Annotated in this window: 633 protein-coding genes, 11 tRNA genes, 2 rRNA genes, 6 pseudogenes and 1 riboswitch; of the genes and pseudogenes, 342 read left to right on the forward strand and 310 right to left on the reverse strand. The window is 62.7% G+C overall.

The window, feature by feature from the left end; genetic code table 11:
* Both F4X08_12710 and rrf read left to right on the forward strand, forming a co-directional pair.
* A 23S ribosomal RNA gene (locus F4X08_12710) occupies positions 1-181 on the forward strand; the annotation flags it as partial.
* Positions 182-236: 55 nt separating this feature from the next.
* Positions 237-353, forward strand: a 5S ribosomal RNA gene (gene rrf / locus F4X08_12715).
* A gap of 49 nt (positions 354-402) precedes the next feature.
* On the opposite strand, the gene F4X08_12720 is transcribed toward rrf, so the two are convergent.
* The 11 genes from F4X08_12720 to F4X08_12770 all read right to left on the reverse strand — a co-directional run bounded on the left by F4X08_12720 (position 403) and on the right by F4X08_12770 (position 18,837).
* The gene (locus F4X08_12720) at positions 403-2,814 is read right to left on the reverse strand and encodes an FtsX-like permease family protein (protein MYD26663.1); all 2,412 of its coding nucleotides are present in this window, start codon (positions 2,812-2,814) and stop codon (positions 403-405) included.
* A 39-nt stretch (positions 2,815-2,853) separates the two neighbouring features.
* Positions 2,854-5,283, reverse strand: a complete 2,430-nt coding sequence (locus F4X08_12725) for an FtsX-like permease family protein (protein ID MYD26664.1) — start codon at positions 5,281-5,283, stop codon at positions 2,854-2,856.
* An 86-nt stretch (positions 5,284-5,369) separates the two neighbouring features.
* Positions 5,370-6,044 carry an ABC transporter ATP-binding protein gene (locus F4X08_12730; GenBank protein ID MYD26665.1) on the reverse strand — a complete coding sequence of 225 codons (675 nt, stop codon included), beginning with the start codon at positions 6,042-6,044 and terminating at the stop codon, positions 5,370-5,372.
* A gap of 43 nt (positions 6,045-6,087) precedes the next feature.
* Positions 6,088-7,470: an HlyD family efflux transporter periplasmic adaptor subunit gene (locus F4X08_12735; protein ID MYD26666.1), complete on the reverse strand. Its 1,383-nt coding sequence runs from the start codon at positions 7,468-7,470 to the stop codon at positions 6,088-6,090.
* Between the two features lie 54 nt (positions 7,471-7,524).
* On the reverse strand, positions 7,525-9,936 hold the full coding sequence (locus tag F4X08_12740; protein ID MYD26667.1) for an FtsX-like permease family protein: 2,412 nt from the start codon (positions 9,934-9,936) through the stop codon (positions 7,525-7,527).
* Positions 9,937-9,978: 42 nt separating this feature from the next.
* Positions 9,979-12,390 carry an FtsX-like permease family protein gene (locus tag F4X08_12745; protein ID MYD26668.1) on the reverse strand — a complete coding sequence of 804 codons (2,412 nt, stop codon included), beginning with the start codon at positions 12,388-12,390 and terminating at the stop codon, positions 9,979-9,981.
* 56 nt (positions 12,391-12,446) lie between these two features.
* A complete protein-coding gene (locus tag F4X08_12750; protein ID MYD26669.1) occupies positions 12,447-13,511 on the reverse strand; it encodes an ABC transporter permease subunit in 1,065 nt (354 codons plus the stop codon).
* Entirely contained in the window at positions 13,508-14,434 is a 927-nt protein-coding gene (locus tag F4X08_12755) for an ABC transporter ATP-binding protein (GenBank protein ID MYD26670.1), read from the reverse strand. Before F4X08_12755 ends, F4X08_12750 begins: the two co-directional genes overlap by 4 nt.
* Before the next feature lie 172 nt (positions 14,435-14,606).
* On the reverse strand, positions 14,607-15,242 hold the full coding sequence (locus F4X08_12760) for a response regulator transcription factor (protein ID MYD26671.1): 636 nt from the start codon (positions 15,240-15,242) through the stop codon (positions 14,607-14,609).
* Between the two features lie 197 nt (positions 15,243-15,439).
* Positions 15,440-16,093, reverse strand: a complete 654-nt coding sequence (locus F4X08_12765) for a response regulator transcription factor (protein MYD26672.1) — start codon at positions 16,091-16,093, stop codon at positions 15,440-15,442.
* Entirely contained in the window at positions 16,090-18,837 is a 2,748-nt protein-coding gene (locus F4X08_12770) for a PDZ domain-containing protein (GenBank protein MYD26673.1), read from the reverse strand. Before F4X08_12770 ends, F4X08_12765 begins: the two co-directional genes overlap by 4 nt.
* Before the next feature lie 218 nt (positions 18,838-19,055).
* Between F4X08_12770 and fusA (F4X08_12775) the strand changes: the two genes are divergently transcribed.
* The 8 genes from fusA (F4X08_12775) to trxB all read left to right on the forward strand — a co-directional run bounded on the left by fusA (F4X08_12775) (position 19,056) and on the right by trxB (position 29,458).
* Entirely contained in the window at positions 19,056-21,137 is a 2,082-nt protein-coding gene (gene fusA, locus F4X08_12775; protein ID MYD26674.1) for an elongation factor G, read from the forward strand.
* Between the two features lie 52 nt (positions 21,138-21,189).
* Positions 21,190-22,170, forward strand: coding sequence for an ABC transporter ATP-binding protein (locus F4X08_12780; protein ID MYD26675.1), 981 nt, complete (start codon positions 21,190-21,192; stop codon positions 22,168-22,170).
* A gap of 74 nt (positions 22,171-22,244) precedes the next feature.
* On the forward strand, positions 22,245-23,213 hold the full coding sequence (locus F4X08_12785; GenBank protein MYD26676.1) for a dipeptide ABC transporter ATP-binding protein: 969 nt from the start codon (positions 22,245-22,247) through the stop codon (positions 23,211-23,213).
* A 132-nt stretch (positions 23,214-23,345) separates the two neighbouring features.
* Positions 23,346-24,437 (forward strand): sugar kinase, encoded by a 1,092-nt coding sequence (locus tag F4X08_12790; GenBank protein ID MYD26677.1) that lies wholly within the window; start codon positions 23,346-23,348, stop codon positions 24,435-24,437.
* Positions 24,434-25,600, forward strand: coding sequence for a hypothetical protein (locus tag F4X08_12795; GenBank protein ID MYD26678.1), 1,167 nt, complete (start codon positions 24,434-24,436; stop codon positions 25,598-25,600). The genes F4X08_12790 and F4X08_12795 overlap by 4 nt, the downstream gene beginning before the upstream one ends.
* Positions 25,597-26,940: a bifunctional folylpolyglutamate synthase/dihydrofolate synthase gene (locus tag F4X08_12800; GenBank protein ID MYD26679.1), complete on the forward strand. Its 1,344-nt coding sequence runs from the start codon at positions 25,597-25,599 to the stop codon at positions 26,938-26,940. The genes F4X08_12795 and F4X08_12800 overlap by 4 nt, the downstream gene beginning before the upstream one ends.
* Positions 26,941-27,010: 70 nt before the next feature.
* Positions 27,011-28,534 (forward strand): tetratricopeptide repeat protein, encoded by a 1,524-nt coding sequence (locus F4X08_12805; GenBank protein MYD26680.1) that lies wholly within the window; start codon positions 27,011-27,013, stop codon positions 28,532-28,534.
* Positions 28,535-29,458: a thioredoxin-disulfide reductase gene (trxB, locus tag F4X08_12810; GenBank protein MYD26681.1), complete on the forward strand. Its 924-nt coding sequence runs from the start codon at positions 28,535-28,537 to the stop codon at positions 29,456-29,458.
* Here the strand turns inward: trxB and F4X08_12815 are convergent.
* Positions 29,455-30,375: a serine acetyltransferase gene (locus tag F4X08_12815; protein MYD26682.1), complete on the reverse strand. Its 921-nt coding sequence runs from the start codon at positions 30,373-30,375 to the stop codon at positions 29,455-29,457. The two genes, trxB and F4X08_12815, sit on opposite strands and share 4 nt — an antisense overlap.
* Before the next feature lie 317 nt (positions 30,376-30,692).
* Here F4X08_12815 and F4X08_12820 point away from each other — a divergent pair, with 317 nt between their 5' ends.
* The 26 genes from F4X08_12820 (at position 30,693) to F4X08_12945 (ending at position 53,321) form a co-directional block, all read left to right on the forward strand.
* On the forward strand, positions 30,693-32,570 hold the full coding sequence (locus tag F4X08_12820) for a hypothetical protein (GenBank protein MYD26683.1): 1,878 nt from the start codon (positions 30,693-30,695) through the stop codon (positions 32,568-32,570).
* A 9-nt stretch (positions 32,571-32,579) separates the two neighbouring features.
* A complete protein-coding gene (locus F4X08_12825; protein ID MYD26684.1) occupies positions 32,580-34,895 on the forward strand; it encodes a hypothetical protein in 2,316 nt (771 codons plus the stop codon).
* Between the two features lie 10 nt (positions 34,896-34,905).
* The gene (locus tag F4X08_12830; GenBank protein MYD26685.1) at positions 34,906-35,655 is read left to right on the forward strand and encodes a YebC/PmpR family DNA-binding transcriptional regulator; all 750 of its coding nucleotides are present in this window, start codon (positions 34,906-34,908) and stop codon (positions 35,653-35,655) included.
* Between the two features lie 9 nt (positions 35,656-35,664).
* The gene (gene ruvC / locus F4X08_12835) at positions 35,665-36,183 is read left to right on the forward strand and encodes a crossover junction endodeoxyribonuclease RuvC (protein ID MYD26686.1); all 519 of its coding nucleotides are present in this window, start codon (positions 35,665-35,667) and stop codon (positions 36,181-36,183) included.
* Positions 36,161-36,769: a Holliday junction branch migration protein RuvA gene (gene ruvA, locus F4X08_12840; protein ID MYD26687.1), complete on the forward strand. Its 609-nt coding sequence runs from the start codon at positions 36,161-36,163 to the stop codon at positions 36,767-36,769. Before ruvC ends, ruvA begins: the two co-directional genes overlap by 23 nt.
* The gene (gene ruvB / locus F4X08_12845) at positions 36,770-37,810 is read left to right on the forward strand and encodes a Holliday junction branch migration DNA helicase RuvB (GenBank protein ID MYD26688.1); all 1,041 of its coding nucleotides are present in this window, start codon (positions 36,770-36,772) and stop codon (positions 37,808-37,810) included.
* On the forward strand, positions 37,807-38,928 hold the full coding sequence (queA, locus tag F4X08_12850) for a tRNA preQ1(34) S-adenosylmethionine ribosyltransferase-isomerase QueA (GenBank protein MYD26689.1): 1,122 nt from the start codon (positions 37,807-37,809) through the stop codon (positions 38,926-38,928). Before ruvB ends, queA begins: the two co-directional genes overlap by 4 nt.
* Positions 38,929-39,097: 169 nt before the next feature.
* Positions 39,098-39,481: a hypothetical protein gene (locus F4X08_12855; protein ID MYD26690.1), complete on the forward strand. Its 384-nt coding sequence runs from the start codon at positions 39,098-39,100 to the stop codon at positions 39,479-39,481.
* 171 nt (positions 39,482-39,652) lie between these two features.
* Positions 39,653-40,351 carry a 2-C-methyl-D-erythritol 4-phosphate cytidylyltransferase gene (gene ispD / locus F4X08_12860; protein ID MYD26691.1) on the forward strand — a complete coding sequence of 233 codons (699 nt, stop codon included), beginning with the start codon at positions 39,653-39,655 and terminating at the stop codon, positions 40,349-40,351.
* 39 nt (positions 40,352-40,390) lie between these two features.
* Entirely contained in the window at positions 40,391-40,882 is a 492-nt protein-coding gene (locus F4X08_12865) for a 2-C-methyl-D-erythritol 2,4-cyclodiphosphate synthase (GenBank protein ID MYD26692.1), read from the forward strand.
* A gap of 102 nt (positions 40,883-40,984) precedes the next feature.
* The gene (locus F4X08_12870; GenBank protein ID MYD26693.1) at positions 40,985-41,788 is read left to right on the forward strand and encodes a ParA family protein; all 804 of its coding nucleotides are present in this window, start codon (positions 40,985-40,987) and stop codon (positions 41,786-41,788) included.
* Positions 41,739-42,599, forward strand: coding sequence for a ParB/RepB/Spo0J family partition protein (locus F4X08_12875; protein ID MYD26694.1), 861 nt, complete (start codon positions 41,739-41,741; stop codon positions 42,597-42,599). The genes F4X08_12870 and F4X08_12875 overlap by 50 nt, the downstream gene beginning before the upstream one ends.
* A gap of 165 nt (positions 42,600-42,764) precedes the next feature.
* Complete coding sequence (locus tag F4X08_12880) at positions 42,765-43,691, forward strand: M23 family metallopeptidase (GenBank protein ID MYD26695.1); 927 nt, start codon at positions 42,765-42,767, stop codon at positions 43,689-43,691.
* A gap of 79 nt (positions 43,692-43,770) precedes the next feature.
* Positions 43,771-44,235, forward strand: coding sequence for a hypothetical protein (locus F4X08_12885; protein ID MYD26696.1), 465 nt, complete (start codon positions 43,771-43,773; stop codon positions 44,233-44,235).
* Positions 44,236-44,245: 10 nt separating this feature from the next.
* Positions 44,246-44,515 carry an AtpZ/AtpI family protein gene (locus F4X08_12890; protein ID MYD26697.1) on the forward strand — a complete coding sequence of 90 codons (270 nt, stop codon included), beginning with the start codon at positions 44,246-44,248 and terminating at the stop codon, positions 44,513-44,515.
* Positions 44,499-44,960, forward strand: coding sequence for a hypothetical protein (locus F4X08_12895; protein MYD26698.1), 462 nt, complete (start codon positions 44,499-44,501; stop codon positions 44,958-44,960). The genes F4X08_12890 and F4X08_12895 overlap by 17 nt, the downstream gene beginning before the upstream one ends.
* A gap of 12 nt (positions 44,961-44,972) precedes the next feature.
* A complete protein-coding gene (gene atpB, locus F4X08_12900; protein ID MYD26699.1) occupies positions 44,973-45,785 on the forward strand; it encodes a F0F1 ATP synthase subunit A in 813 nt (270 codons plus the stop codon).
* A gap of 81 nt (positions 45,786-45,866) precedes the next feature.
* Positions 45,867-46,127 (forward strand): ATP synthase F0 subunit C, encoded by a 261-nt coding sequence (locus tag F4X08_12905; GenBank protein MYD26700.1) that lies wholly within the window; start codon positions 45,867-45,869, stop codon positions 46,125-46,127.
* Between the two features lie 66 nt (positions 46,128-46,193).
* The gene (atpF, locus tag F4X08_12910; GenBank protein ID MYD26701.1) at positions 46,194-46,700 is read left to right on the forward strand and encodes a F0F1 ATP synthase subunit B; all 507 of its coding nucleotides are present in this window, start codon (positions 46,194-46,196) and stop codon (positions 46,698-46,700) included.
* A gap of 7 nt (positions 46,701-46,707) precedes the next feature.
* Positions 46,708-47,250 (forward strand): ATP synthase F1 subunit delta, encoded by a 543-nt coding sequence (gene atpH / locus F4X08_12915; GenBank protein MYD26702.1) that lies wholly within the window; start codon positions 46,708-46,710, stop codon positions 47,248-47,250.
* Positions 47,251-47,283: 33 nt separating this feature from the next.
* Positions 47,284-48,801, forward strand: coding sequence for a F0F1 ATP synthase subunit alpha (locus F4X08_12920; GenBank protein MYD26703.1), 1,518 nt, complete (start codon positions 47,284-47,286; stop codon positions 48,799-48,801).
* 10 nt (positions 48,802-48,811) lie between these two features.
* Positions 48,812-49,666, forward strand: a complete 855-nt coding sequence (atpG, locus tag F4X08_12925; protein MYD26704.1) for an ATP synthase F1 subunit gamma — start codon at positions 48,812-48,814, stop codon at positions 49,664-49,666.
* Positions 49,667-49,704: 38 nt separating this feature from the next.
* Positions 49,705-51,105: a F0F1 ATP synthase subunit beta gene (atpD, locus tag F4X08_12930; GenBank protein MYD26705.1), complete on the forward strand. Its 1,401-nt coding sequence runs from the start codon at positions 49,705-49,707 to the stop codon at positions 51,103-51,105.
* Positions 51,106-51,108: 3 nt separating this feature from the next.
* Positions 51,109-51,510: an ATP synthase F1 subunit epsilon gene (gene atpC / locus F4X08_12935; protein ID MYD26706.1), complete on the forward strand. Its 402-nt coding sequence runs from the start codon at positions 51,109-51,111 to the stop codon at positions 51,508-51,510.
* Positions 51,511-51,678: 168 nt separating this feature from the next.
* On the forward strand, positions 51,679-52,296 hold the full coding sequence (locus tag F4X08_12940) for a hypothetical protein (GenBank protein MYD26707.1): 618 nt from the start codon (positions 51,679-51,681) through the stop codon (positions 52,294-52,296).
* Positions 52,297-52,379: 83 nt separating this feature from the next.
* Positions 52,380-53,321: a class I SAM-dependent methyltransferase gene (locus F4X08_12945; protein ID MYD26708.1), complete on the forward strand. Its 942-nt coding sequence runs from the start codon at positions 52,380-52,382 to the stop codon at positions 53,319-53,321.
* Positions 53,322-53,394: 73 nt separating this feature from the next.
* On the opposite strand, the gene F4X08_12950 is transcribed toward F4X08_12945, so the two are convergent.
* The 15 genes from F4X08_12950 to ribB form a co-directional block, all read right to left on the reverse strand.
* Complete coding sequence (locus F4X08_12950; GenBank protein ID MYD26709.1) at positions 53,395-54,174, reverse strand: hypothetical protein; 780 nt, start codon at positions 54,172-54,174, stop codon at positions 53,395-53,397.
* Positions 54,171-54,968, reverse strand: coding sequence for a phytanoyl-CoA dioxygenase family protein (locus F4X08_12955; protein ID MYD26710.1), 798 nt, complete (start codon positions 54,966-54,968; stop codon positions 54,171-54,173). Before F4X08_12955 ends, F4X08_12950 begins: the two co-directional genes overlap by 4 nt.
* A gap of 62 nt (positions 54,969-55,030) precedes the next feature.
* The gene (locus tag F4X08_12960) at positions 55,031-55,744 is read right to left on the reverse strand and encodes a polyprenol monophosphomannose synthase (protein ID MYD26711.1); all 714 of its coding nucleotides are present in this window, start codon (positions 55,742-55,744) and stop codon (positions 55,031-55,033) included.
* Between the two features lie 35 nt (positions 55,745-55,779).
* Entirely contained in the window at positions 55,780-58,242 is a 2,463-nt protein-coding gene (locus F4X08_12965) for a YfhO family protein (GenBank protein ID MYD26712.1), read from the reverse strand.
* A gap of 28 nt (positions 58,243-58,270) precedes the next feature.
* Positions 58,271-59,191 (reverse strand): class I SAM-dependent methyltransferase, encoded by a 921-nt coding sequence (locus F4X08_12970; protein ID MYD26713.1) that lies wholly within the window; start codon positions 59,189-59,191, stop codon positions 58,271-58,273.
* A gap of 3 nt (positions 59,192-59,194) precedes the next feature.
* Positions 59,195-60,106, reverse strand: coding sequence for a glycosyltransferase family 2 protein (locus tag F4X08_12975; protein ID MYD26714.1), 912 nt, complete (start codon positions 60,104-60,106; stop codon positions 59,195-59,197).
* Positions 60,107-60,115: 9 nt separating this feature from the next.
* Positions 60,116-61,600: a polysaccharide biosynthesis protein gene (locus tag F4X08_12980; protein MYD26715.1), complete on the reverse strand. Its 1,485-nt coding sequence runs from the start codon at positions 61,598-61,600 to the stop codon at positions 60,116-60,118.
* 38 nt (positions 61,601-61,638) lie between these two features.
* Positions 61,639-62,979: an aminotransferase class V-fold PLP-dependent enzyme gene (locus F4X08_12985; protein MYD26716.1), complete on the reverse strand. Its 1,341-nt coding sequence runs from the start codon at positions 62,977-62,979 to the stop codon at positions 61,639-61,641.
* A 33-nt stretch (positions 62,980-63,012) separates the two neighbouring features.
* Positions 63,013-63,753: a hypothetical protein gene (locus F4X08_12990; protein ID MYD26717.1), complete on the reverse strand. Its 741-nt coding sequence runs from the start codon at positions 63,751-63,753 to the stop codon at positions 63,013-63,015.
* Positions 63,754-63,931: 178 nt separating this feature from the next.
* The gene (locus tag F4X08_12995) at positions 63,932-64,465 is read right to left on the reverse strand and encodes a GNAT family N-acetyltransferase (GenBank protein MYD26718.1); all 534 of its coding nucleotides are present in this window, start codon (positions 64,463-64,465) and stop codon (positions 63,932-63,934) included.
* A gap of 14 nt (positions 64,466-64,479) precedes the next feature.
* On the reverse strand, positions 64,480-65,280 hold the full coding sequence (locus tag F4X08_13000; protein ID MYD26719.1) for a sugar phosphate isomerase/epimerase: 801 nt from the start codon (positions 65,278-65,280) through the stop codon (positions 64,480-64,482).
* A gap of 83 nt (positions 65,281-65,363) precedes the next feature.
* On the reverse strand, positions 65,364-66,896 hold the full coding sequence (locus F4X08_13005) for an NAD(P)-binding protein (GenBank protein MYD26720.1): 1,533 nt from the start codon (positions 66,894-66,896) through the stop codon (positions 65,364-65,366).
* Positions 66,893-67,843 (reverse strand): squalene/phytoene synthase family protein, encoded by a 951-nt coding sequence (locus F4X08_13010; GenBank protein ID MYD26721.1) that lies wholly within the window; start codon positions 67,841-67,843, stop codon positions 66,893-66,895. Before F4X08_13010 ends, F4X08_13005 begins: the two co-directional genes overlap by 4 nt.
* Positions 67,831-68,769, reverse strand: a complete 939-nt coding sequence (hpnC, locus tag F4X08_13015) for a squalene synthase HpnC (GenBank protein ID MYD26722.1) — start codon at positions 68,767-68,769, stop codon at positions 67,831-67,833. Before hpnC ends, F4X08_13010 begins: the two co-directional genes overlap by 13 nt.
* Positions 68,770-68,918: 149 nt before the next feature.
* The gene (gene ribB, locus F4X08_13020; protein ID MYD26723.1) at positions 68,919-69,566 is read right to left on the reverse strand and encodes a 3,4-dihydroxy-2-butanone-4-phosphate synthase; all 648 of its coding nucleotides are present in this window, start codon (positions 69,564-69,566) and stop codon (positions 68,919-68,921) included.
* Between the two features lie 246 nt (positions 69,567-69,812).
* On the opposite strand from ribB, the gene F4X08_13025 reads away from it, so the two are divergent.
* A complete protein-coding gene (locus tag F4X08_13025; protein ID MYD26724.1) occupies positions 69,813-72,575 on the forward strand; it encodes a hypothetical protein in 2,763 nt (920 codons plus the stop codon).
* A 41-nt stretch (positions 72,576-72,616) separates the two neighbouring features.
* The gene (gene thiL / locus F4X08_13030) at positions 72,617-73,663 is read left to right on the forward strand and encodes a thiamine-phosphate kinase (GenBank protein ID MYD26725.1); all 1,047 of its coding nucleotides are present in this window, start codon (positions 72,617-72,619) and stop codon (positions 73,661-73,663) included.
* 29 nt (positions 73,664-73,692) lie between these two features.
* On the opposite strand, the gene F4X08_13035 is transcribed toward thiL, so the two are convergent.
* The 13 genes from F4X08_13035 to F4X08_13095 all read right to left on the reverse strand — a co-directional run bounded on the left by F4X08_13035 (position 73,693) and on the right by F4X08_13095 (position 89,461).
* Positions 73,693-73,998, reverse strand: a complete 306-nt coding sequence (locus F4X08_13035; GenBank protein MYD26726.1) for a non-heme iron oxygenase ferredoxin subunit — start codon at positions 73,996-73,998, stop codon at positions 73,693-73,695.
* Positions 73,999-74,015: 17 nt separating this feature from the next.
* Positions 74,016-75,746, reverse strand: coding sequence for a LysM peptidoglycan-binding domain-containing protein (locus tag F4X08_13040; protein MYD26727.1), 1,731 nt, complete (start codon positions 75,744-75,746; stop codon positions 74,016-74,018).
* A 135-nt stretch (positions 75,747-75,881) separates the two neighbouring features.
* Complete coding sequence (gene queG, locus F4X08_13045) at positions 75,882-77,171, reverse strand: tRNA epoxyqueuosine(34) reductase QueG (protein ID MYD26728.1); 1,290 nt, start codon at positions 77,169-77,171, stop codon at positions 75,882-75,884.
* The gene (rny, locus tag F4X08_13050; protein ID MYD26729.1) at positions 77,137-78,816 is read right to left on the reverse strand and encodes a ribonuclease Y; all 1,680 of its coding nucleotides are present in this window, start codon (positions 78,814-78,816) and stop codon (positions 77,137-77,139) included. Before rny ends, queG begins: the two co-directional genes overlap by 35 nt.
* A gap of 543 nt (positions 78,817-79,359) precedes the next feature.
* A complete protein-coding gene (locus tag F4X08_13055; protein MYD26730.1) occupies positions 79,360-81,327 on the reverse strand; it encodes a heme lyase CcmF/NrfE family subunit in 1,968 nt (655 codons plus the stop codon).
* Entirely contained in the window at positions 81,324-82,046 is a 723-nt protein-coding gene (rpiA, locus tag F4X08_13060; GenBank protein ID MYD26731.1) for a ribose-5-phosphate isomerase RpiA, read from the reverse strand. The genes F4X08_13055 and rpiA overlap by 4 nt, the downstream gene beginning before the upstream one ends.
* A gap of 242 nt (positions 82,047-82,288) precedes the next feature.
* On the reverse strand, positions 82,289-82,885 hold the full coding sequence (locus F4X08_13065) for a hypothetical protein (GenBank protein MYD26732.1): 597 nt from the start codon (positions 82,883-82,885) through the stop codon (positions 82,289-82,291).
* Positions 82,886-82,892: 7 nt separating this feature from the next.
* Positions 82,893-83,780, reverse strand: a complete 888-nt coding sequence (locus F4X08_13070) for an NAD(P)-dependent oxidoreductase (protein MYD26733.1) — start codon at positions 83,778-83,780, stop codon at positions 82,893-82,895.
* Positions 83,781-83,788: 8 nt separating this feature from the next.
* Positions 83,789-84,175: a cupin gene (locus tag F4X08_13075; protein MYD26734.1), complete on the reverse strand. Its 387-nt coding sequence runs from the start codon at positions 84,173-84,175 to the stop codon at positions 83,789-83,791.
* Positions 84,176-84,311: 136 nt separating this feature from the next.
* Positions 84,312-85,100: an SDR family oxidoreductase gene (locus F4X08_13080; GenBank protein MYD26735.1), complete on the reverse strand. Its 789-nt coding sequence runs from the start codon at positions 85,098-85,100 to the stop codon at positions 84,312-84,314.
* 61 nt (positions 85,101-85,161) lie between these two features.
* Entirely contained in the window at positions 85,162-86,145 is a 984-nt protein-coding gene (locus tag F4X08_13085; protein ID MYD26736.1) for an amidohydrolase, read from the reverse strand.
* A 33-nt stretch (positions 86,146-86,178) separates the two neighbouring features.
* A complete protein-coding gene (locus F4X08_13090) occupies positions 86,179-88,743 on the reverse strand; it encodes a peptidase M14 family protein (protein ID MYD26737.1) in 2,565 nt (854 codons plus the stop codon).
* A 55-nt stretch (positions 88,744-88,798) separates the two neighbouring features.
* Entirely contained in the window at positions 88,799-89,461 is a 663-nt protein-coding gene (locus F4X08_13095; protein ID MYD26738.1) for a peptidylprolyl isomerase, read from the reverse strand.
* 332 nt (positions 89,462-89,793) lie between these two features.
* Between F4X08_13095 and F4X08_13100 the strand changes: the two genes are divergently transcribed.
* Positions 89,794-90,714, forward strand: coding sequence for a hypothetical protein (locus F4X08_13100; protein MYD26739.1), 921 nt, complete (start codon positions 89,794-89,796; stop codon positions 90,712-90,714).
* Between the two features lie 38 nt (positions 90,715-90,752).
* Positions 90,753-91,985 carry a nucleoside permease gene (locus tag F4X08_13105; protein MYD26740.1) on the forward strand — a complete coding sequence of 411 codons (1,233 nt, stop codon included), beginning with the start codon at positions 90,753-90,755 and terminating at the stop codon, positions 91,983-91,985.
* 109 nt (positions 91,986-92,094) lie between these two features.
* Here the strand turns inward: F4X08_13105 and F4X08_13110 are convergent, their stop codons facing one another.
* Entirely contained in the window at positions 92,095-93,483 is a 1,389-nt protein-coding gene (locus F4X08_13110) for an amino acid permease (protein ID MYD26741.1), read from the reverse strand.
* A gap of 295 nt (positions 93,484-93,778) precedes the next feature.
* Here F4X08_13110 and F4X08_13115 point away from each other — a divergent pair, with 295 nt between their 5' ends.
* The 3 genes from F4X08_13115 to F4X08_13125 all read left to right on the forward strand — a co-directional run bounded on the left by F4X08_13115 (position 93,779) and on the right by F4X08_13125 (position 97,470).
* Positions 93,779-94,822, forward strand: a complete 1,044-nt coding sequence (locus F4X08_13115; GenBank protein ID MYD26742.1) for a LacI family transcriptional regulator — start codon at positions 93,779-93,781, stop codon at positions 94,820-94,822.
* Positions 94,823-94,989: 167 nt separating this feature from the next.
* Complete coding sequence (locus tag F4X08_13120) at positions 94,990-96,033, forward strand: LacI family transcriptional regulator (protein ID MYD26743.1); 1,044 nt, start codon at positions 94,990-94,992, stop codon at positions 96,031-96,033.
* Positions 96,034-96,447: 414 nt separating this feature from the next.
* Entirely contained in the window at positions 96,448-97,470 is a 1,023-nt protein-coding gene (locus F4X08_13125; GenBank protein ID MYD26744.1) for a LacI family transcriptional regulator, read from the forward strand.
* Positions 97,471-97,560: 90 nt separating this feature from the next.
* Here F4X08_13125 and F4X08_13130 read toward each other — a convergent pair whose 3' ends face one another.
* Both F4X08_13130 and F4X08_13135 read right to left on the reverse strand, forming a co-directional pair.
* The gene (locus tag F4X08_13130) at positions 97,561-98,382 is read right to left on the reverse strand and encodes a phytanoyl-CoA dioxygenase family protein (protein ID MYD26745.1); all 822 of its coding nucleotides are present in this window, start codon (positions 98,380-98,382) and stop codon (positions 97,561-97,563) included.
* A gap of 28 nt (positions 98,383-98,410) precedes the next feature.
* A complete protein-coding gene (locus tag F4X08_13135) occupies positions 98,411-99,460 on the reverse strand; it encodes a Gfo/Idh/MocA family oxidoreductase (GenBank protein MYD26746.1) in 1,050 nt (349 codons plus the stop codon).
* 1,047 nt (positions 99,461-100,507) lie between these two features.
* Between F4X08_13135 and F4X08_13140 the strand changes: the two genes are divergently transcribed.
* From F4X08_13140 to F4X08_13155, 4 genes are all read left to right on the forward strand, one after another.
* Complete coding sequence (locus F4X08_13140; GenBank protein MYD26747.1) at positions 100,508-101,212, forward strand: GWxTD domain-containing protein; 705 nt, start codon at positions 100,508-100,510, stop codon at positions 101,210-101,212.
* Positions 101,213-101,229: 17 nt separating this feature from the next.
* Entirely contained in the window at positions 101,230-103,689 is a 2,460-nt protein-coding gene (gene priA / locus F4X08_13145; GenBank protein ID MYD26748.1) for a primosomal protein N', read from the forward strand.
* Positions 103,620-104,546 carry a radical SAM protein gene (locus tag F4X08_13150; GenBank protein MYD26749.1) on the forward strand — a complete coding sequence of 309 codons (927 nt, stop codon included), beginning with the start codon at positions 103,620-103,622 and terminating at the stop codon, positions 104,544-104,546. The genes priA and F4X08_13150 overlap by 70 nt, the downstream gene beginning before the upstream one ends.
* Positions 104,547-104,637: 91 nt before the next feature.
* Complete coding sequence (locus F4X08_13155; GenBank protein ID MYD26750.1) at positions 104,638-105,060, forward strand: PaaI family thioesterase; 423 nt, start codon at positions 104,638-104,640, stop codon at positions 105,058-105,060.
* A gap of 44 nt (positions 105,061-105,104) precedes the next feature.
* Here the strand turns inward: F4X08_13155 and solA are convergent, their stop codons facing one another.
* The gene (gene solA, locus F4X08_13160; protein ID MYD26751.1) at positions 105,105-106,244 is read right to left on the reverse strand and encodes an N-methyl-L-tryptophan oxidase; all 1,140 of its coding nucleotides are present in this window, start codon (positions 106,242-106,244) and stop codon (positions 105,105-105,107) included.
* Between the two features lie 291 nt (positions 106,245-106,535).
* Here solA and purB point away from each other — a divergent pair, with 291 nt between their 5' ends.
* From purB to F4X08_13195, 7 genes are all read left to right on the forward strand, one after another.
* Positions 106,536-107,972 (forward strand): adenylosuccinate lyase, encoded by a 1,437-nt coding sequence (gene purB, locus F4X08_13165; protein MYD26752.1) that lies wholly within the window; start codon positions 106,536-106,538, stop codon positions 107,970-107,972.
* 82 nt (positions 107,973-108,054) lie between these two features.
* Entirely contained in the window at positions 108,055-109,623 is a 1,569-nt protein-coding gene (locus F4X08_13170; protein ID MYD26753.1) for a sodium:solute symporter family protein, read from the forward strand.
* 355 nt (positions 109,624-109,978) lie between these two features.
* Positions 109,979-110,389: a hypothetical protein gene (locus tag F4X08_13175; GenBank protein MYD26754.1), complete on the forward strand. Its 411-nt coding sequence runs from the start codon at positions 109,979-109,981 to the stop codon at positions 110,387-110,389.
* A 268-nt stretch (positions 110,390-110,657) separates the two neighbouring features.
* Entirely contained in the window at positions 110,658-113,345 is a 2,688-nt protein-coding gene (locus F4X08_13180) for a type I restriction-modification system subunit M (protein ID MYD26755.1), read from the forward strand.
* Positions 113,342-114,565, forward strand: a complete 1,224-nt coding sequence (locus F4X08_13185; GenBank protein ID MYD26756.1) for a restriction endonuclease subunit S — start codon at positions 113,342-113,344, stop codon at positions 114,563-114,565. The genes F4X08_13180 and F4X08_13185 overlap by 4 nt, the downstream gene beginning before the upstream one ends.
* Positions 114,562-117,690 (forward strand): type I restriction endonuclease subunit R, encoded by a 3,129-nt coding sequence (locus F4X08_13190; GenBank protein MYD26757.1) that lies wholly within the window; start codon positions 114,562-114,564, stop codon positions 117,688-117,690. Before F4X08_13185 ends, F4X08_13190 begins: the two co-directional genes overlap by 4 nt.
* 15 nt (positions 117,691-117,705) lie before the next feature.
* Positions 117,706-118,389, forward strand: a complete 684-nt coding sequence (locus F4X08_13195; protein ID MYD26758.1) for a M48 family metallopeptidase — start codon at positions 117,706-117,708, stop codon at positions 118,387-118,389.
* A gap of 63 nt (positions 118,390-118,452) precedes the next feature.
* Here F4X08_13195 and F4X08_13200 read toward each other — a convergent pair whose 3' ends face one another.
* The 3 genes from F4X08_13200 to F4X08_13210 form a co-directional block, all read right to left on the reverse strand.
* Positions 118,453-118,848: a rhodanese-like domain-containing protein gene (locus F4X08_13200; GenBank protein ID MYD26759.1), complete on the reverse strand. Its 396-nt coding sequence runs from the start codon at positions 118,846-118,848 to the stop codon at positions 118,453-118,455.
* Between the two features lie 345 nt (positions 118,849-119,193).
* Entirely contained in the window at positions 119,194-119,940 is a 747-nt protein-coding gene (locus F4X08_13205; protein MYD26760.1) for a hypothetical protein, read from the reverse strand.
* Entirely contained in the window at positions 119,937-120,827 is an 891-nt protein-coding gene (locus F4X08_13210; GenBank protein MYD26761.1) for a hypothetical protein, read from the reverse strand. Before F4X08_13210 ends, F4X08_13205 begins: the two co-directional genes overlap by 4 nt.
* An 886-nt stretch (positions 120,828-121,713) precedes the next feature.
* Between F4X08_13210 and F4X08_13215 the strand changes: the two genes are divergently transcribed.
* Complete coding sequence (locus F4X08_13215) at positions 121,714-123,309, forward strand: SLC13 family permease (GenBank protein ID MYD26762.1); 1,596 nt, start codon at positions 121,714-121,716, stop codon at positions 123,307-123,309.
* Positions 123,310-123,414: 105 nt separating this feature from the next.
* Positions 123,415-125,829: an FtsX-like permease family protein gene (locus F4X08_13220; protein ID MYD26763.1), complete on the forward strand. Its 2,415-nt coding sequence runs from the start codon at positions 123,415-123,417 to the stop codon at positions 125,827-125,829.
* Between the two features lie 7 nt (positions 125,830-125,836).
* Here F4X08_13220 and F4X08_13225 read toward each other — a convergent pair whose 3' ends face one another.
* Positions 125,837-126,844 (reverse strand): cobalamin-independent methionine synthase II family protein, encoded by a 1,008-nt coding sequence (locus tag F4X08_13225; GenBank protein MYD26764.1) that lies wholly within the window; start codon positions 126,842-126,844, stop codon positions 125,837-125,839.
* Between the two features lie 236 nt (positions 126,845-127,080).
* On the opposite strand from F4X08_13225, the gene F4X08_13230 reads away from it, so the two are divergent.
* From F4X08_13230 to F4X08_13255, 6 genes are read left to right on the forward strand one after another with little or no spacing between them, the layout of a single operon-like run.
* A complete protein-coding gene (locus F4X08_13230) occupies positions 127,081-129,456 on the forward strand; it encodes an FtsX-like permease family protein (GenBank protein ID MYD26765.1) in 2,376 nt (791 codons plus the stop codon).
* Positions 129,457-129,460: 4 nt separating this feature from the next.
* Entirely contained in the window at positions 129,461-130,891 is a 1,431-nt protein-coding gene (locus F4X08_13235; GenBank protein MYD26766.1) for an NAD(P)/FAD-dependent oxidoreductase, read from the forward strand.
* Positions 130,891-133,281 (forward strand): FtsX-like permease family protein, encoded by a 2,391-nt coding sequence (locus F4X08_13240; GenBank protein ID MYD26767.1) that lies wholly within the window; start codon positions 130,891-130,893, stop codon positions 133,279-133,281. Before F4X08_13235 ends, F4X08_13240 begins: the two co-directional genes overlap by 1 nt.
* Positions 133,282-133,319: 38 nt before the next feature.
* Positions 133,320-134,075, forward strand: coding sequence for a class I SAM-dependent methyltransferase (locus F4X08_13245; GenBank protein ID MYD26768.1), 756 nt, complete (start codon positions 133,320-133,322; stop codon positions 134,073-134,075).
* Positions 134,076-134,115: 40 nt separating this feature from the next.
* Positions 134,116-134,526, forward strand: coding sequence for an ankyrin repeat domain-containing protein (locus tag F4X08_13250; GenBank protein ID MYD26769.1), 411 nt, complete (start codon positions 134,116-134,118; stop codon positions 134,524-134,526).
* Between the two features lie 16 nt (positions 134,527-134,542).
* Positions 134,543-134,905: a chromosome partitioning protein ParB gene (locus F4X08_13255; GenBank protein ID MYD26770.1), complete on the forward strand. Its 363-nt coding sequence runs from the start codon at positions 134,543-134,545 to the stop codon at positions 134,903-134,905.
* Positions 134,906-134,958: 53 nt separating this feature from the next.
* Here F4X08_13255 and F4X08_13260 read toward each other — a convergent pair whose 3' ends face one another.
* The 7 genes from F4X08_13260 to F4X08_13290 all read right to left on the reverse strand — a co-directional run bounded on the left by F4X08_13260 (position 134,959) and on the right by F4X08_13290 (position 141,091).
* Positions 134,959-136,041, reverse strand: coding sequence for a Gfo/Idh/MocA family oxidoreductase (locus F4X08_13260; GenBank protein MYD26771.1), 1,083 nt, complete (start codon positions 136,039-136,041; stop codon positions 134,959-134,961).
* Between the two features lie 19 nt (positions 136,042-136,060).
* Positions 136,061-136,360: a hypothetical protein gene (locus F4X08_13265; GenBank protein ID MYD26772.1), complete on the reverse strand. Its 300-nt coding sequence runs from the start codon at positions 136,358-136,360 to the stop codon at positions 136,061-136,063.
* Positions 136,361-136,534: 174 nt separating this feature from the next.
* Positions 136,535-137,893 (reverse strand): hypothetical protein, encoded by a 1,359-nt coding sequence (locus F4X08_13270; protein MYD26773.1) that lies wholly within the window; start codon positions 137,891-137,893, stop codon positions 136,535-136,537.
* Between the two features lie 91 nt (positions 137,894-137,984).
* Complete coding sequence (locus F4X08_13275; protein MYD26774.1) at positions 137,985-138,365, reverse strand: nitrile hydratase accessory protein; 381 nt, start codon at positions 138,363-138,365, stop codon at positions 137,985-137,987.
* Complete coding sequence (nthB, locus tag F4X08_13280; protein MYD26775.1) at positions 138,362-139,033, reverse strand: nitrile hydratase subunit beta; 672 nt, start codon at positions 139,031-139,033, stop codon at positions 138,362-138,364. The genes F4X08_13275 and nthB overlap by 4 nt, the downstream gene beginning before the upstream one ends.
* Positions 139,030-139,665 (reverse strand): nitrile hydratase subunit alpha, encoded by a 636-nt coding sequence (gene nthA, locus F4X08_13285; protein ID MYD26776.1) that lies wholly within the window; start codon positions 139,663-139,665, stop codon positions 139,030-139,032. Before nthA ends, nthB begins: the two co-directional genes overlap by 4 nt.
* A 37-nt stretch (positions 139,666-139,702) precedes the next feature.
* The gene (locus F4X08_13290) at positions 139,703-141,091 is read right to left on the reverse strand and encodes a 2-oxo acid dehydrogenase subunit E2 (GenBank protein MYD26777.1); all 1,389 of its coding nucleotides are present in this window, start codon (positions 141,089-141,091) and stop codon (positions 139,703-139,705) included.
* A 329-nt stretch (positions 141,092-141,420) separates the two neighbouring features.
* Here F4X08_13290 and F4X08_13295 point away from each other — a divergent pair, with 329 nt between their 5' ends.
* Genes F4X08_13295 through F4X08_13315 form a run of 5 tightly spaced genes read left to right on the forward strand, consistent with a single transcriptional unit; the run spans position 141,421 to position 144,831 of the window.
* Entirely contained in the window at positions 141,421-141,711 is a 291-nt protein-coding gene (locus tag F4X08_13295; GenBank protein ID MYD26778.1) for a hypothetical protein, read from the forward strand.
* 10 nt (positions 141,712-141,721) lie between these two features.
* Complete coding sequence (locus F4X08_13300) at positions 141,722-142,387, forward strand: nucleotidyltransferase family protein (protein MYD26779.1); 666 nt, start codon at positions 141,722-141,724, stop codon at positions 142,385-142,387.
* On the forward strand, positions 142,299-143,372 hold the full coding sequence (locus F4X08_13305) for a D-glycerate dehydrogenase (protein MYD26780.1): 1,074 nt from the start codon (positions 142,299-142,301) through the stop codon (positions 143,370-143,372). The genes F4X08_13300 and F4X08_13305 overlap by 89 nt, the downstream gene beginning before the upstream one ends.
* Before the next feature lie 19 nt (positions 143,373-143,391).
* The gene (locus F4X08_13310) at positions 143,392-144,237 is read left to right on the forward strand and encodes a fumarylacetoacetate hydrolase family protein (protein ID MYD26781.1); all 846 of its coding nucleotides are present in this window, start codon (positions 143,392-143,394) and stop codon (positions 144,235-144,237) included.
* Between the two features lie 9 nt (positions 144,238-144,246).
* A complete protein-coding gene (locus F4X08_13315; protein MYD26782.1) occupies positions 144,247-144,831 on the forward strand; it encodes a pentapeptide repeat-containing protein in 585 nt (194 codons plus the stop codon).
* Between the two features lie 43 nt (positions 144,832-144,874).
* Here F4X08_13315 and rfbA read toward each other — a convergent pair whose 3' ends face one another.
* The 3 genes from rfbA to F4X08_13330 are packed head-to-tail and all read right to left on the reverse strand — an operon-like array spanning position 144,875 to position 148,828.
* Complete coding sequence (gene rfbA, locus F4X08_13320; GenBank protein MYD26783.1) at positions 144,875-145,747, reverse strand: glucose-1-phosphate thymidylyltransferase RfbA; 873 nt, start codon at positions 145,745-145,747, stop codon at positions 144,875-144,877.
* A gap of 30 nt (positions 145,748-145,777) precedes the next feature.
* Positions 145,778-146,827 carry an exo-alpha-sialidase gene (locus F4X08_13325; GenBank protein ID MYD26784.1) on the reverse strand — a complete coding sequence of 350 codons (1,050 nt, stop codon included), beginning with the start codon at positions 146,825-146,827 and terminating at the stop codon, positions 145,778-145,780.
* 45 nt (positions 146,828-146,872) lie between these two features.
* On the reverse strand, positions 146,873-148,828 hold the full coding sequence (locus F4X08_13330) for a hypothetical protein (protein MYD26785.1): 1,956 nt from the start codon (positions 148,826-148,828) through the stop codon (positions 146,873-146,875).
* A 212-nt stretch (positions 148,829-149,040) separates the two neighbouring features.
* Here F4X08_13330 and F4X08_13335 point away from each other — a divergent pair, with 212 nt between their 5' ends.
* The 3 genes from F4X08_13335 (at position 149,041) to F4X08_13345 (ending at position 152,851) form a co-directional block, all read left to right on the forward strand.
* Positions 149,041-149,913 (forward strand): RNA methyltransferase, encoded by an 873-nt coding sequence (locus F4X08_13335; protein MYD26786.1) that lies wholly within the window; start codon positions 149,041-149,043, stop codon positions 149,911-149,913.
* Between the two features lie 907 nt (positions 149,914-150,820).
* Positions 150,821-151,972 (forward strand): N(4)-(beta-N-acetylglucosaminyl)-L-asparaginase, encoded by a 1,152-nt coding sequence (locus F4X08_13340; protein ID MYD26787.1) that lies wholly within the window; start codon positions 150,821-150,823, stop codon positions 151,970-151,972.
* Positions 151,973-152,035: 63 nt separating this feature from the next.
* Entirely contained in the window at positions 152,036-152,851 is an 816-nt protein-coding gene (locus F4X08_13345; GenBank protein MYD26788.1) for a proline hydroxylase, read from the forward strand.
* 26 nt (positions 152,852-152,877) lie between these two features.
* Here the strand turns inward: F4X08_13345 and F4X08_13350 are convergent, their stop codons facing one another.
* Positions 152,878-153,873, reverse strand: coding sequence for a TIM barrel protein (locus tag F4X08_13350; GenBank protein ID MYD26789.1), 996 nt, complete (start codon positions 153,871-153,873; stop codon positions 152,878-152,880).
* A 95-nt stretch (positions 153,874-153,968) separates the two neighbouring features.
* A pseudogene (locus F4X08_13355) lies at positions 153,969-155,270 on the reverse strand (AmpG family muropeptide MFS transporter).
* Positions 155,271-155,573: 303 nt separating this feature from the next.
* Here F4X08_13355 and F4X08_13360 point away from each other — a divergent pair.
* Genes F4X08_13360 through F4X08_13370 form a run of 3 tightly spaced genes read left to right on the forward strand, consistent with a single transcriptional unit; the run spans position 155,574 to position 157,266 of the window.
* Positions 155,574-156,128 carry a cytochrome c gene (locus F4X08_13360; GenBank protein MYD26790.1) on the forward strand — a complete coding sequence of 185 codons (555 nt, stop codon included), beginning with the start codon at positions 155,574-155,576 and terminating at the stop codon, positions 156,126-156,128.
* A gap of 8 nt (positions 156,129-156,136) precedes the next feature.
* On the forward strand, positions 156,137-156,586 hold the full coding sequence (locus tag F4X08_13365; GenBank protein MYD26791.1) for a copper chaperone PCu(A)C: 450 nt from the start codon (positions 156,137-156,139) through the stop codon (positions 156,584-156,586).
* Positions 156,587-156,624: 38 nt separating this feature from the next.
* Positions 156,625-157,266: an SCO family protein gene (locus F4X08_13370; GenBank protein ID MYD26792.1), complete on the forward strand. Its 642-nt coding sequence runs from the start codon at positions 156,625-156,627 to the stop codon at positions 157,264-157,266.
* A gap of 58 nt (positions 157,267-157,324) precedes the next feature.
* Here F4X08_13370 and F4X08_13375 read toward each other — a convergent pair whose 3' ends face one another.
* The 6 genes from F4X08_13375 to F4X08_13400 form a co-directional block, all read right to left on the reverse strand.
* Positions 157,325-159,919 carry an FtsX-like permease family protein gene (locus F4X08_13375; protein MYD26793.1) on the reverse strand — a complete coding sequence of 865 codons (2,595 nt, stop codon included), beginning with the start codon at positions 159,917-159,919 and terminating at the stop codon, positions 157,325-157,327.
* Entirely contained in the window at positions 159,753-160,859 is a 1,107-nt protein-coding gene (locus F4X08_13380) for an exo-alpha-sialidase (protein MYD26794.1), read from the reverse strand. Before F4X08_13380 ends, F4X08_13375 begins: the two co-directional genes overlap by 167 nt.
* A gap of 104 nt (positions 160,860-160,963) precedes the next feature.
* Positions 160,964-162,916, reverse strand: a complete 1,953-nt coding sequence (locus tag F4X08_13385) for a phospho-sugar mutase (GenBank protein MYD26795.1) — start codon at positions 162,914-162,916, stop codon at positions 160,964-160,966.
* A gap of 152 nt (positions 162,917-163,068) precedes the next feature.
* Complete coding sequence (locus F4X08_13390; protein MYD26796.1) at positions 163,069-165,024, reverse strand: hypothetical protein; 1,956 nt, start codon at positions 165,022-165,024, stop codon at positions 163,069-163,071.
* Positions 165,021-166,535 carry a carboxypeptidase M32 gene (locus F4X08_13395; protein ID MYD26797.1) on the reverse strand — a complete coding sequence of 505 codons (1,515 nt, stop codon included), beginning with the start codon at positions 166,533-166,535 and terminating at the stop codon, positions 165,021-165,023. Before F4X08_13395 ends, F4X08_13390 begins: the two co-directional genes overlap by 4 nt.
* A gap of 35 nt (positions 166,536-166,570) precedes the next feature.
* Positions 166,571-167,905 (reverse strand): ATP-grasp domain-containing protein, encoded by a 1,335-nt coding sequence (locus tag F4X08_13400; GenBank protein ID MYD26798.1) that lies wholly within the window; start codon positions 167,903-167,905, stop codon positions 166,571-166,573.
* Between the two features lie 238 nt (positions 167,906-168,143).
* Here F4X08_13400 and F4X08_13405 point away from each other — a divergent pair, with 238 nt between their 5' ends.
* The 7 genes and pseudogenes from F4X08_13405 to pyrD all read left to right on the forward strand — a co-directional run bounded on the left by F4X08_13405 (position 168,144) and on the right by pyrD (position 173,831).
* A complete protein-coding gene (locus tag F4X08_13405) occupies positions 168,144-168,416 on the forward strand; it encodes an HU family DNA-binding protein (GenBank protein MYD26799.1) in 273 nt (90 codons plus the stop codon).
* A 202-nt stretch (positions 168,417-168,618) separates the two neighbouring features.
* A complete protein-coding gene (locus F4X08_13410) occupies positions 168,619-169,278 on the forward strand; it encodes a hypothetical protein (GenBank protein MYD26800.1) in 660 nt (219 codons plus the stop codon).
* Positions 169,279-169,289: 11 nt separating this feature from the next.
* The gene (locus F4X08_13415; GenBank protein ID MYD26801.1) at positions 169,290-170,672 is read left to right on the forward strand and encodes a hypothetical protein; all 1,383 of its coding nucleotides are present in this window, start codon (positions 169,290-169,292) and stop codon (positions 170,670-170,672) included.
* Between the two features lie 168 nt (positions 170,673-170,840).
* Positions 170,841-170,927, forward strand: a tRNA-Leu gene (locus tag F4X08_13420).
* 38 nt (positions 170,928-170,965) lie between these two features.
* Positions 170,966-171,039: transfer RNA gene (locus F4X08_13425), tRNA-Val, on the forward strand.
* 110 nt (positions 171,040-171,149) lie between these two features.
* Complete coding sequence (locus tag F4X08_13430; protein MYD26802.1) at positions 171,150-172,199, forward strand: mandelate racemase/muconate lactonizing enzyme family protein; 1,050 nt, start codon at positions 171,150-171,152, stop codon at positions 172,197-172,199.
* A gap of 471 nt (positions 172,200-172,670) precedes the next feature.
* Positions 172,671-173,831, forward strand: a pseudogene (gene pyrD, locus F4X08_13435) (dihydroorotate dehydrogenase (quinone)).
* A 1,236-nt stretch (positions 173,832-175,067) separates the two neighbouring features.
* On the opposite strand, the gene F4X08_13440 reads toward pyrD, so the two are convergent.
* Together F4X08_13440 and F4X08_13445 are read right to left on the reverse strand one after the other, a co-directional pair.
* Positions 175,068-176,228, reverse strand: coding sequence for a Gfo/Idh/MocA family oxidoreductase (locus F4X08_13440; protein MYD26803.1), 1,161 nt, complete (start codon positions 176,226-176,228; stop codon positions 175,068-175,070).
* A 71-nt stretch (positions 176,229-176,299) separates the two neighbouring features.
* Positions 176,300-177,163, reverse strand: coding sequence for a phytanoyl-CoA dioxygenase family protein (locus F4X08_13445; GenBank protein MYD26804.1), 864 nt, complete (start codon positions 177,161-177,163; stop codon positions 176,300-176,302).
* A 371-nt stretch (positions 177,164-177,534) separates the two neighbouring features.
* Between F4X08_13445 and htpG the strand changes: the two genes are divergently transcribed.
* From htpG to F4X08_13475, 6 genes and pseudogenes are all read left to right on the forward strand, one after another.
* Complete coding sequence (gene htpG, locus F4X08_13450; GenBank protein MYD26805.1) at positions 177,535-179,463, forward strand: molecular chaperone HtpG; 1,929 nt, start codon at positions 177,535-177,537, stop codon at positions 179,461-179,463.
* Positions 179,464-179,490: 27 nt separating this feature from the next.
* A complete protein-coding gene (locus tag F4X08_13455; protein MYD26806.1) occupies positions 179,491-181,170 on the forward strand; it encodes a peptide ABC transporter substrate-binding protein in 1,680 nt (559 codons plus the stop codon).
* On the forward strand, positions 181,160-182,134 hold the full coding sequence (locus F4X08_13460) for an esterase-like activity of phytase family protein (protein MYD26807.1): 975 nt from the start codon (positions 181,160-181,162) through the stop codon (positions 182,132-182,134). Before F4X08_13455 ends, F4X08_13460 begins: the two co-directional genes overlap by 11 nt.
* Before the next feature lie 7 nt (positions 182,135-182,141).
* The gene (locus F4X08_13465) at positions 182,142-183,578 is read left to right on the forward strand and encodes a phosphotransferase (GenBank protein MYD26808.1); all 1,437 of its coding nucleotides are present in this window, start codon (positions 182,142-182,144) and stop codon (positions 183,576-183,578) included.
* Positions 183,575-184,336: a nucleotidyltransferase family protein gene (locus F4X08_13470; GenBank protein ID MYD26809.1), complete on the forward strand. Its 762-nt coding sequence runs from the start codon at positions 183,575-183,577 to the stop codon at positions 184,334-184,336. Before F4X08_13465 ends, F4X08_13470 begins: the two co-directional genes overlap by 4 nt.
* Positions 184,337-184,988: 652 nt before the next feature.
* A pseudogene (locus F4X08_13475) lies at positions 184,989-186,308 on the forward strand (lysine 2,3-aminomutase).
* Between the two features lie 101 nt (positions 186,309-186,409).
* Here F4X08_13475 and F4X08_13480 read toward each other — a convergent pair.
* The 7 genes from F4X08_13480 to F4X08_13510 form a co-directional block, all read right to left on the reverse strand.
* On the reverse strand, positions 186,410-186,628 hold the full coding sequence (locus F4X08_13480) for an MjaI family restriction endonuclease (protein MYD26810.1): 219 nt from the start codon (positions 186,626-186,628) through the stop codon (positions 186,410-186,412).
* The gene (locus tag F4X08_13485) at positions 186,600-188,222 is read right to left on the reverse strand and encodes a type II toxin-antitoxin system HicB family antitoxin (protein MYD26811.1); all 1,623 of its coding nucleotides are present in this window, start codon (positions 188,220-188,222) and stop codon (positions 186,600-186,602) included. Before F4X08_13485 ends, F4X08_13480 begins: the two co-directional genes overlap by 29 nt.
* Positions 188,219-188,473, reverse strand: a complete 255-nt coding sequence (locus F4X08_13490; protein MYD26812.1) for a type II toxin-antitoxin system HicA family toxin — start codon at positions 188,471-188,473, stop codon at positions 188,219-188,221. Before F4X08_13490 ends, F4X08_13485 begins: the two co-directional genes overlap by 4 nt.
* A gap of 67 nt (positions 188,474-188,540) precedes the next feature.
* A complete protein-coding gene (locus F4X08_13495; protein MYD26813.1) occupies positions 188,541-190,001 on the reverse strand; it encodes a hypothetical protein in 1,461 nt (486 codons plus the stop codon).
* 34 nt (positions 190,002-190,035) lie between these two features.
* The gene (locus tag F4X08_13500) at positions 190,036-191,187 is read right to left on the reverse strand and encodes an aminotransferase class V-fold PLP-dependent enzyme (protein MYD26814.1); all 1,152 of its coding nucleotides are present in this window, start codon (positions 191,185-191,187) and stop codon (positions 190,036-190,038) included.
* Positions 191,188-191,205: 18 nt separating this feature from the next.
* Positions 191,206-192,384 carry an aminotransferase class I/II-fold pyridoxal phosphate-dependent enzyme gene (locus tag F4X08_13505; protein MYD26815.1) on the reverse strand — a complete coding sequence of 393 codons (1,179 nt, stop codon included), beginning with the start codon at positions 192,382-192,384 and terminating at the stop codon, positions 191,206-191,208.
* A gap of 11 nt (positions 192,385-192,395) precedes the next feature.
* On the reverse strand, positions 192,396-193,343 hold the full coding sequence (locus F4X08_13510) for an ornithine cyclodeaminase family protein (GenBank protein ID MYD26816.1): 948 nt from the start codon (positions 193,341-193,343) through the stop codon (positions 192,396-192,398).
* A gap of 236 nt (positions 193,344-193,579) precedes the next feature.
* Between F4X08_13510 and ugpC the strand changes: the two genes are divergently transcribed.
* Complete coding sequence (gene ugpC / locus F4X08_13515; protein ID MYD26817.1) at positions 193,580-194,680, forward strand: sn-glycerol-3-phosphate ABC transporter ATP-binding protein UgpC; 1,101 nt, start codon at positions 193,580-193,582, stop codon at positions 194,678-194,680.
* 44 nt (positions 194,681-194,724) lie between these two features.
* Here the strand turns inward: ugpC and F4X08_13520 are convergent, their stop codons facing one another.
* The 18 genes and pseudogenes from F4X08_13520 to nifS all read right to left on the reverse strand — a co-directional run bounded on the left by F4X08_13520 (position 194,725) and on the right by nifS (position 211,977).
* Positions 194,725-195,624, reverse strand: a complete 900-nt coding sequence (locus tag F4X08_13520) for a DUF58 domain-containing protein (GenBank protein MYD26818.1) — start codon at positions 195,622-195,624, stop codon at positions 194,725-194,727.
* 52 nt (positions 195,625-195,676) lie between these two features.
* Positions 195,677-196,687 (reverse strand): MoxR family ATPase, encoded by a 1,011-nt coding sequence (locus F4X08_13525; protein ID MYD26819.1) that lies wholly within the window; start codon positions 196,685-196,687, stop codon positions 195,677-195,679.
* Positions 196,688-196,913: 226 nt separating this feature from the next.
* On the reverse strand, positions 196,914-197,228 hold the full coding sequence (locus tag F4X08_13530) for a hypothetical protein (protein ID MYD26820.1): 315 nt from the start codon (positions 197,226-197,228) through the stop codon (positions 196,914-196,916).
* Between the two features lie 229 nt (positions 197,229-197,457).
* Positions 197,458-198,576: a hypothetical protein gene (locus F4X08_13535; protein MYD26821.1), complete on the reverse strand. Its 1,119-nt coding sequence runs from the start codon at positions 198,574-198,576 to the stop codon at positions 197,458-197,460.
* A gap of 18 nt (positions 198,577-198,594) precedes the next feature.
* On the reverse strand, positions 198,595-199,965 hold the full coding sequence (locus F4X08_13540) for an aminotransferase class III-fold pyridoxal phosphate-dependent enzyme (protein MYD26822.1): 1,371 nt from the start codon (positions 199,963-199,965) through the stop codon (positions 198,595-198,597).
* A gap of 101 nt (positions 199,966-200,066) precedes the next feature.
* Positions 200,067-201,506, reverse strand: coding sequence for a hypothetical protein (locus F4X08_13545; protein ID MYD26823.1), 1,440 nt, complete (start codon positions 201,504-201,506; stop codon positions 200,067-200,069).
* A 6-nt stretch (positions 201,507-201,512) separates the two neighbouring features.
* On the reverse strand, positions 201,513-202,355 hold the full coding sequence (locus F4X08_13550) for a sugar phosphate isomerase/epimerase (protein ID MYD26824.1): 843 nt from the start codon (positions 202,353-202,355) through the stop codon (positions 201,513-201,515).
* Positions 202,339-203,127 (reverse strand): phytanoyl-CoA dioxygenase family protein, encoded by a 789-nt coding sequence (locus tag F4X08_13555; protein MYD26825.1) that lies wholly within the window; start codon positions 203,125-203,127, stop codon positions 202,339-202,341. Before F4X08_13555 ends, F4X08_13550 begins: the two co-directional genes overlap by 17 nt.
* A complete protein-coding gene (locus tag F4X08_13560) occupies positions 203,120-203,416 on the reverse strand; it encodes a hypothetical protein (GenBank protein ID MYD26826.1) in 297 nt (98 codons plus the stop codon). Before F4X08_13560 ends, F4X08_13555 begins: the two co-directional genes overlap by 8 nt.
* 158 nt (positions 203,417-203,574) lie before the next feature.
* A complete protein-coding gene (locus F4X08_13565) occupies positions 203,575-204,309 on the reverse strand; it encodes a hypothetical protein (GenBank protein ID MYD26827.1) in 735 nt (244 codons plus the stop codon).
* 129 nt (positions 204,310-204,438) lie between these two features.
* Positions 204,439-205,398: a carbohydrate kinase family protein gene (locus F4X08_13570; GenBank protein MYD26828.1), complete on the reverse strand. Its 960-nt coding sequence runs from the start codon at positions 205,396-205,398 to the stop codon at positions 204,439-204,441.
* A gap of 12 nt (positions 205,399-205,410) precedes the next feature.
* The gene (gene waaF, locus F4X08_13575) at positions 205,411-206,502 is read right to left on the reverse strand and encodes a lipopolysaccharide heptosyltransferase II (GenBank protein ID MYD26829.1); all 1,092 of its coding nucleotides are present in this window, start codon (positions 206,500-206,502) and stop codon (positions 205,411-205,413) included.
* 18 nt (positions 206,503-206,520) lie between these two features.
* A pseudogene (locus tag F4X08_13580) lies at positions 206,521-206,979 on the reverse strand (hypothetical protein).
* 224 nt (positions 206,980-207,203) lie between these two features.
* On the reverse strand, positions 207,204-208,118 hold the full coding sequence (locus F4X08_13585; protein ID MYD26830.1) for a lysophospholipid acyltransferase family protein: 915 nt from the start codon (positions 208,116-208,118) through the stop codon (positions 207,204-207,206).
* A gap of 18 nt (positions 208,119-208,136) precedes the next feature.
* Complete coding sequence (locus F4X08_13590) at positions 208,137-209,201, reverse strand: hypothetical protein (protein ID MYD26831.1); 1,065 nt, start codon at positions 209,199-209,201, stop codon at positions 208,137-208,139.
* A complete protein-coding gene (mnmA, locus tag F4X08_13595) occupies positions 209,158-210,420 on the reverse strand; it encodes a tRNA 2-thiouridine(34) synthase MnmA (protein MYD26832.1) in 1,263 nt (420 codons plus the stop codon). The genes F4X08_13590 and mnmA overlap by 44 nt, the downstream gene beginning before the upstream one ends.
* Positions 210,420-210,803 carry an iron-sulfur cluster assembly scaffold protein gene (locus F4X08_13600; protein ID MYD26833.1) on the reverse strand — a complete coding sequence of 128 codons (384 nt, stop codon included), beginning with the start codon at positions 210,801-210,803 and terminating at the stop codon, positions 210,420-210,422. Before F4X08_13600 ends, mnmA begins: the two co-directional genes overlap by 1 nt.
* A gap of 10 nt (positions 210,804-210,813) precedes the next feature.
* Complete coding sequence (nifS, locus tag F4X08_13605; protein ID MYD26834.1) at positions 210,814-211,977, reverse strand: cysteine desulfurase NifS; 1,164 nt, start codon at positions 211,975-211,977, stop codon at positions 210,814-210,816.
* A gap of 232 nt (positions 211,978-212,209) precedes the next feature.
* On the opposite strand from nifS, the gene F4X08_13610 reads away from it, so the two are divergent.
* From F4X08_13610 to F4X08_13625, 4 genes are all read left to right on the forward strand, one after another.
* On the forward strand, positions 212,210-212,920 hold the full coding sequence (locus F4X08_13610) for a hypothetical protein (protein ID MYD26835.1): 711 nt from the start codon (positions 212,210-212,212) through the stop codon (positions 212,918-212,920).
* Between the two features lie 73 nt (positions 212,921-212,993).
* Positions 212,994-213,557, forward strand: coding sequence for a hypothetical protein (locus F4X08_13615; GenBank protein MYD26836.1), 564 nt, complete (start codon positions 212,994-212,996; stop codon positions 213,555-213,557).
* A 75-nt stretch (positions 213,558-213,632) separates the two neighbouring features.
* Positions 213,633-216,275 (forward strand): tetratricopeptide repeat protein, encoded by a 2,643-nt coding sequence (locus F4X08_13620; protein MYD26837.1) that lies wholly within the window; start codon positions 213,633-213,635, stop codon positions 216,273-216,275.
* A 38-nt stretch (positions 216,276-216,313) separates the two neighbouring features.
* Positions 216,314-218,686, forward strand: a complete 2,373-nt coding sequence (locus tag F4X08_13625; protein MYD26838.1) for a GWxTD domain-containing protein — start codon at positions 216,314-216,316, stop codon at positions 218,684-218,686.
* A 14-nt stretch (positions 218,687-218,700) separates the two neighbouring features.
* On the opposite strand, the gene F4X08_13630 is transcribed toward F4X08_13625, so the two are convergent.
* From F4X08_13630 to F4X08_13685, 12 genes are all read right to left on the reverse strand, one after another.
* On the reverse strand, positions 218,701-220,242 hold the full coding sequence (locus tag F4X08_13630; protein ID MYD26839.1) for a sulfatase-like hydrolase/transferase: 1,542 nt from the start codon (positions 220,240-220,242) through the stop codon (positions 218,701-218,703).
* Positions 220,235-221,557 (reverse strand): HlyC/CorC family transporter, encoded by a 1,323-nt coding sequence (locus F4X08_13635; GenBank protein MYD26840.1) that lies wholly within the window; start codon positions 221,555-221,557, stop codon positions 220,235-220,237. Before F4X08_13635 ends, F4X08_13630 begins: the two co-directional genes overlap by 8 nt.
* On the reverse strand, positions 221,550-222,083 hold the full coding sequence (gene ybeY / locus F4X08_13640; GenBank protein MYD26841.1) for an rRNA maturation RNase YbeY: 534 nt from the start codon (positions 222,081-222,083) through the stop codon (positions 221,550-221,552). The genes F4X08_13635 and ybeY overlap by 8 nt, the downstream gene beginning before the upstream one ends.
* An 18-nt stretch (positions 222,084-222,101) precedes the next feature.
* A complete protein-coding gene (locus F4X08_13645) occupies positions 222,102-223,067 on the reverse strand; it encodes a PhoH family protein (GenBank protein ID MYD26842.1) in 966 nt (321 codons plus the stop codon).
* 117 nt (positions 223,068-223,184) lie between these two features.
* Entirely contained in the window at positions 223,185-223,697 is a 513-nt protein-coding gene (locus F4X08_13650) for a DUF402 domain-containing protein (protein MYD26843.1), read from the reverse strand.
* 7 nt (positions 223,698-223,704) lie between these two features.
* Positions 223,705-224,232, reverse strand: a complete 528-nt coding sequence (locus F4X08_13655; protein ID MYD26844.1) for a thioredoxin family protein — start codon at positions 224,230-224,232, stop codon at positions 223,705-223,707.
* Between the two features lie 76 nt (positions 224,233-224,308).
* Positions 224,309-224,875, reverse strand: coding sequence for a nitroreductase (locus F4X08_13660; protein ID MYD26845.1), 567 nt, complete (start codon positions 224,873-224,875; stop codon positions 224,309-224,311).
* Positions 224,876-224,911: 36 nt separating this feature from the next.
* A complete protein-coding gene (locus tag F4X08_13665) occupies positions 224,912-225,154 on the reverse strand; it encodes a hypothetical protein (GenBank protein ID MYD26846.1) in 243 nt (80 codons plus the stop codon).
* 88 nt (positions 225,155-225,242) lie between these two features.
* Positions 225,243-227,534 (reverse strand): ferrous iron transport protein B, encoded by a 2,292-nt coding sequence (gene feoB, locus F4X08_13670; GenBank protein MYD26847.1) that lies wholly within the window; start codon positions 227,532-227,534, stop codon positions 225,243-225,245.
* A gap of 64 nt (positions 227,535-227,598) precedes the next feature.
* On the reverse strand, positions 227,599-228,744 hold the full coding sequence (locus F4X08_13675) for a PepSY domain-containing protein (protein ID MYD26848.1): 1,146 nt from the start codon (positions 228,742-228,744) through the stop codon (positions 227,599-227,601).
* Positions 228,745-228,918: 174 nt separating this feature from the next.
* Positions 228,919-229,182 (reverse strand): ferrous iron transport protein A, encoded by a 264-nt coding sequence (locus F4X08_13680; GenBank protein MYD26849.1) that lies wholly within the window; start codon positions 229,180-229,182, stop codon positions 228,919-228,921.
* Positions 229,183-229,284: 102 nt separating this feature from the next.
* Positions 229,285-229,815, reverse strand: a complete 531-nt coding sequence (locus F4X08_13685; protein ID MYD26850.1) for a metal-dependent transcriptional regulator — start codon at positions 229,813-229,815, stop codon at positions 229,285-229,287.
* Between the two features lie 298 nt (positions 229,816-230,113).
* On the opposite strand from F4X08_13685, the gene F4X08_13690 reads away from it, so the two are divergent.
* The 5 genes from F4X08_13690 to F4X08_13710 are packed head-to-tail and all read left to right on the forward strand — an operon-like array spanning position 230,114 to position 240,830.
* Positions 230,114-231,667, forward strand: a complete 1,554-nt coding sequence (locus tag F4X08_13690) for a hypothetical protein (GenBank protein ID MYD26851.1) — start codon at positions 230,114-230,116, stop codon at positions 231,665-231,667.
* Between the two features lie 18 nt (positions 231,668-231,685).
* Positions 231,686-232,420 carry a hypothetical protein gene (locus tag F4X08_13695; protein MYD26852.1) on the forward strand — a complete coding sequence of 245 codons (735 nt, stop codon included), beginning with the start codon at positions 231,686-231,688 and terminating at the stop codon, positions 232,418-232,420.
* Positions 232,421-232,464: 44 nt separating this feature from the next.
* Positions 232,465-237,228 carry a hypothetical protein gene (locus tag F4X08_13700; GenBank protein MYD26853.1) on the forward strand — a complete coding sequence of 1,588 codons (4,764 nt, stop codon included), beginning with the start codon at positions 232,465-232,467 and terminating at the stop codon, positions 237,226-237,228.
* A 48-nt stretch (positions 237,229-237,276) separates the two neighbouring features.
* Positions 237,277-239,172 carry a BamA/TamA family outer membrane protein gene (locus F4X08_13705; GenBank protein ID MYD26854.1) on the forward strand — a complete coding sequence of 632 codons (1,896 nt, stop codon included), beginning with the start codon at positions 237,277-237,279 and terminating at the stop codon, positions 239,170-239,172.
* A 38-nt stretch (positions 239,173-239,210) separates the two neighbouring features.
* Complete coding sequence (locus tag F4X08_13710; protein ID MYD26855.1) at positions 239,211-240,830, forward strand: hypothetical protein; 1,620 nt, start codon at positions 239,211-239,213, stop codon at positions 240,828-240,830.
* Positions 240,831-240,892: 62 nt separating this feature from the next.
* Here the strand turns inward: F4X08_13710 and hxlB are convergent, their stop codons facing one another.
* From hxlB to hrcA, 20 genes are all read right to left on the reverse strand, one after another.
* Positions 240,893-241,483 (reverse strand): 6-phospho-3-hexuloisomerase, encoded by a 591-nt coding sequence (gene hxlB / locus F4X08_13715; protein MYD26856.1) that lies wholly within the window; start codon positions 241,481-241,483, stop codon positions 240,893-240,895.
* The gene (locus F4X08_13720) at positions 241,476-242,165 is read right to left on the reverse strand and encodes a 3-hexulose-6-phosphate synthase (protein ID MYD26857.1); all 690 of its coding nucleotides are present in this window, start codon (positions 242,163-242,165) and stop codon (positions 241,476-241,478) included. The genes hxlB and F4X08_13720 overlap by 8 nt, the downstream gene beginning before the upstream one ends.
* Before the next feature lie 51 nt (positions 242,166-242,216).
* Positions 242,217-242,993, reverse strand: a complete 777-nt coding sequence (locus F4X08_13725; GenBank protein ID MYD26858.1) for a LarC family nickel insertion protein — start codon at positions 242,991-242,993, stop codon at positions 242,217-242,219.
* An 80-nt stretch (positions 242,994-243,073) separates the two neighbouring features.
* Positions 243,074-243,757 carry a hypothetical protein gene (locus F4X08_13730; protein ID MYD26859.1) on the reverse strand — a complete coding sequence of 228 codons (684 nt, stop codon included), beginning with the start codon at positions 243,755-243,757 and terminating at the stop codon, positions 243,074-243,076.
* 160 nt (positions 243,758-243,917) lie between these two features.
* Positions 243,918-244,748: an HAD family phosphatase gene (locus F4X08_13735; protein ID MYD26860.1), complete on the reverse strand. Its 831-nt coding sequence runs from the start codon at positions 244,746-244,748 to the stop codon at positions 243,918-243,920.
* Positions 244,749-244,766: 18 nt separating this feature from the next.
* Entirely contained in the window at positions 244,767-245,594 is an 828-nt protein-coding gene (locus F4X08_13740) for an HAD family phosphatase (protein ID MYD26861.1), read from the reverse strand.
* A gap of 69 nt (positions 245,595-245,663) precedes the next feature.
* Positions 245,664-245,737, reverse strand: a tRNA-Val gene (locus F4X08_13745).
* 6 nt (positions 245,738-245,743) lie between these two features.
* Positions 245,744-245,817: transfer RNA gene (locus F4X08_13750), tRNA-Ile, on the reverse strand.
* Between the two features lie 88 nt (positions 245,818-245,905).
* A complete protein-coding gene (locus tag F4X08_13755; protein MYD26862.1) occupies positions 245,906-247,717 on the reverse strand; it encodes a DNA primase in 1,812 nt (603 codons plus the stop codon).
* 51 nt (positions 247,718-247,768) lie between these two features.
* A complete protein-coding gene (locus F4X08_13760) occupies positions 247,769-248,350 on the reverse strand; it encodes a thioredoxin family protein (GenBank protein MYD26863.1) in 582 nt (193 codons plus the stop codon).
* Positions 248,351-248,462: 112 nt separating this feature from the next.
* A complete protein-coding gene (locus tag F4X08_13765; protein ID MYD26864.1) occupies positions 248,463-250,949 on the reverse strand; it encodes an endonuclease MutS2 in 2,487 nt (828 codons plus the stop codon).
* Positions 250,950-250,969: 20 nt separating this feature from the next.
* Complete coding sequence (locus tag F4X08_13770; GenBank protein ID MYD26865.1) at positions 250,970-251,506, reverse strand: CvpA family protein; 537 nt, start codon at positions 251,504-251,506, stop codon at positions 250,970-250,972.
* Positions 251,507-251,588: 82 nt separating this feature from the next.
* A complete protein-coding gene (locus tag F4X08_13775; GenBank protein MYD26866.1) occupies positions 251,589-252,071 on the reverse strand; it encodes a GatB/YqeY domain-containing protein in 483 nt (160 codons plus the stop codon).
* Between the two features lie 16 nt (positions 252,072-252,087).
* Positions 252,088-252,285: a 30S ribosomal protein S21 gene (gene rpsU, locus F4X08_13780; GenBank protein ID MYD26867.1), complete on the reverse strand. Its 198-nt coding sequence runs from the start codon at positions 252,283-252,285 to the stop codon at positions 252,088-252,090.
* A 155-nt stretch (positions 252,286-252,440) separates the two neighbouring features.
* Positions 252,441-252,785, reverse strand: coding sequence for a histidine triad nucleotide-binding protein (locus F4X08_13785; protein MYD26868.1), 345 nt, complete (start codon positions 252,783-252,785; stop codon positions 252,441-252,443).
* 60 nt (positions 252,786-252,845) lie between these two features.
* A complete protein-coding gene (locus F4X08_13790; GenBank protein ID MYD26869.1) occupies positions 252,846-253,589 on the reverse strand; it encodes a 16S rRNA (uracil(1498)-N(3))-methyltransferase in 744 nt (247 codons plus the stop codon).
* Positions 253,589-254,503, reverse strand: a complete 915-nt coding sequence (gene prmA / locus F4X08_13795; GenBank protein MYD26870.1) for a 50S ribosomal protein L11 methyltransferase — start codon at positions 254,501-254,503, stop codon at positions 253,589-253,591. The genes F4X08_13790 and prmA overlap by 1 nt, the downstream gene beginning before the upstream one ends.
* A gap of 50 nt (positions 254,504-254,553) precedes the next feature.
* The gene (gene dnaJ, locus F4X08_13800; GenBank protein ID MYD26871.1) at positions 254,554-255,705 is read right to left on the reverse strand and encodes a molecular chaperone DnaJ; all 1,152 of its coding nucleotides are present in this window, start codon (positions 255,703-255,705) and stop codon (positions 254,554-254,556) included.
* 21 nt (positions 255,706-255,726) lie between these two features.
* Positions 255,727-256,551: a nucleotide exchange factor GrpE gene (grpE, locus tag F4X08_13805; GenBank protein ID MYD26872.1), complete on the reverse strand. Its 825-nt coding sequence runs from the start codon at positions 256,549-256,551 to the stop codon at positions 255,727-255,729.
* Between the two features lie 207 nt (positions 256,552-256,758).
* Positions 256,759-257,790: a heat-inducible transcription repressor HrcA gene (gene hrcA / locus F4X08_13810; GenBank protein ID MYD26873.1), complete on the reverse strand. Its 1,032-nt coding sequence runs from the start codon at positions 257,788-257,790 to the stop codon at positions 256,759-256,761.
* Positions 257,791-258,109: 319 nt separating this feature from the next.
* Between hrcA and F4X08_13815 the strand changes: the two genes are divergently transcribed.
* The 7 genes from F4X08_13815 (at position 258,110) to lon (ending at position 266,526) form a co-directional block, all read left to right on the forward strand.
* Entirely contained in the window at positions 258,110-258,724 is a 615-nt protein-coding gene (locus tag F4X08_13815; protein MYD26874.1) for a CDP-alcohol phosphatidyltransferase family protein, read from the forward strand.
* A gap of 119 nt (positions 258,725-258,843) precedes the next feature.
* Positions 258,844-260,526 carry a S41 family peptidase gene (locus F4X08_13820; GenBank protein MYD26875.1) on the forward strand — a complete coding sequence of 561 codons (1,683 nt, stop codon included), beginning with the start codon at positions 258,844-258,846 and terminating at the stop codon, positions 260,524-260,526.
* A gap of 52 nt (positions 260,527-260,578) precedes the next feature.
* Positions 260,579-260,660 (forward strand) — tRNA-Leu (locus F4X08_13825).
* Positions 260,661-260,856: 196 nt separating this feature from the next.
* A complete protein-coding gene (gene tig / locus F4X08_13830; protein MYD26876.1) occupies positions 260,857-262,158 on the forward strand; it encodes a trigger factor in 1,302 nt (433 codons plus the stop codon).
* Between the two features lie 9 nt (positions 262,159-262,167).
* A complete protein-coding gene (locus F4X08_13835; GenBank protein MYD26877.1) occupies positions 262,168-262,794 on the forward strand; it encodes an ATP-dependent Clp protease proteolytic subunit in 627 nt (208 codons plus the stop codon).
* A gap of 9 nt (positions 262,795-262,803) precedes the next feature.
* The gene (gene clpX, locus F4X08_13840; protein MYD26878.1) at positions 262,804-264,078 is read left to right on the forward strand and encodes an ATP-dependent Clp protease ATP-binding subunit ClpX; all 1,275 of its coding nucleotides are present in this window, start codon (positions 262,804-262,806) and stop codon (positions 264,076-264,078) included.
* Between the two features lie 30 nt (positions 264,079-264,108).
* On the forward strand, positions 264,109-266,526 hold the full coding sequence (gene lon, locus F4X08_13845; GenBank protein ID MYD26879.1) for an endopeptidase La: 2,418 nt from the start codon (positions 264,109-264,111) through the stop codon (positions 266,524-266,526).
* On the opposite strand, the gene F4X08_13850 is transcribed toward lon, so the two are convergent.
* The 4 genes from F4X08_13850 to F4X08_13865 form a co-directional block, all read right to left on the reverse strand.
* A complete protein-coding gene (locus F4X08_13850; GenBank protein ID MYD26880.1) occupies positions 266,513-266,710 on the reverse strand; it encodes a hypothetical protein in 198 nt (65 codons plus the stop codon). The genes lon and F4X08_13850 overlap by 14 nt on opposite strands.
* Positions 266,634-267,131 (reverse strand): tRNA (adenosine(37)-N6)-threonylcarbamoyltransferase complex ATPase subunit type 1 TsaE, encoded by a 498-nt coding sequence (tsaE, locus tag F4X08_13855; GenBank protein ID MYD26881.1) that lies wholly within the window; start codon positions 267,129-267,131, stop codon positions 266,634-266,636. Before tsaE ends, F4X08_13850 begins: the two co-directional genes overlap by 77 nt.
* An 8-nt stretch (positions 267,132-267,139) precedes the next feature.
* Positions 267,140-268,408, reverse strand: a complete 1,269-nt coding sequence (serS, locus tag F4X08_13860; GenBank protein MYD26882.1) for a serine--tRNA ligase — start codon at positions 268,406-268,408, stop codon at positions 267,140-267,142.
* A 235-nt stretch (positions 268,409-268,643) separates the two neighbouring features.
* On the reverse strand, positions 268,644-269,663 hold the full coding sequence (locus tag F4X08_13865; GenBank protein ID MYD26883.1) for a TIGR02757 family protein: 1,020 nt from the start codon (positions 269,661-269,663) through the stop codon (positions 268,644-268,646).
* On the opposite strand from F4X08_13865, the gene holA reads away from it, so the two are divergent.
* Both holA and rsgA read left to right on the forward strand, forming a co-directional pair.
* Complete coding sequence (holA, locus tag F4X08_13870; GenBank protein ID MYD26884.1) at positions 269,662-270,672, forward strand: DNA polymerase III subunit delta; 1,011 nt, start codon at positions 269,662-269,664, stop codon at positions 270,670-270,672. The two genes, F4X08_13865 and holA, sit on opposite strands and share 2 nt — an antisense overlap.
* A gap of 31 nt (positions 270,673-270,703) precedes the next feature.
* Positions 270,704-271,681, forward strand: coding sequence for a ribosome small subunit-dependent GTPase A (rsgA, locus tag F4X08_13875; GenBank protein MYD26885.1), 978 nt, complete (start codon positions 270,704-270,706; stop codon positions 271,679-271,681).
* A gap of 103 nt (positions 271,682-271,784) precedes the next feature.
* On the opposite strand, the gene F4X08_13880 is transcribed toward rsgA, so the two are convergent.
* The 3 genes from F4X08_13880 to thrC are packed head-to-tail and all read right to left on the reverse strand — an operon-like array spanning position 271,785 to position 275,171.
* Positions 271,785-272,255: a hypothetical protein gene (locus F4X08_13880; protein MYD26886.1), complete on the reverse strand. Its 471-nt coding sequence runs from the start codon at positions 272,253-272,255 to the stop codon at positions 271,785-271,787.
* A 46-nt stretch (positions 272,256-272,301) separates the two neighbouring features.
* On the reverse strand, positions 272,302-273,849 hold the full coding sequence (gene dacB, locus F4X08_13885) for a D-alanyl-D-alanine carboxypeptidase/D-alanyl-D-alanine-endopeptidase (GenBank protein ID MYD26887.1): 1,548 nt from the start codon (positions 273,847-273,849) through the stop codon (positions 272,302-272,304).
* A complete protein-coding gene (gene thrC, locus F4X08_13890; protein ID MYD26888.1) occupies positions 273,846-275,171 on the reverse strand; it encodes a threonine synthase in 1,326 nt (441 codons plus the stop codon). Before thrC ends, dacB begins: the two co-directional genes overlap by 4 nt.
* A gap of 698 nt (positions 275,172-275,869) precedes the next feature.
* Between thrC and F4X08_13895 the strand changes: the two genes are divergently transcribed.
* The 8 genes from F4X08_13895 to F4X08_13930 all read left to right on the forward strand — a co-directional run bounded on the left by F4X08_13895 (position 275,870) and on the right by F4X08_13930 (position 290,454).
* Complete coding sequence (locus tag F4X08_13895; protein ID MYD26889.1) at positions 275,870-278,932, forward strand: TonB-dependent receptor; 3,063 nt, start codon at positions 275,870-275,872, stop codon at positions 278,930-278,932.
* Positions 278,933-279,174: 242 nt separating this feature from the next.
* On the forward strand, positions 279,175-282,216 hold the full coding sequence (locus tag F4X08_13900; GenBank protein ID MYD26890.1) for a T9SS type A sorting domain-containing protein: 3,042 nt from the start codon (positions 279,175-279,177) through the stop codon (positions 282,214-282,216).
* A gap of 38 nt (positions 282,217-282,254) precedes the next feature.
* Complete coding sequence (locus F4X08_13905; GenBank protein MYD26891.1) at positions 282,255-283,274, forward strand: PorV/PorQ family protein; 1,020 nt, start codon at positions 282,255-282,257, stop codon at positions 283,272-283,274.
* A 115-nt stretch (positions 283,275-283,389) separates the two neighbouring features.
* Positions 283,390-285,297 carry a hypothetical protein gene (locus F4X08_13910; protein MYD26892.1) on the forward strand — a complete coding sequence of 636 codons (1,908 nt, stop codon included), beginning with the start codon at positions 283,390-283,392 and terminating at the stop codon, positions 285,295-285,297.
* 10 nt (positions 285,298-285,307) lie between these two features.
* Positions 285,308-286,924: a tetratricopeptide repeat protein gene (locus F4X08_13915; GenBank protein ID MYD26893.1), complete on the forward strand. Its 1,617-nt coding sequence runs from the start codon at positions 285,308-285,310 to the stop codon at positions 286,922-286,924.
* Between the two features lie 25 nt (positions 286,925-286,949).
* The gene (locus F4X08_13920) at positions 286,950-288,077 is read left to right on the forward strand and encodes a hypothetical protein (GenBank protein MYD26894.1); all 1,128 of its coding nucleotides are present in this window, start codon (positions 286,950-286,952) and stop codon (positions 288,075-288,077) included.
* On the forward strand, positions 288,077-288,628 hold the full coding sequence (locus F4X08_13925) for a hypothetical protein (GenBank protein MYD26895.1): 552 nt from the start codon (positions 288,077-288,079) through the stop codon (positions 288,626-288,628). Before F4X08_13920 ends, F4X08_13925 begins: the two co-directional genes overlap by 1 nt.
* Positions 288,625-290,454 (forward strand): CRTAC1 family protein, encoded by a 1,830-nt coding sequence (locus tag F4X08_13930; GenBank protein ID MYD26896.1) that lies wholly within the window; start codon positions 288,625-288,627, stop codon positions 290,452-290,454. Before F4X08_13925 ends, F4X08_13930 begins: the two co-directional genes overlap by 4 nt.
* Here F4X08_13930 and F4X08_13935 read toward each other — a convergent pair.
* Entirely contained in the window at positions 290,399-291,847 is a 1,449-nt protein-coding gene (locus F4X08_13935) for a lipopolysaccharide biosynthesis protein (protein MYD26897.1), read from the reverse strand. The two genes, F4X08_13930 and F4X08_13935, sit on opposite strands and share 56 nt — an antisense overlap.
* 270 nt (positions 291,848-292,117) lie before the next feature.
* Here F4X08_13935 and rlmB point away from each other — a divergent pair, with 270 nt between their 5' ends.
* The 4 genes from rlmB to F4X08_13955 all read left to right on the forward strand — a co-directional run bounded on the left by rlmB (position 292,118) and on the right by F4X08_13955 (position 298,661).
* Positions 292,118-292,861, forward strand: a complete 744-nt coding sequence (gene rlmB, locus F4X08_13940) for a 23S rRNA (guanosine(2251)-2'-O)-methyltransferase RlmB (protein MYD26898.1) — start codon at positions 292,118-292,120, stop codon at positions 292,859-292,861.
* Between the two features lie 117 nt (positions 292,862-292,978).
* Positions 292,979-295,690: a pyruvate, phosphate dikinase gene (locus F4X08_13945; GenBank protein MYD26899.1), complete on the forward strand. Its 2,712-nt coding sequence runs from the start codon at positions 292,979-292,981 to the stop codon at positions 295,688-295,690.
* 3 nt (positions 295,691-295,693) lie between these two features.
* On the forward strand, positions 295,694-296,839 hold the full coding sequence (gene chrA, locus F4X08_13950; GenBank protein MYD26900.1) for a chromate efflux transporter: 1,146 nt from the start codon (positions 295,694-295,696) through the stop codon (positions 296,837-296,839).
* 40 nt (positions 296,840-296,879) lie between these two features.
* Positions 296,880-298,661 (forward strand): peptide ABC transporter substrate-binding protein, encoded by a 1,782-nt coding sequence (locus F4X08_13955; protein ID MYD26901.1) that lies wholly within the window; start codon positions 296,880-296,882, stop codon positions 298,659-298,661.
* A 57-nt stretch (positions 298,662-298,718) separates the two neighbouring features.
* Here F4X08_13955 and F4X08_13960 read toward each other — a convergent pair whose 3' ends face one another.
* From F4X08_13960 to F4X08_13980, 5 genes are all read right to left on the reverse strand, one after another.
* Entirely contained in the window at positions 298,719-299,879 is a 1,161-nt protein-coding gene (locus F4X08_13960; GenBank protein ID MYD26902.1) for a mandelate racemase/muconate lactonizing enzyme family protein, read from the reverse strand.
* A gap of 1 nt (position 299,880) precedes the next feature.
* On the reverse strand, positions 299,881-301,128 hold the full coding sequence (locus F4X08_13965; protein ID MYD26903.1) for an RtcB family protein: 1,248 nt from the start codon (positions 301,126-301,128) through the stop codon (positions 299,881-299,883).
* A 6-nt stretch (positions 301,129-301,134) separates the two neighbouring features.
* Entirely contained in the window at positions 301,135-302,025 is an 891-nt protein-coding gene (locus F4X08_13970; protein ID MYD26904.1) for a TauD/TfdA family dioxygenase, read from the reverse strand.
* 19 nt (positions 302,026-302,044) lie between these two features.
* The gene (locus tag F4X08_13975; protein ID MYD26905.1) at positions 302,045-303,148 is read right to left on the reverse strand and encodes a DSD1 family PLP-dependent enzyme; all 1,104 of its coding nucleotides are present in this window, start codon (positions 303,146-303,148) and stop codon (positions 302,045-302,047) included.
* 211 nt (positions 303,149-303,359) lie between these two features.
* Positions 303,360-304,817: an arylsulfatase gene (locus F4X08_13980; protein MYD26906.1), complete on the reverse strand. Its 1,458-nt coding sequence runs from the start codon at positions 304,815-304,817 to the stop codon at positions 303,360-303,362.
* A gap of 253 nt (positions 304,818-305,070) precedes the next feature.
* Between F4X08_13980 and F4X08_13985 the strand changes: the two genes are divergently transcribed.
* The 7 genes from F4X08_13985 to F4X08_14015 are packed head-to-tail and all read left to right on the forward strand — an operon-like array spanning position 305,071 to position 315,126.
* The gene (locus tag F4X08_13985) at positions 305,071-306,297 is read left to right on the forward strand and encodes an aminotransferase class V-fold PLP-dependent enzyme (protein ID MYD26907.1); all 1,227 of its coding nucleotides are present in this window, start codon (positions 305,071-305,073) and stop codon (positions 306,295-306,297) included.
* Positions 306,298-306,307: 10 nt separating this feature from the next.
* Positions 306,308-307,705, forward strand: coding sequence for a DEAD/DEAH box helicase (locus F4X08_13990; GenBank protein ID MYD26908.1), 1,398 nt, complete (start codon positions 306,308-306,310; stop codon positions 307,703-307,705).
* Entirely contained in the window at positions 307,699-308,952 is a 1,254-nt protein-coding gene (locus tag F4X08_13995; GenBank protein MYD26909.1) for a DUF790 family protein, read from the forward strand. Before F4X08_13990 ends, F4X08_13995 begins: the two co-directional genes overlap by 7 nt.
* Positions 308,953-308,999: 47 nt before the next feature.
* The gene (locus F4X08_14000; GenBank protein ID MYD26910.1) at positions 309,000-311,759 is read left to right on the forward strand and encodes a VCBS repeat-containing protein; all 2,760 of its coding nucleotides are present in this window, start codon (positions 309,000-309,002) and stop codon (positions 311,757-311,759) included.
* Positions 311,531-312,658, forward strand: coding sequence for an aminoglycoside 6-adenylyltransferase (locus F4X08_14005; protein ID MYD26911.1), 1,128 nt, complete (start codon positions 311,531-311,533; stop codon positions 312,656-312,658). The genes F4X08_14000 and F4X08_14005 overlap by 229 nt, the downstream gene beginning before the upstream one ends.
* A 23-nt stretch (positions 312,659-312,681) precedes the next feature.
* Complete coding sequence (locus F4X08_14010) at positions 312,682-314,220, forward strand: aldehyde dehydrogenase family protein (protein ID MYD26912.1); 1,539 nt, start codon at positions 312,682-312,684, stop codon at positions 314,218-314,220.
* 36 nt (positions 314,221-314,256) lie between these two features.
* Positions 314,257-315,126, forward strand: coding sequence for a phytanoyl-CoA dioxygenase family protein (locus F4X08_14015; protein MYD26913.1), 870 nt, complete (start codon positions 314,257-314,259; stop codon positions 315,124-315,126).
* Here the strand turns inward: F4X08_14015 and F4X08_14020 are convergent.
* Together F4X08_14020 and F4X08_14025 are read right to left on the reverse strand one after the other, a co-directional pair.
* Complete coding sequence (locus F4X08_14020; protein MYD26914.1) at positions 315,121-318,432, reverse strand: aminotransferase class III-fold pyridoxal phosphate-dependent enzyme; 3,312 nt, start codon at positions 318,430-318,432, stop codon at positions 315,121-315,123. The genes F4X08_14015 and F4X08_14020 overlap by 6 nt on opposite strands.
* The gene (locus F4X08_14025; GenBank protein ID MYD26915.1) at positions 318,296-319,207 is read right to left on the reverse strand and encodes a phytanoyl-CoA dioxygenase family protein; all 912 of its coding nucleotides are present in this window, start codon (positions 319,205-319,207) and stop codon (positions 318,296-318,298) included. The genes F4X08_14020 and F4X08_14025 overlap by 137 nt, the downstream gene beginning before the upstream one ends.
* Here F4X08_14025 and F4X08_14030 point away from each other — a divergent pair.
* The 4 genes from F4X08_14030 to F4X08_14045 all read left to right on the forward strand — a co-directional run bounded on the left by F4X08_14030 (position 319,115) and on the right by F4X08_14045 (position 326,140).
* Positions 319,115-320,476 carry an aminotransferase class V-fold PLP-dependent enzyme gene (locus F4X08_14030; protein MYD26916.1) on the forward strand — a complete coding sequence of 454 codons (1,362 nt, stop codon included), beginning with the start codon at positions 319,115-319,117 and terminating at the stop codon, positions 320,474-320,476. The genes F4X08_14025 and F4X08_14030 overlap by 93 nt on opposite strands.
* 253 nt (positions 320,477-320,729) lie before the next feature.
* The gene (locus F4X08_14035; GenBank protein MYD26917.1) at positions 320,730-321,059 is read left to right on the forward strand and encodes a hypothetical protein; all 330 of its coding nucleotides are present in this window, start codon (positions 320,730-320,732) and stop codon (positions 321,057-321,059) included.
* Between the two features lie 35 nt (positions 321,060-321,094).
* A complete protein-coding gene (locus F4X08_14040) occupies positions 321,095-324,994 on the forward strand; it encodes a hypothetical protein (protein ID MYD26918.1) in 3,900 nt (1,299 codons plus the stop codon).
* Positions 324,995-325,198: 204 nt separating this feature from the next.
* Positions 325,199-326,140, forward strand: a complete 942-nt coding sequence (locus F4X08_14045; GenBank protein ID MYD26919.1) for an alpha/beta hydrolase — start codon at positions 325,199-325,201, stop codon at positions 326,138-326,140.
* Between the two features lie 15 nt (positions 326,141-326,155).
* Here F4X08_14045 and F4X08_14050 read toward each other — a convergent pair whose 3' ends face one another.
* Complete coding sequence (locus tag F4X08_14050) at positions 326,156-327,934, reverse strand: hypothetical protein (GenBank protein ID MYD26920.1); 1,779 nt, start codon at positions 327,932-327,934, stop codon at positions 326,156-326,158.
* A gap of 145 nt (positions 327,935-328,079) precedes the next feature.
* On the opposite strand from F4X08_14050, the gene F4X08_14055 reads away from it, so the two are divergent.
* Complete coding sequence (locus F4X08_14055; GenBank protein MYD26921.1) at positions 328,080-328,322, forward strand: acyl carrier protein; 243 nt, start codon at positions 328,080-328,082, stop codon at positions 328,320-328,322.
* A gap of 136 nt (positions 328,323-328,458) precedes the next feature.
* On the opposite strand, the gene F4X08_14060 is transcribed toward F4X08_14055, so the two are convergent.
* From F4X08_14060 to F4X08_14070, 3 genes and pseudogenes are all read right to left on the reverse strand, one after another.
* A complete protein-coding gene (locus F4X08_14060) occupies positions 328,459-339,135 on the reverse strand; it encodes an SDR family NAD(P)-dependent oxidoreductase (protein MYD26922.1) in 10,677 nt (3,558 codons plus the stop codon).
* Between the two features lie 19 nt (positions 339,136-339,154).
* On the reverse strand, positions 339,155-340,426 hold the full coding sequence (locus tag F4X08_14065) for a 2-oxo acid dehydrogenase subunit E2 (GenBank protein MYD26923.1): 1,272 nt from the start codon (positions 340,424-340,426) through the stop codon (positions 339,155-339,157).
* Between the two features lie 9 nt (positions 340,427-340,435).
* A pseudogene (locus F4X08_14070) lies at positions 340,436-342,396 on the reverse strand (dehydrogenase).
* Between the two features lie 141 nt (positions 342,397-342,537).
* Here F4X08_14070 and F4X08_14075 point away from each other — a divergent pair.
* The 7 genes from F4X08_14075 to cobD all read left to right on the forward strand — a co-directional run bounded on the left by F4X08_14075 (position 342,538) and on the right by cobD (position 349,183).
* On the forward strand, positions 342,538-343,323 hold the full coding sequence (locus F4X08_14075; GenBank protein MYD26924.1) for a phytanoyl-CoA dioxygenase family protein: 786 nt from the start codon (positions 342,538-342,540) through the stop codon (positions 343,321-343,323).
* A gap of 9 nt (positions 343,324-343,332) precedes the next feature.
* Positions 343,333-344,175 (forward strand): hypothetical protein, encoded by an 843-nt coding sequence (locus tag F4X08_14080; protein MYD26925.1) that lies wholly within the window; start codon positions 343,333-343,335, stop codon positions 344,173-344,175.
* 178 nt (positions 344,176-344,353) lie between these two features.
* Positions 344,354-344,557: riboswitch (cobalamin riboswitch) on the forward strand.
* Positions 344,558-344,668: 111 nt separating this feature from the next.
* Positions 344,669-345,454 carry a heme ABC transporter ATP-binding protein gene (locus F4X08_14085; protein MYD26926.1) on the forward strand — a complete coding sequence of 262 codons (786 nt, stop codon included), beginning with the start codon at positions 344,669-344,671 and terminating at the stop codon, positions 345,452-345,454.
* A gap of 11 nt (positions 345,455-345,465) precedes the next feature.
* On the forward strand, positions 345,466-346,482 hold the full coding sequence (locus F4X08_14090) for an iron chelate uptake ABC transporter family permease subunit (protein ID MYD26927.1): 1,017 nt from the start codon (positions 345,466-345,468) through the stop codon (positions 346,480-346,482).
* Between the two features lie 34 nt (positions 346,483-346,516).
* Positions 346,517-347,080 (forward strand): cob(I)yrinic acid a,c-diamide adenosyltransferase, encoded by a 564-nt coding sequence (locus F4X08_14095; GenBank protein MYD26928.1) that lies wholly within the window; start codon positions 346,517-346,519, stop codon positions 347,078-347,080.
* Entirely contained in the window at positions 347,028-348,221 is a 1,194-nt protein-coding gene (locus F4X08_14100) for an adenosylcobinamide amidohydrolase (GenBank protein MYD26929.1), read from the forward strand. Before F4X08_14095 ends, F4X08_14100 begins: the two co-directional genes overlap by 53 nt.
* Positions 348,212-349,183 carry a cobalamin biosynthesis protein CobD gene (gene cobD / locus F4X08_14105; GenBank protein ID MYD26930.1) on the forward strand — a complete coding sequence of 324 codons (972 nt, stop codon included), beginning with the start codon at positions 348,212-348,214 and terminating at the stop codon, positions 349,181-349,183. Before F4X08_14100 ends, cobD begins: the two co-directional genes overlap by 10 nt.
* A gap of 28 nt (positions 349,184-349,211) precedes the next feature.
* On the opposite strand, the gene F4X08_14110 is transcribed toward cobD, so the two are convergent.
* The 4 genes from F4X08_14110 to F4X08_14125 all read right to left on the reverse strand — a co-directional run bounded on the left by F4X08_14110 (position 349,212) and on the right by F4X08_14125 (position 355,008).
* Entirely contained in the window at positions 349,212-350,069 is an 858-nt protein-coding gene (locus tag F4X08_14110; GenBank protein ID MYD26931.1) for a glycosyltransferase, read from the reverse strand.
* The gene (locus F4X08_14115; protein MYD26932.1) at positions 350,029-351,303 is read right to left on the reverse strand and encodes an aminotransferase class I/II-fold pyridoxal phosphate-dependent enzyme; all 1,275 of its coding nucleotides are present in this window, start codon (positions 351,301-351,303) and stop codon (positions 350,029-350,031) included. The genes F4X08_14110 and F4X08_14115 overlap by 41 nt, the downstream gene beginning before the upstream one ends.
* Entirely contained in the window at positions 351,300-353,555 is a 2,256-nt protein-coding gene (locus tag F4X08_14120) for a bifunctional (p)ppGpp synthetase/guanosine-3',5'-bis(diphosphate) 3'-pyrophosphohydrolase (protein MYD26933.1), read from the reverse strand. The genes F4X08_14115 and F4X08_14120 overlap by 4 nt, the downstream gene beginning before the upstream one ends.
* Before the next feature lie 175 nt (positions 353,556-353,730).
* On the reverse strand, positions 353,731-355,008 hold the full coding sequence (locus F4X08_14125) for a hypothetical protein (protein ID MYD26934.1): 1,278 nt from the start codon (positions 355,006-355,008) through the stop codon (positions 353,731-353,733).
* Positions 355,009-355,085: 77 nt separating this feature from the next.
* Between F4X08_14125 and F4X08_14130 the strand changes: the two genes are divergently transcribed.
* From F4X08_14130 to F4X08_14140, 3 genes are all read left to right on the forward strand, one after another.
* Positions 355,086-357,026 (forward strand): hypothetical protein, encoded by a 1,941-nt coding sequence (locus tag F4X08_14130; GenBank protein ID MYD26935.1) that lies wholly within the window; start codon positions 355,086-355,088, stop codon positions 357,024-357,026.
* Between the two features lie 218 nt (positions 357,027-357,244).
* The gene (locus F4X08_14135) at positions 357,245-358,981 is read left to right on the forward strand and encodes a 2-oxoacid:acceptor oxidoreductase subunit alpha (protein MYD26936.1); all 1,737 of its coding nucleotides are present in this window, start codon (positions 357,245-357,247) and stop codon (positions 358,979-358,981) included.
* A complete protein-coding gene (locus tag F4X08_14140; protein ID MYD26937.1) occupies positions 358,974-359,948 on the forward strand; it encodes a 2-oxoacid:ferredoxin oxidoreductase subunit beta in 975 nt (324 codons plus the stop codon). Before F4X08_14135 ends, F4X08_14140 begins: the two co-directional genes overlap by 8 nt.
* Before the next feature lie 129 nt (positions 359,949-360,077).
* Here the strand turns inward: F4X08_14140 and purU are convergent, their stop codons facing one another.
* A complete protein-coding gene (gene purU, locus F4X08_14145) occupies positions 360,078-360,935 on the reverse strand; it encodes a formyltetrahydrofolate deformylase (GenBank protein MYD26938.1) in 858 nt (285 codons plus the stop codon).
* 237 nt (positions 360,936-361,172) lie between these two features.
* Positions 361,173-361,418: a ferredoxin family protein gene (locus F4X08_14150; protein ID MYD26939.1), complete on the reverse strand. Its 246-nt coding sequence runs from the start codon at positions 361,416-361,418 to the stop codon at positions 361,173-361,175.
* 201 nt (positions 361,419-361,619) lie between these two features.
* On the opposite strand from F4X08_14150, the gene F4X08_14155 reads away from it, so the two are divergent.
* From F4X08_14155 to F4X08_14175, 5 genes are all read left to right on the forward strand, one after another.
* Entirely contained in the window at positions 361,620-362,303 is a 684-nt protein-coding gene (locus F4X08_14155) for a methyltransferase domain-containing protein (GenBank protein ID MYD26940.1), read from the forward strand.
* Positions 362,304-362,327: 24 nt separating this feature from the next.
* Positions 362,328-363,602 (forward strand): CCA tRNA nucleotidyltransferase, encoded by a 1,275-nt coding sequence (locus F4X08_14160; GenBank protein MYD26941.1) that lies wholly within the window; start codon positions 362,328-362,330, stop codon positions 363,600-363,602.
* A gap of 31 nt (positions 363,603-363,633) precedes the next feature.
* Positions 363,634-364,281: a site-2 protease family protein gene (locus F4X08_14165; protein MYD26942.1), complete on the forward strand. Its 648-nt coding sequence runs from the start codon at positions 363,634-363,636 to the stop codon at positions 364,279-364,281.
* 11 nt (positions 364,282-364,292) lie between these two features.
* Positions 364,293-365,306: a dipeptide epimerase gene (locus tag F4X08_14170; protein MYD26943.1), complete on the forward strand. Its 1,014-nt coding sequence runs from the start codon at positions 364,293-364,295 to the stop codon at positions 365,304-365,306.
* A 534-nt stretch (positions 365,307-365,840) separates the two neighbouring features.
* Entirely contained in the window at positions 365,841-367,247 is a 1,407-nt protein-coding gene (locus F4X08_14175; GenBank protein MYD26944.1) for a hypothetical protein, read from the forward strand.
* A 266-nt stretch (positions 367,248-367,513) separates the two neighbouring features.
* Here the strand turns inward: F4X08_14175 and F4X08_14180 are convergent, their stop codons facing one another.
* On the reverse strand, positions 367,514-368,263 hold the full coding sequence (locus tag F4X08_14180) for a UDP-2,3-diacylglucosamine diphosphatase (protein ID MYD26945.1): 750 nt from the start codon (positions 368,261-368,263) through the stop codon (positions 367,514-367,516).
* Positions 368,264-368,425: 162 nt separating this feature from the next.
* Between F4X08_14180 and F4X08_14185 the strand changes: the two genes are divergently transcribed.
* The 11 genes from F4X08_14185 (at position 368,426) to F4X08_14235 (ending at position 381,836) form a co-directional block, all read left to right on the forward strand.
* Entirely contained in the window at positions 368,426-368,896 is a 471-nt protein-coding gene (locus F4X08_14185; GenBank protein MYD26946.1) for a BlaI/MecI/CopY family transcriptional regulator, read from the forward strand.
* Positions 368,889-370,775, forward strand: coding sequence for a hypothetical protein (locus F4X08_14190; protein MYD26947.1), 1,887 nt, complete (start codon positions 368,889-368,891; stop codon positions 370,773-370,775). The genes F4X08_14185 and F4X08_14190 overlap by 8 nt, the downstream gene beginning before the upstream one ends.
* A 40-nt stretch (positions 370,776-370,815) precedes the next feature.
* The gene (locus F4X08_14195) at positions 370,816-372,267 is read left to right on the forward strand and encodes an NTP transferase domain-containing protein (protein MYD26948.1); all 1,452 of its coding nucleotides are present in this window, start codon (positions 370,816-370,818) and stop codon (positions 372,265-372,267) included.
* A complete protein-coding gene (locus F4X08_14200) occupies positions 372,264-373,037 on the forward strand; it encodes a class I SAM-dependent methyltransferase (GenBank protein ID MYD26949.1) in 774 nt (257 codons plus the stop codon). Before F4X08_14195 ends, F4X08_14200 begins: the two co-directional genes overlap by 4 nt.
* The gene (locus F4X08_14205; GenBank protein MYD26950.1) at positions 372,977-374,560 is read left to right on the forward strand and encodes an oligosaccharide flippase family protein; all 1,584 of its coding nucleotides are present in this window, start codon (positions 372,977-372,979) and stop codon (positions 374,558-374,560) included. Before F4X08_14200 ends, F4X08_14205 begins: the two co-directional genes overlap by 61 nt.
* A complete protein-coding gene (locus F4X08_14210) occupies positions 374,557-375,846 on the forward strand; it encodes a CDP-alcohol phosphatidyltransferase family protein (GenBank protein MYD26951.1) in 1,290 nt (429 codons plus the stop codon). The genes F4X08_14205 and F4X08_14210 overlap by 4 nt, the downstream gene beginning before the upstream one ends.
* 61 nt (positions 375,847-375,907) lie before the next feature.
* On the forward strand, positions 375,908-377,539 hold the full coding sequence (locus F4X08_14215; protein ID MYD26952.1) for a TolC family protein: 1,632 nt from the start codon (positions 375,908-375,910) through the stop codon (positions 377,537-377,539).
* Positions 377,540-377,572: 33 nt separating this feature from the next.
* Positions 377,573-378,559 (forward strand): DUF3047 domain-containing protein, encoded by a 987-nt coding sequence (locus F4X08_14220; protein MYD26953.1) that lies wholly within the window; start codon positions 377,573-377,575, stop codon positions 378,557-378,559.
* The gene (locus tag F4X08_14225; GenBank protein MYD26954.1) at positions 378,483-379,193 is read left to right on the forward strand and encodes an ABC transporter substrate-binding protein; all 711 of its coding nucleotides are present in this window, start codon (positions 378,483-378,485) and stop codon (positions 379,191-379,193) included. The genes F4X08_14220 and F4X08_14225 overlap by 77 nt, the downstream gene beginning before the upstream one ends.
* Positions 379,194-379,255: 62 nt before the next feature.
* Positions 379,256-380,716: a hypothetical protein gene (locus tag F4X08_14230; protein ID MYD26955.1), complete on the forward strand. Its 1,461-nt coding sequence runs from the start codon at positions 379,256-379,258 to the stop codon at positions 380,714-380,716.
* 10 nt (positions 380,717-380,726) lie between these two features.
* Positions 380,727-381,836, forward strand: a complete 1,110-nt coding sequence (locus F4X08_14235) for a radical SAM protein (GenBank protein MYD26956.1) — start codon at positions 380,727-380,729, stop codon at positions 381,834-381,836.
* Here F4X08_14235 and uvrA read toward each other — a convergent pair.
* The gene (gene uvrA / locus F4X08_14240; GenBank protein ID MYD26957.1) at positions 381,833-387,595 is read right to left on the reverse strand and encodes an excinuclease ABC subunit UvrA; all 5,763 of its coding nucleotides are present in this window, start codon (positions 387,593-387,595) and stop codon (positions 381,833-381,835) included. The genes F4X08_14235 and uvrA overlap by 4 nt on opposite strands.
* A gap of 257 nt (positions 387,596-387,852) precedes the next feature.
* On the opposite strand from uvrA, the gene F4X08_14245 reads away from it, so the two are divergent.
* The 6 genes from F4X08_14245 (at position 387,853) to F4X08_14270 (ending at position 393,013) form a co-directional block, all read left to right on the forward strand.
* Positions 387,853-388,575, forward strand: a complete 723-nt coding sequence (locus tag F4X08_14245) for a methyltransferase domain-containing protein (protein MYD26958.1) — start codon at positions 387,853-387,855, stop codon at positions 388,573-388,575.
* Between the two features lie 116 nt (positions 388,576-388,691).
* Complete coding sequence (locus tag F4X08_14250) at positions 388,692-389,735, forward strand: Gfo/Idh/MocA family oxidoreductase (GenBank protein ID MYD26959.1); 1,044 nt, start codon at positions 388,692-388,694, stop codon at positions 389,733-389,735.
* Between the two features lie 56 nt (positions 389,736-389,791).
* On the forward strand, positions 389,792-390,673 hold the full coding sequence (locus F4X08_14255) for a hypothetical protein (protein MYD26960.1): 882 nt from the start codon (positions 389,792-389,794) through the stop codon (positions 390,671-390,673).
* A 10-nt stretch (positions 390,674-390,683) separates the two neighbouring features.
* Positions 390,684-391,037, forward strand: a complete 354-nt coding sequence (locus F4X08_14260; protein ID MYD26961.1) for a DUF971 domain-containing protein — start codon at positions 390,684-390,686, stop codon at positions 391,035-391,037.
* The gene (locus tag F4X08_14265) at positions 391,034-392,179 is read left to right on the forward strand and encodes a Gfo/Idh/MocA family oxidoreductase (GenBank protein ID MYD26962.1); all 1,146 of its coding nucleotides are present in this window, start codon (positions 391,034-391,036) and stop codon (positions 392,177-392,179) included. Before F4X08_14260 ends, F4X08_14265 begins: the two co-directional genes overlap by 4 nt.
* 6 nt (positions 392,180-392,185) lie before the next feature.
* Complete coding sequence (locus F4X08_14270) at positions 392,186-393,013, forward strand: SDR family oxidoreductase (protein ID MYD26963.1); 828 nt, start codon at positions 392,186-392,188, stop codon at positions 393,011-393,013.
* A 22-nt stretch (positions 393,014-393,035) separates the two neighbouring features.
* Here F4X08_14270 and F4X08_14275 read toward each other — a convergent pair whose 3' ends face one another.
* Positions 393,036-394,460 (reverse strand): aminotransferase class V-fold PLP-dependent enzyme, encoded by a 1,425-nt coding sequence (locus F4X08_14275; protein ID MYD26964.1) that lies wholly within the window; start codon positions 394,458-394,460, stop codon positions 393,036-393,038.
* Between the two features lie 345 nt (positions 394,461-394,805).
* Between F4X08_14275 and F4X08_14280 the strand changes: the two genes are divergently transcribed.
* Together F4X08_14280 and F4X08_14285 are read left to right on the forward strand one after the other, a co-directional pair.
* Positions 394,806-395,012 (forward strand): cold shock domain-containing protein, encoded by a 207-nt coding sequence (locus F4X08_14280; GenBank protein MYD26965.1) that lies wholly within the window; start codon positions 394,806-394,808, stop codon positions 395,010-395,012.
* A 177-nt stretch (positions 395,013-395,189) separates the two neighbouring features.
* The gene (locus tag F4X08_14285) at positions 395,190-396,086 is read left to right on the forward strand and encodes a 6-aminohexanoate hydrolase (GenBank protein MYD26966.1); all 897 of its coding nucleotides are present in this window, start codon (positions 395,190-395,192) and stop codon (positions 396,084-396,086) included.
* Between the two features lie 19 nt (positions 396,087-396,105).
* Here the strand turns inward: F4X08_14285 and F4X08_14290 are convergent, their stop codons facing one another.
* The 4 genes from F4X08_14290 to F4X08_14305 form a co-directional block, all read right to left on the reverse strand.
* Entirely contained in the window at positions 396,106-398,643 is a 2,538-nt protein-coding gene (locus F4X08_14290; GenBank protein MYD26967.1) for a hypothetical protein, read from the reverse strand.
* Entirely contained in the window at positions 398,640-399,455 is an 816-nt protein-coding gene (locus tag F4X08_14295; protein MYD26968.1) for a phytanoyl-CoA dioxygenase family protein, read from the reverse strand. The genes F4X08_14290 and F4X08_14295 overlap by 4 nt, the downstream gene beginning before the upstream one ends.
* A gap of 136 nt (positions 399,456-399,591) precedes the next feature.
* On the reverse strand, positions 399,592-401,076 hold the full coding sequence (locus F4X08_14300; protein MYD26969.1) for an aminotransferase class V-fold PLP-dependent enzyme: 1,485 nt from the start codon (positions 401,074-401,076) through the stop codon (positions 399,592-399,594).
* Positions 401,077-401,122: 46 nt separating this feature from the next.
* Positions 401,123-402,370 carry an adenosylhomocysteinase gene (locus F4X08_14305; GenBank protein ID MYD26970.1) on the reverse strand — a complete coding sequence of 416 codons (1,248 nt, stop codon included), beginning with the start codon at positions 402,368-402,370 and terminating at the stop codon, positions 401,123-401,125.
* Between the two features lie 238 nt (positions 402,371-402,608).
* Between F4X08_14305 and F4X08_14310 the strand changes: the two genes are divergently transcribed.
* The 9 genes from F4X08_14310 to F4X08_14350 all read left to right on the forward strand — a co-directional run bounded on the left by F4X08_14310 (position 402,609) and on the right by F4X08_14350 (position 409,740).
* Positions 402,609-403,952, forward strand: a complete 1,344-nt coding sequence (locus tag F4X08_14310) for an MATE family efflux transporter (GenBank protein ID MYD26971.1) — start codon at positions 402,609-402,611, stop codon at positions 403,950-403,952.
* A gap of 13 nt (positions 403,953-403,965) precedes the next feature.
* A complete protein-coding gene (locus F4X08_14315; GenBank protein ID MYD26972.1) occupies positions 403,966-404,409 on the forward strand; it encodes a D-tyrosyl-tRNA(Tyr) deacylase in 444 nt (147 codons plus the stop codon).
* Positions 404,406-404,990 (forward strand): septum formation protein Maf, encoded by a 585-nt coding sequence (gene maf / locus F4X08_14320; protein ID MYD26973.1) that lies wholly within the window; start codon positions 404,406-404,408, stop codon positions 404,988-404,990. The genes F4X08_14315 and maf overlap by 4 nt, the downstream gene beginning before the upstream one ends.
* Positions 404,991-405,073: 83 nt before the next feature.
* A complete protein-coding gene (locus F4X08_14325) occupies positions 405,074-405,592 on the forward strand; it encodes a hypothetical protein (GenBank protein MYD26974.1) in 519 nt (172 codons plus the stop codon).
* 52 nt (positions 405,593-405,644) lie between these two features.
* Positions 405,645-405,938 (forward strand): hypothetical protein, encoded by a 294-nt coding sequence (locus F4X08_14330; GenBank protein ID MYD26975.1) that lies wholly within the window; start codon positions 405,645-405,647, stop codon positions 405,936-405,938.
* Positions 405,901-406,923, forward strand: a complete 1,023-nt coding sequence (locus F4X08_14335; protein ID MYD26976.1) for a Gfo/Idh/MocA family oxidoreductase — start codon at positions 405,901-405,903, stop codon at positions 406,921-406,923. Before F4X08_14330 ends, F4X08_14335 begins: the two co-directional genes overlap by 38 nt.
* Positions 406,924-406,998: 75 nt before the next feature.
* The gene (locus F4X08_14340; GenBank protein MYD26977.1) at positions 406,999-407,790 is read left to right on the forward strand and encodes a glucose 1-dehydrogenase; all 792 of its coding nucleotides are present in this window, start codon (positions 406,999-407,001) and stop codon (positions 407,788-407,790) included.
* A gap of 230 nt (positions 407,791-408,020) precedes the next feature.
* A complete protein-coding gene (locus F4X08_14345) occupies positions 408,021-408,623 on the forward strand; it encodes an RNA 2'-phosphotransferase (protein MYD26978.1) in 603 nt (200 codons plus the stop codon).
* Between the two features lies 1 nt (position 408,624).
* A complete protein-coding gene (locus F4X08_14350; protein MYD26979.1) occupies positions 408,625-409,740 on the forward strand; it encodes a hypothetical protein in 1,116 nt (371 codons plus the stop codon).
* Positions 409,741-409,805: 65 nt separating this feature from the next.
* Here the strand turns inward: F4X08_14350 and F4X08_14355 are convergent, their stop codons facing one another.
* Together F4X08_14355 and F4X08_14360 are read right to left on the reverse strand one after the other, a co-directional pair.
* Positions 409,806-410,813, reverse strand: a complete 1,008-nt coding sequence (locus F4X08_14355; protein ID MYD26980.1) for a potassium channel protein — start codon at positions 410,811-410,813, stop codon at positions 409,806-409,808.
* Positions 410,814-410,889: 76 nt separating this feature from the next.
* The gene (locus F4X08_14360; protein ID MYD26981.1) at positions 410,890-412,818 is read right to left on the reverse strand and encodes a hypothetical protein; all 1,929 of its coding nucleotides are present in this window, start codon (positions 412,816-412,818) and stop codon (positions 410,890-410,892) included.
* 310 nt (positions 412,819-413,128) lie between these two features.
* Between F4X08_14360 and F4X08_14365 the strand changes: the two genes are divergently transcribed.
* On the forward strand, positions 413,129-414,052 hold the full coding sequence (locus F4X08_14365) for a phytanoyl-CoA dioxygenase family protein (protein MYD26982.1): 924 nt from the start codon (positions 413,129-413,131) through the stop codon (positions 414,050-414,052).
* Positions 414,053-414,077: 25 nt separating this feature from the next.
* Here F4X08_14365 and F4X08_14370 read toward each other — a convergent pair whose 3' ends face one another.
* The gene (locus F4X08_14370) at positions 414,078-414,833 is read right to left on the reverse strand and encodes a class I SAM-dependent methyltransferase (GenBank protein ID MYD26983.1); all 756 of its coding nucleotides are present in this window, start codon (positions 414,831-414,833) and stop codon (positions 414,078-414,080) included.
* A gap of 216 nt (positions 414,834-415,049) precedes the next feature.
* Here F4X08_14370 and F4X08_14375 point away from each other — a divergent pair, with 216 nt between their 5' ends.
* The 7 genes from F4X08_14375 (at position 415,050) to F4X08_14405 (ending at position 426,264) form a co-directional block, all read left to right on the forward strand.
* Entirely contained in the window at positions 415,050-416,546 is a 1,497-nt protein-coding gene (locus F4X08_14375; GenBank protein ID MYD26984.1) for a sulfatase-like hydrolase/transferase, read from the forward strand.
* A 93-nt stretch (positions 416,547-416,639) separates the two neighbouring features.
* Positions 416,640-417,422, forward strand: coding sequence for an SDR family oxidoreductase (locus tag F4X08_14380; protein ID MYD26985.1), 783 nt, complete (start codon positions 416,640-416,642; stop codon positions 417,420-417,422).
* A gap of 53 nt (positions 417,423-417,475) precedes the next feature.
* Positions 417,476-418,495 carry a sugar phosphate isomerase/epimerase gene (locus F4X08_14385; protein ID MYD26986.1) on the forward strand — a complete coding sequence of 340 codons (1,020 nt, stop codon included), beginning with the start codon at positions 417,476-417,478 and terminating at the stop codon, positions 418,493-418,495.
* 82 nt (positions 418,496-418,577) lie between these two features.
* A complete protein-coding gene (locus F4X08_14390) occupies positions 418,578-419,636 on the forward strand; it encodes a hypothetical protein (GenBank protein MYD26987.1) in 1,059 nt (352 codons plus the stop codon).
* On the forward strand, positions 419,633-423,334 hold the full coding sequence (locus F4X08_14395) for an HAD-IB family hydrolase (protein ID MYD26988.1): 3,702 nt from the start codon (positions 419,633-419,635) through the stop codon (positions 423,332-423,334). The genes F4X08_14390 and F4X08_14395 overlap by 4 nt, the downstream gene beginning before the upstream one ends.
* A complete protein-coding gene (locus F4X08_14400; GenBank protein ID MYD26989.1) occupies positions 423,304-424,566 on the forward strand; it encodes a zinc-binding dehydrogenase in 1,263 nt (420 codons plus the stop codon). Before F4X08_14395 ends, F4X08_14400 begins: the two co-directional genes overlap by 31 nt.
* Positions 424,567-424,623: 57 nt before the next feature.
* The gene (locus F4X08_14405; GenBank protein MYD26990.1) at positions 424,624-426,264 is read left to right on the forward strand and encodes a SpoIIE family protein phosphatase; all 1,641 of its coding nucleotides are present in this window, start codon (positions 424,624-424,626) and stop codon (positions 426,262-426,264) included.
* A gap of 24 nt (positions 426,265-426,288) precedes the next feature.
* Here the strand turns inward: F4X08_14405 and F4X08_14410 are convergent, their stop codons facing one another.
* Positions 426,289-427,416 (reverse strand): Gfo/Idh/MocA family oxidoreductase, encoded by a 1,128-nt coding sequence (locus F4X08_14410; GenBank protein MYD26991.1) that lies wholly within the window; start codon positions 427,414-427,416, stop codon positions 426,289-426,291.
* Positions 427,417-427,597: 181 nt separating this feature from the next.
* Between F4X08_14410 and F4X08_14415 the strand changes: the two genes are divergently transcribed.
* Positions 427,598-429,430 carry a cyclase family protein gene (locus tag F4X08_14415; GenBank protein ID MYD26992.1) on the forward strand — a complete coding sequence of 611 codons (1,833 nt, stop codon included), beginning with the start codon at positions 427,598-427,600 and terminating at the stop codon, positions 429,428-429,430.
* A 135-nt stretch (positions 429,431-429,565) separates the two neighbouring features.
* On the opposite strand, the gene F4X08_14420 is transcribed toward F4X08_14415, so the two are convergent.
* The 16 genes from F4X08_14420 to sprA form a co-directional block, all read right to left on the reverse strand.
* Positions 429,566-429,826 (reverse strand): peroxidase, encoded by a 261-nt coding sequence (locus F4X08_14420; protein ID MYD26993.1) that lies wholly within the window; start codon positions 429,824-429,826, stop codon positions 429,566-429,568.
* A gap of 36 nt (positions 429,827-429,862) precedes the next feature.
* Positions 429,863-430,144: a hypothetical protein gene (locus F4X08_14425; protein MYD26994.1), complete on the reverse strand. Its 282-nt coding sequence runs from the start codon at positions 430,142-430,144 to the stop codon at positions 429,863-429,865.
* A complete protein-coding gene (locus F4X08_14430; protein ID MYD26995.1) occupies positions 430,131-431,486 on the reverse strand; it encodes an amino acid permease in 1,356 nt (451 codons plus the stop codon). The genes F4X08_14425 and F4X08_14430 overlap by 14 nt, the downstream gene beginning before the upstream one ends.
* 39 nt (positions 431,487-431,525) lie before the next feature.
* A complete protein-coding gene (locus F4X08_14435) occupies positions 431,526-432,329 on the reverse strand; it encodes a phytanoyl-CoA dioxygenase family protein (protein ID MYD26996.1) in 804 nt (267 codons plus the stop codon).
* On the reverse strand, positions 432,322-432,627 hold the full coding sequence (locus F4X08_14440; GenBank protein MYD26997.1) for a hypothetical protein: 306 nt from the start codon (positions 432,625-432,627) through the stop codon (positions 432,322-432,324). The genes F4X08_14435 and F4X08_14440 overlap by 8 nt, the downstream gene beginning before the upstream one ends.
* Positions 432,627-433,121: a D-glycero-beta-D-manno-heptose 1-phosphate adenylyltransferase gene (gene rfaE2, locus F4X08_14445; protein ID MYD26998.1), complete on the reverse strand. Its 495-nt coding sequence runs from the start codon at positions 433,119-433,121 to the stop codon at positions 432,627-432,629. The genes F4X08_14440 and rfaE2 overlap by 1 nt, the downstream gene beginning before the upstream one ends.
* Positions 433,122-433,257: 136 nt before the next feature.
* The gene (gene dprA / locus F4X08_14450; GenBank protein MYD26999.1) at positions 433,258-434,388 is read right to left on the reverse strand and encodes a DNA-protecting protein DprA; all 1,131 of its coding nucleotides are present in this window, start codon (positions 434,386-434,388) and stop codon (positions 433,258-433,260) included.
* Between the two features lie 102 nt (positions 434,389-434,490).
* Positions 434,491-435,516, reverse strand: a complete 1,026-nt coding sequence (gene obgE / locus F4X08_14455) for a GTPase ObgE (protein MYD27000.1) — start codon at positions 435,514-435,516, stop codon at positions 434,491-434,493.
* Positions 435,517-435,548: 32 nt separating this feature from the next.
* Complete coding sequence (locus F4X08_14460) at positions 435,549-436,778, reverse strand: NADP-dependent isocitrate dehydrogenase (protein MYD27001.1); 1,230 nt, start codon at positions 436,776-436,778, stop codon at positions 435,549-435,551.
* A gap of 47 nt (positions 436,779-436,825) precedes the next feature.
* Complete coding sequence (gene mdh / locus F4X08_14465; GenBank protein ID MYD27002.1) at positions 436,826-437,749, reverse strand: malate dehydrogenase; 924 nt, start codon at positions 437,747-437,749, stop codon at positions 436,826-436,828.
* A gap of 43 nt (positions 437,750-437,792) precedes the next feature.
* Complete coding sequence (locus F4X08_14470; protein ID MYD27003.1) at positions 437,793-438,332, reverse strand: NYN domain-containing protein; 540 nt, start codon at positions 438,330-438,332, stop codon at positions 437,793-437,795.
* Between the two features lie 713 nt (positions 438,333-439,045).
* Complete coding sequence (locus F4X08_14475; GenBank protein ID MYD27004.1) at positions 439,046-440,257, reverse strand: pyridoxal phosphate-dependent aminotransferase; 1,212 nt, start codon at positions 440,255-440,257, stop codon at positions 439,046-439,048.
* A 47-nt stretch (positions 440,258-440,304) separates the two neighbouring features.
* Positions 440,305-440,790, reverse strand: a complete 486-nt coding sequence (gene coaD, locus F4X08_14480; protein ID MYD27005.1) for a pantetheine-phosphate adenylyltransferase — start codon at positions 440,788-440,790, stop codon at positions 440,305-440,307.
* Positions 440,787-441,443 carry a 16S rRNA (guanine(966)-N(2))-methyltransferase RsmD gene (gene rsmD, locus F4X08_14485; GenBank protein ID MYD27006.1) on the reverse strand — a complete coding sequence of 219 codons (657 nt, stop codon included), beginning with the start codon at positions 441,441-441,443 and terminating at the stop codon, positions 440,787-440,789. Before rsmD ends, coaD begins: the two co-directional genes overlap by 4 nt.
* A gap of 181 nt (positions 441,444-441,624) precedes the next feature.
* Positions 441,625-442,113, reverse strand: a complete 489-nt coding sequence (locus tag F4X08_14490; GenBank protein MYD27007.1) for a ComEA family DNA-binding protein — start codon at positions 442,111-442,113, stop codon at positions 441,625-441,627.
* An 18-nt stretch (positions 442,114-442,131) separates the two neighbouring features.
* Positions 442,132-448,446 carry a cell surface protein SprA gene (gene sprA / locus F4X08_14495; protein MYD27008.1) on the reverse strand — a complete coding sequence of 2,105 codons (6,315 nt, stop codon included), beginning with the start codon at positions 448,444-448,446 and terminating at the stop codon, positions 442,132-442,134.
* A gap of 653 nt (positions 448,447-449,099) precedes the next feature.
* Here sprA and F4X08_14500 point away from each other — a divergent pair.
* The 10 genes from F4X08_14500 (at position 449,100) to F4X08_14545 (ending at position 455,543) form a co-directional block, all read left to right on the forward strand.
* Positions 449,100-449,366, forward strand: coding sequence for a MoaD/ThiS family protein (locus F4X08_14500; GenBank protein MYD27009.1), 267 nt, complete (start codon positions 449,100-449,102; stop codon positions 449,364-449,366).
* 47 nt (positions 449,367-449,413) lie between these two features.
* On the forward strand, positions 449,414-449,827 hold the full coding sequence (locus F4X08_14505) for a molybdenum cofactor biosynthesis protein MoaE (protein MYD27010.1): 414 nt from the start codon (positions 449,414-449,416) through the stop codon (positions 449,825-449,827).
* Positions 449,828-449,842: 15 nt separating this feature from the next.
* Positions 449,843-450,994: a cysteine desulfurase gene (locus F4X08_14510; protein MYD27011.1), complete on the forward strand. Its 1,152-nt coding sequence runs from the start codon at positions 449,843-449,845 to the stop codon at positions 450,992-450,994.
* A gap of 96 nt (positions 450,995-451,090) precedes the next feature.
* Positions 451,091-451,309: a sulfurtransferase TusA family protein gene (locus F4X08_14515; protein MYD27012.1), complete on the forward strand. Its 219-nt coding sequence runs from the start codon at positions 451,091-451,093 to the stop codon at positions 451,307-451,309.
* A gap of 153 nt (positions 451,310-451,462) precedes the next feature.
* Positions 451,463-452,521, forward strand: a complete 1,059-nt coding sequence (locus F4X08_14520) for an Mrp/NBP35 family ATP-binding protein (protein MYD27013.1) — start codon at positions 451,463-451,465, stop codon at positions 452,519-452,521.
* The gene (locus tag F4X08_14525) at positions 452,518-453,576 is read left to right on the forward strand and encodes a thiamine biosynthesis protein (protein ID MYD27014.1); all 1,059 of its coding nucleotides are present in this window, start codon (positions 452,518-452,520) and stop codon (positions 453,574-453,576) included. Before F4X08_14520 ends, F4X08_14525 begins: the two co-directional genes overlap by 4 nt.
* A gap of 242 nt (positions 453,577-453,818) precedes the next feature.
* A complete protein-coding gene (locus F4X08_14530) occupies positions 453,819-454,097 on the forward strand; it encodes a peptidase (GenBank protein ID MYD27015.1) in 279 nt (92 codons plus the stop codon).
* A gap of 17 nt (positions 454,098-454,114) precedes the next feature.
* A complete protein-coding gene (locus F4X08_14535; protein MYD27016.1) occupies positions 454,115-454,402 on the forward strand; it encodes a HigA family addiction module antidote protein in 288 nt (95 codons plus the stop codon).
* Positions 454,403-454,505: 103 nt separating this feature from the next.
* Positions 454,506-454,766 (forward strand): type II toxin-antitoxin system RelB/DinJ family antitoxin, encoded by a 261-nt coding sequence (locus tag F4X08_14540; protein MYD27017.1) that lies wholly within the window; start codon positions 454,506-454,508, stop codon positions 454,764-454,766.
* A gap of 108 nt (positions 454,767-454,874) precedes the next feature.
* Complete coding sequence (locus F4X08_14545; GenBank protein MYD27018.1) at positions 454,875-455,543, forward strand: carboxylesterase; 669 nt, start codon at positions 454,875-454,877, stop codon at positions 455,541-455,543.
* Between the two features lie 63 nt (positions 455,544-455,606).
* Here F4X08_14545 and F4X08_14550 read toward each other — a convergent pair whose 3' ends face one another.
* The 3 genes from F4X08_14550 to F4X08_14560 all read right to left on the reverse strand — a co-directional run bounded on the left by F4X08_14550 (position 455,607) and on the right by F4X08_14560 (position 458,135).
* Positions 455,607-456,362, reverse strand: coding sequence for an amidohydrolase family protein (locus F4X08_14550; GenBank protein MYD27019.1), 756 nt, complete (start codon positions 456,360-456,362; stop codon positions 455,607-455,609).
* Positions 456,363-456,375: 13 nt separating this feature from the next.
* Positions 456,376-457,194 carry an amidohydrolase gene (locus F4X08_14555; GenBank protein ID MYD27020.1) on the reverse strand — a complete coding sequence of 273 codons (819 nt, stop codon included), beginning with the start codon at positions 457,192-457,194 and terminating at the stop codon, positions 456,376-456,378.
* A 92-nt stretch (positions 457,195-457,286) separates the two neighbouring features.
* The gene (locus tag F4X08_14560) at positions 457,287-458,135 is read right to left on the reverse strand and encodes an amidohydrolase family protein (GenBank protein MYD27021.1); all 849 of its coding nucleotides are present in this window, start codon (positions 458,133-458,135) and stop codon (positions 457,287-457,289) included.
* Positions 458,136-458,346: 211 nt separating this feature from the next.
* Between F4X08_14560 and F4X08_14565 the strand changes: the two genes are divergently transcribed.
* On the forward strand, positions 458,347-459,801 hold the full coding sequence (locus F4X08_14565) for a hypothetical protein (protein ID MYD27022.1): 1,455 nt from the start codon (positions 458,347-458,349) through the stop codon (positions 459,799-459,801).
* 72 nt (positions 459,802-459,873) lie between these two features.
* Here the strand turns inward: F4X08_14565 and F4X08_14570 are convergent, their stop codons facing one another.
* On the reverse strand, positions 459,874-461,259 hold the full coding sequence (locus F4X08_14570) for an aspartate aminotransferase family protein (GenBank protein ID MYD27023.1): 1,386 nt from the start codon (positions 461,257-461,259) through the stop codon (positions 459,874-459,876).
* Positions 461,260-461,450: 191 nt separating this feature from the next.
* Between F4X08_14570 and F4X08_14575 the strand changes: the two genes are divergently transcribed.
* Positions 461,451-462,545 (forward strand): Gfo/Idh/MocA family oxidoreductase, encoded by a 1,095-nt coding sequence (locus F4X08_14575; GenBank protein ID MYD27024.1) that lies wholly within the window; start codon positions 461,451-461,453, stop codon positions 462,543-462,545.
* 1,079 nt (positions 462,546-463,624) lie between these two features.
* On the opposite strand, the gene F4X08_14580 is transcribed toward F4X08_14575, so the two are convergent.
* From F4X08_14580 to F4X08_14590, 3 genes are all read right to left on the reverse strand, one after another.
* A complete protein-coding gene (locus tag F4X08_14580; protein MYD27025.1) occupies positions 463,625-464,332 on the reverse strand; it encodes a hypothetical protein in 708 nt (235 codons plus the stop codon).
* Between the two features lie 505 nt (positions 464,333-464,837).
* A complete protein-coding gene (locus F4X08_14585) occupies positions 464,838-466,265 on the reverse strand; it encodes a collagen-like protein (GenBank protein ID MYD27026.1) in 1,428 nt (475 codons plus the stop codon).
* Positions 466,266-466,888: 623 nt separating this feature from the next.
* Entirely contained in the window at positions 466,889-468,235 is a 1,347-nt protein-coding gene (locus tag F4X08_14590; protein MYD27027.1) for a hypothetical protein, read from the reverse strand.
* A 507-nt stretch (positions 468,236-468,742) separates the two neighbouring features.
* On the opposite strand from F4X08_14590, the gene F4X08_14595 reads away from it, so the two are divergent.
* On the forward strand, positions 468,743-470,317 hold the full coding sequence (locus F4X08_14595; GenBank protein MYD27028.1) for a beta-ketoacyl synthase: 1,575 nt from the start codon (positions 468,743-468,745) through the stop codon (positions 470,315-470,317).
* Between the two features lie 307 nt (positions 470,318-470,624).
* Here F4X08_14595 and F4X08_14600 read toward each other — a convergent pair whose 3' ends face one another.
* Both F4X08_14600 and F4X08_14605 read right to left on the reverse strand, forming a co-directional pair.
* Entirely contained in the window at positions 470,625-472,010 is a 1,386-nt protein-coding gene (locus F4X08_14600; GenBank protein MYD27029.1) for a collagen-like protein, read from the reverse strand.
* 769 nt (positions 472,011-472,779) lie between these two features.
* Positions 472,780-474,132 (reverse strand): collagen-like protein, encoded by a 1,353-nt coding sequence (locus tag F4X08_14605; protein ID MYD27030.1) that lies wholly within the window; start codon positions 474,130-474,132, stop codon positions 472,780-472,782.
* A gap of 1,046 nt (positions 474,133-475,178) precedes the next feature.
* Here F4X08_14605 and F4X08_14610 point away from each other — a divergent pair.
* Entirely contained in the window at positions 475,179-476,117 is a 939-nt protein-coding gene (locus tag F4X08_14610) for a tyrosine-type recombinase/integrase (GenBank protein MYD27031.1), read from the forward strand.
* Between the two features lie 108 nt (positions 476,118-476,225).
* Here the strand turns inward: F4X08_14610 and F4X08_14615 are convergent, their stop codons facing one another.
* The 8 genes from F4X08_14615 to F4X08_14650 all read right to left on the reverse strand — a co-directional run bounded on the left by F4X08_14615 (position 476,226) and on the right by F4X08_14650 (position 487,336).
* On the reverse strand, positions 476,226-478,340 hold the full coding sequence (locus F4X08_14615) for a thioredoxin domain-containing protein (GenBank protein ID MYD27032.1): 2,115 nt from the start codon (positions 478,338-478,340) through the stop codon (positions 476,226-476,228).
* A 1-nt stretch (position 478,341) separates the two neighbouring features.
* Entirely contained in the window at positions 478,342-479,367 is a 1,026-nt protein-coding gene (locus F4X08_14620) for a Gfo/Idh/MocA family oxidoreductase (protein MYD27033.1), read from the reverse strand.
* A 48-nt stretch (positions 479,368-479,415) separates the two neighbouring features.
* A complete protein-coding gene (locus F4X08_14625) occupies positions 479,416-480,297 on the reverse strand; it encodes a hypothetical protein (protein ID MYD27034.1) in 882 nt (293 codons plus the stop codon).
* Complete coding sequence (ligA, locus tag F4X08_14630) at positions 480,294-482,357, reverse strand: NAD-dependent DNA ligase LigA (GenBank protein ID MYD27035.1); 2,064 nt, start codon at positions 482,355-482,357, stop codon at positions 480,294-480,296. Before ligA ends, F4X08_14625 begins: the two co-directional genes overlap by 4 nt.
* Positions 482,358-482,446: 89 nt before the next feature.
* Positions 482,447-485,137 (reverse strand): protein translocase subunit SecD, encoded by a 2,691-nt coding sequence (secD, locus tag F4X08_14635; GenBank protein ID MYD27036.1) that lies wholly within the window; start codon positions 485,135-485,137, stop codon positions 482,447-482,449.
* A gap of 109 nt (positions 485,138-485,246) precedes the next feature.
* Positions 485,247-486,416 carry a hypothetical protein gene (locus tag F4X08_14640; protein MYD27037.1) on the reverse strand — a complete coding sequence of 390 codons (1,170 nt, stop codon included), beginning with the start codon at positions 486,414-486,416 and terminating at the stop codon, positions 485,247-485,249.
* A 216-nt stretch (positions 486,417-486,632) separates the two neighbouring features.
* Positions 486,633-487,052 (reverse strand): DUF1801 domain-containing protein, encoded by a 420-nt coding sequence (locus tag F4X08_14645; GenBank protein ID MYD27038.1) that lies wholly within the window; start codon positions 487,050-487,052, stop codon positions 486,633-486,635.
* A gap of 26 nt (positions 487,053-487,078) precedes the next feature.
* Entirely contained in the window at positions 487,079-487,336 is a 258-nt protein-coding gene (locus F4X08_14650; GenBank protein ID MYD27039.1) for a DUF2191 domain-containing protein, read from the reverse strand.
* On the opposite strand from F4X08_14650, the gene F4X08_14655 reads away from it, so the two are divergent.
* From F4X08_14655 to F4X08_14675, 5 genes are all read left to right on the forward strand, one after another.
* Positions 487,248-489,896 (forward strand): hypothetical protein, encoded by a 2,649-nt coding sequence (locus tag F4X08_14655; protein ID MYD27040.1) that lies wholly within the window; start codon positions 487,248-487,250, stop codon positions 489,894-489,896. The genes F4X08_14650 and F4X08_14655 overlap by 89 nt on opposite strands.
* A gap of 7 nt (positions 489,897-489,903) precedes the next feature.
* Entirely contained in the window at positions 489,904-491,013 is a 1,110-nt protein-coding gene (gene mraY / locus F4X08_14660) for a phospho-N-acetylmuramoyl-pentapeptide-transferase (GenBank protein MYD27041.1), read from the forward strand.
* Between the two features lie 99 nt (positions 491,014-491,112).
* Positions 491,113-492,204, forward strand: coding sequence for a hypothetical protein (locus F4X08_14665; GenBank protein ID MYD27042.1), 1,092 nt, complete (start codon positions 491,113-491,115; stop codon positions 492,202-492,204).
* Positions 492,205-492,339: 135 nt separating this feature from the next.
* The gene (locus tag F4X08_14670) at positions 492,340-492,975 is read left to right on the forward strand and encodes a uracil-DNA glycosylase (protein MYD27043.1); all 636 of its coding nucleotides are present in this window, start codon (positions 492,340-492,342) and stop codon (positions 492,973-492,975) included.
* A gap of 175 nt (positions 492,976-493,150) precedes the next feature.
* A complete protein-coding gene (locus F4X08_14675; GenBank protein ID MYD27044.1) occupies positions 493,151-494,515 on the forward strand; it encodes an ammonium transporter in 1,365 nt (454 codons plus the stop codon).
* A 130-nt stretch (positions 494,516-494,645) separates the two neighbouring features.
* On the opposite strand, the gene F4X08_14680 is transcribed toward F4X08_14675, so the two are convergent.
* The 53 genes from F4X08_14680 to F4X08_14940 all read right to left on the reverse strand — a co-directional run bounded on the left by F4X08_14680 (position 494,646) and on the right by F4X08_14940 (position 532,446).
* Positions 494,646-495,092 carry a 50S ribosomal protein L17 gene (locus tag F4X08_14680; protein MYD27045.1) on the reverse strand — a complete coding sequence of 149 codons (447 nt, stop codon included), beginning with the start codon at positions 495,090-495,092 and terminating at the stop codon, positions 494,646-494,648.
* A gap of 52 nt (positions 495,093-495,144) precedes the next feature.
* The gene (locus F4X08_14685) at positions 495,145-496,134 is read right to left on the reverse strand and encodes a DNA-directed RNA polymerase subunit alpha (protein ID MYD27046.1); all 990 of its coding nucleotides are present in this window, start codon (positions 496,132-496,134) and stop codon (positions 495,145-495,147) included.
* Positions 496,135-496,194: 60 nt separating this feature from the next.
* Positions 496,195-496,824, reverse strand: coding sequence for a 30S ribosomal protein S4 (rpsD, locus tag F4X08_14690; GenBank protein ID MYD27047.1), 630 nt, complete (start codon positions 496,822-496,824; stop codon positions 496,195-496,197).
* 82 nt (positions 496,825-496,906) lie between these two features.
* Positions 496,907-497,302 carry a 30S ribosomal protein S11 gene (gene rpsK / locus F4X08_14695; protein ID MYD27048.1) on the reverse strand — a complete coding sequence of 132 codons (396 nt, stop codon included), beginning with the start codon at positions 497,300-497,302 and terminating at the stop codon, positions 496,907-496,909.
* Between the two features lie 30 nt (positions 497,303-497,332).
* The gene (gene rpsM / locus F4X08_14700; GenBank protein ID MYD27049.1) at positions 497,333-497,707 is read right to left on the reverse strand and encodes a 30S ribosomal protein S13; all 375 of its coding nucleotides are present in this window, start codon (positions 497,705-497,707) and stop codon (positions 497,333-497,335) included.
* Positions 497,708-497,735: 28 nt separating this feature from the next.
* Positions 497,736-497,849: a 50S ribosomal protein L36 gene (gene rpmJ / locus F4X08_14705; protein MYD27050.1), complete on the reverse strand. Its 114-nt coding sequence runs from the start codon at positions 497,847-497,849 to the stop codon at positions 497,736-497,738.
* Between the two features lie 84 nt (positions 497,850-497,933).
* Positions 497,934-498,152, reverse strand: coding sequence for a translation initiation factor IF-1 (gene infA, locus F4X08_14710; protein ID MYD27051.1), 219 nt, complete (start codon positions 498,150-498,152; stop codon positions 497,934-497,936).
* Positions 498,153-498,222: 70 nt separating this feature from the next.
* Positions 498,223-498,780, reverse strand: a complete 558-nt coding sequence (locus F4X08_14715) for an adenylate kinase (protein ID MYD27052.1) — start codon at positions 498,778-498,780, stop codon at positions 498,223-498,225.
* 93 nt (positions 498,781-498,873) lie between these two features.
* The gene (gene secY, locus F4X08_14720) at positions 498,874-500,199 is read right to left on the reverse strand and encodes a preprotein translocase subunit SecY (protein ID MYD27053.1); all 1,326 of its coding nucleotides are present in this window, start codon (positions 500,197-500,199) and stop codon (positions 498,874-498,876) included.
* Positions 500,196-500,642 carry a 50S ribosomal protein L15 gene (locus F4X08_14725; GenBank protein ID MYD27054.1) on the reverse strand — a complete coding sequence of 149 codons (447 nt, stop codon included), beginning with the start codon at positions 500,640-500,642 and terminating at the stop codon, positions 500,196-500,198. Before F4X08_14725 ends, secY begins: the two co-directional genes overlap by 4 nt.
* Positions 500,643-500,677: 35 nt before the next feature.
* Complete coding sequence (rpmD, locus tag F4X08_14730; GenBank protein MYD27055.1) at positions 500,678-500,875, reverse strand: 50S ribosomal protein L30; 198 nt, start codon at positions 500,873-500,875, stop codon at positions 500,678-500,680.
* 3 nt (positions 500,876-500,878) lie between these two features.
* Positions 500,879-501,382, reverse strand: a complete 504-nt coding sequence (locus F4X08_14735; GenBank protein ID MYD27056.1) for a 30S ribosomal protein S5 — start codon at positions 501,380-501,382, stop codon at positions 500,879-500,881.
* 61 nt (positions 501,383-501,443) lie between these two features.
* Positions 501,444-501,818, reverse strand: a complete 375-nt coding sequence (locus tag F4X08_14740) for a 50S ribosomal protein L18 (protein MYD27057.1) — start codon at positions 501,816-501,818, stop codon at positions 501,444-501,446.
* Between the two features lie 22 nt (positions 501,819-501,840).
* Positions 501,841-502,380, reverse strand: a complete 540-nt coding sequence (locus F4X08_14745; protein ID MYD27058.1) for a 50S ribosomal protein L6 — start codon at positions 502,378-502,380, stop codon at positions 501,841-501,843.
* A 24-nt stretch (positions 502,381-502,404) separates the two neighbouring features.
* Positions 502,405-502,803, reverse strand: a complete 399-nt coding sequence (gene rpsH / locus F4X08_14750) for a 30S ribosomal protein S8 (protein ID MYD27059.1) — start codon at positions 502,801-502,803, stop codon at positions 502,405-502,407.
* Between the two features lie 34 nt (positions 502,804-502,837).
* Complete coding sequence (locus F4X08_14755) at positions 502,838-503,023, reverse strand: type Z 30S ribosomal protein S14 (protein MYD27060.1); 186 nt, start codon at positions 503,021-503,023, stop codon at positions 502,838-502,840.
* 79 nt (positions 503,024-503,102) lie between these two features.
* Positions 503,103-503,651 carry a 50S ribosomal protein L5 gene (gene rplE, locus F4X08_14760; GenBank protein MYD27061.1) on the reverse strand — a complete coding sequence of 183 codons (549 nt, stop codon included), beginning with the start codon at positions 503,649-503,651 and terminating at the stop codon, positions 503,103-503,105.
* Between the two features lie 13 nt (positions 503,652-503,664).
* Positions 503,665-503,889, reverse strand: a complete 225-nt coding sequence (locus F4X08_14765; protein ID MYD27062.1) for a 50S ribosomal protein L24 — start codon at positions 503,887-503,889, stop codon at positions 503,665-503,667.
* A gap of 91 nt (positions 503,890-503,980) precedes the next feature.
* Positions 503,981-504,349 carry a 50S ribosomal protein L14 gene (rplN, locus tag F4X08_14770; protein ID MYD27063.1) on the reverse strand — a complete coding sequence of 123 codons (369 nt, stop codon included), beginning with the start codon at positions 504,347-504,349 and terminating at the stop codon, positions 503,981-503,983.
* A gap of 99 nt (positions 504,350-504,448) precedes the next feature.
* Positions 504,449-504,712, reverse strand: coding sequence for a 30S ribosomal protein S17 (rpsQ, locus tag F4X08_14775; protein MYD27064.1), 264 nt, complete (start codon positions 504,710-504,712; stop codon positions 504,449-504,451).
* 38 nt (positions 504,713-504,750) lie between these two features.
* Complete coding sequence (locus F4X08_14780) at positions 504,751-504,969, reverse strand: 50S ribosomal protein L29 (GenBank protein ID MYD27065.1); 219 nt, start codon at positions 504,967-504,969, stop codon at positions 504,751-504,753.
* 27 nt (positions 504,970-504,996) lie between these two features.
* On the reverse strand, positions 504,997-505,413 hold the full coding sequence (rplP, locus tag F4X08_14785; GenBank protein ID MYD27066.1) for a 50S ribosomal protein L16: 417 nt from the start codon (positions 505,411-505,413) through the stop codon (positions 504,997-504,999).
* 87 nt (positions 505,414-505,500) lie between these two features.
* Positions 505,501-506,166, reverse strand: a complete 666-nt coding sequence (gene rpsC, locus F4X08_14790; protein MYD27067.1) for a 30S ribosomal protein S3 — start codon at positions 506,164-506,166, stop codon at positions 505,501-505,503.
* A gap of 67 nt (positions 506,167-506,233) precedes the next feature.
* On the reverse strand, positions 506,234-506,572 hold the full coding sequence (locus F4X08_14795; GenBank protein MYD27068.1) for a 50S ribosomal protein L22: 339 nt from the start codon (positions 506,570-506,572) through the stop codon (positions 506,234-506,236).
* A gap of 35 nt (positions 506,573-506,607) precedes the next feature.
* The gene (gene rpsS / locus F4X08_14800; GenBank protein MYD27069.1) at positions 506,608-506,895 is read right to left on the reverse strand and encodes a 30S ribosomal protein S19; all 288 of its coding nucleotides are present in this window, start codon (positions 506,893-506,895) and stop codon (positions 506,608-506,610) included.
* 26 nt (positions 506,896-506,921) lie between these two features.
* Positions 506,922-507,746: a 50S ribosomal protein L2 gene (rplB, locus tag F4X08_14805; protein ID MYD27070.1), complete on the reverse strand. Its 825-nt coding sequence runs from the start codon at positions 507,744-507,746 to the stop codon at positions 506,922-506,924.
* A gap of 74 nt (positions 507,747-507,820) precedes the next feature.
* Positions 507,821-508,114 (reverse strand): 50S ribosomal protein L23, encoded by a 294-nt coding sequence (locus F4X08_14810; protein ID MYD27071.1) that lies wholly within the window; start codon positions 508,112-508,114, stop codon positions 507,821-507,823.
* The gene (gene rplD / locus F4X08_14815; protein ID MYD27072.1) at positions 508,111-508,743 is read right to left on the reverse strand and encodes a 50S ribosomal protein L4; all 633 of its coding nucleotides are present in this window, start codon (positions 508,741-508,743) and stop codon (positions 508,111-508,113) included. The genes F4X08_14810 and rplD overlap by 4 nt, the downstream gene beginning before the upstream one ends.
* A gap of 41 nt (positions 508,744-508,784) precedes the next feature.
* Positions 508,785-509,408: a 50S ribosomal protein L3 gene (locus tag F4X08_14820; protein ID MYD27073.1), complete on the reverse strand. Its 624-nt coding sequence runs from the start codon at positions 509,406-509,408 to the stop codon at positions 508,785-508,787.
* Positions 509,409-509,419: 11 nt separating this feature from the next.
* Positions 509,420-509,737 (reverse strand): 30S ribosomal protein S10, encoded by a 318-nt coding sequence (rpsJ, locus tag F4X08_14825; protein MYD27074.1) that lies wholly within the window; start codon positions 509,735-509,737, stop codon positions 509,420-509,422.
* 20 nt (positions 509,738-509,757) lie between these two features.
* Positions 509,758-510,948 (reverse strand): elongation factor Tu, encoded by a 1,191-nt coding sequence (tuf, locus tag F4X08_14830; protein MYD27075.1) that lies wholly within the window; start codon positions 510,946-510,948, stop codon positions 509,758-509,760.
* 27 nt (positions 510,949-510,975) lie between these two features.
* The gene (gene fusA / locus F4X08_14835; GenBank protein MYD27076.1) at positions 510,976-513,081 is read right to left on the reverse strand and encodes an elongation factor G; all 2,106 of its coding nucleotides are present in this window, start codon (positions 513,079-513,081) and stop codon (positions 510,976-510,978) included.
* Positions 513,082-513,194: 113 nt separating this feature from the next.
* The gene (gene rpsG / locus F4X08_14840) at positions 513,195-513,665 is read right to left on the reverse strand and encodes a 30S ribosomal protein S7 (GenBank protein ID MYD27077.1); all 471 of its coding nucleotides are present in this window, start codon (positions 513,663-513,665) and stop codon (positions 513,195-513,197) included.
* Between the two features lie 52 nt (positions 513,666-513,717).
* A complete protein-coding gene (locus F4X08_14845; protein ID MYD27078.1) occupies positions 513,718-514,089 on the reverse strand; it encodes a 30S ribosomal protein S12 in 372 nt (123 codons plus the stop codon).
* Between the two features lie 204 nt (positions 514,090-514,293).
* Positions 514,294-518,574, reverse strand: coding sequence for a DNA-directed RNA polymerase subunit beta' (gene rpoC / locus F4X08_14850; protein ID MYD27079.1), 4,281 nt, complete (start codon positions 518,572-518,574; stop codon positions 514,294-514,296).
* A 112-nt stretch (positions 518,575-518,686) separates the two neighbouring features.
* Positions 518,687-522,484, reverse strand: a complete 3,798-nt coding sequence (gene rpoB / locus F4X08_14855; protein ID MYD27080.1) for a DNA-directed RNA polymerase subunit beta — start codon at positions 522,482-522,484, stop codon at positions 518,687-518,689.
* Positions 522,485-522,607: 123 nt separating this feature from the next.
* The gene (locus F4X08_14860; GenBank protein MYD27081.1) at positions 522,608-522,982 is read right to left on the reverse strand and encodes a 50S ribosomal protein L7/L12; all 375 of its coding nucleotides are present in this window, start codon (positions 522,980-522,982) and stop codon (positions 522,608-522,610) included.
* Between the two features lie 57 nt (positions 522,983-523,039).
* Positions 523,040-523,573 carry a 50S ribosomal protein L10 gene (locus F4X08_14865; GenBank protein MYD27082.1) on the reverse strand — a complete coding sequence of 178 codons (534 nt, stop codon included), beginning with the start codon at positions 523,571-523,573 and terminating at the stop codon, positions 523,040-523,042.
* A 66-nt stretch (positions 523,574-523,639) separates the two neighbouring features.
* Positions 523,640-524,338, reverse strand: coding sequence for a 50S ribosomal protein L1 (locus tag F4X08_14870; protein ID MYD27083.1), 699 nt, complete (start codon positions 524,336-524,338; stop codon positions 523,640-523,642).
* Between the two features lie 27 nt (positions 524,339-524,365).
* Positions 524,366-524,791 (reverse strand): 50S ribosomal protein L11, encoded by a 426-nt coding sequence (gene rplK, locus F4X08_14875; protein MYD27084.1) that lies wholly within the window; start codon positions 524,789-524,791, stop codon positions 524,366-524,368.
* Positions 524,792-524,800: 9 nt separating this feature from the next.
* Positions 524,801-525,337, reverse strand: coding sequence for a transcription termination/antitermination factor NusG (gene nusG / locus F4X08_14880; protein MYD27085.1), 537 nt, complete (start codon positions 525,335-525,337; stop codon positions 524,801-524,803).
* Positions 525,338-525,365: 28 nt separating this feature from the next.
* Positions 525,366-525,554, reverse strand: coding sequence for a preprotein translocase subunit SecE (gene secE, locus F4X08_14885; GenBank protein ID MYD27086.1), 189 nt, complete (start codon positions 525,552-525,554; stop codon positions 525,366-525,368).
* Positions 525,555-525,773: 219 nt separating this feature from the next.
* On the reverse strand, positions 525,774-526,964 hold the full coding sequence (tuf, locus tag F4X08_14890) for an elongation factor Tu (GenBank protein MYD27087.1): 1,191 nt from the start codon (positions 526,962-526,964) through the stop codon (positions 525,774-525,776).
* Between the two features lie 62 nt (positions 526,965-527,026).
* A tRNA-Thr gene (locus F4X08_14895) sits at positions 527,027-527,099 on the reverse strand.
* Between the two features lie 85 nt (positions 527,100-527,184).
* Positions 527,185-527,258, reverse strand: a tRNA-Gly gene (locus tag F4X08_14900).
* 57 nt (positions 527,259-527,315) lie between these two features.
* A tRNA-Tyr gene (locus tag F4X08_14905) sits at positions 527,316-527,397 on the reverse strand.
* Positions 527,398-527,409: 12 nt separating this feature from the next.
* Positions 527,410-527,482 (reverse strand) — tRNA-Thr (locus F4X08_14910).
* A gap of 118 nt (positions 527,483-527,600) precedes the next feature.
* Complete coding sequence (gene aspS / locus F4X08_14915) at positions 527,601-529,373, reverse strand: aspartate--tRNA ligase (protein MYD27088.1); 1,773 nt, start codon at positions 529,371-529,373, stop codon at positions 527,601-527,603.
* A gap of 50 nt (positions 529,374-529,423) precedes the next feature.
* Positions 529,424-530,317: a sugar phosphate isomerase/epimerase gene (locus tag F4X08_14920; GenBank protein ID MYD27089.1), complete on the reverse strand. Its 894-nt coding sequence runs from the start codon at positions 530,315-530,317 to the stop codon at positions 529,424-529,426.
* A 45-nt stretch (positions 530,318-530,362) separates the two neighbouring features.
* On the reverse strand, positions 530,363-530,857 hold the full coding sequence (locus tag F4X08_14925) for a hypothetical protein (protein MYD27090.1): 495 nt from the start codon (positions 530,855-530,857) through the stop codon (positions 530,363-530,365).
* A gap of 32 nt (positions 530,858-530,889) precedes the next feature.
* Entirely contained in the window at positions 530,890-531,102 is a 213-nt protein-coding gene (locus F4X08_14930) for a hypothetical protein (GenBank protein ID MYD27091.1), read from the reverse strand.
* Between the two features lie 4 nt (positions 531,103-531,106).
* Positions 531,107-531,802, reverse strand: coding sequence for a dTMP kinase (tmk, locus tag F4X08_14935; protein ID MYD27092.1), 696 nt, complete (start codon positions 531,800-531,802; stop codon positions 531,107-531,109).
* Positions 531,766-532,446: a DUF624 domain-containing protein gene (locus F4X08_14940; protein ID MYD27093.1), complete on the reverse strand. Its 681-nt coding sequence runs from the start codon at positions 532,444-532,446 to the stop codon at positions 531,766-531,768. Before F4X08_14940 ends, tmk begins: the two co-directional genes overlap by 37 nt.
* Positions 532,447-532,900: 454 nt before the next feature.
* Here F4X08_14940 and F4X08_14945 point away from each other — a divergent pair, with 454 nt between their 5' ends.
* The 15 genes from F4X08_14945 to pheA all read left to right on the forward strand — a co-directional run bounded on the left by F4X08_14945 (position 532,901) and on the right by pheA (position 548,265).
* Entirely contained in the window at positions 532,901-535,153 is a 2,253-nt protein-coding gene (locus F4X08_14945) for an anthranilate synthase component I (protein ID MYD27094.1), read from the forward strand.
* A gap of 8 nt (positions 535,154-535,161) precedes the next feature.
* Positions 535,162-536,238, forward strand: coding sequence for a tryptophan--tRNA ligase (gene trpS / locus F4X08_14950; GenBank protein ID MYD27095.1), 1,077 nt, complete (start codon positions 535,162-535,164; stop codon positions 536,236-536,238).
* A 53-nt stretch (positions 536,239-536,291) separates the two neighbouring features.
* Positions 536,292-537,302 carry an anthranilate phosphoribosyltransferase gene (gene trpD, locus F4X08_14955; GenBank protein MYD27096.1) on the forward strand — a complete coding sequence of 337 codons (1,011 nt, stop codon included), beginning with the start codon at positions 536,292-536,294 and terminating at the stop codon, positions 537,300-537,302.
* A gap of 43 nt (positions 537,303-537,345) precedes the next feature.
* On the forward strand, positions 537,346-538,179 hold the full coding sequence (gene trpC / locus F4X08_14960) for an indole-3-glycerol phosphate synthase TrpC (GenBank protein ID MYD27097.1): 834 nt from the start codon (positions 537,346-537,348) through the stop codon (positions 538,177-538,179).
* Positions 538,176-538,790 (forward strand): phosphoribosylanthranilate isomerase, encoded by a 615-nt coding sequence (locus F4X08_14965; GenBank protein MYD27098.1) that lies wholly within the window; start codon positions 538,176-538,178, stop codon positions 538,788-538,790. The genes trpC and F4X08_14965 overlap by 4 nt, the downstream gene beginning before the upstream one ends.
* Entirely contained in the window at positions 538,787-539,656 is an 870-nt protein-coding gene (gene aroE, locus F4X08_14970; GenBank protein ID MYD27099.1) for a shikimate dehydrogenase, read from the forward strand. Before F4X08_14965 ends, aroE begins: the two co-directional genes overlap by 4 nt.
* Positions 539,657-539,661: 5 nt before the next feature.
* Positions 539,662-540,816: a chorismate synthase gene (gene aroC, locus F4X08_14975; protein ID MYD27100.1), complete on the forward strand. Its 1,155-nt coding sequence runs from the start codon at positions 539,662-539,664 to the stop codon at positions 540,814-540,816.
* Positions 540,817-540,818: 2 nt separating this feature from the next.
* Positions 540,819-542,456, forward strand: coding sequence for a 3-dehydroquinate synthase (locus F4X08_14980; protein MYD27101.1), 1,638 nt, complete (start codon positions 540,819-540,821; stop codon positions 542,454-542,456).
* A 45-nt stretch (positions 542,457-542,501) separates the two neighbouring features.
* Complete coding sequence (gene aroQ / locus F4X08_14985; protein ID MYD27102.1) at positions 542,502-542,948, forward strand: type II 3-dehydroquinate dehydratase; 447 nt, start codon at positions 542,502-542,504, stop codon at positions 542,946-542,948.
* Positions 542,949-542,956: 8 nt separating this feature from the next.
* The gene (gene trpB, locus F4X08_14990; protein MYD27103.1) at positions 542,957-544,165 is read left to right on the forward strand and encodes a tryptophan synthase subunit beta; all 1,209 of its coding nucleotides are present in this window, start codon (positions 542,957-542,959) and stop codon (positions 544,163-544,165) included.
* Entirely contained in the window at positions 544,162-544,983 is an 822-nt protein-coding gene (locus F4X08_14995; GenBank protein MYD27104.1) for a tryptophan synthase subunit alpha, read from the forward strand. Before trpB ends, F4X08_14995 begins: the two co-directional genes overlap by 4 nt.
* A 184-nt stretch (positions 544,984-545,167) precedes the next feature.
* The gene (aroH, locus tag F4X08_15000; GenBank protein MYD27105.1) at positions 545,168-545,536 is read left to right on the forward strand and encodes a chorismate mutase; all 369 of its coding nucleotides are present in this window, start codon (positions 545,168-545,170) and stop codon (positions 545,534-545,536) included.
* 1 nt (position 545,537) lies between these two features.
* Positions 545,538-546,554 (forward strand): 3-deoxy-7-phosphoheptulonate synthase, encoded by a 1,017-nt coding sequence (gene aroF / locus F4X08_15005; GenBank protein MYD27106.1) that lies wholly within the window; start codon positions 545,538-545,540, stop codon positions 546,552-546,554.
* Positions 546,555-546,562: 8 nt separating this feature from the next.
* Positions 546,563-547,426: a prephenate dehydrogenase gene (locus tag F4X08_15010; protein ID MYD27107.1), complete on the forward strand. Its 864-nt coding sequence runs from the start codon at positions 546,563-546,565 to the stop codon at positions 547,424-547,426.
* A 47-nt stretch (positions 547,427-547,473) separates the two neighbouring features.
* A complete protein-coding gene (gene pheA, locus F4X08_15015) occupies positions 547,474-548,265 on the forward strand; it encodes a prephenate dehydratase (protein ID MYD27108.1) in 792 nt (263 codons plus the stop codon).
* 83 nt (positions 548,266-548,348) lie between these two features.
* On the opposite strand, the gene F4X08_15020 is transcribed toward pheA, so the two are convergent.
* Positions 548,349-550,130: a fibronectin-binding domain-containing protein gene (locus F4X08_15020; GenBank protein MYD27109.1), complete on the reverse strand. Its 1,782-nt coding sequence runs from the start codon at positions 550,128-550,130 to the stop codon at positions 548,349-548,351.
* Positions 550,131-550,421: 291 nt separating this feature from the next.
* On the opposite strand from F4X08_15020, the gene F4X08_15025 reads away from it, so the two are divergent.
* From F4X08_15025 to F4X08_15120, 20 genes are all read left to right on the forward strand, one after another.
* Positions 550,422-551,300, forward strand: coding sequence for a YicC family protein (locus tag F4X08_15025; protein ID MYD27110.1), 879 nt, complete (start codon positions 550,422-550,424; stop codon positions 551,298-551,300).
* The gene (locus F4X08_15030; protein MYD27111.1) at positions 551,221-551,916 is read left to right on the forward strand and encodes a guanylate kinase; all 696 of its coding nucleotides are present in this window, start codon (positions 551,221-551,223) and stop codon (positions 551,914-551,916) included. Before F4X08_15025 ends, F4X08_15030 begins: the two co-directional genes overlap by 80 nt.
* Positions 551,913-552,155 carry a hypothetical protein gene (locus F4X08_15035; protein MYD27112.1) on the forward strand — a complete coding sequence of 81 codons (243 nt, stop codon included), beginning with the start codon at positions 551,913-551,915 and terminating at the stop codon, positions 552,153-552,155. The genes F4X08_15030 and F4X08_15035 overlap by 4 nt, the downstream gene beginning before the upstream one ends.
* 14 nt (positions 552,156-552,169) lie before the next feature.
* Positions 552,170-553,387 (forward strand): bifunctional phosphopantothenoylcysteine decarboxylase/phosphopantothenate--cysteine ligase CoaBC, encoded by a 1,218-nt coding sequence (gene coaBC, locus F4X08_15040; GenBank protein ID MYD27113.1) that lies wholly within the window; start codon positions 552,170-552,172, stop codon positions 553,385-553,387.
* Positions 553,384-554,250 carry a uracil-DNA glycosylase gene (locus F4X08_15045; protein ID MYD27114.1) on the forward strand — a complete coding sequence of 289 codons (867 nt, stop codon included), beginning with the start codon at positions 553,384-553,386 and terminating at the stop codon, positions 554,248-554,250. The genes coaBC and F4X08_15045 overlap by 4 nt, the downstream gene beginning before the upstream one ends.
* Entirely contained in the window at positions 554,247-555,608 is a 1,362-nt protein-coding gene (dnaB, locus tag F4X08_15050) for a replicative DNA helicase (protein ID MYD27115.1), read from the forward strand. Before F4X08_15045 ends, dnaB begins: the two co-directional genes overlap by 4 nt.
* Before the next feature lie 33 nt (positions 555,609-555,641).
* Positions 555,642-556,388 carry an ABC transporter ATP-binding protein gene (locus F4X08_15055; GenBank protein MYD27116.1) on the forward strand — a complete coding sequence of 249 codons (747 nt, stop codon included), beginning with the start codon at positions 555,642-555,644 and terminating at the stop codon, positions 556,386-556,388.
* A 39-nt stretch (positions 556,389-556,427) separates the two neighbouring features.
* Complete coding sequence (tgt, locus tag F4X08_15060) at positions 556,428-557,585, forward strand: tRNA guanosine(34) transglycosylase Tgt (protein ID MYD27117.1); 1,158 nt, start codon at positions 556,428-556,430, stop codon at positions 557,583-557,585.
* Between the two features lie 17 nt (positions 557,586-557,602).
* Positions 557,603-557,914, forward strand: a complete 312-nt coding sequence (yajC, locus tag F4X08_15065) for a preprotein translocase subunit YajC (protein MYD27118.1) — start codon at positions 557,603-557,605, stop codon at positions 557,912-557,914.
* An 8-nt stretch (positions 557,915-557,922) separates the two neighbouring features.
* Positions 557,923-558,477, forward strand: a complete 555-nt coding sequence (gene def / locus F4X08_15070) for a peptide deformylase (protein MYD27119.1) — start codon at positions 557,923-557,925, stop codon at positions 558,475-558,477.
* A 1-nt stretch (position 558,478) separates the two neighbouring features.
* Complete coding sequence (locus F4X08_15075) at positions 558,479-559,420, forward strand: methionyl-tRNA formyltransferase (protein MYD27120.1); 942 nt, start codon at positions 558,479-558,481, stop codon at positions 559,418-559,420.
* Between the two features lie 16 nt (positions 559,421-559,436).
* Complete coding sequence (gene rsmB / locus F4X08_15080) at positions 559,437-560,840, forward strand: 16S rRNA (cytosine(967)-C(5))-methyltransferase RsmB (GenBank protein ID MYD27121.1); 1,404 nt, start codon at positions 559,437-559,439, stop codon at positions 560,838-560,840.
* Between the two features lie 50 nt (positions 560,841-560,890).
* The gene (locus F4X08_15085) at positions 560,891-562,228 is read left to right on the forward strand and encodes a signal recognition particle protein (protein MYD27122.1); all 1,338 of its coding nucleotides are present in this window, start codon (positions 560,891-560,893) and stop codon (positions 562,226-562,228) included.
* A gap of 15 nt (positions 562,229-562,243) precedes the next feature.
* Entirely contained in the window at positions 562,244-562,528 is a 285-nt protein-coding gene (gene rpsP, locus F4X08_15090; protein ID MYD27123.1) for a 30S ribosomal protein S16, read from the forward strand.
* A gap of 85 nt (positions 562,529-562,613) precedes the next feature.
* On the forward strand, positions 562,614-563,126 hold the full coding sequence (gene rimM / locus F4X08_15095) for a 16S rRNA processing protein RimM (protein ID MYD27124.1): 513 nt from the start codon (positions 562,614-562,616) through the stop codon (positions 563,124-563,126).
* An 11-nt stretch (positions 563,127-563,137) separates the two neighbouring features.
* Entirely contained in the window at positions 563,138-563,929 is a 792-nt protein-coding gene (trmD, locus tag F4X08_15100) for a tRNA (guanosine(37)-N1)-methyltransferase TrmD (GenBank protein ID MYD27125.1), read from the forward strand.
* A gap of 38 nt (positions 563,930-563,967) precedes the next feature.
* Positions 563,968-564,312 carry a 50S ribosomal protein L19 gene (locus F4X08_15105; protein MYD27126.1) on the forward strand — a complete coding sequence of 115 codons (345 nt, stop codon included), beginning with the start codon at positions 563,968-563,970 and terminating at the stop codon, positions 564,310-564,312.
* A gap of 2 nt (positions 564,313-564,314) precedes the next feature.
* Positions 564,315-564,959 carry a ribonuclease HII gene (locus F4X08_15110; protein ID MYD27127.1) on the forward strand — a complete coding sequence of 215 codons (645 nt, stop codon included), beginning with the start codon at positions 564,315-564,317 and terminating at the stop codon, positions 564,957-564,959.
* 92 nt (positions 564,960-565,051) lie between these two features.
* The gene (locus F4X08_15115; protein MYD27128.1) at positions 565,052-565,462 is read left to right on the forward strand and encodes a YraN family protein; all 411 of its coding nucleotides are present in this window, start codon (positions 565,052-565,054) and stop codon (positions 565,460-565,462) included.
* 85 nt (positions 565,463-565,547) lie between these two features.
* Positions 565,548-566,765 carry a hypothetical protein gene (locus F4X08_15120; protein MYD27129.1) on the forward strand — a complete coding sequence of 406 codons (1,218 nt, stop codon included), beginning with the start codon at positions 565,548-565,550 and terminating at the stop codon, positions 566,763-566,765.
* 76 nt (positions 566,766-566,841) lie between these two features.
* Here F4X08_15120 and pyrC read toward each other — a convergent pair whose 3' ends face one another.
* On the reverse strand, positions 566,842-567,849 hold the full coding sequence (gene pyrC / locus F4X08_15125; GenBank protein ID MYD27130.1) for a dihydroorotase: 1,008 nt from the start codon (positions 567,847-567,849) through the stop codon (positions 566,842-566,844).
* Positions 567,850-567,966: 117 nt separating this feature from the next.
* Positions 567,967-569,058, reverse strand: a complete 1,092-nt coding sequence (locus F4X08_15130) for an aminomethyl transferase family protein (protein ID MYD27131.1) — start codon at positions 569,056-569,058, stop codon at positions 567,967-567,969.
* Between the two features lie 233 nt (positions 569,059-569,291).
* Between F4X08_15130 and F4X08_15135 the strand changes: the two genes are divergently transcribed.
* From F4X08_15135 to F4X08_15150, 4 genes are all read left to right on the forward strand, one after another.
* Positions 569,292-570,890: a glycine--tRNA ligase gene (locus F4X08_15135; protein ID MYD27132.1), complete on the forward strand. Its 1,599-nt coding sequence runs from the start codon at positions 569,292-569,294 to the stop codon at positions 570,888-570,890.
* An 84-nt stretch (positions 570,891-570,974) separates the two neighbouring features.
* On the forward strand, positions 570,975-572,147 hold the full coding sequence (locus F4X08_15140) for a Gfo/Idh/MocA family oxidoreductase (protein MYD27133.1): 1,173 nt from the start codon (positions 570,975-570,977) through the stop codon (positions 572,145-572,147).
* A gap of 102 nt (positions 572,148-572,249) precedes the next feature.
* Positions 572,250-573,251: a sugar phosphate isomerase/epimerase gene (locus F4X08_15145; protein MYD27134.1), complete on the forward strand. Its 1,002-nt coding sequence runs from the start codon at positions 572,250-572,252 to the stop codon at positions 573,249-573,251.
* 106 nt (positions 573,252-573,357) lie between these two features.
* The gene (locus F4X08_15150; GenBank protein MYD27135.1) at positions 573,358-575,067 is read left to right on the forward strand and encodes a peptide ABC transporter substrate-binding protein; all 1,710 of its coding nucleotides are present in this window, start codon (positions 573,358-573,360) and stop codon (positions 575,065-575,067) included.
* A gap of 91 nt (positions 575,068-575,158) precedes the next feature.
* On the opposite strand, the gene F4X08_15155 is transcribed toward F4X08_15150, so the two are convergent.
* The 10 genes from F4X08_15155 to F4X08_15200 all read right to left on the reverse strand — a co-directional run bounded on the left by F4X08_15155 (position 575,159) and on the right by F4X08_15200 (position 586,227).
* Positions 575,159-576,025 carry a phytanoyl-CoA dioxygenase family protein gene (locus tag F4X08_15155; protein MYD27136.1) on the reverse strand — a complete coding sequence of 289 codons (867 nt, stop codon included), beginning with the start codon at positions 576,023-576,025 and terminating at the stop codon, positions 575,159-575,161.
* Positions 576,026-576,052: 27 nt separating this feature from the next.
* The gene (locus F4X08_15160; protein ID MYD27137.1) at positions 576,053-577,858 is read right to left on the reverse strand and encodes a hypothetical protein; all 1,806 of its coding nucleotides are present in this window, start codon (positions 577,856-577,858) and stop codon (positions 576,053-576,055) included.
* A 3-nt stretch (positions 577,859-577,861) separates the two neighbouring features.
* Positions 577,862-578,758 carry a tyrosine recombinase gene (locus F4X08_15165; protein ID MYD27138.1) on the reverse strand — a complete coding sequence of 299 codons (897 nt, stop codon included), beginning with the start codon at positions 578,756-578,758 and terminating at the stop codon, positions 577,862-577,864.
* A gap of 6 nt (positions 578,759-578,764) precedes the next feature.
* Entirely contained in the window at positions 578,765-581,077 is a 2,313-nt protein-coding gene (gene topA / locus F4X08_15170) for a type I DNA topoisomerase (protein MYD27139.1), read from the reverse strand.
* A 55-nt stretch (positions 581,078-581,132) separates the two neighbouring features.
* Positions 581,133-581,603 carry a DUF494 domain-containing protein gene (locus F4X08_15175; protein MYD27140.1) on the reverse strand — a complete coding sequence of 157 codons (471 nt, stop codon included), beginning with the start codon at positions 581,601-581,603 and terminating at the stop codon, positions 581,133-581,135.
* A gap of 147 nt (positions 581,604-581,750) precedes the next feature.
* The gene (locus tag F4X08_15180) at positions 581,751-582,773 is read right to left on the reverse strand and encodes a hydrogenase expression protein (protein ID MYD27141.1); all 1,023 of its coding nucleotides are present in this window, start codon (positions 582,771-582,773) and stop codon (positions 581,751-581,753) included.
* Positions 582,774-582,818: 45 nt separating this feature from the next.
* On the reverse strand, positions 582,819-583,121 hold the full coding sequence (locus F4X08_15185) for an HU family DNA-binding protein (GenBank protein ID MYD27142.1): 303 nt from the start codon (positions 583,119-583,121) through the stop codon (positions 582,819-582,821).
* A complete protein-coding gene (locus tag F4X08_15190; GenBank protein ID MYD27143.1) occupies positions 583,118-583,747 on the reverse strand; it encodes a class II aldolase/adducin family protein in 630 nt (209 codons plus the stop codon). The genes F4X08_15185 and F4X08_15190 overlap by 4 nt, the downstream gene beginning before the upstream one ends.
* A 177-nt stretch (positions 583,748-583,924) precedes the next feature.
* On the reverse strand, positions 583,925-585,508 hold the full coding sequence (locus F4X08_15195) for a hypothetical protein (GenBank protein ID MYD27144.1): 1,584 nt from the start codon (positions 585,506-585,508) through the stop codon (positions 583,925-583,927).
* Positions 585,337-586,227 (reverse strand): glycosyltransferase, encoded by an 891-nt coding sequence (locus F4X08_15200; protein ID MYD27145.1) that lies wholly within the window; start codon positions 586,225-586,227, stop codon positions 585,337-585,339. Before F4X08_15200 ends, F4X08_15195 begins: the two co-directional genes overlap by 172 nt.
* 297 nt (positions 586,228-586,524) lie before the next feature.
* Between F4X08_15200 and F4X08_15205 the strand changes: the two genes are divergently transcribed.
* The 14 genes from F4X08_15205 to F4X08_15270 all read left to right on the forward strand — a co-directional run bounded on the left by F4X08_15205 (position 586,525) and on the right by F4X08_15270 (position 601,646).
* Positions 586,525-587,502 carry a bifunctional oligoribonuclease/PAP phosphatase NrnA gene (locus F4X08_15205; GenBank protein MYD27146.1) on the forward strand — a complete coding sequence of 326 codons (978 nt, stop codon included), beginning with the start codon at positions 586,525-586,527 and terminating at the stop codon, positions 587,500-587,502.
* A 160-nt stretch (positions 587,503-587,662) separates the two neighbouring features.
* Positions 587,663-588,484, forward strand: a complete 822-nt coding sequence (locus F4X08_15210; GenBank protein ID MYD27147.1) for a 6-pyruvoyl tetrahydropterin synthase — start codon at positions 587,663-587,665, stop codon at positions 588,482-588,484.
* 5 nt (positions 588,485-588,489) lie between these two features.
* Positions 588,490-589,041 carry a GTP cyclohydrolase I FolE gene (gene folE, locus F4X08_15215; protein ID MYD27148.1) on the forward strand — a complete coding sequence of 184 codons (552 nt, stop codon included), beginning with the start codon at positions 588,490-588,492 and terminating at the stop codon, positions 589,039-589,041.
* Positions 589,042-589,073: 32 nt separating this feature from the next.
* Positions 589,074-590,519, forward strand: a complete 1,446-nt coding sequence (locus F4X08_15220) for an FAD-binding protein (GenBank protein ID MYD27149.1) — start codon at positions 589,074-589,076, stop codon at positions 590,517-590,519.
* A 24-nt stretch (positions 590,520-590,543) separates the two neighbouring features.
* A complete protein-coding gene (locus F4X08_15225) occupies positions 590,544-592,001 on the forward strand; it encodes an FAD-binding oxidoreductase (GenBank protein MYD27150.1) in 1,458 nt (485 codons plus the stop codon).
* Between the two features lie 18 nt (positions 592,002-592,019).
* The gene (locus tag F4X08_15230; GenBank protein MYD27151.1) at positions 592,020-593,279 is read left to right on the forward strand and encodes a DUF2088 domain-containing protein; all 1,260 of its coding nucleotides are present in this window, start codon (positions 592,020-592,022) and stop codon (positions 593,277-593,279) included.
* 331 nt (positions 593,280-593,610) lie between these two features.
* Entirely contained in the window at positions 593,611-594,381 is a 771-nt protein-coding gene (locus tag F4X08_15235; GenBank protein ID MYD27152.1) for a sigma-70 family RNA polymerase sigma factor, read from the forward strand.
* Positions 594,382-594,480: 99 nt separating this feature from the next.
* Positions 594,481-595,407: a M23 family metallopeptidase gene (locus F4X08_15240; GenBank protein MYD27153.1), complete on the forward strand. Its 927-nt coding sequence runs from the start codon at positions 594,481-594,483 to the stop codon at positions 595,405-595,407.
* A gap of 160 nt (positions 595,408-595,567) precedes the next feature.
* Positions 595,568-596,446 (forward strand): M23 family metallopeptidase, encoded by an 879-nt coding sequence (locus F4X08_15245; GenBank protein ID MYD27154.1) that lies wholly within the window; start codon positions 595,568-595,570, stop codon positions 596,444-596,446.
* 195 nt (positions 596,447-596,641) lie between these two features.
* Positions 596,642-597,346: a hypothetical protein gene (locus F4X08_15250; protein MYD27155.1), complete on the forward strand. Its 705-nt coding sequence runs from the start codon at positions 596,642-596,644 to the stop codon at positions 597,344-597,346.
* A gap of 87 nt (positions 597,347-597,433) precedes the next feature.
* Entirely contained in the window at positions 597,434-598,843 is a 1,410-nt protein-coding gene (gene miaB / locus F4X08_15255) for a tRNA (N6-isopentenyl adenosine(37)-C2)-methylthiotransferase MiaB (protein MYD27156.1), read from the forward strand.
* A 252-nt stretch (positions 598,844-599,095) separates the two neighbouring features.
* Positions 599,096-599,704 (forward strand): superoxide dismutase, encoded by a 609-nt coding sequence (locus tag F4X08_15260; GenBank protein ID MYD27157.1) that lies wholly within the window; start codon positions 599,096-599,098, stop codon positions 599,702-599,704.
* A gap of 14 nt (positions 599,705-599,718) precedes the next feature.
* Complete coding sequence (locus F4X08_15265) at positions 599,719-600,846, forward strand: alcohol dehydrogenase catalytic domain-containing protein (protein MYD27158.1); 1,128 nt, start codon at positions 599,719-599,721, stop codon at positions 600,844-600,846.
* Between the two features lie 41 nt (positions 600,847-600,887).
* Positions 600,888-601,646, forward strand: coding sequence for a sugar phosphate isomerase/epimerase (locus F4X08_15270; protein ID MYD27159.1), 759 nt, complete (start codon positions 600,888-600,890; stop codon positions 601,644-601,646).
* Positions 601,647-601,756: 110 nt separating this feature from the next.
* Here the strand turns inward: F4X08_15270 and thiD are convergent, their stop codons facing one another.
* The 6 genes from thiD to F4X08_15300 all read right to left on the reverse strand — a co-directional run bounded on the left by thiD (position 601,757) and on the right by F4X08_15300 (position 608,705).
* The gene (thiD, locus tag F4X08_15275) at positions 601,757-603,103 is read right to left on the reverse strand and encodes a bifunctional hydroxymethylpyrimidine kinase/phosphomethylpyrimidine kinase (GenBank protein MYD27160.1); all 1,347 of its coding nucleotides are present in this window, start codon (positions 603,101-603,103) and stop codon (positions 601,757-601,759) included.
* Between the two features lie 25 nt (positions 603,104-603,128).
* A complete protein-coding gene (locus F4X08_15280) occupies positions 603,129-604,640 on the reverse strand; it encodes an AAA domain-containing protein (GenBank protein MYD27161.1) in 1,512 nt (503 codons plus the stop codon).
* A 246-nt stretch (positions 604,641-604,886) separates the two neighbouring features.
* On the reverse strand, positions 604,887-606,908 hold the full coding sequence (locus F4X08_15285; GenBank protein MYD27162.1) for a hypothetical protein: 2,022 nt from the start codon (positions 606,906-606,908) through the stop codon (positions 604,887-604,889).
* 91 nt (positions 606,909-606,999) lie between these two features.
* On the reverse strand, positions 607,000-607,917 hold the full coding sequence (locus F4X08_15290) for a sugar phosphate isomerase/epimerase (GenBank protein MYD27163.1): 918 nt from the start codon (positions 607,915-607,917) through the stop codon (positions 607,000-607,002).
* 2 nt (positions 607,918-607,919) lie between these two features.
* Positions 607,920-608,246: a hypothetical protein gene (locus F4X08_15295; protein MYD27164.1), complete on the reverse strand. Its 327-nt coding sequence runs from the start codon at positions 608,244-608,246 to the stop codon at positions 607,920-607,922.
* A gap of 102 nt (positions 608,247-608,348) precedes the next feature.
* Entirely contained in the window at positions 608,349-608,705 is a 357-nt protein-coding gene (locus tag F4X08_15300) for a cupin domain-containing protein (protein MYD27165.1), read from the reverse strand.
* Positions 608,706-609,144: 439 nt separating this feature from the next.
* On the opposite strand from F4X08_15300, the gene F4X08_15305 reads away from it, so the two are divergent.
* The 5 genes from F4X08_15305 to rmuC all read left to right on the forward strand — a co-directional run bounded on the left by F4X08_15305 (position 609,145) and on the right by rmuC (position 615,356).
* Complete coding sequence (locus tag F4X08_15305) at positions 609,145-611,646, forward strand: hypothetical protein (GenBank protein MYD27166.1); 2,502 nt, start codon at positions 609,145-609,147, stop codon at positions 611,644-611,646.
* Positions 611,647-611,713: 67 nt separating this feature from the next.
* Positions 611,714-612,577 carry a carbon-nitrogen hydrolase family protein gene (locus F4X08_15310; protein MYD27167.1) on the forward strand — a complete coding sequence of 288 codons (864 nt, stop codon included), beginning with the start codon at positions 611,714-611,716 and terminating at the stop codon, positions 612,575-612,577.
* Positions 612,578-612,649: 72 nt separating this feature from the next.
* Complete coding sequence (locus tag F4X08_15315) at positions 612,650-613,147, forward strand: histidine phosphatase family protein (GenBank protein MYD27168.1); 498 nt, start codon at positions 612,650-612,652, stop codon at positions 613,145-613,147.
* 108 nt (positions 613,148-613,255) lie between these two features.
* The gene (locus tag F4X08_15320) at positions 613,256-613,927 is read left to right on the forward strand and encodes an alpha/beta hydrolase (protein ID MYD27169.1); all 672 of its coding nucleotides are present in this window, start codon (positions 613,256-613,258) and stop codon (positions 613,925-613,927) included.
* Between the two features lie 73 nt (positions 613,928-614,000).
* Entirely contained in the window at positions 614,001-615,356 is a 1,356-nt protein-coding gene (gene rmuC, locus F4X08_15325; protein MYD27170.1) for a DNA recombination protein RmuC, read from the forward strand.
* A 28-nt stretch (positions 615,357-615,384) separates the two neighbouring features.
* Here the strand turns inward: rmuC and F4X08_15330 are convergent, their stop codons facing one another.
* The 6 genes from F4X08_15330 to F4X08_15355 form a co-directional block, all read right to left on the reverse strand.
* Positions 615,385-616,242 (reverse strand): RraA family protein, encoded by an 858-nt coding sequence (locus tag F4X08_15330; GenBank protein ID MYD27171.1) that lies wholly within the window; start codon positions 616,240-616,242, stop codon positions 615,385-615,387.
* Positions 616,243-616,404: 162 nt separating this feature from the next.
* Positions 616,405-617,196 (reverse strand): 4'-phosphopantetheinyl transferase superfamily protein, encoded by a 792-nt coding sequence (locus F4X08_15335; GenBank protein MYD27172.1) that lies wholly within the window; start codon positions 617,194-617,196, stop codon positions 616,405-616,407.
* Entirely contained in the window at positions 617,186-618,874 is a 1,689-nt protein-coding gene (locus F4X08_15340) for an amidohydrolase family protein (GenBank protein ID MYD27173.1), read from the reverse strand. The genes F4X08_15335 and F4X08_15340 overlap by 11 nt, the downstream gene beginning before the upstream one ends.
* Positions 618,875-618,928: 54 nt before the next feature.
* Entirely contained in the window at positions 618,929-620,092 is a 1,164-nt protein-coding gene (dgoD, locus tag F4X08_15345; GenBank protein ID MYD27174.1) for a galactonate dehydratase, read from the reverse strand.
* 46 nt (positions 620,093-620,138) lie between these two features.
* Complete coding sequence (locus F4X08_15350; GenBank protein MYD27175.1) at positions 620,139-620,846, reverse strand: DUF4412 domain-containing protein; 708 nt, start codon at positions 620,844-620,846, stop codon at positions 620,139-620,141.
* Positions 620,847-620,894: 48 nt separating this feature from the next.
* Positions 620,895-621,290, reverse strand: a complete 396-nt coding sequence (locus F4X08_15355) for a c-type cytochrome (GenBank protein MYD27176.1) — start codon at positions 621,288-621,290, stop codon at positions 620,895-620,897.
* A gap of 254 nt (positions 621,291-621,544) precedes the next feature.
* On the opposite strand from F4X08_15355, the gene F4X08_15360 reads away from it, so the two are divergent.
* The 10 genes from F4X08_15360 (at position 621,545) to F4X08_15405 (ending at position 634,973) form a co-directional block, all read left to right on the forward strand.
* Positions 621,545-623,830: a hypothetical protein gene (locus F4X08_15360; protein MYD27177.1), complete on the forward strand. Its 2,286-nt coding sequence runs from the start codon at positions 621,545-621,547 to the stop codon at positions 623,828-623,830.
* Positions 623,830-624,999: a hypothetical protein gene (locus tag F4X08_15365; protein MYD27178.1), complete on the forward strand. Its 1,170-nt coding sequence runs from the start codon at positions 623,830-623,832 to the stop codon at positions 624,997-624,999. The genes F4X08_15360 and F4X08_15365 overlap by 1 nt, the downstream gene beginning before the upstream one ends.
* Before the next feature lie 100 nt (positions 625,000-625,099).
* The gene (locus F4X08_15370; protein ID MYD27179.1) at positions 625,100-626,386 is read left to right on the forward strand and encodes a phosphopyruvate hydratase; all 1,287 of its coding nucleotides are present in this window, start codon (positions 625,100-625,102) and stop codon (positions 626,384-626,386) included.
* A gap of 14 nt (positions 626,387-626,400) precedes the next feature.
* Complete coding sequence (locus tag F4X08_15375) at positions 626,401-626,877, forward strand: septum formation initiator family protein (protein ID MYD27180.1); 477 nt, start codon at positions 626,401-626,403, stop codon at positions 626,875-626,877.
* A 34-nt stretch (positions 626,878-626,911) separates the two neighbouring features.
* Positions 626,912-627,697 carry a DNA repair protein RecO gene (gene recO / locus F4X08_15380; protein ID MYD27181.1) on the forward strand — a complete coding sequence of 262 codons (786 nt, stop codon included), beginning with the start codon at positions 626,912-626,914 and terminating at the stop codon, positions 627,695-627,697.
* 30 nt (positions 627,698-627,727) lie between these two features.
* The gene (locus F4X08_15385) at positions 627,728-628,726 is read left to right on the forward strand and encodes a sugar kinase (protein MYD27182.1); all 999 of its coding nucleotides are present in this window, start codon (positions 627,728-627,730) and stop codon (positions 628,724-628,726) included.
* 449 nt (positions 628,727-629,175) lie between these two features.
* Positions 629,176-629,604: a sigma-70 family RNA polymerase sigma factor gene (locus F4X08_15390; GenBank protein MYD27183.1), complete on the forward strand. Its 429-nt coding sequence runs from the start codon at positions 629,176-629,178 to the stop codon at positions 629,602-629,604.
* An 85-nt stretch (positions 629,605-629,689) separates the two neighbouring features.
* Positions 629,690-630,280 (forward strand): DUF4202 domain-containing protein, encoded by a 591-nt coding sequence (locus F4X08_15395; protein MYD27184.1) that lies wholly within the window; start codon positions 629,690-629,692, stop codon positions 630,278-630,280.
* A 44-nt stretch (positions 630,281-630,324) separates the two neighbouring features.
* On the forward strand, positions 630,325-631,728 hold the full coding sequence (locus F4X08_15400; GenBank protein MYD27185.1) for a sulfatase: 1,404 nt from the start codon (positions 630,325-630,327) through the stop codon (positions 631,726-631,728).
* A gap of 23 nt (positions 631,729-631,751) precedes the next feature.
* Positions 631,752-634,973 (forward strand): GNAT family N-acetyltransferase, encoded by a 3,222-nt coding sequence (locus tag F4X08_15405; GenBank protein ID MYD27186.1) that lies wholly within the window; start codon positions 631,752-631,754, stop codon positions 634,971-634,973.
* A gap of 69 nt (positions 634,974-635,042) precedes the next feature.
* Here the strand turns inward: F4X08_15405 and map are convergent, their stop codons facing one another.
* Positions 635,043-635,843, reverse strand: coding sequence for a type I methionyl aminopeptidase (gene map, locus F4X08_15410; GenBank protein MYD27187.1), 801 nt, complete (start codon positions 635,841-635,843; stop codon positions 635,043-635,045).
* Positions 635,844-636,140: 297 nt separating this feature from the next.
* Here map and F4X08_15415 point away from each other — a divergent pair, with 297 nt between their 5' ends.
* The 6 genes from F4X08_15415 (at position 636,141) to F4X08_15440 (ending at position 644,935) form a co-directional block, all read left to right on the forward strand.
* Positions 636,141-637,136 carry a nucleoid-structuring protein H-NS gene (locus F4X08_15415; GenBank protein ID MYD27188.1) on the forward strand — a complete coding sequence of 332 codons (996 nt, stop codon included), beginning with the start codon at positions 636,141-636,143 and terminating at the stop codon, positions 637,134-637,136.
* Positions 637,137-637,186: 50 nt separating this feature from the next.
* Positions 637,187-638,461: an acetylornithine deacetylase/succinyl-diaminopimelate desuccinylase family protein gene (locus F4X08_15420; GenBank protein ID MYD27189.1), complete on the forward strand. Its 1,275-nt coding sequence runs from the start codon at positions 637,187-637,189 to the stop codon at positions 638,459-638,461.
* Positions 638,462-638,474: 13 nt separating this feature from the next.
* Positions 638,475-639,632: an acyl-CoA dehydrogenase gene (locus tag F4X08_15425; protein ID MYD27190.1), complete on the forward strand. Its 1,158-nt coding sequence runs from the start codon at positions 638,475-638,477 to the stop codon at positions 639,630-639,632.
* 313 nt (positions 639,633-639,945) lie between these two features.
* On the forward strand, positions 639,946-642,000 hold the full coding sequence (locus F4X08_15430) for a type IIA DNA topoisomerase subunit B (protein MYD27191.1): 2,055 nt from the start codon (positions 639,946-639,948) through the stop codon (positions 641,998-642,000).
* A 6-nt stretch (positions 642,001-642,006) separates the two neighbouring features.
* Positions 642,007-643,953 carry a DNA topoisomerase IV subunit A gene (locus F4X08_15435; protein MYD27192.1) on the forward strand — a complete coding sequence of 649 codons (1,947 nt, stop codon included), beginning with the start codon at positions 642,007-642,009 and terminating at the stop codon, positions 643,951-643,953.
* 1 nt (position 643,954) lies between these two features.
* Positions 643,955-644,935, forward strand: coding sequence for a TIM barrel protein (locus F4X08_15440; protein MYD27193.1), 981 nt, complete (start codon positions 643,955-643,957; stop codon positions 644,933-644,935).
* An 11-nt stretch (positions 644,936-644,946) separates the two neighbouring features.
* Here F4X08_15440 and F4X08_15445 read toward each other — a convergent pair whose 3' ends face one another.
* A complete protein-coding gene (locus F4X08_15445) occupies positions 644,947-647,685 on the reverse strand; it encodes a carbohydrate binding family 9 domain-containing protein (protein MYD27194.1) in 2,739 nt (912 codons plus the stop codon).
* 222 nt (positions 647,686-647,907) lie between these two features.
* Between F4X08_15445 and F4X08_15450 the strand changes: the two genes are divergently transcribed.
* The 17 genes from F4X08_15450 to F4X08_15530 all read left to right on the forward strand — a co-directional run bounded on the left by F4X08_15450 (position 647,908) and on the right by F4X08_15530 (position 671,723).
* Complete coding sequence (locus tag F4X08_15450) at positions 647,908-649,587, forward strand: sulfatase-like hydrolase/transferase (protein ID MYD27195.1); 1,680 nt, start codon at positions 647,908-647,910, stop codon at positions 649,585-649,587.
* A 40-nt stretch (positions 649,588-649,627) separates the two neighbouring features.
* On the forward strand, positions 649,628-650,476 hold the full coding sequence (locus F4X08_15455; protein ID MYD27196.1) for a proline dehydrogenase: 849 nt from the start codon (positions 649,628-649,630) through the stop codon (positions 650,474-650,476).
* A gap of 165 nt (positions 650,477-650,641) precedes the next feature.
* Complete coding sequence (locus F4X08_15460) at positions 650,642-651,511, forward strand: hypothetical protein (GenBank protein ID MYD27197.1); 870 nt, start codon at positions 650,642-650,644, stop codon at positions 651,509-651,511.
* A 396-nt stretch (positions 651,512-651,907) separates the two neighbouring features.
* Entirely contained in the window at positions 651,908-652,951 is a 1,044-nt protein-coding gene (gene tsaD, locus F4X08_15465) for a tRNA (adenosine(37)-N6)-threonylcarbamoyltransferase complex transferase subunit TsaD (protein MYD27198.1), read from the forward strand.
* Positions 652,948-654,261 carry an NCS2 family permease gene (locus F4X08_15470; GenBank protein MYD27199.1) on the forward strand — a complete coding sequence of 438 codons (1,314 nt, stop codon included), beginning with the start codon at positions 652,948-652,950 and terminating at the stop codon, positions 654,259-654,261. Before tsaD ends, F4X08_15470 begins: the two co-directional genes overlap by 4 nt.
* A gap of 67 nt (positions 654,262-654,328) precedes the next feature.
* Positions 654,329-657,163: a TonB-dependent receptor gene (locus tag F4X08_15475; GenBank protein ID MYD27200.1), complete on the forward strand. Its 2,835-nt coding sequence runs from the start codon at positions 654,329-654,331 to the stop codon at positions 657,161-657,163.
* Between the two features lie 103 nt (positions 657,164-657,266).
* Positions 657,267-660,104, forward strand: coding sequence for a TonB-dependent receptor (locus tag F4X08_15480; protein MYD27201.1), 2,838 nt, complete (start codon positions 657,267-657,269; stop codon positions 660,102-660,104).
* Positions 660,105-660,249: 145 nt separating this feature from the next.
* Positions 660,250-663,720 carry a BamA/TamA family outer membrane protein gene (locus F4X08_15485; GenBank protein ID MYD27202.1) on the forward strand — a complete coding sequence of 1,157 codons (3,471 nt, stop codon included), beginning with the start codon at positions 660,250-660,252 and terminating at the stop codon, positions 663,718-663,720.
* An 84-nt stretch (positions 663,721-663,804) separates the two neighbouring features.
* Positions 663,805-664,737, forward strand: coding sequence for a ferredoxin--NADP reductase (locus tag F4X08_15490; protein ID MYD27203.1), 933 nt, complete (start codon positions 663,805-663,807; stop codon positions 664,735-664,737).
* A gap of 61 nt (positions 664,738-664,798) precedes the next feature.
* Positions 664,799-665,773, forward strand: a complete 975-nt coding sequence (locus F4X08_15495) for a zinc-binding dehydrogenase (GenBank protein MYD27204.1) — start codon at positions 664,799-664,801, stop codon at positions 665,771-665,773.
* 110 nt (positions 665,774-665,883) lie between these two features.
* Positions 665,884-666,618: a Tol-Pal system subunit TolQ gene (locus F4X08_15500; GenBank protein ID MYD27205.1), complete on the forward strand. Its 735-nt coding sequence runs from the start codon at positions 665,884-665,886 to the stop codon at positions 666,616-666,618.
* Positions 666,615-667,034, forward strand: coding sequence for a biopolymer transporter ExbD (locus tag F4X08_15505; GenBank protein MYD27206.1), 420 nt, complete (start codon positions 666,615-666,617; stop codon positions 667,032-667,034). Before F4X08_15500 ends, F4X08_15505 begins: the two co-directional genes overlap by 4 nt.
* Positions 667,034-667,657, forward strand: a complete 624-nt coding sequence (locus tag F4X08_15510) for a TonB C-terminal domain-containing protein (protein MYD27207.1) — start codon at positions 667,034-667,036, stop codon at positions 667,655-667,657. Before F4X08_15505 ends, F4X08_15510 begins: the two co-directional genes overlap by 1 nt.
* 47 nt (positions 667,658-667,704) lie before the next feature.
* Positions 667,705-669,168 carry a hypothetical protein gene (locus tag F4X08_15515; protein MYD27208.1) on the forward strand — a complete coding sequence of 488 codons (1,464 nt, stop codon included), beginning with the start codon at positions 667,705-667,707 and terminating at the stop codon, positions 669,166-669,168.
* Positions 669,169-669,190: 22 nt separating this feature from the next.
* Positions 669,191-669,994: a tol-pal system protein YbgF gene (gene ybgF, locus F4X08_15520; GenBank protein MYD27209.1), complete on the forward strand. Its 804-nt coding sequence runs from the start codon at positions 669,191-669,193 to the stop codon at positions 669,992-669,994.
* A gap of 166 nt (positions 669,995-670,160) precedes the next feature.
* Positions 670,161-670,802 (forward strand): peptidoglycan-associated lipoprotein Pal, encoded by a 642-nt coding sequence (pal, locus tag F4X08_15525; protein MYD27210.1) that lies wholly within the window; start codon positions 670,161-670,163, stop codon positions 670,800-670,802.
* 267 nt (positions 670,803-671,069) lie between these two features.
* Positions 671,070-671,723, forward strand: coding sequence for an OmpA family protein (locus F4X08_15530; GenBank protein MYD27211.1), 654 nt, complete (start codon positions 671,070-671,072; stop codon positions 671,721-671,723).
* Between the two features lie 63 nt (positions 671,724-671,786).
* Here F4X08_15530 and F4X08_15535 read toward each other — a convergent pair whose 3' ends face one another.
* From F4X08_15535 to F4X08_15555, 5 genes are read right to left on the reverse strand one after another with little or no spacing between them, the layout of a single operon-like run.
* Positions 671,787-672,857 carry an amidohydrolase gene (locus F4X08_15535; protein ID MYD27212.1) on the reverse strand — a complete coding sequence of 357 codons (1,071 nt, stop codon included), beginning with the start codon at positions 672,855-672,857 and terminating at the stop codon, positions 671,787-671,789.
* Positions 672,674-674,593 (reverse strand): ATP-binding cassette domain-containing protein, encoded by a 1,920-nt coding sequence (locus F4X08_15540; GenBank protein ID MYD27213.1) that lies wholly within the window; start codon positions 674,591-674,593, stop codon positions 672,674-672,676. Before F4X08_15540 ends, F4X08_15535 begins: the two co-directional genes overlap by 184 nt.
* Positions 674,590-675,774, reverse strand: coding sequence for a LarC family nickel insertion protein (locus F4X08_15545; protein MYD27214.1), 1,185 nt, complete (start codon positions 675,772-675,774; stop codon positions 674,590-674,592). Before F4X08_15545 ends, F4X08_15540 begins: the two co-directional genes overlap by 4 nt.
* A 13-nt stretch (positions 675,775-675,787) precedes the next feature.
* A complete protein-coding gene (gene larB, locus F4X08_15550) occupies positions 675,788-676,540 on the reverse strand; it encodes a nickel pincer cofactor biosynthesis protein LarB (protein MYD27215.1) in 753 nt (250 codons plus the stop codon).
* 3 nt (positions 676,541-676,543) lie between these two features.
* Positions 676,544-677,734 (reverse strand): membrane dipeptidase, encoded by a 1,191-nt coding sequence (locus F4X08_15555; protein MYD27216.1) that lies wholly within the window; start codon positions 677,732-677,734, stop codon positions 676,544-676,546.
* Between the two features lie 424 nt (positions 677,735-678,158).
* Between F4X08_15555 and F4X08_15560 the strand changes: the two genes are divergently transcribed.
* The 4 genes from F4X08_15560 to F4X08_15575 all read left to right on the forward strand — a co-directional run bounded on the left by F4X08_15560 (position 678,159) and on the right by F4X08_15575 (position 681,345).
* Positions 678,159-679,169, forward strand: coding sequence for a C-terminal binding protein (locus F4X08_15560; protein ID MYD27217.1), 1,011 nt, complete (start codon positions 678,159-678,161; stop codon positions 679,167-679,169).
* A 56-nt stretch (positions 679,170-679,225) separates the two neighbouring features.
* A complete protein-coding gene (locus tag F4X08_15565; protein ID MYD27218.1) occupies positions 679,226-679,930 on the forward strand; it encodes an HAD-IA family hydrolase in 705 nt (234 codons plus the stop codon).
* A 14-nt stretch (positions 679,931-679,944) separates the two neighbouring features.
* A complete protein-coding gene (locus tag F4X08_15570; protein ID MYD27219.1) occupies positions 679,945-681,213 on the forward strand; it encodes a Gfo/Idh/MocA family oxidoreductase in 1,269 nt (422 codons plus the stop codon).
* Between the two features lie 57 nt (positions 681,214-681,270).
* Positions 681,271-681,345: transfer RNA gene (locus tag F4X08_15575), tRNA-Glu, on the forward strand.
* Positions 681,346-681,423: 78 nt separating this feature from the next.
* On the opposite strand, the gene F4X08_15580 is transcribed toward F4X08_15575, so the two are convergent.
* Positions 681,424-682,920: an ABC transporter substrate-binding protein gene (locus tag F4X08_15580; GenBank protein MYD27220.1), complete on the reverse strand. Its 1,497-nt coding sequence runs from the start codon at positions 682,918-682,920 to the stop codon at positions 681,424-681,426.
* Here F4X08_15580 and F4X08_15585 point away from each other — a divergent pair.
* Positions 682,919-684,304: an MATE family efflux transporter gene (locus F4X08_15585; GenBank protein MYD27221.1), complete on the forward strand. Its 1,386-nt coding sequence runs from the start codon at positions 682,919-682,921 to the stop codon at positions 684,302-684,304. The genes F4X08_15580 and F4X08_15585 overlap by 2 nt on opposite strands.
* A 32-nt stretch (positions 684,305-684,336) precedes the next feature.
* Here F4X08_15585 and F4X08_15590 read toward each other — a convergent pair whose 3' ends face one another.
* The 6 genes from F4X08_15590 to F4X08_15615 all read right to left on the reverse strand — a co-directional run bounded on the left by F4X08_15590 (position 684,337) and on the right by F4X08_15615 (position 690,523).
* The gene (locus tag F4X08_15590; protein ID MYD27222.1) at positions 684,337-684,984 is read right to left on the reverse strand and encodes a ribulose-phosphate 3-epimerase; all 648 of its coding nucleotides are present in this window, start codon (positions 684,982-684,984) and stop codon (positions 684,337-684,339) included.
* On the reverse strand, positions 684,981-685,985 hold the full coding sequence (gene gnd, locus F4X08_15595; GenBank protein ID MYD27223.1) for a decarboxylating 6-phosphogluconate dehydrogenase: 1,005 nt from the start codon (positions 685,983-685,985) through the stop codon (positions 684,981-684,983). The genes F4X08_15590 and gnd overlap by 4 nt, the downstream gene beginning before the upstream one ends.
* 28 nt (positions 685,986-686,013) lie before the next feature.
* On the reverse strand, positions 686,014-687,150 hold the full coding sequence (gene tal, locus F4X08_15600) for a transaldolase (protein ID MYD27224.1): 1,137 nt from the start codon (positions 687,148-687,150) through the stop codon (positions 686,014-686,016).
* Positions 687,151-687,221: 71 nt separating this feature from the next.
* Positions 687,222-688,184 carry an NADPH:quinone reductase gene (locus F4X08_15605; protein MYD27225.1) on the reverse strand — a complete coding sequence of 321 codons (963 nt, stop codon included), beginning with the start codon at positions 688,182-688,184 and terminating at the stop codon, positions 687,222-687,224.
* 22 nt (positions 688,185-688,206) lie between these two features.
* Positions 688,207-689,520 (reverse strand): M20/M25/M40 family metallo-hydrolase, encoded by a 1,314-nt coding sequence (locus tag F4X08_15610; GenBank protein MYD27226.1) that lies wholly within the window; start codon positions 689,518-689,520, stop codon positions 688,207-688,209.
* A gap of 4 nt (positions 689,521-689,524) precedes the next feature.
* Positions 689,525-690,523: an ROK family protein gene (locus F4X08_15615; protein MYD27227.1), complete on the reverse strand. Its 999-nt coding sequence runs from the start codon at positions 690,521-690,523 to the stop codon at positions 689,525-689,527.
* 317 nt (positions 690,524-690,840) lie between these two features.
* On the opposite strand from F4X08_15615, the gene F4X08_15620 reads away from it, so the two are divergent.
* From F4X08_15620 to F4X08_15685, 14 genes are all read left to right on the forward strand, one after another.
* On the forward strand, positions 690,841-691,338 hold the full coding sequence (locus tag F4X08_15620; protein MYD27228.1) for a hypothetical protein: 498 nt from the start codon (positions 690,841-690,843) through the stop codon (positions 691,336-691,338).
* Between the two features lie 9 nt (positions 691,339-691,347).
* Positions 691,348-692,193 (forward strand): protoheme IX farnesyltransferase, encoded by an 846-nt coding sequence (gene cyoE, locus F4X08_15625; protein MYD27229.1) that lies wholly within the window; start codon positions 691,348-691,350, stop codon positions 692,191-692,193.
* 3 nt (positions 692,194-692,196) lie between these two features.
* A complete protein-coding gene (locus tag F4X08_15630; GenBank protein MYD27230.1) occupies positions 692,197-692,619 on the forward strand; it encodes a DUF420 domain-containing protein in 423 nt (140 codons plus the stop codon).
* Between the two features lie 9 nt (positions 692,620-692,628).
* On the forward strand, positions 692,629-693,237 hold the full coding sequence (locus tag F4X08_15635; protein MYD27231.1) for an ECF transporter S component: 609 nt from the start codon (positions 692,629-692,631) through the stop codon (positions 693,235-693,237).
* On the forward strand, positions 693,215-693,706 hold the full coding sequence (moaC, locus tag F4X08_15640) for a cyclic pyranopterin monophosphate synthase MoaC (protein ID MYD27232.1): 492 nt from the start codon (positions 693,215-693,217) through the stop codon (positions 693,704-693,706). Before F4X08_15635 ends, moaC begins: the two co-directional genes overlap by 23 nt.
* Positions 693,707-693,896: 190 nt before the next feature.
* Complete coding sequence (locus tag F4X08_15645; GenBank protein ID MYD27233.1) at positions 693,897-694,709, forward strand: HNH endonuclease; 813 nt, start codon at positions 693,897-693,899, stop codon at positions 694,707-694,709.
* Positions 694,710-694,998: 289 nt separating this feature from the next.
* Complete coding sequence (locus F4X08_15650) at positions 694,999-695,475, forward strand: hypothetical protein (protein MYD27234.1); 477 nt, start codon at positions 694,999-695,001, stop codon at positions 695,473-695,475.
* Positions 695,472-696,491, forward strand: coding sequence for an N-acetyl-gamma-glutamyl-phosphate reductase (locus tag F4X08_15655; GenBank protein ID MYD27235.1), 1,020 nt, complete (start codon positions 695,472-695,474; stop codon positions 696,489-696,491). Before F4X08_15650 ends, F4X08_15655 begins: the two co-directional genes overlap by 4 nt.
* Position 696,492: 1 nt before the next feature.
* Positions 696,493-697,281 (forward strand): acetylglutamate kinase, encoded by a 789-nt coding sequence (gene argB, locus F4X08_15660; protein MYD27236.1) that lies wholly within the window; start codon positions 696,493-696,495, stop codon positions 697,279-697,281.
* 25 nt (positions 697,282-697,306) lie between these two features.
* Entirely contained in the window at positions 697,307-698,500 is a 1,194-nt protein-coding gene (locus tag F4X08_15665) for an aspartate aminotransferase family protein (protein MYD27237.1), read from the forward strand.
* A 58-nt stretch (positions 698,501-698,558) separates the two neighbouring features.
* Positions 698,559-699,923 carry an argininosuccinate lyase gene (argH, locus tag F4X08_15670; protein ID MYD27238.1) on the forward strand — a complete coding sequence of 455 codons (1,365 nt, stop codon included), beginning with the start codon at positions 698,559-698,561 and terminating at the stop codon, positions 699,921-699,923.
* 35 nt (positions 699,924-699,958) lie between these two features.
* Positions 699,959-700,567: an N-acetyltransferase gene (locus tag F4X08_15675; GenBank protein MYD27239.1), complete on the forward strand. Its 609-nt coding sequence runs from the start codon at positions 699,959-699,961 to the stop codon at positions 700,565-700,567.
* Between the two features lie 77 nt (positions 700,568-700,644).
* Positions 700,645-701,814, forward strand: coding sequence for a nucleotidyltransferase domain-containing protein (locus F4X08_15680; GenBank protein ID MYD27240.1), 1,170 nt, complete (start codon positions 700,645-700,647; stop codon positions 701,812-701,814).
* 53 nt (positions 701,815-701,867) lie between these two features.
* Positions 701,868-702,329, forward strand: coding sequence for a helix-turn-helix transcriptional regulator (locus F4X08_15685; protein MYD27241.1), 462 nt, complete (start codon positions 701,868-701,870; stop codon positions 702,327-702,329).
* A 48-nt stretch (positions 702,330-702,377) separates the two neighbouring features.
* Here the strand turns inward: F4X08_15685 and F4X08_15690 are convergent, their stop codons facing one another.
* From F4X08_15690 to F4X08_15700, 3 genes are all read right to left on the reverse strand, one after another.
* Positions 702,378-702,836 carry a hypothetical protein gene (locus F4X08_15690; protein MYD27242.1) on the reverse strand — a complete coding sequence of 153 codons (459 nt, stop codon included), beginning with the start codon at positions 702,834-702,836 and terminating at the stop codon, positions 702,378-702,380.
* 78 nt (positions 702,837-702,914) lie between these two features.
* Positions 702,915-703,925 carry a Gfo/Idh/MocA family oxidoreductase gene (locus F4X08_15695; protein ID MYD27243.1) on the reverse strand — a complete coding sequence of 337 codons (1,011 nt, stop codon included), beginning with the start codon at positions 703,923-703,925 and terminating at the stop codon, positions 702,915-702,917.
* 41 nt (positions 703,926-703,966) lie between these two features.
* On the reverse strand, positions 703,967-705,007 hold the full coding sequence (locus F4X08_15700; protein ID MYD27244.1) for an Ldh family oxidoreductase: 1,041 nt from the start codon (positions 705,005-705,007) through the stop codon (positions 703,967-703,969).
* A gap of 797 nt (positions 705,008-705,804) precedes the next feature.
* On the opposite strand from F4X08_15700, the gene F4X08_15705 reads away from it, so the two are divergent.
* The 19 genes from F4X08_15705 to F4X08_15795 all read left to right on the forward strand — a co-directional run bounded on the left by F4X08_15705 (position 705,805) and on the right by F4X08_15795 (position 727,071).
* Complete coding sequence (locus F4X08_15705) at positions 705,805-706,092, forward strand: co-chaperone GroES (GenBank protein ID MYD27245.1); 288 nt, start codon at positions 705,805-705,807, stop codon at positions 706,090-706,092.
* 77 nt (positions 706,093-706,169) lie between these two features.
* Positions 706,170-707,819, forward strand: a complete 1,650-nt coding sequence (gene groL, locus F4X08_15710; GenBank protein ID MYD27246.1) for a chaperonin GroEL — start codon at positions 706,170-706,172, stop codon at positions 707,817-707,819.
* An 89-nt stretch (positions 707,820-707,908) separates the two neighbouring features.
* Positions 707,909-708,298, forward strand: coding sequence for a zinc ribbon domain-containing protein (locus F4X08_15715; GenBank protein ID MYD27247.1), 390 nt, complete (start codon positions 707,909-707,911; stop codon positions 708,296-708,298).
* Between the two features lie 9 nt (positions 708,299-708,307).
* Entirely contained in the window at positions 708,308-709,321 is a 1,014-nt protein-coding gene (locus F4X08_15720; protein ID MYD27248.1) for a MoxR family ATPase, read from the forward strand.
* Entirely contained in the window at positions 709,318-710,199 is an 882-nt protein-coding gene (locus F4X08_15725) for a DUF58 domain-containing protein (GenBank protein MYD27249.1), read from the forward strand. The genes F4X08_15720 and F4X08_15725 overlap by 4 nt, the downstream gene beginning before the upstream one ends.
* A gap of 112 nt (positions 710,200-710,311) precedes the next feature.
* Complete coding sequence (locus F4X08_15730; GenBank protein MYD27250.1) at positions 710,312-711,259, forward strand: ATP-binding cassette domain-containing protein; 948 nt, start codon at positions 710,312-710,314, stop codon at positions 711,257-711,259.
* A 2-nt stretch (positions 711,260-711,261) separates the two neighbouring features.
* Entirely contained in the window at positions 711,262-712,035 is a 774-nt protein-coding gene (locus F4X08_15735) for an ABC transporter permease subunit (GenBank protein MYD27251.1), read from the forward strand.
* A 12-nt stretch (positions 712,036-712,047) separates the two neighbouring features.
* Positions 712,048-713,745 carry a hypothetical protein gene (locus tag F4X08_15740; GenBank protein ID MYD27252.1) on the forward strand — a complete coding sequence of 566 codons (1,698 nt, stop codon included), beginning with the start codon at positions 712,048-712,050 and terminating at the stop codon, positions 713,743-713,745.
* Between the two features lie 13 nt (positions 713,746-713,758).
* Complete coding sequence (locus tag F4X08_15745) at positions 713,759-715,537, forward strand: DUF4340 domain-containing protein (GenBank protein ID MYD27253.1); 1,779 nt, start codon at positions 713,759-713,761, stop codon at positions 715,535-715,537.
* Between the two features lies 1 nt (position 715,538).
* Positions 715,539-716,534, forward strand: coding sequence for a DUF4381 family protein (locus tag F4X08_15750; GenBank protein MYD27254.1), 996 nt, complete (start codon positions 715,539-715,541; stop codon positions 716,532-716,534).
* Between the two features lie 7 nt (positions 716,535-716,541).
* Entirely contained in the window at positions 716,542-717,549 is a 1,008-nt protein-coding gene (locus F4X08_15755) for a VWA domain-containing protein (protein ID MYD27255.1), read from the forward strand.
* A gap of 43 nt (positions 717,550-717,592) precedes the next feature.
* Positions 717,593-718,603, forward strand: a complete 1,011-nt coding sequence (locus F4X08_15760) for a VWA domain-containing protein (protein MYD27256.1) — start codon at positions 717,593-717,595, stop codon at positions 718,601-718,603.
* An 18-nt stretch (positions 718,604-718,621) separates the two neighbouring features.
* A complete protein-coding gene (locus F4X08_15765; protein ID MYD27257.1) occupies positions 718,622-719,326 on the forward strand; it encodes a tetratricopeptide repeat protein in 705 nt (234 codons plus the stop codon).
* Positions 719,327-719,389: 63 nt separating this feature from the next.
* Entirely contained in the window at positions 719,390-720,799 is a 1,410-nt protein-coding gene (locus F4X08_15770) for an aspartate kinase (GenBank protein ID MYD27258.1), read from the forward strand.
* Positions 720,786-721,910 (forward strand): hypothetical protein, encoded by a 1,125-nt coding sequence (locus F4X08_15775; protein MYD27259.1) that lies wholly within the window; start codon positions 720,786-720,788, stop codon positions 721,908-721,910. The genes F4X08_15770 and F4X08_15775 overlap by 14 nt, the downstream gene beginning before the upstream one ends.
* Positions 721,911-721,937: 27 nt before the next feature.
* Positions 721,938-722,996 (forward strand): aspartate-semialdehyde dehydrogenase, encoded by a 1,059-nt coding sequence (gene asd / locus F4X08_15780; GenBank protein MYD27260.1) that lies wholly within the window; start codon positions 721,938-721,940, stop codon positions 722,994-722,996.
* Between the two features lie 4 nt (positions 722,997-723,000).
* A complete protein-coding gene (locus F4X08_15785) occupies positions 723,001-724,911 on the forward strand; it encodes a protein BatD (GenBank protein MYD27261.1) in 1,911 nt (636 codons plus the stop codon).
* Positions 724,912-724,931: 20 nt separating this feature from the next.
* Positions 724,932-725,804, forward strand: coding sequence for an SH3 domain-containing protein (locus tag F4X08_15790; protein ID MYD27262.1), 873 nt, complete (start codon positions 724,932-724,934; stop codon positions 725,802-725,804).
* A 67-nt stretch (positions 725,805-725,871) separates the two neighbouring features.
* Positions 725,872-727,071, forward strand: a complete 1,200-nt coding sequence (locus F4X08_15795; GenBank protein ID MYD27263.1) for an aminotransferase class V-fold PLP-dependent enzyme — start codon at positions 725,872-725,874, stop codon at positions 727,069-727,071.
* Positions 727,072-727,082: 11 nt separating this feature from the next.
* On the opposite strand, the gene F4X08_15800 is transcribed toward F4X08_15795, so the two are convergent.
* From F4X08_15800 to F4X08_15825, 6 genes and pseudogenes are all read right to left on the reverse strand, one after another.
* Positions 727,083-727,802, reverse strand: coding sequence for a sulfotransferase (locus tag F4X08_15800; GenBank protein MYD27264.1), 720 nt, complete (start codon positions 727,800-727,802; stop codon positions 727,083-727,085).
* 74 nt (positions 727,803-727,876) lie between these two features.
* A complete protein-coding gene (gene surE, locus F4X08_15805; GenBank protein ID MYD27265.1) occupies positions 727,877-728,560 on the reverse strand; it encodes a 5'/3'-nucleotidase SurE in 684 nt (227 codons plus the stop codon).
* 6 nt (positions 728,561-728,566) lie between these two features.
* Entirely contained in the window at positions 728,567-728,821 is a 255-nt protein-coding gene (locus F4X08_15810) for a hypothetical protein (GenBank protein ID MYD27266.1), read from the reverse strand.
* A gap of 247 nt (positions 728,822-729,068) precedes the next feature.
* Positions 729,069-729,293 (reverse strand): PspC domain-containing protein, encoded by a 225-nt coding sequence (locus F4X08_15815; protein MYD27267.1) that lies wholly within the window; start codon positions 729,291-729,293, stop codon positions 729,069-729,071.
* Positions 729,294-729,557: 264 nt separating this feature from the next.
* Positions 729,558-729,725: pseudogene (locus F4X08_15820) on the reverse strand (PspC domain-containing protein).
* Between the two features lie 46 nt (positions 729,726-729,771).
* Positions 729,772-730,293: a hypothetical protein gene (locus tag F4X08_15825; GenBank protein MYD27268.1), complete on the reverse strand. Its 522-nt coding sequence runs from the start codon at positions 730,291-730,293 to the stop codon at positions 729,772-729,774.
* Between the two features lie 276 nt (positions 730,294-730,569).
* Here F4X08_15825 and F4X08_15830 point away from each other — a divergent pair, with 276 nt between their 5' ends.
* From F4X08_15830 to F4X08_15865, 8 genes are all read left to right on the forward strand, one after another.
* Positions 730,570-731,169, forward strand: a complete 600-nt coding sequence (locus F4X08_15830) for a sigma-70 family RNA polymerase sigma factor (GenBank protein MYD27269.1) — start codon at positions 730,570-730,572, stop codon at positions 731,167-731,169.
* 32 nt (positions 731,170-731,201) lie between these two features.
* Entirely contained in the window at positions 731,202-731,780 is a 579-nt protein-coding gene (locus F4X08_15835) for a zf-HC2 domain-containing protein (protein ID MYD27270.1), read from the forward strand.
* A gap of 196 nt (positions 731,781-731,976) precedes the next feature.
* A complete protein-coding gene (gene lepA / locus F4X08_15840) occupies positions 731,977-733,794 on the forward strand; it encodes an elongation factor 4 (protein ID MYD27271.1) in 1,818 nt (605 codons plus the stop codon).
* A gap of 108 nt (positions 733,795-733,902) precedes the next feature.
* Entirely contained in the window at positions 733,903-734,655 is a 753-nt protein-coding gene (gene lepB / locus F4X08_15845) for a signal peptidase I (protein ID MYD27272.1), read from the forward strand.
* Positions 734,606-735,847, forward strand: coding sequence for a radical SAM family heme chaperone HemW (hemW, locus tag F4X08_15850; protein MYD27273.1), 1,242 nt, complete (start codon positions 734,606-734,608; stop codon positions 735,845-735,847). The genes lepB and hemW overlap by 50 nt, the downstream gene beginning before the upstream one ends.
* Positions 735,848-735,870: 23 nt before the next feature.
* The gene (gene ddlA / locus F4X08_15855) at positions 735,871-736,959 is read left to right on the forward strand and encodes a D-alanine--D-alanine ligase (GenBank protein ID MYD27274.1); all 1,089 of its coding nucleotides are present in this window, start codon (positions 735,871-735,873) and stop codon (positions 736,957-736,959) included.
* A 287-nt stretch (positions 736,960-737,246) separates the two neighbouring features.
* Positions 737,247-737,319 (forward strand) — tRNA-Gly (locus F4X08_15860).
* Between the two features lie 55 nt (positions 737,320-737,374).
* The gene (locus F4X08_15865; protein MYD27275.1) at positions 737,375-738,025 is read left to right on the forward strand and encodes a tetratricopeptide repeat protein; all 651 of its coding nucleotides are present in this window, start codon (positions 737,375-737,377) and stop codon (positions 738,023-738,025) included.
* On the opposite strand, the gene F4X08_15870 is transcribed toward F4X08_15865, so the two are convergent.
* From F4X08_15870 to F4X08_15920, 11 genes are all read right to left on the reverse strand, one after another.
* Entirely contained in the window at positions 738,012-738,824 is an 813-nt protein-coding gene (locus F4X08_15870; protein ID MYD27276.1) for a sugar phosphate isomerase/epimerase, read from the reverse strand. The two genes, F4X08_15865 and F4X08_15870, sit on opposite strands and share 14 nt — an antisense overlap.
* Positions 738,821-739,549: a phytanoyl-CoA dioxygenase family protein gene (locus F4X08_15875; protein ID MYD27277.1), complete on the reverse strand. Its 729-nt coding sequence runs from the start codon at positions 739,547-739,549 to the stop codon at positions 738,821-738,823. Before F4X08_15875 ends, F4X08_15870 begins: the two co-directional genes overlap by 4 nt.
* A 3-nt stretch (positions 739,550-739,552) precedes the next feature.
* Entirely contained in the window at positions 739,553-741,268 is a 1,716-nt protein-coding gene (locus tag F4X08_15880; GenBank protein MYD27278.1) for a dihydroxy-acid dehydratase, read from the reverse strand.
* Entirely contained in the window at positions 741,193-741,411 is a 219-nt protein-coding gene (locus tag F4X08_15885; protein MYD27279.1) for a hypothetical protein, read from the reverse strand. The genes F4X08_15880 and F4X08_15885 overlap by 76 nt, the downstream gene beginning before the upstream one ends.
* Positions 741,305-742,048, reverse strand: coding sequence for a DUF2953 domain-containing protein (locus tag F4X08_15890; GenBank protein MYD27280.1), 744 nt, complete (start codon positions 742,046-742,048; stop codon positions 741,305-741,307). The genes F4X08_15885 and F4X08_15890 overlap by 107 nt, the downstream gene beginning before the upstream one ends.
* Positions 742,045-742,407, reverse strand: coding sequence for a hypothetical protein (locus tag F4X08_15895; protein ID MYD27281.1), 363 nt, complete (start codon positions 742,405-742,407; stop codon positions 742,045-742,047). Before F4X08_15895 ends, F4X08_15890 begins: the two co-directional genes overlap by 4 nt.
* A gap of 85 nt (positions 742,408-742,492) precedes the next feature.
* Positions 742,493-743,086, reverse strand: coding sequence for a peptide-methionine (S)-S-oxide reductase MsrA (gene msrA / locus F4X08_15900; GenBank protein MYD27282.1), 594 nt, complete (start codon positions 743,084-743,086; stop codon positions 742,493-742,495).
* A gap of 113 nt (positions 743,087-743,199) precedes the next feature.
* A complete protein-coding gene (locus tag F4X08_15905; protein MYD27283.1) occupies positions 743,200-746,793 on the reverse strand; it encodes an AAA family ATPase in 3,594 nt (1,197 codons plus the stop codon).
* Between the two features lie 167 nt (positions 746,794-746,960).
* Positions 746,961-750,242 (reverse strand): efflux RND transporter permease subunit, encoded by a 3,282-nt coding sequence (locus F4X08_15910; protein ID MYD27284.1) that lies wholly within the window; start codon positions 750,240-750,242, stop codon positions 746,961-746,963.
* Positions 750,239-751,447: an efflux RND transporter periplasmic adaptor subunit gene (locus tag F4X08_15915; protein MYD27285.1), complete on the reverse strand. Its 1,209-nt coding sequence runs from the start codon at positions 751,445-751,447 to the stop codon at positions 750,239-750,241. The genes F4X08_15910 and F4X08_15915 overlap by 4 nt, the downstream gene beginning before the upstream one ends.
* A gap of 3 nt (positions 751,448-751,450) precedes the next feature.
* The gene (locus F4X08_15920) at positions 751,451-752,995 is read right to left on the reverse strand and encodes a TolC family protein (GenBank protein ID MYD27286.1); all 1,545 of its coding nucleotides are present in this window, start codon (positions 752,993-752,995) and stop codon (positions 751,451-751,453) included.
* A gap of 223 nt (positions 752,996-753,218) precedes the next feature.
* Between F4X08_15920 and cysC the strand changes: the two genes are divergently transcribed.
* The 3 genes from cysC to cysN all read left to right on the forward strand — a co-directional run bounded on the left by cysC (position 753,219) and on the right by cysN (position 756,709).
* Entirely contained in the window at positions 753,219-753,755 is a 537-nt protein-coding gene (cysC, locus tag F4X08_15925) for an adenylyl-sulfate kinase (GenBank protein MYD27287.1), read from the forward strand.
* Positions 753,756-753,763: 8 nt separating this feature from the next.
* A complete protein-coding gene (gene cysD, locus F4X08_15930) occupies positions 753,764-754,669 on the forward strand; it encodes a sulfate adenylyltransferase subunit CysD (protein ID MYD27288.1) in 906 nt (301 codons plus the stop codon).
* A 117-nt stretch (positions 754,670-754,786) separates the two neighbouring features.
* Complete coding sequence (gene cysN / locus F4X08_15935) at positions 754,787-756,709, forward strand: sulfate adenylyltransferase subunit CysN (GenBank protein ID MYD27289.1); 1,923 nt, start codon at positions 754,787-754,789, stop codon at positions 756,707-756,709.
* On the opposite strand, the gene F4X08_15940 is transcribed toward cysN, so the two are convergent.
* Genes F4X08_15940 through F4X08_15955 form a run of 4 tightly spaced genes read right to left on the reverse strand, consistent with a single transcriptional unit; the run spans position 756,687 to position 760,666 of the window.
* Positions 756,687-758,105: a ferrous iron transporter B gene (locus F4X08_15940; protein MYD27290.1), complete on the reverse strand. Its 1,419-nt coding sequence runs from the start codon at positions 758,103-758,105 to the stop codon at positions 756,687-756,689. The genes cysN and F4X08_15940 overlap by 23 nt on opposite strands.
* A gap of 4 nt (positions 758,106-758,109) precedes the next feature.
* Positions 758,110-758,964, reverse strand: a complete 855-nt coding sequence (locus F4X08_15945; protein MYD27291.1) for an iron transporter FeoB — start codon at positions 758,962-758,964, stop codon at positions 758,110-758,112.
* A complete protein-coding gene (locus F4X08_15950; GenBank protein MYD27292.1) occupies positions 758,961-759,977 on the reverse strand; it encodes a hypothetical protein in 1,017 nt (338 codons plus the stop codon). Before F4X08_15950 ends, F4X08_15945 begins: the two co-directional genes overlap by 4 nt.
* Positions 759,974-760,666 carry a metal-dependent transcriptional regulator gene (locus F4X08_15955; protein ID MYD27293.1) on the reverse strand — a complete coding sequence of 231 codons (693 nt, stop codon included), beginning with the start codon at positions 760,664-760,666 and terminating at the stop codon, positions 759,974-759,976. The genes F4X08_15950 and F4X08_15955 overlap by 4 nt, the downstream gene beginning before the upstream one ends.
* A gap of 325 nt (positions 760,667-760,991) precedes the next feature.
* Here F4X08_15955 and F4X08_15960 point away from each other — a divergent pair, with 325 nt between their 5' ends.
* On the forward strand, positions 760,992-761,378 hold the full coding sequence (locus tag F4X08_15960) for a hypothetical protein (GenBank protein ID MYD27294.1): 387 nt from the start codon (positions 760,992-760,994) through the stop codon (positions 761,376-761,378).
* Positions 761,379-761,448: 70 nt separating this feature from the next.
* Positions 761,449-763,170: a DNA polymerase/3'-5' exonuclease PolX gene (gene polX / locus F4X08_15965; protein ID MYD27295.1), complete on the forward strand. Its 1,722-nt coding sequence runs from the start codon at positions 761,449-761,451 to the stop codon at positions 763,168-763,170.
* Positions 763,171-763,332 lie beyond the last annotated feature (162 nt).

The following is a 763,332-nucleotide window of genomic DNA, read 5'->3' on the forward strand; positions in this document are numbered from 1 at the left end:
TATGTTCGGACGGGATAACCGCTGAAAGCATCTAAGCGGGAAGCCCACCTCAAGACGAGATGTCCCAAGCGTAAGCTTCTGAAGGCCCCTTGAAGATTACAAGGTCGATAGGCCAGAGGTGTAAGTGGCGAGGTAACGAGCCATTCAGCCGACTGGTACTAATAGCCGTGCGGCTTGACCAGCGCTCCTTTGCTACGACGTCGTTTCCTCATTCCTTGTAATTGCAACCCATTTCTTCCGGTGGCGATAGCGGAGGGGAAACACCTCTTCCCATTCCGAACAGAGTAGTTAAGCCCTCTTGCGCCGATGGTACTGCTTGGGTGACCTTGTGGGAGAGTAGGACGCTGCCGGGGGATGCTGAGAAGGCGCTCGATTCATTTCGGGCGCCTTTTCTATTCAAACTCATTTTGATTGCAACGCATCTACCGGATTGGCTGTAGCCGCCGTGATTGCCTGGTATCCGTTCGTGAGCCAGGCTATAACTAAAGTAACGAAGCCCGAGAAGACGAATACCCATACGTCCATTTCGATGCGGTATGCAAAATCCCCCAGCCAGGCCTGCAATCCGAAGTAACCAATCGGGGCACCTATGACAAACGCCACGAGGATGAGCATCGTAAGGTCTTTCGATAACAGCAGGACTATATTTGTAATCGAAGCGCCAACGACCTTGCGAACGCCAATCTCCTTGGTCCTCTGTTCTGCCATAAAGGAAGAAAGACCCAGGAGTCCCAGGCAGGCGATGAGTATGGAAAGCGTTGCCCCGGCGCTGAAGACGGAACCCAATCTTTGTTCGGCATCGTAAAGTTGGTCGAGGTTTTCATCGAGTAATGAGAAGTCCATTGCAGGATGTTCCGGATAGGTCCGCCCCCACTGATTCTTAAGAATCTCAAGTCCACGAGATTCGTCATTCCCGTCTAACCTGACGACCACATACGAAGATGTCCACGGTGAAGCCACGATCATCAGTGGCTCGATTGGTTGATACAACGACTGACTGTGGAAATCGGCAATCACGCCGTTGATTTCGATAGGCGGACTGAAACCGCGCGGACCCGGGTATCTGAATGTCTTTCCAACTGGATCGTCCCAACCGAAGGCGCGTACGGCCGCTTCATTTATCAGGATGGAGTTAGCGTCTGAAGGGCGATCACGTGAGAACGAACGACCTGATTTCACCTCGATGCCCAGTGTTTCGATATAATCAAAGTCTGCCCAGATCGTTTGGACAGAAACATTCTGATCCTCCTGGAATCCTTCAGGTTGGATCACACTGAGATCCGCTTCATATCCTGGTACGTTCGACGCTGAACTCACGTTTAAAACCTCGGGATATTGCAGGACCGCGTTTTTGAATGCCGGATATCTTTGTATGGCTTCTGGATCGGGTAAACGAACCACTACCACGTTTTCTTCATCGAACCCCAGGTTTTTGCCCTGCATATACTCCAACTGATCAAGGACAACGATCGTCCCGACGATCATGACAATCGAGACGACAAACTGGAAGATGATAAGCAGTTTCCGAAGTGATGAATGGGAGGCTCCTGCTTTCAGTGCACCGGTCAGCACGGCAACCGGCCTGAAGGACGAAAGTACAAAAGAGGGATACCCACCGGCGACGATCCCCGCAGCAATGGCGATGGATATCAGTGTAGGCACAAGCCAGGTTGAATCGTAATGGATCTCCAGCGTCTTGCCCGATAGATGATTGAACTGGGGAAGGAAAAGATGTACCAGTCCCATGGCCACAATCAAAGCGATCAGGGAATACAGGATCGACTCACCCATGAATTGTGAAATCAGTTGGTTCCGCTTTACGCCCAGTACCTTCCGAATGCCGATTTCCTGCGCCCTCCGGGCAGACCGGGCGGTGGAGAGGTTCATGAAGTTGACACAGGCTATCAGCAGCACAAAGGCGGCCAATGTGGAGAATACGTAGACATACGTGATCCTGCCGTTCGATTCAAACTCACCGATAAGATTCGAATGCAGATGTATTTCGGTGAGAGGCTGAAGGAAAGGTGTCATTACAATACCTAGCGATTCAAGTCGCTCGCTGAGATGTTTGTCCAAGAATCCAGGCAGTTTACGCTCCAGGTCTTCAGCCACTGCGCCATCGCGAAGAAGCATATAGGTAAACAGGGAAATGTGCTGGTTCTGCATCGTGGATGGTTCGCCATATAACCCGTTTGGCGCAAGTGACGCGAAGGAGGCCAGAAAATCGAAATGAAAATGCGAGTTATCCGGCAAATCCCGCATGATACCGGTAACGCTGAACTCATATTTGTCATCGCCGGTCATTACTTTGCCGATCGGGTTTTCGTCCCCGAAGTACTTTTGCGCCATGGATTCGGACAGTACAACGGAATGAGGTTCGATCAGGGCAGTATTGGCATTACCCTGAACAAGGGGCATGGTGAAAATTTCAAAAACAGTTGAATCCGCGAATACGAAATTCTCTTCGTAAAACCGTTTTTCACCGTATCGAATCAACCAACGGGATGCGGGCGGCCTGATCCGCGCGATCGCTTCGATTTCAGGATATTCCTGCGCCATTGCCAGACCCCATGCCGATGGTGATCTCGCCCATACATCATGTCTTCCTTCTGCGGTCTCGGAGACTGCCAGACGATATATCCGGTCTTTGTTCAGATGGTACTGGTCATAGCTGAGTTCGTCATGCACGTAGAGTACGATCAGAACACATCCTGCTATTCCTATTGCAAGCCCCAGCACATTGATGAGCGAGTATCCCTTGTACCTCAGCAGGAGCCTGATGACGATGGTCAGATAGTTGTTGAACATGGTCATAACCCCCAATAAAGAGTGCCGCGTTACACAAAGTGGAGTCTATTCGGTCTTTAATATGTCTACAGGGTTGGCAGAAGAAGCAGGCAGAACATGGTACAATGTCGTCAGTACGACAATGACTAACGTACTCACTCCTGCTGCCAGAAACGTGACCGGTTCCAGCTCTATTCGGTATGCGAAATCCTGGATCCACTGATTGAGGAGATAGTAGGCAATGGTCCAGGCAACCACGACCGAGACCCCGATAAGCACGACGAAATCCCGCAGCAACAGCCAGGTCACGTTCAGTAACGAAGCGCCAAGGACCTTGCGCACGCCTATTTCCTTCATCCGGCGGACTACGGCTATTCTGGTCACACTGAACAATCCGATACAGGTGATGAGTACCGTCATCAATGCGAAAATGCCCGTGATCTTGCTAGCCCTGAATTCGGACTGATACAGATCGGTGAAACTGTCTTCGATAAATGAATAGGTGAAGGACCGCTGCGGGATCAGGTCCTGCCAGGTCCTTGCCAGGTCGTTCATCGTTTGCGTCTGCGTACCGGGATTCAGTTTGACGGACAACACGGGGAGTTCCGTCGGCATAAAGAAGAACCGGGGCGGTATCTGACCAAGATACATCGCTAGAGGTCCGATGGGGTCGTGCATCGATGTCCAGTGAAAGTCGTCGATCACGCCGACAACGCGTCCGAATTCACCCGAAAAAGGGAATCCCATCTGTTGGCCGATGGGGTCCAGCCATCCCATTTGCCTGACGAAACTCCGGTTCACGACGAACTCCAGCGGATTGTCCGAACCGGAGGAAGAAAACACACGTCCTTCCGCGATGCTCAGGCCGTACAGCCCTATGAAGTCATTGTCGACCGGCAACAAGTGTACCTGTGGTTGTTCCTCGCGATCCCCGAATCTCATATTCATGTACATCTGGGTGGTACCGCCAAACTCCCATCCTGACGCGGCCGTCTCGGCAACACCGGCAAATTTGCCAAACTCTTGCTTGGCGGTCCGGTAGTCGACATCGGTGCCGATGGGCAAGAGCATGATATCCCGTTTCTCGAAACCAATCTCTTTCTCCTCCATGTACCGGGCCTGTTCAACGACGAATATCGCACACGTCACCAGCAGCGTCCATATAGTCGTCTGGACAAAGATGAATGCATATTGAACGGACTTTCTTTGGGTTGCCGTATCGGCCGGCTGAAGTAGAGCGGACGGCTTTTGGAACCATAGCTTCCACGACGAAGCGAGGCTGATAACGGCACTGTGAAGGATCACTATGCAAACAGAGGCCCCTGCAATGACAATGTAATCCACCAATGCGAGTAGCTCTGGTTTTATCACGATGAGATTCATATTGCTCAGGATCGAAATCACCAGGTACATCAAGGAAAAAGTACCGATCAGCGCGCACCCATATACGATGACGGTTTCCGCGACCGTAGGAAGAACGAGTTGTATACGGTCGGCGCCCAAAGCCGCCCGCACGCCCATCTCCCTGAATCGGGACGTGAGCTTGGACGCAGATAAATTTACCAGGTTCAGTGTCGAAACGATGAGAACCAGCGCCGCAATGGCAGCCAATTGCCTGATATCCTCGATGTCGCCTTTGTTCCAGTTGACCCACCGGGCCTGATCTTCCCCGCCTATATGTGCCGAATGCAGATGGACGTCGGCAAGCGGTTGCAGCACGAACTCGGTGACTGCGGATCCCAACCCGCTCCGACCCCGGTCATTCACCAGCGACATGGCCTTGGATTCAATCTCGGATGTCTCCGAATTGTCACGAAGGAGAAGGTAGGTATAGGTATTGCCGCCGTTCCATCCCCGTTCCAGATCCGTCGTATGAGATTGGGCGGTAGAATAAGAGATCAGGAGTTCGAATTGAATCGATGAATTCCAGGGTGGCGATTCAACGACACCTCCTACCGTGTACGTTTGATCGTGCCACTGAAAGGACTCGCCCACCGGGTTTTGCCCGCCGTATACCCGTTGAGCCAGTGTCGTGGTCAATACAGCGGTGAATGGGGATTTCAGCAGATCATCCGGCTTGCCCTGCACCAGTTCGAAATCGAATATGCTCAGTATCTGTGGGTCCGCATAGAATGACTGCTCGATTTCAAACAAGTCCGTATCGGCTTGTATGAACATCTTCTCCGTTGCGGAAGCGCTTCGCAATCGGGCATAGTTGATCACTTCGGGAAGCTCGTCTCTGAGCAACGGACCGATAGGCGACATTACGCCGCTTATGAAATAGGGATCCGATTCCTGCAACTTGACTTGGAGTATGGTCCGGTATATCTGGTTTCCTTTCGTGTGAAAGTTATCAAACTGCATACTCTGATAAGTATACAGGCCAATGATCAGTACCGAACCGAAACCGAGAGCGAGTCCCAAGACGTTCAATGCCGAATAAACCCTGTTACGACTTATCCATCGTATTGAATGGGTCAGATGGGTGTAGAACATTGAAGGCCTCCTTGTTTATCGAGCGCTCAAGTTGCTTGAAACAAGATGTAGTTCCGGTCCACGACCTATTGAAAGCGAGCCGTTTTTTATGCCGCGGCTCCGTTCACGATGCGCCCGTCGAAGAGCCGGATGGTCCGGTGGGCGTGGTCGGCCAGGGCCTGGTCGTGGGTCACCATGATGATGGTCGTGCCCGCCTCGTTGAGGCCGCTCAGCAGTTCCATCACCTCCGCACCGTTGGCGGAGTCCAGGTTACCCGTCGGCTCGTCCGCCAGGATCAGCTTTGGGTTGCCGATGACCGCACGGGCCACGGCCACACGCTGCTGCTGGCCGCCGGAGAGCTGCTGCGGGAAGTGGTTCCGCCGGTGGAGTATCTGCATGTGCTCCATGGCCGCGTCCACGCGCTGCTTGCGCTCCTGCTTGGACGTGCCCAGGTAGATCAGCGGCAGCTCGATGTTTTCGTACACGGTGAGTTCGTCGATCAGGTTGAAGCTCTGGAAGACGAATCCGATGTTGTTCTTGCGCAGGTTGGCCCGCTGCCGCTCGGAGTGGCCGGCCACTTCCTCGCCAACAAAGTGGTACTCCCCACTCGATGGGTTGTCGAGGAGCCCGAGGATGTTGAGCAGGGTGGACTTGCCGCAGCCCGAAGGGCCCATGATCGCCACGAACTCGCCTTCGTTCACTGCCATGGTCACGTCGTTCAGCGCCGACGTCTCCACCTCTTCGGTGGTGTAGAGTTTCTTGAGATGTTGTGTCGTTATCATCACATGCCCCCTTTGCGGTTTATCGGTGTACGCCGCATGCGTACTAGTTCATTACCAGTCGTTCCATGTCGCCGAAGTTGTCATACATGGAGGTGATGACCCGCTCGCCCTCTTCAAGCCCTTCGAGCACCTCGAAGTACTGGCTGTTCTGCCGGCCGAGCCGGATCTGCCGCCGCACGGCGAACTCGCCCGTAGGATCCAGCACGTAGATCCAGCGCCCGCCCGTCTTCTGGTAGAAACCGCCCCGAGGCACCTGCATGGCGTCGGCCAGTTCGCCCAGGGCGACGCGCACCTGGAGCGTCTGTCCCCGGCGCAGTCCATCGGGCATCCCTCCGGGGAACTCCATGTCCGCCTCGAACTGGCCTTCGATCACCTCGGGATACACCCGCCGGATCACCAGTTCGTAGGTCCCGCCGGCGAAATCGAAGGAACCCGGCTGGCCGGTTCCGATGCGGGCGATGTAGTGCTCATCGATCGCCGTGCGTACCTTGAAGCTGCCCACCACGTCGATCTGTCCGAGCCTTTCGCCGCCCGCCTTCGACTCCCCCACCTCGGCCGCCAGAGAGGAAAGAAGCCCCGTGATCGGCGCGCGCAGCGTCAGGTTCTCCTCGTTCTGCTTCACCATGTCCAGGTTCAACTGCAAACGGCTAATCGATTCCTCCAGCTGCTGTATCTGCACCGCCTGAAAGAGCGAGTCCTGGCGCAGCGTCTCCAGGGTCACGGCCCGCTTGCGCGTATAGTATTCGAGATTGTCACTGGCCTCTTCGTACTCCTTCCGTGAGGCCAGATCCGCTTCCATTAACGCGGCCTGGCGAGCGTGTTCCCGCTCCGCCTGCCGGAGATTGTAATCCTGTTCCACCAACTGCGCCCGCATCTCCAGGCGCCGCTGCTCCATGGTCACTCGCGTCTGCCGCAGGGCGTTGGACTCGCGGAAAAGCTCAGCTTCCCGCTGCATGACGTTGAGCTGCAGGTTGGCGTTGGATAGCCGCAGGATCGGCGTGCCTTCCTCGACATGCGTGCCCTGCTCCACGTAGACCTCTTCCACGCGCCCGCCTTCGACCGCGTCCAGGTAGATCGTCGTAAGCGGCATCACCGCGCCCTGCTCGACGATGTACTCCAGAAAGGGGCCGTAGGTGACCGGGGCCGTGGTCAGCTTGCCGGCGTCGACATTTAATGCGGATGAGTCGATGGCCGAAAGCTCGTACGCCCCGAAGGCGAGGATCAGCACGGCCAGGCCGCCGAGCGCCATCCGACGCGGCGTAAAGCGCTTCTTCTCGATCCTGCGGTCCATCGTGCCCTCGTGTTCCCTACGGCTGTCTGACGAGAACATTTCCACGAGACCCTTCGGCTTCCCGCCGTCCTGCGTTGACTTGTCCATAATGTCCTCCTCATCCTGATTGCGCTTGTCGCCATGTGCTATCAGCATGGTACCCTGAACGCAGATTCGTTTCCATAGGGTGTTTCCCTACATTTTGAAGATTTATCCCCTGAGCACTTCAACCGGGTTCGTCTCTGCCGCTTTCACGGTCTGGAATCCCACGGTAAACCAGGTAATCAGCATCACGACGACGCCGGTTAAAACAAACGTCCATGGATTCGGTTCTACGCGATAGGCGAAGTCGCGCAGCCACACATCCGCCATATAGTAGATCAACGGTACGCCGACAACCCACGCGATGAGGACGTACAGGGTAAACTCCCGGTACAGGAGAATAACGACCTGGCCGACCGAGGCACCCAGGACTTTACGAACACCTACTTCCTTGATGCGGCTCTGGACCATGAAGGCGGACAGGCCCAGGAGCCCCAGGCAGGCGATCAAGATGGAAACCAGGGTACCGGCTGTGAAGATCGTTCCAAGCAAACGGTCTCCCCTATATTGATCTTCCATCAGATTACTTAAGAACAAGTGCTCCATCTCGGGTTGATCGGGGTAGATCTCCCGCCACTGATCCTTCAGAATACCGAGGGCGCCGGCCACATTTTGAGCCCGGAGTTTGATGACAATATGTGCGGCTTGACCGCGCTGATCAGGCGGACCGATCCAAATGGGCTCTGTCGCGTGATGAAACGATCGGGTGTGAAAATCCCTTATGACTCCGATCACCGTCAGTTCCTGTGAATATGGACTGATGAGCGACTTGCCTACCGAATCGTTCCAACCGAGGGCACGGACCGCAGTCTCGTTGATCACGCACGCATTGGCGTCAGTTGACCTGTCTCGGGAAAAATACCGACCCTGAACTACTTCAAAGCCCATTGCCTTATGAAGATCGTATCCGCCGTGGATCATCTGGAAATGAGTCAGTTGGTCTTCAGGTACGTCCGGCGGCCTTACCCCTCCGGTAGGGAGCGATTCCGGCAGATGCGCGAATTGGCTCACCGCCAGAACGTCGGGATAACTCAGAGCGTTCGCTTTGAAAACGTCGTACTTCTGCATGGCGTCTTCTCCTCGAGGCAGCGCGACAACGACGACGCCTTCCGCATCGAATCCCGGATCCTTATTTTGCATGAATACGATCTGATCGGAGATCACACCGATACCGGAAATCATGATGATCGCGATAGAGAATTGAAATACCACGAGTACCCTGCGAGAGATCAACCTGGCAGTTCCGGTCTTCATCGGTCCCCGCAGCAAGTCCGTCGGTCTAAAGGACGAAAGGACGAACGCGGGATAGATCCCTGCCAACATCCCGGTGAGCAAGACCATCCCTGTCAGCATCAAAGCCAGTTCCAACGATAAAACCATTGTGATTCCCGTACCGAACAATTCATTGAAAGTGGGTACAAGCACGTGGAGCAGCGCGACGGCCAGCGCCAGGGCGAACAAACTCAACAATACGGTTTCTCCGATGAATTGAAACACGACATGGATTCGGCGGCTGCCGAGGATTTTGCGCATGCTCACTTCCCGTGCACGGCGCGCCGCCCTGGCCGTGGTCAGGTTGATGAAATTGATACAGGCGATGACCAGGATGAATGCCGCCACCGAGACCGCGATATAGATGAATCGTATATCCCCGCCTTCGGAGTTAACCAGACCCGAACTCCATTGAACGTCGCGGCAGTATAGATGAATATCTTCAATTGGCCGAAGTACCGGATTTACTCTGATTCCAGATGAACGCAGCCGGTCTCCAAGGTACTTTTCTATGAATAGGGGCAATTGAGCTTCCAGGTCCCGGACGGGATAACCCTCTCTTAACAGGAGGAATGTACGGACTTCGCTGTTAAGGCCCTTTCTTTGGAAGGTCTCCGGTCCACCCCAGCCTAACGAAGTCCATGTGGCGTAAGAGGTCAGATAGTCGAATCGCACATGCGAATTCAACGGAACGTCGCTCATGACGCCTGTTACCGTCACGGAGTAAAAACCGGGTATGTTCATCGAAAGGCCAATCGGGTCTGTCCCGCCGAAATGTTCCTTGGCAAAGGACTCCGATACGACCGCGGTGAAAGGGGCAGCCAAAGCCGTGCGGGGATTTCCTCTGACCAACGGGAAAGTGAAGATCTCGAACAGGGTAGAATCGGCGTAGACAACCGCTTCCCCATAAAAAGCCTTATCGCCGTGTTGTATGGTATGGCGGCCCATCGCTAGTTTCACCCTGGCCATGGCCTCAATGCCCGGATAATCGTTGAGCAGGGCAGGACCCCATGGTGCGGGACTGATGGCGACTTTCCGTGCGATGCCCGACATTTCGGAATGATTCTCGAGCCGGTAGATGCGATCCTTCTTTTCATGATATCCGTCGTAGCTGAACTCGTATTGAACGTATAGAAGCATGAGGACACAACCCGCCAGTCCAATAGCGAGACCGATCACGTTGATTACGGAATACCCTTTGTACTTTAAAATGTTCCTTACCGCGGTCGTGATATAGTTGCGTATCATCGCGCGTCCTCCACATGTTTCGGTCTTCAAAGGTTTCTTAAGCTATCCCCTGAGTACTTCAACCGGGTTCGTCTCTGCCGCTTTCACGGTCTGGAATCCTACGGTAAACCAGGTAATCAGCATCATGACGACGCCGGCGAAGATGAACGTCCACGGATTCGGTTCGATGCGGTAGGCGAAGTCGCGCAGCCACACATCCGCCATGTAGTAGATCAACGGGACGCCGACAACCCACGCGATGAGGACGTACAGCGTGAATTCCCGGTACAGGAGAACTACGATCTGGCCGACCGTGGCCCCCAGGACTTTTCGAACGCCTATCTCCCTGATGCGGCGCTGGACCATGAAGGCGGACAGGCCCAGGAGCCCCAGGCAGGCGATCAGAATCGATACGGTCGACCCTGCCGTGAAAACGGTCCGGAGGATGTGATCGTCTTCATACATCCCTGCCACCTTGTCTTTCAGTAATGTGAACTCCGGTTCCGGAAGATCGGGATATACCCGGTTCCACTGCTCCCTCAGGATGTTGAGCGCGTTTGCCTCGTTACTGCTGTCGATCTTGACCACAATAGAACCGTATTGTTGAACGTATTGCGCCAAAGCGATCTTCATGGGCAGAATTTCCCCACGCAACGATTCCACGTTGAAATCCCGTACGACGCCAATCACCTCGCACTGCTGCCACACATTGTCGATCTTGCTTGGCCCCAAGAGTGTCGTTCCGACGGGATCTTCCAAACCCAGGGCGCGTACCGCCGTCTCGTTGATCAGGCACGCATCGGCGTCCGCAGACCGCTCTCGAGATAAAAAACGCCCTTCAACCAACTCAAGTCCCATTATGTCGGAAAAGCCAATATCTGCGCTGAAAATCTGAAAAAGCGTTTGCTGGTCCAACGGAACGTCTTCCAGAGTTAATCCGCCTACAGAATACGAGTTTTCAAACATCGTTGACGACCGTGCCATCGCCAGGATTTCGGGATATCTGAGCGCGTTATCTCTGAATACTTCATAGGCGCGCTCCGGCATATCGATGAGGACGACGCCGTCTTCCTCGAACCCCAGGTCTTCGCTCAGCATGTAGTCGAGCTGGTCCGAGATCGTCCACGTGCCGATGATCAGGACGACCGAGACGGTAAACTGAAACACGATGAGTATTCTTCGGAAGAGTGCGCCCGTGGCCCCGGATTCAGACGAACCTCGCAGCACGGCCGTCGGCTGAAAGGACGAAATGACGAAAGCGGGATAGGTACCCGCGAGTATCCCGACGAGCAGGACCACCCCCGCGAGCATCAGCATCGTATCCGTCGTTAACTCCAGGTTGATGTTCTGGTTGAGCAGATCGTTGACAGCGGGCAGCAGGGTCTGAAGCAGCACGATGGACAATCCAAGGGCGAACAAAGTCAACAACACGGATTCGCCTATGTATTGCAGCATGGCGTGAGCCCGCGTGCCGCCCAGCACCTTTCGCATACCCACTTCACTCGCGCGGCTGAGCGACCTGGCCGTTGTCAGATTGATGAAGTTGGCACAGGCGAGCACCAGTATGAAGGCCGCCAGAAGGAAGGCGACATAGACGGTGCGGATGTCCCCGGTACCGCCTCCTCGTGTCATATCGTAGGTGTACAGGTGTATATCACCGACAGGCCGCAGATAGGCATTCTGTTCCATGCCGAATGCCCGCAGTACATCTCCGAGGTGTCTTTCGATGAAACCGGGCAATTGCTGTTCCAGTTCCCGGGCGGAATATCCTTCACGCAAGAGGAGGTAGGTATAGATGTTGAAATCGCCACCATGATCACGCATGTTGGCGGGCTCGCCCCAACCCAATGACTCGAGCGTGACGTAGGAGATCAGGAAATCGAAGCGCAGATGGGAATTCTCCGGAAGGTCGCGCACGACGCCCGTTACAGTCAGAGGCAGCGTGTTTCCTTTCCCCAGGTCCAGGGTGATCGGAGAACCTGTGGGGTCCGTCTCGCCAAAGCATGTATTCGCCATGGATTCCGATAGGACGATCGTATGCGGCCTGGTCAGGGCCGTGGCGGGCGTGCCCCTGGCCAGAGGAAGCGTGAAGACGTCGAACAGGGTCGAATCGGCGAAGAATGACGCTTTGCCGCGTATCGACCTGTCTTCGAGTTGTACCGGCTGCTGTTCCAACAACGGCCGTAGCCTGGTCAAGTTTTCTATGGACGGGTATTCGGCAAGTAAAACGGGGCCCCAGGCCGATGGAGTCGTAGTGAATTTGCTCTCGCGGCCGTCAAAAAGCATATCGACTTCAATCCGATACATGCGGTCCTGCTTCAAATGGAAATCGTCATAACTGGTTTCGTACCGAATATAGAGCAGCATCAGGATGCATCCCGCCAGGCCAAGGGCGAGACCGATTACGTTGACCAGGGAATACCCTTTGTGCTTTAAAAGATTCCTTATGGCTGTCGTAATGTAGTTGCGTATCATGGCGCGTTCCTCCTCACCTCAGGTATATCTCGAATTCAGTTTCCTCAAAGCTGGATTCACTCCCCCCTCGGCCCTGTCACGTCCCTGCGGAGGAAGAGCCAGAACGCGGCCGCACCGGAGACGACGGTGTAGGCGAACATGACCAGGAGTGGATTAAGGTACATATCAACAAAGGAAGCGAAGAAACTGGCACCCTCTTCCACGGGCAGCACGAAGTCGAGCTGCAAGAACATCATGACGTTGGGTCCGAGCATGTAGTTGACGACGTGCTGACCGAACAAACTGGTAAGGGGACCGGCGGCTATGAGATCGCCAAAGAAATACAATAGTGAGATCGACACGCCGCTCGTCCCTGATGACGTCAACACCGTAAAGAACAGGGACACCGCGATGTACGGAAGCAGCGCGCAGATCATCTTGACGAAAATCACCGCCGAGGACGACCACGTTCCCGATTCCGCGGTAACCAGATCTTCGCCGGTCAGGAGCGCCATCGCCAGGCTGCCGACCACGACGGTCAGGACCACGAAGAGCAACCCGGCACCGGAGATGAACACTATCGACAGCGCCTTCGCGCCCAGGAACTGCCAGCGTCTCGGGCCCCTGGTCAACGCCGGCCGGAAGGTACCCAGGCTGTATTCCTTTCCGATTATTGCTGTGGCCAGAATGATGACCAGAATGGTTACGAAATCCTTGCCTGACTTCAGACCGGTGCCGAGACTGCCTGGAAGGATACAGGTATTCAAGAAAAGCTGTCTTTGTGCGGCAATCTGGTCCCGGATTTCGGGGCACCGCTCCCGGTGAGTTGCCACTTCCCAGTGGGCCTGTTCCCGGAACTCGTCCGGAACGTCTGCCAGAATGGACTCGACCTTGCCGTCGTCGATGTCGTCGCAGGAAACCTTAATAGCCGATTCTACCCCATCCGCGTCCGGCGGTAGCGAGATAACGACGTACTGATCGACAGGGGCAAAAAAGTACGTCTCGTTACTGTACGTCACGTAAATAGTCCATAAAGAGAGTTGGTTCATGATGACGATCACGGCCAGAAGTAGCCAGGGCAGCCATCGCCGCCGGATCTTGAACAACTCCCATCGTGTAAGGCGCAGTATCTGACGGATCATCCTGCCTCCCCGTCACCGCCACCGGTGACCTTGAAGTAGTACTGCTCCAGGGACATCTGCTCCGCCGACATTTCCGCGACGTAGACTTGCGAGCGGCCGAGCGCCTCGGTCAGTTCCGGCGATCGTTCCGCGGGGGCCGTGACCAGGATCGTCCCGTCCTCCACGATGATCTCCCCGACCCAGTCCAGAGCGGACAGTATCCGGATCGCTTTTTCGTTATCGGTGGTATGAACGCGAAGCTGGTCCCCGGCCAGCGAATGGACCAGATCATGGATTCCACCCTGGACGATGAGCCTGCCGCGCGAGAGGATGGCGACGCTGTCGCACACCTGCTCGACTTCGTGCAGCAGGTGGCTCGACAGCAGCACGGTACGGTCCCCGGTCCCGAGGGTTCGGATCAGGTCCCGGATCTCGGCCATGCCGTCCGGGTCCATGCCGTTGGTGGGTTCGTCCAGGAACAGGATTTCGGGATCGCCCAGGAGGACATAGGCCAGTCCCAGCCGCTGCTTCATGCCCAGGGAGTAGGTGCGGAAGCGGTCGTCCGCGCGATCGGCGAGGCCCACCCTTTCAAGCAATTCGTTCAATTCTCCGCGGTCGCTCTTCCCGGATATGCCCTGGAAGTAGGCGAGGTTGTCGCGGCCCGACAAGTAGGGATAGAAACAGGGCGTCTCGACGATGGCGCCGGTGCGGCGCAGGGCTTCCCGGTAGGAGATGCCCGCGTCCAACAGCCTGAAGCGTCCCGAGGTGGGCTTCACGAGTCCAAGCAGCATGCCCATCGTGGTCGTCTTGCCCGAACCGTTGGGACCAAGCAGTCCGAAGATCTGACCGCGCGGCACCGTCAGCGAGAGCCCGTCCACGGCTACGATGCGGCCGTAGTGTTTGGTGAGGGATTCGGTCCGTATGGCAAAGTTGTTGGAAGTCATCTGATCCGCCTCCTTCACTGGTTGGTCTGATCCATCTACCCATAAAGGAACGGAAAGCCGGACCGGATTTCTATAGGGTGTATCCCTATTTCGCGGGTTTTTTCACCGGAATCGAAGAAAAACTTGATGCCGGTCTTGGACGGGGTGGTGCGTTTCCTATAAACGAAAGGGTTTATTCTTCCAAATTGATCAGACCAAGTTTGATCGCCGTTCGGATCAGGTCGGGAAGGCTATGCGTGTCTAGTTTCGCCATCAGATTGATGCGGTGATTTTGCACGGTCTTAATACTGATTCGCATGGATTCTGCTATCTTGGGATTTGATAGCCCCGATGCGATCAGTCGAAGGACTTCGTGCTCACGGGGTGTCAGCCGGGGCGGTGTGCCCTGGGGATACTCCTCATACTGGTAATCGGCATGATCCATGGCCCGGGAATGGTAAGTGACGCCCCTGCAAACGGTGCGTATCGCTTTGACCAACTCTTCGCCGGCTGATTTCTTGAGCACGTAGCCCCGGGCGCCGTTGTCCAGTGCTTTCCGGATCAGATCGGGATCCGAATGCATCGACAGCATGACCACCTGGATCTCGGAGAACGAAGCGCGAATGTTCCTCGTCGCTTCTATACCGCCGATACCGGGCATCTCAACGTCCATCACGATGACGTCCGTCCGGACTCGATGCACGACATCCATCACGTCCCGGCCGTCCGTAGCCTCGGCGACTACTTGAATATCGGTTTCTTTCGAGAGCAAATCCCGAAGTCCCTGCCTGATCAGATGATGATCGTCTGCGATCACTACGCGTATCATATGATTTACGTGATCTCCTTTTAAGTTCGTTACATGGTGAAATCCGGCTTCTGCTCAATACTTAACACCGAAAAGGAGGATTTTCCATAGGGTGTTTCCCTATTTCCACGTTTCTCGAACGAAATTGGAGGTTGAAATAGGCACGAGAGTAAGGCTGCGGCCGGCCGGATTGCTACCAGGCGGGGGATGACAACGGATCATTCATCCAGGAAGGCAAGACGGTGCTTGAGCGCTACGAGTATGAGATCCGGCAGGTTGTGGACTTCCAGCTTCTTCATCAGGATCGCGCGGTGTTTTTCCACAGTCTTGGCGCTGATGCTCAGGACCTCCGCAGCGGCCTGGTTGGTATGTCCCTCGACGATGAGTTGGAGTATCTCCCGTTCGCGGGATGAAAGCTGCTCCAGAACGGTAGATGACTCATTCGTCGATTCCGTCTGCAGGAATCCCGATAGCACCGTTTGGGCAATCGAAGGAGATAGATAGATTTCACCCTTGTTGGCGGACCGGACAGCGATCAGGAGTTCCTCCACGACGGAATTCTTGAGGAGATACCCGCTGGCCCCGCATCGGAGTGCCTGGCGAACCACGTCCTCTTCCGAATGTATGGATAATATGACGACGCGGGTATCGACGGATAGCGTCTGAATCCGCCGCGTAGTCTCGATACCGTTCAGCAAAGGCATGGCGATATCCAACATGGCTACATCCGGTCTCTTCCGTTGTACCAGGTTCAGTGCCTCGTGCCCATCGGCCGCTTCGCCGACAACTTCCATGTCCTCGGCCTTTTCGATCAGCGATACGATGCTTTGACGGACCAGTTGGTGATCGTCGGCTATAACGATCCTGATCATTTCTCCTCCAGAGGAATGGTAGCGACCAGACGGGCTCCCGCGCCAGGTTTCGAATAAACATTCATACGGCCATTCAGCGATTCGAGGCGTTCCTGCATATCGATCAAACCGATTCCTGTTTCATTCTGATCAGAAAGTGTATCCGCAAGATCAAAGCCCTGGCCGTTATCCTGTATCGATAGTTGTACCACTTCGCCATTGCGTTTCAAGCTGACATCAACGTGAGAGGCTTGTCCGTGTTTGGCACAGTTCGTCAGCCCTTCCTGCAGTATACGATACAGGCAGATATCGATTGGATTGGAGATCTCTGTAGTATCCATGCCAACGTATGAGACCGGTATTTGAGTTTGTTGCTTGAAATTCTTGCAAAGTCCTTCCAATGCTGAATTCAGCCCGACGGTATCCAGTGTCGGGGGACGGAGATTATGGGAGATCACACGAAGTTTCTCCAGCGTATCTTCGGCCAGCACCACAGCGTCATTCAGCCGTGCTGCAGTATGATCGGCATCCCCAGGCAACTCGTTCCGGGTTATTTCCAGGCTCATTTTCAGTGCCGTAAGCGCCTGTCCGGTATCATCATGGAGATCCCGCGCCAGCCGACGTCTTTCAGATTCCTGAATGTTGATGAGGCGGTTGGAAAGTCTCTTGAGGCGTTGTGTCTGCATGCTCAGCGATGTAGTTGCTTTTATGTTCTTCAGCACCATCTCCAGTTCAGCAGCCAGCACCAGCAGCTGTTCTTTTTCTTCGCCGGTAAAGGGCTCTTCTGAAACTTTGGCTCCGATTGCGATACAACCTTGAGCATGCAATTCACCACGTAGCAAGATGATGAGTTCGTATCCGAGCTCTGAAACCCGATTCTGTACATAAGGGTCTTCAGACTCGACCAATGGTCGTTCCGGAGACATCAGCTTCAACAACGCTTCTATTTTGCCAGTTGACGAACTGAAGAAGGATCCGTCTTTCTTCGGCTCGCTGATGAACTTCTTGTTTACGTCGTACCAGGCAACCGCTATCGACTTCCGAGGTCCATCGCTGAGGTAGATTGCTACATATGAGAGGTCCAGTACCTCGAGCAGTTCACTTCCCGTACCGGTCAGAAGGGCGTTTCGATCCTGAAAATGCGTTAACTCACGTCTGAGCCTGAAAAGTCGTTGACGGTTCTCGATTTCATCACGAAACAGGTATCGGTCGATAAACCGGATGACGGCTGGTTTTGCCAGGGTCCAGCCTCCGACGAGTATCAGGATGAATCCCGCGGTAACAACCATAATCAACAGGTCGGAGACTTCTACACCGGTAGCCGCGAAGGTTATCGTTTCATAGATAATCAGGAGCAGCCCGAGACTCAGTAAGAGATTCACGCCCTGGTTGGATATAAATTGCCGAAGGCTTTTTCCGACGATGAACCTGAGGCCGAATACCCGGTGAGCCAGCACTGAATATGCAAAAGAGAGCGGCAGAATGCACTTCAACCCGACGAGGACAACATGGTCGAGCAACCAGACGAGCAACGGCAATAAGGCGCCTTGCAGCGGTACCATTACCCATGTGACCATGAAGGTGCCTGGTTGAGTTATGGTCCAAACCGGTGCTAATACGAAGGCTGACACGAAACCGACGTTGATGAACTGCAGGCGCGTGTACTGCTGCCGGCGCGCGACGGAATGTTGGGCGAGAAGCAGGCCGGCCGCTATGAAAATAACGAGAACGGGTAACGCAGGGACTGGAACGGATTCAACCAGAGAGATGATGGTTTGTATCGAATCACTGTTCCAGCCATTGGTCAGACTTAGAAGATAGATAATACGAATGACGATCCAGGCGAAGATTGGTATCAGGATCCAACGCGCCCGTTTTCGCATCCATGATCCGAATTCAGTTTCGATTGGAAAAACGGTCAGGATGCTGAACAGGAGCCAGAACTCAAGGAAGTAAGCCAGGGTAATGACGAAAATACTGAGAGATAAAACCCAATCGGGCCAGCCAGCGATCATGGGATGGAACGCGGGCGAAACGGAAAGCGCTGTTGCGAGGAAGAGCAACGCGCATTGAAAAGCGATTTTGTTGCCTGGGCGTCTGAATCCCATCCACGTTCCGAAGACCAGCAGGACCATTGGAAAGATCAGATACGAGCTCCGTTGGAACCACGTCATCGCTCCAACACCCAGTACGAGTTCCTCCTGATTGACCTCGACGGCGTACCGTACATGTTCTGTGGCCTCAAGCGTGAGGATACCGTTTTGCATATTGCCGTCGCGAAGCCAGGCGAGATTGAATTGGTCACCGGGCCTGCTCCGCAAACGCGCCTGGAAATAAGCTTCCGGACGTGTCCTGAGATCCGTCCCATCGATGGAGATCACCATATCGCCCGGTCGCAATCCGGCTCTGTCTGCAGGGCTGTCCGCGTCTACTTGCGTGACTTTAATACCGCCGTCCTCGCGTATGCGAACGAGATGGAACCACGTGCCCTCCTGCAGGTTGTTTACCGCACTTTTCGTCAGTCCCTTCGTCTGTATCATTTCATTTCCGAAGAACTGGATGCCCGGCGACCAGTGCTCGATCTGCGTAAACCGGACCAGCGTCCACACGACCAGACCCATCTGTGCGCATAGCGCAACGACAAGCGTGCTGAGAAAAAAGTAACGCAGTCCGATGGTTTTTAGAGGTTTCAACGGTAGGCTACATGGATGAGTAGGCAACGGATAAACGAGATGCCGCAAACCGGAATCTTCGTATCCTGCCATATTTCAATGCAATGGTGTAATTACATACATAGTCGACCAGCGGGTTGATGTCAACTATGGGTGAAAGGATTAGCCTGGCGGACCGCCCTAAAACCTTGACACCTGAAGCCGGATCGCAACATATTAGAGTTTTCCCTGAAAGTTGACTGTCGTACAGATGATCATACTGAAAAAGCGTAATACTATGGAAAGCGCAGTCCCGAAGAGGAGGGGTGTTCGTGAAGGAATATAACATCGAAAAAATCAGAAACATTTGCCTCGCGGGCCACGGGGGGAGCGGCAAGACCTCCCTGGCCGAAGCCATGCTCTTCAACACCGGCGCGACGAACCGGCTCGGCAGCGTGGACGACGGCAACACGGTGTCGGACTACCGCGAGGAAGAGATCGAACACCGCATTTCCATGAACCTGACGCCGCTGTACTGCGAGTGGAACGACCACGACCTCCATATTCTCGACACCCCGGGCTATTCCGACTTTACGAGCGAAGTGCACTGCGCGATGCGCGTTACGGACAACGTGGCCATCGTGGTCAAGGCCATCGAAGGCATCGAGGTGGAGACGGAGCGCGCCTGGGAGTATGCGGACCAGTACGGCCTGCCCCGCATGGTGGTGGTCAATCTCCTGGACAAGGAACACGCGGACTTCTTCGACGCGCTGGGCCGCCTGCAGGAACGCTTCGGCACGCAGGCCGTTCCCGTCCAGATTCCGATCGGAGAAGCCGATGGGTTCTCGGGCGTCGTCGACCTGGTCGCCATGAAGGCGGTGACGTTCGAGGGCGGCGACGGCAAGGGCAAGCGCTCCGAGATCCCTGCAGACCTCGCCGACCAGGCGGAAGAGCAGCGTGAAAAACTGATAGAAACCGTGGCGGAATCCGACGACGAACTGCTTGAGGTCTACTTCGAAGAAGGCGCGTTGACCGATGAGCAGCTTCTGGAAGGGTTGCGCAAGGGCGTGAAGGACGGCGCCATCTTCCCCGTATTGGCGACGTGCGCCTCTGCAAACATCGGCGTCTCCGGCGTGATGGACGCGGCGGCTGCGTACATGACTTCTCCGGCGGACCGCCCGGCGGTGACGGCCACCCCTTCGGGCGGCGGCGAGGAAATTGCGCTGGACCCGGATCCGTCCGGTCCGCTGGCCGCGCTGGTGTTCAAGACGGTCTCCGAGGCCCATATCGGGGAACTGACCTATTTCCGGGTTTTTTCAGGAGAAATCAAGCACGGCGGCGACGTGTACAACTCGACGAAGAACACGTCGGAAAGGTTCGGCCAGATTTACCATACCAACGGCCACGCCCGCAATGAACTGAACGCCATCCGTGCCGGCGAGATCGGGGCCACCGTGAAACTGAAGGACACCCACACCGGCGATTCACTGAGCACGAGGCAGAAGTCCTTCGGCCTGGAATGGGTGGAGTTCGCCGAGCCCGTGGCGAACGTGGCCGTCCTGCCGAAGAGCAAGGACGACGAGGAGAAGATCAGTACCGGCCTCTCCCGGCTTCACGAGGAGGATCCCTCCTTTACTTTCCGGTACAATTCCGAGATCAAGCAACTGATCCTGGCGGGTGCCGGCGAAATGCACCTGGACCTCATCGTCGAGCGGCTGAGCCGCCGTTTCGGCGTGGAAGTCGAGATGGTACAGCCGCGCATCCCCTACCGCGAGGCGATCAAGGGCAAGTCCGAGGCCCAGGGCCGGTTCAAGCGGCAGAGCGGGGGCCGCGGCCAGTTCGGCGACGTCTGGCTGCGCGTGGAACCCAGGCAGCGGGGCGACGGATACGAATTCGACAACGGCATCGTCGGCGGCGCCGTCCCGAGCCGGTTCATTCCGGCCGTGGACAAGGGCATCCAGGAAGCCATGGTGGAAGGCGTGATGGCCAAGTATCCGGTGGTCGACCTGAAGGCCACGCTGTACGATGGCTCCTTCCATACGGTCGATTCGTCCGAAATGGCCTTCAAGGTCGCCGCGTCCATGGGGTTCAAGAAGGCCTTCATGGAAGCCCGGCCCGTCCTGCTTGAACCGATCTACGAAGTGGACGTGGTCGTCCCCGAGGACTATATGGGCGACGTCATGGGCGATCTTTCCAGCCGGCGCGGCCGCATCCTGGGCATGTCACCCCGGGGGAGCAACCAGGTGGTGCGGGCCGAAGTGCCACTGGCCGAACTGTACCGCTACTCCACCGTGCTGAGGTCCATCACGCACGGCCGCGGCAGCCACGCGCGGAAATTCGTACGCTATGAGGAAATGCCCCGGGAAATCGAGACCAAGGTCATCGAAGAGTCCAAGGCCCTGGAAGAAGAATAGCAGCGGGATAAAGCGCTGTGAGCCGCCGGCCCGCAGCCCGGAAGCGTGAATTATGGAACCCTTACTGAAGGTCGACAACCTTTCGACTCACTTCCTCACCCGCGGCGGGGCGGTGCGGGCCGTGGACGACGTCAGTTTCGAAGTGGCGGAAGGAGAAACGGTGGGCATCGTGGGGGAAAGCGGGTGCGGCAAGAGCGCCACGGTGCTTTCCATCATGCGGCTCATTCCGAGCCCGCCGGGCCGCATCGTCAGCGGCAACATCCTGTTCCGGCCCGGCGCCGACGAACCGGCGGTGGACCTGCGCACCATTTCCGAACGCGAAATGCAGGAGATCCGGGGCAATATCGTCTCCATGGTGTTCCAGGACCCCATGACGTCGCTCAACCCGGTGCTGACCATCGGATGGCAGCTTCGGGAGCCCCTCCAGCTTCATCTCGACCTCGACAAGAAGCAGGCCACCGACCGCAGCATCGAACTGCTGCAGATGGTCAACATCCCGAGTCCGGAGCAGCGCCTGAACGACTACCCCCACCAGTTCAGCGGGGGGATGCGGCAGCGCGTCATGATCGCCATGGCCATCGCGTGCAACCCGAAGCTGCTCATCGCCGACGAGCCAACCACGGCGCTGGACGTCACGATACAGGCACAGATCCTGGAACTGATGATGAAGCTCCAGGAAGAACTGAACATGTCCGTCGTCATCATCACCCACGATCTCGGCGTCGTGGGCGAGGTGTGTGACCGGGTGATCGTCATGTACGCCGGCCGGATCATCGAATCGGGGCCGGTGGACACGCTGCTCGACGATCCGAAGCACCCCTATACCCACGGGCTGCTGCAGTCCGTGCCCAAGCTGGGTCCCACGGTGAAGGAACGCATGGAGCCCATCGACGGCGTGCCGCCGAACCTGATCCACCTGCCGGCCGGATGCCGGTTCGCGCCCCGGTGTCCGAGTCGTTTCGACCGGTGCGAGGAAGACCCGGCGCTGAAGGACGTAGCCTCGGAGCACGACTGCGCCTGCTGGCTGTATTGAAATGGGCGGCTGACGCCTTTGCCGGCCGCTGACATGGACCGCCATGACGGGCGGCCGACATCCTGGAGGATGCGTTGAACGAGCCTTTGCTGCAACTGGACAACGTAGTCAAGCACTTCGAACTGGAAGAAGGGCTGGGCCGCAAGGAGGAAGGCGGCACCGTCCGCGCCCTGGACGGCGTTTCCTTTTCCATCAATCGCGGCGAAACCTTCGGACTGGTGGGGGAAAGCGGCTGCGGCAAGTCCACCTTGGGACTGACCGTGCTGCAGCTGTACCGCCCCACGGCGGGGAAGGTCTTCTTTGAAGGCAACGACCTGGCGGACATGTCGGAAAATGACCTGAAGCCCGTTCGCAGACGGCTCCAGATGATCTTCCAGGATCCCTACGCCTCGCTGGACCCTCGCATGACGGTGGGGAACATCGTCCAGGAACCCCTCGACATCCATCGTGTGGGCAACCGGCAGGAACGCAGGACGAGGCTGGTCAGTCTCCTCGAGATGGTGGGACTGGGCGAGGCCTACGTGGACCGCTATCCCCACGAGTTCAGCGGCGGCCAGCGGCAGCGGATCGGCATCGCCCGGGCCATCGCGCTGAACCCGAGCCTGATCATCTGCGACGAGCCGGTTTCCGCCCTGGACGTGTCCATCCAGGTCCAGATCCTGAACCTGCTCCAGGACCTGCAGAGCGAGTTGAACCTGACCTATCTGTTCATCGCCCACAACCTGGCCGTCGTCGCCCACATCAGCGACCGCATCGGGGTCATGTACCTCGGCAAGCTCATCGAGGCGGGACGGACCGACGAGGTGACGGACAACCCCCAGCACCCCTACACGCAGAGCCTGCTTTCCGCCGTTCCGGAGATCAGCAAACGGCGCCAGAAGCAGCGCATTCAGCTCACGGGCGACGTCCCCAGTCCGGTCAACCCGCCATCTGGATGTCGTTTTCATCCCCGCTGCCCTATCGCCAAGGCCGACTGCGCCGAGCACGAACCGGAATTCAAACAGAATGACAGCGGCCACTGGGTGGCTTGTCATTACGCCTGAGGCGCCGCCTGCCTACGGTGCTTGGTCCGAACTTCTGAGGCGCCTGGTGCGCATACCCGGGGCGCCGCCGCTTGCCTGAGGCGTCGCGCCCTCGCAGACCTGAGACGCAGCGCCCGCACAACTAACCCGAACATGTCCTCTTCCTCTCCTTCCGGCGCGCCTTCCCGACCGCGGTACGACGTCATTACCTTCGGCGAGACGATGATCCGGTTCTCGCCCGTGGACGGCGAGATGCTGGAACAGGCCGATTACCTGCGGGCCGACGCAGCGGGCACAGAATCCAACATGGCGGCGGCCCTGGCCAGGATGGGCGCCGACGTGGCCTGGGTCTCCGTCCTCCCCGATCATCCCGCCGGACGGTGGATCGCCTCCAGGCTGGCGCTGCACGGGGTGGATACGTCCCACGTGGCGTGGCAAGGCGACCCGGACGAGCAGCCGGATGGGCGGTCCAATCGGCCCAGTCGGCCCGGCGTATTCTTTCTCGAGCCTGGATCGCCGCCGAGAGGCAGCCGGGTCGTCTACGACCGCGCCGGGTCCGCGGCGACCGGCATGACGCCCGAGGTGGTGGAACAGGCGCTCCGTTCCGGCGCCGGGATCGTGCATACGTCCGGCATCACGGCTTCCCTGAGTACCGAGTGCCGCGAGACGGTCGCCCGGGTCCTGGGCAACCGGGCGAAGGGCGGATACCGGACCTCATTCGACGTTAACTACCGGGCCAAGTTGTGGTCGCCCGAGGGGGCCCGCGCCGCCCTGGAATCGCTGCTGGACCAGGTCGACATCCTCGTATCGACGTCCGACGACGCGGCTTTGATCTTCGGGATGGACGGGACGCCGGAGGAAACCGTCGAAGCCCTCCACGGGCGGTTCGGGAACGAGATCGTGGTGCTGACGCTGGCCGAGGGCGGGGCCGTGGGCTGGTCCGCGGCGACCGGCTTTCTCTACACGAAGCCCTACGTGGTGGAACCGGTCGACCGGCTCGGCGCCGGCGACGCCTTTGATGCCGGCCTGCTGTACGGCCTGCTGCGCGAGGATCTAGCGGCCGGGTTGTCCTACGGCACCGCGCTGTCCGCACTGTGCCTGTCGGAACGGGGGGACATGACCTGGTCCACGCTGGAGGAAGTGAAACGGATGGCCCGGCCGGTCCATGCCAGCCGATCCGTAACGTCCGCCCGGTCTGAGCCGTCCACACCATCCACACCGTCCACTCGGACCACAGAATCATGAAGACGAAGGCCATGGTCACCGTCGGCATACTGACCTGCCGAGCACCCGACGAGCAGGGCCGGCCCTTCGGTCCGCCCACGGGGTTTTTCGAGGAGTGCTGCGAGGCGGCCGCCGCCCTGGACCTGCGTGCGGTCGTGTTCGACGCGACCGACGTGGATGCCGCGCAAGGAACGGTGTCTCCGGCCACGGTCGAGGAAGGCCGATGGGTCGAATGCGGCCCCGAACTATGGCCGGCGGTCATCTACGACCGGGCGCCCGTGATCGATCCCGCCGGTGCTCGCGCAGCGGATCGCACGCGGAACCTGTTCGACAGGTCGGGCATACCCTTCGTGAATCCGGGATCCTTCGTCCGGTTGGCGGTGGACAAACTGGAGATGCACCGGCGCCTGGCGGATGCCGGCCTCGCCTTACCCCATACCGGGAACCTTGATGCGTACGCGCTGCGTGCGTTCCTGGCGCGGTACGATCACGTATACGTCAAGCCCAGGGTCGGGTCCCTGGGAACGGGCGTCATGGAAATCGTCCGGACCGCGGGGGGACGTCAGGTCATCAGGACGCTGGACGCAACCTATGAGACTCGGGGCGCCGGGCCGGCCATGGACCGGATCATGGCGCTGACCGCCGAAGCGCGCGCGGAACCCATGGGCTGCCTGGTACAACAGGGGATATCGGCCGAGCCCGCGGGTGAAAGGCGTTTTCCGAGGTTCGACCTGCGACTGCTCATGCAGAAGAACGGGCAGGCCCGGTGGGACCTTACCGGCCTGGCGGCCCGCGTCGGCCAGACCAGCGGCCCCACGACCAACCTGAGCAACGGCGCCCGTTCCGAGGAGGCCGAACCCGTCCTCGACGCGCTGTACGGACGGCTGCGCAGGAAGGAGATCCTGCGCCGTGCCGAGGAGGCGTCATTCGCGGCCTGCCGCCTGCTGGACACCGAACTCGGACCCATCGGAGAGGTGGGCCTCGACATCGTGCCGGACTTGGCCGGCCTGCCGTGGATCATCGAGATCAACGCCCGCCCCGGCCGGAACGTGTTCAGGCGCATCGCCCGCAGCGCGGACGTCCCCGCCCCGTCCCGCCAACGGTACGGCGCGATACGCCGCAGGTCGGTGGCCCGTCCCTTCGAGTACGCGAAGGCTCTGGCTGAAATCGGGATATCCGCATGAACTATAAAGAGGTGCTGGACTATCTGTACGGATTCGTGGACTTCGAACAGCGGCCGGGCGCCGCCCCGGCCCGCATGGACCTGTCGGGCATAAGCGCCCTGACGAAAGCCCTGGACCATCCCGAACGGCAGTGGAAATCCGTACACGTGGCCGGGACCAAGGGGAAGGGATCCACCGCCGCCATGATCGCGGCGATCGTGCGCGAATGCGGTTACCGCGTGGGCCTGTACACCTCGCCCCACCTCGTCTCCCTGCGCGAACGCATACAGATCGACGGCGAGCCCATATCCGAACCGGAATTCGCCGAACTCACGGAACGCGCCCGGCCCGCCATCGAAGGAACCGGCCCGCGGTGGAAAGACATGGGGTCCTTTTTTGATGTACTCACCGCCCTGGCCTTTGTGTATTTTAGGGAACGCCGGGTGGACCTGGCCGTGGTCGAATGCGGGCTGGGCGGACGGCTGGATTCGACCAACGTAATCCGGCCCCTGGTCTGTGCGATTACGCCCATCGGCCTGGACCACACGGATCGGCTCGGCGAGACGATCGCGGAAATAGCCCGCGAGAAAGCCGGGATCGTGAAAGAGGGCGTCTGCACCGTTTCGGCCGCCCAGCTTCCGGATGCGTCCGAAGCGATCCGGGAAGCCTGCGAGCGCCATGGGAGTTCACTGGTGCAGGTGGGCGTCGACGTGCGGTATGCGCTCAAGGAAGCGGCGATCGGCCGGCAGATGATCGACATAGAGTCCGCGGGCCGGACGTACGAAGACCTCGCGCTCCCGCTCTCCGGGACGTACCAGGCCGCCAACGCGGCCATGGCGGTGGGGGTGGCGCAGGCGCTGTCTGACCGGGGCATGGAGATCACGGACCGTGGTGTGCGCCGCGGCCTGGCCTCGGTGCGGCTGCCCGGACGCCTGCAGGTCCTTCAGGACCGGCCCTGGGTGGTGCTGGACGGCGCCCACAACGTGCTGTCGGTCGAAAGCCTGACGGACAGCCTGCGCAACCTGTTTCCGTCCCGGCGCGCCATCGTCGTGCTTTCCGCGCACCTGGACAAGAACGTAGACGATCTGTGCGCGGTCATCGCACGGTACGCCGACGAGATTATCGTCCCCGAGCGGCGCGTGCTGCGGAAAAGGCAGGCGGCTCCCGGGGACGTGGCGGAAGCCTGCAGGCGTGCCGGAACGCCGGCGCGAACGGCGCCGTCGGTGGCGGCGGCCCTCTCCGAATCGATGGACAGGGCGGGACCGGACGACCTGGTCCTGATGACGGGATGCTTCGCGCTGGTGGGAGAGGCCCTGGAAGTGCTGAACGAACTGGAACCCGAAGAAACGGCAAGTCGTTGAAAAACAAACGCGGAACCGTTGAAGATTTACGAGAAGCAATTTAAGCGGTAAATACTGGAGGACGGAAGGAATGAGCAAGTTCATTCAGACAAGGGAAACCACATGGGTCCGGCCGGGAACATGGCTGGCGTTTTGCATCCTGTGTCTTTCACTCATCGGGACCGGACCGGCCGTCGCGCAGACGACCACCGATCCGCTGGCCGGGACGGAAGCAACGGGCGCTGACGCAGATCCGGGCGCGGCAGCGGCCCCGTCCACCCCACAGGACGCACCGCCGGACACCTCCCTGACGCTTGAGCAACGCCAGCAGGCCGCAGTGCAGCAGTTTCTGACCACCGTCGCCCTCACGAAGAACAACCTCGGCGCCGTGTATTTCGAACAAGGACATTACGACAGCGCCCAGGTTCATCTCGAACACGCCCTGGAGATCGCGCCGGGTTTCGCAGCCGCCTACCTCACGATGGGGCTGGTACACCACGCCAGGGGGGATTCGGCCGCGGCGCTGGAAGCGTTCATGAGGACCGTCGAGGGCGATACGCTCAGCGTCGCGCGCATGAGCACCGTACCCCCCGATACCGTCTATGCCTGGGCCCGTAGCCAGTACGACCGGATGATGGTGGGGATACCGAACCTGGCCGCGGCTCATACCGACATGGCGATCGCGTACAACCAGGGCGGGTACCTCAACGAAGCGATCCATCACTACCGGCAGGCCATCGAAAACGATTCCTCCTACGTCGACGCCTATACGAATCTCGGCAAGGTCTATTCAGATACCGAGGAATACGAACAGTCGGCCGAGGCCTACGAGAAAGTGCTCACCCTGTCTCCCCCGGAGGACCAGCTGCCCAGGATCCATCTCAATCTCGGCGTCGCCTACATGGGCCTGGAGCGCATCGACGACGCGATCACGGAATGGAACCGGGCCGCCGTGCTCGCGCCGGACTATATGGACGCCTACATGAACCTGGGGACCGCCTACCAGAACAAGAACATGCCGGACAGCACGCGGGCCGTCTGGGAGAGAGCCCTGGAGGTTGGAGGACAGTCGGTCGTGCCCCGCGTGGCGCTGGCCCGCCTGTCCTTTGCGGAAGGCCGTCTTGACGATGCCCTGCGTTATTACGGTGAGATACTGGATCTGGGCGCGAGAGACCCGCGCATTTCCGCGGAAATCGCCCTGGTACACGAGCGGCGGGAAGACTTCGACCAGGCGATCACAAACTATGAACAGGCCCTCGAGCTCGTGCCGGAAAACGCGCAGCTGAAAGCCGCGTTGAGCCGGGTCAGGCGGATCGTGGAGGAGCGGGAGAAGGCCATCGAATCCAATAAGATCCGCGTCCGCCAGATCGTCGTCGCCACGCGGGAGGCCGCGGACGCCGTGATGAAACGGTTGACGGCCGGCGCCGATTTCGCCGAACTGGCGCGGGAAACCTCCATCGATTCGAGCCGGGACAGCGGGGGCGACCTCGGGTTCTTCGGTCCGGGCGAAATGATCCCGGAATTCGAGCAGGCCGCGATGGGCCTGGAGGTCGGCGAACTCAGCGGGGTCGTCCAGACCCCCATGGGCTTTCACATCATCATGCGGATCGAGTAAATGGAGCAGGTCGTCATCATCGGCGGGGGACCGGCGGGTTATACGGCGGCCCTTTACGCGGCCCGGGCGAACCTCTCCCCCGTCGTGCTGACGGGCAGCACGATCGGCGGGCAGCTGTCGCTCACCAGCGAGATCGAGAACTTCCCGGGATTTCCCGAGAGCCTGGGCGGCATGGATCTCATGGACCGTATGCGGCAGCAGGCCGAACGTTTCGGCGCCGAGATGAAGTACGAGGAAGTCACCTCCGTGGCGTTCGAACCGGGGGCGCACCGGATCACGACGGACCGGAACGAGTATACCGCGAAGGCCATAGTGATCAGTACCGGTTCGTCGCCCCGACTGCTCGGCGTGCCGGGCGAGGAAAGGTTCTTCGGGCGGGGCGTCTCCACCTGCGCGACCTGTGACGGCGCCTTCTACCGGGACCAGAAGGTCGCCGTGGTGGGCGGCGGCGACAGCGCCATGGAGGAAGGGCTCTTCCTGACACGGTTCGCGAGCCACGTCTGGATCATACACCGCCGCCACGAACTGAGGGCGAGCAGGATCATGCAGGAACGGGCCCTGAAACATCCGAAGATCGCGTTCCAGTGGGGGTCCGTGGTCGACGAGGTGCTGGGTGACGAAACCACCGGCGTGACCGGCGTGCGCGTGCGGGAACTGGAATCGGACCAGGTTCGGGAACTGGACGCCGAGGGCCTCTTCATCGCCATCGGCCACACGCCCAATACCGATCTCTTCAAAGACAAGCTCGAAGTGGACGAGCAGGGCTACATCCTGACGGACCGGCGGCAGCACACCAGCGAGCCCGGCGTGTTCGCGGGCGGGGACGTGCAGGACCACGTTTACCGTCAGGCGGTCACCGCGGCGGGCACGGGATGCGCCGCCGCCATGGAAGCGGAGAAATACATCGCTGAGAACGCGGACTAGGCCGTTCGGGCGTCGTGCTTCACCACGTCCAGGTTCGGGTCGCCGATGGTAACTTTGGAATGGGGCGGCACCGGTTCCGTCAGCCAGACGCTGGCCCCGATGACCGAGTCGTGTCCGATCGTCGTTTCGCCGCCCAGGATCGTCGCCCCGGCGTAGATGACTACGTCGTCTTCGATGGTAGGGTGGCGCTTGCCGCCCTTGACGAGCCGCCCGCCGTCATCCTTCCTGAAACTCAGCGCGCCGAGCGTCACGCCCTGGTAGAGTTTCACATTGTTGCCGATCAGCGTCGTTTCCCCGATGACGACGCCCGTTCCGTGGTCGATGAAGAAACGGGTGCCGATGGTCGCGCCCGGGTGGATGTCGATGCCCGTGCGGCTGTGGGCGTGCTCGGACATGATCCGCGGGATGAGCGGCGTATTCCTCAAGTACAGTTCATGGGCGATCCGGTAGGTGGAGATGGCTTCCACGCACGGGTAGCTGAGGATGATCTCGTCGTGGCTCTTCGCCGCGGGATCCCCGTCGTAGGCGGCTTCCACGTCGCTCATGAGCAGCTTCCGGATACCGGGAACGGCCTCCAGCAGTTCGAGTGCGATCCGGTCGGCTATTTCCTCGCAGGCCACGGGGTCCTTTCCCTTGCATTGCGCGTCGTGCATGAGGCTCCGGGTCACTTCCTCTCTCAGGCGGATGTAGATGGTGTCCACCAGTCCGTCCACGTAGAAGGCCACGTTCTTCGTCACGAGAGGTTCGGCGCCGAAGTAGCCGGGAAAGCAGAGCGCCAGCAGGTCCTTCAGGATGCCGTAGACCCGTTCCCGGGAAGGCAGGTTCTTGCCGTCGATACGGTTCAGGCCGCCGATCGCATCGTAGGATTGCACGATCCGGGAGGAAGTGGCGCCGATCTGACTGCGCGTTTCAGACATGGTCATGTTGATGTTCGGCACCAGCTTCTCTTCCGTGGTCTTATTGCGCCGGGATTGTTCCATGGTGCTCCATAAAGGGTTCGCCTGCCGGTTTCCGAAGGTGTCGATGTATGCGCGGGGCCTGCTCTCCGTACCCTTGCGCGGCTGTCTGAATTTCGCGGAACCATCGCGGTAAGTCAAGCGGTTTCTGTCATTAACGGCTGCGCCGCGATCGTCCGGAAGCCGCTACAAACCAGTTGCCAGGGGAAGCGGTGCGACCTTATATTGCAGTAGTCTGGCGTCGTTTTCCAATCCCCTGCTCACCGCGCATTGGTCCTATGTATATCATTCAATCGATGGTCGTGCTTTTCCTCTTCGCAGGCCTGCTTTCACCCGCCTTGCCGGCCGGGGCCCAGTCCGCCGGCCGGCAAGGCGGGTACATGGATATCGACGACGTTAAGCCGGGCATGCGGGGATACGGCCTCACGGTCTTTCAGGATGCCCGGATCGACACCTTCGACGTCGAAGTGATCGGCGTCATCAAGAACCAGTTCTACACGGATCACGACATCATCATGGTGGGGGTCTCGGGGCCCTATGTCGACGAAGCGGGCGTCATCGCGGGGATGAGCGGCAGCCCCGTGTATATCGATGGAAAACTCGTCGGCGCGCTGGCGTACCGTTTCGGAGCGTTTCCGATGAAGCCCATCGGCGGCGTCACGCCGATAGGCCATATGCTGGACATTCGCGAGGCCGTGGAGAATGAAACAACGCCGGGAAGTAGCGCGCCCGATGGGATGCCGGGAGGAATGGGCGGCGGCCAGAACGATCTCGGTCCTTCAGGTCTCAATCCGTCCAATCTAGGTCCGTCCGGTCTCAAACCCATTGCCGTTCCGATGGTGTTTTCGGGATTCCATCCGACCACCGTATCCCTTTTCGAAGATGAACTGCGCAAGCGTGGTCTCGTTCCGGTGGCGGGCGGCAGTGTGGCCGAAGCTTCCGGCGGGATGCCGGTCAGCGTGGACGGTGCTTCCGACGATGAAGCAGTCCCGGAACAGGAAGGCCCGGCGTCGACCGGCGGAACGTCCCTCCTGGAACCCGGTTCCGCCGTGAGCGCGCAGCTCATCCGGGGCGATTTCAATCTGTCGGGCACGGGTACGGTCACCTGGCGCGAGGAAGACGCCATACTGGCCTTCGGGCATCCCTTCCTGTGGACGGGCGCCCTGAACGTCCCCATGAACCGGGCGGAAATCATCACGGTCATCCCGGACCAGACCGGTTCCACCAAGATCAGCAGTGTGGCGGACGAAGTCGGTTCGGTCCTGTGGGACCACACGAACGGGATATACGGCCAACTCGGCGATACGGCGCGCATGATCCCGGTGGAACTCTCCTATGACGATGCCGGCCGCGCGCCCCGGAACTACCGTTTCGACGTGATGATGGCGAACGGCTGGACGCCGTTTCTGGTGAACGTGGCCGTGTCGAATACAATCTTGACGAACGGCCGCAGCGCCGGCGAGCGAACCATAACGCTCGTCGGCCGGATCGCCCTGCGGGACCAACCGGACGTCTTCTTCGAAGATCAGTTTTCCGGCCGGGCGTCCCTGTCGGCGCTGGCCAGGGATGTGAACGGCGTGCTCAATTTCGTCCTCGACAACCGGTTCATTACACCGATGATCGAGTCCCTCAGGATCGATATCCATTCGTCATACGAACGCAGTACGGCCGTCATCGAAGACGTCTGGTTCGGTTCGGAAACCGTCGAGCCGGGCGACACCCTCGAGGTCAGGGTATACCTCCGGCCCTACCGGGGCGACCGCGTGGTCAGGCGAATGGACGTGACGATCCCGAAGACCATATCGGCCGGACCGGTACAGGTACTGGTCGGTTCGGCCCGTGCCGTCACCCGCCACGATCTGAATGCCGTGCCTCAGAGGTACAGGCCCACGGACGGTCCCCGGCTGATCGAACTGCTCAACAACCGCCGGACCGGAAACCGGGTATACCTGAAGATGTTCCAGGGCGGCGCGGGCGGCATGGTGAAGGGAAGAGAAATGCCCGGCCTGCCCCCGTCGGTCCTCGCCGTCATGGATTCGGAGCGGACCAAGGGCAGTTTCGTACCGATCCGCGAGAAAGTAGTTGCCGAAGAAACGATCCGCACGGACTACGTCGTCGCCGGGCAGAACTGGAGCCGGCTGACCGTGAATCGATAGGAGCGATACTTGAGCAAGGTACCGGGGTGGCGAGTACTGTGCATGGCCGTGGTGTTTCTGCCGGCGGCGTACGGCGTCCTCGCGTCGACGCCGGTCATCTGGAAACAGGCCGGACAAGGGGATTTTATAAAAGGAGAAACCCGGGGCGTTTCCATCACCGGCAAGGGCCGCCTGACCCTGTCACCGGTCCTGGATCTCGTTTTCGAGAGCGACGAGCCGCTGATCTGGAGCCTCGCGGCCGATTCCAGGGGAAACCTGTACGTGGGTACGGGAAACGACGGCAAACTGTACCGTATAGATCCTTCGGGCCGGTCCGAGGTGTTTTTCGATGCGGACGAGCTGGAAATCCGCAGCGTCGTGATCGATCGGAATGACCGGGTCTACGCGGCAACATTCCCTGATGGCCGGATCTACCGGATCGACCCGGACGGGACGCACGCGGTGTTTTTCGATCCCACGCAGGATGGCGGCATGAATGGCCCGGACGACGACCCGGGCAGCGGCCCGGACGGCGGCACGGGCAACGGCCCCAGCGGCGGCACGAACTACATCTGGTCGCTGGCGCTGGACGCCGGCGGCGGGCTCTACGCGGGAACGGGTGGGCAGGGAAGAATATATCGTATAGACGAAAACGGTGGGGCACACCTGCTGGCCGAACTGGAGGAGGCCCATGTGATGGCCCTGGCCGTGGATGGATCGGGCCGGCTCATCGCCGGGACCGAGCCGGGCGGAAGAGTCTACCGGATCGCAGGGATTTCGTCCGACGGCGCTATCTCGGTCCTTCATGATTCTCCCTACGGTGAAGTGAATACCCTCCTGGTGGGCGAAGACGGCGCGATTTTCGCCGGCGCGCTGAGCGGACCGCGCCGGGGCGCCCGCGGCGGCCGGGCCGGAACGGCGGGCGCTTCCATGCCGCCGCCACCCACTGGCGCGCCCGATGATCCGGGCGGAGGTCCGATGCTTAACGCGGTTCAAGTGACCGCCGCGGCGGAGACCGCCGATCGGCCGTCCGCCGGTGGTTTCGCCACGGGAGGCAGCGTCGTCTTGAGGATCGATCCGGACGGCCGGGTTGAGGAGTGGTGGCGGTCCGGGACGGACGTAGGCCTGTCGCTGGCGATCCGCGGGGAAAACGAACTGCTCATCGGCACAGGTTCGAGCGGCCGGCTATACAGCGTCCGCGAACGGGGCGTCGGCACGCTGCTGAACGAACTGCAGGAGTCGCAGATCACGGCGCTGGCGCCCGATGCATCGGACGGCGTCGTCGTGGCGACGAGCAATCGCGGCAACCTGTACCGTTTGCGTTCCACGCCCGTGCGGGAGGGCGAGTACGAGTCCGACGTCCGGGATACCCGGGGCATGGCGCGGTGGGGCCGTATCCGGTGGGAGAGCAAGCAGCCCCCCGGAACGGCGGTCCGCCTGTTCGCGCGGTCCGGTAATACGGATTCGCCGGACCAGACCTGGAGCGAGTGGACCGGACCCTATACCGATCCGGCAGGGGAAGCCCTGGCCTGCCCGCCCGCCCGTTACCTGCAGTGGAAGGCGGTCCTGGGCACGCAGAACGAAGAAACCCCCACCGTCTCGTCCGTTTCGGCCTCGTACCTGACGCGGAACAATCCGCCCAGGGTGCATGCGGTCACGGTGTACGAGCCGGGGGTCTACCTGCGGGACGCCACGACGGGCCAGGTCGCGCAGTCCGCACAAACCGATCTCCCCCCGGGCATCGCCGCGCAGGTCGGCGGCCGGGGCAACGGTCGCGGCCAGAGCGCATCGTCCGGGTCTCCCGCCTACCGGAAGGGCATGCGGGCGGTCGCGGTCCGAGCGATCGATCCCGACGGGGACGGACTGTCTTACGAGATCTATTTTCGGGGCGAAGCGGAAGAAACGTGGAAACTCCTGGAGTCGGAACGGCGAACTCCTTCCTATTCGTGGGATTCCGAGACCTTTCCGGACGGCGAATACGTCCTCCGCGTTGTGGCCAGCGACGCCCCCTCCAATCCTCAGGACCAGGCCCTGGAAGCGGAACACTTGAGCGACCCCTTCCTTGTGGACAATACCGGTCCGCAGGTCACCCGGATCGACGTGACGGACAGCCTGCTGTCCTTCATGGTCCGGGACGGCGCAAGTCCCCTGTTCCGGGTCGAATACGCGATTGACGGAGGCGACTGGCGGGTGGTCCATCCCGAAGACGGCGTAACGGATTCGGAGACGGAGGCCTTCGAGATCGCCCTGGACGGCCTGGAGACCGGAGAACATACCCTCGCCATTCGCGCCAGGGACACTTCCAATAACACGGGAACGGGGAAACGGGTCGTTACGATTCCCTGAGGAGGCGAAGGTGTCGGGTCATTCCAAGTGGAGCACGATCAAGCGGAAGAAGGAGCAGAAAGACGCCGCCCGCGGGAAGATATTCACCCGGGTCATCAAGGAGATCACTATTGCCGCGCGGCAGGGCGGCGGGTCGGTCACGGCCAATCCCCGGCTCCGGACGGCCGTACTCGCCGCCAGGGCGGAAAACGTGCCCCAGGCCAACATCGACCGGGCCATCGCGCGCGGCACGGGCGAACTGGATGGCGTGCATTACGAGGAACTGGTCTACGAGGGCTACGGTCCGGCCGGGGTGGCGCTGCTGGTGGAAGCAGTAACGGACAACAAGAACCGCACCACGTCCGAGATGCGCCATGCTTTCACCAAGAACGGCGGCAACATGGGTGAGGCGGGCTGCGTGGCCTGGATGTTCGACCAGAAGGGCACGATCGTGGTGGACAAGGACGGCGTCGACGAGGACGAGGTCATGATGGTCGCCCTCGACGCCGGCGCCGAAGACATCCAGGACGAGGGAGAGACCCTGGATGTGCTGACGGCCGTTTCCGATTTCGAGGCGGTCCGCGTCCAGCTCGAGGAGAGCGGCTTCGCCCCCCTGCGGGCGGAAATCGGCCGCATCCCGAAGTCGACCGTGGCTGTCGCGGGTCAGGATGCGCAACAGCTTCTCCGGTTGATGGAGGTTCTGGAGGACCACGACGACGTCCAGCATGTATACGCCAATTTCGACGTGGACGACAAGGTGCTGGAGGAAATGAACGGGTAGTGGGTATCCATGATCATCCTCGGAATCGATCCGGGCAGCGTGATTACGGGATACGGCGTGATCGAGGCCCGGGACAGGCAGTGCCGGCTGTTGGACCAGGGCGTGTTGCGTCCGGGATCGCGAAAAGACCTCCCGGACCGGCTCAAGGTCATTTACGACGGCCTGTGTGAGGTCATCGACCGGAACCACCCGGAACTGGTGGCCGTCGAGTCCACTTTCGGCGGCCGTTTCCCCAGGGCGGCCCTCGTACTGGGCCATGCCCGGGGCGTCGCCCTCCTGGCCGCGGCGAACCGGGGACTGCAGGTCTGGGAATACGCCCCACGCGAAGTGAAATCGGCCATCGTCCGCGCGGGGGGCGCATCGAAGCAGCAGGTACAGTACATGGTCAGCGCCATGCTGAACCTCGACCGGGGCCCCGGCCGGGAACCCCTGCCGGAGGACGCGTCGGACGCGCTGGCCGTCGCCATCTGCCACTATCACAGGGTAACCGGAGGGATCAAGGCCGTTGATCGCATTCGTCGAAGGTGAACTGGTCGACAAGCAGCCCGACGCCATCACGGTGTCCGTCGGCGGGATCGGCCTGCAAATGTTCGTCCCCCTCTCCACGCTCGAGGCCCTGGGTCCCGCGCGCGCGCAAGTCCGCGTGGAAACGGTGCTGCATGCGCGGGAGGACGGCATGCAGCTCTACGGTTTCGCGACCGCGGAAGAAAAGCGCCTTTTCGAGGTGCTGATCACCCTGCCCGGCATCGGTCCCGGCGTGGCCCTGAACATCCTCTCCGGCGCGACGGTCTCCGAGTTCACCGCGGCCATCATCAACGAAGACATCGGGAAACTGGTCTCGCTGCCCAAGATCGGCCGGAAGACCGCGCAGCGGCTGATCATGGAGTTGCGCGACAAGCTGGCTGCCATGGATACCGGCGGAGCGAAGGCGCTTCCCGTGGCGCCGGCGGGAGAGGCCCCCGAAGTGGACGACGCGATCACGGGCCTGGTGTCCCTGGGCCTCGATCATCCCGAAGCGCGCAGGCAGGTCATCCGCGTACTGTCCGAAAGCACGGAGACGCCCGTCGCGGAGGAAATCATCAGAACGGTGCTCAAAAATCAGAAAAGGCAATAGATGGACGAACGGGACTTCCCGCTTACCGACCCCGACCGGCTCGACGAGGATGCCGAGTTCGACCGCGCGCTGCGGCCGGGCCGTTTCGATGAATTCCCCGGCCAGGAAAAGGCCAAGGCGGAGCTGCAGCTCTACATCGAGGCCGCGAAGACCCGCGGTGAGAACCATATCGACCACGTGCTGCTCCACGGGCCGCCCGGTTTGGGCAAGACCACACTGGCCACCATTCTCGCCAACGAGATGGGCGTGGAGATACGCCAGACCGCAGGGCCGGTCCTGGACAAGCCGGCAGACCTGGCGGGCCTGCTGACCAACCTGCAGCCGGGAGACGTGTTCTTCATTGACGAGATCCATCGCCTGAACCACGTGGTGGAAGAGCACATGTACGCGGCGATGGAGGATTTCAAGATCGACATCCTCGTGGACCGCGGACCGAATGCCCGTTCCCTCGCCCTCAACCTGGACCATTTCACCCTGGTGGGCGCGACGACGCGCACGGGCCTGCTCACGGCGCCGCTCCTGGCGCGATTCGGGATCCCCATCCGCCTCGATTTCTACACGCCGGACGAGCTTTACCTGATCGTTGCCCGGGCGGCGGAAATCATCGGCGTGGAGACCGATGAATCCGGTGCGATGGAGATCGCCCTGCGGTCCAGGGGAACCCCCCGGATCGCCAACCGGTACCTGAAGCGGGTGCGGGACTACGCCCAGGTCAAGCGAGACGGCCGCATTACCGGGGAGACCGCGAAGGCCGCCTTCGAAATGCTGGGCGTGGACCACATGGGGCTGGACGACATGAACCGGCTGATCCTCACGACCATCATCGAGAAGTACGAGGGGGGGCCCGTGGGCCTGAACACGCTGGCCGTGGCCGTGGGCGAGGAGAGCGGTACGCTCGAGGAGGTGTATGAACCCTTCCTCATCGTCCAGGGACTGATCAAGCGCACCCCCCGGGGCAGGGTGGCCACCGAGCTGGCGTACGACCACCTGGGATTCACGGCGCCGCCCAGGCCGCAGGCCGGACTGTTCGACAATCCGTGAATCTATCCGAATACGACTATACCCTGCCGGAAGACCTGATCGCCCAATACCCCGCCGAACCCAGCGACACGTCGAGGCTGATGGTGGTGCACCGGCGCGGCGGCGAGATCGAACACCGGACCTTCCGGGATATCGTCGACTACCTGGCCCCGGCCGACACGCTGGTGCTTAACCGGACGCGGGTGATGCCGGCCAGGCTCCGTGGGGTGCGGCCGGAAACCGGCGGAAAGGTTGAAGTCGTATTGGTCCGTCCGATCCGCCCGGTACGCCCGGCACTCGATACCGCGCCCGACCGCGAACCCGCGCCAGCCAGCTGGGAAGCGCTGCTGAAGCCGTCCGCGCGGCTTGCGAAAGGGACGCGCCTGGAACTGGAGGGCGGCGCCCTGACCGCCACCGTGGAGGACGACCCCGGGAAGGAGATTCGCCGCGTCCGTTTCGATGGGGACGCGGACGTGGTCCGGGTCATCGAGCAGGTGGGCCGCACGCCGCTGCCGCCCTACATACACCGCGCGCCGGACGCGGAGGACCGGGACCGCTACCAGACGGTCTACGCGGAGGAATACGGCGCCGTGGCCGCGCCCACGGCCGGACTGCATTTAACGGCACTCCTGCTGGATCGCATCCGTTCGCGGGGCACGGCCGTGGTGCCGGTCCTGCTCCACGTCGGACCGGGAACGTTCCAGCCGATCCGTACCGACGACGTGGCGGACCACGAGATGGATGCGGAATACTACCGGGTGGAAGCGCACCAGGCCGAAACGATCCAGAGCAGGCGGTACGCGGGTCGCGTAGTCGCCGTAGGGACGACGACCGTGCGCGTCCTGGAGACGCTCGCGGCGGGGGGCGTCGTCGCGGGAAGATCCGGGGGCGTGTCCGGGCCAGGCGGACCAGGTCTCGAACCGCGCCGGTACGAGGGCCTTACCCGGTGTTTCATCTATCCTCCATTTGAATTCAAGCTGGTCGACGCGCTGCTGACCAATTTCCACCTGCCGAAATCGACGCTCCTGCTACTGGTCAGCGCCTTCGCCGGGAGGGAGCTGATCCTTTCCGCGTACGAGGAAGCGGTCCGGGAGAAATACCGATTCTACAGCTATGGCGACGCCATGCTTATCGTCTGAAGTAATTCGAATATATAAAAATCAAATACCTTTACATTTGTATTCGCGAACATATTTTGACTCGTTGAAAACAGTTGGTCACTTACTGATCCAATAAGTGCCGTACCATATCGCTCGCGGCGGTCGAACCAGGCGGCGCTCCTGGCGGCCTTAACCAACGAGGGCGGACATGACCCCTGACGAGATTGGCGCGGCGTCCGCGTCCCGCGAGTACGTTGGCCTTGTCGATCCCCTGGCAGATGCCATCATCCTGGCTTGCGCCTTGCTGATCATCCTCTTAACCTGGCGCGCCTGGAACCGGCGGACTCCTATCGGCGCGGTTTCGACCACGCCCTGGCCTGGAGACAGTGCGGATTCCGGCCGCGACCAGGGCAATCCGGCCCGGGACCGGGGTCCGGTCCGATTCCGCAAGATCCGTCGCGTCGAGGACGCCGTAAAATGGGCCCGCGCCATGCTGTGGCGCGTCATTTTGCTGGTGTTTTTCGTCGGGGCGATCCTCACGGCCGGAACCTCCGGAAGCCTGCTGGCCTGGTGGTATCTGGGCGGCCCCTGATCCGGGGATGGTCCGTCCTCGCCCCGGATTTTTGAATCGATCTCCAAAATAACATTCAAATTCCTTCACGTGTTTGCTTTAATTTGTATTCATTAATGCAGGATCGCAGAAGAGCGCGTCCCCCGGCACCCGCGCCCGACGCTCGATTCGGCTTGGAAGGAGGCATTGCCGTTGAATTCGGTCATGGGCATCATACCCGCCGCCGGAACCGGCCTGCGCATGCGGTCGGTCGAGGAGAAACCGTATATCGCGATCGGCGGGAGGTCGATCCTGACCCATACCCTTGCCGTCTTCGAAGCGTGCCCGGCCGTGGAGGGCTACGTGGTGGTGGTGGAGCCGTCCCGGGTAGCGTCTTGCCGGGAGCATCTGGCCGGACCGGGCGGCGCCCATCCGAAGCTGGCCGATGTGGTCGCCGGCGGAAGCACGCGCCAGGAGTCGGTCTACCGCGGCCTGATGGCTCTTGACGAGGGCATCGGGGCCGTGTTGATTCACGACGCGGCGCGGCCCTGCGTCGAACAGGGCGCGCTTGAAGCTTCCGTCCTCGAGGGAGCCAGGCACGGCGCCGTGATATCGGCCACCCCGGCCACGGATACGATGAAGATCATTCGGGATGGCGTGGTCGAGGCGACCCCGGACCGGTCGGCGCTCTGGCGGGCGCAGACGCCGCAGACCTTCGCATACCGGATCCTGCGGGCGGCCCATGAACGGGCGCGCGAAGAAGGCTACGTGGGTACCGACGACGCCGAACTGGTGGAACGGGCCGGATACGTGGTGCGGGTGCTGGAGGGCAGTCCCGACAATATCAAGGTGACCACGGCGGAGGACCTGGAAATCGCCGAGCGCATATTGCGGCGGCAGGGGCGGATCTGACTGTGCGGCAACCGAAAATCGACGAACGAGGCTCAGGACATGGATGATATACGCGCAGGTACCGGCTACGACGTCCACGCCTTCGCGGAAGGCAGGCCCCTCGTGCTGGGCGGCGTGACCATACCCCACGAACGCGGGCTGCAGGGCCACTCGGACGCGGACGTGCTTTCGCACGCCATCGGCGACGCTATGCTGGGCGCGGCCGGGCTGGGAGACATCGGGATTCACTTCCCGGATACCGACGCCCGTTACCGCGGGATTTCCAGCCTTGTTCTGCTCCAACGGATTGTTGACGCACTGGGTGAATCCGGTTATACTATATCGAATGTGGACGCCACCGTCGTCGCGGAACGTCCGAAACTGTCGCCCTACGTGTCACAGATGCGCAGCCGGATCGGCGAAGCCCTCGGACTCCCGGACGACCGCGTGTCGATCAAGGCCACAACTTCAGAGAGACTCGGATTCACGGGACGGGAAGAAGGCATCGCGGCCCACGCCGTGGTACTGATCCGTTCCGCTGACGGCGGGTGACCTGCGTTATTTGCGTTTAAAAATGGCGGGTGACCTGCGTTTATTTAAGGACGGCGGGTGATTTGTGTTTTCGCGCGCCGCCGTGCCGCCGTAAGGTATTTCATGGGCAAGGTCATTTCGATAGCGAATCAGAAGGGCGGGGTGGGCAAGACGACGACGTCCGTCAACCTTTCCGCCTGCCTGGGGGTCGCGGAGAAGAAGACGCTGCTGGTCGACCTGGACCCGCAGTCGAACGCCACGTCGGGACTCGGCCTGCAGGACCGGACGCTGGACGTGACGATTTACGAAGTCCTGCTGGACGAGCGCGACATCGGGGAAGCCGTCCAGCAGACCGAGATCCCCGCGCTCCACGCCGTCCCGGCCCATCGGCGGCTGGTCGGCGCCGAAATCGAGCTGGTGTCGGCCATCGCCCGGGAACGGAAACTGGAAGAGGCGATCAAGCCCATACGCGACGAGTACGAGTACATCCTGATCGACTGCCCGCCCTCCCTGAGCCTGCTTACCCTGAACGCCCTCACGGCGGCCGACTCGGTGTTGATTCCCATACAGTGCGAGTATTATGCCCTCGAGGGACTCGGGCAGCTGCTCAATTCGATCCGAAAGATCCAGAAGCACCTGAACCGCAACCTGAAGATCGAAGGCATCCTCCTGACGATGTACGACAGGCGGCTCAATCTCTCGAGACAGATCGAGGTGGAAGCCAAGCAGTATTTCGCGGACAAGGTCTACCAGACCACCATCCCGAGAAACGTCCGGTTGAGCGAAGCGCCGAGTTTCGGGAGTCCGATCATCCTCTACGATATTCTCTCGTCTGGCGCGGAAAGCTATATGAATCTGGCCAGAGAGGTGATGGCCAATGGCAGCCAGGAAAGCGCTGGGACGGGGGCTGGAAGCGCTGATTCCTGACCTTCCGGACGACCAGGAAGGCCGGCAAAGCGTGCTCCAGGTGCCGATAGACCGGATTTCGGCCAATCCTTACCAACCGAGGCAGTCCTTCGACCAGGCCAGGCTCGACGAACTGGCCCGGTCCATCCTCGAAAAGGGCGTAATCCAGCCGGTCACCGTCCGCCGGAAGAACGGGCAGGAAGAATACGAACTGATCGCCGGGGAACGGAGGCTGCGGGCCGCCAGGCAAACGGGCTACCAGACCATACCGGCCATCGTCATGGCGGTTTCATCTCCCGAAGAAATGATGGAACTGTCGCTGATCGAGAACATCCAGCGGGACGACCTGAACCCGATCCACGAGGCCCGGGCGTATCTCAGGTTGCAGGAAGAATGCCACCTCACCCAGGAGGAAGTCGCCACACGGGTTGGGAAGAACAGGACGACGGTGGCCAACACGCTCCGGCTGCTGAAACTGCCGGCCGAGGTCCAGAAATGCCTCCTGGCCGACGAGATCACCATGGGCCACGCGCGGGCGCTGCTCGGTCTTGAAAACCGTACGGAACAGGCCGAGTTGTGCAAGCAGGTCGTAAAGAAGGGCCTATCGGTCCGCAAGGTGGAAGAACTGGTCAAGAAACGCTACGAGGAGAAGCGGGAAAGCGCCCCGGCGCGCAAGCCCCACGACCTCGCGGCCGCCGAGTCCATCATGCAGCGCATACTCGGCACGAAGGTGAACATCAATCGCAGGCAGCACAAGGGGAAGATCGAAATCGAGTTCTATTCCACGGACGACCTGAACCGCATCCTCGAACTGCTGAAAGTCCGACTGTGATACGCGCCTGACCCCGCACACGCCCCACGCCCGTTCAGCCCCGTTATTTTGCCGATATCCGTTGACTTTTCGGGCCGGCGGACTATATTTATGCTGTTGCGCCGAATCCGTCGAGAGGCGTAACGGAGCAAGGGAGGTACGCACGTATCCGGGGCGGTGTCGGCCATGTTCAGAATGCACTGGATGACATTGGTTTTCGTCTCCGACCGATCGGGCCGTGCGCACGAACTGCGCATGCCGCGGTTCCTGTTCGGCGCGCTCGTCGTAGTGATCGGCCTGTGCGTACTCGCGCCCGTGGCTTTCCTGGTCCTTCCGGCGGGTATAGTCGACGTTACTTTCGGTCATTCCTGGAAAGCACAGATGCAGTCGGTGGAGGACAAGTCCACGGAACTGGCCCGGCAACTGGAGGAATTGAAGGACACCGCCAGAACCATTCGCAGGCTGGCGGGCGTAGAGTCGATTGATTCGGGATACCTGGCGCGCGTGGACGATGAAACCAGCCATCGGCCGGCCTGGTCCGACCTGACCGCCCGCCGGGACGGGTTACCCTTCCTGGCGGATGACGGCCTGCCGGAGGAGGCTGCGGTCAACCTGGCCGGTCTGGCAGGTCAGGCCACCGTTGACGGCGCGGCCGCCGCGGAAAGCGAAAGCGCGGCGCTGTTCCGGTACGTGCCGTCCATATGGCCCGTGGCGGGCTGGGTGACCCGGGAGTTTCAATCCGGGGAAGACTCGATCGTCGCGAGGCATTTCGGCCTGGACGTCGCCGCCCGCGAAAGTACGCCGGTCGTGTCCACGGCCGACGGGATCGTGACGTTCGCGGACTGGGACCAGAACCTGGGCTGGCTGGTCAAGATCGATCACGGATATGATATGTCGACGCGTTACGGTCACAACGCCCGGCTGCGCGTCGACCTCGGCCAGGCGGTCCGCAGAGGGCAGATCATCGCCCTGGTCGGGAATACGGGCCGAAGTACGGCGCCGCATCTGCATTACGAGGTCTGGAAAGACGACGTTCCCGTAGATCCCCGCGGCTACCTGCCCGAGGTCATCCACTGGGACGATCTGCTGGTGAGCCTGCGAACGCAACGCTGACCCGTTCAGATCAGGCAGTCCAGGCAGACCAGGCAGTCCAGGCGGCCCATCAGGCGCAAGACGAATCCAGGAGTGCGGTATGACGATCATAGCCAAAGGCGCTGAAATGAACGGCTCGATGGACGTAGAGGGCAATGTCCGGGTAGACGGCACCGTGCACGGCGACGTGAAAGCCACCGAAGGAGTCGAGGTAGGCAAGACCGGCCGGATCGTCGGATCGTCCATAGAATCCAAGACCGCGGTCATTCATGGTTACGTGGAAAGCCACCTTATCGTTTCACAACACATTCTCCTGGGCGGCAAATCCACCCTGGTCGGCGACTTGAACACCAAGACCCTCGTCATCGAGGAAGGGGCGGTCTTCCACGGGAATTCGGCCATGATGGACGAACCCGCCGAATCGGACCGGGTGAGCCAGGCAGGCCGCGCGAACCAGACGGACCAGGCGGACCAGGCGGACCAGAAGAATCAGACGGATCAGGTGGACGGCGGAGACGACGCCGCATCCGGTTCGTCCGGTACTCGATATTCCTACGAGCGTTGACTGATGGTCTATGGCACGGGACACGCAGGGAAAATGGCAGTACATGAGGGAAGCCGGGGAGCTCGCCGTAATCGGCCTGACCCTGGTATTCGCCACCGCGATCGGGTACTTCCTGGGTCACCAGGTCGAACGGGTCTGGCCTGAGTGGAAGCCCTGGGGCGGCGTCGTCGGCGCCATGCTCGGGGTCGTGGCCGGGTTCCTGGAGATGGCGAGGACGCTGAAACGGCTGAACAGGAAGATCGAAGCGGCGGAACGGGAGAGAGATGGCGGAAAGCATTGAACATGACGGCGAACCACTAAGGCGGTTCCTGCCCCGCGTCTACCGGATCTGCGCCGTGCTGACCATCGTCGGCACCATCGCGGCGCGGGTGGCGGGCGCGGACCTGCTTGCCGTCAATTTCTTCGTCGGGTCGCTGATCGGGCTGATGATGCTCTATGTCACGGCCTGGCTGGTCCGCCGTTTCGTGACACCCGGCGAGCAGATCAAGCGGAACCGCAACAAGCTGTTCCTGCTGCTGATGGCCAAGCTGCCGCTGCTGGGGATCGTGCTCTATTTCGTGACGTCGGGGAACTGGTTCCACCCCATCGGGTTGCTGACGGGCGTGTCCCTGATTCCCTTCACACTGACCCTGTGTGGCCTCGTCCTGGTCATGAGACAGGGTTCATCGGATAATCGGGCAGGCTGGACCGCCGTGTTGAGCAAGCCGAAGCGGTCGTACCGGTAAGGAGGTTGTCCTTTGACTGGTCCGTGGTCGAGTGTCCTCTCTCTGGAGATGGCGTCCGAGGGAGGAAGCGGTGAAGCGCACTACTCGATTCTACATGGGTTATTCTACCTGCTGGGCCCGCTGGCCGACTGGATCCCCCAACCCGTCAGGCAGCCGGATCTCCTGCTGAACACCCTGCTGGTCTTCGTTATTGTCATCGTCCTCGTAACCATCGCGGTAAGATCGTTCAAGCGCATTCCCGAAGGTTCGGTCCAGACGCTATTCGAGATGGCCGTCGAGGGACTGACCGGGTTCTTCCTCAACATCGTCGGGGAGCGCGGCCGGAAGTACATACCCTTTTTCGCCTCCTTCTTCATCTACATCTGGTTCATGAACATGCTGGGCGTCATTCCCGGCATGCAGTCGCCCACCGCCGATCTGAACACCACGCTCGGATTCGCCCTGATCTCCATCGTATCGGCCCATCTCATCGGCCTGCGCGAGATCGGACTCAAGGCCTATCTCTGGCATTTCTGGGGCGAACCCAAGTGGATGGGCGTGCTCATGTGCCCGCTTCATATCGTGGGCGAGTTCGCCAAGGTCATCTCCCTGTCGATCCGCCTCTTCGGCAACGTGTTCGGAGAAGAGATGATCGTACTGGTGCTGCTGGGCCTGTCTCCGGTGTTTCTTATCGGCGCCCTCGAGGTGCCCTTCGTGCCGATGCAGGTTCCGATGTTGATGTTCGGCGTGTTTTCGGGAACGGTCCAGGCGATGATCTTCTCGGTGCTGAGCGCCGTGTACGTGGCCCAGTTCCTGGATCACGACCACGGGGAGGAAGACCACTGATTCAGAGATTTTGATATAGATGTTTGATTTTGTTGTAGTTCATTCTCCATTCCGAAAGGAGCTCGCTTCATGCTGTACTACATGGGTTTAGGACTTGGCGTGGCGCTGGCCGTTTCCGTTGCGGCCATCGGCTCGGGTGTCGGTCAGGGGATCGCCACCGGTCTCGCCTGTCAGGGCATTTCCCGTCAACCCGAATCCGCCGGCCGTATCCAGCTGGTGTTGATCATCGGCCTGGCGTTCATGGAATCGCTGGCGATCTACGGCCTGCTGGTGTTCTTCATGCTCCAGGGCCAGTTGCCGTCCTTCGAACAGGTCATGGAACTGAGCCGCCTCGCCCAGTAGCAGTCAAGCGGCTTGCGGCGCGCGCCTGACCGGGGTGTGCCGCCGGCGTTCGAAGGAGCATAGCGCGTGTTAGATATATTGCACGATCTTGGCATTGACCTGAGCACCCTGATCATCCAGATGATCGGGTTCGCCGTCCTGTTCTTCGTCCTGAGGAAGTATGTCTTCGGCATCATCGCCCAGGCCATCGAAGACAGGAAACGGGATATCCGCGACCGCATGGAGGGACTGGACGCGGACCGGGCGGAACTGGACCGTCTGCACGAGGAAGCCAGGCGGCGGCTCGAGGACATCGAGACCGAGGCCCGCGAGAAGATGCAGGCCGCGGTCGACCAGGCCAACGCGGAACGGGGCCGGATCCTCGAGCATACCCAGCAGGAAGCGGAGCGCGAGCTCGAGAAGGCGCGCAACACGATCCGGCGCGAGAAGGAATCCGCTGTAGCCGAACTGCGCGCACAGGTAGGCGATCTGGCGGTGGAAATCGCGGGCAGGATCCTGAACAGCACCCTGGACGCGACGGAACACCGGAAGGTCGTGGACGAGTTCATCGCTCAGATGCCTTCAAAGGAATAAGGGACCGATGGCCAGCAAGTCAGACATCGCATACCGCTACGCCGGGGCGTGGCTGGAAGCCGCGGCGGAAACGAACACCCTGGACACGGTGCGCGGGGAAATCACGGCTTTCGAGCAGTTGTGCCGGGACTCGCAACCCTTCGTGGACTTTATCACGGACAAAGTCATTCCTGCTGACGTAAAGCAACGCATGCTGGGTGAGATATTCGAAGGCAAGGTCCAGGACATCACCCTCAATTTCCTCTATCTGCTGGCTTCCAGGCGGCGGGCGCGCAACCTGCCGGAGATCCTGGACGCCTGCCGTACGATCCTGGACGAATGGGACGGCATCGTAAACGCGGACGTCGCGAGCGCGGTGGCGCTGACCGACGGGCAGGAAGACGACTTGAAAACCAGACTGGAAGCGCAGACAGGAAAAAGCGTTCGTATGCGGACCACGGTAGACGAAGACTTGATCGGTGGATTCGTGGTACGCGTGGGCGACCAGGTGTTCGACAGCAGCCTGGCGACCCAGCTTCAGCGGGTCCGGCAGGCGCTCGTTCGAAAATGACCTTCGATGGAGAAGACAATGGCGTTTGATGAAATAGCAATTCGTGCGGACGAGGTCTCCGAACTTCTCAAGCAACAGGTGCTCGACTTCAAGCGAGATGTCGACATCTACGAAACGGGTACCGCGCTACAGGTCGGTGACGGGATTGCCCGCGTGCAGGGCCTCTCCAACGTGATGGCGAACGAGTTGGTCGAGTTTCCCAACGACGTGGTGGGCATGGTGCTGAACCTGGAAGAGGACAACGTCGGGTGCATCCTCTTCGGGGACGACCAGTTGATCAAGGAGGGCGATCCGGTCAAGCGCACGGGGCGGATCGTCGAGTGCGCCGTGGGCGACGGCCTGCTGGGTCGCGTGGTGGATTCCCTGGGCCGGCCGATAGACGGAAAGGGACCGATCGTAGACGCGGATTCCCGCCCGATCGAGACGAAGGCCCCCGGCGTGGTGCAACGCCAACCCGTGAACGAACCCATGTATACCGGCCTGAAGGTGATCGACAGCATGTTCCCCATCGGAAGGGGGCAGCGCGAGTTGATTATCGGCGACCGGCAGACGGGCAAGACGGCCGTGGCCCTGGACGCGATCATCAACCAGAAGGGCCAGGACGTGGTCTGCATCTACGTCGCCGTCGGCCAGAAGGGATCCACGATCGCCAAGACGGTCGCGACCCTGGAGGAACACGGCGCCATGGAGTACACCACCGTGGTCGTGGCCTCGGCCAGCACGCCGGCGCCAATGCAGTTCCTGGCGCCCTACGGCGGCGCGACCATGGGCGAGCACTACCGCGACAACGGCAAGCACGCCCTCGTCATCTACGACGATCTGACCAAGCACGCGGTGGCCTACCGGCAGTTGTCGCTGAACCTGCGGCGGCCGCCGGGCCGGGAAGCCTATCCGGGGGACGTGTTCTACCTCCACTCCCGGCTCCTGGAGCGGGCGGCCAAGATGAGCGACGAATACGGATCCGGATCGCTGACCGCGCTGCCCGTCATCGAGACCCAGTTCGGCGACGTGTCGACCTATATCCCGACCAACGTGATTTCCATTACCGACGGACAGATCTTCCTGGAATCCAACCTGTTCTTCGCCGGTCAGCGGCCGGCGGTGAACGTGGGCCTGTCGGTCTCCCGCGTGGGCGGCGCCGCGCAGATCAAGGCGATGAAATCGCGCCAGGTCGCCGGATTGCTGAGAACATCGCTGGCCCGGTACCGCGAGCTGGAGGCCTTCGCCCGGTTCGGCACGTCGGGGCTGGACCAGACGACGCAGCGGGAGCTTCACCTGGGCGAGCGGCTGGTCGAGCTGCTCAAGCAGCCCCAGTACCGGCCCATGGCGGTCGAGGAGCAGATCCTGTCCCTCTACGTGGGTGTCAACGGGATGTTGAACGATCTCGAGGTGGGCGACGTGCAGCCCTTCGTGGAAGCCTTCCTCCAGCACATGGAGACGCACCATTCGGACGTGGGCCGCGAGATCCGGGAGACCAAGGAACTGAGCGAAGACATCGAGCAGCGCATCCGGGACGCCGTCGAGGAATTCAGCAAGACGTACAACGCGTAGAAAGGGCATCATGCCGTCACTCCGCGAAATCAGGCGACGCATCGCGAGTACGAAGGACATCCAGAAGATCACGCGGGCCATGCAGACGGTGGCCGGCGTCCGCCTGCGCCGGGCGCAAAGCCGGTTGTTCGCCGCCCGTCCCTACGCCCGCAAGCTGGACGGGATGATGAAGCATCTGGCGGCGCAGACGGCCGACGAGCGGCATCCGCTCATGACCCCCCGCGAGGTGAAGGCCTCCGCGCTGATCGTCGTGACGGCCGACCGCGGATTCTGCGGAGGGTTCAACTCGAATGTCGTGCGCCGCGCCCTGGAAAGCGTCCGAGAGGGTTCGCCGACACCCGCGTTGTTCTGCGTAGGACGCAAGGGTTCGGACACGCTCTCCCGCCAGCGGCTGGAGATCCTGTCCAGCCATACCAACGTGTTCCAGGCGCTGGAATACGCCCAGGCCGGCGAGATCGCCGACGAGGTGACCAGGCTTTTTAACAGCGGCACGATCGACCGGGTGGACATGCTCTACAACGAGTTCAAGTCCGCCGGGCAGCAGAGCCTCGTGACCGAGCAACTGCTCCCCGTGCCGCCCATGGCAGTGGAGGACGATCCGGGGTTCACCGGCTATGTGTACGAGCCGTCGCAGCCTATGCTCCTGAACGACCTGCTGCCGCAGCATCTCCGTTTCCAGCTCTGGCGCGTGCTGCTCGAATCCAATACGGCGGAAGAAGCCGCCCGCATGATGGCCATGGACAACGCCACGCGGAATGCGAGCGACCTGATCGACGATCTGACCCTGACGGCCAACAAGATCCGCCAGGAAACCATTACATCCGAGCTGATGGACATCGTGGGCGGCGCCGAAGCGCTGAAGTAACGCTAAGGCAGCCACCCGCTGACCGGGGAAGGGAAACCATGGAAGGAACGAATACAGGAACCGTGGCGCAGATCATCGGCGCCGTCGTTGACGTCGAATTCGGCTCGGGCGCGCTGCCGAAGATCTACAACGCCCTCGAAGTGCCCGTAGAGGGCAGCGACGCGCTGGTCCTCGAAGTCCAGCAGCACCTGGGCGACAACAAGGTGCGGTGCGTGGCCATGGACGCCACGGACGGGCTGGTCCGGGGCGTGCCGGCCGTCGACACCGGCGGACCGATCAACGTTCCCGTGGGACCCGCCGTCCTTGGCCGCATGATGAACGTCCTGGGCCGTCCCATCGACGACGGGGGCTCGGTGGAATCGGATCATCACTATCCGATCCATCGCCGCGCGCCTGAACAGGAGGACCTGACGACCTCGGCGGAGATGTTCGAGACGGGGATCAAGGTCATGGACCTCATGGAACCCTACACCCGCGGCGGGAAGACGGGGCTGCTCGGTGGCGCCGGTACGGGCAAGACGGTGCTGATCAAGGAACTGATCAACAACATCGCCCGGGAGCACGGCGGCATTTCCGTGTTCGCCGGCGTGGGCGAACGGTCTCGCGAAGGCAACGACCTCTGGCTGGAAATGGAAGAGGCGAAGGTGCTCGACAAGACCGCCCTGGTGTTCGGCCAGATGAACGAGCCGCCGGGCGTGCGCCTGCGCGTCGGCCTGTCCGGCGTGGCCATCGCCGAGTATTTCCGCGACGAGGAAGGTCGCGACGTGTTGCTGTTCATCGACAACATCTTCCGCTTCGTGCAGGCGGGATCCGAAGTATCCGCCCTCCTGGGCCGCATGCCCTCCGCCGTGGGATACCAGCCCACGCTGAGCACGGAGATGGGCGACCTGCAGGAGCGCATCACGTCCACGAAGCAGGGCGCCATCACTTCGGTGCAGGCCATCTACGTGCCCGCCGACGACTACACGGACCCGGCCATCGTAACGGCTTTTCCCCATCTCGACGCCATCACCGCCTTGTCCCGCGATCTCTTCGCCCGGGCCATCTTCCCGGCCGTGGATCCTCTCGAGTCCAACTCCCGGATCCTGGATCCCGCCGTCGTCGGAGAGCGGCACTACGGCGTCGCCCGCGGCGTCCAGCAGGTCCTGCAGCGGTACAAGGACCTCCAGGACATCATCGCCATCCTGGGCATCGACGAACTGTCGGACGACGACAAGCTGATCGTCTCCCGCGCCCGGAAGATCGAGCTGTTCATGACCCAACCCATGTTCGTCGCGGAGATCTTCACCGGCCTCGAGGGACGGTACGTCAAGGTAGAGGATACGGTCGAGGGATTCGAGAAGCTGGTCAACGGCGAGTGCGACGAACTGCCCGAGCAGGCCTTCTACATGGTGGGCACCATCGACGAAGCCTACGACAAAGCCAAGGAGCTCCAGTAGATCATGGCAGGTGAATTCCCCCTGGTCATCGTAACGCCTTCGAGCATGGCCTTCGAAGGCGAGGCGCGCAGCGTGCTCGCCCCCGGCACGGACGGATACTTCGAGGTGCTGATCGGCCACGTCCCCATGCTTACCTCGCTGCGGCCGGGTCTCCTGACCATCCGGAACGACGAGGGCCGTACGGAGTATACCGTGTCCGGCGGATTCGTCGAAGTGCTTCGGGCCCAGGTGACGGTCCTGGCCGAGACCATCGAAGAGGTCGGCGCCATCGACGTCGAAAGGGCGAAGCAGGCCGAGGAACGGGCGCGCCAGCGCCTGGGATCGGGCGAAGAAGACGTCGATGTCGACCGGGCGAGGGCTTCGCTGGACCGTGCGCTCAACCGCATCAAGGCGACCCAGCAGTAATCCTTCCGTTGCTATCGACGTTTATTCTTGGCTGGTGAAGCGGAACTTAAAGCCGTTAATATCGTTGTATAGACCATAGTCTCCCTATCAGACGAGTTTTCCTGGCCGATCCGATTCTACGTCTTCTTTCAGGAATACTCTAACACAGTTATTAGAAGGAAGCGGACCATGAAACGCTATGGATTACTGTTTACACGCTATGTCGTCATTCTGATCGTGGCGACCCTGGCGGCATGCGGGAAGGACAGTCCCACGGAGCCGGCCCGGATTTCTTCAAGCATCGTCCTCTCTTCGCATTCCGTGATTATCACCGCCATAGGACAGACGTTGCAGATCGACGCAACGGTACTGGATCAGGACGACAACGTCCTAACCGACGCGACCGTTGCCTGGTCGAGCAGTAACCCGGCCGTCGCCTCGGTCAGCAGCGGCGGTCTCGTGACGGTGGTGTCGAACGGCACCGCCCAGATCAGAGCCACATCCGGCGACGTATCCGCCGATGCGAATGTACAGGTCACGCAGGTGGCGGTCAGTGTAGCCATCGCCCCGACCTCCGCCATGCTGGCTCTATTGGGTGAGAGCGTCCAGCTCGAGGCCGAGGCGTACGACAGCGGGAACGCGCCTATCCCCGTCGCGTCCTTTACCTGGTCGAGCAGTAATCCGACCGTCGCCACGGTCAGCTCGACCGGACTCGTGACGGCTGTGTCGAACGGCACTGCGCGGATTACCGCCGAATCGGGATCCGTAACCTCGAGTATCGAAGTCGTCGTGGAGATACCTGATTAGGACCGTGAAGCTTGCGAATGAACGGACTGTAGAATCCGATCGGCAGCGGCGTCGAACTGGACCTCGTCCCGGTCGCCTGCGCGATGTGCGGGAGTTCGGAAACGAAGCCGCGGCCGGTCTTCGAGGGATACGACTACGAATTCCACACCTGCGACAACCTATTCCGGTTCGTCGCGTGCGCGGACTGCGGGCACGTGTACCTGTCGCCGAGGGTCCGGATGCGGGACATCGATCGTATCTATCCGAGGAACTACACGGTTCGCGTCACGGAAACCGAGTACCCCGCCTTCGCTCCGTTCAGGTGGCTGAAGCTCAACGTACTCGACCGGGGATGGAACCGAAAAGTGATCGCGAATCTACAGCCCGGATCCAAGGTGCTGGACATCGGCGCGGGATTCGGCGGGAACCTGACCTACCTGGCGAAACTTGCGCCTTTTCCACTCCAACTCTTCGCCAATGACCTCAAGTTCGAACCCGAAGCCCGGTCTTATCTTTCCGACCGCGGTGTGACGCTTATCGAAGGACCGATCGAGGAAGTACAGAGCGAGGAACGGTTCGATGCCATCATCTGCCAACATGCCATCGAACACGTGACCGATCCCGGACGGCTGGTCCGATGGATTTCGGACCATCTGGCGCCGGGAGGCATCTTATATCTAGAAACTCCCGATCTGAACGCGCTGTCCCGTTACATCTTCAAGAACCACTGGCAGCCCCTGAGCACTCCGCGGCACTTTCACTTGTTTTCTCGAAAGGCTCTCGCAGCCTGCGTCCGTGGAGGCGACCTGAAGATCGCGTTCCACGGCGCCATCGTCGAAGCGAGCCAATGGTCCGTAAGCCTTCGTATCAAACTGGGCATGGAACCCCACGCGCCCCGGTCGAACGGCTTGCTGTACCACATCATCAGCTACGATAACTTCCTGATCAAGTCGGTAAGCTGTATGATCGATTTGATGACCATCTTGCTGGGACTGTCCACCGTGACCCAGGCAGTGATCGCGCGGAAACCGGCGGCAACGGAATGACGGACGCGAGGCGTCGATTTCCTGTAACCGCGTGCCGCCGAACCGCGTGCCGCGGAACCGCGTCGTCCGGCGCCTAGTTCCGCAGGAACGCCAGCGCTTCGACCGCCCGCCGGAACCCGTCCTTCAACACCGGTTCGTCACCTTCGACGAGCAGCAGTCGCACGCCCTCTTCCACCTGGCGACGGACGTTCTCCTCGTCATCCATGGAACCGAGCAGCGGATGGCCCACGGGCTTTCCCGTTCGCTGACCGGCTTCCCGCACGCGGCGGAGCGCGTCTAAGTATTTCGGATGGTCGAACCGAAAGGGGATGCCGAGGGAGATGCATAGGTCCACCGGACCCACTATACAGCCGTCCACCCCTTCCACGTCCATGATGTCGTCGATGTTTCCGACTGATTCGGCCGACTCGATGATCGGCACGTACATCACCATGTCGTCGATTTCAGCGGTATATTGCTCCTCGAACAGTCCGTAGCCCGCAGCGCGGTGAGGACCCCATCCCCTCGTGCCGCGCGGCGGATAGCGGCAGGCATCGGCGCCTAGTTTCGCCGCCTCCGGCGTGTTCACGAAGGGGACGACGATGCCCATGGCGCCCATGTCGAGGTACAGCTTGATCAGGTCCGGATCGGTGCGGGTGATCCGGACGATCGGCGTGGCCGGCGTGCAGCCCGCCGCCTGGATCTGGGCCTGCACGGTCACCGGCGTCTGCGGCGCGTGCTCCGTGTCGATCAGGACCCAGTCGAAGCCGGCCAGGCCGGCCAGTTCCGCGATGGCAGGAGATCCGAATCGGAGTTGTATGCCGAAGGCGGGTTTCCCGTCGTCCAGCAGATTCTTGAGGCGGCTGTTCATCATGAGTCGTCGTTGACCATGTTCTGATAATAACCTAGCTCGAGAAGGCGGTCCAGCCAGCGCCTCCGCTTCGGACTGAGATCTGGATTCGTGAGCCAGAACGGGTCGACCGGGGGGTCGTTCGGTCGGTTGTACTTGGCGGTGGCCTTGCTGTTGTTCGCCCCCTGATCCCTGGTGGTTTCGATCTCTTCAGGTGTTCCAGGGTTGTTATAGTACACGCAGGTACACATGCGCCGGTCGCTGGAGCCTCCGTAGCTGGCGTGCCATAATCTCAGGTCGAAGCCCACCACGTCGCCCGGTTCCGAATCACAGACGTAGCAGGGCACCTCCTTTTGACGGTCGAATTCGGAAATGAACCGTCTCAGCTCGCCGTGTAAGGGGTTGTGGTGCGATCCCGGTATGACGCGCAACGCCCCGGTTTCCGGTCCGACGGGTTGCAGGTAGAAGGCGAACTTGATGCCGTACTGGTGGATGCTGTGGGTATCCGGATGCCATCCCGTGTTGCCCACGTACCGGTTCGCGTCGGTGGCGATGCCCAGCGCATCCTCGCCGTAGAGCTGCTCGGCGATACTGCAAAGCCGCTCATCCTCCAGCAGGCTCGCGAAAAAGGGCGTGGAATTTCCCATCATCGTGACCCAGTGGCGGACCGTACCGTCGAAGGGCAGGTGGCGGTAGGCCGTTTCCAGGCCGTGGTCGAACTCCTGGTTGATCACGTCCAGTTCATCCGGCGTGAAGACCTGGCGCAGGACGACGAAACCGAAGGTCTTGTAGTGTCGATACTGTTGTTCGGTCAACATGACGCGGCTCCTTCATTCTCCAGGTTGCGGCTTCCGATATGCGATCTCCGATACGAGGCTTTCTATAAACGGCGCAGTATGCGCTGCAGGCGCAGCCACCAGACGATCCAGACCGCTTCGTTGATCACGCCTTGGGAAAGTTTCGAGGTACCTGAACGCCGGTCTACGAAGATGATGGGGATTTCACACACGCGGTATCCCTTACGCCAGCATCGGAAATTCATCTCGATCTGGAAGGCGTATCCGTCGGACCGGACACGGTCCAGGTCGATGTGCTCAAGCACTTCGCGCCGGAAGCACTTGAAACCCGACGTGGTGTCCCGGATCGTCATGCCCGTGACCACGCGGGTATAGATGTTGGCGAAATAGCTGAGCAATAGCCGGGACATGGGCCAGTTCACCACGTTGATGCCGCTGATGTACCGGGATCCGATCACGACGTCACAGGACGCGATCTCTTCGATGAACTTAGGGATCATGGCGGGATCGTGGGAAAAGTCCGCATCCATCTCGAAAACGCAGTCCACGTCCTGCTGGATGGCGTACATGAATCCTGCCACGTAGGCCGAACCCAAACCCAATTTCTCGGGCCGATGCAGGACGGTGATCCGTTCGTTCTCCGCGGCCAGTTCATCGGCCAGTTTTCCCGTCCCGTCCGGCGAGTTGTCATCCACCACGAGCACCCGGATGTCCGGGTCCAGCGCCATCAATTCGGGCAGAAGCCGCCGGATGTTCTCAAGTTCGTTGTAGGTGGGGACGATGATAAGGGATTTCATGGTTTCCCGCCGCTTCGGTCGGTTTCAGGCCCGATTCATGCCCGGTTTTTCAGGCGTTTTCTGATGCGCATGGCACCCGCGGCGATCAAACCGGCCAGCACCAGCGCACTGGCGATCCGGCTCACCAGGTGGCCCGCTGTGAAACTCGTCGGTTCGAACGTCATGACCACATCATGGCGCCCCTCCGGGACGGCCACGGAGCGAAGCACGTAGTTGGTCTTATGTATCTCGGCAGGGAGACCGTCCATCGTAGCCCGCCACCCGGCTGGATAGTAGATCTCGCTCAGTACAAGTAAACAAGGCGCGGCCGCATCCACTGCCATCTCGATGCGGTGCGGTGTGTGGAGCGTGATTTCCACAGACGAGTCGTTCAGTGGACCGAGCCGCTCTCCGACGGGTTTTTCCAGGATCGCGTATTCGCCGGGACGGAACCCGGGATCTCTCATGGCTTCGAAGATGGCGTCCTTCTCGGCGATGACGCGCACGCTGTCCACCAGGAAGGCCCTCGGCAGGGCGGCAACGTTACGGTAGAGGTAACCGCCTTCGGACTCGACCACGGGGGTAAGCCCATCGGCCTGAATAGGTTGCGCGGTAACCAGGTACCGGGTATTCAACATGTTCAGCACAGGGAAGGAATTGAATCCCACCTGGTCCATGAGTTCCTGGTAGACGCCAAGTTTCGCCGCGTGGTAACCTCCGATAGTGGAGATGCCGAAGTAACCGTACTCATTCGAAGAGAATTCGGAGAGCGGCAGGATGCGAAAGGGGCCGGGATCGTCTTTCAGCGCCTTCACGACTTCGGTTTCCCGTGCGGCATAGTAGGCTTCGATCCGCGCGGGATCATCCTCAGGGTTCACGACCCGAGAGGCTACGAGCAAAAGATCGACGACGACCAGGGCGCCCAACCCCGCGGCCAACAGCCTGGGACTCGTTTTGCGGGTGGCATAGATCAATGCGGACACCGCGCAAAGCAACAGCACCATGATCCACAGGTCGCCCATGAGCCGATAGAAACGCATGGCATTGACTCCGGCATGGTAATCGGCGTTGTTCACCATGGCGCTGCGTGCCCCGTGCGCCGCGTCGGCCTCTGTGTAGACGCCCGTCATGAAGGACTGGAAGGAGGATTCGAACACGGTCAGCGCCAGGACGAGCAGCAATACCCCGCCGGCAACGACGCACAGCCTTTTCGCGAAACTCCCAAGCGTGTCTTTGCCTGCCCGCATACGCTCGACCAGCGCATGCAGTCCGTAACCGGCGAGGAGCGCTACGGCGAACTGCGACAGGACCAGGATCATGACCGGTGCGCGGAACTTGCCGAAGAAGGGTACGAAGTGGAGCATGACGTAGGATACGGGCGGCAGGTGCCGTCCGAAGGATACCAGGAGGGCCAGGACCGCGGCGATGACCAGGAACAGGGTCATGCGCGATCTGTTCAGCACGATGCCCGCCACGGCCAGGACCACGACGACGATGCCCAGGTAGTTCGGGAAATCGGTAAACGGCATGTCGCCCCAATACAGGGGGCCGCCGAAACCGGCAAAGGAAGGAATGATGAAGGTCAGGATTTCAAACGGTGGGAACGACCAGCTCGTGGCGAAGGGCACGTTTACGTCGCTGCCCCCCACGGAAAGGCCGCGGGCGGAGAGCTGCGCGTATTCCTGCATGGGAAGGACCAGCACGGCCGCGACGGCAATGGCCAGCACGACGCCGCCGGCAAACAGTGCGGATTTCCTGATTATGCGGCCCGCGGACGTTCTGTCTCGTAGGTCGTTCACGACCGCGTAGACGGCATACAGGCCGATCAACATGGCCGTGTAGAAGGCAATCTGCGGATGGAAGGAACTCAGCTGAGAGCCCAGGGCCGCACCGAGCAACAACATGTCGAAGGGTCGTCCGCGGTCAAAGACGCGGTACGCGGCCAGGAAGACCAGGGGGACGTGCATGAAGCAGATGAAACGGTTGGCATGTTCCGTGGCCATCATGTGGGTGGAAAACACGAAGGCCGTTGCCGCGATGAAAGATGCCGGCCTGGAGAGCGATAAAGCGCGCGCCAGAAAAAACATGGACACGGCGCCCAGGAGCAGGTGGAAGAAGAAACGGCCGTGCAGCGCGCTGACCAGCACGTCAGGCAGGACGGCGTTGACCAGGGCTTCGAAACTGTACTGCAGATGGTGATACGTGCCGCTGGCCTGGAAGGGCATGCCGCCGAAGATGTGGGGGTACCAGAGCGGCGTTTCGTCGAATTCTCTTTCGAAATCCTGTGCGAAACGATCGAAAGGGATGGCCTGGCCGATGAAATCGGGCCGGATGTCCATCTTGCCCTCGATGATGTAGCCGCGGTAGACGAAGACGGCAAGCACCGCGATGATCAGGCAGAACAGGAGATTCCCGATATAAGGTTGGTACTTTCGGGATGTTAAGTTGACTGACCGACCGGTGGTCACGCTCGTTCTGCGCTTGCCTGGCGTTGACGCAGTGGTTTTTTGTTTCGCCATCACGATGCTCTATCGGTGGTACAGGTGGTTACGTTTGGTTACGAACATAATGATACGGCACAGCAAAGTCTATTATGTGGTTACTTCTTATTTGCTTTAATGGACGCGTGGAGTATGCGGTCGTGTCCTTTACAATCACAAACATCATACTGTTGTAGGACATAACGTTACTAAAAAAAGTATCTAAGTGGATTAGAAACTCCATTGAACGTTTACCAAACAGCACTCGTAACAAAGGCAGTGAGCGGTTGTATAGATTCCACAATGGTATAGGACGCTTATAGGTACGCGGCATTGCTTCTACAAGTAAACCCAAAGGCTTTAAAAACGGGTTGTTCATTTTCGTTCGGGTGATCTTAAACCCGCGAGACTCAAGGTAATCAAGTGAACTCAAGCTAAATGATCGTAGATGGGCATGTGGTTGGGTGCGATGTTTCTCTACATGTTTTTGGGACTCATGAGGGAGCGTAATGATAACCGCTTTTCTACTTACACGAACCAATTGCTCCACGGCCGTTTCGAATTCCTGAACATGTTCCAGCACTTCACTACACAATACGATGTCAAAAGAATCTGTCTCAAACGGCAGGTCCTGAACATCTATGGCTTGAGTATCTACATTGTATATCTCATCCGCTCGATTGCATGCTTCTTGGGATAAATCACAACTTTTTACGTCTGTGTTGAAAAGATGCCGTACCATCGCGCCTTTATAGCCTTCCGCACCGCCCAGATCAACGAGGCTTTCGAAACTAAAGTGGGATAACGCATTCATAATGTGATAAGTGATAATATAGCGGTGCAGCAGGCTCTTTTCACAATGCCCCATGCGGAAACCATAGATTGGCTGATGGGCAAAATAGACACCCTGACTATCAGTCTGCCTGAATCTAACGTCGAGCCATTCCCGGGTTTTCTGTGTGTAATCGTTCATAAAGCAGGTTTTCATCCTTCAGTTGACCGGGATTTTGAATCCTTCATGTATTCCACGATGAAGAGATCGTAGATGGGACCATTTCAGATGTACGAGCAGGGAAAAGGCCGGTCGAAGATAGCGATACAGAAAAAGGTAGGGCAGGAACGCGAACAGAAAAGGCAGAAGCGGCACGTTTTTCCTCGCGAAGAGAATCCGGCTTCGTACCATGTGATGCACGTAGAAAGGGCTGTTCAAACCGGCCGTTTGCGATCCCTTGTGGTGGACGACGGCCCTGGGTTCCAACAGCAGCCAATAACCGGCTTCCCGCGCCTTCAATCCCCAGTCGAAGTCATCGAAATAGCAAAAATAGTCCTCGTCCATCAGTCCGACTTTCTCCAGGACGGTCCGCTTGACGAGGAGCGCCGTTCCCGTAACATAGGGCATTTCGCCGGGATGATCGTACTGGCCTTGGTCTTTTTCGCCATGTCCGATCAGGAATCCCTGTGCCAGCCACGGGATGGCGCGGGTACCGGCGCTGTCGAGCACGTTGTCCTTTCCGTACTGGTATATCTTCGGACCCACCATGCCGACATCGCCGGAGCGTTCCGCCGATGCGACAAGTAACGAAAGCGCGTCGGGCTCCACGACTGTGTCGTTGTTCAGCAGGTACACGTAATCGGTGTTCGTCGAAAGGGCATGGCGCATGCCCTGGTTGCTGCCGCGGACGAATCCCCTGTTTTCGGCGTTACGGATCTGCTTCACAGGCAGGTGCTCACGTCCCCACCGCTCGATGGCCTCTGGTGAGCCGTCGGTCGAACCATTATCCACGACCACGATCGAATAGGAAGGGTAATTCATTCGCGCCAGCGATTCCAGACACTCCAGCGTGTCCGCTACCCGGTTCCAGTTGAGTATGACGATCGTTACGTGGGGATCGGTAGGATTCATATTTAAAGTTCAGTCCGTCGGTCTAAGAGGAACGCCCATTTTCCTCGCCAGGTCCCGAACGAACGCCTTCTCCGGCTTCTCCAACAAGGAAAACGCGTACCAGAGGTAGGCGACGGCGCCCAGGATGGCCAGGGCGGCACCCAGGATGACCAGGACGGCGCTCACCTCGATCCGGTCGAAAGTCCAACGCGCCGCGCCGAAGAAGACGGCCGATAGGACGATGAGGATGACATACGGCTTCCAGGGGAGGAGCGCGCTTACGGGTTGCTTCAGCAGCCGGGCGTAGCGGGCCAGGTAGTATATCCATCCCGCGGCGGTCCCGCACAGGGTGGCGAGAGCCGCGCCCCACAGGCCGAAGACCTCGATGAATACCAGGTTGCCCGCGACGTTGACGATCAGCATGGCGGTCGCGGCCTGGACGATGATCGCGTTCCGGTTGAGGGCCCGGGCGAGGACGTCCGGGCTGTTGAAGCGGAGCAGGAGGAGCAGTGCGTAGATGCCCAGGACCCGGTGCCCCTCGAAGTAGGCGTCCGGGAGGATGAGCCGGTACAGCACGTCGGAGAAGAGAAAGACGAAGATCCCCGCGGGGACGATGGCGATCATGCCGTACTTGGAGCACTTGCGCCACAGGGCCGCCATGGACGGATGATCGCCGTTTTCGGCGTATCCCACGTAGGTGGAAAAGAGCACCGAACCGAACACGCTCATCAGAATGCCGGCGATGGGCAGTTCGATGGCCGACACGCTGTAGATGGCGAAGCTGGATGCGCCCAGGAAGGCGCTGATCATGATCTTGTCCAGGCTCCCGTTGATGAAGGGGATGAATCCCGCGACGCCCAGTCCGAAGGCGTAGCGGTACTGGGCCCGGGTCTCGATGCCGCGCAGCCGGAAGGAAAGCAGCTTCCTGTTGAGCAGGACGAGCCCGTAGAGCAGGGACTGGATCCCTTCCAGGACGACGATCAGCAGGATGAGTGGGTAGATGGCCGCGATCAGGCCCGAGAACAGCGCACCGGCGATGGCCAGGATGCGCAGGAGGTACTGGAACACCCGCAGGACGCTGGCGGCGGCCGTGTGACCGCTTCCTACCAGGGCGTTGTGGGCGGTCATGTTGACGAACAGGAACAGCGCGATCAGGAGATAGGCGCCGATCTCCCGGAGATAGGGACCCAGTTCCGTGTGGATGAGCACGTAGGGGTCGAGCACGCCTTCGAAGAGCAGGAGGAGGACCAGGAAGATCAGCGCGCAGCTGGCCAGGGTGTTCCCCACGTACCTGCGGGCTTCCGGGGCGTATTTGCCCGATATGAAGAAGAAGACGCTCTCGATCAGTCCGGTGGCGAACAGGTAGGCGAATCCGGCCGCCAGGATGCCATAGCGGTAGGGCGCCAGGTATTCCGGGTCGAAGAAATGGGCGATAACGATCGACTGGAATACCTGCAGCACGCTCGCGATGAGCAGCGCGGCATAGAGTATGACGGCGGCGCTTCGTTTTGACATGGGCCCGTCAGGCGGTGGGCCTGCACCGGCGGGTAGGCTCAGACCCCGTCCCTCAGCATCTCCGCGACCGCGGTAACGGCGCGGTCCGCCTCATCGAGGGTATTGTAAATATGGGGGGAAAGGCGGACGTTGGGTCCCATGCCCGCACCGGCGATATGGTACGTATTGTAGAGCTTGTCGAAGACTTTGCGCGGATCGAGTTCGCCCGGCTTGAAGATGACTACGCCGGCGGAAAGGGCGGGGTCCATGGACGTGGAAAGCTCGATGCCCGGCAGGCCGGATATCCCTTCCTTGATGGCCGTGGCCACCTGGCGCATGCGGGCCTCCACGCGGGCGGGCCCGATCTTCTCGTGAAATTCGACGCCCCGTCCCGTGGCCGTCAGCGCCGCGTCGTCCCGCTGCCCTAGGACCTCGTACTTGCGGGCGCTCTCCTCCACTTCGTCCCGCCAGCCCGCGCTCACGATGCTGGGCCAGACGGCGTCCTGGCTGTCCTTGCGGACGTAGAGCACACCGACCTCCTTCGGACCCATGAACCACTTGTGGGCGCTGCCCGTGTAGGCGTCGCAGCCCATATCGGCGAGATCGATCTTCAGGGCGCCGAAGCTCTGGGCGCCGTCCACGACGGAAAACACGCCGCGGGCCCGCGCCGCCGCGCACAGCCTCTTGGCCGGCATGGTAAGCCCGGTGGTGTTGGAGACGTGCGTGAAGGACATGACTTTCGTCGCCGGGGTGTAGGCCCGCTCGAAGGCATCGATGATCTCGTCTTCACTCTGAGGCACCACCGGGACCGACACGTAGTTGATCTTGAAGCCGAAGCGCCTGGCCTTGACCTGCCACGCCTGGTTGTTCGAGGGATGGTTCAGGTCGGACAGCAGCACCTCGTCGCCCGCCCCGAGGTGATAGCCGGTGCTGATGACGTTGTTGGCCTCGCTCGTGTTCCGTACTAGCGCGATCTCGTCAGGGTGGGCGCCCAGAAGGCGCGCCATCTTCTCGCGCGTCTCCTCTCTGATCTGCCGGTACTTCATGCGGTTGTGGAACGACGCGTCGTAATCCAGGTCGCGGGTGTACTTGAAGACTGATTCCATTACCGGATAGGGCGATGGGCAGAGGTTCGCGGCGTTCATCAGCGCCAGGTCGTCCCGTAGGAGGAACTGGCTCCGGACCGCGTGCCAGTACCGCTCGTCGCCGGGGTCGGTGCCGGAGATCGCCGTCTCCAGGTCCTGGGGCGCGTCAATCTTCGGCGATGCGGAGGCGGAAGTGCCGTAAACCAGGGCGCCGCCCGCGGCGATCCCCCCGGCCAGCCGTTTCATGAACGATCGGCGGGACACCTGCCACGCCGATTCCGGTATGCTCTCTATTTCATAGTCGTTCTGGATCATCCTAAACCTCCGGATGTGGGGTATTGGTCCAGGCTAGAAGTCGATCGCGAGTCCGAAATGGGCCGTAATGAGATCGGTGGTCGACTTGGTGATGTTGAGTTCGGCCGAACCCGCCCTGCGGACGATATCTCCCCGCTTCAGGTAGTCGGCTTCGGAACCGTCATGGTAGCGCATCCTGAGTTCCAGTGAAACGGACCGAAGGGTGCGGTTCCGCGGCGTCCGGTCTTCGCCGCCGCTCCATACTTCGATCAGGACTCCGCCGCCTACGCCCTTGGTAAAGGCGAAGTCATCGAGGTTCGTGGAACTGGCGATATCCTCGCCGCTGAACCGGGGAAGATCCTCGATCGTCGTGCTGGTAAAAAGATAGTGGAAACCCACGACGCCTTCTACGTAGAAACGTAGCGGAGCGGGATAGGTCTGCAGACGGAGAAAGGCGTTCATCGAAAAGATGTTGTTCTCGGTAACCACGCCGACAAGGACATCGGGGATCGTCAGGCTGAATTGCTCGGTGCGCCGCTCGTGGCCGTAGATCATATAGCCCAGGTCCAGGCCGATCACGGCGGGCGTACGGGGAATCATGTAGCCCACGTATCCCGATATGCCGATACCCGGGTTCTTGACGTTTTCACCGAACTCGCCCGTCGGGAATCCGCCGAGGATGCCGAATCCGGTGATGACGATGGGAGGCACGTCCACGACCTCCGCGTCCTGCGCGTTGGCCGGGGCCGTCCGCGCCAGGACGACCAGGACGGCCATGACGGTCAGGGCTGCCATGTACGCGGGGTACGTTGCGCGCCGGTAAATTCGACGGCCGATGCGGTTTGATATGCGGCTGGATATGCGGCTGGATATACATTGCATAAGGTAAGTCCGTGTCGAAGGTTTTGGTTTGCGTGCGGTTGTTCGCGCTATTCCGATCGGTCGTCGCGGAACGACCGAGCCAATCACGGGTTCAGGACGGTAGTTCCCCGACTTTCGCGAACACGGCGGACCAGCGCAAACGGTGGCTGTCCTCGATATAGTCGGGAATGAACCCCAGTCCGAGATAGGTCTTGACGGCCGGCACACGGAAATCGTCCGTACCCAGAAATGCGGTCGCGTAGCCACGCTCCCGCATGTAATGGAGCACGGCCAGGGTAACGAGTCGGCCCAGTCCCCTTCCGCGGTGGGCCGGTTTCGCGCATACCATGTGAACCTGCGCGGCGCTTATCCCCTCGGGCTGGACGTCATAGGCGCAGGCCGTGGCCACGGCTACCCCCGATCGTGTTGCGAAGAAACACCCGTCCGCCATGAACGGTTCCGTTTCCGTCAGCTCTTTGCGGCACTTCTCCGCCGTCCAGTCCGTCCCGATGCCCGTGTTCATGATCTCGGACCAGGCGGCTTCGTCGCCGGGCCGGTAGGTCCTCAGCGCATACCCGTCCGGCACGCTGATTTCCGGCAGGTCTTCCAGGACGGGGCGCATCATCCGGAGTTGCTGTTCAGGCATGGACGCCCCGCCTTCTACACGTCACACCCGACACTCCGCAGGTGCGCCACCGAATCCGCCACGCGCCGGCAGGTCTCGTCTTCGTTGAGCGATTCCCCTTCCACGCCTTCGATTTCCATGGTGAACGGTCCGTGGAACCCGTGGGCGTTCAGCCGGTCGAAAACCTTCTTGAAATCGACGATGCCCTCGCCGAATGTAGGAAAGCACCAGGTCTTGTATTGGCCGTCGGTATCCTTGAGATGCATGCTGCCGATGTAGTCGATGACCTTTTCCATTTCGTCGACGTGGTCCACGTCCCGGTTGTAGTAGTGTATGTTGGCCGTGTCGTAGTTCACGCGGACGTTGGGATGGTCTACGCCGCGCATGGTCTCCATGGCTACGGCCGCGTTGGTGATCAGGTCGGGATGGGTTTCCATGCCGATGGTGATCCCGTATTCGGCCGCTTTGGCCCCCGCCCGGTGCAAACGTTCGTAAGCCACGCCCTTGTCCAGTTCCCCGGCCTGTACGCTGACAAAAAGCAGTCCGGCGCCCAGGGCCGCGGCGGCGTCCAGGTGTGGGGTCAGCCGCGCGTCCACGTCGTCGTACTGGACCTCCACCGGGCACTGCAGGCTGCTGGCCGAAAGGCCGTGATCTTCGAGCCTGGACTTGACCCCGGCGACCTGGTCCGGCGCGGGTGCGTCGATTTCAACGTGATGAACGCCGATCGTGGGCAGATGGGCATAGGCGGATTCGCTGAACTTTCCGTAGCTTGCCGTTCGGCACGCAAGCAGATTGGCGGGCATAGAGATCCTTCTTTCGGATTGATCCTTACTCATGGGAAACGGAGCGGACAGGTACCGGAATGAATACTGTTCGAAATATAACGGAAGTACAAAGGAGGGTCAAGGTGTCGTAGAGGTCAGAAGCCCCGCATTCCCGTTACCCATTTCATCAGGCCCTCCGCGGGCAGGTCGGGTTTCAGTATGGGCGTCCTTGCTCCCAGGTTACGCAACAGGACCTCGGCAGCCTGGTAACCGCTGCGCACGGCGCTCTCCATGGTCGCCGGCCAGCCCGTCTGCACCCAGTCGCCGGCGATGGAGAAATTGGAAAGGGGACTGGTAGGGCCGGGCCGCAGCGCGTCGCAACCGGGCCGTGGCGCGAAGGTGGCCCGGCCCTCCTTGACGACGATGGCCTTGAGCAGTTTGGCCTGGCGTACGGCGGGCAGGAGGGATTCGAGATCTTCCATGGCCTGATCGATGATGACCTGCCGGGGCGTTTTCATCCAGTCGTCGGATGCGCTGACCACGAGGCCGAGATAGGCGCCGCCGTTATCCGCAGAGAAGGTACCGGCGTGCCGGCTGGACTGGTTGAATATCCACTGTATCCTCCGACCGATCACGGCGGCGTAGCCCAGTTCCGTCACGGGCCGGTCGAACCAGACGTGCACGGCCGTGATGGGCGAGACCGACAGCCCGTCCAGCATCGAGAAATAGGGATCCGAGGCCTGGCTTTTAGGAAGCAGCTTGCACAGGACGTCGAAAGGCAGGGCCGAAAGGTAGGCCTCGGCTTCGACGGACGAACCGTCCTGCAGCGAGATGGAAGCCACCTTGCCGTCGTGGACGGAAATGCCGGTAACCCCCCGGTTGAACACGACGCGGCCGCCCCGCTGCTCGATGTAGTCTATACAGGGCGCGTAAAGATCTCCCAGCGGAACGGCGGGCAGTCCCACCTCGTATCCGCTGCGATTGAGCAGCATGGCCCGGACGGCCGTTCCGACTCCGTAGTCGGCATCGATGTCGTCCAGTTCGTCATTGAGCGCGCTGATCAGGAAGGGTTTCCAGAAGGCTTCGACGGCTCGATTTGTTGCCCCGTGGGCCTCGAGCCAGTCGGCCATGGAAACCGGAGAAGGCTCCGTGCCGCGCGACGTTGCCGGTGAAGACTCCGCGCCCCGTGACGCTGCAGAGGCGGGCGCCGTTGCCGAAGCGGAAGCCGCCGCCGGGGCGGTCGCCACGGCCGGCTCGCCGGTTCTCCCTAGTCTCGCAACGTGACGAATCATGCCGGCCACGGTACGGACGATGGACAGCTTGTCCAGGATGCCCATGGTTTTTAGCCGCAGGAACGATGGAAACAGGTGGAGGGGCGGGGGGAGCGCCGAGGGCCCAATGACCGAGACCCGGCTGGACTCGTCGATGAACGGGATGTCCTCGTGGAAATCGATGTGTTCCGCGACGCCGAGGCGCGTGTAAAAGTCGAGGAGGTTGACGCAGCAGCCCAGGAGCACGTGCTGGCAGTTATCCACCCTTTCGCCGCTCGACGGGTGGATGAAGGAAGTGGCGCGGCCTCCCAGGATCGGACGCCTTTCGTACAGCTCGACCTGGAAGCCGGCATCGGCCATTGCGACCGCGCCGGCCAGTCCGGCCAGCCCTCCTCCGATGACGATTACCTGGGTCATACGCGTTTTCGGATCAGCGCCCGGGCCGTGATGGAGAGTTTCTTCCACGGAGACAGGCCGATGCGCTGGCTGTAGACGTCGTACTGGCGGCGGGGAATCTCTTCGAGACACGCCCGGTAGATGCCGATCATCGTCGCCAGGCACGCCCGGCTCGAAGGTTGTACGAGCGGGAGGAGCGGCAGCGCTTCGTCGTAGAAGCTCCTGGCGCGTTCCACCTGGAAACCCATCAGCCGCCGAAACGGGTCGTTAAACAGTCCGTTCCGCAGGTTCTCCTCCGGGTACCCGAAGGCGTCGAGATCCTCCTGCGGCAGGTAGACGCGGCCCATCCCGGCGTCTTCCCGGATGTCGCGGAGTATATTGGTCAGTTGAAAGGCGATGCCGCAGGATTCGGCGTACCGCTCGGCTTCTTCGCCCCGGTAACCGAAGATGCGTATGCACACCAGTCCGACGGCGGAAGCCACGCGGTAGCAGTACTGGTACAGGTCCGCGAAGGTGGCGTATCGTGTCACGGTAAGGTCCATTTCCGCGCCGTCGATAATGGCGTCGAAGTACGCCCTGGGGATGTCGAACCGCCGCACCGTGTCGCTGAACGCCAGCAACATGCCGTCTCCGGCCGGCGTTCCGCCCGGTGTCCCGCCAAAGGCACTGTCGTCTCCGTCGTAAGCGCTGTCCAGGATCTCGCGACAGACCTTCAGCAGGGATTGTCGGTCCGCCGTCCCGGCGTCGCTGGTTTCGGTGGCCGTCCCGGTCTCCCCGGTTGCGCCGTCCGTCCCGGTCTCCCCGGCCTCCTCGTCGACGATATCGTCACAGTAGCGCATGAAGGCGTAGACCGCGCACATGGCCCGCCTTTTTTCGGCCGGCAGGACGAGGAAAGAATAGTAAAAGTTCTTCGCCCTCGATTTCGCGACTGCGCGGCAGAAATCATAGGAACGTTCTAGCGAATCCATAGTCGTTTCAATGCGTATTTAAGAAAAAGACCGGCCTTCCGGGCGGATGACAGGGTGGGGCGCCGGGACAGCACGTCGAAACGCCGTCTTTCGATCTGGTCCAGCAGGGCGGAACCGCATCGGTTGAACAGTTCGATGTCCAGCCCGACCCTTGCGTCCACCATCCCGCACAGTCCGAGCCCCTCGTCGAACAGCTTGCGCGTCCGGTTCACCTGGTACGACATCAGTCCCCTGAACCGCTCGTCGACGACTCCGGCCTCCAGGTCCTCTTCGGTGTACTGGTACCGGTCCAGATCCTCCAGGGGCATGTATATCCGGCCCTTTTCCAGGTCTACCCGCACATCCTGCCAGAAATTGGCCAGTTGGAGCGCGGTGCACGTGGCGTCGGACAGCAACTGGCGTTCCCTGTCCCGGTAGCCGCACAGGTAGAGCACGAGACGGCCTACGGGATTGGCGGAGTAACGACAGTATTCGAGCACGTCCGCGTAGGTCCTGTAACGCGTCACGACCTGGTCCTGTCGGAACGCGGTCAGCAGGTCCCTGAACGGGGCAATCGGTATTTCGAACCGGTCGATCGTTTCCCGGAGTGCGATGAACACCGGATGACGGAATTCGTTATCGTAACAGGCCTGCAATTCGGCGTCCCACCAGTCGAGCAGCTCGAGGGACAGGCCGGTGTCTCCGGTCTCGTCGGCGAGGTCGTCGGACCACCGGCAGTAGGCGTAGACATGGTAGAAGTGCCGCCGGAGCGTGGTGGGCAGAAAGGGGGAAACGACGATAAAATTCTCGTAGTGCCGGCGCGCGAGGTGGCTGCAGTACCGGTGTGCGGACTCCAGGGAGTCGTCCCCGGGGCCGGGCAGCGCGTCGAGCGCGAGATCGTTGAACCGAAGTACGGCTTCCGGCAGATAGTCGGGTAACTGGGACATGAATATGACGCGGAAAGACCGTCTGCCGGACCGTATTGTCCGCCTGGTCCGCCTGATCTGTCGGCCAGCCTGGACCGCCTGGAACGCGCGGTCCGCGCAGCCCACCTGGTCCGCGCGGACCGCTTAGACCGCCTGATTCGCTCGCCGCCTTACCCGCCGCTGCAGGCGAATTCCAGTACGAGTTCCTCTTCGAGGCGGTACTCGATGAGGTCCTTGATGGTTGCGATTTTCAGATGATGCTCGTCGGCGATTTCGACCAACCGGGGAAGACGTGCCATGGAGCCGTCCTCGTCCAGCACCTCGCACAGGACCCCCGCCGGGTAGAGACCGGCAAGCCGCATCATGTCGACCGTGGCCTCGGTGTGGCCGTCCCTTTCCAGCACGCCGCCATCCCGTGCCTGCAACGGGAAGAGGTGCCCCGGCCGTTCGAAGTCCTCCGGCGTCGTATCCTGCTCCACGAACAGACGGGCGCTTTTTGCCCGGTCATGGGCGGATATGCCGGACGTCACGCCGTTTATGGCATCCACGGATACCGTGAAGGGCGTGTCCGCTGTCGACGTTTTCCCATCGACCATGATGGGGATGTCCAGCTCTGCAAGCCGCTGTTTCGTGGTGGGCAGACAGATCAACCCCCGTCCGTGCATCGACATGAAGTTGATGATTTCGGGTGTAACCTTCTCGGCGGCTACCATGAAATCGCCTTCGTTCTCACGGTTTTCGTCATCGATGACGATCAGCACCCGTCCTGCTCTCACTTCTTCCACGGCCTCTGGAATGGTGCAGAAATGGGATAACATTTCGCTTACCCCCTCTTCTAAGGTGTAATTAAATACGAGCGGCGCGGTCTCACAATCGGATTCGCAAGTGGATGAGTTTTCAGGAAGAACGCGCCGTCCGCCGTGCCTCGGTGGAAAATTAGACATATGCTCATATGGGGATTATATTCATATCAAATATGAATTGCATGAGGTCCCCGTGAGTATTCTGTGAGGAACGTATGAATCACCCGTTTTTTTCTTCGAAATCCACCCATTGAGCCCCGAATGACCCAACAGACCGCCGCCAAAGGCTTCCGTTTCGACGACTTCGTGCTGGACATCCAGAACCGCCAGTTCCGCCGGAAACACGCCGTGCTGCCTTTGAGTTCCAGGTATTTCGACGTACTGGTGCTGCTGGTATCCAATGCGGGGCAGCTTGTGGAGAAGAACCGCATCTTCGACGAAGTCTGGGAAGACGTGATCGTCAGCGATACGGCGCTGACCCAGTGTATAAAGTCGATCCGGAAACAGTTGGAGGATGACGCGTCGAATCCCCGTTACGTCAAGACGGTGCCGAAGCATGGGTACGTCTTCATCGGCGAAGCGGTGGAGATCGTGGATGAACCGTCCCCGCAGGCGGCCAAAGACAAGCCGACCCGTCCGTACAAGTTCCTCGACTACTACACCGAAAACGACCAGGGCCTCTTCTTCGGACGCGAGGAGGAGATCGAGAACATCTGCTCCCGCATCCTTGCCCGGCGCTCGTTTCTCCTCTACGGCCGTTCCGGCGTCGGAAAGAGTTCGATCCTCCGGGCCGGTGTCATCCCCCGGTTGCATGACCAGGGCCATCGAACGTGTATCATCCGGAGTTTCACCGATCCACTGCAGCACATGCAGCGGATGGTCCGGCGGCTCGTAACGGACAACGGAGCGGGCGGCTTCGCTGAGGACGGTGTTTCTCTGCAGGAACTGCTGCGCCGGAACTGGCCCGGCCCCGCGTCCCGGATCGTCGTCATGCTGGACCAGTTCGAAGAATTCTTTCTCCTGCTCGATGAACAGGGCCGGGAAGCGTTCGTCGAAGAACTCGCCGTGATCATGGAAGACGATGCGCTGCCCCTGCAGTTCGTCTTCGTGATGCGGGAAGACATGCTCGCGGAGATGAGCCGGCTCAAACCGGCGGTCCCGGAGATATTTCATCATGAATACCGGCTCAGCCGATTGACCTCCGAACAGGCCGCACAGGCCATCACGGGTCCCGCCTGGCGGGTCGGCTGCCGGTTCGAAGACGCGCTCGTCGACCGCCTGCTGGAGGATCTCTCCGACGAGAACTCCGTCGATCCGCCACACCTGCAGATCGTGTGCGATACGCTATACGATCAACGCAATACGAAAAACCTGATCACGGAATCGGCCTACGACCAACTGGGCGGCGCTTCGCAGATCCTGGCCGACTATCTCGCCAGGGTCCTCCGCCGGTTTTCGGCGGCCGACCTGTCCGTGGTGCAGCAGGTGCTCCTGGCGCTCATCTCTGCAGAGGAGCGGCTCATCGTCGTGCGGGAGGCCGAACTGGCTACGCGGATCCAGGCCGGCGACCGGTACGACGCCGACACCCTCGGAACGCTGCTCGGGGAACTGGTCGACGCCCGTATCGTCCGGCGCAGGAACCAGGAAGGGGAAGGGTGGCTGGAACTCGCCCACGAATGCATGATTCCGGAGGTGTCCCGCTGGCTGACCGGCAGCGTTTACGAAGCGAAGCAGGCACGGAGCCTGCTCGAACGGTCGGTGGAGAATTACAGGACCTACCAGCTCATCATGGACCGCGAAAGCCTGGACCTGCTTGCGCCGTACCTGGAGGAAATCGGCGTCTCCGGCGACGAAGCGTACCTGCTCTGCATCAGCCTGCTCAACCGGGACCGGCCCGTGCCGGCCTGGCTGGTTGAAAAGGTCCCGGATGCGGTGAACGTGATTCTGGAGGCCATGTACAACGATCGCCGGGAAGTCCGCAAGCGGGCGGTGGAGTCATCCCGGCCCGTGCGTTGCGCGGCACTGAACAACCGGCTCCGGAACCTCGCGTTGCGGGATCCCATGCTGAGCGTGCGCCGGGCGGCCAGTATCGAATTGGCGGACTGGTTCGGTTCGGCCGTGGAATCGATACTGACCCGACCCACGGGCAACGAGTCCGTCAGCCGCCTCCAGCGGGCGGTCAGCCTGGCCTTCCTGCGGGAACAGAACCGGTCGGTCAAGCTCTCCCGGCTGTACCGGGTCATGGTGATGGTCGGTTTCGTATTGATGCGCCTGCAACAGGGTGGGATCGACATCATGCAGCAAGGCATCGGCGGTACGTTCGGCGGCGCCGTGTCCGGCCTGTTCGGCGGACTTCTCCTCGGAACCGCCCTGGCCGCCGTCAGTTCCGGCCTGTCGTCGGAGGCGCTTACGCCCATTTTCGTCCTGGCGGGCCTGGGCTTGTTCGGCGGGGCATTCGGAGGTGCGGGCGTGTCCTTCGGCATGGTCGCGCTGCGGCGCGTATCCGGAAAATACGGCCGGTGGCTAGGCGTACCGGGTGGCGCGTTGGGCGGCGGCATGGTGGGCGCGGCGTTCAGCCTGTACAGTGCCGATACCATTCAGACCCTGTTCGGCCGGCAACCCGCGAGCCTGACCGGCGGTCTCGAAGGCGCCTTCATCGGCGCGGGCGTGGCCCTCGGACCGGTTGTCACGTACTATCTGGCCAGGCGGCCCGGGCAGTGGCGAAGCCTGTTCTACATCGTCTTCGGCGCGCTGGGCGGCATGATCGCCAGCATCGTCCTGACCGTGATGGGCGGCAACATGTTCACGGCCAGCCTGGAAACCCTGCGGCAGTCCTTCGACGCGTCGCAAATCCGGCTCGAAACCATCGCGACGATCTTCGGGGAAGGCGAATTCGGCCGCACCACCCAGGTCGCCCTGGGCGCCCTGGAGGGACTGCTCTTCGGTGGGGGCGTTACGGCCGGCATCGAGATCTTCACGCGCTCGAGGGAGCGCGTCGAAGGGCGGTTCGGCAAGGGCGGGTAGGCGTGCGCGCAAGGCGAGGCGCGAGAAGGGAACGATGAACCGTGGAGCATCGTAAGGAAGGCGCCGGTCTTCCCGGCGAATTCGAGGTGATCCGGCGTATCGGGCAAGGGCTGCCGGAGCCGGATCCGAGCGTCCTGTTGGGGGTCGGCGATGACGCCGCGGCCATAACTCCCGCGCCCGGCATGACGACCCTTCTGACGACCGACACCTTCGTGGAAGGCGTGGACTTCGACCTGGACTTCTCGTCCTGGCGGCAGATCGGATGGAAGTGCATGGCCGCCAATTTCAGCGATATCGCGGCCATGGGCGGTGTGCCCCGGCACGCGCTGACGACCCTCTGCCTTCCGTCCCATCGCTCCATGGAAGACGTGGAGGCGCTGTACGCGGGGATTCACGAACTGGCCAGGCACGCGGGCCATCCCGTGTCCATCGTCGGAGGCGATCTGAGTTCGACGGACGGGCCGACCGTCATCTCCATCACGGTGAGCGGAGAAGCCGCGGTGGAACACATCACGCGGCGCAGCGGCGCTCGGGCGGGAGACATCCTGTGCGTGACCGGCCACCTGGGCGCGAGCGAGACCGGCCTTCGCCTGCTTCGTGCGGCACGGGAGCAGCCGGCCGCGGAGAGCCCGGCAACGGACCGGTTCGAAGGCGTGTTGCGCCGCCACCGCACCCCCGTTCCCAGGGTCCGTGAAGGCGTTTTGCTGGCTGAAAGCGGGTGGGTCCGCGCCATGATCGACGTGAGCGACGGGCTCAGTTCAGACGCCCTGCACGTGGGTCGTGACAGCAGGGTAGGGTTGAACCTGGATGGAAACGCCCTGCCCATCGCGGAGGAAACCAGGCGGGCCATGGAGGAGCTTCGGCTCGATCCCGTCGGGACGGCCCTGGAGAGCGGTGAGGAATTCGAGTTGCTGTGCGCCGTTGCGCCGGAGGGGGTGGAGCGCCTGGCGGCCGAACTCGCGGAGCGTACCGGAACGCCGATGACCCCCATTGGCGAATGCCTGTCCGCCGACCGGGGATGGGCCATTACGGATCACAACGGATCCCGGCCCCTGCACCCAAAGGGGTACGAACACTTCAGCGGCTGACGTCAGCGGATGACTTAAAAGGCTGGCGGCTAGATTTCTATTTCTACGGCTTCTTCGGTCACCCGGACGGGGAAGCAGGTGAGGTTTTCGTAGGCCGGAGGCGACAGGACGTCGCCCGTGGTCACATCGAAAGACGCGCCGTGGAACGGACACCAGAGGTCGGTGCCGTCCAGTTCCCCTTCGCTCAGGGGCGCGCCCATGTGGGGGCAGAAATTGTCGGCGGCATAGTACTTCCCGTCCACGTTGCAGAGGACGATCTCCTTCCCGCTGATCGAGACCATCTTCATCTGGCCCGGACTCAGCTCATCCAGCTCCGCCGCCTTGACGTATCCCATGTGCGCTTGCTCCCTGGTCAGCCCGGTATGACGATCCGTTGACCGATTTGCAGCCGCCTGGCCTGCACATCGGGGTTTGCCCGCATGAGGGCAGCGAGGGTAACCTTGAAGGCCCGGGCGATCCGCGCCAGCGTATCCCCCGACCGGATGTTGTAGGTCACCGCACCGCTTATACCGCTTCCGTTTCCCGACAGGCGAAGTACCTGGCCGGGGTGGATGAGGTCTCCACGCAACCCGTTGGCCAGCTTCAGCGCGACGACGGATGTCCCGTAATACCGGGCGATGCGGGTCAGCGAGTCGCCGCGCCGCACGGTGTGTGTAGCGGCGTCCCTCGGCGTACCGTAAGAAGCCGTCTGCCCTGCCCATTGCTGTCCACCGTAGTTCCTTCCGGGTACGCGGAGGAGCTGGCCGACGCGGATCAGGCTGCCCCGGATCCGGTTCATGCTCCGCAGTCTGCTGACCGAGGTCCGGAATCTAACGGCGATGTGGCCCAGTGTATCACCCCGCCGCACGCGGTACCTGCGAACCTCGGGAGGGGGCTTGAAATTCGATTCAGGAAGCTCGTCGAGACTGCCGAGCAGGGTCGAACCCGCGCCCAGGGGTACGCGCAGCGAAAATCCGGTGGGCGGCGTCACGCCGTACCGGATGTCGGTGTTCAGCGTCTTGAGATCGTCCTGCGGCATGGCGAGCAGGTCGGCTACATGCTGCAGCGCAACCGACTTTTCGACGCGCACTTCTTCGAAGAGGTAGGGGTCGTGGGTGTCCGGCAATTCGACGCCGTATTTCTCCGGGTTCTCGATGATATGGAGCACCGCGAGGAACTTGGGTACGTAATTCCGGGTCTCCCTGGGCAGCCGCATTTTCCAGTAATCCCGGTTCCCCGTCCGGTTGATCTCGCGGAGCACCCGGTTTTCACCACAGTTGTAGGCCGCCATGGCGAGAAACCAGTCGTCGAACATGGTGTACAGGTCGCCCAGGTAGGCGAGAGCCGCCGGGGTGGCCTTGTGGGGATCAAAGCGGTCGTCTACCCAGCCGGACCGCTGGAGTCCGTACCGCTTCCCCGTATCGTAGACGAACTGCCACATGCCCGCCGCGGACGCCCACGAGAAGGCCCTGGGCTTGAAGCCGCTTTCGACGATGGGAAGCCATTGCAGCTCCGGCGGCATTCCCCTGGCGGACAGTTCTTCGCGGATCATCGGGATGTAGCGCCCGGACCGCTGGTACGCGGTCTTGAGTATGTTCAGGCTTCGGTCTTTGAGAAACAGATTGATCTGTTGCGTGACGCGACGGTTGAGTACCCTGGGGATCGAACCCCGGACTTCGGCGGTGGCGCGGCGCCTTGCCTGAATACGGTCCACCAGCGGTCCCAGCTTCCTGAGGAGATCGGCCTGCGCGGGGGTGGCCGCGTGCTTCTGGTCGTCGCTCAGCAGGACGAGCAGTTCAAGCACTTCATCGACCGCGGCGCGTGCGGCCGTGGTGTCGGATCGCTCCAGCGCCGTGAGGGCCGCGTCATAACGCATCCTGGCGTCGGCAAGCAGGCTGGCCGGGTCTTTCATCGCCAGGGAATCGGCCGGAGCGACATGATCGAGGGTAAGATCCGGGTCGGGCGGTTCTTCCACCGCGACGGTATTGCCGGCGGTATCCGCCGTCCCGGTCGGAGGCGTGGTGCGCGCACCCGGTTCAAGGGTCCGGGGGGCGGCGCAACCGACGACGAATACAAGGCCTATGAGCGGGAGGTGTCTAATCATATCCGTTTCATCGATTCAGATACCGATATAGCTGCCGGACGTCGATCTACCACCCCGGCAACTGCCTCCAAAGCCACCTGAAATATATGGTCAACCTACGGGGAGGCAAGGGCTTTTGAAAAAAAGTATGTTTCGTCAGGACGCCTCGCACTCGGCAAGCGCCCGGTCTATTTCCTCGACAACCCACGGATCTACTTCGGTCTTCCGCGCTTTCTCCAGTTCCGCCAGCGCCCTGTCGCCGCCGACGTTTCCCAGCGCCCAGGCCGCATGGCCCCGGACCAGCGGTTCGTCGTCACCCAGCGAATCGGCGAGGGCGGGAACCGCCCCGGGATCCTTCGTGTTGCCCAGGGCTACGGCGGCGTTCCGCAGCAGGCCGCGCCGCTTCGTCCGTTTAACAGGACTGCCCTTGAACCGGGTCCTGAACGCCTCCGGCGTCAACCCCAGCATTTCAATGAGGTCCGGCATTTCGTTCCAGGGACGGGCCACGAAGGCCGGATCGCCGGTTTCGGGCGCGCTGCGGTTCCAGGGACAGACATCCTGGCAGTCGTCGCACCCGAACACGCGGTCTCCCATCGCCGCGCGGTACTCCAGGGGAATGGCGCCCTTCAATTCTATGGTGTGGTAGGAAATGCAGCGGCGCGAATCGACCACGTAGGGCTCGACGATGGCGTCCGTGGGACAGGCTTCGAGGCACAGGGTGCACGTGCCGCAGTGATCGGCCGCGGGCCGGTCCGAATCCAGTTCGATGTCGAGGAGGATCTCCCCGATCAGGAGCCACGAACCCACGCGCTTGTGGATAAGGTTGGTGTGCTTCCCGAACCACCCCAGGCCGGCGCGGACGGCGAACTCGCGCTCCAGCACGGGCCCCGTGTCCACGTATACCTTCCCTTCCACGGGCCGGCCGGCCCGGTCCTGCACGAACCGAAGCAGCGCCAGCAGCTTCTCTTTAATCACGTCATGGTAATCGTCGCCCCGGGCGTACCGGGCGATTTTTCCGCGGGGGGTGGCGCCGAGCGAGCCGTGGGGCGTGCGGCACGGTGTACTTTCGGGGGAGTCTTCGGGTGTGCTGCCCGGCGAGCGGTCCGGTGTGTCTTCGGGCGTACCGGCCTGCATGCCGGAGCCGGGATCCGGGTCCGGACACCGGTAGTTCATGGCGACCACGACGAGGGACCGGGCGTTGGGCAGGATTTTCCGAGGATCCTGCCGCTTCTCGATCTGGCGGCGCAGGTAGGCCATCTCGCCGGCCAGGCCCTGTTCGACCCATTCGGCGTAGTAATCCCCGTGGCGGGGTGGATCGGCCGACGTTACGCCGGCAAGATCGAATCCGAGCGATGCGGCATGCGCCTTGATTTCTTCGGTAAGAGACACGGGAATCCGCCGCGCGGCGTGGTTATCCCGCCGCCTGTCCGCTGGACGCCGGAGCATGACGCCGGTTCCGGTTTCGTCCGTACGATCTTCGACGTCCGCCGTGCTGCTGGTCGTCCCGCTTATTCGTCATCCTGTGGGCGATCTTTTCCCGGATGACGGTCACCTTGATGTGCCCGGGATAGGTCAGGTCGTTGCGGATCTTCTGGGAGATCTCGGAAGCCAGCGTGTGCGTCTGGTCGTCGTCCACCTGGTCCGGACGGACCATGACCCGGATCTCGCGGCCGGCGTTGATGGCGTAGGCGTCGGCCACCCCGTCGAAGGCACGGGCGAGTTCTTCCAGTTCCACTACCCTGCGGACATAGTCTTCGGGATCGTTCCGGCGGGCGCCGGGCCGGGCACCGGAAATGGCGTCCGCCGCGGCGACCAGAAAGGTGATCGGCGAGGTGATTTCCTCGTTCTCGTCGTTGTGATGGGCGATGATGGCGTTCTTGACTTCCTCGGGTTCGCCGTACTTTTCCGCGAAGGCCAGGCCGATTTCCGGGTGGGATCCCTCCATCTCGTGGTCCAGGGCCTTGCCGACGTCGTGCAGGAGTCCGCAGCGCCGGGCGAGCAGTTCGTCCAGGCCGATCTCGGTGGCCATCATGCCGGTGAGGAACGCCACCTCCTTTGAGTGATCCAAAGCGTTCTGCCCGTAACTGGAACGGAACCGCAGCCGGCCGACCAGTTTCATCATCTCGGGGTGCATCGATTTCAGTTTGAGCTCGTTGACGGCCTGCTGTCCCTCCGTGAGCAGGCGGCTGTCGATCTGTTCCCGTGCTCGCCCGATAATTTCCTCTATGCGGCTCTGGGTGATCTTCCCGTTGGATACGAGATCCGCCATGGCCGTCCGGGCGATTTCCCGGCGAATGGGATCGAAACAGGAGATGACCACGGCTTCGGGCGTATCGTCTACCATTACCTTGACTTCGCTGGCCGCCTCGAAAGTCCGGATGTTGCGGCCGTCTTTCCCGATGATACGGGCTTTTATCTGGTCGTTGGGCAGGGGAACCACCGCGACGCTGGTCTGCGTGGACTGATCCACCGCGCACCGGCTGATCGCCAGCGTAACGATCTTTCTCGCTTCACGGTTGGCATTGGTCTGCGCGGTTTTGAGAATGTCCCTCACCTGGTGCTCGGCTTCCTGCTTCACGTCGCGGATGAGTTCGCCGTGGAGCTGCTGCTTGGCTTCCTCGGAGGTCAGCCGGGCCAGGGACTCCAGCCGGTTGCGGTATTCCGAGGCCGATTCCTTCAGGCGGACTTCCTGCGCGTTCAGCCTCTCTTCCGACTTTTCCAGTTCGTCTTCCCGCAGGCTGGTCTGATCTTCGCGGTCCTTCAGGTTGTCATACCGCTGCTCGCACTCCTTCTCCCGGTCCATCATATCCTGCTCCTGGCTCACCAGGGCGGACTGCCTTCTGTTGATTTCCTCCTCCTGGGCCTCCCGCGCGTCGTGCCATTTTCGCTTTTCCTCCAGCATCTCCGCCCGGCGCTGCACTTCCATTTCCTTGAAAAGGCGCTGGGCGCGCTTCTGGGCCTTCTCCTCCATTTCGCCGGCTTTGCTGCGCCGCCAGAGCATGCCGATGACCAGCCCGACGAGACCGGAAAACACGGTCAGCACGGCCAGGGGCAGCAATAACCCGTTCAGGTTTTCCAATGGGAATTCCATACAACACCCCCTGCGATAGAGCAGCTTATCCCTTTAGTGGCATCGAGCGCGGTGACGTCGAGCGCGGTGACGTCGAGCGCAGTGGCGTCGAGCCCGGGATTAATGTCGATAAGCTGGCCGCCGGACCGGAGCGTTACCGGGTCGGCTTTCGCCGGCAGGGGCGTTATGCTTACGGGTGAGGAAGGGTTGGCACCCGCATCTTTCGAACCGTTCCACCGAAGGGGCGTTTATGCGCGTATTCCCGACGATCTGCCGTCAAGCGTTTGCAGTGATATCCGCTTAAGAAAGTTCCTTCGCCTTCCGGCGCCGGGAAAGTGCGTGCATAATTCATCACAGTAAAATCTGAAGTTGAACTGATTCTGATTCCACCTGTTCGCCAGGAACGGTGTCGGTCATGCGCTTTGCTTGTGAAATCCGTGTTCCAATGCGCCCGTTCTTCCTCCCGAGCGCCCCCATCCTGCTTATCGAGTTACCCAATCAGGTCTTACATTATATAGCTACCGGTGCATCATCCGGGTTGTCGTTCTTCGAACTGCGACGCGGCTATGCGGGCCGTTCGCGTGTGCCTGGTTTACGTCCGAATCGATCCGGCAGGAAGAGGATGATCGTCCCCAGCATGAGCAGCGCCGTACCGATCCATACCCAGTTAACTAATGGATTAATGTAGACCTTAAATGTAGCTACGTCAAGCGTTTCGTTCAGTTCCGCCAGGACTACGTACAGGTCCTCATTCACCGTCGACCAGATGGAAACTTCCGAAGTCACCTGGTCCTGTATGGGGTAGAGACGCTTCTCCGGGGCCATCATCACGACGGGCTCGCCGTCCACGGAAAGGCGGAGCATGCCGGCGTAGGACACGTACTCGCCCATGTTGGTCTCGGTGAGGGAATCGAAGTCCAGCGTGTAGTTCTTGATCTGGAACGACTCGCCCTCCCGGACTGCGAAATTCTCCTCCCGGTCGAACGCCTTTCCCGTGAAGCCCACGAAGAGGAGCACGATGGCGATGTGGACGACGTAACCGCCGTACCGGCGCTTGTAGCTCATGACCAGGCGGTAGAACGCCGCGGGCCAGGATTCTTCGTTCGTCGATCGGCGTGCGCGGGCACCGCGGTAGAACTCCAGACCGATGGCGCCGACCACGAAGGCGCACATGCTGAAGGAAAGCACGGCGTAGACGTGCCGGATGCCGAAGGCGAGCAGGATGGCGGCCGCGGCGAGGAAGCAGGCTATGGGAATGGAGAAATGCCGCTTCAGGCTCTGCACGGACGTCTTTCGCCAGGCGAAGAGCGGACCCGCGCCCGTGAGGAAGAGCAGGAAAATGCCCAGGGGCACGTTGATCTGGTTGAAGTACGGCGCGCTCACCGTGATCTTCTCCCCGCTGACCGCCTCGGAAAGCACGGGGAATATGGTGCCCCACAGGATGGCGAAGCACACGCCGACGAGAGCCAGGTTGTTCAGCAGGAAGCTGCTTTCCCGCGAAACGAAGGAGTCGAGTTCGCTGCGTGCCTTCAGGGCGTTGCGCCGGCTGATCAGGAGTCCGAAGGACAACACCATCGAGACGATGACGAAACCCAGGAACATGGGGCCGATGCCCGAAGTGGTGAAGGAATGGACCGATGAGACGACCCCGCTCCGCGTGAGAAAGGTGCCGAAGTAGACCAGGCCGAAGGTCAGGATGATCAGGATGAAGTTCCAGATCTTCAGCATGCCCTTCTTCTCCTGGATCATCACGGAATGGAGAAAGGCCGTGATGGTCAGCCAGGGCATGAGCGCCGCGTTCTCCACGGGGTCCCAGGCCCAGTAACCGCCCCATCCCAGCTCGACGTAGGCCCACCGGCCACCCAGCATCAGACCGAAACCGAGAAAGAACCAGGCGTAGAGGGTCCATCTGCGGATCGTCCGGATCCACGTGTCGCCCAGTTCCCCCGTGATCAGCGCGGCAATGGCGAAGGCGAAGGGGACCACGGTCCCCACGTAGCCCTGGTAGAGGATGGGCGGGTGGATGATCATGAGCGGCATCTGCAGTACCGGGTTCAGGCCGCGGCCCTCGGCGGGCACGAAGGGCAGCAGTTCGAAGGGATCGGCCATGAAGACGAGCAGGGCGATGAAGAACAGGACCACTGACATCATCACCGCGTGGACGTAGGGGATCAGCGTCTGGTTCCGGTCCCGGTTCGTCAGGTGCACCACCAGCGCGAAGAGGGCCAGGGTCCATACCCACAGGAGCAGGGAGCCCTTCTGCCCGGCCCACATCGCGGTGACGCGGTAGAACTCAGGCAGGGTGCTGCTGGTGTAGGAGGCGACGTACTCCACCTGGAAGTTGCCCGTGTACAGGTGGTATATCAGCACGATGGACGACAGGGTCAGCAGGCCGAAGGTGGCGAGGACGCCGTGGGCTCCGCTGGCGATCATCTGCGGGTTCCGCGCCCGGGCGCCGACCACGCTGGTTACGCCGCCGTAGGCTGCCGTCATGAAGGCGAGCAGGAGGCTGAAGTATCCGATATCGTTCATTTACGGACTCGTGTTCTTCTTTCCACTTCGATGTTTCCTTCGCCGGTTATCCTCCCGACAAGGACCTCGGTCGCCAGTCCGACGAAGAGGCCGTTCTCCAGGATGCCGGGTACGTTGTTGAGCACGCGCTCCATCTCACCGGAGTCGTCGATCCCGTCGAAACGGGCGTCCACCACCATGTTCCCCTGGTCCGTAATGACCGGACCATCCTTGTGGGCCGCCATCCGAAGCACGGGTTCTGCGCCCAGCGTTTCGACCGCGCGCATGACGGGCTGGACGGCCATGGGCAGGACTTCCAGCGGCACGGGGCTTTGCGTGCCAAGCCGTTCGACCAGTTTCGATTCGTCCACGATGACGATGAACCGCTCGGCCATGCCGTCCACGATCTTCTCGCGCAGGTGGGCGGCGCCCCGGCCCTTGATCAGGTTCATCGCGGGATCGACCTCGTCCGCGCCGTCCACAGCGATGTCGACCCGGTCCACGTCGTCCAGCGTGCCCGTCGGAATGCCGTTCCCGCGGGCCAGCACCGACGCGTCGAAGGACGTGGGTATGCCGACGATATCCAGCTGCTCCTCGCGCACGCGCCGTCCCAGTTCCTCGATCATGAACTCCGCCGTCGATCCGGTGCCCAGTCCGACCACGTCGCCCGGGCCGACCATACGGGCGGCTTCGATACCGACGGTCCTCTTCATGTCTCGGGTCAGGTTTTCGGATGACATGTACTGGTTTCCGGGTCTCGATCCGGCTATATGACAGCGTCCAAAGATAAGCCGGATTGCCCGTTCAAGTCAACTGATTCCGGTTCCTTAAGCGCACGTATCCGGAAGTTTGCGCGTATGGCAGAAAGGGATGGCCGGCGTAAGATCGGGCCGTGGGCCGGAGATGCGGGCCGGCGGCGCGAACCGGCCCGGCAGAAGTATGGAGCCGCCGGCGTGTCGTGAGTCGTGGGACGGCCCGTGCTTCAGCGGGAACTGCGGCGGAAGGTCATCTGGTTTCCGCTGGGAAAGAAGATGGTCAGGAGATCATCCTCTATCGTGATGGTGCACGGTTCGGCGGGCGCGTCTTCGGCATCCGCCGGCCTCACCCTCATCGAAAGCTCGCTGGCCTCGAAACCGTCGACGGCGTGGCCGCCGGAGAGGTTGTACAGGTGGCGGAAAGTCAGCTTGTCCCCTTCCAGCGTGTAGGTGCCGCCCTCGCCGGATCCCCTCCGCGGGCCCTCGTCGGTCACGATGAAGAAGAGGACCGACCAGTCTTTTTCGGTGAAGGCGATCAGGCCGGTCACCTCGTGGACCGGTCCGGATTTGAGCCGGTACGATTCCGGTTTCCAGGCGCCCCGGATATCGAGCGACCCGGCCTCGGACTGCGGGCTGGCGGCCGCGTCGTCGATCGTGCTCGCGTCGTCGATCGTGCTCGCGGCCGTCGAAGCCGGGCTGGCGTCCGCAGCGGCGGCGCCCGGAAAGGCGGCACTCAGCATGACGGTGCCCAGTATGACGGCGCTCAGCATGACGGCGCCCGGTACCAGAAATACGGTCAGGATGAAAGTTGTTTTCCAGCGCATGTTTTCCTCACGGTTTTCCGGCCGGGTCGACGCCCGCCCGCTTCAGGTAATCTCCGATGTATTCGAGGAGGTCGGCCTGGGCGTTCCCCCGGTCCTGGAAACGCCTCAGGAGGTCCTCGACCATCGGGGCGATTTCCAACGGGACGTCAAGTGACCTCCCGAGCTCGACGCCCAGGTGCATGTCCTTCACCCCCAGGTCGACGGCGGAATACAGTGACTGGTCGTCCAGGAAACGGGTCAGGCACCGCTCCATCATCCGGCTCTGGCCCATGCTCGGCCGGATGGCGTCGATCAACTTACGCGGATCGATGCCCGCCCGCGCGCCTATGGCCATCCCTTCGCAGGCGCCGATGAAATTGATGAACATCATGAGATTGTTCACCAGCTTGGTCGCGACGCCGCTGCCGGTATCCCCCATGCGGACGACCGTTTCGCCCACGGCGCGCAAGAGGGGTTCGTACCGGTCGAACACCGCCTGCGGGCCGCCGACGAACACAGTCAGGGTCGCGTCCCTGGCGCCGAATACCCCGCCGCTGACAGGCGCGTCGAGCACGTCGATTCCCCGTGCCGCGCCTTCCCGGGTGATGCGCCGGATGAGTTCCGGTTCGCCGGTGCTCGTGTCGATAAAGACCGTATCGCTGGCAAGCCCTTCGAACACGCCGTCCTCGCCCAGGACGACCTTTTCCACCGCGGCGGGACCGGGGAGCGAGGTAAGGACCGCGTCGGCGTCCGAGGCCGCCTCGCGGGGAGACGAAGCCCAGGAAGCCCCGGCGTCCAGCAGGTTATCGGCCTTTTCCTGTTCAAGGTCGTGGACGCGCAGGGCGTGTCCGGCGCGCAGGAGGCTGGCAGCCATGGGGTTGCCCATGTTGCCCAGCCCGATGAATCCTACTTTCATGGGCTGTCCTAACGCGTTTCGTCGATGGTCGGGAAGTCACCCGGTATGGTGATCTCGATGACTTCGAAATCGTCGGAGTATTCCATCAACTCATGTGCGACGCCGGGCGCCTGGTACCACGCGTCGCCCGCGGTCACCTCGATCTCGCCCACGTCCGCCAGTTCGATGCGCGCCCAGCCCTTGAGCAGGTAGTTCATCTGGAACTCGAGTTCGTGGGAATGATAGCCGATGGGGCCGTCGCAGGACTGGGCGGCCCGGATGACGTGGGCCATCACCCGGCCTTCGGTGGCGGACTTCATGCCCAGATCACGGTACACGAAATAGGGCCGCAGGCCCTTGACCCAGTCCGCGCCGTCCGCGTGTGCCGCGAAGGACTTGGAAGTGTTCTCAGCCATGGTGGTTCTCCTTTTTATTGGAAACGACAGCTATTGACGACAGAGAAGCGCGACAGTTTGACAGAGGCGGGCGACAGACGTCGGGATTCTGTCCCAAACGTCGTCAGGGCGTGCCCCGCCGCTCACCCAGACGGTATCAGGGCGTGCCCCGCCGCTCGCCGCCATCCATGTAGACGGCGGTACCGAAGACATAGGAACAGGGCTCGGACGCGAGAAAAGTCGCCACGGCGGCGATCTCCTCCGGTTCCGCGATGCGGCCGGCGGGAAGCCGCTCGCCGGCTTCGCGAAGCAGGTCCTCGACGCCGCGGCCCTGTCGGTCGGCCTCCACCTGCTGCAGGTCCCGGGCTCGCTGGGTGTTCGTCATGCCGGGACAAATGGCATTGACCAGGATGCCGTCGCCGGATACCGCGTCCGTCAGGGCCCGTGTACAGTTGAGGACGGAGATGTTGGCCAGGCTCAAGGGAATGTTGCCGCGTCCGGGGCTCGTTCCCGCGCTGCCGGCGATATGGACGATGCGCCCCCACCGGTTCTCCTGCATGTACGGGATCACCAGCTGCGCCATCCTCAGGTATCCGTGGGCCTTGAGCACCATCCCCTCGTCGATCTGTTCCGTGGGAAGTTCCAGGATGTCGCCTCCCCGGGCCGCCCCGGCGCAGTTGACGAGGATGTCGATACCACCGAAGGCGTCGGCGGTTTCAAGGACCACCCTGCGGCAGTCGTCCAGCGAGGTCAGGTCGGCGGTGACCGCGTGTCCTTCTCCGCCCGCCGCTTCGATTTCCCGGATCACCTCGTCCAGCAGGTCCCGGTTTCGGGCCGTGACGCACACGCGCGCGCCTTCCCGGGCCAGGGCCAGCGTGCAGCAACGCCCGATGCCCCGGCTGGCGCCGGTGACGATTGCTCTTTTACCACGGATTTTCAGGTCCATGACTTCCGTTTCCGAACTGATCGAGTTGCCGCCGCCCGCGGTTCGGCCGGCGGCGGATCGATCACAACCCCAGCAGGTGAACGGCGTTCCCTCCCAGGATAGCGGTGCGGTCTTCTTCGGACAGTTCCATCGCGTTGATGCTCTCGATCATCTTCGGCATGCTGCCGATCTGGTGGGGATAGTCGCTCCCGGCCAGGATACGATCGGCGCCGGCGAAACCCAGGGCGAAATGCAGCGCGTCCACGTCGAAATTGACCGTGTCGTAGTAGAATTGGTTCTTCAGGTAGACCGTGGGATGGTGTTCCAGGTTGGCGCGGCACTGCGGAAAGGCCTCGTAGCACCGGTCGAAGCGCTCGGCCAGGTAGGGTACGGCGCCGCCCAGGTGGCCCAGCACCCAGCGAATGTTCGGAAAGCGCTCCACCACGCCGCTGAAGAGCAGGCTGGCCGTGGCCAGGGTCGTATCCATGAGAAACCCCACCGCGGGCATGAGCATGTAGTCCTTCATGGCCTCCACGCCCAGGGGGAAGGTGGGATGGATGAAGACGGCCATTTCACGATCGTCCGCGATCTCGTACATGGGCCAGAAGCAAGGATCGCTGAGCGCCACGCCGTTGGCGTTGCTGTACACGCACGCCCCTTTGAGGCCCAGCGAACCGACGGCCCGCTCCAGTTCGGCGGCGCAGGCCTCCGGCTTGTTCAGCGGCAGCGTGGTCAGGGCCGGCAGGCGGTCCGGATGCGCCTGTTGTATCTCGGCGAATAGATCGTTGACCTTGCTGCTGAGTTCGGCGGACCGGTCCGGCGTCTCGATGAGCGTGCCCGGCGCCGTGAAGGTGATGACGTGCGTGTCGACGCCGGCCTCGTCCATGACCTCCAGGCGCACGTCCATGAGCCGGTGGCCGGGCACCAGGATGTTGTAGTCGCCGGGAGAGTGCAGGACCGGGTTGCCGTCTTCGTCGTCGGTCACCGTGTACGCGCTGGGTCCCTTCCGGATCTCCTCGACGTACCGGGGCGGATAGACGTGGTTGTGAAAATCGACGATGGGCATGGGGTGGGCCTGTCCTCTCCGCTCGCTTGCGTGTCAGCTCCCGTACAACGCGTTGAAGAGCAGCTTGAAGGTGCCGTGGGTCTGGTTGCGGAAATTGACCTGGAACCCGTAGAGTACGATGCGTCCTTCGCCGTGGCGCACACTGATCATGGCGGGCTTGCCGGCGATGTGTTCCTCGCCGATCAGCCACCCGCTCTCGAGCAGGTTATTTTCGGGATAGCCGGCGACCACCTCGTACCGGTCGTTGAAGTGTGACGGGTTGATCGAATACACGGGACTGCCGCGGTGCATGGCCAGGGCCCGCTCCGGCATTCCGTATCCCAGTCGGTGGGTGTTGTCGACCCGGATCCGCAGCATGGAACCGGGGCAGAAGAACGCGCTTTCCGGCAGTCCGGCCGTTACGTCGGTGATATGGAGGCCGAACTTCTCGATGGGAAGCTGGCACGCGCGGCCGACGGCCACGAGCGTACCGCCTTTCTCCACGAAGGTGCCGATGGCCTCGATTTCCGATTCACCCAGGGCGCTGCGGTACTTTTCGGGCTGGGGCACGGTCTTCAGGCGTCTTTCGATCTCCTGTTCCGTGCCGGCCATCATGTCCATCGTGTCGTCGGGCAGGATGAACGCGTCGCAGAGGTCGCTTAGATCGCCTTGGATATCGGCGTCCCGTACGGAGCGATAGGAAAAACCCGACTGTTCCAGCGTCATGCGGGTCCAGCCTTCGGGCATGTTGCCGCCCCAGTACCGCTGGTACATGGCGATGCGCGGCGGCCCGACGGGTTCGCCTTCCACCGGTGCTTCGAGGCGGTACCCGGCGGCGCCGGCAGCCCGAACGATTTCCTCGGACATCGCCTGGTCGATCCCGCTGACGATAAAGGCGCCGGGCGGCAAGGGTGGAATGGTCGACATGCCTTGGCCGCCCACGGAAAGGGAACCGGTGGCACGGCAGACTTCCGCACCCGCATCGAGAGCCGCGTTGACCGCGGCGAAGGCGGCGTTAAAACGGGGGTCGATGGCCATGCCGTGCGCGCCGTCGCCGGTCACCGCACCGTTCGCCGGCGCCGGTTCGGTCACGACGTCCAGGTTCAGGGCATCCTCGTCCAGGGCGGCGTGGGGCACTTCCGCCGGTTCCGCGCGGACGCCCATCATCTCCGCCAACGTGTCCGTCGTCGTGTCGAAGATCCTGGTGGGCGAGCCGTCGGCCTTGCGCGCCCAGGCGTCGTCCGGCCAGAATGTCTGCTCCAGCAGCGTCTTGATCACGCCGCGCTTGGGCTGGGCGTTGGATATGAACCAGGTACCCGCGGGATAGACCCTGCTTCCCACCGTCGCCCGGGTCCGGGTGCGCTGCACGTCGATGCCCTGGCGAAGCAGGGCGTTCACCAGGTGGGTCACGACGGCCGGATCGTGCTGGTCCGGGCGGATGAAGAAACCCGCGGAATCGTCATCCCGGCCCCTCTGGGTCTGGTGCAGGGCCTTCTGCACGGCGTTACGCAGCACCGTTTCCCGGCACCGGGCCGCAATGTCCATGATTCCCATGGCGGCGACGAGCTGCTGGTCCACCATGTCGCGCAACCGCCACCAGCCCCCCGGCCACGGATTCGGGAAATTGGTCTGCGGCTTGTAATGGGGCAGTGTGTGCAGGGTGTTTCCGTCCTCGCCCCTGAGCTGATGGGGATGCACGTAGAGGGGACTGGCCAGTTTCGCCTGGGCCGTTTCGGAAAGCAGGCTCGCGATGTTGTGGTAGTTGCCGAGCCAGTGAAATCCCATATGGTACCAGGCTGGGAACATGGCGCCGCTGATGACGCCCTGGTGACCCGCTTCCTCCAGCTTGTAGACCATGTGTGCCCCGTACCAGTTGATCTCGCGCCATACGAGCGGGTCGGCGTGGGGATGAATGGGTTCGCAATAGGGGCAGACGAACAGGCGGGGCTGATAGCCGCCCATTTCGTGGTGGTCCTGGAAGACGTGGGGATGCCAGTCCTGGAACATGATCCGGGCCATGTACTTCGATTCCACCAGGTTTAGCATGAAGGCGTCCCGGTTGTTGTCGTGTCCGCAGTACCGATGATACAGCCAGGGCAGGTCGCATCCCTCGTAGTCCGTGCCCAGGTGCTTGTTGTACCAGTCGGTCACCATGAGTTGCCCGTCGGGATTGAAGCAGGGCACCATCAGGAAGATTACGTTTTCCAGGATGTGCTTCGTGGCCTCGTCTTCGCCCGTCACCAGGTTGTAGGCAAGCTGGGGCGCCATCTGCGTCGCGGCGATTTCATTGGCGTGGAGGCTCATGGACTGGCAGACGATGACCTTGCCTTCCTGTACCAAGCCGTCGATTTCGGTATCGGAAAGGCCCCTCGGATCGGCGATCCGCCCGTTGACCTCCCGAAGCTCCTCCAGCCTGGCCTGGTTTTCCGCGGAGGTGATGATGGCCATCAGGAAGGGGTTACCCTCCGTCGTGGGACCCAGGTTGACCACGCGGATGTCCTCGCTCTGCTGGTTCAGCAGGTAGAAATACTCCGCGATGCGGTCCCAGCGGGCCATCTTGCGGTCGTCGCCGAGCCGGAAGCCGAAAAAGGATTCCGGCCGCTCAACGCGATCGGCCATGAAGCGCTCCTCCTGTCCGAGGTTGTCCTGTCCGTTACTGTCCTGTCGGTGCGGCCTACCTGGTCTTTCGCTCCACCCTGGTGATCACGACCGGCGGCGTGAGACGCTGGTTTTCGCGGGGGGACATCTGGATCTTCCGGATGACGTCCATGCCCCGGGTCACGCGGCCGAAGGCGGCGAATCCCTGCCTGTCCGGGTTGCGTTTGCCGCCGAAATCCAGTTCGGGCTGGTCGCCGATGCAGAAAAAGAACCCGGAGGTCGCCGTGTCGGGCCCCATGCGCGCCATGGAGATGACCCCGTCGACGTGCTTCAGTCCGGTCGCGGAGGTCCGTTCGAGGGAAATCGGATCGAATCCGCTGTTGGGCGGATAGCTGTCGTCCCGGTAATCGGGGTTTACGGCGCCCTGTATCACCTCGATTTTCACGTCGTTGTTCGGCTGGTTGTCCATGGTCACTGTCCGGTGGAACACCCCGCCGTTGTACTGTCCGGCATCCACGTACCGCATGAAATTCGCCACGGTAACCGGTGCCCGGGCCGGGTCGAGGACGATTTCGATGGTCCCCGCTTCCGTGGTCATCTCCAGGGTGATTTCCTCTTCCTGGGCGTGGACCTGGCCGCCCGATCCGCCCGGGATGGCAGGGCCGCCCGGTCCGCCGATGAGACCGTAGAGCAGCAGCCCGGCCAGGATGCGTTTCGTTCCAGTCACCGGATTTCTCATGAGCATGATCCCCGTCCGATAAACGGCATCACGGCCACCCGTGACGCCCGGTCCGGATGACCGTGGGATGAACACTGTCGTGAATACGTGGAAACAGCAGCGGATACCGGTTCACCCGGCAAGGCGGGACGAACCTCAAAACGTATGGCATGATGAAACCGGGGTGGGTCCCTGTCAAGCGTTTTATGGTTGCAGTCAATGGGGTTCCGGCACCCTGTCGACACGGGCAAAAACCTTGACAGTACGACAGGCGCGGTGGAACTTATGAGCATAAATCGAGCCGTCAGTTTTCTCCCGTCGGGCCTTCGTGGCCGGCCCCGAGATGACCTCCCATGAACAGGCGATTTGAACGGCCAGCACGGTCCGAACGGACCGCATGGTTCGCATGGTTCGCGTGGCCCGCACAGTACGCAAACCGGATCGGACGATACCTGGATCGGTACGAGGTCGAGGATCTGGTTCCCCACCCTCTGAAGCGGTTCTCGCGCCGGTTTCTCGGCGCCGGAGTCTGGTTCGCCGCCTTCCTGCATTTCTTCGCCGCAGGTGGCATATACATCTACAGCCAGATCGACTTCGAGCCCATGGTGGAGCTTGAGATCCTGCCCTATCCCGATCACCTGATCGACCTCATCGATCCCGCCAGGCTGCTCACGTCGGAGCAGGGTGGTGGCCGCCCCGGACGGCTCGAGCCGCCGGAGGACCCCGGTGACGATATCATGAGCCAGGGCGTGCCCGTTCCCGTGGTCGTAGGGATACCCGAACCGATCGACGACAGCCTGATCGCCGAGGAGCACGAGATCGCTTCCCAGGAGGAGATGGAAAGGGCCGTGGCCGTCGCCATGGATACCGATAGCGAACCCGGCGACGAGACCGGCATAGCAGGTTCGGGCGTCGCGGGAGGCGTCGAAGGGGGAAGCGGGAGCGGTGGTACGGGCGGCCTCGGCGAAGGGGGCGACGGCACCTGGAAATACGACACGCCGCCCATACCGCGCCGCCTCAACATGAGCATCTCCCGGAGGGAAATCCCGCGGAATCTGCGCCACGTGAAGGACAGCATCGTCCGGTTCGAGCTGCTGATCGATGAACAGGGGGAGGTCGTGGACGCCACCATGATCGAATCGACCGGGTACGCCGAGATCGACGATCTGCTGCTTCAGAAGATCTACGCTTCCAGATATCATCCCGCCACCTTGAGGCAGCAGCCGGTCAAGGCGTGGATCGCCGTAGGCTACGGCTACAAGGTCGGCAGATAATCCCGGTGTCCACAGCCGGCCGATAGAACCAGGATTCCATGTCCCCATCCCTTTGTCTCATGATGTTCCTCCAGTTCTTCATCTGGGGGGCCTGGTTCACGACGATCGCCGTCTACATGAGCGCCCACGGGATGGGAGACCTGACCCACTGGCCCTACACGGTGAATCCGGTGGCCGCGATCATCTCCCCCTTCTTCCTGGGCCTGGTGGCGGACCGCTATTTCGCTCCGGAACGGATCCTCGGCTGGCTGCACATTCTCGCGGGCGGCGTCATGCTGCTCGTTCCCCGGGCCGTGGATTCGCCGCTCCTCTTCATCCTCCTCCTGCTGGCCTACAACATCTGCTACATGCCGACCCTGGGCTTGGTGAACGCCATCACGTTTCACCGGGTCGAGGACCGGGAAGCACAGTATCCCCTGATCCGGGTGTTTGGCACGATCGGCTGGATCGCGGCGGGCCTCTTCATCAGCTTCGTCCTGGGGCTGTTCACGGGCGGGGTCATTCCCGAGGAGACGGCCTGGCCGCTCTATACGACGGGGGTCGCCGGCCTGGTCATGGGGCTGTACAGCTTCACGCTCGGCCGCACGCCGCCGGCCGCCGCGGGGAGGAAGGCGTCGCTGCGGTCCGTGGTCGGGCTGGACGCCCTGCAGGAACTGGGAAGCCGGTCGTTCTACCTGTTCATCCTGAGCGCCCTGCTCCTCTGCATCCCGCTGGCCTTCTACTACAACTTCACGCAGATCTACCTCGGCGCGACGGGTTTCACGAACATCGCAGGCACCCAGACCCTGGGCCAGTTTTCCGAGGTCTTCCTGATGCTGTGCATGCCCTTCTTCTTCCGGCGGCTCGGCGTGAAGCGGATGCTGCTGATCGCCATGGCCGCCTGGATCGTCCGGTACGGTCTGTTCTCCCTCGGCGCGCCGGACGCCCTGTGGACCCTGATCGTTACGGGGATCATCCTCCACGGCATCTGCTACGACTTCTTCTTCGTGACCGCCCACGTCTACATGGACCAGCAGGCGACGCCCGCGAACCGCGGACAGGCCCAGGGGCTGTTCGTCCTCGTTTCCAGCGGACTGGGGATGCTGATCGGCGCCCAGATCGCCGGCCGGGTCTACAATGCCTTTCTCGGTTCGACGGGGAGCCTGAGCCTGTCGGACTGGCAGGTTTTCTGGATCCTGCCCGCCGCCCTGGTCATAGTGGTCCTGATCCTCTTCGCGGCAGGATTCAAAGAGGGAAAGAATCCGTCTGAGCAAAAGAGCCTCTCGGGGTAAAACAGCCTGTCGGGGGGTACGAAGGGAAGTGGGGTGCGGCGGGTCGTGAACAGCGTCGGGCAGATGGGCCGGAATGCCGCGGTGCCGGGACGACGCGGGACCTATCGCGTCAGGCTTTCCGGAACCAGACCAGGTAAACAACGGCGCCCAGGCCCAGGCATCCCAGTCCGGGCAGCGCCTGCAGGAAGTTCTGGGTGACGACCGTCACCACCACCCATGCCACCACCACCAGGAACAGCACCGGCACGTAGGGATAGCCGGGGACTTTGTACGGCCGGCGGGCGTCCGGATGCTTGCGCCGGAGCACGATGAGGGCGAGGACGTTGAGCCCGTAGTACAGGTAGACGACGTAGACGAATGCGTTGATGATGGCCTGGAAGCCGCCCAGGAAGGTCCACACGAAACCCATGATCGACACGGCCACGACGGCGCGGGACGGCGTCCGGTACCGGGGGTGGACGTGGGTGAACCACTTGAAGAACAGGCCCGCTCTCGCCATGGCGTAGGGGATCCGCGGGGTGATGATCATGGTGCCGTTCATGGTGCCGAAGGTCGAGATCATGACGGCCGCCGAGATCAGCGACGCGCCCACGGGGCCGATCAGCCGGCTCGCCGCGTCGGCCGCCACGCGCTCGGAGGCCGCGATCTCGCCGATGCTCAGGACGTACAGGTAGGACCAGTTGACCGCGAGGTATACGAGCGTGCAAAGGCCCAGGCCGAAGAAGATCACCCGGGGCAGGATACGCTGGGGATCCTTCACTTCGCCCACGACCATGTTGGTGTTGACCCAGCCCTGGTAGGCGAAGAGCCCGCCGATCATCGCAGGTCCGAGCACGGCCAGGATGCTAAAGTCGATGTCCGGCGGCACCAGCGGCATGAAATGTTCGCTGTTTCCGCCGATCCAGGCGGCCAGCAGCGCCAGGCCGACCAGGGCCGTTACCTTGGCGAAGGTGGTCAGGTTCATCACCAGTCCGCCGAAACGGACGCCGACATAATTGACGTAGCAGAGGAACAGGATCAGCGCCCAGACGGCGACCTGCTGGGAAGAGATGTTCAGGGGGCCGAGTTCCAGCACGGTGATCTGGGACGAGATCGCCGGGATGAAATACCCCATGTAGCTGGTGCATATAGCGCCGATGGCGGCCATGCCGGCGCTCTGGAGCAGCACGAATTCCACCCATCCGTAGAGAAAGGCCACGATGGGCGGGAAGGCCTCGTTGAGGTAGACGAACTGCCCGCCGCTCCGGGGCATCATGGTGCCGAGCTCGGCGAAACACAGGGCTCCGGCGAAGCCCAACGCCCCGCCCAGGATCCACACCAGTAGGAACAGGCCGGGGTTGCCGAGCTGCTGGGCGATGCCCGCCGGCGCGCCGAAGATGCCGGAACCGATAATGCCGCCGACGATGATGGTCGTGGCGGATACCACGCCCAGATCGCGTCTGAGTTCGGTTTCGAGCTGGAAAGGACTGGATGAATCGGGTTTCACGGAAAAGAAGATACCATCCGATGGAAAAGGTACGCCACAGTTTTATTCCCGGCGGGCCACGGCCGGCGGGCCGGGTGCGTGCCCACCTTGCCGCTTGACAAGCGTCCCGGCAGATACCTACCTTTCGCAGGATACCCACACCGCTTATCCACACCTTAAGATCCGGATCACCGCAAATGCACTCGAGATACACTATCCATGAACCAGCGTATCGTCACGGCCGCCTATACACACGTGTGCGCTGGATGGACAAGGCATTGACTCAGCCCGCCGTAGTGTGCCGCGCACAGCCACGGGAGCCAGACCCGTGAGGAACAGGCCGGTCACGATCAAGGACATCGCCAGGCGGCTGGGCATTTCGTACTCCACGGTCTCCCGGGCACTGTCTCCCCGCATGTCCCACCTTGTAAAGGAACAGACACGTCTGCTCGTGAGGCGGACCGCGGCGGAGATGGACTATTCGCCCAATCTCCTGGCCCAGGCTTTCGTGCAGGGTACGGAAGGCGTCCTGGGGCTGGTGACCAACCGGATCGGCCAGGAATTCACCGGCAGGCAGATCGACCACCTGGTGCAGGCCGCCGCTCGAGAAGGTTATCAGGTGCTGGTCGCGGCGGTCTCGAGCCGGACCGCATCTTCCGGGAAAACGGAAAGTGCCGAACGGTCCGCACAGGCCCAACAGATCGATCAGTTCATGCATCTGAAGGCCCGCGACGTAGACGGCATCCTGGTCCAGGCCCTGGGCGATGAAAGCGAGTCGGCCCGGATCGTCCATTCCGCGGGAGGCAAACTGCCCGTCGCGGCCTTTGGATACGCCGTCGACGATGTTTCGAGTGTTCTCCTGAACCCGGCCCCGGGCATGCAGGCGGTCACCGAGCATCTAATCGGGCTCGGCCATGAACGGATCTGTTTCCTGGGCGAAGACCCGATCGGCTCGGGCGGTCCTCGGTCCCATGTAAAGGGCTACCGCAGCGCGATGCGCAGGCACGGACTGACGCCTCGTATCGTTCCTGTCGATTCCGGAAGCGCCCGGTCCGGATACAACCTGGGCAGGGCGCTGCACGGCCGGTATACGGCCATTGCATGTTGCTCTGACTACACGGCCCTCGGCGTCTGCAGGGGACTGATCGAATCCGGCGTGCGGGTTCCCGGCGACATGGCGGTAACCGGATTCGGAAACGGCGAGGTCTCGGCTTACGTCAGGCCATCCCTGACTACGCTATCCATCCCGTTCGAGGATATGGCCGCCCGGGCGGTACAGGACATCCTTCACCAGATCCGCGGCCGCCCCGGCCCGCGGCGAAGCGTCTTCACACCCCATCTTTCCGTCCGGGAATCCTGCGGCGCGGGATAAGACCACACAGAAAAAACCGATTGACACGTGCACCGGATCTGACCAGATTCGTTTTTGCAAACGTGTGTAATACGCTGCTCAAATCAACAAAACGGGCGCCGGCCCCGGCCTTCAAACCGACAACCGGCTGCCCGGAACACGTCCGGGAAACCGGTGCGGAAGGGCCGATGAGAAAGAAGCGGGTGACGATCAAGGACATCGCGAAAACACTGGGCGTCTCCCATACCACGGTTTCTCGCGCCCTGTCCCGGAACAAGTCGCACATGGTGAGCGAGGTAACCCGCCGGCGAGTTGAACTGGTTGCCGAGGAGTTTTCCTACCGGCCCAACCTGATGGCCAAGGGATTTGCCACGGGAAAAACGGGTACGCTGGGCCTGCTGGCCGGCGAAAGCTACCAGGAGCAAGCGGGCACGCAGATCGAAAGCTTCCTGCGGGCCGCGGACGAACGGAACTACCGGCTCCTGGTGGGCATGTCCGCCGAATGGAGCGCCTTGTCCCCGGAGACCGGCCAGACCGCGCAGATGGAGCAGTTCATATCAAGCGGCATTGACGGACTCCTGATCCAGACCATGGGCGACGAGGGAGAGTCGGAGCGTATCCTGTCCGCAGTCGACGACCGGGTGCCCGTGGTGACTTTTCACCATCCCGCCCAGGGCTTCCCCGGCGTGGTGCTGGACTACGCGTCGGGATTCCACCGGGCAACGGAGCATCTGATCGCGCTGGGTCACCGGCGCATCGGGTTCCTCGGCGAGAACTGGGAAGGCCCCGGCCATGACGCCGCCCGGGGCCGGGGTTATTTCAAGGCCATGACCGAACACGGCCTCCACCCCGTTTGCCTGCCCGTCGGCCGCCAGCAGACGGAATCCGGCTATCGGCTGTCCAGGGAGGTAAAGGACCGGTTCACCGCCCTCCTGTGCTGCAGCGACTACACGGCCATCGGCGTATACCGCGGCCTGGGCGAATCGGGTATCCACGTGCCCGACGACGTGGCCGTCGTGGGCAGCGGTGATTCGGACGTATCGGCATTCGTGACGCCCGCGCTTACGACGCAGTCGACGCCCACCAGGGCTATCGCGCGCGCGGCGATGGAACTGATGGTGAAGATACTCGAAGGCCGGGAGGTGGCGTGTCAGATCGTGCTGGCGTCCAATCTGATCGTACGGGAATCCTGTGGATCCGGCGCCGTGGACCCCACCGCGATGCCGTGGTGACCCGCGCGGGGTCCGGGGTCTCGTCGCCGCCGTCCTTCCGGTCGCCGCCCGGGATTCCGCCGCCGGCCAACCTTCCCGGCGCCCGGGATTCCACCGCTACCCGTCCTAGCGCCGCTACCCGTCCTAACGCCGCCGGCCAACCTTCCCGCAGCCTGGGGTACCGCCGCAAAACGTCCTTCCCGCCGCGATCTCAACGTCCTTGACACGAAACCACCCCATTTTATCTTTATGGGTGGTGTCTTTCTCCGCTATCGTACTGATTCGAAAACGCGTTTCGTCATTCCAACCCGTGCGTTCACGTCCTGACCCGGCCGTCCTGGTTTCCTGCGCGGTCACGGACCGGTCCCTCCGGTCCGTTCAGGCGTGGGATTGCAGACTGTGCCAGATCGGCCCTCGGTTAGATCGGATCGGTCCATGAGAGTCAAGCAGGTCACTATCAAGGACATTGCACAGAGACTGGGGATCTCCCACTCCACGGTCTCGCGGGCCTTGTCCCGCAGCGCGGCCTATCTCGTCAGCGAGAAGACCCGGATGCTCGTGAAGCAGACCGCGGACGAGATGCAGTATACGCCCAACCTGATGGCGCAGGGATTCGTAACGGGCAAGACGGGCACGCTGGGCTTGCTCACCTACCAGATTTCCCTTGAAACCTACGGAAACCAGACGGAACAGATTCTCAGGGCGGCCGAGCGCGAGCATTATCAGTTGCTGATGGGCATGGCCGTGAACCGGACTTCCCGGTCTTCTCAGGACGACCAGGGCATGCAGATCAGGCAGTTGATCTCAAGGGGCGTCGACGGGCTCCTGATCAACACACGGGGCGACCGGGGGGAATCGGACCGGATACGGGACATGGTGCGGAACCACATACCCGTGGTGACGTACCACTATCCCACGGAGCATATCAGCGGAGTCGTGCTGGATCTCGAGGCCGACTTTTATCACGCGACGAACCACCTGATAGAACTGGGCCACCGGAGGATCGGGTACATCGGCCGGAACCTGGACCTCGAAAGCCCGGTTTCGTCCAAGGGAAGAGGTTACTGCAGGGCGATGGGGGACAACGACCTGGCCCATGAGATCATCCCTCCTCTGGGCAGCCGCGGCGAAGGCGGCTATATCCAGGGACTGAACCTGCGGGACCGGTTCACCGCCTTGCTCTGCAGGGATGACTACACGGCGATCGGCGTGTGCCGCGGCCTGCGCGACGGGGGATTTCGAATACCGGAAGACGTGGCCGTGGTGGGTTTTGGGGATATTGACGTATCGGCCTACCTGTCGCCTGCACTGACCACGATGGCCGTCCCTTACCAGGAAATAGCCGGAACGGCGATGGATCTGCTGCTGCGCAAGATCGGCGGAGAAGACACGGTCGAGCAGGTCACGCTCCGCTCCCGCCTCATTGTCCGGGAGTCCTGCGGCGGGAACAAGGACTAGGTCCTGCCCGGCTTTCTGGCGTGCTCTCCCCATGGATTCTCGTTCCGGTCCCGGCCTACCGAATACATCTCCTCTCAGCGCGCGGCCGCTTTACGTCCAGCGGTCCAGGCCCAGCAGCCGGCGACCCAGCGCGGTGAGACGCGCGGGACCGCTTCTGCGCTCGACGCCGCGTGGATCGCCCGGGAAGGCGTCCGGGTTCTTGCGGTTCCTCCAGAGCGAGACGCGGTGTTGCCGGAGGTTCTCGTCATCCTCCACGCTCGGGCTCGCGGAAATGTACTGGCTCCAGCGGGGCCTGTCCGAGGTGTTTCGGCTGTTCCCGTGGGGCAGCAGGCTGTGCCATATGAGGAGGTCGCCGGCCTTTCCGGGGATGGCGACCGGTTCCAGCCCCGTCATGTCCGGCCGCATGGGATCGCGGTCGGGAGGCTGGGTCTTTACCCATTCGAAAAACCGCCTGTGGAACCCCGGCACGCACTGGAAGCCGCCCTGGTTGACGTCCGTATCGGTCAGGTACAGCACGCCCTGGACCTTGAACGTCCTGGAATGGACCGCCGTGTCCATATCCCAGTGAATCAGTGACTCTTTAAACCCGTGCGGCCGGTCTTCCCGTTCCGGCGGCGTCATGTTGGCCCGGTCGATGCTCACCCACAGCTTCTCTTCCTTCCACAGGGTCTTGAACGCCTCGTATACCCGCTCATGCTGCCGGTTGTCCCACATCGCCTGGTGATGGTACATTTCGACGAAGCCGAGACGGCGGGGCGGATCGGCGTACCAGGTCTCCGGATCCCGGGGGTCCAGGTCCAGGAACGCGGCGATGGCCGAAATCGTGGCTTCCAGGTGAGCGGCGGGTACGGCATCGGGTATGATTACGTAGCCGTTTTCGTCCCAGCAAGACCACTGATCGTCGGTGAACAACGCAACTCCTCCCGGTCTTTCCTGCGGCTCAGATCAAGGGCTCTATGGGTACTTCACGGCCCGTCTCGGCGGACCGGTATATGCCGTTCAGGATCTGTTGCACGAGAAGGCCGTGCTCACCTGGCGCCTCGGACGGTTTCCGGGTCCGCACGCAATCGATAAAATGTTCCATCTTGAAGCGGAAACCATCCATATCGGGTAGATAGTCCGGCTTGATGTTGATCATGGTGCCGGACTGGTCCTTGAAGACCCGGGGCGGACTGAATTGGCCGCCGGCTTTTTCGCCCATCAGCGAGAACGTCCATTCTCCCTTCCCGATATGGGCCGCGAAGGAAGCCTCCACGGAGAGCGTGGCACCGTTGTCGAACCGGATCATCCCCACCGCCAGGTCCTCGACCGAGTACGTTTCGTGATCCCAGTCGGGCCACATGGAAACCGTGTCGCTGGGCCGGTCTCCCAGGTAGGTGTAGGCGCTCCCGAAGGCGCTTACGGGCTGGGGAGAGCCCATGAGATAGTGGGCCGCTTCGATCATGTGCACGCCGATATCGATCAACGCGCCTCCGCCCTGAAGGTCTTTGCGGCCGAAGACACCCCAGTTCGGAATCCCGCGGCGGCGGAGGGCCAGGCATCGACCGTACAGGATCTTCCCGAACTCCCCCCGGTCGATGAAGCGCTTGAGCATCCGGGCCTCGGGCGCGAACCGGTGCTGAAAACCGATCACCAGGATGCGGCCCGTGTCCCGGCTTGCCTTAACCATTTCCGCGGCTTCATCCGCCGTGATGGCCATGGGTTTCTCCACCAGGACGTCCTTGCCGGCCCGCAGCGCGTCGATGGTCGGTTCGCAATGGACGCTGTTCGGCGTGCCCACGGTGACCGCGTCGATCGAATCCATCTCCAGCAATTCCCGGTAGTCCTCAAAACAGTGGGGAATGCCATACGTTTCCCGGCAGGCATCCAGGGCGGCGGCGCTGATGTCGGAGACTGCCGCCAATTCCACGTCGTCCATTGCGGACAGGTGCTGCATGTGTTCGCGGGCGATGCCGCCCCCACCGATGAAACCGACCTTCGTTTTAGGCACACTTACGTCCTTTCTTCATGTTGCGGATCTTTATGCTGCGGACCTCGTTTACCAATGAACCGCCACGACCGTTTCGCCGAAGGGTAGGCCGATACGGGGAACTGAATCGATGGATTTGTATTCAATACTATAAGGAACGATCACGCGAATGCGCGACGCGCTCGGATGCAAATAATACTTTTGCCGGTCGACGAAATGCAAATATATTGCAAGGTAAACCCCGACACAACTCTATCAAGGCACCAGGGAAGGCGCTTTGGCGGGCGTTTGCGATCGAGGTCCGCACCGGCGAGACCGCGCGCCTTTTCTGTTCGCTGTGGAGGTTCGATGTTCGGCGCTGGAAGGTGGATCAAGGTGTTCTCAGGGCTCGTGATGCCGGCCGTAACGATGCTGCTCGCGGTACCGGCCATGACAGTGCTCGCTGCTCCGGCGGCTCCGGCGGCTCCGGCGGACGCTCCGGCGGACGCTCCGGCGGACGCTCCTGCGGCTGTCCCTGCGGCGGCTCCGGCGGACCGCGTTCCGGACCAATCGGGCAGGATCAATCCGAGCCTCGCCGTGGTGGACATTGTCACCTCGCGGGGCGATACGGTGGACAGCACGCGTGTCGACTGCTACTACCGCCTTTCAAACGAACTGTTCAGTTTCGTCAGGGCCGGGGACCGTTATGCAGCCCGTTTCGAACTCTCGCTGATCGTGATCGACGATGACGATTACCAGGTGACCGCCGAGACCATTCGGGATTCGGTCCTGGTGGATACGGAAGTCGAGATGCGGATGATGGACCATTCCCGTGCAAAGCTGTATACCACCTACCTTCCCCCGGGCGAGTACGACCTCGAGATCAAGCTCTACGACCAGGATACCGGCAGCCAGCATGACATGGCCAGACCCTTCGAAGTGCCCGACTACTACAGGGACCGGCTCAGCGTAAGCGACATACAGTTCGCCGGGCTGGTACTGGAAGGGTCTTCCAATGTCGGCCTGGAACGCAGGGGCATCCGGATCGTACCCAACCTGACCCGCGCCTTCGGCGAAGACCATACCGACATGTACATCTACTACGAGGTGTATTCGGACGCGGCCGGGGAGGCGGAACTGCCGCTTTCGGCGGTATACAAGATCAAGTCGCCGACGGGCAAAGTTGTGCTGGAACGGGAGGAACCCCTGGACCGGCAGGGCCATATCGGCGCGTACAGCGGCCGGTTCGATACCAGCGACCTGCCCCAGGGGGTGTACACGCTCGAGATTGAAGTCGATGACCGCGCCGTCAGAAACCGGGCGAAAGCCGAATCGGAGTTCCATATCACCTGGCAGTTCCTGCTGCCCCTGACGACGGCCAGGAACTTCAGGGAGATCACCGAGCAGTTGAGGTATATCGCCAAGAACGACGAGCTGGATACGCTGAAGGAGTACAGGGACGCGCCCGCGGGAGAACAGAAAGTCGCCCTGGAAGCGTTCTGGAAACGCCGGGACCCCACGCCCGGAACGGACCGGAACGAGCACATGATCACCTATTACAGGCGGATCGCGTACGCGAACGAAAACTTCGACGACGGACTCCGGAAAGGCTGGCGCAGCGACCAGGGCCGGGTCTATATCGTCTACGGACCGCCGGACGAGATAGAGCGGCATACCTGGGACCGGTCCTTCTCCCATCCGTACCAGGTATGGCACTACAACAACATAAGCCGTAGTTTCGTCTTCGTGGACTTCGACGGCTATGGCAGGTATCAGCTCTATCGGGTGTATTGAAACGGCGGTCACAGCCTATGGCGGCTTCCGTCCGGTTTGCCGAAATAGCCCTCCCTCTACCGGTCGACCAGGTATTCTCCTACAGCATTCCTGACAACCTCATCGACACGGCCCTGCCGGGACGCAGGGTGTCCGTCGTCTTCACGAACCGCAGGATGACCGGCGTCATCACGGCGCTTTCGGACACCTGTCCCGTGCCGCGGTACAGGCCGCTGTTGGACGTCCTCGACAGCGCCGCGGTCCTGGACGCCTCGCTGCTCGAACTCACGCGGTGGATCGGCCGGTACTATCTTTGCCCGTGGGGCGAAGCGATCAAGGCCGCCCTGCCCGCGGGAATGTTATCTGAAAGCGAACAGATCGTCAGCCGGGACGAACCGTGCCCCCCCGAGTGCATGGAACGGCTTCGCCGCGCCGCGCCCCGGCAGGCCGAACTGCTCGCCCAGGTACCGGATCAGGGCGCCGTCACCCTGTCGAGCCTCCGGCGCCGGACCCGCATCCGGCAGCCCTTCGCGGCCCTCCGCGGCCTCGAGGCGAAGGGCCTGGTGACGATTTCGATCGGAGATACCGGCACCGGTCCGGGCATCCGGTACGAGACCTGGGTCGAACTGGTCCCGCCGATGGAGGAGGCGGACCGGATCGTGACCAGGCTGATCCCCCGCGCGCCCCGGCAGGCCAGTTGCATCAACCTCCTGGCGCGGCACGGTGGCCGGCTGACCACGGAGCAGCTCCGACACCTGGGGCGGATCGAACGGGACGTGGTGCGGAGACTGGAGAAAAAGGGCCTGGTGTCGCTCCGGGAGGTGGAAACGATACGCGACCCATACCGGGACGCCGAGCTGCCCGAACCGGTAAAGGTCGATCCCACGGCGGAGCAGGCCGAGGCGCTGCGGGCGATCCACGGCGCCATCGGCCAGGGCGCGTTCAAGTCCCTGCTGCTCTACGGCGTCACCGGCAGCGGGAAGACGCACGTCTACGTTAAATCCATAGAAAAAACCCTGGAAGCGGGCCGGTCGGCCATCGTGCTCGTGCCGGAACTCGCCCTGACCCCGCAGGCCGTGCGGCAGTTCCGCGCCCATTTCGGCGATCTCGTGACCGTCCTGCACAGCGGCCTGTCCCCGGGGGAGCGGTACGACTCCTGGCGGCGGACCCGCGCCGGGGACTACCGCATCGTCGTCGGCGCCCGGTCCGCCGTGTTCGCGCCGCTGTCCGATCTCGGCCTGATCGTCATCGACGAGGAACACGAACCGTCCTACAAGCAGTTCGACGACCCCCCGCTCTATCACGCGCGGGACGTGGCGGTCGTCCGGGCGCGCACGGTGAACGCCGTAACAGTCATGGGCAGCGCGACGCCTTCCCTGGAGACCTACGCCAATACGCAGACCGGCAAATTCGAATGCTGCCGCCTGACCGAGCGGGTGGACCGGCGCCCCCTGCCGGGCGTGCGGATCGTGGACATGCGGGAGGAACGCAGGCTGGGGCGCTTTTCGATATTCTCCGCTCCCCTGGCCGACCGGATCAAGGACCGGCTTGCCCGGAAGGAGCAGATCATCCTCTTCCTGAACCGGCGGGGATTTTCTCCCTTCGTTCAGTGCTACGACTGCGGACTTTCCGTGTCCTGTCCCCACTGCAGCGTGACGATGACCTACCACGCCGACAGCCTGTTCATGCGGTGCCACTACTGCGACCATAGAGACGAGGCGCCGGAGGTCTGTCCCAAGTGCCGTTCCAGGTCGATCGGATACCGGGGCGTCGGCACCCAGCGCGTCGAGGAGGAACTCAAAGAGCGGTTTCCGGACGCCCGGATCGTCCGCATGGACATGGACACCACGTCGCGGAAGGGTTCCCATCAGGACATCTTCCACCGCGTGCTGAACCGCGATGCGGACATCCTGCTCGGCACGCAGATGGTGGCCAAGGGGTTCGACTTCCCGAACGTTACGCTCGTGGGCGTCATCTCGGCCGACACGTCCCTCAACCTGCCCGACTTTCGGGCCAGCGAGCGGACGTTTCAATTGCTGACACAGGTGGCAGGCCGGACCGGGCGGGGAGAGCTGGGCGGCGAGGTGATCGTCCAGACGTATTCGCAGGGCCATCACAGCGTCGCCAGCGCGCAGGCGCACGACTACCAATCTTTTTACGCCCGGGAAATCAACGACCGCAAGGCACTGGGTTATCCGCCCTTCGGGCGCATGGTCGGGATCCTGTTCCAGGGGGAACGGGACGAATACGTGATGCGGGAGGCGCGCCGGTTCGCCGAACTCATGCGGAAGCAACCGGGGGGGATTAATATCCTGGGGCCCGCGCCCCCGGTGATTGCCCGGGTGCGCAACCAGTACCGCTGGCAGATCATCGCGCGGAGCAGCCATTCCGCGCGCCTGCGCGACGCCGTGCGGCAGGCCCGGATGCAGTGGGAGCGCGCCGCCGACAGCCGGCGCGTTCATCTGAAAGTCGACGTGGATCCCGTGGGGCTGGTGTGAAAACGAATGTACGCGAAATAACCTGCAAGACGATCCTGACCCGCACGGGCGGGTTCCTGGAAGGCTACACCCACACTCTCCAGCCCTATGTCGGTTGCGTGTACCGGTGCCCCTACTGCTACGTGCAGGCCCTGCCCGTCCACCTCTATCACGGCGGGGCCTGGGGCGACTACGTGGACGTCAAGATCAACGCGCCCGAACGGCTCGAGGCCGAGATGACCCGTCTGAAGAAGCGGGACAAACCGGTGCGGGTATTCCTGAGTTCCGCCACGGACCCCTACCAGGGCGCCGAGTCGAAGTACCGGATCACGCGCCAGTGCCTGGAGGTGTTTGCCGTCCTGCAACCGGACCGGCTGGTCGTGCAGACCCGCAGCCCCATGGTCCGCCGGGACTTCGACGTGCTGAAGCGCATCGAAGGGGTCGAACTGAACCTGACGCTCGAAACCCACGACGAGACCATTAGACGAAATCTCACGCCCCATGCCCCCTCCGTCGCCTCGCGGCTCAAGACCCTCGACGCCGCCATGGAAACCGGACTTCCGGTCCGGGTCACGATCAGTCCCATGCTGCCCAACGACCCCGACACCTTCGTGGAAACGCTCCGGGACCGCTGCCACACCGTGGTCGTGGATACGTATTTCGACGGGGACGGATCGGGCGGCATGCGGACCGAACGCCTCCAGGTGCGGGAGATGTACGAGCGGTTCGGTTACGGGGAATGGTACCGGCTCGGTGCCCATCACGCCCTGGTGGACGCGCTGACGGCTTCCCTCGGCGCCGAACGCGTCGCGTACAGCAAGGAAGGGTTCAACCGGTCGGTCCGCATTGTCCGGGCCGCCGGCCGATCCATATTGTGATGGACAGGCGAGGGCGTTCTGGTTATCATCCGACGTGCAATTTCGACCTCGTCCCGTTCCCGCAGGAAGCTTGAGCAGGCCACCCGAAAATATGCCCACGGTAACCGTAGCCGAATTGCAGGACTTCATAGATGGTGTGCCCTTCGTCCATGATCTCGGACTGCGGATCGTCGGGGTGGAGGACGGGGTCTGCCGCGGCCGGTTGCCCTATCAGCCCCGGTTCGCCCAGTCCTACAACCTCGTGCACGGCGGGGTGACGGCCTCCCTGGCCGATACCATGGCGTACATGGCTCACGCCACACTGAACGGGATCACGCGGGACACGGTGACCACCAACCTTACGGTCACGTACCTGCACGCCGCCAGCGAGGAAGCCCTCAACGCCGAGGCCCGGGTCATCAAGAACGGCCGCAAGGTACTCTACGGCGAAGTGGTGATCACCAACGACGCCGGAACCCGCGTCGCCCATGCCACGGTCACTTATCTCAGGCTGAACTACAAGCCGGGTGGGTAGGCGCCGCGGCTAAAATACGAGCCGGGCGGACAGGCACCAACGCCTTACGCGAACCGGGCGAGCCCGTGCAGGGCGATGTCGTGCGGAGTTTCCCCCGTGGTGGCCAGGTCGGCCATGACCTCTCCGATGACACTGCAGAACTTGAACCCGTGGCCTGAGCAGGGCGAGGCGACGAATACGTTCGCATGCTCCGGATGGGCGTCCAGGATGAAGTGGCCGTCGGCGGTGTTGGTGAAGGCGCAGACCTGCAGGCTCGTGGTGGGGCCCGATCCGTCGGGGAAGTAGCGTTCGGCGAATGCCCGGAGCACGGCCTCGTCCCGGGGATGGGCGGACCGGTCGATCCGGTCCATGTCGATCTGCTCGTCCAGGTGATGGTACCGCCCGATCTTGAACCCCGGCACCCCGTGCACCGGAAGCCCGTAGTACCGGCCCTCGGCCACCTGGAGATTGAACACCGGGAACCGGTCCGGCTGGAACAAGTCGAGCCGACGGGGTTGAAACCAGCCCAGCACCTGGCGTTCAGGCTGAACCAGTCCATCCAGCGGTTTCACCACCTTGCCGATCCAGGCGCCCGCAGTGATCACCAGCCGATCCGCCGTGTAGATCGATTTTGCGGTCTTTACCGTAATCCCGCGACCGTCGGACTTCCAGTCCAGCACCGGTTCGCATCCGTGAATCTCGGCGCCTTCCTCCTGGGCTGCCTCCGCGTGGGCGACGATGCACCGTTCCGGCAACAGATAACCACCGTCCGTTTGAAACACGGCCATGATGTCGACCGGCAACCGGTAGCCCGGAAACCGCCGGTTCACTTCCGCACCCGTGAGGATCTCGTGGGGCAGGCCGTGCTCCTCGCAGGAAGTCTTCGAGCCCTGGAAGACCCAGTCGTCCGCGGGGCCCGCGTCCAGCGCCCCAGTGATGAAAAGCAGCCGCTCGTCCGCCAGCTCCTCGATTTCACGCCACAGCGCATACGCGCGCCGGAGCAGCGGCACGTAGGACGGATGCTCGGAATAGGCCAGGCGGATGATCCGTGTCTGGCCGTGGGAAGATCCGAGGTCGTGGGGGATGTTGAACTGTTCGAGGCCCAGTACGCGGCAGCCGCGCCGGGCAAGGTGCCAGGCCGTGGCGCTGCCCATGCCGCCCACGCCGATGACGATGACGTCGTATGAGGAGTTTGGACGGCTCACGGATCAGACGCTCCAGGGAACACACGCGGAGCCTAGAGCACATGTGGTGCTCAGAGTACATGCGCGGTGTCATAAAGTATACACGTACAGAGTCGCAAAGGTGGGCTGAATATAGAAGCGGGTGCGTGCCGAATCAAGCAGATCAAGGTCCACGAAACGACGGTTTCACCTGCCGCCGGGATAAAGAACCTTGCCGATTCCCGTGATCGGAAGGTATACTGAAACCGCGGCAAAGCGAAGGCAACGCGAAGGCAACGTGAAAACAGGCAGGTTCCGGATTCCGGGCGACTCATGTCTCTACGATCACTATCTCCCCTGGACGGCCGATACGGCGACCGGCTGCAGGGTCTTTCCTCCTATTTCTCCGAATGGGCGCTGATCAAGTACCGGCTGCACGTGGAGATCGAATGGCTGATCACCATGTCGGAACGGCCCGAGATCGGGCACGTGCGCGCCTTTACCGACGAAGAGACCGGTTTTCTGCGGTCGCTGGTCCTTGATTTCACCGACGCGCAGGCCGTGCGGATCAAGGAAATCGAGCAGGAGACCCGCCACGACGTCAAGGCGGTGGAGTACTACGTACGGGAAGCCATCGCCGGGACCTCCGTGGAGGACGTCTCCGAATCGGTCCATTTCTGTTGTACTTCCGAAGACATAAACAACCTTGCCTACGCCCTCATGCTCAGGGACGGGATCCAGCAGGAATGGCTACCCGGGAGCCAGGACCTGATCTCCGTCGCGGCCGCCCTCGCCGGCGAAACGGCGGACATCCCGATGCTCAGCCACACCCACGGGCAATCCGCCACGCCCACCACCGTCGGCAAGGAACTCGCGGTGTTCGTCGCCCGCTGGCGGCGCCAGCTTGACCAGGTCTTTCACAGTGAATACCTCGGCAAGTTCAACGGGGCGGTGGGCAACTACAACGCCCACCTCGTCGTGTATCCCGACGTGCCGTGGGAGGCCGTCGCACGGCACTTCGTCGAGGACCGCCTCGGACTGACCTTCAACCCGATCACCATTCAGATCGAGCCCCACGACTACCTGGCGGAGCTTTTTCACCGGCTGATGCGCTTCAATACCGTGCTGCTCGATTTCGACCGGGACATGTGGTCGTACATTTCCCTGGGCTACTTTCGCCAGAAGGTGGTGGGGACCGAGACGGGTTCCTCGGTCATGCCCCACAAGGTGAACCCCATCGATTTCGAGAATTCCGAGGCCAACGTGGGCGTCAGCAACGCGCTGCTCGAACACCTGGCCGGAAAGCTGCAGATCTCGCGGCAGCAGCGCGACCTGAGCGACTCCTCCGCCCTGCGGAACGTCGGCGTGGCCATCGGCCACTCCCTGCTGGCGATCCATTCGGCCATCCAGGGCATGGGCCGCGTGGAAGTGGACCGGGACGCGGTGAGCGCCGACCTCGACGGGGCCTGGGAGGTGCTGGCGGAAGCGGTGCAGATGGTCATGCGCAAGGCCGGCCACGAGAACCCCTACGAGCGGATGAAGGCGATGACCCGGGGACAGGTCATTACGCAGGAGATCATGGAGGACCTGATCCGCGACCTGGACCTGCCGGACGACGACAAGCTTCGCCTGCTCGCTCTGACGCCCCCGGACTACGTCGGTCTCGCGCCGGTACTGGCCAGGCACATCGCCCGGGAAGGCGAGGACATCGTACCGGAAGGCGCGGCAGGCAAACAGGATTCGTCGGGCGCCGACGGAGAAGACGCCTGATCCCGGTGCGCGCCTGCGAAACGCGCGACTGCAATAGCGATTCCTCCAGGTAATCCAGAACCCATCTCGGCTCCATCAATCCATGCCGTCTCTCCCCACGAATTTCGGTACCCTGGACTGGCTCATCGTCGCCGTGTACATGGCGGCCACCGTCGGCGTGGGCCTGTACATGAACCGGTACATCCGGGACATGGGGGACTACATCGTGGCGGGCCGGTCGCTCAAGTCGCGCCTGGCCGTGGCGACCATGATCGGAAGCGAGCTGGGGCTGGTGACGGTCATGTACTCGGCCCAGAAGGGGTTCACGGGCGGGTTCGCGGCCTTCCACATCGCGGTCATCGCCGGCGTCGTCACCTTCATCGTCGGCATGACGGGCTTCATCGTGGTGCCCCTGCGCCGCCTCGGCGTGATGACGATTCCCGAGTTCTACGAGAAGCGGTTCAGCCGCGGCGTGCGGATCTTCGGAGGCCTGCTCCTCGCCTTTGCCGGCATTTTAAACATGGGCCTGTTCCTCAAGGCAGGCGCCCTGTTCGTGACGGGCCTGACCGGCCTGACCGATCCCAACGCCGTCGCCGTGGTCATGACCGTCATGCTTGCGCTGGTCATCGCCTATACTATCATGGGCGGCATGGTCTCGGTGGTGATCACCGACTACATCCAGTTCGTGATCCTCTCCTTCGGCATGATCCTCACCTGCGGCATGGCGGTATACGCCCTCGGCTGGCCGACCATCGTCGAGACCGTGGCTTCCGTCCACGGTGAGTCCGGCTTCAACCCCCTGCTCGAGGGCAGCGGCTTCGGCCCCTCCTACATCATGTGGATGATCTTCACGGCGGGGCTGGTGTCCTGCGCCGTATGGCAGACCTCGGTCATGCGGGCCTGCGCCGCCGAAAGCGTGGAAGTGGTCCGCAGGCTGTACCGGTGGTCCTCCATCGGCTTTTTGATCCGGTTCATGATCCCCCAGTTCCTCGGTATTTGCGCGCTCACGTTTTTCTTCAACAACCCCGATTTCCGCGGGTTCTTCTTCGATGAAACCGGGTCGCCCACCGCCGACCCCACGGTGACGCTGCAGGCCATGCCCCTCTTCCTCTCCCAGATCCTGCCCACCGGCATCATCGGCCTCGTCGGCGCGGGGCTCCTCGCCGCCTTCATGTCGACCCACGACAGCTACCTGCTCTGCTGGGCGTCGGTGCTGACCCACGACGTCGTGGCGCCGGCCACGAACGAGCGCCTGACCACCCGGTGGCGCCTGGCGCTGTCGCGCATCTTCATCCTGGTGATCGGCCTGTTCCTGCTCGTCTGGGGGCTCTGGTACGACCTGGGGCAGGACCTGTGGGACTACATGGCCGTGAGCGGCGCCATCTACTTCACCGGCGCCTTCACGTTGCTGCTGGCGGGGCTGTACTGGAGGCGGGCGAGCACCGTGGGGGCCTACCTGGCGCTCACCGCGGGCATCGGCGCCGTGGCGGGCCTGGGACCCGTGAACCAGGCGTTGGGACTGGGCATGTACAAAAGCGACGAAATCGGACTGGCCATCACCGCGCTAGCCCTGGTCCTCATGTTCGCCGGGTCGCTGGTGTTCCCGGACCGTCTGGACGGCTCGGACGGTCCGGATAGTCCGGCTCGCGAGGACCGGAAGGAGGAAGCGTGATGGAATTCTGGAGCACGTTCTGGTCGGTAGTCTTCGTCCTATGCCTGTTGCTTTTCGCCGGAGTGGCCGTCTATGTCAGCGTAGGTGCGCTAGGAGATATCCGGGCGCTGTTCCGAAGAATGGGGAGGCGGGATGGGAATAATGAGTGAGATGTGAAGATTTCGATTATCGAAACGAAACCCACTTGATACTGGCTGTAGTAGTTGTCTATGTGGAAAGTGTAAGAAAGGCTATGTATAATGTACCCTATATACAAGCGAGTAGTTGTTTCTTGCCCCACGTTGTCGAATCGTCTAATTCCGTAATCAAGCTTCGCGATATTGGTCTATTACTATGTACGTAGGAGATTTCGATTGTGGAACAGATCATCTCCCAGTTATTGAAATACGAGTGGTGGCAAATAGCCCTTATTCTGCTCTCCTCGGGTGTGCCGGTCGCTGTTTACTGCATTTTGAGAAACTTCAATCTAACAGAGTGGCGTAAAGCTCGAGACGAAAGGCACAGGGAACGAATGCAGTCCTGCTGTCCCCACGCTGAACGTGTATTGCGAGAAAACGGTGAAGCGTATTTCAAGTCCCTTATTAATTCATCCGTAAAAACTCGCGAAGGAGTCTGTTCCGAATGTGGTAAAGCCTTTCCCCACGGTAGAACTGCCGAACTTGATTCTGAATACTACTACGAGAATCATATCGAAGCATATCAAGAACGTGTAAAGGCATATAACAAACTCGCTAAAAAACATGGTAGAAGACTCCTGCCCGATTAGAAAGTCTGGCCTCAGTTTTATACACGTGCGACAAAGGCCGTCTCCGTCTTTTTATTCTATATACTCACCCCCAAAACCGCCTGACCGATAACGGTTAAAAGTGTATACTTTCCGCAGGAATCCACTTTAATTCTACTAGGTAACCATATGAAATATATATAGTTATTGCAGTAAGATACGAACAGGTCAATTTAGTATATAGCCCTGATTGTTTATATGATTCGAAAGTTCCGCAGGTCGCTCATAGAAAACCAAGAGTGAATGTACCATGTATAAAGAAAAAATCACCCTAGCTCAGTTGGAGTCCTTCCTTTTCAAAGCAGCCGACATCCTGCGAGGCAATATGGATGCCTCCGAATTCAAGGAGTTCATCTTCGGTATGCTGTTCCTGAAACGGCTTTCAGATGAATTTGATCAAAAGCGGGAACAGCTACTCGAGAAAGACTACGCTCATCTGAAGAACCAGCCACACCTGTTGGAAGAAATACTTGAGGGCAAAACTTCCTACGGAGAGACCTTTTTTGTACCCGTTCGGGCTCGCTGGCATGAGACGTGGGAGGATAAGAATGGGGACTTAGTTCCAGCACTCAAGGACCTCAAGCGTGACATTGGTAACATGTTAAACAAGGCCATTGCCGCGGTGGAGGATGAAAACGATTCACTGGCCGGGGTACTGAAGAACAACATTGATTTTAACGCTGTCAAGGGCAAGACGAAGATATCGGATCAAAGGTGGAAGGACTTGCTCGATCATTTCAACCAGCCCAAGTTCGTTCTGGTCAATGAAAACTTCGAATTCCCCGACCTACTCGGCGCGGCTTACGAGTATCTGATTAAATACTTCGCAGACAGCGCAGGTAAGAAGGGAGGCGAGTTTTACACCCCTGCGGAGGTCGTGCGCCTGTTGGTACAGCTTACTAAGCCAATAGCAGGAAACGAAATCTACGACCCCGCTGTTGGTTCTGGTGGCTTTCTCATCCAGGCACACCAGTACGTCGAAGAACAGGGTGAGAATCCCAACGATCTGGCACTTTACGGTCAGGATTCCAACGGTACCACCTGGTCAATCTGCAATATGAACATGATCCTGCATAATATCACGCGTTTCACTATTGAAAACGGTGATACTCTGGAAGACCCACTGATATTACAGAATGGTAAGGTTCGAAAGTTCGACCGCGTGCTGGCCAATCCCCCATTTTCGCAGAACTACAGCCGCGCCAACATGAAATTCACCAACCGCTTCCGCGAGTGGTGTCCGGAAACCGGCAAGAAAGCCGATCTGATGTTCGTCCAGCACATGCTGGCAAGTCTCAAAGGCGACGGCCACATGGCTACGATTATGCCCCACGGTGTGCTCTTTCGCGGGGGCAAGGAGAAGCTGATTCGGGAGCTATTAATCAGCGACGACATTATCGAAGCGATCATCAGTCTGCCCCCAGGGCTGTTTTACGGGACTGGCATACCAGCTTGCGCGCTCGTTTGCAATAAGAACAAGCCCGACGAGTTGCACGACAAAGTCTTATTCATCAACGCAGACCGCGAGTATGCCGAAGGAAAGAATCAAAACAAGCTGCGGCCGGAGGACGTGGAGAAAATCGACTTCGTGTTCTCCAACAAACTCGAGATCCCAAAATATAGCCGGCTCGTGGTAAAGTCTGAGATCGCCGAAGAGAACGACTACAACCTGAATATTCGACGCTATGTAGATAATACTCCAGAGCCAGAACCAGAGGACGTGCAGGCCCATCTCATCGGCGGCATCCCTGAATCTGAAGTTGCAGCGCGAGATGATGATTTCTCAAAGTTCGGTCTCCAATCCGAAACACTATTCTGCCCTGATCGACCAGGCTACCTCGCATTCAGAGAGTCAATTACAGCCAGACCTGACATCAAAGAGATCATTGAGGGAGATCAATCGGTCGTTCAGACCTTGGATATTCACCGAAAAGCCCTCGAGCAATGGTGGAGCGTAGCCCGTGATGAATTCGCCGAGCTTGAGTATGCCAATCACAGCGGTCAGAAGATGCCCAAAGTGCGCCTTGAGCTTATGATCACACTCAAAGACAAGCTCGTTCCTCTATGTGTACTCGACGAGTTCAAGAGTGCAGGCGTATTCGTCAACTGGTGGCAGCAAATTCGCTATGACCTGAAGACCATTGTCTCAACAGGATGGCATCACACACTCATCCCGGACGAATATCTGATCGCTGCGTTTTTCCAGAGCGAGGCAGACGCTATTGAGGAACAGGAGACCCGTATAAGTGAACTACAGACAGAGTTGGCCGAGGCCGTGGTAACGGCTCAAGAGGTTGCCGCGTATGAGCCAGAAGAAGATAAAACGGTAACGGCCTCCGCCATTAAGACCGCCTTAAAGGACCTCATTAATGACCTGAAGGATAGTACTGGCGAGTCGGCCAAGCGGGAGCTTGACATACTCAAGGCACAGGATGTCACTATAAAGAAGATTGAAAAGCAGATCAGAGACAGCAAATCTTCGTTGAAAGGAAAGGAAGACGTATTGGAAGACAAACTCCAACTCAAGCGACTTGGAGGCGAAGGATTCAAGAACGAGAACCTGGAATTGATTCAGCAGAACGAAGACCAGCTTGCTTTACTGGACCCAGGGAACAAGACCGACAAGCGAAAGATCAATGCCTTAAACAGAGACTCGGCTGCTCTCGAGGAGCGTATTGCTAACACTGAAGCGGTACTGGAGGCAATCGGTAGTCAACTAACCGATGATGAAGCCAAACTCCTCATCCTCAAGAAGCTCTACGACACCGTAAGCACTGAACTCGAACGCTACCTCAATGCAGAGATACGGAGCCTAATTTCAGGCGTTGACAATCTCTGGAGCAAATACGCCACAAGTAGCCAGAAGATGGAAAGGGACCGAGAAATCACGCTCGGTCAGCTCAATTCACTTCTAAGCGAATTAGGGTATATGAGATGAGTACAGAATTAGAAACTCTATCGAAAATCGGTCTCCTTCGGATGGGAGAAACGATTATCGAAAAGGACTGTTCTGGTGATGGTTTGCCAATCTATTCCGCAGATAAAGGGAACAGGCCTTGGGCGTATTCCGACCACTTTAGACGCAAAAACGAAAAAGGCTCTATTGTCATCGGGTCGCGGGGCACTATTGGCTATCCTCGCCTACCGAAGGATGAACTGTTTGGCGCAACTCAAACCACAATTGTATTTTCTCCTGACAAAGATCGTTTTATTCCGGAATTCCTGCACTACTGGCTACAACAAGTTGATTTTGAGAGTCTTGGAGCACAGCAGGCAGTTCCCATGCTCACAGTTTCCAATTTGGAGAACTTAACAGTTCGCCTGTTTAAGAAATCCGAACAATCTAAGATCGCTGAAATCCTTTCGACTGTCGATCAGGCAATAGACCAGACAGAAGCATTGATCACTAAGCAGCAGCGCATCAGGATCGGCCTGATGCAAGACATGCTCACACATGGAATCGACGAAAATGGAAACATCCGCTCCGAGGATACACACAAGTTCAAAGACTCGTCGCTTGGGCGTATTCCAGTGGAATGGAAAGTAGAAAGGGGTGTCTCCGTCTGTGACGAAATCGTTGTCGGCATTGTTATCCGGCCCACTCAGTACTACCGTGAGGATGGTATTCCGACCTTGCGTTCGGCCAACATTCAAGAAAACCGTATTGACCCGAGCCACCTTGTCTATATGTCAGTCAAGGACAATGCACAACTTAGAAAAAGCCAAGTGCGACGCGGAGATTTAGTCACAGTTCGTACCGGATATCCAGGTGCCACTACTGTAATTCCACCAGAATTTGATGGCTGCAACTGCGTTGACATCGTAATTTCACGCCCAAACTCTAAGAAAGTCAGGTCACAGTATCTTTCGATCTGGATCAACTCCTATCACGGCAAACTCCAAATCCTCAAGGGCCAAGGTGGATTGGCACAACAGCATTTTAATGTGAGCGAGATGAAGAATCTGCTGATAAAAGTACCGATGCTTAATGAACAAGAGCGTATTGAGACCCTACTTCTGACACATGCCGAAACAATCAGAAAGGCCAGAAGAAATCTTGCAAAACTTGAGGGTCTCAAAACCGCCCTGATGCAAGACCTCCTTACAGGCAAGGTCTCCGTAACGCATTTACTCACGGAAGCTGATATCAGCATATGAGCAAAATCGAGTCTTCAACATACATAAAACTCGACGAACGTAATCACGTTGAGAAACCACTGCTTGATCAACTTGAGGGTCTGGGGTGGGAGATCATCGATCTCGACAACATACAACTCCCTGCCGATACTCACAGGGAGACATTCACGGAAGTAATCATGCTGCCGGTGTTGCGAGAACAACTGAAGGTCATCTGTCCTTGGATAGAGGACGATCAGGTTGAAGAGGTTGTCAAGCAGCTTACTGCGAGTTTCCCGGGTACTGGATTGATCGAGAACAACAAGCATGTGCTCCATTTACTGCTCGAAAACACTAGCGTCAGTGAAAATCGGCAAACCGGTGAGAATAGCCCGACTGTGCGCTTTATCGACTTTAAGAACCTTGAAAACAACCGGTTCATTGCAGTCTGCCAATTCAAAGTACGCATCCTGGGTACGGAGCATCATATCATCCCGGACATCGTACTATTCGTAAATGGTCTTCCGGTGGTTGTAATCGAGTGCAAGTCTCCCAAAGTAAAGGATGCCATCCCCGAGGCCATCGACCAAATACTACGGTACAGCGAGCAGCGTGAATCCAAAGGTGAGGGATGCGTTCCTCTCTTTTATTATAACCAGTTCGTGGTCGCCACATGTCGCCAGGAGGCCAAGTTTGGGACGATAACCACGCATATTGAAAAACACTTTTTTCGTTGGGCTGATCCGTATCCAAAAACGCTCAATGACCTCGAACATGGCTCTGGTACCCCAAACGATCAGCAGCGCTTGGTCGCCGGGATGATGGATAAGAAAAACCTGCTCGATCTCATTCGCACCTTCACTCTGTTCTCGACTAACGATAAAGGTCAGACCATCAAGATCGTGGGACGATATCAGCAGTTCCGCGCTGTTAAGATCGCCATTAAGCGTCTTATAGAAGGTACGACTCCGCGCGAACGGAGCGGCATCATCTGGCACACACAGGGTTCAGGAAAATCGCTGACCATGATGTTTATGGTGCGTGAGATGTATCAACAACCGAAACTGGCAAGCTGGAAAGTGATATTCGTCACCGATCGGACACAACTCGAAAATCAGTTGAGTGAGACCAGCCAAAGTATTGGGTTCACAGTGAAGACGGCGAACAAAATCAGCGAGTTGAAGGAACTCCTGAGCTCTGATACGTCGGATTTAGTCATGGGCATGATCCACAAATTTCAAGAAGAAGATCTTGAAGAGACTTTCCCTCAGCTTAACGACAGCCCGGATATTTTGGTCATGACTGATGAAGCCCACCGTTCTCAATACAAGCTACTCGGTGCGAATCTCGACAAAGCTATCCCAAATGCTACAAAAATTGGCTATACAGGTACTCCGATTGATAAGACCGAGCAAGTCTTTGGCGACTACATCGACAAGTATACCATGCGTCAGTCCATCGACGACGGAGTGACTCTGGAGATTGTCTATGAAGGTCGCACGCACAACGCGGAAGTCTCTGACCAAGAAGGTATGGATGAGGCGTTTACAGATGTGTTCAGCGATTACAACATTGAGGAAAGACTTGCAATCCTTGGCTACGGTACCCGAAGAGCCTACCTGGAAGCAGAACCGACGATTGAAGCCAAGGCCGGGGATATGGTCGATCACTACCTGAAGCATGTATTCCCGAATGGCTACAAGGCACAGATTGTAGCCACTTCCAGGGAGGCTGCAGTCCGTTACAAGAAGTACATAGACAACGCTCTTGAAGCTTCAACTGCTGATCTGGAAAAGTCAAATCCAAATGGTCTCGATTTGGATCTGTTAAAATCTGTTGAGACAGATGTAGTGATTTCTGCGGAAGGAAACGATTTAAGTCATCTAAAAACATACACAAATTCGAGCAGGCACGAGCGTAGTATTAGAAGCTTCAAGATGGATTTCGGTGGTGAAACTGACGGTGTTACTGGGAATATGGGTATTCTTATAGTCAATAATATGCTTATCACGGGGTTTGATGCCCCTGTAGAGCAGGTTATGTATTTGGATAGAGTCGTTGTAGGCCACAATCTGTTGCAGGCTATTGCGCGGGTAAATCGTGTTGCAGGTGAAGCAAAGGGTAAAGGCTTCGTGATTGATTACGTGGGAATTGGTCATAATTTAAAGAGGGCAATCGATCTATATGATGAGAAAGAGCAAACTGAGATTATCGACACCTTTGTTTTTCCCGAAGAAGCGTTGCGCGAATTAGAGGATAGCCATGCTGAAATCAAGTCTTTTCTTAAGGCGAATGGCTTAGAAGATTTGGCAGACTTTGATGCTTGTTTCGATGTGTTTTATGATGAGGGAATACGATTTGAGTTCATGCAGTCGTTCAAAAAGCTCACTACAGATTTGAACTCAGTGTTTCCAGCTAGACAGGCTTTGGGATATTTAGACGAATACAACACATTAGCTGAAATCAACACGCTCGCTGGTATGCATTTTAGAGATGACCGATTAAGTATGAAAGGAATCCCGCCGAAGCTCCGTGCGATCACAGACAAATACCTGGTGTCAGAAGGTATAGATCAACAGGTCAAACCAGTCTCAATTTTGGACGATTCATTCCAGGAATCTGTTAACAAGCATACGCGAACAAAAACAAAAGCAGCTGAAATCGAACATGCTATTCGACACTATTTAGATGTCGAGTTGAACGACGATCCGGATTTACAAGCATCATTCGCAGAAGCACTTGCTAAAATACTGCAAGAGTTCAAGGATAATTGGAGTAAGGTCCAAGAGGAATTGGAGAAGCTACGAAAGCGTATCATCAACACCAGTAAGGAACCCACATATGGGCTTAATCGAAAAAAACAGATGCCATTCTTCCGGTGCTACAAAAGGGAGATGTTTGGCGAAATTGAACTTAGTGACGATGAGATTTCACTTCTAGTCGATTTAACAAAGCAGGTTTATAATGCTGTCGAACTCGAGGTGAAGCTGATTGGTTTCTGGGAGAGCATACCTGCACGTAACAAGCTGAGGGCTGAGATACAGAAAATACTGCTTGAAACAACCTATGCGGCATTACCGAGTATAGTTGAGAAGAAAGACAGTTTAATCAGCCGCACGATGGAGATCGCGGAGAAGAACAACGAGATTTTACTATATGCGGAATAAGCGGAATAACTGATGATGAACGTGGATTACAAAGTAAAGCGATCGTCTAAACGAAAGAAGTTGACTATTACAGTTGAGCGTAACCGGCAGATCGTGATCTCTGCTCCTACGTCAACTTCGGAGGAGGTAATTAGGGAATTTTTCGAATCGAAACGCCAGTGGATATATGAGAAGACGAATCACCTGCAGAAGTACGAAGCCCGGCCGCATCCGCCTGGTAAGGAGATAGTAAATGGAGAATCTGCTCTATATCTTGGCTATGAGTATCAGATCGAAATCTACACTGGTGATACGACCGAGATACGATTAGAGCAACGTTTTCTTGTACCGAGTTCTTTGGTGGGAGAACGTAGGAAGGTATTTCACAAGTGGTATGTCGACCGAGCGAAAGAGTATCTAATACCTAAAGTAAAATCGTTTGGCAGTACGCTGGGAGTGGAGTTTGCCAGTGCGAAGATCATGGATAGTCGCTACCGATGGGGCTCTTGTACCGTAAAAAACAACATCAACTTAAACTGGCGTTTAATCAAAGCACCTATGTTCGTAATCGACTATGTAATCGTTCACGAACTTGCACATCTGATGGAGGCAAACCACACCTCCCGATTCTGGAATATCGTTAGGACGCATGCACCATTAATGGAGAAGGCGCAGAGATGGCTTAAAGAGAACGGCCAGATTCTCGAACAGGATATCTAGAACGCAGTTCGAATAAAGCAGTATCAGGTATTATCTAAGTCGTCAATTCATCTGTTTTTATGATTATCCGCAGCCACAGACTAGCGCCCTTCCTTCGGTGGCCTGCAGGCCTTCCGTTTCGTAACCATCCCGCATCCACCAGTCCAGCCCGCCCATAAGTTCCTTCACGCTGAAACCCAGCCTGGCCATGTTTAGCGCGCCTTTGGTTGACGCGTTGCAGCCGATACCGTCGCAGTAGGTTACATACAGTGCATCTTTGTCAAGGTTGGACGTGGTGACTGGATCCATGGTCCAGTGAGGTATATTGACAGCACCAGGGATATGGCGTTCCGCGTAGGCTTCCTCGGACCGCGAGTCCACTACGACGACGTCCTTGCCTAGGGTGATGGATTCCCACAGGTCAAAGGAATCGGTCTCGTATTTCAGCTTGTCCTCATAGTGTGCGATCTGATCTTTCATGGAGCCTCCAGTTGGTATGGACTATCGTGGGTTGTTTTACTACACTTCTTGCTTAGTGAATCCAACAAATAACCCAGCACATCTCTTGTATAGCAACTTAGCGTGCTGGGTTGTTTATCCGTGTAAAATACCTACTATGGTATTTCACACTAATGGAATTGTTTACACGGTCACCAGTCAAGAAAATCCACTTGATATTGTGAGTTTTATCTGAACTCCAGATCAAAGGCGGGCGATACTCGAGGAATGTAAATTTTAACAGAATCCTAACTTGAGTTACTCGACCGGTCTATCGATTAATGGTTTCACCTTCGCAGTTTGTGTTTAATCTGAAATAACCAGATATCAATGGACAAGAGTCTGAAACTCTTTCCCACTCATGGGCTTGTGTTTCGTCCAGCTTCCGCTCATTTCAATCAGGATCCGCTGCATCCATGAGAAAGAATCAGGGGTGTAGATTTTTAACACTCTGGCTTTGTATTCGGGATGTTCCTTCATTGCTTTAGTTAAATCATACACCAAGTAACGAGGTGACCAACCAATCATGTGATAATCCAATGTTTGGATTTGAACCGCCACCTTTGAAACAGGATTGGTTAATTCCAAGGTTACATACAGTGGTTCATCTTCTTCTAATTTACGTAGTCGGGACATTGCCGGTTTATTGATATGTCGAGTTCCGTGGAGGAAAAACCGGCACGTAAAGCTGCCATCTGCTTCCTTGCGGATTTTCGGGAATACCTCATAAGAGTCAGTTACACGATTCCCGCCATTAATAGATAGTATCTCAATTGGATCTGCTTCGTCACAGAGATCAAAACTCTTTAGGTAGTCCTCAAATTCTGGTCTCGATCGATTCAGAATTCGATTCTTAAACAACGGAAATAACTCTTTAGACGTATATTCTTGGTCAAAACTAGGGAATTCAACCAGTGGAGCGAATCGCGCTTGTTCCATTGCTCGTTTAGCACCGTAGATATAACGAAACCTAAAGAAAGGTTCATTGATATCGGCATCAAGTCGACCTACGGGATACCATTCACGGGTTGTTACTTGATCTTGCCAAGCAAGAAAAAGTGTTCTTAAGTTCACGAGTCTATCTCCAATAGTTTTTCACGGTTATACAACATTAAACCCATTGCGAATTCTCTAGCGTGTATGCTCATCCAATCATCTGGAATACGATTAACGATTTCCTCAAGGCTGCTTTCGTCAAGTTGGTCTAGTCGTTGCAAAACGGCACTAAAAGATCCGGGTGATTCATTGAATGCCGTGCGCACGACCCCAAGGGGGCTTAGTCCTCTTGTATCTTCGCTAGATCTGTAAATCGGGCTTCGGCCTTTCTCCGAATACCGTCCAACTCTATCCTCTTCTAGCAATCGAATACGCCTATCATCATTGATTTCCCTTCCCAGAGATGATGCGTGGTCATATGACGGTGCCACGGATTTCGACACCATATGAAAATCCATCAATACTCCCCAGTTTTCATGATGTCGATCAGTGTTACCAATAAACGCATCTAAGGTTATATATTCACAAAATGTTTGCTTAGCACTTTCGGATTTTTCTTGTTCAAACACTGCCTCAAGAACACTCCAGATATTAAACAGGGTATGGTCTGATTGCTTTTGTACCTTTTCTGGCTCATATTCATTAAAAATAAAACTCAGAAGCTGGTTACCATGTATCAGTTCGTGGTAACGATCGGTAAATGACTTGGTCGCTGTTCCTTTGGTTTGTCTGAAAACTGCTAACTCGACAATCGCATGTGGGATATTGAGTAATTCTGCAACTTCAGATGCGACTTTTTCAGCCCAATGTTCGCCCCTACCCTCTCGATGGTATTTAAAAAGCCATAATTCATCTTCAGATTCGGATCGATTGAACCAGAATTTAGGTTTGCTACCCATTTCTTCTTGGAGATACTGATCTTCCTGTATTTCCTCAATCTGAAAGTCATTCAACTTCCGCCTCATTTTTCTTGGTCTATTCCATTGGGCCGTAACGCTCTGTTTTGCAAATATCCCGACGTTGTTTTGAAATTACCGCTAATGACCTTTTGGGTTTTATATAACACGTGTTGTCTGCTATCTAGTTAGCAATTTTGTCGACTTAAGTCTCAGGTCACTTATAAAGTCAGCGGGTAATCTCCACCAATTGTACATATGGTAGGTGTTTTCATTTTCACGATGTTAGACCTAATGATGTCAGATAAACAACTTGTACTCCATTACAAGTCAATCCATACGATTTCGCTGTTATTTTACGAACTATCTACCTGCCAGTATATCGACCTATTTAGGATGGAAGGTGCGGATACACTCTCGAATCACTCGGATTAGTGATTCGACATAGTCTTCGAGAGACTTCCGCGTTGTGTAATCCTTGCCCAAATTGCAGGGTGGTGAAGTTAAAATCAGTTTGAAAAGTCGTCTGGGAAAGAACCTAGAAACGTAAGGCTATCTTCAAAGGCAAGGGTTAGCGAAAAACCAAGGGTATCTCGACCAGATTTGTCTGAGGGTTTGTCGTAATCGTCCGGCGAAGTATCGCCGATGCCTACCCAGGCCGACACAGACACTGGGTATCTCCTTTCGGTATGAAGGCAGACAGGACCGCCCTGTCCGACCGAACGTAACTTGCTGTTCGGTACTACAATTATACTATTTTACTGTAGGCGTCGCAATACTAATTTAATCAGATACTATGCCGAAGCGATTTCTAACGATATCCTGCTTGTGTGCTTAATTGTACAGATTAGTTAGCTGGAGAAATTTTGCTATTGTCGTGAACTGTCAGCACATCGTTTTTGAAAAATCTCATGCCAGACATGAAAGCACTTCTTTTCTAGGGTGAAACCTCTGGATGGATAGATCAAGGAAGTCGCCCAATTCCGCGAATCCCAAAAGCCTTAAAACCACCATCCAGTGGATCGGCCTGATCGCCGGTCCCGCGCTGGCACTCCTGCTCTACGGCCTGCTGCCCCACGCGTACCCGAACAGCGCGGGCGAGACGGTCGAATTCTCGAACGCGGGCCGGGCCACGATGGCGCTGGCGGCGTGGATGGCGGTCTGGTGGATGACGGAGGCCGTTGAGCTGTACGCAACGGCGCTCCTGCCCCTGGTCACCCTTCCGTTGACCGGCGCGGCTTCGGTACGCGCTGCGGCCGCGCCTTACGCCCACGAACTGATCTTCCTCTTCATGGGCGGCTTTCTCATTGCCCTGGCCATGCAGCGCTGGGGGCTCCATCGACGTCTTGCCCTCCGTGCGCTGCGTGCGGCCGGCGACCATCCGGCGGGCATCGTGGCGTGCTTCATGGGCGTGACGGCCTTCTTCAGCATGTGGGTGTCCAACACGGCCACAGCGGTCATGATGCTGCCTATCGCGCTAAGCATCATCAGCCTGGTGGAGCAGGTGGAACCCGGCAGCGTGGGAGGCGGCGGTGGGAACGGCAGTACCGGAGGTGACGGCGCGGATAACGTCGGGGCCGTATCGAAGGCGCGGCCCCATTTCGCCCTGTGCCTGCTGCTGGGCATCGCCTACGCGGCGTCCATCGGCGGCATCGGCACGATCATCGGCACCCCGCCCAACGTGTTCCTCGCCTCCTACATCCAGTCCAACCTCGGCCAGGAGATCAGCTTCGTGCGGTGGATGGGCGTGGGGCTTCCCCTGGTGGCCGTCTTCCTGCCGCTGGCCTGGCTAATGCTGACCCGGGTCCTGTATCCCCTGCGGGGCGAGCGCATTGAGGGGAGCAGGGAAGTGACGGAAAGAGCCTACCGGGAACTGGGCGTCATGTCGCGGGGGGAAAGAATTGTCCTGGCGGTGTTCCTGCTCGCGGCCGTGTCGTGGATTACAAGGCCGCTGCTGCTGAACGTCCGGATCGGGGATATGCACCCGCTGGCGGGCCTGTCCGATCCGGTCATCGCCATGGTCGCGGCCCTGGTCCTCTTCGTCGTGCCGGTGGACGTGAAACGGCGGGTATTCGTGATGAACTGGGAAACAGCCCTGAAGCTCCCCTGGGGGATCCTCCTGCTCTTCGGAGGCGGCCTAAGCCTGGCAGCGGCCATCCGTGTCAACGGCGTGGGGGAGTACATCGGGCACCAGCTGGGGATCCTGTCCGACATCCCTGTTTTGCTGCTCGTCATGGCCGTCATCGCGCTGGTGATATTCCTCACGGAACTGACCAGCAACACCGCCACCACGGCCACGTTCATCCCCATCCTGGCCGCACTGGCACCGGTATTCGACCTGCACCCCTACATGCTGATCGTGCCGGCCGCCATCGCCGCCAGCTGCGCTTTCATGCTGCCGGTCGCCACGCCGCCCAACGCCATCGTCTTCGGGTCCGGCCACGTCACCATCCAGCAGATGATCCGCGCCGGGTTCTGGCTGAATCTGGCCGGCGTCGTCCTGATTACCCTACTCGTATATACGATGATGATGCGGATGCTGGGGGTTTGATTCCCATGCATCCCGGCCAGCAGGGGCGAATTCCTTGCCGGCAGGGCGAATCCCCGCCTGAGTAACCCACCGGTGTAACGCGCGCCGCGTCCCGTGGAGTCGGACATGCTCAATAACGACCTGGTCATCGCACTGCGTCACTTCAGCCGCAACAAGGGTTACACCCTGGTCAACGTCCTTGGCCTTGCGGTCGGCATGGCCTGCGCCATTCTGATCTTCCTGTACGTCGGACACGAATTGAGCTACGACCGCTACCACGAACAGGCCGACCGGATCTACCGGGTCGTCTTCAACGACAACGCAAAAACACCCCGCAGCGTAGGGCCCGCGCTGCAGGCCGACTTCCCTGAAGTACAGGACCTGCTGCGTTTGCACCCCACGACCGGCACCTGGGTCATGAAGTACGAAGACCGGATTTACTACGAAAGAGCGGTCTACTGGGCGGGAAGCTCGCTGTTCGACTTCTTCGCGCTGCCTCTGGTCCAGGGCGATCCGGAAAGCGCGCTCGAAGCGCCGTACACCGTGGTCATCAGCGAAGATACGGCCCGCAAGTATTTCGGCGACAAAGATCCGATGGGCAAGACGATCGTAGCCGACAACGGCTTCATGCTGCTGACGGTCACCGGGATCTTGGAAAACATGCCGGCGAATACCCATTTCCAGGCCGATTTCTTTATTTCGCTGGCATCGGGGTACGAGGAGTACGGTCGATGGTCCCGGGAGAATTGGGATTCGTTCTTCTTCTACACCTACATCATGCTGGAACCAGGGGTTTCACCGGCGGAGCTGGCCGCGAAGCTTCCCGGTTTCGTGGACCGGCACGTGGGCGAGCAGCTCCAGCGGCGCGGCGGCCGCTACGAGTTTTCGCTGCAGCCGGTCACCAATATACACCTGTATTCCCACCTCGAGAACGAGCCCGGCATCAACACCGATATCAGCTATGTCTACATCCTGGCCGCCATGGGCCTCTTCATTCTTGTGATCGTCTGCATCAACTACGTGAACCTGACCACTGCGCAGTTCGTCCACCGGTTTCGGGAGATCGGCATGCGGAAGGTACTCGGCGCGTCAAGGTTGCACCTGGTCCGGCAGTACCTGGGAGAGTCAGTCCTGCTGGCTTTCGCGGCCCTGCTGATCGCCCTGCTGGCGGTTTGGCTCGTATCTCCCTGGTTCGACGCGCTGACGGGCATGCCGGCATCCGCGGGGTTCATGGGGAATGCGGTCTGGTGGGTGGCCTTGCCGGCCGCGGCGGTCTTCATCGGCCTGTTGTCCGGAGGCTATCCAGCCATCCGGCTCTCCGCCTTCGGGACGGTTCCCGGACTCAAGGAAGGCCGGTCAGCGTGCCTTGGCCGACCAGGCCGGCCGCACGAAACGGACCGGGCGCTTTCGAGGAAGGTGCTCGTCGTCGTCCAGTTCGCCATTTCCATCGCGCTGATCATTGGCACGGGGGTTCTGTTCAGTCAGATCAGCTACATCCAGAACAAGCACCTGGGTTTCGACAGGGAGCAGGTAATCGCCATTCCCTCGATCGCCGAGGTGGCCTACCAATACCAGCCCTGGAAGGACGAACTGCTCAGGCACAGCGGGGTGGTGGACGCGAGCCAGGGCGTCTACCTGCCCGGCCTGGAGGGGAACATCGGGTGGGTGACCTCCGAAACGGCCTGGCGCGTTGACGATCCGAACCAGGTCAAGCACGACCTCCAGGGCATTATCGTCGCCGCGGGCTACGCGGAGACTCTGGGACTCGAATTGCTGGCGGGTAGGTCGTTCAGCGGCCCGTTGGACAGCAAGGCCGAATCCGACAAGATCCTGCTCAACGAGTCCGCCCTCCGGGTCCTGGGCTGGGATACGCCCGAAGAGGCCCTGGGAGAACAGGTCCAGTTCGGCATCGGCATGACGCAGACCGTCATCGGCGTGGTCCGGGACTTCCACCTTCGGTCGCTGCACCTGCCCATCGAACCGCTCGTGATCCTTTACGGCCGCGGGCAGCTCATGGTGGTCCGGATCCAGCCCGGGGAGACGACGCGTACGCTGGATCTTATCGAACAGGCCTGGGCGCGGTATTTCCCGGACTTCCCCTTCACCTTCTCCTTCATCAACGAGGATATCGACCGGCTGTACCGGGCCGAAGAGCGCATCGGGTATGTCTTCGCGGTTTTTGCGGTGGTAGGGGTGCTGCTCGCCTGCATGGGCCTCTTCGCGCTGGTCTCCTACACGGTCGAGCGCCGGGTCCGGGAGATCGGTATCCGCAAGGCGCTGGGCGCATCCTCACGCCGCATGCTCGTCCTGCTGTCCGCCGAGTTCGCGGCTCTCGTTCTCCTCGCCAACGCCATCGCCTGGCCGGCCGCCCGGCTGTTCATGAACCGCTGGCTCGAGTCCTTCGCCTACCGGATCGAGATGGGATGGGGGATCTTCTTCGCCTCTGGCGGAATAGCCCTGCTGATCACGATGATCACCATCGGATACCACGTGATCCGGACCGCGCTGGCCAATCCGGCCGAAGTGCTACGGGGCGAGTGAGGACGGACTACGCCCGGTCCAGAACCAGGTCCCGCCCCGCCACGAGGCTGGCCATCTTGCGGTCCGCCACGCTGCGGGGGAGCATCCAGAAGCCGCAGTCGGGGTGCACCCAGCGTACGCGCTCCGGTCCGAGCACGTCGACGGCGTGTTCGATGCGCCGGGCGACCTCGTCCGGCGATTCCACGCCGTTGTCCTTGATGTCGACCACGCCCACGCCCAGTGCAATGTCTTCGCGCAAATCCCTGAACATCGGCAGCTCGTCGTAACCCCGCCTCGCGAACTCCAGGACGAGATGGTCGACGTCCAGATTGTTCAGGAATCCCATCAGGTCATTCCAAAGGCCGGCCTGGATGCTCTGCCCGCCGTAGTTGCCGAAGCAGAGGTGCAGTCCCTTCTCGCCCTGCACAGCGCCAAGCACGTGGTTGACGGGTTCGTGAGCCCAGTCCGCATCCTCGGGATGGCCGGTCAGGTTGGCCTCGTCCACCTGCAGGATCGGCGCGTCGATCTCGGCGACCTGCCTGCGTAACACCTCGGCAATATCCATCGTCATGGCACGCAGATCGCCGTAGTGCTCGTCCAGGAGGGTCTTGGCCAGCATGTAGGGCGAGGTGACGGTGAACTTGAGGGTGTGGTCCGTGAGCGTTCGCATGGTCTGCCATGCGGACGGCAGGTTGAGCGCGCCTTCCCCGATCTTACCGCGTACGATACCGCCCGGGGTACTCCGGAAAGCCATGCCCTCGCGCTTCCGAAAATCGGCGAGGATCTCGCGGGAGACCTCCGTTGTGATCCCGGACATGGGCCGGATAAAATACTCGATCATCCCGTTGGTCTCCGGGTGGCCGACGTCGAAGCGGGACAGCTCCCCGTCGGTGAGCACATCGATCCCGGCCAGTTCCTGGGTCTTCAGGATCACCTTGGCCGCGTCGATCAGGTTGGGCGTGGTGGGATAGGCCGCCAGCCAGTCCGGGATGGGATAGCTGCCGACCACGGTGGTCTTGATCTCGGGTTTTGCCATTACGGAAACTCCCTAGGTAAGCAAGGACCTGCTTCGGGATCGATCCGGACGCAGGGCTTTTCAAATAACATGACGACAAAATGAAATGTACATTATGCATCTCAAAGTTGGTATCAATACCGACACAAGTGTAATCAACAGTGTATTGCCGCAGCCGCTTTGTAAAGTGTTGATTGCGCACTCTACGTCAGCAGGGCGCCTCCTGATCTACACGGCCCGATCTCCAGATACCCGATATGCTTAAAAGCTACCTAAACATAGCGATTCGCCATATGGCCAGGGAGAAGGGATATACGGCCATCAACGTTCTCGGCCTGGCTGTCGGGATGATCTGCGCCATGCTGATCTTCCTCTATGTCAGCTTCGAACTCAGTTACGACCGATATCATGAGAAGGCGGACCGCCTGTACAGGGTGGCGGTCAACAACGACGCCAGGACGCCTCCGGCCCTGGGGCCGGCGCTGCAGGAGGACTTCCCCGAGATCCAGGGTTTCGTCCGGCTGCTCCCGACGACCGGTACGTGGATCATGAAACACGAAGGGAATATCTACTATGAGAACCGGGTCTACTGGGCGGACAACGCCCTGCTGGACCTCTTTACCTTCCCGCTGATCCGCGGCGATTCCCGAACGGCCCTGGAAGCGCCCTACGCCGTCGTGATCAGCGAAGACACGGCCCGGAAATACTTCGGCGAAGAAAATCCGATGGGCAAAACGATTGTCGCCGACAACGGCTTCATGATGCTGACCGTTACCGGGGTCATGGAAAATACGCCGCAAAATACCCACTTTCAGGCCGACTTCTTCATTTCGCTGACCTCCGCGTCTCAGGAGGATCTCGGATACTGGTCGTGGATCAATTTCTACACGTACATCGTGCTGCCGGAGGGTCATTCGCACGCAGCCATTGAGGAGCGGCTTCCCGCTTTCGTGACAAGGCACATCGGGGAAGGGCTCAGGGAACGGGGCGGCAGCTTCGAACTCTTTCTGCAGCCAGTGACGGACATCCATCTCCATTCCAATCTCGAACACGAGACCGGCGCCAACAGCGATATCACCTATGTCTACATCCTTTCGGCCATAGCGCTCTTCATCCTGTCCGTCGCCTGTATCAATTTCATCAACCTGTCAATTGCCCGGTTTGCCGGCCGGACCAGAGAAGTGGGCTTGCGTAAAGTGTTTGGCGCGTATCGCTTTCAGTTGATCCGGCAGTTCCTGGGAGAATCGGTCCTGGTAACCTCCATGGCGCTGGTGATCGCCCTGGCGGCCATTTCATTGATCTCCCCGTATTTCGACAGCTTTGCGGGAAAACCGGTAACCACGGAATTCGCGGGGTCCGGTTTCTGGTGGCTCGTCCTTCCGGCCGGTGCGCTGCTCGTGGGTTTGTTGTCCGGAAGCTACCCGGCGATGCTGCTTTCCGCCCTGCAGCCGGTTCAAAGCGTGAAGGGAGGGCCGCAACTCGCTGCGGCCGGAGGACTTTCGCGGAAGATCCTGGTGGTCATCCAGTTTACGATTTCCATCGCGATGATCATCAGCACGGGCATTCTGTTCAATCAGATGGCATACCTCCAGAGCAAGCATCTGGGTTTCGATAAAGACCAGGTGATCGTTATACCGACTATAAATGTCGTCCTGGACAAATTCCAGCCGTGGAAGGAAGCTTTGCTGCAACATACCGGCGTGGCCGGAGTGACCCACAGCAATTCCCTGCCGGGGCTCGAGGGGAACATAGGCCAGGTATCGACCGGCACGATACAGCGGGCCGATGATCCGGGCAATATCCGGCATGACGTGCAGGGCCTGAACGTCGGTCTGGACTTCGTGGAGACCCTCGGCATGGAATTGCTCGCCGGCCGGTCTCATAGCGGTGCGATGTCCAGGGATTCCGAAGCGTTGAACATCGTAATCAACGAAACCACGCAGCGTGTGCTGGGCTGGAATACGCCGGCGGCGGCCATCGGCAAGGAGGTCCTTTTCGGTAGAGGCTGGACTGGAACGGTTATCGGTGTGGTCCGGGATTTCCATTTCAGATCGCTGCACCTGAAGATAGAGCCGCTCGTGCTGTTTCTGGGCGGCGGTCTCCATCTGACGGTCCGGCTTCATCCCGGTGATCCGGGACAAACGCTGGATTACATTGAAAGCCAGTGGTTGCGGATGTTCCCAGACATTCCTTTTGCGTATACATTTCTCGACGAGAACATCGAACGCCTGTACAGGTCGGAAGTACGGATCGGTTACGTTTTCGGCGTATTCGCCCTGGTGGCTGTTTTCCTTGCCTGCCTGGGCCTGTTCGCGTTGGTTTCCTTCACGATGGAACGAAGAACCAGGGAGATCGGCGTGCGCAAAGCGTTGGGCGCTTCCATCCAACAGGTTTTGGCGTTGCTGTCGGGCGAATTCGTGGGACTCGTGCTCATCGCCAATGTATTTGCCTGGCCGGCGGCCTGGCTGATCATGCAACGTTGGATGGAGTCCTTCGCCTACCGTACGGAGATTGGCTGGGAAATCTTTTTTCTTTCCGGCGTCACCGCCCTGCTAATCACGCTGGTCACCATCGGCTATCGCGTGGTTCGGACCGCACTCGCCAATCCGGCGGACGTGCTACGGAACGAGTGACCCCATGAAAAACGTCGTCATCGTCGGAGGCGGCTTCGCCGGACTGAACGCGGCCAAGAAACTCGGCGGCAGGGCCGACGTCCGCGTTACCCTGGTCGACCGGCAGAACTACCACCTGTTCCAGCCGCTGCTCTACCAGGTGGCCATGGCCGGCCTGTCACCCGCCGACATTGCCACGCCCATACGGAGCGTGCTCGCCCGCTGCCGAAACATCTCGGTGCTTCAGGGATCGGTCGAGGGGGTCGACCTGCAGGCGCAGGCCGTATCGGCGGACTTCGGCCGGCTGGAGTTCGATTACCTGCTGCTCTGCTGCGGGTCGATGCCGAGTTACTTCGGCCACGGAGACTGGGAGGAAAACGCGCCCAGCCTGAAGACGATACCGCAGGCCACGGAGATCCGCCGGCGCTTGCTGAGCGCCTTCGAGGCGGCGGAACGGACCGACGATCCCGAGACACGCCGGCAGCTGCTGACCTTCGTCGTCATCGGCGGCGGCCCGACCGGCGTCGAGCTGGCGGGCGCCATCGGGGAAATGAGCCGTTTCACGCTTGCAAGGGACTTCCGGAACATCGACACCCGGCTCACGCGGGTCATCCTGATCGAATCGGGTCCGCGCATCCTCTCGATGTTCTCCGAGCAGCAGGCGGCCCGTGCGGCGCGGGACCTGGAAAAGCTCGGCGTGCAGGTCTGGCCGAACACCCTGGCGACGGACATCGACGAACACGGCGTGCAGGCGGGACCGGAACGCATTGCGTCCTCTACAGTGCTTTGGGCGGCTGGGGTGCGGGGGGTTGAAGTCGCGGGACTGATCGGCCGACCTGGACAACAACCGGAACGCGCTCGAACAGACCGCGGGAGCGGCGTCGAGACGGACCGGAGTGAAAACGTGAGGTTAGACCGCGGCGGTCGCGTGGTGGTCGACGAAGACCTGACTATCCCCGGCCATCCGAACGTGTTCGTCGCGGGCGACCAGGCCTGCTTTACCCACCAGACCGGCGCGCCGCTTCCCGGTACGGCGCCCGTGGCGATCCAGCAGGGCCGGTACGTGGCGCGGGCGATCTGCCGCGACCTCGCGGGCAAGCCGCGGGAGCCCTTCCGGTTCGTCGACCGGGGCCAGATGGCGACCATCGGCCGCAGCCGCGCCGTGGCGGAAATCGGCAAGCTCAGGTTCTCCGGCTGGTTCGCGTGGATCACGTGGCTGGTGGTCCACGTCTACTTCCTCGTCGGATTCAAGAACCGGCTGCTCGTCGTGCTGCACTGGGCCTGGTCCTACGTGACGTTCCGGCGCGGCGCGCGCCTGATCGTCGAACGCGAGTGGCGGTTCGGCGGACGCGCCGGGCGCAAGGACAAGACCGTGCCCGCCGCGGACAAGACCGTGCCCGCCGCGGACAAGACCGTGCCCGCCCGGGACGTAACAAGGACAGAAGGAAAGGATTGATGACAGGAAGCCACCTCTCCATGGCCCTGCGGCACATGGGCCGGTATCGGAGTTATACGGCCATAAACGTCCTCGGTCTCGCCGTCGGGATGATATGCGCCATCCTGATCTTTCTGTACGTGCGCTACGAACTTAGCTACGACCGCTACCACGAAAAGGCCGACCGCATCTACCGGGTAACGCTCAACGACAGCGCGCGGTCGCCCCGTGAACTGGGTCCGATGCTCCAGGCCGACTTCCCCGAAATCCAGCACTTCGCCCGGATGCTTCCCACCATCGGCACGTGGATCATGAAGCACGAAGACCGGATCTACTACGAGAAAAGCGTGTACTGGGTCAACAATGCACTGTTCGACGTCTTTACTTTTCCCCTGGTGAGAGGCGATCCGGATCACGCCCTGGAATCGCCGTACACGGTGGTCATCAGCGAAGACACCGCCCGGAAGTACTTTGGCGATGAAGATCCCATGGGCAAAACCATCATCGCCGACAACGGATACATGCTGCTGACCGTCACCGGCGTCATGGAGAACATACCGGAAAACGCCCACTTCCACGCCGACTTCCTGATCTCCCTGGCTTCGGCATACGACAAGTTCGAATGGAACAGGTCTGCGGGGATCTGGTTCTCCACGCTGTTCTATAACTATATCGTCTTGCCGGTAGGCCATCCGCTGGAGGAGACCCAGCGGAAATTGCCCGGTTTCGTGGAGAGACATGTCGAAGCGAGTTACCTGGAAGATCTCGACCGTTACGAATTGTCGCTGCAGCCCGTCACCGACATACACCTTTTTTCCCATCTCGAGAACGAGCACGGCGCAAACACCGATGTGGCCTACGTGTACATCCTGATCGCCATCGGGCTGTTCATCCTGGTCATCGCTTCGGTGAATTATGTAAACCTGTCTACCGCACAGTTCGTGCACCGGGCCCGCGAGATCGGCATGCGCAAGGTACTCGGGGCGTCCCGGGGGCAGTTGATCCGGCAGTGCCTGGGGGAATCGGTCCTGATGACCATCCTGGCCGTGTTGATCGCCCTGGCGGCCGTCTACTTCATCGCGCCGTATTTCGACGCGCTGCTAGGCCAGTCGATAGCCTCGGACCACGCGCTGCATCCCCTGTGGTGGCTCGCCCTGCCGGTCATCGCGGTCCTCATCGGACTCCTTTCGGGCGCATACCCCGCCCTCGTGTTTTCCTCCATGCGGGCCATTCCCGGGCTCAAGGAAGGACGGCCCTACCTGCCGGGCGGCGCATGGTCCCGGAAGATCCTGGTCGTTTTTCAGTTCGCCATTTCCACCGCGCTGATCATCGGCACCGGCATCCTGTTCAGCCAGTTGAACTTCATTCAGCACAAGAATCTGGGCTTCGAAAAGGACCAGGTGATCGTGATTCCGACGGTCGAGCAAGTGGCGACCAACTACCAGCCGTGGAAAGATGCCCTGTTGCAGCACCCCCTTGTGGAGGGTGTGAGCCAGGCCATCACCCTGCCCGGCCTGTTCGGCACCGTCGGCCGACCGTCGACGGGCACGATGCAGCGTGTAGAGGACCCGGATCACGTCAGGCACAGCATCCATGGTTTCCAGGCCTCCGTGGACTTCGTGGAGACGATGGGCATGGAACTGCTCGCGGGCCGGTCCCATCGCGGGGCTTTCAGAAACGACACGGAGTGGGAGCACATCGTGATCAACGAGGCGGCGGTGCGCGTCCTGGGCTGGGAAACGCCCGAAGAGGCCATCGGGCAGCAGATCCGGTTCGCCAGTGGATACACGCACACGGTGATCGGCGTGGTCCGGGACTTCCACTTTCGGACCCTGCACCTGGAAATCGAACCGCTGGTGCTCTTTCACGGCACCGGCCTGCACCTGGTGGTCCGGATCCGACCGGAGGATATCAGGAGCACCCTGGATTACATCGAAGCGGCATGGTCGGATTTCTTCCCCGATTTTCCTTTCGCCTTTACGTTGCTCGACGAAGACATCGGCCGCCAGTACCGGAACGAAATGCGTATCGGCTACTTCTTCGGCGTGTTCGCCCTGGTGGCGGTTTTCCTGACCGGCCTGGGTCTGGTCGCCCTGGTCTCGTTCACGGCCGAGCGGCGCACCCGGGAGATCGGTATTCGAAAGGCGCTGGGCGCTTCCGTGCGCCGCCTGCTGGGCATGCTGTCCGCCGAATTCGTCGTGCTCGTGCTTGTGGCCAATCTCGTTGCGTGGCCGACGGCCTGGCTGATCATGGGACGCTGGCTGGAGAGCTTCGCCTACCGGATCGAGATGGGGTGGGGGATTTTCTTTGCTTCCGCCGGCGCCGCGCTGTTGATTTCGATGGCCACCATCGGCTATCACGTGACCAGGGCCGCGCTGGCCAATCCCGCGGAAGTGCTGCGCAGTGAGTGAGAAATGAGGACCGGATGGAAAAACGGATGGAAGAACGGATGAAATCGGCACAATCCTGGGACCCGGAACGCTATGCCCGCAACGCCCGGTTCGTCGCGGACCTGGGCATGCCCGTGTTCGAGTTGCTGGATCCGCAACCCGGCGAACGTATCCTGGACCTGGGGTGCGGCGATGGGGCGCTGACGGCGAAACTGGTGGATATGGGCTGCAGCGTCGTCGGCGTGGACAGCAGCGCGGAGCAGATCGAGGCGGCGCGGAAGCTGGGTCTCGACGCCCACGTCACGGACGGGCACGCGCTGGATTTCGAAGGCGAATTCGACGCGGTGTTCAGCAACGCCGCCCTGCACTGGATGGGCCATCCGGACGAGGTGATCGTGGGCGTGCGCCGCGCGTTGAAACCCGGCGGACGATTCGTGGCGGAGTGCGGCGGGCACGGGTGCGTGAATACCATTGTACTGGCACTCACGGAGGCACTCAAGCGGCGCGGCCTGTGGAAGGAGGGAATCAATCCGTGGTATTTCCCCACCGACGATGAATACAGGGGCCGGCTGGTCCGGCAGGGGTTCGACGTGCAGTACATCGCGCTGATCCCCCGGCCCACGCCGTTGCCCGGAGATATCGGCGGCTGGCTCGAGACCTTCGCCGAAAGCTTCACGTCCCGGGTTCCTGTCGCGGACCGACCGGAGTTTCTGGACGAGGTCCGGGAAGCCATGCGGCCCAGCCTGTGCGATGCGGACGGCGCATGGACGGCAGACTACATCCGGTTGCGGTTTTCGGCGGTGAAGAAGGGGTGAGGTGAATCAGAACCAACAACGTGAGAAAGGATGCTAGAATATGTCTCCCAAGAAGGCAGCATTAGATTCGGAAATGGTACATCGTTTCGTGTACGACGCCCACAGCGATTTCGAGAGCGTCAAGGCATTGCTGGACAAAGAACCTGCACTGGTCAATGCCTGCTGGGACTGGGGCGGCGGCGACTGGGAAACCGGGCTCGGGGCGGCCGCGCATATGGGACGCAGGGACATCTCGGAATACCTGCTGCAGCATGGGGCGCGCATCGACCTCTATGCCGCGGCCATGTTGGGGAAGCTGAGCATCGTGCAGGCCGTTCTCGCCGACAATCTATCTGAAAAAGACAAGCCGGGCCCCCACGGGATCTCGCTCATGGCTCACGCGAGAAAGGGAGGCAAGGAAGCCGCGGAAGTCGTGAAGCTGCTGAGGTCCCTGGACAAGAAGCCGAAGTGAACGGAGAAAGAGCAATTTGCGGAGAACTATCCAAACCCATTCGACAGAGCGCGACGGCAAGCGGTACATCTGGTACACCGAACGGCTGTGGGAGCTGGCGAAGGACCTGCCGGTATACGATGTCGACGTCGATCTTTTCGAGGAGCTGGACCGGGACTGCTGGTTCGGCGAAGGCAGGACGCCGACCATACGGGAGGTGGCCGACCACTGCCGGCGGATCAACGAGACCGACCCGCGCTACCCCGTGATCTTAAACGACAACGGGCAACTCATGGACGGCGGTCATCGGCTTGCGCGTGCTCTGCTTGAGGGGCGAAAGACGGTGAAGGCGGTGCGTTTTGAGGAGATGCCGGAACCGGATGAGATCGAGGCGTTGTGATCACAAGCAAATGATGTCGTAATATCACAAGTCTTATGTACTTCGCGTAGCACCTACCCCATCCGCAGACTCCGGTCCTCAAGCGGCAAATCGACTCGCACGTTTCCCCGGCGGTGAGATTCCCTTAATGCAATGGCGATTTCGAGGGCTTCACGTCCGAACTCGCCCGGGCAGGTCGTCTCTCTTCCCGCTTCAATGGAACGGCATACGCCTTCTATCGCATCGACCATGGAACTCCGGGGATGCCAGGGCCCAGGCAGGTGGGTATGGGCAGGCGCGCCAGTCACTGGATGAGGCGCCCACAACTCGAACTGGGCGTGGGAGTTTCGGGATACGATACGGCCGGTTTCGCCGATGAACTCGAGGGACCAGGAGTAGACGTGCGATTCGGACCGTGAGTTCAGGATGGTCCGGATCCCGTTCTCGTATACGATTATTCCTGATCCGGGGATATCGGTTTCGGACCGCGCCTGCTCGTCCGTGTCGATCAGGCCGACGACCCACTGCGCGGGCGCGCCGGCGAAAAGCCGTAGCAGGGCCAGGGTGTGGCTCTGGATATTGGACAGCGTCGACGGGCTGTGGCAGACCATGGACTTCAGGGGGCCGATGGCGCCTTCGGCAATGAGCCTGCGTGCCGTCGTATAGTAGCCGTACCAGTTGAGATGGCAGGCCATGGCGAGGATGACGCCGTTCCTGGCGCAGGCGTCGATCATGGCATCGGCCTCGGCCAGCGTGCGGCACATGGGCTTCGTGGCGAAGATGGCCTTCACGCCCAGTTCGGCCAGTCCCACCGTGATCTCCGCGCGCGGCTCGGGCCGCGTAGTCAGGCAGATCACGTCGATCGCTTCCTTCTCGACCATCTCCTTGTAGTCGGTGTACAGGGCCGCACAGCCCCAGCGCCGCCTGAAATCCGCGAGCTTGGCGGGGTCCTCGTCCGCGGCGGCCACGAGATCGATCCCCCTCGCCTCCATCATGGCCGGCGCGTGCGCCCATGGCCACGGGTAATGGGGCTGACCGACGTGCTCGTCGTCGATGGTACTGCCCATCCTCCCGCAACCGACCACGGCGCCGCGATAGGTATGCTCCGGTGCGGTGGCTCGCACGGTTTGAAAGGCTTCGCCTCCAGAGTCCGGCATTGGCGTTACTTCCTCGAGATCAGCGGTCGACCTGATGGTCGTCGGAAATCCGAAGATGACCCTCGACCCGACCCAGGCGGGTATTCACCCCATCCATGCGGGTGTTCACCCGATCCAGGCGGGTGTTTATATCGTGTATTTCGGTCCGAACCTCTGAGAACTTGACATTCATTTCGGTTCGTAGTCCTTTGATATCCTCCCGCAAAATCCCGATGTCCTCCCTCAGTACATTCGTCGAACGCCCCAGGAAGGTCAGGATCGCCACGACGAGGACGCCGGCGGCCGTGGTTCCCTGAATGAATATACCGATGGTTTCCATGGTCAGGTCCTTTCATTGAGGTTGAATGAGCACTCCGCTTAATGGATTAGTGTGCGTAGTCTCACCAAACCTCGTAACTGAACTTCTCCTGACCTGGATGGGTTGCGTGACCTGGATGGATCACAGGTTCTGGCACGGGCGCGTATAGTGACTATTTCGATCCACCGAAGTCCGCTACAGGGAAAACGTCATACCTGCGCCAAACCTGAGCCCGTTCAGGGTGATAGAACGATTCGTATCCTGGTCGTCCCCGCTCATGCGATGGTACTTCAAATCCAGTCGGACGCCAAGAAGCCCGATGTCGTTGGTAAAAAACCACACATCGCATCCCCCGCCGACGAATCCGCCGATTGACGTGCTCCTGTGGGCCAATATCCTCGGCGGGCGTTCGATGGTTCCCAGGAGGACGCTTGGGAAGTTCGCGTTATAGCGGCCCGCGCCGGCCTGCAGATACATTCGGGTTGTCCGCGAGACCATGGTGGAGGTTTCTGCGAAGAACGACAGGGCCGAAATGTATGCGCCCGGTATCCTGGGTGAGTGGTCCAGGTTGTTCACCGTGTACTCGGCATGAGGAGTTACCATGAACTGCGACCAACTGGCGCCCGCCCAGAGAAAACCCGTAATGCGGACCGAAACGCCCAGGTCGCCGCCCAGGTAGGACCTGGCCGCCATCTTGAGATTCGGCAGCGGCACGCGGGCCTGGCCGGCTTCGGTTGGCGCCAGTCTCGTGGCCTCCAGGCCCAGTTCGCCGAACTGCGCCATCCAGTTTCCGGTATACCACATCGCCAATTGTGCGCCCTTCGAGCGGGTTGCGAATCGGGTGGACCGTTCAGTTTCGTTCCGGTATATGGCGTCGGCCAGGTACTGCCGGATGCTGCCGGCGTTCGGACGGTAGATTTCCTCGTAACCGATCTGGTTCGGCCTTAACTCGATCAACATCATGAACAGGTCTGCTGCTTCACCATATGTTTCCTGGTCGAAGAGTTCGACCGCGCTATCGTAAATCGCCTGCAGCCTTGCGATTTCCGACGCGATGTACCCCGCTTTCTGACTCTGGGCCAGCAGGAAGTTGTTGCGGGCAGCCTGCTCATCACCCCGCTCCAGTAATGCCAGAAACGTAAGGAATGAGGATAGTGCGGTGGATCCAGCCTTCTCCTGCGTGAACTCATCCCGTTTCAGGGCGGCTTCGTCCAGGTCTATACCGTAGGCCGCGCTCGCCTGTGGGTGGTCCGGATCTATTTCGAGACATTTCCGGTAGTATTCCGCGGCAGTCTCCACTTCCTCCCGTAAGGCCGCAAACAGCGCTTGCTGGTACAGGTATTCCGCCAGTGCCAGGCGCACGTTCTCCCAGTTGTCCCATTCCTCCAGGTATCTGCCGGCGGAATAGGGCGACCGGGCGTCGACTTCTTCCGAGGTTGGCTGTCGTTCCAACAGGTGCCAGAGATCATAATAAGCGTTGAGCAGCGCTTCCGGCGAGTCCGACTGGGCTTGTGCGGCCTGTGCGACCTGCGTATTCCAGCACAGACTGGCCATGCAGCATACTGCTATAACGCGAATCACCGTCCGTTACCTCCGGCATGAGGCGGCGAGGGTCCATTCCGTGGTCCGGTGCAGCGCAGTACCGTCATATCAGTTCGACCGGTTTTCCGTGCGGGGTGTTGAGATACGCCCTTTGCCACGCGTCCCTGCGGTCGGAAGCTTCCTCCTTTGACACGAGCCCGCGCTCTCTGCAGAGGCGCTCCAGCGCCCGGAGCCAGTGCTTGTAATAAGTATCGCCCAGGTCGGGGTCGCCCTCCCGCTGTGCCGCGCGTATCTCCTCGCTCAACGTGGCGGTCCACTCGTCCCACGTGAAGTGACCCTGGGCGGAGAGACGCACCGTGATCGCAAACGCCGATGCCTCCCATGGCGCGGCAAACGCCGGCGAGCCATCGTCCCCCAGCGGGATGTTCCCCAGCGAAATGTCCCCCAGCCCATTCGTACCGCCGGGCAGTTGCGGGTCGGTCATGGTGCAGGCTCCAGGTACGTCTCCCAGAGGTCGACGTATACGGCGCTGTTCGCGTTGGCCGATTCCCCCCACAGATCACGGCCCTCGAAGCGAACGTTGTAGAGGTGCCTTCCCTCTTCCACGCCCTGGGAGCTCAGGTCCGGATACACCTGCGATCCGTAGTGCTCACGCACGATCCCCGTGTAGCCTCGAACATAGCCCGGTACCCGGGTGTGCCCAGGCCGATAGCGGTTGATCGCGCGTACACGGTCGCCCGACGAGAATCGGGGCGATGAGGACGCAGGCCTGACGTAGCTCGAAGTCATGTAGGGGGCCGCACGCACCTTTTCGGCATGCACCACCTTCTCCATGATGTGTTCCGGCACGGGGGTCGATGCCCTTCCCGCTTGCAGTTCCTCCTTCGAAACGAGACCGGACCTGACCAGTTGCTGCCTGATCCCCGCGAACCAATTCTCATAATAGGAGTTGGCGAGATAGTCGGCGGGAGGCAACTGTTCCCTGTTGTGACGCGACATGTCGATGTTCCACAGTCCCAGAAGTCCTATGAGCCGGACGATTCCGTACACCCGGCCCTCCCATTCCTCGTGGAAGACTGGCTCCTCGGACTCCGGCTCAGGCCGCACCGGCCCGAACCCTCGCATCCCGCCCATATCGTGTACACCGCTCATGCTTTGCGGACCTCCGATTCCGGACGGCGCGCCTCCTCGACACCGATCATAGCGTTACGCGTAATGAGTTCCATGAGTTCTTCCTCACCCCATCCCTCCGTGCCTTCGGGACGCTGCGGCAGTACGAGGTAGCGCATTTCGGACGTGGAATCCCACACGCGCACCTCTTTCCGCTCGGCAACCTCCGTACCGAACTGTGCCATCACACCGCGCGGATCCAAGACGGCCTGTGCTCTGTAGGGCGCGGACTTGTACCAGACGGGGGGCAGGCCGAGGAGCGGCCACGGGTAGCAGGAGCAGAGCGTACAGACCACGAGGTTGTGCACGTCGTCCGTGTTCTCCACGACACGTATCTGCTCGCCCTGCGCCCCTACGTAGCCCATCGATGCGATGGCGCCATTCGGGTCGTCAAGCAGCCAGCGTTTGAACGCTTCATCCGTCCATGCACGCGCCACGACGTGTTTCCCGTTCGCCGGACCGATCTTGTCCTGGTACAGGTCGATGAGCGCGTCCAGCGCTTCCGGATCGACGAGGCCTTTTTCCACGAGCAGCGATTCGAGCGCTTTCACGCGCAACTCGATATCCGGGGGCGGGTCCGTGTGGTCTTGATCGTGTCGGTGATCGTTGGTCATGCGGTACTTCTTTACTATCGCTCGCCGCGGAAGTGGCTCACGCGCCGTCCTGCCCGATCAGCAGTTCGAGCGGCTGCTCGAGGATTTCCCTGAGGTGGGAGAGGAATTGGCCGGCGACCGCGCCGTCGATGAGCCGGTGGTCGGAGGACAGGGTGACCGACATCATGGCCTTGATCTCGACCTTGCCGTCCGCCACGACGGGGGTGTCCTTGACCCGCCCCACGGCGAGAATGGCCGCTTCCGGCGGGTTGATGATGGCGGTGAACTGGTCCACGCCGAACATGCCGAGATTGGAGATGGTGAAGGTGCCGTAACCGTAGTCTTCGGGACCCAGGCCTTTACCACGGGCCTTCTCGCCCAGATACCGGGTCGCCGCGGCGATGTCGAAGACCGATTTCTGATCGGCCGATGCCACCACGGGCACGACCAGTCCGTCATCGAGGGCGACGGCGAAGCCAACGTTCACGTCGGCGTATTCCACGACCTCCCCGCCCTCGAGGGAGGCGTTGACGGCGGGAAAGGACCGCAAGGCGATGCCGGCGGCCTTGATGATCAGGTCGTTCACGGAAACCCTGGCCAGGCCGCGCTTCTCACCATAGGCGATCAGCTGTTCCCGAAGCCCGGTAAGGCGGGTCATGTCCACGTCCATGGTGAGGTAGAAGTGGGGAATGGTCGACGCGCTTTCGGCCAGTCGCGTCGCGGCGACCTTGCGCAGTCCGCTGAGCGGTGCGCGGCGCTGGACGCGTTTGGAACCCGGGCCGGCCGGAGCCGCTGTGGGAGCCGGGGCCGCAACGGGAGCCGGGGCCGCAACGGGAGCCGGGGCCGGCGCGGGTGCCGCTGCGGCGGTCCGGGCGGCGTAGGCCTCCACGTCGGAAAATACGATCCGCCCGCCGGGACCCGTACCCGCGATTTGTTCGATGGCGATGCCGAGATCGCGGGCGTGCCGCCGCGCCTTCGGGGAAATCTTCACGCGGCCGGGTGGTCCGGGCGTTGCGGCGCCGGCGGCCGTTGCGGCGCCGGCGGCCGCCGCGCCATCCGCGCCCCCTGTGGTGCCGTCCGCTGCGCCGTCTGCGGCCGGGGCATCCTCGCCTCCCGTAGTGCCATTCGCTGTACCGTCCGATGTGCCGACCGTCGCCGCGTCGCCGTCACCGGGGTCACCCGCGTCGACCGCTCCGGCAATGACTTCGCCCGCTTCGCCGATGTAACCGATGACCTGCTGAATGGGCACGTCGTCGCCCGGGCCGTTCAGAATCTTGAGCAGCGTGCCGGAAGCCTTGGCCTCCACTTCCATCACGCTCTTGTCCGTTTCGACGTTGAAGAGCACCTCGCCTTCCGTGACGGAATCGCCTTCCTCTTTCATCCACTCCACGATGATTCCGGATTCCATGGTCATGCCGAGAACGGGCATGATGATTTCAGTGGCCATTACGGGCTCCCCGGGGTGCTCTGCAACGCACGGACCAGTTCGGTTTACGTCGTGCTAAACCCTATGTATGTAACTGACTTACAACGCGGTTCAAAGTGCGTAGAGCATACACTTCCACGTGGTTGGCGTCAAGCATTTTTTGATTGACTTGGACCGGCGGGAAGGGATAGATTCACCCCGATTCTGCATTCGAAAATCGCGGAAGGAAAACCGTCCCGAGGTATGGCATCTTCTCCGCGGAACGAATGTATGAACAGGTGCTCGGAACGCCTTGATCCGAGGCCCTGTCCAGCTGTTGTTCACCTACCTGCGTGGAGGATCCAAGCCACATGGAAATCAAAGTCGATCGATACACGAAAGTGGTGTTGACGCTGATCGCCGTCGGCCTGCTGGCGAATGTATTCAAGGATGAACTGTCCAGCGTGTCCACGCCGTTGAATCCCCGTCCGGCCATGGCCAAGAACATCGTCATGGGATCCACGATCTCGAATATGGGACAGCGTTTCATCACGGCCAGCCCCGACGGGAAGACCGTCTACACCTGGTTCCGGGAAGAGGACCAGCAATGGTACGATCGCGACAAGGTGTATTTCATAGACGCCGCGCACGCGGACGATTGACAGGCGCGCCGTGGGTGAAGATTACGCTGAGGAGCGGGCCGCGGGCGACGGTCCAGCCGATCCGATGATCACGGGTCTCGTTCTCGCCGCCGGCCGGTCCGAGCGCATGGGGACGCCGAAGCAGTTGCTGCCCTTCGGCGGCGTCACGCTGATCGAACAGGTGATCCGCACGCTGACGCGCTCGCGCCTTGGAAAGGAAGTCGTCGTCGTGTTGGGTTACCGCGCCATGGAAATTGTAAAGCGGATCTCGGGGTTGCCGGTCCGCCTCGCGTACAACCCGGACCCGGAAGGCGACATGTTATCGTCGATCCGATGCGGCCTGGCGTACATCGAACCCGATCAGGCCATCATGATCGCGCTCGGCGATCAGCCCCTGGTTACGACCGGAATCGTGAACCGTTTAATCGACGAATACGAGGGACGACCCGAGGGCATGGTACTCCCGGTGCACGACGGGAAGCGGGGACATCCCATGATCCTGTCGCCCGCGTACCGCGAGGAAATCCTGTTCGAATCCATGCCAGGCGGATTGAAGGCGCTGCGCGACCGGCACTCAGGCAGCGTCCGCGCGGTACCGGTGGACACGGATGCGGTACTCGTCGACCTGGACCACCGAAGCGATTACGAAGAGGCCCTGCGTAGATGGAAAGAGGAACCCGAATCCGGTGAGCGCTAACGTACTCGTTACCCGGCGCATTCCCGACGAATCCATCCGGATGCTGGACACGGCCTGCGGTGTGGTAGACGTCAATCCCCATGACCGGGCGATGACCCGTGGGGAGTTCCTCGAGGCGGTCCGTGGCCGCGACGGGCTGCTCTGCCTGCTGACCGAGGACATCGACGACGAGGTCCTGGACATCGCTCCGGGCCTGAAGGGCATAGCCATGTACGCGGTAGGGTACAACAACGTCGACGTGGACGCCTGCACGCGGCGCGGCATTCCGGTGTCCAATACCCCGGGCGTGCTGACCGACACGACCGCCGATATCGCCTGGGCCCTGATATTCGCCACGGCCCGCCGGGTCGCGGAAGGCGACCGGTTCGTGCGGGAGGGACGCTTTGCGGGATGGGGTCCTCTGCTGATGCTGGGCAGCGACGTCACGGGCAAGACGCTGGGCATTGTCGGCGCGGGACGCATCGGTACGGCCACGGCCCGGCGGGCCGCCGGGTTTTCCATGCCCGTCGTCTATACGAGCCGCAGGCGCAACGCGACCATCGAGTGCACGGGCGCGCGGTATCTCCCGCTGGACGACCTGCTCAGGGAATCGGATTTCGTGTCGCTGCACGTGCCGCTCACGCCCGAAACCACCCACCTCATCAGCGGACGCGAACTGGACCAGATGAAGTCCACGGCCTATCTCATCAATACGACCCGTGGACCCGTAGTCGACGAGAAGGCCCTGGTCCGGGCGCTGCGCGAAGGCGCCATCGCCGGTGCGGGACTCGACGTCTTCGAGCGGGAGCCGGCACTGGAACCGGGCCTGGCGGACCTGGAGAACGTGGTCCTGCTGCCCCACGTCGGCAGTGGGACGGTCGCCACGCGCATCAAGATGGGCAACACGGCCGCGGCCAACCTGATCGCCATGGTCAGCGGGGAGGACCCGCCGAACTGCGTGAACCCGGAATGGAAGCAATTTAAACCTTCAACACCATCGGAATGATCAGATACAGGAGCCGGATATGAAGCTAGTGACCTATGGAGAAAGCGGACAGGAACGGATCGGTGCCGTCGTCGGCGATGAGATCGTAGATCTGGGGTCCGCCGACGCGTCCCTGCCCGGCACCATGCTGGGCGTGCTGGAAGCGGATGCTGTCGAGGCGGTGTCCCGGGCGGTGGAAAGCGGCGCCGGTACGCGGACGCCCCTGGAAGGCGCGCGGCTGGCGTCTCCCATACCCCGTCCGCCCAAGATCGTGTGCGTCGGGCTCAACTACCTCGATCACGCGACGGAGCAGAACGTTCCGCTGCCCGAACACCCACTGCTCTTCTCCAAGGCCACCTCGTCCGTGGTGGGTCCGTACGACGACGTGGTGCTGCCGGCGGAAAGCGAGCAGGTGGACTACGAGGTGGAGCTCGCCGTGGTCATCGGCAGGACCGCCACGGCCGTCTCCGAAGCGGACGCCTACGGCTACATCGCCGGGTACACTGTGGCTAACGACGTGAGCGCCCGCGACATCCAGTTCCGGCAGCAGCAGTGGCACCAGGGCAAGAGCTACGACACGTTCTGTCCCATGGGCCCGTGGCTGGTGACGAAGGACGAGATTCCCGATCCGAACGCGCTCGCCGTGAAACTGACGCTGAACGGGACAGTGCTGCAGGACAGCAACACCGACAACCTCATCTTCAACGTGCCCACGCTGGTGTCGCGCATATCGAGCGCCATGACCCTGCTGCCGGGCGACGTGATCTCGACCGGCACGCCCGCGGGCGTGGGCGTGTTCCGCGATCCGAAGATCCTGCTCAAGGCCGGCGACTACATGGAGACCTGCGTGGAAGGCATCGGCATGTTGAAGAACCACGTGCGATAGAGGAAAATCATGGAGAAACTGAACAGGGAACAGGCGCTGGCCCGGGCGGCGGACACGGGCGACCTCACGGGCGTTGACCTGGGCGGCCTGGATCTGTCGGAGGCCATTCTGCCCCGCGTCGATTTCAGGGATGCCAACCTCGAAGGGACCGACTTTACCAACGCCGATTTGACCGAGTCGGAGTTCCGCGACGCGAAGATGAACGGCGCGGATCTATCGGGCGCGAAGCTCGAGCGGGCGGTGCTGATCGGCGCCCACATCGTGGGAGCCCGGTTCGACGGCGCCCACATGGTCGGCGCGTTTCTCAACGGCGCGACCGCGTCGGGCGCCAGTTTCAGGAAGGCGGACCTGCGCGCGGCCCGGATCGGCGTGCCCAGGTTCCAGTCCGACGATCCCTTCGCCGCAGCCACGAGTTTCGAAGGCGCGGATATGACCTGGTGTCTTTTCGGCGAGGCGGACCTGACGGGGGTGGACCTGAGAAACGCCAACCTGTCCCATGCCCACATGTACGAGACGGAGATGCGCAGCGCCCTGCTCGACGGCGCGGTCCTGACCGGCGTCCGGCTGAAGCGGCAGACGGTCCAGGCGGAGTAGCCGGGGCTGCTCGGGAAGACCTGGCGCGGGCCGTCCGGACCCCTTATACGTCCGGACCGGCTAGCCGGCGCAGGTACTCGCAGTACGGGTTGTCTTCCACCAGGTTGCCGGTCCTCAGCACCTGGTCCCGGTCGATGAAGCCCTTCCGGTAGGCGATCTCCTCCACGCATCCGATCTTCAGCCCCTGCCGGTGCTCGACGGCCTGGACGAAATTGCTCGCTTCCAGCAGGCTTTCCGGCGTACCGGTATCCATCCAGACGATCCCTTCGTCGAAGCGCTCCACCTTCAGCATGCCCCTGCGCAGATAGATGTTGTTCACGTCGGTGATCTCGAGCTCACCCCGTCCCGATGGGCGCAGGGTCTTCGCGATGGATACGACTTCGTTGTCGTAGAAGTACATGCCCGTCACGGCGTAGTTGGACCGGGGATGGCGGGGTTTCTCCTCGATGTTGACGGCCCGTTGACGCTCGTCGAATTCGACCACGCCGTACCGTTCGGGCTCCTTGACGTAGCAGGCGAAGACGAGTCCTCCTTCCCTGTGCTGTGCGGCACGCTCGACCAGTTCCGACAGGCTGCTTCCGTAAAAGAAGTTGTCGCCGAATATCAGCGCGCAGGGATCATTCCCGATGAACGACTCGCCGATCAGGAAGGCCTGCGCCACCCCCTCCGGCGCGGGCTGCACGGCATAGTCGAAACGCATGCCAAGGGCGCTTCCGTCTCCGAAGAGCCGCCGGTACAGGTCGATGTGTTCGGGGGATGAGATGACCAGGATATCCCGGATGCCCGCCATCATGAGGACGGACAGCGGGTAGTAGATCATCGGCTTGTCGAAGATGGGGATGATCTGCTTGGATATGGCCAGGGTCTGCGGGTAGAGACGCAACCCATGGCCGCCCGCGAGTATGATGCCCTTCATGTACGGTCTCCGGTTCTCGGTTGTGTGCGCTCACCCATCCATCAACCATTCCAGGTCGAACCGGCCCAGGGTGATCGTCTCGTAGGAATGGTCTTCCCCGCGCTCGTACAGACAGGCGGCGGTCCCGTCCGGAAGCACGGCCAGGGATGAATAGGCGGCCGGTCCCGGATGCAGCACCCGCTCGTGGAGCCAGGATCTGCCGCCGTTGCCGGAGAGACGCACGGTCAGGTTGCGCCGCTCCTCCCGGCTGGCCGGGTTCGAGAACAGCAGCCGGTCGCCCTTGTCGGGATACCGGATGAGGGCTGCCTGGCAGATCGGTTCGATCAGGGTTTCGTCGTGGCGCTGGTCCTGCCAGGTTATCCCGCCGTCGCCGCTGACGGTGACCTGCCGGGTGCGCCTGGTTCGGTCGTAGTTCCGTGTGTTGAGCACCACATCCCCGTTCTCCAGCTCGACGACGCAGCATTCGTTGACCTGGTCCACCAGAGTGGAACCGCCCAGACGCCAGGTTTCCCCGTGGTCGTCGCTGTAGACGACATGGGAGTAGTAGCGCTTCGTGCCGGCCTCGATATGATCGCAGGGAATCAAAAGCCGGCCCGACGAAAGCTGGATGCCGTTGCCCGGTCCGGTGGCGTACCAGGTCCAGTCCGGTCGCTTGGCGGTGGCGGTGATGTCCCGCGGCTCGCGCCACGTGCGGCCGTCGTCCTCGCTCGCCGTGACCCACACGGTCCGCGTGCCCTCGCTCGTCCCGTCGATGATCCGGGGTTCGTGGTCGATGCCCAGGTTGTGGGTCATCGGCAGCCAGACGGTCCCGGTCTCGCGGTCGACGACCGGGCATGGATTGCCGCAGGTGTTCCCCGCGTCCCCCCAGACCACCTTCTGTTCCGACCAGGTGCGCCCGCCGTCCTCGCTGCGCTTCACCAGCAGGTCGATGTCGCCCGTATCGCTCCGGCTGGCCTTGCGGCCTTCACAGAAGGCGAGGACCGATCCCCGGACCGTCACGATGATCGCGGGAATGCGATAGGTGTCGTAACCATCCGTGCCGCTGGTCCACAGTGCGGACTGTTCAAAGGTGCCGGTCATTCGTGGTTCCCGGTTTGCGTCGATTCGCGTCGATTCACCCGGTTCTCAGTTGAATATGATGTGCCCCGTAACACCCGTCAATCCATCTATGATGACCCATAAACCGGCGCTGACGAACTCTCCGAGGATTAGGCCCAGGAAGAAGGGTAGCATCTTGCGGTAGATGTCGATCCCGCCGAACTTGAGGATGAGCCCCTTGACCATCCAGGCCAGGAATATGGAGAACCAGGCGGTGAGGAGCGGCGCGGAGGCGCCCACGGGAAACCCGATGAAATGCAGGGGCCACCAGATGAACTTCTGCCGCAGAAACATCAGGGCCCACATGATGGCGGCGCCCAGTCCGAAGAAGAACCACCGGCCGGCGGGTTCGGACGTGGCGGTGATGGTGGTCGCGTAGTAGTTGAACCGGTTTTGCTGGAGCTCCCCGAAGAACTGCCAGTTGAGATTGATGCCTCCGTATTCGTAGGCCAGGTACATGACCGTGTAGATCGAACTGGCCAGGCTGCAGAGAATGGCCAGGCCGATGGCCGCGGTGAGCCAGCGCTGGTTCCTGAGCCCCGCGGTATCGGCCAGCTTCAGTCCGTTGGCCATGGAGGGCATGATGAGCGTGCGGGTGTGGGTGAACCAGAACTTGGTCAGCCCGATGGCGACCAGGTTGCGCGCACCGAGGACGGGTCCGGTGAACCCGTGGATCATGAACTCCTGGGGATTGAAGGTCTCCGCGAAGAGGACGCCTCCTTCCGCCACGATCCGCGCGAAACCGACGTAGACCGCCAGCACGAGGACCAGCAGAATGATGGCCAGCCAGGCGGACAGGCCGATCATCCACAGCCATCCGAGCAGGAACAGCACGCCCAGTCCTCCGCCGATCACGGCGAACCGGTAGGAGAGGGGTTCGTTGGCATCGTCCGGGGAGGCTCCGCCGCGAAGCGCCTTGCCCAGGATCTCGCGGATATGGGCCCGGGCCAGCCAGAGGCTGAAGAGGGCGAGGACCAGCAGGGCGCCGAACATCTGGTACTCGCCGGGCAGCGTGGTACTGCCCGCCAGGTCGATGCCGAAGCTCGCGTTCGCCAGGTTCTGAAACCGTCCGATGAGAAAGAAAAGCCAGAGGCTGAAAGAGATCTCGAGGCTGAGCAGATAGGCGAAACCCACGAGCGGGAAAGACAGGTTTATGGGCAGCACAAACTGGTTGCCGAAAAGACTGATCGTCTCCTGGAAGTAGATGGTAGGGAAAAAGTAGATGTAGTTGTGTACGGCGTTCCAGGCGTTGATCAGGAATGGAATAGCGAAACCCGCCCACATCATTCGGTTGCGGAAGAACGGCGCCAGGCGGGAACGGGCGCCGTCTTCGCCCGGATCGATCATCTCGGCCGGCAGCTTGACCAGGGGAAAGACCAGGCGTTCCCGCTCCACCCACTGCTTGCGCAGGATGACCGTGATGCAGAACACCACGAAGTACAGCACCAGGACGAAGCTGAGCCAGGCGGCGAGGGGTCCGGCCCACTCTCCCCAGGGGATGGCCCCGCCCCGGGGAAGGCCTTCGAAGAAGGATCGCACGGCCTCGGAGTCCTGGGGCAGCAGCCAGGGTTCGACGTGGGGCGTCACGTTCTCGATCCAGCGGTTTTCCGGCGTGGCGTAGTACATGGACGCCATGGCCGGGAGGAGTACCTCGGTCAATCCATACGACGGGATGGCCGACGCGATGAGCGACATGATGTAGACGACGGCCAGTTCGCCCTGCGTGAGGGCGAGTCCCGGCGACCAGGTGCGCAGAAAGGTGTTGACGATGCCGACGAGGACGGCGAAAAGGAAGACCACCCCGATGGGCGTAAAGTTGCTGCCCAGGTACGAACCCTGGATGATCATGTTGGAGTAGGGATCGACGACGCCCAGGATCAGCGAGCAGGCCATGCCGACAGCCACGGCGCGAGGGGTGACCATCTCCCTCGGCGTAGATACGCGATGGGCTTCCCGGGCTGTTTCCGGTGAGGTGACCGACATGGGGGAGCCTTTCGGGCCGGCGCAATGCGAACGTCTCGCGGTCGGTCATCGGGAACGACCGGTGAAGGAAAAGGGTATAGCCGGTTGAAAGCCTGTGTCAAGGTGATTGTCCGCGGCACGGGCGTGCGGTGCAGACGTCGCGGTCGCGCGGCGTCTGCAGGTCCGGAAGATAGGCTTGACGCTGTTCAAGTCCTCCTGTACGGTTGTCAATCATGGTCATTACCAGCCTGCAGAATCCCCGAATCAAGGCGATCCGGGCGCTTTCACAGCGCAAACGGCGGCAGGAAACCGGGTTGTTCTTCGCAGAAGGCATCCGGCTCGTCGGCGAGGCGGTGCAAACCGGGGCGGACGTCGAAACCCTCGTCGTCGCGCTGGATCTGCTTCGAAGCGATTTCGGACGGGACACGGTGCGCCGTGCCAGGGAAGAGGGCGTCGAAATCCTGGAGGTCGGCGCCGAGGTCTTTCGAACCTTGTCCGGAAAGGACGGGCCGGCAGGCATCGGGGTCGTCGCCAGGCAGCGATGGACCGCCCTGGACGACGCGGGGGTGCGGCTGGGAGGTAGTGATGCGTCCACCGACGAAGCTGGCGCAGACGGTGCTTCCCCAGACAATGCGACCGCAGCCGATACACTGGGCTGGGTAGTCCTCGAGGACGTGGGCAACCCGGGCAACCTGGGTTCGATCCTGCGAACGAGCGAGGCGGTGGGCGGGGCCGGCGTCATCCTGCTTGGCGATACGGTGGACCCCTACGACCCCGCGTCCGTGCGAGGCAGCATGGGCGCCGTCTTCTCGCAGCAGATCGTTCGATCCTCCCTTGAATCTCTGATCCAGTGGAAGCGCCAAGTGAATATCCCCATGATCGGCACTTCGGACGCCACACCGGCCGACTTCCGGTCCGCGACCTACGCCCCACCCCTCCTCCTGTGCCTGGGTGGCGAGCAGCACGGTCTTTCCAACGAAGTCATGGATGCCTGCGACACCGTGGTGCGCATTCCCATGGCCGGCCGGGCCGATTCTCTGAACCTGGCCGTGGCCGCAGGCGTGATGCTGTACGAGGTGTTGTACCGCGTGAGGGACATACGCTGATCGATGCTAAAATATTGACACTCATACAACTGTGTCATTATATGAAATATCCAAGGTCTCGTACAGACCACCACCCCTCGTGACCCGCTGATTACAATACTGAAATAAACTGACGTCCGTGATAAGGGGCTTCCCGATGCACTGGTTAATTCGTCTTAGCATGTTATTGGTTTTGTGCGTTGTATCCTCGGTTGCAGCAGCTCAGAGTTTGGGGGAACGGGTGAGGGTCACTACTTCGCCACCAGAAGCGCGTTTCGATGGATATGTACAGGAGAGTCCTTCGGACAGTTTACAATTGAGGCTGACTGACAGTAACGTGCTATCGGTGCCTCGAGAAGATATCGTGTTGCTGGAACGCTACATGGGGAAGCGGACCTATAAGAAACGCGGATTTCTGATAGGGGGCGGGATAGGAGCAGCGTTCGGGATAGCGGCAGGTTTATCGGCCGAAGAGGACTGCGGGTTGATTTCTTTCTTTTGTGGTACCGAAGAGAGACTCGGGACTACCGCCATGCTCGCTGGCTATTTCGGACTGATCAGTGGGGCGGTTGGCCTGGCGGTGGGCGCAGTAGTCGAAAGAGACCAATGGAAGGAAATCTCCAGCACGAGCACCAGCGGGATCAGGTTATCTCCGATGTTGAACGTAGTGTATAATGAACATACAGGACAAACCCTCTGGGTTGGCGTTCGCGCCCGACTTTAATGTTGATGTTCAGTTTAACGTAAAATCCCCAAAGATAAGACCAATCCTTCTGGACCGCAGGTCGCATACTCCCATTCCGCAGCGGCTGACTGATTGATCCAGGATCGCCACTTTTCCTTGTCATGGCCGCACCATCCGACGTATAATACCGACCTGACTTTCGCACACCCGGCACGTTCATCCCAAATACATCGAGGTACTCCCATGCCAGTCACCCGCCGCGCCTTTCTGGAATCCTCCGCCCTCGCATTGACCGGCCTTGCTGCCGGTCATGCGGCGTCCGCGAAGGCCCACGCCGCACCGGTACCCACCAACCACGGCGCACCCGCACCGCCGACCATTGTTTCGTCTCGCAACGGGATCCGCGGCGTCAGGAAGGCCTACGAGATGATGACGAACGACCAGGCCGACCCCCTCGACGCGGTCATTGCCGGCGTGAACATCCAGGAGCTCGATCCCAATGACCAGTCCGTGGGGTTGGGCGGGCGTCCGAACGCAGACGGCGTCGTCACCCTGGACGCGTCCGTCATGCACGGACCCACCAGGAGGGCCGGTTCCGTCGCCGCGCTGGAGGACATCGCCTCGGCGTCGCTGGTGGCCAAGGCGATCATGGATTACACCGATCACATCATGCTGGTCGGCAAGGGGGCGAAGCGCTTCGCCCTGGGCATGGGTTTCAAGGAACAGAACCTGCTGTCCGAGGAGAGCAGGCAGGACTGGCTGCGCTGGCGGTCCCAGCTCAGTCCGGACGACGACTGGCTCGACCACGAGGACGATATCGTGATCGATCGTCCCGGCGGCACAATCAACATGTGCGGCGTGGACGCCAACGGTGATATCGGCAGCGTGACGACCACGAGCGGCCTCTCCTGGAAGATCCCCGGCCGCGTGGGCGACAGTCCCATCATCGGCACGGGGCAGTACTGCGACAACGAAGTGGGCGCCGCCGGTTCCACGGGTCGTGGCGAGGCGAACATCAAGGTTTGCGGCGCCTTTCTCATCGTGGAGTTCATGCGGCAGGGCAAATCACCCCAGGAAGCCTGCCTGGCTACGCTCGAGCGGGCTGTAGCCATGACGGAGGACCGCCTGCTGACGGACGACGGCCGGCCGATGTTCAGCCTGAACTTCTATGCCGTGGCCAAGGACGGCCGGTTTGGCGGGGCGACCATGTACCAGATGCCGGATGAATACCTGGAGTACTTTCCCGGTCGGGACAGTTACGCCGTGGCCAACGCCGACGGCGCCCGGCTGGTACCCCTGGCGTACGTCTATGACAAATCCAGGATCCCCGCGCCGACGATGGAAAGGTTGATGGAACGGGTGGAAGAGAGGAAGTTGGAGCGGCAGCAGAGATAAACCTGTCGGCTTGACCCGGGGTGCTGATGGGTATCCGGTCAACCGGAAACACCGAGGTAGTGAATGACGCTGAATGAACAGCAGATCGCCGCGTTCCGCGAATCGGGTTACCTGTTCTTCGCCGGGTTGCTTGACGAACAGGAAGTGAAGACGCTGAAGGACGCGGTGCCGGACGTGCTCAGCCGGCAGGGACCGGAGGTGGTGCGGGAGAAGGACGACCCCACGGCCGCCCGGTTGGCCTTCGGAGCGCATACCTACTCCGAGCCCTTCGAACGGTTGGCGCGGCTTCCCCGCCTGATGGATCCCGTCCGCCAGTTGCTGGGAGACGAGGTCTATCTCCACCAGACCCGCATGAATCCCAAGCAGGGCTTCGGGAGCGGGGCGTCGTGGACCTGGCACCAGGATTTCCCGTCATGGTACAAGGTCGATGGCATGCCCGAACCGAATTGCATCATGGCGTCGGTGTTCATCGACGACTGCACGCCCGTCACTTCGCCGCTCCTGATCATTCCGGGTTCCCACCGGTGGGGCCTGCTGGACTCGGAACTGCACGAGGACGCGAAAGGCCGTGGTTACGATCTGTTCCATATCGACCGGACCACACTGCAGCAACTGGCCGACGAGAACGGCATCGAACCGCTGATCGGTCCGGCGGGCTCGGTCGCCCTGATCCACAGCAACATCGTCCACGGCTCGGCCGACAACGTCTCGCCCTGGCGGCGGGCCATCTTCTACCTGATCTACAACGCCGTCGGCAACGCCTGCACGCGCGAGGTCAGGCCCTGGTACCAGAACAACCGGGACTTCACGCCCCTGGAGCCGATCGGGGACGACGGACTGCGAACCTACAGTGCCGCGCAGACCACCCCGGCTCGCTAATCCGATCTAATCCAGGCTAGTCCAGGCTAGGCCATGCTGTCCGCAGCATTCGCCGCCTGGATCGCCGCGTGGATGTACCCGTAGGCGTAGGCGAACCCCACCTGGCCCGCCTCGGGCCCCGAGATTCCGGGCACGTGGTCCGGCATGATCATGTACTCGTACCCCACTTCCTTGTAGGTACGCATCGCCTTCAGCATGTCCACGTCGCCTTCGTCGGGGAAGACCTCCACGAAGTTGTTCAGCCGTCCCTTGATGTTCCGGAAGTGGACGTTGAAGATCTTCTTCCGGGTGCCGAAATAGCGGATCACGTCGTAGATCTCTTCCGAGGGGTTCTCCAGGCTTTCCGACATGCAACCCTGGCAGAAGTTCAGCCCGTTGTAGGGACTGTCGTACAGGTCGATGAGCTTCTTGAAACCGTCCGACATGCCCAGCACCCGGGCAACGCCGCGGTACGTGCGGCCGTGCCCGATGCCCGGGTCCGACGGGTGGCATGCCATCTGTACCTTGTATTCCTCGGCCACGGGGATGATCGTCTTCAGCCAGTGGTCGATGCGTTCCCACATCTCGTCCTCGTCGGCGGGACCCCCTTCGAATTCAGGCCGGGACTGGTCCAGCTTGTCGTAGTCGAAGGTCGACAGCTTCGCGCCGCCGCGGCCGTAACTGGCTTCGGTACGCAGGTGGCCCAGCAGGGTGATGTTGTAGTTCAGTCCCCGTATCCCGGCCTCCGAAGCCATGCGCACGGTCTCGCACATGCGGTCCAGCGCGCGGTCCCGCGCATCGCTCTTGCCCAGGAATATGGCGCCGGCCTCGTTGTGGAAGGCACTCGCGGAGCCCAGGGGGATATGGATCATCTCGAGGTTGATCCCGTACCGGTCGAACCGCTCGCGCTGGGCTTTCAGCAGGTCGGCCGTCCACTCGGCCCAGGGCTCCGCCGGCGTCTGGTCCACGTTGAACACGCCGAGTTGGGCCAGGACCTCGATGTCCGTGTCATTTCTGCAACGGGTCTGCGTTCCGATGTACATGTATGGCCTCCATGGTTCGGTGATCAGGTCGCTTCTTCGGGTTCTTCTTGCATGGTCTTGCCGAAAATCCGCACGCGCTTGCCGGAGAGCAGGTCCCTCAGCTTGCTCCGGATGGCCCAGAGACACGCGAGAGACGGGATCACCATCAGCGCCGTGATAATGAAAAAGGTCCCCCAGTCGCCATCGAGCCAGTCGACCATCGCGCCCGAGGACGCCGCGAAGAGGGTTCGCCCCGCCGTTCCGATCGAGGCCAGCAACGCGTATTGCGTGGCCGTATAGGTCCGGTCGACGAGCATCGAGATAAAGGCGACGAATATGACTGTCGCAAAGGCGCCCGTAATGTCGTCCGCCACGACCGCGGTCGCGAACATCAACTCGGACTTGCCCGTCCAGGCCAGGGTGGCGAACAGCAGATTGGTGGCCGCCATGGCGATCCCCGCCGCGAACATGGCCGGTATCAGTCCGACCCGAATGGCGAAGAAACCGCCCAGCACGGTGAAGGCCACGGTGACGACCCATCCCAGCCCCTTTGAATAGAGGGCGATGTCCGACAGGGTGAATCCGATCTCCCGGTAGAAGATGAGGGACATGCGGCCCAGGAACGCTTCGCCGATCTTGAACAGGAAGACGAATCCGAGCACGGCGGCGGCGATGGCGATTCCGTTGCGCCGAAAGAAGCTCGTCAATGGATTGGCCACGGTACCCGCGAACCAGGCGACGACGCGTCCGAATCCACTCGGCAGCGCCAGGCCGGCGGCGATTCGTTTGTCGTCCTCGGCCTGTGCGGCGATGCGATCGGCGGCCGTGGATTCCCGGACGAAAACGAGGCCTATGTTGCAGAGAATGACCACCGCTCCGAGACAGAGGAAGGTGGTCTGCCAGTAGTCTTCGACGCCGGCGTTCTGCAGGGCCTGCGCGGTCTCCAGGGCGATCACGCCGCCGAGTTTGAACCCCGTCCACCACCCGACGACGGCGGTGGCCGCGCCGGCGGCCATGGATTCGGATTCCGAGGTGCCAATCTGCTCGATGCGCAGCGCGTCGATCGCGATGTCCTGGGAGGCGGACGCGATGGCGATGACGAGTCCGATCGCTACGACAACGCTGAGGTCCGCTGTAGGTTGGGCGAGACTCCAGAGCACCAGGCAGGCCAGGATGACGGCCTGAAGTGTAACGATCCAGGCCCGCCGGTGACCGAGCCATCCGGTCAACAGCGGCAACCGTATGCGGTCGATCAGCGGCGCCCAGAGGAAGTTGAAGGCGTACACGCCGAAGATCAGGCTGGCCCAGCCAATGGCCGTTCGGGAAAGCCCGTCTTCTTTCAACCAGAGATTGAGGCAGCTGCCGATGAGCACCCAGGGGAATCCGCTGATGATCCCGAGCAGCAGAATGCGGGCCATGCGGCGCTCGAAGTAGATCGATAGCGATTCCCTGAAGCTACGCAAGGTCTCTCCCCGGTTGCGGTTCGCGCCCGAGCCGGCCGTGGTTGGGATGGGGTGTTGAAGACGACGGGAATGTATGCACCCCCACAGGCATCGTCAATTGAATTGCAGGGGTCCGGACCATCGCCTGACGGCGCCCCGGACCGTCGCCTGCCAGCGCCCCGGACCGTCGCCTGCCAGCGCCCCGGACCGCCCGATCCGGTGGTGAATACGAGGGCGGTAGTCGTTGACAGGGAAGCGGAATTCCCATAGGATAGAACCATGTTTTCGGCTGGGACAACGTGGTTGAAGCCGGCTCGGGCGCTACGGCTTCGGGGCGGCCTGTGGTTCGTCTGCGTCATAGGGTTCGTCGGCGTGCTGGTGCTTATTCTCACCGGTTGCGGCTCGTCCGGTTCGGACACGGAGTCAACGGACCCAGACAACGAGGAGGCCGTTGCCCGGGCGTTCATTGCTCAACTGGTCGAAGGCACGATTACGCCGGGGACGATCGGCTTCCACGAGATCCCCGAGGAGTTCGTGCAGGATGGAAAGGCGTTGTATGCCCGGTACGGCTGTACCGTGTGCCACGGTCTGGACGGTCATGGCGACGGACCGATTTCCGACACGCTGAAACCCCCTCCCCGCGATTTCCGGGACCCGGGGGCTTACCGCATCGGCCGTGACGTGGTCACGATCGCCGGCATGCTGAAAGACGGCATCCCCGATAGCCCGTCCATGGTGCCCTTTCCCCATATCAAGGACGAAGAGCGCTTCAAGATCGCCATGTACGTGGCTTCGCTTCAGCCGTCTGCGGACGCACCTTCATCCGAACCATAGTACTCAACATGACGAACAAGAATCTTCAAGGGTATGTTTTCTGTATCGGGACTTTGATGGTGCTCGTCACGGCCGCCTGCCAGCCGGCGGACGACCTGGAAATCGACGGGGCCTGGATTCGGGCTACACCGCCGAACAGGGACGTCACCGCCGCCTACCTGGTGATCACGAACCGGTCGGACCAGCCCAGGGAACTGCGGTCCGTGGAGACGCCGGCCGCGGCGTACACGGAACTACATGCCATGCGCCAGGTTGACGATATGATGGAGATGGAGAAGATCGAAGGCGTGGTGGTTCCGGCGCAAGGCGAGGCCGTACTGGAACCCGGCGGCAACCACATCATGTTGTTCGGTGTAAGCAACCCGCTGGCGGAAGGGGAAGTGGTTGCTCTTACGCTGCGCTTCGACGATCAATCGGCACGGACCGTCACGGCCGAGGTGCTGAAGAGCCGTCCGTAGGCGCGTTCATTTTGCGCAGTTGATTTAAAGGTATTCCATTGGGTTCAAAGACGCCTGGTTATCTTCCGACGATTACGATCCTCAGCGGTCTGGCCACCCTGGTCGCCGCGGGCCTGCTGCTCTTCCCCGGATGCCGCGCCGAACCGCCGCCACCGCCGCAGATCGACATCCCCGAACTGCTGGACTACGGCGAACGGTTTGGCGGTGATTTCATGTTGACCGACCAGGAGGGGGAGCGGTTCGACCTGTCCGAGCACCGCGGCGACGCCTTCCTGATCTTCTTCGGCTATACCTACTGCCCCGACGCCTGTCCGCTCATGCTCTCCAAGCTGGCGGCCGTCTACGACGTGCTGGATCTCGAACCTGGACAGCGCGTGCGTACGATATACGTCACGGTCGATCCCAGGCGCGACACGCCGAAGCAGCTCGGGGATTACCTGGCCTACTTCTCCACGGTGGACGTCCGCGGCCTCACGGGATCGCGGGAGGAGATCGACGCGGTCGCCGAATGGTACGGCGTGCTGTACAAGTTGCAGGAGCCGAACGAGGCGGGGCATTACCTGGTGGCCCATACGACCACCCTGTTCCTCGTGGACCGGGAGGGCCGGCTGCGCTACCGGTTCCATCCGAGCGACACCCCGGAATACATCGCGGCAGGTATCAAACTGCTCTTCGAATAGACTGTAGAACATGCCTCGCGAGATCGATCGTGGATTGCGGAACCGGCGTGCTGGCGGCTTAGAGTTCGCGGCGCAGGGCGTCGACCGGGTTCATGGCGGCGGTCCGCAGCGTCTGCGTACTGACCGTCAGCCACGCGATCAACAGCCCGAGCAGACCGGCCGCGGGGAACAGCAGCAGCGAGACATCGGAATGATAGGCGTACTGCCGAAGCCACTGCTGCATGACGAAGTAGGCCACCGGCCAGGCGATGACGTTCGCGATGACCACGAGGACGGTGTACTCCCTGGACAGCAGCAGGACGAGTTGACGTGCCGATGCGCCCAGGGCCTTTCGAATGCCCACCTCCCGCGTACGCTGTTTCGCCGTGAATACCGCCAGTCCGAACAGGCCGAGGCACGCGGTGAATACCGCCAGTCCGGCGAACATGGTGACGAGCCGGCCCAGCAGGTTATCCGACCGGTAGAACCGCTCAACGTCCTGGTCGAGGAACGAATAAACGAAGGGGATCTCCGGAGTGGAGGCCTTCCACATGGCTTCCAGGTCCCGCAGGGTTTCTCCCGGGTCGCCGGGAACGAACCGAACGGCATAGTATCCGGAGCCACCGATCGTGATGAATACCGGTTCGATTCTTTCGTGGAGGGACCTCAGGTGAAAGTCCCGCACGACCCCGACCACCTGCATTTCGTCGTCCACGAGCTTCACGTATCGGTCCATGGCTTCATCCGGTGAAGTCCAGCCCAGGCGCCGGACCGCCTCCTCGTTGAGTATGCATCCGGTCGAATAGCCCCTCCCGCCACCATCCGGGGTCTCTACCCAATTGAAGTCTCTTTCAAATTTGAAGTCTCTTTCAAAGGATACGTCGCGTCCACGAAGCAACTCAAACCCGAAGGTTTCGACGAAACCGCCTTCGGTATGTATGTACTGCATGTCGACGACGGGCGATGCCGGATCATCGACACGTTCCACCGGAAAGATCGGCAGTCTTCCCCTACCCGCAGCCCGGCCGGGAATGTAACTTGCCCCGGTGACGCTGACCACCCCGGCGTGGCGGGGATATTCCTCCCGGATCATTCGGAAATCCATGCCCTGTATATCGGGCAGGATTACGACGTTTTCCTGGTCGAATCCCAGGTGCCTGTTTCTCATGAAGTCCAGTTGCTGGAACACGGTGCCCGTTCCGATAAGCAACAGTATGGCCATGGCGAACTGAATGACAACGAGCGCCTTGCGCAGCGTCACCGCGCCCGTATCCGAGGCTCCCCTGAAAATCACGGCGGGATTGATCCGAGACAGCAGTAGGGCGGGATAGGCCCCGGCGAGAAGACCAGCCCCTGCGATGATGCACGCGCCGCCCAGGAGGGTCCACGGTTCCAGTGAAGGCATGGAAAGCGCGTGGCCCGTCATGGACCTGAATACGGGCAGGACCACCCAGACCGCGGAGAGGGCGATGAGAAACGCCACGGCGCTCAACAGGATCGTTTCTCCCAGGAACTGGCGGACGATCTGACCTCTGGCGGCGCCGGCGACCTTGCGCATGCCGATTTCACGGGCCCTTGTTATGGATCGTACGACGGCCAGGTTCGTGAAATTTATGCAGGCGATCAGCAGAATCAATACGCCGATGGCGGTCATCATCCAGATGAAAGACACGTCGCCGTTGGTTTCCATCTCGAGTTCGAGCCTGGAATGGAGATGTATGTCGAACAGTGGCTGCAGGTCGTAGGTGTCGGTAAAGGCCGTCGCACGGAGCTGCGCGTCGAGATGATCTCCGATGCGAGTTCGCAGCACGGATCCAATCTCTTCAGGCGTCGCGCCTTCCGGCAGTAGCAGGTACGTGTAATACTGGCTGTTGGCCCAGTTCTGCAGCAACCTGTGCGGATCGCCCCTCCCCGACGTGGTGGCTATCGAAACGTAGAAATCCGGATGGTAATGGGCGTAGTCCGGCGGATCTTCCATGACGGCGGTTATCGTAAAGGTGAACTGGTGGTCTCCGGTGATGGTTTTTCCGGTAGGGTCGGCATCCCCGAAGTACTTCCTCGCCATCGTGGAACTGATCACCATGGTGTTCGGGGCCGTGAGCGCATTGGCGGGACTGCCCTGTACGAGCGGGACGTCGAACACGTCGAAGAGGTTGCCGTCGGCCCAGTAGACACGCTGTTCATAGAATTGCCTGTCCTCGGTGGTAAAAAGCCAGGTACCTATCGTTCCCCTGAGTCGGAGTACTTCCTCCACCTCCGGCACCTGGGCCTTGATGAATTTACCCAGCACGCCCGGCGTCCGCGCCGTGCGGTCCGTCACCACCCGGTAGATGCGGTCTCCCCGCGTGTTGTGGCGGTCGTAGCTCAACTCGTCGCGGATGTACAGGAGGATTACCAGGCAGCAGGCCATGCCGATGGCGAACCCAATGACGTTGATCGCGGCGTGGGACCTGGACGCCAGGATGTTCCGCCAGGCGGTGAGGAGGTAGTGTCCGATCATGGTCGCCTCAGGGGGCCAGTCGGGCCCAGTGGATGTCCATGGCGTCCTCGGTGCCCGCGTAATATACCACCAGGGCCGTGCCGTCGGACAGGGCTTCCGCGTAGGGCAGGCCGAAGGACCAAACCGAGAAGCCCAGGGCGCCCTTGGGATCGTCTGCCGGCGCTTCGTGGGCATACAGTGTCTCCTCGGATTCCGGATCGAACGGTCCGTCGATGGACGGCGCGACGCGGGCCTTGATGGACTGGTCCCGGAAGCGGTCCACCCAGGGAAGGACGACGCGCCCGTCCGGCAGCACCGCGGGATGGGCTGCCTGGTCGGTGACACCGATGTCCTCCGGGTCCGACCAGGTCCGGCCGCCGTCGGTACTGATGCGGCGGTGTATGTTCAGGTAAGACTCCGTTTCGGTGTTGTAGGTCCACGCGAATGCGCCGATGCGTCCGTCCGGCGCCACGGCCGACCGCAGGTCCCAGTTGAAGATCAGGCCGGTCGGATCGTACCCGATGTTTACCGGTTCGCTCCAGGTCCTTCCCTCGTCCGTGGAGTGAAAGGCCACGACCCGTTGAAACCACTTCGACGCGTCGAGGTAGTGCTTGTTGGTTTCGATGGTCATGACCAGGGTACCGTCCGGAAGCTGCATGACCGGGTTGGTCAGGCTCGCCGGTCCGATCTCCTCCGGCATGGGCACCTCTCGCCAGGCCGACCAGGTGTTTCCGCCGTCCACAGAGTTCGCCAGGAGGATCGACATGGGCACGCATCCCTCGGTCTCCGGATTGAAGAGACCGGGCGCTTCCGGATAGGTCTCGCGGTCGATCCACATGGCCGCGGCGATGATCCGGTCCGGCGCCAGTTCCGTTAAATAGACGATCTTGACCGTTCCCCGGACGCCGCGCAGTACAGGTGATTCGAAGGGACGTTCGGGCGTGGTCCAGGTCCGCCCGAGGTCGGAAGACCGGCTGACTTCAATCACTTCGTCCGCGCAGTCCTTTGTCGTGCCGCTGTGCCAGGTGGCGATCAACGTGCCGTCGGACTTGCCGAGGACGGCGGGAAAGGTGAGGTTGGCGCGGTCGGTGCCGGGTACGCTGCGGCTGAGAACGCCGGAGTCGATGATGCGCATGGATCGATGCCTTTCGAGATGGGTTGTTTATCCTGTTCGGGGCCGGGTGCTGCCCCGGGACGTAACAGGTTTCGGCCGGGTCCGAGCGTGACCAAGCGTGACCGTTACATTCCTTCGCACCATTCGATCATTGCGTCGAGCACGGATTCCGCCAGGCTGTCGATCGATTCCCGGGTACTGTCCATGTCGCTCGTCGAGATATCGGTACCGTCCATGTCGCGCGATGACGCCGAAACATAATACTTGATCGTGGGTTCCGTGCCTGATGGGCGCACGATCATCCGGGTGTGGCCGGCTTCCGAGAAGGTGAAGATCAGGATATTCACCCGTTCGCCTGCAACGGGGCCGGCCGTACCCGTCCGCAAGTCACGCGCCTGGCCGTTCTGTCGGTCGATCACGCGGCATACGGCCCGTTCGCCAATGTGCTCCGGCGGTGCTTCACGCAGTGCGGCCATGATGCCTTTGATCCTGCCGGCACCCTCCGCGCCGGGCAAGGCGACCGACCGCTGGACTTCCCTGAAATAACCGTACTTTCGGTAGATGTCATCCAGTTCGTCGCGCAGGGTCCGGTTTTCTCGCTTCACCAGGGCGGCGTACTCGGCAAGAAGGATGCCGGTGGCAGCCTCTTTGTCCCGGATCCGTGCGTCCGCCAGGTAACCGTGGCTTTCCTCCGTGCCGAACACAAAAGTCATGTCCGCCGGCATTCGATCGATTGCCGCGCCGACGTGCTTGAAACCGACGGGTAGGTCGTCCACGACTTCCAGGCCGTAGGACCAGGCGATGATCGCGGCCAGGTCCGACGTGACCACGGTCTTGCAGAACAGCCCCCGCTCGGGCAGCGTGCCAGCCGCCTGTTTCCGGCGGAGAATATAGTGGCAGAGAAGCACGCCGATCTGGTGCCCATTCAGCACCAGTTCTTCCGGCGGGGCCTTCCAGCCCCGGTCCGGCAAAGGAAGTGCGCATCCGATCCGGTCGGCGTCGGGGTCGCTGACCAGCACGAGGTCGGCCCCGGTTTCCGAGGCATTTCGAATGCCCAGCCGGAACGACGAGGGTTTTTCAGGGTTGGCGATGCCTTCTTCCAGGGTGGAGAACGCGTGGTCGGGCACGACCTGCTCTTCCACGTAGTGTACGTTCCCGTATCCCATTCTGTCCAGTGCCTCGGCCACGGAAGTCATGCCCACGCCGTGCAGCGGCGTATACACCAGGCGGATATCTCGTGCGCCGGCCAGGGTCATTCCGGCGAGGACGTCGATGTACTTCTCGTCCTGGTCCTTCGCGATTGTCCGGATCAGGCCGCGCCTGACGCCGTCCTCATAGGCGATTCGCCTGATTTCGGCTACACGGCGCATTTCCTCCGTGATGCCGGCGTCAAGGGGCGCGACGACCTGTCCGCCGTCGGGTCCGTATACCTTGAATCCGTTGTCGCCGGGCGGATTGTGACTGGCACTGATCATCACACCGGCCGCGGCCTCGAGTTCCCGTACGGCGAATGACAGGGCGGGGGTGGACCGGCAGCCGTCGAAGATACGCACCGGGACACCGTTGGCGGAGAGCACCCTGGCCGTCTCTTTCGCGAACGCCTCCGAGTTGCGCCGGGTGTCCCACGCCACGACGACGCCCGCGCCGGCCCGGTCGCCGAGCCTCGGGTTGAGCTTGCCGGCCCGGACGCCGAGCCTCGAGTTGTGCCAGCCTTCCGGCCCGCTGCCGAGGTCCCGACGGTGCCTGCCGTCTGGTCCATTGCCGTCCGGCTCGTCCCCGGCGCCGGCTATGAACTGCGCCAGGCCCTGGGCGGCCACGCCCACGGTGCGGGTGTTGAACCGGTTCGGACCAGGACCCATCCTGCCGCGGATACCGCCCGTTCCGAAGGCCATATCGGAACCGAACGCGTCTTCTAGTTCACCGGTGTTCCCGCCATCGACCCGTGCCCGGATCTCTCCATGGAACGCCGCGAACTCCGCGTCCGTCAGCCATCGTACCAGTGCGTCGCCCGCGTGGCGCGACAGGACGCCTTCGTCGATCCAGTCTTGGATCCGTTGGATGTAGCGGGGATCGCTCATGCCTGGTCCGTTTGGGTGAAAGACAGAAGTGACCGCACGTCGATCGATGTGCGTAGACGGCCGCCGTGGCCGCGTGCAGGTCAACGGGCGTCAGCGGCCATTAGTGACCTCACGCCGGATCATGGGGAAACGCGGCAGATCGCGCATTCACGCTAGAAGAACTGCAGTTCGTGTATGGTCCCACGAAAGTACAAATAATCCACCAGCACCGCAATGGCGGCGCCGAGAACGTATCCCACGATGATGCCGATCATCAGGGGCTGAACGGAGAGGTAAAGACGCACGCCGCCGATCCGGATCAGGATCGTCTTCAAAAGCCAGGCGAGAAAGACGGGAAAGAAGGCATGCCGGGCGGGCCCTCCGGCGGCCACCACGAATCCAATGGGCGATATGGGCCACCAGCTGAAGTAGTACCGGGCCAGGGTCATCCCCGTGACCATCAGCATGCCGGCGACCAGGAAGAAGACTTCCGCGCCCGAGATCGTGGTGCTGTTCTTCATCCAGGTGACGATGAGGCCGTAGAAACCGGGGTCGCCGGCGACATTGGCGTAGTAGTTTGCCGCGCCGCCCATCCTGTAACCGGTGTAGGCAGAGTAGCCGATGGCCGTGACCGCGCTGACGGCGAAGGTGACGGCGGACCAGAAGAAGAGCACGCGTCCCGACATGCCCAGGATGGACTGCAGTCGCGCGACATGCGAGGGCGTGATCATCGTGAACGTCTTCCAGTTTCGGGCGAAGGCACTTCCCAGGCCGAGACCCGTAAGGTTCTGGGGAGACAGCGAGGCGGAACCCAGCATGGCGACGGTGAACTGGTGGGCATTGATGGGCAGGTCCAGGAAGACCAGGCCTGATTCCGCCATGACCCGGCACAACGCGAAGTAGAAGAGGAACAGCAGCGTGAGGAAAACGGCGATCACGGGGAAGGACATACCCGCCGCGTGCAGCCACCAGACGACGTAGGCCATGCCGCAGGCGCCCGAAACCAGGGCGGCCCGGTAGGAGAAGAACTCGTCGTCGTCCCGCAGGTTCGTTTCCTTCCCCATAACGTGCCGCCAGACCATGGCCAGGTGCCGGCGGGCGATCCAGAATCCCCATAACGCGAAGGCGATCATGCCGCCGATGAACTGGACCGCGACCAGGCCGCCGGGGACGGCGGTACCCGAGTCCGCGGTAATTCCGACACGGGCCAGGATGCCCTGTTCCAGCGTATTGATAATCTGAAAGAACCAGACGCTGAACAGGATGTCCAGGTTGATGAAATAGGAGAAGGCAAAGGTGATGACGTTCATCCTGATCGCGTGTGCCGGAAAGGCGCGGCCGAGTTCGACGTTAAGCAGGGCATTGGCATCGATCGGCAAGGAAAACCACTGGGTCCAGTACGCCGTGGTGTTCCAGAGCATGATGGAAAAGGTGGCCAGGGCGCCGATGAGGAACAGGCGGTGCCGCATGATCGTAGGCACGACGAAGTGTTCTTCGTCAGTGGTCTCCGTCATCACGACTGCCGTCTGCACGAGGGGATAGGATAGACGCTCGTGCTCCACCCACTGCCTGCGCATCAGGATAACGAAGCAGACCCCGACGGCCAGGAGTCCGCCGAAAAAAGACAGCCACCAGAAGCTCGGGATGATCCAGGCCGCCCAGGGTATCGGGTAGTTTTCGGACAGTCCCCAGTAGTAGTCCCTGTTTGCGTTCAGTTCGTTGGTGACGACCAACCAGTCCGGGAGATAGGGAAAGAACAGCTCGCGCCATTGGTTCTCGGGGGAGGCGTAGTATTCGGCCGACGCCATGATGCCGACTACGTAGTTGGACATCCCCCAGGTCGGTACCATGAAGCCAACCCAGCCCAGGACGAAGACGAAAAGCAGTTCCCGCGACCGCAGGCCCCAGGCGGGACGGTATGCCTTCAGCAGTATATTGGGTCCCATGACGCCCAGGAGAAACGGGATCAGGAGGGCGAGGTCGATATGGGCGAAGGTGAGGTGGGTGTATCCAAGGAGGTAATGGCTCGTCAGCGAAAAGATATTGACGACCACGGCCAGCGCCAGGCCCAGGGCCACGGCCCGCGGTGTCGCTACTTGCTGAATGGATGGGGCACCCGTGACGTTCATAGGCGGTACAGGGACCGGTATTTCCCATCAACGTAGGCCAGGAAGCAGTCGGCGGTGAGCGGTTCGCCGGTGACGTGCCGCACGAGGTCACCCGCGCGGTAGGTCATGCCGGGCCGATGGATGTGATCCCTGAGCCAGTTCCGCAGCGGCAGCAGTTCCCCGCGGGCGATCTGTTCCGACAGCCCGGGCAGGTCGCGCTCCGCGGCGCGGTAGAACTGGGCGGCGTAAAGATTGCCCAGGGTGTAGGTGGGGAAATAGCCGAAACTCCCGTGCGACCAGTGGATGTCCTGCAGCACGCCGTCCCTGTCGTCCGGCGGCTCGATGCCGAGAAAGAACTTCATCTTCTCGTTCCAGACCGCGGAGAGATCGCCGGCCGAGAATTCGCCCGTGAACAGGCCGCGCTCTATTTCGAACCGGAGCAGGATGTGCAGGTTGTAGGTGATCTCATCCGCTTCGACCCGGATGAGCGAGGGCTTCACCTCGTTAACCGCGGCGTAGACCTCCTCTTCGGTCACGTCCGCGGCCTGGTCCGGGAACACGGCGGAGAATTCGGGGAAGAAGTAACGCCAAAAGGCCCTGCTCCGGCCGACCATGTTCTCCCACAGTCGCGACTGGGATTCGTGGATGCCCAGGGACACGGACGCGCCCCGGGGCGTGCCTTCGTGGACCGGGTCGTGGCCCTGCTCGTAGAGACCGTGACCCGCCTCGTGGATGACACCGTAGAAGGACTGCATGGGCAGGGTCTCGGAGTACCGGGTCGTCAGGCGGACGTCCTGCACGCCCATGTGCGTACAGAAAGGATGGGGGGAGATGTCCAGGCGCCCGGCTTCGAAGTCGAAGCCCATGCGCTCGGCGGCCATGACGCCCATGCGCCGCTGGTCGTCGACGGGGTAGTTCCGCTCCAGAAAATCGGTGCGGGGCCTTACCCCGGAGGACGCGATGCGCTGCACCAGGTCCACGAGGGGGCCGCGAATCGAATCGAAGACCGCCGCGGTATCTTTCGTGGTGGCATAGGGTTCGTATTCATCGAGCAGCGCGTCGTAGGGTTCGTCTTGGTATCCGACCGCCTCGGCGACCTCGCGCTGGAGGGCGACCAGCTTGTCGATCCACGGCGCGAAAGCCTTAAAATCATCTTCCTTCCGCGCCTTGATCCACACCCCGATGGCCGCCGAACTCGTTTCCGCGATGGATTTGACCAGGTCGACGGGAACCTTGACCGCCCGATCGCTGGAACGGGCGATCTCGCGGATGTTGACCTCCTCGTCGTCCGCCAGCGATTCCGACCGGGCGGCATCCAGTTCCGCCCGCATCTCATCGGATGTGATCCTTTCGTGGGCCATTCCGGAGAGGGTGGCGAGTTGCCGTCCCCGGCCGGCCGCACCCTTGGGGGGCATGTAGGTTTCCTGGTCCCATCCCATCAGGGCCAGGGCGCCGTACAGGTCGCTCACTTCGCGGTACATCTCCATTACCCGTTCGTAGTGCGTTGGCACGATTGCATCTCCCTTGTTGATTCCCGCTACGTGGCCAGGACCTACGTGGCCGGGACCTACGTGGCCAGGACCGTCTTGACGCGCATCCGAAGCCTGCCATGAGCCTTTCGAAGGACCTGCTCGACCTGGCCCGGTTCATCCCCTCTGGCGAATATGAAACCGGGGTAGCCGGCCCCTTCCGGCAACGGGGTCAGCATGTCGCCTTCCTTCGCGGTGACGACCACGTCCTCCACGCCTGGGGTCTTCTTCGCCTCCTCGACGCCGTCGAATCCCTGGAACAATCCGCCTTCCGGTACCGGCAGCATCATCACGCCCGCGGCCCCCGGTTTGTTGCCCGCGTCGACCTGCCGGTCGAGACCATCCGTCCCGCGATCCGCTCCGCTGCGGACCTGCGCCTTGCGGCCGACGCCGTCCACGTGTTGCCCCAGGGCGTGGCGCAGTATAAGTTCCTCCAGGGACACCCCCAGTCCGTATTCCAGGACGCGCGAGCAAAGGCCTCCGATGGACCGGCCCGCGATCTCGATGATCCGGGCCTCGCCGTGGTGGACCCGTAATTCGGCGTGGACCGGTCCCTCCGTGAGTCCCACGGCCGTGGAAGCCCGCTGGACGGCATCGGACACGACCTCTTGCGACTCTTCGGGCAAGCGCGAAGGCGTAACATAGATCGTCTCTTCGAAAAAGGGTCCCTCCAGGGGATCGGGCTTGTCGAACAGGGAGAGCACACGCAGGCGGCCGCCGTTCAACAGGCCCTCCAGGGCTACCTCCTGCCCGGTTATATAGGACTCCACCATGATGCGGTGGGCATCGGGATCAAGACTCGGCGGCCGGTCCGACGCGCCTTCGAGTATGCGGCCTATCCTGCGGAACGCTTCGATGAAGCCGTCTGGCGAGTCGGCCCGGATTACGCCCCGGCTGCCCGATAGCAGGATGGGCTTGAGAACACATGGATAACGCTGTTCGAGTGCGATTTCCTCGACGGGGACCGACTGGTCGAACCGGGCGAAAGGGGGGCACCATACCCCCGCGGCCGAGAGCATTTCACGCATGCGGTACTTGTTGCGCGCGGCGATGGCTGCTTCAGGCGTGTTGTGCGGAAGGCCGAGGACCTTACACGCCCGGGCGGCGATTTCGGTGGTATAGTCGTCGACAGGCACGATGGCATCGAGGGGATGTTCACGGTCGTAGTCCACGATTTCATCCACGGCCTGCGACACGTACCGGAGCCTGAGCGACAACGGGATGTCCCACTCCTCCGCCAGCACCTGGCAGAAGTCCGATCCCACGACGACTTCAAGGTTCATGCGGCGTGCCGCTTCCAGAAACGGATCCGCGCGATAGGTCGTCGTCGGCATCAGGAGAAGCAGTCTTTTGGACGGATTTTCTGCTGGCATGATTAGATTAAAAAATAGAAACTTCGGGGATCGAAATCAATGAAATCGCCCGCCCTGTCGCAGTACCATACACAGGTATAGCGAAAAAAAACTTGCCTACGAAACTGCGTACGAAATATATTGCACGTACACTTCGCGTAATTCACCCGCAAGCACAGGACCTTTAATCGGTCTGTCGCGGGAAATCTCGCACTCTATCGGGTGCATTACTCCCATTATTTCATCTGGAGGGTAATCAATGAATCGCACAGAATTGGCCGGTAAGGTTGCTGATGCTACTGGGTTGTCCAAAGCGCAAGCCGACGCCGCAGTCGCCGCAGCACTCGACGCCATCAAGAGCAGTCTGAGCGACGGCGATTCCGTCACGCTGATCGGTTTCGGCACGTTCAGCGTATCGAACCGCGCTGCTCGCCAGGGGCGAAATCCCGGTACGGGCGAGTCCATTACGATCGCGGCGAGGAACGTGGCCAAGTTTACGGCCGGCAAAGCGTTAAAAGACGCCATAGGCTAAATCCGAAATACGGGGCCGGTCCGGTCGTAACGTCCGGTCCGGCTCCTTTCGAAACATCGACTCACGGATGGATCCGACTTGCGAGACGTCGATAGTACCTGCGCCTCGAGGTTTTCCATCCGTCTTCCTGCTTGAACCGGGAATGCCGAGTCGTACTTTTTTTGACCGGTAACGCACACGTGTGCATACACGGAGCATCGCCTTGCCGCTCTATGAATTCACCCTCACGGATTTCCTGTTTCCCGCGGATCTTCCGAACAACAAGGCCAATTTCCGCTTCGTCGTCGATCTGCGCTTTATCAACCATCGAAGCCAGTTCGCCACCGAACATGCCGTGATGCCCAGTCTCGACACCTTCTGGGAATGCGACACCGGGAGGTCGGGCAAGCCGAATTACGTTCGAAGCGCCGGGGAGGAGAACGTCAAATTCGGCGAAGGTTCGCCCGACCGGTGCGGCCGGTTCGAAATGAAGGCGATAGACGATTGGGACAAGCTGATCCTGTTGGTGCGGGGGAAGCGAATCCATTCCATACAGTTCAAGGTGTTCGACGTGGACCGCAGGGACGCCTGGGACAAGATCAAGGATTTCCTGGGCGGGATCGTCGAAGCCGTCATCGGCAGAATCAAGGGAACGATACCGGAAAACCTGCCCCTGTACCTGCCCGAGTCCCTGGGCGCCGCCGCGGACGACCTGCAGTCCTTCCTCCTGAAGAAAATCGCGGGTGGCGACGTGATCCTCTTCAGGGGATCAACCACGCTCGGGGAATTGACCGATGGAGAAAAGGCCCGCCTGACGGTCCACGGCCGGGGCACCGGTGGAACCTACCTGATTGGTTTCGACCTCACCCAGCGGGATGGATGACCAGAACCGTCATGATAGTAATCATCAGCGATCTTCACCTTACCGACGGCACGACCGGGCGGACCATCAAGGAAAACGCCTTTCGTATCTTTGCCCGGCGGGTCCGGGACATGGCCGTCGCGGCTTCATGGCGCAAGGGAGGCCGGTACCAGCCCATCGAACGAATCGACATCCTCCTTCTCGGAGATATCCTGGACGTCCTCAGGTCCACCGCGTGGCTGGAGAAGGACTATGGGCCGCGCCCCTGGAGCCATCCCGATGATCTTCCTTACATCGGGAAACTGAACGACATAACCACCGCTATCCTGGCGCACAACGAACCGTCGCTCACCTGCCTGAGGAACCTGGCCGAACCCGGTGGTCTCCTGCTGCCTCCGCCCGGCGGCGCCAATGGAGACCCACGGCCATCCGAACCCGGCCTGCCGGTCGAGGTCGGCATCCACTACATGGTGGGGAACCACGATTGGTTCTACTGCGTCCCTGGCAGATCCAGCCAGCTCCTCCGCAGAAAGGTCGCAGCCGCCCTGGGACTGGAAAACGACCCTGAACAGCCCTTCCCCCACGGGCCCGAGGAGTCGACCCGCATTGCCGGGATACTGCGGGCGCACGGAGTCCGGGCGTGCCATGGCGATATCTACGATCCGTTCAACTTCTCCGGTTCGCGGGACCAACCCTCCCTGGGGGACGCGATCGTGATCGAGCTGTTGAATCGATTTCCCTTCGAAGTCCGCAACCGCATGGGTTCGCTGTTACCCCGGACCTTCATCGAGGGCCTGCGCGAACTGGACAATGTCCGTCCGCTGGCCGCGGCTTCCGTCTGGGTCGACGCGCTGCTGCATGAACACGGCGTGTCCCCGATGCAGGCCGGGAAAGTCAAAGATACGTGGAACAACCTGGTGGACGACTTCCTGGCCCTGGATTTCATACGGGACCGGGGTTCGATGTACAACCCCTTCGAGAGCGTGGACAAGCTGGAGTACGCGCTCCGGTTCACGCGGGACGTTCCGCTGGGCCTGTCCGGCAGGCTGGGTGCATGGTGGAACCGGGTGACGGGCGATACTGCGGACTCCTACTTTGCTCACGCGGCCAGGGAGAAAGCGGTTGAGGACCATGAAGCCCGCTTCGTGGTGTACGGACACACCCATCATCACGAAATCGTGCCCCTCGACGTCGCGCCCCTCGGCGTCGCGCCGGAGAACGGGCACCGGGGCGCGCAGGTCTACTTCAACGCGGGTACGTGGCGCCGGGTGCACCGCCTCGCCCGGTCCTCCCGTTCAGGCCGGGCCTTCATCGCCTACGACGTCATGACCTACCTGGCCTTTTTCAAGGACGACGAACGAATGGGACGGCCCTTCGCTTGCTGGTCCGGGGCACTGGGGGAAGGCCCCGGTTAGCGTCCTGGATCCGAGACGGGCAGCCGCCTCTGCACGATCGTTTCCTCCGCCTCTGCCACGGACGGCTCCGGCGCGTCTCCCTCGTTGCGCAGTGGTTCTTTTCCCTTGACTTGAAGGGGCTCCCGCCCTACCATGGTGCAGTTGTATTGGGAGATCCGGGGAAGGTTTGCCGGGGTGGTGGAATTGGTAGACACAGGAGACTTAAAATCTCCCGGACCTCAATAGTCCGTGCCGGTTCGAGTCCGGCCCTCGGCATTCGGGGTCATGAACACACTGGTGAATGCTGATCTGCAGGGCGCTTAGCTCAGATGGTTAGAGTGCCACGTTGACATCGTGGAGGTCAGTGGTTCGATCCCACTAGCGCCCATTTGATTCCGAACTGTTTAGCTGCCCGGCACGGGTCTCCCCGGCCGGGTTTCTCATGCCCACCCGATCCGCAACCTGTTGCTGTTATCCGCAGCTTGTTGCCATTACGGAATGAAGATCACGGAAGTCAAGGCCGTCTACCCGTCACGGAACAAGAGAGGGACGGGCGCCTGGCAGGAATACTACTGGCAGATCGTGGTCCGGGTGGACACGGACGCGGGCGTGACCGGTTACGGGTATGGCGGGGGTGGCGAGCCCGGCAAACTCATCGTCAACGGCCATCTGCGCGATGCACTGATCGGCAGGTCCATCGGAAGCGTGGATGATATCCGCCGGGTTTGGGATCATCTTTACTTCAAATCCCTGCCGTACGGCCGCAGCGGCATCGCGATCATGGCCCTGAGCGGGATCGACCTGGCCCTGTGGGACCTGCTCGGAAAGGCAGAGGGCCGGCCCGTGTACGATCTGATCGGGGGGTTGAAGAAGGACCGGATCCGCGCCTACGCGACGGGGGGCGATCTGTCCCGGGTCCGCGACCTGGGCTACACCGCGGTGAAGCGATCGCACCAGTGGCGGTCGGAGGCCGACTACGATTCAGCTGTGGTCCAGGCTGCCCGTTGCAGGGAGATGTTCGGCCGGGACGCGCTGTTCATGTTCGACTGCTATATGTCCTGGGATACCGCGGTAGCTTTGCGGATGCGCGAGATCCTGGACGAGTATACGCCTTACTGGTTCGAGGATCTCGTCACACCGGACCATCTGACCGAACTGGCGGAACTCCGGCCCCGGCTGGCTCCGGTGCTGCTGGCCGGCGGCGAGCATGACTTCTCCCACCACGCTTTCGCCGCCATCGCACGCGCCGGCGCCCTGGACCTGTGGCAGCCGGATATCACGTGGTGTGGAGGGATAACGGCCGGACTGCGAATCGTGGACCTCGCGAGATCACACGGAGTCCCCGTATGCCCCCATCGCGGCGGTGAGATCTGGGGGCTGCACCTGATCGCGGCCACGGACTGCATGGACCTGGCGGAGACGCATCCGGACCGGTGGAGCGGTGGGAAGGACGCGGTCCTGCTCGACGAGCCCGTGGTGTCGGAAGGCAGCATCGCACCGGCCGTCCGTCCGGGTTTCGGCGTCACGCCGAGACCGGAATATACTTGAACTTTGGAGTAACCTGCATCCGCTCCCGTGGAATCTCAGGAGGCTATTCGATTTCCTTATCTCGATAAAAAAGCGTAACTTGTGGTTTATTCCCCGGCTCGATCGGGGAATTGACGCCGGATCATATCCGGCATGTTGATGCATCGGCATGGACCGCGCCTCGTACTGCAGCACGGCGGCGCAAAAAAGGAAAGGAGGAATTATGATATCTGAACAACGGAGGTGTGACGACTGATCTGATCAGTTGACATTCCTCCAGACGCAAGCCGGGCGTCTCGTAATTCCAGAGGCGCCCGGTTTTTTTGTGCTTGCGCCACATGCCGGCCGCGTATAATCGTGCATAGACCCATCGACAACCGCCGGCCGACAGGCTTCGCCGGCCGACAGGCTTCGCCGGCCGACAGGCCTCGCCGGCCGACAGGCCTCGCCGGCCGACAGGCCTCGCCGACCCAATGCTGGACCACGCCGCCCATGTCTCTCTACCCCCTCATTCGTCCCCTGCTATTCCGCCTGGACCCGGAGTGGATACATCGTGCAACGCTGGCCGCGGTCGGCAGGGCGGGACGCATACCTCCGGTGCGCGGAATGCTCCGGGGCCTCCTCACCGTGGACGATCCGCGGCTCAGGGTGGAAGCCGGTGGGCTCGCCTTTCCCAATCCCGTCGGCCTGGCCGCCGGGTTCGACAAGAACGGCATCGCCATGGAAGGACTCGCTTCGGCAGGTTTTGGATTCGTGGAGGTGGGTTCGGTCTCGGCCCATCCTTCGGCGGGCAATCCCGGACTGCCACGGCTGTTCCGTGTACCGGAGGATGAAGCGATCGTGGTCAATTACGGGGTGCCCAACGACGGTGCGGACGCAGTGGCGCGGCGATTCGCTTCCGCCAGACCGTCCCGGCTGCCTGGATCGGCAGGATCGACCCAATCGCCCTGCCCGCCCAGTCAGCCCCGGCCGGCCCGGCCACCCGTTCCCCTGGGCATCAACCTGGTGGAGACGAACACCGGAAGGCCGGCGGGCGCGGAAGAGGTGGTGGAGGAACTGGTCGCGGCGATGCGTCCCTTTCTGGGCCTTGCCGACTACGCGACGCTCAATCTGAACTGCCCGAACACGACATCGGGCCGAAGCCCCTTCGACGATCCGGGCACGCTGGGGAAGCTGCTCGCGGGATACTCCGGTTACGACGCTATGCCGCCTACCTTCCTGAAGGTCGTGCCGACCACTGACCCCGCAACGATCGAGGGGACGCTCGCCGCTGTGGATCCATTCCCCTTTGTTAAGGGCATCGTGTTCGGCCTGCCGACCGGAAAGCCCTACGAAAGCCTCAAGACCCCGCCACAGGTCCTCGACCGCATGCCCGGGACCCTTTGCGGCCGGCCGACCCGGGCGCTGATTGACGCGTCCATCCAGGCCTGGTATCCCCGGATGGATCGCAACCGCCACGTGATCGTCGGGACCGGGGGCATTTTCACGGCCGAAGACGTCTACCGGAAGATCCAGTTGGGCGCGACCCTGGTCCAGGTCTACACGGCCCTCGTCTACCACGGTCCGGCCCTGGTGAAGCGCATCAACCGGGGCCTGTGCCGCCTGATGGCCAAGGACGGCCTGGACCGGATTACCGATGCCGTGGGCGTGGACAATCCGCATCCACGTACGCCAGGTACGCGAAATACCCCAAAGCCATCGATGTCTGACGTCATCTCGTCTTTAGATTCGGTCACACCCGAATGGCTGACTTCCAGACTCCGGGAAAGCGGCGTGTTGAATCAGGGCGGGATCCTGGACGTCAAGATCCATCCCAATCCCGCGTTCAATTCGATGGCGGCGCATCTGGAGCCCGTGTATTCCGCGGATGCCCCGGCCGGTGTTCCCGAGCGCCTGTTCATCAAGATCAAACAGCATCATTGGGGACGGGATGAAGTCTCTTTTTACCGGCTGGCTACGGGACAGAGGCTGCCGCTGCCCATGTTGATTCCCTTCATCGACGGCGCGTACGACGAGGACACGGGGTTGTCCCATTGCCTGATGCTCGATGTCTCCGGAACGCATCATGCTCCCGTCTCCCGTGCGCGCCTGCTGGCCGGTGACGGCGTGCCGGAGGAAGGGGAACTGGCCGGTTGCGTGGAAGCCCTGGCCGGCCTGCACGCTTACTGGTGGGAACACCCGGACCTGAGGGTCAGCCGGCCCCTTGAGGACGGCCCAGATCAGGAGGATCGCCCCGTAAGGATCCCGACCCCTTTCAGGGATGAAGAACGCTACATGACCGAGGTGCGGGACCAGGTCGAGGAATGGAGACGATTCAGCGCATCGGCCGCTGCCGAACTGCCCCGCGAACTGATCGAGTTGTACGACCGTCGAATAAAAGCGCTGCCCACGCTGTGGGATCGGTACCTGAGACACCGATTTGCCCGTTTCTCAAAGCTCACGGTGTGTCACTCGGACTGTTACTTCACCCAGTTCCTCTGTCCTGCCGACCCGGAGGTCCACGGAACCTACCTGTCGGATATGGAAGAGGCATGCATCTACCTGGGTGCTGAAGACCTGGTATACCTGTTCGCGACATTCTGGACGCGGGAACAGCGACAGGAAAACGACCGGGAGATACGATGCTTGAAGCGGTATTACGAGACGCTGGTGAATCGCGGTGTGAAGGATTACTCGTGGGATGATCTGTGCAGGGATTACCGCCTGCAGTTGATCTGGCGGGTCGAACTTCCCGTCTGGGATCAGCAGAACGGGAGCTCGCGGGACTACTGGCGGCCCAAGATGCAATGCCTGGCCGATGCGTACCGCGACTGGGACTGCGCTGCAATGCTGTAACCGGCGCTGTTGTAACCGGCGACGATGAAAGAGGTGCTGCTGTTGCCGGCGACGCTAGAACGTGCCTTCCACGCTCAGCGTCGTGCCGCCAGTCTCCTTCTTGCGCACCGTGGACGACCTTACCCGCTCCTGCAGCTTCTCGAAGTAGAGTGCTTCGTCCACCGGGATATCGACCCAGTCGTCCTGCCAGGCGGAAAGCAGCATGGCGTTGGCCAGTTCGACGCCCCGGATGCCTTCTACGCCCGGCGCGATGAGCGGCGTGCCCTCCCGGATCGCGCGCACCCAGTCCTTCGTGATGCCGCGATGCTCTTCGCCCCCGGCCTGGAAGGGGATTTCGCACTTCCAGGTCTCCGGGCTGCCGAAACCGCCCTTCCATTCGCGGTTGAAGACATCCGCCGGCGTGCGATTGCGCCAGAAGGTGATCCGGCCCTCCTCCATGACCACCTTCCCGTTGTCGCCCGTGATCTCCATGCGGTTGGTTCCGGGCGACTCGCCCGTGGTCGTGATGAATACGCCCGTAGCGCCGTTTTCGTACTCGGCGTAGGCCGTCACGTCGTCTTCGACCTCGATGTCGTGGTACTTGCCGAAGCCGCAGAAGGCCCGGATGCGCACGGGCATGCCGCAGATCCACTGCCAGAGGTCGAGGTTGTGGGGGCACTGGTTGGCGAGCACGCCGCCGCCTTCGCCGGACCACGTGGCGCGCCAGCCGCCCGAGTCGTAATAGCATTGCGCACGGAACCAGTTCGTGATGATGTAATTCGTCCGGCGGAGCTCGCCCAGTTCGCCCGATGACACGAGTTCCTTGAGCTTCCGGTGTTCGCCCAGTGTCCGCTGGTTGAACATCAATCCGAAGACGAGGCCGCTCTTCTCGGCCGCCGCGTTCATTTCCCGCACCTGGCGCGTGTATACGCCGGCCGGTTTTTCGCAGAGCACGTGCAGTCCCCGGCCAAAGGCCTTTATCGCCAGCGGCGGATGGTCGTAGTGGGGCGTCGCGATGATTACGGCGTCGATCGCCGCTGACGCCAGCAGTTCATCCGCGCTTCCAAAGGTCGAGACGCCGTCGCCGTCGAGCGATTTCGCACGCGCCAGTTGATCCGGATCGACATCGCAGACGGCCGCCAGCTTCGCGCCCGGCACTTCGTTCCCGGTGAGGTATTCGACGTGGAACCCGCCCATGTTCCCGAGGCCGATCACACCGATGCGTACGACGTCCATGGATCACTCCTTCCTGCGGCATTCGCGTCCTGCGGCATTCGTGTCCTGCGGCTTTCACCCGTCCAGGTTCGCTATCCGGCGAGGGCGGCCGGCTTTCCGTTTCTCATCACGAAGGGGAAATGCTCGCCCGCCTGGTTCATGGGCGCCCCGTCCGGCAGATCGACGAAGGCTTTCATGACGTGCTGCCCGGAAGCGACGAAGCGGGACTCGCCCGTCATGTAATGCATGGCGATGGCGCGCCTGGGCTGATCGGATCGGTTGAAGGGCGAGCCATGCCAGGTCAGCGAGTGGTGGAATGAGACCTCTCCGGTCTTCACCGGCCAGGGCCGGGGTGCTACCTTCTCCGCGCCGTTGCCGCCCGGCGGCGTGAAGCCTTCGATCCGCCCGAAGTCCTCGGCCTGCTTCAGGTGGGCCTGCGTCCGCAGGAACTCGATCTGGTTGCCCCACCTGTGACTGCCCGGCGTCATCCACATGCACCCGTTTTCCACCGTCGCGTCGTCGAGGGCGACCCATGCGGATACCGGCGTCATGGGCCGTATGATGGGCCACAGCGGCGCATCCTGGTGCCAGCTGGTAACGCCCCCGTAACCCGATGGCTTGTACTGGATCTGGTCGTGCCAGACCATCAGTTCGTCCGCCTCCGTGAGCCGGCTGATGGCTTCGACGATGAAGGGATGGTGGATCAGTCGCTGGTAGGCGTCGGACACTTCCCAGATGTTCACGATTTGCCAGACGCAGCGCTCCGGTTCCCGATCGCGGACCATGTTGTGGAACAGCACCGGTCTCGGCCCGTCCTCGGGAAAGCCTTCCGGACCGGTGTCGAGCACGCGCTGCAGCTCGTCGCGAAGTTCCTGGACGCCGGTGTCGTCAAGGACGCGGCCGCCGTTGAGGAACCCGTTGCGGTGAAATTCGACTACCTGTTCATCAGTCAACATCCCGGCGCCTCCCATTTCGTCCGCGTACGAAGCACAGGAACAACCCATGCCATCGACGCATTTTCGTCTCCTTTGATGACGCATCTGCGGTAATCATGAACGTGTGTATTCCAAGTTACCAATTTACCCACCGGCACGAAGCCGCCAAAGCCTTTTTTGAAGGAAGCCCCGTGTTGACATTACCGGCTTAAATCCCTATAATACGCATGTTGTCCGGCCCAACGCAGACGAGCGGCCGGCCGGTGGAAAGCACCACGTTGCACATGTGGAAAACCAACCGAACGCGTAGTATCCGGGCGTAAATCACGGCCCGGAACGCCATGTCCATCCGGGAGCAACCCGCTCCTCCGCCCACGAGGAAAGGCCAGCCGATGTCCGAAGCACCTACCGCGTCCACCGAAACCATGGAATTCAAGAGCGAGTTGCGGCAGATCCTTCACCTGATCACCCATTCGCTTTATTCCAACAAGGAGATCTTCCTCCGCGAACTGATCAGCAACGCCAGCGACGCGATCAACAAGATCCGCTTCAATTCCATCAACAACAGCGACCTGCTCGACGGCGATACCGAGTGGAAAATCAAGCTCATTATCGACAAGGAAAAGAACACGCTGACGGTTTCCGATAACGGTACGGGGATGTCCCGCGAAACCATCATCGACCAGTTGGGCACGATCGCGAAGTCCGGAACCAGGGCCTTCCTCGAGACTCTGCAGCAGGCGGACGAAGCCAGCCGTCCCGAGTTGATCGGCCAGTTCGGCGTGGGTTTCTACTCGGCGTTCATGGTGGCCGACCGGGTGACGGTAGTCTCCCGCCTGGCGGGCGATCCGAAAGACCAGGGCGTCCGCTGGGTCTCCGCGGGAGAGGGCGAGTTCACCATCAAGACGATGGAGAAGGATACGCACGGGACCGACGTCACACTCCATCTCAAGGAGGACGAGAAGGAGTTCCTGGAGGAATGGCGGCTGCGGCAGGTGGTCAAGGAGTTCTCCGATTTCATCGAGTATCCGGTCGTCATGGACGTGGAACGGCACGAACCTGTCGAGGGAGAGGACGACAAGACGGAGGCGGTGGTCCGGGAAGAGACGCTCAATTCCATGAAGGCCCTCTGGCTGCGTTCGAAGGACGAAATCGAAGAAGAAGAGTACAACGCCTTCTACCGCCAGATCTCCCACGATTACGGCGATCCGGCGAAGGTGATCCACTACACGGCCGAGGGGCTGACGGAGTTCAAAGTGCTGCTCTTCATCCCGGCGAAGCGGCCCTTCGATATGATGTTCGGCGATCCCAAGGTGGGACCCAGGCTGTACGTACAGCGGGTCCAGATCATGGAGAACTGCGAGGAACTGCTGCCGCCGTACCTGCGCTTCATCAAGGGTGTGGTGGACTGCGCGGACCTGCCCCTCAACGTCTCCCGCGAGATCCTGCAGCAGAACCCCATCCTCGACCGCATCCGGAAGAACATCGTCAAGCGGATCTTCACCGTGCTGGAGGAGATGAAGAAGGACGAGTTCGACAAGTACGTGGCGTTCTACCGGGAACTGGGCCTGATCCTCAAGGAGGGGATGGCGCAGGACTTCGAGAACCGGGACACCCTGACCTCTCTGGCCGTGTACGAGTCCATGAACACCGAGGCCGGGAAGTACATTTCCATGGATGAATACGTCGACCAGATGCCGCCCGACCAGGAGGAGATCTACTACCTGATCGGCGAGCACCGCGGCATGCTCGAGCGGACGCCGTACCTGGAGGTCTTCCGGGACCGCGGCTGGAACGTCCTCTTCATGACGGACCCCATCGACGAATTCGTCATGTCGTCGGTGGACGAGTACCGCGAGAAGAAGTACAAGGCGGCCGACAAAGGCGACATCTCGGCGGACGAATCCGACAAGGCCAGGGCGGAGGACGACGAGAAGACCTTCCAGGCCCTGATCGAAACCCTGAAGGGCAAGATCCCGGAGGTGCAGGATATCCGGCTCTCCACGCGCCTCAAGGACAGCGCCTCTTGCCTGGTGGCCGACGAGGGCGCCATGAGCGCCCACATGGAACGGCTCATGCAGCGCATGGGCGAGGGCGGCGGTCAGAGCTCCAAGCGCATCCTGGAACTCAACGCCGGACATCCCGTGGTCCAGGGCCTGCAGAAGCTCCACGACAGCGACGGCGAAGACGCGCGCGTCGAATCCATCGGCCGCCTGCTGTACGAGCAGGCCGTGGTGGCCGAGGGGTCCAAGCTCGACGATCCCGTGGGCTTCGCGAGCCGGATCAACGACCTGCTGGTCAAGGAACTGATCCGGATCTAGCGCGGAACAACGAGACGACGGTACGCTATGCGCACTCCCGCAGTACTCGTATCGATCCTCCTGCTGGCCTCCTGCGGCGAAGGCGAACGCGGCGGGGAACAGTCGGGGACCACCCCGGAAGGCGGCCGCGTCAACTCGATCGGCGTGACGCTGCCCGACGACGCCGTGGACGCCTCCCGCCAGGTGCTGCGGTCCATGAGCCCCGAGCCCAAGAGCCTGGACCCCAGTATCGAGCCCTACGATACCGAGCAGACGATCCTGCCCTTCGAGGCCCTGCTGTTCAAGGACGAGCACTGGAACCCGATCCCGGGTGCCGCGCACAGCTGGGGCTCGGATGACGGGATAATCTGGACCTTCAACCTCAGGTCCGGGATGCGCTGGAGCGACGGGTCGCCGCTGACGGCCCATGACTTCGTGTATTCCTACCGCCGGATGCTCGATCCTGAATCCACCAACATCTACGCCTTCTTCTATTACGACATCAAGAACGCCGAAGCGATCGTCAAGGGGGAGAACGAGGATCTCACGTCCCTGGGCATCTGGGCCGTGGACGATTCGACACTGGTCATCGAAACGGAAAAGCGGGCGCCCTACCTGCCCCATATCGTTTCCTTCGGTGACGCCATGCCGGTGCCGAAGCGGCTCGTGGACAAATACGGCCGCAAGTGGACCGAACCGCAGAACATCATCACGAATTCCGGCTTCATGGTCACGGAGTGGGTCAACGGCAGCCACATGACGCTTGTTCCCAATCCCTACTACAACGGCCCCCATAAGCCCTTCCTGGAGAGGGTGATACACCCTTTTCGCAACGCGGCCGCGGCCACCATCCTTCCTTACGAAAGCGACGAGGTCGACATGGAGAACGTGGACGTGAACGACCTGGAACGCATCGAACGTGATCCCGACCTGAAGCAAGATCTCGTGCGCTTTCACGGACTGAATACCTGGTATCTCTTCTTCAGGACGCAGCTGCCGCCCTTCGACGACATTCGCGTCCGGGAAGCCTTTACGCGGGTGATGGACCGCGACAATATCTGCAACATCATCCTTCGGGGAGGGGCCGTACCGGCTTATTCCATGATCCCGCCCGGCTTCAGGGAATTCGAGGGCGATACGCACGCCGCGGTGCAGGGCTTCGATCCCGAACGGGCGCGGCGACTGATGCGCGAGGCCGGATATCCGGGTGGACAGGGATTCCCCCGCCAGGAACTGTGGCTCAGGGCGCCTACGCCCTCCGACCGCCTGATCGGCGTGGCGATACAAAGCATGCTGAAAGAACATCTCGGCGTCGACGTGGACATCCGGACGGCCGACCTGCACACCTACATGGACCATCTGTACGAGTGGAACATGAACCTCGGGCTGATCGCCTTCGGCGCCGATTTCCTCGACCCCCGCAACATACTGGACATGATCTGGCACTCGCAGCCCCGGGGCCACGGCCGGCAGGACTGGCATAATCCCGACTTCGACCGCCTCGTGGATGCGGCCGCGGCCGAACTGAATCCGGAGATCAGGGAAAGTCTGTACCGTGAAGCCTCGGCCGTCCACGTGGCGGACTATCCCGGCGCGTTCCTCTATCACAAGATGGGCCTGCAGCTCCGGAAACCCTGGCTGAAGGGCTATGCCGTAAACGACGACGGCACCGTGGGTTCCTTCCGCTGGCACAAGTTATACATCGCCGAGGTGGAAGATGGGGAGTAGCAGGTTTTCCGGGGGGAAGCGGGGCCCGGACGCCCCTTGTTTACCGGCCGCGCTACGCCGGCCGCTCGGATTCCGCCTCCTTCTCGCGCCGCTCGCCCTATGCGTTGCGACCTTGCTTTGGATGCCCGGGGCGACCGCAGCCCAGGAAAGCCCGATCCTCCTGGAAGCGATCAGCGTCCTCCCCGTGGAAGGTCCCGAATCCAACCAGCCATCGGGACTCTTCGTCCATAACGACACCCTGTACACCGTTTCCGACAAGCACGACGATACCATCTTCCGGATTGAACTCCGGGAGGATGTCGCGGTATTCGTTCCGCATATCCGGTTCGAGGCGCAAAAACCCTTCGGCGTGTTCAGGTTGGACCTGGAGGGCATCACCCGCGATGACGACGGAAGCTTCTATCTCGCCAGCGAAGGGGCGTTCGCCATTCTGAAGGTCGACGCGGGCGGAACGAAGGCGTCCTGGGTCACCACGAGCCTTCGCAAAACGGGTGCATCGGCGGGACTCTTCCAGACGCGCGGCGGATATCTCGAGGGCATCACGCTGATGGCGCGGGACCGGTTCCTGGTCACCGCGGAACGGGAGCCCTGCGGCCTGATCGAAGTCGACATGGCCCCGGTGCAGCGGATCGTGGAGATCGCCAATCATGGCTCGGCGAACAGTTACACGGGGCTGCACCGTGAGGTCGAGAACGTATACATCCTGCAGCGGAGCACCGCGACCATCCGGAAGACCATCCGGTACCTGGACGTGGACAGCCCCTCGACGATCTGGTCCTTCGCCCATATCGTCAACGACCCGGAATACCTCTATCAGCACGAACAGTTCGGCGCAAAAACGGCGGAGGGGCTCGCCATGGACCGCGACCGGGTCTACGTCATCCTCGACAACAACAACGACGCTCGCCGGATGTATCCCACCGATCACAGACCCTTGCTCCTGATCATGAATCGGCCCGGTTGAAGTGGTCATGAATCGAGATGCCCAGGACAGGCTGGCACACCTCTTCCGCCGCACGTTCGGCCGTGGACCGGCGCGCATCGCCGCCCTGGGCGCGGACGGCTCGAGTCGGAAGTACTTCCGGTTGGCGGACAAGGGACGGACGGTCATCGGCGCGGCAAACGACGACCGCCGGGAGAACGTCGCCTTCCTTACGCTTTCGCGCCACTTCAACCGCCACGGCCTGCCGGTGCCCGAGATCTTCGCCGAGGACCTGGAACAGGGTGTCTACCTGCAGCAGGACCTGGGTGACGAGACCCTGTTCAGCCGGGTGGCCGCCGCCCGCGCGGAGGACGGATCGTTTTCGGACCGGCTGGTGGCAATGTATCGGCAGGTGCTCGACGACCTGTCCCGATTCCAGGTCACCGCGGCGGCGGACCTGGACTTCTCGATCTGTTATCCCAGGAGCCGGTTCGACGCGCAGTCCATCCGTTGGGACCTGAACTATTTCAAATACCACTTCCTGAAGCTTGTGCCTGTCGACTTCGACGAGCAGGCCCTCGAAAACGATTTCGAGCGGCTCACGGCGTTCCTCCTGGAAGCGGATACCCATTACTTCCTGTACCGCGACTTCCAGTCCCGCAACATCATGTGGCATGAGGGACGCCCGCATTACATCGACTACCAGGGCGGGCGGCAGGGCGCGCTTCAATACGACGTGGCGTCTCTCCTGCAGGATGCCAAGGCCGACATCCCGTGGGAGATTCGGGATGAGTTACTGGACTACTACGTCGCAGCGGCCGGCGCATATGCCCCTCTTCGCCGGGATGCGTTCCTCGCGCACTATTACGGTTACGCCCTGGTCCGTCTCGTGCAGGCGCTGGGCGCTTACGGGTACCGCGGGTTGTACGAGGGCAAGTCCCATTTCCTGACCAGCATCTCCCACGGCGTCCGCAACCTCGAGGGACTGCTCACGCGGGCCGGCCTGCCGGTCGACCTGCCTGAATTGGGCCGGGCCTGGTCGCGCATCATCGACGATCCGTCACTTCGGCGAATGGGCGAGGTTTCCGGAGAAGGACTGACCATCCACCTCTGGAGTTTCTCCTATCATCTCGGCCTGCCCCGGGATCCGAGCGGAAACGGTGGAGGGTTCGTCTTCGACTGCCGGATCGTGAAGAACCCCGGCCGCATTCCGGAATACGCGGACCTGACGGGAAAGGACGCGCCGGTGGCAGCCTTCCTGGACGAACTCGAGGAGGCACGGTCCTTCCTGGGGGATGCGCAGACCATGGTCGACCGGGCGGTCGAACACCACCTGCGCCGCGGGTTCACGGACCTGACCGTCGCCTTCGGGTGCACGGGCGGCCAGCACCGCTCGGTATACTTCGCGGAGCGGCTGGCGGCGCACCTGAAGGAGCGACCGGGCTTGAAGGTTCGGCTCAGGCACCGGGAGCAGGAGGATTCGTGAAGGCCATGATCCTTGCGGCGGGCCTGGGCACCCGGCTGCGGCCTCTCACCGATGCCCGGCCCAAAGCGCTCGTGACGGTGGCCGGCAGACCCATGCTTTACTGGGTGATCGCGCGGCTCGCCCGCCATGGTTTCACCGACATCATCATCAATGCCCACCATTTCGCGGAACAGATCGAAGCCTTCACGGCCGCGTACGATGGCCCCGGCGTTTCACTCACCGTTTCCGTGGAGGAGGAGATCCTGGACACGGGCGGCGGGGTGCGCAAGGCCGCGTGGTTCTTCGACCGCGAGGAGCCGTTCCTGGTGCACAACGTGGACGTGCTGACCGACCTGGATCTGTCCGAATTGACGACGGCCCACCGCGCTTCGGATGCCCATTCGGCGTCGGGCGCCCTGGTCACCGTCGCCGTGAAGAAAAGGAAGAGCTCGCGCCACCTGCTTTTCGACGAGGCGGGAAGGCTGGGCGGTTGGCGTTCGGATATCACGGGAGAGACACGCACGGTCCGGTCGATGGAAGGTCCCGTTACCGCCCTGCCCTTCATGGGTGTCTACGTTGTGTCCCCGGAGGCGTTGGGCAAGATGACCAGTACCGGTCCCTTTTCGATCGTCGACTTCTTCCTGGACCTGGCGGGTACGGGCGGGACCGTTCAGGCCTATCGGGCCGAAGAAGCCCTGTGGGCGGATCTCGGTAGCGTGGACCGGATCGTGGCGGCGGAGCGGCTGTTCGGAACGGACTGGTTCGCGGATTTCGGTTAATCCGTTTTCCAGGAAAGCACCGGTGTGCAACGGCCGGGCTTCGCGCCATCGGTCGAAAAGACTTGAAGTACAGTGCGCCTTTGGTTACCTTGAAACTGGACCTATCTTCCTCTAAACACGCCCTCACCCAAAGGAGGTTTTAGTGGACGTATCGTCCTCCCGCGGCGCGAGGCAGTGTCTGCGTAGCCTGCTCTATCGCGGTTGTTGCCCCCGCCGAAAATTGTCTCCCACATAACCGGCGACAGCGGGTAATTGCGCGACAAAGACGTATCCCTCGGGATTCGCGCTCATTGATCGTCTCCAGTTGAGCGTCTCCGATAGTTCTCGCGGAACGGATTTCTCTCAATTTTCGGCCCGGACGGCCTTCTTGTTCGTACCACCCGGGGCGATGGCGGCTCGTGGATGCACGGGCATCCCTGCTTGAAGCCGCCGGGATTCCGATCCAAGCGCAGCCTTTCTCTTCGCCCCGCACGGATCGAACTTCATGGGCCGGGCCGTAATTTATGGGTCTGACGCCGTTCATGGGTCCGCCGTGATTTATGGGTCCGACGTCCCGACCCGTCGCAACCCAAAACCAGTCGAGTTGCGAGGAGCACGCGGGGCGGTTCCGATTTCCGGGCGCCGGATCTCAGTTATCAGTAAGGAAGGTACCATGATCAGAAGCATGAACGGCAAGACCCCCAGGTTTCGGATATACGATCTCAGGAACTACAGGAAAATACCGCAGATCGACAGACTCCCGGACGACCTGAAGTTCGAAATGGAAGTCGTGGCGCGGGTTCTGCCGTTCCGGACCAATTCCTACGTGGTGGAGCACCTGATCCAATGGGAGAATATCCCCGACGATCCCATGTTCCAGCTCACTTTCCCGCAGCGGGAAATGCTGTCGCCGGACCACTTCGACGAGGTGGCGGCCCTGGTGAAAAAAGAGGCGGGTGAAGTGGAAATGGAGCGGACCGTGAACCGGATCCGATGGAATCTGAATCCACAGCCCGCGGGTCAACTCGAGCACAACGTCCCCAGGGAGGACAACGAGAAACTGGATGGCATGCAGCACAAGTACCGGGAAACGGTCCTGTTCTTCCCTTCCCAGGGTCAGACCTGCCACGCCTACTGTACCTTCTGCTTCCGCTGGCCCCAGTTCGTGGGCATCGATGAACTGAAGTTCGCCAGCCGCGAGGTCGAAAGCCTCATCAGGTACCTCGAAGACAATCCCCAGGTCACCGACGTGCTTTTCACGGGCGGCGATCCCATGGTCATGCGGGCAAAGAACCTCAGCGTGTATATCGATGCGTTGCTGAAGGCTGATCTCCCCAATCTGCACACGATCCGGATCGGGACGAAATCGCTGGCCTACTGGCCCCACAAGTACCTCACGGACCCGGATGCCGACGACGTACTGGCGCTGTTCGAACGGATCACCCGCGCCGGCAAGCACCTGGCGATCATGGCCCATTGCAGCCATCCCGCCGAACTCCAGCCCGACGTGGTGTCAAAGGCGGTCAGCCGGATCCGCGGTACGGGAGCGAAAGTTTACACGCAGTCTCCCATCCTGAGGAACATTAACGACGATCCGGATACGTGGGCGGCCATGTGGCGCAGGCAGGTGGACCTGGGTATGGTGCCGTACTACATGTTCATGGTGCGGGACACCGGCGTGCAGCAATTCTTCGCCGTGCCGATGGTACGGGCCTGGGAGATCTTCCAGAAAGCCTATCAGCAGGTTAGCGGGATCTGCCGGACCGTGCGCGGACCCAGCATGTCGGCCCATCCCGGCAAGGTCCACGTAATGGGCATCAGCGAAGTCCACGGGGAGAAGATCATCGCCCTCCGGTTCCTGCAGGGACGCAATCCCGACTGGGTCCTGCGGCCGTTTTTTGCCCGGTACGATAGAGAAGCCATCTGGCTGGACGACCTCGAGCCGGCCTTCGGCGAGGAGGCGTTTTTCTTCGAGAAGGAACTGGCACAGTTGTGCGAGGAGGACCTGCCCTCCGGCCAGTGGAATGAAATGGAGTCGCTTGTGCTGGAAGGCGTGGGGTGGGAATGATACGCGGTACGGGTTAAAAGAAGGATTTAACGAATCTTAAAAGTCAACAGTTCGTCTGGTATTTCAAACACAATCCCGTCTCTCTTCTTTTCGTAATAGATTAGCTGGACTTTTATAGAATCGTGTACGGTTGAGGCTTTGGACGTGTAGATAATCGGGATAATTGAAAACACCTTTTCACCCACGTACAGATTTAATCTCATTGATTCCTCGGTTTCACAATGACAGATCAGTAACGTCAACATCCTCAAGAAGTTTCGTTACAACCGAAACCGAGTTGTGCTTCTCCCACTTCATCCAGTTGTTACGTATTGCGGGCCGTGCATTTGAAAGAAGATCATCTGGTTCTGGGTGGAATACGATAATGCGTCTCTTTCGACTACCACTCACCCAGTCAATGATCTCGTTGTTGATACCTTTGTCACCAAAACCGTAGCCACATACAATTAACTGGTTCGCATTGTTTAAAGTCGAACGGAAGCAACAGTGTAGATCGCGAAAAACTCCTGCACTGTATTGCGAGATCTTGTTAAACGTACCGATTAGGAGCATTGGTCTTCCTGTTGTATCCAACCATTCACCACTACCGTCTTGTAGTCGTTGACAATCGAGATCAGCCGAAACAATTCCTACCCGATTGTCGAAAATCGTTCCACCGTGAGGATATAGTTCAAACCAGTCAATGGAACCGTGTAACTTTAGGAATGGTATCGATCCATTAGAAGAAAACCCCCCGTTCCAATAGCGTATTCCGGAGTCGTATCTATCTCTAAAGCCATCTGCAAGACCAATACCTTCGTTTCTTAAAAAGGTTTCGAGATGGGTGTCGTGACAAAGCGTGGAAATACTGGTGACACAGGAGCTTTCGCAGATGTGCTTAATTACACCAAGTTGTCTCACGGAATTCGGGTTACCTAAAAGACATCGCCAGACAATATCTACAATGTAATTGAGGCTTTCTTCGAGAAGTGATGCAAGCAAGTCTTCATTCTCAGTATGATTAATACATGTCTTAAAGTCATACTGTTCTAACTCATGTACCTCTGAAGCCATATCACTTCTAAGTCTGTCAATGAAAGATAGTACAACAGGGTTGTCTATTTCTCCTTTCCACTGCTCACATCCTTGCGAAATCAGATAGGCGATATCTTCATAATTTGGTGTCCGATTTAGGCCATAGTGTTCGTAGTACTGTCTCTGTACTTCATGAAGGTGATTCACTAATTCAATCACAAGTGTAGTTGTGCCTTCTTGCAGGACGGCACTGTTGAAATCTATGTAGTAGGACGAATCTGACTCCCTTGTAACGCCTTTTCCTGACCGTACTATTTGAGTCAGTTTTTTTGTGGATGGGAATCCCGCTGGTATTGAGGATCCTGCTCCCAATAGTACTGCAGTTTTCACACTACTGCTTCCTGGTGATATGGCGGTGTTACATATAGTTAGATTCAACTTCTTTACATTTGAATCATAGCTATCTGTTTTTGGTGTTGTCGAAGCACGCTCTTTTTCAACAACAGCCTCAGAGAGTCTTTCACTAACCCAATGATTGGTACTCACTCCGTCGACTTCGGCCGCCTCGGCTACCGCTGCGTGGACTTCAGGATCAATTCGCAACAATAGTTTCCCGGAATAAGGTTTGTTCGGAGTCTCGCCCCGTTCGTCACAGCTTTCCAGGTAGAACTCAACCGCCTCTTCAAAAGCCTCGCGTACTTCTCCAACGCTTTCTCCGTGAAAAGTGATGATGTCGCGAATACCAGCCACGCGTCCGACGAAACATCCGTCCTCGTCGCTGTATTCGATGCGCGCCGGATATCCCCTGTAGCGCATCGGCTTCATGGTGTTACTCCCATACATGTAAGAAACTCCCGTGCAGCACGTACCTGATAGGGTTTGGCCTCCTTGCCCGGATGAGGTCGATGAAAATCGGCTCGATGCGTCCCGTACTTGAAAGCTATTCTAGATCCACGACCTTCTATTAACTCGCAACCCACTGAAACAAGAAGTGTCTCGATTTGTCGCCATTCTATGTTCGACGAAACTGGGTCGGTAAAAACTGCTTCCAGGGTTTTCCGTTGGCGACTATTCATACTAAATGATATCACATTTCAATATCATTGGCAAGTGTTTTTTTAGTCGTCATCGCATGCGCTAGGCTCATTCCCCCAGCCCCGCATGCCGGCACACGATTTCCACGGCCTTGACCAGGGTCTTCGCGCCGAGTACCGCGTATTCCTCGATCAGGTTGCCTTCCTGGTCTAACGTCCCCAGACCGGGTCCGAGGAACATCTTCCCACTGTAGATCGTGGCGGGTTCCACGCCCATGTGCTCCTGGGCAAGCACGATGGGATTGGTGTTGGCCCACAGGTCTTCGAGGTTGAAGATCGGGATGCCGAAGGCACCGTCCTTCCACGTGCGTTCGTAGTTGAGCTCGGTGCCGCCCAGTTGATAGGTCTTCGTGAAGATCAGGTCGTCGCGGAAGCGCGCGGGCTCCAGCTGCGCGAATTCCTCCACGATGATTTCGTGGAACCGGTCTATGGGGTCGGTGACCAGGCGGGGCCGGTCGCGCAGGACCTTCAGGTACGCGGTCAGGCCCACCAGCGTGTCCCGGCCCGGATCGCTGAAGGTATACACGGCCTTTCCGTGGGAGGACAGCTCGCCGTAGCGCTGGCCGCCGAGGCCCATGCCCTTGCGGATCGGGTTGATGGTCTCCTCTTTGCCGATGAGCAACCCTGAGGCGGGCGCGCGGCCCGGCTTGTCCATGCTGTAGGTGATGATGTCGCAGCCGATGTCCCGCGGGTCCATGCCCACGATGGGAATCGAGCCCCCTGTGTCGACGATGTATGGGACGTCGTAATCCCGGGCCACGTCGGCCAGTTCCTTAAGGAGGATGGGCGCGCCATTCTCGTCCTGCGCTCCGAGCCCGTAGCTGGGGGTGTCGTATCCCACCGTGGCGATGCCCGTGAGCAGCGAAGCGTTTCGCTCGGCGGCTTTCTTCACGTTTTCGATGGTGCCGTCCACGTCGACGGAGGTGAGCAGCGACGTGGGATTGTACCGGATCCCGTGGGGATCGTATTTCGCACCGGCCATGCGGACGTAGAGCGTCTCGAGGTTCGCGAGGCTCTTGTTCTCGATGCCCAGTTCGCCGCCGGCGATGGTCCGGTCCACGAGGAGGTTCTTGTAACGCGGCGGGAAGGCCCGGCCGTATCCGCCGATCCATTCGTAGTCCTCCCCGTAGGGCATGAGCAGGCGGCCGCGGTAGATGTCGCCGTGGCGCATGGAGGGCGGCGCGCACAGGGTTTCGAGCGTGAGGCGCAGCAGCGCTTCGCAGGTATTGGCGGCTACTGCGTCGTACTCGTCGCCGTAGACGTCCTTGACGACTTCACGGAGTTCGTCTTCGATCACCCGGACCGGGAAGGTCTTGCCGCCCCGGTTGGCTTCCACGATCGCGTCGAGTACGTAGTCGGGCAGGTTGCCCGGCCTGGCCGAGCTGCCGGCGTACAGGCCGATGTCCTGCTTCAGCTTCAGCGTGCCGATTTCTTCGCCGTAGCGTCGTGCCTCCTCGACGATTCCGGGAAAGTTGTCGTAGATCGACTGGTACCACTGGTACTTGTACATGGTTGGTCTTTTTCGGACCGGCCCGGTGGCGGAATCAGGGCATGCCGGAAATCACTTCAAGCGCCCGTTCCACGTCGGCCATCCGGTTGTACAGGTGGGGCGAGAAGCGGATCACGGGGCCGCGCAGGGCGACCATGACGCCCGCCTGTTTCAGGTGTTGCGCCACGTCGGCAACCCGGCGGCCGGGGAAGCGCGCAGTGACGATGGCCGATCGCTCGTCGGCGTTCCGGGGGGAGGTAACCTCGGCGCCGATCGCGGCCAGGCCGTCGATGAGGTGGTCGGCCAGCACCTGGTTGTGGGCGAAGATCCGGTCGATACCCGTGTCCACGAGGAACCCGATCGACTTCGCGAACCCGCCGGCCAGCCCGTAAGCCATGGTGCTGAACTCGAACCGGGACGCGTCCTCCGGGTAGTCCGGGGGATCGGTGCGGATATCCCAGATGTCCTTCTGGCTTCTGAAGCCCACCAGGCCGGGCTCGAGACGTGTGGCCAGGTGCGGCGCAAGGTACATGACGGCCACGCCGAAAGGGCCGCACAGCCACTTGTACGCCCCGGCGGCCACGGCGTCCACGCCCATGCCGGTCGCGTCGATGGGCACCGCACCGGCCGACTGCGTAGCATCCACGACCAGCAAGGCGTCGTGACGATGTGCGATGTCCGCAAAGGCTGCGAGGTCCCAGCGCTGGCCGCTGCGGAACTCCACGTGGGACAGGGCCACCACCGCCGTATTGTCGTCCACGAGATCCCTGACGCGATCCGGATCGACGGTTTCTCCCCGCGCATGCGCCAGCCGGATCTCGCAGCCCGTGTGGTTGGCGACGCGCCGCCAGGGGTACACCGAGGCGGGGAAGGAAACGTCGGTGCTGACGACGTTGGCCTCCGCGCCGGGCATGACCGCCCAGGCGAGGGAACTCAGGAGTTCCGTGGTGCTGGAACCGGCGGCGATGTCCGTCGGAGAAGCGTTGAAGAGCCGGGCTGACTGCCGGTGGAGTTCGTCGAAAACCGTGGCTTCGGCTTCTTCGTCGAAGTGGTTGCTGCCGTGCTCGGCGACGTCCCGGTACCATTCGGTGATCGCCGCGGCCGCAGGACGGTACATGGGCGTCACGTTGGCCGCGTTGATATACGTGCAGGTCTGTGCTACGGGAAACTCGTCGACCGGTACCAGCGGATCGTGGGACGGCTTCATGGCAGGCCCTTCCCGTGATCAGCCGGCGGCCGCGCCGCGCTCGTTCTCGGATCCGGCGGCCTCTTCCTCGGCGACCTGGCGGAGCAGGCTGGAGATCCGGCGAAGCCCCTCGTTCAGGTAATCGGGCGGCAGGCCGTAGCTGATGCGGAGATGGTTGGGCACGCCGAAGTAGTCACCCGGCCCGATGAGCACCGATTTCTCCTGGATCAGCCGGTTCACGAGCGTCGCGGAGTCGGTCTTCAGGTTGTACCGGACGAAGGAAATGGCCGTCGCCTGGGGCGGCACGAGACTCAGGATGTCCGCGTTGTCGTCGATCCAGGTCCGGTAATTGTCCCATCCCCGGCGGATATAGCCCCGCGTCCGCTCGAAGATGGTCTTCCGCACGTCCGGGCGCAGCGCCAGCGGCGCGAGGAAGTGGTTGGACAACTTGGCCGTGCTCAGCGTCAGGTACTCGTGGCGCATCCAGAGCTTTCTGATCAGGTCTTCGGGACCGACGAGCCAGCCGATCCGCAGGCCGGGCATGGCGAAGGACTTGGACATGCTGCCCGCCGAGATGACCCGGTCGTACCGGCCGTAGAAGGTGGGCGACACTTCCTCGCGTTCCCGTTCGGACCCGGCGTAGATCTCGTCCGCGAGCAGGTAGGCGCCGCTGCCTTCGGCCACACGGACGACGGCGTCCATTTCGGCTTCCGTCAGGATCTGTCCGGATGGATTGTTCGGATTGCAGATGGAGATCAGCTTCGTTTCGTCCGAGACTGCGGCTTCGAGACTGTCCGTATCGAGCGCCCAGTTGCGGTCGGGATCGAGGCGGAACGTCCGCCGGACCGCGCCCAGGTTGTGCGCGAGTCCCCAGCTCTGGAGGTAGCAGGGCACCTGGACCGCCACCTCTCCGCCACCTTCCAGCAATGTCTGGAACGTGATGAAGTTGGCCTCGATGCAGCCGATGGTCACCAGGACGTTCTCGGCGTTCGCGCCGGGGTAGTACTGGGCGATGGCCTCCCTCAGTTCCGGCGAGCCATTCGCGTATCCGTAGCCCAGTTCAGTATCGAGCATACGGTCCAGGATGTCCGGATCGTGTTCGATCAGTTCTCTGACTTCAACCGGATGCGCGCCGCTCTCGGACAGGTTGTACTCCACGACCTGCTCCCAGTCCGACATGATGCGTTCCAGTTCGAATGGCTGGAAGGCCGCTGCCATGTGATTGCTCCTTACTTTACGGCGTGATAGACGGCTTTGGAAATCTGGATGTCCTGTACCGCGACGCCCGTCGAATCGGCGATCGAGATCTGGTCGTCGGAAGTGCGGCCCAGGGACGGATCCTGGATCACGTTTCCGAGTTCGACCACTTTGTCCTCGGTTATGGCGCCGGCCTTCATCGCCTGTGCGATTTCGCCGCGCAGCCTGCATTGCGGAATGCTGTCCGCCACGACCACGTCGGCCTTCGCGAGGACGCCTGGATCGAGTTCGATCTTGTCCGGCGTGTCGGAACCCATCGCGGTGATGTGCGTACCGGGACGCACCTGGTCGGCGGTCAGCAGCGGTGACAGGGACGGCGTGGACATGATGATGAGATTGCTGGTCGCCGCCACGGCGCCGGCGTCATCCGTGATCTCGACGGTGTATCCCTGGGCTTCCATTTCGTTCTTGTAGGAGGCCTTGCTCTCGGCGGAACGGCCCCAGGCGATCACGTCCGTGCAGTCGACGACGCCCTTGAGGTACTCGACCTGCATGCGCGCCTGGAGACCCGTGCCGAATACGCCGATGCGGCTGACGTTCTTCGGCGCGAGGGCCCTGGCCACGACCGGCCCCATGGCGGCCGTGCGCACGTTGGTGAGGTAGCCCTGGTCGAGCAGAAAGGCCACGGGCTGGCCGGTCCGCTGGTTGAAGATCAGCATCATGCCCTGGACGCGAGGCAGTCCGACCGTCGGGTTGTCGTTGAACCCGGAGGCCAGCTTGATGACGTAATAGTCGTCGTCGTTGATCGCGCCGTACTTGATATGCACGTTTCCGGGAGGATCCTCGAAGTGCATCTCGCCGACCGGCGGCACCTGCACCTTCCCCTGCGAATAGGCGACGAAACCGTCTTCTATATCCTGAATGACGTCAATGCCCTCTACGGCTTCCTTGATGCGGTCCAGCTCGACGATGAGCGGCATGGTAAGACTCCTCCCGGCAGTCCGGTTATCTGGGGATTGCGCATGGCGCAACAGGCAAGTGGATTGTTTCCCGAAAATGAGCAGACAAAATAACGTTTTTAAGAGGCAAAGTCAAATAAAACCGCTTGGATACCGAGCCTGGCAGGCGGGGATATTGTATTGACAAAAACCCCGGCGGGTCACACAATACGGGAGTCTCACAGACCGGCCGGCAAAGTCCCTTAAGGAGTGCTTACATGGCGGATGTAGTCCTGAAGAACGTGGACAAGCGGTTCGACAAGAACACGGTGGTCCGTAACGTCAACCTGGAAATCAAGGACAGGGAGTTCGTGGTCCTCGTCGGACCCTCAGGTTGCGGCAAGTCCACCACGCTGCGCATGATCGCCGGACTGGAAGAAGTGACCTCCGGCGAAATCCACATCGACGGGAAACGCGTGAACGACGTCCCGCCGAAGGACCGGGACATCGCCATGGTGTTCCAGAACTACGCGCTCTACCCCCACATGACGGTCTACGAGAACATGGCATTCGGGCTCAAGCTGCGCAAGTATCCCCGCTCCGAGATCGAGGCGCGGGTCAACGAGACCGCCGGCATTCTGGGCATCGGCCATCTCCTCGCCCGCAAACCGAAGGCGCTGTCGGGCGGCGAACGTCAGCGCGTGGCGGTGGGCCGCGCCATCGTGCGCAAGCCCAAGGTGTTCCTCTTCGACGAACCCCTCTCGAACCTGGACGCCAAGCTGCGCGTGCAGATGCGGACGGAGATCAGCAAACTCCATAACAGCCTCGAGGCGACCATCGTCTACGTCACCCACGACCAGGTCGAAGCCATGACCATGGGCGACCGGATCGCGGTGATGAAAGACGGCGAGGTGCAGCAGGTCGCCGCGCCCCTCGAGCTTTACGAGAAACCGGCGAACCGGTTCGTCGCGGGCTTCATCGGCAGTCCGGGCATGAACTTCCTGGAGGGCAGGGTCGTTTTCGACAACGGGCATGCGGCCTTCGACGAAGGCAGCCTCCGGCTTCCCATTCCGGACGGCATGCGAGAGGCCCTGTCGCCCTGGCGGGACCGGGAGGTCACTTTCGGCATCCGTCCGGAGGACATCACTTCCGTGGATGCGAACAAGGACTGGCGGGAAGCCCGTCAGATCAAGGCGACCGTCGAGGTGGTGGAACCCATGGGAAGCGAGACTTTCCTCTACATGACCACCGGCCGGTACCCGTTCATCGCCAGGGTGGACGCCTTCGTAGACCCCGCCATTAACACGGAACTGCCGCTCCTCGTGAACATGGCCAGGGCCCACTTCTTCTCCAGGGAAGATGAAGCGGCGATCGTTTGACCGGCCTGTGTCGGGCGCGGGCGTCAACACGCGGGTGGGAGGCGTCAGCCCAAATGGGCGCGCTTGGCGAGGAAGGTCAACAGGGCCTGGTCGAATGGCGTGCCGGTGTCCAGGCTGAGATAGTCCGCGGCGTTCTCCCGGCAGACGCGGGTGTACAGTTCGTCCTGTTCCTTCAGATCCCCCAGGTAGGCTTCACGGATCACGTGCGGGTGGGTATACACCTCTTCCCCGGTCTCCATGTCGCGGAAACGAGCGGGATGGCGGAATTCGAAGCCCTTCTCGGCGGGATCCAGCAGGCGAAACACGATCACTTCATGTTTTCGATGGCGGAAATGCCGGATGCTGTCGACGATGTCACCGGGTTCGTCGAAAAGATCGGAAATGATGATGATCAGCCCGCGCCGCTTGATCCTTTCCGCCAGCGAGTGAAAGGTCGCCCGGCTTCGCGTTCCTGATCCGGACGCCGCGGCGTGCAGCCGTTGCAGAATGATGTGCAGATGGTTGCGGACCGACCGCGGGGGAACGTATTGCCTGATCCGCTCGTCGTACAGCACCAGCCCCACGGAGTCCTGCTGGCTCAGCATGAGGTAGGTGAGCGCGGCCGCCAGGTATCTCCCGTACTCCAGCTTGCTTATCCCCGTAGACACGAATTCCATCGACGCGCTGACGTCCAGGAAGATATAGGATTTCAGATTGGTTTCTTCTTCGTATTCCTTGATGTAGAACCGGTCTGACTTGGCGAAAACCTTCCAGTCGATGTGCTTGATGGGATCGCCCGGCATGTACTGCCGGTGTTCCGCGTATTCGACGCTGAACCCGTGGTAGGGACTGCTGTGCAGCCCGGCGATGAACCCTTCCACGACCAGCCGCGCCTTGAGATCCAGCCGGGCAAGCCGGGACACGGTCATCGGATCGAGGTATTTGCGGTAATCGGTCGAATTCATGGTGTGCGGTCGAGCGTGCTGTCAAGCCTGCAGAAGGATCAGGCGCCCTTCGTCAGGATGAGGCGCCCTTCGTTTCATCCATCAGTTGCGTGATGATGTCATCGGCGGTGACCCCGTCCGCGTCGGCGTTGAAATTGGTCACGATGCGGTGCCTCAGCACGGGCAGCGCCAGGGCACGCACGTCTTCCGGCGTGGGCGTAAAGTTTCCCATGAGCACCGACCGGGCCTTCGCACCCAGGATCAGGTACTGGGAAGCCCGTGGACCGGCGCCCCAACTGACCCTGTCGCGAATGAAAGGCGGGGCGTCCGGCTCGTTCGGACGGGTCATGCGTGCCAGTGAGACGGCGTATTCGACCACATGGTCCGCCACGGGCACTCTTCGGATCAACTGCTGCAGTTTCTTAACGTCGGTCCCCGTCAGGATATGTTCCGGTTCGGCCTCCTGAACGCTCGTCGTACTTCGGGCGATTTCGATCTCTTCAGTTCGTGACGGATAATCCATGTAAATACTGAGCATGAAGCGGTCCAACTGGGCCTCGGGCAGCGGATAGGTGCCTTCTTGTTCGATGGGGTTTTGCGTCGCCAGGACGAAAAACGGTTCGTCGAGCTTCATGGACTCGCCCGCGGCCGTCACTTCGTGTTCCTGCATCGCCTGCAGAAGGGCCGCCTGGGTCTTGGGCGGCGTACGGTTGACCTCGTCGGCCAGGATCACGTTCGCGAAAATCGGTCCGCGGATGAACTTGAACTCCCGGTGACCGGTCGTCCGGTCCTCTTCCAGGATTTCCGTTCCCGTGATGTCGGACGGCATCAGGTCCGGTGTGAACTGAATGCGGCTGAACTTGAGATCGAGCGTCCTGGAGAGCGTATTGATCAGGAGGGTCTTGGCCAGCCCCGGAACGCCGATCAGCAGGGCGTGGCCGTTAGCCAGGAGGACGGTCAGCAGTTGTTGAATCACGTCCTGCTGGCCGATGATGACCTTGGAAATCTCAGTCCGTATGTTTTCGCCCGCTTCTTTGAGTTCTTCGACGATTTTCAGATCGTCGTGTTGATGTTCTTCACTCATAGGTCCTTCCCTCGAAAAACGAATCCGTTTCTATCTCCGCGCGAAATAATGATCCAATGTCCGTATCCAGTGCCCGGCCCAATCCCACAGCCCTCGGAGTCCAGGCCTGAAAGCGCACCGATGCTGTGAAGATACGGCCTGTCAAGATACAGGAAGATTGGAAGGCCTTTCAAGGAGTTTAAGCGGCAGGCGGGGTCTCCTCATTCGCTGTCCAGATCGACTCGAACTACAACTTCGCCAGTACTTTGACCAGGAGGTCCTTGATCTCCGCCACGTCCGTTTCAATCCGTTCCAATCGCTTTTCCACGGCTTCGAGTCGCTTTTCCACTACGTCGAGTCGCTTTTCCACTGCGTCGAGTCGCTTTTCCACTGCGTCGAGTCGCTTTTCCACGGCTTCGAGTCGCTTTTCCACGGCTTCGAACCGCCGGTCTACAGCTTCGAACTGCCGGTCTACAGCTTCGAACTGCCGGTCTACGCACTCGTTCAGTGCGCTGATCTTCCTCGTTACTTCTATGGCAAAGAAGTTGAATTTGTTGACCACGTCTTGCTCAAACCTATTGGACCTTTCGGTCGTGTTTTGCTCAAAGGCCTCAAACCTCTTGTTTAAATCACCGTGAGTCAACATGGACGCCTCCTGTGTGCGCTATTTAAATGGGGTCAAGAACGTACCTCTCACAGGATTAGTCGGCGCCACGGTGGTTTTCTCGTGCACAGCAGAAGTTTTTGAGTCTTTCAGATACCGAGCTGGGATCACCGTATCTGGTGTCCAGTCAAGCCTCATGCTGATCCCACTGCGTCCGCGGTCCGTCCACGTAGTCCAGGAAACGGTCCGCGATGGCCGCTTCGCGCGTATCGCCGGTGTGTATGACGACGCGCCACCGGAAGGTAGTCTCCGTATTCGCTTCGCAACGGTGGTCGTCCCAGACCATCCAGCAGTTCGCAGCGAACAGGCCGTACCCTCTCACGTGCCAGGCCGTGGGATAGCGGAGGTTGTCCGGGTGGTCGAAGACGGCGAAGCCTGCGGTCAGCCTGGTCTCGCCGGTCTCGCCACCCACCGGGCCGCAGTAATCCATCCAGTGCGCCCGGCGGGACCAGCAACCGGTCTCGTCGTCCGCGCCGTAGGCGTTGCGCATCCGGCCGTCGCCCGACGCGTTCATGGTGGGATTGACGCGGATGCTAAGGAACCCGCCCTCCTTCGTGGACCCGATGGTCACGGGACCGTGGTCGGTGATGAGCGTGAAGAGGACATCCAGTATCACGGCGTCGCGGCCGGTGTCGAAGAGGCGGTACCAGCGGCGGTCGGACATGAGGGGCCGGTCTGCCTCGTACCAGGTGTTGCCCGTGGCGATCGTGAGCGACAACGGCCCCCGGTGGATGGACATCTCATCCTGGGCGGTCCGCCCGAACCCGGGCCGGTCGAATTCACCCCAGCAATCCACGCCGTTGATGGCGCCCTGCATCAGGGTGAGTCCCCGCTGCCAGGGGTGCTCTCCTTCGCTGTAAGCCGGCAAGGGCTCCCTCAGCATGTTGACGCCGCCCGGCGTGAGAATGGGATTGATAAAGGGTTTTGGATATGCGGCACCGTGATGGAAGGTCATGAACGGCGCGCCGCCCAGCGACACCTCCACCCGGTCTTCACGGCATACGTGTTCGATGCCGCAGCGGGGCGCCGGACCTTCGGGGGCGGCCGCATCCCACGTTGCCGCCTCGCCGGATGCCATGGACGGCAGGATGGCGTGGTATATGGCGGACAGGGGATCCCGTTCGGCCAGAATGGTCGAACCGCCGCTTCCAGTCAGACGAAGCACCTGCGCGTCACAACCATCAGGCGCCGGGATGGCAGCCAGTTGCGCTGCTCTGGACCTCGGCGAAGTCAGGGTGAGTTTCATGTGACCTGTCGCTCCTTTCTACTTGAGTGTCGCGATCACGCGCTCGCGGACCAGGGCCCGAATGACGTCTCCGAAGGCGTCCATCGTCAACGCGATATCCTCTTCGGTGTGGGCGGAGGAAGTGACGCCTCCCGTGTAGGAGACCAGGTCGATGCCGCGCGCGAGCAGCATTTTCTGGAAGGCGGAGACTACGGGAGCCGGGATCCCCTTGAGCACGTTCACGTCGCGGGTGACCAATCGTTCACGGTCCGATGCGCCGCTTCCCGGAAAGGCCTCCAGGTAGACGTGGAAGATGGACGCGTCGCCGTAGACGTAACCGGCCACGCCTTCCTCGCGGAGGATGCCGTCCAGGCCCTGGCGCAACTGTTCGGCCAGCCGGTTCGCCCGCTCGTGAGGCAGGCCGGTGACCACGCGTTTCAAGGTGGCGATGCCGGCGGCGGTGGAGACCGGGTTGGCGTTGAAGGTCCCCAGGTGATGCACCCGTTCGTACCGGTCCCGGTGGGCGTCGCCGGTGTAATCGAACACTTCCATGATGTCTGCGCGGCCCGAGAGCACGCCTCCGGGCATGCCGCCCGCCACGATCTTGCCGTGGAAGCTCATGTCCGGCGTGATCCCGGCGTATTCCTGGTAGCCGCCCGGTGCGTAGCGGAATCCCGTAATGACCTCGTCGTAGACCAGGAGCACGCCGCGGTTCCGGGTCAGATCGCGAAGCCCCTCGTTGAAGGCCACGGTAAGGGGTCCGGTACCCCAGGACGCGCCGGACGGCTCCAGCATGACGGCGGCGATGTCCCGGTCCTTCTCCAGCACTTCGGCAACGCGGTCGAGGTCCGCCGGGATGACTTCGATCGTATCGAGAACGGCCGGCGGGATGCCTGCCGAGACCGGCTCGTCGAAGGGAATCATGGCTCCCTTGCCCACACCGTCGTGCCATCCGCTGAAGTGTCCCTCGAAACGCAGCACCCGGGTCTTGCCGGTGAAGGCCCGGGCAACGCGCAGTGCGAGCATGCTGCCCTCGGACCCCGAGTTCACGAAGCGCACGCGTTCCGCGCAGGGGACCAGCTTCTGGATCAGTTCGGCCCACTCCAGCTGCATCGGATGGTCGTTGCCGAAATGGAAGCCCAGATCGAGTGCGTCGCGCATGGCCCGGCACACTTCCGGCGGCGCGTGTCCCAGCAGCAGGGCGGCGTTGCCCATGCCATAGTCGATGTATTCCCGGCCGTCCTCGTCCCACTTCCGTGAGCCGGCCGCACGGGAAATGTACAAAGGCAGGGGATGGCCCCTGCGCAGGTCGTGACCCACCCCGCCGGCCAGCGATTCCAGCGCGCGCGAATACAGTTCCGCGGCCCTGGGGCGTGATTTCCTGTGCGCTTCGATCGATACATCACCCATCTTCAGTCCTCGCTTGCGCCGCACGGCCCGGATGCGGCAGGAAACGCTTCACCGTGCCCGCGCGCGCCCAACGCAAGTCTTCGTTCAACGCAGGCTTTCGGTCATCGCAGCCCGTCGATCAATGCCAGCGTGGCGTCGACGACCCGCCGCTCCGAATCGGGGTGGATGGCCGTGGGCATGCTGTAGGCCTGGAACAGCAGGTCGGGCACGCCGTACCAGCGCTTACGGATGTCCCAGCCGCCCGCCGGGAAATCCTCCGCCCTGGGCAGGTAGCATACGCATCCGTTGGTGTAGCCCATGACCAGGGTCTGGGGGAACGGCGATCCGGCCTTGATGGCCAGTCCGGTTTCGAAAAAGGTCTCCGTGCTGTTCGCGGCCAGGACGATATCGTTGATCCGTATGGCCTGGACCACGACTTTGATCGAGGCACTACTGGTTTCTACGGCCTCTACGAGCCGGTCGCTCCAGTCCGCGAATCGCGTGGTTACGAGAAACTCCCATACCTCGCCACCCTGTGAGCGGACTTTGTCCCGCGCCTCGTGGCATTCCGCCCTGATGGTCCGGGCCTCGTCGAGCGACGGCAGGTCGATGAAGATGAGCGAAAGGGATTCGTCCGCGGCGGCCAGCCAGGTGCACGTCTCGCCGGTGACCGGCTCCCAGGGCCAGACGGTAATGCGGGACAGCGATCCCATTCGCTGGCGCTTCCCGCGCTTCCGGTGGGTGTGGATGGCCGCGGCGGTCTTGACGACTTCGGCGCCCAGCGTGGCTCCGATACGGTCTTTCTCGTCCCTGCAGTCGGCCTCCATGCTCAGGCCGCCCCGCGGCATAATGTTCCCGCCGCATCCCTGGAGAAAGAGCGATAGTCCCCCGATAGCGTGCTCGACCAGGTCCCTGGCCGCGCCCGGGAAATCCGGGGAAGCCGCCATGGACCGGGGTCCGACGGTCACCGGGTGGCAGCCGTAGGAAAACAACGTGGCGATGGGACGGCCTTCCAGGTCGTCCACGCGCAGGACCCCCACGGACGAGTCGGTCGGATGACCGGTTACTTCGCCGAGGAAGACCTCGCCGGAGGCATCGGTTTCCCGGCGGTACATCCCGATGCGGCAATCGCCCCGCCCCGCGCCGATGCGCGCCGGGACCTTCTGTTCGTCCGCCTCCCGCGCCGCATCCGTGATCCCGCCGCACAGATCCTCCTGGTACCGGGACTGCAGCGCGATCTGTCGTGGTTCATCGGGGAACCACTCAGGCATAGCGGGCGAGCTGTGGGTATGGTTGAGATTGACCATGACGTGGGAGGAGTCGGTTCCCACCGCTTCGGCAATGCGTTGCCGCAGATCGTTCATCACGGGCAGGTCCATCCACCCGGTATCCGTCGCGACGATCACGACCTTGGCCCTTCCGTCCGAAAGGACCAGCGCCGTGGCCGTCAGGTCGCTTTCGATCGACTGGACGAGTCCTTCCCGCGAACTGAAGCCGAAGGTCCGGATACCCAGTGGAGGGTTGATCACGCGCCGAGCGGCGCCGGCGTAGAGTTCGGGCATGTCGCGTTACACCGGCACGTGCGGCTGCATGAGGTCTTTCGTGAAGATGGTCTCCGTCAGGCAGTCGACACGGTTGCAGTCGAACCACGTCATATACACGAACTCGATGGACAGGCAGCCCCGGTAGCCCAGTCCTTCGAGCCGCCGGGCGATGTCCACGAAATCGATGGTGTTCTCGTCGAGCCGGGACTGCAATTTCCCGGGCCGCGCCGCACGGATGTGGAAATGATCGGTACGGGGAAGGAGGGGGTGGATCCGTCCCTCGGGAATGTATTGCATGACGAAGTGCGAGTAGTCCAGCGTGACCGTGGCCTGTGGCGCCCGTTCCAGCAGGGCCAGTGCCCTTTCCGGCGTGTCGACGACGGACTGGACGTGAGGTTCGAAGCGGACCGTGATGTCCCGTTCACCGGCCAGGTCGGTCAATTCGTTCATGGCTTCGACGGCCGTATCGAGATTCTCCTCGAAGGAGTGGCCCGGATGGTGCGTGCCCGGGCTGATCGTGAACCCCGGTATGCCGACAGCCTCGCAGAAGCGGATGATCCCCTCGAATGAAGTCCTGTTCTGCTTACGCACCGCAGGGTCCGGGGCATTGAAGGACCGTTCTTCGAGGGATGCGCCGAACTGCGGAAAGAAATCGACGGCTTCCAGTTCGTATTTGGCCAGCAAGCGGTTGAGACGGTTCGCATGGCCCAGCGGGTCCGTGCCCACTTCATCCGGCTCCAGGCTGCATCGCCCCCGGTCGTGGAACCCGGCGATGTCCACGCCCTTGAAGCCGATGGCCCGGGCCAGCGCCAGCGTGCCTTCCAGGTCGAGGTATTCGAAGGAATGGTTGCTAACCGTCAGGCGCATCGGCTACTCCCAGCAGGTTGTTCCAGCATTTCCACCGTATCTGGCGCTCCTTGTAGTGATCGCTCTGTCCGACGCCGATGGGGTTGCCGAAAGACAGGACGTTCTTGGGGTCGTCCCGTTTCCCGCCCCAGGCGGTGGGCACGTTCATGGCTTCGGGATCGTGGTTCCAGGTCGGTGCGCGGTTGTCCTGCATCCGCCTGAACAGGAACTTGATCATGTGGCGTTTGATGGATGTCCGATTGGCCGCGGTGCCGTGCCAGAGGTCATAGTGGGTCAGGGCGAAAGTCCCGGCCCTGACGACCATTGGCACCTGCCCATGGATGTTGGTATAGGTGGCCATGCGGTCCGTGGGCGCGTTGCGGAACTGCGTGCCCGGGACGATGATCGTGGGTCCCATCTCCGGGGTGATGTCGGTGGGATAGAACAGCCCGAGCAGCCGGTCGATCCGGGTGTCCCGGCTGTTCGTGCTGTCCTGGTGCCAGGACATGTGGCCGGTGTGCGGCTGCTTGCAGTGCCAATGGCGGTGGCCCTGTACCTCGTAGTCCTCGCCGAGCAGGCTGACCAGGGCGCCTTTCACCGCGGGATGTTCGACCGCCTGCCAGAGCTCGGTCACCTCCTCCGCGATGGCGTCGCCGGGATTGTGGTCCAGTTCGTCCAGTTGGCCGGCGATCCGCTCGTTAAGTCCCTCGGGAAGATCGAGTTCGAGCAGGTGATAGCCGTTCACGAGAAAGCCGACCATCTCCATATCCGTGAGCAGATGGGACTTATCCATCCTGGACCTCCTCCAGTTTCTGCAAGATGAACTCGTATCCCACGACGTCCAGGTCCCGGTCGTCGAAAGGCGCCTGGAGATGGGGGAACTGCACGATCTGCCACCCGTCGACGAGCGCGTCGTGCACGGTGTTGTAGGGCCAGTCGGGGACGTCCGCCGTGATTTCCGCCCGGTAATACTTGACGGGTTCAATGGGGGTACATCCCAGGATCTCGGAGAAAACGCTGGGCGTCCGCGCGTGGAGGTACAGCAACCGCTGCCTGACGCCTTGGTTAGGGGTTGAAGACATGTTGGCCTGGACAGTAATGATAGTCGATCAGGTCTCGGGGTGCTCGACGTTGTAAAATGACGGATCCGGACGCCGCGTCCAAGGGAATAATGCGGCAGGTGAATCGTTTGACAACGTAGGCGACAACGGGTCCGTGTCGTAATTTACGCTCGTCCCCATCACCCACCCCTTCGCGCCGCCCAGGTGGCGAAGTATTCGGGCGCCCAGCGCCTGGCGACGTGGAAGTCGTGGCGCTGACCGGCCGCCAGCGGCGGCGCCGTCTCCGCGTCGATCCAGGCCTCGATGCCGGCGAATCCGGGAAATTCCAGGATCCAGGCGAATTCGCCCCGGTCGCTCGCGCCCATCAATTGGAAGACCTCGCCGTGGTTGAGGCTGAAATCCCGGCCCACCTTTCGCATGCGCCGCCATCTCTCTTCGTCTTGCTCATCGGAATCGTACGCGTCCGCGCCCCGGTGCCGTCCGCCGAAGGCCAGCAGGACGATCGACGAAGGATCGGCCGAAAGGGCTGGAATGATGTGCGGATCGGTGCCGGGGGGCACCGGCGGTTCGGCCTTGCACGGCAGCCAGTCGAGGCACTCCGGTTGCCAGCGGCGCGCAAGGGTATAGTCGTAGTAGCCGTAGCGACCGTACGGGGGTTCCGCTTCGGCCATCATCCAGGCCTCCGCGCCGGCGAGGTCCGGGAATTCAATGGTCCAGAACCGCTCCCAGTTTCCACGGGGCCCCAGCAGCCGGTATCCGTGGATGCCGATCAGGCCGTGACGGTCGGCAACCGACAGCATAAGGTCGACGTGCCGGCGCTCGTAGTCGGTCCGCCGGGTCTCGTCCAGCTGATGCCATTCCGGCAGACGACCGCCTCGAAAGAGTATGATGACGTTTTCGCCCGGTTCGGACATGAAAACCCTCCTCTTGGACGGGCTGGAATCAGCGCGTGCCCACGGTGTTCCCCACGGGCCAGCAGATACGCCAGGGAGGAGCAGGCAGACCGTCCTCCCGGCACCCGCTCCAACAGGAACGTTGTCCCGTCACGAACGAATATCGGAGAACGTGCCGGGTTCCGGCAATCCCGCTACGGTACAATTCACACTTGCGACACGATTCGCGAGACGGGTCGCACCGACCGGGTTTTTCGTAGCCGCGTATTCGACGACGAAACCGGCGGCGAATGCGTCTCCGCATCCGGTAGTGTCGACGACCTCCCGGACCGGCTCGGAAGGGATGGCGATGACCCTGGTTTCCCCGTCCGTTCGGTATACCGTGACGGGACCGAGCGGCCCCCGCGTAATGACGCATGCCGTGGGACCGAGCGCTGTAACGGACCGTCCGAAAGCAATGAAATCATCCTCTGCTTCCAGCGGTCCGCTTGGACGGCCTGATCTGCCCGCCGCCTGGTCACCTGCGCCGGGCACGCCGGCCAACAGACGGGCCTCCACTTCGTTCATCTGAACGACGTCGAACATTTCGATCCACCGGTGCCAGTCCCCGGGCGCCCGTCTTCGTCGGTAACCCTCCGCGTCGATACCCAGACACAGGTTGTGCACGTCCAGGTACAGCAACCCGGTGGCCCTTTCCCTCACGGCCGCCATGGTTTCCAGGCTGATATCGTCGCCCACGATGAAATTCACCAGCAGGGCGTCAAGATCGAGAAACGGTTCGATCTGTTCGAAGGGTATGGGACCTATATGGTTGGTCAGTTGCTCGACTTTCTCCATGTCTTCGTCGTAACGAATCCGGTTCCGGCTGGTACCCGTTCGTGAAACGCGGACGCCTCGGTTGCTGACGGCGGGGCGCGGGTCAAGCATGGCGCGCATGGCGTCGTAACAGTCGGTTCCGATGCGGCTGATGGGATACAGTGCGTCGCCTTCGCCCACGAGGTCGGCCATTACCGTGGTGTTGTACAATATGCCGCCGAGGTCCTGGATCCGGCGGCCGCCGGCCATGAAGATGGTGTCGTGGTTGATGAGGCCGATGATGCCGACGCGCATGTTGTTTCCAGTTCAGTCTGTCACGGACGGACCGGGTTTCCCGAGATGGACGGCCACGGTATCGATCACCCGCTCCACGGTGATGCCGCCCATGCAGTCGTGGGTTCCGATGGGACACCGGTTCCCGCCATGGGAACTGCACGGCCGGCAGTCCAGGGGGGTCTCGACGACCTGGTGCCCCGGTCCGTGAGGGACGAACCCAAAGGCGGGTACCGTGGGCCCGAAAAGGGCCACGACGGGCGTATCCATGGCGGCGGCCACGTGGCCCATCCCCGTGTCGTTTGAAACCACGGCGGAGCAACGGGCGGCAAGCGCAGCCGACTGCAGCAGGGTCAACGCGCCGGCCGCGTTCAACGGGCCGACACCGGACTCGGCGGCGATTTCGGCGCAAAGCGGCCGGTCCCCGGAACTGCCGAAGAGCACGGAACGGTATCCGTATTCTCGAGCGAGCCGGCGGATCAGCGCGGCGTACCGGCCGGGGAGCCATCGCTTGGTCGCCCAGACCGAACCGGGACTGATGCCGCACAGTGGTTCAGACGGTGCGACGCCCGATTGCCGCATCAGTGCATCCGCCCGTACCCGGTCCTCTTCATCCGGGTACAGGGCCGGGCGAATCCCATCCGTATCCACTTTCCATGAAGCCAGAAGAGAAAGGTTTCGGTCGACTTCGTGGACGGACCGGTAGGGGACCCGGTCTGTCAGGAGCAGCCTGCCCGCGCTTCGATCGAAGCCCATCCGGACGGGTATGCCCGCCAGGAAACCCAGCAGTGCGCTTCTTAAGGATCGGTGGGGGATCAACGCCGCATCGTAGCCGGCGCCGCGCAGCCTGCGGGCGAGGCGAAGCAGTTCCAGGGGTCCTTTTTGTGCGCCATGCTTGTCGTAGGCGACGATATCGTCGACGTGGGGATTGTTCCGAAGCAGGTTCGCCGTTTCGGGCCGCACGACGGCGCCGACACGGTCGGCACCCAGCCGTGTCCTGGCCGCTTCGAATAATGGGGTGGACAGAACGAGGTCGCCCACGAATGCGGTTTGTATGACAAGTATGCTCAACCCGCTCAAGATGCCTCGTCGGAACGCGGACGCAGGGGGCCCGCACGGACTCAAGGGCCTCGCGCAGTTATTTTACTTCAGCGAATTCAGGAACGCCTGGAACTCGCCATCCGCGCTGAGGACGGTCTTTTCCGGTCCGGTGAGCTTGACGAACACGTTGCCTTCCGGCGCCTCGATAATGGCGCCGAGCATCCGGTAGCCCGGTTTTTTAACGGCGCCGGATTGGAACATGGGGCCCATGGAGGCGAGGTACGTCCCCGCCAGGGAAACCGTGGTCACGGACAGGCCGTTGATGGTCGACTTCCGCTCGGCCAGTGCCGGCTGACCGCCCGTATCCGTCTCGAACTGTTCCCGCCAACGCTGCAGGTTCAGGTCGACACTGCCTCCCTGCCCACGGCCGAAATAGAACACGGCGCACTCGCCCGGTTCGTCGTCATCGGCGTCCTTCGGGATCAGATAGGTCGCCACGCGCATCATCCGGGGCGGTTGCGCCTCCCATCGCGCGGGCACGGTCCAGGCGACCCCCGCGGCTTCGCCCGTTGTCGATTGCTGCTGGGCGTTCGCCGGCGCCGCGCCAGGGGCGTCCGGACGCTCCGCGACAGCAGGCGCCGCCACCAGCGGCGGAGGATCTGCCGGCGGTTCCGGCGACCGTGGTGCGGACTGTTCTCCTCCGTTTCCGCAGGCCGCGGAGATACCGAACAGCAATACGATGCAAATGGCGATGACCGGGTGGCGTGGCATGGAAGGGGTCTCCTTTACTTTTCGTGATTTGTATCGTCGGGCGCCGGGGTCTTCCACCGCCGGTGTACCCAGAACCAGTGATCGGGATAATCCATGATGTACCGGGCCAACACGTCCGTGTAGGCCTGGGTAATCCGTGCGATGTCGCCCGGTTCGTCACCGGTCGGAATCGCTTCGATCGGGGTTTCGAAACAGACTCGGTGCCGTTCCGGGCCGGATCGAATGATGAAACACGGCACGATGGGAGCGCCCGTGCGCAACGCGAAAAGCGCCGGTCCCTGGTAGGTGGACGCCCTCGTTCCCAGAAAATCGACGAACACCCCGCCGGCCCCCGCGTCCTGGTCCGCGAGCAACCCGACGCATTCGTTGCGCCGAAGCGCCCTGAAGACGGCGGCCGGCGCTTTGTCCATCGTGGCTACCGCCATGCCCAACCGCTCGCGTCCCGCGTGCACCAGGCGATCGACGGCGGGATTGTGCAGCTTCTTCGAGACGACGGTAATGGGATAGCCGAGTATTGCGACCGTCGCGCCAAGCAACTCCCAGTAACCGAAATGGCCGGTGATCAGTATGACCCCGCGGCCCCTCTCGCGGGCATGGGCGATATGCGCTTCTCCCGAGACGGCGAGCCGGTCCCGCAGATCCGCCGTCCTCCCCGCGAGCAGGCGGGCGTGTTCCACGGCGGTACGGCCCAATTGGCGGTAGACGGACCGGGACATGGCCCTGAGCTCCTCGGAATCCCCGGTCATCCCGAAGACCCGGGCCATGTGCTCCCTGACCAGCTTCTTCCTCATGCCGGTCACGTGAAAGACCAGTGCCCCGAGTACATCGCCCACCCGAGATGCGCAGGCAGGCGCAAGCCGCCTGGTCAGCGACATCAACACCCGAAGTCCCGCGTATTCGAGCCGATGCGACAGCTTCATTCGAAACATGCTTTCATGAGCGCACGCTCATTCATCCCGCTCCCTGGACATGACCCACTCTTCGTTCTTCCTCCGCCAGTCGTCATCGTCCGTGCGCCAGTCGTCGACTTCCTCGCTTGCCCAGCGGCGCAGCGTGGCCCGTCTCCGCCTTCGGATCTGCAGGAACGCAAGCAGGCAAAGCACGCCGAACAGGGGCGCGATCACGAGGGACAGGCTTTCGCCGAGTAACATGCGCCAGCCGTAGTTGCGTTCCATGAATGCCAGCCAGTCCCGTTCGAACTCCACGACACTCACACCGAAAGTCTCGAAACAGGCCCGGTCGATGGACCCGTTCCGCCTCAGGCTGTCGAACAGGGCGTGCAGTCCCGCTTCGCCGTAGCTCCTGAGTATGTACTGCACGGCGAGGGCGCTTTGCTGGTAGGCCAGATGGGCCCGATGTTCGGGGAACCTGTTCACGCCTTGGATGGCGCCCAGGGGAACCAGGTTTCCCGATACGACGGCGACCACCAGGGACGCCCGGTCCCAGAAACCCCATTCCCGCGCCATGTGCATCGCGAACCCCTCGTCCAGCCAGCGGGGAATATCCGCGCCGCGGAGCGCGCTGTGCAGCATCACGTGGGCCAGTTCGTGCACCACGAGTTCTTCGGATCCGTCGTACGTACCGGTTATCCGGGGAGACCTGAGCACCACGAGCCTTCGGTGCGGCACGGCGTAGCCCGCGCCCCAATCGGGTATGGCGCCGGGCGTATAGGTAAGGAAGTCTTCCTGCGTGGGGGCGATATGGACGTGGATGGTATCGGCCGCGGGCAGGCCCAGCGTGGCGCGCAGATGAGGCGACGCCTCGCGCACGATGCCCAGCACGTGTTCCACGAAGGGGGCGTCGGCGGGTTCGAAGGTATATCGAACGCCGTCGGCGATTCTCACGGATTCTTCCGCGACCGCTCCGAAACCCGGCAGCAGCAAAAGCACGCTGCAGGCCAATCCAAGGCACCAGGAACGTAGATAGCTGGAAATTCGCGCAGGCACCCCATTGAAGCGCATAACGACCTCATTCGCGGATGATGCCGCCTCCCAGGACCGTCTCGCCGTCATAGAACACGACGGACTGTCCCGGCGTGACCGCCCGCTGGGGATACTCGAAGTCTACCCGCACGACGCCGGGTTCGCAGGGCGTGATGACCGCGGGCGTCGCTTCCTGCCGGTACCGGATCTTGGCCTGGCCGCGGACCTCTCCCGCCGGGGCATCCGCGGTATGCCAGTTGACCCCGTCCGCGATGAGCCGGTCGCTGAGGAGATCCTCGTCGTCGCCCACCACGATGGTATTCGTATCGGGCAGGATGTCGACCACGTACACCGGGCGTCCCGCGGCCAGGCCAAGCCCCTTGCGCTGCCCGATCGTGTAGAGGGGATGCCCCCGGTGCTCACCCAGGATTTGGCCGTTCGTGTCCACGATCGGTCCCGGCCGTATGGGGTCCTCAATGGCCAGCAGCCCCTCGTCTGTATCCACAGGGTGATTCGCCGTCCACTCCCTGAGGAACCTCTCATGGCCCCGGTCCTGGATGAAGCAGATCTCGTAGCTGTCCTTTTTGGCGGCCACCCGCGGCGCGAGTCGTTCGGCGATTTCCCGCGTCTGCGCCTTCGTGAGCATGCCGACGGGGAAGGCGGTCCGGGCCAGCTCTTCCTGGGTCATCTCCCACAGGGCGTAGGACTGGTCCTTGTTTCGATCGATGCCCCGCTTCAAGACCAAGCGGCCCGCCTGGTCAGCCTGGCCCGCCCGGTCCCCATTGTCTACCTGTCCCGCCTCGTCCGCCGTTCCATCCAGCGCCACCCGGGCGTAGTGTCCGGTCGCCACGTAGTCGGCGCCGAGTTCACGGGCCCGGTCGAGCAGCACGCCGAACTTCACCCGGCTGTTGCAGGCGACGCAGGGATTGGGCGTGCGACCCTGCAAGTACTCAGAGACGAAATTGGAGATGACACCCCGCTCGAACTCCTCGCGGAAATCCACCACGTAGTAGGGGATGCCGAGCCTGCCGGCCACGACCCGCGCGTCGTTGCGGTCCTCGACCGTGCAGCAGCCGTGTTCGAACTGCGCATTGCCGCCCACGCGGTCGTAGTCCCACAGGTGCATCGTGACGCCGATGACCTCGCAGCCCGCTTCCTTGAGCATCGCGGCCGCCACCGAGCTGTCCACACCACCGCTCATGGCCACGACGACTTTCGATCCTGCCGGCGGCAGCCGGTTGACCTTGGGATCGAAAGCGGAAGCCGTGGCGTCTTCGCCGCGGACAGAAGAATGAGTTGACGCCGGCATCATATCACGCTTTCCTGACCGTGCCTTGACCGGTAATCCTCGATCGCCGTCCGCACGCCGTCCGCGGCCATGGCGGAGCAGTGCATCTTGGTAGGCGGAAGTCCACCCAGGGCATCCGCGATCGTATGGTTTTCGATGGACGCGGCCTCTTCGGTCGTCCTGCCGATCACCCATTCGGTGACCATACTGCTCGCCGCGATAGACGCCGCACAGCCGAAGGTCCTGAACTTCGCGTCCGTGACGGTCCCGTCCGCGATCCTCAAATACAATGCAATGGTATTCCCGCTGATGGGGTTTCCGGCGTTGCCCACGCCGTCCGCGTCGGGAAGATCCCCCACGTTGCGGGGTGAGTGAAAGTGGTCCATTACGGTGGATGAGTACATGAAACGCGCCTCAACCGGGCACCTGCGCGGCGGAAACTTCGCGGAGGCGGGCTACGATGCCGGGCAGGCTGTCCATGACGCAGTCCACGTCCCCCATGGTATTGTCCCGCCCGAAGCTGAACCGGACCGAACCGAGGGCGGTGCGCGGGTCCCTGCCCAGCGCCAGCAGCACGTGGGACGGTTCGATGGCGCCCGAAGTGCAGGCCGATCCGGTGGACACGGCGATGCCCGCGAGATCCAGGCTCATGATCAGCGATTCGCCTTCCGCGCCGGGGAAGGACACGTTCAGCGTGCCGGGCAGGCGCCGTTCCGGATGCCCGTTCACCCGCACGCCCTCGATCTCGACCCGGATGCGCGCTTCCAGGGCATCGCGCATTCCGGACAGATGCCGGTATTCACTTTCCCGCTCTTCGGCCGCCAGTTCGGCGGCCTTGCCCAGTCCCACGATGCCCACGGTATTCTCCGTGCCGGATCGCACGTCGTTTTCATGATGGCCGCCGTGGGCTGTGGGTTCGATATCGACGCCCTTGCGGATGTAGATGGCCCCCACCCCCTTTGGGCCGTAGATCTTGTGGCCCGAAAGCGAAAGGAGGTCCGCGCCCATCGCTTCCACGTCGACCGGCAGCTTGCCGGCGGACTGCACCGCGTCCGTGTGGAAGCACACGCCGCGCGCCCGGGCGATCCTTCCGATTTCGCCCACGGACTGGACCGTGCCGATCTCATTGTTCGCGTGCATGATACTGACCAGGATCGTCTGGCCGGTCAGGGCGTCCTCCACCTGTCCCGGATCGACCCGGCCGAATTCGTCCACGGGAAGGTAGGTTACTTTAAAACCTTCCCGCTCGAGAAAAGCACAACTGTTCAGCACGGCCGAATGTTCGATGTTCGTCGTGATGATGTGCCTGCCGCAGGCCCTGCGTGCGTAGGCGGTTCCCTTGATCGCCAGGTTGTCGGACTCGGTGCCGCCGCTGGTGAAATAGATCTCGCCGGGCCGTGCGTTCACCAGGCCGGCCACCCGGGCCCGTGCCTCTTCCACGGCCGCACGCGCATCCTGTCCGTACCGGTGGATGCTCGACGCGTTGCCGAACCGGTTTCTGAAGAAGGGTTCCATGACATCGAAGACTTCGGACCTGACCGGCGTGGTCGCGTTATGATCCAGGTAGATGCTCGCCATGAGGAGGGCGCTCTCCGGGAAAGGGGTGGAATCCAGCCCCGTTCATCGATCATTCAAGACGTTCTGAAAACGGCTTCTTCCGTCACGTCAACGGTCTTTGAAATTAGAGATAATCCATTGAAATGTCAAGTGTTATCGGGGTTTCACGGCGCGTGCGCGGCCGGTGGATATTCGCCGTAGCCGCTTGACTTTTCGTTCGGGAATCCGTAGTTTTCATAAAGCTTGAGAAGGTATGCGCGAGTACGCTCTCAAGGCGTTTGCCAGGGGTGCGGATTTCCCCGGAGCGGATGGACGTACCAGGGAGGAGCGGCACATGCATGTATTGAAAACAGCGGCTGGACTGGTGGCGATCGTCCTTTTGACGGGATGTACCCACAGCATCCAGTTGAATCCCAACATCGGCCCTTCGGCCAATATTGCCAGACCCGTGGATTTGCGTGTCGGCGTGTACATCCCCGAGGAAGTCAGCCAGTTCGTCATCGATGACAGGTCAGATCTCGACAAATACATCTTTGAAATCGGTGAATCCCTCGAATCGATCATCACGAAATCAGCGAACCGTGTTTTCTCGCGGGTAACGATACTGGATGCGCAACCTACGGGCGTAGTGATCGAGGAAAGCGCACTCGACCTCGTCATGATTCCCAGGGTGACCGCGGCCATGGTAGCGCTGAACAAGGAAGAAGGTCCGTTTCAGGATGACGCCCGGGGAAACACGGCGATCACGGTCGAACTGATGTTCTATGACACGGAGATGATCCAGTACGCATCCGTCATGGCATCGGGCATCGGCATCGCTTCTGAGAGAATCGGGTTCTTCAGCAGAGGCCAGAGAGAATATGCCGCATCGGTCGAAAGTGCCATTGTAAACCTGAGCAACGACATGGTCCGTCAGATGTACGGCAATTACGACATCCGCAAGAAGGGCGAAGAGCAGGAATAGCGCCGGAACCAGGCTTCGGCCGCGCCCGACGGAATCACGTCAGCAGTACTCGCGTCAACCCGGGTAACCACTTATGGCGGGGATGTCCCTCAGAGACCGCTGGATTTACGGCTTGCATACCTGGTGGGGCCGATACCGTAACGCCGCGTTCAACCTGTCCGACATCCGCAACCGGCCGGTCCGGTTGTTGATCTGCCTCCCGTCGAGCTCCGAAGAAGCCCGTGAAGCGGCCGAGATCATCCCCGAACTGGTTGCGTGCCTGGACGCGGAGGTCGTTTTCGTGGTCGGCGAACCGCGATCCGTCGAGTTTTGCGACCCGTCGGATGCACGCATCACCGTGGTGCCGTTGGACCGGAGCGCCCGATGGTGGTTCGGCCTGCCTTCCTTCCGGATCGTCGACCGGTTGTCGGAAGCGGGGCTCAACCTGGCCGTCGATCTGAATCCAATCGCGGAACTGCTGCCCGCCGTACTATGCCAGAGAATCGGTGCGAGGATTCGCCTGTGCCTGGACGATCCGCAACGGGGGTGCGTGTTCAACGTGCGGGTCCTCCTTGCGGAAAAACAGGACACGCCGTATGCGCGTATGCTGCGGGTCGTCCAGGCCGTCGCCCGCCCCGTGTCTCATCCCCGGATTTAACTTGACACCAGGCCCTCCAGCCGGGATATTCAATCAGGGTCTGGACAAGCCGAATCCCGTGCGACCGGGAACCGCTTGTCATCCAACCAAATCGATCCCCCCGCTGATCTTATGTCCGCCCTGTCTCCTCGACCGCTCCTTTGTCGTACTCTGGCCGGATTCCTGCTGTCCTGTTGCCTGATGAGTCCCATCGCGGACGCGACGGCATCGAATACACAGCCCGAACACGGACCAGCCATGCCAGCCATGCCAGCCATGCCGACCGAGTCGGTCGAGCCGGCCAGCTTGGGCGCTACGCTGGATGCCCTTCTGGCAGAAGGCATATCCCTCTACGATCAACGGAAATTCGAGGAAGCCAAAACAGTCTTCGAGGAGGCGGTCCGCCTCAAGTCCAGGTCCGGGGAAGCCCGGTACTGGCTGGGCGTCAGCCACTATGAACTCGGGGAAGACCGGGAAGCGGCGAAACAACTGCGAATCGCCGTGCGGCACGACCGGAAGAACCCGGATGCGCACCTCGCCCTGGGCCGGACGTACATGCGCATGAAGAACCGCATGGTCGACGCGCGCAAGAGCCTCAAGCAGGCCCTCCGTTACGATCCGGAACACTCCGAAGTGCACTACTACCTGGGCATCTCGTACATGGCCCAGAGCAAGAGAGATCCCGCGGCGCCGCTCTACGTGATGCAGGCCCGGAGATCCTTCGGCCGGGCGGCGGCGGCGAATCCCCTGCACCCGGACGCCTACTACCGGTTGGGGCTGTCCTACGAAAACCCCTCTCGCGATTACAAGAAGGCGCTGGCCCTCTTCTACCGGCAGTTGATGGTAAAACCGGATCACCGCGATGCGCTCGACCACCTGGAGCGATGCAGTTACATGCTCAAGCAGTTCCAGGGCGGCATAGACCTCCTGACGCAGGTGGTCGAAGCCCACGGGAACGCCGTGCCGGACTACGTGCATACTTTGATCAACAAGCTCAGGGCCACGTCGTTGCAGTCCCAGAGCCGATACGCCGAAGCGGACCAGGCCTACGGGGAATTCCTGGCCGGCGCGGCGCCGGAGGTACGCGCGCACTACATGGACCTGGCCTACGTGACAGCGGAGGAAGAATTCCGGCAATACCAGGCGCTGGAAACGGAAGAAGCGAAAGCGGAATTCAGACGCAGGTTCTGGGCGGCCCGCGATCCGAAACCGGCCACCGCCGTGAACGAGCGGCTCGTGGAACACTACCGGCGGGTCATGCACGCGCGGGAGCATTTCTCCAGGGGTCAGCAGCCGTGGGATCGCCGCGGCGGGATCTATATCCGGTACGGCGAACCGGACGATCTGCAGCACTTCATCATGCAGACCGGCGAGAACGCCATGAAAAACTACCAGCCGACCGGCGACGCCCGTATCGATGCGATCCGGGAGCGCAACTTCATATTGCGGTATCGCCTGAAGGTCGATAACGCCGGCATGACTTGGAGCGACCCGGCAACGCGCGGCACCCGAGATCCCGATGCCGGGGACTACCTGCCGGAATTGGAAGCACAGCAGGATGACTATTCAAATATCGTTTCGTCCGCGGTTAGAGGGGGATTCAGCAATTCGGATCCCGTTCAGGCCGGGTCCACCAGGGCGCAATCACTGGGCTTCCTCGCCGAAAGCTGGGTATACCTCGAGCACGATCTCGAGTTGTTCTTCGTCGACCAGGTTGGGGTCGGCAAGTTTGACTTTCCACTGCAGGTGCACGAGACGAACATCGCCGAAGCCGTCGTCCAGGACAAGTATCATCCCAGGCGTATCGCGGCCGCATTGATTGAGCAGACTCCGGAGTCTTACCAGTTCAACTACGGCGGTGGACCGCTGCGGTTCATGTACGACATCGTGTCATACAAGGGCCGGGACGGCCTGGCCGAAGTGGAAACCGCCTACATGGTCCCGGCCGAACAACTGGAAACGGTGAATGACGGGCAGGGATTGCGCACGTGGTTTGACGGCCACATGGTGTTTCATGATGACGATTACAACCGCGTGGCCCAGACTTCCAGGCGTATCGGACCCATCGACCGGCCGCTCGTACCGGCGTCCGGGAACGGTCCGGGTATCGAACTTCATACAGGCATGATGGAGATGGAAGCGCCTCCCGGCAGTTTCCATGCCGCCATAGAAGTCCAGGACGAGACAACCCGGCGCATCGGCATATACGAACAGGCCTATGCCGTTCCCGATTACGCCGGAGACGCGCTGGTGTTGAGCGATATCAAGCTGGCGGTATCCATCGCACCGGCCGATTCAACCCACGGCCCCTTCGTGCGCAACGGACTTGAAATCGTACCCAATCCGGCGCGCATGTACCAGCGCACCGACCCCGTCCACTTCTACTACGAGATCTACAACCTCGCCCTGTCCGAGTCCGGTCGAACCGCTTACCGGGTGGAACTGGAAGTGAAGAACAAGGACCGGCCGCAGAACCTCTTCTGGCGTATTCTGAAGGGGATAGACCGGCTGGTTCGGCGTACGGACAACGAACAGTCCGTGCTCATGGTATTCGAGAACGAAGGAAACCGCCCGGACGAGTACAGTTACACTTCCATCGATACGGGGGCCACACCCACCGGCGCCTACGAGATGACGGTTCGCGTCACGGACCTGCATTCCGGACAAACCGCCACGCGGCATAAAGTCTTCGTCGTGACCAATGACCGGGTCGCGGAATTCAAGGCGGACACGGAATAGCTTCCCGCTTACACCCGCGCGCTGAAGGACGGCGCAATATGTCAACCCTGAGCAAAATCCCCGTGCTGCTTGTCCTGCTGATGCCATTCACCTGGCTGCCGCCCGCTGCCGGCCAGGAGGCGGAGTCCCTCCTGGATCGCGCCAGGGCACAGTACGACCAGGGCGAATTCCAGGGGGCGGAGTCCACGCTGAGAAATCTGCTCGCGGCGCAACCAGGATCGTCCGTGGCTTACCTTTGGCTGAGCAGCGCGCTGGACCGGCTGGAAAAGTACGACGAGGCCGAGCGCGCCGCAAAGGAAGCCCTGGAGATCGACAGTGCTTCCCCCGAAATCCTCATCCAACTCGCACGAGTCTACATTCTCAATGACAAGAAGAAGGATGCGCGGGAGGTCCTGGACGAGGCCGAGAAACTGGCGCCGGATATCGCGGACATACATTACTACCGCGGCCGCACGTACGGAAAGCTCAGGATGGCGCTGTTCCGGCCCCGCACGGCCGAGCGGGAATACAGGATCCAGGACGCGTCCTACCGGCGCGCCATCGCGTTGGACCCGACTCATCCCGATGCCTACTTTCAACTGGGATATGCCATCGAGGAGATCCAGGACGACCCGGAATCCGCGATGGAGTGGTATGCCAGGCAGGCATCCGTGAATCCGTCGCATGATGAAGCGGTTCATCGCCTGGCCTCCTGCGCCGTCGAGTTGGGGGAGTACCAGAAGGGGTACGCGCAACTGCAGCAGGTCGCCGCGGTCCAGGATTCGGTCGTCAATCCCCTGGTCGAGGGTCTGGCGGCACAACTCGAAGCCTACAGGTACCATACCCTGGACCAGCACGTGCGCGCGTACCGGGCCATGAGGCGATACGTGGCGGTCCTGTCGGAAATCGACCCCGGTAAAGTCGCCATGTACCAGGATCTGGCCATCGTAGCCTCTTCGAAGGAAGCCGAAGCCTTTCTCGAAGCCCCGGAACAGGAAAGGGAAAAGTTGTGGCACACCTACTGGGCGGCCCGTGACCCCGATCCCACGACGCGGATCAACGAACGGCTGGTGGAACACTACCGCCGGGTGATCTTCTCCAGGCTGCATTTTTCTACGGGCAAGGACCCGTGGGACCGCCGCGGCGAGATCTATGTCCGGTACGGTCATCCGGACGACCGACAGCAGTTCATCCTCAAATCCGGGGAAGACGTGGTCAACGCGATTTTCCCGACCGGGATGCGGGCCGTGGACATGATTCGCGAAACCAGCCGGCAGCGAATTGATATGCAGGTCAGCACCGGGGCGCCGCTCCAGGACTTCGACATATTCAGCACACGGGCCGGGCGCGAGACCAAGTCGGTGGCATTCCCGACGGAGAGCTGGGTCTACGTTCCCTTCGGCCTGGAGATCTTCTTTACGGATCAGCGGAATTCGAAGGTGTTCGACTATCCGCTTGAGGTGATCGATCTGCCGGCCCAGGCGACCAACTTCGGCGCAACGGACCGGCTCGCGTACAGCTTCCTGAACACGCCGAGGAAACAGGCCGAAGAACTCATCCGGAAAGTACCCGAAACCCATCGGCACGACTACGGCGGCGAGCCGCTTTCGTTTGTATACCAATTGGCCTCTTTCAAAGGTGCCGGCGACCGGGCCGACGTGGAAGTGGCCTACAGCCTTCCCGCAGCCCAGCTGGGCAACGTGGAAGACGGACTCGGCGAAAGGACCTGGCTGGCCGGCCGAATCGCCCTGCAGGACATGGACTTCAACTACGTGCAGGCCATGCCCTTCAAGATGGGACCGCTTCGCCGCCCCGTGTCGGCCAAGGACAATCTGCAGCTCAGCACGGGCGCGTTCCGGTTCAGTGCGCGGCCCGGGGCGTACCGGTCCGCGGTTTCCCTGCGGGATTCGCTGTCGCAGAAGTACGGCATCTTTACCGCGCCGCTCCAGATCTCGGACTACAGCGCGGACCGGATGCAGCTGAGCGATGTAAAGCTCGCCGCATCCATCGTTCCCACCGACGCGGCGGGACTGCTCGTCCGCAACGGCCTGTTCATCACGCCCCACCCCGCACGCCTCTATTCCCGTGCGACGCCGGTGTTCATCTATTACGAGATCTACAACCTGGAGCGGGATGCCGAGGGCCGGACGGGATTTCGTACGGAGCTGGAGATTGCCGCCAGGGAACCCCGGCGCAATGTCGTCCTCAGATTCCTCACCGCCCTGGGGCGCATGGTCAGCCAGCGGTCCGACGACCAGACGGCCTACGTGACCTTCGAAGACAGCGGCACGTCGCCGGACGATTTCAAATACACCTCGATCGAAACGGCGGACCTGGATCCCGGGACCTATACCATGACGCTGACCGTCACGGATCTCCATACCGGACAGCAGGACACGAAGACGGTCGATTTCATCGTGGTCCAGGGTTGAAGGGGCAAAGGGGCCTACAACCCCGGCTTCTCCGCGTCCTCCGCGGCCGGCCCCTGCAGGTTGACGTTGTCCCCGGTGGGCCACCGCACGTTGTAGTGCGCGGAGCGGTCCCGCTTGTATCCGGCGTGCCAGTAGTTGCTGGCCGCCAGCCATTCCAGCAGGTCTTCCTTCATCTTCGCCTTGATCCCTGCATACGCATCGTCGTCCCACCGGTTCCACAGCTCTGAGGGATCGGCCACCAGGTCGTATAGCTCCCCCTCCTCCTGGCCGATGTAGTAAACCATCTTGTGGGTCGGGCTGCGCATCATGATCTGGTAGTTGTCCTCGCAAAAGATGTAGTCCCGCGGCGTGACGGAGGAGTCCGGGTCGGCATAGGGCAGTAAGGACCGCCCTTCCAGGTAGGTGGGGACCGGCACGCCGGCCGCCTCGAGGATGGTGGGACCCAGGTCCATGAGGGAGACCAGGTCGCTAACGTGGTCGCCCCTTCGCCGGCGGTCCGGGTAGCGGATGATGAGGGGGATGTGGGTGATGGTGTCGTACATCAGCCACTTGTAGGCCAGGGCGTGGTCGCCCAGGTTCTCGCCGTGGTCCGAGCAGAAGATGACCAGGGTGTTGTCCAGGTAGCCCCTTTCCTCCAGGGCGTCCAGGATCTCTCCCATCTTCTCGTCCACCGTGGTCACCTTGGCGTAGTAGTGCCGGCGCATGCGGTCGATGCGTTCGTCGTTGGCCAGGTACATGTTGATGCCGGATTCGTGGCCGGCCGTGGAGAACATCTTCTTCAGCGCTTCGTGCTGGGGCGGCTTTTCCGCCAGTTCGTTCTCCCGGGTCACCGGCATGGGTATCTCGACATCGTCGTACAGGGCGAGGTGACGGGGGAGCGGGTCCCAGGGTTCGTGGGGACCCGTAAATCCGATTTCGAGGAAGAAGGGCTTTTTGCCGCGGTGGCTGCGGATCCAGTTGAGCGCCGAGTTTCCGATGAAGACGTCGCTGTGGAAGCGCTCCTCCTCGTGCCACGGCACGCCCTGCAGTCTGGTCCACCAGTCGGGGTCGGTCAGGTGGCGGTCGTTGGGCCGCTCCACGCCGTGGAAGGTCATATACCGGCCCCAGTCGTCGTCCGCGCCGCCGCCGGCCAGGCTCATCCCGGTCGGGTTCTCGACGACGACCCGCTCGTGGAACCCGCCGGGGATGTCCCGGGGCATGAAATGCATCTTGCCGATACTGGCGCACCAGTAGCCGCTTTCCGCCAGGTCCTTCACCCAGTTGCGGTGACGGCCCCAGGGCTGGAAACTGTAGACGCCCGTGTTGTGGGGGTACATGCCAGTGAATATGGCGGCCCGCGAGGCCACGCAGGTGGCGCCCGGGCAGTAGGCCTGCCGGAAGGAAACCCCCTCGGCGACCAGCCGGTCGTGGGCCGGGGTGATCATGTGGGGCTGGTCCCAGCCGCGGATCGTATCGATTCGCTGCTGGTCCGTCATGATGAGGATGATGTTGGGGCGGTCCGGACTGGGCGGGCTTGACGAGCCAGGCGGGCTAGACGGGCCAGGCGGGCTAGGCAACGCGGTCCTCCATCTCGCCGTCGTCGTCCTCTTCGGACGGAGGATGCAGCCGGATCACTTCCGCCTTGATGATGCGTTGGCCTTCGACTTCGCGCACCACGATCCGGGCGTTTCGGAACGGCACTTCCTCTCCGGGTTCGGGCACCCGGCCGAGCTCATTGAAGATCAGGCCACCGACGGTTTCGTACCCGTCCGGCGTGATATCGAGGTCCAGGATGTCGTTCAGCGTATCGATGTTGAGCCGGGCGTGGACGATGTACGAGCCGTCGGGCGTCGCCTCGTACATGGGGTCCTCGTCGTCGTACTCGTCCTGTATCTCGCCGACGATCTCTTCGAGCAGGTCCTCCAGGGTCACCAGGCCCGCGGTGGTCCCGTGTTCGTCCACGACGATGGCCAGGTGGATCTTCTCCTGCTGGAACTCTTTCAGCAGCTCGGCGGCTTTCTTGGTCTCCGGCACGACGTAGGGCGGGCGAAGCAGCCCGTCCAGGTCCTTCTCCCCATCCGGGTCTTCGCCCAGCTGGAGCAGGTCCTTGGCGTAGACCACGCCCACGATATCGTCGACGGAATCGCCGTAGATCGGAATCCGGGAGTGTCCCATCTCGCGGATGAGCTCCAGCAGTTCCGGTATGGGCCTGGATCGCTCGGCGCACACCATGTCCACTCTCGGGACCATCACCTCGCGCACGTTGGTGTCGTGCATTTCGATGATGCTGCTGATCATCTCCTTGTCGTCGGGTTTCAGTTCGTGGGTTTCTTCCAGTTCGAGCACCCGGTGCAGTTCGTCGTCGAGCCAGTAAGGATTGCGTCCGCTGCTGAAGAGCCCCCCGCGCGCCATGCGCCGGTTGACGAGCAGCAGCGGCGTGATCAGCGGCCAGAACAGCCAGTAGCTGATGAGGACGAGTACGGCAGAGACGCGGACGGTCGGGTCGGAATAGTGCGACACGAACAGTCTCGGCAGCCATTCGATGAGTACCAAAAGGAGCCCGATGGCGCACAGTCCGGAAAGGGTCAGCGTCAGTGTCGAGCCGAACCAGTCGGTGAGCGGCGGGGTCAGGAACAGCGCCACCACGGAGACCACGACGCCGGCCGTGGTGATGATCTTCCCGATCAGCAGGGTGGTGAAAAGGCGTTCCTGGTTGTCCAGCCACCGGGTAACGCGGCTGGACTGTCCGCCCTCGTGGGCGGCCTTGAGTTCCTGGAGCGTGTTTTTAGGCAGGCTGGAAAACGCGGATTCCGCTCCGGTCAGGAGCATGGCGTAGAGGGTGCACCCAATGAGGACAAGCCATTCGACCAATAGGGGAATGTCGTCATCCACAACGTTTTTCTCCCACTTGACCTTCCGGAATCCCGCGGTCAGCCTGGCCAGCCCGGTCAGCCCGGGTGGCTAGTACGGCCTGGTCGGCCCGGGTGAAGCTGGCCGCCGCATCCGCAGAATAGACCCGCTCCTTCTCCCGCATCACTTTGCGCTGTGAAGCGGTGTGGTGGTCATATCCCAGCAGGTGCAGGCACCCATGGACCACGAGCCGGTGCAGCTCGTCGTCCAGGGACACGTGATGACGGGTGGCCTGTTCCCGGGCCCGGTCGACGGATACGTAAACGTCGCCCAGGGTTTCCCCTTCGGATCCGGGATCGTCGTCCATGCCGAACGACAGCACGTCCGTTGCGCGATCCAGATGGCGGTACTTGTGATTCAACTTCCGGATATAAGGGTCATCGACCAGTACCACGGTCACGGCCGCACGATCCCGGCCTTCGCCCCGGAGTACCCGGCAGACTGCGGTCCATAACGCCTCGCGCGGGATGTCCGGCGCGGGCAGGACGGTTTCGATCTCGATATTCAAGTGTCGTCGCGGGTGGAATTACGGGTTTTCATGGCGTTCATAGGCCTTGATGATGTCCTGGACGAGCCGGTGCCTGACCACGTCCGTCTCCGTCAGGTATACGAAGGAGATCCCGCGGATGTCCGCGAGCACTTCCTGCACGTGTACCAGTCCGGAAACCTTTTCCTCGGGCAAGTCGATCTGGGTGATGTCCCCCGTGATGATCGCCTTGGAGTTCGCGCCCAGGCGGGTCAGGAACATCTTCATCTGCGCCGTCGTCGTGTTCTGGGCCTCGTCGAGTATGACAAAGGCGTTGTTCAGCGTACGGCCGCGCATGTACGCCATGGCGATGATCTCAATGGTCCCGTCTTCGATGAGCCGCCCGGCCTTGTGGTTCGGGATCATGTCGTGCAGCGCGTCGTAAAGCGGCTTCAGGTACGGGTCCACTTTTTCCCGCGGGTCTCCGGGCAGAAAGCCGAGACTCTCTCCCGCTTCAACGGCCGGCCGCGCCAGCACGATCCGGTCGACTTCTCCGTGGCGGAGAGCCGAAATGGCCATGGCGACGGCCAGGTAGGTCTTCCCCGTGCCCGCGGGTCCGATGGAGAAGACGATATCGCACTTGCGAACCTGGTCCACGTACTTCTGTTGATTGGGACTCCGAGCCCGGATCCGTTCCCGCCGGGAGAGCACGTCGATGGAATCGCCGTAATCCGATCCCTGATCCTCTCCGCTTTTCGTCCCGGTGCGCGTTGCCCGGATGATGTCATCCACTTCCTTGGTCCGGCCCTGCTGGACGGACTTGATCATTTCGCGCAGCACACGGGTGATCTGCCTTACCTCTTCCGCCTTGCCCGTGATCACGACCTCTTCACCCCGGGCGGTGATTTTGGCGTCGAATTCGCTTTCGATGGCGCGCAGCCTGGAGTCAAACTGGCCGTAGAGCGCGAGGGGATCGATGCCCTTGGCGGACAGGCGTTGCGTAACCGTGTTTTTCAATGATGGCATATATTGGAAGGTCGATGCTTGTACGGTGCGATTCGCCGGCCTGTTCCGACTGTACGGTCAGGCAACGCTTTCGCCACGTTTCCCGTAAGTAAAATCTAAGGCTGAATCCGGTCCGTGTCAAGCGTATTCCGAATGCGATTCGATGCCGAGGCGATCGAGCAATGCGTCGAAATCCCTCATGATCCGGTGTATGCCGCGCTGGACTTCCGCGGCGGACGTCCTGATGCGATCCGCCGTCTGCCCGTCGATCAGTCCGTCGTCGCCGGCCTGCTTCAACTCGTCCTCGTCCAGCACGCGGCAGCCGCCGTCAGGGTAGAACCACAGGTCCAGCAACAGGTCGTCGTACTCCACGCGGTCCGGTCCGATCCGCACCCCGTCGCACAGGTGCACGTAATGCCCGACGAGACGGCCGCCGGGTCCGATCATCTTCCAAAGGATGTACGGAAGCCCCTCTTCGTAATACGCCAAAGTCAGCGTGCCGGCAGGGATCCGGATGTCACCCTGGCTGTACGGCCGGTCGGACCGGTAGGAGATGACCATGCGGCTGCCGCCGTGGTGCAGCAGGCCGCACTGGAAGGACTGGTCGGGCTTGCCCGGGTTGTGCTTGATTTCCGTGATGGTGGCGGCCATGGAAGGGCTACGTGATCCGTTCGAGGACGTCCCGGATCTCCGTGACGAGGGGACCGTTACCGTTCTGCCGGTACCAGGACCGGATACGCGGGTAGATTTCCTCCATGGGGATCCTGCCCTTGTTGTCCCGCATGATCGCCTGGCACGTCTCGGGACGCGGTCCCCACCGGGCCAGCTCGTTCCGGTCGGCGTCCATGAAGACCAGGTAGGGAATGGCCTTCGAACCGTCGGTGAGATACCGGTCCATGATATCGAGGTTCTCGTCCCGGCGGAAGATGCGGTACGCGATGGACGGGCTGCCCTCCAGCATGCGGACGATGGGTGGGAGGCTTTGCACCACGTCGCCGCACCAGTCTTCCGCGAGGATCAGCACCTTCACGGGCGTCTCGACGGCGGCGAAGAAACCGGCGTCCTCCCCTTCCAAAGTAAATCTGTCGTAATTATCATGGAATCGTTCGAGATTCTTCTCGCTGTTCCCCATGTAGTCATCCCACAGGAATCCCGAGGCGAATCGTTCTTCGGAAACTACGGACATGGCAACTCCAGGCTGTTTCGAGGTTGACTTGGACAGGTTGACTTGGACAGGTTGGCGGAGCGGGTTGACCGGTCGGTCAGGCGAACCACTCGGTCCGTTCGGCGGCGGGCACTCTTTTCTGGGCGGGGACCTGCGCGGGATAGCCGGTGTAGAGGAACCCGACGATCTCTTCTACCCGATCGTCGATCTTCAGCAGCTCCAGCGTATCGGGATCCCGTATCAGTCCTCCCGTGCTCCACTGCATCCCGATGCCCTCTTCCCAGGCGGCCAGGGCGATATTGTGTATGGCGCAACAGGTTGCCGCGTAATCCTCCCGGGCGCGAAAGGCGTCCGCGTCCTTCTTGCAGGCCACGCCGATGATCACAGGCTTGGACATGATCTTGGCATAGCCCTTTTCCGTGGCCTTCCGCAGGATGCCGGAATCGTCCGACTTCGTCTTCTCCCGCTGGATCCTGCAGTAGATGTTCGCCAGGGTCTCCTTGGTCTTCCCGGTGACGACCAGGAAGCGCCAGGGTTCCGTCAGCTTGTGGTTCGGCGCCCAAACGGCGGTTTCGAGCACGCGGGCGATCACTTCCCGGGGGACCGGTTCCGGCGTGAATTCGTAAATCGACCGTCTGTTACGGATCGTATCGAATACGGACATGTGATTGGATGTCGACCGTTGCCTCTAAGGCGCAAGCTACTCCCGGATTGACTCCTCCACCTGGATCGGCTCTACCTGGATCAGCTCGTCGTCACGCGATGCGCTGGTCAGCCTGGACTGCCTGGTCTGTCCGGTCAGCCCGGTCAGCACCGAGCCGCCGTGAGCGCAGCTCCCGCATCCCTTTCGGTCCCGGGAGGTGAACTGCCGGGTGAAAGTGTGCAAGACAAACGCGGCCGCGACCCCCACGACTATGGCGACGATCAGGGTTTGAAGGTCCATGATAGCAAGATAATGGCGGACGGGTTAAAAGCCAAGTGGTCCGACGGCTGCCAGGCGGTCCGACGACTGCCAGGCGGTCCGACGGCGGTTATCCGTACCCCAGGAGCAATCCCCCCTGGTAGACGACCAGGGACCCCACGTAGGCCAGGGCCGTCATGTACAGGACCATGACGATGGGCCATTTCCAGCCGTTGGTCTCCCGTTTCACGATGGCTACCGTGGCCATGCACTGGCAGGCCAGCGCAAAAAACACCATGAGCGATACGGCGACCAGCGGCGTATAGACCCGATCGCCCGTTTCGGGATCCACCTCGCTTCGAAGCGAGGACCTCAGATCGACCGAGGTCTCATCGGCCTCCTCCACGTTGTAGATCGTGGCCATGGTGCTGACCAGCACTTCCCGGGCGACAAAGGAGGTGATCAGTCCAATGCCCACTTTCCAATCGAACCCGAGCGGCTCGATGGCCGGTTCGATCAACTGGCCGAGTTCGCCGGCGTAGCTTTGCTGTATGCGCGACCGGGAAGTCATGGAATCGTAGTCGTCGGGTTGCGGATAGGACGCCAGGAACCAGAGGACGACCGATATGGCCAGGATGATCTGGCCCGCTTCCGTCACGAAGACTTTTGCCCGCTCGTACATCTGCAGCAGGACCCACTTCAGGGAAGGCCGCCGGTAGGGCGGCAGTTCCATGACGAAACTCGTGGGGACGGCGTCCTTCATGAATAACCGCTTGAACACCAGCGCGGCGCCGATAGCGACGACGATCCCGAAAATATACATGGAAAACAGCATGAGCCCCTGCAGCGTGAACACGCCCAGGATCGTCATGGACGGAAAGAAAGCGCCGATCAGCAGGATGTACACGGGCAGGCGGGCGCTGCAGCTCATCAGCGGCGCGATCATGATGGTGATGAGGCGGTCCTTCCAGTTCTTGATCGTACGGGTCGCCATGATGCCGGGTATCGCACAGGCAAAGGATGAAAGCAGCGGCATGACCGAGTGGCCGGACAGGCCCATGCTCTTCATGAACCGGTCCATGATGAAGGCGACGCGGGCCATGTAGCCCGTGTCTTCAAGCAGCGCTAGGAAAAAGAAGAGGAAGAGGATCTGCGGGAGAAAGACGAGCACGGCGCCCACGCCGGCGATGACGCCGTCCACGAGCAGGTCCCGCAGCATGCCGGCGGGCAGGAACTGGTAGACGAAGGCGCCTAGGGCGGCGATCCCGTCCTCAATGAGCGTCATGGGCGCTTCTGCCCAGGAGAATATGGACTGGAAGACCAGCGCGAACACGGCCAGGACGATGACCGGACCGGCAATCCGGTGGGTGAACGCGCGGTCCAGCCGGACGCTCAGGCTGGCCTGGGCGTCCTGGTCCTCCCGCACCACCCGAGAATAGAGATCGTCGATCTGATCATACCGCAGGATGGTCTCCAGCATCCGCCACGGAACCTGCAACTCGTCCAGCCTGCCCCGTGTCTGTTCCACGATGCGTTTCAGATCTTCCTTGCAGGAGGGGTCCTGTCGGCCTTCCATCCACGTCTGCAGCGCCTGGTCACTCGAAGTCACGCGCAGCGCTTCCGAGGTCTGCGCCACCTTGTTCAGGTTCGTATGTTCCCCGAACCACGCCGCCGCAGGGGCGAGCGCCTCGTCGAGCAAACCGCCCAGCAACCGCCTCCGCGGAAACCGCTCGGCAAAGGAAACCCTGGGCGATGGCGGGGCCGGCCCGGTCGGTCCGGTCGAATCGGCCTCTCCAGTCGGCCCAGGTCCAGCCTCTCCGGCCTCTCCGGTCGGCTCGGTCTCGGCCTCTCCGGCCGGCCGGGAATCCCGATCCACCGGTCCGATCTGGTCGAACATCATCCGCCGCAGTTCGTCTATGCCCTGTTGGCGGGAAGCAACCACCGGAACGATGGGGACCTGTAACTGTTCGGACAGGGCGTCCAGGTCGATGTGTACGCCGCTGCTGACGGCGTTGTCCATCATGTTCATGGCCACGGCGACGGGGATGCCGAGGTCGATGAGCTGGGTGACCAGGTAGAGGTTCCGGTTGAGGTTCGAGGCGTCCGCCACGACCACGATGAGGCGGATGTCCAGGTCCTCTTCCGCCTCCCCGATCAGCACCTCCCGGGCGATGGAATCGTCGAGGGATTTCGGGGTAAGGCTGTACATCCCCGGCATGTCGTGCAGGCGAAGTGTGCTGCCGTCCGGCTCCGTCACGATGCCCGTCTTCTTCTCCACGGTCACGCCGGGATAGTTGCCCGTTTTCTGACGAAGCCCGGTCAACGAATTGAATACGGACGTCTTGCCGGTGTTCGGGTTGCCGACGAGGAGCACGTCGATGACGGATCTGCGGGTTTCGGAAGTCCCGGTGGTTTCGGTCATTTTGAAAATTCGTGGTATTCCCTGTTGGTCCGGTCGACGATCCGAGGCTGGAATGCAAGCAGCATCACGTCTCCTGTTTCAGGGCGTTGCTAAACCGCCGTAATCTTCTCCATGAAAGGGACAGCCCCGTCCAGACCATGATGACGGCACCGAAGGTCGCAAGGCCGGCGATCAGTTGACCCGGCCATCCGCCGGCCTCGCCCGTATGTATCCAGCGCAGCCACGTCCGGACCTGGCGGCCGAGGTTCTCGCCGGTAAACGGCACCCAGTCGACGACCCGGGCGTCCTGGGTCGATACGGTCAGCGTCGAACGCATCAGCGGTATGCGATTGTCCATTTCCGATATCGACAGTGTAGTCGTCTTCGACCCATCCTTCGGCAGATTCAGCGTGATGTACGCCCACCCGGGTACCTGGGCGCGTGCGGCGTCTATGAAGGACCCGAGGGGCGCAATTTGCGAGTCCGGCTGTTCGTCCTTCGGAATCGACGGATCCGAAACGGACGCCGATGACCGGGGAATCGGCTCGGTACCGGTCAGTGTGTAGACCAGGTCTCCCGCCCACCGGTATGAAATCACGACCCCGCTCAGTGAAATCAGGAACAGGACGGGAAGGCACCAGAAGCCGACCGAGTTGTGCCAGTTGAAATCACGGCTCCTGCCCCTGATCCTGAAGTTCGGAAAAGCAATGGCCTTGAACGACTTTAAAGTCCACCTGCGCGGCCACCATATATAGAACCCCGTGACGGTCAACAGGCAGAAGGCCAGGTTGCCGGCGCCCGTTACCGCACGGGCGACCGACCTGTTCTCGCCCTCTGCGCCGAACCAGCGGTGCCAGTACATGATCTCCCGGAAGAAATCGCGTACGGCCTCGTTTCCCGGTCCCCGGACTTCGGCCGTAAAGGGATCGACATACACCGTCTTTGACCGTCCGTAACGAACGACATAAGCCCTGTCCGGATCCGACCGGAGGGTAATGGACGTCGGTTCGGCGTCCGTTTCAACGCTTCTTACCGCCATCAGCAAGGCGTCAAGTTCCAAGCTCTGGGCGCCCGGGTAGGGCGGTTGGACCGTGTCGTATTCCCTGTTTGCCCAGTCGACGATCTGAGGCTGGAAGGTGAGTAGCACGCCGGTCACGGACATCATCAGAATGACCGCGCCGGCGACGACGCCCGACGAAAGATGCAGCCAGAACAGGCATTTCCGAAACATTGAACAACCCCCGGTATACCATTGGATTTGACAGTGGCAACCAGGGGGTGTATATTCCCTAATAAGGCCGGGATCGGAAAGTACGCGCCATGTGTACGAATCCCCCTGGTCCGAGGACTATCGGGGAGAGCCAGCCAGCCGAACCGATAGTCCTTTTTTAATTACCTTACCAGTTCAACCTCTTTCCACCATTACCGAACGTGCTTCAGCGCATCGAATGGACAGGTGATAGTTCCGAACGCGGATTTCAATCGGATCGCCCATCGGAGCGCGCTTGATCAATACGACGGACGTCCCGGGAAGCAGACCCAGTTCCATCAGGTGTACTTCTTCTCCCGCCGTGCCCTTGATCTGCCGGATCGTCCCTTTTTCGCCCGGTTTCAATTCATCGAGGCAGATCGTCTGTGCTGCGGTACTGGTTTGGATTTCGGAATACATGGATTATCCCGTGGAATAAGGTCAAAAGCCGTTACGAGCTCATGAACTGAACGGTGATTGAAGATAGATTGAGGTCCCCTTTCATGATAAAGGCGGCGTCCCTCACGCCGACTCCGAACGGATGACCAGGCATTCGCCCACTTCCTCGCATACTGCGCAGGTTTCGAAGTCGCAGATCGCCAGCACGTTGGCGTCCCAGTAGGACTTGAGGAACGCCTTGCCGTGGGGATCGTCCGAGAGGAGGAACTGCAGGAAGAGCAGCAGACGTTCCCCGGTCTTCGTGCTGATCAGGTGCTCGATCTTGCACGCGTCGATTTCCGCCTGCTCCGCGTCGATATGCAGGACGCCCTTGAGAAAGGCGATGAGGATCTGACGGTGCGACCATACCGACTGCGCCAGCCGGTTTCCCTCGTCCGACAGCAGGAGAAATCGGTTCCTGTCCTCTTCGAGGTATCCTTTTTCCCGCAGCGACTTGATCATGATCGACGCGCTGCCCGGCGTGATGTGCATTTCCCGGGCTACGTCCGAAACCCGTGCATATCCCTGTTCTTCAATCAGCTGCTGGACTGTCATCAGGTAGTGCGCGCCGCTGTGGGTGATCTCGTTGTGCTCGAACTCTCTCCAGACATCCATCTCACTGTCCGATTCGTTATGGCAACCATCGTGTTGCCGGCACAATAAAAAGTTTGGCTTATCAAATATGGCTTCGAATAATATAACCTTTCGTGGGACTGTCAAGAAAAAAGTAGACGATCCGCAAGTTTATTGCAGCCGTGCGCCTGGTTCTGCCCTGTCCCGCCCGGTCTCGTACGCACGCGCACGCCCGGGCGCGTGTACCTAAATGTGTTACGTGGTTGTGTTTACGGAAAGTTGGATGTATTATGTATGATAGGCGTTTTATGCCCTTGACCAAAACCTTCGGAACCTCGGCATGACGAATACGATCCCTTTTACGGAACTTTCGGAGCAGCTCAAGGGCACCGATCTGCCGGATATGCTGGTCCGGGATCATCTCGACCGGATGGAGCCGGCCTACTTCGAGCGTTACGAGCCTGAAGTGGTCCGGCGACATATCGAAATGATCAATGGGCTGGGACCGGACAACGCCGCGGAAATCGACGTGGAGTCCCTGGACGATTCCACATGGCGGCTGACCGTCGTGGCTTTCGACAACCTGACGGTAATCTCGATCCTTTCGGGCCTTCTGGCGTCTAATGGACTGAGCATACGGCGGGGAGACGTGTTCACCTACGCCGACGCGTCGCCGGCGGTTGATGGGCGCAAACGGTCCCTGCGGCCGAGACGGCGGCGCCGCGCAAGGCCGGGCACGCCGGCCGCGCCGCCGGACATCACCTCGGCGTCGCTGAGGACACAGCGTAAAATCGTGGATGTTTTCCGCGTGCACGCGTTGTCGGAGAAGCCTCCTGACTGGCCCGCCATTGCGCGGGAAATCAAGGATGCCATGCACAGCCTGCGGATGAACAGCGCCAAGGCGCTGCAGAGAAGGATCAACGAGCGCGTCGTGGACTATCTTCGTCACGAGGAGGGCGCGGAGCACTCCTCCGTGTTCCCCGTGCGCGCGGCGATCGACAACGACACCGGGACCGGGGCGACCCGCCTCGATATCACGGGCCAGGATACCCCTGCGTTCCTGTACGCCCTTTCGACCGCCCTGGCGCTGCGCGACATCAACATCCGAAGGATCGATATCGCGGCCGCCGGAGCCGAGGTGCAGGACACGCTCGAGGTGACCGACCGGCGCGGAGGCAAGATTACCGACCCGAGGAAACTCCATGAACTGCGGTTCGTGATCACCCTCATCAAGCAGTTTACCCATCTGCTGACCCGGGCGCCGAATCCCGCCCAGGCCCTGGAACACTTCAACCAGTTGATCGACCAGGTCCTGGCCAACGTACCGCCCGGCCGGGCGATGGAAGAGATGTTCGACCAGTTGGAGAAGCAGGAAGTGATCAGCGCGATGGCAACACTCTTCGGCACCAGCGATTTCCTGTGGAAGGACTTCCTCAGGATGCAGTACAAGAACCTGTTCCCCGTGCTGCAGGACATCAAAGTGGTCGGTATCGTAAGGTCGCGGGAGCAAATGGAAGGCGAGCTGGCCGCGCGGTTGTCGAAAGTCGGAAGTTACGCCCGTCGCAAGGAGTTGCTGAACCGGTACAAGGACAAGGAGATGCTCCGGATCAGCATGCGGCAGATCCTGGAGAAGAAGCAGGACATCCAGGCCTTTTCCCGCGGACTCACCACGCTGGCGGAGGTGGTCCTCGAGTCTGCGTATGAAATCTGCGACCAGGAGCAGCGCCGTCAGTACGGCGAGCCCACGCTTCCCTCCGGCGAGCCCTGCGTGTTCAGCATCTGCGCGCTGGGTAAATGCGGCGGCCGGGAACTGGGTTGGGCCTCGGACATCGAACTGATGTTCGTCTACGCCGGACAGGGCAGTACGAGCGGCCCCCACGTCGTGGTGAATTAGGAGTACTACGAGCGGCTCGTGCGCATGATCTGCAGCACCATCGAATCCCGGAGAGAAGGCCTGTTCGAGATCGACCTCCGGCTCCGGCCCTACGGCGAAAAAGGGGCTCTGGCCTCCTCCCTGGAGAAGTTCAACGCGTATTTCAACGAAAAGGGCGGCGCCCTACCCTACGAGCGTCACGCGCTGATCAAGCTGCGCGCCATCGGGGGCGATTCGGTCCTGGGTGGGGACGTCGAGGACGCCCGCGATGCCTTCGTGTACCACGAAGCCCCGGTCGACGGCCGGTCGTGGACCCATCTACGCGAGCGGCAGAACGACGAACTGGTCGATACCGGTGCCATCAACGTCAAATACAGTTACGGCGGCCTGATCGACATCGAGTACTTCGTGCAGGACCTGCAGATCCTCTACGGCGCCCGGAACGACTCCGTCCGCGGACCGAACACACTGGAGGCCATGGAAGCCCTCAACCGCGCCGGATTCCTTTCAGACGAAGAGCGTGGCATGCTGGACCGGGCATACCGGTTCCTCGTCAGGTTGATCAACGCCCTTCGCATGGTGCGCGGCAACGCCCGGGACCTCGTCCTTCCGGACTGGTCTTCCCAGGAATTTCTGTTTCTTGCCCGCCGCCTGGGATACGACGAGGGAGACGGCGCGGGACCGGGCGAACGACTGCGACGGGACATTGATCGGAACATGGAATGGGCGGCCCGGGCGCTGAGGACCCGTTTCGTCCACAAGCTGTTCGATTGAAGCTTCGGTCCGGCGGCCCCGGACTTCACTCTCGGTATGGCACGATGAAACTACGGCTGAACATATGGACCATGGGACTGGGCCTGCTCGCCGCGTTGACGCTGACGGCAAGCCTGGGCGTCCTCGTCCTGCTGGGAACCGGCTGGGGCAATGACCAGGTCCGCCGCGCCGTGGTGCGGAACGTTCAGGACCGGCTCAACGGGCAGGTAACGATCGAACGCGTCGAAACCGGCTTGCGGACGCACCTGGCGATGCGGGGCGTATCCTTGCGCCTGGCGGACGTCCATGGTGGCGGTGAGGTCGCGGGTGCGGACGAAATCAGGATAGACTTCAACGTCTGGGACGCCGCGGTGGGCGATGCGCCGCTCTACAGCGTCGGGATCGACGGATTCCGCATGGCCTACGTCGAAGACGCCGCCGGCAGCGGGATGAATTCCCTGGATCTGCTGTTTGAAGGCCCGGCGCAGGACGGGGAAGCGGCGCAGGACGGGGAAGCGGCGCAGGACGGGGAAGTGGATGGAGGAACGTCCGGCCTGCCTTTCGATCTGCGCGACTTGCGGATCAGGAACGGCACGTTCCGCTATTTCGATCCCGGGGATTCCACGGCGGTGAGCGCCGGGGAAGTCGGTTTCAGCGGCTCCGTGCTCCGGCCGTTCACGGTGGAAGGCGAGATCGACGCGGGGCATGTGGCTTACCGTATAGCAGGTTATGAAGACGCGGCAACGAATATGCGCACGGACGTGTACTTCGAAGGGGACGACCTTACGGTTCACGACCTGATCATGGAATCCGCCCACGGCCCACCGATCAGATACCACGTGACCGGCGAGATATCGACCGCGGACAAGAACCCGGCCACGCTGGATTTCGCCGCGAACGGACAAGTCGGCGCCATACTGCGGATCATCGGGTTCGAAAACACCATGCCGGGGACCTTCACCATGACCGGGTCGCTGCGCAACAGCCTGTCCGATCCGGCCATCGAGGCCAGGTTCACGTCGCCAGTGGTACGATCGGAGTACGGCGCGTTCAACCTGGCCGCGTTGGATATGGCCTATGTGCGGGACGTGCTCACGGTCAACCGGTTCCGGGGCAGGCATGAGGCCGGATGGATATCGGGACGGGGCCGGCTCGATTTCAGTGGTGAATCTACCGGATACCGCCTGCAGCTGGAGTCACCCGGGATCGCGCTCCCCGCGCTGCCGACGGTCCTCGTCGGCGACGATAGCGAGCTGGAGGGCGAGGTGGAATTGGCCTTCGAAATGGAAGGCGACGGCTTCGACGACGCGCCCCGCAGGGCCGATCTGACCGTTTCTTCCGCCCTGGTGAGCATAAGCGGCCTGCCATTGCGGGAGGCAACGGCAACGGCCGCGTACCGGCGCGGCCTGCTGCGGGCCGACCTCCGGGAAGCGTCTTTCCAGGTTAATACCGAGGGACAACTCGGCACGGACGGGAACATTCAGCTGACCGGTTCGGTCGACGTGCATGACGTCGGAAAGCTGCCTCCGCCGCTGGATTTCGCAGAACTCCGCGGTTCGGGCGACCTGGATCTCTACCTGCTGGGCACGCTCCGGCGGCCGACCGTTCGGCTCGGTGGCTGGGTCAGCGATCTGGCCTATGGCGATGTCCTCCTCGGCGAAACGAAAGTCGAAGGTTTTCTGGACGAACGTCGCAACCTGACGATCAATGCCGTGCTGGACAGGCTGGAGCTCCGGGCGAGGACGAACCTGGCCGGTGACCGGGCTGTTGCCGGATACTTCAACGTGCATGACCTCAGGCTCGCGGACTACCTCCAAAGCGAATCCTGGTGGGGGCTGGATGCCATCCTCCGCATGCGGGGCGAGATTTCCGGTACCATACAACAGCCCTCCGTTACGGGGAAGGGCACCGTCCGGAACCTGGCGATTCAAAATGAAGACCTGGGCGACACCGATCTGGAAATGACGATCGACACGGACCGCCTTGCGTTCACCCTGACCCGGGTGCCGGGTCCCACCGTACACGCGGAAGGATCCCTCGAATTGACCGGGCAGTACCCCTACGATCTGCGGGTCGATCTGCTGCAGACTTCACTGTCTCCGCTGCTCTCCATACTTTCCAAGAGACCGATCGAAGGCGGCACCGGCACGTTCAGCGGGAGCGTACACGCCGTGGGACTGGCCGGGTATCCGGACCTTTCCACCATAACGGTCTCCCTCGATTCGCTGGATGTATTGATGAACGACCGGATACTGCATTCCGAGGCCCCCTCCACCGTGAAACTGGAAAACCAGGTCATTACCGTGGACGAATTCAGACTGGCGGGCGACTTCGGCCGCGTAACGGTCGACGGTACGGCCAGTCTCGCCGCGGACGGACGGGTCGATCTCGAAACCATCCTGGAAGGCGTGCAACTGGAGTTCTTCTCGCCTTTCCTGGTGTCGGCCGGCACGTTCAGCGGCGCCATGGACGGCGTGATCGCCCTGGAGGGCACGCCGGAAGATCCCAGGATGAACAGCCAACTGACCGTTTCGAACGTGAGCTATGCAATTGGAAACAGAACCAACCTGCTTGGCACGGTGGCCGCATCGGCGGTTTACGAAGACCGGTTGCTGCGGGTTCCCATGCTATCCGTGCAGAGTCCGGTGGGACGATCGGAGATCGATCTTGTCTATCCGGTCGATCTGCGATGGGCGACGGAGGTCCAACCGGAGTCGCTTCCGTCCGGCGAAAGATACACGGCGTCCATGGTCGTAGACAATCTGGCCGTGGCGCCCCTGCGGGAGTTCTTCGAGGTGGTTCCCGCCGATCTGGATGGCTACATCCGGGGCAGGATCGACGTGAACGGTTCGGTCCGGGACCGCAGCGACGTCGACGGGGTCATGGCGCTGGATTCGCTGAAACTGTTCGGTCTCCAGAACGAGCTGGTGAACACGGAACCCGTCAGGCTGCATTTCGACGGGGCCCACATCCATATGGAATCCATGTCCGCCACGTTTCGCCGCATCAACCAACCCGATGACGAGCGGGGCCGGCTTTCGATGCACGGCCGCCTGGCGTACGTCGATGGCGGAACGGAGGCGGGCGTGTCCGACTTCGTCATCCTGGGTGAGCAGATCAGGATGGACGCCGTCATGGCACTGGCCAATCTCGACCTTCCCCTGGGCGGTAATGTGAATACCCGGATCGAAGTCACCGGTCCGGCCTCCGCCCGGTTCATAGAAGCCCGCGTTTCCATGGATCAACCGAGATACAATCAAGCCTCCCTGGACAGCCTCGCCGCCCACTTGGTGTATAGCGGCGGGGAAATCGCAATCCGGGACCTGAGGATTCGCAAAGGCGGCGATACCATAACCGCTCACGGCTCCATACCCTATGACCCGGCCCGTACTGAAAGGACCGGCGATGCGACCGGTGTGGAAGATATCGCCCTGACCGTCGAAGGAGACGACATCGACCTGTCTTTCCTGAGCGGCGTCGTGTACGATCTCGAACGCATCGAGGGGAAGGCCGACATCCGCCTGTCCATCGGAGGAACACCCGCTTCACCCCGGTCGGTCGGTCAGGTCACCGTTCGGGACGCGGCGTTGCGTTTCCGTGAGTTCGAACCGATGTTCCGGGCAGACTTGCTGCAGGTCGACGTCGATGGAGGCGCCTTCGCGCTAAATCCCACAGCGTTCCGCGCCGGGGACGGCACGGTCCGGGTTTCCGGCGACCTCTTGACGGACAACCTGTCCTTCGCCGAAATCGAAGCCTATGCCGATTTCAGCCAGGCTGAAGTGGAACGGCTCGGTTCGGCCATGCTTGTAATCGACGGATCGCTTGCCTGGACCGGCAACAGGGACCGTTCACGGATTTACAATGTAGCCGATCCGATCGTCGTGACCGGCGTGGTCACACATTCGCTGGATATCGGCGAATTGCTCCTAGACAACGCGATCATACGTCCGCAGGACACGCCCGACCCGTTCCTGGAAAGCATCGCGCTGGACGTAGCCGTGGACGTGACCGACCTAGCCGTCGAGAACAATATCGCCCAACTGACCGTCGAGGGCGGGGTGGCCCTCGGCAATACGGTGCAGAATCCCCTGTTGACCGGAAACGCCGTCGCCGAGGATGACGGCGTGATCAGGTACCTGGGCGCCACCTTCGAACTGGAAACCGGACGGATCGACCTGACCAGGCGCGTACCGTTGGAGAGCTTTACCGCGCTGATCGAGTACCCGGTGGCGCAGCTCGACCCGGTCCTGAACATTCAGGCCTGGGCGCCCCGCGTGCGCGACATTCACGATACTTATTACGAAGTGGAACTGCTCGCGTCCGGACCGGTGTCGACGGTGACGCCCCAGTTGCGCGCAGCGCCGCGCGACGACAACGCTACGGAGATTCTGGCTTCGGGTTCCCGGTCGCTTGCCGGCCCCGAGGTAATTTACGGTCCCGAGGTCGTCTCCCTGCTGACTTTCGGCACGGCCGGACTCACCAGTCTGGGCACGCCCGATGAATACGCCGGCATGAGAAACAGGGCCTTTTTGATGACCGGAGAAGCACTCGCAGAGGCCTTGTTGAATCTCGACGAAGTCCAGGTCGAAGGCGATCCTTTCTCGATGAACAGCGCCATTCAGGCCGGATCGCCGGTACAACTTACCCTCAGCAAGCGGATCAACCGGCGCGCCCGGGTCAGCTTTACCCGATTGTTCCAATCTTCGGAATACTCGCTGCGGGTCGGTTACCAGTTGACGGATTTCCTGTTTATCGAGACTTTTTCCGAACAACTGGGCGAACATCCTCAGAATGGCATAGACCTCCGGGTCAAATTCCGGTTTCGGTAAGCCTGCGCCTTTGCATGTAAGGACGACAGGGGACCAAACGGTCAGGCAATGCACATGGTAAAGGGAATGAGGCTTCCCTCGAAGCCAACCGTTGCCGAATCGGGTCGTATCGGTTCATCCCGGACGCGGTATTCCGGTACGTTCCGGACGCTGTTTCTCCTGGCGATCCTGTACGCTTTCCCCGTTGACGCCCAGCAGTCCCTCATCGTCGATCGCATCGTCGTCGAAGGCAACGCGACCATCGCCGGGGACCGTATACTCAGTCTGATCGAAACCAGAACGGACAGTTTTCTAAGGCCCAGATTCTGGCAACGCAGACGTTTAAATAACGCCACCTGGCGGACCGACCTGTCGGCGATCGAGAGCTTTTACAGGAACAGCGGTTTTCTGGATGCAAGGGTCCGGTTCGTTCGCGAAGAGATTGACACGGATCGGGTCGCGCTCAGGATCGTCATCGACGAAGGTCCTAGGTATACCGTGCGCGCGGTCAATCTGAACGGCTTCGGATACCTTTCCGAAGACGAAATCCGGCAGAACCTTATCACACGGGAAGGCCAGGTATTCTTCCGACTCTCCGCCGCGACGGACAAACGCTACATCCAGCGTCTCGCCGATCGCCGGGCGCTGCTGGACGTGGTGGTGGACTCGAAATTCGTAGTGCACGAGGAGGACCATTCCGTTACCGTCAACTTCGGGGTTATCGAAGGGCATCCCGTCAGCGTGGGTGCGATACAGGTCCGAGGTCTGCGGAAGACCCATAGAAACGTAGTGATCCGCGAACTGGAGATCCAACCGGGAGAACTCTACGACAACGCGAAGATATCGTTGAGCCAGACCCGGCTCTTCCAGACGGGCCTTTTCCGCAGCGTGCGCCTGTCTCCCCTGAGGAGCGACACCTCAGCTACGGTGCGGGACCTGGTAGTGGAGGTCACCGAATTGCCCGGGGGAGAGGTGAGTTTCGGCGCCGGCTTCGCCACGGCCGAACGCTTCAGGGGCAGCTTCAGTGTCGCATACCGAAACTTGTTGGGCCGGGGGATCACCATTGGCGCCAACGGTCAGATCAGTTCGCTCTTCCAGCACATCGAGTCGGGGGTCACGCAACCGTGGTTGTTCCGGACCCGGACGACGGGCATCCTGCGCGCGTTCTTCCGGCGCGAGGACCGCATCAGCCATACCGAGCAGGAAGCGGGCGTGTCCGTGGCGGTCAACCGCGAACTCTCCCGCACCTACCGCAGTCAACTGACCTATACGCTGAAGAACATCGAGGTGTCGTCGCTCAGCGACGAACTGGCCGAACTCCTGCGAAGCGGTTCGGAAGTCGACAGCCTCCGGTCCAGGCGCGAAGGCAGTCTGACCGGGCTTGTGACGTACGACACGCGGGATGATATCCTGAATCCGAAGACGGGGTTCTTCGGTCAATTCCAGAGCAGCGTGGCCAGCCCCCTGCTCGGCAGTTCCACGCTCAACCGGAACTCGATACTTACGGTGAGGGCCATCGCCCGTAAATACCTGACCTTTCCCAACGCGCCGGATTTTTCCACTGCGGTCTCGTTCGCCTACGTGAGGGCGCTGAACGAAAACCGCGTACCCCTCGACAGCAGACTGTTTATCGGAGGCGACCGATCGGTGCGGGGGTTCGGTATAAACCGGATCGGCCAGCCCGACGGTGGACTGATCGCCATCAGCGCGCAGCATGAAATCCAGTTGCCCTTCTCCCGGTTTGACCTGGCCGTATTCGCGGACTGGGGCGGGGTGGGGAAAACAGTGGGTTCTTTCGGTTTCGGTGATCTCCTGCTTGGTTACGGAGCGGGAGTCCGGGTGAGTTCCCCGATCGGGCTGATACGGGGCGACGTGGGTTTTCACAATCAAAGCAAGATCGACCCTCCCAATTCGAGAAAGTACGACCGGACTTTCTTCTACTTCGGTCTCGGACAGGCGTTCTGATTTTGACCCGACGGCGGATTTACGCCGGGAAGGGAGACATGTTCGCTAAATCAAGACTGCAGGCTTTCACGTACTATAACGAGTTTGACCGCGCGGACCGATGGCGCGACGACTTCGCAGAGCTCAAGGCCGGCGGATTTCAATTCGTCGTCTTCCGGGACGGATTCGATCTGCGAAACCAGCTGGCCTCGGAAGACCAGACGGACCGGGTGAAAGAAATGATCGGCGCCGCGGCGGACGCGGGAATCCGTTCCATCCTGCACATCGGCAACCCGAAGGCCCTGTACCTGTTGCCCGACTCCCGGGCGTGGCGTCTCGACTATGTGCGGCGCGTGTCGGAGGTATTCGGGTCCTGCAAGGGATTGTACGCGCTGCAACTGGAGGACGCGCCCACGGGAGGAAGCGAGTACCCCGAGGATCGCTGGCAACAGGTGATGGAGTCCGTTGAAGGCCGCCTGTTGACGATGGAAATGACCGAAGACGGATACCGGCATGGGCGCAGGATCTGGCAGATGGAACAGTATGCGCTGTTTACGGCAGAGGTGGCCCGGGCCGTGAAGAAGGTGAAATCGAACCTGAAGACGACGATGGCATTCCATCTCGACGCCCTCCTGCCCGCCGAAACACTGGTCCACTTTCAACATACGGCCCGCGCGCTGGACTTCGTCATCATCGATCCGGGATCGCCGCCGGCTCAGTCCGCCACGGATACCGGCCGCCTGATCCGCTGGGCGGCGCGCGCGGCCGGGTCTCTGGCGGAAAAGGACGTCTGGATGGTCGTCGGATCGCAGATGATGCGGGGCCGGTACCAGGCCACGCTGCGGGAACTGCGGGAATGGACGGCTGCGGCTTGCGCACCGGGCGTATCGGCCGTTGGCTGGCATAACTGGGACGATACCGCGTGGTGGGAAGGCCGGGCCATACGGGGCCGGTCCCTGTCGGAATCGAACCCGGAGCTTTGGGCGGCAATTTCCACCTTGTGTCGATCGGTGACGGAGACGGAACGCGCGAATGGGTCGTCCTCGGAGTACCGATGCCTGCTTTCGTACGATTCCGTCGCGAGCCGCGTGCCTGCGCTGGACGTATGGACGCCTCATGGCATCCTTGAAGAAAGCACGGGACAGGAAATCGGATACGCCTCCGATCACCAGGTATCGGACGGGGACAAACTTTCCGGGTGTGAATTGCTCTGCTGCACGCCCTGTCCAACGGTGAAAGAAGCGGTCGTCGAACGGTTGATTCGCTACATGCGGGCAGGCGGATGGATCGTGGGTTCGGCCGACGACTTCCGCCTGGACGAGGGGATGCGTCTCGGCGACGCGCGGGCACGCGTGTTCGGCATACAGGTGGAGTCCGTCCTCAACGATCCGGACCGGATCCTGCTGACTGCCGGCTGGCCCGACCTGCCCGAGGGCGCCGCGCTCGACGCGCACCAGTGGCGGGTCCGACCGGCGGAAATCGACGACGACGTGCGCGTCATCGGACGGTGGGGCGACGGTTCGCCCGCGGTGATCCTGAAACCGCACAAGGACGGCGGCGCCCTGTACATCGGTACCGATCCCTACCGGTCGGCGGACAGAGACCGCAACGGCCACTGGCGTGGATTCCTGAAGGCCGTCCTGGACCGGGAAGTGCTCAGGCGCTTGTCGAAGGCATAGCATCCGCGGCACGGAGCCGCAGACACGCAAGAGCTACCGGCGCTTGCCGGAACTACCGGCGCCTACTCCAGATTGGCGTGGCGATCGAACATGCCCTGCCCGGTTTCGCCGAGCCGCGCCATGAGCAGCATGACGCAGGCATCGAGCATCACCCCGAGGCTCTGTTCGAAGAGCGTGCCCATCGGCTGGTGCGACCGATGTTCCTTACCGCTGGTTGTTTTCGATGATTTTGGCGCAGGCGCGGGAATGACGACGACAACGTCCGCCAGCCGGGCGGCCGGAGATTCCGGGACAGCGGTCGCCGCCGCAACGCGCGCGCCGGTCTTGGCGGCTTTACCCGCATAGTGGACCATGCGGTCCGTCACGCCCGATCCCGATCCGATCAGCAGCAGGTCGCCCGGCCGGATCGGCGGCGAGGTCGTTTCACCCACCACGTGGACCGGCCGGCCGAGTTGGGCAAGCCGCATGGCGAAGCTGCGCATGACCAGCCCGGAACGCCCCGCGCCGGCGACGAAGACCCGCCGGGCCCCGGTGACTTCCCGCACCAGTGCTTCGACTTCATCGCATGAGATCCGATTCAGCGTTCGCCGGAGTTCGTCCAGGATGGACCGGGCGATCTCATCGAATGGGGGAGAGGCTCTCTCGTTATCCATCGGCTCGATGCACGATCTCCATGATCCGCCGGATCGCACGGACCGCGCGGCCGGGGTCGGCGTTTCCGGTGATGTAACCGCCGACGACCACGATGTCCGGGCCGTGCGGTATCAGCCGCTTGATCAACGCGGGGTCCAGTCCGCCCGCAACGGCCAGCCCTGCCCGTTCGACCGCTGCGCCGACCCGGCCTATGCCTTCCAGGTTTCGCGCTGGATCACCCGGTCCGCCCGGTCCGCCCGGTCCGCTCTGCCCCCGGGCGTCGAAAGCCGTGTGCATACAGATGTAATCCAGCCCGGCCCGATCCATCCTGCGGGCCAGGGATACCGCCTCGTCCACTTCACGGGCGGTGATCAGGTCGGCCATGACCTGGCCGCCGGACCGCTTCGCCCGATCGCCCGCTTCCCGAAGCGTGGCCGGGTGGGCCGTACCGAGCACGGTTACGATGTCCGCCCCCGCATCGAAGGCGAGGCCCGCTTCCACGGCGCCGGCATCCGCGATCTTGAGATCCGCCAGGATCTTCTTGTCGGGATGGTCCCGCCTGGTCCCGGCGATGATGTCGACCCCGTAACGGATCAGCAGGGGCGTTCCGAGCTCGATGATGTCCACGTCGCCGGCGGTCTCGTCCAACAGGCGGCGAACCGTACCCGCGTGCGGCGTGTCCAGGGCAAGTTGGAGCAGCATGATGGCCGTGTCCACTGGGTAGCGGTGGGCAACGGGTCCGCTTCGACCCGGTCAGTCCACACCGTCGCCGATACATACCCGGAGCAGATTCGGGTGTTCCGGGAGATCCTTCGTACCGGCGCCATAGCCGATCTTTCTCAATATCATCCTTGGCAGGACCCCGTGCCCGTTTGCCGTAGCTTTAAGAAACGCGGCGCCGGTCGGGGTGACCAGTTCACCTTCGATCCCGGTGTGGTAAACCGGCATGTCGCGCATCAGCTCAAAGGCGCCCGGGGCGGGGACGGGCATCCGGCCGTGCGCGCAGTGGATAAAGCCCCGTCCCACCGGCAGCGCCGACGCGTATACCCGGTCTATGTCGAGCAGGGCCAGGCCGATGCAGGCGCCCACGACGTCCACGACCGCATCCACCCCGCTGACTTCGTGCAGGTGTACCTCCTGTTTCGAGATGCCGTGCACCTTGCTTTCCGCCGTCGCCAGGTGATCGAACACCTCGATGGCCCGGCTTCTGACGGACCCGTCGAGCGTGCTGCCTTCGATGACGGAGATCAAATCGTCCAGGTGCCTCGCTTCTCCGTGGTCGTGGAAGGGTCCGGATTCGCCGGGCCCTTCGATGATTTCACGGCCTTCCGCGGTCCGGACGAGGACATCGATCTTGGTTCCCGCGATATGCTGCCGGGTCACCGTCTTCCGGGTGAGCCGGAAACCGTCCAGGGGGAGTTTCTCCAGTTCGCTGTTCAGCGTATCGAAATCCAGGCCGGCGTCCACCAGCGCGCCAAGAATCATGTCGCCGCTGATGCCGGAGAAGCAGTCGAAGTACGCTATGGCCATCCATCCGCCCCATAAATAAATGACCGGACGATCTCCGTTCTTCGTCCGGTCATGCGAATCGTTTGGAAAAGCGGGTCCGGCTAATTTCGGGGGCCGTCGTCCGTTGCGGCGTCACTGGTTTCACTGGCTTCGGCATCTCCACCGGCGTCCCCGGCGTCGCTGTCCGCTTCCACGGTTACGTCACCCGCGTCTCCTGTTTCGCTGTCCGCGGTCGCTTCCCCACCGGCGTCCCCGGCCTCACTGTCCTGGCTGCTTCCTGGTTCCATCTCCCCTTCGGTCATCCCCTCTTCGGCCATCTCCTCTTCGGTCAATTCGGCTTCTTTCAATTCCAGGGCGACCAGCAGTTCATCCACGTCTTCCGGCCAGGCCTCGTTCAACTCCAGCGCGATCGTCAGTTGATCGGCGACGGTTTCCATGGATGCTTCCTCGATGCCCATTTCCGCCAGGCTTTCCTTGAAACTGCTGCCGACGTATTCGATTTCACCGCCGGAGACGAAAGTGAACTGGGCCAGCAGGGTCTCCTTCCACGCATCCTGGTCGACCCCTTTGAGATGGCCCTTCAACGGTTCCTCATCCACGGCCGCGGCAACGAAGTCGTCGATCACGCCCATGATCATCTCTTCGCCGCCCAGACGGTCATACAGGGGGCCGTCCATCACCCATTCCATGTTCGGATCGTCATGCTGGGCATGCAGGGGCGCTGCGGTTCCGATCAGCAGCAACAGCGCGGAAAGCGCCGCGGTAGCCATAACCATTCGAGTCATTTTGAAAATCTCCTTGTCCCGATACGGGTCACGTTGTTTCGGTACAGACTCCATCTCTCGTTTTGTCCGTCGTCTGCGTCAACAGGGTTATACAGGAAGATAGAGAAATCCGTTAAAAAATCAAATGATTCTCCCCGGACCGGCCGGACCGGGGAAGCGCTTACAGCAGACAGGTGTCGATGATGTGGGCGACACCGTCGGCGTCGTTGTCCGGCGCGACCACGTCCGCCGCGCGCCGCACGGCGTCGGGCGCGTTCCCCATGGCCACGCCGAGGCCGGCGTATTCAATCATGTCCAGGTCATTGAAGTTATCGCCGATACTGATCATCCGCTCCGCTCCGATTCCGTAGCGTTCGCCGAGGAAAGCGAGGGCCTTCGCCTTGGACACGCCGGCCGGTACGATCTCCATGCACCAGTAGTCGCCCACCAGGGTGCTGCGCGACAAGATGACGCCGATCCGATCGCCGTATTCCGTCAGCTCCGCCTTCAGTTCATGCATGGACGATCCTCTTCCGGCCACCGCGATCTGCGCCGGGTCCCGGTGCAGCACATGTTCCAGGCCGTCCACCTGTAGGGCCTTGTCCGCATTGGCCTCCAGGTAGCGTTCTCGCCAGCCGTTCGCCGAACGGGGGTGTTCAAACCAGATGTACCGGCTTTCCGGGACCGGTTCATAGACGAGGGGGTCGTGACCGCGCCGCCTGCAGAAATCGACCAGGTCGGCCGCCAGGTCCCTGGGCAGGTTTTGCGCCCGGAGCAACGGACCGTCCAGGTGCTCGAGTATGAGCGCGCCGCTGTGGAAGACCAGCGTCGTGGAGGAAGGCACCTGCTCCGCCGCGGTCCGGCCGGAGTTCAGGCTTCGCCCGGTACAGAGCGCCACGCGCTTCCCGGCCGAGACGGCCCGTTGAAGCGCCTCGCGCGTTACCGGGGAGACCTCGCGGCGCGAGGTCAGCAACGTGCCGTCGATGTCGATGGCGATCAGGTCGTAGGTCATGCCCGCAACTCTTTCAATTCACTTTATGAAGCGCTCGATAGCCCGGGCGACGCCCTCGTCGTCCACCGAAGCCGTGACATGATCCGCCCGGGCGAGGATTTCTGGGGGGCCATTTCCCATGGCCACGCCCAGGCCCGCGACGTCGAGCATTTCCAGGTCGTTCAGGTTGTCCCCCACGGCCATGACCTCGGAGAGCCCGATCCCGAGAAGCCGGGCCAGCCTGCGCAGTCCGTCGCCTTTGGATACGCCGGCCGGCATGACCGTGATGACGTGGTAGCCAGGGTCCCAGGGACTGATTTCGAAGACCACCCCCGTATCAGGCAGCTGTGCCCTGATGTGTGATTCTCTGGACTCGACCCGTTCGTTGCGTTCGGCGACCGTGATGCAGGCAATGTCCTGGCGCAGAAACGCGCAGACGTCGTCCACCCGGTGAACGCGGTCGGCGTTCTGCGCGGCATAGTCTATAAACGCCTGGTTGTCCGGATCGAAGGAGTCATAGTAGAAGTACTGCACTTCGGGCAGGGGGCCGTACACGATGGGATGAAACCCGATGCCGCGAAAGACCCGGACGGCGTCCATCGCAAGATGGCTCGGCAGGTTTCGCAGATACCTGGCGCGACGACCTTGGGCGTCGTAAATCATGGCGCCGTTGTTCAGTACGTAGGGGGCGTTCAACGGCAGATGCCGCACGGCCTCCTCGGCGGAGGGCAGGCTTCGCCCGGTACACACCGTGACGCGGACGCCGCGGCCGGCCGCGTACCGAACGGCGTCGACCGTGGCATCGGACATTTCCCGCCTGCCGTCGAGCAGCGTGCCGTCGATGTCCAGGGCGAGGAGACGATACATGACAGACCCAATTAAAAAACGGAGACTTCTGGAAAGCCTCCGCTTTTCGACGTAAACCTTTACACCCGATGGGCGCTAGTGGACTCGAACCACTGACCTCCACGATGTGAGCGTGGCACTCTAACCGGCTGAGCTAAGCGCCCGGCAAATGGGCCCGCCAGGACTCGAACCTGGGACCGTCCGATTATGAGTCGGATGCTCTAACCAACTGAGCTACAGGCCCATGGTAGACGCCCAGTCAGCATGCCCGACAAGCGGGACCAATATAGGCGAACGGCGGGTCATCGTCAAGCAAAAGATGGGGCGGCATTTCAATCGCCGCGGGCCGACCGCAGCAGGACTTTTTCCTGTTGTTTGAGTTCCATGTAAGTGGCCATGGCGTCGTTCAATTCGCTGCTTCGCCCCCCCGTTTCCATCTGCTTGATCTGTTCCATCAGACGGGCCATACTTTCCTTGAGCCGTTTCTGCTTGATCCGGACGATATGGTCCCGGGCTCTTTGCTCCAGGTGAACGCCGGAGTCCGACGTGTTGATCAGTTCCGTGATTACCCGCGCGGCCTCTTCGTCGTCGATGGTATCGATCAGGCCGGAAAGATCGTAGGAACGCTCGCCGCCCAGTCCGGCGAGACACTGTTCGACGATCCGGCGGTACAGGGGATACTTGAAATCCTGCGGTTCCAGCTGGCCTTCGACGAGTTCGGCGATGGTCCGGTCGCTGAGCATGAGCTGGACCAGGTCCCGTTCCACCCGCTCGTCGCCGTCCCGCGCCGGCGCGGCGTGGGGCGCCTGGCGATCACGCCCCACGGTGCCCGAACCGCCCGGTCCGCCCGAACCGCCCGGTCCGCCCGGTCCGGTCGGACGCCGCAGTTCAGAGGCCAGCAGGCCCTGCAGCGCCGGAAACCGGCGTTCGGCTTCTTCCCGGTACATTTCCCTGTGGACCAGGTTCGCCGTCTTTCGGATCAGGCCGGCCAGCGTCCGGAATACCTCGTCCCGATCGCCCGCTGCCTGGAGATTGGCATGATAGCCCATGAAATCGGCCAGGGAATCGGCCTGTTCGACGAGTTTCATGAACCCGTCCTGCCCGTGTTCCCGCACGTAGGAGTCGGGGTCGTAGTCGTCCGGCAGCCGCACGACGCGGGTCCAGAGCCCGCTTTCCACCAGGGGCTCGATGGCGCGCCAGGTCGCCCGCACGCCGGCCTGGTCCGAATCGTAGACGAGGTACGCCTGCTGCCCGTACCGCGCCAGGAGCCGGGCCTGTTCCCGCGTCAACGCCGTTCCGCACAGGGCGACCACCCCCTGGATCCCCTGTTCATGCAGGCCGAGCAGGTCCATGTACCCTTCCACGACCAGCGCCTGTCCCTGCCGCCGCAACGCGTCCCGGGCCTGGTACAGCCCGTAGAGCACCTGGCTCTTCCGGTAGATGGGGGATTCGGGTGAATTGAGGTACTTGGGCTGGTCCTCGTCGGAAAGCGCTCTCCCGCCGAATCCGACCACGCGGCCGCTCGGCGCCTGGATGGGAAAGATGAGCCGTTTCCGGAAGGCATCGTAGGTACGCTGCTCACCTGTCTTGGCCAATCCGGCCTTGACGAGCCAATCCGCGCCGATGCCCTTTTCCCGGGCGGCGTTCAGCAGGTCGTTCCAGGAGTCGGGCGCGTAGCCGAGTCCGAAGGACTTTATCGTCTCTTCGGACAGCCCGCGCTGTTCGGCGTACCGTCGGACGACGGAATCCCGATCGCTGTTCAGCAGCCGGTCGTGGAAGAACCGGGCGGCGAACCGGGTCACGCGCGCCAGGCTTTCCGCCTCGCTGCCGGCCTCGCGTTCCCCGGGCGTTTCGGGTATGGTGATGTGAAGCCGGCGGGCTATATGGTGGACCGCTTCGACGAACGTGACGTTCTCGTGCTCCATGAGGAAGGTGAACACGCTGCCGCCCTTACCGCATCCGAAACAGTGGAACATCTGGCGTTCCTGGTTGACACTGAAGGAAGGCGTCTTCTCGTCGTGAAACGGACAGAGTCCCAGGTAGTTTTTACCCGATCTGCGCAGCGTGACATAGTCGGACACGACGTCCACGATGTCCGCCTGCGAACGGATCGAATCTACGAGCTCTTCCGGTATCCGCGCCAAGGCGCTCTCCCCGCGTTTGCCGCCGGCCTGGGGCGGGCTTGTTCAAGGTCTTCACACCAGGTCGCACGCCTCGGGCGGCATCCAGTGCGCGTCCTGGTTCTCCCACTTGACGTTGCACCCGATGGGGTTGGTGAGCGCCGTCCGCACGGGACGTCCCGCCGTCACGTCGTCGAGGGCCGCTTCCAGGTCGTTCACCGTGATGCCGTCCGCGTCCCGGGGACTGTCGACGCCGCGGCCGGTGTATACCAGGCTGCGGTCCCGGTCGAAGACGTAGAAGTGAGGGGTCCGCAGGGCGCCGTACGCCCGCGCGGTATCCTGGGACAGGTCGCGCAGGTAGGTCCACGGGAAGCGATGGACGTTCATCCGTACGACCATTTGATCGAAGTCGTCGTCGGGATGGGTAACCTCGCTGTTGGAGTTGATCCCGACGAACCGGACGCCTCGGGACGCGAATTTCTCCGCGGAAACGCGCGTCACTTCGTCGGAACCGGTGACGTAGGGACAGTGGTTGCAGGTGAAGAACACCACCAGCGTCTCGGCGGTCGAAAAATCGTCCAGGCTGTAGGTCCTGCCGTCCGTCGCCGGTAGCGAGAACCCCGGCGCGGATTCGCCCAGTTGCAGCGTAAAGGCCATGTTCGTCCCTCCTGTCTCAAGAACATTAACTGAAATCGAATATGGATAGTCCGTCTGCCGCAGTCTGAACCGGCCACCGCGGCGCTACCGCGACGGCAGCGCGCGAACGCGCTCAGTCCTTCATCTCCACGATGGTCACCCCGGTCCCCCCGTCGCGCTGTTCGGCGAAATGGGAAGATTTGACCAGGGGGTGTTGTTGCAGAAACTCCTGGATCGCACTGCTCAGGGCCCCGGTACCCTTACCATGAAGTATACGGATTTCGTTGAGGTCATCAAGGGTGGTCTGGTCGATGTAGCGGTCCACGGCGTCGATGGCCTCCCTGGCGCGGAAGCCCCGCACGTCCAGTTCCGTCAGGGCAGCGCGTGGACGGTCCATCCGTACTTCCACGCGGCCTGCCGGTTTTCCCCGTGACGGCGCGGGGTCGGGTTTATGCAGACGGACCTCGGACCGCCGGGCGGTGATCTCCATCCTGCCGGTCCGGATGCGCAGCCGGTCTCCCAGGTCTTGGATCACGCTCCCCGCCTGTCCAAGCGACGCCACCCACACCTCGTCGCCCGCAGAAATGGCCTCCCGGGCGGGTCCCGCACCGGAGTTCACGGAGGATTCCGCAGTGAGATCCCCGGCGCGTTCCGCAGCGGCGCCCGCATTGTCCGCGATGGCCTCCCCGGCGTCTCCTTCAGCGGAAGTGGCACCGGAATCGATGGAGTCGAGCAGGTGCTGAAGCTGCGCGCGCTGGTCCCCGACGGTCTTGCGAGATGCCTCGACGGCAGCAGCCGCGGCCTGTTCCCTGCGGACCGCGGCCACCGCCTGGTCGATGGCGGCCTGGGCGTCTTTCAGCAGCCGGTCCATCTTCTCCCGGCCGGCAGCGATCGTGTCGCGTTCCTTTTGCCGGTAAGAAGCGATCTGGTCCTCGTAGTTCCGTTTCAGTCCATCCAGTTCGGCGCGCAGCCGGTCTGCCTGCTCCTGCGCGGCGACGAGCAGTTCGTGCTTCCGGTCCACTTCCATGATGACTTCGTCCAGGCGCTTTTCGGCGGTGCCCATGAACCGGGAGGCGCGCTCGAGCACGTCACCGGGCATGCCGAGCCGGCTGCCGATTTCCAGTGCGTAGCTGGCGCCGGGGATGCCCTGTCTGAACTGGTAGGAGGGCGTCAGGGTGTCCACGTCGAAAATCATCGAACCGTTTTCCACCCCCTCGGTCCGGGAGGCGAAAGCCTTGAGCGTATCGAAGTGGGTCGTGGCCGCGGTGACGGTCCCCCGCAAGGTCAGCGATTCCAGGATGGCCATGCCCATGGCCGATCCCGCCGATGGATCCGTGCCGGCGCCCAGCTCGTCGAGGAGCACCAGGGTGCCATCGCCCGCCTCGTCCAGTATGGTCCGGATATGCACCAGGTGGGCCGAGAAGGTACTCAGGTTCGCCTCGATCGACTGCTCGTCCCCGATGTCCGCGAAGATGGTGTCGAACACGGCGATTTCGGTGTCGTCGTCCGCCGGTATGTGCAGTCCGGCCTGGGCCATCATGGTCAGGATGCCGATCGACTTCAGGGCGACCGTCTTGCCGCCCATGTTGGGACCGGTGATCACGAGCGTCTGCGCGCTTTCCCCGACCTCCAGGTTCAGCGGGACGACGGTTTCGCACTGGTCGGACAGCTGAAGGATGGGGTGCCGGGCGTTGCGCAGGACGATGCGTCCGTCGATATTCAACCGAGGCGGCGCGGCCCGGAGGTCGATGGAAAGCACGGCCGCCGCGTGAAAGAAGTCGAGCTGGCCCAGCAGGCCGTACGAAACGGTTATGGCTTCCACCTGCTGGTGTACCTGGTCGGTCAGGGACAGCAGGATGCGCTCGATCTCGCGGCCTTCCGCCACGATCAGTTCGCGCAGCCGGTTGTTGAATTCGACGACGCCGATGGGTTCTATGAATACCGTGGCGCCGCTGGCCGACTGGTCGTGGACCACGCCCTGCACCTGGCCGCGGTGGTCCATGCGTACCGGGACCACGTACCGCCCGTCCCGCATGGTGATGACCGGCTCCTGCAGCGCTCTGGCCCCGGCTTCCGACTGGATGAACCGCTGCAGCCAGTTTCGCGCGCGCTCCCGCATGGTCTGCTGGTCCGCGCGGATTCGCCGCAACCCGGGACTTGCATGGTCACGTATGTTGCCGTCGCCGTCGATGGCCTGCCCGATCGAGTTTTCGATCTCCTGGAAGTCTCCCAGCCCGGCTGTAAGCGACGCGACGTGGGGGGCTGTGGATCGATTATGCAATCTCTGGCCGAATGCCCGCATGCGTCGGCTTACCCGGAGGGTGTCGGCCACGTCGAGAAGGGCCTGGGGCTCCATCCTCGCACCGGCCACGCCGGCCTGTTCCAGGGCCGAACTGATGTCCTTTATGCCTCGCAGGGGAACCGTTTCGGCCCGGTCCAGGAATCCGCGCATCTCGGTGACGGTCTGCAGGTTGTTCCGGATCACGACGACGTCTTTGCCCGGTTCCAGGGACATGGCCCGGCGGTGGCCCGACACGGAGACCGTTCTCTCCGAACACATGGTCCTGACGGCGTCGAATTCCAGTACTTTCAGCGTGTGGGAAGGTATTCCGGATTTCATGTTCAGTCGTTCTCGAATCGTCACCGTCCGGTAAGCAGGTACCGTTCCAATTTCTCCATGACAGGCGGGGAATCGGGAGCGACGCCGTCCATGACGGTATCGATGATCGCCGGTATGATGGACATGGCGTCCGGCGCCAGGGACGACCGATCGAGCTGGGTCTTCGCCGTACCGGAGAAAGGCATGAATGCATAAAGGATCAACAGCAGGCTCGCGATGACGCAGCCGCGCGCGCCGCCGAGCAGCAAGCCGGCCGCGCGGTCGAGCAGGGACTTCGAAGCGCCCCGTAGCGACCGGCCGGCCACGCCGGACACGACGTTGACCAACGCGAGCGACAGGACCAGGCAGGCGAACAGGCTGAACCAGTGCAGCCAGCCGGTGGTAATGCCGGTCAAGCGGCTGAGGAAATCGGACACCAGGCCGAACTGGGTCAGGGATATGACCACCGCCGCGACAACACCCGCCAGGTCGAGCAGGCTCCGTGCCAATCCCTTGCGAAAGCCTGTTGCCGCCTGGAAGAATACGAGTATCCCGATGGCGATATCAATCCAGTTCATGGCATCTAAACACGGAAAGCCTCCCCGGGGATTCGGAGAGGCTTCGAAATCAGGACCGCCGCTGACCGCGATTTTGAGGGCATCATCCGGTCTGCATGGACTGCATGTCCTGCGTGGCCAGGCCGGCCAGGCATTCCCGCACGATGGTGTTGACGAGCCTGCCGTCCGCCCGGCCCTTTACCCGGGGCATGACCGCGCCCATGATCCTGCCCAGGTCTCCCGGTCCCGCGGCGCCGGACTGTTCGATGGCTTCCCGGACCACGGATCTGATTTCTTCATCGGACAGCTGTTCCGGAAGATAGGACGCGAGGATCTCCAGCTCTTCTTCGGCCTGTGCTACCAGGTCCTGCCGATCTCCCTTGACGGCGAATTCCAGCGCTTCTCTCCGGGACTTGATCAGGGAAGTGACCACCTCGACCGCTTCCTCGTCCACCAGTTCGCTCCCCTTGGCGATCTCCCGGTTCTTGATCTGCGCGCGTATCATGCGGACCAGTCCGAGGCGTACGGTCTCCCGGTTCCTGAGTGCCGACTTCATGTCATCCGTCAAACGCTCTTTAAGCGCCATGACCCGCTCCGGTCGATCAGTATCTTTCCTGCTGGAGCCGCTTCTGATTCTTCCGCTTCGCCGCGTTCAGCTTGCGCTTGCGTTTCGCGCTTGGCTTTTCGAAATGCTGATGCTTGCGTATTTCAGACATGATGCCGACTTTCTCGCAAGTCTTGGTAAAACGACGCAGGGCCTTTTCGAACGGTTCTCCTTCCCTGACACGAATACCTGGCATCCTCACACCCCCTCTCATGCCTCTCGAATCGGGTGAACCAAGTCTTACTCTCCGTCTCTATTCAAGCCTATCCAATATGCCACGGACCGGTTGAAAAAGCAAGGAGTTTAATTCGTTCAGTCCCGATATGCGCTCTTCGTCCCGCCCATCGCCGCTCAAGCGGCCAGCTCGGGCATTTTGCGTCCTCCGAGCAGGTGCATGTGGAGGTGGAAAACGGTCTGGCCACCGTCCGGGCCGCAGTTGACGATCAGCCGGAATCCGCCGGCGTCGACGCCGGTTTCCCGGGCGATCCGGTTCGCCGCCGCCGTGAGCCGGCTCATGACTCCGGTCCCGTCGCTGCCCAGGTCGGCGACCGTTTCGATATGCGCCCGCGGCACGACGAGGATATGCACCGGGGCCGCGGGGTTTATGTCCCGGAAGGCCACGACGTGCTCGTCTTCGTAGACGAATTCGGTGGGCAGCGATCCGGCGACGATCCGGCAGAACAGACACTCGGACATGTTATCGTCCTCCATTGCGCCTCGTGCTTGACACGGGGCGGTGACTCCCGTCAGTCTCGGTCACGGGGCGTCCAGCGCCGCCATGAGCAGGGCCAGTCCCGCGATGGCCGCCGTGTCGGACCTCAGGCGCGAACGTCCCAGGGAAACCGTCACCATGCCCGCCTCACGGGCCATGGCGATCTCCTCCCCGGCGAAACCGCCCTCAGGACCGATCATCAGCAGGACGCGTCTTGCCGTCGCGTCGAGGCCCGCCGCGAGGCCCGGGCGCCTTTCCCCTTCCTCTTCCCAGGCGATGAGGGCCAGGTCGTAGGATGACGCGGTCCCCACGACGTCCCCCATGCTCGTGACCGGTTCGATCCGGGGCAACCGGGCGCGCAGCGACTGCTTCATCGCGCTCAGGGCGATGCGCCGCCAGCGGTCCAGCCGCTGACCGGCCGGTCCGCCGGCCGGCCTGCCGCCCGCCACCGTCCGGGCGCTCCGCATGGGAAGGATGGCGGAAACACCCAGTTCCGTCGCCTTCTCGACGACGGTGTCCAGCCGCGTCCCCTTGAGCAGCGACGGTGCGAGCGTGACTTCGGGCGATTCCGTCTCCCGGTCTCTCCGGCGGTCCCGGATCTGGATTTCGATCTCCGGCTTCAAGCTTACGAGCACGCCGTCGTAGATCCAGCCTTCGCCGTCCACGAAATGCACGGCGTCCCCCGGCTTCTTCCGCAATGAGCGGACCAGGTGATGCTGTTCGTCCTTGTCGGTAACGAAGGCCGAATTTCCCGTGATCCGTTCCGGGGGCACGTAGCTGAATTCCATCAATTCCGCCGATCATGGATTGCTGCCCGGCCGGTTGCCGGGATCGCCGCGCCGGCCCACCAGACGCCCTGGGTCTCCCGCTCGATCAGCGAAAATCCTTCGCCGGCCAGCGAAGCTTCGAATGACCCGGCTTCCTCGATGAGCAGTCCGGACAGGATCAGTTCGCCACCGGGGTGAAGGTGGGCTGCGAAACCGGGAAGCATGGCAGTCAGGCTGGCCGCGCTGATGTTGGAGACCACGACCCGGTAACGGCCGCTCACCGCGGGATGTTCCAAGCGACCGGCATGGAGGTCGACCCGGCCGGACACCCCGTTCAGCCGGGCGTTCTCCCGCGCGTTTCCGATGGTCTCGGGATCGATATCGATTCCCGTCGTCCGGGAAGCGCCCAGGAGGACCGCGGCGATGGAGAGCACGCCGGAACCCGATCCCACATCAAGCACCCGGTCTCCCGGCCTGATCCGCTTTTCGAGTTGCCGCAGGCACAGTTGCGTGGTTTCGTGGCCGCCCGTGCCGAACCCGGTGCCCGGGTTGATCCGCACCACGAGCGAGCGATTGGACCGGGGCACGTCGGACCAGGGCGGGGCGACCATGAGCCCTTCCGAGACCCGGACGGGCCCCACCTGCGCTTTCCATTTCCCGGACCAGTCGTCTTCGGAAACCCTGCGCGTGGAGATCCGGCAAGGACCTTCCGCCAGGCCCAGGTTGCGAAGTTCCTCCCACAGGCGGGCGACCCGGTGGAGCTTCTCGTCCACTCCGGGCAGATCGGGCCAGAAGCCCGTTACGCGATCGGATGCGCCGGTACTTCCGCCCCCGGATTGCTGGACCCCGCTGGACCCCAGTTCCCAGAACGCGTTGACGATCGCTTCTTCGGTTTCGGGCGAGACGGCTATGGTGACTTCAACCCAGTGGCGCATAGGCGAGGATCGGGCGGACGCGGGTCGGAGTTCGAGTTTCCGCGGCGGCTTTAGTCGCCGAACAGCTCGTCCCGGATCCGGTTGAGGAATCCCCGGTCGTTTTCCGGTGTCTTCCCGCTGTGCAGGCGGGACAACTCCTGGTACAGTTCCTTTTCCCGGCCGGTGAGTTCCGTGGGCGTCCACACGATGACCTTTACGAGCTGGTCGCCCTGGCCGTACCCGTTGAGATGGGGCATGCCCTTGCCCCGCAGCCGGAACACCTTGCCGAACTGGGTACCGGGGGGGATGGTAAGACGGACTTTGCCCGAGAGGGTCGGGACTTCGACCTGATCGCCCAGGGCCGCCTGGCTGAAACTGAGCGGCATGACGTAGATGACGTCGTCTTCCTGCCGTTCGAAGTACTCGTGGGGCTCCTGTTCGATGACGACGAGCACGTCGCCCGCCGGTCCGCCGCGGATCCCCGCGTGGCCCTGGCCCTGGAGTCGCATGTAGTTCCCGTCGCCGGCGCCGGTCGGGATATCCACCTTGACCGTAACCGTCTTCACCTGCCTGCCCTGCCCCTGGCACGCGCTGCAGGGCCGGTCGATGGTCTTCCCCTGCCCCTGGCAGTTCGGGCAGGTCGTCACGTTCATCACGACGCCGAACAGGGAGGACGCACGTTGCTGCACCTGGCCCTGACCGTGGCAGGTGGGACAGATCCGCACGCCGTCCCGGTCGGCGGCGCCGACGCCCTCGCAGCTGTCGCAGGGCACGTAACGCTTGATGCGAATCGTCTTGCTGACGCCCTGGGCCAGTTCCTCCAGGGTCAGCTTGAGGTTCACCCGCAGATCCTCGCCGCGGTTGCTTGCCCTCCCACGGGTCCGCCCGCCGAAGAGGTCGCCGAATATGCCGCCTCCGAACAGGTTCCCCAGGATGTCCTCGAAGTCTCCGGCGTGGGAAAAGTCCGTCCACTGGAAGCCGCCCGAACCGAAGTCGCTGGCCACGCCCTGGTGGCCGAACCGGTCGTACCGCGTGCGCTTGTCCGGATCGCTGAGCACCTCGTAGGCTTCGGCGGCCGTTTTGAATTTCTCTTCCGCCGCCTTGTCGTCCGGGTTCCGGTCCGGATGATACTGCATGGCCAGCTTCCGGTACGCCTTCTTGATTTCGTCCTCGGATGCCGAGCGCGCCACGCCCAGGGTATCGTAGTAGTCCTGTTTATTCATCTTACAATAGGATCCCGACGTCTAACTGCCGTCCTGGTTCTCCGTTTCCGCCTTGTCCGTCTGGTCCGTCTGGTCTGTCTGGTCTGTCTGGTCTGTCTGGTCTGCCTGGCCCGGTGATATCGCCGGTGCGCGTGTTACGATGACCTTGGCCGCCCGCAGGACCTTTTCATTAAGCGTGTAGCCCCTTTCGACCACGTTGATCACCGTGTCGGCCGGGTGTTCTTCGTTTTCTACGGCCATGACGGCTTCGTGCCGCGTGGGATCGAAGGGCGTTCCCTCGGCGGCGATCTCCTTCATCCCCGCCTTCTCCAGTTTCTCCAGGAATTGCTGCCGGATCATCTCGAAACCCTGGGCGAAGGACCGGGTCTCGTCGGAGGTCTGCGGAGCCTGTAGAGCCCTTTCGATGTTGTCGAGGATGGGCAGCAGCTCGGTGATCAGCGATTCACCCGCGTTCTTTACCAGCGTGGTGAACTCGCGGCCGGTCCGTTTCTTGTAGTTGTCGAACTCGGCGGCCAGGCGTACCAGGCGGTCCTTGTAAAGCAGGACCTCCTCGGCCAGTCTGGTCTGTTCATCTTCCTCCGCATCGACCGCAGCCCCATCCGATAGCTCCCCGGAGTCCGTTTCAGCGCCGGACGCGGCCCCGCCGGACTGATCCTTCGCCCCGGCCGCCGGTCCGTTACCCGGTTCGGCGCCATGGTCCGGTCCGGCCGCGGAATCGGCCCCGGCCTCGGAATCCTCTCCGGCCTCCGGGTCGTTATCCTCCGTCGTGGTCCCGGTCACTTCGGCTGCGTCACCGGGCGACGCCGAAGACTCGATTGCTGCTTCCTCTTCCTTGCCCATAGACACTTCAAACCTCCTGTCACTACGCCGGAATTCAGCACGGACGACCGTTTTCCGTTCAGTCCGTTCAGTCCGTTCTACCGCTTTTGCCCGTTCTGCAATGTCCGCCCGTTTCGCCAGGTAACGCCCGGACGCGACCGGCATATCAAAACGAAGCGGGCGTGATCGCTCACGTCCGCTGGTAAACCGGTTCGGTTCGAAAACCCCTGGGACTCAAGCGAATTTCGTATTCAGGTACCTCGCCGTGTAGCCGACGACGGACATCAGCCGCGCGTAGGGCATGCGCGTCGGGCCGATCACCCCGATAACGCCCGTCATGTCGCCGATTCTGTAAGTTGAAGTCACCACGCTGCACGAGGTTACTTCACGCTGCCCGTTCTCGCGTCCAATGGTGACGGCGATCCGGTTGTCGTGATGGCGCTCGCTCAGCCAGTGTGCCACCGTCCGCTTGTGCTCGAGAAACTGCAGCAGCGACGAAAGCTTCGTGTAGTCCGTCACGAACTCCGGCTGCGACACGATATAGGTCGTGCCGCCGATATGGGTTTTCTCGTTTTCCTCGAAATCGAAGAGATATTCGCTGTACTGGATGAACAGCTGCACGATCTTCCGCCTGGACTGCGGCGCGTCTTCCAGGCGTTCATCGAGCTGGCCCCGGATCTCCCTGAGGGAACAGCCGGACAGACGCTCGTTCAGGAACCAGCTCGCGCTGTCTAACCGGTCTTTGGGGATATCGGCATCGAGTTCGGCAACGATGCTCCTGACCATTCCGGAAGCCAGGGTCAGCACCAGCAGCACCTTGCGGCGGGCGACCGGGATCAACTCCACCCGTTCGAGCCTGCCGTCGTACAGTTTCGGCGCCAGCGCCACGCCGACTTCCCGGCATACGAGGCCGAGAATCTGCGCGGTATGGCTCAACAGCTCCTGCACGCTGAGCCAGTCGTTCTCCAGTTCGAGATGGATCCGCTCCCGGTCCCGCCTGTTGATGGGCCGCATGCGAAGGAGGGCGTCCACGTAGTACCGGTAACCCTTGTCCGTCGGCACCCCTCCGGCGGAGGGATGAGGACGGGTGATGTAGCCCGCGTCCTCGAGATTCACCATGGTATTGCGCACCGTCGCCGGACTGACGTCGAGCGGGCCCTGGCTGGCGATCGAACGGGAACCGACGGGCTGGCCCGTGGACACGTGGTGTTCCACCAGGTTCCGCAGTATGTCCTTGTCCCGGTCGGTCTGAAGGGTATATGCCATTTCGATCCTGCAGTCAGCATGGTCTGAAAGGAGGACGGTCAAGGGCCGGCTGCGGAAGCGGCGAAGCCCGCAAAAAACTGATTCTTTATTTACGAATCGCACCGGTCGATGTCAAGCGAAAAGCGGGGCGGAAAGGACGCCTTTCCCCCGGGTACGCAATGACTTTTACTTGACTGCGGTGGGCGCCTCGGCTATATTTTCGCAACATGTCTCCGGCAATGAAAACCCTCGCCGGGTTCCGTCCGTCGACCCGGTTGCGCTGGGCGCCGCAAGGCGGGGTAAGACGCGCCGGTAGCAGGCGGGAACGCGCCGCGGCCCGATGCGGGAGTTTGCCATGCTGAGTTCGAAAGTGAAGACATGGTACGTGAACATGCTGGGCCCCTTCGTCCGTACGTCGGTGCGATTCGGGATACATCCCAACGCGCTGACCATGATCGGCTTCGGGATCACCCTGGTCTCGGCCTGTCTCTTCGGACTCGGTGCTTTCAGGTGGGCGGGACTGGTCATGTTCATCGGCGGCAGCTGCGACGTGCTGGACGGGCATCTCGCCCGGGAGACGGGCACCCGGAGCACCTTCGGGGCGCTCCTCGATTCCACGCTGGACCGCTACGCTGAGATCGCCGTATTCATCGGCATCATCGCCTTCTATCTATTCAACGCGGCAGACAGCGCGTTGAACGCCTACTGGGTGCTGGCGTCCGTGATGGCGATCAGCGGCTCCCTGATGGTCAGTTACGTCCGCGCACGCGCGGAGGGACTCGGCCAGGAATGCACCGTGGGACTCATGCAGCGGCCGGAACGGATCGTCTGTCTCGGGCTGGGCGCGCTGCTCGGGGAAACGTACCTGCCCGTCGCACTGGTCCTGATTGCCGTGGTGTCGAACTACACGGCCATCACCCGCCTGTTCCACATACGCAGGACATCGAAGGGTTGAGGAAGGTTCCGGGATCCGGGAAATCCCCGGTGCTAGGGAAAACGGGAAGGCGGACCGTCGTTCGTTGACGCGGTCCCCAATGCGAAGCGTGACGGCTTAACGTCACAGGAGTTGGGTTCATGTGGGCTAAAAACAGGAAAATCACCCTGGCCTTGCTGGTATTCATCGGTCTGCTGGGTGCCGTATGGGTTATCAGGCACGACCGGGCGCAGGCGATCGGCGATCAGCAGTACGACCTGAAACTGCTGCAGCAGGTCGTGGACCGCATCCGCGCCAAGTACGTGGACGACCTGAACGAGGGAGAAGCGATCGACGCGGCCATCCGCGGCATGCTCGGCACGCTCGATCCCTACACGGAGTTCCTGCCGAAAAAGCAGAGCGACGAGATGAAAATGATGCAGATCCAGGGGAAGTACGGTGGATTGGGCATCAGGATCCAGAAGCAGGAGAACGCTCTGGTCGTCGTCGCGCTGTTTGACGACACGCCGGCATTCGACGTCGGCCTGCAGACCGGCGACCGCATCGTGCGGATCGAGGAAGCGTCCACGGCCGACATCGACGTGTCGCAGGCGGCGGACCTCCTCCGGGGAAGTCCCGGGACATCCGTGAAGATCTCGGTCAGCAGGGAAGGCGAGGACGCGTTCATCGACTTCACGGTGACGCGGGCCATCATCACCATACCCGTGGTACCTTACGTGGGCATGCTGGAAGGCGATACCGGCTACATCAAGCTTAACCAGTTTACCGAAGACGCCTCCATACAGGTGGAACAGGCCTTGAAGCGGCTTCAGGCGCAAGGCGCCGGCGGGTATCTGCTGGACCTGCGGGGCAACCCGGGGGGCTTGCTGGAGCAGGCCGTGGACGTAGCCGGGAAGTTCCTGCCGGAGGACCGTCTCATCGTGTACACGATGGGCAGGCCCGGTTCGGATCAGCGGTCGTACCACGCGCCGGAATCCTACACGCTGGAGGACGCGCCGCTGGTGGTGCTCGTCGACCGGTTCAGCGCCAGCGCGTCCGAGATCGTCGCCGGAGCGATACAGGACTGGGACCGCGGCGTCGTGGCCGGCCAGCCGACCTTCGGCAAGGCTTCGGTGCAGCAGATATTCCCCATGAACCAGGGGACGGCCCTGAAGATCACGACGGCGAGGTACTACACGCCGAGCGGCAGGCTCATCCAGAAGACCGGGGAGCGTACGGACGACAGCTTCGCGTCAAATTCCGTGCCGGGTGGTACGGACGGGTCCGACAGGACTTCGTACGAGACGAGAATCGGGCGGACCGTCTACGGAGGCGGCGGTATCGCGCCGGACGTAGAGATCGAGGTCCCGGCATACCCCAACCTGATCCGCGCCCTGAACAACCAGAGCATGTTCATCAAGTTCGCCATCCACTACGTGTCGAACAACCCCGAAGCGGACCAGGCGACTTTCGACGTCACGGACGAGATGATAGACGCCTTTCGCCGGTTCGTCGAGACGCGGTCCTTCACCTACACCTCCGTGGCGGAACAGTCGCTCGACGAACTGGAAGAGATCGTCCGGGACCGCGTGCCGGCCGACGACGTGATGGCATCGCTCGCCGACCTGCGGGGCAAACTGAACCGTCAGCGCGAGTTGGAGTACTCCAGGCACCGGGCCCTGCTCGTGGCCCGCATCGGTACGGAGATCAGCGCGAAACTCTGGGGTACGGCGGGCCGTTATGCCTTCGCCGCCAGGCACGACCCCCAGATCAGGGCGTCCCTGGAGATCCTGAATGACGAACGGGAATACCGGAAGCTGCTCGGTGACGATCCCGCGGAATAGTGGCGGCGGCAAGCCGCCGGCAGAGACCCGGGCATCGAGGTACGCGGGCTTCGCGAGGGTGGCGGAACTGGTATACGTGCTGGATTTAGGATCCAGTGGGGCAACCCATGGGGGTTCGACTCCCCCCCCTCGCATCTTGCCCCGGGTTTTGTCACAGGCCCCGGATCCCGGGCGCTTTTCCGTTGACACACCACCCCCTCCACGGTTAATTACGACGGCTTTACGAACGGCGGCCGCGCCGCTTCTGGTCCGCGGCCCGTCTACGCAGCGCCGCCCGGTCGACCCGTTCCAGCCCGGTCAGCCCGTTCCAGCCCGGTCAGCCCGGTTCAGATCGGTCCGGCCCGGACAGGCAGGCAAGCGAGCGAGGCGAAGGGAGCGATTGGCTTGAACTATACGGTTTCCGAACCCAAACCCTGGAAACGCGTCTTTGAGATCGAAGTGCCCTCCGACGCGATTCAATCCGAACTGAACGAGGCCTACGCGCGTTACAGTAGAGAGGTGCGCCTTCCCGGGTTCCGCCGGGGCAAGGTACCCTTGAGCGTGCTCAAGGCGCAACTCGGCAATGAAATCCGCGCGGAAGTGCTGGAAAAGAAGATCCCGGAGTATCTGAACAGCGCCCACGAGCGCGCGGAGATCAAGCCCATCAGCCAACCCGTGATCGAAGAGATCGAATTCGACGAGGGGCAGGACCTGAAACTTCGGGCAAGCGTGGAAGTCAAGCCCGCCATCGAACTGAAACAGTATAAGGAACTGCGGGTGACCCGGCGGACCGTGAACGCGACGGATGAGGACGTGGACGAGCGGCTCGAGAGGTTGCGGGAACGCTACGCCAGCGTGGTACGGATCGACGGGGAAGCGGAGAAGGATCACTTCATCCGTGCCGATATTCAGCACGCCGATGCCAGCGGAGTGCCGATCATCGGACGCAAGGAAGAGAACCAGTTCTTCCAGGTCGGTTCGGGACGGCTGGGCGAGGGGTTCGATACCCAGCTGGCCGGAGTCGGGGCCGATGAGGACCGGACCGTGAAGACCACGTTGCCGTCCGATTACTCCGACGAAAACCTGGCGGGCCAGGAGGCCTGTTTCATCGTGCACGTACACGAAGTACTGGAAAGGCAGTTGCCGGAAGCGGACGACGATTTCGCCGTGGACATCGGCATGGAGAGCCTGGACGCCCTGAAGCAGTCTGTCCGCGAGGAAATCGAACGGGAACCGGACCTGGAACTGCGCAGGGACCTGGTCACGCAGATCGTGGACGCCCACGAATTCGAAGTGCCCGAATCCATGATGACGGCCTTTCTCGACCAGGTCGTAGCCGACGCGCGCCGGTCGACGCGGGGCAGGGACGAAGTCGACGAGAACGCCATACGCCAGGAGTACCGCCCGGTGGCGAACGGCCAGATCATGCGCCACCTCATCCTGGACGCCATCGCGGAGCAGGAAGAGCTGGCGGTGGACCAGGAGGAGCTGGACGAGCGGCTGGAGGCTGTCGCGGCAAGGGGACAGGCCTCGGTCGACCAGGTCCGCAGGCTCTTCCGGGAGAACGGGAGGCTGGACCGCATCGAAGCGGATCTGAGGGAAGAGAAAGTCGTTGAATTCCTCGTGGAGCACGCCGACATACAAACGGAGTAGAAGGAGCGCATCATGTTAGTGCCGATGGTGATTGAACAGACGGGCCGCGGGGAACGGGCCTACGACATCTACTCTCTGCTGCTGAAGAACCGCATCGTCTTCATCGGCATGCCGATCGACGACACCATCGCGAACCTGGTGATCGCCCAGTTGCTCTACCTCCAGTACGAAGACGCCGAAAAGGACATCAAGCTGTACATCAACAGCCCCGGCGGCAGCATCACCGCGGGACTCGCCATTTACGACACCATGCAGTTCATCCAGCCCGACGTGGAGACCTACTGCCTGGGCATGGCCGCGAGCATGGGCGCCTTCCTCCTCACGGCGGGCGGGAGCGGCAAACGTTACGCCCTGCCCTATTCGCGCATTCTGATCCACCAGCCTTCCATTCCCCACATGGCCGGCACGGCCAAGGACATCGAGATCCAGGCCGAGGAAATGCTGCGCATGAAGCGTACCATGAACGAGATCATGGCCCACCATACCGGACAATCGGTGGACAAGATCGAAGCGGATACGGACCGGGACTTCTGGATGTCGCCGGAACAGGCCGTGGAATACGGGCTGGTGGACCACGTGGTCGAAACCGCCGCTTCCAAAGCTATCGCCGAGTCGCTGAACGGCAAAACCGCCTAGGATCGGATCATGAAGAAGCGATCGACACCGCGGGACCTGCGCTGCTCCTTCTGCAACCGGAACGCCGACGAGGTGGAACGCCTCATCACGGGTCCGAACGTATACATCTGCAACGAGTGCATCCTGATGTGCAACGGGATCCTCGAGGAGGAGATGAGCCGCAGCACCCTGTCGACGGTCGAGCATCTGCCGCTGCCCACGGAGATCAAGGAGGCCCTCGACGAATACGTCATCGGCCAGGAACAGGCCAAGAAGGTGCTTTCCGTGGCCGTGTACAATCACTACAAGCGAATACAGCACGGCGCCGCCCAGACCGCCCAGACCGCCCAGGCCGGCCAGGACGACGTGGAGCTCGAGAAGAGCAACATCCTGCTGATCGGTCCCACCGGCACCGGCAAGACGCTTCTGGCCCAGACCCTGGCGAAGATGCTTCACGTGCCCTTTTGCATCGCGGACGCCACGGTGCTCACGGAAGCCGGATACGTGGGCGAAGACGTGGAGAGCGTCCTGGTCCGGCTGCTCCAGGCCGCCGATTACGACGTGCCGAAAGCCGAAAGCGGCATCGTCTACATCGACGAAGTCGACAAGGTGGCGCGCAAGTCGGCCAACCCCTCCATCACCCGCGACGTGTCGGGAGAAGGGGTGCAGCAGTCCCTGCTCAAAATGCTGGAGGGCACCATCGCCAACGTGCCCCCGAAGGGCGGCCGGAAACACCCCGAACAGAACTTCGTCCAGATCAACACCAGGAACATCCTCTTCATATGCGGCGGCGCCTTCGACGACCTCGACCAGATCATCGAGCGGCGGACCGCGGAAGGGACCATCGGATTCGGCGGCGTATCGAAGCATTCCGCGAGCCGCAATACGAGCGAACTCCTCGCCCGGGTCGAACCGGACGACCTGCTGCAGTACGGCCTCATCCCGGAGATCATCGGCCGGCTGCCGGTGATCGCCACATTGGGCGAACTCGACGCCGACGCCCTCATGGAAATCCTCCTCAAGCCAAAAAACGCCCTCGTGAAGCAATACCAGCGGCTGCTCGAAATGGAAGACGTCAAGCTGACCTTCACGGACGAGTCGCTTCAGGCGGTGGTGAACGAGGCGATGGACAAGAAGACGGGCGCGCGTTCGCTGCGGTCCATCCTCGAGGAAGTGATGCTGGACGTGATGTTCAACGCGCCGACGCAGGAAGACCTGAGCGAAGTGATCGTCACCGGGGAGACCGTCACGGATAAATCGCCGCCCGTTTACGTTCAGGGCAAGGAAAGCAAGCAAAGCGCCTGATCCCCCACCCCGTGGCATCAACGGTTTCCCATGATCACCCTGAAACGCAACGAACCCATCACATTCGACGACAAGCTGCCGCTCATCCCCCTCCGTGAAGTGGTCGTGTTCCCCTACATGGAATACCCCCTCATCATTGCGCGGGACGCTTCCATCAAGGCCCTAGAGCACGGGGTCAACAACGACAGGCTGCTCTTCCTGACCGCCCAGCGGAACCCGGATATCGAGCAGCCCGCGAAAGAGGACGTGCACCGGACCGGCATCGTGGCCCGCATCCTGCAGGTGGTGAAACTGCCCAACGGCCTGATCCGCGTGCTCGTCGAGGGGATCGTCCGCGCGCGGATCGTACGGTTCCTGTCCACGGACCCGTACATGCGGGTGAAGATCACCCTGGTGGAGGAGGCGGGGGACACCGAGGCGGAGGTGCAGGCGAGACTGCGGACCGTCGTGGACCAGTTCACGGAGTACATCAAGCTGAACCAGCAGGCGCCCGACGAGATCCTGCTGTCCCTGCAGAACATGGACGACGCCCAGCGCCTGGTGGATACGATGTCGGCCTTCATCCAGCAGAGCCCCCAGGTCAAGCAACGGCTCATCGAAGCGCCGTCGATCATCGAGCAGCTCGATGAGCTGGCGGCCCTCCTGGCCACGGAACTGGAGATCCTGGAGATCAAGAACCAGCTCGACGGGGAAGTCCGGGACCGCATAACCAAGTCGCAGCGGGAATTCTTTCTCCAGGAACAGATGCGCGTGATCAAACAGGAACTGGGCGAACTGGAGGACCTGCCGGAGAACCCGGACGGCCTGGCCCAGCAGATCGCGGACGCGAAGATGCCCAAGGAAGCCCACGAAAAGGCCATGAACGAGCTGGAGAAGCTCCAGCAGATGCACCCGACTTCACCCGAAGCGACGGTGATCCGGAACTACCTGGAATGGCTCGTCGAGGTCCCGTGGAGGAAACGCACACGGGACAGCCGGGACATCGCCCGGGTGGCGTCCGTGCTCGACGCCGATCACTACGGGCTGGAAAAACCCAAGGAACACATCCTCGAGTACCTGTCGGTCATCCAGTTGACGCGGCACCTTAAGGGACCGATCCTGTGCCTGGTCGGCCCGCCCGGCGTGGGCAAGACCTCCCTCGGCCGTTCGGTCGCGCGCGCCATGGGCCGCAAGTTCGTCCGTATGTCCCTCGGCGGCGTGCACGACGAGGCGGAGATCAGGGGGCATCGCCGGACCTACATCGGTTCCATGCCCGGACGCATCATTCAGGCGATGCGCCGAGCCAAGTCGGTCAATCCCGTCATCCTGCTCGACGAGGTGGACAAACTCGGCCGGGACGTGCGCGGCGACCCCGCGTCGGCCCTGCTCGAGGTGCTGGACCCCGAACAGAACAGTGCCTTCAACGACCACTACCTGGAAGTGGACTACGACCTGTCCCGGGTACTGTTCATCACGACGGCCAACACCACCGAGACCATCCCCCCGGCACTGAACGACCGCATGGAGATCCTCGAGCTGCCCGGTTATCTCGAAACGCAGAAACTGGCCATCGCGAAGGAGTTCCTCGTGCCGAAGCAGATCGAGGCCCACGGACTGAAGAAGGAACGCGTCACGTTCAGGAAGGACGCCCTGCTGGCCATCATCCGGGAATACACCCGCGAGGCCGGCGTCCGGGGACTTGAACGCCACATCGCCGCGGTCTGCCGCAAGCTGGCCCGCAAGGTGGTGGAAGGAAGGTCCGGCAAGCGGATGCAGGTTACGCGCAATCAGCTTTCAGGCTACCTCGGCGTTCCGCGCTACCTGGACTCCGAAGTGGTGAAACAGGACTCGGTGGGGATCGCCACGGGGCTTGCGTGGACGCAGTCGGGCGGCGACATCCTCACCATCGAGGTCAGTGTACTGAACCGCCGCGGCGCCGGGAGACTGACGCTGACGGGCCAGTTGGGGGAAGTGATGCAGGAGTCGGCCCACGCGGCGCTCACCTACGCCCGGTCCAGGGCGGCCTCGCTGGGACTCGAGCCGGATTTCTACAAGAACGTCGAGATCCACGTGCACATGCCCGAAGGCGCCATCCCCAAGGACGGACCGTCCGCGGGCATCACGATCGCGACGGCACTCTGTTCGGCCCTGACCGGCGTGCCGGTCCGGTGCGACATCGCCATGACGGGCGAGATCACGCTCCGGGGGAACGTCCTGCCCATCGGCGGACTGAACGAGAAACTGATCGCCGCGCTCCGGGCCGGCATCAAGGAAGTGGCGATTCCGCTCCGAAACCGGAAGGACCTGGTGGACGTGCCGCCCGAGGTGAAGGACGGGATCGAAATCATCCCCGTATCGACCATGGACGAAGTCCTGAAACGGACCATGGGCATGACGGTCGTAGAATCCCGCGTGCCCGCCCTGCTTCCCGCCCAGTCCGTCACTCAGCCGTCCATCAAGCCGGTCTAGCGTTCAGCGGCCCGCCTGGTCCGCCTGGTCCGCCTGGGTTGCCCGGTCGGCCTGGTCCGCCTGGGTTGCCCTCACTCCGGCTCGGCCTGGCCAGCCCGGCCGCCTGGTCAACGCGCCGCTGCCTCCAGATCGGACACCAGTTCGCTACCGCCTTCGATCTCCAGCGTTCTCCGCGTTCCCGCACCGATTTCGATGTGGACCGTTACCGCGTCGGACGGCATGATCCCCGGGAACTTGTCTCCCCATTCGACCAGGCAGACGCACGCGTCCAGGTATTCGTCGAAGCCGAGGTCCAGCACCGATTCCGGGTCGTCCAGGCGGTAGAGATCGAAATGTGCCACGGGGACCCGGCCAGGCTGACCAAGCTGACCGACGTATTCGTTCACGAGGGTGAAGGTGGGACTCGTGACCGGTTCCGCGACGCCGAGGCCCGCGCAGATCCCCTGGATGAAACAGGTCTTCCCCGCGCCCAGGTTACCGGACACCCGCACCGTGTCCCCCGGCGCCAGCCACGCCGCCAGCCGTCTCCCGACCCGCGCGGTCTGCCCGGGGCCGTCCGTGTCGAAACGGCGCCGCTCGGACCGGGCCTGCGCGTCCCCATGTATCGAAACGTTCAACCGATTTCCTTCAATCCCCCCATGTAGGGGATCAGCACCTCCGGGATGCGGATGCTGCCGCGCCCGGTCTGGTAGTGCTCCAGCACCGCGATGAGGGTCCGCGCCATGCCCATGCCCGATCCGTTCAGGGTATGCACGAACTGGCTCTTCCCGTCCTTGTTCCGGTACCGGATTCCGCTTCTCCGCGCCTGGAAGTCCTCGAAATTGCTGCAGGAAGAGACCTCCAGCCACCGGTCTACCCCGGGCGCCCAGGCTTCCAGGTCATAGCACTTGGCCGCCGCGAAACTCAGGTCGCCCGTGCTCAGCGAAACCACGCGGTACGGGATATTCAGCAACTGCAGCACTTCCTCCGCGTCGTTCACCAGCGTCTCCAGTTCATCGTAGGAGGTCTCGGGACGGACGAATTTGACCATCTCCACCTTGTCGAACTGGTGCACCCGGATCAGGCCGCGGGTCTCCCGCCCGTAGGAACCGGCCTCGCGGCGGAAGCAGGGGCTGTAGGCCGTGTAGTAGATGGGCAGGTCGTCCTCGGAGAGGATTTCGTCGCGGTGCATGTTGGTCACCGGGACTTCCGCCGTGGGAATGAGGAACAGGTCGTCCAGGTCGGTCCGGTACATGTCCTCTTCCATCTTCGGCAGCTGGCCCGTACCGAACATGCTCTGGCGGTTTACGATGTAGGGCGGAATGACTTCCGTGTACCCATGCTTCTGGATGTGGAGGTCGAGCATGAACTGGATCAGCGCGCGCTGCAGCCGCGCGCCCTCGCCCTTGAAGAGGACGAAGTGGCTGCCCGATATCTTGCCCGCCCTTTGAAAGTCGATGATGTCGAGCGCTTCTCCGAGGTCCCAGTGGGCCTTGCGTTCGAATTCCACCTCGGGCGTGGATCCCCAACGGCGCACCTCCACATTGGCGCTTTCGTCGGCGCCGACCGGCACCGAGGGATGGGGTATGTTGGGCAGGCGCTCGAGCACGGACTGCAGGCTGTCCTGGAGTTCGGCCAGATCGGTGTCGATACCCTTGATGCGCGCGGACACCTCCCGCATCTCCTCGATCCGGGCGGATGCGTCTTCACCGCCGCGTTTCATCGAGGCGATTTCGTCGGACACGGTGTTCCGCCGCTGCTTGAGCGACTCGCTCGCCTGCAGCAGTTCCCGACGCCGGGCATCCAGGTCGAGGAACCCGTCGACGTCGACCCGCTCGTTCTTGTTCGCCGCCGCCTGTTTAACCACGTCGGGGTTATTCCTGACGAATCGCTGGTCTAACATGATCCCTCCGCTACCGGGCGCCTGTCGGGTGGGCTGCTGCCCAAGCGCCTGTCGGGTGGGCCGCTGCCCGGGTATTCATTGTTGTCTTGCCGCGGTAAATCACGGTAAAATAGGAACAGGCCTCCGCGCCCGGCAAGCAGAAACGAAGCGGCGGCGCCGATTCGCTCCCGTCAGATCATCACGGTCGCGCCGCAGGACGCGCCGGACGAACCGCCGGACGCCCCGGCCGGCCCGTTCAGCGGTTCCTGTACTCCAGCATGCCCCAGTGGCAAAGGGCGAAGTCGTATTTTACCGGGTCTTCCGGGTCGAACCTGCTCAACGCCCGCGTGACCTCCTCGGCCATCTTCCAGTCCGCCTGCTTCCGGGACGTAAGGCCCAGCCGCCTTGAGATCCGCGCCACGTGGGTGTCGATCGGCATCACCAGGCGGGCGGGAAGTATACGCGGCCAGAGGCCCAGGTCCGGGGCTTCCTGCCGGACCATCCACCGGACGTAGAGGTTCATCCGCTTGCAGGCGCTTCCCGAAACCGGGGAGGGCAACAGGTAGCGGAACCCCGTTTTCGTCCCGTGCCGCTCCCCGGGGCGGATCTCCCGCGCGAATCCGAGCAGCGTATCGGTGAAATGGGCAAGCGCGGGACCCGTGTGGGCATCCGACTGGCGGTGGCCCGCGGCGAAGAGCGCGCCGAGGGAGCCGTACCGCCGCAGTGCCTTCCCCATGACGGCGGCCAGCATCGACAGGTCCCGTCCCCGCGTCCAACGGTATACGAATCCGTCGAATCGTCCGCCGTCCCGCCCGAGGTCGAATCCCATGACGAAGTCCCAGGGCGCGTCTCCCATCCTCCGCAACGCCTCGCCGGCCGCGGCCGTGATCGTTTCGGCCCGGCCGTAGGCCAGCGAAGCCGCGACCAGCCCGGCGATCTCCTGGTCTTCCGGACCTTCGAAGCGTCTCACCACTTCGAGCGGATCGGGCGAGATCATGGAAGGATCGAAGGAACGATACAGGTCATCCAGCCGGTTTCCGATCGCGGTCCAATCGATACGCGTCATGGGGAAATGTCCGTGTTGCGGGCCAGGTTTAAAAGCCAGGGTCCGGTCAGGAGATGGCGTATGCGGCTTGACTTGAACCGATTTGACTTGAATATATCCGTATGTTGCAATTCCCGTAACCCGATTCGTGCCGGTTCCGTACCAGTCCTGCACTGGGCCTGCACCGGTCCTGCAGAGGACGGCCGCGGTCCGGCGGCGAGGCGCCCCCATGAACCCCGAGCAGTTGATTCAGCAAATAGACCGAGGCCGGATCGAAGCGGTATACTTCTTCTCCGGCGACGAGGCGTACCGGAAGGAAGAGGCCGTGGATACGCTGGTCGCCCGTGTCGTCGAGCCGGGGACGGAGGCGTTCTGCGTGGACGTGCTTCGCGGCGACGAAAGCGACGCAGCGGCGATATTGACCTCTGCCTCCCTCGTGCCCATGATGGCCGACCGCAGGGTGGTCGTCGTCAGGGATTTCCACAAGTTGCCGCAAAAGGACCGGGAAGCCGTGGCCGACTACGCGGAGCGACCCGCGCCGAGTACGGTCCTGGTGCTCGAGGCGCCCAGGGTGAACCTGAAGACCAGGCTGTACGAACGGCTGGCGGCGGCGGCGGTCTCGGTGGTGTTCTACCCGCTGTTTCCGGAGAGGGTCCCTGCCTGGCTTCAGCAGCAGGCGAAGCGTTACGGAAAGCGGCTGACCCCGGAGGCCGCGCACCAGATGCAGGAAATCGTGGGGACGGACCTGGGGGAACTGGCCGGAGAGGTGGAGAAACTGGCCGTGTTCGTCGGCGGCAGGGATACGATTGCGGCCGGCGACGTGGAGAGTACGCTCGGACCCGTTCGCGCGGGAACGGTATTCGACATCGCCGAGGCCGTCGGCGAGAAGGACCTCGCCCGGGCGCTGGTGGCCTACGAGCGTGCGATTGACGGCGGCGACGCGCCCCAGGCCATCGTGGCGCTCTTCGTCCGCCACCTGGTGATCCTCTGGAAGATCAGGTTCCTGAAAAGGGACCGCCGGACGGATGACGACATCAAGAAGAAGCTGCAGCTGGGATGGGGGTTCAACCGGTTCTACAACCGCTATGCCGCGCAGTCCAGGCTGCTGGCGGGCCGGGATCTGCTCAGCGGGTTCGAGGCGCTCTACGAAGCCGATACGGCCCTGAAATCCAGCGCGTTGCCGCCCGAACTCGTCATGCGGCGGCTGTTGTATACGTTGTGCACCGGGCACGCGGCATAGCGGCAAAGACACGGAGGGCCGGCCAGGCGCCATGGGCGCCGCGATTGTGAAATCGACCGAAGGCATCGTAATCAGGGAACACCGGGGCGTGTTCGACGTGGAGACCCGGCACGGGATCTTCGCCTGCGCGTTGCGCAGCAGGATGAAGAAGGCGCTGATCTATCCGGAACGGGACAACCAGCATCACTCCGTGGAGCAGGTCGGTCGTATCGACGCGGTGAATCCCGTGGCCATCGGTGATCGCGTGCGCGTCGTGGAGGACCAGGGCGAGACCGGCGCCATAGAGGAAGTGCTTCCGCGCCGTTCCAAACTCTCCCGACTCGCCCCCGGCAAGCGGCGCGTCGAACAGATCATGATCGCCAACGCCGACCATCTCGTCGCCGTCTTCTCGGTGCGGGACCCGCGTCCGAACCTGCAGCTGCTGGACCGCCTGCTCGTGGCCGCGGAAGCCGGCAACCTCGCCCCGGTCGTCTGCCTGAACAAGATCGATCTGTCGAAGGACGGGGACCCGGACATCGCGGCGATCTACGAACGGTGCGGGTTCCGCGTCATCCCGGCCAGCGCCGTGACACGGGAAGGGGTCGACCTGCTGAAGGCCACGCTGCGGAACCGGGTATCCGCGATCGCGGGCCCGTCCGGCGCGGGGAAGACCTCCCTGCTCAACGCCATGCAACCCGGCCTCGGGCTGCGGGTCCGCGAGGTGAACCGGACGACGGGCCGCGGCCGGCACACCACCACCTATCTCGCCGCGCACCGGCTCGATGCGGGGGGCCTGGTGATCGACTCTCCGGGTATCCGGGAATTCAGCCTGTGGGACGTCTCGCCGCGTGAGCTTCCGGAGTTGTTCCCCGACATGCGCGGCCACCTGGCGGGCTGCAGGTTTCACGACTGCACGCACGTTCACGAACCGGATTGTACCCTGCGGGCCGCCCTGTCGGCGGGCGCCGTGTCCCGGGAGCGTTACGAAAGCTACGTCGCGTTGCGTAAAGAATTGGATGGCGGGCAGTAGGCCTGGCGGTGCAAGGCAGCCGCGGAGCAGTACCCGATCGCGCCGGGGAGTCGCGGGGCGTCGGCTCGCCCGGGGCAGGCGATCAGCCGGTCCGCTCCGACTATCAGAATCCGATGCCCCGGTCCGGGTCCGCGCAAATCCCGGAGAAGGTGATCAACTCGTCCAGGGGCAGTTCCATCTCCCGGCCCGAGACGAGACGCTTCGATCGGATGACGACGTTCAGGTGGTTGGGCAGGTGCGTCTCGTCGAACCCCGTTATCGTTCCGATCTCTTCCTCATGGACGGAGACCGCGTCCCCACACAGCAGCAGCCCCGCTTCCGAAACTTCCGCGAAGCCGATGTAGGCGGCCCGGTCCACGTTCGAACCCGGTCCGGCGCCTTCTTCATCGGTGCAGATGAGTTCCAGGACATCTCCCCGCCTCACCGCCCGGGAAAGCTGGGGGATCAGGCTCAGGCCCCGGTCCTTGGCGGTCAGGTCCAGCAAGGCGAAAAGGCGCGCAGACAGTTCCGTCTTGCTCGAATAGTGCGCCCGGTTGACCTTGCCTTCCACGTGAGGATCCCTGGACTCCGCCATATCAGGTCCCTTCCCGAATAATGTCACACGCAGCGTTTCACGCAGGTCACTTGCGACTGAATCCCGCGAGCAGGACGCCGATCGCATCCTGCGCCCGGCGCGCCGTCGACGCCGGGCCGACGAAGTTGTTTATCATGATCGAGAAGACCAGGGGCTCGCCGTCCAGGGTATGGACGTAGCCGCTCAGGCAGCTCACGCCGGTCAGGGTGCCGGTCTTCGCCCTGAGATTGCCCATGGCCGCCGTGTCTTTCATCCGGTTTGCCAGGGTCCCGTCCTCCCCGGCGACGGGCAGCGCTTCCCGGAAGTCGGCGCCGATCAAGGGATCGTGGTACGCCGCCGTAAGCAGCGCCGCGACCTGGTCGGGCGATACGTAGTTGTACCACGAGAGTCCGGAACCGTCCGCGAACCGGTAGGTGTCGGGGTCCAGGCCGATGTAGTCCGCCAGGACCTGCCGCAGGGCGGCCAGCCCGTCGGCGGACGAGCCCGGTTCGCCCGTCGTGTGGCGTCCCATGGTCTTGATGAGCAGTTCCGCCGTCAGGTTGTGGCTGTACTTGAGCAGGCGGGCCAGGGCCCCGGTCACCGGCGGTGAACGGTAGGTCGCCACCGTCCGGGCGCGGGTCGGCGTGACGCCCCTTCGGACCGGTCCCGTCACGCGGACGCCGCGGGCCTGCAGCTTGTCCCGGAACAGTTTCCCCGCGTACAGACCGGGCGCTTCGATGGAGCGGAAGTATTCCCGCTCGTCCGCATCCATGGCGACCCGGCCGGTTATGGTGATCCGGTTGGACCGCGACGGCCAGTCCCGCTCGATCCTGAGCGGTTCGGCGGTAGAGGTATCCCCCGCCGCCGCCGTCAGGGCCTCCACGATAAAGGTAACGGACGTCGTCGGCGGATCGACCCGGACCGTTACGGGCGCGCCGACGGCGGCCCCGGGCGAAATGCCGATCTTCACGCTGTTTCCGTTTACCGATAGCGCATTCAGGGAGGCGGAGTAACTGTACTGCACGTCGTCCCACATCCACCCTTCACCGTAGGGCACCTCGTCCAGGTAGGCGTCGTCGACGACGATGTCGCCCGCGATGACCCGCACGCCGTAGGATTCGGCGACCAGGCCGGCGAGGCTGTCCAGGTGCGCCGATTCAAGCATGGGGTCCCCGCGCCCGAGCAGGTACAGCGACGTGTGCAGCGTGTCGCTTCCGGCAAAGGCGTCCCCGTCCGAGAAGACGCTCGTCAGGTAGCGGTAGTCGGGGCCCATGGTCCGCAGGACGCCCATGGCGGTGAACAGCTTGGTATTGGACGCGGGATGGAACAGTCCATTGGAGTGCCTTGCGAAGAGTACCCGGCCCGTGACCGGCGACACGACCTTCACGCCAACGGTCATGGGCGCCAGGTCGGGGTGGTCCAGGACCCGGCTTATGTCCTCCGCCAGGCGGCGTTCCGGCCCGGAAGGCCCCCCGCGGAACTGCAGAGGGCCGCCGCAGGCGAGCACGAGCAGGGCCAGGACCGGCAGCAGGATAACGGTCGCGGGAGCGGTCAGCGCTTTCATGGCGTCCGCGGTGGGAAAGACGGCCGCGCCGAGCGTCGGTTTCGCTCTCATGTCAGCATCCGGTCGATCGCCCGGACCACGTCATCGTAACGGGCAGGCAGTTCCAGGGGGGACTGACCGTGTCTCACGTCGACTTCGTCCAGCCGGTCTTCGTGGTAACCGACCTTGAAATCGGTGAACTTCAGTCCGTTCGCGGTGGAGATGATGATGACGCGGTCCGTGGACCGGATCTCGCCCCGTTCGACCATCTTGAAGAGCGCGGCCAGCGCGACGCCCGTGTGCGGACAGTTGTAGAGTCCGGTCAGGTCGCCGCGGGCGGAGGCGTTCGCGATCTCGTCCTCGGTGGCCTGTTCGACCTTGCCGTCGAACTCCTTCAGCACGCGGACGGCGCGCTTGTAGCTGACGGGGTTGCCGATCTGGATGGCGCTGGCCACGGTCGACTCGGCATGGATGGGTTCGTATTCATCGAATCCCTTCAGGTAGCTCTGGTAGAGCGGATTGGCCCGCGCGGCCTGCGCGCAGACGATGCGCGGCCGCTTGTCGATCATCCCGAGTTCCTCCATCATCAGGAACCCCTTGCCCAGCGCGGAGACGTTGCCCAGGTTGCCGCCGGGTATGATGATCAGGTCGGGCACCTCCCAGTCGAACTGCTGGCAGATCTCGATCCCGATCGTCTTCTGGCCTTCCAGGCGAAGGGAGTTCATGGAATTCGCGAGGTAGATGCCTTCGCTTTCGGCCACCTGCTGGACGATCTCCATGCATCCGTCGAAATCCGTATCCAGCGACAGGGTCAGCGCGCCGTGGGAGATGGGCTGAATGAGCTGGGTCACGGAGACCTTGTCCCGGGGCAGGAACACGATGGCCGGGATGCCCGCCGAGGCGCAATAGGCCGCCAGCGAAGCCGAGGTATCTCCCGTCGACGCGCACGCGATACCCCGGATGCCCTGGCCTTCCTCGATCATCTGGTTGACCATGGAGACCAGCACGGTCATGCCCAGGTCCTTGAACGAACCGGTGTGGTTGTTGCCGCACTGCTTCACCCAGAGGTCGCCCAGGCCGAGTTCCTCGCCGAGCCGCTCGGCCCAGAACAGGTTGCTGCCGCCCTCGTAAATGGATACGACGTGCTGGTCGTCCACCGCGGGACAGACCCATTCCTTCTTGCCCCAGACCGAACTCCCGTACGGATACTCCGTCCGCCGGTACCGCTCGTCGAACAGTCTCATCCAGCCCGCGGCGCCCCGGGCCCTCAGGCTTTCCATGTCGTGGGCGACGTCGAGCAGGCCCCCGCAGACCCGACACCGGTAGATGATTTCGTTCAACGGATAAGTTTCGCTGCAGCCTTCAATGCAGTGAAACCAGGACCTGTATTCCATGGGGGACCTGCTTTTTGTTCCCGCCATCGCCTGTTTTTTGAACAAAATGAAATAATAATGTTGACTATGAACGGGACCGGATATATACTTACTACTCGTTGCAAGCGAATAACCAAACATAGCCGAACCATTACCAGCGCAACACCTTATGCGCGTCCGTACATAATGTCAAGAAAGATATGACGGCGGTCGCGGGGTTGCGATGAGTACGATAGCGTAATGGATTCGGGCCGTGTCGTGCAATTCGTTTCAGCCCATATCGAAGGACGAAATTTATTTCGTGTTACGTGTCATCCGGAACGGCCCCATACAGGTGGCAAAATACGGCCCATGGACTTGTTTCGCTTAGAGTCCCAAGGGGTTTCGGGCATGGATCTGTGCGCGCCGGCGGGCGGCCCGAAATCTGGCACGTTGTTTGCATTTGATAGGAACTCGGATCACTGACATTCAAAATCGATGTTTCGTCGCGTGTTCATGCCCTTGCACGCGGCCGTTATGTATGTCGTTTCAGTTATTTTAAGGTATTCAGATTACTTATTTATATACGATTGCCCCAATACCATCGCTGGAGGGAGGTGAGTGTCGAAAGAAGTACAGGTTGGAATCTGAAGTCGAGTCTGCAACATTACGATACCGTCAGCAGGCCGGGGCAAGCTGACAATAATCAGAAGGGCTCTGTTAAACGAGGAGTGAATTAGATGTCTATAACAATTTCACGAGCTTTGCGCTTCGCATTCGCTTTCGCGTTAGTGCTCAGCATCTCGACGGAAGCACAGGCGCAGATTTCGCTGGGTAAGATTTCCGGTGTCGTGGTCGACAGTGCGACGCGGGAACCGCTGCCTGCGGCCAGTGTCCGCGTCGAGGGCACGGTTCTGGGTGCTATGGCGAATGACATGGGCGAATACTTCATTCTGAACGTACCGCCCGGTTCCTACACCCTGGTGGTGAACGTCATCGGTTATGTCCCGGTGCGTGCCATAGGAACGCAGGTGGATGCCGATATCACCACGACGCTCAACTTCGAACTGGAGTCCACGATTCTCGAATCCGCCGAGGCGGTCGAGGTCGTGGCGACCCGGGACCTGGTTGAGAAGAGTCTGACCTCCACCCGGACCATCGTGCAGGCCGAAGAAATCCAGGCGCTGCCGGTGGTGAATATCGCCGAAGTGGTACTGACCACCGCGGGCAGCTTCGCCGGCAACCTTCGCGGCGGCCGTCCCCAGGATCAGCAGACCACCATCGACGGTGCCACGGTGACGGGTCAGCAGAACAACACGGGCCAGGCGTTTACGATCAACCCCTACATGATCCAGGAGCTTCAGGTCAAGACGGGTACGTTCAACGCCGAGTACGTGAACGCATTGGCCGGTATCACCACGGTGGTGACCCGCGATGGCGGTTCCAATTACACCGGTAACTTCGAGTACCGTACGCTCGGCCAGAAAGGCCTCAACTGGACCAAGCCACCCGATCTCGATATCGTCGACGCCTACCGGGCCGGTTCCTGGTCTGAGCAGGATCTGCGCGATATCATCCAGGGCGCGATCGACAAGACGAACGCCTTCAACAGCGATCCCGCCCGCGCGGACGACGGTCTCAGGATGCAGGACCCCTTCGACGTGCTGGACATGACCGGCGCGCCGGACAGCTGGTCCGCCATCTATAAGCGCGACACCTATTACTGGGATTACGACCGGGTCATTCCCGAACCCGAAGCCATCCTCTGGTCCTACCTGACGGACGGCCTGCCGGAAGCCCAGGCGAATAGCGGTGTCGCGGTGAATCGCGATGCTCCGGTGGATCGTTCGTTCCACCCGGACAAGTACAACCAGTTCGCCCGGAACAACCGGACGGAGAAGCGCCCGGTCCAGATCGACTTCGGCATGGGCGGTCCGCTGGGCAGCAAACTGAACTGGTTCGCTTCAGGCCGTTTCAACGAGAGTTGGGGCCGCAATCCCAATGACTACTCCCGCCTGATGAACACCTTCGTGAAGATGACCTACCGGCCGCGGACCAGCATGAAGCTGTCCATGTCCGGACTCATCGAAGACCAGGGTTTCTTCAGCAAGAAGGGTCAGCGGAGCACGTCATACGGCTGGAAGTACAACGCCGATGGCCTCAACCAGAACTACAACGGCCGTTTCCACTTGAACGTGGCGTATACCCATACGCTCAGCCCGCGGACCTTCTACGAGATCCGTTTCAGCCACCTGCGCGAGTACAACGAACGCTATAATCCCAAGTACGGCAAGGAACCCCTGCCGGCGCTTACTTCCGCGTTCATCAACTCCGTGGGTTACTCGGCACTCGAGGAAGGCGCCGGTACGCAGGTGCCCTACATCCTGTACGGCGACCAAGCTTACTCTTCGATCGATTTCGGCAACTACTCTAGCGTGCGGCCTTTCAAGACGGACATCAACTTCGCCATTACCAGCCAGGTGAACTCGAACCACCAGTTCAAGGGCGGTTTCGGCGTGACGATGAACGACTATGAAGAGAGCACGAGAGGCCCCGCCCGGGGTAACGCCGTGTCGCTCTTCAACGACCTGAATCTGGACCCGACCGCCAGCACGCTGCCCCTCGCCGGCAGGCAGGCGCACGTGTATCCGGTCGAGTACTTCGCGTACATGCAGGACCGGATCGAGTACGGAAGTCTCGTGGTGAACGCAGGGCTGCGGCTGGACATCTTCAACGCCAACGCCAACGCGATCAACCCGTACCGTCCGCGTTCAGGTCCGGGTCCGGAGCACGACGATCCGGAATACCGTACGTTGGATCCGTCGATGAAGACGGGTCTGGCGCCGCGCCTGGGTATCTCCCATCCGATCACGGACCGCGCTGCGCTGCACTATTCGTACGGCATCTTCAACCAGCGCCCGCCGTTGCAGCATCTGTACATGGGTCTGGTTCAGACTTCACCGTTCGAGCGTAACCACGGTAATCCGGACCTTCCGTTCCAGAAGTCCACGAACTACGAGATGGGTCTGCAGGCCGAGATCTATCCCGGTTACTACGTGGACGTTACCGGTTATTTCCGTGATGCGAACAACCAGCCGCTTACCTGGCTCTTCGCACCGGACGTAGCCTTCATCGGTGGATCGCAACGCGAAGTTTCCATCCTGCTTCCGACGTTTGCCCAGGATGCACGGGGACTCGAGTTGTCGGTACGGCGCCAGATGGCCAACCGGTTCTCGGTACGGGCCAACTACACCCTGGCCTTTACGTCGGATCTGACCACGCCGCAAACCGTCCGCGAACGCGGCGGTGAGACGGTGCTGGTATTCTCCGACTTCGTGGACGGGACGCCGACTCCGGATACCTACATCCGCGAGTTCACCGCTAACGATCGACGTCATCGTATTGTCGCGAACCTCCTGCTCGAGCTGCCCTACGGCATCAGCGCTTCTTTCCTGACCAAGGCTCAGAGCGGCAACCAGTACCGCACATCCAGCGACCAGGCGATTGATCCGCTCGGTCTGCTTGCTGCTGCGCATCGCTCGCCCTGGACCTGGACGACCGACCTGTACGCCCAGAAGAATTTCGATCTCGGCAATGTGCGGCTCGGCGTGTTCACCCAGGTCAACAATCTCTTCGACCGGGCGAACATCTATACCGTCGCCAGCGCCTCTAACAACGCGGCCGGCGACCGCTGGCAACGCCGCGGCGATCCCGTGGGTCTCGTAGGCGGTCCGGTGGGTGGCATTGGTACGCAGGCCAACGGACCACGCGACATCTGGGTGGGTCTCAACTTAGCATGGTAGTAAACCCAACGCGGGAAGGCGCGCATTTACCGCGCGTCTTCTCGCAACGTTGGCGGCGTTCGCGGAACGTTGCCGGCATAAGGAGGTTCATTTTGAAGAAATGGCGTCGATACGTAACAGCCGGAGCGTTGGTGCTTTCTTCGGCGGCAATCCTTGGGACAGCTTCATATCTCACGGCTTTGCCGGACGCCCCGGCAAACTCCGCGACGGCTCAGGGAGTTCCGGTTCCCCACGAGCTCGGCGTGGGTGAAAGGCAGCCTGCCTATATCGGTGGTCAGACCTATATGGCCGTCATGAATTCGGAACTGACCGATACCTACACCGGTTGGGGTTGGCGTGGGTCCGGCCGTTCCATGAGTCCGACGATGGGCTATCCTTCGTACACCTTCCCGGCGGGCGGGTTGGACGCGCCACTGTGGGCGTCGGCCTTCGGCATCACGGCCTATCTGCCTGACGCCGTGGCCGGTATGCCTGCAAGCCGCGCCGAAGGTGCTTTCGTCGGAACGAACAACGTATACCGGGCTCCGCCTCACCAGCGTGAGAATCCGCCCGCGGGCTTCTGGTCCGATCAGGGCGGTTCGCAGAGCCCCGGTTTTGGTGGCGGCACCGTGGGCCCCGGTGGATACCGCGAGCCCTTCATCACGGAAGCCACCTTCAATACGAACGCCGGTATTCGGATCTTGCGTCAGTCGTACAGCTTCAGCTACGGCTACGGCCATACGAATGACTTCATCCTGCTGCGTCATGTATTGAACACGCATGGCGATGTGGATGTGAATACCGATAACAGTCCGGAATTAAACGGAGCCACGGTCAAGAACTTCCTGATCATCTTCAACTACGACTTCGATATTCCATGGACGAACAATCCCCTCCTGACGGGCGGGGCGATCGGCGGTGGTACCGGTGGCGACGACAAGCAGCCGCCCGCCATGTTCAGCCGCGTGATGCCTCTCGCCGTACCGGAAGGGCTGATCAACTCGGGCCGTTACAACCAGGCGCCTTACAGCGACCGGTTCTACTCCGGCCTGGTCACCATGTTCGACGAGGACAATCCGGGACATCCGGGTATTGATTCCTACGTGTGGAATACGACCAACGGTAACTTCAATCCGTTGCACGTGGGCGAAGCCTCCCTGATGATTCTCGAAGGTTCCGGCGACGATGATCCGCTTGGTGACACGAACAACGTCGCGGCGCTGGATATCTACGATGCGCCGTCCGTCGGCCTGTTCAACACCCACGAATGGTGGATCGCTGACTTGAGAGGCGTGTTCGGCTGGTACGAGGGCTCGCTTACCAAGTACCTCGAGAACAAGAAGGTCAACGTTCCGGGCGGAAGCAGTGCGCCGCATCCGGATCTCTTCACCAGTGGTTCGCCTCTCGGCAGAACAACCGATATCAGCACCTGGACCGCCAAGACGCAGCCAGGTGGATCGGCCGAAGGCATGGGCCTGATGTGGGGCGACCCGCGTAACCTGACCCAGCCCGGCAATCCCGGTGCGGCTCAGGGTGTGCAGTCTGGTCAGTACGACAGTTTTACGCTCTTCGATCTCGACGGCGTGTTCAGGGGCATCGTGCCCGATCCGTACAACGGAAGCGACACGAAGGAAGAGACCTCGGGCGCCGGTTGCATCCGGAACGCCCTGGGCTGGGGCCCATACACCAAGGCGCCCGGCGAAGACCTGACCATCTGGCATGTTGACCTCATCGGCGCCGGCAAGGATGGCGCCTATGACGTGTATCTCCGCGCTATGGACGTCTGGATGCAGCGGAAGTACAACATGGCGAACAATACGTACTACTGGGACGGCTCCAACGACCGTACCATCCCCATGTACAACGCCGATGGTTCCGTAATGCGGGACGGCGACGGCGCGGTCATGTCGCAGACCATCAACTTGGGTCGCGGCACAGCCAGCGGCGCGCTGTTCCACCCGCCTCCGCCTCCTACCCTGTCGGTCTTCCCGACCGCCAACGGTACGATCGCGCTGGCGTGGGCCAACAATGCGGAAACGGCTATCGATCCGGGCCGGGGCACCGCGGACTTCGCGAAGTACCGCGTGTACCGCGCTTCCGGTTTCATCGATCAGTTCCCGACCGCTACAGTAGCCCATGATGTCGGTTACAACAGTACGGTGATTCCGCCGAATCTCGGTCTGAGCGATGGCGCCGCACCGGTCACGAACGTAACCGATCCGACGAGTGCCGCGGTGAAGCAGGGCCATCCCTACGCCCGGTTCATCCATGAAGGCCTGACGCTCGGCGCCGATTACAACATCGGCCGGGTTTACGACTTTGTGGCCGACGACCTGGTGAAGCGCTTCGCGGCGCCGAACTTCTCCGGTCCGTATGTCCAGATCGCTGAATTCGGCGGCGGCGGCGGCAATCAGACCAACAGTCTGAATCCGCCGGAATCCGTTTCCTATCCGAACCCGTATCCGGCTGGTAACAGGCTGCCGGGTTTCGAGGATGATTTCATCGAAACCAAGCCGAGTTCGGCACAGATCGTCGAAGCGAACAATGCTCTGGGCGCTACGACGGCCATCGCCACCAGCTTCTCGGATCGCTATCCGGATGCCATCGGATCCGGCGATGCGCAGATTACCAGTGTCGGCGGTATTCCCACGGATCCCCGACTGGTCGGCAAGAGCGGTTATATGTTCGAGGATCGTTCCGTGCTGATCGGTTTCAGCTACTGGTACTACGTAGCTTCGGTGGATAACGAAAGCGCGCAACAGCACGATTTCGATAACTACGTGGCCGATCAGGGTTCTACGCAGCGCGTGATCACCCGTACGATCAACGGGCTCGAGAGTTTTTACACGATGAACGCGAACGGTACGGACGGACGCTGGCACGGCCAGTATCCGTACCGGGGTTTGACGGTGGGACCGCAGGTACCGGGACAGGACGTTATCCCGACTACCGTGATCCGTAACGAGGTTGTGGGCGGTGTGGCCGAATTCGAGAATCTGATCACGGTCGCGCCCAACCCCTTCGTCTTCCAGGCCCAGTGGGATCTGGCAACGAAGTCGCAAACCGTCAAGTTCTTCAACGCTCCGGTACCGTCCCGCATCACGATCTTCGATGCGGCCGGCCTGCTGGTGAAGCAGTTCTCCGTTCCGGGTGACCAGACCACGACGATCGGCGGTGTGACGGACTGGGATCTGAAGAATGATTCCAACGTACCGGTTTCCAGCGGTCTGTATATCATCGTGGTAGAAGCCGAGATCGGTGGCGTGGACTACACGAAAACACTGAAACTCTACGTCCGGCGGTAAACTGCGGTTACGTCCTGCGCCATGGGCCATGACCGGCCATGGCGCGGGGCGGTCCGATTCAGGGAGGTTTTCTAATGAAAGTATTGTTTCGCTGGGGCGTGGTCACCGGACTCCTGCTGGCACTGTCAGCACCGGTACATGCTCAGGTTTCCAAAGGTGGAACCGCCGCGACGAAGTTTCTGACGTTGGATGCTAGCGCCCGTGTCGCGGGTGTTGGATCCTCCGCCACGTCCTATACGGATCTGGGCGCGTTCTCTGCACTGACGAACCAGGCTACCATGGTGTTCGTCGAGGGCAGGGGCGCGGTCGGCGTTTCCTATGCACCGTATTTCGCGGAAATGACCGTGTTCAGCGCAGGTCTCGTTTGGAATCTCGGCGACAACGGGGCGGTGGGTGTGAGTGTGCACTCGTTGCTTTCGGGCGACATACCTTATACCACCTCTGGAGATCCGACGGGTCAATTCGCCAACCAGGGCCAGAACTTCAACGTGACGGACCTGGCCATCGGGCCGAGCTATGCGCGTCGTCTGACAGATTCCTTCGCGGTCGGCGGATCGCTGAAGTACGTGTCGGAAGGCACGAGCGGCGCCGGAGACGATGACCGTACCAGCACGGCGGTTGCGGTCGACGTGGGCACCATCTATACGACAGACTTCCGTAATTTCCGTATTGGCGCCTCGTTCCAGAACTTCGGTCCGGACATGCAATTCATCGAAGAGTCGAGCGCTCGCGATCAGTTGCCTACGACGTTCCGTATCGGTTTTGCCATTGAACCGACCGAACTGCCGGTGGGCAGCATCATGACCAGCGCCGAACTCTGGAAGCTCCGCGAGTTCGATTCCGTGCTCAATCTCGGTATCGAGTGGTGGGTGAACGACTACATCGCGGGCCGGGTAGGCTGGAAAGCCGGATACAGCGGCGGCCAGGACGAAGGCGTTTCCGCTGGTGCCGGTCTCCGGTTCAGCCAGGGTGAATTGAGTCTCAACGTTGATTACGCGTATACGCAGTATGAACTGCTGGACGATCTGCATCGCGTGTCCGTCGGCGTGGGCTTCTAAACATCAAGCCAGGAAGCACCGATGGATGTAAGCATTATCGTTTGAAGCATCAGGAGAATCCCTCAGTCCGTTCGATGAGGGATTCTCTTATGTTGTGAGAGAATCGGGGAATTCAATGAAGTTGAGTGGACTGGCCGGATACAGGCAGTTGGTGAGGGTTTTCGTAATCGGATGCATTGCGGCCGCCGGAGCGATGATCGGTCCGGAAGCCAGGGCTCAGGTCCTGCAGTTGAGCGGCATCGTCATCGATGGAAAAGACCCTATACCGGGTGTCCGCGTGCGGGAACACGGGAAGCCGGATTTCGTGCTTACCGATTCCGAGGGAAGGTTTACCCTGAATATCATTGAAGAACCCGTGCAGCATTACGCGGTAACGGCAGGCAAGGAAGGCTGGTTGAACGGCGGGGTCATGGTAGATCCCAAAACATCATATACGACGATCGTATTGCAAAAAGTACCCGAAGAGAAAGACGACGCCTACAATTTCATCACCCCCCACAAATCGCTGGTCGATCTTCGCGAGGATCCGGAAGAGCTGGAACGACTGCGCACGCAATCCCACACGGGCTTCGAAGAGGGGTGCAATCTCTGCCATTTCGAACCGACCTGTTATCTTTGCCATAGAGATCTCTACGATCAGTGGAGTACTTCCCAGCACGCGAAAGGCGTGACCAATCCGTGGACGTTGAACCTATACGACGGTACGGACGCGGACGGGAATGAAAACGTGGGACCTGGTTTCAGACTGGATTTTCCCGATGAAGCCGGAGAGTGCGCCGATTGCCACGCCCCGTCGGCCGCCGTGCAAGCGCCGGGTCATACCGACCTGAAGGTCGTGTACAACCGTTCGCTGGCCTACCCGACCGTCCAGGACTACAAGACGCTTGAACGCATGGAGTACGAAAAACTGGCCGGTTCAGTCGACGCTGCGGGGATTCATTGCGATTTCTGCCACAAGATTCAGCACGTGGAGGTCAATGACCACGCGGGCGTGAATGGATCGATCACCCTGAACCTGGTGGCCATGGAAGAAGAAAGGCAGGCCCGGCTCATCAAGGGGAAGTTCCCGCCGATCTTCGTCTACGGACCCTATGACGACGTCATCAACTTCACCCCCTTGCCGGGTTCATCCAATACCTCGCCCATGGTGGCGAGCTACAATCCGCAATACACGAGCAGCGATTACTGCTCTGCCTGCCACCAGCACAAGAACAAGCACGGCCTTCCGTTCATGGATACGTACCGGGAATGGAAGGAGAGTCCCTATTCCGCCATGGGCATCGAGTGCCAGGACTGCCACATGGAGCCCGATTCCGACGGTTTCACCTTTGGTTCTTTCGTAAACGGCGACGCGGAGAAGTTCTGGACACCCATCGGATACCGGGATCCGACCACCGTTAAGACACACGGGTTCCCCGGGGCCACGGAAGAGCTCCTGCCGAACGCCGCCACCCTGGCCATCGACGCCGTTGTTTCAGGCGGCCTGCTGACGGTGACCGTGGACGTGCGCAACGTCAATACCGGCCATCACATCCCGTCGGGGATCACCATCAGGAACATGCTGTTGCTCGTGACGCCCGTGCTGGCGAATGGCGATACCCTGCGTTACGTGGGGGACCAGCGCGTACCGTCCTACGGCGGCGAAGGCGACCTGGCCGAAGGAAACTACGCGGGCTACCCTGGCAAGGGATTCGCCCTGGTCTTCGGTGACGACGCGGGCAACACCCACGTCATGGACTGGCAGGCGACCCGCATCGTTGAAGACACGCGGATCAAGGCGCGCGAGGCGGATCGCTCCGTGTATTCCTTCGAAGTCCCGTCGGATGTCGATCGCGTGGATATCCATACCGATCTGATTTACAGAAGAGCGTTCAAGCCGCTGGCTGATCTCAAGAAGTGGACGCAGAAAGACATGGCCGTGGCTTCGGACGTCACCACGGTAAGGCCGGTTGGACAACTGGAAGTTTCCACGCCTTCGAAAGGACTGAGCCTCCGCGATCGTCTCAGGTCCTACTTCGACTGACGGGTACGGAATGCGCAATATCCTTCTCGCAGCCCTTCTGCTTTACACGCCACTGCTTACGGACACCGGTCCCTACCTCACGAACATCACCACCGCCCGTCCGGATGAAGCGCTCAGGCAACTGTCGCCCGAGGACGAATCCCTTCTGCTCGAAGACGTGATGTACTTCCGACGGCAGATCGAGGAGAACAGGAGCGAACCGGCCAACTACTTCAACCTGGGCCTGGCCGCCGTCGCGCTGGAGAAGCTGGACACGGCGGAAGCGGCATTCCTGGTCGTCACCGAACTGCGTCCAGGGGACGCCGATGCCCATTTCAACCTGGGTCTGGTTTACGCCCAGCAGGAACGGTACGACGAAGCGATTGAGGCGTTCCACCGCGTCGTGGAAATGGATCCCGACCGCGCCGAACCGTACTACAACCTGGGCCAGGCTTACCAGTACACGGGCCGGCTCATCGAATCGATCAGGTCGTTCGTCGAGGCGACGGACCGTGACCCCGACAACAGCCTGTTTCACTACGGCCGGGGGACCACGGAGGAGAAACTGGGTGCCCTGGACGAGGCCGCCATTTCCTATACCAATGCCCTGTCCATCGATCCGGACTACGTCGACGCCCGGTTCGCGTTGGGACGCGTGCTGCTGGATCAGCGGAAATTCCAGGAAGCGCGGGATGCCTTTCGCGCGGCATTGCAGGTGGATGCCGGCATGGCGGAGGCCTACTGCCAGCTCGGCGTGATCGCGTTGGGCGAAGGCCGTGTCGACGACGCGGTCCGGTCCTACGAGAACGCGCTGCGCATCGATGAGGCATCGGTGGAGGCCATCGCGGGTCTTGCCCAGGCCTCGCTGCGGGCGGGTCGGACCGAACGGGCGATTACGCTGTACAGGGAAGCCCTGGTGATGGATCCCGAGTCGGCTACCCTGCATTACCATGCGGGTACGGCCTATGCGGCTGCCCAACGGCATGAAGAAGCCCTGGAAGTGTTCTCACGGGCGGTCGAACTCAATCGGGCGTACCCCGAACCCTATCTTGCCATCGGAAACACTCTGAACGCCATGGGCAGACAGGACGATGCCAGGCGTTTTCTCGATGCGTTTCAGCAGCTCAACGGGTTCAGGGAGGCGTTGTCGCAGGCGGAATCCATGGTACGGCTGAATCCCCGGGTGGCGGAGATGCATTACAACATGGCGACGGCCCTGACCCGCCTGGGCCGGTATGAGGACGCCGTACGGGCCTTCAGGATAGCGACGGAACTTTCGCCCCGTTTCGTTCACGCCTTCAACAACCTGGGCGTGGCCTACGTGGAGCTGGGCATGTTCGATGAGGCACGCGATGCATATCAACAGGCGATCCTGCTGGATTCGAACTTTGTGGAGGCCTATACGAACCTTGCCTGGCTCATCGCCCGGCACGGGGAGGACCTGGACCGTGCCCTCGAACTGGCCGGCAAGGCGGTTGAGATCGCGCCTACCGCCGTCGCCTACGAAACACTGGCCATCGTGCGGAACGTGAGCGGGGACTACGGCGGGGCCGATGAGGCGATGGGGAATGCCGTCCGCATCGAACCGGAGAATGAGGTATTGCAGCAGCGATGGGAGCAGATCAGGCAGGAAAGGAACGGATCATGAATGGACGTACCGGAAGGAGAAGCGGATGAAGGGGTTCAAGTCCGGAGCGTTGCCGCTCCTGGCCGCGGTACTGCTGATGGGTTGCTCGGAAGCGGACGATGACGGGATGTGGCGTGGGAGGACGGAAGTGGTCGCGGGCGCTTCAAGGGTCATCAGCGACGCCCCGGTCCGGCACGCACCCGATCAAACAGCTGACGTCACGCTCGAAGAAGACCTGGTGATCGAAGGAGGCGAAGGCCGGTCCTTTGCTTCGGTATTCGGGATCACCACGGATCGAAGCGGCAACATCTATATTGCCGATTCGGACCAGAAACAGATTTCCAAATTCGACGAGTCCGGTGCCTTTCAGACGGCCGTAGGGTCGTTAGGCGTAGGACCGCTACAGTTCAAGTCTCCAGTAGACATGGCGCTGGATGATGAAGGTAGACTGTTCGTGCTGGACTTCGAACTCGACCGGGTCACGGTATTCAATCCGGACCTCACCTTCGCGGACATCTGGTCGACGCAGGTAACGAAGCCTCGCCGCATACGCATCGATGCCGAGGGCAACGTGCTCATTTTCGTCATTACGCAGCACGATCTCATCTACAAATACAGTCCGGAAGGAGATCCGATCACCAAGTTCTACAATCCGATGGAGACCCTGCGGCGCTCGGGAACGCTCAAGGAATTCATCGCGTATTCCGACGCGGCCATGGAAACGACGGAGGACGGATACGTGGTCGTATCCGCGAGACACCCCTACTGGATCCGCAAATTCGACCGGGTAAACGGACTGGAACTGGAGTTCAACCGAACCACTTCCTTCGATATGAAACCCATGGCGCGCTGGACGACCACGCGGCGGCCGCCGCCCGTGGGCGTGTCCGGCGGCCTGGCCGTTCTGCCCGACGGACGGATCGTCAATTCTATCCAGTACCAGGAATTCGAACAGGTCGGTCTCAACGCGATGGGTATGCCCAGACTGCAGATGACGAAACTGGATCGGTGGTTCGATTTCTTCAGGCCGGATGGAAAGTGGGAAATGACGGCGCAGTTCGACGAGGTTGGCGTTCCCATGCACGTGGACCGGCAGGGCCGGATCTATTTCGCGGAATTGGAAGAGGACAGAGTCGTCCGGTACCACTTCGTTTTTCCTGAGGAGTACAACTAGTGCGCGGTAACATGACAGGCTTCGTGCTGGCGTTCGCGGCGGCGTTCACGTTGGCGGTTACGGCCCCCGGCTGCAACGGGGCGCCCAGCGACGATCAGGTGGCGGGCGGCACGTTCGTCGGATATACCTTCTCCGAGCAGGCCGTCGTCGATGAAGCGCGGGACATGGATGCCGGGTACATACTGACCTTCAAGGCCTACGATCTCGGCGGCGACGCGCGGTTCGTGTCCTACGTCCAGCGCAGGTCGTCGGGCGAATACTACGCGGGCGTCCTCCGGATCGGGATCACGGATCCACAGGGCAACGTATACACGCATTACCACAGCGCCGAAGCCGAGGCCATCGACCGCCCGATCATGTGGACCCGGCGCGTTCCAGGCGTACATCACGTCGAGGTGGAGTTTGCGGTGCGTGGTGAACAGAAGGCGAGTGTCGCCTTCGAGGTTCCGCTGGTCAGGGAACCGGTATCGGGCTTTCTCGTCGCCGGGGTCAGCCTGGGCGTGCTTGCCCTCGTGGCCATGACCGTCGTACTCATGAGAAAACGCCGTTGAAATGGGCGCCGGTACTTCTCTCCTCCCTTTTCCTTTCCCCTTCCTGCGGACAGCCCGGCCAGCCCGATCATCGTCCTGATGCGGCCCGGCCGGTCGTGCAGTTCACGGACATCGCGCCTTCGGCCGGGATCACGTTCCGGCACACCAACGGCAAATCGGGCCGGTACTACTTCCTCGAAACGGTGGCGTCCGGCGGCGGGTTCATCGACTACGACGGGGACGGCGACCTCGACGTCTACCTGCTCAACGGCGCGGCCATCCCGGGTTTCGTGCCCGACCAGCCCCTTTCCAGCATCCTCTATCGCAACGACGGCGACGGATCCTTCACGGACGTGACCGTCCAGGCCGGCGTGGACAACGCGGGGGGTTACGGGATGGGCCTGGCCGTCGCAGATTACGACAACGACGGCGACGACGATCTGTTCGTCACGAACTACGGGGCGAACATCCTCTACCGGAACCAAGGGGACGGGACATTCAGGGATGTGACCGCCCGTGCGAATCTGACGGTACCGAGGAATCCCACGTTCTCCACCAGCGCGGCATTCCTGGACTACGACCGGGACGGGCACCTGGACCTCTACGTGTGCGCGTACGTCGAATTCGACTTCGAGGCCAACAGGCGCTGCTCCAGGGACGGCATCCAGTCCTACTGCGGACCCGACATCTACGAGGGTGCGGCCGACCTGCTGTACCGGAACAACGGCGACGGTTCGTTTACGGACGTCTCCGCGGAGGCGGGCATCGCCAATCCGGACGGCAAGGGCCTCGGGGTCGTGGGAGGCGACTACGACGGCGACGGATGGACAGATATCTTCGTGGCCAACGACCTGACGCCGGATTTCCTGTACCGGAACAACGGCGACGGCACGTTTACCGACATGGCCTTGCTGGCGGGCGTGGCCTATGGCGAAGACGGTGTCGCCCGGGCGGGCATGGGGGTGGATATGGGAGACTACGACCGGAATGGGTCGCCGGATATCTACGTGACCAATTTCTCCCTGGAACCCAACTCGCTGCACCGGAACAACGGAAACAGCACCTTCACCGAAACGACTTTCGGCGCGGGCGTGGGCAATCCCACGCTCCTGTTCCTGGGCTTCGGTACGGCCTTCAAGGATTTCGACCACGATGGGTGGTTGGACATCTTCGCGGCGAACGGCCACGTGATCGACAACATCTCCCTGTTCGATCCGACGATAACCTACGCGCAGACCAATCAGCTGTTCCGGAACGAGGGAGACGGCGTGTTCACCGACGTCAGCCCTGAAGCGGGCCCATCCTTCCAGGTGGAGCGCGTGCACCGCGGCGCGGCCTTCGGGGACGTGGACAACGACGGCGACATCGACGTGCTGGTCACTACGGTGAACGACGTCCCGCTGCTGCTGCGAAACGACGGGATTAACGGGCGAGGCGCGGGCGGTGCGGCCGGCGTGACTGGGACCGGCGAAGGCGGCGGAAGTGACGGAAGTGACGGCGCCGGCGGAAGTGACGGCGGAAGTGACGGCGCCGGTCAGCCCGGTCCCGCCAGCCTGCTCGTCGCCACCGAGGGCGTCCGGAGCAATCGCAACGGCATCGGTGCGCGGGTCACCGTGATCACGGATGCCGTGCGACAGTCGCGGGAAATTCGAAGTGCCTACAGCTACCTGGCGGCCAATGACCTCAGGGCTCACTTCGGACTCGGCGCCCATGCCGGCGCGGACTCGATCATCGTGGACTGGCCCAGCGGCGGGAGAGACATCGCAACCGGCGTAGAAGGCGGCCAGCTTGTCACGATCCGCGAAGGCGCAGGTATCGTTTCGCGAACGCCATTTCTCCGGCGTTGAAGAATCTCATCGCCCACAACGCCACCGGGTAAGCCGCGACCAGGGCGATCTCCCCGGGCCAGGCGCTTTCGGTGAGTTCACGCACCGCGAACAGCACTCCGCACGCCAGGATCACCTTGAACAGTCGGATGTACTCGTAGGGTATCGGGTAATACCTTCGGCCCACGAGATATAACCCGGCCACCATCACCGCGTAGGCGGCCGCCGAGGCCGTGGCCGCCCCGTACATGCCGAATTCCGGGATGAGCCAGAGGTTCGTCAGGATGCAGACCAGGGCCGACGCGGCCGCGATGAAGGGGAGTAGGATGGTCTTCTTCTCCAGGTAGACGCCCACGGTGAGGTTGACATATATCCCATACAGCACGTACGCCGCGAGCAGGATCGGCACCACGCCGATCCCTTCCCAGTAAGACGCCTCGATCAGGGTATAGCCACCGATGGAGATGCGGGCCAGGTCGTCGATGAGGAAGGAAAGGGCCAGGAAGACGCCGCCCGCAATGGCCAGGAAGTAGGTCAGCACGCGGGCGAACAGCGGCCTGGGGTTCTCCTCCCTGGAAGTCTCCAGGAAGAAGGGTTGCCAGGCCTGCCGGAACATGGTGACGAAGATGAGCATGCCGACGCCCAGCTTGCGGGCCGCATGGTAAATGCCGAGGGTTTCGGTGCCGGCCATCCGTTCCAGCATCAGGCGGTCGATGGTTTCGATGATGATGATGCAGGCGCCGGCGGGCACGTAAGGCAGGCCGAATCCCAGGAGCCGCCCCATCGTTCCGCGAGACCAGGAGAAGGACATGTGCCGCAGGGTGATGCCCGCCAGGATGAGAAAAACGATCCCGGAACCGGCGATGTTGCTGATCAGAATGCCCTGCAGTCCCATGTCGAGCACGACGACGAGGTAGCAGTTTCCCCCGAGTTCGATCATGACCTTCATCAGCTTGAGAGAGGCGAACGTCGTGGCCTTGCCCTCACCCCGGAGCCGCGCGAAGGGAATGGCGTTCAGGGCGTCCAGTGCCAGGACGGCGGCGGCCAGCTGGACGTACGAAGTCAGGGAAGCGGAGACGGCGATCAGGGGCGCGATCCGGGCGGAGAACAGGACGATGACCACGGCGAGCCCGGCCGACGTGAACAGCATGGTAAGATAGCCGGTGCTCAGCGTATCCCGCTTGCGGTCTTCCTCGAGTACGTAATACCTGAGAAAGGCCGAATCCATGCCGTAGAGGAATACGACGTTCGCCAGCGCGATGAAGGTATATACGAGCCCGTAGTAGCCGAATTCCTCCACGGGCATGACATGGGTATACACCGGTACCAGCAGGTAGGCCATGGACCTGCCCAGTACGTCGCTGAGACCGTAGATCGCCGAATGGGTGGTGAGTCTCTTGAGGCCTTGGAACATGGATCCTGAGTTTGCGGGCGGTCAGGGTTCTCACCGCCTCGGTAGGGGGCGGAAGCCAGGCGCTGAGCACCGATATGGTACCGGCGGCCGCCGGGGACGTCAAGCAATTACGGGTGGGCTCGACCGCCGGAATCCCTGTCGCGTCGGCACAGCCGGACTTCGGTATTGAACGCCGTCGGGCGAAAAAGGTTCGTTGCGGCGGCGCCGGTTCCTTATCTTGACCGGGTGCCGAGCGGGATGGTCAAATATCCTTCACGAACGGACGAAGCCATGTCGGAAGTCATCTACGGACGGAACCCGGTCAGGGCGGCCCTGCAGGCGGGCCGGAGCCTCAACCGGATCTACATCGCCGAAGGGGTTGCGCGCCAGGACGTGGCCGAAATCCTGGGCCTCGCCCGGAAGCGGGGCGTCGTGTTCGAGTTCACCGAACGCCGCCGGCTGGACCGTCTTACCGACGGCAGGCACCAGGGGGTCGTCGCCACGGTGGCCGGCCACCAATACGCCGAAATGGCGGATATCCTGGCCTCGACCCGGCGGTCCGAATCTCCCCCCTTCCTCGTCCTGCTGGACGGCATACAGGATCCCCACAACCTGGGCGCCATCATTCGCACCGCGGACGCGGTCCACGTCGACGGCGTCGTGATACCCCGTCGAAACGCGGCGGGACTGACCGCCGCCTCGGTCAAGGCTTCCGCCGGGGCCAGCGAGCACGTTCCGGTCGCGCGGGTGGCGAACATGAACCACGCCATGCAGGCGCTTCGTGAAGCGGGCGTCTGGCTCGTGGGCCTCGCGGCGGACGGCCCTTCGCTTTTCAGCAAAATGGACTATACCGTCCCCGTGGCGCTCGTCATAGGCGGCGAGGGCAAGGGACTGAGGCCCCTGGTCCGGCGCAACTGCGACGAAGTGGTGCGGCTTCCGGTCGCCGGGCACGTGGATTCGCTCAACGCGTCCGTGGCGGCGGCCCTCGTGTTGTACGAGGTCTTTCGCCAGCGCCAGGAAATAGAGGACGGGTAAATCGGTTGACACGGTTGCTTCGCGGCGTTATGCTACCGCCCTGTGTTTTCTGGCGAAAGGACCTGCAGACGGGACTGAAAAAAGTAGCTGAACGGAGTAAAGGAGCACGGTAGCGTTATGGCGAAACAGGTATACTACTTTGGCGGCGGCGAGGCGGATGGATCCGCGGACTTTCGGGAGCTTCTGGGCGGCAAGGGCGCCAATCTGGCCGAGATGAGCCACCTCGGCATTCCCGTTCCCGCGGGCTTCACCATCTCAACGGAGATATGCACTTATTTCTACGATCACGACCACCGGTACCCGGCGGAACTGGACGAACAGATCCAGCAGGCGATGGCGCAGGTTGAGGGCGTCATGGACGCCGGTTTCGGCAGTGCGGAAAACCCGCTGCTGGTTTCCGTCCGGTCCGGGTCCCGTTCTTCCATGCCCGGCATGATGGACACCATTCTGAATCTCGGCCTGAACGACGCCACTGTCGAGGGACTGATCGCACAGTCGGGTGACGAACGCTTCGCCTACGACAGCTACCGGCGATTCGTACAGATGTACGGAGACGTGGTCATGGGCGTGCGTCCGGCGGACGATGAGGATCACGATCCCTTCGAGGCATTGCTGGAACGCAGGAAGGCCCGCGCCGGCGTCACGGAGGACATGGAACTCGGGGCCGCCGACCTCAAGGCGCTGGTCGCCGAGTTCAAGGCCGAGATCAAGGCGCGCACGGGCGCCGACTTTCCTGACGATCCCCGCGAGCAGCTCTGGGGAGCTATCGGGGCCGTGTTCGGCTCGTGGAACAACGAACGCGCCGTGGTGTACCGGAAGTTGAACGACATCCCGGATGAATGGGGCACCGCCGTCAACGTGCAGGCCATGGTCTACGGCAACATGGGCGACGACTGCGCCACGGGGGTCGCCTTCAGCCGCGATCCCGCGACCGGCGAGAAACGGTTTTACGGCGAATACCTCATCAACGCCCAGGGCGAGGACGTCGTGGCGGGCATTCGCACCCCCCGGCCCATCGAGCAGCTTCAGGGCGAGATGCCGGACGCCTATCATCAACTGGTAGAGATCTGCGATACGCTGGAGTCCCATTACAGGGATATGCAGGATATCGAATTCACCATCCAGCGCGGCAAACTGTGGATGCTGCAGTGCCGTGTCGGGAAGCGTACCGGTTTCTCCGCGATCACAATCGCGGTGGACATGGTCAGGGAAGGGCTGATCGACGAGCAGGAAGCCCTGCGGCGCGTGGAACCCGACCAGCTCGACCAGCTATTGCGCCCCGTATTCGACGTGGAGGAAAAGCGCCGCGCGGAGCACGAGGGACGGGTGCTGGCCCGGGGCCTCAACGCCGGTCCGGGCGCGGCATCGGGTAAAGTGGTGTTCAACGCCACCGATGCCGAGTCCTGGGCGGACCGTGGCGACCAGGTCATCCTGGTACGTATCGAGACGTCGCCCGAGGACATACGCGGCATGAACGCCGCGGTAGGTATCCTGACCGCCCGGGGCGGCATGACGAGCCACGCGGCGCTTGTCGCCCGCCAGATGGGCAAGGTCTGCGTCGCCGGCTGCGGGGAACTGGATATCGACTACGCCGCCCGTCAGATGCGCGTCGGCGAACAGGTCATCGCCGAAGGGGACTATATCTCCATCGACGGGTCCACCGGGGAGGTCATGGCTGGCGCCATTCCGACTATTCCCTCCGAAGTGCTGCAGGTCCTGTTGCAGAAATCCATGTCGTCCGAGAATTCGGAGGTCTATCAGCGGTACGAAAGCCTGATGGCCTGGGCCGACCGGAACCGCCGGCTTAAGGTGCGGACCAACGCGGACCAGCCCGATCAGTCGGCCACCGCGCGCGCCTTCGGCGCCGAGGGCATCGGCCTCTGCCGGACGGAGCACATGTTCTTCGAAGAAGACCGGATCGATTCGGTCCGGGAGATGATCCTGGCCGATGACGAAGCCGGCCGCCGGAAGGCGCTGGCCAGGCTGCTGCCGATCCAGAGAAGCGATTTCATCGGGATATTCGAAGTCATGGACGGTTACCCCGTTACCATCCGCACGCTCGACCCTCCCCTGCACGAATTCCTCCCCCACGAGGACGAGGCCATCGGACAACTCGCCGCGCAGACCGGCGTGCCGGTGGATCGTTACCAGCGCAAGCTGGAGGACCTGCGGGAGGCCAATCCCATGCTCGGACACCGTGGGTGCAGGCTCGGTATCGCCTACCCCGAGATTACCGAGATGCAGGCCCGGGCGATTTTCGAAGCCGCGAGCGACTGCGTGAAACGCGGCATCAAGGCCATCCCGGAGATCATGATCCCCCTGGTCGGCCACATCAACGAGCTGCGTCTGCAGGCCGAGGTCGTCCGCCGGACGGCCCGGGAAGTGCAGTCGGAGACCGGCGTGGAGGTGGACTACCAGATCGGTACCATGATCGAGCTGCCGCGGGCGGCGCTGACCGCCCACGAGATCGCGGAGGAAGCGGAGTTCTTCTCCTTCGGGACGAACGACCTGACGCAGACTACTTTCGGACTCTCCCGCGACGACGCGAGGTTCATCCCCGACTACCTGCATGCCGAGATCTGGCCGGAAGACCCCTTCGTGAGCATTGACGGCAGCGGCGTCGGGGAACTCGTGAAAATCGGCGTCGAGCGCGGCCGTGCCACGCGGGATGGCATGAAGGTGGGCATCTGCGGCGAGCACGGCGGCGATCCCGCCTCGGTAGAATTCTGCCACGGCGTGGACCTGGACTACGTCAGCTGCTCTCCGTACCGCGTGCCCATCGCCTGCCTGGCCGCGGCCCGGGCGGCGCTGTCCGACCAGGCACCCTGAATCATGTGGGAACTCTTCTGGCGATTCCTGGCCCTGGGATGTATCAGCTTCGGCGGTCCCGTCGCCCACCTGGGATACTTCCGGACCGCCTTCGTGGACCGGTTGAAGTGGCTTGACGAAGCCTCCTACGGCCGGCTCGTGGCCCTGAGCCAGTTCCTTCCCGGACCATCTTCCAGCCAGGTCGGCTTTGCCATCGGGTACCAGCGGGCGGGCGTCGCCGGCGGCGTCGCCGTGTTCCTGGGATTCACGCTGCCGTCCTTCGTGCTCCTGTACCTGCTTGCCATCGCCGGGAGCACGGTGACGGACACGGTCTGGTTCGGCGGTTTCGTCAAGGGACTGAAACTGCTGGCCGTGGTCGTGGTCGCCGACGCCGTGCTGGGCATGTATTCCACCTTCTGCCGGCGCCGCCTCACCGGGGCGCTCTGCATTCTGACCGCGTCGGCCCTGCTGATCGCTCCTTCGATGGCGACCCAGTTCGCGGTCCTGGCGGCAGGCGCGCTGGCCGGCTGGCGCTTTCTGCGCGCTCCGGAGGCGCCGCCCGGAGGCCGGCTCTGTTTCTCCTGGCTGCCGCTGGCCCTCTTCTTCCTGCTCCTCATCGGTCTTCCGCTCCTGGCGAGCCTTTCGCCGGACCTTGATCTGCTTTCCCGGTTTTACCAGGCCGGCAGCCTGGTATTCGGCGGCGGACACGTCGTTTTGCCGCTGCTCCAGCAGACCGTGGGCGACGCGCTGCCCATCGATCGTTTCCTGCTCGGTTACGCCGCCGCCCAGGCCATTCCGGGCCCCATGTTCGCCATGTCGGCGTTCCTGGGCGCCGGAATGAACCCGGATCACGCGCTGGCCGGCGCGTTGATCGCGGTCCTCGGCATTTTCCTTCCGGGATTCCTGTTGATCCTGTCCTTCCACGACACCTGGGAGACCCTGGCGCGAAAGCCGGGCGCCGCGGGCGCGGTGGCGGGGGTCAACGCGTCGGTGGTCGGACTCCTGCTGGCCGCGCTCTACCAGCCCGTGTTCGTCAACGCCGTATTTTCGTCCCTGGATCTCGCGCTCGCCATCATCGGGTTCTTCCTGCTCAGGGTGTTGCGTCTGCCGATCCTGGCGCTGGTCGCGTTCTTTGCCGTGGCGGGGATGCTGCAAGCCGTCCTGGGGTGACGGGATAACGAAGCCGGTATTCCTTGTATATATCGGTTTAATGGGGATATTACATAAGGCCCAATCCATCATAGCCGGACCTGTTCATGTTTTGTCTTCGTATCTGACCATGCGACGAATCGCCTCATTCCTCTTTCTGCTCGTATTGCTCACCGCCCCGGAACTCTCCGCCCAGCGGGTCAACTCCATCGGCGTCGAGCTGCCCGAAGACGCGGCGCCGCCGGAGCGTCAGCGACTGCGGTTCTTCGAGATGGACGGAACGTACATGGAGTGGTTCAAGACCATTTACAGGCGCAGTCCGGCCACCAACCTCATCTCCGAGCCGCTGGTCCGCCAGGACCACAACTACGACCTGGTTCCGGCCGCCGCGAAGTCCTGGGAGGCCACGCCGGACGGCAATACGTGGCTCTTCCACCTGCGGTCCGGGATGCAGTGGGACGACGGCCGGCCCTTCAACGCCCATGACTACGTCTTTACCTTCCGCCGGGGGGCGGATCCGGACAATGCCTACGACTTCGAATGGCACTACCGCATCATCAAGAACTGGAGCGCCGTCGTCGGCCGGCGGCTGCCCGTCGATTCGCTGGGCGTGGAAGCGATAGACGATACGACGCTGGCCGTGCATACCGAGCAGCCCGTGCCCTACCTGCCCTTCAACCTCATCATGAGCTGGGCTTCGCCGGAGCACGCGGTGGCCAAGTACGGTGACGAATGGGCGACCCGGGCGGAGACCCATATTTCGTCCGGCCCCTTCAAGGTCACAGAATGGCGCAAGAACGAGATCATCATCCTGGACGCCAACCCGATGTACCGGGGGTCCATGCCGCCCCTTCTCGATCAGGTGATCATCCGGGTGTTCTCCCAGTCGGCCGTGCCGCTCATGCTCTCGGCTTATACGGCCGACGAGGTGGACATGATCCTCCTGAACGGGCAGGCGGCCCTGGGAAGGGTCAAGAGCGACCCGGTACTCAGCCGCGAACTGCATTCCATGGTCAACTTCGTCACGTTCTACATGACCATGGATACGTACAATCCGCCTTTCGACGACCTGCGCGTCCGGCAAGCCTTCGCACACTCCATCGACCGCACGGCCCTGATGGACTCCGCCCTGAAGGACGTGGGCGTGGCGGCCTACAGCATGCTGGCCCCCGGATTCCCCGGCGCGAAACCGGAGGTCTTCCGCGATATGCTGCCCTACGATCCCGAACGGGCCGGGCAGTTGATGGCGGAGGCCGGGTACCCCGACGGAAAGGGGTTTCCCCAGGTCGATATCTGGATCCGTGCCCACGACTACCAGTCCACCCGGCTTCCCGCGGAGGCCATCCAGGCGATGATCGCCGAAGCGCTGAACGTACGGGTCGGGGTCAGGGTCATCGAACGCAAGGTGTTCACCGACGGCTTAAACAACCACGAGGTGACGCTGGCCCTGGTGGCCTACAGCCAGGATTTTCCGGATCCGGCCAACCTGCTCGGGCTCTGGCGGTCCAGGGGGCGCCACGCTTGGCACGACGACACCTTCGAACGGCTGATTCACGAGGGCAACGAGTTCATGGGGCCGCCCGATGAACGGTTCGCCATTTACCACGCCGCCGAACGCAGGCTGGTGGAAGACGTGGGTGGCATCTTCCTCTGGTTTCCGGTGGAACACCGCCTTTGGAAACCCGATTTCTATAGCCCTACCCTCCAGCCCAACCGCCTCGGCATGGAGGTCTGGTCCAACCTGACCTGGATGAACGGGTATTTCAGGGATACGGATCATGAAACGGAGGATCAGCCGCGCAGCCGCGGCCTCTGGGACTGGCTCAAGTCCGCCCTGGACTGATGCAGTGCGAATCCAGCGTTTTATCTAAAGTCGCCGTGGATCGAGTGTTGCGGCACGCTATGCGGGACGGGAAAAACCTTCCAGTGCTTCATCGTCGATCCGGACACCCAGGCCGGGATCGTCCGTCACCGGAAAAGCGCCATCTTTGGGTTGCGGGGCTTCCAGCGCGTAGCGGCACCGTGTGAGAAAGGATTCGTGGCCGTGTTCCATGACCAGGAAGTTGGGGATGGCCGCGGACAGCTGGATGGTCGCGGCGGTGGAAAGCACCCCGCCTCCTCCTATGTGGGGTGACACGGGGATGTTGTAGGTCTCCGCGAGCACGGCGATGCGTTTCCCCTCGGACAGCCCCGTACGCCCGATATCCGGCATAACCACGTCGCAGGTCCTCCGGTCGAAGGCTTCCTTCATCTCGAACCGGGTGCGGTACCACTCACCGTTGGCGACGTGCATGTCCAGCGCCCGGGTCACGGCCGCGTGACCCGCCAGGTCTTCGGGCAGGGTCGGCGCCTCCAGCCAGTAGATATCAAGTGCTTCCAGTTCCCGGCCCAGCCTGATCGCCTCGGCCACGTCGAACTCGGTATGCACGTCCACCATGACGGTGATGTCCGGACCGACGCGCTCGCGGACGGCCCTGGCGAAGGCGACGGTACCGGCGCGGTCCCTTGAGGGGGACAGTTTCAGTCCGCGATAGCCCGCGGCCACGAGTCTTTCGGCCCGGTCCGCCGCGGTGGCGGGGTCGCGACCGGCACATCCTGAGTAAACTTCGACCCGGTCCCGGAACCTTCCCCCGAGCAGTTTATGGACCGGCAGGTCCAGCGCCTTTCCTTTCAGGTCCCACAGGGCGATGTCGCACGCGGCGAGGGCGTCGACGTAGAAGCCGGTCGGATGTCCCCTTTCCCGCATGCCGTCGAAGAGACGCTGCCACAGGAACTCCACGTCGAAGGGGTCCGCGCCGATCAGAACGGGACGGCACAGGTCATCCACGATGGTCCGCGTCGTATCGGGCAATATGGGACTTTGCCCTTCGCCGTAGCCGACCAGGCCCTCTTCGGTCGTTATGCGCACCACCAGGGTCTCGTGACTGTCGGACTTGAAGGCATGCCTGTTTTCCGGGATGAAATAGGCGGAAGGCGCACCGGGGCTGCGTTCACGCAATTCCTGGCCGGCTTCTCTCGGGATTCGTACCGCGAAAGCTTCGACGTTCGATACTTTCATCATCTCAGTCCTCCGGTCGCTCGCCGGCCGGCGCCATCTTCACCAGCCTGGGTTCAAAGCGGGCCATCACCTCCACCAGGTCGGTCTGCGCCGCCATCACTGCTTCGATATTCTTGTATACGAAGGGGACTTCGTCGAGACCGGCGGACATGAGCGTGACGCCTTTCTCCCGAAGCAGCCGGTTGGCGTCCTGCCAGTTCAGGCTCCGGATCGCCCGTTTCCGGCTCATCACGCGGCCGGCGCCGTGGGCGGCGGAGTTCATCGACGCGCGATTGCCCTTTCCGCGGACCACGAAGGCCGGGCTCGCCATCGAGCCGGGTATGATGCCCAGCACGCCCGGGCCTGCCGGCGTAGCGCCCTTGCGGTGTACGATTGCTTTCCGGTCAGGTATACGGCCGTGCAGGCCGGACTGGCCGTGCCGGTCGCGCTGGCCGGACGGGCCGGGGACGGAGATCATTTCCTTCCACGCGAAATTGTGGTGGTTCTCCAGGTCCAGCAACACTTCCACACCGAGGTGGCCGGCCATGTGCCGGTGTATACACGCGTGGTTGGCCTCCGCGTAATGGCCCATAAGCTCCATGGCTGCCCAGTATTCCTGTCCCGGCTCGGTGTCCAGGTCCAGCCAGGCCAGGTGCCGCTGTTCCCGGGACAGTTCGGGGCGCATGGACATGGCCAGCCTGCTGTAATGGGAGGCGACCATGGCGCCGGTCCCCCGGCTTCCACTGTGGGAAAGCAGGGCGAGGTAGGTGCCGGTATCGAGCCCCTTCAACGGCTCATTCAACGTCAGTTCGCCGAATTCGACGAAATGGTTGCCGCTCCCGCTGGTGCCCAGCTGGCTCCAGGCCTTGTCCTTCGCTTTTTTGGTCACGGGAGAGACGGACCAGTTCCGGTCGAGGACCGGGTGGTTCCGACGCTTCTTGAATCGGGCCCCCACGCCGAAGCGCGTCTCCGCCGAGATGGCCTTCTTCAGGCGGTCCGTACCCCGGTCGTGCCGCAGCGTGCCCAGCGGCAGGTCCAGGACGGTCAGTTTCATCCGGCAGGCGATGTCGACGCCCACGGCGTAGGGAATGACCGCGTTGTCCGTGGCCAGCACGCCGCCGATGGGCAGGCCGTAACCCACGTGGGCGTCCGGCATCAGCGCGGCGGCTACGGCCACGGGAAGCGCGCAGGCCCGCTCCATCTGCTGGATAGACTGCGCGTCCAGATCCCGTCCCCACTGCTGGTAGGGTATGCGATTTCCCAAAGCGGTCATGTCCTCTCAGAAGCCGGCAATCTGGCGTCCACTGAAGGTGAGCCGGAACATGAGCCGTTCGTAACGCGTGTCGTCAAAGGGCGTCGGGGCGTGCAGCGTGCACCGGTTGTCCCAGACCACCAGATCGCCCGGACGCCACCGGTGCATGTAGGTGTAGTCTTCTCCGGTCGCGTGGGCCTGCAGATCGTTCAGCAGTGCCGATCCCTCCGCGGGCGACATCCCTTCGACGGATTCGATGTGGCAAAGGGGCAGGTAGAGGGACTTTCGTCCGGTCTCCGGGTGTCGCGCGACCAGGGGCCGGACGATCGGGGGAAACTGTGCCAGTAGTGTTTCGCTAAGCGGCGGCCGGTGCGGATTCTTCTTCCTGAGCAGTTCGTTGAGATGATTGTAGGAATGGACGGTCCGGATGGAATCGGTGCGTGCTTTGACTTCGTCCGGCAGGTCCTCATAGGCCGCGGTCATGCCCGCGAAGCCCGTTTCCCCGCCCTCGGGGGGCGTGCGGATGCAGAACAGGCAGGATCCGACGGGCTGGGGATGGCGGAAAGAATCGTCCATGTGCCACAGCAGCGGCGGCGGGTCCGCCTGGATGAAGAGCGCGGTGTACTTTCCGTTCTCCTTCGCGTTCCCGATGCGCAGGATGTCGGGGAACCCCGGAACCAGGAAGGCCGGATCATATTTCTCGTTGCCCTCGGGTGTCCCGAACCGGGTTACGAACCGGCGGAGATGGGAGGGTTCGATATGTCCCTGGTTACGGATGACCACTAGTCCACCCGCCGCGTGAAAAGCGACCACGGCCCCCTTGACCATGGCTTCATCGAGCCGTGCGAGGTCCACGTCCCCGAGTTCGGCACCGAACCCGGACCGGGTCAGCGAAGTGTAATTGGTAGTTTCAGTCATGCCGGAAGCGTTTTCTGGATCAGCGCAGTTTTCCGCGGCCGAGAATGGGCCAGACCGTCTCGACGACCCCGTTGCGGATCCCGTAGAGGTGGTCGTGGAGGAACAGGGTGACGTCGGTGTACGCCACCATGAGGTCGAGTTTGTCCCCGACGGCGATCTCGTGATTCGGACCGGTGAAGGTCACGGTCCCGTGTTCCGCGGACATGCGCACGCTCACCACGTCATCGACGCCCACCGGCATGGGCATGCCGAACCACGCGGGCACCGTCTTGAACCCGGCGTCCACGATCAGCCGGTCCGGTTCAGGGCGGCTGGTGACCGTGACGTGCACGAAGATGGCGGGGTCGGTCCGAACCCCCCACAGGGTGTACATCACGTCGTTGAAGATCGCGCCGCCGGCCTGGATCTCGGTGATTCCTTCCAGGTCGGGCGTGACCGACAGCGTGCCGCTCCCGCCGCCGCTCACGATATCGCAGGGCAGTCCTTCGGCCCGGCAGTGCTCTGCGGAGTCCACGAGATCTCCCACGGCCCGCCTGATCTCCCCGTGTTTCCAGTCGGAGCCTTCATCCACGCAGGCGTGTCCTTCCCAGGCCATGACCCCCCGGAAACGCAGGCCGGGGGTCCGGTGGACCTGCCGGGCAAGCTCGACGACCGGTTCGCCGGGCCGGACGCCGGCCCGCTCCATGCCCGTGTTCAGTTCGACGAGCACGCCGACCTCGACGCCGGTTTCCATCGCGGTGCGGCCCAGATCCTCCAGCGTGGCGTCGCTGTCGACGGCGACCTTCACGTCCGCCTGCCTGCAGAGATGGGCCAGGCGGATGTATTTCGGCGGTCCGACCACCTGGTTGGCGATGAGGATGTCCTCGACGCCGCCCGCGGCCATGACCTCGGCCTCACCGAGCTTGGCGCAGGTGACGCCGATAGCGCCGGCCTTCAGCAGCCTGTGGGCAATCGCCGGAATCTTGACCCCCTTGATGTGCGGGCGCCAGTCCACGCCGGCTTCCTTCAGCCGTTGCCCCACGGTGCGGATGTTGTTTTCAAGACGATCCAGGTCAACCCAGAGGACCGGGGTGTCCAGATCTTCCTTTCGCGTTCCGATCTCGTCCAAAGTGTGTTCCCTCACGTGTTGAGACTCGGCCGATGCGCCGTTTCGATCTCATGATCGGCAACGGCTTTCTGCAGATTTGGGCACGACGTCCCTCAAATTGTTCGAGAATTCGCAATGCCGTGCTGACTGACTATTTTGTATCACCTCGGCAACGCTCCGTCAAGGACGATTAGTGTATCGGTACCCAAACACAGGAGGACATCATGGAAATAGCTGGACTATTGATTCAACCCTGGTACCGAACGTCTTTGAAAGGGGATACCAGAGGTCCGTCCGGGCAGTGCAGCCGGCCGTTCACGACCCATCCGCAGTCTCGCGCCTCGAGCTCCGACACGAGATACCCTTCCCACTTTCCTGTTTCTTCTTCATAGGCGGGGTCGCCCACCAGGTTGCGGCACTCGCCGGGATCCTCGTCCAGGTCGAAGAATTGCTTCTGATCGATTCGCGGCAGCCAGATGAACTTCCGGTGGCCGTCCGTCACGTACTGCATCTCCTGTTCAGGCGCGTAGCACCAGCAATGCTCGCCATGCAGGTAGTCTCGCCAGCCTTCGGTTTTCCCCCGCATAAGTGGGAGGAGGCTTTGTCCTGTCACCGTGGGCGGCACGTCCACGTCGGCCGCGTCCAGGATCGTGGGCATGATGTCGCGGAGTTCGGCCACGCCGTCCGGAACGGGAGCGTTGACCTTTTCGTCCCAGGCAGCCGGCGGGCAGACGATCAGCGGAATCCTCGCGCTGCCCTCGTAGGCATAGGTCTTGCGCCAGAGATGGTGGTCGCCCACCATGTCTCCGTGGTCGGACGTGAAGATGACCCAGGTGTTGGACCAGGCCGCCGGATCGTGCCGTTCCATCCAGTTCTTGAGCCGGCCGATCTGCGTGTCGATGAAGGAAATCTCCCCGTAGTACCCGGCCCGGCCGCGATGGATGCGCGCGGCCGACTGCTTCCCGTGCCAGGCATTCACGTCCGTGGCGTCGAAGGGCACGTCGTGCATGTCCGCCCAGTCGCCGATGTACGGCGTCGGGGTCTCCCGGTCGTGGTACAGGTCGAAGTACCATGCGGGCGGCACGTAGGGCGAATGGGGCCGGGCGAAGCTGACGTTGAGGAAGAAGGGTTTCGCGCGGTCGCGCCGCGCGATGTAATGGATCGCCCGGCTCATGGTCCAGGCCGTCGGATGGAGGTATTCCTCCGTATGCCAGGGACGCCCGATCCAAGAGTTCCAGTTGACCCCGTGATCGTCAGGCGAGATGTCGCGCCGTTTCTCCCGGTCGAACCACCGGCGGTACTCGTCCCGCAGGCCCTGGGCGATCAGGCGGCCGGACTCGTCCAGTTCCGATGACTGAAAGCCCATGTCCGCCCGCTGCGGCGTGAAGTGGCCCTTCCCGACCAGGTGGGTGGCATATCCCGCGTCCGACAGTGTGCCGGCCAGGGTATGGGGGAAGTCGTTGGGTATCGGTCCCTGTCCCCGTCCCATACCGAGAACGCCGGTGTGCCACTGGTCCATGCCGGTCATCACGGTCGAACGGGCGGGAATACAGGAAGGGACCGCCGTGTAGGCGTGGGGAAACCGTGCGCCCCGTGCGGCCAGGTGGTCCAGGTTGGGTGTTTCCGCCACTGGATGTCCGTCGCAGCTCATGCAGTCGCCGCGCATCTGGTCCGCCATGATGAAGATGACGTTGGGACGGGACATGGTTTTCTGCTCCTGGATGACGCGCTCCTGGATGACGCGGAGTCCGGCAATGAGCCCGGCGAATGGGATTCATAACTTACGTGTCCCGTGTCTGCTGTCAAGATCGGAAGCCTTCCTCGCATCACGGCATATGACCATGGTATACGACTTCCGTTAAGCCGTTAATCCCCTTGACATTGGGGCGGTCTCCTCCACATTTCATGCAGGGCAGGACCGTCAATGTTCGAGACCTCGGGATCCCGTCAAAGGAGGCATGCGCCCCATGGCTGCGCGAGACAAACCCTTAACTGATGAAGAGCGGGCATTCTGGGCGGACATACGGCGCCAGTTCTATCTCGACGACGGCGTGACCTTTCTCCAGGGCGGCTCGGTGGGTCCATCGGCGAGACCGGTCATCGAGCAGGTGATCGATTGGCTGCGGCAGGTGGAGAAGAACCCGCTGCGCAACCAGGGCGGCGGGCTCATGCGGTCCCTGGTAGAGTCGGCCCGCGAGAAAGTCGCCGATTTCACCGGGGCTTCCGCGAAAAACGTGGCCCTGGTACTCAACACCACGATGGGCATGAACGTCCCCGCCCGCGGGTTGCCCCTGCAGCCCGGCGGAGAGGTGTTGATGAGCGACCAGGAATACCCTTCCGTCCAGCGCATGTGGGAACACATGGCCAGGACACAGCACGTGCTGATCCGGAAGGTTCCCCTGCCGACGCCGCCCGATACCCCGGGGGAGATCGTCGACGCCTTCGCCGCCTATATCACGCCACGCACCCAGGTCATGGTCTTCTCCCACGTCTACTGCACCACGGGTCTTGTTGCGCCCGTTGACGAACTGACCACCCTGGCCCACGACCACGGCGCCGTGGCCGTGGTGGATGGCGCGCACGCGGTCGGCATGGTGCCGGTCGATATCGAAGCATGGGGGTGCGATTTCTATGCCAGCAGTACGCACAAGTGGCTGCTCGCGCCCAAGGGGACGGGCATCTGCTATGTCGCGGATCCCTATCTGAGCGCGCTGCCGGCGCCCATTCTGGGATACAATACCTTCCCTGTGACCCACGCACGCCGGTTCGACGTGACGGGGACACACGACACGACGCACTTCGCCGGACTGGGCGCCGCCATCGATTTTCAACTGGGCATAGGATGGGAAGACCGGATCAGACCTTATTGCCTGGGTTTGGCCCGGTACCTGCGCGAACTGATCACGACGGAGATCGAAGGCGCCCGCATAACCGTGCCCTCCGGACCCGAGATGTCCGGATTCCTGACTTCCTTCACCATAGACGGCTGCGATCTCAGCAAAGTCGTAGAGCTCATGTGGAAGGAGTATCGCATACAGATCGCCGGCACGCGGGCCGGCCATCTGCCCGTCTTCCGCATATCCACGCACTTCTACGACAGTTACGAGGATATCGACCGGTTCATCGACGCGTTGAAGGAGGTGCTCGCCACCCGGCGGGACGAGCTGTTCGAAGAACGGGATTGACCCGGAACCCATGCTCAGACTCGAATTCGACCGCGGGACCATCCTGGTGCACGGCGACCGGGACCAGGTGGACGCGTTGTCCCTGCCCGGCTGCGCGTTCGACCGGCGGGTGGCGCTGCACCGCGCGCCGGCGCGACATTACCGCGAGATCATCACCCGGCTCAACGACCGGGGCATCCCCCACCAGGACGACGCCCGGTCCTACGGGAAGCTGGACTTGTCCTTCCAGTCGGACCGGTCCCCCTTTCCCTACCAGCAGGAGGCCGTGGACGCCTGGTGGAAGGCGGGCGGACGGGGCATCGTCGTACTGCCGACCGGCGCGGGCAAGACTTTCGTCGCGCTCATGTGCATGGCCCGCGTCCAGCGCGGCACGCTGGTCGTCGTTCCGACCATCGACCTGATGCAGCAGTGGTACGGCGTGATTTCCAGCCAGTTCGACACCGAAGTCGGGCTGATCGGCGGGGGATACTACGACATCGAGCCCGTCTCCGTGTCCACCTACGATTCCGCGTACCTGCACATGGAGCGGTTCGGCCATCAGTTCGGACTCGTGGTCTTCGACGAATGCCACCACCTGCCCGGCCCCTCCTACCTGATGACCGCGGACCTGTCGCTGGCGCCCTACCGGCTGGGATTGACCGCCACGCTCGAACGGGAGGACGGGGCGGAACACCTCCTGCGGGACGCGATCGGCGATACGGTCTACCGCCAGGAGATCCGTTCGCTGAGCGGGGAATACCTTTCCGGATACGAGACCATAAAGATCAGCGTGCGTCTTTCGCCGGAAGAGCGCACGGAGTACCAGGAGGCGAGAAACACCTACCGGGCGTTCCTGGACAGCCAGCGGATCGCCCTGTCCGGCCCAGGTGGATGGGTGCGTTTCCTGGCGGCGACGTCGCGGAGCGAGGAGGGACGGAGGGCTTTCACGGCCTACCGGGCCCAGAAGGCCATCGCCCAGGGTTCGCAGGCCAAGCTGCGCGTCCTGGAACGGCTGATCCGCCAGCACCGCCGCGACCGCATGCTCATCTTCACCAGCGACAACGAAACGGTATACCGAATCTCGCGACGGTTCCTCGTCCCCGCCATCACGCACCAGACTAAGGTCAAGGAGCGCCAGGACATCCTGGCGGCGTTCAACGCGGGCAGGTACCCCTTCCTGGTCACGTCCCGCGTGCTGAACGAAGGGGTCGACGTCCCCGAAGCCAACATCGCTGTGGTACTTTCCGGCACCGGCAGCGTGAGAGAGCATGTGCAGCGTCTCGGCCGGATCCTGCGCCGCGTCGAGGGGAAGCACGCATTGCTCTACGAACTGGTGGCCGAGCAGACGGGCGAGGAATACGCGAGTACCCGGCGCAGGCAGCACAGTGCCTACCGGAAGCCGCCGGCTCAGGAGAACGCGACATGCTGACGGGCGACCTGCTCCGCGTCCGGTTCCGCAAGGGACAGATCCAGCTTCCCTACATCGACGAAGCGAGCGGGGACCACCTGGGCGTGGCCGAAACGCTGATCCGCGCCTTCGACGGCCATGTAGGCGGATCCCGGCAGGAACTCGACGAAGAACTCGCGGATATCACGGGTGCGGGAACGGAATTCCTGTTTCATCGCGGCCTGAGCAAGCTGTTGAAGGATCGCTGCACGTTCGCGGCCGCTTCGCCCGTCGACCCGGTGGAACTGCGAAGCGAAATCTTCGATTCAGCGGCGGCGGCTTACCGGAACACGGACCAGGTCCGCATCGACCGGGAGGCCGTTCTGGCCGAGGCGGCGAAATCGGCCGGCATCGAAGCAAAGGAGGTCGACCAGGCCTTCTATGCCGATCTCAAGGCGGCCGAGCGGCTGGAGTCTTTCAAGTCCTGCACCCCGGAGTGGCTCCTGGGCAGGTACAACGTCGCGCTGGCCCAGGCCGCCCTGTTCCGGGCGACGGAACTCGACCTGCATGTCGAGGGCGAGACCCCGGCCCGTTACCGCGACCTCTTCCGGAAGCTGAAGTTCTTCCGGCTGCTCCACGAGATCCGGCAGACCGGTCCGGGGGCATACCATATTCATATCGACGGCCCCATGGCGCTCTTCAAGTCCTCCCAGCGCTACGGACTGCAGATCGCCCAGTTTCTTCCCGCGGTCCTGCACTGCGGGAACTGGCGGATCGCCGCTTCCGTGACCTGGGGCGCCAGGCGCCGGGAGGGCGTGTTCACGCTCACTCCCGAAACGGGACTCAAACCCATCGGCCCTTCCACGGGCCAGTGGATACCCGAGGAGGTGGCCTGGCTCGAAGAACGGTTCGGCCGGCTGAAAACGGTCTGGCGCATGGCTGCCGGATCGGAAATCATCGACCTCGGAGGCCGGGGCGTACTGGTCCCCGATTATGTCTTTACCCATCCGGCCGCAGGGACGAAAGTGTACCTGGATTTCCTCGGTTTCTGGCGTTCCTCGGCGGTCCGGACGCGTCTCGACCTACTCAGGCGCCACGGCCCTCCCAACCTGATCCTGGCGATTTCCGACGATCTCGCCGTGGACGACGAATCCTCGTCGGGGCTGCCGGGTGAGGTGTACAGATTCCGGCGGACGCCCGTGGCCCGCGACATCCTCGGAATCCTCGACGCCATGACGGCTGAGACCCCTGGAGAATCTCCGGCGACGCTGGACCTGTTCGATCACTGAGAAGCGGCATAAATGGGTTGATTTGAACGACCGCCGTGCCATAGGTTATGGCCATGTCCTCCCCTCCTTCCACTTCCGTCTCATCGTCATGGATTACCCGGGGTTTCGAGGCCTTCCGCCGGGGCGCCTTCAGCAATGGCGGCCAGAATCTCTACGTGTCGCGAGCGGGGGTGCTGCAACGCATTCACCAGTTCGACCTGGACCGCGACGGCCACGTAGACCTCGTCTTCTGCAACAGCCAGAACCACGGTGAAAAACCTCCGGTCACCTTGTATCATGAGGTACTCGGACGGACCACCTCCCGGTTCCTGCCCTCCGACGGGGCAAGAACGGGGGTCGTCGCCGACCTGAACGGGGATGGATACGACGACCTGGTCGTCGGCATGTTCTACAATGGCATCCGGCGGGATCTCAACGCGTTCCTGTACTACGGTGGCCCGGACGGACTCGGCGAAGGGCGTGTGCAGTACCTGCCCGCGCCCTGCTGCACTTCGGTGGCCGCAGGGGATTTCGACGGCGACGGCAGGCCGGATCTGGCCTTCGTTTCCGGCGGTAGGTTGCGGCTGTTTCCTCAGACGGCGCTGGGGTTCGAGCCGAAGGGCTACCGGGACCTGGATATCGAGGCAGACCAGGCCGCGTCCTGCGACGTGGACGGCGACGGGTTCGCCGACCTGGTCATCAGGACCGCCCGGGGGGATGTCCGGGTATACTGGGGCGGCCCGGACGGAATCGTGCCGGAACGATCATCCGACGTCTCCGTCGATGCCGACCCGCCGGATAGACCGGACCAGGCTGACCAGGCTGACCAGGCTGACCAGGACCTCGACGGCTATCCCGAAGAGGTCGATCCCGCTGTCCCGCTGGTCTCCGTGCTCCGGATCCGGGGTGTGCCCCATGTATTCGTCGCGCGGACAGATGCGGTCTATCTCGTGCCTTTCGAAGGGGGACGAGTGGCCGGGACGCCGGTCCGGCTATCCTGCCGGAACGCCTTCGCCGCCGCCGCGGGCGACCTGGCCGGCGACGGACGATGCAGCCTGGTCGTGGCCTGTCGGGACCGCCACGGCGGGGAGGAATGTTCGTGGCTGTACCACGACGGGAACGAGGGCGGGTACAGCGATCAGAACCGCACGGCGATCCCCAGCCGTTACGCCTGCGATGCGGCCGTTGGGGACCTGGACGGAGACGGCCGGTCCGAGATCGTGATCTGTCAGACCCATACGCCGGAAAGCTATACATCGGAATCCCTGGCGTACCGCTGGGGCCGGGACGGGCTGGCGCCGCCGCGCGTCCTCGAGACCCATGACGCCCGGCGGGTGCTGCTGGTCCGCATGGCCCGCGCATCGGACGATCCCCTTCCGCAGACCGTTTTCATCAACCAGTTCAGCCGGAACCTGAGGGGCGACATCCCCGTCTGCGTCTATCACGGCGGTCCCGACGGGTTTGACCCTGAACACCGCCAGGAAGTGCCGGGGTGGGGCGCGGTGGAAGCGCTCCGGTGTGACCTGAACGACGACGGGTTGCCCGACCTGATCCTGGCCAACGCGTCCGAGAACTCGGTCCGCCAGGATCCGGGGTCCTACGTATACTACAACGGGGAAGGGCGATTCGGGAGTGAACCGGACGTGCGCCTGCCGACCGTGCGGGCTCACGGGGTCTGTTGCGCGGACCTGGACCGGGACGGATACCTGGACCTCGTCTTCTGCGGATTCGATAATCCGGATATCGTCATCTTCTACGGCGGACAAGACGGCTTCGACTACGGACGAACGGAGCGCATCCGCCTCGAATACGAAGGTGTCGTGTACAAGGATCCGCGCTGGATCTTCCTCGTCGACCTGAACGGCGACGGCTGGCTCGACCTGGTCGTGCCGCAGATCGCCGACGACTACAGTTTCATCCTTTGGGGCGGGCCAGAAGGCTTCAGCATGGACCGGTGCCAGGCGCTTTCCGTGTGGCACGGCGCCTGCGCCCGGGCGGCGGACCTCAGCGGGAACGGGTATCCCGACCTGGTCATCGGTGGACACGAGCCGTCGATCGGGGCGCCCCACGACTCCTTCGTACACATCTACTGGAACGGTCCCGACGGGCTACGCGAGGACCGCCGCACCCTCCTGCCGTCCAACGCGGTGAACGCCATGTCCATCATGGACTTCAACGGGAATGGCCTGCTCGATCTCTTCGTCTGCTCCTACCACGACAACCGCGTGCGGGACATCGATTCCTACATCTACTGGAACCGTGCCGGCCGGGGATTCTCGGCCGACGACCGCACCCGGCTGTTCACCCATTCCGCGTCGGGCTGCGTGGCCGCGGATTTCGACGGAGACGGCCGCGTCGACCTCGCCGTCGCCTATCACAAGGTCGAGGGCGACCATGTCGGCCATTCCGCCGTCTGGTGGAACGGTCCCGATGGTTTCGACGCCAGGAGGGTCACCCGGCTGCCCACGACCGGCCCCCACGGCATGACCGCCGTGCAGACGGGAAACATGTTGGACGCGGGTCCGGAAGAATACTATGTCTCGGCGCCGCACGAGATACCCCGGGGACAGGCCGTGGCCGGCATCGACTGGGAAGCGGAATGCGGCCCGGGCACCTGGGTGCATGCCCAGGTCCGGTGGGCGGACTCGGTGGAAGCACTGGCACGATCGGCGTGGCATGGCGCCGGGGGAGCGGGCACCTGGTACGAAACACCCCAGCCGGTACGGGACAAAGGCGCGGGACCGTGGGTACAGTACCGGCTCGCGCTGGGCGCGAAAAACGGGGGAAGCACCCCGAGGGTCACGGAAGTCCGGCTGGAAACGGGCTGACGGACCAGGTCGGCGGATGGATCACCGGAGAACAGAGCATGCGCAAGGCGTCGGAAGTCTTCGATGAGATACAACGCTGGGCGGAAGCGGACGATCAGATCAGAGGACTGGTCCTGTCGAGTGGCCGGGTCGATGGAAACGACACGGTCGACCTGTTGTCGGATTACGACGTGATCGTGTACGTCAGGGACCTGGAACCCTACAAACGGGACGATAACTGGTTGGAAGCGTTCGGATCCGTGATGACGTGCTCGCCGCCCTTGCCAACCTTGTTTGATGACGTCAGGATTGGCCGCATGGTGATCTATGACGATGGCGTACGGATCGACTGGAGCATCGCGAACGCTGAATCCATGCACGACCTCAACGGCGAGCCCGAACCTTACCGGGTGCTGCTGGATAAGGACCGTATCGTACATGACCCCATACTGCCCTATCACAGCGCCTACCACGTTATAAGACCTACGAAGGACGAATACGACGAACTGGTTGCCGATTTCTGGTGGGACATCATCTATGTGGCCAAGGCCCTGTGGCGCGATGAACTCTACTGGGCAAAGCACATGAACAGAAAAGTTCATTCCCCTTTTCTTGAAAAAGTCATCGAATGGAATATCGGCATGAAAAACGACTGGTCGGTTACGACCAACAAACACGGCCGCTGGTTCAAGCGTTACCTGGACCCCGGGACATGGGCGGAAATCGAGTCCACGTATTCGGGAGCGGATCTGGATCAAAACTGGGATGCCCTGTTTAATGCGACCCGGCTGTTTCGGCGTCTTGCCGTTACCGTCGCCGAAGGGTTGGATTTCGACTATCCTCACGAAACCGACCGGCGCGTCACGGCGTACATGGGGAAGATCAGGCGGCTGGACCCGGACGCCGAGGACTTCGTGTGAACCCTAACACTGGAGCATCGAAGATGAAGGCACTGCTTGAAAAACTGAACATCGAAGCCTTGAACGCCGGGGCCTGTACGGGGATGGACGGCTGGATACACGGGGAGGGACCGATCCTGACGTCGTACAACCCCACGACCGGCGATCCGATCGCAGGCGTGCGGCAGGCGACGCCCGAGGTCTTTGACCGGGTGATCGAACACGCCCGCGCCACCTTCGATACCTGGCGAGCGCTGCCCGCGCCGAAGCGGGGGGACATGGTCAGGGACCTGGGCAACGTCCTGCGGGCGTACAAGGAACCACTGGGCGAGCTCGTCTCCCTGGAGATGGGCAAGATCCGCGTGGAGGGCATGGGGGAAGTCCAGGAGATGATCGACATCTGCGATTTCTCCGTCGGCCTTTCCCGCCAGTTGTATGGACTGACCATCGCGAGCGAGCGGCCGAGTCACCGCATGAGCGAGCAGTGGCACCCCCTGGGCGTGATCGGCATCATCACCGCCTTCAATTTCCCCGTGGCGGTCTGGTCGTGGAACGCTTCCCTGGCCTCGGTGTGCGGCGACGTCACCGTATGGAAGCCGAGCGGTCAGACACCGCTGACGGCCGTGGCCACGCAGCACCTGTGCAACCGGGTCATGGCCGACCACGGGGTGGACGGCGTGTTCAACCTGGCCATCGGCCGCGGCAGCGACGTGGGGAATCTCATCCTCGATGACGAACGCATACCGCTCGTATCCTTCACGGGTTCGACCGCGACGGGCAGGACCGTGGCCGCACGGGTCGCGTCCCGGTTCGGTCGCAGCATACTGGAGCTGGGCGGCAACAACGCGATCGTCGTCACCGAGCACGCCGATCTCGAACTCGCCGTACCCGGCATCGTCTTCGGCGCCGTGGGTACGGCAGGACAACGGTGCACCTCGACGCGTCGCATCATCGGGCACAAAAGCTTGACGACGACGCTGATCGATCGATTGGCCCGCGCCTACGCGCAGGTGCCCATGGGAGATCCCATCGACGACGGCACGCTCATGGGACCGCTGGTCACGGCCGACGCCGTGGACGACATGATGCAGGCCATCGAGCAGGCGAAGGCCGAGGGCGGCGAGGTGGTCACCGGCGGAAAACACCGTCCGGACCTGGGACCGCACTTCGTCGAACCGACGATCATCCGCATGCCCACCCAGTCGGAAATCGTGAAACGGGAGACCTTCGCGCCGATTCTGTATATCCTGGAATATGAAACCCTGGACGAGGCCATAGACCTCCACAACAACGTGCCCCAGGGGCTTTCCAGCGCCATCTTCACCGACAGCCTGCGCGAGGCGGAGCGGTTTCTCTCCGCGACGGGGTCGGACTGTGGCATCGCGAACGTGAACATCGGCACGTCGGGCGCTGAGATCGGCGGAGCCTTCGGGGGCGAGAAGGAGACGGGCGGCGGCCGCGAATCGGGCTCGGACGCCTGGAAAGCCTACATGCGCCGCCAGACCAATACCGTCAACTGGTCCACCGATCTCCCGCTGGCCCAGGGGATCGAGTTCGACACCGTCGGATCAGACGGTGACTGACCGCGCTTCTCAAATCAATCACAGGGAGGAATACGCATGTCATCCAACGGAGCGTTTATCATCGACAAGAACCTGGGCGCGCGCCTGGATGAATCCCAGGCCGATCTGACCCGGGTGAATGCCGACGGCAAGGATGTGGTCCCGCCGACAGACGAACAGAAGTACCTGTTCGACAAGGACGGCTGGCTTTTGATCCCCGGGGTGCTTTCCGAAGCCGAATGTGCGGAGATGCGGGCGTTCTGCCTGCAGCTGCACCATGATCCGGAATCCATTCCCGAACGGGAGCGGTCGGCGCTCGGCGGTCCGCTGCAAAGCCTGACGGATCATCCGCGGGTGGTGGGGTTCATGAACGAATTCCTGGCCTATCCCGGCCTGTCCAACCAGATCTGCTACGGTTTCAGGCAGGAATCGGCCACTCTGTTCTACCGGGAAGCCGGCGACGGCGAGTTCGGGCCCCACAACGGGAACGGCATGCTGCGGCTCCCCGGCGACTCCCATCTCTACCACTGCATTCCCGGGAAGGCCAACTCCGCGCTGACCCGGGTGGTCTGGGAGTTGAACCCGGTGGAGGAGGGGAACGGCACGCTCCTGGTAACCGGCAGCCACAAGTCCGTCTTTCCCACGCCGTCCTCCATCCAGTCGCCGGACTCGCCGATCTGGGATACATATACCTGTCCGGCTGGATCGCTGATGTTCTTCACCGAGGCCCTGACGCACAGCGGAAGGCCGTGGGTCAGCGAGAAGTATCCGCGCGTCGCCATTTTCAGCTGCTACAACTCCGTAAACTCCAGGTGGCACAACTGGGATCCCCATCCGGAGCTGCTCGCCTCCATGCCGCCCCTGCGCCAGACGCTCTACCGCGGCGTCTACGCGGGGAACAATCTGGTGGGAGGCGTGATGCTATAGGACCGGCGGCCGATTCCGCAGGTAGTCTTCTTTCAGTACCTTGCCCAGACAGTGCAGGAGATAGTCGGCGTTCTCACGGTTGAAGACCAGGGGCGGCTTGATCTTCAGGACGTTGTGCAGAGGGCCGTCGGTACTGATCAGCACCCCGTGGTCCCGCATCCGGTTGGCCACGTACGAGGCCTGGGGGCCGCCCGGTTCCAGCGTGTCGCGGTCCAGCACGAGTTCCACGCCCACGTAGAGCCCCATGCCGCGGACGTCACCGATGATGGGGTGGTCCGGCTCCAGGGCGCGAAGCCCTTCCAGCAGGTAGCCGCCCACCTCCAGGGCATTGGCCTGGAGCCCTTCTTCCTCGATGATATCCAGCACCGCCAGGCCGATGGCGCAGGAGACGGGGTTCCCGCCGAAGGTATTGAAATACTCCATGCCGTTGTCGAAAGCGCCCGCGATCTCGGGGGTGGTAACCACCGCGCCCAGCGGGTGGCCGTTCCCGATCGGTTTTCCCAGGGTGACGATGTCCGGAACCGCGTCCTGGGTCTCGAATCCCCAGAAGTGCGAACCCACGCGTCCGAATCCCACCTGCACCTCGTCGGCGATACACACGCCGCCCGCTTCGCGCACCTGCCCAAATGCCTCTTTGAAATAGCCGTCCGGCAGCACGATCTGCCCGCCACAGCCGGGCAGGGACTCGGCGATGAAGGCGCTGATGCCGCGGTCCTGTTCCGCGAGCGAATCGATCCGTTCGCGTACGCGCTCCGCATATCGTGCGCCTGTTTCCGGCGAATAGCCCTTGTACGGACCGCGGTAGGGATCGGGCAGCGGCACCTTGTGGACATGAGGCGGCGCGCCTTCGCCACCCGGTCCGTCGAACTTGTACGGACTGATGTCGACCAGGGACGTCAGGTTGCCGTGGTAGGCCCCGTCGAGGATGAGCAGGTCCCTTCGTCCGGAATAGGCCCGCGCCAGGCGAAGAGCAAGGTCGTTGGCCTCGCTCCCGGAGTTCACGAAGAAACACACGCGGAGCGGTTCGGGCAGCTTCGCGCAGAGGCGTTCGGCGTAGTCCACGAGGTTGTCGTGCAGGTAACGGGTATTGGTGTTCAGCACCGCCATCTGCCGGTGGCTCGCGGCGACTACCCGGGGATGGCTGTGTCCCACGTGGGGCACGTTGTTCACGGCGTCGAGGAAAGCGCGGCCTTCCTCGTCGTACAGATACTGCATGTGGCCCCGGACGATCTTCAGGGGACGCCGGTAGGAGACGCTCAAGGACCTGCCGATGTGCGCGCGGCGGGACGACAGGACCTCCTGCCGCGTCCGCTGGTCCGGCGGGAACGCTCCGGGGGGCACGCCGAGCATGGCGTTCGGGTCCGGAGACAGGCTCCGCCAGACGTTCCGCTGGCTCGGTCCGCCGACGCCGGGGAAATCGCCCTGCTTGCCGAGCATGTCGCTGACAATCTGGAAGTGCAGGTGTGGCGGCCAGCCGCCGTTAACCGCCGGGTCCCCGAGCGTGGCGAATCGTTCCCCTTTCTCGATCCGCTTGCCCTCGAATAGTCCGGTGAGCGATTCGACGCTCAGATGCCCGTACAGCGTATAGAACGTCGGGGCCGAACCGGCCGTGCCGGTCGTGCCTTCCGGTTCCTCCGTGCCTTCCCGTTCTTCCGCGACATGTTCCAGAATGATGCAGGGGCCGTAGTCCAGCGGCTGCGTGTTGTTCCTGAAGCTGTGGACCTTCCCCTCCATTGGCGCGAAGACCGGCGATCCGGCGGGCAGGAAGATATCCATGCCCAGGTGGATGGTCCGGCGTTCCGGCATTTCGTCGGAATCCAGGGTAAACTGCCCGGCGGTGTAGACCTGGCGGGCTTCGTCGTAACGGCCGATCCCCGCCTCGGCCCCGGTTTCCTCCATGCGCCGGAAAACCTCCCTGGTAAGGTCGTCCACGCCGATGGAACCTCCCAGCAGGGCCCGGTCCGGGCTGCTCACGCTGAGGTCGAATACCAGGGCGGTGGAGAGGTCCACCGTGGGACCCATGACCGGCGCGAAGTCGCCGCGCTTCGATGAAAGGTACCCTTCGATGCCGGGCGTCTGCGGACACGGCGGCAGTCCGCAGGCGTCCCGGAAAAGGTATTCCGCGAAGGATGGGGGGACGTCCTCTAGTTTTTCGAGGAGGTCCCAGGCGTTCTTTTCGCTGACGGACAGGTAGGCGTTCTCCGGTTCGGCCACCTGCTGGTGGGCCGAGATGGCCACGCTCATACAGAGCCGCATAACGGCGCAGTGGTGGAGCAGTTTCAGTTCCAGGTCCGTCAACGGGTGCTCGGCGTGGTACCCGGCCACGACGCGGGCGGCCGCCGCAAGGGGTTCGGCCTTGCCGAGCATGACATAGGCGGCGGCCACGGCCGGTTCGAAAAGCGCGCAGGAATGCACCATGTCGCCGAAGTCGATCAGTCCGGCCACTTCCAGCTCGCTCGAAGCCGGGTCTTCGGGGCGGACCTGGCGAATCCGGCTGACCAGACTGACCAGGACATTCTGGTCGTTGGCGTCGTTGTGGATAAACTGACGCGGAAGGGTGTCGAGCCAGGGCCCGACGGCCTGTTCGTACGCTTCGCAGAAATCCATGACCATCTCGCGCCGGCCGGCGTCGGGGATCAGGCCGGCGTGCCGGCGCACGACGTCCGGTCCGTTGTCCATGTTCCAGATGAGTTCCGATTGCTTCTCCTCGTGGGAGAAACCGGCGAAAGCGCGGGTCAGCCGTCCGAGGAAGGCGCCGAGGTGGTTCAGCAGGCCGGGACTGTGCGGCCTGGCGTCGCAGAGGGGCCGTCCGTCGACGTAGGTCAGCATTCGTACCAGGTGATGGCGTCCGTCGTGACCATCGACCCGGGTGATGGCTTCGCTGTCCCCTGTGCGGCATACCCGCGGCCAGGCGGCTTCTTCGTAGTGCGCGGCCAGGTGTTCCAGGGCGGCATGCTGAAGGTCGAGGATGCCGTGCCGCTCGCCCGCGCCGGAGATCTTGAGGACGAACACCTTGCCGTCGCCGGCCGTCATCCGGAAGTTCTGATCGCGCTCACTCGGCAACGCGCGCAGCGCACCGGAAACGCCGTACAGGGAAAGGGCGAGTTCACCGGCCTCTTCAGGACTGAAACGGGGCCGATTCTCGGAGATGGCGGACAGAGGGGGCCTGCTACCGGGTATAGTCATCGTCGTTGTTCCCGCGCCAGTCGGGGAGATAGCCCTCCGTACGTCCGTAACCATAGGAGGGCCCGATCTGGTTGGCGGATTTCCAGGGCCACGCCTGGCCGCCGATGAGGTGGAATTCATCGCCTGTGCCGCAGAGCCAGTAGAACATGTGGGCCACGTAACGGGCGGACCCGTGCCCCCCGTAGTCGGCGTGCCTGAAGTCGAAATCCGGTTCGACGATCCAGTCCCGCGCGGGAGGCACCGTGCGCCAGTAGCTGTACTTCAGCATGTGCCGCAGGCCGGTTGCCGTGGACGCGCCGCGGCGATGGAGGATGCTTTGCGAATGCAGGCCGATGGTGCCGGCGGGACCCGAACACAAGACGCCGTTCTCCTCCTGCGTCCGCCTGGTCGTGCGGATGTGGGAGCCGGGCGTGACTTCGGTGGGTCCCATCTCATCGGGGGTGTCCTGGGGGAAATAGAACACCTCGACGAAATGGACCTCCGGTCCGAAGAGGTGATCGGCGTCATGATGCCACCCCTGGGGACCTTCAGGGCATGCCACCCGGTGGTCGCTGACCAGTACCGGCAGTCCCACGTGACGGCCGAGGAGCGAGCGAAGCGCACCCGCCAGCACGGGGTTGAGCAGGACGTGCTCGATGAACCAGTCTTCGAGCAGGATCGAACTCGGTTCATGGGAATTCCGGATCCGGACCAGGTCGTCTTCAGTTATACCCTCGGGCATGTAGCACGGATTGGCGGGGATCTTCCCGTTCAGGTAATCGCGCGTCCGCCGGTTGATCTCGTCGGGCACGACGCCTTCGAAATGCAGGTATCCGTCCCTGCAGAAGCGCAGCACCTCCGAATCCGTGAGCGTGGGCTCGCAGTCGAAAGTCCGCCGGGATGCGTCGTACTGCATGTTTTATTCCTTGATTATGGGTCTGCGCGGCGTCAATTTCCAGTAGAAACCTGCCTTGAGACAACAGTAAAATATGCAGTGCGATCTGACGGCGGGACAAGGGTTTTCCGACCGGGCACATGCATTGCGGCCATCGCGAAAGGGTTAGAAGCCATGGGTATCTATGAAGACATCGGCGTGCGTCCGGTCATAAACGCCATCGGCACGGCTACGCGTTTCGGGGGCGCCCTTCTGGACCCGGAAATCATGGAGACCATGCGCGTGGCTTCCCGGGAGTTCTGTATCCTGGACGAACTGCATGAGAAAGCCGGGGAGAAGGTCGCCCGAATGCTCGGCGTGGAAGCGGCTTACGTCACCGCCAGTGCCGCGTGCGGCCTGGTCATCACCACGGCGTCCTGCATGACCGGGACCGACCCGGAGCGGATTCGCCAGCTTCCGGACACGACCGGGATGCGTGACGAAGTGGTCGTCCAGAAAACGCACCGGATCGCCTACGACCAGGCCATCCGGCTGACCGGCGCGAAGCTGATCGAGCTGGACGACTCGGACGGTCCGCCCGTAGAGGCCATGCGGGCGGCCATCGGCGACGGCATACGCACGGCGGCGGTCTTCTACCTGGGCAAGAACTTCAATGACGACAACGCCGTCCCCCTGGAACAGGCCGTGGCCATGGCGCATGCCGTGGACGTGCCCGTAATCGTAGACGCCGCCTCGGAATGTCCGCCGGTGTCCACGCTGACCCGGTTCACGGAAGCCGGCGCCGACCTGGTCATATTCAGCGGCGGCAAGAGTCTCCAGGGTCCCCAGTCGACCGGCCTCATCATCGGGCGAAAGGACCTGATCAGCGCCTGCGCGGTGAACGGGACGCCCTTCGCCACGGTCGGCCGGCCGATGAAGGTCAGCCGGGAGGAGATCTTCGCGTTCATCAAGGCCCTCGAGATCTATCTGAACCGGGACCACGCGGCGGATGCGGCGGCCTGGGAAGAAAAGGTACGCTACATCGAAGGGGAACTGGACGACATACCCCACGTTACCCTTGGCCGGCTCGATCCGGAAGAGACCTACGCCGTGCCCCAGCTCAGGGTCTCCATCGGCCCGGAAGCCGGTCTGACCGGGGATGACGCGGTGCGGGCTTTGCTCGACGGCCACCCCAGGATCATCGTGCAGGAAAGGGGCGAGGAGGGTTTCTCCATCAATCCCCATAACCTGCAGGACGGCCAGGAGCGGATCGTGGCGGATCGGTGCCGGGAGGTGCTTACGGGCGGGTAGCGGTCTGGTAGGGACCCCGTGCGTCCAGGCCCGGCCGAACCGTGTAAAAGCGTTTTGTCCAAGACCCACCCCCGGCCGGAAAACATCTTGTCGAACTTTAGTAACAAAACTATTTTCAACATGATACTATTTCAACATGATCGTCCTTTGAGAAGATTCGAATCATAGCCTTGATCGGACAACCGGGTTGATAAGTTATGCTAACCGCGGTGTATTACTGCCTCACACTACCACCTCGCGAAGGAGGCCTCCGATGACGCAGCATGTCATTGGGAAGACCCTGAATTTTCTCGTTGTTGTGTTTGGCGTGCTCGTGCTCTACGGCGTCTTAACCGATGTTTGCCCGGCGCACGCGCAAACTCAGGTATCCTGTCCACTCCCCGAAGGCGTTGCTCCTCCGCCGGACCCGGCTGTGACGGCCCAACAGGTGGAAGACGGCAGCGCCAGCCTGAGGGATTTCACGCTGGCCGCCAGAGAACGGCTGAACCTGGAAATAGGAGCAGGCCAATACCTGTACAATTTATGTCTCATCAGGCAGGAAGGGGGCCTTACCGTTCCGGCTCCACCTACCTCGTACAACTGACGCTCGACCGCAGGGTTTACGTTCACGCGAAGCAAATGGCCTTGTCGGGACGGCGCATCAAAGCCTCGATCTATACTGCGATCCTGACTGCGCTGGGCGTCACGCCAGCCGATCTGGCCAAACTGCAATCGACCGATCCCGCCATCCGAGTTCCCGCATTAGCCGCCCTCAACAACCTCTTGTCGCAAGAACCGGACGGCGCATTCGATGGGACCAGGTTCGGTGCACCTGGCGCCTCCGGCCATGCCGGCAGCTACTTTTCGGAGCATCTTGGCGTCCCGACCTTGCTACTCGCGGGATTCGACCTGAACGAAACGCACCTGGACGAAGAAGTCATCGATTACGGCGACCCGGCCATTACCGCCAGGGAGGTGGTGGACCGGGAAACCCTGAAAGCTTTCGTCGGGGAAGCAGGGGAGTATTATCTCAACCTCTTCCAGACCGAGGGTCGCGCCTCATCCACGAGATCCAGGGTGGCCCTGCGGGATCCGAACGGGCCCTGGCGACACGGCTCCGTATACCTCTACGTCCTGGACCTCACCAGCAACACGATCCTGGTTCATGGAGCGTTTCCGGACCGATTCGAGCTTCGGCCCCTGGTAGCGACCGTGCGGGACGTCGTGACCGGAGAACTCATTCTGCCTCAGGTCATCGAAGCGGCGAAAAGCAACCCGGAAGGCGGTTTCGTGGAGTATTACTTCGACGATCCCTCTGACGACACCGACAGTGCCGACGTCCCCAAGGTGGGATACGCCCGTAGGTTCACAGGTGAACTCCCGAGGCCAGACGGAAGCGTCCTCCCGATCGATGTCATCATCGGGTCGGGGTTTTATGGACGCGCGCCCGAGATTGTCGCACCCTGTCCACTCCCCGCCGACGTGAGTCTTCCCGAGGACCCGGCAGTGACGGCGCAACAGGTGGAAGACGGCAGCGCAAGCCTGAGAGACTTCACGCTGGCCGCCAGAGAGCGGTTGAATGTGGAAATAGGAGACGGCGTGTACCTGTACAATCTGTGTCTCATCAGGCAGGAAGGAGGGCCTTACCGTTCCGGCTCCACCTACCTCGTGCAACTGACGCCCGACCGCAGGGTGTATGTTCACGCGAAGCAAATGGCCTTGTCGGGACGGCGCATCAAAGCCTCGATCTATACCGCGATCCTGACAGCGCTGGGCGTCACCCCTGCCGATCTGGCCAAGCTGCAATCTACCGATCCCGCCATCCGGGGCCCCGCATACGCCGCATTCATAAACCTCTTGTCGCAGGAACCGGATGGCCCATTCGATGGAACCCGCTTTGGTGAGCCCGGCGCCTCAGGCCATGTCGGCAGCTACTACTCGGAGCATCTTGGCGTCCCGGTCTTGCTGCTCGCAGGATTCGACCTGAACGAAACGCACCTGGATGAAGAAGTCATCGATTACGGCGACCCGGCCATTACCGCCAGTGAGGTGGTGGACCGGGAAACCCTGAAGGCTTTCGTCGGGGAAGCGGGGAAGTACTTTCTCAATCTCTTCCAGGCCGAAGGTCGAGCCTCTTCCACGAAATCCAGGGTTGCCCTGCGGGATCCGAACGGACCCTGGAGGCATGGTTCCGTGTACCTCTACGTACTGGACCTCAACAGCAACACGATCCTGGTTCATGGCGCTTTTCCGGACCGGTTCGAGCTTCGGCCCCTGGTAGCGACCGTGCGGGACGTCGTGACCGGAAAACTCATTCTTCCGCAGGTCATCGAAGCGGCGAAAAGCAACCCGGAAGGCGGTTTCGTGGAGTATTACTTCGACGACCCCGGCGACGACACCGACAGCGCAGACATCCCCAAGGTGGGATACGCCCGCCAGTTCAAAGATGAATTTCCGAGGCCGGACGGAAGCGTCCTTCCGATAGACGTCATCATTGGATCGGGTTTTTATGGTCGTGCACCCGATGAGCCGCTGGAGGTCGCCCTGACGGTATCTCCCACCACGCTGACGGAGGATGGCGGAGTCCAGACGGTGACGGTGACGGCCACGCAGTCCAGCGCGCCGATTCAGGTATCGTCGGTGATCGACCTTTCTCTGTCCGGCACGGCCACCGCCGACGATTACAGCGTCACGGGAGATCTGGTTATCACGATACCGGCCGGGGCAACGGAGGGGTCGACGGAACTGACCTTCACGGTCGTGGACGACACGGTATACGAGTCCGGGGGCGAGACGATTGTCGTTACCGCCCGGAGCGGGGATGTGGACCTCGATTCCGCCACGATCTCGGTGACCGATTCCTATGACGCTCCCGCGACGATTGGTACCCCGCCGGTGGTAACGCTGGAGGCAGGAGACGACGAGACGGTCGACGCGGGTCCGCTGTTCAGCGGTACGGATCTGAGCTATTCGGCGTCCTCGGCGGACAACGGCGTCGTCGAAGCGGTCATGTCGGGCGCCGCGCTGACGGTAACGGGGGTGCGCAAAGGCGGCGCCACGGTCACCGTCTCGGCCCGTAACGCGGCGGGCGAGGCGAGTCTGGCCGTCAGCGTGACCGTCACGGCCGTCGCGGCGGAACGGGAGGCTTACACGAACATCCTGGCGGCCATGGGACGGAGCATGCTGTCCGGCGTCTCCGCCACCATAGGCGGCAGGTTTGCCGCGGGCGGAGGACGGGAGATCACCGTGGGTGGCCGCAGGATCAACGGACTCGCATCGGGCATCACCGCGCTGGCCGGATTGACCGGTCACGGCCGGCAGACCGCGTCGAAGGAAATGGCCTTGCTCCAGGGCGCGGAACGCCGCCGTGGAGCGAGCGGCGACTACCTGCTGGGGACGAGTTCGTTCTCCTACGCGCTGGAAGATCAGACCGGCAGCGGCGGGCTCAGGTGGTCCGTCTGGGGCGCGGGCGACCTGCAGAACTTCCAGGGTGAACCCGGGGCGGACGAGAGTTTCGACGGAAACCTCAAAACGGCGTATCTCGGGTTTGACGTGGCCACGGGGCGCAGTTGGCTGGCTGGCATCGCCCTTACGCGTACGATGGGCCAGTCCGATTACGACGTTACCGTGACAAGCGGCAGCCTGGAATCGAGTCTTAACGCGGTGCTGCCGTACTTGCGCTGGACCTGCCCCACCGGTTTCACGGAAGTGTGGTCGATCGTGGGACTCGGCACCGGCGAAGCCGAGGTGGAGGATGGCACGAGCGACCTGTCCATGCGCATGGGCATGCTGGGCGCACGATCCCGGCTGGTCGCCGCGGACGGTCTGGGGCTCGACCTGGTGGGCGACGCAGGCTTGCTCCGCCTTTCCACCTCCGACAGTGAATCGGCCGCGCTGAGCGACATTGCGACCGGCGTGCAGCGGATACGCGTCGGCCTGGAAGGGTCGCGTACGACCGCCCTCGCAGGTGGAACCACTGTAACGCCCTACGCGCAGGTGGCCGGACGCTACGACGGTGGCGACGGCCAGACCGGACAGGGCCTGGAGGTCTCCGGCGGACTCCGCCTGACTGGCGGTCGCGTCGGCCTTAATGCCCGGGGCCGTTTCCTGGCGGTCCATACGGCCGAGGGATACCGCGAGAACGGCGTTTCCCTCATCGCCTATCTGAGGCCGAAGGCTGACGGCCAGGGTTTTTCGATGTCCGTGGCCCCGCGCATAGGGGCCGGAACTACAGACTCCGGCATGATGTGGCGCGAACGGCCCCTGGACGCCTCCACTCTGCGCGGCGACAGCCGCGCCCGTTCCATGCGGGCCGAGGTGGGATACGGCCTCGCTTCGTCGCCCACGGGCGTGCTCTTCACCCCCTTCGGCGACCTGTACCTCGAAGGGGATGAACGCCGTCAGTTGCGGCTGGGCGCCCGCATAGGCGCCGCGGACCTCGGTTCGCGCACTGGATCCCTGGAGCTTTCCGGCGCGCGGATCGACCGTCGCGGCGCATCCGACCATCGCATCGGCCTCGTTGCACGCATGAGCTTCTGATCATGGTTTCCGGAGCCGCGTCGGGCGATAATCGCTTCGCGTTCTGTGAATTTGTCTTACGAGTAAGTATTCAAAGTATAGAGTTTAAACGCTTGACGAGCAGCGAAGCGAGAGATACGTTTACGTCCACACCCGAGTCCATTGGTTTTTGAATTTCGAAGGGGTTGATTCAAGGTTTCGGCGGAAGGGCAGGTTTTAGGCTAAATGACTGAAGACAAAACCTGGATCGTACCCGATCCCCTAGCATCGTGTGAAGTCCGCCTGGACGACGAGACCGTAACCGTGCTGCGCAGGCACGGGAATCCGCAAGGTCCGCGCCTCGTCCTGAGTCACGGCAACGGACTCGCCATAGACCTTTACTATCCCTTCTGGTCTCTCCTCATCGAAGACTACGATCTGATCCTGTATGACCAGCGGAACCACGGCTGGAATACCGTCGGAGATCAGCAGAAGCACGATGTGCCGACGTTGATCCACGACCAGCGCCTGATCCTCGAGGCCATCGACGATCAATACGGGCAAAAGCCGAAAGTCGGCGTCTACCACTCCGTTTCGGCATTGATCACATTGCTGACCATCTCCACCTTCAAGGATCTGATTTCGTCGGGCCCGGCGGTTGATTTCGCCGGTCTGGTCCTCTTCGATCCGCCCCTCTGCAAGCCTGGAGTCAGCCAGGTCGAATTCGACGCGGCCGCGGAACAGGTCGCCGCTGCCACGAGACGCCGCGGGCATCTGTTCCAGACGGAAGAGGACTTCGTGGAGCTACTCAGCTACTCGCCCGGTTTCGTCCGCGTCGTCCCCGGGGTGCGCGAACTCATGGCGAAGACGACGCTGCGGCGGACCGATAGCGGGGACGGTTTCGAACTGCGCTGTCCGCGGGAATACGAGGCCCAGATCATCGATTATTCGAGAAGTTATTCTGTGCTTGTGGATTTTGACGAACTCGAATGTCCGACGAAAGTCATCGGGGCGGACCCCACCCTTCCCTATTCCTACCTGCCGACCATGGACCTGCGCGACATGGTGACGGTCGACTACGACTTCCTGCCCGAGACGACGCATTTCTTTCCGCTGGAACAACCGGAAGAATGCGTAACACTGCTCCGGGAATTCCTCGAAAACAATAGCCTGGCGCATTCGGCCTGAGACGTCCGGATCGTGTCAATCGGTAGGATCTGCCGTCGTCGTGGCCTTGACGCGAACGGTGACGATATCCGTGTCGTGGTACTGTTGGTGGCGGACAGAAGACGCGAGGTGCCGCAGGAGCCGGAGAGAGACTTCCTGTTCGATAGAAGTTTCGTCGGTATCGTCGGGTAACGTGGCGAGCCTGTCCTGGATGTTCTCGCCTTTCGGTGTGACGACAAACTCCAGTACCGCCCCGCCTTCTTCCCTGGATACTACGAGCCGCAGATTACTCCCTTTTCGTTGTCCGGGCACTCCGGGCTTATCGGGCTCTTTTTGCCGGATGAGCGTCAGCAGGGTTTCTTCGGCGACGGCGTCGAGGCGTCCGGCCATGGCCGCGTCCCAGCCGGACCGGGAGGCGAAGTCCCCGAGGAACGATCGGATTTCAGTCAGGGCGGATGTGTCCAGTGCCGTCTCCATCCGGTAGCGTCGGTGTCCGGTGGCACTGAGCGCCAGGTTGAGGAGAATAGCCACCAGGCCCCCCGCGGTCATGCCGTTCCGGAACAGGCCCCCCGCGAACTGCGAGACGAACTCCGGGTAGATCAGTTCAAACTGCAGGCTGAATCCCACCAGGAAAGCGGCGCCCACGATGAAGCCTTTGTTCTTGTCGAGGCCGTCCTGGATGACGATCTTGAGACCCACGATAAAAAGCATCGCCAACAGCACGATGAAGTATGCCGCGAAGACCGGATCCGGAATCGCCAGGACCAGGGCGAACACCTTGGGCAGGAACACGAGCACTACGAAAGCGGCGCCGGTGAAAAGGCCCACGGTCCGGGCGGCTACGCCGGTGAGTTCGATAAGCGGTACGCTGGTCGTGTAAGTCGTGCCCGGCACGGTCCCTGCGAGTCCGGAGAGGAAAGATCCCACGCCGTCGACGGTCATGGCGCCCTGAATCGATCTGAAATCGACCGCCCTGGTCTGTCGCCATGATATACGCTGGATGGCGACGCAACTGCTGATCGTACGGAGCGAGACGACCACCGCCACCAGCAGAAAGCCGGGAAGCAGCACCCAGAAATCGCCCCCGAAACCCACGTCGAACCCCGGCCAGAGGAATGCGGGCAGGTTGATCCAGTCCGCCTCCGCGATTCTATCCACGTCGAACAGACCGAAGTAACTGCCGACTACGGAGCCGGCGGCCACGCCGATGATCGGCGCCCAGAGCCGCAACTTCGCTGAACCCTTGAGCGTTAAGCCGGAAATGACGGCCACGGTGGCCGCGGCGCTGAGGACGGCGCCGAGCGACAATTGCCCATCCGGCGTCGACGACAACATATCGCCCATCACAGGCATCACCGTGACGGGAATCAACATGATCACGGTACCCGCGACCGTGGGCGTGAGGATGCGCTGAAACAGCGAAAGCCGCCACGAAAGGGCGATCGGAACCAGGGAGGACACGACGACGAGCACGGCGAGCAGGGCCGGTCCGCCGGCCGCCAATGTCTCGATGCAGATCGATATGTACGCCGCCGACGTGCCCATGACCAGGAGATGGCCCGAACCGATCCTGCCGAAGCGAAGGACCTGCAACATCGTGGTCGCGCCGCAGATCGCGACCGAGGCGAATACGGCCCACGCGACGGTGTCCTCCGTCTGTCCGGCGGCCCGCATGACGATCATCGGGATGATCATGACCGCGGCGATGTTCAACAAGGCCAACTGCAGTCCCAGGCCGAGTGAGAGCATCGTCGGAGGCGGTTCATCCGGTTGAAACCGCAAGCCCGAACGGACGACGGATCCATCAGAACTCATAAGGACGATTCTCCCGGTTGCCGCCTGCGAGTTTTCTATACGATTTCTAAAAAGTTCATTTGATTTAGTAACGGCAGAACGTTATACTATGCAAGCAATCCAAATTACAGGTTGATTAACCCCCCAATTGGAAAGGAAGACATCCATGGCTACGACCGCTGATCGTATCAGGAAGCTCATTGAGGACAACCTGGAAGTCGACGGGCAACCCATCGCACTGCCGGACGATCTCAACATCAGCCTTACTGAGGCCGGCGTTTCCTCCGTGGACATTCTTGCGTTCGCGAAGGTTGTCGCCGAGGAGTTCAATATGGAATTCTCCCCTCAGGACTGCGTGGACGTCAAGACGGTGCAGGAACTCGTCAGCCGGCTGGACGCCGCTGCCTGAGCATTCCTTACGACGGTCGCGCGTTACAACCGTCATGCGTTTCGACTTGTCGCACGGTATACCAGCCCGTCTGTGAGAGCGTCCGAGCTTTCGCAGACGGGTTTCGTGTGTTGGTGCAGTCGGTGGCCGTTGGCTCTTAATGGATCCAGTAGCTCATGCGCTGGAACGGATAACCGGGCAGGGCTCGTCTTCGACGGGATTCACCCGCGAACAGTCCGTCCGGTGATACCGGCAAACCGATTTCGTAAGCCGTCTTCACCGCATGCAGGAATCCGTCTCCTTCCTCTCCGTCGTTTTCATCTGCAATATAAGCGAGGCCGCCGAACAAGGTGGGAGCCGCGGCGGCTTCATCCGCCGGCTTCTCCGGCCATGCTCCGGTGATACTCGAAGCAAACCTCGATTCCGGGCCGATCTCGATCAGCGTATCCACGGCAAGATCGGCCAGGCTTCGCGCCGAAGCGCCCGATCCCTGGCTCGATCCCTGGCCGGCGAGCGATCCCTCGCCTTCGACTGTCCGATGGATCCAGCGGTCCAGGTCCGCCATCTTCGGCGGCCCCACCCTTTCTCCCGTGGCGCCGCTGACGATCGTGAGTGACGGCGTCGATACGGATATCCCATCCAGCCTGATCTTCGATGCTTCTGCGGCTGCCGATACATCGCGCCCCATATCCATGGCCCTGGCGATCTCACCGCGCGCCAGTGCGATGCGGAGTCCCTCGTCGAGCGTGAACGCTCCGGCAGCCTGTGCGGCGGCGATCTCCCCGACGTTGCGGCCACAGACTGCCGAGGGCCGTACACCCAGGCTGGACCACAGGGCGGTGATCGCGCACTGAAGCGCATAGGCCGCCGGATCCGTCCAGGCCGGATCGTCGATCGGATGCTCCGCCCCTTCCCCGTCGAACAGGGGATCAAGCAGGGAGGCCTCCGTTTCGCCGCGGTACAGCGCTTCACAGTGATCCAGGACGCCTCGTACCACGGGTTCCGAATCATACAGGCGCTTGCCGGTATCCCGCCATCTGTCGTCCCAACCATCATATGCGAACGCCACCTTCGGCGCGGCCTCGGCCACATTGATCGAGTTCGACTCGACGGAATCTGAACGGGCCTCATTCGACGCGAGTTCCTCCAGTCCTTCGCGGAGCGTTGCGACACTGCGAAACACCACGCCGTTCCGGCAACTGAAGTGGCTTCTACCCTCGCTCGCGGTCCACGCCATATCCGACAGGAACTCCTCTTCCGATTCCGCGTTCGAGCCGTCCTCGAAAACCCGATCCAGCCAGGACAGGTAACTTGCGGCAAGTGCCCTGAGTGCCGCCGGGTTCTTGCCCGAAAGCGGCAGGAGGCGGCTCGTCCGCGCCCCGGGACGCACATTGTCCCGTTGCGGTTCCGGGACACCCGGTGGCAGTTTCACCGCGACGGTCTGCCGGTCGCCGGTCGCTTCGATCACCGTTTCCGCCGATTGCGCGCCATCGTCGCGCGTCCCATAGCCTTCGACCACCACGTGGGCGTTCGCCCCGGATATGCCGAAGGCGCTGACCGCCGCGCGATGCGGCCGTTCGGGACAGGCCGGCCAGTCCACGGCTTCCGAGGTCACCCGCACGGGAAGGCGGTCCCATTCCACGTTCGGGTTTGGCTTCTCGAAATGAAGTTGTTTCGGGATGCGCCTGTGGCGAATCGCCATGACCACCTTGATCAGTCCGGCGAGGCCGGCAGCAGACTCGAGATGGCCGATATTGGTCTTCACCGACCCCACCAGAAGCGGCCGGTCCGGCTCGCGTCCCCTGCCGTAAACCGCGGCGGCCGCCTGCACCTCGATCGGGTCGCCCAGCGCCGAACCGGCGCCGTGGGCCTCCAGATAGTCCACTTCCGCGGGATCGACGCCCGCCTGCGCCAGCGCGTCCTCGATCACCCGTTCCTGCGCCGGACCATTGGGCACCGTGGGCCCCGCGGTCGCACCGTTCTGGTTGACCGCCGAACCCCGGATGACGCCCCAGATGCGGTCGCCGTCCGCCTGGGCCGCGCTCAATCGTTTCAACACGACCACGGCGCAGCCTTCGCCTCTAACGAAACCGTCTGCTTTGGCGTCGAAGGCGTAGCAACGACCTTTATTGGACAGCATGCCCAGGTAGGCCATTTCCGACGTGATATCGGGGGACAGCACCGTATTTACCGCTCCTGCCAGAGCCATATCCACTTCTCCGAGACGGAGGCTGGCCACAGCGTGGTGCACAGCAAACAGGGCCGACGCACAATTCAGTTCCAGAGGTACCGAGGGACCTTCCAGGCCCAACAAGAAGGAAATCCGGCTTACTGTCAGGCTCCTGGCCGTACCCAGGAAATTGACGCCGCCTCCCCGGTTCTTCATCAAATCACGATACTCGCTGGAAGATATACCCGTGTACACCCCCGTACGCGAACCTCGGAGCCTGTCCGGATTGATTCCCGCGTCATCGATCGCGTGCCAACTCGTCTCCAGCAGGAGCCGCTGCTGGGGGTCCATGCTGCGCGCTTCCAGTGGCGATACCCTGAAGAACCTCGCATCGAACTGGTCTATGTCGTCTATGAACCCTGCGCGACGCCAACCTTCGTCGCCCTGGTCCGGCCGATCCGGCGATACACTCGCCAGTCCGGTGTCGGGACGCACGTCCGTGACGGCATCCGTACCTTCTTCCAGCATGCTCCAGAAGGCATTCAGGTCCGGCGCGCCGGGAAAACGGCACGCCATGCCGATAATGGCAATGCCTTCGTTTTCGGACCGAGCCACGGCGCCGCTTGCGGGCCCGGTGGGCGCTTCCGGGACAGCAGAGGCACCGCTCTCTTGCCCTGTGGGCGCTTCCGGGGGCGCGATGGCAAAGCGGCCGGATCCGGCAGGCGCTTCCGAACCCGCGGCTTCGTTTCCACTGCCACTGCCGGATCCAGGATCACCGCTTTCCAATTCCGCGTCGCCGATCTCGTCCATCAGGTGGGTGGCGAGAGACGAGATATCCGGATAGTCGAAAACCAGGGTATTGGGCGCCGTGTAGCTGCCCGCAAGGGCGCGGTTCAACCGGTTCCTCAGTTCGACCGCCATCAGTGAATCCATGCCGAGGTCGAAAAACCCCACGGTAGGCGCGGGGGTGGACGACAACCGAAGCACCGACTGCACTTCCCCTTGCAGAAAGGAAACCAACACGTTCTCCCGCTCCGCGGAAGGTGTGTTCCGCAGGCGGGTCAGGACGTCGTCCGAGGAGGATTCCGGCGCCTCTTCCGCCGCCTCCTGGGCAGCCGTGAGCAGGTCCTCGAGCAAGGGCGGCCGGCTTTCCGCCGCTTCTTCGAATACGGACCAGTCCATCGCCATGACCACGGAATGGGTTCCATCCTGCCGGACCAGCCGGTCCAGCGCCCTCAGGCCCTGCTGCGGGGTAAACCAGCGGCCGCCGAGGGCCGCGCGCTGGCTTTCGATCCGTTCTTTCTGCTCCGCTGCTTCGCCGATCTCCGACCAGGCGCCCCAGGCGATGGCCTGGCCCGGAAGCCCCAGCGCCCGTCGGTGGCCGGCCAACTGGTCCAGGAACGCATTGGCCATGGCGTGGTTCGCCTGGCCCGGGTTGCCCATGACGCCGACCCGGCTCGAGAAGAGCACGAACAGATCCAGGTCCCGGTCCCGGGTTGCCTGGTGCAGATGCCAGGCGCCCAGAATCTTGGGCCGCAACACGGTCTCGAAGTTCTCCCAGCGCTGGTTCCCCAGCGCGCCGTCCGACAGCACGCCTACGCTGTGGATCACCCCGCCCAGGGGAGGCAGTTCCCGGTCCATGCGCTCGAGCATCGCGTCCACCGCGTCCAGGTCCGTCACGTCCGCCAGTTCCACCTGTATCGCCACACCCCGCTCCCGGAGTTCCTGGATGGCTTCTTCGGCTTCCGCGTCCGGCTGGCGGCGGCCGTTCAGCACGATCGTGCCGGCGCCGCGGTCCGCGAGCCAGCCGGCCACCGCGCAACCGATGCCGCCCAGCCCTCCCGTCACCAGGTAGGTGCGGTCCTTCCTCAATCTGCCTGTGACCAGCGGGGGCGGCGTAACGACGATCTTTCCGAGATGGCGGGCGGACCGCATGAAAGACAGGGCGGCGCCCGCTTCGGCCAGGGGCCAGCGGCTGTGGATGATGGGTTTGAGTTCTCCCGAAACCAGGCGCTCCATGATACCTCTGAGGACGCGGCCGACCCAGGCAGGGTCCGTCTTCTTAAGTACATCCAACTCCAGGATGTCGTATGCCACGTCGGGACGCAGCGCGGCCATCTCGTCCCCGGTCAGGATGTCGCGCCGGGCCATCTCCACGAAACGGCCATCGGGCTTGAGGCAGGACAGGCTGGCGTCGATGAACCCCTCGCCCGTCAGGCTGTTCAGGACCACGTCCACCCCTTCGCCATCCGTGGCTTCGAGGATCTCCGGTCCGAACGCCGTCGTGCGGCTGTCGTAAATGTGCTCCACGCCCAGCGAACGGAGATAGGCCTGTTTCGGGGCGCTTGCCGTGGCATGGACCTCGGCCCCCGCGGCCTGAACCAGCTGGATGGCCGCCAGTCCCACTCCGCCGGCACCGGCGTGAATGAGCACTTTTTCTCCCGCCTCGAGTCCCGAGTATTCGAAGGAAAGCGCGGCGGATACGAAGGCGCTGGGCACCGTGGCGAGTCCGGAGACGGAGAAGCCCTCCGGTGCGGGCGCCACGAGATCCCCATGGGTGATCATGAGCGGCGCGAAGGCGCCGAAGCCCAGACCCACCACGTGATCTCCCACCGAGACGGACGATACTTCGTCGCCCACCTCGGTAATCACGCCGCACATCTCCCGTCCCAGGAGACCCTCTTCGATGAAGCCGAGGGACCGGAATACATCCCAGAAATTGAGCCCGGCCGCCTCGACGGCGACCCGGACTTCCCGTGGTTCGAGCGGGCGCGGCGGGAGCGGTTGTACGAAGGGTTGGTCGAAGACGCCCGCCGGGTCGGGCGCCAGCACCCAGTCCCGGTCTTCCGGAAAGTCCAGGCGGTCGGATCCGTCTCCCATGCGAACCAGCCGTGCCACCATGCGGCCTTCCCGCCGGTAGACGATGTGGTTCTCCTCGTCCGGGTACATGAGTTCATTGACGAGATCGGGACCCGGCGCCAGTTCCGCGGGGTCCAGATCCAGCATCCGTGGTTGCAGATGCGGCGCTTCGCGGGCCACCCCCTTGCCGAATCCCCACAGGGCGGCACCCGCCAGTTCACCGCCGAGCTCCCGTTCCAGTACCTGGGACCCGCGGGTGATGAACCAGACGCCCCTGGCCGGAGTCGAATCGGTGTCGATCAGTCCCTGCACGAGGGCGAGGGCACAGGCTCCGGCACGCTGCACTTCCGCGGCCAGTTCTAGCGTGGCGGCCTGCGTACCGGGGCCATCCAGGCCGGCCAGATGTGCAATGCCGCTGAAGGGTACGTCCTGCGGCAGGCTTTCGATCAGCGACCGCCATGATTCGCGTTGCCCCCATTCCGCGGTGGTTCTGACGATACCCGGACCGGTTGCGGCAGGCAGTTCGTCCGCTGCTTCGCCGTCCCGCACCAGGTAGACCGTCTGGTTCCGCGCCGCCAGCGCGGACGCGAGTTCCGCTGCCCGTCCCGCCCGGTCCTCGGTGAGGATCCACGCGCCGGCAGGCTCGGACACCTTCGCCGGGCCCTGGGACACAATCACGCCTTTGTCCAGGATCGTGGACGCGTCCGATGTATCCGGCCTGCCTGGTCCGTCTGGTGCGCCTGTTCCGTCCGGTCCGTCGGGTCCCAGCACTTCCGCTTCCGCGAATCCCGCGTCGCCAAGAGCCTGCTTCCATACGTCGGGGCCTGCCAGCGCGTGGTGGGGCCGGTAATCGTCGGCGAAACGCCACCAGCCGTCGAGCTGTCCGAAGATCAGGTCCATCCAACCCAGTCCGCTGAGGTTCTCGAGGGCGATCAGATGACCGGACGGCGCGAGCAGATCCCTGCAGTGACCGAGGGTCTCTGTCAGGTACCGTGTCGCGTGCAGTACGTTCGACGCGATCAGCAGGTCGTAACCGTGCGGCTCGAATCCCTGCTCGATCGGGTCCTTTTCGATATCCAGCGGGCGATAGTCGATGGCTCCGCCACGGTCGCCGAACCGGGCTTCCGCCTCGGAGAAGAAGCCCGCGGAAATATCGGTGTAGGTATATATGAATCGGCCCTCCGGAAGCTCGGGCAAGACGGACGCGGTCGCGGACCCCGTGCCGGCCCCGACTTCGATCACCCTGAGGCGCCGTCCGTCCGGCAGTGTGGACACGAGGGCCTGCACCGCCTCCGTGAGCATCCTGTTCGCAGCCCGCGCGACGGGCGCTTTCAGATAAAGATCGCCCGCCGTCGGTTCTCCACTGCTGAACAGGAGGGTCAGGGGGTCCTCTTTTCCGCGAAGCACTTCCGCCAGGGCGAGGCCGGACCGCAGGAACAGCCCGATCTCGATCTGGCCCTGGTCATACCTGTCCTTCATCCAGTCGGCGAAGGCCTCGAGGTCGGCGGGCATGTGTTCAGGGAGCGGATCCTCCGGACCCACAACCACGCGGAATCCATCGTCCCGCTCCTCCATTACGCCGGATCTGGCGAGCATCTCGAAAAGCCGGCGAAAGAGGCGGGTGTGTTCCGGCAGGACGCCCAGCGCCTGCCTGAGATCATCGGGATCGACCACCGCGCCTTTCTCACGCTGCCATCCCAGTTCCTCCAGCGACGCGAGTGCGCGGGACCGCGACCATCGTTCCAGGTCCGCCAGCAGGGCGTTCCGGTTCTCCGGATCCACGCCGGCGTCCGTCAGGTAGCCCGTAAACGACTGTGCGTTGCCCGCGACTTCCGAAGGACTCGGGAAGAAGTCCGCCGCTTCGATTCCGGGGGCCAGGGGGCGCTCGCGCCATACGACCTCGTACAGCAGGTCATTCACGCCTTCGACTGCCGCCAACAGGGCCGCCCGGGTCGCCCGTTTCACCGTGTATCCACTCAGGCGGCCGACCAGGGCGCCGTTCGGATCGTAAATCCTCATCTCGCCGCTCAGTACTTCCGGCGTCTCGTCCGGGTTCGCCTCGGCGCCGCGCGAGGATTCGCCAAGCAGCACGTGACAGACCACCCGGTCCGGCAGCGGTCCCGCCAGCCACATCCGCTCCCAGCCGAAGGGCAGGTAGGTCGCGCCGCCTTCGGTCTCCGCCACGTTCCGCGCAACGCCCATGACCTGGAAGCATCCGTCGAGGACGAGGGGATGCACGTCAAGCCCATCCCTGTCGTGGGGTTCCGTAATAGAGACCTCCGCTACCGCCTCGCCGGGCCGGGACCATGCGTTACCGAGCGTGCGGAAGCTGGGACCGAGATCGACCCCCGTACTCGCCCGGTGGCGGTAGTAGCCCGCGACGTCCACGGGCGAAAGTCCGTCTTTCAGCGCTTCCAGGTCGACCTGCCCGTCAACCTTGCCAGCCTGGTCAGCCTGACCGGACTGGCCGCCTGTACCGTCTCCCGGATCGGGGGCGCCCGATGCGATGCGCCCTTCGACATGGACCGTCCATTCTTCTTCATTCCCCTTGCTGTAGATCTGCATGCCTCTGGATGAATCCGGTTTCGCCGTATCGATCACGACCTGAATCCGTCGTCCGTTCTCGGCCCCTTCCTCGTCTTCGAAGACCATCGCGTTGTGTAACTGCATGTCTTCCAAAACCATCGGACCGCTTCCCTCAAGCATCGATACGGCACAGGCCATGGAACCGTACAGGGCGCCCGGAGCCAGGACGCGGTTGAAAACGCGGTGGTCGTTCAGCCAGGATGGATCCGCGGGGAAGATCTCCGTTTCGAACGTGATCTCGCCGCGAGCGGACTCGTGACGGTCTCCCAGCAGGGGATGGCCGGCGCCGCTCCGACGTTGCTTCGGCGCTTCGACCCAGTGTCGCTGGCGCTGGAAAGGATAACCCGGCAGGGCAATTCTCCGCCTGGATTCCCCGGCGAAGAGTCCCTCGAATCGTATCGGCTGTCCGGCTTCGTATACCGACGCTACCGCCTGAAGGAGACTGCCTTTTTCCGTCTCAGGGGTATCGCTGGAGGGTCTGCTGAGACTGGGGACGATCGCGGGCGCTGGGGTCTGCGGAGTTTCCGGCCAGGACGAGACCGTCATGGGTGCCAGGATCGCGTGCGGACCGATCTCGACGACCAGGTCCACGCCGAGTGCGGCCAGCGTGCCGACACTCTGTGCGAAAGCCACGGGTTCCCGCGCGTGCCGTTTCCAGTAGGCCCCGTCAAATGCGTGTTCCGGCGCCACCGCCTGCCCGGTGAGATTGCTGACGACAGCGATCGAGGGAGCATTGACGGTCACGCCATCCAATGACGCTTCCAGCGCGTCCAGGGCCGGTTCCACCAGCGCGCTGTGGAAGGCCCTGGTGGTGTTCAGCCGTCTTGCACGGATCCCCGCCGACTCGAAGTGCCTCATGACGGCTTCGACGCCCGGGACCGTTCCGCTTACCACCTGGTGCGACCCGTTGTCCGCCGAGATATTGCACCCGATTCCGCCGGTCGCTTCGATATCGCCGGCCGTTTCGTTCAGCCCTTCCAGTTCCGATGCGACCCGTTCCGCGGGCGCAAAAACCGCGGCCATGGCGCCTTCTTCGGTACCGGACAACAAGGTGCCCCGCGTGGCGGCGAACCGCATCCCGTCTTCAAGGCTGAACACCCCCGCGGCATGCGCCGCGGCCAGTTCGCCGACGCTGTGGCCCATGACCACGGCCGGCCGAACGCCAACGCTCGACCAGAGGGCCGTCAGCGCACATTCCAACGCGAAAAGCGCCGGTTGCTCCCAGGCCGTGTCGTTCAGCGGTCCTTCCGCTTCGTTACGGCCGAACATCACGTCCAGCAGCGAGGTCCCGCGGACCTCCTGGAACACCGCTTCACAGCGGTCCAGTACTGCACGGGCTACGGGCTCCTGTTCGTAAAGCGCCTGGCCCATGCCGACCCACTGGCTGCCCTGCCCGGTGTAGACAAACGCGACCTTCGCCGGTTTCAGGGCGTGCTCGATCGGGCCGGCTTCGGTCAGTTCGGTGAGCCGTTTCCGCAGTGAACCGATATCGTGGAAGGCAATGCCTGCCCGGTGATCGAAATGGCTTCTTCCCACGCCCGACGTCCACGCCATATCCGAAAGGGATCCTTCCAGGCCGGCCTCGCCGTCGCCGGAGTGCGATGCTTCGGTCCGCTCGGTCTGCTGGTCAAGCCAGGAAAGGTATCGGCCGGCCAGTTCGCGTAACGCGTCGTCCGATTTGCCCGACAGTGGTAGCAATCGGGTCTTGCGCGGTTCCGGGTCATCGGACGGCACAGGCGCGCCAGCCATCGATTCTGGCAATGAAGCGGCCACGGCGACCGGCGATCCGGCGACCGGCGATCCGGCGACCTCGCGGCCGCTGTCCCCTGCTTCATCCGGCGCGCGGTACTCCTCCACCACGATGTGTGCGTTGGTTCCGGAAATGCCGAAGGAGTTCACGCCCGCCATGCGCGTGCGCCCGTTCGTACGCGGCCAGTCCGTCATTTCCGTGGTAATCCTTATGGGTAGGTTATCCCAATCGATACCGGGGTTCGGGTCGTGGAAGTGGAGATGCTTCGGGATCACCCCGTGCTTCACCACCATGGCGGCCTTGATCAGTCCGGCCACGCCCGCGGCCGACTCCAGGTGGCCGAGATTGGTTTTAACGGAACCCGTCAGCAGCGGATGATCGGCGTCGCGTCCCCGGCAGTAGACTTCGGACACGGCGTCGATCTCAATCGGATCGCCCACGGTCGTACCGGTCCCGTGCGCCTCCAGGTATTCCACGTCCGTTGGTGATATCTGCGCCTGGTCCAGCGCGTCTTCGATCACCCGGATGAGTGCGGGCGTATGGGGGACGGTCAGGCCCGTACTGGCTCCGCCGTGGTTTATGGCCGAACCGCGGATGACGCCCCAGATCCGGTCGCCGTCGGCCTCCGCCTCGCTCAGCCGTTTCAGGACCACCACGCCGCAGCCTTCGCCCCGTACGTAGCCGTTCGCCGACGCGTCGAAGGTCTTGCACTGTCCATCCGGTGACAGCATCATGGAATCGGCGCGCAATTCGTAAATACGGGGATTCAGGAGCGCCTGCACGCCGCCCGCAAGGGCAAGGTCGGCCTTGCCGTGCTGCAGGTCCGATACCGCGTCATGGATTGACACCAGCGATGACGCGCAGGCGGCGTCCACCGCCTTTACGGGACCCATCAGGCCTAGTACGAAGGCGACCCTGCCGCAGGTGCCGTTGAGGTTCGTGCCGCTCAGCGCGTAGAGACAGGAGGCCGCGTCGGAGGGCCGGGTGGATTCCAGGACCAGCATGCGGTACTCGTCGTTGCTGATCCCGGTGTAGACCCCGGTACGGCTGCCTTTCAGACTGTCCGGGTCGATTCCCGCGTCTTCCAGCGCCTGCCAGCTCGTTTCCAGTGTCATCCGTTGCTGCGGGTCCAGCAACTGCGCTTCGACCGGTGAAATCCGGAAGAAGGACTCGTCGAACTGGTCTATGTCGTCCACGAAGGCGCCGTACCGGCAGCCGTCGCTGATTACCGCGCCTTCCGGGAAGAGCGTGCCGATGCGCCCGGTACCTGATCCGGGCACCCCCTCGGTCACCGCGTTCCCACCCGCTTCAAGCAGGCGCCAGAATGAATCCAGGTCCGGTGCGCCGGGGAACCGGCAGGCCATGCCGATGATCGCGATCGACTGTTCGTGCACGGCGTTCCCCTTCGTCCTTTCCCCGGATCGACCGGCCGCTTTCTCGCTCGCCCGTGGTGATGTTTCAATCGACATGATCGTCCCTTTCGTCTACTTAGTTTCTTTCGTCATTGGGTCTGTTTTGGATACCGTCCGCCCTGCCGAATACCGATTCCGGTGCTTCCGCCATTTGCTTGATCCGTTGCAGAAACCGGGCGGCCGGCGCACCGTCCACGATACGGTGGTCGAAGGTCAGGCTGAGCGCCATCATGCGGCGCACGCCGGTCTTCCCGCTCGATTCGTCGACCACGACCACCCTCGGCACCGCCCGCCCGAGCCCGAGAATGGCGCACTGGGGATAATGTATGATCGGGGTGAAGGCGTCGACGTCATACATGCCCAGGTTGGTCAGGGTGAAGGTCCCGCCCTCGATCTGGTCGAGCGTCAGGCCGCCGTCCTGCGCGGCCTGGATCAGCTGCTTTGTTGCCGCGGAGACCTCCTGGAGCGATTTACCCGGAACGTCCTTGATTACGGGCACGATCACCCCACCCGAGGTATCCACCGCGATGCCGATGTGGATGCCGTCGTTCAGCACCACGCCGTCTCGCCAGGATGCGTTCATGACGGGATGCTCGTCCAGGGCGACGGCGGTAATCCCGGCCATCAGATCGTACCAGGACGGGCGGTAAGCCTCTTCGAACAACGACGAAAGCGCGGAAACGTCTGCCTCGGTGTTCATGGTGACCGGCGCCGTGGTCTGATGTGATTCGGCCATCCGGCGGGCGATGACCTGCCGCATGTCGCCCTGGCCGGCGCCGGCTTTACCGTCCGTCCTATCCACCGCAGGATCGAGCCGCCGGCCGCCTTCGTGCCGGCGGGCGGCTTCGAGCACGTCCCTTTCCACGATCCGGCCCGATCGTCCGGTACCTTTCAATGAACGCCAGTCGATGCCCGCGGACTGTGCCGCGCGGCGGGCCCGGGGACTGATGGCGGGGGCGTCCTGCGCTCGAGGGGCGCCCTCGGCGGTTCCGGCGTTCGATAGGGTTGGTGCGGCCGCGGCGCTTCCGCCCGTTCCGGCCTTGACGACTTCGCTCTCCGTATCGTCCGCTCTCCCCACATTCGGATCAAAGGTCTCGAGTTCTGCTTTGGCTACGACGTAGCCCAGGAGCGTCCCCACGGGCACGTTCCGCCCCGGAGGCGGCGAAGCGTCCGGGATCTTCAGGATGCCGGCCTCGAAAGACTCGACCTCCGCCGCGGCCTTGTCGCCTTCGATAGTGCATACCATTTCGCCCTGGCGAACGGTCTCGCCGTCCTGTTTCAGCCATTCGACCAGCGTGCCTTCTTCCATGTTCCAGCCCAACCGGGGCATGACGATTTCGTAGGGCATGAGCCGTTCCTATTCCGCGAGCAGTTCGCGGACGGCCTGTTCGATCGATGCCCGGTCCGGGACGACGACCTGCTCGAGGGAAGGGCTGTAGGGCGTGGGCACGTGGGCGCCGTTCAGCCGCTTGATCGGCGCGTCGAGCTCGTCGAAGCCGTGTTCGGTCACGCGGGCGGAGATCTCCGCGCCGATCCCGCACGGCATGAAGGTCTCGTCCACGATGAGCAGCCTGCCCGTCTTCCGTACAGACGCGAGGATGGTATCCACGTCCAGGGGCGCCACGGTGCGCGGATCGACGATCTCCAGAGAAATCCCCTCGCCGGACAGTTCCTCCGCGACCTGAAGGGCATGGTGGACCATGACGGTAAGCGCCACGACCGTGGCATCGGTCCCCTCGCGAACGACCGCGGCCTGTCCGAAGGGGACCCGGTGCTCGCCGTCGGGCACAGGGCCCTTCAGGTTCAGCAGATGCCGGTGCTCCATGAAGAAAACGGGGTCCTCGCTGCGCAGCGCCGTGGCGAACAGGCCCTTCGCGTCCGCGGGATTGGACGGCAGCGCCACGCGGAACCCCGGGATATGAACGAAGAACGGATAATAGCTGCCGGAATGGTGGGTCGCCGCGGAGTGGCCGATGCCGATGCAGCCCCGAAGCACCATGGGCATCTTCAGCCGTCCGTTGCTCATGTACTGCATCTTGGAGGTCTGGTTGATCAGTTCGCCCAGGCCGTCGAGGATGAAATCCGTGAACATGAAATCCACGACGGGCCGGGCGCCGGTCATGGCCGCGCCCGTGCACATCCCGATGAACCCCCGTTCGCAGATGGGCGTGTCGCAGAGCCTTAAGGGACCGTGCTTCTCGTAGAGCCCGGCCGTGGTCTCGAAATTGCCGCCGCGTTCGCCCGCGCCTTCCCCGACCACGAATATGGCGGGGTCCGCGTCCATGGCGTCGGACAGGGCTTCCCGCGCAGCTTCCGTGAAGGTCTTCTCGGTCATACCGTCTCCCGGTACACGTGGCGGTCCGCCGTGACGCCTTCGGGCCAGGGACTGGCAGCCGCTTCCCTTTCCGCTTCTTCCACTTCCGCCCGGACATCGGCTTCGATCCGGTCCAGATCGGACGCCGTCATCGTTCCCTCGGACAGGATACGGCGCCGGAACCTCGAGATGGGGTCCTTCTCTCGCCACTCGGCGACTTCTTCATCGTTGCGGTACACGCCGGTGAGGCCCATCCCCTCGGCATGGGGACGGGTGCGGTACGTCTTCGCTTCGATGAGGGTCGGTCCCTCTCCCGCCCGTGCTCTTCGCAGCGCCTCGATGGCCGCCTCGTGCACGGCCAGCACGTCGTTCCCGTCCACTCCGATGCCCGGCATGCCGTAATTGGACGCGCGCGATGCCACGTCGGGGTTCCTGGAGGCATGGGAGAAAGGCACCTCGGTCGCGTACAGGTTGTTCTCGCAGACGAAGAGGACGGGCAGGTCGTAGATGGCGGCGAGATTCAGGCCCTCGTGAAAGGCGCCGTTCCCCACGGCGCCGTCGCCGAAGAAGGCCACGCCGACGCTGCCGTTGCCCAGCAGCCTGGCGCTGTAGCCGGCCCCCGCGGCCTGCAGGATGCAGGGACCCACGATCCCGCTCGTGCCCATGAGACCGATCTCCGGAGCGAAGAGGTGCATGCTGCCGCCCCGGCCGTGGGAGATGCCGGACTCCCGGCCGTAAAGTTCGGCGATGAGCGCGGCTGGCGACACCCCCTTGGCCAGCGCGTGGCCGTGGCCCCGGTGCGTGCTGAAGACCGCGTCGTCATCGGTCAATCCGGCGCAGACACCGGCGGCTACGGCCTCCTCGCCGACGTACGTGTGGCAAGCGCCGTGGATCAGCCCGGCCATGAAGGACCTCGCCAGCCGTTCTTCCACCGTCCGGATCGTGAACATGGTCCGGTACAGCCATCGGTGGCGTTCGAATCGATCCCCGCTGTCGGCAGACATGGCCCTCTCCGGCTAAAAAACTTGCCCGTTGCACAGGCGTCTTTACATTGGGTCGTGAACATTCCATAATACAGACAGATCTTCACCAGTGGCAAGGGCGATTTTGCCCTTCCAGGCGGATCCAAAAGAGAGGAATCGGCCATGTCCGAGGCACAGCCGGAAACCCATCGCGGACTGACCGTCGAAGAGGTCGGCGCGTTCCATGACCAGGGGTTCCTGGTGGCCGGCAAGTTGCTGGACGACGACCACGTGGAAGCGCTCCGGACGGAGTACGACCGCGTATTCGAAACGGCGCGCGAAAGCGGCCGTTACCGCAACCTCTCTATCGATGACACGGAAGACGAGTCGCGTAAGCTCAAAGCCCGGACGCAGATGCTGCAGATCATGCAGATGTGCGAACGCAGTATCGAGTTCAGGAAACTGCTCTACCACGGGCCCATCCTGGACGTCGTCGAGTCCCTGCTGGGACCGAACATCCAGCTTTTCCACGACCAGGCCCTGTACAAGCCGCCCCGGCAGGGCGGTCCCGTTTTCTGGCACCAGGACAACGGCTACTGGCAGTGCACACCCGCCAACCTGGTGAGCTGCTGGCTAACCCTGGACGACGTGGACGTGTCGAACGGGGCCATGCACCTGATCCCCGGGTCGCACCGGCTCCTGGTCTCCCATGAACGGTCGGCCGAGACCGGTGCCCTCCTCGACCTGGGAGACCAGGCCGAATCGGAAAGGGCGACGGTGGTCGACCTGCCAGCGGGCGGCGCCATGTTCCACCACTGCCAGACCATGCACCACACCCCGGCAAACGTCACCGACCGGCCGCGCCGGGCCTTCGCCATCCACTACATGACACCCGGCACGAAGCGCATGCGGGACGGGGCTTACATCGATGTCTCCTTCGCCCACCCCATGCTGCGGATGCGGGTGTAGGGAGCTTGTATGACTGAAACCCACCGGTGGGAACCCCTCGGATCGGACGTGGAGTCCATCCTGGCCGCCGAAAGCGATCCGCTCCTGGCCCTGTCGGAGGGCCGGATTCCCGCGATCATATGCCGGCAGGCCTATTCGCCCGCCCATTGCCAGGCCCTGATCGAGCGGTTTATCGAACGCGGGCTGATGCGGGATCCAGCCGATCCGGAGGCCGCGGCAAAGGACAGCCGCCTGCGTATCGATATCGGCACGAGCCTGGCGAACAAGGGTTCGGACAAGGAGGCTTTTCTGATGCACGCGGTCGGAACGCGCGTCCTGTACGAGACCCTGTTCAACGGGTATGAGGATCCCGTGAAGCTATTGTACGGGGTGCTGGACACGCTCGCGGGAGAGCAGCGCGTCATGACCGCCCGGGAGCCGGACGGCCGCAAGTACGGCCCGGCCATCTTCCGCATCCACTACGGGGGGCATACCTACAAGCCCCATATCGACCACGTCACGCTCCGGGAAAGGCGGTTCGACTACGACGTGACCCGTTTCGGACACCAGTTCGCCGGAGTCCTGTGCTTCCAGAACGCTTTGCACGAAGGACGCAGCACCCAGGCCATTCTGCACCAGTGCATGTGGACCCCAGAAGTACAGGAGTCCATCGCCACCGATTCCTTCCCCGAATACGCCCGGCGCAACGGCGTAAGCAGCTACACCGTCGACCTGGAGCAGGGCGATCTCTACTTCTTCAACACCCGCCTCATACACGAGGTCCCCGCCGTGGAAGGCGACCAGCCGCGCATCGTCCTGGCCACCTTCATCGGTTATTCCCCCGACGATCCGGAAGTCTACGTCTGGTCGTGATGGGGTGGGGCGGTCTATCAGCTGTACAACTGTACAATAATCAAGTTCCTCATGTCACGTCCAGTACCGCCTGGAGATTCTTCGACGCGATCATCATCAATGTTCGAGCAATGTCGGTTTGGACGTGCCGGGGCGTTTTTACATTGCACAAATTTGCGGAATCAGTAAATTGGTAGGACAATCGAATACAGCCGCAGGTGGCGGTAAGCTCATACGCTGAAAAGGGAAGATGGTGCGAATCCATCACGGTCCCGCCACTGTGTTCGGGGACGAAACTCAAACTCGTCACTGCCGGTCAGGCCAAGTCCATGGACCGGCGGGAAGACTTGAGGAGTAGGACGATCCGTCAGTCAGGAGACCTGCCTGCGCGCTGTGCGAACGCTTCTCCGTGAGCAGAGAGGCCGAGCCCGGATGCGCATGCCTGCCGTCCCGACCCAGCCCTTCCCTTGCGGAGCGGCTGGTTTTTTTTTGACCCGATGGGGACAGGGGCAGCATGGAAACCGCCATCCGCGTAGAAAAACTCTCCTGCGGTTATGATCGTCGCCCAGTGCTGGAGGACCTGTCGTTCGACCTGCGCCAGGGCGAGATGCTGGGGGTGATCGGGCCGAACGGATCGGGAAAGAGCACGTTGATACGTGCGCTTACGCGGATTCTGCCACTGAGCCGGGGACGCATAGCGCTCTACGGGATGCCGCTTCAGGACTACACGGTCCGTGAGATCGCGCGCGAGGTCGCCGTCATTCCCCAGCAGACACCGGTTACCTTCGCCTTCTCCTCGCTGGACGTCGTCATGATGGGCAGGACGCCCCATCTTCGGCGCTTCCGACGAGAAGGTCCGGAAGACCGGGAAATCGCCCTCGAAGCCATGCGGCGGACCGACTGCCTCGCCTTCCGGGACCGCCCCATACACGAACTGTCCGGCGGCGAAAGGCAGCGGGTCATCATCGCCCGGGCGCTGGCGCAGCAGCCATCGATCCTTCTCCTGGACGAACCGACCTCTTTCCTGGACCTGAACCACCAGGTCGAGATATTCGATCTGCTTCGCCACGTGTGCGCCCGCGACGGGCTCGCCGTGCTGTGCGTGTCCCACGACCTCAATCTCTCGTCAGAGTACTGCCACAGGCTGATGATGCTGAAAGAGGGACGTATCTACACCGACGGGACGCCCGAAGATATCCTGACCCGGGGACACATCAAGGCGGTCTTCGAGACCGAAGTGACCGTTATAAAAAGCCCCTATTCGGGTTCGCCGCAGATCATACTGAAACCGGGAGACTGACTGGCTTGACGATGAAACGCCCCCTCATACTGGTCTTAACGGCCGTAATCCTCTTCTTCGCCTGTGTCTTCTCCATGGGGGTAGGCGCCGTGTATATCCCGGCCGGCACCGTGCTGCAGGTGCTGGCGGATCACCTGTGGCCGGGCGGCGCATTGGAGCCGGTGCGGAACGCGACCGACACGATCGTCTGGGAGATCCGCCTTCCGAGAACCCTCCTGGCGGTGCTCGTAGGGGCCGCCCTGGCCAGTTCGGGCGGGGTGATGCAGGGTTTCTTCCAGAATCCCATGGCCGATCCCTATATCATGGGCATATCGGCCGGCGCCGCGCTGGGCGCCACGGTCGCGGTCACCCTGGATTTGCAATTCTGGATGCTCGGGCTCAACGCGGTATCCATCGCGGCGTTCCTCTGCGGCCTGGCCGTGACCATGGTGGTGTACGCCTTTTCCCGCCGGGGAGGCCGCGTGGCGTCCACCACCCTGCTTCTGACGGGCATCGCCATCGGCGCCATGGCAACTTCCTTCACGTCCTACATGCTCGTGATGGGCGGCGAGAACCAGCGGCAGTTGCTCTTCTGGCTCATGGGCAGCCTGTCCGCCCGGAGGTGGGACCACGTCTGGATGCTCCTGCCCTACGCGGCGGTGGGTCTGACCGTCGTGCTCGTGTACGCGCGGGAACTGAACGTGCTGCTGCTGGGCGATGAGCAGGCGTCCCAGCTGGGCGTGCACGTCGAACGGGTCAAGCTGATCCTGCTGACAGCTGCCGCCTGCCTCGCCGCAGCCGCGGTTTCGGTGAGCGGCATCATCGGTTTCGTCGGCCTGTTGGCGCCGCACATGGTCCGGCTGATCGTGGGGCCCGATTACCGCATCCTGACACCCATGGCCGCGCTGGCCGGCGCCCTGCTGCTGGTGCTGGCCGACCTGGTCGCCCGAACGGCCATGGCTCCGGCCGAAATGCCCATCGGAATACTCACCACGCTGCTCGGCGCTCCATTTTTTCTGTACCTGCTGCACCGGCAACGCCGGATCTGAATCGGCAACGCCGGGTTTGAACCAAGGAGATCGCATGCCCAGGCTTACAAAGATCTATACCCGCAAAGGCGACGACGGGACGACCGCCCTCGGAAGCCGGCAGCGCGTACCCAAGGAATCACCCAGGGTGGCGAGCTACGGCACCGTGGACGAGCTCAACTCCGTCATCGGTATCGCACTGGCGCACGGACTGGCCCCCCGACTGGCCGACACGCTTCCGGTCATCCAGAACGAGCTGTTTCACCTGGGATCGGACCTGTGCTTCACCGAGGAGGACAAGGTGAAGTACCAGATCCCGCTGATCGAAGCCCGGCACGTGGAGAAACTCGAAGCGATTATCGACGAACTGAATCCCATCGTCGGACGGCTCGAGAACTTCATCCTTCCCGGCGGGTGCCCTGGCGCCGCGTACCTCCACCTGGCGCGGACCGTCTGCCGGCGCGCGGAACGGGAAGTGGCCGCCCTGTCCCGCGACGAGGCGATCGGGGCCTTCGTGCTGGCCTACCTGAACCGCCTCTCCGATTTGCTCTTCGTCATGTCGCGATATGAAAACAAGGAACGGGGCGTCGACGAACCGCTTTGGGACAGCAGGCTGTAGGATGGAAGAAACACTCGACCGCCACGAGCACTACCTGCTTAAGAAAGACGGAAGGTTCCTCATCGCCGAACTGCGCACCCCCCACCAGGTGCTGAGTACCTCGGCCTGCAGCGGCGGAATGACCGACCGCGTCCGTTTTCTCGTCAACCACCAGAGCGTCGAGGGCCAGGGCCACCTGGATCGTTTCGAATGGATGATGGAAATCGGCGAGACGGGATACCATCACCACGTGTGCAAGGAACTCGGACTCGAGCCGGAAGCCGTCGCGATGATGGGCACGGCCGCGAACATGAACTACGCCGCCCGGATCGTGGAGACCTTCGCGGAACTGCGCGTATGCGCCGTCGTGACCGCCGGAGTCGAGGGTAACGCCGGCTGCGCGGGCGATCCCGCGGACTGGCATGAAGCGGAATCCGGGCAGATGGAGAGACATCCCCACGAGAGACATCCCCACGACGGTACGATCAATACGATGCTGCTCGTCAACTGGCCGCTTACGCCCGGCGCCATGGCCCGCGCGGTCGTCACCATGACGGAAGGCAAGTCGGCGGCCCTCCAGGACCTGGCCGTTTCAAGCCGGTACTCCCAGGACCTGGCGACAGGAACGGGCACGGACCAGTACTGTATCGCTGCGCCCCTGGACGGGGCGAAACGGCCCAAGGCCAGGGCGGGTCACCACGCGAAACTGGGCGAACTGATCGGCACGTCCGTCCGCCGGGCGACCCTTGAGGCGCTTAGGTGGCAGAACGGGCTGGAAGCGTCCAGCACGCGCAGCCTTTATCACGCGTTGAAACGATACGGGTTCAGTGCCGACCTTTTTCCGCCCGCCATGGAAAGCCGCCTGGGCGCGGAAGAATACGCGCTCCTGGACAAGAACATCCGGTCTGTCGTCCACGATCCGGGCGTCTCAGCCGCCGCATACGCCTATGCGGCGGTCTGGGACCGCGTGAGGTACGGGACGCTTTCTACTGAACTGGCCGCCCCACTGCTGAGACAGCAGGCCGCCGTACTGGCCTCCGCTGTCGCGACGAAACCGGAGGCCTGGCCGGCCTGTTTTGAACAGCTTGCCGTCCATGAAGACGCGCTGCTGGATGCCGTCTATGACGCGATAGCCCTGGGATGGCGTCTGAAATGGAACTGACGGTTCTCGCGCCGGACCCTCTTCTGCTCCTGTGCGCGGTGGTGCTGGACGGCATCCTGGGGGATCCGGTCTACCGGTGGCACCCGGTGCGCCTGATGGGCCATACACTCACGGGCATTGAGCGCATGCTCCGCAGGATCGGACTGGACGGGTACGCGGGCGGGTGCCTGCTGTTCCTGGCGCTCTCCGTGTGCTGGGTAGGTGCCAGTGCGGCGCCGGCCCTGTGGCTGAACGGCCTGCATCCGGCGCTGAACGGGGTCTACCAGGTCTTCGTGATCTACAGCATGGTGGCGCTCAGGGACCTGTGCCGGCACGGCATGGCCATCGATCGCGCCGGGGACCTGGAAGGCGCGCGACGGGCCGTGTCCATGCTGGTCGGTCGGGATACGTCCACCATGGACACCGCGGCCTGCCGGCGGGCGGGCATGGAAAGCCTGAGCGAGAACGCGGTGGACGGCTTCATCGCGCCTTTGTGCTGGTATGCCCTGCTGGGGTTGCCGGGCATCGTGCTCTACAAGGTGATCAGCACGATGGATTCCATGGTGGGGTACCGGACGCCCCGGTATGCGCGCTTCGGCTGGTGCGGGGCGCGGCTGGACGACCTGTTCAATCTCCTGCCCGCCCGGCTCACCTGGCTGCTGTTGGCGGGGGTCGCGTTTCTACTGCCCGGGTATTCGGGCCGCAAGGCGCTGTCGGTAGGCTGGCGGCAGCATGCCCTCGTTCCGGGTCCGAACTCCGGCTGGAGCGAAGCGGCGGCGGCAGGCGCCGTACGGCGGCGATTGGTCGGACCGGTCCGGCAGGACGGGAAGCTGGTTACGGAGATCTGGATCGGCGACGAAAGCGATCCGGAAGGCGGCCAGGCCGGCGACCTGCGCCGCATGTGCGTCCTGGTCGTGGTTACGTGCCTGGTAGCGGTGATTCTTGCGGCGCTGCTCGTAGTCACGTTCGCTGATTTCCGTTAGTACCGTTCAGGCAACCTGGGTAAAGCCGTCACCTGACCACCCCGTAGAAGCGCGCCAGGAACCTGGGCGGGACGAAAAAGGTATAGAGCAGACGCAGCATCCAGGTCAGCAGCAGCGTACGCACCGGCCCGCGGCGTTCCCAGCGCCGCGCGGAGGTCAGCACGGCTTCGTCGATCCAGTCCAGTCCGCCGGCCTTCTTCAGCCGGTCGGCGAACCGGGCGTCCTCGAAGACCGGAATCCCGGGAAATCCCCCCACCGCCTCGAAGGCCTCCCGCGTGGTATAGATCGCCTGGTCTCCGTAGGTAATGCCCAGGAAGCGCGAACGGAAATTGGTGCCCCGCACGATCCACCGGTATATCCGCTTTGCATGGGCGATGTCGAAACGGAATCGTCCTCCGGCCTTGCCGCGCTCGCAGATCGATTCGGCTACGAGCTCCCGCCATCGATCCGGAAGCCGCGTATCGGCGTGTAGAAACAGCAGCACGTCCCCGGACGAGGCCGCGGCGCCCGCGTTCATCTGGATCGCCCGGCCCCGCAGGCTGGATTCGATGAGTCTCGCCCCCGGCCGCGACCGGACGATCTCCGGCGTGCCATCGTCACTTCCGCCGTCCACGACGATGATTTCCAGGCTGGTCGGACCCGGCGGACCGGGCGACGTGGCCGGCCCGGCCGGCTCGTCCGGACGCGCCGAACCGCCGTCGAACTGTCCCAGGCATTCCTCGATCGTCGATGCCTCGTTGAGTGTGGGGATGATGACGCTGATCCGGGGGTCCCCGGCGCGATACTCATTTCCGTGCCCGGGCGTGCCATGGTCGAGCAGAGATGCCGGGGTCGACGAGGCCGGCTTATCCGAGGGTACGTTCCAATGACCAGATAAAGGCTTCATTTTCTTCCCTCGAACCCGTCGAAACGCGGATGTGGTTCGGTGAGGCCCACTGGCCGGCGCCCGCGCGGACCATGACCCGCCTGGACCACAGCTGGCGGACGATGCGCTGCGTCTCCCGGCCGAAGTCGGCCCAGAGAAAACACGCGTGGCTGGGTATGACCCGGGCGCCGAGCCGCTCCAGCTCGGCGGTCAGGTAGTCGTTTCCGTCCCATACGGCCTGCCGGGACCGCCGGACGTGCTCCTCGTCGCCCAGGGCCGCGGCGGCCGCGTGGACGGACAGGACGTTCCGGCCCAGGAGGCCCATGGAGAAAGGCGCCAGGCGGTAGATCACGTCCCGGTTGGCGACGGCGTAGCCCACCCGGATGCCCCCGAGACCGTACACCTTGGAGAAGGTCCGGAGCACGATCACGTTTTCCCGTTCCTTCGCGACCTCGATGAAATCCCGGTACGCCGGGTCACGGACGAAATCAACATAGACCTCGTCGATGGCCACGAGGACGTGGGGCGGCATCCGGTCGATGAAATCCAGGATCCGTTCATGGGGCAGCAGCGCCCCGGTAGGGTTGTGGGGGTTGCAGATGATGACGAGGCCGGTGCGGTCGCCGATCTGCCTGCCCATGTCGTCGAGATCGTGGTTTCCGTCGGGCAGCACGGGCGACTTGCGCGCCTGCACCCCGTGGCCCGCGTCGCGGAGTTCGTCGCCGACGCGTATGATCTGGCCGTAGGAGGGGAGGGCTTCCACGACTTCGCCGTGTTTCATCAGGGCCTGCAGGGCCAGGATCTGGAGCAACTCGGTCGTGCCCACGCCCAGCATCAGGCCGTGGCGGTCGCCGGTGGCCTTGAAATCGAAACCCGAGGGGCGGGGAATGTCCAGGTCGTGGTGGCGGATGATGGCCTGCTGCAGGGTCGTCGTGTAGTCGTACCGGTTCATCCAGTCCTGGTGCTTCAGCACGGCTTCTATGGCCGCGGGGGAGGCACCCAGGGGATTCTCGTTAAAGGCCAGCCGCACCCGGCCCGGCTCGAGCCCCACGCTCTTTACGTCCGCGGGACGGCGGCCCGCAAGCTGGGCCGCAACCGCTTCCCTTGAATGAAGTCCCGCCGCAACCGCGTTCGGTCCCGGCAGTCCCGGCAGTCCCGCCGCCAATGCGGCTGCACCCGCCAGTCCGCCCAGTCCGCCGCGGAGGAAGTCCCTGCGCGATACGGGATCGTCCCCGTTGTATTCGTCAGAAATCACTTGCCGGGATCCTGCTCGAGGTGGTCGAAGACGTCCTCCGACACGTTACCGTATTTCACGCCTGTTTCCCGCTCCACCCGGTCCACGCCCTTGATCTTCTTTATGCGGACGATCAGCCGGTCCAGCTGGCTGAGATGTTCCACCTCGATGCCGAAATTACCGTCCGCCATCCCGTCCGTGGTGTCCATCGCGGCGTGGGTGATGTTGATGCCGGCGTCGGTAATCGTCCGGGAGATCTCGTTGAGCAGGCCGGGCCGGTCGGAACCGAAGATGCGCAGGCCGACGATGAAGAACTGGTCCTTCTCCACGTCCCAGTGCACCTCGAGGCGCCGCTCCAGGTCGTCCACAATGTTCGCACATTCCTTGTTATGCACCGTCACGCCGCGCCCGCGGGTGATGAATCCGATGATGGGATCTCCCGGGACCGGCTGGCAGCACTGCGCGAAACGGATCATCAGGTTGTCGATGCCCGTGACTTTGACCCCGCCCCGAGATCGCCGCACCCGGTCCACGAACCGCGTCAGCACCGACTCCCTGGGCGGTTCTTCCTCGGTAGGCTCCTCCGGAAGCAGCTTCTGGGCGATCTGGGCCGCTGAATACTCTCCCCGTCCGATCGCGGCATAGAGGCGATTCGCATCGGACAGCCCGTACTCCTTCGCGAGAGCCTCCAGTTCGTCGGATACCTTGCGCTTGACCTTGAGCCGTTTCAGCTCCCGGTCCAGCAGGTCCTCGCCGAGGCTGATGCTCTGCTCCAGCGTGGCCTTTCTGAACCACGACCGGATCTTGGAGGACGCCTTGGTCGTCTTGACGATATCCAGCCAGTACGAACTCGGCGTCTGGTGCGGGGAAGTGAAAATGGTAACCGTGTCGCCGTTTTGCAACTTGCCGGCCAGCGGCGCGATGTTGCCGTTCACCTTCGCCCCGCTGCAGTGGAGTCCGATATCGGTGTGAATGGCGAAGGCGAAGTCCAGCACGCTGGCGCCCTGAGGCAGTTCCTTGAGATCCCCGCGCGGGGTGAAGACGAAGATGGCGTCGTCGTACAGGTCCATGCGGAGGTAACTCATGAACTCCTTCGGATCGGTCATGTCGGTCTGCCATTCCAGCGCCTGGCTGAGCCAGTCTTCCCGGTTCTCGCCGTCCTGGACCTCCTCCCTTCCTTCCTTGTAGAGCCAGTGGGCGGCGATCCCCACTTCCGCGATCCGGTCCATTTCCCGCGTGCGGATCTGGATCTCGGCCGTTTCCCCGTTGGACGCGATGATGGTGGTGTGCAGGGACTGGTACATGTTCATCTTGGGCCGGGAAACATAGTCTTTGAATCGGTCGAAGATGGGGGTGTAGAGGGTATGGATGATTCCGAGGGCGTGGTAGCAGTTGGGCACCGTGTCGGTCACGACGCGCAGGGCCAGCAGGTCGTAGATCTCTTCGAAAGGCCGGTTGCGGCGCTGCATCTTCGTGAAGATGCTGTGGAAATGCTTGGCCCGGCCGTTCACCGTGGCGTCGATGCCGGCGTCCTTCAGGGCCTTGACGATGGGCTGGCGGATCTCGTCGATCAGCTTCTCACGTTCCGCCCGCTTCTGGTCCAGCTTGCTCGCGAGATCCCGGTATACATCGGGAGACAGGAATTTCAGGCTGAGGTCTTCCAGTTCGGATTTGATTTTGGCCATGCCGAACCGGTGGGCGAGCGGCGCGTAGATCTCCCGCGTTTCGAGTGAGATGCGCTGCTGCTTCTCCTCTTCCAGGAAGGACAGCGTCCGCATGTTGTGGAGCCGGTCCGCGAGTTTGATGAGGATGATGCGCACGTCCTTCGCCATGGAAACGAGCATCTTGCGGAAATACTCGGCCTGGAGTTCCTCCTGGCTTCTGAAGGACAGTCCGGTGATCTTGGTGACGCCGTTCACCAGGACGGCCACTTCCTCTCCGAATTCCGCGGCCAGCTGTTCGATGGTCACCTCTTCCACGTCTTCCACCACGTCGTGCAGGAGCCCCGCCGCGATCGTCACGGCGTCCAGTTGCAGGCCGATCAGCGTAAGCACCACCTGCGTGCAGTGCACCATGAAGGGTTCGCCGGACTTGCGGACCTGCCCGGCGTGGTGCAGGGTGCTGAAATGATAGGCCCTTTCGATGAGGTCCAGCTGGGCTTCCAGCGCCTCGTCGGAGTCGATTTCCGGATGGGAAATGGCGTACTGCTCCAGCAGTACCTGGACCGGAACGATCGAGGAGTGGGTAAGGGTGTTTTCAACTGTCGCAGTCATCGGGACATTCGCCTCGCCGGCCCGACTGGGGGCCTGAACGCGCTTGACAGGGCCTAGGGGCGATTTAAACTAATGCTTACCCCTTTGGTCAACCGACGCGGATTGCGTGTGTAACGTTTCTTATTTACAATAGGTTAACTTATATCCTTTAGATAACGGGCGAAACGGACCGTTGTCAAGCCGGTTTTGGCGGGCCGGGGAACAGGAAAGCCGATACATCGTGGACGAATCGATCGAAGGCGGATCGGTATTCCGGCCCGATGCGGTGGGCGTTCCGGACATTCCTGATCATGGACCGGGTCTCCTTTCCCCGCCGGTCGTAACGGTCCGGCAATGGTTCTCCCGTGGTGAAGGGGAACTCGTGCACGCCCAGGTCGAGGCGCAGGACGGGCGCCGGATGCAGGTTCCATTCCGTCTGATCGGCGGATATGACCCGGTCGGCGGGATTGACGACCACCAGCAACCGGTCCTGCAGGTCCTCCATACGCGCTGACAGTGCGTCGCCGTGAAACAGCACCTCCTTCAGCCAGCGCAGCGGGGCATCGACCGCTTGACCGTGGAGTTGGCGGTGGCGGCCGTCGACCAAGTTTCCGTGGTAGCCGACATCAACAAGATGGCGGTCACGGCCATCGACCAGGTTACCGTGGCGGCCATCGACCGCGGCGCGCACCGGTAGCCCGTCCGGGAATGACCCGCCGCTAAGATACGCCGACAGCCCCTTCGCGGCCGAATCGTCCATGATGAACAGGCTTTCGGGCCGGATGCCGCCGAGGGGCGCGCCGGACGCGAAGAGGGCGGCCCGCGCATCGGAGAACCGTCCGAAGGGATCGGTCAGCAAAAGGACAAGGGCCAGATAGCCGCCCGCCGAGTATCCCAGGAATCGCACCCGCGCCCCGGCCCTGCAGGACGCATGATCGCCCCCTTCGATGCGCGCGACCAGGTCCGCGGCGTCGAAGCAGGACTGCAGCCCGCCCAGGCAGTACCGTTCGGGCGCCCGGTCCAGCCTTTCGCTGATCCGTCCGTTGAAGGGGCTGGTCCGCCCGTTGCCCGTCATGGCGGCGCGGCGGGCGGCGATCTGGGTCTGCTCCTGCACGCTCCAGCGATCCGATCGCCTCCCCACGTGGAAGGACAGGGGGAAAAGAATGACAGGGATGCCGAGCCGCAGGGCGAAGCTGCCGGCCCAGGGCAGCATCCTGGCGTAGCTGCCCTCGTTCAGCCCGTGGAAGATGACCAGGACCTCGCCGGCGCCCGCCGCGGGCAGATCGACCGGTTCCACCATGAGGTAGCTGAAACCGCGGTTCTCCGCAATGTCCCGGTCCTCCGGCAGCAGCAGGCCGGTCCAGCGGGATTCGAAACGGGGGCGGCGAAGCCGGAAGCGTCCGTCGTCGACGGGATCGCCGCCCTTCCGGTACAGCCGGTTCAACTCATCGGGCTCGTATACGTTTCCGGGCATCCGGCAACCTCCTGCGCGTCCGTTCCAGGCTGCGCGTCCGGTTCGGGGCCGATGATCCGTACCGCGCTTATATTAACATGCGACCACCAGACCCCCGCCGCGTGACCCTCCGCTCGATCCTGATCGGGATCGTCCTGGCCGTTTTCATCAGCCTCTGGATCCCCTACAACGTCTGGGTCGTGCGCGGGACATTCATGGACTTCGAGCACGTCTCGGCGTCCCTGATGGCGCCCTTCCTGTTCTTCGTCATCGTCGTGAACGGACTGCTGCGCAAGTACCGCCCCGCGGCCACGTTCACCACGTCGGAACTCCTCGTCATCCTAGCCTTCGGCCTGATCGCGTCCACCGTGCCGTCCCACGCCTTTATGAGCTATTTCATCGGCGTGATCACCACTCCGTACTATTTTGCATCGCCCGAAAACCAGTGGGTAGAGGTTTTCTTTCAATACCTGCCGGCCTGGCTGCTGGTCGACCCCGAGGACCACACCATCCGCTGGTTCTACGAAGGGCTGCCCGCCTACGCCCGGCTGCCGTGGCGCCCCTGGATCGTCCCGCTCTTCTGGTGGGGCACATTCTTCATCGCCCTGTTCTTCGCGGGGTCCTGCCTGGTGGTGATCCTGCGGAAACAGTGGATCGTCCACGAGAAGCTCAGCTTCCCGCTGGCCCAGGTCATCGCCCAGGTCATCGACGAACCCGGCGGCCGTTCGTTTCTGCCGCCCTTCATGCGGGGCAGGCTCTTCTGGATCGGGTTCTCGCTGCCGCTGGCCGTGATCGGCTGGAACATCGTCGACTACTTCACGCCGGTCGGGGTGATCCCCATCGGACAGCCCTACGCGACGGACCTTGTCATCGGCCACCTGTTCCCCGCCATCAAGATCAAGATCAACATCTACCTCCTCTGCTTCGCCCTCTTCTCTCCGGTGGACATCCTGTTCAGCATCTGGGTCTTTCACCTGCTGGCCATCCTCGAGTCCGGCGGCATGAACGCCGTGGGCCTGCTAGAAACCGGGGCCTCGCCGGACGCCGCGGTGCGGCTGCAGGAGATCGGCGCCCTGATCGTATTCGTGCTGTGGGGGTTTTGGATCGCCCGGCGCCACCTGTGGGACGTGGCGCGGAAAGCCCTGGGCCGGGCACCGGAAGTGGACGATTCCGAGGAGTTCTTTTCCTACCGGGCGGCCGTCCTGGGCGTGTTGCTGGGCGTCGCCTACATGGCGGCCTTCCTGCACATGGCCGGCATGAGTCCTGTCATCATGGCGCCCTTCCTGGTTCTGCTCTTCATCTTCTACGTCGGCGTGGCCCGGATCGTGGCGGAGACCGGCCTGGTCGCCCTCGACCTGCCCATGAACTCCCACGAGTTCCTCATTCGCGGGGTGGGCTCCTCCGGCATAGATCCTTCGTCCCTGACGGTCTTTGGCCTGACCAATGCCTTCGCGCGGAACTGGAAGACCTTTACCATGGTCTCCGTCTCCCACATCACCCGGATCGGGGACCGGGTCTGGACCGACAAGAAGCTGATGTTCGCCGTGATCTGCGGGGCCTTTGCCCTGGCGTTCCTGATCGGCGCCGCATACACCGTCTATTCAGGATATGAGACCGTCGGCGCATCGCAGTTCGACCAGTGGGCGTTCACCACCGGGAACATCCACTTCTTCGAGAGCGTCAAGGTATGGATCCAGAACCCGACCCGGTTGTCGGTCATGGAAACCGCCTGGTTCTTCCTCGGAGGTCTCGTCATGATGGTGCTGATCTTCCTCCGGTACAAGTTCCCGGGCTGGCCGCTGCATCCCGTGGGACTCACCATTGCCCGCGGGGTGGCGATCGACAACGGCGCCTTCACCCTCTTCGTCGCGTGGGCGGTCAAGGTTCTGCTGCTACGGTCCGGCGGCATCAGCCTGTTCCGCCGCGCCCAGCCGCTGATCATGGGGATGCTGGTGGGATTCTGCACGGGACTCGTCCTGTCCAACCTCGTGGACATCATCTGGTTCCCGGGACAGGGCCACCGGATACACGGCTGGTAGGTGTTCCGGGCAGCCGGATATACGGCCGGCAGGCGATCGGAGCGGCCGGTACACCCACGGCCGGCAGGCGTCCGGAGCCGCCGGTACACCCGGCGTGCGAGGGTGCGGGAAATGTTGCGATTCCATGACGAATAGAATTGACATTCGGGTACCTAACCCCATATAATCAAATGGTTTTGTGGATTTGAACCCGCCTGGAGATCGCCGAGGGCCGTTTGATGGATCAGCTTGACCTGACTATACGTATCGCCGGCGAGAACGGCGAAGGCGTGCTTACCGTCGGCGACGTGCTGGCCGAAGCTCTGGCCCGGTCCGGTCTGCACATCTATACCTTCAAGAACCTTCCCGCCGAAATCAAGGGCGGCGCGTCCATGACCCAGGTCAGGGTGCAGGACACGCCCGTGCGCTCGCCGGGCGACGCCCTGGACATCCTGATGGTCTGGAACCAGGAGAACTACGACATTCACGTGGGCGAGGTCAAGCCCACCGGCGTCGTGATCTACGATCCGGACGAATGCGACGCGGACGAAAACCTGGCGCTGACGCAGATCGGCGTGCCGCTCCAGACGATCACGAAGACCGTCATCAAGACGATGAAGTCCAAGAACGTGCTGGCCTTCGGGATCCTGACCGCCTGCCTCGGCATTCCCTTCGATTCGGCAAAGCAGATGGTGTCCGAAAGCCGGTGGGGACGGCGCAAAGAGTTTCTCGAGTCCAATATCAACGCGTTGAAGCAGGCCTATGTCTACGTCGACGAAAACGGCATCGACCTGGGCCTCCGGGTCACCGTCGAACGCAAGAACGGACACGCCCAGCTGATCATGACGGGGAACGACGCGCTCTGCATGGGCGCCCTGGCCGCCGGCTGCCGGTACTACGCCGGGTATCCCATCACGCCGGCCAGCGACGTCATGGAGACGCTGGCGAAAGCGATGCCGAGGGTGGGCGGCGTCCTGATGCAGACCGAAGACGAGATCGCCGCCATCACCGCTTCCATCGGTGCGTCCTTCACCGGCGCGAAGGTGATGACCGCCACGGCGGGGCCGGGCCTGTCCCTCATGGTCGAGGCCCTTGGCCTGGCGACCATGGAGGAGATCCCCCTCGTGGTCGTCGACGTCCAGCGCGGCGGTCCGAGTACCGGCATGCCCACCAAGACGGAGCAGTCGGACCTGAACCTGGCCATCCACGGAGCCCACGGCGAGGCGCCCCGTATCGTGATCGCGGCGACCAATACAGAAGACTGTTTCTACACGGCGGTCAAGGCCTTCAATCTCGCGGAGAAGTACCAGACCCCGGTCATCCTGCTCAGCGACCAGCATCTCTCACAGCGCGCGCAGGTCATGTCCCGCCCCGATCTGAGCCAGGTCGAGATCGTCGAGCGCAAGCAGCCTGAACTGAACGGCAGCGTCACGCCCGAGGAGTTCGACCGGTACGAGATGACGGAGGACTACGTCTCTCCCATGCCTCTGCCGGGCCGCCATGACCAGCACTATGTGGCCACGGGGCTGGAACACGACGAGCACGCCCACATCGATTACTCGCCCGAAGCCCATATCCGCATGACCGAAAAGCGGCACCAGAAAATCGAATCCGCGGTAAACGAGCCCGGGTTCGTCCAGCGGTACGGCGCGGAGGACGCACAGCTCGGGCTGATCGGCTGGGGATCGTCGGAAGGACCCATTCTGGAAGCGCTGGACCGGACCCTCGCGAAGGGGTACAAGGTGGCTGCCCTGATATTCAAGATGCTCCATCCCCTGCCGGAGAAGGAAGCGCGCGCCTTCATCGAATCCATCCCGGTGGTCTCGGTGGTGGAACTGAACGCCAGCGGGCAGTTCGCGAACTACCTGCAGGGCCGCCTGGCCGTTTCTCTCCAGCGGTTCAACATCATAACGGGACTGCCCTTCAAGGCGGGCGAGATCGAGGAATACATCGAAGGAGTGCTGCAGTATGGCTGAAGTCCGTACGGCCGACACCGCCAAGACCACGGCGCCCGAACAGCCCGGTCAGGCCAGTCAGTCAGCGCCGGCCGAGCCGCTCAAGCCGGCCGCAAAACGAACGCTCAAGGACTACCGGAGCGAAGTCAAGCCTACCTGGTGCCCCGGCTGCGGGGATTTCGGTGTGCTTGCCGCATTGCAGCGCGCGCTGGCCGAACGCAACCTGGATCCCAGGGACGTGGTCATCGTGTCGGGTATCGGCTGTTCCGGCCGACTGCCTGAATTCGTCAATGCCTACGGCCTGCACGTGGTACACGGCCGGGCACTGCCCGCGGCCCAGGGCGTCAAGGCGGCCAATCCCGATCTGACCGTCATCGCCGTCGGCGGCGACGGCGACGGGTTCGCCATCGGAGGCGGCCACGTGCCCCACGCGGTACGGCGCAACCAGGACATCACCTATATCGTGATGGACAACCAGGTGTACGGTCTGACCAAGGGCCAACCCTCACCCAGCACGCCCACGGGGATGCAGGCGCTGCGGCGGAGCGTTTCCATGCCCAAGATGGCGCCCTACGAAGGGGTGCTGGAAGGCCAGTTGAACATCCTGGCCATGGTGATCGTGTACGGCTGCAGTTTCGTTGCACGCACGTTCTCCAGCCAGGCGTCGGAAATGGCGAAAATCATCGGCCGGGGGCTCGATCACCCCGGGTTCGCCTTCGTCCACGCGATGAGTCCCTGCCCCACCTTCTACAACACCTACGACCCCTGGAAAGAGTCTTTCATGCCGTTGCCGGACGATTGGGACACCGGCGACCGGATCAAGGCGATCGACATGGCCATGGAAGAGGTGGGCGACGGCGTCTTCCACAGCGGCGTGTTCTTCCAGGACGTGTACCGCACCTATACCGACAAGCTGCAGGACGTGTACGCCAAGGCCTACGGCGACGAGCAGGCGACCATCGACGCCCTGATGGACCAGTACGCCTGAGCCTGCGGGCCCGGTACGCATGGCCGCATGGCCGCCTGGCGCGATCCGGCCCTGCCCGGCGTCGCCCGATCCTGGCATGGTCCGCCCGGACCGGCTTCCCCTCAGTAAAACCTCAGCATTCCCGGAACATCACCGGAACACCACGGTTCGGCGTCCGTTGATCAACACGCGCCGCTGTATGTGGTAGAGTACGGCCCGCGCCAGCACGATGCGTTCGATGTCGTGCCCCACGGCCGTCAGTTCCGCCGGAGACATGCGATGGGTCACGGTCTCCACGTCCTGCTCGATGATCGGACCTTCGTCGAGGTCGGCCGTCACGTAATGGGCGGTAGCGCCGATCAGCTTCACCCCGCGCCGATGGGCCTGGTGGTAGGGCCGGGCACCCTTGAATCCCGGCAGGAAGGAGTGGTGGATGTTGATGATGCGGCCCGCCATCCGCTCGCAGACCTCGGGGCCGATGATCCGCATGTACCGGGCCAGCACGACGAAATCGATGTTGTTTTCCTCGATCTCGTCGATCAGCCGTTCCTCCTGCTCGTCCTTGTTCTCCGGCGTGATGGGCAGGTGCAGGAAGTCGAGGCCCGATTCCTTCGCCAGCTGTCCGGCGTCCGGGTGATTGGAGATGATCAGCGGAATATCCAGCCTGAGCTTGTCCATGCGGGTGCGGTTCAGCAGGTCCAGCAGGCAGTGCAATTCCCGCGACACCATGATGAGCGCCCGGGGCCGCGTATCGTCGGAGGACAGGTCCCACTGCATCTCGAGCTCATCCGCCAGGGGTGCGAAGGTCCGCCACAGGGATCCCAAGGTTACGGGACCGCCGAAATGGACGCGCATGAAGAACCGCTCGCTGAACGGATCGATGTACGTGTCGCTTTCGATGACGTGGCAACCCTGTTCAGCCAGCCAGCGGGTCACGGTGTAGATCAGTCCCGTGCGCTTGGGACAGGACAGGGCCAGCAGGAAGTTCTTTACGGTGCGTGCCTTCATGAATGGAGACCGTTACCGTGGGTTTGTGGTTTGGCTGCGTACCGCGTGTCCTCTTCGGGGGGCAGGATCGAAGATGAAGAGGGCATGAAGGTGGACCCTTCCGCAGGGCCCGGTTGCCGTGGAGCGGCGGGCGAGATCAGGCGGGACCGGACGGAACCGGGCGGAATCGACGGACGCTGGTGTGCGAATAGCGGACGCTGGCGGGCGCTCCGCCCTGGCTTGATCGGCGCAGGGCCGTCAGTCGTCCGTGAAGAAATCCGCGTTGATCTGGATGTAGTTCTGCCATTCGTCCGGAGTGTCTTCTTCGGCGAAAATGGCCTCAACCGGACATTCGGGCTCGCAGGCGCCGCAGTCTATGCACTCTTCCGGATCGATGTACAGCATCCGTTCGCCGTCCTTGGTGTGAATGCAGTCCACCGGGCATACATCGACACAGCCCTTGTCCATTACGTCAATGCATGGCTCTGCGATAATGTAGGTCATCCGAGTCTCCTCGCTAAAACACGCTTTCTTGAAACAAACCGGCTTTGAGGATGCGTCGAACCCGGTACCGTCGGGAACAAACAATCAAACCAGGCAACGGTTCCGCCGCCAAAATACCGTAGTATAATAGTCGGCCCGTCATGGCCTGTCAAGCCTGAATTCGTTTGACCGCGGACCGGTTCTTCCTTAAGTTCAAAGGCCATGCCACCGTTCGCCGTACCCACCGAGCTGGCCCGCCGTTACGACGTCTGTTTCAAGTCCATAGCCATTGGCAAGTGGGTGAACCTGGACATGCTGGCGGTACGCGATCCCGATGTGCTCATCGACGAAATCGACCCGGAATTCTACGATGAGGATGAACGCCTGCCCTACTGGGCGGAGATCTGGCCCTCGGCGATCGGTCTCGGCCGTCACCTGTTCGAGTACCCCGCGCCCGCCGGTTCCCGGATCCTGGAACTGGGCTGCGGCATCGGCCTGGCCGGTATCGCCGCGGCCGCGGCCGGACTGGCGGTCACCGCGTGCGATTACGAAGAAGACGCCCTGGCCTTCGCCCGGTACAATGCCAGGCTGAATGCCCTGGATGGGCGCGTATCATTCCGCTTCCTGGACTGGAGAAACCCGGATCTCGACCGCAAGTACACCATTGTAATCGGCTCGGACATCCTGTACGAAAGGCCGAATCACGACCCGATCCAGCGCCTGCTCCACGAAACGCTGGAACCGGGCGGCATGTTCCTCGCGAGCGATCCCGACCGCCGGGCGGCCGCCCCCTTCGTCGAATCCATGATCACCCGGGGATACCGCCACAGCGCGCAGCCCCGAAAGGTGAAATTCGAAAGCAAGGACAACCGCATCATCGTCCATCGGTTTCTGAAGGAAGACTGAGCCGCTGCCCAGATCGGAAAGGACATGAAAGAAGCCATCGACCAACTGCCGGAGGGGATCCGCGGGCAACTGCGCCGGGCCGGCCGCCTGGCCGATGAATCGGGACTGGCGCTGTACCTGGTCGGCGGGACCGTACGGGACCTGCTGCTGGGACGTTCCAGGACGGATATCGACCTGGCCGTGGAAGGGGACGGCATGGGATTCGCCGCCCGGCTGGCCCGGGCGTCCGGAGCCCGTTCCACACCGAATGCCCGGTTCCTGACGGCCACCGTGGAAATGCCCGAAGGCCACAGCCTGGACGTAGCCACAGCCCGCAGCGAGACCTACGAGTGTCCGGGCGCGCTGCCCAGGGTGGCGTCCGCGACGATGAACGTGGACCTGGCGCGGCGGGATTTCACGATCAACGCCATGGCGGTCTCGCTGAACGGGCGAAGCTTCGGCGAACTGGTCGATCCGTTCGAGGGCAGGTCCGACCTGCGGAAGAAACGGGTCCGCATTCTCCACGACCGGAGCTTCATCGACGATCCGACCCGCCTCTTCCGAGCCGTCCGGTTCGAACAGCGCCTTCGGTTCAGGCTCGAGGGCGGGACCGAACGAAGGTTCCGGGAAGCGGTCGCCGGGGGCATGATCGGGAACCTTTCGGGCCCCCGGTTGCTCGAGCAGCTGAAACTGGTCTGCTTCGAACCGGATCCCTGGCTGGTCTTCAACCGGCTGGAAGGACTCGAGGTCCTCCGGGCCATCCACCCCGCCCTCGGATCCGACGAAGGACTGAAGACGCTTGTCCGGGAGATCAGCCCGTCCGGCGTTCCGGCGTCTCCGGCCCGAGACGGCTGGTGGATCCTGTACCTGGTGGCACTGTTCGGCCCGCACCGGGCCGAGACGCTGCGGGGCGTCGTGGACCGGTTGAAGCCCAACCGGCGTCTCAGGAAGGCTATTGAGGACATGTCCCGGTGGTCCGCCGTGGAGCGGGCCGTCGAGTCCGGGGAAATCGATACGCCGGCGGACTTCTTCCGCGCGGTGCGAACGCTCTCGGAGGACACCATGCTGTTCGTCACACTGACCCACCCGGACGAAGGCATGCGGAAGCGTTGCGAAACCTATTACCACCAGCACCGGCACATGCGCCTGTCCATCGACGGAGGTACGCTCAAGGACCTGGGCATCGCGGAGGGTCCGGCTTACGGCAGAATCCTGGACGAAGTGCTTTCGATGAAGATAAACGGCGAAATCGGGACCGAGGAGGAGGAACGCCGTGCCGCGCGGGATCTTCGGTCGCGCCTTCACCCCCCCGAACCCTGAATGGATCCGCTAGCCTAGCAAAGGAGTATCCATGCCCGACTTTACGATCCTGTTCGTCGCCATGCCGGCGATCCTCTTCGCCCTGACCTTTCACGAGTACGCCCATGCCTGGGCGGCGTGGAAACTGGGCGACCCCACGGCGCGCAGCATGGGACGGCTTTCGCTTAACCCCCTGGTGCATCTCGACCCGGCCGGAACTATCATGCTGATCATCACCGTCATGAGCGGATTCGGCATCGGCTGGGCGAAACCCGTGCCGGTGGATCCCCGCTACCTGCGCAATCCACGGAAGGACATGCTCTGGATCGCCCTAGCCGGGCCGGTGTCCAATATCATCCTGGCCTTCATCCTGGTGGGCGTCTTCACCCACATGCCCTCGAGCGGCGCCCTGACCGACACGCTGCGTCAGATGGTCCGGTACGGGATCATCATCAACCTGGCGCTGGCCTTCTTCAACATGCTGCCGATCCCCCCGTTGGACGGGTCGCGGGTCCTGAAGGGACTGCTGCCCCCGGCGCAGGCGCAGCGGTACGGCCAGCTGGAGATGTACGGCCCCATGCTGCTGATCGGCCTGATCATCGCGGACCAGATGCTCCGGCTGGGCATCATCCGGACGTGGATCGCCGTGCCCGCCCAGATCAGCCTGCGCCTGATGAGCGAAATCTTCAGCAGCTTCTAAGCGGGGGTATCATGCGGCTAAGCGCCGAGACGGTCCGCCTGGACCTCATCCATCCCTTCCGCATCGCCCGCGAGGTCAGCGATCACAAGCAAAACGTGCTCGTGCGCATCTCCGACGGCGAGCTGACCGGCACGGGTGAAGCCGCACCTTCCCGCTACTACGGGGAAGACGCCGGTTCGGTCATCCGGGCGCTGGAGAAAGTGCCGCCGCTCCTCGGCGGTGATCCCTTCGAACTCGAAGAAACGACCGATCGCCTCGCGTCCGCGCTTCCGGGCGATCCGTCGGCACGCGCGGCCGTGGATATCGCGCTGCACGACCTGGCCGCACAGCGGCTCGGCGTACCGCTCTACCGGTGGCTCGGCCTCGATCCCGCGAAAACACCCGTCACTTCATTCACCATCGGCATCGACGAGCCGGCAGCCGTCCGTCGCAAAGTGCGGGAGGCCGCCGGATACCCGGCGTTGAAGATCAAGCTCGGTTCGGAAAAGGACCTCGAGATCATGCGTGCGATCCGGGATGAAACGGATGCGCGCATCCGGATCGACGCCAACGCGGGGTGGACGGCGGACCAGGCCGTGGAAATGGTCGGCCGCCTGTCCGAGTTCGGCGTGGAACTCGTGGAGCAGCCCCTGCCCCCCGGTTCGCCCGCGGACTGGCGCAGGGTGCGGGAGGCGGCGGCCATGCCGGTCTTCGCCGACGAAAGCGTGCTGGTCTCCCCGGACGTGCCCGCCATGGCCGGCCTGGTGGACGGCGTCAACGTTAAACTGATGAAGTGCGGCGGGGTCCGCGAAGCGCTCCGCCTCATCCACACCGCCCGGGCTCACGGGATGCGCGTCATGATCGGCTGCATGATCGAAACCTCCGTCGCCATCACCGCCGCGGCCCACCTCTCCCCATTGGCCGATTATGCCGACCTGGACGGCAACCTGTTGATTTCCAACGATCTCTTCAGCGGTGCGGCCGTGCGGGGAGGACGCCTGGTCCTGCCCGAAGGACCGGGAACAGGGATAACACCTCGGCCATAAGCGCCGGGTGTTCGCCGGCGATCCACCGAACCCGTGTAAATCCGCAACCCGATGCCCCGGGCATGCCGGCCGGGTCTTCGCCCGGCAGCGTCTCATGGTTGTCTTCGAGGCATAAAATACACCAATAAAAATTAGTTTAATCGTATTATAATGAGTTTCGCCTTCACGGCCCCGCCCCGATTTCCACCCTTGCCGGAACACGACTAGCCCCCCTTGCCTCCGGTCCTGTACCGCAAGTACGGACCCGGAGACCGCGCCCGTCGCAGAAAAAAAGCAAAAAAGTGTTGACTTGGATAAAACTAATTATTAATTAAGCAAATACGATAGAAAAATAAGATAAATCGAAATGAATATAAATGGTGTCGCTCAGAATAATCCAATCATTCGAGACCGGAATTCACACAATCTCCGATCGTTTAACGACTGTCCATTTCACGCAATGCACAGGACGGGAAAGGAGGACATATAGATCCGTGCCTTAACGAAGCAGCGATTTTACAGCAAAGAGTAACAATCGATAAACGGGAGACCATAATGCATTACCTCATAGTATTTGTGATTGCGTTCGCGCTTTCCGTGATGGGCTGCGAAGGCAAGACAGGTCCGGCGGGTCCGACCGGCTCGGCGGGTGCCGCAGGTCCGGCGGGTCCGGCGGGTCCCCAGGGATCGACTGGTCCGACTGGCCCGGCTGGCCCGGCTGGCCCGAAAGGTGACACGGGTGATTCTGGTCCGGCGGGTCCGGCAGGTCCGGCAGGTCCGGCAGGCCCCGAAGGTCCGGCAGGTCCGGCAGGTCCGCAGGGTGATCCTGGTGACCCGGCCACCATTGATCCAGGCAGCATCGGTAACATCCTGGCGGCTATTCACGAGGTCACGCTGATCCAGGATGGCAATGACGATGCCTCCAACACCTTCGCTGGTCCTGGTTTCGCTGAGGGCGATCCGGGTGATGACTGGAATGTTACGCTGGACATCGGTGCAACCACTGAGATAGCCGCCACGGCTTCCGCGCAGAACGAGGAGTCCATCCCCGTCGCGTTTGCGTGGGCGTCGGAAGATGCCGAGGTCGCGACGGTCGATGACGGCGTTATCGAAGGAGTCGGCGCCGGGGAAACCGACATCTCTGTGACCGTTGTGGGACGCGGGATCAAGGTTTCCTTTGAAGTCACGGTCCTTTCGCAGGTCAAGAGTATCGTTATGGACAGCCCCGCTGACGGGTTCTTCCTCACCAATGGTGAATCTGTAGCCCTTGCAGCCACTGCCTATGACAAAGCTCAAGACGATAAGACGGCGGAAAGGGACGGCAAAGAGGTTCCAGTCAGTCCATCCTTCATGAGCTCCGACGACAGCGTGATCGAGATCGATGGTTCCGAGGCCAACGCGGTCGGCGTCGGTTCCGCCAAGATCACCGCGCACTACGGAGACGTTGCGTCCAAGGCGATTACGATCAACGTGACGCCGGGCGGCGATGTTACCCATAAGCTTACCTACACCATAATTGCCGCCTCCAAGCGTACCTTCACCAGAATCTATCAGACCGATGGTGAGACGCTGATTTCAAATGATCCGGTTCGCGGCCCGAGTTATGATCCTGGGGATGACGCCACCGCGGCTGGTTCCGGCGGCGTGGGCGAGAATGTCGTCTTTACAGTTCAGGTTAGAGAGTACGACTCAGAAGGCAATGCCCCGATAGACGAAGGCTTCTCCGGCTCCATAACAGCTACAATCCAGCAACAGGGTAGCGTACTTGGCGCCGTCGCCAGCTCGGTTTCTGTAGGCAATCCCAGCGCCGGCATCGTCCAGGTAACTGTGAATAACGACGGCGATGGTAGCCAAATCACCGGTGAAGGTACGGCGCGCATCATCCTGAGTCTCGACGGAGCGGATGACATCGCCCTGCCGGCCGTAATCGTCAAGAAGCAGGTATTGGAGGAACCGAGCTGACAACACGCTATCGGATAATCCGGGCCCGTAGCCAGGGTGCAGACAGAGTCCTGGAGCATCAATTATAGTTCTGAGGTGTCGCCCGTGGTTATCCAGAGTGAGGGTTGCCTTCGCGTCCCACCCTCGGGTGGTACTATCACCCTCATGCATTTGTATCAGGCACCTTGGAACGCCTTCCCGTTCGCCCCGAGTAGGAGCCACGGCCACTGAAAGGGGCGAGCGGCCTGAAAGACGAAAGCCCCGGCGCCCGAGCGCGCCGAGGCGTTTTATTCTGCAGGTTGCTCCTCGTCCCCGTACTTCTCCAGGAACATCTCGCCTTCGCGCAACACGCCATAGGTACCGTGCCGGATCCAGTCCCCGAGGTTGATATACGCCTTCTCGCCTCGATACTGGAGCGTCGGGCTGTGGATGTGCCCGAAGACCACCGCGTCGTAGCCTTCGTCGAGCAGGTCGAAGGCAAGGTCCCGGTAGGCTTCCCGCGGATCCCAGTCCGTGGGGGATCCATGACGCCTGCTCATCCGCGATATCAGCCGGCCGATCTTGAAGCCGCAGTCCGGGTGAATCAGCTGGAACAGGCGGATGCTGATCGCGCTGTGCATGATTTTCGATACCGCGCGGTATCCGCGGTCCCTGGTGATCAGGCCGTGGCCGTGGGCGACATAAATCCTGCGTCCGTGGTGGGTAGCGGTAAGCGGACCCTCCGCCGTTTCCACGCCGACCTGCTCGTTCAGAAAGGTTCCCAGCCAGAAATCGTGATTCCCCGGGAGGTATACGACCCGCGTGCCGTTCTCCACGAGCGAGCTCAAGGCGTGCAGTACCGTGTAGTGCTGGCGGGGCACGACGCTGCGGTACTCGAACCAGAAATCGAATAGATCACCCACGATGTACAATAGCGGGGTCCCGCCCCTTAAGCTTCGCAGGAAGTCCAGCAACCGGTTTCTTCTCTCTTCTTCCGCCTCGTAATCGTCGATACCGAGGTGGGCGTCGGAAATGAAATAGACGGGATCTTGGCTCATAACAGGATCAGACCCGAAAAAGCACGGCAACCAAACCAGCCGGTTTTCCGGGCAACAGGGAGTATAACTTTGGATTGACAATTCACCTCGCGTGCGTTAATTAAAATACAATAGGCCATACATTTAACTAACGAAATCTTTGGTCGCAATCGCAGTGCGCGAATGCCTCGGATTCGAGGCGTCGGCGTGGTGAACCGGAGAAGAGAACAGATGGCGAGAAAGAAGCTGTCGTCGTTGACGGACCTGGAAATCGACATCATGAATGTCGTCTGGCGGCTGGGACGGGCGACGGTGCGCCAGATCGTCGATTCGCTTCGAAACCAGCGTCCCCTGGCGTACACCACGGTACAGACGGTCCTGTCCATACTCACTCAGAAGGGCGTGGTCCGGTATACCCGAGAAGGCCGGGCCTATGTCTACACCGCCATCCTGAAACCCGAGGGCGTGCGCCGGGAAACCGTCCGGGCTGTCGTGGACAAGCTGTTCGCCGGATCGCCGCAGTCCCTGGTGCTGCACCTGATCGAATCGGACGCGTTGACCGCGGAAGAAGCCGAGAGCCTGCGCAAACTGCTGGACCGGATGGCCTCGGAGTCGGTGGCGTCGGAGTCGAATCCGGAGGCATCGGATGCTTGATGCCGTCCACGCCATAGGCCTCTTCGAGCGGTTCGGCCGGGAGGTCGTGGACCTGCTGTGGCTTCCGAGCCTTGAAGCGTTGCTTCTCGGCGTCATGGTCTGGGCCCTGCTATTCGTGAACCCGGGATGCCCAGCCAGGATTCGGCACTTCCTCTGGCTGCTGGTTCTGGCCAAACCGCTGCTGACCCTCGTGCTGCCCTGGCATGGACCGTTCGAGATCCCGTGGGCGTCGATGGCGAGCCATGGATTGCCCGCCGCGGGCGATCACAACGCCCTGGCATCCGGAGTCTACGCCGTCGCGGGGCTGGTCTGGATGGGTTTCGCCGGTTTCGGCCTCTACCGCATCGGTTCATCGGTCATCACCATGTCCCGGCGAAGGCGGCGGTCCGTTCCGGTCGCCGTCCCCCGGGTAAGCGCGCTATTCGATCGGTGCCTGGCCGAATCGGGCTTGAAGCGCAGAGTGGCCCTGAGGGTCTCCGACGAGTTCGAGGTACCCGTGCTGATCGCCGCCGGGCGCCCCGCCGTCGTGATTCCCTCCTGGTGCATCCTGGAACTTTCCAGCGCGGAGCTGAGGCAGGTCCTGCTTCATGAGCTGGCCCACTATGCCCGCCGGGATCACCTTACGGTCTTCCTGGTCCAGTTCTGCAGGTTCTTTTTCTTCTTCCACCCCGCGGTATGGTACGCCGCGTACCGGGCCGGGATCGAGGCGGAGCGGGCCTGCGACGCGGACGTCGTCCGTGTTTCCAGGCAGCCGGAGCGCTATGCATCCACCCTGTTGAAAGTTGCTGCGGGCAGGGTCCGGACGCACTGGCAGGCCGCCCTCGAACTGGCGCGGTCGGCCTCCATGGCGGCCCAGCGTATCCGGGACGTGCTCGGTTCGACGGTGAACCGGAAGGACCGCGCCTTCTTCCCGCTGCTGGCCGCCAGTATCTGCTCGCTGCTCGCGGTCATGCCCCTGTTGCGGCCGGCGGTCGAGGCCCCCGGAGACGTGCCTGTACCGCCACGAACGAGCATGCCCGGCGAACCGACGGTTCCCGGCCGGGTCGATACGGCGCCCGGTACGCAGCATCACGAAGATCCGGGCCCTGAGACGCAGGTCGCGCGGGTGGCGGACACGCCCCTGCCGCCGGACCGTCCGGCCAGTCGCAGGACCATGGTAGACGGCCGGCCCGCACCGCGCAGATCCATGGCCGCCAGGATGATAAAACCGGCGGTACCCCCTCGAGAAGGGATAGTCGAATCCACGAAGCGTGACCGGATCAACCCCGCCGTGCTCGGCCACGCCGCCCCACCGGTCATCCCGGATCGGACTTTGTCCGCGGGGAACCAGGCCAGGCAGAGACGTATCGAGGTGCAGGGCGTGGGCCGGACCGGCAATGAGCTGTTCGATCCCGGTACGGTCTCCCTGAGCGCCGGCTATTTCATTACACCGACCCACCAGTTCGGAGGCGTGTTTTCGATTCGAAAGCCCAACGATACGGAAGCATTTGACGATACCCGGCGGCCTTCCGGCGCCCCGTACGGCGGTTCCCTCCTTCGGGCCCGGAGACTGGCCGGTTTCGGGACCTCGTCGGCCCAGGGAACGGTGCTTGAAACCTCAGAGGATGAGCAGGCCGAACGGATCACCCGGATCGGCGCCTTCTACCGGTACAATCTGCTCGTTCCGGGCGATTCCTTCACGCCTTTCTTCGGATGGGGCGCCGGCCTGGAGATCAGGCCGCAGAACCGGAACATGACCATGATCGACGCCGGGGTCGGGCTGCGTTACTTCTGGGAACGGCACGTCGCCGTGGTCGTACAGGCATCCTACCGGAAGGAACTGGATGTCATCTCTCGTCCTTACCCTGAGATGACGCTGGGCTTTTCCGCGATCTTCTAGCTTCTTCCTTCGTCCACATGGCCATCTGAATATTCAGCAAATGGATCATCATTCCCGAAGAGCGGTCCCGGCGCTCATCATCGCCGGCGGCGCGGGCGTGCGCCTTCAGGCGATAACCGGCCCGGTGCCCAAACCTCTGTTGCACCTATGCGGCGTGCCGTTGATCAAGCGGATCATATTGACGGCCGCGCGTGCCGGCGTAACGCGCTTCGTGATCGTAACGGGGTACGAGGCGGACCGATTTCACGAGGTCCTCTCCAACGATCCCGGTCTGGACGCCTGCCGGATTGAATGGGTGCACAACGAACGGTGGGATCTGCCCAACGGGGTTTCCGCCCTGGCCGCCCGCTCCCGCCTGGCGGAACCGTTCGTGCTGCTCATGGCCGATCACCTCTTCGAGCAACGGACGCTGGAGCGTCTGCTCGAGGAACCGGTGGCCGAAGGGGAGTGCCTGCTCGCCGTCGACCGGAAAATCGACCGCGTGTACGACGTGGACGACGCGACCAAGGTCGAAGTGCGCGGGGATAAAGTGGTGCGCATCGACAAGGAACTGCAAGCGTTCAACGCGGTGGACACCGGCATGTTCCTCTGTACGCCGGCCCTGTTCGAAGCCCTCGATGCGGTGAACGGGCCGGAGGGATGCGCGTTGAGCGACGGCATCCGGGCGCTTGCCGCGGAAGGGCGGATGCGCGCCTTCGACGTGGGCGATGGTTACTGGCAGGACGTGGATACGCCCGAGATGCTGGCCCAAGGCGAGAAGGCCCTGCTGGGACGCCTCGTAAAACCCACAGACGGATGGGTATCCCGGCATATCAACCGGCCGGTTTCAACCCGCATCAGCCGATGGCTGGTCCGGACGCCGGTCACGCCGAACATGGTGACCCTGGCCACCTTCCTTACCGGCCTGGCCGGGGCGTGGTTCGTGCTGGACGGCGCCTACTGGCCGGTGCTGCTGGGCGCGTTGCTTTTCCAGGTTTCGTCCATCCTCGACGGCTGCGACGGGGAGGTGGCGGTACTGACCTTCCGTGAATCGAAATACGGCTCGTGGCTCGACACGATCACGGACAACCTGACCTACCTGGCGTTCTTCGCGGCCGTGGTCTGGGCCTACGCGGGCGGCTCCGGGGAAACGGTAATCCGGTACCTCGGCCTGGGATCCGTCGCCGTGGTGGCCGCCTCGATACTCGTAATGTACTATTATCTGCTGCAGACCGGGGGGAGCGGCAGCCTGGTCCGGTTCAACCGGGCCTTCGAAGCGCACGCCGTCGGACGGCGGCGCCATCTCTTCTCCAGGCTGCTCAACCTGTTCAGGATGATGGCCAAACGAGATTTCTTTACCATGCTGCTGCTGTGTTTCGCCGCCCTCGACCTGCTGAACTGGATGTTCTGGACCGTTACGGCCGGCGGCCTGGCCATGGGCCTGGCCATATTCATTTCGACGGGGAGGCTGCTGGCGCGGGACCGGGCGGTGGCCGGGGACATGCGCTCATGAGCGGATTGCTGGACCGTGCAAGGGGACTCTTCGCCCTCCGGCTCAGGAAGGACTTCAACTTCCGCAGGGCCCAGGAAACGGTCCCCGCGTTACGCTGGCTGAAGCCGCGCAAAGGCGAGCGTATTCTCGATATCGGCTGCGGAGAAGGGACCTATGACTACCGGCTCGCCCTTCGGGGCGCCCGGGTGTTCGGTTTCGACCTGGACCGGAACCAGTTGCGCCGTGCCCAGGCCCACCACAAGACGCCCTTCACGGGTTTCGTCTGCGCCCATTCGGACGCGTTCCCCCTTCGGTCGGGGCAGTTCGACACGGTCATGAGCCTGTGTGTCTTCGAGCACCTGCCGGACGACAGGCAGACGCTGCGTGAGATGTGGCGCGTGTTGCGGCCCGGGGGGCGCATCCTGTTGACCCTGGACAGCCTGAGCCTCGAGGTGATCCGAGAGTCCTGGCGCGACGAGCACCGGAAACGCCATAGCGTCCTGCAGTTCTATACGCACCCGTCGGTCGGCTCGTTGCTGGAAGCCTGTGGATTCAGACTGATCAGGCACAGGTACCTGCTTCGTTCCCGGCTGGACCTGGCGTTGATCCGGCTGAGCTACGCCACGGAGCGCATGCACGCGGTCCCGGCGGCGTTGATCCGGTTGGGACTGGTATCGGCCGGCAGGATGGTATCCGCGGTCTTCAACCTGTTCACCGGGAACCAACGGGGATGGACCCTGTTGATCGAAGCGGACAGGATGACCCCCGGTCCGGTGAATCCCCCATCATGACGCGTACCCAGGAACAGCCGGCTCCGACCCGGTCCCGGTCCGACGCATCGACGATCGCCCGGGGCGCGGCCGTCAATTTCATTGGAACGGTAGCGCGGCTGATCAAGTCCGTGTCGTTCATCGTCCTAACGCGGCTGTTCGGCGCCGAGATCTTTGGGTTGTACATGCTCGGGTGGACCATCGTGGACCTCGTGTCGAAGGTCGGCCAGTTCTCGCTGGACAAGGGGCTGGTCAATTTCATCCCGCGCATGCGCGAGGACGGGGAAACGGAGGCCATCCACCGGACCATCGCGCAGGCCCTGGGCGTGGGCCTGCTGCTGAGCGCAGGGATCGGCGCCGCGCTCTATGCCGCTGCGGCTCCCCTGGCGGACGGCCTGCTCGACAAGCCCCGGCTTGCCGGCATGCTTCGGCTGCTGGCGGTCGGCCTGCCGCTCATCGCCCTGACCCAGATTATCCTGGGCGTCACCCGGGCGCATAAGGTCATGAAGCACGACGCCATGGTCCGGGGCGCGGTCGAGCCGCTGGTGCTGTTCGGGGCGGCCTGTGTCCTGTTCTACCTGGGCTGGCGCACCTACGGCATCGCCGCGGCCCACCTGGCCGCGCTGGCCTGCGGCCTGCTATACGCCGTTTACGTGTTTACGAGGTTCTATTCCTGGCGGGCCTGTCTTGCCCACCTGCGCGCACTGCGGGCCGTCACCCCGCTGACCCGCTTCTCGCTGCCGGTCATGGGCTATGAACTGGTCTACATGTTCATGATCCGCCTGGACGTGCTCATGGTCGGCTACTTTCTGCCGGCCGCACAGGTGGGGGTTTACGTGATCGCGGTCGAAATCGCCCTGGTGACCAAGAAGGTCCGGCAGTGGTTCGACCCCGTTTTCAGTCCCATCGTGGCCGAACTGAATCACCGCAACGACCTGCGGCGGCTGGAGCTCAACCTGCGGCTGGTCACCCGGTGGGTGCTGACCATCGGCCTGGCGTTCCTCTGCGTGGTGTCGCTGGTCGGTAACGAACTGCTTGGACTTTTCGGATCCGAATTCGTCGCGGGATTCATGACGATGGTCGTCCTGGCCATGAGCCAGGTCGTCTACGCCGCCATGGGTTCGGGCGATACCGTGCTCATCATGTCGGGCCGGCCCTGGCTGAATCTCGTGAATACGGTCGCGGTCGTGGCGGTCAATTTCGTCCTGAACCTGTGGCTGATACCGGCCCTGGGCATCCTGGGCGCGGCCCTGGGAACGCTGGCGGCTTTCGGGCTGTTGACGCTGATCCGCCTGGCCGAAGTGTATCACCTGTTCCGGATCCTTCCCCTGTCCTGGCGCATCCTGAAGCCATGCGCCGCAGCGGTCCCCGCCTTCGCGTGCGCTTACCTGGCGGGCGTCTACGCGCCGGATATCCCGTGGCTTCGCATGGCCGCGCTGCCCACGATCTTCCTGGCCGCCTACCTCGGCGTCCTGGGTCTCCTGGGGTTGGAAGAGGATGACCGGGTCGCCCTTCGACGCTTGCGCGGACGGGGCCGACCATGAGATTCAGCGTAGTCCTGTTCGCGGATACGGACGCCCTGGCGGCCGGAGCCGGCCGGTCGATTTACGGCATATCGCTGCTGGAGCGACACCTCCGGGTCTTCGCATCCCTGGGGGCCCGGCAGGTCACGGTCGTCGGACCTTCGCCCGGGCGGGGATCGAACGTCCGGGAATCGAATATCCGGGTCGAGGGATTCGACGATCGCTGGTTCCGGGAACTGGACGCCGTCCATTACGTACGTGCGGACGAAAGCCCCACCCGGTGGCTGCCCGGGAAGGACGAAAGGGCCCTGGTCATGGACGCCGGCCACCTGTACGACCCTCGGGTTCTACGGGCCATGATCGACGGCAGCCCGAACCGGAGAGCCGAGGACTCGTCGGTCAGGGAATCCTGCAGGCTGCTGGTGGCGGACGCGGACCTCCTTGCAGGGATCACGACGTCCTGGACCGGCTCCGAGTCGCTGTGGTCCGCGCTGGACTCGGTGCAGGAATCGGCCTGCCCGGTATTCGACCTGCGCGAAATGGATCCCTATATCGTGGATCTGAGACGAAGTCTGCCCCCCTGGTGGCTGGTCGTCGATTCGGACCTGAAGATCCGCCGTGCGGAGGCCCTGCTGACCGACGCCGCGCAGAAGGGCACGCTGGATTTTCCCGCGGAGTTCATCCATCCGCCCCTTGAAAACCTGCTTACGAAATGGATTTCGGCCAGTACTGTGACGCCGAACCAGGTAACCACCCTCTCTATACTGCTCGCCTTTCTGACCACCGGTCTTCTGGCCGCGGGACAGATGGGTACGGGATACCTGGCCGCCGGACTGGCGATCGCCTTTATCGTCGGGGTGCTGGACGGTGTCGACGGCAAGTTGGCCCGCGTGACGGTGCGGTGCACCCGGTTCGGGGACCGTTACGAACATATCCTTGATGTGGTCTGGGAACTGACCTGGTATTGGGCACTGGGGTGGATGCTCAGTGCCGGCGGCGAGGCGGTCGGTCCTTTTGTGCTCGCCACGGTGATCACGTTATTTTACCTGTTTGACAAGGCGGCCACGGGGATGTTCAAGTCCAGGCAGGGCATAGAACTGTTTGACTATGCGCCCGTGGATCGCTTCTTTCGCCGTATCGGCGCCCGGCGAAATACGAATGTCCTGTTGCTGCTCGCGGGTATGGCGGTCGGCATGCTGGAGGAAGCGTTCACCTGCGTGGCGATCTGGACGGTGATCACGGCGGCGTTCCATTGGACGCGGGCGATCTGGCTGCTGTCGCAACCGTCGCCTGCCGACAGGTCCTGATTCCGCCGGTCGAGAGAACTAAGGGAACCGGGTACGCTCGCCGGATGTGCCACTTCCGTGCATGGACCGGCCATCGCTATTTGTTGGATCAATAGGTGGACAGATGCGTCTAATATACTTGAGAAAGCGAGCATTTACGATTGCGGTGGGTCGACGCGTGAAGCGAGTCGGCGATTACGGCGACCACAGTGAGTCGGCGACTACATCGATTATGGCGGGTCGGCGACCACAGATATCACGGCGCGTCGACCCGTACGGTGAGAAGACCCCTGCGAGAAGCGGAGGCATCGTGTTTCGTGTTCTGGCTCACATCCTGGCGGTATTGCTGATCGCGGGGCCGGTATTCGCGCAGAGCCCGAACGGACCCGTCCAGGCCGACCAGGATGACCAGGCCGTCCGGTCCGTCCAGGCTGTCCGGATGACGCTGGAACAATGCGTGGATCGGGCGCTGCGGGTCAGTCCGGATATCGAACAGGCTGTCCTTACCGTCGAAGGCCTGGAAGCCAGGTTGAGCGAAGCGAGATTCGCGGGCATCACACCCCGGTTGCAATGGACCAATATCTTCGGTCCCGCGCCGGGCATAGAAGGCGACACGGAACAGATCGAGACCATCCGGAGCGACCTGACCGATCTGGGCGTTTTCTCACGCACGCAGATCGAACTGGTTCAGCCACTGTACACCTTCGGGAAGCTCAGTAACGCGAAGAAGGCGGCCGGGTACGGTCTCGAAGCGGGCGAGGCGGCCGTGGAATCCCGGAAGTTCGACGTGGCGTTCCAGGTGAAGAAGCTGTTCTACGGACTCGTACTGGCGGGGGAACTCAGGGACATCATCCTGGATAGCGTAGAAAAGGTACAGGAGGCCCGGGACCGCGTAAACGAGATGATCGAGGAGGACTCGGAAGACGTCGGCCAGAACGACCTGTTGAAAATCGATGTCTTCGAATTCGAGGTGCAGCAGAGCCGGGCGCGGGCCGAGAAGTCGATCGAAATGGGGAGGGCGGCGCTGAAGACCCTGCTCGAAATAGACCGCTCCGTTGATTTCGATATCGTCCATACAGCCGCGGAGATCGAACCGGCGGACCTCGAAGAACTGGACGATTATATAGAACGGGCGAAGAACCGGCGGTACGACATCCGGCAGCTGAGGGCCGGAGTGCTGGCCCGCCGGGCGCTGCTGAAGGTGGCCAGGAGCGACTTCTACCCCCAGATCGCCCTGGCGGGATCGCTCCAGTGGGGCATCGCACCGCACAGGCCGGAGCTCGACAATCCTTTTCTCAGGGACGAGTTCAATTTCCTTCGCGGCGGTGCCGTGATTACCTTGCGCCAGAACTTCAACTTCGGCCTGACCCGCGCGAAGTACATTGCCCGCAAGGTGGAACTGGAAGCGCTGGTGAGCAAGGAATCCCAGGCGATGAGCGCGGTCGCGCTGCAGGTGGAGCAGACCTACCGCGACGTGATCGAGGCCCGTACCAACGTGGTCAACAGCGACCGGGCCCTTCGCTCCGCCAGGGCATGGCTGACATCGGCTCAACTGGGTTTCGATGTTACCGGAGACAGTTCGGAACTGCTGGACGCGTTTACCGCGCATGCGAAGATGCAACATGCGTACCGGCAGTCGCTGTACCAGTACCGGGTTTCGCTGGCCGAACTCGGTCATGTGACCGGCAACGGGATTTACAATGGGCGGCGCTGATCACGGTGCCGCGTTTGAAGCACGGAACGGAGGATGGGAATGAACCATAGGCGTGGGGAGGCGGGTTTGGGACGTGGTACATCGGCGCGCAAGGCGCGGTGCACGCCGGCGTACAAGGTGCAGAGCACGCCGGCAAGCAGAGCGCGGGGTTGGCCGGCCGGCAGGGCGTTCGGATTGCTGGCGGGCGCGGGCCTGCTGATCTGCGCCGCGTTCATCGATCCGTCTTCCGTCCTTCGCACGGACTCGGAGCCACAGGTGCTGACGGCCCCAGAGTCCAGGACGGCCTGGACGGTTTGGCCGCGGACCGCCTCGTTCTTTCCGGGTGTCGCGCGGGCGGACCATGCGGACCATGCGGGCTATGCGGACTATGCGTCCCCTCCCCAGCGGGGCGATGGCCAACGAAAGTCCATCACGATCGAAGCCTTCGACGATTCGGCCCCGGGCGGCTTTCCCCTGACCTGGAAAGCCTGGCGGGGCGACGACGACCTGGCCCGCAGTTTGTACACGATACGGGAGGAGAAGGGCAACCGGTATCTCCACGCGGCAGACGACGGCTCCTCCGTCATCATTCTCAAGCAAGTCAATGAATGGGATGCGAACGAATACCCGGTGCTGTCCTGGCGATGGAGGGCGACGGTCCTGCCCGAAGACGGCGATGAACGCATCCGATCCAAAAACGACAGTTCCGTGGCCGTATACGTGGTCCTGGACCAGAACTTCATCGGCGTGCCCAAGACCCTGAAATATGTCTGGAGCACCACCGTGCCGGTCGGTACCCATTACCGCCGCGAAGGTATCGGCCGCCCCCACGTGATCGTACTCGAGACCGGAAAGGAGAAACTCGGACAGTGGGTCGAGGAGTCGGTCGACGTGCATGCGGACTATGTCCGGATCTTCGGGAAGAAGCCGCCCAGGAAAGCCGTCGGGATCGGCATTCTGACGGATGGCAACGCGACGGGAACGGATTCCAGGGGAGATTACGACGACTTCGTGGTTCATCGCCGGGACTCCGGGTCCTGATCCGGCCTGCAGCAAGAAAGGATGGAGGTGGGAAATGCATGTGAATCGCCGTGCGGTCCGCCGCCTGGGACGCTTTACCGCCTGGGCTGCGGTGTCGCTGCTGGCTTTCGGGAGTTACGCGCAGGAATACTCGCCCATCGAGACGCTGAAGCAGCGGGACGCCGCGCTACGCGCCCTGGACGGGGCCGCCACCGAAGCGGCAATGGACAGCCTGGTGCGCCATGCCGTCGTCTCCGGGTTCGATTTCGAACGGCACAGCCGCATTTCACTCGGCAGGCACTGGCGGGAGCGGACGGACACCGAGCGGGAGGAGTTCGTTTCGGTCCTGCGCAGGTGGACCGAAAGCCGGGCACTGGACAAGCTGCGCAAGCGATCGGACAGGACGACGTACGACGGGGAAGAAACCCGGGGCAGCCGGTCGCTGGTGAGAACGACGCTATGGTACAAGGGCACTAAAACGCTCGTCGATTACAAGATGGAGCTCAAAGCGGGCGAATGGCTCATCTATGACATGGTGATCGACGGGGCGAGTGTCGCGCTGGCCAACCGGGACGCATTCTACAAGAAGATCAGCAGGACATCCTACGACGAATTGCTCAACACCCTGCGTGCGAAAACCCTTGAAATAGAATAGCGAAACGAGTATACTTTCAAGCCTGTACTGTATACTCGAATTGAGTAATGTAACGATGTCCTATGTTTTTAGGAGACGGAATGGCGGCGACTGCCTACAATCGATGTATCTTTTTCCTCGTCGACGGCGCACGGGAAGACGTCATGCGGAAAATGATCGAGGCCGGCGAACTTCCGTCCCTGCGGCGATACATCCTCGACCGGGGAGATTACCGGAAAGCGGTGACCTCGTTCCCGTCCACGACCGGTCCGGCCCATGTGCCCTTTTTGACCGGCTGTACGCCCGGTACGTGCAATCTCCCCGGCATCCGCTGGTTCGACCGGTCCCAGCCGGAGGGGCTTACCCATTTCCGGCAGGCGCGCAGTTACGTGGGACCGGGTGGACTTTATATCGACAGCGATCTTAGGGACGGTATCCACACCATCTTCGAATATTTCGAACGCCCGGCGGGGGTGTTCAGCCTGGTGAACAAGGGGTTGGGCATATTCGAAAACCGGACGTTGCTGACCAGGAACTGGTACCTGTATTACGCCCATTTATCCGGCCGGTGGCAGGTCATGGACGCCGCGGCCTGGAGGTACATCGACCGGGCCGTCGACCGGGGCGTGGATTTCCTGTCGGTCGTATTCCCGGCGGTGGACGAATACTCCCATTATACCGATCCGTTTTCGGACACCACGTTGGAGGCCTACCGGGCATTCGACCGGGGATTCGGCGGGCTGGCGGAGCGGCTTCAGCAGCTGAACATGCTGGACGACACGCTTCTCGTGGTCTCCAGCGATCATGGCCTGACCTCCACCCATACGCATTTCGAGCTATGGTCCTTTCTCGACGAAATCGGATTCAATACGCTGTACTATCCCCGGATCCTGCGCGGTGGATGCGACGCGGCAATGATGGTCTCGGGCAACGGCATGGCGCATATCTACCTGAAGAAGGGCGAAACCTGGGAAGAAAGGCCTTCATACGATGAGATCCGCGCATTGGGGGAAACCGATCCCATCGAGGCCCTGCTCGAACAGGAGGCGGTAGACCTGGTGGCGGCGACCCGGGAGGACTCGGTCATCGTCTGCGGGCGCCGGGGGATCAGTGAAATCAGGGAGATGCCCGGCGGTATCGGGTACCGGGTGCTCGAGGGCAAGGATCCTTTCGGCTACGGCGGCATGCCGGCCGAAGCGTCCCATGAGCAGATGCTCTCCGCCACGTACGACTCGGACTATCCCGACGCGCTTTACCAACTGCTGCGCGTCTTCGGTTCGCCGCGGTCCGGAGACATGATCGTCAGCGCCCGAAAGGGCTACGATCTGAGATTCCGGCATGAACATCCCGAGCACAAGTCGACCCACGGTTCATTGCATCGCGACCATATGCACGTGCCTTTGATGATGAACACGGACATTGCGGCGGAATGCGTCCGCACCGTGGACGTGTTCCCCGCCATGCTGAACCTGACGGGACGTTCCGTCAGGGGTACCATAGACGGCAGAGATTCCGTCACCGCCGCCACGCGCGCGGTGGCGTAGGAGCATATTCATGTCCGAACAGGTTCAGATCTCACCGGCGGTGGAACCCATCGCGCCGTCTCCCGCGCATCCCGGACCACCCGCACCGCCCGTACTGCAGCCGGACGCGGGCTATCTCGGATACGACCGCACGTTGTTGCGGCCCATGTCCTTCGCCACGAAGCTTCGCGCCTTGCTCAAATACGTTTGGGTGCGAATAAAGGGCGGACCGATGGCGGTAAACATGGAGGTGACCTACCTCTGCAACGCCACCTGCGATTTCTGTGATTACTGGAAGACGAAACGTTCGGGCAAGCTGGGCGACTACGATTACGTGGCGGCGCTTCGGAAGCTGAACCCCCTGACGGTCACCCTGACCGGCGGCGAACCCACGATCAACAAGCAACTGCCCGAGGCGGTCAGGCGCATCAAGGAATCCCTGGGATTCGTCTACATCGGCATGGTCACCCACGGATCTCTTCTGACCGTGGAAAAGGCCATGGCCCTGTGGGATGCCGGCCTGGACCACATCTCGATTTCGTTGAATTACATCGGACGCGAACATGACGAGGAACGGGGCATCGAGGGTCTCTACGAGCATATCACCACGCTCGTGCCCCATTTGACGGCCCGGGGGGTCAACGTGATCTTCAACACAGTGATCATGCGGGAGAACCTGGACCACGTCGTACCCATAGCGCACCTGGCGCGTACCATGGGCGCGAAGGTTTCCTACAGCTGTTACAGCGACTTCAAGAACGGGAACGAAACCCACCTGGTGGATTCGGCCCACGCCGAACGGCTGGAGTCCGTGATCGAAGATCTGATTTATCAGAAATCACGCTTAGGGAACATCGTCAGTTCCGCCTGGTACTTGCGCCGCATTCCCGCCTATTTCCAGGATTCCCTACCACGGTCCTGCACGGCGGCGGGCAAGTGGCTGGTGCAACTGACCCCCGACGGTGACATAAAGACCTGCGCGGAACTGCCCGTATCGTCCGGATACGCCGACTTCAAAAAGGTCTCGAAGAAGATCGACTGCAACCGGTGCTGGTACAGTTGCCGGGGCGAGACGGAATCTTCGTTAAAGATCGGAAGGTTGCTGGAGGGCCTGGAAAGGGTCTGGAAAGCGGGCGTCTAATCGACCGCCGTCAACTCCCTCGACAGTATCCGCCCGGTATGGGAAAGCGAACCGGCGATTTCCTCGGGCGTCCCCGCGGCAACCACGTGACCGCCCCGGTCACCGCCTTCCGGTCCGAGGTCGACGATCCAGTCGGCCGTCTTGATGATGTCCAGGTTGTGCTCGATCACCAGCACCGTATTCCCCTTGTCCACCAACCGGTTCAGGACCGTCAACAGCTTGCGGATGTCGTCGAAGTGGAGCCCCGTGGTCGGCTCGTCGAGCAGGTAGATGGTCTTGCCGGTGCCCGGCCGGGAGAGTTCCTTCGCGAGCTTGACGCGCTGCGCCTCGCCCCCTGACAGCGTGACGGCCGACTGGCCGAGCTTGATGTAGTCGAGTCCCACGTCGTACAGCGTCTGGAGCATGCGCCGGATGCGGGGCACGTTCTCGAAATGCTCGAGGGCCTCGGCCACGGTCATGTCCAGGACATCGGCGATGGTCCTACCCTTGTAGGTCACCTCCAGCGTCTCCTTCATGTAGCGCTTCCCGTCGCAGACCTCGCAGGTCATCCACACGTCCGCCAGGAAGTGCATCTCGATCTTGCGTACGCCGAGTCCCTGGCAGGCTTCGCAGCGGCCCGCGGGCACGTTGAAGCTGAACCGCCGGGGTTCGTACCCCCGCATGCGGGCCTCCACGGTCCGGGCGAAGAGCTGGCGGATCGGCGCGAAGAGCCCGACGTAGGTGCACGGGTCCGACCGCGGGGAATGGCCGATAGGCGTCTGGTCGATGTTGATGACCTTGTCCACGAAGCGCAGCCCCTTGATCTCGTCGTGGGGACCGGGATTGACCTGGGCGCGGTGCAGGGTGGAGGCCAGCACGGGATACAGGATATCGTTGACGAGAGAGCTCTTCCCCGACCCGGACACCCCCGTTACGCAGATGAAGAGGCCGAGGGGCAGCGTCACGTCGATGTTCTTCAGGTTGTTCTGGCGGGCCCCGATGATGCGAAGCCTGTTGCGGCCCGGCTTGCGGCGGTCCGTGGGCACTTCGATGCGCAGCCGGTCGGCGAGGTAGCGCCCGGTGAGCGATGTCTCGTGTTCCTTTAGGGTCCCGGGCGCGCCTTCGCCCACGATCCTACCCCCGAACACGCCGGCCCCTGGACCGAAATCCACCAGGTTGTCGGCATGCTCCAGCGTGTCGCGGTCGTGTTCGACCATGATGAGGGTATTGCCGAGATCGCGCAGGTTCTCCAGGGCCTCGATCAGCCGGAGGTTATCCCGCGGGTGGAGTCCGATCGTGGGTTCGTCCAGCACGTAGAGCACGCCGGTCAGTCCCGATCCGATCTGGCTGGCCAGGCGTATCCGCTGCGCCTCGCCGCCCGAAAGCGTGGGCGCACGGCGGTCGAGCGTCAGGTATTCCAGCCCCACGTCCAGCAGGAAGCGCACGCGGTTACGGATTTCCGTCAACACCTCGCCCGCGACTTCACGCTGGGAAGTGGAGAGTTCCAGCTTCTCGATGAAGTCCATGGCGCGGTCGACGGGAAGGGCGCAGAGCCCGGCAATGGACACGCCGTCGATCAGCACGGAGAGGCTCTCGGGCCTGAGGCGCCCGCCCTCACAGGCCGGACAGGGCGTCGGTTGCAACATACGGGCCAGTTCAGGGAAGCGGTTCGCGTACCGGGCGACCAGTTCCACCGTCGGGAAGATGCCCCGGAACTGGAAGGACAGGCCGGGTACCCGCTGATCGTCCACCCACTGGTCGCTTCCATAGAGTAACACCTGGAGCTGTTCCGGTGACAAGGCGTCGACCGGCGTCTTGAGGGTAAACCCATGCGAGGACCCCACCTGTTCCAGCAGGTCGAGCAGGGACCGCTCGCCCATGGCACTTTCACCGGCTGCGCCTTCACCCCAGATCGCGTCCGCGGCTTCACGCACCGGTTTCGCGCGATGGGGTATCAACAGGTCGAGATCGATCCCGGGCTGGGTACCGAGTCCCTCGCATTCGGGGCACATGCCCGACCGGTGGTTGAAAGAGAAGCTCTGGGGCGTGGGTTCGTCGTAGCTGTTCCCACAGGACGGACAGGAATAGTACCGGCTGAAACGGATGTCGCGGGGTCCGCCGGCATCCGGCTCCTCCACCTCGGCGATCAGCAACCCTCCCGACAGTTCCAGGGCCGTCTCCACCGAGTCGGCCAGGCGCTGGCGCACGTCGCCCTGCATGACGATCCGGTCCACCACAACGCACAACTCGTGACGCCGTCGGCGGTCGATCTCTATGTCCTCTTCGAGCCGCCGCAATTCGCCGTCGATGCGCACCCGGATGAACCCATTCCGGCGGGCCCGGTCCAGGAGGACCTCATACCCCTCGGCGCCTTCGGGTTCCAGCGGGGCGTGGAGCGTGGCGCGGGTCCGGTCCGGCAGGGTCATGATGCGGTCCACGATCTGGCTGGGCGTCTGCGCGCCGATGGGCACCCGGCAGGCCGGACAGTGGGGGACGCCCACGAGGGCGTAGAGCCCGCGCAGGTATTCGTAGATCTCCGTGATGGTACCCACCGTGGAACGGGGGTTCCGGCCCGGTGACTTCTGTTCGATGGAAATGGCCGGGGACAGGCCGACGATGTGGTCCACCTTCGGTTTCTGCATCTGCTGAAGGAACTGCCGCGCATAGGCGGACAGGGATTCCACGTACCGCCGCTGGCCTTCCGCGTAAATCGTATCGAGGGCCAGGGATGTCTTCCCCGAGCCCGATACGCCCGTGAATACCGTCATCCGGTCCCGGGGGATCGTCACGGAGAGATCGTTCAGGTTGTGTTCCCGCGCGCCGCGCACGGTGATCTCCCGGATGTGGCCGTCCGCACCGGCGGTCCGGTCGTCTGCGCCGGCGGTCCGGTACGCAGACCGCGATGATTCCGGAATCGCCGGCGTCGCCGATGGAGGTCCTTGCGACATGCGAGGCCGCAGCGCCTTTGCCAGGATCTGTCCCGTGGACGAACCGGCGACGCCCGCGACGGTCTCCGGCGTTCCCTCGGCGATGACGCGTCCGCCCGCTTCTCCGCCCTCCGGCCCCAGGTCGATGATCCAGTCGGCCGTCTTGATCACGTCGATGTTGTGCTCGATGACGACGACGGTGTTGCCTTTGTCCACGAAGGCGTTCAGCACGGCGAGCAGGTGGGTGATGTCTTCGAAGTGCAGGCCGGTCGTGGGTTCGTCCAGCACGTACATGGTCCGCCCCGTGCTGCGCTTGCACAGCTCGCGCCCCAGCTTGATGCGCTGCGCCTCGCCGCCCGACAGCGTAGGCGCGGGCTGGCCCAGCTTGATATACCCCAGGCCCACGTCGTAAAGGGTCCGGAGCACCCGGGCGATGGAAGGAACGTGTTCGAAGATATCCAGCGCTTCCTGCACGTCCAGCCCGAGCACGTCGGCGATGGAATGCCCCTTGTACTTCACCTCCAGGGTCTCACGGTCGAACCTCCTGCCCTCGCAGACGGGACAGGAAACCCACATGTCCGCCAGGAAATCCATCTCCACCCGCGTCGCGCCGTTGCCTTCGCAGGCCTCGCACCGGCCGCCCCGCACGTTGAAGCTGAACCGGCCCGGCTTGTAGCCGCGCAACCTGGCCTCCGGGGTTTCGGCGAAGAGGGCGCGGATCGCGTCGAAGACCTTCGTATAGGTCGCCGGATTCGATCTCGGCGTGCGGCCGATGGGCGCCTGGTCGATGTTGATGACCTTGTCCAGGTAACTCACGCCCTTGAGGCCGTCGAACACGCCCGGCTGGGTGCCGGCCTTGTTCAGCGACCGGGCCAGGGCCGCGTACAGGATATCGTTGATCAGCGAGCTTTTGCCCGAACCGGACACGCCCGTGACGCAGGTGAACCGGCCCACGGGCAGACGGACGTCCAGGTTCTTCAGGTTGTTCTGACGGGCGCCCAGGATCGTCAGCCAACTGTCGTTAACGCCGCGGCGGGAGACCGGAACGGGGATCGACTTCTTCCCGCACAGGTACTGGCCGGTCAGCGAAGCCGTGCTGGCCGCCACGACACCGGGACGGCCCTCGGCCACGATCTCGCCGCCGTTGACGCCGGCTCCCGGTCCGAAATCCACGATGTGGTCGGAGGCCCACATGGTCTCTTCATCGTGTTCGACGATGATGACCGTATTGCCCTGGTCCCGCAAATGGCCGAGGGTATCCAGCAGCCGCCGGTTGTCCCTGGGATGCAGGCCGATGCTCGGTTCGTCGAGCACGTACATCACGCCGACGAGCCCGCGGCCGATCTGGCTTGCAAGCCGTATGCGCTGCGCCTCCCCGCCGGAGAGCGTCGGCGCCGTACGTTCCAGCGTCAGGTATTCGAGGCCCACGTTGAGCAGGAAGTCGAGCCGTGCGACGATCTCCTTGAGCGCTTCGTCGCCGATCTGGCGTTCGGCGTCCGACAGGGACAGTTTCTCGAAGAACGCGCGGATGTCCAGGATGGGCAGCCGGCACAGCGCGGCGATGGAGAGGCCGCCCAGGGTGACGGACAGCGCTTCGGGCTTCAGGCGTTCGCCGTGGCATTGGTCGCACTCCCCGATGGCCATGTACCGTTCGAGTTCGGCCTTGTGCCGCTGGGACTTGAGCGTATGGTACCGCTTTTCGAGGTCGTTTACGACCCCGTTGAACCGGTCCTTGTGCGACCATTCGCCGCCCTTTCCGTTGCGGAACGTAAAGGTGATGCGCTTGTAGCCCAGTCCGTACAGCACCACCCGCCGCGCCTCTTCGGCCAGGCGCTCCCACGGCGTATCCAGGCTGAATCCCACGTGCTGGGCGATCCCTTCGTAAAAGTGCCGTTTCCAGAGATTGGCGATCGTGCCGAGGGGTTCGATCGCCCCTTCGTTGATGGACTTCGACGGATCGGGCACGATGAGCCGTGGTTCGATCCGCATCATGGTGCCCAGGCCGTGGCAGTTGGCGCACATGCCCTGCGGACTGTTGAAGGAGAACAGCTGCGGCGTCGGTTCCTCGTAACTCAGATCGCACTTGTTACAGGCGTACCGGGTGCTGAAGAGCAGGTCGGAGGTCCGGCCGTCTTCCTCCTGCTGGACCATGACGGTACCCTGTCCCAGGTGCAAAGCGCCTTCGACGGCTTCGACCAGCCGGGTGCGGATGTCGTTCCGCATGACGAGGCGGTCCGTCACCACTTCGATCGTGTGCCGCATGTTGCGGTCGAGGTCGGGATCTTCGGAGAGGTTGACGACCTCGCCGTTCACCCGCGCGCGCAGATAGCCTTGCCGGCGCAGGTCCTCGAACAGGTCCCGGTACTCGCCGCGGCGCCCCTGGATCACCGGCGCCATCACGAGCATCCGCGTTCCTTCCGGAAGCGCCAGGATCCGGGCGACGATCTGTTCGAGGGTCTGCGCCCCGATCCGTTCCCCGCACTTCGTGCAGTGCGGCACCCCCACCCGGGCGTAGAGCACGCGCAGGAAGTCGTAGATCTCCGTGATCGTCCCGACGGTGGACCGGGGATTCAGCCCGGCGGCTTTCTGTTCGATGGAAATGGCGGGCGCCAGTCCCGTTATCCGGTCGACGTCGGGTTTCTGCATCTGGCCGAGGAACTGCCTCGCGTAGGCGGAGAGCGATTCGACGTACCGCCGCTGGCCCTCGGCGTAGAGGGTGTCGAAGGCCAGCGAGGACTTGCCGGAACCGGATACGCCGGTGAAGCAGATCAGCGCGTCTTTCGGAAGGTCCAGGTTCACGTTCTTCAGGTTGTGAACGCGGGCCCCTTTGATCTGTATGGTCGTTCCGGCCATGGGAAGAAGGTCGGGTTCCGGGGGTTTGAAAATCGGGTCGTTTCGCGCCGGCACAGCAACCGGAAGTTGCTATACGGGTGTTTAGAAATCAAGGTATTTTAACGACACCCGGATGATCCCGTAAAAGATGCTTGAAATACGTGTCGGCGGGGGTTAATCTGAGGCGGTCGGTCCTGGATTTCGACCATGTGTCCCTCGATGCGGCAGGCGGCCGATCCTGCTTTGCCGACAGCGTACAGACGGCCGGAGCAATCATCATGACCAATCCCTGGTACGTCGATTACTTCGGCGAAGATTACTACCATTTCGACCACCACGAGGACACGGACCTCGAAGTGGATGGCCTCGCGCGCCTGATCGGGCGTCCGGACGGGAGCGGGGTCCTGGACCTCGGCTGCGGTTACGGACGGGTGAGCACGCCACTGAGAAAACGCGGATACCGGGTCGTGGGATACGACCTGTCTCCCCCGCTGCTGAAACGTGCCCGCGAGCGGGACCCCGCGGGGACCTGGGTAAGGGGCGATATGCGCTTCCTGCCTTTTTCCGGGCAGTTCGACACGGTCATCAGCCTGTTCAACACCCTGGGGTACTTCGAAGAGGAAGACGAGAACTTCAGGGTACTGAAATCGGTCTCCGAGGCACTGCGGCCCGGCGGGCGGCTCGTGTGCCAGCTCGTCAACCGCGACTACCTGGTCCGCCGGTTCGCCGCCCAGGAAGTCCATCGGCGGGACGGCCGCATCCTGCTCGAAGAGCGCGAATTCGATCCCGTGGCCAACCGAGTCCATACACAATCGACCGTGCTCAACGGCGCCGAAAAACGGACGTACGCGTCATCCATACGGGTCTACACGGTGACCGAACTGGACTTGCTCCTGGCCGCCGCGGGCATGACGATCGGGGCGGTCCACGGCGGGCTCGATTTCAGGCCGTACGACTGGGATACGAACCAGTTGGTCATCGTCGCCGAACGGACCGGATAGCGCCGAACCCGGGCCGGATCCAGCCCCCAATCTGCTTGACAAAACCCCCCTCCGCCCGTAGGATTCAGTGTCGTTTCATTGCATCCGGGCAAGGATAGAACGCAAAGGAAATTTACATGGCATCCGACCCGTTGCGCGTGGGGGTGATCGGGCTTGGATTCGGCCAGTACCACGTCCGCGGCTACCAGGCCTGCCCCGGCGTGGTGGTCGAGACCGTCTGCAGCCGGACCGCGGCGACCGCCCAGCGCGTGGCGAAGGACTACGGGATCGCAGAGACCCACACGGATTACCGCGCGGTGCTGGATCGCGGGGACATCGACGCGGTGAGCATCTGCACGCCCGTGAACCTCCACCGGCAGATGGTCATGGAGGCCCTGGAAGCCGGCAAGCACGTGCTGTGCGAGAAGCCGCTCGGACTGAACGCCGAAGAGGCCAAAGACATGCTCGAAAGCGCCCGCCGGAGCGGCAAGGTCCACATGACCAACTTCGGCTGGCGGTTCAATGGTCCGGCCTTTCGCATGAAATCCCTGCTCGAAGAGGGGTATATCGGCAGGGTCTACCACCTGAACGCCCGCTACATGATGGGTTACCGGGCGAGTCCCCGGAAGGCGCACAGCTGGCGGGAGCGGCGCCTGGAGGCGGGACTCGGCGCCATGGGCGACCTCGGCGTGCACCTGATCGACATGACGCGGTGGTGGGCCGGCGAGTTCGAACGGGTGTGCGCGCTGATGCACACGCTCATTCCCGAACGCCGCGCGCCGGACTCCTCCGCCATGCGGGAATCCGAGCTCGAAGACGCCTGCGCCTTCATCGCCCAGATGCAGGGCGGGGTCCAGGCCGTGTTCCACGTAAGCCGTTGCGCACTGTACACGGACTTCATTCACATCGACATCCACGGGAGCGACGGCGCGCTGCATTTCCAGTTCGTACGGGACACCATGCAGGCCAGTCTGAAGGGCGGCCAGGGGCTGCGGGGCAACCTCCAGCCGCTGTCCGTACCGTCCCAGCAAGGCGCGCTGTCTCCGCAGCGGCACTTCGTCGAAGCGATCCGGTCCGGCGTCGAAGCCGATCCGAGTTTCCACGAAGGGTACTGCGTGCAACAGGTCGCCGACGCCATAACCATCTCGGAGGAGCAGCAGACATGGGTATCCCTTTCCTGACATCGCGGCGGGTTCCGCGACGGGTTCCGCGGCGAACTCGGCCCCGGATTACGACCATGCTGATGATCCCCCTGTGCCTCTTCTGGCTCGCCGGCTGCGCCGGACAGGAATCGGAGCCGGAAACCGCGGACGCGGTCCCCGATCAGGCCCAGGTCATCGCGGAAGAGGTAATGGAGGCCATGGGGGGGCGGGATAACTGGGACGCCACCAGGTACATCCGGTTTTCGTTCTTCGGGTTCCGCACCCACTACTGGGACAAGCACGACGGTCGGCACCGCCTTTCCTGGACCGACCGCGAAAGCGGGCAGTCCCACGTGATCCTGATGAATCTGAATACGGGGGAAGGGCAGGCGTTCGTTGACGGCTCGGAAGTCACGGACATGGAGGCGCAGAACCAATCCCTGGAGCGTGCCCGGGGCGCATGGATAAACGACACCTACTGGCTGCTGATGCCCTACAAGCTGCAGGACCCGGGTGTTGACCTGGCCTACGATGGCGAGGAAGTCGTAGACGGCACCGTCTACGACAAGCTGCATCTCAGTTTCAATGAGGTGGGGAATACACCGGGCGACGAGTACTGGGCCTATATCAACCGGGAAACCCGTCTCATGGACAAATGGGTCTATCTCCTGCAGTTGCGGGAGGGCCAGGACGAGCGAAGCCGGGGCGAATGGAAGTGGAACGACTGGCGCAGCCATGGCGACATCCTGTTGTCCGCGGAACGCGAGCGGATGGACGGCCAGAAGCGGTCCCACGAAGACCTGGCGGTGCTCGAGTTCGTAGACGATCGGGTATTTACGTCGCCCGACCCGGTATCTCCCGAGATGGTACGGGAGCGAACCGGGCAGCCTGGTCCCGGCGCGTCCGAGTCGTCCGGCGCGTCCGAGTCAACCGGAGTTCCGAGCGCCACCACACAGCCTGCCGAAGGGTCGGAGTGACAAAGCCGTCATGTCCACCGCACCGCCCTCGCCCGAACACGTTGCCCTCGATCACCCGGAAAAGGGCGAACTGACCGTATTCTGGAACGACGGCAGCGCAAGAAAGTACGCCCTGGCCGATCTTCGTAAGGCCTGTCCCTGTGCCACCTGCCGCGATCTGAGGGATCAGTTGTCCTCCGCCGCCGGGTTGACCTTGCTTGCCAACGAATCGCTGGATCCGAGCGTCGAGGTGGTCGACATGAGTACCGTCGGACGCTACGCGCTGCAGTTTACCTGGAAAGACGGCCATAATACCGGCATCTACACGTACGAGTACCTGTACGGCACGGGCCAGGACCTCGACGGGGAAGGAAAGGATCGATGAAGGTCAAGGTTGGTTTCCTGGGGGTGGCCCATCCGCACGCCCTTCCCCATTTCCGCACCCTGGAGCTGCTGGACGAGGTATCGGGCATCGTGGCCTGGGACGAGGATGACGAAGCGCTGGAACGGTTGCGGCGCGAGGACCATCCGAAGCTGGAACCCGGGCGGACCACCTTCGACCGGATCATGGAGCGGGAGGACATCCCCATCGTCGTTTCACTGGCGACGAACGACCGGAATCCCGAATGGGTGATCCGGGCGGCGAAGGCGGGAAAGCACGTCCTGACCGAGAAACCGGTCGCGGCCAGCAGCGCGGACATGGCGCCCCTGCTCGACGCGGTTCGCGGTGCCGGGGTTCGCCTGGGGGTCTACTACACCTGGCGGTCTCACCCCATCGTCAATGATCTCAGGGTGTTGATCGACGCGGGCGTTATCGGAAAGCTGTTGTCCGTGGAAGGCCGGATGGTCACGTCCCAGGTCCGTTTCCGCGACCCTGCGCACTGGCTGTTCCGGAAGCGGATTGCCGGCGGCGGCATCCTCAGCTGGCTGGGCTGCCACTGGATCGACGCGATCCGGTACGTCACGCGGGACGAGGTCACGGCCGTTACCGCCATGGTGGATACGTTGAACGAGCAGCCCATCGACGTGGAGGATACGGCCGGGGTAATCATGCGGATGGGCAGCGGCGCGATCGCCACGCTTCACGCCGGATACCTCCTGCCCATCAGCCAGGCCGGGTACCTGTCGGGCAGCTACGACACCTACCTGGGTTTCCGCGGTCTGGAAGGCAACATCACCTGGTATCCCACCGATGAGGACCGGCCCGTCGTCGTCGAGAGCACGTCGAAGGCCTGGGACGCCACGCCCCGCCGTGAATTGAAGTACGTCGTCGCGGAATCCGAAGCATATGGGGGCCGGTACGGCCAGGACTTCGTCGGCCGGTTCATCGCCTCGGCCATGGGGGACGGTCAATCGGCCGGTACGGTCAGCCCGGTCAGCCCGGACGGCCCGGACGGCCTTCCAGAACCGCAAGCCCCATACGATGACGGGGAGAACGCCTTGCGTGTTCTGCAGATTATAGAAGCCGCGTATCGTTCCAGCGAAACGGGCCGCATGGTTTCCCTGGAACAGGACCGGGAGGGTTAGGCGCTCATGGCTTCGATGGGTGGCAAAGTGGTGGTGGTTACCGGTGCATCGACCGGTATCGGGCAGTCGGCGGCCGAGGCCTTTGCCCGCGAAGGCGCCACGGTCGTCCTGACGGCCCGTTCCGAGGGAAGGCTGGAACGTATCGCCGCGGACATCGAGAAGGCGGGTGGACGGGCTGTCCCCATGGCCGTGGACGTCACGGACCGGTCCGCCGTGTTCGAGAAAATGAAAGAGATTGCGGCGTCCCAGGGAAGTATAGACGTGCTGGTCAACAACGCGGGCATCGGCCTGCTGAGCCCGGTGGAGGGTATGGATCCGGAGGAATTGAAGCGGATCTTCGACGTGAATTTCTTCGGCCTGATCTGGTGCACGCAGGCGGTGCTGCCCCACATGATCAAGCAGAAAAGCGGCCGGATCGTCAATATCTCATCCGTCGCCGGTAAGCGCGCGCTGCCCCACATCTCGGCCTACTGCGCAAGCAAATTCGCCGTGCAGGCCTTCTCGGACAGCCTGCGCATGGAGGTGGCCGAACACGGCATCACCGTTACGGTCCTCTGCCCGCCCCGGGTCGACACGACCTTCCACGACACGCCCCTGATGAGACAGAAAGGGCAGCGGATGAGCGCCCCTTCGATCTCCGCGGAATACGTGGCTGCGGCCATTGTCCGCGCCGCCCGACGGGGAAGCCGGGAAGTCGTGGTGTCCTTCTATGGCAAGTTCTTCGTCTTCTTCCACTGGCTGTCGCCCCGCCTCCTGGAATGGATCATGAAGCACCTCTGGATGCGGCTTGACACGAAGAAGACCGAAAGGACGGGCAGCGACGAGCAACCTTGAAGTCCGCCCTGAAGATCCCCGGCTATCCGTTCACCGATTTCGAAATCTCCTCGACCGCACCGAGTAGTTTATCCACCTCGGCCGCCGTGACCATGATATGCATCGAGGCGCGGTTGGCGTCCCAGCCGACCTGCATGTGGGTCACGCTGCGGATGTAGATGTTGTAATCCTCCAACAGCTTTGAATTCAGATCCCGTGTCGGCACCCCCTTGATTCGGAAGGGGACCAGACCCGCGTGAAGCCGTGGATCCTCGGAAGCGAACACCTCTACGCCGTCGATATTGCGGAGTCCGTTGGCCAGTTTGCCGGCCAGGTAGCGGATGCGGGCCTCGATCCCTTCAGGGGTCAGGTGGTTGTGGAAATCGAGCGCCGCGTTCACGGCCGTCCACTTTGCATAGCAGCTGGAACCCCGCCGCGTATACTGGCCGGCCGAGTTCATCCGCTCGAGCCACCGCTCGTTCGTGGAGAGATCCTCGCCGTACATGTTCTTGCCCGCGAAGGGCGTGGTCGAGGTGACGGGCTGAATCCGGTCGAACATGTCCTCTTTCACATAGAAGAACCCGGACTGCATGGAGGCCAGCATCCACTTGTGCGACGGGCCGGCGTACATGTCGCATCCGAGGTCGTGCATGTCGAGCTTGACCATGCCCGGTGGTTGGGCGCCGTCGACCAGCGTGATAACGCCCTTTGACCGCGCCATCTCGCAGATCTCCTTGACCGGCATGAACAGTCCGTCCGTGTAGTTCGTATGACAGAAGCTGAGCAGCTTGGTCCGTGGCGTGATCGCGGCTTCGAAGGCCTTCAGGAGGTCGTCCGGCGACTTCGGCGGGTGAAGCTTCGGATCGGAAAGGTCGATGACGCCTACCTTCAGCTTGTCCCGGTGCGCCCGGTTCAGCACGGGGTTCGTGCCGGCACCGTGGCAGTGGTTGGTATAGAGGATCTCGTCCCCGGGTTCGAGAACGGGTCCGAAAGTACCCGTGATCATCCCGTCGGTCGTATTGTTCGCCAGGGCGAGTTCGTTGGGTTTGCAGCCGACGTACGCGGCGAATTTGGCCATGAACGCGTCGGCATAGTCCATGGTATAGTGATTTAGCCTGAAATCCACGTAATCGTTGTTGAGGCGATTCAACGCTTCGATCTGCGCCATGTGGACGCTGCGCGGCGATGGTCCCCGCGTTCCGGTGTTCATGTAGGCGAGGTCAGGGCGGATCAGGAACTGTTTGGTGACCAGTTTCCAGAACTGTTCGTCATCGGGCGCGGCCGCCGCGCCCATGTCGTTCATGTCCACCGACGCTCGGGCGGATTTCGTTCCCAGCGACAGCAGGGCGGCGCCTGCCAGCGTGCCGCCGAGAAAGCGGCCCAGGAAACCCCTGCGGTTGAGCGCCGCCAGTTCCCTGGGATCTTCGAATCTCGGATCGAAGTTCAGATCCGGTAAGAGGGGGTTCATGGAAGTACCTCCGAATCAGCCGTCCGCAACCGGCGCTGCACCGGGTGGTTCCAGCACGGTATTCATCCGGTTGAAGGCGATCATGAAAAGCTGGGGAAGAGATACTCTTATTTATGCGTCACGGCCCGATTTTAAGCAACCTGTTTTTGATTCGAAGGCTAAGAAATCACTTGACAAGGCACCCCCCTTCCGTATATTTGCCCGAAGGAGCAAATCCTTTAATCCTCATCCCCGACAACCTATGCGCGACCACCGACCAGGCATCCCACCGTCTTTGTCGGTGCCGTGTATTCATTGAGGTTGTCAGGGAGACCATTTCTTCCTATGAAGGGCAGGAGTGTCAGTATGGAACGCGGCACGGTAAAGTGGTTTAACGAACGCAAGGGGTTCGGATTCATCGCGCGTGACGATGGGGACGATGTGTTCGTTCACTATTCGGCGATCGTCGCACAGGGATTCAAGACGCTGAATGAAGGCGATGAAGTCACCTTTGACATAACTGAAGGTCCCAAGGGACTCCAGGCCGCTAACGTAACCAAGGTGTCCGGTTAGAGACGCCGTCACAGCACAGTACGCAAGTGTGATAGCCCGTGGACTGATCCGCACAGTACACGGGCTATTGTGTATCGATGGACACAGTGCTAACGGACGCGCTGTCAACGGACGCGCTGCCAACGGACCGACCCCGTACGGACCCGCCCGAACACTGGGCGCCCTGGAGATGCCCGTATGCCCGGCAGAGACTCGCCTGTTCCGGTAACCGACTTCGACACGCCCTCCCTCGAGTTTGACTTCCCCCGCCTGAGCATCGGATTCGCCGAGTACGACGAAGGCCCGACCGGATGTACCGTCTTCCTTTTCGACGAAGGCTTCGTCACGGCCGTCGACGTGCGCGGCGGCATGCCCGGCGTGGTCGAATCCGAGTACCAGTTCCACCACGCCATCTGCTTCGCAGGGGGTTCGTTGCACGGGCTGGAAGCCGTTTCCGGCGTGCGGGCCGTCCTGACCGCTGCGGCGGCGCCGGGCAATCCCCCGCCCCTCCCGCTCGTCGCCGGCGCGATCATCTTCGACTGGTTCAACCGGAAGGGTTTCGTGTATCCGGACAAGGCGCTTGGAAAAGCGGCCGCGGAGGCGGCGTCACCGGGCCGGTTCTTCTACGGCCGGCGTGGCGCGGGACGCTGGGCGGGCGTCGGCCAGGGAGGCGCTTTTCGCGAGATCGGCGCGACGAAGATCGCCGTTTTCACCGTGGTGAACGCCCTGGGTGACATCGTGGACCGCGAAGGCCGGGTCCGCACGCGGGATCATCGTCATCCCTACGACAAGCTGGAAGCGCGCCTCGCCAGGGGCTCGAAATCCAGGTCCGACCAGGTGGGCAGGCATACCACGCTGACGCTGGTCGTGACCAACCAGAAATGGACCCAGGGTGAACTGAACCAGATCGGCAGGCAGGTCCACGCGTCCATGGCCCGGGCGATCCAGCCTTTTCACACGACGCGGGACGGGGACGTGCTGTTTACGGCGACGACGGGCGAGGTGGAGAACAGGCGTCTGAAGAGCACGACCGATTTCGGGATGATCGCCTCGGAACTGGCCTGGGACGCCGTGCTGAACAGCCTGGGAGCGTGAGCCACGGTCACCCGGCCGTTCAACGAGCGAGGTTCTCGTACACCGCACGGGCTTCCCGGAACTGGCCGATCACGTGATCGATTTCCTCTTGCGAACGCCAGCCAGGATGTGCTTCGGCCATTTCGATGAGCCGGTCGATCCACCGGACGAAGTACCGGGCGGAATCCGGGTTGCGGATCGGGTCATCGCCCGCGTAGACCCGAATGGACTGCGTGGTGGCCAGCGGATAGCGGTCGTCGATGGGATGGGTCCACGGGGCGCCCTCGGCCTGGAGGGTGTACCATCCGCTTTCGCGAACGGTCATCTCTTCCTCGAAAACCGCTTCCGTACCTTTTCCGGACAGCGGGATCTCCTTCAGAATCCGGCCGTTCCGGTAGACCATGACCTTCTCGAGGGGTACGATGCTCCGGACCTCTCCGCGAAGGGTGATCGAACCGCCTTCTGCCGGAAGCCGGATGACCTCGCCGGGCATCGCATCGTCGATGGTGAATTCAAGCAGCGGTCCATTGGTGGCGAAGGTCCGTCCGGCCCGCAGCGCTGACAGCCAGGCATCCCAGGACAGGGGCTTGTCGCCCAGGTAGACGTAGGACCGCACCTGTCCGACGATGGCGGTGCGGTACATGCTGCTGATGGAGTCCTCCCCGCCCGTCAGCACGATGTTGATGTCGTTGTTGAGCAGGTGATGCCACACGTCGAGTACGGCGTGTCCCGCCCCCGAGATCTCGAGGGCTTCCACGGTACCCAGCGCCGCGTCCACGGGAAATGCCTTGGCGCTGCCCAGCGTCGGATTTTCGCCGCCCAGTGGATCGGCCTCTCCGAAATAGGGATGGACGTATGCCCTGAATGCGCCCTGCTCACCGGCAAGCTTCAGCATATCCGTGTTCGACGGGTACAGGCTGTATATCGCGGTGCCCTCGTAACCGGACGCGAAGGGCGACAGGAGGAAGTCCGAAAGCCCGATGAAGTATACATGCCCGTGGAAAGCGGGACGGTACTCCTCACCCACGTGCAGGACGTGATCCGGCGTGGAAAGGGCGTCGGGCTTGCCCGTGAAGAACTGGTAGTCGAGCATGCGGTTGTCCTTGTTGGCCACGAGTTCGTTGACCACGGACTGGTCCTCCGCCTCCGACATGTGCATCAGGTTCTCCAACGTGTTGTGCAGGTCCCCCGCGTAGTTCATGTGAATGTGGGTGCTGCCGCTGTACCATCCCTTTTTCCGCATGTCCGTCATGCGCCGCAGCGTCAGGGCCACGGCAGTGGTCTTCCCGTCCTCGATCTCGACGGTCGTGCTGGCGGGATGGTATTCGAACCCCTTCATGGCTTCCACGGTCAGCGGACCGGCCGGGACATCCAGGATAATCGATCCGGGTGCGTGAAAGAAGTGTTCCCGGAGCCGGCCGACGCGGTGGTACGCGCCTTCCGCGGCATAGGACTTGCCGTCGGATGCCCGGGCATAGACGCGGACCGTGGCCGGTTTCCCCGTTTCGCCGTCCAGCACGGTGACCGCCGCCCGGCCGTGGGGACCGCGCCAGCGCTTTTCCTCGATCACGATGTCGGTAAGCTTGCCGCCTACCGTCTCCATGATCCGCAGAACTGGCAGGCCGTTTTCATTGGTGATGTAGGCAATTCTGGACCCGTCCGGCGACCAGCGGGGATAGAAGTCGTCCCAATCTCCGAAGGTGATCTTGTAGGGATGGCCCCCATCGGCGGGCAGCAGGTAGAGTTTCGTGTACTGGCCGCCGCGGTGGGACGCGTACACGAAGCGGGACCCGTCCGGCGACCAGTGCGGCCGAGTCCGGTACAGCGTCTGTTCTTCGAATACGACTCGGGCCCGGTCGATGCCGAACGGCTCGACGGGCATCCGCCAGACGGCGCCGGATCCGAGGGGAATGCCGCGGTTGCCGATGAACATCAGCTCACTGCCGTCCGGCGACCAGCTCGGTTCGATGTGGAGGTCATAGGCGCCGAAGTACAGGCGGCTCCTGCCATAGTCGTTGTCGCGGGTCAGCTGTATCGGGTCTCCGGCTGCGCTGCCGTCCGCCATGTCCTGCACGAAGATGTTGAAATAACCGTTGGGTTCCGTGGACACGTAGGCCAGCCTGGAACCGTCGGGCGACCAGGCGGGGTCGAGATAGAGGTGATCCCCGGTCTTCAGCGGACGGGAAACCCCGGTTTCGACGTTCAGGACCATGAGATCGATCGTCCGGTTGTCGGCTTCCGCCGAGTAGGCGATCCATGCGCCGTCGGGCGACCAGGCCGGTGAGGAGTCGTAGGTTTCGTTGTCCGTGAGTTCGTAAGCCGTGCGTTCGCCCAGTCGCATCCGCCATATCGAACCGTGCAGCGCGAAGGCCAGTGTCTCGCCGTCGGGGGACCATGCCGGCCGGCGGGGCGTGGTCGTGGAAGGCGGCGGCAGGTAGAAGTTGTGCATGTAGTTGCCGCCGGTACGGGCAGCCTGGTAGGCCGTTGGAGGAGGCTGCTGGGCTTCCGTACCGTTTGCCGCCACGATGAGGCCGGCGGCGAGGACGAGGCGCAGGGACGCGGATATCCGCTGGATCATATTGTAACACCTCCCAGTGCCTTCTCCACTTCGGATTCCCACGTGCCGTCCACGCGAACGCCGTACTCCGCCACCCCTCCCGTCGCCCGTGGTCCGGTGACATAGGGCCGGTAGTCGCGGCCGTCCGCGATGAGTTGCTCCGGCGCGTAGTCCGCGCGCAGAAAGTGGAAGGCGATGCCCGCGCGGGACCGGTCCGTCCGGTTGTGGCCGGTGCAGTGCGCGGTGCCGTAGCAGAAGAACAGGGCGCCGCCCGCTTTCAGTTCGATGGTGTCCGCCTGTTCCTCCGGCGGATAGCAGCGGATGTGGTGATCGCTGTAGGGGTCCCGGCTGTGCTCGTAGGGTGTCCGGTAACTGCCGGGAATCACCTGCATGGTGCCGTTCTCGACGGTGGCGTCGTGCACGGCGATCCACATGGCCGTTCCCATGAGCGGATCGCGGATCTTGAAATAGGCGTTATCCTGGTGCCAGTGGGTGCCCATGCCGTCTCCGCCCGGCTTGAGAAAGACCTGGTCCAGGTGAAGAATAAAGGGATCTCCGATTAACTGGGAGATGGCACCGGCCACGTCGGGCTGGAACGGAAGAGCCCTGAACAGGTCGCTGTGCCGGTACATCGGGCACAGTTGCAGATTGCGCTGCGTGGTGGACGTCGTCTTCCCGTCGCCCTCCGTGGCGACGTTGCGCAGGGCGCCGTCTTCCATGAGACGATCGATCTCGGCCTGGAGGGCCCGGGTCTCCCGGTCCGTGAAGAATCCCGGTCTGACCACGTAGCCGTGGGTGCTGAAATGGGCGACTTCGTCGCTTGTCAAAGTCATCTTCTGGAAGTCCTTTATCTGTGGGGATTATCTGTGGAGGTATTTTAGCAGGTTCATTCGGTGTCTGAAACGCATGCGGCCGGCAGGTATGTGCACTATGACCAACCCGGGCTTGCATAGTCAAGCGGAAGATGGCCTACACGCCAACCGGGGTTGTTTCCGAAATCGCCTCGTTTCCGAAACGTTCGATGGCTTCCAGGGTTTCGCGCACGTCGTCCCAGGTCGTGGTGTAGTTGACGATGCAGAGCCTGAGTGTAAACCTGCCCCGCAACAGGGTCGATGACATGAGGGCGGGGTCCTCCCAGAAGACGCGGGCGAGCACTTTCCGGTTTATTCTCTCGAGCGATCCCTCATCGAGGTCTGCGGCGGCGGAATTGACGCGGAAGCATACGATACCGAGCGATGACGGCAACAACAATTCCAGGGTCCCGCTGTTCCGGATATGCTCCTCGGCCCGCCCGGCCAGTTCCATGCCATTGGAAACGGCGTTTCGGAATGCAGTCATTCCAAAGGTCTTCACGGACACCCAGATTTTCAGGGCCCGTACCGACCGGCTCAGTTGCAGGCCCCGGTCCGAGAAGTTGGGGTGGTTCGCGCCCCATATCGTGTCCTGGAGGATATCGTGCCGTACGGCGAATGCGCGCTCGAGGTGGCCTAAGTCCTTCACCATCAGGCAGCCGGCTTCGTAGGGTTGAAAGAACAGCTTGTGCGCGTCCAGACCGATGGAGTCCGCCCGTTCGATGCCGCGCAGGAGGTCCTTTCCCTTTTCGGTGATTACCGTAAAACCGCCGTAGGCGGCATCGACGTGGAGCCAGATGCCGTCCGCCTCGCAGAAATCCGCGATCGTTTCGAGCGGATCGATTGCGCCTGTACTGGCCGCCCCGGCGTTGGCGCAGACCGCCACCGGTTCTAATCCCGCGGCCCGGTCCGCTGCCACCGTTTGCTTCAGCGCCTCCGGATCCATCCGGAAAAGCGCGTCGGTAGGAATCAAACGCACGTTTTCGGATCGTATGCCCATGATCCTGGCCGCCCGGACCAGCGCGCTATGGCTCTGGTCGCTCATATAGACCGTGCCGCGTTCGGGCGCGCCCGCAGACTCCCGTGCCGCGACCAGGGCTTCCAGGCTGGCCGCGGAGCCTCCGGAAGTCATCAGGCCGCCGGCGGTGTCCGGATACCCCAGCCAGCGCCGGATCCAGTCCATGACGACCAGTTCCATCTGGCTCGCCCCACTTGATGTGAGCCATGTACACTGGTTGACCTGGTAGGCGGAGACCATGAAGTCCGCCAATATGCCGGGCCAGGTCGGCGCCGAAGGGATGAACGCGAAGGACCGGGGGTGGTCAAGCCGGGCGCCCAGGGGTAGTATGTCCTTTGCCGCCCTCCCCAGGACCTCCAGCGCGGGGCTGCCGTGTTCGGGCGGATCCTCCATGAGCTGATCTTCCAGTTCTTGCTTGAACTCGCCGTCCCAGGCCTGTTCATCCGGAAGATTCCTGATACGTTCTATAATGATTTCCGCCGTCCTGGTCGCGAGCTCGAGCATGACGTCGGGGGTCATCTGGAGGCTGTTAAGCGCTTCCGCACTTGATTCTGCGTGCTGCTTTTCCCGATTCTCCCGACACATTTTTAACCTCTTCCGATACCCGTTATCGCTCAGTGTCACGAAACGCTCAGTGCCACGAATCCAGGTACGCCTTCTGTTCCGGCGTCAACTCGTCCACGGCCAATCCCATGCTCGCGAGCTTCAGGCCGGCGATCTCGCGGTCGATTTCATCCGGCAGGGTGTGTACTCCGGGTGTCATTTCCTCGTGCCTGGCTGCCAGGTGCTCCGCCGCCAGGGCCTGGTTGGCGAAGGACAGGTCCATGACCGCGGCGGGATGTCCCTCGCCGGCAACCAGGTTGACCAGCCGGCCCTCGCCGAGGAGATACAGTCTCCGGCCGTTCGCCAGGACGTACTCCTCCACCCATGGGCGCAGGGACTGTCGCTCGACCGCGAGGGCGTCCAGGGCCTGCACGTCGATTTCCACGTCGAAATGTCCGGCGTTGGCCAGCATGGCGCCGTCTTTCATGGCTTCCAGGTGATCGCGGCGTATGACCCCGCGGTTTCCGGTCACGGTAATGAACAGGTCGCCCAGTGCGGCCGCCTCGGCCATGGGCAGTACCCGGAATCCTTCCATGGCGGCTTCCAGGGCCGCGACGGGGTCCACTTCCGTTACGATGACCTGACCGCCCAGGCCCCTGGCCCGGGATGCCACGCCCCGTCCGCACCAGCCGTAGCCGCAAACCACCACGGTTTTGCCCGCGATCAGCGCATTGGTTGCCCGGAGGATGCCGTCGAGCGCGCTTTGCCCCGTGCCGAACCGGTTGTCGAATTGGTGCTTGGTTTTTGAATCGTTGACCGCGATGACCGGAAAGGTCAGGTCGCCGTTCCGGACCATGCTTCGGAGCCGGTTAACGCCCGTGGTCGTCTCTTCCGTTCCGCCGATGATCTTGTCCAGCTGTTGGCGGTGGTCCCGATGCGCCGTGGTAACCAGGTCGGCCCCGTCGTCCAGCAGGAGATCCGGCTGCGCATCCAGCACGGTGTGCAGGTGCCGGCTGAATGTGCCGGAGTCTTCCCCTCTTTTCGCAAATACGGGCACCCCGTGATGCGCGACCAGGCTGGCAGCCACGTCGTCCTGCGTGCTCAAGGGATTGGACGCGCAGACGATGGGTTCCGCGCCGCCCGCTTTGATCGCCGTGACCAGGTTGGCCGTCTTGGTCGAAATGTGCAGGCACACGCCGACGCGCAGGTTACGAAGGGGCTGTTCCCGCACGAACCGGTCTTTTATCGCGCGCAAGACCGGCATCTGGCGGGCGTCCCACGCCATGCGCGCCGCGCCGGCCTCGGCGAGATCGGGATCACGGATGTCAGATTCCATGGCTACTGTCATTATGGCTTTCGGCGCATGGCACGTCAAGGTTATTACCGAAAGCGAATATTCGTATTGTTTTATTTACTTGATATAAAATAGACACCCTTCCGCGGTGCCCTCATATGCCCTTGACATCCGGGGTTTTCAACAACTAACATGGTGAGATTTCACTTCCGGGTAAGTGACTGATTTATAGCGTTTTACATGGACCGTTCTTCGTTTCCTCCGTTTGTTCGGACACTCCATGCTCGACCTCTCCAGAAAACGCCTCAACCGTACCATCCTTACCCTCGCATGGCCGGCCATTCTCGAGAACCTGATGCACACGACGGTGTACATCGTCGACAGCATCTTCATCGGTACCCTCGGAACGCTGGCTTTCGCCGCCGTCGGCCAGAGTTCCATGATCCTCTTTACCGTGGTATTCGTGTTCTACGGGATCGGGGTGGCGACGGGCGCCGTCGTGGCGAGGAACCTGGGCCGGGGCAACCAGAAGACGGCCTGCGAGGCCGCCGGCCAGGGAATCATACTCGGAACGTCCATCGGCCTTATGGTGGCCGCGCTGGGTCTGATGTTCGGCGAGGATCTCATGGTGTTTCTGGGTACGGAGCCGGACGTCGTCGAACGTGCCCAGGAGTACATGCCGATCGTCTTCGCCTTCAGCGTGCTGCGTCTTTTCATCTATACCAGCAGCGGGATCCTGCGCGCGGCCGGCGACACCAAGACGCCCATGTGGATCACCGGCGTCATGAACGTGTACAACATCTTCGCCGACTGGGTGCTGATCTTCGGCATCGGACCCTTCCCGGAACTGGGCATAACGGGCGCGGCCCTTGCCACGGGCACGGCTTACGTCCTGGGCGCCGTCCTGCTCCTGTACAGGCTGTTCCGCCGTCATGCGAGATTCAGGCTGTGCGGCAGCGACATCGGTATTATCAGATCCGAGCACCTGCGGACCATCATACGGATCGCCGTGCCGAATCTCGGAGAACAGTCCGTCATGCAATGCGCCTATTTCTCGTTCATGTGGATCGTGACCAGCCTGGGCACGACAGCGCTCACGGCGCATTTCATGACCATACGGGTGGAGATGGTATCCTTCATGCCCGTATTCGGACTTTCCATGGCCGTGGCCACCGTGGTCGGACAGAGCCTGGGCGCCGAGCGCCCCGAAATCGCCGAGCTCGCCGTGAAGAAGGCTGCTCGAATCGGCCTGATCGCCATGAGCGCGCTGGGTCTTATCTTCGTCGCCGTACCCGGTCTGCTCGTCGGCATCTACAGCCCGTCGCCGGAAGTGTATGACCTGGCCGTGCTCTGCGTGCGTATCGCCGCCCTCGAACTGCCGACGTCGGCTTTGCTGATGATCTACACCGGCGCCATGCGGGGCGCGGGAGACACCGTTAGCCCCATGCTGATCAGCATATTCGGCGCGATCTTCCTGCGGATCGGCATGATGTACGTGCTGGTGATCGAACTGGGCTGGGGATTGCCGGGGGTATGGTACGGTACGGCGCTGGACTGGGGTATCCGCCTGGTGATCGCCTGGTTCCTGTTCCGGCGGGGACGCTGGAAGAGGATAAAGATTTAGGGGGTATGAATCGATGCGGGTAGTATTGCAGCGCGTCTCCAGCGCTTCCGTCAAAATCGACGGCGCGGTAACCGGAGAAATCGGTCCCGGTCTCGTACTGCTCCTCGGTATTGCGAAGGACGATGCGCCAGAGGACGTGGAGTACGTCGTTAACAAATGCGCCGGACTCCGGATCTTCGGCGACGAACAGGGGAAGATGAATCGTTCTCTGCACGACGTGGGGGGCGAAGTGCTGGCCATTTCGCAGTTTACCCTGTTCGGAGATACCCGCAAGGGCCGCAGGCCCAGCTTCGAAAGCGCCGCGCCGCCCGAACAGGCCGAACCACTGTACGAGCTGGCGGTCGAACGCCTCAGGGAGCGCGGTATACGGGTCGCCACCGGCCGTTTCGGCGCCTACATGGAAGTGTCGCTGGTCAACGATGGGCCCGTGACCTTGACCGTCGAGTCCCGCCGATGAAGCAGATCGTCCTGGCCTCTTCCTCGCCCCGTCGGTCCAGCCTGCTCCGGCAGATCGGGATAACCTTCGAGATTGTGCTGCCGGACGTCGACGAATCCCGGTTTTCCTTTGAAGGCGATCCTTCCGGAACGGCAGAACGGCTCGCATTGGCCAAGGCGAAGAGCGCCGCCTGCCGGGTCGACCCCCGCGGCCGCCTGGTACTTGGCGCGGACACGGTGGTCCTGTTCGAGGACGAGGTCATCGGCAAGCCGAAAGATGCGGAAGACGCGTTCGCCATGTTGCAAAAGCTGGCCGGCCGTTCTCACCGTGTGCTCACGGGGTTCGCGCTGCTGGATCCGCAGGCGGACCGGGCGGTGACGGGACACGAGTGGACGACCGTCTCCATGCGGGAGTTAACCGACGCTAAAATCCGCGCGTACGTGGATACGGGCGAGCCTCTGGACAAGGCGGGATCCTATGGCGCCCATGCGTTGGGCGCCGGACTCATCACCCGCGTGGAGGGCTGTTTCTACAACGTGATCGGCCTTCCCCTCGCCCGGCTGCTGACGACTCTGGAAAACTTCGATGACCAAGCGCCGTGACCAGGGTCGCATCGGCGCGACCAATGTCGCAACGGTGTGATTAAGGACGGCACGGCAGGCCCAGGGGCCGACCGGGTAACGCCATGGCCGATTTCAGAGGACACGTCTGGGGCGGTTTCTTCGCCACGCTCATCTCCATGTCGCTCTGTGCCGCCGGACTTTGGTGGACGGAACTGCTCGATCCTTATTGGACCCTGGACGTCTGGCCCAGGGTGCTTCTGCTGCTCTCCATCGGGCTGTTGTCGGCCTGTTTTCCGGACGTGGACACCGAGAGTAAATCGCAGCGGCTGTTCTACCGCCTGTTGATTCTGCTGGACATCTGGTTTATCTTGATCGGGGATTACAGGACGGCGGCCCTTCTGGGACTCGGCGCCATGCTGCCGCTGCTCGGCAAGCACAGGGGATGGACCCATACCTGGCTGGCCATGCTGCTGGTGCCGGCGTTGTTCCTGCTCGTCCCCATGTACCTGAAAGGGTCCGTTGAGTCCTTTCCAATCGTCTGCTACATCGTATCGGTCTCGGCCTATGCCAGCCACCTGGTGCTCGACGGATATATAGAACAGACGGGCCGGCGTATCCGACGCCTGGTCGCGGGAAACTGAGCGGCGTCCGCCATCAATACCGAGCGGCGTCCGCCATCGATCCGGAGATACCATGAAAAGCGCACTGGAAATCGCCATGGAGAAGACCGCCGGCGCACAGCAGGGCGGCAAGCTGACGGACGAGCAGCGTAAGGGGATCGCCGACCTGGAAAAGGAATACCAGGCCAAGATCGCGGAACAGGAGATCATGATCGAATCGAAAATCAAGGCGTTGGCGGCCCAGGCCCAGGGCCACGAGTTCCAGCAGCAGGTACACGCCCTGCGGGAACAACTCGTCCAGGAGCGGGAACGCCTGGAAGCGGAGAAGAATGCGAAAATACAGGCGGTCCGCGATCGGAGATCTTGACATGGCAAAGAAGCGTCTGCGCGTCGCCCTGATCGGCTGCGGAGGCAACATGCGGGGCGCCCACGTGCCGCGCATCCAGACCGACGGCGCGGTCGAAATCGCGGCGGTTGCGGATACCTCGGAAGAAGCCGCCCGGGCGTTGATGGACCGATGGGGCAGCCCGGTGCCCTGCTACGCCGACTACCGGGACATGATAGAGGGTCACCGGCTCGACGCGGTCATGGTGAGTTCACCCCATGCCCTGCACTACGAGCAGGTGGACTATGCCCTGGATCAAGGTCTGCATACGCTCGTCGAGAAGCCGCTCACCATTTCGTCCAGCCATACGTGCGCCTTGATCGGAAAGGCGGAAGAAAAGCGCCGGATTCTGTTGGTGAGCTACCAGCGCAATTTCATGGCGCCCCATGTCTATGCCCGGGAGCTGATTCGGAAGGGCGCTATCGGCGAGCTGCGCGGCGTCGTGGCCTACGTCACGCAGAACTGGGGCGGCACGCGCGGGTGGCGGCTCGACCCGGTCCTGTCGGGCGGCGGCATGTTTCTCGATACGGGCAGTCACCTGGTGGCTTCCACGCTGTGGATTACGGATCTCAAGCCCCTCGAGGTGAGCGCATTCCTGGACAAGGCCGGGAGGGACGTGGATATCAACATGGTGGTGGCGGTGCGGTTCAGGGACGGCGCGTACGGTACGCTGAACACCTTCGGAAACGCTTCCCGCCATGACGAACGCATCGCGATACACGGCAGCGAAGGAAGCCTCGTCTTTCACCTGCACCAGTGGCAGGTCAAGTCGGTCCTTCTGAATGACGAGCCGCTGAAGATCCCGGCGAGGATCCGGGAGGACACGCCGGACGCCGCGTTCTTCCGCATGATCCGCAACGGCGGGAAGGAGTATGAGCCTCCCCATTTCGCCCTGGCCGTTTCCCAGGTCAGCGAGGCGGCCTACCGGTCAGTGGATGCAGGGAAACCGGTTCAGGTCGCCGGGTAGTTCCGGGCGCGGCCGGCACCAGGAGACTCAAGGGATCAGGAGATCAGGAGCATCAGGAGCACCGGGAGACTGTACATGAGTGCGACAGGACGTCTGGCGGAAAAGCGGGCGGTCGTCACCGGAGCGGGGAGCGGTATCGGCCGCGCCATCGCGCTGAGACTCGCGCAGGAAGGCGCGCACGTGGCGGCCGTGGACATCGATCGCGACAGCGCGGAAGCTACGGCGGACCGGATCCGTGACGGCGGCGGCACCGCGGCGGCTTTGACCGTCGACCTGGTCCAGGTCGACCGCATCGTACCCATGATCGACGAAGCCGTTTCCGCCCTGGGCAGGCTGGATATCCTGGTCAACAACGCGGGACGGGTTGAAATCAAGCCCTTCCTCGATCTGACCGAGATGGAATGGGACCAGGTCATCGATCTCAATCTTAAAGGGACGTACTTCTGCATGCAGGCGGGGGCCCGCCAGATGATCCGGCAGGGCGGCGGCGGCCGTATCATCAACATGTCCTCCATCTCGGGCAGACACGGCCGGGCCGATTCGAGCGCATACGCCGCCAGCAAGATGGCCGTCATCAGCATCACGCAGTCCGCGGCCCTGGCGCTGGCGGATCACGGGATCCTGGTCAACGCGCTGTGTCCGGGCGTCGTGGCCACACCTATGTGGGACCACATCGACGAGGACCGCGCCCGCCTGTTCGGATACGAGCCGGGTACGGCCCGGGCCCGGCTTGTGGAGAAGATCCCCCTCAAACGGGTCTCCGAGCCGGAGGAGATCGCCGCCGCGGCGGTCTTCGTCGCCTCCGACGAGAACACGCTGATCACCGGCCAGGCGATCAATGTCGACGGCGGGATGGAAATGAACTGAAACCGGGGACGGCGCTTGCAGGACTGCGCCCGCCGGTCGGCAGCGAAGCAGCCGTTCGGGTTTGATCTTGACAGTGCGCAACGCCCGCCGTATACTCGGTAGGTTCCTTTTCACAGCAAGTTCTGGTACATTGCATCGGCCGGCATGGCCTGCACAGTCTGCATAGCCTGCACAGCCATCGTGGCCGCCATATTCCGCTCAGGCAAGACTCCATCAGAAAGACTCCATCAATGGATCCACGAAGACGCGAAAGACTCTCCAAGCTCCTCTCCCTGATTCTCCGTCATAAACCCGAAAGATTCGACATAACGCTCGACGAAAGGGGTTACGCGTCAATCGACGAGATCGTCGAGGCCATCCAGGAGAAGTTCGATCTGCTGGCGAGGGATGAAATCCTCGAGATCGCCGACGGCGCTGAGAAGAGAAGATTCGAGGTGGAGGAAGACCGCATCCGGGCGCGTTACGGACATAGTTTTCCCATCGACCTGGGGCTGCCTCCCGCGGATCCGCCCGAGTACCTCTATTACGCGACCGTACCCGCGCGGGCCTCGGTCATCACCAATGGCGGACTGACGCCCAGCGACCGCCAGTACGTCCACCTTTCCCTTTCCGAAGATATCGCCGCACAGGTAGCCAGGAACCAGACGGATACGCCGGTCGTCTTCCGCATCAGTGCGCGGCAGGCCACCGAAGCCGGCGTGAACTTCTACGATCGCTCTCCGGTCATCCTGACCACGGGCGTGCCCTCCGAGTTCATCGATGTGCTGCAGGAGGCCCCGCCACCTCCCGCCGAGTTCGGCCGCCGGAAGCGGAAGGCCCCTCCGCGCAGATAACATGCGCCGCCTCGTCCTCCCTTTCCTCGGCCTGTTGCTTGCCGTCTGCCTGCTGTTGTTCGACCTGACCATTCTGTGGTCGGGGCGCACCGCCATACGCCCCGTGATGCAAAAGGGCGTCGCCCTGGGGGTGTTCAAGGCCTCGGAGGGGATGTCCTACTACCGGTCCTCCCTGGAAGACATCGCGGCCCTGGGCGCTTCCCACCTTTCCGTCCCCGTATTCATCCTGCAGGATTCCGTGGATTCCGTCACCCATTTCACACGCCCGTCGGACGGCGCCACGGGGGAACAGCACGAACGCGTGATCCGGGAGGTCATCGACTACGCTCACCGGATGGGGTTGAAGGTCATGCTGACGCCCATCGTCAACCTGGACCGCCCCGGCGAGAGGGAATGGCGCGGTACCATATCCCCGGGCGATTGGGAGGCGTGGTTTGAAAGTTACCGCGGAATGGTCCGCCATTACGCCCGGCTGGCCGCGGAAATGGACGTGGAGTATCTGAGCGTGGGTACCGAGCTCGTATCGGCCGAAAGGTTCACCGGGCAATGGAGGGAGACCATCTCCGAGGTGCGTGGGATCTTCCCGGGGCAACTCACCTATTCCGCGAACTGGGACCGGTACGACCGGGTCGCGTTCTGGGACGATCTCGACTTCGCGGGGATATCGGCTTACTACGAACTATCGGAATCCGAGGATCCCACCGTGGAACAACTGGTCTCCGCCTGGCGTCCGGTCAAGGCGGACCTGCTGCGCTGGCAGGCCCGGTGGAACAAACCCCTTTTGTTCACCGAAGTCGGATACATGAGCCAGTCCGGTGTCGCCGCCCATCCCTGGAATTACGTGTCGGAGAAGCCCCTCGATCTGGAGGCGCAGCGGCGTTGTTACGAGGCCCTGCGGCTGGCCTGGGAAGGGGAAGAGCGGTTTGCCGGCCTGTACCTTTGGATCTGGGAACCGGACAAGCGGGGTGGGCAAGACCGGGGATACAATTTCGCGGGCAAGCCCGCGGAAGAGGTCGTTCGCGACTGGTACCACAGCGTGCCGGACAACGCCAACGTCCTCGACTACGCCGTCAATGGCATGGAGCGGTTTCTGCGGACCCTGCGGCAAGGGTTGTGAGGAAACCGGCGCGCCGACCTGGCGTGCCGTACTGTTCTGGAGTGCCGGCCTGGCCGGGCTGGCCGCTAAGGCACGGCGGAAGGATCGGCGGTCCTGCGCAGGTTCTTCAGGTTGTCGCGCTTTCCCATGACGATCAGGATGTCTCCGGACGCCAGCGTCCGGTCGCTTCCCGGGTTGAACAGGACGTTGCCACCGGACCCCTGGACGGCGATGACGATGACGTCATGGTTCGATCCGATGGCTCCTTCCCCAACGGATGATCCCGCGAGCCCCGATCCAGACCCGATCTCGATCTGGTCGAGTTCCAGGTCGAGCTTGTCCGCCATGGATGCCAGCTCCATGAAGTCGGCCACGGCTGGCTTGAGCAGCATCTGCGCCATCTGCCGGGAACCCGTGATGACCGGCGAGACCACCTTGTCCGCACCGGCGCGGGTCAGCCTGGGAATGACGGACTCCTCGTTGGCCCGGGCCACGATGTGGATGTCCGGGTTCAGATCCCGCGCCGTCAGGGTGATGTACAGGTTCTCCGGGTCGGAAGACACGGCGCACACGATGCCCCTTGCCCGCTCGATCCCCGCAGACTTCAACACTTCCTCCTTCGTGGCGTCGCCCTTCAGCACGCGGTAATCGTCCGATTCAAAGGGTTCTGCCCGGTCTTCGGTCTCGATGAGCACGCAGTCCAGGCCGCGGGCGGTTATTTCCTGCCCGATTCTCCTGCCGACGCGGCCCGCGCCACAGACGATGTAGTGGTCATTCAGTTCCTGGATTTCGTTCATGAGGCGTCTCTTCCCCAGTGAGGAGACGATTTCGAGCGATACGACCGACTGTACGGCGACGGACAGCGCGTAGCCCAGCGTCCCGACGCCCACGACGATCAGCAGCGTGCCAAAGTAGCGGCCGTTTTCGGTGAGGCCGGCCGGTTCGGTATATCCGATGGTCGTGATGGTGATCAGGGTGAAGTAGAAGCTTTCGAACCAGGTCCATTCCGTCAGCAACTTGTATCCCAGGGTTCCGAATCCAAGGATGACCACGATGGCGACGGAGGCCCCTATGAGTTTGTTCTTGGGATTCATTTATCCGGATCGCCTGGGCCGCCAAGGCCGCGTGGTCCGCCAAGGCCGCGTGGTCCGCCCGGACCGCCTGGAGCGTCTAGACGGACGCCGGCGCCGCGTGACCACCGTAGCCGAGGGTTTCCACGTCCCGGTGCAGGCGTTCCAGCACACGGGACCTGACCTCTTCGAAGAGCTCCCGGGTCAGGAAATGCACACCGGGCAGGTCGCCCTTGGCCTGACCAATGAAGACGTCGGCCGGCATGTCGTATTCGTCCGGGGTGATCCCCTGTTTCTGCTCGAGGGCGAAACCCAGGATATGGGCCCGGTAGGTGGCGTCCAGCACCCGATCGGCCGAGAAGGGCACCCCGAAGACGGACTCTATGCCTTCGCTGACCTGGTCCGGCGGGGCCATGGTGAACAGGCATCCCCCGTGCAGGTCCTTGTTCACCATCTTCCAGCCTTCCTCGGTGATGTTGTGGACCCAGTAATCGGCGGAATCGGGCTTGCAGTCCGGGTCCATCACGTACAGCAGGAAGGTGCGCATGGACATGTGGCCGCCAGCCACGGCGAAGGGATAGCCCGGATTGGTCTGACCCAGGTAGGCGGAGAACTCGACCCCCTTGGCATGCATGGCGAAAGCCTTTCCGCCTATCTCTTCGGCGATCGCCTGGACGCCCTTGCCGAAGAGAGGTTCGCGTCCGTAGGCGATATCCTCCTTGAGCCGCCGGGCGCCTTCCGCGTCGCCGAAGGTGACGCCGCCCGCGACGGTGCCGTTGCCCCGGGCATTGTAATCCATCAGGAAGGAGATCACGACGTTGGCCGAAATGGTATCGAACCCCAGGTCGTCGTCCAGCCGGGCAAGCTCCAGGTTGTCATGGGGATCCAGAATGCCCAGGTTGGCGCCGGACAGTTCCATGGGTTCGAACTCGAATCGGCCCAGGTACTCTCCGTGGTTCCTTCGGGCCTTACGCCAGTCGGGATCCTTGCCGCCTTCCGGGACGTCGTAGAAGTCCTGGTGGCAGGTAATCTGGCAGCCGTAGCAACTCTTGTCGATGACGATGAAATCGTCCGATTCCCGCATGGTCTCCAGGTGTACGGGGACGGCTACGTTCTCGCCGGGCGGCTCGAAGTTTCTGTAGGGCAGCACCCCGAATCCGTCGAGTATCTTGCTGTTCTTGCCCGTGCCGCCCAGTCCGTTCCGGTTGTGCGGATGGCGGTATCCCCGGCTCTGCTCGCCCCGTCCGATCTCGTTGTTGATGACCTTGAGCCGGTCGTCACCCTTGCGGTAATAGTCGTTCTCCGCCCTGGCCACGATGCCGAGGATGTTCTTGGAACCGAGCACGGATCCCATGCCGAGCCGGCCCGCGAAACGCCACTTGTCTTCCCCGCTCATCAACTGTTCCTGGGTCGACCCCACCACGGCCGCGTACCAGACCGTTTCCCAGTGCTCGCCTGCGGGCCCGAGGACGGCGAAATGGGCGTGGTAGTTCTTGTCGCCATCGTTGTAGCGCTCGTCCAGGTAGACCATCTTGTCCCTGACCCGTGCGCCGACCAGGTGTGCAGGGGCTTCGACCAGGGAAAGATCGGGGCCGTCGTCGGTCTGCCTGATCACCAGGAAGCTCGGTACGACCGCGCGGCCGGTGAGGATCAGGTCGCCGATGCCGGTATAGGAGAACTTGCGGCCGAAACTCCCGCTCATGGCCGACCATACGGGCATGGGCATGCCGGCCCGGGTGCGCTTAAGGGGAGAATAGCCGGAGAAATACGCCCGCAGACCGGTCATGAACTGCGTGCCGGTGAAGCAGCCCGTATTGATGACCAGTGGGACGTCCGGCGCAAAGGGATCGCTCACGTCGTAACCCGATAGGATCTTGAAGGACCGGCCGATGCCGCCCAGGAAGTCCATATCGTCCTGGACGCGGTGGTCCTCGACGCTGACTTCGCGGCCTTCGGCCAGATCGTATTCGATACGGGTATAGCAATAATCGGTCACGTCTCCCGGCGCGCCGTTCGCAGGTTTCAGCACAATATCCCCCTCGCTGTTGGACTCGAATCGTATGCCATCTGAATCGGTTTGGATTTCAAACGGGACCGCGACGGATTACCCCGCGGCTTCGTTCGAACGGGACCGCGCCGCATTAGCGCGCGGGTACGATTAATATAAAGGAATGACCGCGCGAAAACAGCAATAATCCCGGTGCCGTAAAATAAACCATGCGGAGCAATGGACGGTTGACAAAACCCCCGCGTTTCATTAAGAATAACGCCAGGAACGACTCCGTTCCGCGCTCAAATTCACCGCCCTGAACCGAATGTCGCCGAGGCCAGCCATGACCATGACCGACCTTTCCCAGCAGACCGAACCCGCGATCGAAGTCCCCCGGATTGTGGACGATGAGCAGATCCAGTTCTACGTGGACAACGGCTATCTCGTCGTTCCCGACCTGATGACCGGCGAGGAACTGCAGGAACTGAAGGACGACCTGGTGGACGTGGCGCGGGGGAAGTATCCCTGCCGGGGACTCGATCCGCCGAAGCCCGACGACACCGACGAGGACGTGCTGCAACGCATCCTGTGCATACACCAGCCGCACTTCGTCAGCCAGGTGATCGAGAAGTACGTGCGCCATCCGAAGATCTGCGGCGTGCTGAGCCAGATTACCGCGGCCCACCTGCCCTACTGGGACGGTAGTGTCAAGTGCATGCAGTCCATGTACTTCATCAAACCGCCCCGGTTCCAGGGCCAGGCGTGGCACCAGGACGAGATCTTCATCCCCACGCGGGACCGGTCCCTGATCGGCGCATGGATCGCCGTGGACGACGCCACCATCGAAAACGGGTGCCTGTACGTCATCCCCGGTTCCCATCGCAACGGCTACCTGTACCCCCAGCGGGCTCACGAGAACCCCGATGAGTTCGACTTCGCCCCCGAGAGTTACGGCTTCGACGAATCAGTGGAAGTGCCGGTCGAAGTCGGCGCCGGCGCCCTGGTCTTCTTCAACGGCTATCTCCTGCACCGGTCCTACAAGAACCGGAGCGACCAGCCCCGTCGCGTGCTGGTGAACCACTACTGCAACGCGTGGAGCCTGCTGCCGTGGGGTATCGAGGAGGGCGAGCGCCCTGCCACGGCCGACCGGCGCGTAATCGTTCCGGTTTCCGGCACCGACCCCTACGCCTGGAAGGGCTACGAACCCACGCAGGACGAGATCTGGATCCGCAACTGCAAGGCGGCGGATGAGATGAAGGAGGAGGCGCACTAGGCGGTCTCTCTTGGACCCCGTACAGTCACTCCCTGACCGCCTCGAACCCGATGATGGGGGGCGCGGCCATGAATTCGTCCCAGAACTTGTTGTTCCGCTCGGACGGATGCAACTGCGGGTCGACCCAGCGAAAACCCGTAAAGCCAGCTTCCTCGAAGACCCTGCAGTAGGTTCCTGGCGACAGATAGTAGTTGTTGAACTCGAACCGCGTGCCGTCGTCGTTCGTGAACCGGTAGACTATGGGGTCGCCTTCGTTCGGCGCCTCGGCCCTCCTCGTGTATACCTTCTCAAATCCATACCGGGCGTATGAGACCGTGCCGCCGGGTGCATTCAGGACATTGTCGTTGAAACCCACGAACCGCCCGCCCGGTTTCAGCGCGCCGTGGGCCGCCCGGACGAAACGAAGGAGTTCGTCCGCGTCTCGGGCGTAGTTCAGCAGGTACAAGGCCACGACGAGATCGACCGGTTCGTCCAGGACCAAGGCCGCCGCGTCCCGGTTCAGATACCGGCAACCCGTGGGGCGCGCGCGTTCCTCGGCCTCCGCCAGCCGGATCATTTCGGCCGAGACGTCGACGCCGAGCACCTCACCGGCGCCGGCCTGTTTCAGCTTGCGCGTATAAAACCCCTCGCCGCAGGCCAGGTCGAGCGCCTTCACCCCGCTGATGTCCCCAAGCATTTCGAAAAGCGTGTATTCCTCGATGTATTTGCGAAAAGACAGTTGCTTGGAGTCTTTGTAGGCCCCGGCGATGGCGTCGTATTCGGATTCGGCTGGTTGCGTCATATAGGTTTCCCTTTGCTTTGCCTCTCACATTATACCTGAACAGAACAGTGTTTCAAGTTCCATTGTCTCATTCAGAAGCGGTTTACACGGCCCGCAGGTCCATGCGCTTCGCCCGCAATTCCGTTGACGAAACGGCCTCCTCCGCATAGTTTTCCCATTATTTGAAAAACCGGATCCCATTGTAAAAGTAACGTCCCGTTTCCCTGTGGAGCTCCCGTGAACGTCATCTGCGTCTGCCTGGACACCTTTCGCGCCGACATCATCGGCCCGGGCAGGAAGTACAGCCACGCGTACACACCCAATCTCGACGCGTTTCACCGCAGCAGCATCCGGTTCAACCGCGCCTTCGGAGAGGGACAGCCCACGCTTCAGGTACGCCGGGCGCTGTTCACCGGGATGCGAAGTTTCCCGTGGCGGTACAACTTCGATCGGCGCGGACACTGGCACCATGCGCCCGGCTGGCACAAGATCCCGCCGGAGCAGGACACGATCGCGGAGGTCCTGCTGGAACGGGGGTACCTTACTGCCCTCATCGCCGACACGTACCACATGTTCAAGCCCACCATGAACTTCTCCCGGGGGTTCGCCCATCTGGATTTCGTGCGGGGACAGGAATCGGACAACTGGAAGAGTGGCGATCCGAAACTGGTCGAAGCGCAACTCGCCCGGCACGTGAGGCAGCCCGTGGACATGTTGAGGCATGCGGGACTGGTGAACTACCTGCTGAACCAGCGCCACAGGAAGGACAAGGACGACTACCAGTGCGCCCGGGTGTTCAATTCGGCCAGCGCGTGGCTCGCGGACAACCATACGGCGGGGCCCTTCTTCCTGTGGGTCGACAGCTTTGATCCCCATGAGCCCTGGGACCCGCCGACGGAATACGCCGACCGGTATTTCGAGCACGACGGTCTCGATTTCATCGTACCCGGTCCCGCATACGCCCGTGACGGATCAGGCAGACCAGGCGGATCAGGCGGACCAGGCGAGCCAGGCGGACCAGGCCAACCGGGCGGTCCGTCGGAAGCGGAACTCCGTCGCATCGAGGCGCTGTACCTGGGGGAGGTCACCCTGGTGGACGAGTACGTGGGCCGGTTGCTGAATGCGGTGGCGGACCTGAACCTCCTCGATGAAACCCTGATCGTGATCCTGTCGGACCATGGGACCCAGTTGCTCGACCAGGGGAGCTTCGGCAAGGGACCAAACGAACTGCATCCCTTCAATACACAGCTCAACCTCATGATGCATGTACCTGGCGGTCCGACGGACGTGGACGTGGACGCCTTCGTGCAGAACCACGACCTCATGCCCACGCTGCTCGGCCGGCTCGGGGTACGGGCGGACTGGACGGACGGCGAGGACCTGTGGCCGCTGGTCACGGGTGAAAAGGCCGCCATCCGTGATCGGATCGTGACCGGGTGGGCGTCCTTCATCACGGGCAACGCCGTGGGCCGGGCCAGTGTGCGGGACGACCGCTGGAACTTCTGCACGTCGGTGGGCTACGAGGACGAGAACGGCGATGAACTCTTCGACCTGGAGGACGATCCGGAAGAACGGCGGAATGTCGCAGGACAGCATCCTGACGTTGTCTCGGAGCGCCGAAGCGACGTGGAGGCGGTCCTGGGCCAGCCCCTCCCCGGCCGGATGGTGGAAGTATGCGATCCCGCCCCGGCGCCCATGACGCACTGGCTGGAGCAACGGTTGCGGAGTAGCTGACCTTAAGGGGATGCAATTCGCGGGGATTCGCATGGACTTGTACAATTGTACAACTATCCACCACGAGCACGTCGTGTCGCCGACGGAGTGGCCATGCGACTAGCGAAAAAGGCCGCGATCGTGACGGGCGCGGGGGACGGAATAGGACGGGGCATCGCGCTGGCGCTCGCCCGGGAAGGCGCCGCGGTGGCGGTGTGCGACATCAACGCCCAAACCGTCGCGGAGACCGGCCGCCTGGTCGCGGACACGGGCCGGCCCGTCCTGGCGGAAGCGCTGGACATCACCGACCATGACCGGGTTCGGTCCTTCGTGGACGACGCGGCGTCCCGGTTCGGCAGGATCGACGTCCTGGTCAACAACGCCGCCATCATGCCCGTAAGCCCCATCGAGGACCAGGATGAGGAGACCATGTCCCGCATCCTCTCCGTCAACCTGCTGGCACCGGCCGTCTTCAGCAAGTACTGCATTCCGCATATGCGGGCGGCAGGCGGCGGATCGATCATCCACATGGCCAGCGTGACGGGCCATAACGGCCATCCGGGCGTGGCCGTCTACGGGGCGACGAAAGGTGGACTGATCGCCCTGGCCCGGGGCCAGGCCATGGAACTGGCCGAAGACGGTATCAGGGTCAACACGGTTTCACCCGGCACGGTGGATTCGCCCATGCTGCACAACTTCGTGAAGGAGAACGCCGGGGATCCGGAGGCGGCACTCAGGGCTTTCGACCGCCTGCATCCCATCGGCCGGGTCGCCACCATCGGGGAGGTCGCCAACGTCTTCGTTTTCCTGGCGAGCGACGAATCCAGCGACATCACGGCGACGGACATCCGGTGCGACGGCGGCTACGCGGTCCAGGGACGACAGCCGACCGAATAGCGACAGGCAATCGAGGCAATGACGGCAATGAGCACCAGCGGCAAGGAGAACCTATGTCAGTAGGAGTTTGCGCGTACTCGTTCAACACGGGATACGACGCCTTTCAGCTCATGGACATGGCCGTCCAACACGGCCTTGGCGGCGTGGAGTTTCCTCCCGACGACTGCCTCCCCGATCTGTCCCCGGCCTCGCTGGAGCGGGCCCGTGCCCGGGCCGCGGAGAGCGGGTTGTACGTCGTGGCGGACGGCGGCCAGGTCGAGGGCGAAATGTTGCGGCGCCTGATACCCGCGGCCGCTGGGCTCGGTGCTTCGACATTGCGCGTGGTCATGAGCGGCGTCCTCGGCGGTGACCGCCGCCCGCTGTCGGGCCGGTGGATCGCCCATCTCGTCGGGTGCAGGGACATTCTGCACGCGGCGCTGCCCCTGGCCGAGGAACACGGGGTGACCATCGCGGTGGAGAACCACTCGGACGCCACGTCCCACGACATGCGCTGGCTCTGCGAAGAACTGGACAGCGCGTGCATCGGCATCACGCTCGATGTGGGCAACGTGCTGGCGGTCTGCGAGGAACCCTTCGGATACACGGAACGCATCCTCCCTTATCTGAAGCATGTCCACCTCAAGGATTACACGATCCATCCGTCCGACGAGGGGTACCGCATCGCGCGGTGTTCGCTGGGCAGCGGCGTGGTCGACTACCCCGGCCTGCTTTCCCTGATCGACGGATACCGGGGCCAGCGAGGCCCGGCGGACCGGTCCGGCCAGCCAGGATCGGACGGACAGCGCGGCGGAGTAACGAAAACCATCGAACTGGGCGCCATCTACGCCCGGCACGTGCGCATGCTCATGGATGACTACTGGGCGGAATACCCCGATCGCGATATCAGGGACCTGCTGCCGTTTCTGCGGCTGTACTGGTCCCACGTCCGGCCCGTCGGGGAAGACTGGCGCACGCCCAGGGAGAAGGATGAATCCACCGAGGCCCTGAAAGCATACGAGACGCGCGAGTTCGAAGAAAGCGTGGCCTATCTGAAGGAAATCGGAGCCGTTCAGGCGGGCTCCGGCACATCCTGAACCAGGCGGCAGATCCTTGAGCTTCTCCCATCAAACCGGCGACCATATCGAATAGAAAGCGGTTGAATAGAAAGCGGTTGAAATGAATATGACGCGCCTGGACCAATCCGACATGCACGGGTCCATCGGATCGATACCCGACCAAATGGAGGCGGCCTGGGAGGCCATGGCGGGACGCACTTTCCCCGACGCCTGCCGGAATGTCAATCACGTGGTCCTGTCGGGCATGGGCGGATCGGCCCTGGGCGCCCACCTGATACAGGACGTCTTTCGCGACCGTCTGCGCGTGCCGGTGACCGTCGTATCCGATTATACGGCCCCTTCGTGGATCGACGAGCGGACTCTTATCGTGCTGTCCAGCTACTCCGGCGGCACGGAGGAAGTGATGGCCATGGCGGAGCACGGCGTGTCCAACGGGATACCGATGATCGCCCTCACCACGGGAGGCGACCTGGAAACGTTCGCCGGGCGCCATGGACTGCCGGCCGTGGTGTTCGGCAGCGAGCTCAACACCTGCGGGCAGCCGCGGATCGGCCTGGGCTACGCGGTCACCTACCTCCTGGCGATGTTCCGGCAACTGGGGTTCGTGGAGCTGGCCGAAACCGAGGTGACGAGCGCCCTCATGCTGCTCCGGGAGACCAACCCGGTTTACGCTGCGCCCGGTGAGGAGAACCCCGCCCATGAGTTGGCCTCGGCCACGCGGGGGAAGTCGATCCTGATCATGGCTTCCGAGCATCTCACGGGCAACGCCCACATCCTGGCCAACCAGTGGAACGAGAACGCCAAGAACCTGGCCGTCTGGTTCGCCATACCGGAATTGAATCACCATTTGCTCGAAGGGATGACCCACCCCGCGGAGCACCGAGACGGACTCGCCGCCGTGCTCATCCAGTCCGGCCTGTACGATCCGCGCAACCGGCGCCGCCACGAGATCACCCGCACGCTGCTCGAGAAGCAGGGGATCGCGTGTTCCGTCGTAACGCCCCGGGGAGAGACGGCGCTCGAGCAGGCCTGCGACCTGCTTCTGCTCGGTGCCTACGCCAGTTTCTACCAGGCAATTATGAACGACGTCGATCCGTCGCCCATTCCCTGGGTCGATCAGTTCAAGCAACTGATGGCTTCGAGAGACGGTAAGGTATGAGTGAAATCGTCACCTACCTGCGGGGAAAGACGCTGCTGATCACCGGCGCCACCGGTTTCCTTGCGAAAGCGGTCGTGGAGAAGATCCTGCGGTGCGCCCCGGAAGTCGGCCGTATCTACCTGGTCGTCCGGGCCCGCCGGAGGAAGGACGGTACCACGCTTACGGCGCGGGAACGGGTGGAGGAAGAGATCCTCCAGTCCGCCGCCTTCGCCCGGCTTCGCGAGACCCACGGCGATCGTTTCGCGGATATCATGCGTGCCAAGGTCCACGCTGTCGAGGGCGACCTTACCCTGGACCACCTCGGACTGGAACCGGACCTGTACCGCCGGCTCGCGGCGGAAGTCGACGTCGTGCTCACCTGCGCGGCGTCCGTGACCTTCGACGAAGAAATCGACGCCGCGCTTCAGCTCAACACCCTCGGCGCGCGGCGCATGCTGGAATTCGCCAAATCGTGCGGCGACGCCATGCTGGTCCACGTCTCGACGGCCTATGTCAACGGCCAGACCAAGGGTCGCATTCCCGAAGCCCCGCCCCGTCCGGACTGGTCCATGGCCCAGGAAATGGGGCGAAGCGACGCGCCCTTCGACCTGGAACGGGAAATACGGGACATAATTACCAGGGCGGATGAGATCCACGACGACTCCCGGTCACCGGAACAGCAGGATCGTTTCAGGAAGATGGCGCTGCAGCAGAACCCAAACCCGACGCAGCGCTGGCTCGACGCCCAGATGGAGACCTTTCGCAAGCGCTGGCTCAAGGAACGGCTCATCGAGGAGGGCATGCGCCGCGGACAGCAGTGGGGGTGGCACGACAGCTATACCCTGACGAAGGCCATGGGCGAGCAGTTGATCGTCAAGCACCGGGGCGACCTGCCCACGGCTATCATACGGCCGTCTATCGTGGAAAGCGCGCTGGTCGAGCCCGAACCGGGATGGATCGAGGGGCTCAAGGTGGCCGACCCGCTCATCGATGCGGTGAGCAAGGGGCGCCTGCCGGACTTCCCCGGCCAGAAAGAAATGATCGTGGACATTATCCCGGTGGACATCGTGGCCAATACGACCCTGGCGGCCATGGCGCGCACGGCCCGGGAAGGCGGGATCGGCGTGTACCACGTATCGACGGGCGACCGGAATCCCGTCCTCTTCCATCAGGCCTTCGAGCACTCATACGAGTACTTTCAAAAATACCCCCGCCTGAACCGGAACAACGAACCCATACCGATCCAGCGATGGACCTACCCGACCCTTGGCCAGTTCCGGCGCCGTTACAACCTGCGCTACGTCTACCCCCTGAACGCCGCGTTGTGGACGCTCAACCGCTTCAACCGGATCACCCTGCTGAACAACCTGAAGCGCAGAATCGCCGTGATGCAGTCGGCGATCTCGCGCATGCTGTACTACGCCGCGATCTACAGTCCCTACACGTCCCTGGAATGCACCTTCGAGACGGACCGCACGGTAGAGTTGCACGAAAGCCTGGATCCGGAGGACCGGCAGCTCTTCAGCGGCGACGTCTCCAGGATCCACTGGAAGACGTATTTCCAGGAAATCCATATCCCCGGCCTGAAACGCCACGTGCTGAAGACCGATGAGCCGAAGCCCGCGGTCACGGAAGAAGAGGAGGTGGCGGAGCGGTCCGGGTTCGCCCAGGCCGGGGAAGACGCCCTGCCCCATCTCGATACGCTGACGGACATACTGGCCAAGAGCGCGGACATGTACGGAGACAAGACCGCGCTGCAGATGCAGCGGGACGATGGCTGGACCCGCTATTCCTTCAAGGACGTGTTCGCCCTGGCCGGACACATCGGCTGGCAGTGGCGGTCCAGCGGCCTGCATCCGGGCGACCGAGTCTTGCTCTACTCTGAGAACCGGCCCGAATGGGGAGTCGCCTGTTTCGCCGGGATGGTGGCCGGGGCCGTGCTCGTGCCCGTGGACCGCCGGTCGACACCCCAGGAAGTGTGGCGCATCGCCCGGTTCACCGAATCGAGGGCCATCCTCTGCACGGAAGGCGGTCACGCATTGCTCACGGCGTCGGCGGAACCCGGCGGCGAACCGGCGGAGCCCTGCGGCGACGTCATGTTCTGGAATATCGAAAACTACGGACTGCCGTTCGACGCACCTCGACGGTCCGCGACGCCCGTAACCGTGAACGAGGAGCCGCCCCCATGGGCGCCGGTAGAACCCGATTCCCCGGCCGCTATCATGTTCACCCGGGGCATGGCGGCCGAATCCCACGGCGTGGTCCTGACCCATCGGAACTTCGTTTCGAACCTGCTGTCCCTCGCCGAGATCCTGCGCGCCTACCGGACCGACCATTTCCTGTCCCTGCTGCCCATGAGCCAGGCTCTGGAGTTCACGGGCGGATTCCTCATGCCTTTCTACGCGGGGGCGACCATTACCTATACCACGTCGGTGCGGCCGAGGTCCCTGGTCGGCCTGATGGATGAAACCGGGGTCAACTGCCTGATCGCGGCGCCCCGGTTATTCGGACTGTTGCACGGGTCGCTGCGACAGACGGCCGAGAAAAACGGCGAAAGCGTCGTTTCCCGCATGCGGCTGCTGGTCAGCGGCGGCGGCACGCTCGAATCGGATCTGTACCACGCCTACCGGGAGATCGGGCTGACGATCCACGAGGGCTACGGGCTCACGGAAGCGGCCCCGGTCGTGACCGTAAATCCCATGGACCGAAGCAAGCCCTCTTCAGTCGGCGTGGCCCTGCCGGCGGTAGACGTTGAAATCCAGGCCCCCGATAAGGAAGGCAACGGCGAGATCATCGTGCGCGGGAACAACGTCATGCAGGGGTACTTCCGAAACCCAGCGGCAACGGAGAACCGCCTCCGCGGCGGGTGGCTTCACACTGGGGACATCGGTCGCATCGACCGCGACGGCTATCTGTATATCGCGGACCGCCTGGAGCGCCTGGACCAGGCAACCGGGTCCGCCGGGTCCGCCGGATCCGCGCCAGGAGGCCCAGGCGGACCGGAAGGAGCGGCCGGTCGGCGGGCGGGACGCTTCGTAAACGGCCGGGAACACGGCGCGACGGCCTTCTTCGACGTGGACGGCACTATCGTGGATGCGACGATCGTACACTACTACGCTTTTTACAGGACCTGGGGGTATTCCGCCCCGCGGCGTCTCCTCTGGACCATCGGATTCCTGCCGAAAGTCCTCTATTACATCGTCCTGGACAAGATCAGCAGGAGCCGTTTCATCCAGTCGTTCTACCGGCAGTACCGGGGTTTCGGTCGCGGGGAATGCGTTTCGAGGAGCGAACAGCTTTTCGAAAAAGTCATGCGTCCACGCATGTACGCCGGGGCCGTCGATCGCATTCGGGCGCACCAGCAACGGGGCGAGCGCGTGGTCCTGGTCACCGGGTCCCTGGATTTCGTCATGGAACCGCTGGCGGAATACACCAAGTCGGACGACCTCATCGCCCTGTCCATGAAGGAAGAGGACGGCCGGCTGACCGGCGAGACGGAAGGGCCGCCCATCGGTGACGAGGCGAAAGCCCGAATCGTCCGGGATTACGCCGAGCGCCGCGGTATCGATCTGGCCCGGTGCTATGCCTATGCCGACAGCAGTTCGGACGAGCCCATGTTGAGCGTGGTAGGACACGCCGTCGCCGTGAACCCCGGCGGAAAGCTGAAGAAGGCCGCGGATGCCGGCGGATGGGAAGTCGTGCACTGGACCCATGTATGAAAGCCGTACAGTACATCAAGAGCGTACCCCGGTACCTGTTCGTCCGCACCCTTGGCCACCGGCGCCCCGGCTCGGCCACCGGCGCGCTGTCGTGCATCCGCATGGCGGACGTCGATCCCCCCTCGCTTCCGACGCCTGAATGGATGCAGGTCAGGCCGCTGTTGAGCGGAATCTGCGGATCGGATCTTTCCACCATTCGGGCGAAAGGCAGCCCCTATTTTTCGCCCCTGATCTCCGCGCCTTTTGTCCTGGGTCACGAAGTGGTAGGCCAGGTGGAGGAGACCGGTGCAGGTCCCGGGGACGTTTCCCGGGGCGACCGCGTGGTGATCGAACCCGGACTCTGCTGCGCCGTCCGGGGAATCCACCCTCCTTGTCCGTCCTGCAGGGAAGGAGACTTCGGCCTGTGCGAGATGGTCATGCACGGAGACATTTCCCCAGGGATACAGACGGGGTACTGCAGGGACACGGGCGGTGGATGGAGTACGTCTCTGGTGGCGCACCCCTTCCAGGTCCACCGGGTGCCCGATCGGCTTTCCGACGAGGAAGCGGTCCTGGTCGAGCCCTTCAGCTGCTGCCTGCACGCCGTGCTCAAGTCCTTCCCCGGTGACGACGAGACCATCCTGGTGATCGGTTGCGGCGCCGTCGGACTACTCACCATCGCGGCCGTCCGGGCCCTGGGAGGGAAGTGCCGCATCCTCGCCGCCGCACGGTATCCCCATCAGCAGGCCCTGGCGGCCGCCCTCGGCGCCGACCGCGTCATCGACCGGGACGAAGACCTCTACAATACGGTCAGCGAAGTGACGGGGGCTGAGATCCACCGGCCCGAGATCGGGAGGCCCGTATTCATCGGCGGCGTGCACCGGACCTTCGACTGCGTCGGATCGTCGCGCACCATCGACGACGCGCTGCGGCTGACCGGCTCCGGCGGCGTCGTTACCGTCGTGGGCATGCCGGGCATTCCTTCCGGTATCGACTGGACGGCGGTTTGGTACAAGGAATTGAAGGTGCAGGGAGCCTACGCCTACGGGACGGAGGAGTACGAAGGCCGGTCCGTCCGGACCTTCGACCTGGCCATGGATCTGATCGCGTCGGAGAAGGTCGGCCTTAAACCCCTCGTGACGGACCTCTTCCCCCTGAAGGAATACCGGAAGGCCATCGGCCGGGCCCTGGAAGCCGGCCGGCAAGGCGCCGTCAAGGTGGCCTTCGACCTGAGAAACGAACCGGGCCCGTAAGTCCGGTGGGGGCCGCGCCGAGGTTTCAACGGTAACCGTGCGAATCGGAGCACACTCGTGCCCTACCTGAAGTTGTTGCACGCAAAAGACCCGCAAGTCCATGTCCTGTCGAGGGATGTCACTACCCTGGGCCGTTCCGGCGAGGCCGATATCGCCATAGGCGGCGACCGGGGCGTTTCGAAGCTCCATGCGCGAATCGAAACGGAGACGTCGGGCTACGTGATCGCGGACCTGGGCAGCCGGAACGGGACCTACGTCAACGATCATCCAATCGGCGGCAAGCCCGCCCCGCTGCTGCCGGGTGACCGCATCAGGCTCGGACGATCGGTTTTCGTCTTCGAGGGGGGAGAACCCGAAGAGAGTACCGATGATCTGCAAGCGCCGGCCTCCCTCTTCCGGGCGGACCAATTGCCGTACACGATGGCGGGCGGCACACCCGCCGTGAGGCACGAGGATACCGACGGACGGCTGCTGAAACTCACGGAGCTGAGCAAGGAAGTCATGACTGCCCGCAGCGAGGCCGAACTGGGCGCACTCGTGACGCGAAGCCTGCTGGATTGGCTGGAGGCGGACTGCTGCGCGATCGTCCATCCCGTTGAGACCGGGGAGGGCTACGTTTTCGAAATCCAGACGCTGGCCTCCCGGCCCGGTTACGAAGATCGGTCGATTGCGATCAGCACGACGGCGGTGAGACAGGCCCTGGAACACCGGATGGCCTCGATCACTTCGAACGCCCTGGGGGACGAGCGGTTCAGGGACCGGCAGAGCGTGATCGTCCGCCGGCTGGTGTCCATATTATGCGTGCCCCTGTGGCATGAAGACCGGGTGTTCGGCCTGCTTTACCTCGATTCCGCGGATCCGGCCGTGGAGTTTACCGTGGACCATCTCGGGCTGGCCAGCGCGGTGGCCAACCTGACCGCCATCAAGACCGACAACCTGCGCCTGTTCGATGCCGCCGTGGCCAAGAGCGCACTGGACAAGGAACTGGCCCTGGCCGGTGAGATCCAGGCCGGGCTGCTGCCGGGGGAAAGCTATGCCTTCAACACGCTGGCCTGCGCGGGCGCCCATGTGTCCTGCGAGGAGATCGGCGGGGATTACTATGACTTCATTCCTTATGGCGAGGACGTCCTGACAGTGACGATCGCCGACGTCACCGGACACGGCCCGTCCAGCGCGCTACTCATGGTCGCCTGCAAGACCATGCTGACCACCCTCATCGACATCGGCGTACCGCTGGTGGAACGCATCGGCAGGCTGAACGAGTACATACTCCATCATTCCTCGGTGAGCCAGTTCATCACCTTCTTCCACGCCGATATCGATACCCGGGCGAACACCCTGCGGTACTGCAACGCCGGACACAATCCGCCCATGCTCCTGTCGGGGGATGGACCGGTTCAGAAGCTGCATTCAGTCGCGCCGCCGCTGGGGATCGCCGACGTCTCCTTTGAGATGGAATCGATATCGTTTGAACCGGGAACCAAGCTGGTCATGTATACCGACGGCGTCACCGAGGCGGCCAACGCCGAAGGCGAGCTGTACGAAGAACAAAGACTCGAGTCTCTGTTGAAGAAGCACAGGGGCCAGGATGCGGGCGCATTGAAGGACACCGTCATGGCGGCGGTGTTCGGGTATTCAGCGGGATCCCGGCAGTGTGACGACGTCACCCTGGCCGTGGTGGAGTATACCGGCACGTAATACCTGCACGTCGCCGTGGATCCGTCAAATCCAGCCGTGATCGGTGTTTACCGGCGTGCCGGACTGCTGGTGGGTCCACTGTCCCCCGCTGGCCAGCGGCACCTCCCGGCCTGAAATGGAAGACTGCTCCGCGGCGAACAGGATCTCCATGACGTGACGGCCCCATTCTCCCGGGGTGGGCGGCTCTATGTTATCGCGTATCGCCTCGACGAACCCCTTCCACTCATTGTACATGGGATGGGGAGGGTCGTCGAAGGGCACGTCTTCCCACCGATTGTCCTTGCCTATCCTGACGTACTTCTCGCCTGACTCGCTGAAGCGCAGCGATCCGTTGGCGCAGATCACCTGGCACTCGTGGTTGGGTCCGCCATCGGCGTAGCCGACGGCCACCGCCACGCCCGACGTGCCGTTCTTGTAACGAATGAAGGCCGTGGCGGAATCGTCCGCGGCCTGGTAGTGCGCCCGATTGCCGATGCTGGCGGAGACCGAGACCGCCTGCGAGGCCATGACCCAGGAGAGCCGGTCCACCACGTGGACCCCGTTGGTCATCCACATACCGCCGCCGTGGAACCGGCTGCGGTACTGGGGCCTGCGGCCGCCGTGCCCCCAATTCTTGGACATGTAGCACACCCCCGTGATGGCCGGTCCCAGGATGCCGGAATCCAGGATCTCCTTGGCCTTCACGCTGGTGCCGTAGAAGTGCTGCGTTAGTCCCACCATGAGCTTGACGCCGTTGGCCGCGGCGGCGACGATCATGTCGTCGCACTGGTCCAGGCTGATCGCCATGGGTTTCTCCACCAGGACGTGCTTGCCCGCGTTGCAGGCGTCCACGGTCAGCCGGTGATGCAGCTGGTGGCCGAGGACGATGGCCACCGCTTCGACCTCGTCGTCCTCAAGCAGTTCCGTGTGAGTGGCGTACCCCCTGGAGATGTCGTACCCGTCCATGTATTCGCGGCGCTTTTTCTCGAGCAGATCGGCGACCGCCACGATCTCCACGCCGTCCAGGTTCGCTATGGCCTCGCAGTGGGGACGGGCGATGCCGCCCAGTCCGATGATGCCGACGCGCAGGTTAGACACGGGTGAGGCTCCTTTGATGGGTGTGGGGAATCGGATCGACGGCGGTCGTGGCTGCCTCCGTCGCCGGTATCTTATTGTTTGCCAGCCGTATTCGGCCCCTGTATACTTTACTTGTTATAAACCTGATATAAAAGTCGCCTAAGCACGAAGTTGCGACCGTTGATCTTTCCCGGATCGCGTTGGCGAAACGATACGATCACGGTAGCACTGTAATTCGTCGTAGGCCGGTTAACAACCGTTATTCGCGGTCGACTTCATGACGATTTCCCGGAAGATCGCCTATAGGGAGCGTACCATGTACCCGATCCGTAAGCACGCACGCGCGGCCAGGCGAGCCCGCGGCGTGGCACTCACCGTCCTCATCCAGTGGATCACCCTTTCGGCTGCCGCCCAGTACACGCCGGTAGGCCCCGACGACGTGGTCGATCTTTCGCCTGTCATTTCCGGGCGCCACTACCAGTACTGGCCGGGCGGACAGGTACACCACCAGCCCCTCGTTGTGCCCTATATCGTACACGGAGACCGGCCGTGGGCGTCGGACCTGATTATCCTGGACGAAAACACGGCGACGCAGACGGACACGCCAGCCCACATGATGCCGCCCCAGCACAGCGGGTTGCCGAACGCCCATTACTGGGGCGATCTTACGGTGGAAAAAGTACCGGCCTGGCAATTAGTGGGCGAAGTGTACAAGATCGACGGCCGGTCCATGCTGGACCAGGCCCCGCCGGGCGTGAGCCCCCTGTTCACCATAGATGTAGTAAAGGCCGCCGAGGCGGCGCGCAGGCCCATGGGACCGGGCGACGCCGTCCTGTACTGGAGCGGGTACGACGACCGCCACGACCGGCCCGCGCCGGACGACCGCCGCCTGATCGTTGAACCCGTCGCGGGGACGGCACCTGGATGGCCCGCGCCGGACTACGACGCGGCGGAATACGTCGGCAGCCGGGGAGTCTGGCTCATGGGCATCGACAGTCCGAGCATGGGCGGGCTGGGTCCGCCCCGCTACATCGCGTCGGGTCCCGACGGCATGTACGTAAATCCCCTCGCCCTGGAAAGCCATCTCGGCCATTTCAAGTACGGTGCCGTGCACACGGAGGGACTGATCAACCTGGACAGGACGCCCAACGGATCCCTGTACATCGCCCTTCCGGTCAAGCACGAGAACTCACCCACGGTGGAAACGCGGGCGGTGGCCATAACCAATCCGGACCTGGCTGCGCGTCTGCTTGAGGCCGTTAAGTCGAAACGGGTGGTCGACCTCTCCGTAACGCTGTCCATGGACCGCCCCGTCTGGTGGCCGGGCCGCGGCGTGGGCCGTCACGTCTTCCCCTATTCGAGGGTGCAGCCGGTGAACTATTTCGATGGTCCCTTCGGCCCCTACTGGGTCAACACCCACTTCATGGATGCTCATACCGGGACCCACGTGGATCCGCCCGCGCACTACGGCCCTCCGCCCGGATTCGACACGGGCAGGTATGACGAAACGGTCCGTGCCGCGCTAAGGGAGTTCGAGGCCGAGCACGGTCCGCTGAAGCGCACGGAGATGACGACGGAAAAAGTCCCGCTGCACCACTTCATGGGGCCCGCCCGGGTCGTCAACGTGCAGCACCGTGTGGGGACGACCTCGTGGGATGACTGGCCGGCTTCACCGGCCATCACGCTGGACGATGTCAGGAGACACGAGGATCTGTACGGGGAGATCGAGGACGGCGAGGTCGTGCTCTTCCATACGGGACATACGGACACACACTTCCGCCGCTTCATCCGGGTCCTGGTGGAACAGAGTGTCAAAGCGCCCCTGGACGGACAGTCCGAGGGATGGCCGGCGCCGGGTGCGGAAGTTATCGCCTACCTGGCCGGGAAAGGCGTGAAACACGTGGGCATCGATGCACCCGACATGGGATCAGTGGACCCGGTGGAATCGATGAAGACGCACTGGGCGGCGGTGAACCACGACATGATCTTCACGGAGTATCTGATTGGCGTGGGGCAGCTTCCGCCGAAAGGCGCTTTCTTCATCTTCCTGTGTCCCCGCCTCGAAAACAACCACGGCGGACCGGGCCGGGCAATCGCGATACTCCCGTAAAGTGGCGTCACGATCGCCTCCCGCCCGGGCGGCGAGGTCCCCCGCCCGGGGCAGGTCCGCCCGACCGGGCGGCCCATCTGGTCCGCCCGACCGTGTCAACCGCGCCCGCCCGGTACAGGTTCACCCGCCGGTGTCTTACGAATCGTCCGCGTCCCGTCCCACCCCCAGGGCGTCCGCGACGCGGTTGATGTAGTTGAACCACGACGCGATCAGGGTGATCTGGAGGATCGCTACGTCGTCGAACCCCTCGGACCGCAGTCCTTCGAGATCGGCCTTCCGGATCTGCGTGGCATCCTCGGTAAGCCGGATGGCGAAATCCAACATCGCCCGGTCCTGCGCGTTCAGCGGCGCCTTGTCGTAGTCGTACTTGATCGCTTCGACCAGTTCGCCGTCCAACGTGACCCGACGCAGAAACTCTGCGTGCGAATCAATTCAGTAAACACACCGGTTTCTCGACGAGACGATGGTCGAGATCATCTCGTGCTGCCTGCGGCTCAACGGAAGATCCGGCGACAGCAACACCCCGAAGGTGGCGAAAGCATGATGCAGCGCCTCCGGGATCAATGAATGGGACGCCACGATGCCGGACGTGCCGTCGTCTGTGGGATGCACCGGCGTGTCGTACTCCGTGGGATAAAGCGCGCGCTGTGCCTCGAGGGCGGCGAGCAGCCGTTCGTCCCCATCCGATGCGGAAACGGTCTTAATCCATGCCATGGGCTTCTCCTGACGGTCTTTGCTGCGAAGTCTGGTTTCTGAATACGAGAAAGTATACCGGTATCCCCAGGACCGTCACGCCGACGCCGAGCAGGGCCTGCACGGGACTGTTGCCGAAGAGCAGCACGAGCAGGACCGCGGCGAGGATCAGGAACAGCACCGGGGTGACGGGATAGAATGGGGTCCGGTAGGGTGGCGTCTCGGCCGACCTGCGACGAACCACGAACAGGCCCGCCACGGTGAGTGCGATGAACAGTACGGCCACGAAGATGAAGTAATCCAGGATCTGGCTGAAGGTCCCCAGCCACACCAGCAGCGAAGCCAGTCCGCCCTGGATGGCGATCGCGCGGTAGGGCGTGCCGAAGGCGGGATGGACCGCGCCGGCGAAGCGGAGGAAGACCCCGTCCCTGGCCATGGCGAAATACACCCTCGGCGCCATGAGCAGCAGTCCGGTCAGGCTGCCGACGATGGACAGGATGACCACGGAGGAAAACAGGATGCCGCCGCTGCGTCCGAAGAGCACCTCGCCGGCCTGCGCCGCGAAGGTCTCGTCGCTGGTGACCTGGGATACGGGCACGAGGTACATGAAGACGGCGCTGGTGGAGATGTAGGTCAACGCGACGATGCCTACGGCCAGCAGCAGCGCCCGGGGCAGGGTGCGCGCCGGGTCCTTGATTTCACCGGCCACCTTGTTCAGGTCCCACCAGCCGGCGAAGGCGAAGAAGGCGCCCACGATGCCGCCGGCGAGGGCGCCGAACAGCGGGCCGGAATCCGCGGGCCGCGCCACGAAAGGCGTGAAGTTCGACCAGTCACCGAGCCCCAGGCCGAACCCCAGGAGGGAGATGACCGCGAGCACCCCGACCTTGAACACGGTCAGCAGGACGATGATCCAGGCGCCGATGCGCACGCCGTAGATGTTGACGGCGGTGAGGACGGCCAGCACGGCGATGGCCAGCAACTTCATCGCAACCGGATCCATCGCGTAGATATGGCCCGCGTAGCTCGCCATCCCGGTCGCCAGGGTCGCCGTGATGCCCGGATCCAGCACCATCAGGGACATCCAGCCGTACAGAAAGGCCGTCGGCGTGCCGTAGGCCTCCCGGAGATAGACGTATCCGCCGCCCGCGTGGGGATACCTGGACGCCAGTTCACCGAAACACAGCGAACCGCAGAGGGCCATCCCGGCCATCGCCAGCCAGGTGACGAGCAGCAGCAGGGGCGATCCCAGCGACTTGGCCATCCCGGCGGGCACCAGGAAGATCCCCACGGCGATCATCCCGCTGATCACCATGGCCGTGGTCGGCCAGATACCCAGTTGTCGGCGCAGGTTACCCGTGGTCATGAACGCGTTTTCGTCGAGTTGGAAAACAGGACCGGCTGATCACACCAGTTCGGGTTCGTTTTCGATCCGGCTCAGCCAGTAGTGGTTGTCGAACTGGTCGTCACCGGTCAGAAACCGCCAGAAGTGGATCCGGTTGACATGTTCGATACGCTCTTCGTTCCCGTGCCACGGCTGGTTCGTGCTCAGGACATGGCTGACTTCCGGATCGTCGATGTCCTCCGTGTTCCACAGCCGGAGCTGCCTGACTGTCGGATTAAGGCGCAGCTTGAACATGTACCGCATCTCGTCGGTGCGATTCGGCTGGGCGCAGTGCCACATGCCGTGATGGAGCACGATCACCGTCCCGGCCTTGCAGATCATCGGCACCTGGCCCACGAAATTGTGGTAGCGGGCGATGTCGGATTCGCTGATGCGGCGGTAGTGGCTGCCGGGAAGGATCAGCGTGCCCCCCATCTCCCTGGGCGTGTCGTGGGCGAAATACATGAACTGGATGTCGAAGTGCAGCCGCGTGTCGATGATCGCGTCCGCGTGCCAGTGCTGTCCGAAATGGTGGCCTGCCGCTACGGTGTGCACGGCGTGGTGATCGTACAAAGGATCCGGACCGACGAGGCTGTGGATGATGCCCTCGATCTCCGGCAGCCTGAAAACGCGTCCCACGGCCGCGTCCGGCCAGATGGCGCTCAGGGGCGATCCCGCTTCTTCCCGTGGAATGGCCTGGTTGTCCATTTCCGCTTTCACAGCCTGGTTGAGGTCGTCGGGCACCAGTTCGTCGAAACGGAGATACCCCTCCGCGACGAACCGCGCCATTTGCTTCGAATTCAACAGATGGGTGCTGTCAGCCATCGACCACCTCCATTTTTTCGAGTATGTACTCGTACTTGAGATAGGACACCTGGTATTCCGTGCCCGGATAGGCAGGATACTGCTGGGGAAACTGGACGACCCGCCAGCCGTCCCGCATGGCGTCCACTACCGACGCGTAGGGCGGATCCGTAGCGCCGCCCGAGTCCGCGGCGTCCCCCGATGTATGGCGTTCGTCGGCGGCCGAGGTGCCGTCGAATTCGGACCAGGCCACGACGCCGGCATGCAGGTCGGGGGTCCGCAGGTAGAGCACCAGCAGTTTCTGGCGTGTTTCAGACATTAAGAACCCTTTCCGGTGATGCGTTCTATCGTGTCGGTGGTCGACATGCCGTCCAGCACGGGCACTCTCTCCACGCGGCCGCCGTAGGCTTCCACCACGTCCCAGCCCACCACTTCCTCGTGGCCGTAGTGACCTCCTTTGACCAGGACGTCCGGTTTGAGCAGGTTGAGCAGCGGGATGGGCGTTGGCTCGCTGAAAAGGACCACATGGTCCACGCAGGCCAGGGCGCCGAGCATGTAGGCCCGTTCCGTCTCGCCATAGATCGGCCGGCCTTCGTCCTTGATCGCCCGGACGGACGCATCGGTGTTAATGGCCACGATGAGCAGGTCGCCGTACGATCGCGCGGTCTGCAGGAGATGGACATGGCCCGGATGGAGCAGGTCGAAGCAACCGTTCGTGAATACGACGGTGGCGCCTCTCCGGCGCGCGCGCTCCACGACCGCTGCAAGTTCATCGCGTTCGAGGAGTTTACCGCGGGATTGCTGATCGTGCATAACCGGTCACAGCGTACGTTTTGGCGGTTCAAGCGAGTTGTCCTTGATGTAACATCGGGAGAGCGGGGCGTGTCAACCTAAATTACCGGGGGGAGGGCCGCCGGACTGTTGGGTTCAGGCGGCGGGACGGACGAGGTCAGGATCTCACGAACATCATGCCCGGCAATTGCCGCACCGCGCCTTTCAGTTCGAGCGCCAGCAGGATGCCGAGCGCCTGGGAGGACGTAAGGGAAAGGGCGGACGCCAGGTGGTCGATGTGTCTGGGATCCGAGGTAACCTGGCCGTACATGGATTCCTCTTCGGGCGGCAGTTCGAAAGCCGGGCCGGCCGGTTCCGGTTCCGACCGGATCGGGTCGAAGCCCAGCCGGGGCGCCAGTTCGTCGATCACGTCCTCGACCCGCTGGATCAACTTGGCCGTACCGTCCTTGATCAGCCGGTTCACCCCCTCGCTGCTCGCCGCGTCCAGCGGTCCGGGTACGGCAAAGACCTCGCGGCCCTGGTCCAGGGCGAAGCGTGCGGTGATCAGCGCTCCGCTGCGCTTGCCGGCCTCCACCACGATCGTTCCCAGCGTCGAACCGCTGATAATCCGGTTTCGCTGGGGGAAATTAACGGCGTCCGGGCCGGTTCCGAAGGGGTGCTCCGTCATCACGGCGCCATGTTCCCGGATGGTCGCCATCAGCTTGCGGTTCTCCGCGGGGTACGGCCGGTCGAGGCCCGAACCCAGTACCGCCACCGTGCGGCCGTTGCCGCGCAGTGCGGTCCGGTGGGCGAGTGTGTCCACGCCCCGCGCCAGGCCGCTCACGACGGTGAACCCGTATGAGCTGAGTTCCGCGCTGAAGGACTCGGCCATCTTCCGGCCATAGGCGGAGGTAAAACGCGTCCCCACGATGGCGATGGACTGCTCGTCCTCCGCTTCCCAGCCGCCGGAAACGAAGAGCAGCGGCGGCGGATCGTAGATCTCGAGTAGCCGATCGGGATAGTCGCGGTCGCGGAAGGTGACGATGCGCGCGTCGTGCCGATCGAGCAGGCGCAGTTGGCGGTCGACGAAGGCCTCGTCCCGGTGCCCGCGCACCGCCCGGGCGATCTGTGGTCCCACCCCTTCGGTCTCGGCCAGTTCGTCCACGGTGGCGGACAGGGCCGCGGCGGGCGACCCGAACTGGCGCAACAGCGCGTGGAACCGCGACGCGCCCACGCCCGGCACGCGCGCAAGGGTCAGCCAGGACGCCAGGTCCGCCATGGACAGGTCGGCCATAGACAAGTCCTCCATAGCCAGGTCCTCAAGGGACGGGCCATTCGGTGCATGATACGGATTACGGAACTAACCGGGAACCCGTCGGCACGGAACTCCGTCCGACGCGGTTCTTACAGATTAGTCGGGCGAGTCGGTTCCGATCTCGTGAAGAATCTGGCCGATTTCCCCGAGGAGGTCGGGGATGCCTTCTCCGGTGGCGGATGAGATCGCCAGCACGGGGTTGTTGCGCTGGCCCGCGTGCTTAGCGCGGTCGGGATCCACGACGAGGCCGTCCAGGGCGGAACGGTCCACGATCAGGTCCAGTTTGGAGAAGACGACCAGGGCGGGGCGGGAGAGGAGTACGGGATTGAACTGGCGGAGTTCATTGACGAGCACTTGGTAATCGTGCACGGGATCTGGCTGGCTTGCGTCGAGCAGGAAGACGAGGATCCGGGTCCGTTCGATGTGGCGGAGGAACTGGTGTCCGAGTCCCTTACCCTCGTGGGCGCCCTCGATCAGGCCGGGGATGTCCGCGAGGACGAAGCGGTCGTAGTCTCCCAGTTTGACGATGCCCAGGTTGGGTTCGAGGGTGGTGAAGGGATAGTCGGCGATCTTGGGTCTCATGGCGGACAGACGGGACAGCAGGGTGGATTTGCCCGCATTGGGATGACCGACCAGCCCGACGTCGGCGATCAGCTTCAGTTCGAGTTCCAGCAGGCGTTCCTCGCCCGGCTGGCCCTCCTCCCATCGCCGGGGCGCCCGGTTAGTGGACGTGGCGAAGGCCGAGTTGCCGCGGCCGCCATGGCCTCCCCGGGCGATGACCAGGGTCTGGTCCTCCCCGACCATGTCGGAAATCATCGAGCCGGACTCCCGGTCTTTGACGATGGTCCCGGGGGGGACGCCGATGACCAGGTCCGGGGCATTCCGGCCGTGCATGTCCTTGCCCTGTCCGTGGGTGCCGTTCCGGGCCCGGTACAGGTGCTGGTACTGGAAGTCGAGCAGCGTGCGCTTGCCCGGGTCGACCTGCAGGACGACATGGCCCCCGTCGCCGCCGTGGCCGCCGTCCGGTCCGCCCCGCGGCACGTTCTTCTCGCGGCGGAAGCTGCAGCAGCCGTTGCCGCCGCGTCCGGCTTTTACGTGGATTCTCGCGAAGTCGACGAACATGAGGGATACCCGAAGATCCGGCCGCCCAAGGCCTACATCCGCTCGATGATGGCGGTGCCGAATTCCGAGCACTTGACTTCCTGCGCACCGTCCATCAGGCGGGCGAAATCGTACGTTACGATCCTGCCCCCGATGGCTTTCTCGATCCCCTGGATAATCAGGCCGGCCGCTTCGTCCCAGCCAAGATAGCGCAGCATCAGTTCGCCGGAGAGGATGACGGAACCCGGGTTGACCTTGTCCTGGTTGGCGTATTTCGGCGCCGTGCCGTGGGTCGCTTCGAACACGGCGTGTCCGGTCTTGTAGTTGATGTTGCCGCCCGGCGCGATACCGATACCGCCCACCTGGGCGGCCAGGGCATCGGAAATATAATCGCCGTTCAGATTCATGGTGGCGATGACGTCGAACTCGTCGGGACGGGTCAGGATCTGCTGAAGGAAGATGTCTGCGATGGCGTCCTTGACCAGGATCTTGCCCTCCGGGACGTTGCCCCCGCATTCGTCCCAGCTGACCAGCCGGTCCGGGTACTCCTCCTTCGCGAGTTCGTATCCCCATTTCTGGAAGGCGCCTTCCGTGAACTTCTGGATGTTGCCCTTGTGCACCAGGGTGACGCTCTTGCGGTTCCGCGCGATGGCGTACTCGACCGCCGCGCGGATCAACCGCTTGCTGCCGGTCTCGCTCACCGGCTTGATGGCGATGCCCGAATCGGATCGGATTTCCCACCCGAACTGTTCCCTGCAGAAGGCGATCAGCCTGGCGGCCTCGTCGCTGTAGGCCTCCTGTTCCTTCCCGGCGTACACGTCCTCCGTGTTCTCGCGGAAGATGACCATGTCCACCTTCTCGGGATGACGCACCGGACTGGGCACGCCGGTGAACCAGCGTACCGGCCGCAGGCATACGTACAGGTCGAGGATCTGGCGAAGCGCCACGTTCAGGCTGCGGATGCCGCCCCCCACGGGCGTGGTCAGGGGTCCCTTGATGCCCACCAGGTATTCCCGGAAACTTTCTACCGTTTCATCCGGAAGCCAGCTGTCCGTAAGGTTGAAGGCCTTTTCGCCTGCCAGTACCTCGTGCCACGCGATGCGGCGGTCACCGCCGTACGCCTTGTCGACGGCGGCATCGAAAACGCGCTGAGCCGTCCTCCAGATATCCGGTCCCGTGCCGTCGCCTTCGATGAATGGGATGACCGGCTGGTCCGGGACGTTGAGCACGCCCCGGTCATCGATGGTTATGTGTTTTCCACCAGCGGGTGGTTTTGCAGCCATGTCGCGTTCTTCCTCCTCCGTCTGCATTCTTTCATTTGATGAGGATGTTATATGCCCAGTTCGTCCAGGCTCTCCTGGTACACCGAGGCGGAAGCACGCAGCGCCGCCCGTTCGTCTTCCGAAAGTGCCAGTTCGATCACTTCCTCGATACCCTCGCTGCCCAGCTTCACGGGCACCCCCACGCAGACGTCCCGCAGTCCGTACTCGCCTTCCAGCATGACCGAGGCGGGCAGTACGCGGTTCTTGCCCTTCAGGACGGATTCCACCATCTGGACGACGGAGGCCGCCGGGGCGTAGTAGGCGCTGCCCGTCTTGAGGTAGTTGACGATCTCCGCGCCGCCGTCGCGGGTCCGCTGAACGATGCGGTCGATGGCTTCCCGGGACAGCAGCTCGGTGATGGGTATGCCGGAGACCGTGGTGTACCGCGGGATGGGGACCATGGTGTCGCCGTGCCCGCCGAGAATGATCGCCTGCGTGTCTTCCATGGATACGCCGAGTTCCATGGCGACGAAGGAGCGGTAGCGGGCGCAGTCGAGCACGCCGGCCTGTCCGTAGACGCGCTTCCGCCCGTACCCCGATACCTTGAGGGCGACATAGGTCATGACGTCCAGCGGGTTGCTGACCATCAGGATCTGGGCATCCGGCGCGTACTTCACGATGTTTTCGGTTACGGACGTGATGATCTCCGCGTTCTTCTTCAACAGATCGAGCCGGTCCATGCCCGGCTTGCGGGCCAGGCCGGCGGTGACCACCACGAGGGCCGCGCCTTCCAGGGCCGCGAAATCGTTGGAGCCTTCGATCGCTGAATCATAGCCCAGTACCGGCCCGGCTTCCATCATGTCCAGTCCCTTGCCCTGCGGGATGCCGTCCACCACGTCGATCAGGGCGATATCGCCAAGTTCCTTCTGCGCGGCGTACAGGGCAGCGGTCGCGCCCACGTTTCCCGCACCGACCATGCCGATCTTTACCATTTGTTCCTCCATGTATAAACGATGTCTCGAATGTCCTGCGACTTTAGCGGGCCGGATCCATATCGATCAGCAGCGACGCGTCGATGGGATGGTAATGGTCCGCGGTTTCCATCAGGTCCCGCGCCGTGTTGTGCGGAAAGGAAAACACCTCCACGCGCGGGCCCAGTTCCTTGAGCAGCTGGATCAGCGACACGAAATCCCCGTCGCCGCTGGCCAGGATGACGACGTCGACCTTCTCGGCCATTCTGATCATGTCGATGGCCATCTCCATGTCCCAGTCGCCTTTCGCCGAGCCGTCGCTGCGCCTGCGGAGATCCTTCCGCTTCACCTCGTAGCTGAACTGTTCCAGCATGGTGACGAATCCGCTCTGGTCCACCTCCGGGGTCTGGATCACGTAGGCGTAGGCCCGTATCAGCCGGCGATCGCTCACGGCGGCCTGCATGAGCTTCTCGAAATCCACCCGCGCCGCCATGCCGTGCTGTTGCCGGGCGGCATACCACATGTTCTGCACATCGATGAAGAGGGCGACCCTTTCAGATTCCGCGCCGCTTTCTTCGCTGAACTGTTCGATTCGCCGCTGCATCTCCCTGACGCGGTCTTCCAGGATCCGATTCCGTTTTTCCAGGTCCGCGCCGTACCGCCGGGCTTCGATCAACGCCGGGTCGGTATCCTCCATTCCGCGCCCGTCCTCCATCGGGCGTGCGTCCTCCGGCCCGCCGTTCAGGACGGGATCGTCCCGCAGGTAGGGGGACGCCGTCTCCTCCGATACGCCGGATCGGGATTGAAAGGCCGGTATTCGGTTCAGGCGTTCGATCGCCGGTGCGTAAACCGCCTCGCGTTCGTCCAGCAACATGGCGAAGGTCATCCGTCCGCACTCCCGGGTATAGGCGTCGGTCCGGTCACTCAACAGGGAGTTGATGCCTTCGGGGGACGAACTACCGATCTGTTCGATCTCCCGTGAACTGGTCTGAACCAGGGTCCGGATGACCTGCGCGGCCGTGACTTCCCGCTCGAAGCAGTCCCCGGCGAGCTGCGCGGCGAGCGTGTGCATCGCCGTAGTCGCCAGGTCCCGCCCGTCCCGGACCAGTCCGCAGATGTGCAGCAGCTTGACGATCAGTTGACGGTCGAGGGCGAGTTCCAGGACCCGGGCAAGCCCCTTCTCGTCGATCCTGCTGAAAAGATGCCGGTAATCCGCCAGCGTGGTTTTCGAGTTCTCCATGGTTCCGCCGTGCGTTCGACAGGTTGCCGCTGAGCTTCGCGTGCGTTCGACAGGTTGCCGTGGAGCTTCGCGGTCGGTCAACCCGCCAGGGACGACAACCCCTCCTCTACCCGGTCCATGCCCCTTTCGATCACGTCCAGGGTGGTTGCATAGGAAAACCTCAGGCATCCCTCGGACCCGAAGGCGGCGCCCGGCGCCGAAATCACCTGGTACGCCTCGAGCAGGTACATGGCGAGGTCCAGCGATCCTTCGATGGGGCTGCCGTCGGGCCGCGTTCGGCCCGAATACGCCGACAGGTCGGGAAACACGTAGAACGCGCCGCCGGGCGGGGCGCACGCCACGCCTTCCATGTTCTGCAGTCTTTCCATGATGTAGTTCCGTCGGCGATCGAACGCCCTGATCATGGGGGGCAGGAAGTCCTCGGGGCCGGTCAGCGCGGCAATGGCCGCGTGCTGGGTGATGGCGCTCGGATGTAAGACCGTCTGCCCCTGGAATTTCGAGACCAGATCCATTACCTCGGCGGGACCGGCGGCGTAACCCAGGCGCCACCCGGTCATGGCGTACGCCTTGGACAGTCCGTTGACCACCAGCGCCTGTTCCTTCATCTGCGGATGGAAGGCCGCGATGCTTATGTGTCGATGGCCGTCATACAGGATCTTCTCGTACAGTTCGTCCGTTATGACATATATCCCCGTATCCATGACCACTTCGGCGATGGCGGCGAGTTCGTCCCGCGCGTACACCATGCCCGTGGGATTGGAGGGTGAGTTGAGCAGGAGCGCCTTGGTCTTCGGCGTAATCGCGGACCGCAACTGGCCGGCCGTCACTTTGAAAGACGCGCCCGGACCCGTGTTCAGCACCACCGGAACGGCGCCCGCGAGCTTGACCATCTCGGGATAACTGACCCAGTAGGGCGCCGGGACGAGGACCTCGTCGCCTTCGTCGCAGATCACGTAGAGCAGGTTGTACAGGGCGTGCTTGCCTCCGGAGGTCGTCGCGATCTGGTTCGGTGCGTATTCGAGCCCGTTGTCCCGGACCAGCTTGCGGCAGATCGCTTCCTTGAGGTCCAGGATGCCGGTCGCGGGCGTGTACCGGGTGATGTTGTCCCGGATCGCCGCCATGCCGGCTTCCTTGATATGGTCCGGCGTGGGAAAGTCCGGTTCGCCCACGGCGAAGTTGAAAACCTCGACGCCTTCGCGTTTCATCGCGATGGCCCGCTCGTTGAGTACGGTGGTCGCGGAGGGTGCGATGCGATCCAGTTTTCGGGAAAGTGGACGAATAGCGGGCATGAGAAGGGGCGGAGGGTGGAGTCGGGAAGTCCTTGAATAACCGGGGGTCAGCCGGTCGAGCCGCGCTTTTCAGACAGCGCCTTTAACACAGGAGGCGGGACCTGATGGCTTACGTCGCCACCGAAGCGGAAGACCTCTTTCACGAGCGAAGAACTCACGTACACCGATGGTTCACCGGGAAAGAACGATACCGTGGTCACCGACGGGGCGAGGCGCCGGTTCATGAGCGCCATCTGGGATTCCGTTTCCAGATCTCCCGCGGAACGAACGCCGCGGACGATCGCATGGGCGCCGAGCCTTCCGGCCAGTTCGACCGTCAGTCCGTCCGACGACATCACCTCGACCCCCGTCCAGCCATCCACGGCCTGCCGGAAAAGATCCACGCGTTCCTCCACCGAAAACATCGGGTGCTTTTCCATATTGGTCGCAACGGCCACCACCACCCGGTCGAACACGGACAGCGCCTGTCTCAGCACATCCAGATGTCCGTTGGTTACAGGATCGAAAGTACCGGGATACACCGCAACTTTCATCGCCGGGTTCTCGATGAAGGAGGTGGAAGATCGATGGGCAGGACTTCCGTCGAGTTCATGGTTGTCGCCGGACCGTGCTGATCGGACCGAGGGTGTTGATCGGACCGGTCGGGCTGAAAGAAAGACAGCGCCGTGTCGCCGGTTGTTCGTCTGCGCACCAGGTCGAGACCTTCGCAGGATTCCGGTTGATCGTCTTTGTGATGCTCCAGGACGAGCAGGCCGCCCGGAGACAACACGTTCCGTTCGCCGACGGTCCGGACGATTTCCCGCGCAACCGGATCGCCATAGGGCGGATCGGCGAGTATGATGTCCGCCTCGCAGGCATGGTCGGCGAGGTGATCGAGACCCCGAACGGCGTCTGTCATCCAGATCCTGCTGCTTCCGCGAAACCCACAGAGGGCGAGATTGTCTCTTATCGTTTGGACGGCGCGCCGGTCGCGGTCGACGAACAGGCAGCAGCGCGCGCCGCGGCTCAGCGCTTCAATACCCAGGCTTCCTGTGCCGGCGCACAGGTCCAGCACCGTACCATCTACGATTCGTGCCGACAGGATGTCGAACAGCGATCCGCGTACGCGGCTGCCGGTGGGACGGATGTCGCCGGTTACGGACTTCAGCCGACGGCCCCTGGCGATTCCTGTGCTGATTCGCAGCATGATCCCCACCTCCGGCAATTACCGTTCGGACCACATCGAAAATAGATTTTCAGGGGGTGCATGTCAATAAAAAAGGCCGTTTGGAAACCCCGGTTTTCCGGCTGTTTTCAGGGATTTCCGGCACACTGTCGCATGGCTTCCGACCAGGCGCGTCCAGACTCGTCCAGGCGCGACCGCCCATTCACTTCAGCTTCACCAGGGGTCGTATCCGGCCGAGTTTAGCGGGACCGATCCCCTTCACTTCGAGCAGCTCCTCGACCCGCTCAAAAGGTCCGGACCGTGTCCGGTATTCGATGATCGCCTCCGCCAGTTTCGGACCGATCCCCGGCAGTTTCTGAAGTTCGGACGCAGGGGCGGTGTTTACCGGTACCAGCAGATTGCCGTCGGCCGGGTGTCCCGAGTCCGGTCCGGTGGCCGGGCGTCCCGAATCTGCCGCCTCGATGGTCGAGCGTCCCGAGTCCGCCCTGGTGGACGGGAGGCGAGCGTTTGAATCGTCCACGTCAGCCGTGGCGGATGCCGTCTCGATGCCTGCGTTCAGCCGTCCATGCGCCGAAGCAGGTCCCAGATCGGGCAGGAAGTCCGAGTTATACTGTTTCACCAGCAGAATAACGGCGCCGGCCAGCATGCTGACTGCGACGAAGATGACGGCCTGTATCTCCCCTCTTGTCATACTCACCCTCGGAACAAATCAGTTGAAGACGAACTCGGTCCACAGCCCGCCGCCTCGGCGAAGCCGCTTCTGCTGGGTGATCACGTTCAACGTATTCGTCAGCTCAAGCGTCACGCCACCGCGGACGTACCTGCTGAACCGGTAGTCCGTCGTGACCGAGAACCGGTTCTGATTCTGGCCGTTGTTGGCCTGGAAATCGCCGCCTATCCGGGAGATCAGCGTCCTGTTGGAGTTCCGGGTGAATTGCAGCCGAGCATTGATGTCCCCGCTCGTTCTCCTCCCGAAGATCCGGACACCGGGCCTGAGCCGGTAGTCTACGGCGACGGTTATTGACCTGGTTTGCAGTTTCTGATCGGTCGCGTTCCGCCCGAACTGGGTCAGTCCGTCCGACGTGGTGAAATTGCCTCTCAACACCAGGCCCGCGTTCAGGTCGAAGACGAAACCGAATAGTGGAGACAGGGTCGTCGTGGTCGTCCGGGTGATGGCGGATTCGCCGGGGTCCGAATCACCCGTCGCGGCGCCCTGCGCGACCGCCAGGTCCTGTTGCTTCAGGTCGGTACTCTTGACGTTGCGTCTCGAGAAACCGCTGGACAGTTCGATCCGGCGAAACAGACGGCCGAATTCGCCCATGCTCCTGGGATTGGGACTCCAGCGCAAGTTCATTTCCGGCCACGTGGTGTTGCGCTGCTTCCGGTTCAGGTTCGTGGACCGGTTATGGGTCGATACCCAGGTGGGCCTGATGGAAAAGGACGCTCCGAGGAAATTGATCCCCGTTCCGACGTTGAAGGACGACCGGTTCGCTTCCGATTCCTGGTTCCGTTGGATGCCGGTAACCCCGACGCCGGTCCCCAGGGTATCGAACGGTACGGAAAAATAGTCCGACAAGCCCATGCGCTCCCGAAGGGTCGGGCGGGAGACCGCGTTGAAGAAGTTCTGATTGCGGCTGACCGTGAAATTCAGCGTGACCGGCGAGAGATTGCTCAAGACGGTGACAAAACGGTCCGCCAGGTTACGCCTGAACCATCCGGAGTCTCCCGGTTCCGATCTACTGGAAGTTCTCCCGAAAACGTTCGATACCATCCTGGCCATGTTGACGTTGGTACGCACGCCTTGCTGGTTGTTGAACGAGATGGTCCGCGCTTCCGGAGAAGCGCCGACAAGCTGAAGCTGTGGATTCCGGTTCTCCGCATATGACGTGGTAAAGTTGTAGGAAGGCCTGAACCAGGTGGTGATCTCGGGGCGGTAGTCTAGACCCAGGTTCTGGCGGAAGCTGGTTTCAGGTCCGAATTCCAGGCTGGTAAAGGACACGGTGGAATCGGCCTTCATGTCGTTGGATACGGCAAGGTTGTAATTCATCCTCAGGGATCTGAAAGGTTCCATGATCGCCCGTATATTCCTGTTCAGGTACCGGGTGAAGCGTTCGCTCCGGTCCATAATGGCCGAAGGGGTCTCACTGGTATCTCCAATTTCGACGGTCCGACCCGGCCTGTTAAGATAGATCCGCCTGTCTCGGTTGATCTCCGAGAACAATTCCAGTCGAACGGGGAGCGGGTTGAACGTCAGTCCTGAAATGAAATCCGGCAGCGGCATCCAGCCGAGAATCGGCCACTGGATTCTCGAACGAGGGGTCAGGTTGTATTGCAGCCGGGCCCGGTAGGCCCCGGTGGTATCGATTCTGGAAACGGAGTGCCGGAAATAGTTGGTCGACGTGTAGTCGAACCGGAGGCGCTCCACGGTCCAGGCGACGAAGGGATTCGTGGAACCGATCCGCTTGGAGATTGAAGTCGAGAAGGACCGGTCGGTGTTCTCCGTGCGCTGAGCTTCGCGCTGTTCGCTGTTCAGCAGGACGATGTCGGAGCCGACCTGCAACCGGGGCAGCCTGAGGTCGTTCCTCCAGCGAAGGCGCACCGGAACGGACAGCCCCCAGTCTTCCGGCAGCATGTTTCCCAGGTTCAACAGGGTGGAGAAGTTCATCACGGTGGTCCTGCTCCCCGCTTCTTCACCGCCTATCCGGCGGAAGTGGCTGCCCACGCTTCTGACGGTCCCGAACAGCGAGAATACGTCGGCGAAATCGGCGTCTATCTTCAAGCGGCCGGCCAGGCCCCGATCGCGCCTGACGTCACCGGCCCTCAGTTCGTCCAGCCACAGTTCGCCGCCCTCAAGTTCAGTATCGTAAGGGTTGTAGATCCCGACCGTGATATGGCGGACCCGGGCAAGCGCGGGTGCTCCGAGTACCCTGTACTGCCGGTTCCCTTCCAACTCGGCAATGGCCACCGTGCGCCCCGTGCCCGGCGGACCCTCCTTGAAACGCACGGGACGTTCCTTCCCGTCGCTCAGCATGACCGAATAGGTGGTATCCGCCGTCGTCGCCGTCACCCGCGCGGCTTCAGTTTCGCTTTTCAGATTCGTCAGGTCGTCGAAAACGACCCTGAGATGATTCGCATCGTCCCAACCCGGGACCACGCGGGTCCTGTATTCGTAATAGTCAAATTCACCGCTGCCGAATCGTATAAAAAACTCGGGCGACCGGTCGCCTTCGAAATGATCCGAGCCGTGGATGTACAGTCTCAGGGTGTTGTACAACGTATAGTCCTGGAAGGAGAACAGCGTACGGTAAGCCTGGGCGCTGTGGTGAGGCTGCAGGTTGGTATAGGTGAGGATCAGCGACTGCTCCTTGATCTGCAGGCCGGTTACCCGATCGTACTCGATGATCGCGCCGGGTGGCGTAGTGTATTCCCCAGGGTTGTCGTAGGTATTCTTCACGGCCACATCGAAAGTCTCCTCGTATTCCGCCAGCTTTTCGGCCGGTACCGGGAAACCGCTGGAATCGGTGATGGCCCCCTGAAAGTCCTCCTGCCACTGGTTGCCCACGATGTTGATGGAGGCGATGCGCATTTTTACCTGTTCGTTGACCATCGTGATCCAGAGCCGGGCCGTTTCGATCCGGTCGAACCTCGGCATGCCCACCGAACCGTCGTAGGCCCGGTTCGACGTTGCGAACCCCTCCATCATCGATACCACGTCCGCACTGTCCTGCCCACCGGTGTCGTCCTCCGACGGATCCTGGCCGGCCGGATCGGCGCCGGACAGTCCGATGTCCAACGGAATGCGGTACAGGCGCCAGCTGTCCGGGTTCTCCCAGTTGGATCGCTCCCGGTCGCCGCCGGCTACGAACATCGTGTCTTCGTGGTCCGGACTCAGGTTCACGGCGAATTTGAAGTAATCGTTTTGAACATCGAGGAATCCGGAGTAGTCGAGGTCTTCGGTATCGGGACGCCGGTTCTGGTCCGGATCGCTGGCATTGACTTCCGGTCCATTGATCCTGCTGTAGTCGACCTGGTCGACCGGCACGTTGCCGCCCTGCGTGCCTTCGAAGGCGAAGTTGTCCCCGTGCGGGTCCGGGTTGGTGACCGGGTCGAAACCGGTCTCGTCCTCGTCCCGCAGGCCGTCCAGGCCAATATCTTCCTCCGGCTCCAGGAGATTGTTTCCGAAACCGTCGCTACGGTCGTCTTCCGTATCCAGCCGCCCGTCGTCGTTGACGTCCTCGCTGATCACGCCGAGGTCGATGTGCAGTTCGCCCCGGTTTCCATTCACCCACAACTCGATGAACCGGCTGCGCGTCTGGTCGACGTAGCTTCCGGACAGGGGATGCATCAACCCGGCCCAACGGTTCAGCACGTCATCCGGTCCGGCTGGCTGCCCCGGCGCGTTGAAGGAAGAATCCGCGTGAATACCGCCCCAGCGCAAGTCGGGTTCCGTGGGATCGAATTCCATGATCAGCACGTGCTGCAGCTGGTCGCGGCCCGTGACCTCGCGTGTCGGATAGATCTGGCGGACGTCGACCTGCTCCAGGGGATTGTACCAGATCATTCGGCCCCGCTGGCCGTGCGTATGCTGATCGGGCGGACTGGCCGGCCGCCAGCCGCTGCGGCGCACGCCCAGGTCGGTTTCCTCCTTGCTTCCCTCGAAGTCGTCGATGAACCCGTCGCCCAGGATATTTGGGTTGGGCACGCTCTGGGCCAGTTCGGCCTCGATAATCAGCGAGGACGCCTCGTCCCCGAGGTCCGCTGGGGAAATGAAGTCCATGAAAGAAGTCATAAAGTCCGGTTCGAATTCCAGGCGCGTATCGATCCCCCACATCATGTAGCGCCCGGTTTCGCGGCCGATCCGGGATTTCTGTTCCAGGGACTTGTCGGACCGGTACAACAGGGTGCCCTTGATCCAGGACCGTTCGCTGAACTGGTATTCGCCCTGCAACCCGAGCAGGGTGTTCGACACGGGCTTGAAGAACGGGGCGAACTGAAACTGGACGGTTACGTCGGCATCCGGGGTCAGGGCTTCCTCATTCGTGAAACGGATCTGCCCGACCTCGTACAGTATGATGTAGTCCGTTCCCCGCTGCAGTTGCTGGCCGTTCAACCGGACGATCTCGCTCCCCTCGATGATGTTAGTCCGCCCGAGCGCATACTGGGACAGCTGGTTCCGGTACTCGACTTCCAGGAAGTACTTGTGCAGCCTGCTGTGCTCGCTGATGATCTGTTCGTTCGACAGGTTGTATATCCCGGGCGTTTCGTCAGGAAGGCCTTCGTCCTGGGTATCCGGATAGGCCAGCTGTCCGGCAGAGTTCCGGGTCAGCATCGGCGCGAAGGGATACTGGTCGGGGAAGATCAGTTCGCCCCGCTCGAAATTGATCAGCGAGTAGTCGATATCGACACGCCGGTCGGGCTCTGAGTGGGCGTCCACTCCCCTTCGGTCGAGCCCCAGCAGCTGGACGTAGGGCGTCCCGTTCTCGTCGATCTCACTGTGTTCGCCTTCGGACTCGATGCGGTAGATCCTCAGGTCGAAGTTATTCGGATCGATATCCGTCTGGCCCAGGTAGTACACGTTTCGCCACTCGTACTGCCAGGTCCCCCACTCGGCGGGGTCGTCCTGCACATCGGGAGGCCTTTCCTGCTGCCGCTTGAGCAGGCGAAGCAGCGGGACGTCGCCGTCGAGACGGCCGTACTTTCTGACTTCTCCGTCCAGGCTCACGGTCTCGTAGTACACCGCGAGCATGTCGTCTTCCTGGAGGGGGGTATTGAGCGCGATGTAGCCGAATTGCTCGTTTACGTAGAACTCGTCGGACTCCAGGAACCTGAACTTTCCTTCAATGAATTCACCCTCCTCGGAACCCTGGATGAGCACGCCCTCGGCGTCGTACACCGGGGGCTCCGGGAAGGCGCTGGCATTGACCAGCCTGGCCTGGTTGGTGAGGGTAACCTGTCCCGACACGTAGACCTGGATCAACCGGACCGAGTCCTCTGCCGCGATGTGGGAACCGTTTACGTCCCTGCGCGAGAAGTTTCGGCGGTACCGTTCGTCGATGAAATAGTAGGTCCTGCGCCTGAAGTCGAGGTCCCTGATCGTCCGGCTGGAACCCTGCGAGCCCGCCTGGAACGTGGCCGATTCGCCTTCCCCCTTCTCCTGGCTGGCGATCGCGGTCAGGTAGAAACCGCCGAGTTGGCCCGTCGTTTTGATCCCGAACAGTCCGGTGTGCTGTTGCGTGTAGCCGGTGAACTCCGAGTTCTTCAGTTCGAGGGAAACGTTGCCCGCCTCGAAGCTCTTCAGGATGCCGTTTCCTTCCCGTCCGTCGTCGAAGACATCCTGGTAGCGGATGGCGAGGTTGTTGTCGAGATCGGTGAACGCTTCGCTGTTCTGCTTGATGTTGACCTCGATCTTCTCGCCGATGTTCCCCGTAACGGTAAATTCCTGGTTTTGCTTCATGGACACGTTGGGCGCGCGGGAAAAACGGTTGGTCGCCGTGCTCGCGCTGCCTTCGGTCCATTCGCTGGCCATGTCCATCTCGATGCGCTGGTTTCCGAGAATACGGATTACGGGCGACCCGCCGCCGAGAAAAGTAGGCAGGTTCACCGGCACATCAAGGGTCAGCAGGCCTTCCTCTCTGAGTCGCGTTTCGGTGTCGAAAACGTAGGACAGCACGGATGTCCGCCACATCTGCCTGAATTGCGCCGCGCTGCGCATCCGGTAGTACTGGTCGAAGGACAGGACCAGCGGCACGCGCCGGCCGAGTCCGCGTTCCTCGTCGATGTAAGCCAGAAGTTGTAGATCGGGATAGATGACGGTCCGGCCGCCGAATAACGACGGCGTGTCGGAAAGCGTACTCAATGGTGGTTTGCTTTGCCCGCGGGCGATTTCGTCAACCTCTTCGAACGTTACGAAGTGCAGCCTTGCGCTTTCGAGCCGGATCGTCGGGCCTTCCACTTGCGCCTGCGCGGCGAAGGACCACGCGGATACCAGCACGAGGCTGAGGGAAATCGTGAAATTGCGTTTCATAGATTAACGAAAATATACCTGGGGAGCGACGCTCGCAATACCTGTTGGTACGTCTGAAGGACGACTGAAGGCCACCTTGCGTTCCATGACGGGAAGCTCGCCGGCAAAAGACTTGACACGGCCTGGCGCCGGGATTAGCGTAAACTTGCACACCGCGTTCGCGCGAGCACCTTAGCACGAGTGCCGTCGGCCCCGATGCTGAAAACGAAACCTGGAGTTTGCTTCCCATGGAACAACAAGCCACCGAGTTGACCACGGGCGGATGGGTCTTTCTCATCATCGCATGGACCGTGATCACGGGCCTGACCGCCGCCTGTTTTTACCGGGTAAGGAAGTTGAAATAGGACCCGGCGGTATTTCAGGTTTCCAGTGGGATTCCCGTTTCTCCCCCCGGGCTTCCCGGTTTCCGGCGGGATTCGCGGTTTCCCCTCCGTTATTCCCGGTTTACAGGCAGCCGCCTGGCTTCCCTTCACACTACGTCAAAGATCAACCCTGAACCCAGGTGTCGATTCCTCGCCTACACTCCGTTTTACTTCTTACAGCGACAGCGAGTCTTCCCGATCCTAAACGTGCGCCCCGCTTGACATTCGGGCGTTTTTGCCTTATCCTGTAACGGCTTTCCCGACTAAGATTGACGCCTGCAAAGGACCGCCATGCGGATCATCGTCAAATGTTTCGCAGGATGCAAGGACGCGTTAGGCGCGGCGTCGGTCGAGGTGGATCTCCCGGCGGGGACCACCGTGGGCGAGGCCTTTGCGGAACTTGTCGATTCCTATCCCGCCCTGGCGAGCTACGACCGGAGCGTGATGCTGGCCGTGAACCGCGAATACGCCGATCGCCAGTCCGTGCTGGCAGATGGTGACGAACTGGCGTGCATTCCGCCCGTGAGCGGGGGCGCTGAGAGGCATCCGCGGCGCTGAACATGAGCGGCGGCGCCGTTGCTCCATAAAGAGGTATAGTCAAACACGTGTACAAGATTACGAGCGAACACATCGAGCCGGACGCCCTCTTCGAATGGTCCCTCAAGCCCCACCACGGTGCCGTGGTCACCTTCGCCGGTACCGTGCGGAACCACTCGGACGGCCAGCGGACCCTGCGCCTGGAATACGAGGCCTACGCCGAGATGGCCGAAGCCAAGATGCGGGAAGTGGGCGAGGAAATACGCGAGAAATGGGGCATCGAAGACGTCGCCATGATCCATCGCGTCGGCACGCTCGAAATCGGGGAGATCAGCATCCTCATCTCCGTGGCGACCCCCCACCGTAAAAACGCATTCGAGGCCTGTTCCTACGCGATCGACCGCGTCAAGCAGATCGTGCCCGTCTGGAAGAAGGAGATCCGGGCTGACGGGGAGCGGGAATGGGTCGAACGCAATACCTGAAAACCGGTCCCTGTCATGATAAACCTGGACCACGGCGCGTCGCCACCGGTTGACCGCCGTGTCATCGAAGAAATGGCGCCCTGCCTCCGCGAATTCGCCGGGAATCCGTCGAGCCTTCACCGGGCCGGTGTGTATTCGCGTGGCGCCCTGGAGCTGGCGCGTGCCCGGGTATCGGGACTGATCGGCGCTAATCCCGGCGAGATCATATTCACGGCGAGCGGCACCGAAGCGGACAACCTGGCCGTCAAGGGGATTGCGCAGGCGAACACGAAACGCGGGCGGCACCTGGTCGTTTCAAGTATCGAGCATCACGCCGTGCTGTATGCCGCGAAAGCCATGGAACGGCAGGGATTCGCCGTCACGGAGGTCCCAGCCGACGGGGACGGCGTCGTGCAGCCCGACCAGGTTGCGCGGGCCATGCGGGACGATACCGTCCTCGTTTCCGTCATGCGCGCAAACGATGAGACCGGCACGATCCAGCCCGTGCGTGAGATCGCCGAGATCGCCCACCGGCACGGCGCGGCCTTCCACACCGATGCCGTGGCTGCCGTGGGGCGCATGCCCGTCGACGTTCACGATCTGAACGTGGATGCCCTGTCCCTTTCCGCCAGGTCTCTGAACGGCCCGCCAGGCGCCGGAGCCCTCTACGTGAAGGCCGGCACCCGGTTGCGTCCCCAGGTGGAAGGAGGCGTCCAGGAAGACGGCCGCCGCGGCGGACACGAGAACATTCCGGCGATCGTGGGGTTCGGCAAGGCGGCGGAGTTGGCAGTGCATGAATTGCCCGGTCGGATCGACCGCTTGAAGCGGCTGGATGAATCGCTGTTGCGTGGTTTGAGGGACCGCCTGCCGGATGCCGCCATCAACGGGCATCCCGATCTGCGCCTGCCGGGTCACCTCAACCTGTGGATACCGGAGGCCGACGGCGAATCCGCGGTCCTGATGCTCGACGCCCGGGGCGTCGCCGTTTCCGTAGGTTCCTCGTGCGCCGCCCACGCGGCCAAGCCCTCGCACGTGCTGCTGGGCCTGGGGCGGACGGCAGCCGAAGCCCGGTGCTCGCTGCTGATCACCGCCGGTCCGGACACCGCGGAATCCGAGGTCGGCGAGGCACTGGACGCGCTCGCCGAGGTCGTGGGAGAACTGCGTGCCATCGCCGGCGTGACGGCGTAGGAGGCGTGGCGCGACAGCGTGGACGATCGACGCCACCGTGCGGACGATCGGCGCAATTCATCCAGGGAGTTCCGACGAACCGTGATCCAGCCAGCCATGACCCTCGACACCTTCGGTCTGCTCTGTCCCGTGCCGATCATGAAGACCGCGTCGGCCATCCGGGAGATCGCCGTAGGAGAAGTGCTGGAAGTGCTGGCCGACGATCCCCAGATCCTGGAGGACATGCCGGCCTGGTGCGCGAGTAACGGGCACGCGCTGCTCGACACCATCGAGGATGGTGAAGAATACAGGCTGTTCGTGAAGAAGGTAAAGTGATTGCCCTGGCGTGCCGCCGGATGTAGATTGCGCATCGAGATTCGACCACCGGTTGGTTGACGGATGAACTTCGGTTGGTTACCAGGTGTATATGCGGTGGTCGCGAGGAACAGCGCCGCGGAGCTGGAGTAAAAGATGGCCCATGAAGTGACCATGCGGGACGTGGTGGACCGGTTGAAGCAGATCATGTACCCGGGATTCGACCGCGACATCGTCTCCTTCGGCCTCGTGAAGAACGTGCAGGCCTCCAATGGTCATGTGGCCTTCAGTCTGGCATTTTCGACCCAGGACGAATCCACCCGGCGCCAGATCACTATGACGGCCAAAGAAGCCGTGGAGCGGATGCCCGGGGTGCAGGACGTTCAGATCACAGGACCTCCGCCGGGACAGTCGGCCACGGCCCAGGGACCAGCGGGCGGACCGGCGGGGCAGCAAGGACAGCCCGGAAAGATCGAACTGCCGGGGGTCAAGACCATCGTGGCGGTGGCCAGCGGCAAGGGCGGCGTGGGCAAGTCCACGGTCTCGGTGAACCTGTCGGTAGCCCTGGCCGACGACGGCGCGAGCGTGGGCCTGCTCGACGCCGATATTTACGGCCCCAGCATCCCGACTATGATGGGCGTCAAGGACCAGCCGGGCGTGGTGGGACAGAAGATCCTGCCCATGATCGCCCACGACATCAAGATGATGTCCTTCGGATTCCTGATCCCGGAAGACCAGTCGGTCACCTGGCGAGGCCCCATGGTCCACCAGGCCGTGCAGCAGCTCCTGCGCGACGTCCTGTGGGGAGAGCTGGACTGCCTCGTCATCGACATGCCCCCGGGCACGGGGGACGCGCACCTGACGCTGACCCAGTCCGTGCCGCTGACCGGCGGCCTGGTGGTGACAACGCCCCAGGACGTGGCCCTGATCGACGCGCGGCGCGGCGTGGCCATGTTTCAGCAGGTGAACGTGCCCATACTCGGCATCGTCGAAAACATGAGCTATTTCAACTGTCCCCACTGCGGCGAGCGCACGGATATCTTCACGACAGGCGGAGGAAAGCGGGCCAGCGAGGCGCTGGGCGTGCCCTTCGTCGGTGCATTGCCCATCGATCCGGCGGTCTGCCTGGCGGGTGACCAGGGTACCCCCATCGTCCGGCAGGAACCGGACTCGCAGCAGACGGAGGCCTTCCGCCGGGTGGCGGAAACGCTCCGGGCGTCGATCGGGGTATGAGGGAGGTTCAATCCATGTCCAAACCCGTGAAAGCAGTCGGATTGCTGTCCGGCGGACTGGACAGCACGATCGCGGCCGCCATGCTGATGCGGCAGGGCATCGAAATACAGGGACTCACGTTCTACACCGGCTTCTGCGTGGTGGAGCACAACCGCAGGTCCAAGACGCGCAAGCGCAAGAAACCGGTGCGCAACGAGGCCCTGCAGGCCGGCGCCAAGCTGGACCTGCCCGTCGAGATGATCGACATCTCCGGTCCGGACTATCTCAAGGTGCTGACCGATCCGAAATATGGATACGGAAAAACCGTGAATCCATGTATCGACTGCCGCATCTTCATGTTCCGGCGGGCCCGGCAGTACATGGACGAGATCGGCGCCCAGTTCATGTTCACCGGCGAGGTCCTCGGCCAGCGGCCCATGTCCCAGCGCCGCCAGCCCATGAACGTCATCGACCGTGACGCCGAACTGGACGGCCTGTTGCTGCGGCCCCTTTCCGCGAAGCGCCTGCCGCCCACCGTGCCGGAACAGGAGGGGTGGGTGGACCGTGAGCAACTGGGCGACATCCAGGGGCGCTCCCGGCAGAAGCAGATGGAAATGGCCGAGGAGTACGGCATCGAGGACTATCCTTCGCCCGCGGGGGGCTGCTGCTATCTGACCGATGCGAATTTCGGCCGGCGCATCCTTGACTTCTTCGAATACGAGGGCAAGGAAAACCTGACGATGGACGACGTGATGCTCCTCAAGATCGGCCGTCACTTCCGCGTCAAGCCCGACGTCAAGGTCGTGATGGGGCGGGAAGAAGGGGAAAACAAGTTCCTGGAGCGCTACACGCCGGGCCGGTGGAGACTGGAAACGAAGGACGTCACGGGTCCGACCACCCTGGTCGAAGGCCATCCCTCCGACGACGACCTGCGTCAGATTGCGGGCATGACCGTGCGCTACGCGGGCTCGAAGGCCGACCCGGACACCCCGGTGGCCTGCCACTACGAAGATACCGAGCGGATCCTCGAACCGTCCCCGGTCGAAGAGTCTGTGCTGGAGGCGTGGCGGATTTAGGGACGGTTGGAGAGCGGCCCTGAGCACTCATCAGCGCACGAATCGCCCCTTACACCTAAATTCATTGAGTGGCAAAATCACGATAGTCGGTACTTTATTGCGCTAGATTGTGAATTTGGATCTCGACTGAAATGATGTAGCTCGTTGAGGCTACAAGGAGATCGTTCATAGTATGTACTGACAAAGTGAAGTGTCTCCTTTTCTGTTCGCTGTTGACAAGTGCCTATAGACACTTTACATTAATGTTTCGCAGTTTCCGACATCGTGGGCTCAAACGCTTGTATGAGAGCGGAGATCCCAGCCTAATTCGTACCGATCCGCGCGAGAGAGTAGAAGTGATGCTGGCACAACTCGACGTGGCAGGAAACGTGAATGCAATGCGTCTACCCAGATATCGGTTGCACGCTCTCAAGAGTAACCTTAAAAGCCATTGGTCAATCACAGTGAAAGCCAATTGGCGCATCATGTTTCGCTTCGATAACGGAAACGTCTACGACGTAGATATGATTGATTATCACTGAAGAAAGTAGGATTGAAAATGCCCATGAAGAACCCGCCACATCCCGGCAAGGTAGTGCGCATTTCATGCCTGGAACCACTCGGCCTCAACGTGACCGAAGGTGCGAAGGTACTGGGCGTCAGCCGTCAGGCACTTTCAAATCTGGTAAATTGCCATTCACGGATTTCCGGCGACATGGCCGTTCGCCTTGCAAAGGCCTTCGGCTCGACCACGGAGACCTGGATTCGTCTGCAGGCGGCTTACGACGTCGCGCAGGCGCAGGCCCGAGAGGATCAGATCGAAGTTGAGCGATTCCTACCCGGCTAGTCTGACGTGTCGACCATTTACTACACCGCGAGATACAAACTAATTCTCTACTCGTACTTTATTCTTCGACTGTAGCTACAATGAAGCTACAAGGAGATCTTGTATCGTGAACTCTGATACAGTTGTCCGTGCACGAATAGATAGTATCACCAAAGCTCGAGCTATGACAGCGCTTCAGGCTATGGGCTTGTCCATGTCCGATGCGATTCGATTGCTTTTAGTACGCATAGCGAACGAGAAGCGGTTGCCTTTTCCAATACAGGTACCGAGTTCTGCAACCACCAAGGCGATGAAAGAACTGGAAGAGGGAAGGGGTCTGCGATTTGGCAATACCGAAGACTTGTGCAATGACCTCGATATCTGAAATGCTGATCCCAGTTCGTTGCTGTTTTATTCGGTCAGGACAGGTTCCCACGCTGATCTTTTTGAGGAATAACCTCTCAGGTTCTGCATAGCCCGGTTACAAACCATATTGACCGATCTCCCCGTTATAGAACGCACATCCAACAATTCCGCCGAGGTCGACGCATCCATCATCTGGCTGCATGGGCTGGGGGCGGACGGAAACGATTTTGCGCCGATTGTTCCGGAACTGGGGCTGCCGGCGCCCTACGCGGTCCGTTTCGTGTTTCCTTCAGCGCCCTCCATCCCTGTGACGATCAACCGGGGGATGGTGATGCCCGCATGGTACGATATCATGGAATTGGGCGACTCACGCCGTATCGACGAAGCCGGGTTGCGTGCTTCCGCGGGTAAGGTGCAGGCGTTGATGCGACAGGAGATCGATCGGGGTGTGCCGAGTGAACGGATCCTGCTGGCGGGCTTTTCCCAGGGCGGCGCGGTCTGTCTCGAGGCCGGGCTTACGTTCCAGGAACGGATCGGCGGCATCATTGCCCTGTCCACCTACTTTCCCACGGCAGCCAGCGTCGTCGTGCATCCGGCCCAGTCCGTGCTACCCGTACTGGTTTGCCACGGATCAATGGACCCGATGTTGAATGAATCCCTGGGGCGCGACGCCGTTGAATCCCTCAGTCGTTTGGGCATGGTTCCCGAATACCATTCGTATCCCATGGCCCACCAGGTGTGTCCGCCGGAAATCGTCCAGATCGGCCAATGGATCCGTGCCATATTGGGGAACTGAGGGAGGTTTTCTTGGGGAGGCGCACCGGAAGCCTCGGTATTCATCCGCCGGTTCAAGCCCCCATCAAGCCTTCAACAGTCCCGTCGCGTTTTCTTTCACAATACCCGCGGCCGCATCATCCGGCAGATCGTTGAGCACCCGCGCTAATGCCGCCGCCGGCATGAACACCGGGGCGTGGGATCCTAAAAGCAGCTTGCTCCCGATTCCCGCGTCCACCAGCATCTTCACACTGTCCACCCCATCCACCTGGGATGTATCCGCGTAAAGACCGGGCAGATTACGGACCTGTGCCGCGAATTCTCTCAAAGTAGCAGCGCTCGCTCCGCCCACGATCAGATTCAGATCGGGATGGCGCTTCGCCGCGTCCACCACGTCTCCTGCCGGTACATCGGGCACCATCGACAAGGGGTGATGTCGCCGCGGGTCATCGACACGGATCTGGACCATCACAGCCAGGTTCAATCGACCCGCCTCTTTGAATAGTTCATCCGCCCCGGCCAGGTCATATCCTCCATAACCCGGCATCAGTTTGATCATGTGGACGGTACGATGTCCGGCCGCTTTCGCCAGTTCTTCTGGCCAGGTAGGCAGCGTCGGGTCGATGACCGGTACCGGGCTGATGTCGTCGTACTCATCCGCCGCTTCATAGACGACCCGGTTACAGAGATGCGGGTTGGCACTCCATGCGGCTGCCAGGGGCGCCATGAAAATGCGCTCCACGCCGTATGCGCGTAACGAGGACCGTACCGAAGCGACGTCGTAAGGCACGTTCACCAGGGCGGGCCACGGACCGGTCCAGGCGTTGACGTCGATGATCATGATTCGCTCCGTGTTATTCGCCCAACTTCAATATCCGCAATGCATTATTCCACAGGATCGCGCGTTTGTCGGCGTCCGGTATGTCCGCACCCAGGACCTTGTTCATCGTGACGCCGAAGTGCCGAATCGGCGCGTCCGAGCCGTAGACGACCCGGTGGGCCCCAAGCCTGTTGACGGCCGCTTCGACCATGCCGCTTTCCGGATCGCCGCCCGACGTGTCCACCGCGACGTTCGGCACGTCGGCGATCGCCTCGATGCCCCGGCAGCCCACTCCGTTGAGATGGGCCATGATGATCCTAGCGCGGGGATGGCGGCGGGCGAGGTCGGTCACGTCGAAGGGCGTGGACTCGCCGGGCAGGTTGCCGGTGGTCTTCAACCAGGCGTGCTGCAGCACCGGTACGTCCAACGACACGGCCGCTTCCATGATCGGGTCGAGCCCGGGGTCCGTTGCCCGGCGCGCCACCCAGAGCTTGACCCCGGCCATGGCCTGGCCCCCTACGCACCGTTCGATCTCGGCGACGGCTTCATCCGGGAAGGCGGGCGTGACATAGCAGAACGGCAGGATCGCGCCGGGTTGCGCGTCCCGCATCCGTAACACGTAGTCATTGGCCTGCCGGCACTGTTTGGGTGTGGGCTCATAGGGCGTGGTTTCATGCAGCGAAAACACGCACATCCGGGTCACGCCGGAACGGCGGGCGGTCGCGATCAACCTTTCCGCGTCCTCGACAGGCGAGGAAACCCCATAGGAACCGAAACAGTTCAGGGGATGTACGTGGATATCCAGCACCGGTCCGTCGGGCAGGAGTTTCTGACGCAGGGAGGCGATGGTCATGGCAATTAGGCAACGAGGTGTATTGCGTGACGGGGCGCGATGCCCGGAACAGAGCCGGGCACGGACGGGTCGTTACTACAGCCCGTAGACTGTTACAGCCGGTAGAAGGAGATGGCGTTGTCGTGAAACAACTTGCGACGATCTGCGTCCGAGAGTCCGCTGGTCGCCCACGACAGGGTCTCGACCCAGCGCGGGTACTCCGTGGCCTGGAAGGCGACGGGCCAGTCCCCGCCGTACATGACCCGGTCGATGCCAAAGCACGCGATCACGTGGTCGATGTAGGGTTTCAGGTCCTCGGGCGTCCACCTTTCCATGTCCGCTTCGGTGACAAGGCCCGATACCTTGCAGTAGACATTGGGCATTTCCGCCAGGGTCTTGAGCTCGTCCTTCCACGGTTCGAAGACCTGGTTCTTGATGTCGGGCTTGCCGATATGGTCCAGGATGAAGGAGACTTCGGGGCACTGCCGGACGAATTCGATCGCATTCGCCAGTTGCGGGTGGAAGATGCAGATATCGAAGGACAGCCCGTGGGACGGCAGCAGCCGGACCCCTTCGATGAACGCGGGTTGCAGGCAAAAGTCGGCGTCCTCGGTCTGCAGCAGGCGCCGGATGCCCTTGACCAGGGGAATCCTGGCCAGCGCCTCGAGGTCGGCGTCGACCGCCGCGCCCCGTTCGAGCGGCGCGTTGGCCACGATCCCGCGGATCCGGCCGTCCTGCCGGGCAAGACCGGAGACCCATTCCGCCTCCTGGACGTGCTGACCGGCGTCGCATTCGCATTGCACGAAGACCATCTGCTCCACCTGGACCGCTCCGCAGGCCTGCCGGTATTCCTCCAGCAGGTACCGTTGGTTCAGCAGGGGAATGCCGTCCAGCCAGCTGTACCGGAGGTGATTCGGGTCCCAGAGATGTACGTGGGTGTCGACGATGGGGAAGTCCACCATGGCATAAATCTCAGCAATGCATGTTAAGGGCGGTGTGCGAGATCGGATGATCGAGAGATCATACTACCCAGGGGACCGTTTACCGTCAATGGGAATCACGCCTTTTATGCTTGAACTGCCGCCCTTCCGCGTGTACACTGCTGGATCGTTTCGAATCGGTATCTGACGGCGCGTTCAGCGCTGTATACTACCCTCAAGCCGATCCCATTTCATGTCCGACGAAACCGCCACCGAAAACACCCGTCCACTCGGTCGCCTGTCGCCCCTGAAGCTGGCCGCCGTGCCCACCTTTGCCGGCATGCTGAAGTACGTCGGTCCCGGCATCGTCTGGGCCGGTCTGGCCCAGGGCAGTGGCGAGCTCATCTGGTGGCCCTACCTGACCGCCAAGTACGGCGCGGCCTTCATCGGCCTGCTCATCCCGGCCGCCCTGATGCAGTACTGGGTCAACGTGGAGATCGCCCGGTATACGATCATGACGGGCGAGACGGCCCTGACCGGGTTCAGCCGCGTCGGGAAGTGGTATGTGTCGGCCATCTGGGTCGGGGTGTTTCTCGAAAACATCTGGTTCGGCGCCTACGCGTCGGCGGGCGGCGGCGCCATGGCGGAGCTTACCGGATTCCCCTACGGCTGGACGGTCCGCGGCCAGTCGCTCTTCTGGGCCTACCTGACCATCGGGATCTACCTGATCGCCCTTTTCATGGGCCGGGTGGTCTACCTGATCGTGGAACGGCTAACCATGGCCGTGGTCGTCATCACGATGGTGGGGATCGCCTTCGCCGTCTTCCAGCGGCCGGTACTGGACGTGGCGGGCGAGTTCTTCGGCGTCCTGCTGACTCCCGGCTACCACAGGCCCGCCAACTGGGACCCGGCGGACCTGTCCACGGTGCTCACCGCCATCGTCTTCGCCGGCGCCGGCGGCTTCGGTCAGCTCTTCCTATCCTACTGGATGCGGGACAAGGGCGTGGGCATGTCGGCCTATATCGGGCGCGTAACCAGCCCCTTGCGCACCGCGCCGGAGACCATCTCGGCCACGGGGTACGCCTTCGAGGACAACGAGGCCAACCGGACGAACTACGGGAAGTTCATGCGGTACCTGAAGCTCGAATCGGGCCTCGGCGTCGCGCTGAACCTGGTGACGACCATCATCATGTGCTGGCTGGCGTGGGCCCTGCTGAAGCCGCAGGGTATCGTTCCCGAGGGCTGGGAAATCGCCGTGGTGCAGTCGGCCTTCTTCGAGGTAAGCTGGGGTGCCATCGGCAAGGTCGTATTCCTGATCGTCGCCGCGGCGTTTCTATGCGATGCCTGGCTGCAGTCCACCGATGGGTTCGCCCGCATGCAGGCCGATTTCATCTACGCCAACGTGAAGCGGGCGCGGCGGTACCATTTCCGGACGCTGTACTACGGTTTCGTTGTGGTGTTCACCGTGCTGACGACGATCACGCTGCCCCTGGCGCAGCCGGGGGATCTGCTCATCATACGTGGCGTCATCGCCTTCATGGCCATGGGGCTCTTCTGTCCAGGTCTTATCTACCTTAACTACGTCCTCGTTCCCCGGGCCTTCCCCTCGTGGGTCAAACCCCATCCCCTCACCCGGGTCATCATGGTTGCCATCACGGCGACCTACATCTCCATCGGGCTCTGGTACATCTTCGTGCGCCTGTCCTGAGCGACTGCATCAGCCCGGCGCCAGCGCGAATACTCGCGTCGGTACAGTGCGATTGCGGCGGCATGGCGTGGACTACACCACCGCCGGAGCCACCCGCGCCGTTCTTTCTTCGGCGATACGTACACCGGCTTCGATAATTTCCAGGGATTCGTCGATCTGGGCTTCGGTGATGGTGATCGGCGGCATGAACCGCAGTACCTGGGAACCGGACAGTTCCATGAAGCGAAGGCTGAGCGGATCTTTATTGAGCATCCTGGGCACGATGGGCAGCCAGAGGCCGTTCTCGTAGCAATACTCCGTCACCATGGCGGCGCCTTCGAAATTGGGCTCCCGGCTCTGCTTGTCCGTCACCAGTTCGAGCCCCAGGCACAGGCCCAGTCCCCGGGCCTCGCCCACGATCTCGTAGGTTTCCTCCATCACTTTGAGCCGGTCCATGAAGTAGTTGCCCACGACCCGGGCGTTTTCCACCAGGTTCTCGCGGTCGACGATTTCGAGATTTGCCAGGCCGGTCTCGCAGAGCAGCGGGTCGCCGGCATGGGACGAGAAGGGCATGAATCCCTTGGCCACCGCGGCGTCCGCGATCTCCGCGCTGGTCATGACCGCGCACAGGGGCACGGCGCCTCCAAGCCCCTTGGAGCAGGTCACGATGTCGGGCACGAAATCGAAGTGCTCGAAGGCGAACCACTTTCCCGTCCGTCCGAAGCACGTCAGGGCTTCGTCGGCCACGGTGAGGATGTCCCGCTCCCGGCAGATTTCCACGATGCGCTGGATCCACTCCTTGGAAGGCACGATCTGTCCAGCCGCGCTCATGAGCGGTTCGAAGAAGAAGGCCGCGGGCCGTCCGGAGGTGGACGAGTCGATCACGTTCTCCGCCGCGTCCGCGCATCCGAGATTGCAGCAGGCTTCGTCCCGGCAGAACTGGCAGCGGTACTCGTAGGGCGTAGGGATGAACGAAGCGCCCGTGGGCATGGGGCCGTAACCTTCCCGAAGCATGCCGCCCCGGCCGGTGATGGACGCGCTGCCATAGGACTGGCCGTGGTAACCGCGCATGAGGGCGATCACCTCGAAGCGGTCCGTGTACTTCCGCACGAGACGCAGGGCCATTTCATTGGATTCGGATCCCGTGCAGGCGAAGAAGGACTTCTGCAGCGGGTCCGGCGCGATCTCGGCCATCTTCTTGGCCAGCAGCACCTCCGACGGCGCGATGAAGGTCGTGCCCACCTGGATGATCTTGTGGGCCTGGTCGCAGAGGGCCTTCACGTAATCCGGGTGGGAATGGCCCAGCGTAACGCACAACTGACCCGACTGAAAATCGATGAATCGCCGGCCTTCCACGTCCCACATGTAGAGCCCGTCACCGCGTTCGGGAACCAGCGGCGCGGTCCGCATCGGATGTCTCAAGAGGTACTGGTTGCCGAGTTCGAGCCAGCCCTTGTTCGTGGTGGGTAGCGACGCCATGATCCGTCTCCTGAAGTTGCTTAAACTTTGATGGTGACAAGCATGGTTTTAAGGGGGAATGGGGTAAGGCCATGCTAAACCGGCACCACCGGCCTGTCAATACATTTCGCCAGTGCCGTTCGCCGGTGAAGTTGCGAGGCAAGCCAGATAGTTTTTGCCTTGTTGCGGGGCCGGTTCTATAATGTGAAATCATGAAAACATATCGAGTTGGGATCATCGGGCTGGGCCGCATGGGCAGTACGATCGACGACGAGGGCCATACGCCCCTGCCTTATTCTGTCGCGGCGGCCTGCAGGGCGAGCGAACGGCTGGAGATCGCCGCCGGCTGCGACCTGCGCGCCGAGCGCAGGGAGGACTTTTCCAGACGCTGGGGCGTCAACGCCCTGTACGAGGATTTCCGGGAGATGGTCCGGGAGGAGCGACCGGATCTCGTTGCCGTGTGTACCACCGCATCTGGTCTGCAGAAACCGGCCAGGGAGGCGCCCGACACTTCGTTCCGCGGAGACTCCCATGCCGACCTGGCCGTCGCGCTGGCGGAAATGGGCGTGCCCATGCTCTACGTGGAGAAGGCCATGGCCAGTTCCATGGCGGCGGCCGACGACATTCACGACGCCGTGTTGAAGAACGGAACGGTGTTCAATACGGGCGTACTGCGCAGATTCGACAACCGGTACGGCGTGGTGCGCGACGCGGTCCTGAGGGGCGACGTGGGCGAGCCCAGGACGGCCGTCCACTACGCGCAGTCATCCCTGATGCACGGTCATATCCATTCCATCGACACGCTCTCCTGGCTGATCGGCGATCCCGTCATCCGCTCCGTCCGCGGCGAGATCGACCCCCGGGACTACATCATAGAAGGCGATCACATCCCCTACGACCCGATCGCTACGTATGAACTAGACTTCGAGAACGGTGTCCGCGCGTGGTCGATCCCCGCGGCGGGATGGGAGTACGAGATCATCGGGACCGAGGGGACCATCCGGTCGCTGAACAACGGGGCCGGCGCATCCTTGCGGCGGGCGCCGCTCGAGGGACGGGATGATCGCAAAGGCCGAAGCGCCTGGGAGGAGGTGCCGTTCGAATTCGTTACGCCGAAGAGCACCGTCGTTTCCTGCCTGGAAGACCTCGTCCGCGCGTACGAGACGGGCGATCAAAGCCGGGGGCACGTCGAGATCGCCCACCACATCACGGAAGCCTGCATCGCCGTCGCCGAAAGCCACCGCCGCAACGGCACCTGGGTGGATCTCCCGCTGGCAAACAGGGATCTGTACATCTGGCACGTCTGAATGCCTAATCGGCTGACAAAGGCTATGTTTTCGGCCCGCATGATCTGAGTTTATTCCTTTGGGAGCGATTCGTTCTGTGGCAAGGAAGCGTTGAATCTCAAGTATCCCCTGACCTCATCCACCTTTGTCTCCACCCGGTCCAACGATGCCCGCAAATCCTTGATTTCTGCTCTGATTTCGGTCCGTAAGCTACTCATTTCAATGCGCAGTTCAGTTCTCAAGCTATCCGTTTCAGTTTTCAGTTCATCTCTAATGGTATTTAGTGAAACGTGTAAATACGTTAATACTGAAATTAGGGTGATTATCGATGTAAAGACCGCGCCGTGGCGCTCCCACCAACCTGACTCGGACATTCTATTCCCTCCCGATACATTACGCCATGTTTCCGTGGTGCCAGTTGTTCCTGAATCTCATTCAAGGCTATTGGATTCGTTGCTCGTTACAAGGTCCGCGATCGCAATCCAGATCGTTCGGATATCTTCCTTGAAGTCTTCAAGCGCCGTTAAGATTCCACATTCTATTGCCTCTCTCCTCCCCATCCAAAGGCACAGTTTGCCACCGCCCCGACCACAGCGATCATCAATAGGGCAGCAACTGCGGGCAGCCACGAAGGTAACGATTCCATTTTTTAGTTCCTTTTGGGCCGTTCTTTTGGTGTATACCTGAGTATCGGATCACGAGATAAACAACTTGATGAGGATCGCAACGGTCATGACCAACTGGCCGATGACTACCGTTTCGATACGGGAAAGGCGCTTGTCTATCTGTTCGATGATGCCTTCCAGGCGTCCGATCCGGCCTTCGTGGTTTGTATTTTCGGTCGACATGATTTCAGCCTACCTCCTTGCATCTGCCAGCTGTTCACCACGAAGAGTCACAGTACCTTGATCAGGATGATGACTGTCAAAATGTAATTCGCGGCGTACACGATTAAGCAGACGGTTTGCCAAAATACCGAAGTCATAATTTCCTCCCCCCAAATGGTCCTTTATACGTATTAGCCAGGAAACTCTCGCTAATTCTCGAAGGAAAAAACTTTTCTATGGAATGGTGGGGTCCGAGCATCAACCCTTCGCGACTCAGGACAGCGTTGAGGGTCCTGAATCCGGTCGTACGCTCCGGGGATGGCTGGATTCAACCTGCACCAACCGGTCTTCCTGCAGTACGTACCCGCTTAGCTGCCCGCCATAGATACATCCCGAATCCAGGCCGATCACGTAGGGGGAACCGTCTACCCGACGCTTGATCACAAGGCCACCGGGGGCGTCGTGGCCGAATATGACCAGCTTGCCGGATGGATCGTACGCGTCGTGCCATCGGGGTCCCACGATGCCGTCCACGGGCGGCCAAGTACGGATGACGAGAAACTCCTCCGTGGTCGTGCCGTTAAAGCCTTTTTCAGGATTGATGCCCGCGTGGACCAGCAGGAATTCAGGCTCGTCGATCCAAAAGGGAAGGGATTCCAGCCAGGGGATCAGGTCGTCGGCGCATGGGGCGAGGGCTTCCAGGGTTTTAAGGGTATCGCGACTTCGAGTGGGGACCACGGCGCCGGACAGGTGCCGGCGAAGCCGGTCCGCCAGGCGGTAGTCGTGGTTGCCGAGGACCATCCTCGCGCCCGTGTCCTGTATCAGTTTCCATACGTCGATGGGATCAGGTCCCCTGCTGAAAGCATCGCCTGTCAGGTACAGGAGGTCCGTGTCCCGCTGGAATGCCAGTTTGGAAAGCAGGTGTTCGAATTCACGGGCGCAGCCGTGAATGTCGCCGATGAAGAGGGTTCGCAAGGGGATTCAGAACTCCGGGACGATCGATAGACTGGCACGGACTGATGGCAACGACAGCCTTTGTGACACCTGCGGCAAAAAATGGAAGACTGTCAATCTCGTCATCCTGAATGGTAACCGTGAGACCGAAGGACGGTCAAGTGAATGAATCGCCCGGTAACGATTGTACACCGTCCGTGTCTCTTCCGGGGATCGGACCATTGAGTTCCTTCCCTGAATACAGAAAAGCCCCGTACCAGCAACGGGGCTTTTCTATTTTCGAGACCGATCGCCCTTTTCAGTGGCCGTGGCTCCTACTCGGGACGAAAGGGAAGACGTAACGAGATGACCGACAATAATGCAGGGCGGAGTGAAGTTGATATGCCCTGTCGGGATAACTCCGGGGGCCATTCCGAAACGTGGCGGGCGACCCGCTCGCTGGAGCGAGCAGGCCGCTAGCCGCAGGACTCTGTCAGCGCCCTGTCTACGGGACCCGGATTATCCCGGATTCCAAACTGGGCGGCTTCCTTCCCTATCCGCCACTGCCAGCCTTCGCCATAAACTTCACTTCGGCACGCTTTGGCGACGAATAATCTTCGTCAAACGTCACGAAAGCGGTTCCGGCTGCCAAGGCATTGCCTTGACCCACGACAGCGGCGCCACCGTTTATCGTCAACGCAACCTGTCCGCTAGCGTCAGTCGTCAGCATTCCAGGAACTGTCAATACCATAGCATCGGAGCTTGAAACGTCGACTGTAAGACCTGCTCCGACGGCCCGCCACACCAATTGACCTAAGGTCGGGCTACCGGCGGTGGTATCAAGCACTCGGTGTTGCAGAGTGACGGTGATCACGATAGTTGCCGGCGTCGTTTCGGTGGTATCGGCCGTAGCTGTAAGGTCCGAATCGTCAGCCGTGCCATCATCATTGATGTCGTTATCGAAGTAACGCATAAATGGCGCATTTGCGGTACTCACGATAAGCTGTCTTTCAGGCTCTTCGACGGTGAAAACATTGATCGTGATCTCGTTGCTCTTTACGTCGCCGATACTCGCCGTGATCTTGGCCGTTCCGGCTGCATGCGTCTTGATCGTAGGCATTGCATTGTTCTTGTCGTCCACGGTCGCAACGCTCGTATTGTTACTCGACCAACTAAACTTTACGCCCAATACCTCATTACCGCTGTTAGTGGTCTTGTCATCGCCACTCGCGGCATCAAAGGCCGTAGCCGCGAGCATGACTTCGGTACCTTTGTTGACGGTTTCGGCGACGGTATCGTCGGCCGTCTTGATCACGATACCCTTCACTACATTATGTACCGCAAGATTAATGGAAATCTTGATACCGCGATCAACTGATTTAACGACAACCTTCGTGTCACCCCTTCTGACGCCGGTTATCATTGCTGAATTCGGCGCAGCGCCCGCTTCCACCGTAGCGAGGACGGGATCATCGACCTCAAAAGTGAATTCAGCGGGGACGACACTGCCGTCCTGCGCAGCAGCAACGGCACTGAAAGTTATACTGCCGTCAACGAGAACGGCGGTATCTCGGGTTCTCAAGCCGGTTGCGTCATCAAACAGCGGGGCATTGTAACGACGAGCATCTTTCTTCGCTTCAGTACCCTCGAAAACGATGACGTGGTGAATAGCGGCCAGGATGTTACCAGGAAGATCACCCGGGACCCCGGATTCACCAGGAGGACCCATTGGACCTTCAGGGCCAGTCGGACCAGCCGGACCCGCTGGACCAGCCGGACCTGCTTCACCGGTGTCGCCCTTCTCACCCTGAGGGCCAGTCGCACCAGCCGGACCTGCCGGGCCCGTCGAACCCTGCGGACCAGCCGGACCTGACGGCCCTGCGACGCCGGCCGCGCCGGTCGGACCAGCCGGACCTGTTTTGCCCTCGCATCCCATCAGGGACAGACCGAGGGCCAATACAGCAATTATGAGGTAATGCATTGTTTTCTCCCGATTATGGAATCACTACTAAAAGGAATGACGAAATCCCAGACTGACCTATATCGCCTCCTTTCCCGCGATTTGATCGGTTAACTGATTTACAAGCTCAAGACTGCCAAATCGGACTTCAGGACTGCGCTGATTTCGGGCCGCGCTTCGACCGCTATTAGGGACTTTTCCCCATAAATATGATTAGATTGAGCAGCGGAGATGGGTTGGCCGACTCGTCCCAAATCGGAAGAATATGAGTGCTACCTGCTGTTATTGCTTTGGGTGTGTAATAGGTACGTCCGGTGGGATCAGCTATGGCGGGTAGGAGAAAACGAGGATATTGGACTAGGTAAGGTCGCTGAATATAGAAAAGCCCCGTTAACCGCAACGGGGCTTTCCTTTTTCAGGTTCGATCGCTCTTTCAGTGGCCGTGGCTCCTACTCGAGGCGATCGGGAAGACGTAACGAGATGACCGACAATAATGCAGGGCGGAATGCAGCTTGTATGCCCTGTCGGGATAACTCCGGGGGCCATTCCGAAACTTGGCTGGCGACCCGCTCGCTGGAGCGAGCAGGCCGCGAGCCGCAGGACTCTGTCAGCGCCCTGTCTACGGGACCCGGATTATCCCGAGGTTAGGGTTTGGCAACTTCCAACACGAACTGCGCGGGGTTCTCTGCATCAGGATGGCTCACGCTGATGAGGGCTTTCCCGTATTTACCCCTTGTCTCGTTTGTAGCTGAGGCGGGCCTTACGAGCGCATCCGCTAACGTAACGGTTACATCGACGACATTCCCATCACCTGCTGCGGCTGCGATGCCAGCAGTAGTTAATACTCGATCACTCTCGACTGTGATTACGAAATCGCCCGGAGTCGGAGTAGCCACTTCGTCACCAACATCATTGGTGGAAGAACCGACAGCATAAAGCAGCAGCAACTCAAACGTTACTGTAGCTTCCGAGATAGTACCATCGGCGGCGGGAAAGTTAAGCCGGTTACCTTCGTCGTCTGTGTCAGTGGTCTGTGTAACAGTTACCTTATCCGTGGTATTGCCTACGGGTTGTATAGTACGAGTATATATGCCGCTGGGAGTCACAGTTACATCCCGCCAGTCACTGTTTTTCCCTCCCGACGAAGCCCTGATTCGTGTATCGCCATCTGAAACGCCGGTCACCACCCCTTTCTTAGCGTCTACCTTGGCAATGCTGGGATCTTCACTCTCCCAAGTTACGATCGCGTTGGCGGTTATATCCTCGTCATCAGCATTGATGACTTTAGCCTTCCACGTTACAGAGAAACCGACAGGGAGGGTTTGGGTACCGCTGGCAATCGTAACCTTCTTCACCGCTTCCAAAACGTCGACGTTGATGTTAATCGCTATTCCACGACCCACAACAGTTACTTTGATCGTGGCATCTCCGTGCTCTAGCGCCTCAATTTCACCGTCCTCTGTGACCGTAGCGGTCACAGGATCGGTAGACGAGTAAGCAACCTCGATACCAGGGATCGGGTTCCCGTCCTGCGAAGCGACCTTAACCGCTAATTGCCTCGTTTCCCCTACTGGCAACATGAAGGACAGCTTCTTTTTATCTGCTGACCCATCATCCTTGAAATCCGGGCCCGCGTACGTAACGGCACCAGTCTTTTCCCCGTCGTCATCCAAGTAGCCGATAACGATGTGATGAACCTGCGTCAGAATTCCACCGGGGATATCGCCGGGGTCGGGCAACGTAGCATCCATACCGTCTTCACCCGGATCGCCTTTGTCACCCTTCTCACCCTGCGGACCTGCCGGACCCTGAGCACCATCAGCGCCAGCCGGACCTGCCGGACCCTGCGGACCGGTATTACCCTGCGGACCAGCCTGACCACTCGGACCCGCCGGGCCACTCGGACCACTCGGACCCGCCGGACCGGTCTTACCCTCGCATCCCATCAGGGACAAACCGAAGGCCAATACAGCAATTATGAGGTAGTGCATTGTTTTCTCCCGATTATGGAAACACTTCAAAAGGAATGACGAAGATACGAAACGGACCTATATCGCCTCCTTTCCCGCGAATGATCGGCTGACTAAAATGCAAGACTCAATACTTCTGATTACGGACTTCAAGACTGCTCAGGTTTCTGGCCACGTTCAGGGACTTTTCACCATAAATATGAATAGATTGAGCAGCGGAGATGGGTTGGCCGACTCGTCCCAAATCGGATTAAAGCAGACACCACAACTGTTCTGTACTAGGGGTCTAAATCGGGTACGTCAGGCAGGATCGGGTACGGTCGGTAAGGGAGAAACAGGGTAGGGGTGAGAGTTGATAGGTGAGGTGTAAAACCAACAGTTGGTCGAAGTTGCCGCGATCCATCATACCTAACGTCAGGGTGAATTGGCTTGAGTCGGCTTCTTACTCGGCGTATATTGACGGGGCTGTAAGACCGTAGCGGTCATCGGTAGGTACCGGCGGGTTCACCGTCTTCAACGAGGTTCGACGTGCGCAGAATCGGCATCTTCGGATGGGGCATCGTGGCCCCCCGTTCGCCCAACATGGAAGCCTTTGCCCGCAACCTGGAGCAATCGGAAAGCTGGCTGGCGCCATTCGACGGGTTCGGTCCGAACAACTTCCTGGTGGGCGAGCCCGATTTCGACTTCCGGGACTACCGGTCCTGGATCGACGCCCGGTTTCCGTCGAACCGGTACCCCCGCCTGGTCGACAAGATGGATCCCACCACGCTGCACGCGATCGGGGCCTTCATCCAGTCGCTGGGACAGAACCCGGGTCTGGAGGAGGAACTCCAGGCGCTGGGAACGTCCGCCCACGTATACATCGGCACCGGCGTCGGCAACATCCCCACCATCAGCCGGATCAGCATGGAGCTGTACCGGGCCCAGCGTGCATGGGACCATTTCTGGGGTTCGGCAGAACGGAACGCCCGGCTTCGCGCCTATCTCACCCGGCACGACGACGAAGGCGTGGACGAAGCCATGCCGCCCCACCCGGAGACCGCGCCGTCTGCGAAGCGAGACCAGGCCGAAGAAACCTGGAACGCCTACTGGACGTCCCAGTCGGAGGAACTAAGGTCGTACCTGGAGACCCTCGCCGAGATCGAGGGGATGAACGTCGAGGGGACCGTCGAGTCCGGCAAGATGAAGCTCATTCGCGATAAGCAGCGCCGGAAACACCAGCTGCAGGATGAATGGGGCGCGCCCGAGCCGCCGTGGGAATGCGTTTCGGCCGACCTGATCTGGAATATCCACAACACGCCCGCGTCGCAGGTGACCATGATGGGGCAGATTCACGGCCTGTCACTGGCGCCCGTGGCCGCCTGCTCGACCTTCGGCGTGTGCCTCAAGCTCGGGATGGACGCCATCCGGCGCGGCGAGGCAAAGGCCGTGGTCGTCGGCGCCACGGACCCGCCCCCCACGTCCCTGTTGGTAGGCGCATTCTACCGTGCCCGCGTATCCGCCGCCGACGGCGCTGTGTCCAAGCCCCTGACCGGGCTCCGCGGCACCCACGTATCGGGCGGATCCGTACTCTGGATCATCGGTGACTGGGACTACATGACCGAAAAGGGGTTCAGCCCTGTTGGGATGGAACCCCTGGCCGTGGGCGTCAGCTCTGACGCCGACCATATCATCACGCCGTCGAAGGAAGGACCGCGGTTAGCCGTCGGCCAGGCCATCGAAGACGCCCGCGTTTCCGCCGGCGACATCGCCTCGTGGGATCTGCACGCCACGGCGACACCCGGCGATTTCCTGGAAATGGAGAACCTGCTCGAAATGGTGCCCGGCTCCGTGACGGTCACCGCGCGGAAAGGCACCTTCGGTCACGGCATGAGCGCCGGCGGAGGATGGGAACTGACGGCACAATATCTCGGGTACGCGCGGGGCGCCCTATACCCCACGCCCCTCTCCCGCGACGAGGTGAATCCGGAGATCGAAAGCCTGCACAACCGGTTCGTCTACGACACCTCGTGCCCACCTCCCGACGGCATTGCCGGCAAGCTGTCCATGGGGATCGGGGGCATCAACGCCTGCGTCATCTCCAGGCCGCTGCGGGATGAGTGACGGCGTAATCGGCTCAGTTAATTCCGGTGGAATACAGAAAAGCCCCGTGAACCGCAACGGGGCTTTTCCTTTTTTGCAGGACCGATCGCCCTTTTCAGTGGCCGATGGCTCCTACTCGGGGCGAACGGGAAGTTGTAACGAGATGACCGAACAAATGCAGGGCGGGATGCTTGATGCGTATGCCCTGTCGGGATAACTTCCGGGGGTCACTCGAAACGTGACCTGCGACCTGCTCGCTGGAGCAAGCAGGTCGCTGGCCGCAGGACTCTGTCAGTGCCCTGTCTACGGGACCCGGATTATCCCGATGTTATTCCGGCGCGTCTTTGACTGTGATGGTAAACAACAAACGCGCCTCTCTCGCTCCAATAGCCCTTAATGAAACGAACGTATTGTACGTTCCCGCCTTGATGCCAGCAGGAACATCGGCCACGGTAACTGTCACGGCAACGGTACCATCGGCGTTCGCCGCTGCCGCTGCCGCTCCTACTGCCGGATTTACTTGCGCTGCCGCGGGATCAGTGGTGGCAGGAGTTCCGGCAACAGCCGTACCAGGACTAACTGTCAAAGCCCACGCGGTAATCAAGTCGTTGGATACCACATCGCGGAGATTGACGTTAAACACGGTATCATGAGTCCCATTTCCATCTGGGTCGGTGGCATCTGTGAAACCAGCTGTTTCCAATCCTCTATCCCAAACAAATGCATTTCCATTGTTGGAGGAACCGGGATCGATAACTCTCGTGATTCTCTGTCCGGTGACTACCACGCTGATACTACCGCTCACGCCTTCGGCTGTCGCCATAATCTCGGCGCTGCCAGAGCCCTTCCCGGTGATCATGGCATACTGACCCATACCCTTCACCTTCTTATTATCCATAGGGTCTTTTGTCACGGCTACTGTGGCAACGGATCCGTCGGAGCTTGACCAGGACCAGTTAGAACGTAGCTCAACTACTTCGTCATCCTCATCATGGGCCACGGCGGTTATTTCATTCATATACGTCTCGCCTGCCGCCAAGTTGAGATTACTTGGCCCAGCACCTTCACCAACCATGAAAACGATCGCATCGATAGGTTTGGTAACTGTGACAGTGAGCTTACCGGAGATACCGGCCAACTCCGACTCAGCCGTGACTACGGCCGAACCGGCCCCGACGGCGGTGATCATTCCATCTTCCAGAGTGATGGCTTCGTCGTCATTCTTGGTTATGGCCAGCGCAACAGGGATACCATCAAGGACCTTCTCACTCTGTGCGCGGGCTGCGGCTACAATCATAACATCCTCACCGACCCTCATAGTGGTCGAGACGCCGCCCGTCGCGTTTTCCTTATCCCCGTCGCCTACCTTTATGGCGATGTGGTGCGCTTGCGCCAACTGGATGGGATCAATGCCACCGGTGTCCGGAATACCTGCCGGACCCTGCGGGCCTTCGGGACCTGCCGGGCCTGGTTCACCCGGGTCACCCTTTTCACCCTGCGGACCTGCCGGACCAGACTCACCCTGCGGACCTTGAGCACCATCAGCGCCTGCTGGGCCTGCCGGGCCTGACGGACCCGTCGAGCCCTGCGGACCTGCCGGACCCGCCGGACCTGCGGAGCCCGCCGGACCTGTCGGACCCGCCGGACCCGTCTTACCTTCGCATCCCATCAGGGACAGACCGAAGGCCAATACAGCAATTATGAGGTAGTGCATTGTTTTCTCCCGATTATGGAAATTCTGCAAAAAGGAACGACGAAAATACGAAACTGACCTATATCGCCTCCTTTCCCGCGAATTGATCGGTTGACTGATTTACAAGCTCAAGACTTCTGATTACGGACTTCAAGGCTGCTCGGATTTCGGACCTTATCTTCGGACTTTTCACTTTAAATATGAGTAGATTGAGCATCGTGAATCGCCTGGCTTCCTCGTTCGAAAACTGCTGGAGATAGACGCCATGCGCGGTTTCGTGCTGGGGGTACGGATTGGTTAGGTCGGGTGGGATCCGGAGGTATGTCAGGTGTGGGAAAACGAAGTAGGAGGATAGATGGGTCGATCGACTACAGACGAAGTTGACATGTCTTAGTCGAAATGAAAAAGGCTCCCCGGTTCATCGGGCGTGTACGCCACCCAAAAATGAACACAAGGAGCCCTATGATGAGGAAAGCGGCGGGAGTTACGTCGTAGCATACAGGAAAGCCCCGTACCTGCAACGGGGCTTTCCTTAACTTGGGACCGATCGCCCTTTTCAGTGGCCGTGGCTCCTACTCAGGGCGAACGGGAAGACGTTCCAAGGTGACCTGATACAAATGCCAGGACGAGTATGTCTGAGAAGCTATCTTGCCACACTGTCCCGTCAGGATAATGCCGGGAGCCACCCTTGAACTTGGCTGGCGACCTTCGCTTTGGTGGCTTGGGCCGCCAGCCCATTACTCAGGATTCTTCAGCACCCTGGCTACGGGCCCGGATTATCCCTGAGTCCTTATCCTCCGGTTGCCAGCTTTAAAAACTTAACCGTCACATAAATATCGTCAGCATAGGCGCTGCTGATCTTCACGCGAGCAGTCACGTCCTCAGTGCCATCGCTCTTGGCTGTTCCAGCTGTGGTGTTGGTGGGGATCACACCTGCGGCGATTCCACTAGAGGCAGCGGTATCGGCAGAAATGTCCAACGTTAGCACATCCGTATCGATACTGTCGAAGTCCACATTGATTTCACTATCAACGTTCACCCAAGCAGCTTCACCGGCGTTATTTGTTCCGTACTCCTGCAAACGGACGTTGACGGTGATATCGGCGTCGAGCACGGTTTCATTCGTGTCTGCAGTCGTCGTATCATCAGCCGTAGTGACGGTAGCTTCGTGAGGCGTGTTGAACACCACACGCAGACGCCTCTGGGGAGTCTCGATGTCGAACACCTCGACTTCTATCTCGTTGCTCTTAACATCACCGATCTTCGCCTGAATCTTGGCTTTTCCGGATTTATGCGTCTTGATCGTAGGCATATCATTCGGACTATCGGCATCAATGGTCGCAACGCTGGAGTTCGAAGTGGTCCAAGTAAAGGTCACGCCCGAAACCGGCGTACCCTCCTTGCCTTCATCGTCGGTCTGCTTGGCGTCCAGGGCCGTGGCCATAATCATGACATCAGTGCCTTTTTGGACAGGGAACGTTTCATCGGTTTCAATTACGATGCCCTTGACCGCGTTGTGCACACCAAGAGGTATCTCGATCTTGATGCCACGATCAGTAGCTTTCACGATGAATTTGGTCGAGTTCCCCCCTCTGTCACCCGTGACCGTCCATTCTCCCGCCTCGACCTCTTCCACTGATGCAACGACAGGATCATCCACTTCAGCCGTAAACATCACTGGAACGATACTTCCGTCCTGAGCTAAGGCGACGGCACTGAATGTCAAAGTGCCATCCTTGAGTACGTTGGCATCACGTATTTTGTCGTCTGCATCGTCGGCGTCGCCTTTGAAGTCCTTCGAGGCAAAGAATTTACGAGCATCTTCTTTCTTTTCGTTGCCTTCAAATACGACGACGTGGTGAACGGCTGCCAGAATGTTGCCAGGCAGATCGGACGGGATCCCGGCTTCACCCGGCGGACCCATGTCACCCTTCTCGCCCTTCTCACCCGGAGGACCTGGGTCACCCTTCTCGCCCTTCTCACCCGGAGGACCTGGGTCGCCCTTCTCACCTTGCGGGCCTTCAGGACCTGTGGCTCCAGCCGGACCCGTCGAACCCTGCGGGCCAGCTGGCCCTGCCGGACCGGCAACGCCAGCCGCACCGGTCGGACCCGCCGGACCTGTCTTGCCTTCGCAACCCAACATGGACAGCGCGAAGGCCAATACAGCAATTATGAGGTAATGCATTGTGTTCTCCCGTTTATGGAAGCCCTACTAAAAGGAATGACGAAAACACGAAACTTGTCTATATCGCCTCCTTTCCCGCGATTGGATCGGATGACTTATCAGATAATCACAAGACTCAAGACTGCTTGGATCTCAGAGCCGAATCACTCGGATTCAAGGGACGTATCGCCGGACTTTTCCCCTTAAATATGATTAGACCGAGCGTCAGGAAGCGGTCGGCCGACGCGCCTGAAACTGGACGCAGTCGGCCCCCACGCACGGTCGAGCGACAGGCATATGATCGGGTATGTCAGGTATGATCGGACGAGTCAGGTAAGAGTCGAGCAGGACAGGCGAGACCGAGGAGTACGTCAGGTATGAATCGGAGAGTATGCCAGATATGAGTCGGGGGGACGTCAGGTATGAATTGGGTACATCGGGTCAGGATCGGAGAGTACGTCAGATTAGGATCGAGGGAAGCCAGGTAAAGGTAAAACGGAGGTGTCGAACCTGCGTCACAAAAAACTGTCGCCATTTGTGAAGAAAGTCCATATTAGTCACGGAAAGCACTGTGAATGAAAAAAAAAGAAGTTTTTTCTTGACTTATAGTTCAATCTAATCATATATATATGGAATAAAACTTTCAGTATTAATAAAATTATTTGATATTCATAAACTGGTTGACCTTTCCCCGCATCCATTCGTACCTTACCTACCATATAAATCGACAACGAAACGGCATATTGAGACTGGCGAGAATGGTTAACGAGCCTCGTATCCAGCCGCTAGACCATATCGAATCCGTACCTGGGGCAAACCGTCCTGGCCCTTCGGTACCGGGATCGATCCTACAAACTCAGCCGTCCGAAATGCGGTGAACCACTCCATTTATATCACAAGAACAAAATTTTCAGGTTGCGACAGGAGTTAGTGTCCGGGTTCCTCCCTGTCTCGTCCGAATAACGGGGAAACAGCGATCTCTCCCATATGAGAGCGTGCTGGAACTCTTGTATTGAGAAGGTACTATGCAGCGAAATATCTCTTTACAGCATACTCTCGACCACAAGGCCGGTCGATCTTCCGTTGATCTCGCACGGTTACTGGAAGCCAGCATCGCGCCGAACACGGCGAAAGCGTACGGCGATGCTCTGCGCAAGTTGTTCGAACACCTGGATGGACAGCCGTTGACCGACACTACGCTGGCCGGCTACCTGGCGCATCTGTATGCCAGGGGACTCGCGCCGGCCTCTGTTACGGTAGTGGTACAGGCGGTCCGTTTCTGGGAGAAGCTGGATCGACGGCCGTCAGGCGTGGGCCCGTTGACGAGCCGAACGCTGGCCGGAATCCGTCGCGAAGGTCGAAACCGGGGCCGCGGCCAGGTAACGGGATTGACCCGCGAGACGGTCAAGATCATGGTACAAAACGCCTTGAGCACCGACACCCTGGCCGGACTGAGAGACGCCGCGCTGTTTCGCGTTATGAGCGATGCCCTGTTGAGGATCGGTGAAGCCGTCGCCATCGACTGCGAATACATCACCACCGAGTTCGACGGAAGTGGGCGTCTCCTGTTACATCATAGCAAGACCGACCAGGAGGGGAAGGGCGCCAGCCTCTTTCTGACCGCCCGAACCGTCGACACGATCCAGCAGTTGCAGCAGAAAGCCGGCTACACGGAGGGAGCGCTCTTTCGCCGGATGCTGAAGGGCGACCGGATGAGCGATGCCCGGCTGACGGTGGACGGCGCACGGCTGGCCATCAAGGCATCTGCGGAGTTGGTCGGCATCAAGGGTGTGAGTGGGCACAGCCTTCGCATCGGAACCGCCCAGGAACTCGCGCAGCGCGGCGCTACCCTGGTGGAATTGCAGAACGCCGGGCGATGGACCGACAGCCAGATGCCCGCGCACTACACCCGCGAGCAGGCCGCGGGCAAGGGCGCCGTTGCCCGACTGCTGGGGGTCGACTAAAGAGGTTTAGGCCTGGGTCTCTGAGGAGGGGATTCGGGCTCATTGCGATGCGATGAACGAATCACCGTGCCGCCGTGCGAATCCTAGGCGGGCTTCTAAAGAGGGAGGCTATGTGGGTTTGGTTCCGCGTCTTGTTAACAGTTCGGCCAGCCCGTCCACCGTGGTCACCGGCTGCTGACACACGAACTGCTCGCAGACGTAGGCCGTGGTCGCGCCGTCGATCTGCGGCCGACCTGCGAGGAGCGGGACGAGTTCTGCGGCACGGCCTTCGTCCTCGGACGGATCGTGCAGGGCCACGACCTTGTTCGGCAAGAACGTGCCGTCGATCAGGTCCAGCATCGCCCGCGTGGCAACGTCCTCCCTGGCGCCGACCAGGGCGATCTCCACGGGCTTGTCGAGATACCAGGAGAGTCCGCACAGCAACTGGCCGAAGCCCCCGGGCGCCGCGCCCATGTAATCCGTGAAGAGCGACAGGGTCTGCCCGGCCCGGTTCCGGTATTCGTTCCTGCCGGTGAACGCGGCCAAACGGAGCAGGTTCTGCACGCTCACGGCATTGCCCGAGGGGATCGCGTTGTCGTAGGGATTCTTTGACCGGACGATGAGCGCCTCGTGGTCGTCGCTCGTGAAGAAGAACCCGCCGTCTTCCGGATCCCAGAACCGCTCGATCGTCGTGTCCATGAGCGCCTCGGCGCGGGCGAACCAGGCCGGATCGAAGGTCGCCTCATACAGGTCGATCAGGGCGGAAACCGTGAAGGCGTAGTCGTCCAGGTAACCGTTGAACCGCGCGCGGCCGTCCTTGAAGGTATGCATGAGCCGGCCGTCCTCGTACAGTGCGTCCAGGACAAACCCCATCGAATCCGCCGCCGCGTCGAGCCAGGCCGGTTCGCCGAAGACGCGGCTCGCCCGGGCCATGCTGCCGGCCATCAGCCCGTTCCAGTCCGTCATGATCTTCTCGTCCCGTCCGGGGTGCACGCGTTTCTCGCGGTGATCGAAGAGGGTCCGGCGTCCTTCCGACACGATCGCCCGCAGTTCGTCCGGCACCACCCGCAGGTGGGCGGCCAACGGTTCCAGGTCGACGTCCACGTGCAGGACACTGGTCCCGTGTTCGAAATTGCCTCCTTCTTCCACGCCGTAGTAACGGGCGAAAAGTCGGCCCTTCTCATCCCCCAGTACCGTCTTGATCTCGTCCGGCGTCCACACGAAGAACCGGCCTTCCTCGCCCTCGCTGTCCGCGTCCTGGGTCGCGTAGAATCCGCCGCCGGTTTGCAGCATCTCTCGGATCACGTACGACGCCGTCTCCGAAACGACCCTGCGGAACAGGGGTTCTCCGGTGGCCTGGAAGGCCTCGGTATAGGTCCGAAGGAGCAGCGCGTTGTCGTAGAGCATCTTCTCGAAATGGGGGATTAGCCATTTCGCATCGACGGAATAGCGGTGGAATCCGCCGCCAAGGTGGTCGTAGATGCCGCCGTTTCCCATTTTTGCGAGGGAATGGATGGCCATGTCGAGGGCCGACTGCCGGCCGGACCTGAGGTGCTCGCGCAGCAGGAAGGACAGCGTCATGGACGGGGGGAACTTGGGCTGCGTGCCGAAACCGCCGTTGGTGGCGTCATAGGACGCGGCGATCCCGGTGAAGGCCTTGTCGAGCAGGCCCGTTTCCAGGGTCTCGTTGGCCGAAGTGAACCCGGCCAGCTCGACGAGGCGCGACTTGAGCTTCTCGCCCTGTTCCTCGGCGTCGGACCGGCGTTCCCGGTAGAACTGGGCGACGGCCTGCAGGATGCGGGGAAACCCGGGCCGGCCGTAACGGTCATCCGGGGGGAAATAGGTGCCCCCGTAGAAGGGTTTCAGGCCGGGCGTAAGGAAGACGGTCATGGGCCAGCCGCCGCTGCCCGTCATGGCGGTGACGGCGTTCATGTAGATCTCGTCCAGGTCCGGCCGTTCCTCCCGGTCCACCTTGACGTTGACGAAGTGCCGGTTCATGATCTCCGCCGTTTCGTCGTTCTCGAAGGATTCGTGGGCCATGACGTGGCACCAGTGGCACGCGGAGTAGCCGATGGACAGCATCACGGGCTTGTCTTCAGACCGGGCTTTCTCCAGGGCCTCTTCACCCCAGGGATACCAGTCCACGGGATTGTGGGCGTGCTGCCTGAGGTAGGGACTGGTTTCGTGAGCCAGGCGGTTGGCCCGTTGTTCGTCCCGCTGTTCGTTGTCGTGGGCTGCGTTCAATTTACACCATGCCTTCCCTGACCATGCGTTCCAGGACGAAATCGCCGGCGTCGATGGGAAATTCCAGGACGCGTCGCCGCGCGGAGGATTCGAAGATGCCCATGATGGTCTCCAGGGCTACGCGGGCGATCTTCGCCTCGGACCGGTGGGCGGCGCGGCCTTCCACGGCGGAGACCAGTTCCTCCAACTCACCGCACACGTTCGAATAGATCTCGTTCAACAACGGTACGTGCCATCCGTCCGAACGGTAGCTGGACAGCATTTTAAGCGGCGGCCCGTCGGGGCTGTTCACTTCGATGATGCCGTCGGAGCCGATGATCCGGAAGGAGAAGGACTGGCTCGCCCGCTCGCCCAGTTCGAAGAATCCCACCACGCCGTTCTCGTAGCCCACCCGTCCGATCGCCATGTCTTCGGCCGGCATGTCCGGATGATTGCGCCGTCCTTCGATCTGGCTGCGGCGGTCGATCTGGCCCATGACCCAGCGGGGCGGGCTGTCGCCGTTCAAGTAGCTGATCAGGTCGATGACGTGGGTGCCGTTATTCATCAGGTCGAGGGTGCAGTGGCCCCAGATCATGGCGACCTTCCCGATTTCTCCCGCCCGGACCCATGTGTGCGCCTGAACGGCCTGGGGCGAAAAACGGTGGGCGTGGCCGATGGCGAGGGCGGCGCCGGCTTTCTCGCAGGCCTCGATCATCCGGTCGGCCTCGTCCAGGGACACGGCCATGGGTTTCTCGCACAGGATGCCCTTCGCGCCGTTTTCCGCCGCCGCGATCGTGGCTTCGCAGTGTCCGCGGGGCCAGGTGCATACGCTCACCAGGTCGAGTTGCTCCCGCTCCAGCATTTCGCGATGGTCTGTGTACAGCCGGATGCCGTGTTCCCGGGCGAGGCACTGCGCCTTCTCCCCTTCCGGATGAATGTCCGAACCCGCGATCAGTTCGATCTCGGCGTTTTCCACGTGGCGGTATCCGTCCGCGTGAGCGGTGGCGATGCCGCCGCAACCGATGAAGCCTGCCCGGTACTTGTTCATGTTATCATGACCGCCCCGAGATGGGTTCACACCCGGTACACAGACTCATCATGACCGCAGAATCGGGCGCGTCAGGCAGGTCGGCCCGCCGCTGCCCGCGTAGCAGATGTGGTCTCCGTCAAATGCTTCGACTCGGCAGCCGGCCTTCCGCATGCGGTCCTCCGTAACCGGATTGCCGCTTCGCACGATGACGTGGCGGGGTCCTACGGCCAGCACGTTGCAGCCGAGACTGTCGTACTCCTCGTCCGGCACCGCCACCAGGCCGATGCCCAGGGCGGTCAGCATCTCCCGGAAGGGGATGGGCAGCAGCCGTTCGTAGACGACCGCAAGGTCCGTATCCAGCAGGCTGATGACGGACATCAGGTGCAGCACCGCGCCCGGACCGTCCCAGTGGACCATGGGGACGGCCACCACGTCGATGCCCCGCGGCTGCAGCAGTTCCTGGAACTGCCGGATCCCCTCTCCATTCGTGCGGTAGGTCAGTCCGATGACGGCCAGGTTGTCCCTGAGCCAGACCACGTCGCCCCCTTCGACGCTGCCGGGCGGTTCGATGCGCCCCGCCACGGGGATGTCCGCTCCGGCGAACCAGTCCGCCAGGGCGTCCGGCTCTTTCATGCGGGCGTCCTTGCCCATGCGGCCCAGGATCACGCCCTGGTCGGTCACCGAGGCCACGGGATCGTGGGTGTAGAGGGCGTCCAGTCCCGTCCGGCCGTCCGCCGGCAGGCACGCCACTTCGGCGCCCGCCGCTTCGAGCAGGGAAGTGAACCGCCGGTGTTCGTCCACCGCGCGGGCGAAATCCGGCCTGGTCAGGTAATCCAAGGATTGCCACTGCCCGTCGATCCGTTCCTGGCTTTCGAAGGCTTCTTCCGGGCGCTTGACCAGCACCCGCTTCAACGGGCGCACCATGGACTGGCAACCGTAGGCATTCATGGGGACTGTTCCCCGGATATGAGGGCTTCGGTTTCTTCCTCGTTCAGGATTTCGACACCGAGGGACTGGGCCTTCTTCAGCTTGGAACCGGCGTTTTCGCCGGCGACCAGGTAGTCCGTCTTCTTGCTCACGCTGGACGTCACGCGTCCGCCCGCGGCTTCGATCCGGCCGGCCATCTCATCCCTGGTGTAGTTCGACAGCGTTCCCGTGATGACGACGATCTTGTCCGCCAGCGCCTGGGAGTCCGCGCCGCTAACCGTGCCGTCTTCCGCACCGTCGCCCGGCGCTTCCAGTTCCATGCGGAGGCCGGCATCCTTCAGCTTCTCGACGATCTCGAGGTTCCGTTCGTTCCGGAAAAAAGAGACGATGCTTTCGGCGATCTTAGGACCGATCTCCGGAACGGCGACCAGTTCCTCTTCCGAAGCCGCCTTGATGGTTTCGATGGAGCGGAAGCGCTCGGCGATCTGCCGGGCGGCCCGCTCGCCCACGTGGGGGATGCCCAGGCTGAAGAGGAGGCGATCGAGGGGGCGGTCCTTGCTGGCTTCGATACCCTGCAGCAGGTTGCCGGCGGATTTCTCGCCCATGCGCTCCAGCGTCCCGAGCTGTTCGCGGGTCAACCGGTAGATGTCGCCCACGTCCCCGATCAGGCCGTTCCCCAGGATCTGCTCGGTGACCGCCGGACCGAACCCTTCGATGTCCATGGCGTTCCGGCCGGTGAAATGGGTGACGCGCGCCTGCGTCTGGGCCGGACAGGCCGCGTTCCCGCAACGCCACGCCACCTCTTCGCCCACCCGCTCGAGCGCGGTTTCGCACACCGGACAGGCCGTCGGCATCTCGAAGGGCGTTGCCCCGTCCTCTCGCTCGTTCACGTCGGCCGAAATGACCTTGGGGATGACGTCCCCGCCTTTTTCGATCCACACGGTGTCTCCGATGCGCAGGTCCTTGCGGTGGATCTCTTCCTCGTTGTGAAGCGTGGCCCGGCTAATCGTCGAGCCGGCCAGGAAGACCGGCTCGAGCTCGGCTACCGGGGTTACCACGCCAGTGCGGCCGACCTGGAGCCGGATGTCCGTGAGACGCGTCCTGGCCCGTTGCGCGGCGAACTTGTTGGCGATGGCCCAGCGGGGGCTCTTCATCGTGGCGCCGAGTTCGCCGTGCTGTGAGGTGGAATCCACCTTGATGACCATGCCGTCGATATCGTAGGACAGTGAGGTCCGTCTTTCCTCCCAGTCATGGCAGAAACCGATCACCTCGTCTATGGCTCCGAAACGCCGGGCTTCCCGGTTGGTCGGAAACCCCTGGCCGGCCAGCCAGCGCAGCCGCTGGAAGTGGCTGTCCAGGTCGGGCCGGACCGCGAGCGCGCCGGCTTCGTCCTCGAAACGCAGCGTGTAGAGGAACACCCTCAGGGGCCGCTCGGCGACGCCGCGGGGATCGCGGAGTTTCAGCGAGCCCGACGTGGCGTTGCGGGGGTTCGCGAAGAGCGGCTCCTCCCGTTCCGCGCGGGAGGCGTTCAGCGCCTCGAACCCGTCGTGGGGGAGATACACTTCGCCCCGCACATCGATGTTGTTAAGCAGGGGTTTTTCTTCGGCAATGCGCAGGGGGATGGACCGGATGGTCCGCAGGTTCGCCGTGATGTCGTCGCCCTGCTCGCCGTCCCCCCGTGTGGCGCCCAGGGCCAGCGCGCCGTTCTCGTAGCGCAGGCTCACGGCCACGCCGTCGATCTTCAGTTCGACCGCGTAGGCGTACTCCCGGTCCGGCCCCAGCAGGGCGCGGATGCGACGGTCGAAGTCCCGGATCTCCTCATCGTTGTACGTGTTCCCGATGGAGAGCATGGGTACGGGGTGCCGGACGACGGGAAAGGAAGCGGAGGGTTCCCCCCCGACGCGCTGGGTGGGCGAGTCGGGGGTGATCAGGTCGAGGTGGGCCGATTCCAGGTCCTGCAGCTCGGTCACCAGCATGTCGTAGTCGTAATCGCTGATGACCGGATCGTCGAGTACGAAGTACCGGTGATCGTGCGACCGGATGTCCCGGCGCAGGACTTCAATGCGTTCGGCAGGCGACATGGGATCCGCGGGCTTTAGCTGACCGGCGCGGGCGACGCTCGATTCGTCAAGGGTCGCGTCCGGCGCCGGCGCCCCGGCTTCAGTTTACCCTAACCGGTGCGGGCGACGCTCGACCGCGATAGCTTTCTGGCGCGTCGAATTTCCTCGCGCTTCTTCGCTATCCAGTTCTGCCACCAGACCACGATGGGGCTGGCGATAAAAATCGAGGAATAGGTTCCGGTGATGACACCGAAGGTCAGCGCCAGGGCGAATCCCCAGTTGGTCGACGTGCTGCCGGCCAGCAGGAAGACCAGGACCAGGAGGACGGTGAGCGACGTCATCATGGTCCGGTTCAGGCATTCGTTGATGCTCCGGTCCACTACGCCGGAGAACCCTTCCGTCCGGGTTCGGCCCAGGCTTTCCCTTATGCGGTCATAGACCACGATGGTGTCGTTTGTCGAATACCCCACGACGGTCAGCAGGGCCGCCACGACCGCCATGGTGAGTTCCTCGCCCACGAGGGTGAGCATGGCCAGCACGATGAGCACGTCGTGGATCAGCGCGACGATCGTCCCTATCCCGAACCGGAACCCGTTGACCTGCCGGAACCGTATGGTGATGTAGAGGACAATGCCGATGATGGAGGCCCCCACGGCGCCCATGGCGTCGACCGTGAGCTCCTTGCCGATCTTCGGGCTGACGTTGTATTCCTGCCGAAGCCAGTCGTCTTCGTTGCCCTTGAGGTTTTCGGGGAACTGTTCATGGAGCGTCGTCTTGACGGAGGATGCGATCTGCTGCTCGTTCCAGTCGCTGGCGGCCGCCCGGATCAGGATATTGCCTTCCTCGCCGATCACCTTGATCTCGCTCTGGCTCAGGTCGACGGCCTGGTTCTCGACGGTGGCGTTACCCAGAGCGCCGCGTATGTCCTGTACCGGCACCGGGGGATCGAACCGCATCTCGATCAGCGACCCGCTTTGAAAGTCCACGCCCCAGTTCACCCCGCCGCGCACGACAATGGTCCCCAGGCCGACCACGATCACGCACCAGGTGATGACGAAGGCCACTTTGCCGAACCTCATGAATCCGAAGAACAGGCGCCCGAAGGGATCGGTCCGGCCGATGCTGACCTGGGCAAGCTGCCACCGGTCGATGAGCGCGTCGAAGAGGGACCGCGTGATGAAAATGGCCGTGAACATGCTGATCAGGATACCGAAACCCAGCGTCACGGCGAATCCCTTGATGGGGCCGGTTCCGAACTCGTACAGGGCGAAGGCGGTGATCAGGGTGGTGATATTGGCGTCCACGATGGTGCGGAGCGCGTTCCCGTAGCCACTGTCCACGGACTGCCGGATCGTCTTCCCTCCGGCCCTCAGTTCCTCCTTGATCCGTTCGAAGATGAGGATGTTGGCGTCCACCGACATGCCCATGGTCAGGATGATCCCCGCGATGCCCGGCAGCGTCAGCGTCGCCTGGAAGGCGCCGAGGACGGCCAGCAGGAAGAGGAGGTTCAGGATCAGGGCGAAATTGGCGATGAAGCCGGCCGTCCGGTAATACACCGCCATGAAAATCATGACGGTGATGAGGCCCAGGATCGACGCCCACTTGCCGGAGTTGATGGCGTCCTCGCCCAGGGACGGCCCCACGACGTACTTGCTGATGATCTCCATGGGCGCGGGCAGGGCGCCGGCGCGCAGGACGATGGCGAGGTCCCTGGCCTCCTCCAGCGAGTTGATGCCGGTGATCTCGCCCCGGCCGTTGGGGATGCGTCCCTGGATGACCGGCGCGGAGAACACCCGGCCGTCCAGCACGATCGCCAGGCGCCGGCCGATGTTGTTTCCCGTAACGCGGGAGAAGGTCCTGGCGCCGTCGTCCGTGGTCGTGAAGCCCACCGACGCCACGCCCATGCTGCCGATGTCGGAGCCTGAACCGGTCTGCGGGAAGGCATCCGCCAGTACGGCGCCGGTCAGTTCCGACTGGGCGTTCATGTAGTAGTAGGACCTGACGCGCTGCCCGCTGGCCGTCGTCCGCACCACGCCGGCCCGGATCTCCGCGCCGGCCGGTATGAAGCTCTGCACCTGGGGTTGGGCCAGGATTTCGTCTACGCGGGCGGTATTGCTCGCCGGTACGATGATCTCGTTGTCGGAGAGGTCGATCAAAGACAGTAAGGGGTTGCGTTCCGCCGTGACGTTCGCTTCGGGAATCAGAGCGCTCGTATCCGCCGGGACGCTCGTGGTATCGCGGGCCGCCAGCAGGGCGTCGATGCGCTCGACGACCGAACGTAGCTCGCTGCCTTCGCGCAGCAGCCTGAACTCCAGCTGGGCGGTCTGGTTGATCAGCGTCATGGCCCGGTCGATGTCCCTGAGTCCCGGCAGCTCGACGATGATGCGGTCTTCGCCTTCCTGCTGGATGATCGGTTCGGTGACGCCGAATTCGTTGACGCGGTTCGAGATGACCTGCATCGCCCGTTCCACGACGTCTACGGCTTCCTCCTCCGGCAGGTTGGACTTGTCCACCTCGAGCTTGATGTGCACGCCGCCCTGGAGGTCGAGACCCTGGCGGATGGACTGGTCCTGGAGCAGGTCGCGTTCGGCCTTGGTCAGGTTCAGTTCCTTGAGCTGCGCCCGGTCCGCTTCGGTCAGGAGCGGATCCGCATCGATCGCATCGATCTGTTCCGGGGTAAGGGCGTTCTGAACGGGGGCGTATTGCCAGTAGTCAGATGTTCTTACGGAAGGATAGACGTACCAAAGTGCGGTGAAGATTACAACGAGAATAAGAACGATACGTACCTGTTTCCACTGCATGCAACCCGGCTCCTAAGCAGGCGAAGGCGGGTTGCCTGACTGCCTGCCACCCGCCTTCGTTTCTGCGATGCGTATAGATGATTCAAGCTGTTCGATGGGAATCTGGTCGTTAGTCTCTCAGGGCGAACAGCACGTTCTGGCCGGCGAAGTTATCCGGCACGAGCAGTTCGATGGATACCCGGTCGCCAGAGGGATGGAATGCGACGACATAGTCCTGGCCGTCCCTGAAGGTGCGCGGGAAAACGTCCACCTTCTTGATACTGTCCAGCGACGGGAAGGCCGAGCGTTCGATCGTGAGTACCGTGCCTTCACGCAGGTCCTGGGACTGGGCGAAATCCACGCCGGAGAGTGATTCCACGCGGGGGCCGCCGAAGAACGGATCCTTGATGACCATCGAGTCTTTCCAGTGATCCATGGTGTTCACGGCGAAGAATATGGAGTTCAGCTTCATCTCGGCCGCCAGCTTCGCCTGCTCCTCCATGTCCCGCTGTGCCAGCGCCTCGTCGCGGGCGTCGGTCAGCATCGCGATCTGTCCATTGAGGCGCTCTTCTTCGCTGCGCAGGAACACGATACGCTCCTCGAGCATGTCCTTGACCTGGCCCAGCGAATCGGCGATGAAAGCCGCCCGGGCTTCGGCTGCGTCGCGCTCGTCGGTCAGCGTATTGATGGTGCGGTTGATGCGCGCCCTGGCGATGCGTTGCGCGCGGCCCGGAGACATGTCCGCCGTGCCCTGCGTCACGTACGTGCCGAGGATGCCGTCCGTGTAGAGCAGCCAGATCTGGTTGCCCACGTTCAGGTCCTCCACCAGCGCGGTCTGCTCGACCACGTCGCGTGCTTCGGCGGTCGAAAGACCGTGATTCTCCATGAGGTACTGCAGGGCGACCTGGATGTGGGAGTCGCCGCGCTCAACCGTATAAGGCGCGGGCAGATCGTCCCGAAGATCCTGCATCTGCTGCTGCAGCTCCGCGACCTCGCCCCGGGTATCGATGATCTCCTGCACGAGACCGCGGTACGAAACGTCCTCTTCGCCGGCCAGCATTTCGTTCAAGACGGCTTCGTGGTCAGGATTCAGCGCCATGTTGGTCAACGACTCCGCATCGACCTGCCTGTCGGGATACGATTCGTTGAACGTCGCTATCGTCGTCTGGATCTCTTCCTGCTTGGCGCGGATTTCCTGCTCCGTGGCGTCCAACCGTTCCACGAGCTCCTCGAAGTTCGCAGGTTCGGTTGCGCATCCCATGACCAGGGTCATGGTCAGCAGTACGAATATACCTCGCATTGGATTCCTCCGTTTAAGAGTTTCACCGTTGAATCACCTTGATTCACGGCATATATAGATTTCAGATCGTCCACAATTATAACCCCAAAACCAAAATTTGTCAAGTATACTCGGTCACTGCATCGAACTTAATCGGGCCCTCCTTATACTATTTGTTACCCGGCGAAACCCGCCCTGAACGGGAGGTGCGCCAGCGATTCCGGATCGCCTCTCCGGTCAGCTCGGATACCTTCGTTTCATCTCCGCGACCGACGCGCGCACCAGTCTTTCCAGCACTTCCAGGTCCACGTCGGCCAGCTTGTTGACGTACAGGCAGGACTTGCCGGTCTTGTGCTTGCCCAGGCGGGAAAGCAACTCGTCAGATTCTTCGAACCCGGTCATGATGTAAATCGACAGGTTCTGTTTGCGCGGCGAGAATCCCACGACGGGCCAGTCGGCTTCCTGTCCGCTCGCGTACCGGTAGTGGTAGCTTCCGTACCCCACGATCGACGGTCCCCACATCACGGGTTCTTCGCCCGTCACCCTTTGCATGAGTTCCAGTAACGTTCGCGCGTCCTCGCGCCTGCGCGGATGGTCCACCGCGTCAATGAATGCTTCGACGCTCGCGTCGGTGGGCCGGGTCTTGAGATCGGACATGGTTTCTGGCTCCGTGGTTTACGGCATTATACAACTGGGGGCCGACCTTGATCGTTTTCTATGTGGTCGAGGAGCGCGGCCGAGTCGTTCAGGTCCACACCGGGCATGACCCCGGTCCCGTTAAATACCGGTAGATCAATGGCTGACCGTTCCCTGTTGCGTCGCCGCGCCAGCGCGTCAAAAAGCGCGACATGGATGACGGCGGTCAGCGTCCTGCCGGTCCGTGCCGCGATGTTCTTCAGTTTCGCGTGCTGGTTGTCGTCGATATGGATCGTAATGCGCATGCATAAACATATCCATTCTACCTGTTCATGTCATTTAGAATTCTGTGTTATGACACGAAAGCCCCCTCCACCCGGACGGCCCGATGAAGTCACAATACGGCTTGACAGTACCCCGCATTCCCCTACATTCCCCTGTACCCCACATAAAGCGGCTTCTGGCGCTTTGTGTCGTGGCAGTAACCTCGATCTAATCGTACGCGTTCCGGAACCGAAGCGATCAACCAACGTCCATTGGTACAGGTCGTCGCGTCTCTCCAGCGTGCCAGCGTTGCCGATAGCGGAATGCCCGCCCATGTCTCAGATTACCTCTAAACAGGATGCGGAACGACCACCGGATGAGGAGGCGACGGAGGTCACCGCGGCCACGCGGAAGACGGAAGCCACAGCGGCTGCGCCGAAGCCGCCAGTCCGAAAGCGTCCCCTGACCTACGTGTTCACCGGGGGCGGGACGGGCGGCCACGTCTATCCTGGGCTGGCCATCGCCGACGAGGTGCGGGCACGGAACCCCGAAGCCCGCATCGTGTACATCGGTGCGCGGGGAAGAATGGAAGCCTCCCTCGTGCCGAAGCGAGGCTATCCGATCCACCTCGTCCATGCCCGCGGACTGCCGACGGGCAGGCAGCCGCTCGCGCTCCTGCGCTTCGCGTTAAGCACCGGATTCGGCGTCCTTCAGAGCCTGTTTCACCTTACGAGACACCGGCCCCGCATGATCGTCGCCACGGGCGGCTACGCCAGCAGCCCGGTCCTCCTGGCCCACTGGATCCTCAAATCGCTCCGGCTCTCGGGCGCTCGCCGGTGTTTCGTCCACGAACAGAACGTCGTGCCCGGAAAGGTCAACCGGCTCGCGGGCCGCATCGCGGACCGCATCGGAGTTTCCTTCGAAGCGTCGCTGCGGTATTTCCCTCCGGAAAAGACGACTTGGGCGGGCTACCCGGTGCGGCGGGAGATCGGCGCCGTGTCCCGGGCCACCGCGCGGGCCTCGCAGGGCCTGCCGGACGACGCCAGGGTGGTATTCGCCTTCGGCGCTTCGTCGGGCGCCCGGTCCATCAACCGGGCCGTGGTCGACGCGCTGCCCGGGCTGCTTGCCCGGCCGGATATCCACGTCATCCACGTCATCGGCCAGACACGAAGCCCGGATTACGACGCGGAGGCAGACACCCGAAATCACCTGGAACGGCTCGACATCGCCGGTGAATACCTGTCGAGATACCACCAGTCGGATTACTCCCACGAAATCGAGAAGCTCTACGCCGCCAGCGACCTGGTCATCGGAAGGGCCAGCGCCGGTGTCGTCACCGAGATCGGCATCTGCGGAGTCCCCTCAATCCTCGTGCCCCTGCCCTACGCGCCCGGCGACCACCAGGCCGTGAACGCCAGGACGCTCGAATCGAGGGGCGCGGCCCGCGTCGTGTACGAATCGATTACCGCGGAGGACGGCCAGACCATCGGCGTGGTCGACGGGGAGCGCCTGGCCCGTCTGGTCCTCGAAATCCTGGACGACCCGGCCGGTCATGCCGCCATGAGCCGCCGGGCCCGCGAGACCTTCGACCGAAGCGGACTGGACCGGATCGTCGACCATTTGGACCAGATGCTTACGGCCAGCCTGGACTGCCTGGACCACCCGGACCAGCCTGCGGACCGCCTGGACCAGCCTGCGGACCGCCCGGACCGGCCTGCGGACCACGCAAGTTCCAACGGAAGACCCGACGAACAAGGCGCCGCCGGAGATACCAAATCGGGCGACCCGGGCAGCCAAGACGGCCCAGGCTGTCCGCCGGCATCCGCGCTCTCCCCCTTTGCGCTGGTCAGGCGTTTCGCGGAAGGGCGCGACGAGTGGTTCATCGAATCCGTGGGCGAGGACTACCTGAAGTACCGGGTCGACGGATTCCTCAAGAACGAGCGGTGGCCCATCCGGAACGAGGGCGTAAAGCTGGCCGGCCTGCTCGGTTACCGCGACCGCCTGCCCTTCCTCCTCGCGCTGCTGCGCGACCGGACGCCGGCCCCTCTCTTCCAGCGGCTCCTCGGCGGCGACTACCGGCAGGTCGGCTTCATCCGCCGCAACGCCGTGACGGCGATCGGCCGGCTTGGCGTGTACGATGCACCGGTGCGCGCCGTGCTGCTGGACCTGCTGGCGGACCCTTATTACGAAGTGCGGTCCGCCGCGGCCCTGGCCTTCGCCGACCTGGCCCACGGCCCGGAAACGGCGGACGCTGATGGAGAAAGGGACGAAGAGGTACTGAGCGGACTAAACGGCCTATTACGGGAATCGTCTTTCGAGATCCGGTCCGCCGCCATACGCGCCCTGGGCAGGATGGGCGACGGCGCCGTCTCGGAATGGCTCAGGCCGTTCTACCAGGACCCGAACGGGAAGGTGCGTCAGGCCGTCATCGACGCCCTGGCCGATCTGGTCGGGCGTAAGATGATCGACGACCTGGACGGACTGCGCGACGAGCTCGACGATATCCTGGTCACGTCGAACCACTTCGAACCGGACTTTCCAATCAAGCGGACGATGAACCGGCTGATCGGCATGATTCAAAACCAGCAGGAAGCCCCGTGAGCGCCCCATGATCTATCACCTCGTCACCTATCTCTTCGACACCGTCGATGCGCTCTCGTTTCTGCGCCTCTTCCAGTATCTGAGCTTCCGCGCGATCTGCGCGGCGCTGACGGGGTTCGGCGTCACGCTGCTCTTCGGCCAGCGCATCATCCGCCTGTTGTACGTGAACCACGTGCGGGACAATCCCCGGGCGCACGGTGCGATATCCTCCGCCTCGAAGGCCGGCACGCCGCTCATGGGCGGCCTGCTGATCGTCGCCGCCATCTTCGCCAGCGTGCTGCTCTGGAGCGACCTTTTCAACCGCTTCACCCTGGTTTTCCTCTGCGCCCTGATCTGGTTCTCCCTGTTCGGATTCATCGACGACTACCGGAAGATCAGGCACCGGGACAGCGACCGCGGCCTGTCTCAGGCCACCAAGCTCTTCTTCCAGGCGGTCTTCGGTTTCGGATTCGGCCTGGTCTTCCTGCTGCCCGGCCTGTCGCCCGTGTCGGCCGAAATCGCCTCCGAACTCTATCTCCCCTTCGTCAAGGACCCCGTCCTCGACCTGGGCTGGTGGTACCTGCCCTTCATCGCCTTCGTCATCGTGGCCATCGCCAACGCGGTGAATTTCGCCGACGGCCTGGACGGACTGTCCATCGTGCCGGTCTCGTTCACGGTGGTCGTGTACGGCGTGTTCGCCTACGTCATCGGAAACGCCATCTACTCGGGCTACCTGCAGTTCACCTTCCTGCCGGGCAGCGGCGAACTGACGGTGATCTGCGCAGGGGTCTTCGGCGCCTGCATGGGGTTTCTCTGGTACAACGCCTATCCCGCCCAGGTCTTCATGGGCGACGTGGGCGCACTGCCACTGGGCGGTATCGTCGGTACGCTCGCCGTACTGCTCAAGCAGGAGTTCCTCTTCGTCATCACCGGCGGCATCTTCGTGGCCATGGCCTTCTCGGTCCTGGTCCAGGAGAAGATCGGGATCAAGTGGCTCGGCCGGCGCATCTTCTACATGGCGCCGCTCCACCACGCCTTCCAGTACCGGGGCCTGGCCGAGACCAAGGTCGTGATTCGGTTCTGGATCATCGCGGGCATCCTGGCGATTATCGGCCTGTCGACCCTGAAGATCAGATAGGCGCGGCTAAAAGGCTGTGAACGAAGTCGTCATAGAAGGCGCGCGGATCGTGCGCGATGGCCGGGCGGCGGACCGTTGGAAGGACGGCAACCTCGAGTGATCGGCATACAGTACACCAAGTGGATACCGCGGGTCGACGACGCCGAGGACCGGCTCGAACAGCTCCTGGGCCTGCTGAGCCAGATCCTCATCCACACGAGCGGCGACGTGGAAGAAGCCCTGAAGTGGATGCGCTATATCGACGAGCGGCAGGGCATCTTCGATGATGAGATGTCCTACGAGGCTTTCGTCAAGGAGCTGGAGAAACGGGGCTACGTGAAGCAGGAAGCAAACGCGTTCTCCCTCACCGAAAAGGGCGGGCGGCGCATCCGGGAGGACTCGCTCCGGTTCGTCTACAGTAGCCTGAAGAAGGGGCTGAGCGGCGGCCACGAGACGCCCTTCGAAGGGGAGGGCGTGGAGCGGCTGAGCGAGACGCGGCCCTACCGGTACGGCGACCAGGCGTCGAACGTCGATTTCACCTCCACCATCGGCAACGCGATCCGCCGGTCCGGATTCGACCTGGACCTGCACGAGGACGACTTCGAAGTCTACGAGGTCGAGCACACCACGTCCTGCGCCACGGTCATGCTCCTGGACATCAGCCACAGCATGATCCTGTACGGCGAAGACCGCATATCCCCGGCCAAGCGCGTGGCCATGGCCCTGGCGGAACTCATCATCCGCAAGTATCCGAAGGACGAACTCCACCTGGTCCTGTTCGGTGACGACGCGAAGCAGGTGAAGATCGAGGACCTGCCCTTCGTTTCGGTCGGCCCCTACCACACGAACACCAAGGCCGGCCTGCTCATGGCCCGGAACATCCTGCGGCGGACCCGAAACGTCAACAAGCAGATCTTCATGATCACCGACGGCAAGCCCTCGGCCATCTACGACCGGAACGGCCGCCTCTACCTGAATTCCTTCGGCCTGGACCCCCGGATCGTGAACCGGACCCTCGACGAGGCCATGACCTGCCGCCGTGAGAAGATCACCATCAGCACCTTCATGGTCACCCAGGATCCCTACCTGGTCGGTTTCGTCGAGAAACTCACGGAGATGAACCACGGCCGGGCCTACTACTCCTCCCTCGACAGCCTGGGTGAATACATCCTCGTGGACTACGTGAAGAACCGCCGCCGCCGGGTGAACTGAGGGCGGAGGTTCTGCTGGTTCCACGGATAGAATGGGTCGCACAAGGTACGGCAGCCATAGCGATTTCCGTTTTCCCGCAGCTCTTATTCCAATTTACGGGCAAAATGCAATAACAGACATCGGTCCCCTACCGACATGACCCCCTCCTCGTTCGTCAAATACCTCCAGCAACTCGAATTCGATCATGTATTCAACCCATATACGGATCGCTGCCCGGTTCACGACCGGGCGGACGCCCCCGAATGGCGGTCCGAGAACCTCTTGTCCGTGCTTGAAGCCGCGGCCGGCCGGTCCGTGGACGCCCTGTGGATCGGCCGCGACTACAGCTACCGCGGCGGCCGGAGAACCGGCCTGGCTTTCACCGACGACGAGCACCTGGACGAACACGCCCTCAGGTGGGGGCTGACGTTGCGGCGTCCGACGCGGGGCGCCGTGGTCAGGGAACGCTCCGCCAATTCCGTGTGGAACGTATTGTCCCGCGTCAGGGCGACGGTCTTCCTCTGGAACGTCTTTCCCTTCCATCCCCACCAGCCGGACCATCCCTTCAGCAATCGCTCGCATGTCGCCGTGGAACGCCGGTCAGGTCAACACCTGCTCGAGCAACTGGTTCGGCTTCTGAATCCGGCCGCTATCATCACCATCGGTAACGACGCGGAAAAGGCGGCGCGGAGGCTCGCGGGACCGGCGGAGGTCGTGAAGGTGCGCCATCCCAGTTACGGGGGGCAGACCGAGTTCCTGGCAGGCATGGAGGCGTACTACGGTCTCAGATGATTGCGTTTTATCTATCTTGACGAAACAGTTTGATCCTTGTAGAATATCTCGACATTCGACAGGACCATTCCACATCGCCGTTCATCATCTCTTCACCCGCCATCATCGGTGTCAGCCGGGAGATCACACCATGAGTGCATTCTACGAATTCCTCGTTACACGCAGGCCTCGCGGTATGCCGGCGCTGAAACTGCTGGCCGTGCTGGCCGCCGTGGTCTGCGGCGCCGGGACCGCGTACGCCCTGGCCGAGCACGAAAGCATTGCCGTCGAGGCGCCGGACCAGTTCGTGTTCAACACCATTTCTTTCATGCTATGGGGCGCCCTGGTGATGTGGATGTGCGCGGGATTCACCATGCTGGAATCGGGTTCCGTTCGGACCAAGAACGCCTCCATGATCTGCCTGAAGAACATCGGCCTCTATTCCATCGCCGGGATCGCCTACTACCTCATCGGCTACAATCTCATGTACGTCGACGTGGGGAGCTACATCGGATCCTTCTCGATCGGCTACGGTCCGACGACGGACGAGATCGCCCTGGTCAACGGAACGGAGAGCGCCGCCGCCGAAGTGATCTCGCTGGGCTATTCCACCATGTCGGACTGGTTCTTCCAGATGGTCTTCGTAGCCACGGCCGCGTCCATCGTCTCGGGCGCGCTGGCGGAAAGAGTCAAGATTTGGTCGTTCTTTATCTTCGTCCTCGTCCTCACCGGGGTCATCTACCCTATCGTCGGCGCATGGACCTGGGGCGAGGGATGGCTCAGCCAGCTGGGATTCAAGGACTTCGCAGGCTCCACCATCGTCCACAGCACGGGCGGCTGGGCGGCCTTGGCCGGCCTGATCGTCGTCGGACCCAGGCTCGGCAAGTACCGAAAGGACGGTTCGGTCAAGCCCACACCGCCTTCCAACGTGCTGGTGGTGACCCTGGGCGTCTTCATCCTCTGGCTGGGCTGGTTCGGGTTCAACGGCGGTTCGCAGCTGGCCCTGGGCAGCCCCCTGGACGCCGTGGCCATGAGCCACGTGCTGGTGAATACCAACCTGGCCGCCGCGGCCGGCGCGCTCATGGCGCTCTTCTGCGCGCGGCCCGTCTTCGGCCGCACCGATCTCTTCGCCTGTCTGAACGGCGCCATCGCGGGCCTGGTCTCGATCACCGCGGGTCCCGACATGGTCCAGCATTACTGGGCCATCATCATCGGGGCGATCGGCGGCGTCGTCTGCACGGTCGGCATGAAACTGCTGGAATCGGTGAAGATCGACGACGTGGTCGGCGCCGTGCCGGCCCACCTCTTCGCGGGCATCTGGGGTACGCTGGCGGTGTGCATCGTGAGCGGAGGCAACGTCGGTGTCCAACTGATCGGCATCCTCGCGATCGGCGCCTTTGTCTTCCTGGTCTCCTGGGTGCTATGGAAGCTGATCGACGTGGTCATGACCGTTCGGGTGACGAGCCAGGTCGAACGGCTCGGGCAGGACGTGGCGGAGCTCGGTATCGAGGCTTATCCCGAGTTCGTGCTCATGCCCGAGGAACAGGACGACGACCATTAATCGACGCCGCGCGGGCGTTGGCGCGGCGCGGGTGTGCGTCGCGTCCCACAACGAAAAAGGCGGCAACCGCACCGGGTTGCCGCCTATTCCTGTTCTATGAAGATTTCGGAAGTTTTTCGCCGCGGGCTCTTCAGCCGGTCTCTTCTTCCTCCGTCGTCTCTTCCGTCGTGTCTTCCTTCTTTTCTTCCGCCTTCTCGTCGGCCTGGTCCTCGGCCGGTCCTTCCCGGTCGATCAACTCGAGTATCGACATGTCGGCGGCGTCGCCCTGCCGGTGCCCGATACGTACGATGCGCGTGTATCCACCGGGCCGGTCGGCGTAGCGGTCGGCCAGCGGACCGAACAGCTTCGCGACCACGGATTCGTTGCGGATGACCCGGAGCACCTGCCGCCGGGCGTGCAGGTCTCTGCGTTTGCCGAAGGTGATGAGCCTTTCCACGAGGCGGCGCACTTCCTTGGCCTTCGCCGTGGTGGTCTGCACGCGTTCCGTGTCCAGCACCGATGTGGCCAGATTGCTCAGCATCGCCTTGCGGTGGCTGGGAGAGCGGCTGAGACCGCGCCCCTGCTTTCGATGTCGCATTCCTTATGCTCCTGTCCAGACAGCCGGAATGACCTGCGGGCAGGTCATTCGATTACGTGTTTTCCGCTTCGACTTCGACGTATTCTTCGATATCCATGCCGAATCCAAGTTCCATCTCCTGGAGGATCTGGCTCAGCTCGGTCAGCGACTTGCGGCCGAAGTTCCGATATTTCAGCATCTCGGTCTCGCTCTTCTGCACCAGGTCCGCCAGCGTCTTGATGTCCGCCGCGCGCAGGCAGTTGCTGGAGCGGACGGAAAGTTCCAGCTCCTCTACGTTCATCTGCAGCAGCTTCTTGATCTCTTCGGCCTTCTCGTCCACTTCCTCTTCGGGCTCGGAGATGAACTGGTCGTCTATGGAGATGAACAGCTGGAGGTGGTTCCGAAGGATCTGGGATGCGGTGGACAGGGCGTCCTGGGGACCCACGCTGGCGTCGGTCCAGATTTCCAGCACGAGCCGGTCGTAGTCCGTGCGCTGGCCGATCCGCGTGTTCTCCACCTGGAAATTCACGCGCGTTACCGGGGAGAACATGGCGTCCATGGGGATCACGCCGATGGGCTGGTCCGGTATCTTGTTCTGCTCGGCGATCACGTAGCCCCGCCCGCTGTCGACATGGATCTCCATGCGCAACTGTCCGCCCTCGTCCAGGGACGCGACATGAAGATCCGGATTGAGAATCTCCACGTCGGCGTCCGTCTGTATGTCTTCGGCGGTAACGTCGCCCTTGCCTTCCGCTTCGAGCATCAGCGTCTTGGGCTCGTCGCTGTGCAGGATGAGCCGCAGTTCCTTGAGGTTCAGGATGATCTCTGCCACGTCTTCCACCACGGCAGGCATCGTGGAGAACTCGTGGGCGACGCCGTCGATCCGGACGCCGACCACGGCCGCTCCGGGCAGGGAGGAAAGCAGGACCCTCCGGATGGAATTACCGATCGTCGTCCCGAATCCCCGCTCCAGCGGCTCGATCACGAACTTGGTGTAGCCATCGGTTGCTGTATCGTCTTCGACTAAGACGCCTCTCGGCATCTGGAAATTCTTTAATTTCATAGCGTATGTTGCCCCTCGTCGCGCGCTTCGAGTGAACACATGGATGGCAGTGTGACGGTCCTACTTCGAATACAACTCGATGATCAACTGTTCCTGTACAGGTGTCGGTATGTTCTCCCGAACGGGGGCTTCCAGCAACCGTCCGGCCAGCGTGGTCTTGTCCAGGTCCAGCCAGTTTACCGCCGGCCGCTGGTTCGCGGCGCTTAAGGAAGCGTGAATGCAGTCGAGCTGGCGGCTCTTCTCCTTGACCTGTATGGTTTCACCCGTACGGACGATGTACGAGGGGATATTGACGATGCGGTCGTTCACCACGATATGGCGATGGCGGACCAGCTGGCGGGCCGCTTTGCGCGACGGCGCGAAACCGAGGCGGTACACGATGTTGTCCAGCCGGGTTTCGAGCAGCTGCAGGAGGCGTTCGCCCGTATTGCCCTTGGTCCGGGCCGCCTTCGCGAAGTACGAACGGAACTGTCCTTCGCCGATTCCGTACGTCTTGCGCGTCTTCTGCTTTTCACGCAGGCGAATCCCGTATTCCGTGGGTTTCCTGCGCCCGACGGAACCATGCTGGCCCGGCGGGAAAGCGCGGCGGTCCACCGCGCATTTCTCAGAAAAGCACCGATCGCCTTTCAGGAACAACTTCACGCCTTCCCGTCGGCAGATACGACAGTTGGCGTCCGTATAACGAGACATGTTTTCTCCTATTACGCTCGAGCCGGGCGGCCTGCGCCAGTCGGGCCACTTCAGGCCCCGGCGTCCGCCCGTTGATTCACGATCAGACGCGACGTCTTTTCGGAGGCCGGCATCCGTTGTGGGGAATAGGTGTTACGTCCTTGATGGCGGAAATCTCGAGGCCCGCGGCCTGCAGGGCCCGAATAGCCGATTCGCGGCCGGCGCCGGGTCCCTTCACCCAGACCTCGACGCGCTTCAATCCCAGTTCGATGGCTTCCTTGGCCGCGGCTTCCGCGGCGATCTGCGCGGCAAACGGCGTACTCTTCCGGGAGTTGCGGAACGTACCGCCCTTGCCGCCGCTCGACCAGCTGATCGTGTGTCCCTGCAAATCGGCGAGGGTAACGATCGTATTGTTGAACGTCGCCTTGATATGGGCCACGCCTATGGAGTCCACATGCCGGTCTCGTCTCCGGGCGCGGCTTCGTCTTGCATTAGCCAACCTTCTACCTCCACGGTTTAAAGTTACTCGCTAAGTCTTCTTGCGCTTCGCACCAATGGTGCGCCGCGGTCCCTTGCGTATTCGGGAATTCGTCCGGGTCCGCTGTCCCCGCACGGGCAGCCCGCGACGGTGGCGCAGGCCACGGTAGCAACCGATGTCCATCAGTCGCCTGATGTTGAACGTGATGTCGCCGCGCAGCGCGCCCTCGACCTGGTAATCGTTTTCGATGCTCTGACGGAGCTTCGTGATCTCCCGGTCGGTCAGGTCCCGGACGCGGGTTTCCGGATCGATGCCGGTCGCGTCGAGCACCTTGCGGGCGGTTGTCAGTCCGATTCCGAAAATGTAGGTGATGCCGATCTCCACGCGCTTGTCGCGGGGCAGATCGATTCCGGCGATACGTGCCACCTTGCCCTCCTTGGCAACTCAGTCGTTGCTATCCCTGCCGCTGCTTGTGGCGCGGGTTGCGACAGAGCACTCGCACGACGCCCCTGCGGCGGATGACCTTGCAGTGTTCACAGATTTTCTTTACCGATGCGCGTACTTTCATCTTCCGGTCCTCGTGTTACGGTTCGTTTCCGCTTGCGCCGGGTTCCCTGTCGTTACCGTGCCCCGGATGCAGCCTTGCCCGGGCTTACTTGTAACGATAGGTAATCCGGCCGCGTGTCAGATCGTAAGGCGACAGTTCCACCATGACCTTGTCACCCGGCAGGATCTTTATGAAGTTCATGCGTACTTTGCCGGATATATGGGCCAGTACCCTGTGGCCGTTTTCCAGTTCGACGCGAAACGACGCATTGGGCAAAGGCTCCACCACCGTACCTTCCACCTGTACAGGGGGTTCTTTCGGCATGGGTTTCAACCTCTCACCGTTCGGCCGCGCCTTGCTGCTTAAGGCGGCCATGGTCGGTTTCCAGCCCGGCTTACGCCTTGCGGGCCAGGCACGTCAGTATGCGTTGCGTTACTTCCTCCGGCGTACCATCGCCGTCGATCCGTTTCAGAATGCCCGCCCTGTCGTAGTAATCGACGAGCGGCGCCGTAACCTTTCGGTAGACTTTCAGCCGGTGACGTATGGTCTCCGGCGCATCGTCCAACCGGTTCCTCATGGCCAGGCGGTCGATCACCGTACCGTCGGGCACCTCGATGTTGAGCACCACGTCTACGGGGGCGCTCATGCGCTCCAGCGCCGCTTGCAGGAAATCGGCCTGGTTCAGGTTTCTGGGGAAGCCGTCCAGGATGAATCCTGCCGCGCAATCGGCCTCGCGCAATCGGTTTTCCAATATGGCCTGCGTCACGGCATCGGAAACCAGTTCGCCCTTGTTCACGAATTCCGATATCCTGCGCCCGACCTCGGTCCCTTCCTCCATCTCCCGCCGCAACAGTTCGCCTGTTGAAACGTGCGGAATGCTGAATTTCCCCGACAGCCTCGTTGCCTGCTCGCCTTTTCCCGCCCCCGGCACTCCGAGTAGTATCAGTCGCATAACCTGCTCATCTGGCGCCCGGACGCCAGGCCGATCAAGCCGACCAGGCCGACCAGGCCGACCGCAAGACGCCTGGCACAAAGGTTCCGAAGCCTAGCCCGCCCGGCCGCGTACGCGGCCCCGTTTCATGAATCCCTCGTAGTGGCGGGACACGAGATGCGACTCGATTTGCTGGAGCGTGTCCAGGGCGACGCCCACCACGATCAGCAACGCGGTGCCGCCGAAGAACGAAGACGCGCTCAGCGAGACGTTCATGCTTCGGATGATGAGAAACGGCACGATGGCGATGATCGCCAGAAACACCGAGCCGGGCAACGTAATGCGTGTCAGAATGTGATCGAGATAGTCCGCCGTTCTTTTTCCGGGCCGGATCCCCGGGATGAATCCGCCGACGCGCTTCATGTTGTCCGCCACGTCCACGGGGTTGAAAATGATCGATGTATAGAAGTACGTGAAGAATACGATCAACAGGCCGTACATCGCGTTGTAGATGAAGGCGCCGGGCTGAAACCACTCCACCATGGTCTGGAACACGGCCATGTTCGGGAAGAAGCTCGAAAACGTGCCCGGCACGAACATGATCGACTGGGCGAAGATGATCGGCATCACGCCGGCGGCGTTGACGCGCAGCGGCAGGTGCGTGCTCTGCCCGCCGTACACCTTGCGGCCGACCACGCGCCGCGGGTACTGTACTGTGATCCTTCGCTGCCCCTGCGTGATCAGCACCACCGAGGCGATGATCAGGACCCACACGGCCACGATGAAGATCTCGACGAGACCGCTGCGCAGCCCGTTCATCACCGCGTCGATCTCGCTCTTGACCGCGATGGGGAACTGGGCGATGATTCCGACGAAGATGATCAGCGAGATGCCGTTCCCGATGCCCCGTTCCTGGATCTGCTCGCCCAGCCACATCAGGAATATGGTGCCGGTCGTCATCGTAACGACCGTCACGAAGATGAATCCCGCCCCGGGATCGATGACGGCGGAGCGGCCCACCTCGTCGCGGATGTCCTGGAGCCAGTAGCTGATGCCGAGCGCCTGTACCAGCGACAGCACGACGGTGCCGTAGCGCGTGTACTGGTTGATCTTCTTCTGTCCTTCCTGTCCCTCCTTCTGGAGTTTCTGCAGGTACGGCCACATGGACCCCAGCAGCTGCAGGATAATGGACGAACTGATATAGGGCATCACGCCGAGGGCGAAGATGGTCGCGCGCTCGAACGCGCCGCCCACAAACATGTTGTACAGCCCGAATATGGTCCCGCCCATCTGGCTGAAGAAGGCGCTCAAAACCTCGTGGTCGATGCCCGGCGTCGGGATCTGGCCGCCGATCCGGTACACCGCGAGCAGACTGAGGGTGAAGATGATGCGCCGCCGCAGTTCCGGGATCCGGAATACGTTCTGAAAAGCCTCGATCATCCGGAGATCACCTCGACCGATCCGCCCGCCGCCTCGATTTTCTGCCGCGCCGTCTCACTGACCTTGTGGACGCTTACCTTCACGGGCCGGTCGACCTCGCCTTCGCCGAGGATCTTGACCGGGTCCGTGGATTTCCGGACCAGGCGCTTTTCCGCCAGCGATTCGGCATTCACGACCGTCTCCTCGTCCCACCCCTCGAGATCGCGAAGGTTGACGATCTGGTAGGTCTTGCGGAACAGATTGGTGAACCCGCGTTTCGGCAGCCGCCGCACGAGGCGCATCTGCCCACCTTCGAAAGACGGGTGGATCTTCTTGCCCGACCTGGAACGCTGGCCCTTGTGCCCCCTGCCGGCGGTCTTGCCCGTGCCGGAGCCCGGCCCGCGGCCGAGGCGCTTTACCTTGCGCACCGCGCCGGAGGCGTGTTTCAAACTGTCGACTTTCATAACAGCCGTATTCCTTTCTTCACGAAACCCGCCGGCTACTCGTCGTCCGCCGTGATGGTTTCCACTTCCACCAGGTGGCCGACGCGTGCGATCATGCCCTGTATCTGGGGCGTGTCGTCATGCACGGCACTGTGGTGCAATCGTCGTATGCCCAGCGCTTCCAGGGTCCTTTTCTGCCGCCGGTGCCTGCCGATGGCGCTCTTCCGCTGTGTAATGCGCAGTCGCGTCGCCATAGTCTACCCTTTCAGTTCCTCGATATCCACGTCGCGCGCGTCGGCGATCTCGGAGGCCACTTTCAGATCGAGCAGTCCCTGCAGCGTCGCCTTGGCCACGTTGTACGGGTTGGAGGAACCGATCGATTTCGTGAGGATATTGTGTATGCCCGCCGACTCGAGCACCGCGCGGGCCGCATCCCCGGCGATAACGCCCGTACCGGGGGACGCCGGTTTCAGGATCACTTCCGCCGCGCTGAACCTCCCGATGACGTCGTGGGGGATCGTGCCTTTGACCACCGGCACCCTGTGCAGGTGCTTCCGGGCCGTTTCCGTGGCCTTGCGGATCGCCTCGGACAGTTCCAGGGCCTTGCCCATGCCCAGGCCCACGTGACCGTTTCCGTCGCCCACGGCGATCAGCGCGTTGAAGCTGAACGTGCGGCCGCCCTTGACGACTTTGGCAACCCGGTTGATATCGACCAGGCGTTCCGACGACAGATCGAACTCATCGGGATTGATTCTCGGCAATTTAGGCTCCCTTCATCAGAATAAAACGCCGGCCGTTCCGGCTTTTAGCGGCGCGGACTTTCTAAAACTCCAGCCCGCATTCGCGCACGCCTTCCGCGAGTTCCTTCACCCGGCCGTGATACCGGTATCCGCCGCGGTCGAAGGTCACGCTGGACACGCCCTGCGCCTTCATCTTCTCTCCCAGCACCTTGCCCACGATCCTGCTCTGTGCCTTCCGGTCCATCCCCGATTCCAGCTGCGACCTGATCTCGGGCGTGTTGGTGGAAAGGGACAGCAACGTGGCGCCCGCCGTGTCGTCGATGACCTGGGCGTAGATGTGCTTGAGACTCCTGAATACATTCAGTCGCGGCCGGGCCGCATCACCCCGGATGGACTTCCTTACCCGGCGATGGCGGACCTTCCGCATCCTGGCTTTCTGTAGCGTTTTCCTGGACATGGTCCTTTTACCCGTCCTCCCGTCAGGCCGCCCCGGTCTTGCCGGCTTTCCTGCGTACCTGTTCGTTGTCGTAGCGAATGCCCTTGCCCTTGTAGGGTTCCGGCTTCTTGAACGACCGGATCACCGCGGCCACCTGGCCTACGAGCTGCTTGTCGATGCCCCGGACCGTAATCCGGTTGCCATCGGTCACCTCGAGGTCCACGTCCGGCGGCGCCTGGAAGATCACGGGGTGGGAATACCCCAGGGTGAGCGTCAGGTTGCTGCCCTTGAGCTCCGCCCGGTAGCCCACGCCGACGATCTCGAGCGTCCGGTCGTACCCGTTGACGACGCCTTCCACCATGTTGGCGATCAGTGAACGGTTCAGCCCGTGCAGCGCGCGTGACTGCCTGGATTCGTTCTGACGGGCCACCACCAGGTGCCCGTCTTCCAGTACGGCGCTGATCTGCGTGGGTATCCGGTGGGAAAGCTCGCCCTTCGGACCCTTCACCTTGACGGTCCGGTCGTCTATCGATACCTGGACCCCGTCCGGGATCGCTATCGGCAGTTTACCTATTCGTGACACCCCGACTCCTTCCGGTGTTCCTGGCTACCAGACGTAGCACAACACTTCGCCGCCCGTATTCAGCTGGCGCGCTTCGCGGTCCGTGACGATGCCTTTGGGCGTGCTCAAAATAGCCACGCCGAGGCCGTTCAGGACCCTGGGCAGGCCGTCCGCCTTCACGTACACCCGCCGGCCGGGCTTGCTGATGCGCTTGAGCGTGGAAATGATCGATTCGCCCACCGGTCCGTACCTGAGGTAGATCCGGATGATGCCCTGTTTCCCGTCTTCCACCTGGGTATAGTGGCTGATGAACTTGTGGTTCAGCAGGATACGGGCGATTTCCGCCTTTACCTTCGAGGCCGGCACTTCGACCCGCTGGTGCTTCGCCTGGCACGCGTTGCGTATCCGGGTCAGCATATCCGCGATCGGATCCGTCATTGACATCTTGCGGTTCTCCCTGAGAAACAGCCCCGTGCTGCTACCAGCTGGCCTTTGTCACACCCGGAATCTCGCCCTGCAGGGCCAGCGTCCGGAAACAGATGCGACAGATTCCGAAGCGGCGCATGTAGGCGCGGGGGCGTCCGCACTGCCTGCAACGGCTGTACGCGCGCACCTTGTATTTCGGCTTTCTATTCGCCTTTGCGATCAACGACTTCTTGGCCACTCGTCCCCCTCTCGGTATTTCAGATTTCCGGCTCGAAACCGGCGGTCCGTTTGGTCCGGTCCGCCCTGCCTGCCGGACCCTACACCGGCTGATCCCTGAAGGGCATGCCGAGATGCCTGAGCAGCTCCGCACTCTCCTCGTCGGTATCCGCCGAAGTTACGATCGTGATGTCCATGCCCCGGAACAGGTCGACCTGGTCGTAGTCGATTTCGGGAAAGATCGTCTGCTCGGTCAACCCGAGGGTATAGTTTCCCCGACCGTCGAACGACCTCGTCGACACGCCGCGGAAGTCGCGGATACGGGGGATCGCCACGTTGATCAGGCGATCGAGAAACTCGTACATGCGGGCGCCCCGGAGGGTCACCCGACAGCCGACAGGCATGCCTTCCCGTATCTTGAAATTCGAAATGGACTTCCTGGCCCGGGTCACCACGGCCTTCTGCCCGGTAATCGCCGTCAGTTCCGAAACGGCGCTGTCCAGCAGGCTCGCGTTCTGCGATCCCTCGCCCACGCCCATGTTCAGGACCACTTTCTCGATGCGCGGCACCTGCATGGTGTTGCCGTAGCCGAAGTGCTGCAAAAGCGCGGGCCTGATCTCGCTGTTGTATTGTTCTTTCAATCTTGCCATGTTCGTATTCCCGTTATCCCTCGGCGATCACTTTCACGTTGGACGCGTGCAAGGGGGCCTCTTTTTCGAGCCGGCCGCCCTGCGGATTGGTCTGGGTGGGTCGCGTGTGGCGCGTAACGAAGTTCAGCCCTTCCACGATGACCTTGTTCTTTTCCGGCAACACCTTCAGCACCCGTCCGGTCTCGCCGCGGGAATCGCCGGTGAGCACTACGACGGTATCGCCCTTCTTGACATGCATCCGATCAGCTCCTTCCCACCGGCTTTCCGTTCGCCGGCCTACCCGTCGGCCTTTCCGCTCGCCGGCCTACCGTTCGCCGGGCATCCGGGCCCTAGAGGACCTCGGGGGCCAGCGAAACGATGCGGGTGTATTCGCGCTCGCGCAGTTCCCGGGCGACGGGGCCGAATATGCGCGTTCCCCTCGGTTCGCCCTGGTCGTCGATCAGTACGGCCGCGTTCTCATCGAACCGGATATAGGTCCCGTCGCGGCGCCGCACTTCCTTGCGGACCCGCACGACCACGGCCTTTACCACCTCGCCCTTCTTCACCGAACCACCGGGAGCGGCTTCCTTCACCGATCCCACGAACCGGTCGCCCACGCTGGCGTACCGCCGGCCGGTGCCGCCCAGGACCTTGATGCAGCGGACCTGCCGGGCGCCCGTGTTGTCCGCGACGTTCAACCAGGTATACTCTTGAATCATCTTGTTTCTTTCCCGTTCGTCGTCTTCCTGATCCTGCACCTTGCTTCCGGAAGACTGGACCTGTTCCGACTGGACCTGTTCCGACTGGACCTGTTCCGACTAGACCTGTTCCGCGCGCTGGATGACTTCCGTCAGCCGCCAGCGCTTGTTCTTGCTCAGCGGACGCGTCTCCGTGACCCGGACGATATCGCCGATCCGGCAAGTCTGTTCCTCGTCATGGACCGTCAGCTTGGTGGTGCGCCGCACGTACCTGCCGTAGAAAGGATGCTTCACCATCCGTTCTACGGCGATGGTGATAGTCTTTTCCATCTTGTTGCTGGTTACGCGTCCCACGCGGTTCTTCCTGTGTCCCCGCTCCTTCATGCGTCTTCTCCCGGATCACCCTGTCCGTCTTCCCGGTTCTAATCGCCCGCCGCCTGGATGGATCGGATCTGGAGTTCATCCTCGTGCAGTAGCGTTAGAATCCGGGCGATTTCCCGGCGCGACGACGAAATGCGCTTCGCATCCGCCATCTGCCGCGTCGCCTTCTGAAAATTCAGGTTGAAGATCTCTTCCCTCAGTTCGGCCACCCGGTCGCGGAGCTCTGTCTCGGACAGTTGACGAAGTTCGTACAGTTTCATGCCTTCCCTTCCTCGAGAACAGGCCCGCTAGAGGTCTTCGCGGACCACCAGGCGTGTCTTGACCGACAACTTCTGCTGGGCCAGCGCGATGGACTCCCGGGCCATATCGGAGGCCACGCCCCGCAGTTCGAAAAGAATGCGTCCGGGCTTCACCACGGCCACCCAGTTTCCGGTGGGGCTGCCCTTGCCCTTTCCCATGCGCGTCTCGGCGGGCTTTTCGGTGAGGACCTTGTCCGGAAAGATCCGGATCCACACCTTGCCGCCACGCCGCATGTGATGGACCATGGCGATACGGGCCGCTTCGATCTGCCGGTTGGTGACCCAGCCCGGTTCCAGCGCCTGAATACCGTAATCGCCGAATTCCAGCGTGGCGCCGCGGGTCGCGATGCCCGTCATGCGGCCGCGCTGTCTCTTGCGGTACTTCAGTCGCTTCGGCATTAACATCTCGATATCTCCTCGAATATTCCCGTCTGGTCGCGTACGCGGCGGGCAACCGGTCCCGAAGGGCCGAATCCCACCCGGCGACCCGTCCTATAACGTCGTCTGTCCTGCCCCGGCTTCCCCTTCTTCACCCTTGATGATCTCACCCTTGCAGATCCACACCTTGATGCCGATGCACCCGTAGGTGGTATGGGCGGTGGACCGCGCGTAGTCGATGTCCGCCCGGAGCGTGTGAAGCGGTACGCGTCCGTCGTTGAAGGATTCGGACCGGGACATCTCCGCGCCGCCGAGCCGGCCGCCGCAGGTGATCTTGATGCCCTCGGCGCCCATGCGCATGGCCGCGGTGATGGATTTCTTCATGGCTCTGCGGAAACTGATCCGCTGTTCGATCTGCCGGGCGATGCTGTCGCCGATCAACTGGGCGTCCAGTTCCGGACGGCGGATCTCCTGTATGTTGATGTAGATCTCTTTTCCGGTCAGATGCTGAAGTTCATCCCTGAGTTTGTCCACTTCGGCGCCCTTGCGTCCGATCACGATGCCGGGACGTGCGGTGTGTATGGTAATGGTGGCCTTCTGCGGCGCACGCTCGATTTCGACCTTGGCGATGCCGGCCCGCGTGAGGCGGCTCTTGACGTAGCGGCGGATCATGAGGTCTTCCTGGAGCAGGTCCGCCATGTTTCGGTCGGAATACCAGTTGGACTGCCAGGTCTTGATCACGCCAAGACGGAAACCGATCGGATGTGTTTTCTGGCCCACTTCGTCAACTCCTGTCGTCGGGACTCCCGGGTGAATGGCCGTCCGCGCCTGTCCGGGCTAGTCCAGGCTAGTCCGCGACCACCACGGTGATATGGCTGGTGCGCTTCCGGATCGTGGACGCGCTGCCGCGGGGTCCATAATGGATGCGTTTCATGACCGGACCGCCGTCGACGTAAACGGTCTTGATCTTCAGGTCCTCGATATCCAGCGTGTGTTCGTCGTCCACGTTCATGGCGTTCGCCGTCGCGGAACGCACGGTCTTCTCGAGCGGCCGGGCGCATGCCTTGGGCACGAACTGAAGAATGTTCAGGGCTTCCTGCACGGACCGGCCGCGGATCATGTCCGCCACCTGGCGTATCTTGCGTGCGGAGCCGCGTACCTGCCGCGCCGTTGCACGGGCTTCCATCTTTTCTGTTCTCCCTGTTCTCTAGCGTCCGGTTACTACTTCAACTGCGTGGAACGTTCCGTGACCCGTCCGCTGTGCCCCCGGTAGGTGCGCGTCGGCGCGAATTCACCGAGCTTGTGGCCCACCATGTTCTCCGAGATGTAGACCGGAATAAACTTGTTGCCGTTGTGAATGGCCAGCGTATGGCCGACGAAGTCCGGCGTGATCGTACTGGCGCGGGCCCAGGTGCGGACCACCCGCTTCTCGCCGGTCCGGTTCAGTTCGTCGATCTTCTTCTTGATGCTGTCGTCAATGTACGGTCCCTTCTTGACCGAACGGCCCATCATCGCCTCCCGCGATCTTCCTTCGACTATTTACGCCGCTTGATGATCTGCGAATCCGATTTCTTGTTCTTCTTGCGCGTCCGCAGGCCCTTGGTCTTCTTTCCCCACGGAGACACGGGGTGCCGGCCGCCTGAACTCTTGCCTTCTCCACCGCCCATGGGGTGATCCACGGGGTTCTTCGCCACGCCGCGGGAATAGCCGCGCCGTCCCAGCCACCGGGCGCGCCCGGCCTTGCCGAGCGATATGTTCTCGTGGTCCGTGTTGCCCACCTGCCCGATCGTGGCGGAACAGGCCTCGGGTACCCGCCGGATTTCCCCGGAGGGCAGGCGCAACTGGGCAAAACCGCCGTCCCGCGACATCAACTGGGCGGCCCCGCCGGCGGACCGTACGAGCTGTCCGCCGCGACCGGGCGTAAGCTCGATGTTGTGCAGCATCGTACCCAGGGGGATGTGGTCCAGTGGCATATGGTTGCCGCTCCGGATCTCCGCCTGGCTTCCGGACATGACCGTATGACCCACTGACAGGCCGAGCGGCGCGAGGATGTAGCGCTTCTCGCCGTCCGCGTAGTGCAGCAGCGCGATCCGCGCCGAACGGTTCGGATCGTACTCGATGGCATGGACCCTGGCCGGGACGCCGGTCTTGTCGCGCCGGAAATCGATGACGCGGTAGCGCCGCTTGTGGCCGCCGCCGCGGTGGCGGGCCGTCGTGCGTCCCAGGTTGTTCCGCCCGCCCGATTTCTTCAGGGGACGGACGAGGGAGGACTCCGGCGTTTCCTTCGTGATCTCCTTGAAGGAGGACACGGTCTTGAACCGCTGGCCGGGGGTCTTGGGTCTGAAGGTGCGTACTGCCATAACTTGTGTTCCTCTTCGGGCCGCACGCGGTCACGACCCGGCTCGGCCGGGCATGACCGGGGCGGACCCCGCGATCAGGTTCCCGTGTACAGGTCGATGATATCGCCGTCGGCGAGTTTTACGATGGCCTTCTTCCAGTCGGGTCTGCGTCCCTCGAAACGTCCGAGACGCTTAATCTTGCCCTTCATGCGGAGGGTGCGCACCGACTCGACCTGCACGTCGAAGATCTCTTCGATGGCCCGCTTGATTTCCAGTTTGTTCACGTCCCTGGCCACTTCGAACACGTACTTGTTCTGCTCTTCCTGAAGCACGTGGTTCTTCTCCGTCACCAGGGGGCGGGACACGATAGCCCGTGGGTCCTTCGTCATGATTTCAACGCCTCCTCCACCTGCTTCAGCCCCTCGCGCGTAAAGATGAGGCAGTCGCTGCGCAGTATCTCGTGCACGTGGGTGTCGGTGGCCACGTTGATGTCCACGTCGACGATGTTGCGGCAGGACTTGTACACGGCGTCGTCGCTTCGGTCCATGAGCACCAGGCACTTCCTGTCGCGCACGTTCATGTTGGACAGCACGGAAACCATCTGGCGCGTCTTCGGCGCATCGAATTCGAGCGACTCGATCACGAGCACGGAACCGCTCTGCGCGCGGGTCGAAAGCACGGACTTGAGCGCGAGACGACGCACTTTCTTCGGTATCTCGTACCGGTAGTCGCGGGGCTTCGGTCCGTGGGCCCTGCCGCCCCCGATGCGAACCGGGGACCGCCTGGAGCCCATGCGCGCCCTGCCCAGGCCCTTCTGCCTGAACATCTTCTTCCCGGTGTAGGACACTTCCGAACGGGTCTGCGCGCTGGCCGTGCCCTGCCGCTGGTTGGCACGGTACATCTTTTCCGCTTCGTACATGGCGTGCGCATTGGCGGAAATGCCGAAGACCGATTCTTCGAGATCGATCTGGCCCTGTTCCGTCCCGTCGCTGTTGAACAATTTCGCTGCTACCGGCATGATTGCTCCCAACGTGCCTTCTTCAGGTCCGGGCCTTCCGCCTAACCGGCCCGGTTGATCAGTACGTATCCGTTCCGGTGTCCCGGCACCGCGCCCTTCACCAGGAGGATGTTCTTCTCGGCGTCCACGCCGACCACCTGCAGGTTCCTGACGGTCACGCGCTTGTTGCCCATCCGACCGCCCATGCGGGTGCCCTTGAAGACCTTGGACGGCGTCGCGCTCTGTCCGATCGATCCGGGATGGCGCCAGCGGTCGCTCTGTCCGCGGGTCTTGTCGCCGCCCTTGAAACCGTGCCGCTTGACGACGCCCTGGAACCCCCGGCCCTTGAAGTAACCCGTCACGTCCACGAGTTCGCCGGTCTCGAAAATGTCCGCACCGACGACCTGTCCGGGTTCGCAGGCCTCGATGTCCTGCACCGCGACCTCCCGGACGATGCGCTGCGGTTCGACCTTCGCCTTCTTGAAGTGGCCCTGCAGCGGCCGGGTCGTCTGCTTCTCCTTCTTCGCTTCGAAACCGATCTGCGCCGCCTCGTAGCCGTCGCATTCCAGCGTCTTCACCTGGGTGACGTAACAGGGACCCGCCTCGATCACCGTGACCGGTACCGCGTCGCCGTTCTCGGCAAAGACCTGGCTCATCCCGATTTTCCTGCCGATCAGTCCGTGCATCTTCGAGGCTCCTACACCCTGATTTCCACGTCCACGCCGGCGGGCAGGTCCAGTTTCAGGAGCGCGTCCACCGTCTGCTGCGACGTGTCATAGATATCGATAAGGCGCTTGTGCACGCGCGTTTCGAATTGTTCCCGCGACTTCTTGTCGATAAAGGGAGAGCGCAGGACGGTATACACGGTCCGTTTCGTCGGCAACGGTATGGGTCCCATGACCCGCGCGCCGGCCCGCTGCGCCGCCTGGGTGATCTCCCTGGCCGACTTGTCCAGCATGGCGTGGTCGCAGGCCTTCAGCCTGATCCTGATCTTCTGGTCCGCCTGGTTGGCCATGACGGCCTCCTTCTCCCGTGCTACTCGATGACTTCGGTGACGACGCCCGCGCCGACGGTCCTGCCGCCTTCGCGTATGGCGAAGCGCAGTTCCCGGTCCATGGCGATGGGCTGCATGAGATTGACTTCCATGTCGACGTTGTCCCCGGGCATGACCATCTCCACGCCGGAGGGCAGTGCGACCGACCCGGTGACGTCGGTGGTGCGGAAGTAGAACTGGGGCCGGTAGTTGTTGAAGAAGGGGGTATGCCTTCCGCCTTCCTCCTGCTTGAGGACGTAGACCTGGGCCTTGAACTTGGTATGGGGCGTGATGGACCCGGGCTTGGCCACGACCTGGCCGCGCTCTAAGGATTCCTTGTCCACGCCGCGCAGGAGCAGTCCCACGTTGTCGCCGGCCCGCGCGTCGTCGAGGAACTTTCTGAACATCTCGATGTCGGTGACGACGGTCTTGCGGGTATCCTTGATGCCGATGATCTCCACCTCGTCGTTCTTGTTGATGACGCCGCTCTCCACGCGCCCGGTGCCGACGGTGCCCCTGCCGGTGATGGAGAAGACGTCCTCCACGGGCATGAGAAAGGGCCGGTCCTCGTCACGTACCGGGGTGGGGATGTACTCGTCGACGGTGTCCATGAGCTCGGTGATGGCCGTGGTGGCCTCCGAACCGGCCTCGCCTTCCATGGCCTGCAGGGCGCTGCCCCGGATCACGGGGATGTCGTCGCCCGGGAAGTCGTAGGAGGAGAGCAGTTCCCTGACCTCGAGCTCCACGAGTTCGAGCAGCTCCTCGTCGTCGACCTGGTCGCACTTGTTCAGAAAGACGACGATGGCGGGCACGTTGACCTGCCTGGCCAGGAGGATGTGCTCCCGGGTCTGGGGCATGGGCCCGTCGGCGGCGGAGACCACGAGGATGGCGCCGTCCATCTGGGCCGCTCCGGTGATCATGTTCTTGATGTAGTCGGCGTGTCCGGGACAGTCCACGTGGGCGTAGTGCCTGTTGGCGGTCTCGTACTCGGCGTGGTGCACGTTGATGGTGACGCCGCGCTCCTTCTCTTCGGGGGCGTTGTCGATCTGGTCGTAATCCTGGAACTCGGCCAGCCCCTGCTCGGCCAGGACCTTGGTGATCGCCGCCGTGAGGGTCGTCTTGCCGTGGTCCACGTGACCGATCGTGCCGATGTTCACGTGGGGCTTGGTACGCTCGAATCTTTCCTTCGACATGCTGCAAATCCTCCAGATATTAAACCGTTATGCGCCGCCGCGAATCTTTTCCAGAATCTCCTGCTTGATACTCTCAGGCACTTCCGAGTAATGCGAGAACTGCATGGTGGACACGGCCCGTCCCTGCGTGGCGGAACGCAGTGCCGTCGTGTAGCCGAACATCTCGCTCAGGGGAACGGTGGCCGCCACGACCTGCGCGTCCGTCCGGGGAATGATCCCGCCGATGCGCCCCCGGCGCGCGTTCAGGTCGCCGACCACGGTGCCCACGTATTCGCTGGGGACCGCCACTTCCACGTCCATGACCGGTTCCAGCAACTCGGGTTCGGCCTTGCGCATGCCGTCCTGGAAGGCCATGGAGGCCGCCACCTTGAAGGCTACCTCGGACGAATCGACTTCGTGGTAGGAGCCGTCGTACAGGGTGACCTTGACGCCCTGCACCGTGTATCCGGCGAGCACGCCGTTATGGGCGGCTTCCCGGACGCCGGCCTCGACGGAAGAGATGAACTCCCTCGGGATGACCCCGCCGACGATGCCGTTCACGAATTCCACGCCGTCCCCGTCCTTCACCGGCTCCATATCGAGCCACACGTGCCCGAACTGCCCGCGTCCGCCCGACTGCCGCACGAATCGGCCTTCGCTCTTCACGGCCGTGCCGATGGTCTCCCGGTAGGCGACCTGGGGACGCCCCACGTTCGCTTCCACGCGGAACTCTCGCAGCATGCGGTCCACCAGGATCTCGAGGTGCAGTTCACCCATGCCGGAGATAATCAGCTGGCTGGTTTCTTCATCGGTATGTACGCGGAAAGTGGGATCTTCTTCGGAGAGCTTCTGGAGGGACTGGCTGAGCTTTTCTTCGTCCGCCCGGGTCTTGGGTTCGACCGCGACGGACATCACGGGCTTGGGAAACTCCATTGCTTCGAGGGCGATGGGCCACTCGGGGTCGCAAAGCGTATCGCCCGTCGCCACGACCTTTACCCCTACGAGCGCGACGATATCGCCCGCTTCGGCGGCCTTGAGCTGTTCCCTTTTGTTGGCGTGCATCTGCAGGATCCGGCTGATTCGCTCGCGCCGGTTGGTCCTTGTATTCAGCACGTAACAGCCGGCGGGCAGCGTGCCGGAATAGATCCGGTAGAAGGCCAGCTTGCCCACGTGGGGATCAGTCATGATCTTGAAGGCGACGCCGGACAGCGGCGCGTCGGGCAGGCTCTCCCGCGTTTCCTGTTCGCCGGTCAAGGTATTCTTGCCCGTGACGGGCGGCACGTCCTGGGGCGACGGCAGGTAGTCGACGATCGCGTCGAGCAGCGCCTGGACGCCCTTGTTGCGAAAGGAAGAGCCCACCAGGACGGGGATCAGGCTGACCGACAGCGTGGCCCGGCGAATGGCGCTCTGCATTTCGGAAGCCGTCGGTTCCTCGCCGGCCAGGTAGGTCTCCATCAGTTCCTCGTCCACTTCGGCGAGGCTCTCGATCAGCTTGTTCCGGTGCTCCGCGGCGTATTCGACCAGGTCCTTCGGGATGTCGTGCTCGTCGTACGTGGCGCCCATGTTGTCTTCGTGATAGCTGCGGGCTTTCATGGTGACCAGGTCGATGGACCCGGTAAACAGGTCGCCGGCGCCGATGGGCAGCTGGATCGGGATGGCGTTGGCCCCGAGCCGTTCGTGGATCATGTCGACGACCTGGTGGAAGTCCGCCCCGACGCGGTCGATCTTGTTCACGTACGCCAGGCGGGGCACGCCGTACTTGTCGGCCTGCCGCCACACGGTCTCGGACTGCGGCTCGACGCCGCCCACGGCACAAAAAATCGCCACGGAGCCGTCAAGCACGCGCAGCGATCGTTCCACCTCGACCGTGAAGTCGACGTGACCGGGCGTATCGATGATATTGATCCGGTGGTCGCGCCAGAAGGACGTCGTGGCCGCGGACGTGATCGTGATGCCCCGTTCGCGCTCCTGCTCCATCCAGTCCATGGTCGCGGCGCCGTCGTGCACCTCGCCCATTCGCCGCACGCGTCCCGTATAATAGAGGATGCGTTCGGTGGTGGTCGTCTTGCCCGCGTCGATATGGGCCATGATCCCGATGTTCCTGGTCTTTTCCAGGTTCGATTCGGAAGCGTGCTTATGGTATGCTTCGGACATTTTTTCTTTCGGCTTGATCGTTGTCTCAGTCACTGCGTCATCTACCTCATAAAGTACGGATCATCGCGAGGGATGATCCGTTTTTACTGTTTCGACGTGATATCGATACGCCGCTACCACCTGTAATGGGCGAAGGCCCGGTTCGCTTCCGCCATCCGGTACGTCTCTTCCTTGCGGCGGACGGCAGCGCCCTCCCCCTTGGCGGCGGCGGTAAACTCTCCCGCCAGGCACTCGAACATGTTCTTCTCTGAACGGGCGCGCGCGGCATCGATGATCCAGCGAATCGCCATGGCCCGCTGCTGGTCATCCCGCACTTCCACGGGGACCTGGTAGGTCGAACCGCCCACCCGGCGGGATTTGACATGCACGACGGGTCCGACGATCTTGATCGCCTTCTCGAAGACCGGCAGCGGTTCCTGGCTCGTGCGTTCCTCGATCAGATCGAGGGCCTGGTAGAACACGCGTTCCGCGATGCTCTTCTTCCCCTTGCGCATCAATCCGTTGATGAACTTGGATACCAGTACGCTGTTGTACTTCCAGTCCGGCTCCGGTTCCCGTCTTACGACTTCTTTCCTTCTCGCCATCTCATGCTCCCTAACGTACGGCCAGGGTGTGCTTCCAGGATGTGGTTTCCACCTACTTGGGCTTCTTGGTCCCGTATTTCGAACGCCCGTTGCGCCGGTCGGGCACTCCGCTGGCGTCCAGCGCGCCGCGGATGATGTGGTACCGCACGCCGGGCAGGTCCTTCACCCGCCCGCCCCGGACCAGGACGATATTGTGCTCCTGCAGGTTATGGCTCTCGCCCGGGATGTAACAAGTGGCCTCGATGCCATTCATCAGGCGGACGCGGGCTATTTTCCGCAGCGCCGAATTCGGCTTCTTGGGCGTCTGCGTCTTCACCTGCAGGCAGTTGCCCCGTTTCTGGGGACTGCCGCGCAAAGCGGGTGATTTCGTTTTACGCTGCGACTTCTTCCGGCCGTGGCGTATGAGCTGGTTTATCGTTGGCATTTCCGTCCAACCTTCCCTGTTGTACCGACCCGGACAAGCCTGTGAAACACGGGTTTCAGGGGTCCGGTCAAAACGCATTTCCCCCAAAAGCCATAGGTGGAAAAATTTAATCAGTTCCGTTTAAGGTGTCAAGCGCTTTTTGCCAAAAAAACGAGCGCCGCCATCAACCCGGCGGCGCCCGGTCATGGCCTGCGTCTACATGGGTCAGACGGTTTCCACGGGCGGCGTCTCGGCCTCGGCCACGTTCTGTACGGTTTCGGAGGTATCGGCTTTCTCGTCTGCGCTCGCCGATTCCCCGTCTGCGCTCGCCGATTTCGCCTCTGCGCTCACCGCTTCGGCGTCGCCGTTTACCGATTCCGCGTCGAAGAACGGCTCCGGCTCGATGGCCGGCGGCTCGATCTCGTTGCCCTCTTCGTCCACGAGCCGCATCTGGCTGTACCGGTCCAGCCCCGTACCCGCGGGAATCAGGTGCCCCATGATCACGTTCTCCTTCAGTCCGAGGAGCGCGTCCCGCTTGCCCTGGATGGCCGCTTCGGTCAGCACGCGCGTCGTTTCCTGGAAGGCCGCCGCGGAGACGAAGCTCTCGGTACTCAGCGCCGCCTTGGCGATACCCAGCAAGAGCGGCTGGTTCGTCGCCGGGTCACCGCCTTCGCGCAGCACGCGGTCGTTCTCCCACTGGAAACGGGTGCGGTCCACGGCCTCGCCCTTCAGAAACTCCGTGTCGCCCGGGTCGTCCACCTTGACCTTCTGGAGCATCTGGCGCACGATGACTTCCACGTGCTTGTCGTTGATGCTCACGCCCTGCATGCGGTAGACTTCCTGGATCTGGTTCACCAGGTATTCCTGTACGGCGTTCACCCCCTGGATCTCGAGAATGTCGTGGGGGTCGATGGACCCTTCGGACAGGGGTTCGCCCGCCTGCACCCGGTCGCCGTCGCGCACGCTGAGATGGCGGCCCTGGGGGATCAGGTATTCCTGTTCCGACCCGTCGTCGGCGCGCACGAGTAGGCGGTGGGAGCGCCGGACGATGCCGGCGACCTTCACGACGCCGTCCACCTTCGCCACCGTGGCGGGGTCGCGCGGCCGGCGCGCCTCGAAGAGTTCGGCGACGCGCGGCAGGCCGCCGGTGATGTCCCGGGTCCTGCCGATGGAGCGCGGTATGCGCGCGAGGACCGTACCGGGCTGCACGTGGGTGCGTTCGGTATTGCTCTGGTCCGTGAACTCGGTGACGAGCAGGTGGGCGCCGGTGGGCAGATTGTATTCATCCTTTTTCCTGCCCTTGGCGTCCGCGATGTAAATACGCGGATGGAGCGCCCTGGAACCCCGGTTCTCCGTGATTACCTTCTGCCGCATGCCCGTGGTGTCGTCCAGCTGTTCACGCAGCGTCTCTCCCGCCACCACGTCTTCGAGCTGCACTTCACCGGCCTGGACGGCGATGATCGGGATGTTGTAGGGGTTCCATTCGAACAGGGCCTGGTTCTCCTCGACGACGTCGCCGTCCTCCGTGAGCATGACCGCGCCGTAGGGGATGAAGAAATGGGCCCGCCGGTTGTCGTCGGCGTCCAGGATGGTGATCTCGCCGGCCCGGCCGATGACGACGGGGAGGCCGTTCTCCTGGGTTACGGTCTCGACCGCGGTGAAGACTGCCTTGCCCGCCTGCTTCGTGGTAATCTTGTTCTGCGTGGCGTCGCGGCTCGCGATCCCGCCGATGTGGAAGGTGCGGAGCGTCAGCTGCGTACCCGGCTCGCCGATGCTCTGCGCCGCCATGACGCCGACGGCCTCGCCCATTTCCACCATGGAGCCCGTGGCGAGGTTCCGGCCGTAGCACCGGGCGCACACGCCGCGCTTGGTCTCGCAGGTCAGCACGGACCGGATGTGCACGGTCTCGCTCATCTCCGCATCGGGATCGGCCGAGTACTGCACGCCGCCGCGCTGTTCGATGAGGTCGGCCACTTCCTCGTTGATCTCCTCGCCGGCGGCTGTCAGCAGTTCCCGCGTGATGGGGTCGTAGATGTCGTCCAGCACGACCCGGCCCAGCACCCGGTCGCCCAGCGGTTCCATGACGTTCTCGCCCTCTTTCAGGGCGCCGATCTCGATGCCTCGGATCGTGCCGCAGTCCGCCTCGTTGATGATCACGTTCTGCGCCACGTCCACCAGCCGCCGGGTCAGGTAGCCGGCGTCCGCGGTCTTGAGGGCCGTGTCGGCCAGTCCCTTGCGCCCGCCGTGGCTGGAGGTGAAGTACTCGAGGACCGTAAGCCCTTCCTTGAGGTTGGACAGGATGGGCGTCTCGATGTACTCGCCGACCTGTCCGACGACCTTTCGCTGGGGCTTGGCCATGAGGCCGCGCATGCCGCACAGCTGTCCCACCTGGTCCAGCTTGCTCCGCGCGCCGGAGGCCATCATCATGTAGAAGGGATTGAAGCCGTCGTCCGACTCCTCGAGCGTGGTCTCGACGACCTCGTTCAGCTTGGTCCGGGTGTGCTGCCACACGTCGATCACCTTGTTGTAGCGCTCTCCCTCGGTGATGGCGTGGCCCTCGTACTGATCCTGGATGGATCGCACCTCGGCTTCCGCGTCACTGATCATCTGCGCCTTCTCGTCGGGGATGACCACGTCGTCGATGCCCGAGGTCAGGCCCGAAAGGGTCGCGTAGTGGAAACCCAGCCGCTTGACTTCGTCGAGAAGCACGCACGTGCGGTAGTTCCCCAGCTGGCGGTATACGGTGGCCACCATGTCCCGGATGGCCGAGCTGTCGAACACCTCATTCTGGAAGCCGATCTCCGGCGGCAGGATCTGGTTGAAGATGACCCGACCGACGGTCGTTTCCATCATCTTGCCCTCGTGGCGCAGCTTGATAATGGCATGGAGATCCACGAGGTCGTTATCGAAGGCGAGCATCACCTCGGAAACGCTCGAGAAGATCTTGCCTTCGCCCCGGCAGCCCGTGAGCTCCTTGGTCAGGTAGTAGCATCCCAGGACGATGTCCTTGCTGGGCGCGCAGATCGGCTGTCCGTTCTTCGGATCGAGGATGTTGTTCGAGGACAGCATCAGCACCCGGGCCTCGATCTGGGCCTCGAAGGACATGGGGACGTGCACCGGCATCTGGTCGCCGTCGAAATCGGCGTTGAAGGCTTCGCAGACGAGCGGGTGGATGCGGATGGCCTTGCCTTCCACGAGCACCGGCATGAAAGCCTGGATACCCAGCCTGTGCAGTGTGGGCGCCCGGTTCAGCAGGACCGGGTGATCCTTGATGATCTCCTCGAGGATGTCCCAGACCTCGGGCTCCTCGCGTTCCACGATCTTCTTCGCGCTCTTGACCGTTTGCACGAAGCCCTTGTCTTCCAGCCGCTGGATGATGAAGGGCTTGAAGAGCTCCAGGGCGATGTTCTTGGGCAGCCCGCACTGGTGGATCTTGAGCTCGGGTTCCACCACGATGACGGAACGGCCCGAGTAGTCCACCCGCTTGCCGAGCAGGTTCTGGCGGAAACGCCCCTGCTTGCCCTTGAGCAGGTCCGACAATGACTTGAGGGACCGGTTCCCGTCGCCCCGCACGGCCCGCGAACGGCGGCCGTTGTCGAGCAGCGCGTCCACCGCTTCCTGCAGCATCCGCTTTTCGTTGCGCAGGATGACGTCCGGCGCGCGGATCTCGAGCAGTTTCTTGAGCCGGTTGTTCCGGTTGATGACGCGCCGGTACAGGTCGTTGAGATCGGAGGTGGCGAACCTTCCGCCTTCCAGGGGTACCAGCGGCCGCAGGTCGGGAGGGATGACCGGCAGCACTTCCATGATCATCCATTCGGGCCGGTTGCCGTCGGAGTCCGGTCCGTTGGAGTTCCGGAACGCCTCGACCACCTTCAGCCGCTTCAGCGCGTCGTTCTTCCGCTGGACCGACGTTTCCATCCGTACCCGGGTCCGCAGTTCGACGGAAAGCTCTTCGATGTCGATCTCGGACAGCAGGCGGCGCAGGGCGCCCGCGCCCATGTCCGCCTCGAATTCATGGCCCGCTTCCTCGAGGTCCATGAAGGTGTCCTGGTCGATGATCTCGCCGATCTGGTACTCGGTGTCTCCCGGGTCCAGCATGACGTAGGACTCGTAGTAGATCACCCGTTCCAGGTTCCTGATGGAGAGGTTCAGCAGATTTCCGATGCGGCTGGGGGGCGATTTGAAATACCAGATATGGCAAACCGGCACGGCCAGCTCGATGTGTCCGAGCCGTTCCCGCCGCACCTTCGCCTGCGTGACTTCCACGCCGCAACGGTCGCAGATGACGCCGCGGTAACGGATCCGCTTGTACTTGCCGCAGTTGCACTCCCAGTCCTTCACGGGACCGAAGATGCGTTCGCAGAAGAGGCCGTCGCGTTCCGGCTTGAAGGTCCGGTAGTTGATGGTCTCCGGTTTCGTCACTTCCCCGTAGGACCACCTGCGGATCGTTTCGGGGGAGGCCAGTTGTATCCGGATCGTGCTGCGGTTCTTGGGCTGCTTGTGCATTAGATCGACCACTGGTGACACCTCCTGATCATTATCATCGCTGCAAGCCTCGGGTCGGCATGTCGGCGGCCGGAGTCCCTCCGGGAACGCCGCTCGTGAGGTGTTAACCGTTTCATTCTTCGAGCTGTACGTCCAGGGCCAGGCTCTGGAGTTCCTTGACGAGGACGTTGAAGGATTCCGGTATCCCCGGTTCCGGTGGATTTTCGCCCTTGACGATGGCCTCGTACAGCCGGGAACGGCCGTTGACGTCGTCCGACTTCACGGTCAGCATCTCCTGCAGCGTATACGAAGCGCCGTAGGCCTGCAGGGCCCAGACCTCCATTTCGCCGAAACGCTGGCCGCCGAACTGGGCCTTTCCGCCGAGCGGCTGTTGCGTAACCAGGGAGTAGGGACCGATCGACCGGGCATGGATCTTGTCCTCGACCAGGTGGTTCAGCTTCATGACGTACATGTAGCCGACCGTGACATCCTTGTCGAAGGGCTGGCCCGTCTTGCCGTCGTAGAGCGTACTCTTGCCGGATTCGGGCAGGCCGGCGTCGTCCAGCGCGTTCTTGATTTCATCGATGGACGCCCCGTCGAACACCGGGGTCGCGATATACCTGCCCTCTTCCCGGGCGACCCATCCGATGTGGATCTCCATGATCTGGCCGAGATTCATCCGGCCCGGCACGCCGAGCGGATTCAGGATGATGTCGATATGACGCCCGTCCGGCAGGTAGGGCATGTCCTCTTCCGGGACGATCTTCGCCACTACGCCCTTGTTCCCGTGCCGGCCGGCCATCTTGTCGCCCACGGAGAGCTTTCTCTTCTTGGCCACGTACACCTTGACCAGTTGAATCACCCCGGGAGCCAGTTCGTCGCCGCGCCGGATCTTCTCCTGCTCGCGTTCCAGCTGGTTCTCGATTTCCCGGATGTTCTTGGCCGAAGCCTGGATCACCTTCCGGACCTGTTCGTTCAGGGCCGCGTTGACCACCCACCGCTCACTCTGGATGACCCGGTCGAATTCGAGTTCCGCCAGCCGGCTGTCCGTGTATTTCCGCTTGGCCGGGACAACGACTTCGTCCGTCTCGCCGTCCCGCAGCTCGACGCACACCTTGCCCCTGAGCAGTTCCTTGAGCTTGTCGTTGCGCGTCTCCTTGACCTGGTCGATGCGCTGCTGGTAGTCGCGCTCCAGCTCGCGCAGGGTCTCCCGTTCCTTCTCGCGGGCGACGCTGTCGCTGTCCTTGCGGCTGTAGAGGCGGGTATCGATGACGATGCCCTGCATGCCCGGAGGCGCCTTCAAGGAGGCGTCCCGCACGTCGCCGGCCTTCTCGCCGAAGATGGCGCGCAGCAGGCGCTCCTCCGGAGACAGCTCCCGTTCGCCCTTCGGGGTCACCTTGCCCACGAGGATGTCGCCGGGCCCCACTTCGGCGCCGATCCGGATAATGCCGGATTCATCCAGGTTGCGGACGGCGTCCTCGCTCACGTTGGGAATCTCGCAGGTAAACTCCTCGGTGCCCACTTTCGTCTCGCGGGCGGGAAGCTCGAATTCGGTGATGTGGATGGAAGAGAAGATATCCTGCTTGACCAGTCTTTCGCTGACGACGATGGCGTCTTCGAAATTGTATCCTTCCCAGGACATGAAGGCGGTCAGCACGTTGCGGCCCAGGGCGAGTTCACCCTGGTCCGTGGCCGGCCCGTCGGCGAGCACCTGCCCCGCTTCCACGCGGGCGCCGGTCTGCACGATCGGCTTCTGGTTGATGCAGGTCTCCTGGTTGGATTTCTTGAACTTGGTCAGCGGATACACGTCGGGCGGCGTGTCGAAGAGATCGGAATCATCGGTCTCGTCCGGCGTCACCGTGATCATGTCGGCCGAGACCTGCGTCACGGTCCCGCTCTGCCTGGCGACCACCACCGCGCCGGAATCCACGGCGACCTTCCGCTCCATGCCTGTGCCCACGAGGGGCGCCTCGGTGCGCAGGAGGGGTACCGCCTGCCGCTGCATGTTGGATCCCATGAGGGCCCGGTTGGCGTCGTCGTGTTCCAGGAAGGGGATCAGGGCCGCGGACACGCCGAGGATCTGCTTGGGCGAAACATCCATGTAGTCGACCTCGGCGGGTTCGACCAGCTTGATGTCGCCCTTGTTGCGCGTGGGAATGCGGCCGACGATGCGTCCTTCGTCGTCCAGCGAAATCGCCGCCTGGGCGATCATGTAGTCCTCTTCCTGATCGGCCGACAGGTAGTCGATCTTCTCGGTGATCCGGCCCTTCTCCACCCGGCGGTAAGGCGTCTCGATGAAGCCGAACCGGTTGATCCTGCCGTAGGTGCCCATGTAGGCGATCAGGCCGATGTTCGGACCTTCCGGCGTCTCGATGGGACAGATGCGCCCGTAGTGGGTATGGTGCACGTCGCGGACCTCGAAGCTGGCGTGCGACCGGTCCAGGCCGCCCGGGCCGAGCGAACTGAGCCTGCGCTTGTGCGTCAGTTCGGCCAGGGGGTTGGTCTGCTCCATGAACTGCGACAGCTGGCTGCTGCCGAAGAACGCCGCGATCACCGAAGAGACCGTCCGGGCGTTCACCAGGTCCTGGGGCGTGATCGAGTCGGCGTCGTGGAGGCTGATCCGGTCACGGATGGTCCGGGACATGCGGGTCAGTCCGGTATTGAACTGCTGGGCGAGGAGTTCGCCCACGGACCGCGTCCGCCGGTTGCCCAGATGGTCAATGTCGTCCGTGACGCCTTCGCCCCGGCGCAGTTTCAGCAGGTAGTCGATGATGGCGATGAAGTCGTTCGACGTCAGGATGGTCGTATCGATGGGCACATCCAGGTTCAGGCGCTTGTTGAGCCGGTGGCGCCCGACGGCCGCCAGGTTGTACCGCTTCTGGTTGAAGAACATGCGGTCCATCAGGGCCTGGGCCGTTTCCAGGTTGGGCGGATCGCCCGGCCGCAGCAGGCTGTACATCTTGGAAAGCGCCTCTTCCGACGTGGCGGTCGTGTCCTTCTTGAAGGTATTGGCCAGGACATCCGGCTCCCGGGTCGGGTCCATCCGGACGATCTTGACCTTGCCCGGGTGGCCGTTCCCTTCGGCCAGACGTTCCGCCAGCGCTTCCGTCAGCGGTTCGCCGCTCTCGGCAATCACCTCGTCGGTCTTCTTGTCGACCACCTTTGCGCCGATGCTCCGGCCGACGAGATCGCCGGTCTTGTTGGCCCGGACGTCGTCGAACTCATAGAACAACTGGTAGATATCTTCGTTGCTTTCGTAGCCCAGGGCCCGCAGCAGCAGCGTCACGGGAAACTTCCGCTTCCGGTCGATGTGCACGAAGAGCACGTCGTTCACGTCCAGGCTGAACTCCAGCCAGGTGCCGTGCTCGGGAATGATCCGGGCGGAATAAAGCTGCTTGCCGTTGGGGTGGGTCTCTTCGGAAAAGAACACACCGTAGGAACGCTGCAACTGGGATACGATGACCCGTTCGGCGCCGTTGATGATGAAGGTGCCCTTCTCCGTGATCAGGGGGAGTTCGCCGAGGAAGACGGTCTGCTCGATGATGTCCTTGACCTTCTTGTTTTCGGCTTTTGCGTTTTTACTGTCGGCCGTTGATTTTTTGCCGTCCCCCTCCTCGCGGATCACCAGGCGCAGCCGCGCCTTCAGGGGGATCGCGTAGGTCATGCCCCGTTCCTGGCACTCGAGCACGGTGTACTTGGGCTCTCCGAGCATGTACTCGATGAACTCGAGCGAGAAGTGCTCGTGGATGTCCGTGATGGGGAAAATGTCGAGGAAAACAGCCTGCAGGCCCTGGTTCCGGCGCTCGGAAACGGGCACGTCGGCCTGCAGAAACGCGTTGAAGGAATCTATCTGGACCGCCAGAAGATTCGGCATTTCGATGATGGAGGGCAGTTTGGAATAATCGTGGCGTGTGATCTGGGTATCATCCATCGGCTGACCACTTCCTTTCGGCAGGTAGGTGAATAGTACCCGCGGACGCAAGGCAACGACCCCGTGCGCGTGACGGGATCGCCGCACATGCCGCGCGGACCCGGTCCTGACTTACCTTCCCGCCTATTTGAGTTCGACTGTTCCGCCCGCTTCTTCGATCTGCTTCTGAATGTCGTCGGCTTCTTCTTTCGGGACACCCTCCTTGAGTGCGCCGGGAACGCCGTCAACCAGTGCCTTGGCCTCTTTCAGTCCCAGGCCCGTAATCGCGCGCACGACCTTGATGACCTGGATCTTCTTGTCGCCGAAACCGGTCAGCACGACGTCGAAGGCGTCTTTTTCCTCCTCCTCCGGCGCGGCCGCGTCTGCGGCGCCGGGTGCGGCGACAGCCACCGTCGCCGCGGCTGAAACACCGAATTTGTCTTCGAGCGTCTTCACGAGATCATTCAATTCCAGCACTGTCAGCTGTTCAATCTGATCTACGATATCGGACACGGCCATGATGCTTACCTCCATTGGATTTAAGGGATACTGCCGTTGTTGTTCTTGTTCTTCTGCTCAACTCTCCTGCGAAGCCTTCTGCTGCGAAACGGCCGACAGGGTGCGGACCAGGCCGCTCAGCACGCCGGACAACGTGAACACCAGGCCGTTGATCGGCGCGGCGATGCCGCTCACCGTCTTGGCCAGCAGTTCGTCTCTGCCGGGCAGCTTTGAAAGTGTCACAGCCTGCGCGGCGTCGATGATCTCGCCGGTCAGGAACCCGCCCTTGATGCGGGGGCGTTCTTCGTGGTCTTTGCCGAAATCGATGAGGATCTTCGCCGGGGCCACCGGGTCGGCCGACAGGACGAGCGCCGTCGGTCCGTCCAGGGTCTCGCCCAGGTCGGGCAGGCCCGCGTCCGCGACGGCGAGGCGCGTCAGCGTGTTCTTGATGACGCGGCATTCCACGGACTCCGCCCGCAGCCGGCTTCGAAGTTCGGTTACCTCGCCGACGTCCAGGCCGGTGAGGTCCGTCAGGTACACGCTTTCGGTTTCCTTCAATCGCGTCGACAGATCCTGGACGATCTGCTCTTTAACGGCACGCGGCTGGGGCATGGTGTCGAGACTCCTTTGATTTCAACGGCTTCCGGGCTGTCAACGGCTTCCGGGCCGTGGATGCGTCTACGCCTCGCGGGCCGCCGCCTGGCGGTCGACCTGTACGCCGGGTCCCATGGCGGAGGAGACGGTAAGACGCCTGATGTATTGCCCTTTGGCGGATGCAGGCTTCGCCCGCATGACCGCGTCGATGAACGTCGAGGCGTTCTCCGTCAGCTGCTCCACGGAGAAGGACACCTTGCCCACGGGACCGTGCAGGTTGCCGTTGCGGTCCACACGGTATTCGATCCGGCCCGCCTTGACTTCCCGGACCGCGGGACCGACGTCGAAGGTCACGGTACCGCTCTTCGGGTTGGGCATGAGGCCCCTCGGACCCAGTACGCGGCCCAGCTTGCCGACGTCACGCATGATATCGGGCGTGGCGATCACGACGTCGAAATCGGTCCAGCCCTTCTCGATCTGCTCGATGTAGTCGTCGGCGCCGACGTAGTCCGCGCCGGCCTCCTGGGCGTCCTTCTGCGCTTCGCCCCGGGTCAGCACGAGTACCCTGGTTTCCTTCCCCGTTCCGTGGGGCAGCGCGATGGCGCCCCGTACCATCTGGTCCGCGTGGCGGGGATCCACGTTCAGCCGCATGGCCACGTCGACGGTCTCGTCGAATTTCGTCTTCGAGGTTTCCTTGACGATCGTCAACGCGTCCTCGAGGGGATAGTCCTTCCCCGCTTCCACTTTCTCCCTGGCGGCCAGGTAGCGCCTGCCTCTTTTCATGGCCCATCTCCTTGCGACTTGCCTCGGTTAGCCTTCCACCTCGATGCCCATGCTGCGGGCCGTGCCTTCGATCATGCGCATGGCCGCTTCCGTATCCGCGGCGTTCAGGTCCGGCTTCTTGAGCTCGGCGATCTGCCTCACCTGGTCCCGCGTTACCTTGCCGACCTTCTCGCGGTTGGGTTCGCCCGATGCCTTCGCCAGTCCAGCCTCGCGCTTGAGTAGCACCGCGGCCGGGGGCGTCTTCGTGATGAAAGAAAAACTGCGGTCGGCGTACACCGTGATCACGACCGGTATGATCAGCCCCATCTGGTCATTGGTCTTCGCGTTGAAGACCTTGCAGAACTCCATGGGATTGACGCCGTGCTGGCCGAGGGCCGATCCCACCGGCGGCGCCGGATTCGCCTGCCCGGCCGGTACCTGGAGCTTGATCACCGTAGTTATCTTCTTTGCCACAGCACCCTCCTACGTGACGTGGGAGACCTGGAGGAAATCGAGTTCCACCGGGGTCGCGCGTCCGAAAATGCTCACCATGACCTTCAGTTTCTGCCGGTCCGGATGTATCGCTTCCACCACGCCGGTGAAATCGGTGAACGGTCCGTCCGTCACCTTGACCTGGTCGCCGGTCCGGTAAGGGATCTCCACGCCTTCTCCCTTTTCCTTGGAAGGCTCGTCCCGGTGCAGTATGCGGTTCAGCTCATTTTCCCGCAGGGGCTGCGGCCGGGGCCCGCTCCCGACGAAATGGGTAACGCCAGGCGCGTTGGTTACCAGGTGCCAGGAATCACGGTCCATCTCCATTTCCACGAGGACGTAGCTCGGGAAAAGCTTGCGTATGGTAGACGTCTTCTTCCCCTGCTTCATCTCTACGATTTCTTCGGTAGGGATGAGGATCTCGCCGATCTTCTCTTCCAACCCTTCCCGGACCTTGAGTTTCTCCAGGTGGGTCTTCACCTTGTTCTCGTGACCCGAGTAGGTATGAATCACGTACCAGCGCTTGTCCATTGATCACCTCATCATAGGTCGCTACGCGTCAGGCCCCGAGCAGACGGCTCAGTATGATGGACAGGATGAAGTCGATCACGCCGGTGAAGGCGGCCAGGATGAGCGTGATGATGATGACCACGGTCGTCGAACCGATCAGTTCGTTCCGGCTCGGCCAGCTCACCTTGGAGAGCTCCGTCCTCACTTCCCTCAGAAAGTCCACCGTTCGTTCGTACATGATCCCTGCTTCGTGCGGTTGCGCCGGCCCGGGCCGTTCCTTCCCGCGTGCCCGCGCGCATGTGCGTACCGCATAAAAAGGCAGGCCGGAACCGTGTTTTCCGCTCAGTTCGCGTCGCCGGCCTGCGGTTATGCGCGTCTTCTATGTCAAGTTCATCCAGACCAGCCGGGGGGCGGCGCTTCGGCCGCTCCGTCCGGTGTCCTGTCTATACCTGCCGTACTACTCGATGACTTCGGTGACGACGCCCGCGCCGACGGTCCTGCCGCCTTCGCGTATGGCGAAGCGCAGTTCCCGGTCCATGGCGATGGGCTGCATGAGATTGACTTCCATGTCGACGTTGTCCCCGGGCATGACCATCTCCACGCCGGAGGGCAGTGCGACCGACCCGGTGACGTCGGTGGTGCGGAAGTAGAACTGGGGCCGGTAGTTGTTGAAGAAGGGGGTATGCCTTCCGCCTTCCTCCTGCTTGAGGACGTAGACCTGGGCCTTGAACTTGGTATGGGGCGTGATGGACCCGGGCTTGGCCACGACCTGGCCGCGCTCTAAGGATTCCTTGTCCACGCCGCGCAGGAGCAGTCCCACGTTGTCGCCGGCCCGCGCGTCGTCGAGGAACTTTCTGAACATCTCGATGTCGGTGACGACGGTCTTGCGGGTATCCTTGATGCCGATGATCTCCACCTCGTCGTTCTTGTTGATGACGCCGCTCTCCACGCGCCCGGTGCCGACGGTGCCCCTGCCGGTGATGGAGAAGACGTCCTCCACGGGCATGAGAAAGGGCCGGTCCTCGTCACGTACCGGGGTGGGGATGTACTCGTCGACGGTGTCCATGAGCTCGGTGATGGCCGTGGTGGCCTCCGAACCGGCCTCGCCTTCCATGGCCTGCAGGGCGCTGCCCCGGATCACGGGGATGTCGTCGCCCGGGAAGTCGTAGGAGGAGAGCAGTTCCCTGACCTCGAGCTCCACGAGTTCGAGCAGCTCCTCGTCGTCGACCTGGTCGCACTTGTTCAGAAAGACGACGATGGCGGGCACGTTGACCTGCCTGGCCAGGAGGATGTGCTCCCGGGTCTGGGGCATGGGCCCGTCGGCGGCGGAGACCACGAGGATGGCGCCGTCCATCTGGGCCGCTCCGGTGATCATGTTCTTGATGTAGTCGGCGTGTCCGGGACAGTCCACGTGGGCGTAGTGCCTGTTGGCGGTCTCGTACTCGGCGTGGTGCACGTTGATGGTGACGCCGCGCTCCTTCTCTTCGGGGGCGTTGTCGATCTGGTCGTAATCCTGGAACTCGGCCAGCCCCTGCTCGGCCAGGACCTTGGTGATCGCCGCCGTGAGGGTCGTCTTGCCGTGGTCCACGTGACCGATCGTGCCGATGTTCACGTGGGGCTTGGTACGCTCGAATCTTTCCTTCGACATGGAGTCTTTCTCCTGAACCGGCTGGGTTAACGAAACGTAAACGTCTTCTAAGTCAGCACCGAAGCCCTCGGCCGGACTTGAACCGGCGACCTACACCTTACCATGGTGTTGCTCTACCAACTGAGCTACAAGGGCGCTTTCGTTCAAGGTTCAGATAAGTTTTTACAGTTCTGCGGTAAAAACCTTCAGATATTCCGAACCTCGGACTCGGGACCTTTAGAGCGGGAAACGGGACTCGAACCCGCGACCCTCAGCTTGGAAGGCTGATGCTCTAGCCAACTGAGCTATTCCCGCCGGTCTTCGTTCTGAAGCTGCTGGTCAGCCTGGCCAGCCGGACCCCTTAGCGAAACATGGGGAGGGCAGGATTCGAACCTGCGAAGGCTGAGCCAACGGATTTACAGTCCGTCCCATTTGACCGCTCTGGAACCTCCCCTGGCTGCCTGAAAGCCACCACTCGGATTCGAACCGAGAACCTACTGATTACAAATCAGCCGCTCTGCCATTGGAGCTATGGTGGCCATTATAATCAGTACGGATCCGCATCTTGAGCAGCTCAAGAACACAGACAGGTAAATATAATCAACATCCCTGCCAATGTCAAGGGTGTAAGTAAAATTAAATGGAGACGGGGCCGGGCTACCGCCGAAGGCGGATGTGGAGTTCCCGGAGCTGTTTTTCGCTGACCTCCCCGGGCGCGCCCATGAGCAGGTCCTGGGCGTTCTGGTTCAGGGGGAAGGCGATGACCTCCCGGAGATTGGTCTCGTCGGTGAGGAGCATGACGATGCGGTCGATGCCCGGAGCGATGCCGCCGTGGGGAGGCGCGCCGTACTTCAGCGCGCTGATCATCCCGCCGAACTCCGCGTCGACCTCGCCGGCCGAATAACCGGCGATTTCGAAGGCCCGGTACATGATGTCGGGCCGGTGGTTCCGGATGGCGCCGCTGGACAGCTCCGTTCCGTTGCAGACGATGTCGTACTGGTAGGCCAGGACCTCGAGGGGCGGCGTGGTCTCCAGGGCTTCGAGGCCGCCCTGGGGCATGGAGAATGGATTATGGGAGAAGATCACCTTGCCCGATTCGGCGTCGTGCTCGTACATGGGGAAATCGACGATCCAGCAGAAGCGGTAGGCGCCCGGTTCCCGCAGGTCGAGCAGGTCGGCGAAATGCAGCCGGAGCCGGCCCGCCACGTCGACGGCCCGTTCCTCCGTGTCGGCCACGAAGAACCACGAGGCCCCCGTTTCGGGTTCGATGACTGATTTCAGCCGTTCCAGGGTCGGCCCGTCCAGCACGCGGGCGATGGAACCCTTTACCCCGTCCTCGGTGAAGGAGATGTACGCCGCGCCCCGTCCCCCGAAATCCTCTTTCACGGTCCGGTCCAGGTTGTCGAAGAAACTGCGGGACCGGTCGGCCACGCCCGGGACGGCCAGGACCCGGACGCCGCCGCCCTTCTCGACGATCTGGCGGAAGGCGTTGAATTCCGACGTCCGGAAGGCCTCGGTGACGTCCTCGATCTCCAGGCCGAACCGGAGGTCGGGCTTGTCGGTCCCGTAGCGGAGCATCGCGTCGCGGTAGGGGATGCGCGGGAAGGGCGGGGCGGTGACGTCCCAGTCGCTGAACTCGGTGAACAGGCCGTAAAACAGGGTCTCCAGCGCTTCGAAGACGTCGTCCTGCTCGACGAAGGACATCTCCACGTCCAGCTGGTAGAACTCGCCCGGCGATCGGTCGGCCCGGGCGTCTTCATCCCGGAAGCACGGGGCGATCTGGAAGTACCGGTCGAACCCCGAGATCATCAGAAGCTGCTTGAACTGCTGCGGCGCCTGGGGCAGGGCGTAGAACTTTCCGGGATGCACGCGGCTCGGGACCAGGTAGTCCCGCGCGCCCTCGGGCGAACTGCTGGTGAGGATGGGCGTGTTGAACTCGTTGAAACCCATTTCCGTCATGCGGCGCCGAATGCTCGCGATGATGCGCGACCGCATGATGATGTTGTGGTGCAGCCGCTCCCTGCGCAGGTCCAGCATGCGGTAGGTCAGCCGGGTGGCCTCCGGGTATTCCCGCTCGTCGGCGACCGACAGGGGCAGGGCATCCGCGGCGCTGAGCACCGTCATGGAATCGGCCTTCACCTCGATGTGCCCGGTGGGCAGGTTGGGGTTGATCGCATCCTCCGCCCGCAGGATCACCTCGCCGGTAAAGGTGGCGACGCTCTCCGAACGCAGGTCTCCCGCCTCCTCGTGGAATCCGCTTTCCGGTGTGATGACGACCTGCGTAACCCCGTAGTGGTCTCTCAGGTCGATGAAGAGCAGGCCGCCGTGGTCCCGCTTGCGGTGCACCCAGCCGGCGATCCGCACCCGCGTTCCATCGTCGGTCTGCCGCAATTCACCGCAGGTGTGCGTCCTGTACGGGTGGTCTTTCATTTTATTCCCTTTCTTCCCTTTCCGGTTGAACCGCGACTCGGGTCGGTGCGTTACGCGGGCCGGCCGGACCGCTCCACGCCCAGGTCGGCCAGGAGGTCCAGCGTGTTCCGCATGCAGATCCTGGAGGCTGCTTCACCGGCCTCCGAAAACTGTTTTCCACCAGGCAATTCAAGCAGGGTCTGTTCGATCTGCTCCGGTCCGATGCGCCAATGGGTCTCGAGTGACACGCAACCCTCGTAGTCCTGCTCGACCAGGTCGGCGAACTGACCGCGGTAGTCTATTTCGCCTTCGCACATGGGAACATTGACATACCCCCCGTCCGTGCCCCTGGCACCATCCTTGATGTGCATGTGATACATGTCCGTCCGGATGTGATCGTAGCCGTCGGGATAAGGTGCGTGACCGTCGTCGTCGAACAGTTCGTTGCAGGGATCCCAGAGGGGTTTGACGACCGGTGTATCCAGGACGTCGATCAAACGCCGGGTTTCCGCGCCGGTGCCGATCATGGTGGACATTTCGTTTTCCAGTCCCAGCACGACGCCCTCGCCCTCGGCGATCCGGACAGGTTCGTGGTACCGGTCGACAATTCGGTCCCAGAAATGGTCGAGGGGATCCTGTTTCCAGAAGGCGAAGACGCGGACCAGCGGCGTGTCCAGTCCCCGGGCGACCCGTATGCTCCTGCGTAGGATATCGAGATGTTCGCTACAGGAGGCGTCGTCGTCTATGTCGCACTTGTAGAATGGTGGCGCCACTCCGATGACCGCCAGTCCGGCTTCACCGGTCCGGTCCCTGATCCGGGCGATCTCATCGTCGTCAAGATCCTGGGGCGGCTTGTCCCAGATCGATCGGATCTCGATCCCGTCCAGGTTGAAATCACGGGCGAATGCGATGACCCTGTCCAGGTCCTGGGACACTTCGTCGGTGATTACGGCGATCGTGAACATGGGGCTGGTTGCCTCCCTGGCGCGTCTCTTCCTACGCGCGTTTTTTTACGCTTTGTGCCCGGCCATGGATTCGGCGAACCGGAAGATCGACGACTCCTGGTCGAAGGTCTCCACCGAACCGGGCCGGCTGTTTCTGATTTCCGCTATGGCGGCTTCGGGCGTGGATCCCCGCCAGACGAGATACCCGGCCAGCACGGTTCCGGTGCGGCCTATGCCCGCCATGCAGTGCACCACCACGCCGCCCTGTTCCACATGCTCATCGATAAACTCAACAGCCCGGAGGATCTGTTCCGGAGAAGGCGCCGTCATGTCCTCCACGGGAATGTGCAGACTGTGGATCCCGCAGTGGTCCAGTGTCCCTTCGTGGAGCGGTTCGCGCGTCAGGGACACCACGGTGCGCACGCCCTGTTCCTTCAGGCGCATCAGGTCCTGCACCAGTGCGGGGTCCGCCGCAGCGCCCGCGCGACCTCGAAGGGCGCCCGTCGGCAGGGCCATGCCGGCCAGCCGACGGGGTATGATCCAGGTGAAGTTTCTAAGCATCCTCTACTCACGGTGTTACTTTGCTCACGGGGTCACTTCCCTGAGATGTCCTCGAACTTGCCTTCCTCGATATTCCTCGGATCGATGGTCGTCTTCGGCTTCTTCGGCGTCCGGGACCGGGGTTCGGGCGCCGGACGGGCCGGCCGGGGGGGACGCATGACCATGGCGGCCAGGAAACGAAGGACCTGCTGGATCAGGATCCCCGCCAGGAATCTCATTACGAACCGGAGAATGTAGGTCAGCATGGCGCTATCCGCTGCAGGAGGGTTGCATCACTTCTTCCACCCGTGCGCGCGCTTCCTCCTGCACTTCGTCGGGCGTGCGCGCGCCGTCGATGATCCGGATGTGGTCCAGGGCGCTTCTACGCCGCGCCAGTTCCAGGTAGTTTTCGCGGATGGCGCGGAGCGTTTCGAGATCTTCGAACAGTTCGGTATCCGGCCGCGCCCGGCGTATGCGGTCCATGCAGACTTCGGCGGGCGCGTCGATCAGCAGGGTCAGGTGGGGGTGGATCGCCCGGGCGTTGATCGACTCGATCCAGTCCAGCTCGCCGGGCATCTCCCGCCACTGGTAGGCGAAGGACGAGAGGAAATACCGGTCGCACAGCACGGGGATTCCGCGGTGTATGTGGGATTCGATTTCCGATTTGACGTGGTCGATCCGATCGGCCGCGAACAGCAGCGCGTGACAAATGCCGTCGAGCTCCACCCGGCGCTGAAGGGCGTCCTTCAACAGTCTTCCGATGGGGCGGTTCGTGGGTTCCCCCGTGGTATGGACCGGACCGCCGTAACGGGTTTCCATCCACCGCCTGAGCCGCTTCAACTGGGTCGTCTTGCCCGCCCCGTCGATCCCTTCGATCACGATGAACGGCGCGGTGGCCTCCCCGGCGTCGCCGCGGACCTCCTTCCCCATCATGAATACCCCCATGGGCGGAGCAGGTCCCGCCATCCACGCGCTTCCTCCAGGACGCCGGCCTCCCTCTGTTCATATCGTTTCAGGATTTCCCTCAGCCCGGTGCTGAACAGGACGCCGATGGCGCCGAGCCCCAGAAAGAGCAGCCCGATGCCGCTGGCCAGGCTGAAGGCCATGACGAGGGAACCGGCCGCCAAAAGCGCGAAGGAACGCCGCGGGTTGTCCACGACCAGGTATACGCCCGTCCGGACGATCTGCCTGACCGGTGCTTGCTCGCGCAGCATGAGGGGCAGCGCGTATACGGCCGTCATGCAGACGAAGACGATCAGCCACATCATCACGCCGCTCAGTATCGCCCCCGTCCATGGCCAGTCTTCCATGAGCCGCACGTAGAAAAGCACGTTGGCCGCGAGGAGGATCAGGACGCCCGCGTACAGGCCGCAGATCAGAAAGCTCCGGCGCAGGTCCCCGCGGGTGTGGGCGAAGAAGTCCCCGATGCCCGTTTCTTCGTAGGCCGCGATGCGTCCGGTGACCCGGAACAGTCCGGCGAAGGCGAGGGGAAGGGTTACCAGCGGCAGGGCAAGCAGCAACCAGAGGATGTTGATCACGATCAGCGTTCCCAGGTAATCATAGGTATTCCAGAACCACTTCCTGAACAGACCGGGTTCCCTGTCCTGCATATTCGGCGCACCCCGATTCCAACGGCCGACTCGGACGCTCTACAACGCCAGCATGGTACAGGCTGCCCCTCGAATTCGCAACTGTTTTCTTGTTGAGAAAAAACCTTGACTTCGCCGCCGTACCGCGCTATAATGCCGCATTCGACATAAGGCAGCCGAACGGTTTTCACATCGAGCAATGGACTGAAATGACAGCCGCAAGTTCGTCCCGGTCATCCCGATTCTACGCTTGGCGGAAGCAGAGCGATCTGTTTACCTGGTGGCCTTTTTATGGGACGAGGCGGCATGTCATGCGAAGCGGCGCCTGATTGAAGTAGATTCATCCTTCGTTGATTTGACCGGCCTCTACCCTCACAAGGTAGCGGCCTTTTTTGTTTTATGGGGTGAATCGAATACGGGCCGCTAAAGGGTTGGGGATACTACAGCAACGGTTCACCGGGAGCGGGACAGGACCATGCGTGTTACCCATATACACCTGGAAGCCATTGAGTACCAGACCGGGGGCGGCCTGGCCGTCAAGCGGTACGCCGAGCATCTTTCCCCGGACGAAGCCATTGAACCCGTAATCGACGCGCTCGATGCCCGCCTGGGCGCCCTGTTCGCGTCCGGTTACGAGTATCCCGGAAGGTATACCCGGTGGGACATGGGGTTCTTCGATCCGCCGATCCGGCTCGAAACCCGGGAGAACGCCTTTCGTATCGAGGCCCTGAACGCCCGGGGCAGGGTGTTGCTGCCGGCGATCCTCGCGCAGGTCGAAGGTCTGCGGGCCACGCGTACCGTTGCCCTTCACGAAGACCGCGTCTCCGGCGAGGTGCATCCGCCCGACGGATATTTCCCGGAAGAGCAGCGCAGCCGGCAACCCTCCGTTTTCTCGATCCTGCGGGGGATCATCGATCTCTTCTCCTGCCCGGATGAGCATCATCTCGGCCTCTACGGCGCCTTCGGCTACGACCTGGCCTTCCAGTTCGAACCCATGGACTACCGGCTGAGCCGCCCTGCGGACCAGCGCGACCTGGTGCTCTACCTGCCCGACCGGTTGGTGACGGTCGATCACAACCGCGAGGTGGCCGTCCGGTACGACTACGAATTCGATACGGGCGGCGGGTCTACCCAGGGCCTGCCCAGGGAAGGCGCAGTCCAGCCCTACCGCGGAGGTCGCGTCGCGACCGGCAGAGAGTACGAGAAGGGCGAGTATGGGGATGTCGTGCGACAGGCGCACGAATACTTCAGGAAAGGCGATCTGTTCGAGGTCGTCCCCAGCCAGACCTTCTACGAATCATGCCCCGATCCGCCCTCCGAGGTTTTCCGGCGCCTCAGGGAACGAAACCCCGCGCCGTACGCCACGCTCATCAACCTGGGACAGCGGGAATACCTGGTCGGTGCTTCGCCCGAGATGTTCGTCCGGGGCGAAGGGATCCGCATCGAGACCTGTCCCATCGCCGGCACGGTCAGCCGGGGGAACGACGCGCTAAGCGACGCCGACCAGATTCTCAAGCTGCTGAGTTCGGAGAAAGGGGACTCGGAACTGACCATGTGCACGGACGTGGACCGGAACGACAAGTCACGGATCTGCGTGCCCGGAAGCGTCCGTGTCATCGGCCGGCGGCAGATCGAGATGTACTCGCGGGTTATTCACACGGTCGACCACGTGGAAGGCATTCTGCGGCCGGAGTATGATGCGCTGGACGCCTTTCTTGCGCACACCTGGGCGGTCACCGTGACCGGCGCGCCGAAAATCTGGGCCATGCGGTTCATTGAAGAAAACGAACGGTCCTGCCGCTCGTGGTACGGAGGCGCGATCGGATTCCTCGGATTCGACGGAAACATGAACACGGGGCTTACCCTGAGGACCATACGCATCAAAGACGGGATCGCCGAAGTGAGGGCCGGGAGCACGCTGCTGATCGACTCCGATCCCGGGGACGAGGAGCGGGAGACGGAACTCAAGGCCATGGCGTTCATCGACGCGATCCGGCGCCCCCGAGGATCGGGCGGGGATTCGCAGCATACCGGTTCCGCGGAAAACTCGGGTGAGGGGAAACGGGTGTTTCTGGTCGACTACGAGGATTCTTTCGTGCATACGCTGGCCAACTACCTGCGGCAGACCGGCGCCGACGTCATGACGGTCCGGACGGGTATCTCGCGGTCCAGGCTGATGGAACTCATGGACGCCTACGACCCGGACCTGGTCTTTCTGTCGCCCGGTCCCGGCCAACCGTCGGATTTCGACGTGGAGCTGGCCATCGACGCGGCGCTGGAACGAGCGCTGCCCATCTTCGGCGTCTGCCTGGGGCTGCAGGGTATCGTCGAGTACTTCGGCGGCACCCTGGGCGTGCTGCCCTATCCCATGCACGGGAAGGCGTCGCGCGTGACCGTCCGGGCCGGGCAGGCCGGGCGGGCCGGGCGGGCTGGACAGGCCGGGACACTGTTCGAAGGGTTCCCCCGGTCCTTCACGGTAGGCCGCTATCACTCCCTGCACGCCGATCGCGATCGGCTGCCGCCGGAACTTACGGTCACGGCGGAGACCGAGGACGGCGTCGTCATGGCCATCGAACATCGCACGATGCCCGTGGCGGCGGTGCAGTTCCATCCCGAATCCATCATGACGCTCAAGGACGGGATCGGCATACGGCTCATCGACAACGTCTTCAGGAAGCTGGTCCGAGCGGCCGATGCGGTGGACGCGAGCCGGGAGGGCGGCTCATGAACCGGCCCATGAACCGGCGCGAAGTCATCCTGACGGGCATCAAACCAACGGGCAGTCCGCACCTCGGCAATTACATCGGCGCCATCCGGCCCGCGTTGGAACTCGCGCGGCAGTCGCCCGAAGCGCATGCCATGTATTTTCTGGCGGACTATCACGCCCTGACGCTCGTGAAGGACCCCGTGCGCTTCAGGGACCTGTGCCACGAACTCGCCGCGACCTGGATCGCCTGCGGGCTGGATCCCGAACGCCAGGTCTTCTACCGCCAGTCGGACGTGCCCGAGGTCTTCGAACTGTCCTGGATCCTGTCCTGTTCGACGTCGAAAGGCCTGATGAACCGCGCCCACGCGTACAAGGCGCAGGTGGACCGACACATGCAAGGCCACGTGCGAGGCGGCGGAGGCGCCGACGCCGGAGACGCGGACGCCGGGGACACAGACGCCGGGGACACAGACGCCAGGGACGCGGACGCCGGGGTGAACATGGGACTGTATTCCTATCCCATACTCATGGCGGCGGACATCCTGCTGTTCCAGGCGAAGTACGTTCCGGTGGGGCGGGACCAGGAACAGCACATCGAGATCGCCAGGGACATCGCCGCGCGTTTCAACCGGAGCTTCGGCGACGTGCTCACCCTGCCGCTGTACCTGTCCGATCCTTCAACGGCCGAAATACCCGGTACGGACGGCAGAAAGATGAGCAAGGCCTATAACAACACCATACCGCTTTTCGGGTCGCGCGAACAGTTGCGCAAGGCCATATTCGGGATCAGGACGGATTCGAGTCCGCCCGGCGCGCCCAAGGACCCCGGGACGTCGCTCGTATTCCAGATCTACAGGCAGTTCGCGGACGGGGACCGGACCGAGACGATGCGAAGCCGGCTGGTGCAGGGCCGGATTACCTGGAAAGCGGCCAAGGAAGAGTTGTTCGACCTCATCGATGGTTTACTGGAACGCCCCAGGGCGGTTTACGAGGAGTTGATGGCCGACCGGTCCCGCATCGACCGCTTGCTGGAAGCGGGTGCTTGCAACGCACGCGATCTGGCCCGCCCGACCATGGAGATCGTGCGGCAGGCGGTGGGGCGATAACGGCGTTCGTCCCCGCGACCGGGTTTCAAGCAACGCGAAGGAGACGGGGTTACATGATACAGCAAGCGATTGCGAAGGCAATTGAAGGAGCCTCGCTGACCGAAGCGGAAGCCGTGGAGGTCATGAACGGGATCATGTCGGGGGACGCCACGCCGGCGCAGATCGGCGCGTTCCTCGTCGCCTTCCGGTTGAAGGGCGAGACGATCGAGGAGGTCACCGGGTTCGCCAGGGTCATGCGCGCCAGGGCCACGCGGATCGACTGCAAGGCCTATCCCATCGTGGATACCTGCGGCACGGGCGGTGACGGAAAGCATACGTTCAACATCTCGACGGCGGCGGCTTTCGTCGCCGCGGCCGCGGGCGCGTTCATCGCCAAGCACGGCGGCCGCGCGGCTTCCAGCAAGGCGGGCAGCGCTGACGTGCTGACGGCCCTGGGCGTCCATATCGAATTGCCTCCGGAAAAGGTATCCGCCTGCATCGACGAGATCGGCATCGGGTTCATGTTCGCCCCGGCCCTCCACTCGGCCATGCGGTTCGCGAGCGGTCCGCGCCGGGAGCTCGGCGTGCGGACGGTGCTCAACCTGCTGGGACCGCTGACCAATCCGGCCGGGACCACGGCCCAGGTCATGGGCGTATACGACGCGGGCGTCATCCAGACCGCCGCCCACGTGCTGAATAACCTGGGGGCGGAGCGCGCTTTCGTGGTGCACAGCGCGGACGGGCTGGACGAGTTCACTACCACGGCGCCGACCCACGTGGCGGAGGCCCGGGACGGCGTCGTGAGGACCTATGACGTCGCGCCGGAAGATTTCGGCCTGCCGCGGGCGTCCATCGAGGACCTCAGAGGGGGCGAGGCGGAAGAGAATGCGGAGATCATCCGGTCCGTGCTGGCCGGGGAGTCCGGCCCCCGTCGGGACATCGTCCTGCTTAACGCCGCGGCGGCGATCGTGGCCGGCGGCGCCGCGGAGGACTTCGGCGAGGGCATCGAAAAGGCAGCCCGGGCCATCGACACCGGCGAGGCGCGGGAGAAACTCGACGCGCTGGTCCGCATGACCGTCGAATGACCCCCCGGACCCCGGGAAACGGGATGGGAAAGACACAAGAGCCATGAATATCCTGGATCGGATCGTAGCGCATAAGATCGAAGAGGTCGAAGACCGGAAGCGGCGCGTGCCCCTGCCCGAAGGCGAGCCCGTTCGCCGCCGCGACATCCGCCTCTTCGACCGCGCGCTGAAACAGGGAGACGGCATCGGGGTCATCGCCGAATTCAAGAAGGCCTCGCCGTCGAAAGGCGCGATCCGTCCCGACGCGGCGCCCACGGAGATCGGACCGGTCTACGCGGCCCACGGCGCTTCGGCCATATCGGTGTTGACGGACCGGCGGTTCTTCGAGGGCAGCGACGAGGACCTGGTGGTACTCCGGCGGTGCGTTCCCGTGCCCGTGCTGCGCAAGGAGTTCATCGTGGACGAGTACCAGGTCCACGAGACCGCGGCGCTGGGCGCGGACGCCATGCTGCTCATCGCGGCCATCCTGGACGACGACCGCCTGGCGGACCTGCAGCGGACCGCGGCGGCCTGCGGCCTGCACTGCCTGGTGGAAGTGCACGACGAGGGGGAACTGGACCGGGCCCTGGCGGCGGGCAGCCGCATCATCGGCATCAACAACCGGGACCTGACGGACTTCACCGTTTCGCTGGATACGTCGCTGCGTCTCCGTCCGCGCATCCCGCGGGGCATCGTGACCGTCAGCGAAAGCGGGATCCACGGGCGCGAGGACGTCCTAAGGCTGCAGGAGGCGGGATTCGACGCCGTACTCGTGGGCGAGTCCCTGATGGGGGCGGAGGAGATCGGCGGACAACTGGACGCCCTGCTGGGCCGGTCCACCGCGAAGGCGCAGCAGGGGATCCGAAGTCGAACGGCTACCCCGGGGGCAGGGCCATGAATACGGTCAGGATCAAGATCTGCGGCATCACGAACGAGGCGGACGCCGCGGCGGCCGTTCGCGCGGGCGCGGACGCGCTCGGGTTCATTTTCTATGGGGGCAGTCCCCGCTGCGTGGCGCCGGAACGGGCCGCGGAAATCGTGGCCGGACTGCCGCCCTTCGTCGTCCCGGTGGGCGTATTCGTGAACGCGGCGGCGGACGACGTCGACGGTATCTGCGAAGCCGCGGGAATCCGGGTCGTGCAGCTCCACGGGGACGAACCGCCGGGTTTCTGCGAAGCGCTGAAGCGACCGGTCATCAAGGCCTTCCGCGTCAGGGACGCATCGTGGAAATCCGATGCTGCGGCCTACCCCGTCGGCGCGGTACTGCTCGATACGTTCGCCGAAGACCGGTACGGCGGCACGGGGACCACCTTCGACTGGCGGCTCGTGGAAGACAGTCCCCACCGCGTCATCCTGAGCGGCGGGTTGAATCCGGACAACGTAGCCGAGGCCGTGCGCAGCGTGCAACCCTACGGCGTGGATACGGGCAGCGGCGTGGAACGGGAACCGGGCCGGAAGGACCACGGCAAGATCCGGGCTTTTGTGGAGGCGGCGAGGCGGCCTTTATGATCTCTACGCATGAAAACGGGCCCATCGGCCCCGCCATATCGGGTTCGACCCGCGTGGTCGGCGTATGCGGCCAGGGCATCGGGTATACGCTTTCGCCGGCCATGCACAACGCGGCCTTTCGCCATTGCGGACTGGACTACGTGTATGTAACCTTCGAAATCGCGGCCACCGAAGTGCGGCGGGCTGTCGACGGCATCCGGGGACTGGGGCTGGCGGGGGTCAACGTGACCAAGCCGCTCAAGACGGACGTGCTGCCCTACCTGGACGAGGTGTCCGAAGAGGCCCGCAGGATCGGTTCGGTCAACACCATCGCGAACCGGTCGGGCTGTCTCGCCGGCACGTCGACGGACGGCGCCGGACTGTTGCGGGCGCTCGGGGAAGAAGGCGTTGCCGTCGCAGGTTCGAGGATGTTGATCCTGGGCGCGGGCGGCGCGGCCCGTGCGGCCTGCGCCATGGCCCGCGGGCAGGGGGCCGCATCGATTACCATTGCCGCGCGCAACGCGGACCGGGCCCGGGACACGGCTTCGGTGGGTGGCGCGGAGGCGATCAAGCTGTCGCCATCAGATCTCGGCGCTGCGGTCCGTGAGGCCGACCTGGTGATCAACGCGATCCCGCGGGATCTGACGCTGGAAGGCGACTGGTTCACCAGCGGGCAGTTCGTCTACGACACGCGTTACGACCAGGCGGAGACCGGACTGATGCGAATCGCCCGGTCACGGGGCGCGGCGACCTCGAACGGCATCGGCATGTTGCTGTTCCAGGGCGCGGCGTCTTTTGAAATCTGGACCGGCCGCGCGGCGCCGGTCGAAGTGATGAAGAGCGCGTTGGAGGAACAGCTAAGGCGCAGGAAGGCCCGGGAGGAGTAGGCATGTTGCGATACCTGACCGCAGGCGAATCACACGGACCGGCCATATCGGCAATCCTCGAAGGCCTGCCCGCGGGGCTGCCGGTGGCCGCGGAAGACATCGACCGGGACCTGAAACGGCGCCAGGGCGGCTACGGACGGGGCCGGAGAATGCAGATCGAGACCGATACGATCGAGATCCGGGGCGGCGTGCGCCACGGCACGACCATGGGCGGACCGGTTTCTCTCGTCGTGCAGAACCGGGACTGGCAGAACTGGACGGACGTGATGGCGATCGAGGAGGCCGACGGCCCGGTAAGGCGGCGGGTGACCCGGCCCCGCCCCGGCCACGCCGATCTCGCGGGCGGACTGAAGTACGACCGCCGCGATTTGCGGGACATCCTGGAACGGGCGAGCGCGCGGGAGACGACCATGCGCGTCGCGGTCGGCGCGATCGCCCGGTCCCTCCTCGGGGCCTTCGGCATACGCGTGCTCAGCCACGTGGTGCGGATCGGGCAGGTGGACGCGGACGTGAGCGGCCTGTCGAACGATGAGATCATCGAACGGGCCGAAGCCTCGCCCGTGCGCTGCGCCGACGAAGACGCCGCACAGAAGATGATCGAGGAGATCGACCGGGCAAAGTCCCTCAAGGACACGATCGGCGGGGTCTTCGAGGTCAAGGTGCTGAACGCGCCGCCCGGCCTCGGCAGCCACGTGCAGTGGGACCGCAAGCTCGACGGCCGCCTGGCCCAGGCCGTCATGAGCATCCAGGCCGTGAAGGGCGTGGAGATCGGGCTGGGCTTCGGCGTGACCCGGGTCCTCGGTTCCGAGGTTCACGACGAGATCTTCTACGAAGGCGGACGGTTCTACCGCGAGACGAACCGGGCCGGCGGCGTAGAGGGCGGCATGACCGAAGGCGAGGAAATCGTCGTCCGCGGCGCGCTCAAGCCCATCGCGACGCTCATGCGTACGATCATGTCGGTGGACATCGAGACCAAGGAAGCCTTCGATTCCGCCAAGGAGCGGTCGGACGTGTGCACCGTGCCCGCCGCCGGCGTGATCGGCGAAGCAGTGGTGGCCTTCGTCGTCGCCGACGCCATGCAAGAAAAATTCGGGGGCGACAGCCTGGAGGAAATGCTGCGCAACTACCAGGGCTATATGGACCAGCTGGCGCGTTACTAGCGATGGAAACGGCACGGGCAAGAGGTGGACGGGAAGTGGCTGAACCTGGAAAACGGCAATCCGGCGGCATCGTCCTGATCGGCTTCATGGGCACGGGCAAGACGGCGGTGGGGTGGCGCCTCGCGCGCGCCCTGGGCGTGCCCTTCGTGGACACCGACGCGCTGATCGAGAAGAAGGCCGCGGCGCGTGTCCCCGAGATCTTCGAGCAGCGGGGGGAGACCGGTTTCCGGACGATCGAGAAGGCGGTCATCCGGGACCTCGCCGACGGGGTGCGCAGGGTGGTCGCCACCGGCGGCGGCGCGGTGCTCGATCCGGACAACTTCGCCGTGCTGCGGTCGCTGGGTCCGGTCATTCACCTGAAGGCGCCGGCAGAGACGGTCCTGGCGCGTACGCGCGGCGATTCAGGGACCAGGCCGCTCCTGGCCGGGGTAGACCCGCTGGAACGGATTCGGTCGCTCCAGCGCGAACGCGCACCGGTCTACGGCCGGGCAGACCTCGAAATCGACACGTCGCGGCATACGATCGAGGAAACGGTGGAGATGGTCAAGACCCTGGTAGAAAGTGAAGAACGCGTGATCCGGGTTGACCTCGGTCCCGACAGCTATGACATCGTGATCGGGCCCGATGTGCTCGACCGGCTGGGACCCCGGATGAAATCCTTCGATCTGACCGGTCGCGCGCTGGTCGTGACCCATCCGGGCATCGCGGAACGCTACGGAGGCCGGACGACAGACTCGCTGCGGTCGGCCGGGTTCGAACCGGACCTGGTCGAAGTGCCGGACGGCGAGGAGCAGAAGTCGCTTCCCTGGGCCGAAAAGCTCTATGACGCCATGCTGGCCCACCGGATGGACCGCCGTTCCCCCGTCATCGCGCTGGGCGGCGGGGTCATCGGAGACCTGGCCGGTTTCGCCGCGGCCACCTTCCTGCGCGGCGTCCCGTTCATCCAGGTCCCCACCTCGCTCCTCGCCCAGGTGGACGCCAGCGTGGGGGGCAAGGTGGCCGTGGACCACCGCCGCGGGAAGAACCTGATCGGCGCGTTCTACCAGCCCCTGCTCGTACTGGCCAGCCTGGACACGCTCGACAGTCTGCCGGACCGGGAACTGCGCGCGGGCATGGCGGAAGTGATCAAGTACGGCGTCATTGCAGACCCCGGCCTGTTCGCCTATATTGAGGGGCGCCTGGACGATATACAGAAGCGCGACCGCGGCGTACTGGCGCACCTCGTGGCGCGGTCCTGCGAGATCAAGGCGGAAGTGGTCGGCGGCGACGAGCGCGAACTGGGACGGCGGGCCATACTCAACTTCGGCCATACCATGGGCCACGCCATCGAGACGCAGACGGGCATGCTGCACGGCGAGGCCGTGGCCATCGGCATGGTCTACGCCGCCCGGGTCGCGGAGCGTATGAAAATGCTGGACGACGTAAGCGTCCGGCGGCTGATCGAACTGGTGCGGCGCACAGGGCTGCCCCACCGGTGCGACGGGCTGGACGTCCCGGCGACCATCGAGACCATGAAGCTCGACAAGAAGTCGGTGGGCGGCCGCCCGCGTTTCATCCTGCCCAACCGCATCGGCGAGGTGGCCGTCCGCGACGACGTGCCCGCCGAATACATCCGGTCCGTCCTTGCGACGGGGAACTAGAAGGGCGGCGCACCGGCGGCACACTGGCGCCGGATCGGCGAAACCATGATGAAATTACTCGTGTTGCACGGCCCGAACCTGAACATGCTGGGCGTCCGGGAGCCGGAAGTCTACGGTACGGATACGCTGGAGGACATCAACCGGTCCCTCGAGACAGCCGCGGGGGGGCGGGGGATCAAGATGCGCATCCGCCAGTCCAACCACGAGGGTGTGCTGGTGGACGAGATCCAGCAGGCCCTCGGCTGGGCCGACGGCATCCTGATCAATCCCGGCGCTTACACCCACACGAGCATCGCCCTGCGCGACGCCATCGTCGCCGTGGGCCTGCCCGTCGTGGAAGTCCACATGTCGGACATACACGCCCGGGAGAAGTTCCGGCATCATTCCTATATCGAGCCCGTGGCGCTCAGGCAGATCTGCGGACACGGAAGCGACAGCTACCGGCTGGGCCTGGAGGCCCTGATCGACCACCTCGGGAACGGGAGCGAATGATGACGGCGATCACGCTGCCCGACCAGCGCGGACACTTCGGCATATTCGGCGGCCGTTACGTTCCGGAGACATTGATGACGGCCCTGGACGAGCTGCTCGAAGTGTACGAGGCGGCGAAGAGGGACCCTGACTTCGAGGAGGAGTTCCGTTACTACCTCCGGGACTACGTGGGCCGTCCGTCCCCCCTCTACTACGCGGAGCGGTTGACGCAGGCCCTCGGCGGTGCGCGGATCTATCTCAAGCGGGAGGACCTGAACCACACGGGCGCCCACAAGATCAACAACACCATTGGCCAGATCCTGCTCACCCGGCGCATGAAGAAACCACGGGTCATCGCGGAGACCGGGGCGGGCCAGCACGGCGTGGCCACGGCCACCGTGGCCGCCCGCTTCGGCCTGGAATGCGACGTCTACATGGGTTCCGAGGATATGGCCCGCCAGGCGCTGAACGTCTTCCGCATGCGCCTGATGGGCAGCCGGGTCATCGCCGTCGACGCGGGCAGCCGCACGCTGAAGGACGCGCTGAACGAGGCCCTGCGCGACTGGGCGACCAACGTCCGCCATACCCATTACATCATCGGATCGGTGGCGGGCCCCCATCCCTTTCCCATGATGGTGCGTGATTTCCAGTCGGTCATCGGCCGGGAAGCGCGGGAGCAGGTCCTGGAGAAAGAAGGACGGCTCCCCGACGTGCTCGTCGCCTGTGTGGGGGGCGGCAGCAACGCCATCGGGCTCTTCCATCCCTTCCTCGACGACGGCGTCCGCCTGATCGGCGTGGAAGGCGCGGGACACGGGCTGGATACGGGGATGCACGCGGCCACGCTGGGCCTGGGTACGCCGGGTGTGCTGCACGGCGCCATGAGTTATACCGGCCAGGACGCGAACGGCCAGATCCAGGTGGCCCATTCCATCTCCGCGGGACTCGACTATCCCGGCGTGGGACCCGAGCACAGCTACCTGAAGGACTCCGGCCGAGCGGAGTACGTGAGCGTGACCGACGAAGAGGCGCTGGAGGCCTTCGAACTGCTCTCCAGGGTCGAAGGCATCATTCCGGCGCTCGAAAGCGCCCATGCCATTGCCCATATCGCCCGGATCGCCCCGGAAATGGACCGGGAGGGGGTCATCGTCGCCGGGCTGTCGGGCCGCGGGGACAAGGACGTCGAGCAGGTGGACGGGTTATTGGCCCGGAACGGTGAGCGCGCAGGAGACGCTGAATGAACCGGATCGAAGAGACCTTCGCATCGCTGAAGTCCGCGGGCCGCAAGGCGCTGATCCCCTATGTCATGGCGGGGGACCCGGACCTGGAAACGACGGCCGCGCTGGTCGTTGAACTGGACCGACGCGGGGCCGACCTGGTGGAACTGGGCGTGCCCTTCTCCGATCCCATCGCCGATGGCCCCACGATCCAGCGTGCCGCGCTTCGGGCGCTGACCGGGGGCACGACCCTGCGGTCCATCGTCGAGACGGTCGCTTCCATCCGGGAACATACCGGCATTCCGGTGGTACTGATGACCTACTACAACCCGGTGCTCGCGTACGGGATCGGGGACTTCTGCCGGGATGCCGCGCGTGCGGGGGTGGACGGGCTGATCGTGCCCGATCTCCCGCCGGAGGAAGGGGCCGATCTGTCCGACGCCTGCCTCCGGCACGGCCTCACCGTCGTCTTCCTGGTGGCGCCCACGAGCACTTCGGCGCGGATCGAACTGGTGAACCGCCATACCACGGGATTCGTCTACTGCGTCTCCCTGACGGGCGTCACGGGCGCGCGGGGGGAACTGGCGGAAGGGGTGGACGCGTTCATGGCACAGGTGCGGTCCCACACGGACCGGCCCCTCGGGCTGGGATTCGGCATCTCGTCACCGGATCAGGCCGGCGAGGCCGCGCGCCTGGCCGACGGGGTCATCGTGGGCAGCGCCATCATCAACGTGATGGAAGCGCACGCCGGCGAACCGGACATGCTCCGGTCCGTGGGCGAATACGTAGCTTCACTGAGGGCAGGCATGGACCGGGAAACGCCGGTGGCCGTGCAGGGGTAGTATCGCGAATGGGGCCGGGTAGGCGCCCGTACGCATGGAGCATTGCAATGATACAGGTTTCACGTCGAAAGGGAGATGCGTGTGGGCGTCCACGAGACCGGTCAGGTCTTCGCGGCGCCCACGTATTCACCTCCCCTTTCATGCGTTGATCGGGTAATATCCAGCGTTCACTGTCCCGGGAGGGATCATGGTCCGAGGCGTTCGCGGCGCGATAACCGTTGAGTCGAACACTTCCGAAGCCATTTGTGAGGCATCGCGTCGGTTGCTTACAACAATAGTCGAACGAAACCGCATCGAACTGGAACACATCATCAGCGTGTTTTTTTCGTCGACGAAAGATCTCGATGCGCAGACACCCGCCTACGGCGTGCGCCAGATGGGGTGGACCGCGATCCCGCTGTTCTGCACGCAGGAGATGGAGGTCCCCGGGAGTCTTCCCGGGTGCGTACGGGTGCTGGTTCATGTAAATACGGAAAAATCGCAGGATGAAATACGGCATGTCTACCTGGACGGTGCCGTCGTGCTCCGGCCGGACATTGCCGAGGGAGGCTGAAATGGTGGTTGTAATGAAACTTCATGCAACGGAAGACGAGAAGGAGCACGTCCGGGAGACGATCCGGGCCTTCGGCTGTAAACCACGGGACATCCAGGGCGACGAGATGTCCATCATCTGCGTGATCGGCAATACCCTGAGCCTATCGCCCGAACAGTTCGAGATCCTGGACGGGGTGGACCGCGTTCAGCGCATCCAGCGGCCCTACAAGCTGGTAAGCCGGGAGGTGCAGCCGCACAAGACCCGTTTCAAGGTGGGCGACGTGACGATTGGAGGCGACGGCATCACCATCATCGCCGGTCCCTGTTCCGTCGAATCCTACGACCAGTTCCTGGAGGCGGCGCAACACGCCCGGGCCGCGGGGGCCAACATCATACGCGGCGGCGCGTTCAAGCCCAGGACCTCGCCCTACAGCTTCCAGGGGCTCGGAGAGGAGGGCCTGAAGATCATGGCCCGGGTCAGCGAGGAAACGGGCCTGCCGACCATCTCGGAAGTGATGGAGCCCGAGATGGAACCCATGGTCTCGGAATACGTGGACATGCTGCAGATCGGCGCCCGGAACATGCAGAACTATCCGCTGCTGAACGTAGCGGGACGGAGCAGCAAGCCCGTCATGCTCAAGCGGGGCATGTCCGCCACGCTCGAGGAGATGCTCCTGGCGGCCGAGTACATCCTGGCGGCGGGGAACCACAACGTCGTCCTGTGCGAAAGGGGTATCCGGACCTTTGAGACCTGGACCCGGAACACGCTCGACATCTCCGCCGTGCCCGTGCTGCAGAAATACACCCATCTGCCCGTGTTCATCGACCCGAGCCACGGGACCGGCAATGCCGATTTCGTGGGGCCGGCCGCCCGGGCGGCCGTGGCGGTGGGTGCCGATGGACTCATGATCGAGATGCATCCGACGCCGGAGCGCGCGCTGTCCGACGGGGACCAGTCCCTGACTCCGGAAGCGCTGACCTCCCTGATCCCGGAACTGCAGGCGGTCGCGACGGCCGTCAACCGTACCATCGGCTGAGCTGGCCTATGCGTATCACCATTATCGGCGTGGGACTGCTGGGCGGTTCCTTCGGCATGGCGGTCCGGAAGGCGGGGGCGGCGGAACGCGTCGCGGGCGTCGACCTGGACCGGGCCGTACTGGACCGGGCCCTGGAGCGCGGCGCCATCGACGCGGGATACCTGGAAACGGCCGAAGGGGTGGAAGGGGCCGACCTGGTCGTCCTCGCTACGCCCGTGCGGTCCATCCTGGACATGTTGCCCGGCCTCGCGCCGCTGCTCGGTAGAGAGACCATCCTCCTGGACCTGGGCAGCACCAAGGAGGCCATCGTTTGCGCCGTCGCTAGCCAGGCCGGCATCAGGCGGTACGTCGGCGGGCACCCCATGGCGGGTACAGAGCACACCGGCATCGATCACGCCGATGACGGGCTGTTTCAGGACGCGACGTTCGCCCTGGTTCCGCCCCCCGGGGCGGATGAAGGCGCCCTCGACCTGCTCAAGGACCTGGTCCACCGGATCGGGGCGCGTCCCGCCGTCATTCCCGCCGAGCGCCACGACCGGATCGTCTCGGTCACCAGCCACCTGCCCTACCTGCTGTCCGTGGTGCTGGCGCTCGCCGCGGAGAAGACGGCGCGCGATGAAGAACGCCTGGGCGAGTTCGCCGCGTCGGGATTCCGGGACACGACCCGCCTGGCCGCGTCCACCGTGCAGGTGATGGCCGACATCTGCCTGACCAACGGGCGGCCCCTGCTGCGCGGCATCGAGGACGCCAGGCGGTTGCTCGACGACCTGGCGGCTCAGATCGAGGAGGGGCGCGAATCGGAACTGGTGGAGACGCTGACGAAGGCGAAGGAAAGCAGGGCCGCGTTGCTGGGTGAAAGGAGGACCGATTGAAGAAGTTCAGGACCGGCTTCCAGGGCGAGCTGGGAGCCTTCAGCGAGATGGCCGTGCTCGCATATTTCGGAGACGCGGCCGAACCGGTTCCCCATGGATGGTTCGACGACGTGTTCCGCGCCGTGGACGAGGGCAGTTGCGACTACGGCATGCTGCCGATCGAGAACACCCTGGCGGGCAGCATCCACGTCAATTACGACCTGATGCAGGAGCACGACCTGCAGATCGTAGGTGAAATCGTGCTCCGCATCGTCCACAACCTGATGGCGAAACCGGGTGTCCGGTCGGAGGAACTCCGCCGGGTCCAGTCCCACCCCAAAGCGCTCGAACAGTGCGTCCGGTTCTTCCGGGAGCATCCGTCGATGAAACCCGAAACCGTGTACGATACCGGCGGCGCGGCCAAGATGCTCGGTGAGGGCGGGGGGCGGGATATCGGCGTGATTGCGAGCACACGGGCCGCGGAGCGGTACGGGCTGGAGATCCTGGAGCGCGGGATCGAAGACAACCCCCAGAACTATACGCGGTTTTTGGTCCTGGGCAGAGCGCCCGAACCATCGGAGGGCGAACGCATGAAGACCTCCATCGTGTTCTCGGTTCCCCACGAACCCGGCATGCTGTTCAAGGCCATGAGCGTCTTCGCGCTGCGGGACATCTCCATCAACAAAATCGAATCGCGGCCCCTGGTCGGATCCCCCTGGGAGTATCTGTTCTACCTGGATTTCGAGGGGCACGCGGAGAGCCTGCTCTGCAGCCGGGCGCTCAACCACCTCCGGGAGATCGCCAAAAACTACAAGCTGCTGGGCTCCTATGCCGAAGGCCGCATCGTGGACCGGGTCTGAACCAAGCGCGTCAACCCCGTCAGGACGCTCACGACGATCGCGTCAACCCCGTGAGGACGCTCCCGGCGGTCGTGTCAACTCCGTCAGGCCGTCTCCGGCGTGTCGGCCTGGCGGAGTGCCAGTCCGGGTTCGACGAAGAGCGTTTTTTCGCGGGTGAACACGACCTGTCCGGGGCTGCCGTTTTTCATTTTACGGACGTAACGGCGCTCCGTGTAGTCCACCGGCACCGTGGTGGAACCCCGGCCCTTGCTGTACCAGGCCGCCAGGCAGGCCGCTTCGTAGAGGGTTTTCCTGCTCGGCATCTGGGTCTTGTCCTCCCGTCGCAGGATCACGTGGGAACCGCCCAGGTTCCGCGCGTGCAGCCAGATGTCGTCCGGCGCCGCCGATTTCGTCAGCGCTTCGTTCTCCCGGCTGTTGCGGCCCACGAGCAGCAGGTGTCCGCTGGTGGTGAGGTACCTCCTCGGATGGATGTCCTGCCCGGCCTTCTTGCGCAGACGTTTCGAAGCGCCGGTTTTCGAAGCGCCTGTTTCGCGGGGCGCCTTGACCAGGTCCAGCCTGATGCAGGCCCGGTGGGCATTCTCCAGCCTTTCGTCGTCGTCGCCGCAACCGAGCTTCTCGCGGATACCCGTGACTTCTTCCAGGCGTTTCCGTGCCCGGGCGATGCGTTGGACCACCGCCTTCCTCCCGTCCCGGGCCTTGCGGGCCTGCCGGAAGTACCACCGGGCGTTCTCCGCCGGCGACAGGTTGGGCTTCATGGGAATGGAGACTTCCTCCCGGTCACCGCTGAAGTAGTCTTCGACCAGGGCTTCCGTCGACCCCGCTTTCAGCCGGGCCAGGTGAGAGGTGATCAGCTCGCCGTACCGGCGGTATTCTTCTTCCTGCTCCACGTGAACCAGGTCCTTACCCAGGTTCTCCGTCAGGCGCTCCAGGCGCCGGATCTCATCGCGCAGGGCGCGCTGTACCTTCTGCAACCGCTGCTTGAACGCTTCTTCGGCCATCCGTTCTTCGTAGAAACGTTCCACGGCGACGCTGACGGATTCGTGGCGTTCTACCTGCGCCGCGGGCAGAGAATGGACCGGGACCGCGGAAAGGACGCGGGCCCGGCCGTCTTGCGATCTCCCGATGCAGGGCGTCCAGTCCCGCGCCCTCACGCGGCGGACAAGCTCCTCCAGGCTATGCCAAATCCGGGCGACGCGGTCCTCCCCGTCCGTGTCCGCAAGACCCGTCGTGTCCACCAGGCCCGCCCGGACCAGGACCTCCTGGCCCATATCCCTGGACAGTCCCGCGAAGGTGGCGGTCAAATGCCGCGCCAGTGCTTCCGGCGTCTCAAGGCGGTCCGTCCCGGCCAGCAGTTCGCGCGTGGCTTCGCCGAGCGGTGTTTTCTTCATCGGCGGCGGGAACGCGTAGGTCTCGCCGGGGACCAGTTCCCTTTCCGTGCCCCGGATGCGCCTGAGGGTCTCCAGGATAACGCGGTCCGGATCGGAAAGGAAAACCATGATTCCCCGGTTCCCGATGAGTTCTGCGATTATGCGGTACCGGCCCGGTCCCGGCGAGGACCGCCCCCTGCAATGGAGTTGAACCACCCGTTCGAAGGGTGCCACGTCGACCTTCTCCAGCATACCGGGAACGAGATGATCCCGCAGCGCCGCGAGCAGCGCGGACGAGGCCGCGCCCTTCTTCCCGGCATCCGACAGATGTACCCGGGAGAAACCCGGCTGCACGGAAAGCGACAGCACGCGCCTGCCCGTGCTCGTCTTCAGGACGAGTCCGATTTCCATGGGTGCGTGCTGCTCGACGGCCACAATACGCGACCCTTCCAGTTCCCTGCTTTCGTCTTTCACGGCCTGTAACACCAGGGCGTCCATGCCCGCTCCATCCTGATTCCGGTTCCGGTGCGATCTCGATACGATGACGTTCCGCGGCGTCGGAGCCGCCGCGTCCCGTCTTTTTCATAATATAACGGGACCGGTTGCATCAAGGGTCATGAATCTTCTTTTCGACGTGTCCGGGGCGTGTCCGGGGCGTGCCCGGAACGTGCCCGGAAGGGGAAGGAACTCCGCCGGGCTGCCGCCAATATGTTATTGACAAATCGCCGTTTAGCGTGTATTTTCATGTTTCTTGGAAACAGGCGGTAACTGCGGATTCAGGGGCTTTGAATGATATGCAGCATGACTGGATACGGCGCCGGGGAATCCGACCTCGCCGGCGTCCGCACCGTCGTCGAACTGCGTTCGGTTAACGGCCGGTTCTGCGACATCGCGGTAAGGCTGCCGAAGTCTCTGGGTTCGCTGGAGGGCCGCGTGCGCGCGTACGTGCAGGACCACGTGACGCGAGGCAACGTTTCCGTGTCCGTCCGGTGCGACGACGGCGATTCAAACGCCCACGGGATACGGATCGACGCGGAGGCCGGAAGGAAGTACTGCGACGCGCTGAGGCAGCTCAAGGACGAGCTCGGCGTATCGGGCGAGGTCTCCCTCGAAATGGTCGCGGCCTACCCGGGCCTGGTGACGCCGGAAGCCGACGAAGTCGACCCGGCCGAGCGCTGGAAGGGTATCGAGGCCGCCCTGGAGCGCGCGCTTGTCGCCTTCAAGGACATGAAGCGAAACGAGGGAAAGGCGCTCGAAACAGACCTGCGCGGCAGGATCGAAGCCATACTGGCCTTGCTGCGTTCGATCGAGGACCGGTCGCCGGGCCGCGTGGCCGAGTTCCGGGAACGCCTGCGTCATCGGATCGAGGGCCTGCTCGACGACGGACCGGTCGACCCGCAGCGCATGGCCATGGAGATCACCCTGTTTGCGGAGCGGAGCGACGTGACCGAGGAATGCGTCCGCCTGAACGCCCATTGCGGTGCCTTCCTGGAAGCGCTGGGGGACGACGGGAGTCCGGGCAGGCGCCTCAACTTCCTCATCCAGGAAATGAACCGGGAGATCAACACCATCGGATCCAAGAGCAACGATACGGAAATCAGCCATTCCGTCATCCAGGCCAAGGAAGAGTTGGAGAAGGTCCGCGAACAGGTGCAGAACATTGAGTGATTCCGTCGCGCCCGGCCGCGCGGAGGCAAAGGGGTTCTGCCTGGTCCTCTCCGCGCCGTCGGGCACGGGAAAGACCACGATCGGCGAGTTGCTTACGACCGGAGACCCGACCATCGTCCGGTCCGTATCCATGACGACCCGTAAGAAGCGGCCGAACGAGCGGGACGGGATCGATTACCGGTTTGTCAGCGCGGACGAATTCAAGGAGAAGATACGCCAGGGCGCCTTTCTCGAATGGGCGGAAGTTTACGACGGCGTGCTGTACGGTACCCCACGGGACGCCGTCGAACGCGTCATCCGGTCCGGGGGCGTGGCCCTGCTGGTCATCGATGTCCAGGGCGGAGGAGCCGTCAAAGCCATATTCCCGGAGGCCGTTCTCGTCTTCCTGATTCCGCCTTCCCTGGACAGCCTGTCGCGGCGGTTGAAACAGCGCGGCCTGGAAGCGGACGATCAGATCCGCAAGCGGTTGGAAAAGGCGCGCACCGAGATGAAGTACCTGCCCGCGTATGACTACGGGGTCGACAATGAAGATGGCAAGCAGCAGTCCACCGTTGACGCCATTCGGGGGATCATAGCCACCGAACGGCGTCGCATCAGCCGATGGGAGCATCCATGAACACCACCAAATCGACACAGTACATTTCCCAGGAGCGCATGAGGGACGTCGCCGATAACATCTACGAGGCCGTCATGGTTACGGCCATGGAGGCACGGCGAATCAACCTCCACAACAAGATGCTGGGCACGCAGGACGACCGCGCCGAGAAAGTGACGACCCAGGCGCTGGACCGGTTGCTCGGCAATGAGCTGAACTACGACTACCAGCCGGCCGAGGAAGACGAGGCCGTGGAGTAAGGCAGGAGTTCCCGATGTCCAGGTTGAAAGGACGCCGGATCGTCCTCGGCGTGACCGGCAGTATATCGGCCTACAAGGCGGCCGAAGTAGTCCGCGGACTCGTCCGGGAACAGGCAGACGTCCGGGTGGTGATGACCCGTGAAGCCGGCGCGTTCGTCGGTGCCGTAACCTTCAGCGCACTGACCGCCCATCCCGTGGCCGTCGAGCAGTTTCCCGACACCGGGATGGCCGGTGAAGAACACGTCGACCTCGCGGTCTGGGCCGATACGGTGGCCATCGCGCCCGCCACGGCCAATATCATCGGCAAGATGGCGAACGGGCTGGGCGACGACCTGCTCTCCACCGTGATGCTGGCCTGCGAAGCGCCTTGCTGCCTGGCGCCGGCCATGAATTTCCGCATGTGGAGAAACGAGGCCGTCCAGTCGAATCTCGACCGCCTCAGGAGCCGGGGCGTGCACGTCATCGAACCGGAATTCGGCCTGCTGGCCAACGGCGAAGAGGGGGACGGGAGGCTGGCGGCGCCGGAGCAGATCGTGGAAGCGGTCGCCATCCTTGCCGATCCCGATCATGACCTGGCCGGATGCAACTTGCTGGTGAGCGCCGGCCCCACGGCGGAGGACATCGATCCCGTCCGGTGCGTAACGAACCGCTCCAGCGGAAAGATGGGTTACGCCCTCGCAAGGGCCGCGGCCCGGCGCGGCGCGTCGGTCACGCTCGTAGCGGGACCCACGCACCTCCAGGATCCTTACGGGGTCGCCGTGGAACACGTCCGGACCGCCGGTGAAATGCGCGAAGCCGTCCTGGCCAACCGAGAAGGCCAGCATGCCGTGATCATGGCGGCGGCCGTGGCGGATTACCGACCGGGCGTCCAGGCCCCCCGGAAGACGAAGAAGACGGAGGAACGTCTCACGCTGGAAATGACGCGGACCACCGATATCCTCGCAGAAGTGGCCGCCGACCGGCCGCCCGTGCTGATCGGCTTTGCCGCGGAGACCCATGACGGTCTCGACTACGCGCGCCAGAAGCGGGCGGACAAGGACCTGGACCTGGTGGTCTACAACGACCTCACCGCCGAGGGCGCCGGGTTCGAGACGGATACCAACATCGTCACCCTTATACACCGCGACGGTCGCGAGGAATCCCTGCCCCTGCAATCCAAGTCCGACGTGGCGGACCGCGTCATGGACGAAGTCGCCGCCCTGCTGAGAAACCGGGAAGTCGTTCCCGCATGAAAACGCAAGCGTCGCTGTCCGACCTGATACGCCAGACCGTCGAGGCCGTGAGGCAGGAAGAAGAGCAGGGACTCGAATCGCTCTACCTGCCGGAAGGCCTGGACGGGGCGCTTCCGCTGCCGGAGCGGAGGCGGCGCGAACGGCACGAAGGTCCCGGCCAATCCGATCGGTCCGGTCAACCTGCCGGGGTAGGCCAACCTGCCGGGACCGGGCGGGCGGCCCAGTCGACCCATTCGGCCCAGTCAGCCCATTCGGCCCAGTCGGCCCGGGTAACGTCGCTCGAGGGCCTGTATGCGAAATACCATCGCTGCACGGCCTGCGCGCTGGGATTCAAGCGAAAGCACTTCGTATTCGGTTCCGGGAACGAGCACGCCGACGTGATGTTCGTGGGCGAAGCGCCCGGCGCCCAGGAAGACGAACAGGGCCAACCCTTCGTGGGCCAGGCGGGTAAGCTGCTGACCCGTATCCTGAACGCCATCGATTTCACCCGGGACGAGGTGTATATCACCAACATCCTGAAATGCCGGCCGCCGAACAACCGCGACCCGATGCCCGAAGAGATCGACGCGTGCGACGCCATCCTGAAGGAGCAGATCCGGCTCGTCCGGCCCCGGCTGATCTGCGCCCTCGGCCGCGTCGCGGCCCAGGCCCTGCTCAAGCAGAACAGTTCGATTCGAGCGCTGCGGGGCAGGTTCCACGACTATCACGGCATCAAATTGCTGGTGACGTACCACCCTTCCGGCCTGTTGCGCAATTCGGCCTACAAACGGCCGACCTGGGAAGACGTGCAACTGTTGCGGAAGGAATACGACCGCATCGTGCAGTCCGATGCGCAGGCGACCCCGGGAGATGAGGTCTCATGAACAGCCAGAGCGACGGGGCGGAACGACTTCCGCCGCAGGCCGTGGAGGCGGAGGCGGCGGTCCTGGGCGCCATGCTGCTGGAACAGGACGCCATATCGATCGCCCTCGAGATCCTCGACGACACCGCGTTCTACCGTGATGCGCACCGCAAGATCTTCAGTGCCATCATTGCCCTGTACGACCGGAACGAACCCACCGACGTGATCACCCTTAGCGAAGAACTGGAGAAGCGGCACGAACTGCCCGCCGTGGGGGGATCCTTCTACCTGGTCGGCCTGACGGAGGGCGTTTCGACGGCGGCCAACGTGGAATACCACGCCCGGATCGTGCACGAGAAATCCCAGGGACGCAAGCTGATCAACGTGGCGACCCAGATCGTCTCCCGGGCCTATGAATCGTCAGAAGACACCGCGGAACTGCTGGACGACGCCGAGCGGATGGTGTTCTCCCTGTCCCAGCGTGACGCCCGCCGAGGTTTCACCCAGCTCAATCCCATTCTGCACGACACCTTCGAGAACATCGAAAAGCTCCACGAGCAGGACACCACCGTGACCGGCGTCCCTACGGGCTTTACCCGGCTGGACGAGATGACCGCCGGTTTCCAGCGCGGAGACCTGGTTATCATCGCGGCCCGTCCGGCCATGGGGAAGACGGCCCTCTGCCTGAACATCATCCGCCACGTCGCGGTGGAGGCCGGGGTCGGCGTCGGCCTGTTCAGCCTCGAGATGACCAGCCACCAGCTGGCCCAGCGGATGCTGTGCAGCGAGGCCCGTGTGGATTCCCACCTGATGCGCACCGGCCGGCTGCCGGGAGACGCGTGGTCGAACCTGAGCATCGCGGTGGGGGCCCTCGCCACCGCGCCGGTATACATCGACGAGACCCCGGCGTTGTCGGTCACCGAAATGCGTTCCCGGGCGCGCAGACTGATGTCCGAGCATGACGACATCGGCCTGCTGGCCGTCGACTACATGCAGCTTATGCGGGGCCCGAGCGACGCGGAGAACAGGCAACAGGAGATCTCCGCCATCTCCCGGAACCTGAAGGCCCTGGCCAAGGAGCTGGACGTCCCGATCGTTGCGCTGTCGCAGCTTTCCCGGGCGGTGGAGATCCGCGGCGGGGACGGTCGGCCGCAGCTGTCGGACTTAAGGGAATCGGGCGCGATCGAACAGGACGCCGACGTGGTGCTGTTCATCTACCGGCCCGCCCGTTACGCAGAAGGCGAGGAACAGGAGCAGAACCAGGCGGAAATCATTATCGGCAAGCAGCGCAACGGTCCCGTCGGAACGGTGGACCTGGTCTTCGTGGACCGTTTCGCCCGTTTCGAGAACCCGGATCTCTATCACGAAGACCCGGGCTGACCGTTCTTCCCGCGTTACGTTCTCTACCCGCTCATGATCGAAATCGTACACCTGAGAAAAGCCTTCGGGAAACCGGTGCTGAAGGACGTCAACCTGACCATCGAGTCCGGGGAGACCATGGTCATCATCGGCCGGAGCGGATGCGGCAAGAGCGTGCTGCTCAAGCACATCACGGGATTGCTGCATCCGGACGGCGGAACGCTGTTGGTGGACGGCAGGGACGTGACCAGGCTGTACGGAACGGAACTGGACGAAATCCGCAAGCGCTTCGGTTTCCTGTTCCAGGGCGGCGCCCTCTTCGATTCCATGACCGTGGGCGAGAACGTGGGGATCGCCCTGAAGGTACACACCGACCGGACCGAGGCGGAGATCGGCGAACGGGTCCGGACCTGCCTCCAGATGGTCGGCCTGTCCGACGTGGAGGAACAGAAGCCGGCGGAGCTTTCGGGCGGCATGCGCAAGAGAGTGGGACTCGCCAGGGCGATCGCCATGAATCCGGAGTACATTCTCTACGACGAGCCCACGACGGGCCTGGATCCCATCATGGCGGACATCATCAACGACCTGATCCTGGACATGAACCAGCGGCTGTCGGTGACGGCGATCGCGGTGACCCACGACATGATCAGCGCGTACAAGATCGCGGACCGCATCGCGATGCTCCACGACGGGGTGATTCACATGGTGGGGACCCCGGACGAGATCCGGAACTGCGACGACGCGCTGGTGCAGCAGTTCATCCTGGGCCGCGGCGAGGGCCCCATCAAATCGCTGGAATAGTCATGGATCATTCTAAAGGAGGACCGCGGGTCCCGCGGTATGGCTTCGCTGGACTTTAACCTGCTCGCCCGGGACCCGGCTTCGAACGCGCGGGCCGGCCGCATGAAGACCCCCCACGGCGAAATCCGCACGCCGGTGTTCATGCCTGTGGGGACCCAGGCGACGGTGAAGACGCTGACGCCGGAGGAACTCGAAGCCGCCGGCGCGCAGATCATACTCGGCAACACCTACCACCTGTTTCTCCGGCCGGGACATGCATTGATCAGGGAGATGGGCGGGCTGCACGGCTTCATGAACTGGCGGCGGCCCCTGTTGACCGACAGCGGAGGCTACCAGGTGTTCAGCCTCTCGGACCTCAAGTCCATCCAGGAAGAGGGGGTGACCTTCCAATCGCACATCGACGGCTCGCGGCACCTGTTCACGCCGGAGTCCGTCATGGAAATCGAGACCGCCCTCGGCGCCGATATCATCGCGCCCCTCGACGAGTGCCCGCCCTATCCCTGCGACTACGGTTACGCGAAGGATTCCGCCGCGCTGACGCTGCGTTGGGCCGAGCGGTCCCGGAAGCGTTTCGACGAACTGGAGGGAGAAAGGGCGCATCCCCAGGCCCTGTTCGGCATCGTGCAGGGAAGCGTCTACGAAGACCTCCGGGTCGACTGCGCGCGGTCGCTGGTCGACCGGGGATTCGACGCCTACGCCATCGGAGGGATGTCGATCGGGGAGCCGAAGCCGGCCATGGCGGCCCTGATCGACGCCACCGTCGAACACCTGCCGGAAGACCGGCCCCGTTACCTGATGGGCGCCGGGACGCCGGAAGACCTCGTCGACGCCGTGGGACGAGGGATCGACATGTTCGACTGCGTCATTCCCACCCGCGAGGGCCGGAACGGCGCGCTTTACACGCGCTCCGGACGCATCAATATCTACAACGCCCGCTTCAGGGCCGACGCCGGACCGATCGATGCATCCTGTTCCTGTTATGCCTGCCGGACCTTCAGCCGTTCGTACGTCCGGCACCTTTACTGCGCGGGAGAAATACTGGGTCCGAGAATGGGGACCCTGCACAACATCCACTTCTACGTCGGCCTGGTCTCCGAGATGGGAGAAGCCATCCAGGAAGGCCGTTTCGGCCCGTGGAGCAGGTCGTTTCTGACCGCGTATCGCAGTGCGACCGCAAGAAAGGAGCAACCCCAGTGATTCAAGATGCCTTTGCCATGGGCCCCGGCGGCGGAGACGCTTCCGGACCGGGTTTCCTGATCTCCATGATCCCCATCCTGTTGATGTTCGCGATCATCTACCTGTTGCTGATCCGTCCCCAGCAGAAGCGTCAGCGCGAACACCAGGCCATGCTGGACGCCCTGCAGAACGGGGACAAGGTGGTGACGCAGGGCGGGATCATCGGCGTCGTTACAGGACTGAAGGCGGACACGGTCACGGTGCGCATCGCCGACGACGTCCGGATCGACCTGCAACGCAGCGCCATCTCCCGCCTGATCAGCAGCAAGAAGGGAAGCAAGGAAGAATAGGAAAAGCCATGGCGGTCAGACCCATACGCATATACGGCGACCCGGTGCTCCGCGAGAAGGCGCGCCCGGTGGGGGATGCGACCGCGGCGCTGCGTCTCCTCGCCGAGGACCTGGTCGACACCATGTTCGACGCGGAGGGCATCGGGCTCGCGGCTCCCCAGGTCGGCGAGACCGTCCGCATGTACGTGGTGAACCTCGGGGCGATCGGACCGGAACTCTTCCTGGACCGCCGGGGGCCGGCCCTGGAGGGCGAACCGGAACACCTGGTGCTGGTGAACCCGCGCGTCGTCAAGCGGGAAGGCGCGCAGACGAGCGACGAGGGATGCCTGAGTTTTCCCGATCTCTTCGAGAAGGTGACCCGGCCCGAGGTCGTGCGCGTCGAGGCAACGGACCTGGACGGGCGCCCCTTCGAGATCGAGGGCAGCGGACTGCTTGCGCGGGTCCTGGTCCACGAGTACGACCACCTGGAAGGCGTCCTGTTCATCGATCACCTCAGCAAGCTCCGTCAGCAGTTCATCCGCGGTAAACTGAGGAAGCTCAAGGAGAGCGGTCAGGCGGTCTGATATGCGCGTGGTCTACATGGGTACGCCCGCCTTCGCGGTGCCGAGTCTCGAGGCGCTGATCGGCCGGCCGGAACACGAGGTGGCCGGTATCGTCACCGGCCCCGACCGGCCGAAGGGACGGGGACTGAAGACCGCGCATTCCCCGGTGAAGGAAACCGCCCTGCGGCACGGCATTCCCTTCTGGCAGCCTGAGAAGCTGCGCGATCCGGGTTTCCTGGACGCCCTTCGGTCCCTGGAAGCCGGCCTGTTCGTGGTCGTGGCCTTCCGCATCCTGCCCGACGAACTGCTGGCGATACCCCCGGCCGGCACGATCAACCTGCATCCTTCCCTCCTGCCCCGGTACCGCGGCGCGGCGCCCATACAGTGGGCGGTGATGAACGGGGACGAGGTTACGGGCGTCACCACGTTCCTGGTCGAAAGGCGGGTGGACACGGGTGACATCCTCTGCCAGGAGACCGTGCCGATCGGGCCGGAAGAAACGGCCGGCGAACTGCACGACCGCCTGTCCCGCACCGGCGCGGACCTGCTCCTGCGCACGGTGGATCGGGTGGCAGACGGCCGCATAACGCCGCGGGCGCAGCGGGGCGAAGCGACACCCGCGCCGAGGATCTCCCGGGAGGACGGCCGCATAGACTGGCGACTGCCGGCCCGCGTTATATACAACAGGGTACGGGGCCTGAACCCGGTTCCCATGGCCTTCACCACCTGGCGCGGCCAGCGCCTCCGGATCATTTCGAGTCAGCCCGTCCCTCTGGAAGGGGAAGGGGGCGGCCCGCCCGGAGAGATCGTCTCCGCCGACGAACGCCGGGGCGTCACCGTGCAGACCGGAGAAGGCGGATTGAGACTGGACCGGGTGCAGTCCGAGGGCCGGAGCCGGATCGAAGGCGCGGAATTCGTGAGAGGATACCGTCCGGTGGCGGGCGACCTTCTCGGCGGGTCCTGAGCACGGAACCCCGACCATGGTTCGACTTCACCACGACACACCGGCCGAGGCCGGAGAGAACGCGCCTTCGATGCGCGGTAACGCCCCTCCGGTGCGCGAGATCGCGTTGAAGGCGCTACACCGCACGGAAACGCGGGACGTACTGCCGCGGGACGCCCTCAATGCCCTTTTCCGGCGATACGGCTACTCGGCCCGGGACCGGGCCTTCGCGACCGAACTGGTGTACGGCACCATCCGCTGGCGCCGCCGCCTGGACTGGACGCTCGGCCGGCTGTTGCGCGGCAAACCGGAGTCGCTCACGCCGTGGATCCGCCTGATCCTCCACATGGGCCTGTACCAGTTGATGAAGATGGACCAGGTCCCCGCCGCTGCCGCCACCCATGAATCCGTGCAACTCGCCAAGCGATACGGGCACGAGGGCACCGTCCGCCTGACCAACGCGGTCCTGAGGACGGCCATCCGTCAGCGGGAACGGCTGTCGCGGCCGGCGCGCGGGGGAGACCCCGTCACGGATCTCGGCGTCACCCATTCCTATCCCGATTGGCTGGCGAAGCGGTGGATCCAGCGGTATGGCATGGAACCTACCGCCGCCCTCATGGAGGCCGGGAACCGGCCGCCGTCCCTGTCCGTCCGGGTCAACACGGCGAGGTCCACGCCGCAGGACCTCGCCGAATCACTGGCGCCGAACGGCATCCAGGTCGAACCGGGTCGGTGGCTCGATGATTTCCTGATTATCCGGCACGCGGGCGACCTGCACGGGCTGGCCGCCCACGAGTCGGGCCTGTTCCAGGTACAGGACGAAAGCGCGGGTCTCGCGGTGAGGCTTTTGGGTCCGCGGGCGGGCGAGACCGTTGTCGATTTATGTTGCGCTCCGGGCGGAAAAACAACATATATTGCGCAAATTGTCGGCGCGGGCGGAAAGGTGATCGCCTGCGATTCGTCACCGCATCGACTCCGCCGCGTGGAGGAACACCGGCAGCGAATGGGGTTGGGGCAGGTGCGTCTTGTCGTCATGGACGGCCGGTCGCCCGGCCTGGAATTCAAGGCCGACCGGGTCCTGGTGGATGCGCCCTGTTCCGGGCTCGGCACCATCGCGCGCCGGCCGGATCTGCGGTGGCGGAGAACGGCGGAGGACATCGGCCGGCTCCGCGGCGAACAACTGGCGTTGCTGGAGAAAGGCGCCGGCATGGTGAAACCGGGCGGCGTCCTGGTGTACAGCACGTGCACCATCGAGCCGGAAGAGAACGAGGACGTCGTGGCCGCGTTTTGCAGCAGGCATCCCGGTTTTCGGCCGGACAGCCCCGGCGACTGGCCGCAGGAACTGGCCGGGGTCATGGACGGCGCGGGCCGGATCGCCACGCTGCCGCCGGTACACGGCGTGGACGGGAGTTTCGCGGTGCGGCTGAGGAATACCGGCTGACCGTATTGGGTGGCCAGCCCGAGTAGCGCTGGCGGACCGCACTGGAGCGCATCTTGTTTGAAGAACTGACCGGCCGCATGGAAGGCATCGTCCGGAATCTCCGCAGTCAGGGCAAGCTGACGGAAAAGAACATCGACGACAGCCTACGGCAGGTGCGCCGCGCCCTGCTGGAAGCCGATGTGAATTTCAAGGTAGCCCGGACCTTCATCGACTCGGTCAAGGTAAAGGCCCTGGGGCAGGGCGTGCTCAGGAACCTTTCTCCGGGGCAGCAGATGGTGGGGATCGTCCACCAGGAACTGATCTCCCTGATGGGCGAGGAGGCCGTCGACGTCGCCATCGCGGAATCGCCCCCGACCATCGTCATGCTGGCCGGCCTGCAGGGGTCCGGCAAGACGACGGCCACGGGGAAGCTGGCACACCACTTCATCGGTGCGGGCCACCGGCCCATACTGGCCGCGGCGGACGTCTACCGGCCCGCGGCGGTGAAGCAGCTGGAGGTACTCGGCGAACAGCTGGACGTGCCGGTCGTGGCCCTCGGGGACGGCCGGTCTCCCCTGGCCATCTGCAGGGTCGCCGTGGACCGCGCAGGCCGGGAGGACCGCGACGTCGTCATCCTGGACACGGCGGGACGCCTGCACGTCGACGAAGAGATGATGGAGGAACTCCGCGGGATCCGTGAGGCGGTCCATCCCCACGAAATCCTGCTCGTGGTGGACGGGATGACGGGACAGGACGCGGTCAACGTGGCCGAGGCCTTCGACCAGGACCTCGACATCGACGGCTGTATCCTGACGAAGATGGACGGGGACGCCCGCGGCGGCGCGGCGCTGTCCATACGGCAGATTACTCGGAAGCCCATCAAGTTCGTGGGCGTCGGCGAGAAACTGGACGCCCTGGAGGTGTTCCATCCCGAACGGATGGCGTCCCGGATCCTGGGGATGGGCGACGTGGTCTCCCTGGTCGAGCGCGCGCAGGCCGCCATCGACGTGGAGGAAGCGCGCAAGCTCGAAACGAAACTGCGCAAGCAGACCTTCGACCTCGAGGATTTCCGGTCGCAGCTCCAGCAACTGGGCAAAATGGGTTCCATGCAGGAACTGGTCGAGATGATGCCGGGAGTAAACAAGAAGGTGATGAAGGATATGGACATGGATGAGAAAGCGCTCGTTCGCATGGACGCCATTCTGAGTTCCATGACCAAACACGAAAGGGCGCGCCCCGTGGTCATCAACGGCAGCAGGCGCCGGCGGATCGCGCGGGGAAGCGGCACGAGCGTACAGGAGGTGAACCAGTTACTGAAACAGTACAACATGATGCAGAAGATGATGAAGCAGTTGAACCGGCCGGGCGCCCTCGAGCGGCTCGGCCAGAGTATGTTGCCTTTCAGGTAGCCTAAGGAGCGGAACATGGCAGTGGCCATACGGCTTCGCCGCACGGGAGCCAAGAAGAGACCCTTTTACCGGATCGTCGTTACGGACAACCGGACCCGCCTGGGCGGTAAGTACATCGAGAGCCTGGGTTACTACAACCCCATTTCGCCGGAACAGCTGGAGATGGACGTGGACAAGGCCGTCGATTGGCTCAACCGCGGCGCCAGGCCGAGCGAAACGGTGCGGTCGCTTCTGGTGAAGAGCGGCGCGATTCAGAAGTGGCGCGGTGACAACGAGGAGACGGCCGAAGCGGCCGAGTAACCCGAAGCGGATCGGCCGCCGGTACGCCAGTGCGACCGAGAGCGTCGAAGCGGATCGGCCGCCGGTACGCCAGGGCGGGGTGTAATTGAGCGAAGACCGGATCAATATCGGATTCATCCGCAAACCCCACGGCCTCAAGGGCTACGTCCGCGTGGAAGGTTTGTCGGACGCTCCGGACCGGTTCGCGGATCTGGACCGGATCGGCGTGGAACTGCAGGACGGCCGGCGGGAGTTGCTGGAGATCGAACGCTGCAGCCGCGACGGGAACGGCTGGCGGATGAAATTCCGCGGGATCGATACGACGGAGCACGCGGAACGGCTCCGCGGCGCGTACATCCAGGTGCCCGAAGAAGCCGTCGCCCCATTGCCCCGTGACGCGTACTATGTCTTCGAACTCGAAGGCTGCGCAGTCGTTTCCGACGAGGGCGAAGAGATCGGAATCCTTCGCGAGGTCATGTCCATGCCCGCCAACGACGTGTTTGTGGTGGACACGCCAACCGGTGAAGCGATGATCCCGGCGGTCCGGGACATCGTGGTGGAACTCGATCCCGGGGAGGACAGGATCGTCATACGGAAGATCCCTGGGTTGATCTCATAGCGGAAAAGACCATGCGTATCGACATTCTTACGGCTTTCCCGGGTGTATTCGCGGGACCCTTCGGGGAGAGTATCGTGGGCCGGGCGTGCCGGCGGGACCTGGTGGACGTCTTCGTCCACGACCTGCGGGCGTTTACGACGGACCGCCACAAGACCGTCGATGACTACGCCTACGGCGGAAGCCCGGGCATGGTGCTCAAGGCGGAGCCCATATTCAGGGGCGTAAGGCATCTCCGGCGCCAGGTCGACGCGTCGTCCCGGGCGTCCCGGACTGACCAGGTCGACGCATCGTCCCGGGCTGACCGCTCCCGTACCGTGCTGTTGTCGGCCGGGGGCAAGTCCTTCGTCCAGGATACGGCCAGGTCCTTCGCGGAACTGGACCAGCTGGTCCTTATCTGCGGACATTACAAGGGCGTCGACGAACGGGTGGCCAAGGGCCTGGGCGCCGAGGAGTACTCCGTGGGCGATTTCGTCGTCACCGGCGGCGAGATACCGGCCATGATGATCGCGGACGCCGTGATCCGTCTACTTCCAGGGGTCCTGGGCGAAATGGCTTCCGCGGTTACGGATTCGCACTACGAAGGACTGCTGGGCAACGCCGTGTACACGCGGCCGGAGAACTACCAGGAGTGGCGCGTGCCCGAAGTGCTGCTTTCCGGGCACCATGGGCGCATCGAACGATGGGAAAGGCAGGACGCCCTGAAGAAGACGTACCAGCACCGTCCCGAGTTGCTGGAAACCGTGGAATTGACCGGAGAGGATCTGACCTATCTGAGAACCCTTCAACAGAACGAAAACGGGTAGCACACCCGTGGCCGTTCGAAAGGACGGAAGTTTCAAACATGAACGCACTAGACACGATCACTCAGGACCAGTTACGGACCGACCTGCCGGAATTCCGTGCCGGAGACACTATTCGGATGGAGGTCAAGGTCCGCGAAGGCGACAAGGAACGCGTACAGCTCTTCCAAGGCGTTGTTATCCAACGGTCCGGCCACGGCATTGGCGAGACCGTCACGGTCCGCAAGATCTCGCAGGGGATCGGCGTTGAGCGCATCTTCCCGCTGCATTCGCCGTCGGTTGGTAAAATCCAGGTGTTGCGCAAGGGCAAGGTACGGCAATCACGAATCTACTACCTGAGGAAGCTCAAGGGCAAAGCCGCCCGGATCGCCGAGCGGCGCAACTGAGCATGGCGAAGGGCGACGCTGAGCGGGAGAGACTCCGGGCCATGGCCCGCTTTGAACGGTCCCTCCTCGGTCATGACACGCGTTCCGCGGCCGGTGTCGACGAAGCCGGGCGGGGCGCCCTGGCCGGTCCCGTGATCGCGGCCGCCGTGATGTTGCCGGATGATGCCGAGATTCCGGGCCTGGACGATTCGAAACGCCTCACGCCCGCCAGGAGGGATGTCCTCTACGAAAGGATCACGGCCATTGCCACGGCCATCGGCGTCGGCCGGTCCGACCCGGCCGCGATCGACACCGTGAACATCCGCCGGGCGAATCTTCTCGCCATGAAAGAAGCCGTGGAGGCCCTCTCGCCGCCTCCGGGCCATCTGCTCGTCGACGGGATCGACGCCATCGACTGGCGGGGCCCCCAGACCACCGTGGTGGGAGGCGACGCGCGCAGCCTCTCCATCGCGGCCGCGTCCGTCATCGCGAAGGTGACGCGGGACCGGATCATGATCGCGTGCGACCCGGACTTTCCTGAATACGGCTTCGCCCGTCACAAGGGCTACGGCACGGCGGCGCACCTGGCCGCGCTCGAGCACCATGGGCCGTCGTCCGTGCATCGCCGCTCCTTCCTGCGGAAGAGATTCGGGTTCTCCTTAGCCTGACCACCGGCCCGCTGTGTAAGTACGGCAGGTCCACCCGCGTTGATCCCGCGTTGATCCCGCGTTGATCCTGCGTTGATCACGGGCATTCATCCATGGCACCCATTCCTGGCACCCATCCCGAAGACAACATGACCGCATCGAAGCAAATCCTGGGTTCACGCGGCGAGTCCATCGCGGAAGCGTTCCTGCGCCGGAAGGGCCATGCAGTGCTGGCCAGGAATTACCGGGACCCCGTCTCCCGGTGCGAAATCGACCTCATCACCCGGGACGGCGACGAACTCGTCTTCGTGGAGGTCAAGGCCGGAACCGGACGCCGGTTCGGCGACCCGCATTCCTGGGTGGACGCGAGGAAACAGCGCCATATCGCCCGGGCCGCCCGCCGATTCCTGCAGGAACGACGCTGGCACGAGACGCCGTGCCGTTTTGACGTTATCGGAATCGATCTCTCTCGGAATCCACCCGGGGTAACGCACCTGGAACACGCATTCTGGAGCGCTGTCTGATGTGTTGCGACCATCTTGCGGCTAATCTGAGGCGGTGGTCCTCCCCCTGCGGGCGACCGGGCCTTAAAATACCGAGCGGACAGTTATGCCGAGTCTACGCAAATCGCTGAAAATCCTCGTCGCGGCCGGTTTCCTGCTATGGATCGCCGATGGATACCTGCTCATGCGGTCCGAGTCTCCCCGCTCTGCGCCGGATCCGGCGGCCGGCACCGCGACCACGACCGGACCGGGTGCCACGACCGGACCGGGCGGCGGCGCGCGCTATTCCGGCGTCATACACATCCATTCAACTTACTCCGACGGCGGGGGCACCGTCGCGGATATCGTCAGGGCGGGGCAGAACGCGGGACCGGATTTCCTCGTCCTGACCGACCACGACACCATGCAACCCCTGTTCGACGGCCACCAGGGATACCATGACGGACTACTGCTGCTCGTTGGCGAGGAAGTCAACACCAGCGCGGGCCATCTGCTTTCCCTCGGTGTGGGCAGGGATGTGAGTCAGGACGGCCCCTTGGGGCTCCCGGCACTCGTCGAAGAGATCTCTGAATCGGGTGGCGTGTCCATCGCGGCGCACCCCACGGGCCGCCGCCCCTGGACGGACTGGACCCTGGAAGAGATGGACGGCCTGGAAGTGCTCAACGGGAACAGCGAATGGCGCGACGACGGCGTGCTGGAACTGGTGCGGGCCCTCGTTTTCCTTCCGTTCATGCCCGACGAGGTCTTCAACAGCCTCGTCGACCGTCCCGATGAGGCCATCCGCCTCTGGATGCATCGCGTGCAGCGCCAGCCCGTTACCGTGATCGGCAGCCTGGACGCCCACGAGCGCATAAAGCTCTGGGGTGAACGCCACCTGTCCTTCCCCACCTACGAACGCATGTTCGGATTGATCCGGACCTACGTGATCACCGGTACGGAACTGACCGGCGACGCCGAGGTCGACGAGGAGATCCTGCTAAATGCGATCCACCGCGGCAGTTGCTACGTGGTGCTGGAAGGGTACGAGCCGGCCCCCGGTTTTTCCTTCGAGCTTACCATGGGGCCGGAGACTGAGTCCATGGGGTCCAGTGTCGAGTACCAGGACGGCGGACGGTTGCACGTGACCGCGCCGTCATCGGGCCCGGTGCGCATACGGTTGTACCGGGACGAGGTCCCCCTGATCGAGACCGAAGGACATGAGCTGTTCGTGGAGGTCCCCGGCCCGGGGGTCTATCACACCGAGGTTTACCAGCTGCGCGGCACCCTGTTGCGCGGCGAGCGTCAGCGGCTCTGGATCATCTCGAACGCCATCCGGGTGGAATAGGCTGCGGCGTTTCGTCCCGCGGCGTTCCGACCCGCGGCGTTCCGACCCGCGGCCGGGCTCACGCTTCCCGGCCCTTCTACCGTACCACCGCCACTTTCCAGTCCAATTCCCGCCCGGGATACATGGGCGTGACGTCGCCGTACCGCTCGGGGATGACCGCCCCGGTCTTCTCGAACACCACGGTTTTTGCCGGCGGCTCGACACCGTAGATCCGCTTCGCGTTGTCCGAGACGAAGGCCTGCAGCCGGTCCAGTGCGCCGTGTTCTTCGAAGAGCCCGACGAGCATCTGCAGGGCGATAGGCGCGGTGAATACACCCGCCGCGCAACCGGCGCACTCCTTTTGGTCGACCGGGTGGGGCGCAGAGTCGCTGCCGAAGACGAGCCCGGGGTGGGCTTCGAGGGCCAGCGCGAGAAGCGCGTCCCGATCTTCCGGACGCTTGGCGATGGGCTTGCAGAAGAGGTGGGGATTGAGCAGGCCGCCCGCCACGTCGTCCAGGGTGATCAGCAGGTGTTGCAGCGTAACGGTGGCGGACAGGTTCTCGTGGCGGTCCAGCAGCGCGGCGGCCTCCCGGGTCGTGATGTGTTCCATGACGATGTGCAGCCGGGGATAGCGCGTGGCCAGGTCTTCGTAGACAGGGAGGAACGCGCGCTCCCGGTCCATGACGAAGTCAGTCGATTCACCGTGCACCATCAGCCGGATGCCCAGGTCCTGCATCAGGGCCAGGGTATCCTCCACGTCGCCAAGGTCGCCGACGCCCTGTTCGCTGTGGGTGGTGACGCCCTCAGGGTACAACTTGACGCCGATGATACGGTCCTTCATCGAAGCCAGTTCGCTTTCGGTGTAGGGCCGCATGAACAGGGTCATGTAGGGTTCGAAGGCGTGGCGTTCCACGACCTCCCTGACTTCCCGTTCGTATCTGTCCAGCCGGTCGAGGTTGTCCACGGGGGGCACCAGGTTGGGCATGATGACGCCCCCGGCGAAGGTCTCCGCGCTCAACGGCGCCACGCGCCTGAGCATGGCGCCTTCGCGGAAGTGGATGTGCATGTCCAGGGGGGAATAGAGGGTGAAGGTGGTGTTTGACATGGGATGTGCGGGGATTCCGGTGTAAAGCCTTCCGTTATCAGGGACCTGGGTCGTGCATCAGGGACGAGGGTCGTTCATCAAGGACCGGGGTCGTTCATCAAGGACCGGGGTCGTTCATCAAGGACTGGGGTCGTAGAAGGGCAGGTCCGCGATTTCGGCGCGGACCGGGACGCCGGCCACCTCGACTTCCAACGGTCCGCCTGGTCCGCCCGCCGCCATGGATCTCCGCCGGACGAATCCCAGCGCGATGATCCCGTCGACCGCCCGTCCGTGGACCGCCGTGGTGATCCACCCGGCGTCCTTCCCGTCCTTACGGATCACGGCATTCCGTCCGGGAAGCCTTTTCCCTTCGATGACCAGTCCCGACAGCAGGCGATTGGGACGGCCCCGGTGCTCCATCATCACGACGGGTTCCTGCCCGATGTAGCAACCCTTGGTGAAACTGACGGCCCGGTCCTTCACCGCCTCGTTGGGAATGATCCGGTCGTCCAGTTCCGCCGTGCAGCGGGGGATGCCCGCTTCCACGCGCAGGACCTCCAGGGTCTCGTATCCGATGGGCACGCAACTGACGCCGTCTCCCTCGCCGGCGAGTAACGCCTTCCAGACATCGTCCGCACTTTCGGCTGGGACGTAGATATCGTAGTCTCGTTCGCCTGTGCGATGCGTCCGCGCCACGGTCGTGGGCACGCCGTTCCATTCGATTTCCACGTGTCCGCCGGGCGGCAGCGGCGGCAGGGAACCGGCGAGGCCCTGGACGCAGTCGTCCGCCCGCCTGCCGGACACGCCGATCAGACCGTACCGCTCGGTGACGTCCGTGATCTCGACGTCGTCCATGAGGGCGTACCGGTCGAGGGTATCCCGGAGCAAGTCCGCCATCCCCGGTTCCACGTCGATGAGCAGGTCTTCCCCGCGGACGTGGACCGTCATGTCCGAGATGATCTTCCCCTGGGGCGTCAACATGCAGGCATAGACGCTCTCTCCTGCACCGAGTTGCTCCACGTCGTTGGTCACCACACGGTGCAGGAAGCGCTGCCGGTCCGCGCCGGTCATGTGCAGCTTGCCGCGGCCGGAGAGATCGCTCAGGCCGGCGGCGGTCCGGACCGCGCGGTATTCGGCGGCGGCGTCCCCGTAGTGCAGCACGGCCGGCCGGCCCTGGAAGTCGCCGGCGACCGCGCCGAGATCGTCGTGGCTTATGGCCGTTTCATGCATCGATGGCACCGGGTGTCGGATCGGGGTTTTCGAAGCAGGGCGAAACAACGTTAAAACGCTATGTATCAATGCGCGGGGGCCCGGTTCCTGTCAATCTATATTTTAGGTGCGGCGGGGGCCTTTTGGGTTGACACCGCACGGGGTTTTCGTTATGGTGAACGCGTTGTTTTCGGCGTGCCGGAAGCGCCGTGCTGCCTGTCATCTCCCCACTGTACAAACCGGAAAGGAACGCGGTGGCCGCTGTTTCGCTGGAACAACTCGTCTCGCTCTGCAAGCGCCGCGGAATCATCTACCCGGGCTCGGAAATCTACGGCGGCCTGCAGGGCCTGTACGATTACGGCCCGGTGGGCGTCGAGCTGAAGAACAACATCGTGGACTCCTGGTGGCGGCGCAACGTCTATGAGCGGGATGACATGGAGGGGCTCGACAGCGCCATCCTGATGAATCCGCTGACCTGGAAGTATTCGGGTCACGAGGAGACCTTCGTCGACCCCCTGGTGGACTGCCGCAAGTGCCAGGGACGGTGGCGCGCCGACCAGGTAAAGGGTGTGTGTCCCGCCTGCGGATCCACGGACCTGACCGAGCCGCGGCCCTTCAACCTGATGTTCAAGACCCAGGTGGGGCCGGTATCGGAAGAAGGGGCTTATGCCTTCCTGCGTCCCGAAACGGCCCAGGGCATCTTCGTCAATTTCAACAATGTATTGACCACCACGGCGCGCAAGCTGCCCTTCGGCATCGCCCAGGTGGGCAAGGGGTTCCGCAACGAGATCAATCCCCGCAACTTCCTGTTCCGCGTCCGCGAGTTCGACATGCTGGAGATCGAGTTCTTCGTCCATCCGGGTACCGAGGACGAATGGCAGGACCGTTGGCTGGAGGACCGTCTCGCCTGGTGGGAACACATCGGCGTCAGCCGGGACAACATCCAGATCCTTGACGTGCCGCGGGAGGATCTCGCCCATTACTCGAAGAAAACCTACGACCTGATGTACAGGTATCCCACCCTCGGCTTTGAGGAACTGGAGGGCATCGCGAGCCGGACGGACTTCGACCTGGGCGCCCACACGCGGTACCAGGAACAGTACGACCTCACGGCGCAGGTACCGGAAAACTCTTCCAGCACGACCCGGCTTTCCTATTTCGATCCGCAGGCGAATCGCCACGTAATCCCCTTCGTGGTCGAGCCGTCGGCGGGTGTCGGCCGCTGCCTGCTGGCCGTACTCAGCGAAGCCTACGATGAATCCATGGTGAAAGCACCGCCGGAAGACAAGCTTTCGGCCGTCAAGGACGGGCTGGACGCCTTCAACGCGTCGGTCGCGAAAAACAGCAAGATGCCGGACGAAACGCGGGAATCCCTGCTGGTCTTCGGGGAGGCGATCGCCGGCGAGCTGCCCGAAAGCATGCCGCGCATCGACGCGCTCCTGGCCATGACGGGCGCGGACCGGATCAAGGAGGGCAAGACGCTGCGGAACCTGTCGCAGAAGGTCATCGGCGACCACTACCGGACGGTATTGCGGCTCAGGCCCCACCTGGCCCCGGTCAAGGTGGCGGTCTTCCCGCTGAAGCGGACCGACGACCGGCTCGCAGAAACGGCCCGGGATATCCGCAGGTCGCTGCAGTCCGGGGGCAGGATACGCACGGTGTACGACGACACGGGCGCCATCGGCAAGCTCTATAGGCGCCAGGACGAAATCGGCACGCCGCTCTGTGTGACGGTCGACTTCCAGACCTTAGATGACCAGGCGGTGACGGTCCGCGACCGGGATACCATGGCGCAGGACCGGGTGGCCATCAGTGAGCTGAAAGATTACGTGGAAGAAAAACTGGCATCCTGAACTGGGCCGCCCCGGCGAGATTGGGCCGCCCCGGCGGCGAACGTGACCGCCCCGGCGGCGCGAGAGACGAGAAAGGAGCAATACATGGCACGCAACGTTAACGTAGGCCTGGTAGGTTATTCGTTCATGGGCAAGGCACACAGCCACGCCTTCAAGGACATGTCCTTCTTCTTCCCGGACGCGGCCGGAATGCCGGTCATGAAAGCCATTTGCGGGCGCAACGAGGAGAACGTGAAAGGCGCGGCCGCGGAGTTCGGGTGGGAAGGCTACGAGACCGACTGGAAGACGCTGATCGCCCGCGACGACATCGATCTCGTCGACGTTTCGACACCGGGCGACAGCCACGCGGAGATCGCCATCGCCGCCGCCGAAGCGGGTAAGCACGTCTTCTGCGAAAAACCGCTGGCCAACAGCCTGGCGGAAGCCCGCGCCATGGCCGAAGCCGTGAACCGGGCGGGCGTGAAGAGCATGGTGGCCTACAACTACCGCCGGGTGCCCGCCGTCGCGCTGGCGAAGCGGCTCATCGAAGAAGGCCGCATCGGCCAGGTGTATCACTGGCGCGCCGTCTACCTGCAGGACTGGATCATGGACCCCGACTTCCCCCTGGTGTGGCGGCTTCAGAAGGAGAAGGCCGGCTCGGGTCCCCACGGCGACCTGAACGCCCACATCATCGACCTCGCCCGGTATCTCATCGGAGAGATCACCGAGGTGACCGGCATGCAGGAGACCTTCATCAAGGAGCGTCCCATCGTGGAGGAGATCGATTCGGCCCTGGGCGCGAGCGCCGGCGGTTCCACGCGGACGGGACCGGTGACCGTGGACGACACGACCCTGGCGCTGGCCCGGTTCGAGAACGGCGCCGTGGGCTCCTTCGAAGCCACGCGCTTCGCCGGCGGGAGGAGAAACGGAAACCGATTCGAGATCAACGGCAGCAAGGGTTCCATCGCCTTCAACCTGGAGAAGATGAACGAGCTCCAGTACTACAACCGGGAAGACGAGGACCACGTGCAGGGCTTCCGCGAGATCATCGTGACCGAAGGCGCCCACCCCTACATGGACCGGTGGTGGCCGCCCGGGCACATCATCGGCTGGGAGCACACCTTCATCCATGAGGTGTACGATCTCATGCAGGCCATCGCCGGCGCCGACGACAACCTCCATCCGGATTTCGATGAAGGGGTCCGGGACCAGGCCGTGCTGGAAGCCGTTACGCTGTCGGCTGAGAACGGCAGCTGGGTCCGGATCGCCGACCTGTAGGCCTGCGGCCTGTGAACGCGATACCGGCGTGGGGCGCCCGCCATCAACCGGCGGCCTCCGCGCCGTACACGCCGACTATGAAACTGAAAGGAGCAGTCAATCATGTCTCGTCCCGTAACGCTATTTACCGGCCAGTGGGCGGACCTCACCCTGGACACGCTCGCCGGGAAGGCGGCGAGCTGGGGGTTCGACGGTCTGGAACTGGCCTGCTGGGGTGACCATTTCGACGTGAAACAGGGCGCCGAAAGCAAGGCGTACTGCGAGGACCGCCGGGCGCTGCTGGACAAGCACGGCCTGCAGGTGTTTTCCATCAGCAACCATCTCGCCGGTCAGGCGGTCTGCGACCTGATCGATGCCCGCCACGAGGCGATCCTGCCGCCCCATGTCTGGGGGGACGGGGACCCGGAAGGCGTGCGCCAGCGCGCGGCCGAGGAGATGAAGCAGACCGCCCGGGCCGCAGCGAACATGGGCCTCGATGTAGCCAACGGCTTCACCGGCTCGTCGATCTGGCACCTGCTCTACTCCTTCCCGCCCGTGGACCCATCGTCCATCGATGTGGGATACGAAGACTTCTCGGCGCGCTGGAATCCGATCCTGGACGTGTTCGACGAGGTGGGCGTGAAGTTCGGCCTGGAGGTGCATCCCACGGAGATCGCCTTCGACATCTCTTCGGCACAGCGGGCGCTGGACGCACTGGATAGTCGCGAGGCCTTCGGATTCAACTACGACCCCAGCCACTTCGGCTACCAGGGGGTGGACTACGTCGAGTTCATCCGGACCTTCAGTGACCGAATCTACCACGTGCACATGAAGGACGTCTGGTGGTCGGAACGCCCGACCCGGGCCGGCGTCTTCGGCGGACACGTGAACTTCGGCCATTCCGACCGGTACTGGGATTTCCGGTCCCTCGGCCGCGGCAGCATAGATTTCGAGGAGATCGTCCGCGCGCTGAACGAGATCGGGTACCAGGGTCCCCTCTCCATCGAGTGGGAGGACAGCGGCATGGACCGCGAGCACGGCGCCGAGGAAGCCTGCGCCTTCACGAAGGGCGTCGACTTCCCGCCGTCCGACGTGGCCTTCGATGCCGCCTTCGCCGAAGAATGACCAATCGGCCCGCGGCTGCAGCACCGGCCTCGTGGCCGGCGGGGGTTCCGAGGCGTAGCTACAGGCGCTTCATGTCGTAGCGTTCCGCGGCGACCGGGAGGGCACGATGGGAGGACGGATTTACGTCTTGATCTGCGCCGCCGCGCTTGTCGCAGCGGCCTGCGGGTCACCGGGTGACGGGCCCGGCGACGGGACGCAGACCTCGCGTGTCAATTCGGTGGGGCGGGTACTGCCGGCAGACGCCGCTCCGCTCAGCGAGCAGTACATCCGGCTGAGCATGCTGGAACCGTCCACCCTGGACGTGGGCATCTCCCTCTTCGACGCCCAGTTCAACGCCTTCCTCTTCGAATCCCTGCTGGTCTTCGACGAAGACATGGAGATCAGGGGCGCGGCCGCCGAGTCCTGGTCCGTGGCGGACGACCACGTGACCTGGACTTTCACGATCCGCGCAGGCGCGAAGTGGAGCGACGGCCGGCCGGTGACCGCCCACGATTTCGAATGGTCCTTCCGCCGCTTGCTCGATCCCGCGCACGCCAATATCTTCGCCTACTTCTACTACCCGATCAAGGGCGCCCGGGCTTACAACACGGGACAGTCGAGCGACCCGCAGGCCGTCGGCGTCCGGGCCGTGGACGACCGCACGCTGGTGATCGAGACCGAAGAACCGTGCTCGCACTTTCCCTACATCCTCACCTTTTTTACTTCCGTGCCGGCGCCCCGGTGGCAGGTGGAGAAATACGGGATAAGGTGGTCCGAACCGGAGTACTGCGTGTCCAATTCCACCTGGCGCCTCGCGTCGTGGGACAAGAACGTCAGTATGACCTACGCGCTGAATCCCCATTACAACGGACCCTGGAAGGGATACCTCGAACGCATCGAGTTCACCTTCATCCTGCCGGGCTGGCGGGGACTGCCGGCCTATGAGAACGGCGAGTTCGACCGGATCGGCGTCATGGGGCCCGATTACCATCACGCGCGGCTGGATCCCGTCCTGAACCGCGAGCTGATTACCTATCCGAACTTCGGGACGTACTATACGATCTTCAGGACCCGCGAGCCGCCCTTCGACAACATCCGGTTGCGCCAGGCCCTGGCCCACGCCATCGACCGCGAGTCCATCTGCAACGTCGTCCTCGGCGGCGCCGCCACGCCGGCCTACGGCATGCTTCCGAAGGGCTTCCCGGGGTACCAGTCGGAGCGGATCCGCGCGTACCAGGCCTTCGATCCGGAGCTGGCCCGGCAGCGACTGGCGGAGGCCGGCTACCCCGGCGGAAAGGGACTGCCCCCGCTCGAACTCTGGGTGCGGGGCCAGCCGCCGACGCCCGATGAATGGAACGTGGTCGTCGCCATGCAGCAGATGTTCGAGGACCACCTGGACATCGAGGTGAACCTGCGGCAGCAGTCCACAAACGCCTTCAACGCCTTCATGCGCAACCACGAGATCCCCTGGGGTTTCCTGTGGTTCAACATGGACTACCCCGACCCCAGCGACATGATCGCGGTGCCCTGGCGCTCCCAGCCCGCGGGATCGGGCCGGCAGGACTGGAAACACGACGGGTTCGACCGACTGGTGGATGCGGCCGCACGGGAATTCAACGAGGAGAAGCGCGTCTCCATGTACCAGGACGCCGAGGTGATCCTGGCCGAGCAGGCCGCGGGCGTGTTCCTGCACAACATGGTCAACGCGACCCTGAGCAAGCCGTGGGTCCTGGGCATCGAGGAAAACCGGTACGGCGACCGGAGGTGGAGCGGGTTCGCTCCGGCCTTCTCCACCCTGTACATCGGTGAACTCGGGCGAGAATCTGGCCGGCGTTAGGGATCTGGCTGGCGTTAGGGTACGTTGCAGGGAGGAACGGCGCGGAACTGAGGGATCGGGCCGGCGTTAGGGTTTGGTGTCCTGGCAGCGATCAGGCGAAGGGATCCAGATCGAATCCCGTTTCCGGCCGGATCCGTTCTGTGCCTTCGGGCCAGTCCGAGGGCCAGTCCCAGCCGGGGATCTGCAGGCTTTCCGCGCGAACCCGATGGGCGGCGGCCCGCCGATGCACGCCGGGCGGCGCCGTACTGACCTCCGAACTGTGGAGCATGGTGGGATAGTAGAAGGTGACGCTTCCCTCGCCCGCCGTGCAGTCGATGGCCTCGTGCTCGTGGCTTGCGACATAGGCCTCGGGTCCGCCCTTCAGTTCAAGAGGTCCTTCGAGATAGGAGCCGGGGAGGACCTTCATGGCGCCGTTCTCGATGGTCTGAGGGTCCACGTTGATGCGGACGATGATGGTCTTCTGGAAAAGGTCTTCCTTCCAATCTATGTCGGCCGGCCTGATGTGTATGTGGCCAAACTGGTTCCAGTGGCCGGAAAGATCGAGGTCCCGGGGCGGGTCCACGATGAAGAAGGTGTCCTGGTGCCATCCGATCTCCGCGTCGCCGCCGGCCACCTTGTCGAACATGGTACCGATGCTGGCGTGTTTGACCGGCTCGCCCAGGGCGCGTTCCAGCACGCTGACGATGGCGGGATGCCGGGAGAACCGGAGTCCGCCTTCGCACACGGCGTAGAGTTCCCACAGCAGCCAGACCGTGTCCTTCGACTTCCCGAGGAGCTTGTCGGTCGGTCGACCCTTGTATTCCGCTACGCGGCTCGCCTCCGCGATGGTCCGGTCCAGCAGTCCGCGGAACGCATTCATCTCTTCCGCGGAGAATACGCCTTCGACGGTCACGATGCCCTGCGTCTTCAGCGTGCCCACCGCTTCCCGCAGGTCCAGAGCGCTTTTGCCGTTATTCATGAGTTACTCCCCTGACGCACCGGGCCGCTAACGGTTCAGCCTGAGCGTTATGTCTTCCGTCTCCCATCCCAATCGTACTTCCAGGGTGTCCGGATGGACCATGGACCGTTCGGCGGGAACGAATGGCAAGGCGTTGCCGTAATCGAATTTACCGTTTCCGTTCGCGTCGCGATAGGCTTGAAGGATATACCGGCCCGGCAGCACGTTGTCAAACCGAAAACCTCCGGGCCCGGCCAGTTCGACCTCCGATGCGGGCTCCGCGTCCCGCAACGGGTAAAGGGAGATCCCCACGGCTCCCGCCCCTGCGGGGTCTTCGTCCTCGAACCGTCCCGACAGCGAACCGTAGCTCTCGGGATCGATGGTCGAGAAGGTGTACGCGAGCGTGTCGGGACGGTCGCCCGTGGCCTGCAGCGGCTGATCGAACCCGTTCCTGACCAGGCCGGCCAGTACGAGAATCTCGTAGTCGGCACTCGTATGCAGCAGGCTATCGGGCCGCATCACAGCGACCGTGGCGTCGATCCACCGTAGATCCCCGCCGACCTCCTGGTCCGTGGAATCCCTAAGGACAACGGCCCCCTCCTCCAGGGTAACGGGTTCGCTGAACGAGAACCGGAGCTCGACGAACTGTGCGACGTCCCGCGAACGGTTGCCGGGATGGACTTCCAGGAGCCTCGGCGCCGGCGGGTTCTCTATGGCCGATCCGGTGAATTCGGCGGTGTTCTCCGTCGTATCCATCGGTTCCGACCAGGTGTTTTCCAGTCCGGTAACAGTCAGACGATAGACCCGGTCGCGGACCTGGGGCGCCGTGATGAGCACGATGGTCGCCGGATCCGCCGGATCCTGGTACGCGGACGTGACCTCAAGGCTTTCGCCTTCCTCCACGCCGGCGATGGCATAGGCGCCCGTGCCCCGGACCATGTCCGCGCGGGGTGCCTCGCTCAGGAAGACACTCAGTGCACGCCGGTGGGACACCCGGGCGGACATCACGTGCATGGCGGCGGTATCGTTCACGGCCATCCGGAACCACATGGGACCGTCCAACATGCCCTCTTCCGACATGCCCTCTTCCGACATGCCCTCTTCCGACAGGACGACGTCCCGGGTGGGCACCCCGATGGGGTCCACGCCCGCGTCGTAGAGACGGTCTCTGCCCTGGTCCAGGAAGGCGAAGAGGCGGTAACGGCCGGCCGAGAGATGGGTGAAGGTAAAGGTACCGTCCCTGCCGGCCTGGGTCAGATAGTCCGGGGTCGTGCCGGCCGGGTCCGGTTCGGGCTTCCCGGCAATGTTGTAGGCCCAGACATAGGTGTTCCTGGCAGGCTGGCCGTCGTGGACCGTCAGGCCGTTGACCTCCCCCTCTTCGATGCTGGGGCCGGTCGACAGCGCGTATACAAAGGTCGAATCCATGCGGTTACTGCGCATGTCCCTGAAGCCGGTGCCCACCGTGATGATATAGGTTCTGTCGGCCAGCAGGGGTTCCTCGAACCGGACCGTGATCTCGTTGCCCCGCCAGCTCGCTTCGGCTTCGAATTCGACGATCGGCGCGATGAACAGGTTGCCTTCGATGGAACGGGGCTGAATGCGTTCGCTGAAGGTAAGCTTCGGGGAAACGTCCAGCGGCACGTGGGTCGAACCCGCCGGGGGATCGGTTTCTACCACCCAGGGTGGAATACGGTCGCGCGGACCGCCGGGCGGCATGCCTTCGCGGGCGCAGGCCACGGCGACCAGGCCGACCAGGCAGGCCATGGCGACCAGGCAGGCCGGGCCGATCAGGCCGACCAGGCTGGCCAGGCTGACCGGAATCTTCAGCGCGGAGTGGTCCGGCGTCCCGTTCATAGATCAGGCGCGGGGATGCGCCTCTTCGTACGTTTTCCTGAGGCGGTCGAGGGCGACGTGGGTATAGACCTGCGTGGTCGAAAGCCGTTCATGGCCGAGCAGTTCCTTGACCGCCATCAGGTCCGCTCCGGCGTCGAGCAGGTGCGTAGCGGTCGTATGGCGGAGCATGTGGGGCGTCAATCCCTGCTGGCTGATCCGGAGACCGTATCTCCCCAGGATGTACTGGACCCCGCGGCCCGTCAGCCTGCGGCCGTGTTGATTCAGCAGGAGTGCCGCCGTATCTTCCCGCCCCGTTTTGATCAGCATGGGACGGACGTCCATATAGGCCGCCAGCGCGGACAACGCGGGCCCGCCCAGCGGCACGATGCGTTCCCGGTCCCCCTTCCCGATCACGCGGATCCGTTCCTCCGTCATTTCGATCGCGCCGACGTCGAGTCCTACGAGCTCCGACAACCGCATGCCCGCTCCGTAAAGCAGTTCCAGGATGACCACGTCCCGCAGCCCGAGTAGCCGACTCCGGTCGGGCTGGCCGAGCAGGGCTTCCACCTGGCTTTTGTCCAGGAACCGGGGCAGGTGTCGGTCCCATTTCGGCGTGGTCAGGTAGACGCACGGGTTGGAGGAAACGATCCCTTCCCGGCAGAGATAATGGAAGAAGGACCGCACGGCCGCGAAACGGCGCGCGATGGTCCGCCTGCTGAAGCCTTCCCGGTGCAGGTGGTGAAGGAACGCCCGCACCACGGACTTGTCGATGGACTCCGGGTCCGGCGGATCGGCGCCGCCGTCTTCGGAGAGGAAAGACTGGAATTGGCCCAGGTCGCCGGCATAGGCCGACCGGGTATGCCGGGAGTAATTGCGCTCGATCTCGAGATGATCGAGAAATGCGCTGACCAGTTTCTCCATGATCGGTCAAGCCTCCTGGAGGGTCTGTCCCGCCTGGTCCGCCTGGCCCAGCTGCCCCGCCTGGTCCGCCTCGCCGGAACCGTCGGGCTGCGACTCGGCGGCCCGGACGCGATGCTTGCACGACGGGCACTGGAGCGCTTCACGGCCGGATCTTTCCTGTTTCTCGACCATGAGGGGATAGTCGCACCGTGGACAGCGGCGGTCGACCGGCTTGTCCCACACCACGAAACGGCACTTGGGGTAGTTGCTGCAACCGTAGAAGTTCCGGCCCTTCTGCGACCGGCGCGCCGTGAGGAACCCGTCGCAACCTTCTTCAGGACAGTCGACCCCGAGGTTGACCGGCCGCGTCTCCCGGCAGCGGGGATATCCGCTGCACGCCAGGAACGGGCCGTACCGGCCGGTCTTCACGATCATTTTCTCGCCGCACTTCCCACATACTTCGTCGGTGTTCAAGTCGGCGTTCTCTTCGCCGTTCATCGGCCGGGTGTTCCGGCATGCCGGGAATCCCCCGCACGCCATGAACCGGCCGTTGCGGCCCCATCGGATGACCATGGGCTTGCCGCATTTCTCGCATTTCTCGTCCGTCTCCTCCGTCAGCGTGCTCTTCAGCTCCGACCGCTGGGCGTTTACGGACTGCAGCCGCTCGTTGAAGGGCTGGTAGAAGTCCACCAGGGTGCCGGTCCAGTCCAGTTCCCCGGTTTCGATGCGGTCCAGCGCGTCTTCCATCTTCGCGGTGAACGCCACGTCGAACAGGTCCGGGAAAGCCATGACCAGGATCCGGTTTACGGCCATGCCGAGGTCCGTCGGCGTGAACCGGCCCGCTTTCATGGCCGCGTACTTGCGCATGCGCAGCGTGCTGATGATCTGGGCATAGGTGCTCGGCCGGCCGATCTGCCGGACCTCGAGTTCCTTGACGAGACTCGCCTCGGTGTACCTGGGCGGGGGCTGGGTGAAATGCTGCCTGGGTTCGAGCTTTTCCAGGGCAAGTTTCTCGTCCTTCCGCAGATCGGGCAGGGATTTCTCGTCGTCCTTGCCTTCCGCGTCCTCGTCGACCGGTTCTTCATAGGCCTTCAGGAATCCCGCGAAGGTCGGCACGGTGCCCGTGGCGCGGAACTGGTACTTCCCGGAACGGATGTCCACGGTGGTCACGTCGAAACGGGCCGGTCGCATCTGGCATGCCACGAAGCGCAGCCAGATCAGTTCATACAGCCTGTACTGGTCCTTCGTCAGAAAGGGCTTCATCTTCTCCGGGGTGCGGTCCACGGCCGTGGGCCGGATTGCCTCGTGGGCGTCCTGGGCGCCCGGCTTGGTCTTGAACCTCCGCGGCTTGGGGGGGACGTATTCGTCGCCGTATACCCGGCCGATCAGGTCCCGGACGGCCGCGATCGCCTCGTCCACGATCCGGGTCGAGTCCGTCCTCATGTAGGTGATCAGCCCAATGGCCCCCTCGTCGCCCAGCTCGATGCCTTCGTAGAGCTGCTGGGCGATCATCATGGTCTTCTGGGTGGTGAACCGGAGGCGCCTGGCCGCGTCCTGCTGCAGGGTGCTGGTGATGAAGGGCGGATAGGGATTGCGCTGCGTGCGCTTCCGCGTGATGTCCTCGATTTCGAAGGTCTTCCCGCGCAGGTCCTCGATCAGCGCCCGGGCCGACTTCTCGTCGGGCAGGTTGAACTTCTCTCCGTCCACGCGGATCAGCTTGACCGGGAACACGGCGTCCCCCTCCGACCGGAGGTGTGCCGTAATGGACCAGTACTCCTCGACCTTGAACTTCTCGATTTCCACTTCCCGTTCGCAGATCAGCCGCAGCGCCACCGACTGTACCCGGCCCGCGCTCAATCCGCCGGTGATCGTCTTCCAGAGGAAGGGACTGACCTGGTACCCGACGAGACGGTCCATGACGCGGCGCGCCTGCTGGGCGTTGACTTTCTGCATGTCGATCGACACGGGCTTGTCGATCGCCGTCCGCACCGCCCCGGGGGTGATCTCGTGGAAGAGCACCCGCCCCACTTCCTTCTTGCTGTTGCCCAGCTGGCTGGCCACGTGCCAGGCGATGGCCTCGCCCTCCCGGTCGGGGTCGGTCGCGAGGAAGATCTGATCGGCCGACCGCGCTGCGCTGCGGAGGTCTTTCACGACCTTTTCCTTGCCCGGGATCGTTACGTATTCGGGCTGGAAACCGTTCTGGACGTCGACGCCCAGGCTCTTGGGCGGCAGGTCCCGGACATGGCCCACCGACGCCATGATCTCGAAATCCTTGCCCAGGTATTTCTTGATCGTACGGGCCTTGGCCGGGGACTCCACGATAACGAGTGATTTGGACATGTTATAAAGTAGTCGCGTGAAAGTAGTCGCGCTGGAGATGAAGGAAAGTAGGACTTCAGTTCCCGATGATGCCCTCTTCGAGGTCGTCGGGCAGCCAGATCATGACCTGTCCGGATTCCGACTCGAGCAGGATCGGTGCGGCGATGGTTTTGATATCGTCCCGGGTGACGGAACGGGCGCCCGTCAGCATGGCCCGTTCGATGATCAGTTCGGTCTGCGTATCGGTGATCAGACCCAGTTCGCGAAGTTCCAGCAGGTAGCCGTACGCGTCGGGCTGGATCATCAGCTGTTCCACGGCGTGCAGAATCCGGTTGGGTTTGGGCTGGAGCGGCTTGGTCGGATCGACCACGACTTCCGCCTGCGCCTGGAGGCGGTCGAACAGCCAGGCGAAGGCCGTGTTGACCTCCTGCTGGGTATAACCGTGGCCGACCAGGGTCTGGGAGACGTCGGCGATGTCGTTGAATCGGCCTTTTTCATCCTGCATGTGCTTCATGAGGAAAACGATGATTTCCATCACTTTTTCCATGATGCGCTCCTGAAGGAATGCGAAGATGTGATTGGAACCGGGCCGAAGAACGACCCCTGGCCGTATACCGTACTTTTCGGTTTTCGCTGTCCAAATCTAAGCTTCCGGGGGTCCGTATGCAAGTGTTTTTACCGGTCCCGGACGGCGTTACGTCGCTTCGAACACCTTGCCGATTTCATCCCGGTCGAAGGCCGGGAGATCGGCGATTTCACCCTTGCTCCTGATCCGGATTCCGAACTCGGGAGGCTCTACGGACCCGATCTCGGCGACCGGTATGCCGGCTTCGCCAAGGCAGGCCGCAAGGGGCTGCACACGGTCCGCTTCCACCACGATGAGCAGGGCGCCCGACGCGATGACGCCCAGGGGATCCAGGCCGTAAAACGCGCAGAGGGCCTCCGGTTCGGGCAGCAGCGGAATCCGGTCCTCCTCGATAAGCATGCCGACCCCGGAAGCGACCGCGATCTCCCGCAGTCCCGACGCGAGTCCGCCCTCCGTGGGATCGTGCATGGCGCGGACCCCGCCGGTCTCCATGGCGAGGCGGGCTTCCCTGACCACGCTGAGGCCGGGTTGCCTGAGGTACCGCCGGCAGGTCTCGAGGAATTCGTCGGAGAATCGCGTCCGGACCTCGTTGCTTTTTTCCATGGCGATCAGCGCCGTCGCCTCGATGGCGATCCCCTTGGTCAGCAGGATCCGGTCGCCCACCCGGGCGCCGTCGCCGGAGACATAGCCGTCGGCCGTCGTTTCCCCCAGCATCTGCCCGATGAGCAGCGGCCGGTCCAGGCCGTGGGTGATTTCGGTGTGTCCGCCGCAGAGGGTGATGCCGAGTTCGCGGCAGGCGTCGGCCAGGCCGGAGAAAATGCGGTCCACCAGGTCGGCGTCGGTTTTATCTTCCGGGAGCAGTATGGTCGAGAGGAACCACCGGGGCGCCGCGCCCATGGCGGCGACGTCGTTGGCGTTGATGTTGACGGCGTACCAGCCGATTTCCTCGGTGGCGAAGGTGATGGGGTCGGTTTTCGAGACGAGTACGCTGGAACCGAACGAGATGACCGCCGCGTCCCGACCGATGCCCGGGCCCACGAGCAGTCTCGGGTCGGCGCCGGAAGCATAGCGGCGCAGGATGCGGTCCAGGTCTTCCGCGGGCAGCTTGCCGACCGGGTAGTAGGGAGGCATGTCTCGCTGATTGGCGTGGGTGCGTCGATGCCCGCGCGTCGGCGGTTATTCCCGACGCTTCCGCTGGGCGCGCAATGCTTCTTTAAGGATCTTGCCGGGCTTGAACTTGGCTTTCCGGCGGGCCGGAACCTCGATGGTGTAGCCGGTCCGCGGATTGCGGGCCGCCGGCTTGGGGCGGGTATTCCTGATCTCCAGCGCGCCGAATCCCCTGATCTCGATCCGGTTGCCCTCGACCAGGTTCTCCCGCATGATTTCGAAGAGCGCGTCGATCACGGGATAGATCTGCGTCTTTTTCAGTCCCAGTGTCTCGCTGATTTCGTTGACCAGTTCTCTGCGCGTTGTCGTCATGTAGGTTCCTCGGTCCGGTGTTCTTTCTTTCCGCCGGATGAACAGGGCCGGCCGTGCAGGCGGTGCAGCTTGTCCACGTTCTCCTGGTCTATGGTGTTGACCCGGCCGAGCATGCGCGCCACGAGGGCGATCTGCGCGCAGTGCTCCATGGTTTCCATCTTGTGATAGGCCGAAACGATGTCCGGACCCAGGGTCAGCGCGCCGTGGTTTTCCAGCAGTATCGCGTCGTGGTCCCGCACGAATCCCCGGAGCGATTCGACCAGTTCCATGGTTCCCGGCGTCCCGTAGGGCGCGATGGGTACGAATCCCAGGGAGACGATCACCTCGGGCAGCAGGGCATCGGGCAGATGCACGCCGGCCACCGAGAAACCCGTCGCCGCCGGGGGATGGGCGTGGGCCACGGCGTGCACGTCCGGACGCTCCCGGTACACCATGAGGTGCATTTTCATCTCTGACGACGGTTCGTGCATCCCCGAGATCACCGCGCCGTCATAATCGACGATCACGAATTTGTCCGGGTCCAGGAAACCCTTGCTCACCCCGGTCATCGTGATCAGCAATCGGTCTTCGGACAGTCGAACGCTTAAGTTTCCGTCGTTCGAGGCTACGTATCCCCGGTCATACATCCGCTTGCCGACGTGGATTACGTCGGATACGACTTGCTCTATTTGCAAGATTACGTTGTTCCGGTTGAAAGATTGCGGATTGCGGTGGTACGGTTCGAATATATCCGGCCCGCCGTTTCCGTACAAGTATTATTATTTCCATAAGTTATAAGCCGGAAAAAGTTACAGGCCGAAAAGTTACAGGCCGGACCGCACGATGTGCGAGACGTCGGTGATACGGTTTCTTTCCACGCCCCGCGTGTCGATGCGGATTCGGTCCCGGCCGCAATCCACCAGCAGAGGCGGGGTTCCCTTCAACCACCGGTCCGCCAGGCCGACGGGATCGCCGCCAGGCGGGCGTATGGATACGGCGTAACCGGGCAAGCCGTCGGCGGGGAGGCGGTACGCCGTAAGATACGCCCGGCTTTCGACCACGTCACACGCGCCGCGGAGCCGGCCGTCTTCCGACAGGCGTTCGAACAGCAGGCGGACACGGGCGCCTACCTCTTCCCCGGTCGCGGCGAGCATGTGGGCCGCCGGATGGCACGCGAGGTCGCAGGAGCTATCGGCCAGTTCCGCCAGCCGGGCGACGAATCCCGCCCTCACGTGCCGGGAGGCCTGCGCCGCCGGCCAGGTGCCGTGCGCTCTCAGCCGCGCGATGACCTGTCGTGTCCCGATCAGCAGTCCGCAGGGCGGCCCGCCGATGAGGCCGCCTCCAGCCGCGATGATCAGTGGCGTGCCGGACCGCACGGCATCGGTGACCGAGCGCCTGGCCGCGAACGGGGCGGATGAGACCGGGCGCAACGTCGTATCGCCGGCCAGGTGAAGCACCGTGGCGCCGGATTCCGCTCCGGCCCGGACGATTTCCTCCGGGGCCGCTTCTTCGGTGAAACCTCGAAGGGCGCAGGTGGACGGACGGGCCGTGACGATCAGTGCGGTCCGGTCTCCCATCGCGCGTCCGTAGTCGGACAGGCGGGACTTGTTGGTTGCGCCGGTCTCGATCATCGTGGCGCCGGCGAGCGCGCAGAGCGACACCGGGTTCACGGGCCGATCCTCGTATGGCGCGTCGATCAATCCCGCCTGGCTGCGGCCGATGATCACTTCCGCCCGTCCCGCGAGCGCCCGGACCGCAAGGAGGAAGGCGTCGGCGACGGACCGGCAGACCAGTACGTCTTCGGCACCGGTCAAATCGCGCACGAGTCCGGCGGTACGGCCGTCTTCCTCGTAAGCCGCGAGGGTGAGGGCCAGCCTCGAGGCGCTCCCGGCGGCCGTTCCGGCGTAGGGTTCCCGCGCGAGCGGATGGAATACGATACCTGAAGCGTTGATCAGCACCCCGCCCGCCGAATGGGCTTCATCCTCCAGGCGCGTGGCGGCCCGCTCGGCGAAGCGCTCCGGCGCGAATCCGTCCTCTTGCGCGAATCCGTCCTCTGCATTCTCCGGGGGACGAAGCCGGATCCGCTCCCGCGCGTCGCGCAGCACCTTCCGGATCGCGGCGTCGATCTGCCCGTCCTCGAACCGGCCGCGCAGTGCCTCGATGCGGGATTCGCCCTGCACCAGGCGCACGGAAGGCAGACGGGCGAATTGACGCTGCAGGGCTTCCTGCCCGGCTTTCATTGGTCCCTCCCTTCCCGGCTCACCGCGGCGAGCGCGGTTTCCGTGCATCGGCCGGTCAGGTGGTCGCCGCCGGCGCGTAGCGCCCGTATTTCCCGGGCGAGCCGGTCCAGGTCGGCGGGACGGTCCACGTCGTGCCAGGACGGGAGTTCGTGGCTGGAAAAACCGCATGTCCGGATAGCCGCCCGGGTCTGCCGCAGCACGCGGCCGGTGCCCCAGTGGATGGATTCGAACAGTCGGTCGTACCGGTCGGAGGCGTTTTTCCGGCGTCTCTGACTGTCCGGCATGTCCGGGTCGCCTGGATCGCCCGGACTGCCGGGACCTCCTGGTCCGCCTGATGCGCCCGGACCGCCCAGTCCGATCAGGTAGTAGCCGCCATCATCGGCGGGACCGAGCACGACGTCGTGCCGGTCCAGTGCCTCGAATGCCTCTTCGACGTAAGCCGGGGGGAGGAGGGGGCTGTCACCGCCCAGCACGACGGTCTTTTCCCATCCGTCTTGCCGGAAGGCCGTGAAGGCGTTCGACAACCGTTCCCCGAGATGGCTGCCCCGCTGACGAAGCCAGTTCACATAGGGATCTCCCAGACAGCCCAGGGCGGATCCGAGTTCCGTCCGTCCGTCGTCGGGCGTCCAGGCCACGAAGAGGGAAGCGGCTGCGGTCCGCTGGGCCAGGTGCAGCGTGTCCAGGATGAAGGCGCGGTAGAGTTCCGCGGCCTCGTCCATCGTTACCCGCGGCGTCAACCGGGTTTTCACGGTCCCCGGTCTCGGGGCTTTCATGAACAGGACGAGGGCGTTCGACATGGGCGTGTGCAGATCGGGAGGCTGTGGGGAAGGCCTGGTCCGCCCGGTAGGCGGCAAGGCGTTGAGGCCGGGCGTTTTCCCGGATCCCATGCATACTACCGGCCGGCCGGCGGCGTGTCAATTAAAACACTTATTTATCAACCATTTAACCCGTTTCCGATCCGCTCAGGATCAACAATAAACCTTGACATGAAAGGCGGCTGAACTTTATTTTCAGCGTTTCCTACCGGCACGCCGGATCACCCGATTCGGCGGACCCAGGCGGAATCAACGGCTTGCCGTGCAGACCGAAGCCCGGCGAAGAGACGCTACGCGACACTGCGCGGACCGGCGTCCGGCGAAGAAGGGCTACGCGACGCCGAACGGACCGATCCATGGAAGATCGCCATGTGGGATGAAGTCAAGGCAGTCATCGCATCGAACCAGTCCTTCGTGATCTCCAGCCACGTCAATCCCGATGGGGATTCGATCGGATCGGCCCTGGGGGTATACGAGTGTCTGAAGGCGCTGGGGAAGGACGCCGTCGTCGCCATGAACGACGCCATTCCCGCCGCCTATACCTGGCTGGACCCCGACGAGGAAATCCTCGCGCCCGCTTCGGAGGATGAGTCAGAGTCGGGGCGCCTAGCCGCCGCGGACGTGGTCGTCATCGTGGACGCCAACGGCTGGGACCGGCTGGGGCGGTTGCGGAAGCCGCTGGAGGAATCGGCGGCGGTCAAGATCGTGATCGACCACCATCCCTACACTGAACTGATCACGCCTTTGTCGGTGATCGACACGAAGGCGTCCTCAACGGCTGAACTGATTTACGATCTGATCGACTCGATCGGCGCGCCGCTCACGTCGAGGGCGGCGGACGCGCTGTACACGGGCATCCTGACCGATACCGTGTCGTTCCGCTTCGCCAGGAGCGCGCCGTGCGCCCATATCGTCGCGGCCAAACTCCTCTCTACGGGCGTCGACCCGTCCCGGGTCTACGACCAGATCTACAACCGGAACACGGGCGCCCGTACCCGGCTCATGGGCCGCGCGCTCTCCGATATACAGTTTACCGGACATGACCGAGTCGCCTGGCTGACCGTTACGCGGTCCATGATAGAGGAAACCGGCGCCCGGTCGTCGGACACGAGCGGGTTCGTGGACGTAACCATGACCATCGCCGGCGTCGAGATCGGGATCATATTCGTGGAAGGCAAGGAAGGTACGGTCCAGATCAGCTTGCGGTCCCGGCCGGAAACCGACGTCAACCAGGTCGCCGTGGCCCTGGGCGGCGGTGGCCACAAGAACGCCGCGGGCGTAACGTACAACGGCACGCTTGAAGAAGCCGTCCGTACCGTGACGGAGGCGGCAGTCAAAGCGTTATGACTCATCGGCCGTCGCACGCCGACAGGGCAGTCAAAGCGTTATAACTCATCGGCCGTCGCACGCCGACAGGGCTGTCAAAGCGTTATAAACTGTCGACCGCCGCGCGCCGGCTGGGCAGTCAAAGCGTTGCAGAACGCCGGCCGTCGCATCCCACCGCATTATGCTCATTACGCGAAAAACCCGGTTCTCGGCGGCGCATCTGTGCCGCAACCCGGGGTGGACGGAGGCCAGGAACCGGCGGGTGTACGGCTCCTGCACCGTCGGCACGGGCCACGGTCACGACTACGAAGCCGAATTCACCTTCGGGGGGCCGGTCGATCCCCGGACCGGCGTGGTCCTGAACCTGACCGAGGTCAAGCGGCTGCTGCGCGCCGTGATCGAACCGCTGGACCTGAGCCACCTGAACCACGACCACGGCGCCCTGGAGGGTCCGGCGCCGACCAGCGAAAGGCTCGTCCGGTACCTCTGGCACGCGCTGGAAGGCGGTACCGGGCCGTGCGAACTCAAGCGCGTCCTGCTGCGCGAGAGCCGTACGAGAAACATCGCATACACCGGAGACGACAGCATGGTCCACGTCACGAGAAGCGTCGAGTTCAACGCCGCCCACCGCCTGCACAGTATAAGGTTGAGCGACGAAGAAAACGTGCGTATATTCGGTAAGTGCAACAATCCCCACGGCCACGGACACAACTATGAACTGGAGGTGACGGTCCGCGGCCCGGTGGACGAGAAGACCGGGACGGTCATCGACATGGGGCGTTTCGATGAGGTCCTGCAGAAGGAAGTCGTGGATCGCTACGACCATCGCCACCTGAACCGGGACCTGGAGGAATTCAGGACGGTCAATCCGACATCGGAGGAATTGCTCAGGGTGATCTGGAAGCGGCTTCTTCCATGCTTCGATACCCCTTCGCTCTACCGGATTCGCCTGGTGGAGACGTCCAAGAACGCTTTCGAATACTATGGCGAGGAGGACCGGTGACCACGATGGACCCGATCGAGGGATTGACGAGGTCGCTGCTAGCGGAGATCGGCGAGGACCCGGACCGGGACGGCCTCAGGCGCACGCCCCTGCGCGTGGCGCAGTCCCTGCGGTTTCTGACCCAGGGTTATGACAAAAGCATTGAAACCGTCCTGAACGGCGCTATCTATGAAGAGGATTGCGACGAGATGGTACTGGTGAAGGATATCGAGTTCTTTTCACTGTGCGAGCACCATATGCTGCCCTTCTTCGGCCAGTGCCATATCGCTTACATTCCCAACGGCAAGATCATCGGGCTGGGCAAGATCCCCCGCATCGTGGACGTCTTCGCAAGGCGGCTCCAGTTGCAGGAACGCCTGACCTTCCAGATCGCCCAGACCCTGCAGGCCTGTCTCGATCCCCTGGGGGTGGCCGTCGTCATGGAAGCCGGCCACCTCTGCATGATGATGCGCGGCGTGGAGAAACAGCACTCCAAGGCGACGACGAGCGCTATGCTCGGCGTGTTCAGGGATGATCGCAGCACCCGGATGGAATTCCTCGACCTGACACGGTCGTAGCGTTGGGGACTCAATACGCACGGAGGCGACCGATGAACAAAGACCAGCTCGTTGAACGGCTAGCGGCCGTGCTGGGCCGGGAGAACGTCATCGACGCGCCCGACCAGTTGATCGTCTACGAATGCGACGGGCTGACCATCGACCGGAACGTCCCGCACGCCGTCGTCTACCCCACCACGACGGAGGACGTCGCGGCCGTGGTCCGGATTCTCCATGAAGCGCGGATTCCCTTCGTTGCGCGCGGCGCGGGCACCGGCCTGAGCGGCGGGAGCCTGCCGCCCGACGGCGGGGTCATGATCGCGCTGACTAAAATGAACCGCATCGTGGAGGTCGACTTCCGCAACCAGCGGGCGCTGGTGGAAGCCGGCGTGGTCAACCTGCACCTGTCGAAAGAGACCGGTAAGCAGGGCTATCACTTCGTGCCGGACCCCTCGAGCCAGTACGCCTGCACCATCGGAGGCAACATCGCCGAGAATTCGGGCGGTCCCCACACCCTGAAGTACGGGGTTACGACCAACCACACCCTGGGCGTGGAAGTGGTCCTGCCGGACGGGCGGATCACCTGGTTCGGCGGCAAGGCGGAAGACGCCGTGGGTTACGACCTGCGCGGTCTGCTGATCGGATCCGAGGGCATGCTGGGCATCGTTACACGGGCGTGGGTCAAGCTGACCCGCCTGCCCCAGGCCTGGCGGACGTTCCTGGTGGTATTCGACCAGGTGGAAGACGCATCGCGCGCCGTCGCCGGCGTCGTGGCGCGCGGGATCGTACCTTCGGCCCTCGAGATGATCGACAAGGTCGCCATCGGCGCCATCGAGGCGGCCTACCAATTCGGATTTCCCCTGGATGCCGAAGCCGTGCTGATCATCGAACTCGAGGGTCACGAGGCGGGCCTGGACACCCAGGCCGAAGCGGTGGCCGAGGTCTGCCGGGAGAACCGGGCCAGCGATATCCGCACCGCGGAGGACGACAAGGAACGCGCCCTGCTGTGGATGAGCCGCAAGCGGGCCTTCGGCGCCATGGGGCGCCTGAGTCCCAGCTACTACGTGCAGGACGGCGTGGTACCGCGCACGAAGATCCCGGACATCATGCGGGTCATCCAGGCGACGGCCGGGAAATACGAACTGCTGATCGGCAATGTATTCCACGCAGGGGACGGCAACATCCATCCCTGTATCGCGTACGACGACCGGGACGAGGAACAGGCGCGGAAGACCGTGGAGGCCAGCAACGAGATACTGCGGGCCTGCGTCGACCTGGGCGGATCCATCACCGGGGAACACGGCATCGGATACGAAAAAGTCGACCTGATGCCCCTGATCTTCAATGAAACGGATATCGAGGCCATGGAGACGGTCAAGGCGGTGTTCGACGAGGAGAACCTCAGCAATCCCGGCAAGATGTTTCCCACGAACCGATCCTGCATCGGATGCGGAACGGCGGAGCTGAAATACACCAACCGCCAGGCGGCGCTGCTATAGACACGAAGGCACTCAGGTTCCCCCATGTCCGATGAGGTGCTGCACAGCAGGCTCGGATCCCTCGTGGACGGCTATGCCCCGGCGAGCCCGGAAGCGCTGGCCTCCCATGCCGTGGAAGGGGTCGTTCCCTCGGCCGTCGTGGCCCCGGGAAGCGTGGAATCGCTCGCGGCCACCGTGCAGATGGCTTCGGAACTGGGTTTCGCCGTCATCCCGCGGGGCGGCGGCACCAAGATAGACTTCGGCCATCCGCCCTCCCGCGCAGACATCGTGGTTTCCCTGGAACGACTGAACCGGATCGTCGCGCACGAGCCCGCGGACCAGACGGCCACGGTGGAGGCCGGCATTACCATGGCCGGACTGCAGGCCGGGCTGGGGAAACGGGGCCAGTATCTGCCGCTGGACCCGCCCCACGGCGACGCGGGGACGCTGGGCGGGGCGCTCGCCACCAATGCCTCGGGCGTGCTCAGGACTGCCTTCGGCACGGCCAGGGACCTGGTCATCGGCGCCCGGGTGGTTCAGGCGGACGGCACCGTCGTCCGGTCCGGGGGGCAGGTCGTCAAGAACGTGGCAGGTTACGACCTGAATAAGATGTACATCGGGTCGCTCGGCACGCTCGGCATCCTGGCGGAAGTGAACCTGAAGCTGCAGCCCCTGCCGGCGGCTGGCAGGCTCCTCATCGGGACCATGGCGGAGATCGGGGAGGCGGCCGAATGCGCCTTCCGGGTCATGGATTCGGAGGTCATGCCCTCCTTCCTGGAAGTGGCCAGTCCCGCCACCCGCTCTCTCCTCACCGGGGAGGCCGCCGGGCTCGGGGCCGGGTCCGGGGCGGACGGCAGCGGGGTCCGGACGGATGGCGTTGGGGCCGGGTCCCGATCATACAGCGGCGGGGACGGCGGCATCCGGGACAACCAGGACTTCGCCGTCGTCGCGGGAATGATCGGCACGGATGAGACGGTGGACTGGCAGGCCGGGGAATGCGAGCGGATCTTCCGGGATTCAGGGGCGGCCGCAGTTATGACCGTGGACGGAGACGGATACCGACGGGTGCTGGACGGGATGCGGGCTTTTCCAGGAGGCGGTCTCCTGCCCCAGGGCATGGGACCCGGGGTGACCTGCCGGGCCGGCGTTACGCCGGACGGGGTGGAAGCACTCTTCCGGCTGGCGGACGAAGGCTGCCGGCGCCTGTCCATCGGCTGCGGCCTGCTTTCTCATTTCGCGAGCGGTCACGTGGCCTTCGTCTTCTACCGGGACGGGACGTTCCCGGAATCAGATTACGATGGGTTGGCGAGCCTGTTCGAGACCCTGCGGAACGCTTCGGAAGAACAGGGCGTCTTCGTGGTGGAACACGCCCCCGCCGCCCTGAAGGAACGGGTCGGCGTCTGGGGTTCGACCCGCGGGAACCGGCACATCATGGAAATGCTCAAAAAACGTTTCGACCCGAAGGGCACGCTGAACCCTGGACGGTTCGTCGACGGCATCTGACTAAAGGGAGGACTCCACATGAAACTGCCCACATTCAGGGAGATACGCCAGCGGTTCGACGCGCCTTTTGTCGAGGACATCGCCGGAACGTCCGAAGGGGAGGTCGCTCGCATGATCGAGGAGACGGGCCTGCGCGCCGGGTCCACGGTGGCCGTCGCCACCGGCAGCCGGGGGATCGGCAACATCGCGGTCATCGTAAAGAGCGTGGTCGCCGCCCTGGCAAATGCCGGCCTGAAACCCTTCGTCGTGCCGGCCATGGGCAGCCACGGCGGGGCGACCTCGGAAGGTCAGCGCCGCGTACTGGAGAACTACGGCATCCACGAGGCGGCGACGGGGTGTCCCATCCGCTCCGACATCGAGCCGGCGAGTCTCGGAGAGACCGCGGACGGGCTTCCGGTCTACCTGGACCGAAACGCCCTCGGCGCCGACCACATCGTGGTGGTCAACCGTGTGAAACCCCATACGGACTTCAAAGGCTCGGTCGGCAGCGGCCTCATGAAGATGCTGGCCATCGGGCTGGGCAAGCAGAAAGGCGCCAGCTACTATCACGGCGCGGTTTTCGAATACGGGTTCGAACACATGATCTCGACCGTGTCGCAGCACGTGCTCGAGCACGCGCCCGTGGCCTTCGGGCTGGCCATTATCGAGAACGCCTACGACCAGACCGCGCACCTCATCGGCGTCCCGGCAGGTGTCCTGCAGCAGGAAGAACGCCGGCTGTTCCAGGAGGCGCAGCGCCTCATGCCCCGCCTGCCGTCCGACGACATCGACATCCTGATCGTCGACGAGATGGGCAAGAACATCAGCGGGACCGGAATGGACACGAACATCATCGGCCGGCGCATGCAGAATTTCGAGACTGAGCCCGCGAACCCGCGGATCCTGCGGATCATCGTCCGCGACCTGACGCCCGAGAGCGAGGGCAATGCCGTAGGCATCGGGCTGGCCGATTTCACCACCCGCCGCCTGGTGGACAAGATCAACCACCAGTATACCTACGTCAATTCCATCACGGGCATGAGTCCGCAGAAGTCCCGCATCCCCGTGTTCCTGGACACGGACCGCGAGGTCATCGAGGCCGCCTTCTCCACCATCGGCATGAAACCGCCCGGCGAGGGACGCGCCGTCCGCATACGGAACACGCTTTCCCTCGGTCGCGTCGAGGTTTCCGAGGCCCTGTCCGACGAGCTGGCCGGCCGGGACGACATCGAAATCACGGACCGCCGCGGTCCGTTGGAGTTCGACGAACAGGGCACCCTGGCGGCCCTGCCCGGCTGACGCGGTGACCCCTGCCTGGCTGACGCGGCGACCCCTGTCCGGCGGACGCGGTGACCCCTGCCGCCTGTTTTTTGTTGACAACTTTCCTATTTTATGTATGTTAGTAAACTTGCCGGTTTTTCGGCAGCGTGTGCCGGTCAGCCCGGGCCGTCCGGAACGTACGAACGGGCGGGAGATTCCGGTCAAGTGGGGACGAAAACGTCCCTGAAGTCAAACGGTTAAACAGGAGTTGTCACAGCACGTGAGTACAATAACTAAAACCCATTCGGCGGCGACGGAAGACCGGTCTCTCGACCTCTACCTGCAGGAAATCGGCAACGTGCCGCTTCTGATGGCCGAAGAAGAAACCGAACTGGCCCGGTCGGTCCGGGCCGGAGACCAGAAGGCGCTGGAGAAGCTTACGTCGTCCAATCTCCGGTTCGTGGTCAGCGTGGCCAAGCAATACCAGAACCAGGGCCTTTCCCTGTCCGACCTGATCAACGAAGGCAATATCGGGCTGATCAAGGCGGCCAAGCGGTTTGACGAGACCAAGGGCTTCAAGTTCATTTCCTACGCGGTCTGGTGGATCCGGCAGTCCATTCTCCAGGCGCTCGCCGAGCAGTCCCGCATCGTGCGGCTTCCGTTGAGCCGGGTCGGCACGCTCCACAAGATCGGCCGGCTTTCCAGTGAATTCGAGCAGGAGTTCGGGCGCGAGCCCAGCACCGAGGAGATCGCCGAGGAGCTGGACATGAATCCCGGCGACGTGAAAGACACGATGCGCATCGCGAGCCGTCACGTGTCGCTGGACGCGCCGCTCAAGACGGGTGAAGACAACCGGTTGCTGGACCTCATCGAGGACGACGACCAGGATGCGCCGGACGAGGCGCTCATGGTGGATGCGCTCAAAGATGAGATCTTCAGGGCGCTCGGGTCCCTGACCAAGCGGGAGGCGGCCGTGATCGCCTTGTATTACGGCATTAACATGGAAAGATCCTATACCCTCGAGGAGATCGGGACGCGGTTCAGTCTCACGAGGGAGCGCGTGCGCCAGATCAAGGAGAAGGCACTGCGCAGGCTTCGCCACGTCTCCAGGAGCCAGAAGCTCCGGGCTTATCTGAACTGATCGATCCCCATCTCCGGCGCGGCGGGATCCACCCCGGACACCCCGCCGCATATCCGCCCGCGGTAGCGCCGTACCGGCCGCCGGGGCGCGGAGAACGGCATGCTGCGACGAAAGTTCGTTTCATTCATACATTTACCGGCCAATGCCCGGGACGAATCCCGGGAGTACGGCCTCCTTCCGGTCCTGGCGGGTCTCGCCGTCCTGGTGCTTCTGATGGTGGCTGGATGGCATATCGGCGCGTCCTACCTGACGACCTTGTTGGACGACGGCGCCCTGACGGAACGGGAGCGAGAGAACAACCGTCTGCGGGAACAGTTGAGCGCCCTGCATGAGTTGGACGGTACGCTCGAATCGCGGATTGAGAATCTGTCGGAACGCGCGGCGGATATCGACAAGATCGTCCACGGGCCCGATGCACCCGATCCGCTTGCTCCGCATGGCCCGGTTGCCGGCGCCGAAGAATCCACACCGGCCCAGGCATCCGTCGAGTGGACACAATCGCCCGCCGCGGCCATAGACCGGATCGGCGGACGGATCGACCGGTTACTGGACGAAACCCGTGCGGAGCTGGCCAGCCTGCGGTCCGTCGAAGCGGCATCCAGGGCTGACGAGGCCTACTGGCGCGGAATCCCTATCATCTCGCCGGTGCAGGGACCGGTTTCGAGACCGTTCGGTACGACGCGTAACCTGCTGAGCGACGAGGTGCGCGTACACGGCGGACTGGACATCGCCGCGAACAAGGACGAGCCGGTGCGGGCCACGGCGTTCGGCGTGGTCTCACGGACCGGCGTGAACGCGAGTCTCGGCAGGTACGTGGACATCAACCATCAGAACGGGTACGTCACGCGTTACGGCCACCTCTCCCAAGTGCTGGTCGAACGCCGGAAACGGGTGGAACGCGGGGAGGTCATCGGGCTGGTCGGAATGACCGGAAAGACCAGCGGATACCACATACATTACGAGGTCCATCATGAAGGCCGCATCCTCGATCCGTCAACCTGGTTCTTCCCGGAAAGGGGCCTGTGAGCCGGCCTCCGGTTGACGGAAATTCCTCAAAAAAAGTTTGACACGAGGCGTGGTACGCTGCATTTTAAGTCACATATAGTCGCGATAAGTGGTTTAATCGCATAGACTAAGATTTGTCCGGCAACTATTTTGCCTGGCAATAGTTTCAGGAATTGAAGTTTTGATAAAACGCCGAATGCCGACCGGGCTGCTGGTCTTGCATTTCGGGGATAGAACGGTTCGGATATCCGGACTGCCAGTCGCCGTCATGCTGGGCACGCTGCTCATGGTAACGGGTGTCGTGTACGCCGGTGCGCGGTCATGGCTTGCCGAACACCGACACGGCAGCATGCACGAAGAGATCAGGATCCTGGAGCAGTCCAGCCAGTCGAACAAGGCCAGGCTGGAATCGCTCATCGCATCGGAAGAGACCGCCCGGCTCATCGCGGGACTTCCCAGCATCCATCCGGATATCCGCCAGGTGGGTGTGGGTGGACCGGCCCCGTCGCCGGATCCTGGATTCGCGCCCGATTCGCCCTATTACCGGGCTACCAGGCTGCACTCCGAGATGGAGAACTCCCGCCGCAGATCGAGTCTTTCGCTCAGGAGCATGGACGATATCGAGCAGCAGATCCGCGAGGTCGACGACCGTTGGCAGTTCGTTCCTTCGATCACTCCGGCGACCGGCGTGATTACCAGCCGGTACGGCCTGCGGACCGACCCCTTCACCGGTCTCTACACCATGCACCACGGGATCGATATCGCCGCGGCCCCCGGGACCCCGGTCAAGTCGCCGGCCGGCGGCGTCGTGGCCAGGACCGGCGTGGACCCCCGGTACGGCCTGTACCTCGACGTGGACCACCTGAACGGATACAAGACCCGCTTCGGCCATCTTTCCGCCATCCTGGTGAAGAAGGGCGAGGAACTGAAGCGCGGCGATATCATCGGACGGGTGGGCATGACGGGGAGAACCACCGGAAACCACCTGCACTACGAGGTCCATAAGGACCACAGGCGCGTCAATCCCATGCAGTACATCCGGTCGGAAAACGGCTGCTGATCCATTACGACCGCTAAGCATTACCGGAGGCAGGGACATTCTACATTCCCTGCCTTTTTCATATCTGTGCCGCAGCCGTCCTCCGTGCGTCTCCCCCATTACGCCGGCATTCCAGCCATACACCGAATACGGCTTGCTTCCGTCCTGGACTTCCATCGCGTGAGGGCCCGTTCGATGTTCAGACAGGATTACATCATGAGGACGATCCGCGTTTTCATCGATGCGCTGATCCTGTTGATCCGGGCGCGCCGCGACCAGGACTATCACCGCGCCCGATCGATTATCGCCCAGACCTGGGAGGACATCTTCGGCCTGTCGACGGCGTCCGTCATGGCGCTGTCGGAACGCACCCTGCTCTCCATGCTGATGAAACGGAGCGGAGGGGCCGTGGACACCGCCCTCATGGCCGCGCGCCTGTTCAAGGAGGACGGGACGCTGGCCCTGGCGGACGGGCAGGAGGAGGACGGCCGCCGACTGTACCTGAAGGCCCTCAACTGCTACCTGGAAATCGCCGTTGAGCCGTCCATCGGCACGGAGGACTTTCGGTGGATCAGCGAAGACATCAGCACCACCGGTCTCGTAACGGATCCCCACGAAGCGATCGGCGAGTTGCTCGGACTCCTCGAGAATGTTGAACTGCCCGTGTCGACTTCGATGCTGCTGTTCACCTACTACGAACGGTACGGCCGGTACGCCAGCGCCGAGGACATCCTGTTTCACGCCATGGACGATCACCCTGCCGAGCCCGAATTCGCCCGGCTCGGGATGGCGTTCTACGAAAGGCTCGAATCCGCGGAGGACGACCGCCTGGAACGGGGCGGACTGCCCCGCGACGAAGTCCGCGAAGGACGGGAACAACTCAGGCGCCGGATACATCGCGCAGGGTATGTTTTTGATTGACGGTACCTGGCCGGACTTATAGATTAGCGGAATCCAAAAAAACACGAAATCACACGGGGATGCATGGTGGCGGACAGCCTGGACAGCATGGAAAGCACGGACAGCTTGGACACCACGAACAGCACGGTAAGCACGGACAGCACGGTTCTCGAGCCGCCCGCGGCGCCTGCCGCGGCAGAGGCGAGGTCCCTGTACGTGGAGACCTACGGATGCCAGATGAACAAGGCGGATTCCGAGCTGATCGTGGGGCTGCTCGCCCGCGAGGGCTACCGGGTCACCGACCAGGTCGATCGGGCCGATGTGATCCTGGTGAATACCTGCGCCATCCGCGAGAACGCGGAGCAGCGGGTACTCGGGCGCATGTCCGAACTGAACCGTTTCAAGACGGCCAACCCCGACCTGATCCTGGGGCTCTGCGGGTGCATGTCCCAGCACCTCGGCGACCGGATCATCGAGCGCGCGCCCTACATCGATCTGGTCGCGGGACCCGACAGCTACCGGCGCCTTCCGGCCATGCTCCGTGCGCTGGACGCGGAAAGCGAACCAGCGCTGAGCCTGACCTGGGACCGTGCGGAGCACTATCTCGACATCGACCCCGTCAGGGAAGCCGGCGTAAACGGCTGGGTCACGATCATGCGCGGATGCGACAAGATGTGCTCCTTTTGCATCGTGCCCTTCGTGCGCGGCCGGGAGCGCAGCACGCCCCACGGCGAAGTGATCCGCCAGGTCGAGCGCCTTGCGGCGGAAGGCTACCGGGAAGTGACCCTGCTCGGGCAGACGGTAAACAAGTACCGGGACGGCGAGGTGGATTTCGCGGACCTGCTTTCCAGGACGGCGGAAGTCGACGGCATCGAGCGCATCCGGTTCACTTCGCCCCACCCGGCGCATTTCCCGGACCGGCTGATCGAGGTCATGGCGGCTTCTTCGAAAATCTGTCCCCATACGCACCTTCCGCTACAGTCCGGCTCACTGACGACCCTGTCCCGCATGCGCAGGGACTACACTCCGGAGGTGTTTCTCGACGTCGTCCGGCGGCTCAGGGAGCGCATTCCCCGGATCGCTTTGACGACGGATATCATCGTGGGCTTCTGCGGAGAGACCGAAGCGGAATACGAGGCGACCTGCGAGATGATGCGGACCGTGCGGTTCGACAGCGCCTTCATGTTCAAGTATTCCCCCAGGCCCGGGACCGCTTCCCACAAACGCCTGGCAGACGACGTGCCGGAAGAAGTGAAGGGCCGGCGCTTGACGGCCGTCATCGAGATGCAGAAGGCGATCTCCGAATCCCGGAACCGCGCGTACCGGGGAGAGACCGTGAACGTGCTTGTCGAAGGAACATCCAGGCGGGACGCCGACAAGCTCTTCGGCAAGACGGACGGTTTCAAGACCGTCGTGTTTCCGATGCGGGAGGGCATCGAATCCAACATGATCGTGCCCGTGCGCGTGAGCGGTTCAACGCCCTTCACGCTGTTCGGAGAGGTCATGGAACCGGCGTAGCAGCAGGCAAGCACAGGGAAAGGATTTGAAATGAAACCAACCAACCCGAAAATGCATTCGCTCCCCGAGGCGGATTCGAACCCGGAAGCGCATTCGTTTCCCGAAGCGGATTCGAACGCGGAAACGGAAAGTGTCGGCTCCGGCCTTTCGCGCCGGAGTTTCATCGGGAAAATAGCAGGCGGCGCCCTGGCCGGAATGGCCGGCACCGCGATTCTCAACAGTTGTGCGGATCCATCCCCAAAGGAGAGTACCATGTCATTCACGCTGCCCGATCTGCCCTATGCCCATGACGCGCTCGAGCCCCACATCGACGCGCGCACCATGGAAATACATCACGGTAAGCACCACAACACCTACATCACCAATCTGAACAACGCCCTGGCGGACCACGGCGACCTGGCCGGCAAGAGCCTGGACGAACTGCTGGCGGATAACTGCGCCATCGTGCCGGACGCCATCAAGACCGCCGTGCGCAACAATGGCGGCGGCCACGCCAACCACACGCAGTTCTGGACGATCATGAGCGGCAGCGGCGGCGGAAACCCCACGGGCAACCTGGCCGCGGCGATCGACAGTACCTTCGGCGGACTCGACGCCATGAAGGAGCAGTTCGCGGCAGCGGGCGCGACGCGCTTCGGTTCCGGCTGGGCCTGGCTCGCCAAGGACGGCGCGGGCAACCTCGAGGTCTACTCCACGGCCAACCAGGACAGCCCGATCATGGAAGGCAAGACGGCCATCCTGGGGCTGGACGTGTGGGAACACGCCTACTACCTGAACTACCAGAACCTGCGTCCCGCCTACATCGAGGCCTGGTGGAACGTGGTGGACTGGGCGGAAGCGGAACGACGCTTCAACGGCTAACCCCTGGAGGCTGAATGGCGCGAACGGGAAGAGCGGCGATCCTGAGCGGGGAAAGGGGCACGTTCACCGTCGGGGAGGCGGTGGTCCCCGACCCCGGTCCCGGAGAGGTGCTCGTAAGACAGTCCATGTGCGGCGTCTGTGGCACGGACGTGCACGTCTATCAAGGCCACGCGCGGCGCAAGGCCTTCCCGCTCGTGCTAGGCCATGAGATCGTGGGCGTCATCGAGAAGCTGGGATCGGGCGTCGACTCGGACGCTATGGAAAAGCCGGTCCGGGAGGGCGATCTCATCGCCATCATCCCGGGGCAGCAGTGCGGGACCTGCTATTTCTGCGCGGTGGTCCGGGAGCCCGGGCTCTGTCCGAATGTGCTGGCCTACGGATTCCGGCCCTACGCCGACGTCAAGCCCCACTTCCAGGGCGGGTACGCCGAGTACGTGCTGCTGAACATCCCCCGCAGCAAGTTCCTCAAGGTCCAGAGTCCGCCCGAGGTCGCGGTACTGCTCGAACCCTTCACCGTCGGCCTGCACTTCGCCGAAAAGGCCCAGATGAAACTCGGCTCCACCGCGGTCATCCAGGGCGCCGGCGCCATCGGATTGTTCAGCCTGGCCGCGGCCATCGAGGCCGGCGCGCACCGCACCATCGTGGTCGGGGCGCCCGCGTCGCGCCTGGAACTGGCGAAAGCCTTCGGCGCCGACGTGACCATCAACATCGAGGAAGTGCCGGACGCGCAGGATCGCATCGAAGCGGTCAAGGCGGAGACGCCGGGCGGTTACGGCGCCGACGTGGTCTTCGAGTGCACGGGCGTGCCGCCGGCCATCCCGGAGGGCGTGGAAATGCTGCGGCGGGGCGGGACCTACGTAGAAGGCGGTCATTTCACCGACGCCGGCGACGTTTCCATGAACCCCTTCAACCACTTCGTGTTCCGCCACATCACCCTCGTCGGGGTCTGGGCCAGCACCATCACGCATTTCGTGCGCGGCTTGCCCATCCTCGAATCGGGCCGCTATCCCTTCGAGGAAATGGTCTCCCACACCCTGCCGCTGAGCCGGGTCGGCGAGGCCATCGACGCGCTGTCGACCAATTACCGGCTCGACGGCGAAGAGGTCCGCAAGATCGCCATTTCGGGTGAAGTGGCCGGATAAAGGCTAAGCGTAGATAAAGGCGTAGCGTAAAGGAGCCCGCATTGAAGTTCAAACTGGGATTCAGCGGACTGCGGTGGCAGACCCCGGACCTGGATGAAATCCTCGGGCAGCTCAGGGAAACCGGCTGGGACGGTTGGGAGATCCGGCAGTCGCTGGACTGGCTGGGGTCGGCCAAACGGGTGAAGACCATTTCGGATCGTGCGGGCGTTCAGGTCGCCGTGGTCACCGGAACCGGCATTACGATCGACGGCAATCACGAGATGAAGGAGCGGAACAAGCGCCGCATAGACTTCGCTGCCGACGTGGAGGCGGACACCTTCATGTTCATGGGTGCCAACCGGCCCTACGGCCGCTCCTCTACCCCGGACGACATCAGGGACCTGGCGGATCTGTCGGATGAATTCGCCGACTACGCATCGCAGTACGACCTGGACGTGTGCTACCACATCCACACGAGCACCACGGTCGATTCCCGCGAGGAATGGGAACTGCTCATGCGCCTGATGAAGCGGGCGCAGCTCTGCATCGACGTCTCCCATTCGGCCTTCTGGCACTACGATCCCGCCCAGTCCATCCGGGACTTCAGGGATCGGCTGGTGTACGTGCACCTGCAGGATTACAAGGACTATCGCTTCGTCGAGCTCGGAGACGGTGGATTGCTCGACTTCGGCGCCACCATGAAGGCGCTGGAGGAGATCGGTTACGACCGGTGGGTGACCGTGTGTCCCAGCCAGTCGGACTTGCCCGATACAGAGAAGATGAAGCTGGAACGCGCCTATCTACGTAAACTGGGGTATTGACCGGCCCGGCGGCCGGCGGATTGTGCGCGGCCGTTCAACCCGCCGCGGCCAGGTCCCGTCGTGCCTCAACCGGCCCGGCGGCTGACACGGCGTCTGCCGCTGCGGACGAACTACTTCCCTCTGGACTTTTCCAACACAGCCAGCGCGATATCCCCGACACGCTCCGGAGTCTCGGCGATGACCCGGATCATGGGTTCCTTCCCCTCGTCCCCCAGATCGTAGACGATATCCGGCACGAACCCCTGCTCCTCGATGACCCGCGCCGTTCCCCATTCCAGCGACGAACCTTCCCGCCTTTTGGATTCGAGCGGCTCTTCGTGCCGGTCGAAGGAGGCGACCGAGAGTCCCAGTCCCCGGCAGGCGCCGAGGATCGATTCGTCGTACCGGATGTTCATCACGGACCGTTTGGCCGGGTCCTTCCGCATGGCGGTGAGGATGATCCGCGCCACGTGGGAGGACGCCCCGAACTCGGGGGGCGCCACGGAGCGGATGTCGCGGCGCACGCGGATGAGCCGGCCGGGGAAGGCGGCCACGTCGTCCGCCGACTGGGCGCCGGCCAGTCCCATGCCCAGGTTGCACTGTACTTCCGGGACGAGATCCCCCGCGTGGGCGCTTTCGAGACGCCGCGCCGCGGCCGACAACTGGTCCAGGACCGAGAGGCGTTCGGCGTCGCGGTAGAGTTCGTGAAAATGATGGACCGGCCCGTGCCCCCCGCCCAGGGGTTCCGCGTGGCGCAGCGCCCCGGTGAGGTAGGCCTTCGCTGACTCCACGGCTTCGGCTACTCCGGTCCCTTTGGCCAGTCCGGCGGCAATGGCGGACGCGAAGGTGCATCCCGTCCCGTGGGTGCTCCGGGTGTCGATACGTTCGGCCTCATAGGTCCGGAATTCCGCGCCGTCGAACAACACGTCCACGGCCGGACCCTCTAGGTGGCCGCCTTTGACGACCACGTGGCGCGGCCCCATCTCGTGAAGCTTCCGGGCAATGGCCTTCATCCCACCCACGTCCGACGCCTCGATGCCCGTCAACGCCTTGGCCTCGTCCAGGTTCGGCGTGACGACGGCGGCGAGGGGGACGAGCCGCTTGATCAGCGTGGAGACCGCCTCCGGTTCCAGCAGCGCGTCGCCGCTCTTGGCGATCATCACCGGGTCCACGACGAAGGGTATGTCGGCATATGCCCGCAGCGCGTCGGCCACGGAGGCGATGATCTCCGCGTTGGCGAGCATGCCGGTCTTGATGGCCCGGGCGCCGATATCCGAAAGGACGGATTCGATCTGCGCCGCCACCGCCTCGGGCGGCAGGTTGTGGACGGCCTGCACGCCGAGGGTGTTCTGGGCGGTCACGGACGTTACGGCCGACATGCCGTACACGCCGTGGGCCGAGAACGTCTTGAGGTCCGCCTGGATGCCGGCGCCGCCTCCGGAGTCGGAACCCGCGATGGTGAGTGCTACCGGGATCATGGGCGGTGATTCGGGTGGATGATCGTCAGGTCGTCTTGGATTGGTTTTCGTAGAACTTCTTGATCAGGCGGTCCAGGTACGCGCCGGGGTTCTCGATCGCTGCCTTGGTGATCTTCAGTTCCCGGGCCTGGATCAGCTTCAGGCCGTGGACGTAATCCTTGAACAGCTCCAGCCCCATTTCCTCGGTGGTCCTGCCCTGTTGCTCCGCCAAGTTCTCCAGCGCGGCGGCCGCGGCTTCGTCCAGTGTGAGCGTGATGTCGTGTTCCGCGTAATACACCTGCACCAGTTCGGCCGGTTCGGGCGGCGCTTCCACGAGGATCCGTTCGAGTTCGCTTTCCGGGTGTTCCACCACTTCGGCCGTCACGGCGAACTGCTTCACCGTGCTGGACGGGAGTTTCTTCTCGAACCGGATCAGGATCCGCTCCATCGCGCCGATGAGGCCGCGGGCGCCCGTGCCGGACCGGTGGGCCTGTTCGGCGATCAGGCGCAGCGACTTCTCGTCGAAGTCCACGTCGATGCCGTAGGCCTTGAAGTCCAGTTTCTTGGCGATGATGACCGGGCTGTTCGGGTTCCGGAGGATCTGGAACAGGTCGTCGACACTGAGCTTGTGCAGCACGGCGGTTACCGGCAGCCGTCCGATGAATTCCGACTCGAAGCCGTACTTAATCAGGTCCTCCGCGGTCACGTGCGGGAACCATTCGCCGTCGTCGGGCTTTTCCGCGCCTTCGCCCTGCTCGAAACCCATCGTCTGCACGCTCATGCGCTTCTTGATGATCTCTTCCAGGTTGGCGAAGGCCCCGCTGACGATGAACAGGATGTTTCGCGTGTTGATGCGTTTCCTTTCCACCTTGCCCGTCTTCTGGAACTGGAGGGCGTTCTCCATCTGGGACGTCAGGTCGTGGGGCGCCTGCAGGTCCACGTCCGTCTCCTCCATCAGCTTGAGGAGCGTGCGCTGCACCCCGGTCCGCGACACATCGGGTCCTACGATGTTGCCCGACGAGGCGATCTTGTCGATCTCGTCGATGTAGATGATGCCGTATTCCGCCAGCTTGATGTTGCCGTCGGCCTCGTGGACCAGCGAACGGACCAACTCGTCCACGTCCCCGCCCACGTAGCCCGTCTCGCTGAACCGCGTGGCGTCACCCTTGACGAAGGGCACGCCGATCCTGCTGGCGATGAGCTTGATGAGGTAGGTCTTCCCCACCCCGGTCGGGCCGATCAGGATGATGTTGTTCTTAATGTTGCCTACCGGTTCCTGCTCTTCCTGGAGCCGGATGCGGTTGAAGTGGGTGCAGATCTTCGTGGCCAGGATCTCCTTGGCCTCGTCCTGGCGGATGACGTACTCGTTCAGGTAGGCTTCCAGATCCTCCGGCTTCATGTCGAACCGGATCTCCGGCAGCGGCGCTTCCTCCGCGGGCGGATCCGCCGGGACGCCTTCCTTTTCCGGCTGGGCGAACTGGACCTGCGCGCCGTACTTGGTCGAGAAGAACTCCTTGAGGTCCTTCTGTATGTCACCCATGTCTGGGGTCTTGGCCATAAGGGATCGGTCCTTGTCGTGTGGCGTTGCCTAGCCATTATTTCAATACAGCCCGCAACGAAAAGTCCGGCGACGCATCGCGTAACCGTCCTCTCGGTAGGATGTTACGGCCACGTAATATACGAAATACCAGCTTGTCGGGCAATCGTAATTGTCATAAACAACGGTTACGAACAGGCAACCGCTCTTAATCATTCGCGTTCGCGTCCGGATCCCGCGCTTGCGTTTCTTCAGCAGGCCATTCGACTACGGACCTTCGTCGATCCACGCGACGACCTGGGACATATCCGCGGGAGTACGCTGGGTTCTGAGGCGGTCCAGCGCGTCCGCCGCGCGGTAGGCGGCTTCTATTTCATCGGTTTCAAACGCGTGGCCGGTATGGTGCAGATACAACTCGGCCGGAGTCGCGAGGGCGGCAGCCGCGGACAGCCCACCCAGGCGCCGCAGCACTGGTATGAACAACCTGTTTTCGTACGCCTCATCGCTGTCCGTCTCGAATCGGTCGGCGTCGATCACGGCGCGGTCGACGTGGGGCGAAAGACCGCAGGCCAGCAGGCACCACGGACCGGCCGCGCCGATGCCGACCAGGGTCACCGATGCAACGCTGCCGGTTCGCCGGAGCCAGGCGACGGCCGTAAGGATGTCCTGCACGCGGTTCGCGGTCGTGGTCCGGTTATAGGTCGAGAAGTAGGCGTGTTCCCCGGAGGCCGGCTCACGGTCCGCTGGCTCACCGTCCGCCAGGCCCGTGAGGAAGACGTCCGCCGACAGGACGAGCAGGCCCTTGCCCAGTAGTTGCTGAACAAGCGGACCGGGATCCCGCCCGTTATCCTGCGTCAGTGCCGACGCGCCATCGGGATGAACCACGAGGACGACGCCTCGAAGAGGGTCCGGCGGGCGGAATTCGGTGAAGGGAACCCGATCGCCGAAGCGCTGCCATCCCATGAACCCTGACTGGACCGTACATATGTCGGATCGGTGCATGCCCATGCGGGTCGCGACCAGGTCGCCGTCGGCCGCGCCGGGCGATCCGATGATCGATCGAAATCCGGCCGACATGACCTGCCGGAACCTGCGCAACGACCTGGCGTCGGAGGGCTTCATCTTATTGAGCTGCTTCCGCGCACGATCGATCCATACGTCCGTCAACCCCTCTTCGTCAACCCAGTCTTCGGGCCGGTTTTCGGCCGTAACCGCCAGCATCGATTCCGGTGATTCCGGTTCGACGGGCCGCTCCGAAATTCGATCGCGGCTTTCGCTGTTCAGCATCCACTGGCCGAACCAGGCGTATACGGCTTCCCTGCTGGCGGCACTGTAATTATGGCCCGCGTCGATCTGCACTTGTCCCAGGCATTCTTCCGCATCGTAGAGCGCATAGATCGCCCGGATGGCCGGGTACTCCAGCACGGGCGTATTGACCGTCCAGTCTCCCGTGGCGGACACCAGCAGCAGCGGCCGCGGCGCGGCCAGGGCGGCGATTTCCATGTTGTTCGTTTCGATGCGGAGATTGGGGCCGTTCTCGCAGATGCATCCGCCCTGCATGTGCGCCGACACCATGTTCACGGGCGCGGCAACCCGAACGCGGTCGTCCACGGCGGTGAGCATGAAGGTTTGCGTGCCGCCGCCCGAGGCCCCAGTGCAGGCGATGCGGCTGTTGTCCACGTCCGGCAGCGACTGCAGGAAATCGACTGAGCGCATGCCGTTCCAGAGCTGCAGCCCCATGAGGCTGAGCCCCCAGAGCTGCTTCCGGTCGTCGCCGTACGTCCGGTGGGCGAGTTGCGTGCTGTCGTTGTAGCCGGCCATGGACCACGCGAAGGCCACATAACCCTGGAGGGCTAAGTTGATGCACCGGGCGGGTATGGACCCATCGGGTTCGTGGTTCAGCCTGCCCTCCTTCCAGTGGCCATGGGGATTCAGGATGGCCGGGCGGAGATCGGCGGAACTGTCGGGGCGGGCGTCGCCGCCAGAGCCGTCGCCCCCGGCGGGCCGGTACAGGTTCCCGGTCACGTAGAATCCCGGCAAACTCTGGAACCGAACGTTTTCGATGCTGTACCCGTCCCGTTCGACCCGGTGGGTGATCTCCGCGTTCAGCGGGCTTCGGGCGGGGTTCGGCCAGAGTCCCAAGCTGACCAGGATATGCTCCCGGAGCGACCGGGCGCGCTTCTCCCAGGCTTCCTTCGTGGTAGGCGCGACGAACTCGCAGGGCAGGTTCAGGTGGCGTATCTCGGTCCTGCGGCGGTCGACGGGAGGCAGGGGATCATGACAGTACATGGAGAGCTCCGAAGGGTAGAACAGGCGGTGCGCCGCGTAGGTGCGGTGCGCAGGTGAGATGCAGTCCCACGAGAATCGCTCAGGATACGTTTCAGGGCCCGCCCGGCCGCTGGTACTCCGCGCCGGCGGGCGGAAGGAACTGGCGAAGATGACGGCCGCCCAGGGCAAATCCGGCCAGTCCCGGCATGCCGCGGTCCTCGTTCTCGACGCAGAGGACGTAGTCGTAACCCGACTCGACCAGCGCGCCGATGACGGTGCCCCAGTTCAGCTGGCCCCGGCCCGGCACGCGGTACTGCCACCACCAGTTGCCGATGATGCCCTGGCGGAACAGCATGGCGGGACTCACCTCGGCGTCCTTCACGTCCGCGTAGACCCACTTGCCCGCGAACATACGGATGGCGTCCTCGGCGGGCAGGATCATCATCCACAACCAGTGGGAGGGATCGCAGGAAAGGCCCAGGTGATCGGACGGCACCGCGTCGAGCACCCGCTCCCACATCTCCGGGTTGCAGGCGATGTTCCCCATGCGCACCGCGCCGTCCAGGGCGATGGTGACGCCGTGGTCTTCGGCCAGCTTTACGATGGGCGTAAAGCGCATCCGGAACCGTTCCACCAGTTCCGCGGACCGGTCGCCGGGGTTCCCGGGCGGTGAGGAAAACTGCCCGTAGAAATGCCAGCCCACGGGACTGCCCGCATGGGTGACGACCACGGGAACGCCCAGGGCCGAGGCCGTCAGGATGGCCTTGCGAAGCCGCTCTTCCGCCGCGTCCGCCTGCGCCACGTCGTCGTCCAGCAGGTTGTTGTGGGCCGACAGTGCGGCCAGGTAGACGCCATGAGACTTCAGGGTGTCGTTGACTTCGCCGGGTCCGTCGGCGAGGATGCGGTCCGGATCGACGGCCCCTCCTGTCGAAAGCCGCACCGCGTCGAACCCGTTCTCTTTCGCCCAGCCGGCGCATTCCGCCAGGGACCAGGCGTCCCCTCCCGCGCTCGTGAAAAAACTGAGGTCCATGGTCACCCGCCCGAGCGCTGCGCGTTAACCGCCAGTCTGTTCAGCCGGACGTACCAGGCGCCCGATTCCGGTTTGCGGTACTTGTCGCCGATTTCGTCGAGGGCTACGTCGTCCGATTCCAGGACCGCGTGCAGCGCCGCCCTCCAGTCCACGGCGCCCCGGTTCTTCCGGTAGCGGACGTTGAGCAGCCTGCCGCTGCGTCCCTCCTCCGGCGTGAGGTCCAGCAGCGCTTTGCGTGCCGCATCGAGATCGGCCCTGGCGGCCTCGAGCCGGTTCAGGCATTGCACGTAGTCGTGTTCGGCGCGCTCCCAGTCGTCCCTGAAATCCATGTCGATGTTCCTTTTAGGTGTTCCTTTTCGATGTTCCCTGAATACGTGTGCTGAAGTAGACAGATGGTTCGTCGCCGTCAGTCCAGACCACACCACACCCACCTAAGACGATGCGTACCGGTCCGTCGGCGTCTTGACCAGTTTAAACGAGGGGATGTACCCTTCATTTTCGATGTAGTAATGGGCGTGATCGTGGCATCCGGGCGGCTTCGTCCCGTCGAAGACACTGATCGTGAAGTCTTCGCTGTTCGTCCCGGCGCATCCGTGTTCGAAACCCGCGGGGATCATCCAGACGTCGCCCGCTTCCAGGACGAAATCCTCCTGGTTTCCGTCGTGATCGATCCAGAATCCCGTCCCGCTCCCTTTCAGGATCAGCCAGGTCTCGTCATGGTCGTGGAAGTGCTTCTCGCACGTGGGCAGGAGGAAGCCGCTCTTCATCAGGGCCTTGTGGTGGGCCATCGGAGTTCCTTTCGGATTTGCGTGACGTTGTGTTTGCGTACAAATTTCCGAAAGTCGCGTTTATCAGACTATCGAAAGTCGTGGGGATCCGACCGTCGAAAAACACGGCCGAAATTCGTATGACTTTACAAAAGTGTATTATAAGACCCCCTTAACGATACATCAAGGATCATTGGGAGGGTGTGATACCACTCCGTGCAATGGGCGGGGCTTTCCGTCGCACTAAATGTTCGAAATCCGTCAACTTCCCGAGGTTAATCATTTGCCTGAAGTCGTGCTTGTTGTAAGTTTGACAGTACCTGCGTTAAAGACGAGTCAGATTTGCGTTTTCGTTCGGTAATTCTGTACAATTTTCAAGTTCAATTTGAAATTTGTACAAAAACACGCTGCAAAACACCGCTTGCATCACCATAAGTTTCATACGGAAAGAGGCGCCCTTATGCCAGACTACCTGCCCCTCGACCTTTCCGCACTGTGCAACGCCGGACTCGACGTCCTGGAAGAAAAGCCCAACACGCCCATCGGCGATCAATTGTGCCGCGGCCTGCCCTTCCGGGTAAACGACGATCCCGCGAAGTGTTTCATCGCGTTCGACAAGGCCTCCGGCGGCGTGACCATTCCCGTCAACAGCCGGGCCACGGGTCTGATCCTCGCCCATCGCCTGCTGAAGTCCGACCTGATAGAAGGCGGTCCGCTGGGGATCCCCGTGGCGGAATACGTGTTCCGGCTGGCGGGCGGCAAGGAGGGCGGCAAGAAGAGTGGCGAGGAGATCCGCGTGCCCATCCGCGAGCGCTTTGAAATCGGCCATATCTCCCTGGGGGGCAAGCCTTTTATCGCCCTTCCGGATCGGGGCCAGGTGAAGATGCGGCGTTACGCGGGGGACAACTGGGGCGACTCGGGCAAGCGTCAGACGGAAGTCACGGGAGACTATTCCAGGGGATACTACCTCTGGGCCTGGCGGAACCCCCATCCCGACCGCGAGATCGAATCGCTGGAAGTCATCCCGGCCGGTCCGCCTTTCATCATCGCCGGACTGACGGTTTCGCAGGCCAACGAGCATCCCTTCGTCCGCCAGGGCAAACGAGAGGCGCGCCTTACGTTGACCGATCCCGAGGACGCCGAAAAGCCCTTCGACCTGCGTGTGGACGTGGACCGGGGCGTCGCCTCCTACGTCCATCCCCTGCCCGAGGCCTCGGCCGATGACTTCGTCGGCGACGATTTCGCCGGGTGGGGCGAGACGCAGAACCCGAAATCGAGCCCGGCCTACGTCGAAGTGGCAGCCATCCCGTCCGCGACGCTGTCGGTGAAGCAGGGCGAGGAAACCGTCGGTGAGGTTAAATGGGGCGACGTCGAGCAGAAAAAGGTGGTCGAGACGCCGCGCATGCGCGTTGAGCTCCTGGACCGGGGGCGGAACTGGGTAAACGTCAACGTCCTCGATGACGACACGGGAAGGCCGGTCCCCTGCCGCGTCCATTTCCGCTCGCCCGAAGGCATCCCCTACCAGCCCTACGGCCACCACAACCAGGTCAACTCCAACCTGGACACCTGGCACATCGACATCGGCGGGGACCTCCGGCTGGGTCAGATCACCTATGCCTACATCGACGGCAAGTGCCAGGGGTGGCTGCCCCGCGGCGAGGTCATCGTGGACGTGGCGCGGGGGTTCGAGTACGAGCCGCTGAGGACCCGGGTGAAGATCGAACCGGGCCAGCAGGAGCTGACCCTTCGCCTGAAGCGCTGGGTGAACATGAACGCGCAAGGCTGGTACAGCGGGGATTCGCACGTCCACTTCCTCTCGACGCAGGGCAGCCACACCGAATCCCAGGGGGAGGACTTGAACATCGTGAACCTGCTGCCCTCGCAGTGGGGCAATCTCTTCACGAACACAGAGGATTTCACGGGCCGGCCGAGCGTCTCGCAGGACGGGAACAACATCGTCTACGTGGGGCAGGAGAACCGTCAGCACTTCCTGGGCCACCTCATCCTCTGGGGCCTGAAGGAGCCGGTCATGCCCTGGTGCACGGACGGCCCGGGCGAGGCGGAACTGGGCGGCACGCTGGAGATCACCATGAGCGACTGGGCGGACCAGTGCCACGCGCAGGGCGGCTCGGTCATCATCCCCCATCTCCCCAACCCGAACGGAGAGCCCGCGGCGCTCATCGCCACGGGCCGCGTGGACGGTGTGGAAATGCTGCGCCACCAGCCCTTCAACCACATCGAGTACTACCGCTATCTCAACTGCGGGTACAAGTTGCCGCTCGTGGGCGGAACCGACAAGATGAGCAGCGACGTGCCCGTCGGGCTGTACCGGACCTACGCCTACATGCCCGAACAGGACTTCACCTACGATAACTGGTGCAACGCCGTCTCGCAGGGGCGCACCTTCCACAGCGGCGGACCCATCATCCATCTCTCCGTGGACGGGCACCAGGTGGGCGACACGGTGCAGGTGCCGGGTCCCGGCACGGTGGAGGTCGAGGCCTGGTCGGAGAGCATCTTCCCGATCCATACATTGGAAATCGTCCAGGGCGGACGCGTTGTGGCCTCCACGGAGGACCGCAACGGCACACGCCGCCTGGAGCTGAAGGCGCGCGTGAAGGTGGACGGACACACCTGGCTGGCCGCGCGATGCGCGGGGCCGGATTATAGCAGCGTGCCCCATCACGACGGTTGGGGACGGGGGATCTTCGCCCACACCTCGCCGATCTACGTCGCCTGCGGAGGCGAGTGGTGGATGTTCGACCGGGACGCCGCCCAGTACATGCTCACCCTCATCGACGGAGACCTGCAGTACATCCGCCGGACCGCGGCGCGGCACGAGCCCGGCACGGCCACGCATCATCACGGCGAGGAAGACCATCTCGCCTACCTGGAACGGCCCTTTGTCGAGGCGCGGGAGGCGATTCACCGCAGGATGCATCAACTGGGGATACCGCATTAGAGACCTGGGTGACGCCCGTCGCTCAATCATTGTGGATAAACAAGATGCAATCACAGGAGAGCAAGCCATGAGTTCAAACAACGAAGTACGGATCGGTTGTGTGCAGACGCCGGCCACGGCGACTTTCGACGAGGCCATCGTCGTCGCCAGCAGACTGGCGGGCGACGCGGTGGCGAAGGGCGCCGAACTGGTGTGCCTGCCGGAGTTCTGCGGCGGCCTGAGAACCGACAACGGCATGATCTGCCCACCCTCGGCGCCGGAGGCGGACCATCCCGTGGTTGCGGCCCTGCGGGACTTCACGCGGAACGCCGGTGTGTGGACGCTCATCGGCTCCGTGGCGGTGGACGGGCTGGACGGCCGGCTCATCAACCGCGGTTTCCTGGTGGACGACCAGGGAGAGATCCGCGCGCGCTACGACAAGATCCACCTGTTCGACGTGGACCTCTCCCGGGACGAGCAGTACCGCGAGTCGGACGTCGTATCCCCCGGCGAGACGGCCGTGGTGGCGGACACGCCCTGGGGCCGACTCGGCATGACCACCTGTTACGACCTGCGCTTTCCCCAGCTCTACCGCACGCTGGCGCAGGCCGGCGCCGAGATCCTCGCCGTGCCGGCGGCGTTCACGAAGACGACAGGACAGGCCCACTGGCACGTGCTGAACCGCGCCCGGGCCATCGAGAACGGCGCCGTGGTGGTAGCCCCCTGCGCCGCGGGTTCGATTCCGGGCGGCGGGGAGGTGTACGGCCATTCGCTCATCATCTCCCCGTGGGGCGAGGTCCTGGCCGACGGCGGCGAAGACGTGGGCGTCATCGTCGCAACGGTGGACCTGGGCAGCGTCTCCAGCGCGCGCGGCCGCGTGCCGAGTCTCCGCCACGACCGCCCGTTCAGCCTGCCCGCGAAGGCCAAGTCGGACCGGCGTTCGGTGGCGTGAGTCGTCGGCGGCGTGAGCCGTCGGTGGCGTGAGTCGTCGTTCGAAGGAACTCGTCCACGGGAGCGTTTCCAGGTGAAAGAACTCATCCTGGTACGGCACGCCAAGTCGAGCTGGAGAGACCCTACCCTAAGCGATCATGAGCGGCCGCTGAACAAGCGCGGGAAGCGGGACGCGCCGGAGATGGGGGAGCGGCTGGCAAAGAGCGGGTGCGATCCGGACCTGATGGTATCGAGTTCCGCGGTCCGGGCGCTGGACACGGCGCGGAACATAGCCGGGAAGCTCGGGTACCCCCGCGAAAGCATCGCAGTGGAGGAGCGCCTCTTTCACGCGGGCGTTGCCGAACTGCTCCATGTGATCCGGGGCGTGGATGATTCGGTGGATATACTTATGCTCTTCGGGCACAATCCCGGTTTGACGGATTTTGCGAATCACATCGGCCCGCGAGAGATCTTCAATATGCCGACCTGCGCCGTGCTGCACCTCAGGTTCCATGCAGACACCTGGTCTATGGTGGGCGATGTGACGGGCGACGAAGTGCGTTACGACTATCCGAAGCGTGTGGCGCAGTAGCGCAACGCAGTAGCACAACGCAGTAGAAGATCATCTTGTGTGGACAGTTTGCAGGGAGATAAATGAGGAATTCCGGAGGAAGGTAAACGAGCTATGCTGGAGGTTTGAATGTCCGTTGATACGAGAGAAATGAAGTTCATCGCGACTGAAGAGAAAGGCGAGGTTTCGGCCATCCTGGCAAGGCCGGCCGGCGCAAGGACCCTGCTCGTGCTCGGACACGGATCGGGCACGAACATGCGCCATCGGTTCATGGAGGAACTGAGCGAAGCACTGAATGATGCGGGAGTCGCCACCTTGCGATTCAACTATCCCTATTCCGAAAAGGGCGGCGGAGGGATGGACGGCGAGAAGGTACGCCTGGCCACGGTGCGGGCGGCCATCGAGACGGCACAGCGGGAAGCGGGCAATCTGCCGGTGTTCGCCGGCGGGCATTCCATGAGCGGCCGGATGGTCTCGACGGCGTGCGCCCGGGAACCTATCGAAGGGCTGCGGGGCATCGTGTTCTTCGCCTTTCCCCTGCATGCGGGCAAGAAGAACACGGAGCGCGCCGAACACCTGAAGGCGGTCGAGGTGCCCATGCTTTTCCTATCCGGTCAGCGGGACTCGATGGCGGACATGGATCTGCTGCAGCCGGTCGCGGACGACCTGGCTAACGCGACGCTGCACGTCGTGGACACGGCGGATCATGGATTCAAGGTACTGAAGCGGCGGAATACTGACGAACCCGCCGTGGATGAGCTGGCCAGGGTCTCGGCGGAATGGATGGCGGGTCAGCGGTAGCCGGACTGTGCTGACCGTGCTGACCATGCTGACCGCTTGACTATGGCACTTCCTTCATGTCTTATTATCCCACATGGACACACTGACGATCATATTGCTCATCGCGCTACTGGCCTGCCTGGCGCTGGCGGCCGGCGTGCTGGTCTGGAGTTTAAAAAACAGCAGCCGGGTCAACGCGCTCAGCGGCGAGAAGGCGGCCATGGAGACCGAACTGGGCGTGGTGCGCGAGCAACTGGCCGAAGCGCGGAATGCACTGGAGGAAGTCCGGAAGCTGGAAGTCGAACGGGCCGGCCTGCTTCAGAAACTCTCCAACGCGGAGGAACGCCTCGGCGAACGGGACGAGGTGGAGAAGCGGTTCAAGGACACCTTCAAGGCCCTGTCGTCGGAAGTCCTGAAGTCGCAGCAGGAATCGTTCAAGGTTAGCGCCGAGGAATCGTTGAAAGCACGCCAGGAAGCCGTCGAGAAACTGGTCAAGCCCCTGTCGGAGAAAATCGAGTCGCTGGACAAGGCGCGGGCTAAGAATGCGGGCGAATTTCAGACCCAGATATCGAACCTAATGCAGGCCAACAAGGAACTCGCCAGCGAGGCCCAGACGCTTTCCAACGCGTTGAAGCGGCCCGACGTGCGCGGCCGCTGGGGCGAGACGCAGCTCGAACGGGTGCTGGAGCTTTCCGGATTGCGGAAGGACATCGATTTCACGGTGCAGGACAGCTTCGACAGCGAAGGGGAACGGATTCGAACCGACGTGATCGTCCATCTGCCGCAGGACCGGACGGTCATTCTCGATTCCAAGGTGTCGCTGACGGCGCTCATGGAAGCCTTCGAGACGGACGATGACGAGACCCGGTCGGCCGCGTTCGACCGCCATGTCAGCCAGGTGAAGAGCCACGTAGACTCCCTGGCCAGGAAGGAGTACTGGAGCGTCCTTGCCTCTACGCCGGACATGGTGGTGATGGTCCTGCCCGAATTCGCCTTCCTCCCCGCCATCGAACGGGAACCCGGTCTGACGGAACGGGCCCTGGAGAAGAACGTGGTGATTGTCACGCCACCGGCCCTGCTGGCGCTGCTCAAGGCCGTGGAGATGTCATGGCAGCAGATCCGCGTCGCGGAGACCGCCCGGCAGATCAGCGATCTGGGCAAGGAGATGTACGAACGGCTGGCCGTGTTCGCGGGCCACTACGTCAACGTGGGCAACTCGCTTCGGCAGGCGATCGAGCGGTACAATCGAAGTGTGGGATCGTGGGATACCCGGGTTGCCACATCCGCACAAAGATTCGCCGACTTGAACGTCCCCATTACGCGGGAACTTCCGGAGGTTCCGCCGGTCGATGCCGTTCCCGGATCGATCCAGAAATTGACGGACGGTCACGTAGAGGTTGAGGACAAAACCAAAGAGGATAAAGAGGAACCGAAGCGGCTCGAAACGTAGCTCGTAACGTAAAATCCATACGTCTCCCTCACCACGTCCGTTCCTTCAGCAGGTCCTGGATGGCCGACTTCGGGACCGGTAGTTCGTGCATGTGGCCTTCCAGCCATTCCGAAAAATCCGCCTCCATCTCGTCCGTCCACCGGTCGTCGATCTGGCCGGGCGTGTATTTCCCCTCCCGCAGACGCTGCTTGCCGAACAAATCCCTCAGCTGGACGAGTTCGGAGGTTCTCACCACGGTCTCCGCGAGGTGGGGCGGGATGAAGACGACGCCTTCGCGCTTGCCCAGGACGACGTCGCCGGGCATGACCGTGGCCTGGCCGATGCGCACCGCGGTGTTGACGCCCAGGAGCATGATCGTGGGCGAGGCGTAGGAGGGGTGCCAGCCCCGGACGAAGCAGGCGAAATCCTCCAGTTCCTCGATGCCTTCCAGGTCCCGCACTGACCCGTCGAAGACCACGCCGTTGCCTGAATTGGCGTAGATGGCCGTGGCCAGGTTGTCGCCGATGATGGGTCCCTCGTCCACCTTGCCGTAGGTGTCCGCTACGTAGATGTCCCCGGGAACGAGCATGTCGATGGGCCAGGAGATCTGGTCGCCGATGCAGCCGGCGTCGGCGCCTTTCGTCTCCATCACCGTGCGCATGGCCGGCCGCCGGGGCATATACATGGCCGTCAGCGCTCGGCCCACGAGCGTCTTGCCGGGATGGGTCTGCGCCCATCCGCCCTCGTACTGGTGTTCGTAGCCCGCGCCGCGCATCACGCCCCAGGCCTGGGTGATGGATACGTTCCTCATCCGCTCGATGATCCCGTCCGGCACTTTGGGCCGTCCATCCGGGAAGCGTTCGCCGTCCCAGTCCGGCGTGTACTCGATGAGTTCCTCGGGGGCCAGGTTCAGCGGGCAGAATTTGTCGGACATGGGTGCTCCTCGGGCGTCAGTTTCAGCGGGCGGCTTCGGTCGAACACGAGTGCTCCCCGCGGGCATCTCCCTACCGGGACGTCGCATCTCCCTGCCGGGACGTCGCATCTCCCTGCCGGGACGTCCCGGGTTCGATCAGTTTCCGCTGGCCTGGTCGTGGTTCCACTGCCATCGGGTGATCTTCACGTTCCGGGTCGGCACGGCCAGCGCCCCGATGTAGTCCGGACCGGGGTCGACGGACGCCATGGACCAGCGATCCGTCTCCAAAGGGTCCCAGTGCGTGGCCCGCAATTCGGGCGGATCGTTTGGGTCGACGGAGACGTCGAACTGGTCGAGGGGGCAGGACAGGCCCTGGCCGATGGCCTTGACGAAGGCTTCCTTCCGCGTCCAGCAGGCCAGGAAGGCCTCGTCGCGCCGGTAATGGGGCATGGAGGCCAGTTCGTTGTATTCCCGGTCGGAAAAAACGCGGTGGGCAATCTTCAGCCGGTCCATGGTCGCGCGACGATGCAGGTACTCCACGTCGATCCCCACCGGTACGCCCGCCGTGACCGCGTATACGGCCAGGCCGTGGGAATGGGATACGTTGAACCGGATCGAAGTCGCCGGGTGGGCAAGTTCCGGCTTGCCGTATTTGGTATAGTGGAAGCGCAGGTCGGCAGGCGCGGCGGAGACGTAACGGGATAGGAGATTGCGAAGGACGGCCCGTGCAACCGTGTATCGATCCCGCGCGCTGCGCACGAGGAACCGTTTCGCCCGTTCGAGTTCGCCGGCCGCCAGGAAACGCTCCAGCTCCCCGACCCGGTCCTGCGGCAGATCGAGGGCCGCACTCCAGACGTGAATCTCGCCCTCGGCAGGCTGGCGTTCCCCGAACGGTTCGGGCGGCGCCGCCTGCCACTTCTTGGTGTACCCGGTGCCGTCACCGTTCATAGACGATTTTTCCGCCAACGACCGTCAGGTCTACTTTCGCGTCCCTGATTTCCTCCGGCGGGATGGCGGTCAGGTCGCGGTCCAGGATCACGAAATCCGCGAGCTTGCCGGGTTCCAGCGATCCCTTGATGTCCTCCTCGTAGGAGGCGTAGGCCGCGTCCAGCGTGTATCCGCGCAGGGCTTCTTCCACCGTAATCTTCTGCTCGGGCACCCATCCGCCGGGGTTCAGATCGTCCAGCGTGCGGCGCGTGACTGCGGCGTAGATCCCTTCAATGGGCGTTGCGGGCGCTACCGACCAGTCGCTGCCCAGGGCGAGGCGCGCGCCGGTGTCCAGGAGCGACCGGAAGGCGTAGGTCGTCTTGATCCGTTCCGGACCGATGACTTTTGTGGCCCACCGGCCGTCGTCGATGGCGTGGTAGGGCTGCATGCTGGGAATCACGTCCAGGGCGGCGAACCGCGCGATATCGTCCGGGTCGATGTGCTGGGCGTGCTCGATCCGGAAGCGGCGGTCCCGGGGACCGTTCTCGGCCGCGACGCGCTCGAAGATGTCCAGCTGAACCCGGATGGCCCGGTCGCCGATGGCGTGGACCATCACGTGCAGGCCGGCCCGGTCGGCCCCGGAGGTCCACGCGTACAGGTCCTCGCTGGTGCTGATGAACAGGCCCCGGTCGTCCGGGGCGTCGGTGAAGGGATCCATGAAGGCGGCCGTGTGCGATCCCAGCGAACCGTCCACGAAGCCCTTCAGGCCGCCGAGGCGGACCCATTCGTCACCCCGGCCGGCCGAGTCGACCCGTGCTTCGAGCGTCTGCCAGTCCCAAAGCGGTATGGCGGCGTAAATCCGCGTCTTCATCCGGCCCTCGGCCCGGGCCCGTTCGAAAACCGCCACGTTGTTCCACGAGCCCATGTTATGGACCGACGTGACCCCCTGGGCCGCCACGTAGTCCATCGCCGAATCCAGGGCACGGTCCTTCAGCTCGTCCGGCGCATCGGGAACGACCCGGTCCACGAGGTACATGGCGTTGTCCTTCAGGATGCCCGCGGGTTCGCCGTCTTCGTAGCGTTCGATGGTGCCGCCTTCGACCCCCTCCGTATCCTTCGTCACGCCAGCGGCGCTCAGCGCGGCCGTGTTCGCCAGGGCCATGTGCCCGTCGAGTCGGTTGACCCAGACCGGGTTGTCCGTCGTCACCGAATCGATCCAGTCCCGCCGGGGAAGCTCGCCGCCCCACTGCTCGTGGTCCCAGTCGCCGCCGAGGATCCAGACCCCGGGTTCCAGGCCCCGGGCGAATCCGGCGATGCGGTCGATGAACACCTGCGGCGTCGGTGCGTCCCGCAACTGGACGGACGAGAGGTTGAACCCGCCCGATATGAAGTGCACGTGGGCGTCGATGAACCCGGGCGTCGCGAAACGCCCGCCGCCCTCGATGACCCGCGTACCGTCGCCGGTCAGGGCGTCCATCTCGTCGTTCGTACCCACCGCCAGGATGCGGTCTCCCGATACGGCCAGGGCCTCGGCCCAGAGCTGCCCGGCCTGTTCGGCCTGCCCGGACTGCTCGGCCTGCCCGGTCCAGACGCGGGCGTCCCGGACGACCAGGGAGGCCGGTTCCGGAGATTGCGAACAGCCAGATAGCAGGACCAGCGCCGGTAGAAGGAAAGACGCTGCGACTAAGTATCTCAACATGAAATTTCTCCGTCTCTTCGGATTACCAGTCCGCCGGGTTACCAGTCCGCCGGGTTACCAGTCCGCCACGCTGCCGTCCGTGTCGTAGAAATGCTCGCCGCCCAGTTCCTCCCGGTACGGCACCCGTTCGCTGATCGCCTGCTCGTCGATCTCGATGCCCAGTCCAGGCTTTTCGGGCAATTCGATATGGCCGTCGACGACCTTCCAGTTCTCCTTCAGGATGTCCCCGCCGAGTGCCCAGTCCACCTGTTCCTGGGCGAGGAAGTTCGGGATCACGGCGTCCACGTGCATACAGGACGTGAAGGCCACGGGCCCGATGGCGCAGTGGGGCAGCACGTGGATGTAGTAGACCTCGGCCATGTTGGCGATCTTCTTCAGTTCAGTGATGCCGCCGGCGTGGGATCCGTCCGGCTGGATGTAAGCCGCGGCCTGTTTCTCGAAGACCTGGCGGAACTCCCAGCGGCTCAGCAGCCGCTCTCCCGTGGCGATGGGGAAGGTGACATGGTCCGAAACGAGCTTGAGGGCGTCCACGTTCTCCTGCGGCACCGGCTCCTCCACGAACATGGGCCGCATGTCCTTGATCTCGTGGCAGATCTCGATGGCCAGGGCGGGGGTCATCTTCCCGTGGAAATCGAAGGCGAGTTCCACGTCCGGCCCCACCCATTCCCGCATTAGAAAAGCGCATTCGACGAACTCGTCGATGACGGCCGGCGGCTCATGGCCCCGCCACTTGCCGCCGGGGCCGGTCTTGAAGGCCGTGTACCCGCTTTCCAGCAGCATGTCCAGCCGTTTTCGGGCCGCGGCCTGGGTTTCCTCGGACAGGTTGCCGATGCCCCAGTGGGCGTAGACGCGGATGCGGTCCCGCACGGCGCCGCCGAGCAGCTTGTAGACGGGAACGCCGTAGTGCTTGCCGGCGATGTCCCAGAGCGCCTGGTCCAGGGCGGACAGGGCGGTCATGAGGATGGCGCCGCCGCGGAAGAAGGCCGAGCGGTACATGTGCTGCCAGTGATGCTCGATGCGTAGCGGGTCCTTGCCGAGGAGATAGTCGGCAAGCTCTCGCACCGCGCCTTCCACGCTCTCGGGCTTCCCTTCGAGGGTGGACTCTCCCCAGCCGTCAAGGCCCGTGTCCGTGGTGATCCTGACGAGGCGGGTCCGGTGGCGGGGGAAGAACTGTTCGACGGATGCGATTTTCATGGCGACTACCGGCGGTGGGACCATGCCCGGTTCACGCGTTTACCGTGGAATCAGGTTGGGCGGACTTGCGTCATCTTCCGAAAAGCTGCCCCGGGTTGATAGCCTCGATGGCGTAACCGGCCGGGACGACGAATATGGACGGGTCGACGACGTGGGGTTTTACGTCGGTCGCGGTCAGGGTCATGGACATGGCGGTCCCGGGGAAGGACGTGGTGATCCGCAGCGGGAAACCGGTCAGGCCCTCGGTCCAGAAGGGCATGCTGTCCTTCAACACGTTTCCGAGGGAAGCGGCCAGGTCCAGCTGGATCGCGTCGGTGACCCACATGTACTGGGTCATCGCGCCGGAAGGATTGACCCGGGTGATTCTGTACTTACTGCATTCGTAGCCGGCGATGACGGTCGTTTCGTTCTCGTCGACGATGACCGGTGCGACCCGCTCTTTCAGGTTCGGGTCCGCGACGATCTCGTAGGCCTTGCTGTTCATGTGGCTGATGACGAATCCGCGGCCCGACGAGCCGTCTATGATGACTTCACCCATCGTCAGGCCGATCATGCCGCCCCGCATGAGGATCTTGGTCTGGCCGCCCTTGATGTAGAGGGTGTACGACTCAGGCACCAGCATGGTGACCTGGGCCCGTTCCTGCATGCTACCGCCGCTGAATGCCACGTTGAAGTCGAGGCTGCCTTCGAAGGCGCCTTCCTGGGATTGGCCCGATACCGATGGAAAGGGCGCCAGGACGAGGCCCAGCAGCAATGGGATCGCCGCGTATCTTGTCACGTCTCTCTGACCCCGTCCGGTTAGAGGTTTGCGAAAAGCGAAGGATACCTACTCTTCGGAAATGATGGTGAGTTCACCGGCGTGGCAGGTGTAGCAGGTTACCAGTTGCAGGTCTTCCTTTTTCATGACGTTGCTGTTGATGGCCGTCACCTGTTCGTTGACCTGCTCCACGAGCCTGATGAACTCGCGGCCGATGAGCTTCGTTTCCTTTTCGTCGCTGGCGTAGTCTTTCAGATTGTGGCAGTAGTCGCACTTCTCCCCGATGCCGCTGCTGACCGACTTCATGTATTCGCGTATATCCCGGGTCGAGAGATCCGTCAGGACCTGGACGTTCTGGGGGGTGCGCTGGGCGTCCACGGTTGCGTCGACCAGGACCGTCATCACGAAGCAGGCGGCAATCACCGGTATGATCCGTTTCATCGCGACTCCTTTCGTCGTGGGCATTGCGGACTCTGTTGCGCGTCGCCGGGCCTTCCCCGCGCCACAGGCGGTTCGGGGAAATTAGGTACGCTCCCCCGCGCTGTCAAGGGCTTTCAGGCCGGTCTTCCCGCCCCGTCCTTTCGCCTTATTTGTATTGACAGTTCCGCCCGTTTACCTTTTCAATATCGATGTCTATACGGGGCCGGCGGCGCTCCCTGGCGGCCTGCCCGGCCGGACCGTCGCTTCCCGTTCGATGGTAACCCCACCTGGTATATACCGTGATCGATTCGTTCCTTTACGCGCTCGGCCTGATCGGAGCGTCCGAGCACCTGTCATTTCGAACCACGATCCCTATTTGGGTCATCGTCCTTTTCACCCTGTCCGTGGCCGGGCTCGTCGTCCTGTTCTACCGCCGCATGCCCGTGGCGACTTCCACGCCGATGAAATCGCTGCTCACCTCGCTGAAGATCCTGCCTCTGCTGCTGGTCGTGTTCTGTCTCATGGAACCCGTCATCGTGTCGTCCGAGGTCTCGCCCCGCCGGGGTTTCCTCCTGATGCTGTTCGACGACTCCGGGAGCATGGGCATTCAGGATGCGACGCAGGGCCTTTCGCGCGTGGAAGCGGTGAAGCGCCGGTTCGGGGATGATGGACTGCTCGAGGAACTCGCCGCACAGTTCAGGCTGAGGTCCTACCGGTTCGCGGACCGGACCGAACGGGTCCCGGGTATCGGGGAACTGGACGCTTCCGGGACCGCGACGGACATGGCGGGAGCGCTCGCACAGGCCGCCGGCGAGTTCAGGGACCTGCCCGTGGCCGCCGTGGTGCTGGTGACCGACGGCGCGGACAACACGGGCACGGGTACGGATAAGCTGGCCAACGCGGCCGCGTACCTCGCATCGCAGGACACGCCGGTCCATGCCGTGGGCGTCGGCCGGGAACGGATCGACCGGGACGTGGAGATTCTCAAGGTAGCTGCCTCGGACAGGGTCACGGAGGGTACCATAACCGACCTCGTCGTCACCCTTCGCAGTTCGGGGTATTCGGGCCGGTCCGTCGACCTGAACATCAGGGAGGGCGGTCGTGTGGTCGAGACGGTGCCCGTGCGTCTGGGCGGGGACGGCGACATCCAGCGGGTCCAGGTGTTTCTCTCGCCGGAATCGCCGGGCATACTCGAATACTCGGCCGAAGTCGCCCCTCAGAACGCGGAGACGATCGCGGAGAACAACGCGCAGGCCTTCCTGCTGGACAACCGGTCGAAAACCGGACGGGTCCTCTACGTGGAGGGCTATCCCCGTAGGGAGTTCAAGTTCATTCGAAGAGCCCTGGAGGAAGACCCCAGGATCGATCTGGTCTCGATAGTCCGGATCTCACCGGACGGGAGGATCTACCGCCAGGGCATCCGGGATCCGAAGCAGGAGCTGACGGCGGGGTACCCCCGGACCCGCGAGGAGCTGTTTGCCTATGACGCCGTCGTATTCGGGGATATCGAGGCGGACTGGTTCACGCCCGAGCAGTTGCGGCTCACCGAGGCCTTCGTGAGTGACCGCGGCGGCGGCTTCCTGATGATCGGCGGACTGAGTGCCTTCCGGGAAGGCGGGTACGCGGGAACGCCGATCGAGGACGTGCTGCCGGTTCGGCTCACCGGCGAAGACTGGGCCATGGGCATCGTCGATCACGCCTTTCTCCTTGAACCGGACGCGGAAGGGATCGACCATCCGCTGCTCCGTTTCGGGTCTACCCGGGAAGAAAACAATACGATCTGGAGCGAGTTGCCTGAACTGATCGGTTACAACCGGATCGGAGGTGCGAAACCCGGAGCCGCCGTGCTGGCGATCGACCCGAAGGCGGACGCGCTTGAAGGGTCGAACGTGATCCTGGCGGTTCAGCGTTACGGAAGAGGGCGATCCATGGCCTTTACCGGTTTCAGCACGTGGCGCTGGCAGATGCATCTTCCGTCGGAAGACCAGTCGCACGAACGGTTCTGGCGCCAGATGGTCCGCTGGACCGCCCTGTACGCCCCCGGGCGGGTATCGGTGGCCACGGACCGGACGAACTACGGCGGACACGAGCCGGTGGTCATTGAAAGCCGCTTGTTCGACCCGGAATTCGAACCGGTGGACGGCGCCGAAGTGTGGGCCGACGTAACGGGCCCCGCCGGCCGCACGGAGGCCGTGCGGCTCGAGCGGACCCTGGGAAGGAGCGGAATGTACCGGGGCGAGTTCCGGCCCTCACTGGGCGGAATGCACAAAGTGGAGGTGTCGGTCCGGTCCGGGGATGGCGAGTTGCTGCGCGACCAGACCGGGTTTACCGTGGCGCCATCGGCTACTGAATTCACGAACGCGGGGCTACGGCGGGAAGAACTCGAAAGACTCGCGGCGTCCACGGGCGGCACGTACCTGCCCCTGACCGATGCGGGACAGCTGCCGGAATTGATCCAGCCTGTCGAGGATACGGCGACTTCGATCCGCGAGAGAGACCTGCGGGACGCCCCCTTCCTGTTCGCGGCCATCCTGCTCTTCCTGAGTGCCGAGTGGTTCCTCAGACGCCAGAAAGGACTGTCGTGATGGGCATGGTCCGCCTGGCTACGGGCATGACCGCTTGCCTGCTGGCCGCTTGCCTGCTGTCCGCAGGGTTGGTGCCGGCTCATGCGGCCGGCCCGCTTCGCCCCGCGGCCGGTCCTCCGCGCCCGGTGGCCGACTCGCTGCAACCTGCGGCCCGTCCGGCTACGGAAAGGGCTCAGGCGGCCGGTCCTCAGGACATGAAGCCCGCAGGTCCATCGTCGGGCGTGCGATACGGACTGGTGATCGCGGGTCTCGGCGGCGAGCAGAAGTACGTGGACCAGCATCTGGCCTGGGCGCGCGGCTTCTACGAGGTATTGAAGGTCGAACATGGTTTCCCGGAAGACCGGTTGTACCTGCTGGTCGAGGATCCGGACGCCGCGGGCGGCCCCCCGGCCGTGAAATCCACGCTCGAGGAGATCCGGACCGTCCTGGCCGAGCTGGCGCGCCTGGTGCGTCCCGGCGACGATCTGTTCGTCCTGCTGATCGGCCATGGCAGCGCCACGGGCACGGGCCCCAGATTGAACATCCCCGGCCCCGACCTGACGGCGGACACGCTCCGCGACGCGCTCGGCGAGATCGAGGCACGGTACACGGTCGTGGTGAACGGCGCGAGTTCCAGCGCCCCTTTCATCGATGCGCTCACCGGTCCGGACCGCGTGATCGTGACGGCGACCAAAAGCGGCGCCGAACGGCTGTCCACGGTCTTCCCGGAGCACCTGCTCGACGCGTTAAAAGCGCAGGAGGGTGACCTGGACAAGGACGGGCGGGTCTCCGTGCTGGAGTCCTTTGTCTACGCGAGGAACAAGACCGCGGAGTGGTACGAAGGCCAGGGGCTGCTGGCAACCGAGCACGCCCTGCTGGACGACAACGGCGACGGGCGGGGTACCCGGGAACCGGGTCCCGGCGGGACGGACGGGACGCTGGCCGGAAGGATCTACTTCGGACGCGGTCCAGGCGGACCGGAAGCCGCCGCAGGGACCGTTACGCCTGGAGGGCAGGCGCTGCAGGCGCGCATGGAGGATCTGCGTTGGAGTATAGACGAGCTCAGGGCCCGGAAGGAACAGGAAGACCCCGGGGAATACGCGGCGCGCATGGAGGAAATGCTGATCGAACTGGCCCGGGTGACCCGCCAGCTCAGGGAACTTCAGACGCCTGAAGAACAGTCGCCGTGACGCTTTCCTTCTTGTCCTTGACGCATGGCCCGGAGCCGTTAACATATGGAGCGGTTGAAGCAGTGAATTGCGTCCGGACCGCGACACGGAAAGTAACCGCATGACAGATATCGTTTCCATTCGAGGTCGAGAGATCCTGGACTCCAGGGGGAACCCCACGGTCGAGGCCGAGGTGCGGCTGTCCTGCGGAGCCTTCGGGCGGGCGATTGTCCCGTCGGGCGCTTCGACGGGTGCACACGAGGCGCACGAGCGCCGTGACGGCGACGGTTCGCGTTACCTCGGCAAAGGCGTGCTCGGCGCCGTTGCCAGCGTCAACGGTGAAATCGCCGCGGCGCTGCGCGGCCGGGAGGGAACCGACCTGGCCGGGGTGGACCGCGCCATGATCGAACTCGACGGTTCGGACAACAAGGACGTCGTCGGCGCCAACGCCATTCTCGGCGTGTCGCTGGCGGTGGCCCGCGCGGCGTCGGAGGCGGCCGGCCTGCCGTTGTACAGGTACCTCGGAGGCGACCGGGCCTGCATGCTCCCCGTCCCCATGATGAATATCCTCAACGGGGGATCCCACGCCGACAACAACGTCGACCTGCAGGAATTCATGATCATGCCCGTGGGCGCTTCCACCTTCGCCGAGGCGTTGCGCATGGGCGCCGAGGTCTTCCACAGCCTCAAGGCGGTGCTCCTGAAGAACGGGTACGCGACCTCCGTGGGCGACGAAGGCGGTTTCGCCCCGGACCTCTCATCGAATGCGGAGGCCGTCGAGATGCTGATGTCGGGCATTTCCGACGCCGGTTACGAGCCGGGCGCCGACGTGGCGATCGCCCTCGACGCGGCGGCCTCGGAGTTCCACGAACAGGGCATATACCGGCTGGAAGCGGAAGCCCGGCCCGAGAAAACCGCTGAGGAGCTGATCGAATACTATGCGGACCTGGCCGGCAGGTATCCTGTCGTTTCCATCGAGGACGGCGTGGCGGAGGACGACTGGAACGGGTGGAAGCAGCTTACCGACCGGCTCGGCGATGAAGTGCAGCTCGTCGGAGACGACCTCTTCGTGACCAACACCGGCCGGCTTTCCCGGGGCATCCGAAGCGGCGTCGCCAACAGCATTCTGATCAAGATCAACCAGATCGGCACGCTGACGGAGACCTTCGAAGCCATAGACATGGCGCAGTCATCGGGCTACACGGCTGTGATTTCCCACCGGTCCGGGGAAACGGAAGACACGACGATCGCGGACATCGCGGTGGCGAAAACGGCCGGCCAGATCAAGACCGGTTCCCTCTGCCGTTCCGAGCGGACCGCGAAGTACAACCAGCTGCTGCGGATCGAGGAAGAACTCGGCGACCGGGCCAGGTACGCGGGCCGGTCCATCCTGCGCCGGGCCTCATAGGCGGAGCACGTCCCATGACCGATAAGGGACCTATCAGATCTGATCCCTCGGCGGAGTCCGATGCCTCGGCAGCATCCGATGGCTCGAAGGCGTTTGCGGCCAGGCGGCGCCGGCGGCCAAGGAAGCGGACCCGGCTGAGGTGGATCGTCCTCGGCGTGATCGCCGTCGTGTTCGGCTACGTCTATATCGGCGGCAGTTACGGCTGGTACAACATGTGGAAACTCAGGGAGCAGCGATCCAGGCTGCAGGCCGACTTGAAGGAACTGGAATCCAGGGAGCGCGTGCTGACCGGCGAACTGGAACTGCTGGAGGGCGATGCCGAGACGGACGACCAAACGCGCTTCGAGTTGGAGAGGCGGGCCCGGGAGGAACACGGCATGGTCCGGGAGGACGAGTTGATATACCGATTCCCCGCGGAAACGGATTCCGCCGAAGTAGATTCCGCGGAAAGGGATTCCACCGGAGCCAGGACGTCCGATCCAGGCCGCTGAAACGGTTTCCTCCCGGGAACCACCGGGCCTCCTCATGGCCATACGATCCTCGGAAGCCATCGTTCTGAATCGAATCCCGCTGGGAGATACGAGTCTCCTGGTCACGGTATACGCGCGGGCGTTCGGAAAGGTGAAGCTCGTAGCCCGCGGGGCGCGGCGACCGAAGAGCAGGATGGCGTCCTCGCTCCAACCGCTTCGCGTGATCACCGTATCGTACAACCATCGCGAGAACCGTGAACTGCAAAATCTTTCGAAGGTCGAGGCGGGGCCGTACTTCAGGCGAATCGGGGAAGACCTGACGAAGGTGGCCTATGCCAGCGCCGTCTGTGAACTGGTGAACCGGCTCGTCCTCGGCGAAGAGCCCGGCGAGCAACTCTTCGGACTGATCTGCCGCACGCTTGAAGCGATCGACCAGCTGTCCGCGGACGCGTGCGAAATGCTGTTCTGGCGCTTTCAGATCGAATTTGCCGATGTCTACGGCACCGGTCCGGAGTTCGCCGCCTGCCTCGGTTGCGGGGAGCGCCCGGAGGAAGCCTCGGTCCGGTTCAGTCCGTCCCTGGGCGGGATCCTGTGCCGGGACTGCCAGGCGCAGGACGGCGAGGCCATGCAGCTCTCCCTGGGCACCACCCGGTTGCTGTCCCGTGTGCGCGAAATGCCGCTGGAGCATCTGCCCCGGCTGAAACCCGTCGGGACGTCACGACGGGAGATCCAGCGCGCGATCCGCGCCTTCTACCTGTACCAGATGGACGACGGGCGGGAGTTGAAGTCGCTGAAATTCCTGGAGTCCATCGAAGAGGACGGGCGGGAGCGCAGGCCATGAGGAAGCGCAGGCAGTGAGGAGGCGCAGGATATGAGGAAGCGCGGTAAAAAGTACGACGTCGTGACCTGGGGCGAGGGATATCTGCGCCTTACCCCGAGGGGGCGGGAGCGGTTCGAGCAGGCCGGCGGCTTCGACGCGGTCGTGTCAGGTGGCGCGCTGGAGGCGGCGGTCGGTCTCGCAAGGCTTGGCCTGCGGACGGCCTGGCTTTCCGCCGTGGGCGACACGCCCCTGGGCATGAAACTCGTCAACAAGGTCCGGGAGCACGGCGTGGACACCCGGCACGTAGTCCGCGTGCCCGAGGGACGCACCGGGCTGTGCTACGCCGAGACGGGCAGCGCGCCACGGCCGGCCCGGTACTGGTACGACATGGACGGTACCGCCTTTCGTGCTGCCCCTCCCGATGCGGAGGACTGGACTGCGGCTCGCGACGGGGCCATCCTTCACCTGGATCTCACGGCGCCGATGCTCGATAGCGCGAACGCCGACCGGCTGGAATCCGCCCTTGCGTACGCCCGGGCCGCGGACCATGCGGTCAGCATCCAGCTGGACGTTCCGGACGGTAGGCTTCTCGACGTCGCGGTCCGCAGCAGCGTACTCGGCCTCGTGGAAACCGCGGGGATCCTCGTGACGACCCGGCGGACCCTGGAGACGATCTGGGGTTTCGAAGGCCCGTTGGACACGGCGGCCGACCTGGCGCGGAACCGGTTCGATGCGAAGCACGTAGCCGTCGTGGAGGACCGCTTGACCGCCGAGGGGGCCGCGGACTGGTCCGCCGTTGCCGTTTCCCCGTCCGGAGAGACCTACGAGGAGCGTACGGGGGAGATCAAGGCGGTCGATACCGACGGGGCGCTGGGCGCCTTCGCGGCGGGTTATCTCCTCGGTTACCTGGAGGACGGCACCCGTTCCGCTCTGCAGTACGGCAGCGCCGCCGCCGCCCTGGCCTGTTCCATTCCCGGACCACTCAACTGGTTCATCCGGGACGACCTGAAAGCGCAGGTCGAGGGAACCGGATCGGGGCTTCGGCGTTAGCCTGAAGGGAACCGGGTCGGACGAGATTCCGCCTTTAATGTTTTTTTGCGAATGATTCGAAGAAAATGTGCATCCGGAGTGTATATAAGTGCATCCGTAATGTAGATATGTAGATACCGTCGTCGCACCCGCGGGAACACAGTTCGCTGAAACCATGGACGGCTCGATGATCACAGCAGTTCGTTTCGACCGTCCTCCCCGGGTTGAATCCCACAAAAGGAGGCATCAAAATGGCAGGAAGATACCTTGCAGCGCGGTCCATCGCGCGTCCGAAGACCTTCGTCTCTGACGCAGGCACGCCGTTCTCGTCTCCGGAGTGTTGTTGGGACATTCCCTGAGTCCCGGACCCGATCAGGGAAACTGACGCACGTCCTCCGGAGCCGCGAGACCTACGTCACGCGGTGTTTTTTTTGTCCTTTAACGATTCGAACCGGAGGTAGAATCACTTCATGTATAATCCAGAATTCTGGGAAATCCAATTGGACCAGGTTGACCTGGAGCAATATCCCAATGAAGCGAATATCTGGTACGAGACGGGGGAGGATCGGGTGCACAGGTACCAGCGCGAAGACCGTGTGGACGAACTGGCCGACGCGGTCTACGATTTCCTCTCCCAGTATCTGACCCAGAAACAGTGCGAGGTCGTGGTGCTGTATTTCATCTACCAGAAGACCCAGCAGGAGACCGCGGAGATCCTGGGCATCTCCCGCAGGGTCGTGAGCCAGCACCTGTTCGGGATCTGCCGGGGCGGTAAGCACATCGGCGGCGCGGTAAACAAGCTGCGCAAGCTGTGCGCCCGGCACGGAATCGATTTCCAACCGGCCGAGCGGTCGTTCGAGTCGCAGGAATACAGCGAACAGCTCGCCATGTCCGCCTGAAACGCGATCCCGTAACGCTTCATGCCACTACAAAAAGCCGCCGGAGTCATCATCCGGCGGCTTTTTGGTGAAAGCGACTTAGTTGATGGATCATGATCGATTTTCGGATGCCATGGAACGCATCGACGCCGCGAACGGCGCCGACCCGGAATCCGAAGAAGTCGACGGCCGGCAAATGCCGAAAGCGCTCCTGTACGGCTTGCGGATGTCGGCCTGCCTTGAAAACCTGGCGCCCGGCGCGTCGGAAGCACTGCGGCTGGCCGTGCGCTGCCAGCACATCCAACGGTGGAAGATACCCCGCAGCGATTTTCCCGTGGGCCGGCTCGGCTACCGGCAGTGGCGCACGGAACTGGCCTGGTACCACGCCCAGACCGCGGGCGCCATCCTGCGGGATGCCGGCTATGACGACGCCCTCGTAGACCGTGTGCAGGCCCTCGTCCGGAAGGAGCGCTTCAAGTCCGACCCCGAGGCGCAGGCCCTCGAGGACGTCGCCTGCCTGGTGTTCCTCCGGCACTATCTGCCCGCGTTCGCGAAAAAGCACAGTGAAGAAAAACTGGTCGAAATCCTGGCGAAGACCTGGAAGAAGATGTCGCCCTCGGGCCGGGAGGCGGCTTGGGAAATTGACCTTGCGCCTGCGTTGAAGTCGTTGCTGGACCGGGCGGTCCGGCGCATTTAATGGCAGCCGGGAAACGTAAGAACCTGATACGGAGATCGTGATCCATGTCCGGCCACCCCGCCAAAAACATCGTGTTCGTGTTCAGCGATCAGCACCGATGGTGCAGCACCGGCTTCGGCGGCAGCCGCCAAGTGCGGACGCCGTACATGGACCGCATGGCCGACGAGGGCGTCGTCTTCGACCTGGCAGTCTCCAACATCCCGGTCTGCACGCCCTGGCGGGCGGCTTTTCTGACCGGACAGTATCCATTGACGACCGGCATGTTCATGAACGATGTGCGGCTTCCAACGGACCGGCCGACCCTGGGCACGGTCCTGCGGGCGGCGGGCTACGACACGGCCTACATCGGAAAATGGCATCTCGACGGCCCGTCCCGGAGCGGACACACGCCGCCCGGCCCCCGCAGGCAGGGGTTCGATTTCTGGGCCGTGGGCAACTGCACCCACGACTACATGCACTCCCTGTACTACCGGGATTCGGAAGCGCCGCTGTACTGGAACGGCTACGATGCGGAGGCGCAGACTTCCCTGGCCATCAAATACCTGCGCACCCGGGAACGGGACCGGCCCTTCGCGCTGGTGCTGTCGTGGGGGCCGCCGCATAATCCCTACGACGCCGTTCCCGGCCGCTACCTCGACCTGTATCCTCCGGAGGAAGTGGAGGTGCGTCCCAACTGTCCCGATCCTGCCCGGACCGACCTGGCGGGTTATTATGCGCATATCACGGCCCTCGACGACCAGTTGGCGCGGCTCGGCGGCGTCCTCGAAGAACAGGGACTGATGGACGAAACGATTTTCGTCTATACTTCGGATCACGGCGACATGCTCGGGTCGCAGGGCCGGCAGCGCAAGCAGCACCCCTGGGACGAGTCCATCCACGTTCCCTTCGTGATGCGTTGCCCGGACCAGGCGGACCAGGCGGACCGGGCGGACCAGGCGCACGCGAGGCTTCGGATCGGCACCCCCTTCAACGTGGTGGATATCATGCCGACGCTCCTCGGTCTGGCGGGCATCCCCGTACCCGGATCCTGCGAGGGTCGGGACCACGCCCCGGCGGTGCGGGGAGAGGCCTTTACGGGCAACGATGCCGCCTACATCATGAGCATCGCGCCTTTTTCGGAATACCGGGGTCAGCCGTGGCGGGGAATCCGGACCGCCGGACACACCTATGTACGCAATCTCGACGGTCCCTGGCTGCTGTACGACAACCGGGAGGATCCATGCCAGCTGTCCAACCTGGCCGGCCGGGAGGAACATGCCGACCTGCAGCGCCGGCTTGACGACCAGTTGCATCAAGAGATGGCCCGGCGTGGCGACGCGCTGCTTCCCGCCGGCCATTACCTGGAGCGGTTCGGCTACGAAGTGAACGAAGCCGGGGCGGTACCCTACGAGACGGCGGTTCCCCCGCCTGGTCGACGCGGTCGGCCGGAACATGGCGGGACAACTTGAGACGGTGAGGAGATGATGAGGAGATGACGATGGCGGAACAAGCCAATCTGCGGCTGATCGACCCTGTGAGGGACGCCGCCGCGATCGCCGGTATGTGGAACGAAAGCGACGGCGAATGGCCCGGCACCTGGAACAGCGGCGTGCCCACGACGGCGCGGGACATCCGGGAGTGGCACGAAAAGGAGGAATACACCGCGGTCTTCGTCTGGGCCGAAGGGGAGAAGATCGGCGGGTACTGTTCCCTGGTATACGACAAGGATGACGGCGAGGCCCTCTACCTCGCACTCTTAAACGTCTCCCCGCGCTTCCAGGGCAGGAGCATCGGCCGGCGGTTGCTCGTCCGCTCGGTGGAGATGGCCATCGAGGACAAGAAGTACCACCTCGACCTGGACACCTGGTCGGGGAACGTGAAGGCGATGGCGCCTTACAAGCGGACGGGCTTCTTCTGGGACGCCGGAGGGTGGCCGATCATGCGCAACTACATGCCCGCGATCCTGGAGATGCCCTGTACGCGGTACTTCTTCGACCGGCACGACTGGTACGAGTCGCTGGAGCGGCGGATCGACCAGCAGCCCGACGATGAAACCTGGGAAGGGCTGGTGATTTTTACCTACCGGTTTACGTCCGGGGGGACGCCGTCATCCAGTGGCGGCGCCGGGTCTGGCGCGGATGAACCCGAGTCCGCCGGGGACCGGGAGGAACTGACGGTCCGGGTGGACCGCGAAGCCCGGCACGTGACCGCGGTGGAGACGGCGGATTTGTCCGCCTGGGCGACAGTGGACGAAATCGAGCCGGTGCGGGGCGGGCAGACGCTTCTTCGGTGGAAACTGGAGAACCGGAAGGACGCGCCGGCCGCCTTCTCGTTGACGGCGAAAGAGACGGGCGACCTGTCCATCGACTACCACTGCCGGAAGACGTTGGGACCCGGCGAGACGGTCTCCCTCGAGGCACCGGTGAGCGTGTCGGCCAAAGCCGAAACCGCGGACGTGAAGAAGACCGCGCCGAGGGTGCGCACCAGCATACGTTGGGACGATCTACCCATTGACCTCGCCACCGGTATCCGGCCGCGGGTCGAGATGTCCTTTTCCGTCGATCCCGGTGAGATCACCCTGGCTCCCGGCGCGCCGCGGCCGGTGCGCGTAACCCTGCACAGCCAGTTGGCCGAAGACGTGGAAGCGCAGGTCCGCATCACGGCATCGGACGGTCTCTCGGTGGACCGGAGCGCGCGAACCGTCGCAGTGCCCGCCCGGGGATACGGAGGATTCGAAACCGTCCTGGAAGCGGACCGCCCGGGCGTATTCGGACTGACCCTGTCGGGGCGCTTCGAACGGGAAGGCAAGCCGGTCGACCTTGCGGATGCGAAACACGCCGTCTTCGCTTTGGCGCCGGGCGGGCTGTTGTACCACCAGGACGGCGCGGTACGGTTCGAGAACGAGATCTTCCGGGCGAACCTGGTGGCCGAGGGCGGCCAGTTGAAGATCAGCGATCGGGCCACCGGGAGGCATCTGGGAACGGAAGGCGGCCGTCCCATCCCGCCGAAGTGGCCCAGCGAATACAGCGAGTCGGACTTCAAGCTGAAAGCCGAAGGGGACGGGAACGGCGTGGTCCTCACGGCAACCTTTGCATCCCGGAAGACCCCCGGCCTCGTCTTCAGCCGGATCATCCGGTTGAACGCCGGGCCGGTCATTACCGTGGAGCACACGCTGGAAAATACCGGCTTCGACCCCCGCACCTCCCGCCTCTACCAGTTCGTCACGAACGGGGGTGCGGACCAGTCGGCACTGACGCTGCCGCTCCGGGAAGGGATCCTCAAGGCCCGTTGTAGCGATCGGCCCGCGCCGGACGACCACGATTTCAAGATGGGCGACAGCTACGCGGAAACGTGGGGCGCCTTCGAAATGCCCCATGGAACGATGGGAGTCCTTTGGCTCGACGGCCTGGACGAGGTCGAATGGAGCGGTTATGAATTCCAGGCGGTGAGCGTGGAGACGACCTGCGCGCCCCAGTCCTGCGTCTCCTTCGGCGCCCTGAGACTGCGCGTCGGGGACGGCGGCTGGCAAGGCGTACGCCGGCTGTGGCGGCGTATCCAGGGGGAACCGGTCGGAGAAGGCGAGCCCGTCCCGCGGATCCTGGACGAATTCGAAGCGTCGACCGATCCTCCCCTGGCCGTGGTAAGCGGAGACGAGACCGACATCCGTTTCAGGATTGCGCAGTGGAAGTCCCGGAAGGCCAGCGGGACCGTTTCCTTCGTCATGCCGGACGGCTGGCGGTGCGACCCGCCGTGGGCTTCGTTTTCAGATGTCGACTGGCGGCAACCCTTCTATGGTTCGGTGCGGCTTTCCACGTCGCGGCCGCCCGGCGTCTACACCGGCCGCATGGTGCTGGACAGCGGGGAGCGCGGCGCGGAGGTCGAACTGCCCCTCGTCCGGCTGACGGACGGATCGGTCGTGGAAGTCGACGAGGTCGAATCCGGGGGCCACGTCGAATTCGGGGGCCACAGGGTGTATACCATTCGAAACCAACGGCTCGAAATCGACGTCGCCCCCTCCTTCCTCGGATCCGTGAGCGCCATCCGGGATGCCGGCGGCGAATGCAACCACCTGGCTTCAGCCTTTCCCCGACCTGAAGCCTTCGGATGGAGCTACCCCTGGTATGGCGGGCTGCAGCCCGAGATCGTGTTGGACCGCCTGTCCTGGACGGAGTCCCTCGAGGACGAGACGTTCGTCGCGGAGCCCGTCTCCTATCGCGCCCGGGGCCTCGAATGGACGGGCGTGCGACAACGGGCGGCGTTATCCAGGGATGCGTGCCGCGGCCTGACCCTGGAACTCGATACCCTGACCCTGGGGGGAGGACCGGTGATCAAACTGGTATGGAGGCTGCTGAACGAAAGCGACGCGCACCGGCGCTTAAGGGGCGGATGGCATGTGTTCCTGAAGCCCGACGGCGAGATGGACGACACCGTCCTGTTCTCGGCGGACAGCGAACGGAAGCAGCGCCCGTGGTATGTCGAACAGGATGGCGGACACTGGGCCGCCGCCTCCAACCCGCGCACCGGGCGGACATTCGTGCTCGTTGCGCCGAAAAACGGCGTCCGGATGGACAGCTGGGGTGACGCCGGGGGCCACCTGAAGCTCATGCGGGGTCACGAGGTGGCCGCCCGTGGAGTCAGTGAGGAAACGGCTTACCTGGTCCTGGCCGGATCGCGAGATGAAGCGCGGCAGTACGCGGTGTTGAAAGACCTGTAATGATTCTTGCTCGGACGGGGACGCCCGGTTAGAAGGACCGGGCGGAGTGGACAGACCTGACGGACCGCGTCATCCCGGCAGGCCGTTCGAACCCCAGAGATCGGTGTTTTCCGTCAGGATCTCGGGACCGTCGGACAGGATCGCTACCGTGTGCTCGAAATGGGCGGACAGCCGTCCGTCGGCGGTGGAAGTCGTCCATTCGTCGTCGAGGATCCGGATTCGGTGCGCGCCCGCGCACACCATGGGTTCGATGGCGATGACCATGCCTGGTTTGAGCCGGATGCCGCGTTGCGGTCTGCCGTGATTGGGGACCTGTGGTTCCTCCCAGAGACTGCGCCCGATCCCGTGGCCGCACAGGTCCCGCACCACCGAGTATCCGTGAGCTTCCGCGTATTGCTGCACCGCGTGCCCGATGTCGCCGATTCGGTTTCCCGGCTTCGCTTCTTCGATCCCCTTGAATACCGATGCACGCGTGACGTCCAGCAACCGCTGCGCCTCCGGTGAAACGCGGCCGACGGGGAAGGTGAAGGCCGTATCGCCGTGATACCCGTCGATGATCATGGCAAAATCTAGACTGAGGATGTCCCCCTCCTCGACTTTGCGCCGCGGACTGGGGATGCCGTGCACGATCTCATCGTTGATGGACGCGCAGATCGTGGCGGGAAAGGGCGGATGGAAGGTGGGCCGGTACCCGAGGAAAGAGGAGGTGCCTCCGAAATCCCGGATCATCTTGCGGGCGATCCGGTCCAGTTCGGAGGTCGCGATACCCGGCCTGACGGCTTCGCCCATGCGCTGCAGCGTCGCGGTCGCGGCCTGGCCGCTGCGACGGATGGTCTCGATCTGCTTTTCGGTCTTGAGAATGATTCCCATAACCCTTGCCACGCGAAATACGGAACGCAATCGTCAAATGTCCTGCGCGTCCGGCTATGCGCCTGACCGGCGCGGCCCGAATCGCACCTTGCATGATAAGCGGGAAGGCGGATTAGTCAAGGGCATTCAGCCGGATACTTCGAACCTTCGCACAGGCGACTTTCGCGCGCCGCTTGAAATACCTTGTCCCACGTCCGGGTGTCGTATATGTTCTGTCGCGGAACGACCCCGTTATTCCCGGCCGTCAAGGCATGCCAAGCGAATTCACCGGTAAACAGGAGTGAAGTGAACAGGATCATGGACCAATCGGCACTCAACGAAGCACCCACGCGTAAGTGGCTGACCTACCGGCCGGAGATCAAGCTCATCGACTGTACCATAAGGGACGGCGGCCTGATGAACGACCACCGTTTCGACGCGGATACCGTCAAGGCGGTCTACCAGGCCTGCGTCGCCGGTGGGATCGACTACATGGAAATCGGTTACATCAACTCGCGGCAGATCTTCTCCCCGGATGAACACGGACCCTGGAAGTTCTGCGCCGAAGAGGACATCCGCGGCGTCGTGGGCGACAATGACTCGCCCGTAAAGCTGGCGGCGATGGCCGACGCGGAGAAGTCGGACTACAGGACCGATATCCTGCCGGCCGCGGACAGCGTGCTGGACATGATCCGGATCGCCACCTACATCCACCAGATTCCGCTGGCGCTGGACATGATCCAGGACGCCCACGATAAGGGCTACGAGACCACGTTGAACCTCATGGCGGCGTCGACGGTTCCGGAAAGCGAAATGGACGAAGCGCTCTCCATGCTCGTCGAATCGCCGGTGGACGCCATCTACGTGGTGGACAGCTTCGGCGCACTTTACAGCGAACAGATCGAAGCGCTCGTGGACAAGTTCCTGAACGCCCTGCAGTCCACCGACAAAGAGGTAGGCATCCACGCCCACAACAACCAGCAACTGGCCTTCGCCAACACGATACAGGCGCTTATCCGCGGGGCAAACTACCTGGACGCCAGCCTCGGCGGTCTCGGCCGCGGCGCCGGCAACTGCCCCATGGAACTGATCGTCGGATTCCTGCACAACCCGAAGTTCCGCCTGCGTCCGCTGCTGGACTGCATCCAGTACCACGTCGAGCCTATGCGGGCCGAACTGATGTGGGGGTTCGACATTCCCTACATGATTACCGGCCTCATGAACCAGCATCCCCGGTCGGGCATGCGGTTCAACGCGGCGAAGGAAAGAGGCAGCATGGCCAGATTCTACGACGAGATGGAGGACGCCGGCTGACCCGGCGCCCGGAACCCGGCTGAACTGGCGCCAGCCTCCCCTGCAAGCCCATGATAACCCCGCTCGAACAGCGCATCGTGGAACAGGTACGCGTCCTCCGCAACGACATGATCGGGTTTTTGCGGGAGTTGATCCAAATACCCTCCGTGAATCCGCCGGGTGAAGGATACCTGGACTGCGCCCGGCTCGTGGGCGACCGGTTGAGCGCACTGGGTTTCGAAACCCGGTACGTCACCGCCGCCGGTCATCCGGACCATTCCGAAGAACACCCGCGTGTCAACGTGGTGGGCCGGCTACCCGGCCGTTCGCCGATGCCCACGCTGCATTTCAACGGCCACACCGACGTGGTTCCGCCTGGCGAGCACTGGACGGTCGATCCCTTCGGCGGGGAAGAGAAGGACGGCAGGATATACGGCCGCGGCGCGTGCGACATGAAGGGCGGCATCGCCGCGGCGCTCTTCTCGGCGGCCGCGGTGCGGGAGGCGGGCGTCTCGTTGCGCGGCAGTCTCGAGTTCAGCGCGACGGTCGACGAGGAGACCGGCGGGTTCGCCGGCATGGACTATCTTGCCCGCGAGGGACTCATTTCCCCCGAACGGACTTCGTACGTGATCATCCCGGAACCCTTCGGACCGGGACGCATCTGCCTGGGTCACCGCGGGGTGTACTGGTTCCGGGTCGACACCATCGGCCGGACCGCCCACGGCAGCATGCCCTTTCTGGGTGTCAGCGCCATCAGCCAGATGGAGCGTTTCCTGAGCCGGGTCTCGTCAGACCTCGCACCGGCCCTTCACGCCCGTAAAACGGACATGCCCGTGGACCCGCCGGAAGCGCGCCGCGCCACGATCAACGTGAACGGCATAACCGGCGGACAGACGGACGGAAACGTAGGTTCGCCCTGCGTGGCCGACCGGTGCTCCGCCGTCTTCGACCGGCGTTTTCTGATAGAGGAATCTTTCGACGACGTAAAAAAAGAAATCGAGACGCTGATCGCCAGCCTGACCGCGGAAGACCGGGACTTCAAAGCGGAGCTCACCGACCTGATGGTCGTTCGACCGGTCGAGACCGACCCGGACGCCGAGCTGGTCGGTACGGCCGCCCGCACGATCGAAGATCTGACCGGCGTTCCCGCGGAACATGTGGCCAGCCCCGGCACCTACGACCACAAGCACGTCCACAACACCGGCCGGGTGAAGCAATGCATCGCCTATGGCCCCGGACTGCTCCATCTCGCCCACCAGCCCGATGAGTACTGTGAGATCGAGCATCTCGTCCGGAGCTGCGAGGTCATGGCGGTCACCGCGGCCCGGTTGCTCGGCGTGAACTGAAGAGGGGGAACCGATGGAATTCGCCTTGAGCGGCGACCAGGCCATGATGCGGGACACCGCCCGCCGGATCGCCGAGGAGAAACTGAAGCCCCACGCCCGGGACATCGACGAGCGCGAAGCCGTGCATTACGATACGATCCGGGAACTCGGCGAGATGGGATTCATGGCCATGATGGTTCCTGAGGCGTACGGCGGCGCGGGCCTGGATACGCTCAGTTACGTGCTGGCCGTGGAGGAGTTTTCGAGGGTGTGCGCGTCGACCGGGGTATGCGTCTCGGTGAACAACTCCCTTTTCGCCGACGGCGTCTTCGCCTTCGGCACCGAAGACCAGAAGAAGGCATATCTGCCGCCCCTGGGGCGAGGCGAGGCGCAGGCCTGTCTCGCGCTGACCGAGCCCGGCGCCGGGACGGATGTCGGCTCGACTGTGACGTCGGCGCTGAAGGACGGCACGGAATACGTCATCAACGGCAAGAAGCACTTCGTGACCAACGGCGGTTTCGCCGACTACCTCCTCGTGCTGGTGACCACCGCCCCCGGCACTGGCCATCGCGGCCTCAGCATGATTCTCGTGGAGAAAGGAACCCCCGGTTTCACCGTCGGCCGCCAGGAGCAGAAACTCGGCATCCGGGGTTCGGACACCAGCGAGCTGTTATTCGAGGATTGCCGTGTGCCGCAGACTAATCTGCTGGGCGAGGAAGGCCGGGGGCTGAATATCGCGCTGTCCATACTGAACGGCGGTCGCATCGGCATCGCGGCCCAGGCCCTGGGCATCGCGCAGGGGGCCTACGACGCTTCCGTGCGGTATGCGAAGGAACGGACCCAGTTCGGCAAGCCCATCGCCGAGTTCCAGGCGATCGCCTTCAAGCTGGCGGAAATGGCGACCGAACTCGAGGCGGCGCGCCTGCTGACCTACCGGGCCGCGTGGCTCAAGGACGCCGGGCAGGACTACATCACGGCGTCGTCCATGGCCAAGCTGTACGCGTCCGAGGCCTCGATTCGGATCACGAACGAGGCCATTCAGATCCACGGCGGCTACGGCTACATCCGCGACTTCGACGTGGAACGATTCTACCGCGACGCACGGATCACCACCCTCTACGAAGGCACCTCCGAAGCCCAGAAGATCGTCATCTCGCGGAACATCCTGAAGTCGGACGGCGCCGGGTCCTAGGGCGTCCGGCGAAGGGGCCCAGGGCGTCCGGCGGTGGGTCCCGGGACGTCCGTCCCACGCGCCCTGATCCCATCACAAGTCTTACAAGCCGGCACGCGCGATGGTACCCGCGCGGGCCTGGTTTTCCTTGACAAATTACCAAACAAACGTAGCGTATATTGACTCGCGCGGCATCCGACCATACAGCGTATATTGACACGCGCGACATACGGCCATATATTGTGCTAACTGCATGGCCTGACACGACATGTTCTAATGGCGAAGCGGCATGATATGCATGTTGCCGCAGTCATCTGCTATCGGGAAAGGACCCATGGCGACCCGGAACGGTACGAGAGACGGAGAGGACCAGCACACCCAGCTCGACCTGCTCACGCCGCGGGAAGAAGGGGCGAACGGCAGGTCCGGCAACGGGAACGGTTCGCGCGGCAGCGGTGCCACGACCAACCAAAAACCAGTCGAATCGGAAAACGGCGCTCGACCTGATGAAGGCAACGGATCTCCGGCCGCACGGCCCGTCGACGGCAACGGATCTCCGGCCGCCACGGACACCGCGGCCGTCGCCGACGTCGCGGACGCCGCCGTCTACGACGAAAGCAAGGTCAAGACCCTCTCGTCGCTGGAACACATCCGGCTCCGTACCGGCATGTATATCGGCCGGCTCGGGAACGGCAGCGATCCCGAAGACGGCATCTACGTCCTCCTCAAGGAAGTGATCGACAACGCCGTGGACGAGTTCATCATGGGCCACGGCAGGCAGATCGACGTGTCCATCGAAGACAACCGGGTCCGCGTCCGCGACTACGGCCGCGGGATTCCCCTCGGCAAGGTCGTGGAGTGCACTTCGATCATCAACACGGGCGCCAAGTACAACGACGAGGTCTTCCAGTTCAGCGTGGGACTGAACGGCGTAGGCGCCAAGGCGGTCAACGCCCTTTCCGTCGATTTCTGCGTCGTGGCCTACCGGGGCGGACGGTACGCGGAAGCGGTGTACGAGCGGGGGCAGTTGCTCGGCCAGAACGAAGGCGCCGCGGACGAGCCGGACGGCACCTATGTCGAATTCCTGCCCGACGAGGAGATCTTCGGGGAATACGCCTTCCAGCCGGACTACGTCGAACGCCGCATGTGGAATTACGCCTGCCTGAACAGCGGCCTCCGCCTGGTCTTCAACAGGAAGCGCTTCGTTTCCAGGTACGGCCTGCTGGACTTCCTCAAGGCCGAGGTGGGCGAGAACGTCCTCTACGAGCCCTCATACCACAAGAGCCAGTACATCGAGTTCTCCTTCACGCACACCACGAATTACGGCGAGACGCTCTTCTCCTTCGTGAACGGCCAGTACACCGCGGACGGCGGGTCCCACCAGAGCGCGTTCCGCGAGGGCATACTCAAGGGCGTCAACGAATACTTCAAGAAGAACTACGGCGGGGTGGACGTGCGGGAGTCCATCGCGGGCGCCATCGCCATCAAGCTGAAGGAACCCATTTTCGAATCCCAGACCAAGAACAAGCTGGGCAATACCGATATCCGGGGCTGGCTCGTCTCCGAAATCCGCAGCGCTGTGGTGGACTTCCTGCACAAGAACCAGGAGTCCGCCCAGAGGATCCAGGAGAAGATCACCCAGAACGAGCGCCTGCGGAAGGAACTGAACGCCGTCAAGAAGGAAGCCCGCGAGGCGGCCCGGCGCATCGCCATAAAGATCCCCAATTTCAAGGACTGCAAGTACCACTTCGATCACGCGAAGTTCGGGGAGGATTCCTCGATCTTCATCACCGAGGGGCCTTCGGCCGCCGGTTCCATGGTCTCGGCGCGGGACCCGCTCACCCAGGCGATCTTCGGACTCAAGGGCGTGCCGCTGAACGTCTACTCCCGCACGCGGGCGGCCATCTACAAGAACGAGGAACTCTACAATCTCATGATGGCCCTCGGCATCGAGGACGGGATATCGAACCTGCGGTTCAACAAGGTGATCATCGCGACCGACGCCGATTACGACGGCTACCACATCCGCAATCTCCTGATGACCTTCTTCCTGAGCTATTTCGAGGAGATGGTGCTCGCGGGCCACGTCCACATTCTCGAAACCCCGCTCTTCCGGGTGCGCAACACGAAGGAAACCGTATACTGCTACAGCGAGAAGGAGCGGAACGCGGCTCTGGACAGGATACGGGGGGCGGAAGTGACCCGGTTCAAGGGACTGGGCGAGATCTCGCCCGGCGAGTTCGGCCAGTTCATCGGTGCCGACATGCGGCTCGTGAAGGTCAACGTCCGTTCCATCCACAGCATACCGGAAACCCTCACCTTCTACATGGGCAAGAACACGCCCGAGCGCAGGGACTACATCGTGGAGAACCTGCTGGACGAAGTATAGGACCCCATGGCCTACGCCGATACCCTCTTCGAAGACTACTACCTGAAGTACGCCTCCTATTTCATCAAGGACCGGGCGATTCCGGAGATCGACGATGGACTCAAGCCCGTGCAGCGCCGCATTCTGCATACCCTCTTCGAGATGGACGACGGGAAGTTCCACAAGGTCGCCAACGTGGTGGGCCAGACCATGCGGTACCATCCCCACGGGGACCAGTCCATCTTCGGCTCGCTGGTCAATCTCGCGAACAAGGACATGTTCATCGAGAAGCAGGGGAATTTCGGCTCGACCCTCACCGGCGACCCCGCCTCGGCGGCCCGGTACATCGAGTGCCGCCTGACGCCGCTGGCCAAGGAGGTGCTGCACGATCCGGAGATCACCGAGTACGTGGATTCCTACGACGGCCGCAACAGGGAACCCGTCGCCTTTCCGGCGAAGATTCCCGTCCTCCTTGCCATGGGCGCCGAGGGCATCGCCTCGAGCATGGCGACCCGGATCCTGCCGCACAACCTCATCGAACTCATGGAGGCCCAGATCGCCTGCCTCCGGGACGAGCCCTTCGAGGTCCAGCCCGATTTTCCGACGGGGGGCCTGGTAGACGTCTCGGAATACAATGACGGCAACGGCAAGGTGATGATCCGCGCCCAGTTGGATGTGAAGGATCCCAAGCGCATCGTCATACGCCAGCTGCCCTTCGGTTCGACCACCGAAAGCCTGATCGCGTCCATCGAGGCGGCGGCGAAGAAGAACAAGCTGAAAATCGCCGGCATCTCCGACTTCACGGCGGACGAAGTGGAAATCGAGATCCGCCTGGCCCGGGGCGTCCATTCCGAGGAAACCGTTGACGCCCTCTATGCCTTCACTGACTGCGAGTCCTCCATCTCCACGAACGTGCTGGTCATCCGGACAGGCCACCCGTGCATACTGCCCGTTTCCGACGTGCTCAAGCACAACACGCAGCGGCTCCTGGAGGTTCTCGAAGCCGAACTGAAGATCGAACGGAAGCAGCTGCACGCGAAGCTGCGCGCGAAAACGCTGGAGCAGCTCTTCATCAAGGAACGGATATACAAGCGCATCGAGGAAGTCCGGGAGCAGGAAAAGATCCACGAAGCGATCCGGGCAGGGTTCGAACCCTTCGAATCCAGGGTGAAGGAACTGACGTCCGAGGATATCGATACGCTGCTCGGGGTGCCGATCCGGCGGATCTCCCTGTACGACATCAACCGTGCCAACGAGGAGATGAAGGCCATCCGCAGCCGCCTGCGGGAGATCAGGGATCACCTGGGCCATCTTTCGGCCTACGCGATCACGCTCCTGGAAGGGCTCATCGGGCGGTACCGCGAGGCCTTTCCCCGCAGGACGACCATCACCGCTTTCAAGCGGGTCGACGCCCGGGAGGCGGCGCAGCGGAACCTGGCGCTCAAGTACGACCGGAGCACCGGATACCTGGGGTATGGACTGGGCAGCGGCGACACCCTCTTCGAAGTGTCGCCCTATGACCGGGTCCTCGTGATCCGCAAGACCGGCGCCTACGCGCTCCACGACGAGATCGAACGGCTCTTCGTGGACAAGGGCATGCTGTACTGCGGGTTCGTCGATCCCGACCTGGTGTTCACCATGATCTACCGGGACCGGAAGGGCCATCCCTACGTCAAGCGCTGCAAGCTGGACAAGTTCATTCTGAACCGGGGATACGAGCTCGTGCCCGAGGGTTGCCGTATCCTTCAACTGACCACGGATACCGACGTCACGGCGAATATCACCTACAAGCCCACGCCGCGGATGCGGGTCTTAGAGGAAGCCTTCGCTCTTTCGCTCTTTCCCGTTCGGGGGAACCGGGCCAAGGGCATCCGCCTGGCCCCGAAGGCGCTCAAGGGCGTGAGGCTGACCAGGAAGCCGGAGCAGGCGGAACCCACGGCTCCCCCGGCCGATCCCGGACAAGGCGAGGACTGACATGACCCTGGAAATGCGCATCGGCCTGGGACAGTTCAACGTGCTCACCGACGAGAAACTGGCCTACATCAAGCAGCTCGGCGCAGACGACTTCCTCATGAACACGCCGAAACTGCCGGGCGAGAAGCGCTGGGAGCTGGAGGACCTGGTCGACCTGAAGAAGCGGGCCGACCACGCCGAACTGCGCCTGATGGCCCTGGAGAACGTCCCCATCCCCTTCTACGACAAGGCCATGCTGGGGCTGCCGGGCCGCGACGAGCAGATTGAAAACATGAAGTACACGATCCGGAACATGGGCAAGGCGGGCATTCCCATCCTGGGGTACCACTGGATCCCCAGTTCCGTCTGGCGGACGCCCGATCCCGCCGTGCTCCGCGGCGGGGCGACGGCCACACGGTTCGATTTCGAGGCCCACCGGGACGCGGAACCCACCTTCGGCCGGATCTTCACGGCAGATGAGATGTGGGACAACTACGAATACTACATGTCAAGGATCCTGCCGGTCGCCGAGGAAAGCAACGTCAAGCTCGCCCTGCATCCCGACGACCCGCCCATCCCCATGCTGGGCGGCGTGGCGCGGATCTTCAGCCGCTTCGAGGGCTTCAAGCGGGCCATGGACTCCTTCGACAGTCCGTACCACGGCCTGGATTTCTGCATGGGATGCTGGTCGGAGATGGGGGGTCACGACTACGTGATCAAGGCCATTCGGCACTTCGGCGGCGCGGGCAGGATCATCTACGTCCACTTCCGCGACGTGCAGGGGAACGTGCCCTGTTTCAACGAGTGCTTCATCAACGAGGGGAACGTGGATCCCTACGAGGTCATGCGGACCCTGAAGGAGGTCGGGTTCAACGGGTTCATGATCACCGACCACGTGCCCCGTTTCGTGGACGACACCGACTGGCATCACCGGGGGCGCGCCTACGCCATCGGTTACATGACGGCCATGCTGGAGATGGTGAACAAGCTGCGGCCCGCCTAGCCGTCACCCGCCTAGAGCGAGAACCAGTAGTTGAACTTCAAGAGGAAGATGTTCGAGGGATAGGTGTCGAACAGGTCGTTCAGGTCCTGCCCCGCGTCGAACTCGCCCGTGCCGCCCGAGCGGCTGCGCTGCTGCTGCCACACGAGGAACAGCGTCGAACCCGGCGTATACTCCCACCTCAACACCAGGTTCGACCGGAACTGGCGGAAGTTGAAGTCCGGATCGCCGAAGGAATAGTCGGTCCGGCCGTCCATATTCTCATCCACGCGGTAAGTTTCGTCTGAATCGTCGTAGGCCAACTGGCCGTCCGAAAACAGTTCGAATCGGTCCGCGAACCGGTCGGCCCGTGGGTCCGTAATCCGCTTGAACCGGGCGTAGCGGCCGGCCGATACGAAGGGCTGGCCATAGTACTGGATGGACATGTTGTTGGTGATACTGTAGTTGAGCCGGATACCGATCCCAAGTGTCTTCTGTTCGACGCGGCCCAGCAGATAACGGTCCGCCTGGTAGGTCGGGCCCGCCATGTCGGCCAGGCCTACCTGGTCCGCGTCGTCGAACGTTTCGTTGGACACGTACTGCAATTCGTTCCGGGCGGTGTCGAAAAACGGATTGATACGGATATTCATGGCGTTACTCGGCCGGTACCGCATGGACAGGTACACCCAGCTCGAGTTTCCTGCGTCATCGCGGCGCCGGTTGTGGCCACCGCCGATGCCGAAACTGACCGGCTTGCGTCCATCGGTGTCGACGTCGAAATTGAATTCCACGTTGCCCGGTGATTTCAGGGCCGGCCCGCCGCGCAGGGCGGTGGTGGACAGGCCTTCGATCTCCGAGTTCACGTTGAACCACACCCACCAGTAGTTGTTGAACTGCCCGCCCCCGTTGACGTTGCCGCCCAGGAACTTCCGGTCCCCGCCGAAGGTGAACCCCTGCCACTGGTTCAGGAATACATTGTACTCACGGAAGATCCGGTTCGGTTTTTCAGACCGGTAACCGAACCAGCTGTTTTGCATGAAAACGTCGGCCTGTCGCAGGAATCCCACGTCGTTCAGTTCGAGTCCCGGTGAGCGCCAGGTCCCGGAGATCCCCATGTTCCACGGGCTGTTTCCCGAACGGCCTATGCCGAAGCTGCCACCATGGCCGCTCAGGGCGGTCCGCGTCGAGTCGAGGGCCACGTAGTCGGCGTCGGGACGCTGGTAGTACCGTGCGGAATTGCGTTGCACGCGGGTAATCGCCTCCGGTTCGCCCCGGATGTGGCTGAACGACATGCTCGCGTTGAGCCAGTAGGTCCGGTCGCTCCACTGGTGGCGGAAATCGATCCCGCCCGTGTAGGCCGCCCGGTTGAGGAAATCGAAGTGGGTCCTGTTGTTGTTCCGGTTGGTCGCCGTGAGCATCGTACCCAGCGATGTGCCCCCGTCGTTGAAGTCCTGCTGCAGGCGCGCGATCAGGTAGTTGGTCAGCGGTTCCACGGATTCTTCGCTCCGCGCGCCCTTCGTGTCTATCCGGGCGGCGGTTTCCGCGGTCACCGCGTCCACGATCCCGATGGACAGGCCGTCCGGTGTCTTGCCGGTAATCTTCGCGGCGGCGAGTATGGGCGTATTCCGGGGCTTGTCCATGGTCTGGCCGTCGGAGAGGTCCGGGCTCCGCTGGGGAGACCGGCCGATGCGCCGTGAGTAGAACAACTGATCGTTCCGGAACGGACCGCCGCCGCCTACCTGGAATTCGGTGATGTTCTTCCCTTCGACGAAGAGGGGCCGCCGCTCTTCGAAGAACAGCTCGAAGGCCGACAGGTTGACCCGCGAAGGATCCGCCTCGACCTGGCCGAAGTCGGGGTTCACGGCCAGGTCCATGGTGATGTTGCCGGCGAGCCCGATCTTGCCGTCCAGTCCGATGCGCCCGTCGGTGCGCTGGCCGTCGCGGAAGGGGTTCTGTGCTTCGGCCTGGAACCGGTTCAGGTCGCCCACGACGTAGGGCAGGATCTCGATCCGGTGGGAAGATTCGATCCCTTCCAGGCCGCGCAGTTCACCGAACAGGCTGACCCAGCCCGGCGAATTCCGGTGGATGTGCTGCCAGCCTGAACGCTCCTCGCGGCGGTACAGCCTTCTTTGTACCTGCAGGCCCCATACCTGTCCCTCCTCGCCGGAGAACCGCAACTGGCTTAAGGGTATGCGCATCTCGGCGAGCCATCCATCTTCGTCGATGGTGGACGCTCCGAACCATACGGGGTCCCAGCTCGGGTCCCAGTCGTTGCCGTCGTTCGATATGGCCTCGTCGCCCCGCCCGCCGGAGGCGGTCAGCGTGAAGGAAAATGCCGTGCGCTTGTCGTGGTAGCTGTCGAAATGGATCTCCACCCAGTCGTTGTCCCAGTCGTCCCGCCGGGTCACGCGGTTGGTAATCCGGTCCGGTTCGGTATCGAAGGCTCGGATCAGCACATAGAGGTTATGATCGTCGAAAAGGATCTTGAAGGCCGTCTGTTGCGTAGGCTCCCCGCCGTCATCGGGATCCAGCTGTGTAAAGTCGCCGGACCACTCCACGTCGTTCCAGGCCGGATCATCGCCCCTGCCGTCGATGTCGGGGGGCAGCGACGTGAGGTGCCGGGTATTGTACACCCGTTTTTCCGGCGCCGGCTGGCGTGCTTCGGATTCCACGGGTCCCAGTATGATCAGGGCGGACAGGGTGATCGTCCACCGATGCAGTCTGTTCAGAAACAAGGTATGTCCTCCAGCCATTTGTGGGTCCTCGCCGACCATCGATTCACGCGCTGCATCTAAGACAGGGAAACGACCTGAATGGTTGCGTTTTTTCGAGGCCCTCGGTTCTCACGCAACGACATCGAACGGCGAGACGTACTGCATACATTCCTCCGGTCCATCCTATTCACAAAACCTGTCCGATTTTCCCCTCCGCGGATGCACTTGTAATTTCTCCCCGGCCGGCGGAGTGCGCCCACACACCCGCATCCTTCATTTAATATGCTTTTGCCTATCGGGAATCACGGCTGCATATTATCGTTCAGGCGGCACCATTGCCGCCCGTCGCGCCTTCCGGTTTTTCGCCGCTGCGCGCGGCCGTACCCCGCAGCCGTACATCGCATTGCGCGGAGATCCCACATGCCCGGTGGTCGACCGAACGTACTCTTCATCATGACCGACCAGATGCGGGCGGACTGCATGTCCGGCGTCGGCCACTCCGTGGTCCGGACGCCCCATCTCGACCAACTCGCCTCTGAAGGCGTCCTCTTCCGGCGGGCCTACGTGCAATCGGCGGTCTGCGGTCCCAGCCGCATGTGCTTCTACACGGGCCGGTATCCCCACGCCAACCGGTCTCCCTGGAACGAAGTGCCCTTGCCCGCGGACGAGAAGACCATGGGCCACTTCTTCGACGAGGCGGGTTACCGTGCGGCCCTCTGCGGCAAGACGCACTACACCCCCGATCCCTTCGGCGATCCCGGGGCGCAACCTGAACAGGGGTTCCGCCGCGCGGCCCTGGCCGGCCTGGAAACCTGGGAGCTGAACGAATCCAGGGGGGAGGGCTGGCTGGCCTATCTCAGGAGCAAGGGGTACGCCGAAGATGTCATCGCCGATCCTTTCGCGGTGGAAATGCCCGCGGATGCCGACCGGGATCATTCCGCCTACCCCACGCGTTTCAGGCGGGAGGACAGCGATACCGCCTTCATGACGGACCGGGCCATGGCCTTCATGGACGACGCCGGGGATTCGCCCTGGTTTTTGCACCTCTCCTACTTCAAGCCCCACCTGCCCATCGTGGCGCCCCATCCTTACAACGCGCTGTACGATCCCGCCGATTCCCCCGCGCCGAACCGGTCTTCGGCGGAACTGGAGCGTCCCCATCCCTTCCACGTCCCCTACCGGATCGAACGGGGCGGCGTGGCCTACGACGACGAGGACGTGTGGCGGCAGCGAAGGGCGACCTACTACGGGCTGATCACGGAGATCGACGACCATCTGGGCAGGCTGTTCTGTTTCATGAAGGACCGGGGGCTCTGGGAGGACACGCTGATCATCTTCACCTCCGATCACGGAGAATACGTGGGCGACCACTGGATGTTCGAGAAGGAGCTCTTCTACGACGAGGCGTACAACGTGCCCTTCATCGTCCGCGATCCCCGGTCCTGCGCGGACGCCACGCGCGGGAGGACGATGAACGAGTTCGTCGAGTCTCTGGACGTCCTGCCGACCTGCCTGGAGGTGTGTGGAATCGGCGGAACGGACGGACCCGGCGGTGCCGGCGCACCGGGCATGCCGCCCGCCCTGCAGGGACGGTCCCTCGTTCCCCTCCTGCGGGGCGAACGTCCGACCGACTGGCGCGAAGCGGTATTTGCGGACTGGGACTTCCGGTTCTACTGGACACCGAAGAAGCTCGGCATCCAGCCGGAGAGGTGCCGGGGATGGATGGTGCGGGACGACCGGTTCAAGTACTGGCACTTCAACGGCATGCCGGACGTGCTCTTCGACCTGGAACGGGATCCCGGCGAACTACGTAACGTGGCCGAAGATCTGCGCTATGCAGACGCGGTCCGGGATCTGCGCGTGAAACTGCTGGACTGGCGCATGTCCAACGAGGACGTGAGCCGGGTCGCGTGGACCTATGCGCGCCGCCCCGGATTCGGACACGATCCCTTCACGGCGTAAGCAGTCCGCCTGGTCCGCCGCACAAGGTAACGGAGCCGAAATGAGCCGGTTGTTCTTCCTCGCCAGGAGATTCGTCGCAGGGGAATCCCTCGAGGCCGCGGTCGACGTCGTCCGGTCGTTGAACGGCGACGGGCTCGACGTGACCCTGAACATGCTCGGCGAAGCGACCCGTGAACGCGAAGAGGCGGACGAGGCCGTCCGCCAGTATCTTATCATGCTGGACCTGATCCGGGACGGCGCGCTCCAGGCCAATATCTCCGTCAAGCTCACCCACCTGGGACTGGATATAGACGAAGCGTACTGCTTAGACAACCTGGGCCGGATCCTTGAAGCCGCGAAGGAACGGGACATCTTCGTACGGCTGGACATGGAAGGCTCGCCCTACACGCAGCAGACCCTGGATATCTTCTACAACCTGTACGACCTTCACAGGAACTCCGGCGTGGTGATCCAGGCCATGCTGCTGCGCAGCCCCCACGACATCTTCGTGCTCAACAAGATCGGAGCCCGCGTGCGGCTGTGCAAGGGATCCTACCGGGAACCCTCCGACCTGGCCCTGCAGCGGATGCCCAACATCCGCGGCGCGTTTCTTTCGATGACGGAACAGCTCCTGCGGGACGGCCACTATCCCGCTTTCGCGACGCACGACGATTACCTGATCGAGGGCGTGATACGGTACGCCGAGCAACTGGAAGTCCCGCGGGACGGCTTCGAGTTCCAGATGCTCTATGGCCTGCGTCCGGGATTCCAGAAGGAAATGCGCGCAAGGGGTTTCCGCATGCGTGTCTACGTGCCCTTCGGAACGGAGTGGATGCCCTATTTCTACCGGAGGCTCAGGGAACGCAAGGAGAACGTATGGTTTGTCCTGCGCAACCTGGTCCGAAGCTGAGACCGGTTCCCGGTCGGGCAAATCGGGCGTATACTTCAATTCCATCCTTTTGCGGTAACATACACTTTCCATTCGAGGTCTAAGTTGGTAGGCGCGATGACCTGACGATCTTCATTCCGGGGCCCATCGCAAGAAACCCTCAGCTTACCGGATGGGAGGTGCTTTATGTTTACGCTCGCGTATAGAGTCTTTGCCGTTGCCGCCGTGCTCATCCTGCTCCCCGCCGACCTCACGGGTTTTCACCGGGACGCTTTCGCAGAGGTCAGGCATTACACTAAAACAGTTGCTTTTGAACCGGGCGGCCACCTGGGCATAGAAACCGGCAGGGGCAGTCTTGAACTGTCGTCATGGGACCGTAACGAGGTGGAAATAGTCGCCCGTATCGAGTCACCCTTCGAAATCAACCCCGACTACGCGAGTAAGATCGTAACGGCGCTGAGCATCGAAGTGGAGGGATCCGGACGATCGTTGCGGATCCGGTCCGACTATGATGATATTCCCAGTTACAAACGATGGTTCATCAGTATCCGGCATATCCCCTATGTCCACTACGAAATTCGAACGCCGCGCCGCATCCATCTGGATTTGGACGTCCGCCACACGGACACGAGAATCCAGGACGTCGAAGGCGCGATTCGCATCAATGCGCATTACAGCGAAGTAACGGGTACGGACTGGACGGGCCTGACACGCCTGGACTTGGATCACGGTACGCTTCGGCTGACGGAGTTGGAAGGCGCCGTCGAACTGGACGCTCGGCACGCAGATGTGCGCATGGAAGCAACGCAACTCAGCGGCGATACGCGGATACGCGCACACCGGGGCCAGACGGTACTGTACCTGCCCCGCCATCAGGGACTCGACCTCTACTCCGACGTCAGCCACCAAAGCGACCTGGATTCCGATTTCGAGATTTCGACCCGGGTGTCACAACGCGACGAAGGCATCATCGCCGGCACGATCAATGGGGGCGGCTCGTTGCTCGAACTCCGTGGCGACCATACCAGATTCCGATTGAGAAGCAGCGATCCGTAATTCGGATCATTGAGGCCCACCGCCTTGACCTCTAAGCACGCCGTTACCCGGTACCTCGACCGGGCGCGGCGTGCCCGCGGCACCGCTCCTTAACCGCTCCAGCGAGACGATACGGATCTGCCCTCCTGCGGCGCGCCGTGCCCATGTGCGCCATTTCCGCGGTATAATCATTGACAACGCCACAGCCGTAATACCATATAATTCGTAAACCATTCGCGGCTGTTTCATATTTCGCGACGATCGAGTATAGGTCCAGGGCGTGCGCCAGTCCAGGACGTGCACCAGTCCAGGACGTGCACCAGTCTGGCCCGCGGATTCAACATCCGCATCGACAACAACATTACCCGTTTTGGCAGACCCAAGGCGCAGTTTCGGAAGTGAGCGGATCGAGGGGCCATGCTCATCCTCGGAATCGATACCTCCTGCGATGAAACCGCGGCCGCTGTCGTACGCGATGAAACGACGGTCCTGTCCAACGTAATCTCCTCGCAGGGCATACACGTCGAATACGGGGGCGTCGTGCCGGAACTGGCCTCCCGGGCCCACCTGGCCCTTCTGCTGCCTGCGATCGAATCGGCCCTGCAGCAAGCTTCCTGCGAACCCAACGGCCTGGACGCAATCGCCGTGACCTACGGCCCCGGACTTGCGGGCTGCCTGCTGATCGGACTTTCCACGGTCAAATCCATCGCGATGGCCATGGACAAACCCCTGGTCGGCGTGAACCACATCGAAGGCCACGTGTTCGCGGGACGCCTGGCGGACGGGGAGCTCGCCCCTCCCTTCATCGCGCTCGTCGTATCCGGCGGACACACGCAGCTGGTGCTTGTCGAGGACTGGGGCCGTTACAACATCCTGGGCAATACGCGCGACGATGCGGCCGGCGAGGCCTTCGACAAGGTCGCCAGGCTGATGCGGATCGGGTATCCCGGCGGTCCCGTCATCGACCGGTTGTCGCGGGACGGAGATCCCGGGTTCCTGGACTTTCCCCGGACCTACCTCGATCCCGACGGCTTCGAGTTCAGTTTCAGCGGCCTCAAGAACGCCATACGCATGTATCTTTCGGGACAGGCCGAAGCGGAGATCGACCGCGACCGCGCCCACATCGCCGCGTCCTTCCAGGAAGCCGTCGTAGACGTGCTGGTCGACAAGTCCGTGGCCGCCGCCGCGGCCGCAGGAGTGGACGCCATTCTGATCACGGGAGGTGTGGCGTGCAACAGCCGGCTGCGCGAGCGGATGACCGAAAGGGGCGCCGAATCGGGGCGCCGGGTGGTCTATCCCCCACCCATTCTGTGCACGGACAACGGCGCCATGATCGCGGCGGCCGGAGCTTACCGGTTTCGCAAGGGGCAGCGGGACGGACTCTCGCTTTCCGTCCAGCCCCGCGCGCGCCTGGCGGATCTAACCGGCGCCGGGATGAACGGCGGGACAGCGCGGCCATGAACCGTATCGCGTCATTCTTCAGGTTCGACGAACACAAAACGGACTGGCGGACCGAGGCCACCGGCGGCCTGACCACCTTCATGACGATGGCCTATATCGTGGCGGTAAACCCCGCCATGCTGTCGGAGGCGATGGGCCAGGCGTTGTTCGGAGAACTCCTGTTCGCCACGTGCGCGTCCGCCGCCATCGGCACGCTTTTGATGGCGCTGCTGGCGAACTACCCCTTCGCCCTGGCGCCCGGCATGGGGCTCAACGCCTTTTTTACCTATACCATCGTGCTGGGCATGGGGGTGGACTGGCGTATCGCGCTCGCCGTGGTGCTGGCGTCGGGTCTCCTGTTCCTGTTGTTGACCATACTGCGCGTTAGGGAAGCCATCATCACGGCGGTGCCCGAACCGCTCAAGCGCGCGACGGCGGCCGGCATCGGACTGTTCATTGCGTTCATCGGTCTCAGGAACGCCGGCATCATCGTGGACGATCCGGTCACCTTGGTGGACCTGGGGGACGTGCGTTCCTGGCCTTTCGCGCTGACGCTCGTCGGTATGGCGGGTATCGGCGTCATGCTTGCCCGGGGTATTCGCGGTGCGATCCTGCTGGGTGTCGCCGGGGTCGCTTTCCTGGCCATGGTCATCGGTGAAGTTCCCTGGCCCGCAGGCGTGGTCAGCCTGCCCGCCTGGCCCGCCACCCTCTTCGGGGAGGCGATCGTCCACCTGCCGTACACCCTGGACACGATGTTTCTCCATCTCGTCTTCGCCTTTCTGTTCGTGGACCTGTTCGATACCATGGGTACACTGGTCGGCCTCTCGGAACGCTCGGGTTTCCTGGACTCTCAGGGCCGGCTGCCCCGGGCCAACCGCGCGCTGCTGGCGGACTCCGTCGGGTCGGTTTTCGGCAGCGTGCTGGGCTCATCGACCGTGACCACCTACATCGAGAGCGCCACCGGCATATCTTCCGGTGCGCGGACGGGATTCGCCAGCCTGGTCGTCGCTTTCCTGTTCCTCGGCACGTTGTTCGTGGCACCCCTGGTCGAATCCATACCGGTTTTCGCCACCGCGCCGGCCCTGATCGTAACGGGCGTGCTGATGATGGCCGCGGCGGCGCGGGTGAACTGGAGCGACGTGACGGAAGCGGTCCCCGTGTTCCTGACGTTGATTTCGATCCCGTTGACCTTCAGCATCGCCGACGGGCTGGCCGTGGGTTTCGTCGCCTATCCGGTCATCAAGAGGCTGAGCGGCAAGGGCGCGGACGTGCATCCACTCGTCGACGTCCTGGCGCTTGTATTTATCGCACGTTACGTTTTCATGGAGTGATCTGAAGTTTACGGGCCTGTACCAGTGGCCTCCATTCACCACCAGCTACCGTGGGGAGGTATTCATCATGCGCATTACGAGCGTGGTTCTGCTCTTGCTGTTCAGTGTATGGCCGGCGGCGGCCCAGGAAACCGGCAGTCTGTCCGGCAGGATCGCCACCGAAGACGGCATGGCACTGTTCGGCGCCAATGTCTCTGTCGCGGGCGACGCGATCGAAGGCCTGCGAGGAACGACGACCGACGGAGAGGGTGCGTTTCGCATCGACGGCCTTCCGCCCGGCGTTTACGAAGTGATCGCTTCCTTCCTCGGTTACGAATCAGTCACCACGGCCGGCGTGATGATCCGCGGCGGCGAAACCACCACGCTGGACATCGGCCTGGCGGCAACGACGCTGATCGGCGAGCAGGTCGTGGTTTCCGCGTCGCGCAAGCAGGAGAAGCTGCTCGACGCGCCGGCCTCCATTTCCGTGGTCGAGCTGGACGAGATCATGGACCGCCCCGCCCTGTCGGTAACCGACTACATCAGTGACCTGAGCGGCGTGGACCAGGCCAAGGTAGGCGTTTCCCAGAGTTCCACCGTGATACGGGGATTCAACCGCACGTTCACGGGATCCCTCCTGCAGATGGTGGACAACCGGATCGCGCGCATCGCCTCCCTCCGGCTCAACATGGCCAGTTCCATTCCCTTGACGAGCGAGGACATCCAGCGCATCGAGGTCGTCCGGGGACCGGGGTCCGCCCTCTACGGCCCCAACAGCGCCAACGGGGTCATGCACATCGTGACCCGTTCGCCCATCGGTTCGGAGGGCAACGCCCTTTCCCTGTTCGGCGGCGAACGCAGTCTCCGCAAGGCGACCTTCCGGCACGCCAGCAGCGTCGACGGCAAAATAGGTTTCAAGGTTTCGGGCGAGTACTCGAAGGCCCGCGAATGGGAATATGACGACCCTGCGGAGGTCATCCCGAGGGACAAAGACAATGAACGCCTGCTCGGAGAAATCCGCGTCGACCTTCGTCCGACCGACGACCTGTCCATCATCGGATCGGCGGGGTATTCCCGGTTCAAAATCATCCAGATGACCGGGCAGGGCGCGGCCCAGGCCGTCGACTGGTCCACTCGTTTCTTTCAGGCCCGCTCGCAATACAAGGGATGGTTCGCACAGATCTTTCTCAACATGAACGACGCGGGCGATACCAAGCTCCTCCGGACCACCCAGCCCATCGTGGACACCTCGCGGTTGACCGTGATGCAGCTTCAGCACAACTTTGCGCTGGGCGCCAGGCAGCAGTTCACCTACGGCGCGGACGTGCTGCTGACCCGGCCCAACACCGGGAATACGACCCACGGCCAGTTCGAAGACCGCGACAACCTGGACGAATACGGGTTCTACGTGCAAAGCGAAACGAACCTGAACGACCAGGTCAGCCTGATGCTGGCCGGCCGGCTGGACGAACACAGCAAGAACGAAGACCCGGTGTTCTCGCCCCGGGCGGCCCTGGTCTACAAGCCTTCGACGGAAAGCACGCTCAGGCTGACGTACAACCGGGCCTTCGGCACGCCCAGTTCCGTGCATTACTTTCTCGATCTGATCGCGGGTTCCGATCCATTCGGCCTGGGCGCGAACTTCGGCGCACTGGGTCTGGGGCCGGACCGCACCATCGATCTGCGCACGCAGGGCGTCAACTCGCAGTTCACGTTCCGGCGCGGAGACAACGGCCTGCCCATGTACCGGTCGCCCTTCGCCCCCGTGGCGGGACTTCCCGCGGACACCTATCTGCCCATGAACGATCCGGCCAGCACCAATCTCCTCTGGGGCGTGGCCCGCGGGGCCGTGCTGGCGCAGCTTACGCCGCAGCTCCAGGGGCTGGCGGTCCCCATCATCACGCAGTACCTGATTTCGCTAGGGCTTCCGGCTCCGAACGCCGCGCAGCTGGCGGTCCAGCAGGCGGCGCAACTGGCCGCCGCTTTCCCGGGCGTCATCCCGTCGGCCCTGCCGGGGCTCACGAACGCACTGGGCGTACTGGACACGGGGACGGGTGCCTTCAATCCCGTCGATCCGGCGTCGGTCCGGAACATCGACCCGATGAGACCGTCCATTACCGAGACGTTTGAAGTGGGTTACAAGGGCGTCGTCGGCAACAAGCTGGTGCTGACCGCGGATTTCTACCGCAACAAGATCCACGATTTCATCAGTTCCATACACATCGTGACCCCCAACGTGTTCCTGGATCCCGGTCCGCTGGCCACGGCCCTTGGCGCCGGTATCGCACAGCAACTGGCCCTGCCGGAGAACGCGCAGCTGGCCGGGGCCCTCGCGGTGATCGATGATCCGGCGACGGGCGTGGGCGGCGACGGAAACGGATCGCCGGTGGACGAACTGACCCGGATCTTCGTGGGCACGGCTGCCGCGATCCCTTACGGCACGGTGACCCCGGAGGAAGCCTCCGACCCCAATGCCGTGATGCTGACCTACCGCAACTTCGGTGAGGTTTCGTACTACGGCACAGACCTCGGGTTCTCCTATTATCCCAGCGACACCTGGAACCTGTCGGGAAGCTATTCCTTCATCAATGAGAACCTGTTCGAGAAGGTGGACGGCATCGACGACATACCTTTGAACGCGCCAAAGCACAAGCTGTCCCTGGCGCTCGACCTGAAGCCGTCCGGCCTGCCGCTCAACCTCGGCGCCCGCATGCGGTACCGCGGCGCTTTTGAAATGGCCGACGGCGTCTACGTCGGCGACGTGGAATCCCATACGGTCGTGGACTTGAGCGCTTCCTATGGTTTCTCGAATGTCACGTTCAGCGTTGAGGCCAGCAATCTGCTCGACAAGCAGTACCAGGCCTTCGTCGGAGCGCCGATGATCGGGCGTCTGGTCATGGCGGGTCTGGCGGTGCGTTTCTGATCGCCATCGGGTGATAATTCGCTTGACAAATCCGCGTATGTTCATATTCTATAAGTAATTAGGTAGTTGTAAACGGATCCACCGCGCCGGCCCGAAACAAAGGATGATTCGTGTCGGCGCGAGGTCCTTTTCCCCCGGCACATATCGGCAGGAAGGAACCGGTCCCATGCGCCTGGCAAGTGTATTGTTGGTCCTGGTCATGACGGCGGTCCCGGTGGCGGCGCAGGAAACGGGCAGCCTGACCGGCAGGATCGCTTCGGAGAGCGGGGTGTCGCTCTTCGGCGCCAACGTCGTGGTCAAGAGCCCTGTGATCGAAGGACTGCGGGGATCGACGAGCGACAGCCGGGGCATGTACCGCGTAGACGGACTTCCCGCCGGGGAGTACGAGGTCACCGTTACTTTCCTGGGTTACGTGTCGGACACCGCGACCGGGGTCCTGGTTCAACGCGGCGCGCGCACGGAACGGGATTTCGTCCTGGCCGCTACGGCGCTCGTGGGCCAGGAGATCGTGGTTTCGGCTTCCCGCAAGCAGGAGAAAGCGCTGGACGCCCCGGCGTCCGTCGAAGTGGTCGAGATGAAGGACATCCGGGACTCCCAGGCGCTGTCCGTCGACGAACACATCAAAAACCTCAGTGGCGTGGACCACGCGAAGACGGGCATCGTACAGGCCAGCACGGTGATCCGCGGTTTCAACGAAGCGCTGTCGGGCCTCCTGCTCACGATGGTGGACAACCGCCTCGCGCGGATCCCGTCGCTGCGGATCAATTCCTTCCACATCATACCCATCACCAGCGAGGACATCGAACGGATAGAAATCGTCCGCGGTCCCGGTTCGGCGCTCTACGGCCCCAACAGCTCCAACGGCGTGATGCACATCATTTCCCGGTCCCCCTTCGGATCGGAAGGCAACTTCGTGTCCCTCTCCGGAGGGGAACGCGGCCTGCGGAAGGCGTCCTTCCGCCATGCCAGCAGCTTAAACGACATGATCGGGCTCAAGATTTCGGGGAAATACCTGAAGGCCCGGGACTGGGAACACCACGATCCCGCCGAGGTCGTGCCGCGCAACCTCGACGTCGGGGGCCAGTACGGAGAGATCAGGGTCGACGTCCGTCCTTCGGAGGACCTGACGTTCATCGGTTCGGCAGGATATTCCAAGAGCTCCAGCATCCAGATGACCGGGCAGGGCTCGGCCCAGGGCAGGGACTGGGTGTACAGCTATCTCCAGGGCCGCATGCAGTACAGGGGCTGGTTCGGCCAGTTCTTCTACAACAAGAGCGACGCGGGGGCTACCCAGTTGCTGCGTACCGGCGACGGCGTGGTGGACAAGTCGTCGTTGACCGTGATGCAACTGCAGAACTCCTCGGATATCGGCCTGCGCCAGCAGTTCATCTACGGCGTGGACCTGCTGCTGACCCGTCCGCGGACCGGAGGGACCATACACGGCGCCTACGAGGACGATGACGACACCGACGAATTCGGGGTCTACCTCCAGAGCGAGACCCGGTTCACCGACCAGGTGAGCCTGATGCTCGCAGGCCGCCTCGACCGGCACAGCAGGCTGGACAACCCTGTATTCTCACCACGCGCGGCCGTAGTGATGAAACCCAATCCGGAAAACACGTTCAGAGTCACCTACAATCGGGCGTTCAATACGCCCACGGTTACCACGATGTCGCTAGACATCAGGGCGGTTGTCGACGCGTTCGAATTCGGCGACTTTTTCGGAGGGCTGGGCCTGGGTCCGGACAACTCCATCGACATCCGGTCGTACGGCGCGCGCAATCCTTTTACCTTCCGCCGCGACGAGAGCGGCCGGCCCATGTACCGGTCGCCCTTCGCCATCACGGCCGGGCTTTCCAGGGATACCTACCTGCGCCTCGACGATCCGGACGCGAACAACCTGCTGTGGAGTGCCGCAAGGGAACTCGTGGTCGCGGAGTTGATCCAGCAACTGGGTAACGACAGCGGCGGCCTGGTCACGCCCGAACTGGCTGCCCAGTTCACCGGCGTGATACCCGAGCGTCTCCACGGCCTGACGAACAGCCTGCAACTGCTCAACCCCGAAACGCAGGGATTCGATCCGTACGACGTCTCGGCGGTCCAGGACATCGACAAGATCCGGCCGACCATCTCGCAGACCCTCGAGTTCGGGTACAAGGGCATTGTTCGGAACAAGCTGGTGCTCGCGGCCGATTTCTACCGCACGCAGATGAACGACTACACCCTGCCGCTCTGGATCTTCACGCCCTCGGTGTTTCTCGACGAAGGTTCCATCCGAAGTGCCTTGAACCAGGGCATCGCCGACTACCTGGCGGACCCCGCGAACGCGCAGCTGGCCGGCCTGGTCACCTTGCTCGACCAGCCGGCGCTCGGCGGCAACGGGAACGGCGACCACGCCGATGAGATAAACGGATACGTCGACCAGATCGCGGACGGCGCCGCGATGATTCCCTTCGGTACCGTTACGCCCGAGCAGGCATCCGACCCGACGGCCGTCGCCCTGACCTACCGGAATTTCGGCGACGTCACGGTCTACGGCGCCGACCTGGGGTTATCCTGGTTCCCCAACCGGTCGTGGCACATAACGGGCAGTTACTCGTATATACACCGGAACCTGTTCGAGAACGTGGAGAACCTCGGAGACGTCCCCTTGAATTCCCCGAAGCACAAGTTCAGCGGAGGCGTTACGTACCGCCCCTCCGGGATGCCCCTGACCCTGGGCGGCAAGATCAGTTACCGCGGTTCCTTCCCGATGCTGGACGGCGTCTATGCGGGTCCCGTTGACGCCTACGCCGTGGTGGACGCCAACGCCGCCTACCAGTTCTCCGCGATCACCTTCAGCGTGGAAGCCAGCAACCTGCTGAACACGAAGTACCGCGCCTTCGTCGGCGCTCCGGAAATCGGTCGGCTGCTTTCCGCGGGCGTGGCCGTGCGGTTCTGATCCACTTCCATTAAATCGAAACTATATTCGGGGTTTTTCGTGCAATCCAATATGGACTTTGGACGCGCGCGGTAAGGCCTTCGTCCGGTGCGCGGGACGCGGGGTCCTGTCCAATATTGGCTTGACACGGAGTGCGGCCGACCGTATGATGTGTCCATCCTCAAGGAGACCGAAAATGCCACATCGGTTGCGGTATATACTGGCGATTCTGTGCCTGCTGGCCACGCCTGCGGACGCGCTCGCGCAGGGAGAATACTTCGGTCGGAACAAGGTCCAGTACCGCGACTTCAAGTGGGAAATCATCACCACGCCCCACTTCGAAATCTACTACTACCAGGGAGAGGAAGAGGCCGCCTACGATGCCGCCCGGATGGCGGAGCGTTCGTATAACCGCCTGAGCCGTATCCTGCAGCACCGGTTCAGCAACAAGATCCCGATCATCCTGTACGCCTCCCATACCGATTTCCAGCAGACCAACGTCCTGCCCGGCTTTATCAGCGAGGGCACCGGCGGCGTGACGGAGTTTAACAAGAACCGCATACTGCTGCCCTTCACGGGATCCTACGCGGAACTGGAACACGTACTCACCCACGAACTCGTTCACGCCTTCCAGGGAGACGTGATCTACGGCGCGGGCCCGGGGGTCTCCATCCTGAATCCCATGGCCTTCGTCGCCCCGCTGTGGTTCATGGAGGGCATGGCCGAATACCTGTCGCTCGGCCGCATCGACGCCTATACCCACATGTGGCTGCGCGACGCGGCGCTGCAGGGCTATCTGCCCCCGACCATCCCCGCCATGGACTACAGTTTCGGCGTCTACCGGTTCGGCCAGGCGCTGTTCGCCTACATCGGCGACCGGTATGGAGATCGGAAGATCGGCGAGATACTCCGCAAGACCGCCCGCATGCGGAACGTGAACGAAGCCTTCCGCTCGTCCATCGGCAAGGACATCGAAAGGCTGTCCGACGAGTGGAACGAGCATGTGCGCAAGACCTATCTGCCGCAGATCGAGGATTACGAAAAGCCGCAGGCCTTCGCCCGTCAGCTGACCGACGTCCGGGAATCCAGGGCGGGCCTGCATCTCGCCCCGGCGATTTCACCGCGGGGCGACAAGCTGGTCTTCATTTCCAACCGGAGCCTGTACAACGATATCTACCTGGCCTCCGCCATCAACGGCGAGATCATCTCCAAGTTGGTCGAAGGCGAGCGCTCGGCCGATTTCGAGTCCCTCCGGTTCTTTTCCACGTCCATTTCCTGGTCGCCCGATGAGCAGTACATCGCCTTCCCGGCCAAGGTGGGGGCGCGGGACGCCCTGTATATAATGGACGTCAGAAGGAAGAAGGTGATCCGGCGCATCAAGGTCAACCTCGACGGCGCCACGTCGCCGAGCTGGTCGCCGGACGGCAGCAAGCTGGTCTTCGTCGGGCTCCAGGGAGGGCAGTCCGACCTGTACGTGGTGGATGCCGAGGGCGGGAGCCTGAAGGCCCTTACCCGGGACCGGTACACGGACCGGGACCCCGTATGGTCGCCGGACGGCAGGACGATCGCCTTTTCCACGGACCGGGGCGTCGTGACCGATTTCCGAACGCTCACCTTCGGATACCAGCAGCTGGCGCTGTATGACCTGGAAACGGGAGAGGTCGAGAAGATCCCGGACCAGATCGGCAAGAGCATTTCACCGCAGTGGTCGGCGGACGGCAGCAAAATCGCGTTTATTTCCAATCGCACCGGCGTGTCCAACATATTCATCCGGGACATGGAGAACGGCGAGACCTACCAGATCACCAACGTACTGACCGGGGTGACCAATGTAACCGCCGCCGGTCCCGCCATCAGCTGGGCGCAGAAGTCGGACCGCCTGGTCTTCTCCGCCCTGTCCTGGGGGGGGTTCGACCTGTTTGCCATCAGCGACCCGGTGTCGTTGATGAAGGAACCTTACGACCACGAAAAGGCGGCGAAGCCCGGTGCGTCGCCCGATGCGCAGCAACTGGCGCCGCCCTTGAGAACCGAACCGCCGGAAGAAATCGCTTCCACGGACGTGGAAAGATCATTGGAAGAAACCGCTATCGGGGACGCGGAGGGTACTTCGCCGGCAGTGACGGAGGACGCCGCGCCATCCACTTCGCCGGACGCCTCATCCGAGGCGGGACAACCGGCCGGGAACCCGGAACGGGAAAAGGTGACCACGATCCAGACCGTGCTTACCGCGCCGCCGGACACGACGTCCGCCGCGGAGTCCGCTGAGGAGTCGGCCGCGCCCGGGGAGATGCCCGGATCGCCGACGGGTTCCGACCTCCTGGAGACGCCGCAGTTCCCGTTCGGGCCCATAGCCGGGGGCATCGGTCCTGCGGGCGAGTTGCCGGATACCACCGCGTGGACCGACGGTACGTTCACGAAAAGGAAATACTCCCCCAAATTCGGGCTGGACTACCTGGGGGGGAACGCCGGGTACTCCACGCACGTCGGACTCGTGGGCAGTTCCGTCCTTTCCTTCAGCGACATACTGAACAACCACAAGATACTCGTCGGTGCCAACGTTTTCGGATCCCTGACGGACGCGAACCTGCTGCTCCAGTACACCAATCTGACACGGCGCGTCAACTGGAGCGTGGCGGCATTCCAGTTCAGCTACGACCTGCTCCGCGGCTACCAGAGTCCCTGGGTTTCCCAGGTGACCACCCAGATCAACCGCGGCGTCCAGTTCTACCTGAGCCGTCCTTTCAGCAAGTTCAACCGGTTCGAACTGGGGGTCCAGGGCGTCAACCGATCCCGTGAACTGGTGGACGTCAGTTTCAATTACTTCGGCATCCGGCGGACCAGGCGGGGTAGCCTGGGAAGCGTCAACTTCATCCAGCCCACCGCCGCCCTGGTCACGGATCACACGCTGTACGGACCAACCGGCCCGATCGCCGGCGCCCGTGGCCGCGTCGAAGTGACGCCGACTTTCGGCGAGTTGCAGTTCACGCGGGTCTTCGTCGACTACCGCGCCTACTACAACGTCCTGCAGCGTTACGCCTTCGCCTTCCGCCTGTACGGACTGAGCAGCGACGGGCGGGACCAGGAACTGTATCCATTCGGCGGTCCTTTCAACTTCCGCGGGGCGGACTACTGGTCCGTCTGGGGGAGCAAGGTCGCGCTGGTCAACGCCGAGTTCCGGTTCCCCCTGATCGAGGTCCTCGCCTTCGGCTGGCCGCTGCCGCTGGCCTTTCAGCAGATCCGCGGTTCGTTGTTCGTGGACGCGGGCGCCACCTGGGACCAGACCACCAGTTCCACTCAGGCCAACCAGTATGCCGGCTATCCCAACGTGGGCCAATTCGTCGACGGCGGCCTGGTGCGGGACAACGGCCTGGGGCCGCGCACGATGGAAGAGCTGTCGGGCGGGCCGCTCGCGGTGGCCTACGGCATCGGCATGCGCTCGCGTGTCGGCTTCCTGATCCTGAAGTTCGATATCGCCCGACAATTCGACCTGGGAAGACGGCCTGCATGGTACAACAACGAAAACCTGGCCAATGTTCCCCGTGGGCTTGAGTCCGAGTTCCCGGGCACGCGTTCGTACCGGCTGAGGCATGCGCTGAACGACACCCAGTTCTTCTTTACGATAGGAGCCGATTTCTAGGACGCTCCTCGCGTACCGGCCGGCCGGCCGGTTTATCCCTCGTTGGTTCACCTTTGACTGAACGTGGAGATACGGCAGGTATACATGCATACGTCAGAAGAGATCACGGCCTTAAGGGAGCAACACTATAACGCCACGTTGACCGAAATCCAGGAACTGAACCCCGAACTTTGGATCATCCGGGTGAAACCGGACGAAGAACTTCCGCCGTACAAGCCCGGACAGTACACCACGCTCGGCCTGGGCGACTGGGAACCCACCAACGATCCCGAACATAACGAAGACGTTAACGAGAACCTCAAGACTAAGCTCGTCCGCCGCGCCTACTCCATGTCATTTCCCATGTACGAGGACGATCCCCGCCAATTGATGGATCCGGCGGACATGGACTACTACGAGTTCTACATCACGCTCGTGGCCCGCGACGGCGAGGAAGGCCAGGACCCCTCCCTCACGCCGAGGCTGTGGATGCTGAAGGAAGGCGACCGCCTCTGGATGGGTCCGAAGGTGACCGGCCATTACACCCTTGAACACGTTGGTCCGGACGACCAGGTCATCTTCGCCGCGACCGGCACCGGCGAGGCGCCCCACAACTGCATGATCGCCGAACTGATGCGCAACGGCCACGGACCGGAGATCATTTCGGTGGTGTGCGTGCGATACGCCCGGGACCTGGGTTACCAATCCACCAACGAACGCCTGGAACACCTGCATCCAAACTACCATTACATCACGCTGACCACCCGGGAAGCCCACAACCTCAACCGCAAGGTGTATATACAGGATCTGGTAAGGACCGGGGAAATGGAGGAGCAGACCGGTATCGTCCTGGATCCTGTAAGGACCCACGTGTACATCTGCGGAAACCCCGACATGATCGGCGTGCCCAACTATACCAGGGAGGGCGACAAGTCGTACCCCTCGCCCACCGGGATGGTGGAGCTACTCGAATCCCGTGGATTCAAGGCGGATCATCGCAGGGACAAGGGCAACATTCACTTCGAAGAATACTGGTAGTCCACGGTCCGGTCCGCCGGGGCCGGAGGCAGGTCGCATCCTGAATGACGAAGAGGCCGCCATGCAAACACTGACGCTGGATACGGAAGGCAATCCCGAGGTATCCAGCGGGCCCGTGCCGGCCTGCAACGACGAGGACGTACTGGTCAAGGTCCGGGCATGCGTGCTGTCGCGCCGGAGTGCCGCAAATAACGGCGCCGATCCGCCATCAACCGCCAACGGCGCCCACGGGGCCATCAGCCGGAGCTTCACGGGCGTCATCGAGTCCACCGGCCGGCGTGTGGATTCGCCTAGACGGCGCGTTGATTCGCTCGGCCGGGGCGACCGGGTCGTTGCCTGCCTTACCGATGGCGGCTTTTCGGAATACCGCAGCGTGCCTGCGAGCCAGGCCGTAAAGTTGCCGCACGGCGTCAGTTACGAAGAAGGCGCCATCGCCGGCCTGATGCCGACGGTACTCAAGGGCATGGAACGGGCCGACGTGAAGGGCAGCACCGTTTTCGTCTGCGGCCTGGGGACCACCGGGTTGCTGGGAACGCAGGTGGCGTCCATATCGGGCGCCGCGGCCGTGATCGCGTCGGACCTGCACGCGAAGCGCCTGCAGCGGGCGGCGGATACCGGCGCGGACACCCTGATCAATGCCTCTACGGAGGACGTCCATCGCCGTGTCATGGACCGGACCGGCGGCCAGGGTGTGGACGTCTGCCTCGAATGCGCCGGCAGCGGGGCATCCTTTTCCCAGTGCGCAGCGGTATTGCGGCCGGGCGGAAAGCTCGTCGTCCTGAAAGCCGATTCCCACTCCGTATCCATCGACATGCGGGAATGGTCGGAGCGGTCCCTGCAGCTGATCATGGGACACGAACAGCCCTTCGAAACCCCCTACCTGGTGGACCGGGGGCTGAAACTCGTGGGCATCGGCGCCGTCAAGCTGCGTCCCCTGCTGACCCACGTATTCCCCGCCCATCGCGCCGCCGAAGCCCTTGAACTGATCGACGGCCACCCTGACCTGGCCGTCGAAGTCGCGCTGATATGGGGGTAGGGATCGACAGGACCAGCGTCCTGTAGTGCTTGACACGTACGCATCCGTGTTCCAATTTTCAAGCCGCCGGTAAGGGGCCATGGGAACTGTCGAAAGGACCTGAACGCACTTTGTCATCCGAAATCAGTATCCTGAATCTGATTCTGGATTCGGGCGCCGTCGCCAAGACCGTCATTGTCGTTCTCCTGATGTTCTCCATCGTTACATGGGCGATCATGGCGGAGCGCTGGCGGTACTTTCGCCGGGCCCAGGCGCAGTCGGGGGAATTCCTCGCGTTCTTCCGGTCGGAGCGCAATTACAGACAGGTATACACCGCCGCCTCGAAGTTGCCGTTCAGTCCTGCTGCCGCGGTGTATCGCGAGGTCTACGAGAAGTACGCGCCGGCGTTTCCGCTTCCGGCCGCCGACGCGGGCCAGGCGGACCAGGCGGGCTCAGAGGTCCAGGCGGACCGGCCGAAGGAAGCCGGCCAGGACCTGGTGGAATCCGTCTATCGCGACCTGCGGCTGGCCGCTCACCGGGAACTGGCCCGGTTCGAACAACGGCTTCCCCTTCTGGCCACCGCCGGAAGCGTGTGCCCCTTTCTCGGCCTGTTCGGTACGGTGTGGGGCGTCATGACCGCCTTTCTGGACATCAGCACCCAGGGCTCCACCAACATCGTGGTCGTGGCGCCCGGGATCGCGGAAGCCCTGATTACGACGATCGCGGGCCTGGCCGTGGCGATCCCGGCCATGGTGGCGTACAATTACTTCGTGCAGCGGTCGCGGGTGCTGGGCCTGGAACTCGAGGACCTGGCCACCGCGGTCCTGAACATCCTCCAGTTGCGGACCATCGCGGGTAGGCCATGAATTCCTTCGATTTCAATAGCGCGGGTTCGCCCCGCGTCCTTTCGGAAATCAGGGTCACGGCGCTAGTCGACGTCATGACCGTGCTCCTGATCATCTTCATGATCACCACGCCGATGATCCAGAGCGGCGTTCAGGTGGATCTGCCCAGGGCGAGCGCGGCCGCGCCGGATCTCGGCGAGGGCCTCGTCATCACGATAACGAGCGAAGGGTCGCTCTACCTCGAAGACCGGCTGCTTTCGATCGCCCAGTTCGACGGGGTGTTCGGGGAGATCTTCGAGGATCAGCAGGACAAGCCGGTGTTTATCCGCGGAGACGAACAGGTGCCCTACGGCGCCGTCATTGGCGTGCTGGATAAACTCAAGCAGCACGGCGTAACGCAGATTGGCCTTGCGACCAGTCTGAGGCCTTCACGATAATGGCACGCATGATCTGGGCTTCCGGATTCCTGCATATCGCGGTGATCGCCGGGCTGATCGGTTTGAATACCTGGTTGCCCGCGCCGGCGTCGTCGCTGGACCAGCAGGTCTACCGGGTCGATCTCGTAACGCTGAACGAGCGTTCGCCGGTCCAACGTCCGCCCGCGGTCGACGAGGCGTACGAAGTCGTCTCGAAGAAGGAGGCCGCCGCGCCGCAGGAGGAGGCGGCCCTGGCGCTGGAACGGACGCCGCGCCTGGTCTCCGAAGAACCGGACCCCGCACCGGAAGCGCCGCAGACCTTCGAGACCGATTCCCCGGAAATCCGCCTGGACGAGCGGAACTTCGAGTACCCGTACTACCTGGGCATGATGCAGCGGAAGATCCAGCAGCATTTCACCGTGCCCAGGATGCTCGGCGTAACCCAGCTCGAGACGGTCATCTATTTCCGCGTGGTACGGTCCGGCCGGATTACCGGCGTCGTCATGGAGCGTTCGTCTTCCAACGCGGTCTTCGACCTGGCGGCGCAACGGGCGCTGAACGCGGCCGATCCGCTGCCGCCGCTTCCGGAAGGTTACCGAAAGTCCTACCTGGGCGTGCATTTCGCCTTCCAGTACGCGTTGTGAAGCTGCAATGAACGCGTTATGAAGCATCATCGAACGCTCGGGGTGCTATGCCCGTTAACATGAATGGAATACTGTACGGAAGGCTTGAAATGAGAAAACAGCGGAGTGCCTGGACGTCGAGGATCCTGCTGGCGGCCTGCGTCCTGTCCCTGCTCGGTGCTCGGTCCGCGTCGGGCCAGGACGAGGTCAATCTCAGCGTGCAGGCCCGCGTTTCCCCCCGCATCCCGATCGCCTTCAAGCCCTTTGTCCCCCGGGACGGAGCGGCCTTCGACGCCGCCGTGCAGGACACCGTCAACCAGGTGCTGATGCGCGACCTGTCGTTCTCTGGCGTATTCGCCGTGCGGGACCTTTCCATACCGGCCCGGGTCGGAACGGACGATGGCGCTCCGGTGCTGACGGACAGCGCCGGCGACACCACCTACGTATTCCTTGATACCGCCGGAGAGGTGGACCTCGAGTTGCTGCGCAAGCTGTCCGTGCAGGTCATGGTGTCGGGAACGTATGAAGTCTCGGGATCCAGGGTGGAGATATCCGTTCGGCTTACCGACCTGGGCACCCGGCGGACGATCATGGAAAAGGGGTACGCCGCCTTCGACCTGACCCTGAGGCGGATCGTGCATCTCATGGCCGACGATATCGTGTTCCAGCTGACCGGGGACCGGGGCACCGCCCAGACCCGCGTCGTCTTCATATCCCAGCGCAGCGGCGCCCCGGAACTGTATATCTCGGACTACGACGGTTTCAACGTGCGCCAGCTGACCCGGGACGGCGCACGGAAATACTCGCCGAACTGGTCGCCGGACGGTACCAGGATTGCCTACACCTCCTACCGGGACGGCCCCCACGAACTGTATATCCTCGACCTGCAGAGCGGGGAGACCGGCAAGGTCCCGTTCAGGGGGAGAACGGTGCTTTCACCGCGCTGGTCGCCGGACGGCCGCCACCTGATCCTGAGCCTGGTCACGGAGGGGGTTTCCAGGCTGTACATCAGCACGCTGGACGGGAGCCGCCTGGTACCGCTGGCGACCGGTTACGGGATCAACGTTTCACCGTCCTGGTCACCGCGGGGCGACCAGTTGGTCTACATGTCGGACCGATTGACACAGAAGCACCTGTATGTTATAAATATAGATGGCTCGAACGATCATCGCATCACCTTCGAGGGCGGTTACAACGGATCGCCGGCGTGGGCGCCCCGGGGCGACCGCATCGCCTTCGTGGGCGGTGATCTGGCACAGGGGAGGCGGGGAGGACCCCGGCGGGTCTTCAATATCTACACGTGTGACGTCAACGGCAGCAACCTGGTGAAACTCACGGGCGTCCGCGGGCCGGAAGGAGACAATGTGAACCCGACCTGGTCCCCGGACGGACTGCATATTCTCTTCAGTTCGGACCGTGCCCGCAGCGGTGTGTACCAAATATACCGGATGTCCTGGAACGGACGCGACGTCCATCCCGTCATCACGGACGGCAACAACCGGCAACCCAGCTGGGGTCCCAGGCCCGAATGAAATCGAAGCGGATCGAGCGTAAATGAACGAAAGGTTCCTGAAACCCCTCGGTCGGTGCATGCTGCCGGCGTTCTTCGTCCTGATCGTTACCGGCGCATGCGGCGTCCAGTCCGACCTGACCAACCTGAAGAACGACACGACATATCTGCGGGCCCAGATGCAGGTCATGCGCGAGGAGGTCGCCCTTCAGGAAGACATAGACTCCCTGAAAGTGCAGATCGTGCGGCTGGAAGCCCTCTTGCGGAACCAGATGGACGAGTTGCTGCGCATGCGGGCGGACATGGGGCAGCGGGTCGGCGCGCTCGAAAGCCGGTTGCAGGTCCTTACCACGCGCATCACGGAAAGCGACCGCCAATTTTCTGCCCTGGTGCGCAGGCTGGAGAGCCTTCAGATCCAGCTGAGCGCGCCGGCAAGACCGGATACTTCCGCGGCACAAACCACGTCCTTCGATCCGGGCGAACTGTACGACCTGGCGCTGAGAGATTACCAGCGAGGCAACTACGACGTGGCGGTCCGGCAGTTTACCCAGTACATCGAGTACTTCCCGGATTCGGACCTGGCCGACGACGCGCGGTTCTATATCGGCGACTGCTACTATACCCAGAGTCTGTACACCCAGGCGCTCGACGCCTACGAGATGCTGTTGGACGCGTATCCGGACAGTAACAAGGTGCCGGCCGTCCTGTTGAAAATTGCCTTCATCAAGGTGGCCCGGAAGGAACCGTCCGAGGCGCGGTCCTACCTGGAACGGGTAATCGGTGAATTCCCCGATGCGGAGGAGGCCCAGCTCGCGAGGATGAGACTGGATCTGATGCCGGAAGACTGAGAAGGACGGACTTTTTGCTTTACTTTCGCAACCAAATGGGGATTTTAAGTGTGGATGTGCCGGTTTGATCCGCGCATCGAAAAAACACGGTGAAGTCGAACATGTGTCCATATACCTGTCAATCAGTGATGGATGAGTAACGCACCCATGTGAAAGGAGTGCTGTAATGAAAAGATGGCGTAGCACGTATTCGATCCTGGCGCTCTGTGTGATGGTCGCCGCTCCCGCGTGGATGGGTGCCGCCTGTGCCAGGGGCCCGTCCGCGGAGGAACTGGCCGCAATGGAAGCCGCGCGTCAACAGGCCATAGCGGATTCACTCAGAGCGGTACGCGCTGAAGAAGAAGCCCGTCTCGCGGCCGAGGAAGAAGCCCGGCGCCTGGCCGAGGAAGAAGCCCGTCTCGCGGCCGAGGAAGCTGCCCGTCTCGCGGCGGAAGAGGAAGCCCGCAGGGCTGCCGAAGCCCGGCACCAGGAGATGATGTCCCTGTCCACCATCTACTTCGATTACGACATGTCGAACATCCGGGAAGACCAGCGTTCGGCCCTGGACGAGAACGCCCGCAAGCTGCGGGAGTACCAGCCCGAAGACATGGTGGTGGTCGAAGGCCACTGCGATGAACGGGGTACGATCGAATACAACCTGGCACTGGGCGAGCAGCGTGCCCAGGCGGTCAAGACGTACCTCACGGATGCCGGTGTGGCGGACGGCCGCATCGAGACCGTCAGTTTCGGTGAAGAGCAGCCGGCGGTCATGGGTGGCGACGAAAGCGCCTGGTCGCAGAACCGGCGCGCCGAGTTGAAGCGCCAGTAAGCGTTACAGGTATCACCCGTACCGTAACAGGACTGGGGCGGCCGTATGGTCGCCCCTTTTTCGTCTGTATCCGGGAAAAGGGTTCCCGTTTTCACAAGTCACGTGAATGCAAGGGATAGGCCGGCGTATTGTAAAAAAACATTGAAAAATGAAGCAGAAATGCATATACTTTGCCGCTCAGGATGAAACAGATGTTAAGCGGAAAAGGGCCAGACCTTCCGGATCAATACTGGATTAAAACACCAACTTATGGGAAAGGAGTTCCGCATGAAGCGATGGAGCAATACGGCATCGGTCCTGGCGCTCTGTGTGCTGGTCGCCGCTCCCGTGTGGATGGGCGCCTGCTGCGCCGTTACCCGGGGACCTTCCGCGGAGGAACTGGCCGCGATGGAGGCGGCGCGTCAACAGGCGATCGCGGATTCGATCAGGGCGGTACAGGCTGAAGAGGAAGCCCGCCTGGCGGCCGAGGCCGAAGCCCGGCGCATAGCCGAAGAGGAAGCCCGTCTGGCGGCCGAGGAAGAAGCCCGGCGCATGGCCGAAGAGGAAGCCCGCAGGGCGGCCGAGGCCGAGGCTCTGCACCAGGAGATGATGTCCCTGGCCACTATCTACTTCGACTATGACCGGTCGGACGTCCGGGAGGACCAGCGTTCAGTCCTGGATGAAAACGCCCGCAAGCTGCGGGAGTACCAGCCCGAAGACCGGGTGGTGGTCGAAGGCCATACCGATGAACGGGGCACGATCGAATACAACCTGGCGCTGGGTGAACGGCGCGCCGAGGCGATCAAGGCATACCTCGTGGATGCCGGCGTGGCGGAAGACCGCATCGAGACAGTCAGTTACGGTGAAGAGCGGCAGTCGGTCATGGGCAGCGACGAAAGCGCCCTGGCGCAGAACCGGCGCGTGGAGCTGAAGCGCCAGTAGGTTACCCCGCATCACCCGTACCGTTTCAGGACAGGGGCGGCCATTCAGGTCGCCCCTGTTTTTTTATGGCTCCCCGAGAAATGGTTTCCAGTTTTCATAGATCATGTTGTGGATGGCCTCTTCCGGAAATACGGGCAGGAACGTATTCCGTACAACGTCGTTCACCTTCCACTGGCCGGCTATGACCTGCGCCGGCGTGGCGGAGGGAAAGTCGGAACCGAAGATCAGCTTGTGCTCCACGCCGTACTCCAGGGCGGACATGAAGGCCATGTAATGGCGAAGCGGGCGGTAGTGCAGGGCCGATATGTCCGCGTAGAGATTCGGATGCTTCCGGATCAGCACCACGCATTCGTCCTCCCACGGGTGCCCCATGTGAGCGATCATCATCCGCAAGTCCGGACAGGCCACCGCGATGTCCTCCAGTTGGATCGGATTGGCCCACTTGAGCGGACCCGGCCGCACGAAGGAAGTGCCCTGGTGCCAGATCACGGGGATATCCAGCGCTTCCGCCTTCTTGAACAGGGGAAGATGGGCCGGGTCCTGCGGATCGAAGTGCTGGTAGATCGGCGCGACCTTCAGTCCGCGCAGACCGAGCACTTCGACGTTGTATTCGAGTTGTTCGACGGCGTCCTCGTCGTTCGGATCGACGGAACACCATCCGATGAACCGATCCGCGTGTTCCGCCACGAAGCCGGCGACGAGCTCCTGGGGCACGTCCACCCCGCAGTAGGGCGCCTTCAGCCCGAACACCACCACCCTGTCGCAGTCTTTGGTCGCCTTCAGCAGCGTTTCGGGCGTGGAATCGAAGGCATTCCTGTACTGGTCCTCGTGGCCGGCGTAGTACACGTCCTCGGACAGCCGCATCTTGGCCTTCTTGGCGGCGTAGGCGAATTCCACGAACTCATCGGACATATGATCAGGGTACCACATCAGGTTGGTATGGATGTCGACTAGCATGGATGGCTTTCCCCTGGGCTGGCGTGATGGTCGTCGAATACGCACACACGGATCATGTCCGCGGCTTCTTCCAGATCGAAACAGGCGGGATCGACGGGGATCCCGGCTTCGCAGGCGGCGGTCAACAGGTCGCACAGACCGGGCCGTCCGGACCGTGCGTCGCCGCGTTCGACCCATCCTGGCCGCCCGGACCGTACTGGCTGTCCTTTCCGTCCCCGCGGCCGCACGTCGACGCCGTCCGCCCGGCCGAACAGGCGGACCGGCGTGGTATCCACCGCGATGCCGCCGTTCTCCATGACCAGGATCCGGTCAGCCAGGCGGGAGATCAGGTCCATGTCATGGGTGATCAGGAAAAGGGTCGTCCCCTTCGCCTTGCAGGTCCTGAAAATCGCCTCGACCTGGCGTACGCTTTGCGAATCGAGTCCGGACGTGGGCTCGTCGAGCGCGAGGACGGAAGGATCCATGGCCAGGATCCCGGCGATCGCGGCCCGGCGTTTTTCCCCGCCGCTCAGGGACAGGGGATGCCGGTGTGAGAACCGGCCGGGATCCAGGCCGACCCGCTCGAGCGCCCCGTTGACCATGCCCGGGATTTCCGATGCCGTAACACCCGTTTGCCGGGGACCGAAGGCCACGTCGTCGAACACGGTTTCCTCGAACAACTGCGCCTCGGGAAACTGGAAGACCAGTCCCACTCTTTGACGCAGATTCCGCAGGTCGGTCTCCGGGGACGATACATCCTCCCCCTCGACCCGAACCGTACCCGAATCCGCCTTCAGCAGGCGGTTGAGGTGCTGAATCATCGTGGACTTTCCCGATCCGTTCGGCCCGGTCAGCGCGACGCACTCCCCGGGGAACACCCGGGTGGTCACATCGCGCAGCGCGGGGATCTCCAGGGAAGTGCCGGGGGAGTAGGTATGGCACACCCGGTCGAAAGCGATGATGGGCGGCGTGGTTGGTGACAGGGCGGGTTTCGCATTCGGCGCCGACGACACCGAACGGATATCGGACGGCGGCGTGACGTCCTGCCGGCGGCCCGGCGGCGCATCGAGCGCCTTGAGCGACTCGGATGCCCGGGGCGACTCGTTTATCCTGCCGGCCAGCCACTGAACCAGGGGCTTCGGTTGGACGATGCCGGCCGGCACCGCGACGCCGCGCGTGCGCAGGGCATCCGCCAGCCGTTTGGCCAGCGGCACGTCGAGCCCGTGCGCCGCAAGCCGGCTCGATTCCCGGTATACCTCCTCCGGTGTTCCCTCGGCGGCGATGTCCCCGTCCACCACTAGCGCGATGCGGTCCATCCGGACGGCTTCCTCCGGCGACTGCGTTATGAAGACAACGCTCAGCCGGTATTCCTCCACGATCGACAGGAGCAGGTCGAGTATGTCCCGCCGGTCGCCCGGGTCCAGCGACGAGGTGGGCTCGTCGCAGATGAGGTAACGGGGACGCATGGACGCCACGGCGGCGATGGCCAGGCGCTGCTTTTCGCCGCCGGACAACCTGTGGGGAGGATATTGTCGGTACTTTTCCAGGTTGAATCGGCTAAGGGTCCACGTGACGCGGTCGTGGATCTCCGGGGAAGGCAGGCCGAGGTTTTCCAGGCCGAAGGCCACTTCCCGTTCCACCGTGGTGGAGACCAGCTGGTTGTCCGGGTTCTGGAAGATCATGCCGGCCCGTTGATGGACCGGCCACTTGTTCTCCGGATCCGCCGTGTCCAGGCCGTCCACAAGGATCCGGCCGGACCGGGGCACGATCAATCCGTTCAGGCAACGGGCGAGCGTGCTCTTGCCCGAACCGTTGGGTCCGATCACGGCCAGACTTCCTGAATCGCCGATCTCCAGGGACAGGCCCCTTAGCGTCGGGACCTCGTTCCCCGACGGGATATGGTAGCTGAAGGATACATCTTCGGCGACGATCACGGCAGGTCGTCCAGATCCATACGGCCGGCGGCCTCGTGGACGGCCGCGTACACCTCGGCGAGGGGGATCCCCGCTTTCAGCGCGGCCTGACGACAGTCCTCGTATTCGGGGGTGTAACGCGTGGCGTTGCCCTGCCGAACGACTTTAATCCGGATCGCGCCGAATGGGGTCTCCGTCCTGGCCTCGCGACGGGGCAGCACGCTTCGGGTGACGGGGTAGCTTCTGAGGCCGATGGTTGTCGTTTCCTTGAAAATGAGCTCGGTCAGCTGGCCGGCCAGGGCGGTGGGCGCCAGCACGGTGAGCAGCACGCCCGGCCTGCTCTTCTTCATGATCACGGGCGTGAGAAAGGCGTCCAGCGCGCCGGCGTCGAGCAGCAGGTCCAGAACATGGCCGTAGAACTGCGGATTCATATCGTCGATCTGCGTTTCCAGGACCTGCACGGATTCACAGTCGCCGACCTGGGTGATACCCCCCGTGTGGGCGACTTCCCCCAGACACAGCCGAACCAGGTTTCCATCACCACGGTCGGCGTCGTTGCCCCCACAGCCCACCGACCGCAGCGTAAATTCAAACCCGTGCATCGATCCCGCGGAAAGCGCGGTCAGAACGGCGTAACCCGCCAGGTCGACGGGGGCGCGGTCGACAGGGGCGCGGTCGACGGGCCGCACGGTTGCACCCCGCATCAGTGCGGCGAGCAGGGGAGGCGTGGCATCGATGCCCGCGGCGAAGGGCAGCGCCTCGTGGTAGAGGGCATTGATCTCGAGAAGATGCAGTGCGTTGCAGAGGATGAGGATGCGCAATGCCGTGTGGCGGCCGCCCAGTGCTTCGACCGACGGCGCGTGGTCCTGTGCGTGGTCCTGTGCCCCCCAGAGTTCACTCGCGTTCTGCTCGAGGTGGTCGATCACTCTGGCGAGGAGCGCGCCGGCCGGCGTGTCCGCTCGCCCATCCGGGATGGTCCGAAAGGATTCCGGTACGGACGCCTTGACGCAGGACAGGGAGGCGTACGTCACCTGTGTCCCTTCGACCCGCTCTTTGGTGACGTTGATCTCGCAGTCCACGCCATGGTGGCGTTTCAAGGCCGCTGCGATCTCCTCGCGGTCCGAACCCGCGTCGATCAGCGCCCCGAGCAGCATGTCCGCCGTAAAGCCGGATAACTGGTCGAAATAACCCGCCACCGCCATGGGACCCGCCGTCCTATTCGTGCTTCCGGTTGATGAGACCCGCCGCGTATCCGGCGTTGAACCCGCCGTCGATATTCACCACCGTGACACCCGAGGCACAGCTGTTCAGCATGGCCAGGAGTGCCGCCAGCCCGTTGAAACTCGCGCCATATCCCACGCTGGTCGGCACGGCGATCACCGGCCTGGAGACCAATCCCCCGACCACGCTGGGCAAGGCGCCCTCCATGCCCGCCACGACGATGAGCACCGACGCGTTCATGATGGCCTCGCGATGGGAAAGCAGGCGGTGGATGCCGGCCACGCCCACGTCGAAGACGCGTTTCACCCGGTTGCCCAGGACCCTGGCGGTCACCGCGGCTTCTTCGGCCACGGGGATGTCGCTCGTGCCCGCCGAGACGACCAGGACCTCGCCGATACCTTGGTCCTGCCAGGTTTCCTGGACGACGATCGCCCTGGCCGTCTCGTGGTACACCGCCGAAGGACACCGCGCCGTCACGGCTTCGTGCATGGCCGGGGTCGCTCGCGTGGCGAGCAGGTCGCTGCCCGAGTCGACGATGCGCTCCGCGATCGCGGCCACCTGCTCTTCGGTCTTCCCCTGGCAGAAGATCACCTCGGGAAACCCGCATCGCAGGGCCCTGTGATGATCCACCTGCGCGAACCCTAGGTCCTCGAAAGGCATGGATCGCAGCCGGTCGGAAGCCTCGTCCACCGGCAGTTTACCCGATCGGACCTGTTCGAGCAACGCTTTGATCTGCGATTCGTTCACGGGCTATTCACCGTCCAGGACTTCGATGCGCGCGCCCGAGGCATGGCGCTCCTGCTGCAGGCGGGCCGCCACCGCCTCCGCGTCGCGCATCACGCGCAGTACGTTGCCTCCGAGGATCTTCATGATATCCTCGTCCGCGTATCCCCGCCGGACCAGTTCGGCCGTCAAATTTGGATAGGTAGAGACGTCCTCCAGTCCCACCGGGACCGTGGTAATGCCGTCGTAGTCTCCGCCGATCCCGATGTAGTCAATGCCGATCACCTGCCGGATGTGGTCGATATGGTCGGCCACCTGGGCGACGGTGGCGCGCGGCGTGGGATTGGCCTCGTTCCAGGCGGCGATGCCTTCCGCCACCGATTCATCCGTGCTGCCCGGCATCGCCGCGAGCCGCTCGCGTTCCTCGTTGCGCTTCACGCCGTGCAGGCGGGTCTCTTCCGAGATGTAGCCCGGTACGAAGGTGACCATGATCACGCCGCCGTTTTCGGCCAGGCGCACCAGGACGTCGTCGGGGACGTTGCGCACGTGGTTGCACATGGCATAGGACGAGGAATGGGTGAATATGACCGGGGCCTCCGTCACGTCCAGGACATCCCCCATGGTCGCCAGGGAAACGTGGGACAGGTCCGCCAGCATGCCCAGGCGGTTCATCTCGCGGATCACCTCTTTCCCGAATTCCGACAGGCCGCCGACACCCACGGTGTCCGTGGCCGAATCCGCCCACGGGATGTTGCGGCTGTGGGTCAGGGTCATGTACCGGACGCCCAGCTTGTGAAACATGCGGAGTGCGCCGAGGGAGGAATCGATGGAATGGCCCCCTTCGATGCCTATCATGGACGCGATCCTGCCTGTCGCGAAGGCGGCTTCCACTTCATCGGCCGTGGTGGCCAGTTGAAACGTGTCCGGGTACCGTTCGATCATCTCGTACACGATGTCTATGGCTTCCATGGTAGCCCGCGTCGCCTCCCTGCCCTGCATGGAAACGGGTACGTAGACCGACCAGAACTGGGCGCCCACCATGCCCTCCCGCAGACGGGGAATGTCGGTGTGAAAATCGGGCTGGGGCTGGTCGAGATCGATGGACCATACGTCCCGGTTCGCCTTCCTGCGGATCTGCCAGGGCAGGTCGTTGTGGCCGTCGATCAACGGGGCTTTCGCGTGCAGCGCCTTCGCGCGTTCGACGGGATCTTCAGGCATGGGTGCTGCAGCCGGCGTACACGCGGCGGTCACCGCGATGAAACTGAGGCTGGTCAGCAACAGGGCGAGTGAGTGCATGGTTCCTCCGGGGGTGAAGCCATTCATGTCTGGTTTCTGGCGGTAACAGGCAGTGGATCGGATTCCCGAGATGGCAGGCAATTGCAACTTGAAATGTGGATCCTGTCGTCATTGGGTCATTCTCCTCTAAAATTAACGATATTCGGGTCAGGGCAAGGGATATTTGGGCGTTCCGGTCTGGGGAATCCAGCAGGCGTCGAGGTCCGTGTTGTCCAGTCCGGACGGCGTCGGATCGGCATAGAACCACCATCGAACCACCATGTAATTCTCATATTGCCAATCCCGCCGGCCCGGTTTACTTTTCACTGGTCGCATTCACCTGATATCCCCTACCGAAGGAGTCCGCATGGCCGGTTTCACCATTCTCTCGCCCGGAAACCCGGATAACCCCGGTCCCAATCAATATATACGTGACGAACTGAAGACTATAGGCGCCGAACTCAAGATCCGGCCCTACGGCACGCTCGAGGAAATGCTCGAGGAAGCCCGGGACGTGGACGGGTTCACCCAGGGCGGTCTCACGTACAATAGAGAAGTCGTCGAAGCACTGCCCGAGCGCATACGCGTGGTCGGCGCGGGCGGGATCGGCGTGGATTTCATCGACGTGGAAGCGGCCACGAAACGGGGCATCATCGTCTACAACATCCAGCGGGTATTCGAACGGGAAGTCGCCCAGCACGCCATGATGCTGCTGCTCGCCTGCGCCCGCCGGCTGATGATCATCAACCGATCCATGATGGAGGGCACCCCGGTCAGCCGGGGTACCATTCAGCCGATTTACGAGCAGACGCTGGGCCTGGTTTCCTTCGGGAACATCGGCCGGGCCATGGCGAAGATCGCCGCCGGATTCGATCTTCGCGTCATCGCTTGCGACCCCTTCGTAACCCAGGCCGACGCCGACCCCTGGGGCGTGACCATGGTGGACCAGGAAACGCTGTTCAGGGAGTCGGACTTCGTCTCCTGCCACGTGCCCCTGGGACCGGGAACCCACCATCTCATCGGGGAGCGGGATTTCCGGAACATGAAGCCTTCCGCCTACTTCATCAACACGGGCCGGGGCAAGGTCGTGGACGAGAAAGCGCTGATCCGGGCCCTGCAGGAAGGGTGGCTCGCCGGTGCGGGGCTGGACGTGCAGGAACAGGAACCGCCCGCCCCGGACAACCCACTACGGTCGATGGAACAGGTGGTCCTCACGCCGCACTACGCTTCGGCATCGGTGAGGGGCGGCATCGAGCGTTTCAAGAAAGCCGGCCGGCAACTGGTCACCATCCTCAGTGGCCGCTGGCCCGATGACGGCCTCGTAAATCCCGCCGTGAAGCCGCTCGCCGCCGAAAAATGGGGCATGCCCGCGGAGTAAACGGGTGACTGGCGGCGGTTGCGCAATGGGGCGTGAGGCGTAGATTCGGATTCGCCATGTTCTACGATACCGTGATCTTCGACGCGGCGGGTACGCTGATCGGCCGGGATTCCCCCGATTTTTTCGAGGAGTTCTTCGTTGTCGCGGCGGGTGAGCTCGGAGCCGCGATCACGCTCGACCAGGTGAAGGCGGCGCTTTCGAAGTCCATGGAGGAACCCCGGTTCCACAAGCGCGACGGCCGCATGAGCACGCCGGAGCAGACGCGGCGGTACTTTGTCGATCTCTACGCCCATGTCTTCGAAACGGCGGGTATCGGGGGCGACCTGGTGCCCGGATTGCAGCAGTACTATGACCGGTTTCAGGACGGCAGGTATCTCGAGGTGTACGAGGACGTCCGGCCCACGCTGGAAAAACTGAAGGACCGTGGCTTGCGCCTCGGCGTGCTGTCGAACTGGTCAGAACACCTCTCCCACGTGCTCAAGCGGCACGACCTCGACAGGTATTTCTCCTTTCTCGTGGTTTCCGCCGAAGCGGGTTGTGAAAAACCCGACGAGCGGATATTCCGCATGGCCATAGATCGCGCGGAAGCGCCGGTCGACCGGATTCTTTACATCGGGGACTATCCGGAGGAGGACATCCTGCCGGCCGAGCGCGTCGGCCTGGACGCCCTGCTCATCGACCGGTACGAGAAGTACGGCCGCTATCGTCTGCCCTCCATCCGGCAGCTGACGGACGTCCCCGGGCTTCTGGGCATAGCATGAATGACGCATCGTGAATGACACGTCGTGAACGAGGACGAACCATGAGCAACCAACCGATCCGCGTCGGCGTGGTGGGTGTGGGACGCGGGAAGAGCTTCGCACAGAGCGCGTCCGGCGCCGTGGGCATGGAACTCGTCGCACTGTGCGATATCTGGGAGGAGCGGTTGCGCGAGTTGGCCGGCGAACTTTCCGTCGCCGCGTACACCGATTACGACGCGTTCCTCACCCACGACATGGACGCCGTGGTCCTGGCCAACTACTTCCACGAACACGCGCCGTTTGCCGTAAAGGCCCTGCGGGCGGGCAAGCACGTCATGAGCGAGACCGCCTGCAACGGCACGCTGGCGGAGGGCGTCGCCCTCTGCCGAGCCGTGGAGGCGTCCGGCCGGATCTACATGCTGGCCGAGAACTACCCATATACCGTGTTCAACCAAGAGATGCACCGGCTCTACCGCGAGGGTGAGATTGGCGAAGTCACCTATGCCGAGGGAGAGTACAACCACCCCATGTCCCGGGACGCGAGCCTGCGAATTTCACCGGGATTCGACCACTGGCGGGCGTGGATCCCTTCCACTTATTACTGCACCCACGCCCTCGCGCCCCTGGTATATATCACCGACACGCGGCCGGTCGCCGTGAACGCCCTGGCCATCGCCCGGCCCGAGCGCACCCTCACCCTCAGAAGGGGAGATCCGGGGTCCGTCATCCTCTGCCGCATGGACAACGGCGCGGTCTTCCGGCTCTTCGGACTCGGCCTGCCCGGTCACAGCAACTGGTACCGCCTTCATGGCGAGCGCGGCGCCATGGAGATCACCCGGGGGCCGGGGTACTTCGGACCGGGAGAGGTGCGGGTGTGGCATGAGCCGTGGCACGTGCAGCCCGGCCAGGAAGCGGAACGGGTCTACAAGCCGGACTGGCCGGAGCACGGCGATCTCGCCCGCAAGGCCGGCCACGGCGGCGGCGACTTCTGGACCAGTTTCCATTTCACCCGGGCCATCCGTTCGGGCGAGCAGCCCTTCCTGGACGTGTACCGCGGCGTGGCCATGTCGTCGGTGGGCATCCTGGCCTGGAAGAGCGCGCTGGAAGACGGCCGTCCCTTCGACGTGCCCGATTTCAGGGACGAGGCCGCCCGGAAATCCTGCGAAAACGACCACTGGTCGCCCTGGCCGAAACATGCCGGATCGGGCCAGCCTCCGCCCAGCATTCTGGGCCGTCGCGAGCCGGATCCGGAGCACGTCCCGTACGCCCTGCGCGTATGGAAGGATATGGGTTACGACGGGTAAAAAAGGCTTGCGTTTTGAGGGTCCGCCGGGTATTTTAGGACGGCTTTGGAGGAACGCGACCCCATCGTCTAGCCTGGCCAAGGACACCGCCCTTTCACGGCGGCAACACGGGTTCAAATCCCGTTGGGGTCATAACACTTAACCGGAAATGGCAGAGGGGGTTGCGTGCATGCGCAGTCCCCTTTTCGCTTGTTGTGCCGTCCACTGGACTTAATGGTCGAAGGGCTCGACACGGATCACTTCGATGGTCCCGGCCGGGGTGAATTGCCAGACCGCGACGAAACCCGTGGCAAGATCGCCGTTCTCGTCCCAGTCCAACGGCATGGCCGCGCCTTCGTAGTTGATTGCACCGCCTTCTCCCAGGACGCGCAACCCGTTCGCAATGCTGCTCGCCTCGGCAATCACAAGTTCGCCGGGCGGCTTCCCGATCGTTCGCAACTGGTCCCGGATGGCCGCGCCCTCCAGCCTGCCCGCCGCCTGGGTCGCCAGGGCCAGCGCCACGGTTGCGTCATAGGTCTGTTTCACGTAGGGGAAAGGCGGAGGGTTGCTGTCGTAGAGGCTTTTGTACCCGTCCTCCCAGGCGATCGCCGAAGGCGTGTCCTGCGCGGAGCCGGGCGAAGTGCCGATCATCCCGGCGAGATGCTCGGGGCCTATGGAACGGATCAGGTCCAGGCTGCGTCCGGTCGGGCCGAAGATAAACACGTCATAGAAGCCGTTGTCCAGCGCTTCGCGCACGATGGTTTCCTGCTGGGGTTGAAAGGCAAGGACAATCAGTGCCTGCGTGTCGTCAAGGACGCCCTTGCTTTCTCTTAGCTCCTCCACGAGGGTCGTCTTTTCGGGATCCGCCGCGACACGGATGAGCTTGCCTTCCCAGGCATTCTCGAATGCGTCCGCGATGCCCCGGCCCCAGACGTCGTCCCGGTAGATCATGCCCACGTTACCGTATCCCAATTCCAGCGTGATCTTGGCGAGGACCGGCCCCTGGTCGAGATCGGACAGCGTGGTGCGAAACAGGAAATCGTTGTCCGCGGCGTTCGTGAGCATGGGAGAAGAAGAGGCCGGAGAGATCATGGGAATGCCGGCATCCGCGACCACTTCGTCCACGATGGCAAGCGTCGAGGAACTCGCCCAGGCGCCTACGATCGCGTGGACCCCTTTGTCCTCGATAAGGTCCATGGCCTCGGATACCGCGGTTTCGGCGTCCAACTCCGTATCGGCCACCAGGCCTTCGACCGGTTCCCCGAGCACGCCCACCTCGTTGACATGCTCGATCGCCATTTCGAATCCCCGCCGCATGAGGACGCCGTGTTCCGAACCTCCTTCCGACAAATCGATCAACAGCCCGATCTTCAGCGCGGGTTGATCGACCGGCTCCGGAGGTTCCGGCGGCTCGGGCGATACCGGATCCTCGCTGCCGCACGACAACAGAAAGGTGATCATCAGGACGATCGACAGCCAGGGCCCCCAGGAGAAAATCGATCCTCGCATTCCAAGCATCTTCATGCCTCCCGCGCATCGCAGCGCATTTCGTCGGGTATGTCCATGTCCGGTAGCGGGTTTCGAATCCGTGACAATGTAGATATACTGCGTACCGTTTACGCTGTCATCCCTTTTCTTATCTATTGCGCCATCAACAACTTGGGTAGCATCGGGCACCGGCTGAATTGCCTTGCCGGTTCGCCGGCGGCGGAATACATTCAATCCCATGCCCGACCATACCGCCGATTCCCCGAAACCGGCTGAAAACGAGGTCCCGCCTTCCCAGGTTCTCCGTCACGTCTGGGCCATCGCCTGGCCCGTCGTGGTCGCTTCGCTGATCGACGCCACAGAAGGTCTCGTAGACATCTACTTCGTGGGATTCCTGGGTCCCGCGGCGATCTCCGCCATCGGCATGAGCCGGCAGATCGTATTCATCGTCATGGTCATGGCCATTTCGATCACCGGGGGGACGCGGACGCTGGTGGCCCAGTACTACGGGGCTGGTCGGCACGGCGACGTGAGCCGCACCGGCCAGCAGGCGATCCTGATGGGCACCTACCTGGCCCTGGGTCTTGCCGCCGTCAGTATCGTGCTCACGCGGCCCGCGCTGGTCCTGCTCGGTGCCCCGGATGAAGTCATTACCCACGGCACGCTCTTCCTGAGGCTCTACTTCGCCGGCATGGTCTTCATGATTCTCAACTACGTGATGAGCGCCATCTTCGGGGGCGTGGGCGACACCCGTACGCCCCTCAAGATCTCCGTCATCGTCATCATCGTGAAATGCGTGACCTCCTACGCGTTTATCTTCGGCGCCTGGGTAGTGCCCGCACTGGGCGTGGCCGGCGCAGCCGTGGGCATGATCATCTCCCGGCTGGCGGGATGCGTCATCGGACTGGCGATCCTGGTCCGGGGCCACGGTCAGGTGCGTCTCTCGAGGGACTGGCGCGTCAAACCGGACTGGAGCATCATGTCCCGCATGCTCGACATCGGCCTGCCCTCCGGCGCGTCCGGCTTCTTCCGCAACGGCGCGCGCGTGCTCCTGTATCGCGTCATATCGGGCGTAAGCCGTCCCACGGCCGCCATAGCGGCCCTGACCGTGGGTTTCCAGATACGTCTCTTCGCGATTATGCCCGCCCTGGCCTTCTCGGTCGCGGCGACCTCCCTGGTCGGGCAGCGGCTGGGTGGCCGGCAGATCCGGTCGGCCGGGCAGTACGGCGGACAGACGATCCTGCTCTGCATGATCGTGATCGGGGCCGGCTCGGCCTTGATCTGGATATTCGCCCAGGGGATCGCGGCCGTATTCACGACAGACGAGACGGTCCTGGGCATCAGTTCGGTCATGTTGCGCTTCTTCGCCATTGCCCAGGTCTTTTCCGCGTTGTCCATCGTGGCCAGCGGCGTGCTGGCCGGCGGCGGCGAGACCCGCCCGTCGCTGTACTACACGCTCTTCTCCCAGTGGGGCATCATGCTCGTGTTTTCCTACGTCCTCGCCTTCCCCCTCGGATTGGACGTGACGGGCATCTGGATCGCCTGGCTCGCCGCGGCCGTCCTGCAGGGCCTGCTCACGCTCAGGCGCTTCTTCAAGGGGACCTGGAAAAGGGCAGTGGTCTGAGGGGTAATGCGGTCCGAAAACGGAGGTCAGTCTTAGCCGCGCAGCGTCCGGATGCCTTCGGCGGCGCCGTCCGGATGCTTGAACACGGCCGTGGCGGCCACCAGGACGTTCGCGCCCGCGGACGCGACGGCCGGTGCGGTATCGGCGTTCACGCCGCCGTCTACCTCCAGGTCGCACGCGATTTCCCGGTCCGACAGGGTCCTTCGGATCTCGCGTATCTTCGGCAGGACGGACGCGATGAACCGCTGGCCCGAGAAACCCGGGTTGACGGACATGACCAGGACGAGATCGAGTTCGTCGATGATCCCGTCGAGGGCCTGGGCGGGCGTCGCCGGGTTCAGGGCGACCCCGGCCTGTTTGCCCCGCTCCCGGACGGACTGCACCACGCGGTGCAGGTGGGCCGTATTCTCCTGGTGCACGATGATCACGTCGGCCCCGGCTTCCATGAAGACGTCGATGTACCGGTCCGGTTCCTCGATCATAAGGTGGGCTTCCAGCGGAAGTTCCGTCAGCGAGTCGATGGCCTCCACGATGAAGGGTCCCATGGAGATGTTCGGGACGAACCGGCCGTCCATGACGTCGATATGAATCCGGTCCGCGCCCGCGCGCTCCACGGTCCGGATCTCATCGGCCAGGCGGGTGAAATCCGCCGACAGTATGGATGGAGCGATCTGGATCATGGTCCTCCCCCGGTTGTCTTCTGCTCCACGTGACCGCCGAACTGGTGGCGCAGGGCGGAAAGCACCCGCATGGCGAAGGATTGCTCCTGCCGCGACTGGAACCGCGTGAAGAGCGATGCCGTGAGCACGTGGGCGGGCACGTCTTCCTCGATGGCCGTCTGCACCGTCCACCGGCCCTCGCCCGAATCCTGCACGTAACCGGAGTAAGCGGACAGGTCCCGGTCTTCCCGCAACGCGATCTCCAGGAGGTCGAGCAGCCAGGAACTGACCACGCTTCCGTGGCGCCAGACTTCGGCGATGTCGTGCAGGTCCAGGTCGTACCGAAGGCGCGAATCCACGCGGTCGGAACCCGATTCGCGCAGGATTTCCAGCCCCTCGGCAAAGGCCTGCATCATGCCATATTCGATCCCGTTGTGGATCATCTTGACGAAGTGTCCCGCGCCTGCCGGTCCCACGTGCACGTAACCTCTGCGGGCCGTTGAGGGGAGAGCGTCGCCGGTGTCCTGTCCGGCGTCCCGCGCGTCGTCCTGTACGGGACCGGGCGCCAGCGTATCGAACAGCGGGTCCAGGCGCTCGACGATCTCCGCCGGCCCCCCGATGGTCATGCAATACCCCCGCTCGAGGCCCCATACGCCGCCGCTGGTACCCACGTCGACATAGTGCAGGCCCCTGGCGGACAGCCGTTCCGCGCGGGCCACGTCGTCCTTGAAGTAGGTGTTCCCGCCGTCGATGACGGTATCGCCCGGAGACAACAGATCGGACAGTTCGTCGACGGCCCGTTCCGTAGCGTCGCCGGCCGGGACCATGACCCAGACCGAACGCGGCGGGTGGAGCGCGGTCACGAGACCGCGCAGCGACGAGGTGCCCACGGCGCCGACTTGCTCCGCCTGGCCGACCGCTTCGCCGCTTTGGTCGTACACGGCGATTTCGTGACCGCCGCGCAACAGCCGCCGCGTCATGTTGCCGCCCATCCGGCCGAGTCCGACCATGCCCAGTTGCATGCGATGCTCCCCGGATCTGCCGGTCAGGTCACGCCAGGCGGACCGGCTGCAGCCGTTTCCGTTCGATGGATTCGATCAGCATTACGAAGGGATCCACGAATTTCTGCACCCCTTCCTCGACGAGTTGCTCCGCGACCCGGTCCATCGAAATCCCGGCTTTTTCCACACCGGCCATGATCGACCAGGCTTCGTCGGTACCGGCCTCGAGGGTATCGGCCAGACGCCCGTGATCGCGGAAAGCGTCGAGCGTTTCATCGGGCAGGGTATTGATGGTGTTTTCCCCGATCAGTTCCTCGACGTACAGCACGTCCCGGTACTCGGGGTTCTTGGTGCTCGTGCTGGCCCACAGCAGCCGCTGCTTCCTCGCACCCCGTTCGGCCAGCGCGGACCAGCGCGGTGACGCGTATATAGTCTTGTATCGTTGGTAGGTCGTCTTGCCGTTCGCGATGGCCGTCCTGCCGGTCAGGTCCAGGATCGCGGCCCGTTCCCCGGGCTCGCCGGCCCTCTCCGCCCGTTCGGCCAGCAAGGCGTCGACGAGGGTGTCGATGCGGCTGATGAAGAAGCTGGATACGCTCGCGATGCCGTTGATGTCGCCTCCCGCGGCAATACGATCCTCCAACCCGCTGATATAGGCGTCGGCCACGGCCTCGTATACTGCCCGCGAGAACATCAGCGTCACGTTGATGTTCAACCCTTCGCCGATCAGTTGACGCACGGCCGGTACGCCGGCCTCCGTCGCCGGTACCTTGATCATTACGTTCGGGCGGTCCACGGCTTTCCACAGCCGCCGGGCCTCCTCGATCGTACCCGCGGTGTCGTCCGCCAGTTCCGGGGACACCTCCAGGCTCACGAAGCCGTCGGCGCCGCCGGTCGCTTCGTATACGCCGCCCAGGTGGTCGGCGGCTTCCCGGATGTCCGAGATGGCCAGGGTCTCGTAGATCTCCAAAGCGGTCCGGTTCGCTGCCGCAAGCCGCTCGATATCGGCGTCGTAGTCCGTACTTCCCGCAATGGCTTTCTCGAAGATGGCCGGGTTCGAGGTCATGCCTTTCAAACCGTCTTCATCGATCAGTTTCCTCAACCGGCCGGAGTACATCAGTTCCCGGCTGATGCTGTCCAGCCAGAAGCTCTGGCCGTGCCGTTCGAGCTGGTTGAGCGGATTTGCCATGTTGGGTTCCTTTGCCGGCCGCGCGTCCGTCCATTACCGGCCGAACGCCGCGCGGGATCTTGCCGCGGACTTCAGGGTATCAGTACGATCTTTCCATAGGCGCCGGGTTCCATGACGGCGGTATGGCCCTTCGCCGCGTCTTCCAGCGGGAACTCTTTACCCACCACCGGGTTGAGCGTGCCGTTTTGCAGTCCGGCGTACAGTCCGGCGTGGATGCCGACCAGATCCTCCGGAGACGCCAGCAACAGGACCATGCCGAGGATACTGGCGTCCCGCGCCATGGCGTCCCTCGGATTGATTTCGATAACGCCCCGGTTGCCGATGACGACGACCCGCCCGCCATAGGCCAGCATGTTCAGGTCCTTGTCCAGATTGACGTTGGCCAGCATTTCCATAATCACGTCGACGCCCAGTCCGCCGGTGAGCTCCATGATCTTGTCCGTATAACCGGGAACGTTGTGGTCCACCACGTGATGGGCGCCCTGTTCCTCCACCAGCGCGGCGCCCTGTTCCGATCCGGCGGTGCCGATGACCGTCATGCCCGCGGCCCGGGCCATCTGTACGGCCGCGATCCCCACGCCGCCGCTCGCGCCGTGCACCAGGACGGTTTCGCCCGGCTTTCCCCCTGCACGCTGGAACAGCCCTCTCCACGCCGTCGCGTAAGGGACGTATATCCCCGCGCCCTGCGTGAAGGATACGTTGCCGGGCAATGGATACACCTGGTCGGGCGAGCACAGGGCCTGCGACGCATAGGAACCGGTAAGGGTGCCGGCCAGGTACACCCGGTCTCCGACGGAAACATGGGCTCCGCCGTCGCCCACATCGGCGACCGTTCCGGCGCCGTCCATGCCCGGGGTGAAGGGCAGATCGGGTTTCATGGCATAGGTACCCGCCCGGATATAGGTGTCCACCGGGTTCACGCCGGCGGCCCGTATGTCGACCAGGATCTGTCCAGGACCTGCCTGCAGATCCGCGCCGGTTTCGAGATTCATCACCTCGGGACCGCCAAATTCGTGAATGCGTATCGCTTCCATTTGCGTCTCCTCGATGCTGAAATCAGCCGCAGAGTTTTTCGATGACTTCGTAGAGGATTCTCGGACCCCGTTCCATGTTCTCCAAGGAGATCCGTTCGTCGTTGCCGTGGATACGTCTGAGCTCTTCGTCGATCAGTATAAAGGGCATGAAGCCGTAGCAGTGGATCCCCAGCTCGCGGAAGTAGTGGCTGTCCGTGAAGCCGGACAGAATGTTCGGTACGACCTCAGCGCGCTCGTGGTGCCGGGAAACGACCTCTCGAACCGTCTCGACCAGGGGCGAATCGAAAGGCGATGACGTGTTCCCGAAATTCAGTATGGTCTCGATTTCGATCCCGTCGTCGCCGACCACCTGTTTCAGCTCCTGGACGAAGTGCCCGGGCTCTTCCCCCGGAAGCAGCCTGCAGTCAAGTTCGGCCGTCGCCGCCTGAGGTATGATATTGATTTTGTCGCTGCCCTGCAACATGGTTATCGAGATGGTATTGCGCAGAATCGCGGCGTGATGCTGGTTGCGCAGCAAGTCCGTCAGGAAACGGCGGTCCCGGACGGACTCCCTGATATTCGCGAATCGCTTGCGGTATCCGTCTTTCTGCAGGTGGGCGATGCCTTCGAAGTACCGCTCGGCCGCGTCCGTCACCTTGATCGGAGGCGTGTACGTCATGATGGCGCTCAAGGCGCGGATGAGCCGGTTCACGGCGGAATGGGGCTTCGGGCGGGAACCGTGGCCGGGTTCGCCGCGGGCGACCAGGCGGACCCAGCAGGGCGACTTCTCGGTGATGTCGATGGAATAGACGGCCCTGCCGTTCTCCAGGCGTCCCTTGCCGCTCTCGTTGATAAGGAATTCAGCGTCCGAGACAAGCTCCGGACGGTTCCGGGTGATCCACCGGGCGCCGGCCGATCCGCCGGCCTCCTCGTCGGCGGTGACGAGAAAGATCACGTCCCTTTTCAACGGAAATCGGTTCCGGTGCAGGGCGAGGAAGACCACCAGCTCCGCGATGCCCAGGTTCTTCATGTCGAGGGCGCCCCGCCCCCAGATGTAACCGTCCCGGACCTCGCCGCCGAAGGGGTCGACGGACCAGTAACGGCGGTCGGCGGGTACCACGTCGCTGTGACTCAGCAGCACCACGGCCCGCTTCGAACCGTCCCCTTCCAGTCTCGCGTAGAGATTGGAGCGTCCCGGGGCGGACTCGTGAACCTGGCAATCGATGCCTTCTTCGGAGAGGATGCGACTGAGGAAGGCGGTCGCGCGATCCTCGTTCCCGGGGGGATTCGTCGTGTCGATGCGCAGGTATTCGCCCAGCAGTTGTACGGCTTCCCGCCCCAATGCGTTCCAGTCCAATGCCCTAAATGCTCCCTTCGGATTGTACCGCCTGCCGGATCACGGCGATGGCGGCGAGATCTCCCACTTCGTCTCCCAGTCCGGCGGGCACGACCCGCACCGTGTCGTAGACCCGCGGCCAGGTTTCGTGCCGGAGGTACGCGCGGATAGGTTCCAACAACAGATCCTGCGCCTTGACCAGGATGGTTCCGATGACGATGACCTCCGGGTTCAGGATATTCACGATGTTCCCCAGTCCGACGGCCATGTACCGCGCCGTCTCGTCCACGATTTCCCGGGCGGCCGGGTCGTCCTGCCTGGCCGCGTCCATGACGGTCTCCGCCGTAATGCTTGCCGGATCGCCCCCGGCCAGATCGACCATGATCGAACCGGGCGCCTCCTGCGCTTTCTCCCGGGCCCGCCTGGCGATCGACGGCCCCGAACACAGGGCTTCCAGGCAGCCGCGCTTTCCGCAACCGCAGGTCGGCCCGTTTTCGACGATGGTCATGTGCCCCACTTCGCCGGCCGTGTCGTTCGGGCCGCGGTAAAGCCGGCCGTCGAGTATGACGCCGCCGCCGATACCGGTGCTCATGGTCATGTACACCATGTGCCGGCAGCCCCGCCCGGCCCCGAAGGACCACTCCGCCAGGGCACTGGCGTTGGCATCGTTTTCGACGAAAACCGGCAGCGAAAGCGCGCTCTCCAGCCATGCCTTCAGCGGGACCTCGTCCCAGCCCGGCAGATTGGGCGGCGCGTAGACCACCCCTGTTTCCGTGTCCAGGGGACCGCCGCAACTGACGCCGACGCCGGCCAGTTCCGCCGGGGAGAGCGCGGCGCGCGCCATGGCTTCGCGGGACATGTCCACCAGCGACGCCACCACGGCCCGCGGACCCCGTTCGGCTTCGGTCGGCCGCCGGATCTTGCGCAGGATCTTCCCGTTCCGGTCGGCGACGGTCACGGCGAGCTTGGTGCCGCCGATGTCATGGCCCAGGAAGTACGGGGCGTTCCGGTCTGGCTGGGACATAGTCGCGGGTCGAAGCGTTCATCCTGGCTGGGCATCGTCGCGGGTCGGCGCATGAATCCCGGGGCTTCGCAGACGCTTTCCGGCTATCCAAAATTCATGCAGTTATTATAGTCCGCGGGCGGGTCGTGTCAACTGCTTTCAGCCGGGCCGCGATGCCGTTCCGGCCCGCCAAAAACTGATTGACAGCGACCGTCCGGTCCGGGCATTTTTGCAGGAGTCGGACGGCCGCTTCCCATCCTGGGCGGCCCTGGCCTTAAGGTGCGCGGATCCTTGAGGCCGTTCCACGGCCCACCGGAGGAATGGGAGGAGGACGGCTTATGTTCGAAACCAAGATTCTGTGGATGTGGCTGCATGTACTGGGCGTCGTACTATGGGCGGGCGGTTTCTTCTACGTCCTGGTCGCGCTCACCCCGGTGCTCCGATCGGGCAGGGCGTCGGAGGAACGCGTGGAGATCATGCGCCGGACCGGCGCCATATTCCGCCGGGTGTCCTGGACGGCGATCGTCATCCTGGTCGTGAGCGGTTCGTTCAGCCTGTATAACCGGATCATGGATGGGGTGGCCGCCCGGGCAATGTCGTCCCAGCCCGAGCTGTACCCGCTGCTTCCGCCGGGCTACGAATCCCTGATGACCGTCAAGCTGCTGATCGTGATCGCGTTGATCGTGCACCATGCGGTCCGGCTCCTGGAACCCCGGGTCCTCGAAGACGGCAGTATCGGGTTCAAGTCCAGGGCTTCGGGCATCGTGGGCGCCGTGCTTTTCGCGGCGGCGGTGCTGCTGGGCCTGATCCTGCTGACCATGAATGTCTCTGTCTGATTCGGCCCCATGAAGGACTTCATCGCCCTGACCAAGCCCGGCCTGGTCATCATGCTGGTGCTGACCACCTGCGTCGGGTTCTACCTGGGGTCCGACGGACCGGTGGACTGGCTGCGCCTGCTGCACACGCTGGCCGGAACCGCCCTGGCGGCCGGGGGCACGCTCGCCCTGAACCAGTTCATGGAGCGAGACCGGGACGCCATGATGCGGCGGACCCGGAAGCGTCCGCTCCCCGCCGGGAAGTTGCGGCCCGCGCAGGCCCTCGGGTTCGGCGTGGCCATCACGGTGGCGGGCCTGTTGTACCTGGCGCTGGTGGTCAACGTCCTGAGCTGCGCGGTCACCGCGCTGATCACCGTCACCTACCTGTTTCTCTATACGCCGCTCAAGCACCGGACCACGCTGTCGACCGTGTTCGGCGCCGTCCCGGGCGCATTGCCCCCGGTGACCGGTTGGGCGGCCGCCCGAAACGAACTGGGGCTTGAGGCCGGCGTCCTGTTCGCCATCCTCTTTCTCTGGCAGATGCCCCACGCCCTCGCGCTGGCATGGCTCTTCCGCGAAGACTACGCCCGCGCCGGGTTTCAGCTGCTGCCCGCCGTCGATCCCGACGGCCGGTTCACGAGCGTGCAGATCCTGATCAACTGCCTGGCCCTGACCGCCTTCAGCCTGGTCCCGACCATACTGGGCATCTCGGGGGTCGTCTATTTCTACGCGGCTTTCGCGGCCGGACTGGGACTGCTCGCTTTCGCCATCCACCTGACCGTGACCCGGACCCAGGCGTCGGCGAGGAACCTGTTTTTTGCGTCGCTGGTGTTCCTGCTGGTCCAGTTCTCCGTGATGGCCTATGACAAGGTGTAATGCATGCTGGAGATCACAGACCTGCCCCTGGTGAACGCCTGTCTGAACTCGACCAGCGCGGCTTTCCTGGTCGCGGGCTACATCAACATCAGGAAACGAAACGTCGCCGCGCACAGGACGTGCATGCTGGGTGCGGTCGCCGCGTCCGTACTGTTTCTCACCACTTATCTGATTTACCATTTCAACCACGGAAGCACGCCCTTCACCGGCGAGGGATGGACCCGTTACGTCTATTTCACCATCCTCATCAGCCACACGATCCTGGCCACGGCCATCGTGCCCATGGTCGTGCTGACGCTGCGCCATGCGCTGAAGGGGCGTTTCGAACGCCATGCGCCGCTGGCCCGTTGGACCCTGCCGATCTGGCTGTACGTGTCCGTCACCGGCGTGCTGGTGTACCTGATGCTGTACCAATGGCAAGGTTAGGTGCCTGATATGGCCGCTGTTCCGGTACGCAGGTTGACGCTGGCCGCGCTCTCGATCGCGCTCGTGACGCTGGCGACCTTTGTCATACGCATCCCCAATCCGGCCACGCAGGGATACATAAATCTCGGCGATGGGCTGCTGTTCACCCTCGCCCTCGTCTTCGGATGGCGCATCGGCGGTCTCGCGGGCGGGGTCGGTTCCGCCCTGGCCGACGCACTGGGCGGCTACTTCATCTGGGCGCCCTGGACGCTCGTCATCAAGGGGATCGAAGGCATCCTGGTCGGAACGATCGCGTTCTGGGGCACCGGGGGCGGTCAAGACACCGAGGGCGGACTGGACGACCAGGGCGGACGGGGCACATCGGATGCTGGGGGCACCTCGGGTGGTCGCCATCCCCGCCGGATCGCAGCCTTCGCAGCCGTGCTGGTAGGCGGCGCCTGGATGGTTACCGGTTACTATCTGGCCGGATCGGTCCTGTTCGGCGGCATCGCCGCGCTGACGGAGATCCCTGGCAACCTGGTTCAGGCCGGCGTGGCGGTCGTGGTGGCCCTGCCCCTGTCCGTTCTGTTGAGAAACGCCTTGAAACGGAGTGATTATGGACCTCTCGCACCTCGATGAAAAAGGGCGCGTCCGCATGGTGGACGTGACGGAGAAACCGGTTACGGAAAGGCGCGCGGTGGCCTACGGGGAAGTCCGATCCGCGACGGAGACGATCCGGAAGATCTCCGCCGACGAGATGGGCAAAGGGGACGTGCTGACCACGGCGAAGATCGCGGGCATCTCGGCGGCCAAGAAGACGGGCGACCTCATCCCCATGTGTCACCCCATCCCATTGACCCACGTGGAGATCGATATCACCCTGAACGAGGACGCGGGCAGGATCGGCCTCCTGGCCACGGCCGTCGCGTCCGGCAAGACCGGCGTCGAAATGGAGGCCCTGACGGCCGTCTCCGTGGCCGCCCTGACCCTCTACGACATGTGCAAGGCCGTGGACCGGACCATGGAGATCGCCTCCATCCTGCTGGTGGAGAAGGAAGGCGGCAGGTCCGGGGCGTTCAGGCGGCCCGGGTGGGAGCGTCCGGGGTAGTGCGGACTACCTTGAGGTCCAACTTCACCTGGACGAAGTGAATCGCATCGGTAGTTCCCTCAAGTGCGTTTTACTTCAACCTATTTTCATTCCAAAGTTATCTCATCTGATATCGTAGGACTTAGGTCCCGGTAGCCAGAACCGATCTGGTTGCCGTGTTTACGTATGTATATATATATTGTGTATACATATGTATTTGATTCTACGAAATATCGGCCGTGGTACCGCCTGGGTCTGGGCATCGCGAGCAGCCAGCAGGATCCGGATATCGGGGGTTGCCTGGATACTGCTGGTGCTGTGCCAGGTATCCTATGCCGCCGACGCAGCAGCCCACGGTGGGCGGATAGACCGGCATGGCGGCCACAACAACCGCAGTCAGGGCAATTACCATTTTCATGAGGGGCCACTGGCCGGCAGGACCTTTGACTCGAAGGCCGAAGCACTCGAAGCGCTGGCTGGTCTGGCGGAAGGAGGCCATGCCGCTCACCAGACAGCACCAACAGCACCAGGGAAGATTCATCCCGTACTGGGCGTTTCCGTCGCGCCGGAAGTGCGGCATTCGGTCTACGATAGAAGCGATTATGACTATCCGGCTTCCATCGAATATCAGATCGTAATCCGGCAAGGCGGTATATACTCACCCTATTCGATGCGTTGTTTCAGCGATGTGGGGGCAACAGATATCGAGCACATCGTGGCCAATTCGGAAGCCCACGACAGTGGTATGGGTTTGAGGACGCGAGCGGAACGACAGCAGTTCGCTTCGGACCTGAACAACCTGACATTGGCGGCGCCTCGACTGAATCGTTACGAGAAACGGGACAAGGATCCCGCGAACTGGTTGCCGGTAAACAATCGATGCTGGTACGTGGGGAAATACCTGGAAATAAAGCGGAAATACGGCTTGTCCATGGATCAGGCCGAAGCCGACGCTGTACTCACCGTGTACCGTTCCTGTTCAACTTTCAAGATCATTCAGCCACCATGCACCGGCAGTGAGTAGGCCAAAGGTGTTTCGACTAGGCCAAAGGTCGAAAAGGACTGGGGATTCAATCAGCGCCGAGTACCCCATAACGCAGCACGTAAAAGGATGTTCAGAGTAACGACCTCGACTTTTGAGCACTATAACCGCGATCACCTTCCACGAATCTCCTCGATGTATTCATCTACGTTTTCCTGACAGCAATCTGACTCGCCGTTCCTTTTTTCTTGACGGCAAGCGAACCGACCATATATTGTAGTGCGTTTATTGGAATAATTATGCCTACAATATCATATTTATTTGATCTATTATGAACGCCAAGCACCAGCGCCAGGGCACCATACGATCACTCATCGAACGGGGACACTTCCATACGCACAAGGAGGTGATCGCGGCCCTGCACACGGAAGGAATCGACGTCAACCAGGGGACACTGTCCAAGGATTTCAAGGAACTGCACGTCATCAAGACGCGTCTCGCGGACGGGCAGTACAAATACGTGCTGCCGCGTTACTACTCGGTGGAGACCCAGGACGAACTGGTCGAACGGGAAATCCGGGATTTCGTCGTCAGTGCGGACGACGCGATGAACCAGGTGGTCCTGCAGACCTCCGCCGGCCATGCGTCCGGGGTGTGCGAGGCCATCGACCAGGCGGAATGGCCGGAGATCGTGGGCAGTGTCGCGGGCGAGAACACGATTCTCCTGGTCACCAAGTCGACCGCCCATGCCGGGAAAACGCTGCGACGCGTCGAGGCCATCATGAAGCAGAAGAGAGAAGGTACATGATCAGACTGGGCATTGTCGGCGCGACGGGATACACGGGCATGGAATTGTACCGGCTGGCGTCGCGTCATCCGGACATCGAGATCGCGTTCGCCACTTCGGAACAGTACACAGGCCAGAAACTCGGCGAGGTCTTTCCCCGTGTGGATCCGGACCGGGACATCACGCTGAGATCCCTGGACGATATTGTAGAAGAGCCCGCTGACTTGGTCTGTTTCTGCACGCCGGACGGGGTGGCCATGGACCGGGTCGGCGCTTTTCTCGACCGGGGCGTGCGCGTCGTGGACGTCAGTTCCGATTTCCGCTTTGACGACCCGGAGGTGTATACGTCCTGGTACGATCGTCCGCACACCGCACCGTCGCTCCTCGATGCGGCGGTCTACGGGATTCCCGAACTGAACCGGGACCGCATACGGACGGCCGATCTCGTGGGCAATCCCGGCTGCTATCCCACCGGCGTGATCCTCGGCCTGGCCCCGCTGCTCGAAGAGGACGCGATAGACGCCGGGCAGATCATCGTGGACGCCAAGTCGGGCGTCAGCGGCGCCGGTCGCGGCCTGAAGCTGAGGAATCTCTACGTGGAGGTGAACGACAGCATCACGCCGTACAACATCGGCCATTCGCACCGCCACGTGGGGGAAATCGAACAGGAACTGTCCAGGTACTCCGATGGGCGGTCCTACGTCGTCTTTTCGCCCCACCTGACGCCCATGAGCCGGGGCATCCTTGCGACGACCTATGTACGCGTGAAGAACGGCGCGACCCATGAAGACCTGGCGGCCCTGTACGAGCAGCGCTACGAAGGGGAACCTTTCATCCGGCTGTCGCAGTCCGGCTATCCCGAGACGCGCTTCGTGACCTGGACGAACTACTGCGACCTGCGGATCGACCGGGTGGACGGATCGGACCTGGCCATCGTCACGTCCGCCATCGACAACCTGGTCAAGGGCGCCGCCGGCCAGGCGCTGCAGAACGTGAACGTCATGAGTGGTCTGGACGAAACGACGGGGCTGATCTAGTATGGCACGGAACATCGTGGTAAAACTGGGCGGCGCGACGATCGAGCAGGACGGCGTGATCGAGGAGTTAGCCGCCGACCTTCGGGACCTGCCTGACGTTTTCCCGATCATCGTCCACGGCGGCGGTGCGGAGATCGGCCGGTACCTGGAGTTGCTCGGCAAGGAGTTCACCTTCGTGAACGGCCTCCGGGTCACGGACGGCGACATGGTCGAAATCGTGGAGATGGTCCTGTCGGGCAAGGTCAACAAGGAACTGGTCTCGCGCTTCCAGCACAGCGGCGTGAACGCTCTCGGCGTAAGTGGGAAGGACATGGGCCTGTTGCGGGCTGAGAAGTACCGGGAGGACGGCGTGGACATCGGATTCGTGGGAGAGATCGTCGAGGTGAATACCGCCCTCTTCGATCTCTGCGCGTCGAACCACGTCACGCCCGTGGTCTCCCCCATTTCGGGGGGCGTCAACGGGGAGACCTACAACGTCAACGCGGACCACGCCGCGCTGGACATCGCCCGGGCCGTGGCCTGCGACGACATCGTGTTTATATCGGACGTGGCCGGCATCCACCGGTCCGACGGCCGGCCCGTTCGCAAGTTGACTCCCGAACTGGCCGATGCGCTGATCGAAGCGGGAGAAATCACGGGCGGGATGATTCCCAAGGTCCGCTCCGCCCTCGAGTGCCTGTCCTATGGTGTCCGCCGCGCCCGCATCATCGCGTGGCGGGGGGCCGGAACGCTGCGGAAGGAACTGGCATCGGATGAAAGTGTTTTCGGAACGGTAGTGACGACCGGATAGCAACCACTGGATGAAAGGATCAAGCATGACTACCGAAGAGATCATCGCCCTGGAGGAACAGTACATCGCGCCGACCTACGTGCGTCCGCCCGTCGTGTTTGACCGGGGCAGCGACGCTTACGTCTACGACCTCGAGGGCAGGCGGTATCTCGATTTCCTCGGCGGCATCGCGGTGAATTCCCTGGGCCACGGGGTACCGGAGATCATCGGCGCCGTGGCGCAGCAGACCGCGAAGCTGATGCACATCTCCAACCTGTACCACACGGAACCCCACGTGAAGCTCGCGAAGCTGCTGGTGGAAAACGCCTTCCCGGCCAGGGTGTTCTTCTGCAATAGCGGATCGGAGTCCATCGAGGCGGCTCTCAAGTTCACCCGCCGGTGGGCGTCCGAAGCGGGCGGCGAAGCCAAGCACGAGATCGTGACCTTCGAGAACGCCTTTCACGGCCGGACCTACGGCGCCGTAAGCGCCACAGCCCAGCCCAAGTACCACGAGGGGTTCAAGCCCATGCTGCCGGGGATGGTCTACCTGCCCCTGAACGAGATCGAGCCCCTCGAAGAGGCGATATCGGCGGAACGGACCGCGGCCGTGATGGTGGAGCCCGTCCAGGGAGAGGGCGGCGTGAATCCGGCGCACGTGGAATTCCTGCAACATCTGCGCAGGTTGTGCGACGAACGCAAGGTCGCCCTGATCTTCGACGAGATCCAGTGCGGCCTGTGTCGCACGGGCAAGCTCTTCGCCTACCAGCACCACGGCATCGAGCCGGACGTCATGACCCTGGCCAAGCCGCTGGCCGGCGGCCTGCCTATCGGCGCCGTCATGATGAAGTCCCATATCGCCGAAGTCCTCAAGCCGGGCATGCACGGCTCCACTTTCGGGGCGAACCCGGTGGCCTGTCACGTGGCCCACGCCGTCGTCAGCAAGATGATCGACGAGGGGCTGGCGGACCGGGCCCTGGAAATGGGCGGCAAACTTACCGCCGGACTGAATGCCCTCGCCGAAACCCATAGGGACATCAAGGAAGTCCGGGGCGCGGGCCTGTTGATCGGCGTGGAATTCGAAGACAAGGTAGGAGACGTCGTGAACGCGTGCAGGGACGCGGGCTTGATCGTGGGAACGGCCGGGGACAACGTGCTCCGCTGCGCGCCGCCCCTGGTGATCGAGCAGCGGCACGTGGACGAGGCGCTCGGGATCATCGGCGGGGTGCTGGACGCGCGGTGAGTGGCTCGCGCAAAGTGACCGCCGTTAAAGTGACCGATTTGCATTGAACAGGAAAACCATGAACGACAGCCGGGACGAAGCACTCAAACGACTCATGGATGATTTCCACGCGTCCATCGACGCGGACCGCCGCCTGTTCCGCGTGGACATCAGGGGCAGCATCGCCTATGCCCGTGGGCTCGTGCGCATCGGCGTGCTCACCGCCGATGAGGGCAGGGTAATCGAAGAGGCACTGGGCGAGATCGAAGGCGAAATCGAAAGCGGCGCCTATGCGCTGACCCGGGACCTGGAAGACATCCACATGGCCGTGGAGAAACGCCTGATCGAGAAAGTGGGTCCCGTGGGCGGAAAGCTGCACACGGGCCGGAGCCGGAACGACCAGAACGCCACGGACGAGCGACTGTATCTCCGCGAGGTGGTGGACGACGTCTCCGGGTGGATCCGGGATTGCCAGGCAGCGCTGCTGGGGCTGGCCGAGCGTACCTTGGATGTCGTCTTCCCGGGGTATACCCACCTGCAGCAGGCGCAGCCGATCCGGTTCGCCCACTACGCCCTTTCGCTCCTGTTCGGGCTCCAGCGGGACCGGGAGCGTCTGGCGGACTGCCGGAAGCGGATCAACGTCATGCCCCTCGGCGCCGGGGCGATGGCGGGCAGCGCCTTCCCGATCGACCGCACGTTCCTGGCCGATGAACTGGGTTTCGACGGCATCTCGCCCAACAGTATCGACGCGGTGAGCGACCGCGATTACAACGTTGAGTTCCTCGCCGCCTGCACGACACTGATGATCCGTATCAGCCGGGCCTGCGAGGACCTGGTCATCTGGTCGTCCACGGAATTCGGGTACGTCACGCAGCATCCCCGGCTGGCCACGGGCAGCAGCATCATGCCGCAGAAGAAGAACCCGGACGCCGCCGAATTGCTGCGGGGCAAGACCGGACGCGTCGTGGGCAGCCTGGTCTCCCTCGTTACCATGCTCAAGGGCCTGCCCCACACGTACAACAAGGACATGCAGGATGAAAAGGAACCCCTTTTCGATGCGATCGACACGGTGACCGTCGCGCTGACGGTCTTCACGGCGATCTGGGAGACGCTGGAGGTAAGATGCGATCGGGTTGAAGAAAACATGGACGACGCCATGCTGGCCACGGACCTGGCGGACTACCTGACCCGGTGCGGCGTGCCGTTCAGGGAAGGACACGGCATCGTGGCCGCCCTCGTGGACGAGGCCATGAACCGTGGCTGCAGCCTGCGGGACCTGCCGATCGAGCTGTATCAGCATTATTCGGAACATTTCGACGAAGCCGTGATCGCCGGGCTCAGGTTCGACGACAGCGCCGACAAGCGCGCCTTGCCCGGCGGCACCGGTAAGGACTCCGTGCTGCGCCAGCTTGAACAGGCCCGCGAGATCATCGCGCGAGGTTAAGCAGCTGGAAAAGGTCCTAGAGATCCTGGCGCAGGATGCAATGGAGCAGAACGGCCATGAACAAAGCTGACACGTCTTTGACGCCAGCCTCGAACGGAAGCGACATCGTCATCCGTCCGGCCGTGATCGGGGACGTCCCCGAGATCATGGAGATTCTCCAACCCTATATCGAGGAGGACATCCTCCTTCCGGTATCGGTCTACCGCTTGTTCGAGCACATCAGGTACTTCGTCGTGGGCGAGCGGGACGGCCAGGTGATAGGCTGCGGTTCCCTCGTGATCGTGTGGCACGACCTGGCCGAGGTGCGGTCCCTGGCCGTCCGGAGAGGATGCCGGGGCGGCGGCGTCGGCGGGCGCATCGTCGATGAACTGATCGCGGAGGCCGAGGAACTGGGCGTCGCCCGGGTCTTCGCCCTGACCTACGAGACCAGCTTCTTCGGCCGTCACGGGTTCGAGGTGGTCGACCGCGATACCCTCCCGCACAAGGTATGGAAGGACTGTACCACCTGCGCCCGATTCACCCACTGCGACGAGATCGCGGTAGCCCGGACGCTGATCCCCGAAGACCAGCGGAAACCGGAACCCGCCCTGCCGGATATGCAGCAGGACCCCACGCTGATCATGCCTTCTCCCGCTCCTCAGTAACCAATCTCCCGCTCCCCGGCGACTCGCCTTTGACTGGCTGAAAAAGCGTGCCTGGACGATCTCCTCTATCGAACCACATGACGGAAGCAGCGAACCAGCTCGGATGGTGGCTGCGGCTTCCCCCGACCAACCTGATAGATCGCGGCGATCACGTACGTTTCCGCTACGCCCTCTACCTGATCATCCACCAGGCCGCCACAGTGCTCTACGGGATGAACGGCCTGCCGGAGACCATGTATTATCCGTCGCGGCTCGAAGGTGCGCGAAACCGGCTGAACGGGTTGTCACGGGCGCCGGAAAACGCCGGCGATGCCCTGTGGACGCTGGCGACCGAACGGGTACCTGAAAAGGCGTGGGCAGCCGCGTCCCGGCTGATGCGGGATACCCTGGTGTTGCTGCACGAATCCGGTGGCGATCATGGCACGTTGGACCAGGATATCGAGGAAGGGTCCTTCAAGCCGGATCAATCCCGGGATCCTGGTGAGCTGTACGCCCTGGCCGCCGAAATCGTGGAGAGGATCCGGCTGCTCGAGGGAACGAGCGCCGTAGCGCTGGGTGGATCCCTGGGAAGAGGTTACGCCGACCGCCAGTCGGACATCGACCTGCTCGTGTTCGGGCCGGGCATTCCCCGGGAGGCCGATCGCCGCCGGTTGATCTCGGCGTGGCCGGACATGCGGCACGGTCCCCTGATTGAGCCGGCATGTGACAGCGTGGTGCTTGACGGGGCGATGGTCCACATCCGTTACTGGACCCGGCAGACCGTGGAAGATATGCTGAAGGTGTTTCCCAGGCCGCCCGAGCAGCGGATTCTCGCCGAAGAGTTGCAGTGCTGCCATGCGCTGGTCGATCCGGATGGTCGGCTGAGGGTGTGGCAGAATGTATTGGAAAAGTTACCCGCTGAATTGGTTAAAGCGGTGATCGGTGAAGCACAGGATCGGCTGCCCCTGTTTCGGAACCAGTGGCGAACGGCACAGGGCGCTGACGACCGGGTCCACCTTTACTGTCTGGCCAACCAGGCCGTGAACGATTTGCTGATCGCGCTGTACATAAGGAATGGACGGTTTCTGAGTACGCCGCGATGGGTCCACAAAGAGATCGGAGTGTTTGATACCTTGCCAGTGGACCTGGGGGCGAATCTCTCTCGGCTCGTAGATGGGATCATCGACAGGGAAGATATGGTGGCCAGATGGACGGTACTGGAGGGTCTGTGGGACTGGCCTGAATACCTGCACACCACAGTGGAGTGATGTTTCATCCATGTTTTCCTGCGAGTTAAACCTGCAGACTGCGACTATTTACAATGACTGTTCTAACTCACAGGAAACATAAAAGGGATAATCGCGCTGGATTTGGGAGATCTCAATTGATTAAGAACGAGAGACAATATCTAATCACCAAAGCACAGTTCTCGCGATTCGTACGTACCTTGGAAGGCCTGAGCGAAGAGGTGGGGGTACATCCGCTGATCCTGAAGGCGCAGAATGATGCGGTGCGTAGCCAGCTTTGCGATTTGGAAGCAGACTTACGCGAATATGAATCATTGAAGGCAGGCGAATTCAAGTTGGATCAGCTTAAAACCGTCAAAGAGATACCGACCATGCTGATCAAAGCGAGAATCGCCCAGGGTTTGAGTCAGAAAAACTTGGCAGAGCGTCTCGGATTGAGAGAGCAGCAAATACAGCGGTACGAGGCGACTGACTATGCTTCCGCACGTCTGTCTCGAATAAGGGAAGTTGCTGGAGCGCTGGGTGTAGGTGACTAAAACTACAGATCAACATGTAACATTCCCGCAGTCGGCCACCTGCGCCCGCTAGATCCTCAGTTCCAGTCCGTCCTCGGTCTGCCTCAAGCCTTCTGATACCAGATCGTCCGAAATGCGCACAACTACGCCGGAACCCGAATCGCCGATCGGCTCGAAGGATACGCCGAGGTTTCTGTCCCTGCCCCCGGCCTGCGCGACGTCGACCACGAGCCTGTTGCGATCGGATGAAAACGTATCGAGCAGGCCTTCCGGAACGTCGACGTCATCCACGACGACGGTCAAACCCTCCGCATCCCACGATTCAATTACCCCGTCGAACCGGTTCAACGTCCATACGACCGGTTCATTCTCCTTCGTATTGAGTGAAACGATCCGTTCGTCCTCCATCACGACGCCGAGTCGCTCGCCGGCAACAAGCAGATGGGTGAGATCTTCCCTCGGTCCGCCGCATCCCATAGCGATCAGCAGGGCAGCCAGAACGAAGTATCGCATGTTTATGTGGTACATGGTCGTCTCCCGGATGCAGCGCGCCGGTTGTGCTTCGCCGCCTGAATTCGCGTACATCACGCGTGGATCCCGCCTCGATCACGCCTCCTCAATAAACCGTTCCACATCCACGAGGACCCCGTCCCGGCGTGCCGAATCCCATCCGGCCAGGATAGGTGCGAGCGATCTGAGCCCGTCGTGGTAATCGCTCTGAAGCAGATTCGGATCGTTCGACCGGACCGCCTCGACGAAGGCCTGGTCCTGGGCAAGCCACGGGTCGAAGGGATCGGCCTCGTAGACGACCTCGTCATTCACCTCGATCCGTTCATATCCGAAGACCCCCAGCCTCCCGCCGTCGAAGTAGATCTTGAAATAGGGCTCCTCGCCCGGTCCGGTCGGATCTGATTCGATGAAGGTCAGCGTCGCCGTGGCGCCTTCCGACAACTGGTAATGAAAGGACGAAGAGAGCGGCGTATGGTATTCCTCCGGATGGTACAGGAAGGCCTGGGCCTTGAGGACGTCCTGGCCGGTCATGAACCGGGTGTAGTCCGTGGCATGCACGCCCCAGTCGAAGAAACGGACGCCGCCTTTCTCCACCTGGTGCGACCATGCGGTGGGGGGAACGGCGGCCGGTTTCGGGTTATGCGCGATCTGCTGGAAGCGGACGTGCACTACGCGCTTGTCCTGGAGCAGCCGCCGGGCTTCCTGGAAGATGGGGCGGTACCGTTCCCGGAAGCCTACCGTACTGATGACGCCGCCCTTCCGCACCGCCGCGTCGATCCGCTTCGCCAGGGCCATGTCCAGGGCCTGGGGCTTCTCGCTGAAGAGCTGGATACCTCTTTCGGCCGCGGCGATTTCCACATCGGTGCGGGCGAAGGCCGGCACGATGGACCAGAGGGCATTGAGGTCTTCGGCCTCCAGCATCGCGTGGGCGTCCGTGTAGGTACGGGCAACCCCGAACTGCGCAGCCGTTTCACGCAGCGCGTCTTCGTTGATATCGCACAGCGCCGCAATCTCGACGCCGTCGATCCGGCTCAGGTTGGGCAGGTGGGTGGCCTGCGCGAACCGGCCGGTTCCGTAGACGGCCACGCGTACGGGTCTGTCGGTCATAGAGTGCTCCTGTTCCTGCGGTGCGACGCACGGATTGGGCGCTACACAGTCGGCATTTCCACGCCAAGGCCAGCCGCGGTTTCCGTGATCGTGTTCCAGGTCTTGTCCGGGATGTAGATGCCCTCGGCAAGCCGTTGTCGCCGGACGTCCTCCTCGATTTCGCCCGGTGCGTAGACCCTGTCGAATCCCGGCAGGGGTTTCGCCGAACCCACGTAGGCGACGTGGGCTTCGATTTCCGCCTTGTAGTCGGCCGGGTCCATGAAGGCTCCGATGTCCAATGCGGCGATCAGGATCCCGCCGCCGCCCTTGCCGCCCGTACATCCGGCGTTCGACAGGGGGCCGATGATCATCTCGATCATCATGGCCAGGCCGTGCCCCTTGTGGCCGAACTGCAGACCGCCCAGGGGCAGAACGGCCACCTGGTCCGGCTCGGCGTGGTACCGGCTGCCGTCGTTCACGTAGCGGCCCTGCTGGTCGATCAGCCAGCCGTCCGGCATGGGCTCGCCGCGCTCGATCTTCTGCTCCACCTTGCCGCCCGCGACCACGCTGAGCGTCATGTCCAGCATGAGGGGCGGACCCTTCTCCCGGGGCACGGCGAAGGCGATGGGCTCAGGCCGCAGGCGCCGGTCGGCGCTACCGTAGGGCGCCACGAATTCTCCGCCGCCGTTGAGGCCCACCATGCCGATCATGCCCTGTTCAGCAATTCGCGGGGGGAAGTCGCCCAACCGGCCGATGTGGGAGACGTTCCGCAGGGCGATCATGCCGATCGTGGCGCTGCGCGCCTTTTCCACCGCCAGGGACAGGGCCTTCGTCACCGCCACGATGCCGTTGGCGCCGTTCCCGTCGATCTGCGCGAATCCGAGCCGGTCCGCCACCACGATATGATCTTCCCATGGCCTGTAATCTTCCTGGAGGGACGGGACGTATCGGGGCATGAACCACACGCCGTGGGAATCGTGCCCGAGCAGGTTGCTGGTCGTCAGGTGATCGGCGAGGATGTGGGCGTCTTCCGCCGGGATGCCGGTCGCCTCGAAGATCGCGCGGCTGAGGCTGTTGAGCTTGTCGAAGGGCACTACGGGCATGGATCGACTCCTGTGATTTCCGTAAGCGTGGCGAGGTGGGAAGTGGATACAATCCTATGTATTCGGTCTTGGAATGAAAATAGTCTTCTACTGATGCATTGGAAAGAAAACGAATCCATATACGAGAACTCATGCTTAAATAACCACTGAATATATAAATGCCACTCCCAATAGAATTCATTCCGATTAAGGAAAAGGAGCAGTCAAATGTCAAAAACTCCCCAACCTCCAGAAAAAGGGTACGGACCAACTCGCAGGAACATAAACCCACGGGGATTCAGACCGAAACCTAATCCGAACAGACCTGCGAATCCGAAACCTCCCAATGTGGGTAGCGCCCTGAAACCGCCCCCCAGATCCAGGTAGTCTCTAAAGCCCCCAATCCAACATTGACTGGAACTCAAACCCCACTTCCCGGAGCGGGGTTTTTTGGTAGATGGGAATGGTCCAGGAATGTCATACTGAGCCAATCAGAAATGCGAATGCCCTTGACACGCCAGTAAGGCATGGCTAAATTGGCCTGTTATGTTATTTTGGCAATGCCATTATGGCGCGATGAGGTGCATATGACAGATTGACAGAAAACAGGAGAGCGCGGCCTTACCATCAGTCGATTCGCAACGATATTTATAACACTTTTATTAACAATAATTTAAGCTATATCTGTCAGGTTCTGTGGGCGGCGCACTCCATGGTGGCACGGAAATTGCACTGAATTAGGCGGACGAGATAATTGTTCATTATCGTGCTGATTTTAAGATCAGCGTTCTTATCACCAGTGAAAGGAGCAGGAAGCAATGAACGTACAACCTTTGGGCGACCGAGTCCTGGTCAAGCGCCTCGAGGAAGAAGAGGTACAGCGCGGCGGCATCATCATTCCCGATACGGCCAAGGAAAAGCCGCAGCAGGGCGAAGTCGTGGCGGCCGGTCCGGGGCGCGTCGGCGACAACGGCGACCGCGTGTCGCTGGAAGTCAAGGTCGGCGACAAGATCCTCTTTGGCAAGTACTCCGGCACGGAAGTCAATCTGGATGATTCCGAATACCTCATGATGCGGGAAGAGGACATCCTGGGTATCGTGTCGTAGATCATCGAGTGTCCGAACCGTAACCTTAAAGGTCCGGTTGCGGCTGAATCTGTGAATATGCAAGGAGGGTTGAACCAGTGGCGAAGCAGTTGAAATTCAGGGATGAAGCCCGGCGCTCCGTGCTGAGCGGTGTGGAGACCCTGGCCAAGGCGGTGAAGGTCACGCTGGGTCCCAAGGGCCGGAACGTGGTGCTCGACAAGAAGTTCGGTTCGCCGACCGTCACGAAGGACGGCGTGTCGGTGGCCAAGGAAATCGAATTGCAGGACCCCTACGAGAACATGGGGGCCCAGATGGTCAAGGAAGTGGCTTCGAAGACCAGCGATATCGCCGGCGACGGGACCACGACGGCCACGGTGCTGGCCGAGGCCATCTACCGAGAGGGGCTGAAGAACGTGACCGCCGGTCACAATCCCATGGCCCTGAAGCGCGGCATCGAGAAGGCCGTGGCCGCGGTGGTGGACGAGATCGAGGGGATCAGCCAGCCGACGGCCGGCAAGACCGAGATCGCCCAGGTCGCGACGATTTCCGCCAACAACGACCCCGAGATCGGCGACCTGATCGCCAATGCCATGGAGAAGGTGGGCAAGGACGGGGTCATCACGGTGGAAGAGGCCAAAAGCATGGACACCATGCTCGACGTGGTCGAAGGCATGCAGTTTGACAAGGGGTACATTTCCCCTTATTTCGTGACGGACTCCGAGCGGATGGAGTGCAGCCTCGAAGATCCCTATATCCTGATCCACGAGAAGAAGATCAGCGCGATGAAGGACCTCCTGCCCATCCTCGAGAAGGTCGTGCAGCAGGGCAAGTCCATGCTGATCATCGCCGAGGACGTGGAAGGCGAGGCCCTGGCCACGCTGGTGGTCAACAAACTGCGCGGCACCATGCGCATCTCGGCCGTCAAGGCGCCGGGGTTCGGCGACCGCCGCAAGGCCATGCTGGAGGACATCGCGATCCTGACCGGCGGCCGGGTGATCACCGAGGACATCGGCATCAAGCTGGAAAACGTGACCTTCGAAGACCTGGGCCAGGCCAAGCGCGTGGTGATCGACAAGGACGAATCGACGATCATCGAAGGCGCCGGTTCCCAGTCCGAGATCGAAGGCCGTATCGGCCAGATCCGCCGCCAGATCGATGAGACGACGTCCGACTACGACCGCGAGAAACTGCAGGAACGCCTGGCCAAGCTGGCCGGCGGCGTGGCCGTGATCAACGTCGGTGCGGCGACCGAGACGGAAATGAAGGAGAAGAAGGCCCGCGTGGAAGATGCGCTGCATGCGACGCGCGCGGCCGTGGAAGAGGGCATCGTGCCCGGCGGCGGTGTCGTGTACCTGCGGGGTTCCGGTGCGCTGGACGGGCTGCAGGTCAACGGCGACGAAGCCACCGGAGTGAGCATTCTGCGAAGGGCCCTGGAAGAGCCGCTGCGCCACATCGCGGCCAATGCCGGCGCGGAGGGTTCGGTCATCATCGAGCACGTGAAGCAGAAGGAAGGCGCCGTGGGTTACAACGCGAATTCGGGCGACTATGAAGACCTCATGTCGGCCGGCGTGATCGACCCGGCGAAGGTGACGCGCATTGCGTTGCAGAACGCTTCCAGCATCGCGTCCCTCCTGCTGACCACCGAGACCCTGGTGACGGACATTCCCGAGAAGGAGCCACCTCCCGCGCCGGGCGGTTACGGCGGAGGCGGCATGGGCGGCATGGGCGGCATGGGCGGCATGATGTAGGCCTCCAGGCCCTCCTGCCAGGCAGTTCATGTACGTGAAGACCGGCGTCGGCTGTCTTAGCCGGCGCCGGTTTTGTTAGGAAGAAACACATGCCTACCTATCAGTACCGTTGCAACGAATGCAGACACGAGTTTTCCGAATTCCAGTCGATCACGGCGGATCCCCTTTCCACCTGTCCGGAATGCGGCGGCGCCGTGAAGCGCCTCATCAGCGGCGGGGCGGGCTTCCTGTTCAAGGGCGATGGATTCTATACCACGGACTACCGGAGCGAGAACTACAAGCAGGCCGAGAAGGCCGACCGGGAGTCTTCCTCGTCCAAGTCGGACGGCGGGTCCGACGGGTCTAAATCCGACGGCGCCAAGTCCGACGGGTCCAAGTCCGACGGCGGGTCCTCCGATGCGTCGGGTTCCGGGGACACATCGAAAACCGAAGCCTCCTCGAAGACCGATTCCTCTTCCGGCCAGCCTGGCTCCAACTGAAGGATAAACATGACCACAGACAACGCGCATACACCGGACGACATCAAGGTCATCCACGACCGCATCTACGAGCAGAGCGTCTTCGTCGACCGGCTGATCTCGGAAATCGGCAAGGTGATCGTCGGCCAGCAGTACATGATCGAACGCCTCCTGATCGGCCTGCTGACCAACGGGCACATATTGCTCGAAGGCGTGCCGGGCCTGGCCAAGACCCTGGCCGTGCGCACCCTGGCGTCGACGGTCTCGGCCCGGTTCCAGCGCATCCAGTTCACGCCGGACCTGCTCCCCGCCGATCTCACGGGCACCATGATCTACCAGGCGGGCAGTGGGGAGTTCATCGCCAAGAAGGGTCCGATTTTCGCCCATCTCATCCTGGCGGACGAGATCAACCGGGCGCCCGCGAAAGTGCAGAGCGCCCTGCTGGAAGCCATGCAGGAACACCAGGTCACCATCGGAGACGAGACTTTTCCGCTGGAGGACCCCTTCCTGGTACTCGCCACGCAGAACCCCATCGAGCAGGAAGGGACCTATCCCCTTCCGGAGGCCCAGGTCGACCGCTTCATGCTCAAGCTGACGACGACCTATCCCCGCAAGGAAGAGGAGCTTGAGATCCTGAATCGCATGACTTCCGGCGAACCGGCGGAAGTGGACCAGGTCGTTTCGCTGGAGGATATCGTCCGGGCGAGATCAATCATCAACCGGGTCTACATGGACGACAAGATCAAGCAGTACATCGTCGACCTCGTCTTTGCGACCCGAAACCCTGAAGAATACGGCGAACTCGCCGAAATCCGCGACCTGGTGGAATACGGCGCTTCGCCCCGGGCGACGATCTACCTGGCGACGGCCGCGCGCGCGCACGCCTTCCTGCGCCGCAGGGGCTACGTGACGCCCGAGGACGTGAAGTCGATCGGGATGGACGTGATGCGCCACCGCGTCATCGTCACTTACGAAGCCGAGGCCGAGGACATGACCTCGGAACAGATTCTTCAGCGCGTCTTCGACTGCGTAGAGATCCCTTGATACCCAGGCAGATCCTCCAGAAGATCCGGCAGATCGAGATCCGGACCAAGCATCTCGTGAACGACGTGTTCAGCGGCGAGTACCACAGCGTCTTCAAGGGACGCGGTATGGAGTTCGCCGAGGTGCGAGAATACGAACCGGGCGACGAGATCCGGTCGATCGACTGGAACGTAACCGCCCGCCTGGGACGTCCCTATATCAAGCGCTTCATCGAGGAACGGGAGCTGACGGTCATTCTCATGGCCGACGTCAGCGCATCGGGCCACTTCGGCACGGTGAACCAGATGAAGAGCGAGATCACCGCGGAGATTTGCGCGCTGCTGGCCTTCGCGGCGATCCAGAACAATGACCGCGTCGGCCTGCTCATGTTCACCGACCAGATCGAGAAGTTCATCCCGCCGAAGAAGGGACGGACCCACATCCTGCGGGTGATCCGGGAAGTGCTTTACACACAGCCCGGTCACACCGGCACCGACCTGACGCAGGCGCTCGAATACCTGAACCGGTTGCTGACGCGCCGGAGCATCGTTTTCATCCTGTCCGATTTCCTGACAGAGGACTACATGAAGCCTCTGCGCGTGGCCAGCAAGCGGCACGACGTGGTCGCCGTCACGATCACGGACCCGAGGGAACTCAGCCTGCCCGGCGTCGGCCTGATCGAATTGCAGGACGCGGAGACGGGCGAAGAGGTGCTCGTCGACACCGGCGACGCCAGTTGGCGCAGGCAGTATGCCGAATACAACGAAGCCCTCCGCGAGGCGCGCGACCAGCAGTTCCGGGTGACCGGAGTAGACGCCATCCACATCCGCACGGACGAGCCCTACATCGATCCGCTGCTGCAGTTCTTCAAGCTGCGCGAACGCAAATTCGCGCGGTGATCGGATGGCAACAAAGGCTTGCTTTACATCACTTTGTGTCATAAATTAGGATACTTTGAAAATCGCTGCGCGTTTTGCGCGAAGGTTGTGACAGCGGCGCTGGGAGTCTGACGTGATAGAAGTAAAGGACCTGACCAAGAAGTACGGCAATTTCACCGCGGTCCGGGACGTGAGTTTCGAGGTCGAAAAGGGCGAGATCCTCGGGTTCCTCGGACCGAACGCCGCCGGCAAGACCACGACCATGCGGGTGCTGACGTGCTTCATGCCCGCGACGGCCGGCACCGCCCGGGTGGCGGGGTTCGACACGTTCCGCCAATCCCTCGACGTGCGCCGCAGGGTGGGATACCTGCCGGAGAACGTACCCCTCTACCTGGACATGCGGGTCCGCCCTTACCTGGAATTTATCGCCAAAATCAAGGACATCCCGTCCCGTGATCGCCGGAGGGCCGTCAACCGCGTGATCGAGCTGGCCGCCCTGGAAGAAGTCGAGCACCGGATCATCGGCCACTGTTCCAAGGGGTTTCGCCAGCGGGTGGGCCTGGCCCAGGCGCTGATCCACGATCCGGACGTCCTGATCCTGGACGAGCCGACCAACGGCCTCGACCCCAAGCAGATCAACGAGGTCCGGGAGGTGATCAAGGGCCTGGCCGGGGACCATACCATCATTCTGAGCAGCCATATTCTGCCCGAGGTGAGCAAGACCTGCGAGCGCGTGGTCATTATCGACCAGGGCCGTATCGTGGCCGGGGACACGCCGGCCAACCTGGACGCGCGGCTGCGGGGCTCGCAGTCCATCTCCGCACAGATCCGGGGACCGGTCAGCGAGGTGATGGACCTGTTGAAGGAAAAGGAGGGCGTCGTAGACGTGAAGACCAGGTCTTCCATCGGCGACGGCCTCTGGCAGTACGACATCGACGTCCAGCCGGGACGGGATCTCCGTTCCGAGGTGGCATCGTCGGTGGTCGGCAAAAACTGGGACCTCGTGGAACTCACCACGGCCGGCATGAGCCTGGAGGAGATCTTCCTCGAGCTGACGACCCAGGAAGAGGAGGGCGACTGACGATGCAGGGATTGCTGGCCATATGGGGACGTGAATTGAAGGCCTATTTCATTTCACCCATCTTCTACGCCCTTTCGACCGTATTCATTTTCATCGTAAGCTTCATGTTTTTCTATAGCTTACAGAGCTACACCCAGTATTTCATGCAGGTCGCGCAGTACCCGACCATGATGGAGCGCATCAACATCAACGAGATGATCATGCGCCCGCTGTTCAATACCATGAGTTTCGTGGCCGTGCTGACGCTCATGCCCATGCTCACCATGCGGGTCTTTTCCGAGGAGAAGAAGACCGGTACGATCGAGCTGCTGCTGACCTCGCCGGTCCGCGACTGGCACGTGATCCTCGGCAAGTTCCTGGCGGCCTTCACCCTGTACACGGCCATGATCGGGCTGACGCTCATCTACCCGATGGTGCTCCAGGTGTACGGCGATCCGGACTGGGGCCCCATTTGGGCCGGCTACCTCGGTCTCGTGCTCCTCGGGGGCGGCGTGATCACCATCGGGCTCTTCGCCTCCTCGCTGACGGAGAACCAGATCGTGGCCGCCGTGATCTGCTTCGGCGCCGCGCTCATACTCTGGATGATGGATGTAGCGGCGGAATCGATGACCGGTATGCTGGGCGAGGTAGTCGGATACCTGTCCGTGCTGAGGCACTACAATACCTTCGAGAAGGGGATCATCGACTCGACGGACTGCCTCTTTTTCCTGAGTTTCATCTTCCTGGGCCTGTTCATTACGGTCCGGTCGGTTGAATCGACCCGCTGGCGGGGTTGACGCCGGTACCGAATGGACGCCGGTTCCGAATGGACGACCGGTCCTGCGCACTCAAGCTGCCTGCAGTATGAAAATGGGAGAAAACCGTACATGAGGAGTCTCGTTTCAACCGCCGGATACCTGGGGCTCATCCTGATCCTGGTCAGCGGGTACCTCTACGCCTCGGATGCGACGACGCCGCGCACGGTCCTGATCGTCCTGCTGGCCGGCCTGGCGATCGGATCGGCCTGGCTGGTCCTCGAGTGGGAGACGGTGTGGAACCTGCTGGGGCGGCGCACCACGCGGTACGGCGCCAACACCGCGGTCCTGGTCCTGCTGGTGATCGGCATCCTGGCCTTCGTGAACCTGATCGGCGCGCGGTACTCCCAGCGATACGATACGACCGCCAACAAGCGGTTCAGCCTCGCGGACCTGTCCATCAGCGTGCTGGAAGACCTCGGCCAGGACGTACACATCGTTGGATTCTTCAGATCCGGCGGGCCCGAAGCCATGCAACGGCACCAGATCGACGATATGCTGAACCAGTTTCAGTACCACACGGACCACATTACCTACGAATTCATCGACCCCGATCTCGAACCCAGCATCGCCCGCCAGTACAACATCTCCGCCTACGGGACGATCGTGTTCGAAAGCGAGGGCAAGACCGAACACATCAACCGCTACCTCGAAGCGAACGTGACCAACGCGCTGGTCAAGGTCACGCGGGAAGGCCAGAAGACCATCTACTTCCTGGAAGGCCACGGCGAGCACAACGTCAACCTGACCGACCAGGCCGGCTACAACAGGTTGCTCCAGCTGCTCGAGAACCAGAGCTACGTCGTCCGGAGTTTCTCGCTGCTCAGCGAAGTGGAAGTCCCGGCAGACTGCAGCGTCCTCGTGGTCGCGGGTCCCCGCACCAACCTGGTGGGTAACGAGCAGGAAGCCATTCGCGACTACCTGGACCGCGGCGGCCGTGCCCTGTTCCTGATCAATCCCGACTTCCCGGAGGATAGCGCCGACCTGTCGGCGCTCCTCGCCCACTGGAAGGTGCGGATCGGCGAGAACGTGGTGATCGACGAGAGTGCCGTGGGGCGCTTGCCCGGCATGAACGAGTACATGCCGGCCGTCATGCAGTACCCGGCCCATCCCATCACGCGCCCGCTCGGAAGCACCGTGAGTTTCTTTCCGCTGGTGCGGTCCGTCGAACCGGCGTCGGCCTCCGACGACACCGTGGAGATCCAGACCATCGCCATGACCAGTGCCCGCAGCTGGGCGGAGACCACGCTGCCGGGATCGCCGGAAGAAGCCGTGGAATACACACCGGCACTGGACCCGCAAGTGGACGAGCCCGGTCCCGTGTCCATCGCAGTGGCCATCACGGCCGTCCCCAGGGCGCTGCCCCGCAGGGACATGCGGACGCTGACGCCCCAGGAGATGGCGATGCGGCCGGAGGAGCACGAGCTGAAGACCCGCATCGTGGTCGTCGGCAACTCGGCTTTTGCCAACAATACCTATATCAGGCTGCCGGGCAACGGCGACCTGGCGCTGAACATCCTCAACTGGCTCGCCCAGGAGGAGGACCTGCTCGCGATCCGACCCAAGTCCAGCGACACCAGGCTGGTTCAGATCTCGCTGAGCCAGATGCGGGATATCTTCATCGTCACCGGCATCCTGTCGCCCATCGGCATCCTGATCGCGGGCGTCGTGGTGTGGTGGAGAAGGAAATAGGAGGCGAAGCGCCGTGAGTGGTGGACGGTACACGATCGTGCTGGCCGTGATCCTGGGATTGCTGGCGGCCGTTTTCTTCCTCTTCGTGCTCGAGGAAGAAGAAGTCGCGGTAGCCGAGCGGGTGTTCGAGCTCAACGCGGAAGAGGTCGTCGAGATCAGGGTGGCCGTGGACGGCGCGGTCACCACGATCGAGAAGGTCCCGCTGGAAGGCTGGGTGATTACCGATCCGGTCCGTTACGCGGCGGACCCGGACATCGTGGTTACGCTGCTGCGGGAATTCTCCGCCCTGTCCCCGGCCCGGACCATCGCCGATTCGGCGGAGGTCCTTTCGGAGTACGGCCTCGAGCGACCGTCGGCGTCCGTCGAGGTCATCCGGGGTCTCGACAAGTCCATGGTATTGCTGCTGGGAGACGTGAACCCGACGGGCGCGGCCCACTACGCCGTGGAACAGGGCACGCGGCGGGTGTTTCTCATCTCCGCGCAGATCAACGGGAACCTGCGCAAGACGACCGATGCGCTGCGGGACCGCAGGATGATGCGGGTCGAACAGGACGAGGTGGAGGAGATTGTCCTCGAAAAAGGCGACCGCCGCGTAGTCCTCAGGCTTGACCCCTTCGGGACCTGGCGCGTGGAAGCGCCCTACCGGCTGCCGGCGGAGCGCGATGAAGTGATCAACGCGTTGGGTACAATCATCAACGCCACGGCCATTGCCTTCATCGACGACGCGCCGTCTTCGCTTGCAGGATACGGCCTGGCGGATCCGGTAATGACGGCGACCGTGAAATCCGGCGACGGCAGCGTCCTCCATTCGCTTTCACTGGGCAATGAGGAGATGGGCCAGGTCTACGCCATGACCAGCGAAAGGCGCAATGTATACTCGGTCTCGACGTCGATCCCACGGCAACTGGACCGGGAACCCGATTTCTACCGGCGTCTCACGGCCTTCGATTTCCAGTCCTACAGGGTCCCCACTTTTTCGATGAACATCGGAGACGAGAACGTGACGCTGGTCAAGCATGCCTTTGAGGACTGGCGGATGACGTCGCCCTACGCGCTGAGAGCGAATGACCAGTTCATCACGGCCATGCTGGACAGCCTGGAGATCATGCGCGTGCGGGACCACATCCCGGCGACGGCCGCGAACAGCGCGGCGTACGGTTTCGAGCAACCGGTCGCCCGCCTTTCGCTTACGATCGATGACCGGGTAAACCCCCAGGAAATCATGGTCGGGACGGACTCCGGCGACGGGCAGTACACCTACGTCTTGGATCCAGCGGAAGAATGGATCTACGCGGTGGACGCTGCCAGCCTGCAGCGCATGCCGGCCTCCGCGATCGAGTTGCGCGACAACAAGATACTGCGGTTCAAGGGCTACGAGGTGCACATGTTCGAAGTGGTCACGCCCGACGACCGGCTGCGGGTGCGCCGCGACCAGAAGCAGCGAGTCGTGTGGAAACTGGAAGAGCCTTCAACGGGCGACGCGGACGCGATCTCGGTCGGCCGGGCCTTCAGCGAACTGGATTCACTGTATTCGGAGGCCTTCGTAACGGCGGACCCCGATGCGGACCTGGAAACATTCGGACTGGACCGGCCGGTCATGGAACTTACGTTGCAGGTCGGGGGCCGGGACAACGTGCCGGAAGAACGCATTTCGCTCCTGGTAGGCAGATCCCTCCCCGGGGACGAGAGCCTGGTCTACGTCAAGCAAAGGAACAGCCCCGTCGTGTCCCTGGCCAGGGCCGGGTTCATAGCCCGGATCAACGAAATGGTCGCCCAGACACCGAAATCGTGACGTGAGGCGGCATGCGGTGAGGCGTTCCTGTTTACTCGCCACCGTCCTGGTGGCCGTCGCGACGGACCCGGTCGACACCGGAGCCTTCCCGGGACCGCAGGAAGGAGATCCCGGGTTTTCGATCGAGGCCTCAGTGGACCGCGACCGGATTACCGTGGGCGATCCCTTCCTGTACCGGGTCACCGTGAAGAGTCCCGGCAACTCCGCCATCGAATGGCCGGAATCCGGGACGCCTCCGGAAGGTTTCGATCTCCTGTCCTTCGAGCATGCAGGACCCCTGTCCGGACCCGGTGACGCGAACATCGATCTGCTCCGGTACGAACTCACCCTGTACCGGACCGGCGAGCATTCCATCCCGCCCTTTGCGCTCAAGTGCGTCCTGTCGGATGGCACCGAATTATCCGCCGAATCAGAGGCCATTCCGTTTTCCGTCGTCAGCGTAATAGACGATGATGCCGCGGATATACGCGATCTGAAGTCCCCGGTGGACATCCCCGGCGGGACGCCCTGGTACTACTGGCTGATCGCCGGACTGGTGTTGCTCGCCGTCGCGGCGGCCGTCTTCCTGTACATCAGGCGCCGGAGGAAACGGGAGGATCCGCAAGGTACGGTCCCGGAGATCGAACGCCCGCCCGAAGAGATCGCCCTGGAAGAACTGGAACGGCTGGCCCTGAAGGAATGGCTGGCAAAGGGACGCGTGAAAGCCCACTATTCCGCGCTTTCGGAAATCCTGCGCCGGTACCTGTCCGGACGCTACGGGATAGCCGCGATGGAATACACGACCTCCGAGCTGCTGACGGCATTGAACGCGCGCCAGGTCGGCCACGAAGAATCCCGGGTCGTCCGGGAACTCTTCGAAGAATGCGACATGGTCAAATACGCCAGGTTCACGCCGGAAACGCATCGGCAGTCGCTTTCGCTGCGGGAAGGACGGGAGATCGTCGAGCTGACACGTCCGCCCGAAGTATCGGAAGTCACTGAGCCGGCAAAGGATTGATGCTCCCATGTTTTTCTCCACGCCCATGATCCTGGTGTTGCTCTTGATCCTGCCGGTGCTTCTATGGACGTACCGCCGGCGATTGAAGGCACGCCGGGGCGGACTGAGCTTCTCGGACATCTCTTTTGTCAACCGGTTGGAGCCCGCGTCCGCCCTGAAGTTCCGCCACGTTCCCACCGCGCTGCGCACCATGGCCATCGGCCTGGCCATCCTCGCCCTGGCCCGCCCGCAGACCGGCACTGAAGGCGCGGAAGTGATGACGGAGGGGATTGACATCGTTCTGGCGCTCGATATATCCGGGAGCATGGGGGCGGAAGACTACAAGCCACGCAACCGGCTTTTCGTGGCCAAGTCCGTGATTTCCGACTTTATCCGGGAACGGACGAACGACCGGATCGGCATGGTGGTCTTCGCGGGACGGAGCTTCACCCAGTGCCCGCTGACGCTGGATTACGACGTGTTGCTCGGCCTGCTGGACCAGGTGGAGATCGGGTTGACCGAAGACGGCACGGCGATCGGGATGGGCATTGCCAATTCCGTCAACCGTCTGCGGCAGAGCGCCGCCGAAAGCAAAGTGGTCATTCTGCTTACCGACGGCGTGAACAACACGGGGGCGATCGACCCCATCACCGCGGCCAAGGCGGCCGACGCGCTGGGGATCAAGATCTACTCGATCGGGATCGGGAAAGAGGGCGGCGCGCCCATCCCAGTCGACGATCCCGTGCTGGGCCGCACGTACGCGCGCAACCGGGACGGCAGCCTCGCCCTCACGGAAATCGATGAAGGGACGCTCAGGGAGGTCGCGCGAATTACGGGAGGGTTCTATTTCAAGGCGACCGATGCCGAGATGCTGTCCCACATCTACCAGCGGATAGACGCGCTGGAACGTACGGAGATGAAGGTCATCGCCTACTCGAGGTACACCGAACTGTTCGGGTATTTCCTATTGCCGGCCATGTTTCTCATACTGGCGGATATCGTGCTGTCGCACACCCGGCTGAGAAGACTGCCGTAGCACGTACGGCCCGGTGGCGGCGTGTAACGGCCGAGGAGCCGACATGCAGTTTGCACAACCTGAATTCCTCTATCTCCTGGCGGCCGCGCCCCTGCTCGTCCTGTTCTTCGCCGCGCGGTTCCGGCGCAGGCGCGAAGCCCTCAGGCAACTGGGAGAACCGGAACTGATCGGCAGGCTGTCCCGTTCAACCGTGGCGAGAAGACAGTCGGTCAAGGCGGCCCTCTTGCTCTTTGCCCTGATCTGTTTCGTGCTGGCCCTCGCCCGGCCGCAGTTCGGGACCCGGTCCGAAACCGTGCGCCAGACCGGGTTCTCGGTCATGGCCGCGCTGGACGTTTCCAACAGCATGCTGGCCGAGGATGTCCGGCCGAACCGCCTCGTACGGGCCAAGTACGCCGTCCGGTCCCTGGTTGGGAAGCTTCGTAACGACCGGATCGGCCTGGTGGTATTCGCCGGGTCCGCTTTTCTCCAGTGCCCGCTGACCACCGATTACAGCATCGTGGACCTCTTTCTGGACGGCATCGATACCCGGACCGTGGGTACCCAGGGTACGGCCATCGCGGAGGCGCTGCGCATCGCGGGCCGGTCGTTTCGGCAGGATCACAAGGGGTACAAGGCCGTCGTGCTGATCACCGACGGAGAAGACCACCAGGAAGACCCGCTCGCCATTGCTTCGGAACTGGCGGCCCAAGGGGTCCGCGTCTACGTGGTGGGCATCGGTACGCCGCAGGGCGTACCCATACCGGTCACGGACGAGGACGGCAGGGTCGCCGGCCACATGCGGGACCGGTCCGGCGCGGTGGTCATGAGCCGCCTGGACGAGTCCACGCTGCGACATATCGCGGAAACGACCGGAGGAGCCTACTACAGGGCCTCGCCCGGTGGAGAGGAGATGGACCTGGTATACGACACCATCGCATCACTGGAGAAAGCGGAGTTCGAGAGCAGAGAATTTACGCAGTATGTTGAACGTTTCCAGTATATATTGTTTTTCGGCCTGCTGCTCCTGGTCGCGGATACCGTGATCCGGGACCGCGGCCTGCTCGACGAATCGTAGGGAACGGAAACCGAAGCCATGAGCGCAATCCTGGTCATCCTGTTGTTTCTCGGCTGGCAGCCGGCCGTGAAGAACGCCCGCGGCAACGTACTGTATCAACAGGAAAAATACGATGAGGCGCTGGCGGCCTATGACGAGGCGCTGGCGGAGGACGGCGAGAACCCGGCACTGCATTACAACCGGGGCAACGCACTGTACCGCTCCGACCAGCATCCCTCGGCTGTACAGGCCTATGCGAACGCGGTAGACGGCGAGGCGCCGGTCGGTGGCCGGGCCCAGTACAACATGGGGAACAGCCTCTATCGCATGGGCCTGCTGAAGGATTCCATCGAGGCGTACAAGGCGGGCCTGCGGATCGAGCCGGACGACATTGACATGAAATACAACCTGGAATACGTAATGCGGCAGCTTCAGCAGCAGGAGGAACAGGAACGCAGAAACGCACAGGACCGGCAGCAGGATCCGGAGGATCAGGCTAACCAGGATGCCCAGGACAACCGGGATGACCCGGACGACCCGGACGACCAGAACGACCCGAACGACGGGGGACCGGAACCCGATGAAGAGGAAAGCCCGAAAGCGCCTCCGCCGCCCCGTGAAGGGGAACTGAGCAGGGCGGAAGCGGAACGCCTGCTGAACGCCCTGAACAAGGACGAGCAGGACATCCAGCGCCGGCTGCGCAGACAACAGGCCACGCAGGTCAATCCGGAGAAAGACTGGTAACCGGTCCGGGGGTCGGGCTGACCAGGCGGACCGGGCAGACCGGGGAATCGCAATGGTAGTCCTATGATTGTCATGAAATTCGGCGGCACTTCCGTAGGCGGCGCGGACGCTATTCGTCAAGTCGTCGAGATCGTCGCGAACTACCGCGAACACGATATGGTGGTGGTCCTGTCCGCCATGAGCAAGGTGACCGACGCGCTCCGTGCCATGGCGGCGCAGGCCTGCGAGGGTACGGAGCCCACGGCCTCCCTTTCTGCGCTGAGGAAACGCCACGAGGAGACGATCCATGCCCTGGCCGAAGGAAAAGAGCGGGAACAGGCTCTCGAGGTCTGTGCCGGGCTCATCGACGAACTGACGGGCATCCTGCACGGCATCACACTGCTCAGGGAGCTTTCCCCCCGTTCGGCCGACCTGGTCAGCTCCTTCGGCGAGCGCCTTTCCGTGGTCGTCGTCTCGGCCGCGCTCAGGTCGGCCGGCCTGTCGTCCCTGCCCGTCGACGCGCGGGAGTATGTGAAGACGAACGAGCGCTACACCGAGGCGGAGGTTAATTTCGCCGAGACGGACCGGCGGCTTTCGGCGGACCTGGCGCCGATGGTATCGAGTGCTCGCATACCGATCGTAACGGGGTTTATCGGATCCACCGACGAAGGCGTGACCACGACCCTCGGGCGGGGCGCTTCGGACTACACCGCCTCCCTGGTCGCCAGTGCGCTGCAGGCTGAGGAAGTATGGATCTGGACGGACGTGGACGGCGCGATGACGGCCGACCCGAGGATCGTCGAGGACGCCCGCGTCCTCAAGGAGATTTCGTATCTCGAGGCCTCGGAGATGTCCTATTTCGGCGCCAAGGTACTCCATCCCATGACCATGCTGCCCGCGGTGAAACAGGAGATTCCCATCCGGATACGGAACACCTTCCGGACCGGGCACAGCGGTACGCTCATCACTTCGCGCACCCGCGCCGCACCGCTGGGCGTGAAAGCCGTAACGAGTATCGACCGGCTCTGCCTGATCATGGTCGAGGGCACCAGCCTGAGCCGGACGCCGGATACCCACGCGCGGCTGTTCAAGACCACGGCGGACCGCAAGACCCAGGTCATCATGATCACGCAGGCTTCCTCTGAACACGACATCTGCCTGGTCGTCGGCGAAGGAGACGGCCCGGGAACGGTCCAGGCGCTGAAGGAAGAATTCCGTCACGAGGTCGCCGAAGGCAGCCTGGAGGAAATCTCGGTTCAATCCGACCTGGCCGTGGTGGCCGTGGTCGGCGGCGGCATGAAGGGCACACCGGGCATCGCGGCCCGCACATTCGGCATTCTCGGCGAACAAGGAATAAACATCATCGCCATCGCCCAGGGTTCGTCGGAGCTGAACATTTCATTCATCATCGGCCGGGACGACCTGCGGAAGACCGTCCAACTGGTGCACGCGTCCTTCGGACTGGGAGGGGACGGAGATTTTGAGCACGATTAATCTGTTTCAATTCGGCAAGGGCAATATCGGCGGTGCCTTGATCCGGCAGGTGGCGGACCGCGCCGGTTCTTTGGCCGAAACCACCGGCCTTTCCTTCGAATACATCGGCATCTGCGGCCGGAACCGGCTGATTTTCAATCCAGGAGGGCTCAACAAGGCGTTAAGCGGCCCCGGCGGCCTGGACCGACTGCTCGAAGACGGGGACAGCCGCAAGGACTACCCGGGCGCGGCCGCCATGATCGATCGCCTGCTGGGCGGTCCGGGCGGTCCGGGCGATCCGCCCGTGAACCTGTGCGTCGTCGACACCACGTCCGCCGAAATGACGGAAGTGCACCTGGCCTGCCTTCGCCGGGGCGTACCGGTCGTGACGGCCAACAAGAAGCCCATCACCGACCGGAGCGCCGCCTACGAAGAGATCCGGCGGCTCGGCCGCGCCGACCGGATGCGGTACTGGTACGAAACGACCGCCGGCGCCGGCCTGCCCATCGTCAGCACCGTCAGGGAACTGGTGGATACCGGGGACGAGGTAACGCGGATCGCGGGATGCCTGAGCGGCACGCTGGGATATATCTGTTCCCAGCTCGACCACGGCCGGACCTTCTCCGAGATCGTGCGGGAGGCAAAGGAACTCGGGTACACGGAACCCGATCCACGGGACGACCTGAACGGGATGGACGTGGCCAGGAAGGCCTTGATCCTGGCCCGTGAGATCGGATACCGCCTTGAACTCGACGACCTGGAGATCGAAGGCATGGTCTCCAACGCGCTGCTGGACGCACCGTCGGTGGACGCGTTCATGGCCATGCTGACCGGCGAAGACACGGCCTACGCGCAGCGGGTCGAATCCGGCGGAGATCGCGGCCAGGTGCTGCGGTACGTCGCCACGGTGGGAGAAGGCACGTGCCGGGTAGGCCTCGAAAACGTGGACCGGGAGAGTCCCCTGGGAAGCCTGGCCGGTCCGGACAACATGGTTGTGTGCACCACGAAGCGGTACCGGGACAACCCGCTGATCGTGCGGGGACCGGGCGCGGGGCCGGAGGTCACGGCGGGCGGCCTGTTCGGAGACCTGATCAAGGCGGCAAGGGCGCTGCCGGGCAGCGATCATCCATGACCTTCATTCCAGATCCGGGAGCATGAAATGTCGACGAATGAAATCAAAGTAGGGGTCCTTGGCGCTACCGGGGCGGTCGGGCAGCGGTTCGTCCAGTTGCTCGAAGACCATCCGTGGTTCAGGATAACCGCCGTCGCGGCCTCGGAGCGGTCTGCCGGCAAACCCTACGCGGAAGCCGTGACCTGGCGGCTGGACACGCCGGTCCCGGAGTCCGTGCGCGCGCTGCCCGTCGCGCTTTGCGAACCGGGACTGGACTGCGACCTGGTGTTTTCGGGCCTGGATTCCGCGGTGGCCGGTCCGATCGAGGCGGCCTTCGCGGCGGCCGACTACGCCGTCGTCAGCAATTCGAAGAACCACCGCATGGACGAGGACGTGCCGCTGCTCGTTCCCGAGGTCAACGGGGACCATTGCGCGATCATCGACTATCAGCGCAGACGCAGGGGGTATAACCGCGGGTTCATCGCGACCAATCCGAACTGCTCCACCATCGGCCTTACGATGGCGCTCAAGCCGATCGTCGAACGCTTCGGCATACGGCAGGTCGCGGTCACCACCCTGCAGGCCCTGTCCGGGGCCGGTTACCCGGGCGTCCCCTCCCTCGAGATCCTCGATAACGTGCTTCCCTACATCGGGGAAGAAGAAGACAAGATGGAGCGGGAAACCCTGAAGCTGCTGGGCAGGTTCAGGGACAACCGGATCGAGCATGCCGGGATCGTCGTGAGCGCGCAATGCAACCGGGTACACGTCCAGGACGGCCACATGGAATGCGTTTCCGTCGCCCTGGAGAACAAGACCGATACGAACAGTCTCGCCGAGGCGTTGCGCAACCACCGGGGACCGCCCCAGGAACTCGGCCTGCCCTTCGCTCCGGCGCGCCCGGTCATCGTACGCGATGAACCGGACCGGCCGCAGCCGAGGATGGACCGCGACGCCGAAAACGGCATGGCCGTGACGGTGGGCCGGATCCGGCCCTGTCCTGTGCTGGACATGAAATTCGTGTTACTTTCACACAACACCGTCCGGGGGGCCGCGGGTACGTCCATCCTGAACGCGGAGTTCCTGCGGACCCAGGGATACCTGGATTGAACCCATGAAACGGTGCATGCAGACCGGTCTCATCGTATTGCTGCTGCTCGGAGCACGGGCCGTGCCGGGTCAGGAAATCTCGGTCACGGCCGAGGTGAGCCGTACCCGGATGACGGTCGACGAGACGCTGATCCTGACGGTTTCAGTCTCCGGCTCCGAACTGGGCGATGTCCCGAAACCCGTCCTGCCCGATATGCAGCCGTTCATCGTCATCGGCAGCACGTCTTCCTCCTCCTCCAGCTTCAACCTGGTGAACGGCAAACTGTCCTCCTCCCGGTCCGTGCGGTTCATCTATCAGTTGAAACCCCGGAGGACGGGCACTTTCGTCATCGACGCGGCCGAAGTGACGCTTGACGGCGTCGCCCACGAAACGACGCCGATCACGATCGAGGTTACGCCGGGCGCACAGGGTTCTTCGCAACCGGGCGCAACACGTGCCGCGCCGTCCGGCGGTTCACCGTCTACGGCCGCGGGTCAGTCCTCAGCCGCGGGTCTATCGCAGGATGCCGCCGGCACGCCGGACCTGGAGGATACGGTCTACATCCGGACCAACGTGGACAAGCGGCGGGCCTACCTGGGCGAGCAGGTAACAGTGACCTATACGCTATACACCCGTCTGGGCCTGTCGAACGCCCGTTACGACGTGGTCCCCTCCTACACCGGCTTCTGGATGGAGGAGCTCTTCTCCGCCCATCACCTCGACTTCAAGGAAGAAATCATCGGCGGCCGAAGGTACGCCGTCGCGAAGCTGCGAGACATCGCCCTTTTCCCCACCGTGACGGGAGAACTGAAACTCGAGCCGTTGTCGATGATCTGTGACGTGCAGGCCGAACGGTCCCGCAGAAGTCTCTTCGACAGCTTTCTCTCCGATCCCTTCGACACGTTTTTCTCGAATACGCGCCAGATCAGGGTGGTGTCCGGCGAGCAGACCGTGCAGGTGCTGCCGCTGCCGGGCGAGGGCCGCCCCGACGGTTTCCGCAACGCGGTGGGCGACTTCTCGCTCAAGGCGATGGTGGATCAGGCCACCACGGAAGTGAACCAGCCCGTGACGCTGACGATCGAGCTGACCGGAGAAGGCAACCTGAAGACCGTGGAGGATCCCGAACTGCCGCCGCTCGGTGATTTCAAGGAATACCAGTCCGGCAACCGGGCGGAGTACGCGTCCGGCAGGCTGCGGATCTCCGGTACCAAGACCTGGGATCACGTGCTCATCCCCACGGTACCCGGCGACCATGCCATCGCTTCGCTGGCCTTTCCCTTCTTCGATCCCGATACGGACGCCTACCGGGTTACGACGACCGAACCGATAACGATTTCCGTCCTGCCGGCCAGCGGATCGCAGGCGGCCGTCGTCGGCATGCCGCGCAGATCGGTCGTCCGGCAGATCCGCGAAGATATCCAGTACATCAAACCCGAAACGGCCTACCTGGGCGACCAGGGCGAGGTCCTGTTCCGGTCGACCTGGTACTTGCTGCTGCATGTCTTGCCCGTCGCGGCGATCCTGGCGACGGTCCTGTACCGGTCCCACGCCCATCGCCTGCGGCGCGACACCAGTTTCGCCCGGCGGCGCCGGGCGAGAAGCACCGCCTTCGGCCTGCTGCGCCGGTCCCGGGAGCAGCTGGAACAGGGCGCGCTCGACCAGGCCTTCACCGGCATTTCTAACGCGTTGTACGGTTACGTCGCCGACAGGTGCAACCTGCCGACGGCCGGCCTGACGTCCCCCCGCGTCGTCGAACTGCTCAGGCAACGGGGCGTGGACGAAGACACGGCTGACCTGGTCAGGGACTGCCTGGACGCTTGCGACCTGGCCCGGTTTGCCCCGACGGCGCATACGGCGGAACACGCCGGCGACCTGCACGACAAAGCCCGGAACGGTATCGAAACCATCGAATCCCAGCTATCCCGAGACCGTTGAGAGCCACCGCGATTCACGATATGCGCGCGGATGGCCCGGCGGCCGTCTCTAACCCGGATCGGAGACCGGAAGCCCGGGGTTTTCGACGCCTGGTCGCGGGTTTTCGAAACCTGGTCGTGGGGGCTCGACACCTGGTCGCGGGACTGGGCCTGGCCGTCCTGGCCATTGGCCTTGCGGCCGCTGGTTGCGCCGAAGACGCGGTGGACCGGCAGACCACGGAGTTGTACCGCCAGGGCAACCTGCTGTACGAGGGCGGGAAATTCGCGGAGGCCAGCCGGACGTACGAACGCATCATTGAACGCGGGGTACGCAATGGGCACGTGTATTACAACCTGGGGAACGCCTATTACAAGCAGGATCGGATCGGCTTGGCCATCCTGGCCTACGAGCGGGCGACCCGCCTCCTGCCCCGGGACGTGGACCTGCACAACAACCTGGACCTCGCGAAGGAACGGACGACGGACCAGATCGCGGGCGAAGTGCCGTGGTTCGGCCGGCAGGCGCTGGACGGCGTGACGGTGAACGAAGCCACGGTCGCCGCCACCTCGGCCGGATTCCTCGCGTCGCTGGCGCTGGTGGGCTTTCTGCTCGCGAGACGGCCGCGCACGCGGTCCGCGATTGGTTACGCGCTCCTGGTCTCCTGCCTCGTGCTGCTCATGGCCGCCGGGTTCCTGGGCATCAAGATCTACGACAGCCTGGTGAACGAGGAGGCGATCGTCCTGCGGCCGACGGCCGTGGTCAGAACGGGGCCCGACGTATCATCCGAACCGGTTTTCACGCTGCACGAAGGCGCCAAGGTCCAACTGGTCGAACACCGGGACGACTGGCTCCGAATCCGCCTGCCGGACGGAAAGAACGGCTGGCTGTCACAGGACGATCTCGAGGGCATCTGACCCGCGCCGCGCCATCCTCGGTTCGATTTAAGCATTCAAACCTACCACAGGAAGACGGAACACGCCCATGTTTACTTCCATTTCCGATCCGCAGACCCAGCCCATCGATCCCGAAGACCGGGCCTACTGGTCTCAGGTCCGGTCCCAGTTCATGCTTGAACCGGGCCACGCCTATCTCAACAACGCCGCCCTGGGCATGCCTCCCAAGCCCGTTCGGGATGCCGTCGCCGCGGGATTCCGCCTGATGTCCGAGAACCCGTCGAAGGCCAAGCGGGATTTCCACGGCTACATCGAGTCCGAGCTCAGGCCCGCCATGGCGAGTTTCCTGGGTGCGGAGACGGGTGAAATCGCCCTGGCGCGCAATGCGACCGAGGGACTCTATCATATCGTAAACGGACTGGGCCTGGCGCCGGGAGACGGGGTCCTGATGACTACGCAGGAGCATCCCAGCGCGGTGAAGCCCTGGAAGGTAAGGGCGGAGCGATACGGTATCGAGGTCCGGGAAGTCCATATCCCCAGCCCGCTGGTGGGAGCGGACGACATCCTGGAACGAATCTCCGCGGCGATCGACGGGCGGACGAAAGTGCTCTTCTTCTGTCACGTCACCCGGGGGGGTTACCTGTATCCGGTAAAAAGGCTCTGCGCCATGGCCAGGGATAAGGGGTTGATATCGGCCGTCGACGGCGCCCAGGCGGTGGGGATGCTGCACGTCGACCTGGCCGAGGTCGGCAGCGACCTGTACACCAACAGCCTGCACAAGTGGTTCCTCGGTCCCGCCGGCACGGGATTCCTCCATGTCACCCGCGCCATGCAGCCCTCCTTCAGCACCCTCTACGCGCCGGAGGCCGAACCCGGCGGCGACGCGCGCCGTTACGAAATCCAGGGAACCTACGACCTGCCCGTGCGCGCGGCCCTCGGCACCGCCCTGGATTTCCTGAACCGCATCGGAATTGGCAATATCGAGCGGCGCCTGCGCATGCTGTCGGACTACCTGAGAAAGGCCCTGCTGGAAGTCCCCGGGCTACGGCTGCTCACCAGCCTGTCCCACGACATCTCGTCTCCGGGTTCCACCATCTTCGAGTTCGACGGGATCGACGCGGCGCGGTGGCGCGGTCCCATGGAGGAGGAAGCGCAACTCCACGTGGACGATCATGACCGGGACGGCCATCGGGGCCTCCGCATCTCCACCCACTACTACAACACGACGGACGAAATCGACCGGTGCGTCGAGAAGCTTAAAGAAATGGCACGGCGGGACGGGCGTTAAGCGCGGCCGGCTCAGACGTCGTATCCCAGCTCCACCAGCGCTTCGCCCAGAAGGTCCATCGGGAGCGCGCCTTCGGCCTTCTTCCACCGCCCCACCGCTTCGGGCCGCACGACGATACGGCTCAGGGAGATGTCGAGATAGGCTTCAAGCCGTCGGAGGGTCTCTTCCTGTTTCAGCACGAAGTCTTCGAACCGGACGGTCACGAGGTGGCCGGGGACCGGCGTCGCCTTCATGAGCCGGTACTGGTACAGCCACGAAATCGCCCGCTGCCGCCTGATGTCCGCCGTGTCCGGATACGCAATGCCGAAGTCACCGAGATCGTCGGTCCGGTGCCGGGCGAGGATGCCGTCCCTCGGGTCCCGGATCCAGTGGATGTACCGGATATCGGGATACATGCGGACGATCCACGGATAGATGAGCGTGGTTTCCGGCAGTTTCCAACCGCGGAAAGGAGCCCCGTTTTCCAGCACATCCGCCAGGTAGGCTTCCACCTTCTCCACGAATTCCGGGTCGATGTCCATTCCCAGCACCTCTGAGAAATCCCAGGAAGTGCCACCGGTCCACCGGACGTACTTCGCAAAGATCCGGCAGGCGTCATACAGGTCGTGCGGGGGTACCTTGTCGCCCGAGGCGTTGATCGTCCGACCCATGTAGACACCGCTGGTGTATAGCGTGTGGGACATGGCCCGCGTGCCGGAGTGTCCCCGGCCAATAATGGTAATGATGGGCATGGTCTGGACCCGGTGGACGGTGACTGCCGTCTGAAAAGGATCAGCAGGTTCCTTCAGGAAATCGGTGGGATAGATCAGACCCGGATCATCGACAGGGAGATATGCCCGCTGAAGCACTGGTCGATATCGGAGCCGGGCTTCCGGTGCCGTTCGTGATAATTCCCTTTGTGCAGGTAACCGTCTTCGGTCGGCGTGAACGTGATGCGGAAGGGACTCGTGTCCACCGGAGTGGATTTGACCTCCAGGCGGGTTTTGTCGTGATCCGGGTGGGGGAGGTTGACGTTGTAGAAAACCCCGGTTTCCGGTTCCTCGCGCAGCAGGCGTTCCAGGACCGGCCGCAGCCGTTCCGCGGCCAGCGGCCAGTCGATCTTCCGGCCGTCCGCCGTGTAATGCGACAGCGCCATGGCCTTGAAGCCGTGGATGGCGCCCTCCCTGGCGGCGGCCACCGTGCCGGATTCGTAGACGTCCACCCCTAGATTGCCCCCGTTGTTGATACCGGACAGCAACCAGTCCCCGTCGGTCGCAAGCTGGTTGACCGCCAGGCGCGCACAGTCGGCGGGCGTGCCCCATACCCTGTACCTGCGGCCCCCGAGTTCATCCACGCGAATGGGCTGGTTGTTGGTCAACTGGTGTGCCGCGCCCGACTGTACTTCCGCCGGGGCGACCACGACCACTTCACCCCACTGCGACGCCAGGCCTTCGAGCGTAAGCAGGCCCGGTGCCTCGATGCCGTCGTCGTTGGTGACAATCAGTTTCACAGCGGCCTACTTGCCCTGGGCAGTGGATTTACCGGACGGTCCGGATGGTCCGCCATGCGGTTCGGATGGGCCGGATGGGTGCGGACCGCCCGTTTCCCGGTCGTCGCCCTTGCCGCCCGTTTCCCCGTGGTTGCCCCTGCCCTTCAACCGGCGCCAGCAGGGATAGATCAGGCGGACTAAAGGATAAATCGTCAGGACGGCGAGTACGCCGCTGATGCATTGTATGGCGCGGGCCAGGCGTAGATTGTGCTTTCTTCTCATACACATTTCGTCGAATTGGCATTAAAAAAGCGACCGGTCCCGGATACTGACCGATCGCGAAATACGCTAGTCATCTAAACGCCACTTGTCAAGCCGATTCAAGGGGTCCGGTACGAAACCGGGCGGGGAAACTTGAGGCCGGTACCGGACGGGAGGTACGGACGGTTGACGGCAGGCATGAGCCGGTACGGGCGCGGGTGGCGGATCGTTTCCGGACGTCGTTCGGTTCGACGCGGCAGGTCACATGCTATCCGTCTTCTGCGGGAAGATCGGGACGCCCCTCGGGCATGATGAAGGCCATGAAGAGGTAGATCAGAGTTACCGTTCCAATGGAAAACAGAAAGGCGATGAAGAACCCGATACGCATCAGCGTGGGGTCCAGGTTGAAGGCATCCGCAAGGCCGTTGCACACGCCGAAGATCTTCTTGCCTTCATTCAGCCTGTACAGCCGTCGATGTTTGAAGAACTCCATAATCTGCCCTCTGTAGACGAACAAAATGAATACCGCGGCGCCGATGGCCACGATGGGAACCATGGGCAGGAAGAAGGAAAACCGCCCGAAATCCGGCGCATATGACCAGGTCAGTACGATCACGGCCAGCAGGATGAACAGTCCGCCCAGGACCATGCTGTTGTTCCGGTTGGTGGGCTGGTTCTCCGCAACCTGCCGCGCGCCTTTCTCCGGCTGGTCTGAATTCCCTGAATCGGCGGGCGAATCGGAGACCGCCGCGGGGGCCAGGCCCGGATCCCGCGGTATGATGAAGACACATACCAGGTACGCCAGAAAGACAAAGGGGCCGAATACCGGCAGGGTGATGACCGTGAAGGCCACCATGGCGATACGCAGCACGGAAGCGTCCACGTCGAAGTATTCAGCCAGGCCGCCGCAGATGCCGCTGATCATCCGGTTGGAAGCGGATCTGTAGAGTGTTTTGTCGGGCACGGCAGCGTTACCTTTCCTCTTTTTCCGGTGCGGGCGGCTCTTCCTCGGCCGGCGGCTGTTCCGCGGCCGGCGGATCTTCCGTGGCCGGTGGGCTTGCGGGTTGGGCCGATGGGCTCGCGGATTGGGCCGGTGGCAGGACTTCCTTTGCATTGTTCTTGTTGTGCTGCAACCTGGCGCGCACGATCAGGCCGATGCCCACGAACAGCAGGACGAAGCCGAAGAACTCCACGTCGCTCGCGATGACCGTGGCCAGGCCGATGCCCACCAGGAGTACGACGAATAGAGAAGGCACGCCTGAATCCTGCTTTTTTGCTTCGATGTAGATCCCTTTCTCGATCATCGCCATGCGTTCATGGTGTCTGATTTCCCGTCCTCTTCTCAAGTACCCCAGTAACGCGCAGATGACGCCCAGTCCGAAGGGGATGGCGATGGCCACGATGGCTGGCTCCTCGTAATCCAGATATGCGAGGACAACGACCATGACGCATACGCTGACGAAAAACGCTGCCCAGGCCTTCCAGTTATCCATATCCTGCCTCCGATCGGAGATCGCCCTGCCTGTCAACCACCCTGACCTGACCTGCTTCTCAAGGTTTCGACACGAAAGTCGATCGTTTTGTTTCAGAAACTAAAAGTTAAATTGATTTGTCGTTACCGCCATAAGAAAAGCATGACCGTATGCTGAAACATTTGTAGATTCCCGATAGTCATATAAGCAATAGGGATACCGACCTGGATCCCTGTCAGGGGTCGAATCTGTCGGGCGAAACGGCCCTGTTAATGGCTGTGATGCGCTTGAGACAGGATGAGGCGACCCATGGATTTGAGCGATGAGGAGCTCGTCGCAAGGGCCCGGGAGGGAGACCGGCCGGCCTTCGCCCGTCTCGTCGAACGGCACAGCGTTTCGGTGTTCAACTTGACGTTGCGGATCGTCGGGAACCGGGAAGACGCGGAAGAGGCCGCGCAGGACGTGTTCGTCCGCGCTTTCAGAAGTCTCGACCGGTTTCGCGGGGATTCCAGGTTCTCTACGTGGCTCTACCGCATCGCCGTAAACGTGAGTCTGAGTTCGGCGCGCCGTTCCCGGCGGGATCTGTCCACCACTTCCCTCTCGGAGCCTGAAGACGACGAGGACGGATTGCCGATGCAGCTGCCCGATCCGTCGGCGGACCCCGCTGAACGGTTCGAGCAGGCTGAATTCAGGGATCAGGTCAGGAATATGGTGGCGGCGCTTCCGCCTATTTACAGCGCAGTGATTTCGATGTATCATATGCAAAGCCTGTCTTACGACGAGATCGCGGAAGCGCTGGAGCTGCCGATCGGCACAGTCAAGGCCCGGTTGTTCCGCGCCCGTGCCGCGTTGCGGAAGCTGATCTACCGGTCCATCGAGCCCGATACGCTGAGTTAGGCTGGATCCGGCAACCCCGGAACAGAACGATTATGAACTGCGAATCTGCACAAAGAATGGTGTACGAGGCGGTCGACCGGGCGCTTTCCCCGGAAGAGCGCCGCCTGTTGGATGGCCACCTTGCCGGCTGCGAACGCTGCAGGTCGGAGGCGGTGGTTCTCGACGCGTTGATCGAGACGGTCGAAACGGCCCCGGCCGCGAAACCCACCGAAGCCTTCCTGTCCAACGTGATGTCGCAGCTGCCCGCGCCTTCGCGGTCATCGTGGTTCGCGCCGGCCCTGGTCCTTCCCCGTCTCGTCTTCGCCTTTACGCTGGCCGCCGCCGCACTGGTCTGGCTGTACCGTGCGTCACTCTTTGAAATCGTGGGAAACCTCCCGCCCGTTCAAACGGTGTCCGGGCCGGTGACGACCGCGATCCGAGATATCCAGGCATACCTGCAAGCGCAGGCGGGCGCAGTCCTGACCCAACTTCCGGTACCGGTTTCCACTTCGGTCGAATGGGGTTCCTTGCTGTTGGTCGCCACCACACTCGCGGTCGGCTATCTGCTCATACGCGCGGCGGAGAACCTGCATGTCGGCCGATCGAGCTTCCGGATCGATAGGCGGTACTGAAATGCCTGCCCGCACGGGCTGAACAACCGCCGCGCATCCTGCCCCGGCACCCCCGCTTCTCACCCGAGAACCGGGCCGTTCCCATCCCGCATACCTGTTGACATTCCGCGCCTTAATCGTTTTATTTCACCCTGTTGCATACGGTTTGCAAAGACGGCGGATTCCCCTGCTATCGGGATGATCGGACGGTTTCCACATGTCGACGGAACACATTCGCAACTTCTCCATCATCGCGCATATCGATCACGGCAAATCGACGCTGGCGGATCGCCTGCTGGAGATGACGGGCACCGTGTCTCCCCTGAAGATGCGTGCCCAGATGCTCGACAATCTAGACCTGGAGCGGGAGCGGGGCATCACGATCAAGGCCCACGCGATCCGCATGTCCTACGATGCGCCGGACGGACGGTCTTTCGCGTTGAATCTGATCGATACCCCCGGGCACGTCGATTTTTCCTACGAGGTGTCCCGGAGCCTCGCGGCCTGTGAAGGCGCGCTCCTGATCGTGGACGCCGTACAGGGCATCGAGGCGCAGACGATCAGCAATCTATACCTGGCCCTGGAGAACGACCTGACCATCATACCGGTCATCAACAAGATCGATCTGCCCAACGCGCGGGTCGACGTCGTGACGGGCCAGATCGTGGATCTGCTGGGCGTCGACCCCGAAGATGTGGTACTGACCAGTGCGAGGGACGGTATCGGCGTCGAAGCGGTACTGGAGGCCATCCTGGACCGTATCCCGCCCCCGGAACCCGATGACGGTCCCTTGCGGGCCCTCATCTTCGATTCGATCTTCGATCAGTACCGGGGCGCGGTGCCCTACGTACGTGTCGTGAGCGGCGAGTTAAAGCCGGGCATGCAAATCAGGATGTGCTCCAATGACAAGCAGTTCGAAGTCGCCGAGACCGGTGTGCTCCGTTTCGACAAGGCCCCCGTGGACGCGCTCACGGCCGGGGAGGTCGGCTATCTGATCGGGAACATCCGCAACGTGGCCGACGCCAGTGTGGGCGACACGGTCACCGACGCCGCCCGGCCCTGTGACGAACCGCTGCCCGGGTACCGGGAGGCCAAGTCCATGGTGTTCAGCGGGCTCTACCCGGCGACTTCGGAAGATTACGAACCGCTGAAGGAAGCCCTCGAGAAGTACCAGTTGAACGACGCCGCCCTGGTGTATGAACCCGAGACTTCGGTGGCCCTCGGATTCGGCTTTCGCTGCGGATTCCTCGGTCTGCTCCACATGGAAGTCGTGCAGGAACGGCTCGAACGGGAGTACGGGCTCACGATCCTGGCCACCATGCCCAGCGTGGAGTACCGGATCACGACCACCGCCGGCGAGGTGCTCATGGTGGACAACCCGGCCGACATGCCCGATGCCTCGTACATCGACGCCGTGGAGGAGCCGTTCATCCAGGCCCAGATCGTCGTCCCGCACGACTACATCGGTAACATCATGAAACTGACCCGGGACCGACGGGGCGTCTACAAGGCCATGGAATACCTCGACCCGACCCGGGTCGCCCTGCAGTACGAACTGCCGCTTTCGGAGATCGTCTTCGACTTCTACGACCGGTTGAAATCGATCAGCCGCGGATACGCCTCCTTCGACTACGACTTCCTGGAATACCGCACCTCGCCCCTGGTCAGGCTGAACCTGCTGCTCAACGGCGACCTGGTGGATGCCCTGTCGATCATCATCCACAAGGACAAGGCCTACGAGTGGGGCCGCGAGCTGTGCCAGCGGCTGCGCAAGATCATACCGCGGCAGATGTTCGAGGTCGCCGTCCAGGCCGCCATCGGCGGCCGCGTCATCGCGCGGGAGTCGATCCGTCCCCTGCGCAAGAACGTCACGGCCAAATGCTACGGCGGCGACATCACGCGGAAGCGCAAGCTCCTGGAACGTCAGAAGGAGGGCAAGCGGCGCATGAAGCAGGTGGGAAATGTCGAAGTGCCACAGGAAGCCTTCCTGGCGGTACTGGATATACGGGGCGAAGGCGCGGCAGTGGGAGGCTGAACGTCCGGACCGCGATGTCCCGGCGGATGGCGGTCCCGGCGGATGGCGGTCCCGGCGGATTGCGGTCCCCCGGTGGATGGCGGTCCCGGCGGATGGCGGTCCCGGCGGATGGCGGTCCCGGCGGATGACACGGTTCCTGGAGGATTCGAACCCTTGGCAAGAAACAAGTCGCTGCTCAGAGAGTACGTGGAAATCCTGCTGTTCACCGTACTGCTCTTCCTCTTCATACGGGCGGAGGTCGTCCAGGCGTTTCGCATACCGTCGGAGTCCATGGAGGCCACCCTCCAGGTGGGGGACTTCCTGCTGGTCAACAAGTTCATCTACGGTCCCGGCATTCCGTTCACCGATATACGCATGCCCGCCTGGCGCGATCCCGAACCCGGTGATATCCTGGTGTTTCCTTATCCCCGCAACCCGGCACAGATGTTCATCAAAAGATGCATCGCCGTCTCCGGCCAGAAGGTGGAAATCCGGGACAAGCGCGTATACGTGGACGACGTGATGGTGGAGAATCCTCCGCAGGTCAAGTTCGATGACCCGTCGGTCAGGGCGGCGACCCGAAGCACGCGAGACAACTGGGGTCCCAAGATCGTCCCGGCGGACGCCCTGTTCGTCATGGGCGACAACCGGGACTACAGTTCCGACAGCAGGTACTGGGGATTCGTGGACCGGGAGGACGTGGTGGGCAACGCCTTCATCATCTACTGGTCCTGGGAACGCCACCGCGAGGACCCAGAACTGGTGTGGCAGTCGTCCAGGCCCCTGGAGAGCGTCGCCTCGCTGGTCTACGTACTGGGGTACAACATCGTGCATGTTCCGTGGCGGGTCCGCTGGAACCGCATCGGCAGGATTGTCATGTAGATCGGGGCGCGACTCAGTAGATCGGGACGCAATCACAGCAGATCGGGGCGCAAACCCATTGGCCGGCCTCTACGTTCATATTCCCTTCTGCAGCCACGCCTGTCCATACTGCGATTTCTCCTTTGAATTGCTCAAAGGCGGCCGGGTGGACGAGTTGCTGGCCGCCCTGGACACCGAGGCGGAGCGGCGCGGCCGCGAATCGCCCTGGGCCGACGGCGTCTTCGAGACCGTCTTCCTGGGGGGCGGCACGCCCACCTGCCTCACGGATCGACAGCTGGACCGCGTCTTCCGGACGATCCATGATCGATTTCGGGTCGCTCCCCATGCCGAGATCACGGTGGAAGCGAATCCGGAAACGGTCAGCATCCCCAAGCTGAAACGGCTACGCGGACTCGGTGTCGACCGGATCTCTATCGGTGTCCAATCCTTCTCCCGCGACATCCTGATGAAACTGGGGCGTCGCCACACAGCGGACTGTGCCGAAAAGGCGTTCGCGTCCGCCAGGGAAGCCGGTTTCCGGAACGTCAATCTCGATCTCATGTTCGGCGTGCCCGGCCAGTCGGCGGCGGACTGGGCGGATACGCTGGAACGGGCGGTTACCCTGGATCCCGAGCACTTGTCGGTCTATGGCCTGACGATCGAGCCGGGGACGGAATACGCCCGGCTGGCGGAACAGGGCGCGCTGGACCTGCCGGACGAAGGGCGGCACACGGCCCTGTACTTCCAGGCCTTGGACCGGCTTTCCGACGCCGGTTTCCGGCAGTATGAGATCTCCAACCTGGCGAAACCAGGATTTGCATGCAGGCACAACGAATCCTGCTGGAAGGGCGACGAATATCTGGGGCTGGGGCCGTCGGCCCACTCGCGCATGGACGGACGGAGACTCGCCAATGCGCGCGGTCTCGCCGACTACCTGCATGCCATGGATGCACGGGGAGAAGCCACCGACATGGATGAAACGCTTTCGGTGGACGAACGTATACACGAGTATATCCTGCTGAGCCTGAGATCCGTGGATGGCCTGGACACCCGGCTCTTTCGAGACCGCTACGGGGACGACGCAATGGACGAACGGGATCCGGCCATCCATGCCCTGGCCGGCGAGGGGTTGCTTGCTAAACGCGGATCGCGGCTCTGCCTGACCCGGAGAGGACTGGCCCTGGCCGACAGCGTCTGCGAATATCTCATGTAGGCCATGCAGAAAGTGAAGACGGCATGAAGAAGATCAGGGTGGGCATCCTGTGCGGGGGCCGGTCGGCGGAACACCAGGTCTCTTTGCAATCGGCCCGGAATATCGTCGACGCCATCGACCGGGACCGGTACGAGGTCGTGCTGATCGGCATCGACCGAACTGGCCAGTGGCACCTGGGCGATTCGGCGGGATTCCTGCTCAACGCCCACGATCCGAAGCAGATCGCCCTGAACCGCCTGAGCGAGACGGTGACCCTTGCACCCGGGGCGCCCAGCGACCCGGTGACGACCACGACGACGCACCGTCCGGCAGGAGACATCGACGTCATATTTCCCGTGCTTCACGGCCCCTTCGGCGAGGACGGCACGGTACAGGGCCTGCTCAAGCTGGCCAATCTGCCCTTTGTCGGTTCGGGCGTCCTGGGTTCGGCGGTGTCCATGGACAAGGACGTGATGAAGCGCCTGTTGCGGGATGCGGGCATCGCCATCGCCGAGTTCATGACCTTCGTATCCTCCGAACGAGATGGGATCTCCTTCGATGAAGTGCGGGGCCGGCTGGGCATGCCTTGTTTCATCAAGCCCGCCAACCTGGGTTCCTCCGTCGGCATCACCAAGGCCCGCGATGCCCGTGAATTCGAAGCGGGCGTACGGGAGGCGTTCCGGTACGACCGGAAGATCCTGGTGGAAGAGTGCGTAAGCGGCCGCGAGATCGAATGCGCCGTGCTGGGGAATGCCCAGCCCTGCGCCTCCGGCCTGGGCGAGGTACGGCCCACCCATGAGTTCTATTCTTACGAGGCGAAGTACATCGACGAGCACGGCGCCGAACTGGAGATTCCGGCCAAATTGCCGCCGGACCTGACTGAGAAGATCCGTGCGACCGCCGTGGAGACCCACAGGGCCCTGGCCTGCGAGGGCATGTCCCGGGTGGACTTCTTTCTGAAGGAAGACGGCGAAGTCTTGGTCAACGAGCTCAATACCATTCCCGGGTTCACCCGGATCAGCATGTTCCCCAAGCTGTGGGAAGTCGCCGGCGTCTCCTACGCCGACCTGATCGACCGCCTGATCCAGCTTGCGCTGGAACGGTTCGATGAAGAGGAATCGCTCGAAACGTAGCCCGGCCGCGCCTCGCCTGGCAGTATGGTTGTTTCACGGACTTTTTTATATTGTCAATGTTGATTGAAATAAAAATCAACATATGTTTTAGTTAGGGACATACCCCGGGCCCATCATCTTGAAAACGGATATGGTCGTTGTCGGCACAGTCGTCATCGGCCTGTCCATCGCGTGCGAACTGCATTGTCGCGGGACGGGCGTAACGCCGGCCGGATTTCGCTTGACACGGCGCCGGCCGCCGAGTTAGAATACCTTGTGCAACGGCCGTCTCCGGTCCTGCCCATCCCGCGGGAATAGCTCAGTTGGCAGAGCATCAGCTTCCCAAGCTGAGGGTCGCGGGTTCGAGCCCCGTTTCCCGCCTGGCTGCCCTGTGGCGTTCTTGTCCACAGGGCGTTTTCTTGTGAGGGAGTTACCCGTGCGAAGAACGGCGGTCGGCCTGGCCGGCCTGAGCGGCCTGAGCGGCCTGGCCGGCCTCGGACTGGTCATCGCCGCCCTGGTGTGCACCGGGTGCGGCGCGAAGACCATGCAGTATTCCGGTTCGCTTAATACGCCCGAGGCCGAATACGCGAAGGCGCTGAGCCTGCTGGAATCGGGCGCCCATGACGAGGCGGAAGCGGCATTGCGCAGGACGATGCGGCTCGATGACGGCTTCGCGCCGGCCTACGTGGGGATGAGCCGCCTTCTTCTTGAGCGGGGAGACGTCAAGGAGGCGATCCGGTACGTGCATATGGCCCGGATCAGGGACGTGGACTACGTGCCCTGCTGGCTGATGGCTGCCCGTCTCTATGACGCCGCCGGCCAGTACGAAGCGGCGGTGGCCGAATTCAGGGAGGCGATTACCAGGGACAAAGACCGTTTGTGGGCGGTGGAAAGCTATTTCGACCTGGGCCGGACCCTGGAGAAGCTGGACAGGCTGGAGGAGGCCCACGACGCCTACATGGAAGTGATCACCCTGGATCCCCTCCATCTCGAGGCCCGATCCTCGGTGACGCGCATTTGGAAGACTCTGGGCCCCGAATTCCTGATGCGCCTGCGCTACGAGAACCGGGACATCATCCTTCCTTGATGAGGTCCTGGATGAACCTGACGGACCTCGCCAGGGTCTCCCTTCTCTCCGGCTCGCTGTCCCCGGTAATACCGCATTCATAGGCCAGGTATCCGTCGAAACCGATGTCCCTGAGGGCGGACAGCCCCGCCTTCCAGTCGATGTCCCCGGAGCCCGGTTCCTGGCGGGTGTTATCGGCCATGTGCACGTGGCCCACGTAACGGCGTCCGATGCGTCTGAGCGTGGCCGGCGTGTCCGTCTCCTCGATGTGCATGTGGAAAAAGTCGCACAGCAGGCTGGCCGACGGCGGATCGCCGGCTCGCCGGATGATCTCGATGCCCCGCTCCTGTTGCCTCAGCAGGTGCTCCTCGTAACGGTTCAACGGTTCCAGCAACACCTTCGTCTGCTGCTCCGCGGCGAATGCGGCCAGGTCCCGAACGATCTCCGTCAGCAGTTGCATTTCCAGGGTGACGGCGTCGGCCAGCGGCGTGAGGTCCGGGAGGCGCGGCGGCCCGAATATGGGCGGAAGGATGAGACCGACGGCGCCGAAATGCCCGCAAACCTGCAGGTTCTCCTTCGCCTCGGCAATGCTGTGGTTTCGCTTGTCGACGTCCGGGTCCAGGAAGTCGAAGGTGCCCTGGCCGCAGAGCGAGACCAGCCGGATGGCGCGGTTCCGCAGCGCGGACTCCAGTTCGTCGATCCGCCGGGCCGGACCCCTTCCGGAGATCTCGAGGCCTTCGACGTTCAATGATTCGGCGAAATCCAGTTTCTCGTCGAGTGTGACGCCGGGGAGCAGACCTTCCTGCAGGGCGATTTTCATTTCGACTCCTTGGGTTGGATCGGACTGCGCCGGCCAGGCGCGTCCATGGGTTTCGAAGTGTTCCAGACCGTGGATGTATCGGGCACATCCGCGTTCCGGTAGGTGGGGATGAAGGACCAGCGCTCCCGGCCGGACCGGTTCGGATGGGAACTGTGCAGCAGCCCGTCGTGGAAGACCAGCACGTCCCCCTGTTTCATTTCCACGTCGATGATCGTTTCGCCCTCGAGCTCATCGTCCGAGACGCGGTTGGTGAACCCCCTGGCGTCCCGCACGGATGCATGGTCCCGCTTCCGGCGGTGGGAGCCGGGTATGACCCGCAGGCAGCCGTTTTCCGTGGTCGCGTCTTCGAGCGCGATCCATGCAGACCACTTGGTCGCGCCGCCCCAGTACGCCTGGTCCTGGTGCCAGGGTGAGGCGAAGTGGACCGATGGGGACTTGAACACGGGCTTCGCGCTGAGGAACTCGATGCGCGGCCCGATCAGCGGTTGCAGGATAGCGGCCATCCGGGGGTCGCAGGATACCGACGCGAACCGGGCCGGGATGTTGTCGCACATCCACACGTGAACGCCCGACGGCCCCGAGGTGTTTTCCACCAGTTCCTTCGCCGCGGTCTTGCAGGCCGCCATCTCTTCGGTCGTGAATACGGATTCGACGAGGAGGAAACCGTTCTCCGCGAAGGATGAAGGGGCCTCGTCCGGCACCTTGAGCACATCCGCCTCCCGCAAGCGCTAGTGTGAGTCCCTGGCCACCGGCGCGCCGCTTCCGCCGACCAGGAAATCGAAGTCCACGCCGCGGTCGGCCTGGAGCACGTGGTCCACGTACAACCGGCAGTATCCCCGGTCCATCGCGGGTTCCGGCGGCGACCAGCGGGCCCGCCTCCGGGCCAGCTCATCTTCGGGCACTTCGAGTTCGAGGCGGCGTTGCCCGACGTCCAGCGCGATCATGTCGCCGTCCTTAACGAGGGCCAGCGTGCCGCCCGCGGCGGCTTCCGGCGCCGTGTGGAGCACGACGGTGCCGAAGGCCGTGCCGCTCATGCGCGCGTCGGATATACGGACCATGTCCGTGACGCCCCGCTGCAGCAATTTCGACGGCAGGGGCATGTTCCCCACCTCGGCCATGCCCGGATATCCCTTCGGCCCGCAGTTCTTCAGCACCAGGACGTCATCGGCCTCCACGTCCAGGTCCGGATCGTCGATGCGGTCGTGGAGGTCTTCGATGTTTTCGAACACCATGGCGCGGCCGCGGTGCCGCATCAGTCCGGGCGACGCCGCCGAGGGCTTGATGATGGCGCCGTCGGGACACAGGTTGCCCCGGAGCACGGCGAGTCCCCCGGCCTTAGTCAACGGAGCATCCAGCGTCCGGATCACGTCCCGGTCGTGACAGGGCGCATCGGCCGTGTTCTCCCCGATGGTCCTGCCGTTCACGGTCAGGGCGTCGCGATGGATCAAGTCGCCCAGTTCGCGGATGACGGCCGGCAAGCCGCCGGCGTAGTAGAAATCTTCCATCAGGTATTTGCCCGAGGGCATCAGGTTCACGATGCACGGGACGTCGCAGCCCAGCTTGTCCCAGTCCTGCAGGGAGAGATCTACGCCGAGGCGGCCCGCGATGGCCAGCAGGTGCACGACCGAGTTGGTGGAACCCCCGACGGCTCCGACGACCCGGATGGCGTTCTCCAGGGCCTCGCGCGTGACGATGCGGGACATGCGCAGGTCCTCCCGGACCATCTCCACCACGCGCGCGCCCGCTTCGTGGGCCAGCTTCATCCGCCGGGCATCGGCCGCGGGGATGGCGGCGTTGCCGGGCATGCCCAGGCCCAGCGCTTCCACGACGCTGGCCATGGTGGAGGCCGTGCCCATGGTCATGCAGTGGCCCGTGGACCGGTTCATGCAGGATTCCGCTTCCAGGAACTCCTCCTCGCTCATCGTCCCGGCGCGCACCTCGTCGCTGAACTTGTAGACGTCCGTGCCGGACCCGATATTCCGTCCCCTGAACCGGCCGTTGAGCATGGGCCCGCCCGAGATGGCCAGGGTGGGCAGGTCGCAGCTCGCCGCGCCCATGAGCAGGGCCGGGGTGGTCTTGTCGCAACCGACGAGCAGGATTACTCCGTCGAGGGGATTGGCCCGGATGGTTTCTTCGACGTCCATGCTCACCAGGTTGCGGAAGAGCATGGTGGTGGGCCGCATGAGGGGCTCGCCCAGGGACATGACGGGAAACTCCACCGGGAACCCGCCCGCTTCGTAGACGCCCCGGCGTACCCGCTCCGCGATGGTCCGGAAATGGGCGTTGCACGGCGTCAGTTCCGACCAGGTGTTGCAGATGCCGATGACGGGCCGGCCGTCGAAGACGTGATCCGGAAGCCCCTGGTTCTTCATCCAGCTTCGATGGATGAACCCCACTTTGTCTCTGGGTCCGAACCAGCGGGCGCTGCGTAGAGACGATGACATGCATGCTCCTGACTTTGATCGTTGGATGGCCCGGCGTTACCTGGATCGCCTGGTCCGCCTGGTCCGCCTGGTCCGCCCGGTCCGCCTGGTCCGCCCGGTCCGCCAGGCCGCCGACCAGGCCGCGCGCAGCGTGGCGGGCGCAAGGACGAACCGGATGAAGGGAAGGAACAGGGTGACGGGGATGACTCGGATCTCGCCCCGGCCATCCAGCTCGAATACCGCCTCGTCGAAATCGGGTTCGACCCGCAGCCGCACGCGCTCGGCGCCGTGGAGAAATCCGGTAAGGGCGCAGAAAGTGCCCCAGAGGCGGCCCGTGTCACAGGGATTGTCCAGCCCGAAACGGCCCGCGACGTGCAGGGACACGAAACGCACGCACCTGGCCATATCACGCAGGAATATCAGCACGCCCCGGACGAATCCCCTCGTCTTCAGTACCCGGCGCAAGCGTTCCCACGGAGCACGTTTTCCATCGGCCTTTCCGTCGGTCGAGGTGCGCGCGGACGGGGCCTCCGGTCCGCCTGGTTCGTCCGCTCTACCTGATTCGGCCGATTCAGCCGCCGCGCGGGACCTCCGCCTGCGCTTACGCTTTCGACGGGCGCCGGTCGATAGGGAAGGGGTGACGCGGAGAAGGCCGAACAGCCACCCGAACGTGATCCTGCCCGAGAAGTCCTCCCGGCGAACGACCGAGAAGGTGATCGTCACGGGAACCGCCAGTAGCATCACCACCGAGAGCAGGAGGATGACCGGTATGAGCAGATAGGGTTCGAAGATCGGAATCAAGGTTCAGCTTTCTTTTCCGATCGGTGTTTCAACCACCGGTCCAGCACCGACTTCACGAGATCCGCCATCGAGTTCGTGGCCGAGGAGAATCCGGACTGGCCCGCCATGCGCTCCAGCCGGACTTCCCCGTCCCGGACGACCAGCACGGCCACAGGTTGTACGCCGCCGCCGCCGCCGCTGCCGCCCCGTTCCTCTTCCTTTCCCGACATTCCGCCGCCGCCGAAGCCGTAACCGAGCCGGACCAGGGGGACGACCGTCGTCTCCCCGACCTCCACGGGATCGCCGACGACGGACTGCGCCCTGGTCATCTCCCTCATTTCACTCAGTGTGGTCTTGACCAGATTCTCCAGATCAGCCATGCAAAGTCTCCATTTGGTTATCGGTGTGTTTGTCCCGTCACCGGGTGCGTTTGTCCCGTCACCGGGTGCGTTGCGGAAGATCCCGTCAGTCGCCCCACAGTTCCTCCAGGCGGCGGTCCCGGCCGCAGTTGTACCGGTAAAACTTGTACCGCAACGGGTTCTTGATGTAGTAATCCTGGTGGTATTCTTCGGCCCGGTAAAACGTCGACGCCGGGGTGACCTCGGTCACCACGCGGTCGAACCGGCCGGAATCGATGATCTTCTGCCTGGATGCTTCGGCCAGCGCTTTCTGTTCGGCGTCGTGATAGAAGATCCCGGCGCGGTACTGGTTGCCCTTGTCGCAGAACTGCCGGTCGTCCACCGTGGGATCGATGTTCACCCAGAAGACGTCCAGCAGTTCCTGGTAGGAGATCTTCGACGGGTCGTAACGGACCTCCATGGCTTCAGTGTGTCCCGTACGGCCGGTGGTTACCTGCCCGTAAGTGGGATTTGGCGTTGTTCCGCCGATATAACCCGCGATGGTCGAAATGACGCCATCCAGTTCGTCATAGGGCGGCTCCATGCACCAGAAACAGCCACCGGCAAAGGTCGCCAGCGCGATTTCGCTGGTCTGCTCGGTCTGCGTGGCCTCGCCGGATCGCGGCGCGGGTTCGCCGCCGGGCCGGGCCACGGTGTACATGGTAAAGGCGAACAGTGCCGCGATGAGCGCGATCGGCAGGACACGCTTCGCATAGAACATGGGGATCTCCTTTCACGATGAACGGGCCCGTCCGGATTGCACGGGGGACCGTTCTAGCCGAACAGGCTCAACTGGTTCGTCGGTTTGGATTTCGCCTTTTTCCGCCTGCCCGGATCCGATTTTCGCGGACCGTCCGGACGGTCGTACTGCTTCAACTGTTCTTCTATATCGGTCAGGAAGGGTGACGGCCGGGTGGTACGCACCTCCCCGAAGAGCATGCGCTTCCCGGACCGAACCAGGTAAAGCCGTTCTTTCGCACGGGTCATGGCCACGTAGAACAGGCGGCGCTCCTCGTCCGCGTCCGACACCTCGCCGCCGTGTTGCAGGGGCACCAAGCCGTCTTCGCACCCCACGACGAAGACGACCGGGAATTCGAGTCCCTTGGCCGCGTGCAGGGTCATGAGGTTCACATGCTCCGACGCTTCGCCGAAAGCGTCGTATTCCTGGCTGAGCAGCAGCTTGTCGAGCATGACCGGCAGTTCCGTTTCGATTCGGGCGTACCGGGCGAGCTCGCGCAGGCTGTCATCCGCCCTGGGATAACGCCACTTCAGCTTGTCCCAGATGGAAGAGCGCGCCAGGTTCTCCAATATGTGGGCCGCCGTCCGTTTTTCAAGGTCGGTATTGATCGTCTTCAGGTCACTCAACAGGGCTTCCACGCCGTTCCTGGATCGCTTCATGAGCAGGCGGGGATGATCCATCAGTTCTCTCACGTGGTCGATCGTGATCTGGTTGCGCTTTTTCCAGAGTTCCTCGATGAGTTCCACGGTCCGGTCCCCCAGCCCGTCGATCGTTGAAGACAGGCACCGCAGCGCCGAGCCTGTGGTGACGGTCCGTCCGTCGCCCAGCTGAAGCAGGGTAACGATCTCCTGCACGCCCGGCCGGTTGATGAGGGACGTATCCCCTGCTACGTGGTACGGTATTCCGCTGCGTTCAAAGGCTTCCACCAGGGCGGTATTCTGACTGTTCACCCGGTACAGTACGGCGATGTCGCCGAAGGATCGTTCCTCGCCCGGGTCCGGCCCGTGTTCCAGACGCCCCGAATCCTGGGAGAAATGGCTGGTGCCGCCCACCATGCGTTCGATCTGGTGCACGACGTATTCGGCTTCGGCCCGGTCCGACCGGGTCTCCCGGATGACCAGGCGTCCCTGGACGTAGAGCGCGGCAACCGGCGGCGGCGCCGTGGAAGCGCCGGAAGCGCGCATGACCTGGGACGAGGCGTCGAGCAAGGTAGCCGCGGATCGGTAGTTCTCGCCGAGGTACCGTACCGCCGCTCCGGGGAAATCTTCCTCGAAGGAGTGGAAGTAACGGGTGTCCGCTCCGCGAAAACCATAGATCGCCTGGTTGGGATCGCCGATGGCGGTCATCCGCGCGCCGCCTTCCACCAGGATCTTCAGCAGGTCGTGCTGGGCCGGGTTGATGTCCTGGTACTCGTCCACGAAAACATAGTGGAACCGCTCGTGCACATTTTGCCTGAACCGCTCGTCCGACCTCAGGAGCTTGGTGGTCTCCAGGATGACGTCGTCGAAATCAAGGAGCCCATGCCGACGCAGGAGCCGGGTGTACGCCGACACCGCTTCCGGTATTTCACCGCTTCGGCCCGACGCCTTCCATCGGGCGACCTCCTCCAGCCGCCTCCTCAGCTGCACGGCGTTGTCCAGCGGCCACTGCGCGCGGGCCAGCCGCTCCTGGTCATCGGGCGTCGCTACGCTCAGGCTGAAGGGAATGCTCGCATGGCGGGACCACTGGCGCATCAGGGCGAGGCAGATCCCGTGGAAAGTGCCGACCATGGCGGCCGTGCCGTCCTGCCCGTCGAGTTGTGCTCCCTGTTGAGCCTTCAGTATCCCTTCCTGCCCGTCGAGTACTGCGCCCTGTCGAGTCTTCATTACCCCGGCCTGCCCATTGAGCAGTGTGGCCAGTCGTGCCTTCAGCTCCCCGGCGGCCTTGTTGGTGAAGGTCACGGCCAGCATGCGGCCGGGCGTGGTTTCGTGACGCGCCAGGTACGCCATGCGGTGGGTCAGCGTGTGAGTCTTTCCGGTGCCGGGCCCCGCCACGATAAGCAGGTGTCCCTCGCGGTGCGTTACGGCCTTCAACTGATCTTCATTGAGCGGTCCGCTCATCGAGGTCGCGTCTTCCGGAGCTTCAGGCGCTTCCAGGTCCGCCACGTCGGGGGTCGTCTCTACCGGCATCGCGAACGCCGTCGTCTCCGGTACAGCCGGCACCGGAACCGCGACGTCGGCCTTCCCGTTGGTGATTGCCGGGGACGCCTCATCCACCTCCGGCGTTTCGTCCTCCCCCACTGCCGGCGTATCGTCCGGCACGGGATCCGCTCGAACCGGCTTCTTCTCCTTCACGGGAAGATCTTCCAGCAGGGCGATCTGCGTGTCGTCTCCGAGCCGGTCCTCCGGGTTGAACAACTTGATCACTCCGTAGTCTCCGTCATACCCCGGAAGGATATCCACCTCGCCGACGCGCATGCGGCGAATGCCCTCGGCGATCAGGGTGCCGCCTACCTGTGCGATGTCGTCTTCCGGTATGTCCAGGAGGATGTCGAGTTCGCTGCCCAGTCGCGAGACCATGGCCTGGTAAACCGTATCCACCGTCTTGGTACCGGGTCCCACCTGTTTCGCCTCGCCGATGATCTCGGGCAGGGGGATCACGCTGAAGAAATGGCGCGCGCGGGGGGGCTTCTTCCCCTCCTCACGGTCCGCAAGCGCTTCCACGCGGGCCATAACCCCCACGGTCACGGGCTTGCCGCAATCCGGACACAGGCCCTTCCCGTCGATCGTTTCCCTCGGGTGCATCCTTCTCTCGCACTTCCTGTGCCCGTCATAGTGGTACTTGCCCTCTTCTGGATAGAACTCCACCGTCCCGGTCAGTCCCTCGTCTTCAGGATCGGACAGGGCGCTGTAGATCGCGGGATAGTCGCAGGATGTATCGAACAGGGTGGTTTCCCGGCCCAGCTTTCCGGGCGAATGGGCGTCGGAGTTCGATACGAGCACGTAGGGGTCGAGCTGCTCCAGCCGCCAGTTCATGAGCGGATCGGACGACAGGCCGGTTTCGACGGCGAAGATGTGCTCGGTAAGGTCGCCGTAACAGTCAGATATCCGGTCGAATCCTCCCCTTGATCCCAGGGCCGAGAACCAGGGCGTCCAGACGTGGGCGGGGATGAGGCAGGCCATCGGGTCGGTCTCGAGGGTGATCTCCAGCAGGTCCCGGGAGTCCAGTCCCAGGATGGGACGTCCGTCCGATCGGATATTGCCGATGGCGCCGAGGTGGGCCTGCAGGGACTTGGCGGCCTCGAATCCGGGCGCCAGGATGATGTTATGCACCTTCCGCACGCGGCCGAGCCGTTTGTAGATGTTCGATATCTCGACCGTCAGCATGAAACGAACCGGCGCCCGGCAGGCGGCCGGCACCTGGCCGTCCATCGTCCTCTCGACCTCGGGCTTCAGCCGGAACAGGCCCTCCTCGGCCGGTTGCAGTTTCTCCTCCAACTCATCCATCCAGCCCGGGTGAACGAAATCCCCGGTGCCCACCACCCGGATGCCCTTCAGCTGGGCCCACTTGTACAGGTGCTCCAGGTTCAGGTTCTTGCTGGTCGCTCTCGAGTAGTGGGAGTGGAGATGCAGATCGGCGTGGAAGGGCAAGGCGTTCCCCTGTTCGTTGACCCGTCACGGATTCCATGCGCCGCAAGTGCCCGGTTCCGGGTCCTTCCGGCGTTGCCGCACCTGTTGGAAAGATGGGCAAATGCGCGGGTACGGGCAAGGAGTTTGTAGGGTCCGGGCGAGGTGGACCAGGCGATGAGGCCAGGCGGTCAGGAAGCCGGCGATTCGGCCGCTTCGCCCGGTTCCAGGACCTGTCCGCTCAGCCGGTTCCGGACACTGGACAGGAAGGCGAGCCCGTCTTCGAGGATGTAGTAGCAGATGGGCACCAGGATCAGCGTGATGGCGGTCGCGAATAGCACGCCGAATCCGAGGGATATGGCCATGGGGATGAGGAACTGCGCCTGGAGGCTTCGTTCCATCAGGATCGGAACCAGCCCGGCGAAGGTCGTGATCGAGGTCAGCAGCACGGGCCGGAACCGGGCGACCCCCGCGTTCCTGATGATCTCGTGCAGGTCCGCGTCGGGTCCCGCACGGTCGCGTCCGCGGTTGATGAAGTCCACCAGTACCAGGCTGTTGTTCACAACGACGCCGGACAGCGCGACGATACCGAAGAGGGAGAGCAGCGAAATCGCGAATCCCATGATCAGATGGCCCAGGACCGCCCCCACGATGCCGAAGGGGATGACGCTCATGATGATCATGGGCTGGACGTAGGACTTGAAGGGGATGGCCAGCAGTCCGTAGATCACGAGCAGGGCGACCAGGAATCCGAAGCTCAGGCTTTCGATGGACTCCTGCTGGTTGCGCTGTTGTCCCTCCAGGGTGTAGGTCAGGCCCGGGTACCTGGCCATCAGGGACGGCAGGTACGATGACGTGAGGTCGCTGAGAATGTCATTGGAACTGGCGACGGCGTCGTTCACGTCGGCGGTGACCGTGATGACGCGCTTCCGGTCCGTCCGCCGTATGCTGGAATAACCCCGTCCCATCTCCGCCTGCGCCGCGAGTGAGAAGGGCACTTCGATGCCGGTCGGCGTCCGAATGCGCATGTTTTCCATGTCGCCCAGGGACCGCCTTTCCGATTCGGGATAACGCACCATCACGCGGACGTCGTCACGGCCCCGCTGGATCCGCTGGGCTTCTTCACCGAAGAAGGCTTGCCGGACCTGACGGGACAGCCCCGCCATGGTGATGCCGAGGGCCTCTCCTTCGGGCGTTACGTTCAGCCTGATCTCCTGTTTGCCCGGCCTGAAATCGTCCGCCACGTCCATGACGCCGTCATAATTCGCCACCGTGCCTTTCAACTCGGCGGTAGCCTGCAGCAGCGCTTCGGGATCGGGACTGGACAGTTCGATGTTGATCGCCTCGCCCGCATTGAACAGGGAGGAGGTGAACGAGAGTTCCACCACATCGGGAATCGGACCGATGAGATCCCGCCAGCGGTTAACGATTTCCTCGCCGCTGATGTTCCGGGTTTCCGACGGGGACAGGCCCAGTACGACCTCACCGATGTGGGAGGACCGGGCGGACCCGACTATGCCTCCCGCGTTCTGCTGCGCCCGGGCGGCGTTCGGCTGTTCGCCGATGGCCGCCATGATGTTCCGTATGACCTCGGTATCGCTCCCGGGGTCGTCACGGGCGATTTCGTCGCCGACCTGTCTCTGCAGCAGTACGGCGCTTTCCTCGATCAGCCCGATATACCGGTCGGTGACCTCGGCGGGCGTACCCTCGGCCAGGGTAAGGTGCGCCGAGACGAATTCGTTCTCCACGGTCGGAAAAAACACGAAGCGGAGGATGCCGCCGGCCACGAGCCCGGTGGTGAGGATGATCGCGCCGACGCCAATGGACAGGGTGAGGTACCGCCAGGAGAGTGCCTTCTTCAACAGGGGAACGTAGACGCCGTCCACGAATCGCCGGAGATGCCGGGCAACGTTGTCCTGCAGTTCGTACAGCCACTTGTCGGCGTAGAAGAGCACGAGGTAGAAAGGCCTGACCAGCAGGAACGTACGGGGCAGCGGATTTTCCTTCTTCTTCGGCTGTCCGTGGCGCAGGTGGGTGGGCAGAATGAGCAGGGACTCGATCAGGGAGAAGAGCAGCATGAGGATGATCACGATGGGGAAGATCTCGAAGAATTTCCCCATGAGCCCCTCCACGAAGAACATGGGCATAAAGGCGACGATGGTCGTCAGGACCGCGAAGGTAATGGGCTTGGCGATCCCCTGGACGCCCATCCGCGCGGCCGTCGCGGGCTCCACCCCCCTTTCCTGGTGCGCGTAGATGTTCTCCCCGGCGATGATGGCGTCGTCCACCACGATGCCGAGCACCATGATGAAGGCGAAAAGCGAGAGCATGTTGATGGAAGCGCCCACCAGCGGCATCATCCAGAAAGTGCCGAGAAAGCAGATGACGATACCCAGGGCGACCCAGAACGCCAGCCGGATGCGCAGGAACAGGGCCAGGCAGAGGAATACAAGCAGGAAACCCAGTTGGCCGTTTCTGATCATCAGGTCGAGCCGGCTTTCGAGGAGCCGGGACTGGTCCTGCCAGGTGATCAGCTCGACGCCGTCCGGCAGCTCTGCCTGCCTGGCGGCCACGTACCGGTGCACGGCGCCGGAGACGTCGAGGATGTTCTCGTTGCCCACGCGGAAGACCTTCACCAGGGCGGCCGGTTTTCCGTCGAACCGGGAGAAGACGTCCGTTTCCGCGAATCCGTCGACGACCCGGGCCACGTGGCTGAGGAGAAGCCGCGTGCCGTCGGAGCGGGACCGCAGCACGATCCGGTCGAATTCGGCTCCGACCAGGGCCTGTCCCTTCGATCGGAGCAGGATCTCGCCGCCGGGGGTCTTCACCGAGCCGCCGGGCAGGTCGAGCGAGGAATTCCGCACGGCGCCGACGACCTCGGAGAACGTCAGCCCGTAGCGGCGGAGCGCGGCTTCGGAAACCTCGATGGATATCTCGTACGGACGGACGCTCGCCAGGTTTACATGGCTGATCTCCGGCTGGGACAGCAGGTCTTCCCGGATCTCTTCGGCCAGGCGCTTCATGGACGGCTCGTCCAGCCGCCCGGCCACGGCGACGTCGATGACCTGGCGCCGGAAGATGATCTCCTGGATCACCGGTTTCTCCGTTTCCTCCGGGAAGGTGTCGATGGCGTCCACGCGGGACTTCAGGTCATGGAGCAGCGTGCGGGCGTCGGCGTCGGGGTCCACCTCGACCTGGATCCTGCCGACCCCCTCTGAAGCGGTGGAACTGAGTTTCTTGATGCCGTCCAGGTCCTGAATGGCTTCTTCCACCCGGACGCATACCGCTTCTTCCACTTCGGCCGGCGCCGCGCCCAGGTAGGGGACTGTGATGATGACAATGTCGGTCTCGAACTCGGGAAAGATCTCGACCTTTAACCGGGATATCATCAGCAGTCCGCCCACGATGATCGTCATCATGAGCAGGTTGGCCGCCACGTTGTTCCGTGCGAACCAGGCCAGTACGTAGTTCATCTGCCCGTGCCTTCCTCTTCCTGTACGACGGTTCCGGACGAACTCGATTCGAGTACGCGCACTTCCATGCCGTCCACCTGGGTTTCGAGGGCGGACAGGCAGACGCGTTCGCCGGCCTCGATTCCGCTATGGACGTATACCTGGTCCGACGCTATCCGGAGGATCTCGACACGCCGGAACCGAAGCCGGTTTTCGTCATCGATGATGGCGATCCGGTTTTCGCCATGCATGGCCGTCCGGGGCAATACCGCCACATCGGGATAGCGCTTGCCCAGGATCTCGGCCTCGATGAACATGCCGATGCCCAGGGGTGGCCGGTCGGGATTCGCGCCCCGGCCGTAAGGATTCTGGACCCTGGCTACCGCGTAGACCATCCGGCTCATGGGGTCGATCTCACCCTCCATGCGGACCACCGTGCCGTCCCACCGGTGCCGGCGGCCGGCGAATTCGGCGCTGATCACGACCGGGGGCCCCGCGACGCGGGCCGTCTCGCCGCGGAACTGCATGGGCGTATCGAAGAATGCCAGTTCTTCATCGGGTATGGGCAGTCGTATCTCGGCGTAGTTGATGGCGTAGATGGTCGCCAACGCCTCGCCCCGCCGGAGGAACTGGCCCACGTCCACGTTTTTCTTCCTCACCCTGCCGGCGTACGGCGCGCGGATCTCCGTTCGTTCCAGGTTGAGCTTCGCCTGCTGAAGCGCCGCGACGGACGCTTCCAGGTTGGCCCGGGCCTGGGCCAGTTGAGGTTCTCTCAGGACAAGCGGCATGGGTGCGCCCGATCCCAGCCGGCGCCATTCGTCCTCGGCGAGGCGGGCTTCCTCCTGCTCGATCTGCAGCGCGGTGGCGAACCGGGCCGTATCCGCGGCGGCACGCGTGACCGCCAGTTCCGCGTCGCGCGGGTCGAGGCGCACCAGCAACTCGTCTCTTTCGAAGAACCCGCCGGGAACGAAGGAAGGAGATACGAAGACGATCTGACCGTCCGTCTCGGCCGAAAGCGCGCTCTCGGTCCTGGGCATCACCGCACCCTGGGACCGTACCGTGAGCCGGACCGTGTCCAGCGTCGCGACGGCCGTGCGAACCAGCGGAGGCGGGACGTCCGGCATCCTGCTTTCCACCACGGGCCGGCTGCGGACCAGGAAGACCATGATCAGCACCGATCCCGCGACAATGGCCAGCGGAAGGGATATTCTAAGCCACTTGTTCATCCTCTACTCCTGTAAATCACCTATTTCTTTTATATCGGCGGTCTCCGTTGCCATTCGTTCGAATCCGCCGCCCAGCGCCAGGTAGAGGTCTACCCGGGCGTCCAGCCGTTGACGCCGCACGGCCAGGTACTGTCCCTCGGAATCGAAGGCCCGCCGCTGGGCGTCCAGCATGGTGATCACGTCGCTCAGTCCGCCGTGGTAACGCGATTCCGCCAGTTCACGGGCGGCCGCCGCCTGCGTCGTCGCTTCCAGGAGCGCGGCTTCGCGCCGCCGGAGAAGCCCGTCCGCCGCCAGGGCGGTTTCCACCTCCCCGTAGGCGCGCAGGGCCCGATCCGCGAAGTTCGCCAGGACCTGGTCCCTGTTGGCCTCGGCCAGGTCCACCCCCGCACTGAGCCGCCCGCCCTGGAACAGGGGCTGCAGCAGGCTGGACACGAGGCTCCAGACGATGAAATCGCCATCGAGGAGGTCGGTCAGCGCGGCGGTGGACGTCCCGCCCGAACCGGTCAAGCGGATGGCCGGGTACCGCGCCTTCTTCGCTACGCCGATACGGGCGCCGGCCGCGGCGAGCTGCCGCTCGGCCAGCATCAGGTCCGGCCGGCGCGCGATGAGATCGGCGGGCAGTCCGGCCGGCACGGTCGAGGGTACGGGGGGTAGCTCTGAAGCGATGGCGAGTTCGGCCGAAGGATACCTGCCGAGCAGGATCTCGAGCTGCCGGACGACGCCGTCGAAGGCCTGCATACGCTGGAGGACGACGGCCTCGGCAGCGGCCACGTTGGCGAGCGAAAGGCGAAGGTCGAGGGCGGGTCTGAGTCCGCGCGCGTACCGGTTCTCGATCCGCTCGTTCACCACGCTGAAATTGTCTCTTGTCGCCCGGGCCAGATCGAGTTGGCGGCGGGCTTCAATGGCGGCGAACCACGCCTTGGCGGTCTGGCCGGCCACGGAAGACCGGACGCCATAGAGGTCTGCCTGCGAACCCTGCAGATCCGCCAGCGCGGCCGCCTTGTCATCGCTCAGCCGGCCCCACAGATCGATCTCCCAGTTTATATTCGTCGACACGCCGTAGTTCGTCGACGTCGTCTTCAGCACACCGCCGTTCCCGCCGGGAATCGGGAATCCGATGAAGTTCCGGCGTGTCCTGGTACGGTTGAAATCCAGGCTGACCTGGGGCAGCAGGGGGGCGCCCACGATGCGTGCCTGGGCCCGCGCGGCCTGCATGCGGCCGGTGACCGACTTGAGTTCGAAGTTGCGGGTGAGGGCTTCGTCGATGATCCCGTCCAGCCGGGCGTCGCTGAAATCCGACCACCAGCGCTCATCGATCGTGCCGCCTTCCGACGGCGCGGCGGTCCACTGAAGGGGAACCGGGGTATCAAGGGACGGACGCTGCGGCTTCGGCGCCGAAGCGCAACTCGATACCAGCGCCGCGGACACGAATACGAACACGAGCATGGCCATGGCTGATCGCAAGAAAACCTCCTGGCGGGCGGTGGCGGCGATCCTTGTTATGCGCCTAACCGTACGGACGTCGAACACAGAAGAAACTCGGAACATCCGGTATTTCCGTCAAGGCATTTCATGGTTGGACAGCCCGCGAAATAAACCCTTGCGGCCCATTTCATATATCTGTTGCAATTCGTTCGCGGCATCGTTATATGGTATGCGCCGTAAACGGAATGCGCCGGGTTGACCGGCGGCCCGACGGCCAGGTTGATCGTCGGCCCAGATTGATCGACGGCCCGCCGGCCTGGCGGACCGGCAATGCAGGAGATGAGGCATGGGGGAAAGGCCGCGCGAAGCGAAGAAACCCTTTGTCCTGTGGTTCACCGGGCTGTCCGGATCGGGAAAGAGCACGATCGCGGACCGGGTCCACCGAAGTCTGCAGGAGAGCGGGATCAAGGCGGAAAGGCTGGATGGAGATGAAATCCGGGCCGTTTTCCCCGACACGGGGTTTGACAGACCCGGACGCATGGCCCACATAGCCCGCGTGGGTTTCCTGGCGTCGGTTCTCGAGCGAAACGGCATCTGTACAATCGTGTCGCTCATTTCGCCTTACCGGGAGGCCCGGGAGGAAGTACGGCAACGCTGCGGGCGGTTCATTGAAGTGCACCTGTCCACGCCCCTGGCTGTGTGCGAGGCCCGGGACGTAAAGGGACTGTACGCCAGGTCGAGGCGGGGAGAGATCAGCGGGTTTACCGGACTGGACGATCCCTACGAAGCACCGGAAACGCCGGAATTGCGTATCGACACCTCGCGGCTGACGGCCGCGGAATCCGAGAAGATGGTCATGGAACACATCGCCCCCTTTCTGTAGAATCACCAATGCCACGATATTCCATCTCACACCTGATGCAGCTTGAAGCCGAGAGCATCCACGTCATGCGCGAGGTCGCCGCGGAATTCGAGCGGCCCGTCATGCTGTATTCGGTCGGCAAGGACTCCTCGGTCATGCTGCACCTCGCGCGCAAGGCCTTCTATCCGCAGAAACTGCCCTTCCCGCTCATGCACGTCGACACCGGGTACAAGTTCGAGGAGATGTACGACTTCCGGAGGCGCATGGCCGAGGAATACGAGGCGGACCTGATCGTCCACCGCAACGAGGAAGCCATCGCCGCAGGCGCCAATCCCTACGACCTGGGCACGCAGCGCTGCTGCGGCCTGCTTAAGACGCAGGCCCTGCTCGACGGGCTCAGGGAAGGGCGCTTCGACGCCGCGCTGGGCGGCGCCAGGCGCGAGGAGGAGAAATCGCGGGCCAAGGAACGGTTCTTCTCATTCCGGGACCGGTTCGGCCAGTGGGATCCGAAGAACCAGCGGCCCGAACTGTGGAACCTGTACAACTGCCGCGTCGGCCAGGAGGAATCCATCCGGGTCTTCCCCCTCTCCAACTGGACCGAACTGGACATCTGGATGTACATCCACCGGGAGAGCATCCCGGTCGTACCCCTTTATTTCGCCCGGGAGCGCGAGGTCGTGGTCCGGGGGGAGCAACTGATCCCCCTGGAAGGACAGGCCCGCCTGCTGCCCGGCGAGACCCCCCGCTCCATGGTCTGCCGGTTCCGCACGCTGGGCTGCTCGCCCTGCACCGGCGCCGTCAAGTCCTCGGCGACTTCCGTCGAAGAGATCATCGAGGAAATGATGGTCGAGCGCATCTCGGAACGTTCCACCCGCATCATCGATCACGACCAGGAAGGGTCGATGGAGTTGAAGAAACGGGAGGGCTATTTCTAGAGCCGGTTCAGCCACCGAAGCGGTGGTCCGGCCACTGAAGCGGTGGTCCGGCCACTGAAGCGGCGGTCCGGCCACTGAAGCGGCGGTCCGGCCTCACGACCGGCAGCGCAACCTGAAATGACCGACATCCGGACGTTTTTAACCCAGAACGAAGAAAAGGAACTGCTGCGCTTCAGTACGGCGGGCAGCGTGGACGACGGCAAGTCCACGCTGATCGGCAGGCTCCTGGCCGACTCGAAGAACATCTACGAGGACCACCTCGCCTCCCTCAGGCAGATGTCCCGCAAGGACGAAGCGCCCGATCTGGCCCTGTTGCTGGACGGCCTCAAGGCCGAGCGGGAGCAGGGCATCACCATCGACGTGGCCTACCGCTATTTCTCGACGCCGAAGCGGAAGTTCATCATCGCCGACACCCCCGGCCACGAACAATACACCCGGAACATGGCGACCGGCGCGTCCGGCGCCAACCTGGCGATCGTGCTCGTCGACGCGCGCAACGGCGTGCTGACGCAGACCCGCCGCCACGCCTTCATCACTTCGCTGCTCGGCATCCAGCACCTCGTCGTCGCCGTGAACAAGATGGACATGGTGGATTTCAGCGAAGCGGTTTTCGACGACATCCGCCGTGTCTTCCTGGACTACGCCGCCAAGCTGAACGTGAGCGACATCCGGCTCGTTCCGGTGAGCGCCCTCCTCGGCGACAACGTGGTGGAGAAGAGCGGCAGCATGCCGTGGTATCATGGGCAAACCGTGCTGGATATCCTGGAGGACGTGCAGTTCCTTACCGACCGCAACCTGGTGGACCTGCGCTTCCCCGTGCAGTACGTCATCCGCCCCCACCAGAACGCGCGGTACTACGCGGGTTCGGTGCTGTCCGGCGTGGTCCGGCCCGGGGATGAAGTGCTGGTCCTGCCCGGGCAGAACCGGACGCGGGTGAAGTCCGTGTCCAGTTTCGACGGCGACCTCGATGAGGCCTATCCGCCCATGTCCGTTTCGCTGCAGCTGGAGGACGAGGTGGACGTGAGCCGGGGCGACATGATCGTCCATCCTAAGAACCTGCCCCACGTGGACCGGCGGTTCGAAGCCATGATGGTCTGGATGGGCGAGGCGCCCATGGACCCGTCGCGTCACTACCTGATCAAGCAGACCACGCAGACCGCCCGCGTGAGCATCGATCACGTCGACTACCGCATCGACGTCGATACCCTGCACAAAGTCGACGTTTCCCGTCTTGCGCTGAACGATATCGGACGCGTGGCCCTGACCTCGAACCGACCCCTCTTCCACGACGCGTACCAGAACAACCGGCTGACCGGGAGTTTCATCCTGGTGGACTACCTGACCAACCATACCGTGGCCGCGGGCATGATCATAGACCGGTTGCCGGAAGACCGCGTGCCCATGGACGTGGACGCCGGTTCCGAACCCCGCGCCTCCACGTCGAAGCGATCCAGCCTGGTGGACCCGGATCGGCGTGTCGCGCGTTTTGGACAGAAGCCCTGCACGATCTGGATTACGGGACTGGTGGGATCGGGCAAGTCGGCCGTCACCTTCGGACTCGAGGCGGCGCTGTACGAGGAGGGATACTCGGTGGTGGTGCTGGACAGTTCGGTCGTCCGCAGCGGGCTCAGCCGGGACCTGGGCTTCTCGGCGGCGGACCAGGCCGAGAACCTGCGGCGCGTGGCCGAATGCGCACGGGTGCTCAACGACGCGGGCCTCATTGTCGTCGCCTCCTTCATCTCGCCGAGTGAAGAAGGTCGCCGCCAGGTGGCCGAGCGGATCGGATCCGACCGGTACGTGGAAGTCTTTGTCGACGCATCGCTGGACTGGTGCCGGAAGCACGATACCACGGGCTGTTACGTCAAATCGGACAGGGGTCTGCTGCGCAATCTCGCCGGCGTGGACTACCCCTACGAAAGGCCGCTTGATCCGGAGGTGAAGGTCGCGTCCGAGACCGATCCGGTAGACCGTTCCGTTTCACGCATCGTAGCGGTGTTGAAGGAGAAAGGCTACCTGCTCACCATCCCGCCAGCCCCATGATCCAGTAGGCGGTCTGGGCGACGATGAAAAGCAGGAGGAAGGCGATGGCCAGGGGCATGAGGCCGCTCACCACGGTCCACTTCACGCTCCTGGTTTCCCGGTAGACCGTCCACATGGTCGTCGAACAGGGGTTGTGCAGCAGGGAGAAGAGCATCAGGCAGACGGCGGTGAGGAGCGTCCACCCCTGCTGGTTCACCAGGAGATGCTGCAGTTCGGCCATCGTGTCCAGTTCGATCATCATGCCCGCGCCGGTATAGGCCATGATGATGGTCGGGACCACGATCTCGTTGGCGGGTATGGCGATGATGTAGGCCAGCAGGATCACGCCGTCGAGACCGATGGCCCGGCCCACGGGTTCCAGCCACTGCGAGACCCAGACCGTCAGGCTCTGTCCCCCGGCGTGGATGTTGCTCAGCAGCCAGATCACGCCGCCCGCCGGCACGGCCATGACCACAGCCCGCCACAATACGAAGATCGTCCGGTCGATCAGCGAGGTGTAGAGCACGCGCAGGATGCTGGGACGCCGGTAGGGCGGGAGTTCCAGCGTGAAGCTGCTGGCTTCGCCCCGGAGGAAGGACCGGGACAGCACGGCCGACACCAGCAGGGTCGTCGCTGCACCGATCAGGACGATGAGGACCAGTGAGCCCGCCGCGGCCATGGCCGCGAAGGCCGGCGGGAAGGCCGCCGCCACGAAGAGGGTGGCCAGTATGATCAGCGTGGGCCACCGCCCGTTGCAGGGCATGAAGTTGTTGGTCAGGATGGCGATCAGCCGCTCCCGGGGGGAATCGATGACGCGGCAGGCCACGACCCCGGCCGCGTTGCAGCCCAGCCCCATGCTCATGGTGAGCGCCTGCTTGCCGTGGGCGCCCGCTTTCTTGAACAGGGCGTCGACGTTGAAGGCCACGCGGGGGAGGTATCCCAGGTCTTCCAGTATGGTGAATATGGGAAAGAAGATCGCCATGGGCGGCAGCATGACGGCGATCACCCAGGCCAGTCCCCGGTACACGCCGTGCCAGATGAATCCGGTGACCCACCAGGGCATGCCCAGCCACTCGAAGAGCTCGACGCCGCGCGCACCCAGCCAGAACAGTCCTTCCGCCAGCAGGGAGGAGGGCACGTTGGCGCCCGATATGGTGATCCAGAAGACGACGCCCAGGAGCAGGGCCATGAACGGCAGGCCCCAGATCCTCGAGGTCACGATGCGGTCCAGCTTCTGGTCCCAGGGATAGGAGGCCGTTTCGTCGGTGCGGACCACCTTCCGGGTGATCGCCTCGGCATCCTGGTAGATGGCCTCGACGATTTCATCCCGGTACGATCCGTCCAGGCCTCGTTGCATCTCCTCGACCCGTCCGAGAATGTCCTCGCCGGCCGTGGTTTTTGTCGAAGTCTCGCTCATGATTTCATTTCCCGTCCATTGCACCGGCCTGGATGCCCATCCGGCTGAATTCGCCCGTTTCCAGGGCCCGACGCACCCGGTAGTCGCCGTCGAGCAGCCTGAATGCGATCCAGCGGGGGTTCGGCAGGTCCGGATAGGATGCTTGAAGCATGCCCGTGATTGAATCCACCGTCCGGTCGAGTTCGTCGTTGCCCGTTATGCGCCGCGGCGCGTTCTTTATCTCGCCCTGGATCACGTCGGCGACCGTGCGCATCAACAGGCCCAGTCCCTCTTTCTTCCGGGCCGACACGGGCACGACCGGCACGCCCAGTTCCCGGGAGAGCGAACGGTGATCCACCGAGATCCCCTTGCGCGCGGCCTCGTCCATCAGGTTCAGGCAGACCACCGCTCTTTCCGTGATCTCCAGCACCTGGAGCACGAGGTTGAGATTGCGCTCGAGCATGGTGGCGTCGACGACGATCAACGTGCAGTCGGGGCGTCCGAAGAGGATGAAGTCCCGGGCGATCTCCTCGTCGATGGACGCCGACAGCAGGGAATACGTGCCGGGCAGGTCGATCATCTTGTACCTGCTGCCGTTGAACTCGAAGCCGCCCTCGGCCCGGTTCACCGTCTTCCCGGGCCAGTTCCCCGTATGCTGCTTCAGACCGGTCAAGGCGTTGAAGACCGTACTCTTTCCCACGTTAGGGTTCCCCGCCAGGGCGATGACATAGTCCCACCGGTCCAGCGAAACGCCCATCTGCACCAGGTTCTCCTGCAGCGCGCACGACGCGCAGTCATGACCGGGCGGTGCAGCCGTTCCTTGCGTTCCGGGCGTTCCTTGCGGTGCAGCCGTTCCTTGCGGTGCGGCGTCGTTACTCATGCGTCGATCTCCTGTTCCTTCCGCGGTGCTTTTTCGATCCGGATCAGATCGGACTGTTCACGGCGCAGCGCGATCATCGTATTGCGAACCCGGTAGGCCGTGGGATCGCTGAAGGCGCTTTGCATGACCCGCTCGACGCGTGCGCCGGGCGTGAGGCCCAGGTCCTGGAACCGCCTTCGGGTGAGACCCTGGCAGGCCGGCGCCAGCCCGACGACCCGCCCTGCCTCGCCGCTTTCCAGCGTGGTGAGCGGTACGCCCGCCGGTTCGACGTCTTCGGTGGGCGCCTCCCGCACGGACACGTTCGCGGCCACGACCGGCGCCAGCACGTGTTCGGCGTCCGGCGTGCCGATGACCACCCGCACAGACGACATGTCCACGATCGTGATGACCATCCCGGGATGGAGGTCCTCGGCGATGATCTGGGCGTACACTTCGGGCGGTTCGTCCTCGATATGCACGATCAGCGCCGGAACGCCCGCCGGCCAGTCGACGAGCTTCTGGCTTTCGATTTCCTTCATGTCGCCGGAGGCGTTCGGGATCGGATCCCCCTGGGGATCGAATGCGGGATGGCCCATGTCGGCGTCCATCTTGTCGACCTGCGCCTCGGTCACCGTATGCTCCAGCCGGTGGGCGCGGGCATGGATCTCTTCCCGGGGCACCGAAGTTTCATCGGCGAGATACCGTTCGAACAGCCGGTGGGCACGGACGATCTGGAGCGCCCAACGATGGCCCGCCGCCGTGAGCCGCATGCCCTGGCCCGTCACGACCACGAGGTCGAGTTGCGCCATGCGGTTGACCAGGACCAGCGTGTGTTTCGTCGACGTGCCCAGGGTATTGGAAAGGGACTCCACGGACGCCGGGCGGCCGTCGTGCTGGAACTGGTGCAGATGGGCGAGGGCGTCCTCCACGGCCTGACGGGATTGCAGCCAGCGCCGGCGCCGGATGCGCCAGAACAGGCCGTATTGCGGCACGAAAATTACGCCGGCGACGATGAGCACGATGATACCGGTCATGGGTCTGCCAGCCCTTCGTCGCTTCCTTCGCCGGCCGCCAGGCTTTCGACCAGGACGGTACGCGCGACCTGGCGCCCGATGTGGTGTTCCTCTCCAGCAATGCGCAGGAGCATGGGGCCTTCGAAGGGCTCCTTATTCAGTACCTCCACGGTGTTTTCCGGCCGCAGGCCGAGTTTCGCCAGGTACCGGAGCAACTCCGGATCCGTGTCGGTCACGCGGCGGATGACCACGGTACGGCCGGCTTCCATGTCGGACAGCTTCTCGTGATTCGAGGTGGCGATGGCCCCGTCCTTTGTCGGAATGGGCGAGCCGTGGGGATCCGTTGTAGGATATCCCAGCATGGCGTCTATCTTGTCCTCGAACTCTTCGGAGATTACGTGTTCGAGGCGTTCCGCTTCCGCGTCCACCTGGTCCCACGTAAACCCGAGCGCTTCCGCCATGTACACTTCCAGCAGCCGGTGATGGCGAATGATCTCGAGGGCGATCTTCCTGCCCGCGTCGGTCAGCCTGATCGCCTGGTAGGGCCGGTGCTCGACCAGACCAGACTCCGACAGCCTCTTCATCATGTTGGTGACGGAGGCCGCCGATACGCCCATCCGGTCCGCAACGGCATTGGTAGACGCGGTTTCGGCGTTCTCCTGCAACTTGTAGATGGTTTTCAGGTAATCTTCGGTGGCAGGCGTGGGCATGGGAACATCCAGATACGGCAATGGCATGTTTGGATCGAAACAGTGTCATTTTTAGACAGGGATAAATATATAGTTTGATTATGTATGTGTCAACAATTAGATTGGAAAAAATCCACACTCATCTGGGAGGTCGCCGACAGCCTCGCCCGGACCGGCACCGGCAGACTCGCCCGGACGGGCCCCTGCAGGTCCACCCCTGGAACACGCGTGGAACACGAGCCGGATCGAAACAATCCCCTTGTTTGCGGCCGACTCCCGCCTGTATATTCGAACTGCCGAAACGTTGAAACCCCGTCAGCCAGCGTGATGCGAGCCTGGAGCCGTGATGCCTGACCATAACATTCTCGTCGTGGTAGACGACCTGTTTTTCTCCGTCAAGATCGGAGAGACCATCCGACAGCTTGGCGGCAAGCCGCGCTTCGCGGCGGAAGCGAGCGAAATCTCGGGTGACTCCGAGAGCGGTCCACCCGCCGCGATCATCGTGGATCTCGATCTTTCGCGTACCGACGCCGTGGGCCTGATCTCGCACTTGAAGGCCGGTGAAGCGACCAGGGACGTACCCATGATGGCCTACGGACGGCACACGCGGCCCGAAGCCTTCGTACTTGCCCGGGAGGCGGGCTGCGAACAGGCCGTGCCGAGATCGGAATTCGTGAAAAGGCTGCCGGAATTCGTCGAAGCCTGCCGAGAGAACGTCCGCACCGCGCGTTAAGCACGTTGAAAATGCGCCGGGACGTCAAGACGCGCCGGGACGTTAGGACGCGCCAGGACGGAATCCAGTCATGACCAACAAACAGATCGGCAAGGTACTCAGCCAGATCGGATCACTCCTGATCCTGCAGGGCGAGAACACCTTCAAGACCCGCGCCTATGCGAACGCCGCACGCCGCGTGGAGACCCTCTCTGAACCGGTAGCGGATATGGTGAACGAAGACCGGTTGGGCAAGGTCCCCGGCCTGGGCGCTTCCATGGTGCGCCACATCACCGAACTCGTCCGGGACGGGCAGTCGAGCTATCATCAGACCCTCGTTCAGGAGGTGCCGGCCGGGTTCCAGGAAATGCTCACTATTTCCGGCCTTGGAGCGCGGAAGATCCGGACGATTTACGATCATCTCGACATCGATACCGTGGGGGAACTGGAATACGCCTGCCGGGAGAACCGTCTCGTCAAGCTGGACGGATTCGGCGCCAAGACCCAGGAGCGCGTGCTCAAGGGGATCGACCTGATCAAGCGTTCGCGCGGGTTCCATCTCCTGGACCGGGCGATGAAGGAGGCGAAATCCCTGGCGGACGACCTGCTCCGCCACCCCGACGTCTGGCGCGCCGAGGTCGCCGGCGATGTAAGGCGCAGGATGGAAGTCATCCGCGAGGCAGACCTCGTCGTCGGCCATCCCGACGCGGAGGGGATCAAGCCCATCCTGCATCGTTTCGGAGAGGTGCGGGAGCAGGACGGCCGGGACTTGACCGTCATCGGTCCATCCGGTCTGCCCGTGCGGGTCCACTGCGTGCCGGACGAAACCTTCGCCGTCACGCTGTACCACTGGACGGGCAGCGAAGGCCATCGAACGAGGATCGCCCGGCACGCCGACGACCGGGGGATCACCATTACCGACCGGCACGTCATTCACGACCGCGCCGTGATCCCCTGTCCCGACGAATCCGTGATCTATGACCTGCTCGGTCTTCAGTTCGTACCCCCGGAACTGCGGGAAGGAGGAGACGAGGTCGCCATGGCCGCGGAAAACCGGCTGCCGGAACTGCCGTCGAAGGCGGATATCCTCGGCGTGATCCACAACCATACTTCCTACAGCGACGGGATGCACAGTCTCCGGGAGATGGCCGAGGGCGCTCGTGCGCGGGGGTACGGCTATATCGCGGTCTGCGACCACAGCCGGACCGCGGCCTATGCCCAGGGACTGAGCATCGAAAGGGTCATGGAGCAGCAGGAGGAAATCGACAAACTGAACGCCGGCTATGACGACTTCCGCATCCTCAAGGGCATCGAGTCCGACATCCTCCCCGACGGAAGCCTGGACTACCCGGACGAGGTCCTGGCCTCCTTCGACCTGGTCGTGGCTTCCGTCCACTCCATGTTCAACATGTCCGAAGCGGACATGACCGAACGCATGGTCAAGGCGATCCGGAATCCGCACACGACCATCCTGGGACACCCCACGGGCCGGCTGCTGCTGGCCCGGGACGGCTATCCCGTGGACGTGGCCCGCCTCATCGACGAAGCGGTGGCTCACGATGTCGCCGTAGAGGTCAATGCGAATCCCCACCGTCTCGACCTGGACTGGCGGCATCTCGATTACGGCATGAGCCGGGGCGCCCGGTTCAGCATCGGACCCGACGCCCATCACGTGGATGAACTGGACTACATAGAATTTGGACTCTCCATGGTCCGCAAGGGCGGCGTAACGCCCGATCGACTCCTGAACAGCCTGACGGCGGACGAACTGATCCGGCTGAAAACCGGGAGTCTCAGCACGGCGGCGAGTTGAGCCGTCCGCATGGACTGCCTGGCTCGCCTGGTCCGCCTGACCAGCTAATCCCCGCCTGGTCCGCCGGTCCACCAGTGCCTGCGCAGTCCGGCCTTTTCGGTCAATCCCCCGCCTGTCCCGGCCCGGCCCCCCGGGCCTCAGGCAGTTATACACATCTGACGC

The organism is Gemmatimonadota bacterium, assembly GCA_009841265.1.
Taxonomy (GTDB): Bacteria; JAAXHH01; JAAXHH01; order JAAXHH01; family JAAXHH01; genus JAAXHH01.

Excerpts from the sequence above, each read along its gene's own strand:
- F4X08_12975 (MYD26714.1), bottom strand. The coding sequence starts at position 60,106 with ATGAATCCTACCGATCCCCACGTAACGATCGTCATACTCAACTGGAAC.
- F4X08_15485 (MYD27202.1), top strand. The coding sequence starts at position 660,250 with ATGATGTGTCCATCCTCAAGGAGACCGAAAATGCCACATCGGTTGCGG.
- F4X08_15195 (MYD27144.1), bottom strand. The coding sequence starts at position 585,508 with ATGCGGTTTTTCCAGCCACGAACTCCCGTCCTGGCACGACGTGGACCG.
- F4X08_13055 (MYD26730.1), bottom strand. The coding sequence starts at position 81,327 with ATGAACGATATCGGATACTTCAGCCTCCTGCTCGCCTTCATGACGGCA.
- rpsU (MYD26867.1), bottom strand. The coding sequence starts at position 252,285 with ATGCCAGGTATTCGTGTCAGGGAAGGAGAACCGTTCGAAAAGGCCCTG.
- F4X08_13265 (MYD26772.1), bottom strand. The coding sequence starts at position 136,360 with ATGGAAACCATCGGTATATTCATTCAGGGAACCACGGCCGCCGGCGTC.
- F4X08_12885 (MYD26696.1), top strand. The coding sequence starts at position 43,771 with ATGACGATCATAGCCAAAGGCGCTGAAATGAACGGCTCGATGGACGTA.
- F4X08_14570 (MYD27023.1), bottom strand. The coding sequence starts at position 461,259 with ATGGCGTCGCTACCCACCACGAACAAGGGCTGGCTCGAACTCGGCAAC.
- F4X08_15055 (MYD27116.1), top strand. The coding sequence starts at position 555,642 with ATGATCGAAATCGTACACCTGAGAAAAGCCTTCGGGAAACCGGTGCTG.
- lepB (MYD27272.1), top strand. The coding sequence starts at position 733,903 with ATGGCGGTCCCGGCGGATGACACGGTTCCTGGAGGATTCGAACCCTTG.
- F4X08_14050 (MYD26920.1), bottom strand. The coding sequence starts at position 327,934 with ATGAGTTCTGATGGATCCGTCGTCCGTTCGGGCTTGCGGTTTCAACCG.
- F4X08_14555 (MYD27020.1), bottom strand. The coding sequence starts at position 457,194 with ATGACCATCGCCTCCCTGCGTCAGAAACTCCTGCCCGACGGACCGGTG.
- F4X08_14335 (MYD26976.1), top strand. The coding sequence starts at position 405,901 with ATGCGAAAATACAGGCGGTCCGCGATCGGAGATCTTGACATGGCAAAG.
- F4X08_13815 (MYD26874.1), top strand. The coding sequence starts at position 258,110 with ATGCGGGAGTTTGCCATGCTGAGTTCGAAAGTGAAGACATGGTACGTG.
- F4X08_14425 (MYD26994.1), bottom strand. The coding sequence starts at position 430,144 with ATGGCATGGATTAAGACCGTTTCCGCATCGGATGGGGACGAACGGCTG.
- coaD (MYD27005.1), bottom strand. The coding sequence starts at position 440,790 with ATGAAAGTTGCGGTGTATCCCGGTACTTTCGATCCTGTAACCAACGGA.
- F4X08_13445 (MYD26804.1), bottom strand. The coding sequence starts at position 177,163 with ATGTTGACTGATGAACAGGTAGTCGAATTTCACCGCAACGGGTTCCTC.
- F4X08_15770 (MYD27258.1), top strand. The coding sequence starts at position 719,390 with ATGATTGTCATGAAATTCGGCGGCACTTCCGTAGGCGGCGCGGACGCT.
- F4X08_14670 (MYD27043.1), top strand. The coding sequence starts at position 492,340 with ATGACCCCCTCCTCGTTCGTCAAATACCTCCAGCAACTCGAATTCGAT.
- F4X08_13660 (MYD26845.1), bottom strand. The coding sequence starts at position 224,875 with ATGTCCGTATTCGATACGATCCGTAACAGACGGTCGATTTACGAATTC.
- F4X08_15150 (MYD27135.1), top strand. The coding sequence starts at position 573,358 with ATGGGAGGACGGATTTACGTCTTGATCTGCGCCGCCGCGCTTGTCGCA.
- F4X08_14140 (MYD26937.1), top strand. The coding sequence starts at position 358,974 with ATGGCTGAAGTCCGTACGGCCGACACCGCCAAGACCACGGCGCCCGAA.
- F4X08_13725 (MYD26858.1), bottom strand. The coding sequence starts at position 242,993 with ATGGCCATAGCGTACTTCGACTGCTTCTCCGGCATCAGCGGCGACATG.
- F4X08_14560 (MYD27021.1), bottom strand. The coding sequence starts at position 458,135 with ATGGTGGACTTCCCCATCGTCGACACCCACGTACATCTCTGGGACCCG.
- pal (MYD27210.1), top strand. The coding sequence starts at position 670,161 with ATGAAAAGATGGCGTAGCACGTATTCGATCCTGGCGCTCTGTGTGATG.
- F4X08_15105 (MYD27126.1), top strand. The coding sequence starts at position 563,968 with ATGAACGCACTAGACACGATCACTCAGGACCAGTTACGGACCGACCTG.
- F4X08_13610 (MYD26835.1), top strand. The coding sequence starts at position 212,210 with ATGCGCGAGTACGCTCTCAAGGCGTTTGCCAGGGGTGCGGATTTCCCC.
- F4X08_13935 (MYD26897.1), bottom strand. The coding sequence starts at position 291,847 with ATGTTCCAAGGCCTCAAGAGACTCACCACCCATTCGGCGATCTACGGT.
- F4X08_15180 (MYD27141.1), bottom strand. The coding sequence starts at position 582,773 with ATGCCTCCCTACTACCCGGTCGGCAAGCTGCCCGCGGAAGACCTGGAC.
- F4X08_14385 (MYD26986.1), top strand. The coding sequence starts at position 417,476 with ATGTCAGTAGGAGTTTGCGCGTACTCGTTCAACACGGGATACGACGCC.
- F4X08_15565 (MYD27218.1), top strand. The coding sequence starts at position 679,226 with ATGTTCTACGATACCGTGATCTTCGACGCGGCGGGTACGCTGATCGGC.
- F4X08_12905 (MYD26700.1), top strand. The coding sequence starts at position 45,867 with ATGGGTTTAGGACTTGGCGTGGCGCTGGCCGTTTCCGTTGCGGCCATC.
- F4X08_13225 (MYD26764.1), bottom strand. The coding sequence starts at position 126,844 with ATGGCAAAACCCGAGATCAAGACCACCGTGGTCGGCAGCTATCCCATC.
- F4X08_12880 (MYD26695.1), top strand. The coding sequence starts at position 42,765 with ATGTTCAGAATGCACTGGATGACATTGGTTTTCGTCTCCGACCGATCG.
- F4X08_12895 (MYD26698.1), top strand. The coding sequence starts at position 44,499 with ATGGCGGAAAGCATTGAACATGACGGCGAACCACTAAGGCGGTTCCTG.
- rplP (MYD27066.1), bottom strand. The coding sequence starts at position 505,413 with ATGTTAATGCCGAAGCGACTGAAGTACCGCAAGAGACAGCGCGGCCGC.
- F4X08_15735 (MYD27251.1), top strand. The coding sequence starts at position 711,262 with ATGCAGGGATTGCTGGCCATATGGGGACGTGAATTGAAGGCCTATTTC.
- ddlA (MYD27274.1), top strand. The coding sequence starts at position 735,871 with ATGAAGAAGATCAGGGTGGGCATCCTGTGCGGGGGCCGGTCGGCGGAA.
- F4X08_13335 (MYD26786.1), top strand. The coding sequence starts at position 149,041 with ATGGTCATTACCAGCCTGCAGAATCCCCGAATCAAGGCGATCCGGGCG.
- F4X08_14280 (MYD26965.1), top strand. The coding sequence starts at position 394,806 with ATGGAACGCGGCACGGTAAAGTGGTTTAACGAACGCAAGGGGTTCGGA.
- F4X08_12855 (MYD26690.1), top strand. The coding sequence starts at position 39,098 with ATGACCCCTGACGAGATTGGCGCGGCGTCCGCGTCCCGCGAGTACGTT.
- topA (MYD27139.1), bottom strand. The coding sequence starts at position 581,077 with ATGTCCAAATCACTCGTTATCGTGGAGTCCCCGGCCAAGGCCCGTACG.
- rpmD (MYD27055.1), bottom strand. The coding sequence starts at position 500,875 with ATGGCGACGCGACTGCGCATTACACAGCGGAAGAGCGCCATCGGCAGG.
- argB (MYD27236.1), top strand. The coding sequence starts at position 696,493 with ATGGCACGGAACATCGTGGTAAAACTGGGCGGCGCGACGATCGAGCAG.
- tsaD (MYD27198.1), top strand. The coding sequence starts at position 651,908 with ATGCTCATCCTCGGAATCGATACCTCCTGCGATGAAACCGCGGCCGCT.
- F4X08_14365 (MYD26982.1), top strand. The coding sequence starts at position 413,129 with ATGACCGACCTTTCCCAGCAGACCGAACCCGCGATCGAAGTCCCCCGG.
- F4X08_13195 (MYD26758.1), top strand. The coding sequence starts at position 117,706 with ATGAACGTGGATTACAAAGTAAAGCGATCGTCTAAACGAAAGAAGTTG.
- infA (MYD27051.1), bottom strand. The coding sequence starts at position 498,152 with ATGCCGAAAGAACCCCCTGTACAGGTGGAAGGTACGGTGGTGGAGCCT.
- rny (MYD26729.1), bottom strand. The coding sequence starts at position 78,816 with ATGGAATTCCCATTGGAAAACCTGAACGGGTTATTGCTGCCCCTGGCC.
- F4X08_13315 (MYD26782.1), top strand. The coding sequence starts at position 144,247 with ATGGAGAAACTGAACAGGGAACAGGCGCTGGCCCGGGCGGCGGACACG.
- purU (MYD26938.1), bottom strand. The coding sequence starts at position 360,935 with ATGAAGGCACGCACCGTAAAGAACTTCCTGCTGGCCCTGTCCTGTCCC.
- F4X08_14685 (MYD27046.1), bottom strand. The coding sequence starts at position 496,134 with ATGAAATTAAAGAATTTCCAGATGCCGAGAGGCGTCTTAGTCGAAGAC.
- F4X08_13625 (MYD26838.1), top strand. The coding sequence starts at position 216,314 with ATGTCAACCCTGAGCAAAATCCCCGTGCTGCTTGTCCTGCTGATGCCA.
- rplD (MYD27072.1), bottom strand. The coding sequence starts at position 508,743 with ATGCCGGTAGCAGCGAAATTGTTCAACAGCGACGGGACGGAACAGGGC.
- hrcA (MYD26873.1), bottom strand. The coding sequence starts at position 257,790 with ATGGCATATACCCTTCAGACCGACCGGGACAAGGACATACTGCGGAAC.
- F4X08_12720 (MYD26663.1), bottom strand. The coding sequence starts at position 2,814 with ATGACCATGTTCAACAACTATCTGACCATCGTCATCAGGCTCCTGCTG.
- F4X08_13720 (MYD26857.1), bottom strand. The coding sequence starts at position 242,165 with ATGCTGCTCCAACTTGCCCTGGACACGCCGCACGCGGGTACGGTTCGC.
- sprA (MYD27008.1), bottom strand. The coding sequence starts at position 448,446 with ATGAAACGCAATTTCACGATTTCCCTCAGCCTCGTGCTGGTATCCGCG.
- F4X08_14675 (MYD27044.1), top strand. The coding sequence starts at position 493,151 with ATGCCGGCGCTGAAACTGCTGGCCGTGCTGGCCGCCGTGGTCTGCGGC.
- F4X08_15235 (MYD27152.1), top strand. The coding sequence starts at position 593,611 with ATGGCCGAAGAAGAAACCGAACTGGCCCGGTCGGTCCGGGCCGGAGAC.
- F4X08_13010 (MYD26721.1), bottom strand. The coding sequence starts at position 67,843 with ATGGATTCGCTAGAACGTTCCTATGATTTCTGCCGCGCAGTCGCGAAA.
- F4X08_13440 (MYD26803.1), bottom strand. The coding sequence starts at position 176,228 with ATGGACGTCGTACGCATCGGTGTGATCGGCCTCGGGAACATGGGCGGG.
- F4X08_14255 (MYD26960.1), top strand. The coding sequence starts at position 389,792 with ATGCTGATGATCCCCCTGTGCCTCTTCTGGCTCGCCGGCTGCGCCGGA.
- F4X08_14225 (MYD26954.1), top strand. The coding sequence starts at position 378,483 with ATGGCAACGCGACGGGAACGGATTCCAGGGGAGATTACGACGACTTCG.
- F4X08_15335 (MYD27172.1), bottom strand. The coding sequence starts at position 617,196 with ATGAACGGTGACGGCACCGGGTACACCAAGAAGTGGCAGGCGGCGCCG.
- F4X08_15130 (MYD27131.1), bottom strand. The coding sequence starts at position 569,058 with ATGCATGAAACGGCCATAAGCCACGACGATCTCGGCGCGGTCGCCGGC.
- F4X08_13980 (MYD26906.1), bottom strand. The coding sequence starts at position 304,817 with ATGTCCCGTCCCAACGTCATCTTCATCATGGCGGACCAGATGCGCGGC.
- F4X08_13985 (MYD26907.1), top strand. The coding sequence starts at position 305,071 with ATGCGCCCCATGGCTGCGCGAGACAAACCCTTAACTGATGAAGAGCGG.
- F4X08_13500 (MYD26814.1), bottom strand. The coding sequence starts at position 191,187 with ATGAAGCCGTCCCACGATCCGCTGGTACCGGTCGACGAGTTTCCCGTA.
- F4X08_15455 (MYD27196.1), top strand. The coding sequence starts at position 649,628 with ATGAGCCGGTTGTTCTTCCTCGCCAGGAGATTCGTCGCAGGGGAATCC.
- F4X08_14920 (MYD27089.1), bottom strand. The coding sequence starts at position 530,317 with ATGTTCACGATCGCCGTAATCACCGACGAAGTGTCCCAGGACCTGGAC.
- F4X08_13310 (MYD26781.1), top strand. The coding sequence starts at position 143,392 with ATGAAGCTAGTGACCTATGGAGAAAGCGGACAGGAACGGATCGGTGCC.
- F4X08_14080 (MYD26925.1), top strand. The coding sequence starts at position 343,333 with ATGACTGAAACCCACCGGTGGGAACCCCTCGGATCGGACGTGGAGTCC.
- atpH (MYD26702.1), top strand. The coding sequence starts at position 46,708 with ATGGCCAGCAAGTCAGACATCGCATACCGCTACGCCGGGGCGTGGCTG.
- F4X08_14075 (MYD26924.1), top strand. The coding sequence starts at position 342,538 with ATGTCCGAGGCACAGCCGGAAACCCATCGCGGACTGACCGTCGAAGAG.
- tal (MYD27224.1), bottom strand. The coding sequence starts at position 687,150 with ATGGCAAATCCGCTCAACCAGCTCGAACGGCACGGCCAGAGCTTCTGG.
- F4X08_15160 (MYD27137.1), bottom strand. The coding sequence starts at position 577,858 with ATGAACGGGACGCCGGACCACTCCGCGCTGAAGATTCCGGTCAGCCTG.
- F4X08_15605 (MYD27225.1), bottom strand. The coding sequence starts at position 688,184 with ATGGAAGCGATACGCATTCACGAATTTGGCGGTCCCGAGGTGATGAAT.
- pheA (MYD27108.1), top strand. The coding sequence starts at position 547,474 with ATGGCCGTGCTCGCATATTTCGGAGACGCGGCCGAACCGGTTCCCCAT.
- cysD (MYD27288.1), top strand. The coding sequence starts at position 753,764 with ATGCCACGATATTCCATCTCACACCTGATGCAGCTTGAAGCCGAGAGC.
- F4X08_14175 (MYD26944.1), top strand. The coding sequence starts at position 365,841 with ATGCATTACCTCATAGTATTTGTGATTGCGTTCGCGCTTTCCGTGATG.
- F4X08_14525 (MYD27014.1), top strand. The coding sequence starts at position 452,518 with ATGAGGGAGGTTCAATCCATGTCCAAACCCGTGAAAGCAGTCGGATTG.
- F4X08_15690 (MYD27242.1), bottom strand. The coding sequence starts at position 702,836 with ATGTACCACATAAACATGCGATACTTCGTTCTGGCTGCCCTGCTGATC.
- F4X08_13995 (MYD26909.1), top strand. The coding sequence starts at position 307,699 with ATGCTGACGGGCGACCTGCTCCGCGTCCGGTTCCGCAAGGGACAGATC.
- F4X08_14345 (MYD26978.1), top strand. The coding sequence starts at position 408,021 with ATGGATCCACGAAGACGCGAAAGACTCTCCAAGCTCCTCTCCCTGATT.
- F4X08_14440 (MYD26997.1), bottom strand. The coding sequence starts at position 432,627 with ATGTCTGAAACACGCCAGAAACTGCTGGTGCTCTACCTGCGGACCCCC.
- F4X08_14235 (MYD26956.1), top strand. The coding sequence starts at position 380,727 with ATGTCCGAACAGGTTCAGATCTCACCGGCGGTGGAACCCATCGCGCCG.
- F4X08_15115 (MYD27128.1), top strand. The coding sequence starts at position 565,052 with ATGGCACCCATTCCTGGCACCCATCCCGAAGACAACATGACCGCATCG.
- F4X08_15310 (MYD27167.1), top strand. The coding sequence starts at position 611,714 with ATGAGTTCAAACAACGAAGTACGGATCGGTTGTGTGCAGACGCCGGCC.
- F4X08_13360 (MYD26790.1), top strand. The coding sequence starts at position 155,574 with ATGTTTTCGGCTGGGACAACGTGGTTGAAGCCGGCTCGGGCGCTACGG.
- F4X08_13295 (MYD26778.1), top strand. The coding sequence starts at position 141,421 with ATGGAAATCAAAGTCGATCGATACACGAAAGTGGTGTTGACGCTGATC.
- dgoD (MYD27174.1), bottom strand. The coding sequence starts at position 620,092 with ATGGTCCCACCGCCGGTAGTCGCCATGAAAATCGCATCCGTCGAACAG.
- F4X08_15490 (MYD27203.1), top strand. The coding sequence starts at position 663,805 with ATGCATACGTCAGAAGAGATCACGGCCTTAAGGGAGCAACACTATAAC.
- F4X08_13655 (MYD26844.1), bottom strand. The coding sequence starts at position 224,232 with ATGTCCGTAGTTTCCGAAGAACGATTCGCCTCGGGATTCCTGTGGGAT.
- F4X08_12770 (MYD26673.1), bottom strand. The coding sequence starts at position 18,837 with ATGGCAGGATACGAAGATTCCGGTTTGCGGCATCTCGTTTATCCGTTG.
- F4X08_15320 (MYD27169.1), top strand. The coding sequence starts at position 613,256 with ATGTCCGTTGATACGAGAGAAATGAAGTTCATCGCGACTGAAGAGAAA.
- F4X08_13385 (MYD26795.1), bottom strand. The coding sequence starts at position 162,916 with ATGAGCGATCCCCGCTACATCCAACGGATCCAAGACTGGATCGACGAA.
- ribB (MYD26723.1), bottom strand. The coding sequence starts at position 69,566 with ATGTTATCCCATTTCTGCACCATTCCAGAGGCCGTGGAAGAAGTGAGA.
- feoB (MYD26847.1), bottom strand. The coding sequence starts at position 227,534 with ATGACCGAAACCACCGGGACTTCCGAAACCCGCAGATCCGTCATCGAC.
- F4X08_14265 (MYD26962.1), top strand. The coding sequence starts at position 391,034 with ATGAAGGTCAAGGTTGGTTTCCTGGGGGTGGCCCATCCGCACGCCCTT.
- F4X08_14000 (MYD26910.1), top strand. The coding sequence starts at position 309,000 with ATGGCCATGTCCTCCCCTCCTTCCACTTCCGTCTCATCGTCATGGATT.
- F4X08_15655 (MYD27235.1), top strand. The coding sequence starts at position 695,472 with ATGATCAGACTGGGCATTGTCGGCGCGACGGGATACACGGGCATGGAA.
- F4X08_13155 (MYD26750.1), top strand. The coding sequence starts at position 104,638 with ATGCCCACGGTAACCGTAGCCGAATTGCAGGACTTCATAGATGGTGTG.
- F4X08_15645 (MYD27233.1), top strand. The coding sequence starts at position 693,897 with ATGTATTTGATTCTACGAAATATCGGCCGTGGTACCGCCTGGGTCTGG.
- F4X08_14085 (MYD26926.1), top strand. The coding sequence starts at position 344,669 with ATGGAAACCGCCATCCGCGTAGAAAAACTCTCCTGCGGTTATGATCGT.
- F4X08_15450 (MYD27195.1), top strand. The coding sequence starts at position 647,908 with ATGCTTTTGCCTATCGGGAATCACGGCTGCATATTATCGTTCAGGCGG.
- F4X08_15140 (MYD27133.1), top strand. The coding sequence starts at position 570,975 with ATGGCACGCAACGTTAACGTAGGCCTGGTAGGTTATTCGTTCATGGGC.
- cobD (MYD26930.1), top strand. The coding sequence starts at position 348,212 with ATGGAACTGACGGTTCTCGCGCCGGACCCTCTTCTGCTCCTGTGCGCG.
- F4X08_15445 (MYD27194.1), bottom strand. The coding sequence starts at position 647,685 with ATGGTCGGCGAGGACCCACAAATGGCTGGAGGACATACCTTGTTTCTG.
- F4X08_14270 (MYD26963.1), top strand. The coding sequence starts at position 392,186 with ATGGCTTCGATGGGTGGCAAAGTGGTGGTGGTTACCGGTGCATCGACC.
- F4X08_13350 (MYD26789.1), bottom strand. The coding sequence starts at position 153,873 with ATGTACATCGGAACGCAGACCCGTTGCAGAAATGACACGGACATCGAG.
- lepA (MYD27271.1), top strand. The coding sequence starts at position 731,977 with ATGTCGACGGAACACATTCGCAACTTCTCCATCATCGCGCATATCGAT.
- F4X08_12780 (MYD26675.1), top strand. The coding sequence starts at position 21,190 with ATGGAACCCTTACTGAAGGTCGACAACCTTTCGACTCACTTCCTCACC.
- F4X08_14610 (MYD27031.1), top strand. The coding sequence starts at position 475,179 with ATGCAGCGAAATATCTCTTTACAGCATACTCTCGACCACAAGGCCGGT.
- F4X08_13675 (MYD26848.1), bottom strand. The coding sequence starts at position 228,744 with ATGTTTCGGAAATGCCTGTTCTGGCTGCATCTTTCGTCGGGCGTCGTC.
- F4X08_14275 (MYD26964.1), bottom strand. The coding sequence starts at position 394,460 with ATGAACCCCCTCTTACCGGATCTGAACTTCGATCCGAGATTCGAAGAT.
- F4X08_13390 (MYD26796.1), bottom strand. The coding sequence starts at position 165,024 with ATGAACGTCACGGGTGCCCCATCCATTCAGCAAGTAGCGACACCGCGG.
- F4X08_15955 (MYD27293.1), bottom strand. The coding sequence starts at position 760,666 with ATGCCCACGCCTGCCACCGAAGATTACCTGAAAACCATCTACAAGTTG.
- F4X08_15205 (MYD27146.1), top strand. The coding sequence starts at position 586,525 with ATGTGGGATGAAGTCAAGGCAGTCATCGCATCGAACCAGTCCTTCGTG.
- F4X08_15230 (MYD27151.1), top strand. The coding sequence starts at position 592,020 with ATGAAACTGCCCACATTCAGGGAGATACGCCAGCGGTTCGACGCGCCT.
- F4X08_14055 (MYD26921.1), top strand. The coding sequence starts at position 328,080 with ATGGCTACGACCGCTGATCGTATCAGGAAGCTCATTGAGGACAACCTG.
- F4X08_13000 (MYD26719.1), bottom strand. The coding sequence starts at position 65,280 with ATGAGTAAGGATCAATCCGAAAGAAGGATCTCTATGCCCGCCAATCTG.
- F4X08_13540 (MYD26822.1), bottom strand. The coding sequence starts at position 199,965 with ATGGGTGATGTATCGATCGAAGCGCACAGGAAATCACGCCCCAGGGCC.
- F4X08_13485 (MYD26811.1), bottom strand. The coding sequence starts at position 188,222 with ATGAAGCCGATGCGCTACAGGGGATATCCGGCGCGCATCGAATACAGC.
- clpX (MYD26878.1), top strand. The coding sequence starts at position 262,804 with ATGAAGAAGCGATCGACACCGCGGGACCTGCGCTGCTCCTTCTGCAAC.
- F4X08_15680 (MYD27240.1), top strand. The coding sequence starts at position 700,645 with ATGACGGAAGCAGCGAACCAGCTCGGATGGTGGCTGCGGCTTCCCCCG.
- F4X08_13105 (MYD26740.1), top strand. The coding sequence starts at position 90,753 with ATGTCCCCATCCCTTTGTCTCATGATGTTCCTCCAGTTCTTCATCTGG.
- F4X08_13945 (MYD26899.1), top strand. The coding sequence starts at position 292,979 with ATGGCGAAACAGGTATACTACTTTGGCGGCGGCGAGGCGGATGGATCC.
- F4X08_12950 (MYD26709.1), bottom strand. The coding sequence starts at position 54,174 with ATGATGAACAGCCGCCTCAAGAATCTGCTGGACGACGGGAAACCCGCC.
- F4X08_14795 (MYD27068.1), bottom strand. The coding sequence starts at position 506,572 with ATGGAAGCCCGTGCAACGGCGCGGCAGGTACGCGGCTCCGCACGCAAG.
- F4X08_14205 (MYD26950.1), top strand. The coding sequence starts at position 372,977 with ATGGACCCTGTTGATCGAAGCGGACAGGATGACCCCCGGTCCGGTGAA.
- F4X08_14045 (MYD26919.1), top strand. The coding sequence starts at position 325,199 with ATGACTGAAGACAAAACCTGGATCGTACCCGATCCCCTAGCATCGTGT.
- rpoC (MYD27079.1), bottom strand. The coding sequence starts at position 518,574 with ATGCACAAGCAGCCCAAGAACCGCAGCACGATCCGGATACAACTGGCC.
- F4X08_12800 (MYD26679.1), top strand. The coding sequence starts at position 25,597 with ATGAACTATAAAGAGGTGCTGGACTATCTGTACGGATTCGTGGACTTC.
- F4X08_15175 (MYD27140.1), bottom strand. The coding sequence starts at position 581,603 with ATGGAAAAAGTGATGGAAATCATCGTTTTCCTCATGAAGCACATGCAG.
- F4X08_15165 (MYD27138.1), bottom strand. The coding sequence starts at position 578,758 with ATGGAGAAACTGGTCAGCGCATTTCTCGATCATCTCGAGATCGAGCGC.
- F4X08_14475 (MYD27004.1), bottom strand. The coding sequence starts at position 440,257 with ATGCCCGCTATTCGTCCACTTTCCCGAAAACTGGATCGCATCGCACCC.
- ruvB (MYD26688.1), top strand. The coding sequence starts at position 36,770 with ATGGACGAACGGGACTTCCCGCTTACCGACCCCGACCGGCTCGACGAG.
- F4X08_15700 (MYD27244.1), bottom strand. The coding sequence starts at position 705,007 with ATGCCCGTAGTGCCCTTCGACAAGCTCAACAGCCTCAGCCGCGCGATC.
- F4X08_13690 (MYD26851.1), top strand. The coding sequence starts at position 230,114 with ATGACGAATACGATCCCTTTTACGGAACTTTCGGAGCAGCTCAAGGGC.
- serS (MYD26882.1), bottom strand. The coding sequence starts at position 268,408 with ATGTTAGACCAGCGATTCGTCAGGAATAACCCCGACGTGGTTAAACAG.
- F4X08_14510 (MYD27011.1), top strand. The coding sequence starts at position 449,843 with ATGATAAACCTGGACCACGGCGCGTCGCCACCGGTTGACCGCCGTGTC.
- tuf (MYD27087.1), bottom strand. The coding sequence starts at position 526,964 with ATGTCGAAGGAAAGATTCGAGCGTACCAAGCCCCACGTGAACATCGGC.
- F4X08_13465 (MYD26808.1), top strand. The coding sequence starts at position 182,142 with ATGAATCGAGATGCCCAGGACAGGCTGGCACACCTCTTCCGCCGCACG.
- F4X08_13340 (MYD26787.1), top strand. The coding sequence starts at position 150,821 with ATGCCAGTCACCCGCCGCGCCTTTCTGGAATCCTCCGCCCTCGCATTG.
- fusA (MYD27076.1), bottom strand. The coding sequence starts at position 513,081 with ATGTCCGAAGCATACCATAAGCACGCTTCCGAATCGAACCTGGAAAAG.
- F4X08_15260 (MYD27157.1), top strand. The coding sequence starts at position 599,096 with ATGTCATTCACGCTGCCCGATCTGCCCTATGCCCATGACGCGCTCGAG.
- tgt (MYD27117.1), top strand. The coding sequence starts at position 556,428 with ATGGCTTCGCTGGACTTTAACCTGCTCGCCCGGGACCCGGCTTCGAAC.
- rpmJ (MYD27050.1), bottom strand. The coding sequence starts at position 497,849 with ATGAAAGTACGCGCATCGGTAAAGAAAATCTGTGAACACTGCAAGGTC.
- rpsJ (MYD27074.1), bottom strand. The coding sequence starts at position 509,737 with ATGGCCAACCAGGCGGACCAGAAGATCAGGATCAGGCTGAAGGCCTGC.
- F4X08_15810 (MYD27266.1), bottom strand. The coding sequence starts at position 728,821 with ATGAGAAGAAAGCACAATCTACGCCTGGCCCGCGCCATACAATGCATC.
- F4X08_14230 (MYD26955.1), top strand. The coding sequence starts at position 379,256 with ATGTTTTTAGGAGACGGAATGGCGGCGACTGCCTACAATCGATGTATC.
- msrA (MYD27282.1), bottom strand. The coding sequence starts at position 743,086 with ATGTACACCGTGGCCCGGCCCGGCGGCGAACCCGCGCCGCGATCCGGC.
- F4X08_13880 (MYD26886.1), bottom strand. The coding sequence starts at position 272,255 with ATGGCGGAGTCCAGGGATCCTCACGTGGAAGGCAAGGTCAACCGGGCG.
- atpC (MYD26706.1), top strand. The coding sequence starts at position 51,109 with ATGGCAGGTGAATTCCCCCTGGTCATCGTAACGCCTTCGAGCATGGCC.
- F4X08_15635 (MYD27231.1), top strand. The coding sequence starts at position 692,629 with ATGGCCGCTGTTCCGGTACGCAGGTTGACGCTGGCCGCGCTCTCGATC.
- thrC (MYD26888.1), bottom strand. The coding sequence starts at position 275,171 with ATGGAATACAGGTCCTGGTTTCACTGCATTGAAGGCTGCAGCGAAACT.
- F4X08_13090 (MYD26737.1), bottom strand. The coding sequence starts at position 88,743 with ATGGCCGATCGCGTTGAGCGGCCGGAATCCTTTTTCGGCTTCCGGCTC.
- atpG (MYD26704.1), top strand. The coding sequence starts at position 48,812 with ATGCCGTCACTCCGCGAAATCAGGCGACGCATCGCGAGTACGAAGGAC.
- F4X08_13955 (MYD26901.1), top strand. The coding sequence starts at position 296,880 with ATGGGGATATTACATAAGGCCCAATCCATCATAGCCGGACCTGTTCAT.
- priA (MYD26748.1), top strand. The coding sequence starts at position 101,230 with ATGGCGGCTTCCGTCCGGTTTGCCGAAATAGCCCTCCCTCTACCGGTC.
- F4X08_13730 (MYD26859.1), bottom strand. The coding sequence starts at position 243,757 with ATGACTCGAATGGTTATGGCTACCGCGGCGCTTTCCGCGCTGTTGCTG.
- F4X08_15785 (MYD27261.1), top strand. The coding sequence starts at position 723,001 with ATGAAACGGTGCATGCAGACCGGTCTCATCGTATTGCTGCTGCTCGGA.
- F4X08_14605 (MYD27030.1), bottom strand. The coding sequence starts at position 474,132 with ATGTTGGGTTGCGAAGGCAAGACAGGTCCGGCGGGTCCGACCGGTGCG.
- F4X08_15250 (MYD27155.1), top strand. The coding sequence starts at position 596,642 with ATGAGGACGATCCGCGTTTTCATCGATGCGCTGATCCTGTTGATCCGG.
- F4X08_15915 (MYD27285.1), bottom strand. The coding sequence starts at position 751,447 with ATGAACAAGTGGCTTAGAATATCCCTTCCGCTGGCCATTGTCGCGGGA.
- moaC (MYD27232.1), top strand. The coding sequence starts at position 693,215 with ATGGACCTCTCGCACCTCGATGAAAAAGGGCGCGTCCGCATGGTGGAC.
- F4X08_14515 (MYD27012.1), top strand. The coding sequence starts at position 451,091 with ATGACCCTCGACACCTTCGGTCTGCTCTGTCCCGTGCCGATCATGAAG.
- F4X08_14925 (MYD27090.1), bottom strand. The coding sequence starts at position 530,857 with ATGCTTAGAAACTTCACCTGGATCATACCCCGTCGGCTGGCCGGCATG.
- aspS (MYD27088.1), bottom strand. The coding sequence starts at position 529,373 with ATGAAAGACCACCCGTACAGGACGCACACCTGCGGTGAATTGCGGCAG.
- F4X08_12790 (MYD26677.1), top strand. The coding sequence starts at position 23,346 with ATGTCCTCTTCCTCTCCTTCCGGCGCGCCTTCCCGACCGCGGTACGAC.
- F4X08_13460 (MYD26807.1), top strand. The coding sequence starts at position 181,160 with ATGGGGAGTAGCAGGTTTTCCGGGGGGAAGCGGGGCCCGGACGCCCCT.
- F4X08_13035 (MYD26726.1), bottom strand. The coding sequence starts at position 73,998 with ATGGGATACGTCAAGGCGGCGGAGCTGGATGAGCTGAGTCCGGGCCAG.
- F4X08_15830 (MYD27269.1), top strand. The coding sequence starts at position 730,570 with ATGAGGCGACCCATGGATTTGAGCGATGAGGAGCTCGTCGCAAGGGCC.
- F4X08_14550 (MYD27019.1), bottom strand. The coding sequence starts at position 456,362 with ATGATCATCGACGTCAACGCCTGGACCGGTCCGTGGCCCGCCCTGGTG.
- queG (MYD26728.1), bottom strand. The coding sequence starts at position 77,171 with ATGCTCCGGCGTCCAGCGGACAGGCGGCGGGATAACCACGCCGCGCGG.
- F4X08_14305 (MYD26970.1), bottom strand. The coding sequence starts at position 402,370 with ATGGAATCTGACATCCGTGATCCCGATCTCGCCGAGGCCGGCGCGGCG.
- nusG (MYD27085.1), bottom strand. The coding sequence starts at position 525,337 with ATGGACAAGCGCTGGTACGTGATTCATACCTACTCGGGTCACGAGAAC.
- F4X08_14260 (MYD26961.1), top strand. The coding sequence starts at position 390,684 with ATGTCCACCGCACCGCCCTCGCCCGAACACGTTGCCCTCGATCACCCG.
- F4X08_13325 (MYD26784.1), bottom strand. The coding sequence starts at position 146,827 with ATGACCGGCACCTTTGAACAGTCCGCACTGTGGACCAGCGGCACGGAT.
- F4X08_12870 (MYD26693.1), top strand. The coding sequence starts at position 40,985 with ATGGGCAAGGTCATTTCGATAGCGAATCAGAAGGGCGGGGTGGGCAAG.
- F4X08_14470 (MYD27003.1), bottom strand. The coding sequence starts at position 438,332 with ATGCAGCGGCGAATCGAACAGTTCAGCGAAGAAAGCGGCGCGGAATCT.
- F4X08_14315 (MYD26972.1), top strand. The coding sequence starts at position 403,966 with ATGCGGGTAGTATTGCAGCGCGTCTCCAGCGCTTCCGTCAAAATCGAC.
- trpS (MYD27095.1), top strand. The coding sequence starts at position 535,162 with ATGAACCGGCGCGAAGTCATCCTGACGGGCATCAAACCAACGGGCAGT.
- F4X08_13965 (MYD26903.1), bottom strand. The coding sequence starts at position 301,128 with ATGACCGCTTTGGGAAATCGCATACCCTACCAGCAGTGGGGACGGGAT.
- F4X08_13895 (MYD26889.1), top strand. The coding sequence starts at position 275,870 with ATGTCTATAACAATTTCACGAGCTTTGCGCTTCGCATTCGCTTTCGCG.
- miaB (MYD27156.1), top strand. The coding sequence starts at position 597,434 with ATGGAAAGCACGGACAGCTTGGACACCACGAACAGCACGGTAAGCACG.
- F4X08_15515 (MYD27208.1), top strand. The coding sequence starts at position 667,705 with ATGCCCGTTAACATGAATGGAATACTGTACGGAAGGCTTGAAATGAGA.
- F4X08_15580 (MYD27220.1), bottom strand. The coding sequence starts at position 682,920 with ATGGGATTGAATGTATTCCGCCGCCGGCGAACCGGCAAGGCAATTCAG.
- F4X08_13775 (MYD26866.1), bottom strand. The coding sequence starts at position 252,071 with ATGGCGCTTAAAGAGCGTTTGACGGATGACATGAAGTCGGCACTCAGG.
- F4X08_15155 (MYD27136.1), bottom strand. The coding sequence starts at position 576,025 with ATGAATAACGGCAAAAGCGCTCTGGACCTGCGGGAAGCGGTGGGCACG.
- F4X08_13560 (MYD26826.1), bottom strand. The coding sequence starts at position 203,416 with ATGTCTTCAACCCCTAACCAAGGCGTCAGGCAGCGGTTGCTGTACCTC.
- F4X08_15400 (MYD27185.1), top strand. The coding sequence starts at position 630,325 with ATGTCCGGCCACCCCGCCAAAAACATCGTGTTCGTGTTCAGCGATCAG.
- F4X08_13270 (MYD26773.1), bottom strand. The coding sequence starts at position 137,893 with ATGGCCAGTCTGTGCTGGAATACGCAGGTCGCACAGGCCGCACAAGCC.
- F4X08_12795 (MYD26678.1), top strand. The coding sequence starts at position 24,434 with ATGAAGACGAAGGCCATGGTCACCGTCGGCATACTGACCTGCCGAGCA.
- F4X08_15300 (MYD27165.1), bottom strand. The coding sequence starts at position 608,705 with ATGGCCCACCACAAGGCCCTGATGAAGAGCGGCTTCCTCCTGCCCACG.
- F4X08_15435 (MYD27192.1), top strand. The coding sequence starts at position 642,007 with ATGGCCTACGCCGATACCCTCTTCGAAGACTACTACCTGAAGTACGCC.
- F4X08_14965 (MYD27098.1), top strand. The coding sequence starts at position 538,176 with ATGAATACGGTCAGGATCAAGATCTGCGGCATCACGAACGAGGCGGAC.
- F4X08_13680 (MYD26849.1), bottom strand. The coding sequence starts at position 229,182 with ATGTATTCCGAAATCCAAACCAGTACCGCAGCACAGACGATCTGCCTC.
- F4X08_13125 (MYD26744.1), top strand. The coding sequence starts at position 96,448 with ATGAGAGTCAAGCAGGTCACTATCAAGGACATTGCACAGAGACTGGGG.
- F4X08_14035 (MYD26917.1), top strand. The coding sequence starts at position 320,730 with ATGACGCAGCATGTCATTGGGAAGACCCTGAATTTTCTCGTTGTTGTG.
- F4X08_13430 (MYD26802.1), top strand. The coding sequence starts at position 171,150 with ATGAAGATCACGGAAGTCAAGGCCGTCTACCCGTCACGGAACAAGAGA.
- F4X08_13905 (MYD26891.1), top strand. The coding sequence starts at position 282,255 with ATGGCGCGGGGCGGTCCGATTCAGGGAGGTTTTCTAATGAAAGTATTG.
- F4X08_14650 (MYD27039.1), bottom strand. The coding sequence starts at position 487,336 with ATGCGCATTACGATCCATATCGACGACAACCAGCACGCGAAACTGAAG.
- trpC (MYD27097.1), top strand. The coding sequence starts at position 537,346 with ATGAATATCCTGGATCGGATCGTAGCGCATAAGATCGAAGAGGTCGAA.
- F4X08_15685 (MYD27241.1), top strand. The coding sequence starts at position 701,868 with ATGACTGTTCTAACTCACAGGAAACATAAAAGGGATAATCGCGCTGGA.
- F4X08_15210 (MYD27147.1), top strand. The coding sequence starts at position 587,663 with ATGCTCATTACGCGAAAAACCCGGTTCTCGGCGGCGCATCTGTGCCGC.
- rplE (MYD27061.1), bottom strand. The coding sequence starts at position 503,651 with ATGGCAAGATTGAAAGAACAATACAACAGCGAGATCAGGCCCGCGCTT.
- F4X08_14565 (MYD27022.1), top strand. The coding sequence starts at position 458,347 with ATGTCCGACGAAACCGCCACCGAAAACACCCGTCCACTCGGTCGCCTG.
- F4X08_15590 (MYD27222.1), bottom strand. The coding sequence starts at position 684,984 with ATGATCCAGATCGCTCCATCCATACTGTCGGCGGATTTCACCCGCCTG.
- rpsG (MYD27077.1), bottom strand. The coding sequence starts at position 513,665 with ATGGCGAGAAGGAAAGAAGTCGTAAGACGGGAACCGGAGCCGGACTGG.
- F4X08_13100 (MYD26739.1), top strand. The coding sequence starts at position 89,794 with ATGAACAGGCGATTTGAACGGCCAGCACGGTCCGAACGGACCGCATGG.
- F4X08_13120 (MYD26743.1), top strand. The coding sequence starts at position 94,990 with ATGAGAAAGAAGCGGGTGACGATCAAGGACATCGCGAAAACACTGGGC.
- F4X08_13405 (MYD26799.1), top strand. The coding sequence starts at position 168,144 with ATGAATCGCACAGAATTGGCCGGTAAGGTTGCTGATGCTACTGGGTTG.
- F4X08_13075 (MYD26734.1), bottom strand. The coding sequence starts at position 84,175 with ATGGCTGAGAACACTTCCAAGTCCTTCGCGGCACACGCGGACGGCGCG.
- F4X08_15295 (MYD27164.1), bottom strand. The coding sequence starts at position 608,246 with ATGGATTTCAGGGACGACTGGGAGCGCGCCGAACACGACTACGTGCAA.
- F4X08_13565 (MYD26827.1), bottom strand. The coding sequence starts at position 204,309 with ATGTCCGAACCGGGCGAAAACGTCATCATACTCTTTCGAGGCGGTCGT.
- F4X08_15365 (MYD27178.1), top strand. The coding sequence starts at position 623,830 with ATGGGCATGGTCCGCCTGGCTACGGGCATGACCGCTTGCCTGCTGGCC.
- ligA (MYD27035.1), bottom strand. The coding sequence starts at position 482,357 with ATGTCGCCTGCCGAACGCATTGAAGTCCTGCGCCGGGACATCCGGTCG.
- F4X08_12725 (MYD26664.1), bottom strand. The coding sequence starts at position 5,283 with ATGTTCTACACCCATCTGACCCATTCAATACGATGGATAAGTCGTAAC.
- F4X08_15870 (MYD27276.1), bottom strand. The coding sequence starts at position 738,824 with ATGAAAATCGCCCTGCAGGAAGGTCTGCTCCCCGGCGTCACACTCGAC.
- F4X08_14325 (MYD26974.1), top strand. The coding sequence starts at position 405,074 with ATGGCCGATTTCAGAGGACACGTCTGGGGCGGTTTCTTCGCCACGCTC.
- F4X08_15510 (MYD27207.1), top strand. The coding sequence starts at position 667,034 with ATGGCACGCATGATCTGGGCTTCCGGATTCCTGCATATCGCGGTGATC.
- F4X08_14520 (MYD27013.1), top strand. The coding sequence starts at position 451,463 with ATGCGGGACGTGGTGGACCGGTTGAAGCAGATCATGTACCCGGGATTC.
- F4X08_14095 (MYD26928.1), top strand. The coding sequence starts at position 346,517 with ATGCCCAGGCTTACAAAGATCTATACCCGCAAAGGCGACGACGGGACG.
- F4X08_15960 (MYD27294.1), top strand. The coding sequence starts at position 760,992 with ATGCCTGACCATAACATTCTCGTCGTGGTAGACGACCTGTTTTTCTCC.
- holA (MYD26884.1), top strand. The coding sequence starts at position 269,662 with ATGAACCCCGAGCAGTTGATTCAGCAAATAGACCGAGGCCGGATCGAA.
- F4X08_15475 (MYD27200.1), top strand. The coding sequence starts at position 654,329 with ATGCGCATTACGAGCGTGGTTCTGCTCTTGCTGTTCAGTGTATGGCCG.
- mnmA (MYD26832.1), bottom strand. The coding sequence starts at position 210,420 with ATGCCGGCGTCAACTCATTCTTCTGTCCGCGGCGAAGACGCCACGGCT.
- asd (MYD27260.1), top strand. The coding sequence starts at position 721,938 with ATGTCGACGAATGAAATCAAAGTAGGGGTCCTTGGCGCTACCGGGGCG.
- F4X08_14590 (MYD27027.1), bottom strand. The coding sequence starts at position 468,235 with ATGCACTACCTCATAATTGCTGTATTGGCCTTCGGTTTGTCCCTGATG.
- rpiA (MYD26731.1), bottom strand. The coding sequence starts at position 82,046 with ATGTCATCCGAAAACCTGACCCGAGACATGAAGAGGACCGTCGGTATC.
- F4X08_13735 (MYD26860.1), bottom strand. The coding sequence starts at position 244,748 with ATGACCTACGACCTGATCGCCATCGACATCGACGGCACGTTGCTGACC.
- F4X08_12745 (MYD26668.1), bottom strand. The coding sequence starts at position 12,390 with ATGATACGCAACTACATTACGACAGCCATAAGGAATCTTTTAAAGCAC.
- F4X08_13235 (MYD26766.1), top strand. The coding sequence starts at position 129,461 with ATGAAAAACGTCGTCATCGTCGGAGGCGGCTTCGCCGGACTGAACGCG.
- F4X08_15715 (MYD27247.1), top strand. The coding sequence starts at position 707,909 with ATGCCTACCTATCAGTACCGTTGCAACGAATGCAGACACGAGTTTTCC.
- F4X08_14005 (MYD26911.1), top strand. The coding sequence starts at position 311,531 with ATGCGGCCCGGGCACCTGGGTGCATGCCCAGGTCCGGTGGGCGGACTC.
- F4X08_12760 (MYD26671.1), bottom strand. The coding sequence starts at position 15,242 with ATGATACGCGTAGTGATCGCAGACGATCATCATCTGATCAGGCAGGGA.
- F4X08_15555 (MYD27216.1), bottom strand. The coding sequence starts at position 677,734 with ATGCCTGAAGATCCCGTCGAACGCGCGAAGGCGCTGCACGCGAAAGCC.
- F4X08_15675 (MYD27239.1), top strand. The coding sequence starts at position 699,959 with ATGCAATGGAGCAGAACGGCCATGAACAAAGCTGACACGTCTTTGACG.
- F4X08_14355 (MYD26980.1), bottom strand. The coding sequence starts at position 410,813 with ATGAATCCCAAGAACAAACTCATAGGGGCCTCCGTCGCCATCGTGGTC.
- atpD (MYD26705.1), top strand. The coding sequence starts at position 49,705 with ATGGAAGGAACGAATACAGGAACCGTGGCGCAGATCATCGGCGCCGTC.
- F4X08_14715 (MYD27052.1), bottom strand. The coding sequence starts at position 498,780 with ATGCGACTGATACTACTCGGAGTGCCGGGGGCGGGAAAAGGCGAGCAG.
- F4X08_14625 (MYD27034.1), bottom strand. The coding sequence starts at position 480,297 with ATGAATGCCTACGGTTGCCAGTCCATGGTGCGCCCGTTGAAGCGGGTG.
- F4X08_13455 (MYD26806.1), top strand. The coding sequence starts at position 179,491 with ATGCGCACTCCCGCAGTACTCGTATCGATCCTCCTGCTGGCCTCCTGC.
- F4X08_13170 (MYD26753.1), top strand. The coding sequence starts at position 108,055 with ATGCCGTCTCTCCCCACGAATTTCGGTACCCTGGACTGGCTCATCGTC.
- F4X08_15505 (MYD27206.1), top strand. The coding sequence starts at position 666,615 with ATGAATTCCTTCGATTTCAATAGCGCGGGTTCGCCCCGCGTCCTTTCG.
- F4X08_12995 (MYD26718.1), bottom strand. The coding sequence starts at position 64,465 with ATGCCTGAACAGCAACTCCGGATGATGCGCCCCGTCCTGGAAGACCTG.
- F4X08_14210 (MYD26951.1), top strand. The coding sequence starts at position 374,557 with ATGAGATTCAGCGTAGTCCTGTTCGCGGATACGGACGCCCTGGCGGCC.
- mdh (MYD27002.1), bottom strand. The coding sequence starts at position 437,749 with ATGGTAAAGATCGGCATGGTCGGTGCGGGAAACGTGGGCGCGACCGCT.
- F4X08_13820 (MYD26875.1), top strand. The coding sequence starts at position 258,844 with ATGTGGGCTAAAAACAGGAAAATCACCCTGGCCTTGCTGGTATTCATC.
- aroE (MYD27099.1), top strand. The coding sequence starts at position 538,787 with ATGATCTCTACGCATGAAAACGGGCCCATCGGCCCCGCCATATCGGGT.
- F4X08_15495 (MYD27204.1), top strand. The coding sequence starts at position 664,799 with ATGCAAACACTGACGCTGGATACGGAAGGCAATCCCGAGGTATCCAGC.
- F4X08_15460 (MYD27197.1), top strand. The coding sequence starts at position 650,642 with ATGTTTACGCTCGCGTATAGAGTCTTTGCCGTTGCCGCCGTGCTCATC.
- F4X08_14530 (MYD27015.1), top strand. The coding sequence starts at position 453,819 with ATGTTTCGCAGTTTCCGACATCGTGGGCTCAAACGCTTGTATGAGAGC.
- F4X08_12765 (MYD26672.1), bottom strand. The coding sequence starts at position 16,093 with ATGATCAGGATCGTTATAGCCGACGATCACCAACTGGTCCGTCAAAGC.
- F4X08_14020 (MYD26914.1), bottom strand. The coding sequence starts at position 318,432 with ATGAATTCCACCTCATCGGCGGCCAGGCGTGGCCCTGGAAATCCGCCA.
- ybgF (MYD27209.1), top strand. The coding sequence starts at position 669,191 with ATGAACGAAAGGTTCCTGAAACCCCTCGGTCGGTGCATGCTGCCGGCG.
- F4X08_12740 (MYD26667.1), bottom strand. The coding sequence starts at position 9,936 with ATGATACGCAACTATATCACGACCGCGGTAAGGAACATTTTAAAGTAC.
- ruvC (MYD26686.1), top strand. The coding sequence starts at position 35,665 with ATGATCATCCTCGGAATCGATCCGGGCAGCGTGATTACGGGATACGGC.
- F4X08_14645 (MYD27038.1), bottom strand. The coding sequence starts at position 487,052 with ATGTCCGATCTCAAGACCCGGCCCACCGACGCGAGCGTCGAAGCATTC.
- F4X08_13070 (MYD26733.1), bottom strand. The coding sequence starts at position 83,780 with ATGAAAGTAGGATTCATCGGGCTGGGCAACATGGGCAACCCCATGGCT.
- dnaJ (MYD26871.1), bottom strand. The coding sequence starts at position 255,705 with ATGAATAAACAGGACTACTACGATACCCTGGGCGTGGCGCGCTCGGCA.
- F4X08_13495 (MYD26813.1), bottom strand. The coding sequence starts at position 190,001 with ATGTACAAGTACCAGTGGTACCAGTCGATCTACGACAACTTTCCCGGA.
- F4X08_13210 (MYD26761.1), bottom strand. The coding sequence starts at position 120,827 with ATGAGGCGGAAGTTGAATGACTTTCAGATTGAGGAAATACAGGAAGAT.
- F4X08_12965 (MYD26712.1), bottom strand. The coding sequence starts at position 58,242 with ATGGCGAAACAAAAAACCACTGCGTCAACGCCAGGCAAGCGCAGAACG.
- F4X08_12990 (MYD26717.1), bottom strand. The coding sequence starts at position 63,753 with ATGGCAGCCCTGACCGTCATGGCCGTCCTGGTCGTCCTGGCGCGGACG.
- F4X08_12750 (MYD26669.1), bottom strand. The coding sequence starts at position 13,511 with ATGATCCGTCAGATACTGCGCCTTACACGATGGGAGTTGTTCAAGATC.
- F4X08_15790 (MYD27262.1), top strand. The coding sequence starts at position 724,932 with ATGCGCGCGGATGGCCCGGCGGCCGTCTCTAACCCGGATCGGAGACCG.
- F4X08_15815 (MYD27267.1), bottom strand. The coding sequence starts at position 729,293 with ATGGAGTTCTTCAAACATCGACGGCTGTACAGGCTGAATGAAGGCAAG.
- secE (MYD27086.1), bottom strand. The coding sequence starts at position 525,554 with ATGTACGAACGAACGGTGGACTTTCTGAGGGAAGTGAGGACGGAGCTC.
- F4X08_15880 (MYD27278.1), bottom strand. The coding sequence starts at position 741,268 with ATGTCATCGTCTCTACGCAGCGCCCGCTGGTTCGGACCCAGAGACAAA.
- F4X08_15010 (MYD27107.1), top strand. The coding sequence starts at position 546,563 with ATGCGTATCACCATTATCGGCGTGGGACTGCTGGGCGGTTCCTTCGGC.
- F4X08_13505 (MYD26815.1), bottom strand. The coding sequence starts at position 192,384 with ATGGCAGCGGCCTTCCAGCCATTCGAACTGGAACGCATCATGTCGGAC.
- F4X08_13095 (MYD26738.1), bottom strand. The coding sequence starts at position 89,461 with ATGAGAAATCCGGTGACTGGAACGAAACGCATCCTGGCCGGGCTGCTG.
- F4X08_15530 (MYD27211.1), top strand. The coding sequence starts at position 671,070 with ATGAAGCGATGGAGCAATACGGCATCGGTCCTGGCGCTCTGTGTGCTG.
- F4X08_13290 (MYD26777.1), bottom strand. The coding sequence starts at position 141,091 with ATGGCCACTGAAATCATCATGCCCGTTCTCGGCATGACCATGGAATCC.
- thiD (MYD27160.1), bottom strand. The coding sequence starts at position 603,103 with ATGATCCCGGTAGCACTCACCATCGCGGGTTCCGACTCCGGAGGCGGC.
- F4X08_14460 (MYD27001.1), bottom strand. The coding sequence starts at position 436,778 with ATGGCTGCAAAACCACCCGCTGGTGGAAAACACATAACCATCGATGAC.
- F4X08_14310 (MYD26971.1), top strand. The coding sequence starts at position 402,609 with ATGCTCGACCTCTCCAGAAAACGCCTCAACCGTACCATCCTTACCCTC.
- F4X08_13685 (MYD26850.1), bottom strand. The coding sequence starts at position 229,815 with ATGGATGTCTGGAGAGAGTTCGAGCACAACGAGATCACCCACAGCGGC.
- F4X08_15755 (MYD27255.1), top strand. The coding sequence starts at position 716,542 with ATGTTTTTCTCCACGCCCATGATCCTGGTGTTGCTCTTGATCCTGCCG.
- hpnC (MYD26722.1), bottom strand. The coding sequence starts at position 68,769 with ATGTCCCAGTTACCCGACTATCTGCCGGAAGCCGTACTTCGGTTCAAC.
- F4X08_15405 (MYD27186.1), top strand. The coding sequence starts at position 631,752 with ATGACGATGGCGGAACAAGCCAATCTGCGGCTGATCGACCCTGTGAGG.
- purB (MYD26752.1), top strand. The coding sequence starts at position 106,536 with ATGTCTCTACGATCACTATCTCCCCTGGACGGCCGATACGGCGACCGG.
- F4X08_15220 (MYD27149.1), top strand. The coding sequence starts at position 589,074 with ATGAACAAAGACCAGCTCGTTGAACGGCTAGCGGCCGTGCTGGGCCGG.
- F4X08_14150 (MYD26939.1), bottom strand. The coding sequence starts at position 361,418 with ATGACCTACATTATCGCAGAGCCATGCATTGACGTAATGGACAAGGGC.
- F4X08_13650 (MYD26843.1), bottom strand. The coding sequence starts at position 223,697 with ATGGCCGCCACCATCACGGAAATCAAGCACAACCCGGGCAAGCCCGAC.
- F4X08_14245 (MYD26958.1), top strand. The coding sequence starts at position 387,853 with ATGACCAATCCCTGGTACGTCGATTACTTCGGCGAAGATTACTACCAT.
- lon (MYD26879.1), top strand. The coding sequence starts at position 264,109 with ATGATCACCCTGAAACGCAACGAACCCATCACATTCGACGACAAGCTG.
- rpsP (MYD27123.1), top strand. The coding sequence starts at position 562,244 with ATGGCAGTGGCCATACGGCTTCGCCGCACGGGAGCCAAGAAGAGACCC.
- F4X08_14025 (MYD26915.1), bottom strand. The coding sequence starts at position 319,207 with ATGCAGTACGACGCATCCCGGCGGACTTTCGACTGCGAGCCCACGCTC.
- F4X08_14030 (MYD26916.1), top strand. The coding sequence starts at position 319,115 with ATGCAGGTATCCGTCCCTGCAGAAGCGCAGCACCTCCGAATCCGTGAG.
- F4X08_15185 (MYD27142.1), bottom strand. The coding sequence starts at position 583,121 with ATGACGACAACGCGCAGAGAACTGGTCAACGAAATCAGCGAGACACTG.
- F4X08_15120 (MYD27129.1), top strand. The coding sequence starts at position 565,548 with ATGCCGAGTCTACGCAAATCGCTGAAAATCCTCGTCGCGGCCGGTTTC.
- F4X08_15940 (MYD27290.1), bottom strand. The coding sequence starts at position 758,105 with ATGAGCGAGACTTCGACAAAAACCACGGCCGGCGAGGACATTCTCGGA.
- cysC (MYD27287.1), top strand. The coding sequence starts at position 753,219 with ATGGGGGAAAGGCCGCGCGAAGCGAAGAAACCCTTTGTCCTGTGGTTC.
- F4X08_15895 (MYD27281.1), bottom strand. The coding sequence starts at position 742,407 with ATGGCTGATCTGGAGAATCTGGTCAAGACCACACTGAGTGAAATGAGG.
- F4X08_13510 (MYD26816.1), bottom strand. The coding sequence starts at position 193,343 with ATGCCGCTCATCGTCGAGCTGGACCGCATCAAGGAAGCCGTAGAGGGC.
- obgE (MYD27000.1), bottom strand. The coding sequence starts at position 435,516 with ATGTTCGTCGACTTCGCGAGAATCCACGTAAAAGCCGGACGCGGCGGC.
- F4X08_14090 (MYD26927.1), top strand. The coding sequence starts at position 345,466 with ATGAAACGCCCCCTCATACTGGTCTTAACGGCCGTAATCCTCTTCTTC.
- F4X08_14015 (MYD26913.1), top strand. The coding sequence starts at position 314,257 with ATGTCATCCAACGGAGCGTTTATCATCGACAAGAACCTGGGCGCGCGC.
- F4X08_13920 (MYD26894.1), top strand. The coding sequence starts at position 286,950 with ATGAAGGGGTTCAAGTCCGGAGCGTTGCCGCTCCTGGCCGCGGTACTG.
- rlmB (MYD26898.1), top strand. The coding sequence starts at position 292,118 with ATGTCGGAAGTCATCTACGGACGGAACCCGGTCAGGGCGGCCCTGCAG.
- F4X08_15430 (MYD27191.1), top strand. The coding sequence starts at position 639,946 with ATGGCGACCCGGAACGGTACGAGAGACGGAGAGGACCAGCACACCCAG.
- F4X08_14430 (MYD26995.1), bottom strand. The coding sequence starts at position 431,486 with ATGACCACGGGTAACCTGCGCCGACAACTGGGTATCTGGCCGACCACG.
- aroQ (MYD27102.1), top strand. The coding sequence starts at position 542,502 with ATGATGAAATTACTCGTGTTGCACGGCCCGAACCTGAACATGCTGGGC.
- F4X08_12960 (MYD26711.1), bottom strand. The coding sequence starts at position 55,744 with ATGAAATCCCTTATCATCGTCCCCACCTACAACGAACTTGAGAACATC.
- F4X08_14250 (MYD26959.1), top strand. The coding sequence starts at position 388,692 with ATGGCATCCGACCCGTTGCGCGTGGGGGTGATCGGGCTTGGATTCGGC.
- F4X08_13705 (MYD26854.1), top strand. The coding sequence starts at position 237,277 with ATGCACATGGTAAAGGGAATGAGGCTTCCCTCGAAGCCAACCGTTGCC.
- F4X08_13400 (MYD26798.1), bottom strand. The coding sequence starts at position 167,905 with ATGCCAGCAGAAAATCCGTCCAAAAGACTGCTTCTCCTGATGCCGACG.
- F4X08_13250 (MYD26769.1), top strand. The coding sequence starts at position 134,116 with ATGTCTCCCAAGAAGGCAGCATTAGATTCGGAAATGGTACATCGTTTC.
- polX (MYD27295.1), top strand. The coding sequence starts at position 761,449 with ATGACCAACAAACAGATCGGCAAGGTACTCAGCCAGATCGGATCACTC.
- maf (MYD26973.1), top strand. The coding sequence starts at position 404,406 with ATGAAGCAGATCGTCCTGGCCTCTTCCTCGCCCCGTCGGTCCAGCCTG.
- map (MYD27187.1), bottom strand. The coding sequence starts at position 635,843 with ATGGGAATCATTCTCAAGACCGAAAAGCAGATCGAGACCATCCGTCGC.
- gnd (MYD27223.1), bottom strand. The coding sequence starts at position 685,985 with ATGCAACTGGGCATGGTCGGACTCGGCCGGATGGGCGGCAACATGACG.
- F4X08_12875 (MYD26694.1), top strand. The coding sequence starts at position 41,739 with ATGGCAGCCAGGAAAGCGCTGGGACGGGGGCTGGAAGCGCTGATTCCT.
- F4X08_15045 (MYD27114.1), top strand. The coding sequence starts at position 553,384 with ATGAAAACGCAAGCGTCGCTGTCCGACCTGATACGCCAGACCGTCGAG.
- F4X08_14195 (MYD26948.1), top strand. The coding sequence starts at position 370,816 with ATGGATCATCATTCCCGAAGAGCGGTCCCGGCGCTCATCATCGCCGGC.
- aroF (MYD27106.1), top strand. The coding sequence starts at position 545,538 with ATGGTGGTTGTAATGAAACTTCATGCAACGGAAGACGAGAAGGAGCAC.
- F4X08_13375 (MYD26793.1), bottom strand. The coding sequence starts at position 159,919 with ATGCCCACGAAGCGCCGGCAGACGATCCCAAGGGCGCCCTGGGCTTCT.
- cyoE (MYD27229.1), top strand. The coding sequence starts at position 691,348 with ATGAAGGACTTCATCGCCCTGACCAAGCCCGGCCTGGTCATCATGCTG.
- F4X08_14640 (MYD27037.1), bottom strand. The coding sequence starts at position 486,416 with ATGCGAGGTATATTCGTACTGCTGACCATGACCCTGGTCATGGGATGC.
- F4X08_15290 (MYD27163.1), bottom strand. The coding sequence starts at position 607,917 with ATGGACCTCAGTTTTTTCACGAGCGCGGGAGGGGACGCCTGGTCCCTG.
- nthB (MYD26775.1), bottom strand. The coding sequence starts at position 139,033 with ATGAGCGGTGTACACGATATGGGCGGGATGCGAGGGTTCGGGCCGGTG.
- F4X08_12815 (MYD26682.1), bottom strand. The coding sequence starts at position 30,375 with ATGTCTGAAACGCGCAGTCAGATCGGCGCCACTTCCTCCCGGATCGTG.
- dprA (MYD26999.1), bottom strand. The coding sequence starts at position 434,388 with ATGGAGGACTTGTCTATGGCCGACCTGTCCATGGCGGACCTGGCGTCC.
- F4X08_14330 (MYD26975.1), top strand. The coding sequence starts at position 405,645 with ATGAAAAGCGCACTGGAAATCGCCATGGAGAAGACCGCCGGCGCACAG.
- F4X08_14725 (MYD27054.1), bottom strand. The coding sequence starts at position 500,642 with ATGAAAGTCGACAGTTTGAAACACGCCTCCGGCGCGGTGCGCAAGGTA.
- hxlB (MYD26856.1), bottom strand. The coding sequence starts at position 241,483 with ATGGATAACGAGAGAGCCTCTCCCCCATTCGATGAGATCGCCCGGTCC.
- F4X08_14380 (MYD26985.1), top strand. The coding sequence starts at position 416,640 with ATGCGACTAGCGAAAAAGGCCGCGATCGTGACGGGCGCGGGGGACGGA.
- F4X08_14820 (MYD27073.1), bottom strand. The coding sequence starts at position 509,408 with ATGCACGGACTGATCGGCAGGAAAATCGGGATGAGCCAGGTCTTTGCC.
- F4X08_13230 (MYD26765.1), top strand. The coding sequence starts at position 127,081 with ATGCTTAAAAGCTACCTAAACATAGCGATTCGCCATATGGCCAGGGAG.
- F4X08_14500 (MYD27009.1), top strand. The coding sequence starts at position 449,100 with ATGCGGATCATCGTCAAATGTTTCGCAGGATGCAAGGACGCGTTAGGC.
- folE (MYD27148.1), top strand. The coding sequence starts at position 588,490 with ATGGACCCGATCGAGGGATTGACGAGGTCGCTGCTAGCGGAGATCGGC.
- F4X08_15545 (MYD27214.1), bottom strand. The coding sequence starts at position 675,774 with ATGGCGGTGGCGGGTTATTTCGACCAGTTATCCGGCTTTACGGCGGAC.
- F4X08_14285 (MYD26966.1), top strand. The coding sequence starts at position 395,190 with ATGCCCGGCAGAGACTCGCCTGTTCCGGTAACCGACTTCGACACGCCC.
- F4X08_14170 (MYD26943.1), top strand. The coding sequence starts at position 364,293 with ATGCGGCTAAGCGCCGAGACGGTCCGCCTGGACCTCATCCATCCCTTC.
- F4X08_14845 (MYD27078.1), bottom strand. The coding sequence starts at position 514,089 with ATGCCAACGATAAACCAGCTCATACGCCACGGCCGGAAGAAGTCGCAG.
- F4X08_14155 (MYD26940.1), top strand. The coding sequence starts at position 361,620 with ATGCCACCGTTCGCCGTACCCACCGAGCTGGCCCGCCGTTACGACGTC.
- F4X08_13785 (MYD26868.1), bottom strand. The coding sequence starts at position 252,785 with ATGTCCGAGTGTCTGTTCTGCCGGATCGTCGCCGGATCGCTGCCCACC.
- F4X08_14295 (MYD26968.1), bottom strand. The coding sequence starts at position 399,455 with ATGACTTTGACAAGCGACGAAGTCGCCCATTTCAGCACCCACGGCTAC.
- F4X08_12730 (MYD26665.1), bottom strand. The coding sequence starts at position 6,044 with ATGATAACGACACAACATCTCAAGAAACTCTACACCACCGAAGAGGTG.
- F4X08_14120 (MYD26933.1), bottom strand. The coding sequence starts at position 353,555 with ATGACTGCGACAGTTGAAAACACCCTTACCCACTCCTCGATCGTTCCG.
- F4X08_14130 (MYD26935.1), top strand. The coding sequence starts at position 355,086 with ATGCGACCACCAGACCCCCGCCGCGTGACCCTCCGCTCGATCCTGATC.
- F4X08_13305 (MYD26780.1), top strand. The coding sequence starts at position 142,299 with ATGCGGTACTCGTCGACCTGGACCACCGAAGCGATTACGAAGAGGCCC.
- F4X08_14185 (MYD26946.1), top strand. The coding sequence starts at position 368,426 with ATGCCTCGGATTCGAGGCGTCGGCGTGGTGAACCGGAGAAGAGAACAG.
- F4X08_14995 (MYD27104.1), top strand. The coding sequence starts at position 544,162 with ATGAACCGGATCGAAGAGACCTTCGCATCGCTGAAGTCCGCGGGCCGC.
- F4X08_13415 (MYD26801.1), top strand. The coding sequence starts at position 169,290 with ATGATAGTAATCATCAGCGATCTTCACCTTACCGACGGCACGACCGGG.
- nifS (MYD26834.1), bottom strand. The coding sequence starts at position 211,977 with ATGGCGAGCATCTACCTGGATCATAACGCGACCACGCCGGTCAGGTCC.
- F4X08_15665 (MYD27237.1), top strand. The coding sequence starts at position 697,307 with ATGACTACCGAAGAGATCATCGCCCTGGAGGAACAGTACATCGCGCCG.
- F4X08_15720 (MYD27248.1), top strand. The coding sequence starts at position 708,308 with ATGACCACAGACAACGCGCATACACCGGACGACATCAAGGTCATCCAC.
- F4X08_13760 (MYD26863.1), bottom strand. The coding sequence starts at position 248,350 with ATGGCCTTTACGCTGCAACTGGGCGAATCCGCGCCGGGGTTCTCGCTA.
- F4X08_14110 (MYD26931.1), bottom strand. The coding sequence starts at position 350,069 with ATGAAGCCTTTATCTGGTCATTGGAACGTACCCTCGGATAAGCCGGCC.
- F4X08_15470 (MYD27199.1), top strand. The coding sequence starts at position 652,948 with ATGAACCGTATCGCGTCATTCTTCAGGTTCGACGAACACAAAACGGAC.
- F4X08_14060 (MYD26922.1), bottom strand. The coding sequence starts at position 339,135 with ATGTCGATTGAAACATCACCACGGGCGAGCGAGAAAGCGGCCGGTCGA.
- F4X08_13180 (MYD26755.1), top strand. The coding sequence starts at position 110,658 with ATGTATAAAGAAAAAATCACCCTAGCTCAGTTGGAGTCCTTCCTTTTC.
- F4X08_15355 (MYD27176.1), bottom strand. The coding sequence starts at position 621,290 with ATGCCCACGACGAAAGGAGTCGCGATGAAACGGATCATACCGGTGATT.
- F4X08_13990 (MYD26908.1), top strand. The coding sequence starts at position 306,308 with ATGCTCAGACTCGAATTCGACCGCGGGACCATCCTGGTGCACGGCGAC.
- F4X08_12985 (MYD26716.1), bottom strand. The coding sequence starts at position 62,979 with ATGATCCAGAACGACTATGAAATAGAGAGCATACCGGAATCGGCGTGG.
- F4X08_14600 (MYD27029.1), bottom strand. The coding sequence starts at position 472,010 with ATGCACTACCTCATAATTGCTGTATTGGCCTTCGGTCTGTCCCTGATG.
- F4X08_15370 (MYD27179.1), top strand. The coding sequence starts at position 625,100 with ATGACAGATATCGTTTCCATTCGAGGTCGAGAGATCCTGGACTCCAGG.
- F4X08_13380 (MYD26794.1), bottom strand. The coding sequence starts at position 160,859 with ATGCGCATCATCGACTCCGGCGTTCTCAGCCGCAGCGTACCCGGCACC.
- F4X08_14180 (MYD26945.1), bottom strand. The coding sequence starts at position 368,263 with ATGAGCCAAGATCCCGTCTATTTCATTTCCGACGCCCACCTCGGTATC.
- F4X08_15800 (MYD27264.1), bottom strand. The coding sequence starts at position 727,802 with ATGCCCATCATTACCATTATTGGCCGGGGACACTCCGGCACGCGGGCC.
- rplB (MYD27070.1), bottom strand. The coding sequence starts at position 507,746 with ATGGCAGTACGCACCTTCAGACCCAAGACCCCCGGCCAGCGGTTCAAG.
- F4X08_15305 (MYD27166.1), top strand. The coding sequence starts at position 609,145 with ATGCCAGACTACCTGCCCCTCGACCTTTCCGCACTGTGCAACGCCGGA.
- F4X08_14350 (MYD26979.1), top strand. The coding sequence starts at position 408,625 with ATGCGCCGCCTCGTCCTCCCTTTCCTCGGCCTGTTGCTTGCCGTCTGC.
- rpsH (MYD27059.1), bottom strand. The coding sequence starts at position 502,803 with ATGTCAATGACGGATCCGATCGCGGATATGCTGACCCGGATACGCAAC.
- F4X08_15920 (MYD27286.1), bottom strand. The coding sequence starts at position 752,995 with ATGTTCCGAGTTTCTTCTGTGTTCGACGTCCGTACGGTTAGGCGCATA.
- F4X08_13215 (MYD26762.1), top strand. The coding sequence starts at position 121,714 with ATGGATAGATCAAGGAAGTCGCCCAATTCCGCGAATCCCAAAAGCCTT.
- F4X08_15910 (MYD27284.1), bottom strand. The coding sequence starts at position 750,242 with ATGAACTACGTACTGGCCTGGTTCGCACGGAACAACGTGGCGGCCAAC.
- F4X08_13865 (MYD26883.1), bottom strand. The coding sequence starts at position 269,663 with ATGGGGGCGCCTCGCCGCCGGACCGCGGCCGTCCTCTGCAGGACCGGT.
- F4X08_14220 (MYD26953.1), top strand. The coding sequence starts at position 377,573 with ATGGGAATGAACCATAGGCGTGGGGAGGCGGGTTTGGGACGTGGTACA.
- F4X08_13665 (MYD26846.1), bottom strand. The coding sequence starts at position 225,154 with ATGGACCTTCAAACCCTGATCGTCGCCATAGTCGTGGGGGTCGCGGCC.
- F4X08_13065 (MYD26732.1), bottom strand. The coding sequence starts at position 82,885 with ATGCGCTGGAAAACAACTTTCATCCTGACCGTATTTCTGGTACCGGGC.
- F4X08_15650 (MYD27234.1), top strand. The coding sequence starts at position 694,999 with ATGAACGCCAAGCACCAGCGCCAGGGCACCATACGATCACTCATCGAA.
- rpsS (MYD27069.1), bottom strand. The coding sequence starts at position 506,895 with ATGGGCCGTTCGGTCAAGAAGGGACCGTACATTGACGACAGCATCAAG.
- F4X08_14930 (MYD27091.1), bottom strand. The coding sequence starts at position 531,102 with ATGCTGACCTACATTCTCCGGTTCGTAATGAGATTCCTGGCGGGGATC.
- def (MYD27119.1), top strand. The coding sequence starts at position 557,923 with ATGGCGGTCAGACCCATACGCATATACGGCGACCCGGTGCTCCGCGAG.
- F4X08_15375 (MYD27180.1), top strand. The coding sequence starts at position 626,401 with ATGACCGATAAGGGACCTATCAGATCTGATCCCTCGGCGGAGTCCGAT.
- F4X08_12890 (MYD26697.1), top strand. The coding sequence starts at position 44,246 with ATGGCACGGGACACGCAGGGAAAATGGCAGTACATGAGGGAAGCCGGG.
- F4X08_13770 (MYD26865.1), bottom strand. The coding sequence starts at position 251,506 with ATGAACTGGATTGATATCGCCATCGGGATACTCGTATTCTTCCAGGCG.
- F4X08_15560 (MYD27217.1), top strand. The coding sequence starts at position 678,159 with ATGGCCGGTTTCACCATTCTCTCGCCCGGAAACCCGGATAACCCCGGT.
- F4X08_15620 (MYD27228.1), top strand. The coding sequence starts at position 690,841 with ATGTTCGAAACCAAGATTCTGTGGATGTGGCTGCATGTACTGGGCGTC.
- F4X08_15020 (MYD27109.1), bottom strand. The coding sequence starts at position 550,130 with ATGGACGCCCTGGTGTTACAGGCCGTGAAAGACGAAAGCAGGGAACTG.
- F4X08_14165 (MYD26942.1), top strand. The coding sequence starts at position 363,634 with ATGCCCGACTTTACGATCCTGTTCGTCGCCATGCCGGCGATCCTCTTC.
- F4X08_13585 (MYD26830.1), bottom strand. The coding sequence starts at position 208,118 with ATGTTTCGAATGAAGCTGTCGCATCGGCTCGAATACGCGGGACTTCGG.
- F4X08_14860 (MYD27081.1), bottom strand. The coding sequence starts at position 522,982 with ATGGCCGTGTCCGATATCGTAGATCAGATTGAACAGCTGACAGTGCTG.
- yajC (MYD27118.1), top strand. The coding sequence starts at position 557,603 with ATGGGCCCCGGCGGCGGAGACGCTTCCGGACCGGGTTTCCTGATCTCC.
- F4X08_13615 (MYD26836.1), top strand. The coding sequence starts at position 212,994 with ATGGCGGGGATGTCCCTCAGAGACCGCTGGATTTACGGCTTGCATACC.
- F4X08_14945 (MYD27094.1), top strand. The coding sequence starts at position 532,901 with ATGCGTGTTACCCATATACACCTGGAAGCCATTGAGTACCAGACCGGG.
- secY (MYD27053.1), bottom strand. The coding sequence starts at position 500,199 with ATGATCGAGGCTTTTCAGAACGTATTCCGGATCCCGGAACTGCGGCGG.
- F4X08_13520 (MYD26818.1), bottom strand. The coding sequence starts at position 195,624 with ATGAATTCGACCGATTACCGCAAATACCTCGATCCGATGACCGTGTCC.
- F4X08_15110 (MYD27127.1), top strand. The coding sequence starts at position 564,315 with ATGGCGAAGGGCGACGCTGAGCGGGAGAGACTCCGGGCCATGGCCCGC.
- F4X08_13190 (MYD26757.1), top strand. The coding sequence starts at position 114,562 with ATGAGCAAAATCGAGTCTTCAACATACATAAAACTCGACGAACGTAAT.
- F4X08_14400 (MYD26989.1), top strand. The coding sequence starts at position 423,304 with ATGGGAAGTCGTGCACTGGACCCATGTATGAAAGCCGTACAGTACATC.
- F4X08_13710 (MYD26855.1), top strand. The coding sequence starts at position 239,211 with ATGTTCGCTAAATCAAGACTGCAGGCTTTCACGTACTATAACGAGTTT.
- F4X08_13525 (MYD26819.1), bottom strand. The coding sequence starts at position 196,687 with ATGAGTGAAGAACATCAACACGACGATCTGAAAATCGTCGAAGAACTC.
- F4X08_14215 (MYD26952.1), top strand. The coding sequence starts at position 375,908 with ATGGACCGGCCATCGCTATTTGTTGGATCAATAGGTGGACAGATGCGT.
- F4X08_15425 (MYD27190.1), top strand. The coding sequence starts at position 638,475 with ATGGAATTCGCCTTGAGCGGCGACCAGGCCATGATGCGGGACACCGCC.
- F4X08_15765 (MYD27257.1), top strand. The coding sequence starts at position 718,622 with ATGAGCGCAATCCTGGTCATCCTGTTGTTTCTCGGCTGGCAGCCGGCC.
- rfbA (MYD26783.1), bottom strand. The coding sequence starts at position 145,747 with ATGAAGGGCATCATACTCGCGGGCGGCCATGGGTTGCGTCTCTACCCG.
- ugpC (MYD26817.1), top strand. The coding sequence starts at position 193,580 with ATGGCGGATGTAGTCCTGAAGAACGTGGACAAGCGGTTCGACAAGAAC.
- F4X08_14190 (MYD26947.1), top strand. The coding sequence starts at position 368,889 with ATGCTTGATGCCGTCCACGCCATAGGCCTCTTCGAGCGGTTCGGCCGG.
- F4X08_12970 (MYD26713.1), bottom strand. The coding sequence starts at position 59,191 with ATGAAAACCTGCTTTATGAACGATTACACACAGAAAACCCGGGAATGG.
- F4X08_13490 (MYD26812.1), bottom strand. The coding sequence starts at position 188,473 with ATGAATAGTCGCCAACGGAAAACCCTGGAAGCAGTTTTTACCGACCCA.
- trxB (MYD26681.1), top strand. The coding sequence starts at position 28,535 with ATGGAGCAGGTCGTCATCATCGGCGGGGGACCGGCGGGTTATACGGCG.
- F4X08_12735 (MYD26666.1), bottom strand. The coding sequence starts at position 7,470 with ATGCTGATAGCACATGGCGACAAGCGCAATCAGGATGAGGAGGACATT.
- F4X08_13915 (MYD26893.1), top strand. The coding sequence starts at position 285,308 with ATGCGCAATATCCTTCTCGCAGCCCTTCTGCTTTACACGCCACTGCTT.
- F4X08_15415 (MYD27188.1), top strand. The coding sequence starts at position 636,141 with ATGGACCAATCGGCACTCAACGAAGCACCCACGCGTAAGTGGCTGACC.
- F4X08_14390 (MYD26987.1), top strand. The coding sequence starts at position 418,578 with ATGAATATGACGCGCCTGGACCAATCCGACATGCACGGGTCCATCGGA.
- dnaB (MYD27115.1), top strand. The coding sequence starts at position 554,247 with ATGAACAGCCAGAGCGACGGGGCGGAACGACTTCCGCCGCAGGCCGTG.
- F4X08_13260 (MYD26771.1), bottom strand. The coding sequence starts at position 136,041 with ATGCCGGACTCTGGAGGCGAAGCCTTTCAAACCGTGCGAGCCACCGCA.
- F4X08_13960 (MYD26902.1), bottom strand. The coding sequence starts at position 299,879 with ATGATGAAAGTATCGAACGTCGAAGCTTTCGCGGTACGAATCCCGAGA.
- secD (MYD27036.1), bottom strand. The coding sequence starts at position 485,137 with ATGCAGTGGAAACAGGTACGTATCGTTCTTATTCTCGTTGTAATCTTC.
- F4X08_15385 (MYD27182.1), top strand. The coding sequence starts at position 627,728 with ATGAGGAAGCGCGGTAAAAAGTACGACGTCGTGACCTGGGGCGAGGGA.
- F4X08_15240 (MYD27153.1), top strand. The coding sequence starts at position 594,481 with ATGCTGCGACGAAAGTTCGTTTCATTCATACATTTACCGGCCAATGCC.
- F4X08_13365 (MYD26791.1), top strand. The coding sequence starts at position 156,137 with ATGACGAACAAGAATCTTCAAGGGTATGTTTTCTGTATCGGGACTTTG.
- coaBC (MYD27113.1), top strand. The coding sequence starts at position 552,170 with ATGTCCAGGTTGAAAGGACGCCGGATCGTCCTCGGCGTGACCGGCAGT.
- F4X08_13910 (MYD26892.1), top strand. The coding sequence starts at position 283,390 with ATGAAGTTGAGTGGACTGGCCGGATACAGGCAGTTGGTGAGGGTTTTC.
- F4X08_12865 (MYD26692.1), top strand. The coding sequence starts at position 40,391 with ATGGATGATATACGCGCAGGTACCGGCTACGACGTCCACGCCTTCGCG.
- F4X08_13590 (MYD26831.1), bottom strand. The coding sequence starts at position 209,201 with ATGACGGCGAGACGGTCCTGGGAGGCGGCATCATCCGCGAATGAGGTC.
- F4X08_13140 (MYD26747.1), top strand. The coding sequence starts at position 100,508 with ATGTACATCTACTACGAGGTGTATTCGGACGCGGCCGGGGAGGCGGAA.
- cysN (MYD27289.1), top strand. The coding sequence starts at position 754,787 with ATGACCGACATCCGGACGTTTTTAACCCAGAACGAAGAAAAGGAACTG.
- F4X08_13330 (MYD26785.1), bottom strand. The coding sequence starts at position 148,828 with ATGTCGGTCACCTCACCGGAAACAGCCCGGGAAGCCCATCGCGTATCT.
- uvrA (MYD26957.1), bottom strand. The coding sequence starts at position 387,595 with ATGGCCGGAACGACCATACAGATCAAAGGGGCCCGCGTTCACAACCTG.
- F4X08_14620 (MYD27033.1), bottom strand. The coding sequence starts at position 479,367 with ATGAACAAGTACCGGGCAGGCTTCATCGGTTGCGGCGGCATCGCCACC.
- F4X08_14300 (MYD26969.1), bottom strand. The coding sequence starts at position 401,076 with ATGTGTCGGGAGAATCGGGAAAAGCAGCACGCAGAATCAAGTGCGGAA.
- F4X08_15025 (MYD27110.1), top strand. The coding sequence starts at position 550,422 with ATGATATGCAGCATGACTGGATACGGCGCCGGGGAATCCGACCTCGCC.
- F4X08_12805 (MYD26680.1), top strand. The coding sequence starts at position 27,011 with ATGAGCAAGTTCATTCAGACAAGGGAAACCACATGGGTCCGGCCGGGA.
- F4X08_13645 (MYD26842.1), bottom strand. The coding sequence starts at position 223,067 with ATGCCATCATTGAAAAACACGGTTACGCAACGCCTGTCCGCCAAGGGC.
- F4X08_13740 (MYD26861.1), bottom strand. The coding sequence starts at position 245,594 with ATGTATCGTCTCCTCGCCCTGGACATCGACGGCACGCTGCTCGACGGC.
- F4X08_14680 (MYD27045.1), bottom strand. The coding sequence starts at position 495,092 with ATGCGACATCGAAAGCAGGGGCGCGGTCTCAGCCGCTCTCCCAGCCAC.
- prmA (MYD26870.1), bottom strand. The coding sequence starts at position 254,503 with ATGCGCCACTGGGTTGAAGTCACCATAGCCGTCTCGCCCGAAACCGAA.
- F4X08_15190 (MYD27143.1), bottom strand. The coding sequence starts at position 583,747 with ATGTATGACCGGGGATACGTAGCCTCGAACGACGGAAACTTAAGCGTT.
- F4X08_15950 (MYD27292.1), bottom strand. The coding sequence starts at position 759,977 with ATGACCGGTATCATCGTGCTCATCGTCGCCGGCGTAATTTTCGTGCCG.
- F4X08_13970 (MYD26904.1), bottom strand. The coding sequence starts at position 302,025 with ATGACTGAAACTACCAATTACACTTCGCTGACCCGGTCCGGGTTCGGT.
- F4X08_15285 (MYD27162.1), bottom strand. The coding sequence starts at position 606,908 with ATGTACTGTCATGATCCCCTGCCTCCCGTCGACCGCCGCAGGACCGAG.
- F4X08_15585 (MYD27221.1), top strand. The coding sequence starts at position 682,919 with ATGCCCGACCATACCGCCGATTCCCCGAAACCGGCTGAAAACGAGGTC.
- F4X08_13600 (MYD26833.1), bottom strand. The coding sequence starts at position 210,803 with ATGTACTCATCCACCGTAATGGACCACTTTCACTCACCCCGCAACGTG.
- F4X08_15280 (MYD27161.1), bottom strand. The coding sequence starts at position 604,640 with ATGGCCAAGACCCCAGACATGGGTGACATACAGAAGGACCTCAAGGAG.
- F4X08_14870 (MYD27083.1), bottom strand. The coding sequence starts at position 524,338 with ATGAAAAGAGGCAGGCGCTACCTGGCCGCCAGGGAGAAAGTGGAAGCG.
- F4X08_14865 (MYD27082.1), bottom strand. The coding sequence starts at position 523,573 with ATGCCCCAGCCGCGTGCCGTTAAAGAGCAGATCGTCCAGGATCTGTCG.
- F4X08_13700 (MYD26853.1), top strand. The coding sequence starts at position 232,465 with ATGAAACTACGGCTGAACATATGGACCATGGGACTGGGCCTGCTCGCC.
- rsmD (MYD27006.1), bottom strand. The coding sequence starts at position 441,443 with ATGCTGCGAATCAGCACAGGAATCGCCAGGGGCCGTCGGCTGAAGTCC.
- F4X08_15390 (MYD27183.1), top strand. The coding sequence starts at position 629,176 with ATGTATAATCCAGAATTCTGGGAAATCCAATTGGACCAGGTTGACCTG.
- F4X08_14980 (MYD27101.1), top strand. The coding sequence starts at position 540,819 with ATGGAAACGGCACGGGCAAGAGGTGGACGGGAAGTGGCTGAACCTGGA.
- rmuC (MYD27170.1), top strand. The coding sequence starts at position 614,001 with ATGGACACACTGACGATCATATTGCTCATCGCGCTACTGGCCTGCCTG.
- F4X08_15395 (MYD27184.1), top strand. The coding sequence starts at position 629,690 with ATGGATCATGATCGATTTTCGGATGCCATGGAACGCATCGACGCCGCG.
- F4X08_15695 (MYD27243.1), bottom strand. The coding sequence starts at position 703,925 with ATGACCGACAGACCCGTACGCGTGGCCGTCTACGGAACCGGCCGGTTC.
- tmk (MYD27092.1), bottom strand. The coding sequence starts at position 531,802 with ATGGCGGGACCTGCTCCGCCCATGGGGGTATTCATGATGGGGAAGGAG.
- F4X08_15145 (MYD27134.1), top strand. The coding sequence starts at position 572,250 with ATGTCTCGTCCCGTAACGCTATTTACCGGCCAGTGGGCGGACCTCACC.
- F4X08_15795 (MYD27263.1), top strand. The coding sequence starts at position 725,872 with ATGTTTACTTCCATTTCCGATCCGCAGACCCAGCCCATCGATCCCGAA.
- F4X08_13345 (MYD26788.1), top strand. The coding sequence starts at position 152,036 with ATGACGCTGAATGAACAGCAGATCGCCGCGTTCCGCGAATCGGGTTAC.
- pyrC (MYD27130.1), bottom strand. The coding sequence starts at position 567,849 with ATGTCAAACACCACCTTCACCCTCTATTCCCCCCTGGACATGCACATC.
- F4X08_14395 (MYD26988.1), top strand. The coding sequence starts at position 419,633 with ATGAGTGAAATCGTCACCTACCTGCGGGGAAAGACGCTGCTGATCACC.
- F4X08_13545 (MYD26823.1), bottom strand. The coding sequence starts at position 201,506 with ATGCCCGAACTCTACGCCGGCGCCGCTCGGCGCGTGATCAACCCTCCA.
- F4X08_14200 (MYD26949.1), top strand. The coding sequence starts at position 372,264 with ATGAGCGGATTGCTGGACCGTGCAAGGGGACTCTTCGCCCTCCGGCTC.
- F4X08_14490 (MYD27007.1), bottom strand. The coding sequence starts at position 442,113 with ATGACAAGAGGGGAGATACAGGCCGTCATCTTCGTCGCAGTCAGCATG.
- F4X08_14585 (MYD27026.1), bottom strand. The coding sequence starts at position 466,265 with ATGCATTACCTCATAATTGCTGTATTGGCCCTCGGTCTGTCCCTGATG.
- F4X08_14290 (MYD26967.1), bottom strand. The coding sequence starts at position 398,643 with ATGATCCAGCGGATATCCGCGTCCCTGCGCCTCGTCCTCGCCGCCGGC.
- F4X08_15630 (MYD27230.1), top strand. The coding sequence starts at position 692,197 with ATGCTGGAGATCACAGACCTGCCCCTGGTGAACGCCTGTCTGAACTCG.
- F4X08_13025 (MYD26724.1), top strand. The coding sequence starts at position 69,813 with ATGACCCAACAGACCGCCGCCAAAGGCTTCCGTTTCGACGACTTCGTG.
- F4X08_14100 (MYD26929.1), top strand. The coding sequence starts at position 347,028 with ATGAAAACAAGGAACGGGGCGTCGACGAACCGCTTTGGGACAGCAGGC.
- F4X08_15825 (MYD27268.1), bottom strand. The coding sequence starts at position 730,293 with ATGGATAACTGGAAGGCCTGGGCAGCGTTTTTCGTCAGCGTATGCGTC.
- F4X08_12980 (MYD26715.1), bottom strand. The coding sequence starts at position 61,600 with ATGTCAAAACGAAGCGCCGCCGTCATACTCTATGCCGCGCTGCTCATC.
- F4X08_14125 (MYD26934.1), bottom strand. The coding sequence starts at position 355,008 with ATGCCCGGAAACGTATACGAGCCCGATGAGTTGAACCGGCTGTACCGG.
- F4X08_15615 (MYD27227.1), bottom strand. The coding sequence starts at position 690,523 with ATGTCCCAGCCAGACCGGAACGCCCCGTACTTCCTGGGCCATGACATC.
- F4X08_14810 (MYD27071.1), bottom strand. The coding sequence starts at position 508,114 with ATGACGAAGGACCCACGGGCTATCGTGTCCCGCCCCCTGGTGACGGAG.
- F4X08_14160 (MYD26941.1), top strand. The coding sequence starts at position 362,328 with ATGAAAGAAGCCATCGACCAACTGCCGGAGGGGATCCGCGGGCAACTG.
- F4X08_13200 (MYD26759.1), bottom strand. The coding sequence starts at position 118,848 with ATGAAAGATCAGATCGCACACTATGAGGACAAGCTGAAATACGAGACC.
- F4X08_13245 (MYD26768.1), top strand. The coding sequence starts at position 133,320 with ATGAAATCGGCACAATCCTGGGACCCGGAACGCTATGCCCGCAACGCC.
- htpG (MYD26805.1), top strand. The coding sequence starts at position 177,535 with ATGTCCGAAGCACCTACCGCGTCCACCGAAACCATGGAATTCAAGAGC.
- F4X08_15075 (MYD27120.1), top strand. The coding sequence starts at position 558,479 with ATGCGCGTGGTCTACATGGGTACGCCCGCCTTCGCGGTGCCGAGTCTC.
- rfaE2 (MYD26998.1), bottom strand. The coding sequence starts at position 433,121 with ATGCACGATCAGCAATCCCGCGGTAAACTCCTCGAACGCGATGAACTT.
- argH (MYD27238.1), top strand. The coding sequence starts at position 698,559 with ATGAACGACAGCCGGGACGAAGCACTCAAACGACTCATGGATGATTTC.
- F4X08_14040 (MYD26918.1), top strand. The coding sequence starts at position 321,095 with ATGGCCTTGTCGGGACGGCGCATCAAAGCCTCGATCTATACTGCGATC.
- rplN (MYD27063.1), bottom strand. The coding sequence starts at position 504,349 with ATGATTCAAGAGTATACCTGGTTGAACGTCGCGGACAACACGGGCGCC.
- F4X08_13185 (MYD26756.1), top strand. The coding sequence starts at position 113,342 with ATGAGTACAGAATTAGAAACTCTATCGAAAATCGGTCTCCTTCGGATG.
- F4X08_15835 (MYD27270.1), top strand. The coding sequence starts at position 731,202 with ATGAACTGCGAATCTGCACAAAGAATGGTGTACGAGGCGGTCGACCGG.
- F4X08_13275 (MYD26774.1), bottom strand. The coding sequence starts at position 138,365 with ATGACCGACCCGCAACTGCCCGGCGGTACGAATGGGCTGGGGGACATT.
- chrA (MYD26900.1), top strand. The coding sequence starts at position 295,694 with ATGTGGGAACTCTTCTGGCGATTCCTGGCCCTGGGATGTATCAGCTTC.
- F4X08_14780 (MYD27065.1), bottom strand. The coding sequence starts at position 504,969 with ATGAAACTGTACGAACTTCGTCAACTGTCCGAGACAGAGCTCCGCGAC.
- F4X08_14135 (MYD26936.1), top strand. The coding sequence starts at position 357,245 with ATGGATCAGCTTGACCTGACTATACGTATCGCCGGCGAGAACGGCGAA.
- F4X08_12755 (MYD26670.1), bottom strand. The coding sequence starts at position 14,434 with ATGACTTCCAACAACTTTGCCATACGGACCGAATCCCTCACCAAACAC.
- hemW (MYD27273.1), top strand. The coding sequence starts at position 734,606 with ATGTTCCGTGGCGGGTCCGCTGGAACCGCATCGGCAGGATTGTCATGT.
- trpD (MYD27096.1), top strand. The coding sequence starts at position 536,292 with ATGATACAGCAAGCGATTGCGAAGGCAATTGAAGGAGCCTCGCTGACC.
- F4X08_12955 (MYD26710.1), bottom strand. The coding sequence starts at position 54,968 with ATGTTGACCGAACAACAGTATCGACACTACAAGACCTTCGGTTTCGTC.
- F4X08_13555 (MYD26825.1), bottom strand. The coding sequence starts at position 203,127 with ATGGATAAGTCCCATCTGCTCACGGATATGGAGATGGTCGGCTTTCTC.
- F4X08_13240 (MYD26767.1), top strand. The coding sequence starts at position 130,891 with ATGACAGGAAGCCACCTCTCCATGGCCCTGCGGCACATGGGCCGGTAT.
- F4X08_13790 (MYD26869.1), bottom strand. The coding sequence starts at position 253,589 with ATGGAATTCAGCTACGTGCCCCCGGAACGGATCACGGGAAATTCGGCC.
- rpsQ (MYD27064.1), bottom strand. The coding sequence starts at position 504,712 with ATGAAGGAGCGGGGACACAGGAAGAACCGCGTGGGACGCGTAACCAGC.
- F4X08_15760 (MYD27256.1), top strand. The coding sequence starts at position 717,593 with ATGCAGTTTGCACAACCTGAATTCCTCTATCTCCTGGCGGCCGCGCCC.
- F4X08_13535 (MYD26821.1), bottom strand. The coding sequence starts at position 198,576 with ATGAAACTCACCCTGACTTCGCCGAGGTCCAGAGCAGCGCAACTGGCT.
- F4X08_14575 (MYD27024.1), top strand. The coding sequence starts at position 461,451 with ATGAAAACATATCGAGTTGGGATCATCGGGCTGGGCCGCATGGGCAGT.
- rsmB (MYD27121.1), top strand. The coding sequence starts at position 559,437 with ATGGTTCGACTTCACCACGACACACCGGCCGAGGCCGGAGAGAACGCG.
- F4X08_12945 (MYD26708.1), top strand. The coding sequence starts at position 52,380 with ATGTGCGGGAGTTCGGAAACGAAGCCGCGGCCGGTCTTCGAGGGATAC.
- F4X08_15480 (MYD27201.1), top strand. The coding sequence starts at position 657,267 with ATGATTCGTGTCGGCGCGAGGTCCTTTTCCCCCGGCACATATCGGCAG.
- dacB (MYD26887.1), bottom strand. The coding sequence starts at position 273,849 with ATGAGAGCGAAACCGACGCTCGGCGCGGCCGTCTTTCCCACCGCGGAC.
- F4X08_14655 (MYD27040.1), top strand. The coding sequence starts at position 487,248 with ATGACGGCGGTCAGCGTCCTGCCGGTCCGTGCCGCGATGTTCTTCAGT.
- F4X08_15340 (MYD27173.1), bottom strand. The coding sequence starts at position 618,874 with ATGTTGAGATACTTAGTCGCAGCGTCTTTCCTTCTACCGGCGCTGGTC.
- tuf (MYD27075.1), bottom strand. The coding sequence starts at position 510,948 with ATGTCGAAGGAAAGATTCGAGCGTACCAAGCCCCACGTGAACATCGGC.
- F4X08_15945 (MYD27291.1), bottom strand. The coding sequence starts at position 758,964 with ATGAGTAACGACGCCGCACCGCAAGGAACGGCTGCACCGCAAGGAACG.
- F4X08_15440 (MYD27193.1), top strand. The coding sequence starts at position 643,955 with ATGACCCTGGAAATGCGCATCGGCCTGGGACAGTTCAACGTGCTCACC.
- F4X08_14010 (MYD26912.1), top strand. The coding sequence starts at position 312,682 with ATGAAGGCACTGCTTGAAAAACTGAACATCGAAGCCTTGAACGCCGGG.
- F4X08_13005 (MYD26720.1), bottom strand. The coding sequence starts at position 66,896 with ATGACCCAGGTAATCGTCATCGGAGGAGGGCTGGCCGGACTGGCCGGC.
- F4X08_14765 (MYD27062.1), bottom strand. The coding sequence starts at position 503,889 with ATGCATGTCAAGAAGGGCGATACCGTCGTAGTGCTCACCGGCGATTCC.
- F4X08_14535 (MYD27016.1), top strand. The coding sequence starts at position 454,115 with ATGCCCATGAAGAACCCGCCACATCCCGGCAAGGTAGTGCGCATTTCA.
- F4X08_15740 (MYD27252.1), top strand. The coding sequence starts at position 712,048 with ATGGACGCCGGTTCCGAATGGACGACCGGTCCTGCGCACTCAAGCTGC.
- F4X08_14940 (MYD27093.1), bottom strand. The coding sequence starts at position 532,446 with ATGCAGGACAGGGAACCCGGTCTGTTCAGGAAGTGGTTCTGGAATACC.
- F4X08_13040 (MYD26727.1), bottom strand. The coding sequence starts at position 75,746 with ATGATTAGACACCTCCCGCTCATAGGCCTTGTATTCGTCGTCGGTTGC.
- F4X08_13550 (MYD26824.1), bottom strand. The coding sequence starts at position 202,355 with ATGCGCCTGACGGTTAGCAACCATTCCTTCGAATACCTCGACCTGGAA.
- rsgA (MYD26885.1), top strand. The coding sequence starts at position 270,704 with ATGGGCGCCGCGATTGTGAAATCGACCGAAGGCATCGTAATCAGGGAA.
- F4X08_12940 (MYD26707.1), top strand. The coding sequence starts at position 51,679 with ATGAAACGCTATGGATTACTGTTTACACGCTATGTCGTCATTCTGATC.
- F4X08_14740 (MYD27057.1), bottom strand. The coding sequence starts at position 501,818 with ATGTCCAGGAAAACGCTACAGAAAGCCAGGATGCGGAAGGTCCGCCAT.
- F4X08_12820 (MYD26683.1), top strand. The coding sequence starts at position 30,693 with ATGTATATCATTCAATCGATGGTCGTGCTTTTCCTCTTCGCAGGCCTG.
- trmD (MYD27125.1), top strand. The coding sequence starts at position 563,138 with ATGCGTATCGACATTCTTACGGCTTTCCCGGGTGTATTCGCGGGACCC.
- F4X08_13480 (MYD26810.1), bottom strand. The coding sequence starts at position 186,628 with ATGTTGACGTTACTGATCTGTCATTGTGAAACCGAGGAATCAATGAGA.
- nthA (MYD26776.1), bottom strand. The coding sequence starts at position 139,665 with ATGACCAACGATCACCGACACGATCAAGACCACACGGACCCGCCCCCG.
- F4X08_13570 (MYD26828.1), bottom strand. The coding sequence starts at position 205,398 with ATGCGCGTCGGCATCATCGGCCTCATCAACCACGACACCATCTTCATG.
- F4X08_15200 (MYD27145.1), bottom strand. The coding sequence starts at position 586,227 with ATGGGATCCGGGAAAACGCCCGGCCTCAACGCCTTGCCGCCTACCGGG.
- F4X08_14340 (MYD26977.1), top strand. The coding sequence starts at position 406,999 with ATGAGTGCGACAGGACGTCTGGCGGAAAAGCGGGCGGTCGTCACCGGA.
- F4X08_14415 (MYD26992.1), top strand. The coding sequence starts at position 427,598 with ATGACGATTTCCCGGAAGATCGCCTATAGGGAGCGTACCATGTACCCG.
- F4X08_13765 (MYD26864.1), bottom strand. The coding sequence starts at position 250,949 with ATGAAATCCGGAATACCTTCCCACACGCTGAAAGTACTGGAATTCGAC.
- F4X08_15035 (MYD27112.1), top strand. The coding sequence starts at position 551,913 with ATGAACACCACCAAATCGACACAGTACATTTCCCAGGAGCGCATGAGG.
- F4X08_15225 (MYD27150.1), top strand. The coding sequence starts at position 590,544 with ATGTCCGATGAGGTGCTGCACAGCAGGCTCGGATCCCTCGTGGACGGC.
- F4X08_15265 (MYD27158.1), top strand. The coding sequence starts at position 599,719 with ATGGCGCGAACGGGAAGAGCGGCGATCCTGAGCGGGGAAAGGGGCACG.
- rpoB (MYD27080.1), bottom strand. The coding sequence starts at position 522,484 with ATGGATGATACCCAGATCACACGCCACGATTATTCCAAACTGCCCTCC.
- F4X08_15420 (MYD27189.1), top strand. The coding sequence starts at position 637,187 with ATGATAACCCCGCTCGAACAGCGCATCGTGGAACAGGTACGCGTCCTC.
- F4X08_13080 (MYD26735.1), bottom strand. The coding sequence starts at position 85,100 with ATGGACCTGAAAATCCGTGGTAAAAGAGCAATCGTCACCGGCGCCAGC.
- mraY (MYD27041.1), top strand. The coding sequence starts at position 489,904 with ATGATCTATCACCTCGTCACCTATCTCTTCGACACCGTCGATGCGCTC.
- F4X08_14435 (MYD26996.1), bottom strand. The coding sequence starts at position 432,329 with ATGGCTGACAGCACCCATCTGTTGAATTCGAAGCAAATGGCGCGGTTC.
- F4X08_15570 (MYD27219.1), top strand. The coding sequence starts at position 679,945 with ATGACACGTCGTGAACGAGGACGAACCATGAGCAACCAACCGATCCGC.
- rpsD (MYD27047.1), bottom strand. The coding sequence starts at position 496,824 with ATGTCTCGTTATACGGACGCCAACTGTCGTATCTGCCGACGGGAAGGC.
- F4X08_15535 (MYD27212.1), bottom strand. The coding sequence starts at position 672,857 with ATGGGTCGAACGCGGCGACGCACGGTCCGGACGGCCCGGTCTGTGCGA.
- F4X08_13220 (MYD26763.1), top strand. The coding sequence starts at position 123,415 with ATGCTCAATAACGACCTGGTCATCGCACTGCGTCACTTCAGCCGCAAC.
- F4X08_14065 (MYD26923.1), bottom strand. The coding sequence starts at position 340,426 with ATGCCCTACGAAATCGTCATGCCCCGGTTGGGCTGGAACATGGAAGAA.
- F4X08_13085 (MYD26736.1), bottom strand. The coding sequence starts at position 86,145 with ATGCCCATCGTCGATTTTCACAACCACGTCTATCCGCCCCGGTACGTC.
- recO (MYD27181.1), top strand. The coding sequence starts at position 626,912 with ATGGCCATACGATCCTCGGAAGCCATCGTTCTGAATCGAATCCCGCTG.
- F4X08_15705 (MYD27245.1), top strand. The coding sequence starts at position 705,805 with ATGAACGTACAACCTTTGGGCGACCGAGTCCTGGTCAAGCGCCTCGAG.
- F4X08_14370 (MYD26983.1), bottom strand. The coding sequence starts at position 414,833 with ATGACGCAACCAGCCGAATCCGAATACGACGCCATCGCCGGGGCCTAC.